This window comes from Pseudomonas sp. P105 (assembly GCF_032614175.1).
In the GTDB taxonomy this organism is placed as follows: Bacteria; Pseudomonadota; Gammaproteobacteria; order Pseudomonadales; family Pseudomonadaceae; genus Aquipseudomonas; species Aquipseudomonas rhizophila.
The window spans coordinates 4,944,586-5,867,331 of sequence record NZ_CP126693.1; the positions used below are offsets into that span (position 1 = coordinate 4,944,586).

The 922,746-nt window shown below is 60.2% G+C and carries 784 protein-coding genes, 10 tRNA genes, 3 rRNA genes, 3 other RNA genes, 9 pseudogenes and 1 riboswitch (1 of these 810 only partly in view); of the genes and pseudogenes, 355 read left to right on the forward strand and 454 right to left on the reverse strand.

What is annotated here, in order from left to right; genetic code table 11:
- Positions 1 to 34 precede the first annotated feature (34 nt).
- Entirely contained in the window at positions 35 to 520 is a 486-nt protein-coding gene (locus tag QOM08_RS22305) for a YajQ family cyclic di-GMP-binding protein (protein ID WP_316912138.1), read from the reverse strand.
- 142 nt (positions 521 to 662) lie between these two features.
- On the opposite strand from QOM08_RS22305, the gene QOM08_RS22310 reads away from it, so the two are divergent.
- Genes QOM08_RS22310 through QOM08_RS22320 form a run of 3 tightly spaced genes read left to right on the forward strand, consistent with a single transcriptional unit; the run spans position 663 to position 4,247 of the window.
- The gene (locus tag QOM08_RS22310; RefSeq protein WP_316912139.1) at positions 663 to 1,580 is read left to right on the forward strand and encodes a putative 2-dehydropantoate 2-reductase; all 918 of its coding nucleotides are present in this window, start codon (positions 663 to 665) and stop codon (positions 1,578 to 1,580) included.
- A gap of 46 nt (positions 1,581 to 1,626) precedes the next feature.
- Positions 1,627 to 3,663, forward strand: a complete 2,037-nt coding sequence (locus tag QOM08_RS22315) for a HAMP domain-containing sensor histidine kinase (protein WP_047227080.1) — start codon at positions 1,627 to 1,629, stop codon at positions 3,661 to 3,663.
- Positions 3,664 to 3,665: 2 nt separating this feature from the next.
- Positions 3,666 to 4,247: a cob(I)yrinic acid a,c-diamide adenosyltransferase gene (locus tag QOM08_RS22320; RefSeq protein WP_047227081.1), complete on the forward strand. Its 582-nt coding sequence runs from the start codon at positions 3,666 to 3,668 to the stop codon at positions 4,245 to 4,247.
- 141 nt (positions 4,248 to 4,388) lie between these two features.
- Here the strand turns inward: QOM08_RS22320 and QOM08_RS22325 are convergent, their stop codons facing one another.
- The 4 genes from QOM08_RS22325 to secA all read right to left on the reverse strand — a co-directional run bounded on the left by QOM08_RS22325 (position 4,389) and on the right by secA (position 10,198).
- Positions 4,389 to 5,333, reverse strand: coding sequence for a Nudix family hydrolase (locus QOM08_RS22325; RefSeq protein ID WP_139049276.1), 945 nt, complete (start codon positions 5,331 to 5,333; stop codon positions 4,389 to 4,391).
- Positions 5,330 to 5,962 (reverse strand): glutathione S-transferase family protein, encoded by a 633-nt coding sequence (locus QOM08_RS22330; RefSeq protein WP_047227083.1) that lies wholly within the window; start codon positions 5,960 to 5,962, stop codon positions 5,330 to 5,332. Before QOM08_RS22330 ends, QOM08_RS22325 begins: the two co-directional genes overlap by 4 nt.
- A 160-nt stretch (positions 5,963 to 6,122) precedes the next feature.
- Positions 6,123 to 7,340, reverse strand: a complete 1,218-nt coding sequence (gene argJ / locus QOM08_RS22335) for a bifunctional glutamate N-acetyltransferase/amino-acid acetyltransferase ArgJ (RefSeq protein WP_047227084.1) — start codon at positions 7,338 to 7,340, stop codon at positions 6,123 to 6,125.
- Between the two features lie 122 nt (positions 7,341 to 7,462).
- Positions 7,463 to 10,198: a preprotein translocase subunit SecA gene (secA, locus tag QOM08_RS22340; RefSeq protein WP_047227085.1), complete on the reverse strand. Its 2,736-nt coding sequence runs from the start codon at positions 10,196 to 10,198 to the stop codon at positions 7,463 to 7,465.
- Between the two features lie 307 nt (positions 10,199 to 10,505).
- Here secA and QOM08_RS22345 point away from each other — a divergent pair, with 307 nt between their 5' ends.
- Positions 10,506 to 10,961, forward strand: a complete 456-nt coding sequence (locus QOM08_RS22345; protein ID WP_047227086.1) for a DUF721 domain-containing protein — start codon at positions 10,506 to 10,508, stop codon at positions 10,959 to 10,961.
- 110 nt (positions 10,962 to 11,071) lie between these two features.
- Here QOM08_RS22345 and QOM08_RS22350 read toward each other — a convergent pair whose 3' ends face one another.
- Positions 11,072 to 12,559, reverse strand: a complete 1,488-nt coding sequence (locus tag QOM08_RS22350) for a helicase HerA-like domain-containing protein (RefSeq protein ID WP_316912140.1) — start codon at positions 12,557 to 12,559, stop codon at positions 11,072 to 11,074.
- Positions 12,560 to 12,746: 187 nt separating this feature from the next.
- Here QOM08_RS22350 and QOM08_RS29200 point away from each other — a divergent pair.
- From QOM08_RS29200 to QOM08_RS22370, 5 genes and pseudogenes are all read left to right on the forward strand, one after another.
- A pseudogene (locus tag QOM08_RS29200) lies at positions 12,747 to 13,778 on the forward strand (cache and HAMP domain-containing protein); the annotation flags it as partial.
- A gap of 93 nt (positions 13,779 to 13,871) precedes the next feature.
- Complete coding sequence (locus QOM08_RS29205) at positions 13,872 to 14,636, forward strand: methyl-accepting chemotaxis protein (protein WP_370695207.1); 765 nt, start codon at positions 13,872 to 13,874, stop codon at positions 14,634 to 14,636.
- Between the two features lie 185 nt (positions 14,637 to 14,821).
- Entirely contained in the window at positions 14,822 to 15,943 is a 1,122-nt protein-coding gene (locus QOM08_RS22360) for a glycosyltransferase family 1 protein (protein WP_316912142.1), read from the forward strand.
- Positions 15,944 to 15,959: 16 nt separating this feature from the next.
- Positions 15,960 to 16,727 (forward strand): DUF2334 domain-containing protein, encoded by a 768-nt coding sequence (locus QOM08_RS22365; RefSeq protein ID WP_139049387.1) that lies wholly within the window; start codon positions 15,960 to 15,962, stop codon positions 16,725 to 16,727.
- Positions 16,724 to 17,719 carry a YbhN family protein gene (locus tag QOM08_RS22370; RefSeq protein ID WP_139049273.1) on the forward strand — a complete coding sequence of 332 codons (996 nt, stop codon included), beginning with the start codon at positions 16,724 to 16,726 and terminating at the stop codon, positions 17,717 to 17,719. The genes QOM08_RS22365 and QOM08_RS22370 overlap by 4 nt, the downstream gene beginning before the upstream one ends.
- A 7-nt stretch (positions 17,720 to 17,726) precedes the next feature.
- Here QOM08_RS22370 and QOM08_RS22375 read toward each other — a convergent pair whose 3' ends face one another.
- Positions 17,727 to 17,918 (reverse strand): hypothetical protein, encoded by a 192-nt coding sequence (locus QOM08_RS22375; RefSeq protein ID WP_316912143.1) that lies wholly within the window; start codon positions 17,916 to 17,918, stop codon positions 17,727 to 17,729.
- A 58-nt stretch (positions 17,919 to 17,976) separates the two neighbouring features.
- Positions 17,977 to 18,825: a formyltetrahydrofolate deformylase gene (gene purU / locus QOM08_RS22380; RefSeq protein WP_047227093.1), complete on the reverse strand. Its 849-nt coding sequence runs from the start codon at positions 18,823 to 18,825 to the stop codon at positions 17,977 to 17,979.
- A gap of 303 nt (positions 18,826 to 19,128) precedes the next feature.
- On the opposite strand from purU (QOM08_RS22380), the gene mvaT reads away from it, so the two are divergent.
- Entirely contained in the window at positions 19,129 to 19,506 is a 378-nt protein-coding gene (mvaT, locus tag QOM08_RS22385; protein WP_047227094.1) for a histone-like nucleoid-structuring protein MvaT, read from the forward strand.
- Positions 19,507 to 19,599: 93 nt separating this feature from the next.
- On the opposite strand, the gene sbcB is transcribed toward mvaT, so the two are convergent.
- Entirely contained in the window at positions 19,600 to 21,027 is a 1,428-nt protein-coding gene (sbcB, locus tag QOM08_RS22390) for an exodeoxyribonuclease I (RefSeq protein WP_316912144.1), read from the reverse strand.
- A gap of 1,043 nt (positions 21,028 to 22,070) precedes the next feature.
- Between sbcB and QOM08_RS22395 the strand changes: the two genes are divergently transcribed.
- From QOM08_RS22395 to QOM08_RS22420, 6 genes are all read left to right on the forward strand, one after another.
- Positions 22,071 to 22,796 carry an RDD family protein gene (locus QOM08_RS22395; RefSeq protein WP_076383680.1) on the forward strand — a complete coding sequence of 242 codons (726 nt, stop codon included), beginning with the start codon at positions 22,071 to 22,073 and terminating at the stop codon, positions 22,794 to 22,796.
- Positions 22,793 to 23,767 carry a stage II sporulation protein M gene (locus tag QOM08_RS22400; RefSeq protein WP_316912145.1) on the forward strand — a complete coding sequence of 325 codons (975 nt, stop codon included), beginning with the start codon at positions 22,793 to 22,795 and terminating at the stop codon, positions 23,765 to 23,767. Before QOM08_RS22395 ends, QOM08_RS22400 begins: the two co-directional genes overlap by 4 nt.
- Complete coding sequence (locus tag QOM08_RS22405) at positions 23,754 to 25,292, forward strand: DUF4129 domain-containing protein (protein ID WP_316912146.1); 1,539 nt, start codon at positions 23,754 to 23,756, stop codon at positions 25,290 to 25,292. Before QOM08_RS22400 ends, QOM08_RS22405 begins: the two co-directional genes overlap by 14 nt.
- Positions 25,289 to 26,452: a DUF4350 domain-containing protein gene (locus QOM08_RS22410; protein WP_188252020.1), complete on the forward strand. Its 1,164-nt coding sequence runs from the start codon at positions 25,289 to 25,291 to the stop codon at positions 26,450 to 26,452. Before QOM08_RS22405 ends, QOM08_RS22410 begins: the two co-directional genes overlap by 4 nt.
- Entirely contained in the window at positions 26,449 to 27,453 is a 1,005-nt protein-coding gene (locus QOM08_RS22415; RefSeq protein WP_047227100.1) for an AAA family ATPase, read from the forward strand. The genes QOM08_RS22410 and QOM08_RS22415 overlap by 4 nt, the downstream gene beginning before the upstream one ends.
- 217 nt (positions 27,454 to 27,670) lie before the next feature.
- Positions 27,671 to 29,002 carry a DUF58 domain-containing protein gene (locus QOM08_RS22420; RefSeq protein ID WP_188252021.1) on the forward strand — a complete coding sequence of 444 codons (1,332 nt, stop codon included), beginning with the start codon at positions 27,671 to 27,673 and terminating at the stop codon, positions 29,000 to 29,002.
- 16 nt (positions 29,003 to 29,018) lie between these two features.
- On the opposite strand, the gene QOM08_RS22425 is transcribed toward QOM08_RS22420, so the two are convergent.
- From QOM08_RS22425 to QOM08_RS22445, 5 genes are all read right to left on the reverse strand, one after another.
- Complete coding sequence (locus tag QOM08_RS22425) at positions 29,019 to 29,909, reverse strand: hypothetical protein (RefSeq protein ID WP_316912147.1); 891 nt, start codon at positions 29,907 to 29,909, stop codon at positions 29,019 to 29,021.
- Between the two features lie 109 nt (positions 29,910 to 30,018).
- The gene (locus QOM08_RS22430; RefSeq protein ID WP_316912148.1) at positions 30,019 to 34,788 is read right to left on the reverse strand and encodes a hypothetical protein; all 4,770 of its coding nucleotides are present in this window, start codon (positions 34,786 to 34,788) and stop codon (positions 30,019 to 30,021) included.
- Positions 34,781 to 38,866, reverse strand: a complete 4,086-nt coding sequence (locus QOM08_RS22435) for a neuraminidase-like domain-containing protein (RefSeq protein WP_316912149.1) — start codon at positions 38,864 to 38,866, stop codon at positions 34,781 to 34,783. The genes QOM08_RS22430 and QOM08_RS22435 overlap by 8 nt, the downstream gene beginning before the upstream one ends.
- On the reverse strand, positions 38,863 to 42,495 hold the full coding sequence (locus QOM08_RS22440) for a Tc toxin subunit A (protein ID WP_316912150.1): 3,633 nt from the start codon (positions 42,493 to 42,495) through the stop codon (positions 38,863 to 38,865). Before QOM08_RS22440 ends, QOM08_RS22435 begins: the two co-directional genes overlap by 4 nt.
- A 132-nt stretch (positions 42,496 to 42,627) precedes the next feature.
- Positions 42,628 to 45,003 (reverse strand): hypothetical protein, encoded by a 2,376-nt coding sequence (locus QOM08_RS22445; protein ID WP_316912151.1) that lies wholly within the window; start codon positions 45,001 to 45,003, stop codon positions 42,628 to 42,630.
- 881 nt (positions 45,004 to 45,884) lie between these two features.
- Between QOM08_RS22445 and QOM08_RS22450 the strand changes: the two genes are divergently transcribed.
- Positions 45,885 to 46,250 carry a DUF6124 family protein gene (locus QOM08_RS22450; protein ID WP_188250897.1) on the forward strand — a complete coding sequence of 122 codons (366 nt, stop codon included), beginning with the start codon at positions 45,885 to 45,887 and terminating at the stop codon, positions 46,248 to 46,250.
- Positions 46,251 to 46,416: 166 nt separating this feature from the next.
- Here QOM08_RS22450 and QOM08_RS22455 read toward each other — a convergent pair whose 3' ends face one another.
- The 3 genes from QOM08_RS22455 to QOM08_RS22470 all read right to left on the reverse strand — a co-directional run bounded on the left by QOM08_RS22455 (position 46,417) and on the right by QOM08_RS22470 (position 51,757).
- A complete protein-coding gene (locus QOM08_RS22455) occupies positions 46,417 to 48,123 on the reverse strand; it encodes a hypothetical protein (protein ID WP_316912152.1) in 1,707 nt (568 codons plus the stop codon).
- 2,605 nt (positions 48,124 to 50,728) lie between these two features.
- Positions 50,729 to 51,088, reverse strand: a complete 360-nt coding sequence (locus tag QOM08_RS22465; protein WP_107321958.1) for a PilZ domain-containing protein — start codon at positions 51,086 to 51,088, stop codon at positions 50,729 to 50,731.
- Between the two features lie 294 nt (positions 51,089 to 51,382).
- Positions 51,383 to 51,757: a tetratricopeptide repeat protein gene (locus QOM08_RS22470; protein WP_316912153.1), complete on the reverse strand. Its 375-nt coding sequence runs from the start codon at positions 51,755 to 51,757 to the stop codon at positions 51,383 to 51,385.
- Between the two features lie 355 nt (positions 51,758 to 52,112).
- Between QOM08_RS22470 and pyk the strand changes: the two genes are divergently transcribed.
- The gene (gene pyk / locus QOM08_RS22475; RefSeq protein ID WP_047227107.1) at positions 52,113 to 53,564 is read left to right on the forward strand and encodes a pyruvate kinase; all 1,452 of its coding nucleotides are present in this window, start codon (positions 52,113 to 52,115) and stop codon (positions 53,562 to 53,564) included.
- A 49-nt stretch (positions 53,565 to 53,613) separates the two neighbouring features.
- Here the strand turns inward: pyk and QOM08_RS22480 are convergent.
- From QOM08_RS22480 to QOM08_RS22495, 4 genes are all read right to left on the reverse strand, one after another.
- Positions 53,614 to 54,836, reverse strand: a protein-coding gene (locus QOM08_RS22480) for an IS3 family transposase (protein ID WP_316911973.1) whose coding sequence is annotated in 2 segments (ribosomal slippage) — positions 53,614 to 54,485 and positions 54,485 to 54,836 — 1,224 coding nt in all. Because the reading frame shifts where the segments join, the coding sequence is not laid out codon by codon here.
- Positions 54,837 to 55,359: 523 nt separating this feature from the next.
- Positions 55,360 to 56,109 carry an enoyl-CoA hydratase-related protein gene (locus tag QOM08_RS22485; RefSeq protein ID WP_316912154.1) on the reverse strand — a complete coding sequence of 250 codons (750 nt, stop codon included), beginning with the start codon at positions 56,107 to 56,109 and terminating at the stop codon, positions 55,360 to 55,362.
- A gap of 28 nt (positions 56,110 to 56,137) precedes the next feature.
- Positions 56,138 to 57,073: an iron-sulfur-binding ferredoxin reductase gene (locus QOM08_RS22490; RefSeq protein WP_076383668.1), complete on the reverse strand. Its 936-nt coding sequence runs from the start codon at positions 57,071 to 57,073 to the stop codon at positions 56,138 to 56,140.
- Positions 57,066 to 58,172 carry a sensor domain-containing diguanylate cyclase gene (locus tag QOM08_RS22495; RefSeq protein WP_047227128.1) on the reverse strand — a complete coding sequence of 369 codons (1,107 nt, stop codon included), beginning with the start codon at positions 58,170 to 58,172 and terminating at the stop codon, positions 57,066 to 57,068. The genes QOM08_RS22490 and QOM08_RS22495 overlap by 8 nt, the downstream gene beginning before the upstream one ends.
- A gap of 467 nt (positions 58,173 to 58,639) precedes the next feature.
- Here QOM08_RS22495 and QOM08_RS22500 point away from each other — a divergent pair, with 467 nt between their 5' ends.
- The 6 genes from QOM08_RS22500 (at position 58,640) to QOM08_RS22525 (ending at position 73,845) form a co-directional block, all read left to right on the forward strand.
- The gene (locus QOM08_RS22500; RefSeq protein WP_047227110.1) at positions 58,640 to 60,163 is read left to right on the forward strand and encodes a fumarate hydratase; all 1,524 of its coding nucleotides are present in this window, start codon (positions 58,640 to 58,642) and stop codon (positions 60,161 to 60,163) included.
- Positions 60,164 to 60,520: 357 nt separating this feature from the next.
- Positions 60,521 to 64,978, forward strand: a complete 4,458-nt coding sequence (locus tag QOM08_RS22505; protein ID WP_316912155.1) for a SpvB/TcaC N-terminal domain-containing protein — start codon at positions 60,521 to 60,523, stop codon at positions 64,976 to 64,978.
- 3 nt (positions 64,979 to 64,981) lie between these two features.
- Positions 64,982 to 67,789 (forward strand): RHS repeat-associated core domain-containing protein, encoded by a 2,808-nt coding sequence (locus QOM08_RS22510; protein ID WP_316912156.1) that lies wholly within the window; start codon positions 64,982 to 64,984, stop codon positions 67,787 to 67,789.
- A 65-nt stretch (positions 67,790 to 67,854) separates the two neighbouring features.
- Entirely contained in the window at positions 67,855 to 70,668 is a 2,814-nt protein-coding gene (locus QOM08_RS22515; RefSeq protein ID WP_316912157.1) for an RHS repeat-associated core domain-containing protein, read from the forward strand.
- Positions 70,669 to 70,745: 77 nt separating this feature from the next.
- Positions 70,746 to 72,512, forward strand: coding sequence for an ATP-binding protein (locus tag QOM08_RS22520; protein WP_047227114.1), 1,767 nt, complete (start codon positions 70,746 to 70,748; stop codon positions 72,510 to 72,512).
- Positions 72,505 to 73,845 (forward strand): sigma-54 dependent transcriptional regulator, encoded by a 1,341-nt coding sequence (locus QOM08_RS22525; RefSeq protein ID WP_316912158.1) that lies wholly within the window; start codon positions 72,505 to 72,507, stop codon positions 73,843 to 73,845. Before QOM08_RS22520 ends, QOM08_RS22525 begins: the two co-directional genes overlap by 8 nt.
- Before the next feature lie 118 nt (positions 73,846 to 73,963).
- Here the strand turns inward: QOM08_RS22525 and QOM08_RS22530 are convergent, their stop codons facing one another.
- A complete protein-coding gene (locus tag QOM08_RS22530; RefSeq protein WP_139049252.1) occupies positions 73,964 to 74,293 on the reverse strand; it encodes a hypothetical protein in 330 nt (109 codons plus the stop codon).
- 334 nt (positions 74,294 to 74,627) lie between these two features.
- Here QOM08_RS22530 and QOM08_RS22535 point away from each other — a divergent pair, with 334 nt between their 5' ends.
- The 7 genes from QOM08_RS22535 (at position 74,628) to QOM08_RS22565 (ending at position 83,233) form a co-directional block, all read left to right on the forward strand.
- Complete coding sequence (locus tag QOM08_RS22535) at positions 74,628 to 75,383, forward strand: hypothetical protein (protein WP_316912159.1); 756 nt, start codon at positions 74,628 to 74,630, stop codon at positions 75,381 to 75,383.
- Positions 75,384 to 75,471: 88 nt separating this feature from the next.
- Entirely contained in the window at positions 75,472 to 75,969 is a 498-nt protein-coding gene (locus tag QOM08_RS22540) for a CS1 type fimbrial major subunit (RefSeq protein WP_047227118.1), read from the forward strand.
- 65 nt (positions 75,970 to 76,034) lie between these two features.
- A complete protein-coding gene (locus tag QOM08_RS22545) occupies positions 76,035 to 78,722 on the forward strand; it encodes a TcfC E-set like domain-containing protein (protein ID WP_316912160.1) in 2,688 nt (895 codons plus the stop codon).
- Positions 78,719 to 79,864 carry a CfaE/CblD family pilus tip adhesin gene (locus QOM08_RS22550; RefSeq protein ID WP_316912161.1) on the forward strand — a complete coding sequence of 382 codons (1,146 nt, stop codon included), beginning with the start codon at positions 78,719 to 78,721 and terminating at the stop codon, positions 79,862 to 79,864. Before QOM08_RS22545 ends, QOM08_RS22550 begins: the two co-directional genes overlap by 4 nt.
- A 298-nt stretch (positions 79,865 to 80,162) precedes the next feature.
- Entirely contained in the window at positions 80,163 to 81,482 is a 1,320-nt protein-coding gene (locus QOM08_RS22555; protein ID WP_047227120.1) for an MFS transporter, read from the forward strand.
- A 302-nt stretch (positions 81,483 to 81,784) separates the two neighbouring features.
- Complete coding sequence (locus QOM08_RS22560) at positions 81,785 to 82,273, forward strand: heme utilization protein (protein WP_316912162.1); 489 nt, start codon at positions 81,785 to 81,787, stop codon at positions 82,271 to 82,273.
- A gap of 339 nt (positions 82,274 to 82,612) precedes the next feature.
- A complete protein-coding gene (locus tag QOM08_RS22565; protein WP_076383658.1) occupies positions 82,613 to 83,233 on the forward strand; it encodes a flavin reductase family protein in 621 nt (206 codons plus the stop codon).
- Positions 83,234 to 83,350: 117 nt separating this feature from the next.
- On the opposite strand, the gene QOM08_RS22570 is transcribed toward QOM08_RS22565, so the two are convergent.
- Together QOM08_RS22570 and QOM08_RS22575 are read right to left on the reverse strand one after the other, a co-directional pair.
- Positions 83,351 to 83,593: a hypothetical protein gene (locus QOM08_RS22570; protein ID WP_160893300.1), complete on the reverse strand. Its 243-nt coding sequence runs from the start codon at positions 83,591 to 83,593 to the stop codon at positions 83,351 to 83,353.
- A 41-nt stretch (positions 83,594 to 83,634) separates the two neighbouring features.
- A complete protein-coding gene (locus QOM08_RS22575) occupies positions 83,635 to 83,988 on the reverse strand; it encodes a putative quinol monooxygenase (RefSeq protein ID WP_047230389.1) in 354 nt (117 codons plus the stop codon).
- Between the two features lie 326 nt (positions 83,989 to 84,314).
- Here QOM08_RS22575 and QOM08_RS22580 point away from each other — a divergent pair, with 326 nt between their 5' ends.
- Positions 84,315 to 85,244, forward strand: coding sequence for an AraC family transcriptional regulator (locus QOM08_RS22580; RefSeq protein ID WP_047230390.1), 930 nt, complete (start codon positions 84,315 to 84,317; stop codon positions 85,242 to 85,244).
- A 133-nt stretch (positions 85,245 to 85,377) separates the two neighbouring features.
- Here QOM08_RS22580 and QOM08_RS22585 read toward each other — a convergent pair whose 3' ends face one another.
- Both QOM08_RS22585 and QOM08_RS22590 read right to left on the reverse strand, forming a co-directional pair.
- The gene (locus QOM08_RS22585; protein ID WP_316912163.1) at positions 85,378 to 86,826 is read right to left on the reverse strand and encodes an aldehyde dehydrogenase family protein; all 1,449 of its coding nucleotides are present in this window, start codon (positions 86,824 to 86,826) and stop codon (positions 85,378 to 85,380) included.
- Positions 86,823 to 88,460 (reverse strand): 5-guanidino-2-oxopentanoate decarboxylase, encoded by a 1,638-nt coding sequence (locus tag QOM08_RS22590; RefSeq protein ID WP_047230392.1) that lies wholly within the window; start codon positions 88,458 to 88,460, stop codon positions 86,823 to 86,825. Before QOM08_RS22590 ends, QOM08_RS22585 begins: the two co-directional genes overlap by 4 nt.
- A 115-nt stretch (positions 88,461 to 88,575) precedes the next feature.
- Here QOM08_RS22590 and QOM08_RS22595 point away from each other — a divergent pair, with 115 nt between their 5' ends.
- Positions 88,576 to 89,457, forward strand: coding sequence for a LysR substrate-binding domain-containing protein (locus QOM08_RS22595; protein ID WP_316912164.1), 882 nt, complete (start codon positions 88,576 to 88,578; stop codon positions 89,455 to 89,457).
- Between the two features lie 167 nt (positions 89,458 to 89,624).
- On the opposite strand, the gene QOM08_RS22600 is transcribed toward QOM08_RS22595, so the two are convergent.
- Both QOM08_RS22600 and metE read right to left on the reverse strand, forming a co-directional pair.
- Complete coding sequence (locus QOM08_RS22600; RefSeq protein WP_316912165.1) at positions 89,625 to 90,644, reverse strand: alpha/beta hydrolase; 1,020 nt, start codon at positions 90,642 to 90,644, stop codon at positions 89,625 to 89,627.
- 170 nt (positions 90,645 to 90,814) lie between these two features.
- Positions 90,815 to 93,127: a 5-methyltetrahydropteroyltriglutamate--homocysteine S-methyltransferase gene (gene metE / locus QOM08_RS22605; protein ID WP_316912166.1), complete on the reverse strand. Its 2,313-nt coding sequence runs from the start codon at positions 93,125 to 93,127 to the stop codon at positions 90,815 to 90,817.
- Between the two features lie 107 nt (positions 93,128 to 93,234).
- On the opposite strand from metE, the gene metR reads away from it, so the two are divergent.
- Positions 93,235 to 94,152 (forward strand): transcriptional regulator MetR, encoded by a 918-nt coding sequence (gene metR, locus QOM08_RS22610; RefSeq protein ID WP_047230407.1) that lies wholly within the window; start codon positions 93,235 to 93,237, stop codon positions 94,150 to 94,152.
- A gap of 90 nt (positions 94,153 to 94,242) precedes the next feature.
- Here the strand turns inward: metR and QOM08_RS22615 are convergent, their stop codons facing one another.
- The 4 genes from QOM08_RS22615 to QOM08_RS22630 form a co-directional block, all read right to left on the reverse strand.
- Positions 94,243 to 94,740 (reverse strand): GNAT family N-acetyltransferase, encoded by a 498-nt coding sequence (locus tag QOM08_RS22615; protein ID WP_316912167.1) that lies wholly within the window; start codon positions 94,738 to 94,740, stop codon positions 94,243 to 94,245.
- A complete protein-coding gene (locus QOM08_RS22620; RefSeq protein ID WP_139049242.1) occupies positions 94,737 to 95,375 on the reverse strand; it encodes a LysE family translocator in 639 nt (212 codons plus the stop codon). The genes QOM08_RS22615 and QOM08_RS22620 overlap by 4 nt, the downstream gene beginning before the upstream one ends.
- A gap of 24 nt (positions 95,376 to 95,399) precedes the next feature.
- Positions 95,400 to 95,816: an NUDIX hydrolase gene (locus QOM08_RS22625; RefSeq protein ID WP_047230398.1), complete on the reverse strand. Its 417-nt coding sequence runs from the start codon at positions 95,814 to 95,816 to the stop codon at positions 95,400 to 95,402.
- A 165-nt stretch (positions 95,817 to 95,981) separates the two neighbouring features.
- The gene (locus QOM08_RS22630) at positions 95,982 to 97,346 is read right to left on the reverse strand and encodes an HD domain-containing phosphohydrolase (protein ID WP_047230399.1); all 1,365 of its coding nucleotides are present in this window, start codon (positions 97,344 to 97,346) and stop codon (positions 95,982 to 95,984) included.
- A 229-nt stretch (positions 97,347 to 97,575) separates the two neighbouring features.
- Between QOM08_RS22630 and QOM08_RS22635 the strand changes: the two genes are divergently transcribed.
- The 6 genes from QOM08_RS22635 to QOM08_RS22660 all read left to right on the forward strand — a co-directional run bounded on the left by QOM08_RS22635 (position 97,576) and on the right by QOM08_RS22660 (position 107,759).
- Positions 97,576 to 99,867, forward strand: a complete 2,292-nt coding sequence (locus QOM08_RS22635) for an EAL domain-containing protein (protein WP_173406596.1) — start codon at positions 97,576 to 97,578, stop codon at positions 99,865 to 99,867.
- The gene (locus tag QOM08_RS22640) at positions 99,864 to 101,738 is read left to right on the forward strand and encodes a putative bifunctional diguanylate cyclase/phosphodiesterase (RefSeq protein ID WP_160893306.1); all 1,875 of its coding nucleotides are present in this window, start codon (positions 99,864 to 99,866) and stop codon (positions 101,736 to 101,738) included. Before QOM08_RS22635 ends, QOM08_RS22640 begins: the two co-directional genes overlap by 4 nt.
- 45 nt (positions 101,739 to 101,783) lie before the next feature.
- Complete coding sequence (locus tag QOM08_RS22645; RefSeq protein ID WP_310663168.1) at positions 101,784 to 102,743, forward strand: cytochrome-c peroxidase; 960 nt, start codon at positions 101,784 to 101,786, stop codon at positions 102,741 to 102,743.
- Positions 102,740 to 104,545: a DAHL domain-containing protein gene (locus QOM08_RS22650; RefSeq protein WP_047230403.1), complete on the forward strand. Its 1,806-nt coding sequence runs from the start codon at positions 102,740 to 102,742 to the stop codon at positions 104,543 to 104,545. Before QOM08_RS22645 ends, QOM08_RS22650 begins: the two co-directional genes overlap by 4 nt.
- Positions 104,538 to 105,944 (forward strand): ATP-binding protein, encoded by a 1,407-nt coding sequence (locus tag QOM08_RS22655; protein ID WP_047230404.1) that lies wholly within the window; start codon positions 104,538 to 104,540, stop codon positions 105,942 to 105,944. Before QOM08_RS22650 ends, QOM08_RS22655 begins: the two co-directional genes overlap by 8 nt.
- Before the next feature lie 195 nt (positions 105,945 to 106,139).
- Positions 106,140 to 107,759 (forward strand): FMN-binding glutamate synthase family protein, encoded by a 1,620-nt coding sequence (locus QOM08_RS22660; RefSeq protein ID WP_316912168.1) that lies wholly within the window; start codon positions 106,140 to 106,142, stop codon positions 107,757 to 107,759.
- Positions 107,760 to 107,766: 7 nt separating this feature from the next.
- Here QOM08_RS22660 and QOM08_RS22665 read toward each other — a convergent pair whose 3' ends face one another.
- From QOM08_RS22665 to QOM08_RS22685, 5 genes are all read right to left on the reverse strand, one after another.
- Positions 107,767 to 109,320 (reverse strand): glycosyltransferase family 39 protein, encoded by a 1,554-nt coding sequence (locus QOM08_RS22665; protein WP_316912169.1) that lies wholly within the window; start codon positions 109,318 to 109,320, stop codon positions 107,767 to 107,769.
- Positions 109,317 to 110,321 carry a glycosyltransferase family 2 protein gene (locus QOM08_RS22670; RefSeq protein WP_316912170.1) on the reverse strand — a complete coding sequence of 335 codons (1,005 nt, stop codon included), beginning with the start codon at positions 110,319 to 110,321 and terminating at the stop codon, positions 109,317 to 109,319. The genes QOM08_RS22665 and QOM08_RS22670 overlap by 4 nt, the downstream gene beginning before the upstream one ends.
- Positions 110,318 to 110,692, reverse strand: coding sequence for a GtrA family protein (locus QOM08_RS22675; protein ID WP_139049235.1), 375 nt, complete (start codon positions 110,690 to 110,692; stop codon positions 110,318 to 110,320). The genes QOM08_RS22670 and QOM08_RS22675 overlap by 4 nt, the downstream gene beginning before the upstream one ends.
- 189 nt (positions 110,693 to 110,881) lie before the next feature.
- Positions 110,882 to 112,303 carry an amino acid permease gene (locus QOM08_RS22680; protein ID WP_139049234.1) on the reverse strand — a complete coding sequence of 474 codons (1,422 nt, stop codon included), beginning with the start codon at positions 112,301 to 112,303 and terminating at the stop codon, positions 110,882 to 110,884.
- A 535-nt stretch (positions 112,304 to 112,838) separates the two neighbouring features.
- A complete protein-coding gene (locus QOM08_RS22685; RefSeq protein WP_139049233.1) occupies positions 112,839 to 113,300 on the reverse strand; it encodes an REP-associated tyrosine transposase in 462 nt (153 codons plus the stop codon).
- A 360-nt stretch (positions 113,301 to 113,660) separates the two neighbouring features.
- On the opposite strand from QOM08_RS22685, the gene QOM08_RS22690 reads away from it, so the two are divergent.
- The gene (locus tag QOM08_RS22690) at positions 113,661 to 116,768 is read left to right on the forward strand and encodes a transglycosylase domain-containing protein (RefSeq protein ID WP_316912171.1); all 3,108 of its coding nucleotides are present in this window, start codon (positions 113,661 to 113,663) and stop codon (positions 116,766 to 116,768) included.
- Positions 116,769 to 116,802: 34 nt separating this feature from the next.
- On the opposite strand, the pseudogene QOM08_RS22695 reads toward QOM08_RS22690, so the two are convergent.
- The 6 genes and pseudogenes from QOM08_RS22695 to QOM08_RS22720 all read right to left on the reverse strand — a co-directional run bounded on the left by QOM08_RS22695 (position 116,803) and on the right by QOM08_RS22720 (position 123,924).
- Positions 116,803 to 118,068 (reverse strand): annotated as a pseudogene (locus QOM08_RS22695) (hypothetical protein).
- 51 nt (positions 118,069 to 118,119) lie between these two features.
- On the reverse strand, positions 118,120 to 119,391 hold the full coding sequence (locus QOM08_RS22700; RefSeq protein ID WP_316912172.1) for a hypothetical protein: 1,272 nt from the start codon (positions 119,389 to 119,391) through the stop codon (positions 118,120 to 118,122).
- 30 nt (positions 119,392 to 119,421) lie between these two features.
- Positions 119,422 to 119,904 carry a CS1 type fimbrial major subunit gene (locus QOM08_RS22705; protein WP_410479100.1) on the reverse strand — a complete coding sequence of 161 codons (483 nt, stop codon included), beginning with the start codon at positions 119,902 to 119,904 and terminating at the stop codon, positions 119,422 to 119,424.
- Positions 119,905 to 119,949: 45 nt separating this feature from the next.
- A complete protein-coding gene (locus QOM08_RS22710) occupies positions 119,950 to 120,693 on the reverse strand; it encodes a molecular chaperone (protein WP_316912173.1) in 744 nt (247 codons plus the stop codon).
- Between the two features lie 105 nt (positions 120,694 to 120,798).
- The gene (locus QOM08_RS22715) at positions 120,799 to 123,321 is read right to left on the reverse strand and encodes a TcfC E-set like domain-containing protein (protein ID WP_316912174.1); all 2,523 of its coding nucleotides are present in this window, start codon (positions 123,319 to 123,321) and stop codon (positions 120,799 to 120,801) included.
- Between the two features lie 114 nt (positions 123,322 to 123,435).
- Entirely contained in the window at positions 123,436 to 123,924 is a 489-nt protein-coding gene (locus tag QOM08_RS22720; protein WP_139049226.1) for a CS1 type fimbrial major subunit, read from the reverse strand.
- A gap of 429 nt (positions 123,925 to 124,353) precedes the next feature.
- On the opposite strand from QOM08_RS22720, the gene QOM08_RS22725 reads away from it, so the two are divergent.
- The 4 genes from QOM08_RS22725 to purT all read left to right on the forward strand — a co-directional run bounded on the left by QOM08_RS22725 (position 124,354) and on the right by purT (position 127,693).
- Positions 124,354 to 124,932 carry a PadR family transcriptional regulator gene (locus tag QOM08_RS22725; RefSeq protein ID WP_281459870.1) on the forward strand — a complete coding sequence of 193 codons (579 nt, stop codon included), beginning with the start codon at positions 124,354 to 124,356 and terminating at the stop codon, positions 124,930 to 124,932.
- Positions 124,929 to 125,714: a siderophore-interacting protein gene (locus QOM08_RS22730; protein WP_316912175.1), complete on the forward strand. Its 786-nt coding sequence runs from the start codon at positions 124,929 to 124,931 to the stop codon at positions 125,712 to 125,714. Before QOM08_RS22725 ends, QOM08_RS22730 begins: the two co-directional genes overlap by 4 nt.
- Before the next feature lie 227 nt (positions 125,715 to 125,941).
- On the forward strand, positions 125,942 to 126,409 hold the full coding sequence (locus QOM08_RS22735; protein ID WP_047228899.1) for a preQ0 transporter: 468 nt from the start codon (positions 125,942 to 125,944) through the stop codon (positions 126,407 to 126,409).
- Positions 126,410 to 126,511: 102 nt separating this feature from the next.
- Entirely contained in the window at positions 126,512 to 127,693 is a 1,182-nt protein-coding gene (gene purT, locus QOM08_RS22740) for a formate-dependent phosphoribosylglycinamide formyltransferase (RefSeq protein WP_316912176.1), read from the forward strand.
- Between the two features lie 271 nt (positions 127,694 to 127,964).
- On the opposite strand, the gene QOM08_RS22745 is transcribed toward purT, so the two are convergent.
- The gene (locus QOM08_RS22745; protein ID WP_139049223.1) at positions 127,965 to 130,379 is read right to left on the reverse strand and encodes a glucose/quinate/shikimate family membrane-bound PQQ-dependent dehydrogenase; all 2,415 of its coding nucleotides are present in this window, start codon (positions 130,377 to 130,379) and stop codon (positions 127,965 to 127,967) included.
- Positions 130,380 to 130,597: 218 nt separating this feature from the next.
- The gene (locus QOM08_RS22750) at positions 130,598 to 131,980 is read right to left on the reverse strand and encodes a carbohydrate porin (protein WP_316912177.1); all 1,383 of its coding nucleotides are present in this window, start codon (positions 131,978 to 131,980) and stop codon (positions 130,598 to 130,600) included.
- A 270-nt stretch (positions 131,981 to 132,250) separates the two neighbouring features.
- On the opposite strand from QOM08_RS22750, the gene QOM08_RS22755 reads away from it, so the two are divergent.
- Positions 132,251 to 132,481: a VF530 family DNA-binding protein gene (locus QOM08_RS22755; RefSeq protein WP_047228895.1), complete on the forward strand. Its 231-nt coding sequence runs from the start codon at positions 132,251 to 132,253 to the stop codon at positions 132,479 to 132,481.
- A gap of 3 nt (positions 132,482 to 132,484) precedes the next feature.
- Complete coding sequence (locus QOM08_RS22760) at positions 132,485 to 133,132, forward strand: Pr6Pr family membrane protein (protein ID WP_316912178.1); 648 nt, start codon at positions 132,485 to 132,487, stop codon at positions 133,130 to 133,132.
- 161 nt (positions 133,133 to 133,293) lie between these two features.
- Here the strand turns inward: QOM08_RS22760 and QOM08_RS22765 are convergent, their stop codons facing one another.
- From QOM08_RS22765 to QOM08_RS22775, 3 genes are read right to left on the reverse strand one after another with little or no spacing between them, the layout of a single operon-like run.
- Complete coding sequence (locus QOM08_RS22765; protein WP_047228893.1) at positions 133,294 to 133,503, reverse strand: DUF1289 domain-containing protein; 210 nt, start codon at positions 133,501 to 133,503, stop codon at positions 133,294 to 133,296.
- Positions 133,500 to 134,024 (reverse strand): gamma carbonic anhydrase family protein, encoded by a 525-nt coding sequence (locus tag QOM08_RS22770; protein ID WP_092456398.1) that lies wholly within the window; start codon positions 134,022 to 134,024, stop codon positions 133,500 to 133,502. The genes QOM08_RS22765 and QOM08_RS22770 overlap by 4 nt, the downstream gene beginning before the upstream one ends.
- Before the next feature lie 16 nt (positions 134,025 to 134,040).
- Positions 134,041 to 134,640, reverse strand: a complete 600-nt coding sequence (locus QOM08_RS22775) for a CoA pyrophosphatase (protein WP_047228891.1) — start codon at positions 134,638 to 134,640, stop codon at positions 134,041 to 134,043.
- A gap of 146 nt (positions 134,641 to 134,786) precedes the next feature.
- Between QOM08_RS22775 and QOM08_RS22780 the strand changes: the two genes are divergently transcribed.
- The 3 genes from QOM08_RS22780 (at position 134,787) to QOM08_RS22790 (ending at position 136,764) form a co-directional block, all read left to right on the forward strand.
- Positions 134,787 to 135,338: an NUDIX hydrolase gene (locus QOM08_RS22780; RefSeq protein ID WP_047228890.1), complete on the forward strand. Its 552-nt coding sequence runs from the start codon at positions 134,787 to 134,789 to the stop codon at positions 135,336 to 135,338.
- Positions 135,339 to 135,379: 41 nt separating this feature from the next.
- A complete protein-coding gene (locus QOM08_RS22785) occupies positions 135,380 to 135,886 on the forward strand; it encodes a murein L,D-transpeptidase family protein (protein ID WP_047228889.1) in 507 nt (168 codons plus the stop codon).
- A gap of 608 nt (positions 135,887 to 136,494) precedes the next feature.
- Positions 136,495 to 136,764, forward strand: a complete 270-nt coding sequence (locus QOM08_RS22790) for a hypothetical protein (RefSeq protein ID WP_139049221.1) — start codon at positions 136,495 to 136,497, stop codon at positions 136,762 to 136,764.
- 210 nt (positions 136,765 to 136,974) lie between these two features.
- Here the strand turns inward: QOM08_RS22790 and QOM08_RS22795 are convergent.
- The 3 genes and pseudogenes from QOM08_RS22795 to purL form a co-directional block, all read right to left on the reverse strand.
- Positions 136,975 to 137,169 (reverse strand): annotated as a pseudogene (locus tag QOM08_RS22795) (DUF6124 family protein); the annotation flags it as partial.
- A gap of 379 nt (positions 137,170 to 137,548) precedes the next feature.
- A complete protein-coding gene (locus QOM08_RS22800; RefSeq protein WP_139049219.1) occupies positions 137,549 to 137,860 on the reverse strand; it encodes a YqfO family protein in 312 nt (103 codons plus the stop codon).
- 4 nt (positions 137,861 to 137,864) lie between these two features.
- Positions 137,865 to 141,761, reverse strand: coding sequence for a phosphoribosylformylglycinamidine synthase (purL, locus tag QOM08_RS22805; protein ID WP_139049218.1), 3,897 nt, complete (start codon positions 141,759 to 141,761; stop codon positions 137,865 to 137,867).
- 287 nt (positions 141,762 to 142,048) lie between these two features.
- On the opposite strand from purL, the gene mltF reads away from it, so the two are divergent.
- Positions 142,049 to 143,509, forward strand: a complete 1,461-nt coding sequence (gene mltF, locus QOM08_RS22810) for a membrane-bound lytic murein transglycosylase MltF (protein WP_139049217.1) — start codon at positions 142,049 to 142,051, stop codon at positions 143,507 to 143,509.
- Positions 143,510 to 143,578: 69 nt separating this feature from the next.
- Here mltF and pdxJ read toward each other — a convergent pair whose 3' ends face one another.
- The 8 genes from pdxJ to lptF form a co-directional block, all read right to left on the reverse strand.
- Entirely contained in the window at positions 143,579 to 144,322 is a 744-nt protein-coding gene (gene pdxJ, locus QOM08_RS22815) for a pyridoxine 5'-phosphate synthase (RefSeq protein ID WP_047228885.1), read from the reverse strand.
- Positions 144,323 to 144,373: 51 nt separating this feature from the next.
- Entirely contained in the window at positions 144,374 to 145,063 is a 690-nt protein-coding gene (recO, locus tag QOM08_RS22820) for a DNA repair protein RecO (RefSeq protein ID WP_047228884.1), read from the reverse strand.
- Positions 145,064 to 145,234: 171 nt separating this feature from the next.
- On the reverse strand, positions 145,235 to 146,137 hold the full coding sequence (era, locus tag QOM08_RS22825; RefSeq protein ID WP_047228883.1) for a GTPase Era: 903 nt from the start codon (positions 146,135 to 146,137) through the stop codon (positions 145,235 to 145,237).
- Positions 146,130 to 146,819, reverse strand: a complete 690-nt coding sequence (gene rnc / locus QOM08_RS22830; RefSeq protein WP_047228882.1) for a ribonuclease III — start codon at positions 146,817 to 146,819, stop codon at positions 146,130 to 146,132. The genes era and rnc overlap by 8 nt, the downstream gene beginning before the upstream one ends.
- Before the next feature lie 184 nt (positions 146,820 to 147,003).
- Complete coding sequence (gene lepB, locus QOM08_RS22835) at positions 147,004 to 147,858, reverse strand: signal peptidase I (protein ID WP_047228881.1); 855 nt, start codon at positions 147,856 to 147,858, stop codon at positions 147,004 to 147,006.
- Between the two features lie 5 nt (positions 147,859 to 147,863).
- Positions 147,864 to 149,663: a translation elongation factor 4 gene (gene lepA, locus QOM08_RS22840; protein WP_047228880.1), complete on the reverse strand. Its 1,800-nt coding sequence runs from the start codon at positions 149,661 to 149,663 to the stop codon at positions 147,864 to 147,866.
- A 139-nt stretch (positions 149,664 to 149,802) separates the two neighbouring features.
- Complete coding sequence (gene lptG / locus QOM08_RS22845; RefSeq protein ID WP_047228879.1) at positions 149,803 to 150,864, reverse strand: LPS export ABC transporter permease LptG; 1,062 nt, start codon at positions 150,862 to 150,864, stop codon at positions 149,803 to 149,805.
- Positions 150,857 to 151,978 (reverse strand): LPS export ABC transporter permease LptF, encoded by a 1,122-nt coding sequence (gene lptF / locus QOM08_RS22850; RefSeq protein ID WP_047228878.1) that lies wholly within the window; start codon positions 151,976 to 151,978, stop codon positions 150,857 to 150,859. The genes lptG and lptF overlap by 8 nt, the downstream gene beginning before the upstream one ends.
- Before the next feature lie 459 nt (positions 151,979 to 152,437).
- Here lptF and QOM08_RS22855 point away from each other — a divergent pair, with 459 nt between their 5' ends.
- The 5 genes from QOM08_RS22855 (at position 152,438) to rlmF (ending at position 159,145) form a co-directional block, all read left to right on the forward strand.
- On the forward strand, positions 152,438 to 153,928 hold the full coding sequence (locus tag QOM08_RS22855; protein ID WP_047228877.1) for a leucyl aminopeptidase: 1,491 nt from the start codon (positions 152,438 to 152,440) through the stop codon (positions 153,926 to 153,928).
- Between the two features lie 60 nt (positions 153,929 to 153,988).
- Positions 153,989 to 154,417 (forward strand): DNA polymerase III subunit chi, encoded by a 429-nt coding sequence (locus QOM08_RS22860; RefSeq protein WP_139049214.1) that lies wholly within the window; start codon positions 153,989 to 153,991, stop codon positions 154,415 to 154,417.
- A 7-nt stretch (positions 154,418 to 154,424) separates the two neighbouring features.
- Positions 154,425 to 154,790, forward strand: a complete 366-nt coding sequence (locus QOM08_RS22865) for a hypothetical protein (RefSeq protein ID WP_047228875.1) — start codon at positions 154,425 to 154,427, stop codon at positions 154,788 to 154,790.
- A 224-nt stretch (positions 154,791 to 155,014) separates the two neighbouring features.
- Positions 155,015 to 157,861, forward strand: a complete 2,847-nt coding sequence (locus QOM08_RS22870) for a valine--tRNA ligase (RefSeq protein WP_316912179.1) — start codon at positions 155,015 to 155,017, stop codon at positions 157,859 to 157,861.
- Positions 157,862 to 158,125: 264 nt separating this feature from the next.
- Positions 158,126 to 159,145, forward strand: coding sequence for a 23S rRNA (adenine(1618)-N(6))-methyltransferase RlmF (gene rlmF, locus QOM08_RS22875; protein WP_316912180.1), 1,020 nt, complete (start codon positions 158,126 to 158,128; stop codon positions 159,143 to 159,145).
- Between the two features lie 113 nt (positions 159,146 to 159,258).
- Here the strand turns inward: rlmF and QOM08_RS22880 are convergent, their stop codons facing one another.
- On the reverse strand, positions 159,259 to 159,540 hold the full coding sequence (locus tag QOM08_RS22880; protein WP_047228872.1) for an HU family DNA-binding protein: 282 nt from the start codon (positions 159,538 to 159,540) through the stop codon (positions 159,259 to 159,261).
- Positions 159,541 to 159,935: 395 nt separating this feature from the next.
- On the opposite strand from QOM08_RS22880, the gene yejK reads away from it, so the two are divergent.
- From yejK to QOM08_RS22895, 3 genes are all read left to right on the forward strand, one after another.
- On the forward strand, positions 159,936 to 160,940 hold the full coding sequence (yejK, locus tag QOM08_RS22885; protein WP_139049210.1) for a nucleoid-associated protein YejK: 1,005 nt from the start codon (positions 159,936 to 159,938) through the stop codon (positions 160,938 to 160,940).
- Positions 160,940 to 161,296, forward strand: coding sequence for a glutaredoxin family protein (locus QOM08_RS22890; protein WP_316912181.1), 357 nt, complete (start codon positions 160,940 to 160,942; stop codon positions 161,294 to 161,296). Before yejK ends, QOM08_RS22890 begins: the two co-directional genes overlap by 1 nt.
- Positions 161,297 to 161,605: 309 nt before the next feature.
- Entirely contained in the window at positions 161,606 to 161,881 is a 276-nt protein-coding gene (locus QOM08_RS22895) for a hypothetical protein (RefSeq protein WP_139049208.1), read from the forward strand.
- Positions 161,882 to 161,967: 86 nt separating this feature from the next.
- On the opposite strand, the gene QOM08_RS22900 is transcribed toward QOM08_RS22895, so the two are convergent.
- The 4 genes from QOM08_RS22900 to QOM08_RS22915 all read right to left on the reverse strand — a co-directional run bounded on the left by QOM08_RS22900 (position 161,968) and on the right by QOM08_RS22915 (position 165,229).
- The gene (locus QOM08_RS22900) at positions 161,968 to 162,900 is read right to left on the reverse strand and encodes a glutathione S-transferase family protein (protein ID WP_316912182.1); all 933 of its coding nucleotides are present in this window, start codon (positions 162,898 to 162,900) and stop codon (positions 161,968 to 161,970) included.
- Between the two features lie 79 nt (positions 162,901 to 162,979).
- A complete protein-coding gene (locus QOM08_RS22905) occupies positions 162,980 to 163,303 on the reverse strand; it encodes a GIY-YIG nuclease family protein (RefSeq protein WP_076383632.1) in 324 nt (107 codons plus the stop codon).
- 41 nt (positions 163,304 to 163,344) lie between these two features.
- Positions 163,345 to 163,815 carry a nuclear transport factor 2 family protein gene (locus tag QOM08_RS22910; protein WP_047228866.1) on the reverse strand — a complete coding sequence of 157 codons (471 nt, stop codon included), beginning with the start codon at positions 163,813 to 163,815 and terminating at the stop codon, positions 163,345 to 163,347.
- An 85-nt stretch (positions 163,816 to 163,900) separates the two neighbouring features.
- Positions 163,901 to 165,229: a CynX/NimT family MFS transporter gene (locus tag QOM08_RS22915; protein WP_107321922.1), complete on the reverse strand. Its 1,329-nt coding sequence runs from the start codon at positions 165,227 to 165,229 to the stop codon at positions 163,901 to 163,903.
- Between the two features lie 326 nt (positions 165,230 to 165,555).
- On the opposite strand from QOM08_RS22915, the gene QOM08_RS22920 reads away from it, so the two are divergent.
- Complete coding sequence (locus tag QOM08_RS22920; protein ID WP_188250926.1) at positions 165,556 to 165,867, forward strand: type II toxin-antitoxin system MqsR family toxin; 312 nt, start codon at positions 165,556 to 165,558, stop codon at positions 165,865 to 165,867.
- The gene (locus tag QOM08_RS22925) at positions 165,864 to 166,352 is read left to right on the forward strand and encodes a type II toxin-antitoxin system MqsA family antitoxin (protein WP_188250927.1); all 489 of its coding nucleotides are present in this window, start codon (positions 165,864 to 165,866) and stop codon (positions 166,350 to 166,352) included. The genes QOM08_RS22920 and QOM08_RS22925 overlap by 4 nt, the downstream gene beginning before the upstream one ends.
- Before the next feature lie 58 nt (positions 166,353 to 166,410).
- On the opposite strand, the gene QOM08_RS22930 is transcribed toward QOM08_RS22925, so the two are convergent.
- From QOM08_RS22930 to QOM08_RS22945, 4 genes are all read right to left on the reverse strand, one after another.
- Complete coding sequence (locus QOM08_RS22930) at positions 166,411 to 167,175, reverse strand: amino acid ABC transporter ATP-binding protein (RefSeq protein ID WP_047228862.1); 765 nt, start codon at positions 167,173 to 167,175, stop codon at positions 166,411 to 166,413.
- A gap of 11 nt (positions 167,176 to 167,186) precedes the next feature.
- A complete protein-coding gene (locus tag QOM08_RS22935; protein WP_139049204.1) occupies positions 167,187 to 168,284 on the reverse strand; it encodes an amino acid ABC transporter permease in 1,098 nt (365 codons plus the stop codon).
- A gap of 12 nt (positions 168,285 to 168,296) precedes the next feature.
- Positions 168,297 to 169,478 carry an amino acid ABC transporter permease gene (locus tag QOM08_RS22940; RefSeq protein ID WP_139049203.1) on the reverse strand — a complete coding sequence of 394 codons (1,182 nt, stop codon included), beginning with the start codon at positions 169,476 to 169,478 and terminating at the stop codon, positions 168,297 to 168,299.
- 65 nt (positions 169,479 to 169,543) lie between these two features.
- Entirely contained in the window at positions 169,544 to 170,575 is a 1,032-nt protein-coding gene (locus QOM08_RS22945) for an amino acid ABC transporter substrate-binding protein (RefSeq protein WP_139049202.1), read from the reverse strand.
- A 473-nt stretch (positions 170,576 to 171,048) separates the two neighbouring features.
- Between QOM08_RS22945 and QOM08_RS22950 the strand changes: the two genes are divergently transcribed.
- The 5 genes from QOM08_RS22950 (at position 171,049) to QOM08_RS22970 (ending at position 176,246) form a co-directional block, all read left to right on the forward strand.
- On the forward strand, positions 171,049 to 171,705 hold the full coding sequence (locus QOM08_RS22950; RefSeq protein ID WP_047228858.1) for an alpha/beta hydrolase: 657 nt from the start codon (positions 171,049 to 171,051) through the stop codon (positions 171,703 to 171,705).
- Between the two features lie 99 nt (positions 171,706 to 171,804).
- Entirely contained in the window at positions 171,805 to 173,268 is a 1,464-nt protein-coding gene (rhlB, locus tag QOM08_RS22955) for an ATP-dependent RNA helicase RhlB (protein WP_047228857.1), read from the forward strand.
- 125 nt (positions 173,269 to 173,393) lie between these two features.
- Positions 173,394 to 174,341, forward strand: a complete 948-nt coding sequence (locus QOM08_RS22960; protein WP_316912183.1) for an ornithine cyclodeaminase family protein — start codon at positions 173,394 to 173,396, stop codon at positions 174,339 to 174,341.
- A gap of 62 nt (positions 174,342 to 174,403) precedes the next feature.
- Positions 174,404 to 175,531, forward strand: coding sequence for an FAD-binding oxidoreductase (locus QOM08_RS22965; RefSeq protein WP_316912184.1), 1,128 nt, complete (start codon positions 174,404 to 174,406; stop codon positions 175,529 to 175,531).
- A gap of 88 nt (positions 175,532 to 175,619) precedes the next feature.
- Positions 175,620 to 176,246 carry a transcriptional regulator gene (locus QOM08_RS22970; protein WP_076383627.1) on the forward strand — a complete coding sequence of 209 codons (627 nt, stop codon included), beginning with the start codon at positions 175,620 to 175,622 and terminating at the stop codon, positions 176,244 to 176,246.
- A gap of 125 nt (positions 176,247 to 176,371) precedes the next feature.
- Here QOM08_RS22970 and QOM08_RS22975 read toward each other — a convergent pair whose 3' ends face one another.
- The 6 genes from QOM08_RS22975 to QOM08_RS23000 all read right to left on the reverse strand — a co-directional run bounded on the left by QOM08_RS22975 (position 176,372) and on the right by QOM08_RS23000 (position 181,704).
- Entirely contained in the window at positions 176,372 to 177,148 is a 777-nt protein-coding gene (locus QOM08_RS22975; protein WP_047228853.1) for an ABC transporter substrate-binding protein, read from the reverse strand.
- Positions 177,149 to 177,421: 273 nt separating this feature from the next.
- Positions 177,422 to 177,874, reverse strand: coding sequence for a molybdopterin synthase catalytic subunit MoaE (gene moaE, locus QOM08_RS22980; RefSeq protein ID WP_047228852.1), 453 nt, complete (start codon positions 177,872 to 177,874; stop codon positions 177,422 to 177,424).
- 3 nt (positions 177,875 to 177,877) lie between these two features.
- A complete protein-coding gene (locus tag QOM08_RS22985; protein WP_188250929.1) occupies positions 177,878 to 178,120 on the reverse strand; it encodes a MoaD/ThiS family protein in 243 nt (80 codons plus the stop codon).
- On the reverse strand, positions 178,117 to 178,590 hold the full coding sequence (moaC, locus tag QOM08_RS22990) for a cyclic pyranopterin monophosphate synthase MoaC (RefSeq protein ID WP_076383624.1): 474 nt from the start codon (positions 178,588 to 178,590) through the stop codon (positions 178,117 to 178,119). The genes QOM08_RS22985 and moaC overlap by 4 nt, the downstream gene beginning before the upstream one ends.
- A gap of 259 nt (positions 178,591 to 178,849) precedes the next feature.
- A complete protein-coding gene (locus tag QOM08_RS22995; protein WP_047228849.1) occupies positions 178,850 to 180,244 on the reverse strand; it encodes a PhoH family protein in 1,395 nt (464 codons plus the stop codon).
- A 335-nt stretch (positions 180,245 to 180,579) separates the two neighbouring features.
- Complete coding sequence (locus tag QOM08_RS23000; RefSeq protein WP_047228848.1) at positions 180,580 to 181,704, reverse strand: polysaccharide deacetylase family protein; 1,125 nt, start codon at positions 181,702 to 181,704, stop codon at positions 180,580 to 180,582.
- Positions 181,705 to 181,881: 177 nt separating this feature from the next.
- On the opposite strand from QOM08_RS23000, the gene yaaA reads away from it, so the two are divergent.
- Entirely contained in the window at positions 181,882 to 182,661 is a 780-nt protein-coding gene (gene yaaA / locus QOM08_RS23005; protein ID WP_047228847.1) for a peroxide stress protein YaaA, read from the forward strand.
- Positions 182,662 to 182,811: 150 nt separating this feature from the next.
- Here yaaA and QOM08_RS23010 read toward each other — a convergent pair whose 3' ends face one another.
- A complete protein-coding gene (locus tag QOM08_RS23010) occupies positions 182,812 to 183,000 on the reverse strand; it encodes a hypothetical protein (RefSeq protein ID WP_173406585.1) in 189 nt (62 codons plus the stop codon).
- Between the two features lie 472 nt (positions 183,001 to 183,472).
- On the opposite strand from QOM08_RS23010, the gene QOM08_RS23015 reads away from it, so the two are divergent.
- From QOM08_RS23015 to QOM08_RS23070, 12 genes are all read left to right on the forward strand, one after another.
- A complete protein-coding gene (locus QOM08_RS23015; protein ID WP_139049197.1) occupies positions 183,473 to 184,789 on the forward strand; it encodes a nucleotide sugar dehydrogenase in 1,317 nt (438 codons plus the stop codon).
- A gap of 100 nt (positions 184,790 to 184,889) precedes the next feature.
- Positions 184,890 to 186,371 (forward strand): mannuronan synthase, encoded by a 1,482-nt coding sequence (alg8, locus tag QOM08_RS23020; protein WP_370695168.1) that lies wholly within the window; start codon positions 184,890 to 184,892, stop codon positions 186,369 to 186,371.
- Positions 186,372 to 186,406: 35 nt separating this feature from the next.
- Positions 186,407 to 187,576, forward strand: a complete 1,170-nt coding sequence (locus tag QOM08_RS23025; RefSeq protein ID WP_047228844.1) for an alginate biosynthesis protein Alg44 — start codon at positions 186,407 to 186,409, stop codon at positions 187,574 to 187,576.
- Between the two features lie 9 nt (positions 187,577 to 187,585).
- Entirely contained in the window at positions 187,586 to 189,097 is a 1,512-nt protein-coding gene (gene algK, locus QOM08_RS23030; RefSeq protein WP_139049196.1) for an alginate biosynthesis TPR repeat lipoprotein AlgK, read from the forward strand.
- A 5-nt stretch (positions 189,098 to 189,102) separates the two neighbouring features.
- Entirely contained in the window at positions 189,103 to 190,587 is a 1,485-nt protein-coding gene (locus tag QOM08_RS23035; protein ID WP_047228909.1) for an alginate export family protein, read from the forward strand.
- Between the two features lie 26 nt (positions 190,588 to 190,613).
- Positions 190,614 to 192,206, forward strand: coding sequence for a mannuronan 5-epimerase AlgG (gene algG / locus QOM08_RS23040; RefSeq protein ID WP_047228842.1), 1,593 nt, complete (start codon positions 190,614 to 190,616; stop codon positions 192,204 to 192,206).
- 11 nt (positions 192,207 to 192,217) lie between these two features.
- The gene (locus QOM08_RS23045; RefSeq protein WP_139049195.1) at positions 192,218 to 193,669 is read left to right on the forward strand and encodes an alginate O-acetyltransferase; all 1,452 of its coding nucleotides are present in this window, start codon (positions 192,218 to 192,220) and stop codon (positions 193,667 to 193,669) included.
- 23 nt (positions 193,670 to 193,692) lie between these two features.
- Complete coding sequence (locus tag QOM08_RS23050) at positions 193,693 to 194,817, forward strand: mannuronate-specific alginate lyase (protein WP_047228840.1); 1,125 nt, start codon at positions 193,693 to 193,695, stop codon at positions 194,815 to 194,817.
- Positions 194,818 to 194,949: 132 nt separating this feature from the next.
- Positions 194,950 to 196,515: an MBOAT family O-acyltransferase gene (locus QOM08_RS23055; RefSeq protein WP_047228839.1), complete on the forward strand. Its 1,566-nt coding sequence runs from the start codon at positions 194,950 to 194,952 to the stop codon at positions 196,513 to 196,515.
- A gap of 11 nt (positions 196,516 to 196,526) precedes the next feature.
- Complete coding sequence (locus QOM08_RS23060; RefSeq protein WP_107321917.1) at positions 196,527 to 197,702, forward strand: alginate O-acetyltransferase; 1,176 nt, start codon at positions 196,527 to 196,529, stop codon at positions 197,700 to 197,702.
- A gap of 14 nt (positions 197,703 to 197,716) precedes the next feature.
- On the forward strand, positions 197,717 to 198,385 hold the full coding sequence (locus QOM08_RS23065; RefSeq protein ID WP_047228837.1) for an alginate O-acetyltransferase AlgF: 669 nt from the start codon (positions 197,717 to 197,719) through the stop codon (positions 198,383 to 198,385).
- 151 nt (positions 198,386 to 198,536) lie between these two features.
- The gene (locus tag QOM08_RS23070; RefSeq protein WP_047228836.1) at positions 198,537 to 199,988 is read left to right on the forward strand and encodes a mannose-1-phosphate guanylyltransferase/mannose-6-phosphate isomerase; all 1,452 of its coding nucleotides are present in this window, start codon (positions 198,537 to 198,539) and stop codon (positions 199,986 to 199,988) included.
- A gap of 73 nt (positions 199,989 to 200,061) precedes the next feature.
- Here QOM08_RS23070 and QOM08_RS23075 read toward each other — a convergent pair whose 3' ends face one another.
- Positions 200,062 to 202,779 (reverse strand): RHS repeat-associated core domain-containing protein, encoded by a 2,718-nt coding sequence (locus tag QOM08_RS23075; protein ID WP_316912185.1) that lies wholly within the window; start codon positions 202,777 to 202,779, stop codon positions 200,062 to 200,064.
- Between the two features lie 173 nt (positions 202,780 to 202,952).
- On the opposite strand from QOM08_RS23075, the gene QOM08_RS23080 reads away from it, so the two are divergent.
- Positions 202,953 to 203,417, forward strand: a complete 465-nt coding sequence (locus QOM08_RS23080) for a multidrug transporter (RefSeq protein ID WP_316912186.1) — start codon at positions 202,953 to 202,955, stop codon at positions 203,415 to 203,417.
- Between the two features lie 31 nt (positions 203,418 to 203,448).
- Positions 203,449 to 204,273, forward strand: a complete 825-nt coding sequence (locus QOM08_RS23085; RefSeq protein WP_274089985.1) for an SDR family oxidoreductase — start codon at positions 203,449 to 203,451, stop codon at positions 204,271 to 204,273.
- A gap of 56 nt (positions 204,274 to 204,329) precedes the next feature.
- Here QOM08_RS23085 and QOM08_RS23090 read toward each other — a convergent pair whose 3' ends face one another.
- Genes QOM08_RS23090 through QOM08_RS23105 form a run of 4 tightly spaced genes read right to left on the reverse strand, consistent with a single transcriptional unit; the run spans position 204,330 to position 209,078 of the window.
- Positions 204,330 to 205,205, reverse strand: a complete 876-nt coding sequence (locus QOM08_RS23090; protein ID WP_316912187.1) for an HlyD family secretion protein — start codon at positions 205,203 to 205,205, stop codon at positions 204,330 to 204,332.
- A 10-nt stretch (positions 205,206 to 205,215) separates the two neighbouring features.
- Positions 205,216 to 205,416: a DUF1656 domain-containing protein gene (locus tag QOM08_RS23095; RefSeq protein WP_024617598.1), complete on the reverse strand. Its 201-nt coding sequence runs from the start codon at positions 205,414 to 205,416 to the stop codon at positions 205,216 to 205,218.
- Positions 205,406 to 207,598 carry an FUSC family protein gene (locus tag QOM08_RS23100; protein ID WP_139049261.1) on the reverse strand — a complete coding sequence of 731 codons (2,193 nt, stop codon included), beginning with the start codon at positions 207,596 to 207,598 and terminating at the stop codon, positions 205,406 to 205,408. Before QOM08_RS23100 ends, QOM08_RS23095 begins: the two co-directional genes overlap by 11 nt.
- A 7-nt stretch (positions 207,599 to 207,605) precedes the next feature.
- On the reverse strand, positions 207,606 to 209,078 hold the full coding sequence (locus QOM08_RS23105; RefSeq protein ID WP_316912188.1) for an efflux transporter outer membrane subunit: 1,473 nt from the start codon (positions 209,076 to 209,078) through the stop codon (positions 207,606 to 207,608).
- A gap of 311 nt (positions 209,079 to 209,389) precedes the next feature.
- Between QOM08_RS23105 and QOM08_RS23110 the strand changes: the two genes are divergently transcribed.
- Positions 209,390 to 210,358 (forward strand): LysR family transcriptional regulator, encoded by a 969-nt coding sequence (locus QOM08_RS23110; RefSeq protein WP_047228829.1) that lies wholly within the window; start codon positions 209,390 to 209,392, stop codon positions 210,356 to 210,358.
- A 27-nt stretch (positions 210,359 to 210,385) separates the two neighbouring features.
- Here QOM08_RS23110 and QOM08_RS23115 read toward each other — a convergent pair whose 3' ends face one another.
- Entirely contained in the window at positions 210,386 to 210,640 is a 255-nt protein-coding gene (locus QOM08_RS23115) for a hypothetical protein (protein ID WP_047228828.1), read from the reverse strand.
- A gap of 236 nt (positions 210,641 to 210,876) precedes the next feature.
- Here QOM08_RS23115 and QOM08_RS23120 point away from each other — a divergent pair, with 236 nt between their 5' ends.
- From QOM08_RS23120 to QOM08_RS23140, 5 genes are all read left to right on the forward strand, one after another.
- Positions 210,877 to 212,034, forward strand: coding sequence for an efflux RND transporter periplasmic adaptor subunit (locus tag QOM08_RS23120; RefSeq protein WP_316912189.1), 1,158 nt, complete (start codon positions 210,877 to 210,879; stop codon positions 212,032 to 212,034).
- Positions 212,031 to 215,141, forward strand: a complete 3,111-nt coding sequence (locus QOM08_RS23125) for a multidrug efflux RND transporter permease subunit (RefSeq protein WP_316912190.1) — start codon at positions 212,031 to 212,033, stop codon at positions 215,139 to 215,141. Before QOM08_RS23120 ends, QOM08_RS23125 begins: the two co-directional genes overlap by 4 nt.
- A 9-nt stretch (positions 215,142 to 215,150) precedes the next feature.
- A complete protein-coding gene (locus tag QOM08_RS23130; RefSeq protein WP_316912191.1) occupies positions 215,151 to 215,822 on the forward strand; it encodes a heavy metal response regulator transcription factor in 672 nt (223 codons plus the stop codon).
- 35 nt (positions 215,823 to 215,857) lie between these two features.
- Positions 215,858 to 217,186, forward strand: a complete 1,329-nt coding sequence (locus QOM08_RS23135; RefSeq protein ID WP_372241395.1) for a heavy metal sensor histidine kinase — start codon at positions 215,858 to 215,860, stop codon at positions 217,184 to 217,186.
- Between the two features lie 245 nt (positions 217,187 to 217,431).
- The gene (locus QOM08_RS23140; RefSeq protein WP_316913249.1) at positions 217,432 to 218,928 is read left to right on the forward strand and encodes a sensor domain-containing diguanylate cyclase; all 1,497 of its coding nucleotides are present in this window, start codon (positions 217,432 to 217,434) and stop codon (positions 218,926 to 218,928) included.
- A gap of 749 nt (positions 218,929 to 219,677) precedes the next feature.
- Here QOM08_RS23140 and lpxC read toward each other — a convergent pair.
- From lpxC to rsmI, 18 genes are all read right to left on the reverse strand, one after another.
- Entirely contained in the window at positions 219,678 to 220,589 is a 912-nt protein-coding gene (lpxC, locus tag QOM08_RS23145) for a UDP-3-O-acyl-N-acetylglucosamine deacetylase (protein WP_030139673.1), read from the reverse strand.
- Positions 220,590 to 220,701: 112 nt separating this feature from the next.
- Positions 220,702 to 221,895 carry a cell division protein FtsZ gene (gene ftsZ / locus QOM08_RS23150; protein ID WP_047228824.1) on the reverse strand — a complete coding sequence of 398 codons (1,194 nt, stop codon included), beginning with the start codon at positions 221,893 to 221,895 and terminating at the stop codon, positions 220,702 to 220,704.
- A gap of 100 nt (positions 221,896 to 221,995) precedes the next feature.
- The gene (ftsA, locus tag QOM08_RS23155; protein ID WP_076383614.1) at positions 221,996 to 223,255 is read right to left on the reverse strand and encodes a cell division protein FtsA; all 1,260 of its coding nucleotides are present in this window, start codon (positions 223,253 to 223,255) and stop codon (positions 221,996 to 221,998) included.
- A gap of 15 nt (positions 223,256 to 223,270) precedes the next feature.
- Positions 223,271 to 224,137, reverse strand: coding sequence for a cell division protein FtsQ/DivIB (locus tag QOM08_RS23160; RefSeq protein ID WP_047228822.1), 867 nt, complete (start codon positions 224,135 to 224,137; stop codon positions 223,271 to 223,273).
- Between the two features lie 2 nt (positions 224,138 to 224,139).
- Entirely contained in the window at positions 224,140 to 225,105 is a 966-nt protein-coding gene (locus tag QOM08_RS23165) for a D-alanine--D-alanine ligase (protein ID WP_076383613.1), read from the reverse strand.
- Entirely contained in the window at positions 225,102 to 226,562 is a 1,461-nt protein-coding gene (murC, locus tag QOM08_RS23170) for a UDP-N-acetylmuramate--L-alanine ligase (RefSeq protein ID WP_107321912.1), read from the reverse strand. Before murC ends, QOM08_RS23165 begins: the two co-directional genes overlap by 4 nt.
- Complete coding sequence (gene murG / locus QOM08_RS23175; RefSeq protein ID WP_139049188.1) at positions 226,555 to 227,625, reverse strand: undecaprenyldiphospho-muramoylpentapeptide beta-N-acetylglucosaminyltransferase; 1,071 nt, start codon at positions 227,623 to 227,625, stop codon at positions 226,555 to 226,557. Before murG ends, murC begins: the two co-directional genes overlap by 8 nt.
- Positions 227,615 to 228,832 carry a putative lipid II flippase FtsW gene (gene ftsW, locus QOM08_RS23180; protein WP_410479102.1) on the reverse strand — a complete coding sequence of 406 codons (1,218 nt, stop codon included), beginning with the start codon at positions 228,830 to 228,832 and terminating at the stop codon, positions 227,615 to 227,617. The genes murG and ftsW overlap by 11 nt, the downstream gene beginning before the upstream one ends.
- Complete coding sequence (murD, locus tag QOM08_RS23185; protein ID WP_316912192.1) at positions 228,829 to 230,175, reverse strand: UDP-N-acetylmuramoyl-L-alanine--D-glutamate ligase; 1,347 nt, start codon at positions 230,173 to 230,175, stop codon at positions 228,829 to 228,831. The genes ftsW and murD overlap by 4 nt, the downstream gene beginning before the upstream one ends.
- Before the next feature lie 5 nt (positions 230,176 to 230,180).
- Positions 230,181 to 231,263: a phospho-N-acetylmuramoyl-pentapeptide-transferase gene (gene mraY / locus QOM08_RS23190; protein ID WP_047228816.1), complete on the reverse strand. Its 1,083-nt coding sequence runs from the start codon at positions 231,261 to 231,263 to the stop codon at positions 230,181 to 230,183.
- On the reverse strand, positions 231,263 to 232,630 hold the full coding sequence (locus tag QOM08_RS23195) for a UDP-N-acetylmuramoyl-tripeptide--D-alanyl-D-alanine ligase (protein ID WP_076383609.1): 1,368 nt from the start codon (positions 232,628 to 232,630) through the stop codon (positions 231,263 to 231,265). Before QOM08_RS23195 ends, mraY begins: the two co-directional genes overlap by 1 nt.
- Positions 232,623 to 234,086 (reverse strand): UDP-N-acetylmuramoyl-L-alanyl-D-glutamate--2,6-diaminopimelate ligase, encoded by a 1,464-nt coding sequence (locus QOM08_RS23200; protein ID WP_047228814.1) that lies wholly within the window; start codon positions 234,084 to 234,086, stop codon positions 232,623 to 232,625. The genes QOM08_RS23195 and QOM08_RS23200 overlap by 8 nt, the downstream gene beginning before the upstream one ends.
- Positions 234,086 to 235,825: a peptidoglycan D,D-transpeptidase FtsI family protein gene (locus tag QOM08_RS23205; protein ID WP_172833814.1), complete on the reverse strand. Its 1,740-nt coding sequence runs from the start codon at positions 235,823 to 235,825 to the stop codon at positions 234,086 to 234,088. The genes QOM08_RS23200 and QOM08_RS23205 overlap by 1 nt, the downstream gene beginning before the upstream one ends.
- Entirely contained in the window at positions 235,825 to 236,118 is a 294-nt protein-coding gene (ftsL, locus tag QOM08_RS23210) for a cell division protein FtsL (protein WP_047228812.1), read from the reverse strand. The genes QOM08_RS23205 and ftsL overlap by 1 nt, the downstream gene beginning before the upstream one ends.
- Positions 236,115 to 237,062 carry a 16S rRNA (cytosine(1402)-N(4))-methyltransferase RsmH gene (rsmH, locus tag QOM08_RS23215; RefSeq protein WP_410479103.1) on the reverse strand — a complete coding sequence of 316 codons (948 nt, stop codon included), beginning with the start codon at positions 237,060 to 237,062 and terminating at the stop codon, positions 236,115 to 236,117. Before rsmH ends, ftsL begins: the two co-directional genes overlap by 4 nt.
- On the reverse strand, positions 237,059 to 237,514 hold the full coding sequence (gene mraZ / locus QOM08_RS23220; RefSeq protein WP_003205355.1) for a division/cell wall cluster transcriptional repressor MraZ: 456 nt from the start codon (positions 237,512 to 237,514) through the stop codon (positions 237,059 to 237,061). Before mraZ ends, rsmH begins: the two co-directional genes overlap by 4 nt.
- A gap of 308 nt (positions 237,515 to 237,822) precedes the next feature.
- An RNA gene (rnpB, locus tag QOM08_RS23225) (RNase P RNA component class A) lies at positions 237,823 to 238,176 on the reverse strand.
- Between the two features lie 74 nt (positions 238,177 to 238,250).
- Positions 238,251 to 239,123: a 16S rRNA (cytidine(1402)-2'-O)-methyltransferase gene (gene rsmI, locus QOM08_RS23230; protein WP_139049184.1), complete on the reverse strand. Its 873-nt coding sequence runs from the start codon at positions 239,121 to 239,123 to the stop codon at positions 238,251 to 238,253.
- Positions 239,124 to 239,332: 209 nt separating this feature from the next.
- On the opposite strand from rsmI, the gene QOM08_RS23235 reads away from it, so the two are divergent.
- The 4 genes from QOM08_RS23235 to QOM08_RS23250 all read left to right on the forward strand — a co-directional run bounded on the left by QOM08_RS23235 (position 239,333) and on the right by QOM08_RS23250 (position 242,786).
- Entirely contained in the window at positions 239,333 to 241,144 is a 1,812-nt protein-coding gene (locus tag QOM08_RS23235; protein ID WP_139049183.1) for a penicillin-binding protein activator, read from the forward strand.
- Positions 241,144 to 241,506 carry a YraN family protein gene (locus QOM08_RS23240; protein ID WP_047228808.1) on the forward strand — a complete coding sequence of 121 codons (363 nt, stop codon included), beginning with the start codon at positions 241,144 to 241,146 and terminating at the stop codon, positions 241,504 to 241,506. Before QOM08_RS23235 ends, QOM08_RS23240 begins: the two co-directional genes overlap by 1 nt.
- Positions 241,507 to 241,617: 111 nt before the next feature.
- Positions 241,618 to 242,211, forward strand: coding sequence for a phosphoheptose isomerase (locus QOM08_RS23245; protein ID WP_007928463.1), 594 nt, complete (start codon positions 241,618 to 241,620; stop codon positions 242,209 to 242,211).
- Positions 242,208 to 242,786, forward strand: coding sequence for a BON domain-containing protein (locus QOM08_RS23250; protein ID WP_047228807.1), 579 nt, complete (start codon positions 242,208 to 242,210; stop codon positions 242,784 to 242,786). The genes QOM08_RS23245 and QOM08_RS23250 overlap by 4 nt, the downstream gene beginning before the upstream one ends.
- A 1,029-nt stretch (positions 242,787 to 243,815) precedes the next feature.
- Here the strand turns inward: QOM08_RS23250 and QOM08_RS23255 are convergent.
- The 7 genes from QOM08_RS23255 to rplM form a co-directional block, all read right to left on the reverse strand.
- Complete coding sequence (locus QOM08_RS23255) at positions 243,816 to 244,229, reverse strand: ClpXP protease specificity-enhancing factor (protein WP_047228570.1); 414 nt, start codon at positions 244,227 to 244,229, stop codon at positions 243,816 to 243,818.
- A 16-nt stretch (positions 244,230 to 244,245) separates the two neighbouring features.
- Positions 244,246 to 244,863, reverse strand: a complete 618-nt coding sequence (locus QOM08_RS23260) for a glutathione S-transferase N-terminal domain-containing protein (RefSeq protein WP_047228571.1) — start codon at positions 244,861 to 244,863, stop codon at positions 244,246 to 244,248.
- Between the two features lie 148 nt (positions 244,864 to 245,011).
- Positions 245,012 to 245,794, reverse strand: a complete 783-nt coding sequence (locus tag QOM08_RS23265; protein WP_047228572.1) for a cytochrome c1 — start codon at positions 245,792 to 245,794, stop codon at positions 245,012 to 245,014.
- Positions 245,794 to 247,005, reverse strand: a complete 1,212-nt coding sequence (locus tag QOM08_RS23270; protein WP_047228573.1) for a cytochrome b — start codon at positions 247,003 to 247,005, stop codon at positions 245,794 to 245,796. The genes QOM08_RS23265 and QOM08_RS23270 overlap by 1 nt, the downstream gene beginning before the upstream one ends.
- Entirely contained in the window at positions 247,005 to 247,598 is a 594-nt protein-coding gene (petA, locus tag QOM08_RS23275) for a ubiquinol-cytochrome c reductase iron-sulfur subunit (protein WP_047228574.1), read from the reverse strand. The genes QOM08_RS23270 and petA overlap by 1 nt, the downstream gene beginning before the upstream one ends.
- A 256-nt stretch (positions 247,599 to 247,854) precedes the next feature.
- Positions 247,855 to 248,247 (reverse strand): 30S ribosomal protein S9, encoded by a 393-nt coding sequence (gene rpsI / locus QOM08_RS23280; protein WP_003205364.1) that lies wholly within the window; start codon positions 248,245 to 248,247, stop codon positions 247,855 to 247,857.
- A 14-nt stretch (positions 248,248 to 248,261) separates the two neighbouring features.
- Positions 248,262 to 248,690 (reverse strand): 50S ribosomal protein L13, encoded by a 429-nt coding sequence (rplM, locus tag QOM08_RS23285; RefSeq protein WP_003205365.1) that lies wholly within the window; start codon positions 248,688 to 248,690, stop codon positions 248,262 to 248,264.
- Positions 248,691 to 248,935: 245 nt separating this feature from the next.
- Between rplM and QOM08_RS23290 the strand changes: the two genes are divergently transcribed.
- Complete coding sequence (locus QOM08_RS23290) at positions 248,936 to 249,976, forward strand: NADP(H)-dependent aldo-keto reductase (RefSeq protein ID WP_316912193.1); 1,041 nt, start codon at positions 248,936 to 248,938, stop codon at positions 249,974 to 249,976.
- Between the two features lie 133 nt (positions 249,977 to 250,109).
- Here QOM08_RS23290 and QOM08_RS23295 read toward each other — a convergent pair whose 3' ends face one another.
- Positions 250,110 to 251,246, reverse strand: a complete 1,137-nt coding sequence (locus QOM08_RS23295) for an acyl-CoA dehydrogenase family protein (RefSeq protein WP_047228576.1) — start codon at positions 251,244 to 251,246, stop codon at positions 250,110 to 250,112.
- Positions 251,247 to 251,490: 244 nt separating this feature from the next.
- On the opposite strand from QOM08_RS23295, the gene QOM08_RS23300 reads away from it, so the two are divergent.
- Positions 251,491 to 252,387, forward strand: a complete 897-nt coding sequence (locus QOM08_RS23300; protein ID WP_188251021.1) for a GlxA family transcriptional regulator — start codon at positions 251,491 to 251,493, stop codon at positions 252,385 to 252,387.
- A 189-nt stretch (positions 252,388 to 252,576) separates the two neighbouring features.
- Here QOM08_RS23300 and zapE read toward each other — a convergent pair whose 3' ends face one another.
- From zapE to QOM08_RS23315, 3 genes are all read right to left on the reverse strand, one after another.
- On the reverse strand, positions 252,577 to 253,671 hold the full coding sequence (gene zapE, locus QOM08_RS23305; RefSeq protein ID WP_047228578.1) for a cell division protein ZapE: 1,095 nt from the start codon (positions 253,669 to 253,671) through the stop codon (positions 252,577 to 252,579).
- A gap of 100 nt (positions 253,672 to 253,771) precedes the next feature.
- Complete coding sequence (locus QOM08_RS23310; RefSeq protein ID WP_188250940.1) at positions 253,772 to 255,127, reverse strand: tryptophan--tRNA ligase; 1,356 nt, start codon at positions 255,125 to 255,127, stop codon at positions 253,772 to 253,774.
- A gap of 24 nt (positions 255,128 to 255,151) precedes the next feature.
- Positions 255,152 to 255,781 carry an alpha/beta hydrolase gene (locus tag QOM08_RS23315; protein WP_047228580.1) on the reverse strand — a complete coding sequence of 210 codons (630 nt, stop codon included), beginning with the start codon at positions 255,779 to 255,781 and terminating at the stop codon, positions 255,152 to 255,154.
- A 148-nt stretch (positions 255,782 to 255,929) separates the two neighbouring features.
- Between QOM08_RS23315 and QOM08_RS23320 the strand changes: the two genes are divergently transcribed.
- Positions 255,930 to 256,367 (forward strand): YhcB family protein, encoded by a 438-nt coding sequence (locus tag QOM08_RS23320; protein WP_047228581.1) that lies wholly within the window; start codon positions 255,930 to 255,932, stop codon positions 256,365 to 256,367.
- Between the two features lie 247 nt (positions 256,368 to 256,614).
- Here QOM08_RS23320 and QOM08_RS23325 read toward each other — a convergent pair whose 3' ends face one another.
- From QOM08_RS23325 to QOM08_RS23360, 8 genes are all read right to left on the reverse strand, one after another.
- Positions 256,615 to 258,000: an aspartate aminotransferase family protein gene (locus tag QOM08_RS23325; RefSeq protein WP_316912194.1), complete on the reverse strand. Its 1,386-nt coding sequence runs from the start codon at positions 257,998 to 258,000 to the stop codon at positions 256,615 to 256,617.
- Entirely contained in the window at positions 257,997 to 259,484 is a 1,488-nt protein-coding gene (locus QOM08_RS23330) for an NAD-dependent succinate-semialdehyde dehydrogenase (protein ID WP_316912195.1), read from the reverse strand. The genes QOM08_RS23325 and QOM08_RS23330 overlap by 4 nt, the downstream gene beginning before the upstream one ends.
- Before the next feature lie 129 nt (positions 259,485 to 259,613).
- A complete protein-coding gene (locus QOM08_RS23335) occupies positions 259,614 to 260,093 on the reverse strand; it encodes an Lrp/AsnC family transcriptional regulator (RefSeq protein ID WP_139049176.1) in 480 nt (159 codons plus the stop codon).
- 195 nt (positions 260,094 to 260,288) lie between these two features.
- Positions 260,289 to 261,290: a N(2)-acetyl-L-2,4-diaminobutanoate deacetylase DoeB gene (gene doeB / locus QOM08_RS23340; RefSeq protein WP_047228585.1), complete on the reverse strand. Its 1,002-nt coding sequence runs from the start codon at positions 261,288 to 261,290 to the stop codon at positions 260,289 to 260,291.
- A gap of 3 nt (positions 261,291 to 261,293) precedes the next feature.
- Complete coding sequence (doeA, locus tag QOM08_RS23345; RefSeq protein WP_316912196.1) at positions 261,294 to 262,484, reverse strand: ectoine hydrolase DoeA; 1,191 nt, start codon at positions 262,482 to 262,484, stop codon at positions 261,294 to 261,296.
- 41 nt (positions 262,485 to 262,525) lie between these two features.
- Entirely contained in the window at positions 262,526 to 263,518 is a 993-nt protein-coding gene (locus tag QOM08_RS23350) for a cyclodeaminase (RefSeq protein WP_316912197.1), read from the reverse strand.
- 24 nt (positions 263,519 to 263,542) lie between these two features.
- Entirely contained in the window at positions 263,543 to 264,514 is a 972-nt protein-coding gene (gene eutB / locus QOM08_RS23355; protein ID WP_139049175.1) for a hydroxyectoine utilization dehydratase EutB, read from the reverse strand.
- A 213-nt stretch (positions 264,515 to 264,727) separates the two neighbouring features.
- Positions 264,728 to 266,122, reverse strand: a complete 1,395-nt coding sequence (locus tag QOM08_RS23360; protein ID WP_047228589.1) for a PLP-dependent aminotransferase family protein — start codon at positions 266,120 to 266,122, stop codon at positions 264,728 to 264,730.
- Between the two features lie 290 nt (positions 266,123 to 266,412).
- On the opposite strand from QOM08_RS23360, the gene ehuB reads away from it, so the two are divergent.
- From ehuB to ehuA, 4 genes are all read left to right on the forward strand, one after another.
- Positions 266,413 to 267,270 (forward strand): ectoine/hydroxyectoine ABC transporter substrate-binding protein EhuB, encoded by an 858-nt coding sequence (gene ehuB / locus QOM08_RS23365; protein WP_047228590.1) that lies wholly within the window; start codon positions 266,413 to 266,415, stop codon positions 267,268 to 267,270.
- Positions 267,271 to 267,336: 66 nt separating this feature from the next.
- Positions 267,337 to 267,996: an ectoine/hydroxyectoine ABC transporter permease subunit EhuC gene (ehuC, locus tag QOM08_RS23370; RefSeq protein ID WP_047228591.1), complete on the forward strand. Its 660-nt coding sequence runs from the start codon at positions 267,337 to 267,339 to the stop codon at positions 267,994 to 267,996.
- Positions 267,993 to 268,649 (forward strand): ectoine/hydroxyectoine ABC transporter permease subunit EhuD, encoded by a 657-nt coding sequence (ehuD, locus tag QOM08_RS23375; RefSeq protein WP_047228592.1) that lies wholly within the window; start codon positions 267,993 to 267,995, stop codon positions 268,647 to 268,649. Before ehuC ends, ehuD begins: the two co-directional genes overlap by 4 nt.
- Entirely contained in the window at positions 268,649 to 269,518 is an 870-nt protein-coding gene (gene ehuA, locus QOM08_RS23380; RefSeq protein WP_370695169.1) for an ectoine/hydroxyectoine ABC transporter ATP-binding protein EhuA, read from the forward strand. The genes ehuD and ehuA overlap by 1 nt, the downstream gene beginning before the upstream one ends.
- Before the next feature lie 230 nt (positions 269,519 to 269,748).
- Here ehuA and QOM08_RS23385 read toward each other — a convergent pair whose 3' ends face one another.
- Both QOM08_RS23385 and QOM08_RS23390 read right to left on the reverse strand, forming a co-directional pair.
- Entirely contained in the window at positions 269,749 to 270,483 is a 735-nt protein-coding gene (locus QOM08_RS23385; RefSeq protein ID WP_076383595.1) for an OmpA family protein, read from the reverse strand.
- Between the two features lie 104 nt (positions 270,484 to 270,587).
- Positions 270,588 to 271,763, reverse strand: coding sequence for an aspartate aminotransferase family protein (locus QOM08_RS23390; protein WP_076386553.1), 1,176 nt, complete (start codon positions 271,761 to 271,763; stop codon positions 270,588 to 270,590).
- 98 nt (positions 271,764 to 271,861) lie between these two features.
- Between QOM08_RS23390 and QOM08_RS23395 the strand changes: the two genes are divergently transcribed.
- From QOM08_RS23395 to QOM08_RS23405, 3 genes are all read left to right on the forward strand, one after another.
- Positions 271,862 to 272,779: a LysR family transcriptional regulator gene (locus QOM08_RS23395; protein ID WP_316912198.1), complete on the forward strand. Its 918-nt coding sequence runs from the start codon at positions 271,862 to 271,864 to the stop codon at positions 272,777 to 272,779.
- Between the two features lie 192 nt (positions 272,780 to 272,971).
- The gene (locus QOM08_RS23400; RefSeq protein WP_160893372.1) at positions 272,972 to 273,985 is read left to right on the forward strand and encodes a sensor domain-containing diguanylate cyclase; all 1,014 of its coding nucleotides are present in this window, start codon (positions 272,972 to 272,974) and stop codon (positions 273,983 to 273,985) included.
- A gap of 138 nt (positions 273,986 to 274,123) precedes the next feature.
- Positions 274,124 to 274,828, forward strand: a complete 705-nt coding sequence (locus tag QOM08_RS23405; protein ID WP_092456206.1) for a hypothetical protein — start codon at positions 274,124 to 274,126, stop codon at positions 274,826 to 274,828.
- 344 nt (positions 274,829 to 275,172) lie between these two features.
- On the opposite strand, the gene cyoE is transcribed toward QOM08_RS23405, so the two are convergent.
- The 7 genes from cyoE to hmpA all read right to left on the reverse strand — a co-directional run bounded on the left by cyoE (position 275,173) and on the right by hmpA (position 282,833).
- A complete protein-coding gene (gene cyoE / locus QOM08_RS23410) occupies positions 275,173 to 276,060 on the reverse strand; it encodes a heme o synthase (RefSeq protein WP_047228597.1) in 888 nt (295 codons plus the stop codon).
- A gap of 11 nt (positions 276,061 to 276,071) precedes the next feature.
- Positions 276,072 to 276,407 (reverse strand): cytochrome o ubiquinol oxidase subunit IV, encoded by a 336-nt coding sequence (cyoD, locus tag QOM08_RS23415; RefSeq protein WP_025211927.1) that lies wholly within the window; start codon positions 276,405 to 276,407, stop codon positions 276,072 to 276,074.
- Positions 276,408 to 277,034, reverse strand: coding sequence for a cytochrome o ubiquinol oxidase subunit III (locus QOM08_RS23420; protein ID WP_047228598.1), 627 nt, complete (start codon positions 277,032 to 277,034; stop codon positions 276,408 to 276,410).
- Between the two features lie 3 nt (positions 277,035 to 277,037).
- A complete protein-coding gene (gene cyoB, locus QOM08_RS23425) occupies positions 277,038 to 279,068 on the reverse strand; it encodes a cytochrome o ubiquinol oxidase subunit I (protein ID WP_188250946.1) in 2,031 nt (676 codons plus the stop codon).
- 3 nt (positions 279,069 to 279,071) lie between these two features.
- The gene (gene cyoA, locus QOM08_RS23430) at positions 279,072 to 280,019 is read right to left on the reverse strand and encodes a ubiquinol oxidase subunit II (protein WP_188250947.1); all 948 of its coding nucleotides are present in this window, start codon (positions 280,017 to 280,019) and stop codon (positions 279,072 to 279,074) included.
- A gap of 792 nt (positions 280,020 to 280,811) precedes the next feature.
- Complete coding sequence (locus tag QOM08_RS23440) at positions 280,812 to 281,321, reverse strand: disulfide bond formation protein B (protein WP_047228601.1); 510 nt, start codon at positions 281,319 to 281,321, stop codon at positions 280,812 to 280,814.
- Positions 281,322 to 281,651: 330 nt separating this feature from the next.
- Positions 281,652 to 282,833: an NO-inducible flavohemoprotein gene (gene hmpA / locus QOM08_RS23445; RefSeq protein ID WP_076383593.1), complete on the reverse strand. Its 1,182-nt coding sequence runs from the start codon at positions 282,831 to 282,833 to the stop codon at positions 281,652 to 281,654.
- Between the two features lie 151 nt (positions 282,834 to 282,984).
- Between hmpA and norR the strand changes: the two genes are divergently transcribed.
- The 5 genes from norR (at position 282,985) to QOM08_RS23470 (ending at position 288,132) form a co-directional block, all read left to right on the forward strand.
- Positions 282,985 to 284,541, forward strand: a complete 1,557-nt coding sequence (norR, locus tag QOM08_RS23450; protein ID WP_316912199.1) for a nitric oxide reductase transcriptional regulator NorR — start codon at positions 282,985 to 282,987, stop codon at positions 284,539 to 284,541.
- Between the two features lie 201 nt (positions 284,542 to 284,742).
- Positions 284,743 to 285,645, forward strand: a complete 903-nt coding sequence (locus tag QOM08_RS23455; RefSeq protein ID WP_316912200.1) for a chemotaxis protein — start codon at positions 284,743 to 284,745, stop codon at positions 285,643 to 285,645.
- A gap of 98 nt (positions 285,646 to 285,743) precedes the next feature.
- The gene (locus QOM08_RS23460) at positions 285,744 to 286,070 is read left to right on the forward strand and encodes a hypothetical protein (protein ID WP_139049168.1); all 327 of its coding nucleotides are present in this window, start codon (positions 285,744 to 285,746) and stop codon (positions 286,068 to 286,070) included.
- 77 nt (positions 286,071 to 286,147) lie between these two features.
- Entirely contained in the window at positions 286,148 to 286,897 is a 750-nt protein-coding gene (locus QOM08_RS23465; protein WP_316912201.1) for a YkgJ family cysteine cluster protein, read from the forward strand.
- A gap of 263 nt (positions 286,898 to 287,160) precedes the next feature.
- Positions 287,161 to 288,132, forward strand: coding sequence for a 2-hydroxyacid dehydrogenase (locus QOM08_RS23470; RefSeq protein WP_160893380.1), 972 nt, complete (start codon positions 287,161 to 287,163; stop codon positions 288,130 to 288,132).
- Positions 288,133 to 288,174: 42 nt separating this feature from the next.
- On the opposite strand, the gene QOM08_RS23475 is transcribed toward QOM08_RS23470, so the two are convergent.
- Entirely contained in the window at positions 288,175 to 289,077 is a 903-nt protein-coding gene (locus QOM08_RS23475) for a DMT family transporter (RefSeq protein ID WP_107321893.1), read from the reverse strand.
- Between the two features lie 139 nt (positions 289,078 to 289,216).
- Between QOM08_RS23475 and QOM08_RS23480 the strand changes: the two genes are divergently transcribed.
- A complete protein-coding gene (locus QOM08_RS23480) occupies positions 289,217 to 290,092 on the forward strand; it encodes a helix-turn-helix domain-containing protein (protein WP_173406571.1) in 876 nt (291 codons plus the stop codon).
- A gap of 205 nt (positions 290,093 to 290,297) precedes the next feature.
- Here the strand turns inward: QOM08_RS23480 and QOM08_RS23485 are convergent, their stop codons facing one another.
- On the reverse strand, positions 290,298 to 290,708 hold the full coding sequence (locus QOM08_RS23485) for an HPF/RaiA family ribosome-associated protein (RefSeq protein ID WP_047228613.1): 411 nt from the start codon (positions 290,706 to 290,708) through the stop codon (positions 290,298 to 290,300).
- A gap of 499 nt (positions 290,709 to 291,207) precedes the next feature.
- Between QOM08_RS23485 and QOM08_RS23490 the strand changes: the two genes are divergently transcribed.
- Positions 291,208 to 291,525 (forward strand): DUF3509 domain-containing protein, encoded by a 318-nt coding sequence (locus QOM08_RS23490; RefSeq protein WP_047228614.1) that lies wholly within the window; start codon positions 291,208 to 291,210, stop codon positions 291,523 to 291,525.
- Here the strand turns inward: QOM08_RS23490 and QOM08_RS23495 are convergent.
- The gene (locus tag QOM08_RS23495) at positions 291,522 to 292,022 is read right to left on the reverse strand and encodes a phosphate-starvation-inducible protein PsiE (protein WP_076383585.1); all 501 of its coding nucleotides are present in this window, start codon (positions 292,020 to 292,022) and stop codon (positions 291,522 to 291,524) included. The two genes, QOM08_RS23490 and QOM08_RS23495, sit on opposite strands and share 4 nt — an antisense overlap.
- 305 nt (positions 292,023 to 292,327) lie before the next feature.
- Here QOM08_RS23495 and QOM08_RS23500 point away from each other — a divergent pair, with 305 nt between their 5' ends.
- Positions 292,328 to 292,588 carry a YebG family protein gene (locus QOM08_RS23500; RefSeq protein ID WP_047228616.1) on the forward strand — a complete coding sequence of 87 codons (261 nt, stop codon included), beginning with the start codon at positions 292,328 to 292,330 and terminating at the stop codon, positions 292,586 to 292,588.
- A gap of 72 nt (positions 292,589 to 292,660) precedes the next feature.
- On the opposite strand, the gene QOM08_RS23505 is transcribed toward QOM08_RS23500, so the two are convergent.
- Complete coding sequence (locus QOM08_RS23505; RefSeq protein ID WP_047228617.1) at positions 292,661 to 293,680, reverse strand: Glu/Leu/Phe/Val dehydrogenase family protein; 1,020 nt, start codon at positions 293,678 to 293,680, stop codon at positions 292,661 to 292,663.
- A 186-nt stretch (positions 293,681 to 293,866) separates the two neighbouring features.
- Here QOM08_RS23505 and QOM08_RS23510 point away from each other — a divergent pair, with 186 nt between their 5' ends.
- Entirely contained in the window at positions 293,867 to 294,670 is an 804-nt protein-coding gene (locus tag QOM08_RS23510; protein ID WP_076383584.1) for a SirB1 family protein, read from the forward strand.
- Between the two features lie 153 nt (positions 294,671 to 294,823).
- Here QOM08_RS23510 and maiA read toward each other — a convergent pair whose 3' ends face one another.
- From maiA to hmgA, 3 genes are read right to left on the reverse strand one after another with little or no spacing between them, the layout of a single operon-like run.
- A complete protein-coding gene (gene maiA, locus QOM08_RS23515; RefSeq protein ID WP_316912202.1) occupies positions 294,824 to 295,459 on the reverse strand; it encodes a maleylacetoacetate isomerase in 636 nt (211 codons plus the stop codon).
- 10 nt (positions 295,460 to 295,469) lie between these two features.
- Positions 295,470 to 296,774, reverse strand: coding sequence for a fumarylacetoacetase (gene fahA, locus QOM08_RS23520; RefSeq protein ID WP_188250956.1), 1,305 nt, complete (start codon positions 296,772 to 296,774; stop codon positions 295,470 to 295,472).
- A gap of 3 nt (positions 296,775 to 296,777) precedes the next feature.
- The gene (gene hmgA / locus QOM08_RS23525; protein WP_188250957.1) at positions 296,778 to 298,082 is read right to left on the reverse strand and encodes a homogentisate 1,2-dioxygenase; all 1,305 of its coding nucleotides are present in this window, start codon (positions 298,080 to 298,082) and stop codon (positions 296,778 to 296,780) included.
- 163 nt (positions 298,083 to 298,245) lie between these two features.
- Between hmgA and QOM08_RS23530 the strand changes: the two genes are divergently transcribed.
- Positions 298,246 to 299,058 carry an IclR family transcriptional regulator gene (locus QOM08_RS23530; protein WP_047228622.1) on the forward strand — a complete coding sequence of 271 codons (813 nt, stop codon included), beginning with the start codon at positions 298,246 to 298,248 and terminating at the stop codon, positions 299,056 to 299,058.
- 66 nt (positions 299,059 to 299,124) lie between these two features.
- Here the strand turns inward: QOM08_RS23530 and QOM08_RS23535 are convergent, their stop codons facing one another.
- From QOM08_RS23535 to QOM08_RS23545, 3 genes are all read right to left on the reverse strand, one after another.
- The gene (locus QOM08_RS23535; RefSeq protein WP_316912203.1) at positions 299,125 to 301,677 is read right to left on the reverse strand and encodes a helix-turn-helix transcriptional regulator; all 2,553 of its coding nucleotides are present in this window, start codon (positions 301,675 to 301,677) and stop codon (positions 299,125 to 299,127) included.
- Between the two features lie 167 nt (positions 301,678 to 301,844).
- Positions 301,845 to 303,212: a DUF1329 domain-containing protein gene (locus QOM08_RS23540; RefSeq protein ID WP_139049161.1), complete on the reverse strand. Its 1,368-nt coding sequence runs from the start codon at positions 303,210 to 303,212 to the stop codon at positions 301,845 to 301,847.
- Positions 303,213 to 303,234: 22 nt separating this feature from the next.
- Positions 303,235 to 305,028 (reverse strand): DUF1302 domain-containing protein, encoded by a 1,794-nt coding sequence (locus QOM08_RS23545; protein WP_107321887.1) that lies wholly within the window; start codon positions 305,026 to 305,028, stop codon positions 303,235 to 303,237.
- Positions 305,029 to 305,788: 760 nt separating this feature from the next.
- Between QOM08_RS23545 and QOM08_RS23550 the strand changes: the two genes are divergently transcribed.
- The 3 genes from QOM08_RS23550 (at position 305,789) to QOM08_RS23560 (ending at position 307,617) form a co-directional block, all read left to right on the forward strand.
- Positions 305,789 to 306,154 carry a hypothetical protein gene (locus QOM08_RS23550; RefSeq protein ID WP_316912204.1) on the forward strand — a complete coding sequence of 122 codons (366 nt, stop codon included), beginning with the start codon at positions 305,789 to 305,791 and terminating at the stop codon, positions 306,152 to 306,154.
- Positions 306,155 to 306,166: 12 nt separating this feature from the next.
- The gene (locus QOM08_RS23555) at positions 306,167 to 306,571 is read left to right on the forward strand and encodes an ATP-grasp domain-containing protein (protein WP_410479104.1); all 405 of its coding nucleotides are present in this window, start codon (positions 306,167 to 306,169) and stop codon (positions 306,569 to 306,571) included.
- Between the two features lie 278 nt (positions 306,572 to 306,849).
- Positions 306,850 to 307,617 carry an N-acetylmuramoyl-L-alanine amidase gene (locus tag QOM08_RS23560; RefSeq protein ID WP_316912206.1) on the forward strand — a complete coding sequence of 256 codons (768 nt, stop codon included), beginning with the start codon at positions 306,850 to 306,852 and terminating at the stop codon, positions 307,615 to 307,617.
- 43 nt (positions 307,618 to 307,660) lie between these two features.
- On the opposite strand, the gene QOM08_RS23565 is transcribed toward QOM08_RS23560, so the two are convergent.
- The 4 genes from QOM08_RS23565 to QOM08_RS23580 form a co-directional block, all read right to left on the reverse strand.
- Positions 307,661 to 308,572: an SDR family oxidoreductase gene (locus QOM08_RS23565; protein WP_316912207.1), complete on the reverse strand. Its 912-nt coding sequence runs from the start codon at positions 308,570 to 308,572 to the stop codon at positions 307,661 to 307,663.
- 264 nt (positions 308,573 to 308,836) lie between these two features.
- Positions 308,837 to 309,739 (reverse strand): alpha/beta fold hydrolase, encoded by a 903-nt coding sequence (locus QOM08_RS23570; RefSeq protein ID WP_139049181.1) that lies wholly within the window; start codon positions 309,737 to 309,739, stop codon positions 308,837 to 308,839.
- Positions 309,739 to 310,521 carry a class II aldolase/adducin family protein gene (locus tag QOM08_RS23575; protein ID WP_316912208.1) on the reverse strand — a complete coding sequence of 261 codons (783 nt, stop codon included), beginning with the start codon at positions 310,519 to 310,521 and terminating at the stop codon, positions 309,739 to 309,741. The genes QOM08_RS23570 and QOM08_RS23575 overlap by 1 nt, the downstream gene beginning before the upstream one ends.
- A 158-nt stretch (positions 310,522 to 310,679) precedes the next feature.
- Positions 310,680 to 311,135: a flavodoxin gene (locus QOM08_RS23580; protein ID WP_047228629.1), complete on the reverse strand. Its 456-nt coding sequence runs from the start codon at positions 311,133 to 311,135 to the stop codon at positions 310,680 to 310,682.
- A 156-nt stretch (positions 311,136 to 311,291) separates the two neighbouring features.
- Here QOM08_RS23580 and QOM08_RS23585 point away from each other — a divergent pair, with 156 nt between their 5' ends.
- Positions 311,292 to 311,768, forward strand: coding sequence for a PAS domain-containing protein (locus tag QOM08_RS23585; protein ID WP_047228630.1), 477 nt, complete (start codon positions 311,292 to 311,294; stop codon positions 311,766 to 311,768).
- Between the two features lie 54 nt (positions 311,769 to 311,822).
- A complete protein-coding gene (locus tag QOM08_RS23590) occupies positions 311,823 to 312,428 on the forward strand; it encodes a hypothetical protein (protein WP_047228631.1) in 606 nt (201 codons plus the stop codon).
- Between the two features lie 23 nt (positions 312,429 to 312,451).
- On the opposite strand, the gene QOM08_RS23595 is transcribed toward QOM08_RS23590, so the two are convergent.
- Positions 312,452 to 313,411, reverse strand: a complete 960-nt coding sequence (locus QOM08_RS23595) for a MerR family transcriptional regulator (RefSeq protein WP_316912209.1) — start codon at positions 313,409 to 313,411, stop codon at positions 312,452 to 312,454.
- A 219-nt stretch (positions 313,412 to 313,630) separates the two neighbouring features.
- Here QOM08_RS23595 and QOM08_RS23600 point away from each other — a divergent pair, with 219 nt between their 5' ends.
- The 7 genes from QOM08_RS23600 to QOM08_RS23630 all read left to right on the forward strand — a co-directional run bounded on the left by QOM08_RS23600 (position 313,631) and on the right by QOM08_RS23630 (position 318,272).
- Positions 313,631 to 314,200 (forward strand): antibiotic biosynthesis monooxygenase, encoded by a 570-nt coding sequence (locus QOM08_RS23600; protein WP_047228633.1) that lies wholly within the window; start codon positions 313,631 to 313,633, stop codon positions 314,198 to 314,200.
- A gap of 134 nt (positions 314,201 to 314,334) precedes the next feature.
- The gene (gene folM / locus QOM08_RS23605) at positions 314,335 to 315,045 is read left to right on the forward strand and encodes a dihydromonapterin reductase (protein WP_316912210.1); all 711 of its coding nucleotides are present in this window, start codon (positions 314,335 to 314,337) and stop codon (positions 315,043 to 315,045) included.
- Positions 315,046 to 315,065: 20 nt separating this feature from the next.
- On the forward strand, positions 315,066 to 315,623 hold the full coding sequence (gene folE, locus QOM08_RS23610; protein ID WP_047228635.1) for a GTP cyclohydrolase I FolE: 558 nt from the start codon (positions 315,066 to 315,068) through the stop codon (positions 315,621 to 315,623).
- Complete coding sequence (folX, locus tag QOM08_RS23615; protein ID WP_188250966.1) at positions 315,624 to 315,995, forward strand: dihydroneopterin triphosphate 2'-epimerase; 372 nt, start codon at positions 315,624 to 315,626, stop codon at positions 315,993 to 315,995.
- Between the two features lie 94 nt (positions 315,996 to 316,089).
- The gene (locus QOM08_RS23620) at positions 316,090 to 316,386 is read left to right on the forward strand and encodes a DUF1244 domain-containing protein (RefSeq protein ID WP_188250967.1); all 297 of its coding nucleotides are present in this window, start codon (positions 316,090 to 316,092) and stop codon (positions 316,384 to 316,386) included.
- Entirely contained in the window at positions 316,379 to 316,717 is a 339-nt protein-coding gene (locus QOM08_RS23625) for a HopJ type III effector protein (RefSeq protein WP_047228638.1), read from the forward strand. The genes QOM08_RS23620 and QOM08_RS23625 overlap by 8 nt, the downstream gene beginning before the upstream one ends.
- Before the next feature lie 304 nt (positions 316,718 to 317,021).
- Complete coding sequence (locus QOM08_RS23630) at positions 317,022 to 318,272, forward strand: aspartate aminotransferase family protein (RefSeq protein ID WP_316912211.1); 1,251 nt, start codon at positions 317,022 to 317,024, stop codon at positions 318,270 to 318,272.
- 214 nt (positions 318,273 to 318,486) lie between these two features.
- On the opposite strand, the gene trxB is transcribed toward QOM08_RS23630, so the two are convergent.
- Positions 318,487 to 319,449 (reverse strand): thioredoxin-disulfide reductase, encoded by a 963-nt coding sequence (gene trxB, locus QOM08_RS23635; RefSeq protein ID WP_047228640.1) that lies wholly within the window; start codon positions 319,447 to 319,449, stop codon positions 318,487 to 318,489.
- 300 nt (positions 319,450 to 319,749) lie between these two features.
- On the opposite strand from trxB, the gene cysZ reads away from it, so the two are divergent.
- Together cysZ and QOM08_RS23645 are read left to right on the forward strand one after the other, a co-directional pair.
- Positions 319,750 to 320,505 (forward strand): sulfate transporter CysZ, encoded by a 756-nt coding sequence (gene cysZ, locus QOM08_RS23640; protein ID WP_047228641.1) that lies wholly within the window; start codon positions 319,750 to 319,752, stop codon positions 320,503 to 320,505.
- A gap of 39 nt (positions 320,506 to 320,544) precedes the next feature.
- Positions 320,545 to 321,744: a glycosyltransferase family 4 protein gene (locus tag QOM08_RS23645; RefSeq protein WP_139049156.1), complete on the forward strand. Its 1,200-nt coding sequence runs from the start codon at positions 320,545 to 320,547 to the stop codon at positions 321,742 to 321,744.
- Between the two features lie 129 nt (positions 321,745 to 321,873).
- Here QOM08_RS23645 and QOM08_RS23650 read toward each other — a convergent pair whose 3' ends face one another.
- The 3 genes from QOM08_RS23650 to QOM08_RS23660 all read right to left on the reverse strand — a co-directional run bounded on the left by QOM08_RS23650 (position 321,874) and on the right by QOM08_RS23660 (position 324,218).
- Complete coding sequence (locus QOM08_RS23650) at positions 321,874 to 322,977, reverse strand: NADH:flavin oxidoreductase (RefSeq protein WP_316912212.1); 1,104 nt, start codon at positions 322,975 to 322,977, stop codon at positions 321,874 to 321,876.
- 159 nt (positions 322,978 to 323,136) lie between these two features.
- Positions 323,137 to 323,619, reverse strand: coding sequence for a glutathione peroxidase (locus tag QOM08_RS23655; RefSeq protein WP_047228644.1), 483 nt, complete (start codon positions 323,617 to 323,619; stop codon positions 323,137 to 323,139).
- Between the two features lie 113 nt (positions 323,620 to 323,732).
- Complete coding sequence (locus QOM08_RS23660; RefSeq protein WP_047228645.1) at positions 323,733 to 324,218, reverse strand: peptidylprolyl isomerase; 486 nt, start codon at positions 324,216 to 324,218, stop codon at positions 323,733 to 323,735.
- Between QOM08_RS23660 and QOM08_RS23665 the strand changes: the two genes are divergently transcribed.
- Genes QOM08_RS23665 through QOM08_RS23675 form a run of 3 tightly spaced genes read left to right on the forward strand, consistent with a single transcriptional unit; the run spans position 324,187 to position 327,592 of the window.
- The gene (locus tag QOM08_RS23665; RefSeq protein WP_288912630.1) at positions 324,187 to 324,525 is read left to right on the forward strand and encodes a DUF3565 domain-containing protein; all 339 of its coding nucleotides are present in this window, start codon (positions 324,187 to 324,189) and stop codon (positions 324,523 to 324,525) included. The genes QOM08_RS23660 and QOM08_RS23665 overlap by 32 nt on opposite strands.
- Positions 324,526 to 324,583: 58 nt before the next feature.
- The gene (gene pta, locus QOM08_RS23670) at positions 324,584 to 326,683 is read left to right on the forward strand and encodes a phosphate acetyltransferase (protein WP_316912213.1); all 2,100 of its coding nucleotides are present in this window, start codon (positions 324,584 to 324,586) and stop codon (positions 326,681 to 326,683) included.
- Positions 326,684 to 327,592 (forward strand): acyltransferase, encoded by a 909-nt coding sequence (locus tag QOM08_RS23675; protein ID WP_047228648.1) that lies wholly within the window; start codon positions 326,684 to 326,686, stop codon positions 327,590 to 327,592.
- 189 nt (positions 327,593 to 327,781) lie between these two features.
- On the opposite strand, the gene cysN is transcribed toward QOM08_RS23675, so the two are convergent.
- From cysN to QOM08_RS23690, 3 genes are all read right to left on the reverse strand, one after another.
- Entirely contained in the window at positions 327,782 to 329,680 is a 1,899-nt protein-coding gene (gene cysN / locus QOM08_RS23680) for a sulfate adenylyltransferase subunit CysN (RefSeq protein WP_139049152.1), read from the reverse strand.
- Positions 329,681 to 329,689: 9 nt separating this feature from the next.
- A complete protein-coding gene (gene cysD, locus QOM08_RS23685; protein WP_003178041.1) occupies positions 329,690 to 330,607 on the reverse strand; it encodes a sulfate adenylyltransferase subunit CysD in 918 nt (305 codons plus the stop codon).
- Between the two features lie 253 nt (positions 330,608 to 330,860).
- A complete protein-coding gene (locus QOM08_RS23690; RefSeq protein WP_047228650.1) occupies positions 330,861 to 331,619 on the reverse strand; it encodes a Nif3-like dinuclear metal center hexameric protein in 759 nt (252 codons plus the stop codon).
- Between the two features lie 104 nt (positions 331,620 to 331,723).
- Here QOM08_RS23690 and algW point away from each other — a divergent pair, with 104 nt between their 5' ends.
- The 3 genes from algW (at position 331,724) to QOM08_RS23705 (ending at position 335,891) form a co-directional block, all read left to right on the forward strand.
- The gene (gene algW / locus QOM08_RS23695; RefSeq protein WP_047228651.1) at positions 331,724 to 332,884 is read left to right on the forward strand and encodes a Do family serine endopeptidase AlgW; all 1,161 of its coding nucleotides are present in this window, start codon (positions 331,724 to 331,726) and stop codon (positions 332,882 to 332,884) included.
- Positions 332,885 to 333,053: 169 nt separating this feature from the next.
- A complete protein-coding gene (locus QOM08_RS23700) occupies positions 333,054 to 335,159 on the forward strand; it encodes a TonB-dependent siderophore receptor (protein WP_316912214.1) in 2,106 nt (701 codons plus the stop codon).
- 12 nt (positions 335,160 to 335,171) lie between these two features.
- The gene (locus QOM08_RS23705) at positions 335,172 to 335,891 is read left to right on the forward strand and encodes a DUF4198 domain-containing protein (RefSeq protein ID WP_047228653.1); all 720 of its coding nucleotides are present in this window, start codon (positions 335,172 to 335,174) and stop codon (positions 335,889 to 335,891) included.
- 195 nt (positions 335,892 to 336,086) lie between these two features.
- On the opposite strand, the gene hisC is transcribed toward QOM08_RS23705, so the two are convergent.
- The 10 genes from hisC to QOM08_RS23755 form a co-directional block, all read right to left on the reverse strand.
- Positions 336,087 to 337,139 (reverse strand): histidinol-phosphate transaminase, encoded by a 1,053-nt coding sequence (hisC, locus tag QOM08_RS23710; RefSeq protein WP_316912215.1) that lies wholly within the window; start codon positions 337,137 to 337,139, stop codon positions 336,087 to 336,089.
- On the reverse strand, positions 337,136 to 338,479 hold the full coding sequence (hisD, locus tag QOM08_RS23715; protein WP_047228655.1) for a histidinol dehydrogenase: 1,344 nt from the start codon (positions 338,477 to 338,479) through the stop codon (positions 337,136 to 337,138). The genes hisC and hisD overlap by 4 nt, the downstream gene beginning before the upstream one ends.
- A 123-nt stretch (positions 338,480 to 338,602) precedes the next feature.
- Positions 338,603 to 339,238 carry an ATP phosphoribosyltransferase gene (gene hisG, locus QOM08_RS23720; protein ID WP_047228656.1) on the reverse strand — a complete coding sequence of 212 codons (636 nt, stop codon included), beginning with the start codon at positions 339,236 to 339,238 and terminating at the stop codon, positions 338,603 to 338,605.
- Between the two features lie 129 nt (positions 339,239 to 339,367).
- Positions 339,368 to 340,633, reverse strand: coding sequence for a UDP-N-acetylglucosamine 1-carboxyvinyltransferase (gene murA / locus QOM08_RS23725; RefSeq protein ID WP_092394064.1), 1,266 nt, complete (start codon positions 340,631 to 340,633; stop codon positions 339,368 to 339,370).
- A 22-nt stretch (positions 340,634 to 340,655) separates the two neighbouring features.
- Positions 340,656 to 340,895: a BolA family protein gene (locus QOM08_RS23730; RefSeq protein WP_047228657.1), complete on the reverse strand. Its 240-nt coding sequence runs from the start codon at positions 340,893 to 340,895 to the stop codon at positions 340,656 to 340,658.
- Positions 340,896 to 341,009: 114 nt separating this feature from the next.
- Entirely contained in the window at positions 341,010 to 341,327 is a 318-nt protein-coding gene (locus tag QOM08_RS23735; RefSeq protein WP_047228658.1) for a lipid asymmetry maintenance protein MlaB, read from the reverse strand.
- Positions 341,324 to 341,977 (reverse strand): phospholipid-binding protein MlaC, encoded by a 654-nt coding sequence (locus QOM08_RS23740; RefSeq protein WP_047228659.1) that lies wholly within the window; start codon positions 341,975 to 341,977, stop codon positions 341,324 to 341,326. Before QOM08_RS23740 ends, QOM08_RS23735 begins: the two co-directional genes overlap by 4 nt.
- An 11-nt stretch (positions 341,978 to 341,988) precedes the next feature.
- Positions 341,989 to 342,456: an outer membrane lipid asymmetry maintenance protein MlaD gene (mlaD, locus tag QOM08_RS23745; protein WP_047228660.1), complete on the reverse strand. Its 468-nt coding sequence runs from the start codon at positions 342,454 to 342,456 to the stop codon at positions 341,989 to 341,991.
- Positions 342,456 to 343,253: a lipid asymmetry maintenance ABC transporter permease subunit MlaE gene (gene mlaE / locus QOM08_RS23750; protein ID WP_047228661.1), complete on the reverse strand. Its 798-nt coding sequence runs from the start codon at positions 343,251 to 343,253 to the stop codon at positions 342,456 to 342,458. The genes mlaD and mlaE overlap by 1 nt, the downstream gene beginning before the upstream one ends.
- A complete protein-coding gene (locus QOM08_RS23755; RefSeq protein ID WP_047228662.1) occupies positions 343,253 to 344,062 on the reverse strand; it encodes an ATP-binding cassette domain-containing protein in 810 nt (269 codons plus the stop codon). The genes mlaE and QOM08_RS23755 overlap by 1 nt, the downstream gene beginning before the upstream one ends.
- A gap of 275 nt (positions 344,063 to 344,337) precedes the next feature.
- Between QOM08_RS23755 and QOM08_RS23760 the strand changes: the two genes are divergently transcribed.
- From QOM08_RS23760 to QOM08_RS23805, 10 genes are all read left to right on the forward strand, one after another.
- The gene (locus tag QOM08_RS23760) at positions 344,338 to 345,312 is read left to right on the forward strand and encodes a KpsF/GutQ family sugar-phosphate isomerase (protein ID WP_047228663.1); all 975 of its coding nucleotides are present in this window, start codon (positions 344,338 to 344,340) and stop codon (positions 345,310 to 345,312) included.
- A complete protein-coding gene (locus QOM08_RS23765) occupies positions 345,313 to 345,837 on the forward strand; it encodes a KdsC family phosphatase (protein WP_047228664.1) in 525 nt (174 codons plus the stop codon).
- A 7-nt stretch (positions 345,838 to 345,844) separates the two neighbouring features.
- The gene (gene lptC / locus QOM08_RS23770) at positions 345,845 to 346,417 is read left to right on the forward strand and encodes an LPS export ABC transporter periplasmic protein LptC (protein WP_047228665.1); all 573 of its coding nucleotides are present in this window, start codon (positions 345,845 to 345,847) and stop codon (positions 346,415 to 346,417) included.
- Complete coding sequence (lptA, locus tag QOM08_RS23775; RefSeq protein ID WP_047228666.1) at positions 346,404 to 346,952, forward strand: lipopolysaccharide transport periplasmic protein LptA; 549 nt, start codon at positions 346,404 to 346,406, stop codon at positions 346,950 to 346,952. The genes lptC and lptA overlap by 14 nt, the downstream gene beginning before the upstream one ends.
- Complete coding sequence (gene lptB, locus QOM08_RS23780) at positions 346,952 to 347,677, forward strand: LPS export ABC transporter ATP-binding protein (protein WP_047228667.1); 726 nt, start codon at positions 346,952 to 346,954, stop codon at positions 347,675 to 347,677. The genes lptA and lptB overlap by 1 nt, the downstream gene beginning before the upstream one ends.
- 163 nt (positions 347,678 to 347,840) lie before the next feature.
- Positions 347,841 to 349,334: an RNA polymerase factor sigma-54 gene (locus QOM08_RS23785; protein ID WP_047228668.1), complete on the forward strand. Its 1,494-nt coding sequence runs from the start codon at positions 347,841 to 347,843 to the stop codon at positions 349,332 to 349,334.
- Between the two features lie 76 nt (positions 349,335 to 349,410).
- The gene (hpf, locus tag QOM08_RS23790) at positions 349,411 to 349,719 is read left to right on the forward strand and encodes a ribosome hibernation-promoting factor, HPF/YfiA family (RefSeq protein WP_047228669.1); all 309 of its coding nucleotides are present in this window, start codon (positions 349,411 to 349,413) and stop codon (positions 349,717 to 349,719) included.
- A 12-nt stretch (positions 349,720 to 349,731) separates the two neighbouring features.
- Positions 349,732 to 350,196 (forward strand): PTS IIA-like nitrogen regulatory protein PtsN, encoded by a 465-nt coding sequence (gene ptsN / locus QOM08_RS23795; RefSeq protein ID WP_047228670.1) that lies wholly within the window; start codon positions 349,732 to 349,734, stop codon positions 350,194 to 350,196.
- A gap of 2 nt (positions 350,197 to 350,198) precedes the next feature.
- Positions 350,199 to 351,056, forward strand: coding sequence for an RNase adapter RapZ (gene rapZ, locus QOM08_RS23800; RefSeq protein ID WP_047228671.1), 858 nt, complete (start codon positions 350,199 to 350,201; stop codon positions 351,054 to 351,056).
- Between the two features lie 15 nt (positions 351,057 to 351,071).
- Positions 351,072 to 351,344 carry an HPr family phosphocarrier protein gene (locus QOM08_RS23805; protein WP_047228672.1) on the forward strand — a complete coding sequence of 91 codons (273 nt, stop codon included), beginning with the start codon at positions 351,072 to 351,074 and terminating at the stop codon, positions 351,342 to 351,344.
- Between the two features lie 122 nt (positions 351,345 to 351,466).
- On the opposite strand, the gene pmbA is transcribed toward QOM08_RS23805, so the two are convergent.
- Positions 351,467 to 352,813 carry a metalloprotease PmbA gene (pmbA, locus tag QOM08_RS23810; RefSeq protein ID WP_047228673.1) on the reverse strand — a complete coding sequence of 449 codons (1,347 nt, stop codon included), beginning with the start codon at positions 352,811 to 352,813 and terminating at the stop codon, positions 351,467 to 351,469.
- Positions 352,814 to 352,965: 152 nt separating this feature from the next.
- Between pmbA and yjgA the strand changes: the two genes are divergently transcribed.
- Positions 352,966 to 353,490, forward strand: a complete 525-nt coding sequence (gene yjgA, locus QOM08_RS23815) for a ribosome biogenesis factor YjgA (RefSeq protein WP_003197830.1) — start codon at positions 352,966 to 352,968, stop codon at positions 353,488 to 353,490.
- A gap of 45 nt (positions 353,491 to 353,535) precedes the next feature.
- Here yjgA and tldD read toward each other — a convergent pair whose 3' ends face one another.
- The 8 genes from tldD to mreB all read right to left on the reverse strand — a co-directional run bounded on the left by tldD (position 353,536) and on the right by mreB (position 364,781).
- A complete protein-coding gene (gene tldD, locus QOM08_RS23820) occupies positions 353,536 to 354,978 on the reverse strand; it encodes a metalloprotease TldD (protein ID WP_047228674.1) in 1,443 nt (480 codons plus the stop codon).
- 5 nt (positions 354,979 to 354,983) lie between these two features.
- Positions 354,984 to 355,847 (reverse strand): carbon-nitrogen hydrolase family protein, encoded by an 864-nt coding sequence (locus tag QOM08_RS23825; RefSeq protein WP_047228675.1) that lies wholly within the window; start codon positions 355,845 to 355,847, stop codon positions 354,984 to 354,986.
- A 161-nt stretch (positions 355,848 to 356,008) separates the two neighbouring features.
- Positions 356,009 to 359,812, reverse strand: coding sequence for a YhdP family protein (locus QOM08_RS23830; RefSeq protein WP_316912216.1), 3,804 nt, complete (start codon positions 359,810 to 359,812; stop codon positions 356,009 to 356,011).
- A gap of 61 nt (positions 359,813 to 359,873) precedes the next feature.
- A complete protein-coding gene (gene rng, locus QOM08_RS23835) occupies positions 359,874 to 361,331 on the reverse strand; it encodes a ribonuclease G (protein ID WP_047228677.1) in 1,458 nt (485 codons plus the stop codon).
- A gap of 56 nt (positions 361,332 to 361,387) precedes the next feature.
- Positions 361,388 to 361,984 (reverse strand): Maf family protein, encoded by a 597-nt coding sequence (locus QOM08_RS23840; RefSeq protein WP_139049144.1) that lies wholly within the window; start codon positions 361,982 to 361,984, stop codon positions 361,388 to 361,390.
- A 43-nt stretch (positions 361,985 to 362,027) separates the two neighbouring features.
- Positions 362,028 to 362,516 (reverse strand): rod shape-determining protein MreD, encoded by a 489-nt coding sequence (mreD, locus tag QOM08_RS23845; protein ID WP_047228679.1) that lies wholly within the window; start codon positions 362,514 to 362,516, stop codon positions 362,028 to 362,030.
- Complete coding sequence (mreC, locus tag QOM08_RS23850) at positions 362,516 to 363,601, reverse strand: rod shape-determining protein MreC (RefSeq protein ID WP_188251022.1); 1,086 nt, start codon at positions 363,599 to 363,601, stop codon at positions 362,516 to 362,518. The genes mreD and mreC overlap by 1 nt, the downstream gene beginning before the upstream one ends.
- 142 nt (positions 363,602 to 363,743) lie before the next feature.
- Positions 363,744 to 364,781: a rod shape-determining protein MreB gene (gene mreB, locus QOM08_RS23855; protein ID WP_002555108.1), complete on the reverse strand. Its 1,038-nt coding sequence runs from the start codon at positions 364,779 to 364,781 to the stop codon at positions 363,744 to 363,746.
- 294 nt (positions 364,782 to 365,075) lie between these two features.
- Between mreB and gatC the strand changes: the two genes are divergently transcribed.
- The 6 genes from gatC (at position 365,076) to QOM08_RS23885 (ending at position 370,335) form a co-directional block, all read left to right on the forward strand.
- Positions 365,076 to 365,363 carry an Asp-tRNA(Asn)/Glu-tRNA(Gln) amidotransferase subunit GatC gene (gene gatC / locus QOM08_RS23860; protein ID WP_047228681.1) on the forward strand — a complete coding sequence of 96 codons (288 nt, stop codon included), beginning with the start codon at positions 365,076 to 365,078 and terminating at the stop codon, positions 365,361 to 365,363.
- Between the two features lie 16 nt (positions 365,364 to 365,379).
- The gene (gene gatA, locus QOM08_RS23865) at positions 365,380 to 366,831 is read left to right on the forward strand and encodes an Asp-tRNA(Asn)/Glu-tRNA(Gln) amidotransferase subunit GatA (protein WP_047228682.1); all 1,452 of its coding nucleotides are present in this window, start codon (positions 365,380 to 365,382) and stop codon (positions 366,829 to 366,831) included.
- Positions 366,832 to 366,841: 10 nt separating this feature from the next.
- Positions 366,842 to 368,287 (forward strand): Asp-tRNA(Asn)/Glu-tRNA(Gln) amidotransferase subunit GatB, encoded by a 1,446-nt coding sequence (gatB, locus tag QOM08_RS23870; protein ID WP_047228683.1) that lies wholly within the window; start codon positions 366,842 to 366,844, stop codon positions 368,285 to 368,287.
- Positions 368,288 to 368,469: 182 nt separating this feature from the next.
- Positions 368,470 to 368,847, forward strand: a complete 378-nt coding sequence (locus QOM08_RS23875; RefSeq protein WP_076383559.1) for a septal ring lytic transglycosylase RlpA family protein — start codon at positions 368,470 to 368,472, stop codon at positions 368,845 to 368,847.
- Between the two features lie 49 nt (positions 368,848 to 368,896).
- On the forward strand, positions 368,897 to 369,958 hold the full coding sequence (locus tag QOM08_RS23880) for a calcium/sodium antiporter (protein ID WP_047228693.1): 1,062 nt from the start codon (positions 368,897 to 368,899) through the stop codon (positions 369,956 to 369,958).
- Positions 369,955 to 370,335 (forward strand): carboxymuconolactone decarboxylase family protein, encoded by a 381-nt coding sequence (locus QOM08_RS23885; RefSeq protein ID WP_076383558.1) that lies wholly within the window; start codon positions 369,955 to 369,957, stop codon positions 370,333 to 370,335. The genes QOM08_RS23880 and QOM08_RS23885 overlap by 4 nt, the downstream gene beginning before the upstream one ends.
- Before the next feature lie 134 nt (positions 370,336 to 370,469).
- On the opposite strand, the gene QOM08_RS23890 is transcribed toward QOM08_RS23885, so the two are convergent.
- The 9 genes from QOM08_RS23890 to QOM08_RS23930 all read right to left on the reverse strand — a co-directional run bounded on the left by QOM08_RS23890 (position 370,470) and on the right by QOM08_RS23930 (position 382,242).
- Positions 370,470 to 371,411: an AEC family transporter gene (locus QOM08_RS23890; RefSeq protein WP_047228686.1), complete on the reverse strand. Its 942-nt coding sequence runs from the start codon at positions 371,409 to 371,411 to the stop codon at positions 370,470 to 370,472.
- Positions 371,412 to 371,670: 259 nt separating this feature from the next.
- Positions 371,671 to 373,224: a galactarate dehydratase gene (gene garD / locus QOM08_RS23895; protein WP_188250977.1), complete on the reverse strand. Its 1,554-nt coding sequence runs from the start codon at positions 373,222 to 373,224 to the stop codon at positions 371,671 to 371,673.
- 13 nt (positions 373,225 to 373,237) lie between these two features.
- Complete coding sequence (locus tag QOM08_RS23900; protein ID WP_047228688.1) at positions 373,238 to 374,602, reverse strand: MFS transporter; 1,365 nt, start codon at positions 374,600 to 374,602, stop codon at positions 373,238 to 373,240.
- A gap of 85 nt (positions 374,603 to 374,687) precedes the next feature.
- Positions 374,688 to 376,133: an aldehyde dehydrogenase family protein gene (locus QOM08_RS23905; RefSeq protein WP_047228689.1), complete on the reverse strand. Its 1,446-nt coding sequence runs from the start codon at positions 376,131 to 376,133 to the stop codon at positions 374,688 to 374,690.
- A gap of 129 nt (positions 376,134 to 376,262) precedes the next feature.
- Positions 376,263 to 377,174 carry a 5-dehydro-4-deoxyglucarate dehydratase gene (gene kdgD, locus QOM08_RS23910; RefSeq protein ID WP_047229014.1) on the reverse strand — a complete coding sequence of 304 codons (912 nt, stop codon included), beginning with the start codon at positions 377,172 to 377,174 and terminating at the stop codon, positions 376,263 to 376,265.
- Positions 377,175 to 377,602: 428 nt separating this feature from the next.
- Complete coding sequence (locus QOM08_RS23915; protein WP_139049140.1) at positions 377,603 to 378,349, reverse strand: FadR/GntR family transcriptional regulator; 747 nt, start codon at positions 378,347 to 378,349, stop codon at positions 377,603 to 377,605.
- A gap of 256 nt (positions 378,350 to 378,605) precedes the next feature.
- Positions 378,606 to 380,333 carry an ABC transporter ATP-binding protein/permease gene (locus QOM08_RS23920; protein ID WP_139049139.1) on the reverse strand — a complete coding sequence of 576 codons (1,728 nt, stop codon included), beginning with the start codon at positions 380,331 to 380,333 and terminating at the stop codon, positions 378,606 to 378,608.
- Between the two features lie 93 nt (positions 380,334 to 380,426).
- Positions 380,427 to 380,987 carry a response regulator transcription factor gene (locus QOM08_RS23925; protein ID WP_047229017.1) on the reverse strand — a complete coding sequence of 187 codons (561 nt, stop codon included), beginning with the start codon at positions 380,985 to 380,987 and terminating at the stop codon, positions 380,427 to 380,429.
- On the reverse strand, positions 380,980 to 382,242 hold the full coding sequence (locus tag QOM08_RS23930) for an ATP-binding protein (protein WP_047229018.1): 1,263 nt from the start codon (positions 382,240 to 382,242) through the stop codon (positions 380,980 to 380,982). Before QOM08_RS23930 ends, QOM08_RS23925 begins: the two co-directional genes overlap by 8 nt.
- Before the next feature lie 366 nt (positions 382,243 to 382,608).
- On the opposite strand from QOM08_RS23930, the gene QOM08_RS23935 reads away from it, so the two are divergent.
- Positions 382,609 to 383,325, forward strand: coding sequence for an SIMPL domain-containing protein (locus tag QOM08_RS23935; protein ID WP_047229019.1), 717 nt, complete (start codon positions 382,609 to 382,611; stop codon positions 383,323 to 383,325).
- A gap of 148 nt (positions 383,326 to 383,473) precedes the next feature.
- Here QOM08_RS23935 and QOM08_RS23940 read toward each other — a convergent pair whose 3' ends face one another.
- The gene (locus QOM08_RS23940; RefSeq protein WP_316912217.1) at positions 383,474 to 383,857 is read right to left on the reverse strand and encodes a DUF6124 family protein; all 384 of its coding nucleotides are present in this window, start codon (positions 383,855 to 383,857) and stop codon (positions 383,474 to 383,476) included.
- A 983-nt stretch (positions 383,858 to 384,840) separates the two neighbouring features.
- Here QOM08_RS23940 and QOM08_RS23945 point away from each other — a divergent pair.
- From QOM08_RS23945 to QOM08_RS23980, 8 genes are all read left to right on the forward strand, one after another.
- Positions 384,841 to 386,466, forward strand: a complete 1,626-nt coding sequence (locus QOM08_RS23945; RefSeq protein WP_316912218.1) for an ABC transporter substrate-binding protein — start codon at positions 384,841 to 384,843, stop codon at positions 386,464 to 386,466.
- A 380-nt stretch (positions 386,467 to 386,846) separates the two neighbouring features.
- Positions 386,847 to 388,448, forward strand: coding sequence for an ABC transporter substrate-binding protein (locus QOM08_RS23950; RefSeq protein WP_047229026.1), 1,602 nt, complete (start codon positions 386,847 to 386,849; stop codon positions 388,446 to 388,448).
- Between the two features lie 170 nt (positions 388,449 to 388,618).
- The gene (locus tag QOM08_RS23955; RefSeq protein ID WP_139049138.1) at positions 388,619 to 389,998 is read left to right on the forward strand and encodes an OprD family porin; all 1,380 of its coding nucleotides are present in this window, start codon (positions 388,619 to 388,621) and stop codon (positions 389,996 to 389,998) included.
- A 75-nt stretch (positions 389,999 to 390,073) separates the two neighbouring features.
- On the forward strand, positions 390,074 to 391,669 hold the full coding sequence (locus tag QOM08_RS23960) for an ABC transporter substrate-binding protein (RefSeq protein WP_188250982.1): 1,596 nt from the start codon (positions 390,074 to 390,076) through the stop codon (positions 391,667 to 391,669).
- A 74-nt stretch (positions 391,670 to 391,743) separates the two neighbouring features.
- Positions 391,744 to 392,754 carry an ABC transporter permease subunit gene (locus tag QOM08_RS23965; RefSeq protein WP_047229029.1) on the forward strand — a complete coding sequence of 337 codons (1,011 nt, stop codon included), beginning with the start codon at positions 391,744 to 391,746 and terminating at the stop codon, positions 392,752 to 392,754.
- Between the two features lie 11 nt (positions 392,755 to 392,765).
- Positions 392,766 to 393,677, forward strand: a complete 912-nt coding sequence (locus tag QOM08_RS23970; RefSeq protein ID WP_047229030.1) for an ABC transporter permease subunit — start codon at positions 392,766 to 392,768, stop codon at positions 393,675 to 393,677.
- A 10-nt stretch (positions 393,678 to 393,687) separates the two neighbouring features.
- Entirely contained in the window at positions 393,688 to 394,656 is a 969-nt protein-coding gene (locus QOM08_RS23975; RefSeq protein WP_076383541.1) for an ABC transporter ATP-binding protein, read from the forward strand.
- Positions 394,656 to 395,636, forward strand: a complete 981-nt coding sequence (locus tag QOM08_RS23980) for a peptide ABC transporter ATP-binding protein (RefSeq protein WP_047229032.1) — start codon at positions 394,656 to 394,658, stop codon at positions 395,634 to 395,636. Before QOM08_RS23975 ends, QOM08_RS23980 begins: the two co-directional genes overlap by 1 nt.
- A gap of 198 nt (positions 395,637 to 395,834) precedes the next feature.
- Here the strand turns inward: QOM08_RS23980 and QOM08_RS23985 are convergent, their stop codons facing one another.
- Positions 395,835 to 396,080, reverse strand: a complete 246-nt coding sequence (locus tag QOM08_RS23985) for a hypothetical protein (RefSeq protein WP_139049135.1) — start codon at positions 396,078 to 396,080, stop codon at positions 395,835 to 395,837.
- A 505-nt stretch (positions 396,081 to 396,585) separates the two neighbouring features.
- Entirely contained in the window at positions 396,586 to 398,169 is a 1,584-nt protein-coding gene (locus QOM08_RS23990; RefSeq protein ID WP_047229034.1) for a peptide chain release factor 3, read from the reverse strand.
- A 289-nt stretch (positions 398,170 to 398,458) separates the two neighbouring features.
- On the opposite strand from QOM08_RS23990, the gene QOM08_RS23995 reads away from it, so the two are divergent.
- The 4 genes from QOM08_RS23995 to QOM08_RS24010 are packed head-to-tail and all read left to right on the forward strand — an operon-like array spanning position 398,459 to position 401,968.
- Complete coding sequence (locus tag QOM08_RS23995) at positions 398,459 to 399,217, forward strand: ABC transporter permease (RefSeq protein ID WP_223194354.1); 759 nt, start codon at positions 398,459 to 398,461, stop codon at positions 399,215 to 399,217.
- 25 nt (positions 399,218 to 399,242) lie between these two features.
- Positions 399,243 to 400,145, forward strand: a complete 903-nt coding sequence (locus QOM08_RS24000; RefSeq protein WP_316912219.1) for a glycine betaine ABC transporter substrate-binding protein — start codon at positions 399,243 to 399,245, stop codon at positions 400,143 to 400,145.
- A gap of 15 nt (positions 400,146 to 400,160) precedes the next feature.
- Positions 400,161 to 400,814, forward strand: a complete 654-nt coding sequence (locus QOM08_RS24005; protein WP_139049130.1) for an ABC transporter permease — start codon at positions 400,161 to 400,163, stop codon at positions 400,812 to 400,814.
- Positions 400,811 to 401,968: a betaine/proline/choline family ABC transporter ATP-binding protein gene (locus QOM08_RS24010; RefSeq protein WP_139049129.1), complete on the forward strand. Its 1,158-nt coding sequence runs from the start codon at positions 400,811 to 400,813 to the stop codon at positions 401,966 to 401,968. Before QOM08_RS24005 ends, QOM08_RS24010 begins: the two co-directional genes overlap by 4 nt.
- Positions 401,969 to 401,971: 3 nt before the next feature.
- Here the strand turns inward: QOM08_RS24010 and QOM08_RS24015 are convergent, their stop codons facing one another.
- Positions 401,972 to 403,543, reverse strand: coding sequence for a hypothetical protein (locus QOM08_RS24015; protein WP_316912220.1), 1,572 nt, complete (start codon positions 403,541 to 403,543; stop codon positions 401,972 to 401,974).
- 50 nt (positions 403,544 to 403,593) lie between these two features.
- Positions 403,594 to 405,039, reverse strand: a complete 1,446-nt coding sequence (locus QOM08_RS24020; protein WP_316912221.1) for a DUF2599 domain-containing protein — start codon at positions 405,037 to 405,039, stop codon at positions 403,594 to 403,596.
- Positions 405,040 to 405,668: 629 nt separating this feature from the next.
- Between QOM08_RS24020 and QOM08_RS24025 the strand changes: the two genes are divergently transcribed.
- Together QOM08_RS24025 and QOM08_RS24030 are read left to right on the forward strand one after the other, a co-directional pair.
- Complete coding sequence (locus tag QOM08_RS24025) at positions 405,669 to 406,832, forward strand: type III PLP-dependent enzyme (RefSeq protein ID WP_047229038.1); 1,164 nt, start codon at positions 405,669 to 405,671, stop codon at positions 406,830 to 406,832.
- 191 nt (positions 406,833 to 407,023) lie between these two features.
- Positions 407,024 to 409,549 (forward strand): sulfite reductase flavoprotein subunit alpha, encoded by a 2,526-nt coding sequence (locus QOM08_RS24030; protein WP_316912222.1) that lies wholly within the window; start codon positions 407,024 to 407,026, stop codon positions 409,547 to 409,549.
- A 139-nt stretch (positions 409,550 to 409,688) separates the two neighbouring features.
- Here the strand turns inward: QOM08_RS24030 and QOM08_RS24035 are convergent, their stop codons facing one another.
- The 4 genes from QOM08_RS24035 to ptsP form a co-directional block, all read right to left on the reverse strand.
- On the reverse strand, positions 409,689 to 411,230 hold the full coding sequence (locus tag QOM08_RS24035; protein ID WP_316912223.1) for an alkaline phosphatase D family protein: 1,542 nt from the start codon (positions 411,228 to 411,230) through the stop codon (positions 409,689 to 409,691).
- A gap of 139 nt (positions 411,231 to 411,369) precedes the next feature.
- A complete protein-coding gene (locus QOM08_RS24040) occupies positions 411,370 to 413,112 on the reverse strand; it encodes a PTS fructose-like transporter subunit IIB (RefSeq protein ID WP_107321866.1) in 1,743 nt (580 codons plus the stop codon).
- 14 nt (positions 413,113 to 413,126) lie between these two features.
- A complete protein-coding gene (pfkB, locus tag QOM08_RS24045; protein WP_316912224.1) occupies positions 413,127 to 414,068 on the reverse strand; it encodes a 1-phosphofructokinase in 942 nt (313 codons plus the stop codon).
- Positions 414,068 to 416,932 (reverse strand): phosphoenolpyruvate--protein phosphotransferase, encoded by a 2,865-nt coding sequence (gene ptsP, locus QOM08_RS24050; RefSeq protein ID WP_316912225.1) that lies wholly within the window; start codon positions 416,930 to 416,932, stop codon positions 414,068 to 414,070. The genes pfkB and ptsP overlap by 1 nt, the downstream gene beginning before the upstream one ends.
- A 289-nt stretch (positions 416,933 to 417,221) precedes the next feature.
- On the opposite strand from ptsP, the gene cra reads away from it, so the two are divergent.
- Positions 417,222 to 418,217: a catabolite repressor/activator gene (gene cra / locus QOM08_RS24055; RefSeq protein WP_047229044.1), complete on the forward strand. Its 996-nt coding sequence runs from the start codon at positions 417,222 to 417,224 to the stop codon at positions 418,215 to 418,217.
- Between the two features lie 20 nt (positions 418,218 to 418,237).
- Positions 418,238 to 419,014, forward strand: a complete 777-nt coding sequence (locus tag QOM08_RS24060; RefSeq protein WP_316912226.1) for a TatD family hydrolase — start codon at positions 418,238 to 418,240, stop codon at positions 419,012 to 419,014.
- Positions 419,015 to 419,072: 58 nt separating this feature from the next.
- On the opposite strand, the gene QOM08_RS29210 is transcribed toward QOM08_RS24060, so the two are convergent.
- The 5 genes and pseudogenes from QOM08_RS29210 to QOM08_RS24080 all read right to left on the reverse strand — a co-directional run bounded on the left by QOM08_RS29210 (position 419,073) and on the right by QOM08_RS24080 (position 425,046).
- Complete coding sequence (locus QOM08_RS29210; RefSeq protein WP_370695208.1) at positions 419,073 to 420,002, reverse strand: methyl-accepting chemotaxis protein; 930 nt, start codon at positions 420,000 to 420,002, stop codon at positions 419,073 to 419,075.
- Positions 419,979 to 421,070 (reverse strand): annotated as a pseudogene (locus tag QOM08_RS29215) (methyl-accepting chemotaxis protein); the annotation flags it as partial. The pseudogene QOM08_RS29215 and the gene QOM08_RS29210, both read right to left, overlap by 24 nt.
- A 307-nt stretch (positions 421,071 to 421,377) precedes the next feature.
- Entirely contained in the window at positions 421,378 to 422,214 is an 837-nt protein-coding gene (ampE, locus tag QOM08_RS24070; protein WP_316912228.1) for a regulatory signaling modulator protein AmpE, read from the reverse strand.
- Positions 422,211 to 422,771: a 1,6-anhydro-N-acetylmuramyl-L-alanine amidase AmpD gene (gene ampD, locus QOM08_RS24075; RefSeq protein WP_188250994.1), complete on the reverse strand. Its 561-nt coding sequence runs from the start codon at positions 422,769 to 422,771 to the stop codon at positions 422,211 to 422,213. The genes ampE and ampD overlap by 4 nt, the downstream gene beginning before the upstream one ends.
- Before the next feature lie 64 nt (positions 422,772 to 422,835).
- Positions 422,836 to 425,046, reverse strand: coding sequence for a DUF1631 domain-containing protein (locus QOM08_RS24080; RefSeq protein WP_316912229.1), 2,211 nt, complete (start codon positions 425,044 to 425,046; stop codon positions 422,836 to 422,838).
- Positions 425,047 to 425,334: 288 nt separating this feature from the next.
- Here QOM08_RS24080 and nadC point away from each other — a divergent pair, with 288 nt between their 5' ends.
- Positions 425,335 to 426,183, forward strand: coding sequence for a carboxylating nicotinate-nucleotide diphosphorylase (gene nadC, locus QOM08_RS24085; RefSeq protein ID WP_316912230.1), 849 nt, complete (start codon positions 425,335 to 425,337; stop codon positions 426,181 to 426,183).
- Between the two features lie 38 nt (positions 426,184 to 426,221).
- Here the strand turns inward: nadC and QOM08_RS24090 are convergent, their stop codons facing one another.
- The 17 genes from QOM08_RS24090 to rlmE all read right to left on the reverse strand — a co-directional run bounded on the left by QOM08_RS24090 (position 426,222) and on the right by rlmE (position 442,256).
- On the reverse strand, positions 426,222 to 426,527 hold the full coding sequence (locus QOM08_RS24090) for a DUF6388 family protein (RefSeq protein ID WP_047229051.1): 306 nt from the start codon (positions 426,525 to 426,527) through the stop codon (positions 426,222 to 426,224).
- Positions 426,528 to 426,728: 201 nt separating this feature from the next.
- Positions 426,729 to 426,804, reverse strand: a tRNA-Thr gene (locus tag QOM08_RS24095).
- 125 nt (positions 426,805 to 426,929) lie between these two features.
- Complete coding sequence (gene pnp, locus QOM08_RS24100; protein WP_047229052.1) at positions 426,930 to 429,035, reverse strand: polyribonucleotide nucleotidyltransferase; 2,106 nt, start codon at positions 429,033 to 429,035, stop codon at positions 426,930 to 426,932.
- 175 nt (positions 429,036 to 429,210) lie between these two features.
- A complete protein-coding gene (rpsO, locus tag QOM08_RS24105; RefSeq protein ID WP_024684882.1) occupies positions 429,211 to 429,480 on the reverse strand; it encodes a 30S ribosomal protein S15 in 270 nt (89 codons plus the stop codon).
- A gap of 142 nt (positions 429,481 to 429,622) precedes the next feature.
- Complete coding sequence (gene truB, locus QOM08_RS24110) at positions 429,623 to 430,540, reverse strand: tRNA pseudouridine(55) synthase TruB (RefSeq protein ID WP_076383530.1); 918 nt, start codon at positions 430,538 to 430,540, stop codon at positions 429,623 to 429,625.
- Positions 430,541 to 430,543: 3 nt separating this feature from the next.
- On the reverse strand, positions 430,544 to 430,945 hold the full coding sequence (gene rbfA / locus QOM08_RS24115) for a 30S ribosome-binding factor RbfA (RefSeq protein WP_003177871.1): 402 nt from the start codon (positions 430,943 to 430,945) through the stop codon (positions 430,544 to 430,546).
- A gap of 159 nt (positions 430,946 to 431,104) precedes the next feature.
- Positions 431,105 to 433,627 carry a translation initiation factor IF-2 gene (infB, locus tag QOM08_RS24120; protein WP_047229053.1) on the reverse strand — a complete coding sequence of 841 codons (2,523 nt, stop codon included), beginning with the start codon at positions 433,625 to 433,627 and terminating at the stop codon, positions 431,105 to 431,107.
- A gap of 27 nt (positions 433,628 to 433,654) precedes the next feature.
- A complete protein-coding gene (gene nusA / locus QOM08_RS24125) occupies positions 433,655 to 435,136 on the reverse strand; it encodes a transcription termination factor NusA (protein ID WP_047229054.1) in 1,482 nt (493 codons plus the stop codon).
- Between the two features lie 59 nt (positions 435,137 to 435,195).
- Positions 435,196 to 435,654: a ribosome maturation factor RimP gene (rimP, locus tag QOM08_RS24130; protein ID WP_025211790.1), complete on the reverse strand. Its 459-nt coding sequence runs from the start codon at positions 435,652 to 435,654 to the stop codon at positions 435,196 to 435,198.
- 140 nt (positions 435,655 to 435,794) lie between these two features.
- Positions 435,795 to 435,871, reverse strand: a tRNA-Met gene (locus QOM08_RS24135).
- Between the two features lie 97 nt (positions 435,872 to 435,968).
- Positions 435,969 to 436,054 (reverse strand) — tRNA-Leu (locus QOM08_RS24140).
- A gap of 21 nt (positions 436,055 to 436,075) precedes the next feature.
- A complete protein-coding gene (gene secG, locus QOM08_RS24145; protein ID WP_047229055.1) occupies positions 436,076 to 436,459 on the reverse strand; it encodes a preprotein translocase subunit SecG in 384 nt (127 codons plus the stop codon).
- 4 nt (positions 436,460 to 436,463) lie between these two features.
- Positions 436,464 to 437,219 (reverse strand): triose-phosphate isomerase, encoded by a 756-nt coding sequence (gene tpiA / locus QOM08_RS24150; RefSeq protein ID WP_107321863.1) that lies wholly within the window; start codon positions 437,217 to 437,219, stop codon positions 436,464 to 436,466.
- 66 nt (positions 437,220 to 437,285) lie between these two features.
- Positions 437,286 to 438,623 (reverse strand): phosphoglucosamine mutase, encoded by a 1,338-nt coding sequence (gene glmM / locus QOM08_RS24155; protein WP_139049106.1) that lies wholly within the window; start codon positions 438,621 to 438,623, stop codon positions 437,286 to 437,288.
- Positions 438,624 to 438,639: 16 nt separating this feature from the next.
- The gene (gene folP / locus QOM08_RS24160; RefSeq protein ID WP_188250999.1) at positions 438,640 to 439,491 is read right to left on the reverse strand and encodes a dihydropteroate synthase; all 852 of its coding nucleotides are present in this window, start codon (positions 439,489 to 439,491) and stop codon (positions 438,640 to 438,642) included.
- A gap of 8 nt (positions 439,492 to 439,499) precedes the next feature.
- Complete coding sequence (gene ftsH / locus QOM08_RS24165; protein ID WP_047229059.1) at positions 439,500 to 441,413, reverse strand: ATP-dependent zinc metalloprotease FtsH; 1,914 nt, start codon at positions 441,411 to 441,413, stop codon at positions 439,500 to 439,502.
- A gap of 192 nt (positions 441,414 to 441,605) precedes the next feature.
- Positions 441,606 to 442,256, reverse strand: coding sequence for a 23S rRNA (uridine(2552)-2'-O)-methyltransferase RlmE (gene rlmE / locus QOM08_RS24170; RefSeq protein WP_047229060.1), 651 nt, complete (start codon positions 442,254 to 442,256; stop codon positions 441,606 to 441,608).
- A gap of 107 nt (positions 442,257 to 442,363) precedes the next feature.
- Between rlmE and QOM08_RS24175 the strand changes: the two genes are divergently transcribed.
- On the forward strand, positions 442,364 to 442,672 hold the full coding sequence (locus QOM08_RS24175; RefSeq protein WP_003177852.1) for a YhbY family RNA-binding protein: 309 nt from the start codon (positions 442,364 to 442,366) through the stop codon (positions 442,670 to 442,672).
- Positions 442,673 to 442,682: 10 nt separating this feature from the next.
- On the opposite strand, the gene QOM08_RS24180 is transcribed toward QOM08_RS24175, so the two are convergent.
- The 8 genes from QOM08_RS24180 to grpE form a co-directional block, all read right to left on the reverse strand.
- Positions 442,683 to 443,087, reverse strand: coding sequence for a hypothetical protein (locus QOM08_RS24180; RefSeq protein WP_047229061.1), 405 nt, complete (start codon positions 443,085 to 443,087; stop codon positions 442,683 to 442,685).
- 28 nt (positions 443,088 to 443,115) lie between these two features.
- The gene (gene greA / locus QOM08_RS24185) at positions 443,116 to 443,592 is read right to left on the reverse strand and encodes a transcription elongation factor GreA (protein ID WP_027911987.1); all 477 of its coding nucleotides are present in this window, start codon (positions 443,590 to 443,592) and stop codon (positions 443,116 to 443,118) included.
- A gap of 2 nt (positions 443,593 to 443,594) precedes the next feature.
- Entirely contained in the window at positions 443,595 to 446,816 is a 3,222-nt protein-coding gene (gene carB / locus QOM08_RS24190) for a carbamoyl-phosphate synthase large subunit (RefSeq protein ID WP_047229062.1), read from the reverse strand.
- Between the two features lie 105 nt (positions 446,817 to 446,921).
- Positions 446,922 to 448,058 (reverse strand): glutamine-hydrolyzing carbamoyl-phosphate synthase small subunit, encoded by a 1,137-nt coding sequence (gene carA / locus QOM08_RS24195; RefSeq protein WP_047229063.1) that lies wholly within the window; start codon positions 448,056 to 448,058, stop codon positions 446,922 to 446,924.
- Positions 448,059 to 448,352: 294 nt separating this feature from the next.
- Positions 448,353 to 449,159 carry a 4-hydroxy-tetrahydrodipicolinate reductase gene (gene dapB / locus QOM08_RS24200; protein WP_107321860.1) on the reverse strand — a complete coding sequence of 269 codons (807 nt, stop codon included), beginning with the start codon at positions 449,157 to 449,159 and terminating at the stop codon, positions 448,353 to 448,355.
- A 9-nt stretch (positions 449,160 to 449,168) separates the two neighbouring features.
- Entirely contained in the window at positions 449,169 to 450,293 is a 1,125-nt protein-coding gene (dnaJ, locus tag QOM08_RS24205; RefSeq protein WP_047229065.1) for a molecular chaperone DnaJ, read from the reverse strand.
- Between the two features lie 366 nt (positions 450,294 to 450,659).
- A complete protein-coding gene (gene dnaK / locus QOM08_RS24210; protein ID WP_047229066.1) occupies positions 450,660 to 452,576 on the reverse strand; it encodes a molecular chaperone DnaK in 1,917 nt (638 codons plus the stop codon).
- Between the two features lie 101 nt (positions 452,577 to 452,677).
- On the reverse strand, positions 452,678 to 453,244 hold the full coding sequence (grpE, locus tag QOM08_RS24215; protein WP_076383527.1) for a nucleotide exchange factor GrpE: 567 nt from the start codon (positions 453,242 to 453,244) through the stop codon (positions 452,678 to 452,680).
- A 241-nt stretch (positions 453,245 to 453,485) separates the two neighbouring features.
- On the opposite strand from grpE, the gene recN reads away from it, so the two are divergent.
- On the forward strand, positions 453,486 to 455,159 hold the full coding sequence (gene recN, locus QOM08_RS24220) for a DNA repair protein RecN (RefSeq protein ID WP_274090031.1): 1,674 nt from the start codon (positions 453,486 to 453,488) through the stop codon (positions 455,157 to 455,159).
- 55 nt (positions 455,160 to 455,214) lie between these two features.
- Here recN and fur read toward each other — a convergent pair whose 3' ends face one another.
- Positions 455,215 to 455,625, reverse strand: a complete 411-nt coding sequence (gene fur, locus QOM08_RS24225) for a ferric iron uptake transcriptional regulator (RefSeq protein WP_047229069.1) — start codon at positions 455,623 to 455,625, stop codon at positions 455,215 to 455,217.
- A 97-nt stretch (positions 455,626 to 455,722) separates the two neighbouring features.
- Between fur and QOM08_RS24230 the strand changes: the two genes are divergently transcribed.
- Positions 455,723 to 456,250 carry an outer membrane protein assembly factor BamE gene (locus QOM08_RS24230; RefSeq protein ID WP_047229070.1) on the forward strand — a complete coding sequence of 176 codons (528 nt, stop codon included), beginning with the start codon at positions 455,723 to 455,725 and terminating at the stop codon, positions 456,248 to 456,250.
- 58 nt (positions 456,251 to 456,308) lie between these two features.
- Here QOM08_RS24230 and QOM08_RS24235 read toward each other — a convergent pair whose 3' ends face one another.
- From QOM08_RS24235 to QOM08_RS24245, 3 genes are read right to left on the reverse strand one after another with little or no spacing between them, the layout of a single operon-like run.
- Complete coding sequence (locus tag QOM08_RS24235; protein WP_076383525.1) at positions 456,309 to 456,611, reverse strand: RnfH family protein; 303 nt, start codon at positions 456,609 to 456,611, stop codon at positions 456,309 to 456,311.
- On the reverse strand, positions 456,608 to 457,051 hold the full coding sequence (locus QOM08_RS24240) for a type II toxin-antitoxin system RatA family toxin (protein WP_047229072.1): 444 nt from the start codon (positions 457,049 to 457,051) through the stop codon (positions 456,608 to 456,610). Before QOM08_RS24240 ends, QOM08_RS24235 begins: the two co-directional genes overlap by 4 nt.
- Before the next feature lie 7 nt (positions 457,052 to 457,058).
- Entirely contained in the window at positions 457,059 to 458,462 is a 1,404-nt protein-coding gene (locus QOM08_RS24245; RefSeq protein ID WP_316912231.1) for a sodium-dependent transporter, read from the reverse strand.
- A gap of 118 nt (positions 458,463 to 458,580) precedes the next feature.
- On the opposite strand from QOM08_RS24245, the gene smpB reads away from it, so the two are divergent.
- Positions 458,581 to 459,063: an SsrA-binding protein SmpB gene (gene smpB / locus QOM08_RS24250; RefSeq protein WP_047229073.1), complete on the forward strand. Its 483-nt coding sequence runs from the start codon at positions 458,581 to 458,583 to the stop codon at positions 459,061 to 459,063.
- Positions 459,064 to 459,217: 154 nt separating this feature from the next.
- On the opposite strand, the gene QOM08_RS24255 is transcribed toward smpB, so the two are convergent.
- The gene (locus QOM08_RS24255) at positions 459,218 to 459,985 is read right to left on the reverse strand and encodes an FCD domain-containing protein (RefSeq protein ID WP_047229074.1); all 768 of its coding nucleotides are present in this window, start codon (positions 459,983 to 459,985) and stop codon (positions 459,218 to 459,220) included.
- Between the two features lie 263 nt (positions 459,986 to 460,248).
- Here QOM08_RS24255 and QOM08_RS24260 point away from each other — a divergent pair, with 263 nt between their 5' ends.
- The 9 genes from QOM08_RS24260 to QOM08_RS24300 all read left to right on the forward strand — a co-directional run bounded on the left by QOM08_RS24260 (position 460,249) and on the right by QOM08_RS24300 (position 472,791).
- Positions 460,249 to 461,943 carry a lactate permease LctP family transporter gene (locus QOM08_RS24260; protein ID WP_076383524.1) on the forward strand — a complete coding sequence of 565 codons (1,695 nt, stop codon included), beginning with the start codon at positions 460,249 to 460,251 and terminating at the stop codon, positions 461,941 to 461,943.
- A gap of 151 nt (positions 461,944 to 462,094) precedes the next feature.
- Positions 462,095 to 462,919, forward strand: coding sequence for a (Fe-S)-binding protein (locus tag QOM08_RS24265; protein ID WP_316912232.1), 825 nt, complete (start codon positions 462,095 to 462,097; stop codon positions 462,917 to 462,919).
- The gene (locus tag QOM08_RS24270) at positions 462,916 to 464,373 is read left to right on the forward strand and encodes a LutB/LldF family L-lactate oxidation iron-sulfur protein (RefSeq protein WP_316912233.1); all 1,458 of its coding nucleotides are present in this window, start codon (positions 462,916 to 462,918) and stop codon (positions 464,371 to 464,373) included. The genes QOM08_RS24265 and QOM08_RS24270 overlap by 4 nt, the downstream gene beginning before the upstream one ends.
- Positions 464,370 to 465,041, forward strand: coding sequence for a lactate utilization protein C (locus tag QOM08_RS24275; protein ID WP_316912234.1), 672 nt, complete (start codon positions 464,370 to 464,372; stop codon positions 465,039 to 465,041). The genes QOM08_RS24270 and QOM08_RS24275 overlap by 4 nt, the downstream gene beginning before the upstream one ends.
- Positions 465,038 to 467,905 carry an FAD-binding and (Fe-S)-binding domain-containing protein gene (locus tag QOM08_RS24280; RefSeq protein ID WP_316912235.1) on the forward strand — a complete coding sequence of 956 codons (2,868 nt, stop codon included), beginning with the start codon at positions 465,038 to 465,040 and terminating at the stop codon, positions 467,903 to 467,905. Before QOM08_RS24275 ends, QOM08_RS24280 begins: the two co-directional genes overlap by 4 nt.
- Before the next feature lie 97 nt (positions 467,906 to 468,002).
- Complete coding sequence (locus QOM08_RS24285) at positions 468,003 to 468,290, forward strand: hypothetical protein (protein ID WP_188251004.1); 288 nt, start codon at positions 468,003 to 468,005, stop codon at positions 468,288 to 468,290.
- 96 nt (positions 468,291 to 468,386) lie between these two features.
- Positions 468,387 to 468,780: a transfer-messenger RNA gene (gene ssrA / locus QOM08_RS24290) on the forward strand.
- A 187-nt stretch (positions 468,781 to 468,967) separates the two neighbouring features.
- Entirely contained in the window at positions 468,968 to 470,224 is a 1,257-nt protein-coding gene (locus QOM08_RS24295) for an integrase domain-containing protein (RefSeq protein ID WP_316912236.1), read from the forward strand.
- A 458-nt stretch (positions 470,225 to 470,682) separates the two neighbouring features.
- Complete coding sequence (locus QOM08_RS24300; protein ID WP_316912237.1) at positions 470,683 to 472,791, forward strand: hypothetical protein; 2,109 nt, start codon at positions 470,683 to 470,685, stop codon at positions 472,789 to 472,791.
- Between the two features lie 412 nt (positions 472,792 to 473,203).
- Here QOM08_RS24300 and QOM08_RS24305 read toward each other — a convergent pair whose 3' ends face one another.
- The gene (locus tag QOM08_RS24305; RefSeq protein ID WP_074877480.1) at positions 473,204 to 473,617 is read right to left on the reverse strand and encodes a hypothetical protein; all 414 of its coding nucleotides are present in this window, start codon (positions 473,615 to 473,617) and stop codon (positions 473,204 to 473,206) included.
- 982 nt (positions 473,618 to 474,599) lie between these two features.
- Here QOM08_RS24305 and QOM08_RS24310 point away from each other — a divergent pair.
- The 9 genes from QOM08_RS24310 to QOM08_RS24350 all read left to right on the forward strand — a co-directional run bounded on the left by QOM08_RS24310 (position 474,600) and on the right by QOM08_RS24350 (position 482,712).
- The gene (locus tag QOM08_RS24310; RefSeq protein ID WP_316912238.1) at positions 474,600 to 476,000 is read left to right on the forward strand and encodes a YfjI family protein; all 1,401 of its coding nucleotides are present in this window, start codon (positions 474,600 to 474,602) and stop codon (positions 475,998 to 476,000) included.
- Entirely contained in the window at positions 475,984 to 476,343 is a 360-nt protein-coding gene (locus tag QOM08_RS24315) for a hypothetical protein (protein WP_316912239.1), read from the forward strand. The genes QOM08_RS24310 and QOM08_RS24315 overlap by 17 nt, the downstream gene beginning before the upstream one ends.
- A complete protein-coding gene (locus tag QOM08_RS24320; RefSeq protein ID WP_316913252.1) occupies positions 476,321 to 477,301 on the forward strand; it encodes an integrase domain-containing protein in 981 nt (326 codons plus the stop codon). The genes QOM08_RS24315 and QOM08_RS24320 overlap by 23 nt, the downstream gene beginning before the upstream one ends.
- Positions 477,298 to 477,594, forward strand: coding sequence for a hypothetical protein (locus QOM08_RS24325; protein WP_316912240.1), 297 nt, complete (start codon positions 477,298 to 477,300; stop codon positions 477,592 to 477,594). The genes QOM08_RS24320 and QOM08_RS24325 overlap by 4 nt, the downstream gene beginning before the upstream one ends.
- 314 nt (positions 477,595 to 477,908) lie before the next feature.
- Positions 477,909 to 478,172, forward strand: coding sequence for a type II toxin-antitoxin system HigB family toxin (locus QOM08_RS24330; protein ID WP_262139341.1), 264 nt, complete (start codon positions 477,909 to 477,911; stop codon positions 478,170 to 478,172).
- Positions 478,169 to 479,380 carry an ImmA/IrrE family metallo-endopeptidase gene (locus QOM08_RS24335; protein WP_316912241.1) on the forward strand — a complete coding sequence of 404 codons (1,212 nt, stop codon included), beginning with the start codon at positions 478,169 to 478,171 and terminating at the stop codon, positions 479,378 to 479,380. The genes QOM08_RS24330 and QOM08_RS24335 overlap by 4 nt, the downstream gene beginning before the upstream one ends.
- A 10-nt stretch (positions 479,381 to 479,390) precedes the next feature.
- A complete protein-coding gene (locus QOM08_RS24340) occupies positions 479,391 to 480,521 on the forward strand; it encodes a beta family protein (protein ID WP_316912242.1) in 1,131 nt (376 codons plus the stop codon).
- A gap of 301 nt (positions 480,522 to 480,822) precedes the next feature.
- The gene (locus tag QOM08_RS24345; RefSeq protein WP_316912243.1) at positions 480,823 to 481,359 is read left to right on the forward strand and encodes a hypothetical protein; all 537 of its coding nucleotides are present in this window, start codon (positions 480,823 to 480,825) and stop codon (positions 481,357 to 481,359) included.
- A 9-nt stretch (positions 481,360 to 481,368) separates the two neighbouring features.
- On the forward strand, positions 481,369 to 482,712 hold the full coding sequence (locus QOM08_RS24350) for a nucleotide-binding domain-containing protein (protein WP_316912244.1): 1,344 nt from the start codon (positions 481,369 to 481,371) through the stop codon (positions 482,710 to 482,712).
- A gap of 530 nt (positions 482,713 to 483,242) precedes the next feature.
- On the opposite strand, the gene QOM08_RS24355 is transcribed toward QOM08_RS24350, so the two are convergent.
- Positions 483,243 to 483,365, reverse strand: a complete 123-nt coding sequence (locus QOM08_RS24355) for a hypothetical protein (RefSeq protein WP_316912245.1) — start codon at positions 483,363 to 483,365, stop codon at positions 483,243 to 483,245.
- Between the two features lie 85 nt (positions 483,366 to 483,450).
- Between QOM08_RS24355 and QOM08_RS24360 the strand changes: the two are divergent.
- Positions 483,451 to 483,552: pseudogene (locus QOM08_RS24360) on the forward strand (organic hydroperoxide resistance protein); the annotation flags it as partial.
- 191 nt (positions 483,553 to 483,743) lie between these two features.
- Here QOM08_RS24360 and QOM08_RS24365 read toward each other — a convergent pair.
- The 10 genes and pseudogenes from QOM08_RS24365 to QOM08_RS24410 all read right to left on the reverse strand — a co-directional run bounded on the left by QOM08_RS24365 (position 483,744) and on the right by QOM08_RS24410 (position 495,697).
- Positions 483,744 to 484,358, reverse strand: a complete 615-nt coding sequence (locus tag QOM08_RS24365) for a helix-turn-helix transcriptional regulator (RefSeq protein WP_139049101.1) — start codon at positions 484,356 to 484,358, stop codon at positions 483,744 to 483,746.
- Between the two features lie 108 nt (positions 484,359 to 484,466).
- Complete coding sequence (locus tag QOM08_RS24370; RefSeq protein ID WP_218277736.1) at positions 484,467 to 485,078, reverse strand: response regulator transcription factor; 612 nt, start codon at positions 485,076 to 485,078, stop codon at positions 484,467 to 484,469.
- Between the two features lie 23 nt (positions 485,079 to 485,101).
- Positions 485,102 to 488,275 (reverse strand): two-component regulator propeller domain-containing protein, encoded by a 3,174-nt coding sequence (locus QOM08_RS24375; protein WP_316912246.1) that lies wholly within the window; start codon positions 488,273 to 488,275, stop codon positions 485,102 to 485,104.
- On the reverse strand, positions 488,241 to 489,023 hold the full coding sequence (locus tag QOM08_RS24380) for an alpha/beta hydrolase (RefSeq protein ID WP_316912247.1): 783 nt from the start codon (positions 489,021 to 489,023) through the stop codon (positions 488,241 to 488,243). Before QOM08_RS24380 ends, QOM08_RS24375 begins: the two co-directional genes overlap by 35 nt.
- Positions 489,024 to 489,034: 11 nt before the next feature.
- Positions 489,035 to 489,139: pseudogene (locus QOM08_RS24385) on the reverse strand (LysR family transcriptional regulator); the annotation flags it as partial.
- A gap of 24 nt (positions 489,140 to 489,163) precedes the next feature.
- Positions 489,164 to 490,762: an MFS transporter gene (locus QOM08_RS24390; RefSeq protein ID WP_316912248.1), complete on the reverse strand. Its 1,599-nt coding sequence runs from the start codon at positions 490,760 to 490,762 to the stop codon at positions 489,164 to 489,166.
- Positions 490,763 to 490,764: 2 nt separating this feature from the next.
- Positions 490,765 to 492,603, reverse strand: a complete 1,839-nt coding sequence (locus QOM08_RS24395; RefSeq protein ID WP_047230233.1) for an amidohydrolase — start codon at positions 492,601 to 492,603, stop codon at positions 490,765 to 490,767.
- Positions 492,604 to 492,875: 272 nt separating this feature from the next.
- On the reverse strand, positions 492,876 to 493,562 hold the full coding sequence (locus QOM08_RS24400; RefSeq protein ID WP_047230248.1) for a hydrolase: 687 nt from the start codon (positions 493,560 to 493,562) through the stop codon (positions 492,876 to 492,878).
- Positions 493,563 to 493,961: 399 nt separating this feature from the next.
- Entirely contained in the window at positions 493,962 to 494,990 is a 1,029-nt protein-coding gene (locus QOM08_RS24405; protein WP_316912249.1) for a homoserine dehydrogenase, read from the reverse strand.
- 116 nt (positions 494,991 to 495,106) lie between these two features.
- Positions 495,107 to 495,697, reverse strand: coding sequence for a hypothetical protein (locus QOM08_RS24410; RefSeq protein WP_107321829.1), 591 nt, complete (start codon positions 495,695 to 495,697; stop codon positions 495,107 to 495,109).
- A gap of 362 nt (positions 495,698 to 496,059) precedes the next feature.
- Between QOM08_RS24410 and katG the strand changes: the two genes are divergently transcribed.
- The 3 genes and pseudogenes from katG (at position 496,060) to QOM08_RS29225 (ending at position 500,612) form a co-directional block, all read left to right on the forward strand.
- Complete coding sequence (gene katG / locus QOM08_RS24415; protein ID WP_076383515.1) at positions 496,060 to 498,324, forward strand: catalase/peroxidase HPI; 2,265 nt, start codon at positions 496,060 to 496,062, stop codon at positions 498,322 to 498,324.
- A gap of 503 nt (positions 498,325 to 498,827) precedes the next feature.
- Positions 498,828 to 499,706: pseudogene (locus tag QOM08_RS29220) on the forward strand (methyl-accepting chemotaxis protein); the annotation flags it as partial.
- 201 nt (positions 499,707 to 499,907) lie between these two features.
- Positions 499,908 to 500,612: a methyl-accepting chemotaxis protein gene (locus QOM08_RS29225; RefSeq protein WP_370695209.1), complete on the forward strand. Its 705-nt coding sequence runs from the start codon at positions 499,908 to 499,910 to the stop codon at positions 500,610 to 500,612.
- A 149-nt stretch (positions 500,613 to 500,761) separates the two neighbouring features.
- On the opposite strand, the gene QOM08_RS24425 is transcribed toward QOM08_RS29225, so the two are convergent.
- The 4 genes from QOM08_RS24425 to QOM08_RS24440 all read right to left on the reverse strand — a co-directional run bounded on the left by QOM08_RS24425 (position 500,762) and on the right by QOM08_RS24440 (position 504,978).
- Complete coding sequence (locus QOM08_RS24425) at positions 500,762 to 501,130, reverse strand: glyoxalase superfamily protein (RefSeq protein ID WP_047230238.1); 369 nt, start codon at positions 501,128 to 501,130, stop codon at positions 500,762 to 500,764.
- A 136-nt stretch (positions 501,131 to 501,266) separates the two neighbouring features.
- Complete coding sequence (locus QOM08_RS24430; protein ID WP_316912250.1) at positions 501,267 to 502,739, reverse strand: D-aminoacylase; 1,473 nt, start codon at positions 502,737 to 502,739, stop codon at positions 501,267 to 501,269.
- A gap of 1 nt (position 502,740) precedes the next feature.
- The gene (locus tag QOM08_RS24435) at positions 502,741 to 503,601 is read right to left on the reverse strand and encodes a MurR/RpiR family transcriptional regulator (RefSeq protein WP_047230240.1); all 861 of its coding nucleotides are present in this window, start codon (positions 503,599 to 503,601) and stop codon (positions 502,741 to 502,743) included.
- Between the two features lie 27 nt (positions 503,602 to 503,628).
- On the reverse strand, positions 503,629 to 504,978 hold the full coding sequence (locus tag QOM08_RS24440; protein WP_047230241.1) for a gluconate:H+ symporter: 1,350 nt from the start codon (positions 504,976 to 504,978) through the stop codon (positions 503,629 to 503,631).
- 345 nt (positions 504,979 to 505,323) lie between these two features.
- On the opposite strand from QOM08_RS24440, the gene QOM08_RS24445 reads away from it, so the two are divergent.
- The gene (locus QOM08_RS24445; protein ID WP_316912251.1) at positions 505,324 to 506,769 is read left to right on the forward strand and encodes a SulP family inorganic anion transporter; all 1,446 of its coding nucleotides are present in this window, start codon (positions 505,324 to 505,326) and stop codon (positions 506,767 to 506,769) included.
- Between the two features lie 129 nt (positions 506,770 to 506,898).
- A complete protein-coding gene (locus tag QOM08_RS24450) occupies positions 506,899 to 507,108 on the forward strand; it encodes a DUF2788 domain-containing protein (RefSeq protein ID WP_047230243.1) in 210 nt (69 codons plus the stop codon).
- On the opposite strand, the gene QOM08_RS24455 is transcribed toward QOM08_RS24450, so the two are convergent.
- From QOM08_RS24455 to QOM08_RS24475, 4 genes are all read right to left on the reverse strand, one after another.
- On the reverse strand, positions 507,103 to 507,669 hold the full coding sequence (locus QOM08_RS24455; RefSeq protein ID WP_160893474.1) for a pseudouridine synthase: 567 nt from the start codon (positions 507,667 to 507,669) through the stop codon (positions 507,103 to 507,105). The two genes, QOM08_RS24450 and QOM08_RS24455, sit on opposite strands and share 6 nt — an antisense overlap.
- Before the next feature lie 157 nt (positions 507,670 to 507,826).
- Entirely contained in the window at positions 507,827 to 509,326 is a 1,500-nt protein-coding gene (gene amn, locus QOM08_RS24460) for an AMP nucleosidase (RefSeq protein ID WP_160893475.1), read from the reverse strand.
- A gap of 1,723 nt (positions 509,327 to 511,049) precedes the next feature.
- Positions 511,050 to 512,699, reverse strand: a complete 1,650-nt coding sequence (locus tag QOM08_RS24470) for an acyl-CoA dehydrogenase family protein (protein ID WP_316912252.1) — start codon at positions 512,697 to 512,699, stop codon at positions 511,050 to 511,052.
- 74 nt (positions 512,700 to 512,773) lie between these two features.
- Complete coding sequence (locus QOM08_RS24475; protein ID WP_188251958.1) at positions 512,774 to 515,158, reverse strand: hybrid sensor histidine kinase/response regulator; 2,385 nt, start codon at positions 515,156 to 515,158, stop codon at positions 512,774 to 512,776.
- 313 nt (positions 515,159 to 515,471) lie between these two features.
- On the opposite strand from QOM08_RS24475, the gene QOM08_RS24480 reads away from it, so the two are divergent.
- From QOM08_RS24480 to QOM08_RS24495, 4 genes are all read left to right on the forward strand, one after another.
- Positions 515,472 to 516,269 carry a hydroxymethylpyrimidine/phosphomethylpyrimidine kinase gene (locus tag QOM08_RS24480; protein ID WP_076383510.1) on the forward strand — a complete coding sequence of 266 codons (798 nt, stop codon included), beginning with the start codon at positions 515,472 to 515,474 and terminating at the stop codon, positions 516,267 to 516,269.
- A 16-nt stretch (positions 516,270 to 516,285) separates the two neighbouring features.
- Positions 516,286 to 516,912 carry a thiamine phosphate synthase gene (thiE, locus tag QOM08_RS24485; protein ID WP_047229512.1) on the forward strand — a complete coding sequence of 209 codons (627 nt, stop codon included), beginning with the start codon at positions 516,286 to 516,288 and terminating at the stop codon, positions 516,910 to 516,912.
- Between the two features lie 24 nt (positions 516,913 to 516,936).
- Positions 516,937 to 518,220, forward strand: a complete 1,284-nt coding sequence (gene hemL / locus QOM08_RS24490; protein ID WP_316912253.1) for a glutamate-1-semialdehyde 2,1-aminomutase — start codon at positions 516,937 to 516,939, stop codon at positions 518,218 to 518,220.
- A gap of 218 nt (positions 518,221 to 518,438) precedes the next feature.
- The gene (locus QOM08_RS24495) at positions 518,439 to 518,993 is read left to right on the forward strand and encodes a tetratricopeptide repeat protein (RefSeq protein WP_047229510.1); all 555 of its coding nucleotides are present in this window, start codon (positions 518,439 to 518,441) and stop codon (positions 518,991 to 518,993) included.
- A gap of 140 nt (positions 518,994 to 519,133) precedes the next feature.
- Here QOM08_RS24495 and QOM08_RS24500 read toward each other — a convergent pair whose 3' ends face one another.
- Entirely contained in the window at positions 519,134 to 519,463 is a 330-nt protein-coding gene (locus QOM08_RS24500) for a DUF1820 family protein (protein WP_016773045.1), read from the reverse strand.
- A gap of 133 nt (positions 519,464 to 519,596) precedes the next feature.
- Between QOM08_RS24500 and miaB the strand changes: the two genes are divergently transcribed.
- From miaB to lnt, 5 genes are all read left to right on the forward strand, one after another.
- Positions 519,597 to 520,925 carry a tRNA (N6-isopentenyl adenosine(37)-C2)-methylthiotransferase MiaB gene (gene miaB, locus QOM08_RS24505; protein ID WP_316912254.1) on the forward strand — a complete coding sequence of 443 codons (1,329 nt, stop codon included), beginning with the start codon at positions 519,597 to 519,599 and terminating at the stop codon, positions 520,923 to 520,925.
- Positions 520,926 to 521,140: 215 nt separating this feature from the next.
- The gene (locus QOM08_RS24510; protein WP_047229508.1) at positions 521,141 to 522,151 is read left to right on the forward strand and encodes a PhoH family protein; all 1,011 of its coding nucleotides are present in this window, start codon (positions 521,141 to 521,143) and stop codon (positions 522,149 to 522,151) included.
- On the forward strand, positions 522,144 to 522,602 hold the full coding sequence (gene ybeY, locus QOM08_RS24515; RefSeq protein ID WP_047229507.1) for an rRNA maturation RNase YbeY: 459 nt from the start codon (positions 522,144 to 522,146) through the stop codon (positions 522,600 to 522,602). Before QOM08_RS24510 ends, ybeY begins: the two co-directional genes overlap by 8 nt.
- A 40-nt stretch (positions 522,603 to 522,642) precedes the next feature.
- Entirely contained in the window at positions 522,643 to 523,482 is an 840-nt protein-coding gene (locus tag QOM08_RS24520) for an HlyC/CorC family transporter (RefSeq protein ID WP_025215634.1), read from the forward strand.
- 27 nt (positions 523,483 to 523,509) lie between these two features.
- Positions 523,510 to 525,033, forward strand: coding sequence for an apolipoprotein N-acyltransferase (lnt, locus tag QOM08_RS24525; RefSeq protein ID WP_316912255.1), 1,524 nt, complete (start codon positions 523,510 to 523,512; stop codon positions 525,031 to 525,033).
- A 141-nt stretch (positions 525,034 to 525,174) separates the two neighbouring features.
- On the opposite strand, the gene QOM08_RS24530 is transcribed toward lnt, so the two are convergent.
- Together QOM08_RS24530 and QOM08_RS24535 are read right to left on the reverse strand one after the other, a co-directional pair.
- A complete protein-coding gene (locus tag QOM08_RS24530; RefSeq protein WP_139049086.1) occupies positions 525,175 to 525,936 on the reverse strand; it encodes a YdcF family protein in 762 nt (253 codons plus the stop codon).
- Between the two features lie 103 nt (positions 525,937 to 526,039).
- Positions 526,040 to 526,360, reverse strand: a complete 321-nt coding sequence (locus QOM08_RS24535) for a hypothetical protein (RefSeq protein WP_047229504.1) — start codon at positions 526,358 to 526,360, stop codon at positions 526,040 to 526,042.
- A gap of 293 nt (positions 526,361 to 526,653) precedes the next feature.
- Between QOM08_RS24535 and leuS the strand changes: the two genes are divergently transcribed.
- The 5 genes from leuS to QOM08_RS24560 all read left to right on the forward strand — a co-directional run bounded on the left by leuS (position 526,654) and on the right by QOM08_RS24560 (position 532,872).
- Positions 526,654 to 529,260, forward strand: a complete 2,607-nt coding sequence (leuS, locus tag QOM08_RS24540) for a leucine--tRNA ligase (protein ID WP_047229503.1) — start codon at positions 526,654 to 526,656, stop codon at positions 529,258 to 529,260.
- Between the two features lie 88 nt (positions 529,261 to 529,348).
- Positions 529,349 to 529,954, forward strand: coding sequence for an LPS assembly lipoprotein LptE (lptE, locus tag QOM08_RS24545; RefSeq protein WP_107321820.1), 606 nt, complete (start codon positions 529,349 to 529,351; stop codon positions 529,952 to 529,954).
- 39 nt (positions 529,955 to 529,993) lie between these two features.
- The gene (gene holA / locus QOM08_RS24550; RefSeq protein WP_139049085.1) at positions 529,994 to 531,031 is read left to right on the forward strand and encodes a DNA polymerase III subunit delta; all 1,038 of its coding nucleotides are present in this window, start codon (positions 529,994 to 529,996) and stop codon (positions 531,029 to 531,031) included.
- A 280-nt stretch (positions 531,032 to 531,311) separates the two neighbouring features.
- Complete coding sequence (arfA, locus tag QOM08_RS24555) at positions 531,312 to 531,476, forward strand: alternative ribosome rescue factor ArfA (RefSeq protein WP_047229500.1); 165 nt, start codon at positions 531,312 to 531,314, stop codon at positions 531,474 to 531,476.
- Between the two features lie 73 nt (positions 531,477 to 531,549).
- On the forward strand, positions 531,550 to 532,872 hold the full coding sequence (locus QOM08_RS24560; protein ID WP_160893619.1) for a lytic murein transglycosylase: 1,323 nt from the start codon (positions 531,550 to 531,552) through the stop codon (positions 532,870 to 532,872).
- 130 nt (positions 532,873 to 533,002) lie between these two features.
- Here the strand turns inward: QOM08_RS24560 and QOM08_RS24565 are convergent, their stop codons facing one another.
- The gene (locus tag QOM08_RS24565) at positions 533,003 to 533,941 is read right to left on the reverse strand and encodes an LD-carboxypeptidase (RefSeq protein ID WP_139049083.1); all 939 of its coding nucleotides are present in this window, start codon (positions 533,939 to 533,941) and stop codon (positions 533,003 to 533,005) included.
- A 56-nt stretch (positions 533,942 to 533,997) separates the two neighbouring features.
- Between QOM08_RS24565 and QOM08_RS24570 the strand changes: the two genes are divergently transcribed.
- Positions 533,998 to 534,216 carry a nucleoid-structuring protein H-NS gene (locus tag QOM08_RS24570; protein WP_316913259.1) on the forward strand — a complete coding sequence of 73 codons (219 nt, stop codon included), beginning with the start codon at positions 533,998 to 534,000 and terminating at the stop codon, positions 534,214 to 534,216.
- Positions 534,217 to 534,889: 673 nt separating this feature from the next.
- Here QOM08_RS24570 and lipA read toward each other — a convergent pair.
- The 12 genes from lipA to QOM08_RS24630 form a co-directional block, all read right to left on the reverse strand.
- Positions 534,890 to 535,912 (reverse strand): lipoyl synthase, encoded by a 1,023-nt coding sequence (gene lipA, locus QOM08_RS24575; protein ID WP_047229497.1) that lies wholly within the window; start codon positions 535,910 to 535,912, stop codon positions 534,890 to 534,892.
- 1 nt (position 535,913) lies between these two features.
- Complete coding sequence (lipB, locus tag QOM08_RS24580; protein ID WP_316912256.1) at positions 535,914 to 536,561, reverse strand: lipoyl(octanoyl) transferase LipB; 648 nt, start codon at positions 536,559 to 536,561, stop codon at positions 535,914 to 535,916.
- Positions 536,561 to 536,836: a DUF493 domain-containing protein gene (locus tag QOM08_RS24585; RefSeq protein WP_047229495.1), complete on the reverse strand. Its 276-nt coding sequence runs from the start codon at positions 536,834 to 536,836 to the stop codon at positions 536,561 to 536,563. The genes lipB and QOM08_RS24585 overlap by 1 nt, the downstream gene beginning before the upstream one ends.
- Before the next feature lie 81 nt (positions 536,837 to 536,917).
- The gene (locus QOM08_RS24590; protein WP_107321817.1) at positions 536,918 to 538,075 is read right to left on the reverse strand and encodes a D-alanyl-D-alanine carboxypeptidase family protein; all 1,158 of its coding nucleotides are present in this window, start codon (positions 538,073 to 538,075) and stop codon (positions 536,918 to 536,920) included.
- Positions 538,076 to 538,246: 171 nt separating this feature from the next.
- A complete protein-coding gene (locus QOM08_RS24595; protein ID WP_316912257.1) occupies positions 538,247 to 539,272 on the reverse strand; it encodes a septal ring lytic transglycosylase RlpA family protein in 1,026 nt (341 codons plus the stop codon).
- Positions 539,272 to 540,282: a lytic murein transglycosylase B gene (mltB, locus tag QOM08_RS24600; RefSeq protein ID WP_047229492.1), complete on the reverse strand. Its 1,011-nt coding sequence runs from the start codon at positions 540,280 to 540,282 to the stop codon at positions 539,272 to 539,274. The genes QOM08_RS24595 and mltB overlap by 1 nt, the downstream gene beginning before the upstream one ends.
- 17 nt (positions 540,283 to 540,299) lie before the next feature.
- Complete coding sequence (gene rodA, locus QOM08_RS24605; protein ID WP_047229517.1) at positions 540,300 to 541,403, reverse strand: rod shape-determining protein RodA; 1,104 nt, start codon at positions 541,401 to 541,403, stop codon at positions 540,300 to 540,302.
- A 31-nt stretch (positions 541,404 to 541,434) separates the two neighbouring features.
- Positions 541,435 to 543,330 carry a penicillin-binding protein 2 gene (mrdA, locus tag QOM08_RS24610; RefSeq protein ID WP_047229491.1) on the reverse strand — a complete coding sequence of 632 codons (1,896 nt, stop codon included), beginning with the start codon at positions 543,328 to 543,330 and terminating at the stop codon, positions 541,435 to 541,437.
- A 10-nt stretch (positions 543,331 to 543,340) separates the two neighbouring features.
- Complete coding sequence (rlmH, locus tag QOM08_RS24615; protein ID WP_047229490.1) at positions 543,341 to 543,808, reverse strand: 23S rRNA (pseudouridine(1915)-N(3))-methyltransferase RlmH; 468 nt, start codon at positions 543,806 to 543,808, stop codon at positions 543,341 to 543,343.
- Between the two features lie 9 nt (positions 543,809 to 543,817).
- Positions 543,818 to 544,312, reverse strand: coding sequence for a ribosome silencing factor (gene rsfS / locus QOM08_RS24620; protein ID WP_014340379.1), 495 nt, complete (start codon positions 544,310 to 544,312; stop codon positions 543,818 to 543,820).
- A 73-nt stretch (positions 544,313 to 544,385) separates the two neighbouring features.
- Positions 544,386 to 545,072 (reverse strand): nicotinate-nucleotide adenylyltransferase, encoded by a 687-nt coding sequence (gene nadD, locus QOM08_RS24625; RefSeq protein WP_047229489.1) that lies wholly within the window; start codon positions 545,070 to 545,072, stop codon positions 544,386 to 544,388.
- A gap of 1 nt (position 545,073) precedes the next feature.
- Positions 545,074 to 546,345 carry a glutamate-5-semialdehyde dehydrogenase gene (locus QOM08_RS24630; RefSeq protein WP_047229488.1) on the reverse strand — a complete coding sequence of 424 codons (1,272 nt, stop codon included), beginning with the start codon at positions 546,343 to 546,345 and terminating at the stop codon, positions 545,074 to 545,076.
- 186 nt (positions 546,346 to 546,531) lie between these two features.
- Between QOM08_RS24630 and QOM08_RS24635 the strand changes: the two genes are divergently transcribed.
- The gene (locus QOM08_RS24635; RefSeq protein WP_047229487.1) at positions 546,532 to 547,212 is read left to right on the forward strand and encodes a DNA-3-methyladenine glycosylase; all 681 of its coding nucleotides are present in this window, start codon (positions 546,532 to 546,534) and stop codon (positions 547,210 to 547,212) included.
- 157 nt (positions 547,213 to 547,369) lie between these two features.
- Complete coding sequence (locus QOM08_RS24640; RefSeq protein WP_107321814.1) at positions 547,370 to 548,686, forward strand: bifunctional DedA family/phosphatase PAP2 family protein; 1,317 nt, start codon at positions 547,370 to 547,372, stop codon at positions 548,684 to 548,686.
- Between the two features lie 203 nt (positions 548,687 to 548,889).
- On the opposite strand, the gene QOM08_RS24645 is transcribed toward QOM08_RS24640, so the two are convergent.
- From QOM08_RS24645 to QOM08_RS24655, 3 genes are read right to left on the reverse strand one after another with little or no spacing between them, the layout of a single operon-like run.
- A complete protein-coding gene (locus QOM08_RS24645) occupies positions 548,890 to 549,480 on the reverse strand; it encodes an LON peptidase substrate-binding domain-containing protein (RefSeq protein ID WP_047229485.1) in 591 nt (196 codons plus the stop codon).
- 10 nt (positions 549,481 to 549,490) lie between these two features.
- Positions 549,491 to 550,207, reverse strand: a complete 717-nt coding sequence (locus QOM08_RS24650) for an LrgB family protein (RefSeq protein WP_047229484.1) — start codon at positions 550,205 to 550,207, stop codon at positions 549,491 to 549,493.
- Positions 550,204 to 550,569: a CidA/LrgA family protein gene (locus tag QOM08_RS24655; protein WP_047229483.1), complete on the reverse strand. Its 366-nt coding sequence runs from the start codon at positions 550,567 to 550,569 to the stop codon at positions 550,204 to 550,206. Before QOM08_RS24655 ends, QOM08_RS24650 begins: the two co-directional genes overlap by 4 nt.
- A gap of 193 nt (positions 550,570 to 550,762) precedes the next feature.
- On the opposite strand from QOM08_RS24655, the gene QOM08_RS24660 reads away from it, so the two are divergent.
- From QOM08_RS24660 to QOM08_RS24670, 3 genes are all read left to right on the forward strand, one after another.
- The gene (locus QOM08_RS24660; RefSeq protein ID WP_047229482.1) at positions 550,763 to 551,218 is read left to right on the forward strand and encodes a MaoC family dehydratase; all 456 of its coding nucleotides are present in this window, start codon (positions 550,763 to 550,765) and stop codon (positions 551,216 to 551,218) included.
- 97 nt (positions 551,219 to 551,315) lie between these two features.
- Entirely contained in the window at positions 551,316 to 553,034 is a 1,719-nt protein-coding gene (locus tag QOM08_RS24665) for a C13 family peptidase (protein ID WP_076383498.1), read from the forward strand.
- 27 nt (positions 553,035 to 553,061) lie between these two features.
- Positions 553,062 to 553,703, forward strand: coding sequence for an oxidoreductase (locus tag QOM08_RS24670; RefSeq protein WP_047229480.1), 642 nt, complete (start codon positions 553,062 to 553,064; stop codon positions 553,701 to 553,703).
- Positions 553,704 to 553,849: 146 nt separating this feature from the next.
- Here QOM08_RS24670 and QOM08_RS24675 read toward each other — a convergent pair whose 3' ends face one another.
- The 4 genes from QOM08_RS24675 to QOM08_RS24690 form a co-directional block, all read right to left on the reverse strand.
- Positions 553,850 to 554,134, reverse strand: coding sequence for a YceK/YidQ family lipoprotein (locus QOM08_RS24675; RefSeq protein WP_160893627.1), 285 nt, complete (start codon positions 554,132 to 554,134; stop codon positions 553,850 to 553,852).
- A complete protein-coding gene (ubiX, locus tag QOM08_RS24680; RefSeq protein WP_139049082.1) occupies positions 554,127 to 554,774 on the reverse strand; it encodes a flavin prenyltransferase UbiX in 648 nt (215 codons plus the stop codon). Before ubiX ends, QOM08_RS24675 begins: the two co-directional genes overlap by 8 nt.
- A complete protein-coding gene (mpl, locus tag QOM08_RS24685; protein ID WP_076383495.1) occupies positions 554,771 to 556,120 on the reverse strand; it encodes a UDP-N-acetylmuramate:L-alanyl-gamma-D-glutamyl-meso-diaminopimelate ligase in 1,350 nt (449 codons plus the stop codon). The genes ubiX and mpl overlap by 4 nt, the downstream gene beginning before the upstream one ends.
- 259 nt (positions 556,121 to 556,379) lie before the next feature.
- A complete protein-coding gene (locus tag QOM08_RS24690) occupies positions 556,380 to 558,284 on the reverse strand; it encodes a sigma-54-dependent Fis family transcriptional regulator (protein ID WP_188251949.1) in 1,905 nt (634 codons plus the stop codon).
- 290 nt (positions 558,285 to 558,574) lie between these two features.
- On the opposite strand from QOM08_RS24690, the gene QOM08_RS24695 reads away from it, so the two are divergent.
- From QOM08_RS24695 to QOM08_RS24760, 14 genes are all read left to right on the forward strand, one after another.
- Positions 558,575 to 560,095, forward strand: coding sequence for an aldehyde dehydrogenase family protein (locus QOM08_RS24695; protein ID WP_076383493.1), 1,521 nt, complete (start codon positions 558,575 to 558,577; stop codon positions 560,093 to 560,095).
- A 267-nt stretch (positions 560,096 to 560,362) separates the two neighbouring features.
- On the forward strand, positions 560,363 to 561,811 hold the full coding sequence (eat, locus tag QOM08_RS24700; protein WP_047229474.1) for an ethanolamine permease: 1,449 nt from the start codon (positions 560,363 to 560,365) through the stop codon (positions 561,809 to 561,811).
- 57 nt (positions 561,812 to 561,868) lie between these two features.
- Positions 561,869 to 563,263: an ethanolamine ammonia-lyase subunit EutB gene (locus QOM08_RS24705; protein WP_316912258.1), complete on the forward strand. Its 1,395-nt coding sequence runs from the start codon at positions 561,869 to 561,871 to the stop codon at positions 563,261 to 563,263.
- 27 nt (positions 563,264 to 563,290) lie between these two features.
- Positions 563,291 to 564,115: an ethanolamine ammonia-lyase subunit EutC gene (gene eutC, locus QOM08_RS24710; protein ID WP_316912259.1), complete on the forward strand. Its 825-nt coding sequence runs from the start codon at positions 563,291 to 563,293 to the stop codon at positions 564,113 to 564,115.
- 106 nt (positions 564,116 to 564,221) lie between these two features.
- A complete protein-coding gene (locus QOM08_RS24715) occupies positions 564,222 to 564,683 on the forward strand; it encodes a GNAT family N-acetyltransferase (RefSeq protein ID WP_092394658.1) in 462 nt (153 codons plus the stop codon).
- Between the two features lie 365 nt (positions 564,684 to 565,048).
- The gene (locus tag QOM08_RS24720) at positions 565,049 to 565,705 is read left to right on the forward strand and encodes a DedA family protein (protein ID WP_316912260.1); all 657 of its coding nucleotides are present in this window, start codon (positions 565,049 to 565,051) and stop codon (positions 565,703 to 565,705) included.
- A gap of 6 nt (positions 565,706 to 565,711) precedes the next feature.
- Positions 565,712 to 566,524: a zinc-dependent peptidase gene (locus QOM08_RS24725; RefSeq protein ID WP_139049079.1), complete on the forward strand. Its 813-nt coding sequence runs from the start codon at positions 565,712 to 565,714 to the stop codon at positions 566,522 to 566,524.
- A gap of 111 nt (positions 566,525 to 566,635) precedes the next feature.
- Positions 566,636 to 567,163, forward strand: a complete 528-nt coding sequence (gene ppa / locus QOM08_RS24730) for an inorganic diphosphatase (protein WP_047229468.1) — start codon at positions 566,636 to 566,638, stop codon at positions 567,161 to 567,163.
- A 195-nt stretch (positions 567,164 to 567,358) separates the two neighbouring features.
- Positions 567,359 to 568,090 (forward strand): helix-turn-helix transcriptional regulator, encoded by a 732-nt coding sequence (locus QOM08_RS24735; protein ID WP_316912261.1) that lies wholly within the window; start codon positions 567,359 to 567,361, stop codon positions 568,088 to 568,090.
- Between the two features lie 553 nt (positions 568,091 to 568,643).
- Positions 568,644 to 571,139, forward strand: coding sequence for an N-6 DNA methylase (locus QOM08_RS24740; protein WP_316912262.1), 2,496 nt, complete (start codon positions 568,644 to 568,646; stop codon positions 571,137 to 571,139).
- The gene (locus QOM08_RS24745) at positions 571,132 to 572,340 is read left to right on the forward strand and encodes a restriction endonuclease subunit S (protein WP_316912263.1); all 1,209 of its coding nucleotides are present in this window, start codon (positions 571,132 to 571,134) and stop codon (positions 572,338 to 572,340) included. The genes QOM08_RS24740 and QOM08_RS24745 overlap by 8 nt, the downstream gene beginning before the upstream one ends.
- A gap of 1 nt (position 572,341) precedes the next feature.
- Positions 572,342 to 573,994, forward strand: a complete 1,653-nt coding sequence (locus QOM08_RS24750) for an ATP-binding protein (protein WP_316912264.1) — start codon at positions 572,342 to 572,344, stop codon at positions 573,992 to 573,994.
- Positions 573,995 to 574,071: 77 nt separating this feature from the next.
- Complete coding sequence (locus tag QOM08_RS24755) at positions 574,072 to 577,398, forward strand: type I restriction endonuclease subunit R (protein ID WP_316912265.1); 3,327 nt, start codon at positions 574,072 to 574,074, stop codon at positions 577,396 to 577,398.
- Complete coding sequence (locus QOM08_RS24760; RefSeq protein ID WP_316912266.1) at positions 577,395 to 578,096, forward strand: SprT family zinc-dependent metalloprotease; 702 nt, start codon at positions 577,395 to 577,397, stop codon at positions 578,094 to 578,096. Before QOM08_RS24755 ends, QOM08_RS24760 begins: the two co-directional genes overlap by 4 nt.
- 65 nt (positions 578,097 to 578,161) lie before the next feature.
- Here the strand turns inward: QOM08_RS24760 and QOM08_RS24765 are convergent, their stop codons facing one another.
- From QOM08_RS24765 to zorA1, 5 genes are all read right to left on the reverse strand, one after another.
- Positions 578,162 to 579,277 (reverse strand): endonuclease NucS domain-containing protein, encoded by a 1,116-nt coding sequence (locus QOM08_RS24765; protein WP_316912267.1) that lies wholly within the window; start codon positions 579,275 to 579,277, stop codon positions 578,162 to 578,164.
- 75 nt (positions 579,278 to 579,352) lie between these two features.
- On the reverse strand, positions 579,353 to 582,601 hold the full coding sequence (gene zorD / locus QOM08_RS24770) for a type I Zorya anti-phage system protein ZorD (protein ID WP_316912268.1): 3,249 nt from the start codon (positions 582,599 to 582,601) through the stop codon (positions 579,353 to 579,355).
- Entirely contained in the window at positions 582,601 to 584,229 is a 1,629-nt protein-coding gene (gene zorC / locus QOM08_RS24775; protein WP_316912269.1) for a type I Zorya anti-phage system protein ZorC, read from the reverse strand. The genes zorD and zorC overlap by 1 nt, the downstream gene beginning before the upstream one ends.
- Entirely contained in the window at positions 584,226 to 584,969 is a 744-nt protein-coding gene (zorB1, locus tag QOM08_RS24780) for a type I Zorya anti-phage system protein ZorB1 (RefSeq protein ID WP_316912270.1), read from the reverse strand. Before zorB1 ends, zorC begins: the two co-directional genes overlap by 4 nt.
- Positions 584,970 to 584,982: 13 nt before the next feature.
- The gene (gene zorA1, locus QOM08_RS24785) at positions 584,983 to 587,175 is read right to left on the reverse strand and encodes a type I Zorya anti-phage system protein ZorA1 (protein WP_316912271.1); all 2,193 of its coding nucleotides are present in this window, start codon (positions 587,173 to 587,175) and stop codon (positions 584,983 to 584,985) included.
- Positions 587,176 to 588,055: 880 nt separating this feature from the next.
- On the opposite strand from zorA1, the gene QOM08_RS24790 reads away from it, so the two are divergent.
- An RNA gene (locus tag QOM08_RS24790) (hammerhead ribozyme type II) lies at positions 588,056 to 588,124 on the forward strand.
- A gap of 401 nt (positions 588,125 to 588,525) precedes the next feature.
- Here QOM08_RS24790 and QOM08_RS24795 read toward each other — a convergent pair.
- The 3 genes from QOM08_RS24795 to QOM08_RS24805 all read right to left on the reverse strand — a co-directional run bounded on the left by QOM08_RS24795 (position 588,526) and on the right by QOM08_RS24805 (position 591,762).
- Entirely contained in the window at positions 588,526 to 588,885 is a 360-nt protein-coding gene (locus QOM08_RS24795; protein ID WP_316912272.1) for a DUF6124 family protein, read from the reverse strand.
- Positions 588,886 to 589,519: 634 nt separating this feature from the next.
- Positions 589,520 to 590,794, reverse strand: coding sequence for a glycoside hydrolase family 68 protein (locus QOM08_RS24800; protein WP_109756316.1), 1,275 nt, complete (start codon positions 590,792 to 590,794; stop codon positions 589,520 to 589,522).
- A gap of 509 nt (positions 590,795 to 591,303) precedes the next feature.
- Complete coding sequence (locus QOM08_RS24805; RefSeq protein WP_047229458.1) at positions 591,304 to 591,762, reverse strand: GNAT family N-acetyltransferase; 459 nt, start codon at positions 591,760 to 591,762, stop codon at positions 591,304 to 591,306.
- A gap of 255 nt (positions 591,763 to 592,017) precedes the next feature.
- Between QOM08_RS24805 and QOM08_RS24810 the strand changes: the two genes are divergently transcribed.
- From QOM08_RS24810 to QOM08_RS24835, 6 genes are all read left to right on the forward strand, one after another.
- Positions 592,018 to 592,641 (forward strand): CDP-alcohol phosphatidyltransferase family protein, encoded by a 624-nt coding sequence (locus QOM08_RS24810; RefSeq protein WP_316912273.1) that lies wholly within the window; start codon positions 592,018 to 592,020, stop codon positions 592,639 to 592,641.
- Between the two features lie 10 nt (positions 592,642 to 592,651).
- Positions 592,652 to 594,409 carry a bifunctional alpha/beta hydrolase/class I SAM-dependent methyltransferase gene (locus tag QOM08_RS24815; protein ID WP_188251937.1) on the forward strand — a complete coding sequence of 586 codons (1,758 nt, stop codon included), beginning with the start codon at positions 592,652 to 592,654 and terminating at the stop codon, positions 594,407 to 594,409.
- On the forward strand, positions 594,409 to 595,752 hold the full coding sequence (locus QOM08_RS24820) for a phosphatase PAP2/dual specificity phosphatase family protein (protein WP_316912274.1): 1,344 nt from the start codon (positions 594,409 to 594,411) through the stop codon (positions 595,750 to 595,752). The genes QOM08_RS24815 and QOM08_RS24820 overlap by 1 nt, the downstream gene beginning before the upstream one ends.
- Positions 595,742 to 596,197 carry a hypothetical protein gene (locus QOM08_RS24825; protein ID WP_092459489.1) on the forward strand — a complete coding sequence of 152 codons (456 nt, stop codon included), beginning with the start codon at positions 595,742 to 595,744 and terminating at the stop codon, positions 596,195 to 596,197. The genes QOM08_RS24820 and QOM08_RS24825 overlap by 11 nt, the downstream gene beginning before the upstream one ends.
- A 175-nt stretch (positions 596,198 to 596,372) precedes the next feature.
- Positions 596,373 to 596,993, forward strand: coding sequence for a lysophospholipid acyltransferase family protein (locus QOM08_RS24830; RefSeq protein ID WP_076383473.1), 621 nt, complete (start codon positions 596,373 to 596,375; stop codon positions 596,991 to 596,993).
- Between the two features lies 1 nt (position 596,994).
- A complete protein-coding gene (locus tag QOM08_RS24835) occupies positions 596,995 to 597,927 on the forward strand; it encodes a phosphatidate cytidylyltransferase (protein ID WP_047229452.1) in 933 nt (310 codons plus the stop codon).
- Positions 597,928 to 598,172: 245 nt separating this feature from the next.
- On the opposite strand, the gene QOM08_RS24840 is transcribed toward QOM08_RS24835, so the two are convergent.
- The 13 genes from QOM08_RS24840 to QOM08_RS24900 form a co-directional block, all read right to left on the reverse strand.
- On the reverse strand, positions 598,173 to 599,330 hold the full coding sequence (locus QOM08_RS24840; RefSeq protein ID WP_047229451.1) for a glutathionylspermidine synthase family protein: 1,158 nt from the start codon (positions 599,328 to 599,330) through the stop codon (positions 598,173 to 598,175).
- Positions 599,331 to 599,342: 12 nt separating this feature from the next.
- Positions 599,343 to 600,062 (reverse strand): DUF1190 domain-containing protein, encoded by a 720-nt coding sequence (locus tag QOM08_RS24845; protein WP_076383471.1) that lies wholly within the window; start codon positions 600,060 to 600,062, stop codon positions 599,343 to 599,345.
- An 18-nt stretch (positions 600,063 to 600,080) separates the two neighbouring features.
- Complete coding sequence (locus QOM08_RS24850) at positions 600,081 to 600,509, reverse strand: DUF350 domain-containing protein (RefSeq protein WP_047229449.1); 429 nt, start codon at positions 600,507 to 600,509, stop codon at positions 600,081 to 600,083.
- Positions 600,510 to 600,524: 15 nt separating this feature from the next.
- On the reverse strand, positions 600,525 to 601,199 hold the full coding sequence (locus QOM08_RS24855) for a DUF2491 family protein (RefSeq protein ID WP_316912275.1): 675 nt from the start codon (positions 601,197 to 601,199) through the stop codon (positions 600,525 to 600,527).
- Positions 601,186 to 602,223 (reverse strand): ion channel, encoded by a 1,038-nt coding sequence (locus QOM08_RS24860; protein ID WP_076383469.1) that lies wholly within the window; start codon positions 602,221 to 602,223, stop codon positions 601,186 to 601,188. The genes QOM08_RS24855 and QOM08_RS24860 overlap by 14 nt, the downstream gene beginning before the upstream one ends.
- Positions 602,224 to 602,489: 266 nt before the next feature.
- A complete protein-coding gene (locus QOM08_RS24865) occupies positions 602,490 to 603,188 on the reverse strand; it encodes a PspA/IM30 family protein (RefSeq protein WP_047229446.1) in 699 nt (232 codons plus the stop codon).
- 24 nt (positions 603,189 to 603,212) lie between these two features.
- Entirely contained in the window at positions 603,213 to 603,794 is a 582-nt protein-coding gene (locus QOM08_RS24870; protein WP_092394936.1) for a YjfI family protein, read from the reverse strand.
- A 332-nt stretch (positions 603,795 to 604,126) separates the two neighbouring features.
- Positions 604,127 to 604,942 carry a YfaP family protein gene (locus QOM08_RS24875; RefSeq protein WP_281459794.1) on the reverse strand — a complete coding sequence of 272 codons (816 nt, stop codon included), beginning with the start codon at positions 604,940 to 604,942 and terminating at the stop codon, positions 604,127 to 604,129.
- 3 nt (positions 604,943 to 604,945) lie between these two features.
- Positions 604,946 to 606,628: a DUF2300 domain-containing protein gene (locus QOM08_RS24880; RefSeq protein ID WP_410479109.1), complete on the reverse strand. Its 1,683-nt coding sequence runs from the start codon at positions 606,626 to 606,628 to the stop codon at positions 604,946 to 604,948.
- Positions 606,567 to 611,135: an alpha-2-macroglobulin gene (locus tag QOM08_RS24885; RefSeq protein WP_316913253.1), complete on the reverse strand. Its 4,569-nt coding sequence runs from the start codon at positions 611,133 to 611,135 to the stop codon at positions 606,567 to 606,569. The genes QOM08_RS24880 and QOM08_RS24885 overlap by 62 nt, the downstream gene beginning before the upstream one ends.
- A complete protein-coding gene (locus QOM08_RS24890) occupies positions 611,132 to 611,791 on the reverse strand; it encodes a DUF1175 domain-containing protein (RefSeq protein ID WP_410479110.1) in 660 nt (219 codons plus the stop codon). The genes QOM08_RS24885 and QOM08_RS24890 overlap by 4 nt, the downstream gene beginning before the upstream one ends.
- Entirely contained in the window at positions 611,776 to 613,485 is a 1,710-nt protein-coding gene (locus tag QOM08_RS24895; protein ID WP_107321788.1) for a DUF2138 domain-containing protein, read from the reverse strand. Before QOM08_RS24895 ends, QOM08_RS24890 begins: the two co-directional genes overlap by 16 nt.
- A gap of 35 nt (positions 613,486 to 613,520) precedes the next feature.
- Positions 613,521 to 614,309 (reverse strand): YfaP family protein, encoded by a 789-nt coding sequence (locus tag QOM08_RS24900; RefSeq protein ID WP_047229732.1) that lies wholly within the window; start codon positions 614,307 to 614,309, stop codon positions 613,521 to 613,523.
- A gap of 498 nt (positions 614,310 to 614,807) precedes the next feature.
- Between QOM08_RS24900 and QOM08_RS24905 the strand changes: the two genes are divergently transcribed.
- The 4 genes and pseudogenes from QOM08_RS24905 (at position 614,808) to QOM08_RS24920 (ending at position 619,963) form a co-directional block, all read left to right on the forward strand.
- Positions 614,808 to 615,050 carry an exodeoxyribonuclease VII small subunit gene (locus tag QOM08_RS24905; RefSeq protein ID WP_047229733.1) on the forward strand — a complete coding sequence of 81 codons (243 nt, stop codon included), beginning with the start codon at positions 614,808 to 614,810 and terminating at the stop codon, positions 615,048 to 615,050.
- The gene (ispA, locus tag QOM08_RS24910) at positions 615,047 to 615,934 is read left to right on the forward strand and encodes a (2E,6E)-farnesyl diphosphate synthase (protein ID WP_047229734.1); all 888 of its coding nucleotides are present in this window, start codon (positions 615,047 to 615,049) and stop codon (positions 615,932 to 615,934) included. The genes QOM08_RS24905 and ispA overlap by 4 nt, the downstream gene beginning before the upstream one ends.
- Positions 615,935 to 616,039: 105 nt before the next feature.
- A complete protein-coding gene (dxs, locus tag QOM08_RS24915; RefSeq protein WP_173406497.1) occupies positions 616,040 to 617,938 on the forward strand; it encodes a 1-deoxy-D-xylulose-5-phosphate synthase in 1,899 nt (632 codons plus the stop codon).
- A 145-nt stretch (positions 617,939 to 618,083) separates the two neighbouring features.
- Positions 618,084 to 619,963, forward strand: a pseudogene (locus QOM08_RS24920) (TonB-dependent receptor domain-containing protein).
- Between the two features lie 137 nt (positions 619,964 to 620,100).
- On the opposite strand, the gene QOM08_RS24925 reads toward QOM08_RS24920, so the two are convergent.
- The 12 genes from QOM08_RS24925 to nrdR form a co-directional block, all read right to left on the reverse strand.
- A complete protein-coding gene (locus tag QOM08_RS24925; RefSeq protein WP_410479111.1) occupies positions 620,101 to 620,898 on the reverse strand; it encodes a cobalamin-binding protein in 798 nt (265 codons plus the stop codon).
- The gene (locus QOM08_RS24930) at positions 620,898 to 621,317 is read right to left on the reverse strand and encodes a hypothetical protein (RefSeq protein WP_047229737.1); all 420 of its coding nucleotides are present in this window, start codon (positions 621,315 to 621,317) and stop codon (positions 620,898 to 620,900) included. Before QOM08_RS24930 ends, QOM08_RS24925 begins: the two co-directional genes overlap by 1 nt.
- A complete protein-coding gene (gene ribA, locus QOM08_RS24935; RefSeq protein WP_047229738.1) occupies positions 621,314 to 621,931 on the reverse strand; it encodes a GTP cyclohydrolase II in 618 nt (205 codons plus the stop codon). Before ribA ends, QOM08_RS24930 begins: the two co-directional genes overlap by 4 nt.
- 109 nt (positions 621,932 to 622,040) lie before the next feature.
- On the reverse strand, positions 622,041 to 622,796 hold the full coding sequence (locus QOM08_RS24940; protein WP_316912278.1) for a transporter substrate-binding domain-containing protein: 756 nt from the start codon (positions 622,794 to 622,796) through the stop codon (positions 622,041 to 622,043).
- Between the two features lie 11 nt (positions 622,797 to 622,807).
- Entirely contained in the window at positions 622,808 to 623,311 is a 504-nt protein-coding gene (locus QOM08_RS24945) for a phosphatidylglycerophosphatase A (protein WP_047229740.1), read from the reverse strand.
- Positions 623,308 to 624,273: a thiamine-phosphate kinase gene (thiL, locus tag QOM08_RS24950; protein ID WP_047229741.1), complete on the reverse strand. Its 966-nt coding sequence runs from the start codon at positions 624,271 to 624,273 to the stop codon at positions 623,308 to 623,310. Before thiL ends, QOM08_RS24945 begins: the two co-directional genes overlap by 4 nt.
- A gap of 18 nt (positions 624,274 to 624,291) precedes the next feature.
- Positions 624,292 to 624,792, reverse strand: coding sequence for a transcription antitermination factor NusB (nusB, locus tag QOM08_RS24955; RefSeq protein WP_047229742.1), 501 nt, complete (start codon positions 624,790 to 624,792; stop codon positions 624,292 to 624,294).
- Positions 624,789 to 625,265, reverse strand: a complete 477-nt coding sequence (gene ribE, locus QOM08_RS24960; protein ID WP_047229743.1) for a 6,7-dimethyl-8-ribityllumazine synthase — start codon at positions 625,263 to 625,265, stop codon at positions 624,789 to 624,791. Before ribE ends, nusB begins: the two co-directional genes overlap by 4 nt.
- A 90-nt stretch (positions 625,266 to 625,355) precedes the next feature.
- Complete coding sequence (gene ribBA / locus QOM08_RS24965) at positions 625,356 to 626,447, reverse strand: bifunctional 3,4-dihydroxy-2-butanone-4-phosphate synthase/GTP cyclohydrolase II (protein WP_076383459.1); 1,092 nt, start codon at positions 626,445 to 626,447, stop codon at positions 625,356 to 625,358.
- 16 nt (positions 626,448 to 626,463) lie between these two features.
- Positions 626,464 to 627,126 (reverse strand): riboflavin synthase, encoded by a 663-nt coding sequence (locus QOM08_RS24970; RefSeq protein ID WP_047229745.1) that lies wholly within the window; start codon positions 627,124 to 627,126, stop codon positions 626,464 to 626,466.
- 46 nt (positions 627,127 to 627,172) lie between these two features.
- Positions 627,173 to 628,306 carry a bifunctional diaminohydroxyphosphoribosylaminopyrimidine deaminase/5-amino-6-(5-phosphoribosylamino)uracil reductase RibD gene (ribD, locus tag QOM08_RS24975; RefSeq protein ID WP_047229746.1) on the reverse strand — a complete coding sequence of 378 codons (1,134 nt, stop codon included), beginning with the start codon at positions 628,304 to 628,306 and terminating at the stop codon, positions 627,173 to 627,175.
- On the reverse strand, positions 628,303 to 628,767 hold the full coding sequence (gene nrdR, locus QOM08_RS24980; RefSeq protein WP_024778359.1) for a transcriptional regulator NrdR: 465 nt from the start codon (positions 628,765 to 628,767) through the stop codon (positions 628,303 to 628,305). The genes ribD and nrdR overlap by 4 nt, the downstream gene beginning before the upstream one ends.
- 127 nt (positions 628,768 to 628,894) lie before the next feature.
- On the opposite strand from nrdR, the gene QOM08_RS24985 reads away from it, so the two are divergent.
- From QOM08_RS24985 to trxA, 3 genes are all read left to right on the forward strand, one after another.
- Positions 628,895 to 629,365: a YbaY family lipoprotein gene (locus QOM08_RS24985; protein WP_047229747.1), complete on the forward strand. Its 471-nt coding sequence runs from the start codon at positions 628,895 to 628,897 to the stop codon at positions 629,363 to 629,365.
- Complete coding sequence (locus tag QOM08_RS24990) at positions 629,362 to 630,015, forward strand: class I SAM-dependent methyltransferase (protein WP_076383455.1); 654 nt, start codon at positions 629,362 to 629,364, stop codon at positions 630,013 to 630,015. The genes QOM08_RS24985 and QOM08_RS24990 overlap by 4 nt, the downstream gene beginning before the upstream one ends.
- Before the next feature lie 180 nt (positions 630,016 to 630,195).
- The gene (trxA, locus tag QOM08_RS24995; protein WP_047229749.1) at positions 630,196 to 631,068 is read left to right on the forward strand and encodes a thioredoxin; all 873 of its coding nucleotides are present in this window, start codon (positions 630,196 to 630,198) and stop codon (positions 631,066 to 631,068) included.
- Positions 631,069 to 631,135: 67 nt separating this feature from the next.
- Here trxA and QOM08_RS25000 read toward each other — a convergent pair whose 3' ends face one another.
- Positions 631,136 to 631,483, reverse strand: a complete 348-nt coding sequence (locus QOM08_RS25000; RefSeq protein WP_047229750.1) for a hypothetical protein — start codon at positions 631,481 to 631,483, stop codon at positions 631,136 to 631,138.
- 132 nt (positions 631,484 to 631,615) lie between these two features.
- On the opposite strand from QOM08_RS25000, the gene QOM08_RS25005 reads away from it, so the two are divergent.
- The 5 genes from QOM08_RS25005 to QOM08_RS25025 all read left to right on the forward strand — a co-directional run bounded on the left by QOM08_RS25005 (position 631,616) and on the right by QOM08_RS25025 (position 635,830).
- On the forward strand, positions 631,616 to 632,206 hold the full coding sequence (locus QOM08_RS25005; protein ID WP_047229751.1) for a DUF2796 domain-containing protein: 591 nt from the start codon (positions 631,616 to 631,618) through the stop codon (positions 632,204 to 632,206).
- A 161-nt stretch (positions 632,207 to 632,367) separates the two neighbouring features.
- A complete protein-coding gene (locus tag QOM08_RS25010; protein WP_076383452.1) occupies positions 632,368 to 633,078 on the forward strand; it encodes an ABC transporter ATP-binding protein in 711 nt (236 codons plus the stop codon).
- 1 nt (position 633,079) lies between these two features.
- Positions 633,080 to 634,345, forward strand: coding sequence for an ABC transporter permease (locus tag QOM08_RS25015; RefSeq protein ID WP_047229753.1), 1,266 nt, complete (start codon positions 633,080 to 633,082; stop codon positions 634,343 to 634,345).
- 11 nt (positions 634,346 to 634,356) lie between these two features.
- Positions 634,357 to 634,875 (forward strand): DUF3299 domain-containing protein, encoded by a 519-nt coding sequence (locus tag QOM08_RS25020; protein ID WP_188251923.1) that lies wholly within the window; start codon positions 634,357 to 634,359, stop codon positions 634,873 to 634,875.
- A gap of 256 nt (positions 634,876 to 635,131) precedes the next feature.
- A complete protein-coding gene (locus tag QOM08_RS25025; RefSeq protein ID WP_107321784.1) occupies positions 635,132 to 635,830 on the forward strand; it encodes an OmpW/AlkL family protein in 699 nt (232 codons plus the stop codon).
- Between the two features lie 135 nt (positions 635,831 to 635,965).
- Here QOM08_RS25025 and QOM08_RS25030 read toward each other — a convergent pair whose 3' ends face one another.
- Together QOM08_RS25030 and QOM08_RS25035 are read right to left on the reverse strand one after the other, a co-directional pair.
- Positions 635,966 to 636,895 (reverse strand): NAD-dependent epimerase/dehydratase family protein, encoded by a 930-nt coding sequence (locus tag QOM08_RS25030; protein WP_188251922.1) that lies wholly within the window; start codon positions 636,893 to 636,895, stop codon positions 635,966 to 635,968.
- Positions 636,888 to 637,772 carry a sugar nucleotide-binding protein gene (locus QOM08_RS25035; protein ID WP_076386543.1) on the reverse strand — a complete coding sequence of 295 codons (885 nt, stop codon included), beginning with the start codon at positions 637,770 to 637,772 and terminating at the stop codon, positions 636,888 to 636,890. The genes QOM08_RS25030 and QOM08_RS25035 overlap by 8 nt, the downstream gene beginning before the upstream one ends.
- 300 nt (positions 637,773 to 638,072) lie before the next feature.
- Between QOM08_RS25035 and QOM08_RS25040 the strand changes: the two genes are divergently transcribed.
- From QOM08_RS25040 to QOM08_RS25060, 5 genes are all read left to right on the forward strand, one after another.
- Entirely contained in the window at positions 638,073 to 642,386 is a 4,314-nt protein-coding gene (locus QOM08_RS25040) for a DEAD/DEAH box helicase (protein ID WP_188251921.1), read from the forward strand.
- Positions 642,387 to 642,595: 209 nt separating this feature from the next.
- On the forward strand, positions 642,596 to 643,522 hold the full coding sequence (locus tag QOM08_RS25045; RefSeq protein ID WP_047229758.1) for a DUF72 domain-containing protein: 927 nt from the start codon (positions 642,596 to 642,598) through the stop codon (positions 643,520 to 643,522).
- Complete coding sequence (locus QOM08_RS25050) at positions 643,519 to 644,331, forward strand: endonuclease/exonuclease/phosphatase family protein (protein ID WP_076383448.1); 813 nt, start codon at positions 643,519 to 643,521, stop codon at positions 644,329 to 644,331. Before QOM08_RS25045 ends, QOM08_RS25050 begins: the two co-directional genes overlap by 4 nt.
- Positions 644,328 to 645,626, forward strand: a complete 1,299-nt coding sequence (gene clsB / locus QOM08_RS25055; RefSeq protein ID WP_047229760.1) for a cardiolipin synthase ClsB — start codon at positions 644,328 to 644,330, stop codon at positions 645,624 to 645,626. Before QOM08_RS25050 ends, clsB begins: the two co-directional genes overlap by 4 nt.
- Positions 645,613 to 646,629 (forward strand): lysylphosphatidylglycerol synthase domain-containing protein, encoded by a 1,017-nt coding sequence (locus QOM08_RS25060; protein WP_160893667.1) that lies wholly within the window; start codon positions 645,613 to 645,615, stop codon positions 646,627 to 646,629. The genes clsB and QOM08_RS25060 overlap by 14 nt, the downstream gene beginning before the upstream one ends.
- Before the next feature lie 153 nt (positions 646,630 to 646,782).
- On the opposite strand, the gene QOM08_RS25065 is transcribed toward QOM08_RS25060, so the two are convergent.
- The 3 genes from QOM08_RS25065 to QOM08_RS25075 all read right to left on the reverse strand — a co-directional run bounded on the left by QOM08_RS25065 (position 646,783) and on the right by QOM08_RS25075 (position 649,844).
- Positions 646,783 to 647,541, reverse strand: coding sequence for an alpha/beta hydrolase family protein (locus tag QOM08_RS25065; RefSeq protein WP_047229762.1), 759 nt, complete (start codon positions 647,539 to 647,541; stop codon positions 646,783 to 646,785).
- A complete protein-coding gene (locus QOM08_RS25070; protein ID WP_188251920.1) occupies positions 647,531 to 648,640 on the reverse strand; it encodes a DUF3182 family protein in 1,110 nt (369 codons plus the stop codon). Before QOM08_RS25070 ends, QOM08_RS25065 begins: the two co-directional genes overlap by 11 nt.
- 211 nt (positions 648,641 to 648,851) lie before the next feature.
- A complete protein-coding gene (locus tag QOM08_RS25075; RefSeq protein WP_107321779.1) occupies positions 648,852 to 649,844 on the reverse strand; it encodes a GlxA family transcriptional regulator in 993 nt (330 codons plus the stop codon).
- 96 nt (positions 649,845 to 649,940) lie between these two features.
- On the opposite strand from QOM08_RS25075, the gene QOM08_RS25080 reads away from it, so the two are divergent.
- The gene (locus QOM08_RS25080) at positions 649,941 to 650,495 is read left to right on the forward strand and encodes a cysteine hydrolase family protein (protein ID WP_188251919.1); all 555 of its coding nucleotides are present in this window, start codon (positions 649,941 to 649,943) and stop codon (positions 650,493 to 650,495) included.
- Between the two features lie 107 nt (positions 650,496 to 650,602).
- Here QOM08_RS25080 and QOM08_RS25085 read toward each other — a convergent pair whose 3' ends face one another.
- Complete coding sequence (locus tag QOM08_RS25085) at positions 650,603 to 651,121, reverse strand: single-stranded DNA-binding protein (protein ID WP_047229766.1); 519 nt, start codon at positions 651,119 to 651,121, stop codon at positions 650,603 to 650,605.
- Between the two features lie 9 nt (positions 651,122 to 651,130).
- Positions 651,131 to 652,528, reverse strand: coding sequence for an MFS transporter (locus tag QOM08_RS25090; protein WP_188251918.1), 1,398 nt, complete (start codon positions 652,526 to 652,528; stop codon positions 651,131 to 651,133).
- A 179-nt stretch (positions 652,529 to 652,707) separates the two neighbouring features.
- On the opposite strand from QOM08_RS25090, the gene uvrA reads away from it, so the two are divergent.
- Positions 652,708 to 655,542 (forward strand): excinuclease ABC subunit UvrA, encoded by a 2,835-nt coding sequence (uvrA, locus tag QOM08_RS25095; protein ID WP_047229768.1) that lies wholly within the window; start codon positions 652,708 to 652,710, stop codon positions 655,540 to 655,542.
- Between the two features lie 123 nt (positions 655,543 to 655,665).
- On the opposite strand, the gene bfr is transcribed toward uvrA, so the two are convergent.
- The 56 genes from bfr to tyrS form a co-directional block, all read right to left on the reverse strand.
- Entirely contained in the window at positions 655,666 to 656,130 is a 465-nt protein-coding gene (gene bfr / locus QOM08_RS25100) for a bacterioferritin (RefSeq protein WP_025215751.1), read from the reverse strand.
- Positions 656,131 to 656,287: 157 nt separating this feature from the next.
- Complete coding sequence (locus QOM08_RS25105; RefSeq protein ID WP_076383443.1) at positions 656,288 to 657,736, reverse strand: catalase; 1,449 nt, start codon at positions 657,734 to 657,736, stop codon at positions 656,288 to 656,290.
- A gap of 224 nt (positions 657,737 to 657,960) precedes the next feature.
- Entirely contained in the window at positions 657,961 to 658,347 is a 387-nt protein-coding gene (gene rplQ / locus QOM08_RS25110) for a 50S ribosomal protein L17 (protein WP_003186009.1), read from the reverse strand.
- A 42-nt stretch (positions 658,348 to 658,389) separates the two neighbouring features.
- A complete protein-coding gene (locus tag QOM08_RS25115) occupies positions 658,390 to 659,391 on the reverse strand; it encodes a DNA-directed RNA polymerase subunit alpha (RefSeq protein ID WP_003186012.1) in 1,002 nt (333 codons plus the stop codon).
- A 22-nt stretch (positions 659,392 to 659,413) separates the two neighbouring features.
- Positions 659,414 to 660,034, reverse strand: coding sequence for a 30S ribosomal protein S4 (gene rpsD, locus QOM08_RS25120; RefSeq protein ID WP_003176404.1), 621 nt, complete (start codon positions 660,032 to 660,034; stop codon positions 659,414 to 659,416).
- 18 nt (positions 660,035 to 660,052) lie between these two features.
- Entirely contained in the window at positions 660,053 to 660,442 is a 390-nt protein-coding gene (gene rpsK / locus QOM08_RS25125) for a 30S ribosomal protein S11 (protein WP_002555466.1), read from the reverse strand.
- Between the two features lie 30 nt (positions 660,443 to 660,472).
- Positions 660,473 to 660,829, reverse strand: a complete 357-nt coding sequence (gene rpsM, locus QOM08_RS25130; RefSeq protein WP_047229770.1) for a 30S ribosomal protein S13 — start codon at positions 660,827 to 660,829, stop codon at positions 660,473 to 660,475.
- Between the two features lie 130 nt (positions 660,830 to 660,959).
- A complete protein-coding gene (rpmJ, locus tag QOM08_RS25135; protein WP_002555468.1) occupies positions 660,960 to 661,076 on the reverse strand; it encodes a 50S ribosomal protein L36 in 117 nt (38 codons plus the stop codon).
- Between the two features lie 30 nt (positions 661,077 to 661,106).
- A complete protein-coding gene (gene secY, locus QOM08_RS25140) occupies positions 661,107 to 662,435 on the reverse strand; it encodes a preprotein translocase subunit SecY (protein ID WP_047229771.1) in 1,329 nt (442 codons plus the stop codon).
- Entirely contained in the window at positions 662,436 to 662,873 is a 438-nt protein-coding gene (gene rplO / locus QOM08_RS25145; RefSeq protein WP_003186032.1) for a 50S ribosomal protein L15, read from the reverse strand. It lies immediately after the preceding gene.
- A 3-nt stretch (positions 662,874 to 662,876) separates the two neighbouring features.
- Positions 662,877 to 663,053, reverse strand: a complete 177-nt coding sequence (gene rpmD, locus QOM08_RS25150; protein WP_003186033.1) for a 50S ribosomal protein L30 — start codon at positions 663,051 to 663,053, stop codon at positions 662,877 to 662,879.
- 2 nt (positions 663,054 to 663,055) lie between these two features.
- Positions 663,056 to 663,556 (reverse strand): 30S ribosomal protein S5, encoded by a 501-nt coding sequence (gene rpsE, locus QOM08_RS25155; RefSeq protein WP_003186035.1) that lies wholly within the window; start codon positions 663,554 to 663,556, stop codon positions 663,056 to 663,058.
- A gap of 3 nt (positions 663,557 to 663,559) precedes the next feature.
- On the reverse strand, positions 663,560 to 663,910 hold the full coding sequence (gene rplR / locus QOM08_RS25160) for a 50S ribosomal protein L18 (protein ID WP_003186037.1): 351 nt from the start codon (positions 663,908 to 663,910) through the stop codon (positions 663,560 to 663,562).
- 10 nt (positions 663,911 to 663,920) lie between these two features.
- A complete protein-coding gene (gene rplF / locus QOM08_RS25165; protein ID WP_003186039.1) occupies positions 663,921 to 664,454 on the reverse strand; it encodes a 50S ribosomal protein L6 in 534 nt (177 codons plus the stop codon).
- A gap of 12 nt (positions 664,455 to 664,466) precedes the next feature.
- Positions 664,467 to 664,859, reverse strand: coding sequence for a 30S ribosomal protein S8 (gene rpsH, locus QOM08_RS25170; RefSeq protein WP_017848802.1), 393 nt, complete (start codon positions 664,857 to 664,859; stop codon positions 664,467 to 664,469).
- Between the two features lie 210 nt (positions 664,860 to 665,069).
- Positions 665,070 to 665,375 carry a 30S ribosomal protein S14 gene (rpsN, locus tag QOM08_RS25175; RefSeq protein ID WP_003186042.1) on the reverse strand — a complete coding sequence of 102 codons (306 nt, stop codon included), beginning with the start codon at positions 665,373 to 665,375 and terminating at the stop codon, positions 665,070 to 665,072.
- 13 nt (positions 665,376 to 665,388) lie between these two features.
- Positions 665,389 to 665,928, reverse strand: coding sequence for a 50S ribosomal protein L5 (rplE, locus tag QOM08_RS25180; RefSeq protein ID WP_003186044.1), 540 nt, complete (start codon positions 665,926 to 665,928; stop codon positions 665,389 to 665,391).
- A 20-nt stretch (positions 665,929 to 665,948) separates the two neighbouring features.
- Positions 665,949 to 666,263 carry a 50S ribosomal protein L24 gene (rplX, locus tag QOM08_RS25185; RefSeq protein ID WP_003186046.1) on the reverse strand — a complete coding sequence of 105 codons (315 nt, stop codon included), beginning with the start codon at positions 666,261 to 666,263 and terminating at the stop codon, positions 665,949 to 665,951.
- Positions 666,264 to 666,274: 11 nt separating this feature from the next.
- Entirely contained in the window at positions 666,275 to 666,643 is a 369-nt protein-coding gene (rplN, locus tag QOM08_RS25190) for a 50S ribosomal protein L14 (protein WP_002555479.1), read from the reverse strand.
- 23 nt (positions 666,644 to 666,666) lie between these two features.
- Positions 666,667 to 666,933 carry a 30S ribosomal protein S17 gene (rpsQ, locus tag QOM08_RS25195; protein WP_003194644.1) on the reverse strand — a complete coding sequence of 89 codons (267 nt, stop codon included), beginning with the start codon at positions 666,931 to 666,933 and terminating at the stop codon, positions 666,667 to 666,669.
- A gap of 2 nt (positions 666,934 to 666,935) precedes the next feature.
- Positions 666,936 to 667,127: a 50S ribosomal protein L29 gene (rpmC, locus tag QOM08_RS25200; RefSeq protein ID WP_002555481.1), complete on the reverse strand. Its 192-nt coding sequence runs from the start codon at positions 667,125 to 667,127 to the stop codon at positions 666,936 to 666,938.
- Positions 667,127 to 667,540: a 50S ribosomal protein L16 gene (gene rplP / locus QOM08_RS25205; RefSeq protein WP_003186052.1), complete on the reverse strand. Its 414-nt coding sequence runs from the start codon at positions 667,538 to 667,540 to the stop codon at positions 667,127 to 667,129. Before rplP ends, rpmC begins: the two co-directional genes overlap by 1 nt.
- A 12-nt stretch (positions 667,541 to 667,552) precedes the next feature.
- Positions 667,553 to 668,239 carry a 30S ribosomal protein S3 gene (rpsC, locus tag QOM08_RS25210; protein ID WP_003176422.1) on the reverse strand — a complete coding sequence of 229 codons (687 nt, stop codon included), beginning with the start codon at positions 668,237 to 668,239 and terminating at the stop codon, positions 667,553 to 667,555.
- Between the two features lie 13 nt (positions 668,240 to 668,252).
- Positions 668,253 to 668,585: a 50S ribosomal protein L22 gene (gene rplV / locus QOM08_RS25215; protein WP_003103908.1), complete on the reverse strand. Its 333-nt coding sequence runs from the start codon at positions 668,583 to 668,585 to the stop codon at positions 668,253 to 668,255.
- A gap of 11 nt (positions 668,586 to 668,596) precedes the next feature.
- Complete coding sequence (gene rpsS, locus QOM08_RS25220; RefSeq protein ID WP_002555486.1) at positions 668,597 to 668,872, reverse strand: 30S ribosomal protein S19; 276 nt, start codon at positions 668,870 to 668,872, stop codon at positions 668,597 to 668,599.
- 16 nt (positions 668,873 to 668,888) lie between these two features.
- A complete protein-coding gene (gene rplB, locus QOM08_RS25225; protein ID WP_003186055.1) occupies positions 668,889 to 669,713 on the reverse strand; it encodes a 50S ribosomal protein L2 in 825 nt (274 codons plus the stop codon).
- A 14-nt stretch (positions 669,714 to 669,727) separates the two neighbouring features.
- Positions 669,728 to 670,027: a 50S ribosomal protein L23 gene (gene rplW, locus QOM08_RS25230; protein ID WP_002555488.1), complete on the reverse strand. Its 300-nt coding sequence runs from the start codon at positions 670,025 to 670,027 to the stop codon at positions 669,728 to 669,730.
- Complete coding sequence (gene rplD / locus QOM08_RS25235) at positions 670,024 to 670,626, reverse strand: 50S ribosomal protein L4 (RefSeq protein WP_003186057.1); 603 nt, start codon at positions 670,624 to 670,626, stop codon at positions 670,024 to 670,026. Before rplD ends, rplW begins: the two co-directional genes overlap by 4 nt.
- A gap of 12 nt (positions 670,627 to 670,638) precedes the next feature.
- Positions 670,639 to 671,274, reverse strand: a complete 636-nt coding sequence (rplC, locus tag QOM08_RS25240) for a 50S ribosomal protein L3 (protein WP_003186059.1) — start codon at positions 671,272 to 671,274, stop codon at positions 670,639 to 670,641.
- A gap of 80 nt (positions 671,275 to 671,354) precedes the next feature.
- Positions 671,355 to 671,666, reverse strand: coding sequence for a 30S ribosomal protein S10 (rpsJ, locus tag QOM08_RS25245; protein ID WP_003186070.1), 312 nt, complete (start codon positions 671,664 to 671,666; stop codon positions 671,355 to 671,357).
- A 155-nt stretch (positions 671,667 to 671,821) separates the two neighbouring features.
- On the reverse strand, positions 671,822 to 673,015 hold the full coding sequence (gene tuf, locus QOM08_RS25250) for an elongation factor Tu (RefSeq protein ID WP_003186103.1): 1,194 nt from the start codon (positions 673,013 to 673,015) through the stop codon (positions 671,822 to 671,824).
- Between the two features lie 30 nt (positions 673,016 to 673,045).
- Positions 673,046 to 675,151, reverse strand: coding sequence for an elongation factor G (gene fusA, locus QOM08_RS25255; protein WP_047230481.1), 2,106 nt, complete (start codon positions 675,149 to 675,151; stop codon positions 673,046 to 673,048).
- A gap of 30 nt (positions 675,152 to 675,181) precedes the next feature.
- Positions 675,182 to 675,652 carry a 30S ribosomal protein S7 gene (gene rpsG, locus QOM08_RS25260; RefSeq protein WP_003186074.1) on the reverse strand — a complete coding sequence of 157 codons (471 nt, stop codon included), beginning with the start codon at positions 675,650 to 675,652 and terminating at the stop codon, positions 675,182 to 675,184.
- Positions 675,653 to 675,754: 102 nt separating this feature from the next.
- On the reverse strand, positions 675,755 to 676,126 hold the full coding sequence (rpsL, locus tag QOM08_RS25265) for a 30S ribosomal protein S12 (RefSeq protein WP_003186084.1): 372 nt from the start codon (positions 676,124 to 676,126) through the stop codon (positions 675,755 to 675,757).
- 216 nt (positions 676,127 to 676,342) lie between these two features.
- Positions 676,343 to 680,542 (reverse strand): DNA-directed RNA polymerase subunit beta', encoded by a 4,200-nt coding sequence (rpoC, locus tag QOM08_RS25270; RefSeq protein ID WP_047230482.1) that lies wholly within the window; start codon positions 680,540 to 680,542, stop codon positions 676,343 to 676,345.
- A gap of 64 nt (positions 680,543 to 680,606) precedes the next feature.
- Positions 680,607 to 684,680 carry a DNA-directed RNA polymerase subunit beta gene (gene rpoB, locus QOM08_RS25275; protein ID WP_047230483.1) on the reverse strand — a complete coding sequence of 1,358 codons (4,074 nt, stop codon included), beginning with the start codon at positions 684,678 to 684,680 and terminating at the stop codon, positions 680,607 to 680,609.
- A 220-nt stretch (positions 684,681 to 684,900) separates the two neighbouring features.
- A complete protein-coding gene (gene rplL, locus QOM08_RS25280) occupies positions 684,901 to 685,266 on the reverse strand; it encodes a 50S ribosomal protein L7/L12 (RefSeq protein WP_027617682.1) in 366 nt (121 codons plus the stop codon).
- Positions 685,267 to 685,344: 78 nt separating this feature from the next.
- A complete protein-coding gene (gene rplJ, locus QOM08_RS25285) occupies positions 685,345 to 685,845 on the reverse strand; it encodes a 50S ribosomal protein L10 (protein WP_047230484.1) in 501 nt (166 codons plus the stop codon).
- Positions 685,846 to 686,043: 198 nt separating this feature from the next.
- Positions 686,044 to 686,739: a 50S ribosomal protein L1 gene (gene rplA / locus QOM08_RS25290; RefSeq protein WP_003186095.1), complete on the reverse strand. Its 696-nt coding sequence runs from the start codon at positions 686,737 to 686,739 to the stop codon at positions 686,044 to 686,046.
- Positions 686,739 to 687,170 carry a 50S ribosomal protein L11 gene (rplK, locus tag QOM08_RS25295; RefSeq protein WP_003176435.1) on the reverse strand — a complete coding sequence of 144 codons (432 nt, stop codon included), beginning with the start codon at positions 687,168 to 687,170 and terminating at the stop codon, positions 686,739 to 686,741. Before rplK ends, rplA begins: the two co-directional genes overlap by 1 nt.
- Before the next feature lie 117 nt (positions 687,171 to 687,287).
- On the reverse strand, positions 687,288 to 687,821 hold the full coding sequence (gene nusG / locus QOM08_RS25300) for a transcription termination/antitermination protein NusG (protein ID WP_003186097.1): 534 nt from the start codon (positions 687,819 to 687,821) through the stop codon (positions 687,288 to 687,290).
- 9 nt (positions 687,822 to 687,830) lie between these two features.
- Positions 687,831 to 688,199 (reverse strand): preprotein translocase subunit SecE, encoded by a 369-nt coding sequence (gene secE / locus QOM08_RS25305; RefSeq protein WP_003186101.1) that lies wholly within the window; start codon positions 688,197 to 688,199, stop codon positions 687,831 to 687,833.
- 45 nt (positions 688,200 to 688,244) lie between these two features.
- A tRNA-Trp gene (locus QOM08_RS25310) sits at positions 688,245 to 688,320 on the reverse strand.
- Positions 688,321 to 688,372: 52 nt separating this feature from the next.
- Positions 688,373 to 689,566: an elongation factor Tu gene (gene tuf / locus QOM08_RS25315; RefSeq protein ID WP_139049048.1), complete on the reverse strand. Its 1,194-nt coding sequence runs from the start codon at positions 689,564 to 689,566 to the stop codon at positions 688,373 to 688,375.
- An 84-nt stretch (positions 689,567 to 689,650) separates the two neighbouring features.
- Positions 689,651 to 689,726, reverse strand: a tRNA-Thr gene (locus QOM08_RS25320).
- A 26-nt stretch (positions 689,727 to 689,752) separates the two neighbouring features.
- Positions 689,753 to 689,826 (reverse strand) — tRNA-Gly (locus tag QOM08_RS25325).
- A gap of 24 nt (positions 689,827 to 689,850) precedes the next feature.
- Positions 689,851 to 689,935, reverse strand: a tRNA-Tyr gene (locus QOM08_RS25330).
- A gap of 142 nt (positions 689,936 to 690,077) precedes the next feature.
- Positions 690,078 to 690,530, reverse strand: a complete 453-nt coding sequence (locus tag QOM08_RS25335; RefSeq protein ID WP_139049047.1) for a hypothetical protein — start codon at positions 690,528 to 690,530, stop codon at positions 690,078 to 690,080.
- Positions 690,531 to 690,537: 7 nt separating this feature from the next.
- Positions 690,538 to 691,287, reverse strand: a complete 750-nt coding sequence (locus QOM08_RS25340) for a pantothenate kinase (RefSeq protein ID WP_139049046.1) — start codon at positions 691,285 to 691,287, stop codon at positions 690,538 to 690,540.
- On the reverse strand, positions 691,277 to 692,233 hold the full coding sequence (gene birA / locus QOM08_RS25345; RefSeq protein ID WP_316912279.1) for a bifunctional biotin--[acetyl-CoA-carboxylase] ligase/biotin operon repressor BirA: 957 nt from the start codon (positions 692,231 to 692,233) through the stop codon (positions 691,277 to 691,279). Before birA ends, QOM08_RS25340 begins: the two co-directional genes overlap by 11 nt.
- 132 nt (positions 692,234 to 692,365) lie before the next feature.
- Positions 692,366 to 692,481 (reverse strand): 5S ribosomal RNA (gene rrf / locus QOM08_RS25350).
- A 150-nt stretch (positions 692,482 to 692,631) separates the two neighbouring features.
- Positions 692,632 to 695,523 (reverse strand): 23S ribosomal RNA (locus QOM08_RS25355).
- Between the two features lie 248 nt (positions 695,524 to 695,771).
- Positions 695,772 to 695,847, reverse strand: a tRNA-Ala gene (locus QOM08_RS25360).
- A gap of 27 nt (positions 695,848 to 695,874) precedes the next feature.
- A tRNA-Ile gene (locus QOM08_RS25365) sits at positions 695,875 to 695,951 on the reverse strand.
- Between the two features lie 65 nt (positions 695,952 to 696,016).
- A 16S ribosomal RNA gene (locus tag QOM08_RS25370) occupies positions 696,017 to 697,553 on the reverse strand.
- The 16S, 23S and 5S rRNA genes sit together here with 2 tRNA genes alongside, the layout of an rRNA operon.
- A 550-nt stretch (positions 697,554 to 698,103) precedes the next feature.
- Positions 698,104 to 699,303, reverse strand: coding sequence for a tyrosine--tRNA ligase (tyrS, locus tag QOM08_RS25375; protein ID WP_316912280.1), 1,200 nt, complete (start codon positions 699,301 to 699,303; stop codon positions 698,104 to 698,106).
- A gap of 210 nt (positions 699,304 to 699,513) precedes the next feature.
- Between tyrS and QOM08_RS25380 the strand changes: the two genes are divergently transcribed.
- Together QOM08_RS25380 and QOM08_RS25385 are read left to right on the forward strand one after the other, a co-directional pair.
- Positions 699,514 to 700,926 (forward strand): peptidoglycan DD-metalloendopeptidase family protein, encoded by a 1,413-nt coding sequence (locus tag QOM08_RS25380; RefSeq protein WP_316913255.1) that lies wholly within the window; start codon positions 699,514 to 699,516, stop codon positions 700,924 to 700,926.
- A gap of 3 nt (positions 700,927 to 700,929) precedes the next feature.
- A complete protein-coding gene (locus QOM08_RS25385) occupies positions 700,930 to 702,021 on the forward strand; it encodes an anhydro-N-acetylmuramic acid kinase (protein ID WP_047228041.1) in 1,092 nt (363 codons plus the stop codon).
- Positions 702,022 to 702,089: 68 nt separating this feature from the next.
- Here the strand turns inward: QOM08_RS25385 and erpA are convergent, their stop codons facing one another.
- On the reverse strand, positions 702,090 to 702,440 hold the full coding sequence (erpA, locus tag QOM08_RS25390; protein WP_003206114.1) for an iron-sulfur cluster insertion protein ErpA: 351 nt from the start codon (positions 702,438 to 702,440) through the stop codon (positions 702,090 to 702,092).
- Positions 702,441 to 702,595: 155 nt separating this feature from the next.
- Complete coding sequence (gene argC / locus QOM08_RS25395) at positions 702,596 to 703,630, reverse strand: N-acetyl-gamma-glutamyl-phosphate reductase (protein WP_316912281.1); 1,035 nt, start codon at positions 703,628 to 703,630, stop codon at positions 702,596 to 702,598.
- A 134-nt stretch (positions 703,631 to 703,764) separates the two neighbouring features.
- Here argC and hemJ point away from each other — a divergent pair, with 134 nt between their 5' ends.
- The 6 genes from hemJ (at position 703,765) to coq7 (ending at position 708,204) form a co-directional block, all read left to right on the forward strand.
- A complete protein-coding gene (gene hemJ / locus QOM08_RS25400) occupies positions 703,765 to 704,196 on the forward strand; it encodes a protoporphyrinogen oxidase HemJ (protein WP_092455622.1) in 432 nt (143 codons plus the stop codon).
- Positions 704,197 to 704,232: 36 nt separating this feature from the next.
- On the forward strand, positions 704,233 to 705,201 hold the full coding sequence (locus QOM08_RS25405; protein ID WP_107322991.1) for an NAD(P)H-dependent flavin oxidoreductase: 969 nt from the start codon (positions 704,233 to 704,235) through the stop codon (positions 705,199 to 705,201).
- Between the two features lie 52 nt (positions 705,202 to 705,253).
- On the forward strand, positions 705,254 to 706,210 hold the full coding sequence (locus QOM08_RS25410; protein WP_274090705.1) for a DUF805 domain-containing protein: 957 nt from the start codon (positions 705,254 to 705,256) through the stop codon (positions 706,208 to 706,210).
- A gap of 62 nt (positions 706,211 to 706,272) precedes the next feature.
- Positions 706,273 to 707,061, forward strand: coding sequence for an SDR family NAD(P)-dependent oxidoreductase (locus QOM08_RS25415; RefSeq protein ID WP_047228046.1), 789 nt, complete (start codon positions 706,273 to 706,275; stop codon positions 707,059 to 707,061).
- Positions 707,062 to 707,143: 82 nt separating this feature from the next.
- Positions 707,144 to 707,482 carry a histidine triad nucleotide-binding protein gene (locus QOM08_RS25420; RefSeq protein WP_003316306.1) on the forward strand — a complete coding sequence of 113 codons (339 nt, stop codon included), beginning with the start codon at positions 707,144 to 707,146 and terminating at the stop codon, positions 707,480 to 707,482.
- Positions 707,483 to 707,556: 74 nt separating this feature from the next.
- A complete protein-coding gene (coq7, locus tag QOM08_RS25425) occupies positions 707,557 to 708,204 on the forward strand; it encodes a 2-polyprenyl-3-methyl-6-methoxy-1,4-benzoquinone monooxygenase (protein WP_047228047.1) in 648 nt (215 codons plus the stop codon).
- 127 nt (positions 708,205 to 708,331) lie between these two features.
- Here coq7 and speD read toward each other — a convergent pair whose 3' ends face one another.
- Together speD and QOM08_RS25435 are read right to left on the reverse strand one after the other, a co-directional pair.
- Entirely contained in the window at positions 708,332 to 709,126 is a 795-nt protein-coding gene (gene speD, locus QOM08_RS25430) for an adenosylmethionine decarboxylase (RefSeq protein ID WP_047228048.1), read from the reverse strand.
- 239 nt (positions 709,127 to 709,365) lie between these two features.
- The gene (locus QOM08_RS25435; RefSeq protein ID WP_003206127.1) at positions 709,366 to 709,788 is read right to left on the reverse strand and encodes an OsmC family protein; all 423 of its coding nucleotides are present in this window, start codon (positions 709,786 to 709,788) and stop codon (positions 709,366 to 709,368) included.
- Between the two features lie 234 nt (positions 709,789 to 710,022).
- Here QOM08_RS25435 and crp point away from each other — a divergent pair, with 234 nt between their 5' ends.
- The gene (crp, locus tag QOM08_RS25440) at positions 710,023 to 710,667 is read left to right on the forward strand and encodes a cAMP-activated global transcriptional regulator CRP (protein ID WP_047228049.1); all 645 of its coding nucleotides are present in this window, start codon (positions 710,023 to 710,025) and stop codon (positions 710,665 to 710,667) included.
- Here crp and QOM08_RS25445 read toward each other — a convergent pair.
- From QOM08_RS25445 to QOM08_RS25460, 4 genes are read right to left on the reverse strand one after another with little or no spacing between them, the layout of a single operon-like run.
- On the reverse strand, positions 710,664 to 711,362 hold the full coding sequence (locus QOM08_RS25445; protein ID WP_047228050.1) for a biotin/lipoate A/B protein ligase family protein: 699 nt from the start codon (positions 711,360 to 711,362) through the stop codon (positions 710,664 to 710,666). The genes crp and QOM08_RS25445 overlap by 4 nt on opposite strands.
- 4 nt (positions 711,363 to 711,366) lie before the next feature.
- Positions 711,367 to 712,203 (reverse strand): indole-3-glycerol phosphate synthase TrpC, encoded by an 837-nt coding sequence (gene trpC, locus QOM08_RS25450; protein WP_047228051.1) that lies wholly within the window; start codon positions 712,201 to 712,203, stop codon positions 711,367 to 711,369.
- Complete coding sequence (trpD, locus tag QOM08_RS25455; RefSeq protein ID WP_092400967.1) at positions 712,200 to 713,249, reverse strand: anthranilate phosphoribosyltransferase; 1,050 nt, start codon at positions 713,247 to 713,249, stop codon at positions 712,200 to 712,202. The genes trpC and trpD overlap by 4 nt, the downstream gene beginning before the upstream one ends.
- A 9-nt stretch (positions 713,250 to 713,258) precedes the next feature.
- Positions 713,259 to 713,852 carry an aminodeoxychorismate/anthranilate synthase component II gene (locus QOM08_RS25460; RefSeq protein WP_047228053.1) on the reverse strand — a complete coding sequence of 198 codons (594 nt, stop codon included), beginning with the start codon at positions 713,850 to 713,852 and terminating at the stop codon, positions 713,259 to 713,261.
- Between the two features lie 410 nt (positions 713,853 to 714,262).
- Between QOM08_RS25460 and estP the strand changes: the two genes are divergently transcribed.
- Positions 714,263 to 716,170, forward strand: a complete 1,908-nt coding sequence (estP, locus tag QOM08_RS25465; protein ID WP_316912282.1) for an esterase EstP — start codon at positions 714,263 to 714,265, stop codon at positions 716,168 to 716,170.
- Between the two features lie 107 nt (positions 716,171 to 716,277).
- On the opposite strand, the gene trpE is transcribed toward estP, so the two are convergent.
- The 10 genes from trpE to QOM08_RS25515 all read right to left on the reverse strand — a co-directional run bounded on the left by trpE (position 716,278) and on the right by QOM08_RS25515 (position 728,749).
- Positions 716,278 to 717,759 (reverse strand): anthranilate synthase component I, encoded by a 1,482-nt coding sequence (gene trpE / locus QOM08_RS25470; protein WP_047228055.1) that lies wholly within the window; start codon positions 717,757 to 717,759, stop codon positions 716,278 to 716,280.
- 70 nt (positions 717,760 to 717,829) lie between these two features.
- A complete protein-coding gene (locus tag QOM08_RS25475; protein ID WP_047228056.1) occupies positions 717,830 to 718,648 on the reverse strand; it encodes a phosphoglycolate phosphatase in 819 nt (272 codons plus the stop codon).
- Positions 718,645 to 719,319 carry a ribulose-phosphate 3-epimerase gene (rpe, locus tag QOM08_RS25480; RefSeq protein ID WP_047228057.1) on the reverse strand — a complete coding sequence of 225 codons (675 nt, stop codon included), beginning with the start codon at positions 719,317 to 719,319 and terminating at the stop codon, positions 718,645 to 718,647. Before rpe ends, QOM08_RS25475 begins: the two co-directional genes overlap by 4 nt.
- A 78-nt stretch (positions 719,320 to 719,397) precedes the next feature.
- Entirely contained in the window at positions 719,398 to 720,546 is a 1,149-nt protein-coding gene (locus tag QOM08_RS25485; protein ID WP_047228058.1) for an iron-containing alcohol dehydrogenase, read from the reverse strand.
- Between the two features lie 202 nt (positions 720,547 to 720,748).
- Positions 720,749 to 721,573 carry an ABC transporter permease gene (locus tag QOM08_RS25490; RefSeq protein ID WP_047228059.1) on the reverse strand — a complete coding sequence of 275 codons (825 nt, stop codon included), beginning with the start codon at positions 721,571 to 721,573 and terminating at the stop codon, positions 720,749 to 720,751.
- Between the two features lie 12 nt (positions 721,574 to 721,585).
- Positions 721,586 to 722,833, reverse strand: a complete 1,248-nt coding sequence (locus QOM08_RS25495; RefSeq protein ID WP_047228060.1) for an ABC transporter permease — start codon at positions 722,831 to 722,833, stop codon at positions 721,586 to 721,588.
- 194 nt (positions 722,834 to 723,027) lie between these two features.
- Positions 723,028 to 724,071, reverse strand: a complete 1,044-nt coding sequence (locus QOM08_RS25500) for an ABC transporter substrate-binding protein (protein WP_047228061.1) — start codon at positions 724,069 to 724,071, stop codon at positions 723,028 to 723,030.
- Positions 724,072 to 724,120: 49 nt separating this feature from the next.
- Complete coding sequence (locus QOM08_RS25505; RefSeq protein ID WP_047228062.1) at positions 724,121 to 725,245, reverse strand: ABC transporter ATP-binding protein; 1,125 nt, start codon at positions 725,243 to 725,245, stop codon at positions 724,121 to 724,123.
- Between the two features lie 345 nt (positions 725,246 to 725,590).
- Positions 725,591 to 726,220, reverse strand: a complete 630-nt coding sequence (locus QOM08_RS25510; protein WP_076383435.1) for a response regulator transcription factor — start codon at positions 726,218 to 726,220, stop codon at positions 725,591 to 725,593.
- A 132-nt stretch (positions 726,221 to 726,352) separates the two neighbouring features.
- A complete protein-coding gene (locus tag QOM08_RS25515; protein WP_139049032.1) occupies positions 726,353 to 728,749 on the reverse strand; it encodes a PAS domain S-box protein in 2,397 nt (798 codons plus the stop codon).
- Positions 728,750 to 728,823: 74 nt separating this feature from the next.
- Here QOM08_RS25515 and QOM08_RS25520 point away from each other — a divergent pair, with 74 nt between their 5' ends.
- On the forward strand, positions 728,824 to 729,819 hold the full coding sequence (locus tag QOM08_RS25520) for an alpha/beta hydrolase family protein (RefSeq protein ID WP_047228065.1): 996 nt from the start codon (positions 728,824 to 728,826) through the stop codon (positions 729,817 to 729,819).
- A 43-nt stretch (positions 729,820 to 729,862) separates the two neighbouring features.
- Here QOM08_RS25520 and QOM08_RS25525 read toward each other — a convergent pair whose 3' ends face one another.
- The 3 genes from QOM08_RS25525 to QOM08_RS25535 are packed head-to-tail and all read right to left on the reverse strand — an operon-like array spanning position 729,863 to position 732,325.
- Complete coding sequence (locus tag QOM08_RS25525; protein ID WP_316912283.1) at positions 729,863 to 730,630, reverse strand: TerB family tellurite resistance protein; 768 nt, start codon at positions 730,628 to 730,630, stop codon at positions 729,863 to 729,865.
- Position 730,631: 1 nt separating this feature from the next.
- On the reverse strand, positions 730,632 to 731,303 hold the full coding sequence (gene murU / locus QOM08_RS25530; RefSeq protein WP_047228067.1) for an N-acetylmuramate alpha-1-phosphate uridylyltransferase MurU: 672 nt from the start codon (positions 731,301 to 731,303) through the stop codon (positions 730,632 to 730,634).
- A complete protein-coding gene (locus QOM08_RS25535; protein WP_047228068.1) occupies positions 731,300 to 732,325 on the reverse strand; it encodes an aminoglycoside phosphotransferase family protein in 1,026 nt (341 codons plus the stop codon). The genes murU and QOM08_RS25535 overlap by 4 nt, the downstream gene beginning before the upstream one ends.
- A gap of 130 nt (positions 732,326 to 732,455) precedes the next feature.
- On the opposite strand from QOM08_RS25535, the gene QOM08_RS25540 reads away from it, so the two are divergent.
- From QOM08_RS25540 to QOM08_RS25590, 11 genes are all read left to right on the forward strand, one after another.
- Positions 732,456 to 735,254 (forward strand): LPS-assembly protein LptD, encoded by a 2,799-nt coding sequence (locus tag QOM08_RS25540; RefSeq protein ID WP_316912284.1) that lies wholly within the window; start codon positions 732,456 to 732,458, stop codon positions 735,252 to 735,254.
- Positions 735,235 to 736,551 carry a peptidylprolyl isomerase SurA gene (gene surA, locus QOM08_RS25545; protein WP_155417177.1) on the forward strand — a complete coding sequence of 439 codons (1,317 nt, stop codon included), beginning with the start codon at positions 735,235 to 735,237 and terminating at the stop codon, positions 736,549 to 736,551. Before QOM08_RS25540 ends, surA begins: the two co-directional genes overlap by 20 nt.
- Complete coding sequence (gene pdxA, locus QOM08_RS25550; protein ID WP_316912285.1) at positions 736,548 to 737,537, forward strand: 4-hydroxythreonine-4-phosphate dehydrogenase PdxA; 990 nt, start codon at positions 736,548 to 736,550, stop codon at positions 737,535 to 737,537. Before surA ends, pdxA begins: the two co-directional genes overlap by 4 nt.
- The gene (gene rsmA, locus QOM08_RS25555; protein ID WP_139049026.1) at positions 737,534 to 738,352 is read left to right on the forward strand and encodes a 16S rRNA (adenine(1518)-N(6)/adenine(1519)-N(6))-dimethyltransferase RsmA; all 819 of its coding nucleotides are present in this window, start codon (positions 737,534 to 737,536) and stop codon (positions 738,350 to 738,352) included. Before pdxA ends, rsmA begins: the two co-directional genes overlap by 4 nt.
- A gap of 108 nt (positions 738,353 to 738,460) precedes the next feature.
- Entirely contained in the window at positions 738,461 to 738,841 is a 381-nt protein-coding gene (gene apaG, locus QOM08_RS25560) for a Co2+/Mg2+ efflux protein ApaG (RefSeq protein ID WP_047228072.1), read from the forward strand.
- Positions 738,841 to 739,719, forward strand: a complete 879-nt coding sequence (locus QOM08_RS25565) for a symmetrical bis(5'-nucleosyl)-tetraphosphatase (protein ID WP_107322998.1) — start codon at positions 738,841 to 738,843, stop codon at positions 739,717 to 739,719. Before apaG ends, QOM08_RS25565 begins: the two co-directional genes overlap by 1 nt.
- A gap of 33 nt (positions 739,720 to 739,752) precedes the next feature.
- Positions 739,753 to 740,082: a thiosulfate sulfurtransferase GlpE gene (glpE, locus tag QOM08_RS25570; protein WP_047228074.1), complete on the forward strand. Its 330-nt coding sequence runs from the start codon at positions 739,753 to 739,755 to the stop codon at positions 740,080 to 740,082.
- 299 nt (positions 740,083 to 740,381) lie between these two features.
- Positions 740,382 to 742,304: a PrkA family serine protein kinase gene (locus tag QOM08_RS25575; RefSeq protein WP_047228075.1), complete on the forward strand. Its 1,923-nt coding sequence runs from the start codon at positions 740,382 to 740,384 to the stop codon at positions 742,302 to 742,304.
- Positions 742,305 to 742,417: 113 nt separating this feature from the next.
- A complete protein-coding gene (locus QOM08_RS25580; RefSeq protein ID WP_047228076.1) occupies positions 742,418 to 743,689 on the forward strand; it encodes a YeaH/YhbH family protein in 1,272 nt (423 codons plus the stop codon).
- Positions 743,686 to 745,251, forward strand: coding sequence for a SpoVR family protein (locus tag QOM08_RS25585; RefSeq protein WP_047228077.1), 1,566 nt, complete (start codon positions 743,686 to 743,688; stop codon positions 745,249 to 745,251). The genes QOM08_RS25580 and QOM08_RS25585 overlap by 4 nt, the downstream gene beginning before the upstream one ends.
- A 63-nt stretch (positions 745,252 to 745,314) precedes the next feature.
- Positions 745,315 to 746,541 carry a multifunctional CCA addition/repair protein gene (locus QOM08_RS25590; protein ID WP_107322999.1) on the forward strand — a complete coding sequence of 409 codons (1,227 nt, stop codon included), beginning with the start codon at positions 745,315 to 745,317 and terminating at the stop codon, positions 746,539 to 746,541.
- 107 nt (positions 746,542 to 746,648) lie between these two features.
- Here the strand turns inward: QOM08_RS25590 and folK are convergent, their stop codons facing one another.
- Complete coding sequence (folK, locus tag QOM08_RS25595; RefSeq protein WP_316912286.1) at positions 746,649 to 747,176, reverse strand: 2-amino-4-hydroxy-6-hydroxymethyldihydropteridine diphosphokinase; 528 nt, start codon at positions 747,174 to 747,176, stop codon at positions 746,649 to 746,651.
- Positions 747,167 to 747,520, reverse strand: a complete 354-nt coding sequence (gene folB, locus QOM08_RS25600; protein ID WP_316912287.1) for a dihydroneopterin aldolase — start codon at positions 747,518 to 747,520, stop codon at positions 747,167 to 747,169. Before folB ends, folK begins: the two co-directional genes overlap by 10 nt.
- Before the next feature lie 74 nt (positions 747,521 to 747,594).
- Between folB and plsY the strand changes: the two genes are divergently transcribed.
- Complete coding sequence (plsY, locus tag QOM08_RS25605) at positions 747,595 to 748,164, forward strand: glycerol-3-phosphate 1-O-acyltransferase PlsY (RefSeq protein ID WP_139049024.1); 570 nt, start codon at positions 747,595 to 747,597, stop codon at positions 748,162 to 748,164.
- Between the two features lie 10 nt (positions 748,165 to 748,174).
- Here the strand turns inward: plsY and tsaD are convergent, their stop codons facing one another.
- Positions 748,175 to 749,200: a tRNA (adenosine(37)-N6)-threonylcarbamoyltransferase complex transferase subunit TsaD gene (gene tsaD, locus QOM08_RS25610; protein ID WP_188251804.1), complete on the reverse strand. Its 1,026-nt coding sequence runs from the start codon at positions 749,198 to 749,200 to the stop codon at positions 748,175 to 748,177.
- A gap of 199 nt (positions 749,201 to 749,399) precedes the next feature.
- Between tsaD and rpsU the strand changes: the two genes are divergently transcribed.
- The 18 genes from rpsU to QOM08_RS25700 all read left to right on the forward strand — a co-directional run bounded on the left by rpsU (position 749,400) and on the right by QOM08_RS25700 (position 773,063).
- On the forward strand, positions 749,400 to 749,615 hold the full coding sequence (rpsU, locus tag QOM08_RS25615) for a 30S ribosomal protein S21 (protein ID WP_002551877.1): 216 nt from the start codon (positions 749,400 to 749,402) through the stop codon (positions 749,613 to 749,615).
- 476 nt (positions 749,616 to 750,091) lie between these two features.
- Positions 750,092 to 752,050: a DNA primase gene (gene dnaG / locus QOM08_RS25620; RefSeq protein WP_047228082.1), complete on the forward strand. Its 1,959-nt coding sequence runs from the start codon at positions 750,092 to 750,094 to the stop codon at positions 752,048 to 752,050.
- 67 nt (positions 752,051 to 752,117) lie between these two features.
- The gene (gene rpoD, locus QOM08_RS25625) at positions 752,118 to 753,965 is read left to right on the forward strand and encodes an RNA polymerase sigma factor RpoD (protein WP_047228083.1); all 1,848 of its coding nucleotides are present in this window, start codon (positions 752,118 to 752,120) and stop codon (positions 753,963 to 753,965) included.
- Positions 753,966 to 754,089: 124 nt separating this feature from the next.
- Positions 754,090 to 757,833, forward strand: coding sequence for a bifunctional diguanylate cyclase/phosphodiesterase (locus QOM08_RS25630; protein WP_316912288.1), 3,744 nt, complete (start codon positions 754,090 to 754,092; stop codon positions 757,831 to 757,833).
- Between the two features lie 15 nt (positions 757,834 to 757,848).
- Positions 757,849 to 757,925: transfer RNA gene (locus QOM08_RS25635), tRNA-Ile, on the forward strand.
- A 474-nt stretch (positions 757,926 to 758,399) separates the two neighbouring features.
- Complete coding sequence (locus QOM08_RS25640; RefSeq protein WP_171061306.1) at positions 758,400 to 758,900, forward strand: hypothetical protein; 501 nt, start codon at positions 758,400 to 758,402, stop codon at positions 758,898 to 758,900.
- Positions 758,901 to 758,910: 10 nt separating this feature from the next.
- Complete coding sequence (locus tag QOM08_RS25645) at positions 758,911 to 759,153, forward strand: hypothetical protein (RefSeq protein ID WP_188251806.1); 243 nt, start codon at positions 758,911 to 758,913, stop codon at positions 759,151 to 759,153.
- Positions 759,154 to 760,302: 1,149 nt separating this feature from the next.
- Positions 760,303 to 761,733 (forward strand): alanine/glycine:cation symporter family protein, encoded by a 1,431-nt coding sequence (locus QOM08_RS25650; protein WP_188251807.1) that lies wholly within the window; start codon positions 760,303 to 760,305, stop codon positions 761,731 to 761,733.
- Between the two features lie 200 nt (positions 761,734 to 761,933).
- Positions 761,934 to 762,395 carry an Lrp/AsnC family transcriptional regulator gene (locus QOM08_RS25655; protein WP_316912289.1) on the forward strand — a complete coding sequence of 154 codons (462 nt, stop codon included), beginning with the start codon at positions 761,934 to 761,936 and terminating at the stop codon, positions 762,393 to 762,395.
- A 273-nt stretch (positions 762,396 to 762,668) separates the two neighbouring features.
- Entirely contained in the window at positions 762,669 to 764,351 is a 1,683-nt protein-coding gene (locus QOM08_RS25660) for a flavin monoamine oxidase family protein (RefSeq protein ID WP_310662951.1), read from the forward strand.
- A gap of 12 nt (positions 764,352 to 764,363) precedes the next feature.
- Complete coding sequence (locus tag QOM08_RS25665; protein ID WP_107323004.1) at positions 764,364 to 765,158, forward strand: carbon-nitrogen hydrolase family protein; 795 nt, start codon at positions 764,364 to 764,366, stop codon at positions 765,156 to 765,158.
- A gap of 55 nt (positions 765,159 to 765,213) precedes the next feature.
- The gene (gene pqqF, locus QOM08_RS25670; protein WP_316912290.1) at positions 765,214 to 767,652 is read left to right on the forward strand and encodes a pyrroloquinoline quinone biosynthesis protein PqqF; all 2,439 of its coding nucleotides are present in this window, start codon (positions 765,214 to 765,216) and stop codon (positions 767,650 to 767,652) included.
- 171 nt (positions 767,653 to 767,823) lie between these two features.
- Complete coding sequence (pqqA, locus tag QOM08_RS25675; protein ID WP_003177660.1) at positions 767,824 to 767,898, forward strand: pyrroloquinoline quinone precursor peptide PqqA; 75 nt, start codon at positions 767,824 to 767,826, stop codon at positions 767,896 to 767,898.
- 81 nt (positions 767,899 to 767,979) lie between these two features.
- The gene (gene pqqB, locus QOM08_RS25680) at positions 767,980 to 768,891 is read left to right on the forward strand and encodes a pyrroloquinoline quinone biosynthesis protein PqqB (protein WP_316912291.1); all 912 of its coding nucleotides are present in this window, start codon (positions 767,980 to 767,982) and stop codon (positions 768,889 to 768,891) included.
- A gap of 211 nt (positions 768,892 to 769,102) precedes the next feature.
- Entirely contained in the window at positions 769,103 to 769,855 is a 753-nt protein-coding gene (gene pqqC, locus QOM08_RS25685; protein ID WP_047228105.1) for a pyrroloquinoline-quinone synthase PqqC, read from the forward strand.
- On the forward strand, positions 769,852 to 770,127 hold the full coding sequence (gene pqqD, locus QOM08_RS25690) for a pyrroloquinoline quinone biosynthesis peptide chaperone PqqD (RefSeq protein WP_047228106.1): 276 nt from the start codon (positions 769,852 to 769,854) through the stop codon (positions 770,125 to 770,127). The genes pqqC and pqqD overlap by 4 nt, the downstream gene beginning before the upstream one ends.
- A complete protein-coding gene (pqqE, locus tag QOM08_RS25695; RefSeq protein ID WP_188251811.1) occupies positions 770,099 to 771,268 on the forward strand; it encodes a pyrroloquinoline quinone biosynthesis protein PqqE in 1,170 nt (389 codons plus the stop codon). Before pqqD ends, pqqE begins: the two co-directional genes overlap by 29 nt.
- On the forward strand, positions 771,234 to 773,063 hold the full coding sequence (locus QOM08_RS25700) for a S9 family peptidase (protein WP_316912292.1): 1,830 nt from the start codon (positions 771,234 to 771,236) through the stop codon (positions 773,061 to 773,063). Before pqqE ends, QOM08_RS25700 begins: the two co-directional genes overlap by 35 nt.
- A 70-nt stretch (positions 773,064 to 773,133) precedes the next feature.
- On the opposite strand, the gene QOM08_RS25705 is transcribed toward QOM08_RS25700, so the two are convergent.
- The 11 genes from QOM08_RS25705 to bioB form a co-directional block, all read right to left on the reverse strand.
- Positions 773,134 to 773,292: a YqaE/Pmp3 family membrane protein gene (locus QOM08_RS25705; RefSeq protein ID WP_038436734.1), complete on the reverse strand. Its 159-nt coding sequence runs from the start codon at positions 773,290 to 773,292 to the stop codon at positions 773,134 to 773,136.
- Between the two features lie 332 nt (positions 773,293 to 773,624).
- Positions 773,625 to 775,403: an acyl-CoA dehydrogenase C-terminal domain-containing protein gene (locus tag QOM08_RS25710; protein ID WP_316912293.1), complete on the reverse strand. Its 1,779-nt coding sequence runs from the start codon at positions 775,401 to 775,403 to the stop codon at positions 773,625 to 773,627.
- A gap of 219 nt (positions 775,404 to 775,622) precedes the next feature.
- Positions 775,623 to 777,419 carry an acyl-CoA dehydrogenase C-terminal domain-containing protein gene (locus tag QOM08_RS25715; protein WP_047228109.1) on the reverse strand — a complete coding sequence of 599 codons (1,797 nt, stop codon included), beginning with the start codon at positions 777,417 to 777,419 and terminating at the stop codon, positions 775,623 to 775,625.
- 91 nt (positions 777,420 to 777,510) lie between these two features.
- A complete protein-coding gene (locus QOM08_RS25720) occupies positions 777,511 to 778,800 on the reverse strand; it encodes a GGDEF domain-containing protein (RefSeq protein WP_047228110.1) in 1,290 nt (429 codons plus the stop codon).
- 334 nt (positions 778,801 to 779,134) lie between these two features.
- Positions 779,135 to 780,940, reverse strand: coding sequence for a phenylacyl-CoA dehydrogenase (locus QOM08_RS25725; protein ID WP_047228111.1), 1,806 nt, complete (start codon positions 780,938 to 780,940; stop codon positions 779,135 to 779,137).
- A 275-nt stretch (positions 780,941 to 781,215) separates the two neighbouring features.
- Positions 781,216 to 781,512: a hypothetical protein gene (locus tag QOM08_RS25730; RefSeq protein WP_047228112.1), complete on the reverse strand. Its 297-nt coding sequence runs from the start codon at positions 781,510 to 781,512 to the stop codon at positions 781,216 to 781,218.
- Between the two features lie 108 nt (positions 781,513 to 781,620).
- Entirely contained in the window at positions 781,621 to 782,304 is a 684-nt protein-coding gene (bioD, locus tag QOM08_RS25735; protein WP_047228113.1) for a dethiobiotin synthase, read from the reverse strand.
- On the reverse strand, positions 782,301 to 783,113 hold the full coding sequence (bioC, locus tag QOM08_RS25740; RefSeq protein ID WP_316912294.1) for a malonyl-ACP O-methyltransferase BioC: 813 nt from the start codon (positions 783,111 to 783,113) through the stop codon (positions 782,301 to 782,303). The genes bioD and bioC overlap by 4 nt, the downstream gene beginning before the upstream one ends.
- Positions 783,106 to 783,837 (reverse strand): alpha/beta fold hydrolase, encoded by a 732-nt coding sequence (locus tag QOM08_RS25745; RefSeq protein ID WP_316912295.1) that lies wholly within the window; start codon positions 783,835 to 783,837, stop codon positions 783,106 to 783,108. The genes bioC and QOM08_RS25745 overlap by 8 nt, the downstream gene beginning before the upstream one ends.
- Positions 783,830 to 785,008 carry an 8-amino-7-oxononanoate synthase gene (gene bioF, locus QOM08_RS25750; protein ID WP_047228116.1) on the reverse strand — a complete coding sequence of 393 codons (1,179 nt, stop codon included), beginning with the start codon at positions 785,006 to 785,008 and terminating at the stop codon, positions 783,830 to 783,832. Before bioF ends, QOM08_RS25745 begins: the two co-directional genes overlap by 8 nt.
- A 150-nt stretch (positions 785,009 to 785,158) precedes the next feature.
- Positions 785,159 to 786,214 (reverse strand): biotin synthase BioB, encoded by a 1,056-nt coding sequence (bioB, locus tag QOM08_RS25755; protein WP_047228117.1) that lies wholly within the window; start codon positions 786,212 to 786,214, stop codon positions 785,159 to 785,161.
- Positions 786,215 to 786,305: 91 nt separating this feature from the next.
- Between bioB and QOM08_RS25760 the strand changes: the two genes are divergently transcribed.
- From QOM08_RS25760 to rarD, 5 genes are all read left to right on the forward strand, one after another.
- The gene (locus QOM08_RS25760) at positions 786,306 to 787,046 is read left to right on the forward strand and encodes a ComF family protein (RefSeq protein ID WP_316912296.1); all 741 of its coding nucleotides are present in this window, start codon (positions 786,306 to 786,308) and stop codon (positions 787,044 to 787,046) included.
- Between the two features lie 57 nt (positions 787,047 to 787,103).
- Positions 787,104 to 787,868 carry a TOBE domain-containing protein gene (locus QOM08_RS25765; protein ID WP_047228119.1) on the forward strand — a complete coding sequence of 255 codons (765 nt, stop codon included), beginning with the start codon at positions 787,104 to 787,106 and terminating at the stop codon, positions 787,866 to 787,868.
- A 67-nt stretch (positions 787,869 to 787,935) separates the two neighbouring features.
- On the forward strand, positions 787,936 to 789,831 hold the full coding sequence (locus QOM08_RS25770; RefSeq protein WP_047228120.1) for a PhoX family protein: 1,896 nt from the start codon (positions 787,936 to 787,938) through the stop codon (positions 789,829 to 789,831).
- A 204-nt stretch (positions 789,832 to 790,035) separates the two neighbouring features.
- On the forward strand, positions 790,036 to 791,010 hold the full coding sequence (locus tag QOM08_RS25775; protein WP_047228121.1) for a serine/threonine protein kinase: 975 nt from the start codon (positions 790,036 to 790,038) through the stop codon (positions 791,008 to 791,010).
- 204 nt (positions 791,011 to 791,214) lie between these two features.
- A complete protein-coding gene (gene rarD, locus QOM08_RS25780) occupies positions 791,215 to 792,102 on the forward strand; it encodes an EamA family transporter RarD (RefSeq protein ID WP_047228122.1) in 888 nt (295 codons plus the stop codon).
- Positions 792,103 to 792,319: 217 nt separating this feature from the next.
- Here rarD and QOM08_RS25785 read toward each other — a convergent pair whose 3' ends face one another.
- On the reverse strand, positions 792,320 to 792,838 hold the full coding sequence (locus tag QOM08_RS25785; protein ID WP_047228123.1) for a glycine cleavage system protein R: 519 nt from the start codon (positions 792,836 to 792,838) through the stop codon (positions 792,320 to 792,322).
- A gap of 492 nt (positions 792,839 to 793,330) precedes the next feature.
- Here QOM08_RS25785 and QOM08_RS25790 point away from each other — a divergent pair, with 492 nt between their 5' ends.
- Positions 793,331 to 795,508 carry a malate synthase G gene (locus tag QOM08_RS25790; RefSeq protein ID WP_316912297.1) on the forward strand — a complete coding sequence of 726 codons (2,178 nt, stop codon included), beginning with the start codon at positions 793,331 to 793,333 and terminating at the stop codon, positions 795,506 to 795,508.
- 126 nt (positions 795,509 to 795,634) lie between these two features.
- Here the strand turns inward: QOM08_RS25790 and QOM08_RS25795 are convergent, their stop codons facing one another.
- A complete protein-coding gene (locus QOM08_RS25795; RefSeq protein ID WP_047228125.1) occupies positions 795,635 to 796,081 on the reverse strand; it encodes a response regulator in 447 nt (148 codons plus the stop codon).
- A 256-nt stretch (positions 796,082 to 796,337) separates the two neighbouring features.
- On the opposite strand from QOM08_RS25795, the gene QOM08_RS25800 reads away from it, so the two are divergent.
- The 8 genes from QOM08_RS25800 (at position 796,338) to QOM08_RS25835 (ending at position 805,525) form a co-directional block, all read left to right on the forward strand.
- Positions 796,338 to 798,272 (forward strand): putative nucleotidyltransferase substrate binding domain-containing protein, encoded by a 1,935-nt coding sequence (locus tag QOM08_RS25800; protein WP_305468590.1) that lies wholly within the window; start codon positions 796,338 to 796,340, stop codon positions 798,270 to 798,272.
- The gene (locus QOM08_RS25805; RefSeq protein ID WP_047228127.1) at positions 798,269 to 798,976 is read left to right on the forward strand and encodes a PolC-type DNA polymerase III; all 708 of its coding nucleotides are present in this window, start codon (positions 798,269 to 798,271) and stop codon (positions 798,974 to 798,976) included. Before QOM08_RS25800 ends, QOM08_RS25805 begins: the two co-directional genes overlap by 4 nt.
- A gap of 212 nt (positions 798,977 to 799,188) precedes the next feature.
- Entirely contained in the window at positions 799,189 to 799,707 is a 519-nt protein-coding gene (locus QOM08_RS25810; RefSeq protein WP_316912298.1) for an RNA polymerase sigma factor, read from the forward strand.
- Positions 799,704 to 800,684 carry a FecR family protein gene (locus tag QOM08_RS25815; protein ID WP_316912299.1) on the forward strand — a complete coding sequence of 327 codons (981 nt, stop codon included), beginning with the start codon at positions 799,704 to 799,706 and terminating at the stop codon, positions 800,682 to 800,684. The genes QOM08_RS25810 and QOM08_RS25815 overlap by 4 nt, the downstream gene beginning before the upstream one ends.
- A 212-nt stretch (positions 800,685 to 800,896) precedes the next feature.
- Positions 800,897 to 803,335: a TonB-dependent siderophore receptor gene (locus QOM08_RS25820; protein WP_316912300.1), complete on the forward strand. Its 2,439-nt coding sequence runs from the start codon at positions 800,897 to 800,899 to the stop codon at positions 803,333 to 803,335.
- A 65-nt stretch (positions 803,336 to 803,400) separates the two neighbouring features.
- Positions 803,401 to 804,531 carry a PepSY-associated TM helix domain-containing protein gene (locus QOM08_RS25825; protein WP_173406477.1) on the forward strand — a complete coding sequence of 377 codons (1,131 nt, stop codon included), beginning with the start codon at positions 803,401 to 803,403 and terminating at the stop codon, positions 804,529 to 804,531.
- A complete protein-coding gene (locus tag QOM08_RS25830) occupies positions 804,528 to 804,707 on the forward strand; it encodes a hypothetical protein (protein ID WP_076383409.1) in 180 nt (59 codons plus the stop codon). The genes QOM08_RS25825 and QOM08_RS25830 overlap by 4 nt, the downstream gene beginning before the upstream one ends.
- A 188-nt stretch (positions 804,708 to 804,895) precedes the next feature.
- Positions 804,896 to 805,525 carry a glutathione S-transferase gene (locus QOM08_RS25835; RefSeq protein ID WP_160893943.1) on the forward strand — a complete coding sequence of 210 codons (630 nt, stop codon included), beginning with the start codon at positions 804,896 to 804,898 and terminating at the stop codon, positions 805,523 to 805,525.
- 183 nt (positions 805,526 to 805,708) lie between these two features.
- Here QOM08_RS25835 and creD read toward each other — a convergent pair whose 3' ends face one another.
- From creD to QOM08_RS25855, 4 genes are all read right to left on the reverse strand, one after another.
- On the reverse strand, positions 805,709 to 807,082 hold the full coding sequence (gene creD, locus QOM08_RS25840; protein ID WP_316912301.1) for a cell envelope integrity protein CreD: 1,374 nt from the start codon (positions 807,080 to 807,082) through the stop codon (positions 805,709 to 805,711).
- Between the two features lie 227 nt (positions 807,083 to 807,309).
- Positions 807,310 to 808,728, reverse strand: a complete 1,419-nt coding sequence (gene creC / locus QOM08_RS25845; RefSeq protein WP_316912302.1) for a two-component system sensor histidine kinase CreC — start codon at positions 808,726 to 808,728, stop codon at positions 807,310 to 807,312.
- A complete protein-coding gene (gene creB / locus QOM08_RS25850; protein WP_274090691.1) occupies positions 808,728 to 809,408 on the reverse strand; it encodes a two-component system response regulator CreB in 681 nt (226 codons plus the stop codon). The genes creC and creB overlap by 1 nt, the downstream gene beginning before the upstream one ends.
- Positions 809,409 to 809,477: 69 nt before the next feature.
- The gene (locus QOM08_RS25855; protein WP_047228137.1) at positions 809,478 to 809,981 is read right to left on the reverse strand and encodes an ATP-dependent zinc protease; all 504 of its coding nucleotides are present in this window, start codon (positions 809,979 to 809,981) and stop codon (positions 809,478 to 809,480) included.
- Between the two features lie 276 nt (positions 809,982 to 810,257).
- On the opposite strand from QOM08_RS25855, the gene QOM08_RS25860 reads away from it, so the two are divergent.
- A complete protein-coding gene (locus QOM08_RS25860) occupies positions 810,258 to 811,145 on the forward strand; it encodes an acyltransferase (RefSeq protein ID WP_139049000.1) in 888 nt (295 codons plus the stop codon).
- Here the strand turns inward: QOM08_RS25860 and QOM08_RS25865 are convergent, their stop codons facing one another.
- Positions 811,146 to 811,727, reverse strand: coding sequence for a DUF2780 domain-containing protein (locus QOM08_RS25865; protein WP_047228139.1), 582 nt, complete (start codon positions 811,725 to 811,727; stop codon positions 811,146 to 811,148).
- 314 nt (positions 811,728 to 812,041) lie between these two features.
- Between QOM08_RS25865 and QOM08_RS25870 the strand changes: the two genes are divergently transcribed.
- The 3 genes from QOM08_RS25870 to QOM08_RS25880 all read left to right on the forward strand — a co-directional run bounded on the left by QOM08_RS25870 (position 812,042) and on the right by QOM08_RS25880 (position 813,251).
- Positions 812,042 to 812,464 carry a DUF3757 domain-containing protein gene (locus QOM08_RS25870; protein ID WP_139048998.1) on the forward strand — a complete coding sequence of 141 codons (423 nt, stop codon included), beginning with the start codon at positions 812,042 to 812,044 and terminating at the stop codon, positions 812,462 to 812,464.
- A gap of 286 nt (positions 812,465 to 812,750) precedes the next feature.
- The gene (locus tag QOM08_RS25875; RefSeq protein WP_139048997.1) at positions 812,751 to 812,954 is read left to right on the forward strand and encodes a cold-shock protein; all 204 of its coding nucleotides are present in this window, start codon (positions 812,751 to 812,753) and stop codon (positions 812,952 to 812,954) included.
- A gap of 78 nt (positions 812,955 to 813,032) precedes the next feature.
- A complete protein-coding gene (locus QOM08_RS25880; protein ID WP_139048996.1) occupies positions 813,033 to 813,251 on the forward strand; it encodes a hypothetical protein in 219 nt (72 codons plus the stop codon).
- 93 nt (positions 813,252 to 813,344) lie between these two features.
- On the opposite strand, the gene fdhA is transcribed toward QOM08_RS25880, so the two are convergent.
- The 8 genes from fdhA to QOM08_RS25920 all read right to left on the reverse strand — a co-directional run bounded on the left by fdhA (position 813,345) and on the right by QOM08_RS25920 (position 823,356).
- Complete coding sequence (gene fdhA, locus QOM08_RS25885; protein ID WP_047228141.1) at positions 813,345 to 814,544, reverse strand: formaldehyde dehydrogenase, glutathione-independent; 1,200 nt, start codon at positions 814,542 to 814,544, stop codon at positions 813,345 to 813,347.
- A gap of 225 nt (positions 814,545 to 814,769) precedes the next feature.
- Entirely contained in the window at positions 814,770 to 815,627 is an 858-nt protein-coding gene (gene purU / locus QOM08_RS25890; RefSeq protein WP_135847526.1) for a formyltetrahydrofolate deformylase, read from the reverse strand.
- A gap of 126 nt (positions 815,628 to 815,753) precedes the next feature.
- Positions 815,754 to 816,386: a sarcosine oxidase subunit gamma gene (locus tag QOM08_RS25895; protein WP_076383401.1), complete on the reverse strand. Its 633-nt coding sequence runs from the start codon at positions 816,384 to 816,386 to the stop codon at positions 815,754 to 815,756.
- Positions 816,387 to 816,550: 164 nt separating this feature from the next.
- Positions 816,551 to 819,568: a sarcosine oxidase subunit alpha gene (locus tag QOM08_RS25900; protein WP_047228144.1), complete on the reverse strand. Its 3,018-nt coding sequence runs from the start codon at positions 819,566 to 819,568 to the stop codon at positions 816,551 to 816,553.
- A complete protein-coding gene (locus QOM08_RS25905; RefSeq protein WP_003206305.1) occupies positions 819,565 to 819,894 on the reverse strand; it encodes a sarcosine oxidase subunit delta in 330 nt (109 codons plus the stop codon). Before QOM08_RS25905 ends, QOM08_RS25900 begins: the two co-directional genes overlap by 4 nt.
- Positions 819,895 to 819,908: 14 nt before the next feature.
- Complete coding sequence (locus tag QOM08_RS25910) at positions 819,909 to 821,159, reverse strand: sarcosine oxidase subunit beta (RefSeq protein ID WP_003177603.1); 1,251 nt, start codon at positions 821,157 to 821,159, stop codon at positions 819,909 to 819,911.
- Positions 821,160 to 821,180: 21 nt separating this feature from the next.
- Positions 821,181 to 822,434, reverse strand: a complete 1,254-nt coding sequence (gene glyA / locus QOM08_RS25915; RefSeq protein WP_047228145.1) for a serine hydroxymethyltransferase — start codon at positions 822,432 to 822,434, stop codon at positions 821,181 to 821,183.
- Between the two features lie 217 nt (positions 822,435 to 822,651).
- Positions 822,652 to 823,356, reverse strand: coding sequence for a TraX family protein (locus QOM08_RS25920; RefSeq protein ID WP_188251822.1), 705 nt, complete (start codon positions 823,354 to 823,356; stop codon positions 822,652 to 822,654).
- Between the two features lie 196 nt (positions 823,357 to 823,552).
- Between QOM08_RS25920 and QOM08_RS25925 the strand changes: the two genes are divergently transcribed.
- Both QOM08_RS25925 and QOM08_RS25930 read left to right on the forward strand, forming a co-directional pair.
- A complete protein-coding gene (locus QOM08_RS25925) occupies positions 823,553 to 824,593 on the forward strand; it encodes a threonine aldolase family protein (protein WP_047228147.1) in 1,041 nt (346 codons plus the stop codon).
- A gap of 236 nt (positions 824,594 to 824,829) precedes the next feature.
- A complete protein-coding gene (locus QOM08_RS25930) occupies positions 824,830 to 825,363 on the forward strand; it encodes an REP-associated tyrosine transposase (protein WP_160894082.1) in 534 nt (177 codons plus the stop codon).
- 172 nt (positions 825,364 to 825,535) lie between these two features.
- Here the strand turns inward: QOM08_RS25930 and gbcB are convergent, their stop codons facing one another.
- Positions 825,536 to 826,636, reverse strand: a complete 1,101-nt coding sequence (gene gbcB, locus QOM08_RS25935; RefSeq protein WP_047228148.1) for a glycine-betaine demethylase subunit GbcB — start codon at positions 826,634 to 826,636, stop codon at positions 825,536 to 825,538.
- 282 nt (positions 826,637 to 826,918) lie between these two features.
- Here gbcB and gbcA point away from each other — a divergent pair, with 282 nt between their 5' ends.
- Positions 826,919 to 828,214 carry a glycine-betaine demethylase subunit GbcA gene (gbcA, locus tag QOM08_RS25940; protein ID WP_188251823.1) on the forward strand — a complete coding sequence of 432 codons (1,296 nt, stop codon included), beginning with the start codon at positions 826,919 to 826,921 and terminating at the stop codon, positions 828,212 to 828,214.
- Positions 828,215 to 828,316: 102 nt separating this feature from the next.
- Here the strand turns inward: gbcA and QOM08_RS25945 are convergent, their stop codons facing one another.
- From QOM08_RS25945 to QOM08_RS25990, 10 genes are all read right to left on the reverse strand, one after another.
- Positions 828,317 to 829,561, reverse strand: a complete 1,245-nt coding sequence (locus QOM08_RS25945) for a metallophosphoesterase family protein (RefSeq protein ID WP_188251824.1) — start codon at positions 829,559 to 829,561, stop codon at positions 828,317 to 828,319.
- A 27-nt stretch (positions 829,562 to 829,588) separates the two neighbouring features.
- A complete protein-coding gene (locus QOM08_RS25950; RefSeq protein WP_188251825.1) occupies positions 829,589 to 831,457 on the reverse strand; it encodes a hypothetical protein in 1,869 nt (622 codons plus the stop codon).
- 163 nt (positions 831,458 to 831,620) lie between these two features.
- A complete protein-coding gene (locus QOM08_RS25955; RefSeq protein WP_107323023.1) occupies positions 831,621 to 835,073 on the reverse strand; it encodes a GMC oxidoreductase in 3,453 nt (1,150 codons plus the stop codon).
- A 1,116-nt stretch (positions 835,074 to 836,189) separates the two neighbouring features.
- Positions 836,190 to 836,756, reverse strand: a complete 567-nt coding sequence (locus tag QOM08_RS25960) for a GNAT family N-acetyltransferase (protein WP_188251826.1) — start codon at positions 836,754 to 836,756, stop codon at positions 836,190 to 836,192.
- Between the two features lie 329 nt (positions 836,757 to 837,085).
- Positions 837,086 to 837,856 (reverse strand): electron transfer flavoprotein subunit beta, encoded by a 771-nt coding sequence (locus tag QOM08_RS25965; RefSeq protein ID WP_047230385.1) that lies wholly within the window; start codon positions 837,854 to 837,856, stop codon positions 837,086 to 837,088.
- 15 nt (positions 837,857 to 837,871) lie between these two features.
- On the reverse strand, positions 837,872 to 839,092 hold the full coding sequence (locus QOM08_RS25970; protein ID WP_188251827.1) for an electron transfer flavoprotein subunit alpha/FixB family protein: 1,221 nt from the start codon (positions 839,090 to 839,092) through the stop codon (positions 837,872 to 837,874).
- On the reverse strand, positions 839,092 to 841,056 hold the full coding sequence (gene dgcB / locus QOM08_RS25975; protein ID WP_188251828.1) for a dimethylglycine demethylation protein DgcB: 1,965 nt from the start codon (positions 841,054 to 841,056) through the stop codon (positions 839,092 to 839,094). Before dgcB ends, QOM08_RS25970 begins: the two co-directional genes overlap by 1 nt.
- Before the next feature lie 160 nt (positions 841,057 to 841,216).
- Positions 841,217 to 843,277, reverse strand: a complete 2,061-nt coding sequence (gene dgcA, locus QOM08_RS25980; protein ID WP_047230382.1) for a dimethylglycine demethylation protein DgcA — start codon at positions 843,275 to 843,277, stop codon at positions 841,217 to 841,219.
- 15 nt (positions 843,278 to 843,292) lie between these two features.
- Positions 843,293 to 843,823 (reverse strand): DUF5943 domain-containing protein, encoded by a 531-nt coding sequence (locus tag QOM08_RS25985; RefSeq protein ID WP_030139308.1) that lies wholly within the window; start codon positions 843,821 to 843,823, stop codon positions 843,293 to 843,295.
- Between the two features lie 78 nt (positions 843,824 to 843,901).
- Positions 843,902 to 844,879 carry a dipeptidase gene (locus QOM08_RS25990; protein ID WP_047230381.1) on the reverse strand — a complete coding sequence of 326 codons (978 nt, stop codon included), beginning with the start codon at positions 844,877 to 844,879 and terminating at the stop codon, positions 843,902 to 843,904.
- A gap of 235 nt (positions 844,880 to 845,114) precedes the next feature.
- Here QOM08_RS25990 and QOM08_RS25995 point away from each other — a divergent pair, with 235 nt between their 5' ends.
- Positions 845,115 to 845,516 carry a lysozyme inhibitor LprI family protein gene (locus tag QOM08_RS25995; protein WP_139048989.1) on the forward strand — a complete coding sequence of 134 codons (402 nt, stop codon included), beginning with the start codon at positions 845,115 to 845,117 and terminating at the stop codon, positions 845,514 to 845,516.
- Positions 845,517 to 845,573: 57 nt separating this feature from the next.
- Positions 845,574 to 845,990, forward strand: coding sequence for a DUF3010 family protein (locus QOM08_RS26000; protein ID WP_139048988.1), 417 nt, complete (start codon positions 845,574 to 845,576; stop codon positions 845,988 to 845,990).
- Between the two features lie 174 nt (positions 845,991 to 846,164).
- On the opposite strand, the gene QOM08_RS26005 is transcribed toward QOM08_RS26000, so the two are convergent.
- Positions 846,165 to 847,343 carry an AAA family ATPase gene (locus QOM08_RS26005; RefSeq protein WP_139048987.1) on the reverse strand — a complete coding sequence of 393 codons (1,179 nt, stop codon included), beginning with the start codon at positions 847,341 to 847,343 and terminating at the stop codon, positions 846,165 to 846,167.
- A gap of 68 nt (positions 847,344 to 847,411) precedes the next feature.
- Positions 847,412 to 848,371, reverse strand: coding sequence for a GlxA family transcriptional regulator (locus QOM08_RS26010; protein WP_188251829.1), 960 nt, complete (start codon positions 848,369 to 848,371; stop codon positions 847,412 to 847,414).
- 168 nt (positions 848,372 to 848,539) lie between these two features.
- On the opposite strand from QOM08_RS26010, the gene choX reads away from it, so the two are divergent.
- From choX to QOM08_RS26040, 6 genes are all read left to right on the forward strand, one after another.
- Complete coding sequence (choX, locus tag QOM08_RS26015) at positions 848,540 to 849,484, forward strand: choline ABC transporter substrate-binding protein (protein WP_047230375.1); 945 nt, start codon at positions 848,540 to 848,542, stop codon at positions 849,482 to 849,484.
- Positions 849,485 to 849,556: 72 nt separating this feature from the next.
- The gene (locus tag QOM08_RS26020; protein WP_076383396.1) at positions 849,557 to 850,444 is read left to right on the forward strand and encodes a 3-keto-5-aminohexanoate cleavage protein; all 888 of its coding nucleotides are present in this window, start codon (positions 849,557 to 849,559) and stop codon (positions 850,442 to 850,444) included.
- A 142-nt stretch (positions 850,445 to 850,586) separates the two neighbouring features.
- Positions 850,587 to 851,552, forward strand: coding sequence for an L-carnitine dehydrogenase (locus QOM08_RS26025; RefSeq protein WP_188251830.1), 966 nt, complete (start codon positions 850,587 to 850,589; stop codon positions 851,550 to 851,552).
- A 162-nt stretch (positions 851,553 to 851,714) separates the two neighbouring features.
- Complete coding sequence (locus tag QOM08_RS26030; RefSeq protein ID WP_047230372.1) at positions 851,715 to 852,191, forward strand: thioesterase family protein; 477 nt, start codon at positions 851,715 to 851,717, stop codon at positions 852,189 to 852,191.
- A gap of 20 nt (positions 852,192 to 852,211) precedes the next feature.
- On the forward strand, positions 852,212 to 853,375 hold the full coding sequence (locus tag QOM08_RS26035) for a gamma-butyrobetaine dioxygenase (protein ID WP_188251831.1): 1,164 nt from the start codon (positions 852,212 to 852,214) through the stop codon (positions 853,373 to 853,375).
- A 379-nt stretch (positions 853,376 to 853,754) separates the two neighbouring features.
- The gene (locus tag QOM08_RS26040; protein WP_139048980.1) at positions 853,755 to 854,018 is read left to right on the forward strand and encodes a hypothetical protein; all 264 of its coding nucleotides are present in this window, start codon (positions 853,755 to 853,757) and stop codon (positions 854,016 to 854,018) included.
- Between the two features lie 96 nt (positions 854,019 to 854,114).
- On the opposite strand, the gene QOM08_RS26045 is transcribed toward QOM08_RS26040, so the two are convergent.
- Together QOM08_RS26045 and QOM08_RS26050 are read right to left on the reverse strand one after the other, a co-directional pair.
- Positions 854,115 to 855,218, reverse strand: a complete 1,104-nt coding sequence (locus QOM08_RS26045) for a GlxA family transcriptional regulator (RefSeq protein WP_047230369.1) — start codon at positions 855,216 to 855,218, stop codon at positions 854,115 to 854,117.
- A gap of 447 nt (positions 855,219 to 855,665) precedes the next feature.
- Entirely contained in the window at positions 855,666 to 857,042 is a 1,377-nt protein-coding gene (locus QOM08_RS26050) for an L-serine ammonia-lyase (protein ID WP_047230368.1), read from the reverse strand.
- 422 nt (positions 857,043 to 857,464) lie between these two features.
- Here QOM08_RS26050 and QOM08_RS26055 point away from each other — a divergent pair, with 422 nt between their 5' ends.
- The 12 genes from QOM08_RS26055 to yccS all read left to right on the forward strand — a co-directional run bounded on the left by QOM08_RS26055 (position 857,465) and on the right by yccS (position 874,870).
- On the forward strand, positions 857,465 to 858,412 hold the full coding sequence (locus QOM08_RS26055; RefSeq protein ID WP_047230367.1) for a choline ABC transporter substrate-binding protein: 948 nt from the start codon (positions 857,465 to 857,467) through the stop codon (positions 858,410 to 858,412).
- A gap of 66 nt (positions 858,413 to 858,478) precedes the next feature.
- Positions 858,479 to 859,324: a choline ABC transporter permease subunit gene (gene choW, locus QOM08_RS26060; RefSeq protein WP_047230366.1), complete on the forward strand. Its 846-nt coding sequence runs from the start codon at positions 858,479 to 858,481 to the stop codon at positions 859,322 to 859,324.
- Positions 859,321 to 860,499, forward strand: a complete 1,179-nt coding sequence (choV, locus tag QOM08_RS26065) for a choline ABC transporter ATP-binding protein (protein ID WP_047230365.1) — start codon at positions 859,321 to 859,323, stop codon at positions 860,497 to 860,499. The genes choW and choV overlap by 4 nt, the downstream gene beginning before the upstream one ends.
- Before the next feature lie 310 nt (positions 860,500 to 860,809).
- Positions 860,810 to 861,430, forward strand: coding sequence for a transcriptional regulator BetI (gene betI, locus QOM08_RS26070; RefSeq protein ID WP_047230364.1), 621 nt, complete (start codon positions 860,810 to 860,812; stop codon positions 861,428 to 861,430).
- Between the two features lie 80 nt (positions 861,431 to 861,510).
- Complete coding sequence (betB, locus tag QOM08_RS26075) at positions 861,511 to 862,983, forward strand: betaine-aldehyde dehydrogenase (protein WP_139048976.1); 1,473 nt, start codon at positions 861,511 to 861,513, stop codon at positions 862,981 to 862,983.
- Between the two features lie 142 nt (positions 862,984 to 863,125).
- Entirely contained in the window at positions 863,126 to 864,829 is a 1,704-nt protein-coding gene (gene betA, locus QOM08_RS26080; RefSeq protein WP_076383391.1) for a choline dehydrogenase, read from the forward strand.
- A 231-nt stretch (positions 864,830 to 865,060) separates the two neighbouring features.
- Positions 865,061 to 866,503, forward strand: a complete 1,443-nt coding sequence (locus QOM08_RS26085) for a TldD/PmbA family protein (protein WP_173406467.1) — start codon at positions 865,061 to 865,063, stop codon at positions 866,501 to 866,503.
- A gap of 14 nt (positions 866,504 to 866,517) precedes the next feature.
- Complete coding sequence (locus QOM08_RS26090; protein WP_188251838.1) at positions 866,518 to 867,855, forward strand: TldD/PmbA family protein; 1,338 nt, start codon at positions 866,518 to 866,520, stop codon at positions 867,853 to 867,855.
- Positions 867,856 to 868,048: 193 nt separating this feature from the next.
- A complete protein-coding gene (mdtD, locus tag QOM08_RS26095) occupies positions 868,049 to 869,476 on the forward strand; it encodes a multidrug transporter subunit MdtD (RefSeq protein WP_076383389.1) in 1,428 nt (475 codons plus the stop codon).
- Positions 869,477 to 869,779: 303 nt separating this feature from the next.
- Positions 869,780 to 871,117: an ATP-dependent RNA helicase DbpA gene (gene dbpA, locus QOM08_RS26100; protein WP_230682660.1), complete on the forward strand. Its 1,338-nt coding sequence runs from the start codon at positions 869,780 to 869,782 to the stop codon at positions 871,115 to 871,117.
- A 143-nt stretch (positions 871,118 to 871,260) separates the two neighbouring features.
- Complete coding sequence (locus QOM08_RS26105) at positions 871,261 to 872,439, forward strand: NAD(P)/FAD-dependent oxidoreductase (RefSeq protein ID WP_047230492.1); 1,179 nt, start codon at positions 871,261 to 871,263, stop codon at positions 872,437 to 872,439.
- A 247-nt stretch (positions 872,440 to 872,686) separates the two neighbouring features.
- On the forward strand, positions 872,687 to 874,870 hold the full coding sequence (gene yccS, locus QOM08_RS26110; RefSeq protein WP_160893959.1) for a YccS family putative transporter: 2,184 nt from the start codon (positions 872,687 to 872,689) through the stop codon (positions 874,868 to 874,870).
- Between the two features lie 142 nt (positions 874,871 to 875,012).
- Here yccS and QOM08_RS26115 read toward each other — a convergent pair whose 3' ends face one another.
- Entirely contained in the window at positions 875,013 to 875,750 is a 738-nt protein-coding gene (locus QOM08_RS26115) for a substrate-binding periplasmic protein (RefSeq protein WP_047230494.1), read from the reverse strand.
- A 261-nt stretch (positions 875,751 to 876,011) separates the two neighbouring features.
- Between QOM08_RS26115 and QOM08_RS26120 the strand changes: the two genes are divergently transcribed.
- A complete protein-coding gene (locus tag QOM08_RS26120; RefSeq protein WP_139048972.1) occupies positions 876,012 to 876,464 on the forward strand; it encodes a GNAT family N-acetyltransferase in 453 nt (150 codons plus the stop codon).
- 125 nt (positions 876,465 to 876,589) lie between these two features.
- Here the strand turns inward: QOM08_RS26120 and QOM08_RS26125 are convergent, their stop codons facing one another.
- From QOM08_RS26125 to QOM08_RS26135, 3 genes are read right to left on the reverse strand one after another with little or no spacing between them, the layout of a single operon-like run.
- Positions 876,590 to 876,886 carry a helix-turn-helix domain-containing protein gene (locus QOM08_RS26125; RefSeq protein WP_092401633.1) on the reverse strand — a complete coding sequence of 99 codons (297 nt, stop codon included), beginning with the start codon at positions 876,884 to 876,886 and terminating at the stop codon, positions 876,590 to 876,592.
- A 4-nt stretch (positions 876,887 to 876,890) separates the two neighbouring features.
- Entirely contained in the window at positions 876,891 to 877,394 is a 504-nt protein-coding gene (locus tag QOM08_RS26130; RefSeq protein ID WP_139049043.1) for a M48 family metallopeptidase, read from the reverse strand.
- A gap of 40 nt (positions 877,395 to 877,434) precedes the next feature.
- Complete coding sequence (locus QOM08_RS26135) at positions 877,435 to 879,558, reverse strand: putative bifunctional diguanylate cyclase/phosphodiesterase (RefSeq protein ID WP_076383386.1); 2,124 nt, start codon at positions 879,556 to 879,558, stop codon at positions 877,435 to 877,437.
- A 318-nt stretch (positions 879,559 to 879,876) separates the two neighbouring features.
- On the opposite strand from QOM08_RS26135, the gene QOM08_RS26140 reads away from it, so the two are divergent.
- The 4 genes from QOM08_RS26140 (at position 879,877) to QOM08_RS26155 (ending at position 883,245) form a co-directional block, all read left to right on the forward strand.
- Positions 879,877 to 880,542: a polysaccharide lyase family 7 protein gene (locus tag QOM08_RS26140; RefSeq protein WP_076383385.1), complete on the forward strand. Its 666-nt coding sequence runs from the start codon at positions 879,877 to 879,879 to the stop codon at positions 880,540 to 880,542.
- Positions 880,543 to 880,823: 281 nt separating this feature from the next.
- Positions 880,824 to 881,495: a polysaccharide lyase family 7 protein gene (locus QOM08_RS26145; RefSeq protein WP_139048970.1), complete on the forward strand. Its 672-nt coding sequence runs from the start codon at positions 880,824 to 880,826 to the stop codon at positions 881,493 to 881,495.
- A 294-nt stretch (positions 881,496 to 881,789) separates the two neighbouring features.
- Positions 881,790 to 882,458 carry a polysaccharide lyase family 7 protein gene (locus QOM08_RS26150; protein ID WP_139048969.1) on the forward strand — a complete coding sequence of 223 codons (669 nt, stop codon included), beginning with the start codon at positions 881,790 to 881,792 and terminating at the stop codon, positions 882,456 to 882,458.
- Positions 882,459 to 882,960: 502 nt separating this feature from the next.
- Positions 882,961 to 883,245 (forward strand): fructose-bisphosphate aldolase, encoded by a 285-nt coding sequence (locus QOM08_RS26155; RefSeq protein WP_139048968.1) that lies wholly within the window; start codon positions 882,961 to 882,963, stop codon positions 883,243 to 883,245.
- A 500-nt stretch (positions 883,246 to 883,745) separates the two neighbouring features.
- Here QOM08_RS26155 and QOM08_RS26160 read toward each other — a convergent pair.
- From QOM08_RS26160 to tkt, 9 genes and pseudogenes are all read right to left on the reverse strand, one after another.
- Positions 883,746 to 883,864: pseudogene (locus QOM08_RS26160) on the reverse strand (fructose-1,6-bisphosphate aldolase); the annotation flags it as partial.
- Positions 883,865 to 883,868: 4 nt separating this feature from the next.
- Positions 883,869 to 885,128, reverse strand: a complete 1,260-nt coding sequence (locus QOM08_RS26165) for a type II toxin-antitoxin system HipA family toxin (protein WP_188251833.1) — start codon at positions 885,126 to 885,128, stop codon at positions 883,869 to 883,871.
- Entirely contained in the window at positions 885,121 to 885,411 is a 291-nt protein-coding gene (locus QOM08_RS26170) for a helix-turn-helix transcriptional regulator (protein ID WP_316912303.1), read from the reverse strand. Before QOM08_RS26170 ends, QOM08_RS26165 begins: the two co-directional genes overlap by 8 nt.
- A 111-nt stretch (positions 885,412 to 885,522) precedes the next feature.
- Positions 885,523 to 886,587, reverse strand: coding sequence for a class II fructose-bisphosphate aldolase (gene fba, locus QOM08_RS26175; RefSeq protein ID WP_003177554.1), 1,065 nt, complete (start codon positions 886,585 to 886,587; stop codon positions 885,523 to 885,525).
- Between the two features lie 245 nt (positions 886,588 to 886,832).
- Positions 886,833 to 887,168, reverse strand: a complete 336-nt coding sequence (locus QOM08_RS26180) for an MliC family protein (RefSeq protein ID WP_047230408.1) — start codon at positions 887,166 to 887,168, stop codon at positions 886,833 to 886,835.
- A gap of 57 nt (positions 887,169 to 887,225) precedes the next feature.
- Positions 887,226 to 887,450, reverse strand: coding sequence for a hypothetical protein (locus QOM08_RS26185; RefSeq protein WP_139048966.1), 225 nt, complete (start codon positions 887,448 to 887,450; stop codon positions 887,226 to 887,228).
- Positions 887,451 to 887,481: 31 nt separating this feature from the next.
- Positions 887,482 to 888,645: a phosphoglycerate kinase gene (locus QOM08_RS26190; protein ID WP_139048965.1), complete on the reverse strand. Its 1,164-nt coding sequence runs from the start codon at positions 888,643 to 888,645 to the stop codon at positions 887,482 to 887,484.
- A gap of 24 nt (positions 888,646 to 888,669) precedes the next feature.
- Entirely contained in the window at positions 888,670 to 889,725 is a 1,056-nt protein-coding gene (epd, locus tag QOM08_RS26195; protein ID WP_160893965.1) for an erythrose-4-phosphate dehydrogenase, read from the reverse strand.
- A gap of 148 nt (positions 889,726 to 889,873) precedes the next feature.
- A complete protein-coding gene (gene tkt / locus QOM08_RS26200) occupies positions 889,874 to 891,871 on the reverse strand; it encodes a transketolase (protein WP_047230412.1) in 1,998 nt (665 codons plus the stop codon).
- A 257-nt stretch (positions 891,872 to 892,128) separates the two neighbouring features.
- Between tkt and QOM08_RS26205 the strand changes: the two genes are divergently transcribed.
- Both QOM08_RS26205 and metK read left to right on the forward strand, forming a co-directional pair.
- Positions 892,129 to 893,124: an ArsR/SmtB family transcription factor gene (locus tag QOM08_RS26205; RefSeq protein ID WP_047230413.1), complete on the forward strand. Its 996-nt coding sequence runs from the start codon at positions 892,129 to 892,131 to the stop codon at positions 893,122 to 893,124.
- Positions 893,125 to 893,143: 19 nt separating this feature from the next.
- Positions 893,144 to 894,334 (forward strand): methionine adenosyltransferase, encoded by a 1,191-nt coding sequence (gene metK / locus QOM08_RS26210; protein WP_047230414.1) that lies wholly within the window; start codon positions 893,144 to 893,146, stop codon positions 894,332 to 894,334.
- Between the two features lie 141 nt (positions 894,335 to 894,475).
- On the opposite strand, the gene QOM08_RS26215 is transcribed toward metK, so the two are convergent.
- Complete coding sequence (locus QOM08_RS26215; protein WP_139048963.1) at positions 894,476 to 895,096, reverse strand: LysE family translocator; 621 nt, start codon at positions 895,094 to 895,096, stop codon at positions 894,476 to 894,478.
- Positions 895,097 to 895,303: 207 nt separating this feature from the next.
- On the opposite strand from QOM08_RS26215, the gene ligB reads away from it, so the two are divergent.
- Together ligB and QOM08_RS26225 are read left to right on the forward strand one after the other, a co-directional pair.
- Entirely contained in the window at positions 895,304 to 896,977 is a 1,674-nt protein-coding gene (ligB, locus tag QOM08_RS26220; protein ID WP_188251834.1) for an NAD-dependent DNA ligase LigB, read from the forward strand.
- Between the two features lie 88 nt (positions 896,978 to 897,065).
- A complete protein-coding gene (locus QOM08_RS26225) occupies positions 897,066 to 897,461 on the forward strand; it encodes a DUF1090 domain-containing protein (protein ID WP_047230417.1) in 396 nt (131 codons plus the stop codon).
- A 74-nt stretch (positions 897,462 to 897,535) separates the two neighbouring features.
- Here QOM08_RS26225 and QOM08_RS26230 read toward each other — a convergent pair whose 3' ends face one another.
- Positions 897,536 to 897,985 (reverse strand): c-type cytochrome, encoded by a 450-nt coding sequence (locus QOM08_RS26230; protein ID WP_047230418.1) that lies wholly within the window; start codon positions 897,983 to 897,985, stop codon positions 897,536 to 897,538.
- Positions 897,986 to 898,108: 123 nt separating this feature from the next.
- Here QOM08_RS26230 and QOM08_RS26235 point away from each other — a divergent pair, with 123 nt between their 5' ends.
- Entirely contained in the window at positions 898,109 to 899,293 is a 1,185-nt protein-coding gene (locus QOM08_RS26235; RefSeq protein WP_076383375.1) for a murein transglycosylase A, read from the forward strand.
- A 153-nt stretch (positions 899,294 to 899,446) separates the two neighbouring features.
- Here QOM08_RS26235 and QOM08_RS26240 read toward each other — a convergent pair whose 3' ends face one another.
- Together QOM08_RS26240 and QOM08_RS26245 are read right to left on the reverse strand one after the other, a co-directional pair.
- Positions 899,447 to 899,830 (reverse strand): MAPEG family protein, encoded by a 384-nt coding sequence (locus QOM08_RS26240; RefSeq protein ID WP_047230420.1) that lies wholly within the window; start codon positions 899,828 to 899,830, stop codon positions 899,447 to 899,449.
- A gap of 51 nt (positions 899,831 to 899,881) precedes the next feature.
- Complete coding sequence (locus QOM08_RS26245) at positions 899,882 to 900,715, reverse strand: EamA family transporter (RefSeq protein WP_188251835.1); 834 nt, start codon at positions 900,713 to 900,715, stop codon at positions 899,882 to 899,884.
- Positions 900,716 to 900,911: 196 nt separating this feature from the next.
- Between QOM08_RS26245 and QOM08_RS26250 the strand changes: the two genes are divergently transcribed.
- Positions 900,912 to 902,081 carry an MFS transporter gene (locus tag QOM08_RS26250; protein WP_188251836.1) on the forward strand — a complete coding sequence of 390 codons (1,170 nt, stop codon included), beginning with the start codon at positions 900,912 to 900,914 and terminating at the stop codon, positions 902,079 to 902,081.
- Here the strand turns inward: QOM08_RS26250 and QOM08_RS26255 are convergent.
- Positions 902,032 to 902,913, reverse strand: coding sequence for a formate/nitrite transporter family protein (locus QOM08_RS26255; protein ID WP_047230423.1), 882 nt, complete (start codon positions 902,911 to 902,913; stop codon positions 902,032 to 902,034). The two genes, QOM08_RS26250 and QOM08_RS26255, sit on opposite strands and share 50 nt — an antisense overlap.
- 203 nt (positions 902,914 to 903,116) lie before the next feature.
- Complete coding sequence (locus QOM08_RS26260) at positions 903,117 to 903,521, reverse strand: acyl-CoA thioesterase (protein WP_188251837.1); 405 nt, start codon at positions 903,519 to 903,521, stop codon at positions 903,117 to 903,119.
- Positions 903,522 to 903,712: 191 nt separating this feature from the next.
- Positions 903,713 to 903,819: riboswitch (S-adenosyl-L-homocysteine riboswitch) on the forward strand.
- Positions 903,820 to 903,842: 23 nt separating this feature from the next.
- On the opposite strand from QOM08_RS26260, the gene ahcY reads away from it, so the two are divergent.
- The 5 genes from ahcY to QOM08_RS26285 all read left to right on the forward strand — a co-directional run bounded on the left by ahcY (position 903,843) and on the right by QOM08_RS26285 (position 910,637).
- Positions 903,843 to 905,252 carry an adenosylhomocysteinase gene (gene ahcY / locus QOM08_RS26265; RefSeq protein WP_076383373.1) on the forward strand — a complete coding sequence of 470 codons (1,410 nt, stop codon included), beginning with the start codon at positions 903,843 to 903,845 and terminating at the stop codon, positions 905,250 to 905,252.
- A gap of 180 nt (positions 905,253 to 905,432) precedes the next feature.
- Positions 905,433 to 906,278, forward strand: a complete 846-nt coding sequence (gene metF / locus QOM08_RS26270; RefSeq protein ID WP_047230426.1) for a methylenetetrahydrofolate reductase [NAD(P)H] — start codon at positions 905,433 to 905,435, stop codon at positions 906,276 to 906,278.
- A 113-nt stretch (positions 906,279 to 906,391) separates the two neighbouring features.
- Positions 906,392 to 907,614 (forward strand): IS3 family transposase gene (locus QOM08_RS26275; protein ID WP_316911973.1). Its coding sequence is split into 2 segments (ribosomal slippage): positions 906,392 to 906,743 and positions 906,743 to 907,614, totalling 1,224 coding nucleotides; the frame shifts between segments, so codons are not numbered across the junction.
- A gap of 114 nt (positions 907,615 to 907,728) precedes the next feature.
- Complete coding sequence (locus QOM08_RS26280; protein WP_410479113.1) at positions 907,729 to 908,505, forward strand: substrate-binding periplasmic protein; 777 nt, start codon at positions 907,729 to 907,731, stop codon at positions 908,503 to 908,505.
- Positions 908,506 to 908,771: 266 nt separating this feature from the next.
- Entirely contained in the window at positions 908,772 to 910,637 is a 1,866-nt protein-coding gene (locus QOM08_RS26285) for a DEAD/DEAH box helicase (protein ID WP_047230429.1), read from the forward strand.
- A 253-nt stretch (positions 910,638 to 910,890) separates the two neighbouring features.
- Here QOM08_RS26285 and QOM08_RS26290 read toward each other — a convergent pair whose 3' ends face one another.
- The 3 genes from QOM08_RS26290 to QOM08_RS26300 all read right to left on the reverse strand — a co-directional run bounded on the left by QOM08_RS26290 (position 910,891) and on the right by QOM08_RS26300 (position 915,022).
- Positions 910,891 to 911,487, reverse strand: coding sequence for a YceI family protein (locus QOM08_RS26290; RefSeq protein WP_047226959.1), 597 nt, complete (start codon positions 911,485 to 911,487; stop codon positions 910,891 to 910,893).
- A 32-nt stretch (positions 911,488 to 911,519) separates the two neighbouring features.
- Entirely contained in the window at positions 911,520 to 912,071 is a 552-nt protein-coding gene (locus QOM08_RS26295; RefSeq protein WP_047226958.1) for a cytochrome b, read from the reverse strand.
- Positions 912,072 to 913,264: 1,193 nt separating this feature from the next.
- The gene (locus QOM08_RS26300) at positions 913,265 to 915,022 is read right to left on the reverse strand and encodes a flavin monoamine oxidase family protein (protein WP_139048956.1); all 1,758 of its coding nucleotides are present in this window, start codon (positions 915,020 to 915,022) and stop codon (positions 913,265 to 913,267) included.
- 224 nt (positions 915,023 to 915,246) lie between these two features.
- On the opposite strand from QOM08_RS26300, the gene QOM08_RS26305 reads away from it, so the two are divergent.
- Positions 915,247 to 916,653 carry an adenosylmethionine--8-amino-7-oxononanoate transaminase gene (locus QOM08_RS26305; RefSeq protein WP_139048955.1) on the forward strand — a complete coding sequence of 469 codons (1,407 nt, stop codon included), beginning with the start codon at positions 915,247 to 915,249 and terminating at the stop codon, positions 916,651 to 916,653.
- A gap of 160 nt (positions 916,654 to 916,813) precedes the next feature.
- A complete protein-coding gene (locus QOM08_RS26310) occupies positions 916,814 to 917,533 on the forward strand; it encodes a 16S rRNA (uracil(1498)-N(3))-methyltransferase (RefSeq protein ID WP_047226954.1) in 720 nt (239 codons plus the stop codon).
- 128 nt (positions 917,534 to 917,661) lie between these two features.
- Here the strand turns inward: QOM08_RS26310 and trhA are convergent, their stop codons facing one another.
- The gene (gene trhA, locus QOM08_RS26315) at positions 917,662 to 918,279 is read right to left on the reverse strand and encodes a PAQR family membrane homeostasis protein TrhA (protein WP_047226953.1); all 618 of its coding nucleotides are present in this window, start codon (positions 918,277 to 918,279) and stop codon (positions 917,662 to 917,664) included.
- Positions 918,280 to 918,499: 220 nt separating this feature from the next.
- Here trhA and QOM08_RS26320 point away from each other — a divergent pair, with 220 nt between their 5' ends.
- Complete coding sequence (locus QOM08_RS26320) at positions 918,500 to 919,414, forward strand: LysR substrate-binding domain-containing protein (protein ID WP_047226952.1); 915 nt, start codon at positions 918,500 to 918,502, stop codon at positions 919,412 to 919,414.
- Positions 919,415 to 919,532: 118 nt separating this feature from the next.
- On the opposite strand, the gene madM is transcribed toward QOM08_RS26320, so the two are convergent.
- The 5 genes from madM to mdcE all read right to left on the reverse strand — a co-directional run.
- Positions 919,533 to 920,297, reverse strand: coding sequence for a malonate transporter subunit MadM (gene madM / locus QOM08_RS26325; protein WP_076386537.1), 765 nt, complete (start codon positions 920,295 to 920,297; stop codon positions 919,533 to 919,535).
- 5 nt (positions 920,298 to 920,302) lie between these two features.
- Positions 920,303 to 920,695 carry a malonate transporter subunit MadL gene (madL, locus tag QOM08_RS26330; RefSeq protein WP_047226951.1) on the reverse strand — a complete coding sequence of 131 codons (393 nt, stop codon included), beginning with the start codon at positions 920,693 to 920,695 and terminating at the stop codon, positions 920,303 to 920,305.
- 67 nt (positions 920,696 to 920,762) lie between these two features.
- On the reverse strand, positions 920,763 to 921,683 hold the full coding sequence (gene mdcH / locus QOM08_RS26335; protein WP_139048954.1) for a malonate decarboxylase subunit epsilon: 921 nt from the start codon (positions 921,681 to 921,683) through the stop codon (positions 920,763 to 920,765).
- Entirely contained in the window at positions 921,680 to 922,303 is a 624-nt protein-coding gene (locus QOM08_RS26340) for a malonate decarboxylase holo-ACP synthase (protein WP_257220628.1), read from the reverse strand. The genes mdcH and QOM08_RS26340 overlap by 4 nt, the downstream gene beginning before the upstream one ends.
- Positions 922,297 to 922,746 carry the 3' portion of a biotin-independent malonate decarboxylase subunit gamma gene (gene mdcE / locus QOM08_RS26345; protein WP_107323038.1) on the reverse strand. The gene runs 354 nt beyond the window's last position, so the window shows 450 of its 804 coding nt (coding positions 355-804); its start codon lies beyond the right edge, outside the window — the gene reads right to left on this strand; it ends in the stop codon at positions 922,297 to 922,299. Before mdcE ends, QOM08_RS26340 begins: the two co-directional genes overlap by 7 nt.

Below are 922,746 nucleotides of genomic sequence, written 5' to 3' on the forward strand. Positions count from 1 at the left end.
GCCCGCTCCCCACAATGCCTCTGTGCACCGGGTGTCAGTCGCGGAAGTTATTGAACTGCAAAGGCATGCCGAATTCCTTGCCCCGCAGCGCCGCGATGGCTTCCTGCAAGTCATCACGCTTTTTGCCGGTGACGCGCACTTGCTCGCCCTGGATGGCGGCTTGCACTTTGAGCTTGGCGTCCTTGATATGAGCAACGATTTTCTTCGCCAGTTCCTTGTCGATGCCTTCCTTGAGCACGGCTTCCTGCTTCACCAGCTTGCCCGAGGCATAGGCGTCCTTGACCTCAAGGCACTGAACGTCGATCTTGCGCTTGACCAGGGCCAGCTTGAGGATCTCGATCATTGCCTCAAGCTGGAAGTCGGCCTCGGCGGTCAGGTTGACGGTCAGGTCCTTCTCCTTGAACTCGAAACTGCCCTTGCCCTTGAGGTCATAACGACGGTCGAGTTCCTTGACGGCGTTTTCAACGGCGTTGGTGACTTCGTGTTTGTCCAGTTCGGATACCACGTCGAATGACGGCATGTAGTGTTCTCCAATAAAAAAGACGCGCCCGTAACAAAGGCGCGTGCTTGGCTTGTGGTTAAAATCGGGCTCATTATAACGGGTCTTTTCCTGTCGACACTGCGAGCCCCCAGATGCCTGCGCCAAACCGAGTAAAAAACTGATGCCTACTACCTGGCATGTCCTGGGGGCCGGCAGCCTCGGTACGTTGTGGGCGACGCGCCTGGCCCGGGCTGGTTTGCCGGTGCGGCTGGTACTGCGCAATGAACAACGCTTGCAGGCCTATCGGGCCGCCGGTGGTCTGACGCTGGTGGAACAGGGTCAGGCCCGGCAATACCCGGTACCCGGGCAAACAGCCGACGCCCCCGAGCCGATCAAACGCCTGCTCCTGGCCTGCAAAGCTTATGACGCCGAAGCGGCCGTGGCTTCTGTGGCTCATCGCCTGAGCGCCGACGCGGAACTGATCCTGCTACAGAACGGCCTCGGCAGTCAGGACGCAGTCGCCAATCGTGTTCCCCAGGCCCGTTGCATCAGTGCCTCCAGTACCGAAGGGGCATTCCGCGACGGTGACTGGCGCGTGGTGTTTGCCGGCCACGGCTACACCTGGCTGGGTGACCCCGCGCACCCGGTGGCACCGATCTGGCTGGACGACCTCACCGCCGCCGGTATACCCCACGAATGGACGGCTGACATCCTCACCCGGCTCTGGCGCAAACTGGCGCTCAACTGTGCCATCAACCCTCTGACCGTCCTGCACCACTGCAAGAACGGCGGCTTGCAGGCGCATCACTGCGAAGTGGCGACCCTCTGCGCGGAACTCACGGATCTGCTGGAACGCTGCGGCCAGCCCATGGCGGCCGAAGACTTGCAGCCGGAAGTCGAACGGGTCATCCAGGCTACCGCCGCCAACTACTCCTCGATGTACCAGGACGTCGCCAATGGGCGCCGCACCGAAATCAGCTACCTGCTCGGCCACGCTTGCAAGGTTGCCGAGCGCCACCGGTTACCGGTGCCACACCTGGAACAATTGCGGCAGCGACTGATTGCCCACTTGAACAACCTCGGATTGCCCGGCGACTGAGCAGCGGCTACGCTGGCCCTCGTGTTCCTTTTTAATGAAGAGTCCGATGCCATTGCGCCAGCGCCTTGAAAACCTCCCGGTCGGCCAGAAACTGCTGGCCGCCCTGCTGGTGTTGTTGACCACCGTCCTGCTGGTGGCCAACCTGACCTTTATCAGCGCCGCCTATTACATTTCCCAGGAAAGCATGGCGCCCCAAGCCCTGCAGACCATCGGTCGACTGGTGGCCAACCCGAGCCTGATCGCCGACGCCCTGCAGTCGCCCCAGACCGCCCAGCGCCTGCTGGATGAACTCAACAGCTACGCGCCGTTGCGGGCCGCTGCGTTGTATGACGGCGAGGGCGCACGCCTGGCGCAACTGCAACAGGGCGAAAAGCTCAAGCTGCCGGACCATTACCGCCACATGCAGGCGTGGCAAGCCAGTGAGTTTCGCAGCAATCAGGTCATCACCCTGCCCCGCCCGGGGACGGCGCCGGGTCATCTGTTGCTGGTGGCCAGCAGCGAACTGCCGACGGCGTTCTACACCGGCACCCTGACCGCCAGCCTCGGCATCCTGATTTTCAGCGTCTTGCTCTGGCTGGTCATTGCCCAGCAGATCAAACGCCTGATCACCCAGCCGATTCATCAGCTCGAGGAACTGTCGCGCCAGGTCACCCGCGAGGAGAACTATTCCCTGCGCGCCGCCCGCGGCAACCACGACGAAATCGGCAGTCTGGCCGAGGCGTTCAACACCATGCTCTCGCGGATCGAAGCCCGGGAGCAGCAACTCAAGCGCGCGCGGGACGATTCCCAGGCCGCCTACGACCAGGCCCAGGGCCTGGCGGAAGAAACCCGCCACACCAATCGCAAACTGGAACTGGAAGTCCAGGTGCGCAGCAAGATCGAGAAAAAGCTCACCGGTTTCCAGAACTACCTCAACAGCATTATCGACTCCATGCCCTCGGCCCTGATCGCCCTCGACGAACAGCTCTACGTCACCCAATGGAACCAGGAAGCCAGCGCCCTCTCCGGCACACGCCTGGACGAGGCGCTGAACCAGCCGATCTTCCTCGCCTTCGAACCGCTGAAGCCTTACCTGCCGCAGCTCAAGCAAACGGTCGAACAGCACACGGTGGCGAAGATCGAACGCGTCACCTGGACCAAGGATGACGAGGCCCGGCACTACGCCCTCACCTTCTATCCACTGATGGGCGGCGCCGGGCGCGGCGTGGTGATCCGCATCGATGACATCACCCAGCGCCTGTCGCTGGAAGAAATGATGGTGCAATCGGAGAAGATGCTCTCGGTCGGCGGCCTCGCGGCGGGCATGGCCCATGAAATCAACAACCCGCTGGGAGCCATCCTGCACAACGTGCAAAACATCCGCCGACGTCTGTCGCCGGAACTGCCGAAGAACATCGAACAGGCCGAACAACTGAATATCGAACTGCAGAGGGTGAACCTTTACCTGCAAAGCCGGGAAATCCCGCAGTTGCTTGACGGCATCCAGCAGGCCGGCGCCCGGGCGGCGAAAATTGTCACCCACATGCTCAGCTTCAGCCGGCGCAGCACCCGGCAGATGGCGCCCTGCGACCTACCGGCACTGATCGACCAGGCGGTGGAGATCGCCGGTAACGACTTCGACCTGGCGATCGGTTTCGATTTCAAGGGCCAGGCGATCATCCGGCAGTTCGACCCCAACCTGGGCCCGGTGCCCGGCACCGCCAACGAGCTGGAGCAGGTGCTGCTCAACCTGCTGAAAAACGCCGCCCAGGCGATCCATCAACGCCAGGACGACAGCGAACCCGGCCGCATTATCCTGCGCACGCGGCTGAACCCACCGTGGGCAGAGATCCAGGTGGAGGACAACGGCATCGGCATGAGCGAGAACGTACGCAAACGCACCTTCGAGCCGTTCTTCACCACCAAGGAAATCGGCCAAGGGACCGGGCTGGGGCTGTCGGTGTCGTATTTCATCATCACCAATAATCACAAGGGCCAGATGGAAGTGCAGTCGGCGCCGGGCCAGGGCACCTGCTTCACCTTGCGCCTGCCATTGACCGGCACCTCAATGGTGCCGCAGGAACACAAACAACTGGAGCGCTGAACATGGGTTTTCGCCTGTCGAAGATTTACACCCGCACCGGCGACAAAGGTGAGACCGGGTTGGGGGATGGTCGCCGTGTAGCCAAGGACCATCCACGGGTCGAGGCCATTGGCGAGGTGGACACGCTCAATAGTCAGTTGGGATTGTTGCTCGCCAGCCTCGCGGTAGAGGCAGCTGAATATCCGGCGCTACAGGAGCTGATCGAGGTCTTGGCGCCTTGTCAGCATCGACTGTTCGACCTGGGCGGTGAACTGGCGATGCCGGCTTATCAGGCCTTGAACATGCTGGAAGTCGAGCGCCTGGAAGCAGCCATTGATGCATGGAACGAAGAAGTCGGGCCGCTGGAGAATTTCATCCTGCCCGGTGGCTCGACACTGATCGCCCAGGCCCACGTCTGCCGCAGCCTGGCCCGTAGCGCCGAACGCCGTTGTCAGCAGTTGAACGCCGTGGAGCCGTTGGCCGGGCCGGGGCTGGCGTATATCAATCGGTTGTCGGATCTGTTATTCGTCGCGGCGCGGGTCATTGCCCGGCGGCAAGGGGTGGCTGAGGTGCTGTGGGTGGCGGCGGCCAAGCCCGAGAGTTGAGCTGGGTCGCCTGTCAGGACCTCATCGCGAGCAGGCTCGCTCCCACAGAGAATCTGTTGCGTGACATGGATACTGGTTACACCATAAATCCCATGTGGGAGCGAGCCTGCTCGCGATGAGGCCCGCGAACACCCCACCCAATCAAGGCCCAGGCCAAAACGCCCGAATCCCCGCCACACCCTGCGCCCCAGCGGCCCAGGCTTGCTGCCGCTCGTCCGGCCCCACCCCGCCCAACAGATACACCGGCCTGTTGAAGCCCTCGATCAACCGCGAAGCCTCTTCCCACCCCAGCGGTTGGGCCTCGGGATGGGTCTGGGTCGGTTGCACCGGCGAGAGCGTCACGAAGTCCACGTCCATCTGCTGCGCCAGGGACAGCTCCTCGGCGTTGTGGCAGGACGCCGCCAACCAACGGTCTTTGCCAAAAGGACGACCGGCCGCAGCATGCTTGCGCAATTGCGCGGCGGTAATGTGCCAGCCGGCGGACGGGAAATCCCCCAGCCATTCGAAAGGCCCCTTGAGCATCAACTGGGCCTTGCCGGCGCACAAACCTGCCGCATCCACCGCCAGATCGCGGTACTTCGGGTCGTAGCCGTTGGGCGCGCGCAGCTGGACCAGTTTGATCCCGCCGGCGATAGCCTTTTGCATGCCGCGCAGCAACTGCGGCGTTTCGAGGCCTTCAGGGGTGATCAAATATTCGCCGGGCAAACGAGCCGCCGCGATGATCGGCTGGTTGGCCGCCGGGAACTCATGGTTCAAAAGCTCCCGGGCCGTGACCCAGGCCAATGGCTGCCCTTCGGCACCGTGAGGCTCGCCGGTGAACGCCGAGACTTCCCAGACATCCAGCATCACCTGTTTATCCGGGTAATCGTGACGCACCTTGATCAACGGCCGGGCGGCGACGACGACAATGCCCAGCTCCTCATGAAGTTCGCGGGCCAGGGCGGTTTCGACGGACTCATCCGCCTCGACCTTGCCACCGGGAAACTCCCAAAGGCCACCCTGGTGCTGGGTGTCGGCCCGTCGGGCGATCAGGATTTTGCCGGCAGCGTCACGAATGACCGCCGCCGCTACATGGACTCGTTTCACCGCGCTGTTTCCTCCAGGCCGGCCTGTTGCCACGCCTTGAACGCCGGCCATTGATAGATAGTTTCGACATAGGCCGCATCGACCTCGGGCAACGCCACCTGATAGGTGCGCAAGCGCACGGCCACCGGCGCGAAGAACACATCGGCCAGGCTCAAGCGGCCAAACAGGTAGGGCCCGGCTTCAGTAGCCGCCGCACGGCATTCGGCCCACAGTGCCAGCATCCGCTGGATTTCCGCTTGAACCTCCGCCGGCATGGGCACTAGCGGCGCATCGCGCAGCAGGTCAAACGGCATGTGGCTGCGGATAGCAAAAAAACCGCTGTGCATTTGTGCACAGGCCGAACGTGCCTGAGCCCGGGCGGCGACGTCCCTGGGCCAGAGGCCCGCATCGGGAAACTGTTCAGCCAGGTATTCGGCAATCGCCAGGGAGTCGGCGATCACACCGAATTCGGTCTTGAGCAACGGGACTTTGGCGGTGGCTGAATACTTGAGCAGTTTCTCACGGGTGTCCGGTTGGTCGAGCCTGACCAGCTCTTCGGTGTACTTTGCGCCGGTCAACGCCAGGGCCAGCGCACCGCGCAAGGACCAGGAGGAAAGGTGTTTGTCGCCGATGATCAGGTGCAGGCTCAAGTCGGAATCCTTTCTTGGGGTGTTGTGGAGGCTGTATTGGCGCCATCGCGAGCAGGCTCGTTTCCCACAGTGGATCGGTGGCGTGAACAGGTCCAGGTCACCCAACCAATCCCTGTGGGAGCGAGCCTGCTCGCGATGGCAGCAACTCGGTCCCGAACTGTTAAGTCCGATATTCCGCGTTAATCTTCACATACTCGTGGGACAAATCAGTCGTCCAGATCGTTTCGCTGCAATCACCACGTCCCAGCTCGATACGAATGGTGATTTCTTCCTGCTGCATCACCGCCGCGCCCTGGGCCTCCGTGTAGGTGGCGGCGCGTGCGCCCTGGCTGGCGATGCAGACTTCACCGAGGAACACGTCGATCTTGCTCACGTCCAGGTCCGGCACACCGGCACGGCCGACGGCGGCGAGGATCCGACCCCAGTTCGGGTCGGAGGCGAACAGCGCGGTCTTGATCAGCGGCGAGTGCGCCACGGTGTAGCCAACATCCAGGCATTCCTGATGGTTGCCGCCACCGTTGACTTGCACGGTCACGAACTTGGTCGCGCCTTCGCCGTCACGGACGATGGCCTGGGCCACTTCCATGCAGACTTCGAATACCGCCTGCTTCAGGGCGGCAAACAGCGCACCGCTGGCTTCGGTAATTTCCGGCAGGTCGGCCTTGCCGGTGGCGATCAGCATGCAGCAGTCGTTGGTGGAGGTGTCGCCGTCGATGGTGATGCGGTTGAACGACTTGTTGGCGCCGTCGAGCATCAGGTCTTGCAGCACCTGCCGGGAGACTTTGGCGTCAGTGGCGATGTAGCCAAGCATGGTCGCCATGTTCGGGCGGATCATGCCGGCGCCTTTGCTGATGCCGGTGACGGTGACAGTCACGCCATCGTGCTGGAATTGACGACTGGCGCCTTTGGGCAGTGTGTCGGTGGTCATGATGCCGGTGGCGGCAGCGGCCCAGTTGTTTTCCGACAGGTCATCCAGAGCGGCCTGCAACGCGCCTTCGATCTTCTCGACCGGCAGCGGTTCGCCGATCACCCCGGTGGAGTACGGCAGCACCTGGCTGGCGTCGACGCCGGTCAGTTCGGCCAGCTTGGCGCAGGTGCGTTCGGCCGCGGCCAGGCCTGGCGCGCCGGTGCCGGCGTTGGCGTTACCGGTGTTGGTCAGCAGGTAACGCACCGGCCCCTGCACGCGTTGCTTGGCCAGGATGACCGGCGCGGCGCAAAAGGCGTTGAGGGTGAACACGCCGGCAACCGTCGAGCCTTCGGCGCAGCGCATGACCACGACATCCTTGCGCCCTGGGCGCTTGATGCCCGCCGAGGCGATACCGAGTTCAAAACCGGCAACCGGGTGCAACGTTGGCAACGGACCAAGACCAACAGCCATGAATGCGCTCCTAAATAGATAAATCGACACCGCCTTAATCGAGACGGCGAATCAAAATGGCAAAACGCCGCGACGGCTGAAAGCCGGTCGCGGCGCGGGTCGTTCAGCGCTTGAAACGGGTGTTACTGAATCTGCCCGTGACAATGCTTGTATTTCTTGCCCGAACCGCAATAGCACAGCTCGTTGCGGCCCAGCTTCTGCTCGTTACGTACCGGCGCGGTCGCCAAGGCAACATCCACCTCGGCGCCCTCCTCCTGGGCAACTTCCAGGCCTGGGGCCGGGGCGTGCTCGAACTGCATGCGCGCGGCCAAGGCTTCGGCTTCCTGACGCAAACGGGCTTCTTCTTCGGCCGGGTCTTCGCGGCGAACCTGAACGTGGGACAACACGCGGATCGAGTCGCGCTTGATCGAATCCAGCAACTCGGAGAACAGCGTGAACGACTCGCGCTTGTACTCCTGCTTGGGGTTCTTCTGGGCATAACCACGCAGGTGGATACCATGGCGCAAGTGATCCATGGTCGACAGGTGGTCTTTCCACAAGTCGTCCAGCACCCGCAGTACGATCTGCTTCTCGAAGGAGCGCAGCGCTTCTTCGCCGGCCTGGTCTTCTTTCTCGTTGTACGCGGCGATCAGTTCAGCCAGCAGCTTCTCGCGAAGGGTTTCTTCGTACAGGTGATCGTCTTCGTCCAGCCATTGCTGGATCGGCAACGCCACGCCGAAGTCGCTCTGCAAGGCAGCTTCCAGACCGGCGACATCCCACTGCTCAGGCAGCGACTGCGGCGGAATGTGGGCGCTGACGGTTGCGTTGAGCACGTCCTGGCGGAAATCTGCGATGGTTTCGCCAATGTTGTCGGCGGCCAACAAACTGTTACGCATGTGATAAATCACTTTACGCTGTTCGTTGTTGACGTCGTCGAACTCCAGCAATTGCTTGCGGATATCGAAGTTGCGACCCTCGACCTTGCGCTGGGCTTTCTCGATGGCGTTGGTGACCATCCGGTGTTCGATCGCTTCGCCCGGCTGCATGCCCAGGGCCTTCATGAAGTTCTTCACCCGATCAGAGGCGAAGATACGCATCAGGCTGTCTTCCAACGACAGATAGAAGCGGCTGGAACCGGCATCGCCCTGGCGACCGGCACGGCCACGCAGCTGGTTGTCGATACGACGCGATTCGTGACGCTCGGAAGCGATCACCTGCAAACCGCCGGACTCGAGCACCTGTTGATGACGCTTCTGCCAGTCGGCCTTGATCTGCGCGATCTGCTCGGGCGTCGGGTTTTCCAGGGAGGCCACTTCCACTTCCCAGTTGCCGCCCAACAGAATGTCGGTACCACGGCCGGCCATGTTGGTGGCAATGGTCAGGGCACCCGGGCGACCGGCCTGGGCGATGATCTCGGCTTCTTTTTCGTGGAACTTGGCGTTGAGGACCTTGTGCTCGATACCTTCCTTGGTGAGCAATGCGGACATGTGCTCGGAGGTTTCGATCGTGGCGGTACCCACCAGGATAGGACGGCCCTGGGCCATGCATTCCTTGATGTCGGCGATGATCGCCGCGTATTTCTCATCGGCGGTGAGGAACACCAGGTCGTTGTAGTCTTTACGCGCCAGCGGCTTGTTAGGTGGGATCACCATCACTTGCAGGCCGTAGATCTGATGGAATTCGAACGCTTCGGTGTCGGCGGTACCGGTCATGCCGGACAGCTTGTTGTACAGGCGGAAGTAGTTCTGGAAAGTGGTCGAGGCCAGGGTCTGGCTTTCGGCCTGGATGTTCAGACCTTCCTTGGCTTCGATGGCCTGGTGCAGGCCTTCGGACAGACGGCGACCCGGCATGGTCCGGCCGGTATGCTCATCCACCAGCACGACCTGGCCGTCCTGGACGATGTACTCGACGTTGCGATGGAACAGCTTGTGCGCACGCAGACCGGCATAGACGTGGGTCAGCAGGCCCAGGTTATGGGCCGAGTACAGGCTCTCGCCCTCGGCCAGCAGGCCGACGCGGGTGAGCATTTCCTCGATGAACTGGTGACCGGCTTCATTGAGCTCGACCTGACGGGTCTTCTCGTCGACCGTGTAATGGCCGGCCTTGGTCACTTCACCCTCGACTTCTTCGACGTGAAGTTCCAGCTGCGGGATCAACTTGTTGATCTCGATGTACAGCTTGGAGCTGTCCTCGGCCTGACCGGAAATGATCAGCGGGGTACGGGCTTCGTCGATGAGAATGGAGTCGACTTCGTCGATCACGGCAAAGTTGAGTTCACGCTGGAATTTTTCATCCATGCTGAACGCCATGTTGTCGCGCAGGTAATCGAAACCGAATTCGTTGTTGGTGCCGTAGGTGATATCGCAAGCGTAGGCGGTGCGTTTTTCTTCCGGCGGCTGGAACGGCGTGACCACGCCGACCGTCAGGCCGAGGAATTCATACAGCGGACGCATCCAGTTGGCATCACGACGGGCCAGGTAGTCGTTGACCGTCACCACGTGCACGCCCTTGCCGGACAGTGCATTGAGGTATACCGCCAGTGTCGCCACCAGGGTCTTGCCCTCACCGGTACGCATTTCAGCGATCTTGCCTTCGTGCAAGGTCATGCCGCCGATCAACTGAACGTCGAAGTGACGCATGCCCATCACCCGCTTGCCGGCTTCACGGGCAACCGCGAAGGCTTCGGGCAGGAGCTGGTCAAGGGTTTCCCCCTTGGCGATGCGGTCCTTGAATTCGGCAGTCTTGGCGCGTAACTGATCGTCCGAAAGGGCCACCATTTGCTCTTCGAAGGCATTGACGATCTGTACCGTCTTGAGCATGCGTTTGACTTCACGCTCGTTCTTGCTTCCAAAAAGTTTCTTTAACAAAGGCGCAAACATATCGGCAGGATCTTCCACACTAAAGGGATGGAGGGCGGCCCCGTGAGTCGCCCGTGCAGCCCTCATGGCCGCATGCGAACGAGCATTCTACCCGGAAACGATGGTGAGGAAAGTGGCGTTATTCCACGATGCTGGCACAGCGCTGTGACGGGGCCTCCCTAAAATAAGGGCTTTTGCGGGAACTTCAACCCACAAACGAGAGAAGTTATTCATTGATTGCACGGACAAGGGCGCCCGCGGCGAGCGGTCGCGGCGCACTCGGCGCTTTCTGCTACCATGGCGCCTCTGTCACTTGCGGTATTCGTTCATGGCCTTTCGCCCTCTTCCAGCCAAGGTTCCCGCCGTTCTGCTGCGCGAAGCCAAACCGCTGAAAGCCATCTTCGGCCACGCCAAACGACTGGGTCACTTGCAGCGCCTGCTGGACAGCCAATTACAGCCCGCCGCTCGCGAGCACTGCCACGTGGCCTCCTGGCGCGAAGGCAGCCTGCTGCTGATCGTCACGGACGGTCACTGGGCCACGCGCTTGCGCTATCAGCAAAAACGCCTGCTGAGGCAATTGCAGGCGTTCGAGGAATTTGCCGGCCTGACGCGGATTCTGTTCAAGGTACAACCGCCCACGGTGCAAGTCGCCGTCAAGGGGCACACGCTGGACTTGTCCACCGACGCAGCCGCCACCATCCAGGCCACGGCGGATGGCATCACCGACCCCAACCTGCGGGCGGCGCTGGAGCGGTTGGCGGCACATGCGCGGCCCAAGGATTGACTTCCAGGTCGCCAGTTGAATCGCTATCGCGAGCAAGCTCGCTCCCACAGGGGATCTTCAGTGGACACAGATTTTGTGTACGACACAGATCAATTGCGGGAGCGAGCCGGTTACCGGCGCTTTTTGCTCCCCAGCAACGACCCCATCAACCCACGCACCAGTTGCCGTCCCAACTGATTGGCGGCCTGGCGCATCGCCGATTTCAATGCCTGGCCGGCCGCCGTACCGAGAAATTCCCCGGCCTTGTCGGTGAAGCTCGGTTCTTCAGCAGTCGCCTTGCCCTGTGCCTCTTCGGCTTGCGGCTCCAAGCCCTTGCGCCCCATCAGCACTTCATAGGCCGACTCGCGATCAATGGGTTTGTCATAACGCCCTTGCAAAGGGGAACGGGCGATCAGCCCGGCGCGTTCAACTTCGGTCAACGGCCCGATCCGCGACTGTGGCGGCGCCACGAGCACACGCTGGACCATTTGCGGCGTGCCCTTTTCCTGCAAAGTGCCCACCAAGGCTTCGCCAATACCCAGCTCGGTCAGCACCGTCAGCGCATCGAATTGCGGGTTGGGCCGGAAACCGTCCGCCACCGCCCGCAGGGATTTCTGCTCCTTGGTGGTGAAGGCCCGCAAGCCGTGCTGGATGCGCAGGCCCAACTGCGCCAGCACGTCGTCCGGCAAGTCTCCTGGCGACTGGGTCACGAAGTACACCCCCACGCCCTTGGAGCGAATCAGCCGCACCACTTGCTCCAACCGCTCTTGCAACGCCTTGGGGGTATCGGCAAAGAGCAGATGGGCCTCATCGAAGAACAGCGCCAGCAGCGGTTTGTCCGCGTCGCCGCGCTCGGGCAATTGCTCGAACAACTCGGCCAGCAGCCAGAGCAGGAACGTTGCGTAGACTTTTGGTGCTTCATGCACCAGACGGCTGGCGTCCAGCAAATGGATAGGGCCGCGGCCGTCGCTGGCCGGTTGCAGGATGTCTTCAAGCTGCAAGGCCGGCTCACCGAACAGCGCATCCGCGCCTTGTTGCTCCAATGTGGCCAAGCGCCGCAGCAATGCCTGGCTGGAACCGGTGGTCATCAAAGCGGCGTCGTCCCCCAGCAGCTCAGGGTTGTCCCTGAGATGATTGAGCAGTGCCTTCAAGTCCTTGAGATCCAGCAGCAACAGGCCTTCGCGGTCGGCAACCTTGAAGGCCGCGTACAGCGCCGATTGCTGACTGTCGGTGAGTTCCAACAGGCTGCCGAGCAACAGCGGGCCCATTTCACTCAGGGTGGTGCGCAGCGGATGACCGGACTTGCCATGAATGTCCCACAAGGTCACCGGATAAGCCTGGGGTTTGTGGCCGAGCCAGGACATGCCGGCGATACGCTCGGCGACTTTGCCTTGGGGGTTGCAGGCGGCGCCGAGGCCACACAGGTCGCCCTTGATGTCTGCGGCGAATACCGCAACGCCGGCATCGCTGAACGTCTCGGCCAGGCGTTGCAAGGTGACGGTCTTGCCGGTGCCGGTGGCACCTGCCACCAGACCATGACGGTTAGCCAGACGCAGGGCCTGGGCGATGGGTTGGCCGGCAAGGTCGGCGCCAATAACAAGTTGCGATGAGTCAGGCATTTCGTCACCTGTGGTTAATCTATGGCCTTGCATGGCCGATATCTAAAGCGACAGACCTACTGAAACAAGGTCGGATAATTCCCTAAGGAGAGGAGGAAATATCAGCTTTTTTTCACTATGAAGCCATTTTTGCGCGCTTGTATATAAGCACGCTTAGCGTACCAAGACCTTAGCGGACCCCCGTGCCATGAATAAAAACCTGCGCTTTAGCCATAAAATTCTAATAGCCGCCGCGCTCATCGTGATTGCAGCCTTCGCTTCCTTCACGACCTACAACGATTACCTGCAACGCAATGCCATCCGTGACGACCTGGACAGCTACCTGCATGAAATGGGTGCTGTCACGGCAAATAACATTCAGACCTGGCTGACCGGCCGCATCCTGCTTATCGAGAACCTGGCCCAGAACATCGCCGTCACCCCCGACCCGAGCAGCGTCACCCAACTGCTGGAACAGAAAGCGCTGACCTCGACCTTCATGGCGTCCTACCTTGGCGATGCCCAGGGCAGTTTCATCATTCGCCCCGATGCGAAGATGCCTGACGGTTTCGATCCGCGCGTACGTCCTTGGTACAAAGGCGCACAAAGCAGCAGCACCTCGACCCTGACCGAACCCTACATCGATGCTGCCAGCGGCGGGCTGATCATTTCCATCGCCAGCGCCTCGAAAAACGCCACGCAAAATGTCGGTGTCGTGGGCGGGGACCTGAGCCTGCAGACCATTGTGGACAACCTCAAGACCGTGAATTTCGACGGCATGGGGTATGCCTACCTGATCAGCGCCGACGGCAAGATCCTGGTACACCCGGATAAAGCCCTGGTCATGAAAACCCTGGCCGAAGCCTACCCGACGAACACCCCGAAGATCAGCGACCAGATCAGCGAAGTCGAAGTCGATGGCCATACGCGCATCGTGACCTTCACGCCGATCAAAGGCCTGCCCTCGGTGAACTGGTACGTCGGCGTGTCGGTGGATAAAGACAAGGCCTACTCGATGCTCAGCGATTTCCGCACCTCGGCCGTCGTGGCGACGGTCATTGCCGTGGCGTTCATCATTGCGCTGCTGAGCATGTTGATCCGCTTGCTGATCCAACCGCTGCATGTGATGACCCGGGCGATGGAAGACATTGCCGATGGCGACGGCGACCTGACCAAACGTCTGACGATCCAGAATCAGGACGAGTTCGGCATTCTGGGCACGGCGTTCAACCGTTTCGTGGAACGTATCCATAATTCGATCCGCGAAGTGTCCTCCGCCACCGAACACGTCAACGAAGTCGCCTTGCGGGTGGTGAGCGCGTCGAACTCCTCGATGGTCAATTCCGACGAGCAGGCCAGTCGCACCAACAGCGTGGCCGCGGCCATCAATCAATTAGGCGCTGCTGCTCAGGAAATCGCCCGCAATGCAGCGCAAGCTTCCCATCAGGCCAGCGACGCCCGTGGCCTGGCCGAGGATGGTCAACAAGTGGTGGATCGCAGCATTGCCGCGATGAATCGCTTGTCCGACTTGCTGAGTGCCTCAAGCAGCAACGTTGAATCGCTGAACAGCAAAACCGTGAACATTGGCCAGATCCTGGAGGTGATCACCAGTATTTCCCAGCAAACCAACCTGCTGGCCCTCAATGCTGCAATTGAGGCAGCCCGGGCCGGTGAGGCCGGGCGCGGGTTTGCCGTGGTGGCCGATGAAGTGCGCAACCTGGCCCACCGCACCCAGGAATCGGCGCAACAGGTGCAGACCATGATCGAGGAGTTGCAGGTCGGCGCCCGGGATTCGGTCACGACCATGAACGACAGCCAGCGCCACAGCCAGGAAAGCGTGGAAATCGCCAACCTGGCCGGCGAGCGCCTGAACAGCGTGACCCAGCGCATCGGTGAAATCGATGGCATGAACCAGTCAGTGGCCACCGCCACCGAGGAGCAGACGGCCGTGGTGGAATCCATCAACGTGGACATCACCGAGATCAACACGCTGAACCAGGAAGGCGTGGAGAACCTGCAATCGACATTGCGCGCCTGCTCAGACCTTGAGCAGCAAGCGGCGCGGTTGAAGCAACTGGTGGGCAGTTTCCGCATCTGACGTCATCGCCAGCAGGCTCGCTTCCACGGGGTTTTGTGCACAACACAGATCCATGGTGGGAGCGAGCCTGCTCGCGATAGGCCCCTCTCAAACGACACACTGCTGACAGACATTCCGCCGCCCACAACCCCAACCGAACATCTATTCTTACTAAAGGTCAACAAAGGAGAATACAGACCGGAGGGATGTTCATCGTGCACATAGCGGACATAACCATGTTCTACGCCCCCGCCAGCGGCGGCGTGCGCACTTATCTGGATGCCAAGCACCGGCGCCTGAGTGATCGGCCCGGAATTCGTCACAGTCTGTTGATCCCTGGCGCGCATCTGAGCGAGCACGACGGGATCTATAAGGTTCCGGCCCCCGCCCTGCCTTTCGGCAAGGGCTACCGCTTCCCGCTTCGCCTGGCGCCCTGGCGCAATGTCCTGCGTGATTTACAACCGGATCTGATCGAAGTCGGCGATCCCTACCTCACCGCATGGGCTGCCCTGGATGCCCGGCGCCAGCTCGATGTGCCGGTGATCGGTTTCTATCACTCCGACCTGCCGCTGCTGGTCAGCAACCGCATGGGTAACTGGTTCACGCCCAACATCGAAGCCTATGTCAGCAAGTTGTACGGCAATTTCGACCGGGTCCTGGCGCCGAGCCAGGTCATGGCCGACAAGTTGATCGGGCTGGGGGTCAAGAACGTCTACGTGCAGCCTTTGGGCGTGGATCTGCAAACCTTCAACCCCGCCGCCCGCGACCCGGAACTGCGTGCCGAACTGGGAATTGCCGAATACACGCGCCTGCTGATTTTCGCCGGTCGCGGTTCCAGGGAAAAAAACCTGCCGGTGCTGCTCAAGTGCATGAAACGCCTGGGCGAACGTTACCACCTGCTGCTGGTGGGTTCGTCCATGCCCGCCGTGGTGCCGGACAACGTTACGGTGGTCGATGAGTTCTGTCCGGCGCCGCAAGTTGCCCGGCTCATGGCCAGCGCCGATGCCCTGGTGCATGCCGGTGACCAGGAAACCTTCGGCCTGGTGATCCTCGAAGCCATGGCCAGCGGTATCCCCGTGGTGGCGGTGGCGGCCGGGGCCTTCACCGAAATCGTCCACGAAGACTGCGGCCTGCTATGCACGCCCGACAATCCACAGGCCATGGCCAACGCCGTGCGGCAGCTATTTGCCGAAGGCTGTCAGCGACGCGGTGTGCTGGCGCGCCAGCACGTTGAGCGTCACTACGCCTGGGACTCGGTGGTCAACAGCCTCTTGGGCCACTACCACAGCGTCCTGGGTGAACAACTGCCCCTGTTGGCCAATGGTTGAGGTGAAGTCCGTGTCGATGAATCAATCGCCCAGCCTACTGTTGGTGCTGCATGACGTGGCGCCGCAAACCTGGCCCGACTACCAGCCCTTCGTCGAAGCTGTCGACGCCCTCGGCCAGGTGCCAATGACCTGGCTGGTGGTGCCGGACTTTCACCACGCCAATGCGCTGGAGGATCACCCCGGTTTTCGGCGCCTGCTCGACAACCGGGTCGAGCGCGGCGACGAATTGGTACTGCACGGCTACTACCATTGCGACGACGGTCCGCCGGCGACTCATCCCAAGGACTGGTTCATGCGCCGGGTGTATACCCACGAAGGCGAGTTTTACAGCCTGTCCGAGGAGGCGGCCCTCGCCCGCCTGCGCGCGGGTGTCGAAACCTTCCAGCGCTATCAGTGGCCACTGGAGGGTTTCGTCGCTCCGGCCTGGCTCATGAGCGAAGGCACGCGCCAGGCACTGCGCCAGTTGCCACTGAGTTACACCAGCGATCCCCAGCATCTCTATCGCTTGCCGGACTTCACCCCGATCGACGCTCCGGGACTGGTATGGAGCGCCCGCAGCGCCTGGCGCCGTGGCCTTTCCAAAGTCATCAATGATCAACGTGAACAGCGCTGGCGTCAGGCGCCAGTCATTCGCCTTGGCCTGCATCCCGTCGACATGCGCCATGGGTTCTCCCGGGATTATTGGTTGCGCACCCTCGAACGTCTGCTCAACGACGGCCGCGTGCCGATGACCAAGGTCCAATGGCTGGCGACCCAGGGCCTGCGGGTCAGCGACGCGGCATGAAACGGCTGATATGGCTGGGCGCCGCCTTGCTCTTGGCGCTACTGGTGCCGTGGTTGATGGGTGGCGGGGAGATGTGGTCGCGGGTGCAGCGCTTTCCCTTGTCACTGCTGCTGACCATGCTCGGCATGATTGTCCTGTGCTGGGGCTTGAATTCCGTGCGCCTGCGTTTGCTGCTGGGTGAACACCGCGGGCGCGTCGGACGGCTGAAAAGCATTGGCGTCGTCATGTCCACCGAGTTCGCCATGTGTGCCACGCCCGGCGGCAGTGGCGGGCCGCTGACGCTGATGGCGTTGCTGGCGCGCAACGGCGTGCGTCCGGCCCATGGCAGCGCGGTGTTTGCCATGGATCAGTTGAGCGATCTGCTGTTTTTCCTCTGCGCCTTGGTCGGCATCCTGTTTTATGCCTTGTTCCAGAACCTCAGCCAGAGCATCGAATGGATGCTGGCATTGAGTGCCTTCTCGTTGTTTGGCGGACTGTTCGGCTGCGTGCTGGTGGCCCGCTACCACCGCAAACTGATTCTGCTGGGCGCTCGGTTATTGCGACATCTGCGGGTAAAGACCGCCACTCGCCAACGCTGGGGACGCAAGATCCTGCACTTTCTGGCGGCATTTACCGACACCCTGAAATTGCCCCGTCAGACCCTGTTCCAGGTCTTCGGCCTGACCTGCCTTCACTGGGCCCTGCGCTACAGCGTGTTGTATCTGGCGTTGAGAGGACTGGGGGCGGATTTGCAGTGGGCCTGGAGCTTTCTGATCCAGATGCTCTCCTTGAGCGCAGGGCAGTTCAGCCTGCTGCCCGGTGGCGCCGGGGCGGCAGAGTTGACCTCGGCGGCGCTGCTGGCGCCCATGGTGGGAAAATCCACGGCCGCAGCGGCAATTCTGATCTGGCGGGCGGTGACCTATTACTTTTATCTGGTCGCCGGTGGACCCGTGTTCTTTTTGATGGTCGGGCGACCATTGATCAAGAAACTGATCAAGCTGCGACAGGCGTGACTCCTATTTAGACTTCACCGCTTTCAGGCTTTGCAGGCGCTGGTTCGTCCTCGGGGTGCATTTGTTTCCACAGTTGCGCAGCGTCGGGAAACTCCGTGCCATCCTCCGGGCTCAACGCTTCAGGATCGTAACGGTTCAGGCACCCCTCACCCAGGGTCGCCGGGGCTCGGGAGGTGGCTTTGTCCAATGGATCGGTCATGGCGAACCTCATGAAAAAAGGGCCTGGTGATCACTCGCCCAGGCCCTTTGCAGTGTAGTCAGAACACCACGGTCTTGTTGCCGTGCACCAGCACTCGGTCTTCCAGGTGATAACGCAAGCCGCGCGCCAGTACCATTTTTTCCACGTCACGGCCGAAACGCACCATGTCTTCGATGCTGTCGCTGTGGCTGACGCGCACAACGTCCTGCTCGATGATCGGCCCTGCGTCCAGCTCTTCGGTCACGTAGTGGCAGGTGGCGCCAATCAGCTTCACACCCCGCATCGAGGCCTGATGATACGGCTTGGCACCGACAAACGACGGCAGGAAGCTGTGGTGGATATTGATGACCTTGTGCGCGTATTCGCTGCACAAGGAAGGCGGCAGGATTTGCATGTAGCGGGCCAGCACCACCACCTCGGCGTCGTGCTGTTTGACCAGCCGCGAAACTTCGGCAAACGCCGGCTGCTTGTCCTGTGGGTCGACCGGAACGTGGTAATAAGGGATACCGTGCCACTCCACCATACTGCGCAAGGCGTCATGGTTGGAAATGACACAGGCGATGTCGCAATCGAGCTCATCGCTGTGCCAGCGGTGCAGCAAATCAGCCAGGCAGTGAGATTCTTTACTGGCCATCAGCACCACGCGTTTTTTCTGCTCGGTATCGGTGATTCGCCAGTCCATCGAAAACTCTTCGGCAATCGGTGCGAACGCCTCACGAAAGGCTTCGATGCCGAAGGGAAGCGAGTCGGCACGAATTTCGTGACGCATGAAAAACCAGCCACTGTGAGTGTCCGAGTGATGGCTCGCTTCAGTGATCCAACCATTATGGGACGCCAGAAAATTACTGACCTTAGCAACGATGCCGACGCGGTCCGGGCAAGCGATCACCAGCCGAAAAGTGCGCATTAGGGGAACTCCAGAACTTCACAAAGGCGGCCATTCTAGCCATTGCGCGGCAAAACTGCAGTATCGATGACACGCCGCGCACATTTGTCTGCCCGGGCAGCAATGGGCCGGACCTTTGGCAACACGCTATATTTGTGAGCAGATGTGAAGACTGTGTTTCAGTATTTAACTGCAACGCCGTTTTTGCGAGGCTGCACTAATTAATTAAATAAAACATCGGTTAAATGTTTACTTGATGAAACTGTCTGATTACTATTGCCTCACTGTCTCCTTGTCACCCGCGTCCTACATAAGGTAGTCCTCATGTCCTTGATCAATGAATACCGCAGCACCGAAGAAGCAATCAAAGAACTGCAAGAACGCCTGAAAGCTCTGTCCAAAGACGACAAGCTGCAGAAAGAACTGGAATTCGAAGGCAAACTGCGCACGCTGATGGGCGAATACCAGAAATCGCTGCGTGACATCATTGCCATGCTGGATCCAGAAGCCAAATCGAGCAAGGCAACCCGTGGCGCCGTAAAAACTACCGGCACCAAACGCGCTCGCAAAGTTAAGCAATACAAAAACCCGCACAACGGCGAAGTCATCGAAACCAAAGGTGGCAACCACAAGACTCTGAAAGAGTGGAAAGCCAAGTGGGGCGGTGACGTGGTTGAAGGTTGGGCAACCCTGCTGGGCTAAGCCTCACCGGTTCGCGCCGCTTTATGCGAACAGAATAACGCCAGCGATTGCTGGCGTTTTTTTATGCCTGCGATTTACCCACTTCATCGCCACTCAAAGGCTTAAACGTTTACGCAATTGCTGGCTGTAGCCCTGCCACTCTATGAGTACCTCGCGCTGCAATGGCGTGGAAACGGCCATCCATTCCTCCATCGTCTCATCAAAACTTTGCAAGGTATTAGGCGCCCCCCATTCCGGGGAGGACAAACGCTGCTGACAGAAAAGTCTCCAACGCTCCTGCTCTTCGCCGGTCAAGGTCTCAGGGAAGTTGCGCGCGCGATATCTGAACAATAACTCCGGTAAACGCTCATCATCAAAAGGCCAGTGTTCTGAAGCCAATTGAGCAGGGTCAGCCATGCGGACTTGCTCGCACAATCGACGATCGCGGTCGCCGATGAAGCCTGCGTATAACTGCTGCTCGGGATCCTCACTGGCCGTGAAATCCTCGCGACCATAAATAGCCTGAAGTTTGTCCTGCCAAACTTGCTGTGCGTCAGTTAGCCGCAGCGCACGCTCCTGATAAACGTCCATGTCCAGTTGCAGCCGCTGCTGGTCCTCGGCACGCAGCACCGAGAGCGGCGCGACCACCGGGCACTTGTTGATATGAATGAGTTTGAGAGGCACCGGCAACTCGCCTTCGAGCAGTTCTTCACGGCGGGTATACAAACGTTGCCTCAGGGTTTCAGCATCGTGGTCCAGCAAACCCAGCGGGTCCAGGTGCAAGTCACAGACAATCAGGGCATTGCGATTTTTCGGGTGCCAGGCCAATGGCAAAACTACCCCGATGTAGTTGCGCGCGGCCGAGAAACGCCCGGAAACATGCACCATAGGCTGCAACAGGCGGACCTGATCCATGACTTTCTGTTTGCTGCGCAGTTGGAACAGCCACTCGTAAAGCCTGGGTTGTTTCTGGCGGATCAGACGGGCCAAGGCGATCGTCGCGCGCACGTCCGACAACGCATCGTGAGCCTGGCCGTGGTCAATACCATTGGCGGCGGTCAGGCGCTCCAGCTTGAGGGTCACGCGGCCCTCCTCTTGCGGCCAGACAATGCCTTCGGGGCGCAGCGCATAGGCGGCGCGCACCAGGTCGATCAGGTCCCAGCGGCTATTGCCGCCCTGCCACTCCCGCGCGTACGGGTCGAAAAAATTCCGATAGAGGCTATAGCGGGTCATTTCGTCGTCGAAGCGCAGGGTGTTGTAACCGGCGCCACAGGTGCCGGGCGCGGCCAGTTGCCCGTGGATACGGGTCATGAAGTCGGCTTCAGTCAAGCCTTTGTCGGCCAGGCATTGCGGGGTAATGCCGGTGATCGCACAAGCCGCCGGATGCGGCAGGATGTCCTCGCTGGGCTGGCAATACAGGTTCACCGGCTCGTCGATTTCATTGAGTTCGAAATCGGTACGGATCCCCGCCACCTGCAAGGGCCGGTCACAACGCGGGTTGATGCCAGTGGTTTCGTAGTCGTACCAGAAGATAGAAGTCACGGGGCGTTCCTGGGTTGAAGACTGGCGAAGTCTAGGCCTTCGAGCCCACCTGCGGCCAGCGCTGCCTGAGTTTTGAAATCCAAAGGGGGATCTGAGGCGGACACCGGATCAGTGAACACCCCGATCAAAACTGTGGGAGCGAGCCTGCTCGCGATAGCGGTCTGCCTGAAACAGCAATGCTGAATGTGCCGCGGTCATCGCGAGCAGGCTCGCTCCCACAGGGGATGTGTGGCGGGTGCAAAATGCGTGAACACCGTCAATCAAAACTGTGGGAGCGAGCCTGCTCGCGATAGCGGTCTGCCTGAAACGGCAATGCTGAATGTGCCGTGGTCATCGCGAGCAAGCTCGCTCCCACAGGGGATGTGTGGCGGGTGCAAAATGCGTGAACACCGTCAATCAAAACTGTGGGAGCGAGCCTGCTCGCGATAGCGGTCTGCCTGAAACGGCAATGCTGAATGTGCCGCGGTCATCGCGAGCAAGCTCGCTCCCACAGGGGATGTGTGGCGGGTGCAAAATGCGTGAACACCGTCAATCAGAACTGTGGGAACGAGCCTGCTCGCGATAGCGGTCTGCCTGAAACGGCAATGCTGAATGTGCCGCGGTCATCGCGAGCAGGCTCGCTCCCACAAGGGATGTGTGGCGGGTGCAAAATGCGTGAACACCGTCAATCAAAACTGTGGGAGCGAGCCTGCTCGCGATAGCGGTCTGCCTGAAACGGCAATGCTGAATGTGCCGTGGTCATCGCGAGCAAGCTCGCTCCCACAAGGGATGTGTGGCGGGTGCAAAATGCGTGAACACCGTCAATCAAAACTGTGGGAGCGAGCCTGCTCGCGATAGCGGTCTGCCTGAAACGGCAATGCTGAATGTGCCGTGGTCATCGCGAGCAAGCTCGCTCCCACAGGGGTTCTGCTTTTGTGTTCGGGCCCTGAATCCTGTGGCAAGCCATGAAATGACATACATAGTTATGTCGTTTGCCCGCACGAAGACTGCTAGCATCGGGACCGAGACTGAACGTTCGAACCGGCCCATCACTCAGGTTGACCATGCTCGAGAGACCAGCACTGCAAAGGAACGCGACGCTGCCCCCGCCACTCGATACGCGGTATCAGGTTGAAACGCCCGAAGGCATCGACCTGCCGCTGCGCCCGGCGGGGTTGATGCCTCGTGCGCTGGCCTTTGCCATCGACCTGGGCATACGCGGGCTGGTCCTGGGGCTGGTGTTCATCATCCTGGCGTTTTTTGGTGAGCTGGGCATTGGCCTGGGCTCCATCCTGCTGTTCGTTGTCAGTTGGTGGTACATGGTGCTGTTCGAGGTGCTGAACCAGGGGCGCTCCCCCGGCAAGCAGATCATGGGGTTGCGAGTGGTGCAGGACGACGGCAGGCCTATCGGCTGGTCCGCTTCACTGATCCGCAACCTGCTGCGTTTTGTCGACATGCTGCCCTTCGGCTACACCTTCGGGGCAATCAGTTGCCTGCAACATCCTGCCTTCAAACGCCTGGGAGACCTGGCCGCCGGCACCCTGGTGGTGTATCGCGAGCAACCGGTCAAACGTCCCGCGCTGCCCCTGGCGCAGTCGATACGACCGCCCTTTACCCTGAGCCTGAACGAGCAACGCGCCGTGCTGGGTTTCGCTGAACGCCAGGCTGAACTGTCCCAAGCGCGGGTCAACGAACTGGCGAGCATCCTGGCCGCGCCACTGAACGTCCAGGCCCCCAGAGCCGTGGCCGAACTCAATGGCATCGCCCGTGGCCTGCTGGGGCCGACATGAAACAAAGTCTGTTCGAAAGCCGCCACCAAGGCGAATGGGACCGACTGTCCCGACAACTCGATCAACTGGAGCGCAGCCGTAACGTGCCCCAAAGCAGTGACTTTCCTCCTGCCTACCGCAGGCTTTGTCAGCATCTGGCGCTGGCCCAGGCACGGGGTTACAGCAGCCTGTTGGTCGACACGCTGCAGCAGTTGGCGCTGCGCGGTCACCAGCAACTCTATCGGGATCGCAGCCGGCCATCGACCAGCCTTTCGACTTTCATCCTGGCCGGTTTCCCCCGACTCGTGCGGGAACAATGGCGTTTCGTACTGGCCGCCGGAGCGATGTTCATGGGTAGCCTGATCGGCATCGGGCTGCTGGTCTATCTGTTTCCCGAGCTGGTCTACAGCCTGTTGAGCGTCGAGGAAGTCAGCCAGATACGTGGCATGTACGACCCGGCCAGCGGGCACCTGGGGCGTTCGATCGAGCGGGCCGCCAGCCAAGACTGGGTCATGTTCGGCTACTACATCATGCACAACATCGGCATCGCCTTTCAGACATTCGCCAGCGGCTTGATGTTTGGCCTGGGTAGCGCGTTCTTCCTGTTTTTCAACGGCCTGACCATTGGCGCGGTGGCCGGGCACCTGACCCAGATCGGCTCGGGTGGGACGTTCTGGTCGTTCGTCATCGGCCACGGCGCCTTCGAACTCACCGCCATCACGTTGGCCGGCGCCGCCGGCCTGCAACTGGGCTGGGCGTTGATCGCGCCGGGGCGCCTCACCCGAGGCGAGGCCTTGCGGATCGCCGCCGGCAAAAGTGTGCTGATGGTCGGCGGCGTGATGCTGTTGCTGCTGATTGCCGCGTTCATCGAAGCGTACTGGTCCTCCAGCGCCGTGACAGCCGCGACCAAATACACGGTCGGCGCCTTGTTGTGGCTTCTGGTGATCAGTTATCTGGTGTTTGCCGGACGGACCCGCCATGCGTCTGAGTGATGCCACCGTGGTCATCCGCCCGCGCACCACCTGGGAAGCCATGGACCTGGGCGTGTTGATGAGCCAGCAGCATCGACGTTTGCTGATGACCAGCTGGGCCGTTATCACGCTGCCGGTGTTTGCGCTGTTGTCCCTGCTGCTGTGGGATTCGCCCTCTCTGGCGATGTTCCTGTTCTGGTGGTTGAAACCGGCCTTTGACCGTTTGCCCCTGTACATTTTGTCCAAGTCGCTGTTCGGCGAAACACCGACGCTGAAACAGGCCTTGCGCCAGTGGCCCACACTGCTCAAACCCCAGTTGCTGGCAAGCCTGACCTGGCGACGACTGAGCCTGAGTCGCAGCTTCCTGATACCCGTGGTGCAACTCGAAGGACTCGACGGCGAGGCGCGTGAACAGCGCTTGCGGGTGCTGCTGCAACGCAACCGTGGCGCCGCGCAATGGCTGACCGTGATCGGCGTCCACCTGGAGATCGCCTTGTGGTTCGGCCTCATGGCCCTGTTCTACCTGCTCGTGCCGCAACAGGTAGAGCTGCAATGGAACTGGCAGACGCTGATCGCCGTCGCCGAGCACGACTGGTTGTGGCTCGAACACCTGATCAACTTGTTGTATCCCCTGCTGCTGATCGTCTGGGAGCCGGTGTATGTCGCCTGCGGTTTCAGCCTCTACCTGAACCGGCGCACGATACTCGAAGCCTGGGACATTGAGCTGGTGTTCCGGCGCCTGCGCCAACGCCTGAGCAGCACCGCCCCCGCGCTGATGCTGCTGGCACTGCTGCTGGTGCCGCTGGCACCGCCGGCCTGGGCCGCCGAAGACAACACCGGCCCCGACAGCCCGCGGCTGCTCAACCAACCTCTTACCAGCGAAGCCTCCAAGGACAGCATCAAGGCGATCCTCCAGGCTCCGCCGTTCAAAAACCCGGAAACGGTCACCCGCTATCGCTTGGGTGAAGAAACCGCCGAATCGGCCGAGACCGACGAAGCGCCGGGCTGGCTCAAGGCATGGTTCAAATGGATCAGCGGCCAACGCTTCGACATCGCCGCCGCACTGATCCAGATCGTACTGTGGGCCTGCCTGGTGGCGGCGATTGCCTGGCTGGCCTGGCGCTACCGGGAAAGGCTCAGGGCCTTGGTGAATCTGCGACCGACAAAACGCCCACCCATGGCACGAGCGATGCCGGCGCAGATGTTCGGTCTGGATATTCGCGAAGAAAGCCTGCCCGACGACGTGGCCACCAGCGTGGAACAACTATGGGCCGCTGACCCTCGCCAGGCCCTGGGGCTGCTGTATCGGGCCTTGCTCAGCCGGTTGCATCATGACTTTGCGCTTCCCTTGAAACCGGCCGACACCGAAGGCCAGGTGCTGCAACGCATCGAACAGCTTGAGCATGAACGCCTGCTGACGTTCAGCCAACACCTGACTCAGCACTGGCAAAACATTGCATACGGCCATCGCCCGCCGCCGCCCCATCTGCAACAGCAACTGTGCGATGACTGGCGCGGGTTGTTCGGGCCGGAGGCGTCTCGATGAATCGCCGCGCAGGGTTGTTGGTCGGCGCCGGGGTGGCCGCGCTGTTGTGCGTGTTGGGCATTTACCTGTTCCTGAAGGCCGTGCCCTATCAGGAAACCATCGATCACGGCCCCTCCCCCGAGGCCCAGGCCAATCCCTACCTGGCCGCCGAACATTTCCTGCGCCGGCAGGGCATAAACGTCGAGCACGCCAATAATCTGGACGTCCTGCCCAACCTTGAGCCTGATCAGCGCAGCCTGCTGTTGTTGGGTGAACGCACCCACATGACCCCACGGGAAGTCGATCAGTTGATGAACTGGGCCCAGGCCGGTGGACGATTGCTGTTTGTCGCCGAAGCCTTGTGGGATAACAGTACCGCCAGCAGCGGCGACTTATTGCTGGACCGTGTGCGCCTGCGTCAATTCCTGAGCAAGGACCTCAAGGCGCCGGAGCCCGAACTCATCAAGGATCGCTACCCCAAGCTGACCAAGCTGTACCTGGAGGACGAAGAAGCGCCCGCGTACGTCGGCTTCGACACCGATTTCCACCTCGAAGACCCGCAAAACCTCGCCCAGGCCTGGGCCAACAGCGCGTTGGCGACCCACATGATGCAGCTCAACCACGGCCTGGGCTCAATCACCGTGCTCACCGACGCCGAGCTGTGGAAGAACGACCATATCGACCAATACGACAACGCCTGGCTGCTCTGGTATTTGAGCGCCGACACCCATGTGACGCTGCTGTATGACATCGACCACGACAACTTGCTGGCCCTGTTGCTGCGTTATTTCCCCCAGGCCTTGGTGGCGCTGCTGGCCTTGATCGCCCTCTGGCTCTGGCGTTCGGCGGTGCGTCAGGGCCCGCTGCAACAACCGGCTCCCAAGGCGCGGCGCCAGTTGGAGGAACACGTGCAGGCCAGCGCCGGTTTTCATCTACGACACAATGGCCGTCAGCATCTGCTGCACAGCTTGCAACAGGACGTGCTGCGCCGGGCACGCCATCTGCATCCCGGTTTCGAACAACTGGCCGTGGCCGAACAGTGGCAAGTGCTCGCCCGTCTGACCCGCCAACCCACGCGGGCCATCAGCCAGGCCTTAAGCCCCCGACCGCAACAGCGCATGTCCAGCGCTGAGTTCTGCCGTCAGGTCGCCCATCTGCAAACCCTCAGGAATGCCTTATGACTGAAGAGAACGAACCTGCCGGCGGCCAGACCCACGCCGCCCAACAGCGCCAGCGCGCCAGTCAACTGGCCCAGGCTATTCGCACCGAGCTGCACAAGGCGGTGGTCGGCCAGGCCGCGGTGATCGACGATGTGCTCACGGCCCTGATCGCCGGCGGGCACGTCTTGCTCGAAGGGGTTCCAGGATTGGGCAAGACGCTGCTGGTGCGCGCCCTGGCACGCTGTTTCGGCGGCGAATTCGCGCGCATCCAGTTCACCCCCGACCTGATGCCCAGCGACGTCACCGGGCACGCGGTGTACGACCTGCAAACCGAGCAGTTCAAGCTGCGCAAGGGGCCGGTGTTTACCAACCTGCTGCTGGCCGACGAAATCAACCGCGCCCCGGCCAAGACCCAGGCGGCGCTGCTCGAAGCCATGCAGGAACGCCAGGTCACCCTCGAAGGTCGCGCCTTGCCCATCGCCCAACCGTTCATGGTGCTCGCCACCCAGAACCCGATCGAACAGGAAGGCACCTACCCGCTGCCGGAAGCCGAGCTCGACCGTTTCATGCTCAAAGTGCGCATGGACTATCCCGACGCCGACCAGGAATTGAACATGGTCCGTCAGGTCAGCCGTTCGACCCGGGCCGACATGCTCGATGTACAACCGTTGCGCACGGTGTTGCAGGCCAAGGACGTGCAAGCGCTGCAACGCATCGCCAGTGACCTGCCGATGGACGATCAGGTGCTCGACTACGCCGTGCGCCTGGCCCGCACCACCCGCAGTTGGCCGGGCCTGACCCTGGGCGCCGGGCCGCGTGCCTCGATTGCCCTGGTGCGCTGCGCCCGGGCCCGGGCATTGTTGCGCGGCGGCGAATTCGTGGTGCCGGATGACATCAAGGGCTGCGCCCTGGCCGTGCTGCGCCACCGGGTGCGGCTGGCACCGGAGCTGGACATCGAAGGGCTTTCGGTGGATCAGGTGCTGGGGCAACTGCTCGATCAAGTGCCGGCGCCGCGGTTGTGAGGAGGCGGCCTGTGCCAAGAGCACTTCTTGAGGCAAGACCGCTTTCTGTGGCGAGGGAGCTTGCTCCCGCTGGGCTGCGAAGCAGCCCCCTGGTTTTGCCTGGCACACCGCAAGGGGACGCTACGCGTCCAGCGGGAGCAAGCTCCCTCGCCACAGGAAACCTCTTGGCGGCAAACTCTTTTACCAAAGCAAATACCTTCTCCAAGGGAACGCCCCCATGAAACCCGCGCGCCTACTGCTGACCTGGCTCGCCATTCTGCTGGCCCTCGGCATCGTGCTGGGCGCGTTGCGGGCGCTGGGCGTTGCGGTTCCATCGATGTTGCTGTCGATCCACTGGGGGTTGCTGCTGGCCCTTCTGGCCCTAGCAATACTTGATGCCGTACGCCTCAAGCACTTGCCCTCGCCCCGGGTGCAACGGCAGATGCCCGGCAGCCTGGCACTGGGTCGCTGGAGCGAAGTGCGGCTACAGATCAGCCATGACTTTGCGCAGCCGCTGAATGTTCAGGTCTTCGATCACGTCCCCGACGGCCTGGACTTCGAAAGCCTCCCCTTGTCGGTCGAGCTGCAACCCGGTCAACACAGCCAGGTTGGCTACCGCCTGCGCCCGCTCAAGCGCGGTCACTTCAGCTTTGAACACTGCGAAATCAGCCTGCCCAGCCCATTGGGCCTGTGGGCCGGCAAACGTCTGCTGGACGCCCTCGACCACACCCGCGTCTACCCGGATTTCGCCAGACTCTACGACGGTCAACTGCTGGCGGTGGACAACTGGCTCAGCCAATTGGGTATCCGCCAGCGCCAACGGCGCGGCCAGGGGCAGGAGTTTCATCAACTGCGCGAATTTCGCGAAGGCGACAGCCTGCGCCAGATCGACTGGAAGGCCACTGCCCGCCATCGCACACCGATTGCCCGGGAGTACGAAGACGAGCGCGACCAGCAGATCATCTTCATGCTCGATTGCGGCCGGCGCATGCGCAGCCAGGACGGCGAGCTGGCGCACTTCGACCACGCCCTCAACGCCTGCCTGCTGCTCAGCTACACCGCGCTGCGCCAGGGTGACGCCGTGGGCCTGATCACCTTCGCCAGCGAACAGCCACGCTACCTCGCACCGGTCAAAGGCACCGGCCAACTCAACGTGTTGCTCAACACCGTGTACGACCTGGACAGCAGCCAACGCCCGGCCGACTACCAGGCCGCCGTCACCCAACTGCTGACCCGGCAAAAGCGCCGAGCCCTGGTGGTGCTGGTGACCAATCTTCGGGATGAGGACGACGAAGAACTGCTCACCGCCGTCAAACGGCTCGGCCAGCAGCATCGGGTGTTGGTGGCGAGCCTGCGGGAAGAGGCCCTCGACCGCTTACGCCAGACGCCGGTGCAAACGTTGCCCGAAGCCCTGACCTATTGCGGGACAGTGGATTATTTGAACGCCCGGGCCGAATTGCATGAGCGCTTGAGTGCCCATGGGGTGGCGGTGCTGCAAGCCCGGCCCGGGGAGTTGGGGGCCGAGCTGGTGACGTTGTATCTGGGGTGGAAGAAGGCGGGGAATTTGTAGAACCTCAGAAGCGTTGTCAGACCGTACTTCCGTCGTAACGGTTACGGATCGACAAATGAAAATTATCGTCTCCAAATTCGCCTATTGAAGCCTCACCGCGTTCATCGGTGCGAATGCCGTAAGGCCCTCCGTTGACGAGTACCTCAAGCCCGGCGGCGACTTTATTCGAATACCGAGAACGGGCACGAATGCTCTTTATACGATCAGGTGGCGGACTCGTCGTTGAGCTGTCCGTATTCAGTCTCGTCGTCCAACGTTCAACCTTTACCAGGTTATTGCCCAATGACATGGCCAATACCTCAGTCGTCTCCCCCGACTCCACGGCTTCCATGTGCAAGGAGAAGTCCGCATCCTGGGTCGTATTCAAGAAATTCAACTGCCACGTCACGCCCTCCGGGCCCAGCAACTGGGGAGTGTGCAATGGGGGGGTGATCACCACACCGAGATCTGCGGCGGGCTCCCCGCTCCATACCAGTTTTACATTTTTATTCAGAAACTGGCTGGAGGAGTGCGGTCGCACGGTAAAGGTGTGCCTTGCGCCATGGCAGGGATAGGCACTGCCTCCAAAAGTCACTGGAATTTCGTCAAACGTGTTCTCAAACTCCGGCTGACTTATTTGCCCCGGCAAGGGCGGAGACTTCGGCATCCCGCTCATCAGCGGCATATCGAATTGCAGTACAAACGGGTCAATCTGGGTCTCCTGGGTGGAGATAGACCAACTCAACGCAGTACTCCCCGCCTCCATCGCCACCAGCTGTCCCAACGGCGGATCGAATACCAAACCCTGTGCTTCTTCGCCCGGCTTATATTCCAGAAGGACTTGCGCATCCGGATCGCCGATCAACCAGCTGTACTCATAATCCAGCGTCAGCGTGCAAACCTCTCCGGGGACCAGATTCAGTTCCACGTCAGGCCACCTTACGGGTTGGCCATTGATGTAGGGGTTGAATTCCTGAAGCCAGGTCATGTCATTGGGTACTGATACAACTTTCATAGGTGCTACCTCCCAGCCCACGCTAGCGCTGCCCTTCAACTGAACCGGGTACGAAGAGAAAATGACCGCCGGCAGAGCCAGTGACACCCAGGCAATACACGGAGAAAGCAAATCGGGTATTCAGCGGCAGCTCGACCTTGATGTTCCATTCAAGCTGGGATGTAACAGGAACAGGTCGCAACTCATTGGCCGGTGGCGTGAACACCACGCCAGGGTGCGTACAGGCGATCGCACAATCACGCCCTACATCCTCCTCGCGAAACTTCACGCTGATGGTCGCTTCGCTTTTGACAAACCTGTAGGGATACGTTATCGCCCACACATAAGGCAAGCCATCGATCCTCACTTCAGTTCCACGAAGCAGCGCATTGCTTACATCAAACAACCACACATCGACAAACGTGCTTCCAGCATCACCCGGTTGACTCCAAACAGAAGCCGTCAGCCTGGCAATGCCGGTTTCGGTGTGGTGTTCGCCCTGAATATCGCAATAGGCCACACCGGTAGCGTCAGTCTGGGTAACAACGGTTGGGTGCCCCGTGAAATCCCACGTCACGTCTACGCCGGCCTGAGGAGTTTTGTCGATTCGGTGACGCACCAACACCTGCGCCTTCATGGATTCGTTAAAAAGAATACCGACCTGAGGAACACTCAGATCCACCACTTCGTAATCAGGTCTGACAGACCCTCCCGGCAAGGGCGGAGACTTCGGCATCCCGCTCATCAGCGGCATATCGAATTGCAATACAAACGGGTCAATCTGGGTCTCCTGGGTGGAAATAGACCAACTCAACGCAGTACTCCCCGCCTCCATCGCCACCAGCTGCCCCAACGGCGGATCGAATACCAAACCCTGTGCTTGTTCGCCCGGCTTATATTCCAGAAGGACTTGCGCATCCGGATCGCCGATCAACCAGCTGTACTCATAATCCAGCGTCAGCGTGCAAACCTCTCCGGGGACCAGATTCAGTTCCACGTCAGGCCACCTTACGGGTTGGCCATTGATGTAGGGGTTGAATTCCTGAAGCCAGGTCATGTCATTGGGCAGCAGCTCAAAGGTCAGACCTGCCACCTCCCATCCCGCATAGCCCCCCGTGACAATGGCGTATAGCCCCCCCTTCCGCACGCCAGGCAACCTGAACTGCACCGGGGCTTGCCCGTCGGCATTTGTCCGGGTCGGCGCAATCGTGATGTGGGGGTACTCCCACCGCACCTCGACGTCTTCCAAGGGCTCGCCGGTCATGGCCGACACCACGGTCACGAGCGCTGAAACCAGCTCGCCGATATGACCATTGGCTTGGTCGCTGGTGAGCGACTGGATTTCCCGGGGCTCGTGCAAGAAGTACGACAGCGCCACCGATGCCGCGTACGGCCCTTCCCCCACCGTCGCAGTCAACTGTGCCGCGCCGGGCGTGGTGGGCACATAACGCACGCGCGCCACCCCGTAATAATCGGTCACGGTGGTCACTTCCCCCAGGTCATCACCGCGCCAGGTCACGATCACCCCGGCAATAGGCCTGCCACTGATGGAGGAGATCACGGTGACCTGTTCGACCAGTTCCTGCTCCCACTCCAGTATTTGCTGAACCCCGCTGTCCCAGCGGATCTCCAGCACTTGCTCGCCCTCGCCCAACGACATCGCGTTCGCCGGGGACAGGTTGGCCAGACGCTGGGACGCCAGGCGCAAGGCAAAGCTGCCGTCCTTCAGATCGCCGGCCTTGAGCGTGAAACGCAAGCCCTCGCTGGGAAACTCGCGAGGCATTCCCAAGGGGTCAGGTAAAAAGCTGATGCCCAGTTCGGTGGGCCCGGTTCCGGTCATGCCAAGCGTCAGCTCACGCTCGAACAAAGGGCTGTTCTCGGAGGCCATCAGCTCAAAAACATGTTCGCCCTTGCGGCGCGGAAAGTAGGTTTTTTCACCCCAGGGTCGCGCGGGCGCGCCATCAAACCGGACCGTCAGCCCCGCCCACGGATCGCTTGCCAGCGCCATGACCTCAAAGTTGCGCTCCTCTTCGTAGCCGTCGTAACGACTGCTGACCGAGGCCTTCACCGCCTGGGTGCCGGCGGCGGCCGGCGCCACGGCAAAACCCGACCAACCATCGGCGTCGGTGGGTTGCGCGCTTGAACTGCCCGCTGTCCAAGTCACCGGCACCTGATCCACGGCACGCCCGGTGAAGTGGGAAACCACCTGGACCCACAGCCACGCAGGATCCTGCCCGACCACTGGGTCGACCGGCGATTCGCGCCAGTTCTGGATCCTGACTTTGTTATGCGCCAGCGTCATCGGCTTGGCCGTGGCGACGAAGTCCAGCGCAGGCACTGCCCACGCCAGGGCAAACTCGCCCGGTTGTTCACTGGCGGTAAAGTCCAGCGTCCAGATCGCGCCGCCGTCGTTGATCGGTTGCGCAAGATTCAACGCAGGGCGCACCGTTGCCCCCAGTTCCTCGGCGGGTGTCCCCGACCACGCCAACGTTGATTCCAACCCCACCAGCGGGCTCAGCGCATTGGGTAAGACGCTAAAACGATGAAACGCGCCCAGACACGGATAAAGCGCCTGGGTGTCCAGTGCGGCGGCTATCTGGTCGAGTCTCAGGCTGACTTCTTCCGTCAGATTCTCAGACACCAATCGCCCCGTCAGCTCGCGAACGATTGAAACGCTCTCCAGGCGCAACTCCAGCTCAAACAGGCTACTGGTGCTCGTATTCGCTTGTGAGGCGAGATTCCACTCCGTACCGGCTGCCACCAGCGCTTTGGGCGTTCCAAGGTCACTGGGCACCAGCCCGATATCCGGCGCCGTCCCGCGCCAATGCAGACTGATGTTCTTACCGATCCATGAGCTGCCGGAATTGGGCAGCACTTTGAGTGTGTGCGTTTGCCCGCGCCAGCAGAGCACACCGAGCGCATTGCGCTCGACCACCTCGCCATCGAGCAGAATACTGACCTCGTTTTTCCAGGGGCTGGTGGCAATCGCCTTCACCTCAAACGGGCGCTCCACCGCCACGGCCTCGCCATGGGCCTTGATGCTGGCGATGACCACTTTGTCCCCCGCACTCTGCGGCGTGTACAACACACTGGCCCAACCGCCGATGCCGGTGGTAACGGTGGATAGCGTCTCGCCCCCGGTTTTCCATTCGACCTGGGCATTGATGACCGGATCGCCGTCGCCGCTGGCCACGAAGTGCACCACCTGCACCCGCAACAGCACGCTTTCGTTTTCGTCCACCACGGGAAACTTGTTGGCCTCTCGGACTTCACCCACCCGAACCAGATTGCGCGCCAGCGACATGTTTTTTTTCGGTGAAGGCAGCAACAGTTTCGAGCAGGCCAGTTGCAGGTCGAACCGACCGTCAGACCGATCTTCGCTGGTCAAGGTCCAGGCCAGTTCGGCGCCGGTGACCGGCACCGGAGCTTCAAGGGCCGGGCTGACGGCCACCCCCAGTTGCTCGTGGGAATCACCACTCCAATGCAACGACAGCTGCGTCCCCTGCAAGGGGCTGGCGGCGGGCAGTTTCACGTCGAGGGGATACTCCGAGCCGCGGTTGGGGTAACCGGTTTTTTCCTCCCAACGCGACTCCACCCCCTCGACCACCGTCAGCACATCCTTCCACGGATCCGTGGCCAGCACCCGCACCGTCAGGATTTGAGTCAACGTGCCAGAGGCGTAGTAGAGGCTCTCGACCGACGCCTGGATCTCGACATCACCGGCCTGCGTCGGTTGAAAATCGAAGTAGGCCCAGCCGTCAGTTCGGCTGACGGCAACGCCGGTGACCTGCCCGGTCGTGGAGGTCCAGTTCACGGTGCGGTCGCTCAAGGGTTGCCCGGTGTAATAGGAAGTGACCTGCACCCCCAAACGCACACTTTGGTCGTATTCAAGCACCGGGTAATACGCCGCCTCGAGCACGCCACGAAAGGCCAGCCGATGATGCCCCAGGGACACCTGCACCGGATAAGCATCGGCGGCGTACTGGTTAACCAGGTCCATCGAAAACAGATAGGGACCGTCTTCACCGATCGCCGGACAGTCCAGGGCCCAGGCCGAATCCAACGGGTGATCCACACCCCAGGCCGGGGTCGCGAGCACCGCGCCCTGGGGGTTGTCATCGCTGGTCAACGCGGCTTGGGTGCCGGCCCATGCATTGTCCGGATCGGGCCTGAATTCAAGCTGATGAGCCAAGTCACCCGAGGCCCCCAGGCACACGTACAAAGGCCCGGTTGCCGGCAGTGTCTGCTCGTCAAGCTTGAACGCTTGCATCAGCACTGGCTCAAGGTACACCTGGAGGTTGATGCGCGTAATGCGGATGGCCCCGATGTCGTCTTCGGGGGCGTTTCGCGGGCTTTGAATATTCAGCGTGAGGGTGTCTTGAGCGTTGAACGGCAGGTCCAAGGGTACGTTGTAGGCAATAGGTCTGTAATCCAGCGGCTGACCGTCCCTAAGCCGTGCCTGATCCTCCTCCACATCCCGGGCTGCTCCTCGCGGCAACAGGATTTCCTGCTCCTGCGGATGTTTATCGCTGCTAATGACCAGCCTGCCCGGTTCGGTGTGCCTCGTCTCGCACAGGAAGGTGAGGACGTAGCGCGCTGGAGCGCCTGGATCCTTGGGCGCCGTCAGCGCCTGACTGACCGAAGCCTCATCGCCGATGATCAGAAAACTAACGAACTCCACCTCCCCCTCATACCATTCCTTCCCAGTGCCCAGGTCGCCCGGAATCGGTCCCCGTGTCCAGTGCTCGATCCAGTTTTCGAAGTCGCCATTGAGCACCAGATTTTCATTGGCCAGGACAATCGGCTTATTCATGGCGAGCTGCTCCTTCGGCGGTTGAGTAGGGGGGAGTCAGGCTGATCTGATCTTCGACGGCTCGCACGAACGGTGGCTCGCCGGCCCTGGCCATGTAACGGATGCGCACGATGATGTCCGTCAACGACAGCAGCGTGCTCTTCTGCGGCTCCTGGACCGCCCTTGGAAAACTCAACAGCCAGCGTGAAACCACCCCGGTGTTTTCGAAGGGGTTGAGCATGCTGTCATCGGGTTTCATCGCCACCATGCCGTGGTCGCCAAGCCCCATCGACAAGGCGATCTGCTGACCGCTGCGCAGGTTGATCTGCACATCGGAAGGCGCCACGTTACCCACGGGATCATGCAAGTACTTCACCGCTGGAAGGGATGCCTTGGTAGCCGTCATGCTGCTGATCTGCAGCAAGGTGGCACGTACATGTTCATAGGGCCCGATCAGCACAGGCAGGTCGACCTCGACCGAGCTGATTTGCCGGCAGTAATGCCCCGGGTGGTCGCGGTCGAACAGCAATTGAGAGAGTTTGAACTCCAGCGTTCCCTTGGTGCGCAACTGATCCAGGGCGCTCGCCCAACTGCTGTTGGGGGCCTGCGGGTCGCTCGCATCATCGAACAACTGGCGCAAGGAAATGGTCTTGACCAGCTCCAACCGCCGTTCAAAGCGTTGCAGGTACTCGCGCTCCATGCGCATCAAATGCCCGCGCAGGTGTTCGCCTGCCGTCAGACCGTGACGGTTGTCCAGCCAGACCTGGGGCAAGGGGATCTGCGAATCATAGTCACCGGTTTCGGCACTCAGCGAGGCCTGGGCGCTGAGGCACAGACTGACGACGGCATCGTAGGCCTGGTAATGCAACGCCTTGAACTGACCCAGCAGCCAGCCATACAGCTCGGCATTGGACGCGCGCTTTTTGATGAAGTTGTACACCGTCAAGGCCTGGTTGTTGGCCAGCAGGGTTTGATCCAGCGTGGTTTGAGCGGCGCTCACCGCGTGGGTCTGAGCGGTGATTTGCGCATCGAGCGCACGCACCTCCGCCTGCGCCTGATTACGTTGCAGTAGCCATTCTTCACGGCGACGCCGGTAACTTTCGGTGGTGGCCTGTTTGTCCGCGTCCATTTGCAACACCGACGAAGCAACATCCAGACCGAAACAAACCGCGTCGGCTATTTTCTCGAGACGATGCCCACCGGCGGCCAAACCAAAAATATTGGGCATCGAGGCAATCACGGCGCCCGCGGGTTTGATGCTTGCCGAGGTCAATGCCAGGATTTTGGAAAGCTGCAAGCTCTCCATGACCTCGTATTCAACCTTCGACACATTTTCGTTATAGAGACGCTCATAAGCGGTTGCCCGCTCCTGTGCCACCGCCCGGCTTTGCTGAAGCGCGGTCCTGCTCGCCTGGAGCTGAGTGATGTTCTGTTCCTGCACCGTCTGGGCGTAGCTGCCCAGTTCCACCAGATGGTTTTGTTGCAGTTCCTGCTGCTCGGCCTGGTCCCGTTGCTCAAGCAGACGCAGCACCTGGGCGCCGTGATCCTGGAGCGCCTGCACGGCGCGCAATGCCACCTCGAACGTCGTGCGCCAGCGGAAAGCCCCCACCACCAACCGACCGCCCATGGGCCTTGGCGCACCGACACCACCGGCCGCCAGGTCGCGCAACAACGCGTTGGGATCGGTGGGTGGGCTGAACAGCGGTGTGTCCAGTGGCTTGCCGTCCAGGGTGAGGTTGTTGCGCAGGTTATGCAGGCGCTGGCCGGGCAAGTCGTACAGCGCGAGCAACTGCTCATTGATCGGAGCCTTGAAAGGCTCGTTGGCCAACAGCCCCAGCAGCGGCGGCGCTTCGGCGGCTGCGGGGAAGTCCGCGAGGCTGAACGCCAGGCTTTGCTCGAACTGCTCAAGCGCCGGCCGCGACCTGCTTTTGTTCATCAAGCTGTCCACCGTATCGGTTTCCCAGCGGTTGACCGTGCGCACCGCCGGTGCTTTGCCCATCAGAAATTCGGCCTGCACGTAACACAGCTTGGCCGCCACCAGGCTGTCACGGGTGAGCTGGCGGTAATACCAGTCGCCCCAGGCCAGCAAGTTCTTGACGTACTCCGAGAACACCAGAATCTGAAAGTGCCGGGGCGCCGAATAGCCGATGGCGTCAGGGTCGGTGGGCGCCTGGGTTTCACAGCCCAGGTTGCCGTCGCTGCTCAGGGGGCGGCAGCGCCAATACTTCGGTTTTGGATTCGGGTACTGAGGGTCGTTGGCCGGGTCGGCCGGCGCTTGCGGGTCGAACAGGTAATGCAACCATTTCTGCGCTTCCAGGAAGCGGTCCTCGGTGCGCAAACGTGTGGCCACCAGATGCGGCAGGTGGAAAAACAGCTCCCAGAAAAACAGACCGTTAGCGCCGTCGAAGGCTCCGTTCGGCTCGCTGATCGTTTTGCTTTCCGGGGGCGGCTCCGGCAGAAACTGCGTGTCCCAATCCAGCACCGCCTCGACGGAGATATTCGAGCGCTGCACCAGCTCGGGGCCGAACAGCGAATTCAGGCGGGCGTACTTAAGGGTCAGCTCGGGTTGGTTGAGGGAGAGAAACTGCGCTGCATCGAGGCTGTTCTTGAGCAGTGAGACAGGGGCAAACTTCGTGACGTTGATGATGGTCAGTTCGAATTTATTTCGGCCATATCCACCCGTGGTTGCGGTATGCCCGAACGAAAACGTTGTCGGCTCCGGCCATGAGCCACTCTCACGCTGAAACTCCTGCCATTCGGTACTCCAGCCACCGGCCAAGGGAAAACTTCCCGAAATGGGTGGAGGGTCGCCGGCCGAATTTTGCAACGTCAGGTCAAAGGTGGCCTCTCCGGTCAAACCCGTTGGCCTGCAATAGCCCTGCACAAACAGCTTGTCCATGTCGGTGCTGGCGTCGCGAAACACCACCGCCTGCAGGCTCAGGTACGGTGTCAAACTGCCCGTCCTCTCCACGGAGGTGACCATGGTCGGCTGATTCATCAGCGGATGTTGCACCGTCTCAGCCGTGACAAATCGCTTGAGCGCCGCGTGTTCCAGCCAGCCGCCATCGTCCCAGGACACGGGGCGGAACAGCACGTCACGCACCGCAAACACCTTGAGGGAGTCCTCAGCGCTGGTCAAAAAAACGCCCAGCTTGCCCTTGGGGTTGTAGGGGTCGGCCCACACCGTCGCAATCAACCGGGCGCCTTGGGAAAGGTCGTCGTCATGCACGCTGCTGTGCAGGCTCAGCGGCGCCGACCATCGGCCATTCTGGGCCATGAACGCCACTTTGATGTCCAGCCGGTGCGGCAGGCTTACGTCGTCCTCGTCCACGCTTTCGACCTTGTACTGCCATTCGGCCCACACCAGGCACAGCCGTCCGCTCCAGAACACCGGGCGGATATCCAGTATCGTCACGCCCGTGGGCGTGTCCACCGGCAGCCATTCACTCCAGGCCGCCGGGTTGATGGCCGGGCAAGTGGGAGAGAGCTCGACCTCGGCTTTGCGCCAGAAGTATTGGTAAGGCGGCACCCGCTGGCGACCGACAAAGTAGTAGTCGGCCCGGGCCGGCGAGACGCTGTCCATGTAGCTGCTGAGCACGTCTAGGTTGCAGGTTTGCTCGAACGTTTGCAGGTACTCCTGCAAGGCAACCTGCACCGAATCACTGTTCAAGTGTGCCTGGTTGAGGTTGTTTTCAAGGGTCTTGAACAGGCTGGTCTTGCGCTGCCGCACGAAGGGGTTGATGAAGTTTTCCGGGTACAGCGCGATCATTTGCAGCGCCGACCAATCCGGGTAGTTGTTGTAGAGCTCCCAGGTGGCCAGGTCCCGCTTGTCGAACTCGGTGTCGGCATAGCCGGGTTCCAGTTTGCGGTAGGCGGCGTGGATGAACTGCTGGGCGCAACTGGTCGCTTCGGCGACCCAGGAGCTTTGCACCGGGTAACTGTCCAGGGGATCCAGGCGCAGCAGTTCGAACAGGTCCGCCGGGGTCCGCAGGAAGTTGTACGGAGGATTCTGACCACTTTTTTCAACGTGCCCGAGGCTGTATTCGATCAGGGCGGTCCGGCGTTTTTCGAGCAAGTCACTCAACGTGTTCAGAGTCATGGTACTTGCTCCTCGCGTTCAAAGATGATGGGCGGGAAATTAGCTAGCACGCCACCTTCAGGGGCAACGCTGATCTGGAACTTTCCGCCAGTAGGGCTGGAAACAAATGTTCGGGCCACGCCCTCCTGGTTGGTGTAGCTCTGATCCGGTCGATAAACCACCGTGCCTCCCCCGTCGTTCATGTCCTTGCTTAACCAGCGCGTCAGATGGTTTTTCGCAATGTTTCTATGGATGTCCTTGATGGTGGCGTAGAGTTCGACTTCCTGACCGGCAGGTACCGCTTCCAGAGGTACCGGTGACATGGACTTTAGTGGGATGACTATGTGTTCAGCATCGATAGTGACCTCGACGGTCGGGGCATACTCGCGCTCAAACAGATCGAGCCAGAATTGCGGCGTGTCCCACCCCGTCACCTTGCCCGGTTTGTACACGGCCTCAACCACGCCGTCGGGTTCCGTAGCCTTGGTTTCAACGGTCCCCAGTTCAGCGCTCCAGTAAACGTTGACGCCGCTCAACGGGTTCCCGTCGCTATCCATAAGGGTGACGGTGAAGGTGATTGTTTCCTCAGGCGCAGCCACCACCACGGTCTTGTCCGCGACGCACGTCACGGTAACGAGCTGCTTCAGATCCCCGGTGAAGGTCACCAACGGCCTATCGGATTCGGACAGGCTCAGCAAGGCATGTTCGGCGGCGGCCTTGTAGGCGGGTTTGTTGATCTCTTCTGGCAGCCCGCCCATCAGGAAAATCGTCAAGGCATCCATGCCGGTGCGCGCCGCCAGCACCCGGACCCGCATCAACAGATCCAGCTGGGGCAGGTTTTTCAGGATTTTTTGCGCAGATTGGAAGCGGCTGACGCACTCGCGCACCTCCTGCACGCTCCAGTCAAAAAAACCGGCCAGCCGGATGGACGCCGCTTGTTCGGCCAGACGCAGTGCATGCCCCCCTATCGGAGAAGGCAGCGCATTGACCTCGCGCAGGTAGTCGAGCAGCGTCTGCGCCGGCTGGTCGCTCAGCTCGAACGCACGGTTGAGGGTGGTCAGGTAATAAAGCGTGCGCACCGTGAACGCGTGCTTGTCGTCCTGATCCAGCCAGGCTTTATGGCCGTAATCCAGATAGTCGCGCAACACCTCGGCGCTCAGCTCAAGTTTCGCCACCACCGCACTGCGACGGCGCACATCGGGCAGCAGCGCAAGCAATGGGTCAGCCAAGGCGTTGCGTCGCTTCACCGAGCCTTCAAGATGCGAAAGGTCACGTTCGAGCACCAGGCGCAGCAACCGGCTCACCGTTGAATTGGCCCACGCCAGCACCTCGAGCGCTTGCTCGGAACCGATACCCGTGTAAACCGCCAGGCATTCCTTGACCACCGAGACCTGGGCGTCCCTGGCCTCCAACACCACGGCGAGGAGCCTCTCGACGATGGCGGGGCGCTCCAGTTCATATTGTTCACCGAGGCCGATGGTCACGGCGTAATCAAGCTCTCTTCGCGCAAAGTCCAGGTATTGAGCCTCGGTTCCCGTGCGCGACATCACCAGCCCATCGGACTCGACCAATGTCGTTTGCATCCCCAGCAGCTCCAGCCAACTGGCGCCCGCCATCGCCGGCACACCGCCCATCAGGATCGCCGAGTGGGTGAGCATTGCGCCGGGCAACAGATTGAGCAACTGCTCAAAAAGCCGACCCTCAGCGTCCCGGGAAGCGTCCAGCGCAGAAGGCGGCGAGACCTGCTGCACCATCCAAAGCACCGGCAGGTCGTGATCGGCACACCAGTCCACACACAATTGCATGGCATGGATGAGGTTCAGCACATCCGGGCTATCGCTTGTGGTGGAGTTGATCCGGGGCACACCCGCCAAACCGTTGAGCCAAAGCTCCCCACCCAACACCGTCAGCAACAACACGCCTTCGACCGGGGTAATGCCCAACAGCCGGGGCAGCTTCACCATGCGGTAGAAACTGGACACGATCGCCAGGTTACGCGGCAGACTGTCGCCGTCGATGCCATGGGCATTGGCAATCGCCAGGGCCAGGTAGTTGTAGGTCTGCAGGTCGATGCCCAACGCGCTGCACAATTGGCTGACGGTCAGGTCGGGCACCTCAGGTGCCGGCACGATCGGAAACGTTCCGCCGTCGAGCTTCAAGGGGGCACGGTAATCGCCCTGGCCATTGAAGAGCTGATCGAATTGGGACAGTGCTTCACCGCGACCGTAAATCGACAACTCGTCGATAAACACGGCAAAGTCGTTCACCGGGCATTCACAGCGCTCGCGCAACGACTGAAACAGCCCGAGGGCATGCACGACCTGTTCGGTGATCCACCAGTTATCTGCCGGCGCACCACCGCGCACTTCAGCCTTGATGGCCGCCACCAGCAGCGCATCCACCTGTTCGCTGGGCAGTGCCAACCATTGATCCAGGCGCAACTTGCGATTCATTCGGTCGTAATGCGCAAGTCCCGCCGCGTCGCCTGGGCTCACGGAGAGTTTATGAAGAAACAAATTGCCCTCTCCGCGACCGGTAATATGGAGAGCGGGGTGGGCATTGGCGTTGAGGTAAACCGAACCGGAGCGCCCGCTTTCCGGTTCTTCAGGCACCTGCGACGAGTACGTCACATTGGCCGAACGCACTGGCGCAAAGCCCCGTACCGACAGCAAAGCCTCGAGCCCCTGGGTGTCGAGCTTGGTCCGTTCGCCGAAGAACGGCACCTCGATGAGGTCCTGCCAATTCAGCGCGTCGGCGCCGAAGTTCTGCATATAAAAAATCATGTGTTCGTATTCGCCTCCCTCCCCTTCTCCCTCAAACTCTACGGGCGGCTCCGTCAGCAACCGCCGCTGATAAGGCCCCAGCCGCGACGCATGGGCCAGGGCCGGGCCCACATCGCTGTACCAGGCCTGGGTCTGGAAAAAATACGGAAAGGACGGGCTCACGCTTTGGGCAAAACTGCCCACCGACAGGCCATGGTGGCGGGCAACGGTGTCCACCGTGACCCAATGCTGGAAGTACGGCAGCCCGTTGGGATAACGCGCCTCGATCATGGCCTGTTCCAGTTCCTCTGGAAGCAGACCGATAAACTTTTCCAGCACCGGGACGATGATGTCCACCGACGACACCGATTGATGCACTGCGTTGAAATCGATGCTCAGCGGCTTCAGGTCTTTGCGCCGGTCATGCAAGGGCAACTTGCTTGTGTCGCTTGAAACCGCTTCGATGCGTTGCTCGATCCACCGCATCAACTCAATCAAATACGCCACGGGTGATGCGAAAGACTCCAGGGCCTGGGGTGGGCACAAGCTGTCGAACTGAGGATTGAACAAGAGCTCGAAACTGGGGCCTTGAACCATCGACAGTAAACCACTGCTTGCCCGCCGCTGCTCTTTTGCCGAACCGTACAGGGTGTGCTCGATGAACTGACGCCGCAGGTAAATGGCCATGCTGTTGAGGCGCCGTAACAGCTGACGAGCGTCATCGGCGCTCACGCCAAAGTCCCTCACCAATCCCTGCACGCCCTTTTCCACCAGCGTAAAGATCGAACCGCCCTCTTCGAGGTACGTGTGCAGCGTTGCGTAGTGGGTGAGTTGTTGGTCACTGAACACCTGATTCAGCAGCTGTAAAGCGGGGCGGGAGTCAGCCATGGACGAGTCCTCGAATTCGATAACGGCCCGGAGCGGCCCGACGAAGCCGTCAGGCCGAGCGTTTGCTTAACGTGATTTGGCGCTTGCGAGCCCAAGCCGTCTACTGTCAGAACCGACAGGTTTCATGACCGTTTATCGGGAGTTCGATGCTTGGGTCGGGCTGCTGGGCGGCCGGACTTCGAAGCGCTCGCTCTCAACCCAATCGGAAGTCGTCGCGCCATCCGCCGTGTCGGTGATGGTCTGCCTGAACCGGCACCAGTTGCCGCCAGCGGACAGCGATTGCGACGCCCCGCCCTGCCAACCACCCGCTTCGACGTTGAGATCCGAAGCCCAGACTTGATCCGGATTGAACCAGCTCACCACTTGCCCAACACCCGGTCTTCCCTCGCCTTCGAAGCGAACCGGGTTGTCGACCCAACCTCCGACCACGGGCACGTCGATGGAAGGCTGATAGGTGCCCAGCACCACCGACCGCGCCGGCGAATCGGCGGAATCAAAACCCTCGCTCGACGCCACGGCCATCAGACCGTAGAGGCCGCCGGGTTGATCGAACTCCACCGTCACCGACCAGGTGCGATCCTCCAGCACCGGGCTACTGCCCAGCACCGCATGCGTGGCGTCTCCCAGTTTTACCGTCACGGTATCGCCCGGTACACCGAAACCCGACACCACCACGCGCCGGCCGATGGGCTCGTCGGTGGTCGGGGTTTCAATGAACGGGGCAGCAGGCACGACGTTGAAGGTCAGCGGCGCAGTGTCCCTGGAGGGCCGACCTTCGAAGCGTTGCCGGGCCACAATCGTGGTTTCGCCTACCGGCAGGGTCACGTCAGCGCTCCAGCCGTCGGCGCCCACAAAAACATCTTCGATCAACGGCTCACTTGCGCCCTGGAGCCAGATATCAACCCGCCCGCCCTGCATGCCCCTGCCAGACAACGTCATGCTGCGCGGCAGGTTGCCGCCCGGCTGCGGCACGTCAAACTCCGGTGGCAACACCACCACCTCGAACCTCAGGGTTTCACTGCGCTCGGACGGCTCCCCACGCAGGGTCTGTTGCGCGTCGATGGTGTAGGGACGAAACTCCAGCACGGGCAACTCGACGGACCATTCGCCGTCGGCGGTCAGCACTTTGGGGTCGCCCAGCTCCGTTTGAAATTGCGCGTCACGCACTTGCATCGACGCCTCGGCCATGCCGTCACGCCCACGGACGGTCAGTACGCGACCGACCTCGGCGCTGGGGGTGGGGTAGGTGATCACCGGTTTGCGCATGGGTGTGGCAACCGTGAAGGTCCTTTGCGCAGGCGGTGAGGGTTGCTGGGCGGCGGTCTGGATCAGGGTCGCGGTGTGGGTGACCTCGGGGGCAAACGGCTCGGTGCGCCGGAAACTCCAGGTGCCGTTGTTGTTCTCGACGGGGTGTTCGGTGGCGCTGTCACTGAATGTGAGTGTCAGCACCGCCTCCGGCCAGCAGGTGCCACTGAGGTTGGGCGAGAGACCATTTTCCACGGGCACGTTCATGACCGGTGCCAGCGGTGGGATGGTGACCTCGATTTCCTGCCAGGTCGGCGATTCCTGACCATCCTTGAATTGTCTGATTTTAACCTTGCGCTTGAACGTCGGCCCCCACTCCGCTGAGGCGGGGCTCGACCACACACCGCCGGACACCGTTCTTTCGGGGGCTGCTGGTGAGTCGTCGGGATTCAGAATCTTCACCGTCGCACCGTTGAAACCTTTACCCGAGAACACGGGCCGGTAAACCGGTGTGTAGGTGATATCGGTCGGGTCTGGAAGTCTCAGGTTGACCGGGAACGTGTACGGCTGCGAGTCAATCCAGCCATTGTCACCGTCGGGAAACCGCTGGACAGCCTTCACGCTGTAAGAACCAAATGGCCAATTTGTTGCGGTTGTGTTCCAACTGCCTCCATTCACCGGTACAGGGCCCGGCGCTGGGGCATCAGGCCCACTGACAACCGTGATCTGGACGGTTGAACCGGTGTAGCCGCTGCCTTCGAACTTCACCGAGGTGTCTGTCGGCGTGGTGACGGTGACGTCGGTCAACTTGGGGGGGCGCACTTTAAACGCCTGGGCAGTACTCAGTCCCGACGGGACGGTTTGATAGGTTTGTTCCGCCACCAACGAAATCGTCCCTGGCCGCACTTGCACGTCGACATTCCAGGAACCGTTCGCCTCTACCCTGCCTGGAGGACCGACCGGATCACCGATGACATCGAGCCTTACTTCGACGCTGGCGCCCGGCCTCCCGTGTGTTCCGTATACAGTGAAACCCATCTCTTGAATGGCGGTGGACGCGGTGATGACCGGTGGCCCCATCACTTCGAAAGATAAGTAATTGGTGTAACTGAGAACCGGGCTGCTCTGCACTTTGTATTCGGCCCGCACCGTATAAGTTTTACTGGACAATGGCACCGATGGCCTGACTTCCCATGTTGTCTCTGGCCCTACGGCAGTCATCGAAGCCAATTCAGTTGTGCCGTCGAGTACTCTGATGCCCATGCCGGGATCAATCGGAGTTTCACCCGGAAAGCAAACCCCTCCGAAAACAACCTGAGCGGGATTCAAAAAACCGGCCGATTGGGGCTTGGTTAGGGTGGTTGGACGCCTGACAACGGTCTTTGGCCGCGTTATTCCATGTGCAGTTTGGGCGGCGACGTACCTTAAGTCCGACTCGTTTCGCATGGCGGCGTGCACCGTCCAGCTACCGTCACTATTGACATCGTAACCCGCGCCCAGGCTCTCGGCCGTGCTGGCATCCAGAATCATTACGCCAATGCCGGGTCTGGCGCCGACACCTGAAACAAGAAATGTTGATTCTGGGATATAACCCGACGGAGACAAGATTTGAAACGCAGGATCATGAGTCTCCATGTCCTGTGTGTTTTCGCCAGACTCGTCGTTTTCAGTATCGTCGTCAGTGTCCATGACGCACTCCGTAGTTTCTGGTTAACAGGCTGGCGATATGACTAGTTCGGTCGTGGGCTCATTGAATATCCATCTCGCGAATCTAAACACCTGTTAGTTCTGACAGTGCCGACGAGTGGCGGGGGCCCCGGTGCAGGAAAATTCGGGTGACTACAGCGCCTTGCGCAACGGACTACAGATCCGCCAGAATCCGCCGGCTTGTGCGCCTTGGCCTTGCCCCGTAATTTGATTCGTGTCGCTGACAACCAGCGATCGGGTTTAGTCGCCCGGTAATGAAGTGATGTGCACAAGCGTCATCCAGTCGGGCTCCCCTATCCCCGCACTTGATGGTGGCTGTTCGCAGGGCGCTCTCGGGCGCGCCGGTTTCACTTCTCACCGGTCGACTAACCTGCGTCCAGCCGCCACCCATCGTTTAGTCGCGAACCGGGTGGCAGCGCTATCAAAGAGAAGTGAATATGATCAAGCCAACACCCAATCCCCCGAAAACCGATTCACAACCCGCTCACAAAACCCTCGACACCAAAAAGCTCGACAAAGCCGCGCAAAAAGCCCTGGACCACTACCTCAAGCCCAACGCGGACAAACCGGACAAACCCGAACGACAACTCGACTACTTCATCGTCGCCCCCGACGCCGACCCCGAAGGTATGCTCGCCCACACCTACGAAACCTTCTGCTCGGTAAGCACGCTGATTCTGGATTTATCGGAAGACCTGGAAGGCGCCCCGCGCAACCTGGCCCTGGCGATTCACCAGATGGGCGAGATGGGCGTGTTGTTGCTGGAGAAGTTGCTGGATAACGAGGCGAAGGTTCAGCGCTAAGGCAACTCTGGAGCTGCCGAAGGCTCGGGCCGCGTTCGGACGATCTTTCGTTCAGGACTCAATCGTCTGGAAAAAGATCGCAACCTCGTTGCACTCGGCAGCGCCTACAGGTGTCACGTTTAGGGAACGTATCGGACATCAAACCGATGCCGACAACGCCTGGCAACTAATGAGGCCGAACCTCAAAGCGCCCGCTCTCAACCCAATCGGAGGCCGTCGCGCCGTCCGCCGTGTCGGTGATGGTTTGCCTGAACCGGCACCAGTTGCCGCCAGCGGCCAGCGATTGCGACGCCCCGCCCTGCCAACCACTGGAGGCAACGGGGAGGCCCGCCGCCCACACCTGATCCGGATTGAACCAGCTCACCACTCGCCCAACACCCGGTCTTCCCTCGCCTTCGAAGCGAACCGGGTTGTCGACCCAACCTCCGACCACGGGCACGTCGATGGAAGGCTGATAGGTGCCCAGTACCACCGACCGCGCCGGCGAATCGGCGGAATCAAAACCCTCGCTCGACGCCACGGCCATCAGACCGTAGAGGCCGCCGGGTTGATCGAACTCCACCGTCACCGACCAGGTGCGATCCTCCAGCACCGGGCTACTGCCCAGCACCGCATGCGTGGCGTCTCCCAGTTTTACCGTCACGGTATCGCCCGGCACACCGAAACCCGACACCACCACGCGCCGGCCGATGGGCTCGTCGGTGGCCGGGGTTTCAATGAACGGGGCAGCAGGCACGACGTTGAAGGTCAGCGGCGCAGTGTCCCTGGAGGGCCGACCTTCGAAGCGTTGCCGGGCCACAATCGTGGTTTCGCCTACCGGCAGGGTCACGTCAGCGCTCCAGCCATCGGCGCCCACAAAAACATCTTCGATCAACGGCTCACTTGCGCCCTGGAGCCAGATATCAACCCGCCCGCCCTGCATGCCCCTGCCAGACAACGTCATGCTGCGCGGCAGGTTGCCGCCCGGCTGCGGCACGTCAAACTCCGGTGGCAACACCACCACCTCGAACCTCAGGGTTTCACTGCGCTCGGACGGCTCCCCACGCAGGGTCTGTTGCGCGTCGATGGTGTAGGGACGAAACTCCAGCACGGGCAACTCGACGGACCATTCGCCGTCGGCGGTCAGCACCTTGGGGTCGCCCAGCTCCGTTTGAAATTGCGCGTCACGCACTTGCATCGACGCCTCGGCCATACCATCACGCCCACGGACGGTCAGCACGCGACCGACCTCAGCACCGGGGCTGGGGTCAGTGATCAAGGGCTTGTGCACGGGCAGCGCGACCGTGAAGGTTCTGGATGCTTCAGGTGAGGTTTGCTGGGCGGCGGTCTGGATCAGCGTCGCGGTGTGGGTGACCTCGGGTGCAAACGGCTCGGTGCGCCGGAAACTCCAGGTGCCGTTGTTATTTTCGACGGGATGTTCGGTGGTGCTGTCACTGAATGTGAGGGTCAGCACAGCACCCGGCCAGCAGGTGCCATTGAGGTCGGGCGAGAGGCCATTTTCCACGGGCACGTTCATGACCGGGGCCAGCGGTGGGATGGTGACCTCGATTTCCTGCCAGGTCGGCGACGGTACTCCATTCAGGTATTGCTTGATATGGACTTCCCGCTTGAACGTCGGCCCCCATACCTCTGATGCCATGCTCTGCCACTGACCGGACGACACGCCAGCATCCGGGGCCACCTTCGACCCACCACCGGGATTGAACAGCATCACCGTCGCACCGTTGAAACCTTTACCCGAGAACACGGGCCGGTAGACCGGTGTGTAGGTGATATCGGTCGGGTCTGGAAGTCTCAGGTTGACCGGGAACGTGTACGGCTGCGAGTCAATCCAGCCATTGTCACCGTCGGGAAACCGCTGGACAGCCTTCACGCTGTAAGAACCAAATGGCCAATTTGTTGCGGTTGTGTTCCAGCTGCCTCCATTCACCGGTACAGGGCCCGGCGCAGGGGCATCAGGCCCACTGACAACCGTGATCTGGACGGTTGAACCGGTGTAGCCGCTGCCTTCGAACTTCACCGAGGTGTCCGTCGGCGTGGTGACGGTGACGGCGGTCAATGCCGGAGGGCGGATTCTGAAGGCTCGGGGTGCGCCTCGATTCGAGGGCGTCCCGCCTACTAGTTGGAGTGCTACCAGCGATATATTCCCTACAGGCGCTGTAACGGAACAGCTCCAATTAGCCCCCGTCAACGTGTTGGTCTCTCCCAATTTAGGATCGTCGGTCAGATCTCTGAATACCTGAACGATGGCACCCGAACGCCCATTGTTGCCGGTCACGGTAAAGGTCCTGTCTTGCACCGAATGGGCTACGGGGCCGGTGATGACAGGTACGGGTAATTCAATCACAACAGAAACATTGTCTGCCCAGTCAGAATGCATACCAGCCGATGTCTGTCTGGCAGTAAACACAAATGCCCCCAACGGCAAATTGTTATGCGGCGTTGTTCTCCAGTGCCGTTGCGAATCAACGATGCACACTGGATGGGGTATTTCATCCGCCGAATGGCTGACGTGAAGTTGCACCTCTGCGGTCGGTACCCCAGAGCCAGAAATTTCCGGCCTGCGATGCTCTATGTTCGATCCGGAAATAGGGGATGAGATGGAGGGCTTGGGCAGTACCGTCACAGATATATTGTCGGCCCAGCCTGATAGCACGCCACGGTGTTGCTGTCTGGCTGTCAGTACTTTTATCCCTGGGGTCAGCGGTTCACGCAAACTTGTTCGCCATGCAGAACCGGATTCCACCCAGTCCGACAATTGCCGAGCTGTGTGGCCTTCATAAACCGCAACCCAGGCTTCAGAAGTAGCTGTACCTGAAACCTCCAGATTGGGTAGCACGTCATCGTTACGGACAGGGCTCGTTATCGAAGGGCTCTGACGACTGTAAGAGGCTATAAAGTAATTGTTCATATCCATCCGATTATTACCCTGCCAATACAAAACCCGTACACTAATCAGCTCCTCGCTAGCATTACTCCTTACGGTGTGCACAAACGGAAAGCTATGCCACGTATCATCCTGACGCGCATTTTCTTCACTTGCTGGAATCCAGTTACCGTTACTCTCAACCCTCAAACTAAAATAACAGTTAGCCAAACCACTAGGCCTTGATAAATACTGTTTTCCCACAACGGTAAATGATGCGCCATCGGCACTCCACTCGTACTCAAACTTAAACTTCGCGATAGCAACCCCACTACCAATTGGATATATAAACACTGTGTGCTCTGTAGCCAAACCATCTGCAGAAACAACGTCCGACACCTTACGCACATCATAAGTTTTATCGGCATTAACTCTGTTAGTTCCTTCTGATATTTCTGCCGCGTCGCGCCCATCAATATCGTCGGTGTCATCGTCGATCATGATTAGCTCCAGGTTAACCTTTCAATTGGCTGGTCTTGACAAGATATTCAGGGCAGTAGAAGCCAGCTCCTCAGCTTAAACACCTGTCATACCTGACAGTCCCGACCAGTGGCCGTCTCGATGTAGGGAAGCACCCAACTGACTACGCCTCCTCGCGCAACGGACTACAGATCCGCCAGAATCCGCCGGCTTGTGCGCCTCGGCCTTGCCCCCCAACTTGATTCGCGTCGCTGACAACCCGCGACCGGCTTTAGTCGCCCGGTGATGAAGTGATGTGCACAAACGTCATCCAGTCGGGTTTCCTTTCATTGCAGCAACACGCCTGTTCAGTTGCGCGTACTCCGGCGGCGCCCCATGCACGCTGAAGCTGGCGTCGAAATGCTGCGGCGTTACGTCTTCGTGACACCTCAGGCAGCTTGCCTTTTAATTGGATGTTGTGTTGCGGCCCTCATCGAAGGGACTTTCAAGTGCAGGTCAACCTCAATCCTATATTGGTTGAGAATCACGAATGGGATGAAAGACAAGACAACTAAACCTGCCCCATCATACCGATTGTTCTTTATAAGCTTCAACAGCGCCATCTGGAGAAATCCCCCCTCTTTGAGAGGAACCAGGATCGCTTTCCGACTTATCATTTCCCTTACTCACGACCCATTCCTCTAATCAAGTAAGGACAATAAATCTTCCAATTTTACTGACAACGCACATATCACCCGAGAGGTTGAGGAACAGTGAACAAGGCTCCTCGCTTATTGAACAGCTGTAATACCTGACAGTCCGGACAAACGGTCACCCGCGGTTCTTTGAGGCAGATGGGCGAGATGGGGGTGTTGTTGCTGGAGAAGTTGCTGGATAACGAGACGAAGGTTCAACGCTGAAGGTTAAGCCGACTGAATAATGTCGTAGATGCGATGGAGAACCTGTGGGAGCGAGCCTGCTCGCGATGGCAATCTCAAGTACGCCATCGCGAGCAGGCTCGCTCCCACACTGGGTCAGTCGGCACATTCAGCATTGATGCAAGCTGATCCACCGTTTTCGTGAACAAGCCCGCTCCCACAAGTTGGATTGAGGCAACCCCGCAAAAGTCAGGCCGATTCCTGCAGAGGCGGTTTCAAGCCGACTCCGGCAACGGATGAAAACTGAAATACTGCTGCAACGCACTCACCAATTGCCCGTACTCCGGCGGCGCCCACTTGAGGCTGAAACCGGCGTCGAAATGCTGCGGCGTCACATCCTCGTGACACCACAGGCAACTGGCCTTCAATTCAATGTCCAACTGCGGTCCGTCATCGCTAGGGATCTTGAGGTGCAGATTAAAGTCCGCGCCGACCATCAGCGGCAAATGGCTGATCAGCATCAGGCCATCCTCAGAGACGTTGCCCAGAAAGCCGATGGGCTTGTCGTTCATACCGTTGAACACGCGCAGGAAATACGGCAGCTGATGCCGCTCGATTCGCCTCTTTTTGTACATGTCCTGTATCGCTTTTTGAACGCCCCTCTACCAGGGGCTATCGATACTTCGGAACGGGCACGAACAGGCCCGCTCTCCCCGATCCCGGTGCCAGACGCTTGCAAGCGCCTTGGCTCTACTTCTGCCGGTCACAGGTGCCTCTTGAATTAGAGACCTGGCTCTAATCACTTCTTGTACAAAATATAGCTCAAGGTTTGGCGACGGCCAGCCCAAGGGCGATAGTTTCATCCTGTGCAATCGTACAAGGTGGAGGTGGCCAGGCATTGCCCCTGGCCATGATATTGACGGACGGTATCAGAGCGCGGTGGGGCGGATCGCCGGGGCGCTGCGGAGCGGGTAATGGCCCAGGCTCTGCAAGGTTTCCAGCCGGGCCCGGGCGCGGAAGGCGTATTCGCTGTTAGGGTAATGGGTCATGATGAACTGGTAGGTTTGCGCCGCATCGACAAACAGCTTCTGTCGTTCCAGGCATTGGCCGCGCATCATCGAGACTTCCGGCTGCATGTAGCGCCGGGCACGGCTGGCGCGGTCGACCTTGGACAACTCGAGCATCACCTGCTCGCAATTGCCCCGCTCGTAAGCCTTGTAGGCCAGGTTCATGTGGTGGTTCATCGACCAACGGGTGCAGCCCGTGATGCTCAGGGCCAGGGCAACAAAAAGCACGAATCGCATGGGAGGTTCTCCTGTCTTGAGCTCTGTATCGACCTGGGTGGGGAAATCTTCAACCCGAAAACGCAGCTTGGCAGTGCTCTTGTGGCGAGGGGATTTATCCCCGCTGGGCTGCGCAGCAGCCCCCAAGCCAGCCACCTGGGTGTTTCAGGTTAATGTGCATCTGCCATCTTGGGGCTGCTTCGCAGCCCAGCGGGGATAAATCCCCTCGCCACAGAAGGAATGTGAAGCCGTAGAGGCGCAAAAATTTTCAGGAATGTTCATTTCGAAAAGAAACGAAAAAGTAGTGCATATGAACAATGACTACACCCAAAGAGCATAGTAGCCTTCGCTGGCGCTTGAACCTGAGGAGTCTTGCATGTCCGTCCGTCGCACCAAAATCGTCGCTACCCTTGGCCCGGCCAGTAACTCGCCGGAAGTTCTCGAACAGCTGATTCTGGCTGGCCTGGACGTTGCCCGTCTGAATTTCTCTCACGGCACCCCCGACGAGCACAAGGCTCGTGCCAAGCTGGTGCGTGACCTTGCTGCCAAGCATGGCCGTTTTGTCGCCCTGCTGGGTGACCTGCAAGGCCCGAAGATCCGTATCGCCAAATTCGCCAACAAGCGCATCGAGTTGAAGATTGGTGACACTTTCACCTTCTCCACCAGCCATCCGCTGACCGAAGGCAACCAGCAGGTGGTCGGTATCGACTACCCGGACCTGGTCAAGGATTGCGGCGTGGGCGACGAGCTGCTGCTCGACGACGGTCGCGTGGTGATGCGGGTCGACACCGCCACGGCCACCGAACTGAACTGCACCGTGACCATCGGCGGCCCGCTGTCGGACCACAAAGGCATCAACCGTCGTGGCGGTGGCCTGACGGCGCCGGCCCTGACCGAAAAAGACAAGGCCGACATCAAGCTGGCCGCGGAAATGGAAGTCGACTACCTGGCCGTGTCCTTCCCCCGCGACGCTGCTGACATGGAATACGCCCGTCAACTGCGCGACGAAGCCGGCGGCACCGCCTGGCTGGTGGCCAAGATCGAACGCGCCGAAGCCGTGGCCGACGACGAAACCCTCGACGGCCTGATCAAGGCTTCCGATGCCGTGATGGTGGCCCGTGGCGACCTGGGCGTGGAAATCGGTGACGCGGAGCTGGTGGGCATCCAGAAGAAGATCATTCTGCATGCACGCCGTCACAACAAAGCGGTGATCGTCGCGACCCAGATGATGGAGTCGATGATCCAGAACCCGATGCCGACCCGCGCCGAAGTGTCCGACGTAGCCAACGCCGTGCTCGACTACACCGACGCCGTGATGCTCTCGGCCGAAAGCGCCGCCGGCCTCTACCCGCTTGAAGCGGTGCAGGCCATGGCACGCATCTGCATCGGCGCTGAAAAGCACCCCACCAGCAAGACCTCCAGCCACCGGATCGGCAAGACCTTCGAGCGCTGCGACGAGAGTATCGCCCTGGCGACGATGTACACCGCCAACCACTTCCCGGGCGTGAAGGCGATCATCGCCCTGACCGAAAGTGGCTACACGCCGCTGATCATGTCGCGCATCCGCTCCTCGGTGCCGATCTACGCGTTCTCCCCGCACCGCGAAACCCAGGCTCGCGCGGCCATGTTCCGTGGTGTCTACACCGTGCCATTCGACCCGGCCGCCCTGCAACCGGGCGAAGTCAGCCAGGCGGCGGTGGATGAACTGGTCAAGCGCGGCGTGGTGCAAACCGGCGACTGGGTCATCCTGACCAAGGGCGACAGCTACCACACCATCGGCGGCACCAACGGGATGAAAATTCTGCACGTTGGCGACCCGATGGTCTGAGTGACCGGTTGCTGTCTAGTCCTGAAATAGGTTTACACCTGTTTCAGTCTCAAAACGCCCGATGCACCGCATCGGGCGTTTTGTATTTCAGGGCCAAATGAGGTCGCTTACGGTTATAGATTTCTATCGATTCCTCAACCATGCGCTTGGCTTGGGCGAGGTCTTTGGGACGGTGTAAAAGAAATTCTGTTTTCAGAATCCCATTCACTCGTTCCGCTAGGGCATTCTGGTAGCAGTCGTAGCCATCCGTCATCGAACACCTGACGCCATGCTTGGCGTGCAGCTTTTGGTAGAGATCAGAGCAGTATTGCGAGCCCCGATCGGAGTGATGTACCAGTGGCTGATTGGTTCTTCGGTGTCGAAGAGCTTTCGTCATCGCCCGGATGACTGACTCGGTATGCAGGCTTTCATGCACATGATGGCCGACTATTTTGCGCGAGAACGCATCAGTGACCAGACTTACGTAAGCGACGCTTTGCTCGGTCGGTAAATAGGTTATATCCGCCACCCACACCTGTTCCGGGCCGGTGGCAGTGACTTGGTCAGGGCCGGGCTTGAGCCGATTCGGATGTCGACGGAAGCGATGATGACTGTCGGTAGTCTTGTGATAAGCGCGTTTGCGTGGGACCAGTTGTCGATGGTCTCGCAGAATATCGAACAATCGATCTCGGCCTACCGTTTGCGTTAGTTCAGGTTCGGCTTGCATTAGCCCATGCAGCTTACGGGTGCCCAACCGAGGCATTTCAAGGCGTGCCTCCAGCACAAATCCCAGCACCTTTTGCGCATGGCTAGTTTGCGCGTCGTAAGCTCGATTGCGCTTGTAATACGCCTGCCGTGAGATGCCCAGAAACTGGCAAGCCCTGGTGACACTCAGGCCTTCGATTTGCCCTTGGCTGAGGACTTGCCGGATCGCTTTTTTACGACAGAAACACCGTAATCGTTTTTCAGCACGTCAACGACAGCTTCAAAAAATTGGGCTTTCTGGTTGGCAAGGGCCAGCTTTTCTTCCAGCTCCTTGATTCGCTGCTCTGGTGTCAGCGGCAAATTTGGCTCGGCCATCGGTCGGTTCCTCTGGGCACGAATGGAGGCGCCTTGGCTCCAGTCCTGCCGCCCATGCTTGCGTAACCATACCAACACAGTCGACCGGCCCTGAATCCCATAACGCCGTTGAGCCTCTTTATAACTCAGTTCGCCCTTTTCAACCTGATCGACAACCGCCAATTTAAAGCCCAGCGTGTAATCACGCTGACTACGCCTTCTTCCTGAATCCATTGGTTCCTCCTGAGGAGAGGTCAGAAGGTGTAAACCTTATTCAGGACGAGACATGCTGAAAACAAAAGCCCCGCCATGTGAATGGCGGGGCTTTTTGGTTTTTGCCGTCTGAAAAAGGTGTTGCCTGGGCTGACGCTATCGCGAGCAGGCTCGCTCCCACAGGGGATCTGTGGTGCTCATGAATAATGTGTTCAACACAAACCCAATGTGGGAGCGAGCCTGCTCGCGATAGCGGTGGGTCAGCTTGCACCAACGTTGAATGTGCCGACGCCTTCGCGAGCAAGCTCGCTCCCACAGGGGATCTGTGGTGTTCATGAATAATGTGTTCAACACAAACCCAATGTGGGAGCGGCTTGCTCGCGATAGCGGTGGGTCAGCTTGCACCAACGTTGAATGTGCCGACGCCTTCGCGAGCAAGCTCGCTCCCACAGGGGATCTGTGGTGTTCATGGCTAATGTGTTCAACACAAACCCAATGTGGGAGCGAGCTTGCTCGCGATGAGGCCAACCCATGCGCTACAAAACTAATGCCTGTTGATAAACTCCGACAGCGCCGCCACCGCCTCTGGCGAGCGCAGTCGCTGGGTGAACAGCCTGCCCTCCTCTTCGATCACGGCGCGCAGTTGCTCCCGATCCGGGGCCTTCATCAGTTGTTTGCTGATGCGCACCGCTTCAGCCGGCAGCGATTCGAAACGCAGTGCCACGTCCCGCGCCTTGGCCAACGCCGCCTCGCCACTGTCCAGCGCCTCGGTGGCGATGCCCCCGGCTGCCGCCTGTTCGCCGCTCAAGCCCTCGCCCAACAGCAGCAACTGCGCAGCCCTGGCCTGGCCGAGCAACCTCGGCAGGATCAGGCTGGAGCCGAATTCCGGGCACAACCCCAGATTGACGAACGGCGTTCGCAGCCGCGCGTCCCGGCTGACGTAGACCAGGTCGCAATGCAACAACAACGTGGTGCCGATGCCCACAGCCGGCCCGGCCACGGCGGCGATTACCGGTTTACGACAGTCGAGCAGGCTGAGCATGAATTCGAATACCGGGTTGTCGAGATCGGCCGGCGGCTGTTCGAGAAAGTCGACAATATCGTTGCCGGCGGTGAAGCAATCATGAGACCCGCAGATCAGCACCGCACTGATCTGCGGGTCGGCGTCAGCCATCGCCAGGGCTTGGGCCAATTGGCTGTACATGGCCCGGGTCAGGGCGTTTTTCTTTTCCGGGCGATTGAGGCGCAGGGTCAACAGGCCGCGTTCGCGCTCAAGCAGCAGGGTATCGGTCATGGTCGGTCTCGCGTCTGAAGATCAGCGCTCAACCACGGGTCAGGAAGACATCGGCCAGCAGTTGATTACGCGGCAGGCCAGCCAGGTAGAGGCGCTTGGCAAAGGCCTCGACCCGGTCGGGATGGCCGCAGAGTAAGGCCTGGGTTTGCCGGGAAACAAGCCGCAGTTGCGCCAACGCAGACGGCGCCTCGGCCGTGGTCAGCAGCTCCACGGTGAGGTGTTGATGCTTGGCCGCCAGCGCTGCCAGGGGTTTGGCCAGATAGTGCCCGGCGGCATCATGGGCTACGTGAATAAGACGAATGGTGCCTTGGTGATGCTGATGCAGGGCTGAGCGCAAAAGACCGAACAACGGTGCCAGGCCAGTGCCGGCCGCCAGTAGCCACAGCGGCTTATCGTGCCACTCGGGATCGTAATGCAGGGCGCCGCCGCGCAATTCACCGAGAAAAATCGGGTCGCCCACTTTCATCTGTCGCGCCGCATTGATGAACTGGCCGGGCTCGCGGCAATCGAGGTGAAACTCCAGGAAGCGGTCTTCTTCGGGCAGGCTCGCCAGGGAATACGGCCGGGCGACATCGCCGGCCCACAACACCAGGTGCTGGCCCGCCCGATAACGCAGCGCCCGCTCAGGAATAATGCGCAAGCGCAGCACGTCGGGGCTCAGCCAATCCGCGGCGGTCACCTGGGCGGCACGGCCGTCACGTTGCGGGTCAAAGGTGTGGATCTGCACATCCTCGATCACCTGGCACTGACACGCCAGCCGCCAGCCTTGCTCGCGCTGCGCGGGGCTCAAGGCGTCGGGCCGACTGTCGCGCACGTCACCGTTCACGCACTGCACCAGACACGCATGGCAGCTGCCGGCGCGACAACTGTAGGGCACGGCCACGCCGCCCTGATTCAACGTGTCCAACAGATTGCTGCCCGCCGCCACCGTCCACTGCCGGTCGGCGACTTTTACTTCAGGCATCGACATTCTCCCAGGCAGCGGCGCACTGATTGCGGCCGTCTCGCTTGGCACGGTACAAGGCCTGATCGGCACGCTGCAATGCGTTGTCCAGGTCGTCGCCGGTCTCCAGCATCGTCATGCCCACCGACAGGCTGAGGGAGCCGATCTGCAAGCCGATCAACTCGACTTCAGTAAATGCCAGGCGCAGCCGCTCGCAACAGGCCGTCAGCCGCGAGGGGTCGCAGGCCGGCAGCAGCATGACGAACTCTTCGCCACCGTAACGGGCCAGCACATCACCTTCGCGCAGGCAGGCCGTGGCGATGCTGGCGAACGCCTGAAGCACCTGATCACCGGCGGCGTGGCCGTGCAGGTCATTGATGCGTTTGAAATGGTCGAGGTCGATCAAGGCCAGGCCATGGGCAACATTGGGCCGGAGTGTGTTGAGCTCACGGGACGCCAGGCGCAGGAAGTGCCGGCGGTTGAATAAGCCGGTCAGTTCATCCGTGGCCACCAGATCTTCGAGCTGACGCATCATGCCGCGCAGGGTGTCCTGATGTGCCTGCAAGGCAAACCGCCGCTGACGCATGCGTTGGCGCGAGTTCTGTACGTAACTGGCATAGAGCACCAGCCACACCAGCACGATAAACAGCACGCACACCTGTAACGCGGCCAGCGTGGGGTCAGGAAGCCTGAAGAAGTAACCGTCCCAGAGGGTAATGGCGGTGAAACTGAAAAACACCAGCATCGCGCAGCGCACGAAAGCCCGACGGGACAAGTGGAACAGCCCGAACAGCAGGATCAGCACATAGAACACCAGGAACACGCCCCGAGCCTGGTCCAGATGCGCCATCATCCAGGTCTGCCAGCCCAGGCCGATCAGTACCTGTATTTCAGTAAGACTGGGGTCGGCGAACCGCAGATTGCGGTCGGTGATAAACAGCGCGAACAGCCCTGCCTGGCACAACACCACCAACACGCTGCCGATGATGACATCGCGCAACGAATCGAGGTAATGACCACTGAAATATGCCAACCACAACAACACCAGTGCCAGCGCGTAAGTCGCGGCCGCCAAGGCGAAGCGTTTCAGCAAAAGACGTTGAATGGCGTTATGGGTCAATCGTTGACTCACCATGGGAAAGGAACTGACAGGAGGCGTCCTACGCTACAGGCCAGACGCCACTTTAGTGGCGTGCAGGGCAAATGACCATTCAATTCTGGAGCAGAAAAATGGCGTCAAAGCAATGGCCTAAATTGACGCAGTTGTTCGAGGCTGGCTGGTCCCCTTGTGGTGAGGGGATTTATCCCCGTTGGGCTGCGAAGCAGCCCGAAAATGACTGAAGGCAAACAACCTGACGCACCGAGGTGACTGACTTTCAGGGCTGCTGCGCAGCCCAGCGGGGATAAATCCCCTCGCCACAAAGGCAGCTCGCTCCCACAGGGTGCTCGCCTGCGATATACTGCCGCGCCTTTTTAGTGTCGCGCCAGCATGCCCGGCGTGCCTTAAGAGGTGCCGTCCGTCGACCGATGCACCCAAACGGACGGCACCTTATTGAATGTTCCCGTCTTTAGAGAGGAGCGCGACTCATGACCGTGATCAAGCAAGATGACCTGATTCAGAGCGTTGCCGACGCCCTGCAGTTCATTTCCTACTACCACCCCGTGGATTTCATCCAGGCGATGCATGAAGCCTACCTGCGCGAAGAATCGCCAGCGGCCCGTGACTCCATGGCGCAGATCCTGATCAACTCGCGCATGTGCGCCACCGGCCATCGGCCGATCTGCCAGGACACCGGGATCGTAACCGTGTTCGTGCGCGTGGGCATGGACGTGCGTTGGGATGGCGCGACCATGAGCCTGGACGACATGATCAACGAGGGCGTGCGTCGCGCCTACAACCTGCCGGAAAACGTCCTGCGCGCGTCGATCCTCGCCGACCCGGCTGGTGCGCGTAAAAACACCAAGGACAACACCCCTGCGGTGATCCACTACTCCATCGTTCCGGGTAACACCGTGGAAGTGGACGTGGCGGCCAAGGGCGGCGGTTCCGAGAACAAGTCCAAGATGGCCATGCTCAACCCGTCCGACTCCATCGTGGACTGGGTATTGAAAACCGTACCGACCATGGGCGCCGGCTGGTGCCCACCGGGCATGCTGGGTATCGGCATCGGCGGCACTGCGGAAAAAGCCGCCGTCATGGCCAAGGAAGTGTTGATGGAGTCCATCGACATTCACGAACTCAAGGCCCGCGGCCCGCAGAACCGCATCGAAGAGATGCGCCTGGAGCTGTTCGAGAAGGTCAACCAACTGGGCATCGGCGCCCAGGGCCTGGGTGGCCTGACCACCGTGCTCGACGTGAAGATCATGGACTACCCGACCCACGCCGCGTCCCTGCCGGTGTGCATGATCCCCAACTGCGCCGCCACCCGCCACGCCCACTTCGTGCTGGACGGCACCGGCCCGGCGTCGCTGGAGGCACCACCGTTGGACGCTTACCCGGAAATCGTCTGGGAAGCCGGTCCGTCGGCGCGCCGCGTGAACCTCGACACCCTGACACCTGAAGACGTACAGAGCTGGAAGCCGGGCGAAACCGTCTTGCTCAACGGCAAGATGCTCACCGGTCGCGACGCGGCGCACAAGCGCATGGTCGAGATGCTGAACAAGGGTGAAACCTTGCCGGTGGACCTCAAGGGCCGCTTCATCTACTACGTCGGCCCGGTCGACCCGGTAGGCGACGAAGTGGTAGGCCCAGCCGGCCCGACCACCGCCACGCGGATGGACAAGTTCACCCGCCAGATCCTCGAGCAGACCGGCCTGCTGGGTATGATCGGCAAGTCCGAACGCGGCCCGACCGCTATCGAAGCGATCAGGGACAACAAGGCGGTCTACCTGATGGCCGTCGGCGGCGCCGCTTACCTGGTGGCTCAGGCGATCAAAAAGTCCAAGGTTCTGGCGTTCGCCGAACTGGGGATGGAAGCGATCTACGAGTTCGAGGTCAAGGACATGCCCGTGACCGTTGCGGTCGATAGCAAAGGCGAGTCGGTACACATCACCGGCCCGGCGATCTGGCAGAAGAAAATCAGCGACAGCCTGGCGGTAGAAGTGCAGTAACACGCACGTTGACGCCGTAAAAAAGGCCGGTGGGCGACAAACTCACCGGCCTTTTTTTATCAGCAGAAAACCTGTGGGAGCGAGCCTGCTCGCGATAGCGGTGGGTCAGCTTGCATCCATGTTGGATGTGCCTCAGTCATCGCGAGCAAGCTTTGCTCCCACACTGGATCTTCAGTGGACCCCGACCTATGTTCAGCCAAGCCTCCCACACAATGCTCCCCGCCGGGCGTGAGTAGAGCCGTTCATCGGCATGCCCGCCTACCTGTCAGATCTGACAGGTTACCCAAGGACCATCTCTTGGCATCCTGAAGTCATGCCGGGTATTCGCCCTGGCGTCGGCTAACAGAGATGATCCCGATGGCAGAACAAGCGCCCCTCCAGATCGTGACCCCGACCATCGCCGGCAGTGCTTCTATCGCCACCCTCGGTAACAGCCTCGGCCCTGTCGGTACGCGAGGGGCAAGTTCTTTTGAACTGCCGTTACCCCTGTCCGCCGCCCGCCACCTGACGCCGGCGCTGACCTTGAATTACAGCAGCCAGGGCGGCAACGGCATCTTCGGCATCGGCATGCAGCTTTCCATCGCCAGCATCACGCGCAAAACCAGCAGAGGTGTGCCGCACTACGCTGATGAGGATGTCATGGTCGACGCCGATGGGGTTGACCGCTGGCCCGAATTCAACGCCGAACCGCTCATTCGCCCCCTGGCGGGCCCCGGCAGTGCAACGTGCTCGGTGGTGCGTTATTACCCCAGGACTGAAAGCAGCTTCGATATTTATGAGCTGTGGACACCCACCGACGGCCAGGCACCCTTCTGGCGTGTCCAGGGCAGCAACGGCCATGTGTATTGCTACGGTAAAACCGAAGCGTCGCGCATTGCCGAACCTGAAGCCGAACCCGAGCCCGATCCCCCAAAACCACCACGCATCGCCGAATGGTTGTTGCTCGAAGAAGTCAGCCCGGCAGGCGAGCACATCTATTATGAGTACCAGGCCGACCCCGGCGCGCTGGACGGCCCCCACGACTATCGCGCCCAGCGCTACCTGCGGCGGGTGTGCTATGGCAACGCCAGCGCCAGTGACACCCTGTACTGCTTCGAAGAGCCCGACCCGGCCCAGCACAACTGGCACTTTCACCTGCTGTTCGACTACGGGCAACGCACCCTCGATCTTGCGCAACAACCTTCCTGGCAAGCCCCCGAAGAGGCGCCCTGGCTGCTACGCAGCGACCCGTTTCACACCTATCGATACGGTTTTGAGGTCGGCACCCGGCGCTTGTGTCATCAGGTGTTGATGTTCCACCACTTCCCCGCCGTGGCCGATACTGAACCTGCCCTGGTCCGGCGGCTGGTGCTGGAATACACCGCCACTGCGCTGGGTTACAACCTGCTGACGGCCGCCCACTATCAGGATTGGGACACTGAAGGCGGTGTCGATTACAGCCCTCCGGTGGAATTGCAGTACACCGATTTCGACCTCAATCTGGCACCCGAAAAATTCTTCGACCTGGAGACAATGCCCGCCCTCGAAGGCAACCGGCATTACCAATGCGTGGACCTGTATGGCGAAGGTCTGCCGGGGTTTCTGTGCCGTTACACCGATGCCTGGTACTACCGCGAGCCTGAGCGCGCCGGGCCCGATGACGATGCCATCGGTTATGGCCCGTGGTCTCGCCTGGACAGTATCCCGGTCGCCAGCCAAAACCCGGCCGTGATGCAGGTGCTGACTGACCTGACCGGCAGCGGCCGCCTCAATTGGGTCATTGCCCAACCCGGCATGAGCGGCTTCCATACCCTCAACCCGGACCGTAGCTGGTCGACCTTCACCCCGTTTGATCGTTTTCCGACGGAGTTCCTGCACCCCGCCGCGCAACTGGGCGATTTGACCGGCGACGGTTTACGCTCCCTGGCCATGGTCGGCCCCAAAAGCGTTCGGTTGTACCCCAATCTCCGCGAGCAGGGGTTCGCCCCAGGGGTGAATGTGCCCCATGAACCGGACAGCCCCCTGCCATTGTTCAGCGACTCGCGCAGCGAACTGGTGTTGTTCGGCAATTTGCTGGGCAGCGACAGCACCGAGCTGTGCCGGATTCGCTTCGATGAAATCAAGTGCTGGCCGAACCTGGGTCACGGGCGTTTCGGCGAAGGTTTTGTCATGAGCGCCCTGCCCTTCAGCTACGGCCAATTCGACGCTGACCGGGTGCGGATCGCCGATCTGGACGGCGCCGGAGCGCCCGCGCTGATCTACCTTAACAGCGACTGTTTCGATATCTACCTCAACCACGGCGGCAACGGCCTTGAGCAAACACCCGTCAAGGTGCCATGGCCGGAGGGCGTGCGGTACGACAATCTGTGCCAGGTCAGCCTGGCCGATCTGCAGGGGCTGGGTTGCGCCAGTCTGATTCTGAGCGTGCCTCACATGTCCCCCGATATGAAGCCCAAGCATTGGCGTTACGACTTCGTCACGGCGCGGCCCTATCTGCTCAACGCCACCCACAACAACATGGGCTGCAGCACCACCCTGACCTATCGCAGCAGTGCGCAATACTGGCTGGATGAAAAACAACAGCGCCGAGCGCAGGGCGAGCAATTGGCCTGTTATCTGCCCATGGCCCTGCCGTTGTTGGCACGTCAGCAACAGCTGGATGAAATCACCGGCAATTGCCTGACCCAGCGCTTCACCTATTTCGAGGGCGACTACGACGGTTATCACCGTGAGTTCCGGGGCTTCGCTCGGTTGTACCAGGTGGACAGCGAGTTGCCCGACGCTGAAGTGCAAAGCGGCTTTACCGCGCCGGTACTGGTCAAGACCTGGTTCCACACCGGCCGAACCGTCAACCAGCCTCTGAAGGACTGTTTCGACGGCGACGATGACGCCGTGCCGCTTGGCCCGGCGCTGTTGAGCTGTTTTCATGAAGGCGACGAGGCCGACGAGATTATCGTGCCCGACCCCGAGACCGCCCGGGAAATGGCTTATGCCTTGGGCGGCCAGGTGTTGCGCACAGAAACCCATCCCGCCGAATCGGGCGATACGGCCCGGCCTTACACCGTGACGCAACAACGCTATCTGCTGCGCCAGCACCATCCCCATCACAAAAGCCTGCTGGTACTGGAACTGGAGGCGCTCAGCCATCAATACGACGGTTTTACCAATGACCCGCAAAGCCAGCACGGCATCAATCTGAAATGGAATCTCTACGGCCAGCTTGTTCACGGCTTCATCGTCCATTACGCCCGACGCCTTACGCCGCTCGATCCGCCCCCCTTCGACGATGAAGACGAGAACACCTGGTGGCTCAACGCCCATGATGAGCAGCAGCAGGTGTTCCACCTTGCCGAGAGCCGGGCCGAGCACCTGCACCTGTTCGACGAAACCGGGTGGCGTCAGCGCCTGGGCCTGCCCTGGCGCAGTCGAGCCAACGCTTTGCAACGCCCCAAGGGCGAACTGCCGCAAGGCCTCAACCCTCGCCAGATCAGCTATGAAACTTTCCTCGCACATCACGACTCCCCGCAATGGCAAGCCGCACGGCAATTGGTTGCGCTTGAGGAACAGAACTACCTGCGTGACGACCAAGGCGATATTGCCTTCCAGGCGTTGCTCGGCCCGCTGGAGACGGCCGAGTTCGACAAGCAGGCACTGGACGCCTACGACGCCGTGCCACCGCCGTTCGACATCCGCGGGCAACTGGAAGAAATCGGCTTTGAGCCCATGCCGCTGTTTCTGCCTGAAGATCCGGACGAAGACACCGCCGAAAACCTCTGGTCGAAAAAGAGCGGTTTTGCCACCTACCACTCGCTTGATGGCTTCTTCCAGATCAACGCCCTGCAAGAAACCCAGAGTCATGGTGTTACGACCCTGACGTACGATGCCTATCACCTGATGACCACCGCCATTACCCTGCCGGACGGCTGTACGACCCAGATCGAATACGACTATCACTCGCTGTTGCCGCAGAGCATCATCGACGCCAACGACAACGTGCAGCAAGCGCTGTATGGCCCCGACGGCGTGCCTTTGGGCATTACGTTTTTCGGCAGCGAAAATGGCCTGCCGGCAGGCTTCGATGCCATCGACACCTACGAGCTGCCCGACGACCTGACACCGGCTTATGCCATCGAACACCCCGAAGCCACCCTGGGCAGAATCGCCAGTGCCGTGCGCACCGACGAGTTCAGCTGGATGGGCGCGCTTGACCTCGCCCAAGTCTCCCTTGCGCAGCGCAACGAGTGGATCAGCGCCCGCTACTTGATGCCCAGCGGCCATGTCCGCGCCAGGGCACGCATTCACCTGGCGCGGCTGGCCGAACGCAGCGCCGCCGAAGAACAGTTGTGGACGCTGATCCAGGCCACGGCCCGGGAGCCGGTGCACAGCGTCGTGCTGAGCGCCGATCGCTACCCGGACGATCGGTTGCAACAGGTCCGCATCACCCTCAGTGCCATCGACGGATTCGGCCGCACCTTGCAAACCAAACAGCGGGTCGAGCCTGGGGAGGCCTATGCCGTGGCCGAGGACGGCTCGCTGGAGCTACAGAACGGGCAACCGTTGCAGCACCTGGCCGACCCGCGCTGGCGCGTCAGCGAACGGGTCGAGTACAACAACAAGGGACTGGTCACGCGGGTTTATCGGCCGTATTTCGCCGACGCCTGGCGCTACATCAACGACGCCTCGCTGCGTCTGCACGGCTACCACGACCAGCAGTTCTACGATCCACCAGGACGCCTGGTCAAGGTCATCAATGCCAAGGGCTATGAAGCCTGGCATGTGCATCATCCCTGGTACTTGTGCGACCACGACTACAACGACACGGACCCGGGAAGCTGACGAGTGAGCAGGCTAACTCATGGCGGTACACCGGTCCTGTCGGTACTTGACGCACGAGCAGGCTCGGTCAGGCGAGTGGACTACTGGCGCCGATCGCCGAACGACGACACCCAAACGTTGGTCACGGCCCAGGCGTATGACGTCGCCGGGCGCCTTATCGCCCGATGGGACCCACGTTTCTACGGTACGGACACGGCCAACCTGCGCAACGACTACAACCTCACCGGTCAGCCGCTGCGTACCCGCAGCGTCGATGGCGGATGGCGCCTGGCATTACCGGGCCTGGCGGGTGAAACCTTGCAACGCTGGGATGAACGCGGCAGTCATTGGCGTATTGCCTATGACCCCCAACTGCGTCCGGTGGCTCTGGAGGAAAACAGTCAGGTCGCAGTCGATACCTTCATCTACGCCGATGCCACGGCCGATGCCGATCACAACCTTCGCGGTCGGTTGCTCGAGCAGGTCGACCCCTCGGGTACGTTGCTTCTGGACAGTTATAGCCTGGTCGGCCTGCCGCTCTGTGAGACGCGTATTTTTCACGACAGCAAGGCGTTTACCAGCCGTCGTCTCTTCGGGCCTTCGGGGGCTGTGCTTGAGCAGACCGATGCCGGTGAACACCAGCAACAGTCGCGCTACGATCTGGCCGGGCAGCTCAAGCAGGTGCAGTTGCGACTCAAGGGGCAAACCGACTGGCAGACGGTGTTGCACGATGCCCAATACAATGCCGCCGGGCAAATCATCGAACAGCACGCAGGCAACAGCGTCATCAGCCACTGGAGCTATGACCCGGCCAGCGCTCGCCTGCTCAGACAACGTTCACAAAAAGCCCCGGCCACCGCACTGGTGGACTTCGAATATGTCCACGACCCGATGGGCAACATCACCCGCATTCTGGACCATACCTATACGCCTACCCATTTCGCCAACCAACGAGTCGATGGCCATCGTGCCTTCAGCTACGACTCGCTCTATCGGTTGACCAGTGCCAGCGGTTACGACGATGGCCCGCCCTCGGATATACCTGGCCTGCCCCAGCCAACCGACCCCAACAACCGGCTCAACTACCTGCAAACCTATGAATATGATGAGGGCGGCAATCTGACCAAGCTCACCCATGTGCGTGAGGGTGCCGGCTACACCCGGCAGATGTTCATCGACCCGGGCAGCAATCGAGGGGTGCGATACCAGCCTGGAGATCCTGCCCCGTCATTCGACACACTGTTCGATCGCCATGGCAATCTCCTGGCATTGCAGCCTGGGCAGAACCTGCAATGGAACGCTCGGGACCAACTGGAAACGGTCACCCTGATCGACCGCGAAAACGCCGCCAATGACCAGGAACATTACCGCTATAGCCAAGGGACCCGGGTCTACAAACGTCACGAAACCCATACCGCCAAGCGCGACCATTTTCAGGACGTGCGCTATCTCCCCGGCCTGGAAATCCGCACCCGGGACAATGGCGAAGAACTGCACATCATCATCCTCGACGCGGGCTTGATCAACGTCCGCTGTTTGCATTGGGTAACGGGCAAGCCGGCAGATATCGACACCGATCAGTTGCGCTACAGCCTGGAGGACCACTCAGGCTCAAACATGATGGAGCTCGATCAGCATGCGCAACTGATCAGTCACGAAGGCTATTACCCGTTCGGCGCCACGGCGTGGCTGATAGCCCGTCCCGGCGTAGAGGTCAGTTACAAGACCGTGCGCTATTCGGGCAAGGAAATGGACATCAGCGGGCTGTATTACTACGGCGCACGTTACTACGCGCCGTGGCTGCAGCGTTGGGTCAGTGCCGACCCGGCAGGGGATGTGGACGGGCTGAACAGGTATGCGTTCGTGGGCAACAATCCGCTACGTTATGTGGATACGGACGGGCAGGCAAAAGCCGAGAGCGTGATCGTGCTTTATTCAGGCTTTCTCTCCGAACTCAGTGGAGAGTCCAGCCGACTGCTCGGGCAACTTCACAACATCATCCAGCAAAAAGGCGTGTTCAGAAGCCTGATGGGGAATCTGGGGGGAGAGCTGGTCAAAGGCGTCTTCGGCTATGAGACAGGCGTGCTGGGTGGCGAGGTGGTCGATCTGGTGCTGCCTGATGCCCCTTTCACAACGCCCTACACCACCACGGGAGGACTGATCGGTGGCAACGTCGGCGGCGATGTGGCCGGCGAGATCGCCGATCCGTTCGTGCATAGCGCAGGGTTGGTGGGCGCGCTCATACCGCAGACCTCAAAAATATCCGTTGAGGCGATCGATCGCAGACTCGGTATCGAGGGTGCGGTTAAAGACATCAAGAACTGGCGGCAGATGAAAGATGAGGTGATCCACCCGGCGCTCAACTCAGTCCTCAACCCCAGCTTCGTGATGAACCGGGTGATGGGGTCGTGGATCCCGATCATCGGCGGCACACTCAATATGTTCGCCCGGGCCATCGAAGGCGAAGACATCAAAAACCGCCTCGACCCCGTCAAGATCGGCAAAATCGAAACGCTGCTCGCCGACTGGAAAACGGCTGTGGAGCAACGCGCTGCCTGGGCCGAAAATGCTTTCGATGCGTTAGGCACCGATGTCATCTCCCCCGCAGACCTGCTGCCCAACGTTAACTTCATGACGTCCAAGGAAGCCCTTGCACCGATCAGTCGCGCCGCCTTGCGCAAAAGAACCCAAGCCACCCTGGCCAACATCAAGGCCGCGCAGCAGGGAATCACCGCTTACAAGGAAATGGGCACGACGGACAATTTGTGGGCGAGTTGGCATGCGCATCCTGTCGGCCATGGCAAAGGCCGCCCGAAATGGATGACCACGTGATCCAGGCAGCTCGGCTCCTCGTGCATCAAGGTTCAGACTGACACCCCTCTGGAGGCCAGAGCCCCATGAGTACCGTGCATTTGCGCACTCCAGACGTTGTTGCCGTGGACGGCCGTGGCTTGCCTGTGCGGCAAACCACTTACTTGCGCAACCAGGCCTCGACCCCCGCCGTCGCGCTGATATCGCGCCAGCACCACAAGAGCATCGGCCATCTCGTCGAGCAGTGGGACCCTCGCCTCTTCGGTCACGCGCCCAAACCCAACCTGACAACGCTGCATAGCCTCACCGGTCAGCCGCTGTATACCGACAGCGTCGATGCCGGATGGCGCCTGATATTACCGGGCCTGGCAGGTGAATCCCGCCAGCGCTGGGATCAACGCGCCCATCATTGGCGCGTGACTTATGACCTTCAGTTGCGCCCGATAGCCCTGGAGGAAAACGGCCAGGGCGAAGTCGACACCTTCATCTACGCCGATGCCACGGCCGATGCCGATTACAACCTGCGCGGGCAGTTGCTTGAACAGAGCGATCCCTCCGGCACCGTGCAGTTGGACAGTTACGGGTTGACGGGCGAGCCGTTACGCCAGGTCCGCCGTTTTGCCGATGCCATCCCCCACATCTGCGAGCAGACTCTCGACGCCCTTGGCACGCCCGTGAGCCAGACCGACGCCGCCGGCCACCGGCATTACTTGCGGCTGGACATCGGCGGGCAACTCAAACAGGTGGACCTGCAACTCAGGGACCAGGACACGCCACAACCGATTCTGCTGGACGCCCGCTACAACGCCGCCGGCCAGATCGAGCGCCAGGATACGGCCAACGGCGTGACCAGCCGCTGGACCTATGACCCGGCCAACGATCAACTGAGCAGCCTCAAGACCGGAAAACCCGGACAAGCCCTGCTCCAGAACCTGACGTACTTCCATGACCCCATGGGTAATGTGCTGCGTATCGAAGACCATACCGTCGCCCCCCTGTACTTTGCCAACCAGCGCGTAGACGGTCATCGCGACTTCACCTACGACTCGCTCTACCGTTTGATCAGCGCCAGCGGTTTCGAGGGCGAGACACCTCAGCTGCATCCCGGCTTACCCGAGCCGATCGTCCCCATCGACCCCGGCCACCGTTTCAACTACACCCAGCTGTATGACTACGACACCAGCCACAACCTGACCCGACTGCGCCATGTTCGCGACGGCAACAACCACACCCGGACACTGCGCATCGACCCTCACAGCAACCGAGGCGTGCAGTGGACCGAAGGCGATCCGGAGCCGGCTTTCGATGAGCTGTTCGATGCCCATGGCAACCAGCTGTACCTGCAACGCGGCGCGCAGTCGTTGGTGTGGGACGCCCGCGACCAGCTCAGTAAAGTCACGTTGCTCAAACGCGACAACGGGTTGCTGAACGATGACGAAACCTGCCTCTACAGCCAGGGCGAACGGGTCAGCAAGACCCACACCACCGCCAGCACTCGCCACGAAACGCGCTACTTGCCCGGCCTCGAAATCCGCACCAGCAGCCACGGCGAACAACTGCACGTGGTCACCTGTGCATTGGCCCATGGCAGTGTTCGTTGCCTGCATTGGGAAGCCGGCCAGCCCAGCGACATCGAAGCCGACCAATTGCGCTACACCCTCGACGATCATTTGGGTTCCAGCACCCTGGAGCTGGACCGTCACGGCGCCTTGATCAGCCTCGAGCACTACTACCCCTTTGGCGGCACCGCCTGGCACGCCGCCCGTTCCAGAATTGAAGTCGACTACAAGACCCTTCGTTATTCAGGCAAGGAAATGGACAGCAGCGGGCTGTATTACTACGGCGCGCGTTACTACGCTCCGTGGTTGCAGCGCTGGGTCAGCGCGGACCCGGCGGGGGATGTGGATGGGTTGAACCTGTATGGATTTGTCGGCAATAACCCGATGACGTTGACCGACTACCAAGGGTTGATACTAGAGACCCCGGCGCAGAGAGACGCTAGAAAAGCGCAGAGCGCAGCCTATTGGCAACGCTGGAAAAACTATAACCGGCTGGACAGGGAGATCAAAAAGTTCACGGACATCATGAAGCTGACTTCACGCAGAGCCAGCGAAGCGCAAACTCAACTGGCCAGCCATCGCTCGGCAACAGCGCACGCCCAGGCCTCTGCGGTACGTGTGGGTAGTCACGTCGGTGCACAGGTTGTCAGCTACGGAACGGGGCTCGCGGTAGGCTTCGGCGCCGCGGCGCTGGGCAGCGTGGCGGGACCACCCGGCATCGTCATGGGCGCCGCGCTGGGGTTCGTCACCAGCAAAGCGGTAAGCGTTGGCCTGGATTATGCGCTGGAACGATTGAGCCTGAGCGCAGCGGTCAACTTCAAGAGCCGGAAACTGGACCCTGAAAAAATCGTCAAGAAAGGCGAATACAAGAATCTTGACCTCTTTCACTATGCCAAGGCAAAAGCCCGGGATCTGGCCCACGCGGTCAGCGCGCCCACCCAGAAAAACGTCCTGAAAGCGGGAAAGGAAGTGACGAGTACTGGCACCAAAATCGCGCTGAAAGCGACCGGAACCGTAGCCTCCAGCGAAATAGGAGCCGTGACCAGCATTGTGTTGGGAACCATTGAGATCATTCATGAAATTGGCGCCGCAAGCCATGAACTGACCGAGGAGAAAATCGCTCGGGCAGATACGCACATCAACGGCATGGTGGAAATATTGAACGCACAAATGGCCCACATCGATACGCTGTTTGCCGAGGCGGAACTTGACGCGGTCAATACCTACCGGCCGCTCAGCAAAGTAATCGGCCAGTCCAGTGGCGACACGCCTCAAAGCCTGAGAAGGGAGATGGAAGCAACCATCGGCCGCTTGAGGAAGACACAAAGCATGCTCCGATAACGCCGGAGCGAGGCACATCACCGTAGGCAGACGGCATGCTATCGTGCGTGTCCCTGCCCAGTCCTTGAAACAGTCACATGCCGGCAATGCCTCGTCCCTTGCGTCTGTCGTTGTACACCCTGCTGATCCTCAGCGGCGCCATCATTGCCGCCACCCTCGCCGTGCGGCACGCCGAACGCCAGGCACTGGAAGAGGATGCCAGCCGTGCGAACCAGCAACTGGCGTTGTACGCCAACTCCCTGCATACCCTGATCGAACGTTACCGCGCCCTGCCTTCCGTGCTGGCGCTGGACCCCGAGTTGCGCTCGGCCCTCAAGGGGCCGGTCAGCACCGCGCAACAGGACGCGCTGAATCGCAAACTGGAACAGATCAACGGCGCCGCAAAGTCTTCCACACTGGAATTGCTCGACCACACCGGCCTGGCCGTCGCGGCCAGCAACTGGCGTCTGCCCAGCAGTTATGTCGGACACAATTATGGCTTTCGGCCGTATTTCCTCCAGACCCGCACCCAGGGCACCGGACGGTTTTATGCGGTGGGTGTGACCAGTGGCATTCCGGGCTACTTCCTGTCCAGCGCAGTGACCGACGATAACGGTGAGTTCCTGGGGGCGATGGTCGTGAAGCTGGAGTTTCCTGAGCTGGAACGCGAATGGCGGCAGGGCAGCGACACCCTGCTGGTCAGCGATGCCCGAGGCATCATTTTCATCGCCAACAGAGAGGGCTGGCGTTATCGCCACTTGCAGCCGTTGACCGACAGCGACCACGCCGAGCTCAAGGCCACTCGCCAATACGACAAGCAACCGCTGCAACCCTTGGCCGTCGAGCCGCTGCGACGCTTTGACGACAACAGTCATCTGGCCCGGGTCAAGGCCCCCGACGGTGCCGTGGATTACCTGTGGGAGTCCCTGCCATTGACCACCGAAGGCTGGACGCTGCACTTGCTGCGCCGCCCGCAGATCGCCTTCGAAGACCGTCGCAACGCAGGGCTCGCCGCCGCCGGGTTATGGCTGGCCCTGGTGTTTCTGCTGCTGTTTCTCAACCAGCGCTGGCGCCTCGCAAAGCTGCGCCAGCGCAGTCGTGAAGAACTCGAACGGCTGGTGGAAGAACGTACCCGGGATTTGCGCACCGCCCAGGACGGCCTGGTGCAATCGGCCAAACTCGCGGCCCTGGGACAAATGTCGGCGGCCCTGGCCCATGAGATCAACCAACCGTTGACGGCCCAGCGCATGCAACTGGCAACCCTGCGCCTGTTGCTGGACCATGGCCGGGTCGATGATGCCTACAAAGCCATCAAACCCCTGGACGACATGCTGACCCGCATGGCTGCCCTCACCGGCCACCTGAAAACCTTCGCCCGCAAAAGCCCCAGCGGCCTGCGCGAACGCCTCGACCTGGCGGTGGTGGTGGACCAGGCACTGCAACTGCTGGACACACGCCTGCGGGACGAACAGGTCAGTACGGTGCTGCACCTGACCCGCCCGGCGTGGGTGCGTGGCGATGCAATCCGTCTGGAACAGGTGCTGATCAACCTGCTGCGCAACGCGCTCGATGCCATGGCCGGCCAGCCGCTCAAACGCCTGGAAGTGCGCCTGGAAGCCGATGAGCAATTGTGGCGCCTGACGGTCAGTGACAGCGGCACCGGGATCGCTGAGGAACACCTGAGCCAGGTGTTCGATCCGTTCTTCACCACCAAGGCGGTAGGCGATGGCCTGGGCTTGGGCCTGGCGGTTTCCTTTGCAATCATTCATGAATCGGGTGGCCGACTGACGGCGGACAACCATGAAAACGGCGCACAGTTCTGCGTGACCTTGCCGATCGATCAGGAGGCGCAGTTGCATGCTTAACCCTTGCACATTGAAAAAGGTCATCGTCGTCGACGACGAGGCCAGCATCCGCAGCGCCGTGGAGCAATGGTTGAGCCTGTCGGGTTTTGAAGTGCAGTTGTTCAGTCGCGCCGAAGAATGCCTGGCGCAACTGCCAGGACATTTCCCGGGGGTGATTGTCAGCGATGTGCGCATGCCCGGGCTCAGCGGCCTGGAGCTGCTGGCCGAAGTGCGCCGACGCGACCCGGACCTGCCGGTGATCCTGTTGACCGGCCACGGCGACGTGCCGATGGCCGTGGAAGCCATGCGCGACGGCGCCTACGATTTCCTGGAGAAACCCTTCACGCCCGAAACCCTGCTCGGCAGCCTGCGCCGGGCGTTGGACAAGCGCACGCTGGTATTGGAGAACCGTCGTCTGCACGAGCAGGCCGACGTCAAGGACAAGCTCGATGGGACACTGCTTGGGGTTTCACGGGCGCTGCAAAACCTGCGTCGCCAGGTGCTGGACCTGGCGACACTGCCGGTCAACGTGTTGATCCGCGGCGAAACCGGCAGCGGCAAGGAGCTGGTCGCCCGTTGCCTGCACGACTTCGGTCCCAGGGCAGACAAACCTTTCGTGGCATTGAACTGTGCGGCCATCCCCGAACCGCTGTTCGAGGCTGAACTGTTCGGCCATGAAAGCGGCGCCTTCACTGGCGCCCAGGGCAAGCGCATCGGCAAGCTCGAATACGCCGACGGCGGCACGCTGTTTCTCGATGAAATCGAGAGCATGCCCCTGGCTCAACAGGTCAAGTTGCTGCGGGTGCTACAGGAACAGAAGCTCGAACGCCTGGGCTCGAACCAGAGCATCCATGTGGACCTGCGCATCATCGCCGCCACCAAGCCCGACCTGCTCGACGAAGCCCGCGCCGGACGCTTTCGCGAAGACCTGGCCTATCGTCTGAACATCGCCGAGCTGCGCCTGCCGCCGTTGCGTGAACGGCGCGAGGACATTCCTTTGTTGTTCGATCATTTCACCCACAACGCCGCCGAACGCCTGGGTCGCCCCGCCGTGCCCTTGAGCGGTGCGCAGTTGAGCCATTTGCTCGGCCACGACTGGCCGGGCAATGTGCGTGAACTGGCCAACGTCGCCGAGCGTCACCTGCTGGGACTGGATCAACCCCGCGTCCTCGACACGGAGCCGGGCCAATCCCTCGCCGCCCAGCAGGAAGCCTTCGAAGCTCAATGCCTGCGCGCCGCCTTGACGCGGCACAAGGGCGATGTGAAAGCCGTGCTCGAGGAATTGCAGCTGCCGCGTCGCACCTTTAATGAAAAGATGCAGCGGCATGGGTTGAGTCGGGAGATGTTTTTGTAGGGTTGGCGTTTTTTGTGGCGGCTGTACTGGCCTCATCGCGAGCAGGCTCGCTCCCACAGAAGTGATGTGTACACAGGTCGAAATGTGGGAGCGAGCCTGCTCGCGATGAGGCTGCCCGCTAGCCCGAAATCAAGCCGGCGAGCATTCGTTTCCGGTCGCCCACGTCCAGTGCCCGGTAGGCCTCCAATAGCATTTCCTCATCAGGCGTCAATGGCGGTTTGGCGATTTGGGCGCGCTCACCGACCAGGACGTACTGAGCGTCCACGCCGATAACCACCAGTTTGGCCACCAGATCGGCCGGACATTTCTGCCGCCCCGATACCACTTCTTTCAAACGCTGCGGACTGGATTCACCAGCGGCACGGGATGCCGCGGCCAATGACAACCCACAACGGTCAATCTCCTCGCGCAGACGAACGTGGATATATCCCACCAAATCTATTGACATGGTGTAACTATCCCACCAAAATAATTCGGACAAACAGCAATCATCTTCGCCTCACAGGAGTCACCACCATGGCCCGTACCGACGCTGTACACCCGGGAAGTCACCTCAAATCACGGGAGCAAGCGTGTCGGAGCGTCAGGGCTGGAATCTACTCTGGAAATTTCCTACATGGAACAGAGAAGCATCTGTAGCACAAAAGGAAGTGTCGTAAATATAGCTCGCCTCTAGTCGTGAGACTCTTCCCTCTCGTCACCGACCTTCATCGAAGGCAAGAGCGCTTCAGCAGACGCATTGAATAACGTTGAGTTTTTAGCTTTTTTACTTGAGGTCTGACATGGATTTGAATCAAACGTTTACCCACCGTTGGGCTGCGTTGAGCAAGCTGGCGTTTCTGATGTTGGCGTTCGGCTTATCGTCGCCGGCGACCGCCAATCTGGTGGTTTATCCGATGACCAGTACGATCGGCGCCGAGCAGGATGGCATTGGACAGATCCAGCTGCATTCCAAGTCGGACAAGGTGCAGTACATCAAGGTCAGTGTGGTCCAGATCCAGCGCCCGGGCACGCCGGATGAACACGAAAGCCCAGTGTCTGCGGCCGATACGAAGGGTATCGTCGTGTCGCCACAACGCACGGTACTCGCTCCCGGCGCCAGCCGCACGGTACGGATTATCGCGCAGGCGATGCCCAGCGAGGAAACCGTCTACCGGGTTTATTTCGAGCCAGTGGCCGCTCCACAGGATCTGGCGGCAGAAGACGACGACCCGCAAGGCACGCAACCCAGAATCGGCGTAAACCTGATCTGGGGCGCGCTGGTGCGCCTACTGCCCGATGACCGTCAAATGAGCGTCGGCTTGCAACAAAGCGGTGAAGCGCTACGCAATGACGGCAACGTGCGCATCGGTGTATTGCAGGTCGGACGCTGCACCGACGTCAAGGGCGAAAAAGACTGCCTCTGGAACGATGTCAATCGCAGCCTGTATCCGGGCAGCACGCTCCCTGTCCAGGCATCCGGCACAAGCGGCAACCTGCTCATGCGCTTTGTGACCAGCGACGACAAACGGCCACGCACTTTGGCCGTGCTGCCGTAACCCACTCCCCCCTCACATTTTTCAATCTGAGCCATGTGCCTGCACATGGCTGGGCTCCTGTTCACCCATAGAAAAGAGGAAACACCCCATGAAACTGCTCAAATTCGCCCCGTTGGCACTGGCCGCACTGGTCTCGATGCCCGCCCTGGCGGTTGAGAAAAGCATCCTGGTCTATGCCGATGTCGATCCGACGCTGGAGTTGCTCCAATCCGATGGCAGTGCCCTGCCGCCCTCCATGGAGATGAGCTACCTGCCGGGTGCGGGTCTGCAACCCACCCGTCTGGGCACGCGGGTCTTCAGCAATGACACCGATAAGGACATGACCATCAGGCTGATCACCAGCCCCGTCCTGGCCAACATGACCAACCCGGCTTCCACCGCGGTTCCCCTGTCCGTCACCTTTGGTGGCAGAACGCTGAGCACCACCGGCGTCGCCTTGTCGGCGGCCGACCTGTTCCCCGGTGGCGACCCGACCAGCGGCTCGATCGAGCAGATGCTGGAGATCAAGCAAACCACCGTTGGCGCTATCGCAAACGCTGGCCGCTATGAAGGCATCGTCAGCCTGGTGCTGACTCAGCAACCGTAAACACAACCGTTCCTCCCAAGGGGGTACGGCGTCGTCGTACCCCCTTTCCTGCATCAAGGCCACGTATGAAACGCCACTTCACAGCTATCTCCATCTCCCTTTCATGGGCGCTGGCCGAAGGCGCCTGGGCCGCGACCGACGCCTTGACTCAGGTGCCGGCCGGCTTCGAAGCCTTGGTCGAAGGGCAGGTGGAACAGCTCGAACTACAACTGTTCAACCGCAATCTCGGCGTGCACCCGGTGCTGGTCCAGCCCGGCCGGATCGAATTCAAGCAGCCTGAGCGCATCTCGGCCCTGCTGGTGGAAGCCGGCGTACTGGCCTCGCCTCAGGAACTGCTGCCATTACTGTCACAGCCCTTGCCCAGCAATAGCCAGCTGGCCTGCTCCTACGGCCTGGCCAGCGAGGCAAGTTGCGGCTATCTCGAAACCGAGGCAGTGGCCGTGATTCTCGACGAGGCCGGCGCCCGTCTCCAGGTCCTGCTGCGCAAGGACTGGCTGCCGACCAACGAGGCCTCGGCCCTGCGGCTGCACACGCCGAGCGAGGCAGAGAATGCCCTCGTCCACCGGCAAAACATCAATATCGCCCAGTCCGACAGTTACCGCGCCCTGGGTGCCAGCGGCCTCGGCGCACTCGGCCTGGGAGAAAACAGTCACCTGGGGTTCACCTGGACCTATCAGGCCAACCAGAACAAGCGCGGCAGTGACAGCAACCTGGAATTCAACAACGCCTACTACCGGCGAGACTTCGACCGTGAACACTACGCACAGGCGGGACGCATGGACATGAGCAACCTGTCCAGCGCCGAAGGCGGCAACTTCAACTTCAGCCTGCTGCCCTTGGGCCGGATCGACGGCGCCCGTGTCGGCACCACCCTGGCCTACCTCAATCGCGACGTCGTCGGACAGGGCACGCCCATCTCCCTGATCCTGACCCAACGCGCCCGCGTCGATGCCTTTCGCGGCGAAGAACTGCTCTCCACTTCTTATCTGGATGCCGGTGTGCAGAACGTCGACACCCGAACCTTCCCCAACGGCAGTTATCCGGTGACCCTGCGGGTGATCGAAAACGGCCAGGTAACCCGTACCGAAACCGTGCCCTTCAGCCGCACCGACGGCAACGGCCTGGGGGATGACACCGTGCAATGGTTTTTACAGGGTGGGCGCACGGCCGAGCATTCCCTGTACGAACAAGATCCCGCCGCCGTGGCCCAGACCGGCCTGCGGGTACCGCTGCTCGATAACCTGGCGCTCACCAGCGCGATCACCTGGCTGGACACCGCGTTCTACAACGAAAGCCGCCTGGACTGGGCCGGCACGCTGGGCGCCAGCAGTTGGTCTCTGTCGGCCGCCCTCCTGGAGGGGAACGACGGGGCGAGCGGCAACAGCCAGCAGTTCACGTTCAACCATGGCCTGTCCTGGAATCTCTATCGCTACTCGCTGCGCAGCCCGTCCTGCGAGCACAACCGCCGCACCTACCAGCAGAGTGGCTGCAACGAATCGCTGACGGCCAGCGCATCGCTGCCGTTGGCCGGCGGCGCCCTCACCGCTGGCTATAGCTACAACCGTTATGCCCAGGTGAATCCGTCCTACTACTGGAACACGTTGCCCGGCGAGCCGGACCTGACCGACGAACTGACCACCGCCACCTGGGCCCGCACCCTGCAGGTGGGGTTCTCTCGCGGGCATCGCCTGGGCCAGTTCCACCTCACCCACCGCGTGGGCGCGTTTCGCAATCAGAGCGGCAATCGGCCGACCGACCACGGCCTGTACCTGAGCCTCAGTCTGTCCCATAACGAGCGCTCGACATCCGGTGGCTTCCGGCAGACCAGTGTCGGCCTGGACGCGCGCCGCGAGCAGGCCGCCAGCGACAGCGTCCGGACCAGCCTGGCCCATACCCGTGTCTGGGACAGCGAGCAAGGTCGCAACGAGATGAATACCGGGCTGGGTTACGACGACCTGGGCCGCTGGGACGCCGAACTGGCCGGGCGACTCGAACGTAGCTGGGGCGAAACGAGCCTGGCGATGTCACAGCGCGGCGGTGACCGGCATGATTCACGCCCTGGGCTCAGCGGCAACCACTCTTCCTCACTGGCACTGGGGCGCGAAGGTTTCTTCTGGGGCCCCGGCCAGGGCGGCACAGGCCCTGGCGCCGCCGTCGGCATCGTCGCTGCGCCAATGGAAAACGCCACCGGCGCCGCGGCCAAGGTCAGTGGCGGCTACGGCGCCCAGACCAGCATCGGCTTCGGCGAGAAACGGCTGATTCCGATCAATGGCTTCGAGGTCTCCCAGACTCGCATCAGCGATGCCGATGCCTCGCGCCAGAACCTGAGCTCGGTGAATGTCGGCAACGGCAGCCGCGACTGGTTCCTGCCACCCGGCAAGCTGGCGGTGCAGCGCATCGAGTCCAGCCTCAGCTACACCTACATCGGACGCCTGGTGGACGCCCGGGGACAACCGCTGGCACAGGCGGCCATCCTCAACGCAGCGATGATGGAAACCGCCGAGGACGGCAGCTTCGTCGTCGATCTCAACAAACCCCCGCAACCGTTGTTCGCCCTGGACCTGAACGGTGTGCATGCCTGCGCCGTGCAGTCGGCCACCGCTCGCAGCAGCTTGCGCCAGGTCGGCACGCTGACCTGCCAGAGCACCACCCTGGACGCTCTGCCCAGAGACCTGCGCGACCCCGACCGACTGGAACGCTGGACCGCGCGCCGCAGCGCCGCGTTATCGTCAGACAAGAGAAACCAGCCATGAATCTGATCTTTCACCGTTGGGCCCGTCGCCTTGGCGCACTGATTGGCGCGTTCGCTGCGCTACCGGCGCTCGGGGACATCCATCCCGGCAACCACTATCAATCCGAGATGCTGCAATTCGACCGCTCGACTCCGCCCGCCGATCATTACATCTGGACGCGGATGACCCATGGCTGGCACGAACAACCCGTGGCAGGCGCAGGCTATAAGACAATGCATTTTGTCTGTCTGTCCAACACCGATCCAGCAACAGGCCAGTGCCTGACCACCACCGGAGGCAGATATGGCACCACCGAGATAAAGCTGCGTTTCACGGAGAAACGCAGCCGACTGTCCGTGGTTCTGACCGTCAAAGGCAACATTACACGCAGATACCAGATCCACAGCCCCTGCGGGGTGTGGGCGCCCAGCACCTGGATGCTGACCTCGACATCACATGGCAATTGCGAGGGAGTGGATGTGACGGGTACGGCCTCCACCCTCTGGATTCCTCGGTCAGAACTCGCCAAATTGCCTGCCGGTGGCATCTGGACGGCGCAAATGGTCATGAAGCTCAGGAGGTTCTACTCGCAGCCAATCGGAGACGCCCATATCTACACCGTCGATTTCAAGCTGGACGTGACCGATCACAATAACGTGCAGATCTACCTGCCCGCCCACGGCATCAGCACCCCGCAGGTGGACCTGAACCTGCGCACCCGCCCGTTGAGCAATGGCCCCGGCGGTATCGTCTCCGGCAAGGCTGTCGTCGATGCCTGCCTCTACGACGGCTACAACTCCAACAGCCAGCGTTTCGAGATGCGCGTCACCGACAAAAACCCCGTACCCGGCATGGCCGGACGCTTCTTCGTGCAGCACACCTCCGGGGGGACGGACGAGCGCAACCGTATCGAATACCGGGTTCGCACCCGCACCGCCAACCTGGGCGAGACGCAGCATGTCTCAGGTCAACCGGTGACCTTTACCGGTATCAACAATGCCGATATCCGCGCCGTGCGCTTGCCCAACGTCCCCTTCCCGGTCGTGTGCACACCCTGGCCGATCACCCTGGAGACACCGCAGTTCCGGCAGATCGACAAGAATACCGGGCAATATCGGGGAGAGTTGAACCTGGAGTTCACGCCTTCAACCTCGTCGCCCTGAGCCTTTGGGTGTCGGTACTGGCGCCATCGCGAGCAGTGTCGCTCCCCACATTGGACCTGCATACACAGAACCCTGTGGGAGCGAGCCTGCTCGCGATGAGGCCAGCAGCCAAGAATGATGACCTCAAGGATGAGCGGATTCCCGCTCATTCCACAGCAAAAATGAGCGCCAATCCGCTCACCCAGCGTTCAAAACCCCTCTAGACCGGCCTTCTCCCACCTGGCACAGCTCCTGCTATAGCCCTGGCAGGCTGCGTTCCCACGCGCTCCACAAAAACAATTAAACGAAGGATCCTTCAATGGATAACTCCAACGCCCTTCCCCTCGGGTCGGCCGCCGCGCCCGCCCGTGAAAGAACCACTGCCAGCCGGATCAAGTCGATTTTCAGCGGTTCGGTCGGCAACATGGTCGAGTGGTATGACTGGTACGTCTACGCCGCTTTCTCGCTGTACTTCGCCAAAGTATTCTTCCCGGCCGGGTCCTCCACCGCGCAACTGATGAAAACCGCCGCGATCTTCGCCGTGGGCTTCCTGATGCGTCCGATCGGTGGCTGGTTGATGGGCCTGTACGCGGATCGCGCCGGCCGCAAGGCGGCGCTGATGGCCTCGGTGTACCTGATGTGCTTCGGCTCGCTGATCATCGCCCTGAGCCCCGGCTATGAAACCATCGGCGTCGGTGCCCCCATCCTACTGGTAGTGGCCCGCTTGCTTCAGGGCCTGTCGGTGGGCGGTGAATACGGCACCTCGGCAACCTATCTGAGCGAGATGGCCACCAAGGAACGTCGCGGCTTCTTCTCCAGCTTCCAGTACGTGACCCTGATCTCCGGCCAACTCATCGCCCTCGGCGTGCTGATCGTGTTGCAACGGTTCCTCACCACCGAAGAGCTGTATGCCTGGGGCTGGCGCATTCCATTCGCCATCGGCGCGTTGTGCGCGATAGTGGCGTTGTACCTGCGTCGCGGCATGGAAGAAACCGAGTCGTTCACCAAAAAGGAAAAAGCCAAGGAAAGCGCCATGCGCACCTTGATGCGCCATCCAAAAGAGTTGATGACTGTGGTCGGCCTGACCATGGGCGGCACCCTGGCGTTCTACACCTACACCACCTACATGCAGAAATACCTGGTGAACACGGTCGGCATGAGCATTTCCGACTCCACCACCATTTCCGCCGCCACCCTGTTCCTGTTCATGTGCCTGCAACCTTTGATCGGCGGTTTGTCGGACAAGGTCGGTCGGCGGCCGATCCTGATCGCCTTCGGCATCCTGGGGACGCTGTTCACCGTACCGATCCTGACCACCCTACACACCATCCAGACCTGGTGGGGCGCGTTCTTCCTGATCATGGCGGCGCTGATCATCGTCAGCGGCTACACCTCGATCAACGCCGTGGTCAAAGCCGAGCTGTTCCCCACAGAGATCCGCGCCCTGGGCGTCGGCTTGCCGTACGCCTTGACCGTATCGATCTTCGGCGGCACCGCTGAATACATCGCCCTGTGGTTCAAGAGCATCGGCATGGAAACCGGCTACTACTGGTACGTGACGGCGTGCATCGCCGTGTCGCTGCTGGTCTACATCACCATGAAAGACACCCGCAAGCATTCGCGGATCTTGACCGACTGACCCGCGCACACGCACACACGAAAGGGGCGAACCTGTACGGGTTCGCCCCTTTTTTTGTGCTTCGTGTCTGAAGATTTATCCGACATTAATCTCTGGTTAATGCCCGCCCTACATCCTCATCCTCACCAAAACGCTGTTCGGGTACGCCGGTGATGACATTTATCGCCGATCAGTAACAACGAGCAATCAATCGATAAATACGATTTGTTTGAGCGTTTTTTTGCGCTTTTTAATCGATTTAACAAGCGTAATATGAATTCCACACCCAAGGCGATCAACGCCAACCACTTCGGAGAACGACCATGAAAACCAAACTGATCCTCGCCCTGACCCTGTCCGTACTGGCCGCCAACACCTTCGCCGCCGATGGCTTCGACCGCACTCAGTCGGCCATTGCCGCTGACGGTTACGACCGCACCAGCGCCGCCACCGTTGCCGCCGACGGCTTCGACCGCACCGGCTCCAACGCTATCGCCGAAGACGGCTTCGACCGCACTGGCTCGAACGCTATCGCTGAAGACGGCTTTGACCGCACTGGCTCGAACGCTATCGCTGAAGACGGCTTCGACCGCACTGGCTCCAACGCTATCGCTGAAGACGGCTTCGACCGCACTGGCTCGAACGCTATCGCTGAAGACGGCTTTGACCGCACTGGCTCGAACGCTATCGCTGAAGACGGCTTTGACCGCACTGGCTCGAACGCTATCGCTGAAGACGGCTTTGACCGCACTGGCTCGAACGCTATCGCTGAAGACGGCTTTGACCGCACCAACACCGCCTCTCTCAGCTAATCCCAACGAGGCTCTCTCACAGCCCGGCTTCGGCCGGGCTTAGTTGTTTTTGGGGTACAGGAAAACGGTCAGCCTCAAGCCCAACACAAAAGTGGTCTCACTGAAGAACAAATTGTGGGAGCGAGCCTGCTCGCGAAGAGGTCAGCACATTCAACCCCTACGTCCCCTGCTACACCGTCATCGCGAGCAGGCTCGCTCCCACAGGATTGTGTGGCAGACGAAAGTTCCGTGAACCCTGAAGAGCAAATGAGTGGGCAGGCTTGCCAGGTGCTGACAAAAACAGTCGCCCCCTGCACTATCCACAACATCCTCAAAATCCATCCCCAGGACCCTCGCCTCATGCCCGACGACATCCACTACTACGAACCCGCCCACGGCCACGGCCTGCCCCACGACCCGTTCAATGCCATCGTCGGCCCACGCCCCATCGGCTGGATTTCCTCCCAGGACGCCGAAGGGCACCTGAACCTGGCGCCCTACAGTTTTTTCAACGCCTTCAACTACATTCCGCCGATCATCGGCTTCTGCAGCGTCGGGCGCAAAGACAGCCTGAACAACATCGAACAGACCGGCGAATTCGCCTGGAACCTGGCGACACGCCCGTTGGCCGAGCAGATGAACCAGAGCTGCGCCATGGTCGCGCCAAAGGTCAATGAATTCGAACTGGCCGGTTTGACGCCAGCGTCATCACGGGTGATCCAGGTGCCACGCGTGGCGCAAAGCCCGGTGTCCTTCGAATGCAAGGTCACCCAGATCATCCAGTTGCAGCGCGCGGACAAGGCATTGGTGCCCAGTTGGCTGATTCTCGGCGAGGTGGTCGCCGTGCATATCGCCAAATGGTTGTTGAAGGATGGGGTATACGACACCGCCGCCGCCGAGCCGATTTTGCGCGGCGGCGGGCCGGCGGATTATTTCCAGCTGGGTCCCGAGGCGCTGTTCAAGATGCACCGTCCTCAATAGCAGTGCACAGACAAAGCGTTTTATCTGTGGGAGCAAGGCTTGCCCGCGATGAAGACAACGCAGCCTGTCTTTTGAACCGAGGTGACTGCATCGCGGGTAAGCCTTGCTCCCATAACGTTAATCTCGCGGGTTCCAGATCAGCTCGCCCTCATCGCCCACACCCTTGAGATGGGTCAACTCAATGGCCGCCGCCGAGTCGGCATCAGTGGCCGTCTTGAACGTCTGATCTTCAAGCACCTTGTTAAAACGCGGCGCACCGGAACCACCAATGGCTTTGGTGGCAATCGCCGCGTAGTAGCCGCCCTCTTTGGGGACGACCGCGGAAACAGCTTCGAAGGTTTCAAAGGCTTTACGTGCCATATTGCGCATCCTGGCGATGGAAAATGACGCTCATTAAACCTTCAACCCGCCAGTTTGTGTACCTTCGCCAGGCACCCTTCGGTCGCCTGGGCGGCGGACACTTCCCGGAAGGTGTGGAAATCCAGGCTGCTCACCACCAGGTCCTGTACCAGCTCGGCGAAGATCGCCATGGCCGGTGAGTTGAAATAAGCATCCATCGCCTGTTGATTGACCCAGAGCCCGGACACCAGCCACAGATCGGCGTCGCATTGCGATTGCTGCAAGGCAAAATGCAGGCATCCGGGAGCCTGGCGCGAAGGCGTGATCAGCGTACTCAGGCGTGCACCCAATGGCTTGGAGCAACCGGAACGGGCCCGCACAAAGGCCATGTGACTGACGGGGATCTGTGTAGACATGTTCAACCTCCCAGGTAATCCGTTGTGCAGCCCGGGACAGGCTGCGACAGGATCAAAGGTTAAGCGCCACCACGCCAGCCTGGTTAGTCGATTCCTGCCGACCCATTGCACAATCCTGCGCGGGAGCGGGACCCAATCGGTCCTCCATCGGCGAGGATCCGGGAAAGTTGAAACAAAAGGTTTCAAGCAAGTTTTTGTCACATTAAGCCATGGTGAATCGATGCACCGTGCAGGATCAGGCAAGCTTTCGACAGGATGTGGCTACCACTGCAACTTGCACAAACATAAGCTCTGCTCATCGCTCCCCCTTTCCCGAGGATTCCGGCATGTCGCCGCTTGACCACGCCCACGTCCCGCTGGACACGTATCTGGAACAACAGCGCGCCGAACTGGCGTCGATCATCGCCCGCAATACCAGTGAAGACGGCAACTACGCCACGGCCATCGACTCGCTGAATCTGTCGCGCCACAGTCAAGCCCATCAATTCGCACCGGTGCTGGCGCGACCGGCGCTGTGCATCATGGCCCAGGGCAGCAAGCAGGTGCGCCTGGCGGATGAGTTGTTCAACTACGATCCGCTCCATTACCTGGTGGTCTCGGTCTCGATGCCCCTGAGTGGTTGCATCGCCAGCGTCTCGCCCGATCAGCCGATCCTGGCCCTGCGCCTGGACATCGATCCGGCGGAAATCACCGCGCTGATTGCCGACGCAGGCCCCCTCGGCGTACCGACGCGCCCCACCGGTCGCGGCCTGTATGTAGAACGCTTGGACACGCCGATGCTCGACGCCGTGTTGCGCCTGACGCGCTTGCTCGACAGCCCGAAAGACATCGCCATGCTCGCGCCCCTGGTGCGCCGGGAGATTCTGTACCGCCTGCTGCGCAGCCCTCAGGGCTATCGGCTGTACGAAATCGCCATTACCAACAGTCAGAGCCATCGCATCAGCCAGGCGATCAAATGGCTCAATGGCCATTTCGAGCAACCGTTGCGCATCGATGACCTGGCCCGGGAAGTGAACCTCAGCGTCTCGACCCTGCATCACCGCTTCAAGGCCATGACGGCCATGAGCCCGCTGCAATACCAGAAACAACTGCGCCTTCAGGAAGCCCGGCGACTGATGCTGGCCGAAGGGCTGGAAGCTTCGGCGGCGGGGTATCGGGTGGGGTATGAAAGCCCTTCGCAGTTCAGCCGCGAGTACAGCCGCCTGTTCGGCGCGCCGCCGCTGCGGGATCTGGCGCGGTTGCGGATGACTGTCTGAGCTGATTTTTGGGTTGGCTGTGCCGGCCTCATCGCGAGCAAGCTCGCTCCCACATTTTGACCTGTGTATGCAGGACCCTGTGGGAGCGAGCTTGCTCGCGAAAGGGCCAGAGCAGACAACGAACATCTAGCATTCAAACCGCCCGCACCACATGCTTGATCTCCTGAAACGCCGCCAGCCCCCAAGGCCCCAACTCGCGGCCCATGCTGCTCTGCTTGTAGCCGCCCCACGCCGCCTGGGGAAAGATCACTTGGGGGGCGTTGATCCACACCAGTCCCGCCTGCAGTGCATTGGCCACCTGTTCGGCAACTTCGGTATCGCGATTGACAACACTGGCCACCAGGCCGAAACGGCTGTCATTGGCCAGGGCAATCGCTTGCTCCAGGGAGGTGAAACGGCGCACACACAGCACCGGCCCGAAGATTTCTTCGCACCACAGCTCGCTGTCCACCGGCACGTCGGTGAAGACTGTCGGCTGTAGAAAATAGCCGCGCGGCAAATGCGCGGGGCGTTGTCCGCCGCACACCAGCGTCGCCCCGGCGCTCAAGCCCCGGTCGATATGCCCGAGCACGCGCTGGTATTGCGCCTGGTTGACCAGCGCGCCCATCTCCACGTCAGGGTCAAACGGGTCAGCCACGCGAATCGCTTCGGCGCGAGTCTTGAGCCGTTGCAGGAACTCGTCGGCCAGCTCTTCAGCGACCAGCACGCGACTGGTGGCCGAGCACATTTGTCCGGCGTTGAAGAAACCACCACCACAGGCCAGCTCCACCGCCAGCTCCAGATCAGCGTCGGCCAGCACCAGCAGCGACGACTTGCCACCCAATTCCAGGCTGACGCCCTTCACCGTTTCCGCCGCCCGTTGCATCACCTGCACCCCCACCGCATTGCTGCCGGTAAAGGAAATCTTCGCCACGCGCGGATCTGTCGCCAGCGGCGCGCCCACGGCCAGCCCCGTGCCGCAGATCAGGTTGAACACGCCGTGGGGTAAGCCGCACTCGGCGATGATCGACGCCAGCTCCAACTCCGGCAGCGGGGTCACCTCCGAAGGTTTGAGCACCACACAACAGCCGGCAGCCAAGGCCGGGGCGAGCTTCCAGGCGGTGGTGACCATCGGGAAATTCCACGGCACGATCAAGCCCACCACACCGCAGGGTTCGCGGCGCAGGCGTGCCCTGAAGTCATCGCTGGGCAATGCCAGTGGGCTGTCCTGCCGGGCGTCCAGCCCTTCGGCCAGTTCGGCGTAATACTCGAAGGTGGCGACCACGTCGTCGACATCGATGGCCGCTTCGAACAGGGGTTTGCCGTTATTGCTCGATTGCAGATGCATCAAGCGCTCACGAGCGGCCCGCACGCCGGCGGCGATACGGCGCAGAAGCGCCCCGCGCTCGGCGCCGGTGGTGTTCGACCATTGCGCCAAAGCCTGGGTCGCCGCGTTCAAGGCCTGATCGACGGCGCGCTCATCGCCGCCATTGACCGTGGTCAGCAGCGCCTCGGTGACCGGGTTGATCACCCGCAAATGCTGATCGCCCGATGACCATTGGCCGTTGATGTACAGGCCGTCCTGGGTGGTGGGGAAATTCATTGGGCCACCCCCAGCATCCAGCGCGCCTGATCGATTTCGATCAGGGTCGGGCCCTGGCGGTCGTGGGCCTCCAGCAATGCGGCGCGCAATGGCGCCACGCCGTCGACTGCCTGTGCAAAGCAGCCCAGGGCCTTGGCCACGCCAATGAAATCCGGGGTGTAGATGTCCACGCCCACCGGTTCAATGGCGCGGTTGACCATGTATTTCTTGATCTCTTCGTAACCCTGGTTATTCCACAGCAGCACGATCACTGGCACGCCTGCTTCCACGGCGCTGGCAAGCTCCGGCAGGGTGAACTGCAAGCCGCCATCACCGATCAGGCACACCACGGGCGGACGCCCCTTACCCGAATCGATGCCGCCGAGCCAGGCGCCGATGGCCGCCGGCAAGGCATAGCCGAGGGTGCCGTAGCCGGTGGAAGCATTGAACCAGCGACGTGGATGTTCCGGGTTGAAGGTCAGGTTGCCGGTGTACACCGGTTGTGTGGAGTCACCGACGAATACCGCGTCGGGCAAGGCCTGCAAAACCGTGTCGATGAACAAGGTCTGCGCGCGGGTCGCGACGTCCCAGTCCCGGTCCAGATCCGCCCGTAACCGCGCGGCACGCACCTGGCCCCAATCGCTGTTGCGCTGGGTCAGGGATTGTTGCTTCAACCCATCGAGCAAGGCCTGGCTGGCGCTGCGGGCATCGGCCACCAGCGCCAGGTGCGGCGGGTAGTTGCGCACGGTCTGGTCCGGGTCGATGTCGATGCGCAGCAATGCACCGGGGATTTCGAAGCCACCGGCGAAGGTGATGTCGTAGTCGGTCTCGGCCAGCTCCGTGCCGATGGCCAGCACCACGTCGGCCTCGGCCACCAGTGCGCGGGTGGCCACCAGGCTTTGCGTGGAGCCGATCAGCAGAGGATGACGCGACGGCAACAAGCCTTTGGCGTTGATGGTCAATGCCACGGGGGCGCCGAGGCATTCAGCCAGTTCGGTCAGCTCGCGGGCGGCATCAATGGCGCCGCCACCGGCCAGGATCAGCGGCCGGCGGGCCTTCGCCAGCATCGCCGACATCTGCGCCACGGCACTCGGCGCGGCCCCGGCACGGCTGATGTTCACTGGCCTTGTGGCGAGCAAGGCATCGGCGTCTTCGACCAGAACGTCCAACGGAATTTCAATGTGCACCGGCCGCGGGCGACCGGCCTGGAACAAGGCGAAAGCCCGGGCCAGCACTCCCGGCAACTCAGCGGCGGACATCAGCGTGTGGGAAAACGCCGCCACGCCACTCACCAACGCGCTCTGGTTCGGCAGTTCATGGAGTTTGCCGCGCCCGCCGCCCAACTGGCTGCGGGACTGCACGCTGGAGATCACCAGCATCGGGATCGAATCGGCGTAGGCCTGGCCCATGGCGGTGGTGATGTTGGTCATGCCGGGGCCGGTGATGATGAAGCACACACCGGGCTTGCCGCTGACGCGGGCGTAGCCATCGGCCATGAAGCCGGCGCCCTGTTCGTGACGCGGCGTCACATGGCGGATGCTGGAACGGGCCAGCCCACGATACAACTCGACGGTGTGCACGCCGGGAATCCCGAACACCTGCTCCACGCCATAACCTTCGAGTAACTTGACCAATACTTCGCCGCACGTCGCCATTGCCACTGACCTTCTTGTTTTCGGGGAATGGCGTTATTGGAACGGCCAGGCCATAGCCGCAACAATGGATAAAAAGTCATACTAGCCATGTCCCTACATCATGGCTCGATTCCAAATGAAACGACTTCCTCCGCTCCCGGCGCTGCACACGTTTCTGATCACCGCCCAGTGCTGCAACTTCACCCGGGCGGCGGAACAGTTGCACATCACCCAGGGCGCGGTGAGCCGGCAGATCGCCGGGCTGGAGGAGCATTTGGGTTACGCGCTGTTCTTGCGTCAGGCACGGGGCCTGAGCCTGACGCCGCAGGGACAGGCGTGGTTGCCACGGGTGCAACAGGTGTTCGGCCTGATCGCGGAAGCGGTGGAGCAGATCGGCGAGAAACGCCAGAGCGTGCGACTCAAGGCGCCGACCTGCGTGCTGCGCTGGCTGATGCCGCGTTTGCTGCAATGGCAAAAGGTACGACCGGACATACCGGTGGAGTTGACCACCACCGTCCGCCACGGCGTGGATTTCCAGCGCGAAACCTTCGACGCCGCGGTGGTCTACGGGCCGCCGCCCGCGCCTTCATTGACGAGCCTGCACTTGTTCGACGAACAACTGACACCGGTGTGTTCGCGTCCAGTGCTTGAAGGTCCGGTGCCGCTGCGCTCACCCGCCGACCTGCAACACCATCTGCTGCTTCATCCCACCAGTGACGAGCGCGACTGGAACGCCTGGCTGGAGGCTGCGCAGGTGCAACTGAGCAACGTCAGCAAAGGCCAGCATTTCGAAACCCTGGACCTGGCGATGTCCATGGCCTCCCAAAGCACGGGCGTGGCGATTGGCGACTGGTCGCTGATCGGCGACGACCTGAACGCCGAGCGACTGGTGATGCCCTTCGAACTGAAGGTCAGGACCGGGTTGGCCTATCACCTGGTGTATCCGCGCAAGCCCGGAGCGTCGGAGCAGTTGCAGGCGCTGATGGAGTGGTTGGTGGAGCAGGCTCAGACACGGTAGGAGCCTTGTGCCAACCCCTGTGGCGAGGGAGCTTGCTCCCGCTGGATTGCGAAGCAATCCCATAATCTATCCAACCACCTGGGTCTCTCAGGCTGAACCCTAGGGGGCTGCTTCGCAGCCCAGCGGGAGCAAGCTCCCTCGCCACAAAAAACCAGGAAGACCGTTTATCAGAGCACGTTAGGCACCTGCACCGGCTCGATCTGCGCCCAATGCGAGGTGTCTTCGCGATGCTGCTGCAAGTAGGGCAACACCGCCCCCAGCAACGGTTCCTTGAACGCGTCTTGAAACCGATGGGCCAGGCCCGGTATCAGCTTCAGGCGGCTGCCGCGGATGTGCGCCGCCAGGTGCACGCCGTGCATCACCGGCAACAACGGGTCGGCGGTGCCGTGAACCACCAGGGTCGGCACGCGCAGTTGATTGAGCAGCGCCACCCGGCTCGGCTCGGCCATGATCGCCATGATCTGGCGTTGCACGCCTTCGGGGTTGAAGGCCCGGTCATAGGCCTGGGCGGCCTGACGCAGCAGCGCCTGACGATCATCCACCACCATCGGGCTGCCCAGGGCGGCCAGCAGATCGGCCTGTTGTTCCAGGGCCACTTCACGATTCGGCGCACTGCGCCGGGACAACAACTGCACCAGGGTTTCGCTGGGGGCCGGCAGGCCTTCGGCACCCGAGCTGGTCATGATCAGGGTCAGGCTCTCCACCCGCTGCGGCGCCATGGCCGCCATGTGCTGGGCGATCATCCCGCCCATGCTCACCCCCAGTACGTGAAAGCTTTGCACCTGCAACGCGTCCATCAACCCCAAGCCGTCGTCGGCCATGTCGGTCAAGGTGTAGGGAGCGGCCACGGGCAGGCCCAGCTTGTAGCGCAAGGCTTCAAAGGCCAGGTTGGCGCTGCCGGGCGCCTGACGCCAGGCGGACAAGCCCACGTCGCGGTTGTCGTAGCGAATCACCCGAAAGCCCTGCTCGCACAGGGCCGCCACCACCTCGTCCGGCCAATGTATCAACTGCCCGCCCAAGCCCATCACCAGCAACAACGCCGGGTCGGAGGCACGGCCGATGCTCTGGTACGCCAGGCTGACCTGATCCAGATCGACCCGTTGGGTCGCAACGTTGACATCACATCGAGAAGCCGCAATCGACGGCAGGCCGAACAACAACGCGGCCAGAAAGATAAATACACGCATGAAGAAACACCAAAACGCAGAACCCCAGTAGAGCGCGAGTCTGATGAAGTTTGTTCAAGCGCGCTGCCACAGTTGCGTGACAGTTTGATGAAGATTGCCGAGTGGTCGCTCCACCCGGTCAAATGAAGCAAAGCAGAGCACTCCCCCTGACCTGTGAGAGTATTCGGGCTTCAGGCCAACTGACTGCGCAACTGCCGCGCCGCCGCCACCATGTTCACCAACGCCGCTTCTGTCTCCGGCCACGCCCGGGTCTTCAGGCCGCAATCGGGGTTGACCCACAGCCGGTCCGCCGCAATCCGCTTCACCGCCTTGCTCATCAACGCCACCATCTCGGCCGTGTCCGGCACCCGTGGCGAGTGGATGTCGTAGACACCCGGGCCGATATCGTTGGGATACTCGAACGCTTCGAAAGCCTGCAGCAACTCCATGTCCGAACGCGAGGTTTCAATGGTGATCACGTCGGCGTCCATGTCGGCGATGGCCTTGATCACATCATTGAACTCGCTGTAGCACATGTGGGTGTGGATCTGGGTTTCGTCGCTTACACCCGATGCGCTCAAGCGGAAGGCCTCCACGGCCCAGTCCAGGTACGCCTGCCATTGCCCGCGTCGCAGAGGCAAGCCTTCGCGGAAGGCGGCCTCGTCGATCTGCACGATTTTGATCCCGGCCTTTTCCAGGTCCAGCACTTCGTCACGCAGGGCCAGGGCCAGTTGTTGCGCCTGAACCTGACGCGAGACGTCCTCGCGAGGGAACGACCACATCAGCATAGTCACGGGGCCGGTGAGCATGCCCTTCATCACCTTGTCGGTCAGGCTCTGGGCGTAGCGGATCCAGTCGACGGTCATCGCTTTCGGGCGGCTGATGTCGCCGTAGATGATTGCCGGCTTCACACAACGCGAACCGTAGCTCTGGACCCAGCCGAAACGGGTGAAGGCATAGCCGTCCAGTTGTTCGGCGAAATATTCCACCATGTCGTTGCGTTCGGCTTCGCCATGTACCAGCACATCCAGGCCCAGGCGTTCCTGGATCTGCACGGCATGGCGGATCTCAGTGTGCATGGCGTCCTGATAATCGTTGGCCGACAGCTTGCCTTGCTTGTAGGCCTGGCGCGCCAGGCGAATCGCCGGAGTCTGCGGGAAGGAACCGATGGTGGTGGTGGGAAAGGCCGGCAGTTTCAGCCGGGCGCGCTGCTGCTCCATGCGCTGGGCAAACGGCGAGCGTCGCTGGCTGTCCTGTGGTCGTATCGCGGCGAGGCGGGCCTGAACCTCGGCTTTGTGAATGCGTGTCGAGCCGGCACGACGAGCATGCACGTCGCGGCTGTCGGCCAAGGCGTGTTGCACACCGGGTGCCTGGGGATCGTTGAGCGCATCGCGCAGTACCGCCACTTCACCGCACTTCTGCACGGCAAAGGCCAGCCAGCTCTTGAGTTCAGGGTCCAGTCGGTCTTCACGCTCCAGGTCCACGGGGCTGTGCAACAGTGAGCAAGAGGTGCTGACCCAGAGGTTGTCGCCAAAACGCTCCTGGGCCGGCTGCAATTGCGCCAGGGCCTGTTCCAGTTCACAGCGCCAGACGTTGCGGCCATTGACCAGCCCCACCGACAGGATTTTGTAGGTCGGCAGGCGATCGAGCACCTGACCCAGTTGTTCCGGCGCCCGTACCGCGTCGATGTGCAAACCGTCCACCGGCAGGCTCACCGCCAGGCCGAGGTTGTCTTCCAGACCACTGAAATAGGTCGCCACCAGCTTTTTCAACGGCGAATACTGAAGGATGTGATAGGCCCGCTCGAACGCACTTTTCCAGGCCAGGGGCAGGTCGAGGGTGAGGATCGGCTCGTCGATCTGCACCCATTCAACGCCCTGGGCCTTGAGGCGATTGAGGATTTCACCGTAGACCGGCAACAGACGCTCGAGCAGATCGAGCTTGTCGAAGTCCTCGCCCTTGGCCTTGCCCAGCCACAGATACGTCAAGGGGCCGATGATCACCGGTTTGACCTGATGTCCCAGGGCATGGGCCTCGTCCACTTCTTCGAACAGTTGCTCCCAACTCAGGGCGAAGCGCTGGTCGGCGGAAAACTCCGGGACCAGATAGTGGTAGTTGGTGTCGAACCACTTGGTCAGTTCCTGAGCGTATTGGGCTTGCCCGTGATCAGCTCCGCAGCAGGCAGCGGTGGCGCCTCGGGCCATGGCGAACAGGGTGTCGAGGGTCGGCTTGGCCTGGGCGTCGAGGGTGTTGTGGAATCGCGACGGGACGGCACCCAGGGTCAAAGTGTGGCTGAGCACCTGGTCGTACCAGGCGAAATCACCGACCGGCAGCAGGTCGATGCCGGCCTCTTTCTGCAGTTGCCAGTGCCGGGCCCGCAATTCACGGCCCACCGCTTGCAGCGCGGCCGGTGCCAGGTCGCCCTTCCAGTAGGCTTCGAGGGCTTTTTTCAGTTCGCGGTCGGCGCCGATGCGGGGAAAACCTAAGGTGTGGGCCAGGGCCATGGTGTGTGTCCTCCTGTAAAAGATGGCGCCATTGTCGACAGCCAGCCCCACATGAGACAAACTCAACCTTTTCGTGTTGATCACGAGTTTTACTCATGGAGCCCACGGTGCTTGAAATCCGCCACCTCAAGACCCTGCATGCCCTGCGCGAAGCCGATAGCCTGGTCGAGGCCGCCGAACGCCTGCACCTGACACAGTCCGCCCTTTCCCACCAGTTCAAGGAACTGGAAGAACGCTTGGGCATGCAGTTATTCGTGCGCAAGACCAAACCGGTGCGTTTCACCAGTGCCGGCCTGCGCCTGCTGCAACTGGCCGACGCCACCCTGCCGTTGCTGCGCAGCGCCGAGCGGGACATCGGTCGGTTGGCCGGAGGCACCGCCGGGCGCTTGCACATGGCCATCGAGTGCCACAGTTGCTTTCAGTGGCTGATGCCCACCATCGACCAGTTCCGCGACGCCTGGCCGGAAGTCGAGCTGGACCTGGCCTCGGGCTTCGCCTTCGCCCCACTGCCGGCCCTGGCCCGGGGCGACCTGGACTTGGTGGTGACCTCCGACCCGCTGGAACTGGCGGGCATCACCTACGTGCCGCTGTTCACCTACGAAGCGATGCTCGCCGTGGCCAACCAGCACCGACTGGCGAACAAACCCTACATCGTGCCCGAAGACCTGGTCAGCGAAACCCTGATCACCTATCCGGTGGAGCGCGATCGCCTGGACATCTTCACCCGTTTCCTGGAACCGGCCGACATCGAACCGGCCCAGGTGCGCACGTCTGAACTGACGGTGATGATGATGCAACTGGTGGCCAGCGGTCGTGGCGTCTGCGGCATGCCCCATTGGGCACTGCATGAATACAGCTCGCGGGGCTACGTGAAGGCCAAGCGACTGGGAGAGAAAGGTTTGTTCGCCACGCTGTATGCCGCCGTGCGCACCGACATGCTCGATGCGCCCTACATGCGCGACTTTCTGCTGACGGCCAAGGACACTTCGTTTTCGACCCTCGACGGCGTCAGTGCCGTGCGCTGAGTGCTTTTGTGGCGAGGGAGCTTGCTCCCTCGCCACAAAAACTCGACAACCCTCATTCATCAAAAACTCGAGAACTCATCTCTGAGCGACTCAGAGCTCTAGCCACATATGGATCTTGTCGAGGTAGTCCTCGTCCACCCGTATCGCCATCGGCTCCAGGCCGTACAGCACGAAACCGCAGCGCTGGTAGAGCCTGACGGCAGGATCGTTGCCGGCGGTGACGGTCAGTTGCACCAGCCGTAAAAACGAATGGCGTCGGGCTTCTTCGAGTGCCGCCTGCACCAGTTGGTAGCCGAGGCCAGCGTGGCGATGAGAGTCAGCGACGTACATGCCGAACAACGTGGCCTTGTGCCGGGCTTTTTCCCGCGGCTCCAGGGACAGCCCGACAATGCCCACCAGTTCATGCTCGACAAACGCCCCCACCAACACATCCAGCCGACTGTTCAGACGTGATTCCCACCACCTCATGGGCATCGCCGCTCGCTCGCTGACGCTGGAGGTGAAAGCTTGGGGATGAAGCGCGTAGGCCTGGAGCATCAGGTCGCGATACGCCTGGGCATCACCCGCTGCAAGCCGTCGAATGCTCACGCCGAACGCCGTTGTTCAAGCATCAGGCGCAACGCCAGCGCGCCGAGCACAAACCCCATGAAGTAGCGCTGCGCCGCCAACCAGGTGGGGTTATGGACGAACCAGGAGGCAATGCCGGCGGCGAACAGGGCAATCAGCAGGTTGACGCTGAAACTGACGCTGATCTGGGTCAGCCCGAGGATGATGCTCTGGGTGAACAACGAGCCGTGTTCCGGGCTGATGAACTGCGGGAACACCGACAGGTAAAACACTGCAATCTTTGGATTCAGGGCACTGGTGAGGAACCCCATGGTGATCAGCTTGCGCGTCGAGTCCACCGGCAGTTGCTGGGCCTGGAACGGCGAACGTGCGCCGGGCTTGACTGCCTGCCAGGCCAGCCACAACAGGTACAGCGCGCCGGCCCATTTCAACACCTCATAGGCCATGGGCACCGCCAGGAACACCGCCGTCAGCCCCGCCGCCGCGGCAAACATGTGCACGAAGAAGCCAGCCACCACCCCCAGCAGGGAGGTGACGCCGGCCTTGCGGCCCTGGCAGATCGAACGGGAAATCAGGTAGATCATGTTCGGGCCGGGCGTGAGCACCATCAGCAACGCGGCGGCGGCGAAAATCAGCAGGTCCGGCAATGGAATCATGGGCGTCAGTCCTTGAGTCTGGGGTCAGCACGTCTCGAGAAGGCTGGCTCGATAAAACGGCAGGATCACCTCGCCTGTCAACGGCGCCAGCAGCAGATCGCTGTCACTGGCCGGGTCGATCCAGCGCACTTCTTCAATCTCGGCGGCGGGAGAAACCGGCGCATCGATGCTCAGTAAAAAAACGTCAGCCTGCACGACAAAACCCGGCTCGTTGGCGGCCGGGGCACTGAACGCCCCCAGGTAACGGGCCTGTGCCGGATCAATCGTCAGCCCAAGCTCTTCGTCCAGCTCACGGGCCAGGGCCTGGACCGGTTGCTCATGGGCCTCGATCTTGCCGCCCGGCTGCATGAAGGCCTGGGTGCCGCGCTTGCGCACCAGTAAGGTCCGGCCGTCCGGTCCGATCAACAGAGCGGCGGCGATGCGGATGATGGGAGTGGTCATGATGAAATGCCCTGGGCAGAAAAATGCTCGCAAGGGTACAGAGCGCAGCGATGGGAGCAAAGCCCGGCGCCACCTTCAGACGCCACACAAAACCACTGTGGGAGCAGTTTTTGTGGGAGCCAAGCTCGCTCCCACAGGATGACTGTACTCTCAGTCAGATCTGCATCACCCCAACATCGGCTTCGGCACCGAAGGGTCTGCCTCTTCGGGGATTTTGACGAACACGCTGTAGCGCGCCCCTTCCATCGCTTCGAAAGCAATGAGCTTTTCCACCAGAGGCGCGCTCAGCACCTTGCCGGCGTTGAGCAACAGCATGCCGTTGTCGGCGTTGAGGTTGCGCGCCAGGATCATGCCGGCCGTCAGGTCGCGGGTTGTCATGACCTGCACCGTCGGATCCGACAAGGTCACGTCGTCCAGGTATTCACCACACGCCTTGATGAAGTCCTCCACCATGCCCGGGTCGTATAGTTTGCCGGCGTATTTGCGGATGTAGACCAGCGCCTCGTCGCTGTTCATCTGCCGCTCCAGGATCAACCCGCGCTGCAGTTCGATGAAGTCCACCGCCAGTTTCAACAGCCGCGAACCGAACGGAATGGCCTCGCCTCGCAGATGGTCGGGAAAACCGCTGCCGTCCCAACGTTCCTGGTGATGGAGGATGATGCGCGCGGCGTCTTTCATCGGGTCCAGGGTCATCAGCAGCGACTCGCTCTGCTTCGGATAGGCCCGGTAGAGATCAAGCTCGGTGTGGTGCAGCATGTCGGCGGGCGTGACCATCATGTTGTCGGTCCAGCTCAATTTGCCGATGTTGTAGAGCGCCGCGGCCATGGTCAGGTCGCGGTCGGTGGACTCGTCCAGAAAGTGCAGCCTGCTGTAGACCCGGATCAGCTCGATGATCTGCCGGTTGGTCTGCTTGGCCTTGGGCAGGCGCAGGTTGGCGATCAGCGAAAACACTTCGGTGCCGGTCACATAGCTGCGCTTGAGCTCGTCATAGGCCAGGTCGAGCATGTCGGCGGTCTGCTGCAGCTCGGCGGTGCGCGACGCCACGCGTTTTTCCAGGGTGGTGTTGAGTATCCGCAGCTGTTCGTTCTGTTCACGGTTCAGCGCTTCGAGGCGCTGGCGCTCGCTTTCGGAGTGCTGGTGCGCCAGGGCCTGACGCAGGGCCTGCACCAGTTCCTCGTCGTTCCAGGGTTTGCTGAGGTAGCGATACAACTGCCCCTCGTTGATGGCCTTGGTCATCATGTCCACATCGGCATAACCGGTGAGCAGGATGCGCAAGGTCGATGGATAAAGCTTGCGAATCTGCGCCAACAAAGTGGCGCCGTCCATGTTGGGCATGCGGGCATCGGTCATGACCAGGTCGACCGGCCGCTCCTTGAGGATTTCCAGGGCTTTGGCGCCACTGTCAGCCAGCAGGATTTCGTACGGCTGGCTGCGCAATAACCGACGCAGGCTATTGAGAATCGACTCTTCATCATCGACCAACAGTACCGTCGGCTTCCGGACCGGTACATCCTGCGATTGATCTTCCATTGGACCCCCCTCCTGTTAACGACACCTGTTCTACGCTACCCCCGAATTAGAGGCTAGTAGATTGCGTGAATTTAGACACGATTTTGCCTTGACCGGCCGAGCGCATCTCAATGAGACAGCTATGCTGTAGACCATGAAGGGCCAAGTACAGGCCAGAATACTCATGCCAACGGAAGGGATATCAGATGTATCCACGGTTCAACAGTCAGCATCGCGACGGTGCACGGCCATGAGCCTGCCGACGGAAAGGGCCAACCGGCGGATCCTGATCGTCGATGACACTCCGACGATCCACGAGGATTTTCGTAAGATCCTCAGCCCCCATGCTACCCCCGAGGACAGCCTGAGCAGCGCTGAAGCAGCCCTGTTCGGCGCGCCTGTGGCGGTTGCCAGTCAGAGTTTCGTGCTCGATTCGGCCTTCCAGGGCATGGAAGCCCTGAACAAGGTCGAATCTGCCTTGGCCGAGGGCAAACCCTACGCCATGGCGTTCATCGACATGCGTATGCCCCCTGGCTGGGACGGCCTTGAAACCATCGAACGGCTATGGCGCGTCGACCCCAAGCTGCAAGTGGCGCTGTGCACCGCCTATTCGGATTATTCCTGGGAAGACATCGCCGAGCGCCTCGAACTGGGCGACCGCCTGCTCATCCTGAAAAAACCCTTCGATGCCATCGAGATCCGCCAGATGGCCAGTACCCTGACCGTCAAATGGCAGATGACCGAAGACGCGGCGCTGAAAATGGACATGCTCGAACGCGCGGTGCAGGAGCGCACGCGGGAGCTGGCCGACGCCAACATCATCGTGCAGAACAGCCCGACCATCCTGTACCGCCTGCGTGGCGAGCCGCCGTTCGCGCTGATGTACATTTCCCACAACATCACCAAGTTCGGCCACGCGGCGGCGCAACTGGTCAACTCGCCGGACTGGGCGCAAACCCTGATCCATCCCGACGACCAAAGCAAGATCGACGACGCCATGGTCCGCGTCTTGAACCGCGACACAGCGGGGGCGTCCATCGAGTTCCGCATGCGCACGGGCGACGGCGCGTTCCGCTGGGTGGAAAACCGCTACATTCCGGTGCGCAACGAACAGGGCCTGCTGCTGGAAGTGGAAGGCATCATTCTTGACATCACCGAACGCAAGCTGGCCGAGGAGAAAATCGCCCTGCTGGCCCGCACCGACGGCCTGACCGGGCTGGCCAACCGCGCCACCATGATCGAGCGCCTGCATCAAGCCTTTGCCGCGGCTCGCCGGGGGGCGGCACCGTTTGCGATGTTTTACCTGGACCTGGACCATTTCAAGCGGATCAACGACACCCTGGGTCACCCGATCGGCGACCTGCTGCTGCAGGAGGTCGCCGCACGCATCAAGGGCTGTACACGGGAAAACGACGTGGTAGCGCGCCTGGGTGGCGACGAGTTCGCCATCCTGCAACTGGATGTCCACGAAGCGACCCATTGCGCCGCACTGGCCGCCAAGATCCGGGATGCCCTGGTGGCGCCCTATTCCCTGGACGGCAACGAAGTGCGGATCTCCGTGAGCATCGGCATCAGCCTGTATTCCTCCCAGAGCCAAAGCGCCGACAGCCTGATGGCACAGTCCGACATGGCCTTGTACCGGTCCAAGGAAAAGGGCCGCAACCAGTACCATTTCCATAGCGAGGAGATTAATCAGGAAGTCACCGACCGCGTCGCCCTGGCCAATGACCTGCGCCAGGCCATCGAAAACAACGAGCTGCATTTGCACTACCTGCCGGAGGTCGACCTGGGCACTGGCAAAATCCTGGGCATGGGCGTGCAAGTGCGCTGGAACCACCCTGAGCGCGGCTGGCTGGAGCCGGCATCGTTCATGCCGGCCGCCGAGAAGACCGGGATCATCGTTGGCCTGGGGCATTGGGTGCTGGACCAGGCCTGTCAACAGATGCGCCAGTGGCGTGACCAGGGCATGGCGCCCCCGGTGATCGCCATCGACCTGTCCCTGACGCAACTCAAGACCGGTCCCGAGCTGATCTATGACGTGCTGCGTACCACCGCCCGCTGGGAACTGGCCCCTTGGGACCTGCGCTTTGATGTCACCGAAGCCACCCTGGCGCAAACCAAGTGGACCCACAACGACGTGCTGCCACGTCTGTGCGAACTGGGCGTACAAATTGCCATCGATGATTTCGGCACCGAGTACTCCTCGTTCGATTACCTCAAGACCTACCGGGTCAACCATCTCAAGCTCGCCCAACGGTTTCTCGACAGCGCCAACGCCGACCCCGAGAACGCAATGACGCTGCGAGCGATCATCAATTTCGCCCGGGATGTGGGCATCGGGATCATTGCCGAGGGCGTCGAAACCCAGGAGCAACGCACCACGCTGATGTCCAGCGGCGGGTCGATGCAGGCCCAGGGGCATTACTTCAGCACTGCCGTAGACAGTGGGCAAGCCAGCGAACTGCTCAAGGCCGGCACCATCGTTCCCGTGACGGACCATTGGACCCGGCCTGCCAGCCAGTTATCGGAGAGCAACCCATGAACCCCATGTCGGTGCCGGCGAACAGGCGAATCCTGGTGGTGGACGACACGCCGGCGATCCACCAGGACTTCCGCAAGATCCTCAGCCCGGGCGCCGGTAGCGACGACTCGCTGGACGACACTGAAAGCCTGCTGTTTGGCACACCCCAGGTCAGCCGTCTGCAATTTCAGATCGATTCGGCCTATCAGGGCGAAGAGGCGTTGGAACTGGTCAAGCGCGCCCAGGCCGAAGGCCAGCCCTATGCGCTGGTGTTCGCCGACATGCGCATGCCGCCGGGCTGGGACGGCCTGCAAACCATCGAGCGTTTGTGGGAGGCCGACCCACGGCTGCAAATCGCGCTGTGCACGGCGTTTTCGGATTATTCCTGGGAAACCATGTCCGAACGCATCGAGTTCGACGATCAGTTGCTGATCCTGAAGAAACCCTTCGACACCCTGGAAATCCGCCAGATGGCCAGTGCCATGACCTGGAAATGGCAACTGGCCCAGGATGCGGCGAGAAAAATGCGCAGTCTGGAGCGCACCATCGAGGAACGGGTCCAGGAGTTGCTGAAAGTCTCCCACTTGCTGCAATACGACGTACTCACCGAGCTACCCAACAGCATGTTGCTCGGTGATCGCCTGACCCAGGCCATGGCCCAGTGCCGTCGCCACGACCGGCAACTGGCGGTGATGTTCATCGGCATGGACCGTTTCAAGCGTATCAATAACGCACTGGGGCACCCGGTGGGCGACGAAATGCTCAAGCGGGTGGCCCGGGCGCTGGCAACGGTGGTGCGTGAATCCGACTCGGTGTTTCGCTACGGCTCCGATGAGTTCGTGGTGATACTGGGAGACATCACCGACTCGCAACAGACCAAAGGCGTGGCCGACAAACTGCTGACGGCCATCAGCACGCCCCACCCCATCGACGGACACGACCTGACCGTTACCGCAAGCCTGGGCATCAGCATGTATCCGGCCGACGGTTTCGATGCCGTGGCGTTGATCAAAAAAGCCGAAACGGCGATGCGCAACGTCAAGGAAACCGGCCCCAACGACTACCGTTTTTTCACTGAAGACATGAACCGTCGGGCGCGACAGCAGCAAACCATCGAATCGGGCCTGCGCCTGGCTCTGCAACGCAAGGAGTTCGTGCTGCACTACCAGCCCAAGATCGATCTGAGGAGTGGCAAAGTGGTCGGCGCCGAAGCGCTGGTGCGCTGGAACCGGCCTGACATCGGCTTGATCTATCCATCGGACTTCATCCCCGTGGCCGAAGACAGCGGCCTGATCGTCCCGCTGAGCCAATGGGTGCTCCAGGAAGCCTGCCAGCAGGCCTGTCGCTGGCAAGCCGATGGCATGCGCCCGCTCTACCTGTCGGTCAACGTCTCCACCATCGATTTTCGCCAGCGCGGTTTCGTCGAAGGCATCGCCCGGACCCTCAAGGAAACCGGTCTCGACCCGACACAGTTAGAACTGGAGATCACCGAAAGCGTACTGATGCAGAACGTCGACACCACCGTCGCCATCCTCAAGGCCGTCAAGCGCCTGGGAATACGGCTGGCCATCGACGATTTCGGCACCGGCTACTCGAGCCTGAGCTACCTGCAGAAATTTCCGGTGGATGTGTTGAAGATCGATCAGTCGTTCGTCGGCGACCTGAGCATCGACAGTAATGACGCAAAGCTGGTGAGCACCATCATCAGCCTGGGCAAGAGCCTGAACCTGCACATCATTGCCGAAGGCGTGGAAACCCTTGAGCAACTGGAGTTCCTCAAGGCTCACCAGTGCGAGGAAGCCCAGGGGTACTACTTCAGCAAGGCCGTGGAGCCACAAGCCTTTGCCCTGTGGATGAGCGAGTGGGAACAACACCACAACCCGTTTGCGTGAACACACCTGAGTTCCATCAACCAAAAGTTTCAAGGAAAGCATCCCATGGCGTCACATGGACTGATTCTGGCTCTCGGCCTGCTGGTGGGATTGAGCGTGACCGTTCACGCCGAGCCGTTGGATGAACCGCTCAAACCACTGCCTCCCGTGCCGACTCTGGACCCCAAGCGCGTCCAGTTGGGCCTGCGGCTTTTCAACGACCCGCGGCTGTCGGTCAACAACACCCTGTCCTGTGCCAGTTGCCATCGCCTGGACAAGGGTGGCGCCGACGACAAACAGTTTTCCCTGGGCTTCGACGGTAAACCGGTGGAGTTCAATACACCCACGGTGTTCAACGCCAGCCTGAACTTCCATCAGTTCTGGGACGGCCGCGTCGACACTCTGGAAGAACAGGTGCACATCGTCGTGACCAGCCCTGCGGAAATGGGCAGTACCTGGGAAACGGTGCTCAAGCGCATCGGCCAGGACCCGGACTACGCCCGGGATTTTAACGATGCCTACCCCGACGGCGTGACCCAGGCCAACATCCAGGGTGCCCTGGCCGACTATGAACGCACCCTGCTGACCCCAAATTCACGTTTCGACCAGTACCTGCTGGGCAACACCGACATCCTCACGCCCCGGGAAAAGTTCGGTTACCAGCGCTTCAAGGAATACGGCTGCATCGCCTGCCACCAGGGCGTGAACATCGGCGGCAACATGTTCCAGAAATTCGGCGTGATGGGCGACTACATCCAGGACCGGGGCAACCCTACCCGGGCCGACGAGGGCCGCTTCAACGTCACTGGCGACGAGGCTGACCGCCAGGTTTTCAAGGTGCCGAGTCTGCGTAACGTCGCCATCACCGCCCCGTACTTTCACGCCGGGTCAGCGCCTACCCTGGAGAATGCGGTGGAAGTGATGTTCAAGTACCAGTTGGGCCGTGAACCCTTGAAGAACGACACGGAACTGATCGTCGAATTCCTCAAGACGCTCACCGGCGAATGGGAGGGCAAGCCGCTATGACCGCCCTGCGTCGCCTCGGTCTGGCATTCGTCGGCCTCTTGCTGGCGTCAGTCCTGCTGTTCATGTACATCCAGTCGAGTGCACAGCAGGCCGCCTCGTACATTGAATCTCGGGACCTGATCCGCCTGCTCAAACAGCAGGACGCCATCTGGGACAACGAAGTCCTTAAATCCCGGATGGCTTTGAGCCAAAACTATGACCCCCTGGTCTCGCCCCTCAATGAGATGGCGCGTCTGTGGCAGCGCCTCGACGCCATCGAATCGGAACCGGCTCGCCACGCACCGTCAAGCTGGGAACAGGAGCGCGACGAATACCTCAAGGCGGTGAAGGAGAAAACCCGTCTGGTGGAAAGATTCAAATCCCACAATGCGGTATTGCGCAACTCCCTCGCCTTCCTGCCCACCGCCGAAGATGACATCCAGGCCCAGTTCGGCGAACTTGCGGACGCCGACAAACTGCAGCTGCAAAACGTTGCCATCGACACCTACGATCTGTTGCTCAGCGCCATGGAGTTCGCTCATCTGACCACCCGTGAGCAAGCCGCCGAAGTGCTGCTAGGCCTGAACCGGCTGGACGTCAACAAGGAGCGTCTGCCGGTGGGTCTGCAAAAATCCGTCGATATCCTGAGCAGGCACATCGCGCTGATCTTGCGCGAACAACCCAGGGTCAATGACCTCTTGCAGGGAATCGAAGCCGTTCCCGTGGCCGGCCGGCTGGACACCATCACCAGCCTGCTGGACAAAGACCAGGAGAAAGCTGCCGCCAGGCATCAGCGCAACCATATTCTCCTGTTGGTTTTCGCCACGTTCCTGGTGTTGATCCTGATCGGGCTGGCAATCCGTTTGATGCGCAGCTTCGCCGAAACCAAACGCGCCAACAACGCCCTGCAAACCGCCAACGACGAGCTGGAGGTACGGGTCGAAGAGCGCACCCGCCAACTCAAGGACACCCAGAGCGAACTGATGGACACCGCCCGTCAGGCCGGCATGGCGGAAATCGCCACCAACGTGCTGCACAACGTTGGCAACGTGCTCAACAGTGTGAACATCTCCGCCGACCTGATCAGCCGTAAACTGCGCAGCAGCAAGGCCCTGGGGCTGGGCAAGGCGATGCAACTGATCAATGAACACCCCCACGACCTGGGGCACTTCCTTACCGAAGATGAAAAAGGCAAGCTGTTGCCCGGCTATCTGAACCAGTTGGTGGAGGCCATCGCGGTCGAACAGCAAGGCCTTACCGACGAGTTGGCCCAGTTGAGCAAGAGCGTGGATCACATCAAGGATATTGTCTCCACCCAGCAATCCTATGCCGGCGCCAACAGCCTGGTGGAGCCTTTGGTGGTCAGCGAACTGCTCGAAGACGCCCTGCGCATGAACTCCGGCGCCCTGACCCGACACCACGTGACGGTGCTCAAGGAATACGGCGACGTGCCGCGGATCCTGGGCGACAAACACCGCTTGCTGCTGATTCTGATCAACCTGATCAGCAACGCCAAATACGCCATGGCGGGGGTTTCCAACCACGCACGGAACATGACCCTCAAGGCTACGGTGATCAATGACGACACCCTGCAGATCAGTGTCAAGGATGAAGGCGAAGGCATCCCGGCGGAAAACATGACGCGTATCTTCGCCCATGGGTTTACCACCCGTAAGGAGGGCCACGGGTTCGGTTTGCACAGTTGCGCGCTCGCGGCCATTGAGATGAACGGCCACCTCACCGCTCACAGTGAGGGACCAGGCACAGGAGCAACGTTCGTGTTGCAACTGCCCTTGAAACTCGCAGAAGGTGAGCATGAATAATCTGAGCAACCGCCGCATCCTGTTGATCGACGATACACCGGCCATCCATGACGATTTCCGCAAAATCCTCACGCCGGAGGATCAGGTCAATGTCGATCTGCTGGACATGGAAAACGCCTTGTTCGGCGACGCACCGAAACCGGCCGGCACCGTATTCGAACTCGACTCGGCCTATGGCGGCCAGGAAGGTCTGAACAAACTGCTGCAAGCGCTGGAAACGGAGCACCCTTATGCATTGGCCTTTGTCGACATGCGCATGCCCGAGGGCTGGGATGGCGCCAAAACCATCGAGGAACTCTGGAAGCACGACCCACTGTTGCAAGTGGTGGTCTGCACCGCCTACTCGGACTATTCCTGGGACGAACTGCTGGACCGCCTCAATGGCCATGACCGGTTGCTGATTCTGAAGAAACCCTTCGACAACATCGAAGTCCAGCAAATGGCCAACACCCTGACCACCAAGTGGGAAATGACTTCCCGCGCGCAATTGCAGATGAGCAAACTCGAGGAGCTGGTGGAGCAGCGGACCCAGGCGTTCAAACAGGCCAGTTCTTTGCTGCAGATGGAAATCGACGAACGCAAGATGCTGGAAAGCCAGTTGGTCCAGTCGGAAAAACTCGCCTCGCTGGGCCAGTTGGCCGCCGGGGTCGCTCACGAAATCAACAACCCGATCGGTTTCATTTCTTCCAATCTGGGGGCCCTGGATGGCTACTTTGGCAAACTCCAGGAGATGCTCCAGGCCTATGACAGTGCCGAGCAAGCCATTGCTTCGCCGGAACTGGTGGTGAATCTGAGAAAGCTGCGCGAGCAGGTGGAGCTGGACTTCCTCGTCGAGGACATTCCACTGCTGATCAAAGAGTCCAAGGACGGCATCAGCCGGGTCGGGCAGATCGTCAAGGACCTCAAGGACTTCTCCCGCGTCGACTCCAACCAGGAATGGCAGATGGCCAACTTGCAACAAGGCCTGGATTCGACGCTGAACATCGTCGCCAATGAAATCAAGTACAAGGCCGACGTGATCAAGCAATACAGCCCGTTGCCGGAAGTCGAATGCCTGCCGTCGCAGATCAACCAGGTGATCATGAACCTGATCGTCAACGCCGCCCAGGCCATCGGCCCCGAGCGTGGCACCATCACCTTGCGCAACGGCATTGAAGAAGACACCGTGTGGATCGAAGTCGCCGACAATGGCTCGGGCATGCCGCCTGAGACACTGCAAAAAATCTTCGATCCGTTCTTCACCACCAAACCTGTCGGCCAGGGCACGGGACTGGGACTTTCACTGTCCTACGGCATCGTGAAAAAACACAACGGCGAGATCACAGTGCGCAGCGAGGTCGGGGTGGGAACCACCTTCCGCGTGGAGTTGCCGGTGCGGCAGATGAAACAGGCGAGCTGAGATCGCGCTGTGTGGGAGCAAGGCTTGCCCGCGATGGAGGCGATGCGGTCTTCAGAAACCGAGGCGCCTGTTTAGCGAGCAGGGGTTGCCCCACCCCAGCGAGCATAAATCCCCTCGCCACAGTTGCCCGCCCTTTCGCTGCCAGCGCAGAATGCCTGCACCGCCCCACCCCATCGCTCACCCGAAGGAAACCGCATGAGCCTGTCTTTACTGAGCCGTTACGCCTTCTTTGCCGGCTGCGTAGTTTTTACCCTCGCCAGCCTGCCGTTTCTGCAACACGACTGGCTCTGGCCGATCACGCTGGTCACGGGGCTGTTAAGTCTGCTGGGACTGTTCGACCTGCTGCAGAACCGCCATGCCGTGCGTCGCAACTACCCGATCCTGGGCAATATCCGCTATCTGGTCGAAGGCATCCGCCCGGAAATTCGTCAGTACTTGCTCGAATCCGACAGCGACGCCCTGCCCTTCTCGCGCGCACAGCGTTCCCTGGTGTACTCCCGGGCCAAGAACGAAAGCGCCGACAAACCGTTCGGCACCCTGATCGATGTTTATCAGACCGGTTTCGAATTCATCGGTCATTCCATGCGTCCGGCTCCGTTGAGCGACCCCAGCGATTTTCGCGTGACGGTTGGCGGACCGCAATGCACCCAACCGTATTCAGCGTCGGTGTTCAACATCTCCGCCATGAGCTTCGGTTCCCTGAGCGCCAACGCCATTCGGGCGTTGAACCAGGGCGCCAAGCTCGGCAATTTCGCCCACGACACGGGCGAAGGCAGCATCAGCCCTTATCACCGCGAACACGGCGGCGACCTGACCTGGGAACTGGGCAGCGGCTATTTCGGCTGTCGCACCCGTGAAGGTCGCTTCGACCCGGAGCGCTTCGCCGCCCAAGCGCAGAATCCGCAGGTACGGATGATTGAAATCAAGATGAGCCAGGGCGCCAAACCCGGCCATGGCGGAATTCTGCCCAAGCACAAGGTCACCCGGGAAATCGCCGAAACCCGTGGCATCCTTATGGGCGAGGACTGCGTTTCACCGTCACGCCACAGTGCTTTCTCCACACCGATCGAACTGATGCAGTTCGTCCAGCAATTGCGCGAACTGTCCGGTGGCAAACCAGTGGGTTTCAAGTTCTGCCTGGGCCACCCCTGGGAGTTCATGGGCATCGCCAAGGCCATGCTGGAAACCGGCATCCTCCCCGACTTCATCGTGGTGGACGGCAAGGAAGGTGGCACGGGTGCAGCGCCAGTGGAATTCACCGACCACATTGGCGTGCCGTTGCGCGAGGGCCTGCTGTTTGTCCACAACACCTTGGTGGGCCTGAACCTGCGGGACAAGATCAAGCTCGGCGCCAGCGGCAAGATCGTCAGCGCCTTCGACATCGCCAGCGTCCTGGCCATCGGTGCCGACTGGGCCAACGCCGCGCGGGGCTTCATGTTCGCCATCGGCTGCATCCAGTCGCAAAGCTGTCATACCAACAAATGCCCCACCGGCGTCGCCACCCAGGACACCCTGCGCCAGCGCGCCCTGGTTGTGCCGGACAAGGCCCAGCGGGTCTACAACTTCCACCGCAACACCCTCAAGGCCCTGGCCGAAATGCTCGCCGCCGCCGGCCTCGAGCATCCTTCACAACTGCAACCCAAGCATCTGGTCCGCCGCATGTCCGCCACTGAAATCAAGCTGTTTTCCCAGTTGCATGTGTTCTTGAAACCGGGGGAATTGCTGACGGGTGAGGTCAATGGGGAGTTTTATTCGCGGATGTGGCAGATGGCGCGGGCTGACAGTTTTGAGCCGCAGGATGTGGCGGCGGCGTAACGGTCAATCACCGGGCTGCCCGCCTTAGTTGAGTGGGCGTCGCTTTGAGGGTAAATAGAGAAGCAGCCATCTCCCCGTCAATAAGGGTTAGGGTGGGTTCCCAGTCTTTTGCTGATAGCACCCTGGCGCCCGACAAAGATTTGATCGATATCCACCAGACCCTGCGCCCGTTGCATTTCAACACATCCGGATCATTGAAAAAGACCCACTTCAAACTTTCGGGAATCAGGGCATAACCGTTGCGATCTGAGATTTTCAGAAAAGCGTCAGGAGTGAGGCGAATGTAAAATCTCGGTTGGATACCTGTCTCGTTGTAATAACTGAACGGTAGATACCAGTCCAACGAGTCAAGCACGATTTCATCGCCCGGCCTAAGCGCTTGTTTGATCTCGGCAGCCAGCTCATCAAGTTTGTAACGCTTACGGAAATCGATTCCATCCGTTTGCCGATAGACCGACTGCAACCCTTGTATTTCTACCACGACCACAATCACCAGGGCTAAGACCAGAGCGCCAGGTCGTTGCCCTAATGTATCCAGAACAACCGCAACGACCAGAGGCAAACCGACTGCTGCAAATACTAGGTAGCGGGGAACAAATACCGGGATTAGCAACGCCACCAGAGCAAGAACGATTGTCGGGATAAAAAAATAGCCGATCAATAAACCATTGGAACGATGCAGGGCCCTGTCTTTCCAAATCAGTATTGCTGCGCAGGCGATAACAAATACCAAGGGCACCGCCCGCAGAAGCAACGATTGCGCGCCCCAGACATTCATCACACTGAACTGCCATACAAGACTCAACACCGCCTGTCCTGTGACAGGTGGTATCCATCCAAGACCCGGCCGGTCTACCAAATGCTCAATAAAATTAGGCAACCAAGGCAAGAACAACACCAAAATCGCACCATTGGCCAGAATCCACGCGCGCACGGATAGCACGGTACGAGAACCACCTGGAGCCCCCCACCACCAATAAAACCAATGAACAAGCACACACAGCGCCGCGAAATAGTGGGTATAAAAAGCGGCTGTCATGAGCAGCACATAAATAGCTGGGAAACGTTTTTTTTCAGGTGTTTTAACCCAGCACACCAATGCCACGGTTGCGCCCATCAGCCAGAGTCCGAGCAGGGTGTACATCCGTGCTTCCTGACTGTATCGAATCGAGATCGGCAGCAATGCCAATAACAATGCAGCGATCCAGGTAGCCCTTCGCGTAGCAACCAGACTCATCAGTTTTATGCCCAGCAAGACTGTACCTAAGTCTGCTAGCGCACTGAGTGACCTCACGGCCAGGACTCCGTCGCCGAACAAAACCATCCAGTAATGCAGCGCGAGATAATAAAGTGGTGGGTGAACGTCGCGTGCCGTAAGCGACCAGATCTGCCAAAACTCGTGCCGGGCAAGCAGCACGCTGAAAGCCTCGTCATACCAGATAGCAGGTACTGTGATTCCGTGAAATCTCACGACTATCGCCAGGACTGTTACCGCGGCCAGAGCTGAGAGATCAGCAAATCGGTTTGGAGATTTGCCTGAGTAAGTACGAAGAGACGTCATGACTCATGACGTCCTTGAGATAGGGATTTGCATTTATCGCAGCGGCTCCCATCGCTGCCGGCATCATGGTTTATCCCCGAGCCCTGAATCGTCTCCTTGATGACATACCGAGGCCGGTGTTTGGTCTCCAGATAGATCCGCCCGATGTATTCACCCAGCACACCAATGCCGACCAGTTGCACACCACCCAGAAACAGAATCGCAGTCATCAGAGAGGGGTAGCCGGGCAGGTCGTTTCCAAAAAACAGCTTGTCCAGCACCATGTACGCGGCATACACCAGCGAGAGCAACGAGATACAACCGCCAACGTAAGTCCACAACCGCAACGGTACGGTGCTGAACGACGTGATGCCTTCAATGGCCAGGTTCCACAACTTCCAGCCATTGAACTTGCTCTTGCCGGCGGCGCGGCCGGCGCGGTCATATTCGATGACAACGGTATTGAAGCCGGCCCACGACAACACGCCTTTCATGAACAGCTGGTATTCGGGAAGGGTCTTGATCACCTCCACCACCTTGCGATCCATCAGGCGGAAATCCCCCACATTCTGTTCAATATGGGGGGAGGCAATGCGATTGAGCACTCGATAGAACAGCGCCGCGCCCCCGCGTTTGAGGTAGGTGTCGGATGAGCGATCGCGACGCTTGGCCAGTACCACTTCGGCCCCCTTCTGCCATTGAGCAATCAGCCGCGGAATGACATCGATGGGGTCTTGCAGGTCCACGTCCATCGGAATCATCACGTCACCGCTGGCGCGCTCAAGGCCGGCAAACAACGCTGGCTCCTTGCCAAAATTACGAGAGAAATTGATCAATAGCACCCGGCTGTCGGCCAACGCGATGTCACGAGCCAACGGGCCGGTCTGGTCAGTACTGCCGTCATTGATGAACACGATCTCGACGTTGTAGTCACTCAACGCCGGATGTCGGCGGACACTTTGGTAAAACAGCCCGACGGCTTGTTCTTCGTTGAACACCGGAACAATCAGAGAAACCTTCACGTGTGCTGCCCGCGAAACACCAGGAACCGGGACAAAGGAAAACCCACCACCAGGCTTATCAGCGAAAAAGCCGTCACGGTCAGTAAGCCGTGTAAGTGCCAGCGATCCCCGAAGTAACCCACGGTATAACTGAGCCCGCCCATTACGCAGAGGAAAAGCACGTAGCCGGTTGCCGATATTCTGGCCTCGAAGGTATAGAGCGCATTGATATAAGAGGAGAATAAGGCCGCCACGCAAAAAGCAGCGAAGTTACTCAGCGCCTGATCAAGGCCAGCCGCCACCCGCAGCACGAAAAATATCTGCCAATGGATCAGCGTATTCGCCAGTCCAATCAGTGAATAGCTGAAAAACCCTTTCCATATCGCTTTCATAAACGCTCCCGACCATGTCGGTGCTTCGGGCGATACTTAATCTAGGGACCTGTGGGTGTGCGGTCTACTGTAAGAACTAACAGGTACCCGATGTTCGACTAGCTGTGGTGAGGGTTTGTAATCCGCGTCTATCAATCATAAAAAAGCCCCGATCATCCGACCGGGGCTTTGTTTTACAACACCATTAACTTACGAAACCGAACGCACCGAACCCTGCACATCACCCGTCGGCTGCAACTTGAAGGTATAAAACAACACCGTCAGCAGCACCAGGAACGCCGGGCCCACGTAGAGGGCCACGCGGGTATCGGGGAAGTAGGCCATCAGGCCCACCACCAGCACCAGGAACGCCAGCGCCAAATACGAACTGACCGGGTACAGCCACATGCGGTATTTCAGGGCCGCACGTTCCGAAGCGCTCAGGCTTTTACGGAATTTTAGCTGGGCCAGCAGGATCATCACCCAGGTCCAGATCGCGCCGAAGGTGGCGATGGAGGTCACCCAGACGAAGACTTTTTCCGGCACCAGGTAGTTGAGCAGCACGCCCAGCAGCAGCGCGGCGATGGACAGCAGCAACGCGCGGCGCGGCACGCCGTTGGCCGAGGTGGTGGCGAAACCAGCCGGGGCCTGGCCGTTCTGCGCCAGGCTGTAGAGCATCCGCCCGGTGCTGAAGATCCCGCCGTTGCAGGACGACAGCGCCGCAGTGATCACCACGAAGTTGATGATGCCGGCGGCGGTCTTGATACCCAGGCGCTCGAAGGTCATCACGAACGGGCTGCCCTGGGTGCCGATTTCGTTCCAGGGGTAGATCGACAGGATCACGAACAGAGCGCCGACGTAGAACAGCAGGATCCGCCAGAACACCGAACCGATGGCGTTAGGGATGGTTTTCTGCGGGTTCTTCGCCTCACCGGCGGTCAGGCCGATCATTTCCACACCCAGGTACGCGAACATCACCATTTGCAGGGACATCAACACACCCTGCACGCCGTTGGGCAGGAAACCGCCGTGCGTCCAGAGATTGGAAATACCCAGGGCCACGCCGTCGTTGCCGAACCCGAAAGCGATGATGCCCACGCCGCCGATGACCATGGCGATGATGGTGACGATCTTGATCAAGGCGAACCAGAACTCGAATTCGCCGAAGGCCTTGACCGCGATCAGATTGATCGAGCCCATGCTGATCAGTGCCGCCAGGGCCCAGATCCAGCGGGGCACGTCGGGGAACCAGATGCCCATGTACACCGCCACCGCGGTGATTTCCGCCACGCAGGTAACCAGCCACAGGAACCAGTAGTTCCAGCCGGTCAGGAATCCCGCCAGCGGCCCGAGGTAGTCCTGGGCATAACGACTGAACGAGCCGGCCACCGGGTTGTGCACGGCCATCTCACCGAGCGCACGCATGATCACCAGGATCGCCAGGCCGCCAATGATGTAGGACAGCATGATCGCCGGACCGGCCATTTCGATGGCCTTGGCCGAGCCGAGGAACAGCCCGACACCGATGCAAGCGCCGAGCGCCATCAGGCGGATATGCCGCTCGCCGAGTTCACGTTTGAGCGGACCACCCTGAGCGGTCTCGCCATGGGGCAGATGATTGCCGACAGGCATAGGGATACAACCTCGTTTTGTTATTGGATTGACCACCGAGTCTCCAAAGCCGCAAGCCGATAAGCCTGCCACCTTGCCGAAACCGGGTCTGTTTTGTGGACAGACCGTCCTGTAGAACAAACGCCGCAGGATCAGCGGGCCGTGCAGTATAAAAAGCCAGAGGCAGAGAGTTTCACTGTAAAACCAGGGAAAATCAGGGATAAACCTCATCCCTATACCCATCTATGGAGACGTATTGCCTGGGATTACAGCCAATTCGTAAAACGGCGCCGAGTATTGCACAGCGATGGTGCAGCGTCATGCCCGGGGACATGCCGATGGCTCTAGCGCAGGGTTCTTGGGCTGAACAGCCCCTGTGGCGAGGGAGCTTGCTCCCGCTGGGTGGCGCAGCCGCCCCCGGCTTTTTCAACCTGGGAATACTGCTCAGCCATGCATCAGTTGCGTCTGCTGCGCAGCCGAGCGGGAGCAAGCTCCCTCGCCACAAGAGCAACCAATGCAACTAGAGCAACTAGAGCGACTAGAGCGACTAGAGCGACTAGAGCCATTTCGCGTCCCAGAGCGGGTAATCACCAATGCGATCCACCAGCCCTGCGCGAAGCGGATTGGCGATGATGTACCGAGCGAAGGGCCGCAGCTCCTGGTTGTCGCGGATCGCACGATCATGGAAACCGCTTTGCCAAAAGGCACCTTTTCTATTCATTGCTCGATTGATCGCCAGGGTGCTGCGAGATTTTACGGCTTGCATGACCTGAGTGAGTTGGGCTTCCTCCAGTTGCACCAGCCAATGCAGATGGTCCGGCATGACAACCCAGGCCAGCGAATTAACCTGTCCTCGTTCATGAGCCCGGCGCAGTTCTGCAACCAGCAAGCGTCCCAATCGCCAGTCCTTGAAGAGCGGCACGCGTTGGTGAACGACCGTAGTGACGAGGTAACCTCGCCCCCGTTCCGAAGAGCGTCCGCGACGCAATTGATGAGAGTTTGGGCGTGGTGGATACATTCCTTGGCTTCCTGTCGTTGGGGTATCAACTTACGGTAGCCCCGCCCGGTCTGACCCGAGACTTTGATGTTTGAACGACGTTTCCGATAGCAACGTAGTACCCGTGGCGAGGGAGCTTGCTCCCGCTGGGTGGCGCAGCCGCCCCCGGCTTTTTCAACCTTGGAATACTGCTCAGCCATGCATCAGTTGCGTCTGCTGCGCAGCCGAGCCGGAGCAAGCTCCCTCGCCACAAAAGCCCATCAGCCATAGAGAACAACAACCGTCTTATACATACGGTGTCCACAATTTCCCCGCCGCCCGCGCCGCCACCGTCTAAGCTTCAAACAAGTCCCGATCAATGCGTGAATGGATCAGTCGACTATGGGCGCGTTATGGCAAACCGATTCGAGTAAACCTGTGGGCCCGACTGAACGTATGGAAGAAGCACCTTTACCCCAAAAAAAACGCCGCGCAGGGCATGGCTGGCGAGCGTTCTGGTTGTTGCTGTTGATTATCGTGGTGGTGGTCGGCCTGGCGGTGGCCAAGGAAATGCGCACGTCCAGGTTTCAGGCCCGGGAGATCAGCCGGTACGCCGCGTCTCTGACCTATTCGGTGCAACCGGGGCCCAGCGACGCCATCGTCTACCCTGGGGCGGGTCCGTTCGACCGGCGGTTGGGTTACAGCTCGCTGGATGAATTCCTGCCGCGGTTGCTCAAGCGCGATTATGTGATCCAGGCCCAGGCACGTTTCTCCCCGGCCTTGATGAACTACGTCGATAAGGGCCTGTTTGCCCCTTATGCGGAAAAGATCCAGGCCGGCCTGACGATCACCGATTGCCGCGTCGCGCCGCTGTACCAGTTCAAGTACCCGCAGCAACTGTACGCCAGCTTCGAGGCAATCCCCCCCGTGGTGGTGCAAAGCCTGTTGTTCATCGAGAACCGCTTTTTGCTCGACCCCAAGCACCCCCAGGCCAACCCGGCGGTGGACTGGCCGCGCTTCGGCATGGCGGCGTGGTCCCAGGTGGCCAAGCTCCTGAGTTTGCCGGGTCAGTCCGCCGGCGGCAGTACATTGGCTACGCAGCTGGAAAAGTATCGCCACTCCGCCGATGGCCTCACCGGGTCGGGGGCGGAGAAAATCCGCCAGATGATTTCCGCCAGTGTGCGGGCCTATCAGGCAGGCCCACAGACCCTTGAGGCCCGGCAGAAAATCATCCGTGATTACCTCAACAGCGTGCCGCTCTCCGCCGTGCCGGGGCATGGCGAAGTCCACGGCATGGCCGAAGGTTTGCGGGTCTGGTACGGCGCCGATTTCAAGCGTGCCAACGAACGCTTGTCCAGCACCGCGACAGACCCCGCCAGCCTCGCGGAAAAAGGCCTGGCCCTGCGGGAAATGCTGTCGTTGATGATCGCCCAGCGCCGCCCCTCCTATTACCTGTCCAAAGGCCGGGACGAACTGGCGCGCCTGACCGACAGCCACGTCCGGCTGCTGGCCCAGAACGGCGTGATCGACACCTCCTTGGCCGAAGCGACCCTGGCAAGCAAGGTCAGTTATCGCGACTGGGTGCAGCAACCCACCATTCAGCCCAACGAAATCAACAAGGGCATCAGCGCCGCCCGCAGTCGTCTGGCCACGTTGCTCAACCGCTCGTTCTACGACCTCGATCGCCTGGACCTCTCCGCCACCAGCACCTTGCAAAACGACTTGCAGACCCAGGCCACCGATTACCTCAAGCGCTTGGCGGACCCGGCGTTCGCTGCCGAAATCGGCCTGATGGGCGAACGTCTTCTGACGCCGACCAGCACCGCCCAGGTGCGCTACAGCTTCACCCTGCTGGAGCTGACCCCGGACGGCTCGCGCGTGCGCGTGCAGACCGACAGCACCGACCAACCCTTTGATATCAACGAAGGCAGCAAACTGGAACTGGGCTCCACCGCCAAGTTACGGGTGCTCACCACCTACCTGCAGATCATCGCCGAACTGCACGAACGTTATGCCCACGAACCCCCGGCAACATTGAAAAAAGCCGAGATCGCCGACCAGGACCGCCTCTCCCGCTGGGCCGTCGACTACCTGATCCAGCACAGCGATCGCAACCTGCCGACGATGCTGGAGGCGGCGCTGGATCGCACCTATTCAGCCAGCCCCGGCGAGGCGTTTTTCACCGGCGGCGGGCTGCACACCTTCAATAATTTCCGTAAGGAAGATAACGGCCGTAATCCCACCTTGCGCGACGCCCTGCGCGAGTCGATCAACCTGCCATTCATTCGCCTGATGCGTGACCTGGTGCGCTACGCCACGTACGCGGGTCCCGACAGCAGTTCGGAGCTGCTCAAGGACGACAAGAATCCGCGCCGCCAGGAGTACCTGGCGCAGTTCGCCGACCGCGAAGGCACCACCTTCCTGCTCAAGTTCTGGAAGAAGTATCAGAAAAAGGACACGGGCCAGCGTCTCGAAACCTTCCTCGACGGCATGCGCCCCACGGCGATCCGCCTGGCCGCCGTGCACCGCTATTTCTTTCCCGGCGACAGCCAGGAAAGCTTCAACCACTTTGTGCGTTCGCACCTCAAGTCGGCCAAGAGCGCCGAAAAGCTCACCGACGAACGCCTGGAACGGCTCTACAGCAGCTACGGCCCGGGCAACTATGACCTGCCCGACCAGGGCTTTATCGCCAAAGTCCATCCGCTGGACCTGTGGCTGGTGGGTTATCTGCTGAACAACCCCGATGCCAAGTTCAGCCAGATCGTCAAAGCCAGCCGGTTCGAACGCCAGGAGGTCTACAGCTGGCTGTTCAAAAGCCGGCACAAGAGCGCCCGCGACAGTCGTATCCGCACCATGCTGGAAGTCGAGGCCTTCCTTGATATCCACCAACGCTGGCAGAAAGTCGGCTACCCGTTCGACCATCTGGTGCCGTCGCTGGCTACCGCCATCGGCAGCTCCGGCGACCGCCCCGCCGCGCTGGCGGAGCTGGTGGGCACCATCCTCAACGACGGCATCCGGCTCCCGGCGCTGCGCGTGGACAGCCTCGACTTCGCCGTCAATACCCCTTATGAGACACGGCTGATCAGCGATCCGGATAACGGCAAACGGGTGATGCCGATGGAAGTGGCCCGGGCGTTGCGCGGTGCGTTGTCCCAGGTGGTCGATGCCGGCACCGCGAAACGGGTGGCCGGCAGTTTCACCCTGGCCGATGGCACGCCGTTATCGATGGGTGGCAAGACCGGCACCGGCGACAACCGCATCGAAGCCGTTGGCGCCGGCGGGCGGGTCATCAGTTCCAAGTCGATCAACCGCACCGCGACCTTTGTGTTCTACATCGGCGACAGCCATTTCGGCACCCTCACCGCCTATGTACCGGGGGCTTCGGCGCAGAATTTCAAGTTCACCTCGGCCTTGCCGGTACAAGTGCTCAAGGGCATGGCGCCGTTCCTCTCGCCGTACCTGCAACCGGGTAGCCATACCCAGTGCCAGCCTTTGGTGGCGCGCCATTGACTCAATCCAACCCCTTAGGAGCGATGGTGGACCGCTAGACCTCCGAATCCCAGATCACCGTCACATTGCCGATGTAGCTCTTGGCATCGCCGGCCAGCATTTCCTCGACCTGGTTGCGGGCGACTTCGAAATGCATCGTTCCCGACCGACGCTCGATGTAATGCCCCGGCTGGAACAACTCGGTGCCGCTTCCATCGAGATAGAGCCGACGGCGGTTGACCGGTTGGCCACCAGCGTCGGTCAGGCCATTGGGCAGAGTCACGCTGATATTCACCGGTACCATCTGGCCGGAGCTGGGTGCCCAGAGCAGGCAGGTGTTATCACTCGAACCGGCGAACTGGCATTGCAGGCCCATCTTGAAACGCGATGAGGCTGAGATGTGGAAGGTCTGGTCACGAAACAACCGCGTCGGTTTTTGCCCCTGGCTCAACCAGGCCTGCCAACCGCCCTGAGGTTCGAGCACGACCTTGTTGCCGCCAGGAGGCACTTCGACCTTGAGGGTGTGTTCGACATCCAGTTTGAAATTGAACGCGATTATTGAATCATTCGGGATCATCACATCGCCCATATCGAAGTCCTGCCCCGGACCAACGCTATAAGTCAGCGAGCCCGTGTATTGACCAGTCGACATGGTCAAGGGATTGGGGGTACGTAGTTCATAGGCAAAATCCAGATAACGGTAAGTCATGCTGGGGATCAAGTAACGAGCCCTTTTGGCGCACACACCTTCTACCGGGGTCGTCCAGAAAAAACCGTACCAATTGACGTTATAAGGTGCATTACCGCCAAATCGACATGGCGAGGGCGCACTGACCCAGCTAGAACCCCATAACAGGTTATGAGCCTTTAAAGCGTCAACACCTCCACCGACCAAGTCGGCTGCGTTAACAGGAAGTCGGTATTCCGAACCTATGCCGGACAAACGTATTTCAACGACTTCAGTTTCACCCGTACTTGCATGGGTTACTTGTAGCGAGCGCCAACCGGCAGGCACTTTGAACATCGCACCTTGCCGAGCGTCCCCATGATTCGCTTCGATAGGAAGGGTCGAACTGAAAGTGATAGGCAAGCGAATGCTGAACATCGTCTTGCATTGATTTGGAAATGACGCGCAGTAACCCGTGGTCGGAGTGGTATTGCGAAATTTATTCTCTTGAGGCTAAGCAGGGTCTGGCCTGAATACGGCACTGATTTCCCGGGTCAGCGCATTGGCCGTCGGAACGCCTGTCAACAACAAGGCAAAAACCGCGACTGCGCGGCACAACGAAACACCGCGCCCGAAGATGTTTGAACGACTCATTTTCACTCCAATAAAACTGCAACGAGCAAGCCCGCTCCCACAAGGGATCACCTAAACCTCTGAATCCCAGATCACCGTCACATTGCCTATGTAACTCTTGGCTTCCCCAGCTAGCATTTCCTCAACCTGATTGCGGCCGACTTCGAAATGCAGGGTGCCCGGCTTGCGGTCGATGTAGTGCCCCGGCTGGAACAGTTCAGTGCCGCTGCCGTCGAGGTAGAGCCGACGGCGGTTGACCGGTTGGCCGGCGGCGTCAGTCAAGCCGTTGGGCAGGGTCACGCTGACATTCACCGGCACCAGAAGGCCGGAGCTGGGTGCCCAGAGCAGGCAGGTGTTATCGCTCGTATCGGCGAATTGGCATTGCATACGCATCTTGAACCGCGATGAAGCCCAGATATGGAAGGTCTGGTCACGGAACAACCGGGTCGGTTTTTGCCCTTGGTTCAACCAGGCCTGCCAGCCGCCTTGGGGTTCGAGCACGACCTTGTTGCCGCCAGGAGGTACTTCGACCTTGAGCGTGTGTTGGACTTCGAGATTGAAATTGAGCGCAATCACCGAATCGTTTGGGATCATCACGTCACCCATGTCGAAGTCCTGGCCCGGCCCGACGCTGTAGCTCAACGTTCCGGTGTAATGACCGGCCGACATCTTCAAGGGGTTGGGGGTGCGCAGTTCGTAGGCAAAATCCAGATAGGTGTAGCGCATATCAGGCACCAGGTATTTGGCCTGTTTGGCACAGACGCCTTCTTGCGGCGTTTTCCAAAAAAATGCGTACGTGAGCGTGTTGTAGGTCGCAACACCACTGTAGCGGCACGGCGAAGGCGCATACACCCAACTGCCGCCCCATAGCCTGTAATGGGCCGTCTTGAGATCCTCACCCCCTCCCACCAGCTCGACAGGACTCACGCTGAGGCGATATTGCGAACCGATACCGGATACGCGCACTTCAACCTCTTCACTTTCGCCGGTGCTTGAATTGAAGACGGTTGCCGGACGCCAGTTGGCGGGCACCTTGAACATGGCGCCTTGCCGATTACTGGGGTGGTTGGCCTGAATAGGCGCGGACGAATCAAAGGTAATGGGCATCCGAATACTGAACATGCCCGTGATTTCACATTCCCTGGGGTGCTGGGAACAATACCCACTCACCGGTGTGGTATTGGTGAACTTGTTCTCCATGGGCTTCGCCGGATCAGGCCGGAAACGCGCACTGATCTCCTGGGTCAATGCATTGGCCGTCGGCATGCCTATACACAACAAGACAAAAGCCGTGGCAACGCGGCACAGCGAAACACCGCGCCCGAAGATGTTTGAACGACTCATTTCGATCCACTCCAATAAACCGCAATTGCCCTACGGCGCAATGGCATCGAACACCATGTGCACGGTGCCGAAATAATCCCCAGGCGCATACTCCTCCTCGGTCTTGACGGCGATGATTTCCAGCCCCACACGCCGACCGGGCCGGGCCTCGGCGGCCGAGACCACCTGGGCCGAATCCAGGGTCAGTTGGACGTTGTTGAACGTCACCTGCAGGTCGATGCGCTCACGGCCATTGGACAGGTAAGCCTCTTGCCCCAGACGGGCGCCAATGGCCCCGTTGATGTTCTTCACTTCGTAATTGGCCCGCAGCGGCAAGAGCCCGGAGGTCAGGGTGCTGAACAGCATCGGCTGTTCACGCTCGACCAGTTGCGGGTCGACCGGCAGCACGTGGAAGTCGGTCGTCGGGATAGTGACGAAGAGTTCGAACGTTTCCCGCTCCAGCGCTGCCCACGCGGGCAAACCCGGCAGCGCCAAGGCGGTGAACAGGAGGGTACGTAACAGCATCTTGAACATGATGATTACCTGTGGCGTCAACGGCAGTTCAGTGACGGCATACCGTCAGCCTTTGATCTCGATGGCTTTTTCCTCGCGACCTTCGATCAGACTGAAGCGGTACTCACGCCCAGGCTCCTTGTCGAACGAAAAGGTGCGACCGGCCATGACGTGGTGCTTGGTGGTCGGCCGGCAATCGTTGTCTTTTTGCGCAGCGCAATCCTTGAACTCATCGATCACCACCACGCTGTTGCCGTTGTTGCGCACCAGGTAGCGATCGGCACTGTCATCGATGGCCGTCTCGAAACGGGTCTCCTTGGGCCTGACAAAAAACACCGTGCCGAAGCCGGCCAGCACCTTCACCCCGGCGGCGATCCGTTCCTTCTTGTATTGCTCGCGTTCCTCGGCGCTGACGGCGAACTCGTCCTCGGCCTCCGGCACCACCGGGACGAAGCGAACCCGGAAGTACCGCTCCTTGCTGCGGTCGCCCATGAACAGCAGACGCGTGCCTTGCATGCCGTTGGCCGGCACGATCAGGCGTGCCGGGCTGGCCATCAGACCATTTCTGGCGAGTACGCCGTCCTGATCCTGTAGCGGCACCTCCAGGTAGCTGCCGTCGTCGCTGTAAAGAATCTCGAGGATCTCGACCTTGACGAATGCGGTAGACGTTCCGCCGTTGAAGATCCGTTTCATGTAGGTGCTCTTGTCGCCTTCGAGATAGTCGTAGACCACCCCGACATTAATCTGCGGCCCGGCCTGGGCCATCAGCGAAAACAGCGACAAACCACACAGAACCAATAAGCGCTTCATTAACAAAACCTCATGAATGGAAGGCGGCCGATGGCGACCGTTTCACGGAACACTGCTTGCAATGCTGAAGGGCGCACCACGCTGGCCGGCGCGCCAGGATCAAGTTCAACCCGCCGTCTCGATCGGGTTGTTGCTGTCGGCCAGGGTGTCTGGCGTGCAGCGCAAATCACCGATCATCAACACATCGCCCTCGCTGTTGGCGTTATCCGGGTCGAGGCGGAACTGGCAAAGCAAGTCATTGCCATAGCGCACTTCAAGCGTCGGGGAGCTGGCGTTCATCTCCATGGAGAAGAAACCGTCCACCTCGCTGACTCCACGGCTGGCGTGGTTGATCACGTGATGGCCCTTGAGCGGCTGGCCCTGCGCGTCCAGCAGACGACCGAGCACGGTCACGCTTCTCATCACGCTGACTTTGCGGTAGTCCACGCCCCCTTTGTTCAAGTGATAGCGGCTGCGTGAAGGCTCTATGTTGGCCGCCGGTGGATGCACGCCGTCGAAGTCGAAGGTCAACAGGCTGTTCTGATAGGCGGTGATGGGCACGAAGTTGCGGCCGGGACGCAAGGTGGTGGTGCCACCCGTCAGGTCGTCGGCGAGCAGGACGATGTCGTCCAGGTCGGTTTCCACATCCACGATCATGCCCGCGCCGCCACTCTGGGGCAGGCCGGTGAAGGCGACTTTCTGGCCACCCACGGCCACCGTGCTGCTCAGGTTCAAGCCACCGGTGAGGTTGTCGTTGTAGGAAGAGCGCTGGATGAAACCGTCGCCGTACACCGTATCGGTGTCGAAACTGGCGAGGCCGGACAGACCCACGCCATAGGTATCGGCCAGTACCGTGGCGGACACGCTTTGCAGCACGTGATCCTGCAGGTCCCGGCGATAGCTCAGCGACCCATTGTTGTCCCGCGTTCCGTCACGGGATGTGCGGGTGCCGATACTGCCTGACCAATACTCGCCCGGCCCGCCCAAGGCCACGCTGACGCTCAGGTCCACGCCGCGATTTCGTTGATCGGCGGTACTGGAGGTGCCCGGACGGTCGAACACCGACCACCGCCAGTTGGCATCGCTGCCGCCAAGCTTGCCACGCTGGGTCCATCCCAGGTCCACACCGGCGCCCTCGACATTGCCTTCGCTGTAGAACAGCCGCCCGTTGATCGACGACTTGTTGCTCAGTCGATGGGAGACCGACAGCGACGAATTGCTGGTCTGGCCGACGAACACGTCGCGCTGGCGGATACGAGTGCCGTCAGGCAGGATTTCGTAAGTGTTGCGCGTGTCCAGCCAACTGCGGTTATGGCTGGCTACCACACTGCCCAGACCGTAGCTGTACAGCGCCTGCAGGTCCATGCCGGTGCCGTATTGCTCGGTCTGGTAAACGTTGGCAAAGAGGCTGGTGTTGTTGGGCAGCGTCCAGTCCACCGAGGTGCCGTACTGCAGCTTGTCCTGCACCTGGCGCGTGGAAAGCCCCAACACCACTCGCGGGTGCAGCAAGTAATTGAGACCGACCCCGGCAGTCGTGAAGCCCGAGGGTTGATCGTCCCAGTTGCTCAGCAGTTTGGTTTCACGGCCGGCAAACAGGTTGTAGCGCCAGCGATCATCGGCGCTGCGCCAGTTGTTGGGCTTGTAGACCAGCTCCTGGGACGTGGCGGTGGTCTGCCCGTCTTCAATCAGCCGCACTTCCACTTGATAGATGCCGCCAGGCAATGGCCGGGTATCCAGGCTCTGCAAGCCGGCGCTGACGGCCTGGGTATTGAGCAACAGGCCGTTGCGATAGATCTCTACCGCCGCCTGACGACTGGCGGTGACATAAATGGGGTACACGCTGGGCTTGGGATTATTGATCACCAGGCTGTCGGAACTGCCGTACATGACCCCCAGCGCGGTATCCGGGTTGGCCCCGAACGAACGGATCTGACGGTTCAAACCATCGGAGCCCGGCATGAAATAACCCAGGCGCAAAAAACTGTCTTGCATCTCGCGCTGGGTGTGCAACTCATGAACGGCGTGGTAGAGCTTATCGTCCGGCCCGCCCAGGCGCGAAAGCTGCAGATCGAACGACTGGGTCCAGTTACCCACGCTGGAACTGGCATTGAGGCCATAACGCCCGCCCGTATCCTGCTCCTGACCACCGTTGAGATTGAGTTGGTTATTGACGATCAAGCCCAGACTGCCCCCCTGTGGCTGATCGTAATAACGTTTCTCCACGCTGCCGCGCTCCACTTTTTCAGTGAGGATCGACACCAGTGAATGTTCAAGGCTGTAATGCACCGCCAGCAGCCCCGCCGTGCATTTGGCTTCGCAGGCACCCAAGGCGCGCCCCTGTTTGAGCAGTTGCTCCCATTGCCCGCGCTCGACGGGCGGGATCGGGCTGTCCTGGGTGTCGGTGAATTCGAGCAAGGTAATACGATCATCGCGTGTCAACACCACCATGGCTTCGCCGAGGTACTGTTGATCGAGTTCCATACGAACCGCCAGAGGCACATCGAAAAAGTGGGCTTCAAACTCCTCCGGCAGCCCCTTGGCCTGGGACAACAGACTTCTGGGCGTCGTACCCGGGGCGGTCGGCGCAGCCAATGCACTGGCGCACAACAACAGCGCCAGCGCACCCACGATGGGTGTCATCGCAAACATCAATGGATTCTCATATCAGCAAACTATCGGGACGTTCCAGGTACAGGCCGGCCGGGCGGCCGACCTGCGTTCATGCCCGCAGGACGAGAAAAGCCTCATCGGGCAGTGAAGGGTTTACGGGCGAGGCACCGCGTCGAAGATCACGGTGAAGTCGGCGGTGTATTGACCGACCTGGCTCTCCAGAGGCACGGTCGAGGCCATGATGAGCATGTCGGCCTGGGTACCTGGAGTGGATGCCGCGTCAGTCACCACTTCCTGAGGAAACTCGGTCAGGGTGACATTGTTGAACCGGGTCAGCAGCGGAATGGCGTCCGTACCATTGGTCAGCGAAGCCTGGCCGCCCAGGATATAGGCATGCACCGAACCGTCGGTGTTCTTCACGTCGAAGGTCTGACGCAAAGGGCTCAAGGAGTTGGTCACCGGGTTGTAGTGCATGACTTCATCCTTACCGAAGTCAGGGTTGCGTGGCAGTACATGGAACTGCTTGGTGGGGATCGTCGCGGTGATATGAATAGAGGAGCGAGCATCGTCCAGAGCGAAGACCAGCGAGGAACTCAGGGCTGCGGCGATCAGAGCAGTACCGGATACGATTTGTTTGAGCATGTTTGACACCTGTTCATAGCATAAAGAGAAGGCTTGAAGTTGCAGACCCACTACAGCCTGGCCTGACTTCAACGCCGGAGCATGATCCACTCTCTTTAATTAAAAATAAGCAGGCCTATTCCCAAAAGCACGTAGCCAAACCGCCATGCGCAATAACGAAAAATACGCTGTTTTATATAAAACCGAAGTTTGGATGTAAGAAACAACCCACACCTGCAAGCCACACCCTGGATTTAACACTGCGAATGCAGACAGCGGCCTACTTTGCCGCCCGTACAGGCAAGGGATTCGGGTAAGGTCTTATCTTTTTCAAACAATTGGAACCCAACTTCGATATATCTTAGTTCCAAGATATATCGAGGGTCAAAGATATATCTACGGATAAAGATATATCTCAGTTCTATCTTATGCAGAACGGAGAGCAGGCATATGACAGTCCCCCCTTCCCATCCCAGCCGAAAACACGATGAACACGATGGTTTCGAACGTCGACCCGCAGGCCGTGAGCGTGGTAGCCGGGGCCCCCGGGTCTTCGCCTCCGGTGACCTGAAATTGCTGTTGCTCGCGCTGATTGGCGAACAGCCCTGCCACGGCTACGACTTGATCCGCCGGATCGAAAACATGTTCGACGGCGCCTATAGCCCCAGCCCCGGCGTGATTTATCCGACGCTGACCTTCCTGGAAATGGGCGCATTGATCGCCGGCAACGCCGAAGGTGGAAAAAAACGCTACAGCGTGACCGACGCCGGACGTCTATTCCTTGAAGACCAGGCCCCGGCGTTGAATGAGGTACGCATGCGCATTGAAGCGAGCAAGCGCTCCCTGCGCGGCCAAGACCGCCCCCCGGAAATCCACGAAGCGGTGTATAACCTGCGCAATGCGCTGCACAAACACCATGGCCGGTGGAGCCCGGAAGAAACCCTGCGGATTCGTGACCTGCTCAACAACACCGCCAAAGCCATTATCGACGGTCCCGACCGTCCACCTGTTTCGGAGCCCAGCCAATGACTGAAGTCGATCAAAACACCATTCACCGTGTCAGCCACGAGATCAAGCGCCGCCGCCTGCAGGTGTTGCGAGTGCAGGACCTGACCCCGCGCATGCGCCGCATCACCCTGGGCGGGCCGGAACTGGCCGGGTTCACCAGCCTCGGCAGCGACGATCACGTAAAACTGCTGTTCCCACAGAACGCCGAGGAACACGCCGCCCTGGAAAACTTCGCCCCCGGCGCTGGCAAGGATCAGGGCCCGATGCCGCAAATGCGCGACTACACCCCGCGCCGTTATGACCTGCAGACGCTGGAGCTGGACATCGACTTTGTGCTGCATGGCGATGGGCCTGCCGCGACCTGGGCGACCCAGGCGACGCCCGGGCAATACCTCAACATCGCCGGGCCAAGGGGCTCGATGATTGTCCCGGACATCTTCGACCACTACCTGCTGATCGGCGACGAAACCGCCCTGCCCGCCATCGCCCGTCGCCTGGAAAACCTGGCGGCCAACCGGCGTGCGCTGGTGGTGGTGGAAGTGGAAAACGGCGCCGAGCAGCAAATCCTTAACAGCCCCGCGCAAGTACACGTGATCTGGGTGCTGCGCGAAGGCCGCCAGAACAACCTGCTGACCACCGTGCAGCACCTGGAAATGCCCGGCGGCAAGCTGTACGCCTGGGTCGCCACCGAGAGCAAGGTGTCGCGACAGATTCGCAAGGTGTTGTTGGAGGAGAAAGGGTTGGATCAGGATTTTGTGAAGGCGGTGGGGTATTGGAAGGCGGATGACAGCGAGGAAAATTGAGGGACTAGCGGTGGCTGAAGTACCCTCCACCATTGACTGAACACAACCCCTGTGGCGAGGGAGCTTGCTCCCGCTGGGCTGCGCAGCAGTCCCCCAAAGCAGTCACCTCGATATATCTGATCCATCGATTTGTCAGGTTTTGGGTCTGCTTCGCAGCCCAGCGGGAGCAAGCTCCCTCGCCACAGGGGCTATCGCACTTTATCCGTCACCACCAGGTACCCCGATCCATGCTTTTCCTGATCGCCTATATCAGCAGCGTCGTGCTGATCAACTTCGCGTTTTCCGCCGCGCCGCACCTGGACATCATCTGGTCGGCCTGGGGCGGGCTGGTGTTTGTCCTGCGCGACATGGTGCAAACTCGATTCGGCCACGGCGCCATCGTGGCGATGCTGGTGGCGCTGGTGTTGTCCTACGTCACCTCCGACCCGACCATTGCCCTGGCCAGCGCCACGGCGTTCGCGGTATCCGAATGCATTGACTGGCTGGTGTTCTCCATCACCAAGCGTCCGCTGCATGACCGGTTGTGGATCAGTTCGGCCCTGAGTATTCCTCTGGACACCTTCATTTTCTTCGGCATGATCGATGCCCTGACACCGGCTGTGGTGATCACCGCGCTGGTCTCGAAATTTGCCGGGGTCACCGCAGTGTGGCTGATCATGGCCTGGCGTTTGCGCAAACAGGCCGTCACCGGCTGAAGCCAAAACCTGCGGTTCATGTAAAATGCCGCGCTTTCTCCCCATGGGAAGCTCGCCCGGCGCGCGACCCTCGATGCTCCGCTCCTGTTTGAGGACCTTCAGATGACCCGTATCGGAACTCCATTGTCGCCCACCGCGACCCGCGTTTTGTTGTGTGGCAGCGGTGAACTGGGCAAGGAAGTGGTAATCGAACTGCAGCGCCTGGGCGTTGAAGTGATTGCCGTGGATCGCTACGCCAACGCGCCGGCCATGCAAGTGGCCCATCGCAGCCATGTGATCAACATGCTCGATGGCGCAGCCCTGCGCGCGGTGATCGAGGCCGAGAAGCCGCACTTCATCGTGCCGGAAATCGAAGCCATCGCCACCGCCACGCTGGTGGAACTGGAAGCTGAAGGCTTCACCGTGATCCCCACCGCCCGCGCCGCGCAACTGACCATGAACCGCGAAGGCATCCGGCGCCTGGCCGCCGAAGAGTTGGGTCTGCCGACCTCGCCGTACTTCTTCGCCGACACCGTGGAAGACTACCGCAAGGCCGTTGAAACCCTGGGCTTCCCGTGCGTGGTAAAGCCGGTGATGAGTTCTTCGGGCAAGGGCCAGAGCCTGCTGCGCAGTGCCGATGACGTGCAGAAAGCCTGGGACTACGCCCAGGAAGGCGGCCGTGCCGGCAAGGGCCGGGTGATCATCGAGGGCTTCATCGATTTCGACTATGAAATCACCCTGCTTACCGTACGCCATGTTGGCGGCACCACCTTCTGCGCACCGGTCGGTCACCGCCAGGAAAAAGGCGACTATCAGGAATCCTGGCAGCCCCAGGCCATGAGCCCGGTGGCCCTGGCTGAATCCGAGCGCGTGGCTAAAGCCGTGACCGAAGCCTTGGGTGGTCGCGGCCTGTTTGGCGTCGAGCTGTTCATCAAGGGTGACCAGGTGTGGTTCAGCGAAGTCTCGCCGCGCCCACACGACACCGGCCTGGTGACGCTGATTTCCCAAGACCTGTCGCAGTTCGCCCTGCACGCCCGCGCCATCCTCGGCCTGCCGATCCCGCTGATCCGCCAGTTCGGCCCATCGGCCTCGGCGGTGATCCTGGTGGAAGGCCAGTCGACCCAGACCGCTTTCGCCAACCTCGGCGCAGCCCTGGCCGAACCGGACACCGCCCTGCGCCTGTTCGGTAAACCGGAAGTCAACGGCCAGCGCCGCCTGGGCGTGGCCCTGGCGCGAGACGAGTCCATCAACGCCGCCCGCGCCAAGGCGACCCGGGCTTCCCAGGCGGTGAAGATCGAGTTGTAAAACCTGAGGTGGATACAATCCCCTGTGGTGAGGGGGTTGTACTGTGGCGAGGGGATTTATCCCCGCTGGGCTGCGCAGCAGCCCCCAAACAACCACCTCAAACGACCTGATCCACCGAGTTGTCAGATTTTAGGGCTGCTTCGCAGCCCAGCGGGGATAAATCCCCTCGCCACAAAGACTTGTTGCGTTCACAAAGGCCAGTGTGAAATCGAAGCATTAAAAAAGGCGACACCCGCAAAGGTGTCGCCTTTTTCATGAGCGCCGGTTTTGCTTAATCCGGCAGCTTGTAAGCGATCACATAGTCACCCTGCTTGGTACCCAGGGAACCATGGCCACCGGCGACGACCAGCACGTACTGCTTGCCGTCCTTACCGGTGTAGGTCATCGGCGTGGTCTGGGCGCCCGCTGGCAGGCGGCCTTCCCACAGTTGCTTGCCGTTTTTCACGTCATAGGCACGCAGGTACTGGTCGAGGGTACCGCTCAGGAACGCCAGGCCACTGGCGGTGGTGAAGGCGCCGCCCAGGCTCGGTACGCCCATGCTCAGCGGGATCGGTACCGGCGAGCTGTCACGCACGGTGCCGTTCTTGTGCATCCACAGAGTTTTGTTGTTGGTCAGGTCAACGGCCGCCACATAACCCCAGGCCGGTGCCTGGCAAGGCAGGCCCATTGGCGAAAGCAGCGCTTCGAGGATCACGCCATACGGCGCGCCTTTGTTCGGCTGCACGCCTTCGGTCTCGCTCTTGCGCCCCGGACCGCCGGCCACTTCGGCCGCAGGAACCAGTTTCGACTTGAACGCCATGTAGCTCGGATTGACGAAAGCGATCTGGCGTACCGGATCAACCGAAATACCGCCCCAGTCAAACACGCCGAAGTTACCTGGGTAGACGATCGAGCCTTGCAGCGACGGCGGCGTGAACATGCCTTCGTAGCGCAGCGACTTGAAGTCGATCCGGCACAGCATCTGGTCGAACGGGGTCACGCCCCACATGTCGCGTTCCTGGAGGACCGGCGGCACGAAGTTCAGGTCGGACATCGGCTGGGTCGGCGAGGTGTAGTCACCCTCTACCGCGCCTTGCGGCACCGGGATCTCCTTGATCGGCACGATCGGCTGACCATTGCTGCGGTCCAGCACGTAGATGCTGCCCTGCTTGGTCGATGCCAGTACCGCCGGCTTCACGCCATCGGCGGTTTTCAAGTCCATTAGCGTCGGTTGCCCGCCTACGTCCATGTCCCACAGGTCGTGGTGGGTGAACTGGAAGTACCAGCGCACCTTGCCGGTGGCGATATCCAGCGCGGTCAGGCCGGCGGCGTATTTCTCCGATTCTGGTGTACGGAAACCACCGAACTGGTCGGGCGTCTGGTTACCCATCGGCAGGTAGAGCATGCCGAGTTTTTCATCGACGCTGAACATGGACCACATGTTCGGCGAGTTACGGGTGTAGGTCTGGCCTTCGGCAATCGGCGTGGTGTCGTCCGGGTTGCCGCTGTCCCAGTTCCACACCAGCTCGCCGGTGTGCACGTCATAGGCGCGGATGACCCCGCTTGGCTCGTCGGTGGAGACGTTATCGGTGACGTGGCCACCGATCACCACCAGGTTCTGGGTCACGGCCGGTGGCGACGTGGAGTAGTAACCGCCGGCCGTGAAGCCGCCAATGTTGGCGGTCAGGTCGACCTGGCCCTTGTCACCGAAGTCTTCACACATCTTGCCGGTGTCGGCGTTCAGCGCGATCAGGCGCGTGTCGGCGGTCGGCAGGAAGATCCGGCGTGGGCACACGGTGCTGGCCGGCGTGGTGCTGGCCACGCCGGTCGGGCTCTGCTCGGCCGAGGCGTACACCGCGTCATCGTGATAGGTCACGCCGCGGCAGGTCATGTGGGCCCAGCCCTTGAAGTTTTCCGCTTTCTGCGTGGAAAGCTTCGGATCGAACCGCCAGATTTCCTTGCCGGTTTCAGGCTCCAGAGCAATCACCTGGCTGTGGGGCGTGCACACGTAGAGCATGCCGTTGACCTTCAGCGGTGTGTTTTCCGCCGTGGTCTCACCCGGGTCGTTCGGCCCTGGCAGGTCGCCAGTGCGATAGGTCCAGGCCGGTTCCAGCTTGCTGACGTTCTCGGGGGTGATCTGCGCCAGGGGCGAATAACGGTCACCATGGGCACTGCGGCCATAGGAGTTCCAATCCCCGTCCGGCATCGCCGGGGCGGTGTTGGTCATGCCAGGCACGCTGTCGCGGTCCAGTTGGCCCTCGATTTCACCCGGATTGGTGAACTGGCTGGCGAGCGCGGTGATGCCGGCAATGACCACGGCGGCGCCCAAAGCACGGGTGCCCATGGGCGAAGCGTCGGGGGTCAACAGTGGACGGCGGAACCACGGCAGCAACATGACGATGCCCAAGGCAAACAGCATTGCCAGACGCGGCACCAGTTGCCACCAGTCCAGGCCCACTTCCCACAGCGCCCACACCGTGCTGGCGAACAGCACCAGCGCGTACAGGCCCAGGGCCGCACGCCGGGCCATGATCAGCAGCACGCCGGTCAGCGCCAGGCCGATACCGGCCAGCAGGTAATACAGCGAGCCGCCAAGCGTGCTCAGCTTGATTCCCCCCGCCAACAGGGCCAGGCCCATCAATAGAAGCAGAATGCCGAGCAGGCTCGGTAGCAGACGGCTTCGACTCATAGCACCCTCAGTGCTCATAGTGTGATTCTCCGTGAGGTTTTAAGGAGTCCCGCGCAAGTAGTCACTGTAGATGACGATCTTGAGGGGGCATGGTTCAGTTGAAAGAGGTAATTGGGTTGAAGCGGTTGCTGTGGGAGCGAGCCTGCTCGCGATGGCGGCGTGACAGTCGACTTCAATGTTGGATGTGAAATCGCTACCGCGAGCAGGCTCGCTCCCACAAGGGTCTTGTGCACTGACTAGAACGACGACTGAATCTTGATCCCGCCAATCAGCGCGTCATCGACCTTGTCCACGCCACCTGGATGGCGGATGTACTGCAGGTTCGGGCGCACGGTCAGCCAGTTCGTCACGTGTACGCCGTAATACAACTCGGCGCTGTACTCGGTGTCCTGAGGCGGCAAAAAGGCCGGGTTGTCGTAACCCTGGACGGCGCGGGCCTGGTTGGTGGCCTCGGCGTTCTTGCGGTAAGCCGGGTTGACGTGAACCCGAGCCAGGGCAAAACCGATGTCATCCCTGGCGCGGGCGTCGAACAGCCCCTTGTAGACGAGACCGGCCTGGACATAGTGGTCGATGGCGTTGGTTTTCTTGTCGTGCATCGTGGCGTTGGCGAACACACTCAGGCCACGGGAATGATCACTGGCGACACTGGTCAGTTGCTGTTGCGCCCCCAACCACACGCCATGCTTGCTCGACGCGCTGCGATACGCCTCGCCGCTCAGGGCGGCCGGCTGGCCGTTGCGATCCTTGTAGGCGTCGGTGGCATTGGCACTGCTGTAGTAATAACCGGCGCGGTATTCGCCCGGCAGGCCATTGAACTTGGGCGACCACACCAGCTCCACCGGCACTACGGCGCCCTGGGTGCCGCTGCCGCTGAGCTTGAAGCCGTTACCGGTTTCCAGGTTCGAGGGGTTTTGTTCATAAGCCCCGATCTGCGCATACAGCTCAGGCGTGAGGTGATACTTGACCCGCAGCGCCCACTGGCTGACCGGCCAGTTGTACCAGATGCCGCCCACCCAGTTGCCCACTTGCGAGCCGCAGAACGCCAGGTTCTGGAAGTCGCAGGGGAAGCTGTTGAAATCCTCGCCCTCACCGAAACGACCGGCCTTGATATCGAGCCGGTCATCGAAAAATGCCTGCTGATACCACATCTGCGTCAACCGCCAGGTCTGGCCACGGCCCCAGACTTCCTGGGCGGAAGTGAAACCGCCAACGCGCGGGTCGTTGATCCGGTCGTTGCTGATGTTATTGCCGCTGCGCTCGGTGACCGTCAGTTGAAACTCGGCGGCGTGCCAACCGAGGATTTTCTGCAGGTCCAGGTGCGTGCCGAAGGCGAACTGGTCGCTGTAGCGAGCGGTGCGGTCATGGTCGTAGCCGCCGTGCAGGTTGCTGCCCATTTCGCCGGTGTAATCGAACTTGAAGTCGTAGCCTTGTTTCGCGAGTTCGCTTCGCGTGCCGTTCCAGTCACCCAGCATCCAGGGTGAGTCGCTGTCGAACGCGGGAGCGGCCTGAGCGCCGATGGCAATGCCCAAGACGCCGAGACCGGCCATCAGGTGAAGGGTGTTTCTGGCGGCAATACAGTGCCGGACAGCGCTGTCTTGCAGAGTCTGAACATCGAACATAAAGAAGGAATTCTTGATCTTTTTAGGGGAATCGCTGAACGCCGGGGGGCTTTGGCACGGCAGAAGAAGCGTTTCAGCAGGCGGTGCAAGGATAATGTCCTGTTACAAATAGAGAAAGGCCTTTTACTGACATGAATCATTTCGGATTCGGTAACAGTAGGCGTTGCGCAAAGCCGCGAAACAAACAGGCAGCGTTTCAGTGATACTTCCACCACGCGGGCACCTCGGCTAAGGTGCGCGGCTTTACACCTCTTTGCGCGAAGGCCTCCCATGACCGAATCCAACAACAACCCGCTGCACGGCGTGACGCTGGAGCAGATCCTCAACGCCCTGGTGCAGCACTACGAATGGTCGGGTCTGGCCGAGCGCATCGACATTCGTTGCTTCAAGAGCGACCCGAGCATCAAGTCCAGCCTGACCTTTTTGCGCAAGACGCCGTGGGCGCGGGAGAAAGTCGAGCGGCTGTACATCAAGCTGATGCGCACCAAACGACCGGTCTGAGCCGTGGACATTCAGATCCGTCGGCGCCCCGCGCTGCGACAATGTTTCGTGTCAGTGGCGGCCCTGTTGGGCTGGGCGGGGTTGAGCATCCAGTTGTACCTGATCCTGCTCGGTCGCTGGGAACTGGGCGCGAGCTTGCTCGGCGGCCTGGTGAACTTTCTCAGTTTCTTCACCGTGCTGACCAACACTCTGGTGGCCGTGGTGCTGACCTGGGAACTGATCCAGCGAGAATCGCCGGCCCGGCGCTGGTTCTTGCAGCCGGGGGTCAGCAGCGGCATTACCGTGAGCATTACCTTGGTCGGCCTGGCCTACAACCTGCTGCTGCGACATCTGTGGCAACCCGAAGGCTGGCAGTTCGTGGCCGACGAATTGCTGCACGACGTCATGCCGTTGCTGTTCATGACCTACTGGTGGTTCTGCGTGCCCAAGGGCACCTTGCGCATGAAGCACATCGGGCTGTGGATGATTTACCCGGTGGTGTACTTCGCGTGGCTCCTGCTACGGGGGGAATTACTGGCGGCGTACCCCTACCCTTTCATTGACGTGGCGAACCTGGGTTATCCACAGGTGCTCATCAATGCCGCAGGGGTATTGGCGGGGTTTGTCGCGATTGCGCTGGGGGTGGTGGGATTGGATCGGTGGCGTCGCTGAAATAAAGATTTTGAGGAAAAATATCTGTGGAGGCCAAACCTGTGGGAGCAAGGCTTGCCCGCGATGAACGATCACGCGGTCCACCTGACGACCTGGGTGCCTGCATCGCGAGCAAGCTTTGCTCCCACAGGTACGTGCTCCTACAGAGTCTTGTGTGGGCGTCAGCGCCTCACCGGCAACATCCACACCAACCCACTGGCCTTGGCCCTTTCATGACACAACGCCAGAACACTGCGTCGCTCATCGTTGTCCATCCGGCTCCAACGGGTGATTTCCGCCACGGTGCGCTGGCAGCCGGTGCAGATGTCGTCATCGTCCAGGGCGCAGATGTTCACGCAGGGCGACGGAACCGGGCGTTCTGGCGGGTTCATTGCTCTTGCTCGGCCAAGTCGCGGGCGTAGCGCTGCGCGTTGTGAACATAGTGCGCCGCGCTGGCCTCGAGCATCTTCTTCTGCGCTTCGGTCAATTCCCGCACAACCTTGCCGGGTGAGCCCATCACCAGCGAACCGTCAGGAATCTCCTTGCCTTCGCCGATCAGCGAGTTGGCGCCGATGATGCAGTTCTTGCCGATCTTCGCGCCGTTGAGGATCACCGCATTGATGCCGATAAGGCTGTAGTCCCCCACCGTGCAACCGTGAAGCATGGCGTTATGGCCGATGGTCACGCCGGTGCCGATGGTCAGCGGAAAGCCCATGTCGGTGTGCATCACGGTGCCGTCCTGCACGTTGCTGTTTTTGCCGATCAGGATCAGTTCGTTATCGCCACGCAGCACCGCGTTGAACCAGACATTGGCGCCTTCTTCGAGGCGAACCTTGCCCACCAATGTGGCGTTGGGGGCGACCCAGCTCTGTGGGTGGGTTTCGACACGGGCATCACCCAGGCGGTATTTCATGAGGTTCCTCGGGGCTTCAGGTATTGATGAAAGTCTTGGGCGGAGTGTGCAGGTCGATGCCGGCGTCGAACATCAGGTTGACCAGCTCGACCACCATGATCGCCGTCAGGCCCCAGATCTTGTACTCGCCAAAACGATAGCTGGGCACGTACCAACTGCAGCCCTGGTAGTCGATGCGGTGAGTGTGCTCGCGCGGGTCCTTGCGAAAGAACTCCAGCGGTACGCTGAACACCGCGGCGATCTCGGCATCGTTGGCCTGGTATTCGACGTAATCGGGAATCACCCCCACGTAGGGCGTGACCTTGATGCCGTGCAGCGAGATCAAGGGACTGAGGGGGCCGATCACTTCCACCAGGCCGGGGGGCAGGCCGATTTCTTCTTCGGCTTCGCGCAAGGCGGTGAAAATCAGGTCCGGGTCTTCCGGGTCGCGACGCCCACCGGGAAATGCCACTTCGCCGCCATGGGTCGAAAGCCCGCTGGCGCGCAGGGTCAGGACCAGTTCCGGCTCGTCACTGCGGGTAATGGGCACCAGCACCGCCGCTTCAGGGAAACGTCGGTCAGTCTCCAGATCACGTGGGGTATGGTTGCTTACTCGATGCAGTAGCTCGTCCAGCATGAGACTTCTCGATTTATTCGCTACCTTGCATCATGCACCAATCAGGCAAGCCGCCCAACCCCCGCACTGCGACGTGTCGCGAAACGACAACTTGCCGACAGCCGCCCGCAGACGCCAAGATAGGCGCAGCATTCAGGAACCCAAGCATGAAATTCTGCAGCCAGTGCGGTAACCCGGTAACCCAGCGTATCCCCGAAGGCGACTCGCGCTTGCGCTTTGTCTGCGATACCTGCCACACCATCCACTACCAGAACCCCAATATCGTGGCCGGTTGCGTGCCGACCTGGGGCAGCAAAGTGCTGCTGTGCCGGCGTGCCATCGAGCCACGGCGCGGTTACTGGACATTGCCGGCAGGTTTCATGGAGAACGGCGAAACCGTCGAGCAGGCCGCCGTGCGCGAGACCGCCGAAGAAGCCTGCGCCCGCGTGCGCAACCTGAGCATTTATACGCTGATCGATGTTCCGCATATCAGCCAGGTGCATGTATTCTTCCGCGCCGAGCTGGTGGACGAAGATTTCGCCGCCGGGCCCGAGAGCCTGGAAGTGAAACTGTTCGACGAAGCGGACATTCCCTGGGACGAGCTGGCTTTCCGCACGGTGGGCCGTACCCTAGAATACTTCTATGCTGACCGGCGAACCGAGGACTACCCGGTGCGATCCGAATCGATCCCGCCGCTGGCCCAGCCTGCCAATACCTAAAAATCCATAATAGCCGCGACACCTCTAGGGATATCGTTTCAATGCGCTGGTTGCTTGTCCTGTTCTGCTTGTCGTTCGCTGCGGTGTCCCAGGCTTCTGCGGTGGGAACCTACAACGGCAAGACCATCGAAAAAGTGCTGGTGCTCAAGTCCGCCCATCAATTGCAATTGATCAACGACGGCAAACCACTGAAGACCTATCGCATTTCATTGGGCAAAGGCGCCAAAAAAGGCCCCAAGCTGATCGAAGGCGACAAGCGCACCCCCGAGGGTTTCTACTGGATCGACTGGCGCAAGACCAGCGACCGCTTCTACCTGTCGATGCACATTTCCTACCCCAACATCAGCGACGCCGCCCGCGCCCGCCGCGAAGGCGTGGAACCGGGGGGCATGATCATGATCCATGGCACCCCTGATTCCGAAGAAAACCCTGAGCAGTTGTTCCACACCCTGGACTGGACCGATGGCTGCATTGCCATGCGCAATGTGGACATGCGCGAGGTGTGGAACCTGGTGCCGGATGGCACCATGATCGAGATCCGTCCATAACTCCACGCCCTTACTGCAAGAAGCCTTTGTGGCGAGGGAGCTTGCTCCCGCTGGGCTGCTCAGCAGCCCCACAGCAGTCAACTCAATTTGCCTGACACACCGAATTGTCAGGTCTTGAGACTATGTCCCTCCCACTTCTTGTTACAAGTCCCCGGAAGCGCAACGCAACCGCCTCACCCACCTTGATCTACCCTCAGGACTGATGTGGTGGGTCGAGGCCCTGCCCAGCAGGTCGCCCCCCGCAGAATCCATAGTGAAACGTGTCACGTCGAAGCATAGGCAGTCATGACGTATGTGATTCGACAGGGCTTCACCGTTCCAGATGAGACATCAAATCATGACAACTCATAACGGTTTTACCCGGGCGACAGCTGTCGTCGCGGTAGCGTGCGCGCGTGTGTGGCAGCCCAGCCACGATGCATGGGGCGCCGGAACACCGGCAGATGGAAAAGAGGAGCCGTGGTATACCGCCTGGCTTCAGGTCACGGCGGATCCGAGCGGTCCAGGGCGCGGATGCGCTTGCCAATGGGTTACGGGCCTGGAACTCTTTGCCAGCGAATTTGAGAGCGGTGAGGTGGCCGGAGTCTCCCCGGGCCCAATCGGTCATTGTGGCATTTCGCGACTATAGCGAAGCCAAGCTCTGGGCAACCCAGGAAGCAGAAAACGGCGGTTGGGTGTATGAAGTCAGGCCTAATGTCACGGCGGTGGATTTGTCGGTACGTAGCGCTGGTTCCCGTGAAGGTGCCTTCGCATTCATCGGCGGTATCAAGGGAGGCCTGTTGATGAATGCACGCCGCTTCGAGAAAGGCGTGAGTGAACCGGTCGAGTGCATTGGCATCGAGAAAGAAGCTTGCCGGCTCGAAAACATCCACCAGTAGTTTCAAACCCATGCCATCTACCCGACAGGGTGGCTGATGCTGTCACTTGAGGCTTGCTCGCTACAGGTTCAGTGCTCTGCCGGGATTGTTGTATTCATCTTTCGATTTATCGCGAGCAGGCTCGCTCCCACAGTGGATTTGTGGTGTTCACAACTTGTGGTCGACACCCGTCCCTTGTGGGAGCGAGCCTGCTCGCGATGAGGCCGGCACTTACTTGCATCCGGTCCGAAGCTCTACCCGATCCAAAGCCTTGTTCGCCAACAACGTCCCTAATTCAATTATCTGCGCCACTCCCAACAACATGTGCCGCCGCGAGCCTTCCAGATCGAAGGCAAGGTCGCTGAGAATGGCATTGGCTGAAGCAAGGGTTTCGCTGAGGTTGGCTAGCAGGGCTTCGGTATCGATGGAGCCACCACCATTTCGCGGTCAAACAAAAAAGTGGCAGCTGTACGCGGGTTGACCGACCGATTCACAAGGAAACCGGCACGTCCGAAGACGTCCCGCGCACAGCCGCCGCGACACGATACCTCAGACGAAAGAAAAACGCCTGAAATAGGTCCTGGTGCGCTGGTGCGTCTTGTGAGTTCGGACGGTCAAATCCGGTCGCTGAATTGGCAGCGACACCCAAAGGCTAGAGCCCTCGCTTCCGAGGGACAACCTTAAAAACATGTCGGAAACTTCGGCGCGTCTGACAGACCAGGATCCTTGTGGCGAGGGGATTTATCGTGGGCAATAAAAAACCCGCTGATCTAATCAGCGGGTTTTTCATTCGAGCGGGGGAAGGTCAAAAATCCTCCAACCGCCACACTTCATAAGCCGGTGTCTCATAGGGATGGCTCTGCTTCAACGCCGCCACCGCCGCACGAATCAACTCATCGGCCACGACAAGCTCCACTTTCCATTCCTCGACCTGCTCGACCTGCCCCGCTTCGCCAATGAACGGCTGGCTGCCGTCCAAGGGGCGGAACTGGCCCAGGCCCAGCACTTCCCAGGCGCAGTGATCATAGGCGCCGATCCGTCCGCCACCGGCGGCGAATACGGCGCTTTTGACCACGTCCAGGTGGCTGGCCGGGACGAAGAAGCAGAGCTTGTACACCGTCTTAGTTCACCCAGACGCGGGCGTTGCGGAACATGCGCATCCATGGTGCGTCTTCGTTCCAGTCGTCCGAACGCCACGAGTTCTGCACCGCGCGGAACACACGTTCCGGGTGCGGCATCATGATCGTGACGCGGCCGTCGCGGCTGGTCAGGCCGGTGATCCCGCGCGGCGAACCGTTCGGGTTGGCCGGGTAGGTTTCGGTGACCTTGCCGTGGTTGTCGACGAACCGCAGCGACACGCAACCGGACAAATCGGCTTCGAGCAGGGCTTCTTCGCTTTCGAATTCCGCATGGCCTTCGCCGTGGGCGATGGCGATCGGCATGCGCGAACCGGCCATGCCCTGCAGGAAGATCGAGTTGGATTCCTGGACCTGGACCATCGCCACGCGCGCTTCGAACTGCTCGGAACGGTTACGCACGAAGTGCGGCCAGAACTCGCTGCCCGGGATCAACTCGTGCAGGTTGGACATCATCTGGCAACCGTTGCACACGCCGAGGGTGAAGCTGTCGGTGCGTTCGAAGAAGCCCTGGAACGCGTCGCGGGCGCGGCTGTTGAACAGTGCCGACTTGGCCCAGCCTTCACCGGCACCCAGCACGTCGCCGTAGGAGAAACCGCCACAGGCGACCATGCCCTTGAAGTCGTTCAGGTCGACACGGCCGGCCAGGATGTCGCTCATGTGCACGTCGATCGCGTTGAAACCGGCGCGGTCGAACGCAGCCGCCATTTCCACCTGACCGTTGACGCCCTGCTCACGCAGCACCGCCACTTGTGGGCGAATGCCTTTCTTGATGTAAGGCGCGGCCACGTTTTCGTTGACGTCGTAGCTGAGCTTGGCGCTCAGGCCCGGGTTGTCTTCTTCCAGCAGCGCGTCGAATTCCTGCTCGGCGCAGTCGGCATTGTCGCGCAGGCGCTGGATCTGGTAGCTGGTTTCCGCCCACTGGCGCTGCAACAGACGGCGCTGGCCTTCGAAGACGGTGTCGCCGTTGAAGGTGATGTTGATGTGGGCGTTGTTGATCGGCTGGCCGATCACCGAGACGCAGTCGGCCAGGCCAGCTGCGCTGAACTGGGCAAGGATGTCCGGGGTGGCGTCCTGGCGAACCTGGATCACCGCGCCCAGTTCCTCGTTGAACAGGATGGCCGGGATTTCAGCCGTAGACTCGGCAACGCTGTCGAGGGTCAGGCTCAGGCCGCAATGGCCGGCGAAAGCCATTTCCACCACGGTGGTCAGCAAACCACCGTCGGAACGGTCGTGGTAGGCCAGCAGATGACCGTCGGCGTTGAGGCCCTGGATGACCGCGAAGAACGCCTTCAGGTCTTCGGCATCGTCGACGTCCGGCGCTTGCGAGCCGAGCTTGCCGTGCACCTGGGCGAGGATCGAGGCGCCCATGCGGTTCTGGCCACGGCCCAGGTCGATCAGGATCAGGTCGGTGGTGCCCTTGTCCATGCGCAGTTGCGGGGTCAGGGTTTGGCGGATGTCGGTGACCGGGGCGAAACCGGTGACGATCAGCGACAGCGGCGAGGTGACGCTCTTGTCCACGCCTTCGTCGTTCCAGCGCGTGGCCATGGACATGGAGTCCTTGCCCACCGGAATGGTGATGCCCAGCTCCGGGCACAGCTCCATGCCGACAGCCTTGACGGTGTCGTACAGGCGGGCGTCTTCACCCGGGTGACCGGCGGCGGACATCCAGTTGGCCGACAGTTTGATGTCGGAGATCTTGCCGATGCGCGAGGCCGCGATGTTGGTCAGGGTCTCGCCAATCGCCATGCGGCCCGACGCCGGAGCGTCCAGCAACGCCAACGGCGTGCGCTCACCCATGGCCATGGCTTCGCCGGTGTAGACGTCGAAGCTGGTGGCGGTCACGGCAACGTCGGCCACCGGCACCTGCCACGGGCCGACCATTTGATCACGGGCCACAAGGCCGGTGATGGTGCGGTCGCCGATGGTGATCAGGAAACTTTTGCTCGCCACGGCCGGGTGGTGCAGGACGCGTTCGATGGAATCGGCAACGTCGAGCGTCGACGGGTCGAAATCATCGCCCAGCTCGGCTTCGCGAACGGCCGAACGGTGCATGCGCGGAGCCTTGCCCAGCAGCACTTCCAGCGGCATGTCCACCGGGCTGTTGCCGAAGTGGCTGTCGGTGACGGTCAGTTGCGGCTCGGCAGTGGCTTCGCCGACCACGGCGAACGGGCAGCGCTCGCGTTCGCAAATGGCCTGGAAACGCTCGAAGTCGGCCGGGCCGACCGCCAGGACGTAACGTTCCTGGGATTCGTTGCTCCAGATTTCGTGCGGGGCCATGCCCGGCTCGTCGTTCGGAATGTTGCGCAGTTCGAAGCGGCCACCACGGCCACCGTCGTTGACCAGTTCCGGGAAGGCGTTGGACAGGCCGCCCGCGCCGACGTCGTGGATGAAGCTGATGGGGTTGTGTTCACCCAACTGCCAGCAACGGTCGATGACTTCCTGGCAACGGCGTTCCATTTCCGGGTTTTCCCGCTGGACCGAGGCGAAGTCCAGGTCCGCCGAGCTGGTGCCGGTGGCCATGGAGGAAGCGGCGCCACCGCCCAGGCCGATCAGCATGGCCGGCCCACCGAGGACGATCAGCTTGGAACCGACCAGGATCTCGCCTTTCTGCACGTGTTCGGCGCGGATGTTGCCCATGCCGCCGGCGAGCATGATCGGCTTGTGGTAGCCGCGCACTTCTTCACCGCGAGGGGTGGTGATGGATTGCTCGAAGGTACGGAAGTAACCGGTCAGGGCCGGACGGCCGAATTCGTTGTTGAACGCCGCGCCCCCAAGAGGACCTTCGATCATGATGTCCAGGGCGTTGACGATGCGCTCGGGCTTGCCGTACGGCTTTTCCCACGGCTGTTCAAAGCCCGGGATCTGCAGGTTCGATACGGTGAAGCCGGTCAGGCCAGCCTTGGGCTTGGCACCGCGACCGGTGGCGCCTTCGTCGCGGATCTCGCCACCGGAACCGGTGGACGCACCCGGGAACGGGGCGATGGCGGTCGGGTGGTTGTGGGTCTCGACCTTCATCAGGATGTGCACCGGCTCCTGGACCGCACCGTACTGGCGGGTCTCAGGATTCGGGTAGAAACGCCCGGCGACGTTGCCGACGATCACCGCGGCGTTGTCCTTGTAGGCCGAGAGCACACCTTCGTTGTGCATCTGATAGGTGTTCTTGATCATGCCGAACAGGCTTTTTTCCTGGCTCTGGCCATCAATGTCCCAACTGGCGTTGAAGATCTTGTGCCGGCAGTGCTCGGAGTTGGCCTGGGCGAACATCATCAGTTCGATGTCGTGGGGGTTGCGCTTCAAGCCCTGGAAGGCGTTGACCAGGTAATCGATCTCGTCTTCGGCCAGGGCCAGGCCCAGTTCGGCGTTGGCTTTTTCCAGTGCGGCACGGCCACCGCCCAGCACATCGATGGCGGTCAGCGGTTTTGGCTCGGCATGGCTGAACAGGCCCGCGGCCTGCTCCAGGTTGCCCAGGACGATCTGGGTCATGCGGTCATGCAAGCCCTCGGCGATCAGTTGGGCCTCGGCCTCGCTGAACTCACCGGCAACATAAAAGGCAATGCCGCGCTCCAGGCGCTGGATTTTCGCCAGGCCGCAGTTACGGGCGATGTCGCTGGCCTTGCTCGACCATGGCGAAATGGTGCCGAAACGTGGCAGCACCAGGAACAGACGACCGGTCGGCTCCTGGACAGGAACACTGGGACCGTACTTCAGAAGGCGCGCGAGCACCTGCTGTTCGTCGCCGGTCAAACCGCCGGTGACTTCGGCGAAGTGAGCGAATTCAGCATACAAGCCACTGACAGCCGGAACCTTCTGGCTCAGTTGCTCAAGGAGTTTGCTGTGGCGAAAGGCAGAAAGGGCAGGAGCGCCGCGCAGGATCAACATCTTCGGGACAGCCTCGGGAAGGGGGTGTGCTTTGAGGCCGTGCATTCTAGCCTAAACCGCTGGCGACGGCACCCGAAACGGCACGTACGATGCTGGCCGAATGTCGGTCTTTGCAGGAATGGCTCTTCCGGCCCCCGTTTGCACGGTCGTACCGAGATATTTTTCATCGGGGCAAAACACGGCGCCCCCCGGCCCGCCTGTGTTGCGGACATGTTTTGCAACCGCTAGCAGACTGGCCTTCTGCTGTCGAGATATGGCGGTCGGGGCCGTTTGCGTATACTGCGCAGATGTTTTCCCCAACGGCTTTGCGTCCGCGGTACGCCAAGTGGCTGATCGCAACCGGACTCTTCCTGGTGCTCAGTGGTTGTGTTGAGAAACCCAACACACTGGAGCGCGTGAAGGAGGATGGCGTGCTGCGGGTGGTTACCCGAAACAGCCCCGCCACCTACTTCCAGGATCGCAATGGTGAAACCGGCTTCGAATACGAGCTGGTGAAGCGTTTCGCCGACGATTTGGGGGTGGAGCTGAAAATCGAGACCGCCGACAACCTCGATGACCTTTTCACCCAGCTGGGCAAGCCCAACGGCCCGGTACTGGCTGCCGCCGGCCTGGTCAGCAGCGAAAAACGCAAGAGTCAGGTGCGATTTTCCCACTCCTACCTCGAAGTCACCCCACAAATCATCTACCGCAACGGCCAATCACGCCCCACCGACCCGGCCGCCCTGGCGGGCAAGAAGATCATGGTGCTCAAGGGCAGCACCCACGCCGAACAATTGGCGCAGTTGAAACAGAAATATCCCGGCATCGAATACGAAGAGTCCGACGCGGTAGAAGTCGTCGACCTGCTGCGCATGGTGGATGAAGGCCAGATCGACCTGACGCTGGTGGACTCCAACGAAGTGGCAATGAACCAGGTGTACTTCCCCAACGTGCGGGTCGCTTTCGACCTGGGCGATGCCAGCAACCAGAGCTGGGCCGTGGCCCCTGGCGAAGACAACAGCCTGCTCAACGAAATCAACGCCTACCTGGACAAAGTTCAGAAGAATGGCACCCTGCAACGCCTGAAGGATCGCTACTACGGGCACGTTGATGTCCTGGGTTATGTTGGCGCCTACACCTTCGCCCAGCATTTGCAGCAGCGTCTGCCCAAGTACGAGAAGCATTTCAAGAACTACGCCAAGGCCGAAAAAGTCGACTGGCGCCTGCTGGCGGCCATCGGCTACCAGGAATCACTGTGGCAGCCGACAGTCACGTCCAAGACCGGCGTGCGCGGCCTGATGATGCTGACCCAGAACACCGCCCAGGCCATGGGCGTGTCCAATCGCCTGGATCCCAAGCAGAGCATCATGGGAGGCGCCAAGTACCTGGCTTATATAAAGGGCCTGCTGGACGACAGCATCGAGGAGCCGGACCGCACCTGGTTCGCCCTCGCCGCCTACAACGTGGGTGGCGGTCACCTGGATGACGCTCGCAAACTGGCGGCCAAGGAAGGGTTGAATCCGAACAAGTGGCTGGATGTGAAGAAGATCCTGCCGCGCCTTTCCCAGAAGAAGTGGTACAGCAAAACCCGCTACGGCTACGCCCGGGGCGGTGAACCGGTGCATTTCGTGGCAAACATCCGCCGCTACTACGACATCCTGACCTGGGTCACACAGCCGCAGCTCGAAGGCGACCAGGTGGCCGAGGGCAACCTGCACGTGCCGGGCGTCGACAAGAGCAAGCCGAACCCGGAAACCCCGCCGCTCTGAATCCCCAATACACTGAGGCCCCCTTGTGGGAGCGAGCCTGCTCGCTCCCACATGGGCCCTGCGTATGCATCAAACTTTGGCGGCTGCCAGGATCAGCGCTTTCATTTCAGCCACCGCCGACTTGAACCCGACAAACAATGCATGGGCCACCAGCGCATGGCCAATGTTCAGTTCGTTGATGCCCTTGATGGCCGCGACGGCCTCGACGTTGTGGTAATGCAAGCCATGGCCGGCATTCACAATCAGGCCCTGGGCCAGGCCGAAGGCAACGCCATCGGCTACCCGCTGCAGCTCTTCAGCCACCTCGGTGGGCGTTTGCGCATCGGCATAACGGCCAGTGTGCAGTTCGATGGCCGGGGCACCGACGCGCCTGGAGGCTTCGATCTGCCGCTCGTCGGCGTCGATGAACAGCGACACCTCTGCGCCGATCTTCGACAAACGCTCCACCGCCGCCCTGATCCGTGCTTCCTGCCCCGCTACGTCCAGGCCGCCTTCGGTGGTCAGCTCCTGACGTGTCTCGGGCACCAGGCAAATGTGCGCGGGGCGGATGCGTTCGGCAAACACCATCATTTCTTCGGTCACGCCCATTTCGAAATTCATGCGCGTTTGCAGCACGTCCTTGAGCAGCAGTACGTCGCGCTCCTGGATGTGACGGCGGTCTTCACGCAGGTGCACGGTGATGCCGTCGGCGCCTGCCTCTTCAGCATCCAGCGCGGCCTTGACCGGGTCCGGGTAGCGGGTACCACGGGCTTGGCGCAGGGTGGCGACATGGTCGATGTTCACGCCGAGAAGAATGCGATTGCTGGTGCTCACGAAAAGCGCTCCTGAGATGGACAGAGATTCGGCCCACAGCATACGGGTTGATCAAGGCTTGCGAAACAGCTCGCGACTGACCAGCGGCCGACCGCCCAAATGAACCGCCAGGGCCTGGCGCATCAGACGCTTGGCCGCCGAGAGCGCGCCCGGCGCACTCCAGTCGGCCTCGGCCATGGCCAGAAGTTCGGTGCCATTGAACAACCCGGGTTGCAGCAGGTAGACCTGTTCCAGGCCGGCATCCACCTGCAGCCGATACAGACCGTCCGCTGCGATGGGCTCGCCATGCAGGTCGGTGTTCAGGGCAAAACCGTAGCCCAGATCGTCCAGTAGCCGCCACTCGAAGGAACGCAACAGCGGTTCCAGAGGGCGACCTTCGGCCAGGGCCAACAGTGTGGCGGCATAGTGATCGAACACTGCGGGATGGGGGTCTTCGGCGGGCAGCAGGCGGATCAGCAGCTCGTTGAGATAAAGGCCGCTGAACAACGCCTCGCCGTTAAGCCAGGCCGCAACACCGTTGCTTTCCATGCGCCCGACGTTCTTCAACTCGCCCCGCCCCCGGAATTCCACTTCCAGCGGCACGAACGGCCGCGCCAGCGTCCCGGCCTTGCCACGAGCGCTCCGCAACACCGCCCGCAGTCGCCCCTGGGGCGTAAGAAAGTCCACCAAGGCGCTGCTTTCGCGGTAGGCGCGCGAGTGCAGGACGTAGGCGGGTTGGGCGGTGGGTTGGGTTGGCGGCATGGGATCGCAGCTCTCAATGAGTAAACGCAGTATTACTGACAACCACAAACCACTGTGGGAGCGAGCCTGCTCGCGATGAGGGACTGATATTCAACAGGAATGTTGACTGACAGACCGCTATCGCGAGCAGGCTCGCTCCCACAATGAAAATTCATGCACTCAGGAAGAGCTTTACAGGTCGCCGTAACCCAACGACCGCAGCGCCCGCTCATCGTCGGACCAACCGCCCTTCACCTTGACCCACAGGTTGAGCATGATCTTGGAGTCGAACAACAGCTCCATGTCCTTGCGCGCTTCGGTGCCGATGCGCTTGATACGCTCGCCCTTGTCGCCAATGATGATTTTTTTCTGGCCGTCGCGTTCGACGAGGATCAGCGCATGGATGTGCAGCGTCTTGCCCTGCTGCTTGAACTCTTCGATTTCCACGGTGATCTGGTACGGCAGCTCTGCGCCCAATTGGCGCATGATTTTCTCGCGCACCAGTTCGGCGGCCAGGAAGCGGCTGCTGCGGTCGGTGATCTGGTCTTCGGGAAAGAAGTGATCGTTTTCCGGCAGGTGCTCGGCGATCACCCGCTCCAGCGCATCGAGATTGTGGCCGTGCTGGGCCGAAATGGGCATGATCTGGGCGTTGGGCAATTGCTCCTGCAACCAGCTCAGGTGCGGCATCAATTCGGCCTTGTCTTCGATGCGGTCGGTCTTGTTCAGCGCCACGATCAAGGGACCTGTCACGTACTGGACGCGTTCGAGAACCATCTGGTCTTCTTCGGTCCACTTGGTGCGATCAACCACAAAGATCACCACATCGACGTCTTTCAGCGCCGCCGAAGCAGTCTTGTTCATGTAGCGGTTCAGCGCTTTTTCGCCACCTTTGTGCATGCCGGGGGTATCAACGTAGATCGCCTGTACGGCGCCTTCGGTCTTGATACCCAGCATGTTGTGGCGGGTGGTCTGGGGCTTGCGCGAAGTGATCGCCAGCTTCTGGCCCAGGATGTGATTGAGCAGCGTGGACTTGCCCACGTTCGGCCGGCCGACAATGGCGACATAGCCGCAGCGGGTGACGGTTGTATCAGTCATTGCCATTCTCCACGCCCAGGGCAATCAGTGCTGCGGCGGCCGCTACCTGTTCGGCAATACGACGACTCACACCCTGACCCCGGCTTTTTTCATTCAATAAGACCACTTCGCATTCGACGAAGAAGGTTCGGCAATGCGGCTCGCCCTGGATATCCACCACTTCGTAACGCGGCAACTCGCAACTGCGCGATTGCAGGAATTCCTGCAAACGGGTTTTCGGGTCCTTGTTGGTGTCCACCAGCGTCAGGCTGTCGATCTCGGAGGTCAGCCAGGCCAGCACGCGCTCGCGCGCCATTTCCATGCCGGCGTCCAGGTAGATCGCGCCAATCAGCGCTTCCAGGGCATCGGCCAGAATCGACTCACGACGGAAACCGCCGCTCTTCAATTCACCGGAGCCCAGGCGCAGGTACTCACCCAGGTCGAAACCGCGGGCCAGCACGGCCAGGGTCTCACCTTTGACCAGGCGCGCGCGCAAACGCGACAACTGGCCTTCCCGAGCCAGCGGGAAGCGTTCGAACAATGCCTCGCCAGCCACGAAGTTGAGGATGGCATCACCCAGAAATTCCAGGCGTTCGTTGTTGCGCCCGGCAAAACTGCGGTGAGTGAGAGCCAGAAGCATCAGCTCCTGATCCTTGAAAGTGTAGCCGAGCTGACGCTCGAGACGGCTTAGAGAAACGCTCACGGTTTACCCACGCTGAGTTCGTGGCTGGATTCCACCACCACGGCCGCGAAGCGCCGTTGGCTTGGGACAATTAACGCTGTGTTCAAAAATGACGTCCTGACTATCGTTGGCTTCATGCCTTCGGGCAACCTTGTGCAGGCTCCAGAAATGCATTCGGCGCTGTGTTCAACAGCGCCGTGTGTGATTACTTGATCAGGCCAACCCGCGAGAAATTCGGCAGGTGACTGAGTTTGGGTTCCGGCCAGCTCATCCAGACCGCAAAGGCCTTGCCGACGATATTACGGTCGGGGACCATGCCCAGCATGTCCTTGGGAATGTTCGGATCATCCCAGTACCGGCTGTCGTTGGAGTTGTCGCGGTTGTCGCCCATCATGAAATAGTGCCCGGCCGGCACGGTCCACGAATGGTCCGGTGCGGCGCGGTAACGGCTCATTTCCTTGCGGATAAGGTGTTCGGCCTCGCCGAGCTTTTCCTGGTAGAGCTCGGCGCTGCCCAGTGTGCCCGGCTCGGAGCCGATCAACCGTTCGGCCACCAGTTCGCCGTTGACGAACAGGCGCTTGTCGGCGCTGTAGCGAATCTTGTCTCCCGGCAAGCCGACCACACGCTTGATGTAGTTGACGTTCGGATCGCTCGGAAAACGGAACACCATGACATCGCCGCGTTGCGGGTCACCGATTTCGATGACCTTCTTGTCGATCACCGGCAGGCGGATCCCGTAGGAGAACTTGTTCACCAGGATGAAGTCGCCCACATCCAGGGTCGGCTTCATTGAGCCGGACGGGATCTGGAACGGTTCCACCAGGAACGAGCGCAGCACCAGTACGATGAACAACACCGGAAAGAACGACTTGCCGTATTCGACCAGCAGCGGTTCCTTGTTGAGTTTTTCGACCACCACCCCATCAGGCTGGCTGACGCTGCCCTGATAGGAGGCGATGGCAGCCCGGCGCCGCGGCGCCAGGAACAACAGATCAAGCAACGCCAACAGGCCGCAGACGAACACGGCGATAACCAGCAACAGCGGGAAATTTAGCGACATAGGACCTAACTATCCAACCTGAGCACCGCAAGGAAGGCTTCCTGTGGAATTTCCACGTTACCAACCTGCTTCATGCGTTTTTTACCGGCCTTCTGCTTTTCCAACAGCTTGCGCTTACGGCTGACGTCGCCGCCATAGCATTTGGCCAATACGTTCTTTCTGAGCGCCTTGACGGTTGTACGCGCCACAATCTGCCCACCAATGGCGGCCTGGATTGCCACATCGAACATCTGCCGCGGAATCAGTTCCTTCATCTTCTCGGTCAATGCACGACCTTTGTAGTGCGCGTTGTCACGGTGCACGATCAATGCCAGGGCATCGACTTTCTCACCGTTGATCAGCACATCCAGCTTCACCAGATTAGCCGATTGGTAACGATCGAAATGATAGTCCAGCGAAGCATAGCCGCGACTGGTGGATTTCAGGCGATCAAAGAAGTCCAGCACCACTTCGTTCATCGGCAGGTCGTAGGTCACCTGGACCTGGGTACCGAGGAACAGCATGTCGTGCTGCACGCCACGCTTTTCGATGCACAGGGTAATGACGTTGCCCAGATGCTCCTGCGGCACAAGGATGTTGGCCCGCACGATCGGCTCACGCATATCCTCGATGGCCGACAGGTCCGGCAACTTGGACGGGTTGTCGACGTAGATGGTTTCGCCGTTCTTGAGCAGCAGCTCGAAAATTACCGTCGGCGCCGTGGTGATCAGGTCCAGGTCGTACTCGCGCTCCAGGCGCTCCTGGATGATCTCCATGTGCAGCATGCCCAGGAATCCGCAACGGAAGCCAAAGCCCAGGGCGTCGGAGCTTTCCGGGGTGTATTGCAGGGACGAGTCGTTCAGGGTCAGCTTTTGCAGGGCTTCGCGGAAATCCTCGAAGTCGTCGGAGCTGACCGGGAACAGGCCGGCGTAGACCTGAGGCTGGATACGCTTGAAGCCGGGCAGCACATCGACGTCGGGGGTGGAGCTCAGGGTCAGGGTGTCACCGACCGGTGCACCGTGAATGTCCTTGATGCCGGCGATGATGAAACCCACTTCACCGGCCTTCAGATCAACGGTGGCGGTGTGTTTCGGGTTGAAGACACCGACGCTGTCCACCAGGTGGATCTTGCCGGTGGATTTGACCAGGATCTTGTCACCCTTCTTGACGCGGCCGTGGCGCACGCGAACCAGGGAGACGACGCCCAGGTAGTTGTCGAACCAGGAATCGATGATCAACGCTTGCAGCGGATCTTCGATATTGCCGGTCGGCGCAGGAATGGTGGTCACCAGGCGCTCGAGCACTTCGTCCACGCCCAGGCCGGTCTTGGCGCTGCAAGTGACCGCGTCGGTGGCATCGATGCCGATGATTTTCTCGATTTCTTCCTTCACGCGGTCCGGATCGGCCTGGGGCAGGTCGATCTTGTTCAGCACCGGCATGACTTCCAGGCCCTGCTCGATGGCCGTGTAGCAGTTGGCAACCGATTGCGCCTCGACGCCCTGGCCGGCATCGACCACCAGCAATGCACCTTCACAGGCCGCCAGCGACCGGCTGACTTCATAGGTGAAGTCGACGTGGCCCGGGGTATCAATGAAGTTCAGCTGATAGGTAATGCCGTCGCGGGCCTTGTAGTAGAGCGTAACGCTGTGGGCCTTGATGGTGATCCCGCGCTCACGCTCCAGATCCATGGAATCCAGGACCTGGGCTTCCATTTCACGCTCGGCCAGGCCGCCGCACATCTGGATGAAGCGATCAGCCAGCGTCGACTTACCATGGTCAATGTGGGCGATGATGGAGAAATTGCGGATATGACTCAAATCACTCACGGATCAACACTCAAAAAGGCTGCAGGCATGGCCCGCCGAAAAATAGCCGGGAATTGTACCTGATACACCGCGCAAGTGGGAGCAAGCTTTGCTCCCACACAGCCTTGCCCCCGCAGCCCCCTCGCCATCGGTGCGCTGATCAACCGGCCCGGCGCAACAGCCAGAGCCCGGCCAAGGCGCAGACGGCGGCCGGTACCAGCACCGCAAACAGCGGCGAGAAACCGAATACCAGGCTCGACGGCCCCAGCAAATCCTGGGCAATACGGAAGGTGAAACCCACCAGTACGCCGGTAAACACACGCTGACCGAGGGTCACCGAACGCAGCGGGCCGAAGATGAAGGAAATCGCCATCAGCACCAAGGCTGCGGTGACCAGCGGCTGCAACACCTTGACCCAAAAAGCCAGCCAGTAGCGACCGTTGTTCAAGCCCTGATCCGCCAGATAGTGGATATACCCCCACAAACCGGTAATCGACAGGGAGTCCGGCGCCATCACCACAGTGCTGAGCAACTGCGGGCTCAGCGCCACGTCCCAACGCTCTTGCGGCGCGGCGACCACTTCAGTGCGCTTGTCATGGAACAACGTGGTGGTGACATCATTGAGCTGCCAGTGATCTTCAACAAACTTGGCGCGCTTGGCGAAGCTCGACGACAGCATGTGCCGCTGGTCGTCGAAACGGTAGCGGGTCACGCCATACAGGACACCGTTGGGCTGGACCGAGTTGATGTGGATGAACTCGTCACCCTGGCGGTGCCACAGGCCGTGCTTGGCGCTTTGTGCGTCGCCACCACCCTGGGCCAGGGAACGGTTGGCCTGAGCGGTGTTTTCGGTGGCCGGGGCAACGTATTCGCCGACCAGCAAACCCACCAGCATCAGCACCAGCATCGGCTTCATCACGGCCCAGACGATCCGACCAACGGAAACACCGGCGGCGCGCATGATGGTCAGCTCGCTGTTACTTGCCAGGCTGCCCAGGCCGATCAGGCAACCGATCAGCGCCGCCATCGGCAACATGTCGTAGAGCCGCCGCGGGGCGGTCAGCAATACGTAGCTCAACACGTCCATCAAGGTATAGGTGTCGCTGACATCACCCATTTCATCGATGAAGGCGAACAGGGTCGCCAGGCCAAGAATGATCCCCAGCACCGCGAGAATCGCCATGAACACACTGCTGCCGATGTACCGATCGAGTTTAACCACGGGCCACCTCCAGCGCGCTGCGACGACTGGCCAGCTTCAGGCGCAGTGGTTCCCAGTAAAGCAACCCGAGGCCAATCGCCAGGAAGATCGAATGCACCCACCAAAGGCCCAACGCGGGCGGGATCTTGCCTTTCTCCAGCGCGCTACGGGCGGAAATCAGGATGGTCAGGTAAGCCATATACAGAAGAATCGCCGGTAGCAGCTTGAGGAAACGGCCCTGGCGCGGATTGACTCGCGCCAGCGGGACCGCCATGAGGGTCACGATGAATACCAGCAGCGGCAGCGAAAGGCGCCATTGCAATTCAGTGCGCGCCCGAATGTCGTTGTTGCCCAGCAAGCTGGAGGTGGGCATGGCATCGCGGTCGGTGACTTCGTCGCTGACCTCGGGCTTGGGCAGCAATACGCCATAGGTGTCGTACTTGATGGCCCGGTAATCGGCCTGCCCCGGCTTGCCGTCGTAGCGGTAGCCATTTTCCAGGATCAGGTAGCGGTTGCCGTCGGGGTTGATTTCCTGACGCCCCTTCTCAGCCACCAGCACCGAAATGCCGCGGTCTTTCTTGGTGTCGGAAGACACGTTCTTTTGCGTAATGAAGACGCCGCCCAGGTCGACCCGGTCTTCCGAGAGTTCTTCGGTATAGGTGACGCGAGTCCCGTCGCGCAGGGCCTGGAAGCGCCCGGGCACCAAGGTGTCGAACTCGGTCAGGGCGTCCTGCTGGTTGATCAGCATCTGGAACTGGTTGGCTCCCTGGGGCGCCAGGCTAAGACTCAGCCAGGCCACAACCAGCGCCACCAGAGTGGCCGGGAAGAGGGTCATGCGAAACAGGCGTTGCTGGCTCATGCCGGTGGCCGACAGCACGGTCATTTCGCTGTCCAGGTACAACCGGCCGTAGGCCAGCAGAATGCCCAGGAACAACCCCAGCGGCAGGATCAGTTGCAAAAAGCCCGGCAGGCGAAAGCCCATGATCAGGAACAGCGAGCCTGGATCCAGGGCACCGGAGGCCGCCTGGGCGAGGTATTTGATGAAGCGCCCGCTCATGATGATGACCAGCAGCACGGCGCTGACGGCGCTCAGGGTCAGCAGGACTTCGCGGGATAGATAACGGAAGACGATCACACCAGACACTCCAGGGCTGTCAGGCTAGGATTTGTACGAAAAGTGCCTGCGCGACGATCATGCTGCGTTGAAAACAGGCTTGGAATGCTCATTGACAACCAGTCAACTCCGCTTCCTCGCCTGTTTTCGCCTTGCCTGATCGCCGCTCGGCGACTTTTCATACAAACCCTAAGGCGGCCAAACAAGCAAACGTATCGAGCCGGCCCGCCACAGCGCGCCGCCGAAAAAAGAGCCGCATTATCCTGTGATTGGGGGCGCCTGTCACTTCGCACGCTTTAACCCGGTGCTTAAAGCCACAATTTAGCGCTGTCGGTGGGGTTGTCAGGCCCTGGCGCCGGGGTTCAAACTGCGGCCTTTGTCGCCGGCAAGCACCGGCGCTTCTCTTATATAGAAGAAGCTCGCTCAGCGCGCCATTGTGTCGGCGCCTGGCATCTTGACCATTCATTCAGGGATCCGGACATGGAACTGGTTGTAAAAAGCGTCAGCCCAGAAACGTTGAAAACCGCCACGCTGGTGGTTGCCGTCGGTGAAAACCGCCAGCTCGGCGTCGTCGCCACCCAACTCGACAGCCTGAGCGGCGGCGCCATCAGCGCTGTGCTCAAGCGCGGCGACCTGGCCGGCAAAGTCGGCCAGAGCCTGTTGCTGCACAACCTGCCCAACCTCAAGGCCGAGCGCGTGCTGCTGGTGGGCGTGGGCAAGGACGCCGAACTGGGCGACCGTCCGTTCCGTAAAATCATCGCCGGCGTGTTGGGCACCCTCAAGGGTCTGGGTGGCGCTGATGCCGTCCTGGCGCTGGACGAGTTGGTGGTCAAGGGTCGCGACAGCTACGGCAAAAACCGCCTGCTGGCTGAAACCCTGGTGGACGGCGAATACCAGTTCGACCAGTTCAAGAGCCAGAAAGCCGAACCCCGCGCCCTGAAAAAAATCACCCTGCTGACCATCAAGGCTGCCCAGGCTGAAGTTCAGCGTGCCGTGACCCACGCCACAGCGATCGCCAACGGCATGGCCTTCACCCGCGACCTGGGCAATCTGCCACCGAACATCTGCCACCCGACGTTCATGGGTGAACAGGCCAAGGCGTTGGGCAAGGAATTCAAGGGCCTGAAAGTCGAAGTCTTCGACGAAAAGAAAATCAAAGACCTGGGCATGGGCTCGTTCTATTCCGTCGGCCAGGGCAGCGCACAGCCGCCACGCCTGATCGTCATGCAATACAACGGTGGCAAGAAGTCCGAGAAGCCGTACGCACTGGTCGGCAAGGGCATCACCTTCGACACCGGCGGCATCAGCCTCAAGCCGGGCGCCGGCATGGATGAAATGAAGTACGACATGGGCGGCGCCGCGAGCGTGTTCGGCACCCTGCGCGCCGTGCTCGAACTGCAACTGCCGATCAACCTGGTGTGCATCCTGGCCTGCGCCGAGAACATGCCCAGCGGTAACGCCTCGCGTCCAGGCGACATCGTCACCACCATGAGCGGCCAGACCGTGGAAATCCTCAACACCGACGCCGAAGGCCGCCTGGTGCTGTGTGACGCCCTCACCTACTCCGAACGCTTCAAGCCGCAAGCGGTGATCGACATCGCCACCCTGACCGGCGCCTGCGTCGTCGCCCTCGGCGCCCACACCTCGGGCCTGCTGGGCAACAACGACGAGCTGATCGGCCAACTGCTCAGCGCCGGCCAGCAAGCCGACGACCGCGCCTGGCAATTGCCGCTGTTCGACGAATACCAGGAGCAGCTGGACAGCCCGTTCGCCGACATCGCCAACATCGGCGGCCCGAAAGCCGGGACGATCACCGCGGCGTGCTTCCTCTCGCGCTTCACCAAGAACCTGAACTGGGCGCACCTGGACATCGCCGGCACAGCCTGGACCAGCGGCGGCAAGGACAAGGGCGCCACCGGCCGGCCGGTTCCCCTGCTGACCCAATACCTGCTGGACCGCGCCAAGGCCTGACACCGATGACCGGCGTTGGCGTCGCCTTCGGGCGGCGCCAATGGCGGCTCAGGAACTGCAATGACCAAAGTCGATTTCTACATCCTGCCCAGCGCCGATCCGGCGGCGCGGCTGGATTTCGCCTGCAAGCTCACCGAAAAGGCCTGGCGCATGGGCCACCGCATCTACCTGCATTGCAGCGATGCCGCCCAGCGCGATGACCTCGATGCACGTCTGTGGGCCTTCAAGGGCGAGAGCTTCGTACCCCATGGCCCGGCCGAAAACGAACCCGAAGGATTGATCGTGCTCGGGCTGGGAGATGACTGCGGTCAGCACCAGGACTTGCTGGTCAACCTTGACCTGAAAGTGCCGCCTTTTGCCCAGCGCTTCGCCCGTGTGGCGGAAGTGGTGGTGGAAGACCCGGGCATCCGGCAAGCCGCGCGGGAGAGTTTCCGTTTCTACCGCGAACAGGGCTATCCTCTGCAAGACCACCGTTTACAGCGACTCTGAGCCCACGATGGACACTCCAAAACCGCCACAAAAGCCCACGCACCTGCTGGACGACCTCGAGTCGATCCGCCAACTGCTCGGCGACGACAACCTGCAACCACCGCTGTTGACCGATACGGTGGAGCACGAGCCCGAGCATGACGAGCAGATTCCACTGCTGTTCGAGCCGATCAACGGCCAGCCCGAACCCAAGCCGGCGCCCAAGGCCGAGGCCAAAGGCCCCGATGCGCTGTTGCACCTGGAAAGCGAACTGCGCGCCGCCGCACAATTGATCATGCAAGACGTCATCGACGACTTCGCTCCGCACATCGAGACCGAGATCAAGCGCCGGCTGGATGCGCGGATGGAGCGATTGCTGAGTCAGTACGAATAACGCCCTCTGCCTCATTGTGAACATCCTGTGGGAGCGAGCCTGCTCGCGATAACGGACTGTCAGTCCCCATTGATGTTGAATCTGCTGGCCTCATCGCGAGCAGGCTCGCTCCCACAGGGTTCAACCGTGTCCGGCTTCTCGCTTGCTGCGTGTGGCTTGCATCTCCCCCGCCCGCTATACTTCCCGGCTTTTCCTGAATAAATGCCAATAGGGTCCCGCCGCGCATGGATAAGACCTACCAGCCGCACGCCATTGAAACTTCCTGGTACAACACCTGGGAGTCCGAGAATTATTTCGCTCCGCAAGGCGCGGGCGATTCCTACACCATCATGATCCCGCCGCCGAACGTCACCGGCAGCCTGCACATGGGCCACGGTTTCAACAACGCGATCATGGATGCCCTGATCCGTTTCCGCCGTATGCAAGGCCGCAACACCCTTTGGCAGCCGGGCACCGACCACGCTGGCATCGCCACGCAGATGCTGGTGGAACGTCGCCTCGAAGCCCAGGGCCAGAACCGCCATGACCTGGGACGCGAGAAATTCCTCGAGAAAGTCTGGGAATGGAAAGACGAGTCCGGTGGCAACATCAGCCGCCAGATCCGTCGCCTGGGCTCGTCCGTGGACTGGAGCCGCGAACGTTTCACCATGGACGACGGTCTCTCGGAAGCGGTGAAAGAAGCCTTCGTGCGCCTGCATGAAGACGGGCTGATCTATCGCGGCAAGCGCCTGGTCAACTGGGACACCAAGTTGCATACGGCCATTTCCGACCTCGAAGTGGAGAACCACGACGAGAAAGGCTTCCTGTGGAACCTGAAGTACCCGCTGGCCGACGGCGCCAAGACCGCCGAAGGCAAGGATTACCTGATCGTCGCCACCACGCGCCCGGAAACCATGCTGGGTGACTCCGCCGTTGCGGTAAACCCGAACGATGAGCGCTACCAAGCCCTGATTGGCAAGTTCGTCGAGCTGCCCCTGGTTGGCCGGCGCATTCCGATCATCGGCGACGATTACTGCGACCCCGAATTCGGCACCGGTTGCGTGAAAATCACCCCGGCCCACGATTTCAACGACTACGAAGTCGGCAAGCGCCACAACCTGCCGCTGCTGAACATCTTCGACAAGAACGCCAACGTGTTGCCGGCGGCCCAGGTGTTCAACCTCGACGGCACGCTGAACGAAAGCGTCGACGGCCAGATCCCGGCCGAATACGCCGGCCTGGACCGCTTTGAAGCGCGCAAGCAGATCGTCGCGGCATTCGACGCAGCCGGCCTGCTGGTCAGCGTCGATGATCACGGCCTGAAAGTGCCGAAAGGCGACCGCTCCGGCACCATTATCGAGCCGTGGCTGACCGATCAGTGGTACGTGTCCACCAAACCGCTGGCCGAGCCTGCGATCGCTGCGGTAGAAGATGGCCGCATCCAGTTCGTGCCCAAGCAATACGAAAACATGTACTTCTCGTGGATGCGTGACATCCAAGACTGGTGCATCAGTCGCCAACTGTGGTGGGGCCACCGCATCCCGGCCTGGTACGACGAGTCAGGCAAAGTCTACGTCGGCCGCGATGAAGCCGAAGTCCGCGCCAAGCACAACCTCGGTCCGGACGTAGCTCTGCAACAGGACAACGACGTACTCGATACCTGGTTCAGCTCGGGCCTGTGGACCTTCTCCACCCTGGGCTGGCCGCAGCAGACCGAGTTCCTGAAGAAATTCCACTCCACCGACGTACTGGTCACCGGCTTCGACATCATTTTCTTCTGGGTCGCCCGGATGATCATGCTGACCATGCACCTGGTGAAAAACGAAGACGGCACGCCACAAGTCCCATTCAAGACCGTCTACGTGCACGGCCTGGTGCGCGATGGCCAGGGCCAGAAGATGTCCAAGTCCAAGGGCAACGTCCTGGACCCGCTGGACATCATCGACGGCATCGATCTGGAAACCCTGGTGCAGAAACGCACTTCGGGCCTGATGCAGCCAAAACTGGCGAAGAAGATCGAGAAGGCCACCCGCGAAGAATTCGCCGACGGCATCGCCAGCTACGGCACCGACGCCCTGCGCTTCACCTTCTGCTCGCTGGCGTCTACCGGTCGTGACATCAAGTTCGACATGGGCCGCGTTGAGGGTTATCGCAACTTCTGCAACAAGATCTGGAACGCCGCGCGCTACGTACTGGACAAAGGCGAAGACTGCGGCCAGAACGGCGAAGCCTTTGAGCTGACCCTGGCTGATCGCTGGATTATTTCCCAGCTGCAACGCACCGAAGCCGAAGTGACCCGCCAGCTCGATCAGTTCCGTTTCGACCTGGCGGCACAAGCGTTGTACGAGTTCATCTGGAACCAGTACTGCGACTGGTACCTGGAACTGTCCAAACCAGTGCTGTGGGACGAAAACGCCCCGGTCGAACGCCAGCGCGGCACCCGCCGCACCCTGGTGCGCGTGCTGGAAGTCGCCCTGCGCCTGGCGCATCCGTTCATGCCGTTCATCACTGAGGAAATCTGGCAGCGTGTCGCTCCGCTGGCGGGCGCCCAAGGCAAGACGATCATGCTGCAACCGTGGCCGGTGGCCAACGAAACCCGCATCGACCCGGCCGCCGAAGACGACATTGAATGGCTCAAGACCTTCATGTTGGGCCTGCGTAACATCCGCGCCGAAATGAACATCGGCCCGGGCAAACCGCTGAACCTGTTCCTGAACAATGCCAGCGCCGAAGACCTGCGCCGCCTCCACGAGAACGAAGCACTGCTCAAGAAACTGGCCAAGCTCGAATCGGTGACCGTCCTGACCGCTGGCGAAGAAGCACCGCTGTCCGCCACCGCCTTGGTTGGCGAGATGGAAGTGCTGGTGCCGATGGCCGGCCTGATCGACAAGGCTGCCGAACTGGCGCGCCTGGATAAGGAAATCCTGCGTTTGAAGGGCGAAGTCCAGCGCGTCGGCGGCAAGCTGTCCAACGCCGGTTTCGTTGACAAGGCACCGGCCGAAGTCATCGAGAAGGAACGCGCCAAACTGGCCGAGGCTGAACAGGCCTTGGGCAAGCTGGCCGAGCAACATGCGCGGATCTCCAGCCTGTAACGGGGATTTGCAATGAAGAAGGAGGTCCTGATGGACCTCCTTTTTTATGCCTGGTACTTTCTAGTGAACACGCTTACCCCCTGTGGAAGCGAGCCTGCTCGCGATGATGGCGGTACATTCAACATTGGTGCAAGCTGACCCACCGCTATCGCGAGCAGGCTCGCTCCCACAGTAGATCGCGCCGATCGTTGCAGTTGGGTTCGCAGGGGCAGGATGTGGGACAATGCCCGCCACTTTTTGAACCCTCCCCGAATCGACCCGCACATGACCGCCCCTCGCACGCCCAAGCCAGCACGTTCCAAGCCCAAACCCGCCACGGAGGCCAAAGTGCCGCGGGAGAAGGCCATCCTGCACCCACGCAATCGCCACCAGGGTCATTACGACTTCCCGGCATTGATCAAGTCCACGCCCGAATTGGCGAAGTTCGTGATCATCAACCCCTATGGCAAGGAAAGCATCGATTTCGCCAGCCCGGAAGCCGTACGGGTGTTCAACCGGGCGCTGCTCAAGTCCTTCTACGGCATCGCCCATTGGGACATTCCGGCCGACTACCTGTGCCCTCCGGTGCCAGGACGCGCGGACTACGTGCATTTCCTCGCTGATTTACTGGCCAGCCACAACGAAGGAACGATTCCAAGCGGGGCGGCGGTGAAGGTGCTGGACATCGGCACGGGGGCCAACTGCGTGTACCCGCTGATCGGCTACAGCGATTACCGCTGGCATTTCCTCGGTTCGGAAATCGATCCGACGGCCATTGCCTCGGCCAAAGCCATTGTCCAGTCCAACGGGCTGAACAAAGCCATCCAACTGCGCCAGCAAGCCAACCGCAAGCAGATCCTGTTGGGTTTGCTGGAAGAGGCCGAGCGGTTCGACCTGACAATGTGCAACCCACCCTTCCACGCCTCCCTGGAGGAAGCCACCAAGGGCAGCCAGCGCAAATGGCGTGCGCTGGGCAAGGCCGACCCGAAGCGCAAGCTGCCGGTGCTGAATTTTGGCGGTCAGGCGGCGGAGTTGTGGTGCGAGGGCGGAGAGGCCCGGTTTGTGACGCAACTGATCGGCGAGAGCGCACAGGTGGCCAGCCAGGTGCTGTGGTTCAGCACGCTGGTGTCAAAGGCGTCGAATCTACCGGCGATTCAAACCGCCTTGAAAAAGGCCGGGGCGCTGCACAGCCAGGTGGTGGAAATGTCCCAGGGGCAGAAGCAGAGCCGCTTTGTGGCCTGGACCTTCCAGACCGAGGCACAGCAGCAGGCGTGGCGCCAGTCGCGTTGGGTTCGCAAGGGCTGAGTGGGAGCAAGGCCTTGCTGCCACAAATGCCCTGACCACAGAGCACTTTTTCCAAGGCAATAAAAAACCGTGCCCGGATCACTCCGCAGCACGGTTTTCTTTTAAACGCGATCTTACTTGTTGATGCCGTCGGTCAGCGCTTTGGCTGGAACGAACTTAACAACTTTCTTGGCAGCGATTTCGATGGCTGCGCCAGTCGAAGGGTTGCGGCCGGTGCGGGCAGGACGCTCGGTGACTTTCAGCTTGCCGATGCCTGGCAAGGTGATTTCGCCGCCATTTTCCAGCTGATCGGCAACGATCTGACCCAGTTGGTCCAAAGCGTTACGCGCGGTGGTTTTAGGCGCGTCGATAGCTTCAGCGATGTCAGCGATCAGTTGGTCTTTAGTAAGAGCCATGTAGTGTTCCTTCCCTATCAAATTCATATGGATTGCAGAGTGCAGTGTCAGCCATCGAGCCCGATCTCAGAGGATCAGACACCCTCGGTAATCACCACGACGGATCGGGGTAATAGATGCCGAAAACCGGGTTTGGTTCGACCTGACAAATGCTGAATGCACGCTTAACGCAGTGACTTCGCGTAAGACCGGGCAAAACTAGCACAACGCCTGTGAAATATCCGCCTCTAGCTACCCATTTGGTCAGCTTTCTTGCGCGAAAACGGTAAAAAAATGCATATGGCATGTCGGACGGGTCTGAAAGGGGCTTTGCAGGGTTCCAAAACCAGTGATTGCGGTACACTGGGCCTTTTTGGGGGAGCGCGCCCTCCTCTCTTTCATCAGCCGAGAAATCCATGCCGATCCGTCATTGCATCGTCCACCTGATCGACAAAAAACCCGACGGCACGCCCGCCGTGCTCCATGCCCGTGACTCCGAGTTGAGCGAGTCCACGGCCATCGAGAACATGCTCGCCGACCTCAACGAGAGCTATAACGCCAAACAAGGCAAGGCCTGGGGCTTCTTCCATGCCGAGTCCGGGGCGCACCCGTTCAGCGGCTGGCTGAAGGAGTATCTCGACGGCGGCAAGGACTTCACCGCATTCAGTCGCGTAGCGGTGGAACACCTGCAAAAGCTGATGGAAGAGTCCAACCTCTCGGTGGGCGGCCACGTGCTGTTTGCCCATTATCAACAGGGCATGACCGATTACCTGGCGATCGCCCTGCTGCACCACAGCGAAGGCGTGGCGGTCACCGACGAGCTGGACGTGACCCCGTCCCGTCACCTTGATCTGGGCCAACTGCACCTGGCAGCGCGGATCAATGTGTCGGAATGGCAGAACAACAAACAGTCCAGGCAGTACATCTCGTTCATCAAGGGTAAGAACGGCAAGAAGGTCTCGGAATATTTCCGCGACTTCATCGGCTGCCAGGAAGGCGTCGACGGGCCCGGCGAAACCCGCACCCTGCTCAAGGCCTTCAGTGATTTCGTCGAAAGCGAAGACCTGCCAGAGGACGACGCCCGGGAGAAAACCAAGACCCTGGTGGATTACGCCAGCAGCCAGGCCAAGCTCGGCGAGCCGATGGGCCTGGAAGAGCTGTCCGAACTGATCGACGAAGATCGCCCGAAAGCCTTCTACGACCACATTCGCAACAAGGACTACGGGTTGTCGCCGGAGATTCCGGCGGATAAACGCACCCTCAACCAGTTCCGCCGCTTCACCGGCCGAGCCGAAGGCTTGTCCATCAGTTTTGAAGCCCACCTGCTGGGCTCCAAGATCGAATATGACGAAGAAGCCGGCACGCTGATCATCAAGGGCCTGCCCACGGCGCTGACCGATCAGCTCAAGCGCCGTAACTGATGCTCGCAAAGGTTCTGAAGAAGTTTCTGCTGATTTTGCTGGTGGTTGTGGCGTACCAGAACTGGGGCAAGATCGAGCGGGTATTCAACCCCTCGCAGATGCTGCCTGAACAGATCCGGGCCAATGCCCGGGTCGTGCTGTATGCCACCGACTGGTGCGGTTACTGCAAGGCGACCCGGCGGTTCCTGGATGAGAAAGGCGTGCCCTATCGCGAGTTCGATATCGAGAAAGACGCTCAGGCGCGCAAGGCCTATGAGGCGCTGGGCGGGCGCGGGATCCCGATTCTGGATGTAAATGGCACGCTGATTCGTGGTTTTGAGCCGCAGAACATCCTCGAGGCACTGTCCGCGAAATAGGTTTGTCCGCTAGCGATGATGCTGGATCGGATGGCCTCATCGCGAGCAGGCTCGCTCCCACAGGGATTCGCGGCGGACGCCAATCCTGTTACCACTGCAAACCCAGGGTGGGAGCGAGCTTGCTCGCGATGGCGGTGGTCCAGTCAGAGCGCCAGCCCTGGGTAGACGGTAAGCGCCCATTAGTCGGGACTGTCAACTCCTACAGTATCAATGCCTGAAATAGCGTTCATTTTTTATATGCCCCCTCAGCCGAAGCCGTCGCTGAGCCGAACCTCTTGCGAGAACGCCTGAACAGACGGAGCATATAAAATGAACGCGATACAGCATTACCCAGCCCGAAACCGCGTTATAAAAATCACCCACCGCGCCCTGGTGTTGTCTTTCATTGCGATCTACGCCGGTTCCGCCTCTGCCGCGCAATACACCTGCCAACTCTTCCTGCCACCGAACCAAACCGTCATACAGACCACCACCGTTTTCAACGGGAGCAGCACGAGCGATGCAATCCGCCGCGCCACAACGATCTTCGACCTGCAAGGCCTTATTCCTCCCAATGCGCCACACCTGGTTCAATGCGAGTTGTAATATCGGGTGATCGCTTCTGGAATAATCGCCCGGAATTGCCTGCTCCGGGCGACAGATCGACTTTAATCGAGCGCCTGACCTTCTTATCAGGTTGATAATTGAAAACCCAGCCGTGGAAAGTGCACATGCACCACCCCGCCAAGCGCGTCTTCGCGACGCAGGATCAGCTCTTCACGACCGGCAAACAACAACTCTCCGGCCACCGGGTCGACGCCATAATCGGTTGCGGCAATCGTCACCGGCTGCCCTTTCGTGAACCCGTTCGGTTCCTCGAATGACTCATCCGGCAGCGCTGCCGGCGCAGCGTTGCGAGCCACTTCCAAAGCCTCTTCGGAACTCATCGCGTTCGACGCGCCATGGCCAAAACCCAGCACTCGCGCCAACCATGCCGAGATCGCCGGGTAGGTGTCTACCAGCGGCGAAGTCACCGCAGTGCCTTTGAGAAACCACAGAGGGTGAGCCATGGCGAAGTCGGCAATCGATGGATCGCCCAACAGAAAGTCACCCTCCTCGCGCTGCAACTGTTGCTCAAGACGCGCCATGATCGTGGGCCATTGGTGCTTGGCCTGTTCGGCAGACAGATGCTTGGTCGTACCGCCACTGAACAGCCCGGCCCGATCGCTGATAAACGTCTTGATGACTTCAGGCGGCAACTTGGCGAAACGCACCGCCACCGACTCCGGCTGAAACACCAGGCTTACCGCATGTTGAAACACCACCGAATCGGCCCATGCGGCAAAAGACGCTGTAATCATCTCCCGGCCTTCGGGAAACAGCGCCGGCGAAGCTTTTTCCTGCTCTAACCGACGGGCGATCAGCGCCGTGTCGCAATAGATATCCGCGCCGATCTGCAATACCGGGGTCTTGCGGTAGCCGCCCGTCAGTGCCGTCAGGTCGGGCTTGGGCATCATTGGCGGGATATGCACCGAACGCCAGGACAGGCCCTTGAAACCCAGTAACAAGCGGGCTTTCTCGGCGAAGGGAGACGTCGGGTAATGATGAAGAATCAGCTCTGACATGAGGTTCGCCACTGCGGGGAGGAAGTCCCGCAGCTTAGCGTGCCAGGGCCCGACAGCCTACCCTTCTGATGAAGCCGTATCAGCGCGGTTGATGGAACATCGATGCGCTCGCCACCAGGCACTCCTTGGCGCTTTTCTTGAGTTTCTTGATCAATCGCTCCTGGCGCAGGGCTTCGCCCTTGTCGCGACAGGCTTCGGTGTACACCAACGCCACCGCCGGGCTGGAAAGGAAAAAACGCGCGCCCTTGCCGCTTTGATGCTTGGCGAAACGCCGAACCGGGTCATCACTGATGCCGCAGTACAGCGAACCGTTGGCGGCCCGCACCAGGTAGACAAACCAGGGTTTGCCCGGTTCGGCTGCAGCTTGCCCTGGCAGGTCGGAGGATGGGTTGGCGGTCGTCACAGGATGTTCAGCAGACGTGTAGAAAACAAGCCGCAATCTTATCAGCGACTGGCCTGAAACGCCCGTAGCCCCTTGAGGGCCTGGGCTCTGACGGCATTGCGCACCAGCGGCGTCCAACCCAGCAGCAGGCCCTTGGTGCCCAATGCCTGGCGGGACCAGCGCCACAGATCAAAACTGTCATGGTGCTCGCAAATCTTGCCGTCGCGAAACACGAACCGTGCCTGAATGTCATTGACCACCGTGTTGCCGGTCTGGCTGAACAGATAAGTCGCGACCCAGTGGGCGCCGCCGGTACGCTCATCGCTGCGCACGTTATCGAAGGTCAGGGAAAAATCCTTGGCCCGAGTGGTGAGCATGCGCCACATGTCGCCGGCATCGCGCCCGCGCAGTTCACCGAACGCCGGGTCGCTGAACACCACGTCGTCGGTGTAGCAGGCGCTCATGGCGTCGGCATCCAGACGCTGGAAGGCCTGGTAGAAGCGGGTGATCAAGGCGTTGTGGGCATCACTCATGGACAAGCTCCGAAAATCTTCAGTAGAGCTGCACGATAATCTGCTCTGGCGAGGAACACTATCGTCATTCGCCATGAAAATAACATCAGCGAAGATCACTGACTCTTTCGCTGCTGACCCCAACGTATAGCGCCCGGCCGGCCCCGATGCCCGCGATGATCGCGCCCAGGCCAATCACACCGAAGATCCAACCCAGAGCACTCCAGCCGCCGGTCCAGTCGTGGACCACCCCGACCGCGAACGGCCCCATGGACGCCAAGGTGTAGCCGAACCCCTGGGCCATGCTGGAAAGATTCGCGGCCACATGGGCGTCCCGCGAGCGCAGCACGATCAGCGTCAGCGCCAGGCTGAACGTTGCTCCCTGCCCAAGCCCCAGTAGGATCGCCCAACCCCACAAACCTTCAATGGGCGCATAGAGGCATCCAAACAGCCCGCCCAGAGTCATGACCATGACGATCACAATGGCCAGGCGTTGATCCTTGCCCCGAGTCGCCAGCCAGGGCGCCGCCAGGGAACTGATCAGTTGCACGATGACCGAGCCGGACAACACCAGCCCGGCCTGGGTCGGCGTCAGGCCACGGCCAATGAGGATCGACGGCAGCCAACCGAACACGATGTAGGCCAGGGACGACTGCAACCCCATGTACAACGTCACCTGCCAGGCCAACGGGTCACGCAGCAAACCGCGAACCCGATATGCCACCTGATGAGCACCGTGTTTCTGGCCCACTTGCGGCAGCCAGAACACGGCGGCCAGCAGCGCCGGCACCACCCAGAAACCCAGGCCCATCGCCCAGCTGTGATTCAGATGCTCGCTCAACGGCACGGTGGCCCCGGCCGCCATCGCCGCCCCCAGGCACAGCGCCATGGTGTAGACGCCGGTCATGGCGCCGGCGTGTTTGGCGAAGTCACGCTTGACGATGCCCGGCAACAGTACACCGATCACACCAATGCTCGCGCCGGCCAGGATGCTGCCAGCAAACAGGCCGATCTGGCCGAAAGAACTGCGCAAAATGATCCCACCGGCCAGGGCCAGCAAGATTCCCAACACCACCCGCTCAGCTCCAAAGCGCCGCGCCAGCACCGGCGCCAGCGGTGCGAACAGGCCCAGGCAAAGCACTGGCAGCGTCGTCAGCAAGCCGGCCTGGGCAGCCGACAAACCAAGGCTTTTTGAAACTTCACTAAGCAATGGGGCCATGCTTGACAGCGCCGGACGCAGGTTCAGCGCCACCAGGATCAACCCGAGCAGTAACAGCCAGGGTTTGCGCAGCAATGGAGGGGCCTGCTGGGTCTGCTCATCGTCGGTTTCGGCGTCGATCAGCAAATGCTCAAGCTCTGCGGCGCGTTTGGGCGTCGTCGGGGTCATGCGGTCAAGCGTATCGCGGGACATGGAAAGCTCTGGTTCAAGGTTCAAGGTTCATTGATCAACTGTCGACGGAGGGCCTTGGCCCATTGCCGAACCTGTTGTTCGACAGCGTCGAGGATTCGATGTGCAGATCGAACACCGGTTGAGGACGAGGATGAAGCTCTGGCGCCACTGCGCGCCGATGACGCTTGGGAAGTCACGATAGCGTTCGCTGAGCGCAGGGGTAGGCAGCATGGGTTGAATTTTCTGACAGATTAGTCAGCTTCTTGTAGGACGGCAACCGCCTAAGGTCAATGCGAGGGAAAAGGAGCGAAATTTTCGATTGGTCAAAATTACCCCTTAAGGGTAATTTTAAGGACAAGGCATACAGTTCTATGGAAAAGAGCACACCCCACTACGACCTGGCAGTCGTCAAGGCCGAAGTCCTCAGGCTGGGGAACAAGGCATTCACAATGAGCACTCAGCAAGGCGCTCGAAGAATGTCGTTAAGCACTGCCCGGATGCTGCAAATCATGGCCTCGCTGGAGTACAGGATGTTGCACAAATCGATGACGACCTATGCCGATCATCGAATCTGGCAGGACGTTTATCACACCACATTTCAGGATCGGGAGATTTACATCAAGGTGACCTACCGCCCTGGCGGTGGGCATCCGGTAGTCTCCTTCAAGGAGAAAGACCAATGAAAACGCAGCAATGTGTCAACTGCGGTACTCAAGACGCCATGCAACACTTTGAGGGCCGAAGCTTTACCATCGACTACAAGCAGGTAGCACGGCAGGTGCACGACATCGCCGGATGGGAGTGCCGGGGCTGTGGTGAAATCGAATTTGATCACGACACCGACAGCGCGCAACGTTATTCCCAGGCGAGCGATCAGTTGCTCGAAGATTGTGCCCAGGCGATGGCGGCGGAGATGAAACGCATCCGTCGCAAACTGCACCTCACGCAAAAAGACGCGGTGAAACTGCTGTCTGGCGGCGGACACAACGCCTTTTCCCGTTACGAGCGTGGCGAAGTCGCCCCACCGCAACCACTGTTCATGCTGATGCGCCTGCTCGATCGTCATCCCCACCTGATGGCGGAAGTACTCGCACTGAGCGAGGGCACCGATTTGAAGCAGTTGTTGACTACCCGCCATCCGGAACAGGCAACCGTTCTGACACCCTGAATCCCAGGCAAAAATAAACCCGGACAAGTCCGGGTCTATTTCAATGCCTAAGGCCGGATCAATGCAGAATCTGGCTCAGGAACAGCTTGGTGCGGTCGTTCTGCGGGTTATCGAAGAAGTCGTTCGGCGCGGCCTGTTCGACGATTTCGCCCTTGTCCATGAAGATCACACGGTTGGCCACGGTGCGGGCAAAGCCCATTTCGTGGGTCACGCAGAGCATGGTCATGCCGTCTTCGGCCAGGCCGATCATGGTGTCCAGAACCTCTTTCACCATTTCCGGGTCGAGCGCTGAAGTCGGTTCATCGAACAGCATGATTTTCGGTTTCATGCACAGGGCACGGGCGATGGCCACACGCTGCTGCTGGCCGCCGGAGAGCTGGCCCGGGTATTTGTGCGCCTGCTCTGGAATGCGTACGCGCTCCAGGTAATGCATGGCGATTTCCTCGGCCTTGCGCTTGGGCATCTTGCGCACCCACATCGGCGCCAGGGTGCAGTTCTGCAGGATGGTCAAGTGCGGGAACAGGTTGAAGTGCTGGAACACCATGCCGACTTCACGGCGGATCGCTTCGATCTGCTTGAGGTCGTTGGTCAGTTCCACGCCATCGACCACGATGCGACCCTGCTGGTGTTCTTCCAGGCGGTTGAGGCAACGGATGGTGGTGGACTTGCCGGAACCCGACGGGCCGCACAGCACGATACGCTCGCCCTGCTGGACGTTCAGGTTGATGTCTTTCAACACGTGGAACTGGCCGTACCACTTGTTCACGCCCTGCATCTGAATAATGCCTTCAGGGCTCACAGGCTGTTTGATCGCTTCACTCATAAACTACGCTCCTAACGCTTGTGGCCAGTGTCCAGCTTGCGTTCCAAATGCATGGAATAGCGGGACATACCAAAACAGAAAATCCAGAACACCAGGGCGGCGAACACATAGCCTTCGGTGGCCATGCCCAGCCATTTCGGGTCGGCGGCAGCTTGTTTCACGCTGTTGAGCAGGTCGAACAGGCCGATGATGATCACCAGGCTGGTGTCCTTGAACAACGCGATGAAGGTGTTGACGATACCCGGGATCACCATCTTCAGGGCTTGCGGCAGAATCACCAGGCCCATGCTGCGCCAGTAGCCCAGGCCCATCGCCGCGGCCGCTTCGTACTGACCTTTGGGAATGGCTTGCAAGCCGCCACGCACCACTTCAGCCACGTAGGCCGACTGGAACAGGATCACGCCGATCAGTGCCCGCAGCAGCTTGTCGAAGTTCATGCCTTCAGGCAGGAACAGCGGCAGCATCACCGAGGACATGAACAGCACCGTGATCAACGGCACGCCGCGCCAGAATTCGATGAAGGTCACGCAGACCACACGGATCGCCGGCATGTTCGAACGCCGCCCCAAAGCCAGCACGATGCCCAACGGCAAAGCCCCGGCGATACCGACGGTGGCGATCACCAGGGTCAGCATCAGGCCGCCCCATTGGCTGGTCGACACGGTGGCCAGACCGAACACACCACCGTGCAACAGGCACCAGGCGATGATCGGGTACAACACCAGGAAACTCAGGCCGTAGACCGCCTTGCGCGGGAAGCGCGAGATGAACAGCGGAGCCACACCAATGACCGCCAGCCACACGGTCAGGTCCACGCGCCAGCGCAGATCCGCCGGGTAGTAGCCGTACATGAACTGGCCAAAGCGCTGCTGGATGAACACCCAGCAGGCGCCCTCCTTGGTGCAGTCAGCCTGTGTGGTGCCGACCCAGTTGGCGTCGAGGATCGCCCAACTGATGATCGGTGGAACGACCAGGTAAATCAGGTAGAACGCAAACAACGTCAGCAAGGTGTTAAGCCAGCTGGAGAACATGTTCGCGCGCATCCACGCCACCACGCCGATGCTACTGCTCGGTGGGGGCATGTCAGGTTTGAAAGTATGGGATGTCATGCGCGTTTTTCCTCACCGCTCGATCAGCGCAATGCGCTTGTTGTACCAGTTCATCAGCAGGGAAATGCTGATACTGATCGCCAGGTACACGCTCATGGTGATCGCAATAACTTCGATCGCCTGCCCGGTCTGGTTCAGCACCGTACCGGCAAACAGCGAAACCATTTCCGGATAACCGATACCGGCCGCCAGCGAGGAGTTCTTCGCCAGGTTCAGGTATTGGCTGGTCAACGGCGGGATGATCACGCGCAGGGCTTGCGGGATGATCACCTTGCGCAGGGTCGGACCGTTACGCAGGCCCAGGGAATGGGCAGCTTCGGTCTGACCGTGGCTGACCGACTTGATGCCCGAACGCACGATCTCGGCAATGAATGCCGCGGTGTACACCGTCAGTGCCAACGTCAATGCCAGCAATTCGGGAATCAGTACCCAGCCACCGACGAAGTTGAAGCCCTGGAGTTCCGGCATTTCCCAGTGCACAGGGGCACCGAAGACCAGGGCGCACAGCGCCGGGATCACCAGGAACAACGCCAGGCCCACCCAGAATTTATGGAACGGCTCGCCCGTGGCTTCGAAACGCTTATTGGCCCAGCGGGTCATCAGCACGATGGCGATGATCGCCAGCACGACGCTGATCACGAATGGCCAGAACCCGTCCGCCACCAGCGCGGCCGGCATGTTCAGGCCCCGGCTGCTGACAAAGAAGGTGTCGCCGAAGTTATGGGCGGCGCGTGGGCCCGGCATGGTCAGGAATACGGCGAAGTACCAGAACAGGATCTGCAGCAGTGGCGGGATGTTACGGAAAACCTCCACGTACACCGTTGCTACTTTGGCGATAATCCAGTTTTTCGACAGTCGGGCCACGCCGACAATGAAACCGAGAATCGTCGCCAGGATCACGCCGATGAACGTCACCAGCAGTGTGTTGAGCAACCCGATGACGAAGACGCGGGCATAGCTGTCCGCTTCGGTGTAGTCGATCAGGGTTTGAGCGATGCCGAATCCGGCACTGCGCTCCAGAAAGCTGAAACCGGAGGTGATGCCCCGGTGCTCAAGGTTGGTTTGCGTGTTGTCGAACAGAAACCAGCCCAGTGAAACCACCGCCACAATGGTGACGATCTGAAATACCCAGGCACGCACGCGTGGATCGCTGAGGCTAAGCCTCTGCTTAGGTGCGCCGATTGAATTTTGCATGAAGTGCCCCGCAAAGAATGGAACAGAACATCACCCGGTGGTTGGCCCACCGGGTGATAGAACCATCAGCGCACTGGTGGTGCGTATTGAATGCCGCCGTTGGTCCACAGCGCGTTCAGGCCGCGATCGATTTCCAGCGGGGTGCCTTTGCCGAGGTTGCGCTCGAACACTTCACCGTAGTTACCGACTTGTTTGACGATCTGGACAACCCAGTCTTTGGGCAGCTTCAGGTCTTTACCGTATTCACCGTCAGCGCCGAGCATACGGGCGACGTCCGGGTTCTTGGTGGATTTGGCTTCAGCTTCAACGTTCTTCGAAGTGATGCCGGCTTCTTCAGCGTTGAGCATGGCGTAGCCAGTCCAGCGCACTATTTTCGCCCACTCTTCGTCGCCATTACGCACGACCGGGCCCAGTGGCTCCTTGGAAATGGTTTCCGGCAGAACCACGTAGTCCTTCGGCGCGGCCAGCTTGCTGCGCTGGGCAAACAGCTGGGACTTGTCGGAGGTCAGCACGTCGCAACGACCGGATTCCAGCGACTTGGCGCTTTCATCGGAGGTGTCGAAGGTGATTGGGGTGTATTTGAGGCCATTGCCACGGAAGTAGTCGGAAACGTTCAGCTCGGTGGTGGTACCGGCTTGGATGCAGATGGTTGCACCGTCCAGTTCCTTGGCGCTCTTGACGCCCAGCTTTTTGTTTACCAGGAAGCCGATGCCATCGTAGTAGGTGATGAAGCCTGGGAAAACCAAGCCCATACCCGCGTCACGGGAGCTGGTCATGGTGGTGTTGCGCGACAGGACGTCAATTTCACCGGACTGCAGCGCGGTGAAACGCTCCTTGGCGTTCAATTGACTGAATTTCACCTTGTTCGCGTCGCCGAATACGGCAGCGGCCACTGCGCGACAGAAATCAGCGTCGATACCGAGGATCTTGCCGGAGGCATCAGGCACCGAGAAACCCGGCAAGCCATCGCTCACGCCACATTGCACAAAGCCTTTCTTCTGTACGGCATCCAGGGTTGCACCCGCCTGAGCGAACCCGCTGACGCCGAGTACTGCAGCTGCAGTCACGACGGCCAGGGTGGATTTCAGTAACTTCATTCAAACCTCCAGTTTTGCTCTTGTTGTGTCGGAGCTCGAGCCCTGTCGCACCCTTATGGGGCATTGCCGACCCTTGTTGGCTTTTTTTAGGGTCAACCGACGTCTGGACCTTCGCTATGAGTCTAATAATGAGAATGCCCCTAAACAGGGCGCCTGCCTCATCTCTCACCAATCGGCCGAACGGGCTGTAGCCCTTCACGTTCGCGAAGCCCGTAGCGGCTATTGGCGAACATCCATCACCGGATTTCTGATATCCCATGCGGCGCGTCAAGCTGATAGTGTTACCGCGCAGCGTAAGAATCATCACTCAAGCTACCTCAAAGCAAACGCCGTACCACACCGCTGCGCTTGACCCTTATGAGACACGTCAAGACAAAAACTTTTAAGATTGCGACATCTAATTAACTGAGGCACCGGGCCCGCACTGTAATAACGCACTGAATGAGCGCGCCCGCACAGATTTGGAGCAGACCATGACCGACCCCTTGATTCTCGAGCCCAGCGGCACCGCCGACGCGTGCGTCATCTGGCTCCACGGCCTGGGCGCCGATCGTTACGACTTCCTGCCGGTGGCTGAAATGCTGCAGCAAAGCCTGCTCACGACACGTTTCGTTCTGCCTCAAGCGCCGACCCAGCCGGTGACCATCAACGGCGGCTACGCCATGCCGAGTTGGTACGATATCCGCGCCCTGAGCCCCGCGCGGGCCATCGACGAGCAACAGCTGGAAGTGTCGGCGCAGCGGGTCATCGACCTGATCGAAGCCCAGCGAGCCCTTGGAATAGACGCCTCGCGGATTTTCCTCGCAGGTTTTTCCCAAGGCGGCGCGGTGGTCTATCACACCGCGTTCGTGAAATGGCAGGGTCCATTGGGGGGCGTAGTCGCGCTGTCCACTTATGCACCGACTTTCAGCGAAGAACTGCAATTGTCGGCCAGCCAGCAGCGCATTCCGGTATTGGCGCTACACGGCCAGTACGACGAAGTGGTACTCAACCCCATGGGGCGGACCGCGAAAGAGTATTTGAAACAGCATGGTGTCACCGTGACATGGCAAGAATACCCAATGGGCCATGAAGTGTTACCCGAAGAGATTCGCGACATCGGCACCTGGCTGAGCGAGCGGTTGCGCTAAGCGGGCGTGAGGACATGTCAACCCCTTGACGATCACACTACGCCGCGCCCGTTTCTTGCATTACACTGGCCGGCGTACATTCCTTAACCAATCGATGAGATGACCGTGCTCAAAGCACTCAAGAAGATGTTCGGTAAAAGCGAGGCCGAGCAGCTCGTGCCTGGCCCCAGCGCACCTGCCCACAGCCCGAGTCGTGCCGAGGTGCAAAAAAAGCCGCGGCGGACAACGCCTGTTGCGAACACAGAAAAAGACGCGGCCACCGCGCCTGTCGCTCCCGCGCCGCAACAGCCACACAACGAAGCCCCCAAGCCACGCCGCGAGCGCGCCCCAAAACCGCCGGTCGTCGCCTGGAAGCTCGAGGATTTCGTCGTAGAACCCCAGGAAGGCAAGACCCGCTTCCATGATTTCAAACTCGCCCCTGAACTGATGCATGCCATCCAGGACCTGGGCTTCCCCTACTGCACGCCAATCCAGGCGCAGGTGCTGGGATTCACCCTCGCCGGTAAAGATGCCATCGGCCGCGCCCAGACCGGTACCGGCAAGACCGCCGCGTTCCTGATTTCCATCATTACCCAGTTGCTGCAGACCCCGCCGCCCAAAGAACGCTACATGGGCGAGCCACGGGCGCTGATCATCGCACCGACCCGCGAGCTGGTGGTGCAGATCGCCAAGGACGCCGCCGACCTGACCAAGTACACCGGACTGAACGTCATGACGTTCGTCGGCGGCATGGACTTCGACAAGCAGCTCAAGCACCTCGAAGCCCGTCACTGCGACATTCTGGTGGCAACACCGGGACGCCTGCTGGACTTCAACCAGCGCGGCGATGTGCACCTGGACATGGTCGAAGTGATGGTGCTGGACGAAGCCGACCGCATGCTCGACATGGGCTTCATCCCGCAAGTGCGCCAGATCATTCGCCAGACCCCACCGAAAAGCGAACGCCAGACCCTGCTGTTTTCCGCCACGTTCACCGAAGACGTGATGAACCTGGCCAAGCAATGGACCACCGACCCGTCCATCGTCGAGATCGAAGCGCTGAACGTCGCGAGCGAAAACGTCGAGCAGCACATCTACGCTGTGGCCGGCGCCGACAAGTACAAGCTGCTCTACAACCTGGTTAACGACAACGGTTGGGAGCGCGTGATGGTGTTCGCCAACCGCAAGGACGAAGTACGCCGTATCGAGGAGCGCCTGGTACGCGATGGCGTCAACGCAGCCCAGTTGTCGGGCGACGTGCCGCAACACAAGCGTATCAAGACGCTGGAAGGCTTTCGCGAAGGCAAGATCCGTGTGCTGGTGGCCACCGATGTGGCCGGGCGCGGGATTCATATCGACGGGATCAGCCACGTGATCAACTTCACCCTGCCGGAAGTGCCGGATGACTATGTGCACCGGATCGGGCGTACTGGGCGTGCAGGCGCCGCTGGCGTATCGATCAGCTTCGCCGGTGAGGATGACTCCTATCAGTTGCCGTCCATCGAAGCGTTGCTGGGGAAGAAGATCAATTGCGAAACCCCACCGACTCATCTGCTTCGGCCGGTTGAGCGCAAACGCCCTTAACCGTCGTCAGGAACCAGAAAGCGCAGCCGCAAACGCTGCGCTTTTTTTTCGTCCGGGATATTGCCCAACAGAACTATAAGTCCATAATGGACAAATTAGTTTACACAAAGCACCCCGGAGTTCCGATGTCCAGCACGCCCTACGTGATGACCCAAGCCCAGGCCCGAGAGCTGCTCGGCCAAGTCGACGTACCGCAGATTTTACGCAAGCTGTTCCACGACCTTGCCGCCGGACAGGCCGTCCAACCGCCCCAGCAACTTGTGGAGTTTCCCCAAGGTGCCGGGGATTTCATCAACTACCTGGGCGTGCTGGCTGAAGAGCAGGTCTACGGGGTCAAGACCTCACCGTATATCGTGCGCGAGCAAGGTCCATTGGTGACCGCCTGGACCCTGCTGATGTCGATGCAGACCGGCCAGCCACTGCTGCTGTGCGACGCCGCCGAACTGACGACCGCCCGCACCGCAGCCACCACTGCCGTCGCCGTGGATGCCCTTGCCCCATTCCAGGCCCGGCGCTTGGCAGTCATCGGCAGCGGCGCAGTGGCAAGGGCCCACGTGCAATACGTCAAGGGTCTGCGGGATTGGCAAAGCATCAGCCTCTATTCGCCCAGCCTACAGAATAAATCGGCGCAAGAGCGTGCTTCGCTCACCGAGCTGGATCCGCGCCTGCAAATCGCTGCCAGCCTTGAAGCGGCGCTGCACGACGCCGATGTGGTGATGCTCTGCACCTCGTCCGCCAAGGCAGTGCTCGACCCACAGACACTGAGCAAGCCAGCCCTGATTACCTCCATCAGCACCAATGCTCCGCGCGCCCACGAAGTGCCCCCCCAGAGCCTCAACGACATGGACGTGTTCTGTGACTATCGTCAGACCACCCCCGGTTCGGCCGGTGAAATGTTGATTGCCGCTGAACAGCACGGCTGGGACGCGTCACGCCTGGTTGGGGATTTGCCTGAACTGCTCAGCGAACACGTGGCGCGTCCCAGCTATGCACGCCATGTGTTCTTCCGCTCCATCGGCCTGGGGTTGGAAGACGTTGCGCTGGCGAATGCGCTTTATCAGTTGCACAACTGACACAGCCGATTTCCCCACAAGGTTTTACTAACTCCCGGCACCGCGCTCCACAGGAGAGCTTCATGACCTCAGCAGACTTCATCATCATCGGCGGTGGCATCGCCGGTGCTTCCACCGGCTACTGGCTGGCCCCCCACGGTCGGGTCATTGTGCTCGAGCGCGAATCCCATCCGGGCTACCACTCCACAGGGCGCTCGGCGGCGCTGTACACCGCCGCCTATGGCACGCCTCAGGTGCGGGCGCTGACCCAGGCCAGCCGTGACTTTTTCGACGCCCCACCAGCCGGTTTCTGCGAGCACCCGCTGCTCACCCCACGGGGCGAAATGACCGTGGATTTCACCGGCGACCCGGCCGAGCTGAACAACCAGTACCTCAGCGCCAAGGCCACGGTGCCGCAGATGCAGCTACTCAGCGCCGAAGAAGCCTGTGTGCGACTGCCGATCCTGCGACGGGACAAGGTGCATGGTGCAATCTACGACCCCACCGCCTGTGACATCGACACCGATGCGCTGCACCAAGGCTACCTGCGCGGTATCCGCCGCAACGGCGGTCAGGTGCACACCGACACCGAAGTGCTGGGCCTGAGCCGCGACGATCAGGGGATGTGGCAGGTAGCAACCGCTGGCCAGACCTTCAGCGCTCCGGTGCTGATCAACGCGGCCGGCGCCTGGGCCGATCACATTGCCGAAATGGCCGGCGCGCGAAAGCTGGGCCTGCAACCCAAGCGGCGGGCGGCATTCATTTTTGCCGGCCCCGAGGGCGTGGACATTCATGACTGGCCGATGCTGGTGAGCCTCGACGAGTCGTTCTATATGAAGCCCGACGCCGGCATGTTCCTCGGCTCGCCGGCAAATGCCGATCCGGTGGAACCTCACGACGTGCAGCCTGAAGAACTGGACATTGCCATGGGCATCTACCAGATCGAAGAAGCCACCACCCTGACCATCCGCCGTCCGACCCGCACCTGGGCCGGGTTGCGCAGTTTCGTCCCCGACGGCGACCTCTTGTCCGGTTTCGATCCCCAGGTACCGGGGTTGTTCTGGGTCGCGGCCCAGGGCGGCTACGGCATCCAGACGTCCCCGGCCATGGGTCAGGCCAGCGCGGCCCTGGTGCGCGGTGAGCCATTGCCCGAGACCTTGACCCGTTTCGGCCTGAACACCACCCAGCTGTCGCCGGCACGCCTGGCTTGAACCCACCCAGGTGACGCATCGCCACGATTGCGGCACACTCCTGCGCGCCCCTGCTTCACGGGGCGCTGACGCTGCCCGGAGCCCTGTCATGAATGCCCCGCAACCTGATCCGACACTGGATAATTTCCGCACCATCGCCGACGCCATCGCCACGCTGTTCTACCCTCACGCCGAAGTGGTGCTGCACGACCTGCGTACGCAGAAAGTCGACTACATCGCCAACAACCTGTCCAAGCGCGTGATAGGGGATGACTCGTCCCTGGAGGACATGCTCAGCGAAGAGATCAGCGAACGGAACATCGGGCCATACGAAAAACTCAATTGGGACGGGCAGAAAATCCGCAGCCTCAGCAGCGTCCTGCGCGATGCAGGGGGGCGCCCGCTGGCGGTGCTGTGCATCAATCTGAATATTTCGCTGTTCGAGAATGCCAAGGCCGCGCTGGACCTGTTCCTGTCGCCGGGCAAGTTGATCCCGCAGCCGGACTCACTGTTTCGCGATGACTGGCAGGAACGGATCAACACCTTCCTCCACGCCTGGATGCGCGAGCGTCAGTTGAGCCTGAACCTGCTGACCCGCGACCATAAACGCGAACTGGTGCTGGCGCTGCATGCCGAAGGCGCGTTCAAGGGCAAGAGCGCGTCCAACTATGTGGCGAATGTGCTGAACATGGGACGAGCGACGGTTTACAAGCATTTGAAGGAGTTGAAGGGCTGAGGTTTTTGTTGCCTGGCCTGGCCTCATCGCGAGCAGGCTCGCTCCCACAGGGGTCTGTGTCGAACACGCTATTTGTGTTCAATGAGATCCAATGTGGGAGCGAGCCTGCTCGCGATAACGATCAATCAGTCGCCATAGATATCCGACTTGAAATACTTGGCCTGAATCTTCTGATACTCCCCACTGGCCCGAATCCCGTCGATGGCCTTGTTCAAGTCCGACACCAGTTGGGTATTGCCCTTGCGCACCGCGATACCCGCGCCTTCACCGACGTATTTCGGGTCCTTGAGCTCCGGCCCGACAAACGCGTAGCCCTTGCCCCGGGGCATCGACAGAAAATCTTCGAGCGGGATGGTGTCAGCGAATATCGCGTCCAGTCGACCGGACGCCAGGTCCATGTAGATTTCTTCGTTGTTGCTGTAGCGCTTGACTGTCACGCCCTTGGGTTCGAAGACCTCCGTAGCGAAGCGGTCGGTGGTGGTCGCCCGTTGCACACCCACGGTCTTGCCTTTGAGACTGGCGTATTGATCATCGACCACCGCGCCCTCCTTCATGACCAGCCGCGACGAGGTGAAGTAGTACTTGTGAGTAAAATCCACCGACTTCTTGCGCTCTTCGGTGATGGTCATGGACGACAGCGCCATGTCGATTTTCTTCACCTTGAGCGACGGAATCAGCCCGTCAAACTCACTTTCGATCCACTGGCACTTGACCTTCATCTGCGCGCACAGCGCATTGCCAATGTCATAGTCAAAGCCCTCGATCTTTCCTTCGGAGGTCTTGGAAGCAAACGGCGGATACGCCGCCTCGATGCCGATACGCAAGGTCTTCTCGGCGGCGAACAGGCTGCTGGAGGCCAGCAGGCTCAAGGCCAGGCCGGTGATGAGGGGGAGCTTTTTCATGATCGATCTCTCGCGGGTTTGTTGTTGGTTTTGGCAGAGAAAGGTGAAGCGACGGATTTTATGTACTTATAAATCCATACTGGACTTTAATGTACATATCGTCAATTGGGGAAACCGCGAAAAGTGATGGGAGGCTGATGGCCTCATCGCGAGCAGGCTCGCTCCCACAGGAGGCCTGCGTCGAACACGAATACTGTGTACAACCTGGATCCCTTGTGGGGGCGAGCCTGCTCGCGATAGCGGTTGGCAGGCAATCAATCAGCAACAGGCTATCTACCGCTTCCAGCGATCCGCCGCCGCATGATCACTGTCACGCCCTTCGACCCAGCGCGGGCCATCGGCGGTGTTTTCCTTTTTCCAGAACGGCGCACGGGTCTTGAGGTAGTCCATGACAAAGGCGCAGGCGTCGAATGCCGCCTGGCGATGGGCACTGGCGGCCGCCACGAAGACGATCGGTTCGCCCGGCTCCAGGGCACCGATGCGATGCAGGACCTCCAGCTTGAGCAACGGCCAGCGCTGCTCGGCCTCGGCAGCGATCTTGCCCAAGGCTTTTTCAGTCATGCCCGGGTAGTGCTCCAGGAACATCCCGGACACATCAAGGCCGTCATTGAAGTCACGCACGTAGCCGACAAAACTCACCACCGCCCCCACGCCGACATTGGCCGCGTGCATCGCGTTGACTTCGGCGCCCGGGTCGAACGGATCGGCTTGCACCCGAATCGCCATGGCTCAGCCTCCGGTCACGGTGGGAAAGAATGCCACTTCGTCACCATCGACCAGCGGCTCGTCGAGCTGGCACAGGTCTTCGTTGCGGGCGCACATCAGGTTTTGTTCTTTCAAGACATCGAAACCATCTCGTGCGGCCAACAGTATCCGCACGTCGTCCACCGTGGAGAAATCGCCCTCGACCCTCTGCGAATCAATGCCCAACGCTTCGCGATAACGCGCAAAGAACTTCACGGTAATTTTCATGGTGCATCCGCCTGGAAGTGGCCGCTCTTGCCGCCGAGTTTCTCCAGCACCCGCACGCCTTCGATGGTCATGCCCCGATCCACGGCCTTGCACATGTCGTAGATGGTCAGCGCGGCAACACTGGCGGCGGTGAGGGCTTCCATCTCCACGCCGGTCTGCCCCGACAGTTTGCAACGGGCAACAATGCGCACCCGGTCCTCGCCTTCGGCATTGAGCTCGACCTTGACGCTGGTGAGCATCAGCGGATGGCAGAGCGGAATCAGGTCACTGGTTTTTTTCGCCGCCTGAATGCCGGCAATGCGCGCGACGGCGAACACATCGCCTTTGGGATGACCACCGCTGACGATCATCTGCAGTGTTTCGGGCAGCATGCGCACAAAGGCTTCGGCCGTGGCTTCACGGAACGTCACGGCCTTGTCGGTCACATCGACCATGTTGGCGCGACCTTGGGAATCGAGATGAGTCAGCACAGGGTTACTCCTGATCGGGAGCATCGATTGTAAACCTGTGAGTCAGATTCCGGCAGGCCTGATTGTCGCACCTGTGGCGAGCGCAATTGCCCAATCACCGCAAATCCCCCTTGGGAGCGGGCTTGCTCGCGAAGGCGGTGTATCAGATAAAAATAGGTGGCTGATGCACCGCTATCGCGAGCAGGCTCACTCCCACAGGGGTTTTCGTACAGTCATAAAAAACCGGGCGACCTTGAGGTCGCCCGGTTCTGATGGTCAGTTACAGGTGAGATTCGGCGTATTCGGCCAGGATCGAGCGCGGTACGCCCTGCAGGGTGATGTGGACCCCGTTGGGGAAGTCTTTGAAGCGTTCGGTCAGGTAGGTCAGCCCGGAACTGGTCGCGGACAGGTAAGGGGTGTCGATCTGTGCCAGGTTGCCCAGGCACACCACTTTGGAACCGGCGCCAGCACGGGTGATGATGGTTTTCATCTGGTGCGGGGTGAGGTTCTGGCATTCGTCGATCAGGATCAGGCTCTGCTGGAAGCTGCGGCCGCGAATGTAGTTGAGGGATTTGAACTGCAACGGCACTTTGCTGAGGATGTAGTCGACGCTGCCATGAGTGCTTTCGTCATCCATGTGCAAGGCTTCAAGGTTATCGGTGATGGCGCCCAGCCAAGGCTCCATTTTTTCCGCTTCGGTGCCGGGCAAAAAGCCGATTTCCTGGTCCAGGCCCTGCACGCTACGGGTGGCGATGATGCGCCGGTAGCGCTTGCTGACCATGGTCTGTTCGATGGCGGCGGCCAGGGCCAGGATGGTCTTGCCCGAACCGGCGGCGCCGGACAGGTTGACCAGGTGGATATCCGGGTCGAGCAAGGCGAACAAGGCCAGGCTCTGGTAGATATCCCGCGGCTTGAGGCCCCAGGCCTCCTGATGCAGCAGGGGTTCCTGGTGCAGATCGAGAATCAGCAGCTTGTCGACCTGGATTTCCTTGATCCAGCCGACGAAACCCTGTTCGTCGATGATGAACTCATTGATGTGCACCGCCGGCAGATTGTCGATCAACTGCACCTGGTGCCAGGTGCGACCATGGTCCTGACGGGTCTCGACCTTGCTCACCCGGTCCCAGAAGGAGCCGGTCATGGTGTGATAGCCGTTGGGCAGCAGTGATACGTCGTCGACCAGTTGGTCGGTGCTGTAGTCCTCTGCCGCGATCCCGCAGGCGCGGGCCTTGAGGCGCATGTTGATGTCTTTGGTCACCAGCACCACGGCCTGATCCTGGTTGCGCGCGTGCAGGTCGATCAACTGGTTGATGATGATGTTGTCGTTCAGGTGTTCGGGCAGCACCAGGTTGGGTTCGGTGCGCTTGCTCATCAGGATCGAGAGCAGGCCTTTGGGACCACTTTTGCCACGCTGGATCGGCACACCCAGTTCAACGTCCTCGGGCGACGCGTCTCCCAGGGTCTTGTCGATCAGGCGGATCGCCTGCCGGCATTCGGCGGCGACGCTGTGATGCCCGCTCTTGAGCTTGTCCAGCTCCTCGAGCACGGTCATCGGGATGGCAACATGGTGTTCTTCGAAGTTCAGGAGTGCGTTTGGATCGTGGATCAATACGTTGGTATCGAGTACATAGAGGATTGGCTGGTTGGAGGAAGGGCTACGTCCGTGGTCATCCATACTCGGTCACCTTTGTGGGGGCCATTCGACGCAATACCGTGACAGTGCTGCGCCTCGAAGTAGCCACCGAATTCACCCGCAAGGCTTGAGGTGAACTGCACACAACTGGGTCTTGGAAGACGCCACCTGTGTTGCAGGTTTCGGCGGTCTGACTTCTTGATACTCCAAAACACATGACAGGAAAAAGCACTTTGACGCTTTTTTGAAGTTTATTTTTCAGAGTGACGAATAACGCTTGGCGTTGCGCCGTTGCGCCGTTAAAGTCGGAAGTCCGGTCGTCATGAAAGTGCGCCGAATTCTCCTCCTCCCCCAGTGTTTCCGGGCCTTTGGCCAAATCAGCGAAACGCGACCCGACAATCTTCCCAGCCGATCCCGCTTTGCGCCGTTTGCGTAATGAGCCAGGGCAGCGCCGTTTTCAGCGCATCCTGCTTGACGTTGAAATTGATCACGCCGCGGCGCCACAAAAGCATCAGGGTCAGTGTGCGCTGGGCGCTTTGCTCGGGGTTGAGCCGGCCGGCGCTGTCCTGAGGGTCGATATCCCAGAGCGCCACCTGCAGGCCCTGGTTGCGGAAAAATGCGCCGGCATCGCCACGGCGCTGGCCCTGGGGCGGGCGAAACAGCGGCACGTAGTTTTCCGGCAGCTTGCCCTTGACCAGATCGACGCTGCGCCGCACCGAGTCCTGCCAATCCTGCCAATGGCTGTGGGAGCGGAACTCCCACCCCTGGACACCGACGCATTGCCCCGAATACAAGGCCTGGAGGTGGTTGACCGAGCGCTCTGCAAGCCGCGCCTGGATGTCCTTGCCCAGCACGAAGAAGGTGCCGTTCATGTTCGACTTGCGCAGGTATTCAGTCAGCCACGGGGTATTGTCCGGCGTGATGTTGGCCGCGCTGTCGAAGGTCAGCAGGAACAGCCGGTCATTCAGATCATCACCGTTGCGCTCGTAATCGCCGAAACGCGCAATTTCGCTGCTGGTCTGCGGAAACAACGCGGCCTTGCGCAGCAACTCGTCCAGATATTGAGCGTGGAAGATCCGGCTCGGCTCAGCCCACTTGATGTAGTAGGAGTTTTCATCGAGCGTGAGCCTGCCCGCCTCTTCGCGCAACGTCGCCAGGTCTTCCACCAGAAAACAGAACGAAGCGTCCTGATCGCAGCTTTGCTGAGCGAAGTTGTAGTTGCTCAGCAGTCGCTGCCACAACCGCGCGCGCAGGGTGTCGATCGCCGCCATATTGATTGTGCGCAGCCCCAGGTGCTGCTTGAGGGCGATTTCGTCCATGGCATCGGTGTCCAGCAGGACCCGGGCGAACATCAGGATCTCAGCTCGCGAGGCCACGTCGAACAGCGTCGGGCTGGTGAGCTGTTCCGGCCAGGTGCTGCGGTCCAGGGTGGCGATGTCGCTGGGTGCGGCAATGGCCGCGAAACTCAGGAACCAGGCCGACAATAGAAGGACGATGCGCAAAAGGGATGTCTCCATAACGAAACCCGCGCCGCATCATAGCCGATCCTGAAGCAATACCCTTGTGGTCAGAGGACTCGGTGGAAGCAAGGCTTGCCCATCCATCACCTATCACCCCAATAGCTGGAGTCCACCCGGACAACCCCCTAGAATCGCCGCACCTTTGAAGGAGACGATTACATGCTGATGGTGATTTCCCCCGCCAAGACCCTCGATTACGAAACACCGCCGGCCACCGAGCGTTTTACCCAGCCGCAGTACCTGGATCATTCCCAGGAACTGATCGAACAGTTGCGCGAACTCTCGCCGGCACAGATCAGCGAGCTGATGCACGTCTCCGACAAGATCGGCGGTCTCAATGCCGCACGATTCGGCAGCTGGACGCCGGCGTTCACCCCGGCCAATGCCAAACAGGCTCTGCTGGCTTTCAAGGGTGATGTGTACACCGGCCTCGATGCACAAAGCTTTGCCGAAGCCGATTTCGACTATGCCCAGGAGCATCTGCGCATGCTCTCCGGTCTTTATGGCTTGCTGCGCCCACTGGACCTGATGCAACCCTATCGCCTGGAGATGGGCACGAAGCTGGCCAATGCCCGCGGCAAAGACTTGTATGCCTTCTGGGGCACACGCATCAGCGAATGGCTGAACGAAGCGCTGGCTGACCAGGGCGACGACATACTGTTGAACCTGGCCTCCAATGAATACTTCTCGGCGGTCAAACGCAGCGCGCTCAAAGCGCGGGTCATTGATACCGAGTTCAAGGACCTGAAGAACGGCCAGTACAAAATCATCAGCTTCTACGCCAAGAAGGCCCGCGGCCTGATGAGCCGCTTCGTGATTCAGGAACGCATCAACGATCCAGCAGCACTCAAGCAGTTCGATGCCCAGGGCTACCGTTTCAATGCTCAACAATCGAGCGCGGACAAACTGGTGTTCCTGCGTGACCATGCCCCCGAATAAAGCACATCTTTATATGGCCCCTTGATCAGGGGCCTTGATCAAACCCGAACACGTCATCCAACTTCCCCGCCCACTTCGTCAGTTCCATGACGCCAATAAATCGCCCCCTTCCCTCGCTAACTTTTGTTTCACTCGACACCTGTCAGTTTTTTACGTAGTGGCACCAAATTTTTTATTCGGTAGTGGCACAAAAATATCTACCCCCCTTAACTCCCCGTTATCAAAGGTCAAAACGGTGAGTGCCATCATCATGAGGTCAGTGCCATCTTTCATAATATTTCGAAAAATTTCGAAAATCGCGATGAGCGGATCGGAACTATGTGAAATTGCACGGCTCATACCACCCGTAACGATTCTCGCCGTGCGTGTAAGAGATGACTTACATAGGCCGTCGATCCAAGTAACCAAGTTGTCATGGCAATTTAGCGAAACGGTCGCCTATTTGGATCCATCTTATAAAGGACAGGAGATAACGCACCATTACTATCCCCTACAAGGCCAAGGCTGCGCCCCTATAACGTGCTCGCCAGAGCACACAAGCTTCTGATTTTGTGGGCTTTTTGCCAGGGATCGGAGGTGAAGGACCTTTGCACGAACGTTCCCGAATACGAGGACTGGCTGCATAACAGGGCAGGTCATAACAACTAGGCCGCATTGCGCACAACTTGAGTGCACTTATTTAGACACTCGGAACTTAGTATGCCTGCACACGGCACTGTGGCGTCTGCATTCCACACTTCCGAGTGCACTATGACCGCTGAACACTATTAACTCCGGCCATTTAATGGCGTGAAAAACAGAGGTAAATGCGATGCGCATTAGCATATTTGGTTTGGGTTACGTCGGTGCAGTATGTGCCGGTTGCCTGTCTGCACGGGGCCATGATGTCGTTGGCGTAGATGTCGCCAAAGACAAAATCGACATGATCAACGCCGGTAAATCGCCGATTGTTGAACCCGGTCTGGGCGAGCTGTTGGCACAAGGTATTGAAACAGGCCGTCTGCGCGGAACCACCAACTTCGCCGAAGCGATTCGTGATACTGACCTGTCGATGATTTGCGTCGGTACACCGAGCAAGAAGAACGGCGATCTGGAACTCAACTACATCGAAGCGGTGTGCCGCGAGATCGGTTTTGTTCTGCGCGACAAGACCACCCGCCACACCGTCGTGGTTCGCAGCACCGTGCTGCCAGGCACCGTGGCGAATGTGGTCATCCCGATTCTGGAAGACTGCTCCGGCAAAAAAGCCGGTGTCGATTTCGGCGTCGCGGTCAACCCTGAATTCCTGCGTGAAAGCACCGCGATCAAGGACTACGACCTGCCACCGATGACCGTTATCGGCGAGTTCGACAAAGCCTCCGGCGACGTTCTGCAATCGCTGTACGAAGAGCTCGATGCGCCGATCATCCGCAAGGACATCGCTGTCGCCGAGATGATCAAGTACACCTGCAACGTCTGGCACGCCACCAAGGTGACCTTCGCCAACGAGATCGGCAACATCGCCAAGGCAGTCGGCGTCGATGGCCGTGAAGTGATGGACGTGGTCTGCCAAGACAAGACCCTGAACCTGTCCCAGTACTACATGCGCCCAGGCTTCGCCTTCGGCGGCTCGTGCCTGCCCAAGGACGTTCGCGCCCTGACCTACCGCGCCGGTTCCCTGGACGTGGAAGCGCCGCTGCTCAACTCGCTGATGCGCAGCAACGAATCCCAGGTGCAGAACGCCTTCGACATCGTTTCCAGCCACGACAAGCGCAAAGTCGCCCTGCTGGGCCTGAGCTTCAAGGCCGGCACCGACGACCTGCGTGAAAGCCCATTGGTGGAACTGGCGGAAATGCTGATCGGCAAGGGTTTCGACCTGAAGATCTACGACAGCAACGTCGAATACGCCCGCGTCCACGGTGCGAACAAGGATTACATCGAGTCGAAGATTCCTCACGTCTCGTCCTTGCTCAACGCCGACTTCGACTCGGTGATCGACAGCTCCGACATCATCATCCTGGGCAACCGTGACGAGAAGTTCCGCGCGCTGACCGAGAACGTACCGGAAGGCAAGCAGGTCATCGACCTGGTTGGCTTCATGTCCAAGGCCACCAACCCGAGTGGCCGGACCGAAGGCATCTGCTGGTAAGTCTGTTTGCCGGCCGGGCCCAGGCCCGGCCGGCCTTTCGCCTGCCTTAACCCATCGGGCCGCCCACAAGGCCCGCCCGAGATAGAGACGGATGCAGATTATGCACAGGCTAAAGCACGGCCTGCTTCAGGCCGCCGGTTGGCTGTTTTACTTGAGTTTATTGATGGGCATCGCCATGGCGTTGCCCACGTCCACGTTCGACTCCGAATCCAAGGATTTCATTTTCCTGATCGGCGCCGTGGGCATTTGGCGTTACTCCATGGGAGCGACGCATTTCGTGCGCGGCATGATCTTCCTGTACATCGTCTACCCGCATCTGCGCCGCAAGGTACGCAAGCTGGGCAAGGCGGCGGATCCGTCCCACGTGTACCTGATGGTCACCAGCTTCCGGATCGACGCACTGACGACCGCCCAGGTCTACAGTTCGGTAATCCGCGAAGCCATCGACTGCGGGCTGCCGACCACTGTGGTCTGCTCCATCGTGGAAATGTCCGACGAACTGCTGGTCAAGAGCCTCTGGGCCCGCATGAACCCGCCAGAGCACGTCAAGCTGGACTTCGTGCGCATTCCTGGCACCGGCAAGCGTGACGGCCTGGCCTTCGGTTTCCGCGCCATCTCCCGCCACTTGCCGGACGACCGTGCAGTGGTCGCCGTGATCGATGGCGATACCGTGCTCGGCGAAGGCGTGGTGCGCAAGACCGTGCCGTGGTTCCAGCTGTTCGGCAACGTCGGCGGCCTGACCACCAACGAGTTCTGCGAGGTGCGCGGCGGCTACATCATGAGCGAATGGCACAAACTGCGCTTCGCTCAGCGCCACATCAACATGTGCTCCATGGCCCTGTCCAAGCGTGTGCTGACCATGACCGGCCGCATGTCGGTGTTCCGCGCCACCGTGGTCACCAACCCGGATTTCATCGCCGACGTGGAAAGCGACTCGCTGCAACACTGGCGCCTGGGCCGCTTCAAGTTTCTCACCGGCGACGACAAATCGAGCTGGTTCAGCCTGATGCGCCTGGGCTACGACACGTTCTACGTACCCGATGCGGCGATCAACACCGTCGAGCACCCGCCGGAAAAAAGCTTCATCAAGGCCAGTCGCAAGCTGATGTTCCGCTGGTATGGCAACAACCTGCGGCAGAACTCCCGGGCACTGGGCCTGGGCATGAAGCGTCTGGGCCTGTTCACCTCGGTGGTGCTGTTCGACCAGCGCGTGTCGATGTGGACCTCGCTGCTGGGCCTGACCGTGGCGCTGATTGCCAGCTTCAAGTACGGCACCGCGTTCATCCTGGTGTACCTGCTGTGGATCGGCATCACCCGGTTGCTCTTGACCCTGTTGCTGTCGTGCTCCGGACACCGGATCGGTCCGGCCTACCCGGCGATTCTGTATTACAACCAGATCGTTGGCGCGCTGGTGAAGATCTACGTGTTCTTCCGCCTCGACCAACAGTCCTGGACTCGCCAGCCCACCCATCTGACCCGTGATCTCGCCAGCTTTCAACGTTGGTTCAACACTTGGTCGTCTCGGACCATGACCTTCTCCGCCGGCAGCGTTTTCGTTGCCGTGCTGCTGATGATGGTCTGACCGAACTCGCCTGAATTAACTAGGAAATCGCCCCTATGAACACCGCCGTGAATGTCAACGTAGTGCATGAATCCGAAGCCCAGCGCCAACACGCCCGAGTGAAAATCCCGGCCAAATTGCGCTTCTTCGGTCCCGACCGTACCCCCATGGAAGTCAAGGTCCTGGACCTGTCGGCCGGAGGCCTGTGCTTCAACGCCGGCCAGATGCCGCTCAAGGTCGGCGAAGCGTACAAAGGCCGCCTGCAATTCGTGATCGACAACCTTGGCCTGGCCATGGACGTGGAACTGCAGGTTCGCTCCTACGACCGCCAGACCGGTCGTACCGGTTGCCAGTTCCAGAATCTGGAGCCTCGGGACATCTCGACGCTGCGTCACATCATCACCTCGCACCTGGCCGGCGACATCGTCGGCGTCGGCGATGTGCTGGCGACTTTGCAACGCGACAACTTCACCAAGGCGCGCAAGCAGAAGGACGACAACGGTGGCATGACCGCCCTGGGCCGCCTGCGGGCCGTGACCTTCAGCCTGGCGATTTTTATCGTCGGCCTGGCGGCATTCGGCTTCATCTTCAAGTCGGTGTACGGCATGTACTTCGTCAGCCACGCCCAGGCGGGCCTGGTGAACGTACCGGGCATGGCTATCACCATGCCGCGCGACGGCACCGTGCAGAGTCTGGTCAAGGCTGACGGCGTTGCTGCCAAAGGCGCCCCGCTGGCCACGTTCAGCACCAGCATGCTCGATGTACTCAAGGGCCACCTGGACGACAACCAGCTGCAACCGGCCAAGGTCGAGGAGCTGTTCGGTAAGCAAATGACCGGCACCCTGACCTCGCCGTGCGACTGCATCGTGTCCCAGCAGCTGGTGTCCGACGGTCAGTACGCCAGCAAGGGTGACGTGATCTTCCAACTGGTCCCACGGGGCACCGAAGCCAACGTTGAAGCACGCTTCTCCTATCGCCAGTTCGGCGACGTGCGCCCAGGCACTCCGGTCAGCTTCCAGGTTGCCGGCGAAGACACCACCCGTACCGGCAAGATCGTCAGCAGCACCAGCCTGAAAAGTGCCGACCTGTCGTCCGATATCCGCGTACTGATCCAGCCTGACGAACCCCTGGACAGCTCGCTGGCCGGCCGGCCGGTAGAAGTTACCAGCGACCGTGGCCCGAACCTGAACTGGCTGATCGACAAAGCCATGGCTGTCGGTATTTAAGCGGAGGACATGCTCGTGACGACTCCACAAGACAACAAGACGCCGCATACCCTGTGGGCGCGAGCCTGCTCGCGATGGGATCAAAGCGGTGTGCCTGGTGTATCGAGCGGCCTGCATCGCGAGCAGGCTCGCTCCCACACAGGGTATGCGTTGTGTGCGCTGGCGCTGGCAATCGGCCTCAGCGGCTGCGCCGGCCTGCCCGACCAGCGCCTGGCCAACGAAGCCCTCAAGCGCGGTGACACGACGCTGGCACAGCAGAACTATCAGCAACTGGCAGACCTGGGCTACAGCGAAGCCCAGGTCGGCCTGGCCGACATCCAGGTGGACAGCCGCGACCCCGAGCAGATGAAAAAGGCCGAGGCGACTTACCGCGCCGCGGCCGATATCTCGCCACGGGCCCAGGCTCGCCTGGGCCGCCTGCTGGTGGCCAAGCCCGGCTCCAGCGAAGCGGAAAAGCACGAAGCCGAAGGCCTGTTGAAGAAAGCCTTCGCCAACGGTCAGGGCGGCACCCTGATCCCGCTGGCGATGCTGTACCTGCAATATCCCCAAAGCTTCCCGAACGTCAACGCTCAGCAGCAGATCAGCCAATGGCGCAGCGCCGGTTACCCGGAAGCGGGCCTGGCGCAGATTCTGCTCTATCGCACCCAGGGCACCTACGACCAGCATCTGGATGAAGTGGAAAAAGTCTGCAAGGCGGCATTGGCCACCACCGACATCTGCTACGTCGAACTGGCCACGGTCTATCAGAAACGCGGCCAGCCTGAACAGCAGGCCGAGTTGCTCAAGCAAATGCAGGCCGGTCACCAGAGTGGCACCGTCTCCGCCCAGCGTGTGGACAGCGTCGCCCGCGTCCTGGCCGATACGAGCCTGGGCAAGACCGACGAAAAAACCGCACAGTCGTTGCTCGAAGGCATCGCCCCTGGCTATCCCGCTGCCTGGGTCAGCCTGGCGCAGATTCTCTACGACTTCCCCGAGTTGGGTGACGTCGACAAGATGATGCAGTACCTGGAAAACGGCCGCGCCGCCGATCAGCCACGTGCCGATCTGTTGCTGGGCAAGCTGTACTACGAAGGCAAATGGGTGCCGGCTGACGCCAAGGTCGCCGAAGCGCATTTCCAGAAAGCCGTTGGCCGCGAAGTGGCCGCCGATTACTACTTGGGCCAGATCTATCGCCGTGGTTACCTGGGCCAGGTGTATTCGCAAAAGGCTCTGGACCATCTGCTCAAGGCCGCCCGTAACGGCCAGAACAGCGCCGATTTCGCCATTGCCCAGTTGTTCTCCCAAGGCAAGGGCACCAAGCCCGACCCGGTCAATGCCTATGTGTTCAGTCAATTGGCCAAGGCCCAGAACACCCCGCAAGCCATCGAGCTTGCCCAGACCCTCGAAGCCCAATTACCGCCGAACCAGCTTGCACAAGCCCAGCGCCTGCTACAACAAGAGCAGGCCATTCGCGGCTCCATGAGCCCCGATACGCTGGAACTGCAAGCCCTAAAAGAAGATGACGGCGAGGAACCTCTATGAAGCCTTTGAAGCTCAATCCTTTTGTGCAGGCCGGTATTGGCCTGTCGTTTGCCCTGCTGTGGTCCTGTCCGACCCTGGCGGCCCTGACTGAAGACCAGAACTTCGGCCTGGACGTGAAAATCACCGCCCAGTCCGAAGACGATCGCGACCTCGGCACCCAGCGCGGCGGCGACGTCAACGGTATCGGTCTGGACCTGCGTCCCTGGATCTACGGTGAGCGCGGTGCCTGGAGCGCCTACGCCATGGCCCAGGCCGTGACGTCTACCGACACCATCGAGACCGACACCCTGCAACAGTCCGATGACGCGACCGCGCAAACCGACAGCGGTGATCGCGAAGTCAAGAAGAACTACTTGGCCATGCGCGAATTCTGGATTGGCTATCGGGGCCTGACCCCTTACCCGGGCGAACAGCTGAAATTCGGTCGCCAACGCCTACGCAACGAAGACGGCCAATGGCGCGACACCAACATCGAAGCCCTGAACTGGACCTTCGATACCACCTTGTTGCGGGCCAACCTGGGTGTCGCCGAGCGCTTCAGCGAATACCGCACCGACCTCAAGGAATTGTCGCCTGACGACAAGGACCGCCTGCACGTCTACGGTGACGTGGGCTACCAGTGGATGCCAGGCCAGTGGGCCGGAATCCGTGCCCACCATACCCACGACAATGGCAGCCTCGATTACCCGACCCCGGGCGAAGCCACCGATTCCCTGGACAAGACCCAGAACGGTGACCTGTCCTGGCTGGGCCTGGAAGCCAACAGTGACGCCTACAACTGGCGTAACACCAACACCGTCAACTACTGGGCCAGCCTGACCGGCATGACCGGCGATCGCGACACCGTCAACCCGCTCAACGCCGATGGCACGCGCCCCACGCAACTCAAGCGCAGTGACGACGTCGATGGCTGGGCCACCGACCTGGGCATCCGTCTGCGCCTGGATCCGCAGTGGCAAGTCGGTGCGGCCTATGCCCGCGCCAGCGAGGACTACGAACAGAACGGTCTGCAAAGCAACCGCTCGAACTACACCGGTACCCGCTCGCGGGTCCACCGTTTCGGTGAAGCCTTCCGTGGCGAAATGGCCAACACCCAGAGCGCCAGCCTATTCGGTTCCTGGCAGTTGCGTGACGAATACGACGCAAGCCTGGTGTACCACAAGTTCTGGCGCGTGGACGGCAACAAGCCTGTGGGCAGTAACGGCATCAACGCGGTGGAAAACAACACCGACGATGTGACCGGCGCAATCCTGTCCACCTCGTCCCTGCCACTGCGCGACGGTAACAAGGACCTGGGCCAGGAAGTCGACCTTGTGGTCACCAAGTACTTCAAGCAAGGCCTGCTGCCGGCAGCGCTGAGCCAGTCCATCGACGAGCCGTCGGCGCTGGTGCGCTTTCGCGGCGGTGTGTTCAAGCCTGGCGACGCCTACGGCAAAGAGGTCGATTCATACATGCATCGCGCCTTTGTCGACGTGATCTGGCGCTTCTGATGCGAATGACCATGGGAGTGCCCGATATGAACCGCTACCTCAGGAACAGCCAGGCGATGAAAGGTTCGATCAGCCTGTTGGCCGCAGCGATGCTGCTGGCCGGCTCGTCGGCGTTCGCCAACGTTGAACCGGTGGTCAAACCGGGCAACGTGGTCAAGGAACTGCAGCAGGCCAAGACCTACACCGTCAGCAGCGCGCCGACCGCTCCGCTGGAACTGGCTGCGCCGACCCTGCCCGACCTCACAGGCTTCACCGCCGAAGCGGCCGCGGCCAAGATCGTGCGCAGCAAGCCCGGCAAGGTCAGCGTGCGCCGGATGATGCAGGAAAACGCCTTGAAGGACTTCATCGGCGGCGACAACAAGATGGCCGAGTGGGTGGTGCGCCAGCACGGCATCCCACAGGCCATCTTCATCGACGATGGCTACATGAACCTCAAGGACCTGGCCAAGAAAGTGCCCAAGCAGTACCTCAGGGAAACCTCGCCAGGTGTCTTCCTGGCCAGGATTCCGATTGTGGTGGGTGAAAAAGGCATTCTGGAAATCGACCAACAGACCCAGGAACTGCGCCTGTCCCAAGAGGGCGGCTCCTTCCTGGTCAACGATGGAAAGATGTTCATCCGCGACACCAAGGTCACTGGCTGGCGCGAAAAGGACAATGGCCCCGCCACGTTCCGCTCGGCCAACGAATTCCGTCCGTTCCTGCTGTCCTGGGGTGGCACCGAGACTTACATCGTCAATACCAAAATGGCCAGCTTCGGCTACGCCAACAGTAAGTCGTACGGGGTCAGTATTTCCCAGTACACGCCCAACATGGCCAAGGTCCTCAAGCGGCCGGAACCGACCGGCTGGATCATCGATTCCGAGTTCTCGGACATGTGGTACGGCTTCTATTGCTACGAAACCAACGACTTTGTGGTCAAGGGCAACACCTACAAGGACAACATCGTCTACGGCATTGACCCCCACGACCGTTCCCATCGGCTGATCATCGCCGACAACACCGTCTACGGGACCAAGAAGAAGCACGGGATCATCATTTCCCGTGAGGTCAACGACAGCTTCATTTTCAACAACCGCAGCTACGACAACAAACTCTCGGGCCTGGTGATCGACCGTAACAGCGTGAACAACCTGATCGCCTACAACGAGATCTACAAGAACCACACCGACGGCATCACGCTTTACGAGAGTGGTGACAACCTGTTGTGGGGCAACAAAGTGATCAGCAACCGACGCCACGGCATCCGGATTCGTAACAGCGTGAACATCCGCCTTTACGAAAACGTGTCCATGGCCAACGGCCTGACCGGTCTTTACGGCCACATCAAGGACCTGTCCGACACCGACCGGGACATCAAGCTCGACCCGTTCGACGCCCAGGTCTCGCTGATCGTGGTCGGTGGTGAACTGGCTGCCAACGGCAGCGGCCCATTGTCCATCGACTCACCGTTGAGCGTTGAGCTCTACCGCGTGTCCATGCTCGCGCCGACCAAATCCAGCGGCATCAGCTTCTCGGGGATCCTGGGCGAGCGCCAGGATGAAATTCTCGACCTGCTGGTGCGCCAGCAGAAAGCCGTGCTGATCGACCCTGTCGAACGCCAGACTGAATTGCGGGACTGAGGATGACCTTTATGAACCCACAGATGATCAAACTTCTGGGCCTGTCCGCCCTGACTGCCGGCATTCTCGCCGCCACAAGCGGCGCGCGCGCCGCTGAAACCACAGCGCCTGTGTTCACTGCCGAACCGTGCTGCAACCTGTGCCCGGCTGCTTATGACGCGAAGAACTACACCACGCGCTATCAGCAGAACTTCACCACGCTGGTACAGGCCCAGGGCGATTGGCTGTTCCGTACCCAGGAAGACCTGCGTACCGAATTCAATACCACCCCGGCCGGCTACAAGCGCATGCAGCAGTTGCACGACGCGTTCAAGAAAAAAGGCGTTGAGCTGGTGCTTGTGTATCAACCGACCCGGGGCTTGGTGAACCGCAACAAACTCAACCCTCAGGAAAAGGCCAGTTACGACTTCGACAAGGCCCTGACCAACTACAAGAGCATGCTCGGGCGTTTCGCGCAGATGGGTTATGTGGTGCCGGACCTGTCGCCGTTGACCAACGAAAACCTGCCCGACACCCTGCCGGCCCACGATTTCTACTTCCGTGGCGACCAGCACTGGACCCCGTACGGCGCCCAGCGCACGGCGAAGATCGTGGCCGAGAAGGTCAAGCAGATCCCGGCCTTTGCCGACATTCCCAAGCGTGAGTTCGAGACCAAGAAGTCCGGCCGCATGGGCAAGACCGGCACCCTGCACAACATGGCCGGCCAGCTGTGCGGCACCAGCTACGCGGTCCAGTACATGGACCAGTTCACCACCGAGCCTAAAGGCGAGGCCGGCGACGGCGACCTGTTCGGCGACTCCAGTGATCCGCAAATCACCCTCGTGGGCACCAGTCACAGCGGCAAGAACTACAACTTCGCCGGCTTCCTTCAAGAAGCCATCGGCGCTGACATCCTCAACGTCGCCTTTCCCGGCGGCGGTCTGGAAGGCGCGATGATCCAGTACCTGGGCAGCGAAGAATTCCAGAAAAGCCCGCCGAAAATCCTCATCTGGGAATTCTCGCCGCTGTATCGCCTGGACCAGGAAACCATCTACCGCCAGATGATGGCGTTGCTGGACAACAACGGTTGCGAAGGCAAGCCCGCGCTGATGAGCAGCAAGACTGCCCTCAAGCCCGGCAAGAACGAATTGATGGTCAACAGCAAGAACATGGACCTGCGTAACGGCAGCCACCAGATCGATATCCGCTTCGCCGATACGTCGGTGAAAACCTTACAAGCCACCCTCTGGTACATGAATGGGCGCCACGAGGATATCAAGATCGAAAAACCGGACACTTCCGAAACCGACGGACGTTTCGCCTTCCAATTGCGCACCGACGAGGACTGGGCTTCCCAGAACCTGCTGGCTGTAGAAGTCCAGGGACCTGAAGCCGGTGCCGAGCCACAGCAAATCGAAGCGAAAGTCTGCAAACGCAACGCATCTCCGCAAGCCGGGCAACAAACGGCTCAAATCGGACAATGAGGTCTCGTCTCATGACTAGAACCATGCGCACCCGAACGTTGAAAACGCTGCTGGCGCCGTCCCTGCTGACCCTGGCGATATTCGCCGGCGCGACGCAGGCCGCGGCCCCGCTACGCCCGCCCCAGGGTTACTTCGCACCGATTGAAAAATTCAAGACGGGCAGCTCTGACGAGCGCTGCGAGGCAGTACCAACGCCCTACACGGGCGCCCTGCAATTTCGCAGCAAGTACGAGGGTTCCGACAAGGCCCGCGCAACGCTGAACGTGAAATCGGAAAAAGCCTTCCGTGATGCCACTTCCGACATCACCCGGATCGAACGCGGCGTCAGCAAACAAGTGATGCAATTCATGCGTGACGGCCGCCCCGAGCAGCTGGAATGCACCCTGAACTGGCTGACCGCCTGGGCCAAGGCCGATGCGCTGATGTCCAAGGACTTCAACCACACCGGCAAGTCCATGCGCAAATGGGCCCTGGGAAGCATGGCTTCGGCCTACGTACGCCTGAAGTTCTCCGAGTCTCGCCCACTGGCCAATCACCAGGAGCAGGCGCAACTGATCGAAGGCTGGTTCAGCAAGATGGCCGATCAGGTGGTGAGCGACTGGGACAACCTGCCGCTGAAAAAAATCAACAACCACTCCTACTGGGCCGCCTGGTCGGTGATGGCCACCGCCGTGGCGACCAACCGCCGCGACCTGTTCGATTGGGCCGTCAAGGAATACAAGGTCGGCGTCAACCAGGTCGACGCCGAGGGCTTCTTGCCCAACGAACTCAAGCGCAAGCAACGGGCGCTGTCCTATCACAACTATGCCCTGCCGCCCCTGGCGATGATCGCCAGTTTCGCCCAGGTCAACGGCGTGGACCTGCGCCAGGAAAACAACGGCGCCCTCAAGCGCCTGGGTGACCAGGTGCTGGCCGGGGTGAAAGACCCGGAGATATTCGAAGACAAGAACGGCGATGAGCAGGACATGAAGGATCTGAAAATCGATTCCAAGTTCGCCTGGCTGGAACCGTTCTGCAGCCTCTACACATGCCCCGAGGATGTGCTGGAACGCAAGCATGAAATGCAACCGTTCAAGACGTTCCGCCTCGGCGGGGACTTGACCAAGGTGTACGACCCGTCATGGGAAAAAGGCGAAAAAGGTAGCTGATGCCGTATCCCCTGCCTGGCAGGGGAGCTGTGGGAGCAAAGCGTCTGAAATGTAATAAAACCTCCCGGTTTTCATGGGGGGGTTTGGGGGGGCTCTGGCCCTTGACTGTTGATTCAACATGGAGAGATCGGGATGGTATTTTCATCCAATGTGTTCCTGTTCCTGTTCTTGCCGATCTTTCTCGGCTTGTACTACTTGAGCGGGCAACGCTATCGCAACCTGCTGTTATTGCTGGCCAGCTATGTGTTCTATGCCTGGTGGCGCGTGGACTTCCTTGCGCTGTTCGCCGGCGTCACCCTGTGGAACTACTGGATCGGCCTGAAAGTCGGCGCCGCCGGCGTGCGCACCAAACCGGCCCAGCGCTGGCTGTTGCTCGGCGTGGGTGTGGATCTGTGCATCCTGGGCTACTTCAAGTACGCCAACTTCGGTGTGGACAGCCTCAACGCGATCATTACCGGCTTCGGTCTCAATCCGTTCATCCTGACCCACGTGTTGTTGCCGATCGGGATCTCGTTCTACATCTTCGAGTCCATCAGCTACATCATCGACGTGTATCGCGGTGATACCCCGGCAACTCACAACCTGATCGACTTCGCAGCGTTCGTGGCGATCTTCCCGCACCTGATCGCCGGCCCCGTGTTGCGTTTCCGCGACCTGGCCGATCAGTTCAACAACCGCACCCACACCCTGGACAAGTTCTCCGAAGGCTGCACGCGCTTCATGCAGGGCTTCATCAAGAAGGTGTTCATCGCCGACACCCTGGCGGTGGTGGCCGATCATTGCTTTGCCCTGGAGAACCCGACCACGGGCGATGCCTGGCTCGGCGCCCTGGCCTACACCGCGCAACTGTACTTCGACTTCTCCGGCTACAGCGACATGGCCATCGGCCTGGGCTTGATGATGGGCTTCCGTTTCATGGAGAACTTCAAGCAGCCCTACATCAGCCAGTCGATTACCGAGTTCTGGCGGCGCTGGCACATCAGCCTGTCGACCTGGCTGCGCGATTACCTCTACATCACCCTGGGCGGCAATCGCAAAGGCACGCTGATGACCTATCGCAACCTGTTCCTGACCATGCTGCTCGGTGGTCTGTGGCACGGCGCGAACATCACCTACGTGATCTGGGGTGCCTGGCACGGTATGTGGCTGGCCATCGAAAAAGCGGTGGGTATCAACACCACGCCACGCAGCATCAACCCGATCCGTTGGGCACTGACGTTCCTGCTGGTGGTGATGGGCTGGGTGATCTTCCGTGCCGAGAACCTGCACGTGGCCGGCCGCATGTATGGCGCCATGTTCAGCTTCGGTGACTTGTCGCTGTCGGAACTGACCCGTGCCAACCTCACCGGCCTGCAAATCGCCACGCTGGCGGTGGCCTACGCCACCCTCGCCTTCTTTGGCCTGCGCGATCTCTACACCAATCGTCCACCGGTCAAGACCAAGCCTGAAGTGAACACCGAGGCCGATGGCCCGGCCACTGCACAACCGGGACTGATCAAGGCTGTACCGGGCGACAACCCGTCGAGCATTCATCAACCGGGCTACACCGTGGGCGTCGAAGCCCAGGTGCAACCGGCGTACTGGGTCGCTGACTGGCCGCGCTACGTGATGCGCACGCTGGTGCTGGTGCTGTTCATCGCCTCGATTCTCAAACTCTCGGCGCAAAGCTTCTCGCCGTTCCTTTACTTCCAGTTCTGAGGGATCTGAACATGACCCGCTCATTACGCATCTTCTACATCGCACTGTTCCTACTGACCTTGACGGTCCTGGGCCTGTGGTCGGTGCGCAGCTTCTTCGGCTTCAGCACCAACCCTGATGCGACCGTGCTCAACGGTCGTTGGAGCAAAGCCGTCGAGACGCACTACGACGACGAGTTCCCGATCAAGCGCCTGGGCACCAACATCTGGGCGGCACTGGACTACAAGCTGTTCAACGAGGGCCGCAAAGGCGTGGTCCTGGGTCGCGATCAGTGGCTGTACAGCGACGAAGAGTTCAATCCGATCGTCAACGAAGAGCAAAACCTGCAAGGCAACTACGCGCTGGTCGAAGGCGTGCGCCAGAAGCTCAAGGAACAGGGCATTACCCTGGTGATGGCGATCGTGCCAGCCAAGGCGCGCCTCTACCCGGAACACTTGGGTGAAGTGAAGCCGTCCAGCATTCACGCCAACCTCTATCAGGATTTCCATGCCCGTGTGGCGGCAGACAAGATCCTGGCCCCTGACCTGCTCGGCCCGATGCAACAGGCCAAGCAAAACGGCCAACAAGTGTTCCTGCGCACCGACACCCACTGGACTCCCGAAGGCGCGCAGGTCGCCGCCGAGATGCTGGCGAAGACGATTGCCGAGCGCACCCCACTCAACGGCGAGCCACAACGTTTCGTGACAACGCCAGCGGAAAAAATCATCCACAAGGGCGACCTGCGTCAGTTCCTGCCTCTGGATCCGCTGTTCGAAAACCTGATGCCAGCCCAGGAGCCGCTGGTCAAGCGCACCACCCGTGAAGCCGACGATCAGCCGGCCGAAGGCGACGCGCTGTTTGCCGATGCCCAAGTGCCGGTGGCGCTGATCGGCACCAGCTACAGCGCCAACCCCACCTGGAACTTCGTCGGCGCCCTCAAGCAGGCCCTGAACAGCGACGTCGTGAACTACGCCGAAGACGGCCATGGCCCGATTCTGCCGATGCTCAGCTACCTCAAGAGCGACGCCTTCAAGAACAGCCCGCCCCAGGTACTGATCTGGGAGTTTCCTGAACGTTATCTGCCTGTGAACAACGAAATCGGTGACGCCGACCCGCAGTGGGTCGCAGAACTCAAGCAAGCCGGCGCACGCCAACAGAACGTAGCCGCCAACACCCCATCCGAGACGCCCGACCGGGCGCAAAACTGAAAGAGAGGTCCACCATGACTTTCACTACAACTCCTCGCCGTCTCGCCGCTCGCTCCCTCAAGGCCGTTGCCCTGGTTGCCAGCATGAGCGCCCTTTCACTGTCTGCCTTTGCCGGAGGTGACTCGGCCCTGTATGGCCCGGTTGCGCCAAAAGGGTCGAGCTTCGTGCGGATCTACAACGCCAGCAACGCCGAAGTCAGCGCCACCGTCGGCAGCACCAACCTGAGCGACGTAGCACCACTGGCCAGCACCGACTTCAGCTTCATGCCTGGCGGCGACTACAGTGCCAAGGTCGGCAGCCAGACCGTCCCGGTAAAACTGGCTCCCGATCACTATTACACCCTGGTCAACAACGCCAGCGGCCAGCCTCAGTTGATCGAAGAACCGCCATTCAAGAACAAGCAGAAATCCCTGGTTCGCGTGCAGAACCTTAGCGACAAGCCGCTGACCCTCAAGACCGCCGACGGCAAGACCGAAGTGGTCAAGACCGTAGCGGCCAAGAGCCGTGGCGAGCGTGAAATCAACCCGGTGAAAGTGAGCCTGGCGCTGTTCGACGGCGACAAGAAAGTCGGCGACCTCAAGCCCGTGGCCCTGGAACGCGGCGAAGCGGCCGTGCTGTACGTCACCGGCTCCGGCAGCAGCCTGTCGCCAGTGTGGGTAAAACGCCCGGTGTCGACCCGATAAGAGCAGCGGCAAGTTTCCAGCTTCAAGCGGCAAGCTTTTGCTTGCAGCTTGAAGCTCAAGGCTTGCCACTGCCGCAGGAACAACAACAAGAGAGTGAAACGACAGAACGCAGTAGCTCTAAAAACCATTTCGATTTGTAGGAGTAACAAACATGATTCCGGTGATCTTGTCAGGTGGTAGCGGCTCACGTCTTTGGCCGCTTTCGCGCAAGCAATTCCCTAAACAGTTCCTGGCCCTGACCGGCGAACACACCCTGTTCCAGCAGACCCTCGAGCGCCTGGTGTTCGAAGGCATGGACACCCCGATCGTGGTCTGCAACAAAGACCACCGGTTTATCGTCAACGAGCAGTTGACCAACCGCAAGCTGGAAGCCCAGCGCATCCTGATGGAACCGTTCGGGCGCAACACCGCGCCGGCCGTGGCCCTGACGGCGATGATGCTGGTCAATGAAGGCCGCGACGAGCTGATGCTGGTCCTGCCGGCCGACCACGTGCTGGAAGACCAGAAAGCCCTGCAACGTGCGTTGGCCCTGGCCACCGTGGCCGCCGAGCGTGGCGAAATGGTGCTGTTCGGCGTACCGGCCACCAAACCGGAAACCGGTTATGGCTACATCAAGTCGACCAACGACGCCCTGCTGCCTGAAGGGGTGAGCCGCGTTTCGCACTTCGTCGAAAAACCCGACGTCAAGCGCGCCACCGAGTTCGTCGAAGCCGGTGGTTACTTCTGGAACAGCGGCATGTTCCTGTTCCGCGCCAGCCGTTTCCTCGAAGAGCTGAAAAAACACGATCCGGACATCTACGACACCTGCCTGCTGACCCTGGAGCGCAGCGAACAGACGGCCGATACCATCACCTTTGACGAAGCCACTTTCGCCTGCTGCCCGGACAACTCCATCGACTACGCGGTGATGGAAAAGACCCAGCGCGCCTGCGTGGTGCCACTGTCGGCCGGCTGGAGCGATGTCGGCTGCTGGTCGTCGCTGTGGGAAGTCAACGCCAAGGATGCCAACGGCAACGTCACCAAGGGCGACGTCGTCGTCCAGGACAGCCGCAACTGCATGATCCACGGCAATGGCAAGCTGGTGTCGGTGATCGGCCTGGACAACATCGTGGTGGTCGAAACCAAGGACGCCATGATGATCGCCCACAAGGACAAGGTCCAAGGCGTCAAGCAAATGGTCAACACCCTCAACGCCCAGGGCCGCACCGAAACCCAGAACCACTGCGAGGTCTATCGTCCATGGGGTTCCTATGACTCGGTGGACATGGGCGGTCGTTTCCAGGTCAAGCACATCTCGGTCAAGCCGGGCGCATGCCTGTCGCTGCAGATGCACCACCACCGCGCCGAACACTGGATCGTGGTCAGCGGCACCGCTGAAGTGACCTGCGACGAGAACGTGTTCCTGCTCTGCGAAAACCAGTCGACCTACATCCCGATCGCCTCGGTTCATCGCCTGCGCAACCCGGGCAAGATCCCGCTGGAAATCATCGAAGTGCAGTCCGGCAGCTACCTGGGCGAAGACGATATCGAACGCTTCGAAGACATCTACGGTCGCTCCACCCCGGTCGAACGCGGCGTGTCGGTGAAAACCATCGCCCAATAACGATCAGCAGAACAAGAAGCCCCCGTCCAGCCCACTGCGTCCCCTATCCGCAGTGGGTTGGGTGGGGGCTTTTTTATTGATTGACCACTCGCTTGGCATCAAACTTTTCGGCAATCCTGGCCGAGCGCGGATTGACCGCGTCCGTTCTGATTTTTCTGATGTCCGCGCCCTTCGAAATGGCCTTGATTGCATGCACCGTCAAGAATGTACCCACCCCCTTCAGGATCGGCAGTCGCGCCACTGAGGTGGCCTGCGCCAACGCCTCTTTCTTCAAGGTCCCGCCATCCTGGGTTTCAGGGTGGACGACCACTTGCACAACATCCACTTCGGTTTTTCCCTTCGTTGTAAACGCGTTCAATTCGGCCAGACCATAAATCTGTCGCTCTTCAGGTGGTTTCAACTTGTCGGATTTTTTCATGACCGCGAAAAAGCGCCGCTCAACGACGAAATCAGGGTGCCTGTTCAACGCGTCCGGATCGATCGGCTCGTCCACGAATACATCATTGGCACTGCGCAACATGTAACTGGAAATGCTTGCCCCCAGACCGAAGTTTGAAGGTTGCCCAACGACCTTCGAACTCGATGTTTCGCTGGAGAGGGCTTTATAGCGTTGCTTGTAGCGTTGTAGATTCTGTTTGACCTCATCCCCTCCCACCAGATAGTCATTGAATGCACCGACCTCCACCACTTTGAAGTCATTCACATCGCTGAACTTTCCTGTGGCTTCCTTGAACACGCCAACCCTGCTCGTAAGCGCTGCCGCTGTGAGCTTCAGTCGGTTTTTTACGCCCACTTCTATTTCGTACTTGCCAGTCTTGTTGAGCCCGTCGGCGTCCCGAAAAGTCAGCGGGTTATTGCTCACCATCGCGTACAGATTCAGCCCATCGATATCTCCCGCAGGGTCTGGATTCAGCCAGCGCTGCAGACCGGGCATGTAGTACCGATAGCCGTAGTAATAGAACCCTGTTGCATCCCGCTCCTTGCCCGAGTAACGAACCGTCTTGTAACTGACCTCGATCACATCTTCCCCGGCCAGGTACGCGGTCTCGCCGAAAGGATAGAAGTGCTCGCGGCTGATGATTCTCCCGTCCTGGGCAAGCTCCAGACTGGTCGAACCCAATTGGTCGGTAAAACTGTATCGATAGAAGTCATTGGCCCCCGCAGGTGATGGGCTTTCCCAATGCAATACCCGCACACTGTTGAGCCCACCCTGGACGATGATGACCTGGAGAGACTCCCCAGTGCCGCTGTCGGCACGCAGATCCAGCCCAGGCAAATAACGCACCTCGGCGGTCAGCGTCCGGGCACCGGCTTGCAGAGTGCGCAATTTGCGAACGCGCAGACCGCTGCCGTCGTAAACATAAATCTCACCGTCGTTAAGCCTTGAGGCGCGTTCGATGGGGGTGACCGAACTCAACTGGTTGCGCAGATCCCAAGCCAGGAAACGCCCCTCGTCCTGTTCCAGACAATTGCCCCGCGCATCGAACGCGGCGCAGATTTCATCTTCCGTTGGCGGCACGCCGTTGCGGTACGGCAAACAACGATTGCTGTAGCGGGCCGCTTGCAACTGGCGGCCATGATTCTGAGCGCCGACATGGGTCAGCTCCAGCAGGTTGCCGCTTTCGTCGTAGCGATAGGTCTGCCGGTAGTTGCTCACCGCCGCCGGGTCGACGCGACCAACGGACTGCGGTCCCTGATTGGCAGCGCCCGCCTCCCAGCCGCTGGCTTCAAGCAATTGGTAGAGACTGTCGTAGATAAAACGACTGATCGGGTTGATACGCTGATTGGCGAAGTAGCGCACCGGCAGGGCCTTGTCCTCGATACTCAGCACGTTACCCATGGGGTCATAGGTGTAGAACAGGTCTTGCAGCACCTGTTCCGCGCACCTGGCGTGGCGTTCCATCAACCGGCCATCATCGGGACTGTATCGAAGTGTGGTCTGCACGCCGTTACCGGCCGTTTCTTGCTCTATTTGCCCCTCGGCGCTGTAACGGATATCCCTGACCAGCGGCTGCCATGTGTCCTGCCCGTTTAATAACAAGTGATTTTCATGCAACCGGCCATCACGGGTCAGTCTCTTGCGTTGTCGATGGCCCAGGGCATCCATTTGCTCCAGCACGTCACCCTGGGGGCCAAGGCACCAGGTTGACCGGGCGCCCTCGCCGGGCTCGAGCAGTGTTTCGCGCTCGGCTTCCGGCTCCGGCCAGTCGGGAGTGACGGCATCAAGGATGAAGCGACGGTTCTGGACAAGGTTTTGCGCGGTGAGGGAAAACGACTCCAGCAGCACGCTACCCGCCGGGTCATCGTGGCGGATCAACTGCCCGTACTGGTTATGGTCGCGATCGCCCCGGCCCGGGGAACCGTACTTCAACCGCTCCATGCACCGACGCAGTTGCCCGGCGCCTTGTTCGAGCACCACCACGGGACGGAGCAGGTCGTCGTAGCCCACCTCGCGATGCGTGCCCCGACCGTCCCACGCCCGCAAACCCTCGCCGGCGAGCCCAGGCAGATCGATCTGCCTGCCCGCATCGACGCTATCGGTACGCAGCGCGGCAGCGGACAGCGAATAAACCGTCGTAAGGTTGGCCGGCGCCGACTGATCGTCTTGTTGCAAGCGCCACAATCGAGGATCCCACTGTTTTGCCAAACGACCGGCGGCATCGAAAAGGCTGCGAGTGACGCGCTCTTGCGTGGGCCCGTTCTCGATGTTGCGCCAATAGTCGACCGAACGAACCGGTAAATTCCTTGGGTCAAAGGCCATCAGCCTCGGGGTTCTCTGATCCATGCCCATCTAATCAGACCTCTTGGTCGTAGCACCGCAGCGTCGTAAACGGCATCTAACAAGGGCAGACAACCCTTGCCTACTGTCAGATATGACAGCGGCGACCGACGGCCCGAGACGGATGAATACCCACGGCCCGCCCCCTCCGGTAGGATGGTGTGACGGTAACGGAGGCTTCAACCATGCTTATCGGCGTCTTGCTGGTCATCACCTGGCTCATCCTGCTGCTGCGCTATCCGGCCAAGGCGTTGCCGGTGTCCCTGGCGGCGTTCGTCGGGTTGGGACTGGTGGCCGCGTGGGTACTCTGGGAGGACAACCGCGAAACCCGGCAACTGGCGCGCCTGGATCTGCGCGTCACTTACGCCCCCGAACGCTGCCCGGCCGACCGTCCGCTGTTGCTGAACATGACCAATGGCAACGATGTACCGCTGATCGAACTGCGCTGGCGAATCGCGGCGTATGCACCCGGCGACACCATCAACCTGGCCGACAATCAGTACACCGCACCTCGTTACAGAGGCCCAGGCGAGTTGCAGCCCTGCGCGGACTGGCAGGATTGCCTGCCCCTGCCGCCACTGCGTCCCGGCTACCGCCCACAAACCCTGGAGTTTCGCGCCGAACGATTGCAAGGCAGCTTCTCCAACTGATCCCCTCTCACTGTTTGCATAAGGAATGGCTATGCCCGTTGCGTTGATTACCGGATGTTCCAGCGGCATCGGCCGCGCCCTCGCCGATGCCTTCAAGGCCGCCGGCTATCAAGTATGGGCCAGTGCACGCAAGGATGAGGACGTGGCGCTGCTCAGTGCTGCCGGGTTTACCGCCGTACAACTGGACGTCAATGATGGCCAGGCCTTGGAACAGTTGAGCGAACGCATCAACCAACAACACGGCGGTCTCGATGTGCTGATCAACAATGCCGGCTACGGCGCCATGGGTCCCTTGTTGGACGGTGGTGTGCCGGCCATGCAGCGCCAGTTCGAAACCAACGTGTTCGCGGTCGTCGGAGTGACCCGCGCACTGTTCCCGGTGCTGCGCCGGGCCAAGGGATTGGTGGTGAACATCGGCAGCGTTTCCGGCGTGCTGGTGACGCCATTTGCCGGCGCCTATTGCGCCTCGAAGGCGGCGGTGCATGCCTTGAGCGATGCGCTGCGCATGGAACTGGCACCGTTCGGCATCCGCGTGATGGAAGTCCAGCCCGGCGCCATTGCCTCCAGCTTCGCCAAAAATGCCGGCCATGAAGCCGAGCAACTGATCAGCGAACAGTCACCCTGGTGGCCTCTGCGCGACGGCATCCGCAGCCGCGCCAAGGCGTCCCAGGACAACCCGACCCCGGCCAGCGATTTTGCCGCAGGACTGCTCAAGGCCGTGCAGCAACCCAGGCCCCCGCGCCTGCTGCGCTTGGGCAATGGCAGCCGGGCGTTGCCGTTGATGGCCGGTTTGCTGCCCAAGGGGTTGCTGGAAAAAGGCTTGATGAAGCGGTTCGGGTTGGGTGGGTCGCTGTAAAACACAGGGTAAACACGCATGAAACCCTGTGGGAGCGAGCAGGCTCGCGCCCACAATTATCCGTGGGCGTCAGCGCTCGGCTTGGGATCAACCACCACCGTACAGGTCATCCCCGCCGCCAGCAGCACGCCGTCCGGCACTTCGTCGATATGGATCCGCACCGGCACCCGCTGCGCCAGGCGAACCCAGTTGAAGGTCGGGTTCACATCGGCGATCAACTCGCGGCTTGCGGGGTTGTCACGGTCGTAGATGCCCCGCGAGATGCTTTCCACATGCCCCTTGAGCACCTCGCCGCTCATCAACTGCAACTGCGCCGAATCACCGACCCGCACCTTGGGCAGCTTGGTTTCTTCGAAGAAGCCGTAGACCCAGAACGAATTCATGTCCACCACGGCCATTTTCGCCTCGCCGATGCGCGCATAGTCGCCCCGATGCACGTTGAGGTTGGTGACATAACCGTCCACCGCCGCGCGGACCTGGGTACGGGCGAGATTCAGTTCGGCGGCCTCCAGTTGCGCCTGTGCGTGCTGGTAATCGGCCAGGGCCGAGTCGGCAATGTTACTGGCGTCGTCACGGTTTTCCCGGGAGATCACCAGGCTGTCCAGGTCGGCACGCCGATGCGCGTTGACCTTGCGCATTTCCCAGGTCGCCTTGCGCGAGGCCACCAAAGAGCGAGCCTGTTTCACCGCAATGCGGTAATGCTCGGGGTCGATGCGCATCAGCAGGTCGCCCTTTTTTACCAACTGGTTATCACGTACCGGCACCTCGACCACCTCGCCACTGACGTCGGCGGCGACGTTGATGATGTCGGCGCGTACCCGACCATCACGGGTCCACGGAGTGTTCATGTAGTGCACCCACAACATCCGGCCGATCCACAAGGCAAGGGCCAGCACCAACAGCGTCGCAAGCAGGCTGAAAAACTTTTTCATCGCATTGATCTCAACGGTAGACCGTCAGCGCCAGCGCGCCAAACAGGCAGGTAAACAGACTCAGGCGCAGCAGCGCCGGGTGCCAGAAGAAGCGGTACAGGTCCAACCCCGACAGAAAACGATCCAGGGCCCAGGCCAGGGCGGCGGCGATGAAAAACATCAGGGTCATGGTGGGCATGTACACGCCATGGAAGGCGATTTCACGAGGCATGTTCGGGTTCCTGGGGCAGCGGCCTGGCGTAGGCCGCCAATGGCGATTGCGGGTCCAACAGCGAGGTGCGGATGAAATGCAGGTAGCTTTTCACCCGGCGCAGGGCTGAGGTGTCGAAATGCGGGGCGAAGGGTTCGTCACTGGCCTGTACGCGGCTGATGGCATGGTCGACCGCCAGCAGGGCGCGCTCCAGATTGCTCTGGCCGGGCTGACGAAACAGCCGCACCAACGCCCGCCCCATCACGCGGATCGCCTGGCGCCAGGGCTGGCTTGGGGCATAGGCCGGATGCACGGGCAAGATCGCCTGTTCCTTGCGCAATTCGATAATCGCGTGGCCGACTTCCAGGACCACAAACATCCAGCGCAACAGATCCCGCTGCACCCCAGGTTGCCCCGCCGCCAGTCCATAAGCCTGATGCAGCAAGTCCCGGGTGCGACTTTCAAAGCCCGAGGCCAGGCCCTTGAGCCGGCCGCTGATGGCAAACACCACCTGCTCGCGCAGGTCTTGTTCGAGCCGGCGCCACAACCAGCGACTGTTGGGCGGCAGAATGATTGCCCCGGCAGCGGCACATACCAGCATGCCAAGGATCATCGCGAGGTAATCGTTGATGAAGGTGTAGGGGTTGTAGACCGTCAGGTTGTCGGGCACCGAGCCTGTGCAGAAGAAGATCAACAACCCCAACCCGACCCCGGCATATTGCGGTCGCGAGCTGAGGAATGAGCCCAACATGATCACCGGCGCCAACATCACGCAGAGCAAGGGGAAGCCATCGATCAGCGGGAAGATGAAAAACATCTCGACGAAACCGATCAAGGCCCCGAGCAGCGTGCCACACGCCATCTGGAACGCCATGCGTTTGGGGTTGGGCGTGGCGGCCGACAAGCCCACCGTGGCGGCGGCAATCATCGTCATGGTCGCACCGCTCGGCCAGGCCGTGGCGACCCAATAGCTGCCCAGCACCAGCAGGATGAACGCTGCCCGAAACCCCGACGCCGCAGCCGCCAGACCGTTGGTCTGCGGCATGAAAGGTTGGTCCCATTGCTCGCGTTCGTGGCGATGATCAGCCAGCGACGCATGGGTCTGGGCGTAGCCGTGCAAGTCATCGACGAAGCGATACAGCAGCTCGTAAGCGGTGTGAAAGTCCAGCCGTTCTGCCTCGCTCGGATCTGTTTCTTCGAACACCCCACGCAGCCTGCGGACCTGTGCCGGCAAATCGGCTTTATAGGTTGCCAACTCCGCCGCCAGGCGCGCGGCATCTTTATCGGTCAGGGCGCGGGCGCTAAAACCGTCCAGCAACTCGGCCAACGTTTGCAAACCCGGTTTAATGGCATTCACCACATGATCCACCCCGCGGCTGCGTAGACGTTCGAGCAACTGGTGCAAGGCGTTGAATCGGGTGGTGATGCCCATGAACTCGCTGTTCAAGCGGCTGAGCCGACCGTTGCGCCGACGCATGTGCGGGTCTTCGAACACCGTCACGCTGCGCAGGCTTTCCAGGCCCACGGCTTCGGCAATGAAGCCGACGTTACGCGCCTCGAATGCCTCGCGTTTGCTGCGTCCACGCAAGCCATCCGTGACAAACAGGGCGAACACTCCAAAGCGTTGGTACAAGGCGTTGCGCATGGCGGCGCTGGCGGTTTGCGGCAAGATCGCGGCGCTGATCAGGGTTGCGCAGAGAATCCCCAGGGAAATTTCCAGCACACGCCAGACCGCCGCCATGAACGCGCCTTCCGGATGAGCCAGGGCCGGCAGACCGATCATGGCCGCGGTGTAGCCGGCCAGCACAAAACCATAGGCCCTGAAGTTGCGATAACGCGCCGCGCCCGCTGAACAGACGCCGACCCAGATCGCCAGACTGCCTAGAAACAGTTCGGTGTTCTGGGCGAACAAGGCAATCAGCGCCACCATCACCGCCGAGCCGGCCAGCGTGCCGAGCAAGCGATAGAAACTCTTGGCGAACACCTGCCCGCTCTGGGGCTGCATGACGATAAACACCGTGATCATGGCGGTGCGCGGTTGCGGCAGCTCCAGACGCATCGCCAGCCACAATGTCAGGAAGGCGGCGAGCAGCACTTTGAAAATGTAGACCCACGTCACACCGTCGCTGCGAGCCCAGTCGAAGAAACCACGGCGCCATTCGAGGCGGTACAGCCAGCGGGCAGGAGCGAATAAAGACATCACAATAGAACTACTCAACATGGCTCAAGTCAGGGATGTCCTTGCCGGCGTCCAGGCCACCGCCCAACGCCGTCACCAGGTCGGCGTGGGTCGTCAGGCGCGCCGCCTCCACTTGCTGCTGCACCTGTTGCTGCTTGAACAACAGGCTTTGGGCGTTGAGCACGTTGAGGTAGTCAGTGAGCCCGCGCTGGAACGCAACCATCGCGATGTCGTAGGTGCGTTGCGCGGCGGCCACCGACTCAGCAGCGAAGACGTGTTGCTTGTCCATGGACTCACGGCGGATCAACTGATCGGAAATGCTCTTGAGCGCATCGACCAGCGTCTGGTTGTAGTGGGCCACGGCGATGTCATAACCGGCCGCCGCCTCCCCCAACTGTGAGCGCAGGCGCCCACCGTCGAAAATCGGCAGTGTGATGGCCGGTCCGACGCTGTAGTTGAGCTTCTTGCCGGTCAAGAACTCCAGCGCCCCGCCACCGGTCGCCATGTAGCCGATACTGCCCACCAGGTCGACATTGGGATAAAACCCGGCACGCGCGACATCGATACCCCGCGCCTGAGCGGCCACTTGCCAACGCCCGGCCACCACGTCCGGACGCTGGCCGAGCAATTCGGCGGGCAAGGCCGACGGCAACTTCAAGGGCGCACCGAGGGCCAGGGTCGGGCGCTGCAGCCGCGCCCCGTCTCCTGGCCCTTTGCCCGCCAGCGCCGCCAGTTGATTGCGGCTCAAGGCAATGGCTTCGTCGAGGGCGTCGAGTTGCCGATGGGTCTCAGGCAATGGCGCCTGGGCCTGGCTGACTTCGAAATGGGTGCCGATGCCGCCGTCCAGACGCTTTTGCGCCAGTTCGAGAATCTGCTCCTGCTGATGGAGGGTCGCCACGACGATATCGCGCTGGGCATAGTGCAACGCGAACTGGATATAGGTGCGCACGATGTTGTTCTGCAACTCCAACTGCGCCTGCCGCGCCTCGGCCACGCTGACATGAGCCAGGTCGACGGCCCGCTCACTGGCGTTGCGCTCGCGGCCCCACAGGTCCAGCGCATAGCTCAAGCCCAGGCCCGCGTTATTGTCCCAAGTGGTGGTGTCGGCCAACTCGCCAGGGCCATAGAACTGATCGGTGGGCCAGTTGTGGCGCTTGAGGGTCGCTTGACCATTGATCTGTAGCGACTCGGCAGCCTCGACGACACCGGCCATGGCCTTGGCCTGCCGCACGCGGGCAGCGGCCAGGGCCAGGCTCGGGCTGTCATGCACGGCCAGGTCGATCCAGCGATCCAGTTGCCGGTCGCCATAGGCATTCCACCACTGGCCGGTGGGCCAGTGAGCATCACGGGCAGCCTCGCGGATCGCTTCATCGGTGGCCAGTTGATTGGCCGACAATGCCTGGCCTTGCGGCGCAATCCCTCCCGTGCCGATGCAACCGCTGATGGTGAACGTTAAAAGCCAAACACTGAGAGTCTTCAGCTCTCTGCTGATGCAACGCGGCACTTGCGCAAAATTCCTGAGATGGGGAGGCGTGAAGAGGCTGAATGCCCGGTGACGCAACTGTGGGAGCGAGCCTGCTCGCGATAGCGTCCAGGCAGACACATTGAGGGGAATGTGATGCCGCCATCGCGAGCAGGCTCGCTCCCACAGCAATCAGCGATCCAGGATTGGCCGCAATTCTAGGCACCCCATCGAACGGCGATAAGCCGACCTTTCTGCGAATCTTTGTTACCGTTACTGCGATAATCCATTAGTCGGGGTCCGCTGCGCTGTAACTTCGTGTCACAATTTGCCATCTCCCAAGAGAGCCTCCCATGGACACTTTGCAAAACATGCGTGCGTTCAGCTGTGTTGCTGAAGCGGGCAGTTTCACCGCCGCCGCCGTGCAACTGGATACCACCACAGCCAACGTTTCGCGTGCGGTTTCCAACCTGGAAGCCCATCTGCAAACCCGCCTGCTCAACCGCACCACCCGCCGCATCGCCCTGACCGAGGCCGGCAAACGTTATCTGCTGCGTTGCGAGCAGATCCTGGCGTATGTCGAGGAGGCTGAAGCCGAGGCCAGCGATGCTCACGCACGTCCTGCCGGGCAGTTGAAGGTCCATACCATGACCGGCATCGGCCAGCATTTCGTGATCGATGCCATCGCCCGCTATCGTAAAACCCATCCCGACGTGACTTTCGACCTGACCCTGGCCAATCGTGTGCCGGACATCCTGGACGAGGGTTACGACGTTTCCATCGTACTGGCCAGCGAATTGCCGGACTCGGGCTTTGTCTCCCAGCGCCTGGGGATCACCTACAGCATCGTCTGCGCATCACCTGCCTACGTGAAAGCCAGCGGCTGCCCGCAGAAACCCGGCGACCTGCTCAACCACGCCTGCCTGCGCCTGGTCAGCCCGGTCATTCCGCTGGAGAAATGGGTATTTGACGGCCCCGAAGGCCAAGAGATGGTCACCATCAGCAACTCACCGTTCCTGGTGAACTCCGCCGATGCCATGAAAACCGCGATCACCAGTGGCATGGGCGTGGGCGTGTTGCCGGTGTATGCCGCCATCGAGGGCTTGCGCAATGGCACGCTGGTGCGGGTCATGCCCAACTACCGCTCCCAGGAACTGAACCTCTACGCCATCTATCCTTCGCGCCAGTACCTGGATGCGAAGATCAAGACCTGGGTCGAGTACCTGCGCGGCTCGCTGCCGGAAATCCTCGCGGCGCACCAGGCCGAACTGACGGCCTATGAGTTGAGTGGCAGTCTGGCCGGTGCACGGGTCGCGAACTGATTTCGCGCCCGTGCTCCCAGGGAGATATCAGCGCTTGCCCATCGAGCGACGCGTGCCGGGAGGCGCGGCGCCAGGGGTCTTGGTATGACCGTTCTTCGCGCCGTTCTTGTACCAAGGCTGCTGCCCGGCCCCTTTGGCCGCGGCCAGCTCACCGGGCTTGAACGGAAACTTGAAGGTCGGGATCGCGTTGACGCTCTCGCCGCTGGAAACATCGCTGTCGGGCCGGTCGGCCTGTTCGCCGTTCGGGCGTTCGTCCGCGGGCGAAGGTGTTGGGGAAGTCATGTAAAGCTCCGGGTAATGCGTGCAAGTCGGGCCCGGAGAGCGAGCCGCGAAAGTCGGCAGTATACCCGCCCGATACCAGCGCGCGCAGGGCGGATTCAATCGGCCCTTCACTCGTCTGACAGCAAGTCGGGACAAAACTGACAAGCCCGTCAGTTAGGCGTCACCTTCCTGACCACCTCACAACGCTATATAAGAAAGATAAAAATCCCTCTGTCCTGAACCGGCCTCCCACATCCATGCACATCCAGAAAAAACCCGTCTTGCTCGTCGCGCTCCTGGTCGCTCTGGCAGCTGTCGCCCTCTGGTATGTCATGAAGCCTGTCACCGCCAAGCCCGGCGCGCCCGTGGCCGTGCCGGTAAGGGTCGTCAGCGTGGTGCAAAAGGATGTGCCGCGCTTTGCCAGTGGCATCGGCACGGTGTTGTCACTGCACAGCGTGGTGATCCGCCCGCAGATCGACGGCATCCTCACTCAACTGCTGGTCAAGGAAGGGCAACAGGTCAAGAAGGGGGAACTGCTGGCCACCATCGACGACCGCTCGATCCGCGCCAGCCTTGACCAGGCCAGGGCCCAACTCGGTGAAAGCCAGGCACAACTGGCGGTCGCCCAGGTCAATCTCAAGCGTTACAAATTGCTCAGTGTCGACGACGGCGTATCGAAACAGACCTACGACCAGCAACAGGCACTGGTCAACCAGCTCAAGGCCACCGCCCAGGGCAATCAGGCGGCCATCGATGCCGCCCAGGTGCAGTTGTCCTACACCCGGATCCGCTCCCCGGTGACCGGTCGCGTCGGCATTCGCAACGTGGACGAAGGCAACTTCCTGCGCACCAGCGACACCGAGGGCTTGTTCACCGTGACCCAGATCGACCCGATCGCAGTGGAGTTCGCCCTACCCCAACAAATGCTGCCCACCTTGCAACGGTTGATGGCCGCCCCCGAGCAAGCGCTGGTCCAGGCCTACATAGGCGCTGATGGGACCTCCGGTGAAATGCTCGGCGAGGGCCGCCTGAGCCTGATCGACAACCAGATCAACGCCAACACCGGCACCCTGCGGGCCAAGGCTGAATTCAGCAACGCCGCGCAACGGCTATGGCCAGGGCAGTTGGTGACATTGAAAATCCAGACCGCCCTCGACAAGGACGCCCTGGTGGTTCCACCGACCGTGGTTCAGCGCGGCCTGGAGCAACCTTTCGTGTACCGAATCACCGGCGACCAGGTAGAGAGCGTACCGGTGGTGATGGTGTACCAGGACAGTGACCTGCACATCATCAAAGGGGTGAGCGCGGGCGATCAACTGGTGAGCGACGGTCAGTCACGGATCAAGCCGGGCAGCCGCATCCAGGTGCTTGGTGACCCAGTGGCCCAGGCCAATGTGTCGGAGCCAAAACCATGAAGGGCCGCGGTTCGGTTTCGGCGTGGTGCATCGACCATCCCATCGCCACGGTCCTGATGACCTTCGCCCTGATACTGCTGGGATTGATCGCCTTTCCTCGCCTGCCTGTCGCGCCGTTACCTGAAGCGGAATTCCCGACCATCCAGGTCAGGGCTCTGTTGCCCGGCGCCAGCCCCGAAACCATGGCTTCGTCGGTGGCGACCCCACTGGAAGTGCAATTCAGCGCCATTTCCGGCATTACCCAGATGACCTCCAGCAGTGCCCTGGGCTCGACCAACCTGACCTTGCAGTTCAGCCTGGACAAAAGCATCGATACCGCCGCCCAGGAAGTGCAAGCGGCCATCAATACCGCCTCCGGCAAACTGCCCCAGGACATGCCGAACCTGCCCACCTGGCGCAAAGTCAATCCGGCCGACAGCCCGGTGTTGATCCTCAGCATCAGTTCCAGCCTGATGCCCGGCACCGAATTGAGCGACTACGTCGAAACCCTGCTCGCCCGGCAACTCAGCCAGATCGATGGCGTGGGACAAATCTACATCACCGGCCAGCAACGTCCGGCGATCCGGGTACAGGCCTCGGCGGACCGACTCGCCGCCATCGGTCTGACCCTGGCCGACATTCGCGTGGCGCTCCAGCAGGCCAGCCTCAACCTGGCCAAGGGGGCGCTTTACGGCGAGTCGAGCGTTTCCACCCTGTCCACCAACGATCAGCTGTTCCAGCCGGAGGAATATGGTGAGTTGATCGTGTCCTACAAGGATGGGGCACCGGTTCATCTCAAGGACGTCGCCAAAGTCATCAATGGTTCGGAAGACGCCTACATTCAGGCCTGGTCCGATGAGCAACCGGGGCTCAACCTGGTGATTTTCCGTCAGCCGGGAGCGAACATCGTCGACACCGTCGACCGCATCCAGGCAGCCTTGCCGACCCTGGAAGCCATGCTGCCCGCGGCCGTGCAAGTCAAGGTATTGAACGACCGTACACAGACTATCCGCGCTTCGCTGCATGAGGTGGAGATCACCTTGCTGATCGCGGTGCTGCTGGTGGTGGCGGTGATGGCGCTGTTCCTGCGCCAGCTCTCGGCGACCCTGATTGTCTCAGCGGTCCTGGGCGTGTCGCTGATCGCCAGTTTCGCCCTGATGTATGTGATGGGCTTCAGTCTGAACAACCTGACCCTGGTGGCTATCGTGATCTCGGTCGGGTTCGTGGTGGACGATGCGATCGTAGTGGTGGAGAACATTCACCGGCACCTGGAGGCGGGTGATGGCATGCGCGAAGCGGCGATCAAAGGAGCTGGCGAAATCGGCTTCACGGTGATCTCCATCAGTTTTTCGCTGATAGCCGCGTTCATTCCCCTGCTCTTCATGGGTGGCGTGGTCGGGCGTCTGTTCAAGGAGTTTGCCCTGACCGCCACTTCGACCATCCTGATTTCGGTGGTGGTGTCCCTGACCCTGGCACCGACCCTGGCCGCGCTGTTCATGCGCGCCCCGACGCCTCATGCCCACGGCAAGCGAAGTTTCGGCGAACGCCTGCTGGGTGGGTATGAACGGACACTGCGCTGGGCCCTGGCCCATCAGAGGCTGATGATCGGCGTGTTCGGCGTGACCCTGGCGCTGGCAGTGGCGGGCTACGTATTCATTCCCAAGGGTTTCTTCCCGGTACAAGACACCGGCCTGGTGTTGGGCACCAGCGAAGCCGCCGCCGACGTGTCATTCCCGGACATGGTGGCCAAACACAAGGCCCTGGCCGAGATCGTCGCCGCCGACCCGGCGGTGCAGAGCTTTTCTCACGCTGTCGGCGTCTCGGGTTCCAACCAGACCATCGCCAATGGTCGCTTCTGGATCGCCCTCAAGCCCCAGGATCAGCGTGACGTGTCGGCCAGCGCGTTCATCGACCGGATCCGCCCCAAACTGCTGGGCATCCCCGGCGTGGTGCTGTACCTGAGGGCCGGGCAGGACATCAACCTCAGTCCCGGTCCGAGCCGCGCCCAGTATCAATACGTGCTCAAGAGCAACGACGGACCGACGCTCAACACCTGGACACAAAAACTCACCGACAGGCTGCGCGGTAACCCCGCGTTCCGGGACATCTCCAACGACCTGCAACTGGGCGGCAGCATCACCCACATCAACATCGACCGCAGCGCGGCGGCGCGCTTTGGCCTCACCGCCAGCGATGTCGACCAGGCCCTGTACGACGCCTTCGGCCAGCGGCAGATCAACGAATTCCAGACTGAAACCAACCAGTACAACGTGATCCTGGAGCTCGACACCGCGCAACGCGGCAAGGCCGAGAGCCTGGCCTATTTCTACCTGCGCTCGCCGCTCAGTGGAGAGATGGTCCCGCTCTCGGCCCTGGCCCGCTTCGATGCGCCGACCAACGGCCCGCTGTCCATTGCCCACGACGGCATGTTCCCGGCCGCCAATCTGTCATTCAACCTGGCGCCTGGCGTGGCATTGGGGGATGCGGTGCGCATGCTCGACCAGGCCAAGAACGAGGTCGGCATGCCGGCCTCCATTACCGGCAACTTCCAGGGCGCGGCCCAGGCGTTCCAAAGCTCCCTGGCCAGCCAGCCATGGCTGATCCTCGCCGCGCTGTTGGCGGTGTACATCATCCTCGGCGTGCTCTACGAGAGTTTCGTACACCCGTTGACGATCATCTCCACCCTGCCCTCGGCCGGCCTCGGCGCGCTGGTCATGCTGTGGTTGCTGGGCCAGGATTTTTCGATCATGGCGCTGATCGGGCTGGTGCTGCTGATCGGCATCGTCAAGAAAAACGGCATCCTGATGATCGACTTCGCCCTCGACGCCCAGCGCAAGGGTGGCTTGACGCCCCAGGAAGCGATTTTCCAGGCATGCCTGACCCGATTTCGCCCGATCATCATGACCACCCTGGCCGCCCTGCTGGGCGCCCTGCCGCTGATGCTCGGCTCCGGCCCCGGCGCAGAACTGCGCCAGCCGTTGGGCATTGCAGTGGTCGGCGGCCTGCTGGTGAGCCAGGCGCTGACGTTATTCACTACACCGGTCATATACTTATGGCTCGAGCGACTGTTTCATCGGCCCGTCCAGCAGCCCGGACCTGCGCCGGCGACGCTGGCGACCACAGACTGAGGCGGGGCCATGCGCGTTCTGATCATCGAAGACGAAGAAAAAACCGCGGACTATCTGCATCGCGGCCTGAGCGAACAGGGCTACACCGTAGATGTGGCGCCGGACGGCGTCGAGGGGCTGCACCTGGCGCTGGAAAGCGACTACGCGGTGATCGTGCTGGACGTCATGCTGCCAGGCCTGGACGGCTTCGGCGTGCTGCGGGCCCTGCGCGCCCGCAAACAGACGCCGGTGATCATGCTCACCGCCCGTGAACGGGTCGAAGATCGCATCAAGGGCTTGCGAGACGGCGCCGATGATTACCTGGGCAAGCCGTTCTCCTTCCTGGAGCTGGTGGCCCGCCTGCAAGCCCTGACCCGCCGCAGCGGCAGTCAGGAACCGGTGCAGGTCAGCATCGCCGACCTGTGGATCGACCTGATCAGCCGCAAGGCCACCCGCGCAGGCCAACGCCTGGACCTGACGGCCAAGGAGTTCTCGCTGCTCAGCGTCTTGGCGCGCCGCCAGGGCGAAATACTGTCGAAAACCGCCATTGCCGAAATGGTCTGGGACATCAACTTCGACAGCGACGCCAATGTGGTGGAAGTGGCCATCAAACGCTTGCGGGCCAAGCTCGACGGACCGTTCGAACAGAAACTGCTGCACACGATTCGTGGAATGGGTTATGTGCTGGAGAGCAGAGAGTGACTTTGCCCGACAGTATTGCCCTGCGCCTGAGCGGCATGTTCACGCTGGTGGCGGCATTGGTGTTCCTGTTGATCGGCGGGGCCTTGTACCAGCAAGTCGAAAAGGGCCTGGGTCTGTTGCCGGAAGCCGAACTCGATGCGCGCTACAGCGTGCTCGAATCCATGGTCGGCCGCTACGGCACACCCGAGCACTGGGTGAAGATCAACAACAAGTTGCGCCTGCTGGGAGAGGAAGACAAACGCATTCACTTCTGGATCGTCAGTGGCGATCCACGCTTTGAATATGGCAACCCCGATCCACAGATTCGTGCCTTCGCCGAAGGTTCGCTGGGCAAGCGCGACCTGAAGTTGGCGGCGCAGCAATACCCGATGAAAGTGCTCGTCAGCCAATTTCCGGCCAAGGAACAGCGTCCGCCGCTGCGCTTCATGATCGGCATCGACACCCAGACGTTCTACCAGACCCAACACTATTTGCTCGTGGCACTGGTGAGCTTGGCGATTGTCGGGGTGATCCTGGCCTCCTTGCTGGGCTACTGGGTAGCGCGTATCGGCCTCAAGCCGCTGATCAAACTGTCCGATGAGGCCAGACGCCTGACACCACCGCGCTTGTCCGGGCGCTTGCAGCTGTCACCCTTGGCGCCGGAGCTCAGTCAATTCGTCAGTTCCTTCAACGCCACCCTCGACCGGGTCGAACAGGCGTACTCGCGACTGGAGTCGTTCAACGCCGACGTCGCCCATGAACTGCGCTCGCCCCTGACCAACCTGATCGGCCAGACCCAGGTGGCGCTGACCCGTGGGCGCTCGGCCGAACATTACTTCGAGGTGCTGCAATCGAATCTCGAAGAGCTGGAGCGGCTACGCTCGATCATCAACGACATGCTGTTCCTCGCCAGCGCCGACCAGGGCAACAAAGCCACCAAACTCACCAGCACCTCCCTGGCCGGCGAAGTGGCGACCACCCTCGACTACCTGGACTTCATCCTCGAAGACGCCCAGGTCCAGGTCAGGGTCAGCGGTGACGCCCAGGCCAACATCGAGATCGCCCACCTGCGCCGCGCACTGATCAACCTGCTGAGCAACGCGGTGCGACACACCGCCCCGGGGCAAGTGATCAATGTGCGCATTGAGGCCCTGGGCGACCAGATCACCCTCGCCGTCACCAACCCCGGCGAACCGATTGCCGATGAACACCTGCCACGCCTGTTCGAACGGTTCTACCGGGTAGATGCCTCCCGCAGCAACAGTGGCGCCAACCACGGGTTGGGGCTGGCCATCGTCAAGGCGATTGCGCTGATGCACGGCGGGGATGTCTTCGTGCGCAGTGACCGGGGCGTGAATACCTTCGGGATCCGCTTGCCGGCCTGACACCCCACGCTGTTTAGATCGTATTGGGATGAATTCCAGGCGATTGAATGCTGGATGAAAGCCAAATCAAGCAAAGTAAAAAGATCTCCGCCTTCGGCAGCGCTCACGCGTTATTGCGCGAACACTGATTGCCCGCTCTCACCGATCCAAGCACAATCAGCAAAAGGCCAGCATCTGGTGCATTGCCGGTTATGCAACCCTTTGGGACGGATCCCAGCCACATGACAAATGCAGACATCGGAACCATGAGCGCGAGCAGTGCGACACCCGGCAATACCCCGTTTTCGATACGCTCGGAACGGGTACTCGTACTGGCCAGTTCGTTGGTTGTCATTGCGATCCTGAGCATCGTGACCTTCCTGCTGATCCGCGAATACGCCGCCGCCCAACAAGCCGCGACACGTTCGGCGACCAATATCGTGCAACTGATTGATGCCGACGTGCTGCGCAACGTGGAGCTCTACGATCTGTCGCTACAAGGTTTGGTCGCCGCCGCCCAACGCAACGACCTGAAAGACGTTTCGCCGACGATTCGCCACTTGGCCCTCTTCGACCGTGCCACCGCCGCCCCCTATAAAGGCGACATCCTGCTGCTCGACAAGCGCGGCAATGTAGTCGCCGACTCCGCCTCGATCGAGCCACGAAAGGGCAACTACGCCGACCGGGAATACTTCCAGTCCCATGTCCATAACCCAAGCCCGGGCATGATGATCAGTCGCCCGTTTCGCTCCAGAAGTGCCGCGCAGGACTGGCGTATCAGTTTCAGCTACAGACTAAACGACGAACAAGGGGAGTTCGTGGGCGTGGCGGAAGCCGCGATGCGCTTGAACTATTTCAACCAATTGTTCAAGAGCCTGAACATCGGTCATGGCGGCACAGTCAATCTGGTGAGCAGCGAAGGCTTTCTGTTGGCCCAGGAGCCGCCCCTGGCCGAGGACCTGATTGGCAAGGATTTCAGCAACCGCCCGAACTTCATGCGCATCCTGCGCGAAGGCAACGGCAGCTTCACCAGCGTATCCGGTCAGGACCAGAAGCCGCGCCTGTACACCTTCTCCCAAGTGGGCGACCTGCCTTTGATCGTGGTGGTAGCGCTCTCCTCCGATGAAGTCTTCGCCTCCTGGAAACGCACGGCGCTGCTGGTCAGCGGTGCTACGGGGGCATTGTGCATCGGTTTGCTCTGGCTCACCTGGCTGCTGCGTCATGAACTTAGGCGGCGCCACCATGCTGAACGGGAACTGGCGCAACTGGCGTCCATCGACTCGCTGACGGGCCTGGCCAACCGCCGGACTCTGGACGAAACGCTGCAACAGGAATGGCTGCGGGCCCAGCGTTCGGGCCAACCGCTGTCAGTCATGATGATCGATGCCGATCACTTCAAGGCATTCAACGATCGCCACGGCCACCCAAGTGGTGATGAGGCCTTGCGCACCCTGGCGCATCTGATCGGTAGGCATGTCCGCCGACCGGCCGACCTGGCAGCGCGCTACGGCGGTGAGGAGTTCGCGGTGGTACTGCCGGAAACCACCACCGCCGGAGCCTTTACCATGGCCCAGAACATTCGCGAAGCGGTGGAACAGTTGCCCCCCTTCATTCCTGGCGCAGCCCCCATGACCGTCAGCATTGGCATTGCCACCTGGGCCCAAGGACCTTATGGCGAACTCGAGCAGCTCATGTTCGCTGCTGACAAGGCGCTATACCAGGCCAAGGCCAGTGGGCGCAATCGTGTGGTTTGTGCGATGTAATGGCCCCTTCCATGTGGCTATTCGACCGATTTGGGTAGGTGTGTATCCATTGCTGCGGTAACGGGGCGCCGAGATCAACGTCCACCGCGAGGCGGCCTGACAGCCGACCTGTTTTTTGATGACCGCGTTCATCCTGTGGGAGCGAGCCTGCTCACGATGACGGTGGTTCAGTCAATGAGGATGTTGAATGTGCCGGCCTCTTCGCGAGCAGGCTCGCTCCCACAATTGGATCGGAGTACTACCACAAGAAATAGGCCGGCTGTCAGGCCGCCTTCGCGAGCAAGCTTTGCTCCCACAGATCTGACAGGTGTACGACCGAAAGAACCAGGCCGGCTGTCAGGCCGCCTCGCGGTGGACGTTGATCTCGGCGCCCCGTTAACCACGCTGGCCGAACGCAGGCATTGTGGAGTGGGCATCCCGGCATGGATGCCGGGATAGCCGCGCTGGACCATGGATGGTCCTTCGCGGCGGGCCCACGGAGCAATGCCGGAGTGAGGGCATGCCGAGCCTAAGCGAGGCACCTAGTGGTGGGGCATGAGCGCTTTGGTTACTTTCGCGCTTTTCGAAAGTGACCCGCCGTAAGGGCGGAACCGCCAGTGGCCATTACCGCAGAAACGGATATGTACCCCAACTCAACTCAACTCAACTCAAAAAACAGCATTCCCCCTATTGCCACAAACGTCCCAGAAAGCAGCCATAAAAAAAGGCCACCCGAAGGCAGCCTTTAAAAACTAGAGAGGTTTTTATGCTTACACGGCCGCTACAGGGCGCATGTAAGAGATTGGTGCGGTGCTGGCGTCTTCGAACGTCACGACTTCCCAAGCATCTTTCTGCTCAATCAACTTGCGCAGCAGCTGGTTGTTCAGCGCGTGGCCGGACTTGAAGCCTTTGAACTCACCAATCAGGCTATTGCCCAGCAGGTAGAGGTCGCCGATTGCATCGAGAATCTTGTGCTTGACGAACTCGTCTTCATAACGAAGGCCGTCTTCGTTCAACACACCATCGGAATCGACCACGATCGCGTTTTCAACACTGCCGCCGAGTGCGAGGTTGTGCTTGCGCAGGTACTCGATGTCACTCATGAAACCAAAGGTACGGGCGCGGCTGACTTCTTTTACGAACGAAGTGCTGGAAAAGTCCACGCTTGCACTCTGGGTGCGGTCACGGAAAACCGGGTGATCGAAATCGATCTCGAAGCTCACCTTGAAACCTTCGAAAGGCACGAAAGTGGCGCGTTTGTCGCCGTCTTCCACTGTCACTTCCCGCAGGATACGGATGAACTTCTTGGCTGCGTCCTGCTCTTCCAGGCCAGCCGATTGAATCAGGAATACGAAGGGTCCGGCACTGCCATCCATGATCGGGACTTCGGACGCGGAGAGCTCGACGTAGGCGTTATCGATGCCCAGGCCAGCCATGGCCGAGAGCAAATGCTCCACCGTATCCACTTTGGTGTCACCGTTGACCAGTGTGGTCGACATAGTGGTTTCACCAACGTTTTCCGCGCGAGCAGGGATCTGCACCACAGGGTCGAGGTCGGCACGACAAAACACGATGCCAGTATCGACAGGCGCGGGCTTGAGGGTCAGGTAGACCTTCTCGCCGGAGTGCAAGCCGACACCTGTGGCACGGATAATATTCTTCAGGGTGCGTTGTTTAATCATGGCATGGGCCGCTTCAGCGCAAATTGCGAACTGGTATCAACAAAGGCTGGCGATAATAGCAGACCAGACCTTTGCTGAACACCAATCACCCGTATCCCCCTGATACATTTCATCAATCGGCCTGACGACGCAGGAATGCCGGGATGTCCAGGTAATCCAGATCGTCTTGCGGATTCATCTTCGCGGCAGTCGCAGCACCGGCCTGAGCCTGGTTGCGCATGACGGTCGGACGGTCCAGGTCACGGTAGTTCACCGCGGGTTGTTCCTGACGAGCGGCTGCTTGTTGCTGCGGCTGCGATGCCAGGGAGGTCTGAACGGTGTTGTCGATCACCTTCATCGGTTTCTCGATTTTCGCGCCCAGGCCAGTGGCAACCACGGTCACGTGCAACTCGTCACGCATGTCAGGATCGATCACGGTGCCGACCTTGACCATGGCGTGGTCCGAAGCGAACGCTTCGATGATGCTACCCACGTCGGAGTACTCGCCCAGGGACAGGTCCGGACCGGCGGTGATGTTCACCAGGATGCCACGGGCGCCCTGCAGGTTGACGTCTTCGAGCAACGGGTTGCGGATAGCCGCTTCGGTAGCTTCGCGAGCACGGTTCGGACCGCTGGCGCAGCCAGTGCCCATCATCGCCATGCCCATTTCGGACATCACGGTGCGTACGTCGGCGAAGTCGACGTTGATCATGCCTGGACGCTTGATGATGTCGGAGATACCGCGAACGGCACCGGCCAGTACGTCATCGGCCTTGGCGAAAGCCGACAGCAGGCTTGCGTCCTTACCCAGGATGGTCAGCAGCTTCTCGTTGGGAATGGTGATCAACGAGTCGACGCTTTCGCTCAGCGCGCGGATGCCCTCATCGGCAATCTGCATGCGCTTGCGGCCTTCGAACGGGAACGGACGGGTCACCACCGCAACGGTGAGGATGCCCATTTCCTTGGCTACTTCGGCGATGATCGGCGCCGCACCGGTACCGGTACCGCCGCCCATGCCAGTGGTGATGAACACCATGTTGGTGCCAGCCAGGACTTCAGCGATGCGCTCGCGGTCTTCCAGGGCAGCCTGACGGCCAACCTCGGGATTGGCGCCGGCACCCAGGCCCTTGGTCACGCCGGTACCCAGTTGAAGGATGGTTCGCGCGCCGATGTTTTTCAGCGCTTGAGCATCAGTGTTGGCGCAAATGAATTCGACGCCTTCGATGTTGCTCTTGACCATGTGGTTGACAGCGTTGCCGCCGCCACCGCCGACACCGATTACCTTGATAACCGGGCTAGCGGGGATGTTGTCTACGAGTTCGAACATTTTCCCTCTCCTTTCATTCTCTAGTTTTTTCGCCTACTGCGTTTGTTGCATCTTCCAGTGCCAAGCCAGAGGCTCGTCGCTTGAAGCTTTAAACCTGTTGCTAAAAATTGCCCTTCACCCAAGCCTGGAGCCGCTCGAAAAGCGGCGCCTTCGGCTCGTCGCTGTTGTAGCTGTCGCGGCTGCCGATGCCCGAGAACGAAACCCCGTCGGACTGCTTCTGCAGGCCGTACATCAACAGGCCCACGCCGGTGGAGTAGATCGGGTTGCGGACCACGTCATCCAGGCCCTTGACGCCATGGGGCACGCCCAGGCGCACCGGCATGTGGAAAATCTCTTCGGCCAGTTCGACCGCGCCTTCCATCTTCGACGTACCGCCGGTCAGCACGATGCCGGCCGGGATCAGGTCTTCGTAGCCACTGCGACGCAGCTCAGCCTGGATCAGCGTGAACAGCTCGTCGTAACGCGGCTCGACCACTTCGGCCAACGCCTGGCGGGACAACTCGCGCGGAGGACGTTCGCCAACGCTTGGCACTTTGATGGTTTCACCGGCACCGGCCAGTTTCGCCAGGGCGCAGGCGTAGCGGATCTTGATTTCTTCGGCGTACTGGGTCGGAGTGCGCAAGGCCATGGCGATGTCGTTGGTGACCTGATCACCGGCAATCGGGATCACTGCCGTGTGGCGGATCGCGCCTTCGGTGAAGATCGCGATGTCGGTGGTGCCGCCGCCGATGTCCACCAGGCACACGCCCAGTTCCTTCTCGTCGTCAGTCAGTACCGAGTAGGCCGAGGCCAGTTGCTCGAGGATGATGTCGTCGATTTCCAGGCCGCAACGGCGCACGCATTTCTCGATGTTCTGCGCGGCGTTCACGGCACAGGTCACCACGTGGACCTTGGCTTCCAGGCGCACGCCGGACATGCCCAGGGGCTCACGCACGCCTTCCTGGTTATCGATCACGTAATCCTGCGGCAGGGTGTGCAGCACACGCTGGTCGGCCGGGATCGCCACGGCCTGCGCCGCGTCGAGCACGCGCTCAAGGTCAGCGGAGCTGACTTCACGGTCACGAATCGCCACGATGCCGTGGGAGTTCAGGCTGCGGATGTGATTACCTGCCACACCGACAAACGCTGAGTGGATCCGGCAACCGGCCATCAGCTGCGCTTCTTCAATGGCGCGCTGGATCGATTGCACGGTGGACTCGATGTTCACCACCACGCCTTTTTTCAAGCCACGGGACGGGTGGGTACCGATCCCGACGATGACCAGCGTGCCGTCGTCCGCGACCTCGCCTACCAGCGCAACCACCTTGGAAGTGCCGATATCCAGACCGACGATCATTTTTCCGCTTTGCACGTTTGCCATGGGTCCTGCCTCTTCTTAATTCTTCGCGACGGCGGGTTCAGCCGTCGTGGGCGCTACAGGTTCCCGCCAGCCAACAGCCAGGCCGTTGGCGTAGCGCAGATCGATGCGCGCGATGTTCGTAATCTGGTCTTTGAGCGTCTTGTCATAGATGGCAATGAAGCGGCGCATCTTTTCCACCTGGTTGCCGCGCCCGAGCAGCAGCTCGATGCCCGGCCCCGAGCTGCCCGCGCCAGTGGTCAGGAACCAGCTGCCGCGCTCACGCAACTCCAGGCGCGCGATGGAGAAGCCCAGCGGCCGCAACATCTGACTCAACACCTGGTACTGCTGCATTACTTTCTGCTGGGCCCGCTGAGGACCGAACAGTTGTGGCAAATGTTCGTAGTTGGCCAGTTCCCGTGGCGTGAACGCCTGGCCCTGGTTGTTCAACAGCGACTCGTCGCCCCAGCGGGCCACGGGCAGTTGTTCTTCCAGGCGGATCGATACCTGGTCAGGCCATACCCGCCGTACTTCGGCATGGGCGATCCAGGGCATCTGCTCCAGTTCCTTGCGCATGCCCGCCAGGTCGATGGTGAAGAAGCTCGACGCCACGAATGGGGCGATCCGCTGCTGCACGGCTTGCTGACTGATGTAGCTCAGGTCGCCCTGCACATTGATCCGGGCGATCGGCCGATCCGCATAGGGCAGCAACCGCTGAGCCCCTTCGTACGTACCGAACCCCAACGCCACCAACAACACCGGCCAGAACAGACTCTTGAGAAAACCGAAGTTGGCTTTCGGCAGGCGCGCCGACATCGGCTCTTTGGCCACCATTCGGCTGGCACCCCGCGGCACCGGCTTGCGACCGGGTGCGGATGGCTGATGACGAAGCGATGCGCCTTGCATGCTTAACCTCTTGGCTCTTGAGAGCCGACACTGGCGGCCAGGATCGACAGCACCAATTGCTGGAAATCCAGGCCGGCGGCACGGGCCGCCATCGGTACCAGGCTGTGATCGGTCATGCCTGGGGCGGTGTTGACTTCCAGGAACCAGAACTGCCCGTCGGCGTCCTGCATCACGTCCGCCCGGCCCCAACCGGCAATACCCAGCGCCTCACAGGCCTTGGCCGTGAGGTCCATCAGTTGTTTTTCCTTGGCGCTGTCCAGCCCGCATGGAATGCGGTACTGGGTGTCATTGGCCACGTACTTGGCGTCGTAGTCGTAGAACGTGTGCGGCGTGCCCAGGGCAATCGGGGGCAACACCTGGTCACGCAGGGTGGCGATGGTGAACTCGGGACCGGTGATCCACTGCTCGACCAACACTTGCGAATCGTAGGAACTGGCGTCTTTCCATGCCGCGGTCAACTCAGGCAGCGAAGTCACTTTCGCCATGCCGATACTTGAACCTTCATGGGCCGGTTTGACGATCAAAGGGAAGCCCAGTTCCGTGGCCGCCGAAATACAATCGGCCTCGGATGCCAGCACGGCGTGACGGGGCGTGGGAATGCCGAGACTGTGCCAGACCTGCTTGGTGCGCAGTTTGTCCATGGCCAAGGCAGACGCCAGGATGCCGCTGCCGGTGTAGGGAATACCCAGGCATTCGAGCAGGCCCTGCATGCTGCCGTCTTCGCCGCCGCGGCCATGAAGAATGATGAACGCGCGGTCGATTTTTTCGTTCAGCAGGCGCTGCAAAAAGTCGTCGCCTACGTCGATGCCGAACGCGTCGACACCGGCACTTTGCAGGGCTTGCAGCACGGCGTTGCCAGACTTGAGGGACACTTCGCGCTCGGCGCTCTTGCCGCCGAACAGCACGGCGACGCGGCCGAAGGCTTTCGGGTCCAGGGTCGAAACCAGGTTGGCGTAGGCAGCAGTCATTTCAGTTTCCCCTCGCTGGATGCCACGATTGCCCCGGCGAATAACGGACTTTTCAACAGTTTCGGGGCCAGGCCACCGATGTCACCGGCGCCTTGGCACAGCAGGATGTCGCCAGCGCGCAGCAGCGGTTTGACCAGCGGTGCGAGGTCCACGCCGCGCTCGATGTAGATCGGGTCCAACTGACCGCGTTGGCGAATGCTGTGGCACAGCTGACGGCTGTCGGCACCTGGGATCGGCTCCTCGCCGGCCGGATAGACTTCCATCAGCAGCAGCACATTGGCGTCGGCCAAAACCTGGACGAAATCGTCGTACAGGTCGCGGGTACGGCTGTAGCGGTGCGGCTGGTAGACCATCACCAGGCGACGCTCCGGCCAGCCACCGCGCACGGCCTTGATCACCGCCGCGACTTCGGTCGGGTGGTGGCCGTAATCGTCCACCAGCATCACGTTGCCGCCGTCCACCGGCAGTTCGCCGTAGACCTGGAAACGTCGTCCCACGCCCTGGAACCCGGACAGGCCCTGGACAATGGCTTCGTCACTGACACCTTCGTCGGTGGCGATGCAAATGGTGGCCAGGGCATTGAGCACGTTGTGGTTGCCCGGCATGTTCACCGACACATCCAGCGGCTCGCGGTCAGGGCGCAGCACAGTGAAGAACGTCTGCATGCCCTGCTGGCGCACGTTGATGGCGCGCACGTCGGCTTCTTCGCCAAAACCGTAGGTCACGGTCGGGCGCTTGATCAGCGGCAGGATCTCGCGCACCACCGGATCGTCCAGGCACACCACTGCCAAACCGTAGAACGGCAGGTTGTGGAGGAACTCGACGAAGGTTTTCTTCAGTTTGTTGAAGTCACCGTCGTAGGTCGCCATGTGGTCGGCGTCGATGTTGGTGACCACGGCCACCAGCGGCTGCAGGTGCAAGAAGCTCGCATCGCTTTCGTCGGCTTCGGCGATCAGGTAACGGCTGGTGCCCAGCTGGGCATTGGTGCCCGCGGCATTCAGACGACCGCCGATCACGAAAGTCGGGTCCAGGCCACCGGCAGCGAACACCGAGGCGATCAGGCTGGTGGTGGTGGTCTTGCCATGGGTACCGGCAACGGCGATGCCGTGGCGATAACGCATCAGTTCGGCCAGCATCTCGGCACGCGGCACCACGGGAATGCGCCGCTCCAGGGCGGTGGCGACTTCCGGGTTGGAGGTGTTCACGGCGCTGGAGACCACCAGCACATCAGCGTTGGCGGCATTCTCGGCACGGTGGCCGATGAAAATCTGCGCGCCAAAGGATTCCAGGCGCTCGGTAACCGGCGAGGCTTTCAGGTCGGAACCGGAAACCTCATAGCCCAGGTTCAGCAACACTTCGGCGATCCCGCACATGCCCACGCCGCCGATACCGACGAAATGGATACGGCGGATACGGCGCATTTCCGGTTGCGGCATGGCTTTGCGATTCTCAACCATGGGCCACCTCCAGGCAGGTATCGACCACTTGGGCCGTGGCGTCGGGTTTGGCCAGGCGACGGGCGGCGCGGGCCATGTCTTCGATTGTTTGCGGTTGCATCAAAACCTCTGTCAGGCGCGCGGCAAGATCCGCGGCACCAGTCGTTCTTTGCGGCATCAGGAAGGCAGCGCCTTCACGGGCCAAATAATCGGCGTTGCGGGTCTGGTGGTCGTCGATGGCGTGGGGCAAAGGCACCAGCATCGAGGGCAGACCGGCGGCAGCCAGTTCGCTGATGGTCAACGCGCCTGCGCGGCAGACCACCAGGTCGGCCCAGCCATAGGCTTGGGCCATGTCTTTGATGAAAGGCTGCACTTGCGCCTCGACGCCTGCGGCGCGATAACGCTCGGCGGTGATTTCATCGTGGTTTTTGCCGGCCTGGTGAAACACCTCGGGCCGCAGTTCGGGAGCGACCTGCGACAAGGCTTCGGGCAGCAATTTGTTCAACGGCTCCGCCCCCAGGCTTCCGCCCAGGATCAGCAAACGCGCCTTGCGTCCGGCCAGGGCCGGGCGCGGTGTATCGAGGAACAGCTCGGTACGCACCGGGTTACCGGTGGTACGACGGCTGCCCGACAGGGTAAAGGTGTCGGGAAAGGCTTCACAGACTCGAGCGGCCAACGGCACCAGTAACCGATTGGCGGTACCGGCCACGGCGTTCTGCTCGTGAACGATAACCGGCACACCGGCCAGTTTTGCCGCGACACCGCCAGGACCGGTCACATAACCACCAAAGCCCACCACGCATACCGGCCGCAACCGACGGATGATCGCCCGGGCCTGCCAGATCGACTTGAGCAGCATCAGCGGCGCCTTGAGCAGCGACAACTTGCCTTTGCCCCGCAGGCCGCTGGCGTTGATCCGGTGCAGTTCCAGGCCGGCGGCGGGCACCAGCTCGTTCTCGATGCCCCGTGGCGTGCCCAGCCAGTGCACGGTGTAACCGCGCGCCTGGAACTCCCGGGCACAGGCCAGCGCCGGGAACACATGCCCCCCGGTTCCGCCGGCCATGATCAGCACGTTAGCGCCCATGAGTCAGCTCCTCGGCGAAGTCGCTCTCCTGGAATTCCATCTCTTCGCTGCCCAGGTGGGTTCGACTCTCCCATTCGATGCGCAACAACAAGCCCAGACAGGCACAGCAAATCACCAGGGAACTGCCGCCGTAACTGAGGAACGGCAGCGTCAGGCCTTTGGTTGGCAACAGGCCGACGTTCACGCCGATGTTGATCAGGAACTGACCGATCCACAGGAACGACAAGCCATACGCCACGTACGCGGCGAAATACTGCTTGGCCCGCTCGGCCCACAAACCGATGTACATGCCGCGCACACAGACAAAGACGAACAACCCGACGGTGAGCAGCGAACCGACCACGCCTAGTTCTTCGGCCAATACCGAGAACACGAAGTCGGTATGGGCTTCGGGCAGATAGAACTGCTTCTGCACGCTGTTGCCCAGGCCTACGCCCAGCCATTCGCCGCGACCGAAGGCGATCAGGGCCTGGGTCAATTGATAACCGGAACCGAACTGGTCGGCCCACGGGTCGGTAAACGTGATCAGACGCGCCATCCGGTAAGGTTGCGCCTGCACCAGCACCGTCACCGCGCCGACCGCCAGCGCCACCATCAGGGTGAAGCGAAACAGCCCGACACCGCCGAGGAACAACATCGCCGCTGCGGCCCCCATCATCACCACCGTGGCGCCGAAATCCGGCTCCATCAGCAGCAGGCCGGCCATCGGCAGCAACACAATGAACGGCTTGAAAAAACCCATCCAGCTCTCGCGCACTTCTTTCTGACGACGCACCAGATACCCAGCGAGGTAGATCACCACGAAGACCTTGGCGATTTCCGAAGGCTGTACGTTGAAGAAGCTGAAGCCGATCCAGCGCATCGAGCCGTTGACCTCGCGACCGATGCCCGGCAACAGCACCATCACCAACAGACCAAAGGCACCGAGCAACATCATCCAACCCAGGCGTTGCCAGGTGGCGATCGGCACCATCATGGTGACAATGCACGCGACCAAACCGATCACCAGGTAAATCAGGTGACGAATCATGTGATAAAGGGTGTTGCCCGATTGCACGGCAGCCACTTCCGACGATGCGGAAGTGATCATCACCAGGCCCAGGCCCAGCAGCGCCAGGCAACCGACGAGCATCGGGAAATCCAGGTCGATGCCGCGCCCGGTGATCAGCGGAGACGGGTATGGCTTGATGATGTTCATCAGGTTCATGCCAAGCCCTCCACGGCCCGGGCGAACAACTGCCCGCGCTCTTCGTAGTTCTTGAACATGTCGAAACTGGCGCAGGCCGGCGACAACAGCACGGCATCGCCCGACTGTGCGAGGGCGCGGCATTGCTGCACCGCTTCGTCCAGCGAAGCGACGCGAACCAGCGGCACGCCGTCGCCGAGGGCTTGGGCGATCAATTCGCGATCACGCCCCATCAGCACCACGGCCCGGCAGTTGGCCGCCACCGGATCGCGCAGGTCCTTGAAGTCGGCACCCTTGCCGTCGCCGCCGGCGATCAGCACGAGCTTGCCTTGGATGTCCGCGCCCAGGCCCTCAATGGCAGCCAGCGCGGCACCCACGTTGGTGGCCTTGGAATCGTTGTACCAGGCCACCCCGTCAAGATCGCGAACCCACTGGCAGCGGTGCTCGAGCCCGGCAAACGTGCGCAGGGCCGACAGCATGGCGTCGAACGGCAGACCGACCGCATGTCCCAGGGCCAGCGCCGCCAGGGCATTGGCCTGGTTGTGGGCGCCGCGAATCTTCAGCTCGCGCACCGGCATCAGGTTCTGGAATTCGAAGGCCAGGTATTTCTCGCCATTCTCTTCGCGCAACCCGAAGCCTTTGAAATCCGGCACACCGAGGCCGAAGGACCAGCATGGCATGCCCTCGCCCAGCAACGGACGAGTCAGGGCGTCCTGACGGTTGAACACTACCTGCCGAGCCCCCCGGAAAATCCGGTGCTTGGCCAGGTGATAAGCCGGCAGGCCGCTATAGCGGTCCATGTGGTCTTCGCTGATGTTGAGCACGGTCGCCACTTCGGCGCCCAAGTGGTCGGTGGTTTCAAGCTGGAAGCTCGACAACTCCATCACGTACAGCTCGACGTCATCACTGAGCAGATCCAGCGCCGGGGTTCCCAGGTTGCCACCCACGGCAACCCGCTTACCGGCCGCCGCAGCCATTTCACCCACCAGGGTGGTGACGGTGCTTTTTGCGTTGGAGCCGCTGATGGCGATGATCGGCGCCTTGGCGTGACGGGCGAACAGCTCGATGTCACCGGACAACTTCACGCCACGGGCGGCGGCGGCCTGCAAGGCCGGGGTTGCCAGCGCAAGGCCGGGGCTCACGTAGAGCTCGTCGGCGCGGCACAGGAACTCCACATCCAGCTCGCCACAACGCACGTCCACCTGCGGGTAGTCACGACGCAGCGTGGCCAGCTCAGGTGGATTTTCCCGCGTATCGACCACGGCAAACGACACGCCCCGGTTCGCCAGGAAGCGAACCAGGGACATGCCGCTCTTGCCGAGGCCGACAACGATGCGGAAGTGGTCAGAAGCGATCAGGGACACTCGTTCTACCTCAGCTTCAGGGTGGCAAGGCCGACCAGGACCAGAATCACGGTGATGATCCAGAAACGGACAATCACACGCGGCTCGGGCCAGCCCTTGAGTTCAAAGTGGTGGTGGATCGGCGCCATGCGAAATACCCGGCGGCCGGTCAATTTAAAGGAAGCAACCTGAATGACGACTGACAGCGTCTCCATCACGAACACACCGCCCATGATGAACAGGACGATTTCCTGGCGAACGATGACGGCGATGGTGCCCAGGGCCGCGCCCAGCGCCAGCGCGCCGACATCGCCCATGAAGACCTGCGCCGGGTAGGTGTTGAACCACAGGAAACCCAGGCCGGCACCGATCAGCGCACCGCAGAACACGATCAGCTCGCCCGCCCCCGGCACATAAGGGATCAGCAGGTATTCAGCGAATTTCACGTTACCCGACAGGTAGCAGAAGATCCCCAGCGCGCCGCCCACCATCACGGTCGGCATGATCGCCAGGCCATCGAGGCCATCAGTCAGGTTGACCGCGTTGCTCGAGCCGACGATCACCAGGTAGGTCAGCACGATGAAGCCTGCGCCCAGCGGGATGCTGTAATCCTTGAGCATCGGCAGAATCAGGGTGGTTTCCACCGGGGAGGCTGCGGTCATATAAAGGAAGATCGCCGCGCCGAGGCCGAATACCGACTGCCAGAAATACTTCCAGCGGCTCGGCAGCCCCCGGGAGTTCTTCTCGATGACCTTGCGGTAGTCGTCGACCCAGCCGATGGCGCCGAACAACAGGGTCACCAGCAATACCACCCACACATACCGGTTCGCCAGGTCGGCCCAGAGCACGGTACTGATGCCAATGGACGACAGGATCAGCGCGCCGCCCATGGTTGGAGTACCGGATTTGGACAGGTGCGATTGCGGGCCGTCATTGCGGACCGACTGACCGATTTGCAGGTTCTGCAAGGTGCGGATCATCCACGGGCCCAGGAACAGCGACAACGACAACGCGGTCAGCACACCCAGGATCCCGCGCAGGGTCAGGTACTGGAAGACCGCGAAGCCTTTGTGGAACTGTTGCAGGTACTCCGCTAGCAGCAGCAGCATTAATGTTTCTCCATACGGGAACCGCACAGCGCCGCGACGATGTTTTCCATCGCGGCACTGCGTGAGCCCTTGATCAATAAGGTGGTGTTCGGGTCCTGCTCGGCGCTCAGGGCCTGAATCAACTCGGCCTGAGTGCTGAAATGCTGTGCGTGCTCGCCAAACGCGGCCACCGCATGGGCCATCATCGGGCCGACGGCATACAGTGCATCGACCTTGCCGCGCGCGTAGGCGCCGACATCGTGATGCCCCTGTTGCGCCCATTCGCCCAACTCGCCGATATCTCCCAGCACCAGCACGGTACGGCCGGGGAAACCGGCGAGGATATCGACCGCGGCGCACATGGACGTCGGGTTGGCGTTGTAGGTGTCGTCGATCACGCGCATGCCGTTGCTGGCCAATTGCGCAACGGAACGCCCCTTGACCGGTTGCACCGCGTTCAAGCCGGCCACGATGCCCGGCAATGACACGCCCAAAGCATGGGCCGCGGCCGCAGCGGCCAGGGCGTTGGCGACGTTATGGGTGCCAAGCAGGTTCAACTGGACCCGCTCTGCACCGTCGGGGCTGTGCAGGTTGAAGGCCGGGCAGCCGCGAGCATCGCGGTCCAGGTCGCTGGCGTAAAAATTCGCCGCCAGATTGCTCAAGGCAAATGTCAGGACCTTGCGCCCAGCCGCCCGGGTCTTCCAGATTTCGAAGGCCTTGTCGTCAAGATTCAGCACGGCGACGCCATCGGCATCCAGCCCCTCGAGAATCTCGCCCTTGGCCTCAACGATTTTGTCCGGACCACCGAACTCACCGACGTGGGCGGTCCCGGCGTTGTTGATCACGGCCACGTGAGGTTTGGTCATGCCCACGGTGTAGGCGATCTCACCGAGCCGCGAGGCACCGAGCTCAATGACCGCGGCACTGTGTTGCGGTGCCAGCTCCAGCAATGTCAGGGGTACACCCAGGTCATTATTGAGGTTGCCACGGGTCGCCAACACCGGACCGCGGGTACGCAGAATGCTCGCGAGCATTTCCTTGACCGTGGTCTTGCCACTGGAGCCGGTGATGGCCGCGACCGGGTTGCGGTATGCGGCGCGGTTCAATGCACCGAGCTGGCCCAGGGCCTGGCGAGTGTCGTTTACCTGCAATTGCGCCAGCGTGCTGTTGGTCACTTCCCGCTCGACCAGCGCCGCGACCGCACCTTTGGCGGCCACGTCGTTCAGGTAATCGTGGCCGTCAAAACGCGGCCCGGCCAGGGCAACGAACAATTGCCCCGGGGCAATCGCCCGGCTGTCGATGCTCACCCCATCGAAACTGGCGTCAGCCGCGATCAGCCGCGCCTGCAGGACATTCGTCAGCTCGCTGAGCTTCAAAGCCTTAAGCATGGGCCACCTCCCACGCGGTCAGGGCATGATCGGCTTCCACCAAATCGGAAAATGCGTGACGTTCGCCGTTGATTTCCTGATAGTCCTCATGGCCTTTACCGGCCAGGACAATGACGTCGTCCGCCGACGCACCGGCGATCAACTGGGCAATGGCCTGGCCGCGACCGGCCACGAAGGTGACGTTATCCACCGCCGAGAAGCCGGCGCGGATGTCGTCGAAAATCTGCGACGGGTCTTCGGTGCGCGGATTGTCGTCGGTGACCACTACGCCGTCGGCCAAGCGCTCCACCACTTCGGCCATCAGCGCACGCTTGCCACGGTCACGATCACCGCCGCAGCCGAACAGGCACAGCAACTTGCCCTTGGCGTGTGGCCGCAGGGCCATCAGGACTTTTTCCAACGCATCCGGGGTATGGGCGTAATCGACCACCACCAACGGTTGCGTTCCGCCGCCCAGCCGTTGCATACGTCCGGCCGGCCCTTCGAGTTTGGGCAGGACCTTGAGGATTTCATCCAGGGCGTAGTCCAGGCCAAGCAAGGCACCCACGGCGGCCAACACATTGCTCAGGTTGAAACGCCCCAACAAGGTGCTGCGCAGGTGGTGTTCGCCTTGGGGCGTAACCAAGGTCGCGCGCACGCCTTCGTCATCGAATTGCGCCTGGCGTACATAAAGGTAGGCGCTGGCATCTTCCAGGCTGTAGGTGATCAACCGGGACTCGCGCTTATCGGCGGCCAATTGCCGGCCGAACGCGTCGTCAAGGTTGAGGACCCGGCATTTCAAGTCATTCCAGGCAAACAACCTGGCTTTTGCTTCGCCGTAAGCCTGCATGGTGCCGTGGTAATCCAGGTGATCGCGCGACAGGTTGGTCAATACCGCGACGTCGAACGCCAAGGCCGTCACGCGCCCCTGATCCAGGCCATGGGAAGAGACTTCCATCGCAACAGCCTTGGCTCCGGCCTTTTTCAGGTCGGCCAGGGTTGCTTGCACGGCGATCGGGTTCGGCGTGGTGTGCAGGCCACTCTCCAGCGCGCCGTGGAATCCGTTACCCAAGGTCCCGACGATGCCGCAATGCTGACCCAGCAGATCCAGGGCCTGGGCCACCAGTTGGGAAACGCTGGTCTTGCCGTTGGTGCCGGTCACGCCAATCAGGTTCAAGTGACGACTCGGGTCGCCGTAAAAACGCCCGGCAATGTCCGACAACTGGGCCGCCAGGCCCTTGACCGGAATCAGCGGCACATCAGTGATCGGTAGCACGGTCGCGCCGTCGACTTCATAAGCCACGGCAGCCGCGCCGCGCTTCAAGGCGTCGGCGATGTGGGCGCGACCGTCGAACCGGGCACCCGGTACGGCCAGGAACAGATCCCCGGCACGCACGTGGCGGCTGTCCAGGGCCAATTCGCGAATCAGCAGATCGTGGCCGGCATGGGCAAAAATCTTGTTCAGGCTCAGGGACATCAGCCACGCCCTCCTTCGGCTTTCAAGGGTACGACCGGCGCGGTATTGGCTTGCTGGGTCGGCGGCAGGTTATCCGGGGTGATATTCATCAGGCGCAGGGTGCCGGACATCACTTTGCTGAACACCGGTGCCGAAACCAGCCCCCCGAAGTAGCCGGCCTTGCTCGGTTCGTCGATGACCACCACGACGGCGTAGCGCGGGTCGCTCATCGGGCCGAAACCGGCGAACAGCGAACGGTAGGAATTCTCGGCATAGCCCTTGACGCCCGCGGAGGTTTTGCGGGCCGTACCCGACTTGCCGCCCACGTGATAGGCCGGCACCTGGGCGCGGTACACCCCACGCGGCGCTTCGATCACCTGTTGCAGCATGCCTTGCATGGTCTTGGCGACGTCCTCCGGAATGACCTGAGTAGCCTCCGGGGCCTTGTCGGTTTTGATCAGTGACAGCGGTGTCATGCGGCCGTTGTTGGCCAGCACCGAAAACGCGTGGGCCAACTGGATCGCGGTCACGGAAACACCGTAGCCGTATGACAATGTGGCCGTTTCGGCCTTGCGCCACTCACGGTAGTTCGGCAGATTGCCGACCCGCTCGCCAGGAAAGCCCAGGCCAGTGCCCTGGCCAAGACCGATTTTCTGGGCAAGACGGTAAATCGTTTCCCCACCGATATCGAAGGCGATCTTGCTCATGCCCACGTTACTGGAGTTGATCAGGATGCCGGTCAGGTCAAGCACCGGACCTTCGGTCTTGGAGACGTCCCGAATGGTGTACTTGCCGATCTGCAAAGTGCCCGGATACACCTCGACCGTATCCCCCGGCTTCCAGCGCCCGGTTTCCAGAGCCGCCGCCATGGAAACGGCTTTCATGGTCGAGCCCGGTTCGAACACGTCGATCATCGCGCGGTTGCGCATCATCGCCGGTTGCAGGTTGCGGCGATTGTTCGGGTTATAGGTGGGCTGGTTGACCATGGCCAGGATCTCGCCGGTCTTCACGTCGAGAATCACCAGGCTGCCGGCCTTGGCACCGTTCTCGACGATGGCATTGCGCAGCTCACGGTTGGCCAGATATTGCAGGCGCAGATCAATGGACAACGCCAAGGGCTTGCCGGCCTTGGCGTTTTTGGTGACCTGGACATCCTTGATCAGCCTGCCACGCCGATCCTTGATGACCTGACGCTTGCCGGGAACCCCGGCGAGCCATTCGTCGTAGGCCAACTCGACCCCTTCTCGCCCCCGGTCGTCGATGTCCGTAAAGCCGACCATGTGGGCGGTCACTTCACCGGCCGGGTAGAAACGCCGGAACTCTTCGATGCCGTAGACGCCCGGCACTTTCAGGTCGAGCACCCTCTGGCCTTGCTCGGGCGTCAACCCGCGCACCAGATAGATGAATTCTTTGCTGGCCTGGGCTTCAAGGCGTTCGGCCAGGGCCTTGGGGTCCTGGCCAAGGGCGACGGCCAGGGCCGGCCACTTTTCCTTGGCCTGCTGCATTTCCTTGGCGTTTGCCCACAGGGTAGTCACCGGGGTGCTCACAGCCAACGGTTCGCCATTGCGGTCGGTGATCAGGCCACGGTGAGCCGGGATCGGGATGTGCCGCATGCTACGGGCATCACCCTGCTCTTTGAGGAAGTCACGGTCGACCACTTGCAGATCGATGATCCGCCAGACGATGGCCGCCACCATGATCCCGAGCAGGCCCAGGACCAGGCGGAAGCGCCACGGAAAGAGTGCCCCTTCGAGCTTCATCATGGCGCCACCATCTGCACTTCGGCAGCCCCGGGAATGCGCATTTTCAGCTGTTCGGTCGCCAGTACTTCGATGCGGCTATGGGCGGTCCAGGTGCTCTGCTCCAGGATCAACCGGCCCCACTCGGCCTGGGCCTTGTCGCGCACGCTCAGTTCGCTGTAAAGGGTGTTGAGCAACTGCCGGTTCCAGTGCGCGCTGTAGGACACGGCGATGGCCGACACGAGCACGCCGATAAACAACAGCAGCATGAAAAAGCTGCCGCCAGGCAGGGGCTTGGCGAAGAGCTTGCTCACCGCAACTTCTCCGCAACACGCATGACGGCGCTACGGGCACGCGGGTTGGCCTTGAGTTCAGCCTCGGAGGCGAACTGCGCCTTGCCATGAATCTTGATTTTCGGCACGAAGGCTTCGAAACGCACCGGCAGGTTGCGCGGCAGGTTATCGGCCTCACCCTTGGTGAGCTTGCGCATGAACAGTTTGACGATACGGTCTTCCAGGGAATGGAAGCTGATCACCACCAGTCGCCCGCCGACCTCAAGTGCTTCAAGTGCCGCCTCAAGGCCGGCCTCCAGATCACCCAGTTCATTATTGACGTGGATGCGCAAACCCTGGAAAGCCCGGGTAGCCGGGTTCTTGCCCTTCTCCCATGCCGGGTTGGCGGCTTTCAGCACTTCGGCCAGGTCGCCGGTGCGCTCGAACGGTTTGATATCGCGACGCTCGACCACGGCACGGGCCATGCGACCGGAAAAACGTTCTTCGCCGTATTCCTTGAAAACACGGGCGATTTCTTCCACCGCAGCGGTATTGACGAATTCGGCGGCGCTGATTCCGCGGGACGGATCCATGCGCATGTCCAGCGGGCCATCATTGAGAAAACTGAAGCCGCGCTCAGGGTCGTCCAACTGCGGCGAAGACACGCCCAGGTCAAGCAAGACGCCACTGACTTTGCCAGCCAGGCCACGCTGGGCGACTTCCGATCCCAGCTCCGCAAAGCTGCGCTGCACAACGACAAAGCGGCCGTCTTCGGCCGCTAGCGCTTGCCCGGTGGCAATCGCTTGAGGATCCTTGTCGAACCCCAGCAGCCGACCGTCCGGACCGAGCTTGCTGAGGATCAGCCGGCTATGCCCGCCGCGCCCGAACGTGCCATCCAGATAGCAGCCATCAGGACGTACGGCGAGAGCCTCGACGGCTTCGTCAAGCAGTACGGTGATGTGGTTAAAGCCGCTATCAATAGTCACAGGATCAAATCACGCAGTTCATCAGGCATGGCGCCCGGTTGTTGAATAGCAGCAAGGTCAGCGGCAGAGACCGCATTCCAGGCATCTTCGTCCCACAGTTGGAACTTGTTCAGTTGGCCCACCAGCATCGCGCGCTTGTCCAGCTTGGCGTATTCGCGCAGGCGCGGCGGAACCAGGAAACGACCGCTGCCGTCGAGTTCGAGGTCGACGGCGTTACCGATCAGCAAGCGTTGCAGGCGGCGGTTTTCTTCACGCAGTGAAGGCAGTGCGCGCAGTTTGGTTTCGATGATTTCCCACTCATCAAGAGGGTAAACACACAAACATGGGTCAACGGCGTCGATCGTGACGATTAACTGCCCGGAACTACGCGAAACGAGCTCGTCACGGTACCGGCTCGGCATGGCGAGACGGCCCTTTGCATCGAGACTGATAGCGTTAGCTCCGCGAAACACGTCAGCGTTTCTCCAAAAATTTTGCGTTTTACGCTCAAAAAACCCACTTCATGCCACTTTCCGCCACTTGCGCACACTATAGGAATGCGCCCACCGCACCGTCAAGGCGCGGAGTGAAGGAAAAGCCTTATAGATCGGAGATTTAGGAGCGTATCTGGAGGGGCGATGGGAATCTGACGTAGGATTTTTCGCCACAACTTCAGCGAACACAGGAAGCTGCGCTCAGAAGTTAAAGTGATTTGTTAAGAGTAAGATTTTTTTGGTCTTAGCAATTGCGTCTGCCAGCGATTCTGGCAGGAGGGGAAAAGGTGGAGAGTCGATCTGTAAGCCGGGTTCTGTCTTGAACAGTCATTCGTCTACGATGGCCATCACTGGACATCTTTAGCAACCTACCCGGTCCCAGCGCGGGCCACGCCTTGGGACCCTATTTGGTCTTGCTCCAAGTGGGGTTTACCTAGCCACGAACTGTTGCCAGCCGTGCGGTGCGCTCTTACCGCACCTTTTCACCCTTACCGGCGCCGAAGCGCTTAGGCGGTTATTTTCTGTGGCACTTTCCGTAGGCTCACGCCTCCCAGGCATTACCTGGCACTTCGCCCTATGGAGCCCGGACTTTCCTCCCCCCCCTAATTTTCATAGAGGGCAGCGACTGTCCGATCGACTCTCCGCCGCGAAGGTTAACGGCAGAGCGGCCGAAGAACAAGCGCTAAAAGCCCTTGGCCAGCCCCGCGCCCCGGTTTCACTGGCCCTTCTGTTTTTCCAGCGCGACCTGATACAGGACGTTCTTACGCTCGCCGGTAATCTGCGCCGCGAGGGCGGCGGCGCGCTTGAGGGGCATTTCCTCAAGCAGCAGGTCCAGGATGCGCATCGCTTCACTGCTGACGGTCTCTTCATTGTCCGGCGCCGTCCAGCCCGCCACCAGCACGACGCATTCACCGCGCTGCTGGTTGCTATCGCCTTCGACGAAGGCGCGCAACTGCGCCAGCGGCAACCCCTTGAGGGTTTCGAAGGTTTTGGTCAGCTCTCTGGCGAGCAGCGCCGGGCGCTCCGGACCAAACACCAGCTCCATGTCCTGCAGGCATTCAAGGATGCGGTGCGGCGCCTCATAAAAGATCAACGTACGCGGCTCCTCCTTTATAGACTCCAGGCGCGCCCGTCGCCCCACCGCCTTGGCTGGCAGAAAACCTTCGAAAATGAAACGGTCCGACGGCAGGCCCGCCGCCGAAAGAGCTGCGATCAAGGCGCACGCCCCCGGCACCGGCACTACGTTGATGCCGGCCGCCCGAGCCTGGCGCACCAGGTGATAGCCAGGGTCGGAAATCAGCGGTGTACCCGCGTCGGAAATCAGCGCGACGTTATCGCCCGCCAACAAACGAGTGATAAAACGACTGCCTTCTTCCCGCTCGTTGTGCTCATGACAGGCCGCCAACGGCGTTGAAATGCCGAAATGTTGCAACAAGCGTTGAGAGTGGCGCGTATCTTCGGCCGCAATGAGGGCCACCTCCTGCAGGATTTTCAGCGCCCGGGCACTGATATCGTCCAGGTTGCCGATGGGCGTCGCCACCACATAAAGCGAGCCGGCAGCGGAATTCAAAGCACCTGGAGCAGTCAAAGCGCACACCTCATGATCGGTAAAACCGCCATTGTAGCGCGTAGTGTGCGTCACGACTGCCCGCAGCGCCTCGCTGTCCGGCGACCTGCCGTGCTGCGCCGCAACATTTGAAATACCTAAATTGATCGATTCACGCCACTAACATCGCGCCCCGGCCAGTGCTTGGGTACAATTCGACGCTAATTTGATCTCGTATCAGGAACATTTACATGATCGCTTGCCTGCGGCTGCTCTCCGCCCTCTGCCTCGCTGCCCTTCTGGCGGCCTGCGCCAGCTCGCCCTCCTCCAGCCTTGGCGAACTTCCACGGACCCCGGATGCCAGTATCGAGCAGTTGCTCGAACAGGCCACTCAAAGCAAAACCCCGGAAAAAGCCGCCCTGTTGCGCCTGAGTGCAGCAGACCTGGCCTACCGCCAGGGCAATGCCGGCCAGTCCGCGCAGATCCTGCAACAGGTGCCGATGGAGCAACTCAAGCCCGGCCAGCAGATTTTCGCCAGCACCCTGGCGGCCGAACTGGCAATGACGCGCAATCAACCCAAAGCAGCGCTGAGCGCCCTGAGCCACCCGAGCCTGCAGCACCTGGGCGAGCTACCGGTGGAACAGCAGGTCCGCACCGGCACCGTCCACGCCCGCGCCCTCGAGGCCGATGGCCAGACCCTGGCAGCCGCCAAGGAACGGATCTTCATTGCGCCCCTGCTTGAAAACGAAGCGGCGGCGAAAAACCACGAGGCGATCTGGTCGTTGATCGCCTCGCTGCCCACCGATCAACTGCAACCGACCACCACCGACGACCTGGGTGGCTGGCTGAGTTTGGCCCAGGCTGTAAAAACTGCCGGTACGCTGGAACAGCAACAGGCGGCTATCGACAGCTGGCGCGAGCAGAACCCCAAGCACCCGGCCGCGCTCCAGCTGCCGACGCCGCTGGTCAAGCTCAAGGAACTGGCGAGCCAACCCCTGAGCAAGATCGCCTTGCTGCTGCCCCAGGATGGCCCGCTGTCCTCGGTCGCAAGAGCTCTGCGCGAAGGTTTCATGGCTGCCCACTATCAGGCCCAACAGGCCGGGCAGAACCCGCCAAGCATTCAGTTTTATGACAGCTCGCGCCTGACCTCCCTGGATGATTTCTATCGCAAGGCGCAGGCCGACGGCGTGCAACTGGTGGTCGGCCCGCTGGAAAAACCCTTGGTCAAGCAGCTCAGCACCCGCCCGCAACTGCCGATCACGACCCTCGCGCTCAATTACAGCGAAGGCGAGCAAGGCCCGGCCCAACTGTTCCAGTTCGGCCTGGCCGCGGAAGACGAAGCCCGAGAAGTGTCGCGTCGCGCCCGTATGGACGGCCTGCATCGTGCTGCCGTCATGGTGCCAAAAGGTGAATGGGGCGATCGCGTCCTCAAAGCCTTCAGCGAGGACTGGCAGGCCAATGGCGGCACCATCATCGCTGTCGAACGTATCGATCAACCCGTACAACTGGCCCAGCAGATTGCCGACATGTTCCATCTGCGCCAGAGCGAAGGTCGCGCCAAGCGCCTGCAAAGCACAGTCGACACCGCCGTCGCGGCCCAGCCGTCCCGTCGCCAGGACATCGAATTCCTGTTCCTGGCCTCGACACCGCAACAGGCCCAGCAGATCAAGCCGACCCTGAACTTCCAGTACGCCGGCGACGTACCTGTGTACGCCACGTCGCATGTGTTCAGCGCCAGTGGCGACCAGAATCAGTACAACGACATGAGCGGCGTGCGCTTCTGCGAAACCCCGTGGCTGCTCGATGCCAACGACCCGCTGCGCAAGCAGGTCACCGCCCAGTGGCCCCAGGCCGGCGGTAGCCTGGGTCGGTTGTACGCGATGGGAGCGGATGCTTATCGTCTGGCTCCGCGCCTGGGTCAGCTAAAGACATTACCGGACACCCGCATCGAGGGGTTGTCGGGCAGCCTGGCAGTGTCGCAGTCCCAGCGCGTGCAACGTCAACTGCCGTGGGCCGAATTCGTCAACGGTCAGGTGCAGCGCCTGCCAGACACTCAGCGCTGATGCCTGACCGATCTCGCCAGCAAAGCGGACGGGATGCCGAGAGCCAGGCTCTCGCGCATCTTCAGCAACAAGGTCTGCGGCTGCTGGCGAAGAACTGGCTGTGTAAACGTGGCGAGCTTGATCTGGTCATGCTTGACGGCGATACAGTAGTATTCGTCGAAGTCCGCTACAGAAAAAATACTCAATGGGGTGGCGCGCTCGACAGCATCGATGCACGCAAGCGCCAGAAGCTGGTTTTCGCCGCGCAGTATTTCCTGCAAATCGAGTCTCGCTGGGCCGATCATCCCTGCCGCTTCGACGTGGTTGCCATCGACAGCAACGCCGATCAGTTGAACTGGTTGCAGAATGCCTTCGACAGTTGAACGTCAACACCCATGACGAGCCGAGCCGGACACCTTCACCCAATTTTTGCTCTTTGCTTTGCGCGCCGCACATGCTTGTGCCGATAAGCCGCGCTACTTAAGGTCACACAGATGGACATGCAATCGCGAATTCGCCAGCTTTTTCAGGCCAGTATCGACACCAAGCAACAGGCGATGGACGTACTTGCACCGCACATCGAGCAAGCCAGCCAAGTGATGGTCAACGCCCTGCTCAACGAAGGCAAAATGCTTTCGTGCGGCAATGGCGGTTCTGCCGGCGACGCCCAGCATTTCTCATCGGAGCTGCTCAACCGCTTCGAGCGCGAGCGCCCCAGCCTGCCGGCCATTGCATTGACCACCGACAGCTCGACGATCACCTCGATCGCCAATGACTACAGCTACAACGAAGTGTTCTCCAAACAGATCCGCGCCCTGGGCCAGCCCGGCGATGTGTTGCTGGCGATCTCCACCAGCGGCAACTCGGCCAATATTATTCAGGCGATCCAGGCCGCACATGATCGCGAAATGATTGTCGTAGCATTGACCGGTCGCGATGGCGGCGGCATGGCGTCACTGCTGTTGCCTGAGGACGTCGAGATTCGCGTACCGGCCAATGTCACTGCACGCATTCAGGAAGTCCATCTGCTGGCGATTCATTGTCTTTGCGACTTGATCGACAGCCAACTGTTCGGGAGTGAAGAATGACCCCTAATCGCCTAGGCCTTCTGGCCCTGACCCTGTGCCTCGGCATCAGCGGCTGCACATCGGTGGTTAACGCCAGCCGGGAAAAGCCGATTGAAGACGACCGCGGCACCCGCACCTTCGGCAGCAAGATCGACGATTCGTTGATCGAAACCAAGGCAGGCGTGAACATCGCCAAGGCCGACCCGGACCTGGACAACAACTCGCACATCGTCGTCACCAGCTTCAACGGTGTCGTGCTGCTGGCAGGCCAGACCCCACGCGCGGACCTCAAGGCCAAGGCCGAACAGGCTGCAAGCGCCGTGCAGCGGGTCAAGACCGTGCACAACGAACTGCAGGTCCTGCCACCTTCCTCGTTGCTGGCGCGTCAGAACGATGCCTGGCTGACTACCAAGATCAAGACGCAGATGCTCACCGACGCCAGCATTCCCGGCTCGCGCATCAAGGTCGTGACTGAGAATGGCATCGTCTATCTGCTGGGGCTGCTGACCAAGCAGGAGGCTGCGCAGGCGACCAATCTGGTGCAAGGGGTTTCCGGGGTGCAGAAGATCGTCAAGTTGTTTGAGTACATTGACTGATACTGAACTTCAGGTACTCAAGAAAAACGGCGCTTCTTCCGAGACGGAAAGCGCCGTTTTTTTTGGCTTCATTTTTTTTTGGGGGGGGTGATTGGTGTGTATATCCGTTGTTGCGGTAACGGCTGCTTATGGTTCCGCTCTTACAGCGGGTCACTTTCGAAGAGCGCGAAAGTAACCAAAGCGCTCCTGCCCCACCACTCGGTGCCTCGCCTAGGCTCGGCATGCCTTCACTCCGGCATTGGTTCGTGGGCCCGCCGCGAAGGGCCATCCATGGCCCAGCGCGGCTAACCCGGCATCCATGCCGGGTTACCCACGAACCAATGCCTGCGTTCAGCCAGCGTGGTTAACGGGGCGCCCAAGATCAACGTCCACCGCGAGGCGGCCTGACAGCCGGCCTGGTTTGGGGGTATAGCGTTTCCCCAGTGGGAGCGAGCTTGCTCGCGAAAGTGGAGGGTCAGTTTACAGTGATGCTTGGATGTACCGGCGTCATCGCGAGCAGGCTCGCTCCCACAGGTTTTGTGTCACTTGCAAATACTGTGAGAACACACAAATCAATGTGGGAGCGAGCCTGCTCGCGATAGCGGTAGTTCAGCCAAATAGATACTGGCATCTACCCCGCTCTTGCTCTTGCTCTGCTTTTGATCTTGATCTTGATCTCGACGCCCCGTTAAACCACGCTGGCCGAACGCAGGCATTGCGCAGTGGGCATCCCGGCATGGATGCCGGGATAGCCGCGCTGGGCCATGGATGGCCCTTCGCGGCGGGCCCACGAAGCAATGCAGGAGTGAGGGCACACCGAGCCTAAGCGAGGTGCCGAGTGGTGGGGCAAAGCGCTTTGGTTACTTTCGCGCTCTTCGAAAGTGACCCGCCGTAAGGGCGGAACCATAAGCAGCCGTTACCGAAGAAATGGATATACACACCAACCATGACACTACAAAAAAATGCCCACATCTCACGATACGGGCATTTTCTTAACCAAGTTGCGACACCCGGCTTATGGCTGGATGGCTTTTTTCATACCCCGGCCACTTATTTCACCACTTTCAAACTAGGCCGCCCGCTAGGACGCGGCGGCTCGTCATCCGGTGGCGGCAGGTCATCATCAGCCTCGAACTCTTCTTCGCCATCCAACGGCGATTCCAGCTCGAACACCATACCCTGACCATTCTCCCGGGCATAAATCCCCAGGATCGAGGCGATAGGCACGTACAGGGTGTGCGGCACACCCCCGAAGCGTCCCTCGAAACTGACCGCATCATTGTCCATGTGCAGGTGACGCACGGCGGCCGGTGATACGTTCAAGACAATTTGCCCATCGTTGGCAAAACCCTGCGGCACCTGCACCGATGGATACTCGGCGTTGACCAGCATGTGCGGGGTGCAATCGTTGTCCACAATCCACTCATAGAGCGCGCGGACCAGATAAGGTCGACTGGAGTTCATAGCGGCTCCCTAAGCCTTAGCGCATGTCACGTTCGACACCAGACAGACTCGCCTGGAATGCCTCACGCGCAAATTGGCGCTCCATATAATCAAGCAACGGCTTGGCAGGCCGCGGCAGTTCAATACCCAGAATCGGCAAACGCCAGAGTATTGGCAATAGGCAGCAATCCACCAGGCTTTGTTCCTCACTGAGGAAGAATGGCTTGTCGATGAACAGCGGCGATACGCCAGTCAGGCTTTCACGCAATTCTTTGCGCGCCACGACCCGCGCAGGCTCCTTGGTTCGTGAATCCAGGATCAGGTCCACCAACCCGCACCAGTCACGCTGGATGCGATGGATCAGCAAACGGCTGTTGGCCCGCGCAACAGGATATACCGGCAGTAAAGGCGGATGCGGATAACGCTCATCCAGGTATTCCATCACCACTGTCGACTCCCACAATGCCAGGTCACGATCGACCAGCGTGGGCAGGCTGCCGTAAGGGTTCACTTCGATCAGCTTCGGCGGCTGACGGCCCGCTTCGACGTAAATGATCTCGGCGCTGACACCCTTCTCTGCCAGTACGATGCGTACCCGGTGGGAGTAGTGGTCGGCGGGGTCGGAGTAACAGGCCAACCGATTGGTCACGCCCATGGCGATCCTCCTCGCTTGTTGAAATTATCGAAAAACGGAAAAACGAGCGCGCCCAAAGGGCGCCTCTCGTAACACCCGGCGGACCAGGTTCGTTACATCCAGAGACGCCCTTGGGCGCGCACGATTAACAGCAACGGTTACAGCTTTATCAATGCACGTCTTTCCAGTATTCGCGCTTGAGCAGGTAAGCGAATACGAAGAAGAACGCCAAATACAGCAACACATAAGTACCGATGCGCTGATGTTCCAGCTTCACCGGGTTGGCTGAGTAGGCCAGGAAGGTCACCAGATTCTTGACCTTCTCGTCGAACTGCTCTTCAGTCAGGCTGCCGGTGTTCGGCAACACGGTCAGCTGATCGCAGGCTTCGTGAGTCAAAGCGGTGCCGGTCAGGGGATCGTATTGCTTCTTGCCGTCCTCGACGATTTGAACCTGTTTGCAGCCTACCACCTGGCGACCCTGCAGGCCGACCAGAACGTTTGGCATGCCGACGTTCGGGAAGACCTTGTTGTTCACGCCCCAAGGACGCGCAGGATCTTCATAGAACGAACGCAGGTAACCGTAGAGCCAGTCGGTGCCACGCACGCGTGCCACCAGGGTCAGGTCGGGCGGTGCAGCCCCGAACCAGGTCTTGGCGTCTGCCGGCTGCATGCCGATGTTCATGTGATCGCCCAGCTTGGCGCCAGTGAACACCAGCTTCTCGAGCATCAACTCATGGGGAATGCCCAGGTCATCAGCTACGCGCTCGTAACGCTGGAACTTGGCGCTGTGGCAGCCCATGCAGTAGTTGGCGAACGTACGCGCGCCATCCTGCATGGCAGCTTTGTCGGAAACGTCGATGTCGACTTTTTCCAGCTCAGGACCACCGGATGCGGACGCAAAGGACAGTACAGGCATAGCAGCAAGAATCAGTACAGAAAATAGCTTTTTCATCAGCCAGTCACCCTTTCCGGAACCGGTTTGGTCTTCTCGAGCCTGGTGTAGAACGGCATCAGAATGAAGTAGGCGAAGTACAGGAAGGTGCAGACCTGCGACAGCAGCGTCCGGCCCGGCGTTGGAGCGAGTACGCCCAGCACACCCAGGATCACGAACGAGATGCAGAACACCCAGAGCCAGATTTTGCTCAGCCAGCCTTTGTAGCGCATCGACTTGACCGGACTGCGGTCCAGCCACGGCAGGACGAACAGCACGGCGATCGCCGCCCCCATGGCAATGACGCCCAGCAGCTTGTCTGGAACCGCCCGCAAAATCGCGTAGAACGGCGTGAAGTACCAGACCGGAGCAATGTGCTCAGGGGTCTTGAAGGCGTTCGCCTGCTCGAAGTTAGGCTTCTCGAGGAAGTAACCACCCATCTCTGGGAAGAAGAACACGATGGAGCAGAAGATGAACAGGAACACTACCACGCCGACGATATCTTTGACGGTGTAGTACGGGTGGAAGGCGATGCCGTCCAGCGGTACACCGTTTTCGTCCTTGTACTTCTTGATGTCCACGCCATCGGGGTTGTTCGAGCCAACTTCGTGCAGCGCCAGGATGTGCAGCACCACCAGACCGAGGATCACGATCGGCAGGGCCACCACATGCAAGGCGAAGAAGCGGTTCAGGGTAATGCCCGAGATCAGGTAGTCACCACGAATCCACTGGGTCAGGTCATCACCGATGACCGGGATTGCACCGAACAGCGAGATGATCACCTGGGCGCCCCAGTAGGACATCTGACCCCACGGCAGCAGATAGCCCATGAAGGCTTCCGCCATGAGTGCCAGGTAGATCAGCATGCCGAAGACCCACACCAGCTCCCGTGGCTTCTGGTACGAACCGTAGAGCAGACCACGGAACATATGCAGGTAAACCACAATGAAGAACGCCGAAGCGCCGGTGGAGTGCAGCAGACGCAGGATCGAGCCGTACTCGACGTCGCGCATGATGTACTCGACGGAGGCAAACGCTTCTTCCGCCGAAGGGGTGTAGCTCATGGTCAGCCAGACACCGGTGACGATCTGGTTGACCAGAACGAGCAATGCCAGGGAGCCAAAGAAGTAGAAGAAGTTGAAGTTTTTCGGAGCGTAATACTTGCTGAGATGGTCTTCCCACATTTTGGTCGCGGGAAAGCGCGCATCAACCCAATCCATGAATTTGCTCATCACGCTGTCTCCGTATCGACGCCAACGACAATGATGTCGTCGGTCTCATAGGAATGCGGGGGAACTGGCAGGTTCAGAGGTGCAGGCTGCGATTTGTAGACGCGACCCGCCAGGTCGTAGTGGGAGCCGTGGCAAGGGCAGAAATAACCACCGACCCAGTCCTTGCCCAAGTCGGCAGGGGCTACCTCAGGACGGAACGTTGGCGAGCAACCCAGGTGCGTACAAATCCCGATCAGCAGCAGGACTTGCGGCTTGATCGAGCGTGTCTCCGGATCGACATAGGTCGGTTGCGTCGAGTTCTTGGAGGTAGGGTCAGACAACTGGCCCTCGATCTTTTTCAGATTCCCCAGGATTTCCTCTGTACGGCGGACGATGAACACCGGCTGACCGCGCCACTCAGCAATCATCTGCTGGCCTGGCTCGATCTTGCTGACATCCACTTTCACCGGTGCACCTGCGGCTTTCGCCTTGGCACTGGGAAACCATGACCCCACGAACGGGACCGCAGCCCCCACCGCTCCTGCAGCACCCACCACGGATGTGGCTGCTACCAGGAAGCGACGCCGGCCTGCATTCACGCCGTCATTGCTCATTCAGTCCTCTCCCATCAGCTTTGTGGCCTGTTAAATCAGGCGTCTACTAAGTAAAAATCTGAACTTATAAAAATTTTGCCGAATGGTAATGAAAAGCCCCAGTTCTGACAAGGTAATTACCAAGCGACCCAACCGCCAAGCCTTGTAGTATAGGGGCTTCACGGATGTGGCAAGTTGTCACAGCATAAATCTTTCGCGCATAAAAAAACGCCCAGCTCCGTGAGGAACTGGGCGCCTTTTGAACGCGAAAGCGAAATTAACGCTTCGAGTACTGCGGACGCTTACGCGCTTTACGCAGACCGACTTTCTTACGTTCAACTTCACGAGCATCGCGAGTTACGAAGCCGGCTTTGCGCAGTGCACCGCGCAGAGTTTCGTCGTAATCCATCAGGGCGCGAGTGATGCCGTGGCGGATTGCGCCAGCCTGACCACTTACACCACCACCGATAACAGTGACGTAGATGTCGAATTTTTCGACGGTCTCGGTCAGTTCCAGCGGCTGACGAACTACCATGCGGGCAGTTTCGCGGCCGAAGAAGTTATCCAGGGAGCGGTTGTTGATGGAGATGTTACCAGTGCCCGGACGCAGGAAAACGCGTGCGGTTGCAGTCTTGCGACGGCCAGTGCCGTAATTTTGAGTCGCCGACATAATGAACTATTCCGTTAAAACTTCAGTTCTTGGGGCTGCTGAGCAGTATGAGGGTGAGCAGCGCCCGCATAAACCTTCAGCTTACGATACATGTCGCGACCCAGTGGGTTTTTAGGCAGCATGCCTTTAACCGCGGTCTCGATCACGCGCTCAGGGGCTTTGGCGATCAGCTTTTCGAAGTTGATCGACTTGATGCCGCCAGGAAAACCGGAGTGGGAGTAGTACATTTTGTCAGTGGTTTTAGCGCCAGTAACACGTACTTGCTCAGCGTTGATGACGACGATGTAGTCACCGGTGTCGACGTGAGGAGTGTACTCAGGCTTGTGCTTGCCACGCAGACGGCTCGCGATTTCGGTGGCCAGACGACCCAGGGTCTGACCAGCAGCGTCGACGACAAACCAGTCGCGCTTTACTGTTTCCGGTTTAGCAGTAAAAGTTTTCATTCTTTATAGCCTCAGGGGCCGCCCTGTAAATTAGACGGCGGATCTTACTGAATAGTGCGTACTTTGACAAGTCAAAGGCAGCCGGATACAGACGCTTTCGGGGGCTCGGGTCGGCGCGTCCGTTCAACGGCAAGATTCTTCGGCGGCGGCGCATCACTTCCACTGCAGAAAGAGGTGCGCAATTATGCAGATTGCGAAAAATAATTCAACCTGCTTTTATGATTGTTTTGCCCAAGGAGTTCCCGATGGATTATCGCCAGCTAGGCCGTACCGATCTAAACGTGAGCGCCCTGTGCCTCGGAACCATGACCTGGGGTGAGCAGAACAGCGAGGCCGAGGCCTTCGCCCAGATCGAACGCGCCAAGGGTGCCGGGATCAATTTCATCGACACCGCCGAGATGTATCCGGTACCGCCGAAGGCCGAGACCTACGCCACCACCGAGCGCTACATCGGCAATTATTTCAAGAGCCGCGGCGACCGTGCCGACTGGATCCTGGCGAGCAAGATCGCAGGCCCCGGAAACACCATCGACTACATCCGCGACAAAAACCTCAAGCACAACCGCCGCCATATCGTCGAAGCGGTGGACGCCAGCCTCAAGCGCCTGCAGACCGACTGGATCGATCTCTACCAACTGCACTGGCCGGAACGCAGCACCAATTACTTCGGCCAGTTGGGCTACCAGCACAAGGCCGACGAAGATTTCACCCCGCTGGAGGAAACCCTCGAGGCCCTGGACGAGCAGGTCCGGGCCGGCAAGATCCGCCACATCGGCCTGTCCAACGAAACGCCGTGGGGCACCATGAAATTCCTCGCCCTGGCCGAAGCCCGTGGCTGGCCGCGGGCAGTGTCGATCCAGAACCCCTACAACCTGCTCAACCGCAGTTTCGAGATCGGGCTTTCGGAAATCGCCATCCGCGAACAGTGTGGCCTGCTGGCTTACTCGCCATTAGCGTTCGGTTTCCTGTCGGGCAAGTATGAAGGCGGCGCACGGCCAGCCAAGGGCCGCTTGACGCTCTACAGCCGCTTCATGCGCTATTTCAATCCACAATCGGAAGCCGCGTGCAGCCGTTATGTGGCCCTGGCGCGGGAACACGGCCTGGACCCGGCGCAGATGGCCCTGGCCTTCGTTACCCGACAACCATTCGTGACCAGCAACATCATTGGCGCCACCACGCTGGAGCAACTGGACAGCAACATCGCCAGCTTCGACCTGAAGCTGTCCGATGAAGTGCTGGCGGGGATCGAGGCGATCCACAAGGATCAGCCAAACCCGGCGCCTTGATCAGTTCATAGCCCCCATCGCGAGCAAGCTCGCTCCCACATTGGATTTATGTCTGACCACAACATTGTGATCGACACAGAGCCTATGTGGGAGCGAGCCTGCTCGCGATAGCGGTCTAACAGTCACTACGACATCAAAGCGACCGCGCAATAATTTCCTTCATGATTTCATTGGTCCCGGCATAGATGCGCTGCACCCGCGCGTCGGCCCACGCCCTGGCGACCGGGTATTCCCACATGAACCCGTAGCCGCCATGCAACTGCACGCATTCGTCGAGCACCTTGCACTGCAGGTCGGTGCCCCAGTACTTGGCCATCGCCGCCGTCGGCACGTCGAGCTTGCCTTGCAGATGCAGTTCCAGGCAGCGGTCGACGAAGACCCGACCGATCTGGATCTCGGTCGCCATTTCCGCCAGTTTGAACCGGGTGTTCTGGAAGTCCGCGATGGATTTACCAAAAGCCTTGCGCTCGCGGGTGTAGTCCAGCGTCCATTGCAGCGCCGCTTCGGCCGACGCCAGGCCGCCAATAGCCACCGTCAGGCGTTCCTGGGGCAGTTCCTGCATCAGGTAGGCAAAGCCCATCCCGGCCTGCCCCAGCAGGTTTTCCTTGGGCACGCGAACATCCTGGAAGAACAGCTCCGAAGTGTCCTGAGCCTTCATCCCGACCTTCTCCAGGCGCTTGCCTTTTTCGAAGCCAGGTGTGCCCGCTTCCACCAGGAACAGACTGGTGCCCTTGGCGCCTGCCTTCGGATCGGTCTTGGCAACCACAATCACCAGATCGGCCAGAAAGCCGTTGGTGATAAAGGTCTTCGAGCCGTTGATGATGTACTCATCACCCTCCAGCACCGCCGTGGTCTTCACGCCTTGCAGGTCGGAACCGGCGCCCGGCTCGGTCATGGCGATGGCCGTGACCATCTCACCAGACACCAGTTTGGGCAGGTACTTGTGTTTTAGCGCTTCGCTGCCGTAGTGCAGGATGTAGGGCGCCACGATGTCGGAGTGCAGCGAGAAGCCGATGCCCGTCAGCCCCAGCCTTCCAATTTCTTCAATCACCACGGTGCTGTAGAGAAAATCGGCATCCAGCCCGCCATAAGCCTCTGGCAGATGCGAGCACAACATCCCCGCCTCCCCCGCCTTGTTCCACAACTGACGATCCACATGACCCTGTTTTTCCCACTGGCTGTGGTACGGCACCGCTTCTTTTTCGAGGAAGGTTCGTACGCTGTCGCGAAACAGTTCGTGTTCGGAACTGAACAGGGTTCTGGGGATCATGGCGCACCTTTGCATTATTGTTCGAGGGGTTATCCAACAGAGCCTAAGCCTGCGAGGGATGACAGGACACTGGACACATCCGACAAAAAATAAGACGATCCAGCCGTCTGGTGACCACTTTCCCCTATAAAAATAAAGATCAACTATGTCCAAGCACATCTCCACGCCCTTGCGGCGCGTCAGCATCCTGGCTATCGACCGGGTTTTCGCTTCCACCCTCATGCAAGCCAAGGATTTTTTCCACCTGGCCAGCCTGCGCTACGGCAAACAACTGGGCCACGGCCTGACACCGGCGTTCGAAACGCGGCTGGTCAGCCCCGACGGCAAACCGGTGAACAGCTTCAGCGACGTGATCATGCCGGTGGACGGCGGCCTGGAAAATACCGATGTGATCATCCTCCCGGCTTTTTGGGATGATTTCGCCACCCTCTGCCAACGTTACCCGCAGGTCCTGCCCTGGCTGCGGGAACAGCATGCCCGTGGCGCAGTGCTCTGCGGCGAGGCGACCGGGGTGTTCTGGCTGGCCGAGGCCGGGCTGCTCGATGGCAAGGAAGCCACCACGTACTGGCGGTTCTTCAACGCCTTCAAGGAGCGCTTCCCCCAGGTCCACCTCAACCAGGACAAGCACCTGACCGACGCCGACAACCTGTTCTGCGCTGGCGGCACGACCTCGGCCTGCGACCTCTATATCTACCTCATCGAACGGTTCTGCGGCGCCAACGTGGCCCAGGCCGTGGCACGAGACATTCTCTATGAAGTGCAGCGCAGCTACTCACCGGGAAGAATCGGTTTCGGGGGCCAGAAACTGCATCAGGATGTGATCATCCTGCAGATCCAGCACTGGCTCGAAGAACACTTCGCCGACAAGTTCCGCTTTGAGGACGTCGCTCGGGAGCACGGTATGAGCATCCGCAACTTCATGCGCCGCTTCCAGACCGCCACGGGGGACAAACCGCTGCATTACCTGCAACGGCTGCGTATAGAAACCGCCAAGGGCTTGTTGTCCGGCAGCCGCAAAAGCATCAAGACCATCAGCTATGAAGTCGGCTACGACGATGCAAGCTTCTTCGCACGGCTGTTCCGCCAACATACCGAGTTATCGCCGAACCAGTATCGACAGCAATTTCAGCAGGCGGCGTGAATCAAGGGTTGAATACAGTCCAATGTGGGAGCGAGCCTGCTCGCGATAGCGGTGTATCAGTCAACATCAATGCTGGCTGCCACACCGCTATCGCGAGCAGGCTCGCTCCCACAGGGTTATGCGGTGCGCCGTTGAGCTCGCACGCGCAAAAAAGGCCTGCAATTGCAGGCCTTTTTTATCCGAACCGGATTACGGCTTATGCGCCCGCGCCAGGAATTCGTGTGATTGCATTTCCAGCAACCGACTCAAGGTTCGCTGGAACTCAAAGGTCAGGCGACCGCCGGTGTAGAGATCCTTGAGTTCGACTTCGGCCGAAATGATCAGCTTCACGTTCCGGTCGTAGAACTCGTCGACCATGTTGATGAACCGGCGGGCAATGTCGTCGGTGGTGACGCTCATTTGCTCCACGTTGCTGAGCAGTACCGCGTGGAAGATCTTGCCCAGCTCGATGTAGTCGTTCTGGCTACGAGGGCCATCGCACAGTTCACGAAAGTCGAACCAGGCCACGTCATCGCAGGTCCGCACGGCGCGGATCTGGCGATTCTCGATGACCAACACATCATTTTCGACCGCCTGGGTGCATTCCGGCGTCAGGGCCCGGAAGCTCTTGCGCAGGCTTTCTTCAGCTGCGGCGTCCAGGGGGAAGTGAAACAGCTCCGCCTGCTCCAGGTGACGCAGGCGATAGTCCACCCCGCTGTCGACGTTGACGATGTCGGTGTGTTCCTTGATCAGCGCAATGGCCGGCAGGAAGCGCGCGCGTTGCAGGCCGTCCTTGTAAAGGCCGTCCGGCACGATGTTCGAGGTGGCGACCAAAGTCACGCCGTTCTTGAACAACTCCTCCATCAAGGTGCCGAGAATCATGGCGTCGGTGATGTCGGAAACGAAAAACTCATCGAAGCAGATCACCCGGGTCTCGTCGGAGAACCGCTTGGCGATGATGGTCAGCGGATTCTTCTCGCCGCCCAGCGTCTTCATTTCTTCATGCACACGCTTCATGAAGCGGTGGAAGTGCGTCCGTGTCTTCTCCTTGAACGGCAACGCCTCGAAGAAGGTGTCGACCAGGTAGGTTTTACCACGGCCGACACCGCCCCAGAAATACAGGCCCTTGACCGGGACCTGATCCTTCTTGCCGAACAGTTTGCCCAACAAGCCCGGCTTGTTGTTCGACGCGGCGACCAGATCGTCGTACAGGCGCTGCAAATGCCGCACTGCCGTTTCCTGGGCTGCGTCGTGGAAGAACTCCGGGCGTTTCAGATCAGCTTGATATCGTTCTAGGGGCGTCATATTCGTTAGCAAGGCAACAAAAACGGGCCGTCACTGTAGCGACGGCCCGCGGGAATGGCAATCGGCCCTTATTCGAGCCGATGGTCGGAATAGCCCCGGTTCAGTCCTGAACTGGCGTCAGGGCCACGCGCAAAGCCTCGATGGCAGCATCCCGAGCGGCGCTGTCCGCAAAGGCCGGACTGTCGGCCACACAGGCGCCGTCAAGCCAGACACTGAAGCTCAGCTCGTCGCTGCGCACGTCCAGGGGCTGGCCGGCTTGAAGTTGCTTGGTGACCTGGCCCGCGGTCTTGCCATCGGCAAAATTGCGCGACAACACCAATTGCTCGCCATCGGCGGCCAGCAGACGGAAGCGGAAACTGCCGTCGTCTTCGCGAAAGCTCACGAAACGTGCGGCTTTGGCCACTTTCTTTTTCGTGCTGGTCGCCACCTGAACCTGGCTGACAAACGAACGCAGGCCGACGGCTTCGCGCAGTTCGTTGAGGAACGGTGTGGCCACGGCCCGGGCTTTTTTCGCGCCCAGTTGCAGGATGTCTTCAAGGTCCGCCGGGCGTTCGATCAACTGGTGATAACGTTCGCGGGACTCGCCCAGTTCACTGTCGAGCAATTGGAACAGGCGGTTCTTGGCTTCGCCCCAACCCAGGCCCTGCAGCAGTTCGCTGCGGAACTCGTCGGACTGCGCTGGCGTGGCGAAGGCCTGGAACAAGGTGAACAGGTGGGAATTGTCCGGATCCTTGGCTTCGCCCGGTGCGCGGGAGTCGGTGACGATCCGCGAGATCGCGTCCTTCATGTCCTTGGCGCTGCTGAACAACGGGATGGTGTTGTCATAGCTCTTGGACATCTTGCGGCCATCAAGGCCCGGCAGGGTGGCGACGCTCTCCTCGATCAGCGCCTCGGGCATGGTGAAAAACTCCTTGCCCTGGCCGAACAGATGGTTGAAGCGCTGGCCGATGTCGCGGGCCATTTCCACGTGCTGGATCTGGTCGCGACCGACCGGCACCTTGTGGGCGTTGAACATCAGGATGTCCGCGGCCATCAGCACCGGGTAGCTGTACAGCCCCATGGTGATGCCGGCATCCGGGTCTTCGCCGACCTCGACGTTTTTGTCCACCGACGCCTTGTAGGCGTGGGCGCGATTGAGCAGCCCCTTGGCGGCGACGCAGGTCAGCAGCCAGGTCAGTTCCGGAATTTCGGGAATGTCGGACTGGCGATAGAAGGTCACGCGGTCCACATCCAGGCCACCGGCAAGCCAGGTCGCTGCGATTTCCAGGCGCGAGCGCTGGATGCGCAACGGGTCATCGCATTTGATCAAGGCGTGGTAGTCGGCCAGGAAATAGAACGAATCGGCGTTGGTGTCGCGGCTGGCGAGGATCGCCGGACGGATAGCGCCGGCGTAGTTGCCCAGGTGCGGGGTGCCGGTGGTGGTGATGCCGGTCAGGATGCGGGTACGAGTCGTCATGGGTTATCGCTTGTCAGACTGCTGTCAATTCGAGAGGCGCGGCAGGAGCAGATCCTTGAGATCGGTCAGCTTGCCATGGAAAAAGTGCCCGCATTCTGCCACTTTCAGCAGCTCATGGGGGCGCTGGAGCGCGTCCGACCATTGGTAAACCAGCTGGGGATCGACCACTTCGTCGGTTTCCGGCTGGATCACGGTCAACTCGCCGCTCATCGGCAAGGGCGATTGCGCGTCCAGGCGCATCACCGCCGGGGCCACCATGAACAGGTGCTTGGGTGGCTGGCCCTGGGCTTCCAGACGTCCGCCAAGGCTTGCGGCAACGAAGCCGCCAAACGAGAAACCGAACAGGGTGAGCGGCAGTTGCGGGTATTTTTCCCGCAACCAATCGGCTGCAGCCTGGGCGTCGTCGACTTCGCCGGTGCCCATGTCATGGCTGCCGGCACTGGCGCCGACCCCGCGATAATTGAAACGCAACGTAACCAGGCCAGCATCACGGGCAGTGCGTTGCAAGGTCGAGACGACTTTGTTGAGCATGGTCCCGCCCTGCACCGGGTTGGGGTGGCAGATCAGCGCCAGGCCACGGGGCGCTTCGCTGTCCAGGTACAAGGCTTCCAGTTGGCCCACGGGGCCATCAATGACTACAGGGGTTTCGCGCATAAGCAAGGGAAAGAACTCCGTGACCCCGAATAGGGTCGACTCGTCTAGCTAAAAGTCTGTGCCTGGCATGATTGCGATGTTCTTCGCGGTATACAGCGCAGGTCCGAGCCGTTAACGTAAAGCAAAGCCGTTTATAGAGGAAGGACTCGTGGAACACTCGCTCTTAGTTTGGCTGTTGCCGACTCTTGCCCTGGTTGCCGGTGTCGCCATTGGATTCCTGCTTGCCCGACTGCTGCCCAATGCGGTGCCTAACAGCACGCAACGTCAGCTGGACGACATTCAGGAACGTTTCGACAGTTATCAGAATGAAGTGGTCACTCACTTCAACAGCACCGCTTCTCTGGTGAAAAAACTCACTCAGAGCTACCAGGACGTCCAGGATCATTTGTCCGAGGGTGCCAATCGCCTGGCCCTCGACGAGCAGACTCGCCAACGCCTGCTGGCCGCCCTGCACGCTGATGCGGCGCAGACGCCACGGGAACGCCTGACCCCGCCAAAAGAGGTCCAGGAACCGCCCCGGGACTACGCCCCCAAGGCCCCCAATTCACCCGGCATGCTCGATGAGCATTACGGTTTGAAGAAGTAATCTCCAAGCGACACCCAAAAGAAAAGCCCGCCCGATCGCATGATCGGGCGGGCTTTTTTTTGACTCCGACGCCTTGTGGGAGCGAGCCTGCTCGCGATGTCGGCGGCACATCCAGCATCACCGTTTCAGACACACCGCTTTCGCGAGCAGGCTCGCTCCCACAGTTTTGATTGGGGTGTTCACAAAGTCTGTGCCCGCACCCATCTCCTGTGGGAGCTGGTGTCACAGGTTCTGCGCCACCCTGCCCTCACCCCAACACTTCACCCGCCACCTGATCGATAGCCCCTTTGGTGATGTCGACGATCAGGTCCGCCTCTTCGCGGGTCAGGATCAGCGGCGGGGCGAAGCCCAGGATGTCGCCGTGGGGCATGGCGCGGGCGATCATGCCGCGTTCCAGGCAAGCGGCCGAGACCCTGGGGCCGACTTTCAGCGCCGGATCAAAAGCGCTGCGCTGCTCGCGATCAGCCATGAACTCCACCGCCGCAAGCATGCCATCACCGCGCACTTCACCCACCAGCGGATGGCCTTCGAGGCTTTCACGCAGCCGGCGGTTCAGGTAACCGCCGACATCCTCGGCGTTGGCGGTGAGGTTTTCCCGCTCGAGAATGTCGAGGTTGGCCAGTGCCGCCGCCGCGCAGATCGGATGCCCTGAATAGGTCCAGCCATGCCCCATGGCGCCTTCGGTCTGGGAGGCTTTTTCAATCACACTCCAGACCTTTTCCCCGATGATCACCGCCGACAACGGTGCATACGCGCTGGTCAGGCCTTTGGCGGTGGTGATCAGGCCCGGCTTCATGCCGTAGCGCTGGCTGCCCATCTTCGAGCCCAGGCGACCGAAGGCGCAGACCACTTCATCGGCAATCAGCAACACGTCATACTTTTTCAGCACCGCCTGGATCGCGTCCCAATAACCGGCCGGCGGAACAATGATCCCGCCCGTGCCCATCAAAGGCTCACCAATGAACGCCGCCACGGTGTCCGGCCCTTCAGCCAGGATCATTTTTTCCAGCTCATCGGCGCAGTAGCGTACGAACGTGCCTTCGTCCATGCCCGCCGGGGCCTTGCGATACCAATGGGGGCACACGGTGTGCTTGACCCCTTCCACCGGCAGGTCGAAATGCTGGTGGAAGGTCGCCAGCCCAGTCAGGCTGCCGGTCATGATGCCCGAACCATGGTAGCCACGATCGCGAGAGATGATTTTCTTCTTCTGCGGCCGGCCCAGCACGTTGTTGTAGTAACGCACCAGTTTGACCTGGGTTTCGTTGGCATCGGAACCGGACAGGCCGTAGTAGACCTTTTTCATCCCTTCCGGTGCCCAGTCCATGATGCGACTGGACAGTTCGATGATCGCCTCGCTCGAGTGGCCGACGTAGGTGTGGTAGTAGGCCAGTTCCTTGGCCTGCTTGTAGATGGCATCGGCCACTTCGGTGCGGCCGTAGCCGATGTTCACGCAGTAGAGGCCAGCAAAGGCGTCGATGAAGTCACGGCCTTCATGGTCGCGAATGCGGATGCCCGCTGCGCTCTTGATGATCCGGCCCTTGAGCGCACCGCTGGCGTGGTCGTGGGCGTGGGTCGAGGGGTGCATGAAATGCGCACGGTCTTGTTCGAACAGCGTGTTGAATTCCTGGCTCATGCGGATTCTCCTGGGAACTGGCCTTGATGGTGCAGGCAAAAGTATTTGGTTTCGACGAAGGGCTCGAAGCCCTCGCTGCCACCCTCGCGACCAAGGCCCGAGGCTTTCATGCCACCGAAGGGGATCGGATGGCCGGTGAACTTGACGCCGTTGACCGCGACCATGGCGTGGTCGAGACGGCGAATCAGTGGATAAATGAGGTCCAGGCGGTTGGAGCAAATATAGGCTGCCAGACCGTATTCGGTGTCGTTGGCCATTTCGATGGCTTCATCCAGAGTGTCAAATGGCATCACCCCGGCGATGGTCGCGAAATTTTCTTCGCGGTAGATGCGCATCTGCGGCGTGACATCGGCCAGCACCGTTGGCTGGTAGAACAACCCGCCCAAGGCATGGGCCTCGCCACCGACCAGGCGCTGGGCGCCAAGGGCCAGCGCATCGGCGACCCGGTCGGCAGTTACGTCGAATGCCGCCTGGTGCATCAACGGGCCAATATCCACATCCTGCTCCTGCTGATCGACCATGGCCGGGCCGACCCGCAACGCCCGAACCGCCGCGGCGAAACGGCTGAGGAACGCCTGATAAACCGGGCGCTGGACCATGATCCGGTTCGCCGCGCAGCAATCCTGGCCCGAGGTCTGGAACTTCGCCTCCACGGCGACTTTTACCGCCAGCGCCAGGTCAGCATCGGCGCAGACAATGAACGGCGCGTTGCCGCCCAACTCCAGGGCGACTTTCTTCACATCATGGGCGGCGGCTTGCAGCACCAGTTTGCCGACCCGAGTCGAGCCGGTGAAGCTCACTGAGCGGACACGGCGATCCTTGACCAGGGTTTCCATGGTCATCTGCGGCTCACCCAACACCACGTTGAAGACCCCGGCAGGAAAACCCGCCTCCTCGGCCAATTGCGCCAAGGCCAAAGCCGAGTACGGCGTTTCGTGGGCCGGTTTGATGACCACGGTGCAACCGGCAGCCAGGGCAGCGGCGGCCTTGCGGGTGATCATCGCCGACGGAAAATTCCACGGCGTGAGCAGCGCACAGACACCCACCGGCTCCTTGAGGGTGCCCAGGTGGGCGTTGGGAATGTGGCTGGGGATATTCTGCCCGTACAAGCGCCGGGCTTCTTCGGCGAACCAGGGAATGAAGCTTGCGGCATAGGCGATTTCGCCACGGGATTCGGCCAGGGATTTGCCCTGCTCCAGGCTGAGGATGCGCGCCAGGTCTTCACTGTGTTCGACGATCAACGCCGCCCAGCGTCGTAGAATCTTGCCCCGGGCATCCAGGCTCTGTTCACGCCAGGCCGGGAATGCTTGCTGGGCCGCGTCCACCGCCGCGACAATCTGCGGCTGATCGAGCATCGGCACATGGCCGATCACCGTACGGGTGGCGGGGTTGTGCACGGCAATGCTCTGGCCGCTGTCGCTGTGGACCCACTGGCCGTTGATGTAGCAAAGCGCTTTGAACAGCAGCGGATGTTGATAAGTCATGACGTTCACTCCAGACCGTGTGCGTGAAACCATGCTAGGGCAGCAGCACTTGGATAATCGGGTGTTTGCCGTGGGTCATTGCTTGGTTTTTTCTGAAACAAGGGGCTGTAAAAGTGATTTATGCGGTGCTCAGGTTGACGGTGCCAGCTCCGCCGGCAAGGCGCCGCCGGTCTTGATGACTTTGGTGACGATGTAGGTGAAATAGCGCTCGATGCCGAGGTCTTCGAGTAGCAGTTGATCGACAAAGCGCTGGTAGTGATCGATATCCGGAGACTGGATCATCGCCAGGTAATCCACCCCGCCGCCGGTGGCGTAACAGAACGCGACTTGCGGGGCGGTGGCCATGCGCTGCTCGAAGCGACGCATGTCCTGGGCGGTGTGTCGGGCCAGGGTGATTTCCACTAGCACCTGTTGACGCTTGAACACCGCGCCCCAGTCGATCTGCGCCCGATATCCGGTGATCAGCCCTGCCATTTCCAGCTTGCGCACCCGCTCCCAGGCCGGCGTCACCGAAAGGTTGATCGCCTCGGCCAGACTCGACTTGGTGATCCGTCCATCCTCCGCGAGGATCTGCAGGATCTTGAGGTCATAGCGGTCGAGCTTGTGCATGGGCCGGGCTCCCGGTGATTAAAAACTCAAGGCATACATCAATTGTGGCGAGGGGATTTATCCCCGCTGGGCTGCGAAGCAGCCCCCAAGCTACTGACTCAATCTGTCTGCCATACCGAAGTGTCAGGTTGTAGGGTCGCTGCGCAACCCAGCGGGGATAAATCCCCTCGCCACAAGTTCAGTGCCCAACCCGATTCACGCCAACACATCCGCAATCACTGCCAAGGTATCGCCACATCGCACCAGCCCCGGAAAGTGCCGGGCCGCCAGCAGTCCGCTGCGGGCGGCGCGGTATTCGATGGGGGCGACGCCGCTGCGAGTGGCGTCATAGATACGCGCCACCACCTCGCCCAGGGTCACGTGTTCTCCCAGGTCGCGGCACATTTCCAGCAGGCCGTCGTGTTCGCTGGCGATGAAGCAACTGGCATCGGGCATGTCGAGCATCATCGATGGCTGTAGCTCGATTTCGCCGCGCAGGATGCCGGCGTGGATCAGCAGATTGCGTACGCCGCGCTCGGCAATCGCCACGCTGCGGGCCGTCGATGAGCCGCCACCGCCCAGTTCGGTGGTGACAAACACCTTGCCCTGGGATTCGGCGGCAGTGTCGTACATCGCCCCGGCGTCCAGTTCCAGCATGCGCATGCAATACGGCGCATTGAACGCCAGCATCCCCGCCTCGCAACGGGCCTGTTGCTGCTTGTCCGGCAACACGTGGCAGGCGGCGAATGGCAGGAAGTCCAGAGTGCGGCCACCGGAGTGGATGTCCAGGACGATGTCGGCCAAAGGCAGCAATGTACGGTTGAAGTAATCGGCGATTTTCTCGGTGACGGTACCGTCCGGCTTGCCGGGAAAACTGCGGTTGAGATTGCCCTTGTCGATGGGCGAAGTCCGGCGTGCGGCATGGAACGCAGGGGTGTTCATGAACGGCACGATAATCACCCTTCCGCTCACCTCTTGCGCGGTCAACCGTTGTGCCAGCTTGCTCAGGGCTACCGGGCCTTCGTACTCATCGCCGTGGTTGCCACCACTGAGCAACGCCGTCGGGCCGCTGCCGCGCTGGATCACGGTGATGGGAATCATCACCGCGCCCCAGGCCGAATCGTCTCGCGAATACGGCAGTTTGAGGAAACCGTGCTGTACGCCCTCGCGGGTGAAATCGACCGTGGCGCTGATGGGATTGGCAGGCAAGTCAGTCATGGCTCAATCCTTCACGAACAATTGACGAGGCACGTTGCACAGCGTCTCGACGCCGGTTTCGGTGATCAGGATGCTTTCGGTGATTTCCAGGCCCCAATCGTCCATCCACAATCCCGGCATGAAGTGGAACGTCATGCCCGGCTGCAACACGCTGGTGTCGCCGGGGCGCAGGCTCATGGTGCGCTCGCCCCAATCCGGTGGGTAACTGATACCGATCGGGTAGCCGCAACGGCTGTCCTTGTGGATGCCGAACTTCTCCAGCACTTTGAAAAACGCCACGGCGATGTCGCCCGTGGTGTTGCCCGGCTTGGCCGCGTCCAGGCCGGCGGCGATGCCCTCGACCACGGCTTTTTCGCCGTCGAGAAAATGCTGCGGCGGCTTGCCCAGGTAGATGGTGCGTGACAGCGGGCAGTGGTAACGCTTGTAGCAACCGGCAATCTCGAAAAAAGTCCCGGCGCCCTTCTCGAACGGCGAGTCGTCCCAGGTCAGGTGCGGCGCGCTGGCGTCGGCACCAGTGGGCAGCAAGGGCACGATGGCTGGGTAATCGCCGCCATGACCATCGGCCCCAAGGATGCCGCTGCTGTAGATCTCGGCCACCAGTTCGTTCTTGCGCATACCCGGCTCGATCCGCTCCAGAATCCGACCGTGCATGTTCTCGACGATGCGCGCGGCGATGCGCATGTAGGCGATTTCCTGGGGGGACTTGACCGCCCGCTGCCAGTTCACCAGGCCCACCGCGTCCACCAGTTTGGCCTTGGGCAAATGTTTTTGCAGCGACAGGTATGCGGCGGCGCTGAAGTAGTAGTTGTCCATCTCCACGCCGATGGTCAGCGCGCCCCAGCCACGAGCGCTGATCACTTCCCGGGACAGGTAGTCCATGGGATGGCGTTCGCGCGACTGCACGTAGATGTCCGGGTAGCCGACGATATTCTCGGCCTGCATGAACACCGTGCGTTTGGCACCGTTGGCATCCTGGCCGCGACCGAACCACACGGGCTCGCCGTCCAGCGCCAGCAGCACGCACTGGTGTACGTAGAACGACCAACCGTCGTAGCCGGTGAGCCAGGCCATGTTCGACGGATCGGTGACCAGCAACAGCTCCAGGCCCTGGACCTGCATGGCCACACGGACCTTCGCCAGGCGCTGGGCGTATTCCTCCCGCTGGAACGGAAGATTGACGACTATCTCTGACATCCACCTGCCCTCTGATCAATGACGCACGAATAAAAGATCGGTCAACGACCGAATGGGAAACCCTTGCCTGCCGCCCGCGCCCGCTCGAAAGCCAGGTTGGCGATGGCGGTGTCCTGGGCGCCGGTGCCGGTGAGGTCGCACAAGGTGACTTGCGCCTCATCGGTCCGCCCGGCCCGCTGCCCCGCCAGTACCTGGCCCAGCTCCAGCAACGCCGACTCATCGCCGACGACACCGGCCGCCAGGGCGTGATGCAATTCGCCGAGCACACGGGTCTGGCTCAGGCGATCAGCGACGTAGCAGTCGACTGCCGCCAGGGCTTGCGGACAAATCTCGTTCTTGTGCTCCGCATCCGAGCCCATCGCCGTGATATGCAGGCCGGGATGCAGATGCCAGGACTCGATCAGCGGCTCACGACTGGGGGTGCAGGTGATGGCGATGTCCACACCTTCCAGCGCGGCGTCGAGCGTTGCGCACGGTGTCACCGAAAGCCCCGTCTCACGTGCCAGTTCGGCACTGAAGGCCTGGGCCTTTTGTGCATCGCGAGCCCAGACCCGCACCTCCTCGATGGGCCGCACCAGACGCAGCGCCTGAAGCTGCAACGCGGCCTGCTCGCCGGCGCCGATCAACGCGACACTGCGGCTCTGCGGGCGGGACAGGCAGCGCGCCGCCACCGCCCCGGCCGCGGCCGTGCGCACGGCAGTGAGGTAGCCGTTGTCGAGTAACAGCGCCTCGAGCAAACCGGTGCGCGCCGACAACAACATCATCATGCCGTTGAGGCTGGGCAGGCCGAGTTTCGGATTATCGAAAAAGCCTGGGCTGACCTTGATCGCAAACCGCTCCAGACCCGGCAGATAAGCGGTCTTCACATCCACCTCACCGTTATGTTCGGGGATGTCCAGCCGCAGGATCGGCGGCATCGCCACGGCTGCCGTTGCCAGCAGCACAAAGGCCTGCTCAATGGCGTCGATGCTGGGCAAGTCGAGGGCCACGCAACTGCGCAGATCCGCTTCGCTCAATAGGGTGACTTCACTCATGGCTGGCTCCGTTGCGGCTGAGGGTTATTGAAGGGCCCCGGCGATCACGCGGGCATGTTGTTCGGTGTCGACGTTGCGCCCGCTGATCACCAGCACAATGGGGCCGCGCGGTTCGATCAGGCCGTCGAGCAAAGCGGCAATACCCACCACGGCAGCGCCCTCAAGCACCAGGCGTTCCTCGTGATAGGCGTGGCGCAAGGCATTGGCGATGGAAGCTTCTGAAAGCAGGTGCAGGTCATCGCTCAGTTGCCGGGTCATGTCGAAGGTGTAGCGGTTGTCCAGGCCGATGCCGCCGCCGAGGGAGTCCGCCAGGGTGGGCAACTCCTCGACTTCCACCGGATGCCCGGCGGCGAGGCTGGCGCCCATGGCGGCGCCTCGGGCCATGCTGATGCCATGCACCTGAATCGCCGGATTCGCATTTTTGAGCGCCAGCGCCACACCGGCGAACAGGCCGCCACCGGACAACGGCACCAGCACCTGGGCCACATCCGGCTGTTGTTCGAGGATCTCCAGGCCGAGGGTGCCCTGGCCGGCGATGATCGCTGGATGGTCGAAGGGCGGCAGAAAGGTCGCACCCTGCTCTCTGGCGATGCGTTCGGCTTCGCGCTGGGCATCGTCCTGGGACTGGCCGACGATGCACACCTGCGCGCCGAGGTCGCGGATCGCCTGGACCTTGTTGGCCGGCACCAGGTTCGACAGGCAGACAATCGCCTTGACGCCTTGTTGCGAAGCGGCATGGGCCAGCGCCCGACCATGATTGCCGGTCGAAGCGGTGACCACGCCGAGGGTCTTTTGCTCGGGGCTGAGCTGGGCCACGGCATTAGTCGCGCCGCGCAGCTTGAAGCTGCCGGTGATTTGCAGGGATTCGAGCTTGAGGTACACCGCCACCCCCATCAGCCGTGACAGGCTGGGGGAATGCTCCATGGGCGTACGCCGCACCAGCGATTCGATGCGCTGGCGAGCGAGGTAGACATCCTGTAGCTGCAACACTGCCATGACCGCGTCCCGAGCTGATGTGTTGGGCGCAGTCTAAGAGGGCTGGATTGTGGTGATGAATGTACTAGGGCAATTTAATCAATGATTGTCCGGCCCCAAATCCTCGACCACTACAAATCCCCTGTGGGAGCGAGCCTGCTCGCGATGGGGACAGTACAGCCACAGTTTCTGTTGGCTGTTACGCCGCTATCGCGAGCAGGCTCGCTCCCACAGTTAAAAATCATGCACCTGCGGATACTGGTCAAACATCTCGCGCATGCCGATCAGCGCATGGCGCATTTCCTCATCGCTGCATTCGGCGCCTACGCATACTCGCACCGCACGGGGTTTGGGGGTGCCGCGCACGGTGAACGGGTCGGGAGAGGTTACGGCGATGTGTTTGTGCCGCAGCGCCCGCACCAGGCTGTCCACCTCCCACCGGGGTGGGATGCCTATCCAGGCATTCAAGGCGTGAGGATGCTGGCCCAGCAAATGCTCGCCCATGTACTCGGTCACCATCGCCTGGCGCCCGGCCAACAGCCGTCGTTGCAACTGCACCAGCGACTCGGCGCGGCCATCGCGAATCCAGCGGGCGGCGATCTCCGAGACCATGGGCGTGGCCATCCAACTGTTGACCCGCAGGATGCTCTCGGTGCGTAGCGCCAGGCGCTTGGGCACCACCAGATAACCGATGCGCAGCCCCGTGAGCACCGACTTGGTCATGCTGGTGCAATAGAACGACAGCTCCGGCAGGTAGTGGCTGATGGGCGGCGCACGGCGCTCGTCCAGCAGCGGACCGTATACGTCATCTTCGATGATGTGCACACCAAAGCGCCGGGCAATCTCGGCGATTTCCCGCCGGCGGGTGTCGGGCATCAGGCTGGTGGTGGGGTTGTTCAGGTTCGGCGTGCACACCAGCGCGGTGATGCGCTCGTTGCTGCACATGTCCTCGAAGTGTTCAGGGTCGATGCCATAGCGATCCATCTCCAGGCCCTTGAGGGTGAAACCCAGCACCTGGGAATTGCCGATCACCCCGTGGTCGGTCACCCCTTCGCAAAGCACCACATCATCGGGACCGGCCAGGGAAGCGAGGGCCAGGAAGATCCCATGGGCTGCGCCGTTGGTGATCAATATGTCGTTGCGATCAACCTTCAACCTCTGGCGGCCGATCCATTGGGCGGCCGCTTCGCGATGGGATTCAAAACCTGCGATCGGACGAAAAGCATGAATCCACGGCTGATCTTCTTCGGTGCTCAATTGAAGGCAGGTGTCGCGCCAGAACTGGTCGTGCTCGCGGGTGTGCATGATTCGCGTGATGGAAAAGTCCACCAGCGCTCGCTCGGGGCTGTCGAGGATGTAGGTCGCGACCCGATCACTCATGCGTCGCGAAACGAAGCTGCCGCGCCCCACTTCACAGCGCACCAGCCCCTGGCGCTCCAGCTCCTTGTAGGCATTAGTAACGGTCTGCACACTGATGCCCATGGCGTCAGCCACTTGCCGTTGCGGCGGCAGGCGTTGGTCATTGGCCAGGGCGCCCTGCTCGATATCGTCAGCAATGGCCTGTACCAGAATCTTGTATTTGGACTCACCGCTACGGGCCGCGTCCAAGGCTGATTTCCACTTTTCCATGACGCTGCAACCCGCGTGTGTTCTGGTGCGCACAGCATCCCGCGGCAACGGCGACAAAGCAATTGTCCTAGTGCAATACAATCGGTGCCGGGGCTTTTGTATGCTCGGTCCAAGGTTGTCATCCAGGCGGGTTCACCACCCCGACAAAAAAGCCGGATCGACCTGTACCGGCGCCGCTCCCGATTCCAGGCCAAGGCCGGATCAGCCGCTGTACGCTTTGCTCTTGTAACACTGCCTCCTACCACAGAGCCGTCAAACGACGGATCCACAAGAAACAGGAGATTTTACCGATGAGCAATTTCCTTCCCGCCACATGCGCGCCCCTGCGTCGGCTCTTAATGACTTGTGCCGTACTTGGCCTGGCTGGCAGCGTTCACGCCGCCACCCTCGATACCGTCAAAAGCAACAGCAGCATCCGGATCGGCTACGCCAACGAAACGCCGTTCGCCTTTACCGAAACCGACGGCACCGTTACCGGTGAATCACCGGAAATCGCCAAGATCATCTTCGCCAAGATGGGCATCAAGCAGGTCAACGGCGTGCTCACCGAATGGGGCTCGCTGATTCCCGGCCTGCGCGCCGGCCGATTCGATGTGATTGCCGCCGGGATGTACATCACCCCGGCGCGCTGCAAGCAGGTATTGTTCACCGATCCGCAATACCAGTTGCCCGATGCCCTGCTCGTGGCCAAGGGCAATCCCAAGCAACTGCACAGCTATGAAGACATCGCCAAACAACCGGACGTGAAGCTGGCAATCATGGCCGGTACGGTGAACCTGGCGTACGCCCGGGATTCCGGGGTCAAGGATGAGCAGATCCTTCAGGTCCCCGACACCACCGCGCAGTTGCAAGCGGTGCGCGCCGGTCGCGCGGACGCTGCCGTCGGCACGCAACTGACCATGAAGGGCCTGGCCAGCAAGGGCGGTGACAAGGTTGAGGCGATGACCGAGTTCAAGGACGACCCGTCGCACATCGGCTACGGCGCCCTCGCCTTCCGCCCCGAAGACAAAGACCTGCGCGATGCGGTCAATGCCGAGCTGAAGAAATGGCTAGGCTCTGAAGAACACCTCAAGGCCGTTGCGCCGTTCGGTTTCGACAAGTCCAACGTGACCAGCAAAACCGCGGCCGAGCTCTGCGCTCAGCCATAGCCGAAACGGGCATGACGCGCAGTGCGTGATGCCTGTTCCCTGCTTCATCGGATATCGGGTTGAACCATGGGCGAATTACTTCCGTTATTGATTCAAGGGGCCTGGGTCACGCTTCAGGTGACCTTTCTCGGCTCGCTGCTGGCGATCGTCGCCGCGGTCCTGGCGGCCTTGGGGCGGCTGTCACCGTGGCGAGCGCTGCGCTGGTTTTCCATCACCTACATCGAAGTGTTTCGTGGCACGTCGCTGCTGGTGCAGTTGTTCTGGTTGTTCTTCGTGCTACCACTGCCGCCGTTCAACGTTGAGTTGAGCCCCTATGCTGTGGCGATTGTCGGCCTGGGCCTGCACATCGGCGCTTATGGTGCCGAAGTCATGCGCGGCGCCATCAGCTCGGTGGCCAAGGGGCAATACGAAGCGTGCACGGCGCTGAATTTCAGCGGCTTCAAGCGCTTCAAACGGATCATCCTGCCCCAGGCCCTGCTGGCGGCGATCCCCCCGGGCACCAACCTGCTGATCGAATTGCTCAAGAACACGTCGCTGGTGTCGTTGATCACGTTGTCCGACCTGAGCTTCCGCGCGCGGCAGCTGGATCAGGCAACCTTCCAGACCCTGGAGATCTTCAGCCTGGCGCTGGTGATGTATTTCATCCTCGCCCAGGCCATTAACCTGGGGATGCGCCATGTCGAACGACGACTGAGCCGGGGCCGGATGCGTGGAGGTCTGTCATGACCCTGTTCGACTGGTCCTACGCCGCACAGATCCTGCCGGACTTGCTGCGCGCCTCACTCAATACGGTGGGCATCACCCTGATCGGCTTTCTGATCGCGATTGTCCTGGGGCTGTTCCTGGCAATTGGTCGGCGCAGCCGAAAAGTCTGGCTGTCATGGCCGGCCACCGCCGTGATCGAGTTCATCCGCAGTACGCCGCTGCTGATCCAGGTGTATTTCCTCTATTACGTGCTGCCTAACTACGGCTTGAGCCTGACGGCCATGCAAGTGGGGATTCTGGGCATCGGCCTGCACTACGCTTGCTACATCGCCGAGGTCTATCGCAGCGGCCTCGACGCGGTGCCGCGGGCGCAGTGGGAAGCGGTGACGGCGTTGAACATCGCTCCGTACAACGCTTACCGCAACATCATCCTGCCCCAGGCGCTGCGGCCGATCATACCGCCGCTGGGCAATTACCTGGTGGCGATGCTCAAGGACACGCCGGTGCTGTCGGCGATCACCGTGGTGGAAATCATGCAGCAGGCCAAGAACATCGGCTCCGAGCATTTCCGTTACCTGGAGCCGATCACCATGGTCGGCCTGTTCTTCCTCGCCCTGAGCCTCGCCTTGGCCTATCTGGTACGGCGCCTTGAAACGCGCATGGAGCTACGCTAATGACTTTACCCCTGTCCTCGCCCACCGATTTGTCCCGGCGCAGCACGCTGGCGTCGCAGCAGGAGGCCCCGGCCATGCAAGATCAGACACCGTCCCGGCCGATCGTGAGTTTCCAGGACGTGACCAAAAGCTATGGCAGCTTTACGGTGCTCGACCATCTGAACCTGGATGTCGCGCCCGGTGAAAAAGTCGCGATCATCGGCCCCAGCGGCTCGGGCAAGTCCACATTGTTGCGGGTGTTGATGACCCTGGAAGGCATCGACCAGGGCCAGATCCGCATCGAAGATGACTCCCTGACCCACATGCCCAACCGCAACGGCGTGCTGGTGCCGGCCAACGACCGGCACATCCGCCGTGTGCGCGGCAAGATCGGCATGGTGTTCCAGAGCTTCAACCTGTTTCCCCACATGACCGCGCTGCAAAACGTGATCGAGGCGCCGGTGCAGGTGCTGGGCATGAATCCGAAGGAAGCCCGGGAGCGCGCCGCCGATTTACTGGAACTGGTGGGGCTGGGCAGCAAGCTCGACCATTACCCTTCGCAGTTGTCCGGCGGCCAGCAACAACGGGTGGCGATTGCCCGGGCGCTGGCGATGCGACCCAAGGTGATGCTGTTTGACGAAGTGACCTCGGCACTCGATCCGGAACTGTGTGGCGAAGTGCTGAATGTGATCCGCAAACTGGGGGCCGAGCACAACCTGACCATGCTGATGGTGACCCACCAGATGGGCTTCGCCCGGGAATTCGCCGACCGGGTGTGCTTCTTCTACAAAGGGCAGATCCACGAACAGGGCACTCCGGCGCAGATCTTCGAAAACCCGCAACAGGAGCGCACGTGCGCGTTCTTGAGTGCGGTGAAAGAGGCTAACTGAACCTATCTACTAAAGTGAACACTGTTGTGGCGAGGGAGCTTGCTCCCGCTGGACTGCGCAGCAGGCCCAAAACCAGCCACCACGATGTGTCTGGGGATTGAGTCGATAGATTTTGGGGGCTGCTTCGCAGCCCAGCGGGAGCAAGCTCCCTCGCCACAAAGGTCCAAACGCTAGCCGCAAAAAAGGGGGCCCCTGTTTTCAGGGGCCCCCTTTCATTTACTGCCCAGCGGTTATGGGTACTGCTGGTAAGTCTGCCCCTGCTGCGGCGCTGTCTGGTATTGCTGGCCCGGAATGGCCTTGAGGTTGACTTCGACACGGCGGTTTTGCGCGCGGCCATTGACGTCGGCATTGCTGGCCACCGGATTGTCCGGGCCGGCACCGCGGGCCGTCAGGTTGGCGCCACTGACACCTTGGGACGTCAGGTAGGTCGCCACGCTCTGTGCACGACGTTGCGACAGATCCATGTTGTGCTGGCGGCTGCCGGTGCTGTCGGTATAACCCACGATTTCGATCTGGTTCTGGTTGAACTCCTTGAGGGAGTTGGCCAGGTTGTTCAGCGGCTGGTAGAAACTGGACGCGATGTTCGCCGAGTCGGTGGCAAAGGTGATGTTGCCCGGCATGATCAGTTTGATCTGGTCGCCCTGGCGCTGCACTTCAACGCCGGTATTGGCCATGCTGGCACGCAGTTTCTTTTCCTGCTGGTCGGCGTAGTAACCGTAGCCGGCCGCGGAAGCCCCCACGACCGCAGCGCCGATCAATGCACCCTTGCCACGGTTATCGTGACCGATGGCCGCACCGGCCAACGCACCGGCCAGGGCACCGAGGCCGCCGTACTTGGCAGTCTTGCTCATGCCGGAGGACTCTGTGGAGGCCTGCCCCTGGTTGTCATAAGGATTAGGCGACGCGCAGCCGGACAGCAGGGCCACAGCGGTTGCGACAACAATCAAGCGACGCGAGGTGAACATGAAGGTGCTCCTGGTATTTTAATTCTGAAGTGCCAGTATCGACTCTGGCTGGCGTTGGAACACGGCAATTGGCAAAAATTCCGTCCAGCCGTGTCGCACTTGCCTTAATCCTGCGCCAGGCACCGGCTCACCCCCCTGACGATCATCTCCACTTCCCGCCCATCAATGGTCAACGGGGGCAGCAGGCGGATGGTCTTGCCGCGAGTGACATTGATCAGCAGAGCGTGGTCACGTGCGGCGCAAAGGCTCAGGTCGCGGACCGGTTGCTTGAGTTCGACGCCGATCATCAAGCCCTGGCCGCGAATCGCCAGCACGTTCGGGTTGTCCGCCAGTTCGGCCGTCAGCCGGTTGAGCAACTGTTCACCCTGATGCCTGGCGTTGTCCAGCAAACCTTGCTCCTGGATGATGTCCAGCACCGTGCAGCCCACCCGGCAGGCCAGCGGATTACCGCCGAAGGTGCTGCCGTGGCTGCCAGGGGTAAACAGTTCGGCCGCTTTGCCCCGGGCCACGCAGGCGCCGATGGGCACGCCATTGCCCAACCCCTTGGCCAGGGTCATGACGTCCGGCACGATGCCTTCGTGCTGGAAGGCAAACCATTGGCCGGTACGGCCGATACCGGTCTGGATCTCGTCGAGCATCAGCAACCAGGCGCGCCGGGTGCACAGTTGACGCAAGGCCTTGAGATAGCCCGGCGGCGCCAGTTGCACACCGCTTTCGCCCTGGATCGGTTCCACCAGTACCGCAACGATGCGCTCGCCATGAACCTGCTGAATATTTTCCAGCGCCGCCAGATCACCGAATGGCACCTTGATGAAATCCCCCGGCAACCGATTGAAGCCCAAGCGCACCGCCGGGCCATCACTGGCGGACAAGGTGCCCAATGTGCGTCCGTGAAACGCATTCTCCATGACCACCACCAGTGGCTGCTCGATACCTTTGTGCCAGCCATAAAGGCGCGCCAGTTTCAGTGCGGTTTCGTTGGCCTCGGCACCAGAGTTGTTAAAAAACACCCGATCCATGGCGGAGAGCTGAGTGAGTTTTTTCGCCAACCGTTGCTGCCAGTCGATGCCGTACAGGTTGGAGGTGTGCAGCAGCAGGCCAGCCTGCTCGCTGATAGCCTCCACCAGTCGAGGGTGGGAATGGCCGACGTTGGTCACAGCCACGCCCGCCACCGCATCCAGGTACTCGCGACCGTCCTGATCCCACAGGCGCGTACCCAACCCATGGGTAAAATTCAGCGCCAGGGGTTGGTAGGTGGTCATCAGGCAGGCGGCGGTCATGGCTTCAAGCTCCATCAGGTGGTTTTTTCCAGTATGGTTAGCCACTCTTGCTGGATAAACGCTACATTCCTTCAATCATTTTAAAGCCAGGCTTGATAATGGATCTTTTTCAGGCAATGACGGTTTACGTCAAAGTGGTGGAAACCGGGAGCCTGACAGCGGCGGCCCAAGCGTGCGAAATGTCCACCACCATGGTGGGTAATCACCTTCGCGCACTGGAAGAACGTCTTGGCGTGCGCCTGATCAACCGTACGACGCGGCGCCAGCGCCTGACGGAATTCGGCTTTTCCTATTACCAGCGCTGCCTGGAAGTGCTCGGGCTGGTGGCCGATTCCGAACGACTGGCCGAGCAAACGCAAGGCGAGCCCACCGGCACCTTGCGCATCACCGCGCCACTGACCTTTGGCACCGAGCGACTTGCCCCGGCGCTGGCCGAATTCAGCCGGCTCCATCCCCAGCTTAAACTCGACGTGGTGCTGACCAACCAACGCCTGGACCTGCTGGATCACGGTTTCGACGTCGCCATCCGTCTCGGCCCCATCGACCCTAAGCTGATCGCCCGACCATTGATGGACTACACCCTGACCATCTGCGCATCCAGGGCCTACCTGGCGCGCCGCGGCACACCGCAAAAACCCGCTGACCTGGAGCAGCACGACTGCCTGTCCTTCGCCTATTCCGCCGGCGACGAGTGGCGCTTCGCCCAGGATCACTGGCCCATCAACGGGCCGGAAGGTGAAATCAAAGTACCGGTGACTGGGCCGATGCTGATCAACAGCTCCTCAGGACTGCATCGCGCGGCCCTGGCCGGCATGGGCGTGGTGATGCTGCCCGATGCACTGGTGGCGCAAGACCTGGAAGAAGGGCATCTGGTCGCGCTGCTGCAGGACTATCAACTTCCCCACCGGCCAATGAGCCTGATGTATGCCCAGGATCGCTATCGGTTGCCCAAACTGCGCAGCTTTGTCGAATTTGCGATGCAGCAATGGGGCAAACCCCAAACCCAACCCGAATGACAAAGTAGGAGCTGACGCGTGCAACGAGGCTGCGATCTTCCCCCCAACGCTTGAGTCCCACACAGACCGTCCACCCCCGGCCCTCGTCAGCGCCCCAACAGAGCGTAACCCCGCTAGTGCCCCCCCGCCCCATCAGCTACTCTTCTTCCTTGGACGAGCATTTTGATATCAAGGCTGATTGAGGAAACGACGATGGGCGACGCCTCGAACATCGATATGCTGCGCCTCGACCTGTCCGGTCTGGACGAAGGTGTGCTGCACACCATCCTTGAGCTGGTCAGCGATGGCATCTGGGACTGGAACGCCAACACCGGTTTCGTCTACCGCAACCCTGGCTGGTACACGATGCTGGGGTATCCGCCTCACTCACTCGATAACACCGTGCTGACGTGGGAAAGCGTGATCCATCCCGATGATTACCCGCAGGTGATGGCTTTGTTCGACGACCACCTGCAACAACGCTCCCATCACTACCAGGCCGAATACCGCTGTCGCACGCGCGACGGCTCCTGGATGTGGATCGAGGACCGTGGCTATGTGATCGCCCGTAACCCCGACGGCACGGTGGCGCGGATGATCGGCGCCCATCGCAGCATTGACGACAAGAAGCGTCTGTTCGAACAACTGGAACGGCGCAACAAATCGCTGGAAGCCGTCATCCAGGAGCGAACCCTGGAACTGTCCCGGGTCAACCATCAGTTGCAGATCCAGCTCGACGAAAACCGCAGGCTTGCCGAAACCGACGCCCTGACGCGGGTTGCCAACCGCTATCGTCTCGAACAGGCCCTGCCGCTGGCCTGCGAGCGTGCCCAGCGTTTTCGCGAGCCGTTGTCACTGATCGCCATGGACGTCGATGACTTCAAGGACATCAATGATCATTACGGTCATGCTTTCGGCGACGCAGCGCTGGTGCAAGTGGTGCAAGCCGTTAAACGCTGCGAACGCGACGGCGACTTGCTCGCACGTTGGGGGGGTGATGAATTCATCATGATTTTGCCCAATACCTCCCTGGCCGACGCCTGCCTGATGGCTGAAACCATTCGCCGCAGCCTGTCCGATCTGCTGCCGGTGGGCGATTTCCAGGTCACCATGAGTTTTGGCGTGGTGCAGCGGCGTGGGGATGAGCAGCACACGATGCTGCTGGACCGGGCGGACCAGGCGCTGTATCGCTCCAAGGTGGCCGGCAAGAATGTGATCTGCCAATGATGCGTACCTGAACAACAAATGCCGACCTGCCACCGGTTCAACCGTGACAACGCCGCCCGGGTCCAATAGATTAGGCGACCGGAAAAAAGCTCAACGCCTTTCTCGCCTCATCCAGCTAACAGAAGTAGTGAAATTTCAATGTCCGATTCCAATACCGCTGAATCCGTAGTCACCCTGTCGTCCAAAGCGGAATACGAAAACTCCATCAATCTTTCACAGCATCTGCCTCAGGCCAAAAGCATCAGTGAGATGGTTCTCGATGCGTTTCAGTCGAACCGCGAAAGCGATCAGATTCGTGAGCTGCGCAACGCCATCCGCCAGGCCCATGACGCGTTCGACGATGACAAGGCCTACGAACTGATGGGCCAGCTCAAGCAGCTCAAGGACGCCGAAGCCGCCGATTTCGCGGCACTGGAAGACCTGAGCAGCCGCTTCCCCATCAGCCGTATCCTGTCCAGCTACAAGGACGACCCGACCTTCCAGGAACTGGTTTATGGCCTGGCCCTGAAAGTGCTGAACCAGACCCACCAGGCCATCAGCAATCCGAGTGGCAGCAAAGGCAAAGCCTCGCGGCCCAAGAAAGAGGCCGAAGTGTTTGTCATCAGCAAGGACGGCATCAGCGTCACCCTGCCCTTGCGCACCCCACGCTCCAAGCCGAACGTCGACCGCGAGGCCTTCGAATTCCTGGGCTTCAGTTTCGTCGGCGAAGGCGACCAGGCCGAACTGGAAAATGACATCTTCCTGGACAACGACGGCACCGAACAACCGGTCACCCGCAAAAGCATCGTCACCGCCCTGCAACAGCAGAAAGCGTTCGACGGCTACAGCATCGCCCAGCAATAAGCCTTCTTGTTCGGCGGTTGTCAGCCCGCCGCCAGAACCTGTGGGAGCGAGCTTGCTCGCGATAGCGGTGGTTCAGCTTGCAGCGATGTTGAATGGGCCGGCGTCATCGCGAGCAGGCTCGCTCCCACAATGGATCAGCGGCGTTCGCAGATTATGTGCTCGCCGTAGACCTGTGGGAGCGGGCTTGCTCGCGAAGGCGCCCTGTCAGTCAACATCACCTCAACTGACCCACCGCTTTCGCGAGCAAGCTCGCTCCCACAGGAATGTCGGCAGTTCGAAGCAACACCCACAAAAAAGCCCCGCGCTTCTCTCGAAGGCGGGGCTTTTTGTGTGGCGTCTGAAGCTTAAGGCGCGTAAGTCAGCAACAACTCACTCGGCACTTTGAAGTCCAGGGACATCATGACGCTCAGGGCGGTGATGGTGAAGATCGAGAACACGAACAGCTTGCGTGCCCAAACCGTGTCATCCACCGCCTTGTAGCCGGTCCAGGCCATGTACAACCAGTACATGCCCATGGCGGCGGCGACGGCGAGGTAGCTCATGCCGGCGTAGCCGCTGAAGGTCAGCATCAAGGTTGCCACGAGGAAGGCCAGGATGTAGAGCAGGATGTGCTTCTTGGCCACCTGGATGCCGCGCTTGACCGGCAGCACCGGAATCGAGGCGGCCAGGTAATCGTTGAAGCGGAAGATCGCAATGGCATAGGAATGCGGCATCTGCCACAGGCTGAACATCACCAGTAGCGTCAGCGCCGCCATGTCGAAGCTGTTGCTCACCGCCACGTAACCGATCACTGGCGGCATCGCCCCCGACAGACTGCCCACCAGCGTGCCGTGGACCGACTTGCGCTTGAGGTACAGGCTGTAGAAACCGACATAGATGACAAACCCGATCACCGCGAACAGCGCCGCCAACGGGTTGGCCACCCAGTACAGCAGCGCCACACCGGCGACACCCAGCACCGTGGCGAACGCCAGGGCCAGTTGCACCGGGATCAGGCCCTGGACCAGGGCGCGGTTCTTGGTGCGCTCCATCTTGATGTCGATGTCGCGGTCGATGCAGTTATTGAATACACAACCGGACGCCACCACCAGGGAAGTGCCGATCATCGCCGCCAGAAAGATGGCCAGATCGACATGCCCTTTCGAGGCCAGGAAAAACCCGCCTGCCACAGAAAGCACGTTACCGAAAATGATCCCCGGCTTGGTGATTTGGATAAAGTGCTTTAAGGACATCCGGACTTTCCTCAGTGCGCCATCATGTTGGTGTGGATGCTGAACATGATCCACAACGACAGGCCGACCAGCAGGACAATGACGATCGCGGCAAAGACAAACGCGACCACGTTGTTACGCTGGGCAGCGGAGCGGTCCAGGTGCAGGAAGTACACCAGGTGCACCAGTACCTGGACCACGGCGAAGATCAGGATGATCCACAGGGTCAGACTTTTCGGCAGCGTCGGGTACATCACCAGGCCAAACGGAATAACCGTCAGGATCACCGACAGAATGAAACCGATGGCGTAGGACTTGACGCTGCCGTGGCCGGCGTCGTGGCCATCGTGGGAATGTGCGTTAGCCATTTACAGGGTCCCCATCAGATAAACAACGGTGAATACGCAGATCCACACCACGTCCAGGAAGTGCCAGAACAGGCTCAGGCAGCTCAGGCGCGTCTTGTTGGTGGCGGTCAGGCCGTTTTTGTGGACCTGGTACATCATGATCGCCATCCAGATCAGGCCGCTGGTCACGTGCAGACCGTGGGTGCCGACCAGGGTGAAGAACCCGGACAGGAAGCCGCTGCGGCTAGGGCCGTAGCCTTCGGCGATCAGGATGTGGAACTCGTTGATCTCCATGGCGATAAAGCCGGCGCCCAGCAGGAAGGTCATCGCCAGCCAGCCCAGTACCTGGGTTTTCTTGCCCTTGAACAACGCCAGCATGGCGAAGCCGTAGGTGATCGAGCTGAACAACAGCAGTGCGGTTTCGCCCAGCACATACGGCAGCTCGAAGATGTCGTGGCCCGACGGGCCACCGGCGACGTTGTTAACCAGCACCGCGTACACCGCGAAGATCGACGCAAACAGAATGCAGTCGGTCATCAGGTAGAGCCAGAAACCGAATACGGTCATCTCGCCCGAGTCGTGGTGATGGTCATCGTGCCCATGGTCATGACCATGGGCGTGTCCAACATTGGTCACTAAGTTCGACATGGTTTAAGCCTGTTCCAACGAGGTTTCAACACGGGTGGCGGTGGCTGGGACTTTCCCTGCCGCGACCAGACGTTTGTGCTGCTCGGCTTCGATGCGCTCGATGACATCCACCGGCACCATGTAGCCCTGATCGTCACGGGCGGCATGAATGGTGAAATACACCACGGTGCCGACCAGACTGGCGATGGCCAGCCACCAGATGTGCCAGATCATCGCGAAACCGAACACGGTCAACAGCGCACCCATGACCACACCGGTCGCGGTGTTGTTGGGCATGTGGATCGGCGCGTACTTGGCCGGGGTCTGGTACGCGGTACCGTTTTCCTTGGCTTCGGTGAACGGGTCGATGACGTCGGCTTTCGGCAGCACGGCAAAGTTGTAGAACGGTGGAGGCGACGAGGTCGACCATTCCAGGGTATGGGCATTCCACGGATCACCGTGTTCGCACATGTTCTCTGGCTTCTTGCGGTCACGCACGCTGACGTACAACTGGATCAGCTGGCAGGCGATACCCACGGCGATCATCACCGCGCCGAACATGGCGACGTACAGGTACGGCACCCACTCAGGGTTGGTGGTGGCGTTCAGACGACGGGTCATGCCCATGAAGCCCAGTGCATAGAGCGGCATGAACGCGACGAAGAAGCCCGAGATCCAGAACCAGAATGCAGCCTTGCCCCAGCCCTCGTGCAGCTTGAAGCCGAACGCTTTCGGGAAGTAGAAGGCGAAGCCGGCGATGTAGCCGAATACAGCGCCGCCGATGATCACGTTATGGAAATGCGCGATCACGAACAGGCTGTTGTGCAGCACGAAGTCCGCACCCGGGATGGCCAGCAGTACGCCGGTCATGCCGCCGATGGCGAAGGTCACCATGAAGCCCAGGGTCCACAGCACGTGGCTGGTGAAACGCAGACGGCCCTGGTAGATGGTGAACAGCCAGTTGAACAGCTTCACACCCGTCGGGATAGAAATCAGCATCGTCGCCAGACCGAAGAAGGCGTTGACGCTGGCACCCGAACCCATGGTGAAGAAGTGGTGCAGCCAGACCATGAAACCCAGCACCGAGATCGCACCACTGGCGTAGATCATCGAGTGGTGGCCGAACAGCTTCTTGCCGGAGAACGTCGAGATGACTTCGGAGAAAATCCCGAACGCCGGCAGAATCAGGATGTACACCTCGGGGTGACCCCAGGCCCAGAACAGGTTGACGTACATCATCGGATTTCCACCCAGTTCATTGGTGAAAATGTGGAAATCCATGTAGCGGTCAAGCGTCAGCAAAGCCAGGGTAGCGGTCAGGATCGGGAACGAAGCGACGATCAGGACGTTGGCCCAGGTGCAGGTCCAGGTGAAGATCGGCATGTCCATCAGCTTCATGCCCGGGGTACGCATCTTCAGCACGGTGGCCAGGAAGTTGACCCCCGTTAGCGTTGTCCCAAGTCCCGATAGCTGTAGCGCCCAGATGTAGTAATCCATCCCCACGCCCGGACTGTATTGCAGTCCCGACAACGGTGGATAGGCAACCCAACCGGTCTTGGCAAACTCGCCAACGCCCAGGGACAGGTTGATCAGCACCACACCGGAAACCAGCAGCCAGAAGCTCAAGGAGTTCAGGAACGGATAGGCCACGTCACGCGCGCCGATCTGCAGCGGCACTGCAAGGTTCATCAGGCCGGTGAAGAATGGCATCGCCATGAAGATGATCATGATCACGCCGTGGGCGGTGAAGATCTGGTCATAGTGTTCAGGCGGCAGGTAGCCAGGCGAACCCTCGGTGGCCATGGCCAACTGGGTACGCATCATGATGGCGTCGGCAAAACCGCGCAGCAGCATGATCATGGCGACGATGATGTACATCACGCCAATCTTCTTGTGGTCGACCGACGTCAGCCACTCGGTCCACAGGTAGGTCCACTTCTTGAAGTAGGTAATCCCCGCGAACAACGCCAGACCACCGAGCGCGATCACGGCAAGGGTCACCATGACAATCGGCTCGTGGAACGGGATCGCTTCCCAACTTAATTTACCAAACATCGTTTACTCCTCTGCCCCGGCAGCTGAATGCGAACTCATGTCCATCCCTTCCATGTTGTGGGCCACATCCTTTTCGTTCTTCTCGTGGTGCATCGGCTTGCCCGGGTTCATCCCTTCATACTTGTCGATGATGGTCTGGAACAGGTTCGGCGTGACCGAAGAGTAGAGCTCGACTGGGTTGTTCTGGCTCGGTTTGGAAAGGGCTTCGTATTCAGCTTTTTCAAGCTGTTTAGGTGCCTTCTTCACATCGTTGACCCAGGCGTCGAATTCTTCCTGGGTCGTGGCGATTGCTTTGAACTTCATGCCGGTGAAACCCGCGCCGCTGTAGTTGGCGGAGATACCGTCGAGTTCGGCGTTCTGGTTGGCGATCAGGTGCAGCTTGGTCTGCATGCCCGCCATCGCGTAGATCTGGCCACCCAGGCCCGGGATGAAGAACGAGTTCATCACGGTGTCGGAGGTGACTTTGAAATTGATCGGCGTGTGGGCCGGGAACACGATCTTGTTGACCGTGGCGATGCCTTGTTCCGGATAGATGAACAGCCACTTCCAGTCCATCGAGACCACTTCAATGGTGATCGGCTTGACGTCGGAGTCCAGCGGACGATACGGGTCAAGGGCATGGGTGGACTTGTAGGTGATGTAACCCAGGGCAATGATGATCAGTACCGGAATAGTCCACACCGCCACTTCGATTTTGGTCGAGTGCGACCACTTGGGCGTGTACGTGGCACTGGTGTTGGACGCGCGGTATTTCCAGGCGAACAGGAAGGTCATGACGATAACCGGCACGACGACCAGCAACATCAACAGCGTAGCGGTGATGATCAGATTACGTTCATCCAGGCCGACCTGACCCTTGGGATCGAGCAAGGTCATGTTGCAGCCTCCCAGCAACAACGTGCCGAGCAAAGGCAACAAGCCTAGTAATCGGGGGTACCTGTTTTTACTCATCTCACGACCTCTAAAGCAGCTTGCGCAATGCAGTTGGGTTTTGATCGCCAACACTTCACCCTGCCAAGGGTTGGCATTTTTCTTGGATTGAATAAGGGCTGACCGTCGCAGCGTCAGACGCTGTTCGACACATCCCGGGCCAGCAGTGAGTTCTTATTCGAATTCGTAGGTCAAAGGCCTTGTTACAGCCCAATTCCATTTGGTGCGGGTAGTTGGAAGGCACCGACACCTGGGGTCGCATGGGGCGTTGAGCCCTTCGACCACCTCACGGACTCAAGCTTGAGCCGGGTCGGAAATTCGGTGCGGGCGATTGTAGTGAGCTGAGGCGCCGGAGACCATGTCTTATCCTGAAATAATTTTCATCAAATCGAGCAACAATCTTTCGCAGAATTCGAAACAAGCCGGCATCTTATCGAAATTCATTCTCAACAAGAACCCCAGAAAACGTAGGTCTACTACGCCCGATTTAGACAGCTTGCGCTGATTAAAGAGGCTTTTTACGCCCGTAGAGCCCCCGTCATTCGGGGGCTGGGCGGCAAGACGCCCGACTGTTAGAAATGCCTGCTCCGGGGGGAGCCAGTTAGCCGGATGGAGCCTGCAACGGCTGATTTTTCATTGCAGAACGAGGTGCTTATTCGCGCAGCAAGTGGCCGGATGACAGCAAATGTGTGACAACGTGTCGCACGCTGTCGCGACTCATTATTGTCTCGGATCAAGGCTGGCACGCAGTAAGACTGAAACGCAAAACGCCCCGGCTTCCTACAGAAAACCGGGGCGTCTGATTGAGGCGCTTTAGGGCAGTTGTTTGCGATTGCGCGACACCAGCAACGGCACCAGGATCGCCGTGAGGACGAACGCCACCAGTGCCCATTGTGCCAGGGACAAGCCCAGGATCGGCGGATACGGGGTGGAGCAAAAGCCGTCGACCTGGAAGCCCAACGGGAAGATCTTCGCCAGCGGGAGGTCATCGACAATCGGTTGCAGCACGTCGACGCCACAGCTGACCGCCGGGAAGAACTGGGTGTACACGTGATGCCCCGCTACCGCCGCGCCGGCCAGGGCGCTGAGCACCACCAGGCCTTCGAAAACCGTCAGGCTGCGACGGGTACGCATGGCCGCACCAATGAAGGCAAAAATGGCGATCAGTAACAGTGCATACCGCTGCAGGATGCACAGCGGGCACGGCGCCTCGCCGAGCGCCACCTGCATATACAGCGCACCGCCGATCAGCGCCAGACAGATCAGCCCCAACAGCACCAGATAGCGCCGTTCACGGCCTAAGCGCAGCATTTGCTCATTCATTGCGTTTCCCTTTGTATGCATTGGATCGACGCGCAGCCTGGAGAAACCCGGCGCACTGTCGGATGGCCAAAGTCTACACGCTGACCATGACAGAGAACGAGCGGCTGCCGCCCAAATTGAGGGGAATAAACAGGAGGGAGGTTAAGTACGGATTAATTTTGCTTGGAGAAGTCAGGCGGGATGGGGTGAACATGGCGCCGCTATCGCGAGCAGGCTCGCTCCCACAGTTGTCTTTGCGTTGATCACCCAATCGTGCCCGCCGCAAATCCATTGTGGGAGCGAGCCTGCTCGCGATGCAGACGAACCGGATCACCCCGGCTCGCCCCGCCGTTACTCCAGCGCCGCCGCCGGGCCGAAGAATTCGTAGCGGCTTTGCCCGTCCGGCACACCCAGTGCCTTGAGGTGGCGCTTGACGGCGGCCATGAAGCCCTTGGGCCCAAGGAAGTAGGCATCCAGGTCACGCTGCTGCGGCAACCATTGCGCCAGTTGTTCCTGGCTCAACAAGCCGACCTTGTCAGCCGCCGGGCTCAAGCCGTCATCTTCGTCATAGCAATAGAAGCGCTTGAGTTGTGGATGCCGCTGGGCCAGGTCATCGATCCAGTCACGGAACGCGTGCACGCCGCCGTTACGTGCGCAGTGGATAAAATGCACCGGCCGCTCGGTTTGCAGCGCCGCCTGCAACATCGCCAGGGTCGGCGTGATGCCGACGCCGCCGCTGATCAGCACCAGCGGTTTGTCGCTCTGGGTCAGGAAGAAGTCCCCTGACGGTGGAAACAACTGGATGCTGCTGCCGATCGGGAAATGATGGTGCAGGTGGTTGGACACGCGCCCGCCCGGCTCGCGCTTGACGCTGATGCGATACTGACCGTTGTCCGCCAGGGCCGACAGAGAATAATTGCGGCGCATCTCCTCGCCATCCAACACCAGCTTCATGCCGATGTACTGGCCTGGTTCCGCCACCAGGATCGCGCCTTTGTCCGCCGGTTCGAAGTAGAACGAAGTGATTTCCGAGCTCTCCTGCACCCTGGCTGCCAGGATGAACTCACGCTCGCCCCGCCAGCCGCCCGGCGCTGCGGCTTTCTGCTCGTACATGCCGGTTTCGGCACCGATCAGGATATCGGCCAACTGGTTATAGGCAGCGCCCCACGCGGCAATCACTTGCGGCGTGGCGATCTCTTCACCCAGCACCTCGGCGATCGCCCGCAACAGGCAGGCCCCCACAATGGGGTAATGTTCCGGCAGGATTTGCAGGGCGACGTGCTTGTTGACGATTTTGGCCACCAGGTCGCCCAACTGATCGAGCTGGTCAATGTGCCGGGCGTACATCAATACGCCGTTGGCCAGGGCACGGGGCTGATCACCGCTGGCCTGGTGAGCCTGGTTGAACAACGGGCGCACTTGCGGGTATTCGGACAGCATCATGCGATAGAAGTGAGTAATGAGCGCTTCACCACCGCTTTCAAGCAAGGGCACGGTGGAGCGGATGATGGCGCGTTCTTCTCGGCTGAGCATAAGGTGACTCCTGGCGTATTACGAAAAACTGATACCTATGCCTATCAGGTTTCATGCCATAAAATTTATTGAACATTTTCAATTGCTTACGAATTAAGTAGTCATAAAGACATATGGTATCTTATAGTCATTAAGACCATATGGAGTCATTATGACCGCAACCTCCCTGCTGACCTCACTGCTTCCGCTGGTGGCCGACCTCTCCCGCGAGTTGCCGGAAGGCGAGCGCTACCGACGCCTGCTTGGCGCGCTGCGAGCCCTGTTGCCCTGCGACGCCGCCGCGCTGTTACGCCTGGATGGGGACTGTCTGGTGCCGCTGGCGGTGGATGGCTTGAGTACCGATACCCTGGGCAGACGCTTCCGGATTAGCGAACACCCCCGCTTCCAGGCACTGCTGGCCAGCCCGCAGCCCACTCGCTTTGCCGCCGACAGTGACCTGCCCGACCCGTACGACGGATTGGTCGAAGGTCTGGCTGAGCACTTGGAGGTCCACGACTGCATGGGCTGCCCACTGTTCGTCGACGAGCAACCGTGGGGCCTGCTGACCCTCGATGCGCTGAACCCCGAACGCTTCGAGCCGATCGACCTGAGCGCCTTGCAGGCCTTTGCCAGCCTGGCCGCCGCCACGGTCAGCGCCGCCGAACGCATTGATCGGCTGGCCTTGAAAGCCGAAGACGAACATCGCCGCGCCGAGGTCTACCGCCAGGCCAGCGGCCAGCAACCTCGCGACATGGTCGGCCAGAGCAAGGCCCACAAGCGATTAGTGGAAGAAATCAACCTGGTGGGGGGCAGCGACCTGACGGTGCTGATCACTGGCGAAACCGGGGTTGGCAAGGAGCTGGTCGCCCAAGCCATACACGCGGCCTCCAAGCGCGCCGAGCAGCCGCTTATCAGCCTCAATTGCGCTGCACTGCCGGATACCCTGGTGGAAAGCGAACTCTTCGGCCATGTACGCGGCGCGTTTACAGGGGCCACGAATGACCGGCGCGGCAAATTCGAACTGGCCGATGGCGGCACGTTGTTCCTCGATGAAGTGGGCGAGTTGTCCTTGACCGTGCAGGCCAAGCTGCTGCGAGTGTTGCAGAGCGGCCAGTTGCAACGACTGGGCTCGGACAAGGAACATCGGGTCGATGTACGCCTGATTGCGGCCACCAATCGCGATCTGGCTGAAGAAGTGCGCAACGGGCGATATCGGGCCGACTTCTATCATCGTCTGAGCGTGTACCCGTTGCTGGTGCCGGCACTACGGGATCGTGGGCGCGATGTGCTGCTGCTCAGCGGTTTTTTCCTGGAGCAGAACCGTTCGCGCATGGGCCTGGGCAGCCTGCGCCTGACCAGTGACGCCCAGGCCGCATTGCTGGCGTATGACTGGCCGGGGAACGTGCGTGAACTGGAGCACCTGATCGGCCGAAGCGCCTTGAAAGCCTTGGGCCGGTGTCCGGTGCGGCCAAAGATCCTCAGCCTCAGCGCCCAGGACCTGGACTTGCCCCGCAGCCCGGAAGAAAACCCGCCACCTTCATCCGCCAGCCCCGCACCTGCCCTGGAGGGGGTCACGGGGGACTTGCGTGAAGCCATGGACGATTTTCAACGCAAGCTGATCATCGCCTGCCTGGAACGGCATCAGCACAACTGGGCCAGCGCCGCCCGGGAACTGGGTCTGGATCGGGCGAACCTGGGGCGGATGGCCAAGCGGTTGGGACTCAAATAAAACCTTCTGTACCTCCGACGCCCCATGTGGCGAGGGCATTTATCGCCTGACCATAGCGTGTGCATTCCCAGGCCACTGAGCTGAAATCGATTGTCTGTGGGTTTCGCCCTAAAGCCAGCCCCCATCGGGTCGATAACCCAATATCAAAAGCTGTTTTGGCGTTCTTCACGCTCGCCCCACCTTTTTCCACAGAAGGTTTTTATGTCTTCCAACCAAGCCCGCGCAGACTCACTTTCGCTTCTGCTGTTTACCTTGCGCAGCGGCAAGCTGATGGCAATCAACCTGCTCAAAGTCAGCGAAATCATTCCCTGCCCGCCGTTGACCAAACTGCCGGAATCGCACCCGCACGTCAAAGGCATCGCCACCCTGCGCGGGGCCTCGTTGTCGGTAATCGACCTGAGCCGTGCCATCGGCGAACGGCCCCTGGAAGATCCGGATGGCGGCTGCCTGATCGTCACCGATGTGAGTCGATCCAAACAGGGTCTGCATGTGCAGGCGGTGAGCAAGATCGTGCATTGCCTGACCACCGACATCAAACCCCCGCCTTTCGGCTCAGGCGGCGTACGCGCCTTCATCACTGGCGTGACGTCGGTGGATGGCACGCTGGTGCAGGTGCTGGACATCGAAAAAGTCATCCACGGTATCGCCCCGGCGCAGATTGAAACGGCGCCCACCGAGCTGAGCATGGAAGACGCCGAAGTCCTGGGCAACGCGCGGATCCTGGTGGTCGATGACAGTCAGGTGGCGTTGCAACAATCGGTACACACCTTGCGCAACCTCGGCCTGCAATGCCACACCGCTCGCAGCGCCAAGGAAGCCATCGAATGCCTGCTGGACCTGCAAGGCACTGCACAGCAGATCAACCTGATCGTTTCCGACATCGAAATGTCGGAGATGGACGGCTACGCCCTTACCCGGACCCTGCGGGAAACGCCGGACTTCGCCCACCTCTATGTGTTGCTGCACACCTCGCTGGACAGCGCCATGAACAGCGAGAAGGCTCGGCTATCCGGGGCCAATGGCGTGCTGACCAAGTTCTCCTCACCGGAGCTGACCAAGTGCCTGATCACGGCCGCCAAGGCGGTTGCCGAGCAAGGCCACTGAGTCATGCCTGATGATCATTCCCATGCGTATAGGGGAATGATCATCCCGGCACCTCAGGCATACTCCTGTCCTGGCTTCCCGGAACAAGGATCTTGCTGATGAAAATCCACGCACTCATGTTTTTGGGCTTCACGGCCCTCGCCGCCCAGGCCCACGCCTCCAGCCCAGAAGCCTGGGCCACCCATGACAAAGCCGTGCTTGCCAGTTGCATCAAGGCCAGCGGCTTGAAGAACGCCGAGCCTGTGGGCACTGCCGCGCAGTTCGATGACCGGGTGGGTTATACCGCGCTGTTGCTGCAAGGCCAGTATCCGCAGAAACACATGAAAGGCGCGACGGGCACCGAGCTGTGCCTTTACCGCAAGAAATCCAAGACCGCCTACGTGACCGAGTGGGACTCCATCCGCCCCGCCGACAACAGCCGGTGATGGCGCACAACTTGCTTCGCATCGGTTAATCGCGGCGTTTTTCTGTCGCCGCCTTCCAGCTTTTGACCGGGCGCTCAATGAACACAACGTTTTCCTGCGTAGGCTGTGGCAAATGCTGCACCGATCACCATGTCCCCCTGACCCTCGACGAGGCACGGATGTGGGCTGACGACGGCGGCCAGGTGATTGTCCTGGTGGAAGCCTTCCTGCCCAACGGCCTCGGCCTGCCGGCGGCGCAACGCGAACACGCTGAGCGCCGTTCGGCGCGGGTCCACAGCGGCACCACCGAGGCCTTGGTGGCAATCACCTTCGCCGCCTATAACGCCGGGCGCTGCCGCAATCTTGACGAAGAAAACCTGTGCCGCATCTACGAGCGCCGCCCCTTGGTGTGCCGTATCTATCCGATGGAAATCAACCCGCACATCCCGCTCAACATTGCCGTAAAGGAATGCCCGCCAGAGTCGTGGGAGACCGGACCGCAACTGATACTCGGCGGTGAACTGGTCGACAAGGAACTGGCGCAGTTGATCGAACGCTCACGTCAGGCCGATCGCGAGGAAATCCGGATCAAGGAGCGCATCTGCGCTTCGCTGGGCATCCTCACCACCGCGCTGAAGGGTGACGGGTTTACCGCGTACCTGCCGGACATGAGTGCATTCGCCACCGTCATTGATCAGGTCCGTTTACAGCCACTGGAGCAAGCGGCCAGTGAATGGCAGTTCCATTTGTCCGGTGATGACGTGGCCTGCCAGGTCCTGGCCAGTGGAGCACGGGTCGCCACTGAGGCACCGGTCAACTACGCGTTTATTTCGCTGCGGGCGGCGTAAACACCCCAGGGATGAAATAGAAATCCCTTGTGGGAGCGAGCCTGCTCGCGATAGCGGTGGATCAGTTTGCAGTGATGGTGGATGTGCCGCCGTCATCGCGAGCAGGCTCGCTCCCACATCCAACATAGATGCTCCCCCATAGGTACTGCCCATAAGTACTCCATTCCTGCCACTGACTCGCCTCAATCGACGCTCCCCTCTCGCCTAACCCACATCCAGAATGTTAGCGTGCTTGGTATTCCTTGCCTGATGAGCCTTCTGCGATGAAAAAAACCGTACTTGCCTTCAGCCGTGTCACACCCAAGATGGTCGAACGACTGCAACAGGATTTCGACGTGATCGTGCCCAATCCGTCGAACGGCGACATCAATGCACAGTTCAACGAAGCCTTGCCCCACGTGCATGGCCTGATCGGTGTCGGACGCAAGCTCGGCCGCGAACAACTGCAGAGCGCCGCGAATCTGCAAGTGGTGTCCAGCGTGTCGGTGGGTTACGACAACTATGACCTGGCCTACTTCAATGAGCGTGGAATCATGCTCACCAACACCCCTGACGTGCTCACCGAAAGCACCGCTGACCTGGCCTTCGCCCTGCTGATGAGCAGCGCCCGGCGCGTCGCTGAACTGGACGCCTGGACCAAGGCCGGCCAATGGCAGGCGACGGTCGGCCCGCAGCTGTTCGGCACTGACGTGCACGGCAAGACCCTGGGCATCGTCGGCATGGGCAACATCGGCGCCGCCATTGCCCGGCGTGGCCGGCTGGGGTTCAACATGCCGATTCTCTACAGCGGCAACAGCCGCAAGACCGAACTGGAAGATCAGTTGGGCGCACAATTTCGCGAGCTGGATCAGTTGCTCGCCGAAGCAGACTTTGTTTGCCTCGTGGTGCCATTGAGTGAGAAGACCCGCCACCTGATTGGCCAGCGCGAACTGGCCCTGATGAAACCGAGTGCCATTCTGGTCAATATTTCCCGCGGCCCAGTGGTGGATGAGCCGGCGCTGATCGAAGCCTTGCAGAACAACCGCATCCGCGGCGCCGGGCTGGACGTTTACGAGAAAGAACCATTGGCCGAATCGCCGCTGTTCCAGCTGAAAAACGCCGTAACCCTGCCCCATATCGGCTCGGCCACCCACGAAACCCGTGAAGCCATGGCCAATCTTGCCGTGGAAAACTTGCGCAGCGCTTTGCTGGGCGAGCGACCGAAGAACCTGGTCAACCCGCAAGTCTGGAAGTAAACCATTGGGCAGGCGCCGGGGCCGGGCCTGCCATCCCCTGGCTCAGCGTGCGCCCAGGGCGGCTTGCGTCGCCACGGGCCGGGGTTTGCGAAACACCAGCACGTTCCCCAACATCACCAGCACCAGCCCGAGCAGTGCCGGCGCCGTCCATTGGTAGCCCTCGACCAACGCCGAGACGTTCAACGCCACCACCGGAAACAGCACCGTGCAATACGCCGCCCGCTCCGGCCCCATGCGCCCCACCAGCGTCAGGTAGGCGGTGAAGCCGATCACTGAACCTGGGATCACCAGGTACAACAGCGAGCCGACATAGCGCGCGTTCCATTCCATATCGAACGGGATGCCTTTGAAGAGGCACCACACCGCCAGCATCGCCGCACCATAAGCCATACCCCAGGCGTTGGTGGTCAACGGTTTGAGACCGGCCTTCTGTTGCAAGCTCGAGAGCATGTTACCCGCCGAAAAGCACAAGGTTCCCAGCAGCGCCAAGGCCAACCCGAGCAGCGTTTGCGGGCTTGCGCTATGACCCGCCAGCTCCGGCCAGAACAGCAGCGCCAGCCCCAGCAAGCCCAAGGCGCCGCCCAGCAAGACGTTGCGGGCGATCCTTTGGCCGAAGAACACGCGGGCATTGAGGGCATTCCAGAGCGTGGCGGTAGAGAACACCACCGCGACCAACCCGCTGGGAATCCATTGGCTGGCAGTGAGGAAACACATGAAGTTGATGCAAAACAGGCACAGGCCCTGGGCCACGCAAATCAAATGACCACGCCGGTTCATGGCTTGCAGACGTCGGCTGAGCAAGAGCATCACAAACAGAATCAGCGCCGCCAGGCCGAAGCGATAGACAATCGACACGGGGATGGCGACCACGCCCAACTGCAATTTCAGCGCAATCCAGGTGGTGCCCCAGATGAGCACGGTAAGTAGATACAACGAGAGGTTCATGACGGCAACTCCTGACAATGACCGCCAGTGTTGCGCCGCCCACCACCGGGCGCTTGCGTAAACTTGCGGTTTTGTCGCTTTGCAGGCTGGCATGAGCCGATCGACGGAGTAGGATGCAAGGCGTTGGAGAGACCCGATCATGCCCACACTGCAAACCCTGCAAGTCTTTCAAGCCCTCAACAGTTCGCCCAATGCTCGCCTTGAGCACAGTGCCGAGCTTGGAGATGGCATGGCGGCCGCTTTGTGGAGCAACCATCACGACGCCCAAGACTACGAGGCGCCGACTCACCACACGCTGTCGTGCTACATCGCCGGTGGTACCGGCACGTTTCGCCGCGAACGCCCCGACACCACCGGGGCACCCGGCAAACTCTGCGTCCTGCCGGCCGGGCACGAATCGGCCTGGGTCATCAATGGCGACATTCGCCTCGCCCACCTGTACTTCAGCCCTGAGCAATTCGCCCTCGGTTGCGTCACGCTACTGGATCGCGAGCCGCGGCAAGTGCAACTGCGCGAAGCCACCTTTCTCGACGACCCGCAACAGGCACAGCGCTTTCGCCAGTTGATCGCCCTGAACTGGGATGAGCCCGGTGAACGCCTTCTGACCACCAGCCTGGCCCATGACTTGCTCAACCATCTGCTATTGAGTCAGGTCGGCCAGCGCCAGGGGCTTCGCCTCAAGGGCGGACTGGCCGCTCACCAGCGGCGAATGCTGGTGGACTACATCGACAGCCATCTGGCCGACGCCATCAGCCTCGGCCAACTGGCGGCGCTGTGTGCGCTGTCCGAATACCACTTTGCCCGGATGTTCCGCGAAAGCTTCGGCCTGCCGCCCCATCAATACGTACTGGCACGACGTCTGGCCCACGCGCGGCACTGGCTGCGCAGCACGTCAAAACCGCTGGGTGAGGTTGCGTTGGCCTGCGGGTTCGCCAGCGCCAGCCATTTTACGAATCGTTTCCGGCAGGCCCTCGGCGCGACACCCGGCGAGTATCGACAGGCGTTTTTGCGCTAGCGAACAAGCTACCAGACGCACTATCGCCATCGCGAGCAGGCTCGCTCCCACAGGAGTGCTATGCCGAACGCAACATTCACGTCCACTGAAGGTCCAGTGTGTGCGAGCCTGCTCGCGATACCGTGGCGCATCCAATATGGAGTGCAAGCAAAACGGGCCTGCGTTGGCAGGCCCGTTTTCGGTCGGTCAGTAAAAAGAATTAGGCTCAGCCGTTGAGTGCAGCCCGTTCGTTCTCCAGGAATTCTTCTTCCAGCATCGCATCGGCCAAGGCCACCGACTCGGTCGGTTTCTCAGCGGTGGCGCGTTTGACGCGCAGTTTGCCGAACAGATGCTCCAGGGCATGTTCAAGCTTGGTAGCCGCCCCTTCGATGGCCAGTTCCAGCGTATCGGCCTTGTGTGTCACCGAGACCGGTTGCAGACCCTTTGGCCGTGCTTCCAGCTGACAACGCAAGTCATGGGGACCGGGCTTGTCGCCGTTCTCGTCCCGCAAATGGACCTCGACCCGTGTCAGGTCTTCTTCATAACGTTCGAGCGTGCTTTCGATGGTAGTACGTACCCACTCCTCCAGTCGGATGCTGCTTTGAATATGGTTATCGCTGTTGACTTGGATTTGCATAGTTCATCCCTTATTTCGGCTAGCTCGCCAGGGGCCAATCGACGGTAGCGCGACGACCCCTTGAATACAGAGTCGGGCTGGCGGCAGAACAATTCAACCCCTTCGAAAAGATAAATATTCATACGCAAATAAAGCCGGACAACGGACAAAAGCGCTGTTAATGTCGGGAGTTGCCTCGCCTTGCTTACCCCACGAAAATTCTGCGCTCACCCTGCACCGTCAGCGACCATTCGCCCATTCCTGCACAGAAACGGGCAGCCCCCCGGCCCGCAGGCCAAGGCCTTCAGCGCCTATGCGCCGTGATCATTGTCCGGCAGTTTTTCCGGCATGCCCCTTGCTATCTCTCTACTGGAGCTGTGGCAGGTTGGGATCTTCCGATCCAGCCTCTGCCTGGCTCTGGATGAAGCACGATCATGGAATGGCCGGTGGTCCGGTATCGCGAACTAATCCCGATCACGGCCGGTCAACAACTGCACGTTCAATCAGGCGGTGACGCATCATGGACAACCCTTTTCAGCTCATTACCGACGCTTTTGCGCCGCAGTATCAAATCAATCTGAGCATCCAGGGCCTGGACGGCAGCATCATGCTGACCCTCTCCAAGGCCGGGCGCATCGTCGCCAAGCGCATGATCAGCGCCCAGCAACGCAATGACCCGGAACGCCTGCGGCGCCTGGTCCAGAGCATCCAGTTCGGCATCGCCATCGAGCAGGGCCACAGCGCTGTGGCGATCCTCGAAGCCATGACCGGCGGTGACAACGTCAAGCTGCCACCACCGCAGACGCAGGGCGCGACATCCGCCCCCGCCGGTTTCTAGATTTCGCCCTTCTCCACTTCGGCGTGCTCGCTGGAACCCGCGCCAACCTTGCGGTGCGGGTGCTCGATTTTCACCGAAGGGAACTGCGAGGAAGCGTAACGCACCACCAGGATCGCGAACGCCAGCAGCAAGATGCCGCCGCACAGGTAGATGATGCCCAGGTCAGGCGGACTGTGGTGGGAGACGTTGGAAATCAACAAGCGCGTCAGCGCCGTGATCGCCACGTAGATCAGGAACCGCACCGGCATGTGGTTGGTCTTGAAGTAGATCCCGACCATCGCTCCCAATTCCAGATAGATGAACAGCAGCAGGATGTCATCGATCTTGATGTGCCCCTGCTCGAGCATCTGCAAAAACTCCATCACCGCCGCCCAGGCGGTCACCGCTCCGATGGCAAACAGTGCCAGGTAATGGAACGTCTCGACGAACAGATTGCCCAGGGATTCGGCCAACTGATGTACGTTCTGGCGCAGGTTCTCGGCCCAGTTGATTTTCACGATGTAGTTTCCTTAGGTCGACTCGACCGGATGATGCGGGTTGGACGTGACGGTTGTTCTGCATGCAGAAAAAAGGCCAGCGGCTGAGGGTGAGATGGCGATGGGCCGCAACCCGACACTTTTGCGATGTTGATGCCGCCCTGTCGTGAGCAGGCTGGCTCCCACACCAGCGCTCGCGACAAATGTGCAAATACGTCTACATTAAAAAGCCACTATCCAAAGGGAAGGGTTTCGCTTATCCTTTTGGCTGTATATAAATACAGTAGTCACAAAGATAACCAATGTGAAGGCATGTGAGGTGGTGAATGGCCGTCGAAGTGGTATACCGCAGCAGCCGAGATCTGGAGCGCTTGTTCATGGATAAAGCCGAAGCTGACCGTCATGACAAAATGCTGGAACTCGCCGAATTGCTGGCCGAAGTGTTGCAAAAAGCCGTTCCCTCGCTGAGCGAGAAACAGGTTGAGGAAGCCGGCATCTACATGGCGAAAAATCGCGATGTGTTCGCCAAGGCGTTCAAGAGTCAACCGGACGCCTTGTCCGAACTGCTCAATGCCCCTGCTGAATAAGCCTTGAAAAGATCGCAGCCTTCGGCGGCTCCATGGAATCCACCCAGGAGCCGCCGAAAGCTGCGATCTTTTTTATCGGTACAACAAACGCTCTGCCAATTCATCGGCCACCCTGGCCGGTGAGCGTTTTTCTGCCTGGGCGTGGGCAAAGACTTCCGTAAGCCGGGCGCCGATCTTCGACAAATGCGCGGTGATCGTCGACAGCTCTTCGCCGCGATGCTTCAAGGCGACATAGATCAGGCCTCCGGAGTTGATCACATAATCCGGCGCATAGAGGATCCCACGCCGTTCCAATTGATCGGCCACCTGCAGGTTGCTCAACTGGTTATGGGCCGACCCGGCAACCGCCGAGCAGCGCAGTTGCGCCACGCTCTGGCTATTGAGCACCCCGCCCAGGCCACAGGGGGCGAGGATGTCGCACGGGGTACTGAGCAGTGCATCGTTGGCGATCGGATGCGCGCCCAGTTGCTCCATCGCCAGTTGAACCTTGCCAGGGTCAATGTCGCTGACCAACAGTTCGGCGCCTGCGGCGTGCAACTGTTCGGCCAGGGCGAAACCGACATTACCCAGGCCTTGGATCGCTACCCGCAGGCTTTCCAGGTTATCGCTGCCCAGGCGGGCCATGGCCGTGGCACGGATGCCGGCGAATACCCCCATCGCCGCGTGAGGCGCTGGGTCTCCCGAAGCCGTGGTGCTGGTCACATGACGGGTCTGTTGGGCGATGCAGTCCATGTCCGCCACCGAGGTGCCGCTGTCGATGGCGGTGATATAGCGGCCATCCAGTTGCTCGATGCAGCGCCCAAATGCCTCAAACAGCGCAGCGCGGCTTTCGACATGGGCCGGACGCATGATCACGGCCACGCCGCCGCCCACCGGTAAGCCGGCCAGTGCGGCCTTGTAGCTCATGCCCTGGGCCAGGCGCACGGCGTCGACCACGGCACTTTCATCGTCGGGGTAGGACAGATAACGACATCCACCCAGAGCAGGCCCAGGACGGCTGCAATGAATGGCAATCACCGCCTTCAACCCGGTGGCCGGGTCTACGCTCAGGTGCAGCGATTCAAGGCGGGAGCTTTGCATGAGAGCAAACATCGACAGGCTCCCGAATCACTTTTGTTTGTTCCGCCAGTATAGGCGTGCGCTCAAAATTTGCTGGAGCGCGCCGGAATAAGTCGAGCGGACGGCCAGTCTTTTGGGCATAACCTGATTCCTTCCCCGGACGAGACTGGACGAAAGCCCGCAGCAGAGCTAAAAACGAGGCATAGCCCGGAGACTGTGATGACACCGCGCCAAGCCTTTTTTGATTGCCTGCACCGCTCCCCACCGGCGCTGTTCGAAGCAGCGTTGTGGATTGCTGCCGAACATGATCGCGAAGTGGACGTACCGGCGTTGCTGAACGATTTCAAGGATCTGCAACAGCGTGTCAGCCATGACCTGCCGATGCTGCCCGTCAGCGAACTGGGCCAACCCTTGCTGCGCCGCCTCAATGACCTTGGATTCGCCCAGGATGATTTCACGCCCCTGCGCCCACGGGCCGCGTTGCTCGACAAGGTGCTGACGCGTAAACGTGGACAGCCCCTGGCCCTCGGCCTGATCGCCCTGGAGCTGGCTCGTGGCCTGGAGATTCCGATGGTCGGTGTCAATTTCCCCGGTCACTTCCTGTTGCGGGTCCCCGGTGCCGATCATCTGCTCGACCCGTGTGGCGGACGCCGGTTGTACCCCAACGACTGTCGGGAATTGCTGCAACGCCAATACGGCGCCAACATGCCCCTCAAAGCCGAGCACCTGGTCAGTGCCGAGCCCATGCAGATGCTCCAGCGCCTGTCGCGCAATCTTCGCCAATTGCATCTGACCAACGACGACTACATTGCTGCACTGATCGACGCCGAACGGGTGCTTGAACTGGGCAACGCCAGCGCCGCCGATTACCTGGCCCGCGCCAGCCTATACCAACGGCTCGACTGTCCCAACGCCGAACGATTCGACTTGGAGCACGCGCTGATGCTCAGCGAAGACCCGATCCAGCGAATCCGGCTGACGGAACGGCTGGGGCATCTGCCGCCCAATTCAATTGTGCATTGAGCGGGTGTAGATCGCGGAGGACGAGGTGGTAACTCAAGGGCTCGCCCCCTCTCCTTCTGTGGGAGCGAGCCTGCTCGCGATAGCGGCGTGTCAGACAACATGTTTGTAAGCTCAACCACCGCCATCGCGAACAGGTTCGCTCCCACAGGGGGCTCAAGGTGTATCAGGCTGATTTGCCGGATGCGCCTGTTGAAACGCTGGATGCGCAGCCGCCAACGCCGCAACGCGACGGATCCGTGGATACGTCTCCAGAGAGACATTGAACCGTTCTGCCGCGTACACCTGCGGGATCAGATACACGTCCGCGATCCCGGGTGCTGCACCGAAGCAGTAGCCGTCATCCCCAATCAACTGTTCCACCGCCGCCAGTCCCTGGCTGATCCAATGCCCGATCCACTGCGCCACCTGCGTTTCATCGTGGCCCCACTGCCGCAGCTGGTTGAGTACGCTGACGTTGTGCAGCGGATGAATATCGCAACCGATCAATGCCGCGACGCCTCGCTCATGAGCCCGAACCGTCAGGTCGGCGCTGAGCAACGGCACCTGTGGATAACGCTCCTCCAGGTACTCGATGATGGCGGCTGACTGCACCAGCAACGCGCCTTCGTCGGTACGCAGCGCCGGAACCCGGCCCTGAGGGTTGATCGCCAGATAGGCCGGCTGACGATGTTCGCCCCCAGGCGCAGCGATCAGGTTGACCGGCAAGGCCTGGTAATCCAGGCCCTTGAGCGCCAGGGCAATGCGCACCCGGTAGGACGAAGTGGAGCGGTAGTAGGTGTAGAGTTCCATGCCCTGTCCCTCACCGCGCCGGCAGGATCTTGCCCCGGCATTCGCCAAAGCCGATGGACGCAACACCTTCGCGGCTGCAACGGGCACGCAGGATGATCTCGTCACCGTCCTCAAGGAATTTGCGCACTTCGCCAGAGGCCAGCTCGATTGGCTTTTTACCGCCCTCGGTAATCTCCAGCAGGCTGCCGAACTGACCGCTCTCAGGCCCCGACAAAGTGCCCGAACCGAACAGGTCACCGGCCTGCAACTGGCAACCATTGACGCTGTGGTGGGCGACCATCTGCGCCACGGTCCAGTACATGTACTGGGTGTTGCTCAACGTCAGGCGATGGGCCGGCAGGTTCTGCTCGCGCATGGCTTCGGTCAGCAGCAGGACTTCCAGTTCAATGTCGAAGGCCCCACCGGCCTGGTCACGCTTGTCCAGCAGATACGGCAACGGCTGCGGATCGCCTGCCGGACGCGCCGGTTGCGGGCGGCGGAAGGGTTCGAGGGCTTCGGCCGTCACCACCCATGGCGAGATACTGGTCAGGAAGCTTTTGGACAGAAAGGGCCCCAGCGGCTGGTATTCCCAGGCCTGGATATCCCGGGCCGACCAGTCGTTGAGCAGGCAGAAACCGCCAATGTGCTCGGCAGCATCACCGATGGCGATGGGTTCGCCCAAGGCGTTGCCCTTGCCGATCCAGATGCCCAGTTCCAGCTCATAATCCAGTCGCGCGCACGGGCCGAAGGTCGGCTCGGTCTGGCCGGCGGGCAGGGTCTGGCCCTTGGGACGACGCACATCGGTGCCGGACGGGCGAATGGTCGAGGCACGCCCGTGATAACCGATGGGCACGTACTTGTAGTTGGGCAACAGCGGATTGTCGGGGCGGAACAACTTGCCGACGTTTTGCGCGTGTTCGATACCGACGTAGAAGTCGGTGTAGTCATTGATCCTGGCCGGCAAATGCATCTGGCAGTCGGCTGCGCGGACCAGCAGTTTCGCGCCCTGGGCTTCGATCTTGCCCCGCAGCGAGCTGTCTTCGCGCAGCAGCTCCAGCAAGCGTTCACGCAGGGCCACCCGAGCGCTGCGGCCGAGGTCGAAGAATGCATTCAACTGGCCGTCCTTCATGGCTTCGACGGCTTCGCGCGCCGCGCCGTCAAACAAGCCCGCCTGCAACGCGGCCTGCAAATCGAAAATCTGCTCACCAATCGCCACGCCGCTACGGGGAGCACCGTCATCGATACTGAAGATGCCCAGCGGCAGGTTCTGCAGCGGGAAGTCGGCATGGCCATTGGCGGAGGCGACCCAGCTACGGGCAGGGGAAAGTTGAGTCATGGGTTATCTCCGGGTCGGGTCGAACGTGACCGGCAGCGAGGCCCAGCAGGCGTCGTAGTCAGTTTGCAATTGTGGGCAGTCCAGGGCGAAACGGCTCGGGCGCAGGACCTGGCTGGTTTCGAACATGAAGGCCATGGTGTTGTCGATTTTCGCAGGCGTCAGCTCGGCGTTGATCGCCTTGGTGCAGGTCTCGCCGTCCGGGCCATGGGCACTCATGCAACTGTGCAAGGAGGCGCCGCCGGGCAGGAAACCTTCGGCCTTGGCATCGTATGCGCCCTGGATCAGGCCCATGAATTCATTCATCAGGTTGCGATGGAACCACGGCGGACGGAAGGTGTTTTCAGCCACCATCCAGCGCGGCGGGAAGATCACGAAATCGAGATTGGCCAGGCCGTGGACGCTGGTGGGTGAGGTCAATACGGTGAAGATCGACGGGTCCGGGTGGTCGAAGCTGACCGTACCGATGGTGTTGAAACGGCGCAGGTCATATTTGTAAGGCACGTTGTTGCCATGCCAGGCCACCACATCGAAGGGCGAATGATCCAGCTCGCAACCCCACATCTCACCGAGGAATTTCTGCACCAGCGCAGTCGGTCGGGCGAGGTTTTCGTAATGAGCGACCGGCGCCAGGAAATCCCGCGGGTTGGCCAGGCCGTTGCTGCCGATCGGCCCAAGGTCCGGCAGGCGCAACGGCGCGCCATGGTTTTCGGCGATATAGCCGCGGGCTTGTGGATCAAGCAGCTCGACGCGAAATTTCAGGCCCCGGGGGATCACGGCAATTTCCAGCGGCGCCAGTTCCAGCACTCCCAGCTCGGTGGCGATCCGCAGCCGTCCCAGCTGCGGCACGATCAGCCATTCCCCGTCAGCGTTGAAGAACACCCGTTCCATGGAACGGTTGGCGCGGTAATGGTAGACGCTGATACCGGCCGGTTTGTCCGAGCCGGCATTGGCCGCCATGCGCACCAGTCCATCGATGAAATCGGTTGGCTCGGCAGGAATATCCAACGGGTTCCAGCGCAGGCGATTGGGCGTGACCTCACCCAGAGGACCGCCCGCTATCTGATGTTCAAGCTTGACGAAGGCCGGATGATTGGCCGAAGGCCGGATGCGATACATCCAGGTCCGCCGCGCTTCGCTGCGAACCATGGTGAAGGCAGTGCCGGAGAATAATTCGGCATAGAGACCGTAAGGGGCTTTTTGCGGGGAGTTCTGGCCAACGGGCAAGGCGCCGGGCAGCGCCTCGCTGGCAAATTCATTGCCAAAGCCTGACTGATAAGCCAGGTCCGACACTGTGGAATCGAGGGTCATGGAGCCTCCTGAACACAGGACTGGGTACGACCTCGTCGTTCCACGAAGAAACGTCAGGCGCACAGGTTATTTTTATCGTAATTCAATTACGCATAACGTAATTTGCTCGACAGCGACCGTCAAGCTATAAAGACGCCCATTCGCCTCTGGACTCAGCGCCTCCATGGAAACCCCGCTCAGCAACGGTAAACAGAAAGTCCGCTCGGCCGAAGTCGGCACCGACATCCTCAAGGCCCTGGCCGAACTGTCGCCCTCCACGTCGCTGTCGCGTCTGGCCGAACACGTGCAAATGCCGGCGAGCAAGGTTCATCGGTACCTGCAGGCCTTGATCGCCAGCGGTTTCGCTGAACAGAACACGTCCACCAACCACTACGGCCTCGGGCGCGAAGCCTTGCGCGTGGGCCTGGCGGCGTTGAACGGCATGGACGTGTTGCAAGTGGCCGCCCTGCCCTTGGCCGAACTGCGCGATGACTTGAACGAAACCTGTTTCCTGGCGGTGTGGGGCAATCACGGCGCCACCGTCGTTCGGATCGAACCCGCCATACGGGCAGTGACCGTGGTGACGCAACTGGGGTCGGTATTGCCGCTGCTCAGCTCGTCCACGGGGCTGGTGTTCAGCGCCTACCTGCCGACGCGCGAAACGATCGGCTTGCGCGAACAGGAAGTGAGCGCTTCCACCGCCCACGCCCTGGCCGACGACCAGGCCTATGCCACCCTGTGCCAGCAAATACGCAGTCGCGGCCTGCACCATGTGCATGGCTTGCTGATGCCCGGCGTGGATGCCCTGTCAGCCCCGGTATTCAATGCTGTCGGCCAAGTGACGGCGGTGATGACCATTGTCGGCCCGACTTCCCTGTTCCATGCCGACGAAAACGGCCCGGCGGCACAACGACTGCTGGCGGCGACCCGGGCCGTGAGCTGGCGGATGGGGTATGAGGCAGGCGCAGGATCGGATCAGCCAACGGGCCAATCCTGATCACACCATTGATGTGAGCGGTGATACGTAGCGGTGGCAGCTAATCGTCTTGCCCTTGGGAATTCTTTATCTCATCACGCCCATGACTTTGGCCTTGGCGACCGCCTGCGTGCGCCGCTGAACGCCTAACTTGCTGTGTATCCGCCGCGAATGGGTTTTTACCGTGTGCAAGGATATGAACAAACGTTCGGCAATCTGCTGATTTGAATAGCCCTGCGCAATGAGTTCCAGCACTTCCAACTCCCGATGACTCAACAACGTGTCTTCGACTACCTCCGCCGGCTGCTCGATGTGCTCAGCCGATTGCGCCCAGCCCAACAGATCGGGCTGACGCGCGCGTAACTCGCACAAAGCTTGCTGGGCGCGCCAACAGGCAACTCGCTTGAGGCCCTCTTGCACAAGCGATCGTGCCTGGGAACGATCAGCAGACAGCCAGACGACTTCAGCCAGCGCCAGATACAGTTCGGTCTCCAGGCCATGCATTTCACAGTGCTGTGCCCGGGCGATCATTGCCTTGAGTTGCGCTTGCGGGTCTTGCGCCCGATGCAGATAAACCTCGGTCAGCACCAGCAGGTACTCAAGCCGAGGAATCAACTCCAGGGTCGCAGGTGGGGCATGCTTGGCCTGCGGCCCGCGAAAATGACGCAAGACTCGGGTCAGGGCCTCGAGGGCCAGTTCCGGGCGTCCCTGTTGCAGCCAGAACTGGCAACTGGTTTGCAACAGCACGCCACGGTACACCGTGTCGGGGATGTGCCGCTGTTGCATGATCCGCTCGGCATCGCGCAGTTGCAGGAAAGCCTCGCCATAGTCGCCGCCATTGGCCGCCAGGGTGGCCTTGCCGAGAAAACCATAAAGCACTTGTTTGTCCTGGCAATGCAGGCCCGTTTCCAGGCCCGCCTGGAACTGCTCGGCAGCCTGCTCGGCCAACCCCATGCGCAAAGCCAGACGGCCACGGCGCAAGGCAATACGTCCCAGCAAGGCAGAAAAGTCCTGGCCAGGCTTATCGAGCAACCCCTGAACTGCGCTCAACAGATGATCGGCCCGGTGAGGAGCACCGCGTTGCTCCAGGACTTGGGCGTGATCCAGTTCCAGCAAGCCCTCGAAGACCAGTGAGCCTTGGGCGCGCGCCAGGCACAGGGCTTGGCGATTGATCCATTGCGCAGTGGCCAGTTCCCCCTTGAGCAGTGCCTGCTGTGTCAGCCCCAACTGGCACAGCAGGTGCAAGGCCCAGGCCTCTGGGTCGAGGCTCGCCTGGGCCTGGAGCAAGTGCTCGCGGGACTGCTCGCCATCCCCCGAAAGGTGCAGCAGCCAGCCCAGCAGAACCTGCCACCGGGCCAGCAGTTGCCGCTGCAGGCAGGCCGAAGGTTGCGGCATGAACCTGGCCAGTTGGTCGATGCACGCCGATGCCTGATCGAAGCGTCCGGCGAACAGCAACGCGGCCGTGACCAACCCCACCGATTGCGGCGTGCCGAGTGTCAGCGCCTCACCTTGTTGATCATGCAGCTTCAGCAACAGCGTCACGTTGCTGCGCTGCAATACGTGTTCAAAATTCAGATGCTGCAGGAAACTGACGGCAGCCTCGAACTCTTGCGCATGCATGGCCTGCTCGAATGCCATTTGCCAATCCTGCTCGGCGGCAAACCACTGGCAAGCCCGCCGATGCCAGGAGCGTCCCTGCGGCCAGGGCTCGTCACGCACCAGTCGGGCCAGGGCCGGGAAAATCTGCAACCAGTCCGAAGACTGCTCCCACGGTTCGATAAAACAGCCCAGGTCCAACAACAAGGGCAGGCATTCGGCGCCCACCGTGTCACCAAACAGATGCTCGCAGAGCCGGGCATTGAAGCGCGGCAGATGCGCCAGCACTCGCCAGGCCTGCGCCAGGTCCGGGGTCAGCGTACTGAACAGCTCATATTCAAGGTAGTCATGCAGGGTCCCGGGCCGCCCCGGCGACGCGTGGCTGCGCGCCCATTCACAACGTTCAAGCAGGGCGATACGCACCCCGGCGCACCAACCACCACTGCGCTGTATCACCTCGCGCGCGGTGCGAGCGCCCTGGGGACCGGGCAAATGTTTGAGCAACTGCTGGACATCGTCATGGGTGAAGACCAGCGCCTGGGCATCGAATTCATGCAGTTCGTCATCAAGTAGCAGGCGCGGCCAGTTACAGTGAGGACGACGGCGACCATTCAACCAAAGGTGAAGCGCCGGACTGCTGATGCTCAACAGACGATCGAGAAACTGATCCAGCTCGGGGTTGGGTACCCGACAGTAATCATCCAGGAACAGCCAGGTCGGTGCTTGCAAGCCCGCCAGGTGAGCCAGCAGCCCCCCTTCATCCAGCAACGGCAGCCCGAGGGTCTGCGCCAGCCGCTCGCACATTTGCGCCGCGTCCAGCATTGCGCCCCCAAGCGGCAACCAATGCAACCGGCAAGCGGCGGGGGCTTGCAGGAAACACTCAGCGAACAACGCACTCTTGCCACTGCCCGCCGGTGCGCAAAGCAGTTTTACCCGCGCCTCGGAGGCCAGCAAGGGCTCGCTCAAGGACCTGCGCGGCACATGGGTCGAAGACAGGCGGGGCAGCAATCCAGGACGGTCCGGACACGGGGTCATGGCGGTCATGTGCGAAGTCCAGTTTATTATTGTTTCATCACCCTAGTCCTGTGGCGCTCACCTTTGGAGAAGTATTCAGCGCGCTGATTGGCGCCCATAAAAAAAGACCGGCAAATCGATTGCCGGTCCTCACGATTATCTAACGTCAGCCACAGTCAGCTTCAAACCGCCGGGTCTCAACGAACCCCCGTCGAGCGCAGCGCCGCGGGCGTGAAGTCCGCAGCCCTGGCTTCGAAACCGTACTCGTAGCTGCGCTTCTCTTCGTTCTTCATCCCCAGCGCAATGTAGCGGCCGGCGATGATGTCGTAGAGCGCCTCAAGGGTGTAGCCCGGGTTCTGGTTGGCGTAGTAGAACTGGGCATGACCTTCGGCCACCCGCCACAGTTGACCGCGACCGTCATAGTGATCCACCAGTGCCGCCTGCCAGCTGTCCTCATCGAAATACATGTGGCGCTTGGCGTAGATGTGACGTTCGTTTGGCTTGACCGTACCGACCACTTCCCAGACCCGATGCAGTTCATAGCGAGTCAGATCCTGATTGATGTGGCCGGCCTTGATCACGTCGTCATACTTGAGGCTGGGGGAATCCAGTTTGTAGCTGTTGTAGGGGATGTACATTTCCTTCTTCCCCACCAACTTCCAGTCGTAGCGGTCCGGCGCGCCGGAGAACAGGTCGAAGTTATCGGAGGTACGCAACCCGTCAGCGGCGGTGCCCGGGCCGTCGTAGGCCACTTGCGGGGCGCGACGCACACGGCGCTGGCCGGCGTTGTAGATCCAGGCCAGGCGCGGCTCCTTCACCTGGTCAAGCGTTTCATGCACCAGCAGCACGTTACCGGCCAGACGCGCGGGCGCGGTGACCGACTGTTTGAAGTAGGTCAGCACGTTGCTGGCCTTTTCCGGATCGGCGTCTTTGATCAGAAACGGCACGGCGATCTCTTCTTCGAAGCGGATCGGTGTAAAGCTGCCGTTGGTTTGTGGGGTGGCCTGGGTGATGATGCGCCGCACGTTGCCGCCGTGATAGCGGGTGACGTGGTTCCACAGCACTTCCACGCCGTTCTTGGGGATCGGGAATGCGTAGTAACGGTTACCGGTGAAATTGGCCAAGCCGTTGCCGTCATTGATGGTGGTGACGTTGAGGGCGCTGCGCTTGGCCGACTCGTAGATCTCGGGCGGTAGCGAGACGCTGCGATGGGTCGGATAGACCGGAATCTTGTAGGTTTGCGGATAGCGCTTGAACATCGCTATCTGGCCTTCGGAAAGCTTGTCCTTGTACTTGTCCACGGTCTCGGCGGTGATGGTGAACAGCGGTTTTTCCCCGGCAAAGGGATCGGCCAGAAAGCCTTTGCTGTCCACCGCCCCGGCGTTTTTGGCGATGCCACCGGTCCAGGCCGGAATCGAGCCATCGGCATTGCCTGCCTTTTCCGCGCCCAGCGGCGTAAGGCTGCTGCCCAATTTGTTTGCTTCATCCGGCGAAACTGCCGCCATCACGTTCGCGGCCAGCAGGCTCAGGGCCAGGGCGCCGCATTGCAGAATCATCTTGCGCATTGGTTTTTCCTTGTCAGCCAGATCAGAAGTTCACGCCAAAGCTCAACGCGAGGAAGTCGCGGTCTTCGAGGACGTTGTAGTCGCCGCCGAAAAAGTCGGTGTAACTCAGGCTGGCGGTATAGGTGTTGCGGTAGTCGGCATCGACACCCAAGCTGATGGCCTTGGCGCCTTCGTTGAACAAGCCGTTGGGGCCGTAGCCGGCAACGTCATGGGACCAGGAGACGTTGGGCTTGAAGTTGATACCGGCAACGACGTTGGAGTAGTCAAGAATTGCCCGGGCGCGATAGCCCCACGAGGTCGAGGTGACGAAACCGTCGGTGTCACCGCCAAACCCGTACTGGCCGTAAACCGAGTCACGGCCATAACGCAGCTTGTCCTTGGATTCCAGGCCACCGACGTGCACCACCGCCGCCTCGCCCACCACGGTCAGGCGATCAGCGCCCAGCACCTGGTCGAAGAAGTGTGTCAGGGTGCTCTGGATCTGGGTCAACTCCTTACGACGATAACCGGTGTTATCGGCCCCGGGCGAGGTCGCGATGGGCGAAGCTGCACCGCCTGCGATCGGGTTGAGCAAGGCCAGGGTCAGATCGTTGGTGTTGAGCTGCACAGGTGCGTTGGGGCGGTAGCTGATTTCCCCGGTCCACGCGGTGCCGGTAGGCAGCGTGGTGGCGAAGCTGGCACCGTACAGACGGATGTCCTCGGGGTATTCAAGGTAATACTGACCGCGCCCCAGCATCACGCTTTGCGCCAGCCCCGAACCGCTGCCAGGGGCAAGCCCTTCTGCAATCGCGACCATTCCCGGCAATGCCGACAATGTAGACAGGCCGGCGGTGGTGGTGCCCACGGTTGGCGTGCGGCTGTGGTAGTTCATGAAGTACAGGCCGTACTCGGTGTCGTCACCGAGCCAGCGCAACGCCGTGCCCCACTGGCCGGAATCACGTGCGTCACGGTCACCGCTGCGAGCAATGACAACGCCTTCGTCATTCACCTGGATGCCTTGGCCAAAGGCCTGAGTCAATGGTACGAATGGCGCAATCGCCGGGCTGCCCACGGTGTAACCGCTGGTGCAGCCATCGGCCACCACGTCGTTGCCAAAGAAAGTGCCGCAGTTATCGACGACCGTCTGGTCCCATTCCAGTTGGTAGAAACCTTCGATGGTGAGCTTGTCGGTCAAGCCCTGGGAGGCGAACAGCATGTTCACCGGGATCAGGCCTTCCTTGATCTCGGCACCCGGACGGCGAAACGCGGAGACGTCCACCGGGTTGATGCTGTTGATGGAGTTGCCGATGAAGGTACTTTCACCCCAACTGACCACCTGCTTGCCCGCACGCACCGTACCCGGCAAGTCGGCGATGGAGTAATTGTGATAGACAAACGCATCGAGAAGCTGCGCCCCTGACGACTTGGAGCCTTCCTTGCGGTTGCTGTCGCTGATGTCCTTGAACGGCCGGTTTTCGTCCTTGAGTTCGAAGTCATACCAATACTTGCCGCGCACGAACACGCCAGTATCACCGTACTTGAGTTCGAGATCGTGCAGGCCTTTGAATATCTTGGAAAAGGTATCGCCCTTCTTGAAGTTCAGCCGCCCATCGTCACCGGTGGACGACTGCCCCGTACCGCCGTTGACGCTGCCGACCAAGTCCCGGTCGGCGTCGCGCATGCCCCAGCTCGCGCCCACGGACAACGAGGAGTCGAACTGCCCCTCGATCTCGCCAATGTTGAATGAAACGGCCTGCGCCTGGGCAGAGCAACCCAAGGCCACCGCGACGGCCAGCGCCTGCGGTTTGAAGATGGCGCGCATTGTTATTGTTGTCATGCGTCTTCCCCGGTGAGTGACAGAGCCTTCACCCTACTGCCGCACGACATGGGCGATAAGCGCACCAAGGAGGTATTCGCGCTGTACCCCGAAAGGATTACAGGTCATGGAATACGGGGCTTTGCGCCGCGCATGGACGCACTGGATGATGGGTCATCAGCGCCGCGCATATTCATCGGGCCTGTTAACTGTTGCGCGCCCTGCAACGGTGCATGTCCGGATCCGGGCTGTTTCCGACGATGGCCAATCCCTATGCTGGCCGGGCTTTCAGGGCAACGGGCCTGCAGGCACAAGCCGCCATCGCGTCCCTCGCGACCGGCGCACCGTCATTCGGATGGATTGGCGCATCGGTCCATCACCTCCCGTGTTCACTGACGTTGGTTTTTTGCTCCTTTGCAACGTCATTTTCAGGCCGCTGCTTTTTGCAGCGGCCTTTTTTATGTGGGTTGATTTCCTGCGTGAAACTTCTCGATTCCTACAACATGGTCGGAATCTCTCACCTGCCCAGCCAATGCAATCGAACTTATAGTCTTTTTCGCCGCCTTGATGGTGACGAATAAATGAACATGCACGGCTGAAAACAGTGAGTACTGGCAGGGACATTTGAAATGCACGTACCGAAAAGGAAATCAACACGCCACAAACAATACATAAACCTGGGCAGTGAGATTTACAACATCAATAACATCAACGCAATGATGTCTAAGCGACACATCAAAAACTACCGAAAACGCGACACTGATTAAATCGAGAAAGCGATATGTATCTTCTCTACCCTAGCGATCCGTTTGATAAAAAACGCCCCGATGAACAGTACATGGAAGAGTACGATGCAGTAGTGACCACCGGACTACGGACCGCGCTGTTCTCTTTTGAAGATTTCGAAGCAGGGACTTTCAAGACTTCTGTACCCCTCACGCCCGGCGACTGCATTTTGTACCGGGGGTGGATGCTGACGCCTGACGCTTATGCTGCGTTGGTTATGCACATGCGCGACAAAGGTGCCATTGAGGTGACCAACGCCACGCAATACCAAAATTGTCATCACTTGCCGCAGTGGTATCCGTTGCTGGCTGCCTGTACGAGCGAAACCGTGGTACTGGCCAGTGATGCAAACTTCAATTAGGCCCTCCAAGGGTTGCAATGGCCGGGCTACTTCATCAAGGACTACGTAAAGTCACTTAACACCAGTGGAGGCAGCCTGGTGGACACTCCCGAAGACATAGCGCCGCTGGTTGGGGCCATGCGTCAGTATCGCGGGCAGATTGAAGGCGGTATATGTGTCAGACGACGAGAGGAATACCTCGAAGAAACCGAGCGTCGCTACTTTGTGCTCCACGGCCAGGCTTATGGCGCCACCGATGAAGTGCCCGAATTAGTGACCGAATGCGCACAGCTGATCGACAGTCCTTTTTTCTCGATCGACATAGCGCTCAGGTCAGACGGTGTAATGCGGGTGATCGAACTGGGCGATGGCCAAGTGTCAGACCGCAAGGAGTGGTCCGCCGAGCGCTTTGCCTGGATGTTGAGTTGTGCGAGATAGACTGGAAGAATCATTTAATCAGCGAAACAGCGCCACTGCTGCTTTTTAATATTTAGGCTCACCCTCAACTAAAGCTTCTCGATTCCTACAATACTGCCAGAGCCCGCCATAAGAAATAGCGAACAAACCCTACTCCCATTAACGATCAATTCCCGGACATCCAAACGCCTGTTCCTACAACAAAGCAAGAAACCCACTACGGCCATATCAAAAACTCACTGTTAGGCTGAATGTCAGTCACAGCATTCTGTTTTGACTTTAAACCTCAGTGAGTTTTTATGACACTTATCAACTACAACAGCTATCGCTCGGTAAAAGGCTTCAACAATAGAATTCGTTTCCTAGTCTTTCATTACACCGCCGCGAACTTTTCATCCTCCATCAACGCACTGACCGGTTCCTCTGTCAGCGCCCACTACCTCATCCCGGACTTCACCGACCCGAGTTACTTGAAAGCAGGTTTCCAGGAACCGCAGATTTTCAATCTGGTCGACGAGAACCAACGAGCCTGGCACGCGGGGGTGAGCAGTTGGGGTGGTCGCACGAATCTGAACGACACCTCAATCGGTGTTGAAATCGTCAACCTGGCCACCGATAACCACGGGCAATTCACTTTCCCGCCTTATCAACCTCAGCAAGTCGAGGCGATCGAATACCTGGCGTTGAACATCCTCAAGCGCTATCCAGACATCAGCCCGGTCAATGTGGTGGGACACTCGGATATTGCGGCTGGCAGGAAAAGCGATCCCGGCCCGATGTTCCCCTGGCATACGCTGTATCTGAAGGGCATCGGCGCATGGTTCGATGAACCCACGCAGAAAGCTTACACCCGTGCCTACCAATGCAACGGCCTGCCGACTCGCGAGCAACTGCTCGGCTTGTTCCGCAAATATGGGTATGACACGTCGGCAGCCGCCACAAGTGCGGGTTTTCAGCGTTTGGTGCGAGCCTTTCAGCTGCACTTTCGTCCAGCGAAATACGACGGTGTGATGGACATCGAGACTGCCGCGAATCTGGCGGCGCTGGTGAAGAAATACGTCCCCTGACCACCGTTGCCGCGCGTGACGGCAACGGGTCGAGGCCGCAAGGTCAAACGGTGTAGCGCTGCAAGTTCGCCATCATTTCCTTCAACGCTTCAAGGTTGTCATTGGGGTGTACCGCACCCTCGAAATCACAGATTTGCTGCCAGTGGGCCGCGACGTCTTCAGGCGAGAAACCTTTGCTTGGATCGAAGCCGGCACCCAGGCTGCGCTCCCAACGCACCTTGCCCATCCAGCCGCCGCCCACTTCAAACAACCCGGAGGTTTCCTGGCAGGTCTCGCTGGCCAGGTACACCACCAACGGGCTGACGAGTTCAGGCTTGAGCTGTTCGAACACCTGCGGCGGGATCAGGCCTTCGGTCATGCGGGTGCCACCGGTGGGCGCGATGGCATTGACCAGAATATTGTTCTTGCGACCTTCGATGGCCAGGGTGCGCGTCAGGCCATAAAGGCCGAGCTTGGCCATGCCGTAGTTGGATTGACCGAAGTTGCCGTAGATGCCGGACGTGGAGGCCGTAAAGATCACCCGCCCGTAATTCTGCTCACGCAGGTGTGGCCAGGCGGCGCGGGTGACTTTGTAGGCGCCCTCGACATGGACGCGGTAGACCAGATCCCAGTCGGCGTCCTCCATTTTGTGGAAGGTCTTGTCCCGCAGGATCCCGGCGTTGTTGACCACTACATCGACCCGGCCAAACACGTCGAGCGCGTTTTGAACAAGCTTGTCGCCATCGGTGACGGAGTCGTGGTTCGCTTCGGCAATGCCGCCGGCTTGGCGAATTTCAGCGACCACCCGATCCGCCGCCGAGGCGTTGGCCCCTTCTCCCTGGGCAGAGCCGCCGAGGTCGTTGACCAGCACTTTGGCCCCCTGCCTGGCGAACAACAGGGCATGGGCTCGCCCCAGGCCACCGCCGGCTCCCGTGACGATCACGACTTTATCTTCGAAGCGCACAGATTCACTCATGGGCAGAACTCCAGCAGGCAATAGGACAATGCCCCGAGTGTCGGGCACAGGGCGGTTGGTCACAATCAACAGGGTTACAAGTGAATGGTGGCCAATAAGGTGAGGGGATGATACGAGCCGGATCTGCTGTGGGCTCCGTGACCCTCACCAGAGGCGGGACCGAGTCGCTGCCATCGCGAGCAGGCTCGCTCCCACACAGGCCTGCGTAGACTCGCCTCTCTGTGGGAGCGAGCCTGCTCGCGATAGTGCTCCAACCTTCAGCAGTTATGAGCAGACCACCTGCCTGACCGGTGCGGCCATGTTTTCGCGAAACTCCAGGTAATGCTTGAGTACCTGCACCGGGGCTTCGGTGTGCGGGTAGTGGCCGATGTCGGGCAGCAGTACGGTGTCAGGGTTGGGGATCAGCGCCTCATAGCGCGCCACCATGTGTTCACCGGAAATCGGATCGACCGCGCCGTCGATCACCCGCAGCGCCACCTCGCCGCGCTGCATGGCCTGCACCCAGCGGTCACGCTGCACACGCCGTTCGGGAATGTAGGCAATGAGTTTGTGCATGATCCGCGGTCCGTGATGGGTTTCGACCAGGCTCCAGTAATCGTCCAGCTCGCTTTCGGTCGGGCCAGTCCTGGGGCCGAATATCTGGCGAAAACTCTTGACCAGGCCTTCTCGGGAAAAAGCTCGGCCCAGTAGCCAGCCCAAGGGGCTGAGCAACAGTTTTTGCATCAGCACCGGACGATGGGTTTCGGGAAACAGACCGCCGTTGAGAAAGACACAACTGGCGAGTTCGATGCGCGCCTCGTAGTGACGGGCGATCAGTTCCTGGGCCACGCTGTCACCATAATCATGGGCCAGTACATGCACGGCTTGCTTCACATTCAAATGCGCCAGCAAAGCCTGCTGCAGGTCAGCCTGCTCCAACAGGCTGTAGACATGATCCGTCGGCTTGGCCGAGTCGCCAAAACCGAGCATGTCGCAGGCGATCACCCGATAACGCTGTGCCAGCGGCTGCCACAGGTAATGCCAGTCCCAACTGGCGGTGGGGAAACCATGGATCAGCAACAACGGCTCGCCGTGCCCCGCCACCCAATACCGGATAGCGTGGCCACGGAACATCAATGTCTGGCCGCGCTGGCGCCAAATACGCAGGGGAATCTGGACCAGAGGCATCAGCATCTATAACCCGAATCTTGTTGATCCAGCTTGCGCAGCAACGCCGGCCATGCCAGCGCGCCTCCCATGCCTTGGGCGCTTTTGGTCACCCCGGCAATCATCGCCCGGGCGCCGGCCAGTATCTGCGGCTTGATGGCGATCAGTTCAGCCCCACCGTTGAGCGCCAGGACCTGGATGTCACAGGCTCGCTGGAAGGTGAACATCATCAGGAAGGTGTCGGCAATGGTGCCGCCGCAGGTCAGCAGACCGTGATTGTGCAGCATCAGGAAATTATTGGCGCCCAGATCCGCCTGCAGGCGGGCCTTCTCTTCGTGATTGAGGGCCACGCCTTCATAGGCGTGATACGCCAGACTCGACAATACGAACAACGATTGCTGGCTGATGGGCAACACACCCTGCTTCTGTGCCGACACAGCAACGCCGGCCGCCGTGTGGGTATGCAGCACACACACCACATCGTGCCGCACCTCATGCACCGCACTGTGGATGGTATAACCGGCCGGATTGATCTCGTAGGGGCTGTCCATCAGCTTATTGCCGGCCTGATCGACCTTGACCAGGCTCGAGGCGGTGACCTCATGAAACATCAACCCGAACGGGTTGATCAAAAAATCATCGGTCCCGGGCACCTTGGCGGATATATGCGTGAAAATCAGGTCATCCCAGCCATACAGGGCGACTAGCCGGTAACAGGCGGCCAGATCGACGCGAGTTTGCCATTCGGCGGCACTGACCTGATCCTTGATGCTGAGTGTCGATGGGACGGGCGCTACGCTCACGGCTCTGACCTCTGCTTTCTAGTTATAGGTGCTTGTTCTGAAACAGTCATGAACAAGCTAACCAGTCTAGTCAGCTCCCGCGAGGTCGGTAGTTGCATTGGCAGCCAGCTTACTGGCCGAGCGAGTCATCCGGGGGTGGCCGTTCACCTCACATTACGTTAGCGACGCAGCGCGTCGATCAACGCCTCCAGCCAAGGTTCGGCATCGGTTTCCGGGGTGACGCTTTCGCTGGCATCCAGACGCAACATGGGCAATACCTCGCGCACGCCCAGCTCGGCGAACAACTCGCGCATCTGCTCGCCACCGCCGCAGAAGGTATCGCCATAACTGGCATCGCCCAGGCCTATCACGGCACCCGGCAGGTCACGAAAAGAGGCTGGCAATTGGTCGCGAATCGTCGAATATAAGGGCATCAAGTTGTCCGGCAACTCTCCCATGCCCGTCGTGGAAGTCACGGCCAGCAAGGCCGCCGGGCCAAACGCCTGAATGTCCGCAAGGCTTGCGCGCGGGTTGTGCAGCGTTTCAAAACCCGCTTCACCGAGCAGTTTGGCGGCGTGCCGAGCGACTTCTTCGGCGGTCCCGTAGACGGAACCCGAAAGGATGGCGACTTTCATCAATCTGATCCTGAACCTGAATAAAAAGAGCGGCGATAGTAGCAGGCTCAGACGCAACGCTGCGATTGACTCTCAACATCCAATAATGGCCAGTAGACATCGCGGTAGGTTCTTCTAAAATGCAGCGCACACAGGGATGTTCAAGGGATGTCGCCCATGATTAATGCTCAACTGATGCAACTGGTCATCAACGCCTCGAACGACGGCATTGTCATCGCTGAAAAAGAAGGCGATGAAGACAATATCCTGATCTACGTAAACCCGGCTTTCGAACGGCTGACCGGCTACAGCAGTGAAGAGATTCTTTATCAGGATTGCCGATTCCTGCAGTCAGGTGATCGCGACCAGCCGGCCCTGGAGCAGATTCGCACGGCCCTCAAGCAGAACGGTGCCTGCCGGGAGATTCTGCGCAACTACCGCAAGGACGGCAGCCCTTTCTGGAATGAGTTGTCTCTGTCGACGGTGAAAAACGAGGCTGACGGACGCACTTATTTCGTGGGCGTGCAAAAAGACGTGACCGCTCAGGTCAAGGCTCAGCAACGCGTCGCCCAGCTGGAAAAGGAGCTGGCCGAAGCACGAGCAACCATTGCCCGACTCGAAGCGACGAACGGCGCAAACAAACCGGCGAATTAGCGGTCAGTCACTACAATCACCAGTGAAAGTGTAATTCCTCTTTTCGAGCACATCATGCAGCGCGACGCCCTACTGACGCAGGATGAATTGGATTTCATCCGGACCATGCAGCACAACCCGCAACTCAACGAGCGGGATGTCACGTCGAGCTTGCTGGTAAACGGCGGGTCGCAGATTCGTGATTTGCTGACGCGCCTGGCGGCTAACGAACAGGTCACGCTGCAAGCCAACTTCGAAAACCAGCAAATGACTTTTCCGTTGCACCTGGTGGAAGACGAATTCCACGCAATGCACCTGCGTCTGGGGGTGCCCAGCATCTACGAAGATGGGCCGAAAATTCGGCCATGGCGCCTCACGCTTGACGAGCCGGTGGCGCTGGAAAATGCCAAAGGCCTGCCCGGGCCGCTCTGGGCCCATGAGGTGTCCTGCAAAGGAATCCTGTTGCAAAACCGCAGTCGGACCAAGCCGCCAAAGCAATTTGCCTTGTGGTTCAGCCCGTCAGGTTATGAAAGGATTTCCTTGCGCGGCACACTGGAACGGGAAACCGATCAGGGCTTATACGCCTACCACCTGAGCCAGAATGACGAGGATGAGACCGAACGCCTGCGTCAATACATCCTTCAGCAACACCGCCTGACCCATCCGGCCATGCACATCTAGTGCACGGCTTGACCTGCCGGTTATCAGGTATCCAAAGTACCTGCCAATAGTTGTCGCAACCGCTGGTGCATCAAGGTCCCTTCACTGCCCAAGCAACCTATCGACGACCCCGCGAGGCTGTCCTGAAGCAGATCGGACGCATCACCGGCCAGCATCAGCGGGCAGTCCAGGCCCATCGCCAACTTGTTCAGGCGCTTGGGTAACTCGGCAGGGGGTGCATGGTTGGAAACCAGCACCAACGCCAACGGCTGGACCTTCTGGCACACCAGGGTCAGTTCGTCGAATGGCAGCCCAATGGTCAACACCCTGACGCCGACTTCCGCCTTGGAGACGAACAGCGCCGTGACCAGCAACTCCAGCTCTCGACATTGACCGACAATGCCCACGACCAACACCCGCCGCGCATGGGCTTCGCGTTTGAGCAGGAGTCGCTGGATGATGCGTGAACGCAGGAACCCATCGAAAAATACCCATTCGCTGGTTTGTCCGAACTCCTGCTGGCGTTGCTGCAACTGCCGCCAGACCGGCATCAGGATGTCCTGGAATACGATCGGCACGGCGTAGGTGGAAAATATCTGCCCGTAGATACGGTCCAGCTCTATATCGTCAAAGTTGCCAACCGCCCCAGCCACCTGTTGTTGCCACTGGGCATAATCGGCTCTCACCAGATCCGAGGAAATAAGCGCGGAAACCGGTTGCACCGATTCGGTCTTGGTCAGGATCTTTCCCACTTTGCTCACGGCCACCCCGCGCTCAATCCAGGCGAGGATGCTGCGCACCTTTTCGATATCGCCCACGGAGTACAAGCGATGCCCGCTTTCGGTGCGTGTGGGCTGAATCAGACCGTAGCGACGCTCCCATGCGCGCAAGGTCACGGGATTCACGCCGGTCAGTCGCGCTACTTCGCGGATGGGGAACAGTTCCTCCTGCCTCAAGGCAGTGGTTGCCTGGAAAACGAAGTTATCCTCTGTGATTACGCTCATTTTGGCAGACAATTCCGGCTGGCAAATTGGATCCCAGTGTACTCCCTCTGAGTCATAGGATGACAAGAACAAATGCCACTGATGCGCGATTTTGTTGCTTTTCACTCAAGAAGGAATAAACCTTGCGTGCTTTTTGGCGAACGGACGCGCCCCACCACCCTGGGGCGTTCCCGCGAATCTCCTATCCGGAGTACCGCACCTGTTTTACGGAGATACATAATGTCTACCTCACCCGTCACCTTGATGGTGGCCCGTCGTGTCGCCAATGGGCGCTATCAGGACCTGATCGTCTGGTTGCGCGAAGGCGAACAATTGGCCACCGACTTTCCCGGCTACCTGGGTTCCGGTGTACTCGCGCCACCGCCTCAGAGCGATGAATTCCAGATTATTTTCCGCTTTGCCGACGAGCAGACCCTGCATGCCTGGGAGCACTCGGCCTCGCGCACGGCGTGGCTGGCGCGAGGCAGCGAGCTGTTTGCCCACCCTTCGGAACACAGGGTGCGCGGTATCGACGGTTGGTTTGGCGCCGGCGATCAACGTCCACCGCGCTGGAAACAGGCCGTGGCCATCTGGCTCGCGTTCTTTCCGGTGTCGCTGCTGTTCAACTTTCTGCTGGGGCCATTGCTCAGTGAGCTGGGAATGATGAGCCGCGTGCTGATCAGCACACTCATTCTGACGCCATTGATGGTCTATCTGTTTATTCCGATGTCGACTCACCTGCTGGCGGGTTGGTTGAACGGTGCAGCGCCCAAAGCACTGCCAGCCAAGCCGGCTACGCAGAATCAGTGATGCCGGGCCGCTCTCGTCGGCCGCAGCGTTCGCGTTCAACAAGGGTCACTGTGGGAGAGGGCTTGCTCCCACAGAGTCGTCGCCACCTTGCGTCGCTGTTATAGTTTTGCGATTGCCGTGAACCGAGCCTTCCTATGTCCAGCGCCACCGCTCCGATCCTGATCACTGGCGCAGCCCAGCGCGTCGGTTTGCACTGCGCCCGTCGATTGCTCGAAGACGGTCATCCGGTAATCGCCACTTTCCGCACCGAGCGCCCAGGCGTGCAGGCGTTGCGGGATCTGGGGGCGATCGTGCTGCTCGCTGACTTTTCCAATGAAACCGGGATTTCGGCCTTCATTGATCAGCTCAAGCAGCACACCGACCGATTGCGCGCCATTGTCCACAACGCCTCGGCATGGCTGAGCGAGACGCCCGGCCACGAAGCGAGCGCGTTCAACGCCATGTTCGCCGTGCACATGCTCGCCCCCTACCTGATCAACCTGCAGTGTGCCGAGCTGCTGCAACGCTCAACCCCGGCGGATATCGTGCACATCAGCGATGACGTCACGCGCAAGGGCAGCAGCCGGCATATCGCCTATTGCGCCACCAAGGCCGGGCTCGAAAGCCTGACCCTGTCGTTCGCGGCGAAATACGCGCCACACATCAAGGTCAACGCAATTGCCCCGGCCCTGCTACTGTTCAATCCCGAAGACGACGCGGCCTACCGTGCCAAGGCCCTGGCCAAGTCCGCGCTGGGCATCGAGCCCGGCAGCGAAGTGATCTATCAGAGCCTGCGTTATCTGCTGGACAACCCCTACGTCACCGGCACGACCCTGACCGTCAACGGCGGCCGGCACGTCAAATAGCCTTGCTTCGAGGATGCACCATGGCGCTATCGCCCCAGAACTATCGCGAGATCCTCATCGGCCTGGGTGAAGACCCGGAACGCGAAGGCCTGTTGGATACTCCGGTGCGCGCGGCCAAGGCCATGCAGTACCTTTGTCACGGCTATGAACAAAGCGTCGAACAGATCGTCAACGGCGCCCTGTTCGCCTCCGACAGCGATGAAATGGTGATCGTCGCCGACATCGAACTCTATTCCCTGTGCGAACATCATCTGCTGCCCTTCATCGGCAAGGCTCATGTGGCTTATATTCCTACGGGCAAGGTCCTGGGGCTGTCGAAGATCGCCCGGCTGGTGGACATGTTCGCCCGCCGCCTGCAAATCCAGGAAAACCTCACCCGGCAAATTGCCGACGCGGTGCAGCAGGTCACCCAGGCGGCCGGCGTTGCGGTGGTGATCGAAGCCCAGCACATGTGCATGATGATGCGCGGTGTCGAAAAACAGAACTCGACCATGAACACCTCGGTGATGCTCGGCGTCTTTCGCGAATCCAGCACCACCCGCCAGGAGTTCCTGCAATTGATTCGACGGAGCAAGTAAATGCCACAACTTCAACCCGCCATGGCGCGCATCAAGGTCAAGGACTTGCGCTTGCGCACGTTCATTGGCATCAACGAGGACGAAATCCTCAACAAACAGGATGTGTTGATCAACCTGACCATCCTCTACGCGGCCCAGGATGCGGTGCGCGACAACGACATCGACCACGCTCTGAACTACCGCACCATCACCAAGGCGATCATCGCCCACGTGGAAGGCAACCGTTTCGCCCTGCTCGAACGCCTGACCCAGGAACTGCTCGATCTGGTCATGGCCAACGAATCGGTGCTGTATGCCGAAGTCGAAGTCGACAAGCCCCACGCCTTGCGATTTGCCGAGTCGGTATCGATTACTTTAGCTGCAAGCCGCTAGCTACAAGCTGCAAGTTGAAGCGACTCGGCTTTTACTTGCGGCTTGAAGCCTGAAGCTTGAAGCTATCCCCACCCTTACATTCGCAGTGAATACTATGTCCCCTCAACAACGCCTCGAACTTGAAGCCGCCGCTTTCCGTCGGCTGGTTGCCCACCTGGACAGCCGCAAGGATGTGCAGAATATCGACCTGATGAACCTCGCCGGCTTCTGCCGCAACTGCCTGTCCAAGTGGTACAAGGCAGCTGCCGATGAACGCCAGATCGAGGTCAGCCTCGATGACGCCCGCGAAGTGGTTTACGGCATGCCCTACGCCGAGTGGAAAGCCCAATACCAGCAAGAAGCCAGCGCCGAACAGCAAGCGGCGTTCGCCAAAGGAAAACCCGATGCCTGACCTGAACACCCTGCGCGCCAGCCTCAAGAGCGGCGAACACATTTTTGCCGACACCCTGGCGTTTATCGCCAATGGCTACGACTACCAGCCTCAGCCTTTTAAAAACGGTGACGTCGACAACGCCGCCGGGCAGAACGAAGGTTCCTGCAAGACCCTGGGCCTGGCGCTGCTCGAAGGCTTGAGCGATGAAGAAGCGCTGCTGGCGTTCGGCGAACATTACCGGTCGGTACTGGCCACGCCTGAGGGCAGCGACCACGGCAATATCCGGGCGCTGATGGCCCATGGCTTGGCGGGTGTGAAGTTCGAGACTCAGCCGTTGCGGCGGCGCTGACCCAACGCGCCTCCCCTCTGTGCCGAGGTCCGCTTTTCTGTGGCGAGGGAGCTTGCTCCCGCTGGGCTACGAAGTAGCCCCCAGACGGCCCCGGCATGTGAACTGATGCACCAGGCGTGCTGATTTGGGACTGCTGCGCAGTCCAGCGGGAGCAAGCTCCCTCGCCACAGAAACAGTTCTCGCCAGACTCACTGATCTCACATCCCGACTTTTAAGATTGACCCGGCAACTTTATTTCGTTTGCCGGCCACCTCTGCTCGCGGCTTAGATAAAGGGAATCTTTCCTTCCTCCGAGCCGTCATCCATGAGCAGTGAAACCATCAGCCAATCGATTTCCACCGTGCACCCTGTCAGCCTCAGCCACGGCAAAAATGCCGAGGTCTGGGACACCGACGGCAAACGCTACATCGACTTCGTGGGCGGCATCGGCGTGTTGAACCTTGGCCACTGCCATCCCCGTGTCGTCGAAGCCATCCGCGAACAGGCAACCCGGCTGACGCACTACGCCTTCAACGCCGCCCCGCACGCACCCTACATCGAATTGATGGAGCGTCTGGCAGCATTTATCCCGGTGGATTACCCGGTCAGCGGCATGCTCACCAACAGCGGCGCCGAAGCCGCGGAAAACGCCTTGAAGATCGTGCGCGGCGCCACGGGGCGCACGGCCGTCATCGCCTTTGATGGCGGCTTCCACGGCAGAACCCTGGCCACTCTCAATCTCAACGGCAAGGTCGCGCCCTACAAACAGAAAGTCGGCGTACTACCCGGACCGGTCTATCACCTGCCCTACCCCAGCAAGGACAACGGCGTCACCTGCGAAGAAGCGTTGAAGGCCATGGAGCGGTTGTTCAGCGTCGAGATCGACGTAAATGACCTGGCGTGTTTCATCGTCGAACCGGTGCAGGGCGAAGCCGGTTTCCTGCCGATGGATATTGCCTTTGCCCAGGCCCTGCGGCAGTTCTGCGACGAGAAAGGTATCGTGCTGATCATCGATGAAATCCAGTCCGGCTTCGGTCGCACCGGCCAGCGCTTTGCGTTCTCGCGACTGGGCATCGAGCCGGACCTGATCCTGCTGGGTAAAAGCATTGCCGGCGGCGTCCCCCTGGGCGCCGTGGTGGGGCGCAAGGCACTGCTGGACAATCTGCCCAAAGGTGGTTTGGGCGGCACTTACTCAGGCAATCCCATCGCCTGCGCCGCCGCATTGGCGACCCTGGAGGAAATGACCGACGCAAACCTGCAAGCCTGGGGCACGCAACAGGAAGAGGCGATAGTCAGCCGCTACGCGTCATGGCGCAGTCGCGGGCTGTCCCCTTACCTGGGCCGCCTGACTGGCGTCGGGGCAATGCGCGGCATCGAACTGGCCCATGCCGACGGCAGCCCGGCTTCGGCACAATTGACACAATTGCTGGCCTTGGCGCGGGAGTCTGGTTTGTTGCTGATGCCCAGCGGTAAATCGCGGCACATCATTCGGCTGCTGGCGCCGTTGACGACCGAGGCGGCAGTGTTGGAGGAAGGGTTGGATATTCTGGAGACGTGCTTGGCGAAGCTGTCTTGAAATACAGATTCCCCTGACCACACAAAAACCTGTGGGAGCGAGCCTGCTCGCGATTCGGTGGCACATCCAACACTGATGCAAGCTGACCCGGCGCCATCGCGAGCAGGCTCGCTCCCACAGGGGGGTTGTGGTGAACAAAACATCTTGTCCACTGAACAGAAAAATCCCGCGCATAAAAAAACCGGCCGAAGCCGGTTTTTTTGTACCTGTTGAATCAGAACGAAGCGTTCTGCAGACCATCCAGGTAACGCTCGGTGTCCAGGGCTGCCATGCAACCGGCACCCGCCGAGGTAATCGCCTGACGGTAGACGTGGTCTGCCACGTCGCCGGCCGCGAAGATACCTTCGACGCTGGTGGCGGTGGCGTTGCCGTCGCGGCCGCCCTTGACCACCAGGTAGCCGTCCTTGAGTTCCAGCTGGCCTTCGAACAACGAGGTGTTCGGGGTGTGGCCGATGGCGATGAATACGCCGTCGACTTTGATCTCGTCAAAGCTGCCGTCGTTGTTCTTCAGACGGGCACCGGTCACGCCCATGTTGTCGCCCAGCACTTCATCCAGGGTGGCGTTGAGCTTGAGGATGATCTTGCCTTCAGCCACACGGGCATTGAGCTTGTCGATCAGGATCTTCTCGGCGCGGAAGGTTTCGCGACGGTGGATCAGGGTGACCGTGCTGGCGATGTTGGCCAGGTACAGGGCTTCCTCGACGGCGGTGTTACCGCCACCCACCACAGCCACGGGCTTGTTGCGGTAGAAGAAGCCGTCGCAAGTGGCGCAGGCGGAAACGCCTTTGCCCATGAAGGCTTCTTCCGATGGCAGGCCCAGGTAACGAGCGCTGGCGCCGGTTGCAATGATCAGGGCATCGCAGGTGTAGGTCGCGCTGTCACCGGTCAGGGTGTACGGCTTGGCGGCGAAATCCACGGCATTGATGTGGTCGAAAACGATCTCGGTCTCGAAGCGCTCGGCGTGCTCTTTCATACGTTCCATCAACACCGGGCCGGTCAGACCGTGGACGTCGCCCGGCCAGTTGTCGACTTCGGTGGTGGTGGTCAATTGACCGCCGGCTTGCATGCCGGTAATCAGCAACGGCTTGAGGTTGGCACGGGCGGCATACACCGCAGCGCTGTAACCGGCAGGGCCGGAACCGAGAATAATCACTCGCGAATGACGCACTTCAGACATGACCTGCTCCTGTTGACCGGCCCTTGCGGGCCGGAACGCCGGGTGAGCGGCGCGAATAAAAGGGACTGTTGACGCACTTGGGGAAGGCTTGGGTTCGACAGTCCTGAAAAGAATGGGTGCAGCGTATCGAGGGAGCGAAGATTAAGGAAATACGGTTTAACAATCCAGCTCATAGGTGAGCTCTATCCAGATCAGTCAGTTCAATAAACTCGGCAAACGTTGTTACACGCCATGTCGATGCTTTCCCGAGCCCGGCAAAGCCGGTATGGTCGGCGCGTTCATCTTCGCTCGGAGCCTCTTATGCCCGCCCCCGTCCTGTCCGGCCCGCAATATTTGCGAGAAGGACTCAAACTGGTCTTAAGCCCGGGTCTGCGCTTGTTTGTGCTGTTGCCATTGGTGATCAACCTGGTGCTGTTCGTCGGATTGATCTATCTGGCCGGCCATCAGTTCAGCCTTTGGGTCGACACGCTGATGCCGTCGCTACCGGATTGGCTGAGCTTTCTCAACTATGTCCTGTGGCCGCTGTTCGTGGTGCTTGTGGTGCTGATGGTGTTTTTCACCTTCACCATGCTCGCCAATGTCATCGCCGCGCCGTTCAACGGTTTTCTCGCGGAGAAAGTCGAAGTGGTGATCCGTGGCACCGACGACTTCCCGGCCTTCAGCTGGGGCGAGTTGATCGCCATGATCCCTCGCACCTTGGCCCGGGAGGCACGCAAGCTCGGCTACTTCCTGCCCCGCGCCCTGGGCCTGCTGGTGCTGTCCTTCATTCCAGTGATCAATATCGTCGCCGCGCCGTTATGGCTGCTGTTCGGGGTGTGGATGATGGCGATCCAGTACATCGACTACCCGGCGGACAACCACAAGCTGGGCTGGAACGAAATGCTCGCCTGGCTGCGGGAAAAACGCTGGCAGAGCCTGGGTTTTGGCGGCAGCGTGTACCTGGTGCTGCTGATCCCGGTGGTCAACATCCTGATGATGCCGGCGGCAGTGGCCGGCGCGACCTTGTTCTGGGTGCGCGAGCAAGGCGCCGAGACCGCGTTGGCCCGCCAGGGCTGACCTGTCACAAATCCATCATTCAAGCGTCACAATGGCGAAATGGCCCCGGTCGACACTGGGGTCATGAGCACACACCTGCATATCACCCTCATCACCGAAACCTTCCCGCCGGAAATCAATGGCGTGGCCAATACCCTGGGCCGCCTGTGCGACGGCTTGCGCGCTCGCGGGCATCAGGTGGAATTGATACGGCCCCGTCAGGCTGGCGACCAACGCCAGGCCAGCGACGAGCAGTTGTTGCTGTGCCGAGGCTGGCCGCTACCGGGGTATCCGGGCTTGCAGTGGGGCCAGGCTTCGATGCACAAGCTGCTGCGGCGCTGGAAACGTCATCGCCCGGACGTGCTGTATATCGCCACGGAAGGGCCGCTGGGTTTATCGGCATTGCGGGCGGCCCGGCGCCTGGGCATCTCGGTGGTCAGTGGCTTCCACACCAATTTCCAGCAATACACCCAGCAGTATGGCCTCGGGTTGTTGAGTCGGGCCCTCACCCATTACCTGCGCTGGTTCCACAACAGCTCCAGCCTGACCCTGGTGCCAAGCCTCAGCCAGCGCATGGAGCTGGAACGCCGGCATTTCGAGCGTGTGGCGCTGTTGTCCCGCGGTGTGGACAGCCAACTGTTCCATCCGATCAAACGCTCGACAACCCTGCGTGAGGCCTGGGGCTTGGGCGATGACGATATTGCGCTGATCCACGTCGGGCGTCTGGCGTCGGAGAAGAACCTGGGTCTGCTCAAACGCTGTTTCAACACACTGTGCAGCGCTTTCCCGGACCGGCGGCTGAAACTGGTGGTAGTAGGCGACGGTCCACAACGGGCCGCGCTGCAACAGGAACTGCCCGACGCGATCTTTTGTGGGGCCCAGCGTGGCGAATCGCTGGCCTGCCACTATGCGTCCGGGGATGTATTCGTCTTTCCGAGCCTGACCGAAACCTTCGGCAATGTCGTGCTGGAGGCGCTGGCGTCCGGGTTGGGTGTGGTGGCCTATGATCAGGCCGCGGCGGCGCAACACATCCGTCACGGTCACAACGGCGTGCTGGCCATGCCGGGGGATGAAGAGGCATTCTGCGACGCGGCCCGGTGGCTGCTGGAAGAGCGTGAAACCTTGCGTTGTGTGCGGCTCAATGCGCGCCAGCATGCCAGTCGCCAGGGCTGGCCATCGGTGATTGAGCAGTTCGAGACGCAGTTGCGCGGGGTTTGTGTCGGTGAACAGGTGATGCCGGCTGCGCCGACGGTGCGCTGATTTTTTCAGTGATGCTGGGGCCGCCATCGCGAGCAGGCTCGCTCCCACAGGGTGTTGTGTTGATCACACGTTCGGTGAACAACCCAAATCCGGTGTGGGAGCGAGCCTGCTCGCGATGGCAGGCGCCGCTTAAACCAGTGTCATCAACGCCTCACGGCTGAACGGCAAGATCTCCTGCTCCCGGCCTTCACGCACTTTTTGCGCCCAATCCGGGTCTACCAGCAGCGCACGCCCCACCGCCACCAGGTCGAACTCATCATTGTTCAGGCGCTCCAGCAGTTTCTCCAGGCTGGCCGGCTGCGCGACTTTGTCGGTGTTGACCATAAACTGCAGGAACTCGCCATCCAGGCCAACGCTGCCGACGGTGATGGTTGGTTTGCCGGTCAGCTTGCGGGTCCAGCCCGCCAGACCCAGCTCGGAGCCTTCGAATTCAGGCTCCCAGAAGCGACGTGTCGAGCAATGGAAAATATCCACACCGGCCTCTGCCAAAGGCTTGAGGAATTCGCCCAAGGCCTCTGGCGTTTGCACCAGACGCGCGCTGTAGTCCTGCTGCTTCCATTGGGAGAAACGGAAGATGATCGGGAACCCTTCACCTACCGCAGCACGCACGGCGCGGATCAGTTCGATGGCGAATCGCGATCGGTTGGCCAGACTTCCACCATAACCGTCGGTGCGCTGGTTGCTGCCCTCCCAGAAGAACTGGTCCACCAGGTAACCATGGGCGCCGTGGATCTCCACGCCGTCCATGCCGATGCTCTGGGCGTCTTTCGCCGCCTGGGCGAACGCTGCGATGACTTCGTCGATATCCGCCTGGGTCATGCCGTGAACCACGACCTGGCCGTCCTTGAGTTTTTCCGTCGGGCCATAGCCCGGCACGCTGGCGTCCGGCTCGGTCCCCAAGCGCCGCACGTTACCTACGTGCCAGAGCTGCGGAACGATCTTGCCGCCTTCGGCATGCACGGCATCAACCACTTGTTTCCAGCCGGCCAGCGCGGCCTCACCGTAAAAATGCGGAACGTTCGGATAACCGTTGGAGGCCTTGTGCCCGACGGTCGTGCCTTCGGTAATGATCAGGCCGACGCCGGCCGCCGCGCGACGGCGGTAATATTCCACGACCTTGGCGTTCGGCACGCCGCCTGGAGAAAAGGAGCGAGTCATCGGCGCCATCACGACCCGGGTCGGCAGCTCCAGCGCACCGAGATGGAAGGGTTTGAACAAGGCTTTTACAGGCATGGGACACTCCACGGAAACAGGGTCGCAGGTCGAATATGACAGCGATAATATGGACCGTGGAAAGCAATGGGTAGCACTATTGATTTGAATGATTGTGAATCAAAAGGAAGCCGAGAGGAGTGTGCCCGCACACAACAGGGTGATGGTTGCTCCAGAGGTTCAGCTCAAGGCTTTTTCGATAGCCTGGATCACGGCCGGATCATCCGGCGCCGTGCGCGGTGAGAAACGCGCCAGCACCCGACCGTCCTTGCCCAGCAGGAACTTCTCGAAGTTCCAGGTGATGTCCCCCGGAAACTCGGCCCCCTCGCCTGCCAGCAGACGGTACAACTGATGACGGTCGTGCCCGTTCACTTCCAGTTTGCTGGACAACGGGAACGTCACACCATAATTGAGGCTGCAGAAATCCTGGATTTCCTGTTCCGTCCCCGGCTCTTGTCCGGCGAACTGGTTGCAAGGCAGGCCCAGCACACAGAACCCCTTGGCCTTGTATTGCTGATAGAGGTTTTCCAACGCAGCGTACTGAGGTGTCAGGCCACATTTGGAGGCGACGTTGACCACCAGCACGACTTGCCCCTTGAACGGCGCCAGATCAAGTTCCTGACCATCCAGGGCTTTAAGTTTAAGGTCGTGGAAAGCACTCATGACGAACTCCAGGTTTGCGGATCTTTTCGAACAGCCATGGACGATGCTAACAGCAACAGACTAAAAAGGCGCCGTAAGGCGCCTTTCCAGTTCACTTGAGCGTAGCGCACAAATCAGTGGTGATGGCCACCTTCGCCATGGACGTGACCATGGGCGATTTCTTCCTGGCTGGCATCACGAATGTCGACGATCTTGACCTGGAAGTTCAAGCGCTGACCGGCCAACGGGTGATTGCCGTCAACGGTGACGTCATCGCCTTCCAGGTCGCGGATGGTGACGATCTGCATCTGGCCATCGGGGGCCGAAGCGTGGAACTGCATGCCTACTTCCAGCTCATCCACGCCCTCGAACATGCTGCGGCTCAGGGTGCTGACCAGCTCGGCGGAGTATTCGCCATAAGCATCTTCCGGCTCAACGGTAACGTTCAGCTCGTCACCGGAAGTTTTACCTTCCAGGGCTTTTTCCAGACCCTGGATGATGTTGCCTGCGCCATGCAGGTAGACCAGCGGAGCGCCGCCGGCAGAGCTGTCGATGACCTCACCAGCGTCGTTGGTCAGGGTATAGTCGATGGAGACAGCCTTATTGGCGGCGATCAGCATGGGGCGAGACCTTTTGCATAAGAATGAAGAACGGACAAGTCTAAACAAGGATTTGCCCGAAAGCGAACGGAACCCGGACAAACGGGCTTGTTCGAACAGACCGACGGTCACCGGTTTTCATCAGGATGAGGACGGGCACTGGGTGGCCGAGCTGTCCTGTGGCCACACCCAGCATCTGCGCCACCTGCCGCCGTGGCAGTCCCGGGCCTGGGTGCTGGACCCGGCGCAACGTAATGAAAAAATAGGCCAGTCCTTTGACTGCGGCTGGTGCGCACAGGCCCCGGTTAGCGATAACCTTGGCGCCTGAATTGACGGTAGACGGCAGTTATAGCCTCGCCTTTGCCATGCACCTTTAGAGAATCCGCATGCAAACTTTTTTTATCGCGCCCACCGATTTTGGTGTGGGTCTGACCTCCATCAGCCTCGGGCTGGTGCGCACACTCGAACGGGCCGGGCTGAAAGTCGGTTTTTTCAAACCTATCGCCCAGCCCCATCCCGGCGATACCGGACCGGAACGCTCCACCGAACTGGTGGCCCGCACCCACGGCCTCAAACCGCCGCAGCCGCTGGGCCTGGCGCACGTCGAACGCATGCTCGGCGACGGCCAGCTCGATGAGTTGCTGGAAGAAATCATCACCCTCTACCAGCAGGCTGCCATCGGCAAGGACGTGCTGGTCGTCGAGGGTATGGTCCCGACCCGCAACGCCAGCTATGCCGCGCGGGTCAACCTGCACCTGGCCAAGAGCCTGGACGCCGAGGTCATCCTGGTGTCGGCGCCGGAGAACGAAGTGCTGACCGAGCTTTCCGGTCGCGTCGAGCTGCAGGCGCAGTTGTTCGGCGGGCCCAAAGACCCGAAAGTCCTCGGCGTGATCCTGAACAAAGTCCATACCGAGGAAAGCATGGAGGCCTTCTCCGCGCGGCTCAAGGAGCACTCGCCGCTGTTGCGCAGCGGCGATTTCCGCCTGCTGGGCTGCATCCCGTTCCGCCCCGAACTCAACGCCCCACGCACCCGTGACGTGGCCGACCTGATGGGCGCGCAGGTGCTCAATGCCGGCGATTACGAAACCCGGCGCATGAGCAACATCATTATTTGCGCCCGCACCATGCGCAACACCGTGGAGCTGCTCAAGCCCGGCGTGCTGGTGGTGACCCCGGGTGATCGCGACGACATCATCCTGGCCGTGAGCCTGGCAGCCCTCAACGGCGTACCGTTGGCCGGCCTGCTGCTGACCAGCGACACCCTACCCGACCCGCGCATCATGGACCTGTGTCGAGGCGCCTTGCAGGCGGGACTTCCGGTGCTGTCGGTCAGTACCGGGTCTTACGACACCGCCAACCTGCTCAATGGCTTGAACAAGGAAATTCCGATCGACGACCGCGAACGTGCGGAGATCATCACCGATTTTGTCGCCAGCCACCTGGATGCCAAATGGCTGCATCAGCGTTGCGGTACGCCAAGGGAAATGCGCTTGTCGCCGGCCGTGTTCCGCTACCAGCTGATTCAGCGCGCCCAGGCCGCCGACAAACGCATTGTGCTGCCTGAGGGCAGTGAACCGCTGACTGTCCAGGCCGCTGCCATTTGCCAGGCCCGTGGCATCGCTCGCTGCGTGCTGCTGGCCAAACCGGCCGACGTCGAGGCAGTGGCTCGTGCCCAGGGCATCGAACTGCCGCCGGGGCTGGAGATTCTCGACCCGGATTCGATTCGTGAGCGTTACGTCGAACCGATGGTGCGGCTGCGCAAGAGCAAAAGCCTGAACGCGCCGATGGCCGAACAGCAACTGGAAGACACCGTGGTGATCGGCACCATGATGCTGGCGCTCGATGAAGTCGACGGGCTGGTGTCCGGAGTTATCCACTCCACCGCCAACACCATCCGCCCGGCCTTGCAACTGATCAAGACCGCCCCGGGATGTTCGCTGGTGTCTTCGGTGTTTTTCATGCTGTTCCCCGAAGAAGTGCTGGTCTACGGCGACTGCGTGATGAACCCGCATCCCAGCGCCGCGGAGCTGGCGGAGATTGCCCTGCAAAGCGCCGACTCGGCTGCCGCGTTCGGCATCACGCCACGGGTGGCAATGCTCAGCTATTCCAGCGGCGAGTCGGCCAGCGGTGAAGAGGTGGAGAAAGTCCGCGAAGCCACCCGGCTGGCCCACGAGGCGCAACACGGCTTGCTGATCGACGGGCCGCTGCAATACGACGCCGCCGCCAACGAAACCGTGGCCCGACAACTGGCGCCCAATAGCCAGGTGGCCGGCCGGGCGACGGTGTTCATCTTCCCGGACCTGAACACCGGCAACACCACCCACAAGGCCGTGCAACGCAGCGCCGATTGCGTCAGCCTCGGGCCAATGCTGCAAGGCCTGCGCAAACCCGTAAACGACTTGCCCCGCGGCGCTCAGGTCGACGACATCGTGTACACCATCGCCCTGACCGCGATCCAGGCCGCCAACCGACCCATGGATATTTAAATGCTGGATTTCCTGCCTGCTCCTGTGCGCGGCGTCATTGCCTCGCTGCTGTTGGCGTTGAACACCATCGCCTGCTGCACCCCGCTGTTCATCGTGGCAATCTTCAAGCTGTTGCTGCCCTTCCCCGCCGCCCAGCGTTTCACCGACTGGCTGATGGGCCACATTCATGAAGCCTGGATCAGCAACAACAAGGCCTGGATGAACCTGCTGCGCCGCACCCGCTGGCACCTCAGTGGCCTGGAAGGCCTGGACTACCAGCACTCGTACCTGATCACCAGCAACCACCAGAGTTGGGTCGATATCATGGTGTTGCAGTACGTGCTGAACCGGCGCATTCGCCCATTGAAGTTCTTTCTCAAGCAGGAACTGATCTGGGTACCGGTGATCGGCCTGGCCTGGTGGGCCCTGGGGTTCCCGTTCATGAAGCGCTACTCCAAGGCTTACCTGGAGAAGTACCCGGAAAAGAAAGGCAAGGATTTGGAAACCACCCGCAAGACCTGCGCGAAATTTCGCAACAACCCTGTGGGCATCTTCAACTTCGTCGAAGGCACACGCTTCACCGAAGGCAAGCATGCCCAGCAACAGTCACCGTTTCGCTACCTGCTCAAACCCAAGGCCGGTGGGATTGCGTTTGTGCTCGATGCCATGGGCGAACAGCTGGAGTCGATCATCAACGTGACCATCCACTATCCCGGCGGCCGACCGGGGTACTGGGATTTGCTCTGCGGAAAAGTTGACGAAGTGGTGGTGCATTTCCAGGAACTGAAGATTCCGCCGCAGTTCATCGGCAGGAACTACGACCAGGACGGCGCCTATCGCCTGGAGTTCCAGGGCTGGATCAATCAGTTGTGGCAGGATAAAGATGCGTTGCTGGAACAGATGCATCGGGAGTATCCAGACCGCCATTGAATCCCTTGTGGGAGCGAGCCTGCTCGCGATTGCGGTGTCTCAGCTTGGATAAATGGAGACTGACCCACCGCTATCGCGAGCAGGCTCGCTCCCACAGTTGACCGAGTTGTTCCTTGAAATGAAAAAGCCCGCAGATGATCACTCATCCGCGGGCTTTTACTTGCCGCTTGAAGCTTGTAACTGCTTCCCTTAGATCGCCCCACGCTTGCGCAGCAGATCCAGCACTTGCTTGACGCTCTCTTCCAACGACAGCGACTGGGTGTCGATCACCAGATCGGCGTCCAGCGGCACGTCATACGGGAAGGACTCACCGGGGATGTTGTCGCCGGCAGCAGCGTACAAACCTTGCGGATCACGCTGGGCGCAGACGATTGGCGAGGCCTGGACATAGACCGTCAGCAGACGTTCCTTGCCGATCAGGTCTTTGGCCTGCTCGCGCCCTTCTGCATTCGGCGCGACGAACGCGGCGAGGGTCAGCAGCCCGGCTTCGTTGAACTGACGGGCAACGTGGGCCGCACGACGCCAGTTCTCGGTACGTCCGGCACGGTCCTGTGGCAAGCCCTTGTTCAAGTCATGACGCAGGTTCTGGCCATCGAGCACGAAGACCGCACGGCCCATGTCGAACAGCTTGCGTTCCACCGCATAAGCCAGCGTGCTTTTGCCAGCGCCCGACAGGCCGCTGAACAGCACCGTGGCCGGTTGCTGGCCGAAGCGCTGGACGCGCTCTTCCACCGACACATGGGCCAGTTTGCCGTGGTGCGTGCTGGTGCCGTGAGCCAGCGGCTGGGCGACGATCATGCCCGCGCCGACAGTGCCATTGGTCAGGCGATCGATGACGATGAACGCGCCGGTGGTGCGGTTGCTCTCGTAACCGTCCAGGGCGATCGGCGCATCCAGGGCGATCTTCACCTTGCCGATTTCGTTGAGCTGCAACGCGCTGGCCGGTCCCTCTTCCAAGGTGTTCACGTCGACCTTGTTGACGATGCTGGCAATCGAGCCCGGCACATAACTGGTGGCGCGCTTGATGTCGTATTTCTTGCCCGGCAGCATTGGCTCTTCGGCCATCCACACCAGCATCGCTTCGAAGCTGTCGGTGACCGGCGGCACGCTGTCGGCATGCACCAGCAGGTCGCCACGGGAGATGTCGATCTCATCTTCCATGGTCAGCGTCACCGCCTGGCCAGGGCCGGCGTGTTCCAGCTCGCCTTCGAAAGTGACGATGGATTTCACGCGGCTGCTCTTGCCCGAAGGCAGCACCACCACTTCGTCGCCCTTGTGCACGATGCCGCTGGCCAGGGTGCCGGCGAAACCGCGGAAGTTCAGGTTCGGACGGTTGACGTACTGCACCGGGAAACGCAGGTCGGTGAAGTTGCGGTCACCCGCCACTTCCACGGTCTCGAGAATTTCCATCAGCGACTGGCCGGTGTACCACGGCGAGCGCTCGGACTTGTTCACCACGTTGTCGCCCTTGAGGGCCGACATCGGCACGAAGTGCATGCTGGTGGGCTTCATCTTCAAGCCTTCGGCGAACTTCAGGTAGTCGGCCTTGATCGACTCGAACACGCCCTGGTCGAAGTCCTTGAGGTCCATCTTGTTGATGGCCACGACGATATGCTTGATGCCCAGCAACGAGGCGATAAAGCTGTGGCGACGGGTCTGGGTCTGCACGCCGTAGCGGGCATCCACCAGAATGATCGCCAGGTCACAGGTGGAGGCACCGGTGGCCATGTTGCGGGTGTACTGCTCATGGCCAGGGGTGTCGGCGATGATGAATTTGCGCTTGGCCGTGGAGAAATAGCGGTACGCGACATCAATGGTGATGCCTTGCTCGCGCTCGGCCTGCAAGCCATCGACCAGCAACGCCAGGTCAATGTCGTCACCGGTGGTGCCGACTTTTTTCGAATCGCGGGTGATAGCTTCCAGGTGATCTTCGTAGATCATCTTGGAGTCGTGCAGCAGGCGCCCGATCAGGGTGCTCTTGCCGTCGTCGACGTTACCGCAGGTCAAAAAACGCAGCAGCTCTTTGCGCTCGTGCTGGCCCAGGTAAGCGAGGATGTCCTCGCTGATCAAATCAGATTGGTGCGACATGACAACCCCTTAGAAATAACCCTGACGTTTCTTATCTTCCATCGAGCCTGCGCCATCGTGGTCGATGACCCGGCCCTGGCGCTCGGAAGTTCGCGTCAGGAGCATTTCCTGAATGATGTCCGTCAGGCTTTCGGCCTCGGACTCCACCGCGCCCGTCAACGGGTAGCAGCCAAGGGTGCGGAAACGCACTTTCTTTTTGACGATACGGGCTTTGTCTTCATCGGACAGGTGCTCGAGGATGCGCTCGTCGTCGATCATGATCAGCGTGCCGTTCTTCTCGATCACTTCGCGCTCGGCGGCGAAGTACAGCGGCACGATCGGGATACCTTCGAGGTAGATGTACTGCCAGATGTCCAGCTCGGTCCAGTTCGACAGCGGGAATACGCGGATCGACTCGCCTTTGTTGACCTTGCCGTTGTAGACGTTCCACAGCTCCGGGCGCTGGTTCTTCGGATCCCAGCGATGCTTGCTGTCGCGGAACGAGTACACGCGCTCCTTGGCGCGGGACTTCTCTTCATCGCGGCGGGCACCACCAAAAGCGGCGTCGAAACCATACTTGTCCAAAGCCTGTTTCAGGCCTTCGGTCTTCATGATGTCGGTGTGCTTGGCGCTGCCGTGAGTAAACGGGTTGATGCCTTGCGCCACGCCGTCCGGGTTCACGTGAGTGATCAGGTCCAGGCCCAGCTCTTCAACCATGCGGTCGCGGAACTTGTACATTTCCTGGAATTTCCAGCGGGTGTCGACATGCATCACCGGAAACGGCAGCTTGCCGGGGAAGAACGCCTTGCGTGCCAGGTGCAGCATCACGGCGGAGTCTTTACCGATGGAGTACAGCATCACCGGGTTATCGAACTCGGCGGCCACCTCGCGGATGATGTGGATGCTTTCCGCCTCCAGCTGTTTCAGATGCGTCAGTTTGTCGACCATGGCTACTCACGAAAACTTTCTTATGAACGGCCAGCGGGCCGTGTTCGAGCGGGGAATCCTAGCACAGCGACCTCTTCTAATCAGGGCGCCAACTAGATCGAAACAGCATATGGATATGCCTGCCGGTTCGGGCGTTGCAACAGACTTTTGTGGGAGCGAGCTTGCTCGCGATAGCAGTGTATCAGTCGGCATTGAAGTTGACTGACCCTCCGCTATCGCGAGCAAGCTCGCTCCCACAGGGGATTACACGTGATCAAATGGGATTCGGGCAATCTATGAAGATATGCTCCAAAGCAAAGCGCCGCGCCAGGTAATCGCCCAATGCCTGCACACCATAGCGCTCGGTCGCATGGTGCCCGGCGGCGATGAAGCTGATGCCGTTTTCCCGGGCGCTGTGAAAGGTCTGCTCGGACGCCTCGCCACTGAGAAACAGATCAACCCCGGCCAGCACGGCCTGATCGATGTAGCCCTGGCCTCCGCCCGTGCACCAGCCGACCCGGCGGATCATCTGCTCGCCTTCGATCAACAAAGGCTCGCGGCCCATGACTTCCTGCACTTTACGGGCGAAGTCCCGGGGCGTCATCGGTTCGGACAAGGAGCCCACCAGGCCGACGACCTTGGGGTTGTCCGGGTCCAGCGGCCCTTCGACGGTAATGTCCAACTGGCGAGCCAATTGCACGTTATTGCCTACCTCGGCATGCAGATCCAGCGGCAAGTGGTAGGCCAGCAGACTGATATCGTGCTTGAGCAAGGTTTTGAGGCGACGTTGCTTCATGCCGGTGACGCAGGGATTTTCGCCTTTCCAGAAATACCCGTGATGCACCAGCACCAGATCAGCGTCAGCCTCCACTGCAGCATCGAGCAATGCCTGGCTGGCGGTGACACCGCTGACAATGCGCGTCACCTGAGGGGCGCCTTCGACCTGCAAACCGTTGGGGCAGTAATCGGCAATCCTGGCGGCGGCCAGGTAACGATCCGCTTCTTCTACCAGGGTGTTCAGGGCTACGGCCATGAAAAGACTCCTAAATATCCCGTTCAGAGGCGCGCGCGGCCTCGTATAATGCGCGACATTATGGGCGGTCTCACACCGCCTGCAACCTTTGTAGGACGTGCTTAATGCTCAAGGCGCTGCGTTTTTCCGGCTGGCCTCTGTTGGCCGGCGTGCTTGTCGCTCTACTGATTATCCAGCGTTATCCGGAGTGGGTCGGCCTGCCGAGCCTCGACGTCAACCTGCAGCAGGCGCCACAGACCAAGGCACTGCAACAAGGGCCGGTGTCCTATGCCGATGCCGTGACGATCGCGGCACCGGCCGTGGTCAACCTGTACACCACCAAGGTCGTCAACAAATCCAGCCATCCCCTGTTCGAAGACCCGCAGTTCCGGCGCTTCTTCGGCGACAACTCACCCAAGCAGAAACGCATGGAGTCGAGCCTGGGTTCGGGCGTGATCATGAGCCCTGAAGGTTATATCCTGACCAACAACCACGTCACCAGCGGCGCCGACCAGATTGTGGTGGCGCTCAAGGATGGTCGCGAAACCCTGGCCCGGGTGATCGGCAGCGACCCGGAAACCGACCTCGCGGTGCTGAAGATCGACCTGAAGAACCTGCCGGCCATCACCATTGGGCGCTCGGACAGCATCCGCATCGGCGATGTCACCCTGGCCATCGGCAACCCCTTCGGCGTCGGCCAGACCGTGACCATGGGCATCATCAGCGCCACTGGGCGCAATCAGTTGGGCCTGAACAATTACGAAGACTTCATCCAGACCGATGCCGCGATCAACCCCGGGAACTCCGGCGGCGCGCTGGTGGATGCCAACGGCAATCTGACCGGGATCAACACGGCGATCTTCTCCAAGTCCGGCGGCAGCCAGGGCATCGGTTTTGCGATTCCGGTGAAGCTGGCCATGGAAGTGATGAAGTCCATCATCGAACACGGCCAGGTGATTCGCGGCTGGCTGGGTATTGAAGTGCAGCCGCTGTCCCAGGAGCTGGCGGAGTCCTTCGGCCTGTCCGGGCGTCCCGGGATCGTGGTAGCAGGCATTTTCCGCGATGGCCCGGCCCAGAAGGCCGGCCTGCAACTGGGCGACGTGATCCTGAGCATCGACGGCGAACCCGCCGGTGACGGCCGTCGCTCGATGAACCAGGTGGCGCGGATCAAACCCACCGACAAGGTCGCCATCCAGGTGATGCGCAACGGCAAGGAGCTCAAGCTCACCGCAGAAATCGGTTTGCGCCCACCGCCGGCACCGGTGGTGGTGAAGGAAGAAGAGTAACTGCGCGATAGCAACGGCCTTGCTGGCCAAGAGTCCCTTGTGGTGAGGGAGCTTGCTCCCTCGCCACAAAAACCGTGTTCGCCTCGGTTATTTTAGTCGGCCAGGAATAGCATAAATTCTCATTAGTAGTGTTATATTGTTTCAATACTAAAAATTGGAACAAGATAACATGTCATCTCTAAAACGGATTTCCCTCGCCAGCCTGGCCTTGGGTCTGCTGGGTGACCCGGTGATCGCCGAGGAAATCCAGCCGATGGAACTGGACGCCATCAACGTCTCTGCCGACTACGAATCCCCTACCGGGCCGGTGACGGGCTATCGCGCCACTCGCTCCGCCAGCGCCACCAAAACCGACACCGCCCTGCGGGACATCCCGCAATCGATCAGTGTGATCCCCGCCAGCGTCCTCAATGATCTGGGCAGCACCAACGTCGAACGGGCCCTGGAATATGCCGGCGGCGTGTCAAAGCAAAACAACTTCGGCGGCCTGACACTCTACGAATACAGCGTGCGTGGCTTTACCACTTCGGAGTTCTACAAGGACGGCTTCAGCGCCAACCGCGGTTATCCGAGTACGCCGGATGCGGCCAACATTGAACGCATCGAGGTGCTTAAAGGACCGGCGGCCAGCCTGTACGGGCGCGGCGACCCCGGCGGTACGGTGAACATCGTCACCAAGAAGCCCCAGCCCGAAGCCTTCACCACCCTGCAAACCAGCGCCGGCAGTTGGGATCGCTACCGCACCGCGCTGGACGTCAACACACCACTGGACGCTGAGGGCAATCTGCTGTCGCGGGTCAACCTGGCGGTCGAGGACAATCACAGCTTTCGCGATCACGTCCAGAGCAAGCGCGTCTTCGTCGCCCCCTCCCTCAGCTGGCAACTGAGCCCCGACACGCGCCTGCTGGTGGAAAGCGAAATCGTGCGTCACAGTTCAACGTTCGATCGCGGCATCGTGGCGCCGAACAACCGTTGGAGCGGTGTTTCCCGCTCGACCTTTTTGGGCGAGCCCAACGACAGCGACATCGACAACCACAACAACATGCTCCAGGCGGCCCTCGAACATCAGCTCAACGACGCCTGGCAACTGCGCCTGGCCAGCCATTACAAACAGGGCGAACTCTGGGGCTTCGCCTCCGAAGCGCGGCCGCTGAACGCCGACGGTCGTACGGTGAACCGCCGCTACCGCGAGCGCGACAACAATTGGCACGACAGCATTACCCAGCTTGAATTACGCGGGCTGTTTGACCTCGGGCCCTGGCAGCACGAACTGTTGATCGGCACCGAATACGAGGACTATCGCAAGAACGAACGCGTGACCACGATCAACGGTGGCACTTACCCCATCGACATCTATCAACCGGTCTATGGCCAGCCGAAACCTGATGGTCAACGTACCGGCACCGATTTTTTCGAGCGTGTGAAAAGCCGTGCGCTGAATCTTCAGGACCAGATCGTCTTCACCGACAAACTGCGGGGCATGCTCGGCGTGCGTTATGAGCATTTCGAGCAGAGCATTGACGACCACACCACGCAGCTCACCAGCCGCCAGCGTCATGACACCTTCACGCAACGGGCCGGCCTGCTGTACCAACTGACGCCCGAGGTCGGACTGTTCGCCAACGCCTCCACCTCGTTCAAGCCCAACAATGGCCTGGATGCCGGGGGCAAAACCTTCGATCCGGAGGAAGGCGTTGGCTATGAAGTGGGGATCAAGAGCGAACTGTTCGATGATCGCCTGAGCACCACCCTGGCGGCGTTCCATATCGAAAAGGAAAACGTCCTGGCGCGGGACCCGGCCACAGACTCCAACCGCGCCATGGGCAAGGCCCGCAGCCAGGGACTCGATCTGCAGGTCACCGGGCAGGTAACTGACGCCATCCGGGTGATCGGCGCCTTCGCCTACATCGATGCCGAAGTGACCAAGGGTGACGAAATCATTCCCACCGGCAGCCGGATTCTTGGCGTCGCCAAGCGCAGCGGCAGCGTGCTGGGGGTCTACGAATTCCAGGACGGCCACCTGCGCGGCTCCGACGTGGGTGCGGCATTCACATACGTCGGGGATCGCTCCGGCGAAGCCGGCAAGGACTTCGAACTGCCGGCCTACCACACCGTGGATCTGCTGGCCCATTACAAGGCCAGCGACAACGTCACCGTGGGCCTGAATCTGAACAACGTCTTCGACGAAAAATACTACGAGCGCTCGTACAGCAACTACTGGGTCAACCCCGGCGAGCCACGCAACTTTACCGTCAGCCTCACCCTTGATCTGTAAAAAGGAAAATCAATGAAATACCCCAAGACCTTCGCCCTTCTTAGCCTGTTCCTGGCCACCCAAGCCTCGGCCCATGGCCTGTGGACCGAACAACGGCGCGGCAACATCGAAGTGATCTACGGCCACGGCGCCGAGGACAATGCCTTCAAGGCGCAGAAAATCAGCGGTGCGTGGGCCTATGACCTGGGCGGCAAGATGATCCCGGTCACCGTCGAACGCTTGCCCGACCATGCTCGCTTGCAACCCCTCAAGCCACCGGCCGTGATGGCCGTGGAACTGGACAATGGCATGTGGTCCCAGACCGCTGACAAGAAATGGATCAACGAAGGCCGCACGAAGGTGCCCGGGGCGATTGAATCGACCCACACCTTCAAGTACAGCCTGGCGATCTACGAGCCGGGAGCGAAGTTGCCGAAACTTGATCAGGTCAAGTTCCTGATCCTGCCGGAAGTCGACCCGCTGACCGTAGGCCCGGGCCAGTCACTGCCGGTACGGGTGCTGCTGGACGGGAAACCGGCCGCCGGGGTGAAGCTGGTGGGTGATTACCGCAGCGCACCGGACACCGTATCAGCAGAAACCGACGCCGAAGGCCGGGCCAAGGTGCTGGTGCGTAACGAGGGGTTGAATGTGATCGCCGCGCAGATGGAAATTGCGCTCAAGGACAACAAGGACGTGGCCACGCGTGGGGTGTTCACCTCGCTGACCTTCCTGGGTGAAGAGCATCACGAGTAAGGCCCAACAACTGTGGGAGCGAGTCTGCTCGCGATGGCGGTGGATCAGCCAGATGGATGTTGACTGACACTACGCCATCGCGAGCAGGCTCGCTCCCACAGGGTGCCTCTGCTGGTTACAAAATTTGTATTCGCAACGACTCTACTGTGGGAACGAGCCTGCTCGCGATAAGGCCATCAGCCCCCTTCCTTAACTTTAGAGTTCACCCAGGGCTTCGATCAGCGCCTGGTTCTGCTCCGGCGTGCCGATGCTGATCCGCAGGAATTGGGCAATCCGCTCCTGCTTGAAGTGCCGCACGATCACGCCTTGTTCGCGCAATTTCGCCGCCAGCCCTGCCGCATCGTGCCGGGGGTGACGGGCGAAGATGAAGTTGGCCGCCGAAGGCAACACGTCAAAGCCCTTGGCCTGCAACTGCGCCACCACCCATTCACGGTGCTCGATGACCAACCGGCAGGTCTGCTCGAAATACTCCCGATCGTCGAACGCCGCCGCGCCCCCGACATTCGCCAGGCGATCCAGCGGGTAGGAGTTGAAGCTGTTCTTGATCCGCTCCAGCGCTTCGATCAGGTCCGGATGGCCCACCGCCAGGCCCACCCGCAATCCTGCCAATGAGCGGGACTTGGACAGCGTCTGGGTCACCAGCAGGTTCGGATAGCGGTCCACCAGACTGATGGCGGTCTCGCCGCCGAAGTCGATATAGGCTTCATCAACCACCACCACCGAGTCCGGGCTGGCCTTGAGGATCTGCTCGACCGCTTCCAGGGCCAGCAGGCAGCCGGTGGGAGCGTTCGGATTGGGGAAGATGATCCCGCCGTTTGGTCTGGCATAGTCCGCCGGGTCGATCTGGAACTGCGCGTCCAGCGACACCGCGTCGAACTGGATGCCGTACAGCCCGCAATACACCGGATAAAAGCTGTAACTGATGTCCGGGAACAACAGCGGCTGATCGTGCTGCAGCAGCCCGTGGAAAATGTGCGCCAGCACTTCGTCCGAACCGTTACCCAGGAACACCTGGTTGCTCTGCACGCCGTAATAGCGGGCCACGGCATTTTTCAGCAGGTCGCTGTTGGGATCCGGGTACAGGCGCAGGTTGTCGTTCAGCTCGGTTTGCATCGCCGCCAGGGCCTTGGGCGACGGGCCGTAGGGGTTCTCGTTGGTGTTGAGCTTGACCAGGCGGGTCAGCTTCGGCTGTTCGCCCGGCACGTAAGGCACCAGGTTCTTGACGAACGGGCTCCAGAATTTACTCATTTCAGTTTCCCCTGCCCTTCAATGGAGCGCTCATCAAGGATGCGGTATTCGGCACTGCGGGCGTGGGCGCTCAGCGACTCGCCACGGGCCAGCACCGAAGCGGTCTTGCCCAGTTCGGACGCACCTTGCTCGGAGCAGAAGATGATCGACGAACGTTTCTGGAAGTCATACACCCCCAGCGGCGACGAGAAACGCGCCGTACCGGAAGTCGGCAAGACGTGGTTGGGACCTGCGCAATAGTCACCCAGGGCTTCGCTGGTGTGGCGGCCCATGAAGATCGCACCGGCGTGGCGGATCTGCGGCAGCCAGGCCTGCGGGTCAGCGACCGACAACTCCAGGTGCTCCGGCGCGATGCGGTTGGCGACCTCGATGGCCTGTTCCATGTTCTCGACCTTGATCAGCGCGCCACGGCCGTTGATCGAGGTGTTGATGATCTCGGCGCGGTCCATGGTCGGCAGCAGCTTGTCGATGCTGGCAGCCACTTTGTCGAGGAACTCGGCGTCCGGGCTGACCAGGATCGCCTGGGCGTCTTCGTCGTGCTCGGCCTGGGAAAACAGGTCCATGGCGATCCAGTCCGGGTCGGTCTGGCCGTCGCACACCACGAGAATTTCCGAAGGCCCGGCGATCATGTCGATGCCGACCTGGCCAAACACGTGGCGTTTGGCGGTGGCGACATAGATGTTGCCAGGCCCCACCACCTTGTCGACCCGCGGCACGCTCTCGGTGCCATAGGCCAGCGCAGCCACGGCCTGGGCGCCACCAATGGTGAACACCCGGTCCACCCCGGCGATGCAGGCAGCGGCCAGCACCAGTTCATTGATTTCGCCGCGCGGGGTCGGCACCACCATGACCACTTCGGTCACGCCGGCAACCTTGGCTGGGATCGCGTTCATCAACACCGAGGATGGATACGACGCCTTGCCACCCGGCACGTACAGACCGGCGCGGTCCAGCGGCGTGACCTTTTGGCCCAGCACCGTGCCGTCGGCTTCGGTGTAGCTCCAGGAGTCCTGTTTCTGCCTCTCGTGATAGTCGCGCACCCGCGATGCGGCTTTTTCCAGGGCTTCGCGCTGCGGCACCGTGATCCGGGTCAGGGCCAGTTCCAGGCGCTCGCGCGGCAGAATCAGATCAGCCATGGACGCCACTTGCAGGCCATCGAATTTCTGGGTGAATTCCACCAAAGCTGCATCGCCACGCTCGCGCACAGCCTTGATGATGTCCAGCACCCGCTGATTGACCGAGTCGTCAGACACACTTTCCCAGCTCAGCAGATGATCCAGATGATGTGCGAAATCCGGGTCGGCAGCGTTGAGTCGGCGAATCGAAGTGGGAGCGGTCATAGCGAGGGCCTCATTAATGGCAAATGCTCAGGCGCCCTAAGCTACCAGTCCATTCGCGTGGGCACCTGAGAAAATTGGCTATGACACGGATAGACGGGCGCGACTCAAGGTCGCGCAGGTGAATCAGCCGCGGTGTCGCGATTCCACTGCCTTGCGCAGGGTATCGATCAGAGCCTGGATACGGGCGTGCTGCATTTTCATCGAAGCCTTGTTGACGATCAGCCGGGAGGTGATGTCGGCAATGAAATCCTGGGGCTCCAGGCCATTGGCCCGCAGGGTGTTGCCGGTGTCGACCACATCGATGATCTTGTCCGCCAGGCCGATCAGCGGCGCCAGCTCCATCGAACCGTACAACTTGATGATATCGACCTGACGGCCCTGCTCGGCGTAATAACGCTTGGCAATGTTGACGAACTTGGTCGCCACCCGCAAACGGCCCTTGGGCTCTGGCGCACCGACTTTGCCGGCGGTCATCAGCTTGCAGCGGGCGATCCGCAGGTCCAGGGGCTCGTACAGGCCCTGGCCGCCGTACTCCATCAGCACGTCCTTACCGGCAACGCCCAGGTCGGCGGCACCATGTTCAACGTAAGTCGGAACATCGGTGGCGCGCACGATCAGCAAGCGCACATCGGCTTGAGTCGTGGGAATGATCAGCTTGCGGCTCTTGTCCGGATTCTCGGTCGGCACGATGCCCGCTTCAGCCAGAAGCGGCAAGGTGTCATCAAGGATGCGGCCCTTGGACAGTGCAATGGTCAACATGGGAAACGTCAGTCCTTATCAAGGTACTCATGCCCGGTCGCAAGCGGCGCCGGACACACATCGAGGGTGTTACCACCCTCGACCTGAAACGAAATCAACAGGCGCGTCCCTGCGCCCATGCAGCCGGACCTAGCCCGGTACGCGACGGATCTTGGCGCCGAGCATCTGCAGTTTCTCTTCGATGCACTCGTAACCACGGTCGATGTGGTAGATACGGTCGATCAGGGTGTCGCCTTCGGCAACCAGAGCCGAAATCACCAAGCTGGCCGAAGCCCGCAGGTCGGTGGCCATCACTGGCGCGCCCTTGAGTTTCTCGGTACCGGTCACGATGGCGGTGTTGCCTTCGACCTGGATCTTGGCGCCCATGCGGTGCAGTTCGTAGACGTGCATGAAACGGTTTTCGAAGATCGTCTCGATCACCGCACCGGTGCCTTCGGCAATGGCGTTGAGGGAGATGAACTGCGCCTGCATGTCGGTCGGGAACGCCGGGTACGGGGCGGTCCGCACGTTGACGGCTTTAGGCCGCTTGCCGTGCATGTTCACTTCGATCCAGTCTTCGCCGCAGGTGACTTCGGCACCGGCTTCCTTGAGTTTCTCCAGGACGGCTTCAAGAATGGTCGGATCGGTGTCCTTGACCTTGACGCGGCCACCGGTGACAGCAGCAGCCACCAGGTAGGTGCCGGTTTCGATCCGGTCCGGCATCACTTTGTAAGTGGCCGAATGCAGGCGCTCAACACCATCGATGGTGATGGTATCGGTGCCGGCGCCGCTGATCTTGGCGCCCATGGCGATCAGGAAGTTGGCGAGGTCCACCACTTCAGGCTCACGGGCGGCGTTTTGCAAAACGCTGCGGCCGCGGGCCAGTGCGGCCGCCATCATGATGTTCTCGGTACCGGTCACACTGACGGTATCGAAGAAGAAGTGAGCGCCACGCAGGCCGCCTTCAGGCGCCTTGGCCTTGATGTAGCCACCCTCGACGTCGATCACCGCACCCATGGCTTCCAGGCCGCGGATATGCAGGTCCACCGGACGCGAGCCGATGGCGCAACCACCCGGCAAGGCAACTTCGGCTTCACCGAAACGGGCGACCATCGGTCCCAGTACCAGGATCGACGCACGCATGGTCTTCACCAGTTCGTACGGGGCGATCAGGGTCTTGATGGTGCGCGGGTCGATCTCGACGCTGAGCTTTTCGTCGATCACCGGTTCAATGCCCATGCGACCGAACAGCTCGATCATGGTGGTGATGTCGTGCAGGTGCGGCAGGTTCGCCACGGTCACCGGGCCATCGCACAGCAACGTCGCGGCCAGGATCGGCAGGGCGGAGTTCTTTGCCCCGGAAATGCGGATTTCGCCATCAAGACGAACGCCGCCGGTAATAATCAGTTTATCCATAAGAATCTCGACGCCCTTGGGCTCAGGTGCGCTCGGCCCAGGCCGCGCGGCTGAAAAATTTCATAGTGACCGCATGGATGCTGCCATCGGCGATCCACGGGTTCAAATGGGCATAGATCTGCTGCTGACGCTTCACCGGGCTCAACGCCGCCAGTTCATCGCTGATCACGTTCAGCTGAAAGTTGCAGCCTTCGCCCTCAACTTCAATGACAGTTTCGGGCAGCTTTCCTTCAAGGAAGCTCTTCACTTCTACGGCCTGCATGCTCAACCTCTATCGGCGCCCTGTGCGCACGGGTCGCACATCATACAAAAAAGCCCCGCGCCTGCGAACCCCGCGAAGCAGGACTCTGACGGGGGGCTTTTTCAGGGATGTGGGTCAGGAGTGCACCAACAGCTCGGTCAGTTCGCTGACCTGGGCTATTTCGCGCATGTCTTCGGGCATCCCACGGATGCTCCAGGTTTTTCCGGCAGCTTTGGCGTCACGCATGAAGCACAGCAGCAGGGACAGGCCGACACTGCTGGACTTCTGCACCGCCGAGCAGTCAATGACCAGCTCTGCGGCGCCGGCAGAGCCGATCAGCGCCTGGCCCTGCTTGCGCAAGACCGGGCCAGTGCGATAGTCCAGCACGCCACTGAGCAACAGCTCGCCAGATTCGCCCAAACGAACGGCCGACTCACTCGCCAACTCACTCATTGCGCCTGCTTCTCTTGAGCATCCTGGGCAACTTCCTTGGCCTTGGCCACTTCACCGGCCCAACCGTCGATGGTTTTGTCCAGATCATTGCCGTTTTGCTGCATCGCATCAGCGAACTGATCGCGGAACAGCTTGCCGATGTTGATGCCATTGATGATCACGTTACGCACCTTCCACTCGCCGTTGATTTTCTCGAGCGTGTAGGACACAGGGTAGATCGCGCCGTTATTGCCCTTGACCTGCATATCGACGCTGGTGCGGTTGCCGCTTTCGTCCTTGGCCGGCGAAACGGTGATGCCCTGGTTGTTGTATTCGAGCAAGGCGTTGCCGTAGAACTGCATCAGGCTGCGCTTGAAGTTTTCCTGGAAGCGCGTCATCTGCGCCGGGGTCGCCTTGCGCGAGTACTTGACGGTCATGATGCTTCGGGAAATACCGTCGGCATCCACCACGGGGCCGACGATGCCGTTCAGCGCGTCGTAGAACGCCCCCGGATCCTGCTTGTATTTCTCTTTGTTGGCGGCCAGGTCTGCCAGCAACCGGGTGGTAGTGTCCTGGATGATTTCATGGGCCGAAGGCGCGGCCACGGCGTTGGCCATCAGCGGCAGCGCCGCGAGCAGCACCAACAGGCTACGTCGCAAGATAGAGATCATTCAAAAGCTCCTCATTTGGCGTCTTTGCTAACGGTATTGAGCAGGAATTTACCGATCAGGTCCTCAAGCACCAGCGACGACTGCGTATCGTGGATGGTCCCGCCATCCTTGAGCAAAGCTTCTTCACCGCCAACGCTGATACCGATGTATTTCTCGCCCAGCAGCCCAGCAGTGAGGATCGATGCAGTGGAGTCAGTCGGCAGGTTATCCACGCGCTTTTCCAGCTGCAGCGTCACCCGACCGGTGAAACTGTCGCGGTCCAGATCGATTGCCGTGACCTTGCCGATGGTTACACCAGCCATGGTCACTTTGGCTCTGACCGTCAAACCGGCGATATTGTCAAAATAAGCATAAAGTTTATAAGTGTCGGTGCTTGCGGTCGGCGCCAGGCCACTGACCCGCAGGGCCAACAACAGCAAAGCCAGGATGCCAGCCAGCAAGAAAAGGCCGACACCGATTTCCAGGGTGCGGTTTTGCATCAGAAATCTCCAAACATCAAGGCGGTCAGAATAAAGTCAAGGCCCAGGACCGCCAGCGAGGCGTACACCACGGTCTTGGTTGTGGCACGGCTGATCCCCTCTGACGTGGGCTCACAGTCATAGCCTTGAAACACGGCGATCCAGGTCACCACGAAAGCGAATACGGCACTTTTGATAACGCCGTTGAGCACGTCGTCGAGAAAATCGACACTGTTCTGCATGTTGGACCAGTAGGAACCTTCATAGACCCCCAGCCAGTCTACAGCCACCCACGAGCCGCCCCAGATCCCCACGACGCTGAAAATGATCGCCAGCACCGGCAGGGAAATGAAACCGGCCCACAGGCGCGGGGCAATGATGTACTTGAGCGGGTCGACACCGATCATTTCCAGACTGGACAACTGTTCGGTGGACTTCATGTTACCGATTTCGGCCGTCAGCGCCGAACCGGCACGCCCGGCAAACAGCAGCGCGGTCACCACAGGTCCCAGCTCACGCAACAATGTCAGCGCGACCATCTGTCCAACCGCCTGCTCCGAACCGTAGCTGGACAAGATGTTGAACCCCTGCAGCGCCAGGACCATACCGATGAAGATCCCGGAGACCACGATGATCACCAGGGACATCACGCCCACCGAGTGCAGTTGCTTCACCAGCAGCCCAAACCCGCCACCCGTCGTGTTGCGCCCCAGCAGGGCATGCATCAGAAACAGCGAGGAACGGCCCAGCACTGCCACCACATCGATGCCGGAACGACCAAACAGGCGAACTCTTTCTATCAGTGATTTCTTGCGCATCAGCGCTTCCCCAGCAGATCGGTGCGGTAATCCGTGGCCGGAAAATGGAACGCCACAGGCCCGTCCGGATCACCCTTCATGAATTGACGAATGCGCGGGCTGTCCGAGGCCTTCAATTCCTGGGGCGTACCCTGCCCCAGCACCTGGCCATCGCCGATCACGTAGATGTAGTCCGCAATGCTCGCGGTTTCGGCCAGGTCGTGGGACACCACAATACTGGTAATACCCAGCGCATCGTTGAGCAGACGGATCAGGCGCACCAGCACGCCCATGGCGATCGGGTCCTGGCCGACGAAGGGTTCGTCATACATGAGGATCTTCGGATCAAGGGCAATCGCCCGGGCCAGAGCGACGCGGCGCTTCATGCCACCGGACAGTTCGTCCGGCATCAAGTCCAGGGCACCCCGCAGCCCGACCGCCTGCAATTTGAGCAGGACGATGTCGCGAATCATCTCTTCAGGCAGGTCGGTATGGACCCGCAAGGGGAACGCCACATTCTCGAACACGTCGAGATCGGTGAACAGGGCGCCGCTCTGGAACAGCACGCCCATGTGCTTGCGCGCATCGAACAGATCGCTGCGCGACAGCTTTGGAAGATTCTGCCCATTGACCCAGACTTCGCCGGCACTGGGGCGCAACTGTGCACCCATCAGCCGCAACAGCGTGGTCTTGCCGCACCCGGAAGGCCCCATGATGCCGGTGACCTTGCCACGGGGAATGCGGATATCGATGTCATTGAAAATGCTGCGCGCCCCTCGCTTGAAGGACAATCCCTTCAGCTCGACCGCGTAGGCGTTGTCGGCACTCATCTAAACTCCTTGCGATGCAGCCTCACATCCGAATGCCCTGGCCAACCGACAAACGCCGGACTGCCGGGCACCCGAACCGGCGGCGAACTATATCACTGCAACACCCAAGCGCCCAAGGCCCAAGCCCGCGCCCGTTCAGTCCGGATACCGCTAAAAGAAGAGACTTTGTATCAAGCCATGTGAATCGCTCGAACAAAGCATGACGAACTAACGTGAGGGAATTGTTCATTGCCGCTATAATCGCCGCCTTTTCATCGAGCCATGCGATCTCTGACATGAACCAAACCAGCGACCTGATTCAATCGGCACAACGTACCATCCGCCTCGAGCTCGAAGCCGTACAAGGCTTGCTGCCCCATATCGACGCTGATTTCGTACGTGCCTGCGAGATGATTCTGGCCAGCAAGGGTCGGGTGGTCGTGGTCGGCATGGGAAAATCCGGACACATCGGCAACAAGATCGCCGCCACCCTGGCCAGCACCGGCACTCCGGCATTTTTTGTCCATCCGGCCGAAGCCAGCCACGGTGACATGGGCATGATCACCCGGGAAGACATCATCCTGGCCCTGTCCAACTCTGGCTCGACCAATGAGATCATCACCCTGCTGCCGCTGATCAAGCGCCTGGGGATCCAACTGATCAGTGTCACTGGCAATCCGGATTCGCCCCTGGCCAAAGCCGCCGAGGTCAATCTCAATGTTCATGTCGAGCACGAAGCCTGCCCGTTGAACCTGGCGCCGACCTCTTCCACCACCGCCACCCTGGTCATGGGTGATGCCCTGGCCGTGGCGTTGCTGGAAGCCAGGGGGTTTACCGCTGAAGACTTCGCGTTCTCCCACCCCGGCGGCGCCCTGGGCCGTCGCCTGCTGTTGAAAGTGGAAAACGTGATGCACGCAGGTCAGGAGCTGCCACAGGTGCCACGCGGCACGCTGCTCAAGGATGCACTCATGGAAATGACCCGCAAGGGTCTGGGCATGACGGTCATTCTCGAAACTGACGGCAAACTCGCCGGGATCTTCACCGACGGCGACCTGCGTCGCACCCTGGACCACTCGATCGACATTCACAGTGCGACCATCGAGCAGGTCATGACCCCCCACGGCAAAACGGCACGCGCCGAGATGCTCGCCGCCGAGGCCTTGAAAATCATGGAAGACCATAAGATCAGCGCCCTGGTGGTGGTCGACGACGAAGACCGCCCGGTGGGCGCCCTGAACATGCACGACTTGCTGCGTGCGGGAGTCATGTAAATGAACACAGACCTACTGCAACGTGGCAAAGCGATCAAACTGGCCGTGTTCGACGTGGACGGCGTCCTGACCGACGGCCGCCTTTATTTCCTCGAAGACGGCAGCGAATTCAAGACCTTCAACACCCTCGACGGCCAAGGCATCAAGATGCTGATGGCCGCTGGCGTGCAGACCGCCATCATCAGTGGCCGCAAGACCCCGGTGGTCGAGCGGCGCGCGAAGAACCTCGGCATCCCCCACCTTTATCAGGGACGTGAAGATAAACTGGTGGTGCTGGACGAGCTTCTGGGGCAACTCAACCTAAGCTATGAACAGGTCGCCTACCTCGGTGACGACCTGCCGGACCTGCCGGTGATTCGTCGGGTCGGCCTGGGCATGGCGGTGGCAAACGCGGCCGGCTTCGTGCGCGAGCACGCCCACGGCATCACCACGGCGCGAGGCGGCGAAGGGGCCGCCCGTGAATTCTGTGAACTGATCCTTCGCGCCCAAGGCCGCCTCGAGGCGGCCAACGCCGCGTATCTGTGAGCCATTTATGCTAAGCAAGAAAATTCGCACCATCGTGGTGTTCGGCTGCATCGCAGCGATTTTCGCGGCGGTCGGGTATTGGAACATCAGCCCGGAACGCTTCCTCGACCGCCCTGCGGTCAAGGTCCAGGAAAATGATATCGACTGGTATGCGACCAACACGCATACCCTGCAATACCTGCCCGATGGCAAAGTGCAGTATGAAATGACGTCCGACAAAGTCGACCACGTCAAGGCCAGCGAAATCACACTGGTCACCAAGCCAGACCTGAACATGTTCAGGGGCACCGAGTTTCCGTGGCACGTGCAGAGCGAACGCGCCGAGGTCAATCCCGACGGCACCGAAGTGGAACTGATTGATTCGGTACGCATCGCCCGGACCGATGAGAAGAACCGTACGACCATCATTACCAGCAGTCGTATGACAGTCTTCCCGCAGCGAGAATATGCGCAGACCGAGCAACCCGTTAGAATCGACGGCGCCGGTGGTGTGTCGACCGGCACGGGAATGAAAGCGTATTTGAAGGAAAGCAGGATACACCTGCTATCGAACGTAAGAGGACAGTATGAAGCTCGCTAAAACCCTCCCTATTTTGCTCAGTCTGGGCGCAGCACTGGGAAGCGCGAGCGCCTGGGCCCTCCCCACCGACCGCGACCAGCCTATCCGCATCCAGGCCGACGACGCCCAACTGGACGACAAGAACGGTGTAGCCACCTATAAAGGTGACGTGATCATCACCCAGGGTTCGATGAAGGTCACCGGCAACACCGTGACCATCACCCGCACCCAGTCCGGCGACATCGACGTCGTCACCTCGGTGGGCAACCTGGCCTACTTCGAGCAGATGCAAACCGCGGGCGACACCAAGCCGGTTCAAGGCTACGGGGTAACCATTCAGTACCACGCCGCCAAAGACCGCGTGGTGCTGATCGATCGCGCCAAGGTCATCGACAAGGACGGCAACACCACCCAGGGCGAGAAAATCGTCTACGACACGAACAAAAAGCTGGCCAGCGCCGGTCGCGCCACTGGCAGCAAGGTCACCGAGCAGCGTCCACGGATCGACATGGTCATCCAGCCGAAAAAGAAAACCGACGAGCAGAAGGCCCAGTAATGGCAACTCTGAAAGCTCAGCACCTGGCCAAGAGCTACAAGAGCCGCCAAGTCGTGCGTGATGTCAGCCTGTCCATCGACAGCGGCCAGATCGTCGGCCTGCTCGGCCCCAACGGCGCGGGCAAGACCACCTGCTTCTACATGATCGTCGGCCTGGTTCAGGCCGATCAAGGCCGCGTCCTGATCGACGACCTGGACGTCAGCCACCAGCCGATGCATGGCCGGGCGAAGGCCGGTATCGGCTATCTGCCGCAAGAAGCGTCGATCTTCCGTAAACTGTCGGTTGCCGACAACATCATGGCGATCCTCGAGACCCGCAAGGAACTCGACAAAGCCGGTCGCCGCCAGGAACTGGAAAGCCTGCTGCAGGAATTCCACATCAGCCACATCCGCGACAACCTGGGCATGAGCCTGTCCGGTGGCGAACGGCGCCGCGTGGAAATCGCTCGCGCCCTGGCCACCGCACCGAAATTCATCCTGCTGGACGAACCATTCGCTGGCGTGGACCCGATTTCGGTCGGCGACATCAAGCAGATCATCCACCATCTCAAGGCCAAGGGCATCGGCGTATTGATCACCGACCACAACGTTCGCGAGACGCTGGATATCTGTGAAACCGCCTATATCGTCAATGATGGCCAGTTGATTGCCGAAGGCGACTCCGCGACCATCCTGGCCAATGAACTGGTCAAGGAAGTGTATTTGGGCCATGAGTTCCGCCTGTAAGCGAAAAGTGTCTGGTCAATCACCTCGGCGTCGCTAATTTTATTACGTGACGCCCTAGGCAAACACTTCAGTTTCAGGCATATAATTTGCTTAAGTTTGGCGCTTCGGCGCCCTGTAGTGGATGGCGCATGTGCGCCGGCGAATAAGGTGTTAAGCCCCAGCCATGAAACCATCGCTAGTCTTGAGAATGGGCCAGCAGCTGACGATGACACCGCAGCTGCAACAGGCCATCCGCCTGCTCCAATTGTCGACCCTGGACCTGCAACAGGAAATCCAGGAGGCCCTGGAGTCCAATCCGATGCTCGAACGCCAGGAAGAAGGCGACGACTTCGACAACACCGATCCGCTGGCCGATAACGTCGAGCAAAAGACCAACACCGAAATCCCGGAACCGTCCTATCAGGAAACCGCCCCGACGGTGGATAACCTTGAGGATGGCGAATGGAATGAACGCATCCCCAACGATCTGCCCGTGGATACTGCCTGGGAAGACGTCTACCAGACCAGCGCCAGCAGCCTGCCCAGCAGCGATGACGACGAGTGGGACTTCACTACCCGCACCTCCACCGGCGAAAGCCTGCAGAGCCACTTGCTGTGGCAACTGAACCTGGCGCCGATGTCCGATACCGATCGTCTGATTGCCGTGACGCTGATCGACTGCATCAACAATCAGGGCTACCTGGACGAGACGCTTGAAGAAATCCTCGAGGCCTTTGACCCCGAGCTGGACATTGAGCTGGACGAAATCGAAGCCGTCCTGCACCGCATCCAGCAGTTCGAACCCGCCGGCATCGGTGCTCGCAACCTGGGCGAGTGTCTGCTGTTGCAACTGCGTCAGTTACCCGCCAAGACGCCTTGGCTGGCCGAAGCCAAGCGACTGGTCACCGATTACATCGACTTGCTGGGCGGTCGCGACTACAGCCAGTTGATGCGTCGCATGAAACTCAAGGAAGATGAACTGCGCCAGGTGATCGAGCTGGTCCAGAGCCTCAACCCGCGCCCAGGTTCACAGATCGAGTCCACCGAACCCGAATACGTGGTTCCCGACGTGATCGTGCGCAAGCACAACGACCGCTGGCTGGTGGAACTGAACCAGGAATCGGTGCCCAAGCTGCGGGTCAACGCCCAGTACGCCGGTTTCGTAAAGCGCGCGGACACCAGCGCCGACAACACCTTCATGCGCAACCAGTTGCAGGAAGCGCGCTGGTTCATCAAGAGCCTGCAAAGCCGCAACGAAACCCTGATGAAAGTAGCCACTCAGATCGTCGAGCATCAGCGCGGCTTCCTGGAGTACGGCGACGAAGCCATGAAGCCGTTGGTCCTGCACGACATTGCCGAGGCAGTGGGCATGCACGAGTCGACGATTTCGCGGGTGACCACCCAGAAATTCATGCATACCCCCCGGGGCATATATGAACTGAAATACTTTTTCTCCAGCCACGTCAGCACCTCCGAAGGCGGTGAATGCTCGTCCACAGCCATCCGCGCGATCATCAAAAAACTTGTGGCCGCGGAAAATCAGAAAAAGCCGTTGAGTGACAGCAAGATCGCTGGTTTACTGGAGGCACAAGGCATTCAGGTGGCCCGCCGTACCGTCGCCAAATACCGTGAATCCCTCGGGATCGCACCTTCGAGCGAACGCAAACGGTTGATGTAACAGGCCACGCCACAGCGTTCCAGTGGCAGGCATTTCTGCCTGCCGCTTTATGCACTGGCAACGAAGGAGAAGCTGTATGCAAGTCAACATCAGTGGACACCAACTGGAAGTGACCGAACCTCTTCGCGAATACATCGGCGAAAAACTCGAACGATTGGAGAGGCATTTCGACAAGATCACCAACGTGCAAGTCACGATGAACGTCGAGAAGCTGCTGCAGAAAATCGAAGCCACGTTGCATATCCCCGGCGGAGAGGTGGTTGCCAATGCTGCGCATGAAGACATGTATGCCGCGATTGACCTGCTGACCGACAAGCTGGATCGCCAACTCAAAAAGCATAAGGAAAAGACCCAGAGCCTCCTCCAGGGCGCGACCGGTCGTTAACCCCCCTAATCCATGATCCGACTAGAATCCATCCTGACCCCCGGCCGTTCCCAGGTGAACGTGCCGGGTGGCAGTAAAAAGAAAGCCCTCGAACAAATTGCCAACCTGATCCACCGAGAGGTACCGGATCTGGAAATGCAGGATGTCTTCGAGGCCCTGTTTGCCCGTGAAAAACTGGGCTCCACCGGCTTTGGCAACGGTATCGCCATTCCCCATTGCCGCCTCAAGGCCTGTACAGCGCCGATCAGTGCGCTGCTGCACCTTGAAGCCCCCATAGATTTCGACGCCATCGACGGCGCACCGGTCGACCTGCTGTTTGTACTGCTGGTACCGGAAGCGGCGACCGATGCGCACCTTGAGCTGCTGCGCCAGATCGCCAGCATGCTGGACCGCAAGGAAGTGCGCGAGAAATTGCGCAGCGCGCCGAGCAACGAAGCCTTGTATCAGGTTGTCCTGGACGAGCAGAACGGTCATTAAACATGCGCATGATCATTGTCAGCGGACGCTCCGGCTCCGGTAAAAGCACGGCGCTTAACGTGCTTGAGGACAGCGGCTACTACTGCATCGACAACCTGCCGGCCGGCCTGCTGCCGGAACTGGCCGAGCGCGCCCTGATCCACACCGAACTGGCGCAACCGCTGGTGGCGGTCTCCATCGATGCACGTAATCTGCCGAGCCACCTGTCGCGGTTCCCGGAGCTGCTCGCGGAAGTGCGCAATCGGCACATCCAGTGCGATGTGCTGTATCTGGATGCCGATGAAGAGACGCTGCTCAAGCGTTTCTCCGAAACCCGTCGGCGTCATCCCCTGAGCAACGCAAGCCGCTCCCTGGCCGAAGCCATTCATGACGAGAGTCAGCTGCTGGGGCCGATCGCCGACTTGGCGGACCTGAAGGTCAATACCACCCACCTGAACCTGTATCAACTGCGCGACACCATCAAGTTGCGTCTGCTGAACCAGCCGGAACCGGGTACGGCATTTCTGGTGGAGTCGTTCGGTTTCAAGCGCGGAATGCCGGTAGACGCCGACCTGGTGTTCGATGTGCGCTGCCTGCCCAATCCTTATTGGAAACCGGAGCTGCGCGAACAATCGGGGCTCGACCAGCCGGTGATCGACTACCTGGCCGCCCAGCCGGATGTCGAGGAAATGTACCAGGACATCTCCAGCTACCTGCTCAAATGGCTGCCGCGCTTTGCCGCGAGCAACCGCGCCTACGTCACGATTGCCATTGGCTGTACCGGTGGCCATCACCGCTCCGTCTACCTGACCGAACGATTGGGTCAGCTCCTGCAACAGTCCCTGAAGAACGTCCAGGTTCGCCACCGCGACCTCAGCTAAAGGATTCACATCGCGATGCCCGCTCTGGAAATTGAAATCATCAACAAGCTGGGCTTGCATGCCCGCGCGTCAGCCAAGTTCGTCGGTGTGGCAGGTCAGTTTCCTTGCGAGATCCTCGTGGGCCGTGACCCCGAGAAAATGATCAATGGCAAAAGCATCATGGCCATGATGATGCTGGCAGCCGGCCAAGGCACCAAAATCCATCTGCGAACCGAAGGTGAACAGGAGCAGGAGGCGCTGGATGCGTTGGTGGGGCTGATCAACAACTACTTCGATGAAGGCGAATAGCCTTAAGCTCTGAAGCAGATTCATTGTGGCGAGGGGATTTATCCCCTCGCCACAAGGTTCCTCTAAATATAAAAAGGCGCGTCATCCACTTGGATGACGCGCCTTTTTTACTGCGCTGAAGGTCAGCTACCCGCTACCGTCATTCGCTCGATCAACACCGAGCCGGTGCGGATGTTGCTGCGCAGTTCCAGGTCGTTACCCACCGCCAGGATCTGCTTGAACATATCGCGCATGTTACCGGCGATGGTGACTTCCTGGACGGCAAACTGAATCTCGCCGTTCTCGACCCAGAACCCCGCCGCGCCGCGAGAATAGTCCCCGGTGACCATGTTCAGGCCATGACCCATCAGTTCCGTCACCAGCAGGCCACGGCCCATGCGACGCAGCAAGGCTGCCTGGTCCTCTTCGCCATGGGTCACGAACAGGTTATGCACGCCACCGGCATTGGCGGTGCTGGGCATGCCGAGCTTGCGACCTGAATAGGTGCCGAGAATATAGGACACCAGTTCGCCATTCTCCACGAATGGCTTGGCGTAGGTGGCCAGGCCATCGCCGTCGAAGGCCGAGCTGCCCATGGCTTGCATCAGGTGCGGACGCTCATCGATGGTCATCCACTCCGGGAACAGTTTCTGGCCGAGTGCCCCTTCGAGAAACGATGATTTGCGATACAAATTGCCGCCGGAGACCGCCGACAAAAAGCTGCCAAACAACCCGCCGGCCAGTTCGGCGGCAAACAGCACCGGCACTTCACAGGTCGGCACCGGCCGCGCACCCAAGCGGCTGGCCGCCCGCTGCGCGGCTTTGCGGCCAATACTCACCGGGTCTGCCAGACGATTGCCCTGACGGTTCACGTCATACCAGTAGTCGCGCTGCATCTGGCCGTTGGCTTCGGCGATCATGACGCAACTGAGGCTGTGCCGGGTCGACGCATAACCACCGATAAAACCGTGGCTGTTACCGTATACACGGCAGCCCTGATGGGTATTGAGGGTCGTGCCGTCGGCGTTTTTGATTCGCGGGTCGGCGTCGAAAGCCGCCGCTTCACAGCGCAACGCCTGCTCGATGGCTTGTTCCGGGGTGATGTCCCAGGCGTGGAACAGGTCGAAGTCTCGCAGTTCCTTGCACATCAGCGCAGCATCGGCCAGGCCCGAAGCTTCGTCCTCGGAGGTGTGCTGGGCGATCGCCAGCGCAGCGGCAACGGTTTCGCGAATGGCGTCAGGACCACTGGCCGACGTGCTGGCCGAGCCCTTGCGCTGGCCGGCATACAACGTGATGCCAAACCCCTGGTCGCGATTGAATTCGACGGTCTCCACCTCGCGCTGGCGTACCGATGTCGACAAACCTTGTTCCAGAGAGACCGCCACCTCACACGCACTGGCGCCCTGTCGCTTGGCTTCGGCAAGGATCTGCTCGACTTGTTCCTGCAGTGCCGGCAATGCTTGCGGGCCGACGCTCTGAACTGCACTCATGGTGTATCTCCACTCAAATTCTGCTTTCGGTCAGGTTTGTACGAATAGTGCCTTCGCGACTTTGCGTACAAACCTGAGGCCTTCGTGCGACCGGGCCGGACAAGCGGCCCCCGACTGGTTATCATGGCGGCGTTTCTTTGCGGACTGCCACCATGGTTGATTCTTACGACGACTCCCTCTACGAGGGTGAAAAAAGCAAATCCCAGGTCAAACGCGAGCTGCATGCTCTGGTTGACCTCGGCGAGCGCCTGACAACACTCAAGCCTGACTTGCTGGCCAAACTGCCTCTGACCGACGCCTTGCGCCGGGCCCTGGCCGATGCGCCCAAGCACACCGCGAATATCGCGCGTAAACGGCACCTGCAATTCATCGGCAAACTGATGCGCGATCAGGACACTGACGCCATCCTGGTTCTGCTCGATCAACTCGATGCCTCTACCCGGCAGTACAACGAACGCTTCCATAACCTGGAGCGCTGGCGCGATCGCCTGATCGCAGGCGATGACGGCGTACTGGAAAAATTCGTCATCGACTACCCGGAGGCTGACCGTCAGCAACTGCGCTCCCTGATCCGTCAGGCCCAGCACGAGTTGGCGCAAAACAAGCCACCAGCCTCGAGCCGTAAAATTTTCAAATACATTCGTGAGCTGGACGAAACTCAACGCGGCCTGCGCTGAGTAACGACCGTGGGTGGAGGCCTGGCACTCCACCCAGCGCTCCCGTCATGCGCCCGTGCCACCCACGGTAATCGCATCAATCTTCAGGGTCGGCTGACCGACACCCACCGGTACTGACTGCCCATCCTTGCCGCACGTCCCCACGCCACTGTCCAGCGCCAGATCGTTACCGACCATCGACACCTTGCTCATCGCCTCCGGCCCGTTGCCGATCAGGGTCGCGCCCTTGACCGGCGCAGTGATCTTGCCGTCTTCGATCAGGTAAGCCTCACTGGTGGAAAACACGAATTTGCCGCTGGTGATATCCACCTGGCCGCCGCCGAGGTTGGCGCAGTAAATACCCTTTTTCACCGAAGCGATGATTTCCGCCGGATCGCTCTGACCGCCCAGCATGTAGGTGTTGGTCATGCGCGGCATCGGCAGATGCGCGTAAGACTCGCGGCGACCATTGCCGGTACGGGCCACGCCCATCAGGCGGGCGTTGAGCTTGTCTTGCATATAGCCCTTGAGCACGCCGTTCTCGATCAGGGTGGTGCATTCGGTCGGGGTGCCTTCATCGTCGACACTCAGGGAGCCGCGACGTCCGGCCAGGGTGCCATCATCGACGATGGTGCAGAGTTTCGAAGCAACCATTTCGCCCATGCGGCCGCTGTAGGCCGAACTGCCTTTACGGTTGAAGTCGCCTTCCAGACCGTGCCCCACCGCTTCGTGCAGCAGCACACCGGACCAGCCAGAACCCAGCACCACCGGCAATGTGCCGGCCGGCGCCGGGATCGCTTCAAGATTGACCAGGGCCTGGCGCAGCGCTTCGCGGGCGTAACCCATGGCGCGATCTTCGCTGAGGAAATAACGGTAATCGGTGCGTCCGCCGCCACCATGGCCGCCGCGCTCGCGACGACCGTTCTGCTCGACGATCACACTGACATTGAAACGCACCAGCGGCCGGACGTCCGCCGCCAGACCGCCGTCGGTGGACGCCACCAGGATTCGCTCCCAGACCCCGGCCATGCTCACCGATACTTGCTGGATGCGTGGATCAAGGGCGCGAGTGGCGACGTCGATGCGCTTGAGCAGCTCGACCTTTTCGGCGCGGCTCATGACTTCCAGCGGGTTGTCCGGCGCATACAACTGCGTCACGTCCTGGCTGCTGAAGGCCTGTACCTTGCCGTTCTGCCCGGCCCGGGAAATCGAACGAGCGGCACGGGCTGCGGCGCCCAGTGCTTCAAGGGTGATGGCGTTACTGTAGGCAAAGCCGGTTTTTTCCCCGGACTGGGCACGCACACCCACGCCCTGGTCAAGGTTGAAACTGCCCTCCTTGACGATGCCGTCTTCCAGCGACCAGGACTCGGAGATCATCCCTTGGAAATACAGGTCGGCTGCATCGATGCCCGGGCCGGCCAGGTCGCCCAGCACCCCTTGCAGGCTTTCGAGGGTGACGCCACCGGGGGCTAAAAGGTGTTCACTGACTGAGGATAACAACCCGCTCATATGTTCTACGCCTTGAATTCGTCGTCTTGGACAGGCCGCTGTCGAGCGCCCTGCGAGAAAAAGCGCCGATGGCTAGCCACCGGCATACGCGCCCGGATGGACGCCTGTTCGCTGCTGTCGCGCTCGGCCAGCAAAACGGCCTCGCCTTGATCCTGTTGCGCCAGCACGCGGCCCCACGGGTCGACTATCGCTGCATGGCCAAAGGTTTCCCGTGGCCCTGGATGCAGCCCGCCCTGAGCGGCTGCCAGCACATAACACTGGGTCTCGATGGCCCGGGCGCGAATCAACACCTCCCAATGGGCAGCGCCAGTCACTGCGGTAAACGCCGAAGGCGCGGTGATCAATTCAGCCCCAGCGGCGCGCAGCTCGCTATAGAGTTCCGGGAAACGCAAGTCATAACAAACCGTCAGACCAACCCGCCCTACAGGTGTATCGGCCACTACCACGTTGTAGCCATAAGCATAGTCATCAGACTCGCGATAACGACCGCGATTGTCTGCCACGTCCACATCGAACAGGTGCAGCTTGTCGTAGCGCGCGACAATCTGGCCCTGATCATCGATCAGCAACGAACAGGCATGCACCCTGGCGTCCGGTTGTTCCATCGGCGGCAACGGCAACGTGCCGGCCACAATCCATAACTTGAGGTCACGGGCGGTCTGTTTCAACCAGGGCAGGATCGGTCCCTGACCAAAGGCCTCGGCACGACCGATGTCCGCCACATCCCGCCGGCCCATGGCCGCGAAGTTTTCAGGCAGCACCGCCAGCCTTGCGCCGCCAGCGGCAGCCTGTTCCAGCAGCACACGAGCGCGGGCCAGATTGGCGAGCACATCGCTTTGACTGACCATCTGAATCACTGCCACTGGCATGGTGCTTCCCTCTTTTTTATCCTCGCCCGAGGCGGCTGTGGGAGCAAAGCTTGCTCGCGATGAGGCAGGTACATCCAACATATAGGCTGGCTGATACACCGCAATCGCGAGCAAGCTTTGCTCCCACCGGCTCGCTCCCACAAGGGGGATATCATCGCCTGTCAGAACGGCTTGTCGAAGGTAATCTTCGGCTCTTTCCACGGCCCCTTGACGTCGTATCTTACGCTGGCAAAGCGCGCCACACGGTCGCCAATCAGTTTGTCGATCAGAAACAGCGCCCCACCCACCGCTGGCGCGCCGACAATCAGCGCTGCAATCGGCAGGTTGTTGGTCACCGGCAGCGTCACCTGCAACTTGGCGTCGACCCGATCGGCCACCATGTCCAGTGTGCCGTTGAGCTCCAGATTGCTCGACGGTCCCGTCAGGGTGATGGGTTCACGGGTCACGTAAACACCGTCGCTCGCCACCAGCAGCCCCTTGACCCGATCGTAACTCAAGCCTTTGCCGAACAGGTCAGAGAAGTCCAGGCGCAATCGGCGGCCGATGGAGTTGAAGTTCAGCAAGCCAAATACCCGCAGCGCCTGGGCGCCGCCTTCCAACTCGACGAACTGGCCCTTGCTCAGCGACGCATCCAGACTCCCGGAGAAGCGCTTCGTGGCGACCCACGCTGGCGAGCCAGGCCAGCGACCATCGACGTCCAGGCGGAATTTCTCGCTGGTCACGCTCGGCGCATAGCCCCAGCCCTTGAGCACATCGGCCAGGTTCTTGCCACCGATGCGGCCTTTGTACCAACTGCTGGTGGAGCCGGGGACGCCTTCCCAGCCACCATTGCCGCTCAAGACCATGCCCTTGAGGCCCATGTCCAGGTTGTTCAAGGCAACGCCCTTGCCTGTCGGACGCACCTTCAACGACCAGGCACCAATGAGGTCGGGCCCCTGGAACAACTGGTCAATGACAATATCCATGGCCGGAATGTTGCGGGGATCGACCGAGGCCAGCGGGTCCGGCGCGTTTTCGTCGGTCTGGACCGTCGGGTCGGCGGCCGGCAGGCGAATGTAGTCAAGCTTGATACCGATCGGTGCGGCCTTCGCGTCCGGCAGACTGGCGGTGCCCTTGGCCTGCTCGCTGGCAAGTCGCAAAGCCCAGGCGTCAGGCTTGCGGTCCAGTTGCACCGAAGCCCGGTCCAGGGTCGTGCCCATGGCGGTGAGCTTGCCGATGTTCAGATCGACGCTGCTAAGCAGTTGTTTGGCGCTACCGCCCGGATCCTGCCCCGCATACTTGCCCACCAGCTCCTGCCACGGACTCACATCCAGCTGCGACAGCGTCCCGCGCAGGCGCAGGCCCTTGCCTCCCGGCAGAATCGCATCACCGTTACCGAGCAAGAGTTCACCGCGACCGTCTGCAACCTGTCCATTCGGCGCCGCGTAGGTGAAGCTGGCCAGGTCGCCATAATCCACCCAGTAACGGCGCTCCGCGCCTTGCAAGGTCATGCGAAACACCGTGTCACGCCCGGCATCGGGCGCCAACCCGAAGGGCGCGGGCAGATCCACGGCCACGCCCTTGAGACTGGAACTGACCGACAGTTGGCTGTCGGCACCGTCGAGGATCACCTGCAACTGATACGGCACCACGCCAGTCACCGGCAATGGTTGTGTAACCTTCAGCCAGTCAGTGAGTTTCTTGACCTCCACCTGTCCGGAGGCGGCCACCCGCGTAGTCAGTTCACCGGCACGGCCTTCGGCAAAAATCTGCGCGGTCACGGGCCGGTCGAACGCTCGGGCCGCGATATTCTTGCCGCTCAGTCCTTTGTTGCTGTCGAAGCGGAAATCGCCCTTGAGCTGCGTCAGCTCCAGCACCGGCTCGCTGAGCTTGAGCCGGGCCTTGTCGGTCTTGAAGTCCACCAGAATCTTCGGTTGCTCGCCTTTCGCCAAAGGAATATCCAGCTTCACACTGCCCAGCAGGTCGCCCTCGCCTTCCCAGCCGGCGAACGTCTGCGCCGTACCGATCGGCGCCGTCTGCAGGATCTTCAAGCCGTCACCCAAGCCTCCGGCGAACTCGCCGTCCAACAGCAGATGGGAATTCTGGCCGCTGGGCACATGGGGGATGTTCACCGAAACATTCCTGACCTGGGTGTCCAGCAACTGCCCTTGACTTGCAAAGATACGCACGCCGCTGTCTTCGACGAAAACATCACCGCTGACCTTGCTCACCGAAGGCCAACCCGGCTGGAAGGCCAGCTCGGCATCATGCACCTTGAAAAACAGGCTGATGCTGCGAGCCGCGTCTTCAGCGCCCTGGTTCAGCGAACCTTGATACTGGAAAAAACCCTGATCCACCGCGCCCTTGACGATTGCCGTGCGCAGCCACTCATCCAGCGCAGGACTCAGGACAGCAGGCAGATACTTGGCGGTATAGCGACCGTCGCCATCCACCAGGCCGACCCGCAGGTCCATGTAGTCTTCCTGGCTGTGGTCGAAATGCAGGCGAATCAGGAAGTCACCGGCAATCCGGCCCTCCTCCCCCAGTACCTTCAGGTACGGCGCAATCAGCGTGAAACCCTGCTTGTCCAGTTTCCAGGTCAGCCGGGCGTTAGCCTGCAAGTATTGCCAGGGCTTGGCGAAGATCGGGTCCAGGTGCAGGGAAAAATCTTTGCTGTCCATGCGCAGCTCACCGCCGCCCAGGTCGCCGCTCAGGCTCCCGGACACGTTGCGCGCCGCCGGGGCACCGCGATAGGCATCAAAGCCTACGGTGTCCAGGTTGGTGGCGAAGCTGACTTTCTGATCACCGCTGTTCTGCGGGCGGTAGTCCAGCAGCACGTTGCGCAGGCCGCCCGTGAACTTGAGCCGGTCGATTGCCGTGGCAACACCCTCGGGCAACGGCGCCAGGGCATGGAGCAACGGCGTCAGCGGCGTGAGGTCGAGGCGATCAGCCTGCACGTGCCAGAGTTCTTCGGTTTTTTCGGTGGCGTTGTTCTGTTGCAACTGCAGGCGCGATTCCCAACGGGTTTCGCCCAGGCTCATTGCCAGGGAATCGAAGGTTGCGCTGAATCCCTGGTCGCTGCGCTGGAAATACCCGTTGAGCGCCAGGTTATGGATCTGCACCGGCTTGCGCTCGGCATAGGCGCCCTGGATGTCCGGCGCGTTCAGTCGAATGGCCGCGCTTTGCACGGTGCCCGCCCCCCAGCTCAGCCAGAACTCTGCGCCAGCCTTGATCCGGGAAAAATGCCATTGTCGAGTCAGGCGTTCCGGCAGCCATTTGGACCAATCGCTTTGCGGCAGACTCAGGTAGACATCAGCCTGGCCGTTCTTCCAGTCGCTGGCGCGGATACGGGTGCGCAGGTTGATCGCGACGGGTTGGCCGTCAGGCAGGGTCAGTCGAGCATCCAGACGCTGACGGGCAACACCGGTGCGCAGGCTCAGGCCAACATAGGTCAGGGTCAGCGGCGGTTGTTCCAGCGGCTGCAAGGTCACCTGACTGTCGAGCACCGACAGCTTCGAGATCATCTGCATGCGCTCGAGCAGTTGCTGGGGATCCAGGGGCTGATCGTCCTGCACCGGCAGCCCCTCCAGGGCCCACTTGCCGTCGGCGCCTTCCTTGAGGCTGATCTTCAGGCCGCTGAGTTCCAGGTGAGCAATGCGCACCTGACGCGCCACCAGGCTGCCCCACAAGTCCGGCACGGCCCGCACCTGATCCAGATGCAAGGTATTGGCGCCCTCGCCGACCATCACGTCGTGGGCCAGCAGGATGGGGGCCAGGGCGCTCCAGCTACCGTCCAGGCTGCCGATATGCACGGGGATGCCCAACGCTTCGCTGGCGCGGGTCTGGACCTCGGCGCGGTATTCGGCCACCAGCGGAGCCAGTTCTCGCCCGAGGCTGACATACAGTGCCACCAGCACCAACAGCAGCGCGCACAGGCCCAGGCCCCAACGGGTCAGCGCGGCCAAAATGCGTGTCAGACGCTCCATGTCAGCGGGCTCCCCTGGCAAAAGTATTCAAATCCGCGGGGCTGCCGCTCATGAAGCCACTTCAGAGCAGCACCACGTCGTATTGTTCCTGGGAATACATGGTTTCCACCTGAAAGCGAATCGTGCGACCGATAAAGGCCTCCAGTTCCGCAACGTTCCCTGACTCTTCATCGAGCAGGCGATCCACCACTTTCTGGTTCGCCAACACTCTATAACCTGTGGCCTGGTAAGCGCGTGCCTCCCGGAGGATTTCCCGGAAGATTTCGTAACACACGGTTTCCGGGGTCTTGAGCTTGCCCCGGCCCTGGCAACTGCTGCACGGTTCACACAGCACCTGCTCAAGGCTCTCGCGAGTGCGCTTGCGGGTCATCTGCACCAGGCCCAGTTCGGTGATCCCGATGATGTTGGTCTTGGCGTGGTCGCGCTCGAGTTGTTTTTCCAGGGTCCGCAGCACCTGGCGCTGGTGCTCTTCATGCTCCATGTCGATGAAGTCGATGATGATGATTCCGCCCAGGTTGCGCAGGCGCAGCTGACGAGCGATGGCGGTGGCCGCTTCCAGGTTGGTCTTGAAGATGGTTTCTTCGAGGTTGCGATGGCCGACGAACGCCCCGGTGTTGACGTCAATGGTGCTCATGGCCTCGGCCGGGTCCACCACCAGGTAGCCGCCGGACTTGAGCGGCACCTTACGCTCCAGGGCCTTCTGGATTTCGTCTTCGACGCCGTACAGGTCGAAAATCGGCCGCTCGCCGGGGTAATGCTCGAGACGATCAGCGATTTCCGGCATCAGCTCCGCCACAAACTGGGTGGTTTTCTGGAAGGTTTCCCGGGAATCGATGCGGATTTTCTCAATCTTGGGGCTGACCAGATCCCGCAGGGTCCGCAACGCCAGACCGAGGTCTTCGTAGATCACGCTGGGGGTGGCGATGGTCTTGATCTGATCGGCGATCTGGTCCCAGAGCCGGCGCAAATAGCGGATGTCCATGAGAATTTCATCGGCCCCGGCCCCTTCGGCGGCAGTGCGCAGGATGAAACCTCCAGCTTCCTTGATGCCCTCTTTCTCCACGCAATCGCTGACCACCTGCTTGAGGCGCTCGCGCTCGGCTTCGTCTTCGATCTTCAGGGAAATGCCGACGTGGGCGGTGCGCGGCATGTACACCAGGTAGCGCGACGGAATCGACAGCTGCGTGGTCAAGCGCGCGCCCTTGGAACCGATGGGGTCCTTGGTGACCTGGACCACCAGGCTCTGGCCTTCATGAACCAGGGCACTGATGCTCTCCACGGCCGGGCCTTCACGCATGGATATTTCCGAGGCATGAATGAATGCCGCGCGATCCAGGCCAATATCGACGAACGCCGCCTGCATGCCCGGCAACACCCGCACCACCTTGCCTTTATAGATATTGCCGACGATGCCACGTTTTTGCGTGCGCTCGACGTGAACTTCTTGCAGAACACCGTTTTCAACCACCGCCACGCGCGATTCCATCGGCGTGATGTTGATCAGGATCTCTTCACTCATGGCAGGGTCTCGTTCAGGCGTGTTCACGATAATGGCCGCATCAAGTCAGACGGCGCTCAGCGCGCGCTCAGGGTTTGCCAACAGGGTATGCCGAAATGGCCCAACAGCTCCGAGGTTTCGCACAACGGCAGGCCGACCACGGCTGAATAGCTGCCTTCAAGTCCGGCGACGAATACCGCCCCCAAGCCCTGAATACCATAGCCGCCGGCCTTGTCCCGGGGCTCACCGCTGTTCCAATAGGCTAGCGCTTGTTGCTCAGTGATGGAGCGAAAGCTGACCCGGCTGCGCACCACACGGGATTCACAACGTTGCCCGTCCAGTATCGCAATGGCGGTCAGCACCTCATGGTCACGATCGGACAGGCTCAAGAGCATCGCCATCGAGTCGGCCTGATCCAGCGGCTTGCCCAGAATCCGCCCGTCCAGCACCACGGCGGTGTCGGCACCCAGCACGCAGCCGTCCACGCCTGCGGGCAAAGCACGTCGCCCGGCCTCGGCCTTGCCGCGCGCCAGACGTTCGACATAGGCCGAAGGGGTTTCGTCATCCAGGGGAGTTTCGTCGATGTCTGCGCTGACGGCGGTGAATGGCACACCGATCTGCGTGAGCAACTCACGCCGACGCGGCGAGCCCGAGGCGAGGTAAAGCGGTTTCATCAAGACATCTCCCTCTCAAGGTGCGGGCCAATGCCTGACCGAATCAGTTGATTTTGAAACGCAGGCGCAAGCCACGCAAACCGAAGCTGACCCACGGCCAGAGCAAGGCACTGACCAGTGCCGGCAACACCAGCGCCAGGGTCGGCTGGCGATTGCCGGTCAGCGCGCTGAGCCACAGTTGCACCAGCTGCGCCAGGCCGAAAATCACCAGGATCACCAGGCACTGCTGCCACATGGGGAACATCCGCAGGCGTTGTTGCAGCGATAACACCAGGAACGTGATCAGCGTCAGGATCAACGCGTTCTGCCCCAGCAACGTGCCATAAAGCACGTCTTCGGCCAGCCCCAGGCACCAGGCGGTGACCATGCCGACCTTGTGCGGCAGCGCCAGTGCCCAGAATGCCAGCAGCAGCGCCAGCCACAGCGGGCGCAGGATTTCCATGAATTGTGGCAGCGGCGAAACGCTGAGCAACAGGCCGATGGCGAACGTCAGCCAGACCATCCAGCCGTTACCGGAATGTGTACTGCTCATTATTCTCGTGCTCCCCTGGTGGCTGGCGCGGTGGCCGGCGTGGAGACAGGCGGTTTGGCCGCGGGCCTTGCGGGCTGAGTCGCCGGTGCTTGGGTGGCCGGCGTAGCAGCCGGAGCGGTCGCTGGCGTTGGCGCCGGGGTCGTTGCAGCCGGGGCAGGTGCCGGGGCTGTCGCCGGGGTAACCGGGGTCGCGGTCGAGTCGCTGTTCTGCCGGTCCTCGGCCTCCTGGGCCACGGCGGCGTCGTTGGCGCGCTCTTCCGGGGTGCGGTTGTCGCTGAATACCAGCAGCAGGTATCGGCTGCGATTCAGCGCAGCCGTTGGCACCGCACGCACGATGGCGAACGGCTGACCTGAGTCGTGTATGACCTCCTTGACCGTCGCCACCGGATACCCGGCCGGGAATCGCTGACCGAGACCGGAACTGACCAGCAGGTCGCCTTCCTTGATGTCGGCGGTGTCTGCGACGTGCCGCAGCTCCAGGCGCTCCGGATTACCGGTGCCGCTGGCAATCGCCCGCAAGCCGTTGCGGTTGACCTGCACGGGAATGCTGTGGGTGGTATCGGTCAGCAACAGCACGCGAGAGGTGTAGGGCATCAACTCCACCACCTGCCCCATCAGGCCGCGAGCATCGAGTACCGGCTGGCCGAGGACAACACCGTCGCGCTCACCCTTGTTGATGATGATGCGGTGGGTAAAGGGATTGGGGTCCATGCCGATCAACTCGGCCACTTCGACCTTCTCGTTGACCAGCGCCGAGGAATTGAGCAGCTCGCGCAGCCGCACGTTTTGCTCGGTGAGGGCCGCCAGCTTCTGCATGCGTCCCTGCAACAGCAGGTTCTCGGTCTTGAGTTTTTCGTTTTCGGCCACCAGCTCGGTCCGGCTGCCAAACTGGCTGGCCACACCCTGCCACAAGCGCTGCGGCAAATCGGTGATCCAGTAGGATTCCATCAATACCAGCGACATCTGACTGCGCACTGGCTTGAGCAGCGTGAAACGGGCATCGACCACCATCAGCGCGACCGACAGCACGGTCAGCACCAGCAGGCGCACACCCAATGAGGGGCCTTTGGCGAAAAGCGGTTTAATAAGCCGCTCCTCCCAGGCAAATGTTTTCTTTATTCATACGGCATCAAACCGGCCTGGATACGAATGACAGAAGATAAACGTCAACGGGCAGCACTGCAAAGTGCTGCCCGGGGAGCGAACAACATAGACCATCCAGGCGGGCTTATTCGCTGGAGAGCAGATCCATGGTGTGCTTGTCCATCATTTCCAATGCACGGCCACCGCCACGGGCAACGCAAGTCAGCGGGTCTTCGGCAACGATCACCGGCAAGCCGGTTTCCTGGGCCAGCAGCTTGTCGAGGTCACGCAGCAGCGCGCCACCACCGGTCAGCACCAGGCCGCGCTCGGCGATGTCCGACGCCAGTTCCGGCGGCGACTGCTCCAGAGCACTCTTGACCGCCTGCACGATGGTCGCCAGCGACTCTTGCAGTGCTTCGAGCACTTCGTTGGAGTTGAGGGTGAAGGCACGTGGAACGCCTTCAGCCAGGTTACGGCCGCGAACGTCGACTTCACGTACTTCGCCGCCCGGATAGGCCGTGCCGATTTCCTGCTTGATGCGCTCGGCGGTGGATTCGCCGATCAGGCTGCCGTAGTTGCGGCGCACGTAGGTGATGATCGCTTCGTCGAAACGGTCGCCGCCCACACGTACGGACTCGGCGTAGACCACACCGTTGAGGGAGATCAAGGCGATTTCAGTGGTACCACCACCGATGTCGACGACCATCGAACCACGGGCCTCTTCGACCGGCAGGCCGGCACCGATGGCAGCGGCCATCGGTTCTTCGATCAGGAACACTTCACGGGCACCGGCGCCAAGGGCCGACTCACGGATGGCACGACGCTCCACCTGGGTGGACTTGCAGGGCACGCAGATCAGCACGCGAGGGCTGGGCTGCAGGAAACTGTTTTCGTGAACTTTGTTGATGAAGTACTGCAGCATCTTTTCGCAGACGCTGAAGTCGGCGATCACGCCGTCCTTCATGGGGCGAATGGCTGCAATGTTGCCCGGAGTACGGCCCAGCATGCGCTTGGCTTCGGTACCGACAGCCACGACACTCTTCTGGTTACCATGGGTGCGGATGGCCACTACCGAGGGTTCATTCAGGACGATACCGCGCTCGCGCACGTAAATAAGGGTGTTGGCAGTGCCCAGGTCAATGGAAAGATCGCTGGAAAACATGCCACGCAGTTTCTTGAACATGGGAAAGGGACCCTAGGCAACGCGTGGGTAAAAAAGTGCGGCAAACTCTAACAACGACAGGGATTTTGGGCAAGGCGCCAATATGTTAAATTGGCCGCTTTTCTGTGCACCAAACCCCGAAATCGCGGCCAATGCCCTGTTTCACAGATACGTTCCTTTGTTGACGACAATAGAGGCCGTCAAAAAGGAACAGTATTTGTGATACAGGGCACTGGACCGTAGAAATGCGGTAGTGTTCCGACAATCTAACACACGGACAGATTGCGTCCGTTTTGTTTTCCACTGGAGAATCCCATGGCGCTTGAACGCTCCGACGTGGAAAAAATCGCTCACCTGGCCTGTCTGGGCCTCGATGAAGCCGATCTTCCACACATTACTTCTGCCCTGAACAGCATTCTGGGGCTGGTCGACGAGATGCAGGCGGTCAACACCGACGGCATCGAACCCCTGGCCCACCCACTGGAAGCCAGCCAGCGCCTGCGCGCCGACGTCGTGACCGAGTCCAATCACCGCGAGGCCTACCAGTCCATCGCACCAGCGGTCGAAAACGGCCTGTACCTGGTTCCGAAAGTCATCGACTAAAGGGAAAGAGCCTCTCATGCATCACATGACCCTGGCCGAGATCGCCCGCGGACTCGCCGATAAAAAGTTTTCTTCCGAAGAGCTGACCCAGGCCCTGCTGGCGCGCATCGCCCAGCTCGACCCGCAGCTCAACAGCTTCATCAGCCTCACCGAAGAACTGGCCCTGAGCCAGGCCAAGGCCGCCGACGCCCGTCGCGCCAACGGTGAGAGCGGCGCCCTACTCGGCGCACCGATTGCCCACAAGGATCTGTTCTGCACCCAGGGCATCCGCACCAGTTGCGGCTCGAAGATGCTCGACAACTTCAAGGCCCCGTACGATGCCACCGTGGTCGCCAAACTGGCCGCAGCCGGCGCCGTGACCCTGGGCAAGACCAACATGGACGAATTCGCCATGGGTTCGGCCAACGAGTCGAGCTACTACGGCGCAGTGAAAAACCCGTGGAACCTGGAACACGTACCGGGTGGCTCGTCCGGTGGTTCCGCCGCCGCCGTGGCCGCGCGCCTGCTGCCGGCCGCCACCGCCACCGACACTGGCGGTTCGATTCGCCAACCGGCGGCGTTTACCAACCTCACGGGCCTCAAGCCGACCTATGGCCGCGTATCGCGCTGGGGCATGATCGCCTACGCCTCCAGCCTCGACCAGGGCGGCCCGCTGGCCCGCACCGCCGAAGACTGCGCGATCCTGCTGCAAGGCATGGCTGGCTTCGATCCGAACGACTCCACCAGCATCGATGAACCGGTGCCGGACTACAGCGCCAGCCTCAACGGCTCGTTGCAGGGCCTGCGCATCGGCGTGCCGAAGGAATATTTCAGCGCCGGCCTGGACCCGCGCATCGCCGAGCTGACCCACAACAGCATCAAGGCGCTGGAGAAGCTCGGCGCGGTGATCAAGCCAATCAGCCTGCCGAACATGCAGCACGCGATTCCGGCGTACTACGTGATCGCCCCGGCGGAAGCGTCCTCGAACCTGTCGCGTTTCGACGGCGTGCGCTTCGGCTATCGCTGCGAAAATCCGGACAACCTGATGGACCTGTACAAGCGCTCCCGTGGCGAAGGCTTCGGCGCCGAAGTGCAGCGCCGGATCATGGTCGGTGCCTACGCGCTGTCCGCCGGCTACTACGATGCCTACTACCTCAAGGCGCAGAAAATCCGTCGCCTGGTGAAGAACGACTTCATGGCCGCCTTCAACGAGGTCGACATCATCCTTGGCCCGACCACGCCGAACCCGGCCTGGAAACTCGGCGCCAAGAGCAGCGACCCGGTCGCTGAGTACCTGGAAGACGTCTACACCATCACCGCCAACCTCGCTGGCCTGCCGGGCCTGTCCATGCCGGCCGGTTTCGTCGATGGCCTGCCGGTGGGCGTGCAGTTGCTCGCACCGTACTTCCAGGAAGGCCGCCTGCTCAATGTGGCGCACCAGTATCAGTTGAACACTGACTGGCACACCCGCACCCCAACCGGCTTCTGAGGAGAAACACATGCAATGGGAAGTCGTGATCGGGCTGGAGATTCATACCCAGCTCACCACCCGGTCGAAAATCTTTTCCGGTAGCTCCACCACGTTCGGCTCCGAGCCCAACACCCAGGCCAGCCTGGTCGACCTGGGCATGCCCGGCGTGCTGCCGGTGCTCAACGCCGAAGCCGTGCGCATGGCGGTGATGTTCGGTCTGGCGATTGACGCCGAGATTGGCCAGCACAACGTATTCGCCCGCAAGAACTACTTCTACCCGGACCTGCCCAAGGGCTACCAGATCAGCCAGATGGAATTGCCGATTGTCGGCAAGGGCCACCTGGACATCGCCCTGGAAGACGGTACGGTCAAGCGCGTCGGCATCACCCGTGCGCACCTGGAAGAAGACGCCGGCAAGAGCCTGCACGAAGAATTCAACGGTGCCACCGGCATCGACCTGAACCGTGCCGGCACGCCGTTGCTGGAAATCGTCTCTGAACCGGACATGCGCAGTGCCAAGGAAGCCGTAGCCTACGTCAAGGCGATCCACGCGCTGGTGCGCTACCTGGGCATTTGCGACGGCAACATGGCCGAAGGCTCGCTGCGTTGCGACTGCAACGTGTCGATCCGGCCCAAGGGCCAGGTTGAATTCGGCACCCGCTGCGAGATCAAGAACGTCAACTCGTTCCGCTTCATCGAGAAAGCGATCAACAGCGAGATCCAGCGCCAGATCGAACTGATCGAGGACGGCGGCAAGGTCATCCAGCAGACTCGCCTGTACGACCCGAACAAGGACGAAACCCGTCCGATGCGCAGTAAAGAGGAAGCCAACGACTACCGTTACTTCCCCGACCCGGACCTGCTGCCCGTGGTGATCGAGGACTCGTTCCTCAATGACGTACGTGCCACCTTGCCGGAACTGCCACCCCAGAAACGCGAGCGCTTCCAGGCGCAGTTCGGGCTGTCGAGCTATGACGCCAACGTCCTGGCCACCAGCCGCGAACAGGCCGATTACTTCGAAAAAGTCGTGAGCATCGGCGGCGACGCCAAGCTGGCGGCCAACTGGGTGATGGTCGAGTTGGGCAGCCTGCTGAACAAGCAGGGCCTGGAGATCGACCAGTCGCCGGTATCGGCCGAGCAACTGGGCGGCATGCTGTTGCGGATCAAGGACAACACCATTTCCGGCAAGATCGCCAAAATGGTCTTCGAAGCCATGGCCAATGGTGAAGGCAGCGCTGATGAGATCATTGAGAAGCGCGGCTTGAAGCAAGTCACCGACACCGGTGCGATCAGCGCCGTACTCGATGAAATGCTCGCGGCCAACGCCGAGCAAGTCGAGCAATACCGTGCGGCAGACGAAGCCAAGCGCGGCAAGATGTTCGGTTTCTTCGTCGGCCAGGCCATGAAAGCCTCCAAGGGCAAGGCCAACCCGCAACAGGTCAACGAACTGCTTAAAAGCAAGCTCGAGGGCTGATTGCCATGGAGCCAGTACCTGCATCTGGCTCATTCCCCTGTGGCGAGGGAGCTTGCTCCCGCTGGGCTGCGCAGCAGCCCCCAAATCCGGCAGCGGAAATGGGGGCCGCTTCGCGCCCCAGCGGGGGCAAGCTCCCTCGCCACAATGCATTCCACAACCACATTGATGTGGGAAACCCCAACATGAAGCGTCTCCTCGCCGCCTGCGCCCTGCTGTCCCTGCTGGCCGGTTGTGCCAGCCAGAGCGGGACGGTCGATCCACACGGCTATGACCAGACCGGCGTCGCCTCTTATTACGGTGCCAGGCACCATGGCAAGCGCACCGCCAGCGGCGAGCGCTTCAACCAGCATGGCCTGACCGCCGCCCATCGCCAGTTGCCGTTCGGCACTCGGGTGAAAGTCACCAACCTGAAAAACAACGACAGTGTCGTGGTCCGCATCAACGACCGTGGCCCCTACACTCGTGGCCGCCTGATCGATGTATCCCGCGCTGCCGCCGAGCAACTGGGCATGCTACGCAGCGGCACCGCACGGGTGCGTGTGCAAGCCCTCGACGATTGATAGACGGAGCCCGGACATTTCCCTACTCAATGCCATCCCGCTGCTGAGCCTGATTGAGCTGTTCGGTGGCCTGCTGTTGCTGATCGCTGGTGCCGAGCTGCTGGTGCGCGCCGCCGTGGGCCTGGCGGCACGTTTGCAGGTGCGTCCGCTGATCATCGGCCTGACCGTGGTCGCCTTTGGCAGCAGCGCCCCGCAAATGGCCGTCAGCCTGCAAGCGACCCTGGCGCAGAACGCCGACATCGCCGTGGGCAGCGTGATCGGCAGCAGCATCTTCAACATCCTCGTCACCCTCGGGTTGTCGGCCCTGATCATTCCGTTGCGCGTCTCGCGTCAACTGGTGCGCCTGGACATCCCGCTGATGATCGGCGCCAGCCTGCTGGTGTTCGTGCTGGCCTGGAACGAGGAACTGACGCAACTGGACGGCGCGTTGCTGTTGATGGCCCTGGCGGTGTACCTGGGCCTGTTGCTGCGCCAGTCGCGGCATTCGGGGCGACCGCATGGGATGGGCGTGGACGTGGCGCAAGTGTCATGGCCCAAAAGCCTGTCGATGATGGTCGTGGGCCTGGCGATGCTGATTTTCGCCGGGCACTTGCTGTTGGGCGCGGCGGTGGAAGTGGCGACGGACCTGGGGCTGTCGGAACGCATCATCGGCCTGACCATCGTCGCCGTCAGCACCTCGCTGCCGGAACTGGCCACCTCGCTGATCGCCGCCCTGCGGGGCCAGCGAGACATTGCCGTGGGCAACGTGATCGGCAGCAACCTGTTCAACCTGCTGGGCGTGCTGGGGGTGACGGCCCTCGCCGCGCCCTCGCCGCTTTCGGTGTCCCCCAATGCTCTGGATTTCGACCTGCCGGTGATGCTCGGCGTGGCGGTACTGTGCCTGCCGGTGTTTTATTCCGGCTACCGCGTCACCCGCGCCGAAGGTCTGCTGTTTTTGGGCTTGTACCTGGCCTATGGGCTGCATGTGGTGTCGTTCACTACCGGCATGCCTCTGGCCGGCCAACTGGAACGACTGATGCTGTTCTATGTGCTGCCGGCCCTGCTCGCGTTTTTGCTGTTCAGCTCCTTGCGCGCCTGGCGCCGTCAACACCACAAGAGGGATTTGCCATGACCGACACTCCAAAGACCGGCCTGGACATGCGCCGCCAGGTGATGGGCGACGCGTTCGTCGACCGTGCCTTGGGCAACGCCACCGAATTCACCCAGCCGCTGCAGGACTTCGTCAACGAGCACGCCTGGGGCAGCGTTTGGAGCCGCGAAGGCCTGCCGCTCAAAACCCGCAGCCTGATCACCCTCGCCGCCCTCACCGCTCTCAAATGCCCGCAGGAATTGAAAGGCCACGTGCGCGGGGCCTTGAACAACGGCTGTACAGTGGAAGAGATTCGCGAGGCGTTGCTGCATTGCGCGGTGTATGCGGGGGTGCCGGCGGCGATTGATGCATTCAGGGCGGCGCAGGAAGTGATCGATAGTTATCAGAAATCTGAGTGACTGTTAGATCGCTATCGCGAGCAGGCTCGCTCCCACAGGGATCGCAGGCGGACTGGAAACTTGTGTACACCGCCCATCTAATGTGGGAGCGAACCTGCTCGCGATGGGCCCTCAAGAACACCACAACCCAGAACCTAGATCCACCCACCCCACTGCAGCACAAAAATCCCCAAGTTGGTGGTAATTGCCGCCATCAACGTGGTGATGACGATGATCGCCGCGGCCAGTTCATGGTTGCCATCGGCCGCGCGGGCCATGACGTAACTGGCGGCGGCGGTGGGGCTGCCAAAGTACAGGAACAGAATTCCCAGCTCCGCCCCACGAAAACCCCAGAGCCAGGCGCCGAGGGTGGCCAGCAGGGGCAGGCCGATCATTTTCACCAGACTCGAACTCAGGGCCATCTTGCCGCTTTTGCGCAGCGCCGCCAGCGACAGCGTGCCGCCGATGCAGATCAACGCCAGGGGCAAGGTCATCTGGGCAAGGTATTTGGCCGAGGTTTCGAACCAGTTCGGCAGGCCTATCTGCCAATAGGCCAACGGCGCGGCTACGACCACACTGATGATCAGCGGGTTGCTGACCACGCTTTTGCAGATGCTCCAGGGGTCGGACTTGATCACTGGGCTGTAGACCGCCAGCACGATGGTCGACAGGGTGTTGTAGAACAGGATCACCAGGGCCGCGAGTATCGACCCCAGGGAAATCCCGTAGTCGCCATACATGCTCGCCGCCAGTGCCAGGCCGATCACGCCGTTATTGCCGCGAAAGGCGCCCTGGGTATAGATGCCACGGTCCTCACGCGGGCAACGCCAGATCGCCCAGCCCCAGGCCACGGCAAAGCACACCAGGGTGGCAATGGAGAAATAGATCAACAGGTCCGGCTGCAATGCCGCGTGGAGATCGGCATGCAGGATGCCGAGGAACAACAGCGCCGGCATGGTGACGTTGAACACCAGGGACGAGGCCATGTGGATGAAGTTGTCGTTGATCCAATAGATGCGCTTGAGCAACGTCCCCAGAAACAACATGGCAAACACCGGCGCGGTGATGTTCAGGGTTTCGAGGAAAATTGCCAGCATGCCGGGGACCTTGAGAAGGGTGTCGTTAGGTGGCTAATGATAGCCACTAACGACACTGGCGTCTGGTAGACCGCTATCGCGAGCAGGCTCGCTCCCACATTTGTTCCTGGGTGAACACAAAATCCATATTCACCACAAACCCCTGTGGGAGCGAGCTTGCTCGCGATAGCGGTGTGTCAGCTTGCATAAATGCTGAATGTACCGCCGTCATCGCGAGCAAGCTCGCTCCCACACTGGATCTCCAGCGATCACGAAATCATCAAGTAATCGGCGCCGGGTTGAACAAGGTGATGTCGTTGTACAGCTTGTGCCGCTCGGCCCAGGTCTGTTTCTTGCCGCTGGCCACGTCCAGGTAGTAATGGAACAGTTCCCAGCCCAGTTCCTCGATGGAGGCGCGCCCGGTGGCGATCCGGCCGGCGTCGATGTCGATCAGGTCCGGCCAGCGCTGGGCCAGTTCGGTGCGGGTCGAGACCTTTACGACCGGCGCCATGGCCAAGCCGTACGGCGTGCCACGGCCGGTGGTGAAGACATGCAGGTTCATCCCCGCCGCCAGTTGCAAGGTGCCGCAGACAAAATCACTGGCCGGTGTCGCGCAGAAGATCAGGCCCTTTTGCTTAAAGCGCTCGCCCGGACCCAGAACGCCGTTGATTGCACTGCTGCCGGACTTGACGATCGAGCCCAGGGATTTTTCGACGATGTTCGACAGCCCGCCCTTCTTGTTGCCCGGCGTGGTGTTGGCACTGCGATCGGCCTCGCCCTTGGCCAGGTAACGGTCGTACCAGTCCATCTCGCGTACCAGCTCCTGGGCGACTTCCCGGGTTTGCGCCCGGGAGGTCAGCAGGTAGATCGCATCGCGCACTTCGGTGACTTCGGAAAACATCACCGTCGCCCCGGCCCGCAGCAGCAGGTCCGAGGCATAGCCCAGGGCCGGGTTGGCGGTGATGCCGGAAAACGCATCGCTGCCGCCGCACTGCATGCCCAGGATCAGCTCCGAGGCCGGCACGGTTTCGCGGCGGCGCAGATCGAGCTTCTTCAGCCGGGTTTCGGCCAGTTCCATGATCTGCTCGATCATTTCGGTGAAACCGTGACTGGAATCCTGCAAGCGATACAGCCATGGCTCGCTGAGGTCCACCGAGCTGTCGTTCTCATGCATCACCTGCCCGGCCTGCAATTTCTCGCAGCCCAGGCTGATCACCAGCGCTTCGCCACCCAGGTTCGGGTTGCGTGCCAGATTGCGCACGGTGCGGATCGGGATGTACGCGTCGGTGGCGGTGATCGCCACACCGCAGCCGTAGCTGTGAGTCAGCGCCACCACGTCATCGACGTTCGGGTACTTGGGCAGCAATTCGTCCTTGATGCGCTTGACCGCATGGTCCAGCACCCCGGTCACGCACTGCACCGTGGTGGTTATGCCCAGGATGTTGCGCGTGCCCACGGTACCGTCGGCGTTGCGATAGCCTTCGAAGGTGTAACCTTGCAACGGCGCATCGGCCGCCGGCACGTCGGTGGACAGCGGCAGGCTGTCCAGCGGCGGTGCGGTGGGCATGCGCAGTTGGTCTTCCTTGACCCAACTGCCACGGGGGATCGGTTGCAATGCGTAGCCAATGACCTGGCCGTAGCGAATCACCTCGCCGCCCTCGGGAATATCTTCCAGGGTTACCTTGTGGCTCTGCGGTACAAAGTCCACGGTGACCAGGCCATCCGGGAACTCAGTCCCGGCTGGCACGCCCTGGTCGTTCACCACAATGACCACGTTGTCCCGCTCATTCAGGCGGATGTAACGGGGCGAATCGGCATGTTCAATCAGTTGCATCGACATCGCTCCTTCAGGATTTCGCTTCAGACAGGCTGGAAAGTTGATCATCCCGGGCCGCGGGCTCTTTGAGCACGACACGCTTGATCGGCCCGACGATCACCAGGTAACTGAACACCGCCATCAGCGCGTTGCAGCCCACGAACACCAGCGCCCATTTGAACGAACCGGTGGAGCTGATGATGTAGCCGATGACGATCGGCGTGGTGATCGATGCCAGGTTGCCGAAGGTGTTGAACAGGCCGCCACTCAGACCGGCGATCTGTTTTGGCGAAGTGTCGGACACCACGGCCCAACCCAGTGCGCCTACGCCTTTACCGAAGAAGGCCAAGGCCATGAAGCCCACCACCATCCATTCGATGTCCACGTAGTTGCACGCCACGATGCTGCTGGACACCAGCAGGCCGGCGATGATCGGCGCCTTGCGAGCGAAGGTCAGCGAGTGGCCCTTGCGCAGCAGGTAGTCGGAAATCACCCCGCCTAGCACGCCACCGATGAAGCCGCAGATCGCCGGCAAGGAGGCGATGAAACCAGCCTTGAGGATGGTCATGCCGCGTTCCTGCACCAGGTACACCGGGAACCAGGTCAGGAAGAAGTAGGTGATGCCGTTGATGCAGTATTGGCCCAGGTACACGCCGAGCATCATGCGGTTGGTCAGCAGTTGGCGGATGTAATCCCACTTCGGACCGTCGGTCTTCTTACCCCTGCCCTTGTCCTGGTCCATGTCGACCATCGCGCCGTTGGCGGCGATGTGATTGAACTCGGCCTCATTGATCATCGGGTGCTGACGCGGGCTGTGGATAACCTTCAGCCAGACCAGCGAGAACACGATACCGACCACGCCCATCACGATGAACACGTGCTGCCAGCCAAAGCGGTAGACGATCCAACCCATCAGCGGCGCAAACAACACCGTGGCGAAATACTGGGCGGAGTTGAAAATCGCCGAAGCGGTGCCGCGTTCAGCGGTGGGGAACCAGGCCGCGACGATGCGGGCGTTACCCGGGAAGGAAGGCGCCTCGGCCAGCCCCACCAGAAAACGCAGCATGAACAGCGCCACCACGGCGGTGGAGACACCGAATTCACCGACATAGCCTTGCAGCACGGTGAACAGCGACCAGGTAAAAATGCTCAAGGCATAGATTTTTTTCGACCCGAACCGGTCAAGCAGCCAGCCGCCCGGGATCTGCCCGGCCACGTAGGCCCAGCCGAAGGCGGAGAAGATATAACCGAGGGTAACGGCATCGATGCCGAGGTCTTTCTGCAGGCTGGAGCCGGCGATAGCGATGGTTGCGCGGTCGGCATAGTTGATCGTTGTCACCAGAAACAGCATGAGCAGGATCAAATAGCGGACGCGAGTCGGCTTGGTTTCTTGCATTTAAATCTACTTCCACTATTTATTTTTATACGGGAAATCTGGTTGTACGGCCGGGCGGGTTGTCCCGCTCCGGCCGGTGTCGCAATTACGATCCGATGTAAGAAGTTTTCACCACGGTGTAGAACTCTTGCGCATAGCGACCTTGCTCGCGCGAGCCATAGGACGAACCTTTGCGGCCGCCGAACGGTACATGGTAATCCACGCCGGCGGTCGGCAGATTGACCATCACCATGCCCGCCTGGGAATGACGCTTGAAGTGGTTGGCATATTTGAGCGAGGTGGTGGCGATACCGGCGGACAGCCCGAACTCGGTGTCGTTGGCCATCGCCAGCGCCGCTTCATAATCGGCCACACGCACGACGTTGGCCACCGGGCCAAAGATTTCTTCGCGGCTGATGCGCATCGAGGCTTCGCTGTCGGCAAACAGTGTCGGTGCCAGGAAATAACCTTCGGTGTCGCACGTCACCAGGCCGCCACCGCTGACCAGCCGCGCACCTTCGCTCTGGCCGATGTCGATGTACTTCAAGTCCTGGTTGAGCTGGGCTTCGGAAACCACCGGCCCGATATCGGTGCCGGCCTTCAAGGCATGACCGACCTTGATCGACTGCATGCGCTCGGCCATGGCAGCGACGAACTTGTCGTGGATGCCGGCGGTCACGATCAGGCGGCTCGAAGCCGTGCAACGCTGGCCGGTGGAGTAGAACGCGCTCTGCACCGCCAGTTCGACAGCCTGTTTGAGATCGGCGTCGTCGAGGATGACCTGCGGGTTCTTGCCGCCCATCTCCAGTTGCACCTTGGCCTGGCGCGCCACGCAATTGACCGCGATCTGCCGCCCCACGCCCACGGAACCGGTGAAGCTGATACCGTCGACCTTCGGGCTGTTGACCAGGACTTCACCGACCACACGGCCGCTGCCCATCACCAGGTTGAACACACCGGCCGGGAAACCGGCGCGGGAAATGATGTCCGCCAGGGCCCAGGCACAACCTGGCACCAATTCGGCGGGTTTGATCACCACACAGTTGCCGTAGGCCAGCGCCGGGGCGATCTTCCAGGCAGGGATCGCGATCGGGAAGTTCCACGGCGTGATCAAACCGACCACACCCAACGCTTCACGGGTGACTTCGACGTTGACGCCCGGGCGCACCGACGGCAGGTAATCGCCCGACAGGCGCAGGCACTCGCCAGCGAAAAACTTGAAAATGTTGCCGGCGCGGGTCACTTCGCCAATGGCTTCGGGCAGGGTCTTGCCCTCCTCCCGGGCCAACAGTTGGCCGAGTTCTTCGCGACGGGCGAGGATCTCGCTGCCGACTTTGTCCAGCGCATCGTGACGGGCCTGGATGCCCGAGGTCGACCAGGCCGGGAACGCGGCGCGGGCGGCTTCGATGGCGGCATTGACTTGAGCTGCATCAGCCTTGGCGTATTCACCAATGACATCGGACAAATCAGACGGGTTGATGTTGGTGCAATAGTCGGCACCGGCCACCCACTGACCGTTGATGTAGTTATCGAAACGCTTTGAATCTGCCACGGAGCTACTCCTTCTACAATAGCTGTCTAGGAACGCAGAGCGTCCCTGGCTGCGTGCCCACGCGGAGCGTGGGAACGATCAAGCCTTACGCAAAAAGCCGCTGATTGCTCAGCGGCTTTGTCGGGTCTGTTACTGCTTGCCTTGCTTGTCGATCAGCGCGGCCAGGGCTTCGTATTCTTCCGGCAGCAGGTCGGTCAGCGGCGTACGCACAGGACCTGCGTCGTAGCCGACGATCTTCGCACCAGCCTTGACGATGCTCACGGCATAACCGGCCTTGCGGTTACGAATGTCCAGGTAAGGCAGGAAGAAGTCGTCGATGATCTTGCCAACGGTCGCGTGATCTTCACGGGAAATGGCGTGGTAGAAATCCATCGCGGTTTTCGGAATGAAGTTGAACACCGCCGAGGAGTAGACCGGCACGCCCAGGGCCTTGTAGGCCGCGGCATAGACTTCTGCGGTCGGCAGGCCGCCCAGGTAGCTGAAACGATCGCCAAGACGACGGCGGATCGACACCATCAGTTCGATATCGCCCAGGCCATCCTTATAGCCGATCAGGTTCGGGCAGCGCTCGGCCAGTTGCTCCAAGTGCGTGGCGTTCAGGCGGCAGACGTTGCGGTTGTAAACCACCACGCCGATCTTCACCGATTTGCACACGGCTTCAACGTGGGCGGCTACGCCGTCCTGGCTGGCTTCAGTCAGGTAGTGCGGCAGCAGCAACAGGCCCTTGGCGCCCAGACGCTCGGCTTCCTGAGCGTACTCGATGGCCTGGCGGGTAGCACCGCCGACACCGGCGAGGATTGGCACGCTGGTGGCGCAGGTATCAACAGCTGTCTTGATGACTTGCGAATACTCGCTGGCGGCCAGGGAGAAAAACTCACCAGTGCCGCCCGCTGCGAAAAGTGCCGAGGCGCCATACGGGGCCAGCCACTCGAGGCGCTTGACGTAGCTGTCGCGATTGAAATCGCCTTGAGCAGTGAAATCGGTGACCGGGAAAGACAGCAGGCCAGACGAGAGGATGGACTTCAGTTCTTGTGGATTCATTATTCGAACACCCTGGACGCAAATGTTGTGTTGTAGGAAACGGTTCAGCTTCAAGAGAAGTTGTAAGTCATCGTACAACTTAAAATACGAACGTCAACTGCATTTCGTCTTTTGTCGGGGGTCAGGTGCGCGGAGTTTGGCGAAAAGCCTTTGAGATCGGGCCTTTGAGGTTTGCTGGCAAACTGAGGAATCTTGCCCTGCGAGGCAGCGGACCGCTCTTCAAGTTGCGGATTAAGGTGTAGGGCTTATTGCACTCGAACCAAACACGGGACCGCTGTGGCGAGGGAGCTTGCTCCCGTTCGACTGCGAAGCAGTCGCCAACCTGTTGAACGGCGATCGACCGAAAGAGCTGAGGGGCCGCTTCGCAGCCCAGCGGGAGCAAGCTCCCTCGCCACGACAGCATCCTTGCCAGCAGAGCAGTGAGCGATTCAGCCCTGCGCTTGCGCCTCTTCATGAGCCTGGCGCAGCCGTTCGCGGCTGTTGGTCAGGTGCAAGCGCATGGCCGCACGGGCCGCGTCGGAGTCCTGGCGGGCGATGGCTTCGTAGATTTCCTCGTGCTCACGGCTCAGGCGATCCATGTAGTGCTGGTGGTCGTCGTGGGCCAGGCGCGCCGAATTCAACCGGGTGCGTGGGATGATGCTGGTGCCCAGGTGGGTCATGATGTCAGTGAAGTAGCGGTTGCCGGTGGACAGGGCGATTTCCAGGTGGAAGGCGAAGTCCGAGGCCACCGCGTCGCTGGCGTGAGCGGCGCTTTCGTTCAAGGCGTCGAGGGCGGCGCGCATCGTCGCCAACTGCTCGTCGCTACGACGCTGCGCCGCAAGCCCAGCGGACTCCACTTCCAAGCTGATGCGCAGCTCCAGGATCGCCAGCACGTCACGCAAGGTGACCACCGTCGCCGGGTCGATGCGAAAGCCGCTCGGGCTGGGCGTGTCCAGCACGAAGGTGCCGATGCCGTGGCGGGTTTCCACCTGGCCGGCAGCCTGCAAACGGGAAATCGCCTCGCGCACCACGGTGCGGCTGACGCCATGGGCTTCCATGATCGCCGACTCGGTGGGCAATTTATCGCCACGCTTGAGCAGACCGTCGCGAATCTGCTCGGTCAACACCGTCACCAGCTCCTGCGCCAGGCTGCGGCGCTTGCGGGGAAGGCGTGGTACGTCGATCGGTCTTTCCATGTGTCTGTGTCTCGGCAAGCGGCTGAATGCGCATCATGATAGCGCAACGTGGTTGTACGATCACCGTGCTCCCTGGCGGTCTTGGCAAAGTTTGCCGCCATGCACCGTTGTGGCGAGGGGATTTATCCCCGCTGGGCTGCGGAGCAGCCCTCTTGATCTACCAGCAGATCAATATCGTTGACCTTTGATTTTGAAGGGGCGCTTCGCACCCAACGGGGATAAATCCCCTCGCCACAACGGTGTTCGGCAATGACAATCAGGCGACTACAGCTTGCTCCACCAGTTGGCCATTTTCGATACGCACATGTCGCGGATGGAACCGTTTCAAACTGCTGCGATGGCCAACGCTGACAATGCTCAGCCCCGGCAACTGATCAATCAGCGCCTGGTACAGCGTCGCTTCATCTTCTTCGTCCATCGCCGACGTGGCTTCGTCCATATACAACCATTGTGGTGCGTAGAGCAATGCGCGGGCGAACGCCAGGCGTTGCTGCTCGCCGGGCGAGAGCATGCGCTGCCAGTGGTTGGCCTCGTCCAGTCGCGCCACCAGATGCGGCAGGCGACAGGTTTCCAGCACTTGGGCATAACGCTCTGGCGGGTACGTGTCGCCCGGTTGTGGATAACTCAGCGCTTCGCGCAGGGTGCCAATGGGCAGATAGGGTTTTTGCGGCAGGAACAGATAACGCGCCGCAGGCAACCGGATCGCGCCGTGGCCATCCGGCCACAAATGCCCCATTGCCCGGAACAGGGTGGATTTACCGCTGCCCGAACGCCCGCTGAGCATCACCCGTTCGCCCGGCTCGACGGTCATGTCGGTATGGCTGAGCAGATGGCGGCCATCGGCCAGGTCCAACCCCAGGTTTTGCACTTTCAATGCATGACCCTGGTTCTGCACATCGATGGCCGGCACGCGGTCTTCGTTGTCGCTCATGGCCTGGCGGAAGCTCAGCAGACGGTCACACGTGGCGCGCCACGCGGCGAGGTCGGTGTACGCGCTGATGAACCAACTGAAATTCTCCTGCACATTGCCGAACGCCGAGTTGATCTGCATAAGCTCGCCCAGCTGGATCTTGCCGGCGAAGTAGCGTGGCGCGGCGACGATGAACGGGAAGATGATTGCAATCTGGCCGTAGCCGGAGGTGAAGAAGGTCAGGCGCTTGGACACCCGCATGATGTCCCAGAAGTTATGCCAGACCAGACCAAAGCGGCCACTCAAGCGGCGGTTCTCGTTGGGTTCGCCGTTGTACAAGGCAATGCTCTCGGCGTTCTCACGCACCCGCACCATGGAAAAACGCAGGTCGGCTTCAAAGCGTTGCTGGTTGTTGTTCAGGCTGATCAAGCGACGGCCGATCAGGTGCGTCAGCCAACTGCCCACCGCCGCATACACCAGCGCACACCAGAACATGTAGCCGGGGATGGTGTAGCCAAACACCTGGATGCTGCCCGACACGCCCCACAAAATGATCGAGAACGACACCAGGCTGACCACGGTGCGCAGCAGCCCCAGGCCCAGCCCCAGGGTGTTGCTGGTAAAACTGTTGAGGTCTTCGGAGATCCGCTGGTCCGGGTTATCGGTGTAACCGCCCTGCTCCAGTCGGTAGTAATTCTTGTCATTGAGCCAACGGGCGAAGTGTTTCTCCGTGAGCCAGGCCCGCCAGCGGATGGTGAGCATCTGCGTGAGGTACAAGCGATACACCGCGCCCAGGATCGCCACCGCGGCGATGCCGCAGAAATACAGGATCAACCGCCAGAACGCGACGCTGTCCTTCTCCTGCAAGGCGTTATAGAAATCCTTGTACCAACTGTTGATCCACACCGAAATCGCCACGCTGAACAGCGACAGCACGATGACGGCAATCAACAGCGTCCAGGCCTTGCCCTTCTCCTCACTGCGCCAGTACGGCGTGGTCATTTGCCAGACACGGCGGAAAAACTGCCCGCGCACCGCATCATTGACCGCGGAATATTCAGCGTTCTGATTCATGGTTAAGGCTCTGTAAAGAAAAAAAACTCGGGCCGATCATAGAACAACGGCCCGATTTGCCGCGAGGGTGGACAACATCTGTTCAGCGCAGGTTCAGCGACGCACGGGGCGCTTCTGCAATTTGCGCTGCAAGGTGCGCCGGTGCATGCCCAGGGCGCGGGCAGTGGCGGAAATGTTGCCTTCGTGCTCGGTCAGCACCCGCTGGATGTGCTCCCATTGCAGGCGGTCCACCGACATGGGGTTTTCCGGCACCAGGGTGTCCAGATCGGCGTGTTCGGACAACAGGGCCGCCAGCACATCATCGGCGTCGGCCGGTTTGCACAGGTAATTGCAGGCGCCACGCTTGATCGCCTCCACCGCGGTGGCGATGCTCGAGTAACCGGTGAGGATCACCACGCGCATTTCCGGGTCCAGCTCCAGCAGTTTGGGCAACAGCACCAGGCCCGAGTCGCCGTCCATTTTCAAATCCAGCGCGGCGTAGTCCGGCAGGTCGGCCTGGGCGATGCTCAAGCCCTCCTCGGCGGAACCTGCGGTGCTCACGCGAAAGCCCCGACGGGACATGGCCCGGGCCATGACGCGGGTGAAGGTGGCGTCGTCGTCCACCAGCAACAGATGCGGCAGTTCTTCGCCGTCGACTTGGATCTCGTCACTCATGTTCGTCTCCTCGGTCGGCATGGGGCAGGCGCAGCTCGGTGAGCGTGCCGCCCTCCTCATGGGGGTAGAGTTTCACCGAGCCGCCGGCGCGTGTCACGCTGGCCTTGCTCAAAAACAGGCCCAGGCCGAAACCTTTGCCCTTGGTGGTGTAGAACGGCTTGCCGATTTGCTCGGCAATCGCCAGCGGCACACCGGCGCCGTGGTCGCGGATGCTGATGGTCAGCTCGTAGGCATTCCAGTCCAGCGCCACTTCCAGGCCTTCGGGGCAGGCGTCGGCGGCGTTGTTCAACAAGTTGAGCAACGCCTGGGTCAGGTCCGGCGGCGGCGCCATGCGCGGCACCGGTCCCTGGCCCAGCCGCTGGAAGCGATAACTGGCCTCCGGGCGCATCAGGTGCCAGCGATTCAGGGCCTCGTCGAGCCAGTCGGTGACGTCCTGCATGTCGATGGCCAGCCGGCGGTTGGCCTCGGCAGCACGCACCAGGTACTGCAGGGTTTCCTTGCAGAGCTGGACCTGATCCTGCAACACGCCGAGATCTTCCTGCAGCGCCGGGTCGTGGTGATCCTGGCGCATCTCCTTGAGCAGTACGCTCATGGTGGCCAACGGCGTGCCCAACTCATGGGCGGCACCCGCGGCCTGGGTCGCCACGGCCAGCAATTGCTCGTCCCGCAGGCCCTCTTCACGGCGAATGGCCCGCAGCTCTTCTTGACGACGCAACTCTTCGGCCATGCGCGCAGCAAAAAACGTAATGACCGCCGCCGCCAGGGCGAAACTCAGCCACATGCCGTAGATCTGCAGGTTTTCCCGGGCAATGGGGAAGGTTTCCAGCGGATAGAAGCGCGCCAGCAACAAGGTGTACAGCGCCAGGGCGATGCCGGACAGGATCAGCGAATACCGCCACGGCAACGTCACCGCGGCGATGGTCAGCGGCACCAGGTAATAGGACACGAAAGGGTTGGTGGAGCCGCCGGAGAAATACAGCAACGCGCTGTGGATAAACAGGTCGCAGGCCAGTTGCACGGCGTATTCCAGCTCAGTCACCGGCCACGAGGTGCGCAGGCGGATGGCGGTCAGCGCGCACAGTATCGAAGAGCAGGCCAGGGTGATCGCCAATTGCAGCCACGGCAGCGGCAGCAGTTCGAACCAATAGGCGAGCCCCACGGACCCGGCCTGGGCGGCCAGGACCAGAATGCGGATAAACGTCAGACGCCAGAGGTTCTGGCGAGAGGCGGAAGTCATTTGCAAAGGGGCGAGCATGAGCTCTCCTGATGAGCGCTCCAGGCGGATCGCACTGAGTATAACCAAGGCGCGACGTGCACAGGCAGCTATGCGGCAAAGCGCCACAGCCCCGAAATGACACACTAACCATTGTGGCGAGGGGATTTATCCCCGCTGGGGCGCGAAGCGGCCCTCAAAATAAGGTCGGGCACCACGCTGAGCTAGATCATGACAATTCTGGGACTGCTGCGCAGTCCAGCGGGGATAAATCCCCTCGCCACAAAAAGCCTCTCACCCGCAATCTGTATAGAAGTTGTAACTGTGCGAACCCGCCCATAAAAGCTAGAGTCTTACCGTTCACGCAGGCCCGGATCTCACCCCTGCGCCTCATCCCAAGGAGCTTTCATGCAAACGTTCAGTCGTCACGCCGCCCTGCTCGCCCTCAGCCTCGGCACCGTCGCCAGCCTGCCGGCCCTGGCCGCCGATGAGCTTCACTACAACCAGATTTCCCTGCGCGCCGAAGCCAGCCAGGAAGTCGCCCGCGACCTGATGATCGTCACCCTCTACACCGAGGAACAAAACACCGACCCGGCCAAACTCGCCGCGGCCGTCACCACCACGCTGAACAAAGCCATTGGCCAGGCCAAGCAGGTCAAGGACATCACCCTGCGCCAGGGCAGCCGCAACAGCTACCCGGTCTACGACAACAAAGGCCAGAAAATCACCGGCTGGCGCGAACGCGCTGAACTGCGCCTGGAAAGCGCCGACTTCGCGGCCCTGTCCAAACTCACTGGCGAGTTACTCACCGACCTGAAAATGGGCGGCATGGACTTCACCATCTCCACCGCCACCCGCCAGACCAGCGAAGACGCTCTGCTCAAGGACGCCGTCAACGCCTTCAAAGCCCGCGCCCAACTGGCCACCGAAGCCCTGGGTGGCAAGGGTTACAAAATCGTCAACCTGAACCTCAACAGCAACGGCTACCCACAGCCCTACATGCGCCCGCAGATGATGATGAAAGCGGCGTCCATGGATGCCGAGTCGGTGACGCCTGAAGTGGAAGCGGGCACCAGCAAAGTGAACATGACGGCGGATGGGGTGGTTGAGGTGTTGATGCAGTAACCCGCGTGATCGTTGCCGATCGTTCCCACGCTCCGCGTGGGAATGCCTCCACGGACGCTCCGCGTTCGGCTTTGGAAAGGGACGCAGAGCGTCCCGGGCTACATTCCCACGCGGAGCATGGGAACGATCAACTTCCGTGGCGAGGGGATCAAGGTGCCGGGCTGGCCGGCACTTCAAGCTGATCCAACGCCTTGTCCACCAGCAACTGACACAACTCCACCAACTGATGAATCCCCAGCGCCACACTTCGCCGCGTGCCCTCCACTTCAAAGGCCAGGTCCTCGGCCATGGCTTTTATCGAGGCCAGGGTTTCGGAGGTGCTGGTCAGCAGCGTGTCGGCGTCGGCTTCCGCTGTGACGGAAAACAGGCTGTCGATGCGCGGATCGGTGCTTGGCTCTGGTTTTTTTGGATTGAGGTAATGATTGAGTGCCCGCTCTGCGGCGGCTCGGTCTTTGAGTAGGTCTTCGATGGAGTCGAAGCCGGAAAGAGGGTTGGTTTTGTTGAAGGGTGGGTCGGGGACTGACTTATCCATATTCAATGCTCCTGCTTAAAAATTGGAGCCATCTCTGTGTCGTTTCCACGCGACAATAGGTGGCAGCGGTACGCGGGGTGGAAATACCGGTTAGCAGGACCCGGCCAGACCGAAGTCTGCCCACGCACAGCCGCCAAGACGCAGTTTGCAGACGAAACGAGACGTCGGCAACACGATGTTCAGCCATGCCCTACTAAATTCAGGTTTCCACACCCGGTCGCTGATTAGGCAGCGACGTTCAAAGGTTAGAGAGCCCACTTCCGAGCGGCAACCCTAAAAAACTGTGGGATGTTTCGGTTCGGGGCCGGTGATCCTTCCGACACAAATGAATGACTCGTGCCGCTTCGCTTCCTGACGCCGCCCCCCCCGTGGCGAGGGAGCTTGCTCCCGCTGGGGCGCGAAGCGGCCCTAAAAACAGCGACGCCATTCATCTGACAAACCGAGGTGTCAGGTTTTGGGCTGCTACGCAGCCCAGCGGGAGCAAGCTCCCTCGCCACGGGTCTGGTGTTCGACGAAGCGTAGGCGTCGGTTGCCGGACCGCCCTCGCGAGCAGGCTCGCTCCCACCATTGGATCGGGGTACAACCGCAAGAAACAGGCCGGCTAGCAGGCCGCCACGTCACCAACCCGAGCTAACCCAGTAGCGCGCAATACACACAAAGGCCGCGTCGATAAACACATAAAGACCCTTGGGTTGCACCCCTCTATCTCGCGGGTTTCATGGGGTGATACCTGCCCCAATGCGGTGCACAAATACCTTCGAGGCGCACAGGAATCGGGCGCGACTTGTATCAGAAACGGCCACGCAAACGATCAAATGCGTCAGAAGTTACACAGATGCGACATTAAGGTACGTTCGTGCCACTGTTTCAGGCCTGTTACCGCTCTGGATCTTGCATTGGGTATGGGGCCTGCATAAGTATCCGCAGGACGACTCACGAGGTCGCCCTCAAATCCAAAAATGACAACAAATCATGAGGCCAACATGCTTAAACACGCGGTCATTCCGTTTTTAGTCGGCGCAGGCTTGTTAGCCAGCGCACCTTTCGCCCAAGCGGCGACTAACCTGGTGTTCTGCTCCGAAGGGAGTCCGGCCGGTTTTGACCCTGGTCAGTACACCACCGGAACCGACTTCGACGCCTCTGCAGAAACCATGTTCAACCGCCTGACCCAGTTCGAACGCGGCGGCACCGCTGTGATTCCTGGCCTGGCGACCAAATGGGACATTTCCGAAGACGGCCTCACCTACACCTTCCACTTGCGTGAAGGCGTCAAGTTCCACACCACCCCGTATTTCAAGCCGACTCGTGAATTCAACGCCGACGACGTGCTGTTCACCTTCAATCGCATGATCAGCAAGGATGACCCGTTCCGTAAGGCCTACCCGACCGAATTCCCGTACTTCACCGACATGGGGATGGACACCAACATCACCAAGATCGATAAAGTCGACGACCACACCGTCAAGTTCACCCTCAAGGATGTTGACGCCGCGTTCATCCAGAACATGGCCATGAGCTTCGCCTCGATCCAGTCCGCCGAGTACGCTGCCCAGCTGCTCAAGGAAGGCAAGGCCCCCGACATCAACCAGAAACCGGTCGGCACCGGCCCGTTCGTGTTCAAGAGCTACCAGAAAGACTCCAACATCCGCTACACCGGGAACAAGGACTACTGGAAGCCTGAAGACGTGAAGATCGACAACCTGATCTTCGCCATCACCACCGACCCATCGGTACGCATCCAGAAGCTGAAGAAGAACGAGTGCCAGATCACCCTCTTCCCACGCCCCGCCGATCTCAAGGCGCTGAAGGAAGACAAGGCACTGAAGATGCCTGACCAGGCGGGTTTCAACCTGGGCTACATCGCTTACAACGTGATGGACAAGATCAAGGGCAGCAACGAGCCGAACATTCTGGCCGACCTGAAAGTTCGCCAGGCGCTGGACATGGCGGTCAACAAGCCACAGATCATCGATTCGGTCTACCAGGGCGCTGGTCAACTGGCGGTCAACGCCATGCCGCCGACCCAATGGTCCTACGACACCACCATCAAGGACGCCAAGTACGACCCTGAGAAAGCCAAGACGCTGCTCAAGGAAGCCGGCGTCAAGGAAGGCACCAACATCACCCTGTGGGCGATGCCGGTGCAGCGTCCGTACAACCCGAACGCCAAGCTGATGGCTGAAATGCTGCAGTCCGACTGGAAGAAGATCGGCCTGAACGTCAACATCGTCAGCTATGAGTGGGGCGAGTACATCAAGCGCTCCAAGGGCGGCGAGAACCAGGCCATGATCATTGGCTGGAGCGGTGACAACGGTGACCCGGACAACTGGCTCAACGTGCTGTTCGGCTGCGACTCGCTGGCCGGTAACAACTTCTCCAAATGGTGCGACAAGAAGTTCGACGACCTCGTCAAGCAGGCCAAGCGCACGACCGACCAGGCCAAGCGCACCGAACTGTACAAACAGGCGCAACACGTCCTCAAGGACGCTGTGCCGATGACACCTATCGCTCACTCGACGGTGTATCAACCCATGCGCGCCAATGTGCAGGACTTCAAGATCAGCCCGTTTGGCTTGAACTCCTTCTACGGCGTCAGCGTCAGCAAATAAAGTGACCTGTGGCGAGGGAGCTTGCTCCCGCTGGGCTGCGTAGCAGCCCCTTTTTAAGCGCGATGGCGGTGTACCAACAACGCCATCGCGAGCAGGGCTCGCTCCCACGGCATACCGTTGCTTTAGGCCAAGACTCAGGAAAACGCCTACATCCAAAAGCACTGCGTACCACAGCAGCTGGTTTAGGACGTATCGCCTTTTCCCACAAGTCTTTCAGGCGTTACGCATTTACTGCCTGGCCCGCGGCCCATACCGTCGGGAGCCAGGTCGATCTGCTGGCGCTGCGGCATCGCTGTTCGCAATGGATTGAACTCAGTGCCCGGACAGGTCCTGCACGGGCGCCGGTCACTGTTAAACACCCCATAGAGAGAGGGAGCGTCATGCGCCATACCTTGGTTTTATCCGCATTGCTGGGCACCGGCCTGCTGGCCGCCACTTCCATGGCCCAGGCCGCCGGCGGCAGTCTGGTGTTCTGCTCCGAAGGCAGCCCCGCCGGTTTCGACACCGCGCAATACACCACCGCCACTGACAACGATGCCGCCGAACCGCTGTACAACCGCCTGGCCGAGTTTGAAAAGGGCGCGACCAACGTCGTACCTGGTCTGGCGACTAGCTGGGACATTTCCGAAGACGGCCTGAAATACACCTTTCACCTGCGCGAAGGGGTGAAGTTTCATACCACCGATTACTTCACGCCGACCCGGGATTTCAACGCCGACGACGTGCTGTTCACCTTCAACCGCATGCTTGACCCGCAGCACCCCTTCCGTAAGGCCTACCCGACCGAGTTTCCATACTTCAACGGCATGAGCCTGAACAAGAACATCGCCAAGGTCGAGGCCACCGGGCCGCTGACCGTGGTCATGACGCTCAACAGTGTGGACGCCGCGTTCATCCAGAATATCGCCATGAGTTTCGCCGCGATCCTGTCGGCCGAATACGCCGATCAGTTGCTCAAGACCGGCAAGCCCAGCGACATCAACCAGAAGCCGATCGGCACCGGGCCGTTCGAGTTCAAGAGCTACCAGAAAGACTCCAACATCCGCTATGTCGCCAACAAACAGTACTGGGCGCCGGAGCGGGTCAAGCTGAACAACCTGATCTTCTCCATCAACACCGATGCCTCGGTACGGGTGCAAAAACTCAAGGCCAACGAATGCCAGGTCACCCTGCATCCACGTCCAGCCGATGTGCCGGCCTTGAAGAACGACCCGAAACTGCAACTGATCGAGAAACCCGGTTTCAACCTCGGCTACATCGCCTATAACACCCGTCACAAACCGTTCGACCAGGTCGAAGTGCGCCGGGCGCTGGACATGGCGGTGAACAAGCAGAGCATCCTCAACGCCGTGTACCAGGGCGCAGGGCAACTGGCGGTCAACGCCATGCCGCCGACCCAGTGGTCTTACGACGATACGATCAAGGACACCGCCTACAACCCGGAAAAAGCCAAAGAGTTGCTCAAGGCTGCCGGGGTCAAGGAAGGCACCGAAATCACCCTCTGGGCCATGCCGGTCCAACGCCCGTACAACCCCAACGCCAAGCTGATGGCCGAAATGCTTCAGGCCGACTGGGCGAAAATCGGCCTGAAGGTGAAGATCGTCAGCTATGAATGGGGCGAATACATCAAGCGCACCAAGAACGGCGAGCACGATGTCAGCCTGATCGGCTGGACCGGTGACAACGGGGACCCGGACAACTGGCTGGGCACGCTGTACAGCTGCGATGCCATTGGCGGCAACAACTACTCCATGTGGTGTGATCAGGACTACGACAAGCTGATCAAGCAGGCCAAGGTCGTCACCGATCGCGACCAGCGCACCGTGCTCTACAAACAGGCCCAGCAATTGCTCAAGCAGCAAGTGCCGATCACCCCTGTCGCTCACTCGACGGTCAACCAGCCGCTGAGCGCCAAAGTCGAAGGGTTCAAAGTCAGCCCCTTCGGTCGCAACGTGTTCTCGGGCGTCAGCCTGAACCCATAACTGATTAGCCATACAGCAGGGCCCCATTTGGGGCCCTCACGCAGACGTCTTGCCGAAATTCACCGTTCAGGCGTGGTGCAAACGTTTGCGAAGCCAAGATGAGTTGTAAAAACCGATAGCCGTATCACTAAAAAAGACCGGCATTAAAAGAAAGAAAAGGAGCGTTACCCATGAAACTTAGCAGCACCGCGTTACTGGCCTTGGCCATCAGCAGCGTCACCGCCACGGCGTACGCAGAATCGCAGAGCCAGGCGTTCAATCCGGTGACCGTCAAGACCACCAGCGCTCAATCCGAAGCCACCGGTTTCGTAGAAGGACAGTCGGTCAGTGGCAGCACTCGCAACTGGTATTCGAACGAATTGCGACGCCGCGGCGGCGCCTTCAGCTACACGCGCGACGGCGTTACACACAGCGATTCGCGCCGTACCAACTGGGTTCAGGGCACCATCCTGAACTACACCTCCGGCTTCACCCAAGGCACCGTTGGCTTCAGCACCGAAGTCGCGGCCTATAACGCTATCGCGTTGCTTGGTGATCACGATGACATCATGGGCGGTTCCAACCGTACCCTGGCGCACTCCGACGGCGACGCCGTCGACCAGTGGAGCAAACTGGGCCTGGCGAACGTCAAGGCGCGGGTTTCCAACACCACCCTGACCGCCGGTCGTCAAAACTTCAGCAGCCCGATGGTCGACGTCATCGGTAACCGTGCCCTGCCTTCGAGCTTCCAGGGCGTGAGCTTGCACAGCGAAGAACTGGAAAACCTGGCATTCGACGTCGCGACCTTCGACCGCAATTCTCCACGTACCGAGCAAAGCCTCGCCAAGTTCCGCTCCGAATACGGCAGCTCCTCGGCCGAAGCTGATCATGTGAACACCGCCGGTATCACCTACCAGCCGTTCGCCAGCCTCACCACCAGCCTGTGGGGCACCCAGGCCGAAGACCTGTGGAACCAATACTACTTCGGCGCCAGCCACGTATTGGGCGACAGCTCGGTGCTCAGCCTGACCACCGGCCTGAACTACTACAGGACCGTGGATTCGGGCAAAAGCAAACTGGGTGATATCGACAACAATACCTACTCCCTGTCGTTTGGCCTGACTCACCAAGCCCACAGCCTGACGTTCTCGTACCAGGAAGTGGACGGTAACGAGTACTTCGACTACCTGCACGAAACCAACGGCATCTACCTGGCCAACTCCCTGCTGTCGGACTTCAACGGCCCGAACGAGAAGTCCTTCCAGATCGCCTATGGCCTGAATATGGCTGAATACGGCGTGCCAGGCCTGAAATTCAACATCTATCAGGCTCGCGGCTGGGGCATCGACGGTACGCATTACAACAGCACCGGCTATACCGATGTGAGAGCCATGGACGGTGAACATCACTACGAATACGGCATCGGTGCGTCTTACGCCGTACAAAGCGGCCCACTGAAAGCCACCGCGGTACGCGCGACCTACACCACGCACCGCGCCAGCGAAAACCAGGCCGACGGCAGCCTCAACGAATTCCGTCTGGTCACTACCATCCCGTTCAACATTCTCTAAACCATCCACCGAACGGCCGACTCACAAGGTCGGTCGTTCGGTTTTTGCCATTGAACCGATTGCAGAGGATTGCCGATGAACATGAATCCCCTACGCGCAGCCATCGCCGCTGCGTTGCTGAGTGTCGCCGTAGGCGCCACGGCCAAACCCCTGGTGGTTTGTACAGAAGCCAGCCCGGAAGGCTTCGACATGGTCCAGTACACGACTGCAGTCACTGCCGATGCCGTGGCAGAAACCATTTTCAATCGCCTGGCCGACTTCAAGCCCGGCACCACCGAAGTGATTCCGGCCCTGGCCGAATCCTGGGACATCAGTGACGACGGCCTGACGTACACGTTTCATCTGCGCAAAGGCGTCAAATTCCACACCACCGATTATTTCAAGCCGACCCGCGACATGAATGCCGACGACGTGGTCTGGAGTTTTCAGCGCCAGCTGGACCCGAATCATCCCTGGCACAAGCTGTCGAGCGTAGGCTTCCCCTACTTTGAAAGCATGGGCTTCAAAGAGCTGCTCAAGAGCGTCGAGAAAGTCGACGAGCACACAGTCAAGTTCAGCCTGACCCGCCGCGAAGCGCCATTTCTGGCGGACATCGCCATGGCCTTCTCCTCGATCTACCCGGCCGAATACGCCGACCAGTTGCTCAAGGCAAACAAGACCGGCGACCTCAACAGCAAGCCGATCGGCACCGGCCCGTTCATTTTCCAGCGCTACAACAAGGATGCCCAGGTTCGTTTCAAGGCCAACCCGGACTACTTCCGTGGCAAGCCACCGGCCGATGCGCTGATCCTGGCCATCGCCACCGACAACAACGTGCGCATGCAAAAGCTCAAGACCAACGAGTGCCAGATCGCGCTGTATCCAAAACCCGATGACATCCCCAGCATCAAGAAAGACCCGAACCTGAAGGTGGCGGAACTGGACGCGATGACCGTTTCCTACACCGCCCTGAATACCAGCCACAAATACATGAGCGATGTGCGGGTGCGCAAAGCCATCGACCTGGCCTTCGACAAGGAAGCCTACGTCAACGCGCTGTTCGGCAAGGGCAACGCCACCGTGGCGGTCAACCCGTACCCACCGACGCTGCTGGGCTTCAATCATGATTTGAAAAATCCGCCCCGGGACCTGGACAAAGCCCGTCAACTGCTCAAGGAAGCCGGCGTACCTGAAGGCACCGTGTTCACCCTGTTCACCCGTAACGGCGGCGGCCCGACCAACCCCAACCCGATGCTCGGCGCGCAGATGATGCAGGCCGACCTGGCCAAAGTCGGGATCAAGGTCGACATCCGCGTGATGGAGTGGGGCGAAATGCTCAAGCGCGCCAAGAACGGCGAGCACGACATGGTTTCCGCCGGATGGGCGGGCGATAACGGCGACCCGGATAACTTCCTGACGCCTATGCTCAGTTGCGAAGCGGCCAAGAACGGCGAAAACTACGCGCGCTGGTGCAACGAGCAATTCCAGGCGCTGATCGACCAGGCCCGCGCCACAGTGAACCCCGAGGAGCGCACCAAGCTCTATGAACAGGCTCAGGTGCTTTTCAACCAGGACCAGCCGTGGATCAGCATGGCCCACACCCGAATGTTTACCGCAATGCGCAAGAACGTAGAGGGTTATGTGATTAGCCCGCTTACGACCAATAACTTCGCCACCACCCAGGTGAAGTAGATAAGAAAACGCCCGGCAACTCTTACCCAGGAGCTGTCGGGCACGCCTAACCGGCTGATGAGGTACACCTTAAGATGTTTAGTTTTATTGCCCGCCGACTGGGATTATTGATCCCCACGTTCTTCGGCATCACCTTGCTGACATTCGCGTTGATTCGCATGATCCCCGGCGACCCCGTGGAAGTGATGATGGGCGAACGTCGGGTCGATCCCGAAATGCACGCTCAGGCAATGGAACGCCTTGGCCTGAACAAACCGCTGTATGCCCAGTACCTGGACTACATCGGCAAACTGGCCCAGGGCGATCTCGGCGAATCGCTGCGCACCCGCGAAAGCGTCTGGACCGAGTTCAGTTCCCTGTTTCCCGCGACCCTGGAGCTGTCCATGGCCGCCCTGTTGTTCGCCGGTATCCTGGGCCTTTTGGCCGGGGTGATCGCGGCACTCAAGCGAGGATCCCTGTTCGACCACGGGGTGATGGGCATCTCCCTGGCGGGGTATTCGATGCCGATCTTCTGGTGGGGCCTGATCCTGATCATGTTCTTCTCGGTGTCCCTGGGCTGGACGCCGGTGTCGGGACGGATCGACCTGCTCTACGACATCGAGCCGAAAACCGGCTTCATGCTGATCGACACGCTGCTGGCCGATGAGCCGGGTGCGTTCCTCGACGCCCTGCACCACCTGATCCTGCCGGCCATCGTGCTGGGCACTATTCCGCTGGCGGTGATCGCCCGCATGACCCGCTCCTCGATGCTCGAAGTGCTGCGCGAAGACTATATCCGCACCGCGCGCGCCAAGGGCCTGTCGCCTTCGCGCGTGGTATTCGTGCATGGCCTGCGCAACGCGCTGATCCCGGTGCTGACCGTGGTCGGCCTGCAAGTCGGCACACTGCTGGCCGGTGCGGTGCTGACCGAAACGATCTTCTCCTGGCCGGGCATCGGCAAGTGGCTGATCGAAGCCATCGGCGCCCGGGACTATCCCGTGGTGCAGAACGGCATCCTGTTAATCGCCTGCCTGGTGATTCTGGTCAACTTCGTCGTGGACGTGCTCTACGGCTTTGCCAACCCACGTATCCGTCACCAGCGCTGAGATCAAAAACCATGAGTACTCCAACTACCTCGGTAGCAGTCGATCAAAGCCTGCTGTACCCGTCCCCCTACAAAGAATTCTGGCAGGCGTTTTCCCGCAACAAGGGCGCCGTGGCCGGGCTGATGTTCATGACCCTGATCGTGTTCTGCGCGATCTTCGCCCCGTGGGTCGCCCCCCATGACCCGAGCGAACAGTACCGCGACTTTTTGCTGACACCGCCGGTCTGGCTCGAAGGCGGTCAGATGCAATTTTTGCTGGGCACCGACGAACTGGGGCGCGATTTGCTGTCGCGGCTGATCCAGGGTTCGCGTCTGTCGCTGCTGATCGGCTTGTCGTCGGTAGTGATGTCGCTGATCCCGGGCATCCTGCTGGGACTGTTCGCCGGGTTCTTCCCGCGCCTGCTCGGCCCGACCATCATGCGTTTGATGGACATCATGCTCGCCCTGCCCTCGCTGCTGTTGGCCGTGGCGATTGTCGCCATCCTCGGCCCTGGCCTGATCAACACCGTGATCGCCATCGCCATCGTGTCGCTGCCATCCTACGTGCGCCTGACCCGCGCCGCGGTGATGGGCGAACTCAACCGTGACTACGTGACCGCCGCCCGCCTGGCCGGTGCCGGCCTGCCGCGCCTGATGTTCATCACTGTGCTGCCCAACTGCATGGCGCCGCTGATCGTGCAGGCAACCTTGAGCTTTTCCTCGGCGATCCTCGACGCCGCCGCCCTGGGCTTCCTCGGCCTGGGCGTCCAGCCGCCAACCCCGGAGTGGGGCACCATGCTGGCCTCGGCCCGAGACTACATCGAACGCGCCTGGTGGGTGGTGAGCCTGCCTGGCTTGACCATTTTGCTCAGCGTGCTGGCAATCAACCTGATGGGCGACGGTTTGCGCGATGCGCTGGACCCGAAACTCAAGAATGCCGCCTGAGGAGATTCCCATGTCACTGCTAGAAATCAAGAATCTCAACGTTCGCTTCGGCGACGCCACCGCCGTGCCGGTGGTCGACGGCCTGGACCTGAGCGTGGAAAAGGGTGAAGTGCTGGCCATCGTCGGTGAATCAGGCTCGGGTAAATCCGTGACCATGATGGCGCTGATGGGGCTGATCGAGCACCCCGGCATCGTCACCGCCGATGCGCTGAACTTCGATGGCAAGAACATGCTCAAGCTGAGCAACCGCCAGCGTCGGCAGATCGTCGGCAAGGACCTGGCGATGGTGTTCCAGGACCCGATGACCGCGCTCAACCCCAGCTACACAGTGGGTTTCCAGATCGAAGAAGTGCTGCGCCTGCACCTGAAGATGTCCGGCAAGGCCGCCCGCCAGCGCGCCATCGAACTGCTGGAGAAAGTCGAAATCCCGGGCGCCGCCAGCCGCATGAACGCCTACCCGCACCAACTGTCCGGCGGCATGAGCCAGCGAGTGGCGATTGCCATGGCCATTGCCGGCGAGCCGAAACTGTTGATCGCCGACGAACCGACCACCGCCCTCGACGTGACCATTCAGGCGCAGATCATGGACCTGCTGCTGGCCCTGCAGAAAGAGCAGAACATGGGTCTGGTGCTGATCACCCATGACCTGGCCGTGGTGGCTGAAACCGCCCAGCGCGTATGCGTGATGTACGCCGGCCAGGCGGTGGAAGTGGGCAAGGTCCCGGAGCTGTTCGACATCCCGGCCCACCCGTACAGCGAAGCACTGCTGGCGGCGATTCCGGAACACAGCATGGGCGCCGAGCGCCTGGCGACGCTGCCGGGTATCGTCCCCGGTCGCTACGACCGTCCGCAAGGCTGCCTGCTGTCGCCGCGCTGCCCGTATGTGCAGGACAACTGTCGTCAACAACGCCCGGCCCTCGATCCGAAATCCAACAGCCTCGCCCGCTGCTTCTACCCGTTGAACCAGGAGGTGGCGTGATGGCCGTCGTACTTACCGCCCGTGACCTGACCCGTCATTACGAAGTGTCCCGTGGCATGTTCAAGGGCCATGCGACCGTGCGCGCCCTCAACGGCGTGTCGTTCGAACTGGAAGCCGGCAAGACCCTGGCCGTGGTGGGCGAATCCGGTTGCGGCAAATCCACCCTTGCCCGGGCCCTGACGCTGATTGAGGAACCGTCCACCGGCTCCCTGAAGATCGCCGGCCAGGAAGTGGCCGGCGCGAACAAGGCCGAGCGCAAGCAGTTGCGCAAAGACGTGCAGATGGTGTTCCAGAGCCCGTACGCGTCCCTCAACCCTCGGCAGAAAGTCGGTGATCAACTGGCCGAGCCCTTGCTCATCAACACCAACCTGTCGGCCACCGAGCGGCGGGAGAAAGTCCAGGCGATGATGAAGCAGGTTGGCTTGCGCCCCGAGCATTACCAGCGCTACCCGCACATGTTCTCCGGCGGCCAGCGCCAGCGCATCGCCCTGGCCCGCGCCATGATGCTGCAACCCAAGGTGCTGGTGGCGGACGAACCGACGTCGGCGTTGGACGTGTCGATCCAGGCACAGGTGCTGAACCTGTTCATGGATCTGCAGCAGGAGTTCAACACCGCTTACGTGTTTATCTCCCACAACCTGGCGGTGGTGCAGCACGTGGCCGACGACGTGATGGTGATGTATCTCGGCCGTCCGGTGGAAATGGGCCCTAACGAGTCCATCTACAGCCGTCCGCTGCACCCGTACACCCAGGCTCTGCTGTCGGCCACCCCGACCATCCACCCGGACCCGAACAAGCCGAAGATCAAGATCGTCGGCGAACTGCCCAACCCGCTCGACCCACCGTCCGGCTGCGCCTTCCACAAGCGCTGCCCGTACGCCACCGAGCGCTGCCAGACCGAAGAACCGGCCTTGCGGTTGCTGGATAACCGGCAGGTGGCGTGTCACTACGCCGAGCAATTCCTCGACGGCGCGGCGTAAACCAAAAGGCAACACAGCACTTGTGGCGAGGGAGCTTGCTCCCGCTGGACTGCGCAGCAGTCCTGAAAAACAGGGCCGCTTCGCGCCCCAGCGGGAGCAAGCTCCCTCGCCACGCGTAATGCATCTGCGAACATGAAAAACCCCTGCTGCCCGGTCAAATATAGGATCGGGCAGCAGGGGTTTTTTGTTGTCTGAACCCTACGTCTGGCTATCACCCTCACCACCATCATCGGCATCCGGGTCATCATCAATCGTCGAATCGTCATCATCCTGATCGCCGGGTTGCTGTTCTTCATTGGCGGCAAGCATCAATTCGCCCTGCGCCACGTGTCCGTTCGCCGCTTGTTTTTCATGCTCATCGCACTCGGCCCAAGCCGCTGACGAACCGAGGGACAGCATCAGCAAAACCTTCAACAAAATCATCGCGCGTAGAAATGCGTTCATAGCCGATTCCTTTTTTTCTCTGGTTAAAGCCCAAGCCTGACGGCGTTCAAGAAACGCTGCTCCTGAACGGTCGGTTCCTCAGATAAGACGCCTATGTACAGGCAGAAATGCCGTCCGCTGACAGAATGGTTTCGCATAACGTTTATCCCGAACGGTTATGAACTGAGCCTACTTACCAACCCACCCCAGAAACCTTGTGGGAGCAAGGCTTGCCCGCGATGGCGAAGGCACATTCAACACCCCCGCAAGCTGACCCACCGCTATCGCGAGCAAGCTTTGCTCCCACAGAGTGATCTGTGCCGAACACATTTTTTTGCCCGCTGAAGTTCCTGTGTGGGAGCGAGCCTGCTCGCGATGGCGGTGGGTCAGCAGCTTTGAGATTGACTGACACTGCGCCATCGCGAGCACGCTCGCTCCCACCGGGGGTTGGTGGTGCCCAGTCGTTAAGTGGAAATAAAAAACCCCGCAGCTTTCGGTGCGGGGTTCTGGGTGTAAAGCTCAGCGCTTAGTGATGCTCACGTGTCGCACGGAAGTTCACATCCGGCCAGCGCTCTTCCATCAGCGCCAGGTTGACCCGGGTCGGGGCCAGGTAGGTCAGGTGACCGCCGCCATCCAAGGCGAGGTTTTCCACGGCCTTGTTGGAAAACTCTTCGAATTTCTTCTTGTCGCCACATTCGACCCAACGAGCGGAGTACACGGTGATCGGCTCGTAGGAGCACTCGACCTTGTATTCCTCCTTCAAACGGCTGGCGACGACGTCGAACTGCAGCACACCGACGGCACCGAGGATGATGTCGTTGCTGCGGGTCGGGAAGAACACCTGGGTGGCGCCTTCCTCTGCCAGTTGCTGCAGGCCCTGGCGCAGTTGCTTGGATTTGAGCGGGTCTTTCAGGCGCACGCGGCGGAACAGTTCCGGGGCGAAGTGCGGGATGCCGGTAAAACCCAGGGCTTCGCCTTCGGTGAAGGTGTCGCCGATCTGGATGGTGCCGTGGTTATGCAAACCGATGATGTCACCGGCAAAGGCTTCTTCCAGTTGCTCGCGTTCCGAGGAGAAGAACGTCAGGGCATCGCCGATGCGTACGTCCTTGCCGGTGCGCACGTGGCGCATCTTCATGCCTTTTTCGTATTTGCCCGAGCAGATGCGCATGAAGGCGATGCGGTCGCGGTGCTTGGGGTCCATGTTCGCCTGGATCTTGAACACGAAGCCGGTGAACTTCTCTTCCACCGGTTCCACGGTGCGCTCGTTGGCGACGCGGGCCAGCGGGCGCGGCGCCCAATCGACCACGGCGTCGAGCACATGGTCGACACCGAAGTTGCCCAACGCCGTACCGAAGAACACCGGGGTCAGTTGGCCGTCGAGGAATTCCTGCTGGTCGAACTCATGGCAGGCGCCTTGCACCAGCTCCAGCTGCTCGACAAAACGGTCGTACTCGTCGCCCAGGTGGGCGCGGGCTTCGTCGGAGTCGAGCTTCTCGATGATTTTGGTTTCGGTGCGTTCATGACCATGCCCGGCGGTGTAGACGATGATGTAATCGTCGGCCAGGTGGTACACGCCCTTGAAGTCGCGATAGCAGCCGATCGGCCAGGTGATCGGCGCGGCCTTGATCTTCAGGACCGCTTCGATCTCGTCGAGCAGTTCGATCGGGTCGCGGATGTCACGGTCGAGTTTGTTGATGAAGCTGACGATCGGCGTGTCCCGCAGACGGCAGACATCCATCAGGGCGATGGTCCGTGGCTCGACGCCTTTACCGCCGTCGAGGACCATCAGCGCCGAGTCCACCGCCGTGAGGGTGCGGTAGGTGTCTTCGGAGAAGTCTTCGTGGCCCGGTGTGTCGAGCAGGTTGATCATGTGATCGCGATACGGGAACTGCATGACCGACGTGGTAATGGAAATACCCCGCTGTTTTTCCATTTCCATCCAGTCGGAGGTGGCATGGCGGTCGGACTTGCGAGATTTCACCGTGCCGGCTACCGCAATCGCCTTGCCCATCAGCAAGAGCTTTTCGGTGATGGTGGTCTTACCGGCATCGGGGTGGGAAATAATGGCGAAAGTGCGGCGTTTCGCGACTTCGGCGGCCTGTTTGGTCATGGGAAATCGCCTGGCAGGTGATTCAAAAAAGGGCGGCGATTATAGCTCAACTTGTGCCAGGAACCGAACCATTGGGCACATCCGGGGTGGCCAAATGCCCCCTGACGTGGGAACCTTTCGCCGCGTGAAGACGTCCACCACCCTGATACAGCTGTTCGTCAGGGTCTGCAAAATCAGCAAGTTAGCCTGACGAGGCTGCGCTTATGGCTCAATTTACAGGCCGTTTTACCGGCACTGAACAGAGCTGCTTCTCGCGAACGTTTTCCCGGCAACCTTGACGGTTTGCCGCATGGGAAAGCGCGCGCCGACTGAAATACAAAGGAGTCCGCCTGTGGCTATCCGCTATGGCAAAGGGCTGACAGGGGGCGCGATCGTCGTCGCTCTCCTGGCCCTGCTGGTCTATTGGATCGGTATCGATACGATTGAGCGTTACCACGACGATTTACTGTTTTACCTGCAAGCTCACCTGATGCTCGTTGTGGCGTCCATGTTGGCGGCCCTGATCGTGGGCATCCCCGCCGGCATCGCCCTCAGCCGTCCCGCCATGGTCGGGCGCGCCGAACGCTTCATGCAAGTCTTCAACATCGGCAACACCGTGCCGCCCCTGGCCGTACTGGCCATCGCCCTGGGCTTCCTGGGTATCGGCAGCGGGCCCGCCATCTTCGCCCTGTTCCTCGCCTCGCTGCTGCCCATCGTGCGCAACACCTACGAAGGCCTGAAAAACGTTCAGGGCTCCCTCAAGGAAGCCGCCGTCGGCATCGGCATGACCCCGCGCCAGGTACTGTGGAAAGTCGAACTGCCCAACGCCGTGCCGATCATCATCGGAGGCGTGCGGGTGGCACTGGCGATCAACGTCGGCACCGCCCCCCTGGCGTTCCTGATCGGCGCCAACAGCCTTGGCAGCCTGATCTTCCCCGGCATCGCCTTGAACAATCAGCCGCAACTGCTGCTCGGCGCGGTATGCACCGCTCTGCTGGCTTTGCTGCTCGACGGCCTGGTGACACTGGCCAGCCGCCTCTGGCTGGAACGCGGTCTGCGAGCGGCATAGACCCGGCTGCAATAAAGGAATCGTTATGAAGAAGTTGAGCTTGATACTGGGCTGCGTCCTGCTGTTCGCAGGTTTTGCCCAGGCCGCTGAAAAACCGCTGATTCGCCTCGGCGCCCGAGTGTTTACCGAGCAGACGCTGCTGGCAGAAATCACCGCCCAATACCTGCGCGGCAAAGGCTACGACGCGCAGATCACTGGCGGACTTGGCAGCAACCTAGCCCGCAGCGCCCAGGAAAGTGGACAACTGGACCTGCTCTGGGAGTACACCGGCGTGTCGTTGGTGTCCTACAACCACATCACGGAGAAACTTGACAGCGCCCAGTCCTACGCCCGAGTGAAAGAAATCGATGCAAAAAAAGGCCTGACCTGGCTGACACCGTCGAAATTCAGTAACACCTATGCCCTGGCCTTGCCGGAAAAAATCGCGCAGCAATATCCACAGATCAACACCATCAGCCAATTGAACACCGTGTTACAGGCCGAGGCCGATGAACATCACCTGGTGGCCCTGGACACCGAGTTCGCCAACCGTTCCGACGGGCTGGATGGCATGGTCGAGCTGTACGGCATGAACCTGACCCGCGAGAACATCCGGCAAATGGACGCGGGTCTGGTCTACACCGCCCTGCGCAACGGCCAGGTATTCGCCGGCCTGGTGTACACCACCGACGGACGTCTGAGCGCGTTCAAACTCAAACTGCTGGAAGACGACAAGCAGTACTTCCCGGACTACACCGCCGCGCCCGTGGTGCGCCAGACGACTCTGGATGCAAATCCACAACTGGCCGCGCAGCTCAAACCCCTGGCCGAACTGTTTGACGATGAAACCATGCGCCAGCTCAACGCCCGCGTAGACGTCAACCACGAAAGCCCTTCCGCCGTTGCCGCCGATTTCCTGCGCCAGCATTCCCTGCTCTCAACCCAATGACCTGGAGGAAAAGCCATGGATTTTCTTGACGCCTTTTCCCATCTGGACTGGCCGCTGGTGCTGCACCTGACCTTGCAGCACATCACCCTCGTGGGCATCGCCGTGACCCTGGCGATCGTGGTCGGCGTGCCGCTGGGCATTTTCATGACCCGCTTTCCGGCCCTCGCCGGCCCATTGCAGGCCAGCGCCACGGTACTGCTGACCATTCCGTCGATCGCCTTGTTCGGCCTGCTGCTGCCGGTCTATTCCACGTTCGGCCAAGGCCTGGGGCCGATGCCGGCGATCACCGCGGTGTTCCTCTATTCCCTGCTACCGATCATGCGCAACACCTATCTGGCCCTGACCGGCGTGGAACCGGGCATCCGCGAAGCCGCCCGTGGCATCGGCATGACCTTCGGCCAGCGCCTGCGCATGGTCGAGCTGCCCATCGCCGTACCGGTGATCCTGGCCGGCGTGCGCACCGCCGTGGTCATGAACATCGGTGTCATGACCATCGCCGCCACCATCGGTGCCGGTGGCCTGGGCGTACTCATCCTCGCTTCCATCAGCCGCAGCGACATGTCGATGCTGATCGTCGGCGCCGTGCTGGTCAGTCTCCTGGCCATCTTCGCCGACCTGCTTCTGCAATGGCTGCAACGCTCGCTGACCCCAAAAGGACTCCTCAAATGATCGAACTTCAAAACCTCAGCAAAACCTTCAAAAGCAACGGCAAGGACGTCAAGGCCGTGGACTCGGTGAGCCTGACCGTCAACGAAGGCGAGATCTGCGTGTTCCTCGGGCCATCGGGCTGTGGCAAAAGCACCACGCTGAAGATGATCAACCGCCTGATCGCGCCCACTTCGGGCAAGGTCTTGATCAACGGCGAAGACACCACCGGCCTGGACGAAGTGACCCTGCGTCGCAACATCGGCTATGTGATCCAGCAGATCGGCCTGTTCCCGAACATGACCATCGAGGAAAACATCACTGTGGTCCCGCGCCTGCTGGGCTGGGACAAGCAGAAATGCCACGACCGCGCCCGCGAATTGATGAGCATGATCAAGCTCGAACCCAAGCAGTACCTGCATCGCTACCCCCGTGAACTGTCGGGCGGCCAGCAGCAACGGATCGGCGTGATCCGCGCACTGGCGGCCGATGCGCCGCTGTTGCTGATGGATGAACCCTTCGGCGCGGTGGACCCGATCAACCGCGAGATGATCCAGAACGAGTTCTTCGAGATGCAACGGGCACTGAACAAGACCGTGATCATGGTCAGCCACGACATCGACGAAGCCATCAAGCTGGGCGACAAGATTGCGATCTTCCGCGCCGGCAAGCTGATCCAGTTCGATCACCCCGACACACTGCTGGCGCATCCTGCCGACGAGTTCGTGAGCAACTTTGTCGGCCAGGACAGCACACTCAAGCGCTTGTTGCTGGTCCGCGCTGAAGACGCGGCGGACAATGCGCCATCGGTCAGCCCCGAGACACCGGTGGCCGAGGCGCTGGAGTTGATGGACGAACATGATCGTCGCTACCTGGTAGTGACCTGCGCCGAGAACAAGGCCCTGGGCTTTGTACGACGCCGCGACTTACACCGTCAGACCGGCGCCTGCTCGCAGTACCTGAGCGAATTCAACGCCACAGCGGCGTACGACGAACACCTGCGGATCCTGTTGTCGCGCATGTACGAGTTCAACCGTTCGTGGCTGCCGGTGATGGATGCCGAGCGGGTATTCCTCGGGGAGGTGACCCAGGAATCGATTGCCGAGTACCTGAGCTCTGGCAAGTCCCGTGGGGGTAAGACCAGTATTGTTTCGCCAGCCGAGACAGCGTTGGCCTGACGTTTATAGCTGGACCCGGAGCACTTGGGAAAACAACCACTGCGGGCTGAGTTTGGTAAACACCGAATAATTGATCAGTACCGTTTTTCCCTTGTGTTTCGAGACCCAGGTCGGGTCAAGAACGAAAGAGTTGGGCTTACCGGCCGTAACCAGCTGATGGGCCGTATCAAGGAGGGTTTCCCCCACGACACGTACGCGCAGGGTCGAGCCCGACGGAGCTGGAGCGTTGACCGTGACTGTCCCCGAGGCATAACTGGGTGCCGGAAGCACCAGCGCCTGGGGATCGATGGTCAGAAACCGCCCCCCAGACTCCAGGGTTTCACCGGCACCGCTTTTCTTGATGGTGTAGCTCACCGGTACGGTGAGCCCGATGCTATCGACGACCTCAGTGCGGGGAATCAGCACCTGTTTGTTCGCGGGAAGCTCGCCGTATGCGACCGGCGGACTGCTGTATGGCACGCGGCCTCCCCACCGAACGCTCAAGATATCGGAGGCGGCAATTGCTTCGGTGGGCAATTGCACGATGAGGTACTCATCTCTATAGATATCCTTAGTGTTCAGACGGTCGCCAGAGACTGTGCTGTAAGCCTTGGGAATGGTGGGTGCAGCAAAAGCGGGCATCGGGATAACCGGGGAGATCGCCTGGTCCGCACTCACATATTGGAAACTGAAATGACCTTGTGGGCTGGGAGGCAATGTGACGCGAACGATGGGGATAAAAAGACCGTTGGTGCGCTCATGATATTTTTTTTGGTCGATTCGGGAGGCTTCCAGATCGTTTGAGCCGGTGATCCAGAAAAACGCCTGGATGGGCAGCGCAGCCGGATTTTTTTCTGGCCAGGCTTCGATGCGAAGCTCGTTGTGATTCTTGAAATTAAAATCGGCGCCCCCTGCCTCAAGCTCAACAAGTTTTCTGACTTGCAATCCCGCATTGAAGTTAGCCACAGCTTGCTCATTCAACGCATCGTTGAGCATCCACGCGCAACTGGCAGGATTTCCGTAACTGACCCTTCGAAAATGGGTCAGCCAGGCCCTGGCAGTGAAAATATTCTGTTCATTACAGGGTTTACTCAGGGGATAGACGAACTGAGTAATGCTGTCACGGCAACCGCGGGCGCCCGGTTTGCTGCGATAGATCGTCGCGCCATCGTAGGGAAAATAGCAGATGATCGAGGGCTTTATTTTTCCCTGCGGAGCCCGGAGGGTGGGATAAAAAATATAGCCATGCCGGGCTTCGTTGTTGCCCCATGGCGCACCACCGAACTTGGCGTCGGCCCTCAGGTAGGAAAATGAAACCGCGCCGCTGGTCCTGGAAAATTCGCTATGGTCCCAAGGATCGAAGTTTCCTGCGTTGGTTGTGCGTGCCACGACACCCGTGCATAAAAAAGCAGGTGCCGTGGCAGCGCCACAGTTGACCGCGGTGTCGTAGTAGTTGCGGGTCAAGGCGGCTGCGGTTGCTTCTCCTGATTGCACGCTCGTGTCCACGAGTGCTTCGCTAAAGGACAGCGGCGAAACACAAAGACTGCCCAGTAGAATCAGCAGCTTTGCTGATTTTTTAAGCGTGAGAGTTGCCATGTTCGTCGTCTTGAGTATCCCGGTCGGGTCAGCAGGCTGATCTGACCCTTTCAATGAGGATTACACCGGTTATCACCCGGCAATTTAATAATCACATCGTGGGCCACATAGGGACGAGCGGGCTCAAGGCTCCACGTAGGTTTATTCTCGGCGATATCGGGGGAATCAAGATGGCAGGCCAACTGACGGCGCATGCTGCTGCCCATGTTATCGAAATTCCAGTCCTTGCGATTCGGATCAAGGGCAGCAGCCTTGATCGCCAGCTCGGCCAGCACGACATTGGTTTTCCCTACGCCGGCTTTTCTTCCGCAGGCCGTGGGCGTGACCTTAAGCGATGAAATTTTTCCCAATACGGGTTCTACATAATTGTTATCCCACTCGATCTTTTCTATGTAGTTATCGCAGGAACGACTATCCACCGGGGGTTGAACATGTTGATCGGCGGGATAGTAAGCAAATTTCGCGTCCTCAGCGATCGAGTTCGGAAATTGTATTTTTATGATCGGCTTCCACGTATTGTCTTGCTCTACCCATCGGCGCTGATCATCTCGAGCAAACTCACGAGACGTAAAAGTCTTTGTAGTTCTGTCAATGTAATCAATACCACTCTCATAAATAAAAGCAGCGATAGGGAGCTCCAGGTACGTGGCTTTTGCTGAGTCGCTGTCACTGGCGACAGGCGCATCAAACTTCACCCGTGCCTGACTGCCCCAGTCCCTTTTCCAGTGTTTATTAGGTGGCCAGGTTTCAATTCGCAGCTCCGACTGGGTATGGATCGCATCGTCCTTTTCCTCAAGATCATTGGCCAAAATTTTTCGTGCTTCGACAAACGTATTGAATGCATCAGCCTTGTTGTAGGTACCGAAGTAGTCTCTCGTGGTATCAAAGCCGCATTGAAACTTGTGCGCTTTCGTGGCTTCAGGGTCTCGGGTTTGACGGTCATAGTGCTCCATCCACGCCTTGGCATTGCTGATGCCCAGCTTCTGGCAATAGTCCTCGACAACGCCGAGGGAGTTCCCGTTCTCCTGATAATCGCCGCAGCCGCTGTTGTTTCGATAATTCGTCCAGGAATCAATAGGAAAGGCACACAATACTTTGATTTTGAATTGCGTCTTTTCATTCACAAAATCATTGGGCACCAAGGCAAAGCCATTGAACCTGAGCATACCCAGCCCATTGTACTCAACATCTTTTCTTAAATATGAAACCGATGTACCTCCGGCCGCTATACCGGTGCCCCCCGCTTCCAGGCTCTGCGATAACGGACTGGGATCCCACGGCAAATAACTCTGTTTACTGGCGATCCCTCGAAGTATCAAGCCAGAGCAATCAGACGCCAACCTGCCACTTCCACAATCCCGTGCGGTCAATCGATACCAGTACTCCATCAATTTGGCCGTATCGGTGCCAGGGCTTGCCTGCAACAGGCTGGAGCCCGATACAAAACCGAGAAACAAAGAAATGTTTAATATCCGTATGACCCGACGCTTGCGCATGACTCTCTCCTAGAGCTTTTCATCGCTCAGCTCAATCAGTTATGCAATCCCGCCTAATAACCTGCGTTCCCGGCATAAACCCAACACCGGTTTTATTCAGCGGCGAGTACAACTGGAGTCTTGAGTATTCGATGATCGCTTCGTCGCGCCCACTGTCGACACTTACAGTTTTTTAGATCTGTTTAAACGATTTCCTCATAACCGGCCGCCAATCAGTCAACAAATGATCTGCCATGAAACGCCCTTCCAAGCTGCCATGTGCAAATGGCCAGCCTGGAGGCCTGTGTCGCATTGCCGAGGAACATCTGACTGTCACACAGGTCGGTTACATCAGGAGCTGTCGCGGGCCGCACGACGAATGAGTGCAAAAACGCGACATTTTTTGTTGATCTCAGGCCCCTCACGCCCTAAAGTTCGCGCCGAACGTCCATGCTGGAAACGATCCATCCGGCTCAAGTACTGACGACGAGACAGCAAGGCCAAGGGAATCAAGCATCCCGTGGCCTTTTTGCTTTCGGCGACATGCCTTGGGAAGTAGGCGAACCAAAGTGGGGATACGGAGGACGTTCACGAGGGCTGCTTGCCCTTACACCCATTGATCCTGATGTTTGCCAGTAGGAGTCCCAAGTATGTCGATCCAGGTCGAAGATTATTTCGCGCGCGAGACCTTTCAGAAAATGAAGGCGTTCGCCGACAAGCAGGAAACCCCGTTCGTGGTGATCGACACCGCGATGATCTCCCAGGCCTACGATGACCTGCGCGCAGGTTTCGAATTCGCCAAGGTCTATTACGCCGTCAAGGCCAACCCGGCAGTGGAAATCATCGACCTGCTCAAGGATAAAGGCTCGAACTTCGACATCGCTTCGATCTATGAGCTGGATAAAGTCATGAGCCGTGGCGTAGGCCCGGATCAGATCAGCTACGGCAACACCATCAAGAAATCCCGGGACATCCGCTACTTCTACGAGAAGGGCGTGCGCCTGTATGCCACCGACTCCGAAGCCGACCTGCGCAACATCGCCAAGGCCGCGCCGGGCTCGAAAGTCTACGTGCGCATTCTTACCGAAGGCTCGACCACCGCTGACTGGCCGCTGTCGCGCAAGTTCGGCTGCCAGACCGACATGGCCATGGACCTGCTGATCCTGGCCCGCGACCTGGGCCTGGTGCCGTACGGCATTTCCTTCCACGTCGGTTCGCAACAGCGTGACATCAGCGTCTGGGACGCGGCCATCGCCAAGGTCAAAGTGATCTTCGAGCGCTTGAAAGAAGAAGACGGCATCGTGTTGAAGCTGATCAACATGGGCGGTGGCTTCCCGGCCAACTACATCACCCGTACCAACAGCCTGGAAACCTACGCAGAGGAAATCATCCGTTTCCTCAAGGAAGACTTCGGCGACGAACTGCCGGAGATCATCCTGGAGCCGGGCCGTTCGCTGATCGCCAACGCCGGCATCCTGGTCAGCGAAGTGGTGCTGGTGGCCCGTAAATCCCGTACCGCCGTCGAGCGCTGGGTGTACACGGACGTGGGCAAGTTCTCCGGCCTGATCGAAACCATGGACGAAGCCATCAAGTTCCCGATCTGGACCGAGAAGAAAGGCGAGATGGAAGAAGTGGTCATCGCCGGCCCTACTTGCGACAGCGCCGACATCATGTACGAAAACTACAAGTACGGTTTGCCGCTGAACCTGGCCATCGGTGACCGTCTGTACTGGCTGTCGACCGGTGCCTACACCACCAGCTACAGCGCGGTGGAATTCAATGGCTTCCCGCCGCTGAAGTCGTTCTACGTGTAATTCGCTGGTCGCTGGACCCGAAAGCCCGTGACTGTGTCACGGGCTTTTTTGCAATAGCGCAAAACGCGCCCATCAGCGCAATGCTATTGACTTCAGGCTTGTCTGAATCATGTGGCTTTTATGTGTGTTTATGAATGGTTCTCGATAACATGCGCGCCATGATGAACAGCAATGACTGAAAGGCGAGTGACGTGTTTAAGAAAACCCTGTTCCAGTTGCACTGGTTTTTCGGCATCAGCGCCGGGCTGGTCCTGGCGTTTATGGGCATTACCGGTGCCGCGGTGTCGTTTCAAGACGAAATCCTGCGGGCGTTGAACCCCCAGGTGTTGATGGTCCCGAAACAACCGGAAGGCGTCCTGCCGCCTGCCGAGCTGGTGCAACAGATCGAGGCCGCTTCCGGTAAAACCGTCGCCATGCTTTGGGTCGAGACCGACAGCGGCCACGCCGCACGGGCAATTTTCGCCGCCCCGCCTGGGGAAAAGCGCGGGCCCATGCGCTATTTCAACCCGTACAACGCACAATTCATGGGCGATGTAGTGGGCCAGGATCTCTTCGCTCTGATACTCAGGCTGCATCGCGTCCTGGCCTTGGAGGATGTGGGTCGACAGATTACCGGTGCCTGCACGCTGATCCTGGTGTTTTTCTGCCTGTCCGGGCTGTACCTGCGCTGGCCACGCCAATGGAAAAGCTGGCGTGCCTGGCTAACCCTCGACTGGGCGAAAAAAGGCCGCAGCTTCAACTGGGACCTGCACTCGGTGGCGGGCACCTGGTGCCTGGCGTTCTATCTGCTGGCGGCCCTGACCGGCCTGACCTGGTCCTACGATTGGTACAACAAAGGCGTGACCCACCTGCTCTCCGATTCCCCCGAAGAAGAACGGGTGCGCAACCGCGGCCCAGCGCCGAGCGGCCCGCCACCGGTGGCCAATTATCGGGCCATGTGGAGCAGCATCTACAGCGCCGCGGGCCCTGGCCTGATCGCCTACAACGTGCGCATGCCGCCGGTGGCCGGGCAACCGGCAACGGTGTTCTACCTGCTGAAAAACTCGCCTCATGACCGGGCGCTGAACCAGCTCATCCTCGACCCGGCCACCGGTGTCATCAGTGGTCACAGCCGCTACAGCGACAAGAGCCTCAAGGCGCAGTTGCTGACCAGCGTCTATGCCTTGCATATCGGCAGCTATTTCGGCCTGATCGGGCGGATCCTGGTGACGGTCGCCGCGCTGACCATGCCGCTGTTCTTCATCACCGGCTGGTTGCTGTACCTGGACCGTCGCCGCAAGAAGCGCCAAATCAAGAATGCCCGCCAGGAGCTGGGTGCCAACCGCAGCGATGCGCCCGCCTGGCTGATCGGGTTCGCCAGCCAGAGCGGTTTCGCCGAGCAACTGGCCTGGCAGACCGCCGGCCAGCTCCAGGCGGCCGGTTTGCCGGTGAAGGTCCAGCCGCTGGCCGGTGTCAGCGAGCAGGAGCTGAGCAATTGCAGCCACGCCTTGTTCGTCGTCAGCACCTTTGGCGACGGCGAAGGACCGGACAGCGCCCGGGGTTTCGAGCGCAACGTGTTGGGTCGGGCCATGAGCCTGGAGCGCCTGCAGTATTCGGTGCTGGGCCTGGGCGATCGGCAATACGAAAACTTCTGCGGCTTCGCCCGACGCCTGCACACCTGGCTGTCGGAGCACGGCGGCAAGACTCTGTTCGCTCCGGTGGAAGTCGACAGTGGCGACCCTTACGCCTTGCGTCACTGGCAACAGCAATTGGCCGAACTGACTGGCCAGGCTCCGCTGGACACTTGGCAGGCGCCCAGTTTCGAGAACTGGACCCTGCACCAGCGCACCTTGCTCAACCCCGAGAGCAGCGGCTCAGGCGTGTATCTGTTGGGCCTCACCGCGCCCGGCCCGAGCAGTTGGCTGGCCGGTGACCTGGTGGAAATCCTGCCGCGCAATGACCTGTCGGCCATCGACCATTTCCTGGAGGGCCTGGGCATCGCCGGCGTTGCTCGCGTGCAGGTCGATGGCTTGCCCCAGCGCCTCGATCAGGCCCTGGCCAACCGCCAACTGCCGGAAAATCGCGCCCATCTGGTGGGCATGCATGCCCAGGCCCTGGTGGATGCCCTGGCGCCACTGGCACTGCGCGAATATTCCATCGCTTCGATTCCCGCCGATGGCCTGCTGGAACTGATGGTGCGCCAGGAACGTCACGCCGACGGCAACCTGGGTATCGGCTCCGGTTGGCTCACCGAACATGCGCCGCTGGGCAGCGCCATCAGCCTGCGGGTACGCCGTAACAGCGGCTTCCATCTGCCGCCTCAAGGCGTGCCCATGATATTGCTGGGCAACGGCACCGGTCTGGCCGGCCTGCGCAGCTTGCTCAAGGCGCGCGTGGCCGAGGGCATGCAGCGCAACTGGCTGCTGTTCGGCGAGCGCCAGCGCGAGCATGATTTCCACTGCCGTGATGAGTTACAGGAATGGGTGACCTCCGGCGATCTGGAACGCCTGGATCTGGCGTTTTCTCGTGATCAGGAACAGAAAATCTACGTCCAGGACCGCCTGCGCGAATCCTCGGCCCTGCTCAAGCAATGGCTGGCCGACGGTGCGGCGATCTATGTCTGCGGCAGCTTGCAGGGCATGGCGTCGGGCGTGGATCAGGTGCTCAACGACGTGCTCGGCGCCGCGGCAGTGGAGCGCTTGATCGAACAGGGCCGGTACCGGCGGGATGTCTACTGACAAGCCACCCGCTAAAACACTGCCCTCTGTGGGAGCGAGCCTGCTCGCGATGGCGGAGTATCAGACGGCACTTTTGTCGACTGACACAGCGCATCGCGAGCAGGCTCGCTCCCACATTGATTGGTGGCGTACTTGAAACTCAGACCGGCTGCAATTTCTTCTCGAACACTGCCACGCCCTCCAGATCCCGCAACACCACGCTCATCTCCCCGCTCTGGCCGTCGATGTTCACCTCGCCAAAGAACTGGTATCCGGCAAACGGCGACGTGTTCTGCGCCGGGGGGGCTTTCTGGAACACCACTTCGGGACCGAACGTCTTGTCCAGAGGATTGGGCCCGAAGCTGCCGGCATTCAACGGCCCGGCGACAAACTCCCAGAAGGGTTCGAAATCCTGGAACGCGGCCTGTTCCGGGTGGTAATGGTGGGCGGCGCAATAGTGCACGTCAGCGGTGAGCCAGACGTAGTTGCGCACCTGATGTTTGCGTAGGTAGCCGAGCAACTCGGCGATCTCCAGTTCACGGCCCTGGGCCGGCCCCGGATCACCGTTGGCGACCGCTTCCCAGCGCGACACGCCGGGGCTGACTTCGCCGTCGGGCACACCCAGGCCGATGGGCATGTCGGCAGCAATGACTTTCCACTGGGCACGGGACTGCTTCAGTTCGCCCTTGAGCCAGTCCAACTGCTCGCGACCGAGAAAGGGTTTGGCCCCGCCGAGGTTGGCGTCGTTGGCTTCGCGGTAGCTGCGCATGTCCAGCACGAACACATCCAGCATCGGCCCGTAAGCGAGCTTGCGGTAGATCCGTCCGCCGCCGTCGGCCTTCTGCAAGCGCATGGGGGCGTATTCCAGCCAGGCCTGCCGCGCACGGCCCACAAGACTGTGGATATCCTTGGTCTGGTAGCGTTCATCCAGTTGCTTGCCCGGCGACCAGTTGTTGACCACCTCATGATCGTCCCATTGCCAGATCTGCGGCACTTCGGCGTTGAAGCGGCGCACGTTCTCGTCCATCAGGTTGTAGCGGTAGTTGCCACGATACTCGTCCAGGGTCTCGGCGACCTTGCTCTTGGCTTCAGTGGTGAGGTTGCGCCAGATGCGCCCGCCTTCGGTGGTGATCTGCGCCGGCACCGGACCGTCGGCGTAGATGGTGTCGCCGCTGTGGATAAAAAAATCCGGCAGGCGCAAACGCATGGCTTCGTAGATGCGCATGCCGCCAATGTCCGGGTTGATCCCGAAGCCTTGGCCGACGGTGTCGCCGCTCCAGACAAACCGGATGTTGCGCTTGAACTGCGGCACGCTGCGCAGGTGACCGAGCCAGGGTTCACTGGCGACACCGGTCTGGGCGTCTTCAAAATGCACCCGGTAGAAAATTGCCTGGTCAGGCGGCAGCCCGGTGAGTTCGACCCGGGCGGTAAAATCGCTGCGGCTGTCGGCCAGTGGCGAGACAAAACGCCGCGGGTTGGGCAACTGGCTGCGGGTGTCCCATTCCACCACCATCCGGGCCGGGCGGTCGCAGCGGCTCCAGATCATCGCCCGGTCGCCCTGCAAATCGCCAGACTGCACGCCATCGGTGAGCACCGGGCGATCCTTGACTGAGGCAATCACCGCCGGCGCCATCCCCGGCAACAACAACCCCGCCCCCACGGCTTGCATCACACGGCGACGGCCCAGGTCAAATTCGCTCATGGTGTTTCCCCCAAATGGGGAAACTTAAGCATGGCAGTGTTAATCAGGCGTGACAGAGATCTTGTGAACACCCCAAAACCACTGTGGGAGCGAGCAGGCTCGCTCCCACAGGGAATTTTCATTGTTCAAACTTAAGTGATCAGGCCTTGGCCGGCTCCAACGCCATCTCCACCACTTCCGGCCGCTTGAGCAGCGCATAGGACACCGCCGTCAGCAGACTCCCCGCCACGATCGCCAGCAAATACAACAACGCATGGTTGATGGCGTTGGGGATCAGCATCACGAACAGGCCACCGTGAGGCGCCATCAGTTTGCAGCCGAAGTACATCGACAGCGCACCGGTCAGTGCGCCGCCGGCGATGCTGGCCGGGATCACCCGCAACGGGTCCTTGGCGGCGAACGGAATCGCCCCTTCGGAGATGAAGCACAGCCCCAGCACCAGCGCCGCTTTACCGGCCTCGCGTTCGGTCTGGGCAAACTTGCGACGGGCGATAAAGGTTGCGATGCCCAGGCCAATCGGCGGCACCATGCCAGCGGCCATGGCCGCCGCCATCGGTGCATAACTTTGCGACGCCAGCAGTCCCACGGAAAACGCATAGGCGGCCTTGTTGATCGGCCCGCCAAGGTCGACACACATCATCGCCCCCAGCAAAACGCCCAACAGAATCGCGTTGGTGGTGCCCATGCTGTCGAGGAAATGGGTCAGGCCATCCAGCATGCCCGCCACCGGTTTGCCGACGATGTAGATCATCACCAGACCGGTAAACAGGCTCGCCAGCAGCGGGATGATCAGGATCGGCTTGAGCGCTTCCAGGCTCTGGGGCAGGCGCGCGTAGCGGTTGATCGCCTTGGCCGCGTAACCGGCCAGGAAACCGGCGATGATCCCTCCGATGAACCCCGCGCCCAAGGTACTTGCCAGCATCCCGCCGATCATGCCGGGCGCCAGGCCGGGACGGTCGGCGATGGAATAGGCGATGTAGCCGGCCAGCAACGGCACCATCAGTTTGAACGCGGTGTCGCCGCCGATCTGCATCAGCGCCGCCGCCAGCGTGCCGGGTTCCTTGAACGCGGTAATGCCAAACACGAACGACAAGGCGATCAACAGACCACCGGCCACCACCATCGGCAACATGAACGACACGCCGGTCAACAGGTGCTTATAGACACCGGTCTTCTCCGTTTTTGCCGCAGCACTGGCACCGCCCGACGCGCTTTCCTGGCGGCCTTCGGCAAGCGCCTTGTTCAGCGTGGCTTCGGCCTGCTTCAAGGCAATGCCGGTGCCGCAACGATAGATTTTCTTGCCGGCAAAACGCTCGGTGGCGACTTCGATGTCGGTGGCCAGCAGCACCACGTCGGCCTCGGCGATGGCCTCGGGGCTCAACGGATTGCGAGCGCCCACCGAGCCCTGGGTTTCCACTTGCAAGTCGTAACCGAGCTTCTTCGCTGCCTGCTGCAACGCCTCGGCGGCCATAAAGGTATGGGCCACGCCGGTTGGGCAAGCAGTGATGGCGACCAGACGCGGAGCCCGCTCAGCCGAAACCGCAGGTGCCTCTTCCAGCACATCCGACTCGACAAAAACCTTGGCCTCTTCGGCGCCGCGACGCAGCACCGAATCGACATCCTGCAGGGCCTGGGCCGGGGTGCTGCGGAACAGACGTTTGCCGACGAACCGCGACATATCCACCGGGCCGCTGGCTACCAGCAACACCCACTCGGCCGCTTCCAGGGTCGCCGCCGATAATTGGCGCTCCGGATGGGCCGCGTCATGGACTTCCACGCTGGTGCTCCAACCCTGGCGCTGGGCCGCCGCGTCCAGCAGCCGGGCGCACAACACACTGGTGACCATGCCGTTCGGGCAGGCCGTCACAATGGCTAATTTCATTCTTGCGAACCCTCTTATTGTTCGGTCAGGGGGCGCACGCGCACGCCCTGTTCAAGCGACGCCAGCAACGCGGTGTCATGGATGCCAAAACCGATCTGCGTCACGGCCATGGCGGCGATGGCCGTGGCGGTGCGCAGGGTCTGTTGCGGCGTGTCGGCGCTGAGCAGGCCATGCAGCATGCCGGCCAGCAGCGAATCGCCGGCCCCCACGGTACTGGCGACAGTGACGCTGGGCGGCGAGGCATGCAGCGCCGAACCGACACTGAACCAGTTCACGCCGTCGGCACCGTGGGAAATCACCACATGCTCAATGCCTTGGGCGTGCAATCGTTGCGCCGCTGCCGCCTGGGCAAATTCGCTCACCACGTCGCAACCCAGCGCATCGGCCAGTTCCTCGGTGTTGGGCTTGATCAGCCACGGCCCCGCCGCGAGGGCGACGCGCAAGGCTTCGCCGCTGGTGTCGAGGGCCACATTCAAGCCCAGTGCCTTCAAGCGAATGATCAGCGCCTGCAACCATTGCGGGCTGACGCCCCGGGGCAGGCTGCCCGCCACTACCACGGCATCGTGGCCCGGGGCGATGTGTTCCAGTCGCTCAAGCAACGCTTGCTGTGCGGCGTCATCAACCACCGGGCCTGGACCGTTGAGGTCGGTGATGCGTCCGTCCTGCTCGGCCAGCTTGATGTTGCTGCGGGTCTCCCCTGGGACGCGAATAAAGGCGTCGACAAAACCGCGCTGGGCGAACAGCGTTTCGAACGCCTGGGCGTTGTCTTCACCGAGAAAGCCACTGACGGTCACAGTGTGGCCGAGGTCAGCCAGCACCTGGGCCACGTTCACGCCCTTGCCGGCGGCGTGGCTGTGCATGGCATCGCTGCGGTTGACCTGACCGGGTTCCAGGCGCGCCAGTTCCACCGTGAGGTCGAGCGCCGGGTTGAGGGTCAGGGTAAGGATCTTGGCCATTACAGCGCCTCCACTAATGCGCGCACGTCATTGGCGCTGCCCACGGCCAAGGCCTCTTGGGCGAGGATTTTTACCTGCGCCAGGCTCACTTCGCGTACCCGCGCCTTGACCTCGGCAATGCTGCGTGCCGAAACACTCAGCTCGTCTACGCCCAGGCCCACCAGCACCGGCACCGCCAAAGGGTCGGCCGCCAGCTCACCGCACACGCCGACCCACTTGCCATGCGCATGGGCGGCACGCACGGTGATGTCGATCAGTTGCAGCACCGCCGGGTGCAGGCCGTCAGCCTGAGCCGAAAGGGTTGGGTGACCGCGGTCAATGGCCAGGGTGTATTGCGTCAGGTCGTTGGTGCCGACACTGAAGAAGTCGACTTCCTTGGCCAGCACCGGCGCCAGCAATGCCGCGGACGGCACCTCGATCATGATCCCCAGTTGCAGGTCCGCCACCGGGATCTCCAGGCGCAGGCGCTCGGTCATGTCCCGGGCCTGACGCCACTCATCGACGCTGCCCACCATCGGGAACATGATCCGCAACGGACGGTTGTCGGCAGAACGCAACAAGGCGCGCAATTGCGCTTCCATGACCTGCGGACGTTGCAAGGTCAGGCGAATGCCTCGCACGCCGAGAAACGGGTTTTCCTCTTTCGCGATCGGCCAGTACGGCAGCGGTTTGTCGCCGCCCACATCGAGGGTACGCACCACCAGCGGTCGCCCGGCCAGGCCATCGAGCACCTTGCGGTATTCGGCTTCCTGAGTCGTTTCATCGGGAGCCTGGGTATGAGCCATGAAAATCAGTTCGGTGCGCAACAGGCCAATGCCTTCGGCGCCCTGCTCCACCGCACTGGTGACCCCGGCGCTCTCGCCGATGTTGGCGAACACTTCCACGGCATGACCGTCACGGGTCAGCGCCGGTTGATGACGTTGTTCGGCAGCGACCTTGAGACGTTGCTCGCGGGTGTCGCGCTCCTCGGTGGCCCGTTGCAGCGTGGGGGCGTCGGGGTCCACGTGCAGGCGACCACGCTGGCCGTCCAACAACAGTGAAGTGCCCGGCGCCAGCAGCAGCACCGCCGCACCGGCCCCCACCAGCGCCGGGATACCCAGGGCTCGGGCGACAATGGCGCTGTGGGCGGTGGCGCCGCCGCGCGCGGTCAGAATCCCCGCTACGCGGGCGGGGTCCAGACGGGCGACGTCGGATGGGCCAACCTCGTCCATCACCAGAATGTAAGGTTGCTCGGGTTCGCTCGGGGTTTCGACGCCGCACAATTGCGCCAGCACACGCCGACCGACGTCCCGCAGGTCGGCGGCACGTTCGGCGAGCAGTGCGTCCTGCAGCGCTTCCTGTTCTTTGGCAGCCGCTTCGATCACGCCCATCCACGCCGCTTGCGCACTCTCGCCCAGCTTCAATCGGGTGTCGACCTCATCGGTCAGCGCCGGATCGTCGAGCATCTCTTGATGGGTGATAAAGATTTCGCGGATAGCCTTGGCCTTGGCGCGTTCGACCAGACCTTCGATGTCGCGGCGCACCTGGTTCAAGGCGTTTTGCAGGCGCTCACGCTCAATGGCCGCCGACTCGCCGCGCAACGGATAATCGAAGGCCTGCAACACCTGGATGTGGGCCGGGCCGATGGCAATGCCTGGGGCGGCGGCAACGGCCTGGATCAAGCTGCCGGATTCGGGCGCCAGCACGACGGCAGCAACCTCGGCCATGGTGGTTTGCTGTGGCGCACTCGGTGGCGGCAGCGGCTCGACTTCTTCGCCAAGGCCCTCTTCGATGGCGGCCAGCAGCGCCGGCAAGGCGTCAGCGGCGATGCTCGGTTCGGCGATGAACTCCAGGACCTGGCCGCGACGAGCGCCCAGGCTCAGCAATTTGCTCAGGCTCTTGACCGACACGGCGCTGTCCTGGCCGTCGACGATGCGCACGCGGATCTCGCCTTCGAAGCTTTTCGCCAGTTGCGCGAGGATCTTCGCCGGACGCGCGTGCAAACCATGGGCATTGGCCAGGCCGATGCGGGCGCTGGGCCAATCGGCGGGCAGTTCGCCGCCCAACACTTCCAGCACCTTGCGGCTGCTGGTGGCGCGCCCCAGTTCATGACCGCGACCTTCGATCAACAACGCACAGAGCCTTTCGAGCAAAGCCTGGTGAGCCTCGCCGAGGCTGGCGAGACAGAACAGACCGCTCAAGGGCTGACCGAGGTAACGGATGGGCTTGTCCGGCGTGACGAAGGCCAGGCCCGGACGCTTGACGGTCTGTTCGCTGTGCAGCCACCACAGGCCATCGCCCAATGGCAGCGCCTCGACCTGCTGCAACACCCCAGCAAAGCCGTTGCTCACACAGTCGGCCTGGCGCAGCAGACGGGCACCGCGCCAGACCAGCTCTTCGAAATCGTCGGCCGACACGCCGAGGCCGATCATCTGCGCATCCAAGGCCAGTTCCTGTGGCGCGCCTTGCAGCAGCTTCAACAGCGCTTCGGCCGAACCTGCGCGGCGCAAGGCCTGGCCCAGGTCGGTCTCGCCGAGGGCGCGGGTCAGCAGTTGCAAAAGACGCAAGTGTTCGTCGGACTTGGCCGCGATACCGATCGCCAGGTAAACGATCTGACCGTCACCCCAGTCCACACCGTCGGGGAACTGCAACAGGCGCACACCGGTGGAGTACACAAGATCGCGGGTTTGCGGGGTGCCGTGGGGGATGGCAATACCTTGGCCAAGAAAGGTCGAGCCCTGGGCCTCGCGAGCCTGCAAGCCGGCCAGGTAACCCTCGGCTACAAGGCCATCGGCCACCAGTTTGTCAGCGAGCAGTTGCAGCGCGGCGTCTTTATCCACAGCCGTCTGGGCCATGGATATCTGCTCTAGAGTGAGCTCGAGCATGCTTTCTCCTTTTTGGCGTCGGGTTGGCGCCAGGTATTGTTTTGAATGAATCAGCTTAGCGTTACAGGACGGCTTTTGGCGCTATCGCGGCAGACGGGCCAAAAAATCCTGCTAACCTTGAAAATACGCCTGCTGAAACGTTTAATCTAGAAAGATTGGCACGTTACTCGATAATCTCTCATCCTTGAAGTGCAACTTGTCGCCGCCGTCGCGACAGTAACCGTCGTCCTGAATCGGGTAGGATGCCCCTCATTGTCGGGGCAAACTCGAAAAAACAAGGAAAACCGGTTTGAAACTCAGTGATATCGCCCAGTTGGCCGGTGTGTCCGTGACCACCGCCAGCTATGTCATCAATGGCAAGGCCGAACAGCAACGCATCAGCAGCGCCACCGTCGAACGCGTACGCGCCGTGGTCGAGGAGCATGGCTTCACGCCCAACCCCCAGGCTGCCGGGTTGCGCAGCCGGCATACGCGCACGCTGGGTTTCATCCTGCCGGACCTGGAAAACCCCAGTTACGCCCGCATCGCCAAATTGCTGGAACAGGGTGCCCGAGCGCGGGGCTATCAATTGCTGATCGCCAGCTCCGACGATGCGCCCGAGAGCGAACGGCAACTGTTGCAACTGTTCCGCGCCCGACGTTGCGATGCGCTGATCGTCGCCAGTTGCCTGCCTGCCGGGGACGACAGTTATCGCCAGTTACAGGCCAAGGGTATCCCGATCATCGCCATCGACCGTGTGATGGAGCCTGCGCACTTCTGCTCGGTGATCAGCGATGACCGCCAGGCCAGCCTGCAACTGACCCGTAGCCTGCTGGAAACCAATCCCCGCCAGATCGCGCTGATCAGCGCCCGGCCCGAATTGAGCATCAGCCAGGAACGCACCGCCGGTTTCAACGAAGCCCTGGCCGGGTTCGAAGGCCAGGTGCTGATCGAGCACGGCGAGTCGTTCAGCCGTGAATGCGGTCGCCAGTTGATGGACGAATTGCTCGCGCGACTGGGGCACCTGCCTGATGCGTTGATCACCACCTCCTATGTGCTGCTGCAAGGGGTGTTCGACGCCCTGCACGACTTCCCGCTCAAGTCGCGCCCACTACGGTTGGGCACCTTTGGTGATACGCAACTGCTGGACTTCCTGCCGCTGCCGGTCAACGCCATGTCCCAGCAGCACCAACTGATCGCCGACAAAGCCCTGGCGCTGGCCCTGGCCGCCATCGAAAACGATGATTACCAACCCGGTGTGCAGGCCATCCCACGCACGTTCAAGCAGCGCATTCATCAAGGCTGAGTATTCTTCAGGATTGAAGCATGGAACTGATCGATACCCACACCCATCTGGATTTCCCCGACTTCGATGCGGATCGCCCGGCGCTGCTGGCCGAAAGCCGCGCCTTGGGCGTGCGGCAGATGGTGGTGCTGGGGGTGTATCGGGATAACTGGCAACGGGTGTGGGATCTGGTGCAAAGCGACCCGGACCTGCACGCCGCGCTGGGCCTGCATCCAGTGTATCTCGACCAGCATCGCCCCGATGATCTGGGGCAATTGCGCCAATGGCTGATCCGCCTGGCTGGGCATCGGCAGTTGTGCGCGGTGGGGGAAATCGGTCTGGACTACTTCATCCAAACCCTGGACCGGGAGCGCCAGCAGGCATTGTTCGAGGCGCAACTGCAACTGGCGGCGGAATTCCAATTGCCGGCGCTGATCCACGTGCGCCGCAGCCACGCCGCCGTGATCGCCACCCTCAAGCGCATTGACCTCAAGCGCGGGGGGATTATCCACGCCTTCGCCGGCAGTTTTGAGGAGGCTCGCGAGTACATCAAGCTCGGTTTCAAGCTCGGCCTCGGTGGCGCCGCCACCTGGCCCCAGGCCCTGCGCATGCATCGGGTACTGGCAAAACTGCCGCTGGACGCGGTGGTGCTGGAAACCGATTCGCCGGACATGGCCCCGGCGATGTACCCCGGCCAACGCAACAGCCCGGCGCATTTGCCGGCCATTTGTGAAGCGCTGGCTGGGATCATGGCGATCAGCCCTGATCAGTTGGCAGAGGCCAGCACGACCAACGCCCGCCAATTATTCAATTGGTGACCCCCTGTGGGAGCGGGCTCGCTCCCACATTGGATCGGTGGTGAACACCATCCTTTAACTACACCCGAAACGCATTGATCAACTGCTTGAGCTGCACCACCTGGGCGGACAACTCACGGCTGGCGTCCTCAGTCTGGTGCGCGCCTTCGGCGGTGCGCTCACCGGCGCGATTGATCTCGACGATGTTCTGGTCGATGTCATGGGCCACGGCCGTCTGCTGCTCCACCGCTGCAGCGATCTGCTGGTTCTGGTCGACGATCATACCGACGGCGCCGAGGATGTTTTCCAGTGCCTGCTGGACCTTTTCCGACTGCCCCACCGTGCCACTGGCCATCTCATGACTGGTGCCCATGGCTTTGACGGCAGCGCCCACGCCGCCGTGCAAGCGGGTGATCATTTCTTCGATTTCTTCGGTCGATTGCTGGGTGCGCTTGGCCAGGGTCCGCACTTCGTCAGCCACCACCGCGAAACCGCGCCCCTGCTCTCCGGCTCGTGCGGCTTCGATCGCGGCGTTGAGCGCCAGCAGGTTGGTCTGTTCGGCAATGCTCTTGATCACGTCCAGCACACGACTGATGGCCTGGCTGTCAGTCGCCAATTGATTGATCACCTGCACCGACTGATCGATCTCGCTGGCCAAACGCACGATGCTGCTCTGCTGTGACTCCACCAGCCCGCGCCCGCTGAGGGTTTCGTCGTTCACGCTGTGGGCGCTACTGACCGCCGCGGCGGCGCTACGAGCCACTTCCTGGGCGGTGGCCGACATCTGGTTCATCGCCGTGGCGACCAGTTCGATCTGGCTGCGCTGCCCGGACACGGCCTGGTTGCTCTGGGCCGACACCGCCTCCACCTGCCCGGCCTGGCGCTCGACCTCGGCAACGGTCCGGCCGACCTGTTCGATCAGGTCATGGATCTTCGCCACCGTGCCATTGAACACTTCACCCAACTCCCCCAACTCATCCTTGCTGCGCGCCACGAAGTTGACCGTCATGTCGCCCGCTGCGACCTTGTCCATCATCTCGCCGAGATGTTTGAGTGTGGTGCGGGTCGAGGCGTAGAAGCCGGCGTACAGGTAAAAGATCAGCAGAAATACGGCGACCAGCGCAACGGCTTGCAGCACCATGTGGCTGCGGTTCTGCTCCAGGCGATGCTGCAACTGAACATCCAGAAAACCCAGGGTTACGTCGTTCAGTCGGTAGGTTTGCTCCATCAGACTGCTGACCTGCTCGTAAAACGGCAGCCATGGAGCATCCAGCGTGTCAGCCATCACCACCTGATCTTCGATCAGCTCACCGGCTTTCTTCAAGGTTGCCTTGCTGCCTTCGGCCTGACTGGCAAGCGCCTGCTCGGCCGCCTGGCTGGAACCCAGGGCGTCCTGAAGCTTGAGGTCATATTCACCCTGCAGCTTTTCGATTTGCCCCAGCAACTCGTCGAACCGGGTGCTCGACGCCGAATTGAGAAAGCCCAGGCCCAGGGACGCAGCGCCCAGCGCACGGCCTTCACCCAGGGTTTGGGTCACGTTGGGGGTCACGCTGATGATCAATTCGCTCAGTTGGCGGATGTCGCCCTGGTTGTCGCGGCTCAGGCCAGCCTGGCTGGCGATGATTTGACTGAACATCTGCGCGCTGTTGAGCAGCTTGCCAATCAGTGCGCTTTTGCTTTGCAGGGAGCGCTCGGCCTGCTGGGCCTTGAAAGCGGCAATCATTTCGTCGCGCTTGGCATCGAAGGCGCTGACCTGTTCGGGATCGACGGCCATGGCTTTCAAGCTTTGCAACCGCGCCAGGACCTGCTTTTCAAGGGTGCCGATCTTCGCTTCCACGTCCCCGGCCTTGCCGGACTGACCGAGGCTGGCATTGATCTGCACCAGATTGTTCAGGGTTTCCAGGTCGCGCCGTAGGGTCAGGCTGCTGCCCAGCAGATCGAGGCTTTGCAGCTCCACTTGCGTGCCCTGGAATTCGCGATAGGAATCGCGCACCAAAAAGAAATTGGTCACCAGCATCGGCAGCAGGAACAACACGCTGATCAGGCTGAACTTCATGCCGAAGCTCAGGCGGTTCATCAGCGCGACGGCGGGCCAGAGCAAACTCTTCACAAGGAAGTCTCCCGGTTGTATTTCTTGTTTTTATGGGCAGGCGCACAGAGACAGCAGATAGCCACTATTTGGGCGCTGTCCCTGTATAGCCTAAATCGGCGGGAAGATTTGTAACTTAAGGTTAACGACGAGCCGTGGCACGGTTCTTGTGGCGAGGGGATTTATCCCCGCTGGGGCGCGAAGCGGCCCCTAGCTATCTTAAAGCCCCCAATCAAATGAGGCTGCTGCGCATCCCAGCGGGGATAAATCCCCTCGCCACAGAGCGTGCGTTTGCCTAAGCCAGCACTGTCCACAGTGCAAACCCGGCATACCAGAGCACCGCCGCACGCAACAACAGCTCCCACAGCCGATCCAGGCTGTTGATGCCGTCCGGGCCCGCGACAGGGTCGGGAATCTCGCCGGCCACCAGCCCGACCTTGCCGATCAGGTCTGCTGCGCTGATGTTCCAGTTCAGCAACTCATGCAGCATGACCCGGCTGACTGCCACGAAGTTGCCCACCAGGGCGAAGCTCGCGGTCAGCAACCGCACCGGCACCCAATCGAAGGCATGGCGCAACTGCGTCGCCCGCTCGGCCACGCCGGGGTTCTGACTGTGCTCGGCGGCCAGCGCCAGCAGGCGATAGCTCAGCGCCGCGACCGGCCCCAGCAGGAAATACCAGAAAATCACCGCGAAAAAACTCTGATAGGCCTGCCACAGCAGATGCCCCTGGACCCGCTCCAGCAACTGCTCGCCGCTATCGGCCTCGATATTCAGGTCGCGCTTGGCCACATGGTCGGCCGCCTGCAGGTCTTCCCGTCGCCAGGCGTCACGAAACGGCCCCAGGTCAGCGAGCAGATCCCCTCGACCCAGGCTGTAAATCACCACCAACAGATGCACCGGTAGTGCCAGCAGACCGTAGGCCACCGGCTCCAATACCCACAGTAACAACGCCAGCAGTGCCACGGGCAGCAGGATCAACACAACCAACACCAGCCAGGGCCGGTTGACCCAGCGTGGGCTCGTCTCGAGTTTGTTCAGTTCGCGCAGCCAACCGCCGTCACGCTGGACCCGATGGCGCAACGCCGAGAATTTCTCGATCCAGATCGCCAGCAGCAGCACCAGAAAACTCATTGCCCTTCCCCTTCTATCAAGGCAGCGCGGTAGCGCGCCCAGTCGAATGCCGGTCCCGGATCGGTCTTGCGACCCGGGGCGATGTCGCTGTGCCCGCAGATGCGCTGCGGCGTGATCGCCTTGAACGCCGCCTGCAACTGCCGGGTCAGGCAGACCAATGCGGCATATTGCGCGTCAGTGAAGGGCAGATCGTCGGTGCCTTCCAGCTCGATGCCCAAGGAAAAATCGTTACACGTCTCCCGCCCTTCGAAACACGAAACGCCCGCGTGCCAGGCACGATCCAGACAGGAGACAAACTGGGTAATCGCGCCGTCACGCTCGATCAGAAAATGCGCAGACACGCGCAGATCGGCGATACCGGCAAAATAGGGGTGTTGCGTGACATCCAGACGATTCTGGAAAAACTCCTGCACCTTGCCCGTGGAAAACTGTGCCGGCGGCAGGCTGATGTTGTGGATCACCAGCAGTGAAATTTCGCCTTCGGGGCGCGCATTGAAGTTGGGTGATGGGCAATGCCGCACGCCATCGCACCAACCACTGGCGGGGTCCAACTGCATACAGGTTCCTTCGATGACATCAGTGAATGCCGCCAGTATGCCGCGATCGGCCCTGGCTGTGCGATCACTTGCCGCGATTGAGCTGACGCAGATTGCCCAGCACCGATTCCAGCGCCCGGTCGAACAGTAAGGTGTCGTCCAACAGACGCGCCGTCCCCCGGCGAAATTCCAGGGCCAGGCTGGTGCGGCTGTGCTCCAGCACTTTGAGGCCCGTGCGGTTGACGAAGACGTATTTGCCGGTGGCCTCGATGATCGCCGCCAGTTTGCAACGCAGGCTGTTGTCATCGTCCTCCTGGAACTCAACCCAGCTTCCCAATCGCAACTGATCGACCTGAAGCAGGCCCACATCATCGGCCGGCAAGTGCACCGCCGCACTGTCTTCCGGGGCCTTTTGAGCGGTGCGCAGGACAATTTTCTCCGAGACCTGGACCATGACCGGCGAATTGAACGACTGGGTTTGTTCCGTTGCCTGTCCCATGCGTTCGAGGGCCAGCACGTGGAGGGTTTCCAGCTCGCTGAAAAACTCGCTGGTGGCAAACGGGTCGAACGCCGAACGGCTCAGGCCTTCACGCAAGGCTTTGAGCAGCTGCGGCACTATCGTCAGCAAGCGCAGGCCGGCATCCGGTTCTTCGTGATGCTGGACGCTCCAGATCAGCTGTTCCAGCGTCAAAACGTCGGCCTGCCACTCGGCTGAATATTTGCCGTGCTTGAAGCAGGTCAGCAATAACACCTGGCTCCAGGCGTGCTGCACGAACTCCACCACCGCTTGCGGCAACACTTTGCCCAGCATGACCTGATTCAGCACGCCTTCGACGCGCAGGCGCGCCAGTTCGGCCTTGGCCCGACCTTCTTCGGCGTCACGAATACGCTGTTCGAGCAATTCGCTGCGACGTCTTTCATCGCTGGTGAAGGCCAGGAAATCGGCCAGCAATTCAGAGAAGATCGCCGGGTCATCGACAAAGTCATTCAACAACCGCTGCACCACCTGTTCGATGCGCAGATAGAGGCTGTCGCGCTGATGGTCGTCGCAATCGCCCCAGCCGGTGGCAGCAGCGGCGATTTCATTGAGCAGCCGTCGGGCCGGATGATTGCCCCGACTGAAAAAGCTCTTGTCCTGCACCGCAACCTTGAGCATCGGAATCTGCAGACGGCCGATCAACGCCTTGAAGGAGTCCGGCAGGTTATGGTCGTCGAGGATGAATTCAAACATCATCGAGATCAGGTTGATCACGTCTTCATCGGCGTCGTCGACCACCCGCGACTTGCCGCTTCTGACGCTGACCCGGGTCAGCAGCTGTTCGAGTTGGCTGCGCAGGTCGAACTCATCCTCGATGGCAGGCGCCGGCACGTACTGCTGCAAATGGGAAAGCAGGCGCAGCAAATCACGGGTCGAGATCGGTTGGGCCGGTGCGCTGGCCTCCAGGGTCGGCGCCACGCTGCCACGCACCTGCATCAATAGTTTCTGCAACGCAGCAAATACTTCCTGCACGCTGTCATCGACTTCGGCGGCCTTGGGGCCGGCACTTTCAGTCTTGGTACGCGGGGCCTCATCGGCGCGATCCGACGCTCGTCGCGAGGGTGAAATCTTGAGATCCGGCAGGATGCCCGTAGCGGCCAGCAACTGGTTGGCCTCGGTATACAGTTGATCGCACTCGCTGAGCACATAGCGCTCGAACAATTTGAGCAAGATCAGCTTGACCTTGATCTCCACCCCCAGGTTGCGACCGGCCTGTAGAAAGTTTTCACACAGCAGCGCTGGGCTCAAAGGGTTCTGCTGGTTTGCCAGCGGCCTGGTGAGCAGGACGCTGAGCCGCGCCGTCAGTTGCTCAAGAGCCACGCTATCGCGACTGAGCACACGGGTGACCATGGCCTCCACCGCCAGATGGCGCTCCAGGTCATCATGCGTGCGCTGAACCTGAGGACCGGAGGTCTGGGCCGGCGCCAAGGTGGCTTGGGTAGGATCGTATTGGGCGAGACTGACGAACGCTTCGAAAAACTGCTCGATAAATTCGCGCTCAATGCTTTTGCGCTTGAGGCGCAAGTCCCGCATGGCTTCGAAGAACAGGTTCTGATCGACATCGTTGCGCGCCCGATCGGCCATTTCAAACAGCGTGTCGTCGGCATTGTCGAACAGTCCCTGCAAACCAAGGCGCAACTGCTGGGCGGCCTTGTCGCGCACCTGAAGCAGAATCACAGGCAGGCGGGCGAGCGGCGAACGGTTCGCCTGATCGGTAGAAACCTTGTGCAAGGGCACTACATTCCCGTCGTTGTGCATCCTGGTCTCCTGAAAGGGTGCTCTTGCGCTCGAAACGTCAAAGCCATGACGTCAATCGAAAGGCGGATTATCTGGTAAAAGAACCTGGTCATGCCAGCAGACTCTGTGACCCAGGTCGAAATACTCCGCAATAAGTGACCGGACAATCGGGGAAATGTTGCGAGGATGCGACCAAATGCAGGTTTCGATGCCTGGCGCAGACGTCCGGCGCCGTCACCCATAAGGAACATTGTTTGTGAGACAAGCCACTGGCCCTATAATCGGGCCACTTTGTTTGTGGAGCCCGTTATGCCGAATCTACGTCTCGCCGATCTGACCGCCGAAATCGAGGCCAACGTGCGCCGCGCGTTGCTCGAAGACATCGGCAGCGGCGACATCACCGCGCTACTGATCCCCGCCGAACGCCTGGCCAAAGCCACCATCATTACCCGGGAAGCCGCAGTCATCAGCGGCACGGCCTGGGTCGATGCCGTGTTCCGGCAACTGGATCCGCGCGTCGCCGTGCATTGGCAAGTACGCGATGGCGACCGGGCAAGCCCCGACCAGGCGCTGTTCCACCTCGAAGGCCCGGCCCGCTCGCTGCTGACCGGCGAACGCAGCGCGCTGAACTTTCTGCAGATGCTTTCTGGCGTGGCCACCCGAGCCCGCTACTTGGCCGACTTTGTGGCCGACACCCAGGTCAAGCTGCTGGACACTCGCAAAACCCTCCCAGGGCTGCGCCTGGCCCAGAAGTACGCCGTCACCTGTGGCGGTTGCCATAACCACCGCATCGGCCTCTACGATGCCTTCCTGATCAAGGAAAACCACATCGCAGCCTGCGGCGGCATCGCCCAGGCCATTGCCGCCGCCCACAAGATCGCACCGGGCAAACCGGTGGAAATCGAAGTGGAAAGCCTGACTGAATTGAAAGAAGCGCTGGCGGCCAATGCCGACATCATCATGCTCGACGAACTGAGCCTGGATGACATGCGCGAAGCCGTACGCCTGAACGGCGGCAAGGCGAAGCTGGAGGCCAGCGGCGGGATCAACGAAAGCACGTTGCACCCCATTGCCGAGACCGGGGTGGACTACATCTCGATCGGGGCAATGACCAAGGATGTGAAAGCGGTGGACCTGTCGATGCGGCTCAGTCTCTGACAACAAAAAACGCCAGCCTCAAAAGGCTGGCGTTTTTATCAGACCACCAGATTATTCATCTCGCAGTATTCATCCCATTCCACACCCAGTACCTCGGCCGCTTCCTTGTGCAAGGCAAGGCGCTGTTCCTCGAACTCTTCAGGTGTGCTGGTGTACTTGAGCGTCAACTCCCAAGGCTGTAATCCCTGGGCTTCGGCCTCATCCTCGAACGCCCACTGGATCTGGTCTTTTTGATCGTCGGCGCTCAGGTCCTTGATCTCTTCGAGCAACTGGGGCGCATCCAGCACGTACTTCTTCAGTGCTTCTTCGTGTCTGGCTTCCTGGGTCAATGCTTTAGCAGTCATGGCGTTCTCGTTGATCTGGGGAATGGAAGATGGATCTGGATCATCAAGGATCTCTCTGACGCAAAAAACCGTGTGAAGCCCGGTTTATCTGGCCTTCAGAACCATTCGGGGATCATCTGAAAACAAATGTGTGTGCTTTTTGGGACAAGGGAATCCTAACAGAGACACAAGCCTGTGCAACAACCGCAAGTGAGAAGAACCTGGTGCCCGAGACAGGAATCGAACCTGCGACCTTCGCGTTACGAGTGCGCTGCTCTACCGGCTGAGCTACACGGGCGGTGGGCTAAACCTAGCACTGAGCTTATGGCCAGGCAACCTGCGACACGGTGATTTCCCGCACACAGCAAAACGCCCCGAACCAGTCGGGGCGTTTGCTTGTTCAGCGGCTAAGCGAGGGGGTGATTAAACGCCCGACGCCTTGGCTGCCGCTACGTCCTTGATGGACAGCTTGATACGACCGCGGTTGTCCACGTCCAGTACCAGCACTTCCACTTCCTGACCTTCTTTGAGGATGTCGGTCACTTTCTCGACGCGAGCATCGCTCAGCATGGAGATGTGAACCAGACCGTCCTTGCCCGGCAGGATGTTGACGAACGCGCCGAAGTCGACGATGCGCTCAACCTTGCCCACGTAGATCTTGCCGATCTCGGCTTCTGCGGTGATGCCCAGGACGCGCTGACGTGCTGCTTCTGCCGCTTCCTTGGTTTCGCCGAAGATCTTGATCGAGCCGTCGTCTTCGATGTCGATCGAAGCCTTGGTTTCTTCACAGATCGCACGGATGGTCGCGCCGCCTTTACCGATGACATCACGGATTTTGTCGGTGTCGATTTTCATCGCGATCATGGTCGGAGCGTTTTCCGACAACTCGGTACGCGACTGACCAATGATCTGGTTCATCTGGCCGAGGATGTTCAGGCGCGCTTCCAGGGCTTGGCCCAGGGCGATTTCCATGATCTCTTCGGTGATGCCCTTGATCTTGATGTCCATCTGCAGTGCGGTCACGCCTTTGGCGGTACCGGCCACTTTGAAGTCCATGTCGCCCAGGTGGTCTTCGTCACCCAGGATGTCGGTCAGGACGGCGAACTTCTCGCCTTCTTTCACCAGCCCCATGGCGATACCGGCAACCGGAGCCTTCATCGGCACACCGGCGTCCATCAGGGCCAGGGAAGCGCCGCAGACCGAAGCCATGGAGCTCGAACCGTTGGACTCGGTGATTTCCGATACCACGCGAATGGTGTACGGGAACACGTCAGCGGCTGGCAGCATGGCCTGGACCGAACGACGGGCCAGACGGCCGTGACCGATTTCGCGACGACCGGCGCCACCCATGCGACCACACTCGCCCACCGAGAACGGAGGGAAGTTGTAGTGCAGCATGAACGGGTCTTTTTTCTCGCCTTCCAGGGTGTCCAGCAGTTGCGCGTCACGGGCGGTGCCCAGTGTTGCAACGACCAGGGCCTGGGTTTCGCCACGGGTGAACAGCGCCGAACCGTGGGTCTTTGGCAGAACGCCGACTTCAATGTTCAGCGGACGCACGGTGCGAGTGTCGCGACCGTCGATACGTGGCTTGCCGTTGACGATGTTTTCGCGAACGGTGCGGTATTCGATTTCACCGAAAGCGGCTTTGACTTCAGCGGCAGTCGGCTGGCCTTCTTCACCGGACAGCTTGGCAACCACCTGGTCTTTCAGCTCGCCCAGGCGCGCATAACGGTCGGCCTTGACGGTGATGGTGTAAGCCTGGGAGATCGCTTCGCCGAACTCGGCACGGATCGCGCCCAGCAGTTCGGTGGCTTCGGCTTGTGGAGCCCAGGTCCAGGTTGGCTTGGCGGCTTCGGCGGCCAGTTCCTTGACGGCGTTGATCACCACCTGGAACTCGTCGTGGGCGAACAGTACAGCGCCCAGCATCTGGTCTTCGGTCAGCTCTTTGGCTTCGGATTCAACCATCAGCACGGCTTCGGAAGTACCGGCCACGACCATGTCCAGGCTCGAAGCTTTCAGTTGCTCGTAGGTCGGGTTCAGCAGGTAGCCGGTGCTTTCGTGGAACGCAACGCGGGCAGCGCCGATCGGACCATCGAAAGGAATGCCGGAGATCGCCAGCGCGGCCGAAGTACCGATCATCGCAGCGATGTCCGGATCAGTCTTCTTGCTGGTGGAAACGACGGTGCAGACAACCTGCACTTCGTTCATGAAGCCTTCTGGGAACAGCGGACGGATCGGACGGTCGATCAGTCGGGAAGTCAGGGTTTCCTTCTCGGAAGGACGGCCTTCGCGCTTGAAGAAACCGCCAGGGATCTTACCGGCAGCGTAAGTCTTTTCCTGGTAGTGGACAGACAGAGGGAAGAAGCCCTTGCCTGGATCGGCTTGCTTGGCACCGACAACGGTCACCAATACGCTGACGTCGTCGTCAACGGTGACCAGCACTGCGCCGGAGGCCTGACGGGCGATACGGCCAGTCTCGAGGGTAACGGTCGACTGACCGAACTGGAATTTTTTGATTACCGGGTTCACGGTGTCCTACCTTCTTTGTGGCTCTTGGGGAACTTGTCTTCTTGCGAAATTCTTGGGCAGTGCGGGGAATCGGCCCAACGACTGTCCAGATAAAACTTGAGGCTGGGAGCCTGCCGGCTGCCGGCGCAAAACGCAGGCAACAGGCAGACAACCAACCTCATAGCGCAATCGCTGATTAGCGACGCAGACCCAGGCGACCGATCAAGGTGCTGTAACGACTTACGTCCTTACCCTTGAGGTAATCCAGCAGCTTACGACGCTGGTTTACCATGCGGATCAGACCACGACGGGAGTGGTGATCTTTACCGTTGGCCTTGAAGTGACCCTGCAGTTTGTTGATGTTGGCGGTCAGCAGTGCAACTTGCACTTCTGGCGAACCAGTATCACCAACAGCTTGCTGGTAGTCGGTCACGATCTGAGCTTTTTCTTCAACGCTGAGTGCCATGTGGCTTTCCTCTTGTAAGGTACCGTTCCCAAGGAAACCGTACCAACAGGCCAGGGACAAATCCCTGTATCTATAAATGAGTAGTGACCGTGCCTGTTAACAGCCACACTCGCCAACCTGCTGTTACACAGGCTGGTTCCGGTCATTCCGACCGAATCAGTCGACGCGGCGCAATGCGCCCGTCTTCGCTCACTTCACCGATACCGATGAAGCGGCCATTGTGATCCTGTACCCGTACCATGCCGAACTTCGGTGCATCCGGAGCACGTACCGGTTGGCCGTTGAGCCAGTAGAACGCGCTGTGCTCGGAGAACTGCAACAGTGGCCAGTCCAGCAGGCCGCTGTCCGATGGCATCAGGAAACGGTCAACCGCTTCGTTGCCGCCTTCGGCATGTACCGCTTCGAGCTCTTCCAGCGTGACCGTCTGGGCCAGCGTGAAAGGTCCGGCCTGGGTCCGTCGCAGTTCGGCCACGTACGCACCACAGCCGAGCTTTTCACCAATATCCTCCACCAGGGTGCGGATATAGGTGCCTTTGCTGCAATCGACTGCCAGCCGCGCAGTATTACCGTCAAAGGCCAGCAATTCCAAGCGCGCAATAGTAACAGAACGCGGTTCACGCTCCACTACTTCGCCTGCACGGGCCAGTTTGTATAACGGCTGGCCATCACGCTTGAGAGCAGAGTACATCGGCGGTATCTGGCTGATTTGTCCGCGAAAACCCGGCAACACAGCCTCGATATCAGCCTGACCAACGGTCACCGGCCGCTCCAGCAACACCTCACCTTCGGCGTCCGCCGTGGTGGTGGTCTTGCCCAGTTGCGCCAGGGTTTCATAACCCTTGTCGGAATCGAGCAAATACTGAGAGAACTTGGTCGCCTCGCCAAAACACAGTGGCAACACGCCGGTAGCCAGCGGATCGAGACTGCCGGTGTGCCCGGCTTTCTCGGCATTGAGCAGCCAGCGAACCTTCTGCAACGCCGCGTTCGAGGTGAACCCCAGCGGTTTGTCGAGCAGGATGATGCCGCTGACGTTACGGCGGATACGTTTGACCTGAGCCACCATTTACTCCTTGGTGTCTTCGGGTTCAGCCGCAACCGGGTGCTGACTGTCTTCAGCCACGGCGCGCTCGATCAGGGCCGACAGATGCGCGCCCCGCACGACGCTTTCGTCGTAGTGGAAGTGCAACTGTGGAACGCTGCGCAGCTTCATCTCCCGGGCCAACTGCATCCGCAGGAAACCGGCAGCCGAGTTGAGCACCTTGATGCTTTGGGCGATTTCTTCGGCGCTGTCCTGCCCCATCACGGTGATGAAAATCTTTGCATGACCGACGTCACGGCTGACTTCCACTGCGGTAATGGTGACCAGGCCGACGCGCGGGTCTTTGACTTCGCGACGGATCAGTTGGGCCAGCTCGCGCTGCATCTGATCGCCGATTCGTTGGGTACGGCTATATTCTTTTGCCATGTCTTGTTACCTGTTACTGCCCCACGGTCAAACCCGTGAGGTCTGAAAGCGGCAAACGCCCGGCCTGACAAAAGCCAGACCGGGCGTTGCGTTTAGAGTCCGCCTGAGAGGCAGCGCATGTTCATGCGACTGCCCGGTGCGGCTCTTGAAGTACGCGAGTCAGAGGCTGCGAGCAACCTGGACCTTCTCGAAGACTTCGATCTTGTCGCCGACCTTGACGTCGTTATAGCTCTTGACGCCAATACCGCATTCCATGCCAGCGCGGACTTCCGAAGCGTCATCCTTGAAGCGGCGCAGGGATTCCAGCTCGCCTTCGAAGATAACGATGTCTTCACGCAGTACACGGATTGGACGGTTACGGTGAACGACACCTTCGATCACCATGCAACCGGCGATCGCGCCAAACTTCGGCGAACGGAACACGTCACGCACTTCAGCGGTACCCAGGATGTTCTCGCGAACATCGCTGCCCAGCATACCGGTCAGGGCTTTCTTGACGTCTTCGATGATGTCGTAGATCACGTTGTAGTAACGCATATCCAGGCCTTCCTGCTCGACGATCTTGCGAGCGCCGGCATCGGCACGCACGTTGAAGCCAAACAGTACAGCGTTGGAGGCCAGTGCCAGGTTGGCGTCGGATTCGGTGATACCACCGACACCGCCACCGACCACGCGCACTTGCACTTCGTCGTTACCCAGGCCATTCAAGGCGCCGTTCAACGCTTCCAGCGATCCACGGACGTCGGATTTGAGGACGATGTTGAGCGTCTTCTTCTCTTCCTGACCCATGTTCTCGAAGATGTTTTCCAGCTTGCCGGCGTGAGCACGAGCCAGTTTGACTTCGCGGAACTTGCCTTGACGGAACAGAGCCACTTCACGGGCTTTCTTCTCGTCAGCCACAACGCTCATCTCGTCGCCAGCGTCCGGAGTGCCGTCCAGGCCGAGGATCTCGACCGGGATAGCAGGACCTGCTTCCTTGATGGGCTTGCCGTTCTCGTCGAGCATGGCGCGCACGCGGCCATAGTTCGAACCGACCAGCACCATGTCGCCCTGGCGCAGGGTACCGTCTTGAACCAGAACGGTCGCAACCGGGCCACGGCCCTTGTCGAGACGCGATTCGACGACCACGCCACGGCCAGGAGCCGAAGGTGTAGCGGTCAGTTCCAGAACCTCGGCTTGCAACAGAACGGCTTCGAGCAGTTCGTCAACGCCGGTACCCATCTTCGCAGAGACCGGTACGAATGGAGTGTCGCCACCCCACTCTTCGGAAGTCACGCCGTGAACCGACAGTTCGCTACGGATGCGATCGAGATCGGCGCCCGGCTTGTCGATCTTGTTCACCGCAACCACCAGAGGGACGCCAGCTGCCTTGGCATGCTGAACGGCTTCGATGGTTTGTGGCATCACGCCGTCGTCCGCTGCGACCACCAGGATCACGATGTCGGTCGCTTTGGCACCACGGGCACGCATTGCGGTAAACGCAGCGTGACCCGGGGTGTCGAGGAACGTCACCATGCCGCGGTCGGTTTCAACGTGGTAGGCGCCGATGTGCTGGGTGATACCACCCGCCTCGCCTGCCGCAACCTTCGCACGACGGATATAGTCGAGCAGGGAGGTTTTACCGTGGTCAACGTGGCCCATTACGGTCACGACCGGAGCACGGGAAACCGCCTCGCCTTCAAACTTCAGGGACTCGGCCAGGGAATCTTCCAGGGCCGTGTCGCTGACCAGGGTCACTTTGTGGCCCAGCTCTTCAGCAACCAGTTGGGCAGTTTCCTGATCCAGTACCTGGTTGATGGTGGCCGGCGTACCCAGCTTGAACATGAACTTGATGATTTCAGCAGCCTTGACCGACATCTGCTGGGCCAGATCGCCCACAGTGATGGTCTCGCCGATCTTCACTTCACGCACGACAGGGCCGGTAGGGCTCTGAAAACCGTGGGCGTTGCGTTTCTTCAGCTTGGCCTTGCCGCGACCGCCACGACGGAAGCCATCGCTTTCTTCGTCGGTGGTACGTGGCGCAACGCGTGGTGCTGGCGCCTTTTCCTTGACCGAAGCACGATGAGGAGCGTTTTTGCGCTCGCCATCGCCACTGCCCCGACGGTTGTCGTCGGCACGTGGTTTGTCCGGACGACGCTGTTCGTCGCGCTTGCGAGTATCGGCCGCAGGTGCTGGAGCGGGTGCCGGGACCGGCGCGCTTTCACGCACTGGCTCGGCTGCCGGGGCTGGAGCCGCAACGGCTTCGGCCGGAGCGGATTGCGCAGCAGCAGGCTGGCGACGCGCTTCTTCTTCGGCGCGACGCTTGGCTTCTTCTTCAGCCTTCTGACGTGCAGCATTTTCTACTGCGCGACGTTCTTCCAGTTCGCGTTTGCGCTCGGCTTCGATTTCTTCCGGGCTGCGCTGTACGAAGACTTTCTTCTTGCGTACTTCAACGCTGATGCTTTTGCTACCGGCAACACGCAGGGTGCTGGTGGTTTTACGCTGCAGAGTGATCTTGCGCGGTTCTTCCACTTTCGCCTTGTGACTGCTCTTCAAGTGAGTCAGCAGGGACTGCTTCTCACTGTCGGTCACATGTTCCTCGGCGGCGGTGTGCGGCAGACCTGCCTCACGCATCTGCTGCAACAGGCGCTCTACCGGTGTTTTGACCTCATCGGCCAGTTGTTTCACCGTGACTTGCGTCATGCACTTCTCTCCTCAGGCCGCGCCTAATTACTCGAACCAGTGGGCTCGGGCGGCCATGATCAACTTGCCGGCACGATCATCGTCAATGCCGTCGATGTCGAGCAGATCGTCAATAGACTGCTCGGCCAGGTCTTCGCGGGTAATTACGCCGCGCACCGCCAGTTCCATCGCCAAATCCTTGTCCATGCCCTCAAGCGAGAGCAGGTCTTCGGCCGGATGGGCGTCTGCCAGCTTTTCCTCAGTAGCGATGGCTTTGGTCAACAAACGATCCTTGGCCCGAGCGCGAAGCTCGTTGACGATGTCCTCGTCAAAGCCGTCGATGTTGAGCATTTCCTCCACCGGTACGTAGGCAATCTCTTCCAGGCTGGTAAAGCCTTCATCCACCAGCACCTGCGCCAGTTCTTCATCGACTTCAAGCTCTTCGATGAAGTTGCGCAGGATATCGCCGGTTTCAGCTTGCTGCTTAGCCTGGATGTCCGATTCGGTCATCACGTTCAGTGTCCAGCCAGTCAATTGGCTAGCCAGACGCACGTTCTGACCACCGCGACCGATGGCCTGAGCGAGATTGTCTGCGCCAACGGCGATGTCCATTGCATGGGCATCTTCGTCGACGATAATTGCCGCCACTTCAGCAGGCGACATGGCGTTGATCACGAACTGAGCCGGGTTGTCGTCCCACAGGACGATATCCACACGCTCGCCGCCCAACTCGCCGGATACGGCCTGGACACGCGAACCACGCATGCCAATGCAGGCACCTTGCGGGTCGATGCGCTTGTCCTTGGAGCGGACCGCGATCTTGGCACGCGAACCCGGATCACGGGAGGCGGCCATTACTTCGATCAGGCCTTCAGCAATTTCCGGCACTTCGATGCGGAACAACTCGATCAGCATTTCCGGCGCGGTACGCGACAGGATCAGCTGCGGGCCCCGGTTCTCGGTGCGGATTTCCTTGAGCAGCGCACGCAAACGCACGCCAACCCGGAAAGTTTCGCGAGAAATGATGTCTTCACGAGCCAGCAACGCTTCAGCGTTGTTGCCCAGGTCGACAATCACGTTGTCGCGGGTGACTTTCTTCACGGTGCCGGAGATGATTTCCCCCAGGCGCTCGCGATAAGCATCGACGACTTGCGCACGCTCGGCTTCGCGAACTTTCTGCACAATGACCTGCTTGGCTGTCTGCGCAGCAATACGACCGAACTCGATGGATTCGATCTTTTCTTCGACTACATCACCTACCTTGGCGCCAGGATGCGTTTCTGCAACCTTGCTTGGCCAGGTTTCGATAGCCGGATCGTCCAGGTCGGCTTCTTCGACGACCGTCCAGCGACGGAAAGTCTCATAGGCACCGGTGTGGCGATTGATTTCCACACGCAAATCAACTTCGTCTTCAAACCGCTTCTTGGTAGCAGTGGCCAGAGCCAGCTCCAGCGCTTCAAAAATAACGTTAGCCGGTACGCCCTTTTCATTGGATACCGACTCAACAACCAGCAGTACTTCTTTGCTCATCGTACGCCTCGCCTTTCGCAAGCCATTGGATCCGCGGGATCCGCAGTATCTGGCACGTATCAGTCAAAACTGGGAATAATGTTGGCCTTGTCGATCATATCGATCGGCAACAGGAACTCATGGTCTTCTACCTGCACCACGACATCCTGCTCTTCTACACCGCGCAGAAGGCCTTGAAAGTTGCGTCGACCTTCGAAGGGCGAGCGCAGCTTGATCTTCACTTGTTCACCGGCAAACGAAGCGAACTGTTCAAGGGTGAACAGAGGGCGTTCCATGCCAGGCGAGGAAACTTCAAGGGTGTATTCGGAAGTGATTGGATCTTCGACATCCAAGACACCGCTGATCTGACGGCTGACGATGGCGCAGTCATCCACCAATACGCCGCCTTCCTTATCGATATAAACGCGCAACAGTGAGTGGCGACCTTGAGCCGAAAACTCAATACCCCAGCATTCATAGCCAAGGGCCACGACCACCGGGGCCAACAAGGCCTGCAACTGTTCTAGCTTGCTCGACACCTGAACCCCCTCGTGCATGTTTGTGCATGCTGTGCAAATAAAAAAAAATGGGCGAATAGCCCATCCCTGAAACGCCGTTGAACAGCGGCGTTATAAAGTGTCCAGCTAACAAAAAGCCCCTTGGAAGGGGCCCCTGAAACTGGTTGCGGGAGCCGGATTTGAACCGACGACCTTCGGGTTATGAGCCCGACGAGCTACCAGACTGCTCCATCCCGCGACAAAGCTGGGGCGGAAGTATACGACCGATCCCTTACAGGGTCAATGTAACCCTTCCACCTACAAGAAAGCCCGCAATCGCGGGCTCTCCTGATAATTGGTACCGAGAAGGGGACTCGAACCCCTACACCCTATGGGCACAACCACCTCAAGGTTGCGTGTCTACCAATTCCACCACCTCGGCAATACAGCGTTTGAAACCTTCTTACTTCTGCTCTTGAGCTGGAGGCACGTCAGTCGCCGGATTGGCCGACTGTTGCTCTTGAAGCACCGGTACATCATCAGAAGCCGGTTGTTGCTTTGGTACTTCCAACACTGCTGGGTTTGGCAAACCTACTTGAGTCAGCTCTTGAGCCTTCTCTTTAGCAAAGTAACCTAACCCCAAGCTGGTTATGAAGAAACCGGCGGCAAGTATAGCAGTAAACTTACTAAGAAAGGTAGAGGAACCTTGGCTTCCGAACACAGTATTTGAAGCACCTGCACCGAAAGACGCACCAGCATCCGCACCTTTACCCTGCTGCAGCAATACCAGGGCAACTACACCCAATGCACCCAGCAGATGAAAAACGACTACGACTGTTTCCAGCATTTTTTCAGTTTCCCGCGGCGCGACAGATCGCACCGAACTCATCTGCATTCAGGGACGCTCCACCAATGAGCCCCCCATCGATATCCGGCATGCCGAACAGTTCGACCGCATTGGCCGCCTTCACGCTGCCGCCGTATAGAAGCCGCACACCTCGTGCCACTTCAGAATTCTCTGCCGCCAACTGCGCGCGGATGGCGGCGTGCACATCCTGCGCCTGTTGCGGCGAAGCAGTCAGCCCGGTGCCAATGGCCCAGACCGGCTCGTAAGCAATGACCGCCTTTGCAAAAGCACCGACACCCAGCTCCTCGATGATGCTGCCCAGCTGACGCTCGACAACTTCAAGGGTCTTGCCGGCTTCACGCTGCACAAGGGTTTCCCCTATGCACAACACCGGAGTCAGACCGCAGGCCTGGGCCGCAGCAAACTTGCGGATCAAGGTCTTGTCCTGCTCGCCCATGATCATGCGGCGCTCGGAATGCCCGACCAAAACCAGGGAACAACCTGCATCCACCAGCTGACTCGGCGCAATTTCACCGGTCAACGCGCCCTGCATGGATTCCACCGCGGAATTCTGCGCACCAACCGCAATCGACTTGCCTTTCAAACCATCAACCACTTGATTGATATACAGGCAAGGCGGGAATACCGCGACGTCAACACCGCTTGACAAGGCCAGATGACGAAGGCCTTTGATCAGCTCAGCGACGCTGGCGCGGGTACCGTGCATCTTCCAGTTACCAGCTACCATAGGGCGACGCATGCTGTACCTCGTCGGTCAAAGTGGGCGCAGATGTTACCCAACCGATTGATGACTGGCAAGCCGAATTCAGGCAGAAACTTCACTAACAAGCTTCGCCAGCTCTTCGGCATAACCGCGGACCTGTGCTTCATCCTCGCCTTCGACCATGACCCGCACCAACGGCTCGGTACCAGACTTGCGCAATAGCACGCGCCCACGCCCGGCCATAGCCTGCGTTACGCGCTCGCTGGCTTGCTTGACCGTCGCATGCTCAAGAGGGTTCGCACCACCGCCGAAACGCACATTAATCAGCACCTGCGGGCATTTGCGCAACGCCTGACGCGACTGCGCAAGCCCTTCATTGCGCGCCTTGAGTGCCATCAGTACTTGCAAGGCAGCAATAATCGCATCGCCAGTGGTGGTGTGGTCAAAACAAACGATATGCCCGGAGTTCTCGCCCCCGATCACCCAATTGCGCTCCAGCAGCTCCGAGATCACATAGCGATCACCGACATTGGCCCGCACGAAGGGAATATCCAGGTCCGCCAGGGCCAACTCGAGCCCGAGATTGCTCATCAACGTCCCCACCACGCCGCCCTGCAGCTTGCCGCGCCCGTGCAGATCGCGAGCAATGATGAACAGCAGCTCATCACCATCGACGACAGTGCCGGTGTGATCGACCATCAGAACCCGGTCACCGTCACCATCAAAGGCAATCCCGAGATCAGCCTGCTCGGCCAGCACGGCCGCTTGCAGCGCCTCGGTATGAGTGGAGCCGCAGTTGTGGTTGATGTTCAGCCCGTTAGGCTGGGCGGAGAGCACGACAACCTCCGCTCCCAATTCGCGAAATACGCTTGGCGCGACTTTATAGGTCGCACCATGAGCACAATCGACGACGATTTTCAGACCCGAAAAGCTCGTACCGGTGGGCACGCTGCCTTTGCAAAACTCGATATAACGACCTGACGCATCGTTGATCCGCGACACTTTACCGATCTTGCTCGACTCAACCACAGTCATCGGCGCGTCCAGCAGCTCTTCGATCATCAGCTCGATATCATCCGGCAGCTTGGTACCCTGGCCGGAGAAGAACTTGATGCCGTTGTCATCATGCGGGTTGTGTGAAGCACTGATCACGATGCCTGCCTGGGCCTGGAACGTACGCGTCAGGTAGGCAATGGCCGGCGTCGGCATCGGACCGAGCAGCATCACATCGGCGCCCGCCGAAGTCAGGCCGGCCTCGAGCGCCGATTCGAACATGTAGCCGGAAATTCGCGTGTCCTTGCCAACCAGCACTTTGCAGGCGCCCATCTTGCGGAACGCCATACCGGCAGCCCAGCCGAGCTTGAGCATGAAATCAGGGGTAATGGGGTATTCGCCGACCCGACCACGAATACCGTCGGTGCCAAAGTATTTCTTGCTCATAAGTGCTCCGTCATTCTTATTCGGCTGAATCCACTGCTGCGATCATCCGCACAACATCCATCGTTTCGGCCACATCATGCACCCGCAATATGCGTGCGCCTTTTGTAATAGCCAGGGCCGCCAGCGCAAGACCGCCGTACAGGCGCTCCCCCACGGGACGACCCAGGGCATTGCCTATCATGCTCTTTCGCGAAACCCCGACCAACAGGGGCCGCCCCAGGGCATGCAAGGCTTCCATATGTTTGAACAGGCTCAGGTTGTGAGCCAGCGTCTTGGCAAAGCCGAACCCGGGATCAAGAATGATCCGCTGCGCAGGAATACCTGCGGCGGCACATTGATCCAGGCGCTCCACCAAAAACTCTCCGACTTCCCTGGTCACATCATGATAGTGCGGGTCGTCCTGCATCGTTCCGGGCTCGCCCAGCATATGCATCAGACACACCGGCAACCCCGTAGCCGCTGCGGCATCCAGGGCACCATCGCGCCGCAAGGCGCGAACGTCGTTGATCAACCCCGCTCCAAGCCGCGCAGACTCACGCATGACCGCAGGCGTGGATGTATCCACCGAGATTATGACATCAAGCTCACGGTGGATGCGCTCGACAATCGGCGCCACACGCTCCAGCTCTTCGGTGGGCGAAACTGCCCGCGCGCCTGGCCGGGTCGACTCACCGCCGACATCGATCAGCGTCGCGCCGGCGGCGACCATAGCCTCGGCATGCCGCAACGCAGCATCAAGCTGACTGAATCGACCGCCATCGGAAAAGGAATCGGGAGTGACATTGAGAATGCCCATGACATGGACATGGGACAAATCAAGAACCCGGTTGCCGCAAGGCAACCGGGCTGAGGACTGAACAGAAGTCATTTCAAGCCTTAAACGTCAGCAGCCGGACCGCCAATCGGTGTCTCCGGACGCTCGCCCTGTACCGCCGGAGGCGTACCGGACGTACCGGTGCCGCCGCCCGACCAGTCCCGAGGCTCGCGAGGCTCGCGACCTGCCATGATGTCGTCGATCTGCTCGGCATCAATGGTTTCATACTTCATCAGGGCATCAGCCATGGCGTCGAGCTTGTCACGGTTATCCGTGAGGATCTGCTTGGCGGTGCCATAGCACTGGTCGATGATGCTGCGCACTTCAGAGTCAATCAGCTTTGCCGTCTCGCCAGAGAAGCTTGCGTGCTGGCCACCGCCACCACGACCGAGGAACACTTCACCCTCTTCTTCGGCGTACATCAGTGGGCCCAGTTTTTCGGACAGGCCCCACTTGGTGACCATGTTCCGGGCGATCTGGCTGGCACGCATGATGTCGTTGGACGCGCCGGTGGTTACACCGTCAAAGCCCAGTGTCATTTCTTCGGCAATACGGCCGCCGTAGAGCGAACAGATCTGGCTGATCAGCGCACGCTTGGATAGGCTGTAACGATCTTCTTCCGGCAGGAACATGGTCACACCCAAGGCACGACCGCGCGGGATGATCGAGACCTTGTAGACCGGATCATGCTCGGGCACCACACGACCAACGATCGCGTGACCCGCCTCGTGATACGCCGTGTTCTGCTTTTCTTTCTCGGACATGACCATGGATTTGCGCTCCGCGCCCATCATGATCTTGTCTTTGGCCAGCTCGAACTCTTTCATCTCAACGACACGCTTGCCGGTACGAGCAGCGAACAGCGACGCCTCGTTGACCAGGTTCGCAAGGTCGGCACCGGAAAAACCCGGTGTACCACGAGCGATCACTGCCGGAGCGACGTCGTCACCCATCGGCACCTTGCGCATATGAACCTTGAGGATCTGTTCACGACCACGAATGTCCGGCAGCCCCACCACGACCTGGCGGTCGAAACGGCCTGGACGCAACAGCGCAGGATCGAGCACGTCCGGGCGGTTGGTGGCGGCAATCACGATGATGCCGTCATTCATTTCGAAACCGTCCATCTCGACCAGCAACTGGTTGAGGGTCTGCTCGCGCTCGTCGTGACCACCACCCATGCCGGCGCCACGATGGCGACCGACAGCGTCGATTTCGTCGATGAAGATGATGCAAGGCGCGTGTTTCTTGGCCTGTTCGAACATGTCACGCACACGACTGGCGCCCACACCGACGAACATTTCCACGAAGTCGGAACCGGAAATCGTGAAGAACGGCACTTTGGCTTCGCCGGCAATCGCCTTGGCCAGCAAGGTTTTACCGGTACCCGGAGGACCAACCATCAGCACGCCGCGTGGGATACGGCCGCCCAGGCGCTGGAACTTGCCCGGATCACGCAGGAATTCAACCAGCTCGCCGACCTCTTCCTTGGCCTCATCGCACCCGGCGACGTCGGCCAGGGTGGTCTTCACCTGGTCTTCAGAGAGCAGTCGGGCCTTGCTTTTGCCGAAACTCATCGGCCCGCCCTTGCCACCGGCACCGCCCTGCATCTGGCGCATGAAGAACATGAACACCGCGATGATCACCAGAATCGGGAAGCTGGCCACCAGAAGCTGGGTCCAGATGCTCTGCTGCTCAGGCTGCTTGCCTTCGACCACGACATGATTGTCCACCAGGTCGCCGATGAGGCCGTTGTCCTGAATCGCCGGACGAATGGTCTTGAAGCTGTCACCATCGGTGCGCTTGCCGGTAATCACATAACCATCGACGGCAACGCGCTCGACCTTGCCATCCTTGACTTGCTGGATGAAGTCGGAATAGTTGAGGGTCTGCGGCTCGTTAGGGCTGGAGAAGTTGTTCATCACGGTCACAAGGACAGCGGCGATGATCAACCACAGGATCAGATTCTTTGCCATATCGTTCAATTAACTACCCTCTGAAGCAAGCTCCGCTACTGGCGCGCGCTTCGCATGATATTCACCGGCCTAACTTACTACATTACCTACGACTCTGGCAGGCGCCGTCTGTAACCCTTTGTGAAACTCTGACCGCGTAATTTTCGTAACACGGCTCTTGCAAGGCGAGACAAAAAAAACTATCGGCCTTTATCAAAGACGCTCATCACTGGCTGCGCCTTCAATTCCCCGGAAGCCCCGCGCCAGCAGATACTGCTCACGAGAGCGATCGCGCGACGACAATGGCTTGCGCATCTGCACTTTGTCGAACAGCTTGCGCATCCCCTTGTGGTACTCATCAAAACCTTCACCCTGGAAGACCTTGATCAAAAAATCACCACCTGGGCGCAACACCCGCCCGGCAAGATCCAGGGCCAGCTCGCTGAGGAACATTGCTCGAGGCATGTCGACAGCCGCCAATCCACTCATATTGGGGGCCATATCGGAAATCACAAGGTCAACCTGCGTATTTCCGACAGCCTCGAGAATCTGCGCCAGCACGGCGTCTTCGGTGAAATCGCCCTGGATGAAGGTCACGTCGGGGATGCTGTCCATTTCCAGGATGTCGGAAGCAATCAATCGCCCCTGACCGCCGATCAGACGACTGGTCACCTGAGACCATCCCCCCGGCGCGGCGCCAAGGTCGATCACGGTCATGCCAGGACGGATCAGACGATCCTTTTCCTGGATTTCGAGCAATTTATAGCTGGCACGAGAACGATAGCCGTCTTTTTGCGCCATTTTGACGTACGGATCGTTGAAATGCTCTCTGAGCCAGTTCTGGCTAGTCTTGGAACGGGCCACGGGCCACCTCTAAAAAATAAAACGGGTCGTGATTAACTGGGCGGTCCCGGACTCGCTCGGGTAAACTGGCCGCCGCTTTTTACAAGATCAGACGCAGGGGTCAGATTATGCCGCTCACTCAAGAGCAGAAGAAACAATACAAATCCATTGGCCACCATCTGAAACCGGTTTTGACTGTGGCTGACAACGGTTTGACTGAAGGTGTTCTAGCTGAGCTGGAACGCGCCTTGGGCGATCATGAGCTTATCAAGATCAAGCTCAATATTCTCGATCGCGAAGCCCGCCTGGCTGCCGTTGCCGAACTGTGCAAGACCGGCAAGGCAGACCTGGTGCAGGTCATCGGCAAGATGGCACTGATTTATCGCAAGAATTTCAGCGTCAACAAGCAACTGTCGAACGTTCACCGCTTCAAGTAATGCCAAAGGGTCAAGGGTGTGCTTCGCGCACCCTGCTGCTCCATCCGGGTACCGGTTGCAACACCAGCACCAACCCGGAAAAACCCAGCACCAGGTAACTGAATACCTGCCACAGGCTCGCATCCGGCCAGCCGAGACGTACAGCAAGAAACATCCCGCACGCATACAACGACATGAGCAGCAACTGCCCACGAATGTCGCGCCATAGACTGTCAAGGCCCTCGGCCTGAACCAGCACCAAAGCCTGAAACACTACGCATGCCGAGGAAAAACCCACCAGAAGCGACGTCAGCATAGCTGCGATTTCATCGATGAGCAGCGGTGCCAGGCCGATTCGACCCAGCACCGGCAGCAAACCGACGTGCAACAACCAGACGCCGCCCACCCACAACATCTGGGTGAGCTGCCAGATCATGGCGCCGGCTCGCAGCGGACGCCTTCGCTCAGATGTGACGGACTTCGACAATCTCATACTCGATGACACCACCCGGCGTCTTCACAACCACTACATCGCCCTCTTCCTTGGCAATCAAGGCGCGAGCAATGGGGGAGCCGACGGAAATCTTGCCAAGCTTGATGTCCGCCTCGTCCTCACCAACGATCTGGTAAGTGACGCTTTCATCAGTCTCAACGTTGGCGATTTCCACTGTGGTGCCGAAAATGACCTTGCCAGTGTGCGGGATCGTCGTGACATCGATGATCACGGCATTCTGCATGCGACCTTCGATATCACGGACTCGCGCCTCGACCATACCCTGCTCCTCGCGGGCAGCGTGGTATTCGGCGTTTTCCTTGAGATCGCCCAGCTCACGCGCTTCGCCAATCGCCTGACTCAAGCGCGGGCGCTCGACCTTGGTCAGGAAAGCGTGTTCTTCTTCCAGGGCCTTCGCGCCCTGAACCGTCATCGGGTACTTGGTTATGCTCATGCCTTCAATCCTGCATGTAGATCCTGCAAGCGACGCACGGTCTTCTCGGGACCGAACTTGAGCGCTTCGCAGATAGCTTCGCCCGCAGCAATGGTCGTGGTGCAGTAGATCTTGTGCTGCAGCGCGTTGCGACGAATGGAATACGAATCGGCGATCGACTGGCGACCTTCGGTGGTGTTGATGATCAGCGTGACTTCGTCATTCTTGATCATGTCGACCACGTGCGGACGCCCCTCGGTCACCTTGTTCACGCGGCGCACCTTCAAGCCAGCCGCCTCGATCAGCTTGGCGGTACCGGCAGTGGCGACCACTTCGAAGCCCAAGTTGATCAGATCACGGGCCACGCCTGCAACCAGCGGCTTGTCGTCATCACGCACGCTGATGAACGCCGTGCCGCCAGTTGGCAGAACTTCGCTGGCGCCCATCTGGGCCTTGGCAAAAGCTTCGCCGAAGGTATCGCCCACGCCCATGACTTCGCCGGTGGACTTCATTTCAGGGCCAAGGATCGGGTCCACGCCAGGGAACTTGGCGAACGGGAACACCGCTTCTTTGACGCTGTAGAAGTTCGGAATGATTTCCTTGGTGAAGTTCAGCTCTTTCAGGGTCTTACCGGCCATGACCCGTGCAGCGATCATCGCCAGGGACACACCGATGCACTTGGAGACGAACGGTACGGTACGGGACGCGCGCGGGTTGACTTCGATGACGTAGATGTCCTCGCCCTGCAGGGCCAGTTGCACGTTCATCAGGCCGACCACGCCCAGCTCCAGGGCCATTTTCTTGACCTGCTCGCGCATTTCGTCCTGGATGTGGGCCGGCAACGAATAAGGCGGCAGCGAACAAGCGGAGTCACCGGAGTGAACACCGGCCTGCTCGATGTGCTGCATGATCGCGCCGATCACCACGTCCTTGCCGTCACAGACCGCATCCACGTCCATTTCGATGGCGCAGTTGAGGAAGTGGTCCAGCAGCACCGGGCTGTCGTTGGACACCTGAACCGCTTCACGCAGGTAGCGCTTGAGTTCGTCTTCCTGATAAACGATTTCCATCGCCCGACCGCCCAGTACATAGGACGGCCGCACCACCAGCGGGTAACCGATCTTGGCGGCGGCGCGAATCGCTTCGTCTTCGCTGCGCACGGTAGCGTTAGGCGGCTGACGCAGGTTCAGACGCTCCACCATCTGTTGGAAGCGCTCACGGTCTTCGGCACGGTCGATGGCATCCGGACTGGTCCCGATGATCGGCACACCGGCCGCTTCAAGGGCACGCGCCAGCTTCAGAGGAGTTTGGCCACCGTACTGGACGATCACGCCTTTTGGCTTCTCGACACGGACGATTTCCAGCACGTCTTCCAGGGTCACTGGTTCGAAATACAGGCGATCGGAGGTGTCGTAGTCGGTGGACACGGTTTCCGGGTTGCAGTTGACCATGATGGTCTCGTACCCGTCGTCGCGCAGGGCCAGTGCCGCGTGCACGCAGCAGTAGTCGAACTCGATGCCCTGGCCGATCCGGTTAGGACCGCCACCCAGGATCATGATCTTGTCACGCGTCGACGGCGCGGCTTCACACTCTTCCTCGTACGTGGAGTACAGGTAAGCAGTGTCGGTGGCGAATTCGGCGGCGCAAGTGTCCACGCGCTTGTAGACCGGGAACACTTCAAGCTTGTGACGATGACTGCGCAGGCTCTTCTCGGTCACACCCAGCAGTTTTGCCAGGCGCATGTCGGAGAAGCCCTTGCGCTTGAGGCGGAACATCGTGTCGTGGTCAATGCTGGACATGCCCAGGGTCTTGACCTTCTCTTCTTCCTTGATCAGATCTTCGATCTGCACCAGGAACCAAGGGTCGATCATGTTCATGCCAAAGATCTGCTCGACGGTCATGCCGGCACGGAAGGCGTCCGCCACGTACCAGATCCGCTCGGCGCCCGGCACGGTCAGCTCACGCTTGAGCTCGCTCATGGCGTCCGGGTGGCTCAGGTCCAGCTTCGGATCGAGGCCGCAAACACCTACTTCCAGACCGCGAAGAGCCTTCTGCAGGGATTCCTGGAAGGTCCGGCCGATGGCCATGACTTCACCGACCGATTTCATCTGAGTGGTCAGGCGGGCGTCGGCCTTGGCGAATTTCTCGAAGGCGAAACGTGGCAGCTTGGTGACGACGTAGTCGATGGACGGCTCGAAAGACGCCGGGGTCTTGCCACCGGTGATGTCGTTCGACAGTTCGTCCAGGGTGTAACCCACAGCCAGTTTGGCCGCGACCTTGGCGATCGGGAAGCCAGTGGCTTTCGAGGCCAGGGCCGAGGAACGGGATACCCGCGGGTTCATCTCGATGACCACCATGCGACCGGTGTTCGGGCAGATGCCGAACTGGACGTTGGAGCCGCCGGTTTCCACGCCGATCTCGCGCAGTACCGCCAGGGAGGCGTTACGCAGGATCTGGTATTCCTTGTCAGTCAGCGTCTGGGCGGGTGCGACGGTGATGGAGTCACCGGTGTGCACGCCCATCGGGTCGAAGTTTTCGATGGAGCAGACGATGATGCAGTTGTCCTTTTTGTCGCGGACAACTTCCATTTCATATTCTTTCCAGCCGATCAGGGATTCGTCGATCAGCAGCTCTTTGGTCGGCGACAGATCCAGACCACGGGCACAGATTTCTTCGAATTCTTCACGGTTGTAAGCGATGCCGCCACCGGTGCCGCCCATGGTGAAGGACGGACGGATGATGCACGGGAAGCCGAGGCGTTCCAGGACGGCGTTGGCTTCTTCCATGCTGTGGGCGATGCCCGAGCGTGGGCAGTCCAGGCCGATGGATTTCATCGCCTTGTCGAAGCGCGAACGGTCTTCGGCCTTGTCGATGGTGTCGGCGTTGGCGCCGATCATTTCCACACCGAATTTCTCCAGGACGCCTTCACGCTCCAGGTCCAGGGCGCAGTTCAATGCAGTCTGGCCACCCATGGTCGGCAGCAGTGCGTCCGGGCGCTCCTTCTCGATGATCTTGGCAACGGTCTGCCACTTGATCGGCTCGATGTAGGTGGCGTCGGCCATGGCCGGGTCGGTCATGATGGTGGCCGGGTTGGAGTTCACCAGGATGACGCGATAGCCCTCTTCGCGCAGGGCTTTACAGGCCTGGGCGCCGGAGTAGTCGAATTCGCAGGCCTGGCCGATCACGATCGGGCCAGCGCCGAGAATCAGGATGCTTTTTATGTCTGTACGTTTTGGCATGGGTTTGTCACTCAAATCCGCAGGTCAGTCGGCTAGGCCGTCGAACAATCTTTGCAGCGCCCAAGGGGACCACCGGTTTCGGGGCCGCCCTCAGGCTTCACGCGGTCAGCGTCGCTTGGCCATCTCGGTGATGAAGCGATCGAACAGCGGCGCTACATCGTTCGGGCCAGGGCTCGCTTCAGGATGGCCCTGGAAGCTGAATGCGCTCTTGTCGGTACGCTCGATGCCTTGCAGCGTGCCGTCGAACAGCGACTTGTGGATCGCCCGCACGTTTGCCGGCAGGGTCGCCTCATCCACCGCAAAGCCGTGGTTCTGACTGGTGATCATCACCACGCCAGTATCCAGGTCCTGGACCGGGTGGTTGGCGCCGTGGTGGCCGTGCCCCATTTTCAAGGTCTTGGCGCCCGAAGCGAGGGCCAGCAACTGATGACCGAGGCAGATGCCGAACACCGGGATCTCGGTTTCCAGCACGTCCTTGATCGCCTGGATCGCGTAGTCGCAAGGCTCGGGGTCACCCGGGCCGTTGGACAGGAACACGCCGTCTGGATTGAGGGCCAGGACATCTGCCGCCGGGGTTTGCGCCGGCACCACGGTCACGCGGCAACCACGCTCCACGAGCATGCGCAGGATGTTCAGCTTGACGCCGTAGTCGTACGCAACCACGTGGTACGGCAGCTCGGAAGCCTCGATCGTCGCGTGGCTGTCGGTTTTCAAGTCCCAGACCGTGGAGCGCCACTCATACTGCTTCTTGGTGCTGACGACTTTCGCCAGATCCATGCCTTTAAGGCCAGGGAAGCCCTGGGCAGCGGCGATGGCGGCTTCTTCAGTGATGTTGTCACCAGCCATGATGCAGCCGTTCTGCGCGCCCTTCTCGCGAAGGATGCGGGTCAGGCGACGGGTGTCGATACCGGCGATTGCCACAACGTTGTTGGCTTTCAGGTAGTCGGACAGGGACATGGTGTTACGCCAGTTGCTCGCTACCAGCGGCAGATCACGGATGACCAGGCCGGCGGACCAGACACGATCGGACTCGGCATCTTGCGGCGTGGTGCCGGTGTTGCCGATGTGCGGGTAAGTCAAAGTAACGATTTGCTGGGCGTAGGAAGGATCGGTAAGAATTTCCTGATAGCCGGTCATTGCGGTGTTAAACACCACCTCACCAACGGTCTGGCCGTCGGCTCCAATGGCTTCGCCGCGAAAAATGCTGCCATCAGCAAGGGCGAGTATGGCTGGCTTAGTCAAGAAGACCTCCCGTAAATAAAGCCTGAAAGGGCGATCGCAGGTTGTAAAAAAGCGGAGTGACGTATGGACACGTCACCCCGCTTGTTCACTGAATTATTCTGCGCGCTTTTAGTGGACACACTAAAGCTGTAGCTTACAGAAAAAGGCTTTTTTGGTCCACCGCTAATGAGCCTTAAAGGCAGGGGAATGCGACAGGTCGTCGCGAGGCGGTGTAAAACGGGGCTCAGTATAACCTGAACCCCGCTTTCGGGCGCTGCGTCTGGCAAAAGGTTTGCCAGACAGCACACCGAAACATCAACGCAGGTCGAGAACATCCTGCATGTCGTACAGACCAGCCGGGCGGCCATCCAGCCACAACGCGGCACGCACCGCACCCTTGGCGAAGGTCATGCGGCTTGACGCCTTGTGAGTGATCTCCAGACGCTCGCCCTCTGTGGCGAACAGCACGGTGTGATCCCCCACCACATCCCCACCACGAACCGTGGCGAAACCGATGGTGTCGCGCTCACGGGCACCGGTATGCCCTTCGCGTCCGTAGACGGCCACCTTCTGCAGATCGCGACCCAAGGTATCGGCAATAACTTCACCCATGCGCAGGGCCGTGCCCGAAGGCGCGTCGATCTTGTGTCGGTGGTGAGCCTCGATGATTTCGATATCCGCATCGTCACCCAGAACCCGAGCCGTCATCTCCAGCAGCTTCAACGACAGATTCACACCCACGCTGAAGTTCGCCGCAAAAACGATCGGAATATCGTTGCCAGCCTCGGCCAGTAACTGCTTTTGCGCAGCATCCAGCCCGGTCGTGCCAATGACCATGGCCTTGCCATGCTTGCGGCAAATGGCCAGATTTTTCAGCATCACTTGCGGCAGGGTGAAATCGATCAGGACATCGAACTCATCCAAGACCTTTTCCAGGCCACCGGACATCGGCACCCCGATACGCCCCAGGGAGGCCAGCTCGCCCGCATCAGCACCGACCAGCGTACTGTCGGGCCGGACGATAGCGGCTGTCAGGCCCGAGAGCGGTGAGCGCTGCTGCACCGCCTCGACCAACGCCTTGCCCATGCGCCCGGCAGCGCCCATCACAGCTATACGTCGCATGCGAGCTCCTTACAGATCGCCGAAGAAGCGCTTCACGCCTTCGAACCAACCGGTGGTTTTCGGGGAGTGGCTGTTATCGTCCGCCAGCGAGCTGCGGAACTCTTCCAGCAATTCGCGCTGGCGCCGACTCAGATTGACCGGAGTCTCCACCGCAACACGGCACATCAGGTCACCCGCACCGCCGCCACGTACCGGCGCAACACCCTTGCCGCGAATCCGGAACTGCTTGCCGGTTTGCGTGCCCTCGGGAATTTTCAGCTTCACGCGACCATCGAGAGTCGGGATCTCAAGCTCACCGCCCAAGGCCGCATCGACGAAACTGATCGGCACCTCGCAGAACAGATGCTTTCCGTCGCGCTGGAAGATCGCGTGCTCACGCACGTTGATGACCACGTACAGGTCGCCAGTCGGACCGCCCTGGGCACCCGCCTCGCCTTCGCCAGACAAACGGATGCGGTCACCGGTATCGACACCGGCCGGCACTTTCACCGACAGCGTCTTGTACTCTTCGACGCGCCCTTCGCCGTGGCAGGAATCGCACGGATCGGAAATGATCTTGCCCTGGCCATGGCAACGCGGACAGGTCTGCTGCACAGAGAAGAAACCCTGTTGCATGCGCACCTGACCGATGCCGCCGCAAGTCGGACAGGTGACGGGCGAGGAGCCCTTCTTGGCGCCCGACCCGTCACACGGCTTGCAATTGACCAGCGTGGGAACGCGGATGTTGACGGTGGTACCGCGCACCGCCTCTTCCAGGTTCAACTCCAGCGTGTAGCGCAAATCGCTGCCACGCTGGGCGCCACCACGAGCACCACCGCGACCACCACCGAAGAAGTCGCTGAACACATCGCCGAAAATATCGGAAAAGTTCTGCCCGCCAAAACCGGCACCGCCGCCGCCCATGCTCGGGTCGACACCGGCATGACCGTACTGGTCGTAAGCCGCACGCTTGCTGGAATCGGACAGTACTTCGTAAGCCTCATTGGCTTCCTTGAACAACTCTTCCGACGCTTTGTCGTCGGGATTACGGTCCGGGTGGTGCTTCATTGCCAGACGACGGTAGGCCTTTTTCAGGTCCGCGTCGCTTGAACCACGCTCGACACCCAATACTTCGTAATAGTCACGCTTTGCCATTAGTCTTTGCACTCTTATAGGACGTCCGGCAAACCTCTCCTGAACCTTGCCAAACTCGTTGAGCCCCAATACAGGCCCGGACCCAACTCACGTCAATTCAACGATCCTGGTCTTGGGCCCTGTACGAAAAGTGGCTGAGCGACGATTCGTACAAACCCACATCTTTCAGCCAGGGAACCGGCCAAAACGCGGCGTCTCTCGCTCGGAAAGCAGGAGCATTCCCGATCACGCCGCCAGCATCCGAACGCTGTCGCATGCTGTAAAAATTCACTGACTCCAGACACGCCAACGCGGGAGCAAGCTCCCGCGCGGCGACATCCTACCAGTCACCGCACAAATGCAGTCAACCGGCCGACCAACAAGCGATTACTTGTGGTCTTTCACTTCTTCGAACTCGGCATCAACGACATCATCGGCTTTTTCGGCCGACTCGCCTTGCTGCGCTGCGCCTTCAGCCGGCTGAGCCTGCTCGGCGTACATCTTCTGAGCCACTGGAGCGGAGACCTTGGACAGTTCTTCGATCTTCGCCTCGATGGCCGCCTTGTCGTCACCTTTGACAGCCGCTTCAAGAGCAACCACAGCTGCCTCGATGGCGGTTTTCTCTTCAGCAGTCACTTTATCGCCAGCATCAGCGACCATCTTGCGAGTCGAGTGCACCAGGGCATCACCCTGGTTGCGGGCACTGGCCAGCTCTTCGAACTTGCGGTCTTCTTCGGCGTTGACTTCAGCATCGCGAACCATCTGCTGAATTTCTTCCTCGGACAGACCGGAGTTGGCCTTGATCACGATCGACTGGGTCTTGCCGGTGGCCTTGTCTTTCGCACCAACGTGCAGGATGCCGTTGGCGTCGATGTCGAAGGTCACTTCGATTTGTGGCACGCCACGTGGAGCTGGCGGAATCTCGGCCAGGTCGAACTTGCCCAGGGACTTGTTCTGCGCGGCTTGCTTGCGCTCACCCTGCAGCACGTGAATGGTCACGGCGTTCTGGTTGTCATCGGCGGTCGAGAACACTTGGGATTTCTTGGTAGGAATCGTAGTGTTCTTCTCGATCAGCGCAGTCATCACGCCACCCATGGTTTCGATACCCAGGGTCAGCGGGCTGACGTCGAGCAGCAGAACGTCTTTCACGTCACCGGCCAGAACAGCACCCTGGATGGCGGCACCCATGGCAACGGCTTCGTCCGGGTTCACGTCTTTACGCGCTTCTTTACCGAAGAAATCGGTTACCAGCTTCTGAACCAGCGGCATACGGGTCTGGCCGCCGACCAGGATCACGTCGTTGATCGAGCCAACGTCGATACCGGCGTCCTTCATTGCAATGCGGCAAGGTTCGATGGTGCGCTGAACCAGGTCTTCCACCAGCGCTTCGAGCTTGGCGCGGGAGATTTTCACGTTCAGGTGCTTCGGCCCCGTGGCATCGGCAGTGATGTACGGCAGGTTCACGTCGGTCGACTGGCTCGAGGACAGCTCGATCTTGGCTTTTTCGGCAGCTTCTTTCAGACGCTGCATGGCCAGCGGGTCACCCTTGAGGTTCATGCCGCTTTCTTTCTTGAATTCGTCGACGAGGTAGTCGATCAGACGAATGTCGAAGTCCTCACCACCGAGGAAGGTGTCACCGTTGGTGGCCAGTACTTCGAACTGGTGCTCACCATCGACTTCAGCGATCTCGATCACGGAGACGTCGAAGGTACCGCCACCCAGGTCATAAACGATCACGGTGTGATCGCCCTTGGCCTTGTCCATACCGTAAGCCAGAGCGGCCGCGGTTGGTTCGTTGATGATGCGCTTGACGTCCAGGCCCGCGATGCGGCCGGCGTCTTTGGTCGCCTGACGCTGGCTGTCGTTGAAGTAGGCCGGAACAGTGATGACCGCTTCGGTCACCGCTTCGCCGAGATAGTCTTCGGCGGTTTTCTTCATTTTCTTCAGGATTTCCGCCGAGATCTGTGGCGGCGCCATTTTTTGGCCGTTCACTTCAACCCAGGCGTCGCCGTTGTCAGCCTTGGCGATTTTGTAAGGCACCATCTTGATGTCTTTCTGAACGACTTCTTCGTCGAACTTGCGACCGATCAGACGCTTCACCGCGTAGAGGGTGTTATGCGGATTGGTCACTGCCTGACGCTTGGCCGACTGGCCAACCAGAATTTCGCCATCGTTGGCGTACGCGATGATCGACGGCGTAGTACGCGCGCCCTCAGCGTTTTCAATTACTTTGGCCTTGCCGTTTTCCAGCACGGAGACGCACGAGTTGGTGGTCCCCAGGTCGATACCGATAATCTTGCCCATGTTAACTCTCCCGGAACTTGGATTTTGTTGCCGCAGCAGTGGTGGCTAACTGCGGTAGCACTTAAACGCTTGACTTCTAAATGGGGCCGCTGCGCTAAATTTCAAGCCTGCTCATCAATAGAAGGCGAAACCGGCGCCGGCGTCTTGCTGACCACAACCATGGCCGGGCGCAGCAAGCGACCGTTGAGCAGATAGCCCTTCTGGAAAACCTTCAATACGCTGTTGGGCTCGACGTCCGCACTTTCCTGCATCGCCATGGCCTGATGGTGCTCGGCATTGAAGGGCTCGCCATGCGGATCAATGGCTTCAAGCTGATAGCGCTTGAGCGTGTCCTGGAACATCTTCAGGGTCAGCTCGATGCCTTCACGCATCGGACGAATGTTTTCGTCGTCCGGATTGGACAGCTCCAGGCCGCGCTCCAGACTGTCGATGATCGGCAACAGGTCGCCTGCGAACCGCTCCAGGGCGAATTTATGAGCTTTTTCAACATCTTGCTCGGCGCGACGGCGGACATTCTGCAGGTCGGCGGCTACACGCAGCGCCTGATCCTGCGCACCGGCCAGTTGCTCTTCGAGCACTTGTACACGTGCCGCCAGGTCGTCACCCGAATCCTGGGGAGCCTGATTGGCGTCTAGATTTTGCGTGTCCTGCGTCTGTTCGTCAGCCATAGATTTCTCCTTTCAACTTCGTCCGCGAGCTCAACTCGCGCTTCTGCCCCGGTATATGGGGCCGTGTTTTCCAGCTTCAAGGGCGGTCCGACGAATTAACCTTACAAAAAACCCCTGCATATTCATTCCTCCCGGCGCTAAGAAAGTCTTCCACCCAAGCAAATCGAGCTAAGCGAAGGCATTGTCAGGCCGAAACAAAACACTGTATAAATAACCAGATCTAAGCCTGGGAGCGGCCTTTATGCTGGTGCACCTGTCCGTACACAACTACGCCATCGTCGAACACCTCGACCTCGAGCTCGATCGGGGCATGAGCGTGATCACCGGTGAAACCGGTGCCGGCAAATCGATCATGCTCGACGCCCTGGGCCTGACGCTGGGCGATCGCGCCGACAGCGGCGTGGTACGCCCCGGTGCGGACAAGGCCGACATCCTGGCCACCTTCGACCTGATCGACATCCCCGAGGCCAGCGCCTGGCTGGCGGAACGTGACCTGGATACCGACGGCCTGTGCATATTGCGCCGGGTCATCACCGCCGAAGGCCGCTCCCGGGGTTACATCAACGGTACGCCCTGCCCCCTCGGCGACCTCAAGGCCCTGGGCGAGCTGCTGATCGACATTCACAGCCAGCATGAACACCAGTCCCTGCTCAAGACCGAGACCCATCGCCGCCTGCTCGACGAATACGCCGGCGCCACCGATCTGGCCCGCCAGGTTCAACTGGCCGCCCAGCGATGGCGCCAGACCCGCCAGGAACTGGATCGCCTCTCCAACTCCGGCGACGAACAACGTGCCCGCCACCAGTTGCTGAGTTATCAGCTCGAAGAGCTGGAGAACCTGGCCCTGGGTGAAAACGAGCTGGCGGAACTGGAACAGGAACACAAGAACCTCACCAATGCCGAAACCCTGCTGGGCATTTGCCGGCAAGTGGTCGAGCAATGCAGTGAAAGCGACTCGGGGAACGTGCTCAATGCGCTGACCGCCAGCCTGAACCGGCTGTCCAGCGTCAACAATTCGGTAGGTGCCCTGAGCGAAGCGACCAATCTGCTCACGAGCGCACAGATCCAGGTCGAGGAGGCCGTCGGGGAGCTGAACCGGTTTCTGGATCATTTCGACGCCGACCCGGCGCGCCTGCAATATCTGGAAGAACGCCTGGACACTATCTATACGCTGGCGCGCAAGCATCGCGTCCAGCCAACCGATGTCGCCGAACTGCAGCAGCGCCTGCTTGAAGAGCTGGAAACCCTGAACGCCAACGACGAATCCATTGAGCGCCTGGGAGACGAACTGGCGTCCTATGCCCGTCATTATCAGGAAAAAGCCAGGGAGCTCAGTGAGCTGCGTCAGCAGGCCGCGACCGGGCTGGCCAGTGCCGTTGAGCAGGAAATCCAGCGCCTGGGCATGCCCGGCGGGCGCTTCACCATCGAGCTGCGCCCCAACGCGGGGGACGAGCTTCAGCCCAACGGGCTGGAGCAGGTGGAGTTGCTGGTCAGCGCCAACCCTGGCCAACCGCTCAAGGCCCTGGCCAAAGTCGCCTCCGGCGGCGAGTTGTCACGCATCAGCCTGGCCATCCAGGTCATCACCGCACAGACCTCGCGTGTGCCGACGCTGGTATTCGACGAAGTGGACGTGGGTATTGGCGGCCCTACGGCGGAAATTGTCGGCCAGTTGCTGCGTCGACTCGGGGAGCGCGGCCAGGTGCTGACAGTGACTCACCTGCCCCAGGTCGCAGCCCAAGGACACCAGCATTTATTTGTGCACAAGGTGCGTGACGAGGACGCCACTCGCACCGCCGTGTCCAAGCTGAACAAGAACGAGCGCGTGGAAGAAGTGGCACGGATGCTGGGCGGCATCGACCTCACCAAGGAGTCCCTGGCTCACGCGAAAAAAATGGTCGTCGCGGCAAAAATCTGAAGAGCCCAAACGCCAAAAGGCGACCCAGGGGTCGCCTTTTTGCGTTTCAACAGCTTTAAACCGGCTTTCTCTTGCGCACATGCAAGACGAGATGGTGATCGATCAACTCGAAGCCATACTCTTCAGCAATTTCCTTTTGGCGCTTTTCGATTGCCGGGCAGGTGAATTCGATGACCTCACGGGTTTCCACGTCCACCATGTGGTCGTGATGTTCCCCGTCAGCCAATTCAAAGACCGCGTGACCGCCATCGAAATTGTGACGAGCCACCAGCCCCGCCGCCTCGAACTGAGTCAGGACACGGTAAACCGTGGCCAGACCGACGTCCTCGCCAGCTTCCATAAGCGCCTTGTAGACATCCTCGGCACTCATGTGGCGTTGCTCGGCGGAATCGAGCATCTGCAGAATTTTGACCCGTGGCAGGGTCACTTTGAGGCCGGCTTTGCGTAGTTCGCTATTTTCAACCATGGTCAGCTTTCTCGCGATGCTGCTTCGCAGCTTCTCTTAATGCGGGTATGATCGGCGTTTACGTTGTCCCAGCCAAGATAGTGGAAGTCGCCCACCGATGCAAAACACCAAGCTCTTGCTAACCAGTTTCACCTTTGTGGGACTGCTCGCACTCGCCGGTTGTTCATTCCCCGGGGTTTACAAAATCGACATCCAGCAGGGCAATGTCGTCACGCAGGACATGATAGACCAGTTACGCCCGGGAATGACCCGTCGGCAAGTACGGTTTATCATGGGTAACCCTCTGCTGACCGACACGTTCCATGCCGATCGCTGGGATTATTTGTACAGCCTGCAACCAGGTGGTGGTGAACGCCAACAGGAACGCATCAGCGTTATCTTCAACGCCAATGACCAACTTGTCAGCCTGTCGGGCGATTTCATGCCTGGCGTGAGCCGCGACGAGGCCATTATGGGCCAGGACAGCGGCACTACGGTGACCGACCCAACCCAGAATGCCGAGCAGCCGAAACCGGAAAAACCGGTCAAGCCAGGCTCGTTGCTCGATCAGATCCAGAAGGACGTGGACAACGTCGAGACCGTACCGGTCCCGACGCCAGAACCACTGGATACTTCGCCGCAATAAATTGCTCAATAAAAAACCCGGCTTACCGGGTTTTTTATTGCCTGCAATTCAGAGCTGACTATTGATCAGCTTGGCGCGCCTGAGCGGCCTTGGCGGCGCGCAGCCGCCGAATCTCTTTTGGATCTGCCAATAACGGTCGATAAATTTCAAGTCGATCAGCCGCCTGCACCACCTGGCGATCCGGATCGGCAACCACCTTACCAAAAATCCCCACCGGGCAAGTGGCCAGATCCAGTTGCGGAAACTCAGCAGCAATGCCGGACGCCTCTAACGCCGCCCGAACACTCGTGCCTTCCGGCACGGAAAATACGCGTAAGACCTGACGATCGACGCCGGCATACACCACTTCCAGCTCAATCACCGGGCAAGCTCGGCGTTTTGCTTGGCGCGCTGGCAGAACGCGTCGACCAGGGTATTGGCCGCCTGATTGAACAACGGCCCCAGCGTGGCTCGCACCAACGGACCTGCATAGTCGAACGACAGATCCAGGCTGATCTTGCAGGCCTTCTCTCCCAGCGCCTTGAACACCCAGACGCCGTGGAGCTGATTGAAAGGCCCCTCTTCCAGGTTCATTTCAATGGACTGTCCAGGCACCAGGGTGTTGCGCGTGACAAAGTGCTGGCTCAATCCGCCCTTGGCGACATTGAGCCTGGCGCGCATATGGGCTTCAGAGCTTTCGAGCACTTCGGCGGACGAGCACCAAGGCAAAAATTGCGGGTAACTTGCCACATCGTTGACCAGGTCGTACAACGCCTGCGCCGGATAGGGCAGCAAGGCCGAGCGTTGAATATGTGTCGTCATGTAAGCGTCACTTCCACAGCTGGGCGGCAAACACTACAAGAATGCCGATGGGCGCTACATAGCGCATCAAGAACAGGCTCAAGGTAAACAGTACAGGGCTGCGCAACGACAATTCGTCACGCACCGCCTCACGCCCCATGACCCATCCTGCAAACACCACGAAACACAAACCACCCAGCGGCAGCATGATCCGTGATGTGAAGAAATCAATCACGCCGAAGAAATCCAGCCCTCCGGTTGCTCCCCACTGGTAGAGATGGAACAGCCCGCCTTCGTTCACGAAAAACTTCGCTTGCTTCCATATATTGAAGGAAAACACCGTCCCCAGGCCAACGAACCAACAGGTAAAGGCCAGCCAGAACGTCACCCAGGCGCGACTGAGCCGGGTTCGCTCCACCAGATAAGCGACCATGGGTTCCAGCAGGGAAATGGCCGAACTCCAGGCAGCAATGGCCACCAGGAGAAAAAATACCACCCCCATGAATTGACCAAATGCCATGTTGCCGAAGGCGAATGGCAGGCTGACAAACATCAGCCCCGGCCCTTCGCTAGGGTTCAGGCCAGCGGCGAAAACAATCGGAAACAACGCCAGCCCGGCCAGCAACGATACAAAGGTATCCAGCAGCGCGACACCTACAACGGTCTTGGTCAGCGAGGCGCTCTTGGGCATGTAGGCGCCATAGATCATGATCGAGCCCACCCCCACGCTCAGGGAGAAAAACGCATGCCCCATGGCCGGCAGCAGGCCATCCATGACTTTCTCCGGCTGGAAATCGAACATGAAGTGAACGCCCTCCATGAAGTGCCCGGTGGTCATGCTGTAGCCCAGCAATACCAGGATCATCACGAACAGCAGCGGCATCATGATTCGCAGGCTGCGCTCAAGCCCCGCAACCACCCCGCGGGCAATCACCACCGCAGAAAGCAGCATGAAAATCGTATGCCAAAGTGTGAGTCGCCAGGGATCGGAGATCACATCGCCGAAGTAGGCGCCGACCTGATCGGGTGTCACCCCCTGAAAGTCCCCACGCCCCATATCGATGATGTAGTCCAGCGACCAGCCGCCGACCACACTGTAGAAAGACAGGATCAGCAGCGCCGTGATCATTCCGGCAAACGCGCCCCACGACCACTTGGCCGAGTGCCCGGCCTCCACTGCCAGCACCTTCAGGGCATTGGCCGGGCTTTGCCGGGCGCGACGACCGATGAGGGTTTCGGCCAGCATCACCGGCGCGCCGATGAGCGCGATGCACGCCAGAAACATCAATACAAAGGCACCGCCACCATAGACGCCGACCATGTAGGGAAATTTCCAGATACTGCCCAGCCCCACGGCCGAACCGGTTGCGGCAAATATGAAGACCCAGCGGCTAGCCCAACTGCCGTGGACAGAAACCTTGTCTGTCGACATCGTGATCACGCCCAAGCGTTCGAAAAAGAGGCCGCATTGTCCGGGATTCATTCAACCTGCTCAAGCACGTAGCTTCACCGTAGCCGACACGCCCGCAACTGCCTATAATGCCGCCCCTATGGCTAAACAGAAGAAACACCCCACAGGGACCATCGCGCAAAATAAAAAAGCGCGACACGACTACTTCATCGAACAACGTTTCGAGGCTGGCATGGTCCTGGCCGGCTGGGAAGTAAAGAGCTTACGTGCAGGCAAGGCGCAACTGGTCGACAGTTATGTGCTGCTCAAGGACGGCGAGGCCTGGCTGCTGGGCAGCCATATCACGCCCCTGACCACCGCCAGCACCCACGTGATCGCCGATCCGACACGCTCGCGCAAGCTGCTGCTCAACAAGCGCGAGCTGGAAAAGCTCTTCGCGTCCGTGCAGCAAAAAGGCTACGCCTGCGTCTGCACGTCGTTGTACTGGAGCAAGCATTTGATCAAATGCGAAATTGCGCTGGGCAAAGGCAAGAAGGAATACGACAAGCGTGATACCGAGCGCGAACGCGATGCCGGTCGCGAGCTGCAACGCGCGGTGCGTAACAAGGGCAAGGAAGACTGATTCTTTCGCCTGGGTTATGCGTTCGCTGAAGATCCAATGTGGGAGCGAGCCTGCTCGCGATGACGGAGGCACATGCAACCTTGATGTGTCAGACAGACCGCTTTCGCGAGCAGGCTCGCTCCCACAGGGGTCCAATCACTATAGAACCCACTGACTACATCCCCTTGCGCCGCTCTGCCCGCGCCACCCGCTGCACTTCCTGACGCACCTCTTCCAACACCTCCTGCACATACAGAATATGCCGGCTGGAGACTTCCCGCGCCTGCTCGGCGTGCCCGCCCATAATGGCCTGGTACAACTCCCGATGCTGGCTGATGAGCATGTCTCGGGTTTCGCTGCGCTGTTTGTACATGCCGCCAATGTTGGTGACGACGTTGCGCCTGAGCAGATCGAACAGACCCCGAATCGTATGCAGCAACACTGCATTGTGACTGGCTTCGGCGATGGCCAGGTGAAACCGCGCATCGGCCGCGCCCTCCTCGGCCCGGCTCACATTTTCATGGCGCGAATAGCAATCCTGAAGCTCCTCGAACGCCGCCGTCAGCCGCTCGCGATCCACGTCCGTGGCCCGCTGTGCCGCGTAGTAAGCGCAGGAAGCTTCCAGCGTATGGCGAAACTCCAGCAAATCACGTTGCGCCTCAGGATTGCTTTCCAACAACTGCAACAGGGGATCACTGAAGGTTGAGCCCAGCGACTCCACCACATAGTTGCCACCGCCCTGGCGACTGACCAGCAAACCCTTGGCCGCCAGTTTCTGAATCGCTTCGCGCAACGAAGGGCGTGACACGCCGAACTGCTCGGCCAAGGCACGCTCGGCGGGCAGGCGTTCGCCGGACTTCAGCGTGCCTTCAAGGATCATTCCTTCAAGCCGCTCGACAATATCGTCAGACAAACGGCGCTGACGAATCTGATCAAACCCCATAACTCGACTCTCCACGATCCCGACGGCTCGCCGGGCTCTCTATTCTCGCCTATCCGCGCCCCGCCGACACCCTCCAGAAGCCACTTCGACCCACAGATCAGATGCCATCGGCCGCACTCATTCGACGAAAGTTTCAGAGCGGCAAATTGACATGCGACAACCAAGGCTTTTACCCTAGCCGACAGCGCTTGTAAATTGGTCTTACCAATTATCCAAAATCGCTGACCAGTGCCTGACCAACAACAATTAGGGGCCCACCCACTATGCAAACCTGGCAACAGCTCTACAGCCCGCTCGGCAGCCTCGGCTTGTCCGCACTTGCGGCCGTCATCCCCATCGTATTTTTCTTCCTGGCCCTGGCGGTGTTTCGCCTCAAGGGACATGTGGCCGGCAGCATCACCCTGGCCTTGGCGATTGCCGTGGCGATCTTCGCGTTTCAAATGCCGGCGGACATGGCGTTCGCTGCTGCCGGTTATGGTTTTGCCTATGGCCTGTGGCCTATCGCCTGGATCATCGTCGCGGCGGTGTTTCTCTACAAACTGACCGTCAAGAGCGGCCAGTTCGAAGTGATCCGCAGCTCGGTGCTGTCGATCACCGATGACCAGCGCCTGCAGGTGCTGTTGATCGGCTTTTGCTTCGGGGCATTTCTGGAAGGTGCCGCCGGCTTCGGCGCGCCGGTAGCGATTACCGCGGCGCTGCTGGTCGGCCTGGGCTTCAACCCCCTGTACGCTGCGGGCCTGTGCTTGATCGCCAACACCGCCCCCGTGGCCTTCGGCGCCCTGGGCATTCCGATTATCGTGGCCGGCCAGGTCACCGGGATCGACGCGTTCAAGATCGGCGCCATGACGGGCCGTCAATTGCCATTGCTGTCGCTGTTTGTACCGTTCTGGCTGGTGTTCATGATGGATGGCCTGCGCGGCGTTCGGGAAACCTGGCCGGCGGCGCTGGTGGCAGGCTTGAGCTTCGCCATCACCCAATACTTCACCTCCAACTTCATCGGCCCGGAACTGCCAGACATCACATCTGCCCTGGCCAGCCTGGTTTCCCTGACCCTGTTCCTGAAAATCTGGCAGCCAAAACGCACCGCAGGTGCCCAGATTGCCGGCGCCACCTCCAGCGCAGCCATTACCGCCAGCGTCGGCGGTTTCGGCCAGCCACGCAGCACCGTGGCGTCCCCTTACAGCCTGGGAGAAATCCTCAAGGCCTGGTCACCGTTCCTGATCCTCACCGTGCTGGTGACGATCTGGACGCTCAAGCCGTTCAAGGCGATGTTCGCCCCGGGCGGATCGATGTACGGCTGGGTGTTCAATTTCGCCATCCCGCACCTGGATCAGATGGTGATCAAGGTCGCGCCGATCGTGACCAATCCAACAGCCATCCCGGCGATCTTCAAACTTGATCCGATTTCCGCCACCGGCACGGCGATTTTCTTTTCCGCATTGATCTCGATGCTGGTGCTGAAGATCAACCTCAGAACTGGTCTTACCACTTTAAAAGAAACCTTCTACGAGCTGCGTTGGCCTATCCTGTCCATCGGCATGGTGTTGGCGTTCGCCTTCGTCACCAACTTTTCGGGCATGTCGTCCACCATGGCCCTGGTGTTGGCCGGCACGGGCGCGGCGTTCCCGTTCTTCTCGCCCTTCCTGGGATGGCTGGGGGTATTCCTGACCGGTTCCGATACCTCGTCCAACGCGCTGTTCGGCTCGCTGCAAGCCACCACCGCGCACCAGATCGGCGTCAACGACACATTGCTGGTCGCAGCCAATACCAGTGGCGGTGTGACCGGCAAGATGATTTCGCCACAGTCCATTGCCGTGGCCTGCGCTGCGACCGGCCTGGTGGGCAAGGAATCGGATCTGTTCCGTTTCACCCTGAAACACAGCCTATTCTTTGCAACGATCGTGGGTTTGATCACCTTGGCCCAGGCCTACTGGTTCACCGGCATGCTGGTGCACTAAGCACGACAGCTAACACCGAAAAAGAACGACGCCGAACCACGATTCGGCGTCTGCTATTGATAACCGGGTCTGCAAGGCTGCTGAAAGATTCCTTATCTATATTCAGCAGCCTCAGCGGACGGATAACCGGGACCACCCGGAGACACGCCTGATGAGCGAGCTTTTTTACAACGCCGTGCCGAATGCGACCCGTGTCGCCCCGCCATTGCCCGAGCCTCGGCAGTACCCCAGCAACAAGCCCGAACGGGTTTACCTGTTCGGAACCTGCGTGGTGGACCTGTTCTATCCCGAAGCCGGGATGGATGCGATTCATCTTCTGGAACGCGAAGGGATCCGGGTGGACTACCCGCAAGGGCAAACCTGTTGCGGGCAACCGGCGTACACCTCCGGTTACACCGAGCAGGCCCGGACGGTAGCGCGGGCGCAATTGGCGTTGTTTGCCGGGGATTATCCGGTGGTGGTGCCATCGGGCTCCTGTGCCGGCATGCTGCGCGAGCATTATGCCGACCTGTTCAAGGACGAGCCCGATACGCTCAAACAGGTCCAGGCCCTGGCGGCCAGGACCTATGAATTGGCCGAGTTTCTGCTGTTTGTCTGCAAAGTGCAGTTGAACGACAGGGGCGAGCCGGTGAAGGTCGCGCTGCACACCTCCTGCTCGGCACGACGGGAAATGAACACCCACTTACATGGCCGCGCCTTGCTGGCGCAGCTGGACAACGTGGAGCGCGTCGAACACAGCCATGAAAGTGAATGCTGTGGGTTTGGTGGGACGTTCAGCGTTCGCATGCCGGATATTTCCGGCGCGATGGTGGCCGACAAGACCCGCGCGCTGAAGGAGTCCGGCGCGCACCAGGTCGTCAGTGCCGACTGCGGTTGCCTGATGAATATCAATGGCGCCCTGGAGAAACAGCGGCAAGCATTACGCGGGCAACACCTGGCGTGCTTCCTCTGGCAGCGCACCGGGGGTGTCGTATGAGCACACCGACGCTGATTCCGACCGTTGAGGTGCAGGAAGATTTTCGCGCCCGGGCCCACAAGGCGCTGGACGACACGCAACTGCGAAACAACTTTCGCACAGCGATGGATTCACTGATGACCAAGCGGGCAGCGTCCTTCAGCGATGCCCACGAAAGAGAACCTCTGCGAGTGCTGGGCAATGCCGTCCGCGCTCGTGCGTTATCGAAGTTGCCCGACCTGCTCGAGCAGCTTGAAACCAACCTGACCCGCAACGGTGTGAAAGTACACTGGGCGGAAACGGTGGACGAAGCCAATGGCATCGTCCTCTCGATCATCCGCGCTCACGAGGCGCGGCAAGTGATCAAGGGCAAATCGATGGTCAGCGAAGAGATGGAGATGAACCATTTCCTCGAGGGTCGGGACATTGAATGTCTCGAGTCCGACATGGGGGAATACATCGTCCAGCTCGACCACGAGAAGCCTTCACACATCATTATGCCGGCGATCCACAAGAACGCCGGTCAGGTCGCGTCCTTGTTCCACGACAAACTTGGCGTGGAGTACACCAAGGACGTTGACCAACTCATTCAGATCGGTCGCAAGGTCTTGCGGCAGAAATTCTTCGAGGCTGACATCGGCGTCTCCGGCGTCAACTTCGCCGTGGCCGAAACCGGCACACTGCTGCTGGTGGAAAACGAAGGCAACGGGCGGATGTCCACCACCGTGCCACCGGTTCACATTGCCGTGACCGGCATCGAAAAAGTCGTGGAGAACCTGCGGGACGTGGTGCCGCTGCTCTCGCTGCTGACCCGCTCGGCCCTCGGCCAGCCGATCACCACCTACGTCAACATGATCTCCGGCCCACGCAAGGCCGACGAACTGGACGGCCCCCAGCAAGTGCACCTGGTCCTGCTGGACAACGGGCGCAGCCAGGCATTTGCCGACAGCGAACTGCGCCAGACCCTGAACTGCATTCGTTGCGGCGCCTGCATGAATCATTGCCCGGTCTACACCCGCATCGGTGGTCATGCCTACGGCGAGGTTTACCCGGGGCCTATCGGAAAAATCATCACGCCGCACATGGTGGGCCTGGCCAAAGTGCCGGACCACCCAAGCGCCTCTTCATTGTGCGGTGCCTGCGGCGAAGTGTGCCCGGTGAAGATTCCAATTCCGGCGCTGTTGCGGCGCCTGCGCGAAGAAAACGTCAAGGCACCGGACAGTCCAAACCCGGTGATGCGTGGCCAGGGCAGCAAGTATTCGCCCAAGGAGCGCTTCATCTGGAACGCCTGGGCCCGACTCAACAGTTCGCCGCGCCTGTATCGGCTGTTCGCTTTCCTCGCCACGCGCCTGCGCGCCCTGACGCCCGACAACGTCGGCCCATGGACGCAGAACCACAGCGCCCCCAAACCCGCCGCCCGCTCATTGCATGACCTGGCCCGCGAACACCTGAACCAGCAGGGAGACCGTCGATGAGCGCCAAGGACAATATCCTCGCCAAGCTGCGTAAAAGTCTGACCGGCACCACACCAGTGGCCGACAACTTCGATGTCGACCTGGTGACGAAAACCTATCGCTACGCCCCTGAGGAGCGCATCGCCCAACTGCGCAAACTGATGGAAGCGGTGCACACTGAAATTCACCTGACGTCTGGCGAAGGTTGGGCGGCGCTGCTGGCGCAGTTGCTGCGCGACCGTCAATTGCCCAGCCTGCTCATCGCCCCGACGACACCTCACGGGCAAAAAATCACACAGTTCTGGGCGAACAATCCCGAGCTGCCAACGCTCAAGGCCTACGACCGGCCTGTCGAGCAATGGAAAGCCGAACTGTTCAACGACACCCCCGCCAGCCTGACCGGGACCCTGGGTGCCATCGCGGCAACCGGCAGCCTGATTCTCTGGCCGACGCGGGAAGAACCGCGGTTGATGAGCCTGGTTCCGCCGGTGCATTTTGCTTTGCTCAAGGCCAGCGAAATCCGCGACAACTTCTATGAAGTGCAACAGGAATTCGCCTGGGCCCAGGGCATGCCCACCAACGCGCTGCTGGTCTCGGGTCCCTCCAAGACGGCCGACATCGAACAGGTGCTGGCCTATGGCGCCCATGGTCCGAAGGATCTGGTGGTTCTGATTCTGGAGGACCAATGACGCTTCCGGCCCCTTTCCTGCGCGACGTACAGCAGCTGATCCCGCAAAAGCGCCGTTTCGACGACCCGCTGTCGACCTTGGCCTTCGGCACCGACGCCAGTTTCTATCGGCTGATTCCGAAACTGGTGGTACGCGTCGAATCCGAAGATGAAGTGATCGCCCTGCTGCAGCTGGCCCAACGCGACCAGGTCCCAGTCACCTTCCGCGCCGCCGGCACCAGCCTGTCCGGGCAAGCCATCAGCGACTCGGTACTGATCGTGCTGGGGGATAACTGGAACGCTCGCGAAATTCGCGGCGAGGGCATGCAGATCCGCTTGCAGCCCGGCGTGATCGGCGCCCAGGCCAATGCCTGGCTGGCACCGTTCGGCCGCAAGATCGGTCCCGATCCGGCATCGATCAACGCCTGCAAGATCGGCGGCATCGTCGCCAACAATGCCAGCGGTATGTGCTGCGGCACCGCGCAAAACACCTATCACACCCTCGCCGGCATCCGCCTGGTACTGGCCGATGGCACCCGTCTGGACACTGAAGATGAAGCCAGCGTGGCGGCCTTTCGTACAAGCCATGGCGAACTGCTGGAACGTCTGGCAACCCTTGGCCGCGAGACCCGCGCCAACACCGAGCTGGCGGCTCGAATTCGCCACAAATACCGTCTGAAAAATACCACCGGCCTGTCGCTCAATGCCTTGGTGGATTACGACGAGCCTGTGGATATCTTGAGCCACCTGTTGGTGGGTTCCGAAGGCACGCTCGGCTTCATCAGCGCGGTGACCTACAACACCGTCATCGATCACCCGAACAAAGCCTCGGCGCTGATCGTCTTCCCGGACGTGGAAACCTGCTGCAACGCGGTCACGGTGTTGAAAAGCCAGCCGGTATCGGCGGTGGAGTTGCTGGACCGGCGCAGCTTGCGTTCGGTGCAGGACAAACCGGGCATGCCGGATTTCGTACAGCATCTGTCGACAAATGCCTGCGCCCTACTGATTGAATCCCGCGCGGCTTCGTCATCTTTGCTGCAAGAGCAACTGGCCCGGATCATGGCATCGCTGGCCGGTTTCCCTGTGGAAAAACAGGTCGACTTCACCGAAGACCCGCGAGAAAACGCGAGACTCTGGGCCATCCGCAAAGACACTTTCCCTGCGGTGGGCGCGGTACGCAAAACCGGGACCACGGTGATCATCGAAGACGTGACCTTCCCGGTCGAGCAACTGGCCCTTGGCGTGAACCGCCTGATCGAGCTGTTCGACAAACATTACTACGACGAGGCGATTCTTTTCGGACACGCGCTGGAAGGCAATCTGCATTTTGTCTTCACCCAGGGTTTCAATAACGCCGAAGAAGTTGCGCGCTATCAAGCGTTCATGGATGACGTGGCGCAGTTGGTGGCGGTGGAGTTCGGCGGTTCACTGAAGGCCGAACACGGCACCGGCCGCAACATGGCGCCATTCGTCGAGCTGGAGTGGGGCAGCGACGCCTACCAGTTGATGTGGCAACTCAAACGCCTGCTCGACCCTAACGGCATCCTCAACCCGGACGTGGTGCTCAGCGAAGATCCACAAATCCACCTCAAGCACCTCAAGCCGCTGCCGGCGGCCGACGAGATAGTGGACAAGTGCATCGAGTGCGGCTTCTGCGAGCCGGTCTGTCCGTCCAAAGACCTGACCTTGAGCCCGCGCCAACGCATCGTGATCTGGCGGGACATCCAGGCGAAAAAGCGCGCAGGCATCGACACTTCAGCGCTGGAAACGGCCTACCAATACCACGGCATCGACACCTGCGCTGCCACCGGGTTATGCGCACAACGTTGCCCGGTCGGCATCAACACCGGCGAGCTGGTGAAAAAACTCCGTAGCCGCAGCGCAACGCGTACGAAAACCGCCGATTGGCTGGCAAGCAATTTCGCCATCGCCCTGCAAGGCGCACGCTTTACCCTGCACGTGGCCAACGGCGCTCGAATGCTGCTGGGCGCGCCGCGACTGGCCCGCCTGTCAGCCGGCCTGACCCGGCTGTCGAAGGGTCAGGTTCCCCAGTGGGACAACGCCATGCCGCAGCCGGAAAAAGCCATTCGCTTCAGCCCGGCCGTCTGCGACGAACGCCCGCGCGTGGTCTATCTGGCCGCGTGTGTGTCGCGCGCCATGGCGCCGGCGGCGGGTGACAAAGAACAGATGTCGCTGTATGAAAAAACCCAACGACTGCTGGAAAAAGCCGGTTATCAGGTGGTCTTTCCAGACAACGTGGACAGCCTGTGCTGCGGCCAGCCTTTCGCATCCAAAGGCTACGCGGAACAGGCCGAGCACAAGCGCCAGGAGTTGATCGGCGCCCTGCTCCACGCCAGCCGCGGCGGGATCGACCCGATCTACTGCGACACCAGCCCTTGCACGCTGCGCCTGGTCCAGGACCTGGGAAATGTTCGACTGGACCTGTACGACCCGGTGCGTTTCATTCGTACGCACTTAATGGACCGTCTCGAATTCACCCCGCAGGATGCACCGATTGCCGTACACGTCACGTGCAGTACGCAACACTTGGGCGAGAGCCAAGCACTGATCGACCTGGCGCGCAAATGCAGCAAGCAAGTCGTGATCCCCGAAGGCATCCACTGCTGTGGTTTTGCCGGAGACAAAGGCTTCACCACACCCGAGCTCAACGCCCACTCACTGCGAACCCTCAAGGATGCGGTGCAGCATTGCAGCGAAGGCGTCTCCACCAGCCGCACCTGCGAGATCGGTCTGACGCGCCATGGCGAAATCGACTACCACGGCCTGGTGTATCTGGTGGATCGCGTCACCCGGCCCAAATCTGCTGATGCTGAGGGGCTCCCCATCGCACCCGAAGAAAAATCGAATTCCTGCGTTTCGCTGTAGTCACTTGAATAGGCCCGACGCCGTCGGGCCCTTTATTGACTCGGGCCTGGCCACGTCCATCCGCCAGCACCGAGACCATACGTTCAAGGAGATCCACATGAAGCACACCGCATTTGCTGGCTTGTTCATTTCCGCGGCACTGTTGGCCTCTCCGGTGTTTGCAGCGGACACGAACCTCTGTGATACCCAGCTAAAAAAAATTGAAACCAATATGACCACCGCTCAACAAATGAGCGAAGACTTGAAGACCGAGGTTAACTCCAAAGTGACCGAAGCCGAGGCCGAGCAGGCCAAAGGCACCGAGAAAGGCATCGAAAACTGCATCTCGCTGACCACCCAGGCCCTGCAAAAACTGGAGAACAACAACAAGGGCGATCAGCAGTAACCTCGCGTCAGGCCAACCTTCGGGTTGGCCTCAGCCGCGTATTGGCGTACACTGCACAGGCTTGTCGCTCCAGCTGATTCACGGAGCTACAGGCTCGGGGCCGTTTAGGATTCGACGCCGGTTGCGAAACTTTAGGTGCATGCCGAGTTGGTAACAGAACTCGTAAATCCACTGTTGCAACTTCCTATAGTTGCCAATGACGAAACCTACGGGGAATACGCTCTCGCTGCGTAAGCAGCCTTAGCCCTTCCCTTCTGGTACCTTCGGGTCCAGCAATCACCAGGGGATGTCCGTAAACCCAAAGTGATTGTCATATAGAACGGAATCGCCGTGCAGTACGTTGTGGACGAATCGGCTAAAACTTACACAACTCGCCCAAAGCACCCTGCCCGTCGGGTCGCTGAGGGTTAACTTAATAGACACGGCTAAGCATGTAGTACCGACAGCGGAGTACTGGCGGACGGGGGTTCAAATCCCCCCGGCTCCACCACTTCATCATCTAAAGACGTCCACGGACGTCTTTTTTTGTGCCTGAAATCCAGTGAAATCAAGGGTTTCAGCGCTACTGGGCTCCTCAAAGGTTTTTTGAGTTCCAGCCGTTTGGGTATTCCAAATGGTATTCCAAGCTCTCCGGTGCTATTTTTTGGAATACCAAAACGGTGTCAGAGGTAGGTCTCATGCCTGCTCCAGCCCTCCGCCTCTCTGACCGCCAGCTCAAGGCAGTCAAGGCAAAAGACAAGGATTACGTCCTCAGCGATGGTGACGGCCTTCAGCTCCGGGTCAGGAGCAATGGCTCGATGCTGTGGAACTTCAATTACCGCGAGCCGGTAACAAAAAACCGTATCAATATGGGGCTGGGTACGTACCCAGAGCTCTCGCTAGCGAACGCCAGGAAGAAAGTGGTGGAAGCACGCGAGCTGCTTGCACAAGGCATTGATCCCAAAGTGCAACGCAATGCACAGGACGAAGCCAAACGAGCGGAGACGGAACACACGTTTGAAAACGTGGCCACCGCCTGGTTCGAGCTGAAGAAGGACTCCGTCACGCCGGCGTACGCCGAAGACATTTGGCGATCGCTCACGCTGCATGTATTTCCAGACCTGAAAACAACGCCGCTCTCGAAAATTACCGCACCGATTGTCATCGAACTGCTTCGCCCAATCGAGGCCAAAGGCAGCCTCGAGACAGTGAAGCGATTGAGCCAACGGCTCAACGAGATCATGACCTACGGGGTGAACTCCGGGTTGATTTTCGCTAACCCCCTCAGTGGCATTCGGGCGGTATTCAAGAAACCCAAAAAACAGAACATGGCCGCGCTACGACCCGATGAGCTTTCCGAGCTCATGATCGAAATCGCGAACGCCAGCATCAAGCGGATCACCCGCTGCCTGATCGAATGGCAACTGCACACCATGACCCGTCCTGCCGAAGCGGCTACCACCCGCTGGGCAGATATCGACTTCGACAAACGCATCTGGACCATCCCGCCGGAGCGCATGAAAAAGCGTCGTCCGCACACCATCCCGCTGACCGAACAGGCACTCGCGTTACTGGAGACGCTAAAGCCCCACAGCGGCCATAGGGAATACGTGTTCCCGGCAGATAGAAACCCTAGCACCCACGCCAACAGCCAGACCGCCAACATGGCGTTGAAACGCATGGGCTTCCAGGACCGCTTGGTCAGCCACGGCATGCGCTCCATGGCCAGCACCATCCTGAACGAGCATGGGTGGGATCCGGAGCTGATCGAAGTCGCGCTGGCGCATGTCGACAAGGACGAAGTCCGAAGCGCTTACAACCGAGCTGACTACATCGAGCGCCGGCGTCCGATGATGGCTTGGTGGAGTGAGCACATCCAGAAAGCGGCCACTGGCAACCTGTCGGCATCTGCGATCAATCAAACCAGGGACCACAACGTCGTGCCGATACGGTGAGCGCTCACCGGACGCCGCCGGTAACCGAAAATGACGCCTCAGATGGAGTGATGGTTGATTTGGCGACAGCGGCGACACCGGCGACAACCCGTGTAATACCTGGCCTGCAGCATGGCGACAGAAGTGGCGACTGTCACCATTGCAAGCCTTGCTCTTCGGGCCTTTTCGACTAAGTCCATTCGGGCGGGAAGGCTCTGCATTCCCACTCGTATGGGCTCTGCATAATTGCATCTCACTTGACCACCTAATTGCATTGCCACAGACCAGTCATTTGCATTCGCGCTGACCAGCCGGTTGCAGTTGATGGGGGTCAGCGGGTGCCACTCGGCGCAAGTGCGTCAGCCAAGCACTGAAGGACTGCAACCGACCCAAAGCGGCCCTACGCACTGCGTGCGGTCTGTGGGTAGAATCCCTCCTTCCAACCAGCACGCGCCAGCCGCAGGAAAAGGGAGAACGCCATGAGCGTGAAGATTAGCTTCGACAATGAATTGGCAGTTGCCAGCATCCCGCTGGCCGATTGGGCTCCGCCGCTGGTCGAACACCTAGGACGCTACTTTGACGTCCGCGAGGGCACACTTCGGTTGGACTACGCCCACCTGTCTGCCGAGAACACCAGCGTTAGGGCCAGATGGCTATGGCAATCGCTAACCGATCGTGGGGGCTTTGCGTTCGAATTCGAGTGCGCTGCACGGCAGGGGCCCATGGAGCTGACCCTCGCAATCCTCGGGCACGGATCCACCGGGATCAAGGGTTCATCGTCCATCCTGGACGAGAATGCTTATGGGTCTGCCGAGGAGGCCTTCAGGAAGGACGTGCTTCAAGTCGACTCCCGGGCCTTGCGCGAAACCATCATGGCGGCGATCGCGCCCCGTGAGATATGGGTGAGTTGGCTTCTTGATGCCCATTCATCTGACCGGTCTCGCTTTTTGGACGACCGGGAGATCATGAAGGCGCTGGTGGCCAGTACATCGAAGGATGATTGCATTGATGGCATTCAACTAGTCGCCCCTGGTTACGGTCAGAGTAACTGGGCCTTCGAGCAGATGGTCGAGCAGCATTGGCAGTATGTACGCGACTACCTGGAGACCCATGTCGGCATGCCCCCGGGTAACGTGCCTGATCTCGTCTTCTTGCTGTTTGCCAGTTCGCCGACGGTGCAGGCGTCCCGGTGGGCCTGCGAGCAGGTTCTTGATCGAGTCGATCCGACGGTCTTTCCTCGGCTGATCCAACATTGCCGCTCGATCGTGGCGGACGATGTGCGCAGCCTGTTCCTGCGCTGGCATATGCTTCCGAAGATAAAGAAGAAAGACGATTTCAAAGAATGCGTTGCCATAGCCTTCTCGACGCTTGCTACGTTGTTGGCGGACACCATGCCCTCGGACCTCGCGCTTGCCGCGGCCTGGCACGAGTTCGTGGAGCCAGCGCGGTCCGGCCAGCAAAGCGTTGCTGCAAGCCTCAGAGAATTGCCATCCGGGGCGGGGGACCGAGAGGCGCTGTGGAATCAACTAGGCCCTGCCGCCCGCGAGGCATGGCGGCAGGATCTATTCGACCAGGTGAGGTGGGAGCCGGAGCTGGCCCAGGGTCTCCTCGATTTCGCCTGCCTTTGGCTCGAGCAGACAGCGTTCGCCGAAGTCGAGCCGGTACTTCTGCGATTGATGGATGACGAGGATCTCCTAGCTTTTGCGACCCGGCTCGCCAGCACTGGTCCAAGACAGGTGCAGCTGAGGGCCAAGGGGCTGGTGCGGTCCAGGCAGGGTGCACTGGACCTAGAGGGGCCGGTAGGCCTGGGCGAGGATGCCACTGCGCTGCCCAGCGTCGGCGCCCAAACCTGGCTGGGCGACCCGTCCGTGGAGCGCGTCATCCATAGGGCGCTCAGCGAGATCGAGGAAAAGTTTTGCCGCGAGTATCCGGAGATCTGGGGAGAGGACGAGGAGGCCCATACGGCACGCCTCCTGACCCTGACGCAGGAGGCAGTTGGCAACGCGAGCCGCCAGTTAAGCCAGCTCTCGGCCACGACGCGGGCTACTTATCCTAGCCTTTCGGTGAAGGTGCGACAGCCCAGCAAGCGAGAGGAAGGGGCCAGAACACCTGCCGGGGCTCCTCTGGGGGCGGATGTGCTTTTCCTGACGCGTATCGTGGACAAGGGCAAAACGGTGATCGAGCGGGCCACCCTTGTGCAGGTGAAAAAGCGCAGCGGCACTGGGTCGGGGAGAGCCTTCAGTTCGACGATAGGCATCGACCTGCGGCAATGCGAGGATATGCTCACGCAGACAGAGCACGCCTACTACCTGTTTGCGACGCCGGCCTCGGCGCGCCCGACGCTCTGGGTTGCCCCGGCCCGGCTCGTCAGGAACTTGACCCAGTTGCACACGAGCAAAGCCTCGGTCGTGGCGATTCAGGTGCGGGACGCTAGCTGCTCCTATGCGGATTTCTTCCTGCACGACTTAGTCGGCCTGTGGGCTGGCGACGAACATGAGGGCGTTGTCGCCGTCGCCAACGGCAATCCCCGGCTTGGGCGAACGCCTCGCCACATCGTCGACATCGAGGTTCGCCGCCAATCGGATTGATGGTCCCGACAGTGGGCCGTGCTACCAGTACACTCCGCCCCGACTTCCACTGGCGCTAAGGGGCTGCGGGTCGCGGTGTTGGAAATATCCATTTGTCACAATGTCCGTGTCGAAGCCGATCGGAGGTAAGCGCTCTGTACTGAGCGCCTGCTGAAGGAAGAGCATCTCCAAGCCCAGCCCACGCGACCGAGTGGCCGGCTTCGGTTGTACTGTGGTCATACGAACCGCTGCTTGTCGAACGTCTTGTGATGCGCGTAGCGGACGCTCGGACTGTCGGTGAGGAATGACTCAGTTCAGCCTCCTCCGGGCATTCAAACATGCAAAGTGATCTTCCGCTTTGGGTCGAGTACCGCCGGTGGCGATAGGCTGCAGACGACCCAAAGCAGACGTCGAACACCAAATTTTATGCCGTTTAAAAATCGATTTTGCACCGTGCTTCAACGGCCTGTATTCGTAATGTCAGACCAGACTCGAAGCACATAACAAGGTGGTGATCTGGTTGGATGTTATCCGTCAGGTAAAAGGCTCGTGTCTCTGCGTTGGACTCCACGGCTCCGATCGAATGAATAACACTATCGTCGCCATCAATTGGGTAATCATCCCGCCCACTTGATGAAAAGTAATCGACCTCATGGAAGCTGATAGTAATCTTGCGTGCTTCTTCGGTCGGCACCCAAGCTTCAGTCCGTCGAGTAAAGATAAGTACTGCCGACCTATCCACGATGTCGTAATTAATGGTGCTGGCTTGGTAGAAGTTATGAAGGTCAAACGCACGGTGTTGAATCTCAACCTCAATATGCCCGAATTCGAAACCATGAAATTGCATGGGTAAGCCCTAATGATCTACCGGTAGACGTGTATCGTACTGCATCGTCGCAATGACTGCTTTTGGCCGTTCTCCGCCGGTCGTCACTACGGCGTGTGCTGGTCAGGTCGAATGCAATTCGACTGGTCAGTGACAATGCAAATGGTCAAGTCCATGCAATTACGCGGGCTCACATTAAAAACTGACGAACGACCACCCGACTATGGAAAACCACCGGCCTCCAAGGTCTTCCAGCGCTACCGATTGGCGCAACAGTCGCCCCCAAAATACTGTTGACCACGAGCAGAACGAGCGCTAAACCAGAACTGTACAAGCGCTGTCCTCGACAGCCCCCAGGTAGCCAGAACCTTTGAGGCTACGCCACACCGTGGTGGTTCTCCCCAAGTGCGATTAGCGTCCGGCGGCTCGCACGGTCACAGCGATGTGATGGATGCCTACTTCTCATATTTGCCCACTGCGGCAACTCAGGCCTTCTCCGGGCTGCTCTGCAGCAACTTATCCGCTTGGCCATTTCTTGCGCCAACCTGTTGCCCGTCTCTTTGCCTGCTAAAGAGACGGGCGCATCTCACACTGCTGCAGCCCTGCTCGCATGGGGCTTTGCGGCTTTCCCCCTCGTGACAATCGGCGTGACAAACACCGAATGCTCACTCGCCACAGCGATGCCGATGATGGTGCCGCAGCCCAAGGAATGGACTGCCCCTGACTGACAGTCAGGCATGCCCCGGTCATCGCCTCACTGCCCTCACCTGACTCAGGATCCGCGTCACCGGTCTCGTCAGCCAGTGCAGCCTCCACCCGCCCACTTCTTCGGAAGTGTTCAGGAGGCCAGATCATGAGATGCCCAAGCTCCCGGCCGTAAGGAGCCGTCAGTCCCGCGTTAGTGGACAAACCTCACAGGTCGCAGGGGCCTTGATCCCTGATAACACTCAACAACCGTGGCGGGATGAGTGAGGGCGAAGTCGATAATCTCAGGAGAATAGCGATGCAACTGTGCGAAGCGTTCGAGCCACCACAACCATTGCTGGAATACCAGCAGGCGCCGCTGCCCTACCCAGTCGAAGCACTCGGAGAACTGTTGGGCCTTGCGGTCGAACGACTGGCCGAGGTGATTGGCGTACCCTGCGCCATGGCGGCCCAATCGGTGCTGGCAAGCGCTGCCCTGGTGAGCCAAGGTCTTGCCAATGTCCAACTCGACGGCCGAACCTATCCGCTGTCCCTCTACCTACTGACGGTGGCGTCCTCAGGTGATCGCAAAAGCGCGGTGGACCATCTAGCCCTGAAAGCGGCACGCGACTGGGAACGACAGCAGTGGACCCTGTATACGGAAAAGCTCAAAGCCTATCGCGCCGCCAGCAACATCATGGCCAAACCCAAAACCTCAAAGAAACACACGGAGGCGGAAGGCGGTGAGCTATCCGAACCGGTACCGCCGAGATTGATCATTGCCGAGCCCACCATTGAGGCCCTGGTCAAAAGCCTGTGCCAGGGTTTGCCCAGCATGGGTTTATTCAATGATGAAGGTGGCCAGTTCTTGGGCAGCAGCACCATGAGCAAAGAGAATCTGCTCAAGGCGATCACCACCTTATCAACATTGTGGGATGGCAGCCCGATCGACCGGGCCCGCTCCATGGCCGGAGAAAGCCTGCGTGCCTATGACCGCCGCCTCAGCCTGCATCTGATGCTGCAGCCCTACCTGGCCAACCAGCTGTTCAAAGACCCGGTGATCAATGGCCAAGGCATCCTCGGCCGTTGCCTGATCAGTTGGCCCGAGCGCCTGGCCGGCCAGCGACTCTACAAGGCAATCGACCTGACCAGAGATGCCAAAGTCCAGCGCTACCAACAGCGGATCACCGCCCTGCTGCAACAGCCCTGGTCGCTTCACAAGGATGGTTCACTCAATCCCACCACACTGGAGCTGACTTCCCGTGCCCGTCGTGCCTGGATTGATATTCACGACACCATCGAATGTCAGTCTGGCGAGTTCGGCGAGCTGGCCGGCGTCCAACCTGTCGCGGGCAAGGCGGCGGCGAATGTACTGCGTATCGCGGGCGTGCTGGCCATGGTTGAAGAGGCCAGTCAGTTGGATGAAGCACACATCCAGCGCGCCTCCACGTTGATGGATTATTACCTGGCCGAGATCCAGCGCTTGACCGAACAGGAGCCGGTCAATAGCCGACGCGAAGAGGCGGATCGGCTGCTGCGCTGGCTGGTGCAGAAAGGCTGGACTCACTTCACCATTCGCGACGTCAATCGCAACGGCCCTCGTTTTGCCCGCAAGAGCGCTGACCATACCGCCTCTTTATTGGTCGTGCTGATCACCCATCGCTGGCTGAGCAGCCGCGACGGAAAAACTTTCGAGGTCCACCATGTTCCGCCTCAATGACGCGGTGCGCCGCTACCAAGCGCAACATCAACCGCCGCAAGAATCGCGACGTGTCGCCGCTTCTGTCGCCACCCTGTCGCCACGCCCCAGGCCAGAAACGACGCGGGTTGTCGCCACTGTCGCCGCTGTCGCCACACCCCCCATGGAGCCTGCCTACATCGTTCTGCTGATTGAGCAACTGCGTGAGGAAGGGGCACTGCTGCAGCACCACGAGAACGCTCTCCTGATCCGCCCGACACACTGGCAGCAGGTGGACAGGCTCAGCCCTCACTGGAAAGCCCTGCTGCTCTTTCTGCAAACAAACGAAAATGGTGATGACGATGGCCTTGGTCAGTCGGCGTGATGGTCGCAACTTTGGCTACGGTCGTCAGCTGAGCTACGCCGGCCCACAAGCGCTCAACGATCTGTTTGCCGGCGGCCACTTCGCCACGGTCAAAGCGCATAGCGATCGCTGGCAAGCGTTCGTGCGTTGGTGTCGGTCAGAGGACGGCCCCGGTTACAACGATGCGCGCCAAATCGATCGACGGACGCTGCAAGACTACGCCGCTTACCTGCGCCAGCAGATCCAGCAAGGTGAACTCTGCATCGCTACCGCTCAGAACCGCCTGAGCAGCGTTAACCGCACCCTCGCCGCGCTGCGCGGTGATCAGGACGTGAGGATCGCCAGCCCGAGCCAGGCGTTGGGACAGAAGCGTTCGACCGTACGCACCCGCGCGCCAGATGGCCAAGACCATCAACAGGTGCGGCGAGTGATTGAGGCGCTTGGCGAACAGCAACACGAGCGGGTGGCAGCGATTGTCCTTTTGGCCCGAACAACCGGTATGCGCCTGCGCGAAGCGATCCTGGCTGACCTGCCACGCTTGCACCGCGAAGCCGAACACTTAGGCCGCATCAACATTCAGGACGGCACCAAAGGCGGTCGCTCAGGGGCTTCAGCGCCGCGATGGGTTGTGGCCAATGCAGCGGTGAAGGCGGCATTGCAGTTGGCCCATCATGCATCGCCGCCCCGTAGCCGCAACTTGCTGGCCCGCGACGAAAGCTACGCCGCGTTCCTGCAACAGACCGTAATCCCCGCCCGCGACACGCTGCATGAACACGGGCTGAAGGGTTTCCATGAGCTGCGAGCGGCCTACGCCTGCGAACGTTACGAGCAGCTCACGGGCCACGCCGCACCGGTCAATGGTGGTCACTGCTATCGCTTTGACCGCGACCTTGATCAACAGGCGCGGCAACAGATCAGTCACGAGCTCGGGCATAACCGGATCGATGTGATGTCGGCCTATATTGGAGGACGAGCGTGAGCAAACCGTTCGATATGGCGCTGTTCCTGAGCGGCGTACTGAGCGGCTCGAAGGTCACTCAGCAACGCCACCTGCGCCAAGGCCGAGCCATGCAAGCGGCCATTCAACAGCGATGGCAACGCGATAATCCCTGGACCTGGCGACTCAAGCATGTACGTTGGTTTCTCACTCAGCATCTGCAAGACCATTCCGGCGCCACCCGGTATTACTATCGGCTCACCGCCCTATTGATCTGGAAACGATTAGGGAATGACCGAGAAATGCTGATCGGTCGCTCGACTAGTCATAGGTAGGCAGCCCTCCAGTCTCACTTGTCCGCGTTCATTTATCTCAGCGTGGCGGATAAACCTGCTCGAAAAACACCGCCGCGATGACAAAAAACGACCCGAACCGGTTAGTCGTGACAGGCCAAAAACGGCCAATAACAGACCTTCGAGATCGACTGGTACTGGCCAATGAGTCATGGTATCTGGTCACTTTTGGCCATACTCAGATCGAATGGCAAGCCTTGAGAGGGTAACGTGATGTTCACGATTTGGGAACATTCTCTTGACCTGCGCGAGACGACGGCGTAATTTGTTCCCAAATTGGGAACAAAGCGACGATCATGAGATTGCTTGGAAGAGAGAAATTGCCCCCTCTCCAGGGGGAAAGCGAGCATATCCGCAAATGGATTTGTGTATGGGTTAGCGAAATCGGCCATGCAAGATGGAAAGTCCCAGCCGAGTTGCTCGAACAATATCCGAATGCTCTTGCTATTGCCGAAGATACCTTTCTCTTCTCTATCTGTGAATCCAACACACTCTTAGAACTGAAGGTCGCTTTTGCCCAAGGGATTGCAATCATCACTGCAATAGTGAAAAAACTATGAATACGTTGAGCCCAAAAATTATCAAAACAGAGGAACAATACCTCGAATACTTTAACGAAGTGCACTCGCTGATAATTTCTTCTCCGAAGCTAGGCACGGAAGAAAGTGATAGGCTCGAACTGCTTTCAATGCTAATTGAGGACTACGAGAAGCAAAAGTATCCGGTAGAGGCTCCAGATCCAATTGATGCAATTCTTTTTCGGATGACCGAAAAAGGTTTAAAGCAGACTGACCTGGTTCCCTATTTTGGTACTAGAAGTAGAGTGTCGGAAGTTTTGGCGAGAAAGCGACCTCTTACAGTTCCGATGATAAGGGCTCTAGCTGTAGGTCTTGGCATTTCGGCTGATACATTGGTGGGACTTGATGAAGTCGGCAGTAGCCAAAATAAAGCAAATGTGGACTGGACCAAATTTCCGGTAAAGGAAATGGTAGCTAGAGGCTGGATTGATAGCATTACTAGCAAAGCTAAAAAGACCGTTGAGGAAATCGTTCAGGGTTTTATTAGCGATATGGGGTTGCAAGAGAGCGGAGCTTCCTTTCGTCGCACGCTTTCCGGCGACTCGCCAACGCCTACGACGACTTATGCGCTGTATGCATGGCTTGCCCGAGTGATACAAAGAACTCGGGAAATTAAAAGCCAGCTGCCAGAGTTTGATAAAACTAAGATTGGTGACGCGCTAATTAAGGAAATCGTTCAGCTCAGTCGGTTTGAGGAAGGCCCTCGAATGGCAATAGAGCTACTCAAAAATCATGGCATAGCGGTAATTATTGAGCCGCAGTTAAAAGGTACTATGCTTGATGGTGCCGCACTTAAAGAGGTGGACGGAACCCCTATAATTGCACTCACTCTGAGGTACGACAGGGTTGATAATTTCTGGTTCACCTTGGTCCATGAACTGGTTCATGTTTGGAAACATATCGACGATGCCAATGAAGCTATTCTTGATGACTTAGAACATGCCAGTACAGATAAAAGAGAATCTGAGGCTAATAGGATCGCACGTGATGCATTCATTCCCAGATCCATATGGAAACGTACTGATGCATATCTGAAACCCAGTAGAGAGACGATTGTTGAGCTAGCGAAAGAATTGAAAATACACCCGGCAATTGTGGCCGGACGCCTTAGAAAAGAAGCGGGTAACTACAACCAGTTTACAGATCTAATTGGCCAGGGAATGGTTAGGGCTCAACTCGAAAATCTTTGAGGTATCAAACATGAATAATCAGTACTATCCGATCGTTCGAGCTAAAGCCGGAGAGATGGAAGCTCTGACATTATTGAACAAGCTAGATAAAGCATCGCTTGCACGCTGTACTCCTATATTCGAGATCACTAAGCTTGAGGGAAAGTCCCTTGAGGCCGCTAGAAATAGAAGCACTACTCCTTTTGAGGACTATCTTGACGCCCGTGCGCACAATATAGCTGAGATTTTTAGAAGAAAGCATGTAATTTTAGACGTTTCGCAATGGCCCATAGGATTTTGCACTGAAGGCGGCGAGCAGGTTCTGAGTTACATCTGTAATAGCTTAAAGGAGCTAGGGGTTATAGTTTGCCCGGTAATCGGCTATGACAGATGGGAGGCTGTAGAGTATCGAGAAACGATAAAATCTATGGTTCTATCTGACAGCGCCTTCTTCTGCATCAGATTGGATAGTTTAGCTATTGAGGACCTCGGCGATCCAGATCACCTAGATGAAATTTTAGAAGACATGGTTCTGAGTGCAGGACTCAGTGAAGCCAAAACACCAGTACTGATTGATATAGGAGACGTAACCAAGCTACCAATACAGGATGTGATGGAGATCGTAGAAACCGCATACGGGCACATGAAAGGGCTAGGCTTTGACTGCATTATAATGAGTGCAAGCTCGATACCAGATTCTATTGAGAAGGCTGTAAAAGAGCGCGACTCAAGCGGTTTAGTTCAAAGGAAAGAAATGATCGTCTGGAAGGGCTTTTTATCAGCCAATCCGACAGCGTCACTTTATTTCAGTGACTATGGTGTGAGAAATCCCCGGTCTTCGGATACTATCGCCACACATATGAATGTTAAGATTAGATATACAGTAAATAATGCGTTCTTTGTTGTGCGTGGCCACTCCGTTCAAGGAGAGGATGGCTTTGCACAAAGCCAGAAGCTCTCAAAATTTATTGTGGATTCTATTCATTACAGGGAGTCTAGTTTCAGCTGGGGAGACGCTATGATTAAGCAATGCAGTTTAGGGAAGTTAGTAGGCAACCCTACTAACTGGATAGCTTATGATACTAACCATCACGTTAAGTCTGTGGTTGGTGAGATATATGAATTCACTGCGCAACTAGCGGCGGTTGCTGCACGCGCATAAGAACGAACGGGATGTCGCCGCTGCTCAATGAGCTGTGCGCCTAATGGCCTAGTTATGCATCAATTAACAATCTCCTCTCAGAGGGGGAAAGGAAGAAATCGCAACGTAAAAATAAAGATACCTAATGGCAAAAGGCCGTCAAAACATAGGATAATGGCGATGGCGAGTGAACGGCTCGGGCGGAGTACTTGTGAATCTTCACAAGTTTAAAAAAAGCATCATGGCGTGAATGGACGTGTCTTCCTCAAGCCAGAAATTAAATTTGGCTCGGGTTTAAGTTTACACACTTAAGGAATGATGTATGGATAAAATTGATAGTTTATTGAGAGTGATTGAGAGGTATGATCATTATATTGAGATAGCAAACAACAAGGCTAACTATTTGCTGGCATTTGTTATATCGCTGAGTGTGGCTATTGCCGCGCTACTTGGTTACTCTGACATATTGAAATTTGCTATTGACACCCCATTCGTGAACATACTGAAATCTTTAGCTATTTTGATGTATATAGCAAACTTGTTCTTCGTGATGCAAATCCTACTTGGCGTACATAGGATAATTTTCCCAAACACAAGCAGCCCCTCAACCCCAACCAAGTCAATTATTTTTTTTGGTGACGTTGCGTCGCTCAGTCATATCGAATATGCGGATTCGGTGAAGAGAATGACGTGTGAGGGATTCCAAGACGATCTCTCATTTCAGGCGAATGCCTTGGCGAAGATTGTTGGCGAAAAATTTAATAATCAGAAGCGCGTTATGGAAATAACATCTCGGCAATATATCTTTTCGGCGCTGATTATTTCTATTCTGTGTGGGATTGTTAGTGCTCTTTCCTAGGAGGGTATCATGATTTCCAGCTTTTTGAACGAAAGTGGCTTTGATGAAATATTCAACAAAGCCAATAGCAAAAAAATATTCAAGTCCGTAACAGAATCCTTGGAAAGTCATCAGATAACTGGCACAGCACGTGCCGCTGAAGATAGTGCGCTGGCACTAGGGCCGCAGCGTGAATATGTTATCCAACAGTACCTGAGGGCACAATTTGATAAGCCTGGGATAAATAGCGGTGGGATTGCTCAGCACCCAGATTTTGCCTCGCTTGCAATAGATAATACGACTATAAATCAATACGTATCGACCCTGTTCATAGATATAAAGGGCTCAACAAGACTTTCCCTTATATATGATTTAGATTTTATATACAAATTCAAAAATGCTGTGCTTCAGACCTGCATTGAAATCGTTAGATCTTTTGATGGGTATGTGCATCGACTGATGGGCGACGCGCTTATGGCGTTTTTTGGTTCTAAATCAATGGATAAAGAGCAGGCAGCAATAGATTCAATAAATTGCTCGCTAATGTGCAAGTTAACGCTGGAAAAAGCAATAAAGCCCTGGCTCGAGCGTCATAAGGGCTTTGACGCTTCTACATTCGGGTTTCGTATTGGATGCAACTTTGGGGACGATCACGAAGTACTTTGGGGAAATTATGGATTTGGTTACCTAGGGGAGGTGTCCCCTACTGGGCTTCCTGTAGATTTAGCGGCGAAACTCCAAGGCCTCGCAAGTAAAAATGAAATAATGATCGGCCAGGGCATTATTGATTTCATTCGCTGGCCTGAGGAATACTCGGCTTTCAAAACAGAGAGTCGCGCAGGCGTGGATGTACCTGTTAAATTTGTCACTCCAAACTATGTGAAAAAAGACGGAAGCGACCTTAACTACTCGATGAGACTTTTAGGTTACGAGAGTTGTCTTGAGTACCTTCCAATAAGTTCGGAAGTAAAGTCGACTTTAAAAGGCAGCAAGCATATTGAAAACAGCTCTATTAAGTTCACTTGTCACGTCGTAAATTCTGATGGCGAGCGAACCAACTATGTTTCAGGGACAAGGTTCTTAGAGAAAAATTTAGATCTTGTTTTTGTCGTTGAAGCTATTACAGCAAGTAGATTAAGATTCCCTCTAACTGCAACCTTCAAAAAGAAAAATCACGGCCCCGAAGTACCTCTTGATGAACGTAAAGAGGATGTTCAGACGAAGTCAATTAAGAAAGCAAAAGACAATCCGTACTCTAGTTGCACTATTGATGAGGGAACCTCATATAGAGGGCTTCATACAATGGGTTGTGAGGTACGAGATGTTGATGGCGTTATAGTTTATCGCAACAAGATAGCAGTTCTCATAAAGTGACCTTTGTGGTGCAATTCCCTTGGTAGGTTCATTAAAATAGCTACGCCAGAATAGCGTCGAATATTCTGAGGCAAACTAAAGACGGGGCAAGTGAAGAGGACGTATCTATTAACTGATCTAATGCGAAAAATAAACCCTGAATCGCCCCCTAGTTGCGTAGACACCCAATTTAATGTCTACCTTGGCAGAAATCTGGCTCTCCGCTGCCGTTTTAAAGTCCTCGCTTCTACGTCAAATCTGCAAACGTTCGGCTGGTCAGCAGGCCTTGATTTTGCGTAGGAGCGTGATTTTCGCGCCGTTGTTGATTACTGCATCCGAACGAAAGTGTTTTCACACAGCCTCGGCCGATTTCTGCCTGTCGCCACCGGCAGCTATGGACAGCTCACTGCCAATCATGGTTACGAAGCGTGCTGGTCAGATCGAATGCAAATGGGTGGTCAAGTGGAGTGTCGTATTCCAATTGGTATTCCAACTAAAAATAAAATTCGATATTAATGTTATAAATCAACATCTTACTGAACGGATTCAAATTACCCCGGCTCCACCACTTCATCATCTAAAGACGTCCACGGACGTCTTTTTTTGTGCCTGAAATCCAGTAAATACGGGGCTTTCAGCGCCATCGAGCTCCACAGCGCTTCACGCAGATCCATTTTGAAATGTATTCCAAGGCGTATTCCATTTGTGGTGCTGGTGATCTTTTTCGTGGTGTCCTTCAGCTTTTTTGAAAGCCGGCGTATGTCGATTCAAACCATTGCTTAGCGTGCCTATGCAGAAGCCACCGGCGGCCGTGACGGCCGTACCATCTCCTCCGACGGCGTACTCGTCGTCACCCTGACGCTGCTCGACTAGCCGTGCAGCTTTGATGCGATACAAGCAACGTACTCGCCCTGATGGCATACGATTTCCAACTCACAGTCATCCGCCTGCCGCAGCGAAGGCCTCTAGGCTCATTGTTTCGAACTCCGCAATTTGGATGAGCGCTGGCGGCTAGCCCTTGCGCTTCGATATCCGAAGGCGATAGCCCTGCGCTATGCGTTGCACGCTGAGGCCCTGACAATGGCCAGTGCTCTGGGGGTGGAACTGGTCTGTTCCTCGTATAACCCGGCATCGCACAAACGTCGCCAAGCCTGAGGTGTAACCCCGATCTGGCGGCGGAAGGTACGGATGAAATGGGATTGGTCACAGAATCCGTGGCTGTGGGCGATGTCGGTCAGCGAGGAATCGGTCGTGAGCATGATCTGACGCGCAGACTCGATGCGACGACGTGCGACGTAGACCAGCGGCGTTACACCAAAGGTATTTTTGAAAGCATGCGAGAAGTAACTGACACTCAGGCTGAGAACAGCAGCCAACTGATTTGTGCGTATTGATGAGTCGAGGTTAGCGTCAATGTGGTCAACCACCCGTTTAGTTTGCCAATTGGATAGGCAGCCATGGCGGCTTTTTAACTGACTATCGCTCTTTTGCAACATGACCAGGGCGCGGGTCAGGCATAGGCAGGCTGAGTCACGGTCAATGCTCAGGTGCGCTTGAGCATCTCTAAGCAATTGCATGACGCCGTCATAAGCCTCGTCGGAAATACAGCGCTGAGTCTGGCTGTCTACTGCAGTTGCCGGGGTAACGGCATGCAAGGTGGCACGCATGGTGGTGCTCCACTGTGGATCTTTATGTCCATGGCGCCATGCTACGCCGTGCACTGATCGCACATAAGACAACAATGGGGGGCGCGCGCCCCCCTCAAAAGTGGGGTATTACACAGTGATGATGCCGCGCTGAATGCCGAGAGTGACCGCATGGGTGCGATTGCTGGCACCCAACTTGTCCATGATATTTCTTAAATGCCCCTTGATGGTGTCTTCCGTGATCATGAGTTCCGCGGCGATTTGCTTGTTGGGTTTACCCATTGCCACACATTGCAGAACTTGGATTTCACGAGCGGTCAGGCAGTCGTGGCTTAGGTGATCAGCCAGTTCAACAGCTATCTCTGCCGGGAAATGGTTGTTGCCTGCAGCAATAGAGCGGATGGCATCCAGCAACTCCTTGCGTAGACTACTTTTCAATAAGTAGCCGATAGCTCCCGCCTTGATTGCATGTAAGGCCCGTACATCACCCCGATAGGTGGTCAGAATGGCAATGCGTGCGCAAGGAAACTCGGCGCGAATGGCATGAATCGCCTCGATGCCATCCATCTCGGGCATTTGTAGATCCATCAGGGTGACGTCCGGGCGCAGCGAGCGAAATAGCTGAAGCGCTTCGTGCCCATTGGTCGCCTCGCCGACCAGCGCTATGTCTGATTGGGCTTCAAGGACGGCCGCTATGCCCTCGCGCAGCAGAGGGTGGTCATCGACGACCAGCACGCGTATCTGTTCATTCTCTGGGTGCACACTCAGGGCCTCAATTGGGTCAATACACGTAGCCACTGGCTAAGTCGTCGCGGGATACGTCGATAGGCCGTTGCCGCGGGTACAGTCAGTTGAATTTCAGTGCCACTGTGGGCTCCTCTTTGAATAGACAGCCGTCCGCCGATTTTTTCGGCCCGCTCCAGCATGCCGTGTAAGCCCCAGTGATTGGGGCGGATATTGGGCGGCAGATACTGTGGGTTGATGCCGCTACCATTATCGCCAACGCTCAGCTGAAATGCGTGTTTGGTGTAGACGATCTGGATTTCCACGTTCTGCGCATTGGCATGTCGAAAAGCGTTCATGATCGCTTCACAGCCTATCCGGTAGCTTTCTTCACCGACTATAGGGTGCAGCGGCAGTGGCATGCCGTGGCTGCTCAGGGTAAAGCGCGTACTGCCTTCTAGCTGCAGCTCACTCGTGACAGCGGCAAATGCATCGATCAGGTTCAGAGCAGGCTCGTTCAGATCACGCAGATTATTCACCCGCTCTCGTGCCTCCACCAAAACCTGATCCGCGCGGTCTAGCGCTCTCTCCATTCTGCCTCGAGCCGGATGAGTACTGGGGATTTGCTCAGTCGCGGCTTGGAAACTCAACATAAGGCCCTGCACACCCTGAAGTAGGGTGTCATGCAGTTCACGGGCGATTCGCTCGCGCTCGGCGTGTCGCTCCTCAAGGCGGTCCCGCAGATTCTGGGCTGAACGGCGAATATTGAAGCGATGCAGCATCCACAAAACGCTTACCACTGCTAGACCGCTCAATACTATAAACAGTGGGGTGTGGTAGAAGACTGGCCGAATACTGAAGCTCAGCACGGCCTCTTCGGTGCTCAGTAGCCCATCCTGATTGGAGGCTAATACGCGGAACCTATAATCTCCGGGGCCGAGCCCCGTATAGATGGCGCTACGTTTTGAACCCGCCTGCTGCCAGTCTGTGTCGAACCCCTCCAACAAATAGCGAAAGTGCAAGCCTTGCATGCCTGAGAGGCTGAGCGCTGTGTAAGAGATTTCGATGCTTCTTGGCTCTGCTCCCAGCCGTGACAACTCACTGGGTGGGGGTTCCTTACCATCGACATTGAATGATTGGATAACTACCTTGGGGGCGGCTTTACCCTGCACGTAGCGAGTTGGATCGATCCAGGTCACGCCCTTACTGGTGCTAAACCATAGACGTCCATCCGTACTACGCACTGCAGTGGGTAATGGGAGTACTTGGTGGGGGTCGTTGGCCAGGCCACCAATCACCTCATAGCTGCGGTAACCTATCTGGTATAGCGGGTCAGCGATGGCGCGCTTTAATTCACGAGCGGTCAACTGATAGACCCCGGCTTTGCCGTGGAGCCAGAGATCATAGCTACCGTCACCTTCAGGTTCTCTGGGAGGTACGGCTAGAATCGCGTAGATATTGTCGAACAGTCCATTGTCAGGTAGGTGAAGGCTGTGGAAGCGCTCACCATCGAAGAAGGCCACTCCACGCTGGCCACCAACCCAGGTGAGATGGCCCTGATGTAGCATCGCGGTGACATGACCAACCTTTAAGCCTTCGTCCGCCCCCCAGTGTAGTTGTACCTTGCCGTCGTGAGTCACAATCAGGTTATTGCGGTAGCCGAACCAGAGCCTGCCAAGAGGATCAGTGGTAGCGCTGACAGGCATTAACTGGCTTGGATCAGCATTAGGCGGGGCAACGATTGACCAACGTCCGTCTCGAAGAACGAACAACCCTTTGCGGTTGATCGAAACCCACAGGTCGCCCGCCTGATCGAGAGTCATCGCGCGTACGGCTGAGTCAAGCGCATCCTGAGTTGGCAATGAGGCAACTCGCTCGATTTTGTCTCCTTGCGCACGCCAGATACCATGGCTGCCAGCCATCCAGATATCACCGTTAGCATCACCGAAGGCATTACTAATCGGTGCCGGTATATCCAGAGTGGTCAACCCAGTACTACTCAGGCGCATTGCCGGTAGGTTGCTGGTACCTGCCCAGACACTGCCTGCCGCACCGGCAACCAATGCGAAATTCTGGGCGTTGTGTGGAAATGCGGCCGAGACCATCGCACTTGGCCGAAAACGGTCTAGCCCGGCGCTAGTGCCCACCCAAATATTGCCGTCGACATCTTCGAGTATTGGGAGAACGTTATCTGCACTCAAGCCATCCTTGGCCATAAACGCCTCTTGGTGATTGAGGGCGTCAGTTATCGATAGCGCGTTGAGGCTGGCAGAGGCTGGCACATAGCGAACGCCCTTACCGCTGGTACCCACCCATATCGCCCCGGCGCTGTCGAATAACAAACCATTAGCACCGTCGATTACGGTCACCTGGGTCGCCGCATCGCCTTCGCTTGGCACGATTCGGCGCAGCGAACCGCCATACCGTTCGGCCATCCAGATGGCCCCATCTGGAGCCTGAGCCATTTGACTCACCCAACCCACCGCAATGCCTGCATCGACAAACGCTCGGGCACCCGACGGCAGGTAGAACAGGCGATCTTCATTGGCTGCCCATAGCGTTCCATCGCGGTCGAGGAGTACCGCGCGGGCATGTCGTCCCGGAAAGTTCCAGTCGGTACCGATACGTTGCCAGGCGTTACCGTCAAACCGTGCCAAACCATCATTTGCGGCGATCCAGACTGCGCCACTGTGATCCTTGGCGATGCTATAGACCACTCCGCCAGGCAACCCAGCGCTGACTGGGTAAGTGGTTATGCCCGTGTCGGTGATCAGGCTTATGCCCCCAGTACGGAGACCGGCCCACAAGCCCTCATCCTCCGCCTTGAGTACGGAAATGATGCCAAGCGGGTTACCGTCTGGCGGGGTATAGCGCGCGAAGTCCAGACCATCAAAGCGATAGAGCGAATCGTTGGTTCCGAGCCAGAGATAACCGTCTCGGGTCTGGGCCAAAGCCCCTACCTGGCTAGGTCCCTCATCAGCGACGGTCCAACGGTGGTGCTCCAGCGTGTCCAGTAAGTAGTCGGAGGCCGTTGCCGTCGTACTGAACCATGGCAGGCAAACCAACAGCATATGGATTGCCAACGCCGTGCATGTGCGCCAGCGATTTCCTGGGGTGAGCAACTGCTGTTTGGTTGGGTAAGATCCCAATACGCTAATCACCGCGCGAACCTGAAAAAAATCAAAAACGACCCAGCTGAGTTTGCGCCCATTCAATTGTGTAGTCAGCTACTTGCTCCCAACCTGGTTCGGTGATGAGCCAATGGCTGTACCCGGCAAAGCACTTGAGCGAGGTGCTGGCCGCAGAGCGGTTGTAGTGCCGATAGTTCGAGGTCACCACGCATGGCCGTACGCTGTGATCGTTCTCGGCGGCGATCAACAGCAGCGGTGCTCTGCGGTCATTGGCAAAATCGACATAGGTGCCAATACCGAAAGCCGCTTCAAAGAAAATCCGCCCCGGTGCTGGCACGATATGGTTTGCATATAGCAGCGAAATATCCTGGATCGCCATAGCCTGGGAAAATTGTTGGGTAAATTCTGGTAGCGGAAAATACATGACTCGCTTCCAACTGCCCCAAGCCATGCGCATGGGTATCGCCCTGGAGAGAACGCTCAAGCGCGGTATTACCCCGCGAGGGGGTATCGCTGCAATCGCAATGCCGGCACAGCCAAGACCACGATCCAACAGCATCTGAACGAGCAGACCGCCCAGCGAGTGGCCAATCAGCAAGGGCGGCTGAGGCATGCGCCGAATCAGCGCTGCATAGTGCTCAATAATTTGTCTGATCCCAAGCCGTGGGAAATCGGTATGTGGCGCGCTGCGCAGCCTCTCTGGCGGCCCCTCCGATAAGGGCCAAGGTGGCGCAATACAGGTGTAGCCGCATGCCCGATAGCGACTGGAGAAATTATCCCAGGCGGCGGCAGACAGCCATTCGCCATGTATGAATAGCACGGTTGTATTCATCCCTGATCCCATAAGAAGCGTTTTTCCGAGGCGCGAGTGAGATTGCGCTCGTGCATCAACGCCTCAATAAGAATCAGCAGATTGAGACCCACCTTGCGCATGTCATTGCAGTTCATGCGTTGACTCCTTTGTGAATGCGCTCAGGTGTGGGACTTAGTGGGGGCCAGGTAGTGATGAATGCGTATGGCGACCCCAACCGCTTGGAACTGGCGAGCCGCAGCCTCGATGCGTTGTTCGGCACGGGTTACCCGGCCGTGGTGGCGCAGATGTTCAAGCCAGGACTCATCAAAGAAAAACTCCAGCCAACGTTGCGAATGCTCACTGTCCTGGACCAGCCCCCAGGAAAAGGCACCATTGCGCATTCGCATGCTGCGTACATCCTGCATGGCAAGGCGAAACTGTTCTGCCTGCGACGGGTCGACTTGATACTCAAGGGTGATCATCACTGGACCGCGTTCCTGGTCCTGGTCATCGGCAAGGATCGGTGCAGGCCAGTGCAGGGACGGGGCCAGGTCTTCGGTCTCGGTGACCGGCAAATGGAAGTGCAGGGTCAGTACGATGCCCACCAGCAGAACCCCGCCTGCGATCAGCAGGGTGAGGCTGATCGACAGGTGGCTGGCGACGAAGCCCCACAGCGCGCCGCCGGCCGCCATGCTGCCGAAGAACACCAGGATGTATACCGACAGTGCCCGCGCCCGCACCCAGTTGGGTACGGAAGTCTGTGCTGCCATTTGCAGGCTCGACAACACGGCGATCCAGGCCGCGCCACTGATCATCATCACCGGTATCAGCCAGTACAGGTTGCGCACCCCGGCCAGCGCGCAAAGCACCAGGGCGTAGAGCAGGCTGGAGCCGGCCACCAGGTGATCGGGGTTCACCGCATCACGGATGCGCGGCAGTAAAGTAGCGCCGAGCACTGCACCGACGCCGACACTGCCGAGCAGCAGACCGAAATCGCTGGCGCTGCCGTTCAGTTCAGCGCGTACGATCAGCGGCAGCAGCGACATGCCAGCACTGGCACCGACGAAGAACGCCGCCGACCGCACCAGCACCGCTTGCAACGGCTGGGAGCTGCGGCTGTAGCGCCAGCCTGCGCGCATGGCACCGAGCAGCCGTTCCGCCGGGAACAACGCAGGTGTCTGCTCGCGTTTCCAGGTATACAGCACCGCCATCACCGCGAGGAACGATACGGCGTTCAGCGCGAAGGTGGCCCAGGGGCCGGTGAGGCTGACCAGTACCCCGGCAATCGCCGGTCCGATGGCCCGGGCGACGTTGATGCCAAGGCTGGACAGGGCGATGGCCGAACCGAGGTCGCGCTTGTCGACCAGTTCGGGCGTCAAAGCTGACCAGGCCGGCATCATCAGTGCAGTCCCCACGCCCATGCTCAGGGTCAGGAGGAGCAGCAGCGCGACGGTCATCATGCCGTTTAGCGTGAGCAGAGCCAGGAGCATCGCCACCGCGGCCATCCACACTTGCACCATAAGCAGGTAGCGACGCTTGTCGACGATGTCGGCCATGGCTCCCGCTGGAAGAGCAAGAAAGAACATCGGCGCGGAGCCTGCAACCTGCACCAAGGCAACGTGCATGGGGCTGGCTGAAAGCGTCGTCATCAACCAGCCGGCCCCTACTTCGTGCATCCAAGTGCCGATGTTGGAGGCAATGCTGGCCAGCCATAGCCAGCGGAAAGTGCTATGGCGTAGCGCGCTCCAGGGGGAGCGCTTTTCGATAGTCGTGTCCATGTTCAGAAAGCGAAGCAGGAGCAGCCGAAGGCACCCCAGAAACCTTGGTAGTTACTGACGGGTACGGATGACCGACGCACCTTGTCATGGCTATGCGCATGCACCGCGCAAGGGCCTGAGCATTGATGCACCTGAGTCAGCAGCGGTGAAGCGGGACGCCAGTGGCCAGGGACCTTGGCAACCGGTGACCAGTCCGGCATGACCGGCAGGCTCGGCGGCGACAGCTGGTCGAATTCCGCGGCGCCGTAGACCACTTTGCCGTCGACGACGGTCAGCACCGACTCGATCCACTTGATCGCCTCTTCCTCGACACTGAAGAAGTCCGCCGACAGGGCCGTGAGGTCAGCCAGTTGCCCGACCTTGATCTGGCCCTTCTTGCCTTGCTCTGACGAAAACCAGGCACTGCCATGGGTAAAGAGCTGCAGGGCGGTGTCACGCGAAAGGCCGTTGGGGTACAGCTCCAGCCCTCCAACGGTTCGGCCGCTGACCAGCCAATAAAGCGAGGTCCAGGGGTTGTAGCTGGAGACACGAGTTGCATCAGTCCCGGCACCAACTGGTACGCCTTCAGCCAGCATGCGTTGAATGGGCGGGGTCTGTTCGGCGGCCTTGCTGCCGTAGCGGTCGACGAAATACTCGCCTTGGAAGGCCATGCGGTCCTGGATGGCAATGCCACCGCCAAGGGCGCGTACCCGCTCGATGTTCTTCGGACTGATGGTTTCAGCATGATCGAAGAACCATGGCAGGCCATTGAACGGAATGTCGCGATTGACCCGCTCGAACACATCGAGCATTCGCGAAATGGATTCGTCGTAGGTCGCGTGCAGCCGGAACGGCCAGCGCTGCTCGACCAAGTGACGGACCACCGGTTCCAGGTCCTGCTCCATAGTCGGCGCAAGGTCTGGCCGAGGTTCGAGGAAGTCTTCGAAGTCTGCGGCAGAGAACACCAGCATTTCACCGGCACCGTTGTGCCGGAAGAAGTTATCGCCATCGCCAGGCTTGACCATGGCGCTCCAGTTCTTGAAGTCGGTCAGCTCTTCCTTGGGTTTCTGGGTGAACAGGTTGTAGGCGATGCGCACGCTCAACTGGTTGTGCTTGGCCAGCTCGCGGACCACTTCATAGTCGTCCGGATAGTTCTGAAAACCACCACCAGCATCGATGGCACTGGTCACGCCAAGGCGGTTGAGTTCGCGCATAAACTGGCGTGTCGAGTTGACCTGGTATTCCAGCGGCAGCTTTGGCCCCTTGGCCAGGGTCGAATAGAGAATCATCGCGTTGGGTTTGGCTACCAGCATGCCGGTAGGTTCGCCATTGCTGTCGCGGACAATTTCTCCGCCCGGCGGATTAGGCGTGTCGCGGGTATAGCCGACAACGCGCAGTGCCGCCCGATTCAGGAGGGCGCGGTCATAAAGGTGCAGAACGAATACCGGCGTATCTGGTGCGGCCTTGTTCAATTCGTCCAGGGTAGGCAGGCGACGCTCGGCGAACTGGAATTCATTCCAGCCGCCCACGACCCGAACCCACTGCGGAGCAGGCGTGCGATCAGCCTGATCCTTGAGCATCCGCAACGCGTCAGCGAGAGATGGAACACCCTCCCAGCGCAGTTCCAGGTTGTAATTCAGGCCACCACGGATCAGGTGCAGGTGCGAGTCATTGAGACCTGGGATCACCGTACGCTTTTGCAAGTCGACAACCTGGGTCGCATCACCGCGGACCGCCATGGCCTCTGCGTCGCTGCCTACGGCGATGAACTTTCCGTCCTTAATGGCCACAGCTGTTGCTTGCGGCTTTTCACGATCCACGGTGTGCAGACGGCCGTTGTAAAGAATCAGATCGGCTTCCATGGAACCTCCCGCAGGGTTGGCGAAAGAGCTGCCGGCGGAGCCGGCAAAAGGCAGGGCAGACCAGAGTGCTCCCGCGGCTCCGAGAACGGAGCTGGTAGCGAGAAACCGGCGACGGCCTTTGTCTGACAGATCTTCACTCATGATCATTCCTCGTGGCGTTGTGGGTTGAGCCAGGCGCCTGGCGATCACTCGAATCCAGCCAGCTCCGTTACGGCGGGTAGACCCGAACTGATTTGAAGTCGGGTCGACCTATAGTGCCGACCCGACAGAGGTCAGATCTTCGCCGCAACAGGCTCCAGCGTCGGCCCGTGTGTTACCCGCTCAGGAGCCTTGTGCACCATGGTGTAGGCGTAGTCGACGCCCATGCCATATGCGCCAGAGTGCTCTTTGACCAATGCCATAACGGCGTCGTAGGTATCGCGGTTCTTCCAGTCACGCTGCCACTCCAGCAGAACTTGCTGCCAGGTCACTGGGACAACTCCAGCCTGAATCATGCGTTGCATGGAGTAATCGTGCGCAGCTTGGCTGGTACCGCCAGAGGCGTCGGCCACCATATAAATTTCATAGCCGGCATCATGCATCGCGGACAGTGCGAAAGTCGTATTGCAGACTTCGGTCCACAAGCCAGAGACGATCACCTTGTTACGGCCATTCTTTTTCAGCGCATCGCGTACTTTCTGGTCGTCCCAGGAGTTCATCGAGGTACGCTCAAGGATCGGTGCCTCAGGAAAAACGGCCAGTAATTCCGGATAGGTATGACCCGAAAAGCTTTCTGTTTCGACCGTGGTGATGATGGTTGGAATAGAGAAAATCTTCGCGGCCTTGGCCAGGCCCACGGTGTTGTTCTTCAATGTCTGCCGATCAATGCTTTGTACCCCAAATGCCATTTGCGGCTGTTGATCGATGAAGATCACTTGGCAATTGCTTGGTGTCAGCACTTCGAGTTTTGGATTGGTCATTTCAATCACCTGGTGTGTTCGCGCGTGAATGCTGATGATCGCCATGGCGTAAACGCAGTGCTGCAGTCATGGCGATGTCGTAGATAGGCCAGTTTTTAGTAGGCCCTCAGTCCCTCAATCTTGCTGAAAGCCATGGGTACTATCTCCAGAGCGGCTGTCTGCGAATTGGACAGGCTTACGGTTCTGGAACATTTATGAGGTGAATGTGTGGCTTTAGGGCCGTTGGTTTCTACGGGCCCTTCTTGACAGGGTCGATGCCTGACGTGGCCAGCTCACTCGCATGCCCCAGTAACCAGTGCTCGAATCGTGCGCCACGGACTTCGGGATGAAACTGCAGACCGAGTACGTTTGGCCCATGGGAGAAGGCCTGATTGCGGCACAGTGGCAAGGTACGCAGGGTCAGGATCGGGGTTGCGAAAGAGATGAGTACCGAGCAGTCCTGGCCATGAGGATGTGTTCGAGGTCCTTCAGCGCGGCCGCTGCGGTGGCGATCGGCTCAGCGCCACAGCCGATTGCCAGCGTCTCGCCCATTGCGTCGCTGCTGATACGGATCGCTTTGCTCTTTGCGCTGACGTGGGCGAACGGGTCGGACAGCGGATAGGCCTTGATGCCGACGCTGGCGCGGATAACACCGTCTGCGCGGGTGAGGCTGGCGATCAGCTTGGGAACGAGCCCCCTCTCGCGCCACGCCTCGATGCGCTCTGCCGTGACCGACTGAATACCTTCGACCACCAGGTCGTCCATCGTCAGATCGGCACCAAGACCGAAGTTGGCCAGTAGCAGGAGCTTGCACGCGGTATCCCAGCCTTCCGTGTCGTTGCGCGGGTCAGCTTCGGCGAACCCTCCTGCCTGCGCTTCACGCAACGCCGCATCGAAGCTGAGGCCCTGTGTGCCCATGGCGTCAAGCAGGTAGTTGGTCGTGGCATTGAGGATGCCCTCGAGGGCGAGCACCTTGCAGCCGGCCAGGCTATGGTCGAGAAGATCGAGTGTCGGCAGGGCGGCAGCGGCTGCACCACTGAGTTTGAGCATCGCCCCCGAGGCCTGCGCGAGTTCGCGCAATTGTCGCCCGCTGTGGACCAGAGCGCCCTTCGATATAACGATGCAGTCCTGACCGGCCGACAGCGCCGTACGAAGGTAGGCAAGACCCGGCTCGCCGCTGCGAAAATCGCTCGGCCCTGCCTCGATAAGAACGTCTGCGCCGCTCGCCATCACGAAATCCGGCCCTGAAAGACCCGCCTGCAGTGCATTCAACTGATGCGCGTGCAGGCCGTTCGCGTCAGCCAGGCCTGCACGTGATCCGCACACCGCGACCAGGCTAACGTCCACGCCGTAAACCTGGCGATAGCGCTCGCGTCGGGACAGGAGCAGGTCGGCTGTGGCACGTCCGACGCCGCCGAATCCGGCGATTGCAACTTTGAGCGTTTGCATGAGTTCGCTCCCTTGGCCTCTACTTGGCATGGTAAGCCGCTCGGTTGCCGCTTGCCACAGCCAACGCTCCCCCACAAACCCCGGCATCACCAAGCTTTTACATCATCCGTTACAACTCAAGCATCAAGGCTCCTCACCTCATTCCCCAACCGCACCGGCGCCTCCCCAGTAATCTCGTGCAGCAGTGCGGTGACGGTCTCTCCCTCGATCGCCCCCTGCTCCTGCAAAAGGTCCGCCACCGCGCGGACGGCAAACCAGTAACGATGCACAAGGCAACTGCTACGGGCAATGGCTCGGGATTCGGCGTCGAGCAACAGGCGTGGGGGCAGCAGGCTGATCAGTTCATGCCCCCGGACGAGGTCTGCGCGGCCACTGCTTCGGAACAGCCGGTCGGATTGGCGATGTCGGTAGATCGCTTCGGCCACAGGCCCTGAAAAGCAATGGATCAGGTCGCGTTCAATAAAGTCGACCATCGATGGCAAATATTCAGCAATTCCCCGGGCGGTGAAGGCCGGGCGCAGGACGAGGTAATCGGCCTCCACCAACCCTTCGGCGTGTTGCGGGTGACCGAGCAGGTCGAACATCGGTCCCGCGCGGGCTTCAGCCCGGGTGCGTACGGTGACGCGTTTTATAGGCTGGCCGTTCCACCAAAAAGCCAAGGCGTGGCCGGCTTCGTGGATGGCCGTGCTGCGGGGGCGTTCGTTCATGGTCCGGTCCTCTCCCGTAACCAAGCGCTGGCCCTATCATCTGCCTCGACCGGCAAGCCGGGTAAAAGAATCTGCCTATTAACCATTAATACTGCGGCTATTAGCGATCTGCCACAGAAGGACTAGCCTTGATTCAGCGCCAGCGTAAGCTGGCCGGATCAGACCTGATAAGAGATACGAAAGCGTTCGAAACGTACTGGGCTTGCCGTGGGCCACGATGCGGGCAATCGACGTCGATTGCCGGAAGGCCGAACGATCAATGAGCGAACTGTGAGCCCTGCATCTACGTATTGATTTTCACCTGTCGCTATAGAGCCCGCTCGGGCTGGATAGCTGGATGAATACGACCAAGGTAGCTCCTCATGGCAAACGAATCGAAATGCCCGTTCAATCATGCTGCGGGTGGTGGCACCACGAACCGTGACTGGTGGCCCAACCAGCTGAATCTGAAAATCCTGCACCAACACTCCCCGCTGTCCGACCCCATGGGCGAGGATTTCAACTACGCCGAAGCATTCAAAAGCCTGGATTTCCAGGCCCTGAAAAATGACCTGAATGCGTTGATGACCGACTCCCAGGACTGGTGGCCGGCGGACTTCGGGCACTACGGCCCGCTCTTTGTCCGCATGGCCTGGCACAGCGCCGGCACTTACCGCACCGGCGACGGGCGCGGTGGCGCAGGCTCCGGCCAACAGCGTTTTGCGCCCCTCAACAGCTGGCCGGACAACGTCAGCCTCGACAAGGCGCGCCGGCTGTTATGGCCGATCAAGCAGAAGTACGGTCGCAACATCTCCTGGGCCGACCTGATCGTGCTCACCGGCAACGTCGCGCTGGAATCCATGGGCTTCAAGACCTTCGGTTTTTCCGGCGGTCGTCCCGACGTCTGGGAGCCGGACGAAGACGTCTACTGGGGTTCCGAAAACAAATGGTTGGGCGGCGACACCCGCTACGGCAAGCCGGATAAAGCCGCTATGCAAGATCCCGGCGAAGGACAACTGGTGGCCGAGCCGGGCAATGAAGAAAGCCGTACCGATCTGGGGCGCAACCTGGAGAACCCACTGGCCGCCGTGCAGATGGGGCTGATCTACGTCAACCCGGAAGGCCCCGAAGGGCAACCGGACCCGGTCGCTGCGGGGCTGGATATCCGCGAAACCTTTGGCCGCATGGCGATGAACGATGAAGAAACCGTGGCCCTGATTGCCGGCGGCCATGCCTTTGGCAAGACCCACGGCGCAGGGCCTGCGGACAATGTCGGCGCCGAGCCTGAAGCCGCCGGCCTGGAACAACAGGGCCTGGGCTGGAAGAACGCATTCGGCACCGGCAAAGGCCCCGATACCATCACCAGTGGTCTGGAAGTGACCTGGACCACCACACCCACCCGCTGGAGCAACAATTATCTGGAGAACCTGTTCGGGTTTGAGTGGGAGCTGACCAAGAGCCCGGCCGGTGCGCATCAGTGGACCCCAAAAAACGGTGCTGGCGCGGGCATCATTCCGGACGCCCATGATCCGTCCAAGCGTCGCAATCCAACCATGCTGACCACTGACCTGGCGCTGCGCTTCGACCCGATCTACGAAAAAATCTCACGGCGCTTCCTGGAGAACCCGGACCAATTGGCCGACGCCTTCGCCCGCGCCTGGTTCAAGCTGATCCACCGCGATATGGGCCCGCTCTCGCGCTACCTCGGCCCGGAACTGCCCAACGAAGAGCTGCTCTGGCAGGACCCTATCCCGGCAGTGGACCATGCTCTGGTCAACGACAGCGACATCGCGTCCCTCAAAGGCAAGCTGTTGGCCTCGGGCCTGTCGGTTTCACAACTGGTGTCCACCGCCTGGGCGGCCGCGTCCAGCTTCCGTGGCTCCGACAAGCGCGGCGGTGCCAACGGTGGCCGGCTGCGTCTGGCCCCGCAGAAAGATTGGCCTGCCAACCAGCCGGAACAATTGGCGCAGGTGCTGGCGACTCTCGAAAAAATCCGGGACGAGTTCAACGGGGCCCAGTCCGGTGGTAAAAAAATCTCCCTGGCGGACCTGATCGTGCTGGCTGGCAGCGCCGGCATTGAACAGGCGGCGAAGAATGCCGGGCTCAGCGTGACGGTGCCTTTCTCGCCGGGGCGTATGGACGCCAGCCAAGAGCAGACCGACGTCGAGTCGTTCGGCTTTCTTGAACCCATCGCCGATGGCTTTCGCAACTACCTCAAGGGCAGGTATCGCGTATCCGCCGAGGCACTGCTGATCGACAAGGCGCAACTGCTGACCCTCAGTGCACCGGAAATGACCGCACTGATCGGCGGCCTGCGCGTGCTCGATACCAATGTCGGCCAAACCCGGCATGGGGTTTTCACCCAACGGCCAGGTGCGTTGACCAACGACTTCTTCGTCAACCTGCTGGACATGGGCGTGGAATGGAAACCGCTCTCAGACGACCAGCAAACGTTCGAAGCCCGCGACCGCAAGACCGGTCAGGTCAAATGGACCGGCACTCGTGTCGATCTGGTCTTCGGCTCCAACGCCCAACTACGGGCCCTGGCCGAAGTGTATGCCAGCGCAGATGCGCAGGAGCAGTTCGTCAGCGACTTCATCGCGGCGTGGGTCAAGGTGATGAACCTGGATCGGTTTGATCTGAGGTGAGGTTGTCAGGCGCTGAGAGAAGCCCTCAATCTGATCCAGGTTGAGGGCTTCGTTCTCTGCTCATTGCCACCCGCCTCTCATGAACTTTTCTTCACCCCACGCGTTCGCGTGATTGGGTAAAGTCCCCTCGCTCATTCAAGAAACTAAGGTTTTAGCCCGCCCTCCCGCGGGCTTTTTTTTGCCTGGAATTCAGGATAACCCTGAGGCGCGCAGCAAGTTCTCCAGCCAATGCCTGACACTCCAAAAAAATCCTTTCAGATCCAGAGTCGGCAGCCGATACAGCCCTGTTACACGTTTTAGCTGGCTCAAAAACAACAATCTTCCAGCGTACCGACGATCAAGCAGCACAACGTTCCTGGAGGAATATGATGAATAGCTGGTTTGGCAACATTAGCGTCAACATGAAACTGGGCCTGGGCTTTGGCCTGGTGCTGGTACTGACCTGCGTCCTGGCGCTGACCAGTTGGACCAGCCTGGGAGGGCTGATCGACCGCAGCAACTGGATGAGCGACATCACCAAGCTCAATGCCGGCTTGACCAAACTTCGGGTCGTGCGCCTGCAATACATGCTCACCAATGGCGACGAGACCGCCGCACAGAATGTGCAAACCACCCTCGATAGTTTCGTTGCACAACAGAACGCGCTGCTGAGCAGCTTCAAGAGCCCGGAAAACGTCAAGCTGCTCAAGGAGCAGAGCGCGACGATCAGCGCCTATCAGGTGTCCCTGAACAAAATGCGCAACGCCTACCGCAGCGCCAACACCGCCCGCGACGCGATGACTGCCAACGCCGGGACCGCTTACCAGCTGATCGAGACGATCAATACCGACGTTCAGCAAATGCTCTCGAGCGACCAGCGCCTGGAACAGTACCAGGCCATCACCGAGGCCAAGCAGGCGTTCATGTTGGCCCGCTATGAAGTGCGCGGCTACACCGCCAACAGCAACCCCGAAAACGAACGCAAGGCCGTCGCCCAACTGGACGCCGCCCTCGCTTCGCTCCAACCGCTGAATGCGTATTTCGCCAGCACCCGGCAAGGTGAGCTGCGTCAGCTCGAAGCTGCCCTGACTCAATACCGCAGCTCCGTCCAGGCTTTCACCCTGGCCATTGCCGAGGCGGCGCAGGCTCGCAAGGAAATGACCGACCAGGGCACGACCATCGTCTCCCTGAGCGAACAGCTGTATCAGATCCAGCTCGACCGTCGCGATGCCGAAAGCGCCCAGGCCCGCACCCTGCAATTGGTCAGCACGTTGTTGGCGTTGCTGGTAGGCATCATCGCGGCGGTCATCATCACTCGCCAGATCACCCGACCGCTGCGCGAAACCCTGGCCGTGGTCGATCGCATTGCCAGTGGCGACCTCTCGCACAACCTCATCGTTACCCGTCGCGATGAGCTGGGCGTACTGCAACAGGGCATCGCACGCATGGGCGTGACTCTGCGCGATCTGATCAGCGGCATCCGTGATGGCGTGACCCAGATCGCCAGTGCTGCCGAACAATTGTCCGCAGTAACCGAGCAGACCAGCGCCGGCGTCAACAGCCAGAAAGTCGAGACCGATCAGGTGGCGACCGCCATGCACGAGATGACCGCCACGGTTCAGGAAGTTGCCCGCAACGCCGAAGAGGCATCCCAGGCAGCCGCCGCGGCAGACGGTGAAGCCCGTGCCGGCGACCAGGTGGTCAACGAAGCCATCGCCCAGATCGAACGCCTGGCCAGTGAAGTGGAGCGCTCCACCGACGCCATGACCGTGCTGCAACAGGAAAGCGACAAGATCGGCAGTGTCATGGACGTGATCAAGGCCGTCGCCGAACAAACCAACCTGTTGGCCCTGAACGCGGCAATCGAAGCGGCGCGCGCCGGTGAAGCCGGTCGTGGCTTCGCGGTGGTTGCCGACGAAGTCCGTGGCCTGGCCCAGCGCACCCAAAAGTCCACCGAGGAAATCGAAGGCCTGGTGGCCGGTCTGCAGAACGGCACCCTACAAGTGGCCGCCGTGATGAACAACAGCCGCAGCCTTACCGACAGCAGCGTAGCCCTGACCCGCAAGGCCGGTGTATCACTGGAAAACATCACCCGCACAGTGTCGAACATCCAGTCGATGAACCAGCAGATCGCTGCCGCCGCCGAAGAGCAAAGCGCCGTGGCCGAAGAGATCAGCCGCAGCATCATCAACGTACGCGACGTGTCCGAACAGACCGCCGCCGCCAGCGAAGAAACCGCAGCGTCCAGTGTTGAACTGGCCCGCTTGGGTAATCAGTTGCAGATGATGGTGAGTCACTTCCGGGTTTGATCATGGCGGGCGCCCATTTCCCGGAAGAAATGGGCGCTTTGCGCAATGTCATTACAATCAGTCAAAAGATCCATCACCTTGGCTCTTTCGTCACATGGCGGCAGATCTAGCCCAACGCCCCCGCTCGCCTATCAATGTGTCCAACCTCGTTACACACTAATCCCATTGGTAAACACCAACCGATTGCCAAACGGATCGACCACCGTCATGTCCTGGCTACCCCACGGCATGGCCTGAATCTGAGGGCGGGCGAAGGGGTATTGCTTGGCCAGCAGTTGCGCCTGGAAAGCTTCCAGTTCATCCGTTTCGATACGCAGTGCCGAGCCCGGGGTGCAGTCGCCATGATGTTCGGACAGGTGCAGCACGCATCCGTCGCGAGAGACTTGCAGGTACAGCGGAAAATCGTCACCAAAGCGATGTTGCCAGTCGACGGTAAATCCCAGGAAGTCGACATAGAACGCCAATGCCTTGGTTTCATCGAAGATCCGCAGGATCGGGGTGGTTTTACCGAAGCTCATGGGTTGCTCCCTGGCTGAAAAGACCCAGTTTAGATGGGTTGAACTCATTGCTTCGGCTATATCACCGGCTTCTTTAATATCGCAATGCCACCACTGAGAAGCAGATCACAAGGGCATTCCATTGTGTTTCCACCTCTCAAGCGCCGGGTGACGAACTGAATCCACGGCGTAGATCCCCTTCTCGCGCCAGAAACCGCCCGTGCCTGCGCCCATTCGCCCGGCCCTCGCGGTAGCTCAAGACGCCGTTGACCCAAACCCCATCGATACCTTCGGCGGCCCGTTGCGGCTCGTTGAAATCGGCGACATCCCTGATGGTATGAGGATCGAACAACACCAGATCCGCCCAATGCCCTTCCCGAATTTCCCCACGGTCCTTCAGGCCGAAGCGCGCCGCCGACAGGCCGGTCATTTTGTGCACGGCGGTGTGCAACGCAAACAGCCCGATGTCTCGGCTGAAATGCCCCAGCACCCGCGGGAAAGCCCCCCACAAGCGCGGATGCGGAAACGGATCCTCCGGCAAACCGTCGGAGCCGACCATGGACAACGGGTGGGCGAGGATTCGTCGCACATCGCTTTCGTCCATGCCGTAGTACACCGCGCCGGCCGGTTGCAGGCGCCGCGCAGCCTCCAGCAGCGGCACATCCCATTCGGCGGCGATGTCAGCCAGATCGCGCCCTCCCATGTGCGGATGAGGCGTCGACCAGGTGATGGTGATGCGATGGGCATCGGTCACCTGCTTGAGATCCAGGGTCGAGGAGCTGGCCGCATAGGGGTAGCAATCACAACCGACCGGATGGGTTTTCGCCGCATTCTCCAGCGCCGCGAGCACCTGCGGACTGCGCCCCCAATTCCCGGCACCCGCACATTTGAGGTGGGAAATGATCACCGGGCTGCGAGCGTGACGGCCGATCTGGAACGCTTCGTCCATGGCCTCAAGCACCGGTTCGAATTCGCTGCGCAGATGGGTGGTGTAGACCGCCCCGAATGCGCTCAGCTCTTGGGTCAGTTGCATGACTTCGTCGGTGGAGGCCGAAAATGCGTTGGCGTAGGCCAGGCCTGTGGATAACCCCAGTGCGCCGGCCTCCAGGCTTTCGCGCAGTTGCTGACGCATGGCGGCGATTTCTCCCACGCTGGCGGTGCGCAACAAATCATCCATGTGGTTGCTGCGCAGCGCCGTGTGCCCCACCAGCGCCGCCACGTTGACCGCCGGCGTGGCTGCTTCCACCGCCGAACGATAATCATCGAAACGCGGATAGACGAACGCTTGGGCGGTGCCGAGCAAATTCATCGGGTCCGGCGGCTCGCCCCGCAAACTCACCGGCGAAGCGCTGATACCGCAATTGCCGACAATCACCGTGGTCACGCCCTGGCTGAGTTTGGGCAGCATCTGCGGCTGGCGAATGACCACCGTGTCGTCGTGGGTGTGCACATCGATGAACCCTGGAGCCAGCACCCGGCCGGCGGCGTCTATTTCTTCGATTGCCCGGGCATCGCGCAGGTCGGCGATGCGCTCGATGCGACCGGCACGGATCGCCACGTCGGCGCTGTAACCGGGGGTGTTACTGCCATCGATGACCCGTGCGTTGCGGATAAGCGTGTCGTACAGCATCTCAGTCTCCCAGCGGCAAGTGATCGTCGCCACCGCGGTAATCGTCCAGGGCGAGTTTGACTCGCCGCAGACGCTCTTGATTGTCTTCGGGGTGGGCCAGCGCAAGCTCGGTGGCGAGCACATCGATGGCCAGCAGCATGCCGTAGCGCGCCGCCGTGGGCTTATAAATGAACGAGGTTTCCGCGCCTTGCAGCGGCAACACTACATCGGCCAGTCGGGCCAACGGTGAGTCGGCGCGGGTGATGGCCAGGATGGGCGCACCATAACTGCGCGCCAGTTCCACCGCGCCGAGCAGTTCCGGGGTGATGCCGGTGAGTGAACAGGCGATGACCAAATGCTCCTGGCTCAATGAGGTGGCGGTGATGCGCATCATCACCGGATCCCGGCAGGCGGCAATCGAGTAGCCGAAACGCACCAGCCGTACCTGCAACTCCTCGCCGCACAACGCCGACCAACCGCCGAGCCCGAACGCATGAATCATCCGCGCCTTGCCGAGCATCCGCACCGCGTCGCTGAACCGAGACTCTTCGAATGCCGACAGGTGCTGACGCAGGGTCGTCTCGATATCGCCGACGATCTGCCCATAAAACGCCGACTGCTCGGGCGCGCCGGCGGGGTCGAGAAATCGGCTGCCGACGCCACTGGCCTGGGCCAGTTGCAGGCGCAAGTCCCGCAGGTCGCGGCAGCCAACGGTACGGGCAAACCGTGACAGCGTGGCGCTGCTCACTTCGGCCCGCTGGGCCAGTTCATCCAGGCTGGCCGAGGCGGCGAACCCTACGTCGTCGAGCATCAGCCGGGCGATTCTTCCTTCGCCGGCGCTGAAGGAATCCTGACGGGAGCGAATCTGGTAAAGGATGTCCATGACGGCACCTGTGTTGGAGCGCTGCGATTAAAGCAAGCGCGCAAGTCCTAGGGTCAGGCCGAACGCAACCAGGGAGATCAGCGTTTCGAGTACGGTCCAGGTCTTGAAAGTTTGAGTGACGGTCATATTGAAGTATTCCTTGATCAGCCAGAAGCCGCCGTCGTTGACGTGGGAAAAGATCACCGACCCGGCGCCGGTGGCCAGCACTAGCAGCTCGGGATGGGGATAGCCCAGACCGATCGCCACGGGGGCGACGATACCGGAGGCCGTGGTCATCGCCACCGTGGCCGAGCCGGTGGCGACACGCATCAGGGCGGCGAACAGCCAGCCCATGACCAGTGGCGATAATTGAAATTCCTGGGCCAGGCCGACGATTTGTTGAGTGACTCCGGCGTCCACCAGGATCCGGTTCAAACCACCGCCAGCGCCCACCAGCAACGTAATACTGGCCGTTGGCGCCAGGCATTCATTGGTGAACTTGAGGATCGACTCACGGTTGAAGCCCTGGGCCAGGCCCAGCGTCCAGAAGCTGAGAAGGGTCGCCAGCAGCAAGGCAATCACCGAGTTGCCGATGAATAGCAGGAACTGATTGAAGCCGCTGCCCGGCTCGGAGATCAGGTTGGCCCAACCGCCGATCAACATCAGCACCACCGGCAGCAGGATGGTCCCCAGGGTTATCCCGAAACCTGGCAGATTGGCGCGGGGCTCGCGGTCGAGGAATTGTCGCTCCAGCGGGTTATCGTCCGGCAGTTGGATGCGCGGCACGATGAACTTGGCATACACAGGGCCGGCAATGATCGCGGTAGGAATACCGATCAGGATCGCGTACAGCAAGGTCTGCCCCACCGAGGCCTGGAACGCCTGCACCGCCAGCATTGCCGCCGGGTGCGGCGGCACCAGGGCATGCACCACCGAGAGACCGGCGACCATCGGCAACCCCACCATCAGGATTGACACGCCCACGCGCCGGGCAATGGTGAACGCGATGGGCACCAGCAGCACGAAACCGACTTCGAAAAACAACGGCAGCCCCACCAGGAAGGCAATGCACACCATCGCCCAATGGGCGTTGCGCTCGCCGAAGCGCTCGATCAGCGTTTGCGCCATGCGCTCGGCCCCGCCGGACTCGGCCATCATCTTGCCGAGCATCGTGCCCAAGGCCACCACCAGCGCGATGTGCCCCAGGGTCTTGCCGACGCCCGCCTCATACGCCCCGACCACACTGGACGGCGGCATCCCGGCCAGCAGCGCCAGGCCAATGGACACCAGCGTAATGACAATGAACGGATTAAGCCGATATCGGGCGATCAAAACGATCAGCGCAATGATGGCGATGGCCGCGTAGACCAACAGCCAATAACCGAATGCAGGGGCCATGCGTTACTCCTCGAATGGGGTCACGTCGTTGTGTTTGTGAAACTCATAAATCATTTCGAGGAGTATTCTTCAAACGCACTGAAAGTAATTTTCGTACACAGACAAGAAATGTCGCTGACGGACATCGCTCACCACCTGCCATGTAAATTCAGCGCAGGATTTTCATCCCTGGCCGTCTCCCGTGGCGAGGAAGCGTGCGCCTTCCGGGCTGCGAAGCCGCCCCGCAATCACCCACACGACGACCAACCACTGGCCGCACCGCACTCAATTCCGTACCATCCCCACCCTGTTTTTGCACCACGCCCACGGCAGTCGACTCTCAAGCGCTGCCCAGCCAGGAAAATCATGAAACCAGCACGTCTTCGCGCCGACGCCCTCGCCGGCCTCACCACTTCTTTTGCCTTGCTGCCCGAATGCATCGCGTTCGCCCTGGTGGCTCATCTCAACCCGTTGATGGGGTTGTATGGCGCTTTCATCATCTGCACGCTGACCGCGCTGTTCGGTGGGCGGCCAGGCATGGTGTCTGGCGCGGCGGGATCGATGGCCGTGGTGATTGTCGCGCTGGTGGTGCAACACGGCGTGCAATACCTGCTGGCGACTGTGCTGTTGGGCGGGTTGATCATGATGGCGTTCGGGCTGTTGCGGCTGGGCAAACTGGTGCGCATGGTGCCGCACCCGGTGATGCTCGGTTTCGTCAACGGCCTGGCGATCATCATCGCCCTGGCGCAACTGGAGCACTTCAAGAGCGGCGAGACCTGGCTCAGCGGCGGCCCGTTGTACCTGATGATCGGCCTGGTGGCGCTGACCATGGCCGTTGTCTACCTGTTGCCGCGCCTGACCCGCAGTGTTCCGCCGGCCCTGGTGGCGATTCTGGGGGTTGGCCTGGCGGTGTACTTTTTCGGGCTGCCGACCCGCACCCTGGGTGATATGGCGCATATCGCCGGCGGCCTGCCGGCTTTTGTCTGGCCGGACATTCCCTGGAACCTGGATACCTTACGGATCATCGCGCCCTATGCGGTGGTGATGGCGATGGTCGGCCTGCTGGAAACCCTGCTGACCCTGAACCTGACCGACGAGATCACCGAGAGCCGCGGCTACCCGGACCGCGAGTGCGTAGCGTTGGGCGCGGCCAACATGGCCTCAGGACTGTTCGGCGGCATGGGCGGTTGCGCGATGATCGGCCAGACCGTGATCAACCTGAGTTCGGGCGGGCGCGGCCGGTTATCCGGCGTGATTGCCGGGGTGATGGTTCTGCTGTTCGTGTTGTTTCTGTCGCCGTTGATCGAACGCATCCCGTTGGCCGCGCTGGTAGGCGTGATGTTCGTGGTGTCCCAGCAGACCTTTGCCTGGGCCTCGCTGCGGGTGATCAACAAAGTGCCCGTCAATGACGTGTTGGTGATCATCGCGGTGACGACCATCACGGTGTTCACCGATCTGGCGACCGCGGTGCTGTGCGGCATTATCATTGCGGCGCTCAACTTTGCCTGGCAACAGGCCCGGGAACTGTACGCCGATACGCATCTGGAAGCGGACGGCAGCAAGCTCTATCGCCTGCACGGCACCCTGTTCTTCGCCTCGACCACGCCGTTTCTCAACCAGTTCGACCCGGCCAACGATCCGTCCCAGGTGACCCTGGACTGCCGTCACTTGAGCTTTGTCGACTATTCGGCCATCGCGGCGCTCAAGACCCTGCGTGAACGCTATAGCAAGGCTGGCAAGCACCTGCGGGTGTTTCACTTGTCCGAACGCTGCAAACAGATGCTCAAGCGGGCCGGGGTCCACCACGACTGAAGAGAACGCCGCTGCGTCAGCCCAGGCGATGAATAGCTGCGACACACCGTCGCAGCCCAATCCTTCGCCCTCTTTCCATGCCGTATACTCGCCCCGCCTTTTCAACCTCGCCCACGCCGGAGTGTTTCGATGGATCCTGTGGTTTTCGAAGAGTGGATGATGACTGGCCTTGTCAGCATCCTGATCATTTTCATGGGTTTTATCGTCTGGGATCTGGCGAAGAAGTCCAAGGCCGGACGTTTCGGCTCGTTCATCCTGTTTTTTGTGCTGGGACTGGGCGTGGCGGCATTCGTCATCAAGAGCGTGGTGATCGGCCTGATCGAGACCGGCACCTTATAAACGCGCCGGCACTTCCTTCCACTGTCCCTGATCCAGCCCTTCAAGCGTCCAGTCACCGATCCTGACCCGCACCAGACGCAATGTCGGCAAGCCCACCGCGGCGGTCATGCGCCGTACCTGACGGTTGCGCCCTTCGCGAATCACCAGTTCCAGCCAACTGGTCGGCACGCTCTTACGAAAGCGCACCGGCGGGTTGCGCGGCCATAGTTGCGGTTCGTCCAGTTGTCGCGCTTGTGCGGGCAAGGTCATGCCGTCGTTCAGTTCCACGCCAGCGCACAGTCGCTGCAATTGCTCGGCACTGGGCTCGCCTTCTACTTGCACCCAATAGGTCTTGGCCAGTTTGTGCCGGGGGTCGGCGATGCGGGCCTGCAGCTGCCCGTCGTTGGTCAGCAGCAGCAACCCTTCGCTGTCGCGATCCAGCCGCCCGGCGGGATAAATGCCGGGCACGTCGATAAAGTCCTTGAGCGTCGCCCGCCCTTGATCGTCACTGAACTGCGTCAGCACATCGAAGGGTTTGTTGAACAGGATCAGCCTCGGCTCGGCCGGCGGGGCCTTGGCCACACGGCGCGGGGCGGATGCGGGAGGTTTCGCGCCAGGGCGGCGGGAAGCGGGACGTGGCGGACGAGGCATGGCAAACACAACATCTAACGGTCTGGGCCAACCATGCTAGTGGCCCGACCGTTAAATAACCACTGCCCCTTCAACCGGGATCAGTTCATCAGCGGAACGGCGGCTCGTCGAAGCTGCGCAACTTGCGCGAGTGCAGCGAGTTGAGTTCGTTGCGCAACAGGTCCAGCGCCGCGATGCCGATCTTCAGGTGCTGGTTGACCGCCCGTTCGTAAAACGCGTTGGCCGAACCCGGCAATTTGATCTCGCTGTGCAGCGGTTTGTCCGAGACACAAAGCAACGTGCCGTACGGCACCCGCAAGCGGTATCCCTGAGCGGCGATGGTGCCGCTTTCCATGTCCACCGCCACGGCGCGGGACAGGTTGATCAACGGACGCTCCTGGGCCCAGCGCAATTCCCAGTTGCGGTCGTCGTAGGTCAGCACAGTGCCGGTGCGCAGGCGTTTCTTCAGCTCGTCGCCCTTTTCACCGGTGACATTGGCCGCCGCTTGCTGCAAGGCCATCTGCACTTCAGCCAGGGCCGGGATCGGAATATTCGGCGGCACGACCCGGTCGAGGATGCCATCGCGACGCATGTAAGCGTGGGCCAGCACGTAGTCGCCGATGGTCTGGGACTGCCGCAGCCCACCGCAGTGACCGATCATCAGCCAGCAGTGGGGGCGCAGCACGGCCAGGTGGTCGGTGATGTTCTTGGCGTTGGACGGCCCGACGCCGATGTTCACCAGGGTCACGCCGTGGCCGTCGCTGGCCTGCAGGTGATAGGCCGGCATCTGGTAGCGGTGCCAGACCACGCCCGCGGCGATCGCCGAGGCTTCACCGTGGTCCATGCTCTTTTCGATGATCACGTTGCCCGGCAGGACCATGCGCACAAAACGCGGGTCACTGCGCAGTTGCTCCAAGCCATGGACAATGAACTGATCCACATAACGGTGATAGTTGGTCAGCAGGATCCACGGCTGCACATGGCGCCAGTCGCTGCCGGTGTAATGCACCAGCCGGCGCAGGGAAAAGTCCACCCGCGCTGCGTCAAACAACGCCAGCGGCAGCGGGTCGGTGTTTTCCCAGTCGTAGAGGCCGTCGGCAATGCCATCGGTGGCGGCCGACAGGTCGGTGCTGGGGAACACTCGCGCCAGCACCGCGGCAGTCACACCGGAGCCGGCCAGTTCATCACCCTGCTCCACCACGTAGGGATAGGGGATGTTCTGCTCGCTGACACCCACTTCGACGGTGACGGTAAAGTCGTGCATCAGCGGGACCAACTGCTCCAGCAGGTATTTACGGAACGCAGCCGGGTGGGTGACGGTGACACTGTAGGTGCCCGGCAACTGGACCTTGGCGTAGGCGCGGGTGGTTTGCGGGACTTCGCCATGGCAGTGATAGGTCAGGCGCAGGGCGGGATAGCGAAACAACGCCCGCTGTTCGGCATCCGGCTCGATACGATCCTTGAGGTACCGCTTGAGCGCCTGGTTCAGCGCAGTGGTCGCACGCTCGTGCAGGGCCGCCAGACGATCCACGGCTTGTTCGGCGGTTTGAACGACAATAAACGCTTCGGTCACGATCAGCTTCCTGTGTTCTGACTTGCAGGCCTTCATCTTGCCTGCATCGTCGGCCGACGGGAACAGTGGCGTATTGGGCGCGATCGATCATCCACCACAAATCCCCATGTAGGAGCGAGCCTGCTCGCGATAGCGCTGTATCAGTCACCAGAGATGTGAATGTGCCGCCGCCATCGCGAACAAGCTCGCTCCCACCCTTGATCGCCACCAGCCGAAGATTCTTCATTCACCTTAGATCCCCTGTGGGAGCGAGCTTGCTCGCGATAGCGGTGTATCAGTCACCCGAGATGTTGAATGTGCCGCCGCCATCGCGAGCAGGCTCGCTCCCACCCTTGATCGCCGCCAGCCGCAGATTCTTCATTCACCTTAGATCCCCTGTGGGAGCGAGCCTGCTCGCGATAGCGCTGTATCAGTCACCAGAGATGTGAATGTGCCGCCGCCATCGCGAGCAGGCTCGCTCCCACCCTTGATCACCACCAGCCGCAGATTCTTCATTCACCACAGATCCCCTGTGGGAGCGAGCTTGCTCGCGATAGCGGTGTATCAGTCACCCGAGATGTTGAATGTGCCGACGCCATCGCGAGCAGGCTCGCTCCCACACTTGATCGCCGCCAGCCGCAGGTTCTTCATTCACCGCAGATCCCTTGTGGGAGCGAGCTTGCTCGCGAAATCGGTGTGTCAGTCAGCAGAGATGTTGAATGTGCCTACGCCATCGCGAGCAAGCTCGCTCCCACACTTGATCACCACCAGCCGCAGGTTCTTCATTCACCGCAGATCCCCTGTGGGAGCGAGCCTGCTCGCGATAGCGGTGTATCAGTCACCCGAGATGTTGAATGTGCCTACGCCATCGCGAGCAGGCTCGCTCCCACCCTTGATCGCCGCCAGCCGCAGATTCTTCATTCACCACAGATCCCTTGTGGGAGCGAGCTTGCTCGCGATAGCGGTGTATCAGTCACCCGAGATGTTGAATGTGCCGACGCCTTCGCGAGCAAGCTCGCTCCCACCCTTGATCACCACCAGCCGCAGATTCTTCATTCACCACAGATCCCCTGTGGGGGCGAGCTCGCTCCCACACTTGATCGCCGCCAGCCGCAGATTCCTCATTCACCACAGATCCCCTGTGGGAGCGAGCCTGCTCGCGATAGCGCTGTGTCAGTCACCCGAGATGTTGAATGTGCCGCCGCCATCGCGAGCAGGCTCGCTCCCACACTTGATCGCCGCCAGCCGCAGATTCTTCATTCACCGCAGATCCCCTGTGGGAGCGAGCCTGCTCGCGATAGCGCTGTATCAGTCACCCGAGATGTTGAATGTGCCAACGCCATCGCGAGCAGGCTCGCTCCCACCCTTGATCACCACCAGCCGCAGATTCTTCATTCACCTTAGATCCCCTGTGGGAGCGAGCTTGCTCGCGATAGCGGTGTATCAGTCACCCGAGATGTTGAATGTGCCGCCGCCATCGCGAGCAGGCTCGCTCCCACACTTGATCGCCGCCAGCCGCAGGTTCTTCATTCACCGCAGATCCCTTGTGGGAGCGAGCTTGCTCGCGAAATCGGTGTGTCAGTCAGCAGAGATGTTGAATGTGCCGACGCCATCGCGAGCAAGCTCGCTCCCACCCTTGATCACCGCCAGCCGCAGATTCTTCACTCGTCGCAGATCCCTTGTGGGAGCGAGCCTGCTCGCGATAGCGGTGTATCAGTCACCAGAGATGTTGGATGTGCCTACGCCTTCGCGAGCAAGCTCGCTCCCACAGGTTCGGCGTTTAGAAACCCTGGGGCGTGGAGCGTGTCACGATGGCCTCGACATTCAGGCCTCGGGGCAAGGCGCCGTATGCCCGGCCAGCCGAACCCAGGCGGCTGGCGATGAAGGCATCGCTGACGTCGCTGTTGCCCGCTTCCAGCAGCAGCTTGGCTTGCAGGCCGATGGCGATCTCTTCAGTCAATTGCCGGGCGCGGTACTGGATGTCGGCGGTATCCTTGAACGCCGCGTGCAACCGATCAATGTGGGCAGCTAGGTGTTTGTCGCCGTGGCCATCACCCAGTTCGGTGAACAGCACTTCAAGCACGCCCGGTTCCTTGGACAGGGCCCGCAACACATCCAGGCACTGTACATTGCCGGAGCCTTCCCAGGTCGAGTTCACCGGTGCTTCACGATAGAGGCGCGGCAGGATGCTGTCTTCGACATAACCAGCGCCGCCCATGCATTCGGCGGCTTCGTTGATCATCGCGGGGGCGCGTTTGCAGATCCAGTATTTGCCCACCGCAGTCACCAGCCGCGCGAACTTGGCCTCGTGTTCGTCACTCAAGTGGTCCAGCGCCCGGCCCATGCGCAGGCTCAAGGCCAGGGCGGCTTCGCTTTCCAGCGCCAGGTCGGCCAGCACGTTTTGCATCAGTGGCTGTTCGCTCAACAACCTGCCACCGACCTTGCGATGCGCGCAGTGATGGCTGGCCTGGGTCAGGGCCTGGCGCATCAGAGCACTGGAACCGACCATGCAATCGAAGCGGGTCATGGCGACCATCTCGATGATGGTCGGCACGCCTCGCCCTTCCTCACCGACCATCCAGGCCAGTGCACCACGGAATTCGACTTCGCTGGAGGCGTTGGAACAGTTGCCCAGCTTGTTCTTCAGCCGCTGGATATAGAACTGATTACGGGTGTCGTCCGGGCGATGGCGCGGCAGCAGGAAACAGCTCAGGCCCTTGTCGGTCTGGGCTAAGGTCAGAAAGGCATCGCACATCGGCGCCGAGCAGAACCACTTGTGGCCCACCAGCTCATAGGCCTGGCCCGGACCGCTGGCGCCCACCGGATAAGCCTTGGTGGTGTTGGCCCGCACGTCAGTACCGCCCTGCTTTTCAGTCATCGCCATGCCGAGGGTCACCCCGGCCTTGTGGGCCATGCCGACGTTTCGCGGGTCGTACTCGGTGGCGAGCGCTTTGGGCACCCAGAGCTCGGCCAGGTCCGGTTGCAAACGCAACGCCGGGATACTGGCGAAGGTCATGGTCAGCGGACAACCGGTGCCGGCTTCAGCCTGACTGTGCAGATAAGTCATCGAGGCTCGGGCGACGTGGGCGCCGGGTTGCGGCTGGGCCCATGGCAGGCTAGGCAAGCCATGCTCGACGGCGGTGCGCATCAACTGGTGGTAAGCGGGATGGAATTCCACCAGATCGATGCGATGGCCGTAGCGGTCGTGGCTGGAAAACACCGGCTTGTTCTGGTTCGCCAGAAACCCCGCTTCCATCAGCGGCCCGCCGGCCAGTGCGCCATACGCATCGATCCGCCCTTGCGCCCAGCCCGCACCGAAACGCTGCGACCACTGCTGCAGCGGCAGGTCGATGCGATAGAGGTTGGCGCCATCCAGGGACGGTGGCTGATTGGTGACCTCGTGGGTCTCGGCGAACTGGTGCAGGTTCATGACAGGGCTCCTTGGTCGGCCAGCAGAGGTTCAGTTAAGCACCGACCCTGGGCCGAACAAAGTGTCATACCCGCCTAAATATCGGCGCTTTCACCCTGTTTTGGACAAAGTACCCGCCGTTGCAGAATCGTGCGCAACACCTCGAATTTCACCGGTTTGCTCAGGTAATCGGTCAATGCGCCCGACGTGCAGCGCTCGTGATTCGGATTGGGACTGACCACAAACACCGGCAGGTCCTCGCAGCCGGCAAGCGTACGGATCTGACAGCAGACCGACACCCCGTCCAGCGGTGGCGACTGGCAATCGAGCAGCACGGCGTCGACACTCTCGCCCTGCAGCATATCCAGTGCTGCGCGGCCGCTGTCGGCGGTACGCACCCGGTAACCGAGCTTGAGCAACATGCCGCGCATCACCAGCAGATCAATGCTGTTGTCGTCAGCCAGCAACACCGTGCAATCCTGGGGCAACCGCGCGCTTTCTCGCGGGCTGAACGAAAATGGCGTGGGCGCCTCCACGGGCACGGCCATTTCCACCTCGACATCCAACTGGAATCGGCTGCCGCGACCGGGTTCGGAGGTGTGGGTCAGGCGCCCGCCCAGCAACTCCACCAGCTGCCGACAGATCGCCAGCCCCACACCGAGGCCGCCGTATTCCCGGGTCATGGAACCGTCCAGCTGGAAGAAGCGCTGGTACAAGCTCGCCTCCCCGAGGTCCGTGAAACCAATACCGGTGTCGATCACGGCAAAGGACAGCACCAGCCGATCGAGCCCCGACGGCCTGCCACTGACCCGCAGCGCCAGGCCCCCTGTGCGGGTGAACTTGACGGCGTTGTCCAGCAGGCATTCCAGGCATTGGGCCAGCTTGCCACTGTCACCGATCAGCCGGTCCGTCAGGCCGGGTGCCACGTCGACCTTGAAATCCAGGCTCTTGACCGCCGCATTGGCACCGAACTGCACCTGCAAGGCGTCGACCATCGCGCGCAGGCTGAACGGCGCCGGATAGGCCTTGAGCTTGCCGGCCTGCAACTCGGTAAGGGTGAGGATGCCGTTAACCATGCGCATCATGTCCCGCGCAGAACCTGCGGCGGTCTGTTGATACTGGGTCAGCTCCTCGTTCATTTCGACGGTTTCCATCAACTCCAGCGAACCGATCACGCCATTCATCGGCGTGCGCAGCTCATGGGTCAAGGTGGCGAGGAATTCATCCTTGAGTTTGTTGCCATGGGCCAATTGCTGGTTGAGCACTTCAAGTTTCTGCCCGGCGTCAAACAGCGTCTGGGCCTGCTGCTCGCGCATGGCATTGATACGGTCGGCCAGGGCCAGGGACAACAGCGCTACTTCGATGGCCGAGCCGATCTGGCTGGCGTACATGGTCAGGAATACGTTCGGCAGATAACCGAGCACCATCATCGTGTTGACCACACCCCCCAGCAGAAACGCCGACCAAGCGATGATGAAATAACGCGCCACCCGCAGGCCACGCCACCAGGCGAACAGCCCGGCGGCGAAAATCACCACGGTAAATACCAGCGCCAATGCCGTCGCCAGGCGCAAGGCCAAGGCGTAACTGGTCATCAGCGACAGGCCCACCACTACCGCGCTGTAGACGATCAGCGCCAGCAGCAGCCGGTCAAGCCAACGACTGTGTTGCGCGGTTTGCAGGAAGCTGCGCGCAAACTGGCTGCCGAACAGACCCGCACAGCCGATGAAAAAGGGGGTTGCGGCATTGGCCCACCAGGGGTTGTCCGGCCAGAAATACTCCACGGCCGCTCCGTTGACCGACAACTGATACAGGCCGAACGAGGCGATATAAACGATGTAATAAAGGTAACTGGTGTCCCGCACGCTCAGGTAAATGAACAGGTTGTAGACCAGCATCCCCAGCAGTACGCCATAGATGGTGCCCAACACGTACAAGCGCACAGGTTGTTGCTCAAGATAGGCCGTGCTCGACCACAACGTCAGCGGCGCCTGGATCGAACCCTGGCTTTGCAGGCGCAGGTACACGGCCTGGCGTTGTTCAGGTTTGAAGTCCAGGCTGAACAGGTAGTTGTTCTGGCGAATTTCACGGCTGGCGAACGGCAAGGCATCGCCGGTCTGGCGAACCAGGCGATACGCCCCGGCGCTGTCAGGCAGATACAAGTCCAGATGGTCCAGCGGCGGATAGGCCAGCTCCAACAACCAGGTGCGTTGGGCGTCCGGATTGCCGGGACGGTAGTGCAGGTCTATTTTCAGCCAGAATGCCGAGCGCGAATAACCGGCGTTCAGCGTGGCTTTGTCATGGGGTTTGAAGTGACCCGCCGCAGCCTCTGCCAGGACGTCGTCGATGGTAGCCGTACCGTGGGTGTCTTCGAACACCTGCAGGGCATGACCCAAGGGCAGGCTTTGGGTGAATTCATCGAATTCGAGGGCGCTTGCCAAAGCGGGCAAGCACAGCAGCAACATCAGCAAATAGCGCATTTAAGCCCCAGCGTGGCCTGTCCGGTTGAATCAGGAAGCCCCCCATTCCCTGAGTAGACGTAAAACCGGCATTACCTGTTATTGGTTGGATCCATTTCTAGCATAGCCGCTGATGGCCAATTTGCACCATTGAAATTTTTCCTACAGATGGCTCTAGAACGGGCGTTCCAGCGCCAAGCATTGAGATAGAGCTGTTGCTTTGGTCAGGTCGGCAACGGGTGGCTCAAAAGCAATCATCAGAGCAAGCAGTCCAGCATAAAACCCTCAGAGTCCGACCACCGACAAAACAGGTTTGGTGGTAAGCTCGCGCACCATGAATATCTACAGCTCTCGCCCCGTTGTCCTCTGTCTCTCCGGCCACGACCCCAGTGGTGGCGCCGGTTTGCAGGCAGATATCGAAGCCCTGCTCGCCCAGGGTTGTCATGCCGCCCCGGCCGTTACCGCGTTGACCGTGCAGGACACGGTTAACGTGAGCGATTTCCGCGTGCTCGATCGGGAGTGGGTGCTGGCGCAAGCCAATGCCGTGCTCAACGATTCGCAGGTAGCGGCGGTCAAGCTGGGGATGCTCGGCTCACTGGAAATGGTCGACACGGTGGTCGAACTGCTGCAGGCGCACCCGCATTTGCCCATGGTCTGCGACCCGGTGCTGCGTGCCGGTGGCGGCGGACGATTGGGCAAGGATGAAGTCGGCTACGCCATGCGCGAACGCCTGTTGCCCCTGGCAATCATCGCCACCCCCAATCTGCCGGAAGCACGCATCCTCGCCGAACTGCCCGAGGGCAGCGCCGATGAATGCGCCGAAAAACTGCTGCCCTTCGTCAAGCACCTGTTGATCACCGGTGGTCACGGCGACGAACATGAAGTCCACAATCGCCTGTACAGCCGCGATGGTCGCCGCGAAACGTTCACCTGCCAGCGCTTGCCCGGCAGCTACCATGGTTCCGGCTGCACCCTGGCCAGCGCCCTGGCTGGACGACTGGCCCAGGGCGAACACCTCGCCAGCGCGGTCAAGACAGCACTGGATTACACCTGGCGCACCCTGCGCGATGCCGAACAGCTGGGCAAAGGCCAGTTCGTCCCGCGTCGCCTGCCGCTGGATTTCTGCTCGTAGCCCCGGAGGCTGTGGAATGAAACTACGTGGCCTTTACGCCATCACCGATAGCCAACTGCTGGCCGGCAAATTCCTCGCGTATGTGCAAGCGGCACTGGAAGGTGGCGTCACCCTGCTGCAATACCGTGATAAAAGCAGCGACGAAGCCCGTCGTCTGCGCGAAGCCGAAGCGCTGCGCAATCTGTGCGAGCGCTACAAGACCCGATTGATCATCAACGACGACGCCGAACTGGCCGCGCGCCTGGGCGTCGGCGTTCACCTGGGCCAGACCGATGGCCCTCTGGCGCCAGTACGGGCGCTGCTGGGGCGCGACGCAATCATCGGCTCCACCTGTCATTCCAGCCTGGAGCTGGCCGAACAGGCCGCCAGCGAGGGCGCGAGCTATGTCGCGTTCGGACGGTTCTTCAACTCCAACACCAAGCCCGGCGCACCCAGTGCAAACCTTGAACTGCTCGACCAGGCCCGGATCAAACTGCATATACCGGTGTGCGCCATCGGCGGCATCACCCTGGACAACGCCGCCCCGCTGGTGGCTCACGGTGTCGACCTGCTGGCCGTGGTCCACGGTCTGTTCGGCGCCGACAGCCCCCAGGAAGTGACGCGCCGCGCCCGTGCCTTCAACGATCTGTTGCAGATCAAATAATTTTTCGATTTCGAGAGCCCAACCATGTCCCGTTCCGAAACCCTGTTTGCCAACGCCCAGAAGCACATCCCCGGCGGCGTGAACTCCCCCGTTCGTGCGTTCAAGAGCGTTGGCGGCACCCCGCTGTTCTTCAAGCACGCCGAAGGCGCGTACGTGACGGACGAAGATGACAAGCGCTATGTGGACTACGTCGGTTCGTGGGGCCCGATGATCCTCGGCCACAGCCATCCGGACGTGCTGGAAGCGGTGCGCAACCAATTGCAGCATGGCCTGTCCTACGGTGCCCCGACCGCCATGGAAACCGAGATGGCCGACCTGGTCTGCTCGATCGTGCCGTCGATGGAAATGGTGCGCATGGTCAGCTCCGGCACCGAGGCAACCATGAGTGCGATTCGCCTGGCGCGGGGCTTCACCGGTCGCGACAGCATCATCAAGTTCGAAGGCTGCTACCACGGCCACTCCGACAGCCTGCTGGTCAAGGCCGGTTCCGGCGCGCTGACCCAAGGCGTACCGAGTTCGGCCGGTGTGCCCGCAGCGTTTGCCAAGCACACCCTGACCCTGCCGTTCAACGACCTCGAAGAAGTCGAGAAGATGCTCGGCGAAGTCGGCCAGGAAGTGGCCTGCATCATCGTCGAGCCTGTGGCTGGCAACATGAACTGCGTACCGCCGGCGCCGGGTTTCCTCGAAGGCCTGCGCAGCCTGTGCGACCAGCACGGCGTGGTGCTGATTTTCGACGAAGTGATGACCGGTTTCCGCGTAGCCCTCGGCGGCGCCCAGGCCCACTACGGCGTGACACCGGACCTGAGCACCTTCGGCAAGATCATCGGCGGCGGCATGCCGGTCGGTTGCTTCGGCGGCAAGCGTGCCATCATGGAATGCATCGCGCCGCTGGGTCCGGTCTACCAGGCCGGTACGCTGTCAGGCAATCCGCTGGCCATGGCCGCCGGCCTGACCACCCTGCGTCTGATCAGCCGCCCGGGCTTTCACGCCGAGCTGACCGACTACACCACCCGTCTGCTCGACGGTTTGCAGATTCGTGCCGACGCAGCGGGCATTCCGTTCGTGACCACCCAGGCCGGTGGCATGTTCGGCCTGTACTTCAGTGGCGCCGATGACATCGTGACCTTCGAAGATGTGATGGCCAGCGACGCTGACCGCTTCAAGCGTTTCTTCCACCTGATGCTCGACAGTGGCGTGTACCTGGCACCGAGCGCGTTCGAAGCCGGCTTTACCTCCATCGCCCATGGCGAGGCCGAGCTGAAGATCACCCTCGACGCCGCCGAGCGGGCCTTCGCCGCGTTGAAGTAAGCCTGTGGATAACTGACGCTGGCTGACGCTGGCGTCAGTGATTGACGACAACCTCTTACCCCTTTTCCTACGTATTACCCCCCGAAGCTGCCGTTAGCGCTCCCTCGCAGCAGAAAAACGAGTAAAGACTTTGTAAGGATGGCCCTGCTTATTTCATAATGCGCGCTTATTGGATCCCCCGGAGGGTCCGCGTGCCCCTCAGAGGTAAGTCGATTCCCATGAACCGCACCGGCCGCACCCTTGCCCTGGGCTGCCTGTTGCTCCTTCAGCCGCTGCTGGCGAACGCACAAGCAGGCGGCAACTCGTTGTTGATCCCGGCGATGGGCCGTTGCACGCTCAACACCCAGCCACAAGATCTCGCACCGGCACTCGACGCCTGTCAAAAAGCGGCGGACGCGGGCGATGCACAAGCGCAATACGAGTTGGGCGAGTTCTACTACGACGGCAAGGCTGCGCCGCGCGACCTCAAACTGGCCCTCAGCTACTTCGAAAAAGCCTCACTGCAAGGCCATGCCCAGGCGCAATACAAGCTGGGCGGCATGTTCTTCCATGGCGAAGGCGTGCCGGCCAACAACGTGCAGGCCTACATTGTCTTGAAGATGGCGGCGGTCAATGGCGCCGAAGAAGCCCTGGACACCGCCGACGAAGTCGCCGAACAGATGCCCCGCGACGAGTTGGAAGTCGCGACACAGGTGCTGGGGCAGATCTTCCGCAAATACCTGATGGAATTGCAGAACGCCGACGGGCGCACGCCCTTCTCGCCACTGCCCTGAATCCACCACGGCCTTGAGAGCCTAATCGCGAGCAGGCTCGCTCCCACAGTTAATCCCGGGTGTTCACAAATAATGTGCACACAGAAGATCCAGTGTGGGAGCGAGCCCGCTCGCGATTGGGGGCAACTCAGTCTTGGCGCTTACTTCTCAGGCATCGGCATCGGAAACGGCATGACATTGCCGACCGCGCCGCGGGCTTCGCTGATTTTCGGGGTGCCCAGGCGCTCGACCTCGTCGATACGCACGATCGAATGCATCGGCACGAAGCTGCGCACCACACCTTCGAACTGCGCCTTGAGCTTTTCTTCGCTCGGATCGACGACCATTTGCGTGCGCTCGCCAAAGACGAATTCTTCGACTTCCAGGAAGCCCCACAGATCACTTTGATAGATCTGCTTGGCGTACATTTCGAACACCTGGCCCTGGTTGAGGAAAATCACCTTGTAGATTGGAGCTTCACGTTTGGTCATGGCAGGCGAAACACATCGGCGGGTAAAAATGAGGGCGCGAACTATAGCATAGCCACTGCTCGCGCAGCGGTAGGAACCGGGTGACTTGTTCCCTATAATGCGCGGTTCTTTGAATCACGTGATGACTCCGTCCATGGCCAAGAAGCTTTACATCGAAACCCACGGTTGCCAGATGAACGAGTACGACAGCTCGCGCATGGTCGATCTGCTGGGTGAACACCAGGCCCTGGAAGTCACCGCCCGTGCCGAAGACGCCGACGTGATCCTGCTCAACACCTGCTCCATCCGCGAGCGCGCCCAGGACCGGGTGTACTCCCAGCTCGGTCGCTGGCGTGAACTGAAACTGGCCAACCCGGAAATGGTCATCGCCGTGGGCGGTTGCGTGGCCAGCCAGGAAGGCGCTGCCATTCGTGATCGCGCACCGTACGTGGACGTGGTCTTCGGCCCGCAGACCCTGCACCGCCTGCCCGAAATGATCGACGCCGCGCGCAGCACCAAGCTGCCGCAGGTAGACGTCTCGTTCCCGGAAATCGAAAAATTCGACCACCTGCCCGAACCGCGCATCGACGGCCCAAGCGCCTACGTGTCGGTGATGGAAGGTTGCAGCAAGTACTGCACGTTCTGCGTGGTGCCCTACACCCGGGGCGAAGAAGTCAGCCGGCCGTTCGACGACGTGATTGCCGAAATCATCCACCTGGCGGAAAACGGCGTGCGGGAAGTGACGCTGCTGGGGCAGAACGTCAACGGCTATCGCGGCCTGACCCACGATGGGCGCCTGGCCGACCTCGCCGAGCTGATCCGCGTGGTGGCGGCCGTGGAGGGCATCGACCGTATCCGCTACACCACCTCGCACCCACTGGAGTTCTCCGACAGCCTGATCCAGGCCCATGCCGAAGTGCCTGAACTGGTCAAGCATCTGCACCTGCCGGTGCAATCGGGCTCCGACCGGATCCTGGCGGCCATGAAGCGCAACCACACGGCGCTGGAGTACAAATCCAAGCTGCGCAAACTGCGGGCGGCGGTGCCGGGGATCTGCATCAGTTCGGACTTTATCGTGGGTTTCCCCGGCGAAACCGAGAAGGATTTCCAGCAGACCATGAAGCTGATCGAAGACGTGGGTTTCGATTTTTCCTATTCCTTCGTCTACAGCCAGCGTCCCGGCACTCCGGCCGCCGATTTGGCGGACGAGACACCAGAAGAGGTGAAAAAAGAACGGCTCAACGCCTTGCAACATCGCTTGAACCAGCAAGGTTTCGAGATCAGCCGACAGATGGTCGGCTCCGTCCAGCGGATTCTGGTGACCGATTACTCGAAAAAAGACCCGGGCGAATTGCAAGGGCGGACCGAAAACAACCGCATCGTCAACTTCCGCTGCGACACTCCGGCCCTGATCGGTCAGTTCGCCGACGTCCACATCGATGCCGCGCAACCGCACTCGTTGCGCGGTTCGTTGGTCCAGTGACACAAAGTTTCGTGTGGGAGCGAGCCTGCTCGCGATAGCGGCGTGACAGTCAATATCGATGTTGAATGTGACGCCGCTATCGCGAGCAGGCTCGCTCCCACAATGGGTTGCGCCAACCCTGTGATCAGATTCGCCTCTTTAAGAGCTTTCGCACCCAGCCTACTGGCGTTATCCTTGATTTCATCTTAATTGCCCCAGGGCGGCTAAAAACGACCTTGAACGCACCCATCGAACCACATCGTTTCATTCTCGAGCCCTTTGAGGCTCGCCGCTTCGCCAATCTGTGCGGGCAATTCGACGAGCATCTGCGCTTGATCGAACAGCGCCTGGCCATCGAGATCCGCAACCGCGGAAACCAGTTCGAACTGATCGGCGAACCCAAGCACACCTCCTCCGCGGAAAACCTGCTGCGCCGCCTCTATCGGGAAACCAAGGGAAGCGAGTTGTCGCCGGACACCGTCCACCTGTTCCTGCAGGAGTCGGCACTCGAAGAACTCGAGAACCACGCTCCGTCGGAACCTGCCGTGGCCTTGCGCACGAAAAAAGGCATGATTCGCCCTCGCGGCTTGAATCAGCAGCGCTACGTGAAGGAAATCCTGGGCAACGACATCAACTTCGGCATCGGTCCGGCCGGTACCGGCAAGACCTATCTGGCCGTGGCCTGCGCCGTCGATGCGCTGGAACGCGAACAGGTGCGCCGTATCCTGCTGGTGCGTCCGGCGGTTGAAGCGGGGGAAAAACTCGGTTTCCTGCCCGGCGACCTGGCCCAGAAAATCGACCCGTACTTGCGTCCGCTGTATGACGCACTGTACGAAATGCTCGGCTTCGAATACGTCGCCAAGCTGATCGAACGCCAGGTCATCGAGGTCGCGCCGCTGGCCTACATGCGTGGCCGTACGCTGAACAACAGCTTCATCATCCTCGACGAAAGCCAGAACACCACGGTCGAGCAGATGAAAATGTTCCTGACCCGGATCGGCTTCGGCTCCACCGCGGTGATCACCGGGGACATCACCCAGGTCGACCTGCCCCGCGGCACCAAATCCGGGCTGAACCATGTGATCCAGGTGCTCAAGGACGTGCCGGGCATCAGTTTCACGCATTTCATGCCCAAGGACGTCGTGCGCCATCCATTGGTGCAGCGCATCGTCGAAGCCTACGAGCGCTTCGAGAATCATCAGGATGAGCTGGCGACCGCTGAGAAGGGCAATCGCCACGATGCTTGAACTTGACCTGCAACTGGCCAGCGAACGCCCCGCTCCCAGCGAGGCTCAGTTACGCCAATGGTGCGAGCTGGCCCTGCGCCAGCGCAGCGCCGACTCGGAACTGACCATCCGCCTGGTGGACGAGCCCGAAGGCCGCGAGCTGAACCACACCTGGCGGCAGAAAGACTACGCCACCAATGTGTTGTCGTTCCCCGCCGACGTGCCCGACGAACTGCTCGACATTCCGCTGCTGGGCGATCTGGTGATCTGCATCCCGGTGGTGGAGCGCGAAGCGGCCGAACAAGGCAAGACCGCTGAGGCCCACTGGGCCCATCTGGTGATTCACGGCTGCTTGCATCTATTGGGTTACGACCATATAGAAGATGACGAAGCCGAGGAAATGGAATCGCTGGAACGAACGTTGCTTGCAGAGCTGGGTCACCCCGACCCCTACGCCGGCGACGAACACTGATACATCAACCTGTAACGACAAAGGATTCAGAGTAATCGCTATGAGCGAAGATCGATCGAGCAACGGGCAGAAGTCATGGCTGGGCAAGCTCACCCAGGCTTTTGCCCATGAGCCGAAAAACCGCCAGGAGCTGCTGGAGCTGCTGCGCGATGCACACCAGAACAAACTGCTGGACAGCGAAGCGCTGGCCATCGTCGAAGGCGCCATCCAGGTCGCTGACCTGCAAGTGCGGGACATCATGGTCCCCCGTTCGCAGATGGTCAGCATCAAGGCGACCCAGACACCTCGCGAATTCCTGCCCGCCGTGGTCGATTCCGCTCACTCGCGCTACCCGGTAGTCGGCGAGAGCCATGACGACGTCATGGGCGTGCTGCTGGCCAAGGATCTGCTGCCGCTGATCCTTCAGGAGAACGGCGACAGTTTCAACATCAAGGACTTGCTGCGCCCGGCCACCTTCGTGCCCGAGTCCAAGCGCCTGAACGTGCTGCTGCGTGAATTCCGCGCCAATCACAACCACATGGCCATCGTCATCGACGAATACGGCGGCGTGGCCGGGCTGGTCACCATCGAAGACGTGCTTGAGCAGATTGTCGGCGACATCGAAGACGAGCACGACGTCGAGGAAGACAGCTACATCAAGCCGCTGCCCAGCGGCGACTTCCTGATCAAGGCCCTGACGCCGATCGAGAACTTCAACGAGTTCTTCGACAGTCAATTCTCCGACGATGAGTTCGACACCGTCGGCGGCCTGGTGATGAGTGCTTTCGGGCACCTGCCCAAGCGCAATGAAACCACGGAAATCGGTTCCTGGCGCTTTCGCATCCTGAACGCCGACAGCCGTCGGATTCACTTGCTGCGCCTGTCACCCATTGCCCGATAAACCCTGCGAGACCCGCTAAGGACACACATGCGCTGGACAACCCGCCCCGGCTGGCCCGGTAACCTGCTGGCCATGGCGGCTGGCGCGATCACCACCCTGGCCCTGGCGCCGTTCGACATCTGGCCGCTGGCACTGCTGGCGGTCGGGCTGTTCTATGCCGGTCTGCGCGAGCTTTCACCGCGCCAGGCCCTCGGCCGTGGCTGGTGCTTCGGTTTCGGCCTGTTTGGCGCCGGCACCAGCTGGATCTACGTCAGCATTCACAACTTCGGCGGCGCCTCGGTGCTGCTCGCCGGTTTCTTGATGCTGCTGTTCATCGCCGCCATTGCCTGGTTTTTCGCCCTGCCCGCCTGGCTCTGGGCCCGGTGGTTGCGGCGTAACGAAGCTCCGCTGGCCGACGCCTTGGCCTTCGCCGCCCTGTGGCTGGGCCAGGAAGCCTTTCGCGGCTGGTTCCTCACCGGGTTTCCGTGGCTGTATTCCGGTTACAGCCAACTTGACGGCCCCTTGGCCGGCCTCGCGCCGCTGGGCGGGATGTGGCTGATTTCCTTCACCCTGGCCCTCACCGCCGCGCTGCTGTACAACGCGCCACGGTTGATCCGCGCCGGGCGCAAAGGCTTTATCGCAGCGGGCGTGATCCTGCTGATCGGCCCGTGGGTCGCCGGCATGGCGTTCAAAGACCATGCCTGGACCAGCCCTTCGGGTGATCCGCTGAGCGTCGCGGCGATCCAGGGCAACATCGAACAAAGCATGAAGTGGGACCCCGAGCAGCTCAACGCGCAACTGGCGTTGTACCGCGACATGAGCTTTGCCTCCAAACGGGTCGACCTGCTGATCTGGCCGGAAACAGCTGTGCCGGTGCTCAAGGAGTCTGCCCAGGGCTATCTGGACATGATGGGCACCTTCGCCGCCGAGCGAAATTCGGCGCTGATTACCGGCGTTCCGATTCGCCAACTGGTGCACCAGCAGAAGCGTTACTTCAACGGCATCACCGTGACCGGTGAAGGTGACGGCACTTATCTGAAGCAAAAACTGGTGCCATTTGGCGAATATGTGCCGTTGCAGGACATTCTGCGGGGGTTGATCGCGTTCTTCGATCTCCCCATGTCGGACTTTGCCCGGGGCCCGGCCGACCAGTCTTTGCTGCAAGCCAAGGGTTACCAGATCGCGCCGTTCATCTGCTATGAAGTGGTCTACCCGGAGTTCGCCGCTGGCCTCTCGGCGCGCAGCGACCTGCTGCTGACCATCAGCAACGACACCTGGTTCGGCACCTCGATCGGCCCGCTGCAACACCTGCAAATGGCGCAGATGCGCGCCCTGGAAGCCGGTCGCTGGATGATCCGCTCCACCAACAACGGCGTCACCGGCCTGATCAACCCCTTCGGCCAGATCACCGCACAGATCCCGCAATTCGAGCGTGGCGTGCTGTACGGCGAAGTGGTGCCGATGCACGGGCTGACGCCCTACCTGCAATGGCGCTCGTGGCCGTTGATCATCGTGTGCGTGTTGCTGCTGGGCTGGGCGTTGATGGCGGGACGGATGGCCAAGACGGTTTAAGGTTGCTCGTTCCCACGCTCCGCGTGGGAATGCAGCCCGTGACGCTCCGCGTCATTGGTGGCCGACGCCAGCCCGCCTTGGAACGCAGAGCGTCCCTTGAGGCGTGCCCACGCAGGAGCGTGGGAACGATCCGGGAACACTTCAACGATAAAACAACCTATACCCCACCTGCCCCACCGCCTCGTTCATCAACTGCCCCGATTGCCAGATCGACTTGAACTCCGGCATCCAGCCGCCCAGCGGGCGGGCATTGTCCTGCCCCAGAAAGCCCACCGGTGCAGGAACCACTTCAAACCCCGAGCGCTCGAAACTCCAGACTGCCCGTGGCATGTGCGACGCATGGGTCACCACCACGACTCGTCTGATGCCCTGCGGCAGCAACATCTCGGCGCTCATCTGGGCGTTTTCCCAGGTCGTGCGACTGCGCCCTTCCTGCCAGCGCACGGTGACACCAAAATCATCGAGCATCGAATCGGCCATCAATTTCGCTTCACTCGGCGGGGAGCCATAGTGCAAGCCGCCGCTGGTCAGCACCGGCAATCCCGATGCCTTGGCCAGTCGCGCCGCATACCGCTGGCGCTCCAGACCGATGCCGGTGGGCTGGTCGGTACCCCAGGCCAGGTCACCGCGATCGCGGCCCGAACCAAGCACCACGATGGCATCGGCACGTTGCGCCAGCGTCACCCATTCGCTGCGAGGCAGCGGTGGCTCGCGCTCCAGCGCCTTGGCGCTCCATTGCACCACCACAGGCAAACTCATCAGCCAGAAACCGCCCACCCCTGCAATGAAACACAGGCGAGCCAGGCGCGGCCGGGAGTTGCGCCACCACCAGGCAAGCACCAACAACAGCAAAAGAATGCCGGGCGGCAATAAAAGTTGTTTGATGAAATAGCGAAACGGCATCGGGCATCTCCATAGATGCCCGAAGCCTAGGTGGGTTGACGCAAAGCGACAACAGATTCGAAATAACCTTGAACCAAAAAAAGCGACAAGCGTGAATCCGGCTTTACTTGAACTGCAGTGACCGGACTTTTACAGCATCCCTGGTGGGCGTCCGATCCTTGAGCCATACAACCTTGGCCGAACGGGGCGTATCGAGGCGCTTGAGTAGCTGAGCCCCACTTGTGGGGGCTTGATGCCCGACCTGCTCAAGGTAAGCCTTGACCAGCTCGAACTCTGCGGGGGTCAAGCCACGCAGTTCCAGCTCTGCCGGGCGTTCATCGCGCAAGCGACCGGCGGTTCTTGCAGCGTCCAGGGCCACCCCGAGACGATCGATCAGTTTTTCGTACAACTCAGGTGTAGTTACTTTACGTTGTGATTCAACCATCCCTCACCTCATTGAAGATAAGACTCACTCCCCATTGAGAAGCTTAGCTTCGCTGGGCAAACCGGCAGGGCGCCGCGACCAACGGCCCTGAACAGCGGCCGTCACCGGGTATCGACAATGCCCCGGCACGCAATCAGGGTTTCCCTCGGCAGAGCACGGTCATGTATGCTACGGCGCTTCCTGTAACTCCACTTCCAGCTCGGCTGGGCATCGAAAACGCCGCATCAGGCGTCGTCTGCGTCCAGCATGGCAACGAAGAGGATTGGGCCACCCCATTCAGTACAAAAGTAGCCATGCACGAACACTATCAGCCCCGTGAAATCGAAGCCGCCGCCCAGTCGTTCTGGGACGAGCAAAAGTCCTTTGAAGTCAGTGAACAGCCAGGCAAGGAGACTTACTACTGCCTGTCGATGTTCCCTTACCCCAGCGGCAAGCTACACATGGGGCATGTGCGCAACTACACCATCGGCGATGTGATCTCCCGCTACCAGCGCATGCAAGGCAAGAATGTCCTGCAACCCATGGGTTGGGACGCTTTCGGCATGCCGGCGGAAAACGCCGCGATGAAGAACAACGTGGCCCCCGCCAAGTGGACCTACGAAAACATCGCCTACATGAAGACCCAGCTGCGCAGCCTGGGCCTGGCGGTGGACTGGTCCCGCGAGGTCACCACCTGCAAGCCTGATTACTACCGCTGGGAACAATGGCTGTTCACCCGCCTGTTCGAAAAAGGTGTGATCTACCGCAAGAACGGCACCGTGAACTGGGACCCGGTGGACCAGACCGTACTGGCCAACGAGCAGGTGATCGACGGTCGCGGCTGGCGCTCCGGCGCGCTGATCGAAAAGCGCGAAATCCCGATGTACTACTTCAAGATCACCGCCTACGCGGATGAACTGCTGGAGAGTCTCGACGAGCTGACCGGCTGGCCTGAACAGGTCAAGACCATGCAGCGCAACTGGATCGGCAAGTCCCGGGGCATGGAAGTGCAGTTCCCCTACGACGTCGCCTCCATTGGCGAAGCGGGCAATCTGAAAGTCTTCACCACCCGTCCGGATACCCTGATGGGCGCCACCTATGTCGCCGTGGCCGCCGAGCATCCGCTGGCGACCCTGGCCGCCCGCAACAACCCCGAGCTGCAGGCGTTCATTGCCGAATGCAAAGGTGGCAGCGTCGCGGAAGCCGATGTCGCCACTCAAGAGAAGAAAGGCCTGCCGACCTCGCTGTTCGTCGAGCATCCGCTCACCGGCGAAAAACTCCCGGTATGGGTCGCCAACTATGTGCTGATGCACTACGGCGACGGCGCCGTCATGGCTGTTCCGGCCCACGACGAGCGCGATTTCGAATTCGCCCACAAGTACAACCTGCCGATCAAGGCCGTGGTGCGTACCAGCGCCGGTGACCAGACCCCGGCGCCATGGCAGGACGCTTATGGCGAACACGGCGAACTGATCAACTCCGGCGAGTTCGACGGCCTGGACTTCCCCGGCGCGTTCGACGCCATCGAAGTGGCCCTGATCAAGAAAAACCTCGGTGCCTCCCGCACCCAGTTCCGCCTGCGGGACTGGGGCATCAGCCGCCAGCGCTACTGGGGCTGCCCGATTCCGATCGTGCACTGCGATACTTGCGGTGACGTACCGGTACCGGAAGATCAACTGCCCGTGGTCCTGCCCGAAGACGTGGTACCCGACGGCGCCGGCTCGCCCCTGGCGCGCATGCCCGAGTTCTACGAATGCAGTTGCCCGAAATGCGGCGCGCCGGCCCGGCGTGAAACCGACACCATGGACACGTTCGTCGAGTCCTCGTGGTACTACGCCCGCTACGCCTCGCCGCACTATGAAGGCGGCCTGGTGGAAAAATCCGCGGCTGACCACTGGTTGCCGGTGGATCAGTACATCGGCGGCATCGAACACGCCATTCTCCACCTGCTCTACGCGCGCTTCTTCCACAAGCTGATGCGTGACGAAGGCCTGGTGAGCTCCAACGAGCCGTTCAAGAACCTGCTGACCCAAGGCATGGTGATCGCCGAGACTTACTATCGTCGCGAAGCCAACGGTGCCTACACCTGGTACAACCCGGCCGACGTCGAACTCGAACGCGACAGCAAAGCCAAGGTCATCAGCGCCAAACTGATCGCCGACGGCCTGCCGGTGGAAATCGGCGGCACCGAGAAGATGGCCAAGTCGAAGAACAACGGCGTCGACCCGCAGTCGATGATCGACCAGTTCGGCGCCGACACCTGCCGCCTGTTCATGATGTTCGCCTCGCCACCCGACATGAGCGCGGAATGGTCCGACTCCGGCGTCGAAGGTTCGCACCGCTTCCTCAAGCGCGTCTGGCGTCTGGCTCAAGCCCACGTCACTCAGGGCCTGCCGGGCAAACTGGACGTCGCCGGCCTGAACGACGAGCAGAAAGCCGTTCGCCGTTCGATCCACCTGGCCATCAAGCAGGCCAGCCATGACGTCGGCCAGAACCACAAATTCAACACCGCCATCGCCCAGGTGATGACGCTGATGAATGTCCTGGAAAAAGCCGCGCAAGGCACCGAACAGGATCGCGCACTGGTTCACGAAGGTCTGGAAGCCGTGACGCTGCTGCTGGCTCCGATCACGCCGCACATCAGCCACGAGCTGTGGAACCGCCTGGGCCACGCTGACCCGGTGATTGACGCCAGCTGGCCGGTGGTGGACGAAACCGCGCTGGTGCAGGACAGCCTGACCCTGGTCATCCAGGTCAACGGCAAGCTGCGCGGCCAGATCGAAATGCCAGCCGCCGCCACTCGCGAAGAAATCGAAGCCGCCGCACGGGCCAATGAAAACGTGTTGCGCTTCGTCGATGGCCTGACGATCCGCAAAGTGATCGTCGTGCCCGGCAAACTGGTCAACATCGTCGCAAGCTAATTGGATCGGGCGCCGGCTTGGGCCGGGCGCCGAATATAACCTGCGGGGCCGCACTGTCGAGCCATAGGGTTTCAAGGGGAGCAACAAGATGATCAAACGTAATCTGCTGGTAATGGGCCTGGCGGTCCTGTTGAGCGCCTGCGGCTTCCAGCTGCGCGGCACCGGCACCACCGAGCTGGCTATCACGGAGCTGGACCTCAGCGCCCGGGACGCTTATGGCGAGACCGTGAAGATGCTGCGCGACTCACTGGAAAACAGCGGCGTGAAGGTCTACAACGGCGCGCCGTACAAACTGGTGCTGACCAGTGAACAGCAAAGCCAGCGCAGCCTGAGTTACGCCGGTGCCGGTCGCTCGGCCGAGTACGAACTCAACAACGTCCTGAGCTATGAGATCCGCGGCCAGAACAACCTGGTGCTGCTGGACGACAAACTGCAAGTGCAGAAGGTCTACCTGCACGATGGCAACAACATCACCGGTTCCGACCAGGAGTCGAGCGAAGTGCGTGTCGAAATGCGTCGTGACCTCGTGCAACGCATGATGCTGCGCCTGCAACAACTGAGCCCAGCCCAACTGGACCAGTTGCAGCAGACCGCCGACGCCCGCGCCAAGGCAGAAGCCGACGCACTGGAAGCGGCACGCAAGGCTGAAGCGGAAACCCCGCAACAGTCGCCGATGCAAATCCCGTCTGAATAAGCCTTGCGGGGCGCTCCGGCGCCCCGCTCGCCTTCTCTTATGAAGCTCGCTCCCGCCCAACTCGGCAAACACCTGCAAGGCGCCCTCGCGCCGGTCTACATCATCAGTGGCGATGATCCGCTGCTGTGCCAGGAAGCCGCCGACGCCATTCGCTCTGCCGCCCGTCAGCAAGGCTTCGACGAACGCCAGGTGTTCGCCGCCGACGCCAGTTTCGACTGGGGCACGCTGTTGCAGGCTGGGGCGAGCATGTCGCTGTTCGCGGAAAAACGCCTGCTGGAGCTGCGCTTGCCATCCGGCAAACCCGGTGACAAGGGCGCCGCTGCGCTGATCGAATATTGCTCACGGCCGGCTGAAGACACGGTGTTGCTCATCAGCCTGCCAAAACTCGACGGCAGCGCGCAAAAAACCAAATGGGGCAAGGCCCTGGTTGAAGGTCAGCAGACCCAGTTCGTACAGATCTGGCCGGTGGACGTCAGCCAGTTGCCCAGCTGGATCCGCCAGCGCCTGTCCCAGGCCGGCCTGTCGGCCAGCCAGGATGCGGTGGAACTGATCGCCGCCCGGGTCGAAGGCAACCTGCTGGCCGCCGCTCAGGAAATCGAAAAGCTCAAGCTGATGGCCGAGGGCGGGCAGATCACCGTGGAAACGGTACAGGCCGCCGTGGCCGACAGTGCGCGTTTCGATGTGTTCGGGCTGACCGATGCGATCCTCAACGGTGAAGCCGCCCACGCCCTGCGCATGCTCGAGGGCTTGCGGGGCGAAGGCGTCGAGCCTCCGGTGATCCTCTGGGCCCTTGCCCGGGAGCTGCGCCTGCTGGCCAACCTGTCGCTGCAATACAGCCAGGGCGTACCACTGGACAAGGCCTTCAGCCAAGCCAGGCCACCGGTGTGGGACAAACGCAAGCCGCTGATGAGCAAGGCCCTGCAACGCTACTCGGCACCGCGCTGGGCACAACTGCTGCTCGAAGCCCAGCGCATCGATGCGCAGATCAAAGGTCAGGCGGCGGGGTCGCCATGGATGAGCCTGAGCCGCTTGTCGCTTTTGATGGCTGGGCAGCGGTTGGCCTTACCTGCCGAGTAAGCCATTTCTTCCGACCCACAGAGCTTTTTGTGGGGAGGATGTTTTCTGTGGCAAAGATGCTTTTGTGGCGAGGGAGCTTGCTCCCGCTGGGGCGCGTAGCGGCCCTGTTTTTTGGGGCTGCTGCGCAGCCCAGCGGGAGCAAGCTCCCTCGCCACAAAAGCTCTCCAGCCACAATTCCCCTCGCCATCCTTGAAATTTCCTACGCAAAGCAGGGACTGGACAGCCCCCCAACTCTGCCGCATGATTTGCTCCACAAAACCACCCCACGAGAGATCCCATCATGAGCAAAAAGCCATCCAAGCATGGCCCCAACAAGGCCAAATCCATCATCGCCCAGCCCCTGTTCCGCAGCCGCCAGGAACGACCCGCCAAGGGCAAAGGCAGCTACCGCCGCGAAGCCTTCCAGTCTGACAACTGGGAGGCTTCTTGCTTTGTGGCGGCTTGAAACACCCGGACCAGCCCTATTCTCCTTTGCGCATGATAAGGTCAGCATCTGATTTGTTTATCTGGACCCGTGCATGCCCTTTTGTCTTTCCCGTCGTTGGCCCCTGCGCCAATTGATTGCAGCCACAAGCGTCGTTCTGCTTGTCGCCTGCGCAGAAAAACCTACCGCCGCCGACGCCCAACCGCTCAAGACCGTCCCTGCCGTGCCTGCTCCAGCCATCGTGCCGCCCGTGGTCCCGACCGGTGACAACCTGGTCATCGCCCCCACGCAAACTTTCGCCGAATGGCAAGCCGGTTTTCGCAAGCAAGCCCTGGCCGCGGGAATCCGTGCCGACCTGTTTGATCGCGCCTTTATCGGCGTCAGCCCGGACATGAGCGTCATCAAAGCCGACCGCAGCCAGCCGGAATTCAGCCGTCCGGTGTGGGAATACCTCGATGGAGCGCTGTCGCCGCTGCGAGTACGCCGGGGCCAGACACTGGTCCAACAGCATGCCGACATCCTGCAAAGCATCGAGCAGCGCTATGGCGTCGACCGCCAGGCCTTGGTTGCGGTGTGGGGCATGGAAAGCAACTTCGGTCAGTTCCAGGGCACCAAGTCGGTGATCAACTCCCTGGCGACCCTGGCCTATGAAGGGCGGCGCCCGGGGTTTGCCCATGCGCAGCTGATCGCCGCACTGCAGATCCTGCAAGACGGCGACATCGCTCCGGAAAAAATGCTCGGCTCCTGGGCCGGAGCCATGGGCCAGACCCAGTTCATTCCCACCACGTACAACACCCACGCGGTGGATTTCGATGGTGACGGCCGCCGCGATATCTGGGGCAGCGCCACCGACGCCCTGGCCTCGACCGCACACTACCTGCAAAGCTCTGGCTGGCAGCGCGGACAGCCGTGGGGCTTCGAGGTACGACTCAGAGAAGGGTTCGACTACCCGCTGGCCGATGGCGCGATCCGCAAACCCGTCTCCGAATGGCTGCAACTGGGCGTCAGCCTGCCCAACGGCAGCCAGGTCCCAGCCGGCGCCGAACACTTGTCGGCAGCCCTGCTGCTGCCGGCCGGCTATCGCGGGCCGGCCTTCCTGGTGCTCGATAACTTCCGCGCCATCCTCAAGTACAACAATTCCTCGTCGTACGCCCTGGCGGTGAGTTTGCTGTCAGAACGCTTCGCCGGCGCGGGGCTGATCAGCGGGCAATGGCCCAAGGACGATCTGCCCTTGAGCCGTAGCGAACGCTTTGAACTGCAAACCTTGCTGGGCAAACACAACTTCGACGCAGGCACGCCCGACGGCATCATCGGCGCCAACACCCGCAAGGCCATACGCAGCGCCCAGCAGTCGTTCGGCTGGCCCGCGGATGGGTATCCGACGCACAAGCTGCTGGAAGGGTTGCGTAACCGCTGATTTGCCTTATGGCGGCTACCGCCATCGCGAGCAAGCTCGCTCCCACAGTTGACCGCGTTCTTTCAGAGAAACGCGGGGCCAATGTGGGAGCGAGCTTGCTCGCGATGACTGACCATCAGGCAACAAAAATCTAACCCCTGACCACCACATCCTGCTCCAGCACCAACCTCTTCTCCCCCGCATCCAACGTCACCAACGCGCCCATGGGCAACGTCAGGTTCGGGTCGCAATGCCCACTGCGCCAGCCGGACAACACCGGGATACCAAACGGCTCGAAGGTCTGCTGGAACAGTTTGTTCAACGCCTCAAGGTCCACCCCGGCGACATCCCCCAGCAATACACCCCGCAGCTTTGCCAGCGTGCCAGCCAGCCGTAACTGGGTCAGCAGACGGTCGATGCGGTAAAGCGGCTCGTTGATGTCTTCCACCAACAGGATCACGCCTTCGGCGTCGATTTCATAGGGCGTGCCCATGGTCGCGGCAATCATCGACAGATTGCCCCCCAGCAAACGCCCGCAGGCGATGCCGGGTGCGACGGTAGTCAATGGATAAGCTGCGGGATGGCTCAGCACACTGCCGGCCTTCAACTGCCCACGCAACAGGCTGAAAAAAGAAGTGACGGTGGAGGGTTCCTTGTCGCCGAGAAGATCGGCGTTGAGCAACGGGCCATGAAAGGTGACGAACCCTGCATAGCGGCTGATGGCCAGGTGCAAGGCGGTGATGTCGCTGTAGCCGACGAAGGGCTTGGCGTTGCGCCGCAACAGGTCGAAATCGATGCGATCCAGCAAACGCGGGGTGCCGTAGCCGCCGCGCAGGCAAATGATCGCTTTTACTTCTGGGTCGGCGAAGGCGGCATGCAGGTCGTTGAGGCGTACTTCGTCGCTGCCGGCCAGGTAGCCGTCCTTTTCGTACACACCTGGGAATATACGCAGCTCATGGCCCCGGGCGCGCATCCATTGGATGGCTTTGTCCGTTTCCAGGTTTGCTGGACCGGCGGGGGCGATCACGGCGATCAGGCCTTCGGTCGGGAGTGCTGGGACGGGGTGATGTGGGTTTAGGGTGGGTTCCATGGGTTTCCCGGTCTTTTTGATCGTGTGTATATCCGTTGCTGCGGTAACGGCTACTTATGGTTCCGCTCTTACAGCGGGTCACTTTCGAAAAGCGCGAAAGTAACCAAAGCGCTCTGCCCCACCACTCGGCACCTCGCTTAGGCTCGGTGTGCCCGAACGAAGGCATTGCTCCGTGGGCCCGCCGCGAAGGGCCATCCATGGCCCAGCGCGGCTATCCCGGCATCCATGCCGGGATGCCCACTGCGCAATACCTGCGTTCGGCCAGCGTGGTTTAACGGGGCGTCAAGATCAAGATCAAGATCAAGATCCAAAGCAAAGCAAAGCAAAGCAAAGCAAAGCAAAGCAAAGCAAAGCAAAGCAAAGCAAAGCAAAGCAAAGCAAGAGCTGGGCATGTCCAGCATCTATGTGGCTGAACCACCACTATCGCGAGCAGGCTCGCTCCCACACTTGATCTTCAGCAGCCACAAAACTCATGTAAACCGCAGACCCACTGTGGGAGCGAGCCTGCTCGCGATGAGGCCAGCAAAGCCAGTATCCATGTATCTGAACCACCGCTTTCGCGAGCAAACCCGCTCCCATAGGGGAAACGCAATACCCCCAAACCAGGCCGGCTGTCAGGCCGCCTCGCGGTGGACGTTGATCTGGGGCGCCCCGTTAACCACGCTGGCTGAACGCAGGCATTGGTTCGTGGGTAACCCGGCATGGATGCCGGGTTAGCCGCGCTGGGCCATGGATGGCCCTTCGCGGCGGGCCCACGAACCAATGCCGGAGTGAAGGCATGCCGAGCCTAGGCGAGGCACCGAGTGGTGGGGCAAGAGCGTTTTGGTTACTTTTGACTGGGCCGGCTTCCGGGCTCTTCAAAAGTGACCCGCCGTAAGGGCGGAACCACAAGTAGCCGTTACCGAAGAAACGGATATACACACCGCCCCAAAAAACAACGCTAGAAAATCAAGACCCGAGCAACTCAGCCTTAACCAACTTAGCCTGCTCATCCGCATGATACGAAGACCGCACCAACGGCCCGGAAGCAACGTTCTTGAAGCCCATCTTGTACCCTTCCTCAGCAAACCAGGCAAAGGTATCCGGGTGCACAAAACGCTGCACCGGCAGGTGACTACGCGAAGGCTGCAGATACTGACCCAAGGTCAGCATGTCGATGTCATGCTCACGCATGCGCTTCATCACTTCGATGACTTCTTCGTCAGTTTCCCCCAGGCCCAGCATCAAGCCGGATTTGGTCGGAATGTGCGGCATCATCTGCTTGAAGCGTTGCAGCAAGGTCAACGACCACTGGTAGTCCGAACCCGGACGCGCAGCCTTGTACAGGCGCGGTACGGTTTCCAGGTTGTGGTTGAAGACATCCGGCGGCTCGGCGGCGGTGATTTGCAGTGCAATGTCCATGCGACCGCGATAGTCCGGCACCAACGTCTCAAGCTGCACGTTCGGTGACAGCTTGCGGATTTCGCGGATGCAATCGGCAAAGTGCTGGGCACCACCGTCACGCAGGTCGTCGCGGTCCACCGAGGTGATGACCACGTACTTGAGTTTGAGGTCGGCAATGGCGATGGCCAGGCTTTCGGGTTCGTTCACGTCCAATGGCTTCGGCCGACCATGGCCGACGTCACAGAACGGGCAGCGACGGGTGCAGATGTCGCCCATGATCATGAACGTAGCGGTGCCGCCGGAGAAGCATTCCCCCAGGTTCGGGCAGGACGCTTCTTCACAGACGCTGTGCAGTTTGTGTTTACGCAGCAGCGCCTTGATGCGGTCGACTTCCGGCGAAACCGGGATGCGCACGCGGATCCAGTCAGGTTTCTTCGGCAGTTCGGTGGTCGGGATGATCTTGACCGGGATACGTGCAACTTTCTCGGCGCCGCGCAGCTTTACGCCGGCCTCGACCTTGGCACGCGGGGCCGGACGCTCGGTAACATCCAGCGTCGGGATCATGGTTTGCACAGCATCAGTAGTCATATCAGTCGATTCCGCCCGTGAGGGTCGTCTGCTCAGCGTAGTCGAGGTGTTTGACGAGCTGCGCGCGCAGCCGGGCACTTACCTCGGCAAATTCAATCGATCCTGTGTGATCGCACAGCTGGGTCATCGCCAGCCCCGCATAGCCACAGGGATTAATCCGTCGAAACGGCTCCATGTCCATGTCCACGTTCAACGCCAGGCCGTGAAACGAACAACCATGGCGGATGCGCAAACCCAGAGAAGCAATTTTCGCTCCGTCGACGTAGACACCCGGAGCATCCGGCTTGGCCGCTGCTGTCACGCCGTAGCTGGCCAGCAGTTCGATCAGGCAGGTCTCCATGCGGGTGACCAGCTCGCGTACGCCGAACCCCAGCTTGCGTACGTCCAGCAGCAGGTAGGCCACCAATTGACCGGGGCCATGGTAGGTCACCTGGCCACCGCGGTCGGTCTTCACCACCGGGATATTCCCCGGCAGCAACAAGTGTTCGGCCTTGCCGGCCTGGCCCTGGGTGAACACCGGCGGGTGTTGCACCAGCCAGACTTCGTCACCGGCGGTGGTGCCGCGGTCGTTGGTGAAGCGTTGCATGGCATGCCAGACCGGCTCGTAAGCCATCTGGTCCAGCTCGCGAAAGCCCAGCGTGCCCGGCATCACAACACCATGTGCACGAACCCGGTCGCTCGCAACTCGCTGTTGATGTCGTACAGCTGTTCCTGACCGGTGGCAATGATGTGCAACTGAATCGTCGTGTACTTGCCGTTGGTACTCTGGCGTTCGGCCAGGGTCTTGTGATCAACGGTGGCGTGTTTTTCAAGAATCGCGATGATCTTGTCCTTGAATCCCACACCGGTGTCGCCAATTACCTTGATCGGATAATCCTCGCAAGGGAACTCGATCTTTGGCGCCTTTACTTCTGAGTCTGTCATGGCGTAACGGCCTCGTAAGCCGTGGTAACGCACATGGCCCCGCACCGGAAAGGAACGGGGCCATGCAGGTCAACACTTCAATCAGTTGAACAAGCCGTAGAAGAATAGACGGATGCTATCCCAGATGCGGCGGAAGATACCACCTTCCTCGACCGCGTCCAGAGCGATCAGGTCAGCGCTGTGCACCACTTTGTCGTCCAGCTTGACTTCCACCTTGCCGATCACGTCGCCCTTGGCGATTGGCGCGATCATTTGCGGATTCATGGTCATGGTCGCGACCAGCTTTTTGAGCTGGCCTTTTGGCAGGGTCATGGTCAGGTCCTGGGCCAGGCCGGCCTTCACCTGATTGGTGGTGCCTTTCCACACCTGGGCCTGGGCCAGTTCAGTGCCCTTCTGGTAGAAGGTCTGGGTTTCGAAGAAGCGGAAACCGTAGGTCAGAAGCTTCTGGGTTTCAGCGGCACGGGACACTTCGCTGTTGGTGCCGAAAACGACGGCGATCAGGCGCATGCCGTCACGAACGGCCGAAGACACCATGCAATAGCCGGCTTCTTCGGTGTGGCCGGTCTTCAGGCCATCGACGGTCTTGTCGCGCCACAACAGCAGGTTGCGGTTAGGCTGCTTGATGTTGTTCCAGAAGAATTCCTTCTGGGAGTAGATGGCGTAGTGCGCCGGGTCTTCGTGAATGATCGCTCGCGCCAGAATCGCCATGTCGTGAGCCGAAGAGTAGTGCTCCGGGTTCGGCAAGCCGGTCGGGTTCATGAAGTGGCTGTTGGTCAGACCCAGGTCGCTGGCAGTCTTGTTCATCATGTCGGCGAACGCATCTTCGCTGCCGGCGATGTGCTCGGCCAGGGCGACGCTGGCGTCGTTGCCGGACTGGATGATGATGCCGTGCAGCAGGTCGCTGACGGTCACTTGCGAACCGACCTTGATGAACATCCGCGAACCGCCGGTGCGCCAGGCATTTTCGCTGACGGTCACCGGATCGTTTTCACCGATCTGGCCACGACGGATTTCCAAGGTGGCGATGTAGGCGGTCATCAGTTTGGTCAGGCTGGCCGGTGGCAGGCGCTGGTCACCATTGTTCTCCACCAGCACCTCGCCGCTGCTGGCATCCATGAGCACAAAGGATTTGGCGGCCAGTTGAGGGGGCGCAGGCATCATCTCGACCGCGAACGCGGCAGGTGAGAGCAGCAGCGGGACTAGCAGGCAAAGGCGTTTGGCAAAGGTGGTGATGTTCATCCGTCTCTCGAAATCGCTAATGGAAACTGCCCGAAGGGCAATACTAAACAGGCCACCTTCTAACGGGTCGCCGCGTATTTAAGTTGCTCACTCACATCCCTTGCCGGGCTTTTGTTATTCGTAGAGCCAACAACCTGGCCCGCTCCAACCGCTAGCGGACCTTCAATCAAATCATTCCGCGCTGACCACGCTCGGCGAACCGAGATTGGCCAGGCGTACACTGTTCTGCACCTGCTGGACTTCATCCGGAGAACCGATCGGCCCCAGGCGCACCCGATGCAGCGTCTGCTGGTTGCGCACGATGGAGCTGATGAACACCGGCGCGCTGACCATCGAGCTGAGCTTGGATCTCAACAGTTCGGCAGCGTCCGGGTTGGCGAACGCGCCGACTTGCAGATACTGGCCAGACGCTGTTGCAGAAGCGTTTTTTTTTGCGTCGAGCGGCACGGGCACCACGGCGGCGGCATGTTGCTGCGGCGGCGGGGACCATTGCTCGACCGTGCCGGTGGAAGCCGTCACGGTCGGCGCGGCATTTTGCGCCACTTTTGGCTCGTTGAGCATCAAAGGCGCCGGACGGCCTCGCTGGGCCCACCATTCCTGCGGATCGATGCCTTCGACCTTGACTCGCGCGGTGCCGCTTTCAGCGTAACCGAGTTTTTTCGCCGCCGCATACGACAGGTCGATGATGCGGTCGGAATAGAACGGCCCGCGGTCATTGACCCGCAGGATCACGGCCTTGTTGTTGTCCAGGTTGGTCACCCGCACATAACTGGGCAGCGGCAAGGTCTTGTGGGCCGCGCTCATGCCATACAGGTCATAAACCTCGCCATTGGCGGTGTTCTGGCCGTGGAACTTGGTGCCATACCAGGACGCCGTGCCCGAAGCGACGTAACGCTTGGATTCGGCCATCGGGAAATACGTCTTGCCCAGCACCGTGTACGGGTTGGCCTTGTACGGGCCGGTGTGCAGGGTTGGCGTGGCGTCGGGAATGCGCGAAACATCCACGTCCCACCACGGCGCGCCGTCCTTGTGGGCCCGGTTGATGTCCAGGCCTGGCGTAGCGCGCACGGCAGTAGAGGTTTTCTGGGCCGGCGGGCGACTGGTGGAGCAACTGACGACCAGCAACGACAGTGCAGCCAGCGCTACCAGCTTCAGGGGTCCGGCTTTCAGGGGTTGATAGGTAGGCAATGCCTGCATTATTTGACGCCCCGTGCTTTGACCAGCTCTTCAGACAGCTGATGCACGGCCATGGCGTACATCACACTGCGGTTATAACGCGTAATTGCGTAGAAATTCTTCAGGCCCATCCAGTACTCAGGGCCTTGTTCGCCTTCCAGGCGAATCGCGGTGACTGGCATGTCGTCACGCAGCGCATCATGACTCGACCACCCCAGCGCCCGCAACTCCCCGACGGTCTTCGTCGGCTCGATGCCTGTGGTCAGGCCTTCGTCTACCTGGTCGCCACGCACGTCTGCACGGCTGACCACCGGCTCGCCAGGCTCCCAGCCGTGGCGCTTGAAGTAGCTGGCAACACTGCCGATGGCATCGGTCGGGTTGGTCCAGATATTAATGTGGCCATCGCCGTCGAAGTCCACCGCATAGGCGCGGAAACTGCTGGGCATGAACTGCGGCAAGCCCATGGCTCCGGCATAGGAGCCCTTGAGGGTCAACGGATCGACCTGTTCCTCGCGAGCCAGCAGCAAGAACTCGCGCAGCTCCTTGCGGAAGAACTCGGCGCGCGGCGGATAATCGAAGCCCAGGGTCGACAGCGCATCGACCACCCGGAAATTCCCGGTATTACGACCAAAAAACGTCTCGACACCAATAATAGACACGATGACCTGAGCCGGCACGCCATACTCCTGCTCGGCGCGAGCCAGCACGGCCTCGTGCTGGCGCCAGAAGTCCACGCCCCGGGCGATGCGCGCCTCGGAGATGAACATCGGCCGATACTCGCTCCACTGCTTGACCCGCTCGGCGGGCCGGGAGATCGCGTCGAGAATCGACTGCTTGCGCTGGGCCTCGCGGAACACCCCCATCAGCTGTTCACCGGCAAAACCGTAGTCGCGGGTCATTTCACCGACGAATTCGGCCACTTGCGGCGAGCCTTCATATTCGCCGGCCAGGGCGTGCGACGCACCGCCCAGGAGGCCGAACAGGCCGACCCACGGCGCAAATCGCGTCGACCAGCCACGCATTGCTTGCATTGAACTCTTCACCTTATTCAAACCTGCGCGATCCACTTGCGATGGGTATGGATCGACATCAAAACCCCAAACGCTGACAGTAGCGTCACCAGCGAAGTTCCTCCGTAGCTAATGAATGGCAACGGCACCCCCACGACCGGCAACAGGCCACTGACCATACCGATATTGACGAAAACATAAACAAAAAACGTCATGGTCAGACTGCCCGCGAGCAATTTGCCGAACAATGTCTGGGCCTGGGCGGTAATCACCAGGCCACGGCCGATCAACAACAGGTAGATCAGCAGCAGCACGCAAATACCCACCAGACCGAACTCTTCGCCCAACACGGCGATGATGAAGTCGGTGTGGCTTTCCGGCAGAAAGTCCAGGTGCGACTGGGTACCCAGCAACCACCCTTTGCCGAACACACCGCCGGAGCCGATGGCGGCCTTGGACTGGATGATGTTCCAGCCGGTGCCCAGCGGATCGCTCTCCGGGTCGAGGAACGTCAGGACCCGCTGCTTCTGGTAGTCGTGCATCACGAAGTACCACATGGCCACGGACACCGGCACGGCGGCAGCGATCACGCTGAGGATCCAGCGCCAGCGCAACCCGCCCATGAACAGCACGAAGGCGCCGCCGGCCAGGATCAGCAACGAGGTGCCGAGATCGGGCTGGCGCACGATCAGGATAAACGGGACCCCAATCAGCAGCAGGCTGATGCCCACATGCTTGAGCTGTGGCGGCAAGGTGCGCTTGGACAGATACCAGGCGATGGTCGCCGGCATGATGATTTTCAGGAACTCGGAAGGCTGGAAGCGAATCACCCCGGGGATGTTGATCCAGCGTGTCGCCCCCATGGCGTTATGGCCCATGATGTCCACGATCACCAACAAGACCACGCCGCCCACATAGGCCAGTGGCACCCAGCGCGCCATGAACCGAGGCTCCAGTTGGGCGATAAAGATCATCGACACCAAGCCGATGCCGAATGAAGTGGCCTGCTTGGCCAGCAGGTCCCAATTCTTGCCGCTGGCCGAATACAGCACGAACAGGCTGCCGGCGGCCAGTGTCAGCAACAGGATCAACAACGGACCGTCGATGTGCATGCGCTGCAACAGAGTGGCGCGACGACGCATCACATCTTCGCTGGAGAGGATCCGGTCGAAATTATTCTTCACGGGCCGTAGCCTCCGCAGTGATGGGGCTTGCGTATTCGGGCTTGAGCTGGCCGTGTTCATCCAGCAGCCAGGCGTCCATGATCTGGCGCACCACCGGCGCGGCAACGCCGGAGCCGGACTCGCCGTTCTCGACCATGACCGACACGACGATCTTCGGGTTTTCGGCCGGTGCGAAACCAACGAACAAGGCGTGGTCGCGGTGGCGCTCCTGAACCTTGGAACGGTCGTACTTTTCGCCCTGCTTGATCGCGACCACCTGGGCCGTACCACTCTTGCCGGCAATCCGGTATTGCGCGCCGATGGCAGCCTTGCGCGCGGTGCCCCGGGCGCCGTGCATCACCTGCTGCATGCCGATATTGACCTTCTGCCAGTCCGACGGATTACGCAGGATGATGTCCGGCACCGGGTTGGGGTCCACGGGCTTCTGGCCTTCGATGGTCTTGGCCAGATGCGGGCGATACCACTTGCCTTTGCTCGCCACCAGGGCTGTGGCCTGGGCCAGTTGCAGCGGCGTCGCCTGCATGTAGCCCTGGCCGATCCCCAGGATCAACGTCTCACCCGGGAACCACGGCTGGCGGCGGGTCGCCCGCTTCCACTCGCGGGATGGCATCAGGCCCGGCGACTCTTCGAACATGTCCAGGGACACTTTCTGACCGAGACCGAACTTGCCCATGTAGGACGCCAGCCGGTCGATCCCCAGCTTGTGGGCCAGGTCATAGAAGTAGGTGTCGTTGGACCGCATGATCGCCGTTTCCAGATCCACGTACCCGTCGCCGGAGCGATTCCAGTTGCGGTACTTGTGGTCGTAGTTCGGCAGTTGGTAATAACCGGGGTCGTAGACCCGGCTGGAAGCGGTGATCACACCCGCGTCCAGCCCGGCAATGGCCACCGCCGGCTTGATGGTCGAACCCGGCGGATAGAGGCCGCGCAGCACGCGATTGAACAGTGGCCGATCGATGGAATCGCGCAACTCGGCATAGGCCTTGAAACTGATGCCAGTGACGAACAGGTTCGGGTCGAAACTCGGCTGGCTGACCATCGCCAGGACCTCGCCGGTGTTCGGGTCCAGCGCCACGACAGCGCCGCGCCGGCCGCCCAACGCCGCTTCGGCGGCTTCCTGCAATTTGATGTCCAGGCTCAGGACGATGTCCTTGCCGGGGATCGGGTCGGTGCGCTTGAGCACCCGCAACACGCGGCCACGGGCATTGGTCTCGACTTCCTCGTAGCCTACCTGGCCGTGCAGTTCGGCCTCGTAGAAGCGCTCGATGCCGGTCTTGCCGATGTGGTGGGTACCGCTGTAATTGACCGGGTCGAGGTTCTTGAGCTCTTTTTCGTTGATCCGCCCCATGTAACCCACCGAATGGGCGAAGTGCGCGCCTTGGGGGTAGTGACGCACCAACTGCGCCACCACTTCAACGCCCGGCAGGCGGAACTGGTTCACAGCGATCAGGGCGATCTGCTCTTCGGTCAGCTCGAACAGGATCGGCACCGGCTCGAACGGGCGCCGGCCCTGGCGCATGCGCTTCTCGAAAATCGCCCGATCCTCGGGGGTCAGCTGCAGCACTTCGACGATCACGTCGAGCACCTTCTGCCAATCCCCGGAACGCTCACGGGTCATGCTCAGGCTGAAGCTGGGCCGGTTATCGGCCACCACCACGCCGTTGCGGTCGAAAATCAACCCGCGAGTCGGCGGAATCGGCTGCACATGCACGCGATTGTTTTCCGACAGGGTCGAGTGGTACTCGTACTGAATCACCTGGAGGAAATACAGGCGCGCGATCAGCACACCAATCAGCGCCACGACCGCAATTGCACCGAACACGACGCGACCACGCACCAGGCGGGCGTCTTTTTCGTGGTCCTTGATGCGGATCGGCTGAGGCATGAGGGCAGGATTACTTGTGGTAAGGGTGCCCGGACAGGACTGTCCAGGCACGATACAACTGTTCGCCGATCAGAATCCGCACCAGCGGGTGCGGCAACGTCAAAGGCGACAACGACCAGCGTTGATCGGCCCGGGCACAGACTTCCGGTGCCAACCCTTCCGGGCCACCCACCATGAAGTTGACCGTGCGCGCGTCCAGCCGCCAGCGATCGAGCTCGACCGCCAGTTGCTCGGTGCTCCAGGGCTTGCCGTGCACTTCGAGCGTGACGATCCGCTCGTTCGGCCCGACCTTGGCCAACATGGCTTCGCCTTCCTGACGGATAAAGCGCGCCACATCGGCGTTCTTGCCGCGGGTGTTGAGCGGAATTTCCACCAGTTCCAGGGCCAGCTCGGAAGGAAGACGCTTGGCATATTCATGCCAGCCTTCTTCCACCCACTTGGGCATGCGGGAACCGACGGCGATCAGGCGCAGTCGCACAGCGATCCCTTATTGCTGGTCTTTGTTGAGCTTGGTGAAATGCTCATGGGTATTTTCCGGGCTGTGGTGCGCGGCGCTGGCCGAACGGCTTTGCTCGGCACCGGCCCACAGGCGCTCCAGGTCATAGAACTGGCGCGCCGAGGCGGTCATCATGTGCACGATGACGTCGTCCATATCCAGCAACACCCAGTCGCTGTCGCCCTTGCCTTCTTCACCCAGTGGCTTGACGCCCTGGGCCTTGACCGCTTCGCGAACCTTATCCAGCATCGCGCCGATCTGGCGGTTGGAGGTACCGGTGGCGATGATCATGTAGTCCGTGATGCTCTGCTTCTCGCGAACGTCGATCACCTGGATGTCCTGGGCCTTGACATCTTCCAGGGCCGCCACGGCAACCTTGACCAGCTCTTCGCCGGCCAGTACCACGCCAGTATGAGCTTCTACGGGAAGCGGGGCGCTCTTGAATGTGCCCTTGCGCTTTACTTTGTTTACGTCTTTGTCAGTCATATAAAACTCGTTTTGCTCGTATGTTCGGGCGCTTCGCTACACGCATTCACGTGCCTTGAAGCGCGCCCTTTTTTCAGTTCGACGCACGGTACAGCCCGTGCGCATCGATGTAGGCCAGGACCGCGTCGGGCACCAGGAAACGTACCGACTTACCGCTGGCCAGCAGTTGACGGATCTGGGTGGCGGATACCGCGAGCGGCGTCTGCCAGACGAATGCAATCTGTCCGCTCGGCCCTTTCAGGGCCAGCGGGTCGCTCACCGAACGTGCCGCCAGCAGGTTGCGCAAGGCATCCGGCGGCTCGCTGTCGGCATCCGGGCGTTGCAACACCAGGATGTGGCAATGCTGGAGCAACTCTTCCCAGCGATGCCAAGTGGGCAGGCCGCAAAATGCGTCCCAGCCCAAAAGCAGAAAAACCTGGGCATCGGCGGCCAGTTCGGCGCGCATCAGCTCCAGGGTATCAATGGTGTAGGACGGTTTGTCCCGCAGCAATTCGCGGGCGTCCACCACCAACGGCGCCACACCGGCCACCGCGCACTCGACCATCGCCAGACGGTCCTGGGCCGATACCTGCGGCGTATCCCGGTGAGGCGGCCTGGCGCTGGGCGTCAGGCGTAGCTCATCGAGGGCCAGGGCATCGGCGACTTCCAGCGCACCGCGCAAATGGCCGATGTGCACTGGGTCGAACGTGCCGCCCAGGATACCGATGCGCTGGGGCGCAGTTGTCGTCGTCACTGCGGCTGACGGGTCAAGGTCGCCCAAGTCAGACCGGCTCCTGTCCGCGCAACTGGCCGTCACCGACCACGATGTACTTCTCGCAGGTCAAGCCTTCGAGGCCCACCGGGCCACGGGCGTGCAGCTTATCAGTAGAAATGCCGATCTCGGCACCCAATCCGTATTCGAAGCCGTCGGCGAAACAGGTCGGGGTGTTGATCATCACCGACGCCGAGTCCACTTCGGCCACGAAACGCCGGGTTTCACCCTGGTGTTCGCTGACGATGGAGTCGGTGTGGTGGGAACCATGGCGATTGATGTGCTCGATGGCCTGGTCCAGCCCGTCGACCACGCGGATCGACAGGATCGGCGCCAGGTACTCGGTGTTCCAGTCTTCTTCGGTGGCCTCGGCCGCCTCAATGATTGCCCGGGTGCGTTGGCAACCGCGCAGCTCGACGCCTTTTTCGCGGAACTGGGCGGCCATCGCCGGCAGGAAGTCCTGGGCAACGGCCTGGTCCACCAGCAGGGTTTCCATCGCGCCGCAGATACCATAGCGGTAAGTCTTGGCGTTGAAGGCAATGCGCTGGGCCTTGGGCAACTCGGCGTGGGCACTGACGTAAACGTGGCAGATGCCGTCCAGGTGCTTGATCACCGGCACGCGGGCGTCGCGGCTGACTCGTTCGATCAGGCCCTTGCCGCCACGGGGCACGATGACGTCGACGAACTCGGGCATGGTGATCAGTGCGCCGACCGCGGCGCGGTCGGTGGTTTCCACCACTTGCACCACGGCCGCCGGCAGATCGGCTTCGGCCAGACCGCGCTGGATGCAGGCGGCAATCGCGCGGTTGGAATGAATGGCCTCGGAACCACCGCGCAGGATGGTCGCGTTACCCGACTTCAGGCACAGGCTCGCAGCATCGATGGTCACGTTCGGCCGCGACTCGTAGATGATGCCGACCACGCCCAGGGGCACGCGCATTTTGCCGACCTGGATACCCGACGGCCGATAACTCATGTCCCGGATCGCCCCGACCGGGTCCGGCAGCGCCGCGACCTGGCGCAGACCGACGATCATGCCGTCGATGCGTGCCGGGGTCAGCGCCAGGCGTTCGAGCATGGCCGGCTCGAGGCCGTTGGCCCGGCCGGCGGCCAGGTCCAGCTCATTGGCGGCGGACAACTCGGCGCGAGCAGCGTCCAGCGCATTGGCGGCGGCCAGCAGGGCGCGGTTTTTCTGCGCGGTGCTGGCACGGCCGATGATGCGCGACGCCTGGCGAGCGGCGCGACCCAGGCGGGTCATGTAGTCAAGAACGGACTCAGTCATGGTCTGTGTGGTCTTGGCAAAGGGGAAAGCGGCAGATTATAGCTGTCGTATCCCTCGACTAACAGCGTGGACTCACAGTGGTGACCGGCGGAAGAGCAAAACCTGTGCAAATAGTCGCTGTTCAGCGCCGATTAAGCTTTCCATTGCTATCATCGCGCTTCCTTTGGCCTCCCTTCGTCTCACGCCATGACCGATTCGCCCCCACTGCCAAACGCCCTGCCCGACGGTTTTTTTGATCGCGATGCCCAAGTGCTCGCCCGGGACCTGCTGGGCAAAGTCATTCGCCACAAGGTCGGTGACCTGTGGCTCAGCGCGCGGATCATCGAAACCGAAGCCTATTACTTCGCTGAAAAGGGCAGCCACGCCTCGCTGGGCTACACGGAAAAACGTAAGGCTTTGTTTCTGGATGGCGGCCACATCTATATGTATTACGCCCGGGGTGGCGATTCGCTGAATTTCAGCGCCCATGGCCCCGGCAATGCGGTGCTGATCAAATCGGCATACCCGTGGGTCGATACTGTTTCCGGCCCGGCAAGCCTGGCGCAGATGCTGCTCAACAACCCCGACGCCCAAGGCCGCCCGCGCCCCTCGCAAAAGCTTTGCGCCGGCCAGACGTTGTTGTGCAAGGCCCTGGGGCTGAAAGTGCCGCAGTGGGATGCCAAACGCTTCGACCCGGAACGCTTGCTGGTGGAAGACGTGGGCGTGCCGACAGTCAACGTGATCCAGACTACCCGCCTGGGCATCCCACTGGGACGGGATGAACACCTGCTCTACCGCTTCGTCGACGCGGCCTACGCCCCCTGGTGCACGCGGAACCCGCTGCGTCGCGGACAGGTCGAAGGGCGGGATTATTTTTTGCTTTCCTGAACGCCACACTGCCCAACCCTGTGGGAGCGAGCCTGCTCGCGATGGCGCCAGGTCAGTCGAATCAGAGGTTGGCTGATACACCGCTATCGCGAGCAGGCTCGCTCCCACAGTAAAAAATGCATGCCGCTTAATGCTCAATGGAAATGGAGTTGTTTTTATGGGCCCATGGCTCGATAGCATCACTGGCTGGCTGACCGCCAACCCGCAATGGCTGGCGGCGGCGGTGTTTATCGTTGCCTGTGTAGAGTGCCTGGCCATCGCTGGGTTGCTCGTGCCGGGTACGGTGCTGTTGTTTGCGGTCGCGGTACTGGCCGGCAGCGGCGCGTTGTCCCTGGGCGAGACTTTGCTGCTGGGCCTGCTGGGCGGTTTGCTGGGGGACTTGGTGTCGTATTTCCTGGGCAGGCATTTTCACCAGAACATCCGGCGCCTGCCGGGGCTGCGGCATCACCCCGAATGGATGAGCGCGGCGGAAAGCTATTTCCAGCGCTACGGCATCGCCAGCCTGCTGGTAGGGCGCTTCATTGGCCCGCTGCGACCCATGTTGCCGATGGTGGCCGGGATGTTCGACATGCCCTTCCCGCGCTTCGCCGCCGTCAGTCTGCTGGCCGCCGCCGGCTGGAGCGTGGCGTATCTGCTGCCCGGCTGGGCCACTGGCGCAGCGATCCGCCTGCCGTTGCCCGAGGGTTTCTGGCCACAGGCCGGTGTCGTGATTGGCAGCATCGCGGTGATGATCGCATTGAGCGTCAACAGCAGTCTGCGGCGCCATCGACATGCCTCAGCGCTGATCGCAGGTCTGGGCCTGGTGATCCTGATCGGGCTGTTCATCGGCTTTCGCTACCTCACAGCTTTCGATCAGGGGCTGGTGGCTCTGGTCCAGGAACATCGCAGCCCGACAATGGACGAAATCGCCGTGACCTTCACGCTGATCGGCGAATTCCACTACATGCTGATTTTCAGCGCCCTGCTGACCGGGTTGCTATTGCTGGCGCGCCAATGGCGCCAGGCAATCTTTGCCGGGGCCACGATGCTGTTCACCGCATTGGCCAATACCGGCACCAAGCACTTTTTCGCCCGTGTACGCCCGGAAGTCCTGAGCGAGCCGCTGACCAGCTACAGCATGCCCAGCGGTCATGCCTCCGGCGCCTTTGCCCTGTTCCTGGCGCTGGCCATCCTGGCCGGTCGCGGGCAACCGCCACGCCTGCGTCTGACCTGGCTGTTGCTGGGCTGTTTGCCAGCGCTGGCCATTGCCCTGTCGCGGGTGTACCTGGGTGCCCATTGGCCGAGCGACATCGTCGCCGGCGCCATGCTCGCCGCCTGTGTCTGCGCAGCGATGCTCTGGCTGAGCCAGCGCCAGACCCCGCTGCCGGCCATGCCGCCGAAAATCTGGTGGTTGATTCTGCCCGCGATGGTGGCGGCATTCAGCTTCTTCGCACTGCGCCACCTGCCCAATGGGATGCTGCGGTATGCCTATTGAGGCCGGCAGCCAGCTATCGCGAGCAGGCTCGCTCCCACAGGGAATCGGCTGTGAAACGCCCCTTTGTGGTCACTGAAGATCAACTGTGGGAGCGAGCCTGCTCGCGATGACGTCGGTACATTCAGCATTGATGCAAACTGAGCCACCGTTATCGCGAGCAAGCTCGCTCCCACAAGAGATCAGCCTGGTCAGTGATGAGCGCCTCAGGCGAACAGTTCGCCCTGCAACTCATCAAGCAACGCCTGGATTGCATCCAGCCGCTGCTGAGGATCATCGAGTTGCAGCAGGTCGAGCTTGTCCAGTTCATTGAAGGGCAGCAGGTAGGCCAGTTGATTGGCGAGCGACTGCTGGCCGGTGGCTTCGGTGCCCATGTTCAGGGCCTCGACCATCGGGTGTTCGGCCAGGGCCTTGAGCAACGCTACCAGGTCGGCATCCTCATCCTGCAGCGGTTGTTCAGGCTCATCCTCCAGCCACTCGACTTCAGCGACGGTCAGTTGATCGGCCTGGACACTGCTGCTGTGCACGATAAAACGTCGTCCACCCTGCACGCGAATGCCCAGCAGCCCGTTGTCCTGCTGGGAGAAATCGGTGATTCGCGCTTCACAGCCCACCCGCGCAAAGCCGTCGGGGGCGATACCGACTTCCTCGCCATCGAGGATGCACACCACGCCGAACCCCTCGCCCATTTTCATGCAGCGACCGATCATATCGAGGTAACGCGCCTCGAAAATCTGCAAATCGAGGATGCAACCGGGGAACAGTACCGTGTTCAACGGGAAAAGCGGCAAGCTCATAAGCAGTTCCTTAAACCGTCATCGACACCACCAACGGCAGCAACACCGCCGTGGCCACGCCCATCAGACTCATCGCCAGCGCCGCAAAGGCGCCGGACTCTTCGCTTTCCTGCAACGCCACGGACGTGCCGACCGCGTGTGCCGTCAGGCCCAGGGCCATGCCACGGGCTTCAGGGCTATGGACCCCAAGCCTGGTCAGAATGCTCGGGCCCAGAATCGCCCCGAGCACCCCGGTGATCAACACAAACACCGCCGCCATGGCCGCTACACCGCCGATCTGCTCGGCCACCAGCATGGCGATCGGTGAAGTCACCGACTTGGGAGCCATGGTCATCAGGATCATGTGTTCGGCGCCAAAAGCCCAGCCCAACACCACCGCAGAGCCCGTGGCGAACACCCCGCCTATCACCAGCGTAGTAAAAATCGGCCAGAACAATTGCCGGATCCGTCGCAGGTTCAGGTACAAGGGCACCGCCAGCGCGACGGTGGCCGGCCCCAGCAGAATGCTGAGAATTTCCGTGCTCTCACGGTACTCGGCGTAGCTGATGCCGCAGCCGACCAGCACACCGATCAGCAGCAACATCGACATCAGCACCGGCTGCAGAAACACCCAGCGGGTCTTTTCGAACGCCGCCAGCACCAGTTGATAGGCGCCCAGGGTGATGCCGATACCAAACAGCGGATGATGGATCACCGAACTCCAGGCGCCCTGCCAATCAAGCATCATTGCCCATCCTCCGACTCGGGGGCGTGACGCCGGGCCAGGCGCTGCATCAGCACACCGGTAAACGCCATGGACAGGATCAACGACAGCACCAGCGCACCGACAATGGCCCAGAAATCGGCAGCGATGGCCCGGGCGTACACCATCACCCCCACCGCTGGCGGCACCAGCAGCAACGGCAAGTAGCGCAGCAGGCTGCCGGCCGCCAGGTTCAATGGCTCGCCGACTTCACCACGGATGACCAGATAGCCCAGCAGCAACAGCAGGCCAATGATCGGCCCCGGCAGCACCGGCAGGAACAAATGATTGATGGCGGTGCCCAGCAATTGGAACAGCACCAGCCAGGTCAGGCCCCGTAGCAACATCCTTCATCCTCCCCAGCAACACGTACGCAAACAATGCGCGCGCATTATAAGCACGCCCGCGCTATGGGTCGGCATTCGTAAAAAGCATGGTCGATGACCTGCCCTGCCCGTCATGTTGATCTACAGTGGTTCTCCGGGGACGCCGATCCCCGTTCCAAAAAAGACAAAACCGATGAACCCAAGGAGAGTCTCAATGCCCTACGTTCCCGTTGCAGCGCTCAAAGATTATGTCGGCAAGGAACTTGGACGTTCCGAATGGCTTACCATCGATCAGGATCGCATTAACCTGTTCGCCGAAGCCACTGGCGACTTTCAGTTCATCCACGTCGATCCGGTCAAGGCCGCGCAGACACCGTTCGGCAGCACCATCGCCCACGGCTTCCTATCGCTGTCGCTGATGCCCAAGCTCATGGAAGACATCCTGATCCTGCCCGAAGGCGTGAAGATGGTCGTCAACTACGGACTGGACAGCGTGCGTTTCATTCAGCCCGTGAAAGTCGACTCCAAGGTCCGCCTCAAGGTCGACCTGGTGGACGTGACCGAGAAGAAACCCGGCCAATGGCTGCTCAAGGCCACCGCTACCCTGGAAATCGAAGGTTCGGACAAACCGGCCTACATCGCTGAGCCGCTGTCGCTCTGCTTCGTGTAGCCCCTCGCGGATGCGAAGCCGCTGCGGCAGTTTCGCATCGCTTCTCCTGACGCGCATTGCTACGGCATACTCGTGACCTGATTATCTGGATCCCGTTATGCGCTCATTTCTCCCTTTGGCCCTGACCCTGCTGCTCACCGCTTGCGGCGACGGCGAATCGCTGTTGCCTCCCGACGCGCGCCTGCCCGACGGCGGACGCTATCGCGGCGACCTGGTGGACGGTTTGCTGCAAGGCCAGGGGCGTGTCGACTACCCCAACGGCAGTTGGTACGCCGGGCAGTTCGACAAAGGCCAGTGGCACGGCACCGGGGAATGGCACGGCAGCAATGGCGAGGTCTATCGCGGCCAGTTCCAGCAGGGCCTGTTCAACGGCCAGGGTAGCCTGACCACGCCCACCAGCAGCTACACCGGCGGCTTCAAGCAAGGCCGGCGCGACGGTGAAGGCACGCTCAAAGAACACGGCATGATCTACCGCGGCGAATTCAAGGCCGACCGCTATTCCGGTTTCGGGCGCCTGGAGCTTGAGGACGGCAGCCAATACCAGGGGCCGTTCGTCAACGGCAAACCCAACGGTGAAGGCCAGCGCTTCGATGCCAGTGGCAACCAGTTCACCGGCAATTTCGTCGACGGCCAGCTCCAGGGCAAAGGCACCTTCAACAGCGCCGAGGGCGATGTCTACATCGGCGGGTTCAAGAACAACCAGCTCAGCGGTCGCGGTCGTTATGAAAATGCCGACGGCGATGTCTGGATCGGCCAGTTCAAGGAAGGCGCGCTCACCGGCAAGGGCCAACTGATCGGCGCCGACGGCAGCCACTACCTCGGTCAATTCAATGACTGGCGCTTTAGCGGCGAGGGCCGGCTGAACCTGCCCGACGGCAGCTTTTATATCGGCCAGTTCGAGAACGACACCTACCACGGGCGCGGCACCCTGGCGCTGACCGATGGCACCGTGCAAAGCGGCACCTGGGCCAACGGTCTGCGAGTACGCGACGCTGGCGGGCGGCTACTGCCGGATGTGCTCGAGCTCGGCCTTTTGGCCCAGGGGCGCCTGTTGGAAAATGCCCTGGCCAATATCCCGGCCTCGACCCCTGCGGTGGAGCTGTACAGCCTGACGGTGGGCGGCGACGGCAAGCAGAGTGTGTTCCTGCGCGAGTCCGACTACGTCGCCAATATGCTCACCAGCCGTTTTGGCGCGTTCGGCCAGATCCGCCTGGTCAACCACCGCGATCACCTCGGTGACCGGCCCATGGCCACTCGCGAAAGCCTGCGCCGCGCCGCCAGCGCCCTGGCCGAACGCAGCGGCCCGGAAGACCTGATCTTCATCTACCTGACCAGCCACGGCACCAGCGAACACGAACTGGTGCTCGACCAGCCGCGCATGGAGCTGGCCGACCTGCCGGCCGATGAACTGGCCGTGGTGCTGGCGCCGCTGAAGGATCGCGACAAGATCGTGGTGATTTCGGCCTGTTATTCCGGCGGCTTCATCCCGGCGCTCAAGGATGAACGCACCTTGATCATGACCGCTTCCCGCGCCGATCGGGTGTCGTTCGGCTGCTCCGAGGAGGCCAACTTCACCTACTTCGGCGACGCGCTGTTCGCCCAGGCACTGAACCAGACCGACGATCTTGAGCAAGCCTTCAAGCGTGCCAAGGCCACCGTGGCCGAGCGGGAACAGGCGGACAATTTCGAAGCCTCCGAGCCGCAGATCTGGGCGCCCAGGACCGTCCTTTCCCATTGGCAGCTATTGCGCAAGCAACAGGCGCGAAAAGCATTACAAAGTACGGCATTGAACGACGAGGCCCAAAAGAGCAACTAAGCTGAATCGTATCAAGGGGGAAACACTATGTACTTGACGCCTCAGCATGTTTTGCTTGCCGGAGCTTCCGGGTTGACCGGGGAACATCTACTGGACCGGCTGCTCAACGAGCCGACCATCACACGTGTATTGGCGCCTTCACGCCGGCCGCTGGCCGAGCATCCACACCTGGAAAACCCGGTCGGTGAAACAGCCGAACTGCTGCCCCGCCTCAGTGGCCAGGTGGACATCGCATTTTGCTGCCTTGGCACGACCATCAAGAAGGCCGGCTCAGAACAGGCGTTTCGCGCGGTGGACCTGGACCTGGTGGTGGCCTTCGCCAAGCGCGCCCGGGAGCTGGGCGCAAGGCACCTGATCGTGATCAGCGCGCTGGGGGCTGACCCGAGTTCTTCGATTTTCTACAACCGGGTCAAAGGCGAAATGGAAGCCGCCCTCAAGGCCCAGGACTGGCCACAGCTGACCCTCTGCCGCCCTTCCCTGCTACTGGGCGAACGCACCGAACCGCGGTTGGCCGAACAATTGGCCGGCCCCTTGTCGAGGCTGATCCCCGGCAAGTACCACGGCATCGAAGCCTGCCAACTGGCCCGCGCCATGTGGCGCCTGGCCCTGGAAGAACAGGAAGGGGTGCGGGTGGTGGAGTCGGATGAGTTGCGTAAGTTGGGCAAATAATTGCGGCGCCTGGGCGGACGCCATCGCGAGCAGGCTCGCTCCCACAGTTGACCGAGTTCTTCAGAAGGAATGCGTACCAATGTGGGAGCGAGCCTGCTCGCGATAGCGGTGGACCAGCTTACATCCATGTTGGATTGTAGCGCTGGTTACAACCCACCCGTAGCCTGAAACCCCACGCCAATCACCGTCAGCAACGACAACGGCAATAACAAGGTATCGAGCAACGCACTGGCCGGCAGATCCACGCCTGGGTAACGCGGCGCTTCGGCGCCAAAGCGGTCCTTGGCGCAACAGCCACCGTTAAGCGCATACAAGTCCAGGCGCGTGCCCGCATACACCACCGGCGCGCCGGGTTTGGCGGCGTCCAGGGTGCGGGCGGTGGCGCAGCCGGTCAGTTGCAGCGCCAGCACCACCACCAGCAGCTTATTCATCACTGCTCAAATGGTACTCGCCCCAGCGCGGCAGCATGTCCTGGGGGATGTTCAGCAGATTGAGAATCCGCGCGACCACAAAATCGATCAGGTCATCGATAGTCTGTGGCTGGTGATAAAAACCCGGAGAGGCCGGCAGAATCGTCACGCCCATGTTCGACAGCTTGAGCATGTGCTCTAGATGAATACTCGAGTACGGTGCCTCACGCGGCACCAGGATCAACTGGCGACGCTCCTTGAGCGTCACGTCGGCGGCGCGCTCGATCAGGTTGTTGCAGGCACCGGTGGCAATCGCCGAGAGCGTACCGGTGGAACACGGCACCACCACCATCGCCGCCGGCGCCCCGGAGCCCGAAGCCACCGGCGACATCCAGTCTTCCTTGCCATACACACGAATCTGCCCCGCCGCCGCACCGGTGTATTCAGTGAGGAAGGCCTGCATCATTTGGGTCTTGGCTGGCAGGGTGACGTCGGTCTCGGTGGCCATCACCAATTGCGCCGCCTTGGAGATGAGGAAATGCACCTCGCGGTCTTCCCGCACCAGGCAATCGAGCAGGCGCAAGCCGTACTGGGCGCCGGAAGCACCGGTCATGGCCAGGGTGATGCGGTCGGGGCCATTGCTCTCCGGGCGCGTGTTCATTTCAGTGCCTCGGCCAATTTGCCGTGCAGGCCGCCGAAACCGCCGTTGCTCATGATCACCACGTGAGTACCGGGCTGGGCCTGGCTCTTCACGCGCTCGATGATGCCTTCCAGGGAGTCGCTGACAATCGACGGCACCGTACACAACGCGGCGGTGGCGCCGAGGTCCCAACCCAGGTTGGCCGGCGCGTACCAGATCACCTGGTCGGCATCCACCACGCTTTCCGGCAGGCCGTCGCGGTGGGCGCCGAGTTTCATGGAGTTGGAACGCGGCTCGATGATGGCAATCAGCGGTGCATCGCCGATGCGCTTGCGCAAACCGTCAAGGGTGGTGGCGATGGCCGTCGGGTGGTGGGCGAAGTCGTCATAGATGGTGATGCCGCGCACTTCAGCGACCTTTTCCATCCGCCGCTTCACGCTTTTGAACGCACTCAGCGCGGCGATGCCCATGGACGGCACCACGCCGACATGACGGGCCGCCGCCAGGGTGGCCAGGGCGTTGGCGACGTTGTGCTGGCCGGTCATGTCCCAATCGACCACACCTTGAGCCACGCCTTCGAACATGACTTCGAACTGCGAACCGTCGTCCTTGAGCAACTTCACTTGCCACTGCCCGCCGGCGCCGGTGGTTTGCACCGGGGTCCAGCAACCCATTTCGATCACCCGCTGCAACGCGGGCTCGGTGGTCGGATGGATGACCAGGCCTTCACTCGGAATGGTGCGCACCAAATGGTGGAACTGCCGCTCGATGGCCGGCAGATCGGGGAAGATGTCCGCGTGATCGAACTCAAGGTTGTTGAGGATCGCCGTGCGCGGGCGGTAGTGGACGAATTTCGAGCGTTTGTCGAAGAACGCGCTGTCGTATTCATCGGCCTCGATCACGAAGAACGGCGTACCACCCAGGCGCGCCGACACCGAGAAATTCTGCGGCACGCCGCCGATCAGGAAGCCTGGGCTCATGCCCGCGTGTTCCAGCACCCAGGCGAGCATGCTGCTGGTGGTGGTCTTGCCATGGGTGCCGGCCACGGCCAGGACCCAACGGCCCTGCAACACATGATCGGCCAGCCATTGCGGGCCGGACACATAAGGCAGGCCTTTGTTGAGCACGTATTCAACCGCCGGATTGCCACGGGACATGGCGTTGCCGATGACCACCAGGTCCGGCGCGGGGTCCAGTTGCGCTGGGTCGTAGCCTTGGGTCAGCTCAATGCCCTGGGCCTCCAGCTGCGTGCTCATCGGCGGGTAGACGTTCGCGTCGGAACCGGTCACGTGATGGCCCAGCTCCTTGGCCAATACCGCCATCGAGCCCATGAAAGTGCCGCAAATACCGAGAATATGGATGTGCATAGTCGACCTCGTAAACATGGCCGCAGGTTAGCGTAGGGAGGGGGAAATCGCACCTTGTGTTTCGAACTGCAACCATCAGAACACCGCAAATCCTCTGTGGGAGCGAGCTTGCTCGCGATAGCGGTGGGTCAGTTTGCGGCGATGTTGGATGTGCCGCCGCCATCGCGAGCAAGCTCGCTCCCACATTCAACCGCATTCCTTCTGCAAGAACTCGGTCAACTGTGGGAGCGGGCTTGCTCGCGAATGGCCACGACGCGGCTCAGCGGGCGATGGCGTGTTTGCGCAGTTTCCGATAAAGCGTATTGCGGCTGATGCCCAGTTGCTCGGCGGTGTGGGTCATGTGCCAGCGCTGGCGCTCCAGTGCATCGAGCAGCGCCAACCGCTCGGCATCTTCCAGCGGGCGTTCCGCCACGGTTTCAACCGACGCCACCGGACACTGGCGAATCATCGCCGGCAGATCCTCCAGCCCGATCCGCCCGCCGTCGCACAACGCAGCAAGGGTGCGCAGCACATTGCGCAGTTGCCGCACGTTGCCCGGCCAATCAAAACTCAGCAATGCCTGGCGCGCCGGTTCGTCGATCGCCACCGCTTCGGCGCCCGCTTCTTCGGCCAACAGAAAATCCAGCAACTGGGACTTGTCGCTGCGCTCGCGCAACGCCGGCAAAGGGATCTCCAGGCCGTTGAGGCGATAGTACAAGTCCTCGCGAAAACTGCCGTCGCGCACCCGATCAAGCAACTGACGGTGGGTGGCGCTGATGATGCGCACGTTCACCGCTTCGGGTTCGCCACCGATGGGCACCACCTGGCGATCTTCCAGCACCCGCAGCAAACGGGTCTGCAAGGCCAGGGGCATGTCACCGATCTCATCCAGAAACAGCGTGCCCCCGTCGGCCTGTTGCAGCTTGCCGCGCATGCCTTCCTTGCGCGCACCGGTGAAGCTGCCGCCGCGATAACCGAACAGCTCACTCTCGATCAGGCTTTCCGGGATGGCTGCGCAGTTAAGCGCCACGAAGTTTTTCCCGGCACGCTGGCTGGCGTGATGCACGGCTTTGGCGAAGGCTTCTTTACCAGAGCCGGTTTCGCCATGGATCAGCAGCGGCACATCGCGCTCAAACACCCGCAGCGCCTTGCGAAAATGCTCTTGCAACACCGCATCTCCCAGGCAGATGCCCGGTAACCGGGCGGGCTCGATGGCTTTAAACGCAGGGACGACCGGGACCGGCACACTGCGCGGCTGCCCCCGCAGCACGGCAAACAAATGCCGCCCGTCACGGGTGCGCAACGGCCAACTGGCGCTGGCCTGGGTGCTGGCCCGTCCGAGCAGCTCATCCAGTGAACAATCGAAAAAGTCTTCCACCCGCTGACCCAGCAAGCCACCGCGAATATGCCCCAACAGGTTCAGCGCGCTCTGGTTGACCGCGCTGATCCGCCCTTCGCCGTCGAACGCCAGCAGCCCCTCGCTGAACAACCCCACAGACTCGGCCTGCAAGTGAAAACGCAGCAGCCATTGATTGTCGAAGCAGCGCAGGAAATAGCAGCTCTCGATCATCTTCGCCGAGAGGTTGACCAGGGCCATGGTGTGGAACTGGCTCTGGCGCGACACGTCCGGCCGGGCCGATGACACATCCAGCACCGCAAGCAGTTCGCCATGGGGATCAAAAACCGGGCTGGCCGAGCAGGTCAGGCCGGTGTGGCGGCCGCGAAAGTGTTCTTCCTGGTGAATGGTCAGGGCCTGGCGCTCCACCAGGCAGGTGCCGATGCCGTTGGTGCCTTCGCAGGCTTCGCTCCAGTCGGCGCCGAGCCAGAGGCCGGCCCGTTCGAAAATCTTGCGCTCACTGGGGGCGGTGACACAGTTGAGGATCACGCCGCGCGCGTCGGTCAGCAGCACCGCGTGGCCGGCGCCGGAGAGTTGTTGATGCAGGCTGGTCATTTCCGTGCCGGCGATGTGCAACACCTGTTGCAGGCGCTCGCGGCTTTCCAGCACCCGGCCATGCTCAAGCACCGTCGGCGCCAGGTTCTGCGCCGGGTCGAGGTGATAGTCCTCAAGGCAGCGCAGCCAGGAACGGGCAATCGACGGATCGCTGCCAGGGCCCTGCAAATGGGCCTTGCCCTGGGTGACCGTCAGGACTTGTTGGGCATGGCGACTCAAGTGGTTGCTGTGCATTTCTTATTGTTCTCCCCGAGGGTAGCGGCCCTCAGCATCCTCCAGCCACTGGCGCTTTGCAATGCTGGCGCGACCTGTCAGTCACAGACTGTCTCGCATCTGGCACAAACTGTCACACCCGCTGTATCGCTATCGTCACGCAGGGCATCCGTTTGTCCGACGAACTGCTCCTAAAGTCTTGATTTACGGGCCTTGCAAGGCAGTGGCCCGACCTTTGCTCTAGGCTTAATTACCAGCGCTCAATTTTGCGCGGCCTCCCGTATAAGCACAAAAGCCAAGGAGAACTCATCATGCGTTACGCTCACCCCGGTACTGAAGGCGCTATCGTTTCGTTCAAGAGCAAATACGGTAACTACATCGGCGGCGAGTTCGTCGCGCCTGTCAAAGGTCAGTACTTCACCAATACTTCCCCGGTCAATGGCCAGCCCATTGCCGAATTCCCGCGTTCCACCGCCGAAGACATCGAAAAAGCCCTGGACGCCGCCCACGCCGCTGCCGATGCCTGGGGCGCCACGTCCGCCCAGGCCCGTTCGCTGGTCCTGCTGAAAATCGCCGACCGCATCGAAGCAAACCTTGAGGTTCTGGCGATCACCGAGTCCTGGGACAACGGCAAGGCCGTGCGCGAAACCCTCAACGCCGACATCCCCCTGGCCGCCGACCATTTCCGCTACTTCGCCGGTTGCCTGCGCGCCCAGGAAGGCAGCGCCGCCGAGATCGACGGCAACACCGTGGCCTATCACATCCATGAACCGCTGGGCGTGGTCGGGCAGATCATCCCGTGGAACTTCCCGCTGCTGATGGCCGCCTGGAAACTCGCCCCGGCCCTGGCCGCCGGTAACTGCGTGGTGCTCAAGCCCGCCGAGCAAACCCCATTGGGCATTTGCGTGCTGATGGAGCTGATCGGCGATCTGCTGCCACCTGGCGTACTGAACGTGGTGCAAGGCTTCGGCAAGGAAGCCGGTGAAGCCCTGGCCACCAGCAAGCGCATCGCCAAGATCGCCTTCACCGGCTCGACCCCGGTCGGCTCGCACATCATGAAATGCGCGGCCGAGAACATCATCCCGTCTACCGTGGAATTGGGCGGCAAGTCGCCGAACATCTTCTTCGAAGACATCATGCAGGCCGAGCCGAGCTTCATTGAGAAAGCGGCCGAAGGCCTGGTGCTGGCGTTCTTCAACCAGGGTGAAGTCTGCACTTGCCCTTCCCGCGCCCTGGTGCAGGAGTCGATCTACGACGAGTTCATGAAAGTTGTGATGAACAAAGTCCTGCAGATCAAGCGCGGCGACCCGCTGGACACCGACACCATGGTCGGCGCCCAGGCGTCCGAGCAGCAATTCGACAAGATTCTTTCGTACCTGGAAATCGCCAAGGGCGAAGGCGCCGAACTGCTGACCGGCGGCCGGGTGGAAAAACTCGAGGGCAACCTGGCCACGGGTTATTACATCCAGCCCACCCTGCTCAAGGGCACCAACAAGATGCGCGTGTTCCAGGAAGAAATCTTCGGCCCAGTGGTGAGCATCACCACCTTCAAGGATGAAGCCGAAGCCCTGGCCATCGCCAACGACACCGAGTTCGGCCTCGGCGCCGGTCTCTGGACCCGCGACATCAACCGCGCCTACCGCATGGGCCGGGCGATCAAGGCCGGTCGCGTCTGGACCAACTGCTACCACCTCTACCCGGCCCATGCGGCGTTTGGTGGCTACAAGAAGTCCGGCGTGGGTCGTGAAACCCACAAGATGATGCTCGATCATTACCAGCAGACCAAGAACCTGCTGGTGAGCTATGACATCAATCCGTTGGGGTTCTTCTAAGGCATTGGGGCGAGGCAGGTGGTTCTGCTTCGCCCTTGAGATTGCTATCGCGAGCAGGCTCGCTCCCACACAGGATTTGTGGATGGCGCTCCAGTTTCGGCTGGCCCAACTCCCCTGTGGGAGCGAGTCTGCTCGCGAAAGCGGTGTGTCAGTCACATAGTTGCTCAAGGTGCCGCCGCCTTCGCGAGCAAGCCCGCTCCCACAGGGGTACTGCGCTAATCCGGCGATCAGGCTAGACAAAAAAACAATAAAAACAGGTAAACCCTTATGCCAAGCGATCAAGCAAACCCGCAACCGGCAACGTCCTCGGTCGACTTTGAAAAAGTCGGCTCCGAATACTTCCAACAACGTGAACTGAAAAAAGGCGCGGCGGGCTGGGTCCTGCTGGTGGGCCTGGGGGTGGCGTATGTCATTTCCGGGGACTACGCCGGCTGGAACTTCGGCCTGGCCCAGGGCGGTTGGGGCGGGATGTTTCTTGCCACGCTGCTGATGGCCGCGATGTACCTGTGCATGTGCTTTTCCCTGGCCGAGCTGTCCTCGATGATTCCTACCGCTGGCGGCGGCTATGGCTTTGCCCGTAGCGCATTCGGGCCCTGGGGCGGGTTTCTCACGGGCACGGCGATCCTCATCGAGTACGCCATCGCCCCCGCGGCGATTGCCGTGTTCATCGGCGCGTATTGCCAATCGCTATTCGGCATTGGCGGCTGGATGATCTATCTGGCGTTCTACATCATCTTCATCGCCATCCACATATTCGGCGTGGGTGAAGCGCTCAAGCTGATGTTCATCATCACTGCCGTCGCCGCCCTGGCATTGGGGGTGTTTCTGGTGGCGATGGTGCCGCACTTCGACGTCGCCAACCTGCTGGACATCCCGGTCACCGCAGCCACGGGCGCCAGCCCATTCCTGCCGTTCGGCTACGTCGGCGTGTGGGCAGCCATTCCGTATGCCATCTGGTTTTTCCTGGCCGTGGAAGGCGTACCGCTGGCGGCTGAAGAAACCAAGAACCCCAAGCGCGACCTGCCGCGCGGCCTGATCGGCGCCATGCTGGTGCTGGTGGCGTTTGCCCTGCTGATTCTGGTGATCGGCCCAGGCGGTGCGGGTTCCAATGCGCTGATGGCTTCGGGCAACCCGCTGGTGGAAGCCCTGGCCAAGGCCTACGGCGGCTCGACCTGGATGGGCAACTTCGTCAACCTGGTGGGCCTGGCGGGCCTGATCGCCAGCTTCTTCTCGATCATCTACGCCTACTCGCGGCAGATCTTCGCGTTGTCTCGCGCCGGTTACCTGCCACGCAAGCTCTCCGAAACCAATAAAAGCAAAGCACCAGTATTGGCGCTGGTCATCCCCGGCATTATCGGTTTCGGTCTGTCCCTGACCGGCCAGGGCGATCTGCTGATTCTGGTGGCGGTGTTCGGCGCCACCATCTCCTACGTGCTGATGATGGCCGCGCACATCACCCTGCGCATCCGCCGCCCCAAAATGGACCGGCCATACCGCACACCGGGAGGCATCTTCACCTCGGGCGTGGCCCTGGTGCTGGCGTGCATCGCCGTAGTAGCGGGCTTTCTGGTGGATCCGCGGGTGGTCATCGGCGCGGCGATCATCTATGGAGTGTTAATTGCTTACTTCGCGTTCTACAGTCGGCATCACTTGGTAGCAGGCACGCCCGAAGAAGAATTCGCGGCCATTCAGAAAGCTGAAGAAGCCTTGCACTAAGTTGTAAAACGCCGAAAACCACGGCGCCGCCCAGCGGCGCCGTCACGGAGAACCTGTATGGCCAGTTTTGCACACACGGTCGGCGCCCAGACCTACCGCTTCGACAGCCTCAAAGACCTGATGGCGAAGGCCAGCCCGGCGCGTTCCGGGGATTTCCTGGCCGAGGTCGCGGCGCTCAACGATGGCGAACGCGTAGCAGCGCAAATGGCCTTGGCCGACCTGCCCCTCAGCCATTTCCTGCAAGAAATGCTGATTCCTTACGAGGACGATGAAGTCACCCGGCTGATCGTCGACACCCACGATAAACAGGCCTTCGCCGCCGTCAGCCACCTCACCGTCGGCGGTTTTCGCGACTGGCTGCTCAGCGATGCGGCCGACGAACACAGCCTGCGGGCGCTGGCCCCGGGCCTGACCCCGGAAATGGTCGCCGCCGTGTCGAAGATCATGCGCGTGCAGGACCTGGTGCTGGTGGCGCAGAAAATCCGCGTGGTGACGAAATTTCGCGGCACCCTCGGCCTGCGCGGGCGACTGTCGACCCGCCTGCAACCCAACCACCCCACCGATGAGCCCGCCGGGATCGCCGCAAGCATCCTCGACGGCCTGCTCTTCGGCAATGGCGACGCCATGATCGGCATCAATCCGGCCACCGACAGCACAGCGTCGATCTGCGCCATGCTGGAAATGCTCGACGCCATCATCCAGCGCTACGACATCCCGACCCAAGGCTGCGTGCTGACCCACGTCACCACTTCCATTGAAGCGGCGAACCGTGGCGTGCCCCTGGACCTGGTGTTCCAGTCCATCGCCGGCACCGAAGCGGCGAACGCCAGTTTCGGCATCAACCTGAACATCTTGCAGGAAGGCTACGACGCCGGGCTGAGCCTGAATCGCGGCACTTTGGGCAACAACCTGATGTATTTCGAAACCGGCCAGGGCAGTGCCCTTTCAGCCAACGCCCACTACGGTGTCGATCAACAGACCTGCGAAACCCGGGCCTACGCCGTCGCACGGCATTTCAAGCCGTTTTTGGTGAATACCGTCGTAGGATTTATCGGCCCGGAATACCTGTACAACGGCAAACAGATCATCCGCGCCGGCCTCGAAGATCACTTCTGCGGCAAGCTTTTGGGCGTGCCGATGGGTTGCGACATCTGCTACACAAACCACGCCGAAGCCGACCAGGACGACATGGACACCCTGCTGACCCTGCTGGGCGTGGCCGGAATCAACTTCATCATGGGCATCCCCGGCTCCGACGACATCATGCTCAACTACCAGACCACTTCGTTCCACGACGCCCTCTACGCCCGCCAGACCCTGGGCCTGAAGCCGGCGCCGGAATTCGAAACGTGGCTGGCGAACATGGGCATTTTCACCCAGGCCGATGGCCGGGTGCGGTTCGGCGACAACCTGCCACCGGCGTTTCGTCACGCATTAGCTCATTTGGGATAAGCCGCATTTGGGATGAGAGAACTGCCCATGGATAAAAAACCTGTAGATCCACAAAACCCTTGGCTGAATCTGCGCAACCTCACCCCGGCGCGCATCGCCCTGGGCCGCACCGGCACCAGCCTGCCGACCTCGGCGCAACTGGACTTCCAGTACGCCCATGCCCAGGCTCGGGACGCCGTGCACCTGGCCTTCGACCATGAAGGCATTCGCGCGCAACTGACTGAACGCGGCCGCGAAAGCCTGCTGCTGCACAGCGCCGCCAGCGACCGCAACAGCTACCTGCAGCGCCCGGACCTGGGCCGACGGCTCGACGAGGCCTCCGTACAAATACTGGAGGACTACGCAGCGGCCAATCCCGGCGGCGTAGACCTGGCCATCGTGGTGGCCGACGGCCTGTCGGCGCTGGCGGTGCATCGGCATACCTTGCCGTTCCTGGCGCGGCTGGAAGAACAGACCGCCGCTGATGGTTGGTCAACCTCGCCGGTGATTCTGGTGGAACAGGGCCGCGTCGCGGTGGCTGATGAGGTGGCGCAGCGGCTCGGCGCAAAAATGTCGGTGATCCTGATCGGCGAACGCCCCGGCCTCAGTTCCCCCGACAGCCTGGGGTTGTATTTCACCTACAACCCGAAAGTCGGCCTGACCGATGCGTATCGCAACTGCATCTCCAACGTCCGGCTCGAAGGTTTGAGCTACGGCATGGCCGCCCACCGCCTGATCTACCTGATGCGCGAGGCCTGCCGCAGACAGCTCTCGGGGGTCAACCTGAAGGACGAAGCCCAGGTCCAAACTCTAGACTCGGAAAATACCGCCGATATGAAAGGTAACTTCCTACTGATGCCGCCCCGAAGCTGATCCGTTTACAAGTTTGCGTTTTTGATCCGCTTTCAGGCAGCATCGAAGCACGGCAGAACGCCGTTGTTGTCCGAGTATCTGTCGACCTTTGCAGACGAGACCTACTATGCGGATTATCCAAGCGACCCTGGAACACCTGGACCTGCTGACCCCATTGTTCGTCAAATACCGGGAATTCTATGGCTCGCTGCCCTACCCGGATTCGTCCCGAGCCTTCCTCGAAAAACGCCTGCGCCGCAAGGAATCGGTGATCTACCTGGCGTTGCCCGATGACGATGACAACCGGTTGCTGGGCTTCTGCCAGCTCTACCCAAGCTTCTCATCACTGTCGCTCAAGCGCGTGTGGATCCTCAACGACATCTACGTCGCCGAGGACGCCCGCCGCCAGCTGGTGGCCGACAACCTGATCCGCACCGCGAAAAAAATGGCCAAGGAAACCAACGCCGTACGCATGCGCGTCTCCACCAGCAGCAACAACGACGTGGCGCAGAAAACCTACGAGTCCATCGGCTTCAAGGAAGACACCGAGTTCAAGAACTACGTGTTGCCGATCAGCGAAGAGCTCTGACCCGATTACCGCGGACTGATCAATAACCCCTGTGGTTGGGTGAAACGTTGTGGCGAGGGGATTTATCCCCGCTGGGCTGCGCAGCAGCCCCAGAACCTGAGCACGCGGTGCATCAGGCAGACCGGGTTGGCTGCATTTGGGACCGCTTCGCGCTCCAGCGGGAGCAAGCTCCCTCGCCACAGAGTTCTTCACCCAGCCAGAAGCCTCCCGACATCCCCCGCTACAAACTCACCACGCACACCACCCTCGACCTCGTATAATGCCGCTCTTCCCGGCTTGTAAGAAAAAGCTACACGCGCTGTAGCCTTACTCGAAGCCCGACCCACAGGCCCCACCCAGTCAGGCCGCGACCACAGGTGCTTTGCATGGATTTCAACCCCCTCGACCTCATACTGCATCTCGATGTGTACCTCGACCTGCTGGTGACCAACTACGGGCCGTGGATCTACGCCATCCTGTTCCTGGTGATCTTCTGCGAAACCGGCCTGGTGGTGATGCCCTTCCTGCCGGGCGATTCCCTGCTGTTCATCGCCGGCGCGGTAGCCGCCGGTGGAGGCATGGACCCGGTGCTGCTCGGCGGCCTGCTGATGCTGGCGGCGATCCTCGGCGACAGCACCAACTACATCATTGGCCGCACCGCAGGCGAACGGCTGTTCAGCAACCCGAACTCGAAAATCTTCCGCCGCGACTACCTGCAACAAACCCACGATTTCTACGACAAACACGGCGGCAAAACCGTGACCCTGGCGCGCTTCCTGCCGATCATCCGCACCTTCGCCCCCTTCGTCGCCGGCGTTGCAAAAATGCCCTACCCGCGCTTCTTCGCCTTCAGCGTCCTGGGCACCATCCTGTGGGTCGGCGGCCTGGTCACCCTCGGGTTCTTCTTCGGCAACGTGCCATTCATCAAGCAGAACCTGTCGCTGCTGGTGCTGGGCATCATCCTGCTGTCGCTGGTACCAATGATCGTCGGCGTGATCCGCAGCCGCCTCGCCGCCAACGCCTCGAAAGCCCATCCGCGCTGATCGGCCATGTGGTCCCTGAGCGGCTGGCGCCGGCAACGCACCCTCGCCAAACATCCCGTCAGCGAGGAAACCTGGCAGCGGGTGCGTCACCAGTTGAGCTTTCTCGACGGCATCAGCGCCACCGAGGACCAATGGCTGCGCGAAGCCTGCGTGCTGTTTCTGCATGACAAACACCTGAGCGCCCTGCCCGGCGTCGAACTGCACCAGGAACAACGCCTGCTGCTCGCCGCCCAGGCCCAATTGCCGCTGATGCACCTCGGCGACTTGAACTGGTACCAGGGCTTCCACGAAATCGTGCTCTACCCCGACGACTTCCTCAGCCCCCAGCGCTACCGCGACGCCAGCGGCATCGAGCACGAATGGGACGGCGAACACAGCGGCGAAGCCTGGCCCCAAGGCCCGATCATCCTGGCCTGGGACGGCGTGCTCGCCAGCGGCGGCTGGGACGGCTACAACCTGGTGATCCACGAGCTAGCGCACAAACTCGACATGCTCAACGGCGACGCCAACGGCCTGCCACCGCTGCATGCCGACATGCGGGTCAAAGACTGGGCCGAGGCCATGCAACAGGCTTTCGACGACCTCAACCGTCAACTGGACCAGGATCCGGACGCAGAAACCCTCATCGACCCCTACGCCGCAGAGAATCCGGCGGAGTTCTTCGCCGTCACCAGCGAATACTTCTTCAGCGCCCCGGACCTGCTGCACCAGGCGTACCCGCGGGTCTATGAACAGCTCAAGGCGTTCTACCGCCAGGACCCGTTGGCCCGGCTGCGGCAACTTCAAGCCGAAGATCCGGTCTATCAGGCGTCATACTAAGGTCTCTAAGACCCTTGTAACGTGGCATCGACGGCCGAATATGCCTATAATCGCCGCCACTTTTTGGTCAATCCGACCAGTCATTTGGTCAACTAACGGGGGCACCGCCCAATGAGCTACAGCAAGATTCCGGCTGGCAAAGACCTGCCGAACGACATCTACGTCGCGATCGAAATCCCGGCCAACCACGCCCCGATCAAATACGAAATCGACAAAGACAGCGATTGCCTGTTCGTTGACCGTTTCATGGCCACCCCAATGTTCTACCCGGCCAACTACGGTTTCATCCCCAACACCCTGGCCGACGACGGTGACCCCCTCGACGTGCTGGTCGTGACCCCTTACCCAGTCGCCCCAGGCTCGGTCATCCGCGCCCGTCCGGTCGGCATCCTGAACATGACCGACGACGGCGGCGGCGACGCCAAAGTCATCGCCGTACCGCACGACAAACTGTCGCAGCTGTACGTCGACGTGAAGGAATACACCGACCTGCCAGCCCTGCTGATCCAGCAGATCGAACACTTCTTCGAGAACTACAAGGATCTCGAGAAAGGCAAGTGGGTCAAGATCGAAGGCTGGGCCGGTGCAGACGCCGCCCGCGAAGCGATCACCAAGTCGGTTGCCGCCTACAAAGGCTGAGACTGAAGTAAAGAAGAACCCCGGTTTGCACCGGGGTTTTTTTATGTCTTAATGATGATAAATACGAAGTTGTATTAATACCGTTTAACGCCGTTTAGCCCGCCCCTTTCAAATCCTGCAAACGGAAAGATCGTCTTATATATTTGCACGACATGTTTATTGCCGAAAACACCGTCGCCCCTAAACTTTCCGTTTATGAAAATACTTTCCAGTGGCGACCGCTTCAGAGCCCTTCTAAAAGAAGCGAATATCCGATCCGCCGACTTCGCGAAGTTATACGGCGTGAAATCCCAGCACATAAACAACTGGTTCAACCGTGGCATCCCGCCAGGGCGCATCTACTCCATCGCCAGCCTGCTGACCGTCAGCCCGCAATGGCTCGCCACCGGCGAAGGCCCGCAGACCCCACTGGGCCTGGGCCCCGGCATCACCTATGAAGCCGCCGAAAACGATGGCGTCTACAGCGTGCAAGAGACCACGGACATCGAACTGCCCCTCTACAAGGAAGCCCCCATCGCCCCCGGCGAAACCAAAACCCACATCATCGAAATCCCCGACCAAACCATCCGCCTGCCCCGCAGCCACCTAGAATCCCTGGAAATCGACCCCGGCGATGCCATCTGCACCACCATGGTCGGCGACAGCATGGCCGAACGCATCGAAGACGGCTCCACCCTCGCCATCGACCGCGGCCTGACCCAAATCGTCGACGGCCATATCTATGCGCTTGAGCACGACGGCATGCTGCGTATCAAATACCTGCACCGCGTCCCCGGTAATCGGCTGCGGCTGCGTAGCCACAACAACACCGCCTACCCCGACGAAGTCTTCAGCGCCGAACAGATTGATGCGCAAAACATACGGGTGATTGGCTGGGTGTTCTGGTGGTCCACCCTCAACAAACAGAGACCGCCGGTGTTCGACTAACCCACCCAAGACCAGAAACGGTGGCGGGAATTGTGGCAGCTGTAGCCGGAGCTGTGGCAGAAGCTTTTGTGGCGAGGGAGCTTGCTCCCGCTGGGCTGCGCAGCAGCCCCCTGCTTTCCCCCTGAATCACCGATAACCCAATGATTCCACACCACTTACCACTGGGATTCTGAAGAAAACCCGCGTATCCTCCGCCCCACATTTGCGAGCCAACACCTCGCACCGACAAGGCAGATCACTTTCTGACCAAGTCCCACAGCCGGCCGCAAGAGCCGGATGTACGTTTTGAAGGCTGGTGAGGTTTGTCAAAAACGAACTGAGTTAGTCAACGAGAAGCCGGCCATAAGCCGGCTTTTTAATGTCTGAAATCTCTACTTATCTTCGCAGCCACGGCATTTAAGCGTAAGCATCCGGGCATCCTGTCTTGCGCTGCCCAACCTGACCCCGTACAACCGAGACTGCTCAGTACTGAGCTTGGATTGGGATACAATCCCCGGCATTTAATACCATCAGGATCGGCATCCGCTCCTGGGTGCCCATAAGAGATTCCGCAATGCCCCTCACGCTTCAACAACTGGAACGCCATCTGTTCAAGGCTGCCGATATTCTGCGCGGCAAAATGGATGCCTCGGAGTTCAAGGAATACATTTTTGGCATGCTGTTCCTCAAGCGCTGCTCCGACGTATTCGAGGAGCGCTATGAGCAGGTCGTCGCCGATCAGATAAATGCCGGCAAGAGTAAATCCGAGGCATGTGCCCTGGCGGAAAATCCGCGCTGGTACAAGGTCCATGGCAATTTCTGGGTGCCCATCCATTCGCGATTCTGGTACGTGCTCAACGAAGCGCACACCAATGTCGGCGATCTGTTGAACAAGGCGCTGGCCGGCATCGAGGGAAACAATGCGGACCTGGAAGGGGTGCTGGAGCACATCGACTTCACCCGCAAGGTAGGCCAGAGCAAAATTCCCGATCAGAAGCTGCGCCAACTCATCACCCACTTCGGTGACGTGCGCCTGCGCAACAGCGACTTCGAATTCCCCGACTTGCTGGGTGCTGCCTACGAATACCTGATAGCAGAGTTCGCCGATTCGGCCGGCAAGAAAGGCGGCGAGTTCTATACGCCACGTCCGGTGGTGAGACTGATGGTGCAACTGCTCAAGCCGACCCTAGACCACGATATCTATGACCCCTGCTGCGGCTCGGGCGGCATGTTGATTGCTGCCAAGGAATACATTGACGAGCACGGAGAAGACGGTCGCAAGGCCAACCTTTTCGGCCAGGAATTCAACGGTACCGTCTGGTCCATCGCACAGATGAACATGCTGTTGCATGGCATCAGCGGCACCGGCCTGGAGAACGAAGACACCTTGGCCAACCCTCGGCATGTCGAAGGCGGTGAGTTACGCCGCTTCGACCGCATTCTCACCAACCCGCCGTTCTCCATCAACTGGGGTCATACCGAGAAAAGCCCGGATGGCAGCTTGGCCTGGAACCCGACATTCCGCGAGCAGCGCTTCCGCTTCGGCGAGGTGCCACTGGGCTCGAAAAAGGCCGACCTGATGTTCCTGCAGCACATGCTCGCAGTGACCCGCGACGAGGGCATGATCGCCACCGTACTGCCCCACGGCGTGCTGTTCCGGGGCGGTGAGGAACGCGGCATTCGCGCTGGCATTATCGAGAACGACCTGCTCGAAGCCGTGATCGGCCTGCCGGCCAACCTGTTCTATGGCACTGGTATTCCGGCCTGCATCCTAATCCTGCGCCAACAAAAGCAGGAAGGCGCCAACCGTGTCAGCGCCAAGCCTGCCGAGCGCCAGGGCAAGGTGCTATTTATCAACGCTGACCGCGAATACTTTGAGGGCCGTGCGCAGAACTACTTGCTGCCCGAGCATATTGAGAAAATCACCACCGCCTTCGACGAATTCCGCCGGATCGATGGCCTCTGTGACGTGGTGGATATCGCCACTTTGCGCGACGCCGGTTACAACCTGAATATCCGCCGCTATGTGGATAACGCACCGCTGCCCGAGCCGCATGATGTACGTGCCCACCTGCTGGGTGGTGTGCCCAAGGCCGAAGTCGAAGCGAAAACGCCGCTGTTCGCCGCCCACGGCCTCGACCCTCATGACCTATTCGTGGCGCGCGACGCACAATATCTCGACTTTCGCAGCGAGCTAACCCGCCGCACCGACCTCAAGCCGGCCATCGAAGGCAATGTAGGCCTGCAGGTCAAGGAAGCCGCCCTCCGTGAGGCCTTCGAGCGCTGGTGGCACGAACACAGCCCGCGAATCACCGCCCTGGCTGGGAAGCTGGATAACAGCGCTGCCCTGGTCGAGTTGCGCGGCGAACTGCTGGCCAGTTTTAGCCAGACGCTGGAAGGCATCGGCCTGCTCGACCCCTTCCAGGTTCGGGGCATCGTCGCCGGCTTCTGGTACCAGAGCAAATACGACTTCCTTGGCTTGATGGCTCGCGGTAGCCGGGGCGTAATCGACGCTTGGCGGACCAGCATCATCACGGCTCTGGAAGACAAGGCCAGCAAGCAAAGCCCGCTGGAGCACAAGCTGGTGAAATTCCTGCTCGGTGATTTTGTTGCCGGTTTGGCCGAGCTAGAAGCAAAAAAGGTCGAACTGGATAGTCAACTCAAGGCCGCATCCCCGATCAAGGGGGAAGAGGCTGACGAGACAGACAGCGCGACGGATACAGATGACGAAGAAAACACCGTCGACGAAGCCCAGCTCAGGGCCTGGAAAGCCGAGTTGATAAAGGTGAAAAAACAGCTCAAAAGCCGGCAGGAGAACTTCGCCAGCCACCTGAATCAGGCCGTCGACGGGCTGGACGAGCAGCAAGCGGCCGAACTGCTGTTGACCATCCTGCACAACGACATGCAGGCCATCGTCGAACGCTATATCGCCGCCCAGCGCAAGCAGATAGTCGCCGCCTTCGAGAACTGGTGGGACAAGTATCGAATAACGCTGAACGAAATCGAGCAGAAGCGCAATGCGGCGGCAGAGGCGTTAGATGGTTTCCTGAAGGGATTGGGATATGTCTAAACTCGACGCGCTCCTCTCTCTTGAATATGGTGAGCCGCTACCTGCCGAACGCCGTACTGGACACGGCTTTCCCGTATTTGGCTCAAATGGTGAGGTGGGTCGCCATCAATCCGCACTGATCGCTGGGCCGGGGATTGTTGTCGGTCGTAAGGGCAGCGTTGGCAAGGTCACTTGGTCTGATGATGATTTATGGCCCATTGATACGACGTATTGGGTGAACTGTCCGCCAGAAGAGCGTCGTTGGCTGTATTGGGTACTGTCTTGGTTGCCGCTTCATCTACTGGATACATCTACGGGTATCCCAGGACTGAACCGGAGGGATGTCTATGAGCTGGAGGTTTACCGACCAGAATTCGGGGAGCGGCGTAAGATTGCCCAAATCCTGGACATCCTCGACACCGCCATACGCGAAACCGAGGCACTGATCGACAAGCTCAAGGCCGTCAAGCAGGGCCTGCTGCACGACCTGCTGACCCGTGGCATCGACTCCAACGGCCAACTGCGCCCGCCACAGAGAGAGGCGCCGCAGCTCTATATGGAGTCGCCGTTGGGGTGGATTCCTAAGGAGTGGGAGGTTGTGCCCCTGGACGAGGCATGCACTCACATAGTGGACTGTCCACATTCAACGCCGAGTTTTCAAACCGAAGGTGCGCTGGTCGCACGGACCATGCACATCAAGGATGGAGTCTTCCTTGAAAAAATGGCGTCTCGTGTGTCGGCGCGCGAGTATAGAGAACGCATTGCCAGGCTGGAGCCTACCTCTGGCGACTTAATCTTCACCCGAGAGGCCCCTGTAGGTGAGGCATTTGTTATTCCAGAAGGGATGCAAATATGTTTGGGGCAGCGAGTCATGCTGCTTAGGCCGCAAGCAGGCAAGCTCACCAGTTTCTATTTGTTAGCACAGATATATTCTGGATCAGTAAAGGACCGTATTGCCCTGTTGACTTCGGGAACGACCAACCCGCACCTGAATGTTTCAGAAGTGAAGCGTTTCGAGATTCCGTTGCCCCCACCTGATGAGCAGGCATTGATCACTGACCGCTTCTCCAGCCTTGGAGACAGAATCCAATACGAACGGGCGCAGTTGGAAAAACTGCTTCAACAAAAATCCGGCCTGATGGACGATCTACTAACCGGCCGTATGCGTGTCACCTCGCTACTCGAATCGGTGCAGCAATCTGCTGCGCCAATGGGAACCTAATATGCCCCAGCGCCTACCGCCTCGCGAATCCCTCACCGTCGAGTTCAAAAGTGATCGCAGCAAGCTCCCCGATCGTGACCTGATCGAGGCATTAGTCTGCCTGGCAAACACCGAAGGTGGCGAGCTGTGGCTGGGCGTCGAGGACGATGGCACACCCACCGGCCTGCATGCCGAGCATCGCCTGCTGGAGGGTTTGGCCGGCATGGTCGCAGCGCGCACCTCGCCGTCGCTGAACGTACAGATCGAAGCGATCGAGCTAGAAGGCGTGACCGTAGCACGCATCCATGTGCCCAAGGCCCAATGCGAGGTGGCCACCACCAGCGGCGTCTACCTGCGCCGCCGCTTGAAGCACGACAGCACTCCCGAATGCATAGCCATGCTGCCCCATGAGCGCAGCAGCCGCGCAAGCAGCTTCGGCCTGCTCGATGTCTCCGCCCAGCCGGTGGCTGGCGCCACCCTGGCGGACCTCGACCCACTGGAGCGAGAGCGTCTGCGCCAGGCGGTGCAGCAATACGGCGGCGACCGCGTGCTGTTGGAACTGGACGACGAAGCCCTGGACGGCGCGCTACTGCTCACTGCGCGCCAGCCGGACGGTACGCGCGTGCCGACGCTTACCGGCCTGCTACTGATCGGTCGAGAAACCTCCCTGCGCCAACTGGTGCCCACCCACGAATTCGCTTTCCAGGTGCTGGCCCAGCAGGCAGTGCGCTTCAACGAATTTCGCCGCTTCCCGCTGCTCAAGGCTCTGGACTGGCTAGAAACCAACTTCCGTCCCTACAACCCAGAGGAAGAACTACAGGTCGGCCTGTTCCGCGTGCCAGTGCCCAAGGTCGACCTCGGTGCCTTCCGTGAAGCCGTAGCCAATGCCTTGGTGCATCGCGATTACCACGGCAGAGGCGCGGTGCATGTGCGCCTGGAGGACGACGCCCTGGTGGTCAGCAACCCCGGTGGCTTGGTCGATGGCGTGACCCTGGCCAACCTGCTGGTGACCGAACCGCGCCCGCGCAACCCCGCCCTGGCCGATGCCATGAAGCGCGTCGGCGTGGTCGAACGCTCCGGCCGAGGCGTGGACAAGATTTTCCGCGGCATGCTCAAGTTCGGCCGACCGGCCCCGGACTACAGTTACACCACTGCCCAGAGCGTGGTGCTGCGGCTGCCCACCGCAGAGGCCGACCTAGACTTCCGCCGGCTAGTTGTCGAGCACGAACGCGCCACCAACGCCGAGCTGCCCATCGACAGCCTGATCGCGCTGGCCGCCCTGCGTGAAACCAAGCGCGTCACGGCCGACGAACTGGCCGTACAGATCCAGCGCGACACCGCCAGTGCCAAACGCACGCTGGAAGCCCTGACCGAAGCCGGCTTGGTGGAGGCTCACGGTTCTACCCGAGGGCGCAGCTACACTTTGTCAGCCAGTCTGTACCAGGCCGTGGGCGACAAGGCCGGCTATACCCGCCAGGCAGGCTTCACACCCATTCAACATGAACAAATGGTGTTGAACTATGTGCAGCAGCATGGGCAGATTCAGCGCGCTGAAGTAATGGATCTTTGCCGGCTCTCGCCTGATCAGGCGGCAAAACTGCTCAAGCGCATGAAAGACAAGGGCACACTGATACAGCAAGGTGAACGACGCTGGTCGGTCTATAAGCTCGGCTAAAAATTCTATGAGCCACTATGAGCCGCTATGAGCCTGTATGAGCCCATACACGCCTGAACTGGATTAAAGGAGTAACCATGGGCTGGGAATTGGATGACGTCGAAAAACCCTTTGTGGCTCAGTTACAGGGGCTGAACTGGAAGCATATCGAGGGCAGCCTCGACGACCCGGCCATCACCGGCCGCAGCAGTTTCAGTGAAGTGATTCAGCGGGCCGCACTGGCCGAGTGCTTGCGTGCCATCAACCTGCGCGACGGTCAGCCCTGGCTGGATGAGCAGCGCATTGCCGAAGCAGTGGCGGCCATTACCCGCGTAGGCGCCGGCAAGTTGATGGAAGCCAACCAGACAGTCACTGAGCTGCTGCTCAAAGGCATCACGGTCGACGGCCTCCCGGGCTGGGAAGGTGGGCGTGGCCAGACCATCCAGTACATCGACTGGGCCAACCCGGCCAATAACCACTTCAGCGTGATCAACCAGTTCCGAGTGGATTGCCCACCGGGCTATAACAGCGGCAAGAAATTTATCGTCCCGGATCTGGTGTTGCTGGTGAACGGCATCCCGCTGGTAGTGGTGGAGTGCAAGAGCCCCTCCATCCCTGAACCGCTGGCCGAAGCTGTCGATCAATTGCGCCGCTACAGCAACCAGCGCAAGGCGGCCTTTGAGGTGGAGGACAACGAGGGCAACGAAACACTGTTCGCTAGCGTGCAGCTGTTGGTCGCCAGTAGCTACGACGAAGCACGGGTGGGCTGCATTGGGGCCGGCTTCGGGCATTTCTCCCAATGGAAAACCGTGGTTGGCCCGGAAGGTAGCGGCAGCGAGCAGTCAGTAGCCGAGCAGCTAGGCAAAGCCAAACTGTCTGAGCAGGAACGCCTGGTGGCAGGCATGCTGACGCCGGCCCACCTGCTCGATCTGATCCGGCATTTCATGTTGTTCATGCAGGTTGGCGGGCAGACCATCAAGACGGTCTGCCGCTACCAGCAGTACCGCGCGGTGAACCGCACGGTGATCCGCATGAAACGCGGGCAAACACGCCTTGAGCATGGCGAGAGCGACCAGCGCGGCGGCATCGTTTGGCACACCCAGGGTTCGGGCAAGAGCCTGACCATGGTATTTCTGGTGCGCAAGATGCGCACGGATACACAACTGCGCCGCTTCAAGATCATCGTGGTCACCGACCGTAAAGACCTGCAAAACCAGCTCGCCGCCACCGCCACGCTGAGCGGTGAACTGCCGGAGGTGGCCTCCAATATCGAGGGTGTTAAAGCCTTGGCACGCCGCCAGGGCCCCGGCTTGGTATTCGCCACCATCCAAAAGTATCGCAATCCCGAACAGGAGGAAGATGGGGAGGCGCCGATCCCTACGCAAGCTGCGGCCCCCCTCAAAGCCGCAGAAAAGCGCGCGCCCTATCTGGTAAGCAAACCATTCGAGGTGCTCAACCACGACGAAAGCATTCTGGTATTGATCGATGAAGCGCACCGCACCCAGGCCGGCGATCTGCAGGCGAACCTGCTGGCGGGCCTGCCCAACTGCGTGCGCATCGGCTTTACCGGTACACCGATCATCATGGGCGATAAGAAACGCACCCACGAAATTTTCGGCGCGTTCATCGACAAATACACCATCAAAGAAGCTGAGGCAGATGGCGCTACAGTGCCGGTGCTTTACGAAGGACGCACTGCCCAGGGCGCATTGAAAGATGGGGCGAGCCTGGATGAACTGTTCGAGGATTTGTTCCGCGAGCACAGTCAGGACGAGCTGGAGCTGATCAAGAAAAAATACGCCACCAAAGGCCATATCTTTGATGCCCCCGCGCTGATCGCTGATAAGGCGCGCGACATCCTCAGACATTACGTCACCAATATCTTGCCCAATGGCTACAAGGCGCAGGTTGTAGCCTATAGCCGGATTGCGGCAATCCGCTATTTCCACGCGCTGCGGGCCGCCCGCGATCAGTTGCTGGCCGAGGCCGAAGCGTTGCCAGCAGCCGACAAGGACCTCGACGATGAGGCACTGTGCCAGCGTCTACCCAAGCTGCAGGCGCGCGTGCAGGCATGGCGCTATCGCGACAGGCTACGCTGCCTGGAGTTCGCACCGATTATTTCTGGCTCAAATAACGATCCGGCCGAGTGGAAAACCTGGACGGATGGCAGCAAGCAAGAGCTGCTGATCCAGCGCTTCAAGAAGCCCCTGAATCATGAGCAGCCGGGCAAGGCCGACCCGCTGGCTTTCCTGATCGTTAAGTCTATGTTGCTCACCGGCTTTGACGCCCCCATCGAAGGGGTCATGTACCTTGACCGGCCAATCAAGGAAGCCGAGCTGCTGCAAGCCATTGCGCGGGTCAACCGTACGGGTTTCGGCAAGCGCTGCGGCATCGTGGTCGACTACTACGGGGTCGCCAACCACCTGCGCGAAGCCCTGGCAGCCTATGCCGACGAGGATATCGAAGGTGCGCTGAGCAGCATCAAGGACGAGGTGCCGGTACTGCGAGATCGTCATCTGCGCGTAGTGGATGTGCTGCGTCGCCAGGGCATCGAGTCGCTGGAAGATGCCGAAGCCTGCATTGCCGCACTGGAGTCGGAAAAGGTGCGCGCCGAATTTGCGGTAAAGCTCAAAGCGTTCCTCGACTCATTGGACACTGTATTGCCGCGCCCCGAGGCCCTGCCCTTCGTCAAGGATGCCAAGCGCCTGGCCTATATCCATGCACGTGCGCGCGGGCGCTACAAGGACCTGCCGCAACTGGGCAAGGATGTCGGCGCCAAGGTACGCAAGCTGATCGACGACCACGTTATCTCGCTGGGCATCGACCCGAAGATTCCGCCGATCCAGCTCACCGATGCAGACTTCGAGAAGCAGTTGTCGCGTAGCGTCAACGACCGCGCCAAGGCCTCAGAGATGGAGCACGCCATTCGCTCGCATGTGCGCAAGCATACTGATGAAGATCCGGTGCTCTATCGCAAGCTGTCCGAACGCCTGAACGAGCTGCTCAAGTCGCTGGGCGAGCAGTGGGATCAGTTGGTTGAGCAGATGCAGAAGATCATCAACGAGCTGCGCAGCGGTCAAATGAGCGATGACTACAGCCCCCTGGATTTGCCCGAACACTATGCCCCCTTCCTGCGCACCCTGCTGGATGTGGTGTGTGCCGACGCCAATCCGCAGGCCGCCGAGCTGCTGCGCTTGAAGGATGTGACAGTGGAACTGGTCGATCTGTTGGTGGGCGAACTCCAAAGCCACCGCGATATCTGGAGCCCGCGCAAGCGAGCGGCTCAGGAGGAGCTGGCCGGGCAGCTATTCGATTACCTGATGCGACTGCGTCCGCCCTTGGTGGATAGCGATACGGCGGGGGTGCTGTCTGACCGCCTGATGGATCAAGCGAGAGCCAGCCATGAACGGTTGATGCAGCTGTGAGCAATCAAACCCTCACCGTAAACGATCTGCAACTGACGCTACGCCGTAGCGCGCGGCGCAAGACGCTACAGATCACTGTCGAGCGTGACGGCGCACTTATCCTGTCTGCCCCGCCAGAGGTTGATGAGCAAGCGCTGCGGCAATTCGTAGCGGAAAAAAGCTTCTGGATTTACTCGCGTCTTGCCGAAAAGGAACGCCTGCAGCGCTCAATCCCCACCAAGGAATACGTCGACGGAGAGGGGTTTCTGTATTTGGGCCGAAGTTATCGCCTCAAACTGGTTGATGAGCAGGATGTGCCACTGAAACTCTCTGCCGGTCGCTTCCGCCTGCTGCGTAGCGAACTGCCACGAGCCCGCGAACATTTCATCCGTTGGTACAGCGAACATGCCCGCAGTTGGCTGGCCTTACGCGTCAAGAACCACCAAGCCCGCATGGACCTGAGCCCCAGCGGTGTGCGTGTGCAAGATCTGGGCTATCGCTGGGGCTCCTGTGGCAAAGGCGCACAGCTCTACTTTCACTGGAAAACAATCCTGCTGCCCAAGCCCATTGCGGAATATGTGGTGGTGCATGAGATGGTGCACTTGCAAGAGCCACATCACACCCCAGAATTTTGGCTCCGCCTGGAGCGCGTCATGCCTGACTACGCACAGCGCAAGACATGGTTGGCAGAACATGGGATCGAAGTTGAAGGAGTCTGAAGCTCTTCTCTTGCTCGTGACCGTTTCGAATTCCATACAGAATCTGACATTGGTTATGCTCGCCGTTACGGCATGCTCACATCCCCAACAGCAGCCACTTCGTCGTAATGCGGAAAACGTTGCTTCAATCGCTCAATCGTCCACCGCCATTTGGGCGTAGTGGGACGACAAATCGTGTTCTGGTTACCAAACATTCCGACCTCCCGCACGGCCTGACTTACAGGCACACTCTGCAGCCATTGAATCGGAACAAAGTATTCGCAACGCTCCGGATCGTCGGCAAACTCAGCGTGATAGCTGGCGCGTTTCGCAACCTCCAGCACCGGCCGCTCTTCGCCATCCTGCATGACTGTGAACTCACTTGCAGGCGTGGACGTTCCCAAAACACGCCCAACACCGACATAACCTTGCTGGGGAATATTTACCCAGACCCGATCTCCCGGAGAGAGGAGTTGCAAGGTCTTGCTATACCACGCACCGCCACCACCAGAAATGAAACCGAATTCCACAGCATCAGCCCATGAACGCGAGACGGAATCGCCGAACGAACAGTAAAACTCTCCATTCCAAGGCTCGCTGTGCCCTTCACTTGTCGATACGGCGTTCACCTGAGTCTGAACAGGATCGAGTAACCAGGACCGACTCAGCAATTGCTGATCACCTACCTGGAAAACTTGGAAGCAAAGCACATTGATCGGAATATCTCGCTTGCTGAGGTATTCAACAATTCGTTCGCTACTGGCGTCCAACTCTGTGGCGACGATGATGAGTTGATGGCTTTTATTCAGATCTTCATCGTCAAGCACACGACCAAAACGCGCGAGAAAATCTGCATACAAGCTGCTCCCAGGTCGGAACCGTTGATAAATCGCCGCGATTTCGTTCTCACGCAGACTTTCTACCCAAACGGCATAGTCGAGGGCCTGAGCAACGACCTCACGGGGCGTGCGATCTCTTTTGAGCTCAATCAGCACCAGACTTCCATCAGGTGCAATGGCCAGTAGGTCAATGCGCCCGCCCATTCCAGTGGACTCTTGCCTGCCTATCAGCATCCATTCCTCAGAGAGAATGCTGGGCGAGCTGATGATCATTTCCTCAAGTAGCTGCTCGCTGGCCAATCGGCTTTGGCGAAGCTTGTTCGGTACAAGACCGACGGTCCAGACGTCCGTTTTGATAGGCAAGTTTTGAGTCCTTTTTCTCGGCGTTGCTTACATCGATACAAATAGATTGGGAATCCGGTCCAAGCCGATACAGCGCTACCGGGTCCCCAATATTTCCCCAAACTCCGAAGCTTGAATCTCCGAAGCCCCGCTTAGCATATCCCGCGCCAACGCCCGTCGTTTGCTCAACAAGTCATCAAGTGTCGCCTCAAAAGTCGGCATCTCCGGATCACGCACGGTTGGGTAGTACACGTACACATCCTTCTCCTGCCCAATCCGATAGGCCCGATCCGTCGCTTGATCTTCCTTGGCCGGGTTCCAGCAACGAGTGAAGTGAATGACGTGGTTGGCCGCTTGCACGTTCACCCCAAAACCGACGGCGATGGTCGACAGGATGATGACTGCGAAACCAGGTTGCTCCTGGAATTGGTCGATCAGCCTCTGGCGGCTATTCGCGCTCTGACTGCTGGTACTGGTATCACCGTTAATGACGGTAGCGCGAAACCCGAAATGCTCTTGAATCGAGTGCTGCAACTCTCGCTGAATATCACGCAACTCGGTAAAGACAATGACCTTGTCGCCGTTCCCGGCTCTTTTGATCGACTCAAGCGTCTGCATCAACCACTGCAGCTTCGGCGAGTTGTCGCGCAGTCGTTTGTCTGGCTGAACGCTGTAAGGATGAGCACAAATGAGCTTGAGCTTGTGCAGCAACCCGAGCATGCCGGAGGACTTTTGATCGAGCTGTTCTTCGATCTGCTGCTTCTGGCTGTACGCAGCTATTTCGGACAGGTACAGATTGCGCTGCAAGGCGTGCATGCTCAGTGAACGACATGCCGTGTCTTCGATTTTGGCAGGCAGGTCCTTGGCAATGTCTTGCTTGGTACGGCGCAGAGTCTGTGGGTCGATAAGCACGCGAAGGCGCTCCAGGGCAACCGTGTCACGCTCCAACGCGGCTTCGATTGGGCGCTGATACTCGCGCCCGAACTGGTTCAAACCGCCCAGAAAACCTGGCTGAATGAAGTCGAAGAGGCACCAGAGATCTATCAGGGTGTTCTCAACAGGCGTACCGGTACACGCCACTCGAAATCTCGCCGGAATGGCTTTGATCGCCTGAGTCACCAGTGCCGCGGGGTTTTTCAGTTTCTGCGCTTCATCGCATACGACGATCGACCATTGCTGACGCGCCAGGGAAAACTCCTGATCGCGCAGTGTCTCGTAAGTCGTGAGGACGATTCGGGCGTCGCCCATCCAACCTGGGCGTAGCAAGTTTTTGATGCCTTTGCCTTTCAAGTCAGCAGGGATTTCTTCTTTCTTGAACTTCACTGCACTCAAGGCTGAGCCATAGAGCTTCAGCACTGGCAGCGCGTCAGCGAAGAAGAACCGGTAAAGCTCTCGCTCCCAGTTATCGAGCAACGAGACTGGGGCGACGATCAGAGTCGGCTTATCCTGCGGGTACTTTTCCAGGTACCAGACCAGGAAAGTGAGCAACTGGATCGTTTTCCCCAGCCCCATGTCATCAGCGAGCAGGCAGCCTGACACGTCTGATGGGGACAAACGGAACAAGTGCTGCAGCCACGCCACGCCTTGAAGTTGGTGCTCACGCAGGACGACTTCAGGCTTGAGCAAGCCGGGCAACTCTGGGACTGCGTCCAAAGCGGCGCGAAGGGCTGCCTGACGAATCTGAACGTAGGTCGGTTCGTCAATGTTGTGGCCGATTTGCAGTACAGCGCGGCCCACCTTTTCCTGTTGCTGGACCAGACTGGTCTCGACAGGGGCGATCTTCTTCGACCATGCAGCAAACAGTTGCTCGGCGGCGGCAATCGAGAGCGGTGTTTCGGACTCTGGCAAACAGACCGTTTCATCACCGGCAGCGCGAGCTTCGTCCAGTCGCTGTTCAAACGCTTCGAATTGAGCGCGGTCGGAAGGATCCCAACGCCCAAAGATCTCTGCGTCAATGCCCAGCGCTGCCACATCCTTCGGCAACCACCTCTCGGTCGCCTCTTTTACGAGGAAAGGCGAAGTAATTCTTTGCGCTTCGCCGATGCCAGTTACACGATCGCCGTAAAGGGACAGGTCCAGGACAGAATCGAACTCGATACCCGCCGCTTCGTTTTGCCAACGCTTAAGCAGGTCGTTGATACCTGCCAACTGGCGTAAATCAAAATCGCTGAGCTCCAACTCATAGCCCTGCCAGAAACCGGCAGGCATGCCAGCGGCCAATTTCAGCTGCAGTTCATGCACGAACGGTGCGAGTTCATAGGCTGCTTTAAATTCAACTTCGATGGGCGCCTGCGGTGTTGGCGAGATTGGTTCGAGCGTCAGGTTTACTTGCTCAATGTGCTGTCCCGCTTCATCCAGTTTGGGTTCCAGATAAAAGCGATGAAAGAAGATCCCGGCCTCGACCAGTTCGTCTTCATAGCTCTGCGCATCCAGCACTTGTGCGGCACCATCGCCGAGTGCGCTGTAAGGGTTGCGGACGAAGGAAAGTGCATCGTCCCCAGCGACCCGACGCCCTGGTAACGAGCGCACATAGTCCAATACAGATTTGACTTCAGGCTCAATCAGGACGTGGGTCAACGATCCATCATCACCGGTCACTCGGTATCGATCCTGAACCTGATTGGCACCGTCGAAACTCTCAAGCCAGTTAGCCGGCTGACCTTCGAAGGTTGGTTGCAGTTCGATAACCGGCGTATCACCTACTGTCGATTTTCTCGGGTTGAGCCGTAGGCTTTCAGGTTTGATAACGACAGTTTTATCCAAAAAACCATCCATACCTGCACCAGCTTTGCGTGCCAACTTCCTGATGCTGGCCCAGCCGATCTGATTGGTTACTTCACCCGACTCATTTTGTTGAGCCAGGTAAAGTTGTCGTACCGCACTGGTCAGTTTCCAACACGACTCAGGCAAAATTTCCATTTTTCCGTGGTACTGGAGGATCGCGCCCGTACGCTGCACCTGCACATTTGCGTTGGATTGCGGATCACGCCATCCACTGATGGAAACCTTGAAATCGTCGGAGGCAAGACTGCCTTGGCTGCTCAGTTGAGGAATGAGAGCTGTCTGTGGTGGCAATCTCAATAACGGCAGACTTGTTAAGTGCTCTGGCTCATCAAGAAGTCGATAGAGCTCATCCCACGTCAGTAGCCAGCGATCACTGAGTTGGGAGATGAACTCCTCTTCTTCCAACTGATCCAGGTAGCTTGCTAGCGGCCAGGATTCTTCGTTATCTGCCAAGCTCAGAGGGTAACAAATACCCTGCTCCTCAATGGAAAACCCAGGCTCAGTATTTTCTACCGCCAAATTCGACTGCAGGCCAATGCCTTTGAGGAAACGCTTGAGCATTACTGTCTCCAGAACCGGAGTGGCTGGTGATTGACGGGCTTGAAGCCCAGGCGTTGAAGCGCAGAAACGGCTGCCAGATCGTTGTCATCAAGCTGAACCTGAAATGCCCCCCCGCGCGCGCGCTGGTCATAGACTTTGTGTTTGACCGACTTCAGGGCGTCACGGACTTGGTCTTCGAAAGGCAACGGTTTGGGCGAACCTGCCGCTCCGGCCTGACTCTGCACATGAATACCTAATTTATCGAGGGCATCATCGAATTTGCTGAGCCAACCCTCTATTCGATTTGGACGACTAGGTGCAGGGGAATGCCGCATTCGATCCAGCGCACGGTGAGGCTGCTTCAGTTCGCTCGCCAACTCGAGTAGTGACTTATCTGGATTGAAAGGCGACTTGTCTGCCTGGTACACATAGCAAGCATTCCCGGTTCCGGAGAACTCCACAAAAAAATAGTTCCCGATCTGCATGATGACTGCGTTGTTATGACCGGGACCACCTACCAATCGGCTTAGGCGCCCTTTGTTCTTCTCACGGAAATGGACGAAGTCCCGCCCATTGTCATGCCAGGCATCCGAACCCATTACGATTCGGGTGTAACTCATCTGGTTAGCAAAGCGTAGCCAATAATGCAGACGTGATTGATCGACCTCGGCGTCCCCTTTGAGCAAATTGAAGAAGTGTTCAAGGTCTTCCTTCGCAAACCACGCAACGACCATCGCACACACATCTTTTTCAACGTACTGCAGCCAGCTGTTTTGTCTGGAACGGATCTGAGGGCTGCCCCAATTGTCGAGTGCGACCTGTTTGAGCAGTGACGACGGTTTCTCTCGATACTCTGCCAAGTGATAACGCGACAGGCATGCACTCAGAATGTCGTTCATGTACCGCGGATGCTGCCGGCCGATGTCGACAAGGTCGGCTAAGCGCTGAGAAAACTCGGCGTCATCCAACATAAAAATACGAGAGATAAGTACGTTAAAGATCCTTCGCCACAGCCAACTGCTGTCAGGGATCTGCGCAATCGTCTGCAATGCCGAAAGGTCGCTGATCTCTCCCTTGAACATCTGGTCACCCAGCCTGGCACCTGCCTGCTCGGAGAAAAGCTCCTGATGCTGCTGGACGATGTGAACCCATTCCTTCTCGCGTTTTTGCTGGCCTCTGACGCATTCGAAGCCAAGCTGAACGTCTTCCCGCAACAGACACCAATTGGCGCTCTTATCAGGCGTGGCGGCCTCGTACCCAAAGTAGCTAAAGCACAGCGCCAACCAATCGCGGCGGCTAAGCTTTCGTTTTTCGATACGTTGATGAATTTCTTTGTGCACTCGGTCAAAAAGCTGGTCATCATCCAGTATCGGCCCGACTCGCTCACTTTTGTCCGAGAGGCCGGCGAAAACCAAGCGCCACTCTGAAGCGTTGAGCGGCAGTACATTGCGGAATTTGTTTATCGCAGCGCGGCGCTTTTCCTGAGGTGGCGGCAAAGCTTTTTCAGCGCGCTCGAATCGCTCGTAAAGATCAACCCCCGCGGCACCCAGACGGGGAAATCGCGCCAACGGTTCAGGCGCCGGCCCCGTTCGGTGCGCGGAAAGACTCAGGTTGATAGCGGCGGAAAGCCTCGCGATTGGGCTGGTCATCGGTTCATTGCCAACTGACACTTTTCTATATCAGTGTTGTTGAAAACCGGGACCTCTGGCTTGAGGTTGTCTTCCTTTTCCTTTAAGCCGAAGAACTGCATGCGCAACTCCACCCGCCGGCTTTCCTCCTTAGTGTCCTTTGCATTGTTGAACGACACACCGCCCGCCAGGAACATCGATCTGATTTGCTGTTGGTGCTCCGGCGACAATCCGACCTGGAGGGGACTGCGGCTATCGAGCAGACTGCACATCACCCATTCTGAACGCTGCAGTGAAAGGTGCAGGTTATAAAGATAGGAACCGTCAGTGTCTGTCGATCCCTCGATCACAACCTGTTTGAACCACTTTCGGCCTTCTTCACTGTTAGCGGCGCCCAGAATCATCGGCACAACCTCCTGAAGTGCCGACTGGCCATCGTTGCTCAACGCGTACTGATTATGCCCAAAGCGGCCCGCATCGCCGAAGCTAATCCGGTTGTCCTTGCAGTCTACAACGATGGTTTTACTGGCAGCCTTCGCCTGAAGGCTCAGGTGCTCGCAGATCTGACTAATATCTTTATTGCGCTGCTTCTCTCCTTGCTCCGCTTGGTTAATACGCTGCGTCACAGAACTCAAAGCTGCCACCATGACCACGAGGAAGAGAATCATCATCGCGGTCATTAAATCCGCGAAGGATATCCAAAAAGGCTTCTCTCCCTCGTCTTTTGAACGGGCAACCGAAGGCATTTGCTTACCAAACATTGACTAGCCTCCGTTACTGCCTGATTCGTTCCATGATGTCGCCGAAGTCGTCGAGACTTTCCTTGACCCCTTCTACACCGCCAGCGAGGCTCTTGACTGCTTTATCGAGCTCAGCGTCCAGACTGCCCAGGGTTTGTCTCAACACCCGATCCATACCATCACCGAACTCTTTGAAGCCGTTACCCAACACACCACTGATGTTTTCCAGGTATTCATACACTTCACGGTTAAGCGTCTGCATCCGCTCACTTTGAACCTTCAGGTCCTGGAGATACTGGCTGCGACCGCTGGCCTCCCCTTGTGCACTCGCAACTACCCCTTCAATGACAGCGAGCGTTTTCGCTAGTGCTTCACGATTGTTTCGGTAGTCCGCGACCACGGTATTCAGCTCACGTGACGCCTGTGCAAGCTCAGTCCCTGCGCCCTGAACTGTCCCCATAAGTCCCGCAGTCGACTCACTGGCTCGTGCAACACTTTGTCCGGCCGTTTCAAACCGCTCAGCCGCCGCCCGCATCTTGTCTGCACCCAGCTGCATACTCTGCAGATGCTGCTCTGTTTGGGCACTCAATGCCTTGACAGTGTCCTGGGCAGATTTCTGTTGCTCAGACACTGTTTGCAGCAGTGCCTTGACCTGCTCGTCAAGGCCGCCTACCAGATCGCGAGTTCCTTGATGGAGATCAGCCTGCGCAGCCCGGGTGGATTGGTCCATCTGCTGCTGACCATATTCCAATTGCTTGAAGACTGCCGAGAGCTGCTCACCCAGCACATCAACGGAGCCAGCAATTTTCGCCATGGTTTCCTGCTGCCCCTGGCCGATGTTCTGTTTCATCGATTCCACAAAAGCCTGGAGGTTCTCAGCCATTGCCTGTTGGCGAGCCTCGCTTTGAGCAAATAACTTCTCCAATTGCTCGGCCATTCGAGCTCCTGCTCCCTCCCCTTCGTTGCCGATACGGGCAACCGAAGCTTGGAGATTCGCTAGCATCTCGTTCATCCCCGCTTGCATGGCGTTCTGTCCAGCCTGCATATCGGAGAGTAACTGGGCAATCATGGTTGAGCTGTTTTGTGTCGAGGACTCACTAGCCGAACGCATATCTTGGATCAGCGTCGAAAAGCCTAGCTGCATCGACTGCATGGCGGAAACGGACTGCCCCATCAGCTCGTGAAGGCCATTGAACTGTTGGCCGAACGTACCTTCCAGTTTGTTCATGAAGGCAACCAGAACATCCTGAAGCAGGTTCTGCACCTGCCCTGATTGATCACCACTGGCGGCCTGAACCGCACCCGCGATAGCTTCAAGGGGGGATTTGAGACTGTTCTCAATTGCACTGCTCACCTGATCGGCCAATATCTGTCCAGAGTCCCGGTAAGTGGACGACAGGGTATCGGCTAATTTGAGGCTTTCGCGGACTTGAGTATCTACGAGGTTTTGCAGCATTTCCCGCAAATCTGTTACGAGGCTGTCCTTGAGCTGGCGGGTTTGCACGGAGCTTTCAGCACTAGAACGTACAAGCTCAGCCAAATACTCCTCTCCGACACCGCTATCGAAAAGCCCATCGATTGTCTCGTTGAACTCCTCAAGAATTTTATAACATTGGCCGAGACGCCATTTCTCAGTAATTGTGACTGCTATAGAAGCCATAATTGAGATGAAGGAGCCGATGAAAGCAAACAAAACGTCTTTCAGCAGCTTATCGACGCTGGCGTTAACCTGCTCGGGCGTGCTCGGATCGAAGTGTTGTAGGCCTAGCATCAAGCCGAAGAACGTCCCAACAATACCGATGCCAGTCAATATCCCAGGCAGATGCTTGTAAAACTCAGTACCCAGTGGGGTATCAACCACGCTTTGAGGTGAAAAAAAGTGTGCCGCACCAGCGGTAGCGCGTGACCGGATGAGGACCTGCTCCCCCTCCTGAAATTCAAATTGGTCGTGCAACGTTTCTGCGTACTCACGCCAAGAGTGCTCCAATCTCCCCCCACTGAACAATCGCTCCAGTTCAGCACGACGGAGCGACGGAGCAAGGGTTTTCACGCCCCGCAAACTTTTGGTGAGATTTTTTAACCGGCTACTTAGTTTGAAGGATCTGCAGAAGTAGCGAAAAAAATACCAAGCGCCTAAAACGAAAACGAAACCAACTACGATTGTGGGGGCAATTAGTTGCTCGGAGCTTGCCGCCCCCCAAAGGTGCAACAGCGTAGAAAAATCCATATTTGTTCGCCTTCAAGGGGCCAGATATTCGATTTAAAACTCCACTTGCCGATGAGGCGATCGCTAAATGACCTATCATTTAGCGACTGCAACATGTTCGGCAAAATACAAGCTCGAAAAGGAAGGAACGACTGTTTTACTGTGGCTCTACTGGAGCCTGCCATAACACATGGCAAGAAATCATGTCCTTATGCCAGCACATTAGCTCGCCCCTAAGCCGCAGTAAAGCGGCATGCGACCATTGGATCCCTTCCGGATTTGCCCCCACACACGGGGTAGACGGCAGTCCCATCGAGGCGGTATTACTCTCGCGCTTTCTTTCGAGCGTCAATTACACTTTCGGGTAGCTCGGTAAGAGACCAACAGCTCTGGTTAGCGAACCCGCGGAAAAAAATCGAAGCAATGGCGCTGCGGCCTAACAACAAAACGCTCACGTGGAGACTGTGCAAGAGGTCCTTGCACAATTGCCCTCGCAACGTCAGCTTGGCTGCTGAACACGCAGTCCGGTTGCGAACGTCGAGACTATCCAGTCTCGGTCATGGGACCAGAGCAATCGATCAGCAGCTTGCTGAACAAGTCGGCGATCCGAACAAATACCAAGGAGTACACCCAAGCCCTGCAGCACCGCCAAGCGAATAGATGGCTTTGAGTTGCCCTTCACCATGGAGTTATTGGCAAGGGTCGATTGGTTACTGAGCCAGGAAGGACTTTCCGACTGTTCCTGTCATGCGCGAGACGTTGAGGCATTAGGCTGGCGGACTGTGTGCTTCGGCTCGTAGGGCGTATAGCAAGATGTTCGACGATCAAGCTAGCTCGTACGCCCAAACTTCTCGTCCTTAATTGCCATAGACCAGGTCGGCTGGGTTGATTAGCATTGGCTTGCCGAAACGCACTCCAGCAGGTGCGTCTCTCAGAGGTGGCCTCCTGAGACTGATGATGGCGGGCGTTGTTCTAGGAGTTATAGGTCCTACGGGCTTCATTGCAGGTTTTGTAATTTCAGAAATCATCTCCCACCTATCAAATCTCAAAATGGAGGATTTTCATATGGTCAAGAAGGTAATACACGAGGTGATGGCATACGTAAAACGCTTCACGAGCCGCGTCATCGCGTCTCTGGAGGCCCACCTCCCTTCCAGGCGAAGCCTGCTGAAGAGCTTGTGAAATTCAAGCGAAAAGGAATCTGAGAAATCGCTTTATCGGGTAACGGTACCCAACCGAATTTGACATGGCGAAGGCCAACAGAGTGCGGCCCTGCACAATTCTGAGAGCTCATCGTTCCGACTCTCGGGCACAAAAAAGGCCTTGCCATGCAAGACCTTTTTTCATATCCGGGGTAAGCGCGACCCCTTGTTACCTCACCTCAACAATATCCAAAGCCCGATTCGCCAGCAGCTCACTCACCTCAATCACCTGCAAAATCCCCATCGCAACACGCCGTCGCGATCCCTCAAGATCAAACGCCAAATCACTGATCATCGCATTCGCCGAAGCCAGGTTCTCACTGAGATTGGCAAGCAGACATTCTGAATCAACATCAGGTGCGATTCGGAAGATTGTATGGGGCTTGTCAGACGTTTCGTTCTTCGGCGTGGGCTTCAGATAAAAATCCAACGCCCGATTGGCAGCATCATCGAGTTTCTTGTTACGAGCCGACTGAACACGAGACACGGTTTCGTCTTCAGATGGCGGGTTCGGTGTAATTTTGACCATGGTAAAGCTCCTAGAGTCTGTTGGAGCTACCACCATTCGCTGCGAAACGAAGTTGGGGTGGCAGCTGTACGCGGGTTCGCAGACCGGGACTCTAGGGACCGGCAGACCCGAAGGTCTCCCACGCACAGCCACCTCTGACGAAATCACAGACATGGGTGATCTGCTTTCGAAGGTGACGTTGTGCGCCTATAGAGTCCGGGCTGCGAAACCCGATCACTGATGCTCAGTGACAAGACTCAAACTACCGACGGGCCCCAAAACGCACAAGCCGGCGGATTCTGGCGCAGTTGTAGGCAATGGCGCAAGGCGATGTCGGCTGGATATTGGGGTTGTGTCGGGGCTGCAGATTGGTCTGTAGGCTGCTGATCCATTTGGCTGATGAGCCGCTATCGCGAGTAGGCTCGCTCCCACAGAGTCAGGCATTTCAAACATAGGAATGGCAGAGCGGGTTTGCTCGAGGGAACGCATTCGCGACCGGCTGCATCCTTGCAGCCAGTCGCGAAGAGGGTTACGACTCGTTGTTCAATGGGACTTGCGAGCAACATCGCAATGAATCAGGCGGGATATCTCGATCATATCCACAACGGGTTTGTCATCGACCGCAAACCCGCTGCCTGAAACCCCTGTGTTGCTATTACTTGAGCGTGACGTCGAGCATCGGCGGGATGTAACCGTAGTCGTACTCGGCCACTACGAAGGTCTGCTGCCCTTTGATTTTCATGCCCACCGTGGGTGCCTCGGTGCCACCGACACGAATCTGCGTGCCGGTTTCGTCGGTCGGTACGCTGTCGATGAAGGAGGTCACCAAGCCGTTTGGCATTACATAGTGCGAGTAGGTCTGGAATGGCTGGGAGGACGGGTTGCCCAGCACCAGGCCGGATCCGTTCAGCGGCACGTAAGGGCCGAACAGCGAGTCCGCGACGAAACCGTACACGCCGTCCGGCCCGGTCACGCCGTCGGCGTAGGTGAAGGTATGGCTGATCGTGAACAGGTAGTACTTGCCATCCTGGAACACGAAGTGCGGGCGCTCGGTCTGGTCGTTTACGCCCACGGCGGTCAGCAGTGGCGGCAACATTTCCCAGTCGTCACCGTCCGCGTCGCGGGCTACGGCGATGCCAACGCAGGCGGTCTGGTAGCGCGAGTTGCCGACATCTTCATAACCCGGCGGCACATCGCCGATTTCTGCCTCTCCTACTTTGTGCGAGCCGCGCTCACCGGCCACGTTACCCTCGAACAGCATGTACAGCTTGCCGTCTTTCGGGTCGCGGAATGGCCATGGGTCGCGGAAACCCCAGAACGCGTTTTGTGCTTCGGTCTGGTACATGTTGCCGTCGGCCTCGAACAGCGGCTTGACCTTCTCGAAGCCGACCATGCTGACACCGTGTTCAGTGGTCACCACCCGACCGCGCACCTTGACGATGGTCGCGCCTGGGGTGACGGCGGTGTAATACAGGTCCACTTCGCCTCGGTCGTTCAACAGGATCGGCGTACCGGCCCATTCGCGAGCGGTCGGCGAAACCCCTTCGGCCATCACACGGCCACCGAATTCCCAGTTCTTGCCGGTACGCGAAAACCAGTAGTACATCTTTGCCCGACCGTGACGATCGTTCCAATCGCGGAGGATGTCGTAGTTACCGTCCTCGTCGAGGTACTGCGGGTCGTTTGGATGACGATCGGCCGTCAGCGTGAAGATCACCGACCAGCCATCGACGGACGTCACGTTACCGTCCAAGTCGCGCAGGGGCATGGTGTCCCAGATAAACACGTCGTTGTTCAGTACCGGGAAATCCGCGCTGACCAGCGGCTGAGTGGTGGTGGGATCGTCCGCCCGGACTTTCAACGCATCGGCGCGGGTCCAAAGGCTGGGTTGATGGGGTGTTACACCGAATTTTTCAGGGTTGGTTTTCATAAGGTAGAGCCTCGTCCATGAATGGATTCAAATAAATGACGCTTTAGAAATACTGTATGCGCATACAGTGAAACCACCTTATAGAGGCTCACCCATGTGGGTCAAGCGAAAAAATGCATTTGTGCATATTTTGGTTTTTTCTTGTAGCTGATACGTTTCAGCCATGAACGTTTGCAGAAGTTAGTTCCAGGGGAGATCGGCGACGTTGCCTGCACGCTCGGTACTTTGAATCGCTGATTGGTGGAAGGCGCGCGTAACTGCGCAATGGGAGGCAATGCATGGAGGGAGCGGATCGCCGTGATCTGCTCGCGAGGTGGCGAATCAGTGGCGCTGAGGTTGACTGGTGTATCGCTATCGCGAGCAGGCTCGCTCCCACAGGGGGTGTGCGAAATGACCTGCTATGGCGGTGGGTCAGATGCTTGATGGGTGTTGGGGTTGTGTCGGGGGGTTACCGATGCCCAGGATCCGCGTAGGAACAATCGACTCGCTGGTGTGCGGCCCGGCGGTGGCTACAGCTGCCGCGACATCAGCCATTGCTCTTTCCCCCACGCCTCAAAGCGCTCCAGCACTTCCCAGCCAAGCCCGGTGTAGTAGTCGCGCTGGTTGTGAGTGTGCAAGTACAAGGTGGTGAATCCCGCTTCTCTGGCATGGTTGCAGATGCCTTCGATCAGTTGCGCGGCAAGGCCTCTACGGCGGGCGGTTGGGGTGATGAAGACGCATGCCAGCCATGGGCCAAGTTCTGGTCGGTCGGGCAGGTCGTCGCTGGCCAGTGAGACGCCGCCTAGCAACTGGTCTTGCTCCGTGGCGATCAGGCATTTCCAGTGTCCATCACGTTGGCCCGCAGCGAACTCTTGCTGCCAACTGGCGAGGGATTGCTGGGCGAATTCATAGCTGAATTCCTGGTGAAGCCACTCGGCCATCTGGTCGCATTTGTCCATGTGGTTTTCGAGCCAATCCATTTGCGGCATTTGGAGCGTTCCTTATGTTTGGGACAACAGGGGGTTGACCTGTTTGGCTGATGAACCGCTATCGCGAGCAAGCTATGCTCCCACAGAGGCTTGTGGCAAGCCCGCTCCCACAGAGGTTCTTTATTCACCGGTGAATTCGTTGCCAGATGCCTACCCGCGCGCATTCTCGAGAATTACCCCTCCAGCCAAACCCCAACTATCGTAATCTCGCAGCTGAACAAGCCCAGCCCTGCAACCGGCCGAGATTTCATTCCCATGCCCTCCATCTACCAGCTCAAACCCGCCTTCCAGAACCTGCTGCGCCCCATGGTTCAGCGCCTTTACGACAAGGGCATCACCGCCAATCAGGTCACCCTGCTCGCCGGCGCTGTCTCTGTGTTGGTGGGGGCCGTGGTGGCGTGGTTCGCCAATCATCCGGGGGTGTTTATCCTGGTGCCAATCTGGATGCTTCTGCGCATGGCGTTGAACGCGGTGGATGGCATGTTGGCGCGGGAGTTCGGGCAGCAATCGCATCTGGGCGCCTACCTCAATGAGCTATGCGATATCATCGCCGACGCTGCCTTGATCCTGCCTTTTGCCTTGTTTGCCGACGCCAGTCTGTTGCTGGTGTTGTTGGTCACGCTGTTGGCGTTGTTCAGCGAATACGCCGGTGTGCTGGGGGCGATGGTCGGGGCTTCGCGGCGCTATGACGGGCCGATGGGCAAGAGTGATCGCGCCTTTGTGTTGGGCGTGCTGGCGACCGGGATTGCCCTGGGTTGGCTCGGGACACTCTGGGTTGATGGTGTGATGGCGGTGGTAGCCGCCCTGCTGGTTTATACCTTGGTCAATCGGGTGCGTCATGGCCTGAATCAAGTGACGGAAAACGCTCCCTCAGCATAAGGAAGTTGCAATGCGCGAAGCCCAGGAACTGACGTTTACCACCTTTGACGGCGTGGATTTATTTTACCGGCATTGGCCGGCCGTCGATGCGCCGCCGGGTGAGCCTCGTCAGGCGGTGTTGTTGTTTCATCGGGGTCATGAACACTCCGGGCGCATTGCGCATCTGGTGGATGAGCTGGATTTGCCCGGGTTCGACTTCTTTGCCTGGGATGCACGCGGCCATGGCCAGTCGCCGGGCGCGCGCGGCGACAGTCCGAGTTTTGCCACCAGTGCGCGGGATGTGCAGACGTTTTGCGATCACATCGGCGCAACGCATCAGATCGACGAGCAGAACATCGCCGTGGTGGCGCAGAGTGTCGGGGCGGTGATTGCGTCGACCTGGGTTCACGATTACGCGCCGCGCATTCGTTCGCTGGTGCTGGCGTCGCCGGCGTTCAAGGTCAAGCTTTACGTGCCTTTCGCTCGTCCGGGCCTGGCGCTGATGCGCCGGTTTCGCGGCAACTTTTTCGTCAACAGTTACGTCAAGGCGAAATTCCTCAGCCATGACCCGGAGCGGGTGGCGTCCTACGACAGCGATCCGCTGATCACCAAGGCGATTTCGGTGAATGTGCTGCTGGGTCTCTACGAAGCCGCCGACCGCGTGGTGGCCGATGCCCAGGCGATTCAGGTGCCAACGCAGTTGTTGATCTCAGGTTCCGACTTTGTGGTGCAGCGCAAACCCCAGGAGCAGTTCTTCGAGCGGCTGGGCAGTGTGCACAAGGAGAAACACATTCTGCCGGGGTTCTTCCACGACACCCTCGGCGAGAAGAACCGTGCGCCGGCCATTGCCAGTGCCCGCCGGTTCATTCTGCAAAATTTTGCCCGCCCGCTGGACCGCCCTTCCCTGCTGGACGCCGATCGCCTGGGTGCGACCTGCGCCGAGTCCGAAGCCTTGGCGACGCCGCTGCCGCACAATTCGTTGCGCGACCTGTACTGGCGCATGACCCGCGCCAGCATGCGCTTTGGCAGCAAGTTGTCGGCTGGGGTGAAGTTGGGTTTCGACACCGGCTTCGATTCCGGCAGCACGCTGGATTACGTCTACCGCAATCGCCCCACCGGCACCTCGGCCGTGGGACGGATGATTGACCAGAATTACCTGAACTCCATCGGCTGGCGCGGGATTCGTCAGCGCAAGTTGCACGTCGAGGAGCTGCTGCGTTTGGCCATGGGCAGTTTGCGCGAGCAGGACCGCGAAGTGCGCATTGTCGACATCGCCGCGGGTCATGGCCGTTACATTCTCGAAGCGCTGCAAGGTGTCAGTCCGTTGCCGGAGTCGATCCTGCTGCGCGACTACAGCGACATCAACGTGCGGGACGGCAGTGCGCTGATTCTTGAGAAGGGCTTGGGCGATATCGCTCAGTTCGTCAAAGGTGATGCCTTTGATCGCTCGGATCTGGCGGCGCTGGAGCCCAAACCGACGCTCGCGGTGGTGTCCGGTTTGTATGAGTTGTTTGCCGATAATCAGATGGTCGGTGACTCCCTCGCCGGCCTGGCCGAAGCGGTGGAGCCTGGCGGGTTCCTGGTCTACACCGGGCAGCCGTGGCACCCGCAACTGGAACTGATCGCCCGCGCCCTCACCAGCCACCGCGCCGGGCAGGCCTGGGTAATGCGCCGGCGCACGCAGGCGGAGATGGATCAACTGGTGGAGGCGGCGGGTTTCCGCAAGATCACTTTGCGGGTCGATGAGTGGGGCATCTTCAGCGTTTCGTTGGCTCAGCGAGTGCAGTGATGAGCGCCGTCATCGCCCCGGCCCGCGAGCCCGGCCTATTGAAACCGGCGGTGCTGTGGTTACTGTTGTTGGCGCCGTTGTTTTTCAGCACCTATGGCTTCGCCACTTGGGTGACGTCTCAGCGGGACGACGTGGGCAGCCTGGTGTTTGGTTGGGAAAGCTACATGCCGTTCATGGCCTGGACCATCGTGCCCTATTGGTCGATTGATCTGCTGTACGGCCTGTCGTTGCTGTTGCCCAACAGCCGCGAAGAACTCAAACGCCACGCCTTGCGTCTGCTCACGGCCCAGGCGATTGCGGTCAGTTGTTTTTTGCTCTGGCCGTTGCGCTTCACCTTCGCCCGGCCGGAAATGGATGGGGTGTTCGGTTGGCTGTTCGACGTGCTGGCCGGGTTCGACAAGCCGTTCAATCAGGCACCGTCGCTGCACATCGCGTTGTTGGTGGTGCTGTGGGTGTGTTATCAGCGGCACCTGCAAGGGCTCTGGCGTTGGCTGATGCACGGTTGGTTCGCACTGATTGGCGTGTCGGTGCTGACCACGTATCAACATCACTTTATTGACCTGCCCACAGGTGCGTTGGCCGGGTGGTTGTGTGTCTGGTTGTGGCCGCTGGATCGGCCCAGCCCGTTGAAAAATGCGCGCGTGACCGCGGACCCGGCTCGTCTGCGATTGGCTTTGCGCTATGGTTTAGGGGCTGCGGCGTTTTTTGTTCCGGCGTTTGCCTTGGGTGGCGCGTGGCTCTGGTTGATCTGGCCGGCAGTGGCGGTGCTGGGGGTGGCGCTGAATTATCTGGTGTTCGGTGCCGATGGCTTTCAGAAGCGCGCGGATGGTCGATTGAGCCCGGCGGTGCGCTGGCTGTTGGCGCCTTACCTGGCGGCGGCGTGGATCAATTCCCGATGGTGGACGCGCAAGCATCCGCAGGCCGATCAGGTGGCCGATAACGTCTGGCTGGGGCGCATTCCCACGCCGATGGAATTGAAGGACAGTGCGTTTACCGGCGTGCTCAACCTTTGCGCCGAAATGTCCATGGACAGCACCGGCATCGCCTATCGCGCATTGCCGGTGCTTGACCTGACCGCGCCCAGTGCCGAGCAGTGCCTGGAAGCTGCACGGATGATCGAGAACCTGCGTCAGCATGGGCCGCTGCTGGTCTGCTGCGCCCTGGGTTATTCACGCAGCGCCAGCGCCGTGGCAGCGTGGTTGTTGCACACTGGCCGGGCCGCCAGCGTCGATGCGGCCATCGTCCAAATCCAGCGGGCCCGCCCGCAGGTTGTTTTGCATCCGGCGCACCGTCGGGCGTTGGAACGGTTATCCACAAGCACGAGGAATGACCATGATCAGTGATATGGAACTCCACACGGTGGCGAGCCTGTTGCGCCGAGGTCACTCGCTGGATCAGCTTTCCACGGGGCTGACCCTGTTAGCGGCGCTGCTGGGGCTGGCTCAACTTTTGGTCGGTAGCGTCAATCCGTGGCTGCTGTGCTTTAGCGTCGTGATATTCATGCTTGGCGTGCTGCAAAAGTACTGGGCGCAGCGCGTGGCGTTTGATGCCGACCTGTTCCAGCGCATGGCGGACAGCACCCAATCGCTGGCCGAACGAACCTATACATTGGATCAAGCCCTCACCGCCCTCGGCCTGCAACCGGTCGAACGAAGCGGTCGGCTCTGGACCGAGCGCCGGCACGGCGCGTTGTTGCTGCTGCGCCGCCAGTCGTTGTTGCTGGCCACGCAAGTTGTCTTGACGCTGGGCTTGATCCTGGCCAGTCCTTGGTTAGCTTCAGGTATCTAGATAGTTTTTGTGGCGAGGGAGCTTGCTCCCGCTGGGCTGCGAAGCAGCCCCAAAACCAAGCACTGTGGTGTATCAGATCGATTGTGTTCAGCCTCTTGGGGGCTGCTGCGCAGCCCAGCGGGAGCAAGCTCCCTCGCCACAGTTACGCTTATGTTTCTCAGGACAAGGAATCCTCATGTTCGAACCCGTGGTCGCCAGCCTCATCACCTCCGCCGCCCGCATGGTCACGGGGGCTCGCAGCCTGTGGCTCGGTTGCGCGCCGCAACCGGTGCAGCGGATCTACTTCGCCAATCACAGCAGCCACGGCGACTTCGTGCTGCTGTGGGCCTCGTTGCCGCCGGCGCTGCGCAAGCTTACCCGGCCAGTGGCGGGCGCCGATTATTGGCAGACCAGCCCGCTGCGGCGCTACATCATCAACCGGGTGTTCAACGGCGTGCTGGTGGACCGCGAGCGCAAGGACCCTTCGTACAACCCTTTGCAGCCGATGCTCGACGCCCTGGAAAACGGCGACTCGCTGATCATCTTCCCCGAGGGCACGCGCAACCCGGAGGACGGCCTGTTGCCGTTCAAGAGCGGGATCTATCACTTGATGAAAAGCCATCCCGAGGTCGAGGTGATTCCAGTGTGGATCGCCAACCTCAACCGCGTCATGCCCAAGGGTCGGGTGCTGCCACTGCCGCTGTTGTGCACCACCAGTTTCGGCGCGCCGCTGTGCATCGAAGAAGATGAAAGCAAAGAGCAATTTCTTGAACGCAGCCGGGCCGCGCTACTGGCACTGGCCCCGGAGCACGTCTGACATGGATAGACATACCCTGATGCTGTTTAGCGGGATCGGCGCGATTCTGCTGCTGGCCTCCGTGATTGGTTTCATTCTCAAACTGCGGACAAAAGGCGCGCCGAATTCGGTCATCGATAACCTCAACGCGCGGATCAACGCCTGGTGGGTAATGGTGCTGGTGATCGGCACCGCGTTCTGGCTGGGCAACGCCGCGGTCATCCTGTTGTTCTACGCCGTGTCGTTTTACGCCCTGCGGGAATTCCTGACCCTGACACCGACCCGGCGCAGCGACTACCCGGCCTTGGTGGCGGCGTTCTACCTGGCACTGCCGCTGCAATACCTGCTGATTTATTTTGATTGGTACGGGCTGTTTTCGATCTTTATCCCGGTGTACGTGTTCCTGCTGCTGCCGATCCTGGCGTCCCTGGGCGGCGACAGCACGCACTTTCTGGAGCGCGCTTCCAAGGTCCAGTGGGGGCTGATGATCGCGGTGTTCTGCATCTCCTTTGTGCCGGCGCTGCTGACGTTGGACATCGCCGGTTTCGAAGGGCGCAACCTGTTGCTGATCGCTTACCTGGTGATCGTGGTGCAGTTGTCGGATGTGCTGCAGTACGTGTGCGGCAAGTTGTTCGGCAAACACAAGATCGCCCCGAACCTGTCACCGTCGAAAACCGTCGAGGGCTTTGTTGGCGGCATTCTGCTGGCTTCGCTGATCGGTGGCGCGCTGTGGTGGATCACGCCGTTCAATCCGTGGCAGTCGTTCCTCATCGCCTTGCTGATCAACTTGCTGGGGTTTGCCGGTGGGATTGTCATGTCGGCCATCAAGCGTGACCGTGGCGTCAAGGATTGGGGGCACATGATCGAAGGCCACGGCGGCATGCTGGATCGGCTGGATTCGGTGTGCTTCGCCGCGCCGATCTTCTTTCATTTGGTGCGGTACTGGTGGACCTGAAAAATCTGTGGTGAACACCTGACCTGTGGGAGCGAGCCTGCTCGCGATAGCGGAAAGTCAGTCGACATTGATGTTGGCTAATCCACCGCCATCGCGAGCAGGCTCGCTCCCACATGGGTTCAGCGCCTAGCCCACTGACACACCGCCCTTGTGGCGAGGGAGCTTGCTCCCGCTGGGCTGCGAAGCAGCCCCAAAAACAAGCACCGCAGACTGTCAGGCTGATTGAATTGGCTGCTTGGGAGCAATCAGTCGAGGATCAAATGCGGCAGAAACCGGCTCGAATCCTTGGTGATCAAGCTGTTGTCTTCCCGCACGCCGATGCCGGCGGCTTGGTCGCCAATGACCCAGGAGCCGATCAATGTGTAGCTGTCGCCAAACTTCGGCAACGGGGCGAATTCCTGGAGGATGAAAGGGGCGTCGGTGTAGGGGCCGTCTTCTTTGACGATCAGGCCATCAGCGGTTTGCAGCTCGATGTTGGCGCCTTCCCGGGAAAAGAACGGTTTGCGTACCCAGCCCTTGGGGACGGCTTTGCTCGAGTCAGTGTCGAGATGGGCTGCGAGCAGGTTCGGGTGACCTTTGTTGAATTCCCACAGCAACGGCAGGATGCCTTTGTTGGAGATGATCGATTTCCAGGCCGGCTCGAAAAACTGCGTGTCGCTCTGGGCAATCGCCGCACCAAAAGGCTCGTGGAAGATGAACTCCCAGGCATGCAGCTTGAACAGGTGAGGGATCCAGCGATCTTCCAGATCGACGAAACGGCCTTCGCCTGTAAGGCCGATGTCCTCGATATCGATGTGCCGCGATTCGATGCCGACTTTTTCCGCGATCAGGCGTAAGTAGTCGGTGGTGCCCTTGTCTTCGATCGAGTCTTTCATCGACGCAAAGTAAAAAGGCTGCTTGAGTTGCAGTTGGGCAAAGACCTGATGCAGCTTGGTGTCGATGCTGTTGAACTGGTCGGCATGCCCGGGCAACAGTCCGCGCTCGATGCATTGCTCTAACCAGCCCCACTGAAACGCCGACGCCTCGTACAGGCTGGTCGGCGTGTCGTAGTTCAGTTCCAGCAGCTTGGCGGGGCCGCTGCCGTTGTAGGAGAAGTCCATGCGCCCATACAGGTGCGGATGCCCTTCGAGCCATGAGGTGCGAACCATGTCGAAGAACGGCGCAGGAATGCTCAGGCGCTCCAGCAGCTCCTCGCTCTGAACCACTCGGGCCACCAGGTCCATGCACATCTCATGGATCTCGGTGGTCGGGTCTTCCAGATCGTCTTCGATCTGCTTGAGCGTGAACTGGTAGTACGCGCTCTCGTCCCAATAGGGTTCGTCGTCGATGGTGTGGAACAGAAAGCCGAGACTCTCGGCGGTCTGTTTCCAGTCATGACGTTCGGCGCAATGGACTTTCTTCATGACGCGCGTTCCTTAACTGCTCGATCGCCCGGAGCTGCTCGAGCCGCCCCAACCGCTGCGGGCGCTGGCTTTGCTGCCGAAACCGCCACGGGAGGTGGACGAAGCAACAGAGATCGGTTTGCTGGCGGAGCGGACCGTGTCGGTGTAGTTGCCATACCTCGCCTGATTGGACTTGGTAAAGGTCGAGCCTTTGGAAATCCGCTGGGCGAGCGTTGAGGACGCGTAGTTGCCGCGATCATCGCGATAGCGGTAGACCGGTTGGGAGTAATAGCTGTTGCGGTTGCTGCTCAGCATGTTGCCGATCAGCAACCCGGTCAGCAGGCTGGTGCCGGAGAACCCTGAGCCTTGCGCATTGGCTTCGGAGGCCGGCAGTTGTGCCTTGGCCGCGTCCACCTGGGCTTGGGTAACCTGGCCATCGGCGGTCAGTTCGAAACCACCCAGCCTGGGGATGAACTGGCCGGTGGAATCCTGTTGGCACCAATCGGCAACAAAGTCGGCATCGCAATCGGCCTGGTTGCTGTACGTCGGTGCGATGCGGCGATGCTCGGCCATGGCGGTCATATAGGCGTCGGAGCACACGTCTACCGGGAGTTTTTCATCGGCACATTGCTGCACGGACTGGAAGTTGTACTTCTTTTGTACCGGGTAGGTTTTTTCCGTCGGGCCGCAGCCTGATATCGCCATGGCGACCGACGCGGCCAGCGAGAGCTGAACGTACTTGCTTCGTTTCATGGGATCTCCGTGGCGCAATCAGTTCTGGGAAGGCGTCATGCACGCGGCGTTCAACATGCCGACGCTGATGGCCACTGCCGCGATATAAATACCCGCGGCGAGTTCACCCTTTTTAATGCGTTCAGAGGCGCCTTTGAGCACCAGGCTGGTCACCAGGAACGCCAGCAGTTGCACGAACGCTGCGATCACGGCCCAGACGACGAAGTCCAGAATGCTGACGGAATAGGCAATCACATTGCTGGCCGGGATGGCGAAACCGATGATGGCGCCGCCCAGCGCGATGGCGGCGGCCACGTTGCCCGAACGGATCAGTTCGAATTCCTTGTGCGGCGTGATCCGGGTGTAGATGAACTGGTACAGCGCGAACAGCACGGCCGCACCGAGGATGTACAACACAAACCCGAGCACGGCGGCTTTGTTCAGGGAAATCGAGAGCGCTTCAAGCATGGACTTCTTCCTTTTTTAAAAAGTGTTCAGGTCAGTGGTGTACAGCGAAATGCCCAGCGACGAGCTCAAGCTGATGGTGCCTTCGGCATCTTCTTCGACGGAAAACAGCAGGAATTCCCGGCGATCGGTCAGGCCGGTTTCACGGGCATACAGCATTGAGCGGTGCTCGACGCTGTAGGACTCATCCGGATTGCTCACGCGCTCGCTAAACGCCACCAGTTCTGTCTGGCCTTCCTCGGTGCCCCATTCGCGGCTGTACTCGACACCGTCGTGGTTGTAGGTCGGCAGGCCGATCAGGCTTTCGGGCCCGGCCAGCCGTCGCAACTCCGCTTCGCTGTTGAGGGTGACGTAACTGAGGTAATTGAACAGGATCACCGACTCGACCTGCCCGGCGACATCGCCGCTGGTGTGCACTTGCAGCCAGTAGTCCTCGTCGTTCATGTAACAGCGCGTCAGCCAGTTCGATTGCCCGAGGTCGACGATGCCGGTGCTCCAGATCTGCTGGGCATCCGGGATAACTACACCGGTGTTGCCGTCGAGCAACAACTTCAGCGTGCTATCGAACCTGAGTTCTTTGCCAGATGCCAGGCCCAGCGGCCCGACGGAGGCCGGGATTGGGTTGGCGACCCATTTGGAGTCCTTGCCCGAGTTCGGCGCCTCCATGCCCATCAACCGTTTAAACCAGCCCATTGGAGATTTCCTTGAGACGCGCGGAGGCGATATAGAAGAGGTCGCCGCCGCCCCCGACCCGCGTGTCGCAGGGCGGGTTGATCGACGGGTGTCGGGCGCCTTTGGCGCGGTAGCCGATGAGAATGGCGTTGTGGTGTTCTTTCATCTGCACATACAGATCGCCGAACGCGGCATCAAACGCTTCGGGCAGTTTCATCAGGTACTGAGTGGCGCCCTCGCCCACGCAAAGCAATTCATTGATGACCACTGACGAACCCGGATCCTGTGAAGCACGCACCAACATCTCGATGGCCATGCTGGAGGTGCACTCCAGGCTGGGCGCGTAGGCGCTGGCGAGGGCGGCCACTTCACTGTCATTGAAATGGGCGACCACATGCCCGACCGGGTTCAGTTGATTGACCGCCAGCACGGTGGACAGGGTCAGATCGTCTGAGTGGGTGCGCACCAGGACGCGTTCGGCACCCGGCACACCGGCACGCTGCAAAAGTGCGACAGAGGACAGGCTTTCACCTTTGATAAAAGTCGTCTTGCCGGGCATGGGGTTTTCTTCAAGCACGCAATCGCAGATGACAATCAGGTTGTCATTGGACGTCTCGTCCTGCAGGAGCAACTCGATGACCCGTTCGCTGGAGGCGCCCTCCCAGCCGATGAGAACGGTGTGGCCGGTCTTGCCGGTGAAATCGCCTTTGCCCTTCATGCCTTTTCTCCATACATCAATGACGCTGCTGGTGGTTTTGCCGATGACCGTCGTCAACAGGGCAATGCCCCCGAGCATGATCCAGGTGGCCACGAAAATTCGCCCGGCGGATGTCTGTGGCAACAGATCGCCATAGCCGACGGTGAGCGTGGTGGTGAGATAGAAGTAGATAAACGTGGCGGCAGCGATGAGGTGCTGTTCGCCCAGAAGCACCAGGCCGATCCAGGCGATGGCCAGGTGTACGCCCAACGCAATGGCCAGGCCCGCCCAGCCGAACCGATGGAAGAAGGACGAGGCGTAGGTTCGCAGCAAAAGGAAAATCGACATTTCGTCCCTGACTCCGTGGGTTCATTCCTGGCGACGTCATCGCACGGGCAGCGGAGTGCTCAAGTGCGGTCACGGGGCAGCATTAAACCTGCTGCGGGGATTGGATAGAAGTACCTGCCCTACAATTAAATCTATGGAGTGCCGGGCACCATTGTGGCGAGGGAGCTTGCTCCCGCTGGACTGCGCAGCAGTCCCATTCTTTGGGGCCGCTTCGCGCCCCAGCGGGAGCAAGCTCCCTCGCCACGGGTTCGGTGTGCGCGAACCGATTACTCCGCCGATTTTTTCTTCAGGCGTTCCAGAATCGCATTGGCGCTGCCTTCGTTCGGCGTGATGCCGGCATCGCGCAGTTTGCGCTCCAGGTCGTTGCCGGTCGAAGCCTCGGCCAGTTCGTCCTGGGCTTGCAGTTCAGCGGCACGTTGCTGTTGCTTGGCCTGCAGGCGGTTGAGCGTACCGACGGCGGTTTCCAGCTTGCCATTGGCGCCGCCGCTGGCAATCGAAGCACTGACCTGGGCTTTCTGCACGCTCTCACGGGCCTTGGCCATGTCCACTTGCTGACGCAGGCTTTTGATGCGGTTCTCGGCCTTGACGATGTCCTTGCGCATGTTTTCAGCGTAACCACCGAACTCGGTCGCGTGCTTTTGCTCGGCGTCCAACTCAGAGGTCAGGGTCGAAATGGCTTCGGCCACTTCCAGCGCCAGGTCTTCACGGTTGGCCTGGATGGCCGCCAGCGCCTTGGACTCCAGGTCCTGGATCTTGGCGTTGTACTCGCTGACGCGGTCAGTCGACAGTTTGTGTTTGGCCATGATGGTGACCAGCTCACGCTTGGCGTTGGCCAGCGCGCTGTCGGCATCGCGAATTTCCTGGTCGAGGATGCGCAGGGCCTGTTGATCGACGATCGACTCGCCGACTTCGTTGGCACCGCCACGCAGCGCGGTGAACAATTTGCTCCAGATGGACTGAGTCATTGGATATTTCCTGTTCCCGAAAAATTAGATGAAGAAACGTTCGAAGGCTTCGCTGGCGCGCTGGACGTTGTCGACGAGGGTTTTGACCTCGGTCACGACGTTGGTCAGGCTGGAGTCGGAACTCAGTGCGCCAAACATGTTGTAGACAATCTGCCCGTTGGGCATGGACTCGATACCGATCGAGGACAGCGGGAACATTTCCCGGCTGCGCAGCACGGCATCATTGAAGGCCGCGACGTCGTTGATCGATTCGACATCAACCAGAACGGTGTCGACGATGATCTGATCACCCACCACTGCGATGTAAATCGGCAAGCCGCCAAAATCGTTCATTTCCAACTTGATGCTGGACTCGGAGCCTTGAACAAGGGAAAGCGTGATGTCGTTCGCCACCACTTCGTCGAGGGCCTGAAGGGCACTGAAGAGGCGATCAATGTTCCAGTTGTTACCTGCGCTCATGTAATTCTCCGACATGAATGAGCCAGCCAGAATCGGTTGGCGTAGCTGTTTCTCCATCTGCTTGAGCAGGCTCCGGTTTTCGGGAAGCACCCAAGTTTCGTGTTTCACATACCCGGCGGCACTCAAGCCCGCGCGCATCTGCTTCATGTAAAAGCTGGATGGTTTTTTCACGGACGGTTTCGAGCGCTCTCCCTTGCGGCTCGCTGAATCGGTAGCAGACCCCGCAGGATCTGTTGGAGAGCGGCTGTTCATGGTGCTGACCTCACTGCGAAAAAACTCACGCGTGAGAAACACTACAGGGAATACCCAGCCCCCTCAATAGCTCACGCGTGAGATTTCTAATTGTCACAAACCACGGACACCCCCTGTGGGAGCGAGCCTGCTCGCGATAGCGACAGCACGTTCAGCATCAGGGTGTCTGACACACCGCTATCGCGAGCAGGCTCGCTCCCACACTCACAAACGACTCTGGCGCGGCCTTAGGGGTAACTGAAGCTCTTGACCAACATCAACTCCCCCGCCGTGCGCATCGGTACCACGAAGGTTTCCATCTTCTCGCTTGGCGTGCCCTCTTCGGTGATGACGGTGATCTGCGCCGTGGTCAGGGCTTGTGCCGCTTGTTGCTCGCCGTCCTCGTCACTGCGATAACCGCCGCCGTAGTAGTTCACGTACACCAGGTACTGACCTTTGATCGGCGCGGGCATGGCGATGATTTCCGGGCCGTAGCCGGTGGTGACATCGACGTCGAGCGCGGCGCCGTTGGGGACGACGCGGTCGCCGTACCAGATGTGGGCGCCGTCCGGGGTGACGAGGTGCAGGTCCAGGTCGGTGCCGTCGCTGTCCCAGGTCAACAAGACCCGCAGCTTGGCCGGGGTGGCGCCGCCGCTGGTGTTGAGAAATTGCGTACGGTGGCGTTGCTGGCCGTCGGGGCTGCGCACTTCGATGCTGTTGCTGCCATTGGGGAACGAGAACGGCCGGTCGAAGCGCCCTTGCGGGTCGAGTTTCAGCGGCAGGGTCACGCCATTGATGATGAGTTTGCCCGGCTCGTTGCTGTCCTTGGGCGTGCCTTTGATCTGGCCGCTGATGCGGGCGGTGCTGGCCTGGCCCTGAGGTGTGTTGACCGAAGAAGCCGGGTAGTTGACGGTCTGGCTGAAGCTTTCGCCTTCACCGCCCGGCGCGCCGCTGCGCCAGCCGCCGACCGGGGTGTCGAGTTTGATGCCCTCGCCCGCAATGGCTGGCGGCAACACGGCCAAAGCGCAGAGCAACAGCAAGGCCTGTGGATAACGGAGTGTCATGGTCTATTCCAGCAAGAGGTGACGGGCGAGCCCTTCGATGTAGGTTTCGTCCTGCCCGTTGGGGTGAGCTTCAAAGGCCAGGTGCAAGTATTCGTGGGTCAGGTCGAGGCGGTCTTGCAACGACAGCACACCGCGCACGTAAATGCGCCGGCGTTCGCGGTCGACATAGGGCCGGCCGAAGGCGACACGGCAGACGGCGAACCCGCTGATTTCGTTGTAACCCACTTCACCTGCCAGACGGGGGCGCCAGCCGCGTCGCTGTTTCAACAGCCAGTCCTGGGCGGCGGGCAGCGCTTCACAGGACGCCACCGGATTGTCCCAGCGGCTGAGGCTGGCGCGCGGGTAGGCATGCAGCAGGATGGCGTCGTAGCGCTGGCCGGCGCTGGCCTGCTCCACGGCTTGCGCCCAGGACAGCTTGTCCGGCGCGGATCGGTCAGAGTGGTAGGTCACGTCGGTGCCCGCCAGCACCAGATCGCTGGTCCAGGCGGCGATGGCGCGGGTTTGCGGCGTCGCCGGACGTGGGGCGACGCGCTGGCGATGACTGCTGTCATCGATGCTCAGGCAATCGCCGTTACGCTGGGCGTTTTGCAGCAGGTAGCTGCGGATCGCCACGGCCAGGGCCTTGGCCGCTTCGACGGGTTCAGCCTTGGCTTCGCGCTGCAGGACCCGGGCGACGTACTCTTCCCGATCCAGTCGCGCCACCAGTTTGCCGGGCAGCAGAAACAGCTCGCCGTCGCTGTGGATATCCAGTTGGTTGCCGTTGGCGAATTCGACACGGTAATCGCCGCGCAACGGGCCTGGGGTGGCCGGCCCGTCACCCGCCATCACCCGCTGCAAGGGATACCGGGCGAACAGCTCAACTTCCACACATCGCCCCGTTTCCGCCGGCCAACGGGACGGCAGCGCCGCCGCCAATCCATCACCGTATACCTTCAATATCTGCTCGCTGGTGCCACGCCCACCAGCCCACACCGGCGTGCCGTCGGCCAGCCAACCAGCGAAACCACCCTGACGCGATGAAGGATCCTGTTCACCCAGCCAACTCCAGGTCTTGACCCGCAGACGACTGCCCAACTGGCCGACGAGACGCCCATCCGCCGCGTTGAGCACCACGTCCAGCAGTACCCGACGGGCCTGATCCTGAGCCGGCAGCATCGCCAGTGCCTTGAGCAGTTCAGCCACGCGTACCTGTTTTTGCGGTTGCAGGCTCGGCAGGTCCAGCAGCCACGACGGCGCTTGGCGGGCCTGCCAGTAATCGCGCCAGTTCGAAGCCGAAAGCCCAAGCCGCTGCGGTTCGAAATACAGGCCGCAGGATTTCACCAACGCCTGATCGCGACCGATGCTCTGCCCGGCGCTACAGCAATAGACTTCCTCTTTGGACTCACCGCGACATTCATATGCCGGTTCGCGAGCGCCGGTGTCCACCAGCCATGCGTAGACAAATAGCTTCCACACACTGCCCAGCGGCGCCTGCAAGGCCTCGGGCAAGGGCTGACGGTCCAGCACCTGGGTCTGGCTCACCCACAGCAACTGACCGTCGAAAGCCAGGCGCAACGGTTCCTCCTGCGCTGTGGCCAGCGCAGGGATCAAGCACAACAACCACCCAAGCCGCGGCCAGCGCACGTCAGTTGACCGTGACCTGACCGAGCGCCGGTTTCTGTTCCAGAGCCTGATGCTGCGGCGCATAGACCTGAGTGAAACGCACCGGCGGCAAGCTGAACTGGCCCTTCTGGGAGAAGCGCACCAGATGCCGCAGGCGCAGCTCGCCACTGAGGGCGTCCAGCGGCACCGCGTAACCCATCTGCCCTGGCTCGAAGCGCGCCTTATCCAGGGAAGTCGGCTCGCTGCCGGCCTTGCCCAGCAACTGGATGCCCCAGGTGGTGCGCTCCACATCGGCACCCGGCGGCAGCGGCACTTCGAGCATGCCGTAGCGCAGCGGCGTAGGCGCCTTGCTGTTGATGATCACTTCATCCAGATAAAGGCTGTCGCTGGACAGCGGCTTGCTGCCCACGGCTTCGAGCTTGAAGGTGAAGGCCTCGTCGCCCGGCACCAGACGGGACAAGCGCCGGGTAATGGTCACCGCAATCGGCGTCACGGGCGCTTGCTGGCTCTGGTAGCTCAGTGCCGCCTGCAACGGGCGCTCCTCGGCACCGCTTAAGCTCAGCAGAGTCGGTAGCTGCGCGCCCTGCCATTGCCAGTAGGTTTCACCGGTGGCGCCTTGCCGGGCCTTCCAGCCTTCGCCCGGAGTCAGGGCCACGGCGGGCGCGGCCTGCTCGATGCTGCGTTGCAGCCAGGTCAAGGCCAGGGCCCGTTCAAGGGTCGATTGCTGCGGCAGCAGACGTTCGAGCAATGCCTTGGCACGCGCCTGATCGAAGCTTTGCAGTGACAGGCTCAAGGCCTCGACGAACGGCTGGGAGCTGACGTCCATTTGCTGTTGTGCGGCGTCGAGTTGCCGACTGAAGGCCTCCGGCAGCGGCACCTTCACCTGCCTGGCGAGGGACGCCGTCAGCATGCGGGCGCTGGCCAGGCCCAGGGCCGAATCCGGCGCGCTCATGACCAGGCTGTCTTCGCCACTGTCCATCACGCTCGAATCGCCGCCCTCGCCGGCTTTCGCCAGGTCGTCCATCAAGCCGCTGAGCAAGGTGTTCACCGGCAGTTGCATCTGTTTGGCGAACGACAGGATCAGCGCACGCTGCAGCAACGGCGTATCGCCGGCCTGTTTGGCGTAGACCTCCAGCACCCGCTGCCAGTGCTCCGGCGGCAGGCTCAGGTCCAGGGCCTGGCTGGCGTGCCAGTCGGCGTAATAAGCATAGGCCGTGAGGAACGCATCCGGTTCGCCAGCCTGGCCCCACCAGGTGAAGCTCGCCGCAGGCCCGGCCATTTGCACCAGGCGCAGGCGACTGTTTTGCATGATCAGCCGCAAGCGATCGCGAATCTGCGGGTTCGCCGCCAGCGTCGGGTAGGCGATGCTCAGCGGCAGCAGACGACTGGCGGTTTGCTCGACGCCGCCGTAGGGGTAGTTCAACAATTCATCCAGGGCCGAACGGAACAGCGCTTGCGGGCTGTCGTCCAGGCGCAGGCGGATATCGCTGGCATCAAGCGGCAGGCTCAGCGGTGTGTCACCGCTCGCCACGTCAAGGCGCTGGCTCTGGGTGACTTGCCAACCGTTGCCCATGGCATTGAGTTGCACGGCCAGGGTGTCCTGGGTTTCGCCATTGACCTGCAACTGCACGTTCAAGTCGCCGTTGCTCAACTCCAGAGACGGTAGCGCCACATAGTTGATGCCGTGCTTCAGGTCCGCCACCACGCGCTGTTCAGTACCGGCGTAACGGATCAGCAGTTCGGCCTTCAACGGCTGTTCGGACTGGCTGAAAGCGAACAGGCCCATTTGCGGTTTGTCACCACTGCGGAACCGGGTCGGGCCGCTCCACTTCAGGTACAGCGGTTTCTCTGAACCGATGAATTGCTTTTTCTGCCCCACCTGACCGTCGTCGGCGATGGCCCTGGCGGTGATGCGCCAGCGAGTCAGGGAGTCCGGCATCTTGAAGGTGAAACGGGCCTTGCCGTTGGCGTCGGTGACCAGCTCCGGTTGCCACGCGGCAGTGTCGACGTCTTCACGACGAGGCCGCTCCAGCACTTTGACCCCGCGCTCGCTGCGGTTGGCCTTGCCCGGCGCGCCCGGGCTGCCCGGCAGGGCGACGTCGTAGCTGATGAACGACAGGCTGGCGCTGGTGCGCACGTTGTTGCGGCGCGGATGGTAGAAAAACTGATCGATGGTGGGCGCCACTTCCGGTTGCAGGGCGTAGATCATTTCATCCACGACACTGACGGTCAGGTGCGCCGGGATCGCCTTGCCGACGAACTGGGTGCTCAGGTCCACGGTCACCGTGTCGCCAGGCCGATAAGTGGCTTTGTCGGTAACGATGGCGACGTCGATCTGCGGCGCGACCACCTTGATACCGGCGTTCTGGAAGCTGTATTGGCCACCCTTGGTGTACAGCACCGAGAAGGTCAGGTTCGGCGCAAAAGCGTCTTTCACCGGGATGCGCGCGCGGTATTGAGTGTCGCTGAGCTTTTCCATTTTCAGCCAGTCGCCGCCCTTGGACAGCAGCGCCGTAGCCTCGACCTTGTCCCGCTCCAGTGACAGCAGCGCATCACTGACCGGCTCCGGGAAGGTGATCAGCGCCAGGGCTTCGTCACCGGCCTGGTATTGGGCTTTGTCGAGAACGATCTCGACCGTGCCCGGCACGGCCTTGATACCTTCGCCGGTCACCGAATGGCCAGTGGCGCCAATGACTCGACCGTGGTCATCCTTGAGGGTCAGGTTGTAGGTGCCCGGACGCTCGAAGGTCAGGCTGAAGCCCTTGTCCTTGGCCGCCAGTTTGCCTTCGCCGGTGGTCTGGTCTTCCAGCCGCACCCAGGCGTAGCTGCCCGGCGTCACGGCGTTGCTTTGCGCGTTGCCACCCTCGTTGGTGTAGCTGAACGAGACGTTCTCGCCGGCGGCGCTGAAACGCTGGGGCGCGCTCAGGCGAAAGTTCGCCGCGCCACGGTCGATGAGAATTTCCTTGGTGGTCTTGACCCGATACGCCGCGCCATCGCTGGCAAACACAGTGAGCGTATAGCGACTCGGCTTGTCGGCGGCCGGCAGTTCGAGGGTGGCGTTGCCCTTGGCATCGGTGGTCACTTCGCTGCTGGTCAGCTCCACCGGGAATTGCCCCAGGTATTGCAGCTCGTTATCCACCATCGACAGTTGCTGGGCCCGCAGGCTCAGGCTCACCTTGGCATTGGCCACCGGTTTGCCGTCCGGGTACAGCAGCACGAGAGCGCCCTTGACCGGCTCGCCGGTGCGGTAATCCTGCTTGGCGAGGTTCAGCGCGATCTCGAAGTGCGGCTTGATGTATTCGGCCACGCGAAAGGCACTGCTGTAGAGCTGGTCCTTGTAGCCAAAGCGCAACTCATAACCACCGGCCACGGCGTTTTCCGGCAGCTGGAAACGGCCTTGGGTGCCGGCCTTGGAGTCCAGCTTCAGGGCCAGGGTCTGCAACTCGGTGCCGGTGGCATCCAGCACGCTGACATTGACGTCGGCGGCCGTCGGCTGCACTGAGTCCCGGGCATTCTTGAATTCACGGCCGACAATTTTCAGCGACACCCAGTCCCCCGGCCGATACAGCGGCCGGTCGGTGAAGGCGAACAGCTTGGTGTCGTAGATTTCGCTGTCGTAGTAGAAGTTTTCCGAGACGAATACCCCGCCCTCCTCGTCCTCGCCGATGACGAACGAACGCTCCGGGCTGACATGCTTGAGGCGCAGCAAGCCGTCTTCATCGGTGGCGCCGCTGCTCATCACGCCCAGGCCGTCGGTCCACAGCACGTTGACCTTGGGCACCGAACGACCTTCGTGTTTACGCGCGGCCCAGACCAGCAGCTCGTCCCCGGCGATCTTGCTCACCGCTACGGTGTTGGAGACAAACACCATGGTGGTGGCCCGGTATTTACCGATCAGCGCTTCGACCAAATAGAGACCGGGTTTCAACTGGCCCAGTGGCACGTAGACGTTGCCTGGCGCGACGCTGATGAACTCACTCGACGAACCCGCCAGGTTGACCCCCGCTGGCGGCTGGATCGGCTTGGCCTGCCACAGCGGATAACGGAACTGGCTGACCACCGGCAAACCCGGAATCAGGGCGAACTGTGGTTGCGCGTCGTACGGCGTCGGCGCGGCGATGGCGCTGCCCATTTTCAGTTCCGGCACTTGCTCGGTGACTTGCTGACGCGACTCGTAGGAAAACGCCCGCTGCATCACCCGACGGGATTTGCGGTACCAGTTGTCCCACAGGTACGCCAGGGTGTTCGACAGCCCTTCGCCTTTGAACTGGCCGTCGCTGACCACCCGGTGCAGGTTCTTCTGGCGCTTGAGGAAATCCAGCGGTTTTTCGATGCGATAAACGCGGATATCGGCGCCGCCGTAAGGCTCCATGCGGAATTTCCGATAGTCGCGCCCCGGCGCTTCGAGGCGGACCATGGCTTGCTCGTCACTGGCAAAACTACTGTCGGCCAGCAGGAAGAAGCTTTCACCGGCCAACGGTGTGTAGCCGCTGGGCTGCACAGTGTCTTCGGCATGAACGATCGGCGCCAGCAACAGGGCCAACAGCAGGGGCAATTTTGAACACAAGCGCAGCATGCGGGCACCGGTCATTGGGAGAGAAAGTTGAGTCGATAGACGCCGATGAAGTTGGGGTTGGCTGCGTCGGGTATCCATCGGGTGTCCTTCCAGTTCATGAGTTGTTGCAGGCTTGCCGAGCGCATGCCGTTGTCGGTTGGGGTGGTGGTGCCGGTGTGATAGGCGATGTTGCGGCCCATCCAGATCATCAGGTGCTGGTCATCGCCCTGATCGAAGAACATCAGATCGCCCGGACGGGCCTGGGTGACGTCCCGGCTCACCAGATGGCTGTTGAACTGGATCAGCTTGATCGCGTTGACGTAGGGCCCGACCTTGCCGCCGCCCTGTTGCCATTGCTGGGCCAGACGTCGCTGGGCCTCACTGAGCTCCAGCTCTGGCGGCAGGTAGCGATTGGACAGGCCATTGCTGCGCAACCACTTCTGGTCGTGGACCTTCAGCGCTTCATTGGCCGCAAAGCGCACCAGCCCGGCGCAGTCCTGTTGGTACCAGCGCGGGCTCGGGCCTTTGGTCAGTTGTTCCTGGGCAATACGCACGAACCAGGCACGAAAGACCTTCGATTGCTGCACATCCAGCGCGGGTGTCTGAGCGGCAAACGCCTGCCCGCCCAGCAGCAGCGCCAGCATCAACACCCATCCGGGGCGGCGGATCAACCCGGTCACAGCGCTTTCCATTCCAGTGGCAACCACTGCCAGTGGCCGTCCGGTTCGCTGCCTTCAGGCAACGTCAGGGCGTATTTGCCGTAGCCGCCAAGGGTGCGCAGCTTCGGAATCAGGTAGGTTTGCGCGGCGTTGTAGAACACCGGTTCCATGTCCTGGGGCAGGCTGTCGAGGGTTTCGCGTTGCATCAGTTGCGCCATGGCATCCGGGCCGAAGTAGACCGGCATCAGCAGGTCCTTGGGCACCACGTCGGCCATGGGCGGGAAACGTTTGTCGAGGGTGCCGAGGGCCTTGTCTACCAGTTTGTCGTCGAGGGAAAACAACAGGGTCGAACCGTGCCGCGCCAGACTGACTTGCATGAACGCCTTGCCGGTGATCGACTCGGGCTGCGCGGCGTCCTTGGCCGGGTAAGGGCCGAAGTTGGAGCTGACCTGGCGTTGCCAGCGGTGCATCGGGCCTTCCTGTGTCTCAACAACGGGAAACGCATGTTCGGCCACGTTGTTTTCGTAGGCGCCCACCATCGAACCGAACAGGTTGCCCAGGTCGGCATCGAGCTTGCCGCCGTCATCGTTCAGGTTCGCCACCAGCAGTGGTGTGTAAAGCCGCGAATCGGCGTACCAGCACAGCCCCGCCGCGCCGGCCATGTGCTCGATCATGACCTGGGCCGCGTTGTCGTCGGCACCGAGTTTCACCAGCAATGGCTTCTGTTGTTCGGCGGCCAGGGGCAAAGCGACACAGGCGCTGGCGCCCATGGGCATGGCTTGCCAGATTGGCTTGAAGTCGAAGTCCGGCTGGTCTTCCAGCTCATCCATGGCCAGGAAGCTGTGCCAGCCCTTGTCGTCCATGTCGAAACGCAACCCGGCGAAGTTCGGGATGAAACGCTGATAGCCCATGGCGAGCACGCTGGCATTGACCGAGATGCGTTGCTTGACCTCAGGCGCCTTGGGCAGCAGACCAAAGGCTTCGGGGAAGAGTTTTTCACCGGCCAGCAGCGCTTCGAGGGCCTGGGTCGAGACCATGCCGGGTTCGTCGGTGGGGCCACTTCCCAGGTCGTAGAGTCTGGTCGGATTGGACAACACCACCAGCTTGTCGCCATGAGAAGCGAACACCAGGGCTTTGCTGGCGTTATAGGTGAGTTGATAGACCGGCACCACGTCGCCGGCCACGTTCATCTCACCAAGCTGGCTGAGCTGTGAATCATCCAGCGCCACTTTTGCCAGTGGCTCCAGCACCTTGGCCAGGCCACCGCGATCCATCACCAGCAGAAAATCCTTGAGCCGCCCGTCGGCGCCGCGCCATAGCGCTACATCGGCCGGCTGGTCGAAAAGCTGCTCGATCAGGCTGTCCTGCAGTTTGAGATCATGCTCGTAGATGATCCGCCGCAGGCTGCCGATCAGCCCGAGGCGGTCGGCATGGGTTTCGTAATAGAAGACGAAATCCTCGGTGAGCGTGGCCTTGAGGAACGGCACCGCCAGCAAGTCCTTGGGCAACTGGCTCAGGGAGTGGGCCTCGAGCAGGCCGTCGGGGCGGCTCAGGCCGAGTTTTTCCAACGCCAGTTCCATGGGCGGTGCCTTGGGCTTGGTCATGAACCAACCCAGTCCGGCGGCGACACCGGCCACCAGGCACAGCCCGATCAGCAGCGCCGGCCAGCGGCGCACAGGTTTGGTGGCGGGGGCCGGCGCGGTCGGGGAAGCAGTGTTGTCGCTCATATTCACAAGGGCCTGTTCATCCGTGGAGCGGATACTTAGTAGTTGAAAGTCTTGACCAGCAACAGATCGCCGATGGCGCGCAGGGGCACGACAAAGGTTTCGCGTTTTTCATCGACGGTGTTTTCGTTGAGCACCAGGTTGATCTGCGAGGTGATCACCTCGTTCTGGTTGCTGGTTTCTTCGAAGTTGTAGCCACCGTTGCTGTAGTTGCCCCAGTAGTTCACGTAGACCAGGTAGGTACCGTGCATCGGCGCGGTCATGGTGAACATCTCAGGGCCAGGGCCATCGACGCCATCGGGGTCGAGGCCGCCGCCGTTGCTCAGCGCCGGCCGGCCGAAGAACGCATGCTGGCCGTCGGGGGTGACGATGTGCAGGTCCAGCTCGGCCTTGGGATCGTCCCAGCCCAGCACCACGCGGATCTGCGCCGGGGTTCGCTGATTGTTGGCTTCATAGAACTGCACGCGCTTGAGGGACTGGCCTGCGGAACTGCGTACCTCGACGCTGTTGGAGCCAGCACCAAAGGCATACGGGCGGGCGAAACGCCCTTCATCGTCGGTATAGAGATTCAGTGGATTGCCGTTGACGGCCAGGCTGTGGGGCGCCCGGGCCGTGCCCATGGCCTTGAGCCGACCCTCGATCATCGTGCGATTGCGCTGCACGCCGCGGTCGATGGGCGGCGTGGGATAGGCCACGCGTGGGTTTTCAGTGCGATCGAGCAAGCCGCTGTAGCGCCAGCCGCCCACCGGTTCCGACAGCTCGGCGGCAGGCTCGGCCCACGCCAGTGGCGCGCCCGCCAGCACGATCAACAATGAAAGAAAACGCATGTCTGCCTCCTGCCATGCATGACCCAACCCGGCGCCCTTCCTCGGCGCTGCCTGTCATTATTCGGGTTACGTCTGAAGGCCCCGCCACAAGGGGCCCGTAGATGCGGCGAAGGTTAGCGATTCGGCGGATTATTCACAATCAGGGAACGCGCGAATCTGTGTGGGAAATCACGTACTGAGGGGGGCGTGAGCCGATTAGCGTGGCTATTCGGCTCACGAAATGAGCCGAATACGGAAACTGACGTAGCTTCGGAGGTAATCCCGTTGCCTCTATTGGCGCTGGCGAAGCCTGCGATCTTTTAACTTTCGCTCAAGATTCAATTGGCAGGGGGAAGATCGCAGCCTCGTTGCACTCGACAGTTCCTACAGGTCCAGCAGGAGCTTGCCCCTTACCAAAAAGCAGTGCCTCACAGACCGCGCAGGTCCTGCTCTGATTTGCCCCAATACCCCATGTCTGCTAGTGTCGCGCCCGTTTAACAGTCAACCGGAATCGCCGCCATGGCCCGCAAAAAAGCTGCACTGGACTTCGAACAATCTCTGGCCGACCTGCAAACGCTGGTCGAGCGGCTGGAGAACGGCGAGTTGTCGCTGGAAGACTCGCTGACCGCCTTCGAGCAGGGTATCGGCTTGACTCGCGACTGCCAGGCGGCGCTGGCCCAGGCCGAGCAAAAGGTGCAACTGTTGCTCGAACGCGATGGTGAGCTGACCGAAGAGCCTTTCGACGCGGACCAGCCTGAATGATCGGCGCTTATCAGGCCGGCAGTCAGGCCCGGGTGAACGCGGCACTGGATACCCTGTTCACCGCCCCAAGCCCTGAGCTGGCGCGGTTGTACGAGGCCATGCGCTACAGCGTGATGAACGGCGGCAAGCGCGTGCGTCCGCTGCTGGCCTACGCGGCGTGCGAAGCCTTGGGCGGCGCCCCTGAACAGGCCAACGGCGCGGCCTGCGCCGTGGAGCTGATCCACGCGTATTCGCTGGTCCATGATGATTTGCCAGCCATGGACGACGACGATTTGCGTCGCGGCCAACCCACCACCCACAAGAAATTCGACGAAGCCTGCGCGATCCTGGCCGGTGACGGCTTGCAGAGCCTGGCGTTCAGCGCCCTGCTGGAGCCGACGCTGAACGATTGCCCGGCGCAGATTCGCCTGGACATGGTCAGCGCCCTGGCGCTGGCGGCAGGCCCAGCCGGAATGGTCGGCGGCCAGGCCATCGACCTCGGTTCAGTGGGCCTCAAGCTGGATCAGAGCGCGCTGGAATACATGCATCGGCACAAGACCGGCGCCTTGATCGAGGCCAGCGTCAAACTTGGTGCCCTGGCCAGCGGTCGGGCCACGCCTGACCAATTGCAAGCCTTGCAGACCTACGCCCGGGCCATTGGCCTGGCGTTCCAGGTGCAGGACGACATCCTTGACGTCGAAAGCGATACCCAGACCCTGGGCAAACGCCAGGGCGCCGATATCGCTCGCGACAAACCGACCTACCCGGCCCTGCTCGGCCTCGACGCTGCCAAGGCCTATGCCCTGGAGTTGCGCGACCAGGCCTTGAGCGCGCTGCGACCCTTTGACGCGGCGGCCGAGCCGTTGCGCGAGCTGGCCCGATATATCGTCGAACGCCGTAGCTGATACGGGGTCAGACTGCGTATCGGCCAAGTTCCGGCCTACGCGTGGGCAGCTTGCGATGCATAAGGTAAACTGCCGCCTCTTTCTATACCTATAACGATTCGCCTGATGCCCACGACGTTTCAAGAGATTCCCCGCAAACGCCCGACCACGCCGCTGCTGGACCGCGCCAACACGCCGGACGGCTTGCGTCGCCTGGGTGAAGCCGAGCTGGAAACCCTGGCCGATGAGTTGCGCCTGGAGCTGCTCTACACGGTCGGCCAGACCGGTGGCCACTTTGGCGCCGGCCTTGGCGTCATCGAGCTGACGATCGCGCTGCATTACGTATTCGACACCCCGGACGACCGGCTGGTGTGGGACGTCGGTCATCAGGCCTATCCGCACAAAATCCTCACCGGCCGTCGCGAGCGCATGGGCACGCTGCGCCAGAAGGACGGCGTGGCAGCGTTCCCGCGGCGCTCCGAGAGCGAGTACGACACCTTTGGTGTCGGCCACTCCAGCACCTCCATCAGCGCCGCCCTGGGCATGGCGATTGCCGCCCGTCTGCAAAACAGCGAGCGCAAGGCGATTGCCGTGATCGGCGATGGTGCACTGACGGCAGGCATGGCTTTCGAGGCGCTGAACCACGCGCCGGAAGTCAACGCCAACATGCTGGTGATCCTCAACGACAACGACATGTCGATCTCGCGCAACGTCGGCGGGTTGTCCAACTACCTGGCGAAGATTCTTTCCAGCCGCACCTACGCCAGCATGCGCGAAGGCAGCAAGAAGGTGCTCTCGCGCCTGCCAGGCGCCTGGGAAATCGCCCGCCGCACCGAGGAATACGCCAAAGGCATGCTGGTGCCCGGTACGCTGTTCGAGGAGCTGGGCTGGAACTACATCGGCCCCATCGACGGCCATGACCTGCCCACTCTGATCGCCACCCTGCGCAACATGCGCGATCTCAAAGGCCCGCAGTTCCTGCATGTGGTCACCAAGAAAGGCAAAGGCTTCGCCCCGGCGGAAGTCGACCCGATCGGTTACCACGCCATCACCAAGCTTGAGCCGGTGGACGCCCCGGCCACCGCCCCGAAGAAGGCCAGCGGACCAAAGTATTCCGCCGTGTTCGGCCAATGGCTGTGCGACATGGCCGCCGCCGACCCGCGCCTGGTGGGCATTACCCCGGCGATGAAGGAAGGCTCGGACCTGGTGGCCTTCAGCGAACGCTACCCGCAGCGCTACTTCGACGTGGCGATTGCCGAGCAGCACGCTGTCACCCTCGCCGCCGGCATGGCGTGTGAAGGCGCAAAACCGGTGGTGGCGATTTATTCGACCTTCCTGCAACGCGGCTACGACCAGCTTGTTCATGACGTCGCGGTGCAGAACCTCGATGTGCTGTTCGCCATCGACCGTGCAGGCTTGGTGGGCGAAGACGGCCCGACCCACGCCGGCAGCTTCGATCTTTCGTTCCTGCGCTGCATCCCCGGCATGCTGCTGATGACGCCGAGCGATGAAAACGAGTTGCGCAAAATGCTCACCACCGGTCACCTGTTCAATGGCCCGGCGGCGGTGCGCTACCCTCGCGGCAGCGGCCCGAACGCGACCATTGATGCTGATCTTGAGCCGATCGAAATCGGCAAGGGCGTGATTCGCCGCCAGGGCAAGCAGACCGCCCTGCTGGTGTTTGGCGTGCAACTGGCCGAGGCCTTGAAGGTCGCCGAAACCCTGGACGCCACCGTGGTGGACATGCGCTTCGTCAAACCCCTGGACGAAACCCTGGTGCGCGAGATGGCCGGCAGTCACGAACTGCTGGTGACCGTCGAGGAGAACGCCATCATGGGCGGCGCCGGAGCGGCGGTCAGCGAGTTCCTGGCCCGGGAAAACATCCTCAAGTCGGTGCTGCACCTGGGCCTGCCGGACATCTACGTCGAACACGCCAAACCGGCGCAGATGCTGGCTGAATGCGGGCTGGACGAGGCCGGGATCGAAGCGGCCGTGCGCCAGCGGTTGCAGGTGCTGGGCCGGTAATCTTCAGACCACAAAACCCTTGTGGGAGCGAGCCTGCTCGCGATGGCGTAAGACCAGTCGACATCTACATCGACTGACGCACCGCTATCGCGAGCAGGCTCGCTCCCACAGGGGTATGCGTGGAGCCATATTTCTCGGAACACCCATGAAACTGCGCCTCGCCCTGACCTTTTCACTGCTGCCAACCACCGAGCTGCTGGCCGACACCTTCGAACGCGACCAGGCCCTCAAGCTCCCCGACGTGGTCATCAGCGCCAACCGCCAGGTCGAGGCCCGCAACGACAGTAGCGCCGCCAACACGGTATTCACCCGTGACGACATCGAACGCCTGCAACCGGCCAGCGTGACCGACCTGCTCAGCCGTGTGCCGGGGTTCAGGTGGCGCCGCTGGGCGGGCGTGGCAGCCTTCCGGGAATTTACATTCGCGGCACCAAATCGGCCCAGAGCCTGGTGCTGGTGGACGGCCAGCGCATCGGCAACTCCACCTCCGGCGACAGCAACTTGCAACGCCTGAACATCAACCAGATCGAACGGGTGGAAGTGCTGCGCGGTTCGCGCTCAGTGATCTACGGCGCCGACGCGGTGGGCGGGGTGATCCAGATCTTCACCCGTCGCGGTAACGAACAAGGCCTGCAACCGCGCTTGCACCTGGGTTTCGGCAGCCACCAGACCTGGGAGCGCAGCCTGGGCCTGTCCGGCGGTGATGATCGAACACGCTTCAGCCTCGGCGCCAGCCTGGATGAAAGCGACGGGACCAATCGCACCCATGAGTCCTACGCCAGCGACCGTGACCTTGATGCCAACCGCAACCAGTCCTTGAGCCTGAGCTTGAGTCATGAGCTCAACGCTGACCTGGAAGTGGGCCTGAACCTGCTGGATAACCGCGGCAAAAGCGAATACGACAACCCGTTCGGCCGCTTCGACCCGAACACCTTCGAGTCGTTGCCCCAGCAGCCCTACAGTGAATTTGCGGTAAGCAGTTTCAGCACTTATGTCGATGGGCGCATCAACGACGCGTGGAAATCGCGCCTGGAACTGGGCCACAGCGAAAACCGCGAAAAAACCTTCGACAAGCTCAGTGATGTCCGGGAAGTGTTCAACACCTACCGCGACTCGCTGACCTGGCAGAACGATGTAACGCTGGACGATCGCAACAGCCTGATTGTCGGTGGTGATTGGTATGAGGATCGGATCAACAGCAGCACGCCGTATGACGAAGACAGCCGCTGGAACCGTGCGGCGTTTATCCAGCATCGTTTCCGGGGCGAAACGTTCTCCACCGAACTGGGCGTGCGCCGCGACCAGAACCAGCAATTCGGCGCCCAGAATAGTTGGAGCGGCACGTTCACCCTGCCGGTGAATCCGGACAATGATGTACTGCTGACCTACAGCGAAAGCTTCCGCGCACCGACCTTCAACGACCTGTACTACCCGGACTTCAGTAACCCGGACCTTGAACCCGAAACCGCCAAAAGCTACGAACTGCAATGGCGCAGCCAACTGAGCGACAGCGCCCGCCTGGAGACTTCGCTGTACCGCACGGACCTGGAAGACGCGATTATTTTCGGCAGCAACTCACGCCCACAAAACGTCGCCTCGGCACAAATCAACGGTTTCGAAGCAGCCCTGAGCCAAGAGTTATTCGGCTGGCAGGGCAATTTGGGCCTGGCCATCATCGACCCACGGGACCGCGACAGCGGCCACACCCTGGCCCGCCGCGCCCGCCGGACCTTGAGCCTGGATCTGGATCGCCAATTTGACCGCTTGAGCCTGGGCGCCAGCTGGCAAGCGGTGAGCAGCAGCTACGACGATGAGAACAACCGCAATGCCCTGGGCGGATATGCCCTGCTCGGGTTGCGCGGCAGTTGGGCGTTGAACCGCGAGGTGAAGCTGGAGATGAAGGTCGATAACCTGCTGGACAAGGGTTACAGCCGGGCGCTGTATAGCCATGAAGGTGGGCAGTATGGGTATCGTGAGGAAGGCCGGGCCTGGTTGTTTGGGGTGACCTGGACGCCGGCGCTTTGATCCAGAGATTGTGGTGCCGGGACTGACCTCATCGCGAGCAGGCTCGCTCCCACAATTTGATCCGATGTGAATACAAAATCAGCGGTGCCACAAATCCCTGTGGGAGCGAGCCTGCTCGCGATTGGGAGCACCGCGGTTTATCTGTCCGGCGCAATTAGCCCGCACAACCGCGCCGTCGCCTCGATCATCTGCCCACTGGGTCGCTCCAGCCCCTTGTCACTGACCAACAGCAGCCGCCCCTGCGCCACCGCCGCCAGCTGCGGCCAGGCTTTCCACGCGTCGAGCTGGGCTTGGTCCGTGGCCAGGATGATCTGCGGATTGCGCTGCAACACTGACTCCACACTCACCTGCGGCGCCGGCAAGGTCAGGTCGGCAAACACATTGCGCGCCCCGCAAACCGCCAGCGCATCACTGATGATCTGCTCGCCGCCAACGGTGTACAGCGGCCGGTCCCAGACCTGATAGAACACCGGCAACGGCGTGTCGCGCCGGTAGCGCTGACGCAACGCCTCAAGACGCCCGCGCAACTGCGCCGCTCGCTCCACGCCCCGTTCCGGGCGGCCGAGTTGCGTGGCGATGGCTTCGATTTGGGTGATGAGCTGGTCGAGACTGTGGGGTTCGGCGACGTAGACAGGAATCTTCAATCCCTTGAGCTGCTGGCGTTGGGCGTTGCCGACGCTGCCGGGCCAGAGCAGGAGTAGATCGGGCCTGAGACTGAGCAAGCGCTCCATGTCCAATTGCCCATAACGCCCCACAGAAGGCAGGTCTTTCAACACCAAGGGCCGATCGCCGCCATCCAGCACACCCACCAGCAGGTCGGCGGAGTCCAGTTCAAGCACGATTTCAGACAGGGATGGAGCCAGGCTGACCACACGCTGGGCCGCCACCGTGGAGGCGCTGACGGCCAACAGCAGGACCGCCAGCCAGCGGATCATCAACCGAGCTGACGCGGGATGCGATACAGGTAGAACAAGACCGTCGTGGACAATGCCAGCAGCATCAACGGCACCGCTTCCAGGCCCACGAACACCGCCAGGGCGCCGATCCAGGCCGGCAGGCCAGCCGCGAGAAAGGCCACACGCCGCCGGGCCGCCAAGGCGATCCAGGCTTGAGGCTCTTCGGGGGTATCGAGGGCTTTTTGGGTGGCGATCAAAGCGTGTTTGTAAGCGCCAAAGAAGCGCAGGCTGACAAACATCGAGGCCACGCCAGCGATAAACAGCGGCATCGCCAGCACCGGCAGAATCGCTTCGCCCTGGCCGAATACCGCGTTGATCACGAACAGCGGCAGCAAGGCCAGCGCCAGGTATTGCCACCAACTGACGGACAGTCGCCGCCGAACCTGACCGCGCGTCACGCCCGATCAACCTCGCCCTGGTGCTCGTTGCCCATCATGTGGTCGAGCTTGCTGGCCTTGGTCGCCAGGTAAAGCTTGTTGTGGGGGTTGTGCCCGGTGTGCAGTGGCACGCGTTCGGCCACCACGATGCCCATATCGGACATCGCCTTGACCTTGCGCGGGTTGTTGGTCATCAAGCGCAGCGACTTGACGCCCAGATGCTCTAGCATCGGCAGGCAGATGCTGTAGTCACGCAGGTCGGCCGCAAACCCCAGGCGCTCGTTGGCTTCGACCGTGTCGGCGCCGCCATCTTGCAGCTCATAGGCGCGAATCTTGTTCAGCAGGCCAATGCCGCGGCCTTCCTGGCGCAAGTAAAGCAGCACGCCACGCCCTTCGCGGGCAATGGCCCGCAGCGCGGCCTCAAGTTGCGAGCCGCAATCACAGCGCTGGCTGAACAAGGCATCGCCCGTCAGGCATTCAGAGTGCAGGCGGCCCAGTACCGGGGCACCGTCGGCGAAATCACCCAGGCTCAGCACGACGTGCTCGCGGCCAGTGGCTTCATCGAGAAAACCATGCATGGTGAATTGCGCAAAAGGCGTTGGCAGCTTGGAAGCGGCAACAAAAACGACAGGCACCGGTGTGCTCCTGATCTATTACTGGAGATTCGCAGAGGCGGGCATTGTAACAGCACGTCCCGACCGACGCTCAGGCTGAATTATCGGCCATAAACATCGAAAAGATTGATTACGGCTTTGGTGGCCTGCCGTGCTCGTCGAAGGGATAGGGTTGTTTCCAGCGTGCAAAAATCGGCTTCAGTCGACCGTTCTTCACCAGCTCAGCCATGCGCCGGTCAAACAGGCCCCGTAGCACCCGACCGTTTTCGGTGTTGGCAAACCCTAGATAGAGCGGCAGATTGATCAGCGGCGAAAGTTTGAATTGCTGGGGATTCTCGGCCTTGGCAAGCAAGTTCTCGATTTCCATCAACGCATCGATATAAAAATCGGCGCGATCATGGACCAGCATCGGCAGGATACCCACAGCACGGTGAATCTCGTTGAATTTGCGGATGTTAGGCAGGTAGCTGTCGTATTCGTAGCCACGCATCCACACCAGCCGATAGTTGCCGACCGTCGCCAATGTAGGAGACGGTTTGGAGGCCAGCCCCAAGGCGTAGATGTGATCGACATCGTAGTGCCATTGAGGATAAAGCACCCCCTCCGACTCATCGAGATAAGCGCCCACTTGCACATCGACCTCACCGCGCTGCACCAGCCCGATTGAACGGGTATACGGCACGCTGCGGGTTTCCAGCCTCACGCCTGCGGGTTCGAACACCTCCCGCAAGATGTCCCACGCCATGCCCTTGCCATCAGCCTGGGAGTAATCCGCCCATTCCTCGCTGGCCGCGCGCACCTTGTCGGGCAGCGCCGTCGGCTCCGCCCGCGCGCCGAAGCAGACCACCAGACACAACAGCAGTAAGAGTGCGCGGCTTGCGCCCATGCCTGAATCCCTCAGGAGAAACACCACACCAATCCTTGCATCGCCAGCCAGGCGAAGACACCGGCCAATACATCATCAAGCATGATGCCTACGCCTCCATGCACCTTGCGGTCGATCCAGCGGATCGGCCAAGGCTTAAGGATATCGAAGAAGCGGAACATCAGAAAACCCGCCAACAGCCAATACCATCCTTCAGGCACCAGCCACAGGGTAATCCACATGCCGACCATTTCGTCCCAGACGATGCCTTCATGATCGTGCACCCGCAGGTCATCCGCCACCTTGCCGCACAGCCAGAAGCCGAACAGCATGGTGATGCCGAGCATCAGCCAGTAGCCCCAGTCCGGCAACATCTGCCACAACGGTATAAAGGGTAGCGCAACCAGCGAGCCCCAGGTGCCCGGAGCTTTAGGTAAAGTGCCCGAACCGAAGCCGAACGCGAGGAAATGCCAGGGATTACGCCAGACCGAGGGCGGAACGAATTCCGCCGGGACCTGGTTGGGATGATCTGTCACGGTGTCTCCCGAAAATGTTGATAGCCCCGGATTTGCGGGGTGATGTCGTGTCCATCGCTGTCGAGCAGCGCAACACCTTGCCCGGCCACCACGCGACCGATCACATGGATCGGCCAGCCCTCGGCCTGCAACGCCATCAGTCGGACAGATGGCAAGGTGAATAGCAACACGTAATCGTCACCACCGCTCAACGCGGCGTGCGCGGCATTCGCTCGGCCCAGGAACGCTACCAAAGCCTTGGACAATGGCAGGCGGTCACGTTCAACGTGCAACGCCACACCTGACGCCAGGGCGATATGCCCGCAATCGGCCAGCAGGCCATCAGAGATATCCATCGCCGCGCCAGCCTTGCCCCGCAGCGCCAGGCCGAGGTCGATTTGCGGGCGTGGCGACCAATAATGCGCCAGCAGCGGCTCGGCGATATCAGGTTCGGCGGTGCGCTGCCCCAGCACGAGCGGCAATGCGCCAGCGCCATTGCCCAACTCGCCACCGACACATAGCCAATCACCAGGCTGCGCGCCGCCGCGAGTCAGGGCCTGGCCGCACGGCACGCGACCGAACACCGTCAGGGTCATGCTCAACGGCCCACGCGTCGTGTCACCGCCCACCAGCGCGACGTCACACGCCTGGGCCATCTGGTTCAAACCACGGGCATAGGCTTGCAACCAATCGGCGGTCACCGTCGGCAAGGTCAGGGCCAGGGTAAATGCAAAAGGAGTAGCGCCCATGGCGGCCAGGTCACTGACCGCCACGGCCAGCGAGCGCTGGCCGAGCAGGAACGGGTCGCAAGGGTCTGGAAAATGCACACCGGCCACAAGGGTATCGGTGGACACCGCCAACTGCTCCCCGGGTGGAACGGCCAGCAAGGCGCAGTCGTCGCCGATCCCGAGCGCAACGCCCTCGCCGCCCTGCGCGCAAGACGCGGCGGCGAAGTAATGACGGATCAGCTCAAATTCGCCCATAGTCGCTGCAAACGCCGGTCAGCGCTTGAACGCCTTCACTTCAGCTTCACGCAGACGCGGGGCCAGCTTGTCGAGTACGCCGTTGACGAACTTGTGCCCATCGGTGGACCCGAAGACTTTCGCCAGCTCGATCCCTTCGTTGATCACTACGCGGTAAGGAACGTCGACGCGCTGCATCAGCTCCCAGGTGGACAAGCGCAACACGGCCAGTTCAACCGGGTCCAGCTCTTCGATGGTCAGGTCCAGGCAAGGGGCCAGGGCAATGTCGATTTCGGTCTTGTGGGCCGGGACGCCATGCAGGATCTCGCGGAAGTACGCGCCATCAACGTCACTGAAATCGTTGTCGACCCGAAACTGCGCTTCGATCTCGTTCAGCGATTGCTTGGCCATGTGCCATTGATACAGCGCCTGGGTCGCGAGCTGACGGGCTTCGCGACGCTTGACGCTCTTCGAAGGCTTGCCGGCATCGGCTGGCTTGGGATCGCGCGGGTTGAAACGATCGCTTTCGTCGCTAATCACTTGGCCTCCAACTGCGCCAGCAGGCTGACCATTTCCAGGGCGGACAGGGCAGCTTCGGCGCCTTTGTTACCGGCCTTGGTGCCGGAACGTTCGATGGCTTGCTCGATGGAATCAACGGTCAGCACGCCGAAGGCGACCGGCACGCCGAATTCCATGGACACCTGGGCCAGGCCCTTGGTGCATTCGCCGGCCACGTATTCGAAGTGCGGAGTACCGCCACGAATGACCGCGCCCAGAGCGATGATCGCCGCATATTCGCCCTTTTGAGCGACTTTCTGCGCAACCAGCGGAATTTCGAAGGCGCCAGGCGCACGGATGATGGTGATGTCGCTTTCGCTCACGCCATGGCGAACCAGGGCATCGACCGCACCGCCAACCAGGCTCTCAACCACGAAGCTGTTGAAACGGCCCACTACCAGAGCGTAGCGGCCTTGAGGGGCGATGAAGGTACCTTCGATGGTCTTCAGGGTCATTCGTCAGATCTCTTAAAGAGCCAGAGCGCGTTCGAATACGCGCTCCTTAGTGATATTAGCCGCGAATACTGAGCCGGAAATCCCGGGCCATTATTCGGAGGGCACGTATTCTACAACTTCCAGGTCGAAACCGGATATCGCATTAAATTTCATTGGTGCGCTCATCAGGCGCATTTTTCGTACGCCCAGGTCCCGCAGGATCTGCGAACCGGCGCCGACGATGCTGTAGGTGGTCGGTTTTTTCACGATGGTGTTATCGCCGGTTTCACGGATGTGCGCCAGCAACACGTCGCCATCGAGCGGGTGTCCGAGCAGCAGGACCACGCCGCTGCCGGCCTCGGCCACCGCGGCCATGGCGGCCCGCAGGCTCCAGCGGCCGGGCTGCTTGACCATCAGCAGGTCGCGCAGCGGGTCCATGTTATGCACGCGCACCAGGGTCGGTTCTTCGGCGCACACGGTGCCCAGGGTCAGCGCCATGTGCACGTCACCTTCCACCGAGTCGCGGTAGGTCACCAGGTTGAACTGGCCCAGTTCGCTGTCCAGCGGCTGCTCGGCAATCCGCTGAACGGTACGTTCGTGGATCATCCGGTAGTGGATCAGGTCAGCGATGGTGCCGATCTTGATGTTGTGTTCGGCGGCAAAGGCTTCCAGTTCCGCGCGACGGGACATGGTGCCGTCGTCGTTCATGACTTCGCAGATCACGCCGCTGGCTTCGAAACCAGCCATGCGCGCCAAGTCGCACGCCGCTTCGGTGTGGCCGGCACGGGCCAGGGTGCCGCCGGCCTGGGCCATCAGCGGGAAGATGTGGCCGGGGCTGACAATGTCTTCGGCCTTGGCGTCTTTCGCGGCGGCAGCCTGCACAGTGCGGGCACGGTCAGCGGCGGAGATCCCGGTGGTCACGCCCTCGGCGGCCTCGATGGACACGGTGAACTTGGTGCCGAAGCCGGAACCGTTGCGCGGCGCCATCAATGGCAGCTTCAAGAGCTCGCAGCGCTCGCGGGTCATGGGCATGCAGATCAGGCCACGGGCGTGCTTGGCCATGAAGTTGATGTGTTCGGCCTTGCAGCACTCGGCGGCCATGATCAGGTCGCCTTCGTTCTCGCGGTCTTCGTCATCCATGAGGATGACCATCTTGCCTTGGCGGATGTCTTCAACCAGTTCTTCGATGCTATTGAGCGCCACGCGGCACCCCCTTGGGTCAGGATTTGAGGTAGCCGTTGGCGGCCAGAAAGCTTTCAGTGATGTTACCGGCTGCAGGCGTTGCTGCCTTGTCACCCAACAGCAGGCGCTCCAGGTAACGGGCCAGCAGGTCAACCTCCAGGTTGACCCGGCGACCGGGCCGATACGAGGCCATGATGGTTTCGCTCAAGGTGTGCGGAATGATGGTCAGCAGGAACTCGGCGCCATCCACCGCATTGACCGTCAGGCTGGTGCCATCGACGGTGATCGAGCCTTTATGGGCGATGTACTTGGCCAGCTCTTTCGGGGCGCGGATGCGAAACTCCACGGCCCGGGCGTTATCGCTGCGCGCAACCACTTCACCCACGCCGTCGACATGGCCACTGACCAGATGTCCGCCCAGGCGGGTGGTAGGGGTCAGGGCTTTTTCCAGGTTGACCGGGCTGCCGCTCTTGAGATCGTTCATGGCGGTGCAGTCGAGGGTTTCGCGGCTGACGTCCGCCAGGAAACCATTGCCCGGCAGTTCGACGGCGGTCAGGCACACGCCGTTTACCGCGATGCTGTCGCCCAGTTTGACGTCGCTCAGGTCGAGCTTGCCGGTTTCGACATGAACCCGCACGTCGCCGCCCTTGGGGGTCAGTGCACGGATGCTGCCGATGGATTCGATGATGCCGGTAAACATGGAGTCCTCCTCGAGAACGGGCCGCCGCTTGAGCGAAAGCCGGGAATTATACGCGGGCCTGCGAAACGGGAACGGCGATGACTCGCCAGTCATCGCCCACGGCACGGATTTCGGTGATTTTCAGCTCCGGGGCATCTTTCATCTGCGCCAGCGGCCAATCCAGTAACGGTCGTGCCGAAGAGCCGAGGAACTTGCCGGCGATGAAAATCTGGAACTCATCCACCAATCCTTGCCGGGCAAAAGCCCCCGCCAGGCGTGGGCCGGCTTCCACCAGCACTTCATTGACGCCGCGGCCCGCCAGCTCCATCAGCAGGCGACGCAGATCGACCTGGCCATCGTCGCCCGCCACGATCATGCATTCTGGGCCATTGGCGTATTGTTCTTCCACCGCCATGCAGGTAGCGACCAGCGCCGGGCCGGCCTTAAAGAAAGGTGCGTCCAGCGGCACGCGCAGACGACCGTCCACCAGTACCCGCAACGGCGGACGACTCATGATCAGCGCGGTCTGCTGCGCATCCAGGCCCAGTTCATCGGCGCGCACGGTCAGCCGGGCGTTGTCGGCCAGCACCGTATCGGCGCCGGTCAGCACCACACTGGCCTGGGCGCGCAGGCGTTGCACCGCCGAACGTGCAGCCGGGCCGGTGATCCACTGGCTTTCGCCGCTTTCCATGGCGGTGCGGCCATCGAGGCTCATGGCGAGCTTGACCCGCACGAACGGCAAGCCGTGTTCCATGCGCTTGAGAAAACCTTCATTGAGCTTGCGGGCTTCGCCTTCCAGCACGCCGCTTTCGGTGGCGATACCGGCCTGGGCCAGCCGCTGCAGGCCGCGCCCGGCGACTTCCGGGTTCGGGTCCTGCATCGCCGCCACCACCCGCGCCACGCCGGCATTGACCAACGCATCGGCACAGGGCGGCGTATGCCCGTGATGGCTGCAGGGTTCGAGGGTCACGTAAGCCGTGGCGCCCCGAGCCTGTTCACCGGCGGCGCGCAGGGCATGGACTTCGGCATGGGGTTCGCCGGTGCGAATGTGCCAGCCTTCGCCGACAACCTGACCGTCACGCACGATCACGCAACCTACCCGGGGATTGGGATGCGTGGTGTAGTGACCGCGCCGCGCCAATTCCAGGGCACGGGCCATGTGTTGGGCGTCGAGGACCGCCTGCTGCGCCGGGCTGGTCATTCTTTCACCGGTTCGCGGGCCAGGCGGTCGATTTCTTCGCGAAATTCGTTCAAGTCCTGGAAACGGCGATAGACCGAGGCGAAACGGATGTAGGCGACTTCATCGAGCTTCTGCAGCTCGGCCATCACCAGTTCACCGACCACCAGGGATTTGACCTCGCGTTCGCCAGTGGCCCGCAGCTTGTGCTTGATGTGCACCAGCGCCGCTTCCAGGCGCTCGACGCTCACCGGGCGTTTTTCCAGGGCGCGCTGCATGCCAGCGCGCAGTTTGTCTTCGTCGAACGGCTGACGGCTGCCGTCGGTCTTGATCAGGCGCGGCAACACCAGTTCAGCGGTCTCGAACGTCGTGAAACGCTCGCCGCAGGCCAGGCATTCGCGCCGGCGGCGGACCTGTTCGCCCTCGGCGACCAGTCGCGAGTCGATGACCTTGGTGTCGTTGGCACCGCAGAAGGGACAGTGCATGGTGGCAGGCAACAAAAAAAGGGAGGGCCATGGTAGCGCATCCCACTGGCAAGACAAGCCATAGGGTTTACGGTATACAGACGGGGTTACCGTCAGCCCCCTGGAATTTACCTTGCTGGAGCCACACATGCCGCTACGATCGCTCGTTTTGCTCAGTCTATTCAGCCTGCTGATGGCGTGCAGCAGCGACGCCCCCAAACCCGATGCCCCCGCCCCGGCCAAGACCCCTGCGCCGAAACAGGCCCAGGAAAAAGCCCGCCAGGCCGCTGAACTGGGGCCGCTACCGGCGCACCAGCGGGAGTTGAGCGGCACCCTGCAAGGGATACCGGCCGGGGCCGAGGTCGAACTGGCGCTGCTGGTGATCGATGACAAGGATCGTCCGCAACAATTGCTCGCCAGCTCCAGCCTGATCGGCAACAACCAGGCCCTGCCCTTTCGCCTGCGCTTCAACCCCGAAGCCTTCCCGGTTGGCGCCCGCGTGGAACTGCGCGGCCGCGCCAGCCAGTCGGGCCAGTTGATCCTGCATCTGCCGGAGCAACGCATCAGCCAGCCGACCACCCAGGCGCTGGGCGCGCTGCAATTTGTCAAAGCGCCATGAATTCACCGCAAGACCTGCAGCACGCGTTGGGCCAGTTGCTTGGAGACGCGCGCCTAGTGGCTTGCCCGCTGCCTGAGACTGAGCTGAAATTGTGGCTGATCGACGGCGATAACATGGACCGCGCGTTCAGCCCGGAAGAAACCCGGCGCATTCTCCACGAACCACCTTACTGGAGCTTCTGCTGGGCCAGCGGCCTGGCCATGGCACGCTATCTGGTCGAACAGCCGCATTGGGTCGCAGGCAAGCGAGTGCTGGACTTCGGCGCCGGTTCCGGCGTGGCGGGTATTGCCGCGCTCAAGGCCGGGGCGCTGGAGGTGGTGGCCTGTGATCTGGATCCTCTGGCGCTTGCTGCGTGCCAGGCCAATGCCCTGCTCAATGACGTAACGCTTGGGTACTCGGAGGATTTTTTCGCCGAGGACGATCGCTTCGACCTGATCCTGGTCGCAGATGTGCTTTACGACCGCGCCAACCTGCCGTTGCTCGACCAGTTCCTCAGTCGCGGCCGCGAGGCCCTGGTGGCCGACTCCCGGGTGCGGGATTTCCAGCATCCGCTGTACCGGCGCATCGAAATGCTCGAAGCCATGACCTTGCCGGATCTGGCCGAGCCCGAGGAGTTTCGGCATGTGAGCCTGTACCACGCGCGGCGTTAGCCTCAAGAGCATCGCGAGCAAGCTCGCTCCCACAGGGTTTTGTGTCGAATACAAAATGTGTGTTCATCACAAATCCCATGTGGGAGCGAGCCTGCTCGCGATAAGGCACCGCCCCCCGCTTTCAGCCGCCCCCCACCAAGCCGTATAGTTGCCCCATTCAAGCGTTCTACGAGATTCCCCATGACCCAGGACACCCCGTACATCTTCGACGCCACCACCGCCGACTTCGACCAGTCGGTGATCGCCAACTCTTTTCACAAACCGGTGCTGGTGGATTTCTGGGCCGAGTGGTGCGCGCCGTGCAAGGCGTTGATGCCGATGCTGCAAGGCATTGCAGAGAGCTATCGAGGCGAACTGCTGCTGGCCAAGGTCAACTGCGACATCGAGCAGGACATCGTCGCCCGCTTCGGCATTCGCAGCTTGCCTACCGTGGTGCTGTTCAAGGACGGCCAGCCCGTCGACGGTTTCGCTGGGGCCCAGCCGGAGTCCGCCGTGCGGGCGATGCTCGAACCCCATGTACAGATGCCGCCTCCGGCCGCCGCCGACCCGTTTGAACAGGCCCAGGCGCTGTTCGACGAGGGTCGTTTCGCTGATGCCGAGGCCGTGCTCACTGCACTGCTGGGGGAGGACAATACCAACGCCAAGGCGCTGATCCTGTATGCCCGCTGCCTGACCGAGCGCGGTGAGCTGACTGAGGCACAAACCGTGCTCGACGCGGTGAAAAGCGACGAGCACAAGGCCGCGCTGGCCGGGGCCAAGGCGCAGATCCAGTTTCTCGGCCTGGCCAAGGATCTGCCGGACGCCGCCGATCTCAAGGCCCGCCTGGCGAAAGATCCGCAGGACGACGAAGCGGTGTATCAACTGGCAATCCAGCAATTGGCCCGCCAGCAGTACGAGCCGGCCCTCGACGCGCTGCTCAAGCTGTTCATCCGCAACCGCAGCTACAGCGAAGGCCTACCCCACAAGACGTTGCTGCAAGTCTTCGAATTGCTGGGCAACGACCATCCGCTAGTGACGACCTATCGCCGCAAGCTGTTTGCGGCGTTGTACTAGAGGTGCCGTTGCAAGCTGCAAGCTTCGAGCTGCAAGCGGCGATTCGTTTCAGCTTGGGGCTTGCGGCTCAATCTGCGTGCCAGCTGTAGAGCGGTGTATCGCCGCCGCTGATGACTTTCACGTCCGGACTATGGCGCAAGCGCACTAACAGGCGTTTGCCGGCCGGGGCGCTGCCGGTCAGGCCTTCGAGCTGTTCCAGCAGGTCCGGACCGCTCAGTTGCCCGGCCTTGCGCAGCAATTCCCTGGCGATCTGCCACAAGGCATCGTCCTGGTTGGCCGGCCTGGCCGCAGCCGTCGCCGTGTTATCGGGCCTGACCGTTTGCAACTGCGCGCCGAGCTGCGCCCAGTCGCCCTCATCCATGTCGATCGACAAGTCCACCGGCCAATCACCGACGGTTCCGCGTATCCGCAACATTACCGTGCTCCTGAAAATTTCATGTGCCCATGCTCCCATGAGCCTTGCGCGACGCCAAGCAGCCGGTCAAACTCTGCGCACTTTCGTTATAAGATTACATAACAGAACACTCATTTTATCTGGAGACTCGTCATGCGCCGTCTGCTTCTCGCCCTGCCGTTCGCCCTGCTGCCCTTGGCTGTCGCCCATGCGGCGGTCGAGCATGACCACGATCATGATCACGAGCACGGCAGCCTCGGCGCCCATGAACACGGTGTCGGCCGGCTGAATGCCGCCCTGGATGGCCAAACCCTGGAACTGGAGCTGGAAAGCCCGGCGATGAACCTGGTGGGCTTCGAACACGCCGCCACCAGCGATGCCGACAAGGCCAAGGTCGCCGCCGTGCGTGCGCAACTGGACAAGCCGCTGGCGCTGTTCAGCCTGCCCGCCGCCGCCAAATGCACCGTGGCTCAGCAGGAACTGGAGAGTCCGCTGTTTGGCGATGAACCGGACCACGATGACCACGACGAAGATGAGCATGGCGACGAACACCACGGCGAACACAGTGAAATCCATGCCCACTACCAGTTCACCTGCGCCACCCCGGGCGCGTTGAAAAACCTGGACCTGGCGACCCTGTTCAAAACCTTCCCGGCCACCCAGAAAATTCAGGTACAACTGATCAGCCCGAGCGGCCAGCAAGGCGTGGAAGTGACGGCCAAGGCACCCACCCTGAAATTCTGATTGACCGCAAAACCAATGTGGGAGCGAGCCTGGTGGGAGCAAAGCTTGCTCGCGATGGCGGTTCGATTGTCGACACCCAAGTTGAATGTGACGGCCTCATCGCGAGCAAGCTTTGCTTCCACCGGTATTCCCACAGGTATTCATCTTTTGAACCCGCAAACATGACTCAAGCACTCATCGAACTGTCCGACCTGGGCTTCAGTTGGCCCGGACATCCACCCTTGCTGGATATCCCGGCGTTTCGCCTGGAGGCGGGAGAGACGCTGTTTCTCAAAGGTCCCAGCGGCAGCGGCAAGACCACGCTGCTGGGGCTGCTGGGCGGTGTGCAGACACCGGACCGGGGCAGCATTCGCCTGCTCGGCCAGGAACTCACCGAACTGGGCGCCGGGGCCCGTGACCGCTTTCGCGTCGACCACACCGGCTACATCTTCCAGCAATTCAACCTGCTGCCGTTTCTCTCGGTGCGCGAGAACGTTGAACTGCCCTGTCACTTCTCGAAACTGCGTGCACAACGGGCGATCCAGCGTCACGGCAGCGTCGATCAAGCCGCTGCCACGCTACTGGCGCACTTGGGCCTGACCGACACGAATCTGCTTGGGCGCCGCGCCGACTCGCTGTCCATCGGCCAGCAGCAACGGGTAGCAGCCGCCCGGGCATTGATCGGCCAGCCGGAACTGGTGATCGCCGACGAACCCACCTCGGCACTGGACTACGACGCCCGGGAAAACTTCCTGCGGCTGCTGTTCGCTGAATGCCGCGAGGCCGGATCGAGCCTGCTGTTCGTCAGCCATGACCAGAGCCTGGCGCCGCTGTTCGACCGCAACCTCTCGCTGGCCGATCTCAATCGCGCCGCCACGCCACTCGAGGTCTGAGATGTATTTGTTCCGTCTTGCCATGGCCAGCCTGGCGAACCGCCGTTTCACCGCGATCCTCACCGCATTCGCCATTGCCCTTTCGGTGTGCCTGCTGCTGGCGGTAGAGCGGGTACGCACCGAGGCGCGGGCCAGTTTCGCCAGCACCATCAGTGGCACCGACCTGATCGTCGGTGCCCGCTCGGGTTCGGTGAACCTGCTGCTGTATTCGGTGTTTCGCATCGGCAACGCCACCAACAACATCCGCTGGGACAGCTTCGAGCAGTTCGCCAGCAACCCGAAAGTGAAGTGGGCGATCCCCATGTCCCTGGGCGATTCCCATCGCGGCTACCGGGTGATGGGCACGACCGAGGCCTACTTCGAGCATTACCAATACGGTCGCCGGCAACACCTGGCGCTGGCCGAGGGCCGCGCCTTCGCCACCGATCCATTCGAAGTGGTGCTCGGCGCCGAAGTGGCCGAGGCGCTGCATTACACGCTGGGCGACAAACTGGTGCTGGCCCACGGCGTGGCGGTGGTCAGCCTGGTCAAGCACGATGACAAGCCCTTCACCGTGGTCGGTATTCTCAAGCGCACCGGCACCCCGGTGGACCGCACGCTGCACATCAGCCTCGGCGGCATGGAAGCGATCCACATCGACTGGAAAAACGGTGTGCCGGCCCAGGGCAAGGGCCGCATCAGCGCCGACCAGGCCCGCAACATGGACCTGACGCCCAAGGCGATCACCGCGTTCATGCTTGGCCTCAACAGCAAGATTTCCACCTTCGCCCTGCAGCGCGAGATCAACGAGTTCCGCGGCGAGCCGTTGCTGGCGATCCTGCCCGGCGTGGCGTTGCAGGAGTTATGGAGCCTGATGGGCACGGCGGAAAAAGCCTTGTTCGTGATTTCGCTGTTCGTGGTGCTGACCGGTCTGATCGGCATGCTCACGGCGATTCTCACCAGCCTCAACGAGCGGCGGCGGGAGATGGCGATCCTGCGCTCGGTGGGCGCGCGGCCGTGGCACATCGCGACCCTGCTGGTGCTCGAAGCCTTCGCCCTGGCGCTGGCCGGGGTCGCCGCCGGGCTGGCCCTGCTGTACATCGGCATCGCCGCCGCGCAGGGTTATGTGCAGTCGGCCTATGGGTTGTATCTGCCCTTGGCCTGGCCGAGCGAATATGAATGGACGCTGATGGCTGGCATTCTGGTCGCCGCTCTACTGATGGGCAGCGTGCCGGCCTGGCGCGCCTATCGCCAATCGTTGGCCGATGGCCTGTCGATCCGTTTATGAGGACGTTGAAGATGCCCCGCGCTTTGCTTGCGCTGTTGATGACGGTCGCCCTACCGCTGTGGGCGGCCGAACCGAGGGACTTGGCGTGGCAGGAAATGATCCCGCCGGACGCACCGCCGGAAGTGCCGAACATGACGCCGCTGCACGACCTGTCGCAGATGAGCGATGCCCTGGCCGCCGAAGCGGCCCCGGCGGCCAAGCAGGATCTGCCCAACGCGCCGGTGGTCAAGGAACTCGACGGCCAGCAGATTCGTTTGCCGGGTTACATCGTGCCGCTGGAAGTCAGCGAAGAAGGCCGCACCACGGACTTTTTGCTGGTGCCGTATTTCGGCGCTTGCATCCACGTACCGCCACCGCCGTCGAATCAGATCGTGCATGTGAAAAGTGAAATCGGGGTCAAGCTCGACGAGTTGTACCAGCCGTACTGGGTCGAAGGGCCGATGCAGGTCAAGCCGTCCACCAGTGAACTGGCCGATGCCGGGTATCAGATGGCGGCTGAGAAGATTTATGTGTATGAACTGCCGGAGTGAATCTGGTGGTGATGTGTTGGCAATGGAATAGCTATCGCGAGCAGGCTCGCTCCCACAGTTGACCGAGTTGCTTCAGAAGGAATCCGGTCCAATGTGGGAGCGAGCCTGCTCGCGATGGGGCCCTCAAGATTTCCTCATCATCATTTTATTGAGCTGAGTCAATTAATAGACCCAGACTCATTGAGCTGAGTCAAAAGACCGCCCTAGAGCGCTGCGTACCATGAGACATCAATTTTAGATGCCCTCTGGAGCCCCCATGCAAAAGTCTCTGCTCAGCGCTTCCCTCGTGGCCCTCGCGCTCGCCTCCCCGCTCGCCCAGGCTCATACCGCTGGCGACATCATCGTTCGCGCCGGCGCCATCACCGTCAACCCGGAAGCCGACAGTTCCAGCGTCAAGGTCGATCGTGGCCCGCTGGCCGGCGCCGACCTGGGCGGCAAGGCAACCATGAGCAGCGACACACAGCTAGGCCTGAACTTCGCCTACATGATCACCAACAACCTGGGCATCGAACTGCTGGCCGCATCGCCGTTCGAGCACGATGTGAAGATCAAAGGCACCGCCCTGGGTGCGGCCAACAACAAGCTCGGTACCCTCAAGCACCTGCCGCCAACCCTGAGCCTGGTCTACTACCCGCTCGACGCCACGTCGGCCTTCCAGCCTTACGTCGGCGCCGGCATCAACTACACCTGGATCTACGATGAACACGTCGGCAGCGAAGCCAGCGCCAACGGCTTCAGCAACTTCCGGGCGAGCAACAGTTGGGGCATGGCGTGGCAAGTGGGCGCCGACTACATGCTGACCGACAACATCATGGTCAACGGCCAGATTCGCTACATCGACATCGACACCACCGCCTATGTGGACAACAACGCCGTGGCCAGCGGAACCCGGGCCAAGGTGAATGTCGATGTGGACCCTTGGATCTACATGGTGGGGTTGGGTTACAAGTTCTAAATCATTCTTGAGAGTAAGAAAAAACCTGTGGGAGCGAGCCTGCTCGCGATTGCGTTGGATCAGCCGGCATTGATGCCAGCTGACAAACCGCTATCGCGAGCAGGCTCGCTCCCACAGTTTTTGGTGGCGTAGGATTCAGCGTTCCAGCAGCCGCGCCAGCCCCACGCTCATCGGCGTTTGTGGTGGAAAGCTGAAGCGCTCCAACAGCCGGCGATTGTCAGCCCGGGAATGGCGGATGTCGCCGGAGCGAGCCGGGCCGTAGCTGATCGGCGGCAGATCGCCCACCACCACGGCCAGGGCCTGGAGCAATTGTTTGAGGGTCGTGGCCTGGTTCCAGCCGACGTTCACGGCGCCCACTTGCACCTCAGGTGTTTCAATGGCCTGCACCAACACGTCCACCAGGTCTTCGACGTAGACAAAATCCCGGGTCTGCTCGCCGTCGCCGAACACCGTGATCGGCAGGCTTTTCTGTGCCCGTTCGCTGAAGATGCTGATGACCCCGGAATAAGGCGAGGACGGATCCTGACGCGGGCCGTAGATGTTGAAGAAGCGGAACACCGCCGGCTCCAGTGCGTGCTGGCGGCGGTAGAAGTCCAGGTAGAACTCGCTGGCCAGCTTGTCCGAAGCATATGGCGTGAGCGGGGCCTTGGGCGTTTCCTCGTCGATGGACTCACCTTCGCCGTTGTTGCCATAGACCGCTGCGCTGGAGGCGAACAGCACCCGCTTCACCCCGGCCTGGCGCATGGCTTCGCAGACATTGAGGGTGCCGATGAAATTGCTCTGGTGGGTGCGCACCGGGTCGTCCACCGAGGCCTGCACCGAAGCCACTGCTGCCAGGTGCGCCACGGCGCTGCAACCGGCCACGGCCCGGGCTACCAGCGCCGCATTGGCCACGTCGCCTTCGATCAGTTCAACCAGAGGGTTGTCCAGCGGCAGGTTACTGCGCTTGCCGGTGGACAAGTCATCGAGGATGCGTACCGAATGACCCTTGGCGAGCAAGGCGTCGGTCAGGTGCGAACCAATGAAACCAGCGCCGCCGGTGATTAAAACAGGACCTTTAGCCATGACGATAAAACCTATCCAGTAAGCCCGGGAGTGCAGCGCGCCAGGCGCGGGGCTTGATCCCGAACGTGTGCAGAATTTTCTTGCAGGCCAGCACCGCATGCTGCGGTTCTTCCGCGGCGTCCGGCCGTGCGGCGTGTGCCTGGGGGGTAGGCGATTCGATTGCCAGGGGATGCAGGGCCCGGGCTTCGGTGAGGATCGCTTGCCCCAACGCCAGCGGCGTGGTCGCCTCATGCCCGGCATAGTGGTAGGTGCCCCACAACGGCGCGGCGCAATCGAGTTGCTTGAGCACCGAGATGATCACCCGCGCCGCGTCGTCCACTGGCGTCGGATTGCCCCGACGGTCGTCGGCCAACAGCAGGTCTTCGGGTTGTTCGGCCCGGGCCAGGAAACGTCCCAGGATGCCGTCGGCGCTGTCGTCCAGCAGCCAGCCGAAACGCAACAGCACATGTTGCGGACAGGTGGCGCGCACGCTCTGCTCGATCCGCCACAACGCCTGCCCGCGCAGACCCAAAGGCACAGGTTCGTCCTTTTCGCTGTACGCCGTAGCGCGGGATCCATCAAACACGCGATAGCTCGACGGTTGCAGCAAAATGATGTTGTGATGCTGGCACAGCTCGGCCAGCCGCTCGACAGCGCGCTCCTGGCTGGCCAGGCGCTGCTCGCTGACGGTCTCAGCCTGGAACCAGTCGAAGTAGTACGCCAGGTTGATCAAGGCGTCCGGTCGAGTGTCGTCCAGCAGCTGCGTCAGGCTCGCGGCATCCCAGCCGTCTTCGGGGGGGCGGGGGGCAAGAAAACCGATGTCTTCTTCCGCACCGAGGCGAATCAGCGCCTGCCCAAGGGCATTTCCGCCGCCCAGTAACATAAGGCGCATTCGCATAAAGTCAGCAGGCCCGGTCTGTTGGCAAAAGAATTGGGTCGACAACGCCCGCAGGCGTTGTCGGAATCGTTGCATTTTGCGGGTTTAGTGCGCAACCGTCATCCGTAAAGTGCAGATCCGGTATTTGTGTAAGCTTCACAGGCTTTATTGCGAGCAGGCTCGCTCCCACAATGGAGCGAGTCTCTTCAGAAAGAATGCGGTCGAATGTGGGAGCGAGCCTGCTCGCGATGAGGCCCTCCCAGGCCAGGCATCGCTCAGAGGTACTTGCATCTTCCCCATCCCACCCGCATAACTGCCCACATGAATCTGCCCTTCCCAGCCGACCACGCCATGGCAGGCTTTCATCCCGCCGTTCGCGCCTGGTTCAGCCAGACATTCCCGGCGGTCACGGCCGCTCAGGCCCGGGCGTGGCCGTTGATCGGGCAGCGCCGTTCGACCCTGGTGGCTGCGCCCACGGGATCGGGCAAGACCCTGACGGCATTTCTTGCCGTACTGGATGACCTGGTACACCGAGGCCTGGAACAGGGCGGTCTGCCGGACCAGACCCTGGTGGTCTATGTCTCGCCGCTCAAGGCACTGAGCAACGACATCCAGATCAACCTGCAAAACCCACTGGCCGGCATTACCGAACAATTGCGGCAGATGGGCCTGCCGCCGTTGCACATCACCACCGCCGTGCGCACCGGAGACACGCCACAAAAAGACCGCACAGCGATGCGCAAGACCGCGCCGCATATTCTGGTGACCACTCCCGAATCGCTTTACGTGCTGCTCGGCTCCGATTCCGGCCGGCAAATGCTCGCCAGCACCCGCACCGTCATTGTCGACGAGATCCACGCCATCGCCGCCAGCAAGCGCGGCAGTCACCTGGCCTTGAGCCTGGAGCGTTTGCAAGCGCTGTGCGCCGAACCGCTGATGCGCATCGGTCTGTCCGCCACGCAAAAACCCATCGAAGCGGTGTCGCGTTTTCTCGTTGGCCAGGGGCGCAGCTGTGAAATCGTCGACATCGGCCACGCCCGCCCCCGGGACCTGGACATAGAAGTGCCACCCGTGCCGCTCTCGGCGGTGATGGCCAATGATGTTTGGGAACTGGTCTACAACCGCCTCGCCGAACTGGCCCGGGAACACCGCACCACCCTGATTTTCGTCAACACCCGGCGACTGGCCGAACGCCTGAGCCGTCATTTGAGCGAACGCCTGGGCAAGCACGCCGTGGCCGCTCACCACGGCAGCCTGGCCAAGGAGTTTCGCCTCGACGCCGAACAACGGCTCAAGCGCGGCGAGTTGCAGGTGTTGATCGCCACCGCGTCCCTGGAACTGGGCATCGATATCGGCGACGTCGACCTGGTGTGTCAGATCGCCTCGCCGCGGTCGATCTCGGCGTTTTTGCAACGGGTCGGCCGCTCGGGCCATCAGGTTGGCGGCACGCCCAAGGGACGCCTGTTCGCCACCACCCGCGACGACTTGATCGAATGCGTCGCCCTGCTCGATTGCGTGCGCCGGGGAGAGCTGGACATTCTGCACATCCCCAAGGCGCCACTGGATGTGCTGGCCCAGCAGATCGTCGCCGAGGTCAGTTGCCAGGAATGGCCGGAACAGGCGCTGCTGGAAACCTTTCGCCGCGCCGCGCCCTATGCCGAGTTGGACGACGGCCACTATCAGGCGCTGCTGCACATGCTCGCCGAGGGCCTCAATGGTCGTCAGGGCGTGCGCAGTGCGTACCTGCATCGCGACGCCGTCACCCGCACCCTGCGCGGGCGCCGGGGCAGCAAGCTGACCGCCGTGACCAGCGGCGGCACTATCCCGGACAACGCCGACTACAGCGTGCTGCTCGAACCCCAAGGATTGAACATCGGCAGCGTCAACGAAGACTTCGCCGTGGAGAGCATTGCCGGCGACGTGTTCCAACTGGGCAATACCTCTTACCGCATCATTCGCGTGGAGACCGGTCGGGTGCGGGTCGAGGACGCCCAGGGCCAGCCGCCGACCATTCCGTTCTGGCTTGGCGAAGCCCCTGGCCGCAGCGCCGAGTTGTCCCTGGCGGTAGCCCGCCTGCAAGCCCAACTGGACCAACTGCTCGGTGCCACGCCGGGCAACTTGCAACCGGCCCTCGACTGGCTGACCGGCACCTTGCAACTGAACCTGGCCAGTGCCGAACAACTGGTGGACTATCTGGCCCCGGCACGCCTGGCCTTCGGCGCCCTGCCGTCCCAGGACACACTGGTGATGGAGCGGTTTTTCGACGAGTCCGGCGGCACGCAACTGATCATCCATACGCCGTTCGGCAGCCGCATCAACCGCGCCTGGGGCTTGGCCCTGCGCAAGCGTTTCTGCCGCACCTTCAATTTCGAATTGCAGGCCGCCGCCAGCGAAGACGCCATCGTGCTGTCGCTGTCCACCAGCCACAGCTTCGAGCTGGACGAGGTCTGGCGCTATCTCAATAGCCATAGTGCCGAACAGATATTGATCCAGGCCGTGCTGGATGCGCCGCTGTTCGGCGTGCGCTGGCGCTGGAATGCCAGTGTCGCCCTGGCCTTGCCGCGCTATTCGGGCGGACGCAAAGTCGCTCCGCAGATCCAGCGCATGAAAAGCGAAGACCTGATCGCCAGCGTATTCCCGGACCAGATCGCCTGCCTGGAGAACCTCGCCGGCGAACGGGAAATTCCCAATCACCCACTGGTGGAACAGACCCTCGACGACTGCCTGCACGAAGCCATGGACAGCGAAGGCTGGCTGACGCTGTTGCGGCGCATGGAAGCCGGCGAGGTTCGTCTGATCAGCCGCGATCTGCCGGCGCCCTCGCCCCTGGCGGCGGAAATCCTCAGCGCCCGGCCCTACACCTTTCTCGACGACGCCCCGCTGGAAGAACGCCGCACTCAAGCGGTGATCAACCGGCGCTGGAGCGACCCGCAGTCTACCGACGACCTCGGTGCACTCGACGCCGACGCCATCCAGGCGGTACGGGACGAAGCCTGGCCGGCCCCCACCAACCTCGATGAAATGCACGAAGCACTGATGAGCCTGGCCTGCATCGCCGACAGCGAGGCAGGTGCTCAGCCGTCGAGGCTGGACTGGCTGCAGGCCCTGGCCGAGCGCGGCCGCGCCAGTCATGTACAGATCAGCGCCGAACGAGGTGTGTGGGTGGCGCTGGAACGACTGACGTGTCTGCAAGCCATTTATCCACAGGCTCAATGGCGACCGCCGCTGACGCCGCTGGCGGGTTTCGATGAACCCTGGGACCGCGATGAGGCCATGGTGGAGGTACTGCGCGCGCGGCTCAGCGCCTTTGGTCCACTGCCGCTGGAGGCCATCGCCTACCCGCTGGGGCTAACGCCCCCGCCCATCACCCAGGCCCTGGCGCAACTGGAACAGCAAGGCTACGTGCTGCGTGGCCGATTCACCCCCGGCAGCGGACAGGAAGAATGGTGCGAGCGGCATTTGCTGGCGCGTATCCACCGCTACACCGTCAAGCGCCTGCGCCGGGAAATCGAGCCGGTGATGTTGCAGGATTTCATGCGGTTCCTGTTCGACTGGCAGCATCTGTCGCCGTCCACCCAAGGCCGGGGCAACGCGGTGCTGCCGTCGATCATCAGTCAGTTCGAAGGCTATCCGGCCGCCGCCTCGGCGTGGGACAGCGACCTGTTGCCGGCGCGGATCAAGGACTATTCCCCGAGCTGGCTCGATGAGCTGTGCCGCAGCGGCAAGCTGGTGTGGACGCGCCTGAGCGCTCGTCAGAAGCAATCTTCCAGCGCCTTGCGCAGCACGCCGATTGTGTTGCTGCCGCGCAATCAGGTCGCCCTCTGGAGCAGCCTGACTGAACAGACCCCACCCAGCGAGCTGTCACCCAAGACGCAAAAAGTCCATAAGGCCCTCAGCGAACACGGCGCGCTGTTTTTCGATGAGTTGTTGCACGAGGCGCACTTGCTGCGCAGCGAACTGGAAATCGCGCTACAGGAACTGGTAGGCGCCGGGCTGGTAAATGCCGACAGCTTCGCCGGGTTGCGCGCGTTGATCACCCCTGCCAGTAAGCGCCAGGCGCGCAGCAGTCGGCGCGGGCGCGGGGCATTCGTTGGCGGCATGGACGATGCCGGGCGCTGGGCCTTGTTACGCCGTAGCACACCAGAGCCCGAGGAAGGAAACCGGCCAGCGGCGATACCACCCGACACCCTCGAACACATCGCCATGACCTTGCTGCGCCGTTATGGCGTGGTGTTCTGGCGCCTGTTGGAGCGGGAGGCGGATTGGTTGCCGAGCTGGCGCGAGTTACTGCGCACGTTTCATCGCCTGGAGGCGCGGGGAGAGATTCGTGGCGGACGTTTTGTCAGCGGCCTGGCGGGCGAGCAATTCGCCCTGCCCGAAGCCATTCCATTGCTGCGGGAAGTGCGCCGCCGCCCCAGCGACGGCGCCCTGGTCGCGGTGTGCGGTGTCGACCCGCTGAACCTGGCCGGCACCTTGTTGCCGGGAGCGAAAGTACCGGCGCTGGCGAGCAATCGGCTGGTGTATCGCGATGGCCTGCCGGCGGCGGCGCAGATCGCGGGCAAACAGCATGTGTGGCTGGAGCTGGATGCGCAGGGCATGACTGAGGTAAGGAACAAGCTGATCCAGAGAAGTTGAGGGTGTCTGGACGGACCTCATCGCGAGCAGGCTCGCTCCCACATTTGATCTGCGCTGGGGGCCCCATTCAGCAACTACTGAAACACAGCGAACAAGACTGCAGGACTTCACCTGCCCTCACCGTCGGTAACTCCATCGAAACTTTCTACCCCGCGCGACAGTCATCAAAAGACACAGGCGGTACGAGGTCATTGGCACGGGAGGGACACATGACGGCGATCCACATTGGCATTTCCGGTTGGCGTTATACGCCTTGGCGGGGGGATTTCTACCCCAAGGGGCTGACCCAGAAACGGGAATTGCAATTCGCCTCGCGAGCGGTCAACAGCATCGAAATCAATGGATCGTTCTACGCCCTGCAACGCCCCGAACGGTATGCCCAGTGGTACGCCGAGACCCCGCCCGGCTTCGTCTTCAGCGTCAAGGCGCCGCGTTTCATCACCCACATCAGACGTCTTCGGGACATTCACAAGCCGCTGGCCAATTTCTTCGCTTCCGGCGTGCTGGAGCTCAAGGAGAAACTCGGCGCGATCCTCTGGCAGTTTCCTCCCAGTTTCAAATTCGATCCCGAGTTGTTCGAAGACTTTCTCAAGCAACTGCCCCACAACACTGAAGATGCCGCCGCCCTGGCCCGGGAGCACGAACCGCGCCTGAACGGCCACGCCAGCACCCAGGCCGACAAGAAGCGGCCGCTGCGTCACGCGGTGGAGATCCGTCATGAAAGCTTTATCGATCCACACTTCATCACCTTGCTCAAACGCTACGACGTGGCACTGGTGATCGCTGACACCGCGGGAAAATGGCCGTATCGCGAAGACGTTACCAGCGACTTCGTGTACTTGCGCCTGCACGGAGCCGAGGAGCTATACGCCAGCGGCTACACCGATGCGGCCTTGAAACGCTGGGGCGAGCGGATCGAGGCCTGGAGCCACGGCACACAACCGCGCGATGCCCATTTGATCGACCCGAAAAAGAAACCCCGCGCCCGCAAGAGCCGGGAGGTGTTCTGCTATTTCGACAATGACATCAAAGTCCGTGCGCCCTATGACGCGCGTCACTTGTTGGAGCACTTCGACCTGGACAAGGACCTGGCCACCACGCCCGGCGAGCGCCCGGCCGAGGGGGTATTGCCATGAGCATCCCGGAGTTCACCGAAACGACCCGCGATCCAACCCAGGAACGGACGCAAGACCTCGACCGGATCAATCGCTTCACCGTCCTGACGGTCAACACCCATAAAGGTTTCACCGCCCTGAACCGGCGCTTCATCCTCCCGGAACTGCGCGAGGCGGTGCGCAGTGTGTCCGCCGACGTGGTGTTCTTGCAGGAAGTCCACGGCACCCACGAACACCACCCGCAGCGCTATTCCAACTGGCCGAGCATGCCGCAATACGAATTCCTCGCCGATAGCCTCTGGCCACAATTCGCCTACGGGCGCAACGCGGTGTACCCGGCGGGGGACCATGGCAACGCATTGCTGTCCAAATTCCAGATCATTCGCCACGACAACCTGGACGTGTCTATCAGCGGCCATGAAAGCCGCGGCATGCTCCACAGCGTGCTGCGTCTGCCGGGCGGCGATGAGCGGGAAATCCACGCCATCTGCGTGCACCTGGGGTTGCGCGAGGGGCATCGTGTCGAGCAATTGAAACTGCTTTGCCAGCGTTTGAGCGAACTGCCGCCCGAGGCGCCGGTCATCGTCGCCGGGGATTTCAATGACTGGCGCGGCAAAGCCAGCGAGCTGCTTGAACCCAGCGGCCTGCGGGAGGTGTTCGCCGAGCAATGGGGCAAGCCGGCCCGCAGCTTTCCGGCGCGCCTGCCGGTCCTGCGTCTGGACCGCATCTACGTGCGCAACCTCAAGGCCCGTCATCCCAAGGTATTGAACGTACGCCCCTGGTCGCACCTTTCCGACCATGCACCGCTTTCGGTGGAGATCGAATTATGAGCGCGACTATGAACAAGGCGACGGTGGAACAGGTAGAGGTTCCGCCGACCGAGCGCAATCCGGCGCTGGTGGACATCGAGTACGGTTGGCACGGCAATAACCGGGTCACGCTTTTGGAGAACGGCGAGGAGTATTTTCCCAGGGTCTTTGAGGCCATACGCCGGGCCGAAAAGGAAATCCTCCTTGAGACCTTCATTCTGTTCGAGGACAAAGTCGGTATCGAACTACGGGACCTGTTGGTGGACGCGGCCGGACGTGGCGTGCGCATCACCGTCAGCCTGGACGGTTTTGGCTGCGGCGAGCTGACCCCGGAATTTCTGGCGACATTGAGCGACGCCGGGGTGCGTTTGCAGATATTCGATCCCGCACCCCGGCACCTGGGCATCCGCACCAACTGGTTCCGGCGCCTGCACCGCAAGATCGTCGTGGTGGACGGTGTGATCGCGTTTATCGGCGGGATCAATTTTTCCGCAGACCATCTGGGCGACTTCGGTCCCGAGGCCAAGCAGGATTATTCCGTGGAGGTCAAAGGACCGGCGGTGGTGGATATCCATCACTTCGCGCTGTTGCAGAGCGGTCGGCCCAGCCGGGCCAAATATTGGTGGCAACGCCGCCGCAGCCGCCGCAACGAGTTGGCCTTCAACGATCATGACGGTCAGGTGCGGCTGGTCTATCGCGACAACCATGAGCATCAGACCGACATCGAAGAGGTGTACCTGCAAGTATTGCGCAGCGCCCAGCGACGCGTGGTCATTGCCAATGCCTATTTCTTCCCCGGTTTCCGGCTGCTGCGCGAGATCCGCAATGCCGCGCGGCGTGGCGTGGAAGTACGACTGATCCTGCAGGGCCAGCCGGACATGATGATCGCCAAGCTCGCAGCGCGGATGCTGTACAACTATCTGCTCAAGGCCGGCGTGGTGATCTACGAGTATTGCGAACGGCCGTTGCACGGCAAAGTCGCCTTGGTGGATGAGGACTGGAGCACGGTGGGCTCAAGTAACCTCGACCCCCTGAGCCTGTCCCTGAACCTGGAAGCCAATGTGCTGATCCGCGACCGGGCCTTCAACCGTGAATTGTTCGAGCGCCTCGATGATCTGAGCCGCAACCATTGCACCGTCATGCCGGCCAACCCTGCCCCTCGGGGCCTGCTGTGGCGCATGACCATCGGCTTCATGGTGTTTCACTTCCTGCGCCACTTTCCGGCCTGGGCCGGCTGGCTGCCAGCCCATAAGCCGCGCCTGAAACCTTTTTCGCCGCCCACGGCGGTTCGGAGCGAACCCCATGAACCACTCTGACGCGCACACGGCGCCAAGTGATGCCCACGCATCTGATGCCCACGCGGCCGAACACAGCAAACCCAAATCACGCTGGAGCCGCTGGAAACGCCCACTGACCCTGGCCTTCTTCCTGCTGCTGATCGTGTTGTTCACTGCCCTGGCCCGGCGCATTGACTGGGCCGAAGTGTTCGCGACCCTGGCGGACTTCAAACTGCGCACGTTGCTCATTGCCGCTGCGCTCACCGTTACCAGTTTCATCACTTACGCTTGCTACGACCTGATCGGCCGCACCTACATACGGCAGAAACTGGGCTGGCGGCAGATATTGCCGGTGGGGGTGATCAGCTACGCCTTCAATCTGAACCTCAGTGCCTGGGTCGGCGGCATCGCCATGCGCTACCGGCTGTATTCACGGCTGGGGGTCAGCAACGGGAACATCGCCAAGATCCTCGGCCTGAGCCTGGCCACGAACTGGTTCGGCTACATGACCCTGGCCGGGGTGGTGTTCAGCAGTGGCCTGGTGACGATGCCACCAGGCTGGAAACTGAGCAGCACTGCGCTGCAAGGCGTGGGCGTGCTGCTGCTGTGCATCAGTGCCGGTTATCTGGTGGCCTGTCGGTTTTCCAAACGTCGGGCCTGGACCATCCGCGGCATGGAAATCAACCTGCCGTCGCTGCGCATGGCGGGGCTGCAACTGGCGCTGGGGGCGTTGAACTGGTCGCTGATGGCGGCGGTGATCTTCACCCTGCTGCCGGGCAAGCTGGATTATCCGGTGGTGCTCGGGGTGCTGATGATCAGCAGCATTGCCGGGGTCATCACGCACATTCCGGCGGGATTGGGGGTGCTGGAGGCGGTGTTCATTGCCCTGCTGCAGCACGAGGTTTCTCGTGGCAGCCTGCTGGCGGGGCTGATTGCCTATCGAGCGATCTACTTCATCTTGCCGTTGTTGATCACGGTGGTGATGTACCTGGTGATCGAGGCGAAGGCCAAGGCATTGCGGGTCAAGCCGGGGCCTAAGTGACAAGGTTCTGAGTTATGGGTTGTCTGAGCGGGCCTCTTCGCGAGCAGGCTCGCTCCCACAATTGATCTGCGGCGAACATAGGATTCCTGTCCACCAAAGATCTCCTGTGGGAGCGAGCCTGCTCGCGATAAGGCCCGCATGAACACAGCGCAATCACCGCGCCTGAATAATGCTCAACCGCTCACCCACTACCATCTCGGTGATCCAGTCCACCAGGATTGAGGTGTAGGCCTGTTGGGACACTGGGTCGCTCAAGGCATGGTCGGCGCCGTCGATGATCCGGTGCGTCAGCGAATGGGTCTGCTGGCACGCCGCTCGGTAGCTCATGATCGTCGCGTGGGGCACATGGTCGTCGGTCTCCGATTCCACCAGCAACACATCACCGGTGAACTGCGAGCACGCATGCAAGGCGCGATTGGTGTCGGCGTGCACCAGGGTACTGCGATAATCCAGCAGGTCAGTCTTGTCCAGGTCACGCTTGGGCGTGTGCCATTGCTCGTCGCGATACAGCGCCGGCACTCGCAAAGCCAGCCAGCGCACTGGCCGCAGCAACGTCAGGATCGCCGCCAGGTAACCGCCATAGCTGGTGCCCACCACGGCGATCGCCGAGGTGTCCAAGGCTGGATGGGCGAGCAGCCGGTCATAGGCGGTGAGCAAATCCCGCAGGTTATCTTCCCGGGTTACCCGGGATAACGGAATGCCAGCCCCGCCGGTATGCCCGCGCAAGTCAAAGGTCAGACAGACGCAACCCAGGCCGGCAATGCCTTTGGCGCGTTCCAGGTCACGCTCCTGGCTACCGCCCCAACCGTGGACGAACAACACCCCTGGAACCTTCGATTTAGGGCTCAGAAAGGTGCCGTTCATGTATTCGTCGTCGATCTCGATCTGAATGGTTTCGCTTCTAGCCGTCATAGTAATGAACCGTTACGTATTTAAGAAGAAAGTCACCATTGTGCGCCGGGCCGCGATAGACCTCCCTGGCCCCAAGGGGCAGCGGCTGGTCAGTGTAGGTCTCCACCGAGGACACACGAACCGCGCTGGACGAAGGGTCCTCAGTGAATGCTTGCAACGCCGCGAGCTCAGCACTGCTGGCCCCGCCCATGCGCCATGACTGCTCCAGCACACCACCGCGAGGCTGACCACTGACGTCAATGCCCTGGGCGATGTCGTAGTTGCGCCGCGAGGCAAAGAACGTTGGAAAAGCCTGATTGGCGGCATCGTCAAACACCTGCGCCAACCGCACCGCCTCACGCACATCGTCGGGCAGCTCAAGCTTGAGCAATTCAATATAGCCGCCCTGCACCGCCAACAGGTCCGAGCCGCCGTAAACCTCCAGCCCTTCACTGTCCCGCGTCAGATGTTGCACACCGCAATAGCTCAAGACCTTGCCGTTGATGAAGCTCTGGCCGACGCTCTGGGTCTTGACCTGTTCGAGGTTCTGCTCAAGCACCACACCGTCGCGAAACAGCGCTTGAGCCTCGGGGCCGGCGGCGATTTCATCGAATTGCGCCAGACTCTTGATCACTCGCTGATCGCGTCCGGCACAGGCATGGATAGGCTTGAAGCGGATCGCTCCGGTGTACAGCAGGTGCTCGGCCGCCTGGCGCGCGTCCTGGAGCGCAAATACCGTCACGCCATCGAGCACCGCACCCCGGGTCAACTTGGCAAACAGCGGTGACCAGCCCAATGGCGCGACCGCGTGCCTGTTCAACAGACCGTGGGTGATTGCCTTGGTGCAGATAAAATCATGCTCGACGTAACCGCCCCATAGATCCTCCGGCCCTTTGACGCCCAAGCGCAGGGCGGCTTCGGCACCTATGACGGTTTGCGTGGGCAGCAAGTACAGATCATGGCCAGCATGATGCTGTTGGTCATAACTGCCGCCGTATTCAAGGCCGAGAATCTGCGCCAGCCAGCGGGCCAGCGCCCGATTGGTTTCGACTTCATGAAGCGGCGCGTGAGGGTTAATCGAATGATCCACTACCAGTTTGTTGCGATTGACCGTCGTCATGCGGTGCCCTTTTAACTGCGCTCGATGGCTTTAGGTAAAGGGGTGCAGAGATCAGGCCAACGGTGTTGCGAGCCAGGACGAGCAACGAAACGGGCGTCTGAGGGAGGATTGATAGCACCGGGCCTGTTTCATTCTGCACGACACCCTGAGGACATCCGGCAAATTGCACGACGGCTACGCCGGTAACAGCCCCGGTGGCGAGGGATTGAGACTACTTTGGCGCATTCATCGGGCTGACCCCAAACCTCGCCCGATAATCACTGGGCGCCAACCCAGTAATTTTCTTGAACGTCGTACGAAAAGCCCCCGGGTCCTGATACCCCACCGTCCAGGCAATGTGGTCGATGGTGCCATTGGTGAACTCCAGCATTTCCCGGGCCTTGCCGACGCGCAAGTGCTGACAGTATTCGGTGGGCTTGAGCCCGGTGGCGGCGCGAAACCTGCGCAGGAAGGTGCGTTCCTCCAGCCCGGCCTGTTCGGCCATGGCGCCGAGGGAAACGTCCACTGCGCCGCTGCCTTGCAACCAGTGCTGGACCTTGAGAATGGCCGCGTCACCGTGTCCGAGGATGGGCGCAAAGTTACTGCCACATTGGCTGGCGCTGTCGCTGTGTTCGATCACCAGAAACTGCGCCGTGCGCGTGGCGATGCTGGGGCCGAGCAGGCGGTCCACCAGTCGTAGCCCCAGCTCTGACCAGGCCATCAGCCCGGCCGTGGTAATCAGGTCGCCATCGTCGACGATGGGTTTATCAGCGTCGAGCTTGATCTTCGGATAACGCGCGGCAAAGGTCTTGGCCGAGGTCCAGTGGGTCGTGGCGCTGCGCCCATCGAGCAGGCCACTTTCGGCCAACAGAATCGAACCGACACACACACCACCCAGCACCGTGCCGTCGGCATGCCGCGCTCGCAACCAGGTCATCAGCGCCTGCGACACCAGCCCCTCACTGAAACCGGCGATGGACGGTGGAATCAGCAGCGCAACCAGCCTGCCCTGAGGACCGGCGAAACTCTCGAACACCCGGGTCGGCACTTCTCCCTCCTGCGCTCGCCAATGACTGACCCGCAGGCGCGGCAACTGAGAACTGGCTTGCTCGTCGGCAATCCGCTGCGCCACGGCGAACAGATCGGTCAAGCCATGCACCGCCGCCAGTTGCGCGCCGGGGTAGATGAGCACCCCGAGTTCAGCGACTGCCCTTTGCTGCGTCATTGTCAGTTTTCCCTCGCTTATTGTCGTTACGGCCCATTCTGAAACCGGTGGCATGAGCCAATACTGGCTTCAGACCCCACTGATCGAGGAAGCCTTATGTCCAAGCAAGCGCTCATCGTAGTCGATATCCAGAACGACTACTTCCCCCAGGGAAAATGGCCATTGGTCGGTGCCGAAGCGGCCGCCGATAACGCCGCCAGACTGATCGAAGCCTTTCGCCAGGCAGCGGATCAGGTGGTGCACATCCGCCACGAATTCACCTCCGATTCCGCACCGTTCTTCACCCCAGGCTCTGAAGGTGCGCAACTGCATCCCAAAGTGCTCAACCGCGCCGACGAACCGGTGGTGCTCAAGCACTTCGTCAACTCGTTTCGCGAAACCCAATTGCAAGCCATCCTTGACCGCCACGACATTAAGCATCTGGTGATCGTCGGCAGCATGAGCCACATGTGCATCGACGGGGTCGCCCGGGCGGCGGCGGACATGGGCTATGAGGTCACGGTGATTCACGATGCTTGTGCCAGCCGCGATCTGGAATTCAATGGGCTCGTCGTCCCGGCGGCTCACGTACATGCGGCCTTCATGTCGGCCCTGGGTTTTGCCTATGCGAATGTGGTGAGCACTGAACAGTTTTTGGCTGCCCGCCACTGAGTCATGCCTCAAGCGGCAAATCCAAGGCTAAAAAAAACCGCGCCTCGTAAACCGAAGCGCGGTTTTGTTTTTAGCTTGAAGCTCGCTGCCTGGAGCTTCCAGCGGCTTTAGAACGGAATATCGTCATCAAAGCTGTCGAAATCCGGAGCCGGTTGCGGCGCGGCCTGTTGCGGAGCCGCTGGGCGTTCACGCTGTGGCTGAGGCGCCGACTGCGGGCGAGGCGCCTGCTGGCGTGGAGCGGCCTGCTGGTAGTTGTTGCCACCTTGCTGCTGGTCACCCTGTGGACGACCGCCCAGCAGTTGCATGGTGCCTTGCATATCGACCACGATTTCGGTGGTGTAGCGCTTGATGCCGTCTTTTTCCCACTCGCGGGTCTGCAGCTTGCCTTCGATGTACACCTGCGAACCCTTGCGCAGGTATTCGCCGGCGATTTCGGCCACCTTGCCGAACATCGACACGCGGTGCCATTCGGTCTTCTCGACCTTCTGGCCGGTCTGCTTGTCGGTCCACTGTTCGCTGGTCGCCAGACTCAGGTTGGTCACAGCGTTGCCATTGGGCAGGTAGCGAACTTCGGGATCCTGGCCGCAAGTACCGACCAATATGACTTTGTTAACCCCACGGGCCATAACGTTCTCCTAGGCTTCGCACGTGGTCGGGGCCGGGTTGTTCACCAGGCGCTCGAGCGTCGCGCGATCCAATAATTCGGTGTCCAGTTTGATATAAACGGCCGCTTCGTCGGCGACCACCACTGCATCGGTTACTCCAACGACGGCCTTAAGGCGCTCGGTCAGGCCTGCTTCGCGGATGGCTTCGGGCGACAACGGCAAGCGCAGGCTCGTCACATACGGAGGTTCGCGCATGGTAACAGCAAAGACCAGCCAAAGTGCAGCCAGCGCGGCGCATCCCAGGAACACAACCGACAAACCGCCATGCTGGAACAACCAGCCGCCGAGGATCCCGCCCAACGCCGAACCGAGGAACTGGCTGGTGGAGTAAACCCCCATCGCCGTGCCCTTGCCTCCCGCCGGTGAAACCTTGCTGATCAGCGACGGCAGCGACGCCTCCAGCAGATTGAACGCGGTGAAGAACACCACTGTGCCGATCACCAGGGCCCGCAGGCTGTCGCCGAACTGCCAGAAGAATAGCTCAGTGAGCATCAGCGTCACGACGGCGCCGAGCAAAACTCGTTTCATTTTGCGTCGCTTCTCGCCGTAGATGATGAACGGAATCATGGCGAAAAACGAAATCAGCAGCGCAGTCAGGTAAACCCACCAGTGCTGCTCCTTGGGCAGGCCGGCCTTCTCCACCAGCGCCAGCGGCAAGGCAACGAAGCTGGACATCAACATGGCGTGGAGCACGAAGATGCCCAGGTCCAGACGCAGCAGGTCCGGGTGCTTGAGCGTCGGCATCAGCGCCTGGCGAGCCACCCCTGATTCGCGGTGCTGCAACGGCCCGGTGGAGCGCGGCACCATGAACGCCACGATCAGGATGCCCACCAGCGCCATGCCCCCCGTGACCAGAAACAGCCCCGACAAGCCAAAGGAGCGGGTCAGCAACGGCCCGACGACCATGGCGACGGCGAACGACAGACCGATCGTCATGCCGATCATGGCCATGGCCTTGGTCCGATGCTGTTCGCGGGTCAGGTCCGACAGCAAAGCCATGACGGCTGCGGAAATCGCCCCGGCGCCTTGCAGGATGCGTCCGGCGATCACGCCCCAGATCGAATCGGCATTGGCCGCCAGCACACTGCCCAGGGCGAAGACAATCAAGCCCAGGTAGATGACGGGACGCCGGCCTATGCGGTCGGAAATGACCCCGAACGGGATCTGGAAAATCGCCTGGGTCAGGCCGTACGCGCCAATCGCCAACCCGATGAGGGCCGGGGTCGCGCCTGCCAGATCCATCCCATAGGTCGCCAGCACCGGCAACACCATGAACATGCCCAGCATACGGAAGGCGAACACAAGAGCCAGGCCGCTTGCTGCGCGTGTCTCGCCGCTGCTCATGCGTTCGCTGTGGGGATCGTGCATGGAAAAACCTCGTGTGAACCGGCGGCGATTCTACCAGTCCCATCGATTGAGGGGGTATATCGCGACCGTTTGCCGCGCAGTCTTCATGTATGACTGCAAACTCACTTTCAATAGTGTGCATCCATCCAGTATTTGCCCGTATACTCCTACGTTTTCGACGCCCGCCGAGCGAGGCCACTTTGGACAAGATCCTGATTCGTGGGGCCCGTACCCACAACCTGAAGAACATCGACCTGACCCTGCCACGGGACAAGCTGATCGTCATCACCGGCCTGTCCGGATCCGGCAAATCATCCCTGGCCTTCGACACCCTGTACGCTGAAGGCCAGCGGCGCTATGTCGAATCGCTGTCGGCCTACGCCCGGCAGTTCCTGTCGATGATGGAAAAACCCGACGTCGACACCATTGAAGGCCTGTCGCCGGCGATTTCCATCGAACAGAAGTCGACTTCCCACAACCCACGCTCAACCGTCGGCACCATCACCGAGATCTACGACTACCTGCGCCTGCTGTATGCGCGGGTCGGTATTCCCCGGTGTCCCGACCACGACATCCCGCTGGAAGCCCAGACCGTCAGCCAGATGGTCGACCTGGTGCTGGCTCAGCCCGAAGGCAGCAAGTTGATGCTGCTGGCGCCGGTCATCCGCGAACGCAAGGGCGAGCACCTGATGGTCTTCGAAGAACTGCGCGCCCAAGGCTTCGTTCGGGCACGGGTCAACGGCAAGCTGTGCGAACTGGACGAACTGCCGAAGCTGGATAAACAGAAAAAGCACTCGATCGATGTGGTGGTCGACCGCTTCAAGGTCCGGGCCGACCTGCAACAGCGTCTGGCCGAGTCCTTCGAGACCGCACTGAAGCTGGCCGACGGCATCGCCCTGGTAGCGCCAATGGACGACGAGCCCGGCGAGGAGATCATTTTCTCGGCGCGCTTCGCCTGCCCGATCTGCGGCCACGCCATCAGCGAGCTGGAACCCAAGCTGTTCTCCTTCAACAACCCAGCCGGCGCGTGCCCGACCTGCGATGGCCTGGGGGTCAAGCAGTTCTTCGACACCAAGCGCCTGGTCAATGGCGAACTGACCCTGGCCGAGGGCGCGATTCGCGGCTGGGACAGGCGTAACGTCTACTACTTCCAGATGCTCGGGTCGCTGGCGGCCCACTACAAGTTCAGCCTGGACAAACCCTTCAACGAGCTGCCCGCCGACCAGCAGAAATTCATCCTGCACGGCAGCGGCTCACAAAGTGTCGACTTCAAATACCTGAACGACCGTGGCGATATCGTCAAACGCTCCCACCCGTTCGAAGGCATCGTGCCGAACCTGGAGCGGCGTTATCGCGAGACCGAATCGGCCAGCGTGCGCGAAGAACTGGCCAAGTTCCTCAGCACCCAGCCCTGCCCCGATTGCCGCGGTACCCGCTTGCGTCGGGAGGCGCGACATGTGTGGGTCGGCGAGAAAACCCTGCCGGCGGTGACCAACCTGCCAATTGGGGACGCCACCGACTACTTCGGCGGCTTGAAGCTCACCGGCCGCCGGGGCGAAATTGCCGACAAGATCCTCAAGGAAATCCGCGAGCGCCTGCAATTTCTGGTGAACGTTGGCCTGGACTACCTGACCCTCGATCGCAGCGCAGATACCTTGTCCGGCGGCGAAGCCCAGCGTATTCGCCTGGCCAGCCAGATCGGTGCCGGCCTGGTGGGGGTGATGTACATCCTCGACGAACCGTCCATTGGCCTGCACCAGCGGGACAACGATCGACTGCTCGGAACGCTCAAGCACCTGCGGGACATCGGCAACACGGTGATCGTGGTCGAACACGACGAGGACGCGATCCGCCTGGCGGATTACGTCGTGGACATCGGTCCGGGTGCGGGCGTGCATGGCGGGCATATCGTTGCCCAAGGCACAGCCGCCGAAGTCATGGCGCATCCCGACTCCCTGACCGGCAAATACCTGTCGGGCCGGGTGAAGATCAAGGTGCCGGCCAAGCGTACGCCGCGCAACAAGAAGCTGTCGCTGAGCCTCAAGGGCGCCCGTGGCAACAACCTGCGCAACGTTGACCTGGACATCCCGATTGGGCTGCTGACTTGCGTGACCGGTGTGTCCGGCTCCGGCAAATCGACGCTGATCAACAACACCCTGTTCCCCCTCAGCGCTACGGCCCTGAACGGCGCCACGACCCTGGAGGCCGCCGCCCACGACAGCATCAAGGGCCTGGAGCATCTGGACAAGGTCGTCGACATCGACCAGAGCCCCATCGGTCGCACACCGCGCTCCAACCCGGCGACTTATACCGGGCTGTTCACGCCGATTCGCGAGCTGTTCGCCGGCGTGCCGGAGTCCCGTTCACGCGGCTATGGCCCAGGGCGTTTCTCGTTCAACGTCAAGGGCGGGCGCTGCGAAGCCTGCCAGGGCGACGGCCTGATCAAGGTCGAGATGCACTTCTTGCCGGACATCTATGTGCCGTGCGACGTGTGCAAGAGCAAGCGCTACAACCGCGAAACCCTGGAGATCAAGTACAAGGGCAAGAATATCCACGAAACCCTCGAGATGACCATCGAAGAGGCCAGGGTGTTCTTCGACGCGGTGCCGGCCCTGGCGCGCAAGCTCCAGACGCTGATGGATGTGGGGCTGTCGTACATCAAGCTTGGGCAATCGGCAACGACGTTGTCCGGCGGCGAGGCCCAGCGGGTCAAGCTGTCTCGCGAGCTGTCCAAGCGTGATACCGGCAAGACCCTGTACATCCTCGACGAGCCGACCACGGGCTTGCACTTCGCTGATATCCAGCAATTGCTCGACGTCCTGCATCGCCTTCGCGACCATGGCAACACCGTGGTGGTAATTGAGCACAACCTCGATGTGATCAAGACGGCGGACTGGCTGGTGGACTTGGGGCCGGAAGGCGGCTCCAAGGGTGGTCAGATCATCGCGGTGGGTACCCCCGAGGAAGTGGCCGAGATGAAGCAGTCGTACACTGGCTACTACCTCAAGCCGTTGCTGGAGCGTGACCGGGACTGATTTTTCCCCGGCCACGAAAAAGCCCCTGTCATCTCATCAATGACAGGGGCTTTTTTGTTTGATCGTTCCTACGCTCCGCGTGGGAATGCAGCTTGGGACGCTCTGCGTTCCCTTTCCCTGCAATCAGAACTGCGATTGCAGGTAATTTTCCAGGCCTATCAACTTGATCAGGCCCAGCTGCTTCTCGAGCCAGTAGGTATGGTCTTCTTCGGTGTCGTTGAGCTGGATGCGCAGGATCTCGCGGGTCACGTAATCGTTGTGCTGTTCGCAGAGCTCAATGCCCTTGCACAGCGCGGCACGGACTTTGTATTCCAGGCGCAGGTCGGCCGCGAGCATGTCTGGCACCGTAGTACCGATGTCCAGATCATCCGGGCGCATGCGTGGCGTACCTTCGAGCATCAGGATCCGGCGCATCAACGCATCGGCGTGCTGTGCCTCTTCTTCCATCTCATGATTGATACGTTCGTAGAGCTCGGTAAAACCCCAGTCCTCGTACATCCGCGAGTGGATGAAATATTGATCACGGGCTGCCAGTTCGCCTGTCAGCAGCGTGTTGAGGTAATCGATTACGTCTGGGTGACCTTGCATCGCCCTACATCTCCACAAGCTTTGAAGGCTCTAGTTTGAACCAAGCTGACCGCAAGGTCACTCGCCTATCGCAATAAAAGCGAAGAAAATCCGAGAAAAGCCGGTTAAATAACGCAAAAACCGCCCAATTGAGGGCGGTTCTGCTTCTCGTTTAGACTTAGTTAAGCTGTACGCCCAACGCTTTCGCGATGCCTTCACCGTAAGCGACATCCGCTTTGAAGAAGTGCTGCAACTGACGATCGACGACATCCGCCGATACACCGGCCATCGCACCCGCGATGTTGCTGATCAGCAGCGCTTTCTGGGCATCATTCATCAAGCGGAACAGCGCACCGGCGTGACTGTAGTAGTCGGTATCTTCGCGGTGATCGTAACGGTCTGCCGAACCACCGAGCGCCAGGGCCGGTTCAGCATAACGCGGAGCCTGCTTGGGGGCCTCGACGTAGCTGTTGGGCTCGTAGTTCGGTGCTGCACCGCCATTGCTGCCGAACGCCATGGCTCCGTCGCGCTGGTAAGTGTTGACCGGGCTGCGCGGGGCGTTGACTGGCAATTGCTGGTGATTGGTACCCACACGGTAGCGGTGTGCATCAGCGTAGGCGAACACACGACCTTGCAGCATGCGGTCTGGCGAAAGGCCAACCCCTGGAACCATATTGCTCGGCCCGAACGCAGCCTGCTCAACTTCAGCGAAGTAGTTCAGCGGGTTACGGTTGAGTTCCAACTCGCCGACCTCGATCAACGGAAACTCCTTCTGCGACCAGGTCTTGGTCACGTCGAACGGGTTCTCGTAATGGGCCGCCGCTTGGGCCTCGGTCATGATCTGGATGCAGACGCTCCACTTCGGGAAATCGCCACGCTCGATCGCATTGAACAGATCACGCTGAGCGTAATCCGGGTCGGTGCCCGCCAGGCGTGCAGCTTCAGCCGGCGTCAGGTTCTTGATCCCTTGCTTGGTCTTGTAGTGCCATTTCACCCAGTGACGCTCACCCTCGGCGCTGATCAGACTATAGGTGTGGCTGCCGAAGCCGTGCATGTGACGGTAGCCGTCGGGAATGCCACGATCAGAGAACAGAATGGTGACCTGGTGCAAAGCCTCGGGCGAATGCGACCAGAAATCCCACATCATTTGGGCACTTTTCAGATTGCTTTGGGGCAGGCGCTTCTGCGTATGGATAAAGTCGGGGAATTTCAGCGGATCGCGGATGAAGAACACAGGGGTGTTATTACCCACGATGTCCCAGTTCCCTTCCTCGGTGTAGAACTTCAGGGCGAAACCGCGTGGATCGCGCTCAGTATCGGCAGAGCCACGCTCGCCACCCACGGTGGAAAAACGCAGGAACGTCGGGGTCTGTTTGCCGACCGACTCAAACAGCTTGGCGCTGGTGTACTGGGTGATATCCCGGGTTACGGTAAATGTGCCGTAAGCGCCCGATCCCTTAGCGTGTACACGGCGCTCGGGAATGTTCTCGCGATTGAAGTGAGCGAGCTTCTCGATAAGGTGGAAGTCGTCGAGCAACAGCGGGCCACGCGGGCCAGCGGAGCGAGAGTTCTGGTTATCGGCGACAGGAGCGCCGCTGGCGGTCGTAAGCGTTTTGGTCTGGCTCATGCTCAATCTTCCTAGGTCGGTCTTCAAACTGCCGGCTAATCGGCTGGAAAGGAGTATTGATCATGTTAATGACAGTATCCAAATTCATTAAATCATGGACATCGATAGTCATTATCTAATGCTGTCGCATTGCCAAGCGCAAACCAGCCAACAGAGGTGACTGCCACTTTTTGACCGGGCACAAAAAACCGGGCACAAGGCCCGGTTTTTTGTATGTTGCCGACTTACTCAGCGGATACAGCTTCACCGCTGGTAGCACGATCAACCAACTCGACGTACGCCATAGGCGCGTTGTCGCCAGCGCGGAAACCGCACTTGAGGATGCGCAGGTAGCCACCCTCACGGGTAGCGTAACGCTTGCCCAGGTCGTTGAAGAGCTTACCAACGATAGCTTTCGAACGAGTACGGTCGAAAGCCAGACGGCGGTTAGCCAAGCTATCTGTCTTGGCCAAAGTGATCAGCGGCTCAGCAACGCGGCGCAGTTCTTTGGCTTTCGGCAGTGTAGTTTTGATCAGCTCGTGCTCGAACAGCGACACCGCCATGTTTTGGAACATGGCCTTGCGGTGCGAGCTGGTGCGGCTCAGGTGACGACCACTTTTACGATGACGCATGGTTCATTCCTTACCAAACACAACGTTCGGTGATTACGACGATCAGGCAGTCGCCTTGTCGTCCTTCTTAAGACTTGCAGGCGGCCAGTTGTCGAGGCGCATGCCGAGGGACAGACCGCGGGAGGCCAGAACGTCCTTGATTTCAGTCAAGGATTTCTTGCCAAGGTTCGGAGTCTTCAACAGCTCTACTTCGGTGCGCTGAATCAGGTCGCCGATGTAGTAGATGTTTTCCGCCTTAAGGCAGTTAGCCGAACGTACAGTCAGTTCCAGATCGTCAACCGGGCGAAGCAGGATCGGATCGATCTCGTCTTCCTGCTCGACAACCACTGGCTCACTGTCACCCTTGAGGTCGACGAACGCAGCCAACTGCTGTTGCAGGATGGTTGCAGCGCGGCGAATGGCCTCTTCAGGATCCAGGGTACCGTTGGTTTCCAGATCAATAACCAGCTTGTCCAGGTTGGTACGCTGTTCGACACGGGCGTTTTCCACCACGTATGCGATACGGCGAACCGGGCTGAACGAAGAGTCGAGCTGCAAGCGACCGATGCTGCGGCTTTCGTCTTCATCGCTCTGACGCGAGTCTGCCGGTTCATAACCACGACCACGAGCTACGGTGAGCTTCATGTTCAGGGCGCCGTTAGACGCCAGGTTAGCGATTACGTGATCGGGGTTAACGATCTCGACATCATGATCCAGCTGAATATCGGCAGCGGTAACCACCCCCGAACCCTTCTTCGACAAGGTCAGCGTAACTTCGTCACGACCGTGCAGCTTGATAGCCAGACCTTTAAGGTTCAACAGGATTTCAATTACATCTTCCTGTACACCTTCGATGGCGCTGTACTCATGGAGCACACCGTCAATCTCGGCCTCGACTACTGCACAGCCGGGCATTGAGGACAACAGGATGCGGCGCAGCGCGTTGCCCAGGGTGTGGCCGAAACCACGCTCGAGAGGCTCGAGTGTGATCTTGGCGCGGGTTGGACTGACAACCTGCACATCAATATGGCGGGGTGTCAGGAACTCATTTACCGAAATCTGCATGGATGCACCTATTTTCTAGCCCTTACTTGGAGTAGAGCTCGACAATCAGGCTTTCGTTGATGTCGGCGGACAGATCACTGCGAGCAGGAACGTTCTTGAAAACGCCCGACTTCTTCTCAGTGTCTACTTCTACCCATTCTACGCGGCCACGTTGGGCACACAGATCGAGAGCTTGGACAATGCGAAGTTGGTTCTTTGCTTTCTCGCGAACAGCAACCACGTCACCAGCACGAACCTGGTAGGACGGAACGTTTACGGTCTGACCGTTAACGCTGATCGACTTGTGCGATACCAGCTGACGGGATTCGGCACGAGTAGAACCGAAACCCATACGGTATACAACGTTGTCCAGACGGCATTCGAGCAGTTGCAACAGGTTTTCGCCGGTTGCGCCCTTCTTGCCAGCTGCTTCTTTGTAGTAGCCGCTGAATTGACGCTCGAGAACGCCGTAGATACGACGGACCTTCTGCTTTTCACGCAGTTGGGTGCCGTAATCGGACTGGCGACCGCGGCGTTGGCCGTGGATACCAGGTGCTGCTTCAATGTTGCACTTCGATTCGATCGCGCGCACGCCGCTCTTCAGAAAGAGATCGGTGCCTTCGCGACGAGCGAGTTTGCATTTTGGACCAATGTAACGAGCCATTCTTTACAATCTCCTGGATTACACGCGGCGCTTCTTCGGCGGACGGCACCCGTTGTGCGGGATTGGCGTCACGTCGGTGATGCTGGCGATCTTGTAGCCACAGCCGTTCAAAGCGCGGACTGCGGATTCACGACCCGGACCTGGACCCTTGACGTTAACGTCGAGGTTTTTCAGACCGTATTCCAGCGCAGCTTGACCAGCACGCTCAGCAGCTACTTGAGCAGCGAACGGGGTGGACTTGCGGGAACCGCGGAAACCCGAACCACCGGAGGTTGCCCAGGAAAGAGCGTTACCTTGACGGTCGGTAATGGTCACGATGGTGTTGTTAAAAGAAGCATGGATGTGGGCGATGCCATCAACCACTGTCTTTTTAACTTTTTTACGAGGACGAGCAGCAGGTTTTGCCATGATTAAATTCCTGTCGATTCGCTGGGGCGATTACTTGCGGATCGGCTTACGCGGACCTTTACGGGTACGCGCGTTGGTCTTGGTACGCTGACCGCGTACTGGAAGACCACGACGATGACGCAGACCGCGATAGCAACCGAGGTCCATCAAGCGCTTGATTTTCATGTTGATTTCGCGACGCAGGTCACCTTCAGTGGTGAACTTCGCCACTTCGCCACGCAGCTGTTCAATCTGCTCGTCGCTCAGATCTTTGATCTTTGCCGCTGGGTTTACCCCAGACACTGCACAAATTTTCTGTGCAGTAGTGCGACCAACACCATAGATGTAGGTCAGCGAGATAACAGTATGCTTGTTATCTGGAATGTTAACGCCTGCAATACGGGCCATTCAGTGGGACTCCAATTGACAGCTACCTACGCCCCGGAAGCCAAGAAATAGGGCGCGAGATAATATCGCTGTAATAACAAATAATCAACCCGGCAGCGCACTAGCTGCCGGGCTTAAAGCACAATCACACTCAGCCTTGGCGCTGTTTGTGACGCGGTTCCGCGCTGCAAATTACCCGAACAACGCCTTCGCGGCGAATAATCTTGCAGTTACGGCACAGCTTTTTCACCGATGCACGAACTTTCATCACCAACTCCTCGAACCTTATGGACGCTACTCAGCGCAACATGCCGCTGCCGTAGCCCTTCAGGTTGGCTTTCTTCATCAGGGATTCGTACTGGTGCGAAACGAGGTGCGATTGTACTTGGGACATGAAGTCCATCACAACCACGACCACGATCAGCAACGAGGTCCCGCCAAGGTAGAACGGAACGTTTGCCGCAACCACCAGGAACTGGGGAAGCAAGCAGACGGCCGTCATATAGAGAGCACCGAACAAGGTCAAACGAGTCAAAACGCCATCAATGTAGCGCGCCGACTGCTCGCCTGGACGGATACCCGGAATAAAGGCACCGGACTTCTTCAGGTTTTCCGCTACGTCTTTCGGATTGAACATCAACGCCGTATAGAAGAAGCAGAAGAAAATAATCCCTGCACTAAACAGCAGAATATTCAACGGCTGACCAGGAGCGATCGACTGCGAGATGTCCTGCAGCCAGCCCATACCTTCAGACTGACCAAACCAGGCACCCAGCGAAGCCGGGAACAGCAAAATGCTGCTCGCAAAAATAGCCGGAATAACACCGGCCATATTCACCTTCAGCGGCAAGTGGCTAGTCTGCGCAGCAAAGACCTTGCGGCCCTGCTGACGCTTGGCGTAGTGAACAGCAATACGACGCTGACCACGCTCAATGAACACCACGAAACCGATAATCGCTACTGCCAGCAAACCGATCGCAACCAGGGCAAAAATGTTGATGTCACCCTGACGCGCAGACTCGAAAGACTGCCCGATCGCTCTCGGAAGACCGGCGACGATACCTGCGAAAATCAACATCGAGATACCGTTGCCAACACCACGCTCAGTAATCTGCTCACCCAGCCACATCATGAACATCGCACCCGCCACAAACGTGGTTACTGCGACGAAATGGAAGCCAAAGTCACCAGTGAACGCTACGCCTTGCCCTGCCAGACCGATGGACATGCCAACAGCCTGGACAAGAGCAAGGACGACGGTGAGGTAGCGGGTGTACTGGCTGATCTTGCGACGGCCAGCTTCACCTTCCTTCTTCAACTGTTCCAGCTGTGGGCTGACGGCGGTCATCAGTTGCATGATGATCGATGCCGAGATGTACGGCATGATCCCCAGAGCAAAGATACTCATCCGTTCCAGCGCACCGCCGGAAAACATGTTGAACAAGCTAAGAATGGTCCCCTCATTCTGTCGAAACAGGTCCGCGAGTCGGTCCGGGTTGATACCTGGAACCGGGATGTGTGCGCCTATTCGGTAGACGATAATCGCCAGGAACAGAAAACGCAGACGAGCCCAGAGTTCAGACATACCGCCTTTGCCGAGCGCAGAGAGAGCACCTTGCTTAGCCATTTATTCCTCGAACTTGCCGCCAGCTGCTTCGATAGCCGCACGCGCACCTTTGGTGGCGCCGATTCCCTTTCCGATGGTGACAGCGCGAGCAACTTCGCCCGACAGCATGATTTTCACACGCTGTACGTTCTGGTTGATCACGTTGGCATCCTTCAGGGACTGCACGGTGACGATGTCGCCATCCACTTTAGCCAGCTCGGACAGACGCACTTCTGCGCGATCCATGGCCTTCAGGGAAACGAAACCGAACTTCGGCAGGCGACGATGCAGCGGCTGTTGACCGCCTTCAAAGCCTGGAGCAATGGTGCCACCGGAGCGGGAGGTTTGACCTTTGTGGCCACGGCCACCGGTCTTGCCCAAACCACTACCGATACCACGGCCCGGACGATGCTTTTCGCGACGGGAACCCGGCGCTGGACTCAGATCATTGAGTTTCATCGATTAACCCTCTACACGCAGCATGTAGTAGGCCTTGTTGATCATCCCGCGATTCTCGGGAGTATCCAGGACCTCTACAGTGTGACCGATGCGACGCAGACCCAAACCCTTAACGCACAGTTTGTGGTTAGGGATGCGGCCGGTCATGCTTTTGATCAGCGTAACTTTTACGGTAGCCATGATCAGAAGATCTCCTTGACGCTTTTGCCACGCTTGGCGGCAATGGATTCAGGAGACTGCATTGCTTTCAAACCCTTGAAAGTGGCGTGAACCACGTTTACTGGGTTAGTCGAGCCGTAGCACTTGGCCAGAACGTTCTGAACGCCAGCAACCTCGAGGACAGCACGCATAGCGCCGCCAGCGATGATACCGGTACCTTCAGAAGCAGGCTGCATGTACACCTTCGAAGCGCCATGGGCGGACTTCATTGCGTACTGCAGAGTGGTGCCGTTCAGATCAACCTGGATCATGTTGCGGCGAGCAGCTTCCATTGCCTTCTGGATCGCAGCAGGCACTTCACGCGACTTGCCACGGCCGAAGCCAACACGCCCTTTACCATCACCAACCACGGTCAACGCGGTGAAAGTGAAGATACGGCCGCCTTTAACGGTTTTGGCTACGCGGTTAACTTGAACCAGCTTCTCGATGTAGCCTTCGTCGCGCTTTTGGTCGTTATTTGACATAACTTAGAACTCCAGCCCAGCTTCACGAGCAGCATCAGCCAGCGCCTTGACGCGGCCGTGGTACTTGAAGCCAGAGCGGTCGAAAGCCACCTGCGAGACGCCAGCGGCTTTAGCACGCGTAGCGACCAGCTGGCCAACCTTAGTGGCCGCGTCGATGTTGCCAGTGGCGCCATCACGCAGTTCTTTATCCAAAGTCGAGGCACTTGCCAGGACTTTGTTGCCGTCGGCCGAAATGACCTGGGCGTAGATGTGCTGCGACGAGCGGAACACGCAGAGACGCACGACTTCGAGTTCGTGCATTTTCAGGCGTGCTTTGCGAGCGCGACGCAGTCGAGTAACTTTTTTGTCGGTCATTTGCTATGCCCTACTTCTTCTTGGCTTCTTTACGACGGACGACTTCGTCCGCGTAGCGCACACCTTTGCCTTTGTACGGCTCTGGTGGACGGAAGTCGCGGATCTCGGCGGCCACTTGACCTACCAGCTGCTTGTCGATGCCCTTGATCAGGATATCGGTCTGGCTAGGAGTCTCAGCGGTGATGCCTTCCGGCAGTTCATAATCCACTGGGTGCGAGAAGCCAAGAGCCAGGTTCAGCACTGTGCCTTTTGCTTGCGCCTTGTAACCAACACCGACCAGCTGGAGCTTGCGCTCGAAGCCTTGGCTTACGCCTTGGACCATGTTGTTTACCAACGCACGAGTGGTACCAGCCATTGCGCGAGTCTGTTGATCACCATTGCGAGCAGCGAAACGCAGCTCACCAGCTTCTTCAACAATCTCAACGGACGAATGGATGTTCAGTTGCAGAGTGCCCTTGGCACCCTTCACCGAAAGCTGTTGGCCTGCGAATTTGACTTCGACACCGGCTGGCAGCTTAACGGGGTTCTTAGCGACGCGTGACATGCTTATCCCCCCTTAGAACACAGTGCAAAGAACTTCGCCGCCGACACCGGCAGCGCGCGCAGCACGATCCGTCATCACACCCTTGTTGGTGGAGACGATAGACACACCGAGACCGCCACGAACTTTTGGCAGATCCTCGACGGACTTGTACTGACGCAGGCCTGGACGGCTAACGCGCTTCACTTCCTCGATGACCGGACGGCCTTCGAAGTACTTCAGCTCGATGGACAGCAGTGGCTTGATTTCGCTGCTGATCTGATAACCCGCAATGTAACCTTCGTCCTTCAGGACTTTGGCAACAGCTACCTTCAAAGTAGAAGATGGCATGCTTACGACGGACTTTTCAGCCATCTGGGCATTACGGATACGAGTTAGCATGTCCGCTAACGGGTCCTGCATACTCATGGGCTAGACGCTCCTAATACACAAAAAATTAGCCTTTCGGCTACTACGTGTCGCCGAGTACATCCGCGCGATAAAAGCACGGGCTCAGGCGAGCCGGGTATTCTAGACACACCCCACAAATGAATCAAGCCCCAAAAGGGGCTTGATTCAAGTTCAAGGTCACCGGCGGTCAGGATCTTGCGACCCCGAACACCGAGACATTGACAGTGCTTACCAGCTGGCTTTAACCAGACCTGGAACGTCACCACGCATTGCAGCTTGACGCAGCATGTTACGGCCGAGGCCGAACTTGCGGTACACGCCGTGCGGACGACCAGTCAGGCGGCAGCGGTTACGCATGCGCGAAGCGCTTGCGTCACGTGGCTGCTTCTGCAGTGCTACGGTAGCTTCCCAGCGCGCTTCTGGACTTGCGTTCAGATCAACGATGATAGCTTTCAGCGCTGCACGCTTGGTGGCGTACTTGGCAACGGTGAGCTGACGCTTCAGCTCACGGTTTTTCATGCTCTTCTTGGCCATTTTCCTACTCCAATCAGTTGCGGAACGGGAATTTGAAAGCGCGCAGCAGTGCGCGACCTTCGTCATCCGTCCGAGCAGTGGTGGTCAGGGTAATGTCCAGACCGCGGAGAGCGTCGATCTTGTCGTAATCGATTTCCGGGAAAATGATCTGCTCTTTAACGCCCATGCTGTAGTTACCACGACCATCGAAGGACTTGGCATTCAGGCCGCGGAAGTCGCGAACCCGAGGCAGGGAGATCGACAGCAGACGATCCAGGAACTCGTACATACGCTCACGGCGCAGGGTCACTTTGACGCCGATCGGCCAACCTTCACGGACTTTAAAGCCAGCGATGGATTTCCGAGCGTAAGTCACAACGACTTTCTGACCGGTGATCTTTTCCAGGTCAGCAACAGCGTGCTCGATGACTTTTTTGTCGCCGATCGCTTCGCCCAGACCCATGTTCAGGGTGATTTTGGTAACGCGCGGAACTTCCATCACGTTCGAAAGCTTAAGTTCTTCCTTAAGCTTCGGTGCGATTTCCTTCCGGTAAATCTCTTTTAGTCGTGCCATGGTCTTCTACCTAGCAGTGTTCAAGCATCAACCGCTTTTTGGGTCGACTTGAAGACACGAATTTTCTTACCGTCTTCTACTTTGAAACCAACGCGGTCAGCCTTGTTGGTTTCGCCGTTGAAAATGGCGACGTTGGAAGCGTGCAGTGGCGCTTCTTTCTCGACGATACCGCCCTGTACGCCCGACATCGGGTTAGGCTTGGTATGGCGCTTGACCAGGTTCAGGCCACCAACAACCAGACGGTTGTCAGCGAGAACCTTCAGCACCTTACCGCGCTTACCCTTGTCCTTGCCGGCGATCACGATGATCTCGTCGTCACGACGAATCTTTTGCATGTCGGATCTCCTTACAGCACTTCTGGGGCGAGCGAGACGATCTTCATGAACTTCTCAGTACGAAGCTCACGGGTCACTGGCCCAAAGATACGGGTGCCGATTGGCTCTTGCTTGTTGTTCAACAGAACAGCAGCGTTGCCATCAAAGCGGATGATGGAGCCGTCAGCGCGACGAACACCGTGGCGAGTGCGGACTACAACAGCAGTCATCACTTGGCCTTTTTTCACCTTACCGCGAGGAATTGCTTCCTTGACGGTAACTTTGATGATGTCACCAATACCAGCGTAACGACGATGGGAGCCACCCAGCACCTTGATGCACATAACACGGCGAGCGCCGCTGTTATCGGCCACATCGAGCATGGATTGAGTCTGAATCATATAATTTCTCCGACCCCTAGCCCTTAGACTTCCACAGCGCGTTCGAGAACATCAACCAGCGCCCAAGACTTGGTCTTGGCCATCGGACGAGTTTCACGAATAGTGACTTTGTCGCCGATGTGGCACTGATTGGTTTCGTCGTGCGCGTGCAGCTTAGTCGAACGCTTAACGTATTTACCGTAGATCGGGTGCTTAACGCGACGCTCGATCAGAACGGTGATGGTTTTGTCCATCTTGTCGCTGACAACACGGCCAGTCAGCGTACGGACAGTTTTTTCGGCTTCAGCCATGATTACTTACCTGCCTGCTGGTTGAGCACAGTTTTCACGCGAGCGATGTCACGCTTAACTTGCGAGAGCAGATGAGACTGCCCCAACTGGCCAGTTGCTTTCTGCATACGCAGATTGAACTGGTCGCGCAGCAGGCCGAGCAGTTGCTCGTTCAGCTGCTGTGCTGATTTTTCACGAAGTTCATTCGCTTTCATCACATCACCGTCCGTTTAACAAAGGAGGTGGCGAGCGGCAGCTTTGCAGCAGCCAGGGCGAAAGCCTCACGCGCCAGCTCTTCAGAAACACCCTCGATTTCATACAGGACTTTGCCTGGCTGAATCTGGGCAACCCAGTACTCCACGTTACCCTTACCTTTACCCATCCGAACTTCGAGTGGCTTCTTGGTGACAGGCTTGTCCGGGAATACACGGATCCAGATCTTGCCGCCACGTTTTACGTGACGGGTCAGAGCACGACGCGCTGACTCGATCTGACGAGCGGTGAGACGACCACGAGCAACAGACTTCAGCGCGAACTCGCCGAAGCTGACTTTGCTACCGCGCAATGCCAGGCCACGGTTGTGACCGGTCATCTGCTTGCGGAACTTCGTACGCTTTGGTTGCAACATTTGGCGTACCCCTTACTTAGCAGCTTTTTTACGAGGCGCTGGTGCTTGTGGCTTCAGCTCTTCTTGGCGACCACCAATTACTTCGCCTTTGAAGATCCAAACCTTTACACCGATCACACCGTAGGTGGTGTGAGCTTCGTAGTTGGCATAGTCGATGTCGGCACGCAGGGTGTGCAGTGGCACACGACCTTCGCGATACCATTCAGTACGTGCGATTTCAGCACCGCCGAGACGACCGCTCACTTGGATTTTGATGCCTTTGGCACCAATGCGCATTGCGTTCTGTACAGCGCGCTTCATAGCGCGACGGAACATTACACGACGCTCCAGCTGCTGAGCTACGCTCTGCGCAACCAGCATACCGTCGAGCTCCGGCTTGCGGATCTCTTCGATATTGATGTGCACAGGCACACCCATTTGCTTGGTCAGGTCCTGACGCAGCTTCTCAACATCTTCACCTTTCTTCCCGATAACGATACCTGGACGAGCAGTGTGGATGGTGATGCGTGCAGTCTGCGCCGGACGATGGATATCGATACGGCTTACGGACGCGCTTTTTAGTTTGTCTTGGAGATACTCACGCACCTTCAGATCAGCGAACAAGTAGTCCGCATAAGTCCGACCGTCTGCGTACCAGACGGAGGTGTGCTCCTTGACGATTCCCAGGCGAATGCCAATGGGATGTACTTTCTGACCCATCTCTTCGACTCCGTTACTTGTCAGCAACCTTGACAGTGATATGGCAAGACCGCTTGACGATGCGATCAGCACGGCCTTTGGCACGTGGCATGATGCGCTTCAGCGAACGCCCTTCGTTGACGAAAACGGTGCTGACCTTCAGGTCATCAACATCTGCGCCTTCGTTATGCTCGGCGTTGGCTACGGCCGACTCCAGCACTTTCTTCATGATCTCGGCGGCTTTCTTACTGCTGAAAGCCAACAGGTTGAGCGCTTCGCCCACCTTCTTCCCGCGGATCTGGTCGGCGACCAAGCGGGCTTTCTGGGCGGAGATTCGAGCGCCCGACAACTTAGCGGCTACTTCCATTTCCTTACCCCTTAACGCTTGGCTTTCTTGTCAGCCACGTGCCCACGGTATGTGCGGGTACCGGCAAACTCGCCCAGTTTGTGGCCGACCATGTCTTCGTTAACGAGAACTGGGACGTGTTGGCGACCGTTGTGTACTGCGATGGTCAGACCGACCATTTGTGGCAGGATCATCGAACGACGCGACCAGGTCTTAACTGGTTTGCGATCGTTCTTTTCCGCCGCCACTTCGATCTTCTTCAGTAGGTGAAGATCAATAAAAGGACCTTTTTTCAGAGAACGTGGCACTGTCGTATCCCTCTATTTACTTGCGACGACGGACGATCATTTTGTCGGTACGCTTATTACCACGAGTCTTCGCGCCCTTAGTCGGGAAGCCCCATGGCGATACCGGATGACGACCACCAGAGGTACGACCTTCACCACCACCATGTGGGTGGTCAACCGGGTTCATGGCAACACCACGAACGGTTGGGCGAACGCCACGCCAGCGCTTGGCACCAGCTTTACCCAACGAACGCAGGCTGTGCTCGGAGTTCGAGACTTCGCCCAGGGTCGCACGGCACTCAGCCAGTACTTTACGCATCTCACCAGAACGCAGACGCAGGGTCACGTAGACACCTTCACGAGCGATCAGCTGAGCCGAAGCACCAGCGGAACGAGCGATCTGTGCGCCTTTACCTGGCTTCAATTCGATGCCGTGTACGGTGCTACCAACTGGAATGTTACGCAGCTGCAGAGCGTTGCCCGGCTTGATCGGTGCCAAAGCACCTGCGATCAGCTGGTCGCCAGCACTCACGCCTTTAGGGGCGATGATGTAGCGACGCTCGCCATCTGCGTACAGCAGCAGAGCGATGTGAGCAGTACGGTTTGGATCGTATTCGATACGCTCGACGGTGGCAGCGATGCCATCCTTGTCGTTGCGACGGAAGTCGACCAGACGATAATGCTGCTTATGACCACCACCGATGTGACGAGTGGTAATACGGCCATTGTTGTTACGACCACCAGACTTCGATTTTTTCTCGAGCAGCGGTGCGTGAGGAGCGCCTTTATGCAGCTCCTGGTTGACCACCTTGACCACAAAACGGCGGCCAGGGGAAGTCGGTTTGCATTTAACGATTGCCATGATGCACCCCTTCCTTACTCAGCACTGCTGCTGAAATCGAGATCTTGGCCTGGCTGAAGGGAGATAACTGCCTTCTTCCAGTCATTACGCTTGCCCAGACCGCGAGCAGTGCGCTTGCTCTTACCCAGAACGTTCAGGGTAGTAACGCGCTCTACTTTCACGCTGAACAGGCTTTCGACGGCCTTCTTGATTTCCAGCTTGGTTGCGTCGGTAGCAACCTTGAAAACGAACTGGCCTTTCTTGTCTGCCAGAACCGTAGCCTTCTCGGAAACGTGCGGGCCAAGCAGAACTTTAAATACGCGTTCCTGGTTCATCCCAGCAGCTCCTCGAATTTCTTCACGGCCGACACGGTGATCAACACCTTGTCGTATGCGATCAGACTGACCGGATCGGAACCTTGCACGTCACGAACATCAACGTGTGGCAGGTTGCGAGCAGCCAGGTACAGGTTCTGATCAACAGCGTCAGACACGATCAGGACGTCAGTCAGGCCCATGCCGTTCAGCTTGTTCAGCAGATCTTTGGTTTTCGGTGCTTCAACAGCGAAGTCCTGAACCACGACCAGACGATCAGTACGCACCAGCTCAGCAAGGATGGAACGCATTGCTGCGCGATACATCTTCTTGTTCAGCTTCTGGGAGTGATCCTGAGGACGAGCTGCAAAAGTGGTACCGCCGCCACGCCAGATTGGGCTACGGATAGTACCGGCACGAGCACGGCCAGTACCTTTCTGACGCCATGGGCGCTTACCGCCACCAGAAACGTCGGAACGGGTCTTTTGCTGCTTGCTACCTTGACGGCCGCCAGCCATGTAGGCCACGACTGCTTGGTGAACCAGCGTCTCGTTGAATTCGCCGCCAAATGTCAGTTCGGAAACTTCGATCGCTTGAGCGTCATTTACATTTAATTGCATGTCAGCTTCCCCTTAACCGCGAGCCTTGGCTGCTGGACGTACAACCAAGTTGCCGCCAGTAGCGCCAGGAACAGCGCCCTTGACCAACAACAGATTGCGTTCAGCGTCCACGCGCACTACTTCGAGGGACTGCACGGTCACGCGCTCAGCGCCCATATGACCGGACATTTTTTTGCCCTTGAATACACGACCAGGAGTCTGGCACTGGCCGATAGAGCCTGGAACGCGGTGGGATACGGAGTTACCGTGGGTGTTATCTTGCCCGCGGAAGTTCCAACGCTTGATCGTACCCTGGAAGCCTTTACCCTTGGACTGACCGGTTACATCAACCAGTTGACCAGCAGCGAAGATTTCAGCGTTGATCAGATCGCCGGCCTGGTACTCGCCTTCTTCAAGGCGGAATTCCATTACGGTACGACCAGCGGCAACGTTCGCCTTGGCGAAGTGGCCAGCTTGAGCAGCTGTTACACGCGAAGCACGACGCTCGCCGACAGTGACTTGCACTGCACGATAGCCATCGGTCTCTTCAGTTTTGAACTGGGTGACGCGATTCGGCTCGATCTCAATGACCGTGACCGGAATGGAGACACCTTCTTCGGTGAAAATACGGGTCATACCGCATTTACGACCGACTACACCAATAGTCATGTTGTAAACCTCATGAGTGTACGGGGCTTTCACCCGCTATGGCCGCCCATTTCAGAGCGTTACACGACCAAGACCGAGTCTTAGCCGAGGCTGATCTGCACTTCCACACCGGCCGCAAGATCAAGCTTCATAAGTGCATCAACGGTTTTATCCGTTGGCTGGACGATGTCCAGAACGCGCTTATGAGTACGGATCTCGTACTGATCACGCGCGTCTTTGTTGACGTGCGGGGAGACCAGAACGGTGAACCGCTCTTTACGGGTAGGCAGTGGAATTGGACCACGCACTTGAGCACCAGTACGTTTCGCGGTTTCCACGATTTCCTGGGTGGATTGGTCGATCAGGCGATGGTCAAAAGCCTTCAACCTGATACGGATTTGCTGATTTTGCATTGGATTTCAGACTCCGGCTGCTATTCCCACCGAGCGCAATACGCCCGTTAAAAGGAGGCGCAATTCTATAGACGCCCCTGATAGGTGTCAACCCAATAAAAAAGCCCCCGCTAGGCGGGGGCTCTTCAACTCATCAAGCTGACTCTACAAGAGACTTACTCGATGACTTTGGCTACGACGCCAGCGCCGACGGTACGGCCGCCTTCACGGATAGCGAAACGCAGACCGTCTTCCATCGCGATGGTCTTGATCAGAGTGACAGTCATCTGGATGTTGTCACCTGGCATTACCATTTCAACGCCTTCTGGCAGCTCGCAGTTACCGGTCACGTCAGTTGTACGGAAGTAGAACTGTGGACGGTAGCCTTTGAAGAACGGAGTATGACGGCCGCCTTCTTCCTTGCTCAGAACGTAAACTTCTGCAGTGAACTTGGTGTGCGGCTTGACGGTGCCTGGCTTGACCAGAACCTGGCCACGCTCAACGTCGTCACGCTTGGTGCCGCGCAGCAGTACGCCGCAGTTCTCGCCTGCACGACCTTCGTCGAGCAGCTTGCGGAACATTTCAACGCCGGTGCAGGTAGTTTTCTGAGTGTCGCGCAGACCGACGATCTCAACTTCTTCCTGGATGCGGACGATGCCACGCTCAACACGACCAGTCACAACGGTACCGCGACCGGAGATCGAGAATACGTCTTCGATTGGCATCAGGAACGGCTTGTCGATAGCACGCTCTGGCTCTGGGATGTAGCTGTCCAGAGTTTCCACCAGCTTCTTGACAGCGGTGGTGCCCATTTCGTTGTCGTCTTGGCCGTTCAGAGCCATCAGAGCCGAACCGATGATGATTGGAGTGTCATCACCTGGGAAGTCGTAAGTGCTCAGCAGATCGCGCACTTCCATCTCAACCAGTTCCAGCAGCTCAGCGTCGTCAACCATGTCAGCCTTGTTCAGGAAGACAACGATGTACGGAACGCCTACCTGACGGGACAGCAGGATGTGCTCACGGGTTTGTGGCATCGGACCATCAGCGGCCGAGCAAACCAGGATCGCGCCGTCCATCTGGGCAGCACCAGTGATCATGTTTTTTACGTAGTCGGCGTGACCTGGGCAGTCAACGTGTGCGTAGTGACGCACGGCCGAATCGTATTCAACGTGAGCGGTGTTGATGGTGATACCGCGAGCTTTCTCTTCCGGGGCGCTGTCGATCTTGTCGAAGTCAACCTTGGCCGAACCGAAAACTTCGGAGCAGACACGGGTCAGAGCAGCGGTCAGCGTGGTTTTACCGTGGTCGACGTGACCGATGGTGCCAACGTTGACGTGCGGTTTGTTCCGTTCAAATTTTTCTTTAGCCACGACAATTAACTCCTAGCTTAAAGGGCTGAATCAGCCTTGCTTTTTGGTAACAGTTTCGACGATATGCGACGGAGCTGTATTGTATTTTTTGAATTCCATAGAGTAGCTCGCGCGACCCTGAGACATGGAACGAACGTCGGTTGCGTAACCGAACATTTCACCCAACGGAACCTCGGCACGAATGACCTTGCCGGAAACCGTATCTTCCATACCCAGAATCATGCCACGACGACGGTTAAGGTCGCCCATGACATCACCCATGTAGTCTTCAGGCGTAACAACCTCTACCGCCATGATCGGCTCAAGCAACTCACCACCGCCCTTCTGGGCCAGTTGCTTGGTCGCCATGGAAGCAGCCACCTTGAACGCCATCTCGTTGGAGTCGACGTCGTGGTAAGAACCATCGAACACAGTCGCCTTCAGGCCGATCAGCGGATAGCCGGCAACAACGCCGTTCTTCATCTGCTCTTCGATACCCTTCTGGATCGCCGGGATGTATTCCTTAGGAACCACACCACCTACGACTTCGTTCACGAATTGCAGACCTTCCTGACCTTCGTCAGCCGGCGCAAAACGAATCCAGCAGTGACCGAACTGGCCACGACCACCGGACTGGCGAACGAACTTGCCTTCAATTTCACAGTTCTTCGTGATGCGCTCACGATAGGAAACCTGAGGCTTGCCGATGTTGGCTTCGACGTTGAACTCACGGCGCATCCGGTCAACCAGGATATCCAGGTGCAACTCGCCCATGCCAGAGATGATCGTTTGACCGGTCTCTTCATCAGTCTTGACGCGGAAAGATGGATCTTCCTGAGCAAGCTTGCCCAGAGCGATACCCATTTTTTCCTGGTCATCCTTGGTTTTTGGCTCAACGGCAACCGAAATAACCGGCTCCGGGAAGTCCATGCGAACCAGGATGATCGGCTTATCAGCGTTGCACAAGGTTTCACCGGTGGTGACGTCCTTCATGCCGATCAAGGCCGCGATGTCGCCAGCGCGCACTTCCTTGATCTCTTCGCGGGCGTTTGCGTGCATTTGCACCATACGACCCACACGCTCTTTCTTGCCTTTAACAGAGTTGATCACGCCGTCGCCGGAGTTCAACACGCCCGAGTAAACCCGAACGAAGGTCAAGGTGCCCACGAATGGGTCGGTAGCGATCTTGAACGCCAGAGCCGCGAAAGGCTCGTCGTCGCTTGCATGACGCTCCATTTCCTCTTCCTCGTTATCAGGGTTGGAACCCTTGATAGCAGGAATGTCGGTTGGAGCAGGCAGGAAGTCGATCACAGCATCGAGAACCAGGGGAACACCCTTGTTCTTGAAGGAAGAACCGCAAACAGCCAGAACGATCTCACCAGCGATGGTACGCTGACGCAGAGCGGCCTTGATTTCCTCGTTGGTGAGCTCTTCACCCTCAAGGTACTTGTTCATCAGCTCTTCGTTGGCTTCGGCCGCAGCCTCAACCATGTTGCCGCGCCACTTCTCGGCTTCTTCCAGCAACTCTGCCGGGATGTCCTTGCGAACAGGAACCATACCCTTGTCAGAATCGTTCCAGTAGACAGCTTGCATGTTGATCAGATCGATCTGACCCTGGAAGTTGTCTTCAGAACCGATAGCCAGCTGGATCGGCACCGGAGTGTGACCCAGACGCTGCTTGATCTGACCGATCACGCGCAGGAAGTTGGCACCAGCACGGTCCATCTTGTTTACGTAAACAAGACGTGGAACACCGTATTTGTTGGCCTGACGCCATACGGTTTCCGACTGAGGCTCAACACCCGAGGTACCGCAGAACACAACCACTGCGCCGTCGAGTACACGCAGGGAACGCTCAACTTCAATGGTGAAGTCCACGTGACCCGGGGTATCGATAACGTTGAAGCGATGCTCGTGCGGATATTGCTTCTCGGAACCCTTCCAGAAGGCGGTAATGGCAGCAGAAGTAATGGTAATACCACGCTCCTGCTCCTGCACCATCCAGTCGGTGGTCGCGGCGCCATCATGCACCTCGCCCATCTTGTGACTTTTGCCAGTGTAAAAAAGGACGCGCTCAGTGGTGGTGGTTTTACCAGCATCCACGTGGGCAACGATACCGATGTTACGGTAGCGATTAATCGGTGTAGTACGAGCCATAAAGCCCTCGCAAATTGAGTGACGCTAGAATTAGAAGCGGTAGTGCGAGAAAGCCTTGTTGGCTTCAGCCATACGGTGCACGTCTTCACGCTTCTTAACTGCAGCACCTTTACCTTCAGCAGCGTCCAACAGTTCGCCAGCCAAACGCAGAGCCATGGACTTCTCACCGCGCTTGCGGGCGAAGTCTACCAACCAGCGCATTGCCAGGGCGTTACGACGGGACGGACGAACTTCGACCGGAACCTGGTAAGTAGCACCGCCTACACGGCGCGACTTCACTTCGACCAGCGGAGCGATGGCGTCGAGAGCTTTCTCGAAGATTTCCAGGGGATCGCTGTTCTTGCGTTCCTTAACTTTGTCCAGTGCGCCATAAACAATACGCTCGGCAACGGCTTTCTTGCCGCTTTCCATTACGTGGTTCATGAACTTGGCGAGAATCTGGCTTCCGTATTTCGGATCGTCCAGAATCTCACGTTTGGCTGCTACGCGACGTCTTGGCATTGATAAGCCCTCAAACGGTCTTCAGGTTAGCCCGGGACAGCTAATGCGTGCCCGACCTTACTCTTATCGACTCAATAAAATGAAAAACTGCAAAACGGCCGATTACTTCGGACGCTTGGTACCGTACTTCGAACGACCCTGGTTACGACCTTTAACGCCGGAAGTATCCAAAGAACCGCGAACGGTGTGGTAACGAACACCTGGCAAGTCTTTTACACGACCGCCGCGGATCAGTACCACGCTGTGCTCTTGCAGGTTGTGGCCTTCACCACCGATGTACGAGGAAACCTCGAAACCGTTGGTCAGACGCACACGGCATACTTTACGCAGTGCCGAGTTAGGTTTTTTCGGCGTGGTGGTATACACACGGGTGCATACGCCACGACGTTGCGGGCAGTTCTGCAGCGCAGGCACGTCGGATTTCTCGACGATACGCTTACGCGGCTGACGTACCAGCTGGTTGATAGTTGCCATCTACTAGCTCCACTGTTGTCTTGCGACGCTATTGTCTTACAAGAAAAGCAAAATGGCAGGAACGAATTCCCGCCAAATTTAGGGGATCAAGAGTCTAAAGAGGATCTTGTTCCCAGTCAAGGCAAGGCCCCGACCTCCCCGCCCGCCGGATCTCGACATTTTGTCTCGATCCAGCAAACGGGATGACCAGGGCCAGGCACTTAATTACCGCAGAACTCAGTTACCGCTCGAGTTCAGTGCTTCGGTCAGTGCAGCTTCCACTTCACTGGCGCTTACGCGCAACGGCTTGTCTGCATCACGACGACGCTTGCGCTCGCTGTGATAGGCCAAACCGGTACCAGCCGGGATCAGACGACCCACGACCACGTTTTCTTTCAGGCCGCGCAGGTAATCGCGCTTGCCGGTTACCGCCGCTTCGGTCAGTACACGGGTGGTTTCCTGGAAGGAAGCCGCCGAGATGAACGATTCGGTGGACAACGACGCCTTGGTGATACCCAGCAGCACGCGAGTGAACTTGGAGACGAACTTGTCTTCCGTCGCCAGGCGCTCGTTTTCCACCAGTACGTGAGTCAGCTCCATCTGGTCGCCCTTGATGAAACTCGAATCGCCGGATTCAGCGATCTCAACTTTACGCAGCATCTGACGCAGGATGGTCTCGATGTGCTTGTCGTTGATCTTCACGCCTTGCAGACGGTAAACGTCCTGGATCTCGTTCACGATGTACTTGGCCAGCGCACTCACACCCAGCAGACGCAGGATGTCGTGTGGATCGCTCGGGCCGTCGGAGATAACTTCGCCGCGGTTTACCTGTTCGCCTTCGAAGACGTTCAGGTGACGCCACTTCGGAATCAGCTCTTCGTACGGATCGCTACCGTCGTTCGGCGTGATGACCAGACGGCGCTTGCCCTTGGTCTCTTTACCGAACGCGATGGTGCCGCTGACTTCAGCCAGAATCGAGGCTTCTTTCGGACGACGGGCTTCGAACAAGTCGGCAACACGCGGCAGACCACCGGTGATGTCGCGGGTTTTCGAAGTTTCCTGCGGGATACGAGCGATAACATCACCGATCGCGATCCGCGCACCGTCCGCAACACCGACCAGGGCGTTGGCTGGCAGGAAATACTGAGCGATTACGTCAGTGCCTGGCAGCAACAGATCCTTGCCGTTGTCGTCGACCATCTTCACGGCCGGACGGATGTCCTTGCCAGCAGCTGGACGATCTTTCGCATCAAGTACTTCAATGTTGGTCATACCGGTCAATTCGTCAGTCTGACGCTTGATCGTGATGCCTTCTTCCATGCCCACGTAGGTCACGGTACCTTTCATTTCGGTCACGATCGGGTGGGTGTGCGGATCCCACTTGGCCACGATAGCGCCAGCGTCGACCTTGTCACCTTCCTTGACCGAAATCACAGCACCGTACGGCAGCTTGTAGCGCTCGCGCTCGCGACCGAAGTCGTCAGCGATCGCCAACTCACCGGAACGGGATACAGCCACCAGGTGACCGTCCACGCGCTCTACGTGCTTGAGGTTGTGCAGACGGACAGTACCGCCATTCTTCACCTGAACGCTGTCAGCTGCGGAGGTTCGACTGGCCGCACCACCGATGTGGAACGTACGCATCGTCAGCTGGGTACCCGGCTCACCGATGGACTGGGCAGCGATAACGCCGACCGCTTCACCGATGTTCACCTGGTGACCACGAGCCAGGTCGCGACCGTAGCACTTGGCGCAGATGCCGTAGCGGGTTTCGCAGCTGATCGGCGAACGTACGATCACTTCGTCGATGCTGTTGAGTTCGATGAACTCGACCCACTTCTCGTCAACCAGGGTGCCGGCAGGAACGATTACGTCCTCGGTACCCGGCTTGAATACGTCACGGGCGATGACACGACCCAATACGCGCTCACCCAGCGGCTCTACAACGTCACCGCCTTCAATGTGCGGAGTCATTACCAGGCCGTGTTCGGTGCCGCAATCGATCTCGGTCACGACCAGATCCTGCGCAACGTCTACCAGACGACGAGTCAGGTAACCGGAGTTCGCCGTTTTCAACGCGGTATCCGCAAGACCCTTACGAGCACCGTGAGTGGAGATGAAGTACTGGAGTACGCTCAAACCTTCACGGAAGTTCGCGGTAATCGGGGTCTCGATGATAGAACCGTCCGGCTTGGCCATCAGGCCACGCATACCGGCGAGCTGACGGATCTGCGCAGCAGAACCCCGTGCGCCCGAGTCGGCCATCATGTACATCGAGTTGAAGGACTCTTGGTCGACTTCGTTGCCATGACGGTCGATGACCTTCTCTTTCGAGAGGTTGGCCATCATCGCCTTGGATACTTCGTCGTTCGCCTTGGACCAGAGGTCGATCACCTTGTTGTACTTCTCGCCCTGGGTTACCAGGCCGGAGGCGTACTGACTTTCGATCTCTTTCACTTCTTCGGTAGCAGCACCGATGATGCGGGCTTTTTCGTCCGGGATAACGAAGTCGTTAACACCGATGGAAACGCCGGAAATGGTCGAATAGGCAAAACCGGTGTACATCAACTGGTCAGCGAAGATCACGGTCTCTTTCAGACCAACCACGCGGTAGCACTGGTTGATCAGCTTGGAGATCGCCTTTTTCTTCATCGGCAGGTTGACGACGTCGAAGGACAGACCTTTTGGCACAACCTGGAACAACAGCGCACGGCCGACGGTGGTGTCGACGATACGGGTGTTGGTCACGCTGCCGCCATCACGATCGTTCACGGTTTCGTTGATCCGCACTTTGACCTTGGCGTGCAGTGCGGCTTCGCCGGCACGGAACACACGGTCAACTTCCTGCAGATCCGCGAACACACGACCTTCGCCCTTGGCGTTGATCGCTTCACGAGTCATGTAGTACAGACCCAATACAACGTCCTGCGACGGAACGATGATTGGCTCACCGTTGGCTGGCGACAGGATGTTGTTGGTCGACATCATCAGCGCACGCGCTTCGAGCTGGGCTTCCAGCGTCAGCGGTACGTGCACGGCCATTTGGTCGCCGTCGAAGTCGGCGTTGTACGCAGCACAGACCAGAGGGTGCAGCTGGATGGCCTTACCTTCGATCAGTACCGGTTCAAACGCCTGGATACCCAGACGGTGAAGGGTCGGTGCACGGTTGAGCAGCACTGGGTGTTCGCGAATCACTTCGGCGAGAACGTCCCAAACCTCTGGCAGCTCGCGCTCGACCATCTTCTTGGCGGCTTTGATGGTGGTCGCGAGACCACGCATTTCCAGCTTGCCGAAAATGAACGGCTTGAACAGCTCCAGAGCCATTTTCTTAGGCAGACCGCACTGGTGCAGACGCAGGGTCGGGCCTACGGTAATTACCGAACGACCGGAGTAGTCAACACGCTTACCGAGCAAGTTCTGACGGAAACGACCCTGCTTACCCTTGATCATGTCAGCCAGGGATTTCAGAGGACGCTTGTTGGAACCGGTGATAGCGCGGCCACGACGACCGTTGTCGAGCAATGCGTCGACAGCTTCCTGCAACATACGCTTTTCGTTGCGCACGATGATGTCCGGAGCGGACAGATCAAGCAGGCGCTTCAAGCGGTTGTTACGGTTGATCACTCGACGATACAGATCGTTGAGGTCGGAAGTCGCGAAACGACCACCATCGAGCGGAACCAGTGGACGCAGGTCTGGCGGCAGAACCGGCAGAACGGTCAGCACCATCCACTCTGGCAGGTTGCCGGAACCCTGGAAGGCTTCCATCAACTTCAGACGCTTGGACAGCTTCTTGATCTTGGTTTCGGAGTTGGTTTGCGGAATTTCTTCACGCAGACGGCCAATCTCGTGCTCCAGGTCGATCGCGTGCAGCAGCTCACGGACAGCTTCGGCACCCATGCGGGCATCGAAATCGTCGCCGAACTCTTCCAGCGCTTCGAAGTACTGCTCGTCGTTGAGCAGCTGACCTTTTTCAAGGGTGGTCATGCCCGGGTCGATAACGACATAGCTCTCGAAGTAGAGAACGCGCTCGATATCACGCAGGGTCATGTCCATCAGCAAGCCGATACGGGACGGCAGCGATTTCAGGAACCAGATGTGGGCAACCGGCGAGGCCAGTTCGATGTGCGCCATGCGCTCACGACGAACTTTTGCCAGCGCGACTTCAACGCCGCACTTCTCGCAGATCACACCACGGTGCTTCAAGCGCTTGTACTTACCGCACAGGCACTCGTAATCCTTTACCGGGCCAAAGATCTTGGCGCAGAACAGGCCGTCACGCTCGGGTTTGAACGTACGGTAGTTGATGGTTTCCGGCTTTTTAACTTCACCGAACGACCACGAACGGATCATCTCAGGCGAGGCCAATCCGATACGGATGGCGTCGAACTCTTCGACTTGACCCTGGTTTTTCAGCAAATTCAGTAGGTCTTTCAAGGCCTTTCCTCCTGGCGGAGCAGAGAACGGGCAAAACAGCCCCGCTCTCGATTCGCGTCACGTGTTATTCGGTTTCCAGATCGATATCGATGCCGAGGGAACGAATTTCCTTGATCAACACGTTGAAAGACTCGGGCATGCCCGGCTCCATACGGTGATCGCCGTCCACGATGTTTTTGTACATCTTGGTCCGGCCGTTCACATCGTCCGACTTCACTGTGAGCATTTCTTGCAGAGTGTATGCGGCACCGTACGCTTCCAGTGCCCAGACCTCCATCTCCCCGAAACGCTGACCACCGAACTGCGCCTTACCACCCAGCGGCTGCTGGGTAACCAGGCTGTAAGAACCGGTAGAACGAGCGTGCATCTTGTCGTCTACCAAGTGGTTCAGCTTCAGCATGTACATGTAGCCAACGGTAACCGGGCGCTCGAACTTGTTGCCGGTACGGCCGTCGAACAGCTGCATCTGGCCGCTTTCCGGCAGGTCTGCCAGTTTCAGCATGGCCTTGATTTCGCTTTCCTTGGCACCGTCGAACACCGGAGTTGCCATTGGAACGCCGCCGCGCAGGTTCTTCGCCAGATCCAGGATTTCCTGGTCGGAGAAGGTATCCAGCTCTTCGTTGCGTCCGCCGATCTCGTTGTAGATCTCGTGCAGGAACTTACGCAGGTCAGCAACCTTGCGCTGCTCTTCGATCATACGGTTGATCTTCTCGCCCAAGCCCTTGGCCGCGAGGCCCAGGTGGGTTTCAAGGATCTGACCAACGTTCATACGCGAAGGTACGCCCAACGGGTTGAGGACGACGTCGACCGGGGTGCCATTGGCATCGTGCGGCATGTCTTCAACCGGCATGATCACGGAGACCACACCCTTGTTACCGTGACGACCGGCCATCTTGTCGCCCGGCTGGATGCGACGACGGATTGCCAGGTAAACCTTGACGATTTTCAGCACGCCTGGAGCCAGGTCATCGCCTTGCTGCAGTTTGCGCTTCTTGTCTTCGAACTTGTCGTCCAGCAGACGGCGGCGATCAACGATATAGGCCTGGGCCTTCTCGAGCTGCTCGTTCAGAGCATCTTCAGCCATGCGCAGTTTGAACCACTGGCCATGCTCAAGACCGTCGAGAACTTCGTCGGTGATTTCCTGACCTTTCTTCAGACCGGCGCCGCCTTCGGCTTTGTGGCCGACCAGAGCGGAGCGCAGACGCTCGAAAGTTGCGCCTTCAACGATACGGAACTCTTCGTTCAGGTCCTTGCGGATCTCGTCGAGTTGAGTCTTCTCGATAGACAGTGCACGAGCGTCACGCTCTACACCGTCGCGGGTGAAGACTTGTACGTCGATGACGGTACCCTTGGTGCCGGTAGGCACACGCAGGGAGGTGTCTTTAACGTCGCTGGCTTTTTCACCGAAGATGGCACGCAGCAGTTTTTCTTCCGGAGTCAGTTGAGTCTCGCCTTTCGGAGTGACCTTACCAACCAGGATGTCGCCTGCGCCTACTTCAGCACCTACGTAAACGATACCGGCTTCGTCCAGCTTGTTCAGTGCAGCTTCACCCACGTTAGGGATGTCCGCAGTGATTTCCTCTGGGCCAAGCTTGGTGTCACGAGCCACACAGGTCAGTTCCTGAATGTGAATCGTGGTAAAGCGATCTTCCTGAACAACACGCTCGGACAGGCAGATGGAGTCTTCGAAGTTGAAGCCGTTCCATGCCATGAACGCGATGCGCATGTTCTGACCCAGTGCCAGCTCACCCATATCGGTGGACGGGCCGTCGGCCATGATGTCGCTACGCTGAACCCGATCACCCTTGCTCACCAGCGGACGCTGGTTGATGCAGGTGTTCTGGTTGGAGCGGGTGTATTTGGTCAGGTTGTAGATGTCGACACCAGCTTCGCCAGTTTCAACTTCGTCATCGGCAACACGAACCACGATACGGCTGGCGTCGACGGAATCGATCACGCCACCACGACGAGCCACGACGCAAACGCCGGAGTCACGGGCAACGTTACGTTCCATGCCGGTACCTACCAGCGGCTTGTCGGCACGCAGGGTCGGTACAGCTTGACGCTGCATGTTCGAGCCCATCAACGCACGGTTGGCGTCGTCGTGCTCGAGGAACGGAATCAACGATGCCGCCACCGAAACAACCTGCTTGGGCGAAACGTCCATCAAGGTGACGTCTTCTGGCGCCTTGACGGTGAACTCGTTCAGGTGACGAACAGCTACCAGCTCGTCGATCAGCTGACCTTTTTCGTTCATGGTCGCCGAAGCCTGAGCGATCACGTGATCGGCTTCTTCGATAGCGGACAGGAACACGATCTCGTCGGTCACCAGACCTTCTTTCACCACACGGTACGGGCTCTCGAGGAAGCCATACTGGTTGGTGCGAGCATAGGCTGCCAGCGAGTTGATCAGACCGATGTTCGGACCTTCCGGCGTTTCAATCGGGCATACACGACCGTAGTGAGTCGGGTGTACGTCACGAACTTCGAAGCCTGCGCGCTCACGGGTCAGACCGCCCGGGCCGAGTGCAGATACACGACGCTTGTGGGTAATCTCCGACAGCGGGTTGTTCTGGTCCATGAACTGAGAGAGCTGGCTCGAACCGAAGAACTCCTTCACCGCAGCAGCCACTGGCTTGGCGTTGATCAGATCCTGCGGCATCAGGCCTTCGCTTTCAGCCATCGACAGACGTTCCTTGACCGCGCGCTCTACACGCACCAGGCCAACACGGAACTGGTTCTCGGCCATCTCGCCTACGCAGCGGACACGACGGTTACCCAGGTGGTCGATGTCATCGACGATGCCTTTGCCGTTACGGATGTCGACCAGGGTCTTGAGCACCGCAACGATGTCGTCCTTGTTCAGCACGCCCGAACCTTCGATTTCGGTACGACCGATACGACGGTTGAACTTCATCCGGCCGACCGCAGACAGGTCATAGCGCTCAGGACTGAAGAACAGGTTGTTGAACAGGGTCTCGGCTGCGTCTTTGGTTGGCGGCTCGCCTGGACGCATCATGCGATAGATCTCGACCAGGGCTTCCAGCTGGTTGCCGGTGGAATCGATCTTCAGCGTGTCGGAGATGAACGGACCGCAGTCGATATCGTTGGTGTACAGAGTTTCAATGCGAACAACCTGGGCCTTGGCGATTTTTGCCAGGATCTCGGTGTTCAGCTCGGTGTTGCACTCTGCCAGGATTTCGCCGGTAGCTGGATGCACGATGACCTTGGCCGTGGTGCGACCCAGAACGTAGTCGATCGGCACCTGCAGCTCTTTGATCCCGGCTTTTTCCAGCTGGTTGATGTGGCGAGCGGTGATACGACGACCCTGCTCGACAATAACCTTGCCTTTGTCGTCCTGAATATCGAGGACAGCGATTTCACCGCGCAGGCGCTGAGGCACCAGTTCCAGGCTGAGATTCTCACCCTGCACATGGAAAACGTTGGTGGTGTAGAACGCGTCCAGCACTTCCTCAGTGGTATAGCCGAGCGCGCGCAGCAGTACCGATGCAGGCAGCTTGCGGCGACGGTCGATACGCACGAATACGCAGTCTTTCGGGTCGAACTCAAAGTCCAGCCACGAACCGCGGTAAGGAATGATGCGCGCGGAATAAAGCAGTTTGCCGGAGCTGTGCGTCTTGCCACGGTCGTGGTCGAAGAACACGCCCGGAGAACGGTGCAGCTGGGAAACGATTACACGCTCGGTACCGTTGATTACGAAGGTACCGTTCTCAGTCATCAGGGGGATTTCACCCATGTAGACTTCTTGCTCTTTGATGTCCTTGATCGCTTTGTTCGACGATTCTTTGTCGAAAATGATCAGGCGCACTTTTACCCGCAAAGGTACGGCGTAAGTCACACCGCGCAATACGCATTCTTTGACATCAAATGCCGGTTCGCCCAGGCGATAACCGACGTACTCCAGCGCAGCATTGCCGGAGTAGCTGATGATCGGGAAAACGGATTTGAAGGCCGCATGCAGGCCCACGTCGCGGAACTGATCTTTAGTCGCTCCCGCTTGCAAGAATTCACGATACGAATCCAGCTGGATGGCCAGGAGGTACGGCACATCCATGACGTCCGGCAACTTGCTAAAGTCCTTGCGGATACGTTTTTTCTCAGTATATGAGTAAGCCATCAGCGTTCCCCAGCTTGGTCACCTGCTTGTTTGGCCCCTCCCGACGGGAGCAGCCAGAAAATCGTGCAAACCCCATGGTTTGCGCCACCACATCGGGTGGATACAGCGCGCTATAAGCACCGACCCAGTCGGCTGCCAATAACGGAAAAAGGCCGGTGGCAAAAGCCACCAGCCATCAGCCTGTCGCTTAACGCTCGGGCTGGAGACGCAAAGTCGATGCTTACTTCAGCTCGACTTTAGCGCCTGCTTCTTCCAGAGCGGCCTTGGCTTTGTCAGCTGCGTCTTTGGCAACAGCTTCCAGAACCATGGCAGGAGCGCCGTCAACTACAGCCTTGGCTTCTTTCAGGCCCAGACCGGTCAGTTCACGTACTGCCTTGATCACGTTTACTTTCTTCTCGCCAGCTTCGGTCAGCATGACGTTGAATTCGGTTTGCTCTTCAACAACGGCGGCAGCAGCAGCTGGACCAGCGGAAGCAGCGGCAGCGGAAACGCCGAATTTCTCTTCGAAAGCTTTGATCAGCTCAACAACCTGCAGAACCGACATTTCAGCTACGGCGTTGAGGATATCGTCTTGGGAGATAGACATTACTGTATTTCCTGAATTGGGGGACGGCCTACGCGGCCATCGAAATAAACAAAAAAGCGCGAGAGGAAGTGCTCAGCCTTAGGCTGCGGCAGCTTCTTTTTGCTCGCGAACTGCAGCCAGAGTACGAGCCAGCTTGCTGGTAGCGCCTTGAATCACGCTCATCAGCTGCGAAATGGCTTCGTCGCGGGTCGGCAGTGTTGCCAGTACATCGATCTGATTAGCTGCGAGGAACTTGCCCTCGAACGCAGCTGCCTTGATCTCGAACTTGTCCTGACCCTTGGCGAATTCCTTGAACAAACGGGCAGCAGCGCCTGGATGATCTTTGGAGAACGCGATCAGGGTCGGGCCGGTGAACACGTCGTTGAGAACACTGTATTCAGTGTCAGCAACTGCGCGCTTGAGCAGGGTGTTACGTACGACACGTACGTAAACACCAGCTTCACGGGCCTCTTTACGGAGTCCGGTCATTGCGCCTACTGTTACGCCACGGGCATCAGCCACGACAGCGGACAGAGCGACTTTGGCAGCCTCGTTGACTTCAGCGACGATGGCCTTCTTGTCTTCGAGATTAATTGCCACGGGTTTAACTCCTGCTTGTTACCGTTTCATTCGGTCGAAACCGAATGTCGTTTTGGTGTCTGATTCGGTAAGGAACCGGGAGCACCATCTGCGTAGGCTTGTGGTTTAAGACTTGCGTCGCCTACGGTCTTGGACAGCCCCCGCCAGGCAGGGACCCCAATTTTTCGATTGGCGCAATCGCTTGCGCCAATCTGAGTCTTACGCGTCGAGCGAGCTCTGATCGATGACCAGACCTGGGCCCATAGTGGTGCTCAGGGTAACGCGCTTGACGTAGATGCCTTTCGAAGAAGCTGGCTTGATACGCTTCAGATCAGCGATCAGGGCTTCTACGTTTTCCTTCAACTTGACGGCGTCGAAGCCAATCTTGCCAACGGAGGTGTGAATGATGCCGTTCTTGTCGGTGCGATAACGAACCTGACCAGCCTTGGCGTTTTTAACCGCGGTAGCTACGTCTGGCGTTACGGTGCCGACTTTAGGGTTAGGCATCAGACCACGTGGACCGAGGATCTGACCCAACTGACCCACAACGCGCATGGCATCCGGGGATGCGATAACTACGTCATAGTTCAGGTCGCCGCCTTTCATTTCAGCAGCCAGATCGTCCATGCCTACGCGGTCAGCACCAGCAGCCAGAGCAGCTTCAGCTGCTGGGCCCTGGGTGAAAACAGCTACACGAACGGTCTTGCCAGTGCCGTGTGGCAGCACGGTAGCGCTACGAACGACCTGGTCGGATTTACGCGGGTCAACACCCAGGTTTACAGCAACGTCGAACGACTCGCTGAACTTGACAGTCGACAGCTCGGCCAGCAGAGCGGCGGCGTCTACAAAGTTGTAGGCCTTGCCTGCTTCGATTTTGCCGGCGATAGCCTTTTGACGCTTGGTCAGCTTAGCCATTACACACCCTCCACGTTAAGGCCCATGCTACGAGCAGAACCGGCGATAGTACGCACGGCTGCATCCATATCAGCTGCAGTCAGATCCGCGTTTTTGGTTTTCGCGATTTCTTCCAGCTGGGCACGGGTAACGGTGCCAACCTTAACGGTGTTTGGACGAGCGGAACCGCTGGTCAAACCTGCAGCCTTCTTCAGCAGAACCGAAGCAGGGGTGCTTTTAGTTTCGAAGGTGAAGCTACGGTCGCTGTAGACAGTGATGATCACTGGAGTTGGCAGACCTGGCTCAAGACCCTGAGTACGGGCGTTGAAGGCCTTGCAGAATTCCATGATGTTCACGCCGTGCTGACCCAGGGCAGGACCAACAGGTGGGCTTGGGTTAGCCTGAGCGGCCTTCACTTGCAGCTTGATGTAAGCGGTAATTTTCTTGGCCATGAGGCACTCCAATTACGGGTTCTAGCGCCTCGAAAGGCTCCCCGGTTACTTGCGCGTTTATCCCAGTGACGACAAAACCCCACAGCCTAGGGCTGCGGGGTTGGGATGCCTGTTCAATCAGACCTTTTCGACCTGACTGAACTCTAGCTCTACCGGAGTAGAGCGACCGAAAATGAGCACTGCCACTTGGATCCGGCTCTTTTCGTAGTTAACTTCTTCAACCGTGCCATTAAAGTCAGCGAATGGGCCGTCAGTGACCCGAACAACTTCACCTGGCTCAAACAGTGTTTTTGGCTTCGGCTTATCGCTACCATCAGCGACGCGACGCAGAATCGCTTCTGCCTCTTTATCTGTAATCGGCGCGGGCTTGTCAGCGGTACCGCCAATGAAGCCCATCACCCGAGGGGTATCCTTGACCAAGTGCCAAGTCCCTTCGTTCATATCCATCTGTACCAGCACGTAGCCTGGAAAGAACTTGCGTTCACTTTTGCGCTTCTGGCCATTACGCATCTCAACCACTTCTTCAGTGGGGACCAGAATCTCGCCAAAGCCATCTTCCATGCCAGCCAGCTTTACGCGCTCTACCAGCGAGCGCATGACATGCTTCTCGTAACCCGAGTAAGCATGCACAACGTACCAACGCTTAGCCACGGGACACCCTTAGCCAACAATCAAGGAAACAAGCCAGCCGAGCAGGGAATCGAGCCCCCACAACAGCAACGCCATTACCAGAACAACAGCCACAACGATCAACGTGGTCTGCGTGGTTTCTTGGCGAGTCGGCCATACGACTTTACGAATCTCGGTGCGAGCTTCCTTAGCGAGTACAAAGAAAGACTTGCCCTTAGCCGTTTGCAACCCCACAAAGGCAGCAACAGCGGCAATGGCAAGCAATGCAAGTACACGGTACAGGATCGGCGAAGCAGAGTAATACTGATTGCCAACAACGCCAACAACCACCAAAGCGACTACCACTAGCCACTTGAGCAGATCGAAGCGAGAGCCTTGAGCTTCAGCTTTAGGAGTCATCTATGAAGATCCTGTGAAAAGAAAGCCAGATACACCAAGTGAATCTGGCAGGTCAGGAGGGAATCGAACCCCCAACCTACGGTTTTGGAGACCGTCGCTCTGCCAATTGAGCTACTGACCTAAACAAAATCAGGCCGACCATTATGCCGGCCCGAAAAAGACATTACAACTGTTTACTCGATGACTTTGGCTACGACACCAGCGCCGACGGTACGACCGCCTTCACGGATAGCGAAACGCAGACCGTCTTCCATCGCTATGGTCTTGATCAGAGTGACAGTCATCTGGATGTTGTCACCTGGCATTACCATTTCAACGCCTTCTGGCAGCTCGCAGTTACCGGTCACGTCAGTTGTACGGAAGTAGAACTGTGGACGGTAGCCTTTGAAGAACGGAGTATGACGGCCGCCTTCTTCCTTGCTCAGAACGTAAACTTCTGCAGTGAACTTGGTGTGCGGCTTGACGGTGCCTGGCTTGACCAGAACCTGGCCACGCTCAACGTCGTCACGCTTGGTGCCGCGCAGCAGTACGCCGCAGTTCTCGCCAGCACGACCTTCGTCGAGCAGCTTGCGGAACATTTCAACGCCGGTGCAGGTAGTTTTCTGAGTGTCGCGCAGACCGACGATCTCAACTTCTTCCTGGATGCGGACGATGCCACGCTCAACACGACCAGTCACAACAGTACCGCGACCGGAGATCGAGAATACGTCTTCGATTGGCATCAGGAACGGCTTGTCGATAGCACGCTCTGGCTCTGGGATGTAGCTGTCCAGAGTTTCTACCAGACGCTTGACAGCGGTGGTACCCATTTCGTTGTCGTCTTGGCCGTTCAGAGCCATCAGAGCCGAACCGATGATGATTGGAGTGTCATCACCTGGGAAGTCGTAAGTGCTCAGCAGATCGCGCACTTCCATCTCAACCAGTTCCAGCAGCTCAGCATCGTCAACCATGTCAGCCTTGTTCAGGAAGACAACGATGTACGGAACGCCTACCTGACGGGACAGCAGGATGTGCTCACGGGTTTGTGGCATCGGACCATCAGCGGCCGAGCAAACCAGGATCGCGCCGTCCATCTGGGCAGCACCAGTGATCATGTTTTTTACGTAGTCGGCGTGACCTGGGCAGTCAACGTGTGCGTAGTGACGCACGGCCGAATCGTATTCAACGTGAGCGGTGTTGATGGTGATACCGCGAGCTTTCTCTTCCGGGGCGCTGTCGATCTTGTCGAAGTCAACCTTGGCCGAACCGAAAACTTCGGAGCAGACACGGGTCAGAGCAGCGGTCAGCGTGGTTTTACCGTGGTCGACGTGACCGATGGTACCAACGTTGACGTGCGGCTTATTACGTTCGAACTTTTCCTTAGCCATCGAAATCACCCCTAGGAGAAGAATTTAGCAAGTCACACAAACCATTAAAACAAAGGCAGATATTTTCATATCTGCCTTGTTATATGGAGCTCTTGAGCGGATTTGAACCGCTGACCTCACCCTTACCAAGGGTGTGCTCTACCAACTGAGCTACAAGAGCGAAACACTATGCACAACCTGCAAACTTGGAGCGGGTAGCGGGAATCGAACCCGCATCATCAGCTTGGAAGGCTGAGGTTCTACCACTAAACTATACCCGCGGAGCTTGCAGCTCACGCTAAAACTGGTGGAGGGGGAAGGATTCGAACCTTCGAAGTCGTAGACGTCAGATTTACAGTCTGATCCCTTTGGCCGCTCGGGAACCCCTCCTAAGCGAGCCGGCATTCTATATCATGCCAGCCTTCTGTCAAGCATTTTCTCATAAAAAACCTGAGGTTAGCTGCGTTGACGCCGCTTCGTGGCGCTAGCCATTAAAGGCCTTCGCTGCGAAGCGGGCGCCATTCTATGCAAACTACCCTGCGGGTGCAACCCCCTCACAGGGCATTATTTTATGTTTTAACTCATTGAATTCTTTAGAAAGGTTTTGAAGCAGCATTTCATTCACTTTCATCGCGCTATCTGGCGAAATCAGAACCCAAAATCCTTCGCCCTCAGGCAGATTCGGTGAGCCCTGCGCAATGGAGCGAGCCGCGATCCCGGATGCCGCGAGGCGCTGCTCCAGCTGGCGCGCCATTTCAATCCGGATGAAGCCACCAAGATAAACACATGCGCCTCGGCCAGCAGATTTGCCTGAATCCCGCCTTACAAGCGCATCTGCCGTTTCGCTCAAGAGATGAATATCCTGCTGCGAGCCCCGGTACAAACTCAACGGAGTCACATCTTTTGCCCGAAGCGGAGCCTCCTGTTGATGCCAGACGTAATAAAAGACATTCAAAACCACCAACAGCAGAAAAAGCCACCGCATAGGAACCTCAAGACAAAGGACAGGCCATCGCCAAACCAACAAAGACCAGATCAGGCACTACCTTGGCATCAGGCACAACACCGGATACCAAATTGGCATCTCCTCCCGTGAGAAATACTACGAAGTCTTTCCCCCAATATTCTTTAGCCAGTTCAAGCTGAGTCAGGACAAATCCTCTGAGCATGAGCATGCAACCGCGCTCCACCGCCTCTACAGTCTCGCGACCAGGGGCGAGGCTCTCGTGAGCCCGCTCGGCAGCCGTATCGTCATAGCGAATCCGTCGGGTATGAGTGCGCAACTGATTACGCATCAAAGGCATACCAGGACAAATGAACCCCCCCAAATGCTCACCATCCGCGGCCACGAAATCCGCTGTAACGGCCGTACCGAAATCGAGCACCAGGCAGGCTCCCGAGGCAAGATGGAAGCCCCCAAGCAAAGCCAACCATCGATCGAGCCCTAGCCGCTCGTAATCGTTGTAACCGTTCTTAACACCGGCCAACTCCCGAACAGGCACAGCGCGTGAGACAGACACTCCAAAAACATCAATTAGCAGAGCAACCAGCGAATCCGTCTCTTGCGGAGTCCTCACGCTAACGAGACGGCATTTCTTGAGCTGAAATTTATCGGTGTCACTCAAGCTTGCCAGCAGGGCACTATCGGTACCAACCACCCCTCCTTCGACCGGCGTTACGCCATCGAAGTCAAGGACACGCCACTTGATAAAGCTATTGCCGCAATCGAGCTCAAGAATCATCACGCAACCTCAAACTGAGCTCACCACCGCTAAAGATTTTTTCCACGCCATCTACCTTCAAACGCAGCGCGCCCTGACGATCAATGCCCATCACAACCCCGTCAACCTGGTTGATACCGGCAATCAGGGAAACATTCCGCCCCTGCCACAGATGGTATCGCTCCCATTCCTCTTGGATCGCGGAGAAACCCGACACCTGGTGGAGCCTGAGGTAATGTTGAAACTTCGCGGCCAACCGTCCAACCAGCTCGTTTCGATCAAAATCCCTGCCCGCCTCAAGGCACATGGACGTCCATTGCTGATCGACCTCATCGGTCGACCGCATATTCACATTAATCCCTACGCCGAGGACAACGTGGCAAACGTCTGCTGGATCCCCCACCAATTCAAGCAAGATGCCCGCGATTTTCTTATCACCTACCAGGACATCGTTAGGCCACTTCAGCCCAGCCCCCGTGATCCCCATATCATGCAAGGCGTGCATAACTGCAAGCCCTACAACCAGGCTGAGCCCCTCAATTTGGCGCATGCCACCATCAATTCGCAGCACCAGGCTGTGGTAGAGATTGTCCGCAAACGGACTCACCCACTTGCGACCACGACGACCACGACCGGCTGTTTGTCGCTCGGCCAAAATCATAAATGGCGCGCCCATTCCACGCTCTAAGGCGCGAAGCGCTTCAGCGTTGGTCGAATCAATGGAGTCAAATATATGGATGGGCCACTCACAGGACTCTTTGGCGCTAATCTCAGCCGAGTCCAAAAGCAGCAGCGGCTTAGCCAGCTGATAACCCCTACCTCGAACCTTATGAACAGATAACCCTAACTCCGCCTCCAGGTGCTGCAACTGCTTCCATACAGCACTACGACTGATACCCAGCGCAGTACCCAGCGCCTGCCCCGAGTGGAACCGGCCATCTTTCAGAAGTTTAAGCAACGTGAGCATGCAAACTGCACCTGATAATGAGGCCCGCATGATAGCGATGCGCAAGACCGTTGCATAGAAACACAAATGGTCTTTCCTGCGGGCAAAACAAAACCCCTACCTGCGTCAGCAGATAGGGGTTTCGGAATTTAATCTTGACGATGACCTACTCTCACATGGGGAAACCCCACACTACCATCGGCGATGCATCGTTTCACTGCTGAGTTCGGGATGGGATCAGGTGGTTCCAATGCTCTATGGTCGTCAAGAAATTCGGTAGCCAGCGCGTGACTTGCGATCACGTTCCAGCGAATGGGTATGCGATAGATTTGTGTGTTGTGCGAACTTTCGGTTCATAGCGTCTTCACACACCGCAATCTGGTGCCCTGTATCGGGTCAACAAATTGCTTGGGTGTTATATGGTCAAGCCTCACGGGCAATTAGTATGGGTTAGCTCAACGCCTCACAGCGCTTACACACCCCACCTATCAACGTCGTAGTCTTCGACGGCCCTTCAGGGGACTCAAGGTCCCAGTGAGATCTCATCTTGAGGCAAGTTTCCCGCTTAGATGCTTTCAGCGGTTATCTTTTCCGAACATAGCTACCCGGCAATGCCACTGGCGTGACAACCGGAACACCAGAGGTTCGTCCACTCCGGTCCTCTCGTACTAGGAGCAGCCCCTCTCAAATCTCAAACGTCCACGGCAGATAGGGACCGAACTGTCTCACGACGTTCTAAACCCAGCTCGCGTACCACTTTAAATGGCGAACAGCCATACCCTTGGGACCGGCTTCAGCCCCAGGATGTGATGAGCCGACATCGAGGTGCCAAACACCGCCGTCGATATGAACTCTTGGGCGGTATCAGCCTGTTATCCCCGGAGTACCTTTTATCCGTTGAGCGATGGCCCTTCCATACAGAACCACCGGATCACTAAGACCTACTTTCGTACCTGCTCGACGTGTCTGTCTCGCAGTCAAGCGCGCTTTTGCCTTTATACTCTACGACCGATTTCCGACCGGTCTGAGCGCACCTTCGTACTCCTCCGTTACTCTTTAGGAGGAGACCGCCCCAGTCAAACTACCCACCATACACTGTCCTCGATCCGGATAACGGACCTGAGTTAGAACCTCAAAGTTGCCAGGGTGGTATTTCAAGGATGGCTCCACGCGAACTGGCGTCCACGCTTCAAAGCCTCCCACCTATCCTACACAAGCAAATTCAAAGTCCAGTGCAAAGCTATAGTAAAGGTTCACGGGGTCTTTCCGTCTAGCCGCGGATACACTGCATCTTCACAGCGATTTCAATTTCACTGAGTCTCGGGTGGAGACAGCGCCGCCATCGTTACGCCATTCGTGCAGGTCGGAACTTACCCGACAAGGAATTTCGCTACCTTAGGACCGTTATAGTTACGGCCGCCGTTTACCGGGGCTTCGATCAAGAGCTTCGCGTTAGCTAACCCCATCAATTAACCTTCCGGCACCGGGCAGGCGTCACACCCTATACGTCCACTTTCGTGTTTGCAGAGTGCTGTGTTTTTAATAAACAGTCGCAGCGGCCTGGTATCTTCGACCGGCGTGGGCTTACGCAGCAAGTGCTTCACCCTCACCGGCGCACCTTCTCCCGAAGTTACGGTGCCATTTTGCCTAGTTCCTTCACCCGAGTTCTCTCAAGCGCCTTGGTATTCTCTACCCAACCACCTGTGTCGGTTTGGGGTACGGTTCCTGGTTATCTGAAGCTTAGAAGCTTTTCTTGGAAGCATGGCATCAACCACTTCGTCACCCAAAGGGTAACTCGTCATCAGCTCTCGGCCTTAAGATCCCGGATTTACCTAAGATCTCAGCCTACCACCTTAAACTTGGACAACCAACGCCAAGCTGGCCTAGCCTTCTCCGTCCCTCCATCGCAATAACCAGAAGTACAGGAATATTAACCTGTTTTCCATCGACTACGCTTTTCAGCCTCGCCTTAGGGACCGACTAACCCTGCGTCGATTAACGTTGCGCAGGAAACCTTGGTCTTTCGGCGTGGGTGTTTTTCACACCCATTGTCGTTACTCATGTCAGCATTCGCACTTCTGATACCTCCAGCAAGCTTCTCAACTCACCTTCACAGGCTTACAGAACGCTCCTCTACCGCATCACCTAAGTGATACCCGTAGCTTCGGTGTATGGTTTGAGCCCCGTTACATCTTCCGCGCAGGCCGACTCGACTAGTGAGCTATTACGCTTTCTTTAAAGGGTGGCTGCTTCTAAGCCAACCTCCTAGCTGTCTAAGCCTTCCCACATCGTTTCCCACTTAACCATAACTTTGGGACCTTAGCTGACGGTCTGGGTTGTTTCCCTTTTCACGACGGACGTTAGCACCCGCCGTGTGTCTCCCATGCTCGGCACTTGTAGGTATTCGGAGTTTGCATCGGTTTGGTAAGTCGGGATGACCCCCTAGCCGAAACAGTGCTCTACCCCCTACAGTGATACATGAGGCGCTACCTAAATAGCTTTCGAGGAGAACCAGCTATCTCCGAGCTTGATTAGCCTTTCACTCCGATCCACAGGTCATCCGCTAACTTTTCAACGGTAGTCGGTTCGGTCCTCCAGTCAGTGTTACCTAACCTTCAACCTGCCCATGGATAGATCGCCCGGTTTCGGGTCTATTCCCAGCGACTAGACGCCCTATTAAGACTCGCTTTCGCTACGCCTCCCCTATTCGGTTAAGCTCGCCACTGAAAATAAGTCGCTGACCCATTATACAAAAGGTACGCAGTCACCCAACAAAGTGGGCTCCCACTGCTTGTACGCATACGGTTTCAGGATCTATTTCACTCCCCTCTCCGGGGTTCTTTTCGCCTTTCCCTCACGGTACTAGTTCACTATCGGTCAGTCAGTAGTATTTAGCCTTGGAGGATGGTCCCCCCATATTCAGACAAAGTTTCTCGTGCTCCGTCCTACTCGATTTCATGACTAAGAGATTTTCGCGTACAGGGCTATCACCCACTATGGCCGCACTTTCCAGAGCGTTCCGCTAATCTCAAAGCCACTTAAGGGCTAGTCCCCGTTCGCTCGCCACTACTAAGGGAATCTCGGTTGATTTCTTTTCCTCAGGGTACTTAGATGTTTCAGTTCCCCTGGTTCGCCTCTTGCACCTATGTATTCAGTACAAGATAACCATCTTATGATGGCTGGGTTCCCCCATTCAGACATCTCCGGATCAAAGTCTGTTTGCCGACTCCCCGAAGCTTTTCGCAGGCTACCACGTCTTTCATCGCCTCTGACTGCCAAGGCATCCACCGTATGCGCTTCTTCACTTGACCATATAACCCCAAGCAATCTGGTTATACTGTGAAGACGACATTCGCCGAAAATTCGCATGCTCAAAGAGCAACTCACAAATTTTACCTTAGCCTGATCCGTTACCAGTGAAAGTAACGTTCAGTCTATCTTTCTATCACATACCCAAATTTTTAAAGAACGATCTAATCAAAAGACTAGAAATCAACATTCAGCACCGTCTTGGTGGAATGCTCATTTCTAAGCTTTAAACGTTGGTGCCAATCTGTAATGGTGGAGCCAAGCGGGATCGAACCGCTGACCTCCTGCGTGCAAGGCAGGCGCTCTCCCAGCTGAGCTATGGCCCCGTATTTCTACAGGGAACACCATGAAATTGGTGGGTCTGGGCAGATTCGAACTGCCGACCTCACCCTTATCAGGGGTGCGCTCTAACCAACTGAGCTACAGACCCAATCGTCTTCTTCAATGAATCAAGCAATTCGTGTGGGAGCTCATGGAGCAGCTGCGGTCGTCGATTAAGGAGGTGATCCAGCCGCAGGTTCCCCTACGGCTACCTTGTTACGACTTCACCCCAGTCATGAATCACACCGTGGTAACCGTCCCCCCGAAGGTTAGACTAGCTACTTCTGGTGCAACCCACTCCCATGGTGTGACGGGCGGTGTGTACAAGGCCCGGGAACGTATTCACCGCGACATTCTGATTCGCGATTACTAGCGATTCCGACTTCACGCAGTCGAGTTGCAGACTGCGATCCGGACTACGATCGGTTTTGTGGGATTAGCTCCACCTCGCGGCTTGGCAACCCTCTGTACCGACCATTGTAGCACGTGTGTAGCCCAGGCCGTAAGGGCCATGATGACTTGACGTCATCCCCACCTTCCTCCGGTTTGTCACCGGCAGTCTCCTTAGAGTGCCCACCATGACGTGCTGGTAACTAAGGACAAGGGTTGCGCTCGTTACGGGACTTAACCCAACATCTCACGACACGAGCTGACGACAGCCATGCAGCACCTGTCTCAATGTTCCCGAAGGCACCAATCCATCTCTGGAAAGTTCATTGGATGTCAAGGCCTGGTAAGGTTCTTCGCGTTGCTTCGAATTAAACCACATGCTCCACCGCTTGTGCGGGCCCCCGTCAATTCATTTGAGTTTTAACCTTGCGGCCGTACTCCCCAGGCGGTCAACTTAATGCGTTAGCTGCGCCACTAAGAGCTCAAGGCTCCCAACGGCTAGTTGACATCGTTTACGGCGTGGACTACCAGGGTATCTAATCCTGTTTGCTCCCCACGCTTTCGCACCTCAGTGTCAGTATCAGTCCAGGTGGTCGCCTTCGCCACTGGTGTTCCTTCCTATATCTACGCATTTCACCGCTACACAGGAAATTCCACCACCCTCTACCATACTCTAGCTCGACAGTTTTGAATGCAGTTCCCAGGTTGAGCCCGGGGATTTCACATCCAACTTAACGAACCACCTACGCGCGCTTTACGCCCAGTAATTCCGATTAACGCTTGCACCCTCTGTATTACCGCGGCTGCTGGCACAGAGTTAGCCGGTGCTTATTCTGTCGGTAACGTCAAAACACTAACGTATTAGGTTAATGCCCTTCCTCCCAACTTAAAGTGCTTTACAATCCGAAGACCTTCTTCACACACGCGGCATGGCTGGATCAGGCTTTCGCCCATTGTCCAATATTCCCCACTGCTGCCTCCCGTAGGAGTCTGGACCGTGTCTCAGTTCCAGTGTGACTGATCATCCTCTCAGACCAGTTACGGATCGTCGCCTTGGTGAGCCATTACCTCACCAACTAGCTAATCCGACCTAGGCTCATCTGATAGCGCAAGGCCCGAAGGTCCCCTGCTTTCTCCCGTAGGACGTATGCGGTATTAGCGTCCGTTTCCGAGCGTTATCCCCCACTACCAGGCAGATTCCTAGGCTTTACTCACCCGTCCGCCGCTCTCAAGAGGCGCAAGCACCTCTCTACCGCTCGACTTGCATGTGTTAGGCCTGCCGCCAGCGTTCAATCTGAGCCATGATCAAACTCTTCAGTTCAAACATCTTTGGGTTTTGAGAAAACCCTAAACTTGGCTCAGCAATCGTTGGTTACATCTTTGATTTCTCGCGGAGTAACTTGTGATGCTGATAATCTGTTGACTAGCAGTCTGACTCCACAAGCACCCACACGAATTGCTTGATTCAGTTGTTAAAGAGCGGTGGGTTGAGCCTTTCGTCTCAACCGAGGCGCGCATTCTACAGCGCCCGGTGTATCTGTCAAGCGGTTATTTTAAGAAGTTTTCAAAGTTTCCTCTGCAACTTCAACCACTTGCGCTTCCGATCTCTCGTTAGCGGGAGGCGAATTCTACAGCGTTACTCGCTGCTGTCAACACCTCTTTTTGACGCTTTCGATTGAGAAGATCGAACCGTTAACGGAGCCAGGAAAACCGCCCCACTAACTGCTTCCCAAGCTTCGATGACCTGAAGCCCTGCGCTGCCGAAAATCGTTTAACTCATTGAAACTCAAGGAGTTTTCCGTTTCGACTGCGCCGGAAGTGGGGCGAATTATAGACTTCCAGGATTTGCCGTCAAGCACTAATTTCGGCTTTTATTCCGGCTTCAGCACGATACGCGCAAAAGCCTTCTTGCCAGCCTGACAGACATGGGTAGCGCCCAGCTTATATATGTAGGCGCGATCCACCACCTCACCATCAATGCGCACGCCGCCCGAACCAAGAAGATCTCGCGCTGCTGCAGCATTCTTGACTAGGCCTGCCTTATTAAGGACGGCCGCAATCGGCATATCCTCGACCGCAGTCAATTCGATCTCAGGCAGATCATCCGGCAATTCGCCATCCTTCATGCGATTGCCCGCCGCACGATGAGCATTGGCCGCAGCTTCCTCACCATGGAAACGGGCGACAATCTCCTCAGCCAGCTTGATCTTGATGTCCCGCGGATTTGCCCCAGCCTCAACATCCGCACGGAATGCGTTGATCTCATCCATGGAACGGAAGCTGAGCAATTCGAAGTAACGCCACATAAGCACGTCAGGAATGGAAACCAGCTTGCCGTACATAACACCCGGCGCTTCCTGGATACCCACATAGTTACCCAACGACTTGGACATCTTCTTCACACCATCCAACCCCTCCAGCAAAGGCATGGTCAGAATGCACTGGGCTTCCTGACCATAACCACGCTGAAGCTCGCGCCCCATCAGCAGGTTGAACTTTTGATCCGTACCGCCGAGCTCGACGTCAGCACGCAACGCCACCGAGTCATAGCCCTGAACAAGCGGATAGAGGAATTCATGAATGGCGATCGGCTGACTGGTTTTATAGCGCTTGTCAAAATCATCGCGCTCGAGCATACGAGCCACGGTGTATTGGGAGGTCAGGCGAATGAAATCCGCCGGCCCCATCTGATCCATCCAGGTGGAGTTGAAAGCGACTTCGGTCTTGGCCGGATCAAGAATCTTGAAGACCTGAGTCTTGTAGGTCTCGGCATTATCAAGAACCTGCTCGCGCGTCAGCGGTGGGCGCGTTGCGCTCTTACCACTCGGATCGCCGATCATCCCAGTGAAGTCACCTATCAGGAAGATGACCTGATGCCCCAGGTCCTGGAACTGACGCAGCTTATTAATAAGCACGGTATGACCCAGGTGCAGATCGGGTGCCGTCGGGTCGAAACCAGCCTTGATACGCAGCGGCTGCCCACGCTTGAGCTTTTCAATCAGCTCGGACTCGACCAACAACTCTTCTGCACCACGCTTGATCAGCGCTAGCTGCTCTTCAACCGACTTCATAACAGACCCGCAAGGCTCAGATTCAAAGGGACCCAACCATACAAGATCGCGCACCAAATACAAGGTTTGCCGGGTGCGCGGACACCAATCCACGGGCAGAGTGTCCGCGGGCTTGCTTCGCAGGTGATTTGGTTATATTTTATACAGTTATTTCATCTTCATCATGTCATTCATCTTTTCCAATTCATCTCTTCAAAAGTCAAATTACCTATGACCACAGAACCATCCAAAGCGCCGCCGCTTTACCCCAAGACCCACCTGCTCGCTGCAAGTGGTATTGCCGCCCTTCTTAGCCTGGCGCTCCTGGTGTTTCCCTCCAGCGATGTTGAAGCCAAAAAGACGACGCTAAGTCTCGAACTGGAAAGTCCTGCTGAACAACTGACACAAGATCAAGACGCTGCCGAAGCCGTCCAAGCCACAAACGAGGCCGCGGCCTCCCCCTTCGCGCAGATCGAAAACAACGCTGAAGAGACGCCCGCGTCCGCCCAAGTGGAGCCTGCGGTAGAAGAGAAGAAAGACCCGGGCCACCATGAGGTCATAGTTGCCAAAGGCGACACGCTCTCCACTCTCTTCGAAAAGGTTGGGCTGCCGTCGACCCTGGTCCACGAGATCCTGGCCAGCGACAAGAAAGCCAAACAGTTCGCTCGGCTCCAGAGGGGTCAGAAACTCGAGTTCGAACTCAGCCCAGACGGACAACTGACCAGCCTGCATACCAAACTAAGTGACCTGGAAAGCATCACCCTGAGCAAAAACGACAAGGGTTATGCGTTCAACCGCGTCATCACCAAACCAACCGTGCGCTCAGCCTATGCTCATGGCGTCATTAACAGCTCATTGTCGCAATCGGCCGCACGCGCCGGCCTTTCCCATAGCCTGACAATGGATATGGCCAGCGTGTTTGGCTACGACATCGACTTCGCTCAGGATATTCGCCAGGGTGACGAGTTCGACGTCATTTACGAACAGAAAATGGTCAACGGAAAAAGCGTCGGCAACGGCCCTATTCTTTCCGCCCGCTTCACCAATCGCGGCAAGACCTACACGGCGGTGCGCTACACCAACAAACAAGGCAACAGCAGCTATTACACTGCCGACGGCAACAGCATGCGCAAGGCATTTATCCGTACGCCGGTTGATTTCGCCCGCATCAGCTCAAGATTCTCCGTAGGCCGCAAACATCCCATCCTGAACAAGATCCGCGCCCATAAAGGCGTCGACTACGCAGCTCCCCGCGGCACCCCAATCAAGGCCGCCGGAGACGGCAAAGTGCTGTTGGCCGGACGCCGGGGTGGCTATGGCAACACCGTGATCATCCAGCACGGCAACACTTACCGTACGCTGTATGGCCATATGCAGGGCTTCGCCAAAGGCGTGAAAACCGGCGGCAGCGTCAAGCAAGGCCAGGTGATTGGCTATATTGGCACTACCGGTCTGTCCACCGGGCCGCATTTGCATTATGAATTCCAGGTCAACGGCGTCCACGTTGATCCGCTGGGCCAGAAGCTCCCCATGGCCGATCCGATTGCCAAGTCCGAGCGCTCACGCTTCCTGGCTCAGAGCCAACCCTTGATGGCTCGCATGGACCAGGAAAAAGCCACCATGCTCGCCTCAAGCAAGCGCTAAACCATGGCGCACTATATCGGCGTGATGTCTGGCACCAGCCTGGATGGACTGGATATCGCGCTGATCGAACTGACTCCGGCGATCAAGTTGATCGCCACGCACTACATCCCCATGCCCGCCTCCCTGCGCACCGAAATGCTCGAGTTATGCAGCAGCGGGCCCGATGAGATCGCTCGCTCAGCCATTGCCCAACAAAACTGGGTAAGGCTGGCTGCGCAGGGCGTCCACACGCTGCTCGACGCACAGAAGCTCAAACCTGAAGGTATCCGGGCAATCGGTAGTCATGGTCAGACCATTCGACACGAGCCGGCCCGTGGCTTTACCGTGCAGATCGGCAACCCCGCATTGTTGAGCGAATTGACCGGCATTGCCGTCGTCAGCGATTTTCGCAGTCGCGATGTTGCTGCTGGCGGACAAGGCGCCCCGCTGGTTCCTGCGTTTCACGAAGCACTGTTTGAAGAACGGGCCGGCAATCGTGCCGTGCTGAATATCGGCGGCTTCAGCAATCTCAGCCTGATAGAACCCGAAAAGCCGGTAGCCGGTTTCGATTGCGGCCCTGGCAACGTATTGCTGGACGCCTGGATACATCAGCAACGGGGCGAGCACTTTGATCGCGATGGTCTGTGGGCTGCCAGCGGAAAAGTCGAACCGGCTCTGCTAAAGGCTCTGCTTGGCGACCCTTTCTTTGTCACTCAAGGCCCTAAAAGCACAGGGCGCGAAGTGTTCAACCTGTCCTGGCTGACCCAGCACCTGTCGCACCTACCGGTCTTCGCCCCTGAAGACGTGCAGGCAACGCTACTCGAACTGACGGCCCTGACCATCGTCCACTCACTGCAGAATGCCCAGACCAACACTCAAGAGCTGCTGGTTTGCGGCGGCGGCGCGCACAACCGCACACTCATGAAGCGGCTGGCCGACTTACTGCCAAACACCCAAGTCAGCAGCACGGCCACTTACGGTGTAGACCCGGATTGGGTCGAAGCCATGGCCTTTGCCTGGCTGGCCCATTGCTGCCTTGAAGGCATTTCAGCGAATCGCCCAAGTGTCACCGGCGCACGGGGTTTGCGCATACTCGGCGCAATCTATCCCGCCTGAATCCATTTTTCGCCGCACAGCAAAACGCCGCAGAGCCGTAAGGCGCTGCGGCGTTCTTATTTAAAGCCTCAGATCGAAAACGAAGAACCGCATCCACAGGTTGTGGTGGCGTTAGGGTTCTTGATGACGAAGCGCGACCCTTCCAGCCCTTCCTGATAATCCACCTCAGCACCCGCCAGGTACTGGAAGCTCATCGGATCGACCACGAGGCTGACACCTTCGCGTTCGACGATGGTGTCGTCATCAGCCACTTCCTCATCGAAAGTGAAGCCGTATTGAAAACCCGAACAACCGCCGCCCGTCACAAAAACGCGCAGCTTTAAACGATCATTCCCCTCCTCATCGACCAGGCTCTTCACCTTGTGCGCGGCACCGTGGGTGAATTGCAAAGCCGTGGGGGTGAAGGTTTCGACGCTCATGCTGAATATCTCCCGGCGCTTACGCCGCCATAATGCGTGATGACGCGCATTATCCGCTTCTCCTAGAAAATCGGTCAACTATTTGAGAGGCAGGCGCAAACTACACGTTATGAGCTGCAAGCCTGGCGCTTCAAGCTTGCAGCCTCAGATTGGAGTTAAGGCAACATCCCAGCGTGGGACAGACCCATACGCTCATCCAGCCCGAACAGGATGTTCAAGTTCTGCACAGCCTGGCCGGACGCGCCTTTGACCAGATTATCGATGACCGACAACACCACTACCAGATCGCCATCCTGTGGGCGATGCACCGCGATCCGGCAAACGTTAGCGCCGCGTACGCTACGAGTTTCAGGGTGGCTGCCAGCCGGCATCACATCGACGAACGGTTCGTTGGCGTAACGCTTCTCGAACAGCGCTTGCAGGTCTACAGAACGGTCGACGACGGTTGCGTACAGCGTGGAGTGAATGCCCCGAATCATCGGCGTCAGGTGCGGCACAAAAGTCAGGCCGACATCCTTGCCTGCCGCGCGACGCAGCCCCTGGCGGATTTCCGGCAGATGACGGTGGCCTTTGACGGCATACGCCTTCATGCTTTCCGACGTCTCGGAGTACAACGAGCCGACACTGGCACCACGGCCGGCACCGCTGACACCCGACTTGCAGTCGGCGATCAGACGCGACGCATCAGCAAGCCCCGCCTCGAGCAGCGGCAGGAAACCCAGTTGCGTTGCCGTTGGATAGCAGCCCGGGACAGCGATCAACCGTGCCTGCCTGATTTTCTCGCGATTGACTTCCGGCAGGCCGTAGACCGCCTCGTCCAGCAGATCTGGCGCACCGTGTGGCTGACCGTACCATTTGGCCCACTCTTCAGCGTCCTGCAGACGGAAATCTGCCGACAGGTCGATGACCTTGGTCCCGGCGGCCAGCAGCTCGCCTGCCAGGGCATGGGCAACACCGTGAGGCGTGGCGAAGAAGACCACATCACAGGCCCCGAGGGTCTTGATGTCCGGAACGCTGAACGCCAGGCCGTCGTAATGGCCCCGCAGGTTCGGATACATGTCGGCGACGGCCAGTCCAGCCTCGGATCGGGAGGTAATGACCACCACCTCAGCCTGCGGATGCTGTGCCAACAGACGCAGCAGTTCGACACCGGTGTAACCCGTGCCGCCGACGATACCGACCTTGACCATATACCTGCCCTCAACGAACCCACTGGAAAGCTGTCGATGATAGGGGCCGCGCGGCCCGGCGACAACCGCCAAGGTGACGTGTGGCCGCTCTAGCCTCTACTATCGGGCTACCGTGAATCTGGGAATACAAAAAAATGCTCTATCTATGGCTCAAAGCACTTCATATCGTCAGCATGGTCTGCTGGTTCGCCGGCCTGTTCTACCTGCCTCGCCTGTTCGTCTATCACGCCCAAAGCGAAGACAGCGTCAGTAAAGAACGCTTCATCGTCATGGAGCGCAAGCTGTATCGCGGCATCATGGGGCCGGCGATGATCGCCACCCTCGTATTCGGCATCTGGCTGCTGAGTCTCAACGCTAGTGCCTACTTCACTCAAGGCGGCTGGATGCACGCCAAGCTGACCCTGGTGGTATTGCTGATCGGCTATCACCATATGTGCGGCGCGCAATTGAAGCGCTTCGCCCGTGGCGAAAACACCCGCAGCCATGTCTTTTATCGCTGGTTCAATGAAGTGCCGGTTCTGATATTGCTGGCTATCGTAATTCTGGTCGTGGTTCGGCCGTTCTAACTTTCAATCAGCACCACCTTATCCGGGGTACTTCCGATGTCGCTGCCCGCTCTGCTTGAACAACGTTTGCGCCTGCCCGTCGTGGCAGCGCCGATGTTTCTGATTTCCAATCCACAGCTGGTACTGGCCTGCTGCCGCAACGGAATCGTCGGCAGCTTTCCGGCGCTGAACCAGCGCGAAAGCAGTGGTTTCAAGGCTTGGCTGGAAGAAATCGAAGCGGGCCTGGCAACAATGGAAAACCCGGCACCCTATGCCGTGAACCTGATCGTCCATCATAGCAACCCACGGCTTCAGGCCGACCTGGCCATCTGCATCGAACATCAGGTGCCGATTGTCATCACCAGCCTGGGCGCCGTGAAAGAACTGGTGGATGCGGTTCACAGCTATGGTGGGCTGGTATTCCACGATGTCACCACGCGCCGTCATGCCGAGAAAGCTGCCCAAGCCGGTGTCGACGGCTTGATAGCGGTCGCCGCCGGCGCAGGTGGCCACGCCGGGACCTGGAGCCCTTTCTCACTGGTCGCCGAAATCCGCCAGTTCTTCGACAAAACCCTGCTGCTTGCGGGATGTCTGAACCACGGCCATCAGATTCTGGCCGCACAACTGCTTGGCGCGGATTTGGCCTACTTCGGCACACGCTTCATCGGCACGACCGAAAGCCATGCGCCTGACGCTTATAAGGAGATGTTGCTCACATCCAGAGCCGCAGACATCGTGCATACTCCTGCGGTGTCCGGAGTGCCGGCCAGCTTCATGCGCCAGAGCCTGGAAAACGCCGGTTTCGACCTGGCCGCCCTGCAGGGCAAGGGCGAAGTGGATTTCGGTTCCAAACTCAAGCCGCTGAACGACGAAGCCAAGGCCTGGAAAACCGTATGGTCCGCAGGCCAGGGCGTGGGTGAAATCCATGATCTGCCCAGTGTCGATCAGCTAGTGGCACGCCTGGATGAAGAGTACCGGCAAGCGCTGGCCCGCGCGACACAACTCGGCGGCCAATGGCCCCGCTGAAATCAACCGGATCAAAACCATTGCTTAACCTTATGAGACAAGGATGCCTGGCATGAGCGAAACCCGTTTCAATATCGTATTTGATGGAGCCCTGCTGCCGGGTGTCGAAACCACCACAGCCAAGCTCAACCTGGCTGAACTGTTCAAAAGCGATGTCAGTGCCATTGAGCGGTTGTTCAGCGGGCGCAAGGTGGCGCTTAAAAGCAACCTGTCCCAGGCCGAAGCGCAGAAGTACCTGGAGGCTCTCAACAAGAGCGGGATCGATGCGCGAATCGAAGCCGAACCTTCCCTCGAACTGAACCTGGACGAGGTACAGCATTCGCCGACGTCGAACGGACGCCACCCGGACTCAATCATCGACCCGGTATCGCCCTACGCGCCACCCCGAGCCGAGGTGGGTGAAGCAATGGCCGAGTACAGCACGCTCAAGCCCTTCAGCTTCGATGGGCGCATCGGACGGCTGCGCTTCCTGGGCTGGACCATGGCCTTGACGCTGGTCATGCTGTTTGTGGTGGGCACAGCCTTTTCATTGGGCTTGACCTGGATCCTCGCCTCCAGCTCCACGGCGGCAATGATCGTCGGCGGCCTGCTGGGACTGATCATCGCACTGGGCTTTGCTTATGTAAGCATCCAGTTCAGCGTCCAGCGCCTGCACGACCTGGGTTGGTCCGGGTGGTTGTGGCTGCTCAACCTGGTGCCGTTCGTGGGCAGTGTCTTCCCCTTCGTACTCATGGCCTTGCCCGGCAACACCGGCGCCAATCGCTATGGCCCCCCGCCGCCGCCCAACAGCACTGCGGTCAAGGTACTTTCGTCACTGTGGATTGTCATGATCGTGGTGGCTTTCCTCGCCGCAATGGCCGGTGCATTCAGCGGCATCACAGAGGAATACGACAGCAGTTCCTTGAGCAGCTATGAGAGCAGCGAGCTCATTGATGAAGACACTGCAGAACCAGCCGTCGAAGCAGCCGAGCCTGCTGCGCCTTCTGTAGACTATGAAGAGGAACAATAAGCGCGCTTCGTGCCGGTGACAGCTCAGTACACTGGTGACGGGCCGTTGCGATGGAGAACTGCATGACCCGTTACGCTCTGATCACTGGCGCCTCCAGTGGCATTGGCCTGGCAATGGCCGAAGCACTCGCCCGCCGCGGTCGCGACCTGATATTGGTGGCTCGACAGCGTGATCGGCTGGAAAGTATTGCAATCGAATTGACTCAGCGTTTTGGCGTGGAGGTGTTGTTCCGGGCTTGTGACCTGGGGGAACCGCTGAGGCTTTCAGGCTTTCTGCTCGAGCTGGAAGAAGGCGAGCGACAGATCGACCTGCTGGTCAATTGTGCCGGTATCGGCACCAGCGGGCCGTTCCTGGGCCAGGACTGGATGACCGAGCAGGACCTGATCGAAGTCAACATCCTCGCCTTGACGCGGCTCTGTCACTCGGTGGGCAACAGCATGGCGCTGCAGGGCGGTGGCCAGATCCTGAACGTTGCATCGATCGCCGCGTTCCAGCCTGGCCCCTGGATGAGCACCTATCACGCCAGCAAGGCTTACGTGCTGCATTTCTCCGAAGCCCTGCGGGTCGAGCTGAAAAAAAGCGCAATAAAGGTATCGGTGCTTTGCCCTGGCCCGACACGAACCGGCTTTTTCGCCCGGGCGCAGCTCAATGAACAGAAATTCAACGACAGTCAAACCCTGATGAGCCCGGAGGAAGTCGCGCTGTATGCCGTGCGCGCACTGGAAAAAAACCGGGCGATCATCATTCCTGGGCGCCGCAATCGCTGGCTGGCAGCGTTGCCGCGGCTGGGCCCGCGATGGCTGGTTCGCACGATTGCCGGCATGACCAACAAGGCCTGCTGCCCCCGCTGAATGCCTTTTGCCGTGAAAACCCGGGCTCGCCAATCGCGCCTTAAGTACACTCAAGCTCGACTAACCCAATGGAGAAACAGCTGTGGATACTCTGTTTACCAAGATCATCAACCGGGAGATTCCGGCCAAGATCATTTACGAAGATGATCAAGTTCTGGCGTTCCACGACATCGCCCCACAAGCACCTGTGCATTTCCTGGTCATCCCAAAGAAACCGATCCGCACGCTCAATGATCTGACCGAAGAAGACAAAGGCTTGGCCGGGCATATCCTGTTCACTGCCCAGCGCCTGGCGCTTGAACTGGGCTGCGAAGAAGGTTTTCGTGTGGTGATGAACTGCAATGAACTTGGGGGACAGACCGTCTATCACATTCATATGCATGTGCTTGGGCAGCGCCAGATGAACTGGCCGCCGGGTTGATACCCTGACCCAACGCAAATCCTGAGCGGCCGATTGAGTTAAACTGGCCGCCGAGATTTTTCCCGGAGGTAAGCATGACTACCCAACGTCACTACTCACCGATTGACCGTCTACTGCTGCAAGCTGATACCGCGATGCGTACGCTGCTGCCCTTCAGTGGTCAGCCCTACCGTCCATCGCCGGCTATCGTGCAGCCAGACGTGCAAATGAGTGACGAGCAAACCCGCCATGTCGCTGGGCTGATGCGCATCAACCACACCGGTGAAGTCTGCGCCCAGGCGCTGTATCAGGGCCAGGCGCTGACGGCGAAGCTGCCCCAGGTACGTGAGGCGATGGAGCATGCCGCCGAGGAAGAAATCGACCATCTGGTCTGGTGCGAACAACGCATTCACCAACTGGGCAGCCATACCAGCGTCCTGAACCCGTTGTTTTATGGGATGTCATTTGGAATCGGCGCAGTGGCCGGGCTGATCAGCGACAAAGTCAGCCTCGGCTTTGTGGCGGCCACTGAACATCAGGTGTGCAAACACCTGAATGAGCACTTGGAGCAGTTGCCGGCCGAGGACGAAAAGTCCCGGGCGATTCTCAAGCAGATGCGCGAGGATGAAGAGCAGCACGCCGAAAGTGCACTCGAGGCCGGAGGGTTTCGTTTTCCAGCGCCGGTGAAGTTCGGCATGAGCCTGCTGGCCAAGGTCATGACCAAGAGCACCTATCGAATCTGATCGTGCAAGGGTGGCGAAGGGGTTATACCCACGCCACAGCGTTGCAGGCCTGAGCGTTCATCCACGTTCTACAGAAACTAAAAAAGGCGACTCCCATGGGGAGCCGCCTTTTTTGTAGCTGAAACCTTCAGCGTGGCATGTTGCGCGCGTAGAAAATTTCCAGCATCTCGTGTTTCACACGGTCTTCCACCTGATCCCGCTGTTCAGCAGAAAGGTTGCTGGTAGCGTCCCCGAACAGGTAGTTATCAAGCTCGAAATTCTTGAGCAGCATTTTGGTGTGGAACAGGTTTTCCTGATACACGTTCACGTCGGTCATCTGGTACGCGTCGCGAGTGTCTTCGGAGAGATAGTTCTGAATCGAGTTGATCTCGTGATCAATAAAGTGCTTGTGGCCTTCAACGTCGCGGGTAAAGCCACGCACGCGATAATCCACCGTCACGATGTCCGAGTCGAACTGGTGAATCAGGAAATTGAGTGCCTTGAGCGGTGAAATGACGCCACAGGTCGACACGTCAATGTCCACACGGAACGTCGCAATGCCATCCACCGGGTGGATTTCCGGGTAGGTATGTACCGTAATGTGGCTCTTGTCGAGGTGGGCCAGGATGATTTCCGGCAATGGGCCCGGGGACTCTTCGATCTGGCTGTCGGTCGGTGTCACCGGTTCTTCCGAGATCAGAATGGTCACGCTGGCGCCTTGGGGTTCATAGTCCTGACTGGCGATGTTCAGGATGTTGGCACCAATGATATCGACAACTTCCGTGAGGATCTGCGTGAGGCGCTTGGCGTTGTACTCTTTATTGATGTACTCGACGTAGGCCTGCTGGTCCTGCGGGGTTTCCGCATAGCAGATGTCATAGATGTTGAAGCTCAAGGTCTTTGTCAGGTTATTGAACCCATGGAGCTTGAGTTTGCTTTTCACCGTTTGAAAACTCTCTATGTATTGCGGCCTGGCCGCGTGATCAAGCATGCCCGTCAGATGCGAACGACGCACCTGCGTAGGACGGTTAACACCTCTTCGCGATGGCGATTTTGGTTGTCTGTCCAGACAAGGGACCGGCCGGAGGACCGATCACTGCCCTGAAAAAAGTGGCGCATTATGCAGAGGTCGGCTTCTGATCGCCAGAGCTTGCACTGCTTTTATGATGGTTGGATGTCGATTCAACCCAATTCGATGATTTCATAATCGTGAGTGATTTCAACACCGGCGGCGCCGAGCATGATGGAAGCCGAGCAATATTTCTCGGCTGACAGCTCAATGGCGCGCTTGACCTGGGCTTCCTTCAAGGCACGCCCCTTCACCACGAAATGCATGTGAATCTTGGTGAACACTTTCGGGTCTTCGGTGGCGCGCTCCGCTTCCAAGAAAGCTTCGCAACTTTCGACGGCCTGGCGCGATTTTTTAAGGATGCTGACCACGTCGAAGTTACTGCAGCCGCCCACGCCCAGCAGGAGCATTTCCATCGGCCTTACACCCAGGTTCCGACCTCCGGCTTCTGGCGGGCCATCCATGACGACCACATGACCGCTACCTGACTCACCGAGGAACATGGCTTCGCCAGCCCATTGGATGCGTGCCTTCATCGCCAAGACTCCACTGTCTGAAAAAAGGGTCGCCAGCTTAGCACAGCCCCCCGCCACGGCGGCTTCTGCCTTAGGACGCATGACAAATACGTGTAGGTAAATTCTCAAATCAATTAGGGACGCCTCTGTTAAGCTGGCGCCAATTAGCTGGCGTATGGCCAGCTATAGCGATTGCCAGTCGCGCCCCACAAAAAATCCAAATCAATACACCGCGCAGTCTTTCGGGATACAACCATGGTTGCCATTACTCCCACACCCAAGATCAAGAATCTCGACAAACTCTTGATGCACTGTCAGCGTCGCCGCTACCCGGCCAAGCACAACATCATCTGCGCGGGCGATCGCTCCGACACCCTGTCGTTCATCATCAAAGGGTCGGTCACGATCCTGATCGAGGATGATGACGGTCGCGAAATGATCATCGCCTATCTCAACGCCGGGGATTTCTTCGGCGAACTTGGATTGTTTGAACAGGCAGGCAAAGAACAGGAACGTAGCGCCTGGGTACGGGCCAAGGTCGAATGCGAGGTCGCGGAGATCAGCTATAGCAAGTTCCGGGAACTGTCGGTGCAGGATCCGGACATTCTTTACGTCCTCAGCGGACAAATCGCACAGCGCCTGCGCAACACTACCCGCAAGGTGGGCGACCTCGCCTTCTTCGACGTGACCGGTCGCGTCGCCCGCTGCTTGCTGGAACTGTGCAAGCAACCCGATGCCATGACCCACCCGGACGGCATGCAGATCAAGGTGACGCGCCAGGAAATCGGGCGGATTGTGGGTTGCTCGCGGGAGATGGTCGGTCGTGTGCTCAAGGATCTGGAAGAGCGCAACCTGGTCAGCGTCAAAGGCAAGACCATGGTGGTCTTTGGGACGCGCTAGGCGAGCAGCCTGGTCAGCAGTTCCCGGTACAGCGCCTCAAGCCGCTGCAACGCGTGAGGCGCCGGAAATTTTTCATGCAAGGCAATATGACTCTCGGCGCGCACTCGCTGCGCCAGGCCACAGGCTTCATTGAAACGATTGACCGCGGCAACCATCGATTCGCGTTCGTTCTCCAGCAACAGGGCTCCGTGCACCAGACCCACCGGGCGCTGGCCGCCCTTGCTCTGACGCCAGCGCTGAGCGGTGCCGACCATTTTCCGGCCGTCGAGATTGACGTTGAATCGACCGTCGCAGAACGCACCCTCGACTTCACCCAACGAAGCCACCCCACCCAGTTCATCCAATAACTGGCAGATCGGATCACACAACCGGCGATAACCGGTTTCGATACGGCCATGGTCGCCTTCACTACGCGGCGGAGCGTAAACCAGGGCGATATTGACGGTGGCGGCAGACTGCGGCACCGGCTCACCGCCGGTTTCGCGCAGCAGCACTGGCCAGTCGTGGGCCGCCGAGATTTGGCAGGCGTGTTCGAACCCCGGTAAACGACTCAAACGACGAGGCATGACCAGCGCGCGATCATTGGGCTGCCAGAACAACAAGCCGAACTCAGCGTCGCCTGCACAGATGCTGGCCAGCAAATCCTGTTCGGCTTGCAGACCGGCTTCGACGGTCAGGGAAATCACCGGCGACATTGAATCAATCCAGCGTCGAACCGCTTATCGGAACGCCGCGTTCAGGGAAGAACAGACGTTGCAATTCGGTACCCGGATTTTCCGCGCGCATGAACGCTTCGCCCACCAGGAACGAATACACATCGCTGACTTCCATCAACTCGACATCGGCCCGGTTCAGGATCCCGCTCTCGGTGATCACCAAGCGATCACGCGGAATACGCGGCAACAAATCCAGAGTCGTTTCCAGGCTGACTTCGAAAGTATGCAGGTTGCGGTTGTTCACGCCGACCAGCGGAGTATCGAGGGTCTTCAAGGCCCGCTCCAGCTCCTCGCCATCGTGGACCTCTACCAGGACATCCAGGCCCACGCCTTTGGCGACCGCCGCCAGCTCGGCCATTTTCACATCGTCCAGGGCGGACACAATCAACAGCACGCAATCTGCGCCCAGGGCTCGGGCTTCAACGATCTGGTAAGGATCGATCATGAAATCCTTGCGAATCACCGGCAGCTTGCACGCCTCCCGCGCCTGTTTGAGGTATTCATCGGCGCCCTGAAAAAAATCAATATCGGTCAGCACCGAAAGGCAAGTCGCACCGCCCTTCTCATAGCTCTTGGCGATGTCGGCGGGGACGAAGTGTTCACGAATCACGCCTTTGCTGGGGGAGGCCTTTTTAATTTCGGCAATCACCGCTGGCTGCTTTCTCTTGGCCTGATCGATCAGCGCCTTGGCAAAGCCACGCGGCGCATCCGCTGCCCGCGCCAAGGTTTCCAGCTCTGCCAGACTGACCCGAGCACTGCGTTCGGCAACCTCTTGAGCCTTGCGAGCCAGAATGTTTTCCAGAACCGTTGGCACACTCATCCTTCGTTCTCCACTTTGAATACGGCGGTAAATGCACCCAACTCTTCGAGTTTTTCCCTGGCAAGGCCGGTGTGCAACGCATCATGGGCCAGTTCCACGCCCTGCTTGAGACTGCTGGCGTGATCCGCCGCATACAACGCGGCGCCCGCATTGAGCACGATCATCTCGGCGGCCTTCTGGCCATTTTCAGTCTTGCGGCGCCCCAAGGCATCGCGAATCAGCTCCAGCGACTGGGCCGGCCCATCCACCGCCAGCCCATGCAGGCTCTGGCTCTTCATGCCCAGGTCTTCAGGTTCGACCCAATACTCGCTGATCTGATCATTTTTTAATTCAGCCACGTACGTGGGTGCAGCCAGGCTGAATTCGTCCAGGCCATCCTTCGAATGGACCACCAGCACGTGCTTGCTGCCCAGACGTTGCAAGACCTCGGCCAGGGGCCGGCACAATGCCTGGCTGAACACACCGACCACTTGATGCTTCACACCGGCCGGATTCGTAAGCGGGCCGAGCATGTTGAACATCGTCCGCAGGCCCAGATCACGACGCGGCGCGGCGGCGTACTTCATGGCGCGGTGGTGGGTCTGGGCGAACATGAAACCGATGCCCACGTTATCGATGCAACGCGCCACCTGTACTGGCGTCAGGTTCAGATAGATCCCGGCCGCCTCCAGCAGGTCGGCGCTGCCACTCTTGCCGGAGACCGCACGATTGCCATGCTTGGCAACGGTGCAACCGGCCGCGGCGACAACGAAGGCCGAGGCCGTGGAAACGTTGAAGATATTGGCGCCGTCACCGCCGGTGCCCACCACATCCACCACGCCATCCAGGGTCTTGAGTTCGACCTGGTCCGCCAGCTCGCGCATGACCGAAACCGCGCCGACGATCTCATCGATGCTCTCGCTCTTCATGCGCATGGCCATCATGAACGCGCCGATCTGCGCATCCGAGCATTGTCCGGTCATGATTTCGCGCATCACATCGCGCATTTCGTCGGTGCTCAGGTCGAGATGGCCGACGATACGGCTCAGGGCTGTCTTGATATCCATGAAAAGTCCTTAGCGCGTGCCGCCGGTTTGTTTGAGGAAGTTGGCGAACAGCTCGTGACCCTGTTCGGTGAGAATAGACTCGGGGTGAAATTGCACGCCTTCGATATTCAACGTTTTGTGACGAAGCCCCATGATTTCATCCACAGAGCCGTCCTCGAGCTGAGTCCAGGCGGTCAGTTCCAGACAATCTGGCAGGGTTTGGCGCTTGACGATCAGGGAGTGGTAGCGGGTGACGGTCAGCGGAAGATTCAGACCTTCGAACACGCCCTTGTTCTCGTGAAATACCGGGCTAGTCTTACCGTGCATGACTTGCCGGGCGCGCACCACGTCGCCGCCAAAGGCTTGGCCGATCGACTGGTGCCCCAGGCAGACACCCAGGATCGGCAGCTTGCCGGCGAAATACTTGATGGCTTCGATGGAAATGCCCGCTTCGGTCGGCGTGCAAGGACCGGGAGAGACCACGATGCGCTCGGGCTTGAGGGCTTCGATTTCGGCGATGGTCAGTTCGTCGTTGCGCACGACCTTGACCTCGGAGCCCAGCTCGCCCAGGTACTGCACAACGTTGTAGGTAAAAGAGTCGTAGTTATCGATCATCAGCAACATGGCGTAAGCAACCTATTGAATTCACTGACTTGAAATACAGCCTTCGGAGAGTGACCCGCGCGGTGTTGCGCTTGGCGAGGCGTGTGATGAGCCAGCGAAGCGACTTTCAAGCGGGTAAAGAAGGCAAATCGGTACAGGTCCGGCCAGGCCGGCAGAGAACGTTCAGGCGCGCCAACGCCAACGGGCGTGTGCCTTGATCAATTGATCCAGAAGTTTGCTGACAATCGACACAGGGGAAGTCTCGTTCATACGTTCCGGCACAGTAGCTTAGCTGGACGGTGCACGCAATATGACGACCCCCGAAGGGCTTTGAAACAATCGCGACGAGCCTGATGGATGGCAAAACGCCGGAAGTTTTTGGTACTGTCGTTTCGTTTTCTAACAACAATAAGATAAAAACGGACTTTCTCATGCTAAGAAAAACGTTGTTCGTACCAATGGCCGGCTGTCTGCTGGCAATGGCCTGCGCCCAGGCGAGCGCCGCGCCCAATCCCTACTCCAGCTTCATCGTGTTTGGCGACAGCCTCAACGATGCCGGCCAGTTTGCCGACCCGAACGGTCCGTCCGGGGCCACGCAACGCTTTACCAACCGCACCGGCCCGCTCTATCACGACGGCAGCGGCGAATCCTATTCCCTCAATTCCACCCAACTGCTGGGCGGACGGTTGGGCTTTTCCGATGATGAAACCGCGGCATCCACCTCGGCGGTTCGTGCCAGCGAAGGCCAGGCCGATGGCAACAACTGGGCCGTGGGCGGGTATCGCACCGACCAGATCCTCGAGTCGATTACCGGCGTTTCCGACACTGGCGAACGCAGCCGTGACGGATACCTGCTGTCCAACGGCCTGCGTGCCGACCCGAACGCGCTGTACTACCTTTCCGGGGGCGGTAACGACTTCCTCCAGGGCCTGGTACTGACCCCCGCCCAGGCGAACGCCGCCGCGGACCGCCTGGCCGACAGTGTCCAGGTGCTGCAAACCGCCGGAGCCCGTTATGTGATGGTCTGGCTGCTGCCCGACCTGGGCCTGACCCCTGCGCTCAATGGCACGCCTTTGCAAGACGCCGTTTCGCAGCTCAGCAACCAGTTCAACCAGCAACTGGTCACGCGGCTGCAAGGCATTGATGCCGAAATCATTCCACTGAACGTTCCGCTACTGCTGCAGGAAAGTTTCGCCGATCCAGCACGATTCGGCCTCGCCACCGGCGAGAACCTCACCGCCACCTGCTTCAGCGGCAACGGCTGCACGGAAAACCCCACCTATGGCATCAACAGCGCGACGCCAGACCCCACCAAGCTGATCTATAACGACTCGGTCCACCCCACCGAGACCGGACAGCAACTGATCGCCGATTACGCCTTTTCCCTGCTCGCGGCGCCATGGGAGCTGACATTGCTGCCGGAAATGGCCCACTCGACCCTGCGCGCCCACCAGGATGAATTACGCAGCCAGTGGCAATCGGACTGGGAGAACTGGCAAGCCGTCGGCCAATGGCGGGCGATCGTCGCAGGCGGCGGCCAGCACCTGGACATCGACAGCCAAAACAGTGGCGCCAGCGCCGACGGCAGCGGCTACAGCCTGAACGTCGGTGGCAGCTATCGTCTCAACGAGGCTTGGCGCGTGGGTGTAGCCGCCGGTTTCTACCGCCAGGACATGGAGGCAGGCAGCGCCGATTCGGACTACAAACTCAACAGCTACCTGGCCACCGCTTTCGCCCAGTTCCAGCAGAACCGCTGGTGGGCCGATGCCGCGTTGACCGGCGGCAAGCTCGACTACGACAACCTGGAGCGCAAGTTCGACCTGGGCGTCAACCAGGCGCAAGAGAAAGGTGACACCGACGGTCACCTGTGGGCATTCAGCACGCGCCTGGGCTACGACATTGCCCAGCCGGGCAGTCAGTGGCACCTGTCACCGTTTATCAGCGCCGATTATGCGAAGGTGGAAGTCGACGGGTATTCAGAAAAGAGCAGCCGCTCCACCGCCCTGACTTTCGATGACCAGACCCGCGACTCGAAACGCTTGGGCATTGGCTTGCAAGGCAAATACAACTTCACCCGTCAGACCCAGGTGTATGGCGAATATGCCCACGAACGCGAGTACGAAGACGACACCCAAAAAGTGAACATCGCCCTCAACAGTCTGCCGGCCAATGATTTCACGCTTGAAGGCTATACGCCGCAGAGTCATTTGAATCGCCTGAGCCTGGGGGTCAGCCACAAGTTGACCAACGATCTGGCCCTGCGGGGCGGTTATACGCTGCGCAAGGACGATGACTTTACCCAGCAGGGCGTGAGTGTCGGGGTCAGTCTGGATTTCTGATCGAGATAACCCTGTGTGGGAGCGAGCCTGCTCGCGATGAGGCCGTCATGTTCGACACATGCATCGCCTCGCGAGCAGGCTCGCTCCCACAGTTGATCAGCTTCCATTCAGTCGCTTGGGGTCTGCTCGGCCAGCGCCACGGCACGGAACATTGCCCGGCGCTTGTTCAGGGTTTCTTCCCACTCCAGCACCGGCACCGAGTCGGCCACGATCCCGCCGCCGGCCTGCACGTGCAGCTCACCGTCCTTGATGACGGCGGTGCGGATGGCAATGGCAGTGTCCATGTTGCCGTTCCAGGCAAAATAGCCCACGGCCCCGCCGTACACCCCACGCTTGACCGGTTCCAGCTCGTCGATGATTTCCATGGCGCGGATTTTCGGGGCGCCAGACAACGTTCCCGCCGGCAGGATGGCCCGCAGGGCGTCCATCGCCGTCAGCCCGGCCTTCAACTGGCCCGTGACGTTGGAGACGATGTGCATCACGTTGGAATAACGCTCGATGACCATCTTTTCGGTGAGCTTCACCGAACCGACTTCCGAGACGCGCCCGGTGTCATTGCGGCCCAGGTCGATCAGCATCAGGTGCTCGGCGATTTCCTTGTCATCCGACAGCAGGTCCTCTTCCAGCGCCCGGTCGGCTTCCTCCGTGGCCCCACGAGGGCGGGTGCCAGCGATAGGCCGCACAGTGATCAGGTTGTCTTCGACCCGCACCAGCACTTCGGGTGAACTGCCCACAACATGGAAGTCACCGAAATTGAAGAAGTACATGTAAGGCGTCGGATTGAAACAGCGCAGCGCCCGGTACAGGTCGATGGGCGCAGCCTTGAAGTCGATGGACATCCGTTGCGACGGCACCACTTGCATGCAGTCGCCGGCCAGGATGTATTCCTTGATGGTATCGACGGCCCTTTCGTAATCGTTCTGAGTGAAACTGGAACGGAACACCGGGTCGGCCGCCGACTGTTTGCTGAAATCCAGGCCAGGACGCGGCGTGATCGGCTGCCGGAGTTTTTCCAGCAGCGCCTGAAGACTTTTCTGACCTTGCTCGTAGGCGTCTTCCCGGGACGGATCAGCCAGGACAATCGCGTGCATCTTGCCGGCGAGGTTATCGAAGACGACCACTGCGTCAGAGACCATCAGCAAAATGTCCGGCACGCCCAGCGGGTCCGGGTTCGGGCAGGTGCCCAGACGCTTTTCCACATAGCGTACGCAGTCGTAGCCGAAATAACCCACCAGGCCACCGTTGAACCGCGGCAGGCCGGGGATGGTAGGCACGTTGTAGCGAGCCTTGAAGGTTTCGACGAAGGCCAGCGGATCTTCGACCTCCAGGCTTTCGATCTCGACGCCGTCATGGGTCACGCTGACACGATGGTCATGGACCCGCAGCACCGTGCGGCACGGCAGGCCGATGATGGAATAACGGCCCCATTTCTCACCGCCCTGCACCGATTCGAGCAGGTATGAGTTGGGCTCATCGGCCAGTTTGAGGTAGATCGACAGCGGTGTGTCGAAGTCGGCCAGGGTTTCGCAGGCAAGCGGGATACGGTTGTAGCCGGCAGCGGCTAGACGCAGGAATTCTTCGCGGATCATGGTGTGCCTCGTGGCAGGAGGAGCTGACAGTCAGGTATGCAAACGCGCCGGATAACCGGCCAGGATCAGGTCAGGCGCGCCAACGCCAGCGGGCCAGGGCCTTCATGACTTTCATCCAGAGTTTGCGAGTGACCACCACGATGGCGTTTCCAGAAGAGGATTGAACAGCGTCGGGCAACGTTATCTCAGCGGCCGGGTCCAGGCAACCGGGAATTAACAGGCGCAAATCGTCGATCACCAGCGCGGGAAACTCTTCGGCGATCGGCCGGCCATGGTTGTAGCCGTAGCTCAGCGCCACACATTTGACCCCGGCGGCTTTCGCCGCCAACACATCGCTGCGCGAGTCGCCGACGAACAGCGATTGAGAGGCCGGGATGTTGGCCATTTTCATCACGAAAAACAGCGCGGCCGGGTCAGGTTTTTTCTGTGGCAGGGTATCGCCACCGATGATCCAGCGAAAATAACGACCGATTTTCATCTGATCCAGCAGCGGCGCGACAAAGCGCTCCGGCTTGTTGGTGATCAGGGCCATTTCAACGCCTTGCTTGTGCAGCCACTTGAGGGTGGAACGCACACCGGGGTAGACGACCGTCAGTTCGTGATTGCCTTCATAGGCTTCGTTGAACAACTCCAGCGCCCGCTCGGCCTCGGCGTCATCGACGCCCTGGGCATCGATATGGTTGGCCAGGGCCCGCCGCACCAGCATGGGCGCGCCGTTGCCGACCCAGTGGCGCACGGCGTCAATTCCGGCGGCCGGGCGACCGAGCTTGAGCAGCATGTTGTCCACGGCCGCCGCCAGGTCCGGCACCGAGTCGACCAGCGTGCCGTCGAGGTCGAACATCACCAGACGCGGCAGGCTGCCGGGGAACAGCTGCTCAAAGCCGCTCATAGACGGGCCAGGGCCAGTTCGGCACGCATCTTTTCAATGACCTCTTTGTAGTCCGGCGCATTGAAAATGGCCGAGCCTGCGACAAAGGTGTCGGCACCGGCCTCTGCGATTTCGCGGATGTTATTGACGTTCACGCCACCGTCGATCTCCAGGCGGATATCACGGCCCGATGCCTTGATCAGCGCGCGGGCTTCACGCAGCTTGTCGAGTGTGCCAGGAATGAACTTCTGCCCGCCGAAGCCGGGGTTGACGCTCATCAGCAGGATCATGTCGACCTTGTCCATCACGTACTTGAGCACGTCCAGGGGCGTGGCCGGGTTGAACACCAGGCCGGCCTTGCATCCGCCTTCGCGAATCAACTGCAGGGAGCGGTCGATGTGCTGGGTGGCTTCGGGGTGGAAGGTGATGTAGGTGGCACCGGCCTCGATGAAGTCGCCGACGATGCGATCCACCGGGCTGACCATCAGGTGCGCGTCGATCGGCGCCGTGACGCCGTACTTGCGCAGCGCTGCGCAGACCATCGGGCCGATGGTCAGGTTGGGTACGTAATGGTTGTCCATGACATCGAAGTGCACGATGTCGGCGCCGGCGGCCAGAACGTTGTCCACTTCCTCGCCCAGGCGGGCGAAGTCGGCGGAGAGAATCGACGGAGCAATAGCGAAGGGCTGCATGACGCACCTGTTTTGAGCGAAATCACGATGGCGCGCATTGTATACCTCAAGATTTGGCGCGCCCACCGTGGCAGACGATCAATACGCCGCGCGGTAGATCTTCTCGATATCGCTGGCACTCAGTTTGCGTGGGTTATTGCGCATCAGCCGCTCGATCCCGGCTGCTTCCACCGCCATGGACGGGATCACCTCATCTGTCACCCCAAGGCTGCTCAGGCCCTGGGGGATTTCCACGGCAGCACACAGCGCAACCATGGCCTCCACGGCTTCGTCAGCGGCTTCAAGGTCACTCAGGTGCGCGGTCTTTATGCCCATGGCTTCGGCGATGTCGCGCATGCGCTCGACGCAAGCCATCTTGTTCCACGCCATGACATACGGCAGCAACAAGGCGTTTGCCACACCATGGGACACGTGAAAGCGCCCCCCCAGCGGATACGCCAGCGCATGCACCGCCCCGACCCCAGCATTGCCGAACGCCATACCGGCCATCAGGCTTGCAGTGGCCATGTCTTCGCGAGCTTGCAAATGAGCGGGGTTGGCGTAGGCCTTGGGCAAGGCGCGGGTGATCAGTTTTATTGCGCCGATAGCCAAGGCATCGGTGATCGGCGAGGCATTGAGCGACAGGTAGGACTCGATGGCATGCACCAGTGCATCGACGCCACTGGCGGCGGTCACGCTCCGGGGGCAGGTAAGGGTCATCTGCGGGCTGACCAGCGCCACGTCCGGCAGCAGATAATCGCTGACAATACCTTTCTTAAGTTGCGCGGCCTTGTCGGAGAGGATGGCCACGTTGGTGACTTCAGAGCCGGTCCCGGCCGTGGTGGGGATGGCGATCATGGGCGCGCCTTTGCGCGGGACCTGATCGACCCCGAACATATCCTGCAGCTCACCGTGGTAACCGGCGTAGACCCCCACGCATTTGGCGATGTCGATGGCGCTGCCGCCGCCCAGGCCGATCAAGCCATCATGGCCGCCGTCACGGTAGGCCTGCATGCAGTCTTCAACGATGGCGATTTCCGGGTCCGGCATGACCCGGTCGAAAATTTCATAGTCGCGCCCGCCCAGATGCTGCAACGCCAGCTCCACGGTGCCGGACTTGACCAGCGCAGCGTCGGTGACGATCAGCGGGTTATCGACATCCAGCCGCGTCAGCTCAGCCGCCAGTTGCTCGATGGCAGCGGCACCGGTGATCAGTTTGTGGGCGATCTTGAATGAGGAAAGACTCATGTGCGCGGCCTCTTATTCGCGTATGGGCTGGCACAAGGATAGCTCGGTATTTAAGGTTGTCTTCCATTCAGCCCATGAATACACCGCAAATCCCCTGTGGGAGCGAGCCTGCCCGCGATAGCGGTAGAACATTCGACATTTTTATCGACTGACACTCCGCTATCGCGAGCAGGCTCGCTCCCACAGGGTACAACACTGACCGTCAGACCTGCGCAGTACGCAGCTTCTCGCTACGCCCACGCAACCACTCCAGAGTCAGCAACAGGATCACCGAAAAGGCGATCAGCAGCGTCGCGGCGGCGGCGATGGTGGGGCTTAGGTTTTCGCGGATACCGCTGAACATCTGCCTTGGCAAAGTTGCCTGCTCGGGACCGGCCAGGAACAGCGTCACCACCACTTCATCGAACGAGGTCGCGAAGGCGAACAGTGCGCCGGAGATCACGCCCGGGGCGATCAACGGCAAGGTCACTCGACGAAACGCCGTCAACGGCGAAGCCCCAAGGCTGGCGGCGGCCCGAACCAGGTTGTAGTTAAAGCCCTGCAGAGTCGCCGATACCGTGATGATGACGAACGGCACGCCCAGCACGGCATGGACCACGATCAGCGAGAAGAAACTGTTGCCCATTCCCAGCGGCGCGAAGAACAGGTAACTGGCCACCCCGATGATCACCACCGGCACCACCATCGGCGAGATCACCAGGGCCATCACCAGCGCCTTGCCTGGGAAATCACCACGGGTCAGGCCAATCGCCGCCAGGGTACCGAAGACCATCGCCAGTACCGTCGCCGCCGGGGCGACGATGACGCTGTTCCTCAGCGCCCGCATCCACTCCGCCGAAGCGAAGAAATCGTGGTACCACTGCAACGAAAAGCCTTGCAACGGGTACACCAGGAAGCTGCCGGAGTTGAACGACAATGGAATGATCACCAGCACCGGCAGGATCAGGAACAACAGGATCAGCCCGCAGAATATGCGCAAGCTGTAAAACCACACCCGCTCGACGGGGGACATGTAAGGACTCAGCATTTCAATCTCCCCTCAGCTCAGGCGCAGGCGACTGGCGCCCACCAGCCAGTTGTAAATCAGATACAGCACGACGGTTGCCAGCAACAACAACCCGCCGAGCGCCGTGGCCATACCCCAGTTGATGCTGGTGTTGGTGTAGAACGCGACAAAATAGCTGACCATCTGATCGCTCGGGCTGCCCAGCAGCGCCGGAGTGATGTAGTAGCCGATGGCGAGGATGAACACCAACAGGCAACCGGCGCCGACACCGGCATAGGTCTGCGGGAAATACACGCGCCAGAAGCTGGCGAACGGATGGCAGCCCAGGGAAATCGCCGCACGCATGTAAGTCGGAGAGATGCCTTTCATCACGCTGTAAATCGGCAGGATCATGAACGGCAGCAAGATATGGACCATGGAGATGTAGACACCGGCGCGGTTGAACACCAACTCCAGAGGCTTATCGATAATGCCCATGGCCATCAGGCCACTGTTGATCAGCCCGCCCGATTGCAGCAGCACGATCCACGCCGCCACCCGCACCAGGATCGACGTCCAGAACGGCAACAGCACCAAAATCATCAGCAGGTTGCTTTGGCGCGACGGCAGGTTCGCCAGCAGGTAGGCCAACGGATAGGCCAGCACCAGGCAGATCGCGGTAATCACCAGGCCCATCCAGAACGTACGGGCAAAAATATCCAGGTAGATCGCCTGGTCGGGGGTGGCCGGGGCCAGTTCGCCAAGATCATCGATGCGATGATCGACGGCCGCCAGCAGGTAATACGGGGTGACATCACTGGTGTTGCGGCGGATCACCTGCCAATACGCCGGATCCCCCCAGCGTTCGTCGAGGCTCTCCATCGCTTCTTTATAGGAAACCGGCTCGGTGGCGAACGGCAGCGCACGGGCGGTCTTGGTCAGCAGACTGCGATAGCCGGCCAGTTCCATGTTCAGGCGCTTGGACAAATCGCCCAAGGTCTGATTCTTGCGCGCTTCGGCCAGGTCTTCGCTGGCGGCTTTGTATACCGGCTCGCCTGGCAACCCACGTCCGTCCCAGGCAGCGACCGCGGCGACGGTGCGCGGCATGCCGTTGACCACTTCCGGGTTGCTGACGCTTTTGAACAGCAGCGCCACGATTGGCACCAGGAACACCAGCAACAGAAACAACACCAGCGGCGCGATCAAGGCCTGGGCCTTCCAGCGGTTGACCCGCTCGGCGCGCTTGAGCCGCTGCTTCAGGGTGGGGCTGGTGCCCGCGTTCAGTGGAACGGCGATGGCCATGGCGAACTCCGCAAATCTTTTTGATCGTTACAGAAGCGGCGTGCCGCTTCTGTTCTTTTGAAACGTTGGCCTCTGAGCCGATCGTTCCCACGCTCCGCGTGGGAATGCATCCAATGACGCTCTGCGTCACAAAGGACGCGAAGCGTCCTGGGCGGCATTCCCACGCGGAGCGTGGGAACGATCTCTGTCAGCGGTTACTTCGCCGCCCAGGAGTTGAAGCGCTGCTCCAGTTGCTCACCGTTGTCAGCCCAGAAGCTGACGTCGATCTGCACCTGGTTGGCGATGTTTTCCGGGGTGGTCGGCATGTCTTTCAAGACATCCTTGGACAACAGCGGTACAGCCTGGGTATTGGCCGGGCCGTAGGCGATGTTTTCCGAGTAGATCTTTTGCTGCTGCGGTGCCACCGAGAAAGCGATGAATTTCTTCGCAGCTTCGGCGCGGGTCTTGTCCAGGCCACGCGGAATTGCCCACGCGTCGAAGTCGTAGATGCCGCCGTTCCACACCACTTTCAGGTTGCTTTCCTTCTGCACCGCGGCGATCCGACCGTTGTAGGCCGAGCTCATGACCACGTCACCGGAAGCCAGGTACTGCGGCGGCTGGGCGCCGGCCTCCCACCACTGGATGTTCGGCTTGAGTTCGTCGAGCTTCTTGAAGGCACGATCCTGGCCATCTTTGCCGGCCAGCACTTTGTACACGTCTTTCGGCGCGACGCCGTCGGCCATCAAGGCAAATTCCAGGGTGTACTTGGCGCCTTTACGTAGGCCACGCTTGCCTGGGAATTGCTTGGTGTCCCAGAAATCCGCCCAACTGGTCGGTGCGGTTTTCAGTTTGTCGGCGTTGTAGGCCAGCACGGTGGACCACACGAAGAAGCCCACGCCGCAAGGCTGGATGGCGCCCTTGACGTAGTCTTCGGCCTTGCCGAACAGAGCCGGGTCCAGTTGCTCGAACATGTCTTCGTCACAACCACGGGACAGCTCCGGGGACTCGACTTCCACCAAGTCCCACGAAACGCTCTTGGTGTCGACCATGGCCTTGACCTTGGCCATTTCACCGTTGTATTCGCCAGCGATGATCTTGCCGTTGCCGGCTGCTTCCCACGGCGCGTAGAAGGCTTTGGCCTGAGCCGCCTTGTTCGCCCCACCGAAAGACACCACAGTCAGGTCCGGGCCCGCCGCCATCGCGCTTGCCGCACCCATCATGCCCAGGGTCAGGGCTGTGAACTTCAGGGATCTCAACATTTATTGTTCTCTCCACGTGCAGGGTTGGTGTTGGTACAGCAGGGGGCGATCAATTCGCCTCTAGAAGGGGATCGAGCGCACGCACATGCTCGACTTGCCAGCCAAGCGGAACCACGTCCCCAACAGCGAGCCCGGGATCGAGTTCGGCAATCGGTTGTTTCACGAAGAAGTCATTCTTGCCACAGACCTCCAGGCGAACCCGGACGTGGTCGCCCAGATAGATGAATTCCGCCACCCTCCCAGAGAAGCGGTTGACACATTGTTCGCTTGCGCCGTTGAGGCTCACCCGTTCCGGGCGGATCGACAGGGTCACCGGCTCGCCGGGTTTGCCGACGTTCACCGCCAGGGCCTCGACCTTTTCACCACGCCCCAGCTCCACCAGGCAACGATCGCCGGTCTGGCTGTGCAGGCGGCCGTTGAGACGGTTGTTCTCGCCGATGAAATTGGCGACGAAGGTGTTCCTTGGCTCTTCGTAGAGGGTGCGTGGCGGGGCAATCTGCTGGATTTCGCCTTGATGGAACACCGCTACCCGGTCGGACATGGTCAAGGCTTCGCCCTGGTCGTGAGTCACATAGACCACGGTGACACCGAGGCGCTGATGCAGATGCTTGATCTCCATCTGCATGTGTTCACGCAGTTGTTTGTCCAGGGCGCCAAGGGGTTCGTCCATCAGCACCAGTTGCGGTTCGAACACCAGCGCCCGGGCCAGGGCCACGCGCTGTTGCTGGCCGCCGGACAACTGCGCCGGGTAGCGTTGGGCAAACGTGTCCAGCTGGACCATGCTCAAGACGCGCTTGACCCGATCACTCACGTCGCTTTTGTTCAAGCCGCGCACGGTCAGCGGGAAGGCCAGGTTCTCGGCAACGGTCATGTGCGGGAACAAAGCGTAGTTCTGGAACACCATGCCGATGTCACGCTTGTGGGGCGGCACGTTGTTGATGGAGCGTCCGGCCAGCTGGATCTCACCGGCAGTGGGTGTTTCAAACCCGGCGAGCATCATCAGGCTGGTGGTTTTGCCGGAACCGGACGGCCCGAGCAGGGTCAGGAATTCGCCTTTGCGAATGTCCAGGTTGAGGTCCTTGACGATCAGGTTCTCGCCGTCGTAGCTCTTTTGCACACCACGAAAGCTGACCAGCACATCACTGGCCCCCGCGCTTGAATCGACCTGGCTCATACCCGCACCTTTTGTATTGATGACTGCTTGTGAATCAAGCCTAGTGGAGCCTGGGGCCTGCGCAAATCGGGGCGCAGGAGAGAATCGCCTCAGCCGGATGGAAGAGTCGGTGTAGGGATTTCCCTACAAGGATGGCGGGATTGGATAAGGACAGTCGTGAGTTATGAGCTGCAAGCTGCATGCAGGGACAAAAGCGGTGTTGGGGCGTGTCGCAAATGGATATGCCGACACACTGCCCCTGTGGGAGCGAGCCTGCTCGCGATGGCGGTGTGTCAGTCAACTAAGATGCTGAATGGTCCAATGCTATCGCGAGCAGGCTCGCTCCCACAGGGGATTGTGGTGGGCTTAGAGCAACTTATGCTCCATCGCATACTTCACCAGTTCCGCCAAGGAAGTGATGTTGAGTTTCTGCATCAGCCGCGCTTTGTGAGTGCTGATGGTTTTGCTGCTCAGGGCCAATTGTTGGGCGATGTCATTGACGTTGGCCCCTTGGGCCAGGCGCTCGAAGACCGAGAATTCGCGCTCGGACAGCAGCGAGTGCAGCGGTCGGCTGTCGGTCAGGCCCACTTCGAAAACCATGCGGTCGGCCAGTTCCGGGTCGATGTAACGTCCGCCGGCCGCGACCTTGCGAATCGCCATGAGCAGCAAGGCCGGGTCGCTGTCCTTGGTCGCGTAGCCGGCGGCGCCGACCTTCAGCGCGCGCGCCGCCATTTGCGCCTCGTCGTGCATCGACAACACCAGGATGGCCGGCGGATTGTTCAACGCTCGGATCCGCGGGATCGCCTCCAGACCATTGACGCCAGGCATGGAGATATCCAACAGCACCACTTCGCAGGGCACATGCCGCAGGGTCTCCAGCAATTGCTCGCCATTGCTCGCCTCCCCCACGACCACCAGGTCCTTCGCCAGGCCGATCAACTGCTTGATGCCTTCGCGCACGATGGTGTGGTCTTCGGCTACCAGTACACGGATCACGTTTTTCTCCAGATTCAGAATCTCATCGCGAGCAGGCTCGCTCCCACAGGGTTGTGCGTGTGTGCATCTCAATCAATGTGGGAGCGAGCCTGCTCGCGATAGCGTCAGCCAAGCCAAGCCAAACAAAAATCATCAGGCCTCATTCACCGGTACCCGCACCGCCAGGGTCGTCCCCTCCCCTGGCTCACTTTCCAACGATAACTGCCCGCCCATGATCAACACCCGCTCCCGCATGCCGACCAGACCAAAGGAGGTCGGCCGACCCGTGGCGGGAACGAATCCTACACCGTCGTCGCTCACCGTCAGACAAAGCTGGTCGTCTTCCTGCACCAGCGTCAGTTCTACAGTATGCGCCTGAGCATGGCGCATCACATTGGTCAGCGCTTCCTGGAGAATTCGAAACAGACCGATGGCCTTGGCGTCGCTCAAGGGCGGAAGATTGTCCGGCACCTGCACCAGGCATGGGATCTGCGTGCGCGCCTCGAAACGCCGCGCCTGCCATTCGATGGCCGAGGCGATGCCCGCATCAAGGATCGGAGGTCGCAATGCCGTCGCCACGTCCCGCACCAACTGGAACAACTGGGCAATCAGGCGCTTCATGCTGTTGAGCCGCTCTTGCAGGCCCGGGTCGAGCTGCGCATAGGCCAGTTCACACATGGACGTTTCCAGCTTCAAGACGGTCAACATTTGCCCCAACTCGTCGTGGACCTCCCGAGCTATGCGCGCCTTTTCCTCTTCCCGCACGCTCTCCAGGTGCGCCGACAATTCGCGCAGCTGCTCCCTGGAGCTGGCCAGCTCCAGTTCGATGCGCTTGCTTTCGGTGATGTCCCAGACGATACCGTCCCACACGTAAGCGCCGTCTTCGAGACGACGGGTAATGGCCTTGATCTCGGCCCAGCGCTCCCGGCCTTCGCGGGTCAGGATGCGCCCCTGCCACGACCAGTCGCTGTCGCTGTCCAGCGCCTGATCCTGAGTGCGGTGATAACTGGCCTTGTCCTGGGGGTGTACGAGGCTGCGCAGGCCGGTGTCGCTACGGGCCAGGGTCGCGGGCGAATACCCCACGAGGCTTTCGCTACCCTCACTGATGTAGGCAAAGTCGATCTGCCCGGTTACCGGCGCCCGCTCCAGGCGAAAGACCAGGCCCGGGACGTTGGCAGCGATCCCCTGCAAGCGCGCCTCGCTCTCGCGCAGCGCCGCCAGCGCGCGACGGCGCTCGGTGACGTCGTTTATGTAGACCACCAGGTATTCGGCATCGCGAAAACGCAGGAAGCTCAAGGAAACATCGGCCGGGAGGATACTTCCATCGGCCCGCACGCATTCGGTTTCGAAACTCTGTGGCCCCTCCTCGCTGGCCCGGGCGCGTTTCCACAGGTTCAGCCAGCGATCCATGTGCAGGCCCGGTTCGAAGTCGATCAAGGGGCGTTCAATGATCGCGCCCGGCGCATAGCCCAGCATGATTTCGGCGGCGCGGTTGGCATACCGTACATGGCTATCCCAATTGACCCAGAGAATGCCGACAGTGCTTTGGTCGATGGAAAATTGCGTCAGGCGCAGGGCTTCCTCGCTGGCGGCCCGCTGGGCGATATCATTTCGCGCATTGCGCAGGCGCCGCTCCAGCGCCCTTTGCTCGCGGCGCTGCCAGAACACGATGGCCACGCAGCTCAAGAGCAGGGCCAGCAGCAACAGGGTCAGGTTTTGCCAGAAACCCGGGGTGTCGGTCAGCCGCGGATATTTGGGCTTGAGCCAGCGACTGTGCAGTTGCTCAAGTTCCTTGGCCGGGATCGCCTGCAAACCGCTCTCGATGATGTCGGCCAACTCAGGCCAATCCCGGCGAGTGGCGACGCGCAACAGTTGCGGCAGGCCGATATCGCCTACGACCACCAGCCCGGAGAACTCAGGCTCGACCATCAGTCGCCCCAACTGCGCCTCATCGACCACCGCGTAACCGGCCTGCTGGCTCAACAACAGTTGCAGCGCCTGACGCTCCAACGGTACGCCTTGAAGATTCAACGTCGGGTAGTTGCTACGCAAATAATCGGCCGTGGTACTGGGCATGCGCACCGCCACCCGCACTTGAGCATCGAGCTTTTCCAGCTCGACCCCTTCGGCGCCCTTCTTCTGGCCCACGATCAATTGCGGCACGCGCATGTAGGGGTCGGAAAACCGCCAGAGTCGCAGCCCGGCCGGGGTCTGGGTCAGCCCTGGGGCAATATCCACCTCACCGGAGCGCAACGCGGCTTCCAACTGCGCCACGTCCTGGAAATTGCGCCAGGTCAGTTCGACATTCAACGCCTTGCCCAACCACTGCATCAGCTCGACATTGGTGCCGGACAGACGCTGCAAGCGCCGGTCATATTGCGCATAGGGCGCCTGCAACACGAGGCCGACGCGCAGTTGCGGATGCTGGAGCAGCCATTGTCGCTGGCCCGCGTCCAGTTGCACCCCAGTCAACGACGGTGCGGGCGCGGCCCACGCCATCAAGGGAAGCCATAAACAGCCGATAACCCACAGGCAGCAAAAACGCATCATCGAAGTCTCATGCACTGACAAATACTGACCAACCCATTAGGCTGCCGGAAATACTTCTGGTCATGGAATATCCGATGCCCTTTGTTTATCGCCTGGCATTGCCAGCATTGTGCCTGTCGCTGATCCTGCCGAGTGCCTTTTCTGTACAGGCTGAAGAACCGGCCCCCGCGGCGGCGGATCAAGCCACCGAGGAAAAACCGGTCGAACGTCCGCCTTTGCTCGAGCGCAGCGAAGAAGAAGCGACAGCACTTGAACGGGAGATCCCGGTCCAGGAGCAACAACAGCTACAAACCGGCAGCGACACCTTCCTGGCTCTCTGGAAACCAGCCAACACCAGCGAACCCAAGGGTGCGGTCATCATAGTCCCCGGCGCCGGCGAAACCGCTGACTGGCCTCAAGTGATCGGCCCGATGCGCAAAAAGTTACCGGATATCGAGTGGAGCAGCCTGAGTATCACCCTGCCGGACCTGCAAAGCGACGTCATCGCACCGCGCGTGGTGGAAACACCGCCCGAGACCAAACCGGCCGACGTGGCTGGCGCGGCACCGGACGCCACTACCACAGCACCGATTGAACAAGTGGCGGGCGGCGAGGCTGACGCTGTGGATCCGGTCGTTGCCCAAACCAGCGAGGAACACCTCCTGGCCGATGCCGAACGTATCTTTGCCCGCATCGATGCGGCACTGGCCTACGCCGAACAGCAGGGCGCCCGCAGTATTGTTCTGCTGGGCCACGGCACCGGCGCCTATTGGGCGGCACGTTACCTGAATGAAAAGCAGCCCTCGCAGATCGAGCGCTTCGTGATGGTCGCCGCCCAGACCCCGCTCGCAGTCAAGCCCGCCCTGGCCGAACTGACCCCCACCTTGAAGCTGGCCACCGCCGACATCTTCTACATGGACAAAGCTCAGGATCGCAATGCAGCGCTGGAGCGCTTACAGGCCAGTAAGCGTCTTAAAGGATCGAGCTTCAGTCAGGTGTCGCTCAAAGCAGTGCCCAACTCATCGGCGCAGCAAGAACAGCTGTTTCGTCGGGTACGGGGTTGGTTGAACCCGCAGAAGCCGGGGGAGTGAGGCTTAGACAAGCCCCCAAGCCAGCCACCGTGGTGATCCCCTTCTAGCGAAAGTCCCGGCGCTCGCGGATCAACCGATAGGCGTTGTGCAACTCCCGGGTCTTGTCGGTGGCTTCACGCACTTGCAACGGCGTCGCCCCACTGCCGGCAATCTTGTCCGGGTGGTGACGACTGAGCAGACGGCGATAAGCCCGCTTGATCTGCGACGGCTCGCTGGTGGCCGAAACTCCCAGCAAGCGTAACGCCTCCTGATAGGTCGCGCCGCTGTTGGGCAACGACTGTTTGTGTGGTTCGTAATCCGCCGCCAGTGCCTGGACCTGTTGCGGCGTCCACCCCAGCCATTTGCCCCACTGAGCAAGCAACTCACGCTCGGCTATGCCCGCGCGACCGTCGGCCCAGACCATCCGCCAGCAGGCGCGCAGCACACCCTCAGCCGCATGGGGCTGGGTCGCAAGGCGACGCAAATAACCGCGCAAATGGTCGTTTCCGGTTTTGCCCCGGTTGAATGCGGCGACGGCCCGGCGTTGCGCTGGCTCGCTCAGGTCCAGCGCGCGCATCTCCTGACGCGCCTGCTGGATGTGCCCATCCACCACTCGTCCATCGCTCTTGGCCAGCCGGCCCAGCAATACAAACAGCAACTCATCGTTGCGCAATGCCGGACGGCCACCCAAACGCTCGCGCAGCTGCGCCCAGCCTTGCAGATTAAGTCGCCGATCCAGCGCCTGTCCTAATAACGCTCCCAGCATGGCCCCCGGAATGCTGGCTATGGCAAAGCCCGCCCCGGCTCCAATCAGAGTCCCTGGCCACCACATATCAACGGCTCGCTTCTATCAAGGTTTCAACCTGCGCCAAACGTTCATGAGTCCCCACATCCACCCAGTGTCCCTTCAGATGCTCGCCGCTGACCTGGCCCTCGGCCATGGCCTTGCGTAGCAGCGGTGCGAGTTTGAACGCGCCGTCCAGGCAACCCTCGAACAACCGCGGATGCAAGACGGCAATGCCGCTGTAGGTCAGTTTGTCGGCAGCCGCCCCGCCATCATGAATCTGTCCGTCGGCCAGGAGGAAATCGCCGCCCGGATGGTGTTCGGGATTATCCACCAGTACCAGGTGCGCCAAGCCGTCCAGAGGTCGGCGCAAGGCGCTGAAATCGTAATCGGTCCAGATGTCGCCGTTGACCACCAGGAACGCCTCGTCGCCCAACAACGGCAGGGCGCGGAAAATGCCACCGCCGGTTTCCAGCGGCTCACCTTCGGGCGAGAAATGAATGCTCACGCCAAAGCGTGAACCGTCCCCCAGATAATCTTCGATTTGCTGACCGAGCCAGGCGTGATTGATCACGATGTCCTTGAACCCGGCCCGAACCAAGGCACGCAGATGGTATTCGATCAAGGGAACGCCGCCGGCACGAACCAGCGGCTTGGGCGTGGTGAGGGTCAAGGGCCGCATGCGCTCCCCTTTACCCGCCGCCAGGATCATCGCTTTCATGCCGTCGCTCCGGCCGACTGACGCAGGCTGGAGAGCAACTGATCCAGTTCCGCCAGTTCAGGGCGACGGGCAATGACCGCTTCTATATAGGCAAAGAAGCGCGGCACATCGCCCAGATAGCGCGGCTTGCCGTCGCGGTGGCAAATACGCGCGAAAATCCCGATGACCTTGAGATGGCGCTGCACGCCCATCAGGTCGCTGGCCCGCAGGAAATCCTCGAAGTCCGGCTGGACCGGGATGCCAAGCGCACCGGCCTGCTGCCAGTAATCCTCGAGCCAGCCACGCACGCGCTCCTCGGGCCAACTGAGAAAGGCATCCTTGAACAGACACGTGACGTCATAGGTCACCGGGCCGTAGACCGCATCCTGAAAGTCCAGTACGCCGGGGTTCGGTTCGCTGAGCATCAGGTTGCGCGGCATGTAGTCGCGATGAACCAGCACTTTCGGCTGAGCCAGCGCGCTGTTGATCAGCAGGTCGCTGGCCTGCTGCCAGAGCGCTTGTTGAGCAGCATCGAATTCGATACCCAGCTCATGCTTGACGTACCACTCAGGAAACAGCTCCAGCTCCCGGCGCAGCAAAGCGACGTCGTAGCTGGGCAGTGGCGCGACCATCGGCAGTTGCTGGAAAGCCAGCAGGGCCTGGAGGGCGTCACGGAATAATGGGTCGGCATTGTCGCCGTTGATCACATCCAGATACGTCTGATTGCCCAGGTCATTGAGCAAAAGAAAACCGCGCTCAAGGTCTTCGGCATAAATTTTTGGCACGTTGATGCCGGATTTAGCCAGCAAAAAAGCAATGTCCACGAAGGGTTTGCAGTTTTCCTGGGGCGGTGGCGCATCCATCACGATCAAACTGCGGCCCTCGCCTTCCCAGCGGAAATAACGGCGAAAACTCGCGTCGCTGCTGGCCGCAGTCAACGTGGCCGGGGGTACGGCGCCCCAGCCCTGCTGAACAAAAAGGATCGGCAGCTGCTCATCGAGCCAAACTTTCAGGTGTTGCAGGCGTACATCTTGGTCAGGCATTGCAAGGGTCTCCGACGGCGCTAGCCGTCAAGCGGGTCATGCTTTATTATCCAGCATCTTTTTCAGACCATCGAGAGGCGTGCGGCCCACACCGCGGGCAGATGGCACGCAGGAAGCCCGGACTAATAAGATGGCATTGAAATCCCCCGCGTTTCGTAAAAAATTTCCGTTGCTGGTCACCGGCAGTCTGCTGGCCCTGCAACCCTTGGCCTCTTCATTCGTCGTCGCGGCGCAGCAGTATGACTGCTCCGTCTCCGCTTCGGGTGCCTGGGACTGTTCGCCCAAGACGCCGGCTGCTGCATTGCCGCCACGTCCGGTGCATGACGGCAGTGCGGTTTCCGCCAGCGGCGAGGCCCCGGCCGACAGCAGCTCGGGCGAAGAAGCCGGCGACAAGCCCGTGCTCGTCACCGAAGCCAAAGGCCGCGGCCTGAAGTCTCGCAGTGCGGACTACAGTCACCTGGACTGGGTTCCACGGGAGAACCTCACCCCTGCCCAATTGGCCGAAACCGGTCCTTATTGCGCCGGCGCCTATATCGAGCCCGTTCGTCCTGGCATGAATGACAAGACGGACAAAAGCGACGCTCCGACCTTCCTTGGCGCCAAAGCATCGCGCTACCAGCAGGAAGAGCAGGTGGCAACGCTGGCCGGCGACGTGGTCATGCGTCAAGGCAGCATGCAGGTCGAGGCCGACGAGGCCAACCTGTACCAGGCTGAAAACCGCGGCGAGCTGAGCGGCAACGTTCGGGTCCGTGACAACGGCGCGCTGATCGTCGGCGACCACGCCGATGTGCAGTTGGACACTGGCGAAGCCAAGGTCGACAACGCCGAATACGTGATGCACAAGTCGCGCATCCGCGGTAACGCGCTGTACGCCAAGCGTGCTGAAAACGCGATCATCCGCCTCAAGGACGGTACGTACACCACGTGCGAGCCGGGCAGCAACGCCTGGACGCTCAAGGGCAACAACATCACCCTGAACCCGGCTACCGGCTTCGGCACCGCCACCAACGTGACGCTGCGGGTCAAGGACTTCCCGGTCCTGTATACGCCGTACATCTATTTCCCGATCGATGACCGCCGCCAGTCCGGCTTCCTGCCGCCGACCATCGGCACTGGCAGCGATACCGGCTTTTTGCTGGTCACCCCGTATTACTTCAACCTGGCACCCAACTACGATGCCACGTTGTACCCACGTTACATGAGCAAGCGCGGCCTGTTGATGGAAGGCGAATTCCGCTACCTGACCAAGTCCAGCGAAGGTCAGTTCGGTGCGGCGTACCTCAACGATGAAGACGATGAACGCAGCGGCCAGTCCGACTACGACAAGACCCGCTACATGTACAACTGGCAGCACAAGGGCGGGCTCGATTCGCGTGTGCTGACGGAAGTCGACTACACCAAGATCAGCGATCCTTATTACTTCCAGGATCTGCAGTCCGACCAGATTGGTGTCGAGTCTCGGGAGTTTGTTAATCAACAGGGGGTGGTCAGCTATCGAGGTGACAACTACGTTGCGCGGCTGAATGCCCAGGCTTACCAGATGGCGACGATTTCGAAGATCACGCCGTATAACCGCCTGCCGCAGATCACCTTCGATGGTGCGCTGCCGCAGCACCCGTATGGTCTGGATTTCGCTTACAAGACGGAATTGGTGCGGTTTGATCGGGATTTGCGGACCGGCAATTACACCGATGAGGACGGCAACTTCGAGCCATGGCTGGATACCAACGTTCGCGGCCTGGCACGGGCTAACGGCAATCGCCTGAACCTGGCGCCGGTTGTGAGCCTTCCGATGGAAGCAAGCTATGGCTTCATCAAGCCGTCGCTTAAATACCAGTACACCCAATACGATCTGGACCTGGATGGTACGGGCAAGTCGCAAATCGCCGCACAGTCTGCCGAGGCTGATCGCCTGCGGGGTACTTATAGTGGCAGCCAGAGCCGCGGCGTCCCAATCGCCAGCATCGACAGCGGTCTGTACTTCGACCGGGACACCCAGTGGTTTGGCAGTAACTACCGTCAAACCCTGGAGCCGCGCCTGTTCTACCTCTATGTTCCAGAGAAAGATCAGAGCGACATCCCGGTTTTCGACACTGGCGAATCCACCTTCAGCTACTCCTCGCTGTTCCGGGACAACCGTTTCTCCGGCTCCGACCGTGTCGGCGACGAGAACAAACTCTCCCTGGGCGTGACCAGCCGCTGGATCCAGGAAAACGGTTTCGAGCGCCAGCGTGTCAGCGTTGGCCAGGCCTTTTACTTCAAGGACCGCGAAGTTCAACTGCCAGGCATCGATTTCAACACGCGTGAAGATGCCAAGTCAGACGTATCTCCTTATGCATTGGAGTACGAATTCCGCTGGAACCGCGATTGGCGAACCACGGCTACCTACAACTGGGACCCGGACACCCGCAGCCCTCGCTCGGGCAGCGCGATGTTCCACTACCAGCCTGAAGACAACCCGAACAAGGTCATCAACGCCGGTTACCGCTACCGCAACGACCAGGTGCGCTACGACCAGACTACTGGCCAATGGTCCGTGGGCGGCGGCGACTATGGCACTCCGGGCACTCCGGGCTACGTGAAGGACTACTACAAGATCCAGCAGCACGACTTCTCGGTCATCTGGCCTGTCGTGCCGCAGTGGAATCTCATCAGCCGCTGGCAGTATGACTACAACCGCAACCGTACCCTGGAAGCCTTTGGTGGTTTCGAATACGACAACTGCTGCTGGAAACTGCGCCTGATCAACCGTTACTGGGTCGACTATGAAGAGTTCAGTCAAGCCGCCCCGGAAAACGAGAAGGGCGACCACGGCATCTTCCTCCAAATTGTCCTGAAGGGACTCGGCGGCCTCACCGGCGCCAAGGTAGAGAGCTTCCTCGACAAAGGCATCCAAGGTTATCGTGAACGTGAAGACCAAGCTTTCTGATTGTCTGCGCCCGCTGATGCTGGGCGCGCTGTTCCTGGGTACTGCGGCCAACGCCGCGGTACAGCCCATCGACAAAGTGGTGGCTATCGTCGACAACGACGTGGTCATGCAAAGCCAGCTGGACCAGCGCGTCCATGAAGTGCAGCAGACCATCGCCAAGCGCGGTGGTGGCTTGCCGCCTCCGGGCGTACTGGATCAACAGGTGCTCGAACGCCTGATCGTCGAAAACCTGCAATTGCAGATTGGCGAACGCTCGGGCATCCGCATCACTGATGAAGAATTGAACCAGGCCGTCGGCACCATTGCCCAGCGCAACAACATGAGCGTCGACCAGTTCCGCGCCGCCCTGGCTCGCGACGGCCTCTCTTACGAGGACGCTCGCGATCAGATCCGCCGCGAGATGATCATCAGCCGTGTGCGCCAGCGTCGTGTAGCCGAACGCATCCAGGTGTCCGAGCAGGAAGTGAAAAACTTCCTCGCCTCCGATCTGGGCAAGATGCAGCTTTCCGAGGAACTGCACCTGGCGAACATCCTGGTTCCTACCCCGGAAAGCGCCAACTCCGAAGCCATCCAGAATGCTTACCGTCAGGCGATGGACATCTACCAGCAGCTCAAGCAAGGCGCCGACTTCGGTCAGATGGCCATTGCCAGGTCTGGCAGTGACAACGCCCTGGAAGGTGGTGATATGGGCTGGCGCAAAGCCGCCCAATTGCCCCCTCCGTTCGATCGCGAACTGAGCAGCATGGCCGTGGGTGACATCACTCAACCAGCCCGCACGCCCGGCGGCTTCATTATCCTCAAGCTGTTGGAAAAGCGCGGTGGCGGTGCTCAGGTGCGTGACGAAGTGCATGTTCGTCATATCCTGATCAAGCCAAGCGAGATCCGCAGCGAAGCCGAAACCCAGCGTCTGGCGCAAAAGCTTTATGAGCGCATCGAAGCGGGTGAAGATTTCGCCGAGCTGGCCAAGAGCTTCTCGGAAGACCCGGGTTCAGCCCTCAACGGCGGCGACCTGAACTGGGTTGACCCGAACGCACTGGTGCCCGAGTTCCGCCAGGTGATGGCCGAGACACCACAAGGCCAGTTGTCCAAGCCGTTCAAGAGCCCTTATGGCTGGCACGTACTGGAAGTCCTTGGCCGCCGCGCCACCGACAGCACCACCCAGGCTCGTGAACAACAGGCGATGACCGTGCTGCGCAACCGCAAATACGACGAAGAGCTGCAAACCTGGCTGCGTCAGATTCGCGATGAAGCCTACGTCGAAATCAAACTCCCTGGTGCAGACCAGGCAGCGCAGTGAAACCCAAGCGTTTCGCGCTGACTCCCGGCGAGCCTGCCGGCATCGGTCCCGACCTGTGCCTGCTGCTCGCCTCGCAACCCCAGCCACATCCCCTGATAGCCATCACCAGCCGCGACCTGCTCCTCGAGCGGGCTGCGCAGCTGGGGGTGGTCGTCGACCTGCTGCCGGTGACACCGGGAGCCTGGCCGGATGTCCCGGCCCCCGCCAACAGCCTGTATGTCTGGGATACGCCACTGGGCGCCCCGGTGGTTACCGGGCAACTGGACAAGACCAACGCGGCATTCGTCCTGCAAACCCTGACCCGCGCTGGCCAGGGCTGCCTGGACGGGAGTTTCGCCGGCATGATCACCGCTCCGGTGCACAAGGGCGTGATCAACGAATCCGGGATTGCCTTTTCCGGGCATACCGAGTTCCTGGCGGACCTGACCCACACCACGCAGGTGGTAATGATGCTCGCCACCCGCGGCCTGCGCGTGGCACTGGTGACCACGCACCTGCCCTTGCGGGACGTCGCCGATGCCATCACCCCGCAACGCCTGGAGCGGGTCACGCGGATATTGCACGCCGACCTGCAGGAAAAGTTCGGCATCACCCGGCCCCGTATCCTGGTGTGCGGGCTCAACCCCCATGCCGGTGAAGGCGGACATCTGGGCCATGAAGAAATCGACACCATAGAACCCACCTTGGAGCGCTTGCGCAGCGAGGGCATGGACCTGCGTGGCCCGCTGCCTGCCGACACTCTGTTCACCCCCAAATATCTGGAGCACTGCGACGCGGTGCTGGCGATGTACCACGATCAGGGCCTGCCCGTACTGAAGTACAAAGGCTTCGGCGCGGCAGTCAACGTAACCCTGGGCCTGCCGATCATCCGCACATCGGTGGACCATGGCACCGCCCTGGACCTGGCCGGCAGTGGCAGGATCGATACCGGCAGCCTGCAGGTCGCCTTGGAAACCGCCTACCAGATGGCCGAGACCCATTTATGACCGAGCAATACCAACACCGCGCGCGTAAGCGCTTCGGCCAGAACTTCCTGCATGACGCTGGCGTAATCGATCGCATCCTGCGCTCCATCAATGCCAAACCCGACGATCGCCTGCTGGAGATTGGCCCGGGCCAGGGCGCGCTGACCGAAGGCCTGCTCGGCAGCGGTGCGCAACTGGATGTGGTGGAACTGGACAAGGATCTGATCCCGATCCTCAACCAGCAGTTCGCTGGCATGAGCAATTTCAACCTGCACCAGGGCGACGCGCTGAAGTTCGACTTCAATAGCCTGGAGGCTGCGCCCAATACCCTGCGGGTGGTGGGGAATCTGCCGTACAACATCTCCACGCCGCTGATCTTTCATTTGCTTAGCAACGCTGGCCTGATCCGCGACATGCACTTCATGCTGCAAAAAGAGGTGGTCGAACGGCTCGCTGCAGGCCCTGGCGGCGGTGACTGGGGTCGCCTGTCGATCATGGTTCAGTACCATTGCCGGGTCGAACATCTGTTCAACGTAGGCCCTGGGGCATTCAACCCGCCCCCCAAAGTCGACTCGGCCATCGTCCGCCTGGTACCCCATGCCGTCCTGCCGCACCCGGCCAAGGATCATCGCCTGCTGGAGCGCGTCGTACGCGAAGCTTTCAATCAGCGTCGCAAAACCCTGCGCAACACCCTGAAGCTATTGCTCAGCAGCGCCGAAATCGAAGCCGCCGGCGTTGACGGCAGCCTGCGTCCCGAGCAATTGGACCTGGCGGCGTTCGTGCGCCTGGCCGACAAACTCAGCGAACAGGTAACGCCCAAAGCCGACGCCATCTGACAAGCTCATCGCTATCGGGTGGGACGTCTGGTCTACTACCCGATACATGGCCTAGACTGATCTTCTCAGCTACGCCCGCGTCCCGCTTCGCTTTTAAGGCCTTTTTGCATGTCCGATCTTCGTTATCAGGTCGACGTCAGCGTCGCCACCCGCTTTCTGGCAGAACAGTCGCAACCCGAGCACAACCGTTTCGCCTTCGCCTATACCATTACCGTGAGCAACAACGGCTCATTGCCAGCCCGACTGCTATCACGCCACTGGGTCATCACCGACGGCGATGGTCATGTTGAGCACGTGCGGGGCGAGGGTGTGGTCGGTCAGCAACCGCTGATCGACGCTGGAAAAAGCCACAGCTACAGCAGCGGGACGGTCATGACGACCAAGGTCGGCACCATGCAGGGCACGTACCAGATGCTGGCGGAGGACGGCACGCGTTTCGACGCGATCATCAAGCCGTTTCGCCTGGCGGTACCCGGAGCCCTGCACTGATGGCGACGTATGCGGTCGGCGATCTGCAAGGTTGCCTGGACCCGCTCAAATGCCTGCTGGAACGGGTCGCCTTCGACCCACAGAAAGACACGCTGTGGCTGGTGGGCGATCTGGTCAATCGCGGCCCGCAATCGCTTGAGACCTTGCGCTTTCTCTACAACATCCGCGATTCGCTGGTCTGCGTGCTCGGCAATCACGACCTGCACCTGCTGGCCGCCTGGCAGAACATCGAACGCCTGAAAAAATCCGATACCTTGAGCGAGATCCTCGATGCTCCCGATTGCGTCGAGCTGCTGGAATGGCTGCGCCTGCAAAAGCTCATGCACTACGACGAGCAACGCAATCTGGCGCTGGTGCACGCCGGCATCCCACCCCAGTGGTCCTTGCGCAAGGCGCTCAAGTACGCCGGCGAAGTCGAACACGCGCTGCGCGACGACAACCTGTTCGGCCCCTACCTGGATGGCATGTACGGCAATGAACCGGTCAAATGGGACAACGATCTCACCGGCACCGCCCGTCTGCGAGTCATCACCAATTATTTCACCCGCATGCGCTTCTGCACCCGCGACGGTAAGCTGGACCTCAAGGGCAAGGAAGGCATCGAGACCGCGCCACCTGGCTACGCCCCTTGGTTCAAACACAAAGAGCGCAAGACCCGTAACCTGAAGATCATTTTCGGGCACTGGGCGGCATTGGAAGGCCAATCCGACGAACCTGGGGTTTTCGCCCTCGACACCGGATGCGTATGGGGTAGCGCGATGACGCTGATGAACGTCGACTCTGGCGAGCAACTGCGTTGCGAGTGTGACGAACAGGGTCACGCCAAATCCCTTCATCATCCGACCATTGCATCAGTAACGGCCGCTACCATCGTTTGATCGGTGCCGCGCGTCAGGCTACAGGAGTCCCAAATGACCGCTTTTAAACGCATCCCCCCAGAGCAGGCCCAGGCCCTGCGTGAAACAGGCGCGGTTGTCGTCGACGTTCGAGATCCGGCCACCTTCGCCGCCCTGCACATCAGCGGCTCGACCCATCTGGATAACCACTCCCTCTCCGATTTCATCCGCAATGCGGACCTCGATGCCCCCGTAGTGGTGGTCTGTTATCACGGCAACTCCAGCCAGAGCGCAGCCGCTTACCTGGTCAGCCAAGGCTTCTCCGATGTCTATAGCCTGGACGGCGGTTTTGAGCTGTGGCGCACGACTTATCCTGCAGAAACAGCCCCAGGTAACCCGGAATAATTTTTATGACGCCCAAGCCCACGTGAACCGCGGGTTTGGGTGATGGCGGACGAACGGTCTGCCACAACTAATTACGCATTCAACCTTTACCTCTCCGATTCCGAACTATCCTTAGCCTCAGGCCATCCAAAACAGGGGAGAGCCGGTACACCGGCGCGCGGGTTCATCGGGAGACAGCTTTCAGGAGACGGCATTTCTGAAAGCATTCTGGGGGGTAAACGGCAGCTGGGTTCCCAGCGGCCGACCAGCATCGACTGATTGATCCGACACCGGCTCCACGTATCGAGCGAGGTGACGTCATGAGTATTTTTAGCCACTTCCAGCAACGTTTCGAGTCCACGCGGCAGGAGGAATACTCGCTGCAGGAATACCTCGATCTCTGCAAGCAGGACCGCAGCGCCTACGCATCGGCTGCGGAACGCCTGTTGCTGGCAATCGGAGAACCGGAACTGCTGGATACCTCGGCCAATTCGAGGCTTTCGCGGATCTTTTCCAACAAGGTGATTCGCCGCTATCCGACCTTCCAGGACTTCCATGGCATGGAAGAGTGCATCGACCAGATCGTGTCCTATTTCCGCCATGCAGCTCAGGGTCTGGAAGAAAAGAAACAGATCCTGTACCTGCTTGGTCCCGTCGGCGGCGGTAAATCGTCCCTGGCCGAGAAGCTCAAGGAGCTGATCGAAAAGGTGCCCTTCTACGCCATCAAGGGTTCTCCAGTGTTCGAATCCCCCCTGGGGCTGTTCAACGCTACCGAAGATGGCGCGATTCTGGAGGAAGACTTCGGTATTCCGCGCCGCTACCTCAATACCATCATGTCGCCATGGGCCACCAAGCGCCTGGCCGAGTTCGGCGGTGACATCAGCCAGTTCCGGGTGGTCAAGCTCTACCCTTCGATCCTCAACCAGATCGCGGTGGCCAAGACCGAACCGGGGGATGAAAACAACCAGGACATTTCGGCCCTCGTGGGCAAGGTCGATATCCGCAAGCTGGAAGAGTTTCCTCAAAACGACGCCGACGCCTACAGCTATTCGGGTGCGCTGTGCCGGGCCAACCAAGGCCTGATGGAATTCGTCGAAATGTTCAAGGCGCCCATCAAAGTGCTGCACCCCCTGCTGACCGCAACCCAGGAAGGCAACTACAACAGCACTGAAGGCCTCGGGGCGATTCCGTTCAGCGGCATCCTGCTGGCGCACTCCAACGAATCGGAATGGCACACCTTCCGCAACAACAAGAACAACGAAGCCTTCATCGACCGGATCTACATCGTCAAGGTGCCCTACTGCCTGCGAGTCACCGATGAGGTCAAGATCTACGACAAGCTGCTGTTCAACAGCTCGTTGTCCAAGGCCCACTGCGCCCCCGACACACTGAAGATGCTTGCCCAGTTCACGGTGCTGTCGCGCCTGAAGGAGCCGGAAAACTCCAACATCTATTCGAAGATGCGCGTCTATGATGGTGAGAACCTCAAGGACACTGATCCGAAGGCCAAGTCGATCCAGGAATACCGCGACAACGCGGGGGTCGACGAAGGGATGAATGGTCTGTCCACACGGTTTGCCTTCAAGATCCTGTCCAAGGTCTTCAACTTCGATCCACACGAGATCGCAGCCAACCCGGTTCACCTGCTGTATGTGCTGGAACAGCAGATCGAGCAGGAACAGTTCCAGGCGGAAACCCGCGAGCGTTACCTGCGCTTCCTGAAGGAGTATCTGGCTCCGCGTTATATCGAGTTCATCGGCAAGGAAATCCAGACCGCGTACCTGGAGTCCTACAGCGAATATGGGCAGAACATCTTCGATCGCTACGTGCTTTACGCGGACTTCTGGATCCAGGATCAGGAATACCGCGATCCGGAAACCGGCGAAATCCTCAACCGCGTGGCGCTGAACGAGGAACTGGAAAAAATCGAGAAACCGGCAGGGATCAGCAACCCCAAGGATTTCCGCAACGAAATCGTCAACTTCGTCTTGCGGGCCCGAGCCAACAACAACGGCAAGAACCCGACCTGGCTCAGCTACGAAAAGCTGCGGGTGGTCATCGAGAAGAAAATGTTCTCCAATACCGAAGACCTGCTGCCAGTCATCAGTTTCAACGCCAAGGCCAGCAAGGAGGACCAGCAAAAACACAACGACTTCGTCACACGCATGGTCGAACGTGGCTACACCGACAAACAGGTACGACTGCTCTCCGAGTGGTACCTGCGGGTCCGGAAATCGCAGTGAGGCAGTGAAGCAGCGGCAAGCTTCAAGCCATGAGCTGCAGGGGCGCTCACCGTCCCTGCGCTTGCGGCTTGCAGCTTGAAGCTGAGAACTTGAAGCTGCCCAGAGGGCCACCTATGAGCTATGTGATCGACCGACGCCTTAATGGCAAGAACAAAAGCACGGTGAACCGCCAGCGGTTTCTGCGGCGTTACCGTGACCACATCAAGAAGGCCGTCGAAGAGGCGGTCAGTCGCCGTTCCATTACCGACATGGAACATGGCGAGCAGATCAGCATCCCCGGACGCGACATCGACGAGCCGGTGCTTCACCACGGGCGTGGCGGCAAACAGACTGTCGTGCATCCCGGCAACAAGGAATTCACCAGCGGCGAACACATTCCGCGCCCGCAAGGCGGAGGTGGCGGGAGAGGTCCGGGCAAGGCCGGCAACTCCGGCGAGGGCATGGATGAATTCGTGTTCCAGATTACCCAGGAGGAATTCCTGGAGTTCATGTTCGAGGACCTTGAGCTGCCGAATCTGGTCAAGCGCAATCTGACCGGCACCGATACGTTCAAGACGGTGCGCGCCGGCATCAGCAATGAAGGCAATCCTTCGCGTATCAACATTATCCGTACGCTTCGCTCGGCCCATGCCCGGCGCATCGCGCTGTCTGGCAGCAGCCGGGCAAAGTTGCGCGAGACAAAGGAGGAGCTCGCCCGCCTGAAGCGCGAAGAACCCGACAATTTTGGCGATATTCAGGAGCTGGAAGCGGAGATCGAAAAACTTAGCGCGCGGATTCACCGTGTGCCATTTCTCGATACCTTCGACCTCAAGTACAACCTGCTGGTGAAACAACCCAACCCCAGCTCCAAGGCCGTGATGTTCTGCCTGATGGACGTGTCGGGGTCCATGACCCAGGCCACCAAGGATATTGCCAAGCGGTTCTTCATCCTGTTGTACCTGTTCCTCAAACGGAACTACGACAAGATCGATGTGGTGTTCATCCGCCACCACACCAGCGCCAGGGAAGTGGACGAAGAGGAGTTCTTCTATTCCCGGGAAACCGGCGGCACGATCGTTTCCAGTGCCCTGAAGCTGATGCAGGAAATCATGGCCGAACGCTATCCGGCCAATGAATGGAACATCTATGCAGCCCAAGCGTCCGACGGCGACAACTGGAACGATGATTCACCCATTTGCCGCGACATCCTGATTAACCAGATCATGCCGTTCGTCCAGTACTACACCTATGTGGAAATTACTCCACGGGAACATCAGGCCTTGTGGTACGAATATGAACGCATTGCCGAAGCGTTTTCCGACACATTTGCCCAGCAGCAACTGGTCTCGGCCGGGGACATCTACCCGGTCTTCCGTGAACTCTTCCAGCGCAGGTTAGTGACATGACCGCCAAAAAAGAGCAGAAGCGTCAACCCATCTCCACCGGCTCCGAATGGACGTTCGAGCTGATCCAGGCCTACGACCGGGAAATCAGCCGTATCGCGGACCGTTATGCCCTGGACACTTACCCGAACCAGATCGAGGTGATCACCGCCGAGCAGATGATGGACGCCTACGCGTCGGTCGGCATGCCTTTGGGCTATCACCACTGGTCCTACGGCAAGCACTTCCTCAGTACCGAGAAGTCCTACAGCCGCGGCCAGATGGGGTTGGCATATGAGATCGTGATCAACTCCGACCCTTGCATCGCCTACCTGATGGAAGAAAACACCATCTGCATGCAGGCCTTGGTGGTGGCCCATGCTTGCTACGGCCACAATAGCTTCTTCAAGGGTAATTACCTGTTTCGCACCTGGACCGATGCCAGCTCGATCATCGATTACCTGGTATTTGCCAAGCAATACATCATGCAATGCGAGGAGCGTCACGGCATCGATGCCGTGGAAGACCTGCTGGACTCCTGCCACGCGCTGATGAACTACGGCGTGGACCGCTACAAACGACCGTATCCGATTTCCGCCGAAGAAGAACGCCGGCGTCAAAAGGATCGCGAAGAACATCTGCAAAAGCAGATCAACGATCTGTGGCGCACCATTCCCAAAGGGGCGGACAAGTACAGCGAGAAAGACAACGCGCGCTTCCCTGCCGAGCCTCAGGAAAACATCCTCTATTTCATTGAAAAACACGCGCCGCTGCTGGAGCCGTGGCAGCGGGAGATCGTGCGCATCGTGCGCAAGATCGCTCAATATTTTTATCCGCAACGCCAGACCCAGGTCATGAACGAAGGCTGGGCCACGTTCTGGCATTACACGCTCATGAACGACCTGTACGACGAAGGCCTGGTCACCGACGGTTTTATGATGGAGTTCCTCACGTCCCACACCAGCGTGGTGTTCCAGCCCGGTTTCGACAGCCCGTATTACAGCGGCATCAACCCTTATGCACTGGGCTTTGCCATGTACCGCGATATCCGGCGCATGTGTGAAAACCCCACAGAGGAGGATCGGCGCTGGTTCCCGGACATCGCCGGCTCGGACTGGTTGTCCGCTATCAAATTCGCCATGAGCAGCTTCAAGGACGAGAGCTTCATCCTCCAGTACCTCTCGCCCAAGGTCATCCGCGACCTGAAACTGTTCAGCATCCTCGATGATGACCAGAAAGATGACCTGCTGGTGCCTGCCATCCACGATGAAAGCGGTTATCGCGTCATCCGCGAGACACTGGCGGCGCAATACAACCTGGGCAACCGCGAACCCAACGTTCAGATCTACAGCATCGATCGCCGGGGCGATCGCTCGCTGACGCTGCGCCATCAGGCGCATGATCGCAAACCGTTGGGCGACTCAACCGATGAAGTCCTCAAGCACCTGCACCGCCTCTGGGGGTTCGACATCCATCTCGAAACCCTGCAAGGCGAGCAGGTGATGAAAACCCATCACGTGCCCCCCCGAACCGAGCAAACCGAAGGAGATTATGGCCGGTTGGACCTGGCTGTCATTCATCTTTGAACCCGTTTTCACCTCCGAAGGCCTGGCGCAAAGGTTATCCTGTCAGACCAACGGAGGTTTTTTATGCAGATCTATAAAGTCGGCGGCGCCGTTCGCGATCGCCTGCTGGGCATTCCTGTCACCGACATTGATTGGGTCGTGGTGGGGGCTACGGCCGAGGACATGCTCGCCAAGGGCTTTCGCCCGGTGGGAGCTGACTTTCCGGTATTCCTTGATCCCAAGACCGGGGAGGAATACGCCCTCGCCCGCACCGAACGCAAAAGTGGCCGCGGTTATGGCGGCTTCGTGTTCCACGCCAGCCCTGAAGTGACCCTCGAAGAAGACCTGATCCGCAGGGACCTGACGATCAACGCCATGGCCGAAGATGACCATGGCAATCTTACCGACCCGTACCACGGCCAACGCGATCTCAAAGCCCGCCTGCTACGCCATGTTTCCCCCGCGTTCGCCGAAGATCCCCTCAGGGTCCTGCGGGTTGCCCGCTTTGCCGCGCGTTATGCTCCGCTGGGTTTCAAAGTGGCGGACGAAACCCTGGAACTGATGCGCCAGCTCAGCGACTCGGGCGAACTGCAAGCCTTGACCGCCGAGCGCAGCTGGAAAGAAATTTCCCGCGCTCTCATGGAAAAACAACCGCAGGTGTTTATCCAAGTCCTGCGCGATTGCACAGCCCTCAAAGTCTTGATGCCCGAGGTGGATGCACTGTTCGGCGTGCCGCAACCCGAGGCCCATCACCCTGAAATCGACACCGGCGTCCATACCCTGAGCGTGCTGGAGCAGGCCGCGCTGCATGAACAACCCCTGACAGTTCGTTGGGCGTGCCTGCTGCATGACTTGGGCAAAGGCCTGACACCCGCGCACGAATGGCCCCGGCATATCGCCCATGAACACACGGGCCTGAAGCTGATCAAGGCGGTCAATGAACGTTTCAAGGCTCCACGCGACTGTCAGGAGTTGGCTTTATTGGTCGGTCAATACCATACCCACGGCCATCGTGCGCTTGAGCTGAAGGCCTCCACTTTGCTTGAGCTGTTGCAGAGTTTTGACGTGTATCGCCGCCCCCAGCGCTTCGAGGAATTCATCGCTGCATGCGAGATGGATGCGCGTGGCCGCAAGGGCCTGGAGAGTCGAAGTTATCCACAGGCAGATTACCTGCGTGGAGCGGCAGCGGCCGCACGCGGAGTAGCGGTGCAGCCCTTGCTGGAAAAAGGCTTCAAGGGACCTGAATTGGGCGAGGCGATTAAGCGTGAGCGTCTTCGGGCATTGAAAGCGTATAAAGACGCGGCGAGCTGAGAAAGCTTTGTGTCGGCTTGCATCTCGGCCATCGCGAGCAGGCTCGCTCCCACAGGCATCGCGGGCCGCTCAGGCGCAATGTCGGAGCGAGGCTGCTCGCGATGACGTCAGCGACCTGACAGCAGCTCCAAAGGCGTGAGCGGTACACCCCGCCATTCAAAAGCCACCGGAGCCAACACCTGGTCAATCTGCGACTCATCCCACAAAGTCGCGAAGCTTTTGCCTACGCCAGGATGTATCCGATCGGGTGCAATCAACGACAATGGCCACAGGACAAAGGCGTTCTTGAGAATTTCGGCGCGGGGCAGGATCAAGCCGTCGAAATTGCCGACCTGCTCGCCATACAACAACACGTCGATATCCAGCGGCAGCCCTTTACGGTCCGGCGCATAACGACCGTTGTCTGCCTCGATGAACTTGAGGCGACGGTCCAGCTCCATCAGCGGCAGATCCGTGTAGGCAGCTACGACGAAATTGAAGAAAGGCCCGCTCTTGATCCCCACCGGCTGGCTCTCGAATACCGCCGAACAGCGTATGTCCACCAGGAAACCGGCAAGGGCTTCAAGACCTGCGCACAAGTGGGCTTCGCGCTCGATATTGCTGCCGAGCCCGAGAAAAACCTGAGTCAGCGACATCCGCGCTCGATCTCCACGCCCACGCCACTGGCGGTCGGCACAGCGCCGGGCTTGGTCACTTTCAGGCGCAACCAGGTAATCTTGAACTCGTCCATCAGCGCCTGGGCCAGTCGTTCGGCAAAGGTCTCGACCAATTGGAACTGGGCTTGCTCGGCAAATGCCTGGATGCGCGACGATACGCTGGCGTAGTCGAGCGCCAGGGTCAGGTCATCGCCGGCGGCGGCCGGACGGTTATCCCAGGCGAAACTCAGATCCAGCCGCAGACACTGGCGGATGCCGCGCTCCCAGTCGTAGGCACCAATGACCGTGTCGACTTCCAGGCCTTCGATAAACACTCTGTCCAAGCACTCTTCTCCGCAGCACGACAAGGGCGCAATGCGCCGTTAGAATCAGGGCGTCCTCGCCCGGAATAGTTAGCATGTTTTGGTTACTGGCGACTTTCGCCTACCTGCTCGGCTCGCTGTCCTTCGCCATTTTGCTCAGCCGCCTGACCGGTCGCCCGGATCCGCGAATGAGTGGCTCGGGCAATGCCGGCGCCACCAACATGCTGCGCCTGGCCGGACGCAAACTTGCCATCCTGACCTTGCTTGGCGACCTCTGCAAAGGCCTTGTCCCGGTTCTGCTCGCCAATCTTGCAGGACTTTCGTTGCAGCAACAGGCCTGGATCGGTGTCTGCGCGGTCATGGGTCACTTGTTCCCGCTGTACTTTCGCTTTCGCGGCGGCAAGGGCGTCGCCACCGCCGCCGGCATGCTGCTGGGTCTGTATCCCCCCGCCGCCCTGCTGGCCGTCGCTGCCTGGCTGCTGACGTTCTACCTGACCCGCACCAGCTCCCTGGCCGCCCTGATCGCCACACCGCTGATCCTGCCATTGCTGGCCTGGCAGGAGCCGGCGGCCTTGCTGCCGGTAACCGCACTCGTTGCACTGATCGTCTGGCGCCACCGGGGCAATCTACGCGACCTGTTTGCCGGGCGCGAACGGCATTTTTAATCCATACGCCCTACAGCGGTGACAACTGCTCCATGGGCCAGCGCGCCTGCACGCTGATTGCCAGGCTTTCGTGCTGGCCGGCTTGCAAACGCTGGCATCCGGCGAAGGCAATCATCGCCCCGTTATCTGTGCAGAACTCCGGCCTGGCGTAGTAAACGTCGCCGTTCATGCTGCCAAGCATGTTCTCTAGTGACACGCGCAAAGCCTTGTTCGCACTGACTCCGCCAGCGATCACCAGACGCTTGAGTCCGGCCTGTTTCAGGGCGCGCTTGCACTTGATGGTCAAAGTCTCCACCACCGCCTGCTGGAACGCCAGCGAGATGTCGCAACGGGCTTGCTCGCCGTCGTCTCCGGCGCTGACGCATTGCTGCCAGGTGTTCAGGGCGAAGGTTTTCAGGCCGCTGAAGCTGAAATCCAGACCGGGGCGGTCACACATCGGCCGCGGGAAGACGAAACGCCCTTCCACTCCTTGGGCCGCCAACCGTGCGATTTCCGGTCCGCCCGGGTAATTGAGGCCCATCATCTTCGCGGTCTTGTCGAAAGCTTCACCGGCAGCGTCGTCCAGGGTTTCCCCCAACAGTTCGTATTGGCCGATGCCATCGACCCGGACCAACTGGGTATGACCGCCAGAGACCAACAAAGCGACGAACGGAAACTCCGGCGGTTGCGGCTCCAGCATCGGCGCCAGCAAATGACCTTCCATGTGATGCACACCCAAGGCCGGGATACCCCAGGCGAAGGCGAGCGCCTGGGCACAGGAAGCACCCACCAGCAGCGCGCCCACCAGGCCCGGCCCGGCGGTGTAGGCAATGGCGTCGATCTCGGTCGGCACACAGCCGGCCTCGGCCAGGACCTGGCGAATCAAGGGCAGCATGCGCTTGACGTGATCGCGGGACGCAAGCTCGGGCACCACGCCGCCATAGGCGCGGTGCAGGTCGATCTGGCTGAACAGCGCATCGGCCAACAGGCCGCGTTCACTGTCGTATAATGCGACACCGGTTTCGTCGCAGGAGGTTTCTAATCCCAGTACTAGCATGGGTTTGCGCCTTGTAGAGGCTGAATTCGAAGGCGCGCATAATAGTCGTCGCGTTGTGCCCCGACCAGCGGTTTTCGATCAGAGGCTTTGCATTCCGAGCGATGAGGGGTTAACATCCGCAACCCTTAAAAACCGACGTCTTCAAGTGCTCTTTTGCCGCGAGGATGTTGACCCCGGTAATGAATGAAGGTAGCTCTGGATGCCAGCCGTCAAAGTAAAAGAGAACGAACCCTTCGACGTAGCTCTGCGTCGTTTCAAGCGCTCCTGCGAAAAAGCCGGTGTTCTGGCTGAAGTTCGTAGCCGCGAATTCTACGAGAAGCCGACTTCCGAGCGTAAGCGCAAAGCAGCAGCCGCTGTTAAGCGTCACGCCAAGAAAGTTCAGCGCGAACAGCGCCGCGCCGTACGTCTGTACTAATACACAGACGTCCGTAGCAAGCTTCTGCCAAGCCCGGCCCTCAAGCCGGGCTTATGGCATTTGCGGAAAACGCTTGATGCTTCACTGTCAAAGTCGCACATGCGACCGAGACAACCTGCTTTACCACGTCAGACCTGGCTCTTTTGCCAGCGGTGCACGTCTCTTCTGACGAGCCTTCCAAGGCTACTGACGAGCACACCCTGATTCCTCTAACGACGATCAGCCCAAGGCACCTGCTTGCGTGCCCGCCTGATGATCCGAGGCCTGAACGGCCGTTACCGGACTCAGCGCAACATATTCAAACAGTCGAATACTGATTAGTGATTAACGTCAGTGGACTATCGGCAGATACACTTCCCGACAGCGATGATGCAGACGACCCGGTCGAGCCACCGTTTTACCGTGCCTCAAGACCAAGAGTCGGTTACGCCTGCTGATTTCGGGTCCATATTTCGCGCAGTGATGATGAGAACGCCATGGCCGGGCTGATTCCCCAGAGCTTTATTGACGACCTCCTGAACCGCACCGACATCGTCGATGTGGTCAGCTCTCGCCTGCAAATGAAAAAAGCCGGCAAGAATTACACGGCCTGCTGCCCGTTCCACAAGGAAAAGACCCCGTCCTTCAGCGTCAGCCCCGACAAACAGTTTTACTACTGTTTCGGCTGTGGCGCTGGCGGCAATGCCCTCGGCTTCATCATGGACCACGACAACCTGGACTTCCCCCAGGCTGTCGAAGAACTGGCCAAAGCCGCCGGCATGGAAATTCCCCGCGAGGAAAGTGGCCGAGCGCACAAACCGCGCCAACCCACCGACTCGCCGCTCTACCCATTGCTGACCGCGGCGGCCGATTTTTATCGCCAGGCCCTCAAAAGCCATCCTGCCCGCAAGGCAGCCGTGGATTATCTCAAGGGCCGCGGCCTGACCGGGGAAATCGCCCGGGATTTCGGCCTCGGCTTTGCCCCGCCCGGCTGGGACAATCTGTATAAGCACTTAAGCAGCGACACCTTGCAGCAGCGCGCGATGATCGACGCCGGCCTGCTGATCGAGAATGCCGAAACCGGCAAGCGCTATGATCGCTTCCGCGACCGGGTAATGTTCCCGATCCGTGACACGCGCGGACGGATCATCGCGTTTGGCGGCAGGGTCCTGGGCGACGACAAACCCAAGTATCTGAACTCCCCGGAGACCCCGGTATTCCATAAAGGACAGGAACTCTACGGGCTGTACGAAGCGCGCAAGAACAACCGCAACCTCGACGAAATCATCGTCGTCGAAGGTTACATGGACGTGATCGCCCTGGCCCAGCAAGGTTTGCGCAATGCCGTTGCTACCCTGGGCACCGCCACCAGCGAAGAGCACATGAAGCGCCTGTTTCGCGTCGTGCCCAGCGTGCTGTTCTGCTTCGACGGCGATCAGGCCGGCCGCAATGCCGCCTGGCGAGCACTGGAAGCGACATTGCCATGCCTGCAGGATGGGCGGCGAGCGCGCTTTCTGTTTTTACCCGAGGGCGAGGACCCGGATACCCTGGTGCGCTCCGAAGGCACCGATGCTTTCCGTGCGCGGATCAACCAGCACGCGCAACCGCTGGCCGATTATTTTTTCCAGCAGTTGACCGAAGAAGCCGATCCACGCTCCCTCGAAGGCAAGGCTCATATGGCCACCCTCGCGGCACCGCTGATCGACAAGGTACCCGGCGCCAACTTGCGCACACTGATGCGCCAGCGTCTGACCGAAATCACCGGCCTGAACAGCGAAGCGGTCAATCAACTGGTCCACAGCGCCCCCCAGGAAGCACCGCCGGCTTACGACCCAGGCATTGATTACGACGCGATGCCGGATTTCGCCGACTATCATCAACCTCAGCAGGACTACGCGCCTGCGCAGGAATGGACACCCAAGAAACCGGGCAGCGGCGGCAAGAAATGGGACAAAAAACCCTGGGACAAGAACGGTAAGCGCGGCGATCGCGACCAGCCACGTGCCCCGCGCGTGCCGGCCGCCGTCGAACCACCAACACTGGCCGCCCTGCGGACTTTGCTGCACCACCCGCAACTGGCTGAAAAGGTCGAGGACGCCGGGCACTTCGCCGCCGAGGACCACAGCAATACGCAATTGCTGATCGCACTCCTTGAAGCCGTGCAGAAGAACCCCAAACTTAACTCTTTCCAGTTGATCGCCCGATGGCACGGCACCGAACAAGGGCGCCTGTTGAAGGCCCTGGCCGAGAAGGAATGGTTGATTGATGGAGACAACCTTGAACAACAGTTTTTCGACACCATTACTAGCTTGTCCGCCCGCCAACGCGAGCGAAATCTGGAACAACTTCTGCGAAAAGCTCGCCAGAGCGAGTTGACCAGCGAAGAGAAAAACCAATTGCGCGACTTACTCAGCCGCAATGTTTGCGCATCAAACCCGACCTCAACTGGCGCGTGAGGTCACAGCTCAGGTATAATCCTCGGCTTGTTTTTTGCCCGCCAAGACCTTCAGTGGATAGGGTGTTATGTCCGGAAAAGCGCAACAGCAGTCTCGTATCAAAGAGTTGATCCTATTGGGTCGTGAGCAGGGCTACCTGACTTACGCGGAGGTCAACGACCACCTGCCGGAGGATATTTCAGATCCGGAACAGGTGGAAGACATCATCCGCATGATCAACGACATGGGGATCAACGTATTCGAGGTTGCTCCAGATAAGGATGCCCTTATGCTGGCCGACGCCGATACCGACGAGGCGGCCGCTGAAGAAGCGGCCGCAGCGTTGGCAGCGGTCGAGACCGACATTGGTCGCACCACCGACCCCGTGCGCATGTACATGCGTGAAATGGGTACGGTAGAGCTCCTCACGCGTGAAGGCGAAATCGAAATCGCCAAGCGCATTGAAGAAGGCATCCGCGAAGTGATGGGCGCAATCGCGCACTTCCCTGGCACGGTTGACCATATTCTCTCCGAGTACACCCGCGTCACCACCGAAGGTGGCCGCCTGTCCGACGTCCTGAGCGGTTACATCGACCCGGACGACGGTATCGCGCCGCCTGCAGCCGAAGTGCCGCCGCCGATCGACGCGAAAGCCGCCAAGGCCGACGACGACACCGATGACGACGACGCCGAAGCCAGTGACGACGAAGAAGAAGCCGAAAGCGGTCCGGACCCGGTCATCGCAGCCCAGCGTTTCGGCGCTGTGGCCGACCAGATGGAAATCACCCGCAAGGCGCTGAAGAAGCATGGCCGCAACAACAAGCAGGCAATTGCCGAGCTGTTGGCACTGGCCGAGCTGTTCATGCCGATCAAACTGGTGCCAAAGCAGTTCGAAGGCCTGGTCGAGCGTGTCCGCGGCGCCCTGGATCGTCTGCGTCAGCAAGAGCGCGCGATCATGCAACTGTGCGTGCGTGATGCCCGCATGCCACGTGCTGATTTCCTGCGTCAGTTCCCTGGCCACGAAGTCGACGAAAGCTGGACCGATGCACTGGCCAAAGGCAAAAGCAAATACGCTGAAGCCATTGCCCGCCTGCAACCGGACATCATTCGTTGCCAGCAGAAGCTGACCGCGCTGGAGGCCGAAACCGGCCTGACCGTCGCCGAGATCAAGGACATCAACCGTCGCATGTCGATCGGTGAGGCCAAGGCCCGCCGCGCGAAGAAAGAGATGGTCGAAGCGAACTTGCGTCTGGTGATCTCCATCGCCAAGAAGTACACCAACCGCGGCCTGCAATTCCTCGATTTGATCCAGGAAGGCAACATCGGTCTGATGAAAGCGGTGGACAAGTTCGAATACCGTCGCGGCTACAAGTTCTCGACTTATGCCACCTGGTGGATCCGTCAGGCGATCACTCGCTCGATCGCCGACCAGGCCCGCACCATCCGTATTCCGGTGCACATGATCGAGACCATCAACAAGCTCAACCGCATTTCCCGGCAGATGTTGCAGGAGATGGGTCGTGAACCGACTCCGGAAGAGCTGGGCGAACGCATGGAAATGCCTGAGGACAAAATCCGCAAGGTATTGAAGATCGCCAAAGAGCCGATCTCCATGGAAACCCCGATCGGTGATGACGAAGACTCCCATCTGGGTGACTTCATCGAAGACTCCACCATGCAGTCGCCGATCGATGTCGCCACCGTTGAGAGTCTCAAGGAAGCGACTCGCGAAGTGCTCTCCGGCCTCACTGCCCGTGAAGCCAAGGTACTGCGCATGCGTTTCGGCATCGACATGAATACCGACCACACCCTTGAGGAAGTCGGTAAGCAGTTTGACGTAACCCGCGAGCGGATTCGTCAGATCGAGGCCAAGGCCTTGCGCAAATTGCGCCACCCGACGCGAAGCGAGCACCTGCGCTCCTTCCTCGACGAGTGATGTTAAAAACCCCCGGCCCTGCCGGGGGTTTTGTTATGTGCAGATAAAATCCCCCCGCTACGCCCCCCCGCCCTATTGCCCGTCTACACTCGAAACATCCTCCCCAAGCCATGACGAGACCGTGATGCCCAGACTGACGGCCGTGATTTTGCTGTCATTGATGAGCTGGACCGCAACGGCTGGCGCGCTGACGCTCACCGACGAAGAGCGCCGCTGGCTCAAGGACCACCCCGACCTGCGCCTGGGTGTCGACGCCTCCTGGCCACCGTTCGAGTTTCGCGACGATCAGGGGCGGTATCAGGGCCTGGCCGCCGACTACGTGGATGTTATCCGCGAGCGGCTGGCTGTCACGCTCACGCCTATCGAGCCCGTCAGCTGGACGATGGTGCTGGAGCAGGTCGCACAGGGCAAAATCGATCTTTTACCCGGCATCATGTCCACGCCCGAACGTCAGAACTACCTGGCTTTCACCCGCCCATATCTGGACTTTCCCATCGTCATCCTGGCCCATCATGGCGGCGCAGAACCTCATAACCTTGAGGATTTGTACGGGCTGAAAATCGCCGTGGTGGAAAACTATGCGCCCCACGAACTGTTGCGCAACCACCATCCAGACCTGAATCTGGTGGCGCTGCCCAATGTCAGCTCAGCCTTGCAAGCCTTGGCCACAGATAAAGTGGATGCGGTGGTGGGCGACCTGGCTTCCAGTGTCTGGAGCCTGCGCCAACTCAAGCTTGACGGGCTCTATGTCAGCGGAGAAACACCCTATCGATATCAACTGGCCATGGGCGTCCCCCGGGAGAACAGGATACTGGTGGGTATCCTGGACAAGGTGATAGCGGACATGAGCCCGGCCCAGATCAGCGAAATCCAGGAGAAATGGGTCGGCAATGTCCGAGATTACCGAAGGTTCTGGTCAGACCTGCTGGTTTACGGCTTGCCTGCGCTGCTCCTCTTGAGCGGTGTCCTTGCGGCGGTGATTCGCATCAATCGCCGCCTCAGCTCAGAGATCGCGCGACGAGTTGATCTGGAACAAGAACTGCGCAGCAGCGAATACCACTACCGCGGGCTGGTGGAGAGCCTTTCAGCAATTGCCTGGGAGGCAAGGGTCAGTGACTTCACCTACAGCTACGTGTCGCCTCACGCCGAAGATCTGCTCGGTTATCCCCTCTCCCACTGGCTGATTCCAGGGTTCTGGCGCAACATCATTCATCCTGCCGACCTGATCCGCGCCCAGAGCTATTGTGAGCATGAAGTGCTGGCGGGCCGGGACCATTGCATTGATTACCGCGTGATCACCGCTGACGGCCGCTGCCTGTGGGTGCGCGACATTGTCAGCCTGATCGAACACGGCCACGAACCGGTGATGCGCGGGTTGATGATCGACATCAGCGAAGCCAAACGCACCGAGGAAGCGCTGCGCCTCTCCGAGCAAAAATTCTCCTCGGTATTCCGTCAATGCCCGGACATCCTGGTGATAGCGCGCCTGATGGACGGTTGCCTGCTGGAGGTCAACAAAGCCTTCGAGGAGCAGATTGGCCTGAGCGCCGCAGAGGTGGTGGGCCAAACCGCGACCGAACTGAACATCTGGGGCATCCAGGACGTCGGCCCGGGCCTGCTGCAACGATTACAGGCCGGCAGCATCCGCAATCTGGAGATGCCTTTTCGCCGCAGCAATGGCCAGGTGTTCACCGGGCTGATATCGGCCGAACCCTTCGACCTCGACACCACCCCAGCCCTGGTCGTGGTAGTCCGTGATATCAGCCAGCTCAAGGAAACCCAGCAGCAGCTGCAGACTTCCGAAGAGAAGTTCGCCAAGGCTTTTCATGCCTCGCCCGACGGCCTGCTACTGTCCCGGCAAAGCGACGGCCTGCTGATTGAGGTCAACGAAGGCTTCAGCCGTATTACCGGTTTCAATAGCGCCTTGTCGGTGGACCGTTCCACCCTGGACCTGGGTATCTGGGTCAACCTCAATGAGCGCAAACAGATGCTCGACCAATTGCAACGAGACGGTTATGTCAGGGACTTCAGATGTCATATCCGCCGTAACGATGGGCAGATAAGGCTCTGCGAAGTGTCCAGCCGCCCTCTGCCCATCGGCAACGAAGACTGCATGCTGACCATCGCCCGGGACATCACCGAACGCCACCTGATGCAGGAAAAACTGCAACAGGCAGCCACCGTATTCGAAAGCACTGCCGAAGGCGTGCTGATCACCGATACACAACAGCACATCAGCGCGGTGAACCGCGCCTTCAGCGAGATCACCGGCTATAGCGAAACCGAAGCCTTGGGTCACACGCCGCGGCTGTTGGCTTCCGGCCTGCATGACAGTGCGTTCTATGCCGCGATGTGGCACCAGTTGACCGCCGAGGGACACTGGCAGGGGGAGATTTCCAACCGGCGTAAAAACGGCGAGTTGTATCCCAGTTGGCTGACCATCAGCGCGGTGCGTAACCGGGATCGGGAAATCACCCATTTCGTTGCGGTCTTTGCTGATATTTCCAGCCTCAAGCACGCCCAGGCCCGACTCGATTACCAGGCGCACCACGACCCGCTCACCGGCCTGCCAAATCGCACATTGTTCGAAAGCCGATTACTGACGGCGCTCAACAGCCAGCAGGAAGATGGCGGCCAGGGTGCGGTGCTGTTCCTGGACCTGGACCGTTTCAAGCACATCAATGACAGCCTGGGACACCCGGTGGGAGATCTGCTGCTCAAGGGTATCGCCGTGCGCCTGCGCGAGCAGTTGCGCGATATCGATACCGTGGCGCGCCTGGGGGGTGACGAATTCATCATCTTGCTGCCAGGCCTGCAACAACCCAGCGACGCCGAACACATTGCCCAAAAACTGTTGAATTGCTTTGCCGCACCGTTCCAGGCCGGTGAACATGAGTTTTTCATCAGCGCCAGCATCGGCACCAGCCTGTACCCGCAGGATGGCTGCGACGTCGCCACGCTGGTCAAGAATGCCGATGCGGCGATGTACCGTTCCAAGGCCAAGGGCCGCAACCGGGTTGAAAGCTACACCCGCGACCTCACCGCCCAGGCCAGTGAGCGGGTGGCACTGGAACACGAGTTGCGACGCGCCATCGAGCGCAACGAATTATCGTTGTCCTTCCAACCCAAATTCAGCCTTGCCGACAATCGCCTGGTGGGCGCCGAGGCGCTGATTCGCTGGACCCACCCCACATTTGGCGACGTACCGCCGGAGCATTTCATCCCCCTGGCCGAAGAAAACGGCATGATCCTGCAGATTGGCGACTGGGTACTGGAACATGCCTGTCGACAACTGTCCGAATGGAACGACGCCTACGAAAGCCTCGGCCCGCTGTCGGTCAACCTTGCCGGAGCCCAATTGCGCCAACCCAACCTGCTGGGGCGTATCGAACAGTTGCTGCGTGAGCACCACCTCAAGCCCGGCTTGTTGCAACTGGAAATTACCGAAAACTTCATCATGAGCCAGGCCGAAGAAGCCCTCGCGGTGCTGCACCAGCTGAAAAAACTCGGTGTGCAACTGGCGATAGACGACTTCGGCACCGGTTACTCCTCCCTGAGCTATCTCAAGCGTTTGCCACTGGACTTCCTCAAGATCGACCAGTCCTTCGTCCGTGGCCTGCCCGATGACCCGCACGACGTGGCCATCGTGCGGGCAATCATCGCGCTGGGCCGCAGTATGCAATTCACCATCATCGCCGAAGGCGTCGAGACCCTGGCCCAACAACAATTCCTGGCTGAAGAAGGGTGCGAACAGATCCAGGGCTACATCGTCAGCCTGCCCCTGTGCGCCGAAGAGTTCGCCGCAACGTTTCTTCGTATGACCGTATCGGATTTTTCGGATAGCACAGCCGAGAAACCGTCGCTATAATCCGCGGCCTACTGAGGGCCTATAGCTCAGTTGGTTAGAGCAGAGGACTCATAATCCTTTGGTCCACGGTTCGAGTCCGTGTGGGCCCACCAACTCCAAAGCCGCGCATTGCGCGGCTTTCGTTTTCTCCCAGAGAAAAAAGTGGTACTTCGACCCGCTGCCGTGTCCACAAAGTGTCCCCCCAAGCGCTCATCGATTCAGACGATGCGTATATCTACGGGAGATCCATCCCGTTATCCTGAATCGCCCCGGATTCTCTAGACACCTTGCGGCGGGATTCCGCGATTGCAGTTTGATTGCACGCCCTTAACCCTCAGCGCAACGCAGAAGTTGTCGACGGAGCTTTACACGGTCACAGCATACCCCGGCCAGTGCCTCGTGCGGAGGCGCCTCGGCCTAACGTCTCCAAAACCGACGCGCTCGATGTGTTGTTACCGGGGAGTTGGCTCGCTGGCGATGAGACCCGTGCAGACGTCAAATTCCCCGGGGCCTCACATCAAAGACCGTTTGCATCTTAGTCACCGCTTGTAGAAAATCATCGTCTTTTTGCACGAATGGATACGCGCATGAAGTTCGAGAAGACCACGCAGTACAGGTCCGCAGAAGGGATCGTCTTCAATCTGTCTCGAATCACCCTCATGGAAAGCGACCGAGGTCGCCTGCGCGAGCTGCACTTTGGCGAAGCGAAACGCGCCCATTACCAAGTCAACAGCATGGTCGTCGATATGTACGACCGAGTGCAGGCTCGAAACCTGCCATGCCTGCTGACAGTCTGCATTTCCAATCCCCTCACCCGGCAGCAGGCCGATGCTATCAGTACTATGCGCGGCAACGTCGCCAAGGGAATTGCTGCGGCCTCAGGTGGCGTTGCCGGGAGGGTAGGTGCGTTGGGCGGGCCGCTCATTGGCTGGGCTTCAGGCGCAGTCGTGACGACAGGTGTCAACTGGTACCTCAAAGGGGCCTTGCCGAACCTGCATGCAGGTGACGTGCTGGTCAGCATCGAGGGAGAGGTCCATGGCGGGATTGGCCCACAGCGCTCTGTCGTGACGCTGGTCATCAAGGACTGAGGAACTGCACATGCCCTACATCATGCAAACTGTAGTCCTTCTGGTACTGGGCACGATCCTCGTTCAGTTTCTGAAACCATACCCGCTGCGCAAGTGGCTGGGTTTGGCGCTGCTGGCAACGGGCTTGGTCAGCATCTTCAAGGTTGGTGAGCAGCAGGTGCTGGGCTTTGACCTGGAGCTGCTAGCACTGCTGGCCGTGCCGCTGGGCGTGGTGCTTTTCCTGACGCGGCGCCGGTTCACGGAGGGGGACTGAAGCCCTGGCACGATTTCTCGGTGCCGTCTCTGACCCAAAATCATATGGGACAACAGTCGATCAACAGCGCGTTGATCGATGATCTTAGCGTTGGACCTTGCCGGCGGATTGGGGGTTACTTTGAACATACTGATAACTCCTAACGTAGGTTAGATGCCGCCAAAAATCACTGCTAAATGATGGGTGGCGGCTGTAACGCAGGCCAGGTGCAGTCGGAAATGTGTAATGCCACATTGACCAGCCTCGCCAACTCTGCGGGCGCGGCCTAATTCTGATCCTAGACAGCACGGATCTAACGCACATGAAAGGTCACCGCAATCGCCAACCTTTAAAGTCAGACGATACGCATGCCTTAGACCAAGCCGCGTTTTGCTTCTTGATCTGTGAATGGAACGTGGTTCTGGAGCTGCGAGAGAATTAGCCCGGGGGCACTACAGAAGATCGTGGGAGAAGATTTCACTGCGGGGCGAATTGCGAAACTCAAAGTCCGCAAAATCAGTACAACCACGGTCCAGTACTCAGCTTGAGCAACCTTCTCAAAATTACGCTCAAAACCAGTAACTACGGGCCCTCCAGCTATGCCAACCTACGTTCACCTTCGAACGATTTCTCTAGGCATAGCACCTCGCCCAGCAACTCATAATCCTTTCGTCCACGGTTCGAGTCCGTGTGGGCCCACCATACAAAAAGCCGCGCATTGCGCGGCTTTTGCGTTTTTGAGTGGCGAGACTGTGTGATCTGGCCCAAGGTCTTCATAAACCGCGCAACAAGAGCGTCATCCATGCGGTATGTACCCGCCCAGCTATAGTGAATTTCGCCTATACCGGACATTCAGTGAATCAAACTGGTAGTCCCCGCTGAACAGGCGTCGGACAGCTCCTGAGACGGATTAAACACAACTCTCAGGGCGCCGAAACTACCGCTCTGTAGTACAGTTGCGCCCGCCAGGGCCCGGCCACTGCCAGCGATAAAGGCCGGTTTAGCCCTCGAACGACTCGACGGTGCCATATAGCGAGTTTTCAGATCGGGAACGATCGGCGGCACCGAAACGTCCGAAGACGCGAAATCGGATGTAAAACCAGGCATAAACTGATCGCGGGACGCTCAAGAGAGCGATTCCGCCGATAATAAGAAATATAGGAGAAACAGATGGAATTCCTGCAAACGCTGTTTGGGTATGTCGACAGCCTCACGTGGGGGTGGTCGCTCATACCCATTCTCGTGGTCTTCGGAGTGTTCATCACGATCATGTCGGGTTTCGTCCAGTTCGAATTCTTCGGCCGGATGTTCCGCGTGCTGTCAGGGAAGAACCAGAACAGTGACCCCAACAACCTCAGCGCGCGACAAGCGCTACTCGTATCCGTGGGCGGCCGCGTGGGCGGCGGAAACATTGCCGGTGTAGCCGTCGCGATCACGCTCGGTGGGCCCGGCGCGGTTTTCTGGATGTGGTGCATCGCGCTCGTCGGCATGGCGACAAGTCTCGTCGAATGTACGCTTGCCCAGATCTACAAGCGCACCGACGGTGAACACTCCTTCCGTGGCGGCCCAGCCGACTATATCCGGCACGGCCTCGGGTCGAACTACAACTGGCTGGCGATAGTTTATGCAGTCTGCCTGCTGTCGGCGTTCGGCCTTGGCTTCAACGCCTTTCAAGGCAACACGGTTGCCGGCGCGATGCAGGATTCGTTCGGGATCAGCCGCCTTGTGACCGGGGCACTCCTGGTGCTTGTCACCGGTTTTGTGATCTTTGGTGGAATCAAGCGCATCGCCAAGGCGGCCGATGTCGTGGTGCCCGTCATGGCGCTGGGTTACCTGGCGCTTGCCCTGATCGTCATCGTGATGAACATCGGTGAAATTCCGGCGCTCTTCGTACGCATCGTCTCCAGTGCCTTCGGCTATGAAGAAGCCATCGCCGGCGGCATGGGGGCTGCGATTGCACAAGGCTTGCGCCGCGGTCTGTTCTCAAACGAGGCTGGACTTGGTTCAGCACCGAACGTTGCAGCGACAGCGTTGGTACATCACCCGGTCAGCCAGGGCATTACCCAATCGTTTTCGGTTTTCATCGACACGATCGTGATTTGCTCGTGCACGGCTTTCATCATCCTGTTGGGTGATGTCTATGTTGCCGGTGCTACAGGTATCGACGGTGTCGTGCTGACACAACAGTCACTGGCCAGCCATTTTGGTGAGTGGTCGCGCTACGCGTTGAGCCTGGCGATCCTGCTCTTCGCCTTCTCGTCCATCATCTATAACGTCTATCTGGGTGAGAACGCACTGGCGGCCATCACCAAATCCAAACCGGCCCTGCTGGTGCTGCGCGTGTTTATCCTGGGCTTGATTTTCCTCGGCGCCGCGGCCCCGAACGCCACCTCGGTGTTCTTCTTCTCAGATCCGATGATGGGCATTCTGGCACTGGTGAACCTCATTGCGATTTTGATGCTGTTCCCTACTGCGATACGGGTGATCAACGACTTCCGCGCGCAGTTGAAAGCCGGTGTGGCAAGGCCGGTCTTCGATCCGGCAAATTTCCCCGACCTCGATCTCGACCGCAAGGCATGGGATACCAATCGCTGGAAATGATCCCGGCCCGGTCATCGCCTAAATCGGGCTGCGGCCGCATCTGAAACGGGCTGATGCCAGCATCGTCAAATCTGCGGATACTGCCGCCATGACCAACCTCATGGTGGCAGGCATTCCCGAGCGCATCCCAAATGGAGTAGGTGGCAAAGGCATGCGAGCCTGTAACATGCCAGCCACCGATATCCACGCCGGAGCCCATCTTGTCTGACACCTGCCCTCCCGTCCTCGACGAAATCGACCGCCAGCTGATTGCCGCCCTGCAAATCAATGCCCGGGAAAGCGTCGCCATGCTCGCCCGACAATTGGGCATCGCCCGCACCACCGTGACTTCGCGGCTGGCGCGGCTGGAAAAAACCAAGGTCATCACCGGGTACGGCGTGCGTCTGGGGCAGCGGGTGATAGACGGCGGGTTACAGGCTTACGTCGGCATCAAGGTTCAACCGCGCTCCGGCAAGGACGTGCTGCGGCGCTTGAGTGCGATGGCCCAGGTCCAGCAACTGTGTGCGGTCAGCGGCGAATTCGACTATGTGGCCTGGCTGCGCACGGATTCACCGGAGCAGCTGGATCAGTTACTGGATCAGATTGGCAGTGTGGATGGGGTGGAGAAAACCACCACTTCGATCATCCTCAGCAGCAAGATCGATCGGGGGCAGCCGGTCTAGAGGGTGCGACTTACCTGTCAGAGCGGGCTTGCTCACGAAAACCCGAGCACAGCCCGCCTCCCCAGTAACCGCCCACCGCCTTCACCAGAAGGTCCATACTCACCAGGCTCAAACTCGTCATTACGACTAACCAACGCATCAAAATGACTGATAACAATCCAGAACGACGACACATTGCGTCTTATTAACGTGTTTCACCCTCTCTAGAATGGCTGGCATCTTTCCTATACTCAGACGCGAAAGCCGCGTCGAGTCGCCCAATCAAGGTCAGCCATGAACAAGAACAATCGCCACCCAGCAGACGGCAAGAAGCCCATCACCATTTTCGGGCCGGACTTTCCTTTCGCTTTTGACGACTGGATCGAGCATCCCGCCGGCCTGGGCAGTATTCCCGCCCAAAACCACGGGGCAGAAGTCGCGATTGTCGGTGCCGGGATCGCCGGTCTGGTGGCGGCCTACGAGTTGATGAAGCTGGGCCTCAAGCCGGTGGTCTACGAAGCGTCGAAGATGGGTGGGCGCCTGCGCTCACAAGCGTTCAACGGCGCCGAGGGTGTCATAGCCGAGCTGGGGGGCATGCGGTTTCCGGTGTCGTCCACGGCGTTCTATCACTACGTCGACAAACTGGGCCTGGAGACCAAACCGTTTCCCAACCCTTTGACCCCGGCCTCGGGCAGCACGGTCATCGATCTGGAAGGCCAGACCTACTACGCACAAAAGTTGGCCGACCTGCCGGCATTGTTCCAGGAAGTGGCCGACGCCTGGGCGGATGCGCTGGAGGACGGTTCGCGCTTCGGCGATATCCAGCAGGCGATTCGCGACCGCGACGTGCCACGCCTCAAGGCACTGTGGAACACCCTGGTCCCCCTGTGGGACGACCGCACTTTCTACGACTTCGTCGCCACGTCCAAGGCGTTTGCCAAACTCTCGTTCCAGCACCGTGAAGTGTTCGGCCAGGTGGGTTTCGGCACCGGCGGCTGGGACTCGGACTTTCCCAATTCGATGCTGGAAATCTTCCGCGTGGTGATGACCAATTGCGACGATCATCAGCATCTTGTGGTAGGTGGCGTCGAGCAGGTGCCCCATGGCATCTGGAAGCATGTGCCGGAGCGCTGCGCGCACTGGCCAGAAGGTACCAGCCTCAACTCGTTGCACCTGGGCGCCCCGCGCAGCGGTGTGAAGCGCATCGCGCGTGCCGACGATGGCCGGTTCAGCGTGACCGACGTGTGGGACAACACCCGCGAATATGCCGCGGTGCTGGTCACCTGCCAAAGCTGGCTGCTGACCACTCAGATCGAATGCGAAGAGGCGCTGTTCTCGCAAAAAATGTGGATGGCCCTGGATCGCACCCGCTACATGCAATCGTCGAAGACTTTCGTGATGGTCGACCGGCCGTTCTGGAAGGACAAGGATCCGGAAACCGGCCGCGACCTGATGAGCATGACCCTCACCGACCGCCTCACCCGTGGCACCTATCTGTTCGACAATGGCGATGACAAGCCGGGGGTCATTTGCCTGTCTTACTCGTGGATGAGCGATGCGCTGAAAATGCTCCCCCATCCGGTGGAAAAACGCGTGAAGCTGGCGCTCGACGCCTTGAAGAAGATTTACCCCAAGGTGGACATCGCCGCACGGATCATCGGCGATCCGATCACCGTCTCCTGGGAAGCCGACCCGCATTTCCTCGGCGCATTCAAAGGTGCTCTGCCCGGCCACTATCGCTACAACCAGCGCATGTACGCCCATTTCATGCAGGACGACATGCCGGCCGAACAGCGAGGGATCTTTATCGCCGGCGATGACGTCTCATGGACACCGGCCTGGGTTGAGGGCGCGGTACAAACCTCACTCAATGCCGTGTGGGGAATCATGAAGCACTTCGGCGGTGAAACTCACCCCGAGAACCCGGGGCCAGGTGACGTGTTCGACGAAATCGGTCCGATCGCCCTGCCCGAATAAAAGGAGTTTTTGATGCGTGTAGCCCTTTACCAATGTTCACCGCTGCCGCTGGACCCGGCCGCCAACCTGCAACGCCTGCATCAGGTGGCGCTGGAGGCCAGGGGCGCCGATGTGTTGGTGTTGCCGGAAATGTTCCTGACCGGCTACAACATTGGCGTCGACGCGGTGAATGTATTGGCCGAGGTCTACAACGGCGAATGGGCGCAGCAGATCGCTCGCATCGCCAAGGCGGCCAGTCTGGCGATCGCCTATGGCTACCCGGAACGCAGCGAAGATGGGCAGATTTACAACGCGGTGCAACTGATCGACGCCCACGGCGAACGCCTGGCAAATTATCGAAAGAGTCACCTGTTTGGCGATTTGGACCACGCGATGTTCAGCGCTGGCGATAGCGAGCTGCCCATCGTCGAGCTTAACGGCTGGAAGCTTGGCTTTCTGATCTGCTATGACCTGGAGTTTCCGGAAAACGCCCGGCGCCTGGCCCTGGCCGGCGCCGAACTGATCCTGGTGCCCACCGCCAACATGCAGCCCTATGAGTTCATCGCCGATGTCACCGTGCGCGCCCGGGCCATCGAGAACCAGTGTTTTGTGGCTTACGCCAACTATTGCGGTCATGAAGGTGAATTGCAGTACTGCGGGCAAAGCAGCATCGCCGCCCCGGATGGCAGCCGCCCTGCCCTGGCCGGGCTGGACGAGGCCTTGATCGTGGGGGAACTGGATCGGCACCTCATTGAGGATTGCCGTGCGGCCTACAACTACCTGCATGACCGCCGCCCTGAGCTTTACGACGACTTGAACAAACACTGATTGAGAACGCTCCCTAATCCGCTAGCATGAGCGCTTCTCTGTTCTGGAAACGCTCATGTCGGCCGTCGATTCCTTCTACCCCCACACTGAAACCCTGGCCAACGGCTTGCGGGTGACATTGCGCCATGTCCCCGGCCTCAAGCGCAGCGCTGCGGTGCTGCGGGTGGCGGTCGGCAGCCATGATGCGCCGCTCGCCTGGCCGGGACTGGCGCACTTGCTCGAACATCTTTTCTTCCTCGGCACTGAGCGGTTTCCCACAGAGCAGAACCTGATGACCTACGTGCAACGGCATGGCGGCCAGGTCAATGCCCGCACCAGCGATCGCACCACCGATTTCTTCTTCGAATTACCACCGGCTGCCTTTGCCGGCGGTCTGGAGCGACTCGGGGACATGCTCTCCCATCCGCGCCTGGATGAAACCGTCCAATTGCGCGAGCGAGAAGTGCTGCACGCGGAATTCATCGCCTGGTCTCAGGACCCCACGGCCCAGCGACAAGTGGCCCTGCACGAAGGACTGTCCGCAGCTCATCCACTGCGAGGTTTCCATGCGGGTAATCGCGACAGCCTCGCGGTGCAGCGGGCCGAGTTCCAAATGGCACTACAAGACTTTTATCGAAGGTTCTACCAGAGCGGCCAAATGGCGCTGAGTCTGGCGGGCCCGCAAAGCATCGAAGCCTTGAAGGCACTGGCCGAGCAGTTCAGCGGCGATGTACCTGCGGGTGAAGCGGTCACCCGGCAGCCAGCGCCGGAGCTGATGGCATCGCACCAGGCCGGTTATCAACAGGTCAGCCCAGGACGTCTCGATCTGCTGTGCGCCTTCGAAGGTTTACCGGTCGCCTCGCCGCAAGCCATGGATTTTCTCTGCACATGGCTGAACAACAGTAAACCGGGCGGCCTGCTCGCCACCTTGCGTCAACGCGGTCTGGCTGACAGCCTCAAGGCTTCGGCGCTGTACGAGTTTGCCGAGCAGGCGCTGTTGCACATCGAGTTCAAACTCGATAACGATCACGCACTGAACGACATTCAGCCATTGCTGCACGATTGGTTGGGATTTTTCGCCGCCCAAGACGACTGGGCGCCCTTGCGCGATGAGTTCAGCGCCCGCCTGCAACGTCGGCAGGAAACGGCAACGGCGTTGCAACTGGCCCGTTGGGACAATGAAGAACGCGCTGTTCAACTGTCGGAAAACGATCTGTCGCGGCTCCGGGAAATTCTCAAGCAGTTGCACGCGGCAGATAACGTCACCGGGCAATGGCAACTGCCCGCGCCCAACCCGTTCCTGCAAACGGCAAGCGAACCATCCCGTACCGGGTTGATACGCGGCCAGACCAGCGCCCATCGCGGTCTGCGTACCTTTGCCCAGGACCGCTCCCGGGGCCGGCGGGAACGTTCCCCCATGCAGTTCAGCCAAGGGCTGGCGGACAACACCCCGCAAGGCGCGGTGTATCTGCGCTGGCGACTGGCGACGCTGCCCCCGCTCGACCTCTCGGCCAGGCTTGATCGGCATCTGCAGGATCTGCGTGAAGATGCGCAGCAGGCCGGCGTGGAAGTCACCTTTGAGCCCTGCGCCGACCAATGGCTGCTGAAGCTGGTTGGCCTGCAGGCACCGATGCCCTTGGTGCTCGAGCACATCCTGACGAAGCTGGGACAACCACTGCCGCCGGCGCCAGCGAAGAGCGAACCTGCACTGATACCGATTCGACACCTGTTGAAGGAGCTGCCGATTCATTGCCAGCAAAACTCCCCATCGTCAGCCTTGGCGCTGCCCGATCACGACAACAGCGTGTGGATGACGGCGCATTGGGACGCACTGGCCATCGGTCTGTCGGCCGCCACCCAGGGAGCAATGGGCCCGGTGCTGGCCCGGGTGCCCGGCATTGCCGGCCAGCAAGCCCAACCGACCTCCCCTTGCGGGAAGCCGATCTGGCACACCCTTCAGACCCACGGCGACGAACAGGCCGTGTTGTTGTTTTGTCCCACGCCTACCCGAACCCTGCCCGATGAAGCCGCATGGCGTTTGCTGGCACAGCTGTGTCAAACAGCGTTTTACCAGCGCCTGCGGGTCGAGTTGCAGTTGGGTTACGCAGTGTTCAGCGGTGTGAAGCAGATCGATGGGCAGACCGGTGTGTTGTTTGGTGTCCAATCTCCCAGCGCCTCGGCGGCCCAGTTGATTGCCCATATCGACCAGTTCCTGAGCGGCCTACCGGACCTGCTCCGGCAGCTCGACGATTCGACGCTGGCCAGTCAGCAGCAGGCCCTCGCCGCCCAATTCCAGAGCGCCGCCCTGCCCTGCGCCCAAGCGGCCGAACTGCTCTGGCAGGGCAAACTCGCTGGCCACCCGTCGGATTATCTTGAGCAATTGTCCGATGCCATCATGCGTGTGAGTCGAGAACAGCTGATGGACGCCGTGCGGCAACTGACTAGCGCCGAAAGTGCACGCTACTGCCTGACCAATGGAGCCTGCCCTGGAGAGCCCTGGCACGCGGTGCCGTGATCATTACAGTCTGTGCAATGAGCTTTCTTAGAGAATTGCGGCCAACGAATATGTCAGATTTAGTAACATAGCCGCCTAAGCATCTGAACATCTCCCTTCGGAGGTGGACTATATGTATAGGTCTCAACCGACCCATCCTGATTACAGCATCCCACCTAAAGGAGTATTTCCATGTCTTGGTCCAAACCCGCATATATCGACCTGCGTATCGGTTTCGAAGTCACCATGTACTTCGCCAGCCGTTGATGGCTGCAGGCGGTTGAACGCGCAGCACAACGCCTCGGTCAGCCGGGGCGTTTTTTATTTCGGTTTGCAAATGGAGCGGCCATGTTTGTCCAGATTCTAGGTTCCGCCGCCGGCGGCGGTTTCCCTCAGTGGAATTGCAACTGCGCCAATTGCGCAGGTTTTCGCAACGGCAGCCTGCGAGCCCAGGCACGCACCCAGTCGTCCATCGCGATTTCCGATGATGGCGTGAACTGGGTGCTGTGCAATGCCTCCCCGGACATTCGTGCCCAGCTCCAAGGATTCACCCCGATGCAACCGGGTCGGGCACTGCGGGACACCGGTATCGGCGCCATCATTCTGATGGACAGCCAGATCGACCACACCACCGGCCTGCTCAGCCTGCGCGAAGGCTGCCCGCATCAAGTCTGGTGCACCGACATGGTCCATGAAGACCTGAGCACGGGTTTTCCGCTGTTCAACATGCTGGCCCACTGGAACGGCGGGCTGAGCTGGAACCGCATCGAACTCGACCAGCCGTTCACCATCCCGGCCTGCCCGAACCTGCGCTTCACTCCCCTGCCGCTGCGCAGCGCAGCGCCGCCCTATTCACCGCACCGCTTCGATCCGCACCCAGGCGACAACATCGGCCTGATCGTCGAAGACCTGCGCACCGGCGGCAAGCTGTTTTACGCCCCAGGCCTGGGTAAAGTCGACGAGCCTTTGCTGGAGATCATGGCCGGCAGCGATTGCCTGTTGGTGGACGGCACGATGTGGGACGACGATGAAATGCAGCGTCGTGGCGTCGGCACCCGCACCGGTCGCGAGATGGGCCATCTGGCACAGAACGGGCCTGGCGGGATGATCGAAGTGCTGGAGCAACTGCCCGAACCGCGCAAGGTCCTTATTCATATCAACAATACCAACCCGATCCTCGATGAAGACTCGCCCGAGCGGGCCGAACTTGTACGTCGAAAGATTGAGGTGGCTTACGACGGAATGAGTATTGAGTTGTAGGACGGGCGCGACGATTGTGGGAGTGGGTGTGCGCTGTGTCAGCCAATCGCTGCTGGCTAATGAGACGCCATCGCGAGCAGGCTCGCTCCCACGGTAGTTTGAGTCGTACCGGATATTTCATGCATTACAGATCGAGTGTGGGAGCGAGCCTGCTCGCGATGGGGCCAACCCTGACGCCACAGAATCCACGGGAATTGCCCGGAGAACCGCAATGACTGACACCCCCCTGTCCCCCGCCGAGTTCGAAGCGGCCCTGCGTGCCAAGGGTGCGTATTACCACATTCATCACCCGTATCACGTGGCGATGTATGAGGGCCGCGCCACTCGCGAGCAGATCCAGGGCTGGGTCGCGAACCGTTTTTACTATCAGGTGAACATCCCGCTCAAGGATGCCGCGATCCTGGCCAACTGCCCGGACCGGGAAATCCGCCGCGAGTGGATCCAGCGCCTGCTGGACCATGACGGCGCGCCCGGCGAAGACGGCGGCATCGAAGCCTGGTTGCGGCTGGGTCAGGCGGTTGGCCTGGATCCCGATCAACTGCGCTCCCAGGAACTGGTGCTGCCGGGCGTGCGCTTCGCGGTGGATGCCTACGTCAACTTCGCCCGCCGCGCCTCTTGGCAGGAAGCCGCCAGCAGCTCCCTGACCGAAATGTTCGCACCGCAGATCCATCAGTCGCGCCTGGACAGCTGGCCGCAGCATTACCCCTGGATCGACCCCGCCGGCTACGAATACTTCCGCACCCGCCTGGGCCAGGCCCGGCGAGACGTGGAGCACGGCCTGGCGATTACCTTGCAGCATTACACCACCCGCGAAGGCCAGGAGCGCATGCTGGAGATTCTCCAGTTCAAACTGGACATCCTCTGGAGCATGCTCGATGCCATGAGCATGGCCTACGAATTGAACCGCCCGCCCTATCACAGCGTGACCGGGCAACGGGTGTGGCACAAAGGAATTACCTTATGAGTTTCGATCGCAGCAAGACCCCACGCTGGCGCCCCGGCTATCGTTTCCAGTACGAGCCGGCACAGAAGGGCCACGTGCTGCTCTATCCTGAAGGCATGATCAAGCTCAACGACAGCGCTTCGCTGATTGGCGGCCTGATCGACGGTGAACGGGATGTGGCCGCCATCATTGGCGAGTTGGCCAAACAGTTCCCCGACGTGCCGGAACTCGGTGACGACATCGAGCAATTCATGGAGGTCGCCCGTGCAGAGCATTGGATCGAACTTGTCTGACGCCACAAGCCTGCCGCCCAAGCCTGAAGTCGGCCTGCCGCTGTGGCTGCTGGCCGAGCTGACCTACCGTTGCCCGTTGCAATGCCCGTACTGCTCCAATCCGCTGGACTTCGCCGAGCAGGGCAAGGAGCTGAGTACCGAGCAGTGGTTCAAGGTGTTTCGCGAGGCGCGTGAGATGGGCGCCGCGCAATTGGGCTTTTCCGGCGGCGAGCCGCTGGTGCGCCAGGACCTGGCCGAACTGATCGCCGAGGCGCGCAGGCTGGGTTTCTACACCAACCTGATCACCTCTGGCATCGGCTTGACCGAGCAGAAAATCAGCGATTTCAAAAAGGCCGGCCTCGACCACATCCAGATCAGTTTCCAGGCCAGCGACGAACAGGTGAACAACCTGCTGGCAGGTTCAAAGAAAGCCTTCGCGCAAAAACTGGAAATGGCCCGGGCGGTCAAGGCCCACGGCTATCCGATGGTGCTGAACTTCGTCACCCATCGGCACAACATCGACAAGATCGACCGCATTATCGAGCTGTGCATCGCCCTTGAAGCCGACTTCGTCGAACTTGCCACCTGCCAGTTCTACGGTTGGGCACAGCTCAACCGCGTCGGCCTGCTGCCCACCCAGGAACAACTGATACGCGCCGAACGTGTCACCAACGAGTACCGCGCCAGACTTGAGGCCCAAGGGCATCCGTGCAAGTTGATCTTCGTCACCCCGGACTATTATGAAGAACGCCCCAAGGCCTGCATGAACGGCTGGGGCAGCATTTTCCTGACCGTCACGCCGGACGGCACTGCATTGCCCTGCCACGGCGCCCGGCAGATGCCCGTGCAATTTCCCAACGTGCGCGACCACAGCATGCAGCACATCTGGTACGACTCGTTCGGCTTCAATCGTTTCCGCGGCTATGACTGGATGCCCGAGCCGTGCCGCTCGTGTGACGAAAAAGAAAAGGACTTCGGCGGCTGTCGCTGCCAGGCGTTCATGCTCACGGGCGATGCGAGCAATGCCGACCCGGTGTGCAGCAAATCCGAGCATCACGGGATGATTCTTCAGGCTCGGGAAGACGCCGAGCATGCCACTCAGACGATTGAACAACTGGCCTTTCGCAATGAACGAAACTCACGCCTCATCGCCAAAGGCTGATTCTTTCAGCGCAGCCCAGGCCGTTGCGGCAGGCATCGACTTCGCTGAGCTGCAAGTCGGGCCCCTTGGACTGTTCTGGAATCAATACCGTCCCGAAGACGATGCCTGCCGGATCTGGCATTGGCAGGATGCCAAGGCCCGATGCCTGACCCCGGACGGGTTCAGTGTCCGCAGCCGGGTTTATGAATACGGCGGCGGATCGTTCTGCCTGAGCGACGACGGTGTGCTGTTCGTCAATGAGGCCGACCAGCAGGTGTATCACCAGTCGCTCGCCGGCGAACAACCTGTGGCGCTGACATCAGGTGATTGTCGTTATGGCGATCTTCACTTCGCTTGCGGCCAGGTGCTGGCAGTGGAGGAGCAGGCCAATCAGCATCGCCTGGTCTCGATCGGCCTGGCAGATCATCAGCGACATCTGCTGGCCGAAGGTGCGGACTTCTACGCCGCGCCGACCTTGAGTCCGGATGGTCGACGGCTGGCCTGGATTGAGTGGAGCCGCCCCCATCAACCGTGGACGTCAACGAGACTGATGCTGGCCGAGCGCAACGCTGGCGCCTGGAATGAGCCGCGTTGCGTCGCGGGCAGCGGTCACGAGGAGTCTATTCAGCAACCGCGTTTTGATGATTCCGGTCGCCTTTATTGCCTGAGCGATCGTGGCGGTTATTGGCAGCCCTGGATTGAATCCGCCGACGACCTGGAGCCACTGCCCGCCGCCGAAGCCGATCACGCCCCAGCACCCTGGCAACTGGGCGGCTGTACCTGGCTGCCGCTGGGCGAAAGCGCTTACCTGGCGAGTTGGACCGAGGCGGGGTTCGGGCGACTGGGCCTCTGCCGCAGTGACGGCGTATCCGAGGATTTCACCGGCTCCTATTCGCGTTTTCGCAGCCTGGCACTCGATGAGCGGTTCATTTATGCCATCGCCGCTTCGCCAATCAGCCCGTCGGCGGTGATAGCCATTGAGCGGCAAAACCATGCAGTGGTGGTGCTCGCCGGTGGCGTTGCGCCGTTGCCCATCGAACACATCAGTCGCCCCCGGACCCTGCGCTATCCCTCGGCTTCCAGCCAAGCCCATGGGTTCTTTTACCCGGCCATGAACGCCGAAGAAAAACCGCCACTGGTGGTGTTCATCCATGGCGGACCGACCTCGGCGTGTTATCCCATCTTTGATCCGCGCATCCAGTACTGGACCCAGCGCGGCTTTGCCGTGGCCGATCTCAATTACCGCGGCAGCAGCGGTTATGGCCGGGCCTATCGACAGGCGCTGTATTTGAATTGGGGGGTGGTGGACGTCGAGGATGCCTGCGCGGTGGTCACGCACCTTGAGGAACAAGGCTTGATCAATGGCCGTTGCGCGTTCATTCGTGGCGGCAGTGCTGGCGGCTACACGACTCTTTGCGCCCTGGCGTTCCATGACGTGTTCCGCGCCGGCGCCAGTCTCTATGGTGTCAGCGACCCCGTCGCCCTGGCCCACGCCACGCACAAATTCGAAGGCGATTATCTGGATTGGTTGATCGGCGACCCGCAACAGGACGCCGAACGCTATCGGGACCGCACGCCACTGCTGCACGCTGATCAGATCCGCACCCCGGTGATATTTTTCCAGGGTGAACTGGATGCCGTGGTCGTGCCGCAGCAGACACGCGATATGGTCGAGGCATTGCAGAACAACGGCATCGCGGTAGAAGCGCATTACTACGCCGATGAGCGCCATGGCTTTCGCAAGGCGATCAACCAGGCTCATGCGCTGGAGCATGAATGGTTGTTCTATCGCAGGGTGATGGATGGCCCCCTATAGGGCAAATGCAAAACCAAATGTGGGAGCGAGCCTGCTCGCTCCCACAGGGGATTTGTGCAAACCAACAAATTCAGCGCTTGGCGATGATGTACACCGCATGCACGATGCCCGGGATGTAACCCAACAGAGTCAGCAGGATGTTGAGCCAGAATGCCCCGCCGAAGCCCACTTGCAGAAACACACCCAATGGCGGCAGCAGAATGGCGATGATGATTCGAATGATATCCATGGATGACTCCTGATTGGCGATGGCCACATTGCCATATAGCACATGGACACCCGACCGCTCGTCAGGGTTCAGTGCGAAGCCATCCAGAAGGGATAAAGCGCGGGAAGATAAAAACGCGGACAAAAGAAAACCCCGCCGAAGCGGGGCTTTGCAGACTGTTTCCCTGACATCCATTTCGCTCCGCCATCCTGGCAGAATCCTACGTGTCCGTGTTTTTGCTTTGCGCATCCTGCGCGACGTCCATGTGAAGTAGATTAGCTCTGGATCCAATCAGCCGATAGAGGGAAAACGCCAGCACGGCGTGTAAGCATTTGCTTACACGCCGTCAGATTTCAAAACTGCCCGGCGTCCAGCAGGAACAGTGACTCACTACCCGCCTTCACCGAGGCACTCAGGGAGTGGATGCGCGGCAGCAGACGGGCGAAGTAGAACCGCGCCGTGCCCAGTTTGCTCGCATAGAAATCATCCTGCGCTTCTTTGCCCAAGGCCGCCTTGGCCATCAATGCCCACATATAGGCATAGGCGGTGTAGCCAAACGCCTGGAGGTATTCCACCGAAGCCGCGCCGATTTCGTTCGGGTTGCTTTTCGCCCGGTCCAGCAGCCATTCGGTCAGTTCATCCAGCGTACCGACAGCGTCGTTCAACGGCTTGGTGAACTCGGCCAGATCACTGCTCGCGGTAGCGGTGAAGTGGCGGATTTCGTCAGCGAACAGCTTGTAGAACACCCCGCCACTGCCGACGATCTTGCGCCCTACCAGGTCCAGCGCCTGGATACCGTTGGTGCCTTCGTAGATCTGGGTGATGCGCACGTCACGCACCAGTTGCTCCTGACCCCATTCGCGAATGTAACCGTGGCCGCCGAAAATCTGCTGGCCATGGACAGTGGTTTCCAGTCCCAGATCAGTCAGGAACGCCTTCGCCACCGGGGTCAGCAAGGCCACCAGATCTTCGGCACGCTTGCGGGTGGCCGGGTCTTCGCTGAACTTGGCGGTGTCCAGTTGCATCGCCACGTAGGTGGAAAATGCCCGGCCACCTTCGTTCGAGGCTTTCATGGTCAGCAACATCCGACGCACGTCCGGGTGGACGATGATCGGGTCAGCGACTTTGTCTTTGTTCTGCGCACCGGTTGGCGAACGACTTTGCAGGCGGTCACGGGCATATTCGATGGCGTTCTGATAGGAGCGCTCACCGGTGGCCAAGCCCTGGATACCCACACCCAAACGCTCGTAGTTCATCATGGTGAACATCGCCGCCAGGCCTTTGTTCGGCTCGCCGACCAGATAACCCACGGCGTCGTCGAAGTTCATCACACAGGTGGCGGACGCCTGGATGCCCATCTTGTGTTCGATCGACCCGCAATTGGCCGCGTTACGCGCCCCCAGGCTGCCGTCGGCATTGACCAGGAACTTGGGCACCAGGAACAGCGAGATGCCTTTAGGGCCTGCCGGTGCGTCCGGCAACTTTGCCAGCACCAGGTGGATGATGTTTTCGGTGAGATCGTGTTCGCCGCCAGTAATGAAGATCTTGGTGCCGCTGACCTTGTAGGAACCGTCGGCCTGAGGTTCGGCCTTGGTGCGAATGATGCCCAGGTCCGTACCGGCATGCGGCTCGGTCAGGCACATGGAACCGGCCCAGACGCCGGCGTACATGTTCGGCAGGTAGGCTGCTTTCAGCTCTTCACTGGCGTGAGCATTGATCGACAGGCAAGCCCCGGCGGTCAGCATGGGGTACAGGCCGAAGGACAGGCTGGCGGAGTTGACCATTTCTTCGACCTGAGCCGAAACAGCCTTGGGCATGCCCATGCCGCCGTAGGTCGGATCACCACCGACACCGACCCAGCCGCCTTCAGCGTAAGTCTTGTAGGCCTGTGGGAAACCGGCTGGCGTGGTGACGGCACCGTCAGCCCAGTGGCAACCTTCTTCGTCAGCTGTACGGCTGAGGGGGGCAACGCTTTTGCTGGTGACTTTGCCGGCTTCCTCAAGGATCGCCTCGACGGTTTCAGCGTCTACGGTCTCGGCCAGCGCCGGCAGTTGAGCCCAGAGCTTCGCGACCTCGAACACTTCATTGAGGACGAAGCGCATATCGCGCAGGGGCGCTTTGTAGTCAGCCATGGCAAACCTCGCAAGATCTAAACAATTGGTTCGTAAGAAAACGGTTTTTGCAGTGGCCTGAGTGTACCCCAACAACTTTTGCGACACATAGGGTCAGCCAGTGACTGTTTTGTTATTTTTAGTCACCAAAGAAAAGATCGCAGGCTTCGCCAGTTCCTACAGGGAATATGCGCACGTCTGTAGGCGCTGGCGAAGCCTGCGATCTTTGTCCCCCTCACATCAGAGGGCAAACAACTCCGCCGGCAGCTTCATCAAGCAATCGCTCCCCGCCTCCACCGCGGCCCGATGGGCAGCGGTCCTTGGCAGCAGGCGCTTGAAGTAAAACTCACAGGTCGCCAGTTTGCCCCGGCAGAAATCCGCATCACCTTCGCCTGCATCCAGTTGCGCCTGGGCCACCAACGCCATGCGCAACCACAGATAGGCCAGGATGATGTAACCGCTGTACATCAGATAGTCCACCGAAGCGGCGCCGACTTCATCGGGGTTCTTCATGGCCGCCATGCCAACCCGGGTGGTCAGTTCGCCCCATTGCTGGTTGAGCCCGTTGAGTTGCGCGACGTAATCCTTGAGCTGTGGATGTTCAGCGTTGGCGGCGCAGAACTTATGGACGATTTTGGTGAACCCTCGCAGCAACTTGCCCTGGCTGCCCAGCACCTTGCGCCCCAATAGATCCAAGGCCTGGATACCGTTGGTGCCTTCATAGATCGGCGCAATACGGCAGTCGCGCACCAGCTGTTCCATGCCCCACTCACGAATGAAACCATGGCCGCCAAACACCTGCATGCCGTGGTTGGTTACTTCCAGGCCAGTATCGGTCATGAAAGCCTTGCAGATCGGGGTGAGGAACGCCAGCAGGTCTTCGGCCTCCTGGCGGGCGGTTTCGTCGCTGCTCAGGTGTGCGATATCCAGCAGTTGCGCGGTGAAGTAAGTCAGCGCCCGGTTGCCCTCGTTGAAGGCTTTCATGGTCAGCAACATCCGGCGCACATCGGGGTGGACGATGATCGGATCGGCGGCTTTTTCCGGCGCCTTGGGGCCGGTCAGCGAGCGCATCTGCAAACGGTCGTTGGCATATTTGATCGCGCCCTGGAAGCTCGCTTCCCCGAGGCACAGACCCTGCATGCCGGTGCCCAGCCGGGCATGGTTCATCATGGTGAACATGCAGTTCAGGCCCTTGTTCGGCTCGCCGATCAAGAATCCCTTGGCCCCGTCGAAATTAAGCACGCAGGTGGCGGACGCCTTGATGCCCATCTTGTGCTCGATCGAGCCGCAGGAGACGCCATTGCGCGGTCCCGCTTCGCCACTGGCGTCTGGCAAGAACTTGGGCACGATGAACAGCGAGATACCTTTGGTCCCGGCAGGCGCATCCGGCAGTTTGGCGAGCACCAAGTGAATGATGTTGTCGCTCATGTCGTGTTCGCCGGCGGAAATGAAAATCTTGCTGCCGGTAATCGCGTAGCTGCCATCGGCCTGAGGCAAGGCTCGGGTCTTGATGATGCCCAGGTCCGTGCCGCAATGGGCTTCGGTGAGGCACATCGTGCCGGTCCATTGACCGGCCGTGAGCTTGGTGAGGTAGGCCTGTTTCTGCTCTTCGGTGCCGTGGGCATGAATGGCCGACATCGCACCATGGGTCAGGCCCGGGTACATGCCCCAGGAGGTGTTGCTGGAGCCGACCATTTCGCTGATGACCAGGCCCAGGGAACTGGGCAATCCTTGGCCGCCGTAAGTCGGGTCCGCCGCCAGCCCGTGCCAGCCGCCCTCTACGTACTGTGCGAACGCCTGCTTGAAGCCTGTAGGCGTGGTGACCACGCCGTTGTCGAAATGGCAGCCTTCTTCGTCACCGGAGCGATTGAGCGGCGCCAACACATTCTCACAGAACCTGGCGCCTTCCTCGAGGATCGCGCTGACCATGTCCGGGCTGGCATCGCTGGCGCCCAGTTCAGCATAGCGGCCAGGGAAATCGAAGACGTGATCGATCAGAAAGCGCATGTCGCGCAGCGGGGCTTTGTACTCGGGCATGGTGGTTTTCTCCGGTAACAGGTCGTTCAAACCTACTGCCGGCCACCGAGGCTCACAATCACAGTCCAGACGCTGAATGCGCCATCATCACTCAACCCGCGGCCGCTTCCATGCGCACCGCACCGCGACGGTTCTGCCCATAGGCAATCACACAGTTACGCCCGGCTCCCTTGGCGTTGTAGAGAGCCTGGTCAGCGGATTTGAGCACTTCTTCGGGGGTGCGCTGTTCGATGCGCTCGGCCACACCGATGCTGACCGTCACCGATACACTGGATGCCCCGGCACCGGCACGACGCTGGCGACCTTGTTGATCATCCTGGGGACGACTGTCGGGATTGCGTAGCTGGATGCTGTAGTTCGCGATGGATTCGCGAATGACTTCCAGATGAGGCATGCACTCTTCGATGGTTTTTCCTGCGAATACCAGCGCAAATTCCTCTCCGCCGTAGCGATAAGCCCTACCGCCACCGCTGATTTTCGACAGTTTGCTGGCGACCAGCCGCAACACCTGATCGCCCACGTCGTGGCCGTGGGTGTCATTGAATTTCTTGAAATGATCCACGTCGCTCATCGCCAAGACATAATTGCGACCCAGGCGCTGCATGCGCTCATTCAGTGCCCGACGCCCCGGCAGGCCGGTCAGTTCGTCACGGAACGCCATCTGATAAGCCTCGTGGGCGACCGCCGCCGCGATCATCAGCATCACCTGGCTGCACATGATGTTCAGGGTGAATGGCAGGATGAAGGTCTTGGGCAACATCCAGAACACGCCGAGCAAACCCACCAATTGCGCGGCATGCAACGGTCGCGGATGGCGCCAGTATTGCCAGGCCAGCAACACAAAGGCGGCGATGAACACCGGGTAGGACAACTGGATCAGGCTCATCCAGGCACCGTGCAACGCTGGCCAGCGGATCTCCGAAAGCCACAACAGCAGTGCCTGGGGAAAACTTTGCTCCAGGGCCAGCGCCACGCTTCCAAAGATCAGCAGCACCGCGAACCGCGCCACCATGTCCTGGAACAAATGAGTCCGCTCCTGCCACGCGGCGAACAGGCCAAACAACAGCGGCAACAACAGGCAGACGAGGTGAAACACCACCGCTGCGTCATCGCGCACCTTGCCGTTGTCGCGATAGAAGTCGGTCTGGGTGTCCAGCAGGAAATAGGCGATGTACACCGTGATCATCAGAAACAGCTCACGCTGACGTCGGTAAACGGCGCAGTACGCCCCTCCGAGCAACAACACCAATGTAGGAAGAACGTTGAACAGGGAGGTGAAAAAGACATTGAGATCCTTGACGTAGGCAGCCGCAAGCCCCGCCAGCAATAGCACCAATGACGGTAGGAAATGACTGAGACGTACAGCGGAAGAACGCGGCAAGGGTAAAAGCTCCGACCCGGCTGATCAAAGATGGCATTGTGCCTGCTACTGGGGCATTAAGGCACGCGAGATGTGACAGATGTCACACTGCCATCCTTGTAACGGCAGGGGGGGATGTTTTCTTAGGGCTTTGTTGGATGAATGTTGCTCCACGATTGCCAACAACTCCTGTGGGAGCGAGCCTGCTCGCGATAGCGGTGGGTCAGCCCACAATGATGTTGGATATGCCGCCGTCATCGCGAGCAGGCTCGCTCCCACAGGAGTTGCGGTCAGGCGCAAAAAAGCCGCTGCTCCCGAAGGAAGCAGCGGCTTTTTTAGAAAAACCGCGTAAGGCTTAGTAACCCAGTGCGAAGTCTTCTTCTTTCATGTCCATCAGGTTGTTGGCGCCCGACAACATGGTTGCCACGTGAGTGCGGGTGCGTGGCAGGATGCGCTGGAAGTAGAAGCGCGCGGTCTGCAGCTTGGCGGTGTAGAAAGCTTCTTCGGTGGTGCCGGCGGCGAGTTTTTCCGCCGCCAGGCGCGCCATGTCAGCCCAGAAATAGGCCAGGCAGGCGTAACCGGAGTACATCAGGTAATCCACCGAGGCCGCGCCAACTTCTTCGCGGTCTTTCATGGCCGCCATACCGACCTTCATGGTCAGCTCGCCCCATTCCTTGTTCAGCGCAGCCAGAGGTTCTACGAACTCTTTGACCGCGTCGTTGCCTTCGTTGCTTTGGCAGAACTTGTGAACGATCTTGGTGAAGCCCTTGAGCGCTTCGCCCTGGGTCATCAGCACTTTGCGGCCCAGCAGGTCGAGGGCCTGGATGCCGGTGGTGCCTTCGTACAGCATCGAAATGCGGCTGTCGCGAACGTTCTGCTCCATGCCCCACTCGGCAATGAAACCGTGACCGCCATAAATCTGCACGCCGTGGTTGGCCGATTCGAAGCCGACTTCAGTCATGAACGCCTTGGCGATCGGCGTCATGAACGCCAGCAGTGCATCGGCTTTTTTCTTCTCTTCTTCATCGACGCCGTATTTGACGATGTCCACTTGCTTGGCGGTGAAGTAAACCATCGCCCGGTTACCTTCGGCGAAGGCCTTCATGGTCAGCAGCATGCGACGCACGTCGGGGTGCACGATGATCGGGTCGGCAGCCTTGTCCGGCGCTTTCGGGCCAGTCAGGGAACGCATTTGCAGACGGTCACGGGCGTACTTCAGGCCACCCTGGAAACCGATTTCGGCATGAGCCAGGCCTTGCAGCGCGGTGCCCAGGCGTGCGGTGTTCATGAAGGTGAACATGCAGTTCAAGCCTTTGTTCGCCGGGCCAATCAGGAAACCGGTGGCCGCGTCAAAGTTCATCACGCAAGTGGCGTTGCCGTGGATGCCCATCTTGTGTTCCAGCGAACCGCAGCTCACCGCATTGCGCTGACCGATGGAGCCGTCGGCGTTAGGCAGGAACTTGGGAACGATGAACAGCGAAATACCTTTGGTACCGGCCGGAGCGTCCGGCAGGCGTGCCAGAACGATATGGACGATGTTGTCGGCCATGTCGTGTTCGCCGGCCGAAATGAAGATCTTGGTGCCGCTGACCTTGTACGAACCGTCGGCCTGAGGCTCGGCCTTGGTGCGCAGCATGCCCAGGTCAGTACCGCAGTGCGGCTCGGTCAGGCACATGGTCCCGGTCCATTCGCCGGAAACCAGCTTGGTCAGGTAGGCCTCTTGCTGCTCGGGCGTACCGTGCTCGGAAATAGTGTTCATCGCGCCATGGGACAGGCCCGGGTACATGCCCCACGACCAGTTGGCTTCGCCGACCATCTCGCTGACCGCCAGGCCCAGGGACTCCGGCAGGCCTTGACCACCATGCTCAACGTCGTGGGCCAGGCTTGGCCAGCCGCCTTCGACGAATTGCTTGTAGGCTTCCTTGAAGCCGCTCGGAGTCTTCACACCGGATTCGCTCCAGGTGCAGCCCTCGATGTCGCCCACACGGTTCAGCGGTGCCAGCACCTGCTCACAAAACTTGGCGCCTTCTTCGAGAATGGCGTCAACCATGTCTGGCGTTGCGTCCTGGCAAGCCGGAAGGCTCTGATAGTGCGCTTCATAGCCAAGCAGTTCGTCACGAACGAAGCGAATATCACGCAAGGGGGCCTTGTAGTCAGGCATAGCGATAAACCTCTGCTGATGTAACCGGGAATGAACGACCGCATGGATTTGTTGTGACGGTCAAACAGTTGTTTGAAACATACGTTTACGCCTAATTCTTGTCAAGCGCCGATCTTTTGCCGTTCGTCATCGTCCCGGAAAAAATCCCAGGCACAGCAATTCACCGCAGCGAAACACTCACAGCGTCCGTAGGAAAAGATTAGTTGAGCCAGAAGGAGTTAGAGACGAAAACGCCGCGAATAATCGCGGCGTTCAGGCAAACCTGAGGTAGAGAATCAGGCGAAAGTGTCGATCAACGTACCGAGCATTTCATCGGAAGCCTTGGCCACGTTCACGCCCAGTTCGACCTGAAACTTGCCCTGGGACATTTCAACCATGTTGCTGGCCAAGTCCGATTGCTGGCTGCGATCCACCGACCGCAAACGATCGACTTGCAGTTCGGACGACTGACTGGTGACCGAACGCTCGATTGTATTGTTGGCAATCTGGCTCGAGGCCTGATCGACACGGTTCTGCCCTGTCTGAATAGTGCTCAGACCGGCATAGAACGCGGTATTTCCTGAGATTTCCATGGCAGAACTCGTCTTCTTGAAGGGTAGACAGCGGACATTGAAACAGAAGCCTGGGGAAAAGACCCGACAAAAACACTAATGGCACAGTGCCTTGTCATAGTGAAAACCTTAGTAGTCCAGCAAATCCAGGTGCAGATGCGCAGCCACGGCTTCGGCGGTGATGCCCTTGATTCTCGGCACACGCCCCAAGCACGGCGCCGGCAGGCGTTCGGCCAGGGTCGCCAGATTTTCTTCCAGCCGCGATGTCTTGGGGTCGATGATATTGGCCACCCAACCCGCCAGTTGCAGGCCGTCCCGGGCGATGGCCTCGGCGGTCAACAGGGCGTGGCTGATGCAGCCCAGGCGCACGCCCACCACCAGGATCACCGGTAGCCCCAGCGCCATCGCCAAGTCCGAGAGGTTGTCCTGATCGGCCAGCGGAACGCGCCAGCCGCCCGCGCCTTCGATCAGAGTGAAATCGGCCTCCAAGGCCAACACTTCACGCATCGGCCCCAGCAACGATTGCACAGTCAAGGCCACGCCGGCTTCCCGAGCGGCCAGGTGAGGCGCGATGGCCGGCTCGAACGCCACCGGATTGACCTGGGCATACTCAAGCGGCACCGAGCATTCGGCCAACAGCGCCAAGGCATCGGCGTTGCGCAGGCCCTTGGGCGTTACTTCACAACCAGAGGCCACGGGCTTACCCGCGGCGGTGCTCATGCCAGCCTGTCGCGCAGCATGCAGCAGGCCAGCCGCGACGGTGGTTTTGCCCACGTCGGTGTCGGTACCGGTGATGAAATAAGCCTGGCTCATAGCGGTTTCTCCAGCACGGCGTAAACCACCCGGTAGGTCGCGGGCAAACCCTGTACCTGACGAAACTGTTCGTAAGCGTCAACCAGTGCGAGGATCCGCGCCCTGCCCGTCAACCCGCCGGGCCGGCCGGGGTTCAGATTGTGGGCGCCGAGGGCTTTCAATTCATGGGTCAGACCGCGCACGTCCGGGTAATACATCACATGGGGACGGTTTTCCAGGCTGATAACGTTCAGCCCGCTGGCCTCACATAGCTGTTGATACGTTTCGAACCCGCGAAAACGGTTGACGTGCACCAGGCCATCCACCTGACGCCAGCTGTCGCGCAGTTCGTACAACGTGCCGACGCAAAGGCTTGTAAAGGCAAACACGCCACCGGGTTTCAAAACCCGATGGACTTCGTTCAACACCGAGGCAAAATCCGCGCACCACTGCACCGCCAGGCTAGAGAACACCAGATCGCAGCTGGATGCCTGCAAGGGCAACCGCTCGGCATCACCGGCTATAAAGTGCGCAGCCCCGCCCTGAGGACGAGCATGGTTGAGCATACCTTCGGCGATATCCAGCGCCAACCCGGTCACCTCGCCGAAGCGCGTACCCAGCGCCCGCGTGAAATAGCCGGTGCCACAACCCAGGTCCATCCAGCGCTCAGGCATGATCGAAGCAGGCAGCCGGTCCAGCAACTGCTGGCCTATGTCGCGCTGCAGCTCGGCCACGCTGTCGTAACTGGTCGCCGCCCGGGAAAACGAGGCCGCCACCTGGCGCTTGTCCGGCAAGGCACCGGGCAATTTGGCAACAGACAAATCAGTCATCATCGGACTCATGCAAAAAAGCCTGAATCGCCCCCGCCACACCGTGGGGGTCTTCCAGAGGGAATCCGTGGCCGGTCTGTTCGATCAGACCGATTTCAACATCGGGCAGCAACACCAGCAATTCACCCGCTGCCTCAGCCGGTACCAGGGCGTCGAGCCCGGCAAACACATGGAGCTGCGGGCCGCCGAAGCCCTGCAAGGCGGCGCGGGTATCCAGTTGCGCCAGCAGCTCGAGCCCGGCCATCAACACATCAGGTGAAGTGACAGGCGCACCCGCCAGCAACAATCGCGACAAGCCGCGCGGATCGCCGCAACCCTGGGCACATAACAAACTGAAGCGTTTGAGGGTCTGGCGCGGGTCGGCGGCGCACCCGGCGAGAAACCCATCAAAAGTTTCACCGGCCATCGCGCTCGGCCATTGATCGTGGGCCACGAAAGAAGGGTTGCTCGCCAGGGTCAACAAGCCGCAACAGCGCTCGCCCCGACGCGCCGCCAGCTCGCCGGCCAGCATGCCGCCCAGCGACCAGCCACCCAACCAGGCATCCTGGGGCAATGTGGCATCCAGCTCATCGAGCCATTCATTGAGGTCGCTTGAGGTCAGTGTCGGCAACGGCTCGATCTCGACCCGCAGATGTTCATCGAGCCCTTGCAGCGCAGCCGCCAGAGGCTCCAGCGGGGAAACGCCCAAGCCCCAACCAGGCAGCAATATCAGTCGATCACGCATGGCTTGGCTCCGGTCCCAGTTGTGCAAAACACTCGGCCAATGCCTCCAGCAGTAGCTGCACCTGAGCCTCACTGTGAGCGGCGGTCAAGGTCACGCGCAGACGAGCGCTGCCGGCCGGCACGGTGGGTGGGCGGATCGCAGTGACCATCAGTCCCCGCTCACGCAGCATCTGCGACAAGCGCATCGCCCGCCCCGCATCGCCGATCAGGATCGGCTGAATCGGCGTGAAACTGTCCATCAATTGCAGGCCGATCTGCTCGGCACCGTGGCGAAACTGGCGGATCAGCACCTGCAAATGTTCGCGCCGCCAATGCTCGCTGCGCAGCAGCTCAAGGCTCTTGAGCGTAGCGCAGGCCAGGGCCGGCGGTTGACTGGTGGTGTAGATGTAGGGGCGAGCGAACTGGATCAGGCTTTCGATCAGGTCTTCACTGCCGGCGACAAAAGCACCGGCAGTACCGAAGGCTTTGCCCAGGGTGCCGACCAATACCGGCACGTCATCCTGGCTCAGGCCAAAATGTTCGACGATCCCGCCGCCATTGGCCCCCAACGGGCCGAAACCGTGGGCATCATCGACCATCAGCCAGGCGCCCTTGGCCCTGGCTGCACGGGCCAGGGCCGGCAGATCGGCGATGTCACCGTCCATGCTGAACACACCATCGGTAACCACCAACGTATTGCCGGTGGCTTTCTCCAGACGGTTGGCCAGGCTCTGGGCATCGTTGTGCAGGTAACGGTTGAAGCGCGCGCCGGACAGCAACCCGGCGTCGAGCAACGAAGCGTGGTTGAGTCGATCCTCCAGCACCGTATCACCCTGCCCCACCAATGCGGTGACAGCGCCAAGGTTGGCCATGTAGCCAGTGGTGAACAGCAGTGCCCGCGGGCGGCCAGTCAAGTCAGCCAGGGCTTCTTCCAGGGCATGATGAGGCCCGCTGTGGCCGATCACCAGATGGGAAGCACCGCCACCCACGCCCCATCGCGCCGCACCGGCGCGCCAGGCTTCGATCACTTGCGGATGATTGGCCAGGCCCAGGTAATCATTGTTGCAGAACGCCAGCAGCGGCTGGCCGTCCACCACCACCTCTGGCCCCTGTGGGCTTTCGAGCAGCGGGCGCTGGCGATAGAGGTTTTCGGCACGACGGGCAGTAAGGCGTGCGGCGAGATCGAAGGGCATGCAGGCCTCGGGGTGAACCGCTATTTAAAGACTGGAGGAGATCCCCCTGTGGGAGCGAGCCTGCTCGCGATAGCGGCGTGCCAGTCAACAAATGTTGAATGCTCCATCGCCATCGCGAGTAGGCTCGCACCCACATTTTTTTGCGTCAGCTCAGAGGGCGGCGTTGTAGAACTGCTCGCTGCTCTTCTGCTCCACCAGCGCCTGTTCAATAGCCGCCTGATGCACTTCATCAGCATGCTCTTCGCGGGCCTCCGGCTGGATGCCCAGGCGAGCGAACAGTTGCATGTCCTTGTCGGCTTGCGGGTTGGCGGTGGTCAGGAGTTTGTCGCCATAAAAAATCGAGTTGGCACCGGCGAAAAATGCCAGGGCCTGCATCTGTTCGTTCATCGCTTCGCGGCCGGCGGACAGGCGTACATGGGACTTGGGCATCAGGATCCGCGCCACGGCGAGCATGCGAATGAAATCGAACGGATCGACGTCTTCGGCGTTTTCCAGTGGCGTGCCGGCGACTTTTACCAGCATGTTGATCGGCACCGATTCCGGATGTTCCGGCAGGTTCGCCAGCTGGATCAGCAGGTTGGCGCGATCGTCCAGGGACTCGCCCATGCCCAGGATGCCGCCGGAGCAGATCTTCATCCCCGAATCTCGCACGTAAGCCAGGGTTTGCAGACGCTCGCTGTAGGTACGAGTGGTGATGATGCTGCCGTAGAACTCCGGCGACGTGTCGAGGTTGTGGTTGTAGTAGTCCAGGCCGGCCTGGGCCAGGGCCTGGGTCTGGTCCTGATCGAGGCGGCCCAGGGTCATGCAGGTCTCCAGGCCCATGGCCTTCACGCCTTTGACCATCTCCAGCACATAAGGCATGTCCTTGGCCGACGGATGCTTCCACGCCGCGCCCATGCAGAAACGGGTCGAGCCGATGGCCTTGGCACGGGCGGCCTCTTCGAGGACTTTCTGCACTTCCAGCAACTTTTCTTTTTCCAGCCCGGTGTTGTAGTGGCCGGACTGCGGACAATATTTGCAATCTTCCGGGCAGGCGCCGGTCTTGATCGACAGCAGCGTGGACACCTGGACGCGGTTGGCGTCGAAATGCGCGCGGTGCACGGTCTGCGCCTGGAACAACAGGTCATTGAAGGGCTGGACGAAGAGAGCTTTGACTTCGGCCAAAGACCAGTCATGACGCAGGTTGGCAGTGGTGCTGGCGCTCATGGGCATTTCCTTGATTATGCTTGGCTGGCACCTGGGGACATGGAATACCCACAGGCGCGACACGGATGTTCGGCATATTTAAGGAAGAGTCATGCGCTGTCAACCACGATACGATGGACTGGTTTACATCTGGTTAAAAAACAAACAATCTTGTCTGTTGTGTGGCGAAACCACCGATACGCCCCAACCCATTTGCACCCCCTGCGAGAGCGAACTGCCCTGGCTCGGTGACCAGTGCAGTATCTGCGCCTTGCCACTGCCCATGGCCGGGCTGCGTTGTGGCCAGTGCGCCACTCAACCGCCAGCCTTCGAGCGGGTCCTGGCGCCATGGGCCTACGACTTTCCTATCGACAGCCTGATCGCACGCTTCAAACATCAGGCCAAATGGCCGCTCGGTCGGTTGATGGGCGAACTGCTGGCGCAGTCCCTGCAGCATCACTTCAATGAAGGACTGGAGCCACCCGACGCACTGGTGCCAGTACCGCTTGCCAATCGGCGCTTGCGTCAACGGGGTTTCAATCAGGCCTCGATGCTTGCACGCTGGCTCAGCGCGACATTGAAGATCCCTTGCGAAGAACAATTGCTGCGGCGCGTCCTGGACACCCCCGCCCAGCAGGCACTCGATGCCAGGGCCCGGCGCCGAAACCTGCGTCAAGCCTTTGCCATCACACCCGACGCCGTGCTCGGCAACCGTCATCTGGCGTTGGTCGACGATGTGCTCACGACCGGCGCCACAGCCCAGGCGCTGGCTCGCCTACTATTGGATGCCGGCGCCGCCCGGGTCGATGTGTATTGCCTGGCCCGCACGCCGAAACCCGGTGAGCCGGCTTGACGCGCCGCCTGCGAGGCGCCAACGTCCGCTCATGATTCCTTGGCGCAGTTCTCCATCATGTCATTGCCCCCGCTCCTGACCCAGCACATCGTCCGGCGCCCACAACGCATCGCCTTGTTGCAGCACATTGCCGAACAAGGCTCGATCACCCGCGCCGCCAAGAGCGCGGGCCTGAGCTACAAGGCGGCGTGGGATGCCATCGACGAGTTGAATAACCTGGCGGACCAGCCGCTGGTGGAACGCAGCGTCGGCGGCAGGGGCGGTGGCGGCGCCAAGCTGTCAGAGGAGGGGCAACGCGTGCTGCGTCTGTATCAGCGCTTGCAAGCGCTGCAGGCGCAGTTACTGGAAGCCAGCGAGGACGCCGGGGATCTGGGCCTGCTCAGTCGCTTGATGCTGCGCACCAGCGCGCGCAATCAACTGCATGGCAAAGTCCTGGGGATCGAGGCCCAGGGCCACAATGACCGGGTACGCCTGGAACTGGCCCGGGGTCTGGTCATCGAGGCGCAAATCACCCATGACAGCACCTTACGCCTGGAGCTGGCTATCGGCACCGAAGTGGTGGCCCTGATCAAGGCCGGCTGGTTGGAGTTGCACCCCATCGAGTCAGCGGAGCAATCGGGAATCAACACGTTGCGCGGCGTGATCGAGCAGGTTGCCGCCGCCGAAGACGGCCCCAGTGAAGTGCGTATCGGCCTGCCCAACGGCCAGACATTGTGCGCCCTGGCCGATCCGCTCCAATTGCATGAGCGAAACCTGGCTACCGGTTCTGCGGTGCACGTCGCGTTTTCACCGACAAATGTGCTGCTCGGCACACCGCTGTAGCGCGCTGCAACAATAGTTTCATCGACCCGCTTTAAGGTGACTGCCAAAACCAGCAGGGAGCCTGATGATGAGCCTATTAGAAGAAAACCAATCCACCGACCTGGAAAAGATCGTCGGCCTGAGCCGTCGAAGCTTCATCAGCGCCGGCGCCCTGTGCGGCGCGGCGATGTTCCTGGGCGGCAACCTGCTGAGCCGCAGCGTGCTGGCCGCCGCCGTGAGCGAAGGCAACAGCAAGCTGCTGGGCTTTAAAAGCATCGCCGCCGCCACGGCCGACACCATTACCCTGCCTCCGGGCTACAAAGCCTCGGTGCTGATCAGTTGGGGCCAGCCACTGCGCAAAAATGCACCGGCGTTCGACCCCAGTGGCAATGGAACAGCCCGCGCTCAGGAAGAGCAGTTTGGCGACAACACCGACGGCATGAGCCTGTTCGAATTCCCCGGCGACAAGAACCGGGCGCTGATGGCGATCAACAACGAGTACACCAACTACCAATACCTGTTCCCTCACGGCGGCCAGCCGCAGTCGGCCGAAGACGTGCGCAAGGCCCAAGCCGCCGAAGGCGTGTCGGTGATCGAGATCCAGCGTCGTCGCGGCCAGTGGCAGTTCGTCCAGGAATCGCGCTACAACCGCCGGATCCACGGCAACACGCCGATTCGCCTGCGTGGTCCGGCAGCCGGCCACGACCTGCTGAAAACCAGCGCCGACAAGAGCGGCAAAAAAGTGCTGGGGACTTTCCAGAACTGCGCCAACGGCATGACGCCGTGGGGCACGTACCTGACCTGCGAAGAGAACTTCACTGACTGCTTCGGCAGCAGCAAGGCGGACCTGCAGTTCGACGCGGCACAAAAACGCTATGGCGCCACTGTCACCAGCAGTGAAATCAACTGGCACCTGCACGACCCGCGTTTTGACCTGGCGAAGAACCCCAACGAACTCAATCGCCATGGCTGGGTGGTGGAAATCGATCCGTTCGACCCGCAATCCACCCCGGTAAAACGCACTGCTCTGGGCCGTTTCAAACACGAAAACGCCGCCCTCGCGCAGACCAATGACGGTCGCGCCGTGGTGTACATGGGCGATGACGAGCGCGGCGAATTCATCTACAAGTTCGTCAGCCGCGAGCGCATCAACCATCGCAATGCCAAAGCCAACCGCAACCTGCTGGACCACGGCACCTTGTATGTGGCGCGATTCGATGCCGGCGACGGCAACCCGGACCACCCCAAAGGCAAGGGCCAGTGGATCGAGCTGACCCACGGCAAGAACGGCATCGACGCCAGCAGCGGTTTCGCTGACCAGGCCGAAGTGCTGATCCATGCGCGCCTGGCCGCCAGTGCCGTTGGCGCCACGCGCATGGACCGCCCCGAGTGGATCGTGGTCAGCCCCAAGGACGGCCAGGTCTATTGCACCCTGACCAACAACTCCAAGCGCGGTGATGCCGGTCAACCGGTGGAAGGGCCAAACCCTCGGGCCAAGAACGTCTACGGGCAGATCCTGCGCTGGCGCACCGACCGCGACGATCATGCCTCCAAGACCTTCTCCTGGGATCTGTTCGTGGTCGCCGGCAACCCGGCGGTACACGCCGGCACGCCGAAAGCCGGCTCGTCCAACATCAACGCCCAGAACATGTTCAACAGCCCCGATGGCCTGGGCTTCGACAAGGCCGGGCGGCTGTGGATTCAGACCGACGGTGATTTCAGCAATACCGGGGACTTCGCCGGCATGGGCAACAACCAGATGCTCTGCGCCGACCCCGACAGCGGCGAAATCCGTCGATTCCTGGTCGGGCCGGTGGGTTGCGAAGTGACCGGCATCAGCTTCTCGCCAGACTACAAAACCCTGTTCGTCGGCATCCAGCATCCCAGCGGCGGCTCGACATTCCCCGAGCATCTGCCCAACGGTAAGCCGCGGTCGTCGGTGATGGTGATTACCCGTGAGGATGGCGGGGTCATCGGCGCCTGATAGCCCTCACGCTGATCGTTCCCACGCTCTGCGTGGGGATGCAGCCAGGGACGCTCCGCGTCCCAAAGAGTAACGCGGAGCGTCACATGAGGCGTTCCCACGCAGAGCGTGGGAACGATCACCGACAGCCGTCACCTATCTCCCTCCGTCTGCGCTACCATGCTGGGCCGGACGCGGCAGCCCTGCCGCTGCGCAGGAGTCAGCATGTCCCATCCGTTTGAAACCCTCACACCCGACCTGGTGCTCGATGCCGTTGAAAGCATGGGCTTGCTCAGCGACGCCCGTGTGCTGGCCCTCAACAGCTATGAAAACCGTGTCTATCAGGTGGGTATCGAAGACGCCGAGCCGCTGATCGCCAAGTTCTATCGCCCTCAGCGCTGGACCAACGAAGCGATTCTGGAAGAGCACCGCTTCACCTTCGAACTGGCCGAATGCGACGTGCCGGTGGTAGCGCCGCTGATTCACAACGGCGTCAGTCTGCACGAACACGCCGGGTTTCGTTTCACCCTGTTTCCCCGGCGCGGCGGCCGCGCGCCTGAGCCGGGCAACCTCGACCAACTCTATCGCCTGGGGCAATTGCTCGGGCGCCTGCACGCGGTCGGGTCGACCCGTCCGTTCGAGCATCGTGAAGCGTTGGGCGTGAAAAACTTCGGCCACGATTCGCTGGCCACCGTGCTGCAAAGCGGTTTCGTACCCCGCAGCCTGCTTCCGGCCTACGAGTCGGTGGCCAGGGACCTGCTCAAACGGGTCGAAGAGGTCTATGCCGCCACGCCTCACCAGAACATCCGCATGCACGGCGACTGCCACCCCGGCAACATGATGTGCCGCGACGAGGTTTTTCATATCGTCGACCTGGACGACTGCCGCATGGGCCCGGCGGTACAGGATTTGTGGATGATGCTCGCCGGTGATCGCCAGGAATGCCTGGGGCAGTTGTCGGAATTGATGGACGGCTACCGCGAGTTTCATGACTTTGACCCGCGTGAACTGGCCTTGATCGAGCCTCTGCGGGCCCTGCGCCTGATGCACTACAGCGCCTGGCTGGCGCGCCGTTGGGACGATCCGGCGTTCCCGCGCAGCTTCCCGTGGTTCGGCAGCGAACGCTACTGGGGCGACCAGGTGTTGGCGTTGCGCGAGCAATTGGCGGCGCTCAATGAAGAGCCGTTGAAGTTGTTCTGACCATGCTGCGGCCCCCCTGTGGGAGCGAGCTTGCTCGCGATGGCGATCGAACATTCAACACCTGTGTCGAATGACATACCGCTATCGCGAGCAAGCTCGCTCCCACAAAGGGATTGCGCTGAAACGCGCATAAAGGTTCACAGCACAATCTGACAAATCTCCTTACAATCACTCTTTTGTTAGCTGCCTAAGCAAGGATTCTGCATGCAAGCCGCCAACCCGCGTCGCGGGTATATCCTGGGCCTGAGTGCCTACATCATCTGGGGTCTGTTCCCGATCTATTTCAAAGCCATCGCCAATGTGCCGTCCGTGGAGATCATCATCCACCGGGTGCTGTGGTCGGCGCTGTTCGGCGCGGCGTTGCTGATGGTCTGGAAACACCCGGGCTGGTGGCGCGAACTGCGGGACAATCCACAGCGGCTGGCAATCCTGGCCCTGAGCGGTACGTTGATCGCGGCCAACTGGTTGACCTATGTCTGGGCGGTGAACAACGAGCGCATGCTCGAAGCGAGCCTGGGGTACTACATCAACCCGCTGGTGAACGTATTGCTCGGCATGTTGATCCTGGGTGAACGGTTGCGGCGCATGCAGTGGCTGGCGGTGGGGTTGGCCGCGGTCGGTGTGGCGCAGCAGGTCTGGCAAGTGGGCAGCCTGCCTTGGGTGTCGCTGGTGCTGGCGCTGACCTTCGGCTTTTATGGGCTGATCCGCAAGCAGGCGCCGGTCAAGGCTTTACCCGGACTGGTTGTGGAAACCTGGATGCTGGTGCCGATCGCCATTGCCTGGTTGTTGTTCAACCCGGCGGCTACCAGCGCCCAAGCCGTTTTCTGGACCACCTCCGAAGCCTGGTGGCTGGTGGCGGCAGGGCCCGTGACGCTGGTGCCGTTGGTGTGCTTTAACGCTGCGGCGCGGCATTTGCCCTACACCACCCTCGGGTTCCTCCAGTACATCGCACCGACGCTGGTGTTGTTGCTCGCCGTACTGCTGTTCGGTGAGCATCTGTCGTCCAGCACATTGGTGGCGTTCCTGTTTATCTGGGCTGGGCTTGCGGTGTATAGCGTCGATGCCGTGATCAGCATGCGCCGGCGCAACTGATCAAAAAATGTACGAACCTCCACAGGCCACGCCTGGCGTGGCCTGCGCTTATCCTTCCCAAGGTTATCCACAGCGTGATCCCCGCCGTTTGTGCACAAGCCCTTGAAAACTGGTGATTTTTTAATCATATCCCGCCAGCGCCCGGCGGACGTGGGCTGGCGAGGTGTCTCTACAGGTTATCCACAGGCAGGCGCAGTTTTTCCTTGGATAACCCGTATCAGTTCTCGTCGCTGAGTTTCAGCTCCACCATCAACTCATCGGCCAGGGTTTCCAAACGTTCCTGCAAAGTGTCCAGGGACAAGGTCACCGGCACCCCGAGGATCGCTTCGGCATGAAACAGCAACTCGCTGCTCATCGGCGCCGGCCGCACGTCCGTGACCAGTCGCTCGACGTTGACGCCCTGCTCACTCAGCAAGCGCGTGATGTCGCGCACGATCCCCGGGCGATCATTACCCACCAGCTCCATCGCGATAGGCTTCCAAGTGCAGGACTCTTCGACGATGCCCTCGGCGATCAGCACGCGGATGTTGTGGGCCGACAGGCCTTGCAAGGCTTCGATCAATTCATCATGGGATTCAGCCGGAACGCTTAGGCGCAGGATCCCGGCAAATTGTCCCGCCAGACGGGACATGCGGCTTTCCAGCCAGTTACCGCCGTGCTCGGCGATGCAAAGGGCGATCTGCTCGACCAACCCGGGCTTGTCCGGGGCGAAAACAGTGATGACGAGATGGTCCATGGCGCGAGCCCTCTTGTTGTGGAAAGAAGAGTATAGGCAGGTGGTCGCGAGCAGACTGATGGCCTAAAGATATATACCTCGCTCCTGTGAGAGCAAAGCTTGCTCCCACAGGATGAAACCAGACACATCGTGTACAAAGATCAAGATTTATATGGAACAATCCATACATTTTTTGAGAACATCCCGTGCCTCGTCGTGACCGTAACACTTTAGTGGGTCGCGGAACGACGCAATTAGTCTAATTTTCACAACCGCAATTGATCATGTAGTATGCCGCAGCGCGCACTACATAATGTTGGACCAATGACTGTTCAAGGCGCGGTCGCATCCCTGAAAGCCCCGTCAGCAAGGCTTAACGCCCGTGACAGGTCCCACCCAGCCGCCAGCGATGGCATGTACTGGTTCCGGGGTTTGTGGTTTAAATGTCCCGAGGCTTCATTGTCAAAATCGAAGAGCTGAAAAGCGAAATAGCTGAGCAGAGTGAGGCAAGCAATGACTGAACACGTTCAAGTCGGTGGCCTGCGGGTCGCCAAAGTCCTGTTCGACTTCGTGAATAACGAAGCTATCCCCGGAACCGGCCTCACCGCCGATGCGTTCTGGGCCGGTGCCGACAAAGTCATCCACGACCTGGCCCCGAAGAACAAAGCCCTACTCGCCAAACGCGACGATTTCCAGGCACAGATCGATGCCTGGCACCAGACCCGTGCCGGCCAGGCCCACGACGCCGTGGCTTACAAAGCCTTCCTGCAAGACATCGGTTATCTGCTGCCAGAAGCGGCGGATTTCCAGGCCACGACGCAAAATGTCGATGACGAAATCGCCCGCATGGCCGGCCCGCAGCTGGTCGTGCCGGTGATGAATGCCCGCTTCGCCCTCAATGCCTCGAACGCCCGCTGGGGTTCTTTGTACGACGCGCTGTACGGCACCGATGCCATCAGCGAAGCCGACGGCGCGGAGAAAGGCAAAGGCTACAACAAGGTACGCGGCGACAAGGTCATTGCCTTTGCCCGTGCCTTCCTCGACGAAGCCGCGCCGTTGGCGGCCGGCTCCCATGTCGATTCCACCGCTTACAAGATCGTCGATGGCAAACTGGTGGTTGCCCTCAAGGGCGGCAGCAACAGCGGCCTGCGTGACGACGCGCAACTGATCGGTTTCCAGGGCGACGCTTCGGCACCGACCACCGTGCTGTTGAAGCACAACGGCCTGCACTTCGAAATCCAGATCGACGCCAGCACCCCCGTCGGCCAGACCGATGCCGCCGGCGTCAAAGACATCCTGATGGAAGCGGCGCTGACCACCATCATGGACTGCGAAGACTCGGTCGCCGCCGTCGATGCCGATGACAAAGTGGTGATCTACCGTAACTGGCTCGGCCTGATGAAGGGCGATCTGTCGGAACAGGTCGCCAAGGGCGGTCAGACGTTTACCCGCACCATGAACCCCGATCGGGCGTACACGACGGTGGACGGTTCGGGCCTGACCCTGCATGGCCGCTCGCTCCTGTTCGTGCGCAACGTCGGTCATCTGATGACTATCGACGCGATCCTGGACAAGGACGGTCAGGAAGTACCGGAAGGCATCCTGGATGGCCTGGTCACCAGCCTGGCGGCAATCCACAGCCTCAACGGCAATACTTCGCGCCGCAACAGCCGTACCGGCTCGGTGTACATCGTCAAGCCGAAGATGCACGGGCCGGAAGAAGCGGCGTTCACCAACGAACTGTTCGGTCGCGTCGAGGACGTGCTGAACCTGCCGCGCAACACCCTCAAGGTCGGGATCATGGACGAGGAGCGCCGGACCACGGTCAACCTCAAGGCCTGCATCAAGGCCGCCAGTGAACGCGTGGTGTTCATCAACACCGGCTTCCTGGACCGCACCGGCGACGAAATCCACACCTCCATGGAAGCCGGCCCGATGGTGCGCAAGGCTGATATGAAAGCCGAGAAGTGGATCGCCGCGTATGAGAATTGGAACGTCGATATCGGCCTGAGCACCGGCCTGCAGGGTCGCGCACAGATCGGCAAGGGCATGTGGGCCATGCCGGACCTGATGGCAGCGATGCTGGAGCAGAAAATCGCTCATCCCATGGCCGGTGCCAACACCGCGTGGGTTCCGTCGCCGACCGCTGCAGCGCTGCACGCGCTGCATTATCACAAGGTCGAGGTGTTCGCCCGTCAGGCCGAACTGGCCCAACGTGCCCGCGCCTCGGTGGACGACATCCTGACCATCCCGTTGGCCGTGAACCCGAACTGGACGCCGGAGCAGATCAGGAACGAACTGGACAACAATGCCCAGGGCATCCTCGGTTACGTGGTGCGCTGGATCGACCAGGGCGTAGGTTGCTCCAAGGTGCCGGACATCAACGATATTGGCCTGATGGAAGACCGTGCGACGCTGCGTATTTCCAGCCAGCACATCGCCAACTGGCTGCGCCATGGCATCGTCACCCAGGACCAGGTGATGGAAAGCCTCAAGCGCATGGCGCCGGTGGTGGACCGCCAGAACGCCAGCGACCCGCTGTACCGTCCACTGGCGCCGGACTTCGACAGCAACATCGCCTTCCAGGCGGCGGTGGAGTTGGTGATCGAAGGCACCCGGCAGCCTAACGGCTATACCGAGCCGGTGCTGCACCGTCGTCGTCGCGAGTTCAAGGCAGCCAATGGGCTGTGATTGAAGGGTAAAACGCAGCACAAGAAAAAGCCCTGATCGAAAGATCAGGGCTTTTTCATTGCAAAATCACCAAGCCCTAGCTGATGCTCGAGTCATTGTGGGATTCATCGGCTCCCACAGACAATTTTAAAGATCCATCCCCAGCTCATGCTTGACCAGACCCAGCAATTTTTCCGTATCAATAGGCTTGAGCAAAAAATCCACTACGCTCAGGTGCATCGCTTCGATGGCGTCCTTCACGTCGGCATCGCCGGAGACGAGGATGATCGGCAGCGCTGCCCGCTCCGACTCACGGACCAGGCGGACCAGTTCAAGGCCATCGACATTGCCCATACGCAAGTCAGTGATCAATAGGCCAATCGACGGCTTGGTTTCCAGCAACTTGAGCGCCGTTTCACCGCTGGCGGCGGTCATGCAGTGAATGCCGTCCAGGGCCAGAATTTCCGATAGCAGCTCACGGGCGTCCTTGTCGTCATCGACAATCAAGACTCGTTGCGGCGGCAGGTCGGGTTCCAGCATGACGGCACTCAGCGCCTCGCGCTCGGCGTCACTCAAAATATCGTGGTCGGACATGATGCTCTCTACGTTCTTTAATCGATCCCCGGCACAGTGGTCAGACATCGTTCTGCGTCGCTTCAATGTGCACTTCGTCGGATTTTTTTCCAAGTACATTTATTGCAGGCTTCGGATAGACCACACGAGGGATTTTTCTATCGTTCCCAGCCTTTTGCGTTGACCTAGACTTACGTCCAATGGGCACCCTACCCTCAGGGGTTGACCATGGGGACAGATCCGACCACAACAATTCAAAAAAGACTGCGCCATGGTTATGAAAAAAACGGACGCCTTTACCCAGGCTGGGAAAACCGCGGTGTTGCAGAACATCCAGGGAACGCTGCAATTCCTTCAGCGTTTTCCCCCGTTCAACCAAATGGAAAACGCTCACCTGGCTTATCTGGTGGAGCAATGCCTGCTGCGTTTTTACGCACCGGGGGACACCATCATCAAACCGGCCGACGGCACGGTGGAACACTTTTATATCGTCAAGCAGGGCCGGGTCGTGGGCGAGCGTCCGCATTCGGCAAAAGGTGGCACCGAGACCACCTTCGAAATCACCACCGGCGAATGCTTCCCCCTTGCCGCGCTGCTGGGCGAGCGGGCCACGCGCACCGAACACCGTGCCGGCGAGGACACCTTCTGCCTGCAGTTGAACAAGCAGGCATTCATCAAGCTATTCGCCCTGTCGAGCCCGTTTCGTGATTTCGCGCTGCGTGGAGTTAGCAGCCTGCTCGACCAGTTCAATCAGCAAGTCCAGCAGAAGTCCGCGCAAACCCTCGGCACCCAATATTCGCTCAACACCCGGCTGGGCGAGCTGGCGATGCGTCATCCGGTGAGTTGCAACCCCGACATGCCCCTGCGCGAAGCCGTGAAACTGATGCACGAACAGCAGGTCGGAAGCATTGTGGTGGTGAACGAGCAAAAAGCGCCGGTAGGGATTTTTACCCTGCGCGACCTGCGGCATGTGGTCGCCGACGGCTCCGGGGATTTTTCCGAAGCCATCGCCGCGCACATGACCCCGACACCCTTCTATCTCTCGCCGGACCACAGCGCCTTCGACGCGGCCATCGCCATGACTGAGCGCCACATCGCCCATGTTTGTCTGGTCAAGGACCATCGCTTGTGCGGCGTGGTGTCCGAGCGCGATCTGTTTTCCCTGCAGCGGGTCGACCTGGTGCATCTGGCACGGACCATCAGCAGCGCCCCGAAAGTCGAGACCCTGGTGGCCCTGCGCGGCGAGATCGGTCAATTGGTCGAGCGCATGCTGGCCCATGGTGCGTCGTCGACGCAGATCACCCAGATCATCACACTGCTCAACGACCACACCGTGTGCCGGGTCATCGAACTGACCCTGGCCGACAAGGGTGACCCGGGCGTGCCGTTCAGTTGGTTGTGTTTCGGCAGTGAAGGCCGGCGCGAGCAGACCCTGCACACCGACCAGGACAACGGCATCCTGTTCGAAGCCCGGGACGCCGCCCATGCGGCGCAGATCCGCGGGCTGCTGCTGCCCATCGCCCAACAGATCAACCAGAGCCTGGCCCTCTGTGGTTTCACCTTGTGCAAGGGCAACATCATGGCCGGCAATCCGGAGCTGTGCCTGTCCCGCGCCGAATGGGCCCGACGCTTTGCCGCATTCATTCGTGAAGCGACGCCGGAAAACCTATTGAGCTCGAGTATCTATTTCGACCTGCGGGTGGTCTGGGGCGATGAGCAAGGCTGTGAGCAGTTGCGCCAGCAAGTACTCGAACAGGTGGCCGATAACCGTTTGTTCCAGCGCATGATGGCCGAGAACGCGCTGCGTCATCGTCCACCGGTGGGACGCTTCAGGGATTTCGTGCTCAGCCGCAAGAACGGCGAAAAAGCCACCCTGGACCTGAAAGTGCAAGGCCTGACGCCTTTTGTCGACGGCGCTCGCCTGCTGGCCCTGGCCAATGGCATCGAAGCCAACAATACCCTGGAGCGCTTGCGGCAACTGGTCATCAAGGACGTGATCCAACCGCTCGATGGCGCGGCCTATGAAGAGGCCTACCACTTCATCCAGCAAACCCGCATGCAACAACATCAACTGCAGACCCGCGAAAACCTGCCCTACTCCAACCGGGTCGACCCCGACAGCCTTAATCATCTGGACCGGCGCATTCTGCGCGAATCCCTGCGCCAGGCCCAACGGCTGCAAAGCAGCCTGACGCTGAGGTACCAGTTGTGAGCATTTTTTCCTGGTTACGCCCGGTCCAACCGATGTTGCCTGAAGACGTGCAACAGCGCCTGGAGCGCCTGCCGGCCCCCGCGCCCCTGGGTGAATGCAGCCTGAGGGAGCAACGCTGGGTGGTGCTGGATCTGGAAACCACGGGGTTGAACCTGAACAAGGATCAGGTGCTGTCCATCGGTGCGGTGGTCATAGAAGACGGCGCCATCGACTTCAGCCAACAGTTCGAACGCACCTTGCAGTGCGACAAGCAGAAGCTGGGACCCAGCGTATTGATCCATGGCCTGGCGCCGAGTGAAATTGCCGCCGGCAGCGACCCCGCCGAGGCGCTGCTGGCGTTCATGGAATTCGTCGGCGACAGCCCTCTGCTGGCATTTCATGCGCCGTTCGACTCCCACATGCTGGGGCGAGCACTGAAGGATTACCTCGGTTATCGCTTGCAGCATTCGTTTCTGGATGTCGCTGACCTGGCGCCGATGCTCTGCCCTCAAGCGCACCTGCGCAAGGCCGGCCTGGACGACTGGATCGACTGGTGCAAATTGCAAGTCTTCGACCGTCATAACGCCAGCGCCGACGCCCTGGCCACCGCCGAATTGGCGCTCATTCTGTTCAGCCGTGCCCGTCAGCAGCAGATCCATAGCCCGCTTGAGCTGCAACAGCACCTGAGCCAATGGAAGCGACGGCAACGGGCGCCTTCGCTTTAGCCCAAGGTGGTTGACCTGTGGGAGCAAGGCTTGCCCGCGATGCAGGCGACTCGGCCAGGCTGCCAGTCCCGGCGATGCCATCGCGGGCAAGCCTTGCTCCAGACTCTCCTGAATCTGCGGATCGTGCTCCGACCAGCGCCAATTGCTTTCTCTCCCCCGCCTCTGCGACAATCGCGAACAATTCTCGTTACTTAAAACGTCGGTGATGCTTCGTGTCGTCAGCCCCAAGCCCCCACAGTGATCTGGTTGGTGCGTTGTACCGTGACCATCGCGGGTGGCTATTGGCATGGCTGCGCCGCAACGTGGCCTGCCCGCAACGGGCCGAAGATCTGAGCCAGGACACCTTCGTGCGCCTGCTGGGCCGGGAGGAACTGACAGCGCCCCGGGAGCCCAGGGCGTTTCTGGTGGCGATCGCCAAGGGACTGCTGTTCGATTATTTCCGTCGGGCGGCGCTGGAGCAGGCCTACCTCACCGAGCTGATGCTGATCCCGGAAAACGAACAGCCGTCGTTGGAAGAGCAGCAACTGATCGTCGAAGACCTCAAGGCTATCGATCGGCTGCTTGGCAAATTGTCGACCAAGGCCCGCGCCGCCTTCCTCTACAACCGCCTCGACGGCCTCAGCCATGCAGAAATCGCCGAGCGCCTGGGGGTTTCCGTGCCCCGGGTGCGGCAGTACCTGGCCCAGGGCATGCGCCAGTGCTACATCGCGCTTTATGGTGAGCCGACATGAGCACGCCTTCTTCCAAACCCGTCTCGACCGGGGTTCTGGATGCGGCCATTGCCTGGCAGCTGTCCTTGGACTCAGGCGGCGGTAGTGCCCAGGAGCGGGAAGCGTTCGCCCAATGGCATGCCGCCGACGAAGAACATGCCTGGGCCTGGCGTCAACTGGGCATGCTTGACCAACGCTTCAGTGTCGCCAACGGCCCTGGGCGAGCCGCGTTGCTGCAATCCAGAGCAAACATCCGTCGCCGGGTGCGCAAGCTCGGCAGCAGCCTGGCCAGCATTGTTGCAGTGATCGGCCTGGCGTTGTTTGCCGGAGATCGTTACTTGCCGCTGGATTACTGGCTGGCCGACCAGCGCACCGCCACCGGCGAACAACGCGTCCTGCGCTTGGCCGACGGCACGCTGATCAACCTCAACACCCACAGTGCGCTGGACGTGCGTTTCGATGACAAGCAGCGCCGCATTGTCCTGCAAGAAGGCGAGATCCTGGTGGAAACCGGCCACAACGACCCGCGTCCGTTTATCGTTGAAACCCGCGAAGGCAACATGCGCGCCCTGGGCACCCGGTTTTTGGTCAAGCGAGAAGCAGAAGGCACGCGCTTGAGCGTGTTGAAGTCGGCGGTGGCGGCGCATCCACAGGCCACCGATGAAGAGCAGATCCTGCGTGAAGGCCAGCAGGTGTTGATGCGCCGCGACGGTCTCGGGCCGACGATGGCCCTGAGTCCGGGCGCCGATGCCTGGACCCGCGGCATGCTGGTGGTGGACAACGCCCGCCTCGAAGACCTGGTCCATGAGCTGGGACGCTATCGTCGCGGCTACCTGGGTGTCGAGCCACAGGTGGCAGACCTGCGCATCACTGGCAGCTTCCCGCTGCACGACACCGATCTGGCACTCAGCGCCCTGCTGCCGACCTTGCCGGTACAGGTCGAGCATCACACGCGCTGGTGGGTGATGGTGGGGCCGAGGGTCGAGACCAAGCCTTGAGGCCCCATCGCGAGCAGGCTCGCTCCCACATTTGATCTTCAGTGATCCCCTGTGGGAGCGAGCCTGCTCGCGATGAAGCCGTCCCGATCCGAAGACCCGTTGGACACCTCACCTCAATCTGAATCTAAATTATTTTCATCCAGCCCTATCACTTTTGAATTTTCATCCGGCACCAAGGCAATTGAGAAATATTTCCATTCAGGAGCCGCCGTATGTCCCGCCCGCTAGACACCCTGTTGCGCCCCAGTCTGTTGGCCGTTGCCATCGCTTTTGCCGCCCCGTTGGTCAGCGGCCCGTTGCTGGCCGCCGAACAAGCCTCGAGCGTGCGCACCTACAACCTGCCCGCCGCACCATTGGCCAGCACCCTGAACCAGATCGCCAGTCAGGCCGGGCTCGCCCTGAGTCTGACCCCGTCCCTGGCCTCGGGCAAAACCTCGGCACCAGTCCAGGGCCAGTTCGATGCCATTGGCGCATTACGTGAGGCGTTGCGCGGCACCGGCCTTCAACTGCAACAAAGCAGCGCCGGCACCTACAGCCTGGTGGCCGTGCCCGAAGGCGTCATGGCTTTACCGGAAACCAGCGTGATCGGCGCCGGCCTCAGCGAGACCGCATGGGGTCCGACCGACGGCTATGTCGCCACCCGCACGGCGGCCGGCACCAAGACCGATACGCCGATTGTCGAACTGCCGCGCTCGGTTTCCGTGGTCACACGCCAGCAGATGGAAGATCGCTCGGTCCTCAACCTCAATGACGCCCTGCGCTACACCGCTGGCGTGCAGAGCAGCGGCTACGGCTCGGACTCACGCAACGACTGGCTGCTGGTGCGCGGTTTTGTACCGACGCAGTTCCTCGATGGTCTGCCGCTGCCCAAGGGCAACTACGTCACGCCGAAAATCGAGCCCTGGAACCTCGAGCGCATCGCCGTGCTGCGTGGTCCGGCGTCTTCGATCTACGGCCAGACGCCACCCGGCGGCATGCTGGACATGGTCAGCCGTCGCCCGCAAGCTGAAAGCAGCCACGAGGTCGAACTGCAAGCCGGCAGCTACGAACACAAGCAGATCAACTTCGACAGCACCGGCAAGGTCGATGACGAAGGCCAGTTCCTCTATCGACTCAGCGGCACGGTGCGCGACAGCAACGCCCAGGTCGATCACATCCCGGACAAACGCTACAACATCGCCCCGAGCCTGACCTGGAACATCAACGACGACACGCGCCTGACCTTCCTGTCCCAGTACACCCGCGACGACACCGGCATCACCGGGCAATTCCTGCCGCTGCAAGGCACCAAGCTGTCGTCGCCGGCCGGCAAGATTTCCCACCACAAAAACCTGGGTGACCCGGACTGGGAATTCTACGACCGCACCTACTACGCCCTCGGTTATGCGTTTGAACATCGTCTGAACGACACTTGGCAGTTCCGCCAGAACCTGCGCTATACCAAGAGCGACCTGGAAACCCAAGGCATCTCCGCAGGTGGCCAATTCGGGCCAGACGGCCCCGACCAATCCGTGGATGCCAACGGCAACGTCAAGCGCAGCGCCAGCGTCATCAACGAAGACATCAGCCAGTTCGCCGTGGACAACAACTTCCAGGCCGACTTCCAGACCGGAGCCCTCAGCCACACCCTGTTGCTGGGCCTGGATCACCAGCGCTCCAACAGCAATTCGCGCTGGGATTGGGGTTCGACTGGCGTGCCGACCAGCAACATCCACAACCCGACCTACGGACAGGATTTCTCCAACGTCCAGTACTTCACCATGTACGACTACAACCAGAAGACCCAGCAAACCGGTCTCTACATCCAGGACCAGATCGCCCTGGACAACTGGCGTCTGACCCTGGGTGGTCGTGAAGACTGGATCCACACCGGCACCGAGTTCCACAACCAGGCCGGCGCGACCAACACCCAGCGCGACAAGAAATTCAGCGGTAACGCGGCGCTGAGCTACGTCTTCGACAATGGCGTGACGCCGTACATTTCTTTCGCCCAGTCCTTCCAGGCAGCGGCCGGTGCCAACGTCAACAGCACCGATGCATTCAAGCCGACCGAAGGCGAACAGTACGAAGCGGGCATCAAGTACCAGCCACCCGGCACCAAAACCCTGCTGACGGCGGCGGTGTTCGACCTGACCCAGAAAAACAACTCTGTCACCGAAAACAACGTCACCCGCCAAGTGGGTGAAGTACAGGTACGTGGCCTGGAGTTGGAGGCCTCGGGCGACGTGACCGACAACCTGAAGCTCATCGGCTCCTACACCTACAACGACAGTGAAATCACCAAAGGCACGACGGCGGAAAAAGGCAAGCGCATGGCCCAGGTGCCGCGTAACCAAGCCACCGCCTGGGCGGACTACACCTGGCACAACGGCCCGCTGGACGGCTTTGGTGTCGGTGCGGGTGTGCGTTACGTCGGCGACACCTATGGCAACACCACCAACACCGACTGGGGCCATGTCGGTTCCTATACCGTATATGACGCCTCGGCCCATTACGACCTGGGTCGCCTGAACAACTCGCTCAAAGGGGTATCGGTGGCGGTGGATGCAAAAAACGTCTTCAACAAGGACTACCTGTCCACGTGTGACGGTTTCTACTGCTACTACGGCGATCAACGCAGCGTCGTCGCCAGCGTGAATTACAAATGGTAAACGGTTAGCATTTGCGTAAACCTTTTGAAGGGCCACCTGTGGCCCTTTTTGCATTCGGATCAATCATGAAAAGCAAAACCATCCGTCGCTGGTCCTTCGTCCACACCTGGACCAGCCTGATCTGCACGGTATTTCTGCTGATGCTGGCGATCACCGGGCTGCCGTTGATTTTTCATCACGAAATCGAGCATCTGCTGGGCGACGCCCCCGAGCTTCGCGAAATGCCGGCCGACACACCGCCATTGGACCTTGCGCAACTGGTGGAAAAAGCCAAGGCCCATCGCCCCGGTGAGGTGGTCCAGTATTTTGGCTGGGACGAGGATGATCCCAACGGTGTCATCACCATCATGGCGCCGACGCCGGGCACCGAACCCAATTCCTCCCACACGTTCATGCTCGATGCCCGCACCGGCGAGGCCCTGGAAATGCCCTCGGCCAACGGCGGTTTCATGATGGTGATGCTGCGCCTGCATGTGGACATGTTCGCCGGCTTGCCTGGCAAGTTGCTGTTGGCGTTCATGGGTCTATTGTTCGTGATCGCCATCGTTTCCGGTGTGGTGTTGTACCTGCCGTTCATGCGCCGCCTGAAATTCGCCACGGTGCGCCAGGACAAATCCACGCGCCTGCGCTGGCTCGATTTGCACAACCTGATCGGCGTGGTCACGCTGGTCTGGGCGCTGACGGTGGGCGTGACCGGCGTCATCGCGGCGTGCGCCGACCTGATCATCGCCGCCTGGCGCAATGACAGCCTCAGCGCCATGGTCGAGCCCTATCGCGACGCCCCGCCGCTGACGCAACTGGCCCCGGCGACCCGCTTGCTGGACATCGCCAAAGAGGTTGCGCCGGGAATGGAACCCAGCTTCATCGCCTTCCCCGGTACGCTGTTTTCCAGCGAACACCACTACAGCGTGTTCATGAAAGGTGACACCCACCTGACCTCCCATCTGCTGACACCCGTATTGATCGACGCCAGCACCCTGGACGTCACCGCCGTGGCTGAACGGCCGTGGTACATGGATATGATGAGCCTGTCCCTGCCGCTGCACTTCGGCGACTACGGCGGTCGGCCGATGCAGATTTTCTGGGCGACCCTGGACGTGCTGACCATCATCGTCCTCGGCAGCGGCGTCTACCTTTGGGTCGTGCGGCGAAAAGCGGCCAAACGCGCAGCGGTCGCGGCGCAGGTGGTCTCGTGAGGCCCCGGCAGTCGAGTTTCTGGAAAGTGTTTGGTATTCCCGTGGCAATCGGCGTGCTGAGCGCGGCGGGGTTGTTTTCGGCATTGCTCGGCGATGGGGCCTGGGATGCCGTGAGTTGGGTGGGTTTGGGCGTGCCGACGGTGCTGGGAACCTGGGGGCTGATCAAACGCAGATAACTTCAGCCCGACGCGGACCCAATGTGGGAGCGAGCCTGCTCGCGATGGCGGTGAACCAGTCACATTGATATCGACTGACACTGCGCTATCGCGAGCAGGCTCGCTCCCACACTGGTATCCAATCGGCCTCGCCAGCCGCCTTGGAACTGTCTAGGCTAAGCCCTTGCCCGTTAATCGAGGATACCTGCATGTCGGCCCCCAGCATGACGTTGTTCCACAACCCCGCTTCGCCTTTCGTGCGCAAGGTCCTGGTGCTGCTGCACGAAACCGGCCAGCAAGACCGCGTGGCGTTGCAGCTCAGCCAGCTCACGCCGGTCAGGCCGGACCAGGCACTCATTGATGACAACCCCCTGAGCAAGATCCCGGCCTTGCGCCTGGCCAATGGCAATGTGCTCCACGACAGTCGCGTCATTCTTGATTACCTCGACCACCAGCACGTCGGCAATCCGCTGATCCCCCGCGACGGCGCAGCCCGGTGGCGACGCCTGACCCTAGCGTCCCTGGCTGACGGAATCATGGATGCCGCGGTGATGATTCGCTACGAAACCGCCCTGCGACCTTCAGAAAAACACTGGGCCGAGTGGCTCGATGCGCAACGAGACAAGATCCGCCGCGCCCTGGGCATGCTCGAAGCCGAGGCAATAGCCGAACTGGCCTGCCATTTCGACATTGCGTCCATCAGCGTGGCCTGCGCCCTGGGTTACCTGGACCTGCGCCATCCCGATCTGGAATGGCGCAAGGCCAATCCACAATTGGCAGCGTGGTTTGCTGAAGTGAGCTTGCGGCCTTCGATGGTCGAGACAGTGCCTAGAATCTAGCCCTGCGCTAGCCATACTAGCCTTGTCGCGGGCAAGCCTTGCTCCCACATAGACCTTGCTCCGCCTGTGGGAGCAAGGCTTGCCCGCGATGGCAGCGCAGCGGATCCAAGGGAAACAACTGCCCTATGCGCGTCACCAGCACTGCTCGCCATTGCCGGTCCTCGCGCAACCCCAGCGACCGGCTCATTTCACCTCTCCCAGATCGAACGTCATCGCAGCCGTCGGCTTCGCCCCCACCCGGTACCAGTCCAGCTTACGGGTCAATACCATGAACACACCGAGCAGACCGAACAGCAACAGCGAGCCCATCAGCAAGGCGTAGTCCTCGGCACTCAACAATCCATAGAGCAAACCGTACAAGCCCGCCAACCCCGCCGAAAACCCCAGGCCATGGCTCACGCTGCGCAACACATGGCAGACATAGAACCCGATCAGCAGCACACAGGCGCTGGCTGACAGCAAATACGCCAGGGCAAAACCGATGTGTTCCGACAGGGACAGCAGCAACAGGTAAAAGAACGCCAGAGCCACGCCTACCAAGGCGTACTGGACCGGATGCACCGCCAGGCTCTTGAGCACTTCGAGGAGAAAGAACCCGGCAAACGTCAGCGCTATGAACAGCAGTGCATATTTGATCGCCCGGTCGCTCTTGAGATATTGGTCCACCGGGTCGATGAAACTCACACCAAAGGCACGGCTGCGAAACGCTTCACAGCCATCGCTTGGCTCGCAGGCTTGCAAGGTTTCCAGCAGGTTGGTAGAGAAAAACGAGGTCTGCCAGTCGGCACTGAAGCCCTGCTCATTGATGTCGCGCTGGGTCGGCAGGTAGTTGCCGATGAAGCTGGGGTGCGGCCAGTCGGCCGACAGGTGCACTTGGGTGGACTTACCTACCGGCAGAATCTGCAATTGACCGGTGCCTTGCAGCCGCAGGTCGAAACCGAAGGTCAGCTCAGTGCTGCCCTGGGCCGTGACCATTGGCAGCGGCACATGCACGCCCTGCCCCAGCCAGCCGATCCGCGAGCCGGGCAGGAAATCGACGGTCTGCTGGTTGAGCTTCAGGGTCAGTGCATTCTCGATGCCGCGGATGTCGCTGATGCCCACGCTCAGATAGGGCTCGTCAAAGCGGTAGTCGGCAAAATCCTTGGTGGCCACGCCGAAACGCTCAGGCACCTTGAAGTGGCCGTCGATCCGGTTGTCGGCATGAAACAACCGCGCCTCGTAGATCCCGCGTGCACGGGTTTCTGTGCGGATCTGGCCGTCGACGTCCAATTGCTCCGGCAGAAAATACAACTCACCGCTTTGCTCGACGGTTTCCAGGAACCGCGCGCCGGTCTTCTCGTTGGTATTCCAGACCCGCACATCCTTGCGAAACGGCACCACGATCATCGGCCCGATGAGTTGCTGGCTATGACTGGAACTGCGGGCGATGTCCTGCAGTACACCGTCGCGCAGTTCCTGACGCTCGTCGATGAGGCCGTTGATCATCAACAACGGGATCATCAGCAGGAGGATCAATAGGGCAATCATGCCCAGTTTTACGGCGAGGCTGCGGTTCATGTGGGGCTCTCCCTGTTCGAATGAGGGAGAGCTTGAGCCGGCTGTGTGCTGGGGTTATTGAGAGATTGTGGAGATTGTGTGGAGACTGCCCAAGGCAAACGAACTGTGGGAGCGAGCCTGCTCGCGATAGCTGACTGTCAAGCAACACCCGTGCAAGCTGAGCCACTGCTATCGCGAGCAGGCTCGCTCCCACAGGGTTGTGTTCTGTCAGGCGGCAGAGGCGGTTTTCAAGGCAACCGCAAAACCACCTCAACCCCACCCTCGACATTGCCAATACTGAACTCCCCGGCATGCAACTGCACCACTTCCTCCACAAAGTTGAGGCCCAACCCGGTGCTCTTGCGACCACTGTCAGGGCGCGGCAGGGAGTAGAAGCGTTCACTCAGACGCGGCAGGGCGTAGGCGGGAATCGGTTCGGCCTGATTGAACAGCCGGATCTCGACGCGGTTGCCGACACGCTCGGCACTCATGCGCAACAGCCCGTTGACGGGCGTGAAGTCCAGGGCGTTTTCCAGCAGATTGCCCAGGGCCTGACGCAACAGAAACGGCTCCCCCGTCAATGTCAGGTCCACGGCAATGTGCCGCTCGATCTGCAACTGCCGGCTTTCGATCCAGCCACTGCGGGCCTCCAGCAGCTCGTCCATCAATGCCGCCAGCGGCACGGCAACCTCTTCTTCCAGTCCCTGTCGCTGCTCGACCTGGGCCAGGTTGAGCAAACGCTCGATCAACTGCTGCATGCGCACGCTTTCGTTGTCGATGTTGCTGACGAAACGCTGACGCTGGGCCGTCGGCATGTCGCTCTGCAGCAACTCGGCGGCACCACGGATTGCCGCCAGCGGGCTCTTGAGTTCGTGAGTCAGGGTGTGCACGTAGCGCTCGACGTAAGCCTTGCCTTCCAGTTGGGTGCGCATGTGTTCCACCGCACCGGCCAGTTGCTCGAACTCGCCACCGCGATAATGCGGCACCTCTACCCGTTGCCCTTGGCTGACGGCCTCGGCATAAACAGTCAAACGCCGTAGCGCCGCGCTCAGCCACCACGACAACAAGGCGCCCAACAGCAGCCCCAGGCCGATCAACCCGGCGCCGTAAGCCAACAGGCGCCGCTCGGTGCGGTCGACATAGGGTTGCAGCGAACTGTTGGGCTTGGCCACGGTGACCACGCCGATAATCCGGCCGTTGTCGCGAATCGGCGCGCCAACGTGCATCACCGAAGACGTCGGATCATCGGCAACGCTGCGGGTCGAGCGTGCGCCGTATTGCCCGCGCAGGGTCAGGTAGACGTCGTTCCAGCGCGAATAATCCTGGCCCACCGCCACACCGCTGGAGTCGAGCACCACAATCCCCTTGGCGTCCGTGACGTAGATGCGATGGTTGACCTGGTTCTTTGGCAACCCCCAGATCGATGCTGCAGGCTGGCGCTCACCGTAAGCCTTGAGCAGTTGCGGCCAGCGGTTCTGGTTGAGGGTGCCGGCCTTGAAATCGTCCCGCAGGATCTCGGCCATCAGGTTAGCGGTGTCCACCAGGGTTTCTTCGGTGGACTGGCGCACGCCGGGGCGTATTTCTTCCATCACTGTGTTGAGGACGAAATACCCGGTCAAACCGATGAACAGCACATACACCAGGAAAATCCGGATGCCCAGCGACATCAGCTATGTCCCGGGCTGTAGCTGTAGCCGAGGCCACGGTGAGTCTGGATCGGTTCAGCCTCGGCCCTGACCAGGCGCAATTTGGCGCGCACGCTCTTGATGTGGCTGTCGATGCTGCGCTCGTAGCCGGCATCACTGGCCACTCCCAGGGCGTCGAGCAGTTGTTCGCGGCTGAACACTCGCTCGGGTTGCTCCAGCAGACAGTTCAACAGGCGGAATTCGTGGCGGGTGAGGTTCAGCGGTCTGCCACGATAGTGGATCTGCACCCGCTCGGTGTCGACCTGAAATAGCCCAGCGCCCAGATCCGTGGGCGGTCGCGGCGCGACGCGCTTGAGGATGGCGCGGACCCTCGCCGCCACTTCCCGAGGGCTGAACGGTTTGACCACATAATCGTCGGCCCCGATCTCCAGCCCCACCACCCGGTCGATCTCAGCATCACGGGCTGTAAGAAAGATGACCGGAACGTCGCTGAAACGTCTGAGATTTTTGCACGTCTCGAATCCGCTGATATCCGGCAGGCCCACGTCGAGGATAATCAGGTCCGCCGGGGTGCTTTTCTGATGCTCAAGCGCAGCCGCGCCAAGGCTCAGCCAGGTGGTGCCGAAACCCTCCCCTTGCAGGGCAAACACCAGCGTATCGGCAATGGCGCCTTCGTCTTCGACAATCAGAATGTGAGGCATGGCGTCCGCGCCCGACAGTAAAGTTGCCGGAACGGTGCCCCAACCCCGGGGGCACGTCAATCAGGGAAATCAGCAGTCGGGCTTGTCAGCGGTAAAACGTCGGGCCGGGTTCACCGCCGCATCAAACTCGCGCAGGGCCTTGGCGCCGATCAGCAGCGGGTAGTTGAAGCTGCTGCGGTCCGTCAGGTTGACCTCAACGGTCCGCTTGACATCACCCAGGCACATTTCAAGCTCCACCACCGGACGTTTGCTGGGGGCAGCCGATTCGTCGTCTTCATCTTCTTCCGAACGGGTCTTGATCTTGCTGATGCGTGCGACCTTGTGCTCAAAGAGCTTGTTGCTCGCGCCTTTGGTCGCCAGGCGGAACCGTACCCAGTCCTCGCCGTCGCGGGTAAAGGTTTCGATGTCCTTGGCCGACAGCGAGGCCGTCAGGGCGCCGGTGTCCATCTTGGCCTTGAGCACCTCACCGCCGATTTCCGGCAGTGCGATGTATTCGTAGCGCCCGTACAGGGTCGGTTCGGCGGCCAGCACTGGAAGGGCCACCAGGGAAAGCAGAGCGAGAAGGGATTTCACGTAATGGACTTCCTTTGTATGGGTGGGCAGCGGGATTTTAGACCGTGGGCTGTGAATTCGTTCGGTTGGCGTCAAGAACATCTCTGCCGGGGAAAGAGGGTCTGTGGGAGCAAAGCCTGCTTGCGATACGGGCATCACGGTTTTCCAGAGAAATGGCGTTACGTTCATCGCGAGCAAGCTTTGCTCCCACAGATCACTTCGCTCGTTTCACCTCGATTTGGCCTGCCGCCCGAAGCTGCTTATCATGGCCCGCCCACCTGTTTGCAAGAGTCATGTATGCGCCGCCTGCTCACCGGCTGTTTTGTCACCCTGCTGCTGTTACTCAACACCCTGGTGCTGTTCGGGCCGTTGATGGTGTTCGCGCTGCTCAAACTGGTCCTGCCCGGGCGTCTTCGCGACTGCGCCTCGTGGGCAGTGATGTGGATCGCCGAAACCTGGGCCGAAATCGACAAACTGATCTTTGCCCTGTGCATCCCCACCCGCTGGGAAATACGCGGCGGTGGCGACTTGCGCCGCGACACCTCTTATCTGGTCATCAGCAATCACCAGTCCTGGGTCGACATCCCCGCGCTGATCCAGGCCCTCAACCGGCGTACGCCGTTCTTCAAGTTTTTCCTCAAGAAAGAGCTGATCTGGGTACCGTTCCTGGGCCTGGCCTGGTGGGCGCTGGATTACCCGTTCATGAAACGCTACACCAAGGCCTTCCTGGCAAAAAATCCGGAGCTGGCAGGCAAAGACCTGGAAATCACCCGTCAGGCCTGCGAGCTGTTCAAGCGCCAACGAGTCACCGTGGTGAATTACCTCGAAGGCACACGCTTCACCGCCGCCAAGAGCCAACAGCAACAGTCTCCCTTCACCCACCTGCTCAAACCCAAGGCCGGTGGCGTGGCATTCGTGCTGGCAGCGCTGGGCGAGCAACTGGACGCGGTGCTGGACGTGACGGTGGTGTACCCCCAGGAACGGACGCCGGGGTTCTGGGATTTGATCAGCGGTGCGGTGCCGAAAGTCATTATCGACATCCAGACCCGCGAACTGGACCCGGCGCTGTGGCAGGGCGATTACGAAAACGATCCGGTGTTTCGCCAGCATGTCCAGAACTGGGTGAACCAGCTCTGGATCGAAAAAGATCAGCGCATCGCCGCCTTGCGCAGCGAGCGCGGCTGATCAGATACCCGCGCCGGCTCCCCAGATGCCACCCAGGTTCTGCAGCAGCGAACTGGCCACGCCCTGCTGGCCGAGGTATTCAAGGATCACCGGGGCAAACTGGCCGATCATGCCGCTGTCCATGCCCAGCGCGCTGAAGGCGTTGTTCAGGTCGTGGGTGTCCTTGACGTTACCCAGCAGGCCGTCGAGCAAGGCGTTCTTGTCCGACCCGCCACCGAGCAAGCCGCCCAGGCCACCCAAGCCATTCAGCCCACCGATAGCGTTGTTGCCAGCGATCTGATCCAGGCCCGGCACGCTTTTGCTCAATTCGGAAAACTGCGGCTCACTGAGTCGGTTCTTCGCCAGCCCCAGCATCGCACCGGCACCGCCGATGGCCTGTTCCGGAGTGATCTTGAGCTCCGAGCCCAGGGTATTGAGCAACCCGGCGGCTTGCGGCGCAGCTGCCACCGCGCCCTCCCCCGGCTGATCGCCCTGCATCGCCGCCACCGCATTGGCCGCATCACTGAGGCTGAACTGCGCGAAGGCCGGGCTGCTTGCCAGCGCGAGCAGGCAAGACAGTGCAAAACCTCGTGAAACCTTCATCCGGGACATCCTCTTGAGCCATGAAAAAGCCGCCCACTAAAGGGGCGGCGCAAAATCGTGCGTTTGACTGGGGCGGGCGAGGATTGTTCCCCCACACACGCCGTATGCCCGGCACGCCATTCATTGTCCCAGTGCCCCGCGTCAGACGCAGGCGACCGCTTATATAAACAAAAACAGTTGAAGTGTTATTGCCAAGACTCAATAGGTACACGTTTGTTATTCAAAATGGGTATGAACAACTGGCAACACTGACAGTAGCCCGCCGGAAAAAAGCCGCAAACCATAGCAACCAACCAAACCTGGGAACCCGACACATGCAAAACACACTGGCGAAAGGGGCGGGATTACTGATGCTGTTTGTCGGCCATATCCAGGCCAATGAAATAACCTGTCCCGCCGTCACTGACATCCACAGAAAAATTGAATCCGTGGAAGATATCTATTCAGTCGAAGTACAGGATGATCGCGAGTGGCAGAGCCAAAGCCTGGTGGACGTGGTCGATCCGGCTCTGCTGCAATTCAACGGTGCCGAATACGCTATTGATGAGCCCGACGACGCCGAGCAGACGCCCACAAGGATGACCATCACGTGCAAATACGGCGAAATAAACTTGACGCTGGAGTATCTCCAGGTTGTGGAACCGGGATTTTCGCCATGGGAAGACAATCGCTGCGAGAGCTTGGACACTAAGGCCTGCAAGCTGATAACCGCCGACTACTTCAACCTTAGCTTTTGATTGTTAAGTCATAATTCATCTGAATATAGCAAGGGCATGCAGGCCACCAGAGTGACGCCGGAATAAATACCAGCCTATTCAGGGAACGACCCCATGTCGGCGAACCGCCAGGCGCTGCTCTGCTGGACATAACAAGACGAGCAGTTATTCCATAAAGCCCTCGCCTACTGTCAACTCTGACAGTAGGCAACCCTTTTCACTGAGTTAAGCTCAATCACGCATCAACGAGATACAAGCGACCCCCATCGCTTACCCGCACCAAACCCTTCATCCAGGCGAGAAGAACATGAGTAACGGAACAGTAAAGTGGTTCAACGATGAAAAGGGCTATGGTTTTATCACACCGGATGACGGCGGTGATGATCTCTTCGTCCATTTCAAAGCTATAAAAGGCGACGGTTTCAAGACCTTGAAAGAAGGACAAAAAGTGACCTATGAGGCTGCCAAAGGGCAAAAAGGCATGCAAGCCGACAACGTTCAACCTGCATAAGTTGGTCGCGGTGCGGGTATGTTTCGACAGCTCGCACTCCGGACCGCAGGCCCAAACTCTTTTGATAGGAGTTTTGCCATGGAAAAGCAGCCTGTAAAGCGTCATGACTCCGCTGAAGGCGGCATTGGATTAACGCCGTCCCATGCAAATGGGCAAAACATCTTCTTCAGGGTCCCTCCAGTCGAAGAAGGCGGGCCGGTCATAAAACCCGGACAGAAAGTGGCGTACGAGTTGATGTTGGGCGACGATGGGCAATATTACGCGATCAATCTTCAGGTCATCAGCGACGACGAGTAAGCCCAGTCGCTTCAGTACTACAAGCTGCTGCTTGCGCTGTGCCGAATAAAAAGGGCGACATCGCTGTCGCCCTTTGTCCGTCTTGCCTACCGCTTAGGCCGCACTGAACATCTTGTGCGGATCGATCACAAACTTCTTCGGTACGCCTGCATCGAACTCGCCGTAGCCTTTAGGCGCGTCGTCCAGGCTGATGACCTGTACGCCGACGATTTCTGCGATGTTGATGCGATCCCACATGATGGCTTGCATCAGTTGGCGGTTGTACTTCATCACCGGGGTCTGGCCGGTGTGGAAGCTGTGGGACTTGGCCCAGCCCAGACCGAAACGGATGCTCAGGCTACCCATTTTTGCCGCGGCATCGACCGCGCCCGGGTCTTCGGTGACGTAGAGGCCGGGGATGCCGATCTTGCCGGCTACGCGAACCACACCCATCAACGAGTTGAGCACGGTGGCCGGAGCTTCGTGCTTGACGCCTTCATGGCCGTGACCACGGGCTTCGAAGCCCACCGCGTCAACGGCGCAGTCGACTTCCGGTTCGCCCAGCAGCGCGGCGATCTGTTCGTGCAGCGGGGTGTCTTTGGACAGGTCGGCGATTTCAAAACCCTGGGCCTTGGCGTGGGCCAGGCGGATCGGGTTGACGTCACCGATAATGACCACAGCGGCACCCAGCAGGCGGGCGGAAGCGGCAGCCGCCAGGCCAACCGGACCGGCACCCGCGATGTAGACGGAGCTGCCAGGACCAACGCCGGCGGTGACGGCGCCGTGGTAACCGGTCGGCAGGATGTCGGACAGGCAGGTCAGGTCGCGGATTTTCTCCATGGCCTTGTCGCGGTCCGGCAGCTTCAACAGGTTGAAATCCGCGTACGGCACCAGCACGTATTCGGCCTGACCGCCGGTCCAGTCACCCATGTCCACATAACCGTAGGCACCGCCGGCACGGGCCGGGTTGACGGTCAGGCAGACGCCGGTGTGTTGTTCTTTGCAGGAACGGCAGCGCCCGCAAGCCACGTTGAACGGAACAGACACCAGATCGCCAATCTTCAGGTTTTCGACGTCGTTGCCCTTTTCGATCACTTCACCGGTGATTTCGTGGCCCAGGACCAGGCCGGTCTGAGCGGTGGTGCGGCCGCGCACCATGTGCTGGTCGGAGCCGCAGATGTTGGTGGATACCACGCGCAGGATGACGCCGTGCTCGATCTTCCTGCCACGCGGGTCCTGCATTTTTGGATAGTCGATTTTCTGTACTTCGACCTTGCCGTTGCCGAGATACACGACACCACGATTGCCAGACATGCTTTCACCTCGCTGTTGTTTTTATGAAACTGCGTTGCCCAGGCAGGCAGCGCGTTGATTGCTCGGGTAGTGCTTGTGTCTTGTTTCTTTGTTGTCTGTAAGGGCCTCATCGCGAGCAAGCTCGCTCCCACAGTGGATTGTGGGTGTCATCAGAATCTGTATAACGACGCAGATCCTGTGGGAGCGAGCTTGCTCGCGAATGGGCTGCGAAGCGGCCCCAAAAATCTAAAGAACGACAGTTCTGTTGGCGTTGAGAAACACCCTTCGCTCGATGTGATACCCCACGGCCCGGGCCAGGGTCAGCCCTTCGATGTCCCGGCCCTTGGCGATCAGGTCTTCGGGATAGTGGCTGTGGTCCACCACTTCCACGCCCTGAGCGATGATCGGGCCTTCGTCCAGGTCGTTGTTGATGTAGTGCGCCGTGGCGCCGACCAGTTTCACGCCTTTGTTGTAGGCCTGGTGATACGGCTTGGCGCCCTTGAAGCCCGGCAGCAGCGAGTGATGGATGTTGATCGCCTTGCCGTCGAGCTTGCGACACAGCTCCGGCGACAGCACTTGCATGTAGCGGGCGAGAATCACCAGCTCGGCGCCGGTGTCTTCGATCACCTGCCACACCTGCCGCTCCTGGGACGGTTTGTCGTTCGGGTCCAGGGGGAAATGGTAGTACGGAATCTGGTGCCAGTCGGCCAGCGGCTTGAGGTCCGGGTGGTTGGACACCACGGCCACGACGTCCATGGACAACTGGCCGATGCGCTGACGGTAGAGCAGGTCGTTGAGGCAGTGATCGGCCTTGGAGACCATGATCACCACTTTGGGCCGGTAGTTGGGTGGCGTCAGTTCGAAGACCATGCCAAAGGCTTGCGCACGTTCGGCCAGGCCGCTGCGAAAGCTCTGCTCGTCAAAGCCATCCGGCTGGCGAAATTCCACACGAATGAAGAAACGCGCCGAAAGCCGATCGTCGAAGGAATGGTGCTCGGTGACGTAGCAGCCCTGCTCGAACAGAAAGCGGGTCACCGCGTCCACCGTGCCGAGCACGCTGGGGCAGTCGGCAGTCAAGATCCATGTGTCTGGGGCGCGGCTCATTCGTGATACTCCTCTGATCGTTCCCATGCTCTGCGTGGGAATGCCGCCATGGACGCTCTGCGTCCGCTTTTGGGACGCAGAGCGTCCCGGGATGCATTCCCACGCAGAGCGTGGGAACGATCATGGTTATGCCTGCACGCTCAACCCATACTCAGCCGCGGCATCCTGCAACCACAGCCACCAGTAATCGGAGAAGCTGCGGCGAATCACCAGTTCCCAGGTGTCTTCGCCCGTGTGGCGGATCACCAGTTGCGACTTGGCGAACACCGTGCCCACGGCCTTGCCCACCGGGAAATTGCTTGGGTGTACGTCATAGCTGGTGGATTTCATCAGCACGTCGCGCACATTCGGGCCTGACAGTTCGAGGATCTGCTGGCCGCCACTGACGTTGACGATCTGGATATGCAGATCGCCCAGGGCTTCGCGCAGGTTTTTCTCGGCGGCAAATTCTTCGCCACTGGGCACCACCAGCAGCCACTCGTCCGGGCCGAGCCATTGCAGGCTGGTTTCGCCCTTGACGATGACGGTCAGCGCGCCCGGCAGCTCCAGGCCCAGGGCCTTGTGCACGCCAGCAGCGAACGCAGGGTCATGACCATCGCCACGGATGGTCAAGTGGCCCAGGAGTTTCTTCTCGCGCACGGTCACGCCGGCGTTCTTGCGACCCTTGCCCACCAGGCTGGCGAGGTCGGCATGGTGCAGCGACGACTCGGCCTTGGCCCCGGTGGTTGGGCGTTGTTGGTACACGTTGACTGCGGTCATATGGAGCACCTGTCTTGAATTCTGATTCAGGCCCTTGTGGTGGCTGTTCTACCGCCATCGCGAGCAGGCTCGCTCCCACAAGGGTCATGCGATCTCCTGTGGGAGCGAGCCTGCTCGCGATGCGGACAACGCGTAGCAGCTGCTCACCACAGACCTGAAGGTCATTAGATATTCTGCCGATCCCCCTTCGGATCGAAGAACACCGAAGAAACAATCTCTGCCTCGATCACGCTGCCGTCGGCCAATGGCGCGAACACGCGTTCGCCCATCCGCTTGAGGCCGCCCTTGACCACGCCCATGGCAAATGAGTAACCCAGGGAGTTGTGGGCGTAGCTGGACGTCACATGACCGACCATGGTCATCGGGATCGCCTGCTTGGTGTTGAACACCAGTTGCGCACCTTCCGGCAGCCAGACATTCGGGTCGATCGGCTTGAGGCCCACCAGTTGCTTGCGGTCCTCACGCACACAGTCTTCGCGATTCATGCCACGCCAGCCGATCCACGAGAACGGTTTGGTCCGGCCTACGCACCAGCCCATGTTCAGGTCGTCCGGGGTCATCGAGCTGTCAGTGTCCTGACCGACAATGATAAAGCCCTTCTCGGCCCGCAATACGTGCATGGTCTCGGTGCCATACGGGGTCAGGTTGTATTTCTTCCCGGCCTCGACGATCTGCTCGAGCACGCCCATGGCGTAGTCGGCCTGCACGTTGACTTCGTACGACAGTTCGCCGGTGAACGAGATACGGAACACCCGCGCCGGTACACCACCCACCAGGCCTTCTTTCCAGGTCATGAACGGGAAAGCGTCCTTGTCCAGGTCGATGTCGGTGACTTCGCTCAGCAGCTTGCGGCTGTTGGGGCCCGACAGGGTCATGGTCGCCCAGTGGTCGGTAACCGAAGTGAAGTACACCTTCAGGTCCGGCCATTCGGTCTGGTGATAGATCTCCAGCCATTGCAGCACGCGCGCCGCGCCGCCAGTGGTGGTGGTCATCACGAAATGGTTGTCCGCCAGACAGGCCGTCACGCCATCGTCGAAGACCATGCCGTCTTCCTTGCACATCAAACCGTAGCGGGCCTTGCCCACGTCGAGCTTGGTCCAGGCGTTGGTGTACACGCGGTTAAGGAACTCGCGGGCGTCCGGGCCCTGGATATCGATCTTGCCCAGAGTCGAGGCATCCAGCAGGCCGACGCTATCGCGCACGGCTTTGCATTCGCGCTTGACCGCAGCGTGCATGTCTTCGCCGTTCTTCGGGAAGTACCAAGGGCGCTTCCACTGGCCGACGTCTTCGAATTCAGCACCGTTTTTCACATGCCAGGCATGCAGCGCGGTGAAGCGTACCGGTTCGAAGATGTGCCCGCAGTGCCGCCCGGCTATCGCGCCGAAGGTCACCGGCGTGTAGTTCGGGCGGAACATGGTGGTGCCCATCTGCGGGATGCTCACGTTCAGCGAGCGAGCCGCGATGGCCAGGCCGTTGACGTTGCCCAGCTTGCCCTGGTCAGTACCAAAGCCCAGTGCGGTGTAGCGCTTGACGTGTTCGACCGACTCGAAGCCTTCGCGGGTGGCGAGTTCGATGGCGGCGGCAGTGACGTCGTTCTGCAGGTCGACGAATTGCTTCGGCGCCCGTGCAGTGGATTTTTCATGCGGCACCTGGAACAACGCCAGGGTCGGTTCTTCCTGGCGGCTCAGGGCTTTGGGCAACACACCCTCCACCGCTTTGAAACCGGCTTCGTTGGCCGCGCGCACGCCACCTTCGAAACCATCGGCCAAGGTGTCACCCAGGCTGTAGACGCCATTCACGCCGCCGACGCACACGCGCTTCTGCGGTGCTTCGCCCGGTACGAAACCAAGGATGTCTTCGCGCCAGATCGGCTTGCCGCCCAGGTGCGAAGCCAGGTGAACCACTGGGCTGTAGCCGCCGGAGCTGGCCACCAGGTCGCAGTCCAGCCATTCGCCGGGACTGGTGACCTTGTGCGCCTTGACGTCGATGGCGGCGATGCGGGCCCCGGTGACGCGCTTGCTGCCACGAGCCTCGATCACGGCGCTGCCGGTGAGGATGCGGATGCCTTTGGCACGCGCCTCTTCCACCAGCGCACCACGCGGGTTGCTGCGGGCGTCGGCGATGGCCACCACTTGCAGGCTGGCGTCGAGCCAGTCCAGCGCCACGCGATAGGCGTGGTCGTTGTTGGTGCTCAGTACCAGTTTCTTGCCCGGTGCCACGCCATAGCGGCGCACGTAGGTGGAGACCGCGCCGGCCAGCATGTTGCCCGGTACGTCGTTGTTGCCGTAGACCAGCGGCCGTTCGCAGGCACCAGTCGCCAGCACCACGCGCTTGGCGCGGACCCGGTTGATGCGCTGGCGGACCTGGCCGATTGGCGCGCGATCACCCAGGTGGTCGGTGAGGCGCTCGTGGATGGTCAGGAAGTTATGGTCGTGGTAACCGTTCACCGTGGCGCGCGGCAACAGCACCACATCTGGCATCGACTTGAGCTCAGCCACAACAGCAGCCACCCATTCGGTCGCTGGTTTGCCATCCAGGCTCTCGCGGGAATCGAGCAGGCTACCGCCGAACTCTTCCTGCTCGTCGGCCAGGATCACCCGTGCACCGCTGCGGGCCGCGGCCAATGCGGCAGCCAGGCCAGCAGGGCCGGCGCCGACAACCAGCACGTCGCAATGACGGTTCATGTAGTCGTAGGTGTCCGGGTCGTTCTCGGTCGGCGAGCGACCCAGGCCCGCGGCCTTGCGGATGTACTTTTCGTAAGTCATCCAGAACGATTGCGGGTACATGAAGGTTTTGTAGTAGAAGCCCGGCGGCATCAGCTTGCCGCCGACCTTGCCGAGAATACCCATCATGTCGTTGTTCACGTTCGGCCAGCCGTTGGTACTGGTGGCGACCAACCCTTGATACAGCGCCTGTTGCGTGGCGCGCACGTTAGGGATCTGCGTGGCTTCGGTGGCGCCGATCTGCAGTACCGCGTTCGGCTCTTCGGCGCCGGCGGCAAAGATGCCACGCGGACGGGAATACTTGAAGCTGCGGCCGATGATGTCGACGCCGTTGGCCAGCAGTGCAGCGGCCAGGGAATCGCCCTCGAAGCCTTTATAGGTCTGACCGTTGAAGGTGAAGCTCAGCACTTTGTTGCGGTCGATCCGTCCGCCGTTGGACAGGCGATTGATCTGGCTCATACCTTCTCTCCCAGAGCCTGCGCGGCCGCTTTCGGACTGTCAGCCTTGTCGGTGAATTGCGGCTTTTGGCCGATCTTGTAGGTTTCCAGAATCTCGTAGGTCACGGTGTCACGGGTCACGTTGAAATACTGGCGGCAGCCGGCGACGTGGTCCCACAGCTCATGGTGCAACCCGCGCGGGTTGTCACGAAAGAACATGTAGTCGCCCCACTGCTCGTCGGTGCAGGCATTCGGATCCAGCGGACGCGGGATGTGCGCCTGGCCGGATGCATGGAATTCCTCTTCGGAGCGCAGTTCGCCGCAGTGAGGACAGAAGATGTGCAACATAGGGATTTCTCCTGTTAGTGGGCGACGGCAGCAGCGCCGTGTTCGTCGATCAGTGCACCGTTGTGGAAACGGTCGATGGAAAACGGCGCGGCCAGCGGGTGCATTTCACCCTTGGCCAGGCTTGCAGCGAAGACGTTGCCCGAGCCCGGGGTGGCCTTGAAGCCGCCAGTGCCCCAACCGCAGTTGAAGAACATGTTCGGCACCGGGGTCTTGGAAATGATCGGGCAGGCGTCCGGCGTGGTGTCAACAATGCCGCCCCATTGGCGGTTCATGCGTACGCGGGACAACACCGGGAACATCTCGACGATGGCCTGGACCGTGTGTTCGATCACCGGGTACGAGCCACGCTGGCCGTAGCCGTTGTAGCCGTCGATACCGGCACCGATCACCAGGTCGCCCTTGTCGGACTGGCTGATGTAGCCGTGCACCGCGTTGGACATGATCACGCTGTCGATAATCGGCTTGATCGGCTCGGACACCAGCGCTTGCAGCGGGTGGGATTCGATCGGCAGGCGGAAGCCCGCGAGCTTGGCCATGTGTCCGGAGTTACCGGCGGTGACCACACCGACGCGCTTGGCGCCGATGAAGCCCTTGTTGGTTTCCACACCGATGCACACGCCGTTTTCCTTGCGGAAACCGATCACTTCGGTCTGCTGGATCAGGTCCACGCCCAACGCGTCCGCCGCCCGGGCAAAGCCCCAGGCCACGGCATCGTGACGGGCCACGCCGCCGCGACGCTGGACGGTGGCGCCCATCACCGGGTAGCGGGTGTTTTTCGAGCAGTCCAGGTACGGAATCTCGTCGGCCACTTGTTTGGCGTTGAGCAGCTCGCCGTCCACGCCGTTGAGGCGGTTGGCACTGACGCGACGCTCGGAATCACGAATGTCCTGCAGGGTATGGCACAGGTTGTAGACGCCACGCTGGGAGAACATCACGTTGTAGTTCAGGTCCTGGGACAGGCCTTCCCAGAGTTTCATCGCATGTTCGTACAGGTGGGCCGATTCGTCCCACAGGTAGTTGGAGCGCACGATGGTGGTGTTGCGCGCGGTGTTACCGCCGCCCAGCCAGCCCTTCTCGACCACGGCCACGTTGGTGATGCCGTGTTCCTTGGCCAGGTAGTAGGCGGTCGCCAGACCATGCCCGCCACCGCCGACAATGACCACGTCGTAGACCTTTTTCGGGGTCGGCGTGCGCCACATCCGCTGCCAGTTTTCATGATGGCTGAGAGAGTGTTTGAAGAGGCCGAAGCCCGAATAGCGTTGCATAGTCATTACTCCAAAACCGACTCAGCGATAAACCGGGAAGTCCGCGCACAGGGCCGCCACTTGCTGGGCAACATTGGCCTCGACATCGGCATCGCCGAGGTTGTCGAGGATGTCGCAGATCCAGCCGGCCAGCGTCACGCACTGGGTGACCTTGAAGCCGCGCGTGGTCACCGCCGGGGTGCCGATGCGCAGGCCCGAGGTCACGAACGGCGATTGCGGGTCGTTCGGCACGGCATTCTTGTTGACGGTGATGTGCGCGCGGCCCAGGGCGGCGTCGGCGTCCTTGCCGGTCAGGCCCTGACGAATCAGGCTGACCAGGAACAGGTGGTTATCGGTACCGCCGGACACTACATCGTAGCCGCGCTTGATGAACACGCCAGCCATGGCCTGGGCGTTATCGATCACTTGCTGCTGGTAGGCCTTGAAACCTGGCTCCGCCGCTTCCTTGAAGCACACCGCCTTGCCGGCGATGACGTGCATCAGCGGGCCGCCCTGGGCACCGGGGAATACCGCAGCGTTGAGCTTCTTCTCGATCTCTTCGTTGGCCTTGGCCAGGATCAGGCCGCCACGCGGACCGCGCAGGGTCTTGTGAGTGGTGGTGGTGACCACGTCGGCGTAAGGCAGCGGGTTTGGATAAAGACCGGCAGCGACCAGACCGGCAACGTGGGCCATGTCGACGAACAGCAGGGCACCGACCTTGTCGGCGATCTGGCGGAAACGTGGGAAATCCAGGGTCTTGGAGTAGGCCGAGAAGCCGGCGACGATCATCTTCGGCTTGTGCTCGACCGCCAGGCGCTCGACTTCGTCGTAGTCGATCAGGCCGGTGGTGGTGTCGATGCCGTACTGAACCGCGTTGTAGAGCTTGCCCGAAGACGACACCTTGGCACCGTGGGTCAGGTGACCGCCGTGGGCCAGGCTCATGCCCAGGATGGTATCGCCGGCCTGTAGCAAGGCCAGGTACACGGCGCTGTTGGCCGAAGAACCGGAGTGCGGCTGGACGTTGGCGTAATCGGCACCGAACAACTGCTTGGCGCGCTCGATAGCCAGGGCCTCGACTTTGTCGACGTGCTCGCAGCCACCGTAGTAACGCTTGCCCGGATAACCTTCGGCGTATTTGTTGGTCAGGCCGCTGCCCTGGGCCTGCATCACACGTTTGCTGGTGTAGTTCTCTGACGCGATCAGCTCGATGTGATCTTCCTGGCGTTGCTCCTCGGCATTCATCGCCGCCAGCAGTGCATCGTCGTAACCCTGGATCTGGTCTTGCTTGCTGAACATCGCGTCTCTCCCAGCGGCGGCGGTGCGCCTTTCGTCTCGGTGAGGCACTGACCACCGTTCGGTCGTGCCCTTTGGAAGCGATGGTATGGCCGGCGCAGGCAGGTCAAATGCCTATGGACGCCACGCAAAGGTGCGTTTACGACATGCGTTCAAAGAGTCGGGGAGCAAGGCCTGTGGGATAGCACTGTGTTATCCCAAAGGCCTTGCTCCCATAGGGCTATGCGGCGATCTGGCGAACCGCGAGCAACAGCAGGAAATGCGCGGGATACAGACCGTAGGCCCAGCGCCGCATGGGCGGAGGATGAAAACGACCAGCGTGTCGCAAAAGCACCAGCCCAAGCCATGGCGCAAACAGACACGCCACCAACCCGCCGATCGCCACCGCATCCCCCAGCCAGGCCGCGCCATACAGCACCCGCCACTGGTTGGCCGCCAGGCACACCAAGCCTGGCAACAACGCGAAATACCAGGGCCGGCGAAATACCAGCAACATCGCCAGCGGCAGCAGGACGCCGAAAAAACCGAACATCAGCCGCGAGGAAAACAGCGCCGCCAGCAGCAACGCCCCCGCCGCCAGCAAACGCGCTTCCAGCGTATGGGTTTGCCAACTACGCGCCACCAGCAACCCGAGGGTCAGGGTCGGCAGCACGTTCAAGGTAGCCGGCACAGGAACAAACAACCGATAAGGAATTTCGCTCACTGAGCTGAACAGCAACAGCCAGCCCAGGTAACGCCATGAGCTCGCACTGGCCCCGTTGCGCGCTAGGTTCGCCGCCATCGCCAGACAGAAACAGGGGAACGCCAGACGTCCCGGCACATACAACCAATCGGCGGAGTAACCGACATATCGCAGATGATCGAGCACCATCGCCAACAGAGCCAACCACTTGAGCAGGTCCAAGGCTCCGTCGCGTCGGTTCATGGGTACAGCCGCCCTAGCGGTTTTGTGAGTTTCTGACAGAAACATCCAGTGTGTTCCCCCGCGAATCTTGGGTAAAGTGCGCACCACTATCGACCACCGCGTGCCGGACTCAAAGCACGCCGGACCACGGAATTCTCCATCCGGGAATTCTGTCAGGGATCTCTTACCCAGGACTCTCTATTTCAGGAGCAAGGCCATGACCGACAAGAGTCAACAATTCGCCAGCGACAACTATTCCGGCATTTGCCCCGAAGCCTGGGCGGCCATGGAAGAAGCCAACCAGGGTCATCAGCGGGCTTACGGCGATGACGAGTGGACCCACCGCGCGGCGGATGATTTCCGTGCCTTGTTCGAAACCGACTGCGAAGTATTCTTCGCGTTCAACGGCACCGCGGCCAACTCCCTGGCGCTGTCCTCGCTGTGCCAGAGTTACCACAGCGTGATCTGCTCGGAAACCGCCCACGTCGAAACTGACGAATGCGGCGCGCCGGAGTTCTTTTCCAATGGTTCCAAGCTGCTGGTGGCGCGCACCGAAAATGGCAAGCTGACCCCGGACTCGATCCGCGAGATCGCCCTCAAGCGCCAAGACATCCACTACCCCAAGCCTCGCGTTGTGACCCTGACCCAGGCCACGGAAGTCGGCAGCGTCTATACCCCGGAAGAAATCCGCGCCATCAGCGCCACCTGCAAGGAGCTGGGGCTGAACCTGCATATGGACGGCGCACGATTCTCCAACGCCTGCGCCTTCCTCGGCTGCTCACCGGCAGACCTGACCTGGAAAGCCGGGGTGGATGTACTGTGCTTTGGCGGGACGAAAAACGGCATGGCGGTGGGTGAAGCGATCCTGTTCTTCAACCACGACCTGGCAGAAGACTTCGACTATCGCTGCAAACAGGCCGGGCAACTGGCCTCGAAGATGCGCTTTCTCTCGGCGCCCTGGGTCGGCCTGCTGCAAAACGACGCCTGGCTCAAGCACGCCCGGCACGCCAACCACTGCGCCCAACTGCTGGCGCAACTAGTGAGCGACATCCCAGGCGTGGAACTGATGTTCCCGGTCCAGGCCAACGGCGTATTCCTGCAACTCTCGGAACCGGCCATCGCCGCGCTGACCGCCAAGGGCTGGCGCTTCTACACCTTCATCGGCAAGGGCGGCGCGCGGTTCATGTGCTCGTGGGACACCGAAGAAGCGCGGGTGCGGGAATTGGCGGTGGATATTCGGGAAGTGATGAGCGCCTGAGGCAACAACTGACATGATGATCGTTCCCACGCTCTGCGTGGGAACGCCTCTACGGACGCTCCGCGTTCGGCTCTTGGGGACGCAGAGCGTCCCTGGCTGCATTCCCACGCAGGAGCGTGGGAATGATCATCGAGGGTGTGCGGACTATTCCCACCCGCCTCGTGCCCTCTTCGTCTATCGCCAAACGTCTCGAAGACTGCAACATGGTCATTCCCCGCAGCAAAGGAATGCATCCCATGGGCCGGAGCCGCTACGTCATCACCGAACCCGACAAGCCCCACTTTCTCACCTGCACATTGATGGAATGGCTGCCGCTGTTCATTCGCCCCTACCTCGTCGATCACTTGCTCGGGTGCTGGCGCTATCAGCAAACCCATCAGAATTTGCAACTGTTCGGCTATGTCGTTCTGGAAAACCATCTGCATTTCGTTGCCCAGGCTCCGAACCTGAGCAAGTGTCTGCGTCAGTTCAAATCCTTTACGGCACGCCAGATTATCGACGACCTGCAAAGCAAAGGCGCTGAGCGGGCTTTGCAACGCCTGCGGTTCAGCAAACGAGCCCATAAGCAGGACAGGGTTTATCAGCTCTGGCAAGAAGGCTCACACGCGGAGCAGATTTATAGCGAAACGGTAATGCGCCAGAAGCTGGACTACATCCATTTCAACCCGGTGAAACGTGGATATGTGGAATTACCGGAACATTGGCGCTATTCCAGTGCGCGTAATTATGCGGGAATGGAAGGGTTGATTGAGATTCAGCGGTGGTATTAGCCCATAGACAGCAGACTGCGACGAAGCTGGGACGCAGAGCGCCCCTGGTTGCATTCCCACGCAGGAGCGTGGGAACGATCAGGTCGCGATGGTTGTGAAATCGATCGTTCCTCACGCTCTGCGTGGGAATGCAGCCCGGGACGCTCCGCGCTCCCCTTGCGCCGAGCATGTGTCAGAACTCGATCCGCACATCCCCCTTCGGCACGCTGCAGCACGACAGGATGTAACCTTCGGCCTCGTCGTCTTCGGTGATACCGCCGTTGTGGTCCATCTCCACTTCCCCGCCCAGTTTCAAAACCTTGCAGGTGCCGCAGATGCCCATACCGCAGGCCTTGGGAATCATCATGCCGAGCTTGGCGGCGGCGGCGTGGACGGTTTCTCCCGGCCCCACGCGAATACTCTTGCCAGAGGCGGTGAACTCCACCAGATGTAGGTCCGCCACATCGACTTCCGGGGCGTCGGCAGCCTGTTCGGCCTGTTCCACCGCGTCGGCGCGGGCTTCCGGTGGCGTGGCGCCGAAGGACTCCTCGTGGTAACGCGTCATGTCGAAGCCAGCGGCTTCCAGCAGGCGCTTGACCGCGTTCATGTAGGGCGTCGGGCCACAGCAAAACACTTCGCGCTCAAGGAAGTCCGGCGCCATCAGCTCCAGCATCTTGTGGTTCAGATAGCCGCGATACCCGGCCCAAGGCTCGCCCAGCCCATGTTTTTCGCAGATCAGGTGCAGGTTGAAGTTATCGATCCGCGACGCCATGTGTTCCAGCTCGCGGTGATAGATGATGTCCTTGGGCGAGCGGGCGCTGTGGATAAACACCATGTCGACGTTGGCATTGGTGTCGTAGTACCAGCGCGCCATGGACATCACCGGCGTGATGCCGACACCGCCACTGAGGTAAAGCACCTTGGGGTTCGAGAAGTCGATGGCATTGAACAGGCCGACCGGCCCGTGCACCGCCAGCTCCTGGCCTTCGTGCAGGGTGTCGTGCAGCCAGTTGGAAACCTTGCCCCCCGGTACGCGCTTGATGGTCACCGAAAAACTGTAGGGCACCGACGGCGAGCTGGAGATGGTGTAGGAGCGCATGATCGGCTGACCTTCGATTTCCAGCTCCAGGGTGACGAATTGCCCCGGCTTGAAAAAGAACAGAATCGGCTGATCAGCCATGAAACAAAAGGTGCGCACATCCCAGGTTTCCTGGATGACTTTGACACAACGGACAATGTGACGACCATTGGCCCAGGTCTGGGTGGTTACCGGGTTCAGGAAGCTGTTGGACATGCTGATCTCCACGGCCGACTGTCGGCCTCTTATGAGGCGATTCTGCGTATAGCGCGAATCGCCCATTTACCTATCTGCGACATTCACATGCTTACCGCGACCAGCCCCCAACGACCGGACCTTGCGCGTCGGGAACAGATTGGGCCATGTCGCCCATGGATAAGGTTCGCCCCCTGCGCGGCCCCACACTCGCCCCAACAGATAAATAATATTTTCTGCCTTGCGTAGCACATTTGATTAGCCACTTTCGCCGGCCACGTAGAGGGCCATGAGGATAAAACGATGGACGTCACCGCAACCCTGAGCCTGGGCGATCCGCTGGAACCCGCACGCAAGGCCACCGCGCAAATGCTGCAGGAACGCGAGCGCACTTTCTCGCTGCCGCAGCCGTTCTACTCCGATGAGCGCCTGTTTGATATCGACATGCAGGAAATCTTCCAGAAGGAATGGTTGATCGCCGGCATGACCTGCGAAATTCCGACAAAGGGCAACTACCTGACCCTGCAGGTTGGCAAGAACCCGATCATCGTGATTCGCGGCGCCGACGGCGTGGTGCATGCGTTCCACAACGTCTGCCGGCACCGTGGCTCGCGGCTGTGCACCAGCGAAAAGGGCAAGGTCGCCAAGCTGGTCTGCCATTACCACCAGTGGACCTACGAGCTGGACGGTCGCCTATTGTTCGCCGGCACCGAAATGGGCGCCGATTTCGACATGAACCAGTACGGCTTGAAGCCAGTGAACGTGAAGACCGCCGGTGGCTACATCTTCATCAGCCTGGCGGAGAACCCACCGGCCATCGACGACTTCCTGGCGACCTTGACCCATTACATGGAACCCTATGACATGGAAAACACCAAGGTGGCGGTGCAAACCACCTTGATGGAAAAGGCCAACTGGAAGCTGGTGCTGGAAAACAACCGCGAGTGCTACCACTGCGGCGGCGCGCACCCGGAACTGCTCAAGACCCTGCTGGAATGGGACGACGTCACCGACCCACGGGCCGACCAGGCATTCAAGGACCATGTAGCGGCCTCCGCCGCAGCCTGGGACGCCGAGAAAATCCCTTACGCCCACGCCAGTTTCGGCCTGCGCAACCGTATCGTGCGCATGCCGCTGCTCAAGGGCACCGTGTCGATGACCATGGACGGCAAGCAGGGCTGCGCCAAACTGATGGGCCGCATCAAGAACCCGGACCTGGGCTCGATGCGTATCCTGCACCTGCCCCACTCGTGGAACCACTGCATGGGCGACCACATCATCGTGTTCACCGTGTGGCCGATCAGCGCCCAGGAGACCATGGTCACCACCAAGTGGATCGTACACAAGGACGCGGTCGAAGGCGTGGACTACGACGTGGCACGCATGCGCCAGGTCTGGGACGCCACCAACGACCAGGACCGTCGCCTGGCCGAAGAAAACCAGCGCGGCATCAACTCCACCGCCTACCAGCCAGGCCCGTACTCCAAGACTTATGAGTTCGGCGTGGTGAACTTCGTCGACTGGTACAGCGAGCGCATGCTCAACAACCTGGGGGCGGAACCTGCGCCGTACCTCAAGGGCGTTCCGGTCCAGGGCTAAGTCAAAAGCATCGCGAGCAAGCTCGCTCCCACAGGGGTTCTGTGTCGTTCACAAAACCTGTGGGAGCGAGCTTGCTCGCGATAGCGGCCTGACATTCACCGACTACCGGGAAGACCACCGCACACTGCCATCCTCCCCATAAAACGTCTCGACAATCTCCTCCCCCACCAGCCGCACCTTCACATACCCGTTCAACACCCGTTCCGGGTACGCCTCATCCCCCGCCAGTTGCGTTTCCGACCACAACACCCCGGCATGTCCGTTCAACTCGCTGGTGGTGCCGTAGGGAATCGCTCCGTGCCCGGCACAGCGTGCGTGCAGCCCGCCTTGGGGCGCGTAGCAGATGCCATTGTGCAGATGCCCCCAATACCAGTAGTCCGGCTCACGCCCCAGTGCATCGCAGACCGGTTGGTAAAGCGCGGTCTTGTGGTGCCCGGAAATATCGAAGCCCTGGTGATGACTGAGCACCATCAGCTTTTTGCGCTTGGGCAGGTTTTTCATCCAGTCGATCTGTTGCGCGTTGAGGGTGCCATCCATGTACAGATTCATCGCGTCCGAGGCGTAGGCACTGTCGAGGCCGACCACCAGCCAATCGTCGTTGTACAGGGCAAAGTAACTGGTGCCCTGTTGCACCGGGAAACGCTTGGCCAGCTCCTTGAAATAACCGTGGGCGCCGCTGTACATCTCGTGGTTGGAATTGAGCGTGAACGAGCCGTGCTTGCCCTGGGGCCAGCCGACCATGTCGACGTCCTCCTGGGAATGGGTGCCGGCGTAATACACATCGCCCAGATGGATGGTGAAGTCAGCCTCGGCCAGTTGCATCTGATTGGCGACAGCCACGGCCGGAGCATGACTGTCGAACGGTCCGGTGCCCCAGTCGCCGGCAATCGCCAACACCACGTCGCTGTCCATTTTCACCAGTGCCGGGTTAGTGGCGAACGGCGCGTGATGGCGCAGGTTCTCGATCCACTTGAGCAACGCCTCACTCCACAACAGGTCGAGCAACTCCCATTTGCGGCAACCGAGCAAGGTGCCGTCCTTGAGCACGCGGGTCGGCAGCTCGTCCTCGGTTTGCGGCAAGGCGCTGGCATTGCCAATCTTCAGGATCGAAAGACCGTGGGCCAGCTCCCACGGCACGGCCGGTTCGTCATCCGGCAGGTCGCCGTGATCGATGACGTGCCGGGCCTGATCGTGGCCACGCTGGAGCAGCTTGACGATGGCCTCGAACTCTTCGGGCTCCAGGTCGTTGACGAGTTTTTTCCAGGACATCTCCAGCCGCGTGACCAACCCGTGCAGGCGGACTTTGACCTTGTCGAACTCATGTTCCCAATGGTGCAGTAATGACATGTGAACGCTCCTTCGCAGTGCCCTGGGCTACAGGGTTTTCATGAATTCGATCAGGGCCCGTTTGTCGACATCCGACAACTGCGTGCCATACAGGTGGCCGCCGTTGTGGTTGCCTTCCAGGCGGGTGTCGTATTTGAAATCCGCCGACGCCTTCATCTGCGCGCCGCTGGTGATGAAGCCGACCTTCTCCTGGTCGTAGATATCGGAGCCGGTGTAGAACACTTGCGGCCGCAACTCGGGCGGTTGCAACAAGTCCCACAGGGTCGGCACCGAGCCGTTGTGCAGGTACGGCGCCCTTAGCCAGATGCCGTCGGTGGGGGTGTTGCTGTAGCTCTGGGTCTTGCGGTACGCGCCGAAGTCGAACGGCGGTTTCTTGAAGCCGTGGAACGCCGTCACCAGCCCGACGGTGAAGGAGTTCAGGCGATGGGGATCGGTGCCCAACTGGTCGATGTTGGTAGTGACCTGTCCTGTGTCGGCACGGCCGAAGTCGTGGCAAGCGGCACAGTTCTGCTCCCAGATCGGTTTGCCCTGGGCGACTTTCGCCTGGTCCAGGGCGAACGGCCAGGCCGGCGCCTTGTGGCCCAGCAGCCAATTGGTCACCCGGTTGAAACTCGGCGGCAGCACCGATTGCGGTGTCGCGCCCACGGCCATGGCCGCCGCGTAGTTGCGTTCGTGAATCTTGTTGTTATTGCCGTCCCAATGCAGATACATCGACTCACGGGGTTTCTGGTTCCAGACCTGCGGCAAGTCCACGGTGCCGATGGTGGAGTCATCCGGGAAGCCGAACACCACCATTTTGGTCGGGTTGAAGGTATCGGTCCGCCCCGGACCTTGGGCCGGGCGCAGTTTCTGCCAGGCGTAGGCCTGCTTCTGCTTGAGTAGCGCGCTCTTGGCCATCGGGATGATCAGGTAACGGTTGTACAGTTTTTCGAAAAAACCGAGCTGGAACTTGCTGTTGATCGCCGCCATGACCGCATCTGGGGTGAATTTCGGGTCGCTGGCACAATCGTAGGCAAACCACTGGAAGGCCTGCAGTTGCAGGGTGTTGGCCGGCGCGCTGGCGACCGGAACCGCTATGTCACTGGCATTGGCCCGGTACGAGCCGGTGTGGCACAGCGCGCAGTTCGGCTCCACGGTGGGGTAGCCCAGTTGCCGCTTGGCCATGCCAATCGGCAGGTCGTTGCCGTTCTCATAGAGAAACCCGAACACCTCGTAACCGCCGGGCTTGGGCAGTTTTTCCGGGCACATCTGCGGCAGCACGGCGAACAGGTAATAAGGGATCCGCGCTTCGATGCCCAGGCCGATGGCGGCGTATTTGTAATGGTCTTCGTCGGAGGCAAAATCCGGTTGCGGCACCTCTCGGATCATCTGGTACCAGGTCTGGTAGCCGATAAAACCCAGCACCAGCAGCATCACCAGCATGCCAACCTTGAAACTATGGCTCTGCCAGCGCCGCGCCCAGCCGGCGCGCCACTCCCGCCAACCGGCGCAGAGCAAGGCCAGTGGACGATGGGCCACCGGGCTGCCCAGGTACAGCAGCACGCCCAGAATCAGGAACATGCTCAAGTCGCCCATCAACATCGGCACGAACAACTGACCCTGGTTGTTAGTGTTGATCAGGTAGATCCAGAACACCACCGCCACCAGCCGCGACAGCACGCACAACCACGAATGCACCACGAAACGCGGCGCGTTGAACCCCGAGGGCATGTAGAACAGGCTGATCCCCACCAGCAACATGCCGGTGTTTTCCAGCCAGGGATCGGACAGCACGGGCGGCAGGCCGAGCATGGACGTCAGCAACGCCGGCGCGAACAGCGCCGGAATCGCGAAGACCATGTTCATCACAATGCCCACCCAGATGATGCGTTGGAACCAACGGATGTAAGTGTTCATGGCATCCTTTTCCTTATTCTTGACCCTCGAGATGCGGCGCTCTGGCGACCGCCATCGCGAGCAAGCTCGCTCCCACACTGGATATGTGGCGTGCACGAATTCAGCGGCGCATAGCCCCCTGTGGGAGCGAGCTCGCTCGCGATGCAGTCGACTCGGTCTTGCGTCAACCGAGCGCGGTCTTCTCCAGGTGTTCAAGGATGATCGGGTACACATCCACCACCGCGTCCTTGCCAAAAATGCAGTCGATGTGGCCGTAGCCCGGCACTTCGTGACGACTGAACAGTTGCGGGCCGTGCATATCGCACAGTCGCTCGTAGGTCTTGAGGGTGCTTTGAGGGAGGTAGCACTGGTTCTCGGCGCCGCTGATGAAGCAGATCGGCAATTTCAACCGATCGAAATGCGGCATGTAGACGTCGTTGCCCTTGAAGTCCACCAGGTGCCCCTTGCGCACGATCAGCGCCAGGTGCTCGAAGGTCTGGATGTTCGACTCACCGAACAATTCATGCAGGTTGTCGTGCAGGGTTTCGTTGAGGGTGTCGTGGCGGTACAGCGACGCATACATGAACGTGATGCGGTGGCAGACCGGGTTGGTGCAATAGCCCTGGGCCTCGATCCGGGCATAACCGTTGAGGGCCTTGTCGTAGAGTTTGTTGAACCAGCTTTCCTTGGTGTCGGCGTAGGCCGTGAGGGACTTGATGCCGATGGCATCGAGCATCCCCGGCAAATGCAAACCGGCCTTCAGTCCGGTGGCGGTGGCGACCACCGTGTCGGCGGCGATCTGCGAGCAGACCACCGAGCGCACCCCTTGCAGCCCCGCCAGCATCGACATGAAGAACGTCGTCGCACCGTAGCAATGCACCACGCACTGCACGTCACGGGCCAGCGTGGCCTGCTGGATCTGCTCGATAGCAGCCTTGAAGTCGTACTGGGCCACCTGGTCGCCGTTCCATTCATGCTTGCTGGCCGGCAGCAGGATGCTCACCCGCAAGTCCAGCAACCAGACGTCGTACTCGTGCTTGCACAGGTACTCCAGCAAGTTGGTCTGGATGGTGTCGGTGGAGAAAATATTCGACCCCACCCCCAGGCCATGCACCAGCATCACCGGGCCTTTGCTGCCCGCTTGATAGCGAGTCAGGCGTAGCTCGACGTTGTCCTCGGTCTGGAAGAAATGCACGGTCGGCGCCGGTGCGTCCAGCGGCCGCTTGCTGCGAGGCGGCGCGTCCGGATTGAAGTACACATCGCCAGCGAACACCCCGCCGTAGCTCTCCCACAAAATGCCGGCGAAGAACTTGCCGAAGCGGGCCAACGCTTCCACTCGCTCACGCTCGTTACGTGCGTTGAGCACTTTCATGGTGGTCATCTGCTTGGCGAAGTCGGCCGGCAGAATGTGCATCACCCCCGAGCCGATGACCTCGCCGCTCTTGTCCGGCCCGCGATACAGAGTGACATAGAGCGTGCTGGTGTCATGCCAGATGTTCAGTACCCCGTTGTCCTCGGGCACGGTCTTGAAGGCGCTGAAGTAATAATCGCTGCCATCCTCGGCGGTCAGTTTCATGTCGTAGTTCATGTGCCGCACATCCACCTGTTCCTGGTATTGCTCGAACAGGTTGAACACTCCGTTGCTGGCGACCAGCGGCTTGGGCGAAAGCATCGGCGCATCCAGCGTACCCACCAGGGTGGCGGCGTGTTCCGGTTCCTTGATCAGGCGATTGAGATCGGCGGCAGTGATGGTCAGGGTGAATTCGATGGGCGAGTTATCGGCTTTGCCGCGCTTGGCCGCGGCTTCGTAAAGCGAAAGATCAGTGCCCTGAGGCTGGGTGAAGGCTGTGGAAAAGTAGCCCTTCATGGTTTCAGTGAACTGCACGCCAAGGGTCGGCGCCGCCACCGGTTTGCGCGGGGCCGAAGGCAGGGTGTAGTCGATGATCCAGCCACGATCGGCCGCCAGCAGCCCCATGTTGCGCTCGCTCACCGCCGAGATGGTCAACAACGGGTTCACCGCCAGGGAAGTCGGGATCACCGCACCGTCCGTCACGTACAGACCGGGATAGACATCCGTCCCGCTGGCACCACTGAACACCTGGCCCTTGTGGTTGACCACGCCTTGCGTCGCGTCTTCCCCCATCACGCAGCCGCCCAAGGGATGGACCGAAACGATGCTGTGCTTGAGCAGCTTGGTCCAGATCGGATTCTCGACCCAGATCCCGCCCAACGCCTTGGTGCTCTGGTGCAAACGCTCATTGCCCAGGGTCACGTTTTCCTGCTCGCCGACGCCGGGCCAGTCGATGCGCAACTGGTCCTTGTTGTCGAGCACCATGCGCCCCTTGCCGTTGTCGTGACTCATGATCAGGTACGTCTGCATGTTATGCAGCGCGCCGTAGTACGGGCCGCGCAGAAAGCTCTCGGCTTCCCGGGCCTTGTACTTGAGGCTGGCACCCAGGCCCGTGTCGGTGGGCACGCCGATCATCCCGGCGAACGCCGCCATGCTCGGCACCATGGGCCGACCGAGTGCGCCGGGGATCGAGCCTTCCTCGATGACCATGCGGCTGCGCCAGTCACCCTCGGTACGCATGTCGATGATCGAGGTGATGCACGGTCCCACCGGCTCCAGCTCCTTGGCCGAGTGGGCGCCGAAACCGATACCGTTGATGGTCTGGTCGCAGTTGTGGCCAAACCCGAGGATGTCGCCGTTGCCGCTCATGTTCTCGCCCAGTTGACTGGACATCGACAGGCCTTTGTCCCGAGAACGCAGCATGATCTCGGTAGAGCCCAGGGTGCCGGCGGACACCACGACGATGTCGGCGCGCACGAACAGGGTTGGCGCCGAGAACAGCTCTCGGCCGCTGTCCAGGTACTGGAAATGCACGATCCAGCCGTCGCCGTCGCGCTCCAGGTGCCGCACCTGGGCCTGACAGAAAATCTCCGCACCATGGTTCCAGGCATCCGGCAGGTAATTCATCAGCGTGGTGTTCTTGGCCTTGTTGTTACAGCCCGAGACGCAATCCCCACAGCCGTTGCACGGCAACTGCTCGACGCCGACGTGGTTCAGGTTGTTGGGCAACTTGTCGAATGTCACGTTGATGGGCGGTTTGTAGAAATGTGCGTCCTGCTTGAGATAACTCGCCGACTTGCGGTTGGCGTCGAGCTTGGGCAGGTTCGGCGACGCATCTGGGTAAGGGTTGGGCTTGAGCATTTCCCGAGCCCGCGCATAACCGTCCTTGAGCAGCGTGTCGCAATGGTCACGCACCGCCTGCGGCCAGCGCGAGTCCTCGAACACACCGGGCTCCGGCTCCAGCGAAACGTTGGCGTTGATCAGCGAAGTGCCGCCCAGGCCGCAACCGACCACCACGTTCTGCTGGGCGTTGACGTGCAGGTCGAACAGTCCGGTGCGCGACCCGATGTGACCGTCCGGGTCATGCACCTGCAACTCTTCGGTGGCCGCAAGCATGGTGTTGGGGTATTCGCCGGGCTGGATCTCCCGGCCCCGCTCCAGCAGACAAACCTTGCGCCCAGCCCGGGACAGGCGTGACGCAGCAATGCCACCGCCGTAGCCGGAACCAATGACGATAACGTCGTAATGCTCCTTGATTTCGCTAATGGGGGTCGAGATCCGTGTCATGTTCAAGTCCTCTCAGGCAGATGGGGCAACTCTGCGGTTGCCTGCAAATCGACAGGCGCACGAACGCCTGGCCACTATCCCGTACGGGTTGGAGCGGCAGTCAACGGTGTTACAGGGGAAACTCAGGGCTCAACAAGGCGCTATAGACGCGCACGCTGATTGGTGGCACGACGACGTCTGCGTTTGGGTAACCGGGTGGGAGGGGTCGGAGTACAGGTCGCAGCAGAGATCGGGTACCAGCAGGGGGGCTTGCTATCCATCATGCGTTCTCCCTGAACCAGATGTGGATAAAGTGGCGGTGTCCTTGTGCCATGAGTGAAGACAGCTGCCAGGGCCACGTCAAGGTGGATCCTTAGAACTGTATGAAATTTGATCTATAGCGTCTGGGCCTATACCCGCCGTGGCTCTTACACTTTCGCAAACAAGTTATCCACATGTCCACCCACAGCTAATGGGGACAAGTGCCTCATTGCGACTGATTTTTTTAAGTAAAAGCTAAAGAAAAACCGTGACTTATGAACAAAGAGCGTTTCCTTTCCATATAGGTCAAAAACTGATCAACCACCTGAAAGCCTTGTCTGTCCTGGCTTCTGAAGGAGAGCGAACACCTTATCCACAGAAGCGCCAACAGTGTTTGGGGGTAATTCTGACGGTTCTGTGGAAAACCGCGGCTACGGCCGGTAAATCGAGGTTTTAGCGGAGCTTTCCGGATAAAAACGACGAATTGATCATTTTATGATCAATCCCATGAAGGCCCCGTTCCGTATGGCTTGTAGAGGGTAGCGAACATCTTATCCACAGAAGCGCCAACAGAGATTGGGGGCAAGTAGCGTCTTGCGATCATGCTTATTCACAAACAAAATCGAGAAAAAACCGGGAGTTAGGCTGGTTGTTTTTTAAGCGCACGCTTGGGGAGCTTGATCTGCGTGGGGTGTGGCGAGGGGCGAACAGGTTATCCACAGAGGCGCGCACAGGGATTGTGGGTAAACCTCAGCCCCTTGTGGGAGCGAGCCTGCTCGCGATAAGGCCATGCCAGTCAACATGGAGGTGAATGGAAGACCGCTATCGCGAGCAGGCTCGCTCCCACAAGGGTGTCTGGTGAGGCCGTCGTAATGGTTAAGGCCGATGCATCAAATACGCCTCCCCCGTCACCCGAATCAGCGGATGCGGGACGACCTGGCAGGTTTTGACGATGCCAAAACCGTGGCGCTCATAAAAGCGCCGGGCGCCGGTGTTCGCTGCGTAGTCGATCAAGCTGAGGCCTTTGAGCGCCAGTTGATCGGCACGTTGTTGCGCCCGCTCGAGAAAACGCACGCCGAGCCCCTTGTTACGCCACCCTTCATGCAGGGCCAGGCTCGATATATAGAGGGTATCGGGGACTTCCATGTCGGCGTAGGGCGCCAGGATCGGATCAGTGACGGGAGTCGCCTGCGGATCCTCACGCGTCACGTAACAATGCATCATGCCGATGACCTGTCCGCCGGCTTCTGCAATAAGGCAGTTCTGGTAGGAAAAATCGACATCCTCACGGGCATAGCGAGCAGCCCCGACCTCCAGCAGATCCTGCCCGGGCTCCGCCAGCTGGCTCCAGATGTAATCCGACGCGCCCTCTGAGGAAATCCGGAACAGACGAGCGATCTCCCGTGTATCCGTGGGCAACGCCGGACGAAATTCAACTTCCATTGATGTGGCTCCATTAGCTGTCAAACAGCTTTTTTTAGGCGCAAGTTTGAGTCACGACAACATGCCAGGGCAGCGGTTTTATGGCTGGATGTTGCAGCGGGTCAGATTGGACGTTTTTTGAGCGAAGGCTTGAAAGGCCTGATTTGCGCGGTGTCCGGATAGGATCGAACAGGTTATCCACAGAGGCGCGCACAGGGATTGTGGGTAAACCTCAGCCCTTGTGGGAGCGAGCCTGCTCGCGATGGGGCCATGTCAGTCAACCTGGAGGTGAATGGAAGACCGCTATCGCGAGCAGGCTCGCTCCCACAAGGGACAAGGTGAGCCTGGATTTAGCGAACCACCCCTTCCTCAATCAGCAACTTGAGAATCGCCTCGGCGCCCGCCTCCGGGCTCACGCCTTTGAGCACCTGCCCACCTCCGCCGCTGGCCTTGGCCGTGGCGGCTTTCATGCGGTCGGCGCCGCTCTTGGCCTTGATCACTTTCAGGCGTTTGGGCCGTGGTTTGGCCGGTTGCAGGGTCGCCACCGCCAACAGGGCGTCGTCGATCACCTCGACTTCTTCAGCGTGCAACGCCCCGCGTCGGGCCGGGCCGTAGGCGCTTTGCCGGGGTTTGGGGGCCGCGTTATCCACCGTGGCGAGGAACGGCAGGCGCACTTTGAGACGTCGCCGCTGGCCGCGGGGCAAGGCTTGCAGCACCAAGGCTACGCCACTGTCGATGGATTCGACCTGGGCCAACCCCACCACCAGCGGCCAGCCGAGATTTTCTGCCAGCAGGAACGGCAACATGCCGGAACCCTCGCCGGTTTCCGCCTGACTGCCGGTGAGCACCACTTGGGCTCCCGCGTCACGCAGATAGTCGGTCAGGGCCGGCAGTGCGTCGGCGCCTGCGGGGTTATCCAGTACGTAGAGTTCGTCCAGACCCATGCCCAGATAGGCGCGCAGGGCCGGTTCAGCCACGTCGCCTGCGTGCAGCACTTGCAGGTCGTTGCCGGCCAGTTGCAGGCCCAGTTCCACGGCCCGCGCATCCTGCTCGGCGCGCCGGGGCCGACCGGAGGTGGGGTGGGCGCCGATGGACACCAGGCTGATCACTTGAGTACTCATGGTTGAATCCTTAGCTTAAGCCGCATCGCGCTTGGCTTCGTTGCGGTACGCCTCTACCGCCGCGATCAAGGCCTGGAGAATCGCCGCGCTGTCGCCAATCACCGACAGGTCTGCCCGTTTGATCATGTCGCAGCCCGGATCGAGGTTGATCGCCACCACCTTGTCGCAGGCGCCGATGCCCTGCAGGTGCTGGATAGCCCCGGAAATCCCCACCGCGACGTAGACCCGCGCCGTAACCCAGGTGCCGGACGCGCCAACCTGGCGATCCCGCGCCATGAAGCCATCGTCTACCGCTACCCGCGAAGCACCCTCGGTGGCGCCCAGGGCCGCAGCGGTCTGGTGGAACAGCGCCCAGTCCTTGACCCCGTTGCCGCCGGAAAAAATGAATTCGGCTTCGGCCATCGGGATCGCGCCCGGGTCCACCGCCACCGCGCCCAGGTCTTCGATGCGCGACAAGCTGCGGGCCACGCTTGTGGATAACTCCACCGGCAAGGCTTCGTGGCGGGTTTCGCTCACCGGTTCGGCGCATTCGGCCGCGGCCAGGATCAACCGCGCCAAAGGCCGCGCCAAATCTTGCAGGCCGGCACCGGCCCGGCCGATGCACTCCTCACCCTTGACCTGCCAGACCCGTGTGGCCGGGCGCTCGCCCAGGGCTGCGGCAATCCGCCGGCCCAGTTCGCCGCCACCGGTGCGGCTGTCAGGCAGCAGCCAATGGCGTGGGTTGAATTGGTTATCCACAGCCCGCAGACCCTGGACTCGCTGTTCCGGTGCATAACCGCTGAACGCCTCGCCTTCCAGTACCAGCAAGCGGTCGACACCGGCCGTGGCAAAGGTGCTTTCCTTGTGCTCGCCGAACACCACCGCCAGCACCGCGCCGTCGGCACCGGCCAATTGATGGGCCAGGCCCAGCAGATCGCGGTCGTGGCTGCTGAGACGACCGCCCACCATGTCTGGCACCACGCAGATATAAAACGCCGGTTGCGGCACCTGATGCAGCGGCAATTGCACTTCAATTGCCGCGGTGCGCTTGGTCGCGCCGCCCTGCTGGGCGCCGCTGCGGTCGATACGCTTGATGCCGTTGGGGCCGATGAATCCGACACCATGAACGTTCTTGCGGATGACACCGTTGGGACCCATCCAGCTGTGCTGGACCGGTTGCATGGCCGCGTGCAGTGGGTGCAGGCGGTTACGGGCGATCCACTCGGCGCGAGGGTCGCGGCGGATGATGTCGCTCATTAGTGCACCTCCGCAGGTTCACGTTTGGCCGGAGCCGCTGGTTTGTTCGCAACCGCGTCTTCGAGCAGAGCGTCGGCCACCAGTTCAGCGATGTCCTTGATCATCGGGCGTGGCTCAACCACCCCCTCAAGCATCGCGGTGCACTGTGGACAACCCACTGCCACCAGTTCGGCGCCGGTTTCGCGGATGTCTTCCATGCGCATATCGGGGATACGCTGCTTGCCCGGAATGTCAGTGATCGGCGCGCCGCCGCCACCGCCGCAGCAACGGGAGCGGAAACCGGAACGCTGCATCTCCTTGATCTCGATGCCCAGCGCACGCAGCACCTGGCGTGGCGCCTCGTATTCGCCGTTGTAACGGCCCAGGTAGCAGGGGTCGTGATAGGTCACGCTGTCGCCCTTGTGCTGGCCGAGGTTCAGGGCGCCGGCCTCGATGACTTCTGCCAGGTAGGTGCTGTGGTGCTGCACCCGGTAGTTGCCATCGAAGGCGCCGTATTCGTTTTTCAGCACGTGGAAGCTGTGAGGGTCGCAGGTGACGATCCGGTTGAAGCTGTATTTGCCCAGGGTCTGGATGTTGCGCTTGGCCAACAGCTGGAAGGTCGCTTCATCACCCAGGCGCCGGGCCACATCGCCGCTGTCGCGCTCTTCGAGGCCGAGCACGGCGAAGTCGATGTTCGCCGCCTTGAGCACTTTGACGAAGGCGCGCAAGGTGCGTTGGTTGCGCATGTCGAAGGCACCGTCGCCGACCCAGAACAGCACGTCGGTGGATTTCACCTCGCTGAGCAGGTTCAGGTTCAGGTCCGCCGCCCAGTTCATCCGCCCGCCCGGGGCGAAGCCGCCAGGGTTGTCGGTGGCGATGAGATTTTCCAGTACTTCAGCGCCCTTGTTCGGCGTGGCGCCTTTCTCCAGGGTCAGGTGACGACGCATGTCGACGATGGCATCGACGTGCTCGATCATCATCGGGCATTCCTCGACGCACGCCCGGCAAGTGGTGCAGGACCACAGCGTCTCGGCGTCCACCAGGCCGTTGACGATCGGCTGGTGTGGATTGCCGCTGTGTTCGCCCACCGGTTTACCCCTGCCGTCAAGGGATGGGTAGGGGCTGCCGGCGAATTTCGCATCGGTGCCGCCGGCCAGGCCGACGACCATGTCCTGGATGAGTTTTTTCGGGTTCAGCGGCTGGCCGGCGGCAAAGGCCGGGCACGCGGCTTCGCACTTGCCGCACTGCACGCAAGCGTCGAAACCGAGCAACTGGTTCCAGGTGAAATCCTTGGGCTTCTCAACGCCCAGCGGTGCAGCGGGGTCGTTCAGGTCCAAAGGTTTGAGACCGGTTGAGCGGCCGCCACCAAAGCGTTCGGCGCGGCGGTGCCAGGCCAGGTGCAGGGCCCCGGCAAAGGCATGTTTCATCGGCCCGCCCCAGGTCATGCCGAAGAACATTTCCGACACACCCCAAAGCACGCCCAGGCCCAACAGCGCCACCAACACCCAGCCCCCGAAGTCCGCCGGCAAGATCCCGGCGACCGGCAAGGTCACCAGAAAAAAACTGATGGAAAACGCGAACAGGCTCTTGGGCAAGCGCATCCACGGCCCTTTGGACAGCCGTGACGGTGGTTTGCGACGACGCAGGGCAATGAAGATCGCGCCGCTGAACATCAGCAGCGTGGCGAACAGCAAGGCATAGCCCAGAATGCGGTTCTGCAGGCCGAAACCATGCACCAGAATCGCCAGCAGCGCCGCCAGCACAAAACCACCCGCTGTGGCGACGTGGGTGTTGGCGATGTATTTGTCCCGCGCCACCACATGGTGCAAATCCACCATGTAGCGCTTGGGCATGGCGAAAAGACCACCGATCAGGTCGACCTTGGACGGTCGCCCCCGGCGCCACATGTTCACCCGCCGCAAAGCGCCAAGGACCGCAAGGCCCAAGGCAGCGAACAGCAGGATGGGAAGAAGGGTGTTCAGCATGGTGAAGCTCCCAAAGACCTCAGGTCTTGCAGGTCGAGATGCCTTACTCGGTTCCTGTGGGAGCGAGCCTGCTCGCGATTCAGGCGCCGCGGTGCCTCAGGCAGACCGCGTTATCGTTCATCGCGAGCAGGCTCGCTCCCACAGGGCTATGTGCAAGCCGTTAGAAATCCTTGCACAACCGCAGCGCGTCGTAGATGGCGGCGTGGGTATTACGCTGGGCCACGCAGTCGCCGATGCGGAACAGCAGGTAACCATCGCCGCTCTGCTCCAGGCACGGTTGGGGCTTGATCGCGAACAAGGCTTCAACGTCAATCTGGCCCTTGTTGCGCGAACCTTCCTTGAGCGCGTAGTAGATTTCTTCATCCGGCCGCACGCCGTTTTCCACCACCACTTGATCCACCACGCGCTCTTCCTTGGCACCGGTGTATTCGTTCTCCAGCACCGCCACCAGCTTGTCGCCTTCGCGGTAGACCTTCTCCAGCATCATGTCCCCGGTCATGATCACTTCCTTGGGGTACATGCTGCGGTAGTAAGTGGGGAACGAAGTCCCGCCAATGGCCACGCCCGGCTTGATGTCGTCGGTAACGATTTCGACCTGGCTGCCCTTGTCGGCGAGGAAGTCGGCCACCGACATGCCGGTGAATTCACAAATGGTGTCGTAGACCAGTACGTTCTTACCCGGTGCAACCTTGCCATCGAGCACGTCCCAGCTGCTGACCACCAGCCCTTCGGCGGCGCCCCAGTGTTCGTTCTGTTCGAGGAATGGATGCCCGCCGACGGCCAGCACCACCACATCCGGACGCAGGTCCATGATGGTCGCCGCGTCCGCCGCCACGCCCAGGCGCAGGTCGACTTTCAGCCGGGCCAGTTCCAGCTGGAACCAGCGGGTAATGCCGGCGATCTGGTCCCGTTGCGGGGCTTTCGAAGCGGTGGTGATCTGCCCGCCAATGAATTCCTTTTTCTCGAACAGGGTCACGTCGTGGCCACGTTCGGCGGCCACACGCGCCGCTTCCATCCCGGCCGGGCCGGCACCGACGACGACCACTTTGCGCTTGGGCCCGGTGGATTTTTCGATGATGTGCGGCACGCCCATGTATTCACGGGAGGTCGCAGCGTTCTGGATGCACAGCACATCCAGGCCCTGGTACTGGCGGTCGATGCAGTAGTTGGCGCCGACGCACTGCTTGATCTGGTCGATCTGGCCCATCTTGATCTTGGCGATCAGGTGCGGGTCGGCGATGTGGGCACGGGTCATACCGACCATGTCGACGTAACCGCCCTCGAGGATCCGCGTGGCCTGGTTCGGGTCCTTGATGTTCTGCGCGTGCAGCACCGGAACCTTGACCACTTCCTTGATACCGGCGGCCAGGTGCAGGAATGGCTCCGGTGGATAACTCATGTTCGGGATAACGTTGGCCAGGGTGTTATGGGTGTCGCAACCCGAGCCCACCACACCGATGAAATCCAGCATGCCGGTGTCGTCGTAGTACTTGGCGATCTGCTTCATGTCCTCGTGGGACAGGCCGTCCGGGTGGAACTCATCACCGCAGATGCGCATGCCCACGCAGAAGTCGTCGCCCACTTCGGCGCGTACGGCTTTGAGCACCTCCAGGCCGAACTTCATCCGCCCCTCGAAGCTGCCGCCCCATTCGTCGGTACGCTTGTTAACCCGCGGGCTCCAGAACTGGTCGATCATGTGCTGGTGCACGGCGGACAGCTCAACGCCGTCCAGGCCACCGGCCTTGGCACGCCGTGCCGCCTGGGCGTAGTTACCGATCACCCGCCAGATTTCTTCCGGCTCGATGGTCTTGCAGGTCGCACGGTGCACCGGCTCGCGCACGCCGGACGGCGACATCAGGGTCGGCCAGTTGAAGCCGTCCCAGCGCGAGCGACGCCCCATGTGGGTAATCTGGATCATGATCTTGGCGCCATGCTTGTGCATGGCGTCGGCCAGGTTCTGGAAGTGCGGGATAATGCGGTCGGTGGACAGGTTCACCGAACTCCACCATTCCTGCGGGCTGTCGATGGCAACCACCGACGATCCACCACAGATCGCCAGGCCGATGCCGCCCTTGGCCTTCTCTTCGTAATACTTCACGTACCGGTCGGTGGTCATGCCGCCGTCAGTGGCGTAGACCTCGGCGTGAGCGGTGCTGAGCACGCGGTTGCGGATGGTCAGTTTGCCGATCTGGATCGGCTGGAACATTGCTTCAAAAGCCATGGCGCAATCCTCGACTTACAACGGCTTGACGATGAACAGGCCGTCGTCGTGGCCTTCTTCGGAACCGCCGTAGACCTGCTCGGCCACAGTGCGGATCGAACTGCCACGGGCGGCGAGAATCTGGTCCATGGCACCGGCAAACCAGCCGGTGAACATGTAGTCGACCTTGCGCCCGACCTTGCCGTACACGTAGACGAACGCCGAGTGTTCCAGCTTGACGCTGGCGGTGCCTTTATCCAGGTCGATGTCCTGGATCTTGAACAGGCCCCAACCGCGCTGGGACAGGCGCTTCATGTAGTGTTCGAATACCGCGACGCCTTCCAGGCCATGGCATTCGGCTTCTTTTTCACACCAGTGCCAGGCGGATTTGTAGCCGGCCTTGTAGAGAATCTCGGCGTAGGCGTCGGCGCCCAGCACTTCTTCGATGCCCATGTGGTTATTGACGAAAAAGTGCCGCGGCACGTAGAGCATCGGCAGGGCATCAGAGGTCCAGACACCGGTTTCACTGTCGACTTCGATAGGCAATTGAGGGGCGATTTTGGCCATGGAAACTTAACTCCGAAAATTCGTGGTATGCCTGCGGCGCTAATGGCCGCAGGTTAAGGATTCAGTGATGCGGCGGCTTTATTCGCCCCAGACGTCTTTCAGGACGTTGACCCAGTTCTCGCCCATGATCTTGCGCACCACCCGCTCTGGATGGCCGCGCTTGAGCAGCGTCTCGGTGAGGTTCGGGAACTCGCCCACGGTGCGGATGCCCAGGGGGTTGATGATCTTGCCGAAGCTGGTCAGCCGACGGGCATAGCCTTTGTCGTGGGTCAGCATTTCGAAGAAATCCTGACCGTGACCCTGAGTGAAATCGGTGCCGATGCCGATGGCGTCCTCACCGACGATGTTCATGGTGTATTCGATGGCCTCGGCGTAGTCGTCGATGGTCGAATCGATGCCCTTGGCCAGGAACGGCGCAAACATGGTCACGCCGACAAAACCGCCGTGGTCGGCGATGAACTTCAGCTCTTCATCGGATTTGTTGCGCGGGTGCTCCTTCAGGCCCGAGGGCAGGCAGTGGGAGTAGCAGACCGGTTTCTTCGATTCGAGGATGACCTCTTCGGAGGTCTTGGAGCCGACGTGGGACAGGTCGCACATGATGCCGACCCGATTCATCTCGGCGACGATTTCACGACCGAAGCCCGACAGGCCGCCGTCACGCTCGTAGCAGCCGGTGCCCACCAGGTTCTGGGTGTTGTAGCACATCTGCACCACGCCAACGCCGAGCTGCTTGAAGATCTCGACGTAGCCAAGCTGGTCTTCAAAAGCGTGGGCGTTCTGGAAGCCAAAGATGATGCCGGTCTTGCCTTGAGCCTTGGCGCGCTGGATATCGGCGGTGGTTTTCACCGGGATCACCAGATCGCTGTTTTCGCGGATCAGTTTCTGGCTGGCCACAATATTGTTGATGGTGGCCTGAAAACCTTCCCACACCGACACCGTGCAGTTGGCGGCAGTCAGGCCGCCCTTGCGCATGTCTTCGAACAGGTCACGGTTCCACTTGGCAATGATCAGCCCGTCGATAACGATGCTGTCGGCGTGCAATTCGGCTGGGCTCATCAGGCAGTCCCCTTTTGTCAGCGATTCATGCGCCGAATCGTGTGCCGGCGCTTTGGGGCCAGCATATGCCTCGGTGCATTGGCGACCGGGTGCAAAAACGACAGGGGAATTGCCGAAAGCGTCAATCCACGACAAAGGGCTATGAGCGGGCCACCCTACCCGTCTGTTCTTTACCCGAGGCTTACGCCAGAATCCGCCGCATCACTGGCTTTCACTGGACTCGAGCGGCAACACAATGAAATCAATCATCCTGGCTTTGGCCCTGATCAGCACCGTCGCCCACGCGACCGAAGACACCGAACACAACCCCTGCGACGCCGTGGAAAACGACGTCCAGACCCTGGCCTGTTCGGCCTACGGCAAAGCCGCCGCCGAACAACTGCTCGCCGACAACCTGCAGAGCCTCTTTGAGCGCCTGCAAACCCTCTACGCCGACAACAAGGCCCAGCTCAACGACATCACCAGCAAAATCAGAGTTGCCCAACAACTGTGGCAAAAACAACGCGATGCCGACTGCGCCATCGCCGCCTTCCCGGCCAAACCCGGCAGCGAAGCCTACAAAATCGCCGAAAACGACTGCATGGCCCAGGTGAGTGATGACCGGTCGGAGTTTTTGGAGTCGATTGGGCAGGAGTGATGCTTCAGAAGCCGTTTAGCGCGGTAAGCTGCTTGCATCATTGGCAAAGGAATTCACATGAAAATCTGCGGCATCGAAATCAAAGGCAGCGAAGCGATCATCGCCGTTGCCTCGCTGGATCAACAGGCGTTGAGTCACGTCGTGCTGAATACCAAGAAAATCGCCCTGGACGATGATGACGAGGCCGCCAACGTCAAGGCGTTCGCCGCCCAGGTCCGGGCGTTCGTGGTGGATAACGGTATCGACCGCATCGCCATCAAGAAGCGCAGCAAGAAAGGCGAGTTCGCTGGCGGGCCGACCACGTTCAAGATCGAAGGGGTTTTCCAGTTGCTTGAGGGTTGTGAGGTGACGCTGCTGTCGCCGCAGACTATCAATGCGCAGAACAAGAAACACGACTTCGCATTGCCCGCGACGCTGAACAAGTATCAGCATGAGGCTTATAAGGCGGCGTGTTCGGCGCTGGTGAAGAAGTAAGCCTCTTTCAGCCAAACACTGCACTTGCGGCAGTTTTTTGTGTGGGAGCAAGGCTTGCCCGCGATACAGGTGCCTCGCTCTCCCATGCACCGCGCCGCTTTCGTCGCGGGCAAGCCTTGCTCCCACACTTCCCCCTCGCCACTGGTTCTTTGCGTGGCAGCTTACCGAGCAGGATCAGCTCTGCTGCTTGCGATACCCCTTCAACCAATCCGCAAACGCTTTGTCCTCCAGCGCATAACCACCCCGATTGGACTTCCACACCAGTTCCTTGTCACGCAGGGCATCGATGCAGGATTGGATGGTTTGAGTGCCGGGCACGACTTCGCTTCCCATACTGCTAAGCACCTTGCCCACAGCTTCCAACGTTGAATCGGTGAAGGGCGCAAAGGGTTCGTTGTTTTGCGAGCGCTCGGCCATGACCTGCAACACGGCCCGTTGTGGCACCGTCAGGGCATTCCAGGCGCTTTCAAATTCGGTCCAGACGCCGGCGCGCAGCATTTCGGCGCTGCTGCGCAGCAATTCGCCCAAATGACTCGCCTCCCCCAGCTCCAGGGCAATTTCGCCAATGACGCTACGTAACATTTCAGGGCGGCGCCCTACCAGCTCAAATGCCTGGTCGAGGTCATCAGCATTGAACTGGTTGGTTTGGGCCAGATGAGCGTTCAAATGGGCGGCATAGGCTTTGGTGAACTCCTTGCCCAACAGTGGGAATGGCGTGATGCTGGAACCATAGAAGGGTTGATTGCGGCTGAGTACCAGATGAGCGAGCTTGTCGCGATTGGAGCCGGTGAACACCAGGCGCAGGCCGCTGGTAGCGTCTTCACGCCCCTGGTTGAGTTGATCGCGGGCGGCCTTGAGGCCGAACATCGCATTGACCCCGGCCTCGGTGGTCAACGCATGCTGGGCTTCGTCGATCACCAGCACCACGGTTTTATCGGCAGCGCTGTGCAATAACTCCAGCGCCTGGGTCAGCGTCGCACCTTCAGGCAGTTGCGGCAGGCTGAAATCCCAGGACAACGTGCGCAAGAAGCTGAGTTTGTCGATGCCCATGGACTTGGCCAGCTTGCGAATGCCCTTTTCATAAGGCACCAGCGCTGCGGCAATAGCCGAGGCAATCAGGTCGGCAGGGTCTTTTTCCTTGTTGGCCCACAAGTCGACGTAAACAGCGAGCCAGCCACGCGTCTCGCATTCGGGAATCAAGTCTTCGCGCAGGAAGGTACTTTTTCCGGTACGTCTCGGAGCGGCCAGGAACAGGCCTGAGGTGTAATCCTGGATCCCGGCGCCGACCAGCCCATCGACAATATTGCGGGCCAGATCTGGGCGCCGAAAGACAAAACCGGGGTGCTTGGACATGGTTTTATACTCAATTATGGCGACAGGTATAATTTATAGTCGCGAGTATAATTGAGTATAAAAGCCTGTCAAACCACCTCCCGCCCATCCCCCTGGCGCCGCCGATCTTCCCGCGGGCACCGTTCAAACCTCGCTCGATAACTGCGGGTGAAGTACGACGGTGACTCGAAACCGCAGGCGATGCTCACTTCCAGCACACTCATGTCGGTCTGGCGCAACAGTTGCCGGGCCTTTTCCAGGCGCAGGCGCAGGTAGAAGTTGCTGGGAGTGTCGTTCAGGTGCAGGCGGAACAGGCGTTCGAGCTGGCGGCGGGTGACGTTGATGGATTCGGCCAGGGCCAGGGTACTCAGGGGCGGTTCACTGTGGGTTTCCATCTCGCCGATGACGTGCACCAATTTCTTGTTGCGAATGCCATAGCGGCTGGCAATTTCCATGCGCTGGTGGTCTTTGCGCGGACGGATGCGGCCGAGCACGAATTGTTCGCTGACCTCAATCGCCAGTTGCGGGCCATGGGCCTGGCCGATCAGGTCCAGCATCAGGTCGATGGACGCGGTGCCGCCGGCGCAGGTGATGCGCCTGCGGTCAATTTCGAACAGTTCCTGGGTCACACTCAGCTGTGGATAAGATTCCTTGAACGCCTCGATCGCTTCCCAGTGCAGGGTCACACGATGCCCTTCCAGCAGCCCCGCCTCAGCCAGGACCACACTGCCGGTGTCGATGCCGCCCAGGGTGAAGCCCTCGTTGTCCAGCCTATGCAGCCAGCGCTCCAACGCCGGGGTCACGAACTTGAGCGGTTCGAACCCCGCCACCACCCAGAGGGTCGCGCCTTTCTTCAATGACTCCAACGCGGCATCGGCGTTGACCGACATGCCATTGCTTGCCAGCACCGCCCCGCCATCGGCGCTCAACACATGCCAACGGTACAACTCACCGCGAAAGCGGTTGGCGACCCGCAACGGTTCGATGGCCGAAATGAAACCGATGGCCGAAAAACCCGGCATCAACAAGAAGTAGAAATCCTGGGACATGTAGCGCACTCGGTTGGCGGGTAGCGTGCGCTCCTTGATACGCCACAGGTCGCTGCAGTGCAAGAGCGAGTCGCCGCTGTGCGTTTTGCCGGCGGACTGGCTGCGTAACTTGGCATCACCGGCGCGCAGATGCCGGAACCCATAACAAAGACTGCCGAGGAACCCGACATGAAACGACTGATCAGCTCCTGCGTTCTTGCACTCAGCACCACCACCTTCCTGAGTTCCGCTGCGATGGCAGCCGATCCCGCCGCGTGCCAGAACGTGCGCCTGGGTGTGGTCAACTGGACCGATGTCATCGCCACCAGCGCCATGACCCAAGTGTTGCTCGACGGCCTCGGCTACAAGACCAAACAGACCAGCGCCTCCCAGCAAATCATTTTCGCCGGCATCCGCGACCAGCGCCTGGACATGTTCCTGGGCTATTGGAACCCACTGATGACCCAGACCATCACCCCGTTCGTCGAGGCCAAACAGGTCAAGGTCCTGGAGCAACCCAGCCTCAAGGACGCCCGCGCCACCCTGGCCGTGCCAACTTATCTGGCCGACAAGGGCCTGAAGACTTTCGCCGACATCGCCAAATTCGAAAAAGAGTTGGGCGGCAAGATCTACGGCATCGAACCCGGTTCCGGCGCCAACACCCAGATCAAGGCGATGATCGCCAAGAACCAGTTCGGCCTGGGCAAATTCCAACTGGTGGAATCCAGCGAAGCCGGCATGCTCGCCGCCGTGGACCGCGCCGTGCGGCGCAAGGAAGCCGTGGTGTTCTTCGGCTGGGCGCCGCACCCGATGAACGTCAACGTGCAAATGACCTACCTCACCGGCAGCGAAGACGCCCTCGGCCCGAACGAAGGCATGGCCACCGTATGGACCGTCACCGCGCCGGACTACGCGCAAAAATGCCCGAACGTCAGCCGTCTGCTGAGCAACCTGACGTTCACCGCCGAAGACGAGAGCCGGATGATGCAGCCACTGCTGGATCACAAAGACCCGCTCGAATCGGCCAAGCAATGGCTCAAGGATAATCCGCAAGACAAGCAACGCTGGCTCGAAGGCGTCACCACCTTCGATGGCAAGCCTGCTGCCGACAACCTGAAACTGACCAGCAACTGAACAAACGCCATCCATCTGCGCAGCGCCAATCGGCTGCGCAGTGACTCATCACGCCTGTAAGGAACCTGCACCATGAACCACGACGTCATCATCACCTGCGCACTCACCGGTGCTGGCGACACGACCGCCAAAAGCCCACACGTGCCGGTCACCCCGAAACAGATCGCCGCGGCTGCCGTCGAGGCCGCCAAGGCCGGCGCCACGGTGGTCCACTGCCACGTTCGCGATCCGCAGACCGGCAAGTTCAGCCGTGACGTGGCGCTGTACCGCGAAGTGATGGAGCGCATCCGCGAGGCGGACGTGGACATCATCGTCAACCTCACCGCCGGCATGGGCGGTGATCTGGAGATCGGCGGCGGCGAAAATCCCATGGAGTTCGGCCCCAATACCGACCTGGTGGGCCCCCTGACCCGCCTGGCCCATGTCGAGGAGCTGCTGCCGGAAATCTGCACCCTGGATTGCGGCACCCTGAACTTCGGCGACGGCGACACCATTTACGTTTCCACCCCGGCGCAACTGCGGGCCGGGGCCAAGCGCATCACCGAACTGGGGGTCAAGGCCGAGCTGGAGATCTTCGACACCGGCCACCTGTGGTTCGCCAAGCAGATGATCAAGGAAGGCCTGTTGGACAACCCGCTGTTCCAGCTTTGCCTGGGCATCCCATGGGGAGCGCCGGCCGACACCACCACCATGAAAGCCATGGTCGACAACTTGCCGGCGGACGCGGTGTGGGCCGGCTTCGGCATCGGCCGCATGCAAATGCCGATGGCCGCCCAGGCGGTGCTGCTGGGGGGCAACGTGCGGGTCGGCCTGGAAGACAACCTGTGGCTGGACAAAGGCGTGCTTGCCACCAATGGCCAACTGGTGGAACGCGCCAGCGAAATCCTCAGCCGCCTCGGCGCGCGCGTGCTCACGCCGGCTGAGGGGCGCAAGAAGATGGGGCTGACCACCCGCGGCTAAACCCACCGACACCTTCCCCTGTGGGAGCGAGCCTGCTCGCGATAGCGGTGAAACAGGCGACTGATGTGCCGACTGACACAGCGCCATCGCGAGCAGGCTCGCTCCCACATTTAGATCAGCGAACCCTTTTCAGGAAATCACCATGAGCTTTATCACCGACATCAAGACCTTCGCCGCCCTGGGCAGCGGTGTTATCGGCAGCGGCTGGGTCAGTCGCGCCCTGGCCCATGGCCTGGACGTCGTGGCCTGGGACCCGGCGCCGGGTGCCGAGGCAGCGCTGCGCAAACGCGTGGCCAACGCTTGGGGCGCACTGGAGAAACAAGGCCTGGCACCCGGTGCCTCCCAGGATCGGCTGCGCTTTGTCGCGACCATCGAAGAATGCGTGCGCGACGCCGATTTCATCCAGGAAAGCGCCCCCGAGCGCCTGGAGCTGAAGCTCGAGCTACACGGCCAGATCAGCGCCGCTGCCAAGCCCAATGCGCTGATTGGTTCCAGCACATCTGGACTGCTGCCAAGCGAGTTCTATGAAGGTTCCACCCACCCGGAACGCTGCGTGGTCGGGCACCCGTTCAACCCGGTCTACCTGCTGCCGCTGGTGGAAGTCGTCGGCGGCAAAAACACCGCGCCCGAAGCGATACAGGCCGCGATGCAGGTGTACGAATCCCTCGGCATGCGCCCACTGCATGTACGCAAGGAAGTGCCCGGTTTCATTGCCGACCGGTTGCTCGAAGCGCTCTGGCGCGAAGCCCTGCACCTGGTCAACGACGGTGTGGCTACCACCGGCGAAATCGACGATGCCATCCGTTTTGGCGCCGGCTTGCGCTGGTCGTTCATGGGCACGTTCCTGACTTACACACTGGCCGGTGGCGATGCCGGAATGCGCCATTTCATGGCTCAATTCGGCCCTGCGTTGCAGTTGCCGTGGACCTACCTGCCGGCGCCGGAGCTGACCGACAAGCTGATCGACGATGTGGTGGACGGCACGAGCGAACAACTGGGCAGCCGCAGCATCTCGGCCCTGGAGCGCTATCGTGATGATTGCCTGCTGGCAGTGCTGGAAGCGGTGAAGACCACCAAAGAAAAGCATGGGATGGCCTTCAGCGAGTAAACCTTGGCTTTTGGATCAGCAGGTCTGGCCCCATCGCGAGCAGGCTCGCTCCCACAGGATTTGAGGTGTGAATGCGATCTGTCTCACCCAGAAGTTCATTGTGGGAGCGAGCCTGCTCGCGATAACGCCAGCCCAGTCACCACAACTGTCGGAACCAGAAACATGCCCACCCTCACCACCTACCAAACCCGCATCCTCCCCGAATGGGTCGATTACAACGGCCATCTGCGCGATGCCTATTACCTGTTGATCTTCAGCTACGCGACCGACGCACTGATGGATCACCTGGGCATGGACAGCCAGAACCGCGAAGCCAGCGGCCACTCGCTGTTCACCCTCGAACTGCACTTGAACTACCTGCACGAAGTGAAGCTCGACGCCCAGGTCGAGGTGCGTACACAGATCATCGGCCACGACGCCAAACGCCTGCATCTCTACCACAGCCTGCACCTGGTCGGCGGCGATAAGGAACTGGCCGGAAACGAGCAGATGCTGCTGCACGTCGACCTGGCTGGCCCGCGCTCGGCGCCCTTCACGGAACAGACCCTGGGCAAGCTCAAAGCCCTGCTCACGGAGCAATCCGACCTGTCGCCGCCGGCCTATATCGGCCGGGTCATCGCATTGCCGCCGGCCCGATAAAACCCGAACAGGAGATCGCCATGAACACCGCCGCCGCTTTTGCCGACTTCCGCCGTTACCCCCTGATCTGTGCATTGACCGCAGTGACGCCCTTGGCCGACCGGGTGCAGGTCACCTGGGCCGACGGTCGGATCAGCCCCTTCCATCATCAGTGGCTGCGGGACAACTGCCCCTGCCCGCAATGCGTCTACACCGTGACCCGCGAGCAGGTGCTGGAAATCGTCGATGTACCTGAAGACCTGGCCCCCGGCGCGACCCGCCTCGACAGTGAAGGCTGCCTGTGCGTGGATTGGCAGGACGGCCACCAAAGCCGTTTCGACCCAGGCTGGCTGCGTGCCCATGCCTACGATGATCAGTCCAGGGCTGAACGCCTGGCGAGCAAGCCCAAGCGCCAGCTCTGGCGGCACGACCTGCAACTGCCGGTGTTCGATTACCAGGCGTTGATGGACGGCACCGATACGTTGTTGCAATGGTTGCTGGCGGTGCGCGACATCGGCCTGACCCAAGTGCGCGGCGTACCCACCGAACCCGGCTCGCTGAAACTGATCGCCCAGCAGATTTCGTTCATCCGCCAGAGCAACTTCGGCGTGCTGTTCAACGTGCAATCCAAGGCCGATGCCGACAGTAACGCCTACACCGCTTTCAACCTGCCACTGCACAGCGACCTGCCCACCCGGGAGCTGCAACCAGGATTACAGTTTCTGCATTGCCTGGTGAATGACGCCGACGGCGGCGAGAGCCTATTTGTCGACGGTTTCGCCATCGCCGAGGCGCTGCGCCAGGAAGACCCCGAGGCCTTTGCCGCGCTGTGTGAAATCCCGGTGGAGTTTCGCAACAAGGACCGCCACAGTGATTACCGCTGCCTGGCGCCCATTATCGCGCTGGATGCCCTGGGACAGGTCTCGGAGATCCGCATGGCGAACTTTCTGCGCGGGCCGTTCGACACCTCGGTCGAGCAGATGCCCAGGCTCTACCGTGCCTACCGCCGCTTCATAGCGCTGACTCGCGAGCCGCAGTTCCGCCTGATGCAAAGGCTTGAACCCGGCCAACTGTGGTGTTTCGACAACCGCCGTACCCTGCACGCCCGCAATGCCTTCGACCCCGCCACCGGAGCCCGGCATTTCCAAGGGTGCTATGTGGATCGCGATGAGTTGCTGTCGAAGATTCTGGTACTGCAAAGGTAGACCGCGTCATCGTTCATCGCGAGCAGGCTCGCTCCCACAGGGGTTCTGTGTCGTGCACAAGACCTGTGGGAGCGAGCCTGCTCGCGATAGCGGTCTGTCCAACACCCCATCACCCTCTGATTCACCCAGGCAAAAAAATCCCCGATCAAGCCGTGACTGGATCGGGGCAGTTGCGTTACTGGAGGAGCTGTTGCGCGAGGGTGACCAAACCGTCGTGATTCAGCTTGGGGCCAGTGTGCCCAGTCCGGGACAGCCGGAGTTAGCCGAAAACGACCTGCTCATAGGTATCCGGGCCATGCCGACAGTTTGCCCTTGCCGCCGCTTCGACCGGCTACCAGAATCGAGTCACGACCCCAATCCCTGAACAAGGAAAAGCGTCATGATGCACGCCGATTTGATCGACCAGGAAGACCTGCTGGGCCAGCTCAAGGCCCTGGGGCTGCAAATACCCAGCGGCTCCACTGCCGAGCAGGCCTGCGAGTGTGCGGTGCGCGGGCTGGACACGGCCCGCGCCAATGAGTTGCGCATGATGGTCAGGAATATGTACACCAGCAGCGCCACCATCCTGCCCGCTGTGCGTCGGGCGATTGATCTGCAGCTGCTGCCGGCTTTGGCGGAGTATCAGAAAAACCAGAACGTCTGAAAAACCTATCGCGAGCAGGCTCGCTCCCACAGTGATTCGGTGTCGATCACAGAACCTGTGGGAGCGAGCCTGCTCGCGATTGACGGCGCCTCGGTCTTAGAGCCTCACACTGGCAAACGTCGACTCATTACGTGCCTGGCTCAACGCTGACAGCGGGCCGGACAATGGCGACAGCACCAGCGCCTGTGGCAGCGGCATCATCGCCACCTGCTGCGCGGTGTTGGAGCCGACGCGCTCGTCGCGCGGTGGAATGCCGAAGTATTCGCGGTAGCACTTGGAGAAGTGCGGCGTGGAAACGAAACCGCACACCGACGCCACTTCGATGATCGACATCGGCGTCTGCTTGAGCAGTTGCCGCGCCCGGATCAGCCGCAGCTTGAGGTAATAGCGCGACGGCGAGCAATGCAGGTATTTCTGGAACAAGCGCTCCAACTGGCGCCGGGAGACGGCGACGTACACCGCCAGTTCGTCCAGGTCGATCGGCTCTTCGAGATTGGCCTCCATCAGCGCGACGATTTCCTGCAACTTCGGCTGATTGGTGCCCAGCATGTGCTTGAGTGGCACGCGCTGGTGATCCTGCTCGTTGCGAATGCGCTCATAGACAAACATTTCGGAGATCGCTGCCGACAACTCGCGGCCGTGATCGCGGCTGATCAGGTGCAGCATCATGTCCAGTGGCGCGGTGCCGCCGGAACTGGTGAAGCGGTTGCGGTCGAGGGTGAACAGACGGGTGCTCATCGATACCCGCGGAAAGGCTTCCTGCATTGCCGCCAGACATTCCCAGTGCACACTGCAATCGAAGCCATCCAGCAGACCCGCGCAGGCCAAGGCCCAACTGCCGGTGCAGACCGCGCCGAGGCGCCGGGACTGACGGGCCTGGCTCTGCAGCCATGACACGTGTTCACGGGTGACGGTGCGCTGAATGCCCACGCCGCCACACACAATGACGGTGTCGATGGGCGGCGCTTTGTGCATGGCCGCGTCCGGCGTGATTTGCAAGCCATCACTGGCCCAGACCTGGCCGCCATCAACGGTGAGGGTGGTCCAGCGATACAGCTCACGACCGGACAGCTGGTTGGCCATTCGCAGCGGCTCCACCGCGGACGCCAGGGAAATGAGCGTGAAATTGTCCAGCAGCAAAAAGCCGATGGATTGAGGCGCACGGTTCTGGGGTTGAGCCCCTGAGTTGGACGTCGTCATCGCGGTATCTCCTCACACAAAGCAAGTGATGGCCTCAGGCGGAGGCTCTTTTTATTGGTTGTTGCCCTCGGTCTCTACGCAAGAGACGGGCTTTGCATCGATAGAGCAATTGCCATGCCTAAATTGAATGCGTGTTCAATAAATCCTGAAAACGACATCGCGGCCAGTCTAAATAAGGCACGCGATGAGTGTGGGTTATAGGTGCCATCAGGGGCGGCAGGCACCCGCCACCGTTGGCCGTGAGCAGAACGGTAGCACTTGTGGGAACTGGGCTGCGCCACTTGCGCAACCGGTATCACCACAGGTGCGAATGACGAACGGTCGAGGGACGAACAGCGGTGGGTCCGACAAACGGTGTCATGTCTGTTTGCGACGCGCTAAAAGGTGGCGCGTTTGTGGATCGGTGGGCATTTTGTGAGCGATATGCGATCGCCTCGGGGGAGGCGATCAGCACTCCACCGCACTGACCGCCAGTCCACCGCGCGAGGTCTCTTTATATTTGTCATGCATGTCGGCGCCGGTATCGCGCATGGTGCGGATCACCCGGTCCAGAGAGATGAAGTGCTGGCCGTCTCCGCGCAGCGCCATCTGCGCGGCGTTGATGGCTTTCACCGCGGCTATCGCGTTGCGCTCGATACACGGCACCTGCACCAGGCCGCCCACCGGATCGCAGGTCAGGCCAAGGTTGTGCTCCAGGCCGATTTCCGCCGCGTTGCACAGTTGCTCAGGCGTCGCACCGAGGATCTCCGCCAGGCCGGCCGCCGCCATGGCGCAGGCCGAGCCCACCTCCCCTTGGCAACCGACTTCGGCACCGGAAATAGAGGCGTTCTTTTTACACAGGATGCCCACCGCCGCCGCGCCGAGGAAGTAATCCACGACGTTGGCATCGGTGACCGCTTCGCTGAATTTCATGAAGTAATGCAGCACCGCCGGAATGATCCCCGCCGCACCATTGGTCGGGGCCGTGACCATGCGCCCACCGGCGGCGTTTTCTTCATTGACCGCCAGGGCGAACAGGTTGACCCATTCCATGGCGCTGAGCGTCGAGCCGATGACATTGGGCTTGTTCAGCTCTTGCAGGCTGCGGTGTAACTTGGCCGCTCGCCGGCGCACATTCAAACCGCCGGGCAAGATGCCCTCATGCTTGAGACCCTGCTCGACGCAATCCTGCATCGCCCGCCAGAGTTTCATCAGGCCGCTGCGGATCTCCTCCTCCGAGCGCCAGACCTTTTCGTTGGCCATCATGAGCTCGGCCACCCGAAGGTTGTGGGTGCTACACAACTGGAGCAGTTCTTCGGCACTGGAAAAATCGTAAGGCAGTTCAGTGACGTCCAGATCCACCACGCCGCTGGACGCCTGGGCCTGATCGACGACGAAGCCACCGCCGACTGAATAATAGGTGTCGCGGTGCAACTCGCCGTGGTCACCCTCGGCCACCAGCGTCATCGCGTTGGGGTGGAACGGCAGGTTTTCGTCAAGCAGGCGCATATCCCGGGACCAGACGAAAGGCACCGGCAGGCGACCGTCCAGCAGCAGGGTCTGGGTTTGGCGCAACAACTCGATGCGCGGGCCAATCTGCGACGGATCGATTGCGTCTGGCCACTCGCCCATCAAGCCCATGATCACCGCGTTGTCACTGCCATGGCCGATGCCTGTTGCTGACAACGAACCGAACAATTGCACCTCGACCCGACGCACATCGCGCAGCAGCGACTTCGCCCGCATCGCTTCAACGAACAGCGCCGCAGCGCGCATGGGGCCCACGGTGTGGGAACTGGACGGGCCGATACCAATTTTGAACAGGTCGAACACGCTGATTGCCATTGCCGAGAACCTCCAGAACAGGCACATCCGGGCGCAGGAGCGCCCGGTGGCGGAGCTGCTACGCTCAACGCCGGGATGCCCGCATCATCCGGCTTTTGCCAGGGCGTTCGACGTCTGACACCGACGCAATCATGCCCACCGACGTCGCCCGCCCTTTGCCCCGGTTTTACGACGTTTTTTGCGTATCAGAGGCCAGCCAAGGGTGAAAAAAATCTGTAAACGACGTCACTGACACTGGATGCGACCCTCCCTGTACTGGATACGACGCACCCTGTAGGCGACAGATTTGCACTGGTACATGATCGGTTACGGCTCGTTTGCAAGGCCGCGTGTCGAAGAGTGCCCACGCGCCACCAACCGCAACCCCAATAAGCGCGGTGGTCCTGACCGGACACCGCCGATAAAACACCAGGAGTCCACCCATGAAAGGTTCCACGCCGTTGTTGTTGGCCGCCATGCTGAGTCTTCCGATGCTGGCCAACGCTGCTGAACCCGCGCAGTGCAGCACCGTCAACTTCTCCGATGTCGGCTGGACCGACATCACCGTGACCACCGCCACCACCAGCGTGGTACTTGAGGCCCTGGGCTACAAAACCAAGACCACCATGATTTCCGTACCGGTGACCTACAAGTCCCTGGCCGACGGCAAGAACATGGATGTGTTCCTCGGCAACTGGATGCCGACGATGGAAAACGACATCAAGGCCTACCGCGAAGCCGGCACCGTGGATACGGTGCGGGCCAACCTGGAGAACGCCAAGTACACCCTGGCGGTGCCCGAAGAGCTCTATAACAAAGGGCTGAAGGATTTCGCCGACATCGCCAAGTTCAAGAAGGAACTGGACGGCAAGATCTATGGCATCGAACCGGGTAACGACGGCAACCGTCTGATCCAGAGCATGATCGACAAGAATGCCTTCGGCCTGAAGGACGCCGGCTTCAAGATCGTCGAGTCCAGCGAAGCCGGCATGTTGTCACAGGTCGATCGCGCCGAGCGCCGCAGCACCGCCGTGGTGTTCCTGGGCTGGGAACCTCATCCGATGAACACCCGCTTCAAAATGAAGTACCTCACCGGTGGTGACGAGTACTTCGGTCCGAATTTCGGCCAGGCAACCATCTACACCAATACCCGCAAAGGCTACGTCCAGGAATGCAGCAACGTAGGTCAGTTGTTGAAAAACCTGACCTTCACCCTGGACATGGAAAGCACGCTGATGGGCAACGTGCTTGACGACAAGATGAAGCCTGACGCAGCCGCCAAGGCCTGGCTGAAGAAAAACCCACAGGTACTCGATACCTGGCTCGCTGGCGTGACCACCATTGACGGTAAACCCGGCCTGGAAGCCGTGAAAGCCAAGCTTGCGCAGTAATGCTTTTATGCCGGGCGGGTTCGCTCGTCCGGGCTGTTTATTCCTTGCATGCGGATGTTCACTACCATGCTGATTGATCAGAAAATACCCTTGGGCCAGTACATTGCGGGCTTTGTCGATTGGTTGACGCAACACGGCGCCAACACATTCGATGCCATCGCCTTGTCACTGGAAACGATGATTCACGGCGTGACGTTTGCGCTGACCTGGTTCAACCCGCTTGTCTTGATCGGCCTCATCGCTCTACTGGCGCATTTTATCCAGCGCAAGTGGGGCCTGACGGTCTTCGTTATCGCAGCCTTTCTGCTTATCCTGAACCTGGGTTACTGGCAGGAAACCATGGAAACCCTGGCCCAGGTGCTGTTCGCGACCCTGGTCTGTGTCTTGATCGGCGTGCCGCTGGGCATTGTTGCCGCGCACAAGCCGCTGTTCTACACCATGATGCGTCCGGTGCTCGATCTGATGCAGACCGTACCGACCTTCGTTTACCTCATTCCTACCCTGACCCTTTTCGGGCTGGGTGTGGTCCCCGGTCTGATCTCGACGGTAGTGTTCGCGATTGCCGCGCCCATCCGCTTGACCTACCTGGGTATCCGCGACGTTCCGGACGAACTGATGGACGCCGGCAAAGCCTTCGGCTGCTCCCGTCGCCAACTGCTGTCCCGTATCGAACTGCCCCATGCGATGCCCAGCATCGCGGCCGGTATCACCCAATGCATCATGCTGTCGTTGTCGATGGTGGTCATCGCCGCGCTGGTGGGTGCCGACGGCCTGGGCAAACCCGTGGTCAACGCACTGAACACCGCTGATATCGCCCTGGGCTTCGAAGCAGGCCTGGCGATCGTATTGCTGGCAATCATGCTCGACCGAATCTGCAAGCAACCCGACGCCAAAGTAGGGGGTGACGCATGAGCATAATCCGCTTCGAAGAGGTCGACGTGATCTTCTCCAAAGATCCACGTGAAGCCCTCAAGCTGCTCGACCAAGGCATGACACGCAACGAAATCCTGAAGAAAACCGGGCAAATCGTCGGTGTGGAAAAGGCCAGCCTGGACATTGAAAAAGGCGAAATCTGCGTACTGATGGGGCTTTCCGGCTCCGGTAAATCCAGCCTGCTGCGTTGCATCAACGGCTTGAACACCGTCAGTCGCGGGAAGTTGTTCGTCGAGCATGAAGGCCGGCAGATCGACATCGCCTCCTGCAGCCCGGCCGAACTGAAGATGATGCGCACCAAGCGCATTGCCATGGTGTTTCAGAAGTTCGCCCTGATGCCCTGGCTGACGGTGCGCGAAAACATCAGCTTCGGCCTGGAAATGCAGGGCCGGCCGGAAAAGGAACGCAAGAAGCTGGTGGATGAAAAACTTGAGCTGGTGGGCCTGACCCAGTGGCGCAACAAGAAACCGGACGAGTTGTCCGGCGGCATGCAGCAACGGGTCGGCCTGGCCCGCGCCCTGGCGATGGACGCCGATATCCTGCTGATGGACGAACCTTTCTCGGCCCTCGACCCACTGATCCGCCAGGGTTTGCAGGACGAATTGCTGGAATTGCAACGCAAACTGAGCAAAACCATCGTGTTCGTCAGCCATGACCTGGACGAAGCCCTGAAGCTAGGCAGCCGGATCGCGATCATGAAAGACGGCCGGATCATCCAGTACAGCAAGCCGGAAGAAATCGTGCTGAACCCGGCCGACGATTACGTGCGCACCTTCGTCGCCCACACCAACCCGCTCAACGTGCTCTGTGGCCGCAGCCTGATGCGCACCCTGGACAACTGCAAGCGCATCAACGGTTCGGTGTGCCTGGATCCGGGCGGCGACTCCTGGCTCGATCTGGCCGAAGGCAACACCATCAAGGGCGCCCGCCAGAACGGCGCGGTGCTGGACCTGCAGAACTGGGCCCCGGGCCAAGCCGTCGAAGGCCTGGGCCGTCGTCCGACCCTGGTGGACTCCAACATCGGCATGCGCGACGCGCTGCAGATTCGCTACCAGACCGGCAACAAGCTGGTGCTTCACGATAACCAACAGGTCGTCGGGATTCTTGGCGACAGTGAGCTGTACCACGCACTGCTCGGCAAAAACCTGGGCTAAGCGAAACCGAAAAAAACGCCGCGAGACGATCGCGGCGTTTTTGTTTGGGTGATTCTGAACTGCTGACCAGCTTGACTTGGAATGCAGATCCCCTCACCACAACAGTATTCCAGCTATCAAGCGCATTTGGCCTACATGCCAACCGACGAGTGTTATAAAGACATCCCCAAAAGTCCTCGCCCCGGCAAATAGCGACGACTTGTCATAGAACTTATTTTTGTTGATTGAACGTTCAATCAAAACAAAATAGACTGGCCTTCATTCCGATAGACAACACTCATCCATCGGATGGCCTAAGGAGAGGTACCAGATGCCCAAGGTCGGTATGCAACCCATCCGCCGCCAGCAATTGATCGAAGCCACTATGCAAGCGGTCGATCAGGTCGGGATGGGGGACGCCAGCATTGCGCTGATCGCCCGTTTGGCCGGTGTCTCCAACGGCATCATCAGCCACTACTTCAAGGACAAGAATGGCCTGATCGCGGCCACGGCCCAGTACCTGATGAGTGTCCTGAGCGAGAACGTCACTGCACGCCGTCAGGCGCTGGAGGACCCAAGCCCACGGGCTCACCTGCAGGTGATCATCGAAGGCAACTTCGACGCCAGCCAGGTCAATGGCCCGGCAATGAAAACCTGGTTGGCCTTTTGGGCCACCAGCATGCACCACCCGTCTTTGCACAGGTTGCAGCGGATCAACGATCACCGTCTGTATTCCAACCTGTGTTGCCAGTTCCGCCGCGTGTTGCCCCTCGATGAGGCACGTAGCGCGGCACGGGGCCTGGCCGCGTTGATTGACGGTTTGTGGCTGCGCGGGGCGCTGTCGGGAGACGCGTTCGATACCGCCCAGGCGCACCGGATCGCTTACGAATACATGGATTTCCAATTGGCCAAGGCAGGGGTAACAGAGCACACAGAACCGCTCGGCTCCTGAACCGCCACCGAACCGCGTAGTCAGCTGTAGACGACACGCCCCGGTGGTCAGCCAACCACTCATGCACTTGCGAGGACTTTATGGCCCGTTTCGAACTGCAAAAACTCTACATCGATGGCGCGTACAGCGATGCCAGCGGCGACGCCACTTTCGAAGCCATCAACCCGGCCAACGGTGAAGTACTCGCCCAGGTGCAGCGGGCCACGAAAGAAGACGTCGAGCGCGCCGTGGTCAGCGCCGAAAAAGGCCAGAAAGTCTGGGCCGCCATGACCGCCATGCAGCGTTCGCGCATCCTGCGCCGCGCCGTAGATATCCTGCGCGAGCGCAACGATGAGTTGGCCGCCCTGGAAACCCTCGACACTGGCAAAGCCTATTCCGAAACCCGCTACGTCGACATCGTCACCGGCGCCGACGTGCTGGAATACTACGCCGGCCTAGTGCCCGCCATCGAAGGCGAGCAGGTGCCGCTGCGCACCACTTCGTTCGTCTACACCCGTCGCGAACCCCTGGGCGTGGTGGCCGGCATCGGCGCGTGGAACTACCCGATCCAGATCGCGTTGTGGAAATCGGCCCCGGCCCTGGCCGCTGGCAACGCGATGATCTTCAAGCCGAGCGAAGTCACCTCGCTGACCACCCTGAAACTGGCCGAGATCTACACCGAAGCCGGCGTTCCAGCGGGGGTGTTCAACGTGCTGACGGGCAGCGGCCGTGAAGTCGGCACCTGGCTGACCGAGCACCCGCGCATCGAGAAAATCTCGTTCACCGGCGGCACCGACACCGGCAAGAAAGTCATGGCCAGCGCCTCGAGCTCGTCGCTCAAGGACGTGACCATGGAACTGGGCGGCAAGTCACCGCTGATCATCTTCGACGACGCCGACCTGGATCGTGCTGCCGACACCGCGATGATGGCCAACTTCTACAGCTCCGGCCAGGTCTGCACCAACGGCACCCGGGTGTTCGTGCCGAGCCATCTCAAGGCAGCTTTCGAAGCCAAGATCGCCGAGCGCGTGGCACGTATTCGCATCGGCAATCCAGAAGATGAAAACACCAACTTCGGGCCGCTGGTCAGCTTCGCCCACATGGAAAGCGTGTTGGGCTACATCGAGAAAGGCAAGGCCGAGGGCGCGCGCCTGCTGTGCGGCGGCGGTCGTTTGACTGAAGGCGAATTGGCCAAGGGCGCGTTTGTTGCGCCGACCGTGTTCACCGATTGCACCGATGAGATGACCATCGTGCGCGAAGAAATCTTTGGTCCGGTGATGAGCATCCTCACCTATGAAACCGAAGAAGAAGTGATCCGTCGCGCCAATGACACCGACTTCGGCCTGGCCGCCGGCGTCGTGACCCGCGACCTGAACCGCGCGCACCGCGTGATTCATCAGCTCGAAGCCGGCATCTGCTGGATCAACGCCTGGGGCGAATCGGCCGCCGAAATGCCGGTCGGCGGTTACAAGCAATCGGGCGTGGGCCGGGAGAACGGCATCAGTTCGCTGAACAACTTCACCCGTATCAAATCGGTACAGGTCGAACTGGGCGATTACGCGTCGGTGTTCTAAACCGACGTCGCCTCTGAGGCCGTCATCGCGAGCAGGCTCGCTCCCACAGGAGTCCCCATTCCAAGGTGGGAGCGAGCCTGCTCGCGATTGAGTGCAAAGCACTCGCCAGCCCTGAACCCAATTCAAAAAGAGGGTGCATTTCATGTCCCAAGAATTCGATTACATCATCATCGGTGCCGGTTCGGCCGGTAACACCCTGGCCACCCGCCTGACCGAAGACGAAGGCGTCACCGTCCTGCTGCTCGAAGCCGGTGGGCCGGACTATCGCCTGGATTTCCGCACGCAAATGCCCGCCGCCCTGGCGTTCCCGCTGCAGGGTCGTCGCTACAACTGGGCCTACGAGACCGACCCGGAGCCGCACATGAACGGCCGTCGCATGGAATGCGGTCGCGGCAAGGGCCTGGGTGGGTCTTCGCTGATCAACGGTATGTGCTACATCCGCGGCAACGCCCTGGACTACGACAATTGGGCCAAGCTGCCGGGCCTGGAAGACTGGGCCTACCTGGACTGCCTGCCGTATTTTCGTAAAGCCGAAACCCGCGACATCGGCCCGAACGACTACCACGGTGGTGACGGCCCGGTCAGCGTGACCACGCCCAAGGCCGGCAACAACCCGCTGTTCCATGCCATGGTCGAAGCCGGCGTTCAGGCCGGCTACCCGCGCACCGAAGACCTCAACGGTTATCAGCAGGAAGGTTTCGGCCCGATGGACCGTACCGTCACGCCCAATGGTCGTCGCGCCAGCACCGCGCGCGGTTACCTGGACGTGGCCAAGAAGCGCTCGACACTGACCATCGTCACCCATGCCCTGACCGACAAGATCGTGTTCGAAGGCAAACGTGCGGTCGGCGTGCGTTATCTGGTGGGCGCTGCTGAAGAGCGCGTCGAGGCCCGCGCCCGCAAGGAAGTATTGCTCTGCTCCGGCGCCATCGCCTCGCCGCAGATTTTGCAACGCTCCGGCGTCGGCCCGGCCAAACTGCTGGAAAGCCTCGACATCCCGGTGGTCCATGACCTGCCAGGCGTCGGTGAAAACCTCCAGGACCACCTGGAGCTGTACCTGCAATACGCCTGCACCCAGCCGGTTTCGCTGTACCCGTCGCTGCTCTGGTACAACCAGCCGGCCATTGGTGCCGAATGGCTGTTCAACGGCACCGGCATCGGCGCCAGCAACCAGTTCGAAGCCGGTGGTTTCATCCGCACCCGCCCGGACTTCGATTGGCCGAACATCCAGTATCACTTCCTGCCGGTGGCGATTAACTACAACGGCAGCAACGGCGTGAAGGAACACGGTTTCCAGGCGCACATGGGCTCCATGCGTTCGCCGAGCCGTGGCCGGATCCAGGCCAAGTCCAAGGACCCGCGCCAGCACCCGAGCATCCTGTTCAACTACATGGCCACCGAGCAGGACTGGCAGGAGTTTCGCGACGGCATCCGCCTGACCCGCGAGATCATGCAGCAGCCGGCGCTCGACCCGTTCCGCGGTCGCGAAATCAGTCCGGGCATCGAGGTGCAGACTGACGAGCAGTTGGACCAGTTCATCCGCGAGCACGCGGAAACCGCTTTCCATCCGTCCTGCTCGTGCAAGATGGGCACCGACGACATGGCGGTGGTGGACGGCGAAGGCCGCGTGCATGGCATGCAAGGGCTGCGCGTGGTCGATGCCTCGATCATGCCGATCATCACCACCGGCAACCTGAATGCGCCAACGATCATGATCGCCGAGAAAATCGCCGACAAGATCCGTGGCCGCCAGCCACTGCCACGCAGCACCGCGCCGTACTACGTGGCCGGCGACGCGCCGGTGCGCGGCAAGCCAATGCGTGAAGTCGGGCCTCTGGCACAGTAAAGCATTACACCGCTATCGCGAGCAGGCTCGCTCCCACAGTGGATCTGCGGCGGACACAGATCTGGTGTCCGACATCCGTCAACTGTGGGAGCGAGCCTGCTCGCGATGGCGTCCGGCCTGACACTCCATATTCCCATCTGCCTTGATCCCTCCCCCGCCCAGGCCTAATCTAGAGCCGTCGCGTCAATGCGCCGCACCTCGCTGCACCGCCACTCCAGACAAGGAGGTTCCATGTTCGATGTCCACCCCCAGCTCAAGCAGCGGTTTGCTGCCTTGCGCACGGGCGCTGAGTTCTTTTCCCTGCGCTACGTGCGCGAGTCCGGCCAGCATCTGTCGGTGCGCAAGAACATTGCCGAACCGCCCAGCCTGGGCCGTGACGAAGGGGCGATGCTGACCGTGCGGGTCAACGGTGTCGAGGCCTATGCGGCCACCAACGACCTGTCCCAGGCCGGCCTGCAAGCGGCGCTGGAGCGGGCCGAGCAACAAGCCCGCCGGCTCAAGCCACACGCCCTGCTCGACTTGCGCGAGCAGGCGGTCTCCAGCGACCGCGCCGATTACTTCTCGCCTCACTTCGACCAGGCGTTCCCGTCCCTCAACGACTGCTATCAGTTACTGGGCGACGAATCCGCCGCGGTGCCCAAGGATGAGCGCCTGGTGAACTGGCAGGTCAGCATCGGCCTGACCCAGGTCGAGCAGATCTACCTCAACAGCGCTGGCGCCGAACTGCGCCAGGCCCAACGCTTTGTTTATCCGGCCCTGGACGTCACCGCCTTCGACGGCAACGACAGCCAGACCCGCACCCTGGGCCGTGAGAACTTCGGCCAGCAAGGCGGCTTCGATGTCATCCGCCGCTGCGGCCTGATCGGTGCCGCACCAAAGATCGCCGACCAGGCCCTGCAATTGCTCCTGGCGCCGAACACCCCGCAAGGCCCCCGTGACCTGCTGTTGATGCCCGATCAGATGATGCTGCAGATCCATGAGTCCATCGGTCACCCGTTGGAACTGGACCGCATCCTGGGAGACGAGCGCAATTACGCCGGCACCAGTTTCGTCACGACCGGCGACTTTGGGCATCTGCAATACGGCTCCCAGCTATTGAACGTGACCTTCGACCCGAACGTTCCCGAAGAGCTGGCCAGCTACAGCCATGACGACGACGGCACCGCCGCCAGCAAAGAATTTCTGATTCGTGAAGGGCTGTTGCTGCGCCCCCTGGGTGGTGCGCTGTCGCAATTTCGCGCAGGCCTGAGCGGGGTCGCCAACAGCCGCGCCTGTGGCTGGAATCGCCCGCCCATCGACCGCATGGCGAACCTGAACATCGAGCCCGGCGACCAATCGTTGGAGCAACTGATCCAGGGCATCGAACACGGCGTGCTGATGCGCACCAACCGCTCCTGGTCCATCGACGATGCCCGCAACAAATTCCAGTTCGGTTGCGAGTGGGGCCAATTGATCGAAAACGGCGAGCTCAAGGGCGTGGTGAAAAACCCCAACTACCGAGGCATTTCCGCGCAATTCTGGAAAAGCCTGCGGGCGGTGGGCGACGCCAGTACCGCCCAGGTACTGGGCACGCCAAATTGTGGCAAGGGCGAACCGAACCAGGTCATTCGCGTCGGCCATGCCTCGCCGGCGTGCGTATTCAGCAATGTGGCAGTGTTTGGGGGGGATGCCTGATGAGCACCGGCAATATGAGCACCGGCAACAATCAGGCCGAGGCCTTCAAGGCGTTGGTCGACTGGCTGCGCAATGCACTGCGCGAAGCCGAGCAGTTCACCCTCGGCTACGCCGCCGAATCCTCTGCTTTTGTGCGTTTCAACCATGGCAAGGTCCGTCAGGCCGGGCAGGTGCAGCAGGCCAGCGTCAGCTTCAAACTGATCAACGACGGGCGCCACGCCGACTTGCAGATCACCTTGTCCGGCGAAGTCGAAACCGACCTGCATCGCCTGGCCGAAGGTCTGCAACAGTTGCGCGAAACACTGCCGCTGCTGCCACCCGATCCGTACCTGCTGCTCAACCACAACCACTGGCAGAGCCACAACGTGCAGGACCATCCGTTGCCGGACACTGACCAGGCCGTGGCCGAAATCACCCGCGCCGCCGACGGTCTGGATTTGGTCGGTTTCTATGCCGCCGGCCCCATCAGCCGGGGCTTTGCCAGTTCTTCGGGGGCGTTCGGCTGGCATCAGGCCAACAGCTTCAACTTCGATTTCAGCCTGTTCCATGAAAACGGCCAGGCGGTAAAAGCCAGCTACGCCGGGCACGAATGGAGCAGCGAAGGCTTTGCCAGGCGCTTTGAACAGGCCCGCGAGCAGTTGGCGTTTTTGGGCCGCCCCTTGCGCACCCTGCCGCCCGGTGAATACCGCGCCTACCTGGCACCAGCGGCGATGGAAGAAATCATGGGCATGCTCAGCTGGGGCGGGTTTTCGGCCCGGGCGATTGCCAGCAAGCAAAGTCCGTTGCAGAAGTTCTACGCGAACGAAGCAAGCTTGAGCCCCGACGTATGGCTCAGTGAGCAGGTCAGCGGCTCTTTGAGCCCGGCGTTTTCCGACGAAGGTTATCCGCGCGATGACTTGGGCCTGATCGTCAAAGGCATGGCCGGTGCACAGTTGATCAACTCCCGCAGCGCCGCCGAGCACGGCCTGAACGCCAACGGCGCCAGCAGCTACGAATACCCCACGGCGCTGGTGATGAACGAAGGCCAGCTCGAGCAGCAAGACATCCTCGAACACCTTGGCACCGGGCTGTACATCAGCAACCTCTGGTACCTGAACTACTCGGACCAACCAGCCGCGCGCATGACCGGCATGACCCGCTTCGCCACGTTCTGGGTCGAGAACGGCCAGATCGTCGCGCCGGTCAGCACCATGCGTTTCGACGACAGCGTCTACAGCCTGCTCGGATCGCAACTCGAAGGCCTGACCCGGGAGCGGGAACTGCTGCTCTCGGCCAGCACCTACAGCCAGCGGGCCACGGCTTCGATGCTGTTGCCGGGGGCACTGGTCAAGCGCTTGACCTTGACGTTGTAGCCAACCAAACACAGGACCTGTGGCGAGGGGATTTATCCCCGCTGGGTTGCGAAGCGACCCCCAAAGGGTAAATGCGTTCTGCCTGACTCACCGAGGCGACAGTTCTGGGGCTGCTTCGCAGCCCAGCGGGGATAAATCCCCTCGCCACAACAGCGGCATCTGTTCCTGATCAACACTCCGTACAAGAGGTCCCATGCCCAACCGCGCACCGCTCGACGCTGTCACCGCCCGCTGGCTTCCTTGGGTCGTGGCGATTGCCTTTTTCATGCAGTCCCTGGACGGGACCATCCTCAACACCGCCCTGCCCGCCATGGCCAGCGACCTGGCGGAAAACCCGCTGCGCATGCAGGGCGTGATCATTGCCTACATGCTCACCGTGGCGCTGCTGATCCCGGCCTCTGGCTGGATCGCCGACCGCTTCGGGACCAAGAAGATTTTCTTCGGCGCGATCCTGCTGTTCAGTTTCGGCTCGTTGCTCTGCGCCTTGTCCAATTCGTTGTCCATGCTGATCGGCGCCCGGGTGATCCAGGGCCTGGGCGGCGCGCTGATGCTGCCGGTGGGCAGGTTGGTCGTGCTGCGGGCCTACCCACGCTCGGAACTGGTGCGGATCATGGGATTCATCACCATTCCCGGCCTGCTCGGCCCACTGATCGGGCCGACCATGGGCGGCTGGATGGTGGAGTACCTGACCTGGCACTGGATCTTCATCATCAACCTGCCGGTGGGCGTGCTGGGTTGCTACGCGGTGTGGAAATTCATCCCGGACCTGCGCGGCAGCGAGCGTACCCGGTTCGATGGCCTGGGGTTTTTGCTGTTTGGCGCGGCCATGGTGCTGATCACCATCGCCATGGAAGGCCTCGGTGAACTGCACCTGCCGCACTTGCGCGTGATGTTGCTGCTGTTCGGCGGCATGGCCTGCCTGGCCGCTTATTGGCTACGGGCCGGGCACATCGAAAACCCGCTGTTCGCACCCTCGCTGTTCAAGACCCGGACCTTCGCCGTGGGGATTCTCGGCAATCTGTTCGCGCGCCTGGGCAGCGGCGCCCTGCCGTTCCTGGTGCCGTTGCTGCTGCAAGTGGCCCTGGGCTACTCACCGTCCCAGGCCGGGATGAGCATGTTGCCCCTGGCAGCGGCGGCGATGGTCGCCAAGTCCGTGGCCCGGCCGTTGATCGAGCGCTTCGGCTACCGCAGCGTATTGACCGCCAATACCCTGGCCCTGGGCCTGATGCTGGCGAGCATGGGCCTGGTCAGCGAACAGACGCCGTACTGGCTGCTGCTGGCGCAACTGGCGGTGCTGGGGGCGATCAACTCGTTGCAGTTCACCGCGATGAACACCGTGACCCTGATTGACCTGGACGACGCCAGCGCCAGCAGCGGCAACAGCTTGCTGTCGGTGGTGGCGCAACTGTCCCTGAGCCTGGGCGTGGCCTGCGCCGGCGCGCTGCTCGGCGGCTTTACCGCCCAGGTCGGCAACGACGGGGTAGACACCGTGCTTGGCGCGTTCCAATTGACGTTCCTGACGGTGGGCATCATGGCGATGCTGGCGGCGACGATTTTTTCGCAGTTGTCGAAAGAGGACGGGCGGCGGGCCAAGCGGCCGGATGAGCATATCGAGCACTGACCAGGATCGGTGAGCTTTCGTGGCGAGGGAGCTTGCTCCCGCTCGGCTGCGCAGCAGTCGCAATCCAGGCGACACGAACTTTCAGGTACACCGTGTTGGCCGGTTTGGGGGCGCTTCGCGCCCCAGCGGGAGCAAGCTCCCTCGCCACAGGGAATTCGTCCGCTTCAGAACTGCGCCACAGCTCGTCCAGAACTTTCGAGAAAAGTGGCACGAGGCTGCTACACTGCGCGACATTTTGTTTTGCAGGCCAGTCCCGTGACCACCATTGCCACCGCTTTTAATACTCTGCCGCTGTCCGCCGCCATGCTGGCTAACCTCGAATCCCTCGGTTATGCCCAGATGACGCCGATCCAGGCGCAGAGCTTGCCGGTGATCCTCAAGGGCATGGATCTGATCGCCCAGGCCAAGACCGGCAGCGGCAAGACCGCGGCCTTCGGCATCGGCCTGCTGAACCCGATCAACCCGCGCTTCTTCGGCTGCCAGGCACTGGTGATCTGCCCGACTCGTGAGCTGGCCGATCAGGTTGCCAAGGAAATCAGGCGCCTGGCCCGCGCCGAAGACAACATCAAGGTCCTGACCCTGTGTGGCGGCGTGTCGTTTGGCCCGCAGATCGCGTCCCTGGAGCACGGCGCCCACATCATCGTCGGCACGCCAGGACGCATCCAGCAGCACCTGCGCAAGGGCTCGCTGGTGCTGGACGGCCTCAACACGCTGATCCTCGATGAAGCCGACCGCATGCTCGACATGGGCTTCTACGACGCCATCGAAGACATCATCCAGCAGACCCCGGAACGCCGTCAGACCTTGCTGTTCTCCGCCACCTACCCGGTGGGCATCAAGCAACTGTCGTCCAAGTTCATGCGCAACCCGCAGCAGGTCAAGGCCGAAGCCTTTCACTCCGACGCGCAGATCGAGCAGCGTTTCTATGAAATCTCCCCCGAGGAGCGCATGGACGCCGTGGTCAAGGTGCTGGCGCATTTCCGTCCGGCCTCCTGCGTGGCGTTCTGCTTCACCAAGCAGCAGGTTCAGGAAACCGTCGACCATCTGACATCCAAAGGTATCTCGGCGGTCGGCCTGCATGGCGATCTGGAACAGCGCGACCGCGATCAGGTGCTGGCGATGTTCGCCAACCGCAGCACCTCGGTGCTGGTCGCCACCGATGTGGCGGCCCGTGGCCTGGACATCGACGCACTGGACATGGTGATCAACGTCGAACTGGCCCGTGACTCGGAAATTCACATTCACCGCGTCGGCCGCACCGGGCGTGCGGGTGAAAAAGGCATCGCCATCAGCCTGGTGGCGCCGTCCGAAGCCCACCGCGCCCAAGCGATCGAACAGTTGCAGAAGTCGCCACTGAGCTGGGACCAACTGGACAACCTCAAGCCCCAGGGCGGCGGCCCGCTGCTGCCTGCCATGAGCACCCTGTGCATTGGTGCCGGGCGCAAAGACAAAGTCCGCCCCGGCGACATCCTCGGCGCCCTCACCGGCGAGGCCGGCATCCCCGGCGCCCAGGTCGGGAAGATCGCGATTTTCGACTTCCAGGCCTATGTCGCCGTGGAGCGCGCAATCGCCAAACAGGCGCTGCAACGCCTGAACGATGGCAAGATCAAGGGCCGTTCGTTGCGGGTGCGGATCCTGTAACTCCAACAGAGATCAAACTGTGGGAGCGAGCCTGCTCGCGATGACGGACAGTCAGACAACATCAATGTTGAATGTACCGGCCTCATCGCGAGCAGGCTCGCTCCCACAATGGGTTTTGTGGTGACATTTAGAGGGACACCGTTTTGCGCTCTACCGAAGTCGTGATCATTGGCGCTGGCGCCGCGGGGTTGATGTGCGCGCTGACCGCCGCAGGGCGCGGAAGGCAGGTGATGCTGCTGGACCACGCCAACAAGGCCGGCAAGAAAATCCTCATGTCCGGCGGTGGGCGCTGCAATTTCACCAACATGTACAGCGAACCGGGCAATTTCCTCTCGCAGAACCCGCATTTCTGCAAGTCGGCCCTGGCCCGTTACACCCAGTGGGATTTCATCGCCCTGGTGGCCAAGCACGGCGTGCCCTATCACGAGAAAAAACTCGGCCAGTTGTTCTGTGATAACAAGTCCAGCGACATCCTCGGCCTGCTGCTGGACGAATGCGACCAGGCCGGTGTCAACCTGCACCTGGACACCTCGATCGAGCGCATCGAGAAAACCGAGAGCGGCTACCTGCTGCAAACCACCCTCGGGGCCATCACCTGCCAATCCTTGGTGATTGCCACGGGCGGGCTGTCGATCCCGACGCTGGGCGCGACCGGTTTCGGTTACCAGGTGGCCAAACAGTTCGGCCACCAACTGCTGCCAACCCGCGCCGGGCTGGTGCCGTTCACCATCACCGACCAGCTCAAGGCGTTGTGCACCGAACTTTCAGGCACTTCAGTGGATTGCCTGGTGAGCTGCAACGAGCAGAGTTTTCGCGAGAACATCCTGTTCACCCACCGCGGCCTCAGCGGCCCGGCGATCCTGCAGATTTCCTCGTTCTGGGAACCGGGTGACACGGTGCAGATCAACCTGCTGCCGGACCACGACGTGCCGAGCTGGCTGCAACAGCAACAGGCCGAACGCCCCAACAGCGAACTGAAAACCCTGCTGGGCGAATTGTTCACCAAGAAGATGGCCACCCTGCTGGCCGACACTTGGTTCGTCTCCAAACCCATGAAGCAATACACCCACGCCGAACTGGCAGACATTGCCGAGAAACTGTCGAGCTGGAATGTCGTCCCGGCCGGCACCGAAGGCTACCGCACCGCCGAAGTGACCCTGGGCGGTGTCGATACGCGGGAAGTCTCGTCCAAGACCATGGAATCGTTGAAAAGCCCTGGCCTGTATTTCATCGGCGAAGTGCTGGACGTCACCGGGCACCTGGGCGGGTTCAACTTCCAATGGGCCTGGGCGTCGGGGTATGCGGCTGCGCAGTACGTCTGATCCAACATGTGAACAACAACCCTGTGGGAGCGAGCTTGCTCGCGATAGCGGAGATTCAGTCAACATTAATGTGACCGACCTGACGCCATCGCGAGCAAGCTCGCTCCCACAGGGGGGCTATGGTGTTTTCTAAAATTGCATTCACACGCGAAGGAACACTTTTTGCTGCCGGATGTGATCGCCGCCATTGCGTCGGCGTCATTACTGCCTCAATTTAGCGTCATTGCCCGTCAGGCCCGTGCACTTCATGTCATCGACCTCGTTTAGTCAGTCTCTGCGTCGCCTTTGGGCGTTGGATAAATTCAGTTATAGCGTGCGGGTGTTCATCGCCCTGACCGGCAGCATGGCGCTGTGTTGGTATCTGGATGAGATGGCGCTGTTGATCCCGCTGTTCCTGGGCATCATCGCCAGCGCCCTGGCCGAGACCGATGACAGCTGGCAGGGCCGCCTCAACGCGCTGGCCGTGACGCTGGTGTGCTTCACCATCGCAGCGCTGTCGGTGGAATTGCTGTTCCCTTATCCGGTTCTGTTCATCGTTGCCCTGGCGCTGGCGAGTTTCGCCCTGACTATGCTCGGTGCGCTGGGCGAGCGCTATGGCGCGATTGCCTCGGCCACGTTGATTCTCTCGGTCTACACCATGATCGGCGTAGACCAGCGCGGTGGCGCGGTCACCGATTTCTGGCACGAACCTTTGCTGCTGGTGGCCGGTGCGGCTTGGTACGGCCTGCTCTCGGTGCTGTGGCAGGCGCTGTTTTCCAACCAGCCGGTGCAGCAAAGCCTGGCGCGGCTGTTCCGCGAGCTGGGACGCTATCTGAAGCTCAAATCATCGCTCTTCGAGCCGATCCGTCAACTGGACGTCGAAGCCCGACGCCTGGAACTGGCCCAGCAGAACGGCCGGGTCGTCGCCGCGCTTAACGCGGCGAAGGAAATCATCCTGCACCGCGTAGGCAATGGGCGACCAGGCTCGAAGGTCAGCCGCTACCTGAAGCTGTACTTCCTCGCCCAGGATATCCACGAGCGCGCCAGCTCTTCCCACTACCCCTACAACGCACTGGCCGAGGCGTTCTTTCACAGCGACGTGCTGTTCCGCTGCCAACGCCTGCTGCGCCAGCAAGGTAAAGCCTGCCAAGCGTTGGCCGAGTCGATCCAACTGCGCCAGCCATTCGTCTATGACGCCAGCTTCGCCGAGGCGCTAAATGACCTGCATGCCTCCCTCGAACACCTGCGGATCCAGAGCAACCCGGCCTGGCGCGGATTGCTGCGTTCGCTACGGGCCTTGTCGGCGAACCTTGGCACCATGGACCGCCTGCTCAGCGACGCGAGCAACCCCGACGCCCTGGCCGACGCCACCGATAGCAGCCTGCTGGATCGCTCACCGCGCAACCTGAAGGACGTCTGGGTCCGCTTGCGCACACAGCTCACGCCCACCTCGCTGCTGTTCCGACATGCCCTGCGCCTGCCCCTGGCGCTGAGTGTGGGTTATGCCATGGTGCATCTGATCCACCCGTCCCAAGGCTACTGGATCATTCTCACCACGCTGTTCGTGTGCCAACCCAACTACGGCGCCACCCGGCGCAAGCTCGGCCAACGGATCATCGGCACCGCCATCGGCCTGACGGTGGCCTGGGCGCTGTTCGATCTGTTTCCCAACCCGCTGGTGCAATCGTCTTTCGCCATCGCCGCCGGGGTGGTGTTCTTTACCAACCGCACGACCCGCTACACCCTGGCGACCGCCGCGATCACGATCATGGTGCTGTTCTGCTTCAACCAGGTGGGCGACGGCTATGGACTGCTGCTGCCACGCCTGTTCGATACGCTGCTGGGCAGCCTGATCGCCGGCCTTGCGGTATTCCTGTTCCTGCCGGACTGGCAAGGCCGCCGGTTGAACAAGGTGCTGGCCAACACGCTGACCTGCAACAGCATTTACCTGCGCCAGATCATGCAGCAATACGCCGCCGGCAAAAGCGATGACCTGGCCTATCGCCTGGCCCGACGCAACGCCCACAACGCCGACGCCGCATTGTCCACCACCCTGGCAAACATGCTGATGGAGCCGGGGCATTTCCGTAAGGAAGCCGATGTCGGGTTCCGCTTCCTGGTGCTGTCCCACACCCTGCTCAGCTACTTGTCAGGCCTGGGCGCCCATCGGGACACCCCATTGCCTGCAGACGTGCGCGAACACCTGATCGACGGCGCAGGGGTGAAACTGGCCGCGAGCATCGACGAGATTGCCCAGGGCCTGGCGAGCAAACAACCGATAGCGGTCCAAAGCGACGAGGAAGAAGCCTTGGCCAGTGAGCTTGAGCAGATGCCCGATGAAATCGACGAGGGTCAGCGGCTGGTGCAGACGCAACTGGGGTTGATCTGCCGTCAGTTGGGGCCGCTGCGCACGTTGGCGGCGCATCTGGTCAAGGACACCAGTGAGGCTTGAGGAGTGTGGTGCTCGCACCACCGCCATCGCGAGCGGGCTCGCTCCCACAGTGGACCTCAGCCGTACAAAATTTAAGTGTCCGCTCTAGATCAACTGTGGGAGCGAGCCTGCTCGCGATAGCGCCAGTCCAGGCACCGCAAGATCACATCCCGTGCGCCTTCAATAACCGCGCATAACTACCATCGGCCTTCATCGCCGCAATCTCCCGATCGAATCCCGCGACAATCTGCTCGTGCTGCGGGTTCTTCAGGCTGACCAGGATGTGCAGGCTGTTTTCACTCAGTGGCTTGGGCATGAACTCCACAGCGTTGCGCACCTTGGCCGACTCACGAGACAAGTAATAACGGGCGACGAACTCATCTTCCAGGGTCAGCTTCACCCGACCGGCAGCGAGCATGCGCACGGCCATTGCAAAGTTATGCACAGGGACTTTCTGCAATTGCTGATCCTCATCGAACGCCTTGGAGTAGGCGTATCCGCGGACCACGGCGATGGGATAGGCATGCAGCTGCTGCAGGTTCTCGTACTGGATGGGTGCGTCCTTGCGCTTGATGAAGCGCACGCGATTGAGCAGGTACTCAGCCGAGAAACGGCCCACATGGGTACGTTCTTCGCTGTACCAGGCATTGATCAGCACGTCATAGCGCCCCTCGCCGATGCCCAGCATCGCCCGAGCCCAAGGCACCTGCTCAAAGTCACTGGCATAACCGGCCCGCGCCAGAGCGGTACTGACGATATCGGTCGCCAGGCCACCATTGACCAGCGTGGTGTCGGTAAAGGGTGGCCAGCCATCTGCCACCAGACGCAACTTTTGCGCGCAGGCGTTGTGGCTCAGCAACAGCAACCCGACCAAAGCAAGAGCTCGATGCAATCGCGGCATGCCAAACATCCTTGACGGGTTCAAAGCCCGGTTTGTTTTTAGCCGAATCTCAAGAGATGTCGTCAGACATCCGGTCCTAACATTAGCTCAGTGGAACCGCTGCGCAGCGTTGAATCGAAGATTACACAAAGAAGGCCACGCCGCGACAATTCGATGATGGCATTTTGGCCTTTGTCACAGATTTTTACAGTTGTCCAAGAAAGAGACTTCCGCAGCCAGCCCGCTTAATATCGGCATCAGGTTCTTCAGGAAATTCAAAAAATGGATATCGACTGGGTCTGCAAACATCACAGTGACCTGAGCAAGGAACAGCTGTACGCCATCCTCAAATTGCGCGCCGAAGTATTCGTCGTGGAGCAGAATTGCCCCTACCTGGACGTCGACGGCCTGGACCTGGAGGGCGACACCTGCCACCTGATGGCCTGGCAGGACAATCGTCTGGTGGCTTACCTTCGCTTGCTCGATCCGCACTCGCAAAACAGTGACGTGGTCATCGGGCGCGTGGTCATCTCCCCCCAAGCACGGGGACAGGGGCTGGGCCACAAACTGATGGAACAGGGTCTCAAGCAGGCCGAGAAGCACTGGCCCGGTACATCGATCTCACTGTCGGCACAGGCGCATCTGCAGGGGTATTACTCACGGTATGGGTTTGGAGTGGTGGGTATCGAGTACATGGAAGACGGGATTCCACACATTGGCATGCATCGGCCTTGATGCCCTCTTCGCGAGCAGGCTCGCTCCCACAGTGGATCTGCGTGGTACATAAATCATATGTCCACTGCAGATCAATGTGGGAGCGAGCCTGCTCGCGATAACGCCGACCCAGACGCCGCCAATGTTCAGGGATACTCCAACACCGCTTTAATGCGCTGCAAATTCCCCTCGATCCAGCGCCGATCAATCGCCCCCCAATCACGGATCCGATAATGCCCGGCATGGTTACGGGCACCCTCTAGCTGCTCGAATTCACACACGATATCCAGGTCCGCCAGCGCTGCCACGGTGTCCTGGGCGGTGCGTCGCGGCATGCCGGTGACTTCGGTGAGCGCGGGAATGTTGCTGGCCACGCCGCTATCAATCAGGTACGCCACATACAAACGACGATAGAAGCTGCTTTTGGTCTTGCTGACGTCCATTCGGTCATTCCTTGGGGGGTTGCAGATCGCGCCAGGTCAGGTACACCCGCAAGTCGAATTCCAACTGGTGATACCCCGGCAGCATGTGCTCGCAGAGTTGGTAGAACGCTTTGTTGTGGTCCGACTCCTTGAAGTGGGCCAGTTCGTGCACCACGATCATTTTCAAAAACTCAGGTGCCGCGTCCTTGAACAGCGAAGCGATACGAATTTCTTTCTTGGCCTTGAGCTTGCCGCCCTGCACCCGTGAAATGGCAGTGTGCAAGCCCAGGGCGCGGTGAGTCAGGTCCAGGCGATTGTCGAACAGCACCTTGTCGATAGCGGGCGCGTTACGCAGGTATTGTTGCTTGAGATCCAGCGCATAACCGTACAGGGCCTTGTCGCTCTGGACCGAATGCCGGTCGGGGTAGCGCTGCTGCAAGTAGTCGCCCAGCCGATCCTGGGCAATCAGTTGCTGCACTTGGGCTTGCAGGGCGGCGGGGTAAGCCTGGAGGTATTTGAGCGCGATCATCGGCGGCAATACAGTCACAAAAGCCGCCAGTGTAGCGAATTCAGACCTGCATCGCGCTCCAGTCAAATGGCCGGGCAAAGGCATCGGTGTCTTCGGCCATCAAGGGCCGCGCTACCAGGAACCCCTGCACATATTCGCAGCCGTGGGCCTTGAGCCACTTATATTGCTCAGGCGTCTCTACGCCCTCGGCGATCACCCGCAACCCCAATTGCTTGCACAAATCGATGACCGACGCCGCCAGTGCCGCATCCCGGGGCGAATCCGGCAGACGGGCGATCAGGTGTCGATCAAGCTTGAGGGTATCGAGTTCCAGGTCGCGCAGGTGCGCCAGCGAGCAAGGCCCGGAACCGAAATCATCCAACGCCACTCGCACCCCGAGGTTATGCAGCAACCGCAGTTGTTTATGGGTTTCGTCGGGGTTGCGCATCAGTGCATCTTCAGTCACCTCGACCTCAAGTTGCCGGGGTTTGAGGGCATGTCGCTCCAGGACCTGGCGCAATTCGGTCACCAGGTTGGGCAAACCGAACTGGGTGCTGCTCAGACTCACCCCCAGTACCAGATCATCAGCGAACAAGCGCTCCCAGACTTTACGCTGGGCGGCGCTGCGATGATAAATCCAGCTCCCCAGCCGACTGATCAATCGGGCCTCTTCCAGTAATGGCAGGAACAGCCCCGGCGGCACATCACCGACGCTGGGGTGCTGCCAGCGCAACAGCGCCTCGAAGCCACGGATGCGCCCGTCGCCCACCCCCACCTGGGGCTGGTAGACCATATTGAAATCGCGGTTTTCGATGGCCGAGCGCACACTTTCTTCGAGCATCAGCCGTGAACGGGCTCGACCGTTCATTTCGTGATCGTAAAAACGGTATTGCTGACGGCCAGCGCGCTTGGCCTCGTACATGGCGATGTCGGACGCGCGCAGCAGACCGTCGAGATTGGCGCCGCAATCGGGGTACGTCGCGATGCCGATGCTGGCCCCCAGCGCTACGTCCATGCCCTCGATCTGTTGGCAGATAGACACTCGTTCGATGAGTTTCTCGGCAATCTTGGCCGCTTGCTCGGGCACTTCCAGATCCAGCAGAGCGGTGAACTCATCGCCGCCCAGACGCGCCAGAATGTCGAACGGGCGCAGGCACGCCTTCAGTTGTTCCGACACCCAGCGCAACACGCGGTCACCGGCATCATGGCCCAACGAGTCATTGACCCGTTTGAAGCCATCAAGATCCAGGTACAGCAGCACCCAGTTGCTTTCCAGCCGCTCGCTGCGCATCAGCAGGTTTTCGGCTGTCTGATAAAACCCCCTGCGGTTGAGCAGACCGGTCAGCGGGTCAGTGACGGCCTGGTATTCGAGTTGCTGGTGCAAGTGACGCACCACCGACATGTCCTGAAGCGTTACCACCATGGCCTTCTGCTCCGCAGGCAGGGGCGCACAAGACAAGGCCACCGACACCTGCTGGCCGGGCGCAGTGCGCAGGACCGCATCGTGCAGGCGCCAGGTCTGCCCCCGGCAGTAGGCGACATGGATATCGGAGCCGGCCCACTCGGGAATGTGGGGTTTTTGCAGGAAGTCCAGGAGCGGCATTCCCTGCAACTGCTCGGCGGTGGCATTAAGCAGGCGGCAGGTAGACGGATTGGCGAAGCGAATACACCCGCTTTCATCCACCACGAGGATGCCTTCAGCAGCGTTATCCAGCACCGAGGCGTTGAAAGCCCTGGCTGCTTCCAGGTCCTGGCTCAGGCGCTGCAAGGCCCGGCGATTGCGCTGGTGTTCGAGCAGAGCATGAACCTTGGGCTTGAGAATCTGCGGATCGAATGGTTTGAACAGGTAATCCACGGCGCCGCTGGCGTAGCCCTTGATCACCGCATCCTGGGATTGCTCGTTGGCGGTCAGGAAAATGATCGGGGTCAGCCGTGTCCGCTGGCTGCCGCGCATCAGACGCGCTACTTCAAAACCGTCCATGTCGGGCATCTGCACATCCAGCAGGACCAGGTCGATGTCATGTTCGAGTAGAAGGTTAAGGGCTTCGACACCCGAGGACGCGGTCATCACCTTCCAGTCCTGACGCTGCAACAACGCTCGCATGCTGAGCAGGTTTTCAGGGTAATCATCAACTATCAAAAGGACGGAACTGTCTTCGCCAAGCGGTGGTTGCACGCATTCCATGCTGCTTCTCTTATCGGGCGTCACGTCCGTCCTGACGTAGCAAGGCGGACAAATACTGTGATCTCACTCTAGACCGTGATTCTGAAAAGCAGTAGGTGTCATCCCGCCATCATCCAGACAAAGCCCAAAATAGCCGACTAACGGTCACCCACCTCGGGCACAAAACCTGCAATGACACCTTCGACGAACAATTGACGTCAATCATTCGCTGGGCGGTCATCGAAAATTTCCCCCTGCGTGATCAATGCGCCGAAAAGCTTGAGCTAGAGCCTCTGGCTGGGCGTTCAGCATTTTCACTCCGTTACGTAGGATCCGACCATGATTGATCTCGCCACCTGGAACCTGAGCATCCCCGAAGGCAGCCCACCAACGACCATCGAAACCTCTCAACTGGTGCAGGGGTTCCAGAACCAGTATTTCCACGCCGACTCCGGAACGGTGTTTTTCTGGGCACCGGTCACCGGCGCCAAGACTGCCAACGCGATTTACCCGCGCAGCGAACTGCGAGAAACCTATAGCAACGGTACCCAGCGCAACTGGTTGTACTCAGCGGCTGATAACAAGCTGGCCGCCACGCTGACCGTCAACCAAGTCCCCAGCACTGGCAAGCTCGTCATTGGCCAGATCCACGCCAAAGACAGCACCAGCCCCATGGTGAAACTGGAGTACCAGTACAAAACCTACAGCTCCACCGGCAACATCGTCGCCAAAGTGCGCATGCGTCCCGACGACGAATCGGGCCAGGTCATCACCATCGCCACAGGCATAAAGCTCAATCAGTCCTTCTCTTACCTGATCCACCTCAGCCCCGCCGGCGTCCTGACCATCAATGGTGCGGGTTACCAGTGGAGCTCCCCCATCAGCTCCACTTGGAGCGACAAGCCGCTGTACTTCAAGGCGGGCGTGTACGTGCAGGACAACACCGGTTATCCCACCGAAGGCGGGACCGTGACGTTCAGCCTGCTGGATATCGATCACATCTAGCCGCTTGGCAGGGCGCCATGGCAGGAACGCAGCGCTGCCCGCCCAGGCGACCCTATCAATGCGAAATCGTTCATGGCGAATTCGAAACTGCCGACTAACGGTTCTCTCTCCAGGCACAGATGCTGCAAATGACCTATTCGACGGGCAATTGACGTCAAACATCCGCCGGATGGTCATTCAAAAAAACTCCTTCCTGCGTGATCAACACACCCCAAATGCCTGGAGTAGAGCCTCCCGCTTTGGTTCTCAGCATTTTTACTTTCGTTACGCAGGATCCGACCATGATCGACCTCACCACCTGGAATCTGAGCATTCCCGAAGGCAGCCCTCCGGCGACCATCGAGACGCCGAGACTGGCGCAAGGGTTCAAAGACCAGTATTTCAATGCCGAAACCGGCACCCTGTTTTTTTGGGCTCCCGTGACCGGTGCCAAGACCGCCAACGCCATTTACCCGCGCAGCGAACTGCGGGAAACCTACAGCGACGGCACCCTGCGCAACTGGCTCTACTCCGCGGCAGACAACAAGCTGCGCGCAACCCTGACCGTCAACCAGGTGCCCAGCACCGGCAAGCTCGTGATCGGCCAGATCCACGCCAAAGACAGCACCCGGCCCATGGTGAAACTGGAATACCAATACAAGGCCTACAGCTCCACCGGCAACATCGTCGCCAAAGTCCGACTACGCCCCGATGATGCGTCAGGCCAAGTCATCACCATCGCCACAGGCGTGCAACTTGATCGCAGATTTTCCTACCAGATTCACCTCAGTCCGAAGGGCGCGCTGGGCATCAGCGCGGCGGGTTACAACTGGAGAACCACGGTAAGCCCGGACTGGAAGGACAAGCCGTTGTATTTCAAAGCCGGCGTCTACGTACAGGACAACACCGGCTACACCACCGAAGGTGGAAAAGTGACGTTCAGCATGCTGGAAATTCATCACACCGTTCGATAAGCGTATTCCCCTGGCATACCGCAGCATGGACGCTGCTCCCTTCGAACGTGACCCACATCGACGCCGATGCCATAGCGCCATCGTTCAAAAAAAATTCGTATTGCCCGACTAACGGTCGTCATCCTCGGGCACCAAAGCGGCAAACACCACTCTGACGGACAGTTGACGCCAACCCCCCGCCGGACGGATACGAAAATTCGATCCCCCCGCGTTTCTCGGGACGCGTCATAAAGCGCTGGCTAGAGCCTCCGGCTGGATCTTGCAACATATTCATTCCGTAGAAAGGGCCCGCACATGGTCGATCTTGCAACCTGGAACTTGAGCATCCCCGAGGGAAGCCCACCCAAAACCATCGAAACCCCTCGACTGGTGGACGGTTTCAAGAACAAATATTTCAACTCTGAAGGCCAGACGGTGTATTTCTGGGCACCGGTGACCGGCGCCAAGACGGAAAACGCCATATACCCGCGCAGCGAGCTGCGGGAAACCTATAAAGACGGCACCTTGCGCAACTGGCTGTACCCCGACGCCGACAACTATCTGCAGGCGACCCTGGCAGTCAACCAGGTGCCCAGCAGCGGCAAGATCGTGATCGGTCAGATCCACGCCAAGGACAGCAACAAACCCATGCTGAAATTGGAATACCAGTACAAGGACGACAGCAAGACCGGCAACATCGTCGCCAAAGTGCGCATGCGCCCCGATGACGACGACGGCCGGGTCATCACCGTTGCCACGGGGGTGAAGCTTGATCGGTCCTTTTCTTACCGGATCCATCTTGATCGTACCGGCGACCTGGGCATCACCGCGGCGGGTCGTAGCTGGTACACCACCATGAGCGCCAAATGGAAGGTCAAGCCGCTGTATTTCAAGGCTGGCGTGTATGTTCAAGACAATACGGGCTACACCAGCGAAGGCGGGAAAGTGACGTTCAGCAAGCTGGATATCGATCACAACACCTGACCACGGTGCTTCAGGCGCCACAGCAGCAACGGAATGCTGCTCGCCTGGCCGTCTGTAAATTTCGTAGGAATTCGCCCACCGTGGCGAGGGAGCTTGCTCCCGCTGGACTGCGAAGCAGTTCCCTCTTTTCGTCAGACCTAGCACATACCCAAGTTTTGCAGCGGCTGCGCCCCCGAGCGGGAGCAAGCTCCCTCGCCACGTGGGCGCGGTGCGTCCTACAGGTCGATTTTGGGCTCGAAAATCTCCTCTATAGTTCGGGCTCGTCTGCTGGCTTTGGTCAGCGGGGCACGGGTTTCGCAGCCCGACAGAGAACAATGACTTTGCACCGCAAAATGAAAACTCAGGCAGAATTGCCGACGTTCATTTTATGGCGGTTGCGCGCGGGAGGCCTTTGGGTCTGCCGGGTTTGGTCATTCTCGGTCTGCGAACCCGCGCGTAGCTGCCACCCACTTTGTTTCGCAGCAAAAAGGTGGCAATTCTTTTTCTATAGGGAATTTCATCTATGACCATGCATCAATCGATTAGCCGCTTCACGCCCTTGACCCCGATCGCCACCACCCAACCCGTCCTGTTCATCGATAAAACCGTCCCACTGAGCGAGCTTCACGCCTGTGCCAGCGAACGCCTGCATGCCACGCTCGACTACTTGACGCTCATGGCCTGCGCCACCCTGCGCGATTCGGCCTCCAGCGACCTCAATACCCTCACCAATGTCGCCCGGATCCTGGTTCAGGATGTCACCGATGTGTTCGGCGTCATTGAACAACGCGGCCTCGAAGACCAATAAAGCCCTCCCGGCGGGAGATGATCCCCTGTGGGAGCGAGCTTGCTCGCGATGACGGCAGTAAATCCAACTTCTGTGCAACTGAATTACCGCTATCGCGAGCAGGCTCGCTCCCACAATTGGATTGGAGTACACCCGCAAGAGCCAGGTCGGCTATAAGGCCGCCTCGCTTTTGATTTTGATCTGTGGGCCCCGTTAACCACGCTGGCCGAACGCAGGTATTGCGTAGTGGGCATCCCGGCATGGATGCCGGGATAGCCGCGCTGGGCCATGGATGGCCCTTCGCGGCGGGCCCACGGAGCAAGGCCTGCGTTCGGGCATGCCGAGCCTAGGCGAGGCACCGAGTGGTGGGGCAGAAGCGCTTTGGTTACTTTCGCGCTCTTCGAAAGTGACCCGCCGTAAGGGCGGAACCCTAAGCAGCCGTTACCCAAAAACGGATATACACACAAACCCCACACATAAAAAACCCGCATCACTGCGGGTTTTCTCAAAACGCTGAAACCTTAATTAACCTTGGCGTTCAACTCACCCTTCAAATACCGCTGATACATCGCTTCCAAAGAAATCGGCTTGATCTTCGAAGCATTACCAGCGTCCCGAACGCTTCATAACGAACAATACTCGCTTCACGCCAATGGCTTGCGCCTGAATCGAGGTGCAACCGAGTCATAAAGTGCTGCAAGCCGTCCGCCATCCCACTCCGCCTGCATGCCTTTTAGCAGCTCCCCATCAATACGATGCCCATTGATCGCCAACGCTTGGCTCATCGCGTCGGCGATTCGCTCAATAATCAACAATGGCTTATCTACCCCACAATGCTTGCGACCGAACTCGATCAGTTGCTGCCGATCAGGATAGGTCTTCACCTTGTTCATCTTGATCGCCAAGGTCCGATCCACCAACGAGCGGCCAGACTTGGGGTTGTAGTGTTCATACACCGTGGTAGTGGTGACATCAAAAACCGGTGCCAACCGCACGGTTTCCAGTGCGTCGGGATGCGTATAAATAACACCGAAATTTTTCAGGTGGGCATCGCCGTTGCGCACCATGACCGAGAGGCACACCGAAGAAAAAAAGCGCTCCCGTTCGCGAACCGGCTCAGCATGCCGGCATACCTGATCCACTACTGCCGCAAGGGTCTCGTAACTCTGGGAATATTTGTAGTTGTCATGAGGGTCTTTGTGCAGGCCAAGGAGCACTGCCATGTCCTCAAACCCCAAGCGCCCGGAAGGGGTCAGGTCGAACCGTTCCATTACAAACAACTCACCGTTTTCCGACAGCCAGAATGGCGGAGTTTCCAACCCGGCCAAACGAGCGGCTTCCAGGCAAAGGAATTCATTCTGCGCCAGATGGGCATACTCCTCGGCGCCGGATTTCACGATCAGATCGGAGCTGAGCATGGTTTTTCGATCGCCAGTCAGCTTATCCAAGTCAGGCACAAGTACCTTGGGTTGGACGCCCGAAATGCCAGACTCAAAATAAGTATCAACAAGGAAGTCAAAAACACTTTGTGAAGTATCCGCCGACAGAATGTCCTGCAACCCGACCTGAGCCCGCACAGTCGTAGGGGCCTGCGCAGGGTTGACGTAACTGAGTCGACCGATCTGATTACCACCTATCACCGATAACAGCCGCATGTCATCGACTTGCATGTGTCTGGCCATACGACGCTTGATCTGGTCGGCCAGAAACCCCTCGGGCACGTTCATATCAAAGATAGGATGAAGGACGTTACTGACTGAAGGCGTAGGGTCATAGGGCATGACCAACGAAACCTCCCGAGACGCCTCGGCGCTCGCATAGGCGAACGAAAACTGCGAACCTTTGGACAAGTCGCCGCTATAACCTTGCGGTGTCATGACATTGAGCAGCTTGACCTTACTCATCATGCTCTACCAGATCAGCGAGGGATTTGAGGTCAATCCGCTTGTCGACGATTTCCAGCGCCATCCCCAACGCCGATACGACTCGAAACAAGGTGTACACAGCCACGTTTTCACCGGCCTCAAGATCGATGATCGTTTTGCGGCTGCAGTTGGCTTTCTCAGCGAGAAGCTGTTGGGTATATCCCTTCGCACGGCGCAGTGCACGCATCCTCTCGCCAAGAACTGAAGGGTTTAGAATCAGCACAGTGTCACCTATAACGGACTTTTTAGCTTTGAAATCCAATTATGTCCTTTATAGCGGACATTTCAAGCGTGTTGTGTCCTCCGATCTTCAAGGCCAATTCCCACGCACAAAAAAACCCGCATCACTGCGGGTTTTTTTGACGCTCAAGCCTTAGTTAACCTTAGCGTTCAACTCACCCTTCAAATACCGCTGATACATCGCTTCCAACGAGATCGGCTTGATCTTCGAAGCATTACCCGCAGTACCGAAAGCTTCGTAACGCGCAATACACACATCACGCATCGCCGTCACGGTAGCCCCGAAGAACTTACGCGGATCAAACTCGCTCGGATTGGTCGCCATCAAACGACGCATCGCACCGGTAGAGGCCAGGCGCAGGTCGGTGTCGATGTTGACCTTGCGCACGCCGTACTTGATACCTTCGACGATTTCTTCAACCGGCACGCCGTAGGTTTCTTTGATGTCACCGCCGTACTGGTTGATGATCGCCAGCCACTCTTGCGGAACCGAGGAAGAACCGTGCATCACCAAGTGGGTGTTGGGAATGCGTTTGTGGATTTCCTTGATGCGGTCGATGGCCAGCACGTCGCCGGTAGGCGGCTTGGTGAACTTGTAGGCGCCGTGGCTGGTGCCGATGGCGATGGCCAGGGCGTCGACCTGGGTCTTCTTGACGAAGTCCGCGGCTTCTTCCGGGTCGGTCAGCATCTGGCTGTGATCCAGCACGCCTTCGGCGCCGATGCCGTCTTCTTCACCGGCCATGCCGGTTTCCAGCGAGCCCAGGCAACCCAGTTCGCCTTCCACCGAGACGCCGCAGGCATGGGCCATGGCGACGGTCTGCTGGGTGACACGCACGTTGTATTCGTAGTCGGTCGGGGTCTTGCCGTCTTCGCCCAGCGAGCCATCCATCATGACCGAGCTGAAGCCCAGTTGGATGGAGCGCTGGCAGACGTCAGGGCTGGTGCCGTGGTCCTGGTGCATGCACACCGGGATGTGCGGGAATTCTTCGATGGCAGCCAGGATCAGGTGACGCAGGAATGGCGCGCCGGCGTATTTGCGGGCGCCGGCCGAAGCCTGGACGATCACCGGGGAGTCAGTCTTGTCAGCGGCTTCCATGATGGCGCGCATCTGCTCAAGGTTGTTGACGTTAAAGGCTGGGACGCCGTAGCCGAACTCGGCTGCGTGGTCCAGCATCTGACGCATGCTGATAAGTGCCATTAGTGTGTCTCTCCCGGTCGAGGGTCGTTAATCGTGCCAGCCTGCCGGAGCGGCGGCGGCTATTCAAGTCATTGCAGGTCGGGGGTGGGTCCGGCCTGTGTGTTCGGTGAAACAAAATCTCGAAACTATAAGAGGCCCCTGTGGGAGCGAGCCTGCTCGCGATGAGGGCCCGACAGTCAACATCACTGATGCCTGATACATCGCTATCGCGAGCAGGCTCGCTCCCACATTGGATCTCTATTGAATCAGTCAGCCTTGCAGCCCCGGCCAATCAAGTCATTGGTGGCGACCCAGTAAACCAGGCCTTCCTCACCTTTGACGTGAAACGCCAGCATGTCGTCGCTGTACAGCGTACCCGATGCGCCCGGCTCTTCCTTCAGGTGATAGACCTGCTCGGCACCGCCGAGGCGAACGTCGACTTCCTTGCGGGTGTCATCGGTATAGCGCCACAGCACCTTGGCCTGACTGTCACAGGTCCAGGTTGTCCAGCCCTCTACCACAGGCTCGGACGAACGAAACCGATCCAGCTGCGCACAACCGGCCAGCATTGCCAGCGCCACAACGGCGATAAAGCCTTTCATCCGTGTTCCTCGACTGACAGCGCAAGCCGCCAGCCATGAGTTAATGAGTCAGACCCGTCAAGGGCAACCATGTTCCTTGGCCGGGACCTGCGTCTCGTATTTGTCCAGGCCGTCCGGCCCGGAACGCTTATTGAGCACCGGGTTGGTTTCGGCCTGCCACTCGGCCTGGTAGCAACCTGTTTTCGGCTCGCTGGGAGTGACCGCTTCCGGTGCGGCTTGCGGGTGGCTCCCGCAAGCGGCCAGGGATGCGGTCAGCAATAAAAGCGCCAACGTCTTGACCATCACAACACTCCTTTGCCTGGTCAACGAAACCTCAGGCCTTGGCCCGGCTTTCCAGGACTTCCACGGCTGGCAGTACTTTGCCTTCGACGAATTCGAGGAACGCACCGCCGCCGGTAGAAATGTAGGAGATCTGCTCGGCCACGCCATATTTATCGATCGCCGCCAGGGTGTCGCCGCCGCCAGCGATGGAGAAAGCGTCACTCTCGGCGATGGCCTGGGCCAGCACTTTGGTGCCGTTGCCAAACTGGTCGAACTCGAACACGCCGACCGGACCGTTCCACAGGATAGTCTTGGAAGATTTCAACAGTTCGGCGAAATTGGCTGCGGTTTGCGGGCCAATGTCGAGGATCATGTCGTCTTCGGCCACGTCAGCGATCAGCTTGACGGTGGCGGTGGCGCCTTCGGCAAATTCCTTGGCAACCACCACGTCCACCGGCAACGGCACGCTGACCTTGGCGGCGATTTCCCGGGCGGTGTCCAGCAGGTCCGGCTCGTACAGGGATTTGCCGACCGGGTGACCGGCCGCAGCAAGGAAGGTGTTGGCAATGCCGCCGCCGACGATCAACTGGTTGCACACCTGGCTCAGGCTGTTAAGCACGTCGAGCTTGGTGGAAACCTTGGAGCCGGCAACAATGGCAGCCATCGGCTGGGCCGGGGAGCCCAGGGCCTTGCCCAGTGCGTCCAGTTCGGCGGCCAGCAGCGGGCCAGCAGCGGCCACTTTGGCGAACTTCGCCACGCCGTGGGTCGAACCCTCGGCGCGGTGGGCGGTGCCGAACGCGTCCATCACAAACACGTCGCACAGGGCTGCATACTGCTTGGCCAGTTCGTCAGCGTTCTTTTTCTCGCCTTTATTGAAGCGCACGTTTTCGAACAGCACGACATCGCCGGCCTTCACGTCCACACCGCCCAGGTAGTCAGCCACCAGCGGTACGTCGCGGCCCAAGGCTTTGCTCAGGTAAGCGGCGACCGGCTTGAGGCTGTTTTCCGCCGAGAATTCGCCTTCGGTCGGACGGCCCAGGTGGGAGCAGACCATCACGGCCGCGCCTTTTTCCAGGGCCAGCTTGATGGTCGGCAGCGAAGCCAGGATACGCGCGTCGCTGGTGACAACACCGTCCTTGACGGGGACGTTGAGGTCTTCGCGGATCAGTACGCGCTTACCTTGCAGATCGAGGTCGGACATCTTCAACACGGTCATGGGTCGCAATTCCTGGGTAACTGTTTAGAGAGCAGGTTTTTTAGAAGCGGTTTGCAGGTAATGCTCGGCAACGTCCAGCATTCGGTTGGCAAACCCCCATTCGTTGTCGAACCAGGCCAGGATGTTCACAAGCCGTGGCCCGGATACCCGGGTCTGGCTGGCATCGACTATGGCCGAATGTGGGTCATGGTTAAAATCACAGCTGGCATGGGGCAACTCGGTGTAGGCCAGAAGGCCTTTGAGCGGACCGCTGGTGGCGGCTTCGCGCAAGATCCGGTTGACCTCGGTGGCGTCGGTATCGCTCACGGTCTGCATCGTGATGTCGAGGCAGGACACGTTGACCGTCGGCACCCGCACGGCTTTGGCCTGAATTCGCCCCGCAAGTTCCGGCAGCAGCCGTTCAATGCCGCGCGCCAGACCAGTGGACACCGGAATCACCGACTGGAACGCCGAGCGGGTCCGCCGCAAGTCTTCATGGTGATAGGCGTCGATCACAGGTTGATCGTTCATCGCCGAGTGAATGGTGGTGATCGACACGTATTCCAGGCCAATGGCCTGGTCCAGCAGGCGCAACAGCGGCACGCCGCAGTTGGTGGTGCAGGACGCGTTGGACACCAACAGCTCGTCGCCGCTCAGGCAATCCTGGTTCACGCCGTAGACAATGGTCGCGTCGACATCCGCTTCGCTGGCCATCGGCTGGGAGAACAACACCCGCGGCGCGCCGGCCGCGATGAAGCGCTGGCCATCTTCACGGGTGTTGTAGGCGCCCGAGCATTCAAGCACCAGGTCGACACCCAAGGATGCCCAATCGATACCTTCGGGGGTGGCACTGCGCAGGACTTTCACGCAATCGCCATTAATGTGCAGACAATCGCCCTCGACCCGCACCTCGCCCGGAAACCGGCCGTGGGTGGAGTCAAAGCGTGTCAGGTATTCGATGCTGGCCATGTCGGCCAGATCGTTGATCGCCACAATCTCGAACCCGGCCTTGGCCCCTCGCTCGAACAACGCACGCAAGACGCAACGACCAATCCGGCCGTAGCCGTTGAGTGCAACTTTGTAGGGACGCGGTTGGGGCATGGGGTTCTCTGACTTGGGTGAATCCATCAGGGCAGCGTTGCCTGAGCCATCGCCATCGCGAGCAAGCTCGCTCCCACAGGGTCGGTGGAGATCCTTGTGGGAGCGAGCTTGCTCGCGATGGCGTCAGCCCGGACGACGCGACTTCGGATCAGTCTTCCAACAGCTCTTCAGCCTGACCCAGAATGTTTTCCAGGGTAAAGCCGAACTCCTCGAACAACGCCGGCGCAGGCGCCGATTCGCCGTAGGTGGTCATGCCGATCACGCGACCTTCCAGGCCGACGTACTTGTACCAGTAATCGGCGTGAGCGGCTTCGATGGCGATCCGGGCGCTGACTTGCAACGGCAATACCGCTTGCTTATAGCCGGCGTCCTGGGCATCGAACACGCTGGTGCACGGCATGGACACCACACGTACGTTGCGGCCCTGCGCGGTCAGTTTGTCGTAGGCCTGGACGGCCAGGCCGACTTCGGAGCCGGTGGCGATCAGGATCAGTTCAGGCTCGCCAATGCAGTCCTTGAGCACATAGCCGCCGCGGGTGATGTCACCGATCTGGTCGGCATCGCGGTTCTGGTGCTGCAGGTTCTGGCGGGAGAAGATCAGCGCCGATGGACCGTCGTTACGCTCGATGGCGTATTTCCAGGCCACTGCCGATTCCACGGCGTCACATGGGCGCCAGGTGTCCAGGTTCGGCGTGCAGCGCAGGCTTGCCAGTTGCTCGATCGGCTGGTGAGTCGGGCCGTCTTCGCCCAGGCCGATGGAGTCGTGGGTGAACACATAAAGCACGCGCTTCTTCATCAGGGCCGACATGCGCACTGCGTTGCGGGCGTATTCCATGAACATCAGGAAGGTTGCGCCGTAAGGCACCAGGCCGCCGTGCAGAGCCACACCGTTCATGATCGCGCTCATGCCGAACTCACGAACACCGTAGTACATGTAGTTGCCGCTGGCATCTTCGGCGCTGACGCCTTTGCAGCCCTTCCACAAGGTCAGGTTGGAACCGGCCAGGTCGGCCGAACCGCCGAGCAGCTCCGGCAGCAGCGGGCCAAAAGCGTTGAGGGTGTTCTGGCTGGCCTTGCGGCTGGCAATGGTTTCGCCTTTGGCGGCGACTTCAGCGATGTAAGCCGAGGCTTTTTCAGCGAAATCGGCAGGCAGCTCACCGCTGAGGCGACGGACCAGTTCATTGGCCAGCTCAGGGAATTGCGCGGAGTAGGCGGCAAAGCGCTGGTCCCACTCGGCTTCGGCGGCACGGCCTTTTTCCTTGGCGTCCCACTCGGCATAAATGTCGGCCGGGATTTCGAACGGACCGTGTTCCCACTTCAACGCAGCGCGGGTCAGGGCGATTTCCTCGGCGCCCAGTGGCGCGCCGTGGCAGTCTTCCTTGCCTTGTTTGTTGGGCGAACCGAAACCGATGGTGGTCTTGCAGCAGATCAGGGTCGGCTGGGCGCTCTTGCGCGCCGTCTCGATGGCGGTCTTGATTTCTTCCGGGTCGTGGCCGTCGACATTGCGGATGACCAGCCAGTTGTAGGCTTCGAAACGCTTGGGGGTGTCGTCGGTGAACCAGCCTTCGACTTCGCCGTCGATGGAAATGCCGTTGTCATCGTAGAAAGCGATCAGCTTGTTCAGGCCCAAGGTGCCGGCCAGGGAGGCGACTTCGTGGGAAATGCCTTCCATCATGCAGCCATCACCCAGGAACACGTAGGTGTGGTGATCGACAACGTTGTGGCCTGGGCGATTGAACTGCGCCGCCAGGACTTTTTCCGCCAGGGCAAAGCCCACGGCGTTGGCCAGGCCTTGGCCCAGTGGACCGGTGGTGGTTTCCACGCCTGGGGTGTAGCCATATTCCGGGTGGCCCGGAGTGCGGCTGTGCAACTGGCGGAAATTCTTCAGGTCATCGATCGACAGGTCATAACCGGTCAGGTGCAGCAACGAATAGATCAACATCGAGCCGTGGCCGTTGGACAGCACGAAGCGGTCACGGTCGGCAAACGACGGGTTGCTCGGGCTGTGCTTGAGGTAGTCGCGCCAAAGCACCTCGGCGATATCCGCCATACCCATAGGGGCACCGGGATGGCCGCTGTTGGCTTTTTGCACGGCATCCATGCTGAGTGCACGGATGGCATTGGCACGCTCACGACGGCTGGGCATCGCTGATCTCCTGGGTTTTGAATTGTGAAACTGAAAAAAGGCGAGCATTTTCCCTCACCCACCCGCCCCGGGGCAATGACAGATAGTCATCCAGAGGCTTTTTTCCGGTGGATAAAGTCGCAATCGCCAGGTGAAACCTTTCCGCTGAAGGTTTGTAGAGTCAAGCACGCCTTGGGAAGTGCCTTTTATCGAGCAATATCAAAACTTTTTGATATTGACCTTGCGGTGATCCATACCCCTCACTAGACTGCCGCCCTATGAATTTACGCGTGCCTTCCATTCGCCATGACGATTGCGATGAGCTGGCGGCCCTTTGCAAGGCCGGCGGCGATCCGCTGCGGCTCAATGTATTGCGCGCCTTGGCCAACGATTCGTTCGGCGTGCTGGAACTGGCGCAGATCTTCGGCATCGGTCAATCCGGCATGAGCCACCACCTCAAGGTCCTGGCCCAGGCCGACCTGGTGGCGACCCGTCGTGAAGGCAATGCGATTTTTTACCGCCGCGCCCTGCCCCATACCGATCTGCTGGGCGGCAAGCTGCATGCCGCGTTGCTCGAAGAGGTGGATGAGCTGGACCTGCCGGCAGACGTGCAGGCCCGCATCGCCCAGGTACACGGGCAGCGAGCCGCTGCCAGCCAGGATTTTTTTGCCCGGGTGGCCGAGAAGTTTCGCGCCCAGCAGGACCTGATTGCCGGGTTGCCGCAATACCGTGAAAGCGTCGTGGCGCTGCTCGACAAACTGGGATTCGAGCCCACCGCCACGGCCATTGAAGTCGGCCCTGGCGACGGCGCGTTTCTGCCGGAGCTGGCGCGGCGTTTCAGCCAAGTGACCGCGCTGGACAACAGCCCGGCCATGCTCGAGCTGGCACGCCAGGTGTGCGAACGTGAAACACTGGCTAATGTCAGCCTGCAACTGGCCGATGCCTTGAATGGTGTGAGCCTGCAGGCCGATTGTGTTGTATTGAACATGGTGCTTCACCATTTCGCCGCGCCGGCCGATGCGCTCAAGCACATGGCCGACTTGCTGCAACCGGGCGGTAGCCTGTTAGTGACAGAGTTATGCAGCCACAACCAGAGTTGGGCCAAGGAGGCCTGCGGTGATCTCTGGCTGGGGTTTGAACAGGACGATCTGGCCCGTTGGGCCACCGCTGCGGGCCTCGTGCCCGGGGAAAGCCTCTATGTGGGCTTACGTAATGGTTTCCAGATCCAGGTCCGCCATTTTCAGCGACCGGCTGGCGACACTCACCATCGGTAACTTGTAGGAAAACATCGAGATGAGCGAATACTCCCTTTTCACCTCCGAGTCCGTGTCTGAAGGGCATCCGGACAAAATCGCCGACCAGATTTCTGATGCGGTGCTGGACGCCATCATTGCTGAAGACAAGTTCGCCCGCGTGGCGTGCGAAACTCTGGTGAAAACGGGCGTGGCGATTATCGCTGGCGAAGTCACCACTTCAGCCTGGGTCGACCTGGAACAGATCGTCCGTGACGTCATCCTGGGCATTGGCTACAACAGCTCCGACGTCGGCTTCGATGGCGCGACCTGCGGCGTGATGAACATCATCGGCAAGCAGTCCCCCGACATCAACCAGGGTGTTGACCGCGCCAAGCCTGAAGACCAGGGTGCCGGCGACCAGGGCCTGATGTTCGGCTACGCCAGCAACGAGACCGACGTGCTGATGCCAGCACCGATCACCTTCTCGCACCAGTTGGTTCAACGCCAGGCTGAAGCCCGTAAATCCGGCCTGCTGCCTTGGCTGCGCCCGGATGCCAAGTCCCAGGTGACTTGCCGTTACGAAGGCGGCAAGGTTGTCGGTATCGATGCCGTCGTACTGTCGACCCAGCACAACCCTGAAGTGTCCTATAAAGACCTGCGTGAAGGCGTGATGGAGCTGATCGTCAAGCACGTACTGCCTGCCGAGCTGCTGTCCAAGGACACCCAGTTCCACATCAACCCGACCGGCCAGTTCATCATCGGTGGCCCGGTAGGCGACTGTGGCCTGACCGGTCGCAAAATCATCGTCGACAGCTACGGCGGCATGGCCCGTCACGGCGGTGGCGCGTTCTCCGGCAAGGATCCATCGAAGGTCGACCGTTCGGCAGCCTATGCCGGTCGTTATGTGGCCAAGAACATCGTGGCCGCCGGCCTGGCCGAGCGCTGCGAGATCCAGGTTTCCTATGCCATCGGCGTTGCTCAGCCTACCTCGATCTCGCTGAACACCTTCGGCACCGGCAAGATCGGCGATGACAAGATCATCAAGCTGGTTCGTGAAGTGTTCGACCTGCGTCCGTACGCCATCACCACCATGCTCGACCTGCTGCACCCGATGTACCAGGACACTGCCGCCTACGGCCACTTCGGTCGCACGCCGCAGACCAAGACGGTCGGTGACGACACCTTCACCACCTTCACCTGGGAAAAAACCGACCGCGCCGACGCCCTGCGCGCCGCTGCCGGCCTGTAAAAACTGCGGGTACGAAAAGCCCCTGGCGACTGGGTCGTCAGGGGCTTTTTCATGTCCGGCTCATACCCATTCAGGGGGGGTTAAGCCATGCAAGGATTTGTCGCTTGGGCACTTATCTGTGGGAGCAAGGGACCATCGACTTCAGGACCGTCGCGCCACCAGCAAGAACGAAGCCGCACTGGCCAGCAGCCCCGCACACAGGCGATTGAACAGACGTTTGCCGCTCGGCCGGGCAAACAGCCGCCGCGCATAAATCCCCATGTAGCAATACAACCCGATGGCAATGCACTCCAGCGCCAGGAACAGGCCGCCCAGCACGGCGAACTGCTGGGTGACAGTGCTGGCGCGGTCGACGAACTGCGGCAGGAAGGCGGTGAACAACAGGATCGCCTTCGGGTTGCCGATCGCCACCAGAAACTCCTGGCGTGCCAGGCGGGTCACGCTCATCGAAGTGACCGCCGTTTCAGCTCCGGTTTCTGGCTGCGCCCGCCACAATTGCACGGCAAGGTAGAACAGATAAGCGGCACCCACGAACTTGATCCCCAGGAACAACAGTTCCGAGGTATGCAGCACAGCGGTCAATCCCACCGCTGCCAGGGCAATCATGAGTGCAAACGCCAGCAACCGGCCAATGCCACCGCTGCACGCCCGGACGAAGCCATAACGCGAGGCGTTGCTGATGGACAGCAGGTTATTCGGCCCCGGCGCCATGTTCAGCGCGAAGCAGGCCGGGATGAAAACAGCGAGGGTCGTCAGGTCCATAGGGATGCACGCCTGGCAGAGCGGATCGAGCCCCCATTCTGCACTCGCCCCTGATGGGTTCAAGGCACAGTTGCGCAACCAAATCACGCTGCACTGTACCGCCACGACTTCGCTATCGCCCCCTGCAAAATCCGGTAACGCTCCCAGCCTCGCACCTTCTGTGACAGTGACTAGCCTTCAAGCACACCACCAAGCAAGGATGCTTCGATGCTGCCGTTATCACGCCTATTGGCCTGTCTTATATTCATCTGCTCCCCTGTCATTGCCGCGCCTTGTCCCGACTGGCCCCTCGGACGCGCCCAGGCGGAAATCACCGCCCTGCAACAGCGAATCGATTCGTGGGATGACAGCTATCACCGTCTCGGCCGATCACTGGTAGCCGATGAACTCTACGATCAATCCCGCATCCAGCTGGGCCATTGGCGCGACTGCTTTGACCTTGTGACACCCAGTTTTCCCCTGCGCACGGCGGGCGGGAAAGTGCCACACCCGGTTGCACACACCGGCCTGGACAAACTCAAGGATGCCGACGCGGTCAAGGCGTGGCTACAAGGCCGAGAAGACCTGTGGGTCCAACCGAAAGTCGATGGCGTGGCCGTGACCCTGGTCTATCGCGGGGGGCGCCTGCATCAGGCGATCAGCCGCGGTGATGGTGCCCAGGGGCAAGACTGGACCTGGGCTGCGCACAAAATCAACGCCATCCCGCAACGGCTGAATCAGCCATTGGACCTGGTCGTTCAGGGTGAGCTGTACTGGCGGCTGATTGCCCATGTCCAGGCCAGCAACGGCAGTCTCAACGCCCGGGCGACCGTGGCGGGGCTGATGGCGCGCGCGAATTTGACCGCGCAAGAAGGGGCGGACATCGGCCTGTTTGTCTGGGACTGGCCTGACGGACCGGCCACGCTGCCCGAACGGGAGACGACCCTGCAGGCGCTGGGCTTCGCCGACACCATCGGCTACAGCCAGCCCGTTCAGGCATTGGCCGACGTCGAGCACTGGCGCAACCACTGGTATCGCACGCCCCTGCCCTTTGCCAGCGATGGCATCGTCCTGCGCCAAAGCCGCCGCCCACCGGCTGACCGCTGGCAAGCCCGGGCGCCGTTCTGGAGCGTGGCCTGGAAGTACCCCTATGCCCAGGCCCTTGCCGAGGTGCGCAACGTGCGCTTCAAGATCGGTCGTACCGGGCGCATCACGCCCGTGCTGGAACTTGAACCTGCCATGCTCGACGACCGACGAATCCGCCGCGTGAGCGTCAGCACCCTCAAACGCTGGGAGCAAATGGACATTCGTCCTGGCGACCGGGTCGCCATCAGCCTGGCCGGGCTGACCATTCCACGCCTGGACAGCGTCGTGTTGCGTAGTGTCGAGCGCCAGGACGTGAACGCCCCAGCGGCAGCCGATTATCACTTTTTAAGTTGCTGGCAGCCGACACCCGGCTGCGAAAGCCAGTTCCTGGCGCGCCTGGGCTGGCTCAGCGGCAAGCACGGGTTAGCCCTGCCCCATGTCGGCCCGGGCACCTGGGAAAAACTCCTGGCCGCCGGTCGACTCAATGGATTGCTGGATTGGATGACCCTCGATGCCGACGAGCTTGCTAACATTGCCGGCTTCGGCGAACGCAGCAGCGCCCGCTTGCTCGACAGCCTGCACAGCGCCCGTCAACGTCCGTTTGGGCAGTGGCTCAAGGCTCTTGGCCTGCCACCCACCGGCGAGGTCCGGCTGGAAGGGCCATGGCAGGTGCTTGCCGAGCGCGACATCGAACATTGGCAAGCCGAAGCCGGTATCGGCCCGGGACGCGCCGCGCAACTGAGGGCTTTTTTTCGCGACCCACAGGTGCTGGCGTTAAGTGAAGTACTAAGGGGTGCCGGGGTCGACGGTTTTTAATCCAGGTCCCACAGTTGAACCCAAGGGGTAAACATGCGCTCCAACAGCGCATCTATACCAACCGTTCGCGAGTTTTCACGGAGTTGCTATGAATTTCCTGTCTCCTATCGCACTGCTGACACTATGCAGCGCTATGGCCGCCCCCCTGATGGCAGCCGAGCAAACACCGGAGCTCACCGGCTGCGCAGCTAAGCGCCAGGGCATCATCAATCAAATCGAGCTGGCCAAGTCCCGCGACAACAAAGACCAGCAAGCCGGCCTGGAAACAGCATTAAGCCAGGTCACCACCCATTGCACCGACGCGTCCCTGCGCAAGGAACGTGAAAACAAGGTTCTTGAAGCCAAGCACGAAGTAAACCAGCGTCAGGCCGATCTGGACAAAGCCATGAAAAAAGGCGACGCGCAGCGGATCAACAAACGCAAGGACAAGCTGGCGGCTTCGCGCAAAGAGTTGCAGGAAGCGGTGGATGAGTTGGATAAGTAAGCTGCAAGTTTCAAGCTGCAAGCCCCAAGCTTCACACTTGCAGCTTGCAGCTAAAAACTTGCAGCTGCCCCTACTCAATAATCCCGAAACTCTTTATGGCAGGCACTGCACGCGTCCTCTACTTTCTGCACCGCAGGCCCCAGGTTGCTGGCCCTGTACGGCTGGACCTTGCTGGCGGTTACCAACTCACCGGTGGCGGCTTCAAGGCTGCGGGCCAGTTCCTGGAAACGCGCCTGTTTTTGCCAGACCTCATCCCGGGCACTGGTGTGGTCTTCTTCACGCACTTGCGGGAAATGCTTCCACGGCTCGCGGGACAGTTGATCAAGTTGCACCGCGCCCTCGGCAAAGCGCGGGCCGTCGAACGGGATGCGACCGCGCAGCATGCCACCGAGCTCTTCGTTGGTCTTGAGCATCTGCTTGAAGATCGCTTTGCGTTGGCCCAGCGGGGAATTGGGATCGACACCGCCACAGGCGGACAACATCAGGCAGGCCAGCACGGCCATGGAAAATCGTTTTACAAACATCTTGGCCTCGGAGCAGGAAACGGCGGTTAGTATCCTCGGGTCATCGGCAAAGACCAATAGCCCTATTATCAATACGGGTTGTCTGGACGCCTGGAGCGTCCGTACGACCGGCAAGGAAATCTCATGCACAGTTTCAAGACCTGGCACAAAGGCCTGGCGCTGACCCTACCGCTTATCGCGCTGTTGGCCGGTTGCAATCGCGGCGACAAAGCCGAAGAGCCCCAGACTCACGCCGTCGCTACTTATGTCAGCGCCCCGTGGGAAGCCTTGCCATCGGTGTCCGACGAGGACCTGCTGGCGGGCTTTGGCTCCTGGCGCAGCGCCTGCAACCGGCTCAAGGCCGACGCGGTGTGGGGTGCCACCTGCGCGGCGGCGGCCAATGTGCCGCTGACCGCTGTAGATGTGCGCAGCTTTCTGAAGCAGAACCTGGATGTCTACGGCCTGCGCTCGGGTGACAACAGCCCCAACGGTCTGATTACTGGTTACTACGAACCGGTCTACCCCGGCAGCCTCACCCAGACTGCCAGCGCCAACATCCCGGTGTACGGGGTTCCGGAGGACATGATCATCGTGTCGCTGGACAGTATTTACCCCGAGCTCAAGGGCAAGCGCCTGCGCGGTCGCCTCGAAGGCCGAGTGCTCAAGCCCTACGACGACGCGGCCACCATCGAAACCAACGGGGTGAAGGCTCCGGTGATCGCCTGGCTGACAGACCCGATGAACCTGCAATTCCTGCAAATCCAGGGCTCGGGCCGCATTCGACTCGATGACGGCCGCCAGTTGCGCATCGGCTATGCCGACCAGAACGGCCACCCCTACCGGCCCATCGGGCGCTGGCTGGTCGAACAGGGCGAACTGAAGAAAGAAGAGGTGACCATGGGCACCATCAGTGCCTGGGCAAAAGCCAACCCGAACCGGATTCCCGAATTACTGGGCAGCAACCCCAGCTACGTGTTTTTCAACCGCAACCCCGACAGCAACGAAGGGCCACGGGGCTCACTGAATGTGCCGTTGACCGCCGGCTACAGCGTGGCGGTGGATCGCAAGGTGATTCCTCTGGGAAGCCTGTTGTGGTTGTCCACCACCCGCCCTGACGGCAGTGCATTGAACCGCCCGGTCGCGGCCCAGGACACTGGCGGCGCAATTGCCGGCGAAGTACGGGCGGATCTGTTCTGGGGTACTGGCGAAGCAGCAGGAAACCTGGCCGGGGATATGAAACAACAGGGGCAGATCTGGATGCTGTGGCCCAAGGGCATGGCATTGCCGCAGGTGCCGCAGGTTGCCAATACGGTCACCGCCAATCCCTGAGAAGCGGGCTGACTGTACCGGCCCCATCGCGAGCAGGCTCGCTCCCACATTGGATCTAGTCGTACACAAAACATGTGTCCACTGGAGATCAACTGTGGGAGCGAGCCTGCTCGCGATGGGGCCAGCACAGACAACGGGACTCAACCGCCAGGCTCAGACCGAAACGAAGAAGAAACTCAACACCAACCCTACCCCCACGAACCACACCAGCGAACGCAAGATCGCCCAATCCGCCAGATAGCAGATGATGTACAGCAGACGACTGGTGATAAACAGCACCGCCAGCACGTTGATGGTCACAAGCTCGGCATTGCCGGCCAGGTGCGCGACGATCACGGCAGCGGCGAAAAACGGGGCGATTTCAAAGCTGTTCAGTTGCGCGGCGTATGCACGCCGGGGGGCTCCTTCGAGCGAGTCCAGAAAATCCCGAGGGTCGTGGTTGTCGCTCAACCGGTACTTTCCACCGGCCTTGGCGATCGCAATGCACAGGTAAGGCAGGAGAAAGGCAATCAAAATGCACCACAGGGCAACCGTCATGAAGCAGTTCCTTCTTTGAGTGTTATAGAAAAACAAGAATCGAGGCACTGGTCAGAATTTCATCACCAACATGCCAATCAGCACCAGCCCGCAGGCTAAGAGCCGCGGCCGGCCGAAAGGTTCTTTCAGGTAGCGCATGCCAAACAAGACTACCAGGATCACGCTGATCTCCCGCAGCGCAGCCGCTTCGGCAATCGAGCCCAGTTGCATGGCCCACAGCACCAGAGCGTAGCTCAACAATACGCAAAACCCGACCGCCAACCCCAGCCGCCACTGTTCACGCCAGAACAGCATGAACGCAGGTCGTTTGCGCACCAGCGCCAGCAACGGAAAGGGCCAGGCACTGAGCAGCGTGACCCAGGCCAGGTAATCCAGTGGCCGGGGCCAGCGCCGCAGGGCATGGCCGTCAATAAAGGTGTAGCAGCCGATGCACAGGCCGATCAGCGCCACCACCGGTAGCATCGACCAGGGCAACCGTTCGCCACCACCGCCCTGCCACAACAGGCACAGCATGCCGAACGGGATCAGCAAGATGCCGATGATCTGATGGGTTGTCAGCACTTCTCCGGCGAAGATCAACGTCAAAGCCAGCACCACCAATGGCGACAGACCACGCATCAGCGGATAGACCAGCCCCAGGTCACCCACCCGATACGCCTGAATCAACAGATAGCGGTACAACAGCTCGAATGCCGCCGACGCCAGGATCCACGGCCAGATCTCCAGCGGTGGCAACGCCACGAAGCCCAGCGCCAGCACCACTAACAGCAACGCGACGCTGTCCATGCACGCCACCACCAGCAAACGCTCGCCACTGAACTTGATCAGCGTATTCCATGCCGCATGCAACAGCGCGGCGACCAATACCAAGGCCGTTGCCAGCACAGCACGCTCCTTATTGCGTCCAGAGAATTGATTCGCCATCCATCAGCGCCCGTTTATACTGCAAACGACCACGCCGCACTCAGTTGCGCATAAACCAATTCCAATAATTTTGCTGCTGCCCCGTTTCATCCGAACCGGCGCATCGGCATGCGTATGCCTGATCAGAGCGTCAAGACTACAGACAGAGACCTTGCGCATGCCACTCGCCTTGCTTGCTTTGGCCGTCGCCGCTTTTGGCATCGGCACCACCGAATTCGTCATCATGGGGCTGTTGCCCGATGTCGCCCGTGACCTGGCCGTGAGCATTCCCCAGGCCGGGCTGCTGATTACCGGGTACGCCCTGGGCGTGGTGTTCGGCGCGCCGATCCTGGCCATCGGCACCGCCAACATGCCGCGCAAGGCAACGCTGCTGGGCATGACGCTGATGTTCATCGTCGGCAACGTGCTCTGCGCCCTGGCGCCGAACTACGCCACGCTGATGGCCGCCCGGGTCATCACCGCACTGTGCCACGGGGCATTCTTCGGGATCGGCTCGGTGGTCGCGGCCGGACTGGTGGCACCGAACAAACGGGCCCAGGCCATTGCGATGATGTTCACAGGACTGACCCTGGCCAATGTGCTGGGCGTGCCCTTGGGCACTGCGTTGGGCCAATATGCCGGCTGGCGCTCGACCTTCTGGGCAGTATCGGTCATCGGGATCATTGCCGCCCTTGCCCAATGGGTCTGGCTGCCCCGGGAAATTCCCATGGAGAAGGCCAATCTGGCCAGCGAGTTCAGAGTGCTGGGCAAGGCCAACGTGTTGCTGGCCCTGGGCATGAGCGTGCTGGCCTCCACCAGCCTGTTCAGCGTGTTCACCTACATCGCGCCGATCCTGCAGGACATCACGGGGGTCAGCCCCCACGGCATCACGCTCATGCTGCTGCTGTTCGGTGTCGGCCTGACAGCGGGCAGTTTCCTCGGCGGACGGCTGGCGGACCGGCGCCTGCTGCCTTCGCTGGTAGCCATGGCCCTGGCGGTGGTGCTGGTACTGGCCGCGTTCAGCCAGACCAGCCGGTCGGTGGTTCCAGCAGCGATTACCCTGGTCCTATGGGGTGTGTTCGCCTTTGCACTGTGTCCGATCCTGCAATTGCTGATCATCGACCAGGCCCAAGAAGCGCCGAACCTGGGCTCGACCCTGAACCAGAGCGCGTTCAACCTTGGCAACGCGGCGGGTGCCTGGATTGGCGGCCTGGTGGTGACCAGCGGCGCCGACCTGGCGGACCTGCCATGGACCGGCGCTCTGGTGGGCGGGCTGACCGTGTTGACAGCACTGTATTTTATTTATCGTCAGCGTCGTCAGGACGCCCTGGTGGGTGTGGCCGACTAGGCTGGCCGGTCTCGCTCCGCACCTGGGCATGACTCAGCAGCGCAAAGATGAAACTGCCACCAATGATGTTCCCTGCCAGGGTCGGCCCGGCAAACACCATCCAGAAGTCCTCCCACGACAGCTGGCCGGCGAACACCAGATAGGACACTTCGGCCGAGCCGACGACAATGTGGGTGAAATCCCCAAGCGCCATCAGGTAGGTGATGAGGATGATGATCCACATCTTGGCGCTCTCCATGGACGGGATCATCCAGACCATGGTGGCGATCATCCAGCCTGAAATGATGCCCTTGGCGAACATCTGGCCGGTGTCGTTTTCCATGACCTTGCGACCGATCTCCAGAAAAGCCATATCGGTGCGGCGGTCGAAAATCGGCAGATGCAGCATCACATAGGCCACCAGCAAGGTCCCGCACAGGTTGCCCACCAGCACCACACCCCACAGGCGGAACAGACGGCCGAAGTTGCCCAAGGTGGGTTTGCTCATGATGGGCAGCACGGCGGTCAAGGTGTTTTCGGTGAACAACTGCTGGCGGGCAAGAATCACCGCGAGAAAACCGGCGCAGTAGCCGAAGCTGGCGATCACCTTGAAGGCTTCACCCTCGGGCAAGCGGGAATTGAGCAGCCCCATCGCCATCAGCGACAGGCCCATGGTCAACCCGGCGGCCAGGGCCGACCACCAAAGCGCGGCGACACTGCGCTCCAGTTCCTGATTGCCCTGGGTCCGGATAATTTCATGCAGCACTGCGGCCCGCGGTGGCTGATTGCGGTCGACTTCGTGCTTTTCCTGTGCCGAAAGATCAGGGGTCTTGCCGTCTTTACGAGTGTCCATGGAGCTCCTGAACCGGTGGCGTGATGTACCTACGACACGCGGCCTTCGGAGCTGTTCAGTGGCGGATGAAATCCAGGAGCTTGAAGCACTGCCGTCGCGAGCAGGCTCACTCCCACAAGGGATGGGTGGTAGACAACAATGCTGCGATCGACCGCAAGGCCATGTGAGAGCGAGCCTGCTCGCGATTGGCGACGCCGCCGATCTCATGCACTGGCAATATCGTCCTGAAACTGATCCTTGACGTACCTGATCTCGGTCCGGCCGTGCGGCGCCGGCAGGCCATCCTCCCCAAGATTGACGAAAACCATCTTCTCCACAGTCAGGATGCTTTTACGGGTGATCTTGTTGCGCACTTCGCAGGTCAGGGTGATCGAGGTGCGGCCGAATTCGGTGGCGGTGATGCCCAGCTCGATGATGTCGCCCTGGCGCGAAGCGCTGACGAAGTTGATTTCGGAGATGTATTTGGTAACCACACGCTGGTTGCCGAGCTGGACAATGGCATAGATCGCCGCTTCCTCGTCGATCCAGCGCAACAGACTGCCGCCAAACAGCGTGCCGTTGGGGTTGAGGTCTTCGGGCTTGACCCACTTGCGGGTGTGGAAATTCATGTTCACTCCTGAGCGTCTGGCCGATGGATGCCTGCATCATGGCAGACCGGGCAGCGTGGCTCTATGTCGTGGCCTCAATAACGATCATCGGCAATTTTGATTTGCCGACAGAAACCCTTTGGAAGATCCGATTAGCCCGTTATAATCGCCACCGCTTTACCTCGGTCCTCGCTTTGGACCGTTCCCGCCACCTGTCCGAGGGGCGCTGCAGCAGGTTCGACCTGTCAGGCTCGGATGGGGCGTTGTTTGTACGGGGCATCCCGCACGGACACTAAACGCACAACGGCGCCCATTCGCATACATTACGAATGGAGGCTCTTCATGAGCGCTGTTATCACGCCTGCAGATTTTACCGATTACAAAGTCGCCGACATGTCCCTGGCTGCCTGGGGTCGTCGCGAAATCATCATCGCCGAATCCGAAATGCCAGCCCTGATGGGCCTGCGTCGCAAATACGCCGGCGAGCAACCGCTCAAGGGCGCGAAGATCCTCGGCTGCATCCACATGACCATTCAGACCGCCGTGCTGATCGAAACCCTGGTTGCCCTGGGTGCGGAAGTGCGTTGGTCGTCCTGCAACATCTTCTCGACCCAGGACCAGGCCGCTGCCGCCATTGCCGCTGCCGGTATCCCGGTATTTGCCTGGAAGGGCGAGACCGAAGAGGAATACGAATGGTGCCTGGAGCAGACCATCCTCAAGGATGGCCAGCCATGGGCCACCAACATGATTCTTGACGACGGCGGCGACCTGACCGAACTGCTGCACAAGAAATACCCAGCCGTACTGGACAACGTCCACGGCGTGACCGAAGAGACCACCACCGGCGTACACCGCCTGCTGGACATGCTGGCCAAGGGCGAACTGAAGATCCCGGCCATCAACGTCAACGACTCGGTGACCAAGAGCAAGAACGACAACAAGTACGGCTGCCGTCACAGCCTCAACGACGCCATCAAGCGCGGTACCGACCACCTGCTGTCGGGCAAGCAGGCGCTGGTCATCGGCTACGGTGACGTGGGCAAGGGCTCGGCTCAGTCCCTGCGCCAGGAAGGCATGATCGTCAAGGTGTCCGAAGTCGACCCGATCTGCGCCATGCAGGCCTGCATGGACGGCTTCGAGCTGGTTTCGCCATTCATCGACGGTAACAACGATGGCACCGAAGCAAGCATCGACAAAGCGCTGCTGGGCAAGATCGACTTGATCGTGACCACCACCGGTAACGTCAATGTCTGCGACGCGAACATGCTCAAGGCCCTGAAAAAGCGCGCCGTGGTCTGCAACATCGGCCACTTCGACAATGAAATCGACACCGCTTTCATGCGCAAGAACTGGGCATGGGAAGAAGTGAAGCCACAGGTCCACAAGGTGCATCGCACCGGCGCCGGCAGCTTCGACCCACAGAACGATGACTACCTGATCCTGCTGGCCGAAGGCCGTCTGGTAAACCTGGGCAACGCCACCGGCCACCCAAGCCGCATCATGGACGGCTCGTTTGCCAACCAGGTCCTGGCGCAGATTTTCCTGTTCGGCCAGAAATACGCCGACCTGTCGCCAGCCCAGAAAGCCGAGCGCCTGACCGTGGAAGTGCTGCCCAAGAAACTCGACGAAGAAGTGGCCCTGGAAATGGTCCGCGGTTTCGGCGGCGTGGTCACCAAACTGACCAAGCAACAGGCTGACTACATCGGCGTGACCGTCGAAGGCCCGTTCAAGCCGCACGCTTACCGCTACTGATCGGCGCTGCCTCCTTGGTGGAGCGGACCTGTGGGAGCGAGCCTGCTCGCGATGCAGACACCTTGATCTGACTGTCAGACCGAGGTGATGCCAATCGCGAGCAGGCTCGCTCCCACATGAGTCCGCTTCCACAAGGGATATGCAAGCCTCACCGGCCTACGAGTTTCCAAGGATATGACCATGTCCCAAGACCGTCGCTACAGCTTCGAGTTCTTCCCGACGAAGACCGATGCTGGGCATGAAAAACTGATCGCCACTGCCCGTCAGTTGGCGAGCTACAACCCCGACTTCTTCTCCTGCACCTATGGCGCTGGCGGTTCGACCCGTGACCGCACGATCAACACCGTGCTGCAGCTCGAAAGTGAAGTCAAAATCCCCGCCGCCCCGCACCTGTCCTGCGTGGGTGACAGCAAAGCCGATCTGCGCAGCCTGTTGAGCCAGTACAAGGCTGCCGGCATCACCCGTATCGTGGCCCTGCGCGGTGACCTGCCCTCGGGTATGGGCATGGCGAGCGGCGAACTGCGCCACGCCAACGACCTGGTTGAATTCATTCGTGAAGAAACCGGTGAGCACTTCCATATCGAAGTGGCGGCCTACCCAGAGATGCACCCCCAGGCACGCAACTTCGAAGACGACCTGCTCAACTTCGTACGCAAGGCCAACGCCGGCGCCAACAGCGCGATCACCCAGTACTTCTTCAACGCTGACAGCTACTTCTACTTTGTCGACCGCGTACGCAAGATGGGCGTCGACATTCCTGTCGTGCCGGGGATCATGCCAATCACCAACTACAGCAAACTCGCGCGTTTTTCCGACGCCTGCGGGGCAGAAATCCCACGCTGGATCCGCAAGCAGCTGGAAGCCTACGGCGACGATACATCCAGCATCCAAAGCTTCGGAGAGCAAGTCATCACACAAATGTGTGAACGCTTGTTACAGGGCGGGGCACCGGGGCTGCATTTCTATACCCTGAACCAGGCCGAGCCCAGCCTCGCAGTATGGAATAACCTCAAACTGCCGCGTTAATGATTTGGTTCGGCTGTGTGTAAAAGGCCTTGGCGAAAACCAAGGCTTTTTCGTTCGTCCTGTCTCGTCCTGAATAAGGTTTACACCTTCTGACCTCTCCTCAGGAGGAACCAATGGATTCAGGAAGAAGGCGTAGTCAGCGTGATTACACGCTGGGCTTTAAATTGGCGGTTGTCGATCAGGTTGAAAAGGGCGAACTGAGTTATAAAGAGGCTCAACGGCGTTATGGGATTCAGGGCCGGTCGACTGTGTTGGTATGGTTACGCAAGCATGGGCGGCAGGACTGGAGCCAAGGCGCCTCCATTCGTGCCCAGAGGAACCGACCGATGGCCGAGCCAAATTTGCCGCTGACACCAGAGCAGCGAATCAAGGAGCTGGAAGAAAAGCTGGCCCTTGCCAACCAGAAAGCCCAATTTTTTGAAGCTGTCGTTGACGTGCTGAAAAACGATTACGGTGTTTCTGTCGTAAAAAAGCGATCCGGCAAGTCCTCAGCCAAGGGCAAATCGAAGGCCTGAGTGTCACCAGGGCTTGCCAGTTTCTGGGCATCTCACGGCAGGCGTATTACAAGCGCAATCGAGCTTACGACGCGCAAACTAGCCATGCGCAAAAGGTGCTGGGATTTGTGCTGGAGGCACGCCTTGAAATGCCTCGGTTGGGCACCCGTAAGCTGCATGGGCTAATGCAAGCCGAACCTGAACTAACGCAAACGGTAGGCCGAGATCGATTGTTCGATATTCTGCGAGACCATCGACAACTGGTCCCACGCAAACGCGCTTATCACAAGACTACCGACAGTCATCATCGCTTCCGTCGACATCCGAATCGGCTCAAGCCCGGCCCTGACCAAGTCACTGCCACCGGCCCGGAACAGGTGTGGGTGGCGGATATAACCTATTTACCGACCGAGCAAAGCGTCGCTTACGTAAGTCTGGTCACTGATGCGTTCTCGCGCAAAATAGTCGGCCATCATGTGCATGAAAGCCTGCATACCGAGTCAGTCATCCGGGCGATGACGAAAGCTCTTCGACACCGAAGAACCAATCAGCCACTGGTACATCACTCCGATCGGGGCTCGCAATACTGCTCTGATCTCTACCAAAAGCTGCACGCCAAGCATGGCGTCAGGTGTTCGATGACGGATGGCTACGACTGCTACCAGAATGCCCTAGCGGAACGAGTGAATGGGATTCTGAAAACAGAATTTCTTTTACACCGTCCCAAAGACCTCGCCCAAGCCAAGCGCATGGTTGAGGAATCGATAGAAATCTATAACCGTAAGCGACCTCATTTGGCCCTGAAATACAAAACGCCCGATGCGGTGCATCGGGCGTTTTGAGACTGAAACAGGTGTAAACCTATTTCAGGACTAGACATCCTATGTCGAAAGGCGATCAGACCGCGGGCCAGAGGGCTCTAGCTATTTGATGAGCTCTCGTCGTAACCTCAGGCCATGCCCTTCATCACCCGGTTACTGACCACCTTTGTCCTCCTGTACCTGAGCATGGATGCCCGGGCCGAGAAGTTGCGCATTGTCACCGAACCCTGGGCGCCTTATGTCTACGAAGAGAACGGCCAGGTGCTGGGACTCGACTACGAAACCACCGCCATTGTGTTCAAGCGCCTGGGCATTGATGTGCAATGGCAATTGCTGCCGTGGAAACGTTGCCTGGCGATGCTTGAGCAGGGCCTGGCGGACGGTGCGCTGGACATTTTCCACAGCAACGAACGCGACGCCATGCTGCTTTACCCCAGCGAACCGCTTTCGGACGTGGAGTTCGTGATGTTCTACGCCAACGCCCGTCCCCACCCCTTTCGCACGCTGGATGACTTGGGCGGCCTGACCGTGGGCACCTCGCCCGGCTATCTGTACAGCCAGGCCTTCAGTGAGTCGACCCTGTTCAAACGTGAGACGGCACCCACCCATGAAGCCAACTTCGGCAAGTTGCAACTGGGCCGGATTGACCTGCTCATCACCGACCGCCGGGTGGGTCGGCACGTACTCAAGCAAATGCAACTGGGCGACCAGGTCACCGAAAACCCCGTGGTTGTGAGCCGTCAAAGCCAATACCTGGCGGTGCGGCGCAACGCCGGGATGGATCTGCTGGTGCAGCGCTTCAGCGCCGAACTCAAGCGCTTCAAGCGCGAACCGGCCTATGCCGAGCTGATCGCCCGCTATGGCACCGTCCCGTCTGCCAGGACCGAACCGTCCGGCCCGGTGCAGCGTTGAAATAAACCGTTGAGCAGCAGGAAAGCGGCGCGCGGCGTTTGCTCTGTTATACTCCGGCCTTCCCGCCAGGCTCACGCCCGGACGCCCGGTCTTGCAAAAGGCATCCTGACACCGCTACAGCGCAGCTTCCAGCCCGCGCGAGCCCTGTCCGGACCTGCCTTCCAGACTCGGCAGGACCGGACGGGATGACGTCTTTTTGTTGAACGTCATTCGCGCCCGGCAAGACTATCCCATTGGGCCAGGCCCTCACTAAAACAGGATTACTCATGTCCTTTGCTTCCCTCGGTCTCTCCGAGGCTTTAGTCCGCGCCATCGAGGCTGCCGGCTACACCCAGCCTACCCCGGTGCAACAGCGGGCCATCCCCGCCGTGTTGCAAGGTCGCGATCTGATGGTCGCGGCGCAGACAGGCACTGGTAAAACCGGTGGTTTTGCCCTCCCTATCCTGGAGCGGCTTTTCCCCAACGGTCACCCAGACAAATCCCAGCGTCACGGCCCGCGCCAACCGCGCGTCCTGGTCCTGACCCCAACCCGCGAACTGGCGGCCCAGGTACACGAGAGCTTCAAGATCTATGCTCGCGACCTGAAATTCGTCAGTGCCTGCATTTTCGGCGGCGTTGGCATGAACCCTCAGGTCCAGGCCATGGCCCGTGGCGTCGACGTGCTGGTGGCCTGTCCGGGTCGTTTGCTCGACCTGGCCGGCCAGGGCAGCGTCGATCTGTCCCACGTGGAAATCCTCGTGCTGGACGAAGCCGACCGCATGCTCGACATGGGCTTTGTCCATGACGTGAAGAAAGTGCTGGCCCGCCTGCCCGCCAAGCGTCAGAACCTGCTGTTCTCGGCGACGTTCTCCAAGGACATCACCGACCTGGCCGGCAAGCTGCTGCACAACCCGGAACGCATTGAAGTCACACCGCCAAACACCACGGTCGAGCGCATCGAACAACGTGTGTTCCGCCTGGCGGCCAGCCACAAGCGTGCCCTGTTGGCGCACCTGATTACCGCCGGCGCCTGGGAACAGGTCCTGGTGTTCACCCGCACCAAGCACGGCGCCAACCGTCTGGCCGAGTACCTGGACAAGCATGGCCTGCCGGCCGTGGCGATCCACGGTAACAAGAGCCAGAACGCCCGCACCAAGGCCCTGGCCGACTTCAAGGCCGGCGAAGTGCGCATTCTGGTTGCCACCGACATCGCCGCTCGCGGTCTGGACATCGACCAGTTGCCCCACGTGGTCAACTTCGAGTTGCCGAACGTCGATGAAGACTACGTACACCGTATCGGCCGTACTGGCCGGGCCGGCCGTTCGGGCGAAGCGATCTCGCTGGTCGCGCCGGACGAAGAGAAACTGCTCAAAAGCATCGAGCGCATGACCAAGCAGAAAATCGCCGATGGCGACCTGATGGGCTTCGATGCCAGCACCATCGAGGCCGAGAAGCCTGAAGTGCGTGAACGTCCGGACGTGCGCAACCCACGCAATGCCCGTGGCCCTCGCGGTGACGGTCCAAATGGCGGCGGCGGTGGTGGCGGCGGCCGTAAAGACAAAGGCAAGGACAAGGGCAAGGAAAAATCGGCCAGCACCAGTCGCGGCGAACGCCCGGCTCGCGAGCACAAGCCTCGCGAAGGTACCCCGGCCCGTGAACAGCAGCGCCCGGCACCACGTGCCGCTGCCGATCGCGCACCGGACGAGTTCCTGGACGACGATATCGATAACTTCGGCAACCGCGTCGATTACGTGCCGCAGCAGAAACCCGCCCAGGGTCGCGGACGTCGTCCTGGCGCACCGGCACAGGGCGCGGCGGGCGCAGGTGCTCCTCGTGGCCAATCCCAGGGGCGTCAGAACGGCCCGCGCAACAGCAACGGCTCGTCCACCGGCACCCCGCCGGCCAAGCGCAGCGGCCCGCGCAACGGCGCACCTCGTGACGGCCAGGCCCGCCGCGAAGACTCCCGCCCTCGCCGCCCGGCACGTGACGAGCAGCCTCGTCAGGAACCTGCCGTGCAAGCCCCTCGTGGTAACCAGCCGAAGATCATGCACAAGGAGTCGAAGATCGATCGATTCCCGACGCCTGAACAGCTGGATCAACTGCCAAGCCGTCCACGGGGCGAGAAGCCGGCACTGCTGACCCGCAATCGCTGAGTTTCTCCAAGCCGTAAAAATGCCCCTGATCTCGCGATCAGGGGCATTTTTTTTAGGTGACGCCAACTTCACCTTGTGGGAGCGAGCCTGCTCGCGATTGCCATGGGTCAGTCAACCTCTGTACTGGCTGAACCACCGCAATCGCGAGCAGGCTCGCTCCCACAAGGGGTCATGTGCGGTTCACAAGATTCCATGCGGCAATAAAAAACGCCCCTGATCCAAGATCAGGGGCGTTTTTTGTCAGGCGCGAATGTTATTTCGCTTTGACACCTTCAAACGAAACGTACAGCTCGACCACGTCGGACGTTGGGCCCAGGTCTTTCTGCTTGCCGAAATCGGAACGCTTGATGCTGGTGGTCCCTTCGAAGCCGGCACGGTAGCCGCCCCACGGGTCCTTGCCTTCACCCAGGAAGGTGGCTTTGACCACGACAGGCTTGGTCACGCCCAGCAGGGTCAGGTCACCAGCCACGTCGGCGGTTTCCTTGCCATCAGCGTTCTTGCCGGTGGATTTGACGCTGGTGGACACGAAGGTGGCCTTGGCAAATTTGCTCGCGTTCAGGAAGTCAGCACTGGCGATGTGCTTGTCGCGCTCGGCGTGGTTGGTGAACACGCTGGCGGTGTTCACGTTGAACTCGATCTTGCTGTCTTCAGGCTTGGCGGCGTCGAAGCTGAACTTGCCGTCGATGTCCTTGAAGGTACCGGTGATGTAGCTATAGCCCAGGTGGCTGATCTTGAAGTCGACGAAGGCGTGTTGGCCTTCCTTGTCGACCACGTAGTCGGCAGCCATGGCCTGACCGGCCGACAGCAGGGCAGAACCGATTGCCAGGGCGGCGAGCGTTTTTTTCAACATGCTTTCTATTCCTTTGGAGTCGAGGTTGAACATCAGGCTTGGCGTCCCAGCATGCGCTTGAGGGTCGCGTCACGATCGATAAAGTGGTGTTTCAATGCTGCCAACGCATGGAGGCCGGAGAAAATTACCAGCGCCCATGCCAGGTAGAAGTGAATCTGGCCGGCAACGTCTGCCTGATCGGGCAGTCCGGACACCAGCGCGGGTACTTCAAACAGACCAAACACCGGAATCCCGACACCGTCTGCGGTGGAAATCAGGTAACCGGCAATCATCACGGCGAACAACCCGAGATACAGTGCGCTATGGCCAAGCTTGGCGCCGACGCGGGTCAGGCGGCCATAGGTTGACAAGGTCGGTGGTGGCGGACTGACAACCCGCCAGATCACCCGCAGCAACATGACCGCCAGCAGCACCAAGCCAATGCTCTTGTGCAGGTCCGGCGCGTCTTTACGCCAAGTGCTGTAGTAATCCAAGCCGACCATCCACAGCCCCAGCGCGAACAGCCCGTACACCACCAGTGCAATGCCCCAGTGCAAAACGATGCTGACCCAGCCATAGCGAGAAGAAGAGTTGCGTAGCTGCATTGCTCATATCCTGTGAAAACTGCGACCAAGACTAGCGAGTTATCTATCGATTTAAAGCGGAAATTTTTGCTTTGAAATATCGAGAAATACGATCATCAGTCTGGAGGGGGTGGGTTAAGGAAAGATTAAAGGGGAAACGGTGGGTGATGGCGAGGCGATCAGGCAGCCTTTGGGGCCTGTATGGACCTCATCACGAGCAGGTTCGCTCCCACAGGGGATCGCACCGGAGCCGTCACCGCCGTCCAACTATTTGTTCCATTCAATATATATCTATCGCTATTTTCACTTTCACCCTTGATCAAATGGGCGCACCACAACTCATTGAACAAGGTGAACAAAATGACTGTTCGTTATACCCACTTTAAAGCGAGCGGCTCGCCGCAGTTACCCCCTAATCAAACGATGTCCCCGGGGCAACACCTAAAATCCAGTAATGGCGGCTCCGATTGATATTGCAGGCCGATGGAAACTTGGTAATCAAGGACCGCGAGGCAATTATCTGGACCGCTGGTGATAAACAACCTCACAGCGTCACGTTGTATCCAAGGAGAATGCGTGAACCTCTACAATTCGTCGTCAGGAGTGGTGCATTCAGGTCTATAAGGATCTATATCGCATCTGTACGTCAATTGAGGGTCGTGCTTTTTAAGTATCATACGGCCATCAGTACAGCCGCTCGAACCTAAAGCTTTGAATTATTAGTTCACCGAGCATTCAGGTTTATATGGATCGATGGAGCATTTGTATGCTAATTGCGGATCTCTTTTTGGGATCATCGGAATCTTCAAAGGATCCCGGCATTCGCCATACACACATCCATACATCGAAACCAATACGACCATCGCCATCAGTATTTTCATACGCGCTCCAGTTTTTCGAGGAGCCTAGACTTATGGCTTGGTCCGCTCTATCGCCTGCTTCTGGTTAAAGGGTGGGAAGTTTCTGATATATCGCCAAGGCGTGCCCTAACGCAATTCATTTAAGAAAAATGATGGACCTGCGGCGAGGGAGCTTTCCCACTCGGCTACGAAGCAGTCGTGAACCGGCGGGTGCGGTGCGTCTGATGCTCCGCATTCGGCAGGTTTTGGGGCCGCTTAGCGGCCCAGCGGGAGCAAGCTCCCTCGCCACGGGTTTGTTGATTGCCTTAAGTGAACAGCATTACGTCCTTGAGCCGCGTTCTTTCCACCTGATCGTTACTGAGCCTTGGTTTCAGTAGTCGTCGTCGGTTTGACTGCCGGCTTCTTCGCCGGCGGGGCCTTTTTCACCGGAGCCTTGGCCGGGGCTTTTTTGGCCGGGGTCTTGGCGGCTGGTTTTTTCACCGCTGGTTTGGTGGTTGCTTTCTTGGCGGGCTCAACTTTCGCCGGGGCTGGCGCGGGTGGTGCCACCGGTGCAGGCGCTGGGGCGGGTGCCGGCACTGGAGCAGGCGCTACCGGCTCCGGAGCCTTGACCGGCTCCGGCTTCTTGTCGTCATCCGAGCCACCAAACAGGTTGGTGAAAAAATTACCCTTCTTCGCCGCCACCGCACCGGCAGCTGCTGTCGCTGCCACCGGCACGACCTTGGCCGGTTCAAACGATTTGCCCGCCGCCAGGTCTTCAACCTGGCTGGCTGCCCGCTGACCGCTACGCAACGCGCCCTCCAGGGTGCCCGGATACAAGGTATCGGTGTGTTCGCCGGCAAAGGCTACGCGCTGCAACGGCATTTCCCACAGGCGCCAGTACTTGCTGATCTGGCCCGGTCCGAAGGCCAGGTACGCGCCGCCCATGGACGGGTCGGTGCTGTAGCGGCGAATTTCATAACCGGTGAAAGCACCCCGGGCCTGCGGATAAAACGCGTGCAAGCGAATCAGCACCTGATCGGCCATCTGCTTGTCACCAAAGGCCTGCATCACCCGGGCGTTGTCGCCGGACAGATTGATGACCACATTGGCGCCGCCCTTCATGGCCGGCTCGATCCACATCATGCCCAGACCGGTGTTGCTGTAGATCTCACCCGACATGCGCGCCTTGCTGTCCCAGACCGGGGTCTTGAACTTGAGCATGATCTGGTCGCGCCAGCCGTAGTTGGTGCCCTTGATCGCGCCCTGATGCCGGGCGTCCAGGGCCGGGGTCAGCTGGATTTTGTTCAGGGCTCGCAACGGCACCGCCAGCACTACGTAGTCAGCTTGATAGCCGACGCTGCCAACCTTGACGGTAACGCCGTCCTTGTCCTGGGAGATGGCCGAGACGGGCGAGCTGGTCTTGATGGTTTTCAGTTGCTTGACGAAAGCCTGGGCCAACACAGGGCTGCCACCCAGCAGGCGCGCGGCGCGCAGGTCACGGTCGGACACACCACGGTAGACCCGGGTTTGCTGGGCAAAATACAGCAACGACAGTCGCGACGGCTCGTCATAGCGGGTGCGGATCTGCTGGTTCACCAACTGCCGCGCGGTGGTCGGCAATTGCAGACGGTCGAGCCAGTTGGAGACACTGATCTGGTCCAGTGCGTGCAACGTGTTGTTGGCCGACGGGTTCTGTGGGTCTTCAATGGAACGGGCCAGGTCGTCCAGGGTGGTTTCGTAACGTTTGAGGGCCTCAGCCGTGGCCGGTTGCTTGGTCGCCAGGTCAGCGGCGGTGAGGTAGGTGCCGTCGATCAAATAGCTGGGGGTGCGCACGAACTCCGGGGCCGGTGTGGTGCTCAGCTTGAAGGTCGAGATGTACTTGTTCAGTACCGGCTGAGTTTTTTCGTTGCCGATCCATTCACTGGTGGCCATGCCCGAACGACCGCCCAGGCTAGGCTTGGCTTCCAGCAGGGTTACCTGCCAGCCTTTGTTCTGCAGCTCGTAGGCCGCCGTGAGCCCCGCCAGGCCGCCGCCGATGACGATCACCGTCGGTTGCTTGTCCTTGGCCAGCGCACACACGCTGAACAGCCCTATCACCACCAGCGCACAGGCGCGCAGCCAACCAGCAGACATTCAGCGAACTCCGGAATAAAACGCAGGAACGATCAGTTTTTCGAGCCAGACGGCTCAGAGAACGGCGAAGAATACGTCAGCCACCCCAGCGCCGCCAGCGGCGTCTATCGCCTTACTCAAGGTAGCAGGAATGACACAATGGGTTGTCCCCGGGGCTGCCATTGCATAGGCTTGCCCGATTGTTTTGCCCGCGCCCGCCGCGAGCCGCCTCGAGGAGACTGTATATGGGCCTGAATAACCAGTGGATGCAACGCGACCTCGCGGTGCTATGGCATCCCTGCACCCAGATGAAAGACCACGAAAAGCTGCCGCTGATCCCGATCAAGCGCGGTGAAGGCGTGTGGCTGGAAGACTTCGAAGGCAAGCGCTACCTCGATGCCGTCAGTTCCTGGTGGGTCAACGTGTTCGGCCATGCCAACCCGCGGATCAACCAGCGCATCAAGGACCAGGTCGATCAACTGGAGCATGTGATCCTCGCCGGCTTCAGTCACCAGCCGGTGATCGAACTGTCCGAGCGCCTGGTGAAGATGACACCTGAAGGCCTGACCCGGTGTTTCTACGCCGATAACGGCTCGTCCTGCATCGAAGTGGCGATGAAGATGAGCTTTCACTACTGGATCAATCGTGGCCAGCCGGCCAAGAAGCGCTTCGTCACCCTGAGCAACAGCTACCACGGCGAAACCATCGCAGCGATGTCGGTGGGCGACGTGCCGCTGTTCACCGAAACCTACAAGGCATTGCTGCTGGACACGATCAAAGTGCCGAGCCCCGATTGCTACCTCCGCCCTGAAGGCATGAGCTGGGAAGAGCATTCGCGCAATCTGTTCGCGGCCATGGAACAGACCTTGGCCGAACACCACGACACCGTGGCCGCCGTAATCGTCGAGCCGCTGATCCAGGGTGCCGGTGGCATGCGCATGTATCACCCGGTGTACCTGAAGCTGCTGCGCGAGGCTTGCGACCGCTATGGCGTGCACCTGATCCATGACGAAATCGCCGTCGGCTTCGGCCGCACCGGCACGATGTTCGCCTGTGAACAGGCCGGTATCACCCCGGACTTCCTCTGCCTATCCAAGGCCCTGACCGGCGGCTACCTGCCGCTGGCGGCGTGCGTGACGACCGATGAGGTCTACAGCGCGTTCTACGACGACTACCCGACCCTGCGCGCCTTCCTGCATTCCCACAGCTACACGGGCAACCCGTTGGCCTGCGCGGCGGCCCTGGCGACGCTGGATATCTTCGAAGAAGACAACGTCATCGAAAACAACAAGGCCCTGGCCCAACGCATGGCAAGCGCCACCGCGCACCTGACCGATCACCCGAATGTGGCCGAAGTGCGCCAGACCGGCATGGTCCTGGCCATCGAGATGGTCAAGGACAAGGCGAGCAAGACCGCTTACCCATGGCAGGAACGTCGCGGTCTGACGGTGTTCCAGCATGCTCTGGAGCGCGGCGCATTGCTGCGGCCGCTGGGCAGCGTGGTGTATTTCCTGCCGCCGTATGTCATCACCCCCGAGCAAATCGACTTCCTGGCTGAAGTGGCCAGCGAGGGCATCGACATCGCCACCCGGGACAAGGTCAGCGTGGCGGTGCCGAAGGATTTTCATCCGGGCTATCGCGATCCGGGCTGACGTTCCGTTTCTCTGTGGCGAGGGAGCTTGCTCCCGCTCGATTGCGCAGCAATCGCAAAAAAAAAGGGGCCGCTTCGCAGCCCAGCGGGAGCAAGCTCCCTCGCCACAAAAGCGCTCGCTCAACCAGCAATGCCGAATTCAGATTCAGTAGAGAAAAAACATGAGACTGTCCCGCTTCTTCATCGACGCCCCCCTCAGCCTCGGCGCTCACGAACTGCCCGAAGCCCAGGCCCACTACATCGGTCGGGTGCTGCGCATGGCCGAGGGCGATGCGGTGCAGGTGTTCGACGGCTCTGGCCAGGAGTTTCGCGGCACCCTGGCCGAAGTCGGCAAGAAACGCGTGCTTGTGCAGTTGAACGAACAATTCGCCGGGCAGGTTGAATCGCCCTTGCGCATCCACCTCGGCCAGGGCCTGTCCCGGGGCGAGCGCATGGACTGGGCGATCCAGAAAGCTACCGAACTGGGCGTCAACGAGATCACGCCGATTTTCAGCGAGCGCTGCGAAGTGCGCCTCAAGGACGAACGCGCCGACAAACGCCTGCTGCACTGGCGCCAGGTGGCGATCAGCGCTTGCGAGCAGTGCGGGCGCTCCACCGTGCCGGTGATCCACCCGCCGCTGCTACTGGCCGACTGGCTGAAGCAAACCGACGCCGAACTGAAACTGGTGCTGCACCCGGTGGCCGAGCCGCTGGTCAGCCATGCCAGACCGTCGAGCCTGGCCTTCCTGATCGGCCCCGAAGGCGGTTTGTCGGATGCCGAAGTGGCACAAGCCGGGACCGCCGGCTACCACGCCGCCCGCCTCGGCCCGCGCGTGCTGCGCACTGAAACCGCACCGGTGGTGGCACTGGCCGTGGCACAGCAGCTGTGGGGGGATTTCTAAAGTCGAATGAAGAAGCCGTGTGGGAGCGAGCCTGCTCGCGATAGCGGTGTGTCAGCCAATGAATATGCCCACTGAACCACCGCTATCGCGAGCAGGCTCCCTCCCACAGGACCAGCGGTGGTTATGAGCTAGAGCACATAGAACAAGATCGCCACAAAATGCAGCAAACTGCCGGCGATCACGAACAGATGCCAGATGCCATGGGCGTGCCGCAACCGATGGTCCAGCGCGAAAAAGACAATGCCGACGGTGTACAACACACCACCCGAAGCCAGCCAGGCAAAGCCGGCGCTGCCCAAGGCGGCCAATAACGGTTTGACCGCCACCAGCACGATCCAGCCCATCACCGCGTAGATCACGATCGACAGGATTCGCGCTTCAGAGCGCGGCTTGATCTCCTGCAAGATCCCGATCAGCGCCAGCCCCCAGACAATCCCGAACAAGGTCCAGCCCCACGGCCCGCGCAGGGTGACCAGGCAGAACGGCGTATAGCTGCCGGCGATCAGCAGATAGATCGAAAAGTGATCGACCTTCTGCATGATTGCTTTCTTGCGCCCGCGCACACTGTGGTAAACCGTCGAAGCGCTGTACAGCACCAGCAAGGTGAAACCGTAGATCGCCACGCTGACGATCTTCCACGCATCGCCCGTCATCCCGGCAATTACCAGCAACCACACCGCCCCGATAAAAGCCGCCACCGCCCCGACCAGGTGGGTCCAGGCGTTGAGTCGCTCTCCGTGATACATCCAGTCCCACCTCACATTCCAAAACAGACGCCAAGGCTCAGGCTTGGCGCTACAAAGTGCAATGTTTAGCTCTCTGTGGGAGCAAGGCTTGCCCGCGATGAAGATAACGCGGTGCCTCAGGAGCCCAGTCGCCTGCATCGCGAGCAAGCTTTGCTCCCACAGATCAACATCCTCCTACCGATTGGGGCACAATCGGGCGATACGAATAAGAGTCCACCCCATGCTGATCGACGAAGAATTGACCCTGAAAAAACTCGAGGTGTTCCTGGCGTTCATGCGCACCGGCAATCTTGCGCGGGCGGCGGCCGAGTTGCAGACCAGCAACGTCAGCGTACACCGGGCCATTCACTCGTTGGAAAGCGCCTTGCGTTGCCCGTTGTTCAAGCACGAGGGCCGCAACCTCACCCCCCTGGAAAGCGCTTATGTGCTGGAAGAACGCACACAGAAGCTGATTCAGGACGTAATCGAAAGCGTGCGCCTGACCCGTGAAGCCGCCGGGTTTTCCGCGGAGCGGTTCAAGCTCGGCTCGCTGTATTCACTGACGGTCAAGACCGTGCCGCAGTTGATCATGGGCCTGAAAATCCGCCGCAGCGAACTGAACATCGACCTGATCCTGGGCTCGAACATCGACCTGCTGTACAAGCTCAAGAACATGGAGGTGGACGCCATCCTGATCTCCCTGGACGACAGCGTGAACGATCCGGACTGCGAGCATATCGAGCTGTTTTCAGACGACATTTTTCTCGCCACGCCAGCCGATTCCGCCTTCGCCCAACGCAGTGAAGTGGACTTGGCCGAAGTGTGCAACGAAACCTTCATCACCCTCACCCAGGGCTTCGCCACCCATCAGGATGGTAATCGAGTGTTCAAACAGGCGGGGTTCGAGCCGAAGGTGGCGATGCAGGTCAACGACATCTTCACCCTGCTGAGCATGGTCAGCTCCGGGGTCGGTTATGCCTTGCTGCCGGGACGGATTGCGGCGGTGTATGAAAACCGGGTGAAACTGATCCCGTTGCAGGAAAAGTATCGGCTGCAGCAGCACATCGGCGTGGTATTCCTGAAGGCCAAGGAGCGCGATCCGAATTTGCTGGCGTTGCTGGCGGAGTGCCGGATGTATGCCAATCGCCAGGCTTGAGACCCAGTCGCCTTCATCGCGAGCAGGCTCGCTCCCACACGGGATGGTGAACACCGATCCAATGTGGGAGCGAGCCTGCTCGCGACGAGGACAGCCCGCTCAGCGAAAATTCAAAGCCTTAGCCCAACAACCCCCGCATGATCAGATACAACAGCGAAGGCCCGAGCAAGCACCCGAGCGCCGTGTAGAACGCCGCCGTCAGGCAACCATACGGCACCAGTTTCGGATCGGTGGCCGCCAGGCCGCCGGCCACGCCGCTGGAAGTGCCCATCAACCCGCCAAAGATCACCGCACTGCGCGGATTGTTAAGGCCGATAAAAGGTGCCACGAACGGCGTCGCCACCATCACCAGGATCGCCTTGATCAAACCGGCGGCGATGGACAGCGCCATTACCTCGGAACTGGCACCGATCGCCGCGCCAGTGACCGGCCCGACGATGTAGGTCACCGCTCCGGCGCCGATGGTGGTCAGGCTCACCGCGTCGGTGTAACCGAAGGCCATCGCCACTCCGACACCGGCGATGAACGAGGTGGCCACCCCGACGAACAACGCCAGCACCCCGACGAAACCGGCGCGCTTGAGCTCCTCGACACTCACCCCAAACGCCGTGGCGACAATGGCGAAGTCACGCAGCATGGCGCCGCCCAGCAAGCCGATGCCCGAGAGCAGCGGAATGTCTACTACACCCTTCTGCCCGCCGGTCATCGCACCGCCGATGTACGACAGCACCAACCCCAGGAGAATCGCGATGGCCGAACCGTGCAGGCGGCCCTTGGTGAACGTGTCGCTGATCCAGTACGACACCCACATGGTGATGCCGACAATCGCAAAGCCACTGAGCAGACCGTAGCCGGTGATCACTTTCATCATTGATTCGTACATGGCAATCACCCGACTGTCTTGGCGGAAACATCGGTTTCAGGCCCTTTGTTGCCGATGCGCACCAGCACCGGCACCATCGCAAAGGCAATCACCACCGCCAGGGTCCCAGCCAGAATCGCCATTGGCCCGCCCTTGAGCGCGCCATAGACGTTTTGCTGGGCCGCCATCGCGACCACGATAGGAATGTAGATCGCACTCCAGAATTCCACGCCGGCTTCGGACTTGCCCTTGAACAGGCCGCGTTTGCTCAGGTAACTGCCCAGGCCGATCAACAGCAGCATCGCAATGCCGACACCGCCGACGTTGGCCGGCACGCCGATCAGTTTGCCCAGCAGCTCACCGATGAAAATACCCGCCAGGGTACAAAAGGCCAAAAACGCCACACCGTAAATAATCATTGTTGTAGTCCTCAAAGTGCATCGTCGAAGTTGTTGTTTTTGTGCTTCGCCAGCTTGAGTCGGTGGTTTAGGGTCGGCGGCGTCCCTCCTCTCTGAGCAGCGTCTGCAAGGTGTCCAGGCGCGCACCGTCGAAGGCAATGACGGTGCCCTGCTCGAACACCCGACGCGCCAGTCCCGTCAAAACCGCACCGGGTGGCAGTTCGATCTGTAACCGCACGCCTCGCTCGTAGGCGCTTTGCACGGTGCCGCGCCAATCCACCACGCGGCACATGTTGAAGGCCAGGTCCTCACGCAAGGCGTCGGTGTTCACCACGGGCCGGGCACGACTGCCGCTCAGATAACCCAAAACGGGCGCTTTCAACGGCACGTCGGCAAACGCCTGGGCCAGTGCCCGGGCCGGGACCTCCAGCAACGGGCAGTGGGACGGTACGCTCACCGCCAGCCGACACGCTTTCGCGGCGCCCTGGCGGCGTGCTCTCTCGGCAACGCTGGCCAAGGCCTCGTCACTGCCAGCGATGACCACCTGGTTATCGGCATTGATGTTGGCCAGGTAAACCGGCGTCATGGCGCTGTGTACCTGCGCGAGCAACGCCTCCACTGTCGCCAGATCAAGGCCGATGATCGCCGTCATGCCGTAGCCTCGCGGATACGCCTGCTGCATCAGTTCGCCACGCAGGCTGACCAGGCGCAATGCATCATCGAACCCCAGCGCACCAGCCACCACCGCCGCCGGGTACGCGCCGATGGACAGGCCCGCGACGTAATCCGGCACAGGTGCCTGTTCCAACAATTGCCGGGCCGCCGCGACACCCGCGATCAACAGACACAGTTGTACGGCTCGGGTCGATTGCAACGCCTCGGTGCTGTCCAGCTGTCGTACGTTTTCGCCGAGCACTTCACAGGCCAGTTCCAGCAGTTGCGGCGACACGCCCTGGAGCATGCCCGCTCGCTGCGCACCCTGGCCGGGGAATACCAAAAGGCTGCTCACGCCACTTGCTCCAGCGCCGGTTGCCATGGATCGGTCACCAGACGCGCCTGAAGATTATCCTTGAGCAACACCCGCCGCGCCGAGCCTGCCCACTCGCGCAGGGCGACGGCGCCGAAAGGGGTTTGCAGTTGCATGTCTACGGCGCACGTCGAACCGTCCAGTTGCGCCAACAAATCCCTGGCCTGAATACGATCCAGCGGATGCGGTGTGCGCAGGATCAAGTCCAGATCGCTGCGTGCATGCAGCACCTCGATGCCACTGGCCAGTTCAAATCCGGCGCTGCCGCTGACGCCCCAGATCCAGCCGCTGGCATCCAGCATTGGCCGCACTTGAGCGAGCGCCTGCAACGCCGGCAAGTCACGGCGCAATGCGACATGGCAAAGGTCCTCCGGGCGCACCCGGCGCTGGATCGCCGCCACCGGCATCGACGTGGCGTAACGCTGTTCCCGCGAGACGCCTCGCACGCCCACGGCAATGTGTCCCGGCGCGGTGATCGCTCGCCGCACCACCACCGGCTGCTCAAGGCTCAAGGACTCAATGACCCACGCCGGCGCATCCGCAGGCAACGCCTGTGGAGTCATTCCCCATAGCAGGTCGTGGGCCAGGAAGGTGCTCACCACTGCGCTCTCAACAATTGGCGAACGGTGCTGGAAGCCGCACGATGCGTCGCCCCGAGACGGCTGCTCAGGTCCCGAGGCGCACCTGCCACTTCGTTGATCGCCTGTTGCAGACAATCCCTGACCCGTGCCAGATCCGCCGCGTTTGGCTGTTCGATCTGCTCCACCGACAGGGTTTCCCAGAGCAAACCGAGGCTGGCGAAACTGTCGATGTCGTAGGCCATCGGCGGCACGCTGGCGGCCAGGGCCTCAAGCTCTTCGACACTGCGCAGGGTCACCCGCGCCGCCGAGGCCTTGCCCATGGCGTGGACCATCACGCCCGGATCACGCAAGGCGATCAACCGGTTGGCCTGATAACCGTGGGCCAGGAACGCCCCGGACATGGCCTTGCCCACCAGCAAACCAATCACCGGATGCCCGGCCAGCCGCGCTCGGGCATAACTGTC

Excerpts from the sequence above, each read along its gene's own strand:
- QOM08_RS22305 (WP_316912138.1), bottom strand. The coding sequence starts at position 520 with ATGCCGTCATTCGACGTGGTATCCGAACTGGACAAACACGAAGTCACC.
- QOM08_RS22310 (WP_316912139.1), top strand. The coding sequence starts at position 663 with ATGCCTACTACCTGGCATGTCCTGGGGGCCGGCAGCCTCGGTACGTTG.
- QOM08_RS22315 (WP_047227080.1), top strand. The coding sequence starts at position 1,627 with ATGCCATTGCGCCAGCGCCTTGAAAACCTCCCGGTCGGCCAGAAACTG.
- QOM08_RS22320 (WP_047227081.1), top strand. The coding sequence starts at position 3,666 with ATGGGTTTTCGCCTGTCGAAGATTTACACCCGCACCGGCGACAAAGGT.
- argJ (WP_047227084.1), bottom strand. The coding sequence starts at position 7,340 with ATGGCTGTTGGTCTTGGTCCGTTGCCAACGTTGCACCCGGTTGCCGGT.
- secA (WP_047227085.1), bottom strand. The coding sequence starts at position 10,198 with ATGTTTGCGCCTTTGTTAAAGAAACTTTTTGGAAGCAAGAACGAGCGT.
- QOM08_RS22345 (WP_047227086.1), top strand. The coding sequence starts at position 10,506 with ATGGCCTTTCGCCCTCTTCCAGCCAAGGTTCCCGCCGTTCTGCTGCGC.
- QOM08_RS22350 (WP_316912140.1), bottom strand. The coding sequence starts at position 12,559 with ATGCCTGACTCATCGCAACTTGTTATTGGCGCCGACCTTGCCGGCCAA.
- QOM08_RS29205 (WP_370695207.1), top strand. The coding sequence starts at position 13,872 with ATGGTCAATTCCGACGAGCAGGCCAGTCGCACCAACAGCGTGGCCGCG.
- QOM08_RS22360 (WP_316912142.1), top strand. The coding sequence starts at position 14,822 with ATGTTCATCGTGCACATAGCGGACATAACCATGTTCTACGCCCCCGCC.
- QOM08_RS22365 (WP_139049387.1), top strand. The coding sequence starts at position 15,960 with ATGAATCAATCGCCCAGCCTACTGTTGGTGCTGCATGACGTGGCGCCG.
- QOM08_RS22370 (WP_139049273.1), top strand. The coding sequence starts at position 16,724 with ATGAAACGGCTGATATGGCTGGGCGCCGCCTTGCTCTTGGCGCTACTG.
- QOM08_RS22375 (WP_316912143.1), bottom strand. The coding sequence starts at position 17,918 with ATGACCGATCCATTGGACAAAGCCACCTCCCGAGCCCCGGCGACCCTG.
- purU (WP_047227093.1), bottom strand. The coding sequence starts at position 18,825 with ATGCGCACTTTTCGGCTGGTGATCGCTTGCCCGGACCGCGTCGGCATC.
- mvaT (WP_047227094.1), top strand. The coding sequence starts at position 19,129 with ATGTCCTTGATCAATGAATACCGCAGCACCGAAGAAGCAATCAAAGAA.
- QOM08_RS22395 (WP_076383680.1), top strand. The coding sequence starts at position 22,071 with ATGCTCGAGAGACCAGCACTGCAAAGGAACGCGACGCTGCCCCCGCCA.
- QOM08_RS22400 (WP_316912145.1), top strand. The coding sequence starts at position 22,793 with ATGAAACAAAGTCTGTTCGAAAGCCGCCACCAAGGCGAATGGGACCGA.
- QOM08_RS22405 (WP_316912146.1), top strand. The coding sequence starts at position 23,754 with ATGCGTCTGAGTGATGCCACCGTGGTCATCCGCCCGCGCACCACCTGG.
- QOM08_RS22410 (WP_188252020.1), top strand. The coding sequence starts at position 25,289 with ATGAATCGCCGCGCAGGGTTGTTGGTCGGCGCCGGGGTGGCCGCGCTG.
- QOM08_RS22415 (WP_047227100.1), top strand. The coding sequence starts at position 26,449 with ATGACTGAAGAGAACGAACCTGCCGGCGGCCAGACCCACGCCGCCCAA.
- QOM08_RS22420 (WP_188252021.1), top strand. The coding sequence starts at position 27,671 with ATGAAACCCGCGCGCCTACTGCTGACCTGGCTCGCCATTCTGCTGGCC.
- QOM08_RS22430 (WP_316912148.1), bottom strand. The coding sequence starts at position 34,788 with ATGAATAAGCCGATTGTCCTGGCCAATGAAAATCTGGTGCTCAATGGC.
- QOM08_RS22435 (WP_316912149.1), bottom strand. The coding sequence starts at position 38,866 with ATGACTCTGAACACGTTGAGTGACTTGCTCGAAAAACGCCGGACCGCC.
- QOM08_RS22440 (WP_316912150.1), bottom strand. The coding sequence starts at position 42,495 with ATGGCTGACTCCCGCCCCGCTTTACAGCTGCTGAATCAGGTGTTCAGT.
- QOM08_RS22445 (WP_316912151.1), bottom strand. The coding sequence starts at position 45,003 with ATGGGCATCAGAGTACTCGACGGCACAACTGAATTGGCTTCGATGACT.
- QOM08_RS22450 (WP_188250897.1), top strand. The coding sequence starts at position 45,885 with ATGATCAAGCCAACACCCAATCCCCCGAAAACCGATTCACAACCCGCT.
- QOM08_RS22465 (WP_107321958.1), bottom strand. The coding sequence starts at position 51,088 with ATGTACAAAAAGAGGCGAATCGAGCGGCATCAGCTGCCGTATTTCCTG.
- QOM08_RS22470 (WP_316912153.1), bottom strand. The coding sequence starts at position 51,757 with ATGCGATTCGTGCTTTTTGTTGCCCTGGCCCTGAGCATCACGGGCTGC.
- pyk (WP_047227107.1), top strand. The coding sequence starts at position 52,113 with ATGTCCGTCCGTCGCACCAAAATCGTCGCTACCCTTGGCCCGGCCAGT.
- QOM08_RS22485 (WP_316912154.1), bottom strand. The coding sequence starts at position 56,109 with ATGACCGATACCCTGCTGCTTGAGCGCGAACGCGGCCTGTTGACCCTG.
- QOM08_RS22490 (WP_076383668.1), bottom strand. The coding sequence starts at position 57,073 with ATGCCTGAAGTAAAAGTCGCCGACCGGCAGTGGACGGTGGCGGCGGGC.
- QOM08_RS22500 (WP_047227110.1), top strand. The coding sequence starts at position 58,640 with ATGACCGTGATCAAGCAAGATGACCTGATTCAGAGCGTTGCCGACGCC.
- QOM08_RS22505 (WP_316912155.1), top strand. The coding sequence starts at position 60,521 with ATGGCAGAACAAGCGCCCCTCCAGATCGTGACCCCGACCATCGCCGGC.
- QOM08_RS22515 (WP_316912157.1), top strand. The coding sequence starts at position 67,855 with ATGAGTACCGTGCATTTGCGCACTCCAGACGTTGTTGCCGTGGACGGC.
- QOM08_RS22520 (WP_047227114.1), top strand. The coding sequence starts at position 70,746 with ATGCCGGCAATGCCTCGTCCCTTGCGTCTGTCGTTGTACACCCTGCTG.
- QOM08_RS22525 (WP_316912158.1), top strand. The coding sequence starts at position 72,505 with ATGCTTAACCCTTGCACATTGAAAAAGGTCATCGTCGTCGACGACGAG.
- QOM08_RS22530 (WP_139049252.1), bottom strand. The coding sequence starts at position 74,293 with ATGTCAATAGATTTGGTGGGATATATCCACGTTCGTCTGCGCGAGGAG.
- QOM08_RS22535 (WP_316912159.1), top strand. The coding sequence starts at position 74,628 with ATGGATTTGAATCAAACGTTTACCCACCGTTGGGCTGCGTTGAGCAAG.
- QOM08_RS22540 (WP_047227118.1), top strand. The coding sequence starts at position 75,472 with ATGAAACTGCTCAAATTCGCCCCGTTGGCACTGGCCGCACTGGTCTCG.
- QOM08_RS22545 (WP_316912160.1), top strand. The coding sequence starts at position 76,035 with ATGAAACGCCACTTCACAGCTATCTCCATCTCCCTTTCATGGGCGCTG.
- QOM08_RS22550 (WP_316912161.1), top strand. The coding sequence starts at position 78,719 with ATGAATCTGATCTTTCACCGTTGGGCCCGTCGCCTTGGCGCACTGATT.
- QOM08_RS22555 (WP_047227120.1), top strand. The coding sequence starts at position 80,163 with ATGGATAACTCCAACGCCCTTCCCCTCGGGTCGGCCGCCGCGCCCGCC.
- QOM08_RS22560 (WP_316912162.1), top strand. The coding sequence starts at position 81,785 with ATGAAAACCAAACTGATCCTCGCCCTGACCCTGTCCGTACTGGCCGCC.
- QOM08_RS22565 (WP_076383658.1), top strand. The coding sequence starts at position 82,613 with ATGCCCGACGACATCCACTACTACGAACCCGCCCACGGCCACGGCCTG.
- QOM08_RS22570 (WP_160893300.1), bottom strand. The coding sequence starts at position 83,593 with ATGGCACGTAAAGCCTTTGAAACCTTCGAAGCTGTTTCCGCGGTCGTC.
- QOM08_RS22575 (WP_047230389.1), bottom strand. The coding sequence starts at position 83,988 with ATGTCTACACAGATCCCCGTCAGTCACATGGCCTTTGTGCGGGCCCGT.
- QOM08_RS22580 (WP_047230390.1), top strand. The coding sequence starts at position 84,315 with ATGTCGCCGCTTGACCACGCCCACGTCCCGCTGGACACGTATCTGGAA.
- QOM08_RS22585 (WP_316912163.1), bottom strand. The coding sequence starts at position 86,826 with ATGAATTTCCCCACCACCCAGGACGGCCTGTACATCAACGGCCAATGG.
- QOM08_RS22590 (WP_047230392.1), bottom strand. The coding sequence starts at position 88,460 with ATGGCGACGTGCGGCGAAGTATTGGTCAAGTTACTCGAAGGTTATGGC.
- QOM08_RS22595 (WP_316912164.1), top strand. The coding sequence starts at position 88,576 with ATGAAACGACTTCCTCCGCTCCCGGCGCTGCACACGTTTCTGATCACC.
- QOM08_RS22600 (WP_316912165.1), bottom strand. The coding sequence starts at position 90,644 with ATGCGTGTATTTATCTTTCTGGCCGCGTTGTTGTTCGGCCTGCCGTCG.
- metE (WP_316912166.1), bottom strand. The coding sequence starts at position 93,127 with ATGGCCCTGGCCCACACCTTAGGTTTTCCCCGCATCGGCGCCGACCGC.
- QOM08_RS22620 (WP_139049242.1), bottom strand. The coding sequence starts at position 95,375 with ATGATTCCATTGCCGGACCTGCTGATTTTCGCCGCCGCCGCGTTGCTG.
- QOM08_RS22625 (WP_047230398.1), bottom strand. The coding sequence starts at position 95,816 with ATGACCACTCCCATCATCCGCATCGCCGCCGCTCTGTTGATCGGACCG.
- QOM08_RS22630 (WP_047230399.1), bottom strand. The coding sequence starts at position 97,346 with ATGGAAGATCAATCGCAGGATGTACCGGTCCGGAAGCCGACGGTACTG.
- QOM08_RS22635 (WP_173406596.1), top strand. The coding sequence starts at position 97,576 with ATGAGCCTGCCGACGGAAAGGGCCAACCGGCGGATCCTGATCGTCGAT.
- QOM08_RS22640 (WP_160893306.1), top strand. The coding sequence starts at position 99,864 with ATGAACCCCATGTCGGTGCCGGCGAACAGGCGAATCCTGGTGGTGGAC.
- QOM08_RS22645 (WP_310663168.1), top strand. The coding sequence starts at position 101,784 with ATGGCGTCACATGGACTGATTCTGGCTCTCGGCCTGCTGGTGGGATTG.
- QOM08_RS22650 (WP_047230403.1), top strand. The coding sequence starts at position 102,740 with ATGACCGCCCTGCGTCGCCTCGGTCTGGCATTCGTCGGCCTCTTGCTG.
- QOM08_RS22655 (WP_047230404.1), top strand. The coding sequence starts at position 104,538 with ATGAATAATCTGAGCAACCGCCGCATCCTGTTGATCGACGATACACCG.
- QOM08_RS22660 (WP_316912168.1), top strand. The coding sequence starts at position 106,140 with ATGAGCCTGTCTTTACTGAGCCGTTACGCCTTCTTTGCCGGCTGCGTA.
- QOM08_RS22665 (WP_316912169.1), bottom strand. The coding sequence starts at position 109,320 with ATGACGTCTCTTCGTACTTACTCAGGCAAATCTCCAAACCGATTTGCT.
- QOM08_RS22675 (WP_139049235.1), bottom strand. The coding sequence starts at position 110,692 with ATGAAAGCGATATGGAAAGGGTTTTTCAGCTATTCACTGATTGGACTG.
- QOM08_RS22680 (WP_139049234.1), bottom strand. The coding sequence starts at position 112,303 with ATGCCTGTCGGCAATCATCTGCCCCATGGCGAGACCGCTCAGGGTGGT.
- QOM08_RS22685 (WP_139049233.1), bottom strand. The coding sequence starts at position 113,300 with ATGTATCCACCACGCCCAAACTCTCATCAATTGCGTCGCGGACGCTCT.
- QOM08_RS22690 (WP_316912171.1), top strand. The coding sequence starts at position 113,661 with ATGGGCGCGTTATGGCAAACCGATTCGAGTAAACCTGTGGGCCCGACT.
- QOM08_RS22700 (WP_316912172.1), bottom strand. The coding sequence starts at position 119,391 with ATGAGTCGTTCAAACATCTTCGGGCGCGGTGTTTCGCTGTGCCGCGTT.
- QOM08_RS22705 (WP_410479100.1), bottom strand. The coding sequence starts at position 119,904 with ATGTTCAAGATGCTGTTACGTACCCTCCTGTTCACCGCCTTGGCGCTG.
- QOM08_RS22710 (WP_316912173.1), bottom strand. The coding sequence starts at position 120,693 with ATGAAGCGCTTATTGGTTCTGTGTGGTTTGTCGCTGTTTTCGCTGATG.
- QOM08_RS22715 (WP_316912174.1), bottom strand. The coding sequence starts at position 123,321 with ATGTTTGCGATGACACCCATCGTGGGTGCGCTGGCGCTGTTGTTGTGC.
- QOM08_RS22720 (WP_139049226.1), bottom strand. The coding sequence starts at position 123,924 with ATGCTCAAACAAATCGTATCCGGTACTGCTCTGATCGCCGCAGCCCTG.
- QOM08_RS22725 (WP_281459870.1), top strand. The coding sequence starts at position 124,354 with ATGACAGTCCCCCCTTCCCATCCCAGCCGAAAACACGATGAACACGAT.
- QOM08_RS22730 (WP_316912175.1), top strand. The coding sequence starts at position 124,929 with ATGACTGAAGTCGATCAAAACACCATTCACCGTGTCAGCCACGAGATC.
- QOM08_RS22735 (WP_047228899.1), top strand. The coding sequence starts at position 125,942 with ATGCTTTTCCTGATCGCCTATATCAGCAGCGTCGTGCTGATCAACTTC.
- purT (WP_316912176.1), top strand. The coding sequence starts at position 126,512 with ATGACCCGTATCGGAACTCCATTGTCGCCCACCGCGACCCGCGTTTTG.
- QOM08_RS22745 (WP_139049223.1), bottom strand. The coding sequence starts at position 130,379 with ATGAGCACTGAGGGTGCTATGAGTCGAAGCCGTCTGCTACCGAGCCTG.
- QOM08_RS22750 (WP_316912177.1), bottom strand. The coding sequence starts at position 131,980 with ATGTTCGATGTTCAGACTCTGCAAGACAGCGCTGTCCGGCACTGTATT.
- QOM08_RS22755 (WP_047228895.1), top strand. The coding sequence starts at position 132,251 with ATGACCGAATCCAACAACAACCCGCTGCACGGCGTGACGCTGGAGCAG.
- QOM08_RS22765 (WP_047228893.1), bottom strand. The coding sequence starts at position 133,503 with ATGAACCCGCCAGAACGCCCGGTTCCGTCGCCCTGCGTGAACATCTGC.
- QOM08_RS22770 (WP_092456398.1), bottom strand. The coding sequence starts at position 134,024 with ATGAAATACCGCCTGGGTGATGCCCGTGTCGAAACCCACCCACAGAGC.
- QOM08_RS22775 (WP_047228891.1), bottom strand. The coding sequence starts at position 134,640 with ATGCTGGACGAGCTACTGCATCGAGTAAGCAACCATACCCCACGTGAT.
- QOM08_RS22780 (WP_047228890.1), top strand. The coding sequence starts at position 134,787 with ATGAAATTCTGCAGCCAGTGCGGTAACCCGGTAACCCAGCGTATCCCC.
- QOM08_RS22785 (WP_047228889.1), top strand. The coding sequence starts at position 135,380 with ATGCGCTGGTTGCTTGTCCTGTTCTGCTTGTCGTTCGCTGCGGTGTCC.
- purL (WP_139049218.1), bottom strand. The coding sequence starts at position 141,761 with ATGTTGATCCTGCGCGGCGCTCCTGCCCTTTCTGCCTTTCGCCACAGC.
- mltF (WP_139049217.1), top strand. The coding sequence starts at position 142,049 with ATGTTTTCCCCAACGGCTTTGCGTCCGCGGTACGCCAAGTGGCTGATC.
- recO (WP_047228884.1), bottom strand. The coding sequence starts at position 145,063 with ATGCCGCCAACCCAACCCACCGCCCAACCCGCCTACGTCCTGCACTCG.
- era (WP_047228883.1), bottom strand. The coding sequence starts at position 146,137 with ATGACTGATACAACCGTCACCCGCTGCGGCTATGTCGCCATTGTCGGC.
- lepB (WP_047228881.1), bottom strand. The coding sequence starts at position 147,858 with ATGTCGCTAAATTTCCCGCTGTTGCTGGTTATCGCCGTGTTCGTCTGC.
- QOM08_RS22855 (WP_047228877.1), top strand. The coding sequence starts at position 152,438 with ATGGAACTGGTTGTAAAAAGCGTCAGCCCAGAAACGTTGAAAACCGCC.
- QOM08_RS22860 (WP_139049214.1), top strand. The coding sequence starts at position 153,989 with ATGACCAAAGTCGATTTCTACATCCTGCCCAGCGCCGATCCGGCGGCG.
- QOM08_RS22865 (WP_047228875.1), top strand. The coding sequence starts at position 154,425 with ATGGACACTCCAAAACCGCCACAAAAGCCCACGCACCTGCTGGACGAC.
- QOM08_RS22870 (WP_316912179.1), top strand. The coding sequence starts at position 155,015 with ATGGATAAGACCTACCAGCCGCACGCCATTGAAACTTCCTGGTACAAC.
- rlmF (WP_316912180.1), top strand. The coding sequence starts at position 158,126 with ATGACCGCCCCTCGCACGCCCAAGCCAGCACGTTCCAAGCCCAAACCC.
- QOM08_RS22880 (WP_047228872.1), bottom strand. The coding sequence starts at position 159,540 with ATGGCTCTTACTAAAGACCAACTGATCGCTGACATCGCTGAAGCTATC.
- yejK (WP_139049210.1), top strand. The coding sequence starts at position 159,936 with ATGCCGATCCGTCATTGCATCGTCCACCTGATCGACAAAAAACCCGAC.
- QOM08_RS22890 (WP_316912181.1), top strand. The coding sequence starts at position 160,940 with ATGCTCGCAAAGGTTCTGAAGAAGTTTCTGCTGATTTTGCTGGTGGTT.
- QOM08_RS22895 (WP_139049208.1), top strand. The coding sequence starts at position 161,606 with ATGAACGCGATACAGCATTACCCAGCCCGAAACCGCGTTATAAAAATC.
- QOM08_RS22900 (WP_316912182.1), bottom strand. The coding sequence starts at position 162,900 with ATGTCAGAGCTGATTCTTCATCATTACCCGACGTCTCCCTTCGCCGAG.
- QOM08_RS22910 (WP_047228866.1), bottom strand. The coding sequence starts at position 163,815 with ATGAGTGATGCCCACAACGCCTTGATCACCCGCTTCTACCAGGCCTTC.
- QOM08_RS22920 (WP_188250926.1), top strand. The coding sequence starts at position 165,556 with ATGGAAAAGAGCACACCCCACTACGACCTGGCAGTCGTCAAGGCCGAA.
- QOM08_RS22925 (WP_188250927.1), top strand. The coding sequence starts at position 165,864 with ATGAAAACGCAGCAATGTGTCAACTGCGGTACTCAAGACGCCATGCAA.
- QOM08_RS22930 (WP_047228862.1), bottom strand. The coding sequence starts at position 167,175 with ATGAGTGAAGCGATCAAACAGCCTGTGAGCCCTGAAGGCATTATTCAG.
- QOM08_RS22935 (WP_139049204.1), bottom strand. The coding sequence starts at position 168,284 with ATGACATCCCATACTTTCAAACCTGACATGCCCCCACCGAGCAGTAGC.
- QOM08_RS22940 (WP_139049203.1), bottom strand. The coding sequence starts at position 169,478 with ATGCAAAATTCAATCGGCGCACCTAAGCAGAGGCTTAGCCTCAGCGAT.
- QOM08_RS22945 (WP_139049202.1), bottom strand. The coding sequence starts at position 170,575 with ATGAAGTTACTGAAATCCACCCTGGCCGTCGTGACTGCAGCTGCAGTA.
- QOM08_RS22950 (WP_047228858.1), top strand. The coding sequence starts at position 171,049 with ATGACCGACCCCTTGATTCTCGAGCCCAGCGGCACCGCCGACGCGTGC.
- rhlB (WP_047228857.1), top strand. The coding sequence starts at position 171,805 with ATGACCGTGCTCAAAGCACTCAAGAAGATGTTCGGTAAAAGCGAGGCC.
- QOM08_RS22960 (WP_316912183.1), top strand. The coding sequence starts at position 173,394 with ATGTCCAGCACGCCCTACGTGATGACCCAAGCCCAGGCCCGAGAGCTG.
- QOM08_RS22965 (WP_316912184.1), top strand. The coding sequence starts at position 174,404 with ATGACCTCAGCAGACTTCATCATCATCGGCGGTGGCATCGCCGGTGCT.
- QOM08_RS22970 (WP_076383627.1), top strand. The coding sequence starts at position 175,620 with ATGAATGCCCCGCAACCTGATCCGACACTGGATAATTTCCGCACCATC.
- QOM08_RS22975 (WP_047228853.1), bottom strand. The coding sequence starts at position 177,148 with ATGAAAAAGCTCCCCCTCATCACCGGCCTGGCCTTGAGCCTGCTGGCC.
- moaE (WP_047228852.1), bottom strand. The coding sequence starts at position 177,874 with ATGGCGATTCGGGTGCAAGCCGATCCGTTCGACCCGGGCGCCGAAGTC.
- QOM08_RS22985 (WP_188250929.1), bottom strand. The coding sequence starts at position 178,120 with ATGAAAATTACCGTGAAGTTCTTTGCGCGTTATCGCGAAGCGTTGGGC.
- QOM08_RS22995 (WP_047228849.1), bottom strand. The coding sequence starts at position 180,244 with ATGGATGACCACGGACGTAGCCCTTCCTCCAACCAGCCAATCCTCTAT.
- yaaA (WP_047228847.1), top strand. The coding sequence starts at position 181,882 with ATGCTGATGGTGATTTCCCCCGCCAAGACCCTCGATTACGAAACACCG.
- QOM08_RS23010 (WP_173406585.1), bottom strand. The coding sequence starts at position 183,000 with ATGAGCCGTGCAATTTCACATAGTTCCGATCCGCTCATCGCGATTTTC.
- QOM08_RS23015 (WP_139049197.1), top strand. The coding sequence starts at position 183,473 with ATGCGCATTAGCATATTTGGTTTGGGTTACGTCGGTGCAGTATGTGCC.
- alg8 (WP_370695168.1), top strand. The coding sequence starts at position 184,890 with ATGCACAGGCTAAAGCACGGCCTGCTTCAGGCCGCCGGTTGGCTGTTT.
- QOM08_RS23025 (WP_047228844.1), top strand. The coding sequence starts at position 186,407 with ATGAACACCGCCGTGAATGTCAACGTAGTGCATGAATCCGAAGCCCAG.
- algK (WP_139049196.1), top strand. The coding sequence starts at position 187,586 with ATGCTCGTGACGACTCCACAAGACAACAAGACGCCGCATACCCTGTGG.
- algG (WP_047228842.1), top strand. The coding sequence starts at position 190,614 with ATGAACCGCTACCTCAGGAACAGCCAGGCGATGAAAGGTTCGATCAGC.
- QOM08_RS23045 (WP_139049195.1), top strand. The coding sequence starts at position 192,218 with ATGAACCCACAGATGATCAAACTTCTGGGCCTGTCCGCCCTGACTGCC.
- QOM08_RS23050 (WP_047228840.1), top strand. The coding sequence starts at position 193,693 with ATGCGCACCCGAACGTTGAAAACGCTGCTGGCGCCGTCCCTGCTGACC.
- QOM08_RS23055 (WP_047228839.1), top strand. The coding sequence starts at position 194,950 with ATGGTATTTTCATCCAATGTGTTCCTGTTCCTGTTCTTGCCGATCTTT.
- QOM08_RS23060 (WP_107321917.1), top strand. The coding sequence starts at position 196,527 with ATGACCCGCTCATTACGCATCTTCTACATCGCACTGTTCCTACTGACC.
- QOM08_RS23065 (WP_047228837.1), top strand. The coding sequence starts at position 197,717 with ATGACTTTCACTACAACTCCTCGCCGTCTCGCCGCTCGCTCCCTCAAG.
- QOM08_RS23070 (WP_047228836.1), top strand. The coding sequence starts at position 198,537 with ATGATTCCGGTGATCTTGTCAGGTGGTAGCGGCTCACGTCTTTGGCCG.
- QOM08_RS23075 (WP_316912185.1), bottom strand. The coding sequence starts at position 202,779 with ATGGGCATGGATCAGAGAACCCCGAGGCTGATGGCCTTTGACCCAAGG.
- QOM08_RS23080 (WP_316912186.1), top strand. The coding sequence starts at position 202,953 with ATGCTTATCGGCGTCTTGCTGGTCATCACCTGGCTCATCCTGCTGCTG.
- QOM08_RS23085 (WP_274089985.1), top strand. The coding sequence starts at position 203,449 with ATGCCCGTTGCGTTGATTACCGGATGTTCCAGCGGCATCGGCCGCGCC.
- QOM08_RS23090 (WP_316912187.1), bottom strand. The coding sequence starts at position 205,205 with ATGAAAAAGTTTTTCAGCCTGCTTGCGACGCTGTTGGTGCTGGCCCTT.
- QOM08_RS23095 (WP_024617598.1), bottom strand. The coding sequence starts at position 205,416 with ATGCCTCGTGAAATCGCCTTCCATGGCGTGTACATGCCCACCATGACC.
- QOM08_RS23110 (WP_047228829.1), top strand. The coding sequence starts at position 209,390 with ATGGACACTTTGCAAAACATGCGTGCGTTCAGCTGTGTTGCTGAAGCG.
- QOM08_RS23115 (WP_047228828.1), bottom strand. The coding sequence starts at position 210,640 with ATGACTTCCCCAACACCTTCGCCCGCGGACGAACGCCCGAACGGCGAA.
- QOM08_RS23120 (WP_316912189.1), top strand. The coding sequence starts at position 210,877 with ATGCACATCCAGAAAAAACCCGTCTTGCTCGTCGCGCTCCTGGTCGCT.
- QOM08_RS23125 (WP_316912190.1), top strand. The coding sequence starts at position 212,031 with ATGAAGGGCCGCGGTTCGGTTTCGGCGTGGTGCATCGACCATCCCATC.
- QOM08_RS23130 (WP_316912191.1), top strand. The coding sequence starts at position 215,151 with ATGCGCGTTCTGATCATCGAAGACGAAGAAAAAACCGCGGACTATCTG.
- QOM08_RS23135 (WP_372241395.1), top strand. The coding sequence starts at position 215,858 with ATGTTCACGCTGGTGGCGGCATTGGTGTTCCTGTTGATCGGCGGGGCC.
- QOM08_RS23140 (WP_316913249.1), top strand. The coding sequence starts at position 217,432 with ATGAGCGCGAGCAGTGCGACACCCGGCAATACCCCGTTTTCGATACGC.
- lpxC (WP_030139673.1), bottom strand. The coding sequence starts at position 220,589 with ATGATTAAACAACGCACCCTGAAGAATATTATCCGTGCCACAGGTGTC.
- ftsZ (WP_047228824.1), bottom strand. The coding sequence starts at position 221,895 with ATGTTCGAACTCGTAGACAACATCCCCGCTAGCCCGGTTATCAAGGTA.
- ftsA (WP_076383614.1), bottom strand. The coding sequence starts at position 223,255 with ATGGCAAACGTGCAAAGCGGAAAAATGATCGTCGGTCTGGATATCGGC.
- QOM08_RS23160 (WP_047228822.1), bottom strand. The coding sequence starts at position 224,137 with ATGCAAGGCGCATCGCTTCGTCATCAGCCATCCGCACCCGGTCGCAAG.
- QOM08_RS23165 (WP_076383613.1), bottom strand. The coding sequence starts at position 225,105 with ATGACTGCTGCCTACGCCAACCTGGTTTCGACCCTGGACCCGAAAGCC.
- murC (WP_107321912.1), bottom strand. The coding sequence starts at position 226,562 with ATGGTTGAGAATCGCAAAGCCATGCCGCAACCGGAAATGCGCCGTATC.
- murG (WP_139049188.1), bottom strand. The coding sequence starts at position 227,625 with ATGGGCGCTAACGTGCTGATCATGGCCGGCGGAACCGGGGGGCATGTG.
- ftsW (WP_410479102.1), bottom strand. The coding sequence starts at position 228,832 with ATGAACCTGATGAACATCATCAAGCCATACCCGTCTCCGCTGATCACC.
- mraY (WP_047228816.1), bottom strand. The coding sequence starts at position 231,263 with ATGCTGCTGCTGCTAGCGGAGTACCTGCAACAGTTCCACAAAGGCTTC.
- QOM08_RS23195 (WP_076383609.1), bottom strand. The coding sequence starts at position 232,630 with ATGCTTAAGGCTTTGAAGCTCAGCGAGCTGACGAATGTCCTGCAGGCG.
- QOM08_RS23200 (WP_047228814.1), bottom strand. The coding sequence starts at position 234,086 with ATGTCCCTGAGCCTGAACAAGATTTTTGCCCATGCCGGCCACGATCTG.
- QOM08_RS23205 (WP_172833814.1), bottom strand. The coding sequence starts at position 235,825 with ATGAAGCTCGAAGGGGCACTCTTTCCGTGGCGCTTCCGCCTGGTCCTG.
- QOM08_RS23235 (WP_139049183.1), top strand. The coding sequence starts at position 239,333 with ATGATCGCTTGCCTGCGGCTGCTCTCCGCCCTCTGCCTCGCTGCCCTT.
- QOM08_RS23240 (WP_047228808.1), top strand. The coding sequence starts at position 241,144 with ATGCCTGACCGATCTCGCCAGCAAAGCGGACGGGATGCCGAGAGCCAG.
- QOM08_RS23245 (WP_007928463.1), top strand. The coding sequence starts at position 241,618 with ATGGACATGCAATCGCGAATTCGCCAGCTTTTTCAGGCCAGTATCGAC.
- QOM08_RS23250 (WP_047228807.1), top strand. The coding sequence starts at position 242,208 with ATGACCCCTAATCGCCTAGGCCTTCTGGCCCTGACCCTGTGCCTCGGC.
- QOM08_RS23255 (WP_047228570.1), bottom strand. The coding sequence starts at position 244,229 with ATGAACTCCAGTCGACCTTATCTGGTCCGCGCGCTCTATGAGTGGATT.
- QOM08_RS23260 (WP_047228571.1), bottom strand. The coding sequence starts at position 244,863 with ATGGGCGTGACCAATCGGTTGGCCTGTTACTCCGACCCCGCCGACCAC.
- QOM08_RS23265 (WP_047228572.1), bottom strand. The coding sequence starts at position 245,794 with ATGAAAAAGCTATTTTCTGTACTGATTCTTGCTGCTATGCCTGTACTG.
- QOM08_RS23270 (WP_047228573.1), bottom strand. The coding sequence starts at position 247,005 with ATGAGCAAATTCATGGATTGGGTTGATGCGCGCTTTCCCGCGACCAAA.
- petA (WP_047228574.1), bottom strand. The coding sequence starts at position 247,598 with ATGAGCAATGACGGCGTGAATGCAGGCCGGCGTCGCTTCCTGGTAGCA.
- rpsI (WP_003205364.1), bottom strand. The coding sequence starts at position 248,247 with ATGTCGGCGACTCAAAATTACGGCACTGGCCGTCGCAAGACTGCAACC.
- rplM (WP_003205365.1), bottom strand. The coding sequence starts at position 248,690 with ATGAAAACTTTTACTGCTAAACCGGAAACAGTAAAGCGCGACTGGTTT.
- QOM08_RS23290 (WP_316912193.1), top strand. The coding sequence starts at position 248,936 with ATGGATTATCGCCAGCTAGGCCGTACCGATCTAAACGTGAGCGCCCTG.
- QOM08_RS23295 (WP_047228576.1), bottom strand. The coding sequence starts at position 251,246 with ATGATCCCCAGAACCCTGTTCAGTTCCGAACACGAACTGTTTCGCGAC.
- zapE (WP_047228578.1), bottom strand. The coding sequence starts at position 253,671 with ATGACGCCCCTAGAACGATATCAAGCTGATCTGAAACGCCCGGAGTTC.
- QOM08_RS23310 (WP_188250940.1), bottom strand. The coding sequence starts at position 255,127 with ATGACGACTCGTACCCGCATCCTGACCGGCATCACCACCACCGGCACC.
- QOM08_RS23315 (WP_047228580.1), bottom strand. The coding sequence starts at position 255,781 with ATGCGCGAAACCCCTGTAGTCATTGATGGCCCCGTGGGCCAACTGGAA.
- QOM08_RS23325 (WP_316912194.1), bottom strand. The coding sequence starts at position 258,000 with ATGAGCCAGGAATTCAACACGCTGTTCGAACAAGACCGTGCGCATTTC.
- QOM08_RS23330 (WP_316912195.1), bottom strand. The coding sequence starts at position 259,484 with ATGACTTATCAACATCCGCTGCTGTTCAAAGCGCTTTGCTACATCAAC.
- QOM08_RS23335 (WP_139049176.1), bottom strand. The coding sequence starts at position 260,093 with ATGCACAAGCTCGACCGCTATGACCTCAAGATCCTGCAGATCCTCGCG.
- doeB (WP_047228585.1), bottom strand. The coding sequence starts at position 261,290 with ATGACTGACTTGCCTGCCAATCCCATCAGCGCCACGGTCGATTTCACC.
- doeA (WP_316912196.1), bottom strand. The coding sequence starts at position 262,484 with ATGTCAGAGATAGTCGTCAATCTTCCGTTCCAGCGGGAGGAATACGCC.
- QOM08_RS23350 (WP_316912197.1), bottom strand. The coding sequence starts at position 263,518 with ATGAGTGAAGTCACCCTATTGAGCGAAGCGGATCTGCGCAGTTGCGTG.
- eutB (WP_139049175.1), bottom strand. The coding sequence starts at position 264,514 with ATGGCAGTGTTGCAGCTACAGGATGTCTACCTCGCTCGCCAGCGCATC.
- QOM08_RS23360 (WP_047228589.1), bottom strand. The coding sequence starts at position 266,122 with ATGGAAAAGTGGAAATCAGCCTTGGACGCGGCCCGTAGCGGTGAGTCC.
- ehuB (WP_047228590.1), top strand. The coding sequence starts at position 266,413 with ATGAGCAATTTCCTTCCCGCCACATGCGCGCCCCTGCGTCGGCTCTTA.
- ehuC (WP_047228591.1), top strand. The coding sequence starts at position 267,337 with ATGGGCGAATTACTTCCGTTATTGATTCAAGGGGCCTGGGTCACGCTT.
- ehuD (WP_047228592.1), top strand. The coding sequence starts at position 267,993 with ATGACCCTGTTCGACTGGTCCTACGCCGCACAGATCCTGCCGGACTTG.
- ehuA (WP_370695169.1), top strand. The coding sequence starts at position 268,649 with ATGACTTTACCCCTGTCCTCGCCCACCGATTTGTCCCGGCGCAGCACG.
- QOM08_RS23385 (WP_076383595.1), bottom strand. The coding sequence starts at position 270,483 with ATGTTCACCTCGCGTCGCTTGATTGTTGTCGCAACCGCTGTGGCCCTG.
- QOM08_RS23390 (WP_076386553.1), bottom strand. The coding sequence starts at position 271,763 with ATGACCGCCGCCTGCCTGATGACCACCTACCAACCCCTGGCGCTGAAT.
- QOM08_RS23395 (WP_316912198.1), top strand. The coding sequence starts at position 271,862 with ATGGATCTTTTTCAGGCAATGACGGTTTACGTCAAAGTGGTGGAAACC.
- QOM08_RS23400 (WP_160893372.1), top strand. The coding sequence starts at position 272,972 with ATGGGCGACGCCTCGAACATCGATATGCTGCGCCTCGACCTGTCCGGT.
- QOM08_RS23405 (WP_092456206.1), top strand. The coding sequence starts at position 274,124 with ATGTCCGATTCCAATACCGCTGAATCCGTAGTCACCCTGTCGTCCAAA.
- cyoE (WP_047228597.1), bottom strand. The coding sequence starts at position 276,060 with ATGTCCTTAAAGCACTTTATCCAAATCACCAAGCCGGGGATCATTTTC.
- cyoD (WP_025211927.1), bottom strand. The coding sequence starts at position 276,407 with ATGGCTAACGCACATTCCCACGATGGCCACGACGCCGGCCACGGCAGC.
- QOM08_RS23420 (WP_047228598.1), bottom strand. The coding sequence starts at position 277,034 with ATGTCGAACTTAGTGACCAATGTTGGACACGCCCATGGTCATGACCAT.
- cyoB (WP_188250946.1), bottom strand. The coding sequence starts at position 279,068 with ATGTTTGGTAAATTAAGTTGGGAAGCGATCCCGTTCCACGAGCCGATT.
- cyoA (WP_188250947.1), bottom strand. The coding sequence starts at position 280,019 with ATGAGTAAAAACAGGTACCCCCGATTACTAGGCTTGTTGCCTTTGCTC.
- QOM08_RS23440 (WP_047228601.1), bottom strand. The coding sequence starts at position 281,321 with ATGAATGAGCAAATGCTGCGCTTAGGCCGTGAACGGCGCTATCTGGTG.
- hmpA (WP_076383593.1), bottom strand. The coding sequence starts at position 282,833 with ATGCTCAGCCGAGAAGAACGCGCCATCATCCGCTCCACCGTGCCCTTG.
- norR (WP_316912199.1), top strand. The coding sequence starts at position 282,985 with ATGACCGCAACCTCCCTGCTGACCTCACTGCTTCCGCTGGTGGCCGAC.
- QOM08_RS23455 (WP_316912200.1), top strand. The coding sequence starts at position 284,743 with ATGTCTTCCAACCAAGCCCGCGCAGACTCACTTTCGCTTCTGCTGTTT.
- QOM08_RS23460 (WP_139049168.1), top strand. The coding sequence starts at position 285,744 with ATGAAAATCCACGCACTCATGTTTTTGGGCTTCACGGCCCTCGCCGCC.
- QOM08_RS23465 (WP_316912201.1), top strand. The coding sequence starts at position 286,148 with ATGAACACAACGTTTTCCTGCGTAGGCTGTGGCAAATGCTGCACCGAT.
- QOM08_RS23470 (WP_160893380.1), top strand. The coding sequence starts at position 287,161 with ATGAAAAAAACCGTACTTGCCTTCAGCCGTGTCACACCCAAGATGGTC.
- QOM08_RS23475 (WP_107321893.1), bottom strand. The coding sequence starts at position 289,077 with ATGAACCTCTCGTTGTATCTACTTACCGTGCTCATCTGGGGCACCACC.
- QOM08_RS23480 (WP_173406571.1), top strand. The coding sequence starts at position 289,217 with ATGCCCACACTGCAAACCCTGCAAGTCTTTCAAGCCCTCAACAGTTCG.
- QOM08_RS23485 (WP_047228613.1), bottom strand. The coding sequence starts at position 290,708 with ATGCAAATCCAAGTCAACAGCGATAACCATATTCAAAGCAGCATCCGA.
- QOM08_RS23490 (WP_047228614.1), top strand. The coding sequence starts at position 291,208 with ATGGACAACCCTTTTCAGCTCATTACCGACGCTTTTGCGCCGCAGTAT.
- QOM08_RS23500 (WP_047228616.1), top strand. The coding sequence starts at position 292,328 with ATGGCCGTCGAAGTGGTATACCGCAGCAGCCGAGATCTGGAGCGCTTG.
- QOM08_RS23505 (WP_047228617.1), bottom strand. The coding sequence starts at position 293,680 with ATGTTTGCTCTCATGCAAAGCTCCCGCCTTGAATCGCTGCACCTGAGC.
- QOM08_RS23510 (WP_076383584.1), top strand. The coding sequence starts at position 293,867 with ATGACACCGCGCCAAGCCTTTTTTGATTGCCTGCACCGCTCCCCACCG.
- maiA (WP_316912202.1), bottom strand. The coding sequence starts at position 295,459 with ATGGAACTCTACACCTACTACCGCTCCACTTCGTCCTACCGGGTGCGC.
- fahA (WP_188250956.1), bottom strand. The coding sequence starts at position 296,774 with ATGACTCAACTTTCCCCTGCCCGTAGCTGGGTCGCCTCCGCCAATGGC.
- hmgA (WP_188250957.1), bottom strand. The coding sequence starts at position 298,082 with ATGACCCTCGATTCCACAGTGTCGGACCTGGCTTATCAGTCAGGCTTT.
- QOM08_RS23530 (WP_047228622.1), top strand. The coding sequence starts at position 298,246 with ATGGAAACCCCGCTCAGCAACGGTAAACAGAAAGTCCGCTCGGCCGAA.
- QOM08_RS23535 (WP_316912203.1), bottom strand. The coding sequence starts at position 301,677 with ATGACCGCCATGACCCCGTGTCCGGACCGTCCTGGATTGCTGCCCCGC.
- QOM08_RS23540 (WP_139049161.1), bottom strand. The coding sequence starts at position 303,212 with ATGCGCAAGATGATTCTGCAATGCGGCGCCCTGGCCCTGAGCCTGCTG.
- QOM08_RS23545 (WP_107321887.1), bottom strand. The coding sequence starts at position 305,028 with ATGACAACAATAACAATGCGCGCCATCTTCAAACCGCAGGCGCTGGCC.
- QOM08_RS23550 (WP_316912204.1), top strand. The coding sequence starts at position 305,789 with ATGTATCTTCTCTACCCTAGCGATCCGTTTGATAAAAAACGCCCCGAT.
- QOM08_RS23560 (WP_316912206.1), top strand. The coding sequence starts at position 306,850 with ATGACACTTATCAACTACAACAGCTATCGCTCGGTAAAAGGCTTCAAC.
- QOM08_RS23565 (WP_316912207.1), bottom strand. The coding sequence starts at position 308,572 with ATGAGTGAATCTGTGCGCTTCGAAGATAAAGTCGTGATCGTCACGGGA.
- QOM08_RS23570 (WP_139049181.1), bottom strand. The coding sequence starts at position 309,739 with ATGCCTCTGGTCCAGATTCCCCTGCGTATTTGGCGCCAGCGCGGCCAG.
- QOM08_RS23580 (WP_047228629.1), bottom strand. The coding sequence starts at position 311,135 with ATGAAAGTCGCCATCCTTTCGGGTTCCGTCTACGGGACCGCCGAAGAA.
- QOM08_RS23585 (WP_047228630.1), top strand. The coding sequence starts at position 311,292 with ATGATTAATGCTCAACTGATGCAACTGGTCATCAACGCCTCGAACGAC.
- QOM08_RS23590 (WP_047228631.1), top strand. The coding sequence starts at position 311,823 with ATGCAGCGCGACGCCCTACTGACGCAGGATGAATTGGATTTCATCCGG.
- QOM08_RS23595 (WP_316912209.1), bottom strand. The coding sequence starts at position 313,411 with ATGAGCGTAATCACAGAGGATAACTTCGTTTTCCAGGCAACCACTGCC.
- QOM08_RS23600 (WP_047228633.1), top strand. The coding sequence starts at position 313,631 with ATGTCTACCTCACCCGTCACCTTGATGGTGGCCCGTCGTGTCGCCAAT.
- folM (WP_316912210.1), top strand. The coding sequence starts at position 314,335 with ATGTCCAGCGCCACCGCTCCGATCCTGATCACTGGCGCAGCCCAGCGC.
- folE (WP_047228635.1), top strand. The coding sequence starts at position 315,066 with ATGGCGCTATCGCCCCAGAACTATCGCGAGATCCTCATCGGCCTGGGT.
- folX (WP_188250966.1), top strand. The coding sequence starts at position 315,624 with ATGCCACAACTTCAACCCGCCATGGCGCGCATCAAGGTCAAGGACTTG.
- QOM08_RS23620 (WP_188250967.1), top strand. The coding sequence starts at position 316,090 with ATGTCCCCTCAACAACGCCTCGAACTTGAAGCCGCCGCTTTCCGTCGG.
- QOM08_RS23625 (WP_047228638.1), top strand. The coding sequence starts at position 316,379 with ATGCCTGACCTGAACACCCTGCGCGCCAGCCTCAAGAGCGGCGAACAC.
- QOM08_RS23630 (WP_316912211.1), top strand. The coding sequence starts at position 317,022 with ATGAGCAGTGAAACCATCAGCCAATCGATTTCCACCGTGCACCCTGTC.
- trxB (WP_047228640.1), bottom strand. The coding sequence starts at position 319,449 with ATGTCTGAAGTGCGTCATTCGCGAGTGATTATTCTCGGTTCCGGCCCT.
- cysZ (WP_047228641.1), top strand. The coding sequence starts at position 319,750 with ATGCCCGCCCCCGTCCTGTCCGGCCCGCAATATTTGCGAGAAGGACTC.
- QOM08_RS23645 (WP_139049156.1), top strand. The coding sequence starts at position 320,545 with ATGGCCCCGGTCGACACTGGGGTCATGAGCACACACCTGCATATCACC.
- QOM08_RS23650 (WP_316912212.1), bottom strand. The coding sequence starts at position 322,977 with ATGCCTGTAAAAGCCTTGTTCAAACCCTTCCATCTCGGTGCGCTGGAG.
- QOM08_RS23655 (WP_047228644.1), bottom strand. The coding sequence starts at position 323,619 with ATGAGTGCTTTCCACGACCTTAAACTTAAAGCCCTGGATGGTCAGGAA.
- QOM08_RS23665 (WP_288912630.1), top strand. The coding sequence starts at position 324,187 with ATGGAGACAGCCTTATTGGCGGCGATCAGCATGGGGCGAGACCTTTTG.
- QOM08_RS23660 (WP_047228645.1), bottom strand. The coding sequence starts at position 324,218 with ATGCTGATCGCCGCCAATAAGGCTGTCTCCATCGACTATACCCTGACC.
- pta (WP_316912213.1), top strand. The coding sequence starts at position 324,584 with ATGCAAACTTTTTTTATCGCGCCCACCGATTTTGGTGTGGGTCTGACC.
- QOM08_RS23675 (WP_047228648.1), top strand. The coding sequence starts at position 326,684 with ATGCTGGATTTCCTGCCTGCTCCTGTGCGCGGCGTCATTGCCTCGCTG.
- cysN (WP_139049152.1), bottom strand. The coding sequence starts at position 329,680 with ATGTCGCACCAATCTGATTTGATCAGCGAGGACATCCTCGCTTACCTG.
- cysD (WP_003178041.1), bottom strand. The coding sequence starts at position 330,607 with ATGGTCGACAAACTGACGCATCTGAAACAGCTGGAGGCGGAAAGCATC.
- QOM08_RS23690 (WP_047228650.1), bottom strand. The coding sequence starts at position 331,619 with ATGGCCGTAGCCCTGAACACCCTGGTAGAAGAAGCGGATCGTTACCTG.
- algW (WP_047228651.1), top strand. The coding sequence starts at position 331,724 with ATGCTCAAGGCGCTGCGTTTTTCCGGCTGGCCTCTGTTGGCCGGCGTG.
- QOM08_RS23700 (WP_316912214.1), top strand. The coding sequence starts at position 333,054 with ATGTCATCTCTAAAACGGATTTCCCTCGCCAGCCTGGCCTTGGGTCTG.
- QOM08_RS23705 (WP_047228653.1), top strand. The coding sequence starts at position 335,172 with ATGAAATACCCCAAGACCTTCGCCCTTCTTAGCCTGTTCCTGGCCACC.
- hisC (WP_316912215.1), bottom strand. The coding sequence starts at position 337,139 with ATGAGTAAATTCTGGAGCCCGTTCGTCAAGAACCTGGTGCCTTACGTG.
- hisD (WP_047228655.1), bottom strand. The coding sequence starts at position 338,479 with ATGACCGCTCCCACTTCGATTCGCCGACTCAACGCTGCCGACCCGGAT.
- hisG (WP_047228656.1), bottom strand. The coding sequence starts at position 339,238 with ATGTTGACCATTGCACTGTCCAAGGGCCGCATCCTTGATGACACCTTG.
- murA (WP_092394064.1), bottom strand. The coding sequence starts at position 340,633 with ATGGATAAACTGATTATTACCGGCGGCGTTCGTCTTGATGGCGAAATC.
- QOM08_RS23730 (WP_047228657.1), bottom strand. The coding sequence starts at position 340,895 with ATGCAGGCCGTAGAAGTGAAGAGCTTCCTTGAAGGAAAGCTGCCCGAA.
- QOM08_RS23735 (WP_047228658.1), bottom strand. The coding sequence starts at position 341,327 with ATGAGTGAGTTGGCGAGTGAGTCGGCCGTTCGTTTGGGCGAATCTGGC.
- QOM08_RS23740 (WP_047228659.1), bottom strand. The coding sequence starts at position 341,977 with ATGATCTCTATCTTGCGACGTAGCCTGTTGGTGCTGCTCGCGGCGCTG.
- mlaD (WP_047228660.1), bottom strand. The coding sequence starts at position 342,456 with ATGCAAAACCGCACCCTGGAAATCGGTGTCGGCCTTTTCTTGCTGGCT.
- mlaE (WP_047228661.1), bottom strand. The coding sequence starts at position 343,253 with ATGCGCAAGAAATCACTGATAGAAAGAGTTCGCCTGTTTGGTCGTTCC.
- QOM08_RS23755 (WP_047228662.1), bottom strand. The coding sequence starts at position 344,062 with ATGAGTGCCGACAACGCCTACGCGGTCGAGCTGAAGGGATTGTCCTTC.
- QOM08_RS23760 (WP_047228663.1), top strand. The coding sequence starts at position 344,338 with ATGAACCAAACCAGCGACCTGATTCAATCGGCACAACGTACCATCCGC.
- QOM08_RS23765 (WP_047228664.1), top strand. The coding sequence starts at position 345,313 with ATGAACACAGACCTACTGCAACGTGGCAAAGCGATCAAACTGGCCGTG.
- lptC (WP_047228665.1), top strand. The coding sequence starts at position 345,845 with ATGCTAAGCAAGAAAATTCGCACCATCGTGGTGTTCGGCTGCATCGCA.
- lptA (WP_047228666.1), top strand. The coding sequence starts at position 346,404 with ATGAAGCTCGCTAAAACCCTCCCTATTTTGCTCAGTCTGGGCGCAGCA.
- lptB (WP_047228667.1), top strand. The coding sequence starts at position 346,952 with ATGGCAACTCTGAAAGCTCAGCACCTGGCCAAGAGCTACAAGAGCCGC.
- QOM08_RS23785 (WP_047228668.1), top strand. The coding sequence starts at position 347,841 with ATGAAACCATCGCTAGTCTTGAGAATGGGCCAGCAGCTGACGATGACA.
- hpf (WP_047228669.1), top strand. The coding sequence starts at position 349,411 with ATGCAAGTCAACATCAGTGGACACCAACTGGAAGTGACCGAACCTCTT.
- ptsN (WP_047228670.1), top strand. The coding sequence starts at position 349,732 with ATGATCCGACTAGAATCCATCCTGACCCCCGGCCGTTCCCAGGTGAAC.
- rapZ (WP_047228671.1), top strand. The coding sequence starts at position 350,199 with ATGCGCATGATCATTGTCAGCGGACGCTCCGGCTCCGGTAAAAGCACG.
- QOM08_RS23805 (WP_047228672.1), top strand. The coding sequence starts at position 351,072 with ATGCCCGCTCTGGAAATTGAAATCATCAACAAGCTGGGCTTGCATGCC.
- pmbA (WP_047228673.1), bottom strand. The coding sequence starts at position 352,813 with ATGAGTGCAGTTCAGAGCGTCGGCCCGCAAGCATTGCCGGCACTGCAG.
- yjgA (WP_003197830.1), top strand. The coding sequence starts at position 352,966 with ATGGTTGATTCTTACGACGACTCCCTCTACGAGGGTGAAAAAAGCAAA.
- tldD (WP_047228674.1), bottom strand. The coding sequence starts at position 354,978 with ATGAGCGGGTTGTTATCCTCAGTCAGTGAACACCTTTTAGCCCCCGGT.
- QOM08_RS23825 (WP_047228675.1), bottom strand. The coding sequence starts at position 355,847 with ATGCCAGTGGCAGTGATTCAGATGGTCAGTCAAAGCGATGTGCTCGCC.
- QOM08_RS23830 (WP_316912216.1), bottom strand. The coding sequence starts at position 359,812 with ATGGAGCGTCTGACACGCATTTTGGCCGCGCTGACCCGTTGGGGCCTG.
- rng (WP_047228677.1), bottom strand. The coding sequence starts at position 361,331 with ATGAGTGAAGAGATCCTGATCAACATCACGCCGATGGAATCGCGCGTG.
- QOM08_RS23840 (WP_139049144.1), bottom strand. The coding sequence starts at position 361,984 with ATGAAACCGCTTTACCTCGCCTCGGGCTCGCCGCGTCGGCGTGAGTTG.
- mreD (WP_047228679.1), bottom strand. The coding sequence starts at position 362,516 with ATGAGCAGTACACATTCCGGTAACGGCTGGATGGTCTGGCTGACGTTC.
- mreB (WP_002555108.1), bottom strand. The coding sequence starts at position 364,781 with ATGTTCAAGAAACTGCGTGGCATGTTTTCCAGCGATCTTTCCATTGAC.
- gatC (WP_047228681.1), top strand. The coding sequence starts at position 365,076 with ATGGCGCTTGAACGCTCCGACGTGGAAAAAATCGCTCACCTGGCCTGT.
- gatA (WP_047228682.1), top strand. The coding sequence starts at position 365,380 with ATGCATCACATGACCCTGGCCGAGATCGCCCGCGGACTCGCCGATAAA.
- gatB (WP_047228683.1), top strand. The coding sequence starts at position 366,842 with ATGCAATGGGAAGTCGTGATCGGGCTGGAGATTCATACCCAGCTCACC.
- QOM08_RS23875 (WP_076383559.1), top strand. The coding sequence starts at position 368,470 with ATGAAGCGTCTCCTCGCCGCCTGCGCCCTGCTGTCCCTGCTGGCCGGT.
- QOM08_RS23885 (WP_076383558.1), top strand. The coding sequence starts at position 369,955 with ATGACCGACACTCCAAAGACCGGCCTGGACATGCGCCGCCAGGTGATG.
- QOM08_RS23890 (WP_047228686.1), bottom strand. The coding sequence starts at position 371,411 with ATGCTGGCAATTTTCCTCGAAACCCTGAACATCACCGCGCCGGTGTTT.
- garD (WP_188250977.1), bottom strand. The coding sequence starts at position 373,224 with ATGCAACTGATTGAACATGCCGATTCGCCCCGTTACATCCGCCTGAAT.
- QOM08_RS23900 (WP_047228688.1), bottom strand. The coding sequence starts at position 374,602 with ATGCAAGAAACCAAGCCGACTCGCGTCCGCTATTTGATCCTGCTCATG.
- kdgD (WP_047229014.1), bottom strand. The coding sequence starts at position 377,174 with ATGAATCCACAAGAACTGAAGTCCATCCTCTCGTCTGGCCTGCTGTCT.
- QOM08_RS23915 (WP_139049140.1), bottom strand. The coding sequence starts at position 378,349 with ATGGAAAGACCGATCGACGTACCACGCCTTCCCCGCAAGCGCCGCAGC.
- QOM08_RS23920 (WP_139049139.1), bottom strand. The coding sequence starts at position 380,333 with ATGAATCAGAACGCTGAATATTCCGCGGTCAATGATGCGGTGCGCGGG.
- QOM08_RS23925 (WP_047229017.1), bottom strand. The coding sequence starts at position 380,987 with ATGAGTGACGAGATCCAAGTCGACGGCGAAGAACTGCCGCATCTGTTG.
- QOM08_RS23930 (WP_047229018.1), bottom strand. The coding sequence starts at position 382,242 with ATGCTCGCCCCTTTGCAAATGACTTCCGCCTCTCGCCAGAACCTCTGG.
- QOM08_RS23935 (WP_047229019.1), top strand. The coding sequence starts at position 382,609 with ATGCAAACGTTCAGTCGTCACGCCGCCCTGCTCGCCCTCAGCCTCGGC.
- QOM08_RS23940 (WP_316912217.1), bottom strand. The coding sequence starts at position 383,857 with ATGGATAAGTCAGTCCCCGACCCACCCTTCAACAAAACCAACCCTCTT.
- QOM08_RS23945 (WP_316912218.1), top strand. The coding sequence starts at position 384,841 with ATGCTTAAACACGCGGTCATTCCGTTTTTAGTCGGCGCAGGCTTGTTA.
- QOM08_RS23950 (WP_047229026.1), top strand. The coding sequence starts at position 386,847 with ATGCGCCATACCTTGGTTTTATCCGCATTGCTGGGCACCGGCCTGCTG.
- QOM08_RS23955 (WP_139049138.1), top strand. The coding sequence starts at position 388,619 with ATGAAACTTAGCAGCACCGCGTTACTGGCCTTGGCCATCAGCAGCGTC.
- QOM08_RS23960 (WP_188250982.1), top strand. The coding sequence starts at position 390,074 with ATGAACATGAATCCCCTACGCGCAGCCATCGCCGCTGCGTTGCTGAGT.
- QOM08_RS23965 (WP_047229029.1), top strand. The coding sequence starts at position 391,744 with ATGTTTAGTTTTATTGCCCGCCGACTGGGATTATTGATCCCCACGTTC.
- QOM08_RS23970 (WP_047229030.1), top strand. The coding sequence starts at position 392,766 with ATGAGTACTCCAACTACCTCGGTAGCAGTCGATCAAAGCCTGCTGTAC.
- QOM08_RS23975 (WP_076383541.1), top strand. The coding sequence starts at position 393,688 with ATGTCACTGCTAGAAATCAAGAATCTCAACGTTCGCTTCGGCGACGCC.
- QOM08_RS23980 (WP_047229032.1), top strand. The coding sequence starts at position 394,656 with ATGGCCGTCGTACTTACCGCCCGTGACCTGACCCGTCATTACGAAGTG.
- QOM08_RS23985 (WP_139049135.1), bottom strand. The coding sequence starts at position 396,080 with ATGAACGCATTTCTACGCGCGATGATTTTGTTGAAGGTTTTGCTGATG.
- QOM08_RS23990 (WP_047229034.1), bottom strand. The coding sequence starts at position 398,169 with ATGACCAAACAGGCCGCCGAAGTCGCGAAACGCCGCACTTTCGCCATT.
- QOM08_RS23995 (WP_223194354.1), top strand. The coding sequence starts at position 398,459 with ATGGGAAAGCGCGCGCCGACTGAAATACAAAGGAGTCCGCCTGTGGCT.
- QOM08_RS24000 (WP_316912219.1), top strand. The coding sequence starts at position 399,243 with ATGAAGAAGTTGAGCTTGATACTGGGCTGCGTCCTGCTGTTCGCAGGT.
- QOM08_RS24005 (WP_139049130.1), top strand. The coding sequence starts at position 400,161 with ATGGATTTTCTTGACGCCTTTTCCCATCTGGACTGGCCGCTGGTGCTG.
- QOM08_RS24010 (WP_139049129.1), top strand. The coding sequence starts at position 400,811 with ATGATCGAACTTCAAAACCTCAGCAAAACCTTCAAAAGCAACGGCAAG.
- QOM08_RS24015 (WP_316912220.1), bottom strand. The coding sequence starts at position 403,543 with ATGGCAACTCTCACGCTTAAAAAATCAGCAAAGCTGCTGATTCTACTG.
- QOM08_RS24020 (WP_316912221.1), bottom strand. The coding sequence starts at position 405,039 with ATGCGCAAGCGTCGGGTCATACGGATATTAAACATTTCTTTGTTTCTC.
- QOM08_RS24025 (WP_047229038.1), top strand. The coding sequence starts at position 405,669 with ATGTCGATCCAGGTCGAAGATTATTTCGCGCGCGAGACCTTTCAGAAA.
- QOM08_RS24035 (WP_316912223.1), bottom strand. The coding sequence starts at position 411,230 with ATGAGCGAATTTGACCTGGGCCGTCGCCGTGTGATGCAAGCCGTGGGG.
- QOM08_RS24040 (WP_107321866.1), bottom strand. The coding sequence starts at position 413,112 with ATGAAATTAGCCATTGTGACGGCCTGCCCGAACGGCATGGTCACCAGT.
- pfkB (WP_316912224.1), bottom strand. The coding sequence starts at position 414,068 with ATGGCCAAGATCCTTACCCTGACCCTCAACCCGGCGCTCGACCTCACG.
- ptsP (WP_316912225.1), bottom strand. The coding sequence starts at position 416,932 with ATGCTCGAGCTCACTCTAGAGCAGATATCCATGGCCCAGACGGCTGTG.
- QOM08_RS24060 (WP_316912226.1), top strand. The coding sequence starts at position 418,238 with ATGGAACTGATCGATACCCACACCCATCTGGATTTCCCCGACTTCGAT.
- QOM08_RS29210 (WP_370695208.1), bottom strand. The coding sequence starts at position 420,002 with ATGACGGTCAACTTCGTGGCGCGCAGCAAGGATGAGTTGGGGGAGTTG.
- ampE (WP_316912228.1), bottom strand. The coding sequence starts at position 422,214 with ATGAGTTTTCTGGTGCTGCTGCTGGCGATCTGGATCGAGAAATTCTCG.
- ampD (WP_188250994.1), bottom strand. The coding sequence starts at position 422,771 with ATGCAGTTGGACCCCGCCAGTGGTTGGTGCGATGGCGTGCGGCATTGC.
- QOM08_RS24080 (WP_316912229.1), bottom strand. The coding sequence starts at position 425,046 with ATGCACAACGACGGGAATGTAGTGCCCTTGCACAAGGTTTCTACCGAT.
- nadC (WP_316912230.1), top strand. The coding sequence starts at position 425,335 with ATGCCGAATCTACGTCTCGCCGATCTGACCGCCGAAATCGAGGCCAAC.
- QOM08_RS24090 (WP_047229051.1), bottom strand. The coding sequence starts at position 426,527 with ATGACTGCTAAAGCATTGACCCAGGAAGCCAGACACGAAGAAGCACTG.
- rpsO (WP_024684882.1), bottom strand. The coding sequence starts at position 429,480 with ATGGCACTCAGCGTTGAAGAAAAAGCTCAGATCGTGACCGACTACCAG.
- rbfA (WP_003177871.1), bottom strand. The coding sequence starts at position 430,945 with ATGGCAAAAGAATATAGCCGTACCCAACGAATCGGCGATCAGATGCAG.
- infB (WP_047229053.1), bottom strand. The coding sequence starts at position 433,627 with ATGACGCAAGTCACGGTGAAACAACTGGCCGATGAGGTCAAAACACCG.
- nusA (WP_047229054.1), bottom strand. The coding sequence starts at position 435,136 with ATGAGCAAAGAAGTACTGCTGGTTGTTGAGTCGGTATCCAATGAAAAG.
- secG (WP_047229055.1), bottom strand. The coding sequence starts at position 436,459 with ATGCTGGAAACAGTCGTAGTCGTTTTTCATCTGCTGGGTGCATTGGGT.
- tpiA (WP_107321863.1), bottom strand. The coding sequence starts at position 437,219 with ATGCGTCGCCCTATGGTAGCTGGTAACTGGAAGATGCACGGTACCCGC.
- glmM (WP_139049106.1), bottom strand. The coding sequence starts at position 438,623 with ATGAGCAAGAAATACTTTGGCACCGACGGTATTCGTGGTCGGGTCGGC.
- folP (WP_188250999.1), bottom strand. The coding sequence starts at position 439,491 with ATGACTTCTGTTCAGTCCTCAGCCCGGTTGCCTTGCGGCAACCGGGTT.
- ftsH (WP_047229059.1), bottom strand. The coding sequence starts at position 441,413 with ATGGCAAAGAATCTGATCCTGTGGTTGATCATCGCCGCTGTCCTTGTG.
- QOM08_RS24175 (WP_003177852.1), top strand. The coding sequence starts at position 442,364 with ATGCCGCTCACTCAAGAGCAGAAGAAACAATACAAATCCATTGGCCAC.
- QOM08_RS24180 (WP_047229061.1), bottom strand. The coding sequence starts at position 443,087 with ATGATCTGGCAGCTCACCCAGATGTTGTGGGTGGGCGGCGTCTGGTTG.
- carB (WP_047229062.1), bottom strand. The coding sequence starts at position 446,816 with ATGCCAAAACGTACAGACATAAAAAGCATCCTGATTCTCGGCGCTGGC.
- dapB (WP_107321860.1), bottom strand. The coding sequence starts at position 449,159 with ATGCGACGTATAGCTGTGATGGGCGCTGCCGGGCGCATGGGCAAGGCG.
- dnaJ (WP_047229065.1), bottom strand. The coding sequence starts at position 450,293 with ATGGCAAAGCGTGACTATTACGAAGTATTGGGTGTCGAGCGTGGTTCA.
- dnaK (WP_047229066.1), bottom strand. The coding sequence starts at position 452,576 with ATGGGCAAGATTATCGGTATCGACCTGGGGACCACCAACTCGTGCGTC.
- grpE (WP_076383527.1), bottom strand. The coding sequence starts at position 453,244 with ATGGCTGACGAACAGACGCAGGACACGCAAAATCTAGACGCCAATCAG.
- recN (WP_274090031.1), top strand. The coding sequence starts at position 453,486 with ATGCTGGTGCACCTGTCCGTACACAACTACGCCATCGTCGAACACCTC.
- fur (WP_047229069.1), bottom strand. The coding sequence starts at position 455,625 with ATGGTTGAAAATAGCGAACTACGCAAAGCCGGCCTCAAAGTGACCCTG.
- QOM08_RS24230 (WP_047229070.1), top strand. The coding sequence starts at position 455,723 with ATGCAAAACACCAAGCTCTTGCTAACCAGTTTCACCTTTGTGGGACTG.
- QOM08_RS24240 (WP_047229072.1), bottom strand. The coding sequence starts at position 457,051 with ATGACGACACATATTCAACGCTCGGCCTTGCTGCCCTATCCGGCGCAG.
- QOM08_RS24245 (WP_316912231.1), bottom strand. The coding sequence starts at position 458,462 with ATGTCGACAGACAAGGTTTCTGTCCACGGCAGTTGGGCTAGCCGCTGG.
- smpB (WP_047229073.1), top strand. The coding sequence starts at position 458,581 with ATGGCTAAACAGAAGAAACACCCCACAGGGACCATCGCGCAAAATAAA.
- QOM08_RS24255 (WP_047229074.1), bottom strand. The coding sequence starts at position 459,985 with ATGGGGTTTGATCAGATTCGTCAGCGCCGTTTGTCTGACGATATTGTC.
- QOM08_RS24260 (WP_076383524.1), top strand. The coding sequence starts at position 460,249 with ATGCAAACCTGGCAACAGCTCTACAGCCCGCTCGGCAGCCTCGGCTTG.
- QOM08_RS24265 (WP_316912232.1), top strand. The coding sequence starts at position 462,095 with ATGAGCGAGCTTTTTTACAACGCCGTGCCGAATGCGACCCGTGTCGCC.
- QOM08_RS24270 (WP_316912233.1), top strand. The coding sequence starts at position 462,916 with ATGAGCACACCGACGCTGATTCCGACCGTTGAGGTGCAGGAAGATTTT.
- QOM08_RS24275 (WP_316912234.1), top strand. The coding sequence starts at position 464,370 with ATGAGCGCCAAGGACAATATCCTCGCCAAGCTGCGTAAAAGTCTGACC.
- QOM08_RS24280 (WP_316912235.1), top strand. The coding sequence starts at position 465,038 with ATGACGCTTCCGGCCCCTTTCCTGCGCGACGTACAGCAGCTGATCCCG.
- QOM08_RS24285 (WP_188251004.1), top strand. The coding sequence starts at position 468,003 with ATGAAGCACACCGCATTTGCTGGCTTGTTCATTTCCGCGGCACTGTTG.
- QOM08_RS24295 (WP_316912236.1), top strand. The coding sequence starts at position 468,968 with ATGCCTGCTCCAGCCCTCCGCCTCTCTGACCGCCAGCTCAAGGCAGTC.
- QOM08_RS24300 (WP_316912237.1), top strand. The coding sequence starts at position 470,683 with ATGAGCGTGAAGATTAGCTTCGACAATGAATTGGCAGTTGCCAGCATC.
- QOM08_RS24305 (WP_074877480.1), bottom strand. The coding sequence starts at position 473,617 with ATGCAATTTCATGGTTTCGAATTCGGGCATATTGAGGTTGAGATTCAA.
- QOM08_RS24310 (WP_316912238.1), top strand. The coding sequence starts at position 474,600 with ATGCAACTGTGCGAAGCGTTCGAGCCACCACAACCATTGCTGGAATAC.
- QOM08_RS24315 (WP_316912239.1), top strand. The coding sequence starts at position 475,984 with ATGTTCCGCCTCAATGACGCGGTGCGCCGCTACCAAGCGCAACATCAA.
- QOM08_RS24320 (WP_316913252.1), top strand. The coding sequence starts at position 476,321 with ATGGCCTTGGTCAGTCGGCGTGATGGTCGCAACTTTGGCTACGGTCGT.
- QOM08_RS24330 (WP_262139341.1), top strand. The coding sequence starts at position 477,909 with ATGAGATTGCTTGGAAGAGAGAAATTGCCCCCTCTCCAGGGGGAAAGC.
- QOM08_RS24335 (WP_316912241.1), top strand. The coding sequence starts at position 478,169 with ATGAATACGTTGAGCCCAAAAATTATCAAAACAGAGGAACAATACCTC.
- QOM08_RS24340 (WP_316912242.1), top strand. The coding sequence starts at position 479,391 with ATGAATAATCAGTACTATCCGATCGTTCGAGCTAAAGCCGGAGAGATG.
- QOM08_RS24345 (WP_316912243.1), top strand. The coding sequence starts at position 480,823 with ATGGATAAAATTGATAGTTTATTGAGAGTGATTGAGAGGTATGATCAT.
- QOM08_RS24350 (WP_316912244.1), top strand. The coding sequence starts at position 481,369 with ATGATTTCCAGCTTTTTGAACGAAAGTGGCTTTGATGAAATATTCAAC.
- QOM08_RS24355 (WP_316912245.1), bottom strand. The coding sequence starts at position 483,365 with ATGGATCTGCGTGAAGCGCTGTGGAGCTCGATGGCGCTGAAAGCCCCG.
- QOM08_RS24365 (WP_139049101.1), bottom strand. The coding sequence starts at position 484,358 with ATGCGTGCCACCTTGCATGCCGTTACCCCGGCAACTGCAGTAGACAGC.
- QOM08_RS24380 (WP_316912247.1), bottom strand. The coding sequence starts at position 489,023 with ATGAATACAACCGTGCTATTCATACATGGCGAATGGCTGTCTGCCGCC.
- QOM08_RS24390 (WP_316912248.1), bottom strand. The coding sequence starts at position 490,762 with ATGGACACGACTATCGAAAAGCGCTCCCCCTGGAGCGCGCTACGCCAT.
- QOM08_RS24395 (WP_047230233.1), bottom strand. The coding sequence starts at position 492,603 with ATGGAAGCCGATCTGATTCTTTACAACGGCCGTCTGCACACCGTGGAT.
- QOM08_RS24400 (WP_047230248.1), bottom strand. The coding sequence starts at position 493,562 with ATGACCAATCCAAAACTCGAAGTGCTGACACCAAGCAATTGCCAAGTG.
- QOM08_RS24405 (WP_316912249.1), bottom strand. The coding sequence starts at position 494,990 with ATGCAAACGCTCAAAGTTGCAATCGCCGGATTCGGCGGCGTCGGACGT.
- QOM08_RS24410 (WP_107321829.1), bottom strand. The coding sequence starts at position 495,697 with ATGAACGAACGCCCCCGCAGCACGGCCATCCACGAAGCCGGCCACGCC.
- katG (WP_076383515.1), top strand. The coding sequence starts at position 496,060 with ATGGCAAACGAATCGAAATGCCCGTTCAATCATGCTGCGGGTGGTGGC.
- QOM08_RS29225 (WP_370695209.1), top strand. The coding sequence starts at position 499,908 with ATGACCGCCACGGTTCAGGAAGTTGCCCGCAACGCCGAAGAGGCATCC.
- QOM08_RS24425 (WP_047230238.1), bottom strand. The coding sequence starts at position 501,130 with ATGAGCTTCGGTAAAACCACCCCGATCCTGCGGATCTTCGATGAAACC.
- QOM08_RS24430 (WP_316912250.1), bottom strand. The coding sequence starts at position 502,739 with ATGCTGTACGACACGCTTATCCGCAACGCACGGGTCATCGATGGCAGT.
- QOM08_RS24435 (WP_047230240.1), bottom strand. The coding sequence starts at position 503,601 with ATGGACATCCTTTACCAGATTCGCTCCCGTCAGGATTCCTTCAGCGCC.
- QOM08_RS24440 (WP_047230241.1), bottom strand. The coding sequence starts at position 504,978 with ATGGCCCCTGCATTCGGTTATTGGCTGTTGGTCTACGCGGCCATCGCC.
- QOM08_RS24445 (WP_316912251.1), top strand. The coding sequence starts at position 505,324 with ATGAAACCAGCACGTCTTCGCGCCGACGCCCTCGCCGGCCTCACCACT.
- QOM08_RS24450 (WP_047230243.1), top strand. The coding sequence starts at position 506,899 with ATGGATCCTGTGGTTTTCGAAGAGTGGATGATGACTGGCCTTGTCAGC.
- amn (WP_160893475.1), bottom strand. The coding sequence starts at position 509,326 with ATGAAGGCCTGCAAGTCAGAACACAGGAAGCTGATCGTGACCGAAGCG.
- QOM08_RS24470 (WP_316912252.1), bottom strand. The coding sequence starts at position 512,699 with ATGAACCTGCACCAGTTCGCCGAGACCCACGAGGTCACCAATCAGCCA.
- QOM08_RS24475 (WP_188251958.1), bottom strand. The coding sequence starts at position 515,158 with ATGCGCTATTTGCTGATGTTGCTGCTGTGCTTGCCCGCTTTGGCAAGC.
- QOM08_RS24480 (WP_076383510.1), top strand. The coding sequence starts at position 515,472 with ATGAATATCTACAGCTCTCGCCCCGTTGTCCTCTGTCTCTCCGGCCAC.
- thiE (WP_047229512.1), top strand. The coding sequence starts at position 516,286 with ATGAAACTACGTGGCCTTTACGCCATCACCGATAGCCAACTGCTGGCC.
- hemL (WP_316912253.1), top strand. The coding sequence starts at position 516,937 with ATGTCCCGTTCCGAAACCCTGTTTGCCAACGCCCAGAAGCACATCCCC.
- QOM08_RS24495 (WP_047229510.1), top strand. The coding sequence starts at position 518,439 with ATGAACCGCACCGGCCGCACCCTTGCCCTGGGCTGCCTGTTGCTCCTT.
- QOM08_RS24500 (WP_016773045.1), bottom strand. The coding sequence starts at position 519,463 with ATGACCAAACGTGAAGCTCCAATCTACAAGGTGATTTTCCTCAACCAG.
- miaB (WP_316912254.1), top strand. The coding sequence starts at position 519,597 with ATGGCCAAGAAGCTTTACATCGAAACCCACGGTTGCCAGATGAACGAG.
- ybeY (WP_047229507.1), top strand. The coding sequence starts at position 522,144 with ATGCTTGAACTTGACCTGCAACTGGCCAGCGAACGCCCCGCTCCCAGC.
- QOM08_RS24520 (WP_025215634.1), top strand. The coding sequence starts at position 522,643 with ATGAGCGAAGATCGATCGAGCAACGGGCAGAAGTCATGGCTGGGCAAG.
- lnt (WP_316912255.1), top strand. The coding sequence starts at position 523,510 with ATGCGCTGGACAACCCGCCCCGGCTGGCCCGGTAACCTGCTGGCCATG.
- QOM08_RS24530 (WP_139049086.1), bottom strand. The coding sequence starts at position 525,936 with ATGCCGTTTCGCTATTTCATCAAACAACTTTTATTGCCGCCCGGCATT.
- QOM08_RS24535 (WP_047229504.1), bottom strand. The coding sequence starts at position 526,360 with ATGGTTGAATCACAACGTAAAGTAACTACACCTGAGTTGTACGAAAAA.
- leuS (WP_047229503.1), top strand. The coding sequence starts at position 526,654 with ATGCACGAACACTATCAGCCCCGTGAAATCGAAGCCGCCGCCCAGTCG.
- lptE (WP_107321820.1), top strand. The coding sequence starts at position 529,349 with ATGATCAAACGTAATCTGCTGGTAATGGGCCTGGCGGTCCTGTTGAGC.
- holA (WP_139049085.1), top strand. The coding sequence starts at position 529,994 with ATGAAGCTCGCTCCCGCCCAACTCGGCAAACACCTGCAAGGCGCCCTC.
- arfA (WP_047229500.1), top strand. The coding sequence starts at position 531,312 with ATGAGCAAAAAGCCATCCAAGCATGGCCCCAACAAGGCCAAATCCATC.
- QOM08_RS24560 (WP_160893619.1), top strand. The coding sequence starts at position 531,550 with ATGCCCTTTTGTCTTTCCCGTCGTTGGCCCCTGCGCCAATTGATTGCA.
- QOM08_RS24565 (WP_139049083.1), bottom strand. The coding sequence starts at position 533,941 with ATGGAACCCACCCTAAACCCACATCACCCCGTCCCAGCACTCCCGACC.
- QOM08_RS24570 (WP_316913259.1), top strand. The coding sequence starts at position 533,998 with ATGGTTCCGCTCTTACAGCGGGTCACTTTCGAAAAGCGCGAAAGTAAC.
- lipA (WP_047229497.1), bottom strand. The coding sequence starts at position 535,912 with ATGACTACTGATGCTGTGCAAACCATGATCCCGACGCTGGATGTTACC.
- lipB (WP_316912256.1), bottom strand. The coding sequence starts at position 536,561 with ATGCCGGGCACGCTGGGCTTTCGCGAGCTGGACCAGATGGCTTACGAG.
- QOM08_RS24585 (WP_047229495.1), bottom strand. The coding sequence starts at position 536,836 with ATGACAGACTCAGAAGTAAAGGCGCCAAAGATCGAGTTCCCTTGCGAG.
- QOM08_RS24590 (WP_107321817.1), bottom strand. The coding sequence starts at position 538,075 with ATGAACATCACCACCTTTGCCAAACGCCTTTGCCTGCTAGTCCCGCTG.
- QOM08_RS24595 (WP_316912257.1), bottom strand. The coding sequence starts at position 539,272 with ATGCAGGCATTGCCTACCTATCAACCCCTGAAAGCCGGACCCCTGAAG.
- mltB (WP_047229492.1), bottom strand. The coding sequence starts at position 540,282 with ATGCAAGCAATGCGTGGCTGGTCGACGCGATTTGCGCCGTGGGTCGGC.
- rodA (WP_047229517.1), bottom strand. The coding sequence starts at position 541,403 with ATGCGTCGTCGCGCCACTCTGTTGCAGCGCATGCACATCGACGGTCCG.
- mrdA (WP_047229491.1), bottom strand. The coding sequence starts at position 543,330 with ATGCCTCAGCCGATCCGCATCAAGGACCACGAAAAAGACGCCCGCCTG.
- rsfS (WP_014340379.1), bottom strand. The coding sequence starts at position 544,312 with ATGACTGACAAAGACGTAAACAAAGTAAAGCGCAAGGGCACATTCAAG.
- QOM08_RS24630 (WP_047229488.1), bottom strand. The coding sequence starts at position 546,345 with ATGACTGAGTCCGTTCTTGACTACATGACCCGCCTGGGTCGCGCCGCT.
- QOM08_RS24635 (WP_047229487.1), top strand. The coding sequence starts at position 546,532 with ATGACCGATTCGCCCCCACTGCCAAACGCCCTGCCCGACGGTTTTTTT.
- QOM08_RS24640 (WP_107321814.1), top strand. The coding sequence starts at position 547,370 with ATGGGCCCATGGCTCGATAGCATCACTGGCTGGCTGACCGCCAACCCG.
- QOM08_RS24645 (WP_047229485.1), bottom strand. The coding sequence starts at position 549,480 with ATGAGCTTGCCGCTTTTCCCGTTGAACACGGTACTGTTCCCCGGTTGC.
- QOM08_RS24650 (WP_047229484.1), bottom strand. The coding sequence starts at position 550,207 with ATGATGCTTGATTGGCAGGGCGCCTGGAGTTCGGTGATCCATCATCCG.
- QOM08_RS24655 (WP_047229483.1), bottom strand. The coding sequence starts at position 550,569 with ATGTTGCTACGGGGCCTGACCTGGCTGGTGCTGTTCCAATTGCTGGGC.
- QOM08_RS24660 (WP_047229482.1), top strand. The coding sequence starts at position 550,763 with ATGCCCTACGTTCCCGTTGCAGCGCTCAAAGATTATGTCGGCAAGGAA.
- QOM08_RS24665 (WP_076383498.1), top strand. The coding sequence starts at position 551,316 with ATGCGCTCATTTCTCCCTTTGGCCCTGACCCTGCTGCTCACCGCTTGC.
- QOM08_RS24670 (WP_047229480.1), top strand. The coding sequence starts at position 553,062 with ATGTACTTGACGCCTCAGCATGTTTTGCTTGCCGGAGCTTCCGGGTTG.
- QOM08_RS24675 (WP_160893627.1), bottom strand. The coding sequence starts at position 554,134 with ATGAATAAGCTGCTGGTGGTGGTGCTGGCGCTGCAACTGACCGGCTGC.
- ubiX (WP_139049082.1), bottom strand. The coding sequence starts at position 554,774 with ATGAACACGCGCCCGGAGAGCAATGGCCCCGACCGCATCACCCTGGCC.
- mpl (WP_076383495.1), bottom strand. The coding sequence starts at position 556,120 with ATGCACATCCATATTCTCGGTATTTGCGGCACTTTCATGGGCTCGATG.
- QOM08_RS24690 (WP_188251949.1), bottom strand. The coding sequence starts at position 558,284 with ATGCACAGCAACCACTTGAGTCGCCATGCCCAACAAGTCCTGACGGTC.
- QOM08_RS24695 (WP_076383493.1), top strand. The coding sequence starts at position 558,575 with ATGCGTTACGCTCACCCCGGTACTGAAGGCGCTATCGTTTCGTTCAAG.
- eat (WP_047229474.1), top strand. The coding sequence starts at position 560,363 with ATGCCAAGCGATCAAGCAAACCCGCAACCGGCAACGTCCTCGGTCGAC.
- QOM08_RS24705 (WP_316912258.1), top strand. The coding sequence starts at position 561,869 with ATGGCCAGTTTTGCACACACGGTCGGCGCCCAGACCTACCGCTTCGAC.
- eutC (WP_316912259.1), top strand. The coding sequence starts at position 563,291 with ATGGATAAAAAACCTGTAGATCCACAAAACCCTTGGCTGAATCTGCGC.
- QOM08_RS24715 (WP_092394658.1), top strand. The coding sequence starts at position 564,222 with ATGCGGATTATCCAAGCGACCCTGGAACACCTGGACCTGCTGACCCCA.
- QOM08_RS24720 (WP_316912260.1), top strand. The coding sequence starts at position 565,049 with ATGGATTTCAACCCCCTCGACCTCATACTGCATCTCGATGTGTACCTC.
- QOM08_RS24725 (WP_139049079.1), top strand. The coding sequence starts at position 565,712 with ATGTGGTCCCTGAGCGGCTGGCGCCGGCAACGCACCCTCGCCAAACAT.
- ppa (WP_047229468.1), top strand. The coding sequence starts at position 566,636 with ATGAGCTACAGCAAGATTCCGGCTGGCAAAGACCTGCCGAACGACATC.
- QOM08_RS24735 (WP_316912261.1), top strand. The coding sequence starts at position 567,359 with ATGAAAATACTTTCCAGTGGCGACCGCTTCAGAGCCCTTCTAAAAGAA.
- QOM08_RS24740 (WP_316912262.1), top strand. The coding sequence starts at position 568,644 with ATGCCCCTCACGCTTCAACAACTGGAACGCCATCTGTTCAAGGCTGCC.
- QOM08_RS24745 (WP_316912263.1), top strand. The coding sequence starts at position 571,132 with ATGTCTAAACTCGACGCGCTCCTCTCTCTTGAATATGGTGAGCCGCTA.
- QOM08_RS24750 (WP_316912264.1), top strand. The coding sequence starts at position 572,342 with ATGCCCCAGCGCCTACCGCCTCGCGAATCCCTCACCGTCGAGTTCAAA.
- QOM08_RS24755 (WP_316912265.1), top strand. The coding sequence starts at position 574,072 with ATGGGCTGGGAATTGGATGACGTCGAAAAACCCTTTGTGGCTCAGTTA.
- zorD (WP_316912268.1), bottom strand. The coding sequence starts at position 582,601 with ATGCTCAAGCGTTTCCTCAAAGGCATTGGCCTGCAGTCGAATTTGGCG.
- zorC (WP_316912269.1), bottom strand. The coding sequence starts at position 584,229 with ATGACCAGCCCAATCGCGAGGCTTTCCGCCGCTATCAACCTGAGTCTT.
- zorB1 (WP_316912270.1), bottom strand. The coding sequence starts at position 584,969 with ATGTTTGGTAAGCAAATGCCTTCGGTTGCCCGTTCAAAAGACGAGGGA.
- zorA1 (WP_316912271.1), bottom strand. The coding sequence starts at position 587,175 with ATGGATTTTTCTACGCTGTTGCACCTTTGGGGGGCGGCAAGCTCCGAG.
- QOM08_RS24795 (WP_316912272.1), bottom strand. The coding sequence starts at position 588,885 with ATGGTCAAAATTACACCGAACCCGCCATCTGAAGACGAAACCGTGTCT.
- QOM08_RS24800 (WP_109756316.1), bottom strand. The coding sequence starts at position 590,794 with ATGAAAACCAACCCTGAAAAATTCGGTGTAACACCCCATCAACCCAGC.
- QOM08_RS24805 (WP_047229458.1), bottom strand. The coding sequence starts at position 591,762 with ATGCCGCAAATGGATTGGCTCGAAAACCACATGGACAAATGCGACCAG.
- QOM08_RS24810 (WP_316912273.1), top strand. The coding sequence starts at position 592,018 with ATGCCCTCCATCTACCAGCTCAAACCCGCCTTCCAGAACCTGCTGCGC.
- QOM08_RS24815 (WP_188251937.1), top strand. The coding sequence starts at position 592,652 with ATGCGCGAAGCCCAGGAACTGACGTTTACCACCTTTGACGGCGTGGAT.
- QOM08_RS24820 (WP_316912274.1), top strand. The coding sequence starts at position 594,409 with ATGAGCGCCGTCATCGCCCCGGCCCGCGAGCCCGGCCTATTGAAACCG.
- QOM08_RS24825 (WP_092459489.1), top strand. The coding sequence starts at position 595,742 with ATGATCAGTGATATGGAACTCCACACGGTGGCGAGCCTGTTGCGCCGA.
- QOM08_RS24830 (WP_076383473.1), top strand. The coding sequence starts at position 596,373 with ATGTTCGAACCCGTGGTCGCCAGCCTCATCACCTCCGCCGCCCGCATG.
- QOM08_RS24835 (WP_047229452.1), top strand. The coding sequence starts at position 596,995 with ATGGATAGACATACCCTGATGCTGTTTAGCGGGATCGGCGCGATTCTG.
- QOM08_RS24840 (WP_047229451.1), bottom strand. The coding sequence starts at position 599,330 with ATGAAGAAAGTCCATTGCGCCGAACGTCATGACTGGAAACAGACCGCC.
- QOM08_RS24845 (WP_076383471.1), bottom strand. The coding sequence starts at position 600,062 with ATGAAACGAAGCAAGTACGTTCAGCTCTCGCTGGCCGCGTCGGTCGCC.
- QOM08_RS24850 (WP_047229449.1), bottom strand. The coding sequence starts at position 600,509 with ATGCTTGAAGCGCTCTCGATTTCCCTGAACAAAGCCGCCGTGCTCGGG.
- QOM08_RS24855 (WP_316912275.1), bottom strand. The coding sequence starts at position 601,199 with ATGGGCTGGTTTAAACGGTTGATGGGCATGGAGGCGCCGAACTCGGGC.
- QOM08_RS24860 (WP_076383469.1), bottom strand. The coding sequence starts at position 602,223 with ATGTCGATTTTCCTTTTGCTGCGAACCTACGCCTCGTCCTTCTTCCAT.
- QOM08_RS24865 (WP_047229446.1), bottom strand. The coding sequence starts at position 603,188 with ATGACTCAGTCCATCTGGAGCAAATTGTTCACCGCGCTGCGTGGCGGT.
- QOM08_RS24870 (WP_092394936.1), bottom strand. The coding sequence starts at position 603,794 with ATGAAGCAGATGCGCGCGGGCTTGAGTGCCGCCGGGTATGTGAAACAC.
- QOM08_RS24875 (WP_281459794.1), bottom strand. The coding sequence starts at position 604,942 with ATGACACTCCGTTATCCACAGGCCTTGCTGTTGCTCTGCGCTTTGGCC.
- QOM08_RS24880 (WP_410479109.1), bottom strand. The coding sequence starts at position 606,628 with ATGCGCCGCAGCATCAGGCTCTGGAACAGAAACCGGCGCTCGGTCAGG.
- QOM08_RS24885 (WP_316913253.1), bottom strand. The coding sequence starts at position 611,135 with ATGACCGGTGCCCGCATGCTGCGCTTGTGTTCAAAATTGCCCCTGCTG.
- QOM08_RS24890 (WP_410479110.1), bottom strand. The coding sequence starts at position 611,791 with ATGGAAAGCGCTGTGACCGGGTTGATCCGCCGCCCCGGATGGGTGTTG.
- QOM08_RS24895 (WP_107321788.1), bottom strand. The coding sequence starts at position 613,485 with ATGAGCGACAACACTGCTTCCCCGACCGCGCCGGCCCCCGCCACCAAA.
- QOM08_RS24900 (WP_047229732.1), bottom strand. The coding sequence starts at position 614,309 with ATGCGTTTTCTTTCATTGTTGATCGTGCTGGCGGGCGCGCCACTGGCG.
- QOM08_RS24905 (WP_047229733.1), top strand. The coding sequence starts at position 614,808 with ATGGCCCGCAAAAAAGCTGCACTGGACTTCGAACAATCTCTGGCCGAC.
- ispA (WP_047229734.1), top strand. The coding sequence starts at position 615,047 with ATGATCGGCGCTTATCAGGCCGGCAGTCAGGCCCGGGTGAACGCGGCA.
- dxs (WP_173406497.1), top strand. The coding sequence starts at position 616,040 with ATGCCCACGACGTTTCAAGAGATTCCCCGCAAACGCCCGACCACGCCG.
- QOM08_RS24925 (WP_410479111.1), bottom strand. The coding sequence starts at position 620,898 with ATGATCCGCTGGCTGGCGGTCCTGCTGTTGGCCGTCAGCGCCTCCACG.
- QOM08_RS24940 (WP_316912278.1), bottom strand. The coding sequence starts at position 622,796 with ATGGGCGCAAGCCGCGCACTCTTACTGCTGTTGTGTCTGGTGGTCTGC.
- thiL (WP_047229741.1), bottom strand. The coding sequence starts at position 624,273 with ATGGGCGAATTTGAGCTGATCCGTCATTACTTCGCCGCCGCGTCTTGC.
- ribE (WP_047229743.1), bottom strand. The coding sequence starts at position 625,265 with ATGACCCTGAAGACCATCGAAGGTACCTTCATCGCCCCTCAAGGCCGC.
- QOM08_RS24970 (WP_047229745.1), bottom strand. The coding sequence starts at position 627,126 with ATGTTTACCGGCATCATCGAATCCATCGGCAGCATCCGTGCACTGACC.
- ribD (WP_047229746.1), bottom strand. The coding sequence starts at position 628,306 with ATGACCAGCCCGGCGCAGCAGGCGGTCCTCGACGCCCAACACATGGCC.
- nrdR (WP_024778359.1), bottom strand. The coding sequence starts at position 628,767 with ATGCACTGTCCCTTCTGCGGTGCCAACGACACCAAGGTCATCGACTCG.
- QOM08_RS24985 (WP_047229747.1), top strand. The coding sequence starts at position 628,895 with ATGCCGCTACGATCGCTCGTTTTGCTCAGTCTATTCAGCCTGCTGATG.
- QOM08_RS24990 (WP_076383455.1), top strand. The coding sequence starts at position 629,362 with ATGAATTCACCGCAAGACCTGCAGCACGCGTTGGGCCAGTTGCTTGGA.
- trxA (WP_047229749.1), top strand. The coding sequence starts at position 630,196 with ATGACCCAGGACACCCCGTACATCTTCGACGCCACCACCGCCGACTTC.
- QOM08_RS25000 (WP_047229750.1), bottom strand. The coding sequence starts at position 631,483 with ATGTTGCGGATACGCGGAACCGTCGGTGATTGGCCGGTGGACTTGTCG.
- QOM08_RS25005 (WP_047229751.1), top strand. The coding sequence starts at position 631,616 with ATGCGCCGTCTGCTTCTCGCCCTGCCGTTCGCCCTGCTGCCCTTGGCT.
- QOM08_RS25010 (WP_076383452.1), top strand. The coding sequence starts at position 632,368 with ATGACTCAAGCACTCATCGAACTGTCCGACCTGGGCTTCAGTTGGCCC.
- QOM08_RS25015 (WP_047229753.1), top strand. The coding sequence starts at position 633,080 with ATGTATTTGTTCCGTCTTGCCATGGCCAGCCTGGCGAACCGCCGTTTC.
- QOM08_RS25020 (WP_188251923.1), top strand. The coding sequence starts at position 634,357 with ATGCCCCGCGCTTTGCTTGCGCTGTTGATGACGGTCGCCCTACCGCTG.
- QOM08_RS25025 (WP_107321784.1), top strand. The coding sequence starts at position 635,132 with ATGCAAAAGTCTCTGCTCAGCGCTTCCCTCGTGGCCCTCGCGCTCGCC.
- QOM08_RS25030 (WP_188251922.1), bottom strand. The coding sequence starts at position 636,895 with ATGGCTAAAGGTCCTGTTTTAATCACCGGCGGCGCTGGTTTCATTGGT.
- QOM08_RS25035 (WP_076386543.1), bottom strand. The coding sequence starts at position 637,772 with ATGCGAATGCGCCTTATGTTACTGGGCGGCGGAAATGCCCTTGGGCAG.
- QOM08_RS25040 (WP_188251921.1), top strand. The coding sequence starts at position 638,073 with ATGAATCTGCCCTTCCCAGCCGACCACGCCATGGCAGGCTTTCATCCC.
- QOM08_RS25045 (WP_047229758.1), top strand. The coding sequence starts at position 642,596 with ATGACGGCGATCCACATTGGCATTTCCGGTTGGCGTTATACGCCTTGG.
- QOM08_RS25050 (WP_076383448.1), top strand. The coding sequence starts at position 643,519 with ATGAGCATCCCGGAGTTCACCGAAACGACCCGCGATCCAACCCAGGAA.
- clsB (WP_047229760.1), top strand. The coding sequence starts at position 644,328 with ATGAGCGCGACTATGAACAAGGCGACGGTGGAACAGGTAGAGGTTCCG.
- QOM08_RS25060 (WP_160893667.1), top strand. The coding sequence starts at position 645,613 with ATGAACCACTCTGACGCGCACACGGCGCCAAGTGATGCCCACGCATCT.
- QOM08_RS25065 (WP_047229762.1), bottom strand. The coding sequence starts at position 647,541 with ATGACGGCTAGAAGCGAAACCATTCAGATCGAGATCGACGACGAATAC.
- QOM08_RS25070 (WP_188251920.1), bottom strand. The coding sequence starts at position 648,640 with ATGACGACGGTCAATCGCAACAAACTGGTAGTGGATCATTCGATTAAC.
- QOM08_RS25075 (WP_107321779.1), bottom strand. The coding sequence starts at position 649,844 with ATGACGCAGCAAAGGGCAGTCGCTGAACTCGGGGTGCTCATCTACCCC.
- QOM08_RS25080 (WP_188251919.1), top strand. The coding sequence starts at position 649,941 with ATGTCCAAGCAAGCGCTCATCGTAGTCGATATCCAGAACGACTACTTC.
- QOM08_RS25085 (WP_047229766.1), bottom strand. The coding sequence starts at position 651,121 with ATGGCCCGTGGGGTTAACAAAGTCATATTGGTCGGTACTTGCGGCCAG.
- QOM08_RS25090 (WP_188251918.1), bottom strand. The coding sequence starts at position 652,528 with ATGCACGATCCCCACAGCGAACGCATGAGCAGCGGCGAGACACGCGCA.
- bfr (WP_025215751.1), bottom strand. The coding sequence starts at position 656,130 with ATGCAAGGTCACCCAGACGTAATCGATTACCTCAACACGCTGCTGACA.
- QOM08_RS25105 (WP_076383443.1), bottom strand. The coding sequence starts at position 657,736 with ATGAGCCAGACCAAAACGCTTACGACCGCCAGCGGCGCTCCTGTCGCC.
- rplQ (WP_003186009.1), bottom strand. The coding sequence starts at position 658,347 with ATGCGTCATCGTAAAAGTGGTCGTCACCTGAGCCGCACCAGCTCGCAC.
- QOM08_RS25115 (WP_003186012.1), bottom strand. The coding sequence starts at position 659,391 with ATGCAGATTTCGGTAAATGAGTTCCTGACACCCCGCCATATTGATGTG.
- rpsD (WP_003176404.1), bottom strand. The coding sequence starts at position 660,034 with ATGGCTCGTTACATTGGTCCAAAATGCAAACTCGCTCGTCGCGAAGGC.
- rpsK (WP_002555466.1), bottom strand. The coding sequence starts at position 660,442 with ATGGCAAAACCTGCTGCTCGTCCTCGTAAAAAAGTTAAAAAGACAGTG.
- rpsM (WP_047229770.1), bottom strand. The coding sequence starts at position 660,829 with ATGGCCCGTATTGCAGGCGTTAACATTCCAGATAACAAGCATACTGTT.
- rpmJ (WP_002555468.1), bottom strand. The coding sequence starts at position 661,076 with ATGAAAGTTCGTGCATCGGTGAAAAAGCTGTGCCGTAACTGCAAGATT.
- secY (WP_047229771.1), bottom strand. The coding sequence starts at position 662,435 with ATGGCTAAGCAAGGTGCTCTCTCTGCGCTCGGCAAAGGCGGTATGTCT.
- rplO (WP_003186032.1), bottom strand. The coding sequence starts at position 662,873 with ATGAAACTCAATGATCTGAGTCCAGCGCCGGGTTCCCGTCGCGAAAAG.
- rpmD (WP_003186033.1), bottom strand. The coding sequence starts at position 663,053 with ATGGCTACCGTAAAAGTTACGCTGATCAAAAGCATGACCGGCCGCATC.
- rpsE (WP_003186035.1), bottom strand. The coding sequence starts at position 663,556 with ATGTCAAATAACGACCAAAAGCGCGACGAAGGCTACATCGAGAAGCTG.
- rplR (WP_003186037.1), bottom strand. The coding sequence starts at position 663,910 with ATGACCGACAAAAAAGTTACTCGACTGCGTCGCGCTCGCAAAGCACGC.
- rplF (WP_003186039.1), bottom strand. The coding sequence starts at position 664,454 with ATGTCACGCGTCGCTAAGAACCCCGTTAAGCTGCCAGCCGGTGTCGAA.
- rpsH (WP_017848802.1), bottom strand. The coding sequence starts at position 664,859 with ATGAGTATGCAGGACCCGTTAGCGGACATGCTAACTCGTATCCGTAAT.
- rpsN (WP_003186042.1), bottom strand. The coding sequence starts at position 665,375 with ATGGCCAAGAAGAGCATGAAAAACCGTGAGCTGAAGCGTCAGCTCACC.
- rplE (WP_003186044.1), bottom strand. The coding sequence starts at position 665,928 with ATGGCACGACTAAAAGAGATTTACCGGAAGGAAATCGCACCGAAGCTT.
- rplX (WP_003186046.1), bottom strand. The coding sequence starts at position 666,263 with ATGCAAAAGATTCGTCGTGACGACGAGATCATCGTGATCGCCGGCAAG.
- rplN (WP_002555479.1), bottom strand. The coding sequence starts at position 666,643 with ATGATTCAGACTCAATCCATGCTCGATGTGGCCGATAACAGCGGCGCT.
- rpsQ (WP_003194644.1), bottom strand. The coding sequence starts at position 666,933 with ATGGCTGAAGCCGAAAAAACTGTCCGTACGCTGACTGGCCGTGTTGTC.
- rpmC (WP_002555481.1), bottom strand. The coding sequence starts at position 667,127 with ATGAAAGCGAATGAACTTCGTGAAAAATCAGCACAGCAGCTGAACGAG.
- rplP (WP_003186052.1), bottom strand. The coding sequence starts at position 667,540 with ATGTTGCAACCAAAGCGTACGAAGTTCCGCAAGCAGATGACCGGTCAC.
- rpsC (WP_003176422.1), bottom strand. The coding sequence starts at position 668,239 with ATGGGTCAGAAAGTACATCCCATTGGCATTCGCCTGGGAATCGTCAAG.
- rplV (WP_003103908.1), bottom strand. The coding sequence starts at position 668,585 with ATGGAAGTAGCCGCTAAGTTGTCGGGCGCTCGAATCTCCGCCCAGAAA.
- rplB (WP_003186055.1), bottom strand. The coding sequence starts at position 669,713 with ATGGCAATCGTTAAATGCAAACCGACTTCCCCTGGCCGCCGTTTTGTG.
- rplW (WP_002555488.1), bottom strand. The coding sequence starts at position 670,027 with ATGAACCAGGAACGCGTATTTAAAGTTCTGCTTGGCCCGCACGTTTCC.
- rplD (WP_003186057.1), bottom strand. The coding sequence starts at position 670,626 with ATGCAATTAAATGTAAATGACGCTCAAGCGATCGAAGTTTCCGAACTG.
- rplC (WP_003186059.1), bottom strand. The coding sequence starts at position 671,274 with ATGACTATTGGTGTAGTCGGTCGTAAATGCGGTATGACCCGTATTTTC.
- rpsJ (WP_003186070.1), bottom strand. The coding sequence starts at position 671,666 with ATGCAAAATCAGCAAATCCGTATCAGGTTGAAGGCTTTTGACCATCGC.
- fusA (WP_047230481.1), bottom strand. The coding sequence starts at position 675,151 with ATGGCTCGTACTACACCGATTAATCGCTACCGTAACATCGGTATCGTT.
- rpsG (WP_003186074.1), bottom strand. The coding sequence starts at position 675,652 with ATGCCAAGACGTCGCGTAGCAGCCAAACGTGAGATTCTGGACGATCCG.
- rpsL (WP_003186084.1), bottom strand. The coding sequence starts at position 676,126 with ATGGCAACTATCAACCAGCTGGTACGTCAGCCGCGTAAGCGTATCGTC.
- rpoB (WP_047230483.1), bottom strand. The coding sequence starts at position 684,680 with ATGGCTTACTCATATACTGAGAAAAAACGTATCCGCAAGGACTTTAGC.
- rplL (WP_027617682.1), bottom strand. The coding sequence starts at position 685,266 with ATGTCTATCTCCCAAGACGATATCCTCAACGCCGTAGCTGAAATGTCG.
- rplA (WP_003186095.1), bottom strand. The coding sequence starts at position 686,739 with ATGGCTAAGCTGACCAAGCGTCAAAAGGCTATCGCCGGCAAAATCGAA.
- rplK (WP_003176435.1), bottom strand. The coding sequence starts at position 687,170 with ATGGCCAAGAAAATTACCGCTTACATCAAGCTGCAAGTGAAGGCCGCT.
- secE (WP_003186101.1), bottom strand. The coding sequence starts at position 688,199 with ATGACTCCTAAAGCTGAAGCTCAAGGCTCTCGCTTCGATCTGCTCAAG.
- tuf (WP_139049048.1), bottom strand. The coding sequence starts at position 689,566 with ATGGCTAAGGAAAAGTTCGAACGTAATAAGCCGCACGTCAACGTTGGT.
- QOM08_RS25335 (WP_139049047.1), bottom strand. The coding sequence starts at position 690,530 with ATGCGGTGGCTTTTTCTGCTGTTGGTGGTTTTGAATGTCTTTTATTAC.
- QOM08_RS25340 (WP_139049046.1), bottom strand. The coding sequence starts at position 691,287 with ATGATTCTTGAGCTCGATTGCGGCAATAGCTTTATCAAGTGGCGTGTC.
- birA (WP_316912279.1), bottom strand. The coding sequence starts at position 692,233 with ATGCTCACGTTGCTTAAACTTCTGAAAGATGGCCGGTTCCACTCGGGG.
- tyrS (WP_316912280.1), bottom strand. The coding sequence starts at position 699,303 with ATGAAGTCGGTTGAAGAGCAGCTAGCGCTGATCAAGCGTGGTGCAGAA.
- QOM08_RS25380 (WP_316913255.1), top strand. The coding sequence starts at position 699,514 with ATGACCACAGAACCATCCAAAGCGCCGCCGCTTTACCCCAAGACCCAC.
- QOM08_RS25385 (WP_047228041.1), top strand. The coding sequence starts at position 700,930 with ATGGCGCACTATATCGGCGTGATGTCTGGCACCAGCCTGGATGGACTG.
- erpA (WP_003206114.1), bottom strand. The coding sequence starts at position 702,440 with ATGAGCGTCGAAACCTTCACCCCCACGGCTTTGCAATTCACCCACGGT.
- argC (WP_316912281.1), bottom strand. The coding sequence starts at position 703,630 with ATGGTCAAGGTCGGTATCGTCGGCGGCACGGGTTACACCGGTGTCGAA.
- hemJ (WP_092455622.1), top strand. The coding sequence starts at position 703,765 with ATGCTCTATCTATGGCTCAAAGCACTTCATATCGTCAGCATGGTCTGC.
- QOM08_RS25405 (WP_107322991.1), top strand. The coding sequence starts at position 704,233 with ATGTCGCTGCCCGCTCTGCTTGAACAACGTTTGCGCCTGCCCGTCGTG.
- QOM08_RS25410 (WP_274090705.1), top strand. The coding sequence starts at position 705,254 with ATGAGCGAAACCCGTTTCAATATCGTATTTGATGGAGCCCTGCTGCCG.
- QOM08_RS25415 (WP_047228046.1), top strand. The coding sequence starts at position 706,273 with ATGACCCGTTACGCTCTGATCACTGGCGCCTCCAGTGGCATTGGCCTG.
- coq7 (WP_047228047.1), top strand. The coding sequence starts at position 707,557 with ATGACTACCCAACGTCACTACTCACCGATTGACCGTCTACTGCTGCAA.
- QOM08_RS25435 (WP_003206127.1), bottom strand. The coding sequence starts at position 709,788 with ATGAAGGCACGCATCCAATGGGCTGGCGAAGCCATGTTCCTCGGTGAG.
- crp (WP_047228049.1), top strand. The coding sequence starts at position 710,023 with ATGGTTGCCATTACTCCCACACCCAAGATCAAGAATCTCGACAAACTC.
- QOM08_RS25445 (WP_047228050.1), bottom strand. The coding sequence starts at position 711,362 with ATGTCGCCGGTGATTTCCCTGACCGTCGAAGCCGGTCTGCAAGCCGAA.
- trpC (WP_047228051.1), bottom strand. The coding sequence starts at position 712,203 with ATGAGTGTGCCAACGGTTCTGGAAAACATTCTGGCTCGCAAGGCTCAA.
- trpD (WP_092400967.1), bottom strand. The coding sequence starts at position 713,249 with ATGGATATCAAGACAGCCCTGAGCCGTATCGTCGGCCATCTCGACCTG.
- QOM08_RS25460 (WP_047228053.1), bottom strand. The coding sequence starts at position 713,852 with ATGTTGCTGATGATCGATAACTACGACTCTTTTACCTACAACGTTGTG.
- estP (WP_316912282.1), top strand. The coding sequence starts at position 714,263 with ATGCTAAGAAAAACGTTGTTCGTACCAATGGCCGGCTGTCTGCTGGCA.
- trpE (WP_047228055.1), bottom strand. The coding sequence starts at position 717,759 with ATGATCCGCGAAGAATTCCTGCGTCTAGCCGCTGCCGGCTACAACCGT.
- QOM08_RS25475 (WP_047228056.1), bottom strand. The coding sequence starts at position 718,648 with ATGAGCGGCTTTGAGCAGCTGTTCCCCGGCAGCCTGCCGCGTCTGGTG.
- rpe (WP_047228057.1), bottom strand. The coding sequence starts at position 719,319 with ATGCAGCCCTTCGCTATTGCTCCGTCGATTCTCTCCGCCGACTTCGCC.
- QOM08_RS25485 (WP_047228058.1), bottom strand. The coding sequence starts at position 720,546 with ATGAGTCTTTCCTCATTCAAGATCGCCCACAAACTGATCACCGGTGCC.
- QOM08_RS25490 (WP_047228059.1), bottom strand. The coding sequence starts at position 721,573 with ATGCTGAGTCCTTACATGTCCCCCGTCGAGCGGGTGTGGTTTTACAGC.
- QOM08_RS25495 (WP_047228060.1), bottom strand. The coding sequence starts at position 722,833 with ATGGCCATCGCCGTTCCACTGAACGCGGGCACCAGCCCCACCCTGAAG.
- QOM08_RS25500 (WP_047228061.1), bottom strand. The coding sequence starts at position 724,071 with ATGTTGAGATCCCTGAAGTTCACAGCCCTGACCCTGGGCATGATGGGT.
- QOM08_RS25505 (WP_047228062.1), bottom strand. The coding sequence starts at position 725,245 with ATGAGCCAGGTCGATTCAAGCGCGGGGGCCAGTGATGTGCTGGTCAGC.
- QOM08_RS25515 (WP_139049032.1), bottom strand. The coding sequence starts at position 728,749 with ATGATGCGTTTTTGCTGCCTGTGGGTTATCGGCTGTTTATGGCTTCCC.
- QOM08_RS25520 (WP_047228065.1), top strand. The coding sequence starts at position 728,824 with ATGCCCTTTGTTTATCGCCTGGCATTGCCAGCATTGTGCCTGTCGCTG.
- QOM08_RS25525 (WP_316912283.1), bottom strand. The coding sequence starts at position 730,630 with ATGTGGTGGCCAGGGACTCTGATTGGAGCCGGGGCGGGCTTTGCCATA.
- murU (WP_047228067.1), bottom strand. The coding sequence starts at position 731,303 with ATGAAAGCGATGATCCTGGCGGCGGGTAAAGGGGAGCGCATGCGGCCC.
- QOM08_RS25535 (WP_047228068.1), bottom strand. The coding sequence starts at position 732,325 with ATGCCTGACCAAGATGTACGCCTGCAACACCTGAAAGTTTGGCTCGAT.
- QOM08_RS25540 (WP_316912284.1), top strand. The coding sequence starts at position 732,456 with ATGGCATTGAAATCCCCCGCGTTTCGTAAAAAATTTCCGTTGCTGGTC.
- rsmA (WP_139049026.1), top strand. The coding sequence starts at position 737,534 with ATGACCGAGCAATACCAACACCGCGCGCGTAAGCGCTTCGGCCAGAAC.
- apaG (WP_047228072.1), top strand. The coding sequence starts at position 738,461 with ATGTCCGATCTTCGTTATCAGGTCGACGTCAGCGTCGCCACCCGCTTT.
- QOM08_RS25565 (WP_107322998.1), top strand. The coding sequence starts at position 738,841 with ATGGCGACGTATGCGGTCGGCGATCTGCAAGGTTGCCTGGACCCGCTC.
- glpE (WP_047228074.1), top strand. The coding sequence starts at position 739,753 with ATGACCGCTTTTAAACGCATCCCCCCAGAGCAGGCCCAGGCCCTGCGT.
- QOM08_RS25575 (WP_047228075.1), top strand. The coding sequence starts at position 740,382 with ATGAGTATTTTTAGCCACTTCCAGCAACGTTTCGAGTCCACGCGGCAG.
- QOM08_RS25580 (WP_047228076.1), top strand. The coding sequence starts at position 742,418 with ATGAGCTATGTGATCGACCGACGCCTTAATGGCAAGAACAAAAGCACG.
- QOM08_RS25585 (WP_047228077.1), top strand. The coding sequence starts at position 743,686 with ATGACCGCCAAAAAAGAGCAGAAGCGTCAACCCATCTCCACCGGCTCC.
- QOM08_RS25590 (WP_107322999.1), top strand. The coding sequence starts at position 745,315 with ATGCAGATCTATAAAGTCGGCGGCGCCGTTCGCGATCGCCTGCTGGGC.
- folK (WP_316912286.1), bottom strand. The coding sequence starts at position 747,176 with ATGTCGCTGACTCAGGTTTTTCTCGGGCTCGGCAGCAATATCGAGCGC.
- plsY (WP_139049024.1), top strand. The coding sequence starts at position 747,595 with ATGTTTTGGTTACTGGCGACTTTCGCCTACCTGCTCGGCTCGCTGTCC.
- tsaD (WP_188251804.1), bottom strand. The coding sequence starts at position 749,200 with ATGCTAGTACTGGGATTAGAAACCTCCTGCGACGAAACCGGTGTCGCA.
- rpsU (WP_002551877.1), top strand. The coding sequence starts at position 749,400 with ATGCCAGCCGTCAAAGTAAAAGAGAACGAACCCTTCGACGTAGCTCTG.
- dnaG (WP_047228082.1), top strand. The coding sequence starts at position 750,092 with ATGGCCGGGCTGATTCCCCAGAGCTTTATTGACGACCTCCTGAACCGC.
- rpoD (WP_047228083.1), top strand. The coding sequence starts at position 752,118 with ATGTCCGGAAAAGCGCAACAGCAGTCTCGTATCAAAGAGTTGATCCTA.
- QOM08_RS25630 (WP_316912288.1), top strand. The coding sequence starts at position 754,090 with ATGCCCAGACTGACGGCCGTGATTTTGCTGTCATTGATGAGCTGGACC.
- QOM08_RS25640 (WP_171061306.1), top strand. The coding sequence starts at position 758,400 with ATGAAGTTCGAGAAGACCACGCAGTACAGGTCCGCAGAAGGGATCGTC.
- QOM08_RS25645 (WP_188251806.1), top strand. The coding sequence starts at position 758,911 with ATGCCCTACATCATGCAAACTGTAGTCCTTCTGGTACTGGGCACGATC.
- QOM08_RS25650 (WP_188251807.1), top strand. The coding sequence starts at position 760,303 with ATGGAATTCCTGCAAACGCTGTTTGGGTATGTCGACAGCCTCACGTGG.
- QOM08_RS25660 (WP_310662951.1), top strand. The coding sequence starts at position 762,669 with ATGAACAAGAACAATCGCCACCCAGCAGACGGCAAGAAGCCCATCACC.
- QOM08_RS25665 (WP_107323004.1), top strand. The coding sequence starts at position 764,364 with ATGCGTGTAGCCCTTTACCAATGTTCACCGCTGCCGCTGGACCCGGCC.
- pqqF (WP_316912290.1), top strand. The coding sequence starts at position 765,214 with ATGTCGGCCGTCGATTCCTTCTACCCCCACACTGAAACCCTGGCCAAC.
- pqqB (WP_316912291.1), top strand. The coding sequence starts at position 767,980 with ATGTTTGTCCAGATTCTAGGTTCCGCCGCCGGCGGCGGTTTCCCTCAG.
- pqqC (WP_047228105.1), top strand. The coding sequence starts at position 769,103 with ATGACTGACACCCCCCTGTCCCCCGCCGAGTTCGAAGCGGCCCTGCGT.
- pqqD (WP_047228106.1), top strand. The coding sequence starts at position 769,852 with ATGAGTTTCGATCGCAGCAAGACCCCACGCTGGCGCCCCGGCTATCGT.
- QOM08_RS25700 (WP_316912292.1), top strand. The coding sequence starts at position 771,234 with ATGAACGAAACTCACGCCTCATCGCCAAAGGCTGATTCTTTCAGCGCA.
- QOM08_RS25705 (WP_038436734.1), bottom strand. The coding sequence starts at position 773,292 with ATGGATATCATTCGAATCATCATCGCCATTCTGCTGCCGCCATTGGGT.
- QOM08_RS25710 (WP_316912293.1), bottom strand. The coding sequence starts at position 775,403 with ATGGCTGACTACAAAGCGCCCCTGCGCGATATGCGCTTCGTCCTCAAT.
- QOM08_RS25715 (WP_047228109.1), bottom strand. The coding sequence starts at position 777,419 with ATGCCCGAGTACAAAGCCCCGCTGCGCGACATGCGCTTTCTGATCGAT.
- QOM08_RS25725 (WP_047228111.1), bottom strand. The coding sequence starts at position 780,940 with ATGCCTGACTACAAGGCCCCCTTGCGTGATATTCGCTTCGTTCGTGAC.
- QOM08_RS25730 (WP_047228112.1), bottom strand. The coding sequence starts at position 781,512 with ATGGAAATCTCAGGAAATACCGCGTTCTATGCCGGTCTGAGCACTATT.
- bioD (WP_047228113.1), bottom strand. The coding sequence starts at position 782,304 with ATGAGCCAGGCTTATTTCATCACCGGTACCGACACCGACGTGGGCAAA.
- bioC (WP_316912294.1), bottom strand. The coding sequence starts at position 783,113 with ATGACTGATTTGTCTGTTGCCAAATTGCCCGGTGCCTTGCCGGACAAG.
- QOM08_RS25745 (WP_316912295.1), bottom strand. The coding sequence starts at position 783,837 with ATGCGTGATCGACTGATATTGCTGCCTGGTTGGGGCTTGGGCGTTTCC.
- bioF (WP_047228116.1), bottom strand. The coding sequence starts at position 785,008 with ATGCCCTTCGATCTCGCCGCACGCCTTACTGCCCGTCGTGCCGAAAAC.
- bioB (WP_047228117.1), bottom strand. The coding sequence starts at position 786,214 with ATGAGCGCCAGCACCACTGCCAACCTGCGTCATGACTGGTCTTTGGCC.
- QOM08_RS25760 (WP_316912296.1), top strand. The coding sequence starts at position 786,306 with ATGCGCTGTCAACCACGATACGATGGACTGGTTTACATCTGGTTAAAA.
- QOM08_RS25765 (WP_047228119.1), top strand. The coding sequence starts at position 787,104 with ATGTCATTGCCCCCGCTCCTGACCCAGCACATCGTCCGGCGCCCACAA.
- QOM08_RS25770 (WP_047228120.1), top strand. The coding sequence starts at position 787,936 with ATGAGCCTATTAGAAGAAAACCAATCCACCGACCTGGAAAAGATCGTC.
- QOM08_RS25775 (WP_047228121.1), top strand. The coding sequence starts at position 790,036 with ATGTCCCATCCGTTTGAAACCCTCACACCCGACCTGGTGCTCGATGCC.
- rarD (WP_047228122.1), top strand. The coding sequence starts at position 791,215 with ATGCAAGCCGCCAACCCGCGTCGCGGGTATATCCTGGGCCTGAGTGCC.
- QOM08_RS25785 (WP_047228123.1), bottom strand. The coding sequence starts at position 792,838 with ATGGACCATCTCGTCATCACTGTTTTCGCCCCGGACAAGCCCGGGTTG.
- QOM08_RS25790 (WP_316912297.1), top strand. The coding sequence starts at position 793,331 with ATGACTGAACACGTTCAAGTCGGTGGCCTGCGGGTCGCCAAAGTCCTG.
- QOM08_RS25795 (WP_047228125.1), bottom strand. The coding sequence starts at position 796,081 with ATGTCCGACCACGATATTTTGAGTGACGCCGAGCGCGAGGCGCTGAGT.
- QOM08_RS25800 (WP_305468590.1), top strand. The coding sequence starts at position 796,338 with ATGAAAAAAACGGACGCCTTTACCCAGGCTGGGAAAACCGCGGTGTTG.
- QOM08_RS25815 (WP_316912299.1), top strand. The coding sequence starts at position 799,704 with ATGAGCACGCCTTCTTCCAAACCCGTCTCGACCGGGGTTCTGGATGCG.
- QOM08_RS25820 (WP_316912300.1), top strand. The coding sequence starts at position 800,897 with ATGTCCCGCCCGCTAGACACCCTGTTGCGCCCCAGTCTGTTGGCCGTT.
- QOM08_RS25825 (WP_173406477.1), top strand. The coding sequence starts at position 803,401 with ATGAAAAGCAAAACCATCCGTCGCTGGTCCTTCGTCCACACCTGGACC.
- QOM08_RS25835 (WP_160893943.1), top strand. The coding sequence starts at position 804,896 with ATGTCGGCCCCCAGCATGACGTTGTTCCACAACCCCGCTTCGCCTTTC.
- creD (WP_316912301.1), bottom strand. The coding sequence starts at position 807,082 with ATGAACCGCAGCCTCGCCGTAAAACTGGGCATGATTGCCCTATTGATC.
- creC (WP_316912302.1), bottom strand. The coding sequence starts at position 808,728 with ATGTCGCTGGGCATCCGGATTTTCCTGGTGTATGTGCTGTTCATCGGT.
- creB (WP_274090691.1), bottom strand. The coding sequence starts at position 809,408 with ATGCCTCACATTCTGATTGTCGAAGACGAAGGCGCCATTGCCGATACG.
- QOM08_RS25860 (WP_139049000.1), top strand. The coding sequence starts at position 810,258 with ATGCGCCGCCTGCTCACCGGCTGTTTTGTCACCCTGCTGCTGTTACTC.
- QOM08_RS25865 (WP_047228139.1), bottom strand. The coding sequence starts at position 811,727 with ATGAAGGTTTCACGAGGTTTTGCACTGTCTTGCCTGCTCGCGCTGGCA.
- QOM08_RS25870 (WP_139048998.1), top strand. The coding sequence starts at position 812,042 with ATGCAAAACACACTGGCGAAAGGGGCGGGATTACTGATGCTGTTTGTC.
- QOM08_RS25875 (WP_139048997.1), top strand. The coding sequence starts at position 812,751 with ATGAGTAACGGAACAGTAAAGTGGTTCAACGATGAAAAGGGCTATGGT.
- QOM08_RS25880 (WP_139048996.1), top strand. The coding sequence starts at position 813,033 with ATGGAAAAGCAGCCTGTAAAGCGTCATGACTCCGCTGAAGGCGGCATT.
- fdhA (WP_047228141.1), bottom strand. The coding sequence starts at position 814,544 with ATGTCTGGCAATCGTGGTGTCGTGTATCTCGGCAACGGCAAGGTCGAA.
- purU (WP_135847526.1), bottom strand. The coding sequence starts at position 815,627 with ATGAGCCGCGCCCCAGACACATGGATCTTGACTGCCGACTGCCCCAGC.
- QOM08_RS25895 (WP_076383401.1), bottom strand. The coding sequence starts at position 816,386 with ATGACCGCAGTCAACGTGTACCAACAACGCCCAACCACCGGGGCCAAG.
- QOM08_RS25900 (WP_047228144.1), bottom strand. The coding sequence starts at position 819,568 with ATGAGCCAGATCAATCGCCTGTCCAACGGCGGACGGATCGACCGCAAC.
- QOM08_RS25905 (WP_003206305.1), bottom strand. The coding sequence starts at position 819,894 with ATGTTGCACATCTTCTGTCCTCACTGCGGCGAACTGCGCTCCGAAGAG.
- QOM08_RS25910 (WP_003177603.1), bottom strand. The coding sequence starts at position 821,159 with ATGCAACGCTATTCGGGCTTCGGCCTCTTCAAACACTCTCTCAGCCAT.
- glyA (WP_047228145.1), bottom strand. The coding sequence starts at position 822,434 with ATGTTCAGCAAGCAAGACCAGATCCAGGGTTACGACGATGCACTGCTG.
- QOM08_RS25920 (WP_188251822.1), bottom strand. The coding sequence starts at position 823,356 with ATGAACCGACGCGACGGAGCCTTGGACCTGCTCAAGTGGTTGGCTCTG.
- QOM08_RS25925 (WP_047228147.1), top strand. The coding sequence starts at position 823,553 with ATGACCGACAAGAGTCAACAATTCGCCAGCGACAACTATTCCGGCATT.
- QOM08_RS25930 (WP_160894082.1), top strand. The coding sequence starts at position 824,830 with ATGGGCCGGAGCCGCTACGTCATCACCGAACCCGACAAGCCCCACTTT.
- gbcB (WP_047228148.1), bottom strand. The coding sequence starts at position 826,636 with ATGTCCAACAGCTTCCTGAACCCGGTAACCACCCAGACCTGGGCCAAT.
- gbcA (WP_188251823.1), top strand. The coding sequence starts at position 826,919 with ATGGACGTCACCGCAACCCTGAGCCTGGGCGATCCGCTGGAACCCGCA.
- QOM08_RS25945 (WP_188251824.1), bottom strand. The coding sequence starts at position 829,561 with ATGTCATTACTGCACCATTGGGAACATGAGTTCGACAAGGTCAAAGTC.
- QOM08_RS25950 (WP_188251825.1), bottom strand. The coding sequence starts at position 831,457 with ATGAACACTTACATCCGTTGGTTCCAACGCATCATCTGGGTGGGCATT.
- QOM08_RS25955 (WP_107323023.1), bottom strand. The coding sequence starts at position 835,073 with ATGACACGGATCTCGACCCCCATTAGCGAAATCAAGGAGCATTACGAC.
- QOM08_RS25960 (WP_188251826.1), bottom strand. The coding sequence starts at position 836,756 with ATGGAAGTTGAATTTCGTCCGGCGTTGCCCACGGATACACGGGAGATC.
- QOM08_RS25965 (WP_047230385.1), bottom strand. The coding sequence starts at position 837,856 with ATGAGTACTCAAGTGATCAGCCTGGTGTCCATCGGCGCCCACCCCACC.
- QOM08_RS25970 (WP_188251827.1), bottom strand. The coding sequence starts at position 839,092 with ATGAGCGACATCATCCGCCGCGACCCTCGCGCCGAGTGGATCGCCCGT.
- dgcB (WP_188251828.1), bottom strand. The coding sequence starts at position 841,056 with ATGCTGAACACCCTTCTTCCCATCCTGCTGTTCGCTGCCTTGGGCCTT.
- dgcA (WP_047230382.1), bottom strand. The coding sequence starts at position 843,277 with ATGGCTTTTGAAGCAATGTTCCAGCCGATCCAGATCGGCAAACTGACC.
- QOM08_RS25985 (WP_030139308.1), bottom strand. The coding sequence starts at position 843,823 with ATGGCCAAAATCGCCCCTCAATTGCCTATCGAAGTCGACAGTGAAACC.
- QOM08_RS25990 (WP_047230381.1), bottom strand. The coding sequence starts at position 844,879 with ATGAGCCCAGCCGAATTGCACGCCGACAGCATCGTTATCGACGGGCTG.
- QOM08_RS25995 (WP_139048989.1), top strand. The coding sequence starts at position 845,115 with ATGAAATCAATCATCCTGGCTTTGGCCCTGATCAGCACCGTCGCCCAC.
- QOM08_RS26000 (WP_139048988.1), top strand. The coding sequence starts at position 845,574 with ATGAAAATCTGCGGCATCGAAATCAAAGGCAGCGAAGCGATCATCGCC.
- QOM08_RS26005 (WP_139048987.1), bottom strand. The coding sequence starts at position 847,343 with ATGTCCAAGCACCCCGGTTTTGTCTTTCGGCGCCCAGATCTGGCCCGC.
- QOM08_RS26010 (WP_188251829.1), bottom strand. The coding sequence starts at position 848,371 with ATGTCCCAGGATTTCTACTTCTTGTTGATGCCGGGTTTTTCGGCCATC.
- choX (WP_047230375.1), top strand. The coding sequence starts at position 848,540 with ATGAAACGACTGATCAGCTCCTGCGTTCTTGCACTCAGCACCACCACC.
- QOM08_RS26020 (WP_076383396.1), top strand. The coding sequence starts at position 849,557 with ATGAACCACGACGTCATCATCACCTGCGCACTCACCGGTGCTGGCGAC.
- QOM08_RS26025 (WP_188251830.1), top strand. The coding sequence starts at position 850,587 with ATGAGCTTTATCACCGACATCAAGACCTTCGCCGCCCTGGGCAGCGGT.
- QOM08_RS26030 (WP_047230372.1), top strand. The coding sequence starts at position 851,715 with ATGCCCACCCTCACCACCTACCAAACCCGCATCCTCCCCGAATGGGTC.
- QOM08_RS26035 (WP_188251831.1), top strand. The coding sequence starts at position 852,212 with ATGAACACCGCCGCCGCTTTTGCCGACTTCCGCCGTTACCCCCTGATC.
- QOM08_RS26040 (WP_139048980.1), top strand. The coding sequence starts at position 853,755 with ATGATGCACGCCGATTTGATCGACCAGGAAGACCTGCTGGGCCAGCTC.
- QOM08_RS26045 (WP_047230369.1), bottom strand. The coding sequence starts at position 855,218 with ATGACGACGTCCAACTCAGGGGCTCAACCCCAGAACCGTGCGCCTCAA.
- QOM08_RS26050 (WP_047230368.1), bottom strand. The coding sequence starts at position 857,042 with ATGGCAATCAGCGTGTTCGACCTGTTCAAAATTGGTATCGGCCCGTCC.
- QOM08_RS26055 (WP_047230367.1), top strand. The coding sequence starts at position 857,465 with ATGAAAGGTTCCACGCCGTTGTTGTTGGCCGCCATGCTGAGTCTTCCG.
- choW (WP_047230366.1), top strand. The coding sequence starts at position 858,479 with ATGCTGATTGATCAGAAAATACCCTTGGGCCAGTACATTGCGGGCTTT.
- choV (WP_047230365.1), top strand. The coding sequence starts at position 859,321 with ATGAGCATAATCCGCTTCGAAGAGGTCGACGTGATCTTCTCCAAAGAT.
- betI (WP_047230364.1), top strand. The coding sequence starts at position 860,810 with ATGCCCAAGGTCGGTATGCAACCCATCCGCCGCCAGCAATTGATCGAA.
- betB (WP_139048976.1), top strand. The coding sequence starts at position 861,511 with ATGGCCCGTTTCGAACTGCAAAAACTCTACATCGATGGCGCGTACAGC.
- betA (WP_076383391.1), top strand. The coding sequence starts at position 863,126 with ATGTCCCAAGAATTCGATTACATCATCATCGGTGCCGGTTCGGCCGGT.
- QOM08_RS26085 (WP_173406467.1), top strand. The coding sequence starts at position 865,061 with ATGTTCGATGTCCACCCCCAGCTCAAGCAGCGGTTTGCTGCCTTGCGC.
- QOM08_RS26090 (WP_188251838.1), top strand. The coding sequence starts at position 866,518 with ATGAGCACCGGCAACAATCAGGCCGAGGCCTTCAAGGCGTTGGTCGAC.
- mdtD (WP_076383389.1), top strand. The coding sequence starts at position 868,049 with ATGCCCAACCGCGCACCGCTCGACGCTGTCACCGCCCGCTGGCTTCCT.
- dbpA (WP_230682660.1), top strand. The coding sequence starts at position 869,780 with ATGCTGGCTAACCTCGAATCCCTCGGTTATGCCCAGATGACGCCGATC.
- yccS (WP_160893959.1), top strand. The coding sequence starts at position 872,687 with ATGTCATCGACCTCGTTTAGTCAGTCTCTGCGTCGCCTTTGGGCGTTG.
- QOM08_RS26115 (WP_047230494.1), bottom strand. The coding sequence starts at position 875,750 with ATGCCGCGATTGCATCGAGCTCTTGCTTTGGTCGGGTTGCTGTTGCTG.
- QOM08_RS26120 (WP_139048972.1), top strand. The coding sequence starts at position 876,012 with ATGGATATCGACTGGGTCTGCAAACATCACAGTGACCTGAGCAAGGAA.
- QOM08_RS26125 (WP_092401633.1), bottom strand. The coding sequence starts at position 876,886 with ATGGACGTCAGCAAGACCAAAAGCAGCTTCTATCGTCGTTTGTATGTG.
- QOM08_RS26130 (WP_139049043.1), bottom strand. The coding sequence starts at position 877,394 with ATGATCGCGCTCAAATACCTCCAGGCTTACCCCGCCGCCCTGCAAGCC.
- QOM08_RS26135 (WP_076383386.1), bottom strand. The coding sequence starts at position 879,558 with ATGGAATGCGTGCAACCACCGCTTGGCGAAGACAGTTCCGTCCTTTTG.
- QOM08_RS26140 (WP_076383385.1), top strand. The coding sequence starts at position 879,877 with ATGATTGATCTCGCCACCTGGAACCTGAGCATCCCCGAAGGCAGCCCA.
- QOM08_RS26145 (WP_139048970.1), top strand. The coding sequence starts at position 880,824 with ATGATCGACCTCACCACCTGGAATCTGAGCATTCCCGAAGGCAGCCCT.
- QOM08_RS26150 (WP_139048969.1), top strand. The coding sequence starts at position 881,790 with ATGGTCGATCTTGCAACCTGGAACTTGAGCATCCCCGAGGGAAGCCCA.
- QOM08_RS26155 (WP_139048968.1), top strand. The coding sequence starts at position 882,961 with ATGACCATGCATCAATCGATTAGCCGCTTCACGCCCTTGACCCCGATC.
- QOM08_RS26165 (WP_188251833.1), bottom strand. The coding sequence starts at position 885,128 with ATGAGTAAGGTCAAGCTGCTCAATGTCATGACACCGCAAGGTTATAGC.
- fba (WP_003177554.1), bottom strand. The coding sequence starts at position 886,587 with ATGGCACTTATCAGCATGCGTCAGATGCTGGACCACGCAGCCGAGTTC.
- QOM08_RS26180 (WP_047230408.1), bottom strand. The coding sequence starts at position 887,168 with ATGAAAGGCTTTATCGCCGTTGTGGCGCTGGCAATGCTGGCCGGTTGT.
- QOM08_RS26185 (WP_139048966.1), bottom strand. The coding sequence starts at position 887,450 with ATGGTCAAGACGTTGGCGCTTTTATTGCTGACCGCATCCCTGGCCGCT.
- QOM08_RS26190 (WP_139048965.1), bottom strand. The coding sequence starts at position 888,645 with ATGACCGTGTTGAAGATGTCCGACCTCGATCTGCAAGGTAAGCGCGTA.
- epd (WP_160893965.1), bottom strand. The coding sequence starts at position 889,725 with ATGCCCCAACCGCGTCCCTACAAAGTTGCACTCAACGGCTACGGCCGG.
- tkt (WP_047230412.1), bottom strand. The coding sequence starts at position 891,871 with ATGCCCAGCCGTCGTGAGCGTGCCAATGCCATCCGTGCACTCAGCATG.
- QOM08_RS26205 (WP_047230413.1), top strand. The coding sequence starts at position 892,129 with ATGAATTTACGCGTGCCTTCCATTCGCCATGACGATTGCGATGAGCTG.
- metK (WP_047230414.1), top strand. The coding sequence starts at position 893,144 with ATGAGCGAATACTCCCTTTTCACCTCCGAGTCCGTGTCTGAAGGGCAT.
- QOM08_RS26215 (WP_139048963.1), bottom strand. The coding sequence starts at position 895,096 with ATGGACCTGACGACCCTCGCTGTTTTCATCCCGGCCTGCTTCGCGCTG.
- ligB (WP_188251834.1), top strand. The coding sequence starts at position 895,304 with ATGCTGCCGTTATCACGCCTATTGGCCTGTCTTATATTCATCTGCTCC.
- QOM08_RS26225 (WP_047230417.1), top strand. The coding sequence starts at position 897,066 with ATGAATTTCCTGTCTCCTATCGCACTGCTGACACTATGCAGCGCTATG.
- QOM08_RS26230 (WP_047230418.1), bottom strand. The coding sequence starts at position 897,985 with ATGTTTGTAAAACGATTTTCCATGGCCGTGCTGGCCTGCCTGATGTTG.
- QOM08_RS26235 (WP_076383375.1), top strand. The coding sequence starts at position 898,109 with ATGCACAGTTTCAAGACCTGGCACAAAGGCCTGGCGCTGACCCTACCG.
- QOM08_RS26240 (WP_047230420.1), bottom strand. The coding sequence starts at position 899,830 with ATGACGGTTGCCCTGTGGTGCATTTTGATTGCCTTTCTCCTGCCTTAC.
- QOM08_RS26250 (WP_188251836.1), top strand. The coding sequence starts at position 900,912 with ATGCCACTCGCCTTGCTTGCTTTGGCCGTCGCCGCTTTTGGCATCGGC.
- QOM08_RS26255 (WP_047230423.1), bottom strand. The coding sequence starts at position 902,913 with ATGGACACTCGTAAAGACGGCAAGACCCCTGATCTTTCGGCACAGGAA.
- QOM08_RS26260 (WP_188251837.1), bottom strand. The coding sequence starts at position 903,521 with ATGAATTTCCACACCCGCAAGTGGGTCAAGCCCGAAGACCTCAACCCC.
- ahcY (WP_076383373.1), top strand. The coding sequence starts at position 903,843 with ATGAGCGCTGTTATCACGCCTGCAGATTTTACCGATTACAAAGTCGCC.
- metF (WP_047230426.1), top strand. The coding sequence starts at position 905,433 with ATGTCCCAAGACCGTCGCTACAGCTTCGAGTTCTTCCCGACGAAGACC.
- QOM08_RS26280 (WP_410479113.1), top strand. The coding sequence starts at position 907,729 with ATGCCCTTCATCACCCGGTTACTGACCACCTTTGTCCTCCTGTACCTG.
- QOM08_RS26285 (WP_047230429.1), top strand. The coding sequence starts at position 908,772 with ATGTCCTTTGCTTCCCTCGGTCTCTCCGAGGCTTTAGTCCGCGCCATC.
- QOM08_RS26290 (WP_047226959.1), bottom strand. The coding sequence starts at position 911,487 with ATGTTGAAAAAAACGCTCGCCGCCCTGGCAATCGGTTCTGCCCTGCTG.
- QOM08_RS26295 (WP_047226958.1), bottom strand. The coding sequence starts at position 912,071 with ATGCAGCTACGCAACTCTTCTTCTCGCTATGGCTGGGTCAGCATCGTT.
- QOM08_RS26300 (WP_139048956.1), bottom strand. The coding sequence starts at position 915,022 with ATGTCTGCTGGTTGGCTGCGCGCCTGTGCGCTGGTGGTGATAGGGCTG.
- QOM08_RS26305 (WP_139048955.1), top strand. The coding sequence starts at position 915,247 with ATGGGCCTGAATAACCAGTGGATGCAACGCGACCTCGCGGTGCTATGG.
- QOM08_RS26310 (WP_047226954.1), top strand. The coding sequence starts at position 916,814 with ATGAGACTGTCCCGCTTCTTCATCGACGCCCCCCTCAGCCTCGGCGCT.
- trhA (WP_047226953.1), bottom strand. The coding sequence starts at position 918,279 with ATGTATCACGGAGAGCGACTCAACGCCTGGACCCACCTGGTCGGGGCG.
- QOM08_RS26320 (WP_047226952.1), top strand. The coding sequence starts at position 918,500 with ATGCTGATCGACGAAGAATTGACCCTGAAAAAACTCGAGGTGTTCCTG.
- madM (WP_076386537.1), bottom strand. The coding sequence starts at position 920,297 with ATGTACGAATCAATGATGAAAGTGATCACCGGCTACGGTCTGCTCAGT.
- madL (WP_047226951.1), bottom strand. The coding sequence starts at position 920,695 with ATGATTATTTACGGTGTGGCGTTTTTGGCCTTTTGTACCCTGGCGGGT.